We start from the raw sequence: 922,746 nt of genomic DNA, 5'->3' as shown, positions 1-922,746 counted from the left end.
CCAGGCTTCCCTTCACCGTATCGGCGACGGTCAGCAAACAGTGCAATATCACCTCTGCAACCAATATTAGCTTTGCGCCCGCCGGGGCGACCGGGCGTAACCTAACGGCTTCAAATACCGTGGGCGTAGCATGTTCCAATAACACGCCTTACACCATCGGACTTCAGCCCTCTAACGGCAATACGGCAGGCAGCGGCGTGATGGCCGGCACGGGGTCAAATACGGACAAGGTCCCCTACGAGCTTAGCTCGACGCCGGGGCCGTCCGGAACGGTTTGGGGCAATTCATCGCTCAATACTGTCGCGGGCAACGGTACGGGAACCACCACCACCTACCCGGTTTACGCCACCGTTCCCAGCGCGAACTACACGCCTGACAACTATGCTGATACCGTTACCATCGCCGTGACCTACTGACCCCAGCTTAATCGCAATAAAGCAAATACATTTTATTATCATATTATTTACTTTTAGAGGTGCGTCATAAATCTGACAAATTGCGATTTTTATAAAACATGCATATTAAATTACCCATCCAGCAAAATAACCGAAATATCAGCACGACCAGAGAATAACTATTCACTTCTCAGCTAAAACCCACACGCTTCATGCCGATAAACCGTGTTAGCCGGACAGGCCATTCCATGAAATAAATGTTAAATTTAGGTTCATATGGTGTGATTCACTGTATACCACGGCCAAATTAAGAACATATTACTTTTATAACTAAGGTTTATCATGGATAAGTTATCTTACGCTTCAGATAGCAGCACATCTGCCTGGAATACCTACCTGCAACAAATCGAGCGTGTGGCCCCTTACCTGGGCGAACTTTCCCATTGGGTGGATACCCTGCGCCACCCAAAACGCGCGCTGATTGTCGATATCCCGGTGCAGATGGATGACGGTACTATCCGTCATTTTGAAGGGTATCGCGTGCAACATAACCTCTCCCGCGGGCCGGGCAAAGGCGGTGTGCGTTATCATCCTGATGTTGATCTTAATGAAGTGATGGCCCTGTCCGCATGGATGACCATCAAATGCGCAGCGTTGAACCTGCCGTACGGCGGTGCGAAAGGTGGCGTGCGCGTCGATCCGTTCTCGCTTTCCGAAGGTGAACTGGAGCGTTTAACCCGCCGTTATACCAGCGAAATCGGCATTATCATCGGACCGCAGAAAGACATTCCTGCGCCGGATGTGGGGACTAACGGAAAGGTAATGGCCTGGATGATGGATACCTACTCCATGAACCACGGCACCACCGTGACCAGCGTGGTCACCGGTAAACCTATTCACCTCGGCGGCTCGTTAGGCCGTGATAAAGCCACCGGTCGTGGTGTTTTCGTCAGCGGTCTGGAAGTGGCGCGTCGTGCCAACATAGACGTTGAAGGCGCTCGCGTAGCAGTGCAAGGTTTTGGTAACGTCGGCAGCGAAGCCGCCCGCCTGTTCGCGGCAGCAGGAGCACGCGTGGTCGCGATTCAGGATCACACCGCAACGCTGTTTAACTCAACGGGTATCGACATGGCCGCGTTGTCTGCCTGGCAACTGGAGCACAAACAGATTGCCGGTTTCCCGGGCGCTGAAACCATTGCCAGCGAAGCCTTCTGGAGCCTGGAGATGGATATTCTGATCCCGGCCGCGCTCGAAGGCCAGATCACCCGTCACCGCGCGGAAACGCTGACCTGTAAACTGGTACTCGAAGGCGCTAACGGCCCAACCTATCCGGACGCCGACGACGTTCTGGCAAGCCGCGGTATCGTGGTTGTCCCAGACGTTGTTTGTAACGCCGGCGGCGTAACCGTCAGCTATTTCGAATGGTTTCAGGACATGGCTAGCTTCTTCTGGAGCGAAGAAGAGATTAACAATCGCATGGACAAAATCATGACCGATGCGATGGTACACGTGTGGGAAAAAGCGGCAGAGAAATCCTGCTCACTGCGTACGGCAGCCTACATTGTTGCCTGCGAACGCATTCTACTGGCACGTAAAGATCGCGGAATTTATCCGGGCTAACGCCGAAATCGACCTTGCCTACAAACCACCTGCTCTGCAGGTGGTTTGTTTTCCATACACACCCGTGAATCAGCTTCCCGGCCAAATACGGCCCAACCTCTCATTTTCGCTGTTTTATGCACCATAACGTTCCAATACGGAACATTATTATGTTGCTACGTTTCGTATTGAAACGCCCATTGCAGCAATTTTCTTTTGCCAACCCGTGTGCAAAATTACCTTATCGGCAGCGAGCAGTCGCCGTGGCGTTGTATAACCCGATACCCTACATCAGATGCCTGCCCGAATCTGGCAGCCATCCAGGACTGTCTGCGGAGCATAAATAATGAAAAAATTGATTAACCGTGTTGAAGACGTACTGACTGAACAACTCGCCGGACTGGCGAAAGCGTATCCTTCCCTGGCACTGCATCAGGATCCGGTATATGTCACCCGCGCAGATGCGCCGGTAATGGGCAAAGTGGCGCTGCTTTCCGGCGGCGGCAGCGGACACGAGCCTATGCACTGCGGCTATATTGGTCAGGGCATGCTCTCTGGTGCCTGCCCGGGTGAAATTTTTACCTCACCCACGCCGGATAAAATGTTCGAATGCGCCATGCAAATTGATGGCGGCGAAGGCGTACTGCTGATCATCAAAAATTACACCGGCGATATTCTTAATTTCGAAACCGCCACCGAGCTGTTGCATGAAAGCGGCGTCAAAGTCACCACCATGGTAGTGGATGACGACGTGGCGGTGAAAGACAGTCTGTATACCGCCGGTCGTCGTGGTGTGGCGAATACCGTATTGATCGAAAAACTGGTCGGCGCTGCCGCCGAACGCGGTGACTCACTGGAAGTTTGTGCGGCGCTGGGTCGTAAACTGAATAACCAGGGCCACTCCATTGGGATAGCCATTGGCGCCTGTACCGTTCCGGCCGCCGGACAACCGTCGTTCACGTTGCAGGATAACGAAATGGAGTTTGGCGTGGGTATCCACGGGGAACCGGGCATTGACCGCCGCACCTTCACTTCCCTCGATCAGACCGTTGATGAAATGTTCGATACCCTGCTGGAAAACGGCAACTACAGCCGTACGCTCCGCCACTGGGACAACGTTCAGGGCGCGTGGCAGGAAGGCAAAGAAAGCAAACGCGCGTTGCAAAGCGGCGATCGCGTCATTGCGCTGGTCAATAATCTCGGTGCGACGCCGCTGTCAGAACTCTTCGGCGTGTATAACCGCCTCGAAAGCCGTTGCCAGGACGCCGGCATCGTCATTGAGCGCAACCTGATCGGTTCTTACTGTACCTCTCTGGATATGACCGGCTTCTCAATCACCCTGTTACAGGTGGATGACGACACGCTGAGCCTATGGGATGCACCGGTTCACACCCCTGCTCTCAACTGGGGTAAATAAGGAGATACATGATGTCCCTCAACAGAACACAAATTGTTAACTGGCTCTATCGCTGCGGTGAGATCTTCACCACCGAAAGTGATTTTCTCACCGGTCTTGATCGGGAAATTGGTGATGCCGACCACGGTCTGAACATGCACCGCGGCTTTAGCAAAGTCGTCGAAAAGCTGCCATCCATCGCCGATAAAGACATTGGTTTTATTTTGAAAAACACCGGCATGGTGCTGCTCTCAAGCGTCGGGGGGGCCAGCGGTCCACTGTTTGGTACCTTTTTTATCCGCGCCGCCCAGGTGACCCAGGCTCATCAAAGCCTGACGCTTGAGGAGTTGTATCAAATGATTCGTGATGGCGCAGAAGGTGTGATTAGCCGCGGTAAAGCTGAACCTGGCGACAAAACCATGTGCGATGTCTGGCTGCCGGTAGTGGAATCTTTACGTCAATCCTGCGAGCAAAAGCTGAGCGTACAGGCGGCGCTGGAAGCGGCAAGCCAACAAGCGGAAGCAGCAGCGCAAAGCACCATCACCATGCAGGCCCGCAAAGGCCGCGCCAGCTATCTCGGTGAGCGCAGCATTGGGCATCAGGATCCCGGCGCAACGTCCGTAATGTTTATGATGCAAATGCTGGCTCAGGCGTCCAGAGAGTAAGGATAAAGCGATGGTAAACCTGGTTATTGTTTCTCACAGCGCCCAGTTGGGCGAAGGCGTCGGCGCGCTAGCCCGGCAGATGTTAATGGGTGATGGTTGCAAAATCGCTATTGCCGCAGGCATTGACGATCCTGAGAATCCGATTGGCACCGATCCTATCAAGGTGATGGAAGCCATTGAGTCCGTGGCCGATACGGATCACGTGCTGGTGATGATGGATATCGGTAGTGCGCTACTGAGTGCGGAAACCGCGCTGGAACTGCTCGATCCGGCCATTGCCGCCAAAGTACGTTTGTGCGCCGCGCCGCTGGTCGAAGGCACGCTCGCCGCAACGGTTAGCGCTGCCGCAGGTGCTGACATCGAGCGGGTCATCTGTGATGCCATGAACGCCCTCGACGCCAAATGTGAGCAACTGGGTTTACCTTCGCCATCTGCAGCAAAGCCGACATCTGCCGAATTCGCGCCCGATGCAGATGCTCATTCAGTGGCCATTGTGGTGAAAAACCCAAACGGCATTCATGTGCGTCCGGCTTCACGGCTGGTTTCCGCGCTGTCTGGCTTTAACGCCGATATGTGGCTGGAGAAAAATGGCAAGTGCGTCGTCCCTGATAGCCTGAATCAGATTGCCCTGCTGCAGGTACGCTGTAACGACACGCTGCGCCTGATTGCCAAGGGCGAACAGGCAGAGGATGCGCTGGCCGCATTCAAACAGCTGGCGGCTGAGAATTTTGGTGAATCGCTCGAGCCCGCGCATGCTGATACCGTAGTGACGAAGGTTCCCTCACAGGTCACGGGGACGGCATTCTGTTACACACCGTTCTCACCGCAGGTAAGCCAACAGCCTGTAGCCTCACTCCAGATTGAGCAGCAACGGTTACGGGTCGCTATCCAAAGCACGCTGAGCGACTTAAGCGAGCTAACCGCGCTTGCAGAAGAGAGATATTCCGCAGATATCGCCGCTATTTTCTCCGGTCACCACACGCTGTTGGACGATCCGGATCTGTTCGATATGGCCTGTGATCTAATGCGTGAAACGCAGTGCAGCGCGGCCTGGGCCTGGCATCACGTGCTGAGCGATCTCAGCCAGCAGTATTTACAGCTCGACGATCCTTACCTGCAGGCGCGATACATCGATATTGACGATTTGTTGTCTCGTTCACTGCAGTATTTGACGGGAGAGACTGCACAAATTCCCGCGTTCATCCGCCCCACTATTTTGGTCGCGGAGGTCATCTATCCTTCTACGGTGCTGCAACTCGATCCGAAGACCATCAAAGGCATTTGCCTGCGGGACGGGAGCGAAGCGTCCCACCCGGCGATTATCGCCCGTGCAATGGGGTTATGTTGGTTGTGTCAGCAAGGCGAGGCCATCGAGAGTATCACGATGGGTGATACCCTGACCCTTGACAGCGTGGCCCAGCGGATAACCCGCGCGGGCTGATGTCGGTTGCACGCCCTTTCCCGACAAAGGGTGTGCATCTTTTCGATTCGCGTCGGGAAATGTCTGTTTATTCGCAAAATGGGGCGTCGATCACGCGCAACGGTCGATCCTGAACTAAGGTTTTCTCATGGTAAATGCCGCTGCTTCGGCACACCCTAAGGAGATTAACCGATGATAACGCCTGCAACTCGCCATCCAGGCCTGCTCTCTGTTGCAATAAAACTGACGCTCGCAAGCACCTTTTTTGCCCTTTCCTCTTTTGCCGTCAACGCCGAGGACGCACCAACCGCTACGCCTCAGCCGCCTGATATTTTGCTTGGCCCTCTGTTTAACGATGTACAAACGGCCAAACTGTTTCCTGACCAGAAAACCTTTGCTGATGCCGTTCCTAACAGCGATCCATTAATGATCCTTGCCGATTACCGGATGCAGAAAAACCAGTCCGGATTCGACTTACGTCATTTTGTGGAAGTGAATTTCACCTTGCCGAAAGCTGGCGAGAAATACGTCCCCCCAGCCGGGCAATCGCTGCGCGAGCATATTGACGGACTGTGGCCGGTACTCACCCGTTCGACAACCGACGCTGAAAAATGGGACTCTCTGCTGCCGCTCCCGGAGCCGTATGTCGTGCCTGGCGGGCGTTTTCGCGAAATATATTATTGGGACAGCTATTTCACCATGCTGGGGCTTGCCGAGAGCAATCACTGGGATAAGGTCTCCGACATGGTGGCAAACTTCGCTTACGAGATTGATTCCTGGGGACACATTCCTAACGGCAACCGCACCTACTATCTGAGCCGTTCTCAACCGCCATTCTTTGCCTTTATGGTGGAACTGCTGGCGCAGCATGACGGGGATGACGCGCTGAAAAAATATCTCCCGCAGATGCTCAAAGAATACACCTACTGGATGGAAGGCGTCGAAACGCTCCAGCCCGGTCAGCAGAATAAGCGCGTGGTTAAACTGGATGACGGCACCATTTTGAATCGCTACTGGGATGACCGCGATACGCCGCGGCCAGAGTCCTGGGTGGAGGATATCGCCACAGCGAAAAGCAATCCGAACCGACCGGCCACAGAAATCTACCGCGACCTGCGTTCTGCCGCCGCATCGGGTTGGGACTTTAGTTCCCGCTGGATGGATAACCCCAATCAACTAGGCACCCTGCGCACCACCAGCATCGTTCCGGTCGATCTCAATGCGTTGATGTACAAAATGGAAAAGATGATCGCCCTCGCCAGCAAGGCCGCCGGGGATAATGCCAAAGCTGCACAATATGAAGGCTTCGCTAATGCCCGACAAAAAGGGATCGAAAAGCACCTGTGGAACGACAAAGAAGGCTGGTATGCCGATTACGATCTGAAGAGCCACAAAGTACGTAACCAACTCACGGCCGCCGCCTTGTTCCCGTTGTATGTCAATGCAGCAGCAAAAGATCGCGCCAGTAAAGTGGCCGCGGCAACCCAGGCGCATTTGCTGCAACCCGGCGGCCTGGCCACCACGTCGGTGAAAAATGGCCAGCAGTGGGATGCTCCCAACGGCTGGGCCCCGCTCCAGTGGGTCGCCGCATCGGGATTACAGAATTACGGTCAGGATAACGTCGCCATGGACGTGACCTGGCGATTCCTCACCAACGTGCAGCACACCTACGATCGTGAGAAAAAGCTGGTTGAAAAGTATGACGTGAGCAGCACAGGCACTGGCGGAGGCGGCGGCGAATATCCGTTGCAGGATGGTTTTGGCTGGACCAACGGCGTAACGCTAAAAATGCTCGACCTGATCTGTGCCAAAGAAAAGCCCTGTGACAGCGTGCCCGCATCGCGCCCGGCCCCGGCAAGTACCACGCCAGTCGAGCCTAAAAAACAGGCTCAGCCGACGTCTTAATGCCGTTACCTGAAGCGTTTTACTCCCCGAATCCGCGCTGCGTCGCGGATTTTTTCTGGCTTATATTTCGCCATTCCTGTTGTCTCTACGCCATCTAGCCCTTATGGGGTATTCCGGGTTTTCATCCGTGAGAAATTGATTCTGAACATGTTTTTATTCGCTGTATATGTAAATATATAGCGATTTTATCACCTTCAGGATAACAATTATGCCACTGACAAGACGGATGTTTGCCCAGCTTGTGGCATCTGCACTGCTGCTACGCCATCTTCCCGCCTTGGCTCAAACGCCGCTAACCGTTGCCGTTGGAGGCCACCCAGCGCCAGAGGCGACCCAACGCGTGGTCAGCGCAGGCGCACCCGCCGACATGCTGCTGCTGGCCGTCGCGCCGGAAAAACTGGTTGGTTTTTCATCCTTTGATTTTTCTCATCAGACCGCCATCCCGTTTCACGAAGACATTCGGGCTTTACCGAAACTGGGCAAGCTGGCGGGACGCGCCAGCACACTCTCGCTTGAAGCGCTACTGGCGCTTAAACCCGACCTGGTGATTGACTGCGGCAATGCCGATGAAACCTGGCTTTCTCAGGCCAGACAAGTCAACGCGCAAACGCAAATTCCCTGGCTGCTGATTAATGGCGAACTGCGGCTCAGCCCGCAACAGCTACTCGCGGCAGGTGAAGCGCTGGGAGTTGCAACACGGGCCAGGACTCAGGCCAAACTGGCCCAGCGTTTTATTGATGAAGCCCTCGCGTTTTCACACTCTCCCGCAGCAAAGCTGCGTTTTTATGCCGCGCGCGGCGCCCGCGGACTTGAAACAGGATTACAAGGTTCATTGCATACCGAAGCGGCAGAACTACTGGGATTACACAATGTGGCGCAAATTCCTGGGCGGCACGGGCTGGCGCAGGTTTCAATGGAAAACCTGTTGAGCTGGCAGCCCGATATTATTCTGGTACAGGATGCGATTACGGCACAGTACCTGCGAGAAGATCCCGTCTGGCAAGGAGTCAAAGCGGTTGCCGATCGGCGCATTCTGTTTCTCAGCGGCCTGCCGTTTGGCTGGCTGGACGCGCCTCCCGGCATCAATCGTTTGCTGGGGTTACGCCGTCTGCATGCCTGGCTTGATCCACAGGTTGAAGCGGGCTTTAAAACCGATATGCAGCGCTACAGTGAACTGTTCTGGCACACCACGTTAAGCGACGCACAGTATCAACAACTGGTGAGCGTCTGATGAAAACATCTACCCTCGGTTTTCTGATGATTACGACGGTGGTGCTTTGCGCGAGCATCGCCGCGGTGTCTGGTGCTTATCGCCTCGATGCACAACAGGTCGTGGATCTTATTGCGGGCAGGGATGGCGTCCCGATGCAGGACAAAATCGTCTTCTGGCAAATCCGACTGCCGCGCATTCTGGCTGCATTGTTACTCGGCGCAGCGCTGGCTGGCGCAGGAACCACCTATCAGGGAATGTTCCGTAACCCACTGGTTTCGCCGGATATCCTCGGCGTGGCGGCCGGTGCCGGTTTGGGCGCCTGTACGGCAATCCTGCTGGGGCTACCAATCCTGTTTATTCAGCTGTATGCGTTCACTGGCGGTTTGTTAGTGGTCGCCGGTGTCTGGCTGATTACCCGGCGAGTCAAGCGTCACGATCCGGTGTTAACACTGGTGCTGGTCGGGATTGCGCTGGGTACGGTCTGCGGAGCAGGAATTTCACTCATCAAAACGCTGGCCGACCCGTATACCCAACTTCCGTCGATCACCTTCTGGCTGCTCGGCGGTTTATCGACAATTACTCTGCACGATCTTTGGTTCTCAGCACCGCTGATCCTTGCTGGACTGGTCCCGTTATTGCTGCTGCGCTGGCGCATGAACCTGCTCACTCTGTCGGATGATGAAGCCCGATCGCTTGGGATCAACGTCTCCCGACTGCGGCTGGGACTGATCGTCTGCGCAACGTTAGTCACCGCCTGTACCGTCGCCATTGCCGGCATTATCGGCTGGATTGGACTGGTGGTGCCGCACATCGGCAGACTCCTCAGCGGGAATAACCACCAGCAGTTACTGCCGGTGTCCATGGGGATCGGCGCCATTTTACTCCTGCTCACCGACACCCTCGCCCGCACGCTGAGCCGCACGGAAATCCCGCTGGGGATCCTGACTGCATTTATTGGCGCACCGTTCTTTTTGCTGCTTTTGCTGCGAGGAAACCGCCCATGACGCTATTACTCGTGCGCCACGCGTCGCTGGGATACCACAGTAAACAACCCGTGTTACGCGATATCTCCTTTCAGGTTTCGCCCGGTTCTGTCTGTTGTCTGATTGGTGCTAACGGCAGCGGTAAAACCACCCTGATGCGCACCATTCTCGGCGTTCTTCCGCCGCTTCGCGGTGACATTCTGCTTGATGGCGTCGCAGTGAATCATCTCAGCGATCGGGAACGCGCCGCAGCCATCGCCTGGGTTCCTCAGGCGCACGACGGCGCGTTTGCCTTCACCGCCCTGGACATGGTGATGATGGGACTGGCCCCGCAACTGGCGGCATTTGCGGTTCCCGGCGCTAAAGAGCGTGAAATTGCGCATCAGCAACTGGCGATGCTGGAGATTTCTCACCTGGCACTTCGACGCTGGAACACCCTGAGCGGCGGCGAACGGCAACTGGTGTTGATCGCTCGCGCGCTGGCGCAACGTCCGCGTCTTTTATTGCTGGATGAACCCGCATCCAGCCTTGATTTTGGGCATCAAATCCGTCTGCTCGACACGCTGGTGACGCTGAAAAATTCCGGTATGGCCCTGCTGATGTCGACCCATCACCCGTTGCACGCCCGGGCAATCGCCGACAGCGTGGTACGGGTTGAACCAAACGGCGAGGTGTCGCAGGGTCTGCCTGAACATCAGCTCGCCGCCGACCGCCTGGCCGCGCTGTATCGCGTTACACCGTCACAAATTACCCACCATCTTTATGGTTCACTCAATTAAGGAATATTCATGCTCATTGACGACATTGATTTTGCCGATCTTTACCGTAAGCAATTACAGCTGGCGAACAGAACCGAGAAAAAGCCGGAGCACTGGGACAAACGTGCGGAAAAAATGGCGGAGAATTGCGCCTCATTAACCGACAGCTATCTGTTGCAACTGCTGGGGAAAATCGACCTGCAAGGTGCAGAGTCGCTGTTTGATATGGGTTGCGGCCCCGGTACAGTCTCGCTGGCGCTGGCTAAAAAAATGCCAATAATTTACGGCGTAGATTACAGCAAGGGAATGCTGAGCGTAGCTGCCCGCCGCGCCGCACAAATGAACGCCCGTCACGTACAATGGGTGCAACGAGCCTGGGAAGAGCACTGGGATGATTTACCCCAGTGCGATATCGCCGTCGCCTCGCGCTCCACGCTGGTTGCCGATATGCGCCAGGCAATGAGCAAGCTGAATAATCAGGCCCGGCTGCGGGTTTATACCACCCACCTCGTCAGTTCATCTTTCGTTTCTCCCACCATTCAGCGCGCACTGGGCCGCGAAGTGATTGAACTGCCCAACTATATCTATGCGCTTAATGTTCTGTATCAGATGGGGATCCACGCGCATGTTGATTTTATCCGCGGTCCCAACTGTCAGCAGGACAACAGCACCTGGACGCGTTTTCTGGAAAACGTGCGCTGGAGTATGGGTGAACTGAGCGCAGACGAGGTCGAACGTCTGGAAAACTGGTATCAACAGGATCCACGCGCTATTGCCCCCGCCAGCCGTGACTGGGCGCTTATCTGGTGGGATAGCATCCCGCGGGAGGCGCTGCGATGATCTACTTTTCGCAGGCGCAAATTGACGCGCTGCTGCTGGAAGATATTCAGGGCGGCGATCTGACCACCCGCGCGCTGGGTATCGGCGCCCAACCAGGCGTCATCGAGTTTAGCCATCGCCAGGGCGGATGCGTTAGCGGTACCGCTGTTGCCAGACAAATGCTGACTTCATTGGGATTAACCGTCACCGATATTTTGTCCGATGGCGAACGGGCGAACGCCGGACAGCGACTGATTCGCGCACACGGACCAGCGGCGGCGCTGCACCAGGGCTGGAAAGCGGTACAAAATGTACTGGAGTGGAGCTGCGGCGTGTCGGGCTATCTCGTCGAGATGCTGAGCATGCTGCATCAACGCTATCCCGATGGGCAGATTGCCTGCACCCGCAAAGCCATTCCCGGTACGCGTTTACTGGCGACTCAGGCAATACTTGCCGCCGGGGGCATTATCCATCGGGGAGGATGCGCCGAAACGGTACTGCTGTTTGCTAATCACCGCCGTTTTCTTACCAACCCAAACGACTGGACAGGCGCGATTGCGCGCTTACGCAGCCATGCGCCAGAAAAAAAGATCGTGGTCGAAGCGGATACGCCAGATGAGGCATTGGCCGCCCTACGCGCCGCCCCTGATGTCCTACAACTCGACAAATTTACCCCCGAGCAGGCGGCAGAAATTGCCCGTCAGGCCCCTGCGCTGGCCTCCCATTGCACGCTGGCGCTGACCGGCGGCATTACCCTCGCCTCGCTGGCGGGTTATCTCGACTGCGGTATCAGACTCTTTATCACTTCCGCGCCTTACTACGCTCCACCTGCGGATATCAAAGTGAGCCTGAGCCCGGACGCACGTGGCCTATAACATCAAAAAATGGACTAAAAATAATGAATTTCAACAAAAGTTGTCTTTACACAGCCCTGTCGTTTGCTTTCGCGCACAGTGCTTTTGCTGGGCAGGAAAGCGAAACCATGACCGTCTGGTCTAGTCCGGTCTCCGCGGCAACCACCACGGTTCTCGGCCAGGAAACGATACAACAGCTGGATAAACAGAACGTGGCGCAGGCGCTGAGCGTCGTCCCCGGCGTCGTGCTGCAAAAGTCAGGCAACCGCAACGAGCAACAGGTAAAAGTGCGCGGATTTGACAGCCGTCAGGTTCCCGTCTTTTTCGACGGCGTGCCGGTGTACATCCCCTATGACGGCAACCTCGATTTAGGCCGTTTTCTGACATCCGATATCGCTTCGGTTGAAGTCTCCAAAGGCTACTCGTCTCTGTTGCAGGGGCCAAACCAGATGGGCGGTGCCATCAATATCACTACAAAAAAACCGACCAAACCGCTTGAAGGCAGCATTGGCTATCGCCAGGGCTGGAGTCGCAGCAAAGACAACGCCCACGATATGCACGCTTCATTTGGCGCCAGTAACGATCTCGGCTATATCCAGCTCAGCGGCAGTCAGCTGAAGCAGGATTTTCTTGGGTTACCGCATGGCGTGGACAACCCGGTTGCGGGCAGTCACGGCAAGATGATCAACTCTTCCGCTGATGACAAGCGTGGCATCGTGAAGCTGGGCTTTACCCCTCGTGGAGATGATGAATATGTGCTGACCTATATAAATCAGGACGGTGAAAAAGATAATCCACCGTACGCCGGAACCAGCAGCCAGAAATCACGCTACTGGCAATGGCCACAATACGATAAAGAGAGCTATTACTATCAGGGAACCACGCATCTGGGCGACCGTTTTACCCTGAAAAGCCGTCTGTATCGCGACACCTTTGAAAATACGTTAATGATGTACAACTCGCTGGCCGATCTGAAAAATAAGAAAGGCAGCTACAGCCATTATTCGGACTATAGCGATGGGGCTGGTCTGCAGCTCGCTGCGGATATGCGAGAAAACGATCTGCTCTCTTTCGCCGTGAACTGGAAGGACGATGTTCACCGCGAGAAAGGCGCACCGAATGCGGCTTACGACCGCTACGAAGACCGCACCTGGTCCGTAGCCAGTGAATACCAGTGGGCTGCGGCGGATAATGTCGATGTGGTGGCGGGAATAAGCTATGACTGGCGAGACAGTCTGGAAGGTATGAAGCACGAGAAAAACGGCAGCGTCACGCACTACGATGACAACAATCAGTCGGCCTTTAACTGGCAGGTGATGACCAAATACCACTTTGAAAATTCAGACACATTAGCGCTGTCTTACTCTGACAGAACGCGTTTCCCAACGTTAAAAGAACGCTACACGACCTCGAAACCGGCCTATAACCAGGTGGCCCTGGTCAATCCACAGCTTAAACCGGAGCGCGCCCGCAGCGTGGACCTGACATGGAATGGTTCACTTAGCCAGAACTGGGGATTCGAAGCCAGCGTGTATTACAACCGCATCAGCGACGCGATTCTTTCGCACAATATTGATGCCGATACCATCCAGCATCAGAACAGTGGTCGGGTGGATTACACCGGCCTGGATGCAGGCGTTAAAGGTAAAGTTTTTGATATGCTGGACGTCGGGCTGAGCTACGGCCTTATTCATGCGGACGCCAAACGCAGCGATATCGGTAAGATTACAGATCTGCCGACGCAAACCCTGACAGCCTGGATGACGCTGAAACCGTGGGAGCCACTCAGCATTACGCTGTCCGAAGAGGCCCGTTCGTCAAGCTATAGCAATACCGACGGCTCGCAGAAAGCCGCTGGTTTCGCCATTACCCATTTGCGCGCTGATTACGCCATTGGTCACGGGTTTAGCGTTAACGCTTCGGTCAATAACCTGTTCGATACGCAGTACGTTTACAGTGAAGGATTTATTGAAGAGGGGCGTAATTACTGGGCGGGCATTGAGTATCAGTTCTGACTTAACAATGCAGAAAAACGGCCCCAATTCGAATATACAAGTCAGTTAAGCATTATGGAGAACATGTGATTTCGGCTCAGGGTTCCGTTCACCTCAGTAGTATCACTTTTCTGAAGCGCTGATACCCGTGAACGTGCACGGTGCACTGACTTCCAGTTAACTCTGTTTTGCTGTTCAGATAAAAAACGCAGGTGGTCAGGTGTGGGCTGGTCCGGCTGAAAATTGCCGACGTGTTTCCGTAAGGCAGGGAGAACCCGCAGGGATGCGGGTTCAGGGCGCGTTTTGCAGGGACGCTACCTCGCGCCCGGCCCGGTAGCCTGGAGGAATAAACGGAGGGGACCGCGGAGCGGCAATTTTCCCGCCGGGAGCCGGGATTGTTAAGGGTACGGCGATAGTACCCTTAACACGTTCACAGATCGTATTGCCTCAGAGAAGTGATGCCACTGAGGTGAACGTAGCAATACGCCGGAGGCAACAGATTCGTTACCTCCGAATGTGCCACTCTCCGTTGTCGCTACGGCCATTCATCGTTACCTGACAAGCATTACCCCGTCAGGGGCCGTTCGATTAATCTCGTCGTACAAGCCGAAAGACACCCAGCACAACAATCGCGCCGACCACGGCCACCAGGAAGCTGTGGAGATTAAACCCGCTGATATCGCCGCCGATACCGAACATCGTAGCCAGCCATCCACCGACCACCGCACCGATAATACCGAGAATGCAGGTCAGGATAAATCCACCGCCATCGCGCCCCGGCATAATCAGTTTGGCGATAACCCCCGCAATCAGACCAAAAATAATCCAGGTAATAATTCCCATTTCCAGGCCCTCTTTCCAGTGAACGCACGCGCAAGACATTCTTGCGCCAGCACGTTAAGTATAGGCAAGCCATCGCTACGTGCTTTTTCCCTCAGACTTAATTCATTGGGTTTGGTAAAAAATTTCATCCATTTGTATTAAGTTCCGTTGATTGATGCCGATAATCCAACGATAAACCAGGCATCCAGGAGTCATTAGGTGTGAGTAACTACAATGAGCAGTTCCTGAAGCAAAATCCGTTAGCGGTGTTAGGCGTACTCCGGGACTTAAATTCGCAGCAGGTTCCGCTGCGTATCTCCTGGTCAGGTGGCCAGTTCATCAGCAAAATACTGGCGGTCAGCCCGGACGAACTGATCATGGATTTTGGTAGTCAGGAATATGAAAACCAGGCCGTGCAGCGGGCCAGTCAGATAACGATTATCGCCGAAACACAGGGAGCCAAAGTGGAGTTCACCCTGCCACAGCTGAAAAAAGGCGAATACCAGCGGTTACCCGCATTTATCTCATCATTGCCGCCATCTCTGTGGTTCGTCCAGCGTCGGGAATATTTCCGTATCGGTGCTCCACTGCATCCCCCCTATCGCTGCACGGTAAAAATGCCGGATAACAGCACGCTGTGTTTTCGCTTATTCGATTTGTCTCTTGGCGGTATGGGCGGGCTGTTAGAAACAGCAAAACCAGAGGGACTGGTAGAAGGCATGCGCTTTTCACAGGTTGAACTGAACATGGAGCAATGGGGAGTGTATCAGGTGGACGCCCAGCTAATTTCCATTAGCGAACGCAAAGTTATCGACGGGAAAAACGAAACAATTACCACTCCCCGCCTGAGCTTTCGTTTTCTCAACGTCGGCCCGGCGGTGGAGCGTAACCTACAGCGGATTATTTTTTCCCTCGAGCGCGAGGCCCGGGAAAAGTCGAATAAGGTGCGCGATTAGCATCACCTGAATTACATCACATCCAGCGCTTGTTGAAGCTTCCAGATATAGCGCGGAGCCTGCGGCGCCGGATGATTATCCGCAACATGTTCAATAAATTCATCCGGGCTGAGATCGTTTATCTTATTAATGGCTTTTTTCCTGTCGGAGGAGAACGTTCGCAGCAGCGCGCCCGCACCGTTGGCGTACGATACCACCAGCGCATATTGCATCACCTGCGGATCTTCGATCCCGGCCAGCGGCCCGGTCTCAAGAATGCTCAGGTATGCGGCCCCCATCGAGATATTGCGCTCAGGATTTTTCAGCTCGCTGGTTGACGGCTCGCCACTCCACCCCATGCGACGATAAACATCACGCCCTGACGTCGAGGCTTTTAACTGCATCAGGCCAATCGCATTAGACTTACTGACCGCATTCGGGTTTCCACCTGATTCAATGGCGATGATCGCGGTAATCAATTGTGGACTGACACCCCAGGCCGCACCGGCTTTTTCGCTGATCGGCATCCATTGCATTGCGCGTTTAACCGGAACTTCAGCATTCCACGGCGGATTTTTGTAATCCTGTTTTGAACTACAGCCCGCAAGTAATACAACCAAAAAAGCAAACCATCTCAATTTCACGTCATCTATCCTTATAGCCGGAACCTGTCGCTGAGGTGACAACGACATACCTACGCGGCATGATATACATTTGGTTTTAGTTGTAGCAAGGAAATGCCATGTCCCGGTTTCACTTAATTGCCCCGTCGGGCTACTGTATCAACCAGCAGGCTGCCTTACGCGGGCTGGCGCGTCTTACTGAGGCCGGTCATCAGGTCGACAATTCAGCGGTCATTGCGCGCCGTTGCCAGCGTTTTGCGGGTACAGAAGCAGAACGGCTTGCTGATGTGAACGCGCTCGTAAATCTGAACACGCCCGATACCATTGTGATGGCAGTACGCGGCGGCTATGGCGCGAGCCGTTTACTGGCAGATATTGACTGGCAGGCGCTGGCGAACCGTCAGCAACACAACCCGCTGCTGCTGTGCGGACACAGCGATTTTACCGCGATCCAGTGTGGTCTGCTGGCGCAGGGGAATGTGATTAGCTTCAGCGGCCCGATGCTGGCGGCTAACTTTGGCGCCGAGGAGATGAACGCATTTACCGAGCACCATTTCTGGCAGGCTGTTCGCAATGCCCAATTTACCCTCGAGTGGCAAGGTAACGGTCCGGCATGTGCGACCGAAGGTACGCTATGGGGCGGAAATCTGGCGATGCTCATTTCTCTGATGGGCACGCCGTGGATGCCCGCTATCGAAAACGGCATTTTGGTGCTGGAAGACATTAACGAGCATCCTTTTCGCATTGAACGCATGCTGCTGCAACTGTATCACGCAGGAATACTGGCCCGACAAAACGCCATTATCCTCGGCAGTTTTAGCGGCAGCGCACCTAATGATTACGACGCGGGTTACAGTCTTGACTCAGTTTGTGATTTTCTACGCGCCAGGTTATCGGTTCCGGTGATCGACGGCCTCGATTTTGGTCATGAACAACGCACCGTCACCTTGCCGTTGGGGGCCAAAGCGGTACTGAAAAATGATAAAAACGGCGCTCAGCTCACCTTAAGTGGGCATCCGGTACTTAAATCGTAAAAAAAGCGGTTAACAGGGCTAAGTAAAACGCTGTTTCTGTCGTTATTATGTTAGGGTTTATAAATACGAAACAGCGTAATTCAGGAGTAACCGAACGTTGGATGCCGCAGCAATAATTAGCCTTTTTATTTTGGGTTCCGTACTCGTCACCTGCAGTATCTTACTCAGTTCATTCTCATCACGTCTTGGTATCCCTATTCTGGTGATATTTCTCGCTATCGGTATGTTAGCGGGAGTCGACGGCGTGGGCGGTATTCCTTTCGATAACTACCCTTTCGCCTATATGGTGAGTAACCTGGCGCTGGCGGTTATCCTGCTCGACGGCGGGATGCGCACCCAGGCCAGCTCATTTCGTGTCGCGTTAGGCCCGGCGCTGTCGCTGGCGACCGTCGGGGTGCTGATAACCTCCGGACTCACCGGCATGATGGCCGCGTGGCTGTTTCATCTGGATCTTATCGAAGGACTCCTGATTGGCGCGATTGTCGGTTCAACCGATGCCGCGGCGGTTTTTTCCCTGCTCGGCGGCAAGGGGCTTAACGAGCGTGTTGGCTCAACGCTGGAAATTGAATCCGGAAGTAATGACCCGATGGCGGTGTTTTTGACCATCACGCTTATCGCCATGATTCAAAATCACGAGACCGGTTTAAGCTGGATGTTTGCAGTGCATATTATCCAGCAATTCGGCTTAGGGATCATTCTGGGGCTCGGTGGTGGCTACCTGCTTCAGCAAATGATTAACCGCATTTCACTGCCTGCCGGGCTTTATCCGCTACTGGCCTTAAGCGGTGGGATCCTGATTTTTGCCCTGACCACTGCACTGGAAGGCAGCGGTATTCTGGCGGTCTATCTGTGTGGTTTCCTGCTGGGTAATCGCCCCATCCGCAACCGATTTGGCATTCTGCAAAACTTCGACGGTCTGGCATGGCTGGCGCAAATCGCCATGTTCCTGGTGCTGGGACTGCTGGTTACGCCGTCCGACCTGCTGCCTATCGCGATCCCTGCGCTGATTTTGTCTGCATGGATGATATTCATTGCCCGTCCGCTGTCGGTCTTCGCCGGACTGCTGCCGTTTCGTGGCTTCAATCTGCGCGAGCGCATTTTCATCAGTTGGGTGGGCCTGCGCGGTGCAGTCCCCATCATCCTCGCCGTATTCCCAATGATGGCGGGTCTGGAGAATGCGCGCCTGTTCTTTAACGTCGCGTTCTTCGTGGTTCTGATCTCGCTGCTGTTTCAGGGAACGTCGCTTTCCTGGGCCGCCAAAAAAGCCAAAGTGGTGGTTCCTCCCGTCGGCTGGCCCGTTTCGCGCATTGGTCTGGATATTCATCCGGAAAACCCCTGGGAACAGTTCGTTTATCAGCTCAGCGCGGATAAGTGGTGTGTAGGAGCCGCATTGCGCGACCTGCATATGCCGGAAGAGACGCGAATTGCCGCCCTGTTTCGTGACAACGTGCTGTTTCACCCATCCGGCAGTACGCGGCTGCGTGAAGGCGACGTTTTGTGCGTCATTGGCCGCGAGCGCGATCTCCCGGCTCTCGGCAAGCTGTTTAGCCAGTCGCCGCCGGTGTCGTTAGACCAGCGCTTCTTCGGTGATTTTATTCTCGAGGCCAGCGCAAAATATGCCGATGTGGCACTGATATATGGCCTGGAAGATGGCACAGAGTATCGTGATAAACAGCAAACGCTGGGTGAAATTGTCCAGCATCTGCTTGGCGCCGCGCCGGTCGTCGGTGACCAGGTTGAATTTGCTGGCATGATCTGGACGGTTGCTGAGAAAGAAGATAATGCGGTGCTGAAGGTCGGTGTTCGCGTTGCTGAAGATGAGGATGAGGCGCGTTGATGCTTTTTGCCGGGCGGCGGCAGCGCTTTGCCCGGTTTGCGCTCTGCGTCGCATAAACGGTGTAGCCGGATGAAACACATAAGCGTCGACATCCGGCTTCAGATACGTTACACCGTCACAACCGGCACGCGCAGCGCCAGAGAACACATCAACTCGTAGCCCACCGTACCCGCTGCGCTGGCCACATCGTCAATTTTAATCTCTTTGCCCCACAGCTCTACCGGCGTCCCGATCCCCGCCTGCGGACACGGTGTCAGATCTACCGCCAGCATATCCATTGAGACCGTCCCTACCGTTGTCGTGCGTACGCCGTCCACCAGCACCGGCGTTCCGCTTGGCGCATGGCGCGGATAACCGTCTGCATACCCGGTCGCCACAATGCCAATACGCTGCTCGCCGCTGGCGGTATAGCGTCCCCCGTAGCCCACCCGATCTCCAGCTTTCAGCGTCTGTATGCCGATTATCTCGCTGCTCAGGGTCATGACCGGTTTCAGGCCGGTATTGGCGATGTCCCGCCACTGTCCCGAAGGTGATGCGCCATACAAAATAATGCCCGGGCGCACCCAATCATAATGTGCTTCAGGGTGCCACAGCGTGGCGGCCGAATTGGACAGCGACCGTCTGCACTCCAGCCCTTCTGTCGCCTGTGCAATACGCGCCATGGCCTCCTGGATACCTTCCGGGTGCTCCGCATCTGCAAAGTGGGACATCAGCGTCATTTCACCGACGTTGGGCATTGCCCGCAGCTGTTGCCAGACCGTTGATACTCTTTCCGGTAAGAAACCCAGTCGGTTCATGCCGCTGTTCACCTTCAGGTAAACATCCAGCGGCGCGTTGAGGCGCGCATTCTGCAGCGCTTTTAATTGCCAGTTACTGTGTACACAGGTGGTCAAACGATATTTGTCATACACCACCAGGTCTTCGGCGTGGAAAAATCCCTCCAGCATGAGTATCGGGCCTTTCCACCCGCGCTCACGCAGGGTTATCGCTTCTTCAAGATTGAGCATGGCAAAACCGTCGGTTGTGCCCAGCGCATTCCAGACACGTTCAATGCCGTGTCCGTAGGCATTGGCTTTCACCACCGACCAGACGCGGGCGTCCGGCGCGGCCTGGCGGGTAATGGTCAGGTTTTGTTTCAACGCCTGCAGGTCAATGCTGGCCAGTATCGGGCGAGTCATCTCACGTCCTTATCAGTTATGTGCGCCATGTAAATGCCGTGGACGAGATGGGGTAAACCCCGGGCTGTAACGCGCCACGCTCAGATCGTCGTAAGGAATGGCTGGTGTGCGGCCAGACAGAATGTCGCTCAGCAACTGACCCGAACCGCAGGCCATGGTCCAGCCCAGCGTGCCGTGGCCGGTATTAAGCAGTAGATTCTTAAAGCGCGTTCGCCCGATCACTGGCGTACCGTCCGGCGTCATCGGACGCAGCCCGGTCCAGAAGGTTGCCTGCTCCACATGCCCACCGCGTGGGAAGAGATCGCGGACGACCATCTCCAGCGTCTCACGACGGGGTTGCAGCAATTCCGTATTGAAGCCGACAATCTCCGCCATGCCGCCAACGCGAATACGGTTATCAAAGCGGGTAATGGCGATTTTGTAGGTTTCATCAAGGATCGTTGAAACCGGCGCGCCGTCATCTTGCGCCACCGGAATGGTCAATGAATAGCCTTTGAGCGGATAGACCGGAATATCAACGATCCCCTTCAGCATCGCCGTAGAGTACGAGCCGAACGCCATCACATAGGCATCGGCTTTGGCTATCTCCTCGCCACACTGAACGCCATAAATCTGCTCACCATCGCTCAGCAGCTTATCGACCGGAGTATTAAAGCGAAATTTCACACCCGCCTGCTCCGCCATCAGCGCCAGACGCTGGGTAAACAGCTGGCAGTTGTAGATTCAATTGGTCAACGCAACAGTTATGTGAAAACATGGGGTTGCGGAGGTTTTTTGAATGAGACGAACATTTACAGCAGAGGAAAAAGCCTCTGTTTTTGAACTATGGAAGAACGGAACAGGCTTCAGTGAAATAGCGAATATCCTGGGTTCAAAACCCGGAACGATCTTCACTATGTTAAGGGATACTGGCGGCATAAAACCCCATGAGCGTAAGCGGGCTGTAGCTCACCTGACACTGTCTGAGCGCGAGGAGATACGAGCTGGTTTGTCAGCCAAAATGAGCATTCGTGCGATAGCTACTGCGCTGAATCGCAGTCCTTCGACGATCTCACGTGAAGTTCAGCGTAATCGGGGCAGACGCTATTACAAAGCTGTTGATGCTAATAACCGAGCCAACAGAATGGCGAAAAGGCCAAAACCGTGCTTACTGGATCAAAATTTGCCATTGCGAAAGCTTGTTCTGGAAAAGCTGGAGATGAAATGGTCTCCAGAGCAAATATCAGGATGGTTAAGGCGAACAAAACCACGTCAAAAAACGCTGCGAATATCACCTGAGACAATTTATAAAACGCTGTACTTTCGTAGCCGTGAAGCGCTACACCACCTGAATATACAGCATCTGCGACGGTCGCATAGCCTTCGCCATGGCAGGCGTCATACCCGCAAAGGCGAAAGAGGTACGATTAACATAGTGAACGGAACACCAATTCACGAACGTTCCCGAAATATCGATAACAGACGCTCTCTGGGGCATTGGGAGGGCGATTTAGTCTCAGGTACAAAAAACTCTCATATAGCCACACTTGTAGACCGAAAATCACGTTATACGATCATCCTTAGACTCAGGGGCAAAGATTCTGTCTCAGTAAATCAGGCTCTTACCGACAAATTCCTGAGTTTACCGTCAGAACTCAGAAAATCACTGACATGGGACAGAGGAATGGAACTGGCCAGACATCTAGAATTTACTGTCAGCACCGGCGTTAAAGTTTACTTCTGCGATCCTCAGAGTCCTTGGCAGCGGGGAACAAATGAGAACACAAATGGGCTAATTCGGCAGTACTTTCCTAAAAAGACATGTCTTGCCCAATATACTCAACATGAACTAGATCTGGTTGCTGCTCAGCTAAACAACAGACCGAGAAAGACACTGAAGTTCAAAACACCGAAAGAGATAATTGAAAGGGGTGTTGCATTGACAGATTGAATCTACAGTCACCCGTTTCGTCATTCGGTAAACGCAGACCGCCGGTCAGCTTGTGTGCCACTTCCGCCAGCGCCGGTTCAACTTCCGCCAGGCGGCTTGCTTCCAGGAGCTGATACGGCACGCCGGCGTCTTCGAGGACGGCGATGTCGCGGGTCGCGTTCTCATACTGTTGAGCGGTACGGAACAGTTGCAACGTTCCGCCCTGGCGTCCTTCGTACTCGATACCGGTAGAGGCGCGTAGCGCTTTCAGGCAATCACGGCTGTATTCCGCCAGTCGCACCATCCGGCCCTTGTTTTCCATGTAATGACTCGTGTCGCAGTTACGTAACATCTGCCACATCCATTTCAACTGGAACTGCGTCCCGTCAAGGCGAACGGCCAGCGGCGCATGGCGCTGAAACATCCATTTAATTGCTTTAAGCGGTACGCCTGGCGCCGCCCAGGGTGCTGCATAACCTGGAGAGATTTGCCCCGCGTTCGCCGCACTGGTTTCCAGTGCCGGACCGGGCTCACGATCAATGACGGTGACATCGTGTCCAGCCTGACTTAAGTACCAGGCGCTGGTCACGCCAACGACACCACTTCCCAGTATGACAACTCGCATAGCCACTCCGTTAACAGTAAAAGAACAATCATCTAATTACATCTTGATAACTCAGTTGAAAATATTATTCAACATATGGCTTTTTTATGGTGACTTATCTCACATATGGCGGTGATGGCGGGGAACTCCCTGCTTTGGTATCTCCTGCTGTGCGTTATTTTTATCCAGCATAAAATTTTGCGGCCATACCGTTTTTCGACGCCTCGCTAACAAGAAATCGCAAAGAAAAAAATTCAGCCGCAGCACGTTTTTTAACACCATGATCTATGCTTGAAATGAGGTACTCCAGACAGAGAGTGCCGCCAACAATGAGGGTGCGCGAATGGCTACGATTGATTCCATGAACAAGGACAGCACACGGTTAAGCGATGGACCCGACTGGACGTTTGATCTGCTGGATATCTATCTGGCGGAAATAGACCGCGTGGCGAAACTCTACAGACTGGATACCTACCCGCACCAAATCGAGGTGATCACCTCCGAACAAATGATGGACGCTTACTCCAGCGTCGGGATGCCAATCAACTATCCTCACTGGTCGTTTGGTAAAAAATTTATTGAAACCGAGCGTTTGTATAAGCATGGTCAGCAGGGGCTGGCCTATGAGATTGTTATCAACTCCAATCCGTGTATCGCGTATTTGATGGAGGAGAACACCATCACCATGCAGGCGTTGGTGATGGCGCATGCCTGCTACGGACATAACTCCTTCTTTAAAAACAACTATTTGTTCCGTAGCTGGACGGATGCCAGCTCCATCGTTGATTACCTGATCTTCGCGCGAAACTATATTACCCAGTGTGAAGAGCGTTACGGCGTGGATGAAGTCGAAAAGCTCCTCGACTCCTGTCACGCGCTGATGAACTACGGCGTGGATCGTTACAAACGCCCGCAAAAAATCTCCCTACAGGAAGAGAAAGCCCGACAGAAAAGCCGTGAAGAGTATCTGCAAAGCCAGGTAAATATGTTGTGGCGTACGCTGCCGAAGAAAGAGGAAGAGAAAACCGTTGCGGAAGCCCGACGTTATCCTTCTGAACCGCAGGAGAATCTGCTGTATTTCATGGAGAAGAACGCCCCGCTGCTGGAATCCTGGCAACGCGAAGTGCTGCGCATTGTGCGCAAGGTCAGCCAGTATTTTTATCCGCAGAAACAGACCCAGGTGATGAACGAAGGGTGGGCCACTTTCTGGCATTACACCATCCTTAATCACCTTTATGACGAAGGTAAAGTCACCGAACGGTTTATGCTGGAGTTTTTACATAGCCATACCAATGTGGTGTTCCAGCCGCCGTACAACAGCCCGTGGTATAGCGGCATAAACCCCTATGCCCTAGGTTTTGCCATGTTCCAGGATATTAAACGAATTTGTCAGTCGCCTACCGAAGAGGACAAATACTGGTTCCCGGATATAGCGGGTTCTGACTGGCTGGAAACCCTGCATTTCGCGATGCGCGATTTCAAAGATGAGAGCTTCATCAGCCAGTTTCTGTCACCGAAGGTTATGCGTGATTTCCGTCTGTTCACCGTGCTGGATGACGATCGTCATAATTATCTGGAGATTTCCGCGATTCACAACGAGGAAGGATATCGTGAGATCCGCAACAGGCTGTCGTCGCAATATAACCTGAGCAACCTTGAGCCGAATATTCAAATCTGGAATGTCGATCTGCGCGGCGACCGCTCGCTCACCTTGCGCTATATTCCGCATAACCGCGCTCCGCTGGATAAAGGACGCAAAGAGGTGCTCAAGCATGTGCACCGGCTCTGGGGTTTTGACGTGATGCTGGAGCAGCAGAATGAAGACGGCAGTGTGGAACTGCTGGAGCGTTGCCCGCCGAGGATGAACGGTCTGTAAATCTTATTGCCGGATGGCGACGCGAAAACGTCTTATCCGGCCTACAATGCATTTCGTAGGCCGGATAAGGTGCGATTAGCGCCCCTGAATAGCTAAATCGCCCGGCAGGTTTTTCTGCATACGATGCCAAATCTCGCCGCTGTCGTGACCATAGCGACGCACCGTTTCATATACCTGCTCATGAGCACCCTGATCACAAAGTTCTGACAGCTTACGGTAAAAGCTCAGCGCCAGCGCGCGGGCTTCCGGATTGGCGAAATAATGGCGGCCAATGCGGGTATATAATCCCTTCATTCCATTGAGGATCAAACCGTAAATCGGATTGCCAGAGGCAAATGCCAGACCGCGGAAAATGTTATAGTCCAGATCGGCGAACGCATCAGCATGGTCGGCCACCTGATTTGCCGTTGCCAGAACCTCCTGCGCTTTATCAGGATGCTGGCGAAACGCGGTACGAACAAAGATCGTCGAGATGTTGGTACGCACGGACAGCAGATTATCAATAAGCTGCGGCACGCTCTCGTGATCGAGACGCGCCAGCGTTTCAAGGATATTTAGCCCGGAGGTTTCCCAGAAGTTATTCACCTTCGTCGGCTTGCCGTGTTGAATGGTCAACCAGCCGTCCCGCGCCAGACGCTGTAATACCTCGCGTAACGTGGTACGTGTCACTCCAATCAGTTCAGAGAGTTCACGTTCAGCAGGCAAAATAGTGCCAGGTGGGAAGCGGTTATTCCAGATACTTTCAATGATGTACTCTTCCGCGAACCCAGCCGGGCTTTGCGCCTTAATGACCATAGTGATAATTCCATTACACAGCAAAACATAGTTACAGTTATCATACCAGACGGGCTACATGGCTGATAGCTGACGCAATGAAGAAAAAGTGGATCAAGGCTTCATTTTCCAGATTACGCTGAAGCACAGCCAGCCTTGTCCGTCGCGTGAATAGCTTGCCTGTACTCCCTCCTCCCGCTAAGCTTTGCGGTCAAACATAAAAACATGATTTCATTTTTAAAGGTAGGGAAATCACCATGGAGCTATCATGGGGCCGCGCTATGTGGCGCAATTTTTTAGGTCAATCACCTGACTGGTACAAACTTGCACTACTCGTATTCTTAGTCGTTAACCCGGTAATATTTTTCATCAATCCCTTTATTGCGGGCTGGCTGTTGGTAGCCGAGTTCATTTTTACGCTGGCGATGGCGTTAAAATGTTACCCGCTGCTACCAGGCGGGCTGCTAGCCATCGAGGCGGTCATCATCGGCATGACCAGCGCCACACATGTGCGTGAAGAGGTTGCCGCTAACCTTGAGGTGCTGTTGCTGCTGATGTTTATGGTGGCTGGCATCTACTTTATGAAGCAGTTGCTGCTGTTTATTTTCACCCGCCTACTGCTTACGATTCGCTCCAAGATGCTGCTGTCGCTGGCATTTTGCGTTGCCGCCGCCTTCCTTTCTGCATTCCTGGATGCGCTGACCGTCGTTGCCGTGGTAATCAGCGTAGCGGTTGGTTTTTATGGTATCTACCATCGCTTCGCCTCTTCCCGCACGGAAGACAACAATATGCTCGATGACAGCCATATCGATCAGCACAATAAGGTCGTACTGGAGCAGTTCCGTGGTTTTCTACGCAGCCTGATGATGCATGCGGGTGTCGGTACAGCGTTAGGCGGCGTAATGACTATGGTCGGCGAACCGCAAAACCTGATTATCGCCAAAGCGGCTGGCTGGCATTTTGGTGACTTTTTCCTGCGCATGTCGCCGGTCACCGTCCCGGTGCTGATTTGCGGCCTGTTAACCTGCATGCTGGTTGAGAAATTGCGCTGGTTTGGCTATGGCGAAACGCTGCCGGAGACCGTCCGCGATGTCCTGCAACAGTTTGACGATCAAAGCCGTCAGCAGCGTACTCGTCAGGAAAAAATCAAACTGATTGTCCAGGCGATTATCGGTATCTGGCTGGTGGTTGCCCTAGCCCTGCATCTGGCGGAAGTCGGATTAATTGGTCTGTCCGTCATTATCCTGGCCACGTCGTTGACCGGCGTTACTGACGAACACGCGATTGGTAAAGCGTTTACCGAGTCGCTGCCTTTCACCGCCCTGCTGACCGTATTCTTCTCTATCGTTGCGGTGATTATCGATCAACAGCTCTTTTCACCGATTATTCAGTTTGTTTTGCAGTCCTCTGAACATGCTCAACTGACGCTGTTCTATCTCTTTAACGGCCTGCTGTCTTCTATCTCTGATAACGTGTTTGTCGGCACCATTTACATTAACGAAGCCAAAGCCGCGTTGGAACATGGGACCATCAGCCTTAACCAATTTGAGCTGTTAGCGGTGGCGATCAATACCGGGACTAACCTGCCTTCCGTTGCTACGCCAAATGGCCAGGCGGCATTCCTGTTCCTGCTGACCTCCGCGCTGGCACCATTGATTCGACTCTCTTATGGCCGCATGGTGTGGATGGCTCTGCCTTATACTCTCGTCCTGACGCTGGTTGGTCTGCTTTGCGTCGAGTTCACGCTTGTTCCGGTGACTGAGTGGATGACCCAGGCGGGCTGGTTAGCTACACTTTCATAACAATTTACCGGGCAAATCACTGCCCGGTTTGACTTTTTGCATGATAATTATCCGATTACTCAAATTTTCAATTCCTGCTAGTGGCGCATAAATTGAATTGGTTTAAACTGCGCTCTCTACGCATGTTGCAGGGAAATTATTATGTTGCGATTTTTAAACCAGTGCTCCCGAGGTCGTGGTGCATGGTTATTGTTGGCGTTAACCGCCTTTGCGCTGGAGCTTGTCGCGCTGTGGTTCCAGCACGTCATGCTGCTAAAACCTTGCGTGTTGTGTATTTACGAACGTAGCGCATTATTTGGTGTGATGGGCGCGGGGCTGGTGGGGGCTATCGCACCAAAAACGCCGCTGCGCTATGTGGCGATGATTATCTGGATTTACAGTGCCTGGCGTGGACTGCAGTTAGCGTATGAGCACACCATGATTCAGTTGCACCCATCACCGTTTATGACCTGTGATTTTGCCGCACGCTTCCCGAGTTGGCTGCCGCTGGACAAATGGCTGCCGCAGGTGTTTTTAGCATCCGGTGACTGTGCTGAACGCCAGTGGTCTTTTTTAACCCTGGAAATGCCACAGTGGCTGTTGGGGATCTTCGCCGCTTACCTGGTGGTCGCCGTGCTGGTAGTCATAGCACAGCCGTTTAAACCGAAAAAACGTGACCTCTTCGGTCGCTAACAGAGACGCTCCTTCGGGAGCGTTTTTTTTGCCTTAAATTCATTGCCTGCTGGCATCTATAAGATGTATATTAAATACATCTTATAGATGCCACACCAAGGAGATGTCTGATGTCCCATTTACGCATCCCGGCAAACTGGAAAGTAAAACGCTCTACTCCCTTCTTTACCAAAGACAACGTCCCGGCAGCACTTCTTTCTCACCATAACACCGCAGCAGGCGTGTTTGGACAGCTCTGCGTAATGGAAGGTACGGTAACGTATTATGGCTTTGCCAATGAAGACGCAAAAGAACCTGAAGTGAAAGTGGTGATTAATGCCGGTCAGTTCGCAACCAGCCCACCGCAGTACTGGCATCGCGTTGAATTAAGCGACGATGCGCAATTCAACATTAACTTCTGGGTGGAAGATGACAACCACTCCGATGAGATGTATCAGGCGAAAAAGTCTTAACCCTTAACGCCTGCTAATCGATGGGCGGCTCAGTCCGCCCATGAAGGTTTGTTCAGGATATGATCCTGCCAGTCACGCACTTCCGATTCTTTCACCGCAATATGACGAACTGAGATACGCTCACCGTGCATCGCCGCTTTTGATCCTGTCAGCAACGGGTGCCACTCCGGCAGCCCTTTTCCTTCTGCGAGCAGACGATAGGCGCAGGTCATCGGCAACCATTCAAAAGTCGGCAGATTATCACGCGTCAGTTTGATGCAGTCAGGCTCGTACTCGAATCGACGTTCGTAATTACGACACTGGCAGGTTTTAATGTTGAGCTGACGACAGGCGACGTTGGTAAAGTAGATTTCGTCAGTGTCTTCATCCATCAGCTTATGCAGGCAGCATTGACCGCACCCGTCACATAATGACTCCCACTCGGCATCGGTCATTTCATCAAGGGTTTTACTTTGCCAGAAAGGTATGTCGCTCATCAGGGTTTCCGCTATTGCAATAAAGCTGCACCTTATAACCAGTCTGGCACGCTGATGCAAGTTTTGCCGCCCGAAAAGGCGGCAAGCAGAGATTACAGCACGCGGGTTGTTAGCGTTTGACCGTGAAAACTGATGGCCAGTTCGTCGCCGCTGCTTAAAGGTCCCACGCCTGCTGGCGTTCCCGTTAGCACCACATCGCCCGCTTTGAGGGTAAAGAAACGACTCATATAAGCAATCAAGGGAACGATGTGATGGATCATGTCCGCCGTGGAGCCGTGCTGGCGAGTTTCACCGTTGACCGTTAATCCAAGCATCGTATCCTGCGGATCGCCGTTAAACTCCGCCACCGGAATAAATCCAGACAGCGGGCAAGAGTTATCAAAACCCTTCGCTTTTTCCCATGGCTGCCCCGCCTTCTTCATTTTGCCCTGAATATCGCGCAGGGTCAGATCCAGCGCGACACCATAACCGGCGATGGCTTTGCGCACATGATCTTCTGTCGCTTGCCGCAGGGTCGCGCCAATCAGCACAGCCAGCTCAACTTCATGGTGGACAGACCCCATATCAGATGGGATCACCAGCGGCTGGCGCAAATCGCACAGCGCGGTTTCCGGTTTAATAAACAGAACCGGTTCTTCCGGGGTGGTTCCGCCCATCTCTTTAATATGGTTGGCATAGTTACTCCCTACGCAAACCACCTTACTCACCGGATAATCCAGCAGAGCACCATGCCAGTTGTGATGTTGATACATTACTTTCCCCTAACGTAGTCATAGATTTCAGGTACTGCATCGATGGAACGTGCTGCTGCCGGATGCAGTTTAACGTTTAGCGTCTGGTGTATTTTGTTTTGCCGCTGCCAGATGCTGTTTAAGTAAATCTTCTGGCGGCGGGGGTATTTGTAAATAATAGCCCTGCTCGGTCAGGGCCTGTTTTACTTTTTCAAGATCGGCATTAACTAATTTTTTTCGCCCATCAAGCGGTAACATCATTGCCAGCGTCGGCTGACCAAATCCTCTCATCAGTTCTTCAGGAACGCGCGAGAAATCGTCTTTTTTTTCGACATATAAATAGGTCTGGTCACGTTTGCTGCTTCGGTAGATCACACAAAACATATCTTTTACTCTGAATTCACGGAATGTTGGCTTGCCTCAATATAATACTGACTATAACATGCCTTATAGTCTTCGGAATATCACCCCGCGCTGGGGATGATAAATAGCAAATTGAGTAAGGCCAGGATGTCAAACACGCCAATCGAGCTTAAAGGCAGTAGCTTCACCTTATCAGTGGTTCATTTACATGAAGCAGAACCCGAGGTTATTCGTCAGGCGTTGGAAGACAAAATCGCGCAGGCACCGGCTTTTTTAAAACATGCTCCCGTGGTGGTTAACGTGAGTGGTCTTGAAAGCCCGGTAAACTGGTCAGCGCTGCAGAAAGTGGTCGCGTCTACCGGATTGCGCATTATTGGCGTTAGCGGATGCAAAGACGCCAGACTAAAGGCAGAAATCGACGAAATGGGTCTTCCTTTACTGACTGAAGGTAAAGAAAAAGCTATTCGTCCTGCGCCTGTTGAGGTCCCGGCTCCCGTCGCTCCGCCGCAAAACGTTACTCCCATCACAAAAACACGATTAATAAATGTGCCGGTTCGTTCCGGTCAGCGCATTTATGCTCCACAATGTGATCTGATTGTTACAAGCCACGTCAGTGCGGGCGCAGAGCTTATCGCTGATGGCAATATTCATGTTTATGGAATGATGAGAGGCCGTGCGCTGGCAGGTGCAAGCGGCGATCGTGAAGCGCAAATTTTTTGTACCCATCTGACGGCAGAACTGGTGTCTATCGCAGGTGTTTATTGGCTGAGTGATAAAATCCCAGCAGAATTTTATGGCAAAGCGGCCCGTCTGCAATTAGCAGAGAACGCTTTGACAGTTCAACCGTTGAATTGATCCCTTTTTAACAAGGAATTTCTATGGCACGCATTATTGTTGTTACTTCGGGTAAAGGGGGCGTTGGCAAAACCACCTCCAGCGCGGCCATCGCTACAGGTTTGGCCCAGAAGGGAAAGAAAACTGTCGTTATTGATTTTGATATCGGCCTGCGTAACCTCGATCTGATTATGGGTTGTGAACGCCGCGTCGTTTACGACTTCGTCAACGTTATTCAGGGCGATGCGTCGTTAAATCAGGCGTTAATCAAAGATAAGCGTACCGAAAATCTCTTTATTCTTCCGGCCTCACAGACTCGCGATAAAGACGCGCTGACGCGTGAAGGCGTCGCGAAAGTTCTGGACGACCTGAAAACGATGGAATTCGATTTCATCGTCTGCGACTCCCCAGCGGGTATTGAAACCGGCGCGCTGATGGCCCTGTATTTTGCCGATGAAGCGATTATCACCACTAACCCGGAAGTCTCCTCTGTACGTGACTCTGACCGTATTCTGGGTATTCTGGCGTCGAAATCTCGTCGTGCGGAAAACGGTGAGGATCCGATTAAAGAGCATTTGTTGCTGACGCGCTACAACCCTGGCCGCGTAAATAAAGGTGACATGCTGAGCATGGAAGACGTACTGGAAATTCTGCGAATCAAGCTGGTTGGCGTGATTCCTGAAGATCAGTCAGTCCTGCGCGCGTCTAACCAGGGTGAGCCGGTTATTCTCGACATCAATGCTGATGCCGGTAAAGCCTATGCTGATACCGTAGACCGTCTGTTGGGAGAAGAACGTCCTTTCCGCTTCATTGAAGAAGAGAAGAAAGGTTTCCTCAAACGCCTGTTCGGAGGATAAGTTATGGCATTACTGGATTTTTTTCTCTCGCGGAAAAAGAGCACAGCGAACATCGCTAAAGAGCGCCTGCAGATTATTGTTGCGGAACGTCGTCGTAGTGACGCCGAGCCACATTATTTACCGCAACTGAGGAAAGATATTCTCGAGGTTATCTGCAAGTATGTACAAATTGATCCCGAAATGGTCACCGTACAGCTTGAACAAAAAGACGGCGATATATCTATCCTCGAACTTAACGTGACATTACCTGAAGCTGAAGAGTCTAAATAACGGCTTTGCTCAGTGAGTTATAGTTGCAAAAAAGGCAGATTATTCTGCCTTTTTTATTTTCAGTTTCTTGCCAAGCTGTTGCGGATTTATTCCAAAGTAAACTTTGGATAGTTTTCGGCAAAATAGCGGCGCAAATACTCAACCGTAATACGGATTTTTGCCGACGTCGCCAGCCGAGAAACATAAACCGCCCATATATTTGCTGGTTGATAATACTCGGGTAATACGTGTACCAGATGTCCACCAGCAATGTTGTCGCAAACGTCCCACCACGAACGCAGGGCAATTCCCTGCCCATCAAGACACCACTGATGTACCACTTCGCCATGATTAGACGACAGAGGCCCCGTAACTTTAATTGAGTGAGCGCCCTCTTTATTACGCATTTGCCAGATGCCAAACGGATGGTCGCGCTCTTTGATAACCAGACAAGGAAAAGTGGAGAGATCGTTGAGTTGCTTCGGCGTCCCGTGCTGCGCCACAAATTCCGGCGAGGCGCACAGAATACGGTAGTTAGTCGCCAGCTTGCGGGCAATCAGGTTCGGCGCGATATCATCCCCGATACGAATATCAAGATCGACGCCCTCATTCACCATATCCACCAGGCGGTCTTCAACATCGAACCTCAGTTCTAACTGCGGGTACGCTTTTGCCAGCGCAGACAGCGCCGGAGCCACCACCCGGCGGCCAAAACCAAAGCTACTAATAATGCGTAGCATCCCCTGCGGGATCTGCCTGGCATCAGACAATTCGTCCATCATCTGATCGACATCCTGCAGGATCCGCTGCGCCCATTCGTAGATCCGCTCCCCCTCTTCCGTGATGGTTACACGCCGCGTTGTCCGGTGCAGCAGCACCACGTTCAGTGTCTGCTCCAGCAGGGCTACTCGCTTACTGATAAAAGCCGGTGATACACCCAGTTCCTCGGCAACGGCGGCAAATCCTGCCCGACGGGCAACCAGCATAAAGACGCGTAAATCATTTAGCAGCGGCAGATTATTCATGATCTGTGTTTTATGTTTCACCAGTTAGGGGGATTAACTCTTAATCAGTCAATTATAGGATAAGGGGAAAGTCAATTTTGATGGCGTACAAGTGAGAGCTGCTATGAAGAAAACCTGTCGTATTGCCGCTATCCCCGGAGATGGCATTGGTAAAGAAGTGCTGCCTGAAGGCATTCATGTGTTACAGGCAGCCGCCGAGCGTTGGGGGTTGTCGCTCAGCTTTGAGCAAATGGAATGGGCGAGCTGCGAGTACTACACCCATCACGGTAAAATGATGCCGGATGACTGGCATGAGCAGTTGCAATCCTTTGATGCTATCTATTTTGGCGCCGTTGGCTGGCCGGACACCGTACCGGACCACATCTCTTTATGGGGCTCGCTGCTTAAGTTTCGCCGCGAATTCGACCAGTACGTCAACCTGCGTCCGGTACGCCTGTTCCCGGGAGTCCCTTGCCCACTGGCGGGCAAGCAGCCAGGCGACATTGATTTCTACGTCGTACGCGAGAACACCGAGGGAGAATACTCTTCTCTCGGCGGACGCGTGAGTGAAGGGACGGAACACGAGGTGGTTATCCAGGAGTCGGTCTTCACCCGTCGCGGCGTGGATCGTATATTGCGTTACGCTTTCGAGCTGGCGCAAAACCGCCCGCGCAAAACCCTGACCTCGGCGACCAAATCCAATGGTCTGGCCATCAGCATGCCTTACTGGGACGAGCGTGTTGAAGCAATGGCGGCTAACTATCCTGAGATCCGTTGGGATAAACAGCATATCGATATACTGTGCGCCCGCTTTGTGATGCAGCCGGAGCGCTTTGACGTTGTGGTTGCCTCCAACCTGTTCGGCGACATCCTCTCCGATCTGGGTCCGGCCTGTACCGGGACGATTGGCATCGCGCCTTCTGCCAACTTAAACCCGGAACGCACCTTCCCATCCCTGTTCGAGCCGGTGCATGGTTCGGCCCCCGATATTTACGGAAAAAACATCGCCAACCCGATTGCCACTATCTGGGCTGGCGCCATGATGCTGGACTTCCTTGGCAAGGGTGATGCCAACTATAAGGCTGCCCACGACGGTATTCTGGCGGCAATTGAGCACGTTATTGCCAGTGGCCCGAAAACGCCGGATATGAAAGGCAGCGCCACCACGCAACAGGTGGGAGAAGCCATCTGTCAGGCACTACGTTAGAGGTCAAACCACGAAATATGAGCCGCGTCACTGACGCGGCTTTTTTATGCGTTTTGTGGAGCCAATAACCTGCGCTAATTCACCTTTTATTATTTCCGTTCCGTGTTTTATTGCTTCACGCATCGGGCAATTGTTTAATTCATGTAAAGAACAAATAATAAAATTGTTAAATAAAAAGTAACTCATTCTACCCCTACAGCATGATAACAACGACAGGCTAATGCCATACGCGGGCAACTGTGCCCAGGAGATCCCATGTTGAGCAACGTCAAGAAAAAAGACATGCCGCTGATAGCCATCAGCCTGGTGGCTATTCTTTTCATCGCCGCCACACTTAGTCTCTTCCCTCAGCAGTCTGCACAAGTCGCAAATACCCTTTTTAACGGCGTTACCCGGATGCTGGGTTCCGCCGTGCAGATCCTCGTTCTGATGGCTATGGGTCTGGTCGTCTGGCTGGCTACCAGCAAATACGGCAACATCCGTCTGGGAGAAGGTAAAGCGGAATACAGCACGCTCTCTTGGCTGTTTATGTTTATATGCGCCGGATTAGGCTCCTCCACGCTCTACTGGGGCGTTGCTGAGTGGGCCTATTATTACCAGACCCCGGGGCTGAATATCGCGCCGCACTCGCAAAAAGCGCTGGAATACAGCCTGCCCTATTCCTTTTTCCATTGGGGGATCAGCGCATGGGCGACCTACACATTGGCCTCATTAACCATGGCCTACCACTTTCATGTGCGTAAAAACAAAGGACTGAGCCTGTCCGGGATTATCGCCGCCATTACCGGCGTGCATCCGCAGGGCGTCTGGGGTCGCCTGGTTGACCTGATGTTCCTGATCGCGACAGTTGGCGCGTTAACTATCTCTCTGGTCGTCACCGCAGCCACCTTTACCCGCGGTTTGTCTGCCCTGACGGGGTTACCGGATAACTTCACGGTGCAAGCGTTTGTGATCCTGTTCTCTGGCGGCATTTTCTGCCTGAGCTCCTGGATTGGTATCAATAACGGTTTGCAACGTCTGAGCAAAATGGTCGGCTGGGGGGCATTTTTACTGCCGCTGCTGGTGCTGATCGTCGGCCCGACCGAATTCATCACCAATAACATCATTAACGCCATCGGCCTGACGACACAAAACTTTTTGCAAATGAGCCTCTTCACCGACCCGCTTGGCAACGGTGAGTTCACCCGTAACTGGACGGTGTTCTACTGGCTGTGGTGGATCTCCTACACGCCGGGCGTGGCAATGTTTGTCACTCGCGTATCTCGTGGTCGCAAAATCAAAGAGGTTATCTGGGCATTAATCCTCGGTAGCACTGTTGGCTGCTGGTTCTTCTTTGGCGTGATGGAAAGCTACTCCATTCACCAGTTTGTGAACGGTGTGATCGACGTACCGCAGGTTATGGCGACGCTGGGTGGTGAGACGGCCGTACAGCAAGTGTTGATGTCGTTGCCTGCCGGGAAACTGTTTCTGGTGGCGTATCTGGCGATCATGATTATATTCCTCGCCTCACACATGGATGCTGTGGCCTACACCATGGCGGCCACCAGCACACGCAACCTGCAGGAAGGGGAAGATCCGCAGCGCAGTCTTCGTCTGTTCTGGTGCGTGGTCATCACCCTGATCCCATTATCAATTTTGTTCACCGGCGCGTCCCTGGAAACCATGAAGACCACGGTGGTTCTGACCGCTCTTCCATTCCTCGCCATCCTGTTGGTGAAGGTTGGCGGTTTTCTGCGCTGGGTACGGCAGGACTATGCCCACGTTCCTGCGCATCAAATTGAAAGCCATCTTCCCGAAGCGCCAGTTGACGTCCCGGTCGCGCCACCGGCCGGGACACTACTCAAAGGCGACAATTAAGCGCCAGTACAAAAATCCTCTTACTCACAAATTAAAGGTATTCCAATGAGCAATCTGAGCCCTGAGTTTATTCTGCCGCAAAATTTCTGTGCCAACCCGCAGGATGCCTGGACTATCCCGGCCCGGTTTTATACCGACCATCAGGCTTTCGAACACGAACAAGAAAAGGTGTTCGCTAAAAGCTGGATTTGCGTCGCCCACAGTAGCGAACTGGCGAAACCCAATGATTATGTTACCCGAGAAGTGATTGGCGAGAATATCGTGCTGGTACGTGGTCGCGATAACGTGCTGCGGGCCTTCTACAACGTCTGCCCGCATCGCGGTCATCAGTTGTTGAGCGGCGAGGGGAAAGCGAAAAATGTGATTACCTGCCCTTACCACGCATGGGCGTTCAAACTTGACGGCAATCTGGCGCATGCGCGTAACTGCGAAAACGTCGCCAACTTCGACAGCGAAAAAGCGCACCTTACACCGGTGCGCCTGGAAGAATATGCCGGATTCGTGTTTATAAACATGGATCCGAACGCGGGCAACGTGGAAGAACAACTCCCAGGTCTTGCAGACAAAGTTATCGAAGCCTGCCCAGACGTGCATGACCTGAAACTTGCTGCGCGCTTTACGACCCGTACCCCAGCCAACTGGAAGAATATTGTCGATAACTATCTGGAGTGCTACCACTGCGGTCCGGCCCATCCAGGTTTTTCCGACTCGGTCCAGGTTGACCGTTACTGGCATACCATGCACGGCAACTGGACGCTGCAATACGGTTTCGCCAAACCTTCAGAGCAGTCATTTAAGTTCGAAGAAGGGGTTGATGCCGCCTTCCACGGTTTCTGGCTGTGGCCGTGCACCATGCTCAACGTGACGCCAATCAAAGGCATGATGACCGTTATCTACGAATTCCCGGTAGATGCGGAAACCACGCTGCAAAACTATGACATCTACTTCACCAACGAAGAGCTGACCGAAGAGCAGAAACAACTGATCGAATGGTATCGCAACGTCTTTCGTCCTGAAGATTTACGTCTGGTTGAAAGCGTACAAAAAGGGCTGAAATCGCGCGGGTATCGCGGCCAGGGACGCATTATGGCAGACACCAGCGGCAGTGGCATCTCCGAGCATGGCATTGCCCATTTTCATAATCTGGTCGCCCAGGTTTTTCAGGAATAACCCGGGGCTGTTACGACAGGTTCCGGCGCGTCGCTGAGGCGCGTCGGACAGATTTTTTAGGGAGGCCGCAATGTCTGATTATCAAATGCAAGAAGTCCGGGTCAGCCGGATTGAGACGATTACCGCGCAGGTAAAATGCTTCACTTTAACGGCGACCTCAGGCCAGCCGTTACCTGCGTTTCAGGGTGGCAGCCATATTATCGTGCAGATGCGCGATGGCGAGACCCTGTACAGCAATGCGTACTCGCTGATGAGTTCACCACGCGATACGCGCGCCTATAAAATCGCCGTACGCCTGGAGGAAGAGTCCAAAGGCGGCTCACGATACCTGCATCAAAACGTGAAGCCCGGCGACACGCTCACGATCTCCACACCAAACAATCTCTTCGCCCTCGCCCCTCAGGCACAAAAACATCTGTTGATTGCCGGAGGCATCGGCATCACACCGTTTTTATCGCAACTCCCGGAGCTGGAACAATCTCAGACGCAATGGCAACTGCACTATTGCTCTCCCAGCCAGGAGACCTGCGCGTTTCATGACGAACTCATGCAACACCCCAGCGCCGATCGCATTCATCTGCACCTGTCGAACGCAGGCACCCGCCTCGATTTAGCCCGTCTGCTGGCAGATGTTGAACCCGGCACGCATATCTACACCTGTGGCCCTGCGGTGCTCAACGATGCTGTCAGAGAAGCGGCTTCCCGCCTTGGACTGGACAGCAATACCCTACATTTCGAACAATTTGCCGTGGAAGAGAAAGGCGGCGACGCCTTCACCCTGGTGCTGGCGCGTTCCGGGCGCGAGTTTGTGGTCCCGGAAGATATGACCATTTTGCAGGTTATCGAAAATAACAAAGCCGCTCGGGTTGAGTGCCTGTGCCGGGAAGGTGTTTGCGGCACCTGCGAAATGACGATTCTCGAAGGGGAAGCGGATCACCGCGATCAGTATTTCAGCGACGACGAAAAAGCCAGCCAGCAAAGCATGCTCATCTGCTGCTCGCGCGCCAAAGGTAAGCGCCTGGTGCTCGATCTGTAGCGTTGCGCAGGCCGGGTCAGCAAACGCGCGACCCGGCGAGCCTGGTGACTTACTGCGGGTATTCCTGCAGCAGCGCGTTGAGGCGATCGGACATCAATTCGCCACGCCAGCCGGAAACCAGCTCTGGCAGGGATTGCTGCGGCTTTAATTTCCAGTGCCAGTTGAGCAACTGGTTGATCTGGCGACGCGAAGCAAGCAGTTCGACGCTGAGATTATGTTCCGCACTCACCTCGGCAACCAGCGCTTTGATGGCTTTGAACGCCTTGCGATACCCTGGCATATCCATCAAATTCAGCAGCGGCTGCGGTAGCGACTCTTCCGGTAAAGCCTGGGCCTTTTCTACCAGGGCGATCAGCGTTTTACCGTGGAAACGAATTTCGCTCCCGGAAAGACCCAGGCTATCCAGTTCCCCCAGGCTGCCCGGCATATAACGCGCCACTGCCCACAGGTGCTCTTCACGCACCACGAAGTTTACCGCCAGATCGCGCTCGCGTGCTTTACGCAGTCGCCAGTCGGCAAGCAATTGCAGGCAGGCTAGCTGACGGGTGCGCAGTTGCCACGCGTTGGTGATGTCACGCCAGGCGTCTTCTGGCGCCAGAATCTCCTGGCGACGCTGCTGCATTAAGCGGCATTCGTCCAGCGCAGCTGGCAGCCAGCCGCTGGCTTCGGTTTCAGCCATCAGTTTTGTGGTGATCGGTAACAGATACCAGACGTCAGCCGCCGCGTATTCGCACTGACGCTCGGTCAGCGGTCTGGCCAGCCAGTCGGTACGCGATTCGCTTTTGTCGAGCGCCACACCCGTAAACTCTTCCACCATCGAGGCGAAGCCCCACGACAGTGGACGACCGCAAAATGCGGCCAGGATTTGTGTGTCAATTAACGGCTGCGGAAGTTCGCCAAAAGCGTTGAGAAACACTTCCAGGTCTTCACTTCCCGCATGCAGGAATTTGGTGATGGCGGTATCACGCAGAATATCGCGCAGGGGCGACCAGTCGGTGATCCCTAGCGGATCAATCAGAGCAACGTGTTTGCCATCAAACAGCTGGATCAGCCCCAACTGCGGATAATAGGTACGTGTGCGAACAAATTCGGTATCCAGGGCTATCGCCGGAAATTCACGGACGGCTTCGCACAGCGTGGCTAACGCGTCGTCCGTGGTGATCATTTGATAATTCAAATCGTGCTCTCTTAGGTTTGCGCCAAAAAAAACGCCGGTTTACCCGGCGTTTTCTGCTGGCTGACTTAACGCTCAGCCTTTATTGTCCACTTTGGCGCGCGCTTCGTCACGTAATTCTCGTCGCAAAATTTTACCGACGTTAGATTTCGGCAACTCGTCGCGAAACTCCACCAGCTTCGGTACTTTATAGCCCGTCAGGTGACGACGGCAGAAAGTGATAAGCGCCTCATCAGTTAACGAGGCATCTTTCTTCACCACGAAAATTTTCACCGCTTCACCGCTACTGCCCGACGGAACGCCGACCGCAGCCACTTCCTGTACGCCAGGATGTTGCATAACCACGTCTTCAATTTCATTTGGATAGACGTTAAAGCCGGACACCAGGATCATATCTTTCTTACGATCGACAATACGCAGGAAGCCTTCATCATCCATCACCGCAATATCGCCGGTGTGCAGCCAGCCGTCTTTAACGATTTCGTCGGTGGCGTCTGGTCGCTGCCAGTAGCCCAGCATCACTTGCGGACCTTTCACGCACAGTTCGCCCGGTTCTCCCGGCGGCACTTCGTTATCGTCGTCATCCACCAGTTTGACCTCGGTGGAAGGAACCGGTAACCCGATACTGCCGCTGTGGTAGTCGATATCATGAGGATTGACGCTCACCAGAGGGGCACACTCCGTCAGGCCATAGCCTTCCAGCAGATACTGACCGGTCAGCTTCACCCAACGTTCAGCTACCGCCTGTTGAACCGGCATCCCGCCTCCAGCCGAAAGGTGCAGTGACGAGAAGTCCAGTTGTTGGAACTCTTTGTTATTCAGCAGCGCGTTAAACAGCGTGTTGACGCCGGTCATGGCGGTGAACGGATACTTCGCCAGCTCTTTTACCAGTCCCGGAATATCACGCGGGTTGGTAATCAGCAGGTTTTGACCGCCCAGCTCAATAAACAGCAGACAGTTCATCGTCAGCGCAAAAATGTGATACAGCGGTAGGGCCGTCACCACCAGTTCTTTACCCGGATGCAGCAACGGGCCATAAGTGGCGTTAACCTGCTCAAGGTTAGCCAGCATGTTACGGTGCGTAAGCATCGCGCCCTTCGCCACACCGGTAGTCCCCCCGGTATATTGCAGGAACGCCAGATCTTCCGACACCACTTCGGGTTTCACATACTGCATGCGATAACCGTTTTGCAGCGCACTACGAAATGAGATGGCATCCGGCAGGTGATATTTCGGCACCAGACGCTTGATATACTTGACGACAAAGTTAACCAACGTCCCTTTGGCGGTCGACAGCTGATCCCCCATACGCGTCAGGATCACGTGTTGCACCGACGTTTTGTCGACGACTTTTTCCAGCGTGTGGGCAAAGTTAGACACGATGACAATCGCCGACGCGCCGCTGTCGTTGAGCTGATGTTCCAGCTCGCGAGGCGTGTACAGCGGGTTCACGTTCACGACGATCATGCCGGCACGTAAAATCCCAAACAGTGCGACCGGATATTGCAGCAGGTTCGGCATCATCAATGCGACGCGATCGCCCTTCTTCAGCCCGAGTCCCTGTTGCAAATAGGCCGCAAATGCCCGGCTACGCTCTTCAAGCTTACGGAAGGTCATCACCTCCCCCATGTTTACAAACGCGGGCTGATCGGCATACCGTCTTACTGAGTGTTCAAAGAGTTCCACCAGGGATTGATAACGGTCAGGATTGATCTCCGCAGGAACACCAGCGGGATAACGGTTAAGCCAAACCTTTTTCAATACATCACCTCTAAAATGCGTATTCGTCGTCATCACAACCCCAGGCAATAAACAAACTATTAACATAATATTAACTCAGCGTACCAGTTTGTTTATTACACAACGACAAGGTTGCGAAGCTCGTCACTATTTATTTTTCTTATATCCACGTTAATGCAGAAACAGCGGACGAGCCGCTGTTTCTTTTACTCATAAAACAAAGAGTTACTCAGTTACTATGGTCTGAACCTGTGCCGGGCCGGGATTGTACCATCCCCATCCACCGTAGCCACCGTAAGGCCAACCACGCGCACCGTAGAACCAGGGGTCGATCGGCTGCGGCGGCATAACAATTTGCTGAGTAATATGCCAGCGTTTATAGCCAGTTACCTGCATCAGCATGAATTTATACGGCGTATTACCGATTTTTCCATCCACAGTACCGCTAATCGGACCGACGACGGTAACCAGTTGACCGCGGAAGTCCACCGGGTCGAGGAAGCCATTTACATCAGCATAAATTCGCCCGCGGGAGGCTTCGCCCAGCACCGGTCTCGCCCCGCTATCAAGAGGAACAGTGGCAATTTCCAGACGGGATTTCCCCTGCTGGTTCTGAATATCCACAACTTTACCGCCGAAACGCGCTTCCTGTCCGACATACAGCTGCGGGGCATTCATAACCCGCACCAGATCCTGCTGCGGCGTAGGGCTCGAACCTTTAATCGCGTCCGGGATGGTGACACAACCGCTAAGCATTAACGCGAATGCGCCCGCCAACACACCTTTCAATAACTGCTTTTGCACCGCCATATTGCGACTCCCTTTTCTTAGCTTCTGCCCCGACCAATTCACCATGCTGCGCACTGACGGCTATGCGAATTAACCAGGGATGTACTACTAAGATTCATTCTTTACCGGGAAGTTTCTTCCATGCCACGGTGTTACGTAAATAAACCGGTTCCGCATGTTCAACCGCCACGGTCTTACCGGCAGCTAGCATTTGCGTGGCAACAGGCAGCATATCTTCAGCCGCCGGAAGCAAAACGTCGCCATCGCTCAGCGTCAGACCGCTGTCTTTACCGAGCTCAGGCCAGGCAGGCCAGCCCGTTCCGACCGTTACCCACTCGCCAGACAGTTGCAGTAAACGCGCATGCACCTGCTCGGGGGTTAGCACCGCTTCGGTTTCTTCACCGTGCCAGTTGCCGTGCTCATCACGCAGGTATTCGGCCCAATAGACTTCGCCCATTCGCGCGTCGATCGCGGCCAGTACGCGGGTCGCGCCCGACTTACGCCAGGCTCCCTGCGCCATTGTTGCCAGGGTGGAGACGCCGATCATCGGTAAATTCGCGCCTAACGCCAGCCCCTGAGCAATGCCAATACCAATACGTACACCGGTGAAACTGCCAGGACCGCGACCAAACGCCAGAGCGTCGATATCGGTTAACGTGAGATCGCCAGCGGCCAGGATTTCCTCAACCATTGGTAAAATTCGTTGGGTGTGTTCTCGTGGGCAAAGCTCGAAATGAGCCTTGGTAGTACCGTCATTCCACAGGGCAACAGAGCACGCCTCTGTGGCGGTATCGATAGCCAGAATTCGCATGGGTGTTTGTGATCAGGTCAATAAATTTGGCGCGCATCTTACCACACTCCGTAACAAATTACTCAGTCGTTGGTATGGCAAGAAAACGAACAGCGCGAGCAATATCACGCGTCCGCGGCGCAGGCGGAAGACTTGCCAGGAAAGTGGCACCGTAAGGTCGCATCACCAGACGGTTGTCGCAAATCACCAGCACCCCGCGGTCGTCAGCGTCACGAATCAGACGCCCCACGCCCTGTTTCAGGGTGATTACCGCATCCGGCAACTGAACGTCTTCAAACGGATCGCCGCCGCGCAAACGGCAGTCCTCCATCCGCGCTTTTAACAGCGGATCGTCCGGCGAGGTGAACGGCAGTTTATCAATAATCACCAGCGACAACGTATCGCCACGCACGTCCACCCCTTCCCAGAAGCTGCTGGTGGCAACCAGTAACGCATTACCTGCGCTGACAAACTGCTGTAACAGTTGCCCTTTACTGGTTTCGCCCTGCAGCAGCACGGGAAGGGTCATGGTGGCGCGGAATTGTTCAGCCAGATCGCGCATCATCGCGTGCGAGGTACACAGCATAAAGCAGCGTCCGTTGTTCGCTTCGATAATAGGACGCAGCATGGATGCCAGCTGACGCGCCGCTCCCGGTTGGTTAGTTTGCGGGAGATTACGCGGCACGCACAGCAGCGCCTGGCGGGTGTAATCAAATGGGCTTGGCAGCAGCATCGACTCGGCATCTTCAATACCCAGCCGCGCGGTGAAATGATGAAGATCATCGTTTACCGACAGCGTCGCGGAGGTAAAAATCCAGCAGCCCGGCTTCTGTTCCATCACTTCTTTGAATTTATCCGCCACCGTGAGCGGCGTCAGCGCAAGGGTGAAATGGCGCGAGGTGCATTCATACCAGTAGCTGAAACCTGGCTGGTTGATCTCTTTCAGGCGCTTCAGACGAGTACGGTAAAGCGTGGCACGTTCAAACGCGGCATCCAGCAAAGCGGAACGTCCGAGAGACAGTTTCGCCACGTCGTAACACAGCTCCAGCGTGTCATCGAGCAACAAAAACGCGCGCTGCACGCGCGGGTCGGCCAGCAGTTCCCGCAAGTTTCCTCGATAGCCCGGCTCGCCCAACTGCAGGCGGAAGTCCTGCGCGCTTTGCGCCAGTCGGTCGGCGCATTTTTGAAGCTGCTGAGTGTCTTTCAGCTCGGTGCGATAGGCAATGGTGATGTCTTTCGCCAGATCCAGCAGTTGGCGACTGGAGAGCGATTGACCAAAATACTGGCTGGCGATATCCGGTAACTGATGCGCTTCATCGAAGATCATCACTTCAGCTTCCGGGATCAGCTCGCCAAACCCACTCTCTTTCACCACCATATCAGCAAGAAACAGATGGTGGTTTACCACGACGACATCCGCATCCATCGCCTTCTTGCGCGCTTTAACGACAAAGCACTCTTTGTACAGCGGGCAGTCGCTCCCAAGGCAATTATCGTTTGTGCTCGTCACCAGCGGCCAGGCCTGAGAGTCTTCCGCCACGCTGACGCAGGTGCTGATGTCACCATCAAGGGTTTGATTTGACCAGGAGCGTAGCAGAATGACGTCACTTAAAGTCTGTACCGGCAGGTCACCGCCCGCCAGCGCCTGTTGTTCGAGACGCTCAAGACACAGATAGTTTGAACGCCCTTTCAGCAGCGCCAGTTTACCCGTGAATTCCAGAGCCTTCGCTACTGTGGGTAAATCGCGGCTGTATAGCTGATCCTGCAACGCCTTCGAGCCCGTGGAGACAATTACTTTCTTTCCGGCACGCAGCGCGGGGGCAAGATAAGCGTAGGTTTTACCTGTTCCTGTTCCGGCTTCGACAACAAGCGGCTGTGATTTTTCGATAGCATGGCTGACGGCGAAGGCCATCTGCCGCTGTGGTTCACGCGGTTTAAAACCGGGTATCGCTTTAGCCAACTGACCGTCTGCTGCAAAATCGTCCGTCACACTGCCCCCTGTTCATTTGAACAGGGATTATGTCAGGCCAGCGGCTCTTTCGCCAGTTGAAGAGGTGACGTGGACACAACATTATGGCAGTCTTGGCGCAACCCGAAGCCATTATGAAAAAACGTAAATGAGGAATGATTTATGACGATTGTGCGCATTGATGCCGAAGCGCGTTGGTCCGACGTGGTTATCCACAACAACACGTTGTATTACACCGGCGTACCGGAAAATCTGGATGCCGACGCCTTTGAGCAAACGGCAAATACGCTGGCGCAAATTGATGCGGTGCTGGAAAAACAGGGCAGCAGCAAGTCACGTATTCTTGATGCCACCCTGTTCCTGGCGGACAAAAATGATTTTGCCGCCATGAACAAAGCCTGGGACGCATGGGTTGTTGCTGGTCACGCGCCGGTACGTTGTACCGTTCAGGCCGGGTTAATGAACCCGAAATACAAAGTTGAAATTAAGATTATCGCTGCGGTATAAGCGGCGTTATTCGTCTTCATCTTCAAAACGCGCCACGATCCGCTCGCCGGTATGGCTGGCGCGTAATTCAGCAGCCACTTTCGTAATCGCCTCGCCACTGCTCATCCCCTGGGATATCAGTTCATGAATGCGTTCAACCGCCTGTTGCTGCTGATCGTGCGTGAGTGAAGGTAAACCTGCAATCATGGTGAACTCCTGCTAAATTATTAGCGCTAATTATTTCATGCTACCCGGCACATAGCCAGTGAAGTAGCAACGAGTCAGGACTGATGAAGACGTTATCTCCCGCTGTAATCACACTCCCCTGGCGTCTGGACGCCGCTGAGCACTATTTTGCCACATTAAGCCACCAGCCCTGGGCAATGCTTTTGCATTCGGGCCATGCCGACCATCCGCATAATCGCTTTGATATTCTGGTCGCCGACCCTATTACCACGCTGGTCACACATGCAGAAGAGACCGTTGTGCATGACCATCACGGCACTATGCAAACGGTTGATGATCCGATGACGGTTTTACGTTCGGCGCTGACATCGCTGACTATTCAGCCCGATTATAATCCCGATTTTCCCTTCCAGGGAGGCGCATTGGGTCTGTTCGGTTATGACTTAGGCCGTCGTTTTGAATCTCTGCCAACGGAAGCCGAACAGGATATCACGCTACCGGACATGGCGGTTGGCATTTACGATTGGGCGCTGATTGTCGATCATCAGTTGCAAAGGGTGTCGCTACTTAGCCACTCCGATGTACAGGCACGACGCCGTTGGCTGGAAAGTCAACAGATTCCCGTGCGCGAACCGTTTTCGTTAACATCCTCGTGGCAGTCCAACATGACCCGCGCGCAGTATGGTGAAAAGTTCCGTCAGGTGCAGCGTTATCTGCACAGCGGCGATTGCTATCAGGTCAATCTTGCCCAGCGTTTTCAGGCGCATTATCAAGGCGATGAGTGGTTGGCGTTTGTACGTCTCAACCATGCGAACCGCGCCCCGTTCAGTGCGTTTATACGTCTTGATGAAGGGGCGATTCTCAGCCTTTCACCTGAGCGTTTTATTCTGCTGGAAAACCAGCACATCCAGACGCGTCCGATTAAAGGCACGCTGCCCAGACTTGAAGATGCCGATGCCGATCGTCAGCAGGCTCAATCTTTGGCGAACTCGCCAAAGGATCAGGCGGAAAACCTGATGATCGTCGATTTAATGCGTAATGATATCGGCCGCGTTGCCGAACCCGGTTCGGTACAGGTTCCGGAACTGTTCGTTGTCGAACCGTTCCCTGCCGTTCATCATTTGGTCAGCACCATTACCGCGCGTCTGCCAGAGTCATTGCACGCCACTGACCTGCTGCGCGCCGCCTTCCCCGGCGGCTCTATTACCGGTGCGCCAAAAGTGCGGGCAATGGAAATTATTGACGAACTGGAACCGCAAAGACGCAACGCCTGGTGCGGTTCCATTGGCTATCTGAGCTTTTGCGGCAATATGGATACCAGCATCACCATTCGCACGCTGACAGCCACCAACGGACGCATTTATTGTTCCGCTGGCGGTGGCATTGTGGCGGACAGCCAGGAAGATGCGGAGTATCAGGAAACGTTTGATAAAGTGAATCGTATTTTGCACCAACTGGAGAACTGACACGTGGAATACAGCAGCCTGACGCTTGATGATTTTTTATCGCGCTTTCAACTCCTGCGCCCGCAGGTTAATCATACTGCGTTAAACCAGCGTCAGGCCGCCGTACTGATCCCCGTCGTGCGTCGTGCACAGCCGGGGTTACTGTTAACTCAGCGTTCCGTTCATCTGCGCAAGCACGCCGGACAGGTCGCCTTTCCCGGCGGCGCGGTGGATAGCAGCGATGCCTCGTTAATTGCCGCCGCCCTTCGCGAAGCGCAGGAAGAAGTGGCGATCCCACCATCCTGCGTGGAGGTGATTGGCGTTCTGCCGCCGGTCGACAGTGTGACCGGTTTCCAGGTCACGCCGGTGGTAGGCATTATCCCGCCAAATTTGCCGTATCGCGCAAGTGTTGATGAAGTTTCCGCCGTGTTCGAAATGCCGCTGGCACAAGCCCTGCATTTAGGTCGTTATCACCCACTGGATATCTACCGTCGCGGCGATTCACATCGTGTATGGCTTTCCTGGTATGAGCAATATTTCGTCTGGGGAATGACCGCCGGAATAATTCGTGAGCTGGCGCTGCAAATTGGCGTCAAGCCCTGACTATACTTATCTTTACGCACACCATAGACAACTTGAAACTCAGGTCACAACATTAGTAAAACCGCGGTTATCTATTAGTTTAATTCATGTGAATAGTTAAGCCGATCGCCGCGTTCCCTCTTACACTATGCGCAGTTATAACATCGTTACTGGAAACCCCAGTCGCCCTGTAGGAGTATTATCGTGATTAGTCTATTCGACATGTTTAAGGTGGGGATTGGTCCCTCATCTTCCCATACCGTAGGACCTATGAAGGCGGGTAAACAGTTCGTCGATGACCTGGTCGAAAAAGGATTACTGGACAGCGTTACTCGTGTCGCCGTCGACGTGTATGGTTCACTGTCGCTCACGGGTAAAGGTCACCATACCGATATCGCCATTATTATGGGTCTGGCGGGCAATGAGCCTGCTACCGTAGATATTGACAGCATCCCCGGATTTATCCGCGACGTGGAAACGCGTGGACGCCTGCTGCTTGCGCAGGGTCAGCACGAAGTGGATTTCCCGCAGAATGACGGAATGCGTTTTCACAACGGCAACCTGCCGCTGCATGAAAACGGAATGCAGATCCACGCGTATAGTGGCGAAACCGTCATTTACAGCAAAACCTACTACTCTATCGGCGGTGGATTCATCGTTGATGAAGAACATTTTGGTCAGGATGCCGCGGGCGAGGTCAGTGTGCCTTATCCGTTCAAATCCGCCACTGAAATGCTGGAATACTGCAACAGCACCGGCCTGTCTCTCTCTGGCATGGCGATGCAGAACGAACTTGCTCTGCACAGTAAAAAAGAGATTGAAGAGTACTTTGGTAACGTCTGGCAAACCATGCAGGCTTGTATCGATCGTGGTATGAACACCGAAGGCGTGCTGCCGGGTCCGCTGCGCGTTCCTCGTCGTGCTTCAGCCCTGCGTCGTATGCTGGTTTCCAGCGACAAGCTGTCCAACGATCCGATGAACGTGATCGACTGGGTGAACATGTTCGCGCTGGCCGTTAACGAAGAAAACGCCGCGGGTGGTCGCGTAGTTACTGCGCCAACCAACGGTGCCTGCGGTATCGTGCCTGCGGTACTGGCCTATTACGATCATTTCATCGAGTCCGTCAGCCCGGATATCTATACCCGTTATTTCCTGGCGGCCGGCGCGATTGGCGCGTTGTATAAAATGAACGCGTCTATCTCTGGTGCAGAAGTGGGTTGTCAGGGTGAAGTGGGCGTAGCCTGTTCCATGGCTGCCGCGGGTCTGGCTGAACTGTTAGGCGCAAGCCCTGAGCAGGTGTGTGTTGCTGCTGAAATCGGCATGGAACATAACCTCGGCTTAACCTGCGATCCGGTTGCGGGACAGGTACAGGTTCCGTGCATCGAACGTAATGCCATTGCGTCAGTGAAGGCGATCAACGCTGCGCGTATGGCAATGCGCCGTACAAGCGCTCCGCGCGTCTCGCTGGATAAAGTCATTGAGACCATGTACGAAACAGGTAAAGACATGAACGCCAAATACCGTGAAACGTCACGCGGTGGCCTGGCAATCAAAGTTCAATGTGACTAATACTTATTTTTCGCCCATCTGCGACGGATGGGCGAATTTGCCCCCTCTCCCTCGTCTGGCGTAATTTTCCCCACTACACTTGCTCTGTTGCTGTTGGCTACTGTGACCAACGGCTTATCGGGCGGCCCGCATGCAAACAGCGCAAAGGATCATCAAGAACTATCGCCGGAATCGCTTAATCGTCTGCACATTATGTGCACTACTGACGCTCATTCTCACATTAACTGTCCGATTTATTTCGGAGCGTAATTTAAATCATCGCAATACCGTTACCTTTGCCAACCACGCCGTTGAAGAGTTGGATGACGTGCTTTTGCCCCTACAGACCGGACGCGATGTACTGCTACCGCTGATTGGGCTTCCCTGCTCAGTCGCGCGTTTACCTCTGAGTAAGCATGCAGCCAGACTGCAAACGGTACGTTCTATCAGCCTGATTCAGAGCGGGATCCTTTATTGTTCCAGCATTTTTGGCTATCGCAATGTGCCTATTCGCCAACTGGAGCCTGAATTACCCAGTCGGGAGCCGCAATTGCTGCTGTCTACCGACCATTCGTTGATTAAGGGCAGTCCGATTCTGACGCAATGGTATCCAGCATCTGCCGATGGCTCAGATGGCGTGCTGGAAATCGTTAACATTGATTTATTATCGTCTATGTTGCTTGAACCCCAGCCACCGCAAATTACCCATGCCAGCTTAACCGTCGGTAATCGCCATTTGCTATATGGACAGGGTGTTGTCGATACGCTACCTGAACTGGATAATGAAAAACGCTACCAGCTCTCATCGCAACATTTCCCCTTTACTATCAGCGTTACCGGTCCGGGGGCCAGCGAACTGGCTATAAAACATCTACCAACACAACTGCCGCTGGCGGTGATCCTAAGTTTTTTAGTGGGCTACCTGGCATGGCTGGCGACCGCCAGCAGAATGAGCTTCTCCTGGGAGATAAATCTGGCCCTTGCTGCACGGGAATTCGAGCTGTTTTGCCAGCCGCTACTTAATGCGCAAACCCAGCAATGTATGGGAGTGGAAATCCTTTTACGCTGGAATAACCCGCGCCAGGGTTGGATCTCTCCCGAAGTGTTTATTCCCATCGCAGAGGAGCACAACCTGATTGTGCCGCTTACCCGTCATGTCATCGCAGAAACCATTCAGCAACGGCACGTATTCCCGATGAGCAGCCAGTTTCATATTGGGATTAATGTTGCCGCCAGCCATTTTCGTAACGGTACGCTGCTAAAAGATCTCAACCAGTACTGGTTCAGCCAGCACCCTATTCAGCAGTTGGTTATCGAACTCACCGAGCGCGATGCGTTGCTGGATGTGGATTATCGGGTCGTACGCGAGTTAAATCGGCTTGGCGTAAAGCTGGCAATTGACGATTTCGGCACCGGCAACAGCTCGCTCTCCTGGCTGGAAAAGCTTCGCCCGGATGTGCTGAAGATTGATAAATCATTTACCTCGGCAATCGGGACAGACGCCGTGAACTCAACCGTCACAGACATCATTATCGCTCTGGGGAAAAAACTGAATATCGAACTGGTGGCGGAAGGCGTTGAAACACAGGCGCAGGCACAGCATTTGCGCCGACACGGCGTACATTTATTGCAAGGCTTTTTGTATGCAAAGCCGATGCCGCTGCGCGATTTTCCCAAATGGCTGGCGGGCAGCACGCCGCCGCCCGCCCGGCATAACGGGCGACACAGTATGCACGTTATGCCGTTTCGCTAACCCCGCTTACTCGTCTTCGTCGTGAGCGGGTTGTTCTTTAACAATGCGAACTAAATCCACACGATAGTCATTGGCTTCGACAATCGTAATGCTCAACGGTGCAACATCGATAACATCACCTACGCGTGGAATATGGCCGTTAGCGGCAATGACTAAACCTGCCACCGTGGCGATGTCTTCATCTTCATTCACTAACGTATCCACGTCCAGCGCCTGTTGCAACGCATGCAGATCGGTACCACCTTTCACCAACCAACCGCCTGCATCAGCAATAATTTCAGGCGTTTCATCAGCATCCGGGAATTCACCGGCAATAGCTTCTAATACGTCCAACGGCGTGACCAGACCCTGGACTACACCAAACTCGTTAGTGACGATAACAAAGCTGCCGCGAGCGCGTCGCAGAACACCTAACAGATTGATAGGATCCAGCGTTTCCGGGACAATAATAGCCGGAGACGCAGAGGCAATGGCCGCCACATCCACACCGTCTTCCAGCGCGACCAGCAGCTCTTTAGCACGCACAATACCGATGATTTCATCCAGTTCGCCACGACACACCGGGAACAGGCTGTGTGGTGACGAGAGCAATTGCTCGCGAATTTCCTCCACGCTCAGGTCTGCATCAACCCAGCTAATTTCGCCACGAGGCGTCATAATGCCGCGTAATGAACGCGACGCCAGAGAAAGGACGCCGTTGATCATATAACGTTCTTCTTCCACAAATGCGCCTTCCGGGACGGGAACCGGCACTGGGTTGTCGGATTCCATCTGCGCGCTGGCCTGACTTTTACCCCCCATCAGACGCAGGATTGCATCGGCAGTGCGCGCACGCAGCGGCAGCGTCGACTGGTGGCGAATAAAGTTCCGACGGGCAATCTGGTTAAACAACTCAATGATGATTGAGAAGCCAATCGCCGCATACAGATAGCCTTTCGGAATATGGAAGCCAAACCCTTCGGCAACCAGGCTCAGACCGATCATTAACAGGAAGCTCAGACACAGCACCACCACCGTCGGATGTTGGTTCACAAATCGTGTCAGCGGCTTAGAAGCCAGCAGCATCACGGCCATAGCAATCACGACCGCCGCCATCATCACCGGCAGATGGTTGACCATACCGACCGCCGTAATAACGGCATCCAGCGAGAACACCGCGTCGAGGATGACAATCTGCGTCACAACAACCCAAAAACTCGCATACCCTTTTGCCTGGCCGGTATCATGTTCACGGTTTTCCAGCCGCTCATGCAGCTCTGTCGTGGCCTTGAACAAGAGGAAAATCCCCCCCAGCAGCATGATCAGATCGCGCCCCGAGAACGAGTAGTCCATTAACGTAAATAGCGGCTTAGTTAGCGTCACCATCCACGAAATCACGGACAACAAGCCCAGGCGCATAACCAGTGCCAGTGACAAACCGATTAAACGCGCTTTATCTCGCTGTTTTGGCGGCAGCTTATCAGCCAGGATCGCAATGAAGACCAGGTTATCAATACCCAGAACAATTTCGAGAACGACAAGCGTGAGCAAACCCACCCAAATCTGCGGGTCCATTAATAATTCCATGACAAGCTCCTGCTTAAGGAATGACCAAACTGCGCGCTGAGGATCTCAGGCGTTGAAGCGATATGCAGAGAAAATTTGTGGCAAAAAGTGCCAATCTGACAGGCTTGATACGGCCTGATAGTGAAATGACGTCGGTGACGATCCATATGGTGAGCTACTGCCCTATACTCCTGAGTAATTAAACCGATGCTAAACATAACAGAGACAACCGTTTTTTAGCAAAGATTTACCTTCCTTTGCAATAAGTTGTTTCGGAGATATTTTACCCTTCGAAATTTCTTTTTATCGGAAGTTAAATTACGGATCTTCATCACATAAAATATTTTTTTCGATATCTAAAATAATTCACGAAAATCATAGGTTTTTCTTTGTAACCCTTATCTGAATCGATTCGATTGCGGACGACGATTCAAATACATCTTCACGTTGATGTGTTAACGATAATAAAGGAGGTAGCAAGTGACCATTGCTATTGTAATAGGCACACATGGTTGGGCTGCAGAGCAGTTACTTAAGACAGCAGAAATGCTGTTAGGCGAGCAGGAAAACGTCGGCTGGATCGATTTCGTTCCATGCGAAAATGCCGAAACGCTGATTGAAAAGTACAACGCTCAGTTGGCAAAACTCGATACCAGTAAAGGCGTGCTGTTTCTCGTTGACACATGGGGAGGCAGCCCGTTTAACGCTGCGAGCCGCATTGTCGTCGATAAAGAGCATTACGAAGTCATCGCCGGTGTGAACATTCCCATGCTGGTTGAAACCTTCATGGCGCGTGATGACAACCCCAGCTTCGATGAATTAGTAGCACTGGCCATTGAAACCGGTAGCGAAGGCGTGAAAGCGCTGAAAGCAAAACCGGTGGAGAAAGCCGCTCCAGCCCCAGTCGCGGCGCCAAAAGCAGCAGCTCCCGCCAAACCGATGGGGCCGAACGATTATATGCAGATCGGCCTGGCGCGTATTGATGACCGCTTAATCCATGGTCAGGTAGCAACTCGCTGGACCAAAGAAACCAACGTAACACGCATTATCGTCGTCAGTGATGAAGTTGCCGCCGATACCGTGCGTAAAACGCTGCTGACCCAGGTTGCACCTCCGGGTGTGACGGCGCATGTGGTTGATGTCGCGAAAATGATCCGCGTCTACAACAACCCGAAATATGCAGGTGAGCGTGTGATGCTGTTGTTTACCAACCCGACCGACGTAGAACGTATCGTTGAAGGTGGTGTGAAAATTACCTCTGTAAACATTGGCGGTATGGCTTTCCGTCAGGGTAAAACGCAGGTAAACAACGCAATTTCTGTCGATGAAAAAGACATCGAAGCCTTCAAGAAACTCAACGAACGCGGTATTGAGCTCGAGGCTCGTAAGGTTTCTACCGATCAGAAACTGAAAATGATGGATTTGATTGCCAAGGTGAAATAACGCCCTGGCATTTACTTAGTTTTCACACTTAAGTCTGTATAGCAATAGGAGAAGTACAATGGAGATTACCACTCTTCAGATTGTGCTGGTGTTCATCGTCGCATGTATCGCGGGTATGGAGTCGGTACTCGATGAATTTCAGTTCCACCGTCCGTTGGTGGCCTGTACGCTGATTGGTGCCGTTCTCGGTGATATGAAAACCGGTATCATCATCGGTGGTACCCTGGAAATGATCGCCCTGGGCTGGATGAACATCGGTGCTGCGGTTGCACCTGATGCCGCATTGGCCTCAATTATCTCTACCGTTCTGGTTATCGCGGGTCACCAAAGCATTGGTGCAGGTATCGCGCTGGCTATCCCACTGGCAGCAGCAGGCCAGGTACTGACCATCATCGTTCGTACTATCACCGTAGCATTCCAGCACGCAGCGGATAAGGCGGCAGAAAACGGTAACCTGACGGCGATCTCCTGGCTGCACGTATCCTCCTTGTTCCTGCAGGCTATGCGTATCGCTATCCCGGCGGTAATCGTGGCGATTTCTGTTGGTACCAGTGAAGTTCAGAGCATGCTTAATGCCATTCCGGAAGTTGTGACCGGCGGTCTGAACATCGCAGGGGGTATGATCGTAGTGGTTGGTTATGCGATGGTCATCAACATGATGCGCGCAGGCTACCTGATGCCATTCTTCTACCTCGGCTTCGTCACCGCGGCATTTACTAACTTCAACCTGGTTGCTCTGGGTGTGATTGGCGCAGTAATGGCTATCCTCTACATTCAGCTGAGCCCGAAATATAACCGCGTAGCCGGTGCACCTGCTGCTGCGGCTGGCAATAACGATCTCGATAACGAACTGGACTAGCAGGTGAGCGAAATGGTTGATATGACTAAAACTACCACCGAGAAAAAACTCACTCCGAGTGACATTCGTGGCGTGTTCCTTCGTTCTAACCTGTTTCAGGGTTCCTGGAACTTCGAACGTATGCAGGCGCTGGGTTTCTGTTTCTCCATGGTGCCGGCTATCCGCCGCTTGTACCCGGAAAACAACGACGCACGTAAGCAGGCTATTAAGCGTCACCTGGAATTCTTTAATACCCATCCGTACGTAGCGGCCCCCGTATTGGGCGTTACGCTGGCGATGGAAGAGCAGCGTGCAAACGGCGCAGAGATTGACGATGGTGCCATCAACGGTATCAAAGTTGGTCTGATGGGACCGCTTGCAGGCGTGGGCGACCCGATCTTCTGGGGTACCGTACGTCCGGTATTCGCCGCACTTGGCGCAGGTATCGCGATGAGCGGCAGTCTGCTTGGACCACTGCTGTTCTTCATCCTGTTTAACCTGGTTCGTCTGGCAACCCGTTACTACGGTGTGGCATACGGCTACCGTAAAGGTATCGATATCGTTAAAGATATGGGCGGCGGCTTCCTGCAGAAACTGACTGAGGGGGCGTCAATCCTCGGCCTGTTTGTCATGGGGGCATTGGTTAACAAGTGGACGCACGTAAACATCCCGCTGGTGGTTTCCACCATCACCGGTCAGGATGGTCAGACTCGCGTCACCACTGTGCAGACTATCCTTGACCAGCTGATGCCGGGTCTGGTTCCTCTGCTGTTGACTTTCGCCTGTATGTGGCTGCTGCGTAAAAAAGTGAACCCGCTGTGGATCATCGTTGGCTTCTTCGTCATCGGTATCGCGGGCTACGCTGTCGGACTGCTCGGCCTGTAAAACTGTTGTACACGGCCGGGGGCTTGCCCCCGGTTTTTCTATTTAGAGGGTTGAGGATTCATGACTATCACGGACCTGGTGCTGGTTCTTTTTATCTTTTCGCTGCTGGCGTATGCCATTTACGATCAGTTCATCATGCCCCGCCGTAATGGCCCTACTCTGCTGTCTGTCGCCCTGCTTCCTCGTAGCAGAGTCGACAGCGTTATCTTCCTTGGCTTGATTGCTATTCTTATCTACAACAACATCACCAGCCACGGCGCGCAATTTACCACATGGTTATTATGTGCACTGGTATTGATGGGACTGTATCTGTTTTGGATCCGTACGCCAAAAATCATCTTCAAACAGAAAGGCTTTTTTTTCGCCAATGTCTGGATTGAATATAACCGGATTAAAGAGATGAATTTATCTGAAGACGGTGTCCTGGTGATGCAATTAGAACATCGAAGATTACTGATTCGCGTACGGAATATAGACGATCTCGAAAACATATATAAACTTTTAATTTCAAATCAATAAGTTACAAATATAGCCTGAACTATGTTTTTTATATATCCATTCAAAAATAAACATAGCTAAGGCTATATCCCACCGCTCATAATGTTATTTATTTTAACGTTTTATTTATAAATAAATCTAAATGAAAATCGTTTTCAATTAGAGGCCAAATATTATTTCTGCGTTTCTTGTTTTATATTCTCAAAATATGTTAAGGTTGCGCCCGTCGTTGGGGAGTAGCCGATTTCCAGACTCCGGAAATGTACGTGTCAACATACTCGTTGAAAAACGTGGCGCGTACGGACTGATCTTACAGGTTCAGTCAGGCGAGACCATAGGCACATCAACTGCAATGCATACCTGAATGGCGCTGTATTTACAGTGATTCCAGCCTGTATGCATGGTTACTGGGGGCAGTGATGTGTGTTATGGATACCCCGGTCAGGACGCTGTTATGAATCTCACCGCTACTGTTCTTCTTGCTTTCGGCATGTCGATGGATGCTTTCGCTGCATCAATTGGCAAAGGCGCCACCCTGCATAAACCCAAATTTTCTGAAGCACTGCGCACCGGCCTTATTTTCGGCGCCGTTGAAACGCTTACGCCGCTCATTGGCTGGGGCATGGGTATGCTCGCCAGCAAATTTGTACTGGAGTGGAACCATTGGATCGCCTTCATTCTGCTGATCTTTTTAGGCGGACGAATGATAATAGAAGGCTTTCGCGACGACGGGGATGAAGATGAAGAGCCACAGCGCCGCCATGGCTTCTGGCTGCTGGTCACCACCGCCATTGCAACCAGTCTCGACGCAATGGCCGTCGGGGTGGGTCTGGCTTTCCTGCAGGTCAACATTATTGCCACAGCGCTGGCCATCGGCTGCGCCACGTTGATTATGTCTACGCTCGGCATGATGATCGGTCGTTTCATTGGCCCGATGCTGGGCAAGCGAGCTGAAATTTTGGGCGGGGTGGTACTGATAGGTATTGGCGCCCAGATCCTCTGGGCACACTTCCACGGTTAATTCAGGCGCTGCCAGATATGAATACTAAAGTCTGTCTGGCAGTCAAACGTCGTTTTTCCGGCTAACGTTTCCCACACTTCCGGCTTTGCCCGCCAGGCGAACGGCGTCATTTGCAGTAACGCAACGGCCTCGCTACCTTTGAGCTGCATCTGATACCCCAGCGCAAGACTCTCTTGCAGAACAAAACCGTCCAGTTGCTCAGTGTGCGGCGCATGCAAACGCACCTCATCATAAATCAGCCCTTTCAGCTCCATTAAATGACGCGGACCCGGCGTGGCGGTAATAACCCATCCACCCGGTTTGACCACGCGAGCCAGCTCCGGCGCTTTACAGGGCGCGTAGATCCGGATGATGGCATTCATTGACTCGTCGGCAAACGGCAGACGATGGCTGGAGGCAACGCAAAAGGTCACCTGCGGATAACGTCGGGCTGCGGCCTTAATCGCCACTTTAGAGACGTCAAGACCAAAGGTTGTACAGCCCGTCAGCGCATCGGCAAACGCATGGGTGTAATACCCTTCCCCACAGCCAATATCCAGGATCGCCGCATCTTCTGAACTCAACCTCTGGGTGAGCGCATCCACAATTGCATCGCGCAGCGGCTGATAGTGTCCGGCATCAAGAAATGCCCGGCGCGCCTGCATCATCTCCGCGCTATCACCCGGATCGCGCGACCGTTTGTGCTGAACCGGCAGTAAGTTGACATACCCTTCTTTCGCCACGTCAAACTGGTGCCGCCCAGGGCAGACAAAACTGTTATTCGCTTGAGTAAGAGGCTGGTGGCAAAGAGGACAGGAAAACGACATGACAACTCCGGCAGGTGACTTAAGGGCGCAAGTGTAACGCGAATTGCGCCCTGGGAAAATAACTTACAGCGACGGCGAGGATACGTTGCTGCCGTGCATTACCAGCAGATGATCGGAGCCGGGAGGCATTCCATCCGGCTTTACGTTTTCCAGACGCAGAACATCGCCCATTATCTGGCTGAATACCGGCGCGGAGACTGCCCCCCCATAATAAGCACCGTTTTGCGGGTTATTTATAACCACAACCAGCGCGAACTTTGGGTCGCTTGCTGGCGCAACGCCCGCCGTATAGGCCACATATTTATCGACATATTTGCCGTCATCGCCAATTTTCTTTGCCGTTCCAGTCTTAACCGCGACGCGATAATCTCTGACCGCAGCCTTGGTTCCCCCGCCGCCGGGTAGCGCGACGCTTTCCATCATATGTTCAACCTGGTGAACCAACGCCTCCGGCATCACCCGCGTACCTATTACCGGCGGATCGATACGCGTAATAGAAAGGGGTCGATAGATACCAAAACTGCCGATGGTGGCATAGACATGCGCCAGCTGGAGCGGCGTCACCATTAATCCATAGCCAAATGCGAAGGTTGCCCGGTCCAGATCGCTCCAGTAGCGGCGTTGAGGCATTAATCCGCGGCTTTCCCCGGTTAAACCCAGTCCGGTTGGATCGCCAAAGCCAAAGCTTTTATAGGTATTCAGTAATTTCTGTACCGGCATCGCCAGCGAAAGGTGTGACACGCCGGTATCGCTCGATTTCTGCAAGATCCCGGTCAGCGATAGCTCCGGGTAAAATCCGACGTCGCGGATGCGATGCCCATCAACAATAAAAGGATGAGTATCAATCACGCTGTCAGGCTGTACTATCCCCTGCTGCAGAGCGGTCATAATCACCAGTGGTTTTACGGTTGAACCGGGTTCAAAGGTATCGCTAATTGCACGATTACGAAAATCATCCAGTACCGCGCCATCACGGTTATTGGGATTGAAATCGGGAAAGCTTGCCATGGAGAGTATTTCGCCGGTGGCAATGTTGACCAGCACTGCGGCCCCTGATTCCGCTTTATTCCATGTCACGGCATTGTCCAGCGCGTCTTCAGTAACCGTCTGCAAACGCTCATCAATGCTGAGCTGTAATTCATGCGCCGGCACCGGCATCACTTCCGTGATATTTTCGATGACATGGCCAAATTTGTCTTTCCTTACCAGGCGGGAGCCAGGTTTGCCCATCAACTGGCTATTGAAGCTTTTCTCCAGCCCTTCAATCCCCTGACCGTCAATGTTGGTGAAACCAATCAGATTGGCTGCAACATGTCCGGCGGGATAAAAGCGGCGCGACTCTTCACGCAGGTTGATTCCCGGCAGATCCAGTTTATCGACCCATTCTGCCTGCTGAGGAGAGATCTGGCGCGCCAGATAGATAAACCGCCCGGCGGGATTGCTGTTAACGCGTTCAGCCAGCGTGCTAAGCGAAATATGCAGCGTCTTCGCTAACGCCTGCCAACGTTCGTTATAGCCAACGCCACCCTTGCTGATAATCGTCTTCGGATCGGCCCAGACGGCGTTAACCGGAACGCTTACCGCCAGCGGTCGCCCTTCTCTGTCGGTTATCATTCCGCGTGGCGAAGCGATGGACACCTCGCGTAAGGAACGCATGTCTTCCTGTTTTACCAGATTCGTCGGCGTGACAATTTGCAACCACGCAACCCGCCCCAGCAGCAATCCAAGGCTCAATAATATTGCCACACAAAGCAGGGCAAAACGTACGGGAGTAAAATTGCGCGCATCGCCGTCGTTTTTCTTTTTCACCCGATCTCCAACAAGATAGTTTTTCAGGTGTCTGATTTAACGAGAAATGCCGCAAGAAAGCGGGGAAAACTATGCTACGAACATCACGCCTTTGCAACAAAGCGCTAATGGATGGGCATTCAGTAATATTTTGACGTAATTTGAATTAAAAAGCCCCGCATAAGCGAGGCTTTATATCTGAGATGGATGCGCAAAAGCGCTTCAAATCAGTGGTGTCGATCAGATAGCTGTTACGTTAACAGCAGCCGGACCTTTCTGGCCGTCCTGAATTTCGAACTCAACGTTCTGGCCTTCAGCCAGAGTTTTGAAGCCGTTACCCTGGATAGCGGAGAAGTGTACGAACACATCTTTGCTGCCATCAGCCGGAGTAATGAAACCAAAACCTTTAGACTCGTTGAACCACTTAACTTGACCTTTAATCTTTGCCATTTGCAAAATTCCTTAGAGTATTTTCTTCGCCCGCGGGCATAACATAGATAAAACTGAGACATTACTGCTTGAGGCACTAATATAAGGTTCGGCAGAGAAGCGGTATTCAACGTCAACGTGTTTACTCAGGACTTCTTTACTGAAAATGCCACACATAAACAGAACTGTACCTCGTTTAACCCAAAACGTGTTATCACATACAACGTTAATAATGGCAAGCCATTTTTAAACGTGTCTCGATCGGTCGCACAAATCCCGTCGTCCATCAAACAGCAACTGCACAGTTATGCGCCAGGTCGAGTAGAATTATATTCTCGCCTCTCTCCCCTATCCCCGCCTGACTTGCGCCATAGCCGGGATATTTCTACCATAGCTCAATAGCTTCAGTTGTTCCAGGTTATCTGTTACGGGTTCTGCCAGATATCATTTTTTATGCTTAGTAATGCATAAAATGTCACAAGCGTAAAAATGAGATCCGCCTTCTGGTTTTGCACCAAAATAATGAAAGAATGATGACAAGGCACAAAAAAAGTAAGAGAAACGTTTCGCTGTTAATAAAACGATCGTTATCACAAAAATGACATAATCATATTTTTTACGTATAGAAGATTATATTTATATCAGACTGGGGATAAGATATTAATTAGGCGGAGCATCTGAAAATACTGAGAATAGATGACTGCCCGGCCGCCAATTACACGACGGGGACAGAAGAAAATAATCTGACGCGCTGACGACAGGATGAAGCAACTGAGAACAACAACAGCCGTTCCTCATCCTGCCATACCTTTTTACCGCTCAGCTACCAGGCGGATGATGTCATCGTCTTCATCCTTAATGGGCAGTGCAGTAGGCTCTGCTGCTTTCTCGGGTTCGTTAGCTTCGCAAAGGCGACGTAACAAAGCATTCTGTCTTTTTTGCTGATCTAACAATGCCTCAAGCAGCTCAATCTGCTCGTTAGTACGCGAACTTGCCCGATTGATAAAAAACCAAAGAACAAGCCCAACAATCAGAACCACCACCGATACCGCTAAAGGCGCAAAACTCAACGCGCCAGAATTCAAAACTTCGTTCATTTTACCACCTCAATGTAGACAGTGTAGTTTACCACTGCCGCACAAGAAGGTAATCAACTGTTGCGAAAATGCGCTTACCAGGGAATAAATTTATTGAAGGCACAAATACCGCTGAAAAATTGTACGTCCTGATCGCACATGATGTTGAACACCTGCGCCCACATCAGTATGCATACCAGTACAACAACAATCAGCACTACCCAGCGAATTTTTTTCACTCCAGCTCCACTCTTCAACTCCACATCTTATGTCTATAAATTATCATGCGTTACCTAAACCCAGCGTTAACTGTATAGGCATTCAATCTTTTTAGGAATGATTGACTTGTTTCATACCGTGTACAGGCTAATCTAATAACAATGAGAAAAGATAAGAGGTTGTAATGCGTCTGATTATCCGCGCTATTGTGTTGTTAGCTCTGGTTTGGATCGGTTTATTATTGAGCGGCTATGGAATTTTGATTGGAAGTAAGGAGAATGCTGCCGGTCTGGGTCTGCAATGCCAATATCTGACTGCCCGTGGAACCAGCACGGCACAGTACGTCCACACCAGTAGCGGTATCATTGGCCTGTCGGATTGTCCCCTGTTAAGGAAAAGCACGGTCATTATCGATAACGGCTAATAATGCAACATTACATTCGATACGTTATTTACGCCAGGTAACGTTATGACTGTTCATAAAAAACCCCAGGTACAAAATACCTGGGGTTTTTTACATTCGCGATTACGTCAGATTAGAACGGATAGTCGTTATAGCCCATTTGTTCTGAAATCTTGCGCGCTGCCGTATGCAGCATTGCCACATACTCGTGTAAACGCTCTTCTGAGAAACGCAGCGTTGGGAATGAAATACTCAACCCCGCAATAACCACGCCGAAACGGTCAAACACCGGTACGCCGATGCAGCGCAGGCCTTCTTCCTGTTCTTCGTTATCTTCGCCGTAACCCTGCTCACGTACTTTATCCAGCAGTAGCAGTAATTCATCAGTATTCGTAATGGTACGATCGGTGCTGCGTTTGTACTCAATGCCATCCAGAATCTGCTTCACTTCATCGCGGTCACGCCATGCCAGCAGAACTTTACCGATAGCCGTACTGTACAGCGGATTACGACGACCAACGCGGGAATACATGCGCAGATTGTACATAGAGTCGATTTTGTGAATGTAGACGATGCTGTCTTCATCCAGCGCACCGAGGTGTACTGTCTCTTTGGTCAGGCGCGAAAGTTCGCGCATCTGAATGTCAGCGCTACGGATAAGATCGACGTTTTGCAACGCGCGCGCGCCCAGCTCGAATAATTTCAGGGTCAGTGAGTATTTCTCAGACTCCCCTTCCTGTGCCACATAACCCAGCGTTTTCATGGTCTGCAAAAAGCGATAAACGGTGCTTTTCGACATCATGACGCGTTGCGACAACTCGGTAATACCAATTTCGCGCTCTTCACCCAGCGCCTGCAGAATGCCAAAAACTTTCAGCACGGAAGATACAGAATCGGGTTGCTTATCCAGATCTGCGATTGCCATTTATCACCCCTTTCGAGTGTTTTATAAAAATCAGAACCGGTTTTTATTATAATTTCACGTACCAACCCTCGCAATCGCTCTTTGCTCACTTAGTTACAAATCTGCGACCTAACACCTGAATATCAATGCTAAAATTATTACTCTCATCATAAATTCCACAAATATCGACTTTCTATGGAAAAAATTCAGGCCGATGGTCTGCCATTGCCCCAGCGATATGGCGCAATTTTAACCATTGTTATTGGCATTTCTATGGCAGTACTCGACGGTGCAATAGCGAACGTGGCCCTGCCAACTATCGCCGCCGATCTTCAGGCCTCACCTGCCAGCTCAATCTGGATTGTAAACGCCTATCAAATCGCGATCGTCGTTTCGCTCCTGTCCCTCTCTTTTTTAGGCGATATGTTCGGTTACCGGCGCATTTATAAGTGTGGCCTGGTCGTGTTCCTGCTTGCATCGCTATTTTGTGCCTTGTCAGATTCGTTGCACATGCTGACGCTGGCTCGCGTCGCCCAGGGTTTTGGCGGTGCGGCGCTAATGAGCGTGAATACGGCATTGATCCGACTTATTTATCCCCAGCGTCAACTCGGGCGAGGGATGGGGATTAACTCTTTTATCGTCGCGGTCTCCTCGGCCGCGGGTCCGACCATTGCCGCAGCAATTCTTTCTATTGCCTCCTGGAAATGGCTGTTTCTGATTAACGTCCCGCTGGGAATAGTCGCCCTGTTGCTGGCGATGCGCTTTTTGCCGCCCAATGCGTCCCGCGGCACTAAACCACGCTTTGACCTGCCCAGTGCGGTAATGAATGCCTTAACGTTTGGCTTGTTAATTACGGCGCTCAGCGGCTTTGCACAAGGACAGTCGCTAAAACTGATTGGAGCCGAGCTTGTGGCGCTTATGGTGGTGGGTTTTTTCTTTATCCGACGCCAGCTCGCGCTGGAGGTGCCGTTACTGCCGGTAGACCTGTTACGCATTCCACTGTTTTCACTCTCGATTTGTACCTCGATATGTTCATTCTGCGCACAAATGCTGGCATTGGTTTCCCTGCCCTTCTTTATGCAAACGGTGCTCGGACGCAGCGAGGTCGAAACAGGCCTGCTGTTGACGCCATGGCCGCTGGCAACCATGGTGATGGCGCCGCTGGCGGGATATCTGATTGAACGCGTTCACGCCGGGCTGTTGGGCGCACTGGGCATGGCGTTGATGGCCAGCGGGTTGTTTTCGCTGGTGCTGCTGCCCGTTTCCCCCTCCGATTTTAATATCATCTGGCCGATGATTCTGTGCGGCGCGGGCTTTGGCTTGTTCCAGTCCCCAAATAATCACACCATCATCACCTCCGCGCCTCGTGAACGCAGCGGTGGGGCGAGCGGTATGCTGGGGACGGCGCGCTTGCTGGGTCAGAGTACCGGGGCCGCGCTGGTCGCGCTGATGCTAAACCAGTTTGGCGACAGTGGAACGCACGTCTCGCTGATAGCCGCTGGAATTCTGGCCTCGCTGGCAGCAATTGTGAGTGGTTTACGTATTACGCAACCGCGAGTTCAGGCATAAAAAAACGGGAACCTCTCGGCTCCCGTTCTCACACAACCCAGAATCTGGATTACATGTTTTCGATGATTGCGTCGCCAAACTCTGAACATTTCAGCAGTTTAGCGCCATCCATCAGGCGTTCGAAATCGTAAGTTACGGTTTTCGCGTTAATCGCGCCTTCCATACCTTTAACAATCAGGTCAGCCGCTTCAACCCAACCCATGTGGCGCAGCATCATTTCAGCGGACAGAATAATGGAACCTGGGTTCACTTTATCCTGACCTGCATACTTCGGTGCAGTACCGTGGGTTGCTTCGAACAGCGCACATTCGTCACCGATGTTCGCGCCCGGCGCGATACCAATACCACCAACCTGTGCGGCCAGCGCATCGGAGATGTAGTCGCCGTTCAGGTTCATACAGGCAATCACATCATATTCAGCCGGACGCAGCAGGATCTGTTGCAGGAACGCATCGGCGATAACATCCTTAACCACGATCTCTTTGCCGGTTTTCGGGTTCTTGATTTTCACCCACGGACCGCCGTCGATCAGTTCACCACCGAATTCTTCACGCGCTAACTGGTAGCCCCAGTCTTTGAACGCGCCTTCGGTGAATTTCATGATGTTACCTTTGTGTACCAGGGTAACAGAATCACGATCGTTAGCGATGGCGTATTCGATCGCCGCACGAACCAGACGTTTAGTCCCTTCTTCAGAACACGGTTTGATACCAATACCGCAATGCTCCGGGAAGCGGATTTTCTTCACGCCCATCTCTTCGCGCAGGAATTTAATCACTTTCTCGGCATCTGCAGAGTCCGCTTTCCATTCGATACCTGCGTAGATATCTTCGGAGTTTTCACGGAAGATGACCATGTCGGTCAGTTCAGGGTGCTTAACCGGGCTAGGCGTGCCCTGGTAATAACGCACCGGGCGCAGGCAGACATACAGGTCAAGTTCCTGACGCAAGGCAACGTTCAGAGAGCGAATACCGCCGCCAACTGGGGTGGTCAGTGGGCCTTTGATGGCAACACGATATTCACGAATCAGATCAAGGGTTTCAGCAGGCAGCCAGACGTCCTGGCCATAAACCTGAGTGGATTTCTCGCCGGTGTAGATTTCCATCCAGGAGATTTTACGCTCGCCTTTATAGGCTTTCTCGACAGCAGCATCGACAACTTTGATCATCGGTGGGGTTACATCAACGCCGATACCGTCGCCTTCAATGAACGGGATAATCGGATTTTCAGGAACGTTGAGTTTGCCGTTTTGCAGGGTGATCTTCTTACCTTCCGCCGGAACAACTACTTTGCTTTCCATTCACCTCTCCTTCGAGCGCTTCTGGTTCTGCTCGTCTGTCATCGCGCTGCATGTGCGTTTGCGTCCTGCTGCACGAATGCGTTAGAGCAATTTTTTGTTAATGTTTTGTAATGAGCATGTCAATACTACCCTAATGTTCGTCGCCATGAAAGACACTCGTTCTTAGGCTATAATGCGGCAATTGATATAATCTGAAAATACCATGCAAAAAACTTCTTTTAGAAATCACCGGGTTGAGCGATTCAGCTCACGACAAGTCACCAAACAGCGTAAAGAAAACCAGCCAAAACGCGTGGTTTTGTTCAATAAACCCTACGATGTTTTGCCACAATTTACTGACGAGGCGGGCAGAAGCACGTTAAAAGATTTTATTCCCGTGCCGGGAATCTATGCTGCGGGCCGACTCGACCGGGACAGCGAAGGACTTTTGGTGCTGACCAATGACGGCGCGCTGCAGGCGCGGTTAACCCAACCCGGCAAGTGTACGGGGAAAATCTATTACGTCCAGGTCGAAGGCGAGCCGACAGCAGAAGCGCTGGATGCGCTGCGTACCGGGGTGACGCTCAATGATGGTCCCACGCTACCCGCAGGTATTGAAATAGTAGAGGAACCCACCTGGCTGTGGCCGAGAAATCCGCCTATTCGGGAACGGAAAAATATCCCCACCAGTTGGCTGAAAGTTACTTTATATGAAGGCCGTAACCGCCAGGTTCGTCGTATGACAGCGCATGTTGGATTCCCGACGCTGCGCCTCATCCGCTATGCCATGGGAGATTACACGCTGGAAAATCTCGCCAACGGTCAATGGCGGGATGCAACTAACTGAATAAGGAACAGGTATGTTCAAACCGCACGTCACGGTCGCCTGCATTGTGCATGCAGAAGATAAGTTCTTAGTCGTTGAGGAAACAATCAATGGCAAAGCCCTGTGGAATCAACCTGCAGGACATCTGGAAGCGGATGAAACCCTGGTGCAAGCCGCCGCTCGCGAACTGTGGGAAGAGACGGGCATCAAAGCGCAGCCGCAGCACTTCATCCGGATGCATCAATGGATTGCGCCGGACAAAACGCCCTTTTTACGTTTTCTGTTTTCTATCGAGCTTGCCAATATGTGCGCTACTGAACCTCATGACAGCGATATAGATTGCTGTCGCTGGGTCAGCGCAGAAGAGGTTCTCTCAGCGCCAAATCTGCGTTCACCGTTGGTTGCGGAGAGTATTCGTTGCTATCAGAGCGGACAGCGCTACCCGCTGGCGATGATCGGCGAATTTAACTGGCCGTTTACAGAGGGTGTCAAGTAAGGGGCTGCGTGCTAGAATATGCCGCCTTGAAGTTCAATGTCGTGAGTATTCCTATGTCTGAAAGCCCAAAAAAAGTGATCGTCGGCATGTCCGGCGGTGTCGATTCCTCCGTTTCTGCCTGGCTGTTGCAACAACAGGGTTATCAGGTCGAAGGCCTGTTCATGAAGAACTGGGAAGAGGACGATGGCGAGGAATATTGCACAGCGGCCGCCGATCTTGCAGATGCGCAGGCTGTCTGTGACAAACTCGGCATTGAACTGCATACCGTCAACTTTGCTGCAGAATACTGGGACAACGTCTTTGAACTGTTCCTTGAAGAGTACAAAGCGGGCCGTACGCCAAACCCCGATATTCTGTGCAATAAAGAAATCAAGTTTAAAGCCTTTCTCGAGTTTGCCGCCGAAGATTTAGGTGCCGATTATATCGCCACAGGTCACTACGTGCGCCGCGCCGACGTCGACGGCAAAAGCCGCCTGCTACGTGGACTCGATGGCAATAAAGACCAGAGCTATTTCCTCTACACGCTCGGTCATGAACAAATCGCGCAAAGCCTGTTCCCGGTCGGCGAACTGGAAAAACCGCAGGTGCGTAAAATTGCCGAAGAACTCGGTCTGATTACGGCCAAGAAAAAAGACTCAACCGGTATCTGCTTCATCGGCGAACGTAAGTTCCGCGAGTTTCTCGGTCGTTACCTGCCGGCTCAGCCTGGCAAAATCATCACCGTTGATGGCGAAGAGATTGGCCAGCATCAGGGGCTGATGTACCACACGCTGGGTCAGCGTAAAGGTCTGGGCATTGGCGGGACGAAAGAAGGCACGGAAGATCCGTGGTACGTGGTGGATAAAGATGTCGAGAACAACATTCTGGTTGTTGCTCAGGGTCATGAACACCCGCGTCTGATGTCCGTTGGCCTAGTGGCGCAACAGCTGCACTGGGTCGATCGCGAACCGTTCACCGGCACAATGCGCTGCACGGTGAAAACCCGCTATCGTCAGACCGACATTCCGTGCACCGTTAAGGCGCTGGATGCTGAACGTATTGAAGTCATTTTCGACGAGCCAGTCGCGGCGGTAACGCCGGGTCAGTCGGCTGTCTTTTACAATGGCGAAGTGTGCCTCGGCGGCGGCATTATCGAACAACGATTGCCTCTGCCGGTATAATTACTTACACATCTAATACAAGGAAGCAGTGAACGTGGCAAAGAATTATTATGACATCACCCTCGCTCTGGCAGGCATTTGTCAGTCGGCACGCCTGGTGCAGGAACTGGCGCACCAGGGGCATTGTGATGCCGATGCATTGCACGTTTCACTGAACAGTGTCATCGACATGAATCCCAGCTCTACGCTGGGCGTGTTTGGCGGTAGCGAGGCCAACCTGCGTTTAGGTCTGGAAACGATGCTCGGCGTGCTCAACGCCAGCAGTCGTCAGGGGCTGAACGCGGAACTCACCCGCTACACGTTAAGCCTGATGGTGCTGGAGCGTAAGCTGTCAGCCGCTAAAGGCGCTATGGACACGCTGGGAGACCGCATCAACGGCTTGCAGCGCCAACTGGACCATTTTGATTTGCAGTCAGAAACGTTGATGAGTGCGATGGCAGGCATTTATGTTGACGTCATCAGCCCACTCGGCCCACGTATTCAGGTTACGGGCTCCCCGGCCATCCTTCAGAGCCCACAGGTTCAGGCTAAAGTACGCGCTTCCCTGCTGGCTGGCATTCGCGCTGCCGTGCTCTGGCATCAGGTTGGTGGAGGCCGTCTGCAACTCATGTTTTCTCGTAATCGCCTGACGACTCAGGCTAAACAAATTCTTGCTCATTTAACCCCGGAGTTGTGATCTATGGAATTATCCTCACTGACCGCCGTTTCCCCTGTCGATGGACGCTACGGCGATAAAGTCAGCGCGCTGCGCGGGATTTTCAGCGAATACGGTTTGCTGAAATTCCGTGTACAAGTTGAAGTACGCTGGCTGCAAAAACTGGCCGCGCACGCAGCGATCAAGGAAGTTCCTGCTTTTGCTGCCGACGCAATCGGTTTCCTTGATGCGATTGTCGCTAACTTCAATGAAGAAGATGCTGCGCGTATTAAAACCATTGAGCGTACGACCAACCATGACGTGAAGGCAGTTGAGTATTTCCTGAAAGAGAAAGTGGCGGATATCCCGGAACTGCACGCTGTTTCCGAGTTCATCCACTTCGCGTGTACCTCAGAAGACATCAACAACCTGTCTCACGCGCTGATGCTGAAAACCGCCCGTGACGAAGTGGTTCTGCCGTACTGGCGCAAGCTTATCGACGCGGTGAAAGATCTTTCCGTACAGTATCGCGATATTCCTCTGCTCTCCCGTACCCACGGTCAGCCAGCCACCCCGTCTACGCTGGGCAAAGAAATGGCTAACGTGGCTTACCGTATGGAGCGTCAGTACCGCCAGCTCAATCAGGTCGAAATTCTCGGCAAAATCAACGGTGCAGTCGGTAACTATAACGCCCACATCGCCGCTTATCCGGAAGTGGACTGGCATCAGTTCAGCGAAGAATTTGTCACCTCGCTGGGCATCCAGTGGAACCCGTACACCACGCAGATTGAGCCGCACGACTATATTGCCGAGCTGTTTGATTGCATCGCCCGTTTCAACACTATCCTGATCGACTTCGACCGCGATGTCTGGGGTTACGTGGCGCTGAACCATTTCAAACAGAAAACCATCGCGGGTGAAATTGGTTCCTCCACCATGCCGCACAAGGTGAACCCAATCGATTTCGAGAACTCCGAGGGTAACCTGGGCCTGTCTAACGCGGTTCTGCAGCATCTGGCGAGCAAACTGCCGGTCTCCCGCTGGCAGCGCGATCTGACGGACTCTACCGTTCTGCGTAACCTGGGCGTGGGGATTGGCTATGCACTGATCGCTTATCAGTCCACGCTGAAAGGTGTGAGCAAACTGGAAGTGAACCGCGATCATTTGCTGGATGAACTGGATCATAACTGGGAAGTGCTGGCAGAGCCGATCCAGACCGTGATGCGTCGCTATGGCATTGAAAAACCATACGAGAAGCTGAAGGAGCTGACCCGCGGCAAACGCGTTGACGCCGAAGGTATGAAGCAGTTTATCGACGGTCTGGCGCTGCCTGAAGACGAGAAAACACGCCTGAAAGCAATGACGCCGGCCAATTACATTGGTCGCGCCGTCACCATGGTTGATGAACTGAAGTAATCTGTTTTACGCCTGTCAGACCTGCATCATATCGTAGGTCTGCCAGGCGTAGCGCCATCAGGGATTATTGAGTCTTATGGCATTTCCGGCGGTGTAATGCCAAAGTGGTTCCACGCCCGTACCGTTGCCATACGTCCGCGCGGAGTTCGCTGCAGAAAACCTTGCTGAATCAGATACGGCTCCAGCACGTCCTCAATGGTTTCACGCTCTTCCCCAATCGCCGCCGCCAGGTTATCCAGTCCTACCGGTCCACCGAAGAACTTATCGATAACCGCCAGCAGCAGCTTACGGTCCATATAATCGAATCCTTCCGCATCCACATTGAGCATATCCAGTGCCTGAGCGGCGATATCTGCTGAAATTGTGCCGTCATGCTTCACTTCGGAGAAGTCGCGTACCCGGCGTAATAAACGGTTGGCGATACGCGGCGTACCACGGGCGCGGCGTGCCACTTCCAATGCGCCTTCATCGCTCATTTCCAGTCCCATAAAGCGGGCGCTGCGTCCAACAATGTGCTGCAGGTCTGCCACCTGATAGAATTCCAGGCGCTGTACAATACCGAAGCGGTCGCGCAGCGGAGACGTTAACGAACCGGCGCGCGTCGTCGCCCCGATCAGGGTAAACGGCGGCAGATCGATCTTAATCGAACGTGCGGCTGGTCCTTCGCCAATCATGATATCCAGCTGATAATCTTCCATCGCCGGATACAGCACCTCTTCCACCACCGGTGACAGGCGATGGATTTCATCGATAAACAGCACATCGTGCGGTTCAAGGTTGGTGAGCATTGCCGCCAGATCGCCCGCTTTTTCCAGTACCGGACCGGAAGTGGTGCGCAGATTAACGCCCATTTCATTGGCAACAATATTGGCAAGCGTGGTTTTACCGAGACCTGGAGGACCGAAAATCAGCAGGTGATCGAGGGCTTCACCGCGCAGCTTCGCCGCCTGGATAAAAATCTCCATTTGCGAACGCACCTGAGGCTGGCCAATATACTCTTCCAGCAATTTGGGGCGGATCGCGCGATCCACCAGATCTTCAGGGGTCGTGCTGACAGCCGAAATCAGGCGATCTGCTTCAATCATCCTTTACCTCACAATGCCGCGCGAAGCGCTTCACGAATCAGGGTTTCACTGCTGGCATCAGGGCGAGCAATTTTGCTCACCATGCGGCTGGCTTCCTGTGGTTTATAGCCTAACGCCACCAGCGCAGCAACCGCTTCCTGCTCGGCGTCATCCGTTGCAGGACTGGCTGGAGAGGTCAGGACCAGATCCGCCGCCGGCGTGAAGAGATCGCCATGCAGGCCTTTAAAGCGGTCTTTCATTTCCACAATCAAACGCTCTGCGGTTTTCTTACCGATGCCCGGTAATTTCACCAGCGCGCCAAGCTCTTCGCGCTCAACGGCATTAACGAACTGCTGTGCAGACATACCAGAGAGGATCGCCAGCGCCAGCTTCGGCCCGACGCCATTGGTTTTGATTAACTCTTTAAACAGCGTGCGTTCTTGTTTGTTGTTAAAACCATATAGCAGTTGAGCGTCTTCACGCACCACAAAATGGGTGAAGATAATCGCTTCCTGCCCGGCTTCCGGCAACTCGTAGAAACAGGTCATCGGCATATGGACTTCATAGCCTACTCCACCGGTTTCCAGAAGGACCAGCGGGGGTTGTTTTTCAAGAATGATGCCTCTGAGTCTGCCTATCACGTGACGCTCCTGCGTTAAGGGCTAAAAGGTAATGCGCTATCATAAAAAAAGGCTGGATAGATATCCAGCCTCATTTGTCACTAACGTAACCGACCTCGCGCCAGATTCAGCCGCGACTCGCTCATTTGCATGGCGTTCTGGCTGACGTGGCAATGGGTAATAGCAATCGCCAGCGCATCCGCGGCATCCGCCTGCGGATTTGCCGGGAGTTTCAGCAGCGTGCGTACCATATGCTGAACCTGGCTTTTTTCCGCGCTGCCGATACCCACCACGGTCTGTTTTACCTGGCGGGCCGCGTATTCAAAGACCGGAAGATCCTGATTGGTAGCCGCAACGATCGCCACGCCGCGCGCCTGCCCCAGCTTTAGCGCCGAGTCGGCATTCTTCGCCATAAAGACCTGCTCAATGGCAAAATAGTCGGGCTGGAACTGGGTGATGATTTCCGTCACGCCCGCATAAATCAACTTCAGACGTGATGGAAGATCGTCGACTTTGGTGCGAATGCAGCCGCTACCGAGGTAGGTCAGCTGTCTGCCGACCTGACGAATTACGCCATAACCGGTGATGCGCGACCCCGGATCAATGCCGAGAATGATAGACATCACGCATCTCCTGTTAGTTTATGGCTTAACCATATCATTCGAGCGTTGCAGCAACCTCATCGGAGATTTCGCCGTTGTGGTAAACTTCCTGCACGTCGTCGCAGTCTTCCAGCATATCGATCAGACGCATCAGCTTCGGCGCCGTTTCTGCATCCATATCCGCTTTGGTGGAGGGGATCATAGACACTTCAGCCGCGTCCGCTTTCAGACCAGCCGCTTCCAGCGCATCACGCACTTTGCCCATCTCTTCCCACGCGGTGTAAACGTCAATCGCGCCGTCGTCGAAGGTCACAACGTCTTCAGCGCCCGCTTCCAGTGCCGCTTCCATAATGGCGTCTTCGTCGCCTTGTTCAAAAGAGATCACGCCTTTTTTGCTGAACAGGTAAGCTACGGAACCGTCGGTACCGAGGTTGCCGCCCGTTTTAGTGAATGCGTGACGCACTTCCGCAACGGTACGGTTACGGTTGTCAGACAGACACTCAATCATAACGGCTGTTCCGCCAGGGCCGTAACCTTCATAGATGATGGTTTCCATGTTCGCATCATCGTCGCCACCAACACCACGCGCGATTGCACGGTTCAGGGTGTCACGGGTCATGTTATTTGCCAGCGCTTTATCAACCGCGGCGCGCAGACGTGGGTTAGCATCCGGATCGCCGCCGCCCAGTTTGGCTGCCGTCACCAGCTCACGAATGATTTTGGTGAAAATTTTACCGCGTTTAGCATCCTGCGCTGCTTTACGATGTCTGGTGTTGGCCCATTTACTATGACCTGCCATAAATAATCTCTCCAAAAAGCGCGCCTTTTCAGGCGACGTTAATTACAAACTCTTCAATCGCCTGCCGGTTACTCCACGACTTGGTTAACTGCGCGGCTTCGTGCGCATTAACCCAACGGTAGGTCAGATGTTCGGTGAACACGATCTCTCGTTCAGAGGGAAGTGCCAGGCAAAACCAGGATTCAGTATTACGCTCAATTCCCGGCGCATAGCGATGACGTAAATGGCTAAAAATCTCAAATTCCACCGTGCGCTGACAGTCAATTAAGGTCAGTTGCTCAGTCGCAACATCAATGGCGACCTCTTCCTTTACTTCGCGCATCGCGGCTTGCGACGCGGTTTCACCCTCTTCAAGGCTGCCGGTGACCGACTGCCAGAAATCAGGATCGTCGCGTCGCTGTAACATCAGCACTCTCCCGGTGTCCTTTGCATAAATCACGACTAACACCGAGACAGGCTGTTTGTATCTCATATCAGTTATTCTCGGCCTTCTTAACAACCTGAATGCTCAGTTCCGCCAGCGCGGCTTCATTGGCAAAGCTTGGCGCTTCAGTCATCAGACACGCTGCAGCCGTGGTTTTCGGGAAGGCAATAACGTCACGAATGTTGTCAGTACCGGTCAGCAGCATCGTCAAACGATCCAGACCAAACGCCAGACCCGCATGCGGCGGTGTACCGTATTTTAGCGCATCCAGCAGGAAGCCGAACTTCTCGCGCTGTTCTTGCTCGTTAATGCCCAGAATGCCGAATACAGTCTGCTGCATATCACCGTTGTGAATACGCACGGAACCACCGCCCACTTCATAGCCGTTGATGACCATATCGTAAGCGTTGGCAACAGCGTCTTCCGGCGCAGCTTTCAGCTCAGCGGCAGTCATGTCTTTTGGCGCGGTGAACGGGTGGTGCATCGCGGTCAGACCGCCTTCACCATCGTCTTCAAACATCGGGAAGTCGATAACCCACAGCGGCGCCCATTTGGCTTCGTCGGTAATGTTCAGGTCTTTGCCCAGTTTCAGACGCAGCGCGCCCATCGCGTCGGCAACCACTTTCTTGTTGTCGGCACCGAAGAAAATCATGTCGCCGTCTTGCGCACCAGTACGCTCCAGAATCGCGTCTACGATTTCTGCATTCAGGAACTTAGCAACCGGGCTGGTGATGCCTTCCAGGCCTTTCGCACGCTCGGTGACTTTGATGTAAGCCAGACCTTTCGCGCCGTAAATCTTAATAAAGTTACCGTAATCGTCGATCTGCTTACGGCTTAAGCTCGCACCGCCCGGTACACGCAGGGCAGCCACACGGCCTTTCGCGTCGTTCGCCGGACCAGAGAACACAGCAAACTCAACGCCTTTCACCAGATCGGCAACGTCAACCAGTTCCATCGGGTTACGCAGGTCTGGTTTATCAGAACCGTAACGACGCTCGGCTTCGGCAAAGGTCATGATCGGGAAATCACCCAGATCCACACCTTTAACTTCTAGCCACAGGTTACGCACCAGCGCTTCCATCACTTCACGCACCTGCGGCGCGGTCATGAAGGAAGTCTCAACGTCGATCTGAGTAAATTCAGGCTGACGGTCAGCACGTAAGTCTTCATCACGGAAGCATTTTACGATCTGATAGTAGCGGTCAAAACCGGACATCATCAGCAGCTGTTTAAACAGCTGAGGAGACTGCGGCAGCGCGTAGAACTTACCTTTATGAACACGAGAAGGAACCAGGTAATCGCGCGCGCCTTCTGGCGTAGCTTTGGTCAGCATCGGAGTTTCGATGTCGAGGAAGCCGTGATCGTCCATAAAACGACGCACCAGGCTGGTAATTTTTGCACGCGTTTTCAGGCGCTGCGCCATTTCAGGGCGACGCAGATCCAGGTAGCGATACTTCAGTCGCGCTTCTTCGGTGTTTACGTGGTTAGAGTCCAGCGGCAGCGAGTCTGAACGGTTGATGATGGTCAGATCGGAGGCCAGCACTTCAATTTCGCCAGTCGCCATATCGGCGTTGACGTTTTTCGCGTCACGCGCACGCACGGTGCCCGTAACCTGGATACAGAACTCATTACGCAGTTCGGAGGCCAGCTTTAACGCATCCGCACGGTCCGGATCGAAAAATACCTGCACGATACCTTCGCGGTCGCGCATATCGATAAAGATCAGGCTACCAAGATCACGACGACGGTTGACCCAACCACACAGAGTCACCTGCTGCCCCTCGTGGGACAGACGTAGCTGTCCGCAATATTCTGTACGCATGAGATATCCCTTAACTTTGCCGCAGGCGGATTGTCACCTGTCTCGCAGGTGACGAAGTCGCAGCTTTAGCTGAATGTCACAACTGAATGAAAAAAGGCGGCTATTATACTGGAAATTCTGCCGCACGATAAGTCCGGTACTGACTGTACGCCTGTTTCCTGGACGGGCATTGCGTAATCTCACAAAAAATAACAAAAATTGTCGTCCCTTTCACACTGATTCGCGATTAAGGTGTAACGGAATTCTTTTTTTACTGGAGTGATCATGCTGGAACTGAACGCAAAAACAACCGCTCTTGTTGTTATTGATCTACAGGAAGGTATCCTGCCTTTCGCTGGCGGCCCATACTCGGCAAACGACGTGGTTGCCCGCGCAGCGCAGTTGGCGGAAAAATTCCGTGCCCACGGTTCCCCGGTGGTAATGGTGCGCGTCGGCTGGTCTGACGATTATGCCGAAGCGCTGAAACAGCCAGTTGATGCTCACGCTCCGGCCAAAGCGTTACCCGAAAACTGGTGGAATTACCCGAGCGCTCTGGGTAAATGCGCCAGCGACCTCGAAGTGACCAAACGCCAGTGGGGAGCTTTCTACGGCACCGATCTGGAATTACAACTGCGTCGTCGGGGCATCGAGACCATCGTCCTGTGCGGCATCTCCACAAATATTGGCGTGGAGTCAACGGCGCGAAATGCGTGGGAGCTGGGTTTTAATCTGATCGTTGCAGAAAACGCCTGTAGTGCCGCCAGCGCTGAGCAACATCAGGGCAGCATGACGCATATTTTCCCGCGTATCGCACGCGTACGCAGCGTGGACGAGATCCTGCAAGCGCTATGATTTATATCGGTTTACCCCAGTGGGCGCATCCCAAATGGGTGCGTCTGGGGATCACCAGCCTTGAAGAGTATGCCCGCCACTTTAACTGCGTGACGCGGTAATTTTTAAAATCACTAAAGAACGCCCAAGAGCATGTGTTTTCTTTAGGTTAATCAGTGCATTATAAGACGCCTCCATATGAAATTCGGTTAAGTTCATATGAGTTAAAATGTCCCAACCATGCCCCAAAACTGGCATTTATGCCCCATACATGCCCCAAAAACCTTCCTTAAAAAGCTACGTGCCCAACCGTTGACGCTGTATAAATAAACAGTATAAATTGCGTGCAAAATCATTGTTGCTTTGGAGGCGGTATGTTCGTTGAGTTGGTGTACGACAAACGGAATGTTGAAGGATTAACAGGTGCCAGAGAAATAATTCTGAATGAGTTAACAAAGCGAGTGCACCGGATCTTTCCGGATGCAGAAGTGAAGGTTAAGCCGATGCAGGCGAACGGCTTAAACAGCGATGCCAGCAAAAGCGATCGGGAGAAGCTGAACCGCATGCTGGAGGAAATGTTTGAAGAATCCGATATGTGGTTAGTTTCGGAGTAGTGCCAGCTTTTACCAAGTCCTTTTCATACCTTTCTGGATACGGGAAACCAAATTCCCGTATTGGATGAACCATTGCCGCCCTTTTTTAAAGCTGCTCTACCAGCGGATAAAAATTATTATCCTCGCGCTGCATTCGTTCATGCACCTTGCGCAACACTACATTCGCGTCGCGGCGAAATGCCTCGTCACAATTGATAAGCTTATTTGCCGTATTCCAGCGACGGGAAAACTTTTCATACTCGGCAACAATATCAGCCATCTCGCGCTGAAAATTTACGCCCATTGTTTTTAGCTTTTGATCGTTCACCTTTTCCAGATAAGGATATAAAAACTGATCTTCGGCAGAAAGGTGTACTTTAATCACAGAACTCATACTGATAACGGTTTGAGCGATTTCTTGCGCATGAGCCGTCACACCCGCCCGGCTAAGCTCCCTGAGGCGGCTAATTTTATGGATAATCTCGGCATGCTGGATCTTCATTTTATCAATATTCACTGGGGAATCCCTTAATGAGCTTTGCAATTTATAACATATATATTAAATGCATCTTTAAAAATAAGCAATCTGAGTTGTTTTTATTAAATTTTATAAATTTACGTTATGTAAATACATAATAAACAAAATTTGAATGCAAATATAAAGAGATCTATTGCCAATCTTCGGAATTTTTCTATCGTACATATGTCTCAAAACTGCGCCAATGCCGCCTCAAGAGATATCGCAGCATCAGTGCTGTTGATAAAGTGCGTCACCCGCCTCATAACCTCAGCCTCTTCAGCTGCATCACCTTCGATCGCTTCGCCGTCATCCGTGATTAACGCTTTCCCCCTAAGCTTCGCAAACTGCGTCCGACCTCCGGACAGAATCAACAGCGCATCACCATGCTGTGGGCGCGTGACCGGGACGATGATCGCATAACCCGCCGACGTCTCGAGGATGCGACTGTCGGGAGTCATGCAGACACTGGCTGGCGTAACCCGCTGCTCTATATAGTCGGTAGCTGGTGAAGGAAAGCCCATGTTTACGCCCTCTCTTGAATACTGGATAAAAACACAGTATAAATACTGTATATCTATCCAGTAAAGAGGCAATAAGCAATGTTCGTGGAACTCGTTTATGACAAAAGGAATTTTGATGGTCTGCCCGGTGCAAAAGATATCATTCTGGGCGAATTGACCAGGAGGGTTCACCGGATTTTCCCTGATGCTGATGTTCGGGTTAAACCGATGATGACACTGCCGGCGATCAACACTAACGCCAGCAAGCATGAGAAGGAACAGATAAGCCGAGCGGTGCAGGAAATGTTTGAAGAGGCTGATATGTGGCTGGTTGCCGAATAGGTTGGCTCCCATCTACCCACTTTACTGGCATGATCATATAACCTACAGACCCTGGACAGGCCTGTACACCGCTGACCTGCCAGTTTATTTCATCTGTGCAGGTATTTTATTGGCGAGAACTTCCAGAGCCTCTCTGGCTGACGTATCAGAAGTCGTACCTGCAATTGTGGTAATGGTCTCTTTTAATATCCCCATCAATTGCAGAATACTCTCATGATGCAGTGCAGCAGCGACGCCGTAAGTATCCGGACGTTTAACCCATTTGACCACATCTCCATTTTTCAGCGTAACATCACCGCCGCGGCTTACCGCCTCCGGAAATGCTGACTCAACATCCTGAGCTGTAAACCCTATTCCAAAAATATCGGTATCGATATATCTGAACGTCACCCCTTTAATTTTTAGCATTACTGCTAACGGGTCTTCAATTCGCCTGATGCCATATTTAATGCGTTCATCACAAGTAGGCGAGAAGATACGGGCGGTTGCTTCACCTGTGTGGTCAATCTGGAAAATAGAAAATTCGCCAGGGCTGGCAAAGGGAATCAGGCGCACATAGGCCTTCCCTGCATTGTTGTCCGTAACATAATCAACAAGGCCCCATTGTGCGTCAGAATGCTGCCCTTGCGCGATGATATTTCTAAAAACTCCTTGCGTTTCTTCCCAGGTGTTAGTCCCGTCTGATATGTACGCAGCACCTCTTGATGCGTCTGAAACCCGCACCTGACCAGATACCGTCCCACCCGTTTTCCCGTTAACAGTTATCAGCCTTGCGTCATCTCCAGCTGCGACAGTACCATTGGTTGTGCCAACATCCAGTAATGCAGCCCCTTTAAGTGAAAGGTTCGCTCTGGCTTCTTGAGCATCTTCAATGTCTTCAAGATTTTTACTTTTATCTAATTTTTTACTCAAACTGTCGTTAAAGCTGTTCCATGCAGGGCCAGTAAATGTGGAACCATCAGGTAATCTGACGGTAATCGTTCCGGTTCCGCTGAATACCTGCTGCCAGTTCTGTTTGTCATAGTTCAGCCCGCGCAGCGCTTCTGCACTCTGAGCCACCAGTGCCGCAGTGACCATATTCATTGCCACGCGGGGGACGGATGACCAGGCGGCGCCTGATTGTGTGGGTCCGGTATAATTACTGACGAGCGTCAACGCTGTACCACTTTCCACGGACTTAACCGGGAGCGTATAGGGAACACCGCCGACAGTAACTACAATAAAATCTCCGGCCGCCACCTCGGTAGTAAACGCGGTCCCGCTGCCAGCGACCGCAGCAGAGTTATTCGTCAGGGTTAAAGTTCCTGCTGACATGGATATCTCCTTAATTCAGATAATAAAAAACCCGCCGGAGCGGGTTATTTTTTGTAGGTTTAATTCGAACAGTTCGAACTGGTGAAATTATTCTTATTCACCCATCGCCAGTTAAATGGATAACCGGCTCTGTATTCAGTCTGATTTGAGACTTTACGTACACCATAAATATCCACCGTTTGTGACTGCCCACCCAGCAAGGCCTGAGCCTGACAAACAGGAATCTGCTTTTCCAGCAATGGTCCGGAACACGCTGAAAGCACAAAACTGATAATAAACATAATAATTATATTTCTCATTTACGCCACCAGTGTAAGTTATTTACATTAAAATAACCGAGGTGGATAAATATTATAAATAGATTAAACAGATCGATACTTATAAATTGATCGTTTTAAACGATCAATTTAATCATATGCCGCTGTATTTATCGCCGTTATCACAATTCCGCTATTCGTTGATCCGATCGAGGCCCCACTTGCTGTGGTTGAACTTTGCCCCCTAATTCTTGTACCACCAGTGTCGTCATGGCAACCCGTCCCCACATCAACAGACTGAAATATTGGCTGCCCACCTGGTGCAGAACCCGCCTGGAGGATGACAGATCCCAGCCCCATCGGATTTACGGCCCATTTTCCTGCCATGTATGTATCAATGTTAAGCCCACCACTTACAGCACCTGGTGAACCAATAGTTGTAAGGTCGCTTAATACCCTGGACTCATTCGTAAGTACCAGTGTCCCTTCGGCATCCCATATAGCCACACCCCAGGCCGGAAGGGTAAGCGGATATATGGCAAAAAAATAGGCCTCAAGGACAAAAGCCGATCCCCTGTAATTAGACGCATCAACACTGAACGTATTGCCACTTTTTGAAGCTGATATCTTCGCCGGGGCGCTGGTTCTTGCAAAGGCAATCCCTCCCTTCTGACCGTCGATAGTAACAGACGCCGAAGCGCTGTTAAAATTCCCCCCAAAAGTTGAGTTTACAGTGACTTTTCGGTAAAGCGTCATTGGTGTGGAATCAGGTGTGATAAAAGGGTTCCCGTTAGGTAATGAAATCAATGCGCCATATTTAGCCATCTACGCAGTCTCCGCAAAAACGATTAACTGCACTTTGACTGCCGGGTAATCATTAATCCCATCACTACCTGAAGGCTGTATTGTTATGGTGTTTCCAGATGCAATAATATTTCTTTTATCTGTGTAACTTATTGTCCCTTTATCCTCCAGAGTACCAACCGCAAAACCGACCTTTAAACCGGGCTCGAGGTTGAACTGGTAGCTTCCCGTTTTCTGACCTAAAGCAAGATCGATGATTCCCACCACGGTTACAGGTTTAATGCCATAGTTATTCGGGACACCGTTAGCGTCCCATGTCTGAATTCCCCATGTCATCAGAATACCCCAGTTAATTTGCCAATCTGCACGCGGAGAACGCCATTGCCATCTTTAACGCTGTAATTCAGATTGGTCATTTTCGTTGCCCCCTCCCCGGCAACAGCCCCATTCATTTCAAACGTTCCGTCTGATTTCATAATGGTGCCTGTTTGTCCCTGAACATAATTAGCGGAGCGCAGTTCGCCAATTTTTGCCAGAGTGATTTGACTATACTGAATAAACGCATCGCTGATAAACACCTGACCATTAACAACAGCAAAGGGTGAATACTGCGTATCACCGCTGCCACTCATCAGGACGAACTGGTTGGCGTTAAATCCGACGCGAGTGACCACCGGCTTACCCGCTTCGGCCAGTACCGCAATTGATATCCCGGCACTGTAAAAAATACCGTTGATGCGCACTCCGGCTTTCAGGGTATGAATAGCCGTCGCACCCGAAGCATCGACAGTAGCAGTCAGTTTGTCCTCGAGAGAGGCTGTCACATCTTTAATCTGCGCCTGTACCTGGGTGGTCATTTCAGCCATCGCCTTATCCACACTGGCGACCGTCGTTTTAATTACCAGAATATCCGCGCGCACCTCGCCGTACTGCGCCCACTGGTGTTCCACCGTTCCATGGTTGGCCAGTGCATTCTGCAACGCTGCTTCCAGATTGGTATCAATGTCGCTTGTCAGGCGGTCACCATCGGCAGACGTCAGAAAATCATCGGCAATATCGCCCAGGTAGTCGTCAGCATTCGCATTAGATTCACCACGAACCCAGTCGGTCCAGCCTGATTCATTACCCGTTCTGTCAACCAGCTGCGCGCGGTACCAGAATTCCTGCCCCGCCTTCAGCCCCAGTTGGGTGTATTCGGTAGACGGATAAGGCACATCCGACAACAAAAGAGGATTAGAGAAATCACTGTTCGCGGTGTACTGAATTTCCGTTTTCAGTGTGTCCCCGGTGTTAGCCGGAAATCCCCAGTTCAGACGAATCCCCCAGTTGATCGGCGTTGTCGCAAAGCCGACAGGTTTCGGCGGATTTCCCACCTTACCCGTCAGCGTTTTCTCTTCGGAGTAGCCCCAGCCAGAGGAAATTTCAGCGGCGTTAATGGCGCGCACACGCACGAGATAGCGCCCGGCATAAATACCCGGAACGTCGAATGACGTAGTGGAGCTGCGCGAAACGTTCACCCAGTTCCCGTCGTTGCGGCGCCACTGAGCTTCATAGGCGATAGCATTCTGCGCCTGGTCCCAGCTCACCCGCATGGTTTCGACGCTGATATTTTGCTGAACCATTGAAAACGAACTGATCACGATGTTAGCTGGCAGCGACTGGTTACCCGGCGGGATAACACTAACCGGCCGCTGGTCAATGATGGCTCCGGTATCGATACGGGCATATTTATCCGGATCGTGCCATGCCCCGGTAATCGAGAAAGTGCCATCATCATTATCGGAAACGCTGACAACACGATACTGCTGCGCGTAAAGTTCGTCTGATTCTACCACCCATACAGCTTCGGTCTGTGGCGTCTCACTGTATGCCGTGGTGACTGTGACTGATTCCCCGTTCACAGCCTGAATGGTCCTGCTCTGTGATGCTCCGGAGGGAAGGTTGAGAATCAGACGATCGCCTGCAACTGCATCAGCAACGCGGTCAAGTTTGATAACGCGACCGTTAACAGCGCTGATGCGGCCACCCATAACCTTTCCGGACAGCATTTCATCAGCGACAGCGATGATATAGCCCGGCTGCGGAATGTTTCCGTCCAGCCCGACATCAAACGAAACAACGCGATCCTTATTGTTGGTGAGAATACCCCACCGCCCCTTTCGGTTCGCTTCTGATTGCCGGGTACAGCCGATGGCTGTCATTTCCAGCTGATTGAAGCCGTACCGCGCCACCAGCGCCTGCTCAAATACCGGCTCCATCGCGTCTGCGTAGGCGTTACCGGGATCTGACCATGAAACCAGCGCTGTGGTGTAGCGGCTTTTCGTGGTGCTGCTCGAATAGGTGAAGCGCCCGCCAACAACGTTAGCGCGCGTGTAGCTGTAATCAACATCGCGCGGCATGTCAGCCAGGGCCACAATCTGATCCCCGCCCCAGTAGGTCATGCCACGGAAGATAGCAGCAAAATCACGCAGGACAGTGTAAGCATCGTTCCGGTCCTGAATGTACACGTTGCATGTATAACGCGGTTCTGTTCCATTGCCCCCTTTGCCGTCTGGTACCATCTGATCGCAATACTGGGCGACCTGATAAAGCGTCCATTTATCAATATTCGCAGTGGTCAAACGGTGCCCAAGGCCAAACCGGTCAGAAACAACCAGATCGTAAAATATCCACGCAGGGTTATCGGTCCATGCCCACTTAAACGCACCGGTCCATGTACCGCTATAAGTGCGGGTTTCAGGGTCGTAGGTATCTGGAACGCGGATCACGCGCATTTTTGGCTCGCATGATATCTGTGGGATGGAACCGTTAAACTGGCTGGAATCGAATTCGATGTAGAGTAGCGCTGTATTTGGATATCGTAACTTGGCGTCAATCACCTCAGTGAAGCTCTGCAACGTCATCGTGTCGCCGATCTTCGCGCTGTTGGCGTCAGAGGTAATCTTACGCAGGCGGATTGTCCAGGTGCTGCCAGCCTGCGGTAAATCAATACGATGGCTGCGCTCATAACCAGACGTCGTTTTGCCGGTCACGCTGGTATTGAGTACCGTCTGCCATGCGCCGCCGTCCGTCTGCAGGTCAATTGCATAATTGACCGAGTAACCCACCAGATCGCCGTCGTCCTCCTGTTTGAAAAGCGAGGGCCATTTCAGACGCAGACGAACTGCTGAAAGCTGCGTATTGGTAAACGTGCGCGTCCAGGCTGTAGCGCTTGATACCTCAGTTCCTACGCTGATTTCGTTTTCGGTACCGGGAATACCCTGAATATATTTTTGCGCCTGCGTTCCCGCGCGAAACTCCCACGTTACGCCGCTGAAGTTTTGGGAGCCGTCAGCATTCTCCAGTGCCGTTCCGTCCAGGTAGATATCTTTGCCGGTTAGCTGCCCTGCAAACTCCCCTTCGCCAAGCGCAACGAGGATTTTTGCCTTCGCTACAGATTGCAGATCATCAGGCTGTTCGGTAGGGGTTCGGGAACTTGAGCTGCCGCCCTTGCGGCCCTTTAACACTTTTTCTGTAGCCATATTGCGCCCATAAAAAAAGCCACCCGAAGGTGGCCAGAAAAAAAGGTTAGTTATCTACTGCTGATCTTCGACATAAATTCCGGCAGAAATAATTGCCCCGCCGATTCGACGCTTACCATATCCCAGAGGGACAGGATATCCCTGCGCTGCGGTGTTTGTAACTCCACCGAATGCGTAGGATGCACGGTTATCTGCGCTTTGCTTGCTGGCTAAACCTGCTGGTTGAGGCGACAACATTTGGACAACACCACCGAGCATCATGGCGGCACCGAATTTATATAAAAACGGTGAGGCTGCAGCCCATGGAGTGAAGCTAAGCACAGCACCAGCGGCCACCAACACAGCACCTAAAATTGTTTGCAGCACACCAGCTTTTTTCCCCCCAATGATTACAGGTACAATTCTGATCACTTCACCTGTAACGGGAAAGCCTAAATCATCCAGACCTATATTTTTCTTACCCTTAAAAACAGCATATGTTAATCCCCTCCGCTGACTGGAGATCATGAACTTCTCAAAACCGTCCAGTGTTGCTGCTAAACTGCGAGTAGCCTCACTGGTCTTACTAATAAGCCGGTGGTGCATTTTCCCAAATGTTTTACCCAGAATGCCTCCGAGTTCAATTTGAGTAATATTTTCTGTCATATGAGCCTCGAAAATTTACTAATTAAAGCAACATAAATTAGTCACAGACTGTTTCCCCTCCATATATACCAACAGTGCTATGACAAGCATTACCGCTGGAATCTATCGTGTGAGCCTCTATGCTGCCATCAGGGTTAACTATGCTATATGAATCAATCCCATGCTTTTTGGCATAAGCTTTATGCGCTTCGTATTGAATTCTTTTAGACTCTTCAAGCTTACGATATGCATCAGTAAGATTTTTGTCATAGAGCGCTTTAGCTTCAGAGTTTCCCCAGTTAGCGGCGGCTTTCAGATCACACTGAAAAGGTATGTAATCAAAAAAATATACGTAGGAAGGGTTGTTTCTTAAAAGCATCAAATTACTTTCATGAAGTGCTTTCACATAATATGATTTTTTACTGCAAAGAATATCAGCCCTATCTTGCGCAGCATTTAAATTATTAGTGCTGAATATTTTAACTAGTCCACTTTCATGATCGATTTCATCTGCTGGTCGCGCTCTTTCAGTGCAGCCAAACAAAAATGTGACAAACGCTAAAATTAAAATATTCCTCATTACATCATCCCCTTGTTTAAATTGACAAGAGGTTAGCACAGGTCCTTATATCGTAGAACCTTCATCGTCCTCTCTTGCCAGTATCCACCATACGGCACGCGCTGGCTCAGATGTCCGTATAGGTGGTGCAACAGCATATTACCCTCAAGCAGAATTCCCGCGTGATTCCACTTATCGGCCTGCACCTGCATAATCACCATGTCGCCAGGTTTCGGTGGCCCGTCGAATTCACGGAATCCGCATTCATACCAGCAATCCTGATAGAAGTTATCCGGATAGTCGTTTTCCCACCAGGGATAATCCACCCGGTAATCGTGGAGCTCGATACCATGCGTTTGCCGGAAATAGCTCATTACCAGACCCCAGCAGTCGAAGTGGCCAAGCACAAACGGACGCTCCAGCAGCGGCAGTTCCCCACGCGGCTGGATGGTGCGCAAATCCCCCTCAGGCCAGCTCACGATGTGCCAGGGTAAAAGCGTTGCGTCGCATTGCGCTTTATCCAGTTCGCTCGGTTGCGTTGTGGCGTCAGGGTGACTGTGAACGATGGCGATCACCGTACCCCAGTCCTCAGCAGCTGCGTAATCTTCCGGGCAAAGGACAAAATTGTCCTCCGGCGCCGCGGCAAGATTCCGGCACGGGAAATAACGTTCAACACGGCTTTTCTGCGCCACCACGCCGCAACACTCGCGAGGATATTCAGCTGCAGCATGCGCCATAATCGCATCGACGGTTTTCTGACGCATATCAACTCCTGATCAAAGACGTGCCCGGGAAGCCACCAAACGAGAGTTCGTTATTTTCGCCGAATCGGAGTTTGCAGGCCGTCAGCGTGCCGTTGCATTCATCCAGCGACGGATCGCTTACCGGGTTGTTGTTTTTGTCGAAATAGCGGGTGCCGGCATAGTCGCAGCCGTCGCCGGTACGATATTTATTCCGGATGCACCAGGTACACAGGGAATGAAGCTGTCGCGTCGGGATCATTTGCCCCTGCAGGTCCATCGGGCTGGACAGAACAAATTCAACGGTTTCACCGGCAATCTCGCCCGTTTTCCCGTCGATATACCAGACCTGCAGCTTTTCCTGAGTCGGGTCTGCTGTGGGGTTGCCGTCTGCGAAATTTCTGGCATCGAGATATTTCTCTTTTGTGTCGTGAATAGTGACTTTCGCCTGCAGCAGATCGTCATACGCAAGACACAGGGCTGAAATGGAGCTTTCGATGTTCGCAACCGTCAGGGATGGCGTTGCATTGCTCCCACTGGTTGATTTCTCCAGACCTTCCAGTTGATATGGCCAGGCGGCATATTCATTTCCCTGCCACCAGATTGGTTTCGCCGGAAGCTTGGACTCATCCCCACCAGCGGCGATGATTTCCGCTTCTGTGTGGGGAATGCTGTAATTGTGAAAGCGGAGAACGTCCGTTAGCCCAAAGGAAGAACCGTCCACCTCAATCAGACGAACATCGTTTCCGGATTCCAGCTTCTGATAATCTGCGTTTAAGCTCATGGTTTAAATGCCTGGATGAATGTTGCTTCAAGGTTGAATTTCCCCGCGCCAAGCCCGGTTGGTTTATACGTTTCGCAACGATACAAACCCAAAGGTTCGAGCGGTGGCTTCCATTGAAAGGCTTTCGTTCCTTCATGCCTGTCGAGAAAAGATTTAATGGCAGAAATGTAGGTTTCGTTGCCAGTGAAGTTGAGCGTCCATTGCTGGGTTCTGGTGTTCAATCCATCCCCTGAAACCTGCTCATATCCATCGCCAAACTGGGCTTTTCTGACGCGGAAATTTGTATCAGCCTCCGCGTTAATCCGTGGGCACCAGGTGAAAGTTTCAATGGCCATAGTTATCGGGTTCCTTTCATTGCGTTCCAGATGTCACCGCCCGGGCGGATATCACGCATTACATTCTGCTTATATCGCTGATCGACAAATTTCCCGACTTCAGCACCAAATTGCTCAAGGCCTGGTGAGGTTTGCGTTGAGGTGTTGCCGTTGCCATCGATAGTTATATAAACCTGTGGCGCCGACGATACGGACTGACCCCCGCCACCTCCGACCGCACGAACACCGAGAGAACCATCCGGCGCGCGGGTCAGCGGCATGATTGCCTCCGGGCCAGCCTCGCCGAAAACGCCCGCCCCTTTGGCAAAAGCAAACAGCTGAGGCGTCTGAAAAACGCCATTGCTGTAAGCGCTAAGGGACGGAGAGTCGTAAACATTGCCCTTCGCATTAAAGGTAAAGTTCGCGCCAGCATTCTGAATAGCGGTACCGCTGCTGGCGGTAGCGGCTGACGAGGCACCAAAACTGAACAGTGAACCAATTGAGCTAACGCCATTAGCAACAGCCATATTCACCAGGACGTTCTGGATAATCTTCAGTACGCTGACGCCCCAGTCATTCCAGCTATCAACGTTGCCATTGAGCATGTCGGTGATCGTGGTGACCGCGCCACCCATAGCCTGCTTCATGCCGTCAGCGGCCATGGAAGAATAATCAGTAGCTTCATCCACCCAGTTCACATAACCCTCAGACAGTCCCGTCATCCAGTCGTTACGCTGCGCATCAGAAGCTGCGTAATATCCCTCCTGGTCGCGCAGGCGCTCTTCGAGATAGCGCTTATTAAGTGCAAGCCCCTGCTGATAGAACGTCTCGTCGATTTCACCAGCCTGACGCTGGCGGAGAAGATCGGTATTCTTCTGCTCGAACTCCTTACGCAGATTGAACTGCTCCTGAAGTCTTTCACGGAACCTGGTTCCCTGCCCGTAACCCAGCAGTTGCCCTTCATTAGCTGCTCGGGCGCTGGCGTTACTGTCGGCGAGGTTGGCTTCGTAATTTCGCAGTTGCTCACGTAATTTAACCTGGTCAATCAGCGCAGCATTCTGCAATAACGTCTTTTTCTGGGCTTCTGTCAGAGAAGCAAGCTCGCCCTGGCTGACCTGGTATTTAACCTTCGCCAGTTCAGTATTCTGGCCTTGCAGGGCAATCTGCTCTTTTTGCTGTTTGATCAGCTTGTCATAGGCATCAGCTGTTTTTTCCGCCTCGGATTTCCCGCCCTTATGGCGGCTTGAGTCACGAATAGCTTGCAACTGCCTGGCTGACTCAACTTCCATGCTGACATACTTCTCACGCCAACCAGCAGGGAGATTAAGGTCAGATGCATCGAATTCCGCCTGCTTGCGGGTTTTGTCCAATCCCTTAAGACCGGACAACTCAAGCTGTCGCTGCGCCTTGTCTATAGCTTGCTGCTGCTTATTATCAAGTGCAGGAAGTACAGGCCCTGCATATTTTGGTGGGGACACTGCTGTAGACTGTCTGGAAACCTTGTTCAGACGGTCATACATCTCTGTAAGAGAACTTACGGCGCCAGCCATTTCTACTGTTTTATTTATAGCCTGATCAGTTATGTCGTTTATTAACTGTTGTGTTTGCTTTCTTTTATTGAGCATTTGCTCAAGTCGGCCTTCTTCAACCGCAAGTTCTGAAGCAAACTCTGCTGATTTCTCAACCGCATCGTTATACAGCCATGTTCCATCTGAAGCAGAATTGGCTGCTAATTTTGCGTTATAAAGTTGATTGGATAATTCAGCAACTTTCTGCTTCTGCTGTTCAATCGCACTATTTTGAGCATCCAGTGAAATATTCGCCTGTCCAAGGTTGGCGGATATCTGCGTCTGAGACATTGATTTCAGATTATCTCGTACCTGCTCGATTGTGTCCGCATATTGGATTGCAGATTCCCTGGCTTGTTCTTGGCGTTGATACATCGTGTACCACGCCCCAGCACCCAACATTAAAATTCCTGGCAAACCACCAACTAACGACAAAAGCCCCGTAGCGCCAGACTTGAATAAATTCATTACCGATGTTGATCGGTTGAGTGCTTCTTGCGACGCTGATACTGCTTTATTTGACTGAACGAGAGTGGCATTGGCGGCTATCATTTCACGCCGTTTGGCAATAGAATTTTGTGTAGCTGTCGCTTCTGCATTTGTGTTTTTTGCAAGTTCCAACTCGGATAGCGAGAGCTGATAAGCACGCTCGGCAGCAATCGCATCTGCTGCCGCCTTTCGTTGTGATTGGGTAGCAGATTCAGCCCTTGCAGATGCGAGCGCAATTTCGTTCTTTCTGGCATCTATTAATTGCGCCGTTTGGTTCCCAAGATCGCCAAACATCCCTCCAAGATAGCGAGCTCCACCTATTGCAGCCAAAGCTCCGGCAGCCGTAGCCACAGTGTCGATATTGTCAGAAACTGTATTCAATACAGCAACAAGAGCACTTGTCGCACCAGTAGCTTCATTAGCTCCACCTACCCATGCCATGAAAGCATTTTCGACTTTCGTCGTGGCAGCAGAAACGGTCTGCGGCATTGCCTCAAATTCACCACGCATAGTGCCAAGTTGACTTATCAGGGCCGGGACAAATTTATCTGCGGTTAGCATCCCCTGATCGGCCATTGCCTTCAGATCTTTACGAGCTACACCCATCCCAGCGGCCAGCGCACGGATAACTCGATCACCGTTTTCGTTAACAGAGTTGAATTCCTCGCCCCGCAGAACGCCCTGAGCTAATGCCTGACTAAACTGGGTGATAACAGAACTTGCATCTGCCGTGCTGGCGCCGGATAGCTTTAGTCCAGTAGAAATGGCCTCGGTTACATCCAGAACTTGCTGCGAACTGTATCCGTATTCACGCATTGATGCGGCGGAACGCGCAAAAAGACTCGCATTATCAGAGAAGGCGGTTCCGGTTCGTTGGCTAATATCCATCAGCGCCCGCTGAGACTCCGTGAAATCATCAGACGATTGGGAAGCCTGCTTTAGCCTGGCATTAACAGAGCTCCATTCATCGGCCAGCGATATAAGATGACCAGTCGCAAATGCTCCAACAAATGCACCTGCCATTCCCAGCGCTGAGGCCTTCGCGGTGTTTATTTGACTAGTTACCTCAGCTAAGGCACGCTGAGTTTCACGCGAAGCTGCGGCCGCTTGGCGTCCTCCAGTCTGCATTACCCGGTAATAGTCATTCCCCATTCTTGAAGCACGAGAAATTTCAGACTGAAATGACTGAGAGTTTGCAGATATTTTGATGATCAGTTCGCGCAACGTAGCCATATTTTCACCCATAAAAAAAACCCGCTTGATAGCGGGTCGTGAGTTATAAACTGTCTTTTCTTTTGTGAGCGACTTGTATTAATAAATCTATTTGCGCATCTTGTTTTTTATTTATCTCTTTAAGGGCTTCAACTTGTTCATTTGCCCTTGTGCTAAACCGTATTAAATAAAAAATCACAATTAGATTTATCAACCAGCCGAATATTCCAAACACTACTACCAGTGGTTCCATAACGCCTCCTTTTCTTAAGGAAAGAGCGTATCGCCACATTGATGACATGTGAAGCAATTATTGTGTCGCAGCTGTAAGAGCAGCCTCAAGCCCTGCAAACGGGTCCTTCGGTGCTGATTGCTCATCACCACCCCAGCGCAGGATCGCATCGTCCAGCGGTACTTTTGCCCCCTGCGAGCCGTAGATGGCAGAGACGAGCTGGGCTGCCTGAATGTCACCACGGATATCGCCAACCGGACTTTGCCTGTCGTACTCAATCCACATCAGAAGCTCGCTTGCCGTCATATTCTGCCGAAGCTCTGAGAGCGTGCGCCCCATCCGGAGCGCAAGCGACATCAGAAACTTTACGCCGGGGGTTGAGACTTTTCCCGCGCTTCGTCCGCATTGTTGATCAGGTCAAGCGCCTGTTTGAGCAGGCGTGAATGGACGGGGCCGTAAATTTCACGAACCTGGTCTTCTTCATCGATGCTGAATACCGGTTGCTTGTTGGTATCGCAAAGGACATCAATGAACAGCACCACGTCAGCACAAAGATTACGGTGTGCTTTTTCTGATACAGACACCTCGCCTTCTTCATCAGCGCCAGATTTTGCAATTTCCTGCCAGCGTAGCCAACCTTCGCCAGAAGGTTCCCGTAGAACAACCTTCACACCACCCCATTCAGGGACCGTAATGATTTTATGACGAAAGCCTGACATTTTAGCCAGCGCCAGTTCTTTAAGACTCTTAGCCATTTTTTATCCCTGATTAAAGAAGATGAATTACGCTACCGTTACGACGCAGGTTGCTGAGGTGACTTTCCCAGCAGGTGTGGAGGCGTCGGTAACTTCACAAACGTAATCGCCGGCATCACCTGCAGCAGCGTTTGCCTTGTTGAACGTTGCTGTCGTCTGTCCACTCACCGCGCTGCCGCCTTTCTTCCAGACATAGGAATAAGGTGCTGTTCCCCCGGCAGCTACCACCGTCAGTGATAAAGCCGCACCAGAGGTAACAGATTTGGTGTCAGGCAGGTCGGTGGTCAGGCGCAGCGCGTTATCAATTTTCGTCGGCTTACCTTTCAGGCGTAACGAGAACGTTGCAGCCACCACGCTGTTTGTCCCTGAAGACCAGGTGTGCTGACGAACTTCAGACAGGAACTGGAAGCCAATACCAGACGGGAAGACAATCCGAAAACCATACGTGGTGTCGTTATCGTAAGCTTCACGCAGCGCATCCTGTGCCGGGTTAACATAGAAGTTACCGGACATAGAGATTTCTGACTGAGCACCCAGGCCGTTGATGTTTTCCTGCTCGGTGGAACACAGCGTGGTGACATCAATGTCCTGCTTCTGACCGCCAGTAAACTGGACTTCTTTGATAGTACAGTGCAAATCCAGCCAGGTTGCGGCGCCAATAGTATCCAGTGTCGCTGGCGCAGAGGTGATCTGAATTTTCGTACCCTGCGATTTTTCATACAGTGAGGACATATTTGTCTCCTGAAAATAGAAAACCCGCCGTAGCGGGTCTGTGAGTTAATGGATGTGTCAGACAGTAACCTGAAATTCCAGCGTCGCCCGGTAATATCGGTTTTCTGGTTCATAACCAGGGGTTTTGCTTATATTGGTTGGATTGAGTGGCTTAACCACCTGAAGCGCCATATCACGAAGATTCCGCGCCTCTTTGAGAGTCAGTGAGTAAACATCCACCTGGACCGATATCCCTGATTCGGCCTGTCCGCAAAGAACATCGGCGGTCACATCAGAAATAAGTGAAAAAATTACCCATGGCGGCGATATCGAGGGCTGACCATCACTACCCAACGGCGCAACGTAAGGATAAACCTGTCCACCGGCCAGAGGCTTCAGCAAAAGATAAAGGTCATCTTCCGTCATTTACTCAGCACCTCATCAATCGCCTGGTTCATACGTTTCATAGCGACTCGCGTTGCCAGTTCTTCACGGGTATCAAACGCAGGACGGACAAAAGGATGTGGGGGCATATTCACTGTGCCCATTTCGACAAATCGCCAGTAAAACGCGTTACGTCGATCGGAGGCTTTCATTGAATTATCGCTGTTACCCGTTCGCATGTTTCGACCACGAATATGAACACCGGATGAAATATCACCGCGTTTACGTGATCGCTGCGTCAGCACCACAACGTTTTTCTTCAGCTTGCCGGTTCGTTCAGGCGCTCTTACTATCACCTCATCTTTCAGAACCTCAGCACCAGCTCGAGTGGCATCACGCAGAACTTTGTTGTTTTCGGCGCGGCTCAGTAATTCCAGATCGCGGGATATCTCTTCAAGGCCAGAAAAATCAAGACTGATATCAATCATTTTTCTGCTCCATTTTTACAGAGTATTTCCAGCCTGGTGGTTTTACTGTCGGGTATTGGGGGGCTGATGATATTCAGTACCGCGCCTTTAAATGGCCCTGTGAGCACCTTTAATCTTGACGCAGCAGTCACATCACGCCGGAAACGGACCCACACACGGATCGTTGCCTGCGCCGTTTCCGCACCCGATTGCAACTGCTCCCTGCCACTGATACCCAATACTTCAGCCCATATGGTCTTTCCCTCCTGCCACTCTTCAATCAGTTGCCCCGTTGTATCGCGCGCAGCTACATAGTTCAGGATAGTAACGCGATGGCGTAATCGACCTGCCTGCATAATCCCTCCTACATTCCCGGTCTTTTGCGGTGCTGTTTGAGAATCGCCTCAACACCGAATGGAATAGTATTGACGCTGTCGTGACTTACTGGCTCTCTGTTCTCATACCAGTGCGATACAAGCAACATCAGGGCCAGCTTGACATCGTCATCAATTACCAGTCCATCCGGGTCATCTTCCGGAACAGCGTCATCATAAAGATGGCGATTAACAATTTTTTCGGCATGTTTCAGAGAGGCATTAAGGTACAGTTCCAGCATTACATCTTCGGCATCGTCATCACTGTCGATGTGGCATTGGTAGCGAAGCTCTTGTATGGATGGCTTCATTTGGTTTTCCCGCGTTTTGTTACCGCTGGCTCTGGATCTGACTCTGCAGCGACATGAACACCGCCACCACCAAATTTGATAATACCGAGTTCGGTAGCAATTTCCTCAGCGCGGGCAGGTAGCTCACCGTCCGAATACACCCCAGCGGGAATGGATTCAACAATACAACCATCTGGGGACCACTTAAGTTCACGCAATAATTCAGGCATAAATCACCTCGAAAAATCGGGGCCGAAGCCCCAGAGAATTAAGCGCCAGTGCCGATCTGCAGCAGTTTAATGGCCTGAGAATCCACCAGCATCCCCCCGGTTCGTTTGGTGGTGTAGAAACCAACGAATGGTTTTTTGGTGTAGGGGTCACGAAGAATGCGGGTGCCGATGCGGTCAACAATGGTGTAACCACGTTTGAAATTGCCAAATGCAATTGCTTTAGCATCAGCCGCGATATCCGGCATCTGTTCGTTCTCTGCCACACCGTACCCGGCCAGAGAGGAAGGCTGACCAAGTTCCAGACCAGGACGCCACAGGTAGTTGCCTTCTGAATCTTTCAGGATTCGGATAGCAAACAGGCTGTTGTTGTTCATCATGAACTTAGCGCCATTACGATGCACTTTACGCAACGTGTAGACCAGTTTGATGATCGCATCAGCCGTTACGCCTGCCGCAGCGCCAGAGAGAATGTGCTGGAGAGTACCAAATGCACGAGTCTTGTCCGGATCAAGCGTGGAAGCATATGCCAGAAAACCTTTCGGCTTCTTCGTCCCGTTACCGCTGGTAAAGGCGATTTCTTCCTGCTCTGCAAACTCAATTGCCAGTTCGCTGTTGATCCAGTCTTCGACGTTGAAGAAGGCATCGTCCAGCATGGTTTGAGTGGCCTGCGGGTTACCGTAAATTTCCCCCATGAACGGCTCAATCTGACCGAGTTTAGACGCATCGGTTTCCGGGCGGGCATCCGTTTCACCAACCCAACCCGAAGCCGTACCGCCGAGATTAACCAGTTTTTTATAGTTAGCGCCGCCGACTGTAATGGTTGTCGCCTCCTGGCGCATCACCACTTCATCTTTCAGAAGATTAAGGATCGTGCGATCCAGCTCTTCCGGCACAGCATAGCCGCCATCTTCATCCACACCAACCTGCAAAGCTTTGCGTTCAAGTTCGCGCAACCCGTCATCTTTGCCTTTGCGCATAAAACCAATGAAGGCAGTTTTATGTTCGCTTGCGGCTTTGCTCTGAGTGCCACCGGCTGGACGTTTAACCTGCTTAAGTTCCTCTTCCAGCGCAGATTTAAGCTCATCCAGTTCAGACAGCTTGCCGTTTAAGGTTTCAACCTCCCCCGCCAGCTTGCCCTTTTCCTGTTCAACTGCTTCCAGGCGCTTATCGTTCTTTTCTTTGAACGCATCAAACTTCGCCTGCAGTTCCTGCGCGACCTGCTCTACGTCTTTAACGTCAACTGACATAATTAACTCCTGATTAAAATTTGATGTTTTTCAGTGCATCCAGTGCGGTACTCACCCCATCAACATCACGCAGTGAAAGTGAGCTATAACCCCCGGCCATGAATGCTTTAGCCTGGGTGCGTGAGAGCCCAACATCGCGCAGGACTCGTTCAATGCTTTTTTGAGAAGGGATTTCTCCGCGGGAAAATGCGCTTTTGACATCACTTACACGCGCTTCATCGTTCGACGGAAACGTGACGAGACTGACTTCCCACAGGTCGATCTCTTTGAGAAGGAACACGCCCTTAACACGGTCGTACTCCCAGTCTTTCAGCATGTAACCAATAGAAAGGCCGGTTAAAGAACCGGCCTTCATGTGGGCGTGTGCGCGTTTCGAAAGGGGATCGTCATCAATGAGTAACCGGCCTTTAACATAAAGGCCAACCTCATCCTCTTTCATCTCCGTGTAAATACCGATGGGTTCATCCATACGGTGCTGCCAGAGTAATGCAGGGAGAGCATTCTTTTCTTTCCATGCCTGAAGGGAGGCCGAAAAAGCGCCTGGCACGACAACATCATCGTAGCTGTCCTTTACGCCAAAAACAGAGCCATAACCTTCAAACTCCCCGCTGTCGCTGACAGACTTTAGCTGTAGCGGAATATCCAGCCGCTGTTTAGTCATCGGCATTATGTTGTTCCTCAGTTATTTTGTTCTTGCTGCTGTCTGACGGCTTCGTCGTCATGTTCATTGGCGTAAGGTAAATATCTCCGCCTGCGCGTGGGTTAAGTTCTTCAAGTTCCCGGCAGTCATTTGGTGAGTAAATACCCCAGTTAATGCCTGTTGAATACGCCTCAAATCGCGACTTCATATCCCCGCGCAGCAGTGCGCCGGCATTGAATTTTGCGTAGTACACACCCTGCTTTGATTCCTTCACCAGCCCGATGTTGATTCGCTGCTCAATGCGGGTCATGTACGGAACGAGTGAATAATTGATAAACCCCATGCCGAGGTTTTCAATATTGTTAAACGTCGAGCGGTCAGTGTTCTGCACCATGTGCATCGGCACCCGGAACAGGCGGCATATTTCCTCCAGCTGGAATTTCCTGGTCTCAAGGAACTGACTGTCTTCCGCATTGAGCGCCATCGACTTCCAGTCCAGTCCCATTTCGAGAATCATTGGTCGGTGCGCATTGCTCAGCCCGAGATGTCGATCCTCAAAATCTTTTTTCAGCCTTGTATAAGCAGCGTCAGTGAGCGTTTGTTCAGTGCGGAGTACACCGGAGGTAACCGCGCCATTTGAGAACAACCGCGCCCCATGTTCCTCTGTTGCCATTCCCAGAGATATTGCTTCTCTTGCATAGGCTATAGGGTTCAGCCCCACCAGCCCGTCAAAGGTAAGCGTTCTGACATGCCAGATATCATCCTGCCCAAGCACATCTGTTGAGCCATCGGGGAATGTTACCTGGTAAACCGGCTGCCACTGGCTGTTAAGCTTTGGTTCAACACACCCAGGATCAATGGGTAGAAGCTCCACCACCTCGCCAAGCGCTTTAACTTTGTAGGCGTAAAAATTACCGCGAAGACAAAGACAGACAATGACCAGTTCCCAGAACTCCTGGGGGGTCATGTAATCATTTGGCTTCATCGTCAGTAATTTATGCAGCCTTTCGGAAGTCGCTTTTTGTTTGCTGTTTCCGGTTATCTTGTACAGGTTACAGGGCAGCATGCCCATCGACTCAGCAAGAACCCTGATACAACCGAAAACCGCTGTAAGCCGCATGGCTTTCTGGCTGCTTACCCTTTTCCCTGTATAGGTGTCGTAAGTCATTCCCACTGCTTCAGCGAGTTCTGCCGGAGTAGTGACAGGGGCGTCACTTTTTTTGAACATTCCGGGGAAAAACATCAGTCAGTCCCTCCTCGCAATGTTTTCCCGGCCAGCGAAAGCGTGCGGGAAACCAGCCATGACCAGATAAGGCAAAGCATACCCGCACTGATTAAGCCTCCTGGCGGATAAATCATCCATACACCAAACGAAAGCAAAATAGCGCCCATCACCCCGATCAACGGGGCGAGAATCATCAGGATCATAACTGCCTCTTTATAATGAACGGACGCCGTAACTTTCCAGATGGTCAGAGAGGCTGTCCTGTTGTTCGCCGCCGTTTACAAGCATGCGGCTCATTGCAGTAAACAAGGCGGCAGGCCCGTCTATTTTCGCTTCTGGCGTGGATTTGTTCGGAAAGATATTGTCGTTTTTGTCAGGCTTGACGGTGACGTTAGACATCATCCAGTTCATAACCGGATGATTGCTGTGATGAAAACGCCCGCCATAAACCAGAGACTCCACCTCTTTCATTGACTCAGAAAAGTTTCTGACCGTCTGCGGAACCTCCACCAGCGGAACGCCCTCTTCTGCCAGAGCCAGGCTAAACTGCGTTGCGCTCCACGGGTCGAATCCGGTTTCCTTCAGGTTTTCGCCGCTAATCCACTCCAGAAAATCAGCCTTAATCTGCGCATGATCGATAACATCACCATCGGTCAGTTCCAGCTTCCCAAGCTCAGCCCATTTGCGATACATCTGCGCCATTTGAGCGGAACATTTTTCCAGCCGCCCTTCGGGTAACCAGAATTTAAAGTCTGCATGCGCATGACCGTTGTCTGCCCGCCAGAGTTTTACTGCTGCGCAAATATCAATCTTGTGGGCCAGATCCACGCCAGCCCACATCGGGTAGGTTTTCAGTTCATGACGGGGGGCTATGAACTCACATTTTTCCCACTTAATCATATCCATCCAGGCTGACTCAGCGGTCACCCAGATATTCATGTGTTTGGTGAAAAAGTTAACCCTGGCGGAAACCTGTTCTTTGGCCTTCTTAGCCAGACGGCGAAGGTCATCCCAGCGCTTACAGATACCGAGTCCGGGGTTAGCCTTTTGCCAGACCGTTTCATCAAACGGATCATCATCCTTATCCAGCGTGAAGATAATGGCGAAAAAGGTATCATCCTTAACCGCGCCTTCCACTTCGCTGTTATAGCCACGCAGCACCTTAATGGCATAATCGCGCAGCTCGTAACAAATCCCTTCTTTGTTAAAACCCGCTGTCGTTATGCCAAACAGCAGAGACTGCAATCGTGCGCCGGTTGCAGTTTCCAGAACGTCCCAGACATCACGGGTTTTATGCGCATGAAGTTCGTCGACGATGCCACAATGGATATTGAGACCATCCAGATTGTTGGCATCAGAAGAAAGCGGCTCAAACTTTGATGCTGTCTGCTCCTGGTAGATCGCCAGTTTATTGAACTCAAACAGTCGCCCCAGTGTGGGTTTCGCTTTTTTAACCATGTTTTTCGCATCTTCAAAAACGATGCGAGCCTGATCCCGCGTTGTCGCTGCGGAATAAACCTCTGCCCCGCCCTCACCATCGGCGCCAGCCATATAGAGACCAACGCCAGAGGATAATGTCGACTTGGCGTTTTTACGGGCTACCTCGTTATATGCCGTGCGAAACCTGCGGACCATCACAGGACGGCTACTGCCATCATTACGCAGCACAATTTCGCCTGTTTCTTCATTTACCAGGGGGATAACAAAACCGAAGATGTTGATCAGAATGAAAACATGCCAGTCCATCAGCTCAATCGGCTGGCCTGCCAGTGCTCCTTTAACATGGGGCACGAATTTATAGAAATTGAGGATATGTTGTGCGCGGGGCTCGCTGAAATAGATGCCACGTTCTTCACCGTGCTTCAGATCATCAAGAAATCGCTGACAGGAAAGACGGACAAATTCACAGGCGATAACTTCCCCGGCAACGACGCGTTCGGCATAACGTATGCCATCAGAAACTTTAGCCATCAGTCCCTCGAATTAAGAAATTGACTTAACAGATCATCATCGTCTGGTTTGTCTTTACTGACCTTAGACCTGCTGGAAGGAGTCATACCAAACTCCGCTAACATCGCGCGAAGTCGCTTCCAGGCATCAGCTTTCATCATGGCTGCCGGATGCGGCTTGATCATGCGTATTTCACGCTCTTTCCCTTCATCAGCATCATCATCGCTGTATACCGCATAGGTATAACCTTCCCGATCCAGCGTTTCACAATGATGGCGGTATTCCGTATATGCCTCTACCAGCAACTCCAGAGCCCTGGCATCCAGCTGAGATATGACGCCAATGGCATCAAGTTCTTCGGCCATCCGCTTAAACCAGTACTTCCCCTGCTTGTCGAAATGCTTGGGAACTGGGGGGACCCCTTTAGGTGGCTGCGGCTCGTTATTGTTGATCGGTCGTTTGGATGGGTTACCCCTCACCAAACGCAGATGGGTAGGGGTTTTCGGCGGTCCTGACATAATCGAAAACTCCTATTAATCATCAGCTGGGGGACCCCAAAAAAAGTTTTCTAACCTGCGGCGATGTGAAGAAAGGCTAGGCGGCGGTCCTTTGGGCCTTTGCCCACAGGGATTTGACCTCCCCCTCCCCTTCTCGCCTGTTGATAATAATCACTATCATTTGAAGCGCTCGCGCCCTGTTTTCGAGCGGTGGCAGGGCCAGCACAGACTTTCGAGGTTCGAATCATCATCGGTACCCCCATGTGCCTTAGCTTTGATGTGGTCAACGGTCGTGGCCGCAACAGCGCGACCAGTGCGCAGGCAGTTCTGACACAGATGGTTGTCACGCTTCAGGATGCGGGCGCGTTTGATGTCCCACTTGCTACCGTAGCCACGTTCATGGCGACTCTTGCCCTGCTGGTGCTGTTGCCAGCCCTCATTACGGTGCTGCTCGCAGTATCCAGAACGGTCCGTGGTAGTACCGGGACAACCTCTCTTGCGACATGCGCGAGGGATTAGTGCTGGCATCGTTCAATCCTCACGGAACCATATAACGACTGCCGTTTCACTTCACCGTTCTCTGTCGTCATATAACCACGCTCATCGGGAACAGCTGCGATTACTTCTCCCTTCTCATCATCAGCAGTGAAGACATGCTTAACCTCTACACCGTCGAGATAAACGGCGTATCGTTCCTGAGCGAGATTAATTTTTCTGCCGGGATCGTCATCTAATACAGTGAGGCGCATATAACCTCCATAGGCTATCGCCAAAAGCGCTGCCAAATAATTCCACCAACTAAGCATTCATTGTGAATAGCTTTGCGAATTGTTTTTTCCAGTTCATCCATTGCTTTCTTGTCTGCTGCCATTTGCTTTGCGACATCCAGCGCCGCACATTCAGCAGCATTTTTCAGCGAGTTACCAAGCACCGCTTCGAGATTGGTATCGACGCCAGAGTTAACTTCGAATTTGTCGGCGCTGATGGTTACCTGGTTCTGTGCCGGTTCATCACTGCGAGCACCAAAATTGATGTTGTAGATATTGGTCACCGGCTGAGGCTTTTCTAATTCGGCAGCGCGGATAGAACCACCAGCGATATTGGCTTCCTTGATGAATACCTCACCGTTCTTCACAACAAATGGTGAGGTATCAATCTCAACGCCAAGCGTCATCGAAGTGCAATATTGCTGCTTACCAAAACGCGTATTGACCAGATGTTCAACGGCAAATTTCTGACCTTCTGACGTCAGAAAGGTAAAGTGATTTTCTTTCTGGTATTCGGTTGCTGTGTGTCTGGTTTCAGCAAAACCAAGCTCGCGCAATTCGGCTGTGCCAGATTTAGAAGGCAGATCACCAGACAGCAACGCGCCACGGAAAAACAGCGCATAAAGCACTTCATTAGCAGCGCCAGATAGCGTAATAATTTTGTTACTCATGGTATTTTTCCTTTTACATGTGGATGTGTGATACGCATAAAAAAGCCTCGCAATTGCGAGGCCTGGGGTTATTTGTATCGCGACCCACTACCTGTGAATGACAAACAGAGATTTACATTTAGGGCAAAGTAACGCCTGTTGTTGGCGTACTTTCGTGGTCGAGTGTGTGGATTTATGTCCGCATATCGGGCACATGACAGTCGTATTGGCTGCAAGCCCAACACGCTGCATTGCATAATCGAAAAATGACATGGTGGTTAACCTTTCAATGAATGGGGCTTATTATACCATGCATAGTTCAATTATTAATCAATCATCATCGCATGCTTGATGCCATTTAGCTTTGTCGCAGGCACTCAGTGAATGCCTGCTGTAATGCTATTGCCGTTCCTGTTCGATCCGGCGTATTCCTGCCAGTTGGTTATTCGCTTTTTCAATAGCAGCCAGCAACGGCTTAATCCATAGAACAGCCTGGCAATATGTCAGGGTGCTGGCGGTAGTGGCGTTATCACTGGCTGCGTCAGCGCTCCCGGAATCGGTGTGCATTGCCCCGGTACGTAAACGGTTCGCGTAGTCGAGCAACCCACCAGCGACATCAGCAGGAACAGGCAGGTCACAAGTTTTTTCACGTCGAAGAATCTCCCGGTATTCGATGACAGTCTTTTCGGTACCTGCATCGATCAACGAATTAAGGCGGCTGGCATTCTCAGCCACCTGATTGAAGCGGTTGAAGTTGAAAGCCTGCACCGCGATAACCCGTCCCTGTAGCGCGTTATCATGCTCCAGAACTCGCTTATCGCTTTGCGCTGTGCTCAGGTCAGCCTGGCTGTGTGCCAGCAGAACACCGAGAATAGCGACAGCGCCAACGACAATAACCACCGCGATAATTACCAGCCACCAGCGCCATGACGTTTTCAGTGATGCGAGTAGAGCTTCAATCATGATTCTTTCACCGAACTGGTGCCATTCATCAACGGTAACATGCGGCTATCCCTCGGCTCGTTAACCGGCCAACGATAACCCGTCACGCGGGAACGTGAGAATGCACGAATATTGATAGCATCTGACTGATTACCACCCAATACCATCAGGTCACCATTTTGCTGCTGTCCGACCACAAATCCGACATGGCCGCCGCCGTCTCGTGTGAATACAACAATGCAGCCGTAAGCAGGCTCCTTAAGTTCGACGCCCCAGGACAGGTAGGATTTAGCAGACTCGAACCGGGTTGATCTAATTCCGACTCTTTCAAGCATGGATCCGACATAGGCTGCACACCAGGGCGTTTCATCATCTTTAATTCCACCTCGTTTAATGTCCTTCCAGAACTGGAGGATTAACGGATTGTGTCGCGGGCCTTTAATTTCCATCTGCCCCATGTATTTACGGGCTTCCACCAGCCAGCGCGGTTCATTGCTGATTGTCATCGTTCACCCCTGCCCTTTTTCTGAGTGCGCTGATAGCGATCTCGCGCAGTTTGTCCACGCCAACGAATCCAATCACACCACCGACGAACGGTGATATCGATACAGGAAGGCCAACCACATCAAGCGCGCTGGTGATGCATAAAGAAAGGGCGCCACAAAGGACGCCCTCAAGCCATTTATTTTTTCGTGTTGCACCGTCATATATCAGACGACCATAGGCAATGAGTCCGGCCATTGACGCCCCCAGAATCTGGGGCCACGCATTTTTGAGTCCGGTCAAAGCCGCAGCCCAGAATTCAGGGTTCTTGTCATTCATTTTCATAGCCTCACCTCGCATAGTTAGCGGGTGCTGTGTGTGATGAAAGGGTCAGGCTTCACGGGCTGGATTTATCAACAAAGCACGTAGCGGATGATTCCCGTGAGCCTGAATACGAAAAAGGCCACGCAAATGCGCAGCCTATAACCAGAAATCAATATTGTCTTTACATCAATTTTTCTTAAGGTTAAATTCTTCTGACAAGTTGATGAAAGACAACTTGAATATTAGCTATTTGTTCTCTGTTATGCCCGCAACCCAATGCGGGCTTTTTTTCGCCCTGCTAAAAGTTCCACCGTTGTGAGCCTTTTTGCTATGCAATAATGGATGCGTGGTGCCGGGTGTCTCCCGGTGATCCTTTGGCTGACAACCCATGCCTCACGAACATTTCACAACGGGATATAGAAAAGGCCATGCATTTGCATAGCCCTGAAAGATGTTTATGCTTTATTAATTCGCTGGAATATCTGGCATGGCGCGATCCATAGAAGAGCTAATTAACGCCTTAATAGCGTTGCATACCTGATAAAATCCACCCAGCTGAGATGAGACAGAAAAACGGGAGACGTCGTCTCCTGAGCCTACTTCAGCATAAAATGATGAGTTCTCATACCAGAGTGAGATGCTTACGCCCTGCCTGTAGCCACCTGTTAGCGGAGAATCATCAAGAGTGGTTGCAATCACGAAATTCAAGTGGTAACGGCTGTCCATATTGAGTTGGGGGATTAAGACAGGAAAGAACTTCCCCTCCTCCTCCCAAATACCAATGTCCACATAAGGCCATCTTGTTCCGTCAGAACCAGTCCACTCACGAGATGTAAGATCAAGAGAACCTGAATACTCTCGTAGTAGTTCGCTCGCCTTCTCCTGAAGTTTATCCTGTAACTTCCATTGCGCCTCGACCAGTTTAGTGCGTTTTTCTTTCAGATCCTTAAATGTTAATTCCATGCCACTCTCCAGACAACTTTTGAAAGGAATCTGCATAGTAACTCACCCTGAAAGCACATGGTTATATTTCACTTACACTGAGTGCGAAAAGCAAAAACCCCGCCGAATGGCAGGGTTCCAATGATTAGGCTGTGTGTCGAAGTGACGCTCATTACGCTGCTAAACTGTGCTGTTCTTCAATCAGCGGCTGGCGATGATTGCGATCAAATACACCCTTTAGCGCCTCTTTGCGCTGCTCAAAGTGCCAGCCCATGCCAATGAAAACTGTATTGGCCCGCTGCAACTCAGTTACGCAGTGGATCTGCTCCGGCGTCAGGTAGTCACGGATGTTCTCTTTTTTGTCGAGGTCGTGGTAAACACGAAATTTTGCCGCCGTCATACCGAGCGCAATGCGGTTAATCAAATCGGCTTCGTTGCTGAAGTGGTAAGGCTTGATTTCTTTACCCTGCACTTCACGCTCATGCTTAATGGCATCGCTCATCGGGCGATATTCCAGACGGGCGGTGTTGCGATCCATTTTTTTGCCCGCCAGAGCGCCACGCATGCGGAAGAACTCAGCAACCAGTTTCTTTTTGAACTTGCGGACAACATCGTTATTACGCATGTAGGTGATCAGTAGAGTGGTTTGCTGTTCATTCAGTAGCGCCACTCGACGCTTTTGAAGACCACCGTCAGTTTGAATGGTTCGGATTTCAAATCCGACCCTTCCAAATTCTTCAAGATCAGCCTTGTTACGGTCCACTAACTTAATGACGGTGTCATGATCACGCCCAACCCCGTCAGCAATAGCGACAGTGCTGGTTACAAGGTCGAGTTTTTTAATTTCAACTAATTGCATGGCGTTTACCTTACTTTGAGATGAACCTTTGCCGCACAGGAAATCAGCCCGTCGAGGCTCGCCAGCGCTAACCGACTTCCTCAAAGGCTCATTTCAAATGGATTGGTTCGACGTGATGGATGCGCGGGCGGTGCGCAGGAAATGCGGATACAAAAAAACCCGCAACGTGGCGGGCTTTTCGAGGTTAATTATCTACAGGCGTTATACTCCATAATCAGAAGCATACAGGACAGTTTTATGCAAAGTCAACATTAACGTGCAAAAAAATGTCGCCATTTGCTCCGATCATATTAATAAGTTGTTGCCTTCTCGAATTCTACAGCTGCGTGACTCTCCCCCTGCCGCAGTGTATCCACCAGCATTTCATAGAAGGGTTTCCAGTTGCGTGACCATGAGGATTGATGGAGGTCAGGGAGACGTTTCAGAATGGCACGGTGTACCGTCGCCGAGGAGATAGCAGAGAAGCCATTACCAGAGCAACGTTCGCACGTTTTGAAAACCGGTGCGCCGCGGTCTTTAGTCGCTTTGCGGTCCAACACTTCGCCTTTACCGCCACACCTGCACCGGGCAAGGATCACTTTCTTTCCTCCGCATGTTCCGCAAACCCTATTCACCAGCTCATTTTTAATCTTCGGGGCCACTACTTCGGCACCGTCGGCGTCGAAAATGCCAGGATGTTTAACCACATCCTCATTCCCGGAGATGAACCCTGTACCACTGCAACTGTGACACGTCACGCTGGTTGCCGCGGAACGGGAGTATTCAGCAAAGGCAAATTGCGCCAGCGTCAGCATGCACCATCCCAACTCACCACCGGCTGCTTTGCGCACATTCTTTGGTGCTGTCTCCATTGCGTGGCGGGCCAGCGCCTGAACCGCAAGTTGCTCATCGCTTTTGCTGATCCCGGTTTTACCAAAGAAAGCTGCCAGACCGAATCTCGCGCGGCTGCTGGTGGTGCCAATCGCCGCCATTACATCTGTTCCTGTAAGGCGGTCCGGAGAGGTTCCTTTCACGTCGTCGCTGATGTGCATTCCCTGAGGGCTGAAATGTTTGAGTGCCGCTTCCAGTTTCATTGAATGGTTTCCCCCTTTTCAGCAGTGCCAAACCAGCCAGGGTGCGCCCACTGGACATCAGTCACTTTACCGCCGTTACCCCACAGCGTCAGAACACGCATAGCAACGTAGTGCATAAGGATTTTTTCATGCTCTCGCCACTCATCATCAGGAGTGTCTTCAACAAATTCAGCGATGGCGTCAGCAATAAGACCGAAACACTCAGGGAAATCACTATGACCGATTGCGATGTCTTTTGCCGTTTCCTGAAGCTCCAAAAAGCGCTGCTTGGTAAAGAGATACGACATTTCTCTAATTAGGCGATCCATTTTAATACCTCGTTGCGTTGGTAGCTTCCCACTCAATATCAAGTTCACTTTGCTGTTTGCCGGCCAAGTAATTGAAGGGCCCTTTATCACCCTCGATAAACTGGTGTGAGCGGGAATCAAAGTTGGCCCCTATGTCTCCGATCCAGCCTTCCCCTTCACGTTGTTTCAACAGGCGGATCATCGAGGCGGGCATTTGGATAGCAGTCTGTTCGTCCTTATCAAGACTCTCATACCCCATTCTTTCAGCCTTGCGCTGCGCCAGTTCGCGGGGGATATTACGCCAGACGGCCATAACGTTGTCGGGCATGTCGGTTAAAGCGCCAGTGCCTTTAACATCCATCTTTCCTGTTGGTGCAGCTTCGTTTGTTTTTCTGGCATGCGTTACCAGCAGAACGTGGCAATTGTGCTCGTTTTTGAAGTCGCATAAGGTATCGATAAATTCTTTCTGACCGCCGTAGTCCTCTTCATCGAGTCCGCACTTTGCCAGGTTATCGATAACGAAAAGATCGATTCCATAGCGGCGTCTGGCATAGGCAAATATTTCCAACAGTCGATCGGCCTTGGCTGTTCCGGTGAGTTTGAACACCCACAGACGATCGGAAAACCATTCGTTCGTCATAACGATTTCTTCGCGTTTCGGTGATGCGGTACAGATAGTCTGCCGCGTCAGACGGGCCAACATTTTCCCTGGCTTCAGTTCCAGAGAGGCGATGCACGTCCGAATCCCCTGATTCATAGCAGCAACTGCGATATGGCCAACCAGTTCGGTCTTGCCGTGACCATTCACGCCATTTACCAGCGTCAGTTCTCCGGCGCGAAATTTGAAATTGTAATTCAGCGAGGTCCATGGGCTGGTGAACAAGCCAACATCGCGATGCTCAAACGCTTCAATGGTTTCCTGAAGTAAATCACCTGCCGAGCACAGTTCATCTGGATCGAAAAATTTAGCGCGTTCCATGTGCTCCAGGATGGACTCACTGTCCATGCCGCTCATCAGGCAATCGTTGATATCCTTGTGCGGGAGTTCAACCAGGCGGCAGCGATGCTCGCCAAGTCGTCTGGCAATTTCCTTTGCAGCTTCACGGCCGACATCGTCGTTATCCAGGCAAAGCCAGATCTCCTGAAAGCGATCCAGATTGTGGTACTCATATTCAATCCACTGCTGTTTGGCACCCTTGCCGCCGCCAAAGGGAACAGAAAGCGCGTCGTAACCAAGCTGCGTGAAAGTCATACAGTCAATCTCGCCTTCGCACAGAACAACCAGACGCGTGGATTTGTCCAGGGCCTGCCAACCAAAGAGACATGGCTCGCAATCCGCCTCAGCCATAATTATCTTTTTGCCGTTTGGTCTTTCAGTACCTATGCGTTTTACTTGCAGCAGTTCGCCATTCCGGATGTACGGGAATGCCACGGCGGGTACTTCTCGATTTTCTTCGTGATACCAGACCACCGCATCAGACACACGGAACAGATCCGCCGTCTCGCGGGTGATTCCTCGCGTAGCCAGGTAGTCGTAACAATTGCTCGCTTTTTTGACGCCCTTCTTCGTCGGCCTGGAGAATGTTTTTTTCTTTGCCTCGAAATGGTGATCGTCGTCTTTCAGGCCGAGAAATTCTTTTGCCTCACGCATCGCATCATGCAACTGGCAGTTGCGCACCAGTACCCACAAATCCAGAAGATCACCACTATCACCGCTGGCGAAGTCTGCCCACGTTTTTTTGCCACCAATGTTAATTTTGAGGCTCTTTCCGGCGTCACCGTTGGTATTACCAACACACCACTCTTTGCCTTCCAGATGACCTTTTGGCAGCAGGTACTTTGCAACCCTTTCGGCGTTGTCCCATAATTTTTCTGAAAGTTCGGCGGGCGTCATGCTCACTCACTCCGTAAATCAAATTTAACAAAACACCATGTCACGAATTCCTCGCTCAGAACGCCGTGGTTATAACCTGCAATCAGCACGCTCTTGAGGAATGGTTTCATTGGCGATACCCACCGCGCTTCATGCGCTCGATAGCGGCCTGGCTGATAAATACCTCAGCCGAACCGTCACTTGGTTTGGCGAACCAGGAAGCCCCTGTCCCACCGACGGCGTTTGCGCTTGCGGATATCTGAGGAGCTACATTTGGTTTTTCATCGTTCCACCGCTCTCCGTTCAGGTATGACGCTGGCAGGAGTTTGTCGAACCCCATTTGCTGTGCTTTCACTCGTAGGCTGATATCTTCAGCCAGCATAACGGCGAAGTTATCAGGTGTACCTCGGTTCGCTTTTTTCCAGTCGCGATATTTGGTCCTGAACGCTGACTTAGCCTTGACCTTGGCATCCTTCCTCAGACCTGCCCCCCAAAAAATATTTTCGAAAGCGACATCGACTGGATCTGGGCCTTCAGCATCATATGATTCTGAATCAGGCTTTCCCTGTGCAGGTTTACCTTTCGACTCGTCAGGTTTATCGCCATCAGTCCGATTCGAATCGGACAAATTAGTTTGATCTTGTTCTTTCTCCTGCTCCTGTTCCTGCTTCTGGCTTGCATGCCCCTTCGAAGCCCCTTCAATTTCCTCCGGGATCTGAACCTCACTACTACGGGAAAAAGTCATATTGAATTGTTTGGAATATTTCTCGTAAAACTCTGAAAGAAATAGGTTATCCGATACTTTGTTGTATTCGTTCTGTACTCCAGTACAGCGCTTGTCTCCGGGTTTCAGCGCCTCGCCGATTTGATGCGTTGCCATTTCGATGACCCACACCATCTCTGAATGCTCGTCGTACTTACAAAACCCGGCTTTAATGGCGCTATTAAGCCCCTTCTTAGCCCCTTCCATGGTTAATCCAGTCTCATGAGACAGGAACGCAAGGGGCATGTAATAAAGACCGATCATATTGGCGTGCGGACTGGTAAGCAGATACAACGCCACAAGCTGAGACTCTGGCCCAGCCTGACGCAGCTCTTTGCCTGTTCTGCCAATCCAGAAGTGAGGAGACACCTTTCCGTAATCACGCATTTTGCGCCTCCGAGACCTTCGTAAAATATTGTTGGAACTTCCAGACAGGCTGCATGCATTCATGCGGATAATTCTGCCTGGTGAAATACACCTGCTGCTTATCCCGATTCCAGCCGGTGACATGCACAATCACACCGCGCGGATCGCGATAATCGATATCCAATGGCTTAATTTGGTTTTCGGTAGTGATTGAGTGCGACATATCACACCTCATTGCCCGGGTGTGGGAAAAGAGTCGGCAAATCAGGACGCAGTTCATGAGGCTTAACAACTCCATTAACTGCGTTTGAGACTGCTACTGCATGGACAGGAGAAACTTTCTTGATCCCCCTGACCCACTTCCAGACCGCTCCTTGCGTAACGCCAACCTTTTTAGCAAGCGAACTTTGCCCACCAGCAACGTACACGGCTTTCGCCATTGGGGATTCAAAAACCTCATCAGTCATAACAAAGCCCTTAGTATTAATATTAAAGATATAAAATAATACCAAAGGAATAATTAATCAAGTATTATCCGCTTGCCATGGTTAATCCTGTGGTATTAAATATGCACAGAAATCGGAGATACTTAGATGAACACACTTGCAGAAAGACTAAGGCTGGCGATGGCTCATGCCGGGGCTACACAAAGTCAATTAGCGCATAGGGTTGGGGTAAGCCAGGGGGCCATACAAAAACTAACCTCAGGAAAAGCTCAGTCCAGCGGAAAAATCGTGGATATAGCCAAAGCGTTGGATGTAGATCCAATATGGTTAAGCACTGGTGAAGGCACCATGGGGCCCGCAAAAACTCCAGAACAAAGGATGTTTGGTATAGATCCATGGGATAAGCAAACGCCGCTTGAGGATGATGAGGTAGAGGTGCCTTACTTGAAGGATATCGAGTTCGCATGTGGAGATGGCAGCGCTCTTAATGATGATTACAATGGCAAAAAACTTAGGTTTTCCAAAGCAACATTGCGAAAGGTGGGAGCTAATAGTGATGGTGATGGCGTTCTATGCTTTGCTGCACACGGGAATAGCATGGAGCCAGTGATCGCTGATGGCTCTACTGTTGCTATAAACTGCCATGACAAGCGTATCGTTGATGGTAAAATTTACGGCATCAACCAAGGTGGATGGAAAAGGTTAAAAATCCTCTACAGATCTGGGCCAGACAAGGTGACAATCAGAAGCTATAACTCTGATGAATACCCTGACGAAGAAGTAGACATGGATAGTCTTGAGGTTTTAGGAAGGCTGTTTTGGGTATCAACAATCTTCTGATCCGCTACCAAAAAAGCACCAAGCCGACCATAGTGTCGGCTTTTTTATTACTAAAATAATCTTCAATAACAAATACATAAGAAATCTATTATTCTTTTTGTATTAATACCATTGACCTTCAATTAATACTTAAGTATTCTCATTTCATCGGCAAACAACGGAGCCAACGAGATGAATACAACCTCCCAACCAAACCCAGCGAGCCAGGCATTTGATATCCACGCCAAGCTTAAAGCAGCAAATTCACACTGGATTTATTTACGAGCTGCACAGCCTCATCAGAATGATTTTGATTACGAATTTAACACCACTTTTATTGATGGTTTGGAATTCGCTATCTACGAACGTGTAGATAATTATTTTGTTCTGGTTGATTTCTTCAAGTCATATGAAGAAGCATGTGATGATGCTAAAAAAATCATAGATGACCATCCTGATATTAAAAAAATGTTTTCTGTTAGCTAACTAACCAATTAATTAACCAACTCAATTAATCAAAATTAACACCTTTTAGGGTGGGGAAAAACTCACCCTGAGGAAATGAAAATGAAAACTCCCATCGAAATACTCGAAAGTGTCGCAGCTGATATTGTGGAAAACACCTCGTTACTTGAGGTTATTTATCGTAACTACGAGCTTCAGCCAGAAGCCGATAACGCAATTGCATGCCTGATTCGTTCGATGCAGAAAACGCTGGACGGTGTTAATGAATACGTCACTATGCTGCCCACGGAAAGCATTACCCGGAACGCTTGCGCCAATAATTCATCCGCAGAGGCAAGTAAGAGATTAACATCTGGCGTGCTTAACAACTGGGCTACAGAAGCCGGAAACTGCAAAATGGCGGTTTGTAATGCGATGGACTGCATTCCGCAGGAATTATCTGCAATAGGAACTCTGACTATCGTTTTTGAAAAGCTCGACGAGCTACAAGAAGTAATCAGCAAGAAAGCTGAAAAAATAAACTCGTAATTAACAAATAAATAATCAACGCCTTAACTGGTGTGGCATCACTCACCCTGAGGAAATGAAAATGAATATTATCGTCAGAAGTGAAGTCGTGAATAACAAAGTCCATCCGGCCAATCAGGATGACGACATTCTTTACATAAACAAAGCCCACAAAACAGCAGAGTGTGCCAATAAATATGCGCATGAGCTGCGTGCTGAATTTACCCAGTTACTTATGCCAGCAATCACACGCACTGATGTGAAGGTAGCAGGAAGATTTACCTCATTACTTAATGAGCTTTGCTTCATGACCCAAATGACCATGGAGAACACCTCAAAGGGGGGGGGCAATAATGACGTTTCTGAAAGATAAAGCAGCACACAAGACAGCAAAACTTTTCGCCTCTTATGGAAATAGTTATCTGCATATTGCAAACCTTTTTCTGCGCAAGGCTTACGGGCGGTAGTGACAATGAAAAACAACACCATTGAAATTTATCGCCGCCGCATTGCTATTGCGACATTAAACCGAATGAAGCGCAAGACAGGAGGTTATTGCCTCTCCATAAATATGCCCGATGACAATATTCAGGTTATCGAGATTAATGAAGAATCAATGCTGAAACTTTTGCTGCGCTTCGAAAAACAGGCTCGGACTGAATTCAACACAGAAGCGGAAACATTTCTTCGCCAGACGTATATGAAAAGCGTCGATATCAATGGACACACCGAATATCTGACCGAAACCGGAAAGATGATTGTTGACGAGATTTTTGCGGAATTAATTAAACACGCGAAAGAGAAATACGTATGTGGAGGAATTAACTGATGGCCTCACAACAAACAATTATTCACGGAATGCAGATCCCCCCCCCAGTCCTCAACGTGGATCTGCATGTGCTTCCGGATTTCACCGGACGCGTGGTTCTTTACATCGAAAAAGGGCGTGTGACATGCGACCGCCGGCTGCTCGACGACGAACATATTTGCGCACTGGACACTTTTATCGAAATGGCCCGCGAAGCCGGGTTACGTATACAGGAGCTAACTGGTGGCACTGACAGCAATTCGAATACCTGAACGCGTACACCTGCAGGCGATGCAGGTCCTGCTGCGATACCGACGGAAGCGAGTATATGCACGACGTATGCGACGCACCGGATTTCTCAGTCTGAAGGTTAATCCGCGCTGGCGGATGCTATCGAAAGACAATGGCCGCAATTGGGAAGTAATGAGTCATGAAACGTATAACGGAGAATTAAAACGATGAGTACCAACAAAAACGACAACGTAAAGCAGCTAGTTGCCCGACTGAAAGAAATGCAGGAGCAGTCCGGTACGCACATCCCCGCGTGGATGCTCGATGAAAATCGTTACGGCAAAGGTGCTCTGACAACTGAAGAACAGCATGAATGGGCTGAAACCGTTTGTCACTCCATGCGCGGAACTGTCGCCCTGCTTTACCTGATTGAATGCGAAAAGCGCTGGGGACTTCGTGACGGTGAGTATCAGTTTAAAACCGGTGAGTTTGTTTTTGGCTTAACGCGGCAGCTTATCGAGAACCTGCTTATTGAACACGTAGAAGGCGCACTGATCGAGAAAAAACCGCAGGAGCGATATCTGGCTGTCTTCCAGTTCTACTCCGCCAACGATCAGCGCCTGAAAGAAGACGGTCATTCGTGGTTTGCAGAGTTTTTAGACGACATCTTTACGGATCTTGCCACTCGCGTTCGCGCTGGGGAAGTAACACCTGTTCAACACATTTTACACTGAGGTAAATGATGATGAAAAACCAACTTATGACCTTTAGCTCAGAAGAACTCAATTTTTCTATGAGTGGAATTCTTTATGAGGGAAAACCAGCCTTTGACGCTGTAGAACTGGCTAAATCCCTCGGTTATACGAACCCAGCAAAAGCGCTGAAAGACCACTGCAAGGCGTTGATTAAACTTGATTATAACGAATCGTTAGAATTGGGTTTTGGTGAAAAACCGCGCGGTACTCAGCTTGCTGGTCAGGCTGATTTGTTCCGGCTTATCCTGCGCAGCCAGCTTCCATCCGCTGAACGTGTGCAGGACTGGGTTTGCGAAGATGTTCTCCCATCCATCATGACAACCGGAACTTACAGTAAAGAAGCGTCAGGCGTTCAATCAACACAACAGGAAATCAGTATGAACCATGACATTCTTTCACTGGCCCGCGTAGTGGCCGAAGCAACCGCATCAGCGACGATGAAAGCAGTAATGGAAGTGAGTGGCGCCAACCTGGTTGCTGCTTCGCCTGTATCTTCCTCTCTACCACAACGGCGCATTAGTTCGACTGAATTCGTGAATACCGATGCCGAATTCGTTCCGGTACACAAAGTGTCATGGGAAACCAGTCTGTCCGATCCTTCGTGCCGTCGTCTTGTTCAGTTCGCAAACCTGCCCTCCAGACAGTTGCCGGGAGTTCGTGGGCTGTGCGTACACCGTGAATCGTTCATTCACGCATTTCAGGTGCTGCTGGAAGAATCCGTTCGCCCAAGCGGTAAACGCAAGCGCTGGCAACATCCTGAATTTGGTGGCTTCGTTCTGCGTAAGGATCCGAAAGAGATCTTCGTGGAGGTGGAGGCATGATCATCCAGTCGAAACTCATTCGCGCAGCTCTGGTATGCGCTGCAAAAAATGATGTCCGTTACTACCTGAATGGTGTGCACATCACTCCGAAATATATCGAGTCAACTAACGGGCATGTAGCACTGCGCATGGAGCACGGCATCCGGACGAAGAAAAACATCATCGTCCAGTTTGAAGGACCGGTTCCGGCGAAAGCGGAAACCACTGAACTGGTATTCAACAAAGAAGCCTTTGCCATTCACCGCGACACGTTCGAGCGTCGGATCTCGATCACTGGCATCAAACTTGTTGATGGTCGTTTTCCTGATATGGAACGCGTCATCCCGAAAAAAGTGGATTTCAGTATCAATCCGGTTATCCAGGCTGAATACCTCAGCTATCCGGAAAAGATGTTTGGTCGCGAGCGAAAGTTTATTCCCATCCAGTTACGCCCTTCCGGTGAGGCTGGAGCGGTACGCATTCAGTTCGATCCAGTGATCAACACTACATACGGTAACCCTGAGTTCGTCGTGATGCCATGCCGTGATGATGCTTTCAAAATTGTTGAGGAGCATCTGGCATGAAAATCCAATACCAGGACTACGGCGCCGTGGCGAACATCGTTATCACCAGCACGGTGTTTGAATTCCGTAAACATAACCGGGTGGTAGACGCCACGCTGATCTGCACTCCAGGAATAGTTGCAAACCGCAGTGGAATGTTCTTCATGAAGACGGTTTTGTCCGGAAAATCCCGCGATATGTTGCGAGCCCACAAGACAATCCAGCGAGAGGCGGCACGATGAGCAAAATTCAGAACCCTGTCGTGCTTATCCATAAGCGCGAAAACAGTGACACCTACGCTGTTGCGATTACCAGTGGCAGCCAGGACTATCACGACGCCGTTCTGATGGCGACGATGGAACCGGATATGACCGGCGATGATGTGGATACCTGGAGCAAAACGGGCTACTACATGGCGGCGGAGATTGAGCGAATGAGAAAAGCGGCGTCTCTTGCAATCGCCAGGCTTGATAGCGCTGATGACAGCACCGTATGGCAGGCTGTAGGGTTTGCCATGACCGCACTGGAGTGCGCCTGCAGTATCGCGCTTACTCCTGCGGGTGATGCAGGAGCACCACAAAATTGCAGGAGCAACAAAAAAGTGCAGGTGCAGGATAGACAAAGCGTCGACCATGTCGATGGAGAGTCGCGCTGCAGCATCAAGGCCGCGTCAGCACTGGATTCTTTGCCAAAAATTGCCGAGTCGCGCTGCGGCATGAATTCGACGCTGGTTAACGATAGCACCACTGGTAAACCGTTGACCATCACCCTGCCAGATATCAGTTCAAAGGCATTCTGGAGCGGTACAGGTAAGCATGAGGTATTCCATCCGGAAACCTATAAGCGGTGGGTTCAAGAGGCGATCGGGAGAGATTGCGCGATGGCAGGCATTGATGTGAAGGTGAAGTGAGGCGGGTATGGGCGATATTATCCAGTTAGCACCGAATGAGTGGGTTTGTGAAAGCGTCCTGATCGCGGTTACCGGGCTCAAGCCCGGGACCATCCTTCGGGCCAGAAAAGAGTGCTGGATGGTTGGGCGGGAATACATTCACGTTTCACCAGACGGAAACCCCAAGCCATCCAGTGAGTGCATGTACAACCGTAAAGCGGTCGATGCATGGGTCGCTTCGATGAAAAACAAACAGCCAGGGTGATTTGATGCCATGAAAAAGGTAAGCTCACTCTGCTCTTGGGCGTCTGGAGGAATCAATGGATAAAATCACCTATCCAACAGGCGTCGAAAACCACGGTGGCAGTCTGCGCATCTGGTTTAATTTTAAAGGTAAGCGCGTCAGGGAAAACCTCGGTGTCCCTGACACCGCTAAGAACAGGAAGATCGCCGGGGAACTGCGGGTGTCGGTATGCTTTGCCATCCGCACGGGAAGCTTTGATTATGCTGAACGGTTTCCAGATTCACCCAACCTTAAAATTTTTGGGTTGGGCAAGAAAGAAATCACAGTGAAAGAACTCGAAGAGAAGTGGCTGGATCTGAAAAAGATGGAAATCAGCTCGAACGCGCACAAACGGTACGAGTCGGTCGTTGCTGTTGTTGTACCGCTGATCGGGTCTAGCCGACTGGTGACAGCGATTGAGAAAGAAGAGTTGCTGTATATCAGGAAAGAGCTTTTGATGGGTTATCAGTGCGCTGTAAAGGGCAGGATCCCCGTTAAGGGCCGGAGCGCGGTCACCGTCAATTACTACATGACGACTATCGCCGGAATGTTCCAGTTCGCCGCCGATAATGGGTACATAAAGGCAAATCCCTTTGATGGAATAAAGCCATTAAAAAGAGCCAGGGTAGAGCCAGACCCGCTCAGTCGTGATGAGTTCATCCGTCTGATAGATGCATGCCGGCATCAGCAGACGAAAAACATGTGGTCACTGGCGGTGTACACAGGTGTTCGTCACGGGGAGCTGGTTTCCCTGGCATGGGAAGATATCGACCTTGAGGCAGGTACAATAACAATTCGCCGCAATTATACAAAGCTGGACGAGTTCACACTACCGAAAACTGACGCCAGTACGGATAGAGTGATACACCTCATTCAGCCAGCCATCGATGTTTTAAGGAATCAGATGGAAATGACCAGACTCGGGCAACAGCATCACATCAACGTGCAATTGCGTGAGTATGGTAGAACGGCGAAGCACCGGTGTACATTTGTCTTTAACCCTAAGATAGTCCGTCGAAGTAAGGATGTGGGGATTATCTACAAGGTGGATTCGTTTGGTGACTCATGGGACGCAGGGCTAAAAAAGGCGGGGATCAGGCATCGAAAAGCTTACCAGTCGCGCCACACTTACGCGTGCTGGTCATTATCTGCTGGTGCAAACCCAAGTTTTATTGCCAGTCAGATGGGGCATGCGAGCGCACAAATGGTGTTCAATGTTTACGGTGCATGGATGGCTGACAGCAGCGCAGAGCAGATCGCAATGCTGAATCAGAAGCTGGCAGATTTTGCCCCATTGATGCCCCATAGCCACGATAACAGTACGGGAGGATTATTAAAATCAGTAAGTTAACCCCTAACGCCCGCCACTTTAACTGTGTGGAGGGCAATACCACGCTGTACGCGCTGCCAAAAGCCGACATTGTGGCCCGCTGGCATGCGCAGACTACCGATGCGTTTCGATTTTGTTTTAAGTTTCCGGCCACCATTTCGCATCAGGCCGCGCTGCGTAATTGCGATGACCTGGTACAAGAGTTTTTCACGCGCATGTCGCCACTTGAATCACGCATTGGACAATACTGGCTGCAATTACCCGCAACTTTTGGCCCGCACGACCTGCCAGCCTTGTGGCAGTTTCTCGATGCGCTCCCCAAATCCTTTACCTACGGTGTGGAAGTTCGCCATCCGGACTTCTTTGCCAAAGGCGAAACAGAGCAACGATTCAATCGAGGCCTACATGAGCGCGGGGTAAATCGGGTGATTCTGGACAGTCGACCGGTACATGCCGCAATACCACATACTGAAGCGATACGTGACGCCCAGCGCAAGAAGCCAAAGGTTCCGGTGCATGCAGTGGTGACGGCAAACCATCCGATGGTACGCTTTATCGGCAGCGATAATATGGCACAAAACAGCGCGCTTTTTGCCGTCTGGCTGACCAAGCTGTCGCAATGGCAACAAACCACAACGCCGTATCTGTTTTTACATACCCCGGATATCGCGCAGGCCCCGGAGCTTGTCGATACCCTATGGGCAAATTTACGCAGCGCCCTGCCAGAGATCGGATCAGCGCCGTCTATTCCACAGCAATCTTCTCTTTTCTGAAAATGCCACCTATCATAGTCAATGCCATCAGCCATTTTAAAAGGGAGTTTGTATGGTAAGCGCGCTTTATGCCGTATTGGGTGCGTTATTGTTAATTAAGTTCTCCTTTGACGTCGTTCGCCTGCGCATGCAATACCGCGTTGCATATGGTGACGGAGGTTTTAGCGAACTACAAAGCGCTATCCGCATTCACGGTAATGCGGTGGAATATATTCCCGTCGCATTGGTGCTGCTGTTATTTATGGAAATGAACGGCGCTGAAACGTGGATGGTGCATATTTGCGGGCTGATTTTGATTGCCGGACGACTGATGCATTATTACGGATTCCACCACCGGCTTTTCCGCTGGCGACGTTCAGGCATGAGCGCGACCTGGTGTTCGCTGTTGCTAATGGTGCTGGCGAATCTTTGGTATATGCCCTGGGAGTTGGTTTTCTCCCTGCATTAGCGCACAATACGCCACTTTATTTTTCCCGGATTTTTACGTTATGTCTCACCGCGACACGCTTTTTTCTGCGCCTATCGCCAGTCTGGGTGACTGGACCTTTGATGAACGGGTAGCTGAAGTCTTCCCGGATATGATCCAGCGATCCGTTCCTGGCTATTCCAATATCATTTCTATGATTGGGATGTTGGCCGAACGTTTCGTACAGCCCAACACACAGGTCTACGATCTGGGCTGTTCTCTGGGCGCGGCGACGCTCTCGGTGCGTCGCAATATTCATCACGAGAATTGCAAAATTATTGCCGTTGATAACTCCCCAGCCATGGTTGAGCGCTGCCGCCGTCATATTGACGCCTATAAAGCGCCGACACCGGTTGACGTTGTCGAAGGCGATATTCGCAACATTACTATCGAAAACGCCTCGATGGTGGTGCTGAATTTTACCCTGCAATTCCTTGAGCCACCTGAGCGCCAGGCATTGTTGGATAAGATTTATCAGGGGCTGAACCCCGGCGGCGCGCTGGTACTGTCTGAAAAATTCAGTTTCGAAGACGCTAACGTTGGCGAACTGCTGTTCAACATGCACCACGATTTCAAACGGGCAAATGGCTATAGCGAGCTGGAAATCAGTCAAAAGCGCAGCATGCTGGAGAACGTGATGCTGACCGACTCGGTCGAAACGCACAAAGCGAGACTGCATCAGGCGGGCTTTGAACACAGCGAATTGTGGTTCCAGTGCTTTAACTTTGGTTCTCTGGTGGCACTGAAAGCTGAGGTTAGCGCATGATCGACTTTGGTAACTTTTATCAACTGATTGCCAAAAATCACCTTTCCCATTGGCTGGAAACGCTCCCGGCGCAAATCGCGACCTGGCAGCGCGATCAGCACGGCTTGTTTAAGCAGTGGTCAAATGCGGTCGAGTTTCTGCCCGAGCTGACGCCGCATCGCCTGGACTTACTGCATAGCGTTACCGCCGAAAGCGATGAGCCGCTCAGCGACGGTCAGCTCAAACGTATCGACACCCTGATGCGTAACTTGATGCCATGGCGTAAAGGGCCGTACTCGTTGTACGGCGTCAATATAGATACCGAGTGGCGCTCGGACTGGAAATGGGATCGCGTTCTGCCGCACTTGTCTGACCTCACCGGGCGCACCATTCTTGATGTCGGCTGCGGGAGTGGATATCACATGTGGCGCATGATTGGCTCGGGGGCGCATCTGGCAGTTGGTATCGATCCTACCCAGCTGTTTCTGTGCCAGTTTGAGGCAGTACGTAAACTGCTGGGCAATGACCAGCGCGCTCACCTGCTGCCGCTGGGTATTGAGCAGCTTCCGGCGCTCAACGCCTTTGATACCGTATTCTCCATGGGAGTGCTTTATCACCGCCGTTCACCGCTGGAACACCTGTGGCAGTTGAAGGATCAGTTGGTGAAAGATGGCGAACTGGTACTGGAAACGCTGGTCGTCGAAGGTGATGAAAATACCGTACTGGTACCGGGCGATCGCTACGCGCAGATGCGTAACGTTTACTTTATTCCTTCTGCGTTGGCGTTAAAAAACTGGCTGGAAAAATGTGGGTTTGTTGATGTGCGCATCGCTGATGTCTGCGTCACCACCACCGAAGAGCAGCGCCGCACCGAGTGGATGATAACCGAATCACTGGCCGACTTCCTCGACCCGAACGATCACAGCAAAACGGTGGAAGGCTACCCGGCCCCATTACGCGCGGTATTGATTGCACGTAAGCCGTAATCATTTTTGCCTGATAGCACTCTTTCTGCAAAATAGTTCAACTTGCAGCAAGGCAGACAGCTCCGTTGCGGCTTGAAATATGCAGGATAAAAAAAGGCCCCTGTTGAAATTGCAGGGGCCTGGTACGAGCAAGCATCATATTGGGCGACATGATGCAACGGTAAAAATCAGCTGGCCTGGTGGTGTGCAATGATTGCTTTCATTTCCGCAACCGCCGCCCCGTCTACTGCATAGCGTGAATACTCATCCGCCTGTGCATCCGAAGACATCGACAACCCCGAATTGCGATAACGCATGGGGGAAGCCAGCCATACTCCGGCAGAACTGTGGACTTCCTGCACTCCAGCATCAAGGAACAGGGACAAATTCGAGGCGCGAACCCCCGCTCCGGCCATAATGATTGGAGCATCCCCCTGCGCAATAAGTTCCATAATTTTTGTTAAACCTTGCGCCGCATCTGATTTTTGCCCGGAAGTCAGCACTCTGGCGATGCCCAAATCAGCTAATTTTTTTAGCGCATTGAGTGGGTTAGCGCACATGTCAAAGGCCCGATGAAAAGTGACGTGCAGCGGTCCCGCCGCGATCATTATTTTCTCCATGCGCGGCATATCGACATCACCCTCTGCATCTAAAATGCCGGTTACCAACCCTGAGAACCCCAGATCTCTTACCATTGCAATATCATCCAGCATTGCAGCGAATTCACCGTCGGTGTAACAAAAGTCGCCCCCGCGCGGGCGAATAATGGGATTGACCGGAATCGAGATATACTGGCGAACCGAGCGCAAGACGCCCAGGGACGGCGTTAAGCCCCCTTCTTTGGGCGCCGAGCAAAGCTCAATGCGATCCGCGCCGTTTTGCTGCGCCGTGCGCGCGCACTCCATGCTGTAACAGCAGATTTCCAGTAATGCCATACTCACTCCTGACGTTCGCTTGCCACAATGGCTTCAATCGACCACGGATGGAATTTTATCGTCACGCTGCCATCGCTGACCGCCAGCGTTGGATTCGGTAAACGTTCGCGCTCGCCTTTTGGCGAACTGGTTTTTACAAATATGCCCGGCTGGCTCAGCCCGTGATCTGAAAGCAGCGCCAGCGCTCGTGCATTCAGCGTCTCCACCTCACCCGGCAGAACAATTTCAACATGCTCCCAGCCCTCATGCGGATAACGCTTTTCGCCCGGCCACGGCAGTTCTACGATAGTAAATTGCCAGTGTTGCACACAAACTGGCTCATCGAGCTTGAACAAGCAAATCGGTCGGCCATTGATGATATTTTCTGACAGCAATTCGCCGCACTGTTCAAACCCACGACGCCAGCGCTCTGCGGTGGTATTTTGATGACAACGCAGAGAAATGTGATCGGCTTCAAGCGATGAGATATCCAGCCCAAGGCGAGTGGAAAGATCCATTAACGCCTGAATGAAATGCGGTAAATCTGCGGAAATATCATGCAGTTCTGCAACTGTTTGCCAGTTCGCCATAATGAAAGCTCATATCCATATTCAAAGCCGCTAATTTACCCTGTTGCGCAGCCCCAACCAACTGCTGATTTTCTTAAGCGCAATATGAATAATTATACGTAATGACAATGTTTATATTTCAGGCTGCTGGCGATACTCGCAATGCTGACGGCAACGGGCATTTGCAGTATACTCCCGCCCTTAATTCTTAAACTGGTGCGGTGCATTTTAAGCCGCTTCATAAATGTAAGGTATTCCGGTGAATATTCAGGCTCTTCTCTCAGAAAAAGTCAGTCAGGCCATGATTGCTGCAGGCGCGCCTGCAGATTGCGAACCGCAGGTTCGTCAGTCAGCAAAAGTACAGTTCGGCGACTATCAGGCTAACGGTATGATGGCTGTCGCTAAAAAACTGGGTATGGCGCCGCGACAACTGGCTGAGCAGGTGCTGACTCATTTGGATCTCAACGGGATCGCCAGCAAAGTTGAAATTGCAGGCCCGGGCTTTATCAATATTTTTCTCGATCCGGCATTTCTGGCGCAGCACGTTCAGCAGGCGCTGGCTTCCGATCGTCTGGGCGTCACCCAACCGGCTAAACAAACCGTTGTGGTTGATTACTCCGCACCTAACGTAGCGAAAGAGATGCACGTTGGTCACCTGCGTTCCACCATCATCGGTGACGCTGCGGTGCGTACGCTGGAGTTCCTCGGTCACAATGTTATCCGCGCCAACCACGTCGGCGACTGGGGTACTCAGTTCGGTATGCTCATCGCATGGCTGGAAAAACAGCAGCAGGAAAATGCTGGCGAGATGGCGCTGGCTGACCTTGAAGGTTTCTACCGTGATGCGAAAAAACATTACGACGAAGATGAAGCCTTCGCGGAACGTGCCCGGAGTTATGTCGTGAAGCTGCAAGGCGGCGACGAGTACTTCCGTGAGATGTGGCGCAAACTGGTCGACATCACCATGTCGCAAAACCAGTTAACCTACGATCGCCTGAACGTCACCCTGACCCGTGACGACGTCATGGGTGAAAGCCTGTACAACCCGATGCTGCCTGGCATCGTGGCCGATCTCAAAGCTAAAGGCCTGGCTGTTGAAAGCGAAGGCGCTACCGTCGTATTCCTTGATGAGTATAAGAACAAGGAAGGTGAACCGATGGGCGTAATCATTCAGAAGAAAGATGGCGGCTATCTCTACACCACGACCGATATCGCCTGCGCCAAGTACCGTTATGAAACGCTGCATGCCGACCGCGTACTTTATTACATCGACTCCCGTCAGCATCAGCACTTAATGCAGGCCTGGACCATCGTGCGTAAAGCCGGTTATGTGCCGGATTCTGTGCCGCTGGAACACCACATGTTCGGTATGATGCTGGGTAAAGACGGCAAGCCGTTCAAAACCCGTGCGGGTGGCACGGTTAAACTGGCCGATCTGCTGGATGAAGCGCTGGAACGCGCACGCCGTCTGGTAGCGGAGAAGAACCCGGACATGCCTGCCGACGAGCTGGAAAAACTGGCTAATGCGGTCGGTATCGGCGCGGTGAAATATGCCGATCTGTCCAAAAACCGTACCACCGACTACATCTTCGACTGGGACAATATGCTGGCGTTCGAAGGGAACACTGCGCCGTATATGCAGTACGCCTACACCCGCGTACTGTCCGTGTTCCGTAAAGCCGATATCGACGAAAGCGCGCTGGCAAATGCGCAGGTGATTATCAGTGAAGATCGCGAGGCTCAGCTGGCTGCGCGTCTGCTGCAGTTTGAAGAAACGCTGACCGTTGTTGCACGTGAAGGTACGCCGCACGTGATGTGTGCTTACCTGTACGACGTTGCCGGTCTGTTCTCCGGCTTCTACGAGCACTGCCCAATCCTTAGCGCTGAAAACGAAGAGATTCGTAACAGCCGCCTGAAACTGGCACAGTTGACGGCGAAAACCCTGAAGCTGGGTCTGGATACGCTGGGTATCGAAACCGTAGAACGTATGTAAATCAGCTCACCTATCAGGCCTGACTCCGAAATTCGGACTCAGGCCTTTTTTATTTCTGTAACAGGCCATCTGTAACAACTCACAAGGAATGACACATTTCCGTAGAGATATGGAACATTTTTTGCCTGTCATCCCGTTTAAGCCTCCGTATCATGAGGCGGCGAATTAATCGGGTACGGGTCAATGACATTCAGAGATTTTGAGACGGAGGAAAAACTCTTCCAGCGGCGTGTATTGGTGGCCTTTGGCCTGGTGGTCATCTGCTTTGGCATCCTGATTTACAATCTCTACAACTTACAAATCTGTCAGCACCAGTATTACACCACCCGCTCAAATGCAAACGACATCAAAATGCTGCCCGTGGCCCCGACGCGTGGCATGATTTACGATCGCAACGACATCCCGCTGGTGCGCAACGTAACCTGGTACGACATTTCCGTTACGCCTTATAAAATCAGTGATATGAATGCCCTGATCAGGCAGCTCACGCCTATCATTGACCTCACTCCTGATGACATTGACCAGTTTCGCCATGCGCTGAAAGCCAGCAGCCGCTATCGCCCGGTCGTGCTAAAAAATGCGCTGACCGATGTGGAAATCGCCCGCTTCTCGGTTAACCAGTTTCATTTCAGCGGCGTCAATATCAATAGCTATGAAGACCGCCAGTACCCTTATGGCGCAGCGCTGGCACATGTCCTTGGCTATGTGTCAAAAATCAATGACAACGACCTGAAAGCGCTGGATCAAAAAGGCCTGACAGAGAACTACGCCGCCGATCACAACATCGGTAAGCAGGGTATCGAGCACTACTATGAAAATGAACTGCATGGGAAAACCGGTTATCAGGAGGTCGAAGTTGATAACCACGGACGCATCGTACGCCTGATCAAAGATGTGCCGCCCGTTGCCGGAAAAGATATCCATCTGACGCTGGACCTCCATTTACAGCAATATATTGAGAGTCTGTTGGTGGGCCAGCGGGCCGCCGTTTTGGTTGAGGATCCGCATGACGGTTCCGTGCTGGCAATGGTTTCGAATCCCAGCTATGACCCCAACCCGTTTGTCAAAGGTATCAGCTATCAGGACTATAACAAGCTGCTTCAGGATAAGGACCTGCCGTTAATCAACCGCGTCACGCAGGGGTTGTATCCTCCCGCCTCCACGGTCAAACCGTATATGGCGATGTCAGCGTTACTGGACGGCGTGATCACGCCGCAGACCCGTTTCTTCGGCGCCCCCACCTGGACGCTCCCCGGCACCGAGCGACATTACCGTGACTGGAAAAAAACGGGCCACGGTATGCTGGATGTCACCAAAGCAATTGAAGAATCTGCCGACACATTCTTTTATCAGGTGGCGTATATGATGGGGATTGACCGTATTAACAGCATGCTCAGCCAGTTTGGCTATGGCAAGCCGACCGGCATCGATCTTGGTGAGGAGTATAACGGCCTGCTCCCGAGCCGCGAATGGAAGCAGAAAGTGCATAAAAAAGCCTGGTATCAGGGAGATACCATTTCGGTTGGCATCGGCCAGGGCTACTGGATTGCCACGCCGATCCAGATGGTAAAAGCCATGGTCGCGCTGATTAACAACGGCAAGGTTATCGCCCCTCACCTGCTACGTGATGAAGAGAGCGGAAAAGTCATCACGCCGTATCAGGCTCCCGAAGCACCGTCACAAATTGCCTCTGCTTCGTCCTCCTACTGGGGACTGGTGCGTCAAGCGATGTTCGGCATGGCGAATGAGCCAAACGGTACCGGTTATAAGTTCTTTCACACCGCGCCTTACGGCATTGCAGCGAAAAGTGGCACATCACAGGTCTTTAGCCTGAAAGAAAATCAGACCTACGATGCGAAAATGATCCCCGTGCGTCTGCGCGACCACGTGTTCTATACCGCATTTGCGCCATATAAGAACCCAAAAGTCGCCATAGCGTTAATTCTGGAAAACGGCGGCAGCGATGGCGTCACCGCCGCACCAGTCATGCGTCAAATCATGGATCATCTGTTTGCTGCGCAGGGCGACGATGCTCAAGCGGGTCCGATAGCCGCAACGCCATCGGACACCGATATCAAAAATACTTACGCAAGTATTCGGTAAGGCACAGCATCGCCATTGCCTGACCGTAAGGCATGGAGGTCCGGGGGATGTTGCGGTAGAAATCGAGATTGTGGCCCATCCCGGTACCAAACGAGGTATGCAGCAATTCACCTTCCGGCGAAATATGTTGCACAATGCCTCTGATGGCTTTTTCGGCTACAGCCGCATAGTCTTGTCCGACATAGCGTTTACGTACCGCTTTGAGGATCCCATAGGCAAATCCAGCGGTTGCCGAGGCTTCAAGATACGACTGCGGGTCGTCCAGCAAGGTGTGCCACAGTCCGCTTTCATCCTGGCACTTCGCTAGCGCCGCGATTTGCGCGATCAAAACCTGCACCAGATAGCGGTGCACTGCATTGTTTTCCGGCAAATCAAGTAATTCGAGGAAATCCGGGATGACTATAGTTAACCAGCTGTTGCCACGCGCCCAGCGAGCGTTGGCGAAGTTATGCTGTCCTTCATAGCTCCAGCCGTGGAACCACAGCCCCGTTTCTTTATCCATCAGGTTTTGCACGTGCAGCAGGAACTGATAGGTTGCCTCTTCAATATACTCGGGACGGTTGAGCAACTTGCCAATCTTCGCCAGCGGTAAGACCGTCATCATCAACGTGTCATCCCACATCTGCTGGTGATTTTCTTCCGCCAGCGTAATGTGCTGCATACCGCCGAATTGGGTACGCGGCATATCATGCATTGCCCACTCAGCCCAGCTGTCGAGCCACGGCAGATACGCGGGATTACGCGTCTCTTCATAGCGATATGCCAGCGTTAAAAACGGTGCCATGGTGTTAACGTTTTTGGTCGTTGCACCTTCCGCAAAGCGATCGGCAAACCAGTTGTCGATAATATCGCGCATCGTGGCATCGCCGGTTTGCTGATAATACTGATACATCCCGTACAAGCCGATGCCGTGCGTCCACTCCCATCCCGCCCAGCCTTTGGTATCAATAACGCGTCCGTCATCCAGACGTAGCAAGAACTCGCCGGTCTCGTCATGAATATTGACCAGGTTATGCGTCACCTTTTTGATCAACGCTTTTAATTCATCCCTGGCAATAAAATGTTCTGGCTGGCGCAACAATGGGCTGTGTTTAACCGGATAAACAATCATTTACTTAACCTCTGTCAATGTCGAATTCAATACAGCACCCTTTTCCAGTTTCGGTGCCGCTGGTTTATTACGATTCAGGTAACCAATATTGTTGTTACCCCAAAGTGATTCATAAGGCATGCCCGATAGCATCTCTACGGTCGCGCGTCCTTTAGCGGATAGTCCTTCCAACACGGGTTGCCCGGACTCACGCATTTTTGCTGTCTCTTCACGCAGGGTGCTGTGCGTTTGCAGGTTCAGTTTGAAGCGCAAGGAAACCAGGAAACCCAGCGCCAGAACAATCAGCGTTCCGCAGCTCAGAATTAACAGGATGGTATGGCTGACCGCCACGGGCTGTGCGCTCTGACCGGAGACAAAACCAGACAACTGCATCACAATCCCCACCAGCATCACCGCTCCCGCCTGCGACGCTTTACGCGTTAACGTCATAATGCCGGCGAAGATCCCTTCCCGACGCTGACCGGTGATCACTTCGTCAACGTCGGCAATATAGGTGTAGATATTCCAGGGAACGTAGTTGATACCACCGCGTCCCAAACCCGCAACGGCGGAAACCAATAGCAACAGAGAATAAACATCGCTTAATCCGGCGTAATACAGCCCCGCATAGGAGAGTGAACTGAGGCCAAACAGGACGACCACCATGCGATAAGACGGCGCAGGTCCGAAACGGATGCACAATGGGATCATGGCGATAACGGCAATAAACTGGAAGATAGCCATCGTACCCAGCAGGTTTGACGCCATTGATGCTTCCTGCATCAGCACAAACACCACATAGTAAGTAAAGACGGCGTTAAAGACGTCCTGGGCAATATAGCCGCCAAGATACATTCCTAAATGCTGGCGAAAGATACGGATGCGCAGTGTTGAACTCAGTTCCACAAATAAACGGTTCATACTCTGACTCAAGGTCAGGCTTTTCTTCTCTTCTTCGGCTCGCAGCGCCGCCTCAGTCCACTCTTCCCGTGGGCGTTCCCAGGTAAAGAACCAGACGAAGGTCAGCATCAGTGCACACAGCACAGAAAACACCAGGCTGGCGTAGAAAAAAGAGACGGGGTTGTCCTTGCCAAACAGCGTCAGCAGAACGCCAGGTAAGAATGAGGCCAGAATGGCAGACATTTGCGCCATCGAAATGCGCGCGCCGGAGAATTTGGTTTTCTGTTTAAAGTCATCGGTCATTTCGGGTACCAGCGTTTCGTATGGCACCAGAATCATGGTGTAGACCACGTCAAAAATCAGATAGGTGAGCAGGTAGTACCAGAACCCCATATCACCCACCCACATTAGTGAGTAGCTAAAGACACAGGGTATCCCCAACAGAATAAAAAACTTGCGTCGCCCAAAGCGTTTGCCGAGCCAGGTGGAGCCAAAGTTATCGGTTAAAAAACCCATTAATGGGCTAACAACAGCATCCAACACCCTGGCGGTAGCGAAGATAAAGGTTGCTTCGATTGGCGTCAGGCCACAGAACGTCGTGTAAAAATAGAGTAGCCAGGCCGCGGTTAACGCCGTGGTGCCTGCGCCTAAAAAATCCCCCGAACCGTAGGCAAAATAGTTAACCAACCCAATTTTACGTGTATTCATTGCCGTTACCCCTGCACATTATTGGGAGGCCCCGCAATCCTCGCTTTGACATTGGGCCTCCTTACAGGGCCACAGTAAAAGCTAACAGCAAGTGAAACCTTTCTATTTTTGCCAGGGATATTCGTGAAATGGCAACAGCACAAAGAGTCCGGCAACGTATGTCACCTATTTTATAAAACAGCGTTTCTATTTAATCAAAGAGGCGGACTAGAATTGCGAAGCAGCCAGCAGTTTCTGCTGCTGGCCGGAATGAAGGGAGGCGTTAACGATAGTTCACAATCACCTGATTGCTCTGAACCTGTAAGGCGGGGATCAGGCGACCGCCACCGGGTACTTCCCAGACAAAATGCATCGGTTCGATGGCGGGAACATTATTGAATCCGTTGGTGGTCCCGCTTTGCCCGTCCAGCTCAACACAGCGGGACTGAGAACATAAACGCACCCGTAAACCCGCGGGCGTTGGGCCATTGAGCTCATAGCGCCAGGCCACCAGCGTCATCAACCCCGAGACCGGCTGGCTGGGCGTCAGAGGTGAAGACGAGGCTGACTGGCCGCGGTGATTTAAAGTAATCCCCATACCGCTGGCCTGCCAGGCGCCTTCTCCGGCAGCCTGCGCTACCAGAGGAAAAAACAACAACCACAGTAATTTACGCATTACTTACCTCCAATAGTCGCCGTCATACGGATATGGCGGTTGTCAGACAGCTCCATGTTCGATAACACCACCAGTTGCGGAATGCTGCGACGTAAAAAGCGTGCCAGTAACGGACGCAACGCGTGGTTGACCAGCAAGACCGGCGGCGCACCCAACATTTCCTGACGAGACAGCGCTTCCTGAGTCTGGGCCAGCAGTCGGTCTGCAAGACCCGGCTCCAGACCGCCGCCGCCCTGCAGCGCCTGCAGAAGCAAACGTTCGAGCGGAGTATCAAGGCCGATAACCTGAACCTCTTCATTACCCGGGAACCACTGCTGAGTGATGGCGCGTCCCAACGCAACACGTACCACCGCGGTAAGCTCATGCGGATCGTTTTGCAGCGGTGCATGTTCAGCCAGCGTTTCGAGAATGGTGCGCATATCGCGAATCGGTACTTTCTCATCCAGTAAGTTCTGCAGTACTTTATGCAGCGTAGTGAGCGTCACGACGCCCGGGACCAGGTCTTCCGTCAGTTTTGGCATCTCCTGCGAGACGCGATCCAGTAGCTGTTGCGCCTCCTGACGGCCAAACAGCTCAGCAGCGAACTGCCCAATCAGGTGATTAAGGTGCGTGGCGACAACGGTACTGGCTTCAACAACCGTAAAGCCCTGAATCTGCGCCTGTTCCTTCAATGCGCTTTCAATCCAGATAGCGTCCAGACCGAAAGCCGGATCGACCGTTTTCTCGCCCGGCAGTGACCCGGCGGCAGTACCAGGGTTAATGGCCAGCCAGCGTCCCGGATAGGCGTCACCGCTGCCAATTTCCACCCCTTTCATCAAAATACGATAGCGGGCTGGCTGCAGATCCATATTGTCGCGGATATGTACCACCGGCGGCAGAAAACCCATATCCTGGGCAAATTTCTTACGAATACTGCGAATTCGCCCCAGCAACTCGCCATCTTGCTGAAAGTCCACCATTGGGATCAGGCGGTAGCCTACCTCCATCCCCAGGGAATCCTCCAGTTGTACATCATTCCATGTTGCTTCCACCACGGAGTTGTTTTCCGGCATTTTCACCGGCTGCGGCTCATCCGGGGCTTTTTGCTCACGACCACGCATCCACCAAGCCAGACCCAGTAACGCGGCGGTAAACATCAAAAACACCAGGTTCGGCATGCCCGGAACCAGACCCAAAAGACCAAGCACCGCCGCACTAAGCAGCATGACACTAGGATTACTGAACAGTTGGGTCACCATCTGTTCGCCTACGTCCTGGTCGGTACTCACGCGGGTCACGATAACCCCCGCCGCGGTGGAGATTACCAGCGCAGGAATTTGCGCCACCAGCCCGTCACCGATGGTCAGCAGGGTATAACTTTCCGCTGCGCTACCCATGCTCATACCATGCTGCAACACCCCGACTAACAGACCGCCGACCACGTTGATCACCATGATCAAAATACCGGCGATGGCATCTCCACGAACGAATTTACTCGCACCGTCCATAGAGCCGTAGAAATCCGCTTCCTGCGTCACCTCCGAGCGCCGTTTTTTGGCTTCATCTTCGCCAATCAGACCCGCATTCAAATCCGCATCAATCGCCATTTGCTTGCCGGGCATACCATCCAGCACGAAGCGCGCGCCAACCTCGGCGATACGTCCGGCACCTTTGGTGATAACCATAAAGTTGATAATGACGAGAATAACGAAGACCACGATACCGATCGCAAAGTTACCGCCCACCAGGAAGTGACCAAAAGCTTCAACCACCTTTCCCGCCGCCGCCGCGCCGGTATGTCCTTCCATTAAAATGATACGCGTCGACGCGACGTTCAGGGCGAGGCGTAATAATGTGGTAAACAACAAAATCGTCGGGAATGCGGCAAACTCCAGCGTACGCTGGGTGAACATCGCCACCAGCAGCACCATGATCGACAGCGCAATGTTAAACGTGAACAGCAAATCGAGGACGAAAGCCGGCAACGGCAATACCATCATCGACAGGATCAGCAGGATAAGGATCGGTCCGGCAAGGATTTGCAGTTGCGTGGATTTCAGGTTGCTGGGCAAACGCAACATCGCGACCAGATTAGCCATCAGTATTCTTCTCGTTCATGAAATCCAGTGCTTCAGGCACCGGAAGGTTTTCAGGTTGTGGTGGACGCTTGCCGCCGGCGAGACGCCAGCGTTTTAGCTGCCATACCCATGCCAGCACTTCGGCAACGGCGGCATATAATTGACCCGGTATTTGTTGCCCAATCTCAGCATGACGGTATAGCGCACGCGCCAGCGGCGGCGCTTCTAACGTAGGGACTCGATGTTCAGCGCCAATCTCACGAATGCGCAGCGCCACCAGCCCCGCGCCTTTGGCAACAACTTTCGGCGCGCTCATTTTGTTCTCGTCATACTTCAACGCCACCGAATAGTGCGTGGGGTTGGTAACAATCACGTCCGCTTTCGGCACATCCGCCATCATGCGACGCTGCGCGGCCGCGCGCTGCATTTGGCGTATTTTGCCCTTAACGTGCGGGTCGCCTTCGCTTTGCTTAAATTCGTCACGAATATCCTGACGCGACATGCGCAGCTTTTTCAGATGGCTGTAAATCTGGAAAAAAACGTCGAACCCCACCATCGGAATAACGCCAAGCACCACCAACAGTGCGCACATGCCAACTAAATCCAGGGCGTTGCCCATCGCCGTAATCGGCGATTCCGCCATCAAACGCATCATCGCCGGCCAGTTATGCCAGAGATAAAATCCGGCCACGCTCCCCACCAGCGTGGACTTCAGTATCGCTTTGAGCAGTTCCGCTCCGGTTTGCGCTGAAAACATGCGTTTAATGCCCGGCAACGGATTCAGCTTAGAGAACTTGGGCTGCAGAGATTTACCGCTGAAAATCAAGCCGCCAAGCATCACCGGGGAGATTAATGCCACCAGAACGACGCCGGTAATCAACGGTAACAGCGCAATCATCGCGTCTTTAATCAGCAGGATGATTTGGCTGAGGATCAGGTTAGGGTCATTGACCATACTGTGGTCAAAACGTAATCCGGCCGACAGCATACCGGCCAGTCTGCGGGCAAGCGACTCCCCGCCAATCCAGATAATGCACACGCCCACCAGCAAAATAAGCAGTGAGGTCAGTTCTTTGGATCGGGGGACCTGCCCTTCTTCCCGTGCTTTTTCAAGTCGGTGGGGTGTGGGGGCTTCTGTTTTGTCGTCGTCGCTTTCTTCTGCCACGGCATTACTCTCGTCGTCACGGTCACGAGTATTATCGCGACCGCAACCATTGCCAATGCGTCGAATAGCGAAACGAAAACAGAGGAATTCGAGCGTTCGTTTGCCACGACAGCGCGAACGCTGCCGTGACAACCACGCGGTTAGCGCTGCCAGATAACGCGATAATGGCCCGATCCCACCTGCGCGCTATAGCCGCCGTCTACTGGCGCGAAGTCGAGGCCATCGGTATCGAGCAGCGTTTGTGCGCCATCAAGTATCACCATTGAGTGAGTATTCGGCGGAATATCTACCTCAAGGATGATGGACTGTAAGCCATCGCGCGCCGGTTCCTGCGTCCAGTGGACGGCAATATCACCATATACCGAGCCGTATCGCGCTTTCAGCCATGTCAGGCCACCGCCCGGAATAGGCCGCAGTACCGAAGATTTAAAGCCCGGCGCGTGTTCTTCGGTATTTATTCCCGCCGCCACGCGATACAGCCATTCACCGATCGCCCCGTAGGCATAATGGTTGAAGGAGTTCATGTCCGGGCTCCACATTGTGCCATCCGGTTTCACGCCATCCCAGTGTTCCCAAATCGTCGTCGCCCCGGCCTTTACCTGATACAACCAGCTTGGGAAGTCCTCTTTCATCAGTAATTGCCACGCCGCGTCGGCCTGCCCGTTTTCGCTCAATGCGTGACAGAAATAGGGGGTGCCGACAAACCCCGTCACCAGATGACCGTCATTTTCCGCCAGCAGTTCCAGCAGCGTTTGCACGGTGCGCTCGCGGTGCGCGTCCGGCACTAACTGGAAGTAAAGCGCCAGAATATGCGCCGTTTGCGTGCGTGCCGCCAGCCGCCCGGTGGCGGTAAAAAACTCATTGCGGAAGCTTTCGACAATCGCGGTATGCAGCGCCTGATAATGGGTGTGATCAACGTCATTTCCCAGTGCTTTGGCTGATTTCGCCAGCAGCAGCGTGGACAACGCATAGTAGGCCATGCAGGTCAGTTCATTCGGCGTTGCGCCAAAATAGCTGCCCTCTTTGGCATCCAGCGCAACCCAATCGCCAAACTGCAGTTTCCACGACCACTGATTCTCAACAGCGTTGTCATGCATAAACTCCACCCAGGCTTTCATGCTTTTGTACTGGCGGGCCAGCGTCTGTTTATCGCCATACATCAGGTACAGCGTCCATGGGTTAATCACCGCCGCATCGGCCCAGGCGGCGGCAGAATGGGTGCGCCCGTGGGATAAAAAGCGGTCGTTGTCGCATTTGCCGGTGAGGATATCGGGGATGACGTGCGGCACACCGCCCTCCGGCGTTTGGTCATGCTGAAGATCGGTCAGCCATTTGGCAAAAAAAGTGCGCGTCTGCATCAGATAACTCGCGGTGCGGCAGAAAATTTGCGCATCGCCCGTCCATCCCAGACGTTCATCGCGCTGCGGGCAGTCGGTTGGGATATCGACGAAATTGCCCTTAAGCCCCCACATGATGTTGTGATGCAGTTGGTTGAGATCCGCGTTTGAGGTTTCAATGTGACCCGTCGGCGTCATCGCGGAATGCAGCACGACCGCGACAAAGTCATCCCGCGTCGGCGTGCCAGGCCAACGTTCAATCAGCACATAACGGAAACCCTGAAAGGTAAAATGCGGGTGAAAACATTCTTCGCCATCGCCGCGTAAGGTGTAATCAATGCACTGTTTGGCGGTGCGCAGGTTCGCCAGATAAACATTGCCTTCGGCATCCAGCACTTCAAAATGGCGCAGCACCACGCGCTCACCTGCCGCACCGCACACCCGAAACTCCACCCAGCCGCTGAGGTTCTGGCCAAAATCAAGCACCGTCTCGCCTTTTGGCGTCGTGATGATTGAGCACGGCGCAAGCCGTTCTATTTCTTGTACCGGGCAGGCCGTTTGCGGTTGCAGCACCGAAGTCTCTGCCGCAAGCGTCGTCACCGCACGCCAATGCCCGGCGCTAAACGCAGGCTCGCTCCAGCCGCGCTGCTCCCGACGTGCGTCATACACTTCACCATCATAAATTTCAGCAAACAAAATCGCGTCATCGCAGCCCTGCCAGTGTGCATCCGTGGCGATTATCCGCTGGCTACCATCGCGGAGCGTCACCACCATATGGCAAATAAACCCCGTCTGCTGGCCGTAATAGTTGCGATAGCGGTTGAAGCTCATATCCCCTTTATACCAACCCGCCCCCACCATCGCGCCAATCACGTTTTCGCCTTCTCGCAGGTGCTCAGTCACATCCCAGGTTTGATACAACAGATGGTGGTGGTAGCTCGTCCAGCCGGGCGATAACTCATCACGCCCGACTTTTTCGCCGTTGATCCACAGTTGGTACAGCCCCAGCGCGCTGGCATGTACCACCGCCGAAACAATGTCATCACCGTCGGGCAAACTGAACGCATGGCGCAACAACGTGCCTTTTGAGTTGTCTTTATCCTGCGGCGTTTCAGCCGAGATAAACACCCCTTGCCACGCTTGCGCTGGCAGGCCGGTAATAAACGTTGCCGCCGGGCTCCAGCCGCTCTCTTCACCGTGGTTGTCGGTAATATGCACCCGCACAAAATAGCGCGTCGAGTGCTGGCAGGCGACGTCGGGCAATTCGATATTACTGGAGCGGTCATCGTGCATTTCACCGCTGTCAAACAGGCATTGGGCAAAATCTTCTTGCGCCGACAGTTGCAAACGCCAGCTACGCTGCTGTACATCGCGCAAGGTACTGGTGATTATCCAGCCGAAAACCGGCAGCGTTTCGCAGCCCGTCAGCGTGGTTTCATAGTTGAGCGTAATCTTTTCTACTGCCAACATAATTTTTCCCTCAGTGGCTCATATTCAGGCTTTGGCCCGCAAAGTATCGTGCGACGCCTGTCCGTTATCAGACGTCGCCACCATTTCTGTTTCTGCATTAAATTCATTACGTTGCTTGCCGTGGAAGCACAGCCAGCCGATCACCATGCCTATCGCCACAATCGCCGTCAGCAGGCAATAAAGAACCACTGGCCCCGCGCTCAACAGCACAGGAGTGACGAACGCCAACAAGCCGCAGGTCAGACGGGCGACACCGACAATCACCCCTTGCGCGGTGGCGCGTAGCATGGTGGGGAATGACTCTTGCGCCCACACTTTCATGATGCCTTCGAAGGCAAATCCTGTGCCGATATTGGTAAACAGCAGGCAGCAGAACCAGGAGAGTGGCGAGAAATTAAACAGTACCGGCACGAAATAACCACCGGACATCATCACCGCGCCAAAAATAAAGAATGGAACCCGTTTTGAGGTATCAACGACGCGCATAAACATCAACCCAGACGCCACGCTCACTGGCAGAATCAACAGCCCCCACAGCGAGTGCGTGCTGACCGAAATGCCCACCACATTTACCGCTACATAAGCCCCAAACTGCCCGCCGGTATTGGCCGCCAGATTGGTGAAGGTATAAAAGATACACAGCGAGATAAACGGCCACAGGTATTTGCCTTCGAGCAGATCGCGCCAGCCGGTTTTCTGCGCCCGCACGGTGGCGATGCCACGACGCAGTTCATCCTTTGCCGCCAACCACAGCGGCGACTCAGGGATAGACCAACGCAGGATCATCAGCACAACCGCCACCAGCCCAACGTGCATATACATGATTTGCGCGCCAATCAGCCCCCAGTCGCCGACGATAGCGGAGATCCCCATCGTGGCGCCAATTCCCACCAGCCAGAGTAAATTGGACAAGCCGATAATCTTGCCGCGGTTTTCATCGTTCGCCGCTTCGGAGATAGTCGCCAGAGAGACAGGTAAATCAGCCCCTGTCGCCAGCCCCACCAAGAGTGTGCCCAGCACCAGGAACGGGAAGTTCAAACCAAAGGCCAGCGCCAGCGTGCCGATAAAAATCATCGCCATCGTAATAATAAAAACATTACGACGACCAATACGGTCTCCAAGACGACCGCCACCAAAAGCCCCAGCGGCAATACTCAGCGTTAATAATCCAGATAAAATGCCAATTTGTAGTGCAGTAATACCCATTGTTTTTTGATAAATGACTAAGGCTGTACCACTGGAAACAATAGCCGCCGAATCAATATATGATGCCATTCCAGACACCACCCCAATATACCAAGGGTTAGGTGTTTTATTTTTTGACATAACGATTCCCTTAAATTTACAGATAGTAAGGCGAGAAATAAGCGTATGGCCTACCCCCGTCACGATGGATGGTAGTAATAATTTTTTATTGTTATTAACCTAACAATTAAATCGCTATTAAAACTCGTGAATGAAGTTCACGTTCATGGCTTGGAGGATAATGGAAATACCGTCGGTACGATTCAGTCAACCTGATCGCATTCATAAAACCACAACGTGCCGCAATTTCACTGATGGTTTTATCCGTAGTGCGCAGTAATTCTTGAGCTTTTAATACACGATACAACATCTGGAATTTAACCGGAGTATAACCGGTCACTCGCTTAATTAAGCGATACATCGTGCGCCTGGCGACACCGTTATCATCACTCAACACATTCCAGTCTAAATGACGCAAGCTACTGGTCTTGAGCATACGGATCAGGTTGGCCCGCCCTCGCTCATCAGGGCTAAGCGCCCCGGTTTGGCGGTCGCACTGGCAAAGTGTGTTGATGATGCTCAGCAAAGCGACTTCACACAATGAAAAATAGAGCACGTCATAGTTACTCTCGTTACGTGAGATTATCTCCTGGCTCAATACCTCAATACGCGCCAGCGCTCCCTGAGTTAACGCCAGCGCGGTAGGCTGTAGAAGTTTTTCTTTTATACAATCGAGCAAATTATCAATATGTTGTAAAAAATGAAAACTGCGCGGGCGACGAATCAATATATTAATAACCGACAGATTATTAGTTGAAACATAACTATGGGTATCGTTAGCGGTCACTAAAAAAAAGTCACCCTGACAGATAAAACGAACCAAGTCATTAATAATATGAAAACCACTACCGCTACGGACAATCACCAGTTCATCAAAATCATGCCCGTGCACACCTTCCATTAATTGGTTATTCATCGAAAAAAGACAAAACGCATGTTGCTCTGAATGAAAAAAATCATTCTCACGTAAAATTCGCATATCTCCCCCGCCGCTATTCGAGTAAAAACACTCGGGATATCGATAAATAACCTACTGACATAATATATTGCCTTGCACCGATAACCATTTAACTGCAATTATTATGACAAGTCTATATATCGCACTGTCACTCAGGCGTAACCTGCTGTGACCTCAGCATCATTTCGGCAAATAACCGCCAAGTTATGGCATAAAAAAGAGGATATACGCCGTGCAGATGAACCCACGTCATCCAGGCATTCAACCGGGTACGAATCATAGTGCAGGGCACATTGTGCCGACTGGCGGCCCAATAACCCTGCGGGATCCACAGAAGCGCCGCGCTCGGTATGCAGCGAGCGAACCCGTTCTGGCAACTTCACCGTAAAAATGGATAGTAAATAAAGAGAACGATAGGTATCTGTAGGCCGGATAACGCGCAAGCCGTTATCGGTTAGAATGCCCGGCGGCGAGCACCTGCCGGGCCAGCAAATAAAAACGCTACGGATCAGAACCCGAGGCTATCCAGCAGGTCGTCAACCTGATCCTGACTTGCCACCACGCCGGCTTTTGAGGTGTCAACCTGCGGGCCGTTAAGCAAGCTTTCGTTTTCACGTTTTGGACGAGCGCCCTGCTCTGGAATGTTTTCCAACAGAACCATCAGCAGCTGACGTTCAATCTCCTGGATAACATCCATCATGCGCTTGATGACCTGACCGGTGAGGTCCTGGAAATCCTGCGCCATCATGATGTCCAGCAGTTGAGCGTTAGTAAAGCTGGTATGCCCTGGCACATCACCCAGGAACTGGCGGGTATCGGTGACCAGTTCACGGGCGTCAGACAGCTCGATCGGATTTTCGAACCATTCATCCCAGCGTTTGGTCAGGTCTTTGGCCCCTTTTTCCATCGCGTCCTGGTGCGGCTGCGAAGCTTCCACACTGTTCAGCGCGCGCTCTGCCGCCTGTGCGGTCATCTGCACAACGTAATCAAGACGATCGCGGGCATCGGGAATCGCTTCTGCCGCTTCGGCAATGGCCTGATCCAGCCCCAGTTCACGCAGGCTGTCGCGCAGCATTCGGGTCAAACTGCCGATGCGCGCGATGATGTCCCCGGCTGAATGTTCGTCAGCAGGTTTAATTTGTGGTTGCATCATCATTATCACACCCTCACATGCCCAGTTTCTCAAAGATTTTATTGAGTTTCTCTTCTAGCGTCGCCGCCGTGAACGGTTTCACGACATAACCACTGGCGCCAGCCTGTGCCGCCGCAATGATATTCTCTTTCTTCGCTTCCGCCGTAACCATCAGCACCGGCAGGGCGGACATTCCGCCATCAGCACGAATGGTTTTCAGCAGTTCCAGGCCATCCATGTTCGGCATATTCCAGTCGGAAATGACAAAACCAAATCCCCCAGCCTGCAGCTTATTCAGCGCGTCCACGCCGTCTTCGGCCTCTTCAACATTGTTGAAACCCAGTTCTTTGAGCAGGTTACGCACGATGCGACGCATGGTGGAAAAGTCATCCACAACCAAAAACTTAAGCTCTTTATCCGCCATAAAAAATAAACTCCTGATTCAAATACGTATTGCCTGTCCGGCACTGATTTTCGCCAGCATTTGCTGGCTTACCTGGCTAAGATCGACCACTTCGCTTACGCCACCCATATTGATGGCCTCGCGCGGCATGCCGAACACCACACAACTTGCTTCGTTTTGCGCAATGGTCCAGGCACCCGCCTGGTTCATCGCTAACATTCCGGCGGCGCCATCGTTGCCCATACCCGTCAGGATCACTCCCACGGCATTACGCCCCGCATGTTTTGCCACCGAATGGAACAGCACATCCACTGAAGGTCGATGCCGGTTAACCGGTGGACCATCATGAATTTTGATCTGGTAGTTCGCCCCGCTGCGCGCCAGTTCCATATGCTTGTCACCAGGGGCGATATACGCATGCCCTGGGAGCACGCGCTCCCCGTCCTCAGCCTCTTTCACGGTGATCTGACACAGTTTGTTCAGACGCTCGGCGAATGAGCGGGTAAATCCTGGCGGCATATGCTGGGTAATAAGAATACCGGGACTTGAAAGCGGCAATGGCTGGAGTACATGGCGAATTGCCTCTGTTCCTCCGGTTGAGGCGCCAATCGCCAGCAGTTTTTCAGAACTGAGTAACGGCCCCGCTTTCAAGGTCACCTGTGCCGTCATGGGTTTGTGGGCCGCCAGTTTTGCCCGCGACGCGGTGCGGATCTTCTCAGCGATCATTTCGCTGTAGGCCAACATCCCTTCACGGATCCCCAACTGTGGTTTGGTGACAAAATCAATCGCTCCCAACTCCAGCGCCCGCAGCGTGACCTCAGAACCTTTACCGGTCAGCGAAGAGACCATAACCACTGGCATCGGACGCAGACGCATCAGTTTCTCAAGAAAGTCGAGGCCGTCCATGCGCGGCATTTCCACATCCAGCGTCAGGACGTCGGGATTGAATTTTTTGATTAAATCCCGGGCAACCAACGGATCCGGCGCCGTCGCCACCATTTCCATATCACTGTGGCTGTTAATAATTTCGGTCATGATTTGACGCATCAGTGCAGAATCATCAACCGATAACACCCTGATTTTACTCATGCTTTATCCTTACCTGGCGCATGCGCATACACCGTCTGTCCACGCAAGCTAAACTCGCGCACGAGGTTGCTAAAGTTTTCTGAATGACCTGCAAACAGCAGCCCATCTGGTTTAAGAAGTGGAACAAAACGGTGCAAAATGTCCTGCTGCGTCGTTTTATCAAAATAGATCATCACGTTACGGCAAAATATGGCATCGAAGGGGCCTGGCACGTTGTACTGCTTATCCAGTAAATTCACGCTGGAAAATTCAACATGCCCCGCCAGTTCCTGCCGAACGCGTACCAGTCCTTCATGCGGTCCGGTGCCACGCATGAAATAACGCTGTAGCTGCTGCGGTGACAGCGTCTTTAGCTCATCAAGGCGGTAGATGCCGCTTCTGGCTTTTTCCAGCACTTCGGTATCAATGTCGCTGGCAAAAACACGCCAGCGGCCCGGAGCCATACCTAAGGTATCGGCGAGCGTAATCGCAATGCTGTACGGCTCTTCTCCGGTTGACGCCGCCGCGCTCCAGACTCGGTATTCACCGCTGCGCCGACGAGCATGATCTGACAGCACTGGAAAATGATGCCCTTCGCGAAAAAACGCGGTCAGATTGGTAGTCAGGGAGTTAATAAAAGCCTGCCACTCAGCACTGTTCTGGTTAGCTTCCAGCATGCTGAGATAGCGACCAAAGTCATCCAGTCCCAGGGTTCGCAGACGGCGGACCAGGCGGTTATAAACCATGTCCCGCTTATGGTCGGCCAGTACGATCCCCGCACGCTGGTAGATTAATTGACATATCCGACGAAAATGCGCGTCAGACAGCGCGAGGCGCTGTGTCATCTGTAACAATAATGACGTTTGCCCAGGGGGCAGAGATGATGTCATAGCGCCTTCTCAATCACATTCAGGATACAACGGGCACAACCTGCGGCTGCGCCAATTCTTGTTTTGCTACGGTTTGCTCTTCAAGCTTAAAAAATGCGACACAGGCAGAAAGATTATCGGCCTGCATGGCAAGTTGTCCGGTGGCGGATGCGGCTTCTTCCACCAGCCCGGCGTTTTGCTGCGTCACGGAGTCCATCTGGCTGACGGCCTGCGCCACCTGCTCGATGCCTCTGCGCTGTTCATCAGAAGCAGAAGCAATCTCGCCCATGATGTCGTTAACCCGGGTAACCGAGCTGACAATTTCCGTCATGGTGCGCGCTGCCATATCAACCAACTGCGAGCCCTGATGCACTCGGGTGACAGACTCCTCAATGAGACCCTTAATTTCTTTCGCCGCCTGTGCGCTACGGCTTGCCAGATTGCGCACTTCACCCGCAACCACGGCAAAACCACGCCCCTGCTCACCCGCGCGAGCAGCCTCAACCGCAGCATTCAGCGCGAGGATATTGGTCTGAAAGGCAATGCTGTCAATCACGCCGATGATGTCGCCAATTTTCTGCGAGCTCGCGGAAATCTCATGCATTGTGCTGGCGACCCGGGACGTCTGTTCGCCGCCTTTATGCGCTGTATCTGCCGCACTTTTGGCAATTCCTGACGCCTGGCGCGCGTTATCCGCATTCTGTCCTACGGTGGCGGTCAGTTGTTCCATGCTGGCTGCCGTTTGCGCCAGCGCGGCCGCCTGCTGTTCAGTGCGCGAAGACAAATCGTTATTACCCATCGCGATTTCTGAAATACCGCTATGCATGGCTGAGCTGCCCTGGCGTACTTCGCTTACCGTTTCACGCAGTGCCTGCTGCATCTTCTTCAGACTGGCAAAAATGGCTGAGATCTCATTGCGCCCATAAACCGCTACCGGCCGGGCCAGATTACCCGCGGCAATGCTGTCGAAATGACTGCCCACGATCGCCAGCGGCTGGACAATCATCTTGCGCGACCAGTACAGCGCACCGCTGGTGAGCAGTGCCGCCAGTACCACCATGGTGGCGAAAATCACCCCCGACATATGGTAATTTCGCTGGCTCTGCTCTCCTGCCGTTTGCAACACGCGATCGATGTTGCTCTGCCACGCATTCACATTTGCATCAAAAGCATCCTGAGCAGCCTGCACCGGCGCGGTCAGAAAATCTGACAACTGATTGTTTTCAAGCCAGGTGGCCTGATGCGCGAGAGCGCTGTGCCACTGGCTGAAACTTTTCTCCGTTGCGCCAAACAGCGCCTTTCCTTGTGCCGTCGTATCCGATGTCGCCATAAAGCGTTTAAACATCAATTCAGACTGCGCCAGGCTATCACGTGCGAGGGTCATCAGCGTGTTGATATCCTCTGGCGGATAGCTCAGGGCGGTCAGCGTCCCTGCCTTATTAAGGGCCGTACTGGCCTGTAATAACACAGCGCGGGTTTGGGCCAGCGCAGCGCGTTGCTGATTACTTCGTTCGACCTGATTCAGGTTCTGAAAACCGTCCCGAAATGCCCAGAAGGACAAGCCATTACTGCCAATCTGCAAAACACCGCAGAGGATTAAAATCAAAAACAGCGTGGTCGAAATTCGAATACGATTAAACATCAACGCTCCCATTGGGCGGCACTGGCCGCGGTTTAACTATCAGTCAAAATGTTTCCCAATTCGTATCTTGCTCATTGTTCTGGCGCGGATAGGATGCGGCCGCCGTTGCAGGTAATCGTGTATCGCGCGGCTTAGCCGACGCCGGACGTGACGCAAGGCGGAAAGTCGACACCGACTGCGTCAGGCGGCTGGCCTGTTCTTCAAGAGCAGCGGCAGCGGCAGCCGATTCCTGTACCAACGAGGCGTTCTGCTGCGTAACGCGATCCATCTCGGATACCGCGAGCGCCACCTGATCAATCCCCCGGCTTTGCTCGTCGGAGGCCGAGGCAATCTCGCCCATAATGTCGGTCACCCGCGTTACGGCATTTACGATGTCGTTCATCGTTTCGCCTGCGCTTTCTACCAATACGGACCCGGTATCCACTCGGGAAACCGAATCCTCAATCAACGCTTTGATCTCTTTCGCTGCCTGCGCACTGCGACTTGCCAGATTACGCACTTCGCCCGCAACCACAGCAAAGCCACGGCCTTGTTCACCGGCACGCGCCGCTTCAACCGCCGCGTTCAGTGCGAGAATGTTGGTCTGAAAAGCAATACCATCAATAACGCTGATGATGTCGGCGATTTTCTTCGAGCTATCGGCGATTTCGTGCATGGTGTTCACCACGCTATCAACCACTTTGCCGCCATGCTGTGCGGTATCGGAGGCGCTTTTCGCCAGTTGCGAGGCCTGACGCGCGTTGTCCGCATTTTGCTTCACGGTTGCGGTCAACTGTTCCATGCTGGCTGCGGTCTCTTCCAGCGCAGAGGCCTGCTGTTCAGTACGAGATGAAAGGTCGGTGTTCCCGCTGGCAATTTCGCTGGTCCCGGAATAAATCGCATCAGAACCTTCACGCACCAGGGTGACGGTTTCCGTCAGCGAGCGCTGCATATGATCAACCGTACTGGCCAGCTCGCCGATTTCATTACGACCGCTGACGGCCAGGGTCGCGGTCAGGTTACCGCTGGCGATTTCCCGAATATGGGCAATGACGCGAGACAGAGGATTAAGCAGGGTATGGCGGATGCCGTACCACACCACCACCAGAATCAGCACCAGCACTACGGCCAGCACGCCAAGCTGCCATTGGGCGAAATGGTAATCCCGCGCACTTTTATCGAATGCCTGAGCGTAAAGCTTTTCGCTAACGCTGGCGTACTTGCCCAGCGCCTCACCGAGCGCGTTTTGCATTCCCTGAGTCGGTTGCGCGAAATAGGCATCCATATTGCCGTTCTCCAGAAACTGAACCAGTTCTGTTAAGGCCGCATGGTACTGCTGATATTTCTCCTCAACGTTGCCGCTGGCTTCTGCCATCTCGGGTAACGGTGTGATGTTTTTAAATTTTGCGTAATGTGTTTCGGCCTGCGCCAACGATGCTTTCGCATTCTTCAGCAGATCGTTTTTCGCGCTGCTTTGCTGGTTGGACGCGTCCATCATCATGCGTGCAGAAGAACGGCTTAAATTGATACGTGTTTGCAGCATCAGATCCCATGTTGAGGTGAGTTCACTTTGCTGCTGTCGAAGATCGTTAGAAATAACAAAACTTTGCTGATTCTGCTGCAATGAAGAAAACAACAGACCACCGGAAACAAGCTGTAGCAGTGCGAAAACCCCCAGCACCATCATCAGCATTGTGACAACGCGGATACGGTTAAACATAAGGCACCTTCCTGAAAACGAGTTATCAACGTTATCGGCAGTCGCTGAGATAACTTTACGTTTGCGAAAAGGAAATCCTGAAGGGACGTGAAGCCTCGCGGAAGGAGGGGAAGACGGGTGTACGGCAACCACAAATCATTCACATAAAAACGTCACAATTATCATGTGAATAACATTCAAATTTATCTGTGGGCGCGGTCATATTGGATGAAATAGTCATTATTTCGTGACCAGGATCACAAATACATATCCTCTGCACCACAACAAAATGGATAAAAAATTAAAAAAAGTTGTATCAGCTGGCGCTTTAATTCAATTTATATGATGAATACTTAGTTACCAATTAATAAATATAAAAAATGAGTAACCGAACAATAAATGTTAAATCCTTACTGAGGGCTTTTTAGTGGCAAATGCAAACAAACTCACGTTGTTTATCGTGATCTTCATGCTGGCGGGGATCCTGTCAGGGGCGGTGATCCACTCTTATGCCGCCCCCGGCGTAGTGACCGCCTGGGCCGATAATATTACGCTTCTCACCGACATCTTTTTGCGCCTGATTAAAATGGTGATCGCACCTTTAGTATTCAGCACCCTGACCGTTGGTATTATGCGCCTGGGGGAAACGTCCACCATCGGGCGCGTAGGCGGCAAAGCGATGATCTGGTTTATTAGCTCTTCCATACTGTCTATTCTGGTCGGTCTGTTTGTGGTTTCTCTTGAGCAACCCGGCAGCGGGCTGAACCTGGCGATCCCGCTGGAAGCCACTGATACCGGCCTGGCCGTGAGCGGCATGAGCCTGAAAGGTTTCCTGACTCACACCATCCCAACCAGCATAGCCGAGGCGATGGCCAACAATGAGATCCTGCAAATTGTGGTGTTCTCGATGTTCTTCGGTATTGGTGGCGCATCCCTTGGTGAGAAGTTCAATGCCCCGCTGGTTGCCGCGCTGGATGTGGTCTCCCACATTATGCTGAAGGTGACTGGCTACGTGATGTACGTTGCGCCGCTGGCCATTTTCGCCGCCATTTCCTCCGTTATCTCCACCCAGGGTCTGGGGATCCTGCTTAACTATGCGTCGTTCATCGGCGGCTACTATGTGGCTATTTTGCTGACCTGCCTGGTTCTGCTGGCGGTCGGTTATGTCATGCTGAAAAAAGAGGTTTTTCGTCTGGTAAGCATGCTGAAAGATCCGGTTCTGGTCGCATTTACTACCAGCAGCTCGGAAGCCGCCTATCCGAAAACGCTGGAGCAATTAACCAAATTTGGTTGCTCGCCCAACATCGTGTCATTTGTATTGCCTATCGGTTATTCATTTAACCTGGTCGGCTCGATGGTTTACTGTTCATTTGCCTCGATGTTTATCGCGCAGGCCTATAACATTCACCTCTCCTTTGCAGAAATCACCGTCCTGATGCTGACGCTGATGCTGGCGTCAAAAGGGATTGCCGGCGTGCCGCGTTCTGCGCTGGTGGTGCTGGCAGCAACCATTCCGAGCTTTAATATTCCGGTTGCCGGGATTCTGTTACTGATGGGTATTGACCACTTCCTGGATATGGGACGTTCAGCAATCAACGTATTAGGTAACGGGATTGCAACGGCGATGCTGGCACAAGATGAAGGTTTACTGGAAGAAGAACCGGAGCTGGTTGAGCGGGAAGCGTAAGGGGAAATCTGCCGGATGTGCTACGCGTATCCGGCCTACAACAGCAATCATTGTAGGCCGGATACGGTATAGCGGTTACGCGACGTGGCTGGCGGCAATATCCAGCAGCGCCATTTCTTCGCTATTGAGCAGTTTCTCAATGTTAACCAGAATCAGCATCCGGTCACCCAGCGCCCCCAGTCCCGTCAGGTATTCCGTCGACAGCGTTACGGCAAATTCCGGTGCCGGACGGATTTGATCCGTTGTCAGCGACAGCACATCCGAGACGCCATCGACCACAATCCCGACCACCCGCTGGCCCAGATTCAGCACAATCACCACGGTGTTTTCGTTGTAATCCACATCGCTCTGGCTAAACTTCACGCGCAGGTCAACAATCGGCACAATCACACCGCGCAGATTGGTGACACCTTTGATAAACGCAGGCGTGTTAGCAATACGCGTCACCTGATCGTACCCACGGATTTCCTGCACTTTCAGGATATCGATACCGTACTCTTCATCCCCCAGTGTGAACACGAGGAATTCCTGACCTGACGGTTCGCCGGCCAGTTTAGTTACATTACTCATACCGGTCATATTATTCCCTTCTCACTCAATCAGGCGGCTGTGATCGCCACACGTTGTTCGCGGTTTAATCCCTGCAATGCAGAGACATCGACAATCAGCGCGACGCTGCCGTCGCCGAGGATCGTTGCTGCAGAAATACCTGGCACTTTGCGGTAGTTGCTTTCCAGGTTTTTAACGACCACCTGGTGTTGACCAATTAACTGATCGACCAGCAGCGCGTAGCGACGCCCTGCACTTTGCAAAATCACCACAATACCTTGAGTCGCTTCGGTTTTTGCGCCTTCAACCTCAAAGACTTTCCACAGCTCAACCAGCGGTAAATATTCGCCACGCACTTCCAGCACGCGCTCTCCTCCGGCCAGCGGATGGAGATCTTCTTCGCGCGGTTGCAGTGATTCCATAACGGCATTCAGCGGCAGAATAAAGACTTCGTCGGCCACGCGCACAGACATGCCGTCGAGGATCGCCAGCGTCAGCGGCAGCAGTATTCGGATAGTCGTCCCCTGCCCCTGTTTGGACTGGATCTCAACATGGCCCCCCATCTCCTGGATATTTCGCTTCACCACATCCATACCCACGCCGCGGCCAGAGACATCCGTCACCTGTTCAGCGGTCGAGAAGCCCGGGGCGAAGATCAGCATACCGACTTCGTCATCGCTCATGTTTTCGTGGATCGGCATCCCCTGGGAGATAGCTTTGGCGAGGATTCGTTCACGGTTCAGACCGGCGCCATCATCGGTGACTTCAATACAGATATTCCCGCCCTGGTGCTCCGCGGAAAGCGTCAGATTACCGATTGGGCTTTTCCCGGCTTCAAGGCGTTTTTCCGGCAGTTCAATACCGTGATCGAGGCTGTTACGCACCAGGTGCGTCAACGGATCGATGATGCGTTCAATCAGGCTCTTGTCGAGTTCGGTTGAGCTTCCCACCTGTGTCAGTTCGACCTGTTTACCCAGCTTACCGGCCAAGTCGCGCACCAGACGCGGAAAACGGCTGAACACGTACTCCATGGGCATCATACGAATCGACATCACCGACTCTTGCAAGTCGCGGGCGTTACGTTGTAACTGACCCATACTGGTGATGAGATCGCCATGATTGACGGGATCCAGTTCGTTAGAACGTTGTGCCAGCATAGACTGGGTGATGACCAACTCACCGACCAGGTTAATGAGCTGATCGACCTTCTCAACCGCTACGCGGATGCTGGTTGACTCGCTGGCACGGGCGGGTTTGTCGCGTTCCGCGCGTCCGTTTGGCGCTTCGCTGGCGGCGGCTTTCGCCGCTGGCGCAACGGCAACCGGCTGCGGCTTCGCGACAACGGCTACCGTTTCTGCTTCAGCTTCAGCTTCAGTTTCAACGGCTACGGGCGCTGCGCTGACGGTTTCGAATTCAATCTGATCAGCTTCAATCACAAAGCACAGCACTGCGATGATGTCATCTTCTGCGAGGTTGCCATCAAGCGTTGCTGACAACGTGTCGCTCCCTTTCACCACATCGGTTAAGGTCGCCAGGTTCCCCAGCTCCTCTTCCAGTAAATCCACTTCATTGGCTTTCAGGCGCGTGAGAATAATGCGTTTCTTGCTCTCTTCACTTGCAGACTCAGGCTGTGCAACCGCCTCTTCCTGCATTGCAGCGCTGTCAACAACGCTCAGTTTTGCGGTGTTGACGACTGCCGGTGCGGTTTCACCTTTCGCTTCGAGCGCTAACTGTCGTAACGCATTACAAATGTACTCAAAGCTGGCGGCATCCGGCTCCTCTGAGTTTTTATAGGCGTCGAGCTGTTCCTGCATAATATCTTTCGTTTCCAAAAACAGGTTGATAATGTCGGCATTGAGCTGCATCTCGCCACGCCGCGCTTCATCCAGCAGGTTTTCCATCAGATGGGTCGTTTCCTGCAAAATGGTAAAGCCGAAGGTGCCCGCCCCGCCTTTTATCGAGTGCGCAGCACGAAAAATTGCATTCAGCTGTTCGGAATCCGGGGCTTCAGGAACCAAATCAAGCAGGTGTTGCTCCATGTCAGCCAACAGTTCGTCAGCTTCATCAAAAAATGTTTGATAAAAATCGCTTATATCCATGCTCACGCTATCACCTCGGATTGGCTGGTGGCGATGTGGGAACGCTTGCCGGCGGGAGTTCCGCTGGCTGTTGTAAGACACTTACCGGCTCATTCTGGCTTTCAGCGTTTTCATGCAAAATGGCCTCTTCCGCCTGCTTATTGAGAACCAGCAGGCTAATACGGCGGTTGATAGCGTCTTCAGGACCGCGATCGCTCAGACGCATCGTGGCGGCCATACCTACCACACGTAATACTTTTCCATCATCCAGACCGCCGCTAACCAGTTCGCGACGCGACGCGTTAGCGCGATCGGCGGACAACTCCCAGTTGCTATACCCTTTTTCACCATTGGCGTAAGGGTAATCATCCGTATGGCCGGAGAGGCTGATTCGATTAGGAATGCCGTTAAGCACTGGCGCTATGGCTCGCAGGATATCGCGCATATACGGTTCCACCTCAGCGCTACCGGTTTTAAACATCGGGCGATTCTGACTGTCGATAATCTGTATCCGCAGCCCTTCCTGAACTAAATCAATTTTCAAATGCGGGCGCAGCGCACGCAGTTTGGGGTCAGATTCAATCAACTGATCGAGATCGCCGCGAAGTTTGCTCAAGCGGCTTTGTTCCATGCGTTTTCTCAGATCATCGATATTCGGCTGCTTGTTCACCTCTCCCTGCTGCTGGGTGTAATCATCCCCGCCGCCAGGAATTGGACTTTGGCTATTCGAAATACGATTTCCCCCGGTTACCGCAGTAGCCAGCGGCGTACGGAAATATTCGGCAATCTGGATCAATTCTTTAGGGCTAGAGATGGAAATGAGCCACATCACCAGAAAGAAGGCCATCATCGCGGTCATAAAATCGGCGTAGGCGATTTTCCACGAACCATGCGCCCCACCACCGTGACCTTTATGCTTGCGTCGCTTTACAACGATAATGGGATGGGCCTGATTTTTCATGCGTCCTCGGTCGTCTGCTGCGCAGTTGGATTTCTCACCGCACGAACATGCTCTTCCAGTTCGATAAACGATGGACGTTCGCTGGAATACAGAGTCTTACGACCAAATTCGACGGCAATTGGCGGCGCGTAACCATTCAGATTGGAGAGCAGAGTTATCTTCACACACTGCATCATTTTGGTGGTTTCAGCGCTTTTCTGGCGCAGAACGCTGGCAAGCGGAGAAATAAATCCATAGGCCAGTAAAATACCGAGGAATGTCCCTACCATGGCATGTGCAATCAGCGAACCCAGTTCAGCCGCCGGACGATCGGCAGAAGCCAGCGCATGGACAACCCCCATGACCGCCGCCACGATCCCGAACGCCGGTAATGAATCCCCCACCATCGCCAGACTGTTGGCCGGGACTTCGGCCTCACTTTCGTGCGTCTCAATCTCTTCATCCATCAGCGCTTCAATTTCAAACGTGTTCATGTTGCCGCTGATGATCAGACGCAGATAATCGACAATGAAATCAAGCATCACGGCATCAGCAAGAATGCGCGGATAGCTGGCGAAAATTTCACTCTCTTTGGGGTTTTCGATATCGCGTTCAAGCGAGAACATGCCCTGCTGACGTGACTTGGCCATCAGGCGATACAACAGCGCCAGCAGATCCATATACATCGCTTTGGTGTATTTTGAACGACGAAAAAGCATCGGGATGGCTTTCATCGTCCCCTTAATGGCTTTCCCGTTATTGCCGACGATGAATGCCCCAATACCCGCGCCACCGATAATCACCAGCTCAGCCGGTTGATAGAGTGCCCCAAGGTGTCCGCCGGTCATCATGTAACCGCCGAAAACTGTACCAATAACAACCAGGTAACCTAATAAGATAAGCACGACATCATCCTTTCGCAATTGACTATGACAGGATGCGCAGTCGGGCTGTTAACTCGAGGTCAGGACAAAAAAAAGCAGCGGTAATCGCTTACCGCTGCTGGAGTGTTTGTCCACACCGTATCAGTTAAACAGCCTGTTCGATCTGTTCATCCAGCAGTTGTGGAATAATATCGGCAGCATTCTGGGAAAGTTTACGTCTTTTTACGGCGCGTGATGGCGGTTGGCATAAACTGCAGGCAAAGCTGCCTGCGGGTTGGTGAGCGTGGGTAATAAAATTCCCACCGCAGCAATTGCATCGGGACAACTCCAGCAATCCGCTGTCGACAAAACGCACCAACGTCCATGCGCGAGTTAACGCCAGCAGTGGCCCTTCTTCTGGCTGCGGGCACTGCTCAAGATATAAACGATACGCTTTGATCACGGCATCCACGCCGCTGCACAAACCAGTTTTGAGCAGGAATTGCCATGCGTTGCAAAACATCGAAGCATGAATATTTTGTTCCCACGTCATAAACCAGTCGGTGGAGAAAGGCAGCATCCCTTTTGGCGGAGGGCTGCCGCGTAATTCTTTATACAGCTTGATAAGTCGGCCACGGCTTAATTGCGTTTCGCTTTCCAGCATTTGCAAACGGGCGCCCAATGTGATTAATTCCATCGCTAGCTGGATATCACGCGCTTCCTGAACAATGCTTTTTTCGCTCATCATCAAGCCCTTTTCTTGCGCGCTGCTTCATCGATGTCGCTTAACAGTCGCGTTGAAAGCATGATACCGGTATGAATTTGCTGAAGATCGTCAACGCGGGAGTCTTGCGTCAGGCGAGTAACGGTCTGGTGATCGTCGAAACGGAAATGACAGACCAGTTGGTTTGTTTCAGCCAGTTTGACCATTTGTGGAAGTGTTAATGTTGCCAACGTGTCCGCCATTTCTTCGCTGATACCAAGGCGAAACATCGCAGATGCTTTGTCCTGAACGATCAAACGCTGTGCAAGCAATAAATATGACAAATTGATGTCATAGATGTGTTTCAGCAACTCGGATGTATGCATTATTTGCATCCATAATAACCAACATTGTTTTCATGCGGTGAAACCGCACCCCGTGATGTCGCCGGGAAGGCCCGGTAAAAAAAAGCAAAAGGTCAAATACATAGCAGCGTGACGGCACTTACGCGTTGTCTAAACATTCCCTTTTCAGAAAGCCGCGCCCCTTACAAGCTCACATCAATTCTTACAAATGTCTAAGATTTTTCCTAATTCGACGCAACTCTACCCGCCGCCCGTTACACATACAACGTAGCTATGCTGCGAATTTGAAGAATATGTGACATAGATCACATAAACCAGCTAAACACTTAACATAAATCCATCAGCACAGCTTTTACTTTGCTTATTTTTTAATCTCAAGTTCGCCATTTCAATTCCTGACATACGAATATTCTTGCAATAAAAGCGAATAGTATTTTGTTCACAAACGTTAATATCACCTTGTGAAATAGCGAGCTTGATCACATATTTAATGTAAAACACTATTTTAATTAAATCCTTTATAAACAATGACTTAAATATTAAGGGTGATTAATTAATACCGGGTAGTGATAACCCGTTAAATGTTAACTTATGTTAATTTTTAATTAACACATTGTTTTCATTAGCGGTGAGTTTTACTTAAGTAAGCTGAACGTATTTCCAAGTTATATGACGCAATTATTCTATTTATAAGAATAATTAATGAATAACCATGATGACATTCACACTATCCAGGAAGGAAACGTTGCAGTATGGAGTAAGCCGAGCAATGCTGAGAAACCCTCTCATAATTCTTGAAAAAAGGAGCGAGTTATGAGCTATACACACATTCTTGTGGCCGTTGCCGCCACCCCTGAAAGCCAGCAGTTGTTAGCCAAGGCGGTTTCAATCGCTCGCCCTGTCAACGCTCGTATTAGCCTGATAACCCTGGTCTCAGACCCTGAACTGTATAATCAGTTTGCAGCACCTATGCTGGAGGACCTGCGTGAAGTGATGCAAGAGGAGACTCAGGATTTTATCGACAAGCTCAGCAAAGAAGCACAGTACCCCATTGAGCATACCTTTATTACCTATGGGGCACTGAATGAACATATTCTGGATGTATGCCGTAAACACGCGGTCGATCTGGTCATTTATGGCAACCATAACCACAGCTTCTTTTCGCGCGCATCCTGCTCAGCAAAAAGCGTGATCGGTGCCAGCCATGTGGATGTTCTGCTGGTTCCACTGGCTGGAGATTGACCTGCGTTTACTGAGCGTTACGCCAGTTTAGTGCAGGGAGAAACGTTGTCTGGCAATGGCTGTTTACTCTGACGTGGGATGACTTTTTCCAGATCGCAAATGAACCTCGCCTGCCAGTTGTCGATATCGTTTTTAATGATAGTTTCGAGCATCTCAGCGTGGCGGGAGATACGCTCAGCAAGCGGCATCGTCAGAGCCTGGTTTAATGCGCCAGCCACTTCGTCGCGGTCATAAGGATTAACAATAAGCGCGGCAGTTAGCTCATTCGCGGCCCCGGCAAATTGCGATAACACCAGCACGCCGGGGTTGGCAGGATCCTGCGCGGCCACGAATTCTTTCGCGACCAGGTTCATACCATCTCGCAGCGGCGTCACCAGCCCTACATCAGAGTAGCGGAAGATTTTCATCAGCAATTTACGATCAAAGTACTGGTTCAAATAATAGAGCGGCGTCCACCCCAACTGCCCATATTTACCGTTAATCCTCCCCGCTTCAGTCTCCAGTTGGTGCCGAATATCCTGGTAGGCCTGCACCTCTTCACGCGAAGTTGGCGCTATCTGGGTGTAGCGAATTTTACCGTGGTGCTGCGGATAGTGTTCCAGCAGAGCCTCATAGGCCTGAAAGCGCTCCGGCAAACCTTTAGAATAATCCAGACGCTCAACGGAGAAGATATTCTGCACATTTTTAAGTTCTGCTTTCAGTTGCGCCAGCTTCGGCGGCAAAGGTCCGGAAGCCTGACGGGCGATCTCATCCGGCTCAATACCGATGGGATAGACCTGGGTACGAAACGCTTTTCCCCATGCACGGTGGTGCTGCTCGCTCTGAGTGGTTACCTGAGTCTGGGCTGCCAGACAATCCAGAAAAGCCTGACGATCGTTCTCGGTCTGGAAACCGAGTAAATCAAAATCACACATCTGCTCAAGTAGCGTCTGATGTGGGGGTAAGGCATTAAAGATTTCCGGCGTCGGAAAAGGGATGTGCAGGAAAAAACCGATACGGTTATTCACGCCCCGTTTACGCAGCTCGCTGGCAAACGGCAACAGATGGTAATCATGAACCCAGATTATGTCGTCATCGCTGAGCAGCGGCAGCAGTTTATCTACCAGCAAGGCATTCACCCGCTGATAGCCCTCCCATGCAGGACGCTGAAACTGTACCAAATCGAGGCGATAGTGAAATGCAGGCCATAAAACCGCATTAGAAAACTGGCAGTAATACTCTTCGTAATCCTGTTCACTCAAATTAAACGAAGCCCAGGTAATATTGCCACGCGTGACTTTTTTTAATGGTTTGTCCTCATTACCCGTGTCGCCACTCCAGCCAAACCACAGGCCACCAGCAGCCTTCAACGCGCCCAGCACACCGACGGCAAGCCCACCTGCGCTCCCTTTGTCATCAGGTGAGGCGATACGATTAGATACTACGACTAAACGACTCATAGCCACCTCTTCTGTTATTCGTTGCTTTCGATTCTTTCTGCGAAGAGTTAATTTGTTCCAGCCAGTGCCAGACATCACTCACGCCATCCAGACGCCATGTCGCCTGCGTCGCTCCATTCCCCACCTTCACGGAAATGCCCCCTGCGCGATTAACCACGCCAAATCCTGTTTCGTCCGTCAGATCGTCACCAAAAAAAACGGGGATCCGTCCGGCAAAAGGTGCTTCCTGCATAAATGCGGCAATTGCGTCGCCTTTGTTCGTACCCTTTGGTTTTATCTCCACAACGCATTTTCCGTGCTGTAAAGCCAACTGCGGCCATCTGTGCGTGATGCGCTCAGCCAGATTAATTAGCGCCGCTTCATGTTCCGGGGCCTGGCGATAGTGCAGTGCGAACGCCATCCCTTTTGCTTCAAGCGTTGTACCCGGCATCGTCGCCAAGGCGGTACTTAATAGCTCTCCTGCTTCGCGTTCTATTGCCGCAGCCAGGCGCACTATATGAGTTTGACCATTGATGTCACGGCGCTCTGCCCCATGCACTCCGGCGAGCGGAAAACGAAAGGGAGTGGTAAGCGCGTCAAGCTCGACCATCGAGCGCCCTGAAATCAATGCCAGCGCACCCGCATTATGCGTCGCCAACTGATGTAATAACTGCAGGATTGTCTGAGGGACAACGACCTGGTCTGGATAAGGTTTGATCTCAGCCAGCGTCCCATCGAGATCAAAAAAATAAGCACAGCTTGCAGATTGTTCAGGGGGTAAGATCAGTGATGCTGTCACCCGGTTATCCTCCTCATCATGGTCTGTACGCCGCGCGGATCGCGCCGTATATATGATGTATGACGGATATAAGTATAGACAGTGTGACCATGCTCGCCATTTGGAAAAACAATCGCCAGCCGGGTAGCGGCTGGCGATGAGCTAAAGCTAGACTAAAAAGTTGGGGTTAAAATCATCAAACAGTACGCTTCGCTTTTTGCTTGTAACGGTCGAAGATCACCGCCGCCAGCAGGATCAGACCACGTACGACATACTGTGCGAACGGAGAGATGTTCAGCAGGTTCATTGCATTCTCAACCGTTCCCAGAATCAACACCCCGGCTACCACATATGAGATTTTTCCGATGCCGCCTTTAAGCGAAACGCCCCCTAACACGCACGCGGAAATCACGATCAGCTCATAGCCGATTGAGGTCATTGGCTGGCCGCTGGTCATACGTGATGCGAGGATAATCCCGGCGATGGCGGATACCAGCCCGGACAGAATAAAGATAATAATTTTGGTACGAACGACCGGAACCCCAGCCAGACGTGCCGCCTCTTCATTCCCCCCAATGGCCAGCGTGTTACGACCAAACGTGGTTTTATTGAGCAGTAAGCCAAAAACGATGAAACAGACGACCGTGATCCAGATAGGTGCCGGCAGACCAAACCAGTTGGCGTAGCCGAGAGTGAAGAAGCGCTCGTCTTCAATCCCTACCGCCTTACCGTCGGAAATAATGTAGGCCAGACCACGCACAATCTGCATCGTCGCAAGGGTCGTGATCAGGGCGTTAATTTTCAGCCGTGCAATCACGAACCCATTCACCAGACCACATAGAATACCGAGCAGTAGCCCGGCAGCCACGCCAATCCACAGGCTTTCGGTCATATTAATGACCACGGCTGTAGTGACCCCGGCGCAGGCAATCACGGAGGCAACGGACAGGTCGAAGTCACCGGATGCCAGGCAAAACAGCATCCCACACGCGACCATACCCGACATCGATACCGCCAGCCCCAGCCCCTTCATGTTGATGAAAGTGGCAAAGTTAGGCACAAAGAGGGAACAAACCAGGAACAGCGCGGCGAACACGACCAGCATCCCGTATTGATCCCAAATGCGACCAAGATTTAGCGCCGACTTTGCAGCACCTGAACCCGATGTTGAAACGGAAGACATCATTCTCTCCTTATTCAGGCTACAGCCTGGCTAACTTTTGGCATAGCAAGGCTTAACGCCTGGCGCTCATCCGCCTGTTCATGAAGTAACTCACCGGCAATTTCGCCTTCTCTCATCACCACAATACGGTCGGCGACACCGAGCACTTCTGGCAGATCGCTGGAAGCAAACAGCACGGCCACGCCGCGCGCCGCGAGGGCATAAATCACGTTATAAATTTCATGCTTGGCGCCCACATCAATACCGCGTGTAGGTTCGTCCAGCAAAATCACTTTCATCTCTTCCGATAACCAACGGCCGAGAATAGCCTTCTGTTGATTACCGCCGGAGAGGTTCATAATCAGTTGCTCCGCGCCCGGCGTTTTAATATTGAGTGAGCGAATATGGTGATCGGCATTGGTCTCTTCCCAGCCGTTGTTGATCACGCATCCGCCCAGAACATGTTTACGACGGGCACTGATGTTGATGTTGTTACGCACCGAATGGACCGGAATGATCCCTTCAGCCTTGCGATCTTCCGGGCACAGCATCATCCCCGCTTCAATGGCGTGGCTCGGTTTACGGATATCAATAGGCTGTTCATCGATAAACACCTGGCCTGCCGTGATACGCGTGCCGCCAAACAGACCTTTCATTAATTCGCTACGTCCGGCGCCCACCAGTCCAAACAATCCGACAATTTCACCACTGAGCACTGATAAACTGATCGGGGTACGCACGCCTGGGGCTTTGACGTCATGCAAACGCAGGCGCTCTGCACCATAAGGTCTGGATTTCCAGCCATAAATATCACCGAGGTCGCGCCCGACCATCGCCTGTACCAGCGCGTCGTGATCGACCTGCTGCATATCCGTGAACGTTTTGACGTAATGACCATCTTTAAACACGGTGATGGCATCGCTAAGGGCAAAGATCTCCTCCATACGGTGCGAAACGTACAGGATGATGCGCCCTTCGTTGCGTAGCTCACGGATGACGCGAAACAGATTCTCAATCTCTCGCGCTGAAAGGGAGCTGGTCGGTTCATCAAACGCGATAATTTTGGCGTTGCGCGCCAGCGCTTTCGCAATCTCCACCATCTGCCATTGACCAATGGAGAGGTATTTCAACGGCGTATCGGGATCGATATCCATGCCCAGATGCTTGAGCTGAAGCCCCGCTTCATAGTTCAGCAGCGAGCGGTTCACAATCCCGCCTTTGTGCGGCATCTGCCCTAAATAAATATTCTCGGCAACGGTCATTTCCGGGACGAGATGCAGCTCCTGGTAAATAATGGCAACACCGGCGTTCAGCGCGGCATTGGTGTCCGCAAACGAAATCTCTTGTCCACGGATCGCCAAAGATCCCGTCGTTGGCGCATAGTTGCCGCTGAGAATTTTTAATAGTGTTGATTTCCCGGCGCCATTTTCGCCCATCAGCGCATGCACCTGACCGGCATAGCAGTCGAAACTGATATCCGTGAGCGCTTTAACGCCGGGGAACGTTTTGCCAATGCCGCGAAATGAGAGATACGGGGTAGACTGTTGCATAACGTCTCCGTGAGTCAGATCTTTATGCCGGATAGCGGCTTTGCCTTATCCGGCCTACTGAGTACGCAATTCGTAGGCCGGATAAGACGCGTTGGCGTCGCATCCGGCATTTGTGTTACTTACCGCCTAAGCCTTTCTTCGCCAGTTCTTCTTTAAAGTTATCGCGGGTAATCAGCACCACATCCGTCACTTCAGTAAACGCCGGTGGCTCTGCACCTTTCGTTACCCAGTTGTAGAGCATCTCACTTGATTTGTAGCCGTGAACGTCCGGGCTTGGCAGGAGTGAACCGTAGAACCCGGTCGCTTCGCCTTTGGAGAGTTCGCTCACGGCATCAACGCCGTTGATGCCGATACCAATCACATTCGGCGCTTTGAAGCCCTGCCCTTCGGTCGCACGTACGCCGCCCAGCACGGTGTTGTCGTTCATGCCAACAATCAGCCAGTGTTTGACTTCAGGGTGCTGAACCAGCATGGAGTTAGCGGCATCGAATGCCCCGGGGATATCATTCGATTTAGTGGGGACCTGGTAGATCTGTTTTTCCGGGAAGCCCGCGGCTTTAAGCGCGTCCATTGAACCCGATGTACGGCGACGCGCGGTATCGAGTTCATTCGCGGTAATGGCCATTACGGCTGTGGATTTCACATCCCAACCGCGCTTTTGCATCTCCTTATACAGCTCCTGGCCCTGGCGCTCACCAATTTTGGTTGCAGCCATCATCACCAACGGCACGGTATCCATCGGCTTACCTTTGGCGTTAGCAAACTGGTCATCGACGGCAATGACTTTCATATCGTAGCCACGCGCCTTGGCCATAATGGCAGGCCCGAGTTTGGGGTCCGGCGTACAAATCACAAACCCTTTTGCGCCACTTGCAGCCAGGCTGTCGATGGCGTTAAGGGTCTTCTCACCATCCGGGACGGCAATTTTAATCACCTCAAAGCCAAGGTCTTTACCGGCTTTATCGGCAAATTTCCATTCAGTCTGGAACCACGGTTCTTCCGGTTGTTTGACCAGGAAACCGAGCTTCATGGATTCAGCGATAGCGGATTGTGACATAATGGCAGCCAGACCGATGGCAGCCAGCGCTTTAGTGAATTTGTGCATGGTTAACTCCAGCTTTAACGTTCTTTTATGTAGGGTAAAATCAGACGATTTTTTGTAATTCGGACGTAAAACAAGGCATTACCTTTTAGTGATAAGATCAATGCCAGTGCTGAGAGTAGTTTTAGCGGGAAATTGATTCTCCATAAGAGAGCGGCATCACACCACAGAATTACAGTAATTGCGTACATAAATTCAGCGGGAAATGACATAAAAAAACGCGGTTTTGTCGACGGGAAAAAAGAGGGATAGCAGATTAATCCATAACATCAGCCAACGAATCCTTGTTCCCGAATACCGAAGCATTCGGGAACATGATTACCATCGGTAATAAATGTGGTCAGCGTGATCGCGAACCGGAATGTCATCTCCCAGCAGGTGCGCCGCAAGCGTCAACGCAAAATCGAAAATATGCCCTAATCCTTTGCCGCTAATCAGATTGCCATCTTCAACAACCGGCGCATCGATATATTCCCCGTCCGTGACGTTTTGCCACAGATCGCCTGAGCAAACATAGCGACGCCCCTTCAGCAGACCGTTGCCGCCCAACACGCGCGCGGCCGCAGAACATACCGGGCAAATGAGCTTTCCTGCCTGATCATGACGGGATACAAACTGGATGACCGCCTCACTGGCGGCAAGATTAACGCTGCCCTGCGGCCCGCCTGGCAATACGACGGCATCGTAGAGATATGTCTGGCGCGCGGCCAGCGTGCTATCCATCACCATCGGTACGTCATGATAACTCACCACCGCACGTGACTCTGCGCAGGCCAGGGTTTCAACTTCGATATTCAGGCGACGCAGAATATCAAGGGTAACAATCGCCTCCGCCTCTTCAAAACCGGGTGCCAGCAGCACCGCAACCTTCTTCATATGTAACTCCTTGCTTAATCCACATAAACGAAATAATTAATGACGACCAGTGCAGACTGTTAAATTTCTCAATTTGATTAAAACTGATCTGGCGCAAAAAATTAGCCATCAGATAATTTGTACTACTCCATCCCGATCGTGAAATTGCCTTTCAACTTGGGCAGATAATCATCAGATGCCAGACAATACCTTATTGTGGAATTTAATTTTGTGATATGAAACACCATTTCATTATCATAAAAATCATTTAATAACATAAATTTCAACCTCTTACATTCATGTCATCTATATACCAAAACAGAAGAAGCATGAATACTGTTATGACAATATGTAAAAAAACATAAATACGCAGATTTAAGGATTTTCTTATACCAGGGCAAGCGTTATGCTGAATCTCGAACGGAGCGAATATAATTCGTGATCACTAAAGGACCGGCGGAACGGATTTATTCTGCTAACAGCTTTAATTGTACGTAGAGGTGAAGTGCAGCGGCAGCCCGCTGTACTGGCGTGAGTAACGTACATCCCCCTTTCTGGAAATAAGGATATTGATATGGCTGCAGTTGGAATTGTTCATAAACTCAATACACAAATGAATCTCGAGTTCTACGCCTCGAATCTTTACCTGCATCTCAGCGAATGGTGCTACGAGCATAGCCTGACAGGTACAGCCACGTTTCTACGCACGCAGGCGCAAGGTAACGTGACTCAAATGATGCGTATGTTCAATTTTATGAAAAGTGCTGGGGCTAATCCCATCGTCAAGGCCATGGATGTGCCGGGTGATGAACTGAGTTCCCTTGAAGAATTGTTTCAGAAAACGTTGGATGAATATCAACAGCGCTCGAGTAAGCTCTCGCGTTTAACCAATGAAGCTGAAGCATTAAACGATGCGCCAACCATTGATTTTCTTCACGATCTGGAAAAAGAGCAGCAGCAGGATGGCGTGCTGTTACAGACGATTCTTGATGAAGTCCGCAGCGCCAAACGCGCGGGGCTGTGCATGGCGCAAACCGATAAGCACTTGCTCAACGTCGTTAACTACCAGCATCACTAATCTTCAGTTTTCATCGCGTTAATGCCGGATAGCGATGCTGCGCACCTTATCCGGTCAACCTCTGATTTTCCCTGGCACGCGCCTCCCATTCTGCGAGGCGCAAAAAAACCTTTCTAAAACCTGAAACAACGGTTTATTTTAGTGGGATTCATTCTGCGGCGTGAATTTCAACTCGATCAAGGCAACCGCTTTTTGTATTGCGCGCATAGTGACCGGATCGGCCCCTGCAGGATGGCTGGAAAAATCGATGTTTTTCAGTTGGCTGGACATTTTTTCCCGAACTTCTACCGGGGCAATAACATCAAGAACATCCAGAATTTGCTTGATAACCAGCTGACAGGCAACAACGTCCGAGAGCAGTTCCTGATCGGCATTCAATGTTTGGGACATAGTGAGCTCCTTATAGAAAGGTCGTCATAGTACCTATTCAGCGATCGAAACGATAGCCGCGCACACATTACAAATGCGCTGAAAATAAAAAAGATCCAGTCAGTTTCTTTTGAGATGGCAAGCACAACATGAGTGAACAGTTAGCGGTTGAGAACCAACGCGGTCTTTCCCCGGCAGCATTACTTGTTGCCGGGGCTTTCTTTATGGAATTTATTGACGGCACGGTGATTGCCACAGCCCTACCCGACATGGCCAAAAGCTTTGGCGTACAGGCGGTAGACCTGAACATTGGTATCAGCGCCTACTTGATCACCCTCGCGGTGCTTATCCCCGCCAGCGGCTGGATTGCGGATCGCTTCGGCGCCCGAAAAGTGTTTACCCTGGCGCTGGCGATTTTTACTCTCGCTTCAGTTTTATGCGGTTTGTCCGAAAGCCTTGAGAGCTTTGTAGCAATGCGAATTTTACAGGGTGTGGGTGGCGCGCTAATGGTTCCTGTTGGCCGTCTCGCGGTACTGCGCACCACGCCTAAACATCAGTTGATCACCGCCATAGCGACCCTGACCTGGCCCGCGTTAGTCGCGCCTATCATCGGACCACCGCTTGGAGGATTCATTACCAGCTATGCTAACTGGCGTTGGATCTTCTTTATTAACGTACCGCTGGGAGTTTTGGCGATCGCGCTGGCGCTACGTTTCATCCCGGATATTCATGACGACGAGCGCCGTCCATTTGATATAGCGGGTTTTATCGCGACCTCAGTTGCGATGGTTAGCCTGGTGTATGCCATGGAGTTACTGGGAACCCAGCAGCCGCAGGGCTGGCTAACCGCCGGGCTGCTGGCGCTAGGAACCGTGACCTTTCTGTTTGCCCTGCATCATTTTCGTCGCACTACCTGGCCGATGATTCGTCTTGATGCCATGAGCGTCCCTACTTTTCGCGTCACCCTGTACGGCGGGTCACTATTTCGTGCTTCTATTAGCGCTGTACCATTTCTGCTGCCGTTAATGTTCCAGGTCGGTTTTGGCATGAACGCTTTTCACGCGGGTTCGCTGGTTCTGGCGGTGTTTGTGGGCAATCTGACGATAAAACCTGCCACCACGCCGTTGATACGCTGGCTGGGCTTTAAGAAACTGCTGTTAATCAACGGTGCGCTAAACGTCCTGGCGCTGTTGGCCTGTGCATTAATTACGCCGCAGACCCCGGTGTGGGTTATTTTGTTGGTGTTGTATCTGGGCGGCGTGTTCCGCTCAATTCAGTTTACCGGCATCAGCACGCTTGCCTTTGCGGACGTCCCCGGGCCACAAATGAGCTACGCCAATACGCTGTTCAGTACGGCAACACAATTAGCGGTAGGCTTGGGCATTTCATTGGCCGCTATCGGGATCCGTATCGGCGATGAGGTGAGTGAATGGCTGGCGTTAGGCAATATTCCGGGGATCAGTTTCCGGCTGGCCTTTGTCGCTATTGCGATTATTTGTCTGGTAGGTATGGTTGATACGCTGCGGCTTACCCATGATGCTGGAAGCGCGGTATCTAGCAAGAAAAAATAGCCCGGCAGGCGAACACCGCCGGGCCAACAGGATTTAGCCAACTATCTCGCGTACAAACGCTTCGATCGCTTTGTCCTGGCAGTTTTCAAAGAAGCACTGCTGGAAGCGCGGGCCAGATACGGCGGTTTTTACCAGTTCAGGATCGATAGCGCGCAGAGTGTCCAGATAGTTTTCTTTTACCACCGCCGCTTTCACCTGGTTCAGAATACCCGCGTTACGCACCTGCGGCTCTTTACGCTCTGGTGGATACCCTTCGCCGTTACGACCAGTGAATGCTTTTTCAAACATATAGCGCACATTCAGCTCAGCACCCCAGCCAAAACCTTTGGCGAATGCCAGAGAAAGCGCATTCCCGTTGTTGATCTGAGAGAACAAGAATGCGTCTGCCGGATCGAGACAGTAACCGCACACCACGCCCGGATGAATATTCAGTGACATCATTGCCCCCTGACCCGTACCGCAACCCGTAACCACAAAATCCACGGCTTTGGAATTGAGCAGGATGCTGGCCATAATCCCTAAATGGATGTAGGTCAGATGATGGTCATTTTCGTCGCTCATCCCGACGTTATACACTGGAAAACCTTTCTCATCCGCAACGGCTTTAAGCTCGTTATGAATGATGGCATTTTTGCTTGCCTGGCTGTTTTCCATCATCAATGCAATTTTCATTCTGTAATCTCCTGAATGCGCTGCGGAGGCCCGCTGAAAGTCATAACATTCAGGCCACATTACTATTTTGCAAACTCACTTTCAAATTTAATGAAATTTTGTTTTATAAAATAATGAGGTGCTCACATTTTTTCTGAGACAGCTCAGAATAGCCTCAATAAAATGACGTCGTTGCGATTAATCGCAGGTGATCTTCGGGCTATTCAAGCCATTGATGCGCCCCACATATGCCATGATAGCCTATCTCCGAACTTTCAGAGCGATCACATGAAGACCTTTATCCTTGCCCTTTTGCCGCTCGTGCTGACAGGATGCACTATTACTAAACAGGCGCAGGTCAGCGAAGCCAGTGCCATCACCGGCGTCGTTCGCCTGACCTACAACCAGGCCATGCTACAAACGGCGCGTACCGATGATTACGTGACCCAAGGCACAGCCACCAAAGAGTGTCAGCGCCTGGGTTATGCCAACGCAATGGCGTTTGGTCAGCCGGTATCAACCTGTAGCGTATATGCCGGTTCTCTGTGTTTAAATACCAAAATCACGCTCGCCTGGCAGTGTCACGGCGTTGCGGTATCCCAATCGCCTGCCTTCAATTATTAATATTTTCGACCAGCACATTATTGCTGGTCTTCTGCCTTTTCATTATTTATATTCTCCGCTTAATAGCGTTAATGCGTTTTATTCCCATTCGCATTTTTAATAAATAAATTTATTATTTTACCTTTTGCAAATAATTAAATAACAAATTATAGTGACGCCACGCTAATATATAATAACGTTTGTGGAGCATAACCATGCTGAAAACAGAAATGATCGACCAACTGAATGAGCAAATGAACCTTGAATTATATTCATCTCTGCTCTACCAACAGATGAGCGCGTGGTGCAGCTATCACAGCTTTGAAGGTGCCGCCGCGTTCCTGCGCCGTCACGCCCAGGAAGAGATGACGCATATGCAGCGTCTGTTTGACTACCTGACCGATACTGGCAGCTTGCCGTGTATTAACACCGTCCCTTCCCCCTTTGCTGAATATGCGTCTCTGGACGAACTGTTCCGTGTTACTTACGAACACGAGCAGTTGATCACCCAGAAAATTAATGAACTGGCACACGCGGCAATGACCCACCAGGATTATCCGACGTTTAATTTCCTGCAATGGTATGTTGCCGAGCAGCATGAAGAAGAAAAATTATTTAAATCTGTCATTGATAAGTTATCGCTGGCTGGGAAAAGTGGCGAAGGTCTTTATTTCATCGATAAAGAACTGGCTACGCTTGATACACAGAATTAATGTTGTGGGGTAATGAGGGCAACCCGCCATCATTACCCGCTAAAATCAGTGACGGCAGATCTTGCTTTCGTGCGTAGAGAAGCCGTCTTCTTTTGCAATAAACTTTCCCTTCGCCGCTAAAAACGCCACCAGCTCGGCTGCCGACATATCCGCCGCAGAACAGGTGTGAAAACGAGCCTGCTCGCCAAACCGTGCCGTAATCGCCGCTTCAAGGCTGGCATTTGAATACTGCTCGCCAGATTCAATCATCATGTTGAGCACTTCGTGACCGTGAATAGATTCCATACTACCTCCTCAATAAAGTCCGTAGCCTAATGTGAACGGCACGGCCTTGCTTTGCGCTAACGCAGGTTTACCCGCAGATAAATATCATTTGTGATACATCTTAACGCGCCAAACATCGTAAAGATTAATGTACATTCATTGTAACGGTGATTTGACGAAAATAGCGTTTTGCCTTAACCTGCGCCGCAGATATAACCGTTGATTATCTCTGGGACAGAGGAAAGCGTGAAAAACAGAACCCTGGGTAGTATTTTTATCGTGGCGGGAACCACGATTGGTGCCGGTATGTTGGCAATGCCGCTGGCCGCGGCAGGCGTGGGGTTTAGCGTCACGCTGGTATTGTTAGTGAGTCTTTGGGCGCTAATGTGCTACACCGCGCTGTTGCTGCTTGAAGTGTATCAACACGTACCGGCAGACACCGGGTTGGGTACGCTGGCAAAACGTTATCTTGGTCGTTACGGACAATGGGTAACGGGCTTTAGCATGATGTTTTTAATGTACGCGCTGACGGCGGCGTATATCAGTGGCGCTGGTGAGTTGCTGGCTTCCAGCATCAGCGACTGGACCGGGACAACGCTCTCCCCGACAACAGGCGTACTGCTGTTCACCTTTGTTGCCGGTGGCGTGGTTTGCGTTGGCACATCTTTGGTCGATCTGTTCAACCGTCTGTTGTTCAGTGCCAAGATAATCTTCCTGGTGGTGATGCTGGCCCTGTTAATGCCGCATATCCATAAAGTAAACCTGCTTACGTTACCGCTTCAGCAGGGGCTGGCACTGTCTGCAATCCCGGTTATCTTCACTTCGTTCGGTTTTCACGGCAGCGTCCCCAGTATCGTCAGCTATATGAACGGTAACATCCGTAAACTGCGTTGGGTGTTTATCACCGGTAGTGCCATTCCGCTAGTCGCCTATATCTTCTGGCAACTGGCCACGCTTGGCAGTATTAACTCCTCAACGTTCATGGGGCTGTTAGCCAACCACGCTGGTTTAAACGGTTTATTACAAGCATTACGTGAAGTCGTGGCTTCGCCGCACGTCGAACTGGCGGTGCATCTGTTTGCCGACCTTGCGCTGGCAACCTCTTTCCTCGGCGTCGCATTGGGATTATTTGACTACCTGGCCGACCTCTTCCAGCGCCGCAATACCGTAGCAGGAAGAATGCAAACCGGCGTGGTGACCTTCCTGCCGCCGCTGGCATTCGCGCTGTTCTATCCGCGTGGTTTCGTCATGGCCCTGGGGTATGCGGGCGTTGCCCTGGCGATGCTGGCGCTGCTCATTCCCTCGATGCTGGCATGGCAGAGCAGAAAACAGAATCCACAGGCTAAATATCGCGTGGCAGGGGGTGCTCCGGCGCTGGCGCTGGTATTTTTGTGCGGCATTGTGGTGATAGCCGTACAGTTTTCTATTGCAGCAGGATTACTACCGGAAGTGGGTTAAAACAAAAGGGGCTTAATGCCCCTTTTTCTTAATGCAAACAACACTGCTTATATTTTTTACCGCTACCGCACGGACAAGGGTCATTGCGCCCTACCTTGGCATCCACTTTGACCGGTACTTTAATCGGCGTTTCCTGAGGATGCGCCATCCAGTAAGCATGCAGATCCAGCGCCGCCAGGCGGATGGCATCCACGCTCTCTTCGAACGCTTCTGGCGTCATTTTCTCAACGACCGCAAAGTTTTCTTCCGTACCGTGCAGCGCAATAGCCTCGAGCGCCGGTTTTAACGAGTCTGGTAACGCGGACCAGTCCGACAGCGCGACGCCGCGCATATAACCAAAACACCACTCTTCAACGATGGTCAGTTCATGCTCGTCAATTTCACGCAAACCAAACAGCGGCTCAAACTGCTCAGGATATTCATCCAGGCGATCGGCCGTATCCGCCATATGTTGAAACGCCAGGTTCATGAAACGCGTCATTTCTTTTTCGGAGGACCAGCGAGGAACATACTGCGCGCCGCCCCAAATAGCGACCAACCACTGCTCCGGTTCAATTTCATACGGTGAACTCAGTACCGCCGTCAGTAAACCATCCAGTTCTGACACATCCAGAATAGCCTTATCTGTATTGTACTTAGTCAGTACATCATCCAGCCATTCCAGTTCGCTCTCGTTTAATGGTCCCGTTTTCATAACGCTTTTCCTTAGTCAAAAAATCTTGCCTGTGATCATCCTACATGGCTGGAGGGATAACAGATATAAATGGGCATATGCGGCTTACAGCAGCCGCCTGTTCAGGTTAACAGGAAAAGAGGGGAATTCCGGTAGTTAACGCACAAAAGAGAACACTAAGCCGCCGGGCATCATACCGGGAAAACACAATAAAACCACCCGCAGGTGGTTTACTGTTGTTCAATACGGTTGAGCGTTGCGGTATAGCCCGTTTTCGCTACTGCGTTAAGTAGAGTATCGGTTGGGAAACCTTCTGGCACGATGGCTTCTGCCTGCCGGGTTTTGAGAGAGGATTTTGCTTTAATCACGCCGTCGGTTTCACGTAGCGCCTGATTGACCGAAATAACGCATAACGAGCAGGTCATATTTTGTATATCCAGCACCACTTTTTGATTGGCCGCCTGAGCCCACAGCGGCAACAGCAAGCATGCAACTAACGCGAAGATCTTCATTCAAATACCTCATAAAACCAGGCAACAAGCGTTGGGTAAAATAGCACCGGCAAAATCAATGCCAGCGCGCACCAGTAGAGAACGCGCGCTTGCTTCAGAGTTAACCACCCGGAGCACCACAACCGTTTGGAAAAATAGAGCCGCCAGAAGACACGCAGTAATAATCCCAGGGACAGCAGTATCAGAGGAGTTCGCAAAAACTCAAACCGGGTGAAAACGGCGAAGCTCGCCGCCGAAATACCAAACAGCAGGTAAAGTAGCGGTCCAACACAGCATAAGCCAGCGGTGACGGCGGCCGCAGCAGCCGTCAACAGGGTAAGCCCCGCACCTTTAGCGTTGTTCTGTGGCGACATAGCTGTAGGAAAACGCTTTAGGATCATAGAAATTGATCGGGTCGCCATCGACTTCAGCGTAAGGATAACCAAAGTTATTCATGGCCCCCTGCTCCGTTGCCGGATACAACTCGAAATCACGTCCGTAGTTGAATCCAACCCAGTTCATTTCCCAGTTACCAAACAGGTAAGCGTTAACCGCCTGGACATCGGCATCCTGATGCGTTTTTTTCTCTGCCAGACGCATTTTGGTCACGTCAGCAGGATCGCACGGTAACCAACCGTAACCTGCCAGATAGAACTCAGCACGGCAGTGTTGACCGCCGCTCACATTGGCAACGCCTGCACTGTCGGCTGTGCCAAAAGCACTTTTCGAGTAACGTTCGAGCTTATTGGCCTTGCCCAGACGGATGCCAAACAGTTCGCGCGCCGGAATACCGCTGGCCCGCGCCAGAGCAACAAAAACGGAGCTCATGTCGGTGCATTTTCCTTTGAGCTTACCGCTTTTTAATATCTCCGCCACATCCCCCGTGCCGCAGCCAATAACGTCGTTGTCACGCTCCATATGGCTGCTGACCCATTCGTAAATCAGGCGCGCTTTTTTCAGCGGATCCTGCTCATTACCGGTGATTTTACGCGCGGTTTCCAGGACCAGTCCATCAACTGGGGTATGTGCCGTCGGCAACAGATACGGTTTTACATCCAGCGGATAAATAATCTGCTCAGGTTCCTGCCAGTTTTTCAGCGCGTCCTGCTTCAGCGGTTCCCAGTCGGCGGTTTCAATGTCGATATCAACGTTAACCAACAATTCACCCTGCGAGTCAGCCCAGGTGGCAAACAGCGTTTTCGCGCCATAGGTATTATTGGTGGTGACGTACGCCTGCTTATAGTTTCCGCTAAAGGCAAGCGCCGTCATTTGTTGAAACGCGGTATCCACCGGTAGCGGGATCCACAGTGTCACCACGCCGCTCGATCCCTCAGGAGGATTAAGTTTATACGTTTGAGATAAGACAAAGCGTCGACGAGCTATTGGCGCAACGGATGGCTCAGCGGCACGTACCGTCTGGCTAATGACTGCAGGGCCGACTAATCCGGCGGCGGAAAGGAGAACGCTATTTTTGAGAAACTGACGACGTTGCATTGCTGTCTGTCCAGGTTGTAAGAGTTGAGCTACGGGTAAAGGGGAAACCGTACGCGATCATCACAGCAGACAGAGGCCGGCATAAAAAGGCGAGTCGATGGAGATTATTCATCAATAACAGACCTGTTAACTGTGAATGAAGTGAGAAACTGCAAGGTCGCTATTAAGCCATTTACAGCCCAAAAAGTACAGCAGCGGAGATACGTTCAAACTATATACACAGTCGTTGCCAGTTTGCGGGCTAACCCTCTTGCCCCCTCGCGCATGACCGTATTGTGATTCCAGCGAAATACAGGTGCTGCCAGCGGGGCAAGATAATTCATCCAGCGGATCGTGGTACGCACATTCCAGTCATATCTGACAATAGTCGCTGTACCATTGGCAGTGAAAGACCATACCCCTCGCCCTTCCACCGCGCCGCTGGCTTGTCCTTCAAGCAATGTGCAAGGCCGTATTTTCAACACATTGATATCAAAGGTTAAGCGATAAGGAAGCGCCCCTTTCCAGGTATAACGATGCAACGCCCCAATACCCCGTAAATCCCCTTTCCTTATCTCAACGATGCGTTCCAGACTTCCCCACCATTCAGGCCAGCTATCCGGATGGGAAAAAACATCCCATACCTCCTGAATTGAAGCCTCAACCCGCCAGACTGTGGAAAACTGATAGTCAGCCATAGTGCAGGCTCCTTCAAGGCGTGAAAAAATTGACGGGGAATCGGGTGTTGATAACCATAGCATCCAGAAGAACAGTTTATAATCGCTGCCCATCTGGCGCATAGCTGATCACTTTGGTAGGGAGTCCGTGATAATTATCCAGCCAGATGTCGTAGCGGTGAACGCAACTCGCGGAGAAAATGAGACGCGCATAACCGCCCCCTCTATCGGTACTATCTGTAAACTGGAGTCATCATCTGTCGACTGTTTTTATTATAGTTCTTAATTGCGCGGCACTCCTCTCCCACCCCCTCAGACTCCGTACAGGCAACAGGCTTAAACTGTTCATTTTCTATTCAGATGAGATGACGACATAAGACTATACTTTAATAGCCATACTTTTAATGGGTATTAATCATGAAACTGCCACCGGTATTTTCATGCGCCGTCCTCGTATTGCTGCTGGCGTCATCGTCTGCCGCAGCCAGCGCGTTACAAAACCAGGCCGCAAGAGAGCAAGAGTTAAGCGCGGCACTTCTTGCAGGAAATGGCGTCATCATCATTGGCGGGACGGATGATTTCGCTTTCACATTCAGGGCACGTAACCGAATCCACAGACATTTGGCGATTCAGGATGGCATAGGCGATCCCATCATGATGAATGGTTTTCAGGACCACAACTATAATCCCGCCCGGGATGGCTTTATCAACAACCCTGCCCGGGGAAGGTTTATGTTTAATGCACCGATTCGTCGATAGATTGATTGGCAATGGGGAGTGTGTAGCGGGCGGCTTAACGTATCTGGCAGGCTTACTTGACGCAAAATACCTATGGTTCGTCAAAAGCCGGCACAAAAAAACCACCCGTAGGTGGTTTCGCGACACGGCTTATTGCTTTGATTGTTCTATTCTTTCCCATAGTATCCGGTGTGGGATTTGCCCCCACACAGCACGAACGCCGAGCAGTTCAGGATATTTTTCAAGAAGTTAATATGTAACTTACTTCTGCGTAAACACCTTTGTTAATCAGGTATGCGGGATCGGAAGTCCGGCAACAGAAAACTGGTGATTCGATTATTTTTAACCTGCGTGGTTAAGCTTGTTGCAGACCGTTCAAATCGTTAAGCATCCGCTTGAGACATTTGATTTTATTCTTATCGCGAACTGATTGCGAAAGCTTACTGAGTTGAAAAAACGTTTTGTCACCAAACCCGTCAATGACTTTGAAGCGATAATCCTGACGCTCGCTATCCCAGGCATAAACAATGTTTTTACAATGCAGGGAGTTAATAATGACTTTGGTGCTGACAAACCATGCTAAAAAAGCATTCAGCTTCTGCAATTTGCTGTCATCGAGTTCTTTTTTCAGAGCAAGCTGATAAAGGGTTTGAGCAAGGTTGCCATGCTCATCGCACTCCTTCACAGTGATCTGCCCTACACCTTTATTTGTTTCAACAAGACCTTCGATCTTTTGCATATAAAGAGAGTCTGTTTGATGGCCAGGCTTGCATTCTTTGAGGTCCCGGAAGACTTCCCGTAACTTGCTTTTATAGTTCGCAATATCTGAAATAACGATTTTGATCAGCAGGTTACTATCCTGTGGATGCTGAAAGACGTAACGATCGTTACCTCGTGCAAGTAAGTCTTCATCTGTCAATACAAGCTCTGGTTTCATGATAGTTTTTGACTCTTACCCTAAGGGAAATGAAATTGCCTCAACTGACCTGCATCGGTAAGTTCTGCTAATCAAAAACTATTATGTATATATTTATTTCAATAATTGATAAACGAAATGCATTCGGAGTGAGACAAATGTCTCTTCTGGCAAGTGGGCAGGCTAATAAACCTGTTTTGATACCCCCGCAAATACGCTTCTCCAGTCGTGAACGAGGGTTATCAGCGAAGAGCAGGCCCCGGTATGAAGTCAACAGGCTCCCGATAATATTAAGCGGAAAGATTACTTAACCCGTTTCCCTGTTTCGTCAATGACCTTTTCGCCATCCTCTTTGGTAAAAGAGCCTTTCTGACCTTCAGGTAAAATATCCAGCACAATTTCTGAGGGACGACAAAGACGCGTGCCAAGCGGCGTCACTACAATCGGTCGATTAATCAGGATCGGATGCTGAATCATAAAATCGATCAACTGCTCATCAGAAAACTTATCCTCATCAAGACCCAATTGCTCATAAGGTTCAACGTTCTTCCGCAGCAATGCGCGTACTGAAATGCCCATATCTGAAATCAGTTTGGTCAGTTCATCACGAGTCGGGGGCGTATCGAGATAATAAATAATAGTTGGTTCGTTACCGCTGTTACGGATCATTTCCAGCGTGTTACGTGAGGTGCCACAGGCCGGGTTGTGATAGATGGTAATGTTGCTCATATCAGTATCTCATTACAAAGTGACAGAGAGCCGCCACGCCAGTGCGGCCAGAGTGACGAACAGCACGGGCAGAGTCATGATAATGCCGGTGCGGAAGTAATATCCCCAGGTGATGGTCATATTTTTCTGTGCCAACACATGAAGCCACAGCAGAGTTGCCAGACTGCCTATCGGGGTGATTTTAGGACCTAAATCGCAGCCAATCACATTGGCATAAATCATGGCCTCTTTGACGACGCCGGTCGCAGCACTCCCGTCTATGGACAATGCACCAATCAGCACCGTCGGCATATTGTTCATCACAGACGACAGGAAGGCAGTCAGGAAGCCGGTACCGAACGTGGCAGCCCACAAACCTTTGTCTGCCAGCATATTGAGTACAGCAGAAAGATACTCGGTGAGTCCTGCATTACGCAGGCCGTAGACGACCATATACATACCCAGCGAGAAAATCACGATCTGCCAAGGCGCCCCGCGCAGCACTTTCCCGGTATTAATGGCGTGGCCACGCTTGGCTACCACGAACAGCACCGCAGCCCCAACTGCTGCTATCGCGCTTACAGGGATCCCCAGCGGCTCCAGAAGAAAGAAACCGACCAACAGGAACAGCAGAACAATCCAGCCCGCCCTGAACGTCGCCGGATCTTTAATCGCACTGGCAGGCATCTTGAGCAGTGAAACGTCATATCTGGCCGGGATATCGCGGCGGAAGAAGAGATGGAGCATGACCAGCGTGGCAGCAATGGCCGCCAGGTTCACAGGGACCATCACGGAGGCATACTGTGTAAAGCCCAGGCCGAAGAAATCCGCCGAGACAATATTGACCAGGTTAGAGACAATCAGCGGCAGGCTGGCAGTATCTGCGATAAATCCTGCAGCCATGACAAAGGCCAGCGTCGTCGCCTGGCTAAACCCCAGGGCGAGCAGCATCGCAATCACAATCGGCGTCAGTATCAGTGCTGCACCGTCGTTAGCAAACAGCGCAGCAACAGCAGCGCCAAGCAGTATTATCCAGGTAAACAGCAGGCGACCACGCCCGTTACCCCAGCGGGAGACATGCAGCGCGGCCCATTCAAAGAAGCCGGACTCATCGAGCAGCAGGCTGATGATAATCACCGCGATGAATGCCGCTGTTGCGTTCCAGACGATATTCCAGACTACGGGAATATCATCAATGTGGATGACCCCCGTCCCCAGTGCCAGTAAGGCTCCGATACTTGCGCTCCAGCCAATGCTGAGACCCCTGGGCTGCCAGATGACCAGGACCAGCGTTAGTATAAAAATACTCCCTGCCAAAAGCATTTTAGATTCCTTTATATATGATTATGTGTATGTAAAAAATTCTCTCAACAGGATGTGCAGGCTGATTTTTTCAGCCATTCACCCACATCTTTCCTCAGACACTGCCAGGACGTCGTGATCGTCTCAGCGGCCCACTTTGGCATGTGGGGAGACAGACGGTAGTGAATCCATTTGCCTTCCCGGCGGTCAAGCACCAGCTCTGCTTCACGCAGAATAGCCATGTGGCGAGAAATTTTAGGCTGTGATTCAGAGGTCGCCGCGCATATATCGCACACGCACAGTTCGCCGGATTCCCGGAGAAGCATAACAATGGCGAGACGGGTTTCATCCGACAGGATTTTAAAAAGCTGAACTGGCTGTAGCATTTTTTACTCCGTTCCCTTTAGAATACATATATGATAAATCATATATGTTTAATTTGAAATCACAGAACCTCCCGGAGGAGTAGAAAATGGAACACTTTCCTGCACTGGATGCTGATTGCTTCGATCAGCAGATTGCTGAACGCCTGCAGCTCCAGGAGCCGCCACGCATACTGATCCTGTATGGCTCGGTAAGAGAGCGTTCTTACAGTCGTTTTGCCGCAGAAGAAGCAGGACGCCTGCTGACGGCGATGGGAGCGGAAGTAAGACTGTTTAATCCCTCAGGTTTACCCCTGCCGGATGATGCCCCAGATACGCACCCAAAAGTCACCGAGCTGCGCGAGCTGGTCAGATGGTGTGATGGGATGGTGTGGAGTTCCCCGGAGCGGCATGGGGCAATGAGTGCGGTGATGAAGGCACAGATCGACTGGATACCCTTAAGCGAAGGGGCCGTTCGCCCTTCACAGGGAAAAACACTGGCGGTGATGCAGGTCTGCGGCGGGTCTCAATCTTTTAACGCCGTGAACCAGATGCGTATCCTTGGGCGCTGGATGAGGATGTTCACGATCCCTAACCAGTCCTCAATAGCCAAAGCCTGGCAAGAATTCGATGAGAACGGGCGAATGAAACCTTCGTCCTGGTATGATCGTATCGTCGATGTCGCCGAGGAGTTGTTTAAAATCACGCTGCTGCTCAAGGGGCAAACCGATTACCTTGCCGATCGCTACAGCGAACGAAAAGAGAGCCATCAGGAGCTTTCATCCCGCGTCAATCAAGCGAAAATATAACGTCCTTTTTTACTGTGCTCAAAAACGTCCGCTTTTTGCTGTGCGTTCAACGCTGGATGCAACAATGTTAATTCTTTGCTGGCTGCGAACCGATAAGCCAGCTCCTTTTGAAAAATACTGTCTGAGCAATCTGTTCATATTTTCATATGAACCACGCAGCCAGGGAGATTGAGGATTACAGAAATAAATTTGGAGAGCCGACCTTATCATCAGGCCCTTTGCGATACCTTTTCCGTATATTTACATATCCAAAACATCATAAAGTTAAGATTTTTTGGACAAATTAGGGTATGGTTGAAGTTCATCCACTCAAGGAAAAGCCTATGTCAGAACGTAAAGACTCTAAATCACGCCGCAACTATCTTGTCAAATGCACCTGCCCAAACTGTACCCAACAATCTGAACACAGTTTTTCAAGAGTACAAAAAGGTTCTCTTTTAATCTGTCCTCATTGCAATAAAGTATTCCAGACAAACCAAAAAGAAGCAGCCTGAATCCGTTTTAGACTCTATTTCTGGAACAGAATCACCACATCTGTATTTTAAGATTTATCAAGCTACAGATAATAGAAAACCCGCTGGCTGCGGGTTTAGTATTTTCATATTTAAAAAATAAAAATTATGGTGATATCTGGGAAAAGCTATCTCCTTGCGTACGTTGTCGTGCAAGGCAAGCGGTTAGACTTTTTGTGCAGCGAACCTACACGTACTCACAATGGTCAGCATACTTTCTCATGCAAAAGAGAGATGAAATATGCTGACCGTTGCCCTGAATGCCGGATCAGTAACATTTCATCTCTACTGACCCAACAATACATCCATTGCTTCTGTCAGTATGTCTACTCAGGCTTTAGCCTTCTTCGTTATCGCATACAGACAAAAAAAGGATTTACTCTGTAATAACTACATTGCCAGCAACCGGACCTTTAGTACCATTCTCAATGGAGTAAGAGACTTTTTGCCCTTCAAACAAGGTGCGGAAATTATCGCTCTGGATAGCAGAAAAATGTACAAATAAATCTTTACTACCGTCAACAGGAGAAATAAAACCGAATCCCTTATCGGCATTAAACCATTTTACTAAACCATTCATCTTTTTTGACATTTTGTATTCCTTAATTTGGCCTTCCGGCGAACATGGTTTTATTACAGAAACTACTTAGTGCTTAGTGGGGAGACTCAAAGAAGGGATAAATATAAAACACCTGAAATGAGAACTGCTTTAGTAAACTACTTTGTATTTTGTCTGTTCTTCAAACCGACGCGACCATTAACGCACGGGCGTATATAATAATCAATGTTTATTTTAGCTATCCAGATCTCACGATAGCTGAAAAATATTTCTGGTATTATCCAGGGGTATGTGTATAGTGCAACACGTTATTAGCTTTAAGGAATTTTTTTGTCTCGTAAAATGACAGGAATTGTCAAAGCCTTTGACTGCAAGAGCGGTAAAGGCCTTATCTCCCCCTCCGATGGTCGCAAAGATGTACAGCTTCACATTTCGGCCTTAAGTCTCCGTGACTCAGAAGTACTCATCCCCGGATTACGCGTTGAGTTTTGTCGAATAAATGGTCTTCGAGGCCCCTCGGCTGCGAACGTTTATCTCTCATGACCTGTAGCCGCCCCTCCTGACTTCTGGAATCATAAAAGAGAATTTCAAAACAGGGAGAGTTTCATATGTATCAGAAAATCTATCTCAACGACTGGCTGACAGGCCTTAAGAGCTCATGCTGCACGCTGATAGTGACTCTGCTTGTTTTCATCTAACCTGTTAGTTCAAGACCGGTAAGAGTTGCAATAGCGTTGGCGTATCTGTGTTGAGCCCGTCAGGGTGATATGCTTGCGTTACACCCCAAATGCCTGTGATGCACATAGGATGAAAGCCAGGGGATTTCTGAGCTTGAAGGTTCGCTGAGCGAGAAGCGAGAAATTTCAGGCACAAAAAAACCACCCGTAGGTGGTTTCACGACACTGCTTATTGCTTTGATTATTCTATTCTTTCCCATGGTACCCGGAGTGGGACTTGAACCCACACAGCGCGAACGCCGAGGGATTTTAAATCCCTTGTGTCTACCGATTCCACCATCCGGGCTCGGGAAGAAATTGGAGGCGCGTTCCGGAGTCGAACCGGACTAGACGGATTTGCAATCCGCTACATAACCGCTTTGCTAACGCGCCGAAATCTTCTGGCTTTTCAGCCGACATCCGCTATTGCCGATGTCTTTAATTTGGAGCGGGAAACGAGACTCGAACTCGCGACCCCGACCTTGGCAAGGTCGTGCTCTACCAACTGAGCTATTCCCGCATCACCAAGTAACTTTGTTAATCACTTGATTTTGTTATCGTCTGGCAATCAGTGCTGCCGTTCGATGCGTTGCATTCTACTTACCTGACGCAATGAGTCAACGATATTTTTCACCACTGACGATCGTTTGCTGAAATTTGCGCCGAAACGATCACTGTTCAAGCAAATCTCCCCACGCAGCGCTCAAATACTGGAACATTGACCACAACGTCAGTATCGCGGCGACGAAGAAAAGTGCGATCCCGGCGTACTCTACCCAAATATTTGGACGCCACAGCAGCCATGCGAGCGCGGCCATTTGCGAAGTGGTTTTCACTTTGCCGATCCAGGACACCGCCACACTGCTACGTTTACCCAGTTCAGCCATCCACTCACGCAGCGCAGAGATAATAATTTCACGCGCGATCATCGTGGCGGCAGGAAGCGTTACCCACCAGCTGTGATAGTGCTCGGTCACCAGCACCATCGCGATAGCCACCAGTACCTTATCAGCGACCGGATCGAGGAAGGCGCCAAAACGCGTGCTTTGGTTCCAGCGACGCGCCAGATAGCCGTCAAACCAGTCGGTGACCGCCGCAATACAGAAGATCAGCGCACAAACGAAGGGAGCCCAGGTGAATGGCAGATAAAAAGCCAATACAAAGAATGGGATCAGGATGACGCGAAACAGCGTGAGCAACGTAGGGATATTAAATTGCATATGACGGATAACTATCTGTTGTCAGTAAAATTACCCCTATGTTGCTACAGAGGGCCTAATGTTTCAACGAGTAGAAGATCTTTTCTGCCAGAGCTTGCGAAATACCCGGCACTTTTGCAATTTCTTCAATACTCGCGTTACGAAGGCCTTGCAAACCGCCCATATATTTCAACAACATCTGCCGACGCTTCGGCCCGACACCTTCAATAGTCTCCAGCGTGCTGGTACTTTTCACCTTCGCCCGTTTTTTACGGTGCCCGCTAATCGCATGATCGTGAGATTCATCGCGGATATGCTGGATAACGTGCAATGCAGGCGAATCCGGCGGAAGGCTAAAGCCCTCACCTTCCGGCTCAAAGAACAACGTTTCCAGACCAGCTTTACGATCGGCCCCTTTTGCCACGCCCAACAAAAGCGGGTGCTGTTTGTCCCAGGGAACGTCCAGCTCAGCAAACACGGCTTTCGCCTGCCCCAGTTGACCTTTCCCACCGTCGATCAATATGACGTCCGGAATCTTACTTTCTTCAATCGACTTACCGTAGCGCCGACGGAGAACCTGATTCATTGCCGCATAATCATCACCCGGCGTAATACCCGTGATGTTATAGCGGCGATACTCCGCGCGCAGTGGTCCATTGGCATCGAATACCACGCAGGAGGCTACCGTCTGCTCGCCCATCGTGTGGCTGATATCAAAGCACTCCATGCGTTTCACTGCGGGTAACTTGAGTACTGATGCCAGCGCCGTCAGGCGTTGAGTAATGGTCGACTGCTGGGAAAGTTTTGTGGTTAACGCCACCGCCGCGTTGGTACGCGCCAGCTTCAGATACCGCGCGCGATCGCCTCGCGGTTTCGTCTGAACGTTGATCTTCCGCCCGGCCAGCTCAGACAGAGAGTCTGCCAGCAGGGTTTTATCGCTAAGATTAAAATCGAGCAGGATCTCACCGGGTAAGGTGCGCATCTGACTTCCCTGCAGATAAAACTGTCCGACAAAGGTTTCAACGACCTCGCCGAGTTCTGTTCCACCTGGTACTTTCGGGAAATAGCTACGACTGCCTAACACTTTACCCTGGCGAATAAACAGCACGTGCACACAGGCCATGCCAGCGTCAAACGCCACGCCGATGACGTCCAGATCGTCTCCGGTATTAGAGACAAACTGTTTTTCGGTCACGCGGCGTACGGCCTGAATTTGGTCACGAATGCGGGCAGCCTCTTCAAACTCGAGATTCTGGCTGGCTTTTTCCATCCGGGCGATCAGCTGCGTTAATACCTGATCGTCTTTCCCGGACAGGAACAGACGAACGTAATCAACCTGCTGCGCATACTCTTCCTCACTCACCAGGCCCGCCACACACGGACCGAGGCAGCGGCCAATCTGATATTGCAGACAGGGCCGCGAGCGATTGCGATAAACACTATTTTCGCACTGACGAATAGGGAAGATTTTCTGCAGCAACGCCAGCGTTTCGCGTACGGCGTAGCCGTTAGGAAACGGTCCAAAGTACTCGCCTTTGGCATGCTTGGCCCCGCGATGCATTGCCAGGCGAGGATGGGTATCGCCGCTGAGGAAAATAAAAGGATAGGATTTATCGTCGCGCAGCAAAACGTTATAACGCGGCTGATACAGTTTGATGTAGTTGTGCTCAAGCAATAACGCCTCGGTTTCGGTGTGCGTTACCGTGACATCAATCTGCTGTATTTGCGCGACCAGTGCTTCGGTCTTACGCGATGCGAGGTTGCTACGGAAGTAGCTGGAAAGCCTTTTTTTCAGGTCTTTCGCTTTCCCGACATAGATGACCGTCCCGGCGTCATCATACATACGATAAACGCCGGGCTGACTGGTCACGGTTTTCAGGAACGCTTTGGCATCAAACTGATCGGTCACTGGCTTGTTAATGTCTCCGCATTACACAGGCCATGGCGAATTGCCAGGTGAGTCAGCTCAACATCGCCGTGAATGTTTAATTTACTGAACATTCGATAGCGATAGCTGTTCACCGTTTTAGGACTAAGATTCAGTTGCTCTGAGATCTCATTGACCTTCTGACCTTTGGTGATCATCAGCATAATCTGCAACTCACGTTCAGACAAACTGGCAAACGGGGTTTCCGTTTTCTCAGGCTCAATCTGGCTAAGCGCCATCTGCTGAGCGATATCGGAGGCAATATAACGTTGGCCAGAATAAACCGAACGAATCGCACTCACGACCTCCTGGGGCGCAGCCCCCTTACTGAGATAGCCCGCGGCTCCCGCCTGCATGACTTTTGCAGGTAACGGGTTTTCGGTATGGACAGTCAGCATGATCACTTTAATGTCAGCCGTTGAACGCGCAATTTTACGCGTTGCCTCAAGGCCACCAATACCGGGCATATTCATGTCCATCAGCACAACGTCTACGGAATTTGAGCGGCACCATTTTACCGCATCTTCACCGCAGCACGCCTCACCGACAACTTTAATGCCTTTTATATCTTCAAGAATGCGTCGTATCCCTGCGCGCACCAGTTCGTGGTCATCAACAAGAAAAACGTTGATCAAAGGAATATCTCCAGAATAGGGATAACGCTACCGATAGTTAATCGGTCCTATGTTAACGGGTTTTATCTCAACTTTGAAATGTAAAAATCGCCGTCTTTCGATTTTGCTCTCGTTTTTGGAAATTAGAAGGTACGACGAGTGGAAACTTTCTGTTATGGCAACCTTTTGCCACGGTTATATCTGCATAGCTGTTTCAGAATAGTGACAAAAAATTCATATTCGTCCGTTGAATGCAAAATAGGCAGCTAAAGTTGTAACAATAATTAACGAGTAAAATACTCGAAATAAACAACAGATGGAGAAAATATATGCAGTGCAACATGTTGTTTATTTTAATGTCCGCGGCTTATGTTTGCGCAGAAAACAACCGCTGATATTTTTAGCCTCGCTTATGGTATACTCCGGCGCCTTAAGATTTGACATCGCACTTTTTCATTGAAACATAACGAGGAAAATAAATGAGTACGCCTGACTTTTCCACTGCTGAGAATAACCAGGAACTGGCCAACGAAGTCACCTGCCTGAAAGCCATGTTAACGCTGATGCTGCAGGCAATGGGCCAAGCCGATGCAGGGCGCGTGATTCTTAAAATGGAAAAACAGATCGCGCTGATTGAAGATCAATCACAGGCTGCGGTATTTTCCAGCACTGTTAAGCAAATTAAACAGGCCTACCGCCAGTAATAAGAACCCGGCTGACAGCGATGCTCTCAGCCGGGTTTGCGTCTGACACTCAGAACGATAATTTACTCAGATCAGCCCGGTTGCCGCGGCATAACAGGCGATCTGCGTTTTGTTGGGTGCATTAAATTTCTTTTGCATATTTTTCTGGTGAAAGTTAACGGTATTTTCAGAAATCGACAGAATTATCGCTATCTCTGAAGAGGTTTTCCCCTCTGCCGTCCATTTCAATATCTCTTTTTCCCGCTTGCTAAAGCGCATCTCTGGCGCCATGACCATGTCATCTTGCAGCCGCGTCAGTACCGACAAGCTTTCCCGCACCAGCAGTTGCATCCTGAGCTCTACCTCATCGTTTGCAAAGCGACTATTACGGACACTCGCACGCGATACCGATAAAAAACCCAACGCCCGATTAGGCAACATTAAGCATTGCGTCATCCCTTTACGTAAACCGTGATTGCGCGCGGCATCCCACAGGGGCTGTGCATCGCGAAATAAGGTATCGTTCCAGGGTAAATGCCCCTGACTGAAGTTTTCAGGCTTCAGCACCGGATCAATAGCGAAATAATTCTCGGACTGATAATGCGCCACCCATGCTTTGGGATAGGTCGTGTGAAGCGACGTTTTAGGTCGGGTAAAAGGTACGGGATGACGAACACAGAGCGCGTAAAAATCGAACTCTAAATGCTGCGTCTGTTGTTGTAATTCATTATAGACATCCTCTGCCGTCGCCATTTCCTGAAAGCGTAACAGCATGCTCCGTCGCCAGGTGAAGAAATCATGACCCTGCATACTAAGTGGTAATACCCCTGAGATTGATAATCATCCAAACATATGAAACAAGCTAACACATAAATGTATTTTATATATGCAAATTATCGGACAAATGAACAATTACTTGAGCATTACTCAACAACGGCAGGAAGTAACAGTATTGGGAGTTAATAATAAAGCAATAATTATAAATAGTTATGCGAACAGCACTCGCCAAAAAACAATTTCGACGAGTGCTGCATGCACTATTTATTGCATCAGAAACTTTTCAAGAAACTGACGGGTTCGCGGTTGCTGCGGATGCGTGAATAAGGATTTAGCTGGCCCCTGCTCCACTATCCGTCCTTGATCCATAAATATCGCCCGATCGGCAACGTCGCGCGCAAAGCTCATTTCATGCGTCACTATCACCATGGTGCGTTTTTCCTGCGCCAGTTGGCGGATGGTATTAAGTACCTCACCAACCAGTTCAGGATCAAGCGCGGAGGTCGGTTCATCAAAAAGAATAACCTCAGGTCGCATCGCCAACGCCCGGGCAATAGCCACGCGCTGCTGCTGCCCGCCGGACAAACGCCGCGGATAGCTGGTTTCTTTACCAGCTAACCCGACTTTCGCCAGCAGTTCGCGCGCTCGGGCTGTCGCTTCGGCTTTCGGTTCGCCTTTAACAATCACCGGACCTTCAATAATGTTTTCCAGCACCGTGCGATGCGGGAACAAATTAAAGTTCTGGAACACAAAGCCCACGTGCTGGCGCAACTGACGAATCAGACCTTTCTGCTGAGTTAACGAACGCGCGGTATCAATGGTAATCTCACCCACCTTAATGGTGCCCGCCTCGGGTTGCTCCAGCAAATTAATGCTGCGCAGCAGCGTAGTTTTGCCCGAACCGCTCGGCCCGATAATCGCCACAACTTCACCGGGTTTGACGTCAAGATCGATCCCATGCAGCACCGTTTGCCCATGGAATTTTTTGACCAGGTTTCTGACTTCGATAGCACTCATTTCGGCTCTCTCTCCTGGCGGTTCAGTTGCTCTTCAAAATAGTTTTGCAGTGCAGAAAGCACCGTCGCCATCACCCAATAAATCAACGAGGCTGCCAGATACATCGTGAATACCTCCAGCGTACGCGAGGTAATCAACTGCGCCTGACGGAACAGTTCCGGTACCTGAATAGTCGCGGCCAGAGAGGTGTCTTTCACCAGGCTGATAAAGCTGTTACTCAGCGGTGGGAGCGCAACCCGCGCAGCCTGCGGCAGGATTGCCCGGCGCATGGTTTGCCACCGCGTCATACCAATACTGGCACCCGCTTCCCACTGCCCTTTGTCGATGGAGGAGATTGCCGCACGCAGCGTTTCCGCAGCGTAGGCCGCCGTATTAAGCGATAAGCCAATCATCGCCGCCGGAATAGGATCAAGCTCAATACCAAACTGCGGCAGACCGTAATAGATCATGAACAGCTGGGCAATCAACGGCGTTCCGCGAAAGATAGAGATATAAAAGCGCGCCAGCCAGCGCACAGGCAGCAGCGGCGACAGACGCATCAGCGCCAGGATAAACCCCAGCACGAGGCCAAAGAACATCCCACCGATACTCAGTTGCAGCGTAAACACTGCGCCCTTGAGCAGATACGGCAGAGAATCAATCACCAGTTGGATACTTTCATGCATTAGCGTTTTTCTACCTGGTCGTTACACGTGAGGATGGTAGGCAAACAGCGCAGGTGCCCCACCAGTATGAATAAAGAGAATTGGCCCTTCATCCTTGAAGCGTTTCTGGCTGATGCCATCAATCAGACCCGCCATCGCCTTGCCGGTATACACCGGATCCAACAAAATGCCTTCCAGACGCGCCAGCAGTTTTACCGCCTCCATGCCCTCTTCGTTTGGCGTACCGTAGCCCGGCGCATAATAATCGTCCCATAACAGGATTTCCGCTGAGGCCGTCAGTTCCAGCTCCCGGGCAATATCCTGCTGCAGTGCAACAACTTTGGGCTTTTGATCCGCCACGCTGCGTGAGACGGTCACGCCGATGAGTTCGACGTCTGGCATCAATTGCTCCAGGCCCACGGCCAGTCCGGCATGGGTTCCCGCACTGCCCGAGGCCACCACTACGGAAGAGAGCGAAACGGCCCCTTCACACTGTTGGGCAATTTCCAGCGCGCTTTCCACATAGCCCAGCGCACCCAGTGCATTGGAACCCCCAACCGGGATCACATACGGGCGGAACCCTTGCGCTTCAATCCGCGTCGCCAGCTCCTGCAGCTGTGCATTCGGATCGGTCAGCGCATCGCACATTTCAATCTGCGTATTAAACAGGTCCAGCAGCAGACGGTTGCCATTGGTGAGATAGTTTTCGGCAGTGGTGCCTATCGGATTTTCCAACAGCGCCACGCAGTGCAGGCCAAGCTTAGCGGCGACCGCCGCCGTCTGGCGAACGTGGTTAGACTGAATCGCACCCGCGGTTATCAGCGTATCCGCGCCTTCACGCAGCGCGTCTGCTGCCAGAAACTCCAGCTTACGCAGCTTATTGCCGCCCATAGCCATCGGCGTGACGTCATCGCGTTTAATGAAAATATCGCGCCCGAGATAATCTGAGAGGCGCGGAAGATATTCGAGTGGCGTTGGCGCGCCAATAAATTCCAGACGTGGAAAGCGCGTTAAATTATGCAGCGGCATACAGCCTCCGGTATTCGTTGTTGTGATGTTCTTTTATTATGCACGTTCAGGCGCAATGAAATAAAAAAAGGCGCTGTTAAAGGCGCCTTTTTTCATCAGATGACGATTATTTCGTCACATCTGCTCCAAACCATTTTTCAGACAGGGCTTTCAGCGAACCGTCTTTCTGCATTTCAGCAATGGCTGCATCCACCGCTTTCAGCAGATCTTCATTGCCTTTACGCAGCGCCACGCCGGACTCCTGGCGGGAGAATGCTTCACCGGTAACGGCCAGCGTATCCTTGGTTTTTTTCACCAGATCCAGCGCGGCCAGACGGTCAACCAGGATGGCGTCGATACGACCTACACGCAGATCCTGATATTTGGTCGGGTCATCATCATAGGTACGAATATCCACACCCTGCACGTTCTGGCGCAGCCACTCTTCATAGTTGGTTCCCAGACCCACGCCGACTTTTTTACCTTTCAGATCGGCAGCAGTCTTAATAACGCCTTCATTGCCTTTCTTCACCAGCGCCTGGATACCAGAGACCGTATACGGGGTAGAAAAATCGTATTTTTTCTTACGATCATCAGAGATAGTCACCTGGTTGATGACCACGTCAATGCGTTTGGAGTCAAGAGAAGCCAGCATACCGTCCCATTTGGTCGGCTTCAGCGTGGCTTTCACCCCAAGATGCTTGGCCAGTTCCTCGGCGAACTCCACTTCGAAACCGGTCAGCTTGCCGTCATCGCCCTGAAAACTAAACGGGGGATAGGTCCCTTCCAGGCCCACCAGCAGCGTGCCGCGCTCTTTAACTTTATTTAACAGACCTTCATCTGCATAAGTCTTCACGCTCATTCCGGCGACAAGTGCAACAGCCATTACACCCATCAGAGCCTGACGTCCCAGAAGTGCTAATTTCATAGTTACCCCGAATATTGTCATTAGTGACTATCATTTATGACTACAGTGTAAAGCGTTTGCCGTGATCCACAAACACGACTCTGTTACACCTTATTCGTTTTTAATATATATCAGAACTGGCTGTCCAGGAGGATTTCTGCATATGTCCCATATGCGTATGGGCTTTAAACTGCTCGTACTTACGCAAGGCGATGCGGTAATTGTTGGTGCTGGTTTCCGGTAGCCACGGGGCAAGGTTTTCGTCGAGAAACCCTTCCTGCAGCAGATCGTGAGAGATATTTTGTTCGGTCAGATGATTCCCGAGGCGACGCAGGCGAACGACGTATTCGCGTACCGTGCCGTGACTCATTTCGGTCTGCTCGAATAAAAATTGCTTGAAGCCGATAATGTCAAAAAAGTCGCTCTGCTCTTTGCAGTGCAAATCACCGCAAAAACGACACAGTGCCACCCACTCTTTTTTCTCCTGTTCCCACTCTGCTTCATTCAGCAACGTGTCCAGTCGGGCGATGGCGATTTTATTCACAATTTGCCCGCGGCGAACCAGTGTGATCCTGTCGAGCAACTTAAAGCAATGGGCGCAATGCGTCTGGCTGTGTTTGAAATCTTTGAGGTAGCGGCTTAGAGGCCGTCTTTTTGATTGCTGCACCGTCATGAGAACTCCTGGTAGTCAATTCGTAATGCGGCATTGTTCAGGGGTAATGATGTACCCCTATAGCTTACCCAGCTTGGTGCGTAGACGTTTGATGGCCTGACTGTGCAACTGGCTAACCCGTGACTCCCCCACTTCCAGTACCGCGCCAATCTCTTTCAGATTCAGCTCTTCCTGGTAGTACAGCGTTAACACCAGCTTTTCGCGTTCCGGCAACGCTTCGATCGCGTCCATCACGCGCTGGCGGAGGTTACCCTCAAGTAGCTGCTGTAACGGGTTTTCCTGCTGATGTTCTTCCGTCACCAGCTCAATACTATCGCCATGCTCTTCCCGCCACTCGTCGTAGGAGAAGAGTTGGCTATTATTGGTATCAAGCAACATCTGACGATACTCTTGCACAGGAATAGCCAGACGCTCCGCCACTTCGGTTTCCGTCGCGTTACGCCCTAATTCCTGCTCCAGTTGCCCCATCGCCTGTGCCACTTCGCGAGCATTGCGCCGAACGCTACGCGGCACCCAATCCCGGCTACGTAGTTCGTCCAGCATCGCCCCACGAATACGCTGCACTGCGTAAGTGGTAAATGCCGTTCCTTGCAAAGCGTCATATCGGTCGACTGCATTCAATAACCCGATGCCGCCCGCTTGTAGCAGGTCATCCAGTTCTACGCTCGCCGGCAAACGCACCTGAAGGCGCAATGCTTCGTGACGCACCAACGGTACATAACGCTGCCACAGCGAGTGTTTATCCATTACACCTTCAGCGGTATACAGTGAATTCACGATAAACAGCCCTGCGTTAAATGAGTTATCGGCATGATTATCCGTTTCTGCAGGGGGTTCTATCGGAGGAATAAGACTATAAAAGAAGGGTTATTTCACTTATGTAGCTGATGGCGTTATTTCGAATAAGAAATAATCAAGAATAAATCAAATAGTTAGCCTGCGAGAGATGCGTTTTCACGCATCCCCGTTAAAATTATGTCAAGAGATGAATCATCGACAGGTCATCACCTGTTCTGACGGTCTCGATGTGCTTGTGGAAGTTTTCATGCACGGTAGGATTATGCTGACTTAGTGAATGGAAGCTGTAGACGATATTGATCGCATCTTCCTTCTCCAGGTACGTTCTTTCGTAGGCGCTCGCGGCGATCAATATTTTGATAAAATAATACTCAACGCTGATCATGTACAGGGTACGTAGTGGATCTACATTTTTTTGATTCGGGAAATTATTCTCCCAAATCTTATACAAAATGAAATTTTTAAGATCGAACCTAGCCTCACCCTGCTGTTCATAAACCTTCTGCCATGTGGACTCAAGTTTAGCGACCCCCTCCCCAACAGAGTGATTTTCTTCTTGGGTCAATGTTCTCAGGAGACACTGGATATAATAGTTGAGCACTCCATTAGCACGGCTTACCGGAAGACTGCGGAAATAATCCTGAAGCAAGAGCACTAAAGTGACCTTAACATTGTTATCCGCTGAAAATGCCGACAATTCTTCTTTTAACTCACCTGACTGAATCTGGGTCAGCAGCGCGTGATACATAGGTTCAATCTCAGCCAACGAGGTATTATCAACCGACTGAAATTTCTCGATAAACAGTGTAAACTTAATCAGCGCATAAAATCCGGCGTTGATATCACGCCCAGCCTGATCCACAAGACCTAAACAAAAAAGATTCAACAATTTTTGTTGTTGAGAAAGTACTGGCATAGCATTAGCTTTGGGCTTAATGATACTTTTTTCATTCAAAACCATTGCATGTGGATCTGTTAATACAATACTTGTGACTTCTGGACATGATAAACTCATCGCTTTTCTTACATCATTTTTATAAACGCGCTCAATACGTGGATATGTCTGACAGGTCGTACTTAGCGCCTGAGCTCCCAGCGTTTTTTGTACCTGACACAGACTCTCTTCGGTCAGATAAGGACAGTTTCCAGTGTCATCGGCAAGTTTAATCACCCCCCATTGCGCAATATCTTTTTTAAGCAGAATAATATTCTCTTTGGCAATGTTCTTAATGATCTCATTTTTACTGGAGACATATTTATTCACCGTTGCCTTATCCAGATGTATATCCCAGCCCTTACAGCAATGCTCTCGGCATTGCGAGCCAGAGCACTGAAACATATTCACAAAATTGGGTTCGGTAACGGTAATTTCTTGCATTCTTCAGACTCCAGTATAGAAAAAAGGCAGCTTTCGCTGCCTTTATTGTCTCAATGACTGAGTAACCCAATCGATGGATTAACGCAGTAAAGAGAGGACGTTTTGCGTGGTCTGGTTAGCCTGTGCCAGAACAGAGGTACCCGCCTGCTGCAGAATCTGCGCACGAGACATGTTAGACACTTCGGTCGCATAGTCGGAATCTTCGATACGGCTACGGGCAGAGGACAGGTTGTTAACAGTGTTACCCAGGTTGGTTACGGCAGACTCAAAACGGTTCTGCACCGCACCCAGGGAGCTACGGAATTTGTCTACATCAGACAGAGCAGCATCAATTTTCTTCAGCGGGTCAAGGCTGATGTCTGGAGTAACAACACCACCAGCACCTGCTGTTTTAGTCGCCACACCGGCTGCATCAAAGGTAACACTTCTGTAAGTTCCGGCTGCTTCTTTTACTGCAAAAACAGTTTTATCTGAAGAGTCTTTATAAGAAATCAGGCTCTCATCATTTGCTAAACCAGTTCCATTATACTGTACATCTTTCTGGATTTTAGCTACTTCATTACCAACTACTGCAGTAGCCGCTGCGGCAGTTTTTGCTGTGCCTGTTAATGCTGTTGGATCATAACTAATTTTACCCGTCTTATTATCAACGGTTGCAGAATAGAACTCAGTGCCTCCATCTTTAATAACATATCCACCACTAGTCGGATCTTTATAAAGTTTAGGTGTACCATTCCACGTTACAGCAGTACCTGAAGATGGTGACATGAGAGTAGCATCAACAGTTACATCAGCCGATACAGTAGCCCCTTTATTTACTGTCGTAGCAATTTTAGTCACATCTAAATCATTAAGCTTCAGCGTTTCGCTATTGATTTTTTTCAGATCAATAGTAATTGTTTCTCCATCTTTCGCGCCAACCTGAATAGTCAGTTGACCATCCTGGTTCAGAACTTTTTTACCGTTGAAGTCGGTTTGCTCGGAAACACGGTTGATTTCTGCCAGGCGCTGATTAATTTCGTCCTGGATAGAAGACAGGTCGGAATCAGAGTTGGAGCCGTTCGCTGCCTGTACGGACAGTTCACGAACACGCTGCAGGTTGTTGTTGATTTCAGACAGCGCGCCTTCAGTGGTCTGTGCAACGGAGATACCGTCGTTGGCGTTACGGGACGCCTGAGTCAGACCTTTGATGTTAGCGGTGAAACGGTTTGCAATCGCCTGACCAGCAGCATCGTCTTTCGCGCTGTTGATACGCAGACCAGAGGACAGACGCTCGATAGCGGAGCCCAGAGCGGACTGAGATTTGTTCAGGTTGTTTTGGGTCAACAGCGACAGGCTGTTTGTATTGATGACTTGTGCCATGATCTTTTCCTTATCAATTACAACTTGATGTTATTGGGCTGTTGCCCACGGTTTCTCACCGTAACCCATGTATCGGCACCTTAATTTCGAACTTTAGAAAATTTTTACTTTCTGTCGTTTTTTTTCTTAGCCCGCGAAATACCCTCTATATGCACCACTATTCCGCGCATTATTTTGACAAAACTATCATTAAACTTTGCGCGCAGATTGCCGATAACCCGCATAACAATTGTTTGCAATCACAAGGAATCGGGCATGGCTTCATTTACATCATTAGGCGTAGGCTCAGGCTTACCACTGGACACGTTGCTAAACAACCTGACTATTGCTGAGAAAAAACGTCTAAATCCAATTACTCAGCAACAGACCGACAATACTGCCCGTCTGACGGCTTACGGTACGCTGAAGAGTGCGCTGGAAAAGTTCCAGACGGCCAATACCGCGTTAAATAAACCGGAGTTGTTCAGAAGCAGTAATGTGACGAGCAGTACTGAAGACCTGAAAGTCACCACCGAAGCAGGCGCGGCACCGGGTATTTATACCATCAGCGTCACGCAACTGGCGCAGGCACAATCGCTGAGCACCACATCGGTGGCCTCAAACAAAGAGGCTCTGGGTGATGGCTCCGCCACGCGCACCATTAAAATTGAGCAGCCGGGCCGTAAAGAGCCGCTGGAGATTAAACTCTCCCAAGATAAGACCACGCTGGATGATATCAGCAAGGCAATTAACGATACCGATAGCGGTATCTCCGCCAGTATCGTGAAGGTGAAAGACGGCGAGTTCAAACTGGTGCTGACCGCAGCAGAAGGTCTGGACAGCAAGATGACCATCTCTGTTGAGGGCGACAGCAAGCTTAACGATATGCTGGCTTACGACAGCACGACCGGTACAGGAAAAATGACTGAGCTGGTTCAGGCCCAGAACTCCAAGCTCACGATGAACGGTATCGATATTGAACGTCAAAGCAACAAAGTCACCGATGCCCCGCAGGGTGTTACGCTGGAACTGACCAAAAAAGTTACCGACGCGCGCGTAACGGTGACGAAAAGCAATGAGAAAGCCACGGAAGCGATTAAAGGTTGGGTGGATGCCTATAACTCACTGATCGATACCTTTAATACGCTGACCAAATATAAAGCCGTAGATGCAGGTGCGGAAGGTCAGGACAAAGACAACGGCGCGCTGGTCGGTGACAGCGTAGTACGTACGATTCAGACAGGCATTCGTGCACAGTTTGCTAACTCCGGTGCTGAAGGTGCCTTTAAGACACTGAATGAAATCGGCATCAAACAAGATGGCAAAACCGGCAAGATGTCCATCGATGATACCAAGCTGAAAAAAGCGCTGGATGAAAACACCGCCTCTGTTCGCGAACTGCTGGCTGGCGACGGTAAAGAAACCGGCATCACCACCAAAATTGCCGCTGAAGTAAAAAGCTATCTCGCCGATGACGGCATTATCGATAATGCGCAAGACAGCATTAACGCCACGCTGAAAAAACTGACCAAACAATATCTGTCAGTTAGCGCCAGCATTGACGACATGGTTGCGCGTTATACGGCGCAGTTTACCCAGCTTGATAGCATGATGAGCAAACTGAATAACACCAGTACCTATCTGGGCCAACAATTTACAGCGATGAATAAATCCTGATAACACGAGGTAAGCATGTATACCGCGAGCGGTACCAAAGCCTATGCACAGGTCAGCGTGGAAAGCGCCGTGATGAGCGCCAGCCCACATCAGCTGATTGAAATGTTGTTTGATGGCGCGAACAGCGCCCTGGTGCGCGCTCGCCTGTTTATGCAACAGGGTGATATCGTCGCCAAAGGTGAAGCGTTAAGTAAAGCCATTAATATTATCGACAATGGCCTGAAGGCAGGACTTGATCAAGAGAATGGCGGCGAAATCGCCACCAATCTGTCTTCTCTGTACGACTATATGATTCGCCGTTTACTGCAAGCTAACTTGCGTAATGATTGTCAGGCCATTGAAGAAGTCGAAGGGTTACTCGGCAACATTGCAGATGCCTGGAAACAGATCTCACCGAAAGCATCTTCCCAGGAGTCTCGTTAATGACCTCAGCCGTGGAGTTTATCAACCGTTGGCAGCGCATCGCGCTGCTCAGTCACTCACTGCTGGAACTGGCGCAGCGCGGTGAATGGGACCTTTTACTGGAACAGGAAGTTACCTATCTGCAAAGTATTGAAGTGGTCATGGAAGAGCAAACTCCACCAGGCATTACGCGAAGTATTCAGGATTTAGTGGCCGGGTACATTAAACAGACGTTGGATAACGAACAACTGCTCAAAACATTGTTGCAGCAGCGTCTGGATGAACTCAGCAATCTCATCGGTCAGTCGACGCGCCAAAAGACGCTAAATAACGCTTATGGCCGTCTTTCCGGCATGCTGTTAGTTCCCGATGCCCCCACTGCCCCACAATAAATTCCCGTCTCGTCTGAATAATCTTCCATACTCCAGAGGTCGGCCAAACGACTTCTGGAGCACGGAAGATGAAAAATCCCACGTTATTGCAGTATTTTCACTGGTATTACCCCGAGGGCGGTCAACTCTGGCCCGAACTTGCCGAACGCGCAGGTGGACTCAATGACATCGGTATCAATATGGTGTGGTTACCTCCCGCTTATAAAGGCGCATCCGGCGGCTATTCCGTTGGCTACGACTCCTACGATCTGTTTGATCTGGGCGAATTCGACCAAAAGGGAACCATCGCTACCAAATATGGCGATAAAAACCAGCTGCTGGCGGCGATAGACGCGCTAAAACACAATGATATTGCCGTACTGCTCGACGTGGTGGTTAACCACAAGATGGGTGCAGATGAAAAAGAGCATATTCGTGTCCAGCGGGTTAACGCCGAAGATCGCACGCAAATAGACGATGAGATCGTCGAATGCGAAGGCTGGACGCGCTACACCTTCCCTGCCCGCGCGGGCCAGTACTCGCAATTCATTTGGGACTTTAAATGCTTCAGCGGTATTGACCATATCGAAAACCCAACCGAAGACGGCATTTTTAAAATCGTGAACGACTACACCGGCGAAGGCTGGAACGATCAGGTTGATGATGAGTTGGGTAATTTTGATTATCTGATGGGCGAAAACATAGATTTTCGCAATCACGCGGTCACCGAAGAGATCAAATACTGGGCGCGTTGGGTGATGGAGCAAACCCAGTGTGACGGCTTTCGTTTAGATGCCGTGAAACATATTCCGGCATGGTTTTATAAAGAGTGGATTGAGCATGTGCAGGAAGTCGCCCCCAAGCCGCTGTTTATCGTCGCGGAATACTGGTCGCATGAAGTCGACAAGCTGCAAACCTACATTAATCAGGTGGAGGGGAAAACCATGTTATTCGACGCCCCTTTGCAGATGAAATTCCACGAAGCCTCCCGTCAGGGACGCGATTACGACATGAGTCAGATTTTCACCGACACCCTGGTGGAAGCCGATCCGTTTCATGCCGTCACCCTGGTGGCCAATCACGACACTCAGCCCTTGCAGGCGCTGGAAGCCCCTGTCGAACCGTGGTTTAAGCCGCTGGCCTATGCGCTGATCCTGCTGCGCGAAAACGGCGTACCGTCAGTGTTTTATCCTGACCTCTACGGGGCGCATTACGAAGACACTGGCGGAGATGGCGAAACCTATCCTATCGACATGCCGATCATCGAGCAGCTTGATGAACTGATCCTCGCGCGCCAGCGCTTCGCGCACGGGGTACAGACGCTCTTTTTCGATCATCCTAACTGTATCGCTTTTAGCCGCAGCGGAACGGACGAGGATCCCGGCTGTGTGGTGGTAATGTCAAACGGCGATGACGGGGAAAAGACCATCAATCTCGGCGCCAATTACGGGAATAAAACCTGGCGTGACTATCTGGGAAATCGCGAAGAAAGCGTGGTCACCGATGAGAACGGTGAAGCGACGTTTTATTGTAACGGCGGTAGCGTCAGCGTGTGGGTGATTGAGGACGTGTTGTAAAGCTCAACCCCGGTGGCCGTGGGCTACCGGGGCGTATAGCTTATGGCAGTGGCGTGGCCAGCGGCGTTTTCTTTAACGCGTCAGCACATTCCTGCGTCGGGCGGTCGACCCGCTGCAGCGTCATACCGTCATATTCCAGCGTATTGCCTTCACGCTCAATCTCATACAGCTCGCGTTTCACCGTCACGTTGGTGAGATCGCCAGAGATCATCGTCAGTTTCCCCGGCAGCGCGATCACTCGCTGCCACTGGCGACAATCCAGCGTGTCGCCCTCTTTTGTTACCACCAGGCTGGCAATCGCTTCCGGGCTCACCAGACTGCGTTGCGGACCTTTTGACTGCCAGTATCCTTCCAGACCGGCTGGCGCTGGCGTTTTCACCACGTCGTTATAATTTTCTACTTCGGCGCATCCGGTAAGCGCCAGAAATACAGCAACGATTGCTAATTTTTTCATCATTCATCCTGCATGCGAAGAAAATGGGATTGTGGCATTAAAGGCCTGATGTCGCCAGCCTTTCGGCAGCGTCGAGAAAGATTGATCCAGACGGTGTTACCTCCTATTACTCATAGTCAAAAATTCTGATCGGTGTAGTATCCACACTTCTTGTTACATACCTTCTGAGTTCAGAGGCACAACGCATGTCATGGCAACACTTCAAACAGGCCTGGTTAATTAAATTTTGGGCCCCCGCCCCTGCGGTCATCGCAGCGGGTATTCTCTCTACCTACTATTTCGGCATTACGGGAACCTTCTGGGCCGTTACCGGCGAATTCACTCGCTGGGGTGGTCAAATCCTACAACTGTTTGGCGTTCACGCCGAAGAATGGGGATACTACAAGCTGATCCATCTCGAAGGCTCACCCCTGACCCGCATTGACGGCATGATGATCCTCGGTATGTTCGGGGGCTGTTTTGCTGCCGCATTGTGGGCAAACAACGTCAAATTACGCATGCCGCGCAGTCGGGTGCGCATTATGCAGGCGATCGTCGGCGGGATGATTGCCGGATTCGGCGCCCGGCTGGCAATGGGCTGTAACCTGGCCGCATTCTTCACCGGTATTCCACAGTTCTCGCTACACGCCTGGTTTTTCGCCCTGGCAACGGCTATTGGCTCATGGTTTGGCGCACGCTTTACCCTGCTGCCGATGTTTCGTATTCCGGTCAAAATGCAGAAAGTCTCCGCCGCTTCTCCGTTAACGCAAAAGCCAGATCAGGCCCGTCGCCGTTTCCGCCTCGGCATGCTGGTGTTTATCGCCATGATCGGCTGGGCGCTACTCACTGCAATGGATAAACCCAAACTTGGTTTGGCCATGCTGTTCGGCGTTGGGTTCGGGCTGCTGATTGAACGGGCGCAAATCTGCTTCACCTCCGCCTTCCGCGACCTGTGGATTTCCGGTCGCACCCATATGGCGAAAGCGATCATCTTCGGGATGGCGGTCAGCGCCATCGGTATCTTTAGCTACGTACAACTGGGCGTCGAGCCTAAAATCATGTGGGCAGGTCCGAATGCGGTGATCGGCGGCTTGCTGTTCGGCTTCGGCATTGTTCTGGCGGGCGGGTGTGAAACGGGCTGGATGTACCGCGCCGTTGAAGGCCAAGTGCATTACTGGTGGGTGGGTCTGGGCAACGTTATTGGCTCGACCATTCTGGCCTACTACTGGGATGATTTTGCTCCCGCGCTTGCCACCAATTGGGACAAAGTGAATCTGCTCAACACCTTCGGCCCGCTCGGTGGCCTGCTGGTAACCTATCTGCTGTTATTTACCGCGCTGATGCTCATCATCGGCTGGGAAAAACGCTTCTTCCGTCGCGCTGGGCTGACGCCTGCCAAGGAGTCTGTATGAAAAATATTGTGCCTGATTATCGCCTCGATATGGTCGGCGAGCCGTGTCCGTACCCGGCTGTCGCCACACTGGAAGCGATGCCGCAATTGAAGAAAGGTGAGATTCTGGAAGTGGTGAGCGATTGCCCGCAGTCAATCAACAATATTCCACTGGATGCGCGTAATCACGGCTACACGGTGCTGGATATTCAGCAGGATGGTCCAACGATTCGTTATTTAATTCAGAAGTAATGCGATTCTCCCGTTGCCCGACGCAGCGGGAGAATGTTCGGCTTGCTACACCTGCATCGACATCACTTCCTGATACGCCGACACCAGTTTGTTGCGCACCTGGATCCCCATCTGCATCGATACCGACGCTTTTTGCATATCGGTCATCACATCGTTCAGCGCAATACCCGGTTCACCGAGGGTAAATTTCTCAGCCTGCACACGGGACGCGGTTTGTACATCGCTGATCCTGTCTAACGCCGCATGCAGTTGACCGGCAAAGCTCACGGTCGGTTGTGGCTGCATATCCTGCATTTTTGCTGACATCGCCGTGGTCTGTAGCTGGCCGATGACCCCTTCAATCCCCTGTATTGCCGACATTCTGATCCCCTGGATAATTTTTTACGTAGTTGAGATTACCAGTTAGTCAATAAGATAAAGGCGTTAAATAACGATAAAAAACCACGGTTTTTAACGCATAGAAAAATTCGAAACCGCAAATAATGAGACCGTCAATTTTTCGAGTTTGCTGACCCGGGAGTGAGTCTTGTTCCACTTTGCAAAAAACGCCGTCCACGATAAGCCACGAGGTGCGAGATGAGTGCGACAGCATCGACTGCAACCCAGCTTAAACCTCTCGAGTGGTTAAACCGCCTGCGCGCGAATCCCAGAATTCCTCTGATTGTGGCGGGAGCCGCTGCCGTCGCGATCATCGTGGCGATGGTCCTGTGGGCCAAAGCGCCTGACTACCGCACGCTGTTCAGCAATCTTTCCGATCAGGATGGTGGCGCGATCGTCACCCAACTGACGCAGATGAACGTTCCCTACCGTTTTACTGAGGGAAGCGGCGCCATTGAAGTTCCTGCCGATAAAGTCCACGAACTGCGTTTACGTCTGGCGCAGCAAGGTCTGCCCAAAGGCGGCGCGGTGGGTTTTGAACTGCTGGATCAGGAAAAATTTGGTATCAGCCAGTTTAGCGAGCAGGTCAACTACCAGCGCGCGCTGGAAGGTGAATTAGCCCGTACGATTGAAACGTTGGGACCGGTAAAACGCGCCCGCGTGCATCTGGCTATGCCGAAACCGTCGCTGTTTGTGCGTGAGCAAAAAGCGCCTTCAGCCTCCGTCACCGTCAACCTGGAGCCGGGTCGCGCGCTGGATGAAGGTCAGATCAGTGCGGTCACGCATCTGGTTTCCAGCGCTGTTGCAGGCTTGCCGCCGGGCAACGTTACGCTGGTCGACCAGGCGGGGCATCTGTTAACCCAGTCGAATACCAGTAGCCGCGATCTTAACGATGCGCAGCTGAAATACGCCAGCGACGTCGAAGGCCGCGTTCAGCGTCGTATCGAATCGATTCTGTCGCCGATTGTCGGCAACGGTAACGTACATGCGCAGGTTACCGCGCAGCTGGATTTTGCCAACAAAGAGCAAACCGAAGAACAGTACCGTCCAAACGGTGATGAGTCCCAGGCCGTGCTGCGTTCTCGTCAGTTGAACGTCAGTGAGCAGGTCGGTAGCGGAGCACCAGGCGGCGTCCCGGGCGCGTTGTCAAATCAACCCGCTCCGGCAAATACTGCGCCAATCGCCAACCCACCCGCTAATCAGCAAAACGCGCAAAATACGCAAAACGCACAGACGGCGAATAACAGTAATAATGCCGCCCCGCGCAATACTCAGCGCAATGAAACCAGCAACTATGAAGTTGACCGCACCATTCGCCATACCAAAATGAACGTTGGCGATGTGCAGCGTCTCTCGGTGGCTGTCGTGGTCAACTACAAAACGTTACCAGACGGCAAACCGTTGCCGTTAACCGCCGAGCAGATGAAACAGATTGAGGATCTGACCCGCGAAGCGATGGGATTCTCCGACAAACGTGGCGATACCCTGAACGTGGTGAACTCTCCCTTCACGGCGACCGACGATTCCATGGGCGAGCTACCGTTCTGGAAACAGCCGTTCTTTATTGACCAGTTAATGTCCGCAGGTCGTTGGTTGCTGGTTCTGCTGGTGGCGTGGATCCTGTGGCGGAAAGCCGTTCGTCCGCAGTTGGTCCGTCGCAGTGAAGAAGCGAAAGCCGTACAAGAACAAACGCGTGTCCGTCAGGAAACCGAAGAAGCGGTAGAAGTTCGCCTCAGCAAAGACGAACAAACCCAGCAGCGTCGTACTAATCAGCGTCTGGGAGCAGAAGTCATGAGTCAGCGTATTCGTGAAATGTCAGATAACGATCCGCGCGTCGTGGCGCTGGTCATTCGCCAGTGGATGAGTAACGATCATGAGTAATCTTACCGGTACCGATAAAAGCGTCATCCTGCTGATGACCATTGGCGAAGATCGCGCGGCGGAGGTGTTTAAGCACCTTTCCACGCGCGAAGTTCAGGCGCTCAGTACGGCGATGGCCAACGTTCGCCAGATTTCCAACAAGCAGTTGACGGAAGTGCTGGCCGAATTTGAACAAGAAGCCGAACAGTTTGCCGCGCTGAATATCAACGCCAACGAATATCTGCGTTCCGTGCTGGTGAAAGCGCTGGGCGAGGAACGTGCCTCCAGTCTGCTGGAAGATATTCTGGAAACCCGCGATACCACCAGCGGCATTGAAACGCTTAACTTTATGGAGCCGCAAAGCGCCGCCGACCTTATCCGCGACGAGCATCCGCAGATTATCGCCACCATTCTGGTGCACCTCAAGCGGGGCCAGGCTGCCGATATACTGGCGCTGTTCGACGAGCGTTTACGTCACGACGTGATGCTGCGTATCGCCACTTTTGGCGGCGTACAGCCTGCCGCGCTGGCAGAACTGACCGAGGTACTCAACGGCCTGCTCGATGGCCAGAACCTCAAGCGCAGCAAAATGGGCGGCGTGAGAACGGCGGCAGAAATTATCAACCTGATGAAAACCCAGCAGGAAGAAGCGGTTATTACCGCCGTACGCGAATTCGACGGCGAGCTGGCGCAGAAAATTATCGACGAGATGTTCCTGTTCGAGAACCTGGTGGATGTCGACGATCGCAGTATCCAGCGCCTGCTGCAGGAAGTGGATTCCGAATCGTTGCTGATTGCCCTGAAAGGTGCCGAACAGCCGCTGCGCGAGAAGTTCCTGCGCAACATGTCGCAACGTGCTGCCGATATTCTGCGCGACGACCTCGCCAACCGCGGTCCGGTGCGTTTGTCGCAGGTGGAAAACGAACAGAAAGCCATTCTGCTTATTGTGCGTCGTCTGGCGGAAACCGGCGAGATGGTGATAGGCAGCGGCGAGGATACCTATGTCTAACGAACTGCCGTGGAAAGTCTGGACCCCGGACGACCTCGCCCCACCGATGGCGGAGTTCGTACTGGCTGAGCACAGCGAAAACCCGCTGTCAGAAGAAACAGCAGAACCAGAGCTTTCCGCAGAGCAACAGCTTGAACAGCAGCTCGCACAGCTGCAACTGCAGGCCCATGAGCAAGGTTATAACGCGGGTCTGGCGGAAGGTCGACAAAAAGGCCACGAACAAGGTTATCAGGAAGGCCTGAGTCAGGGGCTGGAGCAAGGCCAGAACCAGGCGCGCGCTCAGCATGCGCCGATCCATGCCCGCATGCAGCAACTGGTGAGCGAGTTTCAGAATACGCTGGACGCACTGGACAGCGTAATTGCCTCGCGTCTGATGCAAATGGCGCTGGAAGCTGCGCGTCAGATTATAGGTCAGACGCCTATTGTGGATAACGCTGCGCTGATTAAACAAATCCAACAGCTGTTGCAGCAAGAACCGCTGTTTAGCGGTAAGCCGCAGCTACGCGTACATCCGGACGATCTCCAGCGTGTGGAGGAGATGCTCGGTGCGACCCTCAGCCTGCACGGCTGGCGGCTGCGCGGTGATCCGACGCTGCATCACGGCGGCTGTAAAGTCTCTGCCGATGAAGGCGATCTGGATGCCAGCGTCGCCACGCGCTGGCAAGAACTCTGCCGTCTGGCAGCGCCGGGAGTCGTGTAATGACCACTCGCCTGACTCGCTGGCTCAACACGCTGGACAGCTTCGAAGAGAAAATGTCGCTGCTGCCTGCGGTGCGCCGTTACGGTCGCCTGACCCGCGCCACTGGGCTGGTGCTGGAGGCCACTGGATTACAGTTGCCTCTGGGCGCCACCTGCGTTATTGAACGCCAGGACGGCAACGAAACCCAGGAGGTCGAAAGTGAAGTCGTGGGCTTTAACGGTCAGCGTCTGTTTCTGATGCCCCTCGAAGAGGTTGAAGGCGTTCTGCCCGGCGCACGCGTGTACGCAAAAAACATTGCCGGAGAAGGTCTGCAAAGCGGGAAGCAATTACCGCTTGGCCCTGCATTGCTGGGTCGTGTGCTTGACGGTAGCGGAAAACCGCTCGACGGTCTGCCCGCCCCGGATACCACCGAAACCGGGGCGCTGATTACGCCGCCGTTTAACCCGCTACAACGCACCGCGATTGAACACGTCCTGGATACCGGCGTACGTCCCATCAACGCGTTGTTAACCGTCGGTCGCGGTCAGCGTATGGGACTTTTCGCGGGCTCCGGTGTCGGTAAAAGCGTTCTGCTCGGCATGATGGCGCGCTATACCCAAGCCGATGTTATCGTCGTAGGTCTGATTGGCGAACGTGGTCGCGAAGTTAAAGATTTTATTGAAAATATTCTCGGTACCGACGGTCGTGCACGCTCGGTGGTGATTGCCGCTCCCGCAGATGTCTCGCCGCTGTTACGTATGCAAGGTGCGGCCTATGCCACGCGTATCGCCGAAGATTTTCGCGATCGTGGACAGCACGTATTGCTGATTATGGATTCCCTCACCCGCTACGCGATGGCACAACGTGAGATCGCCCTGGCGATCGGAGAGCCGCCGGCAACGAAAGGTTATCCCCCCTCAGTATTCGCCAAATTGCCAGCGCTGGTCGAACGTGCCGGGAACGGTATTCACGGCGGCGGTTCCGTTACCGCGTTTTACACGGTACTGACCGAAGGTGACGACCAGCAGGACCCCATTGCGGATTCCGCGCGCGCGATTCTGGACGGCCACATTGTGCTGTCCCGTCATCTGGCCGAAGCGGGTCACTATCCGGCCATCGATATTGAAGCCTCGATCAGTCGCGCCATGACCGCGCTTATTAGTGAACAACACTATGCGCGGGTACGTAACTTTAAACAGCTGCTATCCAGCTTCCAGCGCAACCGCGATCTGGTCAGCGTGGGGGCGTATGCCAAAGGCAGCGATCCCATGCTGGATAAAGCCATCGCCCTATGGCCACAACTGGAAGCATTCTTACAGCAAGGCATTTTTGAACGGGCGGACTGGGAAGATTCTCTGCACGCGTTAGAACTGATTTTCCCTGGTGTGTAAGTAAGCAGGAGAGCATAGGTCATGGCACAACATGGTGCATTAGCCACACTGAAAGACCTGGCTGAAAAAGAGGTAGATGACGCCGCTGTCTTATTGGGAGAGATGCGTCGTGGCTGTCAGCAGGCGGAAGAGCAGTTGAAAATGCTGATCGATTATCAGCATGAGTACCGCAACAATCTGAACAGTGACATGGGTCAGGGTATTACCAGTAATCGCTGGATCAATTACCAACAATTTATTCAGACGCTGGAAAAAGCAATTGAGCAACACCGCCAACAGCTCAATCAGTGGACGCAGAAAGTAGACCAGGCATTGAACAGTTGGCGCGACAAAAAACAACGTTTACAGGCGTGGCAGACTCTGCAGGACAGACAAACCTCGGCGGCGTTACTGGCCGAAAATCGCCTGGATCAGAAAAAAATGGATGAATTTGCTCAGCGCGCAGCTATGAGGAAACCCGAATGATTACTTTACCCCAACTGATTACCACCGACACCGACGTAGCCGCAGGTCTTCAGTCAGGCAAAGCGGTTGATTCACCCGAGGATTTTTTAGCGCTGCTGGCGGGTGCATTAGGTGCGGACAACGCGCAGGGTAAAGACGCCCCGCTGTCGTTTGCCGACTTACAGGCGGCCGCTAGCAAACTGCAAAAAGGGTTATTGCAAAAAAATGGCGATTCAGCACCGTCGCTCAAGTTGACCGAACTACTGGCGCAAAAAGAGATGCACACTGATGCTTCTCTTGTCGACATGACAGACGCTCAGCAACTTTTGTCTGCCCTCACGCCCTCACTGAAAGTTAATGCCCTGACGACTCTGGGCAAAGTCGCTCAGCAGGATGAAAAAAACACCGCACTGAGCGATGAGGATCTCGCCAACCTGAGCGCATTGTTCGCCATGCTGCCAGGACAACCGCAGACCACGCCGGCCGTCGACAGCGCGCCAGCCCCCGTTGATGCGACGCTTTCGGCGTTGTCACGAGGCTCGGTACACAGCGCTATCGCCGATAATGCTGGCGAATTGCTGCCAGGTGATGCCAAAAAAGGCAAAGCGGATATTGCAACGCCTGCCAGCAGCGTAGATCAGACAAACAATCCGACATTAACCCCGTTGACGGCAGCGGCGACGACCAGAGCGGAAATTGAAAGCTCCCCTTCGCCGACCAGCATTGGCATGACGACGGCGCCGTTAAGTGGCCCGCAGTCCCACGCTCAGCCGTTACCGACCGCCGCACCTGTGCTAAGCGCGCCATTGGGTAGCCAGGAATGGCAGCAATCACTGAGCCAGCACGTCACTCTGTTTACTCGCCAGGGCCAGCAAAGCGCGGAACTGCGTCTGCATCCACAGGATCTGGGCCAGGTGCACATTTCCCTCAAGCTGGATGACAACCTCGCGCAGTTGCAAATGGTATCGCCACACAGTCACGTGCGCGCAGCGCTGGAAGCTGCGTTACCGATGCTGCGTACGCAGTTGGCTGAAAGCGGTATCCAGCTTGGGCAAAGCAGTATCAGCAGTGAAAGCTTTGCCGGTAATCAGCAGTCTTCCGGGCAGCAACAGCAGGCGGGTCGCGCTCAGGGACAAGACATTTTTGCCGCTGAAGATGACGCCGTACTGGCAGCGCCAGCCTCACTGCAAGCCGCAGCACGCGGTGATGGAGCAGTAGACATCTTCGCCTAACGCCAGAGGTAGCATGATTATCCGCGTCTTTTCCACGCTTTGTCGTGGACAGGACACGGGATAATCAGCCCATAAGCTGTACCGAAACAGGAAGCCCGTATCTGATGACTGACTCCGCGATTAACAAAAAAAGTAAACGCGCTATTTGGATCCCTCTGCTGGTATTGATTACCCTCGCCGCCTGCGCAACTGCGGGTTATAGCTACTGGCGCATGCAGCAGCAGCCGTCCGCCAGCGTCAAAGCGGAACCGGCTCCACCGCCAGCCCCGGTATTCTTTGCGCTGGATACCTTTACCGTCAATCTGGGTGATGCGGACCGTGTACTGTATATCGGTATCACGCTGCGCATGAAAGACGAGGCAACGCGTTCACGTCTTAACGAATATCTGCCGGAAGTGCGCAGCCGCTTGCTGCTGCTGTTCTCTCGTCAGAACGCGGCTACGCTCGCCACCGAAGAAGGTAAGCAACAGCTCATTGCCGCCATCAAAGAGACGCTCGCGACTCCGCTCGTTGTTGGGCAACCCAAACAGGTTGTCACCGACGTTCTTTATACAGCTTTTATTCTGCGGTAAAGACATGGGCGACAGTATTCTTTCTCAGGCTGAAATCGACGCATTGCTTAATGGCGATAGCGAAACTAAAGACGAACCCATTTCCGGTATCGCAAAAGAAAGCGATATTCGTCCTTACGATCCCAACACCCAGCGCCGCGTGGTACGTGAGCGTTTACAGGCGCTGGAGATCATTAACGAACGCTTCGCGCGCCAGTTCCGTATGGGGTTATTTAACCTGTTGCGCCGTAGCCCGGATATTACCGTGGGTGCAATCCGTATCCAGCCATACCACGAGTTTGCGCGCAACTTACCGGTTCCGACCAACCTGAACTTAATCCACCTGAAGCCGCTGCGCGGTACGGGTCTGGTGGTGTTCTCACCGAGTCTGGTATTTATCGCCGTCGATAACCTGTTCGGCGGTGATGGCCGCTTCCCGACGAAAGTGGAAGGCCGCGAATTTACCCATACCGAACAGCGCGTTATCAACCGCATGCTGAAGCTGGCGCTGGAAAGTTACAGCGACGCGTGGAAGGCCATCAATCCGCTGGAAGTGGAATACGTTCGTTCCGAGATGCAGGTGAAATTTACCAATATCACCACGTCTCCTAACGACATCGTGGTCAATACCCCATTCCACGTTGAAATTGGCAACCTGACCGGTGAATTTAACATCTGTCTGCCATTCAGCATGATTGAACCGTTGCGTGAGCTGCTGGTGAACCCGCCGCTGGAAAACTCGCGTAATGAAGATCAGAACTGGCGCAATAATCTGGTGCGTCAGGTTCAGCATTCTGAGCTGGAGTTGGTGGCAAACTTTGCTGACATTCCGCTGCGGCTATCCCAGATTTTAAAACTGAAACCCGGCGATGTACTGCCGATTGAAAAACCCGACCGCATTATTGCTCATGTGGACGGCGTGCCTGTACTGACCAGCCAGTATGGCACGGTGAACGGTCAGTATGCGTTACGCGTAGAACATCTGATAAACCCGATTTTGAATTCGCTGAATGAGGAACAGCCCAAATGAGTGATATGAATAATCCGTCCGATGAGAACACTGGTGCATTGGACGATCTGTGGGCTGACGCGTTAAACGAGCAAAAAACCACCCCCACCAAAAGTGCGGCCGATGCGGTATTCCAGCAGTTAGGTGGCGGCGACGTCAGCGGTGCCTTGCAGGACATCGACCTGATCATGGACATTCCGGTCAAACTGACCGTCGAATTGGGCCGAACCCGTATGACCATCAAAGAGCTGCTGCGTCTGACACAGGGTTCGGTCGTCGCGTTGGATGGTCTGGCGGGCGAGCCGCTGGATATCCTGATCAACGGTTACCTGATTGCCCAGGGTGAAGTGGTGGTTGTCGCAGACAAATACGGCGTACGTATCACCGACATTATTACCCCATCTGAACGCATGCGCCGTCTGAGCCGTTAATCATGAATACCCAGGCTACAGTTTCTCAGCCAGCCGCCGTACCCGGCTCACCGCTGGTTCAGGTAAGCGGCGCGCTGCTTGGGATCATCGTATTGATCCTGGCTGCAGCCTGGGTGATTAAGCGTATGGGGTTTGCCCCCAAAAGCGCCGGTACGCGCGGACTGAAAGTTGCGGCAAGTACCTCACTGGGTCCACGTGAGCGCGTGGTGATTGTTGAGGTTGAAGATGCGCGCCTGGTACTGGGCGTCACGGCCTCGCAAATTAACGTGCTGCACACCCTGCCCCCGGCGCCTGCTGATACAGAAGAAAAACCGGCCTCCCCCGCGGATTTCCAGGCCATGATGAAGAGTTTGCTTAAGCGTCCCGGGAGATCCTGATGCGCCGTTTGTTATCCATCACGCTGGCAGGCTTATGGCTTTTCAGCCCAGTAGCCCTCGCCCAGCTCCCGGGTCTGGTTAGCCAGCCGCTGCCTGGCGGCGGACAAAGCTGGTCTTTACCCGTGCAAACGCTGGTGTTTATCACCTCGCTGACGTTCCTGCCCGCCATTTTATTGATGATGACCAGCTTCACCCGCATCATCATCGTTTTCGGTCTGTTACGAAATGCGCTGGGAACCCCTTCGGCCCCCCCGAACCAGGTGCTACTGGGCCTGGCGCTATTTTTGACCTTTTTCATCATGTCGCCGGTAATCGACAAAATCTACGTCGACGCATATCAGCCGTTCAGCGAAGAGAAAATCTCTATGCAGGAAGCCATGGAGAAAGGCGCACAGCCGCTGCGCGAGTTTATGTTGCGCCAGACCCGTGAAGCCGATCTGGCACTCTTCGCGCGCTTAGCAAACAGCGGCCCCCTACAGGGACCAGAAGCCGTACCGATGCGGATTTTGCTTCCAGCCTATGTCACCAGCGAGCTGAAAACGGCATTCCAGATAGGCTTTACCATTTTTATTCCGTTTCTGATTATCGACCTGGTCATCGCCAGCGTGCTGATGGCGCTCGGGATGATGATGGTCCCCCCGGCCACGATCGCGCTACCGTTCAAGCTGATGCTGTTTGTGTTGGTAGACGGTTGGCAGTTGCTTGTCGGCTCGCTAGCTCAAAGCTTTTACAGTTAGAGGCGCGAAATGACACCTGAATCGGTCATGATGATGGGCACAGAGGCGATGAAAGTCGCCCTGGCCCTTGCCGCGCCTTTGCTGTTGGTCGCCCTCGTCACAGGTCTTATCATCAGTATTTTGCAGGCGGCGACCCAGATAAACGAAATGACGCTGTCCTTCATTCCCAAAATTGTCGCGGTTTTTATTGCCATCATTGTTGCCGGCCCGTGGATGCTTAACCTGCTGCTCGACTACGTGCGTACGCTGTTCAGCAATATCCCCTACATCATCGGGTAGATGACATTATGCTGCAGGTGACCAGCGTTGAGTGGCTCCACTGGCTGAATCTTTACTTCTGGCCTTTGCTGCGCATCCTGGCGCTCGTCTCAACGGCCCCGATTCTCAGCGAGCGCGCGATCCCCAAACGAGTAAAACTGGGGCTGGGGTTAATGATAACCGTCGTTATCGCTCCGTCGATTCCCCCGGTAAACGTCCCTATCTTTTCTATCGGGGCGCTATGGCAGGCAATGCAACAAATCCTGATCGGCATCGCTCTGGGCTTCACTATGCAGTTTGCCTTCGCGGCAGTACGTACCGCCGGGGAATTAATTGGTCTACAAATGGGTCTCTCCTTCGCAACCTTCTTTGATCCCGGCAGCCGTCTGAATATGCCGGTACTGGCGAGACTGATCGACATGCTCGCCATGCTGTTATTCCTGACTTTTAACGGCCATTTGTGGCTTATTTCGCTGTTGGTGGATACATTTCATACCTTGCCAATCGGCGGCAATCCGGTGAACAGCAATGCGTTTCTCGCGCTGGCGCGGGCGGGTAGCCTGATTTTCCTCAACGGGCTAATGTTGGCCCTGCCGATAATGACGCTACTACTCACCCTAAACCTCGCACTCGGTCTGTTGAATCGCATGGCTCCTCAGCTGTCGATTTTCGTCATCGGTTTTCCACTCACCCTCGCCGTGGGTATTTCATTAATGGCGGCCCTGATGCCATTAATTGCGCCATTCTGCGAGCGATTATTCAGCGAAATTTTTAATTTGTTGGCTGATATTGTCAGCGAAATGCCCGGAAAATAATAACCCTTAATTTTTATCCTGTTTTACTAAGGATTGTCCTAAATTTAAAAAGCGACAACATCCACCAGGATATCGCTGTCGCGGTTTATTTATTATTGACTCACTCACATAACGCAACATTTACTTTACTTTAAGATGTTTCCTGGCAAATTATACGCAACTTTACGGGATAGTAATTTCGCCTGAAAAACAGCGAAAGCGTCATCTTGGGTCGTTATTATTCCGTTTAGTTGTGATGAAAATAATCAGGTAAGGGGAATTATCGTTACGCATTGAGTGAGGGTATGCCATGTCAACGATTATTATGGATTTGTGCAGTTACACCCGGCTAGGGTTGACCGGATATCTGGTAAGTCGGGGGGTGAAGAAAAGGGAAATCAACAACATTTCCAACGTTGAGGAGCTCAGTCTCGCCTGTGTCTCTCAACAGCCCGCTGTGGTGTTTATTAATGAGGACTGCTTTATCCACGATCCTGCTAATAGCCAGCAAATAAAGCAAATCATTAATCAGCATCCCGGCACATTATTTATTGTGTTTATGGCAATTGCCAACGTGCATTTTGATGAGTATCTATTAGTAAGAAAAAATTTATTGATTAGTTCTAAGTCGATTAAACCAGATTCACTGGATGAACTCCTTGGCGATATTCTGAAAAAAGAAGTAGATTTTGTCATTGATGTGAATCTACCGACATTATCATTGAGCCGTACCGAGTCCAGCATGCTACGCATGTGGATGGAGGGTCAGGGCACAATACAGATATCCGACCAAATGAATATCAAGGCCAAGACCGTGTCATCCCATAAGGGGAATATAAAACGAAAGATAAAAACGCATAATAAGCAAGTTATCTATCACGTTGTGAGACTCACCGATAACGTTACCAATGGTATCTTTGTGAATACGCGCTAACACGTTCTGACTGGTGGCGAATCCACCAGTCAGGATCATGCAGCCAAATTCACCTTATTCTACTTTTTCCACGAAGATACCATCCTGATGACCTGACTCATTAAAGAACCAGATACCGAGCGGGTAGTCTTCCAGCGAAACCAGGTACATGGTGCCTTCACTAAACTCTTCGATAGCAAGTACCACGCCCGGTCGACGAGGACCGCCGTCCGTTTTGACTGTGACCCGATCATTCACCTTCATAGTTTTCCTCCTGTGGCTTTGTGCCAGTGTAGAACAATTTCCTTTTTCTGGCAGCGCCCGCCTCGCGCGATTGCGGGTTTTATCGACGGTCTATACTTAAGTTGTGCGTATCTGATGTTTGGATGCGCTCCCCCGGTATCCTTAACGGTTGAGAGGTATGAGGATGAAAACCGCGAAAGAGTACAGCGATACGGCCAAACGTGAAGTCAGCGTCGATGTGGACGCGCTACTGAAGGCAATCAACGAAATCTGCGAGAGTGAAATTCATCGCAGTCAGGATGACCCGGAACGCGTCAGCGTCGACGGACGTGATTACCACACGTGGCATGAACTGGCCGACGCGTTCGAGCTTGATATCCATGATTTTAGCGTGTCGGAGATCAATCGCTGACTGAGGGCGAAAAAAATCCCGGCCCTTATCGGGTCGGGATCAAGCTTGCTTATGCAAGAAGCACTTGAAAATTCGTTACACCAGGAAATCTGATGTGAAACAAACCTTATCTGCAATTTTTTTGCCTGACAAGTAAATAATTCTCACTAAAATGATAAATATAACTAATGATTGAAAGATCACCCGGTTACGCGCACCCCAGGTGTTCAGGCATCCTGGCAGAGCTTTCTTCGCTCGCCCGGCACCAGTTCATCTTCACGGAATGCTTCCCGTTTGACGCCAAAGCCGTCGTACCAGCGACACTCCACCATTCCGCTGGCATACCCGGTAACGATCATGCGTGGGCCACCCTCTTTGGAGGTGACTTCCTCACTGACAGAAAAGACCATACCTGCCTCCTGTATCAAGAGAAACCTTTACACCTTAGACGACAAAGAAGGGTTTTGCGTAATCAACCCTGCGACAATTAGTGCGAAACTCCGCGCACTCTGGCGACGCCTTTCACCAGCAGCACCACTATTGCGCCAATGATAAAACCGAGCACCAGATTCAGCAGGGTCGGAAGCATCAGCGCAATCAATGCACTTTGCTGTTGGGCAAAATGTTCAATCGCATGATGCAGCGGTGTTATTCCGTGCACCACAATTCCGCCGCCAACCAAAAACATCGCCAGCGTGCCGACCACGGAAAGTGTTTTCATAAGCCAGGGGGCAACAACCAGCAATCCTTTACCCAGCGACTGGGCCAGCGTACTGCGCTTTTCTGCCAACCAGTATCCGATATCATCGAGCTTAACGATAATCCCGACCAGGCCGTAGACTCCCACAGTCACCACTAACGCGATGCCTGATAACACCAACACCTGATTCAACAATGGCGCATCCGCGACGATCCCCAGCGTAATCGCGACAATCTCAGCAGATAAAATAAAGTCGGTACGTATCGCCCCTTTGATTTTGTCTTTCTCAAAGGTGAGTGGATCCTGCGCTGCCAAAGATGTCAGACGCTGCTGGCGCTCTCCCGGGGTTTCTTTGTGCTTACGCGCTTCCAGGGTATGGAGAACTTTTTCTACACCTTCAAAACAGAGGAACGCCCCGCCTACCATTAATAAGGGGGTGATCGCCCAGGGAATGAAGGCGCTTATCAATAGCGCCAACGGCACAAGGATAACTTTGTTAACAAACGATCCTTTCGCTACGCTCCAGACCACCGGGAGTTCGCGGTTCGCCCGCACACCCGACACCTGCTGCGCGTTAAGCGACAGATCATCGCCCAGCACACCCGCGGTTTTTTTCGCGGCCAGTTTTCCCATGACAGAGATATCATCCAGCAAAGTGGCGATATCATCGAGTAAGGTCAATAAGCTACTTCCTGCCAAAATTTTTACCCTCAATATTATTTTTTTGCAGTCATAAGTATGAAGTAAAACACGCAATGCTGAAACTGACCTTTCTGGTCAACAAATTTTTAACATCAGCACGTAATTATAAATCTCGCCAGCAAGATAGTTTTGACGTTTACTATGTTGCACCTTTTTATTTCCACCGTGAGGGATTATGCGTTTCAGGCAATTGCTACCGCTTTTCAGTGCGCTTTTCGCGCTGTACATCATTTGGGGTTCCACGTACTTCGTTATTCGCATTGGCGTTGAAAGCTGGCCACCGTTGATGATGGCTGGCGTTCGTTTTCTCTCTGCGGGGATTTTATTAACAGCATTCTTACTTATCCGCGGACATAAGCTGCCGCCTCTGCGCGTGCTCCTGAACGCCGCGTTAATTGGTATCCTGCTGCTGGCTGTCGGTAACGGACTGGTCACCGTCGCAGAACATCAAAACGTGCCTTCCGGTATTGCCGCCGTGGTGGTCGCCACCGTCCCGCTGTTTACGCTGTGTTTTAGCCACTTTTTTGGCATCAAAACGCGCAAACTTGAATGGATGGGGATCGCAATTGGACTCGCGGGGATCATCATGCTGAACAGCGGTGGTAATTTGAGTGGTAATCCATGGGGAGCAATTTTAATCCTGATAGGTTCGATAAGCTGGGCGTTTGGCTCAGTGTACGGCTCGCGCATAACGTTACCCGTTGGCATGATGGCCGGAGCCATTGAAATGTTAGCCGCCGGTATTGTGCTGATGTGCGCCTCGCTGATTTCCGGGGAAAAGTTGACCACTATGCCGACGTTTTCAGGCTTTATGGCGGTCGCCTATCTGGCCGTGTTTGGTTCTATTATTGCCATCAACGCGTACATGTACTTGATCCGCAACGTCAGCCCGGCATTAGCCACCAGCTATGCCTACGTTAATCCGGTTGTCGCCGTACTGTTAGGTACCGGCCTGGGAGGAGAAAGTCTGGCGCCCATCGAATGGCTGGCGCTTGGCGTGATTGTATTTGCGGTGGTACTGGTCACACTCGGTAAATACCTATTTCCCGTTAAAGCGGACGCCGTTGCGACCCCGTCGGAAAAGACGTTACAGTAAATGGATACCGAGGGTGTCGATCTGTGCGCTATCGCCACCGCCGCAGATCCACTCGATGACGCGTTCGGACAACGCGTCATCCCCCAGCTTTTCGCGCCCACGCAGGGCGCACTCCCAGACAATCAGTACGCGCCAGCCCAAAGCCTGCAATTTTTCACAATCCCGCGCGTCACGCTGGACATTTTTGCCTATTTTTTCCAGCCAGAACGCTGTTCGTGTGGCGGGGACTTTGAATAGATAGCAGTTGTGATGATGCCAGAAACAGCCGTGGGTAAAAATCACACAACGATAATCATCCACCACGAAATCGGGACGACCGGGTAACGTCGCATCCTGCACACGAAACGTTACCCCCTGCTCTGCCAGTACGCTGGCAAGGCGTTTTTCAATTGCGGTATCGCGGGTTGCTATCGCCCGCATATTTTTACTGCGCGTCGCTTTATCGTGAACGTCTGCCATGCAGTTTCTCTTTCTCGCGAATAGCAACCGCCTGTTTGATTTTTGGCTCCAGCAGTCTGGCTACCGCCGCAAATGCCGGGACGACCACCGAATTACCAAACTGACGATAAGCCTGTGTGTCTGACACCGGGATCCTGAACTGATAGCCCTGAGGTGATTCAAATCCCATCAGGCGCGCGCACTCTCTGGGCGTCAGCCTGCGCGGACGGTATCGCTGATTGTGCGGATCATCAAAATCCTTTTCACCCAGCGCCATATCCCAACCGCGGTCGATCAAGATCTCCGCCCCATCTTTATAGTAACGCGCCGATAATGTGCGCGTTACGCAATCGGGATTGCCGGGATACACCATGCCATAGCCAAATCCATTGCCCCGCGCCTGATGCTTTTTCGCATAACGATACAGATATTTCCACAGCACCGGCGTGAGCACATATTTTGCGTCGACGGTCGGCTCAAGTAGCTCCGCCAGCGTCGTACGCCGCTGAGGATAGCGGGAGACAATATCGCGCAGCGTGAAGTCTGATTTCAGATTCAGATCGCGGCGAAAGCCGACGAGCACAATACGTTCGCGATGCTGGGGCAAAAAATGTTGCCCATCGATAATCTTCGGATCGTCCGGCCCGTTATCGTGTGCATCAGCCACGTCATAACCCAGCTCATCCAGCGTTTGCATAATGATGCGGAACGTTTTCCCCTGATCGTGACTCTTCAGGTTTTTGACGTTTTCGAGCACAAATATTGCCGGCCGACGCGCATCGATGATGCGCACCACGTCAAAAAAAAGTGTGCCTTGCGTATCGCAGGCGAAGCCATGAGCCCGCCCTAACGCGTTTTTCTTTGATACACCGGCCAGAGAGAATGGCTGACAAGGAAATCCCGCCAGCAGCACGTCATGCTGCGGAACATGCTGGCGGATATGTTCCGCCGCCTGCTGGTCACTCACCCCATCATGATGACTGAGGGTGATATCGCGAATATCTTCATTAAAATGGTGCTGGTGAGGATCGCAGTAGTAATTCGCTTTGTAGGTGCGCACCGCATGCTTGTTCCACTCACTGGTAAACACGCACTGCCCGCCAATCGCCTCAAAGCCGCGACGAATGCCGCCAATACCGGCAAAAAGATCGATAAAGCGAAAAGCATAATGTGGATGATGCGCAGGCGGCCTCGGCAGCAAGTCGTTCAGATGAGCCAACTCACCGTCGCTGAGGCGATGCCACGTTTCATTGGCAACCACACGTTTGAAGATGGCCGGACTCCAGCGGTTCTCGCCAACACCATTCAGATGAGCAACCAGCGTTTTCACGTCATATATTTCAAGCAACTTAGCCAAAATCACCTGTGCGGCGGCCTCGTTATCATCTGTCATCGGGTTCATGGAACCTGCTACTGAAAAATTATCCTGCATACATTTAACCGGCCGAAATGGATAGCTGACAGGTTAACATAAATTAGTGCGGTTGACGTTGCGGCTGTACTGGCGACTAACGCAGCTTAAAGGGTTGAATCGCGTCAAGATCCAGCATTTCATATTCTCCTTTTAACTCCGCACTCAGCTTCGCCATGTACGTCAGTAAGAAGTCAGCATTATGTTGCGCCAAATGCCGACCGTGTTCAGTTTGCATCGTCAGCGGCAGCGTCAACAATTTGGTCTGGAAGTGATCGAGTGCGTACTGTTTATCATCAAGGCTACGCTGTCGGGAAAACGGATCTTCCGCATCAAACAGCGCCACGCCTAACGCGCCGGACACGGCAAATACCCGTGCTAAACCAATTGCGCCCAACGCCTCAAGCCGGTCAGCATCCTGCACGATTTTGGCTTCAAGGGTTTCTGGTACGATTTTGGCGCTGAAACTGTGCGCCTCAATAGCATGGCACACGGCAGGTAATCGTTGTTGTGGGAAATCAGGAAAATCGCGCATCAAAACGCGACGCGTTTCCTGGGCTGCCAGTACCGACGAACGATGACGATCGGGATGATTCTTCGGCAAACTGACGAGATCGTGGAAGTAGCACGCCGCCAGCACCACCAGCCAGTCTACGGTCACATCCATGCTCAACTTTTGTGATGTCATCCAGACGCGACGAAAATGAAAGATGTCATGGGCAGCGTCGTGCCCGGAATGATTGTCACGTAACCAGGCTTCAAATTTCGACTGCCAGTACTGTAGTTCCATACTCTCGCTCTTCGCAGAAAGAAAACCACCTTAGCAACAATTCTCATGTCAGACTACCGTCGACGCTTTTTCATCATCAATACATATTATTCACCAAATAAGTATCACCATAACGGATATATAAATCCATTATTCAAAACAAGCAGATCAATTATAATCCCGCATGCAAAATAAATAACAAATATCAATAATATACATTCAACAAGATAGAACAAAAGAAATCATAACTACATGATAAAAAATACATTTATATGGATAATATTAATTCAAATGCCATGCAATTTTAATTATATAAAAGCAATAATGAAATATTTTGAAATATCTTAAATACATTTGTTACATGTTATATTTAAAATTAAATGAACTTCATAGATAGTATTCAAATGTAGTCTTTCAGATAGCGCTACATATTCATTTTAATTATTATATAAAGGGAATACATAATGAAAAGAAAAGTACTGGCACTGCTTCTCCCTGCCTTATTTGCTGCAAGCGCAGCAAATGCGGCTGAAATTTATAATAAGAACGGCAATAAAATTGATTTTTACGGCAAGATGGTAGGCGAACGCATCTGGTCGAATACGGATAGCAGTAACAGTGAAAATGCTGACACCTCTTACGCCCGTTTTGGGGTGAAAGGTGAAACCCAGATCAGCAACGAGTTGACAGGTTTTGGTCAGTTTGAACACAACCTCGACGCCAGCAATGCGGAAGGATCTCAGGGGCAAAAAACCCGTCTGGCCTTCGCGGGCCTGAAATATGCGGATTACGGCTCATTTGATTACGGTCGTAACTATGGCGTAGCCTACGATGCGGCAGCCTACACCGATATGCTGGTTGAATGGGGTGGCGATTCATGGGCTGCGACGGATAATTTCATGACCGGTCGTACCAACGGCGTGGCGACCTACCGCAACACAGACTTCTTCGGCATGGTTGAGGGTCTTAATTTCGCGCTGCAGTACCAGGGCAAAAATGACGATCACGCTGTCACTAAAGCAAATGGCGACGGCTACAGCATGTCGGTGGACTATAACGTGGATGGCTTTGGTGTCGTCGCGGTGTATGGTAAATCCGACCGTGCGGACAAACAATCCATCGATGGCTATGGCAGCAACGCTGAAGTCTGGTCCCTGGCAGCAAAATATGACGCCAACAGCATTTATGCGGCAGCGATGTATGGCGAAACGCGTAATATGACCCGAACCGGAACCGATCAGGGTTTTGCAAACAAAACGCAAAACGTTGAAGCAGTCGTTCAATATCAGTTCGACTTTGGTCTGCGTCCATCCCTGGGTTACGTTTACTCGCAGGGTAAGGACCTGGCCGGCGGTGTTAACGCTGACCGCGTGAATTACGTCGAGCTTGGCACCTGGTACTACTTCAATAAAAATATGAACGTCTACACAGCGTATAAATTTAACCTGCTGGATAAAGAAGACGGCGCAATTACTGGCAACGCAGTTGATGATCAGTTTGCCATGGGTATTGTGTACCAGTTCTAATCTCCACAAACTCAAAAGCCCGCGCTGCGGGCTTTTTTTTGTTCAACGAAGCGTATTTTTTACCACACGGGCATTACAACGATAAACTTGTGAGGATACTCAAAGAAAAAGACATCCATGAGAACTGTCGTTGAAAGCAAGGCGTGCAAGTGCTTGAAATGACGAGTGAAGACTATCTCGCCCTGCTCTCTGAAGAAGCTGAACGCGACATTCCATACGATCCAGACCCATCGGACGTTTCAACGTGGCACCTGCCATCAAAGTTCTGCTGCTGAGTGAACGTGATGAACAACTGCACCTTGACCCTGTACTTTGGGGATACGCCCGAGGTGGTGGGATAAACCGCTGCTAATTAACGCACGGTCTGAAACAATGGCCGACAAAGGACTGGTAGATATTTACGACAGACAACCGTTGGTAGTGCTACCAGTGCTACCGGAAGCCGCGCGCGAATGGATGAAGCAGGATCTTGGAGGGAAAGAAGCAGCTGAAATTGCAGCTGACTGTGTCGTGCCGGCTGATAAATTTATATGGCATGCCGTAACACGTGCCGTCGGAAATGTGAAAAATCAGGGAGCAGATTAAATTAAGCCTGTTACTTAACCCGGAGCAGGTCTTCATCGCGGGTGGTATATCGGGGTGACTGCATCTCTCTTTTAATTGCCCACTGTTGCTGGGTACCCTGACCGGCGAAATAAAGCGCTCCCCTTACTTCCTTTGCATTCATATGATCCAAAATCTCCATCAGCTTCTCGCTCCCCCTTGACATGAAAGAAAAAGCCTGTCTTTGACTTGTCGGTATTTTTACTGTCAGGCATGTTGCAAAACCTTCCCTTATCAAATACATTATTTGTAACAATAGTACAACAAACATCACAAAGTGGTAGGTATAACACAATCTGAATTTCGTCATGAAAGAGAAGGTCCACAAGAAAAACTAAACTCCTTTATTAAGGCATAGACACAGATCAAAATATCGTAGCTAAGCGTAAGTTAAAGTTACAAAAATAATTCAACAAAACATAATGTTACTTAAAGGAAATTTATGATTAAATACATTATCGCCTTAAAATTCGTAATATTCGGGCGTTCACAAGAACTATTCTATTATTGGAAGAGTGAGATTATAAGGAGACCGTATTTTTCAATCATAAGATTACTACGCGAGAAGAAATTAAGACACAGAAACTTCCTTTTTTGGTGGCGCCTAGCCAATGAAATGTACAAAAATGGTGGGAAATACCAAAAAAGAGCAGCAATAAAGCTGAATAACAAGATAATTGAGAGATTTGGCTGTGAAATAGGATTGGGTGCAAATATAGGCAAAGGCTTATTGATCCCGCACCATTCAGGCATCGTTATTCACGGCTCTGTTGACATTGGGGATAATTTTATTATCAGACAAAACTGCGTAATAGGACAAATAGACAAGGATTGCAAATCTTTAAGGTTAACAATTGGTAATAATGTTGACATAGGTGCAAATACATGCATCATTGGTCTTTCTGTGAAAATTGGTGACAATGTCAAAATTGGTGCAATGTCATTTATTAAATCTAATATTCCATCTAACTGCACCTACGTCACAGAAAAAAAATCACGAATTATAGTTTCCCCCTCCTCATAGAGGGGGTATTAATATTTGTTTAAACAAACGTTCAGATGTAAGCAGGAAAAAAACCAGATAGAAAACTGCCGTGTACTTTTCATGATCTCAAAGCCAAGGGAATATCTGATTACGAAGGCTCGAGTAAGGACAAGCAACTATTCTCAGGTCACAAAACTGAAAGCCAGGTTGTGGTTTATGACAGAAAAGTGAAAATTTCTCCCACACTGGATCTTCCAGTCTTGGGCAAATCAGAAGATGATGATGGCGAGTTTTATACCAAGTGAATATACCAACACTATACCAAGTGTGACATGAGTCGTTGAAAGGGAATGAGCTAAGTGCTTGAATAGTGGCGGAGAGAGGGGGATTTGAACCCCCGGTAGAGTTACCCCTACTCCGGTTTTCGAGACCGGTCCATTCAGCCGCTCTGGCATCTCTCCGTTTTGGCGGTTGCCATGATGCCAGGTAATTTGGCATTTTAACAGACCCAGTTCCGTCAATTTCGTTCAAGTGACGAGTTTGCGAGCAAAACGATGATTAAGTGGCCCTGGAAAGAACAAGAAGCAACCCGGAGTGACGATTGGCCGTGGGACGACGCCCTGGCTATTCCCCTTTTGGTGAATCTCACCGAGCAAGAACAAGCCAGACTTATTGCCCTGGCCGAGCGCTTTTTACAACAAAAAAGATTAGTCGCTCTTCAGGGGTTTGAGCTGGACCCGCTAAAAAGTGCGCGCATTGCTCTGCTATTCTGTTTACCTGTTCTGGAAATGGGGATTGAGTGGCTCGACGGGTTTCATGAAGTTCTCATCTACCCTGCCCCATTTGTCGTAGACGATGAATGGGAGGACGATATTGGGCTGGTGCATAATCAACGCGTGGTACAGTCCGGGCAGAGTTGGCAACAAGGCCCGATAATCCTCAACTGGCTTGATATTCAGGATTCCTTTGATGCCTCCGGCTTTAATCTGATCATCCATGAAGTGGCGCACAAGCTTGATATGCGTAATGGCGATCGTGCCAGCGGTATTCCGGCGATTCCCCTGCGCGATATCGCCGGTTGGGAACACGACCTGCATGCTGCAATGAACAATATTCAGGATGAGATCGATCTGGTTGGAGAAACTGCGTGCAGTATAGATGCCTACGCAGCGACCGATCCTGCTGAATGCTTTGCCGTGCTATCCGAGTATTTTTTCAGTGCTCCTGAATTATTTGCTCCGCGTTTTCCTGCCTTATGGCAGCGTTTCATCCAGTTTTATCGCCAGAACCCCATGGAGCGGTTACGAGATACCCGGGGAGACGACGATTATCGCTCACCAAACACGCATTAACACTGAATTTGAAGATTAATTAACCAATTGAAATGACGCGCTAATTTTACTGTTGACACCTCATGATGAGGTCAGTAATATGCGCCTCGTTCACACGATTCCTCTGTAGTTCAGTCGGTAGAACGGCGGACTGTTAATCCGTATGTCACTGGTTCGAGTCCAGTCAGAGGAGCCAAATTTAAGAAGCCCGCTTAAGGAAACTTAAGCGGGCTTTTTGCTTTTCATGTCTGTGTAAAAGCTGCCTCTATAAGCGCTCAGTCTGCCATAACTCCCCATTCCATGCCGCATCACATCGTTGATTAAAGTTGTGTAAATGTAAATCGTTTAAACTTTGCAATTATTGTAAGTGCTAGTGATTATCATTTATTGTACGCGAGCCAAAAGAACGAGCCCCGACTCGGTTCACTGTATGTTCCAATTACTCTGGGATAAAAACGATGAATGCTCTGACTCGCACCGGATTGCGCCGTATCACGCTTGCCTCTGCCCTCCTCTTCTCTGTCAGCCTGCCGGCTTTCGCTCAGGAAACGTTAACGCTTTACACCACCCGTGAACCGGGCCTGATCCAGCCTTTACTTGATAGCTGGACTAAAACCAGCGGTATCAAAGTAAGTACGGTCTATATCAAAGACGGTATGCTTGAGCGTGTTAAGGCTGAAGGCAAAAACTCCCCTGCCGACCTGCTGATGACCGTCGATGCCGGAAATCTCATCGATTTGGTTGAAGCCGGCGTCACCCAGCCGGTAGAGTCAGAAGCGCTGAAAGCCGCCATTCCGGCGAATCTGCGCGGTGCGGATAATCAGTGGTTTGCGCTTTCAATGCGCGCCCGCGTACTGTATGCCGAGAAGTCGCTGCCAATCGATAACTGGCATTACGAACAGCTCGCCAGCCCAGAATACAAAGGTAAAGTTTGTATTCGTTCCGGTCAGCACCCCTACAACACGGCGCTGATCGCCGCGATGATTGCCCATCATGGTGAAGCCAAAACCGAAGAATGGCTGCGCGGCGTGAAGGCTAACCTGGCGCGTAAAGCCACCGGCGGCGATCGCGATGTTGCCCGCGATATCCTCGGTGGAATTTGTGATATCGGCCTGGCAAACTCCTATTATGTCGGCCATATGAAAAACGCCAAAGAAGGCAGCGATGCTCGTCAGTGGGGCGATGCCATTAAAGTCGTTAAACCAACCTTTGAAAATGGCGGTACGCACGTCAACATCAGCGGCGCTGCCGTTGCCCGCTATGCGCCAAATAAAGCCGATGCCGTTAAGCTGATGGAATATCTGGTTTCCGCGCCTGCCCAGCAGCAGTATGCGAAAGCGAACTTCGAATATCCGGTACTGAAAGGCGTAACGCTTGACCCGGTCATTAGCGCCACAATCGGTGAAATCGACGTCGATAAAACACCGCTCACAGAGATCGTGAAGTATCGTAAACAAGCTAGCCTGCTGGTAGATAAAGTTGGATTCGATCAATAAATCGCTGCAGTTTCCGACGTTACGCGGCCTGGTTTCCGGGCCGCAGTCATTATTAACGCCGTTGCATCTTGGCGCGTTGTGCGTCGCGCTTGGCGTCCTGACCCCCATCGTTGCGCTGATCTGGCAGGCCACCCAGGCTGATTTATCCCACTGGGATAATCTTATGACATATGTACTGCCTTCAGCGCTAAAAAACACCGTGCTGTTGCTAGCGGGTGTCGCGATAATGGTTGGCGTTATTGGCGTAGGCAGCGCATGGGCGGTAACGGCATGGGATTTCCCTGGGCGAAAAATTCTCAGTTGGGCGCTGCTGTTGCCGCTGGCAATGCCTACCTACATCGTTGCCTTTGCATGGCTCGATCTGCTGCATCCGATTGGCCCCCTGCAAACCTTTATCCGTTTCATACTGGGCTTTGACAGCCCGCGACAGTTCCGCCTGCCCGATTTACGTTCCCTTTCCGGCGCAATAATCCTGCTCGGATTAGTACTTTATCCTTACGTGTACCTGACAACCCGCGCCATGTTTATCAGCCAGCCGGCCCATCTGTTGGAAGCTGCACGTACGCTGGGTTGCAGCGCAACCGGGACCTTTTTTCGTGTTGCACTCCCCATGGCACGCCCGGCACTGGCCGTCGGGATCAGTCTGGCGCTGCTGGAGACGCTTAACGATATTGGCGCGTCGGAATTTCTCGGGGTACAAACGTTAACCGTTACCGTATACACCACGTGGATCTCTCGCTCTGATTTATCTGCCGCAGCGCAAATCGCCTGCATGATGCTGATGTTTATATTCTTTATTCTGACGCTGGAATTTTATGGCCGCAGAAAACAGGGATTCAGCAGCCGTAGCCTGCGGGAAATTCAACCCACCCGCGTGCAAGGCTGGCGTGGCTGGCTACTCGGTGTCGTTATTTCGCTGCCGGTTGTGCTGGGCTTTCTGGCCCCGGTGTTGTTTTTAATCTGGGAAAGCGCCAAACGTATAGGTGACGAGAGCCCTATATCCTCCTCGTTACTGTCTGCATTACAAAATACGTTATCACTGGCCGCGGGAACCACGTTGGTGGTGGTTTGCGTCAGTATGTTGGTGGCCTGGAGCGCGCGGCATAGCGCCGCAGACAACGCGATGCCAGGATTTCGCCGTGGTGTAATGCGTCTGGCTTCTTTAGGCTACGCGGTTCCCGGTACAATTCTGGCGATTGGTTTTTTAACCCCCGCCATGGCAGTCGACCGCTGGCTGGCAGATTTACTGGATGTTCGCGGCCTGCCGCTGATGTCTGCGGGGATCCTGCTGGTAATTTGTTGTGCCATGCGTTTCCAGGCGATTGCTATCGGCGCACTGGATTCCGGCCTGGGCCGCATTCCTCCTTCGCTGGAGCAGGCTTCTCGTCTGTTGGGTGAGAATGGTGCGGGCACATTTGCACGGGTTCATTTCCCATTGCTGCGCCCGGCGTTAGTGAGTAGCGCCCTGCTGGTTTTTGCCGATGCCATGAAAGAACTGTCAACAACGTTGCTGTTGCGCCCGGTAAACTTCGAAACGCTGGCAACGTTGCTGTATGCAGAAGCCGCCCGTGGAACCTATGAAGAAGGTGCTATCGCCGCGCTAATGATTGTTTTAGCTGGCACGCTACCGGTTATTTTGTTGGTGCGTCACCAGATGACTCGCCGTGGTTAAGAGAGTAACAATGTCAGAAATTGCATTACGACTCCAGGATGTGCATGTTGCCTACGGCAACAGTCAGCAATCGGTGCTGAGCGGGTTTTCAATGTCGGTACGTAAAGGAGAGATCGCCTGTCTACTGGGCGCTTCAGGTTGCGGAAAAACCACCGTGTTACGCGCAGTTGCCGGATTTGAACGGCTGCGAAGCGGAGAGATCTATGTGTCGCAGCGCCGCGTTGCCGGTTCCGGTGTTCATCTGCCGCCGGAAAAACGGCATGTCGGCATGGTCTTTCAGGAATATGCGTTATTCCCTCACCTGACCGCGCAACAAAACGTGGCCTTTGGGTTACGACGTATGCCGCGTGAGCAGCAGCAGGTCCGGGTGGCGGAGCTGTTAAAAATGGTTGAGTTGCACAGTCATGCCGGCCGTTATCCGCATGAACTGTCCGGCGGTCAACAGCAGCGTATCGCTCTTGCGCGCGCGCTGGCGCCGCATCCGGAAATCCTGCTGCTCGATGAGCCTTTCTCCAGCCTTGATAAGCGCACGCGTGAGCGTCTTGGCAACGAGGTGCGGGATATTTTGCGTGCCGCCGGGCAAACGGCACTGCTGGTTACACACAGCGAACACGAGGCGCAGCTAATGGCAGACCATATTGGCGTGGTAAAAATGGGGCAGTATCAAATTAAAAAAGCGGCCCACCCATGCTAAAGGTCACAGGGTCGCCTTGAAAATTAGTAATGGGTCTGAATCAGACTGATATTCACCGGCATGCCGGAGCGTCTTTCCAGTGCCTGATTTCCGCGACTCACATCCACGTCATTCCCGCTGATGAAGGTGCGCAGCGCGGGGGTGACTGGCAAGGGAACTTTTCTGTCAGACTCGTATTCCGACCGGTTTCGTGACAGTGGTTCATGCACTTCCACCCAGCGACTACCGTCAGGCTCTACGCTGTATTTCACCGGTCGGTCTATCAGTTGCACACGCGTCCCTACCGGTACGGTATCAAACAGATATTTAATGTCGTCATTACGTAAACGGATACACCCCTGACTTACCCGCAGACCAATACCGAAATTCGCATTTGTGCCATGAATGGCATAAAGCCTGCCGATATAAATCGCATACAGTCCCATCGGGTTATCTGGCCCGGCAGGAACAAACGCCGGCAGGCTTTCCCCACGTGCTGCGTATTCGCGCCGGGTATTCGGCGTAGGCGTCCAGCTTGGTGCTTCCTGCTTACGTTCTACCGCCGTCACCCAGTTACGCGGCGTTTCTCTACCCGCCTGGCCAATGCCAATGGGTAAAACCTCAACCGTATTGCTGCCAGCGGGATAATAGTAAAGGCGCATTTCTGCGACGTTGATTACGATCCCCTCGCGTACAGTATCCGGTAATATCAGTTGCTGTGGCACAACCAGCGTAGAGCCAGACTTAGGCAGAAAAACATCCACGCCGGGATTGGCCTCCAGCATATTGCTCAACCCCTGTCCGTACTGCGCGGCAAAAGCTTCCAACGGCTGAGTGTTTCCTGAAGGTACCGTAATGGTCAAAGGGCTCCCCACCAGGCGACTGCCTTCAGGCGGGAGCGGATAACTCACCGCCTGCGCGCTCTGACTCACGAGCAGCATAATGAGTGAACAAAGCAGTTTTACACGACGCATCTTTTTCCTTTCCTTCGCCGCAGCAGATATCCGTTAATTATAGCTTTTATTATCTGTTTTAGTGGGTTACGACTAAAATCCGCATAAAAAAAACCGCCATAAGGCGGGATCAGGAACTCACGTAACTATGCTTCCTTACCATCCGGAAGCACAATGTTGCTGGCGGCAAGCTGCCCCATGTTGTTGTACATTGCACAGGCGGCTTCAACAATCGGCATCGCCAGCGCGGCCCCGCTGCCTTCGCCCAAACGCATCCCCATATTGAGATACGGCTCCAGTTCAAGATGCGCCAGCGCGGTGCGAGCCCCCTTCTCGGCGGAGAAATGTGACGGGATCAGGTAAGGTTTAATCTGCGGCGCAATCTGGCAGGCCGCCAGCGCGGCGGAATAAGAGAGAAAACCGTCCAGCACGACCGGCAGGCCGCAGGAGGCAGCCCCCAACATCACCCCCGCCATGCCGACCAGATCAAACCCGCCTACCTTAGCCAGCACATCGATACCGTCATTACGATCCGGTTGATTGACGGCAATTGATCGCCGCACAACATCGACTTTATTTCCTACTCTTGAAAGCGGCAGGTTAGCGCCGATACCCACCACATCCTCGGCATCGCTGCCGGTCAGCACGCTGACGATTGCCGCCGCTGGTGTCGTATTTGCCATACCAAGTTCACCGACGCCAAACAGCGTTACGCCATCTTTGGCCAGCTCATGGGTATAGCGGATAACCTCCAGCAGCAGCTCCTCGGCCTGCGAACGACTCATCGCCGGGCCTTGTGCAATATTGCCGCAGCCGCGCGCCACGCGCATATTCACCACGCCAGGGATAAGCTCAGCATCGATGCCGACATCAATCACATGTACCTTTGCCCCCGCCTGAGCGGCAAGCACACAAACGCCTGTCGTCCCACGCGTCATATTAGCAGCCTGAATAGCCGTGACGATTTTAGGCGAAACAGCAACCCCTTCATCCCATACACCGTGATCGGCGCACATCACCAGCATCGCTTTGCCATTCACATGCGGTACGCCCTTCAGACCCGGCATTCCGGCCAGTTGCACGGCGAGCGACTCGAGTCGACCAAGACTTCCTGGCGGTTTAAGCAAGCCATCGACATGCTGCTGTGCACGCAGCATCGCAGCACTATCAGGTGAAGGGATTGCGTGGAGTAAAGAGGTTAAAGTCTGCATAAGGGTTCCAGTATGTTGGCTGACTCAGAGCAGAGCCAGCAGGAAAATCAACTCGCCAAGTTCAATGGCCGCGCCCAGCGTATCGCCGGTCTGCCCACCCAACGTGCGTTTTAATAACTGCCCAAGAATAAAAATCGCCACTATCGTGATAACCAGCGCCGCCACGCCGCGCATGCCAGGAAGAAGCACGGCAGCCAGGATCGCCGCGAATCCCAACGTGACGCAGGTTTGACGCCCGGTGACTTTACCGATAAAGACGTTGCCCAGCCCTTCTTCGCGGGCGTAGCGATGTCGATACATCAGCAAAACAGCGGTACCCCGCCCGGCGACACAAGCGGCTGCAAGCGCCGCCAGCATCGGCGTGCCCCGCAAAGCCAGTTCGCTCACCACCAGCACTTTTGCCAGCAACACGAAAATTAACGCCAGTCCACCGTGGGTCCCCAGGCGGCTGTCACGCATGATTTCCAGCATCCGCTCGCGTCGACGCGCCGAAAAAATACCGTCACAGGTATCCGCCAGACCGTCGAGATGAAATCCCCCGGTCAATAACGCCAGCGTGAGGACTGCAAACAGGGCCGCCAACGGCACCCCACACCAGGGCTGCAGCGCCATAAAGACCAGCCCCGTCAGCCCTCCCAGCACCACGCCAATTAGCGGGAACATCACAATGCCACGCGAATAGTGCTCGAAATCCAGTCCTTGCGACCAGCGAGCAGGAACGGGCAAGCGACTAATAAAAGAGAGCATTGCCCAGAACAACTTACTCATTTAATTTTGACTCCAATTCCTGATACCACCAGCCAGACCTCATCAGCCGCCGCCGCCAGTCGCTGGTTCACGCGTCCTGCAATATCGCGAAAATGCCGTGCCAGACGGTTCTCCGGAACAATCCCCATTCCGACTTCGTTAGTGACCAGCACAACCTTCGCCGGACAACGCTGACAGGCCGCAATCAGCGAACGAATTTCATCCTCAATAGATTGCTCCATCGCCGCGTAATCCCAGCTATCCGGGTCGCTGTCACCGCCCAGCGCAAACAGCAGGTTAGTCACCATCGTGGTGATACACTCCAGCAGAATGGCTTCTTGTGGATCGTTTGCTGCCGTAATCAGTTCATCGAGATGTTGCCAGCGTTCGGCTGTCCGCCAGTGCGCAGGACGTCCGTCACGATGATGCTGAATTCGCGCAGCCATCTCCTCATCAAAAATCTGCGAAGTCGCGATATACAAAACGTTTGGAGAATCTGCGATCAGCGCTTCCGCATGCCGACTCTTGCCGCTTCGCGCGCCGCCAGTCACCAGAATCATCATACTGGCTCCCGGTGTTGCTGCATGATGGTATAAATTTTCTCAATATCGATGTGTTGCCGCATCGCATCCGCCAGCAGATCAAACTGCTGCGATTTATATTGCGCGTAATGGAAGGTGGAATCCAGCGGCGCTAACCCTTTACGTTCTCGCAAGCCATTAACCAGCGCACGGGTAAATTCATCGCTGTCGAACAGACCGTGAAGATAGGTGCCGAACGCCAGGCCATCGGCAGTGACCGCGCCATCAGCCACGTTACCGCCGTCTTTACGCAGCGTCATCACCGACCGGCATTCCTCGGTTAATGCCGTTTCGCCCATATGAATTTCATAACCGCGAACGGATAATCCCGCGGTACCCGCCAGCCAGTCCGGCAGCGAGGAGGACATTTGTCCCTCAACCAGGGTCGTGGTTTTGTGCTGGGCAAAATGCGTTACGGTATTGAGCAAGCCCAGACCCGGCAACGTACCGAGTCCTGACTCAACTTCATCAATGATGGTTTCGCCGAGCATTTGATAGCCACCGCAAATCCCCACTACGGGTACGTTATTACGATGTAATTGCACCACGCCATGCGCCATCCCGCTTTCACGCAGCCACACCAGATCGCCCAGGGTGTTTTTGCTGCCGGGCAGAATCACCAGATCGGCCCCCGCCAACTCTTCAGGCTGGCGAACATAGCGCACGCGCACATCCGGCTGTGCGGCAAGCGCATTGAAATCAGTAAAGTTAGAAATGTGTGGTATCTGAACAACGGCGATATCGATGTCGCGTTTGTCTGTGCGCAAATATTTGCCCTTTTGCAGCGCAACGCCATCTTCATCTTCCAGATCAACGTCCAGCCATGGCATGACGCCCAGGACCGGAACGCCGGTCAGCGCTTCAATTTGCTCAATCCCGGAATACAGCAACGCCACATCACCGCGAAACTTATTGATGATCACCCCTTTTACCCTGGCGCGTTCATGGTCGTGCAGTAGCGCCAGCGTGCCGTAAATGGAGGCAAACACCCCGCCGCGGTCGATATCCGCCACCAGAACGACAGGGCACTGTGCCATTTCTGCCATCCCCATATTGACGATATCGCGATCGCGCAGGTTAATCTCAGCCGGGCTTCCCGCCCCTTCCAGTACCAGCACATCGAACTCCTGCGCCAGACTGTTATAAACAGACAGGATTTGATCCCGTAGTTTCGGTTTGTACTCGTGGTAGCTCACCGCATCCATATCGGTTGCCACTTTGCCCATCAGCACAACCTGCGCTTTACGATCGCTGGTCGGCTTAAGCAGCACCGGATTCATACGCACATCTGGCGTAATACCGGCGGCCTCAGCCTGAAAAATTTGCGCGCGCCCCATCTCTTTGCCCTCTGGCGTAATGCCAGAGTTCAGCGCCATGTTCTGCGATTTGAACGGTGCGGTACGCAGTCCATCCTGATAAAAAATTCGACACAGACCGGCGACCAACACGCTTTTACCTACATCAGATGCCGTTCCCTGCAACATTATTGCCTGCGTCATGACGCCTCCTTCAGTGCGTTCTCTCGCATACAGCTAAAAAATTCAGCCTCTGTTTTACACAGCGGGAAGCCCAGCTCGGTATGCAGCTTCACCAGCCAGGGCTGAGTTAATCCCGCTTGTTCAATAAGATCCGTCCGGGCAAACACATCACCCGGCGAGCCGTGTGTTAGCACTTCACCCCGGCGTAAAACGTACACTGCATCGCTGACTTCATAGATAAGATCGATATCATGGCTGGAGATAACCACGTGGTTTCCTTGCGCTACGATGCGTTTGATTATCTCAATCATCTGCGTGCGACCTGATGGGTCAAGGCCCGCAGTAGGCTCATCCAGTAGCAAATACTGCGCCTGCAACACCAACGCCCCGGCAATCGCCACACGTTTTTTTTGCCCGTGGCTTAAACACTGAATAGGCTGATGGCGAAAATGCTGGGCATCGACCAGCGTGAGCGCATCATCCACCCGGCGGGAGATTTCAGCTTCATCCACCCCAAGGTTGCGCAGGCTGAAGGCAATATCGCTGTCGATATCGGTATAAAAAATTTGCTGATCGGGATCCTGAAATACGGTTGCCACCTGCTGACGCAGCGCCAGCAGGCCGCGCTTGCTGTAATCCAGCGGTTTGCCTTGCCACATCACCGCGCCTTCCTGCGGGCGCAGTAAACCACTCAGGTTCATAAACAGCGTGGATTTCCCGCAGCCATTAGCACCTACCAGCCCGGTGACGGCATGCGTTGAAAAGTCCAGCGTTAGCCCTTTGAGGATCGGGTCATCCTGATAGCGAAACCAAAGCGCTGAAGTGGCAAGCATACTTTTCCTTACAGGTGAAAATCACCCTGATACAGTTTGATATCCAGTGTGGTGGTCATTTGCTGGTAGCGGATCAACACGCGGGTAAACAGCAATCCCACCAGCATCGCCAGCGAGCGATAGCCCAACGGCAAGCTACGATAACCAAAACGTAGCGTTTGTGCGCGATGAATAGCCAGCGCCTCGTCTAACAGGATAAAAATAAAGCGCCAGGTTAGCAGGATCTGCTCAGTGAGCAGGCGAGGAACGTGCGCGCGTTTGAGTAAGATAATCAATTGCGGAAACGGCAGATTCAGTACCAGCCAGAACGTTGCCGCCAGCGCAGCCAGGCTGCGCCAGAAGGTTTCATTGGCGGTGACAAGCCCTGGCGCGCTAACGCCTAACCAATAGCTTCCAACGGGGATGCTGGCCAGCAGCGTCTGCGGATCGCGGCTAAAACTAAACAGAATGGTCACGACGCCGACCGTCAGAAAACCAAACGGTAATGCCATCCAGCGACACCAGCGCCAGAAGGAAATGCGCAGCAGCCAGCAGCTCAGCGCGGCAATCAGTAACAGCTCAATACCCTGCCCCAACGGGGGCAGAGTAAACGCCAGAATCATCATCATCAGCCAGAGCAGAAATTTCCGCACGGGTGAGACATGAAACCAGCGGCTTTGATAGCTAAGCCTGTCAAGCCCGGTCATCACGACGTTGCCTGCCCTTGGTGTAACCCAGAATGTAGAAAATCACGGCTGCGCCCAGCGATCCCTGGAGCGTAAACAGCAGGCTTTCAATCTCACCGCTTGCCGGTTCATACAAGGGCTGGAACCACGGCTCATAATGTGGGGCAATTGCCTGAATCTGACTCTCCGCCTCACCGTCTGAGCCACCGTACTCTCCACCATGGTTGATAAAGAACGGCAGGATCACCAGCGCCACTACCATCCCTAACAAAATCAGCGTCTTTTTCATCGTTAATGTCCTTGAGCGGTAATCAACTGCCGTTTGGTTAACTGGTCATAAATCATTACGGTGAGCAGACCTTCCGCTATCGCAATTGGGATCTGCGTCAGGCAGAAAATCCCCATGAACTTGATGATTGACCCCGTAGCACCGGCGGATGGGTCCGGGAACGCCACGCCCAGTTGCACCGAGGTCACGAAATAGGTGACGAGATCCGCCAGCATCGCGCACAGGAAGACGCAAACATCACGACGCAATCCCGCACGGCAGGCCATTTTCCACACCATGTAACCCACCACCGGGCCAATCACCGCCATCGACATGCCGTTAGCGCCAAGCGTTGTCAAACCACCGTGCGCCAGCAACAGCGCCTGGAACAGCAGGACGATTGCCCCAAGGATTGCCACCACGCCCGGTCCAAACAGGATAACCGCCAGGCCTACCCCGGTAGGGTGCGAACAACTTCCGGTAACAGAAGGAATTTTCAGCGCCGACAGCACAAAAATAAACGCGCCGCACAGAGCCAGTAATACTTTTTGGTGACTATCTTCCTGCACGATTTGGCGCAGCCGCACCAGCCCGTACCACAGGCACGGTAAAAACAGCAGCCACCAGGCCAGCGCCCACATCGGCGGCAAGAAACCTTCCATTATGTGCATGGCGAACGCTTGTTCAGGAACAACCATCAGTAATAGCGCCGCAGCCAACCCGCTGAAAGACAGCTGTTTTAGCTGTTGTTCAAGCTTCATTGTGCATACTCCCACTGTTTATTGACCAGAATGGTCGAGAAATAAGGCAGCGGCTGATCGTCGCTCACCTCATCGAGATGACGCCAGCACTGTTCACCCGGCAGCGTGGCTTCAGACATCATCAATGCACAGCCCAACAAACCCTCTTGTTGCAGCAGCGCTTTGATGCGCGCAAAACGACCGTATACCTTCATCAGCACCAGACTGTCATGCTGCTTTAACGCCTGCTGGATTTCCGCTTCCGGCGCGGTACAGGAGACCACGGCCAGTGACTGTTGCTCCATGGCGAGCGGCGTTTTTGAGCGCGCTGCAATCGCAGCAAAAGAGGTCACGCCCGGGACGATTTCTAACCAGTCAGGACAGCCAATACGCTGGAGTAAAAAAACCCAGGTGCTGAACAGCATGGCGTCGCCGAGAGTAATAAAGCCCACCTGCTTACCCGCTTCGACTTCCTGAACCAGCGCGGCCGCAACGTCATCCCATACCGCCTCTTTTTCAGCGCTGTCAGCACTCATAGGAAAATGGCAGCAACGAACTTCGGTCTGCTCACCGATATATTCACGTACGATCGACAGCGCCAGACTGTCGCCACCTTTACGCCCGGCGGGCGCATAGAGAATATCCAGCGTACCCAGCGTGCGTGCGGCCCGCACGGTGATAAGATCGGAAGCGCCTGGCCCGGTGCTTAATGCGTACAGTTTTCCGCTCATGCTGCTTCCTCCAGCGCCACATTAAGCGCCTGTTGTAAATGCGCCACGAACATAGCGCGAACCGCCGGATTCTCACCCAGACCACTGAGCCACGGCGTAGCCGGTATCCCGGCCGCATTGAACAATGTTTTCCAGGAATCCTCTTCGTCAGAGGCCATATCATTGATGGCATGATCGCCAGCAACTAACATCAGCGGCATCAGATGCACCGCCGTCACCCCTTCCTGAGACAAACTTTCAATCAGCACATCGACTTCCGGGTAGCTTTCCACCGCCCCAACCCGCGCCGGGTAGCGCTGTGCCGTCATCATATGGTCGAGGCAGGCATAGGCGGCAAAGGCATGATGGCTGGCACCGTGTCCCATAAACACCACTTTTTCATTTTCGCCAAGCACCGGCATTTGCTGTTGCAGCGCCAGCATCAGCTGGGCGTAATCGTCATGGCTGCTCAGCAGCGGAACACCCAGCGTCAGGCGAGAAAAAAGCGGGCGCATGCTTTGCACTTCGCGGACAATTTTTTCGTATTCATCACCGTTGATAATGTGCAACGACTGAATAGCCACGTCCTGATACCCCTGCTCCGCCAGCTTTTGCAGCGCCTGCAGCGGCGTGTCGATCTCAATGCCGTCGCGCTGCTTGAGCTTGCGGATAATCATCCCGGAGGTAAACGCCCGAAACAGGTCGCGGTCAGGGCAACTGGCTGCGAGATCGCTCTCGCAAGCCACAATATTTTTCTCACAGGTGTCGTGATAGCTGGTGCCAAAGCTGACCACCAGAAGCGCCTTTTTCATCTCTAACTCCTTAAGCAGCGGCCAGCCAGCGCGTTAAACGCGCCCCAAAGGCGGCCTGACTTTCCAGTAACTCTTCTCCCGTCACCAACGGTGCCGGACGTGTAATCACGATGCAGGGGATACCAGCATCCAGACAGGGTTGAACTTTTTCCTGATAACCACCTTCCGCACCGGATGCCTTAGTGATCACCACATCAGCCTGACACTGGCGATAAAACGCAGCGTTGAACTCGGCGCTAAACGGCCCGCACAATGCAAAAATCTCACCGACGCCAAATCCCAGGTCCGCGCATTGCTGAATAACCTCGGGTACAGGCAGGACGCGCGCCAGCAGCGTTTTTTCAGGCAACCCTTCGCGCCAGATAGCCAGATCTTTACTGCCGGTCGTCAGCAGCACGCGGTCACCGAAACGGCGCGCAACCTCGCAGGCTTGCTGAATACTCTGTACGGTATAAAGCTGCGGGTGGGTTAAACCGCTCAACTGCTCAGGGCGTTGATAGCGGCTCAGCAGTACCCCCGCCGCTTCGCAGGCGTTCATGATGTTGCGGCTCACCCCCTCGGCATACGGATGCGAGGCGTCTATCACCCAGCGCGTCCGATTCTCCTGTAGCCAGGCAATCATTTGTTCGCGCTCCAGACGCCCGCAGCGCACCTGACCTTTGATATCTCCCGCCAGTTGCTTCCCCGTTGGGGTCGCAACTGACAGGGTGTAGGCCACATTGGCTGCGTCCAGTTGCTGGCACAGCATGCGCGCATCGCTGGTACCGCCCATGACCAACACATCACCGTAATTCACAGCACATAACCTCGTGGCGTGATCATCAGGCCGTCCTGAACATAGGTTGTTTTGTTGCCAACGATCACAAGGCTGGTCATATCAACCGGTTCAAAGTCCATTTCACCCAGGGTGGTCAACCATTTTTCCTGTTTTTTACGTCCGGCTGACTTCACAATACCCACCGGCGTTTGCGCGCTCTTGCTGGCAGAAAGCAGCTCAAATGCGCGCGCCAGATGTCCTTCGCGACCCCGACTGCGCGGGTTGTAGAAACAGATTACAAAGTCTGCTTCGCCGGCAGCCACTATGCGTTTTTCGATAACTGGCCACGGTGTTAACAGATCGCTCAAGCTGATGTGGCAGAAGTCGTGCATCAACGGCGCACCCAGCAAAGAGGCGGCGGCAATGCTTGCCGTCATTCCTGGGATCAGCCTGACCTCAACGTCCAGCTTTTGCTTGCTGACCAGCTCAAGCACCAGCCCGGCCATACCGTAAATCCCTGCATCACCGCTGCTGATCAGCGCCACGTTGTGACCCGCCTGCGCCAGTTCGATCGCCGCTTGGCAGCGTTCAATCTCTTTGCACATCCCGGTTTTGATCACCTGCTTGTCGCCAGTGAACGCTTTTACCAGGTGGGTGTAGGTTTTATAGCCAACGATGATTTCCGCTGCCTGCAATGCTTCAACGGCTTCCATGGTCATCATTGCCTGCGAGCCAGGGCCAATTCCAATTACGCTTAACATCAGTGTGAAACTCCCAAAGTGATAGTGACGCCCTGTTCTCGCAGGGTCTCGCCTAACAGTTTTCCGTGGCTCAGCAGCCAGGCTGCAGGACCGGAAACGCTTCCTGTACCCACCGTTTTGCGAACAAACGATGAGGCCGGGAAGCGGTGTTCATGCTCACGCAGCGCGTCAGCAGTAAAGGTTTCGAAAGGAACGCGACAGCACGATGCCAGTTGGATAAGTCCCTGTTCATCTTTTTTCAGCGTGATACTGCCAATCGCTTTAAGCGCCAGCGGATCGAGCTGCTGGGCCTCGAGTTGCCTGGCAAGCAGCGCGGCCAGCAACGGGAACGGCGTGTCACGACGACAACCAATTCCGGCCACAACACGCTGCGGCACCAGCTTCCAGTGCGGAACAGGCAGATCGGGTAAGTTGGTGCGTAAGGTGATACACACCAGCGCATCCAGTTCAGGAAGCTGATTGAGATCGGTTACCGTGATAAATCCGCGCCGGTCGCAATGACTGACATCCTGCGTCAGTTCATCATCCCACCACAGCCCCACCCGCCTATTACTGACCAGCATCTGATTAACGATCTTCACCGCCGAACGGAAATCACTCATCCGGGCATTCAGTTGAAATGCCAGCGTATCCAGTGCCGCCATATCGTTGACATCCGTCGCCGTGGTGATCACCGGATCGGCGCCCAACATGCCCGCCAGATACCGCGCCAGCGCATTGGCACCGCCCGCGTGACCGGAGAGCAGGCTAATGACATGCTGGGCGCGTTCATCAATGACCACCACCGCCGGATCGCAAAATTTGTCGTTGACCAGCGGGGCCAGCACGCGCACCGCAATGCCGGTCGCACCGATAAAAATCAGCGCCGAGTAATTCGCAAACGCTTCGCGGGCGGTATTCGCAAAGCCGTTTTCGAAAGGAATGAATCCCTCCTCCAGCAGCTTTTCACTGGTAAAACAGGTGACCGGCAGCATGGCCGCCAGACGTTTTGCCAGCGTAACGCCTCCCGGGGTCAGGCAAAAAAGCGCAATTGACTCAGGCTTTACGGTATTCATGGCTAAAGTCCGCCGCATAGAGTTTGGAGTAGTGATACTCCGAGCCCAGGAAATTACCGACCAGAATAAGGGCCGTTTTACGGATGCCCGCATCACGAACCTTGTCGCCAATATCCGCCAGGGTACCGCGCACGGTCTGGCTTTCCGGCCAGGTTGCCTTGTAGATCACCGCCACGGGCGTGGTCGCCGGATAACCGCCTTCAATCAAACGCTCGGCCACACGATGAATACGCTGAACGGACAGATAAATCGCCATAGATGTCTGGTGACTGGCAAATGACTCCAGCTGTTCGCGCTCCGGCACCGGCGTGCGTCCTTCCAGGCGGGTAATGATCAGGCTCTGTGAGACCTCAGGCACGGTATACTCAACGCCCAACTCCGCCGCCGCACCAAGGAATGCGCTGACACCGGGCACCACCTGCCAGTCAATCCCGCGTTTGGTCAGTTCCTCGCCCTGCTCGCGCACGGAACCGTACAGCGAAACATCGCCGGTTTGCAGACGCACCACGGTCTTACCCGCTTTCACTCCGGCTTCCATCAGATCAAGGATCTGCTCCAGATGCAGTTCAGCGCTGTCGTGGCATTCAGCACCAGCAGGACAATATTCCAGCAGTTCGGTGTTAATCAGCGATCCGGCGTAGATAACAACCTGCGCCTGCTGTAGCAACCGGTAACCTTTGAGGGTAATCAGCTCGCGATCGCCAGGACCTGCGCCAACAAACCACACGCTACGGGGATCAAAAATCTCAGACATGGTTTCCTTCCTTCTGACAGGCGATAACAAATACGGGGTTATTCGGTTTGAAATAGTGACCACTGCCAAGCGTGGTAAGCGAGGAAACCTGTAGCTGCAGGCAATCCACTCCCGGTACGCCAAGATGGTCCAGATGTGCCAGCGCGGTGTTGAGGTTTTCCTGGAGGATGAATGTCATCACCAGCCGCCCTGCGGGATGCAATTGACGCATTGACCAGTCAATCAGTTCAGTCAAATGGCCGCCGCTGCCGCCCATGAAAATAGCATCAGCTTTTTCAGCGATGGTCATCGGCGCAACACCGGGAAAAATGTCGATGTTTGCACAGGCAAAATGCTGGCGGTTTTCATCCAATAACCTGAGCGCCGCCGGGTTACGCTCGATTGCCGTCACGCGCAATCCAGGGTATTGCAGCGCGGCTTCTATCGACACGCTGCCGGTTCCCGCGCCAATATCAATCAGGTGACTGGCGCGGTGTAATTCAAGTTTTGAGAGGGCAAGTGCACGTACCGCTTCTTTGGTCATCGGCACTTTCTCTCCACGTAAAAACAGCTCATCTTTCATCAAGGATCACCACTGCATTCATGTCATAGTCGGCGTTAACTTCGTTCACAGGCAGGAAATGGATCCGTTCGTTTTCCATTGCCAGGTTTTCGCCAATCACCATCCAGCGATGTCCCTTGCCTCGTGCAATGAGCTGCTGCGCAATTTCACGCGGGCCGCACTGCGCATCTGTCACCATCGCCACCTTGTTATGTCGCGCCAGTTCATCGAAACAGACGCTGCGACCATGGCTACTGGTCAGCCACATATCGTTCATATCAATACCGGACTGCGCACACAGGTACTGCACCGCGCTAATACCGGGAATAATGCGCACATTTTCAATACCGAAATGCGCCACCATGCGCGTCCCGATGCCGTAAAACAGCGGATCGCCAGATGCCAGCACCACAACGCGTTGTTCCTGGTGCGCGCAAATCCAGTTCAAAAGTTCGAGAATATTGGCGCCGAGAACAAACTGTTCACCGGTAAAATCCGGGAATTGCTGCAAATGTCGCTTTCCACCGACCAGAACATCAGCCGTTGCGACCGCTTCACGCGCAGCAGGCGTCATCAAATGCAAACCGGCTGGCCCCATCCCTACAACGGTTAACATTGCATCTCCTCAGCAATCTCTGCGACCGGGCGATTACTTCCAAGCACCTGATTATCAAAAGAGAACATGATGGCGTCACAGGTCGGGGGATTTTTGGTAAAGCGCAACGTTTGCAGGACGCGCATACAGATGCGCTTAGCCAGATGGTTGTAAATGTGCTGAAAACCGTATGCTTCTATGTGTTCCATCGCCGCCTCGGTGGTATCGCAGTCGCTGACCAGCGTGAGCAGTTCCAGCGGCGCACCCAGTAACGCGAGGTGGGCCACCAGCGTTTCCATGCGAGCATCGGCAATATGGCTGTGGGTATGAAAGATCCCCGCCGCAATTTTGACGAGCTTACCAGGGTGTCCCACCAGCACAATTTGTCGGAACCCCAGACGTACGGCTTCTTCAATCATGTAGCCGACAAAATTGCTCATAGTGACCACAACCTGGGTGTCGATCCCCATCTGCTCACGCACAAAACGTTCGCCGTGGTTTCCTGGTACCAGTACGACACGCTCCAGCCCCGCCGCTCGCTTAATTTCCAGCTCCAGCGACAGTGAACGTTTCCAGCTTTCTTCTGACATCGGCGTGACGATCCCAGTCGTACCAATGATCGAAATGCCGCCCAGAATGCCAAGGCGGGAGTTGTAGGTTTTTTGTGCCCGCTCTTCGCCTTCCGGCGCGAAAATTTCAATTTGCGCCCCACGATTCGGACCAATCGCCTCACGAACCGCAGACTCAATGGTCTGGCGAGGTGTGCGATTAATCGCCGAACTGCCCACCGGCAGGCCGATCCCTTTGCGGGTTACCGTGCCGACGCCTTCCCCGCCCTGAAGGGTTATCTCTTTGCTATCGTTTAACGTCACGCGGGCAAAAATCAGCATGCCGTGGGTGGCATCCACATCATCGCCACCGTCTTTGCGGATGGCGGCTATCGCCTGCTGTCCTTCGATATGCGGCGAATCTACGTTCAGACACAGCGTCACACCTGATGGCGTCACGATAGAAACCTGATGGATCAGGTGTTGGCGCAATACCATCAGCGCCGCCACTTTTGCCGCCGCCGTCGCGCACGATCCCGTGGTATATCCTTTACGCAGCGCTTTACCGTTGTGCCACACCGGCGTATCGAAGGACTCGCTCATCGCGCCCCCTGCATGTGATAAAGCATGGCGTTGACGATCGCGGCGGCGACGTTACTTCCCCCTTTACGACCTAACGCAGCAATGGCGGGTAGATTGCTTTGGGTCAGTGCATCTTTCGACTCTTCTGCACCGACGAACCCAACCGGTACGCCAACGACACCACTGACGGCCACATCATGCTCAAGCAGGCGGAACAGCGCTGTCGGCGCGTTGCCAAAAACAAACAGCTTTTCACCCTCTTCCTTCACCGCAATGTCAACGGCCGCCATTGACCGGGTAATGCCCTGCTCTTTTGCCGTCCGCACGACCCGCGGGTCGCTGATGTAGCAGCGGCATTCGCCACCGAATTTTGCCAGCAGCGTTTTATTAATCCCGGAAAGGGCCATAGTGGTATCGGTATAAATCACGCTCGAACGGCTAAGCGCCGCACAGAACTGCTCCAGCACATCACTGGAAAACCACAGAATGTCCAGCCAGTCGAAATCCGCTGTCGTGTGAATGACCCGCTTGATAATGGCTTCATGTAACGGGCTGGCAAACTGATAGTCCGGGCGGGTTTCACGGATGATCTCGCCAATAATGTCGAAACTTTTGGCCTCAATCGCCTGGGGTTGCTGGATATATTGCATTGTGTTGTCCTCAGGCTACACCGACCAGCAGCCACCGCAGCACAATAAACAGCGCCAGTGCCAGCATCGATGCCACCCACATCAATCGAATCGTATGGGAAATGTCGTCTACCGAAATGTCGCGTTGTGCATCACCGATCCACGGTTTCTCAACGCGCTCGCCAAAGTAGTCATTAGGACCACCCAGACGAATTCCTAATGCCCCGGCAACGGACGCTTCTGACCACGCGCAGTTTGGGCTGCTGTGGTTGTAGCGATCGCGCCAGCCAATCTGCAAAGCACGCGCGCCGTCCTGGCGACATAAAAATGCCGCTGCGCCCAGCAGCAGCCAACTTAGTCTCGCGGGAATATAATTTGCGATATCGTCCAGACGAGCGCTGACCATACCGATAGCGCGGTATTTTTCATGTTTGTAGCCCACCATGGAGTCAAGGGTGTTTACCGCTTTGTAGGCCATCGCCAGAGGCGCACCGCCGAGGAGCAAGAAGAACAGCGGCGCGATGATGCCATCAACGGTGTTCTCAGCCACGGTTTCCACTACACCGCGATTGATCTGCTGTGGCTGTAATTGCGAGGTATCACGTCCTACAATCCATGACAGCTTTTCCCGACTTGCAGCAAGGTTACCGGCACGTAGCGGACGCTCGACATCCTGCGCGGCATTTGCCAGGCAGCGCCCGGCCAGCACGGTAAAGATCATCCAGACCTCAACCACCCAACCAAGCCAGGGATGAATAGAGTGCGCCAGCGCCAGTACTCCCCAGGACACAGCCCAGGTCAGCCCCACTACCACAATCCACATCACCGCGCCACCGATGCGTAGCGCACGGTCGCTATGGCAGTAACGCCGAACAACTCGCTGCACCGCAGAAATCAGATTGCCAATCCAGCGCACCGGATGCGGCCAGTTCTGCGGATCGCCGATGATAAAATCAAGCAGCCAGGCAACACACCACGCGAGGATGGTCATAGTGCGCTCCTCGCGGCTGCCAGCCAGTGGTTAAGCATCTGCGGACGTTGAGCAAAATGAACGTGTAGATAGCTGGCAAAGGTATTTCCCACCTGCCAACCGCCGGACCAGGCTTGCAGCGTTTTGCCATCGCGCACTTTGCGACAGTTCATCACCGCGGGGGTTTCAGGGGTAAAATCGGAGTAGTGGAATTCATGTCCGCGCAGCACTTCACCTTCTGCAGCTAACAACGTTTGCTGCGCGGCCTGCGCTTCGCAGTAGCCAAATCGGGTCAGACGTTTTCCCATTTTGCTGTGACCGGGAATGATATCCGCCATCAGCCAGGTATCACCCTGGCTGTCTTCCAGCGAACTGCCGAGATACATCAGCCCCCCGCACTCGGCATAAATCGCGACACCCTGCTGGTGCGCCGCCCGCAGTTGGTTAAGCATTGCAATATTACGGGCCAACGCCGCAGCATGTAACTCAGGATAGCCACCCCCCAGCCAGATCATCTGACAGTCGGGTAAACAGGTGTCGTGCAACGGGCTAAAACGGACAATCTTAAGCCCCGTGCGCTCCAGTAGCGTAATGTTGTCCGGGTAGTAGAAGTTGAACGCTTCGTCATCGGCGATAGCAAGCGTTAGCCCTGCCCCGGCGTCTGCGGCGGGCAGCGCTGGCCATTCACCAGCAGGAAGCGTGTCTAACTGGCTTAATCTCAGCAGCGCGTCGATATCAAGGGTTTGCTCCAGCGTCGCGGCAAACGCCTGCCACGGCTGCTGGTTGATAACCGACTCACGCGCGGTAACTAACCCCAGATGACGCTCAGGAAGCGCAACGCCTTCCATACGGGGAACGTAGCCTAATACGGGTACAGCGCAGTAACGCTCAATCGCCACTTTCAGGAGCTGGTAATGCGTTTCGCTGTTAACCCGGTTAACAATAACGCCGGCAATATTCAGGGTTGGATCAAAATGCTGAAACCCCATTACCGTCGCGGCGATCGAAGTGGAAACGGCTTTGCCATCAACCAGTAGGATAACCGGACAGCCTAACTGTTTGGCCATCGCGGCGGTGCTGCAGTAGTTTGGGTCGGTGCCGTATCCGTCATACAACCCCATAACGCCTTCAATAACGGCGATATCCGCATGTTGCATGTGCTCGCGAAATAAAGCATTCAGGGTGGGGACGGGAAGCATGAAGCTATCAAGATTGCGGGAAGCAGTGCCGCATACCGCGGTATGCCAGCCGGTATCAAGGTAATCGGGGCCTACTTTGCAGGGCTGGACGCGTAAACCGCGTTTTTTCAACAAGCTCAACAAGCCCAGCGTCACCGTGGTTTTACCACAGCCGCTTCCGGTACCTGCAAGAACAAAAGCGTGAAAATTGGCCGCCATACCCTGATCCTGTTCAGGGTGGTAGGGGTGTAAAGATACCCAGTCTCTCGACTGTATGCATCTGAACCACCCACTTCCCACCGAAGTTGTTGGTAGTCACTGACAGGCAGGTCTTCTGGCTTAGCGTCATCCTCACCCGTCCTTCCCAATCTTGCGATCAGTGGTCAATACGGGGTCGTCAGCATCACAGCAGCGGGGGCTGCGGGGGATTCTCACCCCCTTCCCTACCACAAATGTGGCAAACCTGTCAGTTCAAGAGCCTGATTAATTAAGCTCTCTGTTATGAGGTAAATTCACGACCTCATGACAATAATTCAATTTAATATCTTGCCGGGTTCATTCAACCAATTACCTGGCATAAACCCACTTATTCATATGCTCGCATTCTGAATGAAAGTGCCAACAAAGAATAAAGAAAGTCATTCACAGAGACACTGTATCTCATCACAAAAATAAAAACTGGTGCAGTTTATCCCTCTAATACTAATATTTTGTTGCGCTATGACAATTTATTGACTGCTGTCGCTACTTTTCATTTTATAATGACTGGCATAGCGCCCTATATCAAAAATCGGCAATAGCAAAATATTGCCATTTAAGCGGATTCGCCACGTGAAATGACATTTATTTGTTGGCGAAATGCCTGCGGCGTGACCTGATACGTTTGACGAAAAACTTTGCAAAAATAACTGGTTTGCGAAAATCCTAAATTACGCGCAATGCTGGCTATGCTCCAGTCACTGTGGCAAAGCAGCTCTTTTGCACTGGCCATTCGCTGCTGGTTTACCCATGCGTTAAAACCGATACCATGATATTTTTTGAACAATTTGCTGAAATAGTAAGGGCTAAGGTAAACATGAGAGGCGACATCCTCCAGACGCAATTCGTCTGATAAATGCGCATCAATATAGCGCAGTGCTTTTTTCATTTTGCTGTCATGAGGATTGGTGCTGCGGTTAGCGCGTACCGGCTCTGACTGCTGCGGGTTATCTTTGATAACCACAAAATTTAGTTGTTTCTTAAGGCAATTTTCTACGATGAGCTTCAGCAGATCCGCTGAGGCGATGACTCGCGAATAGTCCATTTCCGGTACATTACGAAACTCGTTGACCAGTTCGGGATCGGCTTGCCAGCGGTCATCTACATTCAGAATATCAACCAAACCAACATCGTTACTTAAGCGTACCTGGCCACAAAGCACAAACCCTACGAGGTGCCCCGCAATGACCAGCGGAATTGAGAAATCGGTAAGTCCGGCGTGACAGCGATAGATGCAGGGTTGATCGGATTTAGAGGCTTCCAGCCCTCCACAGCGATCGCTCATACGACAACGGGTACTGTGCTGAGGATGCTGGCGCATCAACTGGCAAAAAGGGGTGAAATTAAAAAGCTCAGAAATTTCATCACCGTGAATATTGACAACCACAACGGCCAGACTGGTGGCCTGCGCAAAATCCTGTGCGATTTTATTAATGAGTTCTGAGTTCAGGGCACTCGCAGAAATCATGATAAAACCTCTCAGTTAATTTATTGTTATAAATAAAACATATTATTCACATTCATTTTCACCCTGCCATCCTGAGCATTGATGAAAGTCGTAATTGAACATAACAAAAGTCTCCCATTCTTGGGAGACTTTTTGGGCAGTTCAGGATACCGGATCACGAAAACAGTTTTTACTTTTCAAAAATAAACTTCTTCTGTGAAGCTAGCTCTCATTTTCGTCCAGCTTACACGTATTACACGGTAAATTTTTGCCAATCAAATAACGATAAATTGCTGCACCCGCGCACGCGCCGATGATAGGGGCCACAATCGGTACAATGAAATAAGGGATATCACGCCCGCCGGTCATCGCAACATCTCCCCATCCGGCCATCCAGGCAAACAATTTAGGACCAAAATCACGCGCCGGATTCATCGCAAATCCGGTGAGCGGACCGGTGGATGCGCCGATAACAGCAACCAGAATACCAATCAGCAATGGTGCCAACGGACCTTTAGGAACGCCGTTACCGTCGTCAGTCAGCGCCATGATCATCCCCATAAGAATGGAGGTAATCACCACTTCAACCAACGCTGCCTGCCAGACGCTGAGCGCCGCCGCAGGATAAGTACTAAAAATACTGGCAAGGTGCAGGCTTTCCAGACTGCCGCGCACCATCTGGTGGGCCGACTCATACTCGGTAAACAGACTGCCGTAGAGCAAATAAGCCAGCAAAGCGCCACCAAAGGCCCCCGCGACCTGCGCCACAGTGTAAGGTAAAACTTTGCGCCCCGGAAAACAGGCAAACAGCCACAGTGCGATGGTGATAGCAGGGTTGAGATGCGCGCCAGAGATCCCGGCTGTCAGGTAGACTGCAAGCGAGATCCCCAGACCCCAAATGATGCAGATTTCCCACAATCCCAGGCTGGCACCTGCGACTTTCAGAGCGCTCAGGCAGCCAATACCAAAAAACAAAAATAGCCCGGTACCCAAAAACTCAGCAATGCATTGCGCTTTTAGTGAATCGTTCATTGTGACACCTTCTAAGCAGAGTTCGTGTCTTTACCAGCGGACTCCTTACTGGCAAGTAGAATACTTCGAGGCTTACTATAAAAGGCCGTATCAGCAAATTGTTGGCATTCTGCGGATAGCTTGCCCTTTAAAATCGTGGCGCAATAGCAAATTCTTGCTACGCACTTTATTAAAACATTAGAGACAATCGGGATTTCGCGTATTACACGGACATTTTCAAAACAATAAAATATTGCTATTAGCAGAAATCCGTTTTCAAACCACCATCACAATTTCATTTTTTTCGCATAGCAAATGATATTTATAATGTCACCAGAAAAAGTGTAAATGTGGAACTGACATAACTAAATAATCATATCAATAAGATTTAATATATCCATTAAAAACAACAAGTTAAAATAATTAATAGCAATTTTATATCACCTTACCTCTATTATTTTTTCACTCTCAATTTCAAGTCAGCCATTCTTTTTCCTCGCTTCTTTTTATAGTCATGAACATCGGGACAACCCAGGCGAGGTCTTTATGCAACAAGAAGCGTTAGGAATGGTAGAAACCAAAGGCTTGACTGCAGCCATAGAGGCCGCAGATGCAATGGTGAAGTCAGCCAATGTAATGCTGGTCGGCTACGAAAAAATTGGTTCGGGGCTGGTAACAGTCATTGTCCGCGGCGATGTTGGCGCAGTCAAAGCAGCAACAGATGCAGGTGCCGCCGCAGCACGTAATGTGGGAGAAGTGAAAGCCGTACACGTCATCCCACGCCCTCACACCGATGTAGAAAAAATCTTACCGAAGGGAATTAGCTAATGAGCAGCAATGAGCTGGTTGATCAGATCATGGCGCAGGTGATTGCTCGCGTGGCAACGCCGGAACAGCAGGCTATCCCTGAAAATAATCCTCCAACACGAGAAACGGCTATGGCAGAGAAAAGCTGCAGTTTAACGGAGTTTGTCGGTACTGCGATTGGCGACACCGTCGGTCTGGTAATCGCCAACGTGGACAGCGCCCTACTGGACGCAATGAAACTTGAAAAACGGTATCGCTCCATTGGCATCCTTGGCGCGCGTACTGGTGCAGGCCCGCACATCATGGCCGCAGATGAAGCGGTAAAAGCCACCAATACTGAAGTCGTCAGTATTGAGTTGCCACGTGATACCAAAGGCGGCGCGGGTCACGGTTCGCTGATTATTCTCGGCGGCAACGATGTTTCCGACGTGAAACGCGGAATTGAGGTTGCGCTGAAAGAACTGGATCGCACCTTTGGCGATGTTTATGCCAACGAAGCCGGTCACATCGAGATGCAATACACCGCACGCGCCAGCTACGCGCTGGAAAAAGCCTTTGGTGCACCGATTGGCCGTGCCTGTGGCGTGATCGTCGGCGCCCCGGCATCCGTTGGTGTCCTGATGGCTGATACTGCGCTGAAATCCGCCAACGTGGAAGTTGTGGCCTACAGCTCCCCTGCCCATGGCACCAGCTTCAGTAACGAAGCCATTCTGGTCATTTCAGGCGATTCCGGCGCTGTGCGTCAGGCCGTTATCTCCGCCCGCGAAATCGGTAAAACCGTACTCGGGACCCTCGGCTCAGAACCGAAAAACGATCGTCCGTCCTACATCTGATATCAGTGAGGCTGATTCATGAGATCGAAAAGATTTGAAGCACTGGCGAAGCGCCCTGTGAATCAGGATGGCTTCGTTAAGGAGTGGATCGAAGAAGGCTTCATTGCGATGGAAAGCCCGAACGACCCTAAACCGTCGATTAAAATCGTCAATGGTACAGTCACAGAACTGGACGGCAAATCCGCCAGTGAATTTGACTTAATTGACCATTTCATTGCCCGCTATGGCATTAACCTGGCGCGCGCTGAAGAAGTCATGGCGATGGACTCAGTAAAACTTGCCAATATGCTTTGCGACCCTAACGTGAAGCGCAAAGACATTGTGCCGCTGACCACCGCAATGACCCCGGCAAAAATTGTCGAAGTGGTGTCCCATATGAACGTCGTTGAGATGATGATGGCCATGCAGAAAATGCGTGCTCGTCGTACACCGTCTCAGCAGGCGCACGTCACTAACGTTAAAGATAATCCAGTGCAGATTGCCGCTGATGCGGCTGAAGGCGCCTGGCGCGGATTTGACGAACAGGAAACGACGGTTGCCGTTGCGCGTTATGCACCCTTTAACGCCATTGCGCTGTTAGTCGGCTCACAGGTTGGGCGCCCTGGCGTATTAACCCAGTGCTCGCTGGAAGAAGCGACCGAACTTAAACTCGGTATGTTAGGCCACACCTGTTACGCGGAAACCATTTCTGTTTATGGTACTGAACCCGTCTTTACCGACGGCGATGACACGCCATGGTCGAAAGGTTTCCTCGCCTCTTCCTACGCCTCACGCGGTCTGAAAATGCGCTTTACCTCCGGTTCTGGCTCAGAAGTTCAGATGGGCTACGCCGAAGGTAAATCGATGCTTTACCTCGAAGCCCGCTGTATTTACATCACCAAAGCCGCTGGCGTACAGGGTTTACAAAATGGCTCAGTAAGCTGCATCGGCGTGCCTTCCGCTGTGCCGTCAGGCATTCGTGCGGTGTTAGCTGAAAACCTGATCTGTTCTTCCCTGGATCTGGAGTGTGCCTCCAGCAACGACCAAACCTTTACCCACTCGGATATGCGTCGTACTGCCCGCCTGCTGATGCAATTCCTGCCGGGTACTGACTTCATCTCTTCCGGTTATTCCGCTGTACCGAACTACGACAACATGTTTGCGGGTTCGAACGAGGATGCCGAAGATTTTGACGACTACAACGTCCTCCAGCGAGACCTCAAGGTAGATGGGGGTCTGCGTCCGGTTCGTGAAGAAGACGTTATCGCCATTCGTAATAAAGCGGCACGTGCACTGCAGGCCGTCTTTGCCGGGATGGGATTACCGCCAATCACTGATGAAGAAGTGGAAGCGGCGACTTACGCCCACGGTTCGAAAGATATGCCGGAGCGAAACATCGTTGAAGATATCAAGTTTGCGCAAGAGATCATCAATAAAAACCGTAACGGTCTGGAAGTGGTGAAAGCCCTTGCTCAGGGCGGGTTTACCGATGTCGCTCAGGACATGCTCAACATCCAGAAAGCCAAGTTAACCGGGGATTATCTGCATACCTCCGCCATTATCGTTGGCGACGGACAGGTGCTATCCGCAGTAAATGACGTCAATGACTATGCCGGTCCGGCAACAGGTTATCGCCTACAAGGCGAACGCTGGGAAGAGATCAAAAACATCCCTGGCGCACTTGATCCCAACGAACTTGGCTAAGGGGTGAAAAATGGAAATCAATGAAAAGCTGCTGCGCCAGATAATTGAAGACGTACTGTCTGAAATGCAAACCAGCGACAAACCCGTATCATTCCGCGCATCGACAGCGGCTAGCGCGCCACAGGCTGCAGCGGCGCAGGGCGACAGCTTTCTGACCGAGATTGGCGAAGCCAAACAAGGCCAGCAGCAGGACGAAGTGATTATTGCCGTAGGTCCCGCGTTTGGACTGTCGCAAACCGTCAATATCGTAGGGATTCCGCATAAGAACATCTTGCGCGAAGTGATTGCGGGTATTGAAGAAGAAGGCATTAAAGCGCGCGTTATCCGCTGCTTTAAATCCTCCGATGTGGCATTTGTCGCCGTGGAAGGTAACCGTCTGAGCGGTTCCGGGATCTCTATCGGCATCCAGTCAAAAGGCACCACGGTAATCCACCAGCAGGGGTTACCGCCGCTTTCTAACCTGGAGCTGTTCCCTCAGGCACCACTTCTGACGCTGGAAACCTATCGTCAGATCGGTAAAAACGCCGCGCGTTATGCCAAGCGTGAATCTCCGCAACCGGTCCCTACTCTGAATGACCAGATGGCTCGTCCTAAGTACCAGGCGAAATCGGCCATTCTGCACATTAAAGAGACCAAATACGTCGTGACGGGCAAAAACCCGCAGGAACTGCGCGTGGCGCTTTGATAAAGGATAACTCCATGAATACCGACGCAATTGAATCGATGGTTCGGGATGTGCTGAGCCGGATGAACAGCCTGCAAGGCGAGCCCGCGACGCCGGCCGCGGCGAGTTCATCAGCACATACCGCGAAAGTCACGGATTACCCTCTCGCGAATAAACATCCTGAGTGGGTAAAAACCGCAACCAACAAAACTCTGGATGACTTCACGCTCGAAAATGTTCTGAGCAACAAAGTGACGGCGCAGGACATGCGCATCACCCCTGAAACGCTGCGCCTTCAGGCAGAAATCGCCAAAGATGCCGGACGTGACAGGCTGGCGATGAACTTCGAGCGTGCAGCTGAGCTAACCGCTGTACCTGACGATCGCATTCTTGAGATCTACAACGCGCTGCGCCCATACCGCTCAACGAAAGACGAGCTGATGGCTATCGCTGACGATCTCGAAAATCGTTATCAGGCAAAGATCTGTGCAGCTTTCGTTCGTGAAGCGGCAGCGCTGTACGTTGAGCGTAAAAAACTCAAAGGCGACGACTAACTCAGGGACAGGATCATGCGATATATAGCTGGCATTGACATAGGCAACTCATCAACGGAAGTCGCTCTGGCTACCCTCGATGAGTCTGGCGCACTGAGCATCACCGGCAGCGCGCTGGCAGAAACCACCGGAATTAAAGGCACATTACGTAATGTGTTTGGTATTCAGGAGGCACTTTCGCTGGCAGCAAAAAACGCCGGTATCAATGTCAGCGATATTTCGCTCATCCGTATCAATGAAGCCACCCCGGTCATTGGTGACGTCGCGATGGAAACGATAACCGAAACCATCATCACTGAATCCACCATGATCGGCCATAACCCTAAAACGCCGGGCGGCGTCGGATTAGGCGTTGGCGTCACTATTACGCCGGAAGACCTGCTCAGCCGTCCGGCGGATACGCCCTATATTCTGGTGGTGTCATCGGCCTTTGATTTCGCCGATGTCGCCACGATGATTAATGCCTCCGTCCGCGCCGGATACCAGTTAACTGGCGTTATTTTGCAGCAGGACGATGGCGTATTGGTCAGTAATCGTCTGACTCACCCCCTGCCTATCGTCGATGAAGTCCTTCATATCGACCGCATCCCGTTAGGTATGCTGGCTGCCATTGAGGTCGCAATTCCAGGAAAAGTCATTGAAACGCTTTCTAACCCTTACGGGATTGCGACCGTCTTTGGCCTCAACGCCGACGAGACTAAAAACATTGTCCCGATGGCGCGGGCGCTGATCGGCAACCGTTCTGCCGTGGTCGTGAAAACGCCATCAGGTGATGTGAAAGCACGAGCCATTCCTGCCGGAAATCTGGAGCTACAGTCGCAGGGTCGTACCGTACGGGTCGACGTTGCAGCTGGCGCTGAAGCGATTATGAAAGCGGTTGGTGAATGCCCGAAACTGGATAACGTCACCGGAGAGGCTGGGACCAATATTGGCGGCATGCTGGAGCATGTGCGCCAGACAATGGCTGAATTAACTAACAAACCCAGCCACGAAATTTTTATTCAGGACCTGCTGGCAGTCGATACCTCGGTTCCCGTCAGCGTGACCGGCGGGCTAGCCGGTGAGTTCTCGCTGGAACAAGCTGTCGGCATTGCTTCCATGGTGAAATCAGACCGCCTGCAAATGGCGATGATTGCTCAGGAAATCACGCAAAAGCTCAACATTGACGTCCAGGTTGGCGGCGCCGAAGCCGAAGCTGCCATTCTGGGGGCCTTAACCACCCCCGGCACGACGCGGCCACTGGCTATTCTGGACCTCGGTGCAGGATCGACCGATGCCTCCATCATCAACCCGAAAGGCGAAATTATTGCCACGCACCTGGCGGGTGCGGGCGATATGGTCACGATGATTATTGCCCGTGAACTGGGGCTGGAAGACCGTTATCTCGCTGAAGAGATCAAAAAGTACCCGCTGGCGAAAGTCGAGAGCTTGTTCCATCTTCGCCACGAAGATGGCAGCGTCCAGTTCTTCCCTACACCTCTCCCGCCAACGGTTTTTGCCCGCGTATGCGTAGTAAAACCCGATGAACTGGTGCCACTGCCAGGCGAACTGGCGCTGGAGAAAGTCCGGGCCATTCGCCGCAGCGCTAAGGAACGCGTTTTCGTCACCAACGCACTCAGAGCGCTACGTCAGGTGAGTCCGACCGGGAACATTCGGGATATTCCCTTTGTGGTACTGGTTGGCGGCTCATCCCTGGACTTTGAAGTTCCGCAACTGGTCACCGATGCGCTGGCACACTATCGTCTGGTTGCCGGGCGCGGCAACATTCGTGGCACCGAAGGTCCGCGCAACGCGGTCGCGACAGGGCTGATTCTCTCCTGGTACAAGGCATTCGCTCATGGAAAGTAATCTCACCACGCCAGCCATCGTTATCTTCGCCACTGCTGGATGCACTGACGTCTGGAGTGATGTGCTGCTGGGTATTGAAGAAGAAGGGATCCCCTTTGTGATTCAGGAGAGCCCGTCAACTGACGTTATCCACAACGCATGGCTGGCAGCTTGCCAATCGCCACTGCTGGTTGGCATTGGCTGCAGTCGCGAAAAACTGGTCGTGCACTATAAAAACTTACCCACATCAGCGCCACTATTTACGCTGACGTATCAACAAGATAACCATGCCCGACGCAGCATTGGTAATAACGCTGCGCGACTGGTTAAAGGCATTCCGTTTCGGGAATGCCACTCATAACCCACAGGAGAAAAGCAGTATGAATAACGCACTGGGACTGGTTGAAACAAAAGGGCTCGTCGGCGCTATTGAAGCCGCTGATGCCATGGTGAAATCCGCAAACGTGCAGTTGGTTGGTTACGAAAAAATCGGCTCAGGCCTTATCACCGTTATGGTTCGCGGCGATGTCGGCGCAGTGAAAGCTGCCGTAGATGCAGGAAGCGCTGCAGCAAGCGCCGTTGGCGAGGTGAAATCCTGCCACGTTATCCCGCGTCCGCACAGCGACGTTGAAGCCATTTTACCTAAATCCGCATAAGTCGTTGCAACCAAGGAGCACAGCGTGAAGCAATCACTGGGATTACTTGAAGTTAGTGGTCTGGCATTAGCCATCAGTTGCGCGGACGTCATGGCGAAAGCCGCCTCCATCACGCTGGTGGGCCTCGAAAAAACCAACGGTTCAGGCTGGATGGTGATCAAGATAATCGGGGATGTGGCCTCCGTCCAGGCGGCCATTTCCACCGGTGTCAGTTTCGCTGATCAGCGAGATGGACTGGTGGCTCATAAAGTCATATCCAGACCAGGGGATGGCATTCTGTCACATAGCGTCATCCCGGAGTCTGAGTCTGAGCCAGCGCCCGCCCCGACACCGGTCGTACCACATGAAGAGATGCCTGAGGACCATGCAGCGCCCGAAGCGCCGCAAGATGCAGAGTTGATTAGCTGCAATCTGTGTCTTGACCCTGCCTGCCCCCGTCAAAAAGGCGAGCCGCGCTCTCTTTGTCTGCACTCAGGCAAACGAGGTGAAGCGTGATGGATAAACAGCAACTGGAGACAACGGTCACCAAAGTTCTGGATGAAATGCGTGAGCGCCCTATTCCGCTAGGGATCTCTAATCGTCATATTCATCTATGCGCTCAAGATTACGACCGCTTGTTTCCCAATCACCCTATTAGTGAGAAAAAAGAGCTGCTGCAGCCCGGACAATATGCAGCAGACCAGACCGTCACGCTGGTGGGACCAAAAGGTCAGTTAAAAAATGTGCGCTTACTCGGCCCACTGCGTAGCACCAGTCAGGTCGAAATTTCTCGTACCGACGCTCGTACGTTGGGAATTGCTGCTCCACTACGGATGTCAGGCAGTATCGAGGGCACGCCAGGCGTTCGCCTTATCAGTCCATTTGCTGAACTGGACTTAGCATCCGGGGTAATCGTCGCTCAACGCCATATCCATATGTCGCCGCTCGATGCCCTAATCCTGCGCGTTTCCCATGGCGATAAAGTCTCTGTTGCCATTAATGGCGATGAACGTCGACTGATTTTCGATAACGTCGCCGTACGCGTTTCGCCGGATATGCGCCTTGAGATGCATATCGATACCGACGAAGCCAATGCTGCGGGCGCAGATAATCCGCAGGCATTTGCCACACTGGTGAGCCCACGATGAACAACGAACTGCTGCAACGCATTATCGAGGAGGTTGTTTCCCGATTAAAAAAACGCGCGGAAAGCACGCTCTCGCTTAGCATCGCGCAGTTACGAGAAATCGAACCACGGACATTGTGCTGCCAGTACTCGTCGCTCCACCTCCTGCAGGCGGACCTGCCATTGCTGGAGCAAATAGCCGAGGGCTGCGCGGACAACATGTCGGTGGTAACGATCCACGAAGCGCTGGCATGCGGAGTCCGCGTGAAAATTTCACTACAACACCGATTGTTACCCGCAATCCCCGTTAGAAAACTTGCGCGTCTGCCTCTGGAGTTCAGTGACGAGCTGGGGCGAATCATCGTTTTGCATCCTGACAAACTTCTCAGCTATGCCGACGTCGCCCAACTGAAGGGGGGCGTTCTGGTGCTACGTCGTCGATGTGTCGTGACGGCTCTGGCTCAGGACGCCGTCGGTACGCGAAATGTCCAATTAATTAAGCAGGAGTGAGCTATGCATCTGGCACGGGTTACAGGCGTTGTGGTTTCCACGCAAAAATCTCCATCACTGGTGGGGAAGAAACTGTTGCTGGTACGTCGGGTGAGTGCGGACGGAGAACTTCCCGCGTCCCCTGTGAGTGGAGATGAAGTCGCAGTTGATTCTGTCGGCGCTGGAACTGGAGAACTGGTATTACTCAGCAGTGGCTCCAGCGCCAGACACGTTTTTTCCGGCCCTAATGAGGCCATCGATCTGGCTATCGTCGGCATTGTCGACACGCTTTCTCGTTAGGAGGAACTATGGCGATTTATACCCGCACTGGCGATGCTGGCACAACGGCCCTCTTTACCGGGCAACGCGTGAGCAAAACGCACCCGCGCGTCGAGGCTTACGGTACGCTGGACGAACTTAATGCGGCGCTTAGCCTGTGTGTTTGCGCAGCGAAAAACCCGCAGCACCGCCAGTTACTCGAAAACATTCAACTGCAGCTTTTTTGGTTCAGCGCCGAGCTGGCAAGCGAAAGCGAACAGCCAGCGCCAGAGCAGCGCTACATCAGCTCAGAAGAAATTGCCGCGCTGGAAGCCGCCATTGATACCGCGATGGGGAGAGTGCCCCCCCTACGCAGCTTTATTTTACCTGGCCGCAGCGAAGCCGCCAGCCGTCTGCACTTTGCCCGCACGCTGGCCCGCCGCGCAGAGAGGCGACTGGTCGAACTCTCCACCGAGATTTCCGTCAGACACGTGCTGATGCGTTATATCAATCGCCTCTCCGACTGCTTATATGCGCTTGCACGAGCAGAAGATCATGACGCCCATCAAAACAACATTATTCAGAAAGTGGCGGTGCGTTATCTCGCAGCCATCCGTACATCAGCCACCAGGGAGCCGGCTATGTCTCTGTCTTTTCAGGAACTCCACCAACTCACTCGCGCTGCGGTAACGAGAGCAGAAGAACTTCAGGTTCCGGTCGTCATCAGCATTGTTGATGCGAATGGGACCCAAACGGTGACCTGGCGCATGCCTGACGCATTACTCGTCAGTAGCGAACTGGCACCGAAAAAAGCCTGGACCGCCGTGGCAATGAAAACCGCCACGCACGAGCTGACATCGGCAGTGCAGCCAGGCGCCGCGCTTTACGGTCTGGAAAGCCATATGCAGGGAAAAGTCGTCACCTTCGGTGGCGGGTACGCATTATGGCGTGAGGGGTTACTCCTTGGGGGTCTTGGCATCAGCGGGGGAAGCGTTGAGCAGGATATGGACATTGCAGAAACGGCCATTGCGGCAATTAACGTGAGAACACATCAATGAACACTTCAGAACTTGAAACCCTTATTCGTAACATTTTGAGTGAGCAACTTGCCCCGGCAAAAACAGAAGTTAAGGGTAATGGAATTTTTCCGTCCGTTAGCGAAGCGATCGATGCCGCTCATCAGGCTTTTCTGCGTTATCTGCAATGTCCATTGAAAACCCGCTGCGCCATCATTAACGCCCTGCGAGAAGAGCTGACGCCTCACCTTGCTTCATTGGCTGCTGAAAGCGCTGCCGAAACGGGAATGGGCAACAAAGAGGATAAGTTCCTTAAAAATAAAGCTGCGTTGGACAATACCCCGGGCATCGAAGATCTCACCACCACGGCGCTTACCGGCGACGGCGGCATGGTGTTATTCGAGTATTCACCCTTTGGCGTGATTGGTTCCGTCGCCCCCAGCACCAACCCGACGGAAACCATTATTAACAACAGCATCAGTATGCTGGCTGCGGGAAATAGCGTTTATTTTAGCCCACATCCAGGTGCAAAAGCGGTCTCACTGAAGCTGATTACCATGATTGAAGATATTGCTTTTCGCTGCTGCGGGATTCGGAATCTTGTCGTCACGGTCACAGAACCCACTTTTGAGGCTACCCAGCAGATGATGGCGCACCCTAAAATCGCAGTTCTGGCGATTACCGGTGGTCCAGGCATTGTTGCTATGGGCATGAAAAGCGGGAAAAAAGTCATTGGCGCAGGCGCAGGCAATCCTCCCTGCATTGTTGATGAAACAGCCGACCTGGTTAAGGCGGCAGAAGATATCATCAATGGCGCATCCTTTGATTACAACCTCCCCTGCATTGCTGAGAAGAGCCTCATTGTTGTTGATGCCGTTGCCGAACGACTGGTTCAACAAATGCAGTCATTTGGCGCGATGCGACTCAATAGCGAAGAGGTAGACAAACTGCGCGCAGTTTGTCTGCCAGAAGGAATAGCCAATAAACAACTGGTAGGGAAAAGCCCGGCAACCTTACTGGAAGCCGCGGGAATACCAGTTCCGGCAAAAGCACCTCGATTACTGATAGGTATCGTCAAGGCTGACGACCCATGGGTTACCAGCGAGCAACTGATGCCAATGCTCCCCATCGTAACGGTGAGCGATTTTGACAGCGCGTTAACGTTGGCCCTGAAGGTTGAAGAGGGATTGCATCACACCGCCATTATGCATTCGCAAAATGTGTCACGTCTGAACCTTGCCGCGCGCACGCTTCAGACCTCCATTTTTGTGAAAAATGGCCCCTCTTATGCTGGGATTGGCGTTGGTGGTGAAGGCTTTACCACCTTCACCATCGCAACGCCGACCGGCGAAGGAACGACATCTGCGCGCACTTTCGCACGCTCTCGTCGTTGCGTGCTGACAAACGGTTTTTCTATTCGCTAATGGGGCCGTTATGAAAAGCTTTTCACTGCAAACTCGATTGTACAGCGGCCAGGGAAGCCTGGATGTGCTTAAGCGCTTCACGAATAAGCATATCTGGATTATCTGCGATGGTTTTCTCGCGCGTTCTCCCCTGATTGAAAAGCTGCGCGACGCGCTGCCAGCGGATAACCGCATCAGCATTTTCAGCGATATCACCCCCGATCCCACCATTAGCACGGTAGTACAAGGGATTGCGCAAATGCAGTCCCTACGACCGGATGTAGTCATTGGTTTTGGCGGTGGCTCTGCACTGGACGCCGCAAAAGCCATCGTCTGGTTCAGCCGACAGTTCGGTATTGAGATTGAAACCTGCGTTGCAATTCCCACCACCAGCGGCACGGGATCGGAGGTGACCAGCGCCTGCGTGATTAGCGATCCGGATAAAGGCATTAAGTATCCATTATTTAATAATGCGCTTTATCCGGACATGGCCATCCTTGATCCGACGCTGGTCGTCAGCGTTCCACCAGCCATAACAGCGAATACCGGCATGGACGTATTAACGCATGCGCTGGAGGCTTACGTGTCCACGAAAGCCAGCGACTTCACCGATGCGCTGGCTGAAAAAGCGGCACAAATTGTCTTCCAGTACCTGCCTGTCGCCGTCAGCAAAGGCGACTGCCTGGCAACCAGAGGAAAAATGCACAACGCGTCAACGCTCGCGGGAATGGCATTCAGTCAGGCTGGTCTGGGTATCAATCATGCGATTGCCCATCAGTTGGGCGGCCAGTTTCATCTGCCCCACGGACTTGCCAATGCGCTGCTGCTGACCCATGTCATTCATTTTAATGCCCGCGATCCGCGGGCTGCGAAGCGCTATGCCCGTTTCGCTAAAGCCTGCCACCTATGCCCGGATAACGCGAACGATACGGCGGCACTGAATGCGCTAATTCGTCATATAGAGCTACTCAAAAAACAGTGTGCGTTACCTTCTTTTGCTGACGCGCTTAAAGACGGAAAGCAAGCCTGGTCACAACGTATACCGTCGATGGTTCAGGCCGCGCTGGCTGATGTCACGCTGCAAACCAATCCTCGTGTTGCCGACGCCAGCGCCATGCAGGAACTGCTTGAGGAATTATTATGAAGACAGCCATGACGGCAGAGTCCACGCTTTATGATGCGCAGACAATTCGCGAACGCGTTCGCGCAGCGGGTGTTGTCGGGGCCGGAGGCGCAGGCTTTCCTGCTCACGTAAAATTACAGGCGCAGGTCGATACGTTTCTGGTCAATGCGGCAGAATGTGAACCGATGCTGAAAGTTGACCAGCAATTGATGGCCGTTCAGGCTGAGCGACTTATCCGTGGCGTTCAATATGCCATGACGGCTACCGGGGCCAGGGCCGGTATTATTGCGCTCAAAGAGAAATATCAAAAGGCTATCAATGCGTTAACGCCCCTTCTGCCTGCCGGGATCCGCTTACATATTTTGCCTGATGTCTACCCGGCTGGTGACGAGGTTTTGACCATCTGGATGGCAACGGGCCGGCGAGTTCCGCCTGCCGCGCTGCCGGTCAGCGTCGGCGTGGTGGTCAATAACGTCCAGACGGTGCTCAACATCGCCAGAGCCGTTGAGCAGCAGTATCCGGTTACGCGCCGTACCCTGACCGTTAACGGCGCGGTCGCCAGACCAATCACTCTTACCGTCCCTATCGGAATGTCTTTACGTGAGGTTCTGGCGTTGGCCGGTGGTGTTACCGTTGACGATCCCGGTTTTATTAACGGTGGTCCGATGATGGGCGGCCTGATTACCTCACTGGATACCCCAGTCAGCAAGACCACCGGGGGACTGCTGGTTTTACCAAAGTCTCATGCGTTGATTCAGCGGCGGATGCAGGATGAACGCACCGTGCTTTCCGTCGCAAAAACCGTTTGCGAGCAGTGTCGTTTGTGTACGGATTTGTGCCCAAGGCATTTGATCGGACATGAATTATCGCCGCACCTGCTGGTTCGCGCGGTTAATTATCAGCAGACGGCCACACCGCAGTTACTGCTCACGGCCCTGACCTGTTCAGAATGCAATGTATGTGAAAGCGTAGCCTGTCCGGTTGGGATTTCACCGATGCGAATCAACCGCATGCTTAAACGCGAGCTACGGGCGCTCAACCATCGTTATGAAGGGCCGTTAAATCCTGAGGATGAAATGGCGAAGTATCGGCTTATTCCGGTGAAGCGCCTTATTACCAAACTGGGCCTTAGCGACTGGTATCACGATGCGCCACTGACTGAGACTGATTATCCCACAGATAAAACGACGCTGTTGCTACGCCAGCATATTGGTGCCAGCGCCATCCCATGTGTACAGCAGGGCGAAAACGTTGTTCGCGGTCAATGCGTTGCCGATGTGCCGTCCGGTGCATTAGGCGCACCTGTCCACGCCACTATTGACGGTATTGTCAGCGAAATTACTGAGCAATCCATCACGGTAATAAGAGGTTAATCATGTCTCAGGCTATAGGGATTTTAGAACTCACCAGCATTGCCAAAGGAATGGAAGCGGGCGATGCCATGTTAAAAAGCGCGAATGTGAATTTACTGGTCAGCAAGACCATCTGCCCGGGTAAATTTCTGCTCATGCTCGGTGGTGACGTAGGCGCAGTACAACAGGCGATCGCCACCGGAACTTCTCTTGCTGGCGATATGCTCGTTGATAGTCTGGTATTACCCAACATTCACGCCAGCGTACTTCCTGCGATCAGTGGACTTAACAGCGTGGATAAGCGTCAGGCCGTGGGCATTGTTGAAACATGGAGCGTTGCGGCCTGCATCTGCGCCGCCGACCGTGCGGTTAAAGCCTCCAATGTCACGCTGGTACGCGTCCATATGGCATTTGGTATTGGCGGCAAGTGCTACATGGTTGTCGCTGGCGATGTGTCTGATGTGAATAACGCAGTGACAGTTGCCAGTGAAAGTGCGGGTGATAAAGGCCTGTTGGTTTACCGTTCGGTCATCCCTCGTCCGCATGAAAGCATGTGGCGACAGATGGTGGAGGGATAATGGAAAGACAACCCACCACGGATCGTATGATTCAGGAATATGTTCCTGGCAAGCAGGTTACGTTGGCGCATCTTATCGCTAATCCGGGTAAAGATTTGTTCAAGAAACTGGGATTACCAGAGTCGGTTTCCGCAATCGGTATTCTGACGATTACCCCCAGCGAAGCCTCAATCATCGCCTGTGATATCGCCACGAAATCCGGGGCGGTAGAGATTGGTTTTCTCGACCGTTTTACCGGCGCCGTGGTACTGACGGGCGATGTTTCCGCCGTTGAGTACGCGCTGAAACAGGTAACCCGGACGCTGGGCGAAATGATGCGTTTTACCGCCTGTCCCATCACCCGGACATAATCTCATGAAACGCATAATGCTAATTGGCCCCAGCCAGTGCGGTAAAACGTCACTCACACAGTGCATGCGGGGAGAGGCGCTTCATTATCAGAAAACCCAGGCCATTGTCTGGTCTCCCACAACGATAGACACACCGGGTGAGTATCTCGAAAACCGCTGCCTGTACAGCGCGCTGCTGGCCAGCGCCTGTGAAGCAGACATCATCGCGCTGGTTCTCAATGCTGACGCGCCGTGGTCACCTTTTTCTCCAGGTTTTACTGGCCCGATGAACCGACCCGTTATCGGCCTCGTCACCAAAGCCGATTTAGCCAGCCCGCAGCGTATTTTTCTCGTGGAGAGTTGGCTAGTTCAGGCTGGCGCGCAAAAAGTATTTGTCACCAGCGCGCTGGAGAATACCGGGGTCGATGAGATGTTCATTTTTCTGAATGCAAAGGAACCTTCATGTCTCACAAAATAATGGCCATTAATGCAGGTAGTTCCTCGCTTAAGTTTCAGCTTCTGGCGATGCCGCAGGGTGAAATGATTTGCCAGGGACTGATCGAGCGTATCGGTATGTCTGATGCGCAGGTCACCCTAAAAGCACCAGCGCAAAAATGGCAGGAGACTTTGCCCGTAGCCGATCACCGTGAAGCAGTAACGCTGCTACTGGAAAAACTGCTCAGCCACAATATTATCAGCAGTCTGGAAGAGATCGACGGCGTAGGCCATCGCGTCGCACACGGTGGAGAATCCTTCAAAGATTCCGCACGGGTAACCGATGATACACTGGCGGAAATCGAACGCCTTGCGGAACTGGCACCGCTTCATAACCCGGTTAATGCGTTGGGGATTGCGATATTTCGCCAGCTACTGCCGAAAACGCCAGCCGTTGCGGTTTTTGACACGGCTTTTCATCAGACCCTTGATGAGCCTTCTTTCATCTATCCCCTGCCCTGGCGCTACTACTCAGAGCTGGGTATTCGTCGTTATGGTTTTCATGGTACCAGCCACAAGTATGTCAGCGCTCAGCTTGCTGAAAAGCTGGGGGTACCGCTCAGCGCCCTGCGGGTTGTTTGTTGTCATCTGGGCAACGGCAGCAGCATCTGCGCTATCAAAGGCGGACACTCGGTGAATACCTCCATGGGATTTACGCCGCAGTCTGGCGTAATGATGGGCACGCGAAGTGGCGATATTGATCCATCCATTCTGCCGTGGATTGCCCTGCGTGAAGGCAAAACCCCGCAGCAGCTCAACCAATTGCTCAACAATGAGTCCGGATTACTCGGAGTTTCTGGTGTTTCACCCGACTACCGGGACGTTGAACATGCCGCAGATACGGGCAATCACCAGGCAGCACTGGCGTTGACGCTTTTTGCCGAGCGGATTCGCGCCACTATTGGCAGCTATATTATGCAGATGGGCGGTCTGGATGCGCTGGTGTTTACCGGGGGAATTGGTGAAAATTCAGCGCGTGCTCGCGCCGCGATTTGCCACAACCTGAATTTCTTAGGTCTGGCCGTTGATGAAGAAAAAAATCAGCGTAACGCCACCTTTATTCAAACGGAAAATGCGGTGGTTAAAGTGGCGGTGATTAATACCAATGAAGAGCTGATGATAGCCCAGGACGTTATGCGTTTAGCGATATCAGAAACTGTGACATTGGGCATTCCCGCCTGATATTGCCGCACCGCAAATTGCGGCAAATCATGGTAATAGCGCGATCGCCATGACACTATGCGCCGAGGATTGCTGAACACAAAGGTGAAGACGTGGCTGTTGCGCAATGTCCCGCATCGTGCGGAGAACTTATCCAGGGCTGGATTCTGGGCAGTGAGAAACTGGTCTCCTGCCCGGTCGAATGGTATAGCACCGTTGAGGTCACTTCAGGCTCACCGCTGACTGATGAACGTCCACTTTCTCGGGCAATGGTTGACAGGTTATTACAGCACTGGCAGTACCCGGCGCATCTCAGTCAGGATATCCGGATAGATGTTCAGTCAACCATTCCCATCGCGAAAGGAATGGCCAGCAGCACTGCGGATATTGCCGCCACGGCCATCGCCGCGGCGCATTATCTGGGCCATCAGCTGGACGAGCCAACACTGGCACAGCTTTGCGTTTCGCTGGAGCCGACCGACAGCACCGTTTTTCGTAAGCTTACTCTTTTCGATCATAACAACGCCTCCACGCAAATTGGTTGTGAAGCTCAGCCTCAACTCGATCTGCTGGTTCTCGAAAGCCCTGAAACATTGCGCACCGCGGATTATCACCGTATTCCACGTCATTCCGGCTTGCAGGCGGGAGCTGCGGCCCTCAAACGGGCATGGGAAAAAGTACAGGAAGCCTGTATTAGCCAAAATCCTTACCGGTTGGGAGAAGCGGCTACGCTTAGCGCAATCGCCAGCCAACTGCTGTTACCAAAGCCGGATTTTGATTCACTATTAGCACTGGTGGAAGAATGTGATTTATACGGCGTCAACGTCGCGCACAGCGGCAGCGTAGTCGGACTGATGCTGGACAGAAATCGTCATGATGTGGATTACATTAAATGGATGCTGACGCAGAAAAAACTTACGATTCACTGGCCAGAACAGCATTTGTTACGCATGGTAACGGGCGGGGTCGAACTGCAATAAGGGTCGCCGCACGGCAGCGACCCGGACAAGCATAAAATCGTTACTCGGCTTTCGCTTCGCCGTTTTTCACTTCGCCCATGGCTTTCAGCTTTTTAGAGATATCGCGGCGTTCTTTAGAGATCTCGGCGTTTTTGATGATGTAGTCATCAACACGATCTTCATAATCGCTTTTCATGCTGGCAATGATGCCCTGAATCGCTTCCACGCTCATACCTGGCTTGATGTAGTCGCTCAGGTTGTCCAACAGCAGAACGCGTTTCTGGTTGTCACGGATCTTTTTCTCAACGTCCTGGATTTCACGTTGCAGTTTGTTTTTACGACGGAACAGACGAACAAATTCCAGCACGTCCTGGAAAGAAGGCTTGGTAGTTTCCATTTTTACACCCCTGATAATGTGAGATTCGGATTCGTTAAAACAACGGCTAAAGTGGGTCAACATTACTTTCATGCCCGCCATACTTCAAGTTGCATCTGCATCGACAATGCATGGTTGAAACCTGAGTTATCGAGGGTAAAGCCATTGCAGTTACCAATGGTTTTAGCCTTTTTCAGTATCATACCTCTAATCTTTGCTGAATCGAAGCAGCAGTAGAACCAATCCCCTCATCTGCTCTTTATTTGCGCAGTGCGCGACAGATTAAATGTGAGAGTAACTCCAGCTGTCGAGCCATCTCCATGTTCAACCAAACGTAGCCGTGAATGGGCGTTTCTGCGACATTATCGCCTTTATGCTCAGCAATAAGCTGACGCAGCTCTGCCACGGTGTCATTGAGCTTTTCCGTATTGGCAAGCACCGGCTGCGGATTACCTTCATACAAGGCGTGGGTTATTGTCAGTAGTGCCTGCTGGGTCCTGAGCTGAGTTTCACGCAGCGTATGCGCATTCAACATGACAAAGTGGCTGGTACGGCTGGCCCACAGCGCATTAATTTGCAGCTCGAGCATGCAGACCAGATTGCGATTCACCGTCTGAATAGCCTCAAAGATCGACTTTTGAATGCGGGTTTCCTTGCTGGCAGGAGCGATGAGCCCACGCATTTTGACAACGTCGCTCAACAGTTGTTGTAAATGCTTTTCCAGCCGCGGTTGCTCGAGCAGATTGGGGGATAGCGCGGCCTGATACACCCGATTGTACCCCGTGACGCAATGCGCCAGTTGGATACGCCAGTGTATAAATGCTCGCTGCGGCCAGATGCCGGTAAACAGCATCGCCAGTAACGACCCCAGAATAACATCACCGCCGCGCCATAACGCGGTATTCATATCTCCGGCAGGCGCACCCACGACCACGGCAAGCGTTATGCCAATCAGCAGCGCCTGATACGGCCTTTTCCCCAGCGCCAGCCAGCCGCAGAGAAACATCGCTACCGCGCACCATATCAGCATTAACGGCAGCGAGAAGAGTTCCAGACGCAGGGCAACCAGTCCCAGGACCGAGCCCAGGATCGTGCCACCTATACGTTCAAAGGCCCTGGGAACAACGTTACCCCAAAAAGATATTGGCCCCATGATCACCACCAGCGTGATCAGAGGCCATGTACCTTCAGGAATGTTTAACAGGCGTACCAACAGAAAAGTAAGGAGAAACGCCAGCGCAATGCGAATACCATGCACCACACGATAATGACGATACAAACGAATTTCAAAAGGACTCAGCGATTTGTCTGCACGCACTCATGCACTCCGTCAGGGAATAGCAAAGAAGCGAATTGTACCTGTTTTTAGCGTGAAAAGATCATCCTGATTTACACCCCAAACAGTTACTTCGTCTGCACTGGCACGTACATTTCAATGTCCCAGTAACCGTCCTCCATGCCATTGTTCATATAAACTTCAAAGCAGGGTTTAGCGGCTATCGCATAAGTCGTATCCTGCAACAGGCGCTCGAAGAACTGATACCAAGGCGTTGCAAAATCGTGATTCTCAACGCGCGCAACGGCGACAGCATAGTCGCCACCCGCCAGTTCGGTGAGGATCACCCCTTCGCTGTTTTCCGGGATTTCAAAACCTTCAGGCACAGAAACCACGGTATCACAGCGCAGTTTTTCCGCAGGAACAACATCAGGATTGTCGTAATAAACAGCAATCCATTCCAACGGCACAATCTGTTTACCGTCGACCCACTTCATTAATTGCTCAAACCCCTGCTTCACCGTTTGTTCCCACGGTCCAACCATATGGAAACCGGCAATCATGCGTTTTTCGACCAGCTTTATCTCGTACTCCATACAACCTCCACTGCTACACTGTATTTATATACAGTGTAATTTCTGGTTATGTCGGCCACAAGGAAATAGTGATTATTATGTGAGCAGATTCGCACTCTAGCCAGTCAGACGCATCAGGAAAAACTACGCCTTGTGGTGGAAATAGTCGCTCAGGCGCGAGAAAACGCCGCCTTCGCCGACGGATTCCAGCGTAACCAGAGGCCAATGTGCCACCAGCTTATCCCGATCGTAGAGTTCAATTTCCCCCACACGTTGATGCGCAGCGATGGGAGCAACCAGCTCTTTCTTATCAAGGACATATTTTGCTTTGATGTTAGGGACTTCTGCTTTAGGCAGGGCCATCCAGAAATCCTGCTCGGTTCCGAGGCTGATTTTTTCTTTATCGCCATACCAGATGCGTTCAGTGCCAACCTGCTTACCGCTACGCAAAACCTGCACTGTATCGAAGTTGTGTTGCCCCCATTGCAGCAGTTTACGCGCCTGATCTTCGCGCCCTTTCGCACTCTCCGCGCCCATCACCACCGCAATCAGGCGGCGCTGACCATCGACGGCGGAAGCAATCAGGTTAAACCCGGCACCGGACGTATGCCCTGTCTTCAGGCCATCTACGTTCATAGTTTTATCCCACAACAAACCGTTACGGTTTTGCTGTGTGATGCCGTTCCAGGTAAGGCTTTTCTCACTGTACATATGGTAGAAATCCGGTTCCCCGTGGATGATAGCGCGGGACAGCACAGCCAGGTCGTACGCCGAGCTATGCTGACCCGGCGCATCCAGACCATGTACCGTTTCAAAATGGGTGTCCTGCAGGTTCAGTTTTTGCGCATAGTTGTTCATCATCGCGACAAACTGCGGCTGCCTCCGGCGATGTAATCCGCCAGTGCCACGCAGGCATCATTACCGGAATCAACAATTAACCCACGGCTGAGGTCACGTACCGAAACGCGATCCCCTTCTTTCAGGAACATCAAGGATGAACCGACAAATACCGGATTATCTTTTGCCCATGCATCGCGCCCGACGGTCACAATATCTGTCGGACTAATACGCTTGCTGTCAATTGCGCGATCGACAACATAGCCAGTCATCAGTTTCGTCAGGCTGGCAGGATTGCGCTGCTGGTGTTCATTACCGGCTGTCAGGATTTGGCCCGTGGTGTAATCCATTAACACCCATGCCCCGGCAGTAATCGCAGGAGGTTGTGGGGCGAAGCTCACGGCATCGCTCGCCCAGGCGGGCGAAAAACTCATCGTTAATAGTGAAGCGGCAATAAACAAACGGCGTTTCAACAGCATGTCCTCAGGAAAGGGAGAAATAGCCGTTCTTTTTACGGAAGTTCTGTCGAACAAACATGGATAAATTGCAAGAAAATGTGACATAAGGCACATTTTCTTGCTATCAGGAAAGGGTTTCAGAGACAAATCTCGCCGGAACTACCCTTTATGCGGCGCGGTCTCTGCGTGATGACTGCGATGGCGGTGATAACCATCGATCATACTGCGAAAAATTTGCCCTGGCGTGTCACCCAGCGTGCACAGGTAAATATGCGCGCAGATGAACAGTAAGCCCACAATCGCTAACGCCATATGCAGCACCAGCATCACCGGCCCAACCCCTACCACCTGCGGGTAGAGACATAGCAACCCGGTGATGATCAGTAGTGGAACCAGTGCGTACATGATGGCCAGGTAGGCCAGCTGTTGCAGCGGGTTAAATTTGTCCTCTGCCGTTGCGGCAAACGGGTGCGGCTCACCTTTCATAATGCCATACAGATAAAAGCGTGTTTGCAGCAGGCAGCGTGATATCAACCCGCTAAATTTCACGCGATAATGGCAGCCGTTGCCGCTGGTTGCGTTTATTAACACAAAGCCAATCCAGAAGGCCAGCAATGCGAAGCCACACCAGGTATGTACCTGCACCATTAAGGCCACCGGTCCGACAGAAAAGTGGCCAAACAGGCCGCTCAGCAGAAGCAGGATAAAGAGCAGCGCATTACCCCAGTGCCAGCGGCGGACCGCCAGCGAATAGAGGTAGTCCCGATGCTCTTCCCCGGTTGCCGTTTTGGGCGCCAGCATCCGACGTAACAGCGCGTGCGTTACCAGGCCCGCAATCATCAGCACAATAATAACGCCTGCATAAATGAGCCACAGCGGCCAGTAGTCCGGCGCATAGTTAAGCTCTGCTCCCCAGATAGAATTCATACATTACCCTCCTGATGGATCTCTTTACGCCGATAGACACTTACCGGGCCGCTACGCGTATCCTGCTGGCGATAAACCTCTTTTTGATTAATCCAGTGCTGAATTTCCGGGTCATCGCGACGACCAAATTTCAGCGCATCCGTCGGACAAACGGAAACGCAGGCTGGCGATTGTCCGACCTCCAGGCGAGTATCGGCGCAGAAGTTACATTTGTCGGCAATCCCCGTTTGTGGGTTGAGGTAGCGGACATGGAACGGGCAAGCGGCAACACAGTAGTCACAACCAATACAGCGAGACTTATCCACTTGCACAATGCCATTTTCGTCACGAAATGAAGCGCCAGTAGGACAGACGCTGACGCACGGCGCATCTTCACAATGCTGACAGGAAACGCGAACAAACTGGAAGTGGGACAGCACTTCGGGTTCATGTTCGGGTGAACGGATCTGCACTTGTAGGCGACTAAATCCCTCCGGCACGTCATTCAGTACCTTGCAGGCAACCGTACACGCCTGACAGCCAATACAGCGTTTCTCGTCATGCAGCATGACATAAGGGTTTGTTGATTGATTCATGATGTTCTCCTTTCTCATGCCCGACGAAGCGTGACGCCAGCGGTGTGCACCACCGTACCGGAAACCGGACTGGTAACATGCGGCAGCAAATTACCGCAGTGAATACCGTGCGTCGTCGCCGCGGTTTTGGCTCCCGCCTTGGCGCCAAATCCCATATAAACGAACAGCGTATCGGGTCGAATTCCGGCAGTAACCAGCGCTTTGCCTTTTTCCTTACCGGTCGCATTTTCCAGCCAAATCTCATCGCCGTTTTTGATGCCTTTTTCACGGGCCGTTTGCGGGTGGATCCACACCGCGTTATCCCACATCAGCTCACTCAGCAGTGGTACATATTGCGTCGCGCCGTTGGTATGCACCGCAACTTTTCCCTGAATAAAATAGAGTTCATTGTCGCCTTTGAGTGCAAAATTGCGGGCGCGCGGAATGCCGTAGCCAGGCAAAAGTGCTTCCAGCTCTTCAGAGTAGAGTTCAATTTTTCCAGACGGGGATTTAAAGCGCAGTTGCTCGCCATAGGTACCGTCGCCGTCAACCGCCACTGCGCCCGGATAACGCGCCACAAACTGACGCACTGCTTCAGGTTCCCGCAGCAGCAGCGGAACACCCCACTCCCGATATCCTTTCTGACGCAGTTCAGCGGAAAGCGCATGATCGCCATTAAGCTGGTACAGCTGCCGTGTCTGCATATCCTGCCAGGGGTAGAACTGCCCAAGACCTAACTGCACGGCCAGCTCTTTCCAGATTTGCCAGCTCGGACGCGCATCCCCTATCGGCTCTACAACCTGCTGGCGCAGGGCATAGGCCGGATTCAGGCCCGACATGTCAGAGACTTCTTCATCGCGTTCAAGGTAGGTGCATTCGGGTAACAGATAATCGGCATATGCCGCGCTTTCGCTTAAATAGACATCGCAACTGACCACCAGATCGAGTTGTTCGACGGTTTTGACCAGATCAGGTCGGCAGGTCACGGTTTGGAAAGGATTGTGACGGGACATAATCCATCCCTTCACCGGATACGGCGTCTGGTTTAACACGGCATCGATGATGCTTTGCACCACGCCGCCGCCCGCCGCGATGTACTTGAATTGTGGGGCAACCAAATCGATGCGCTGCGCCGTTGGCTTGGGCAATTTGGCATCAGGTTTTGCCAGCACCGGAGCGACCTTCTCTCCGGCCAGCTTATTGTAGGTTGCCGCGGCTTTTTTCTGGTACAAGCCGCCTTCACGCTCAATATTTCCCAGCAGCGCATTGAGGGTGAAAATCATACGCCGCATATCAATTTCTTCTTGCGAAAACGTCGCGCGATGGCCAGGGCTGACGATAGCATGAGGCGCACAGGCGGCCATTTCGCGGGTGACACGAACAATAACATCAGCAGGCACATCAGCTTGATTTTGCGCCCATTCCGGCGTGGTCTCTTGTACCGCTTCGGCCAGTTGGTCAAACCCTGTGGTGTAGCGCGCAACGAAGTCCGCGTCATACAGATGTTCATTAATCATGACGTGACACATGGCCATTAACACCGGCAAGTCGCCGCCCGGCTTGAGCGCATGCCATTCATCCGCCTTGCTGGAGAAAACTGACAAACGGGGATCGAAGCTGACCATTTTTGCGCCCTTTTCCTGCGCGGTCATCAGTTCATGCGTTTCGGCAACCTCAATACCTTCATAGAGATTGTGGCCAAAAGAGACCATATAACGGGTATTGGCGATATCCATAGCCAAATCGCCGCCCATCATCACTTTGGCGGCAATCGATTTTCCGGCAGGGCATGTCGACGCATGCGTAAAGGTGTTTGGCGATCCAAATGCCGTTGCCAGCTGAAATAAATGACCCGAAAGCGAACCAGATTTGGAAGAGAATACGACCCCCTGAGGACCATGCTGCGCTTTTATTGCCGTCATTTTTTCGGCAATTTCTTTGTAAGCCTGTTCCCAACTAATAACCTGCCATTCTCCGCTGCCACGAGGCCCTGTGCGTTTCATGGGTTTAACAATACGGTGCGGGTCGTTGACCAGGCTAACACCACTGCCTCCGCGTGCGCAGACACGCGTGCCCTGTTGAGTCGCATTAGGGTTCCCCTGAATAAAAACCGTCTTGTTATTAATTACCTGTGCCTGTATTGGGCAACGATAAGAACACATTTCGCACAAGCTTGGCGTCAGGGATGTTTTCCCCTTAATGCTCTCTGGAGAATTTCGCGCCAGTGCGCCAGGCGGAAAACTGCCTATCGCGCAGGCCGAGCAACCGATACCCACTCCTCGCAAAAAATTACGCCGACTAATGCTCATATAACCTCCTGTTATTAGATATATCCAATTATTATATGGTGTTTAAATTATTAATTTTTAACCTCACTCACATTTCATTAGAATATAGAGCAGCTAACCGCCAAAATAAAAACCCATTGTTTATAAAAGAATTTTAAAATTTCCAGAACACAACAAATCAGCACCAAATAACAATAATGGTTCTCATTTATATTATTTATCAGCTCATAGATTTCAGACAATTTATTCCAGTAATTTCCCTTAACAGTGCAAAATTTATTAATCAATTCTATTAAAGCCTGTTCATCTCAATTTTATTGCGTACATCATTCAGCATTGATAATCGCTTTGCTGATTACCTCGCTATTTTTTGGTATTCTTGGACGAGCGCTAAATTGATCCCGGACATAACTGAACAATGAATGACGGCAAGCAGCAACCTGGTTTTCTCTTTCACGATTACGAGACCTTTGGTACCCATCCGGCGCTGGACAGACCCGCGCAATTTGCGGCTATCCGCACAGATAGCGATTTCAACATTATCGGTGAACCTGAAGTCTTTTATTGCAAACCCGCAGATGACTATCTGCCGCAGCCTGAGGCGGTGCTGATAACCGGTATCACACCGCAGGAAGCGCGTGAAAAAGGAGAAAATGAAGCCGCTTTTGCTGCGCGCATCCACGCCCTGTTCACCGTGCCGAAAACCTGTATCCTGGGCTATAACAACGTGCGCTTCGATGATGAAGTGACGCGCAACATCCTGTATCGCAATTTCTACGATCCCTACGCCTGGAGCTGGCAGAACGATAATTCACGCTGGGATCTGCTGGATGTGATGCGCGCCAGCTATGCCTTGCGTCCTGAAGGAATTAACTGGCCGGAAAACGACGACGGCTTACCCAGCTTTCGCCTGGAGCATTTGACCAAAGCCAACGGTATTGAACATGCCAATGCCCACGATGCGATGGCCGACGTATACGCCACAATTGCGATGGCGCAATTAGTGAAGTCGCGCCAGCCGCGCCTGTTTGATTATCTCTACAGCCATCGCAATAAGCACAAGCTGGCCGCACTGATTGATGTCCCGCAAATGAAGCCGCTGGTCCATGTTTCGGGGATGTTCGGCGCATGGCGCGGCAACACCAGTTGGGTGGCGCCTTTAGCCTGGCATCCTGAGAATCGCAACGCGGTGATTATGGTCGACTTAGCCGGTGATATTTCACCGCTGCTCGAACTGGACAGCGACGCGCTGCGTGAGCGGCTCTACACTGCTAAAGCTGATCTGGGAGATAACCCAGCCGTGCCAGTTAAACTGGTGCACATCAACAAATGCCCGGTACTGGCACAGGCGAATACCTTGCGCCCGGAAGATGCCGATCGCCTTGGCATTAACCGCCAGCATTGTCTGGATAATCTCAAAATACTGCGCGAAAACCCGCAGGTTCGCGACAAAGTGGTGGCCATCTTCGCCGATGCGGAACCCTTTACGCCATCAGATAACGTAGACGCACAGTTGTACAATGGTTTTTTCAGCGATGCCGATCGTGCCGCGATGAAAATCGTTCTGGAAACTGAGCCGCGCAATTTACCGGCGCTGGATATCTCCTTTGTCGATAAGCGCATTGAAAAGCTGCTGTTTAACTACCGCGCACGTAACTTCCCTGGAACGCTGGATGAAGCCGAACAGCAGCGCTGGCTGGACCATCGTCGTCAAATATTCACGCCGGAGTTTTTGCAAAATTACGCCAATGAATTGCAGATGCTGAGCCTGCAATATGCAGATAACAAAGAGAAACTGATGCTGCTGAAGTCACTCTGGCAGTATGCGCAAGAGATTGTATAACTCCCACGTATAAAAAAACCGGAGAACATGTCTCCGGTTTTTTTTATCTAAATACAGCTATTACGCGATATCTTCGTCGTACTGTGGCACCGGGTTACGGAAGCTTTTGGTCACGCAAGCCAGGTAAATCAGACCAATAGCGGCCCAGATCAGACCCAGAACCATTGAGCTCTCTTCCAGGTTCACCCACAGCGCACCAACGGTCAGCGCACCGCACATTGGCAGGAACAGATACTGGAAGTGGTCTTTCAGCGTCTTGTTACGCTTCTCACGGATCCAGAACTGGGAGATCACCGACAGGTTAACGAAGGTAAACGCCACCAGCGCACCGAAGTTAATCAGCGCCGTCGCCATCACCAGGTCGAAGTTAATTGCCAGCAGAGCAATCGCACCAACCAGAATGATGTTCATGGACGGAGTACGCCATTTCGGGTGGACATAACCGAAGAAACTTTTCGGGAACACACCGTCACGCCCCATCACATACATCAGACGCGCTACGCCTGCATGCGCCGCCATACCTGACGCCAGTACGGTAATGGTAGAGAAAATCAGCGCGCCGACCTGGAAGAACTTACCAGCGACATACAGCATGATTTCCGGCTGCGAAGCGTCCGGATCCTTGAAGCGTGAGATATCCGGGAAGTACAGCTGCAACAGATAGGTGGAGACGATAAAGATCAGGCCACCAATCAGCGCGGTCAGGAAAATCGCCCGCGGGATCACACGTTCAGCGTCTTTGGTTTCTTCAGACAGGTTGCTGATACCGTCAAAACCGGTGAACGAGAAGCACAGGATAGTCGCTCCCGTGATCATCGGGATCACATGCGCATCACCTGACCAGAACGGACGGCTGCTCGCCAGCGTACCGGCACCTTCCCCTTCGAACACGCCATAAACGACCATGCCGAGGATCACTGCAATCAGCACCACCTGCAACAACACGATGACGGTGTTGAAATTCGCAACAGATTTCAGGCTGCGCAGGTTAAAGGCAGTCATAAAGGCCACCAGCGCCACCACGAATATCCATGACGGTATCGACGGCACCAGAGCTTCAAAATAAATTTTCGCCAACAGAATGTTGATCATCGGTGCGAACAGGTAGTCCAGCAGTGATGACCAACCCACCATAAAGCCAACGGTCGGGCTAATGGATTTCTGGGCGTAAGTGTAGGCAGAGCCTGCAGACGGATAGCGACGCACCAGTTTACCGTAGCTCAGTGCGGTAAAGAGGATGGCGATCAGTGCAAAGGCGTAAGCTGTCGGGACGTGACCATCGGTCATTCCTGATACGATACCGAATGTATCGAACAGCGTCATCGGCTGCATATAGGCAAGGCCCATCATGACAACCGGAACCAGCGTAAGCGTTTTACGTAATTCCACGCGAGAGGTGTTTGGAGTAGCGTTATGCGACATGGTTATCCCCCATTACGGCGAAAACCGTCGCGTAAGCAAAAAATTGCCCCATTTTTTGTTAATCCTCAGCGACAACAACTGTCGATTTTTAAGTAAGTATCTATCCGGTACGAAGCCCGGCCTCTTTTATGAATGATTGGTTTGATGCAAAAAAATAACCGACGCGTATTAAAACGTCGGTTAATGTCATTTTTTGCAAGCGGCGTATTTTGCACTAATTTGGAGAGAAATAACAAGAGATTGAAGCTACTACAAAAGAATATTTTTTCTTAACTGATTGATTTATCAGCAGCCGTTTTAACATACACCCCCGCAATAGCACTATTTGCTAAAATCTCATCCCGCCACCAGGCACTGGCCAACCCGGCAGTCTGTTCATTCCAACCTATCCACACAGGTTCAAAGATAATTTGTGCGACCACCTTTTTCTCAATCAGAGCGCCACTTTCCAGAAATCGCTGTGCCAGGTAGCGCGGAATATAGCCGCATCCCAGACCACTGATTTGCAGTTCCAGCTTGGTTTTGAAGTCAAAAACGGTGATGGCTTCCTGATCGTCAAGCACCTGGGAGCCGGAGACGTTGGCATGCTGTGCATTGTCGCCCACCACAATCGCGCGAAAACGCCGAATAGTGCGACGATTCAACGGCTCCTGTTCCTGCGCCAGCGGATGATGCGACGCAACCACAAACACCTGCTCCAGAACCCCTAGCTGCGCAAAGCCAAATTCGCTCGCGGCAGGCGGCTCATGTGTGGCGCCGACAATAATATCCGCCCGCCCCTGAGTGAGGGCATCCCAGGAGCCGCCCAGCACGCCATTGATAAATTTCAGGCGCGTCACACTGTGGTGTTGATAGAAAGATTCGATGAGTGGGGCCAGCAGCGAAAAGGGAAACGTATCATCTACGCCAATAACCAGTTCATTCTCCCAGCCTTCGTGAAGTTTAATCGCCTGCTTTTCGAGTTCGCGGACGGTGTGCAACACCTCCCGCCCCTTTTCCAGCAGCATCTGCCCGGTACGGGTAAACTTAGCCCGATGTCCGCTGCGATCGAGTAGCTGAATATTAAGATCGCTTTCCAGCTTATGGACGGTGTAGCTCAGCGCAGACGGCGTCTTAAACAATTTTGCCGACGCCGCAGCGAAACTGCCCTCTTTTTCCAACGCATCGAGGATGATAAGAACGTCCAGCAGTGGTTTCATACTCGCCCCCTGGCGGTATCAGCGGCACTCTGCTGGTCTGTCACTCCATCGGCATCACCAGCGGGTCAGGATACTGGTACTCAAACCCAAGCTCGTTACAAATACGGTTGCCATCAATGACTTTACCTTTACCGTTATCCTCATTGCCACGAAATTCCGGCGGCTCCATCCCCAACTGGCGGGCCATCTGTGGATAGAACACATTGCGCGCCGGATGCATAGGCGCACATATATTATAGATGTGTCCCCCTTTTGGCGCTTGCAGCAGCAAAGAGATGGCGGAAACCACATCATCCAGATGCACCAGATTGACGCCATGGTGTCCATCTGGCGCCGTCTTGCCAGCGAAAAAACGACCGGGATGTCTTCCCGGGCCGACAAGTCCGGCCAGGCGCAAAATATCCACCGAAGTGCCGGGTAAATTGTGCAACCAGTCTTCAAGTTCTTTCAAAACGCGACCACTTGCCGTGACCGGGTTACGCTGAGTCCCTTCTTTCACGATGCCTTGTGCATCGCCATAGACCGACGTCGAACTGGTAAAAATAATCCGCGGGATGCGGTACGCCAGCGCACTGTCGACCAGCTCCTGCATAGCCTGCAGGTAAAATGTCTCCCCCGGACCGCTACGGCGCGCAGGTAGCGTAATAACCAGCGCGTCGGCGTCCATCAGTGCGTCGAGATCGTCTGTCTCACAAACCAGTTCAGGCTCCAGGCGCAGCGAGTAACTCTCTATACCACTCATGCGGGCCGCTTCCACCCCATCCAATGTGGTTTTGCTGCCGGTAACCTGCCAGCCTCTAGCCGCCAGCGACATAGCTAACGGCATGCCTAACCAACCTAAACCGACAATTGCGACCTTTTTCATGCCTTCTCTCCTGACTTTTGGCCTATAACGCAAGGCTACGCTAGCCCACAGTGGCTGACAATTCATAGTATCAATATGAAATGAATTAATGATCAAAAAAAGCCCTTGCTTTCCGTAGCTAAAGTGGTTTAGGTTAAAAGACATCAAATGAATAAACATTCATCGAGAAAATTTATGACACGCGCTCAATTCAAGCACCATCATCACCATCATCCTGACTAGTCTTTCAGGCGATGTGTGCTGGGAGACATTTAAATCTTCCAGCGGTGCATGAGCGTATGAGAAAGCCCCCGGAAGATTTCTTCCGGGGGCTTTTTTTTGTGCGTGACCCAAACTGATTCAGACAGGATAACGAGGAATAAAGAATGTTAGATAACACCCGTTTACGCATAGCTATGCAGAAATCAGGTCGTTTAAGCGATGATTCACGCGAATTGCTGGCCCGTTGCGGCATTAAAATTAATCTTCACACCCAGCGCCTGATCGCGATGGCTGAGAATATGCCGATCGATATTCTGCGCGTGCGTGATGACGATATCCCGGGTCTGGTGATGGACGGCGTCGTAGATCTCGGCATCATCGGGGAAAACGTTCTCGAAGAGGAACTGCTCAACCGCCGGGCACAGGGTGAAGATCCGCGCTATTTTACCCTGCGTCGTCTGGACTTCGGCGGTTGCCGTCTTTCGCTGGCTACCCCGGTTGATGAAGCCTGGGATGGCCCGGCAGCGCTGAACGGTAAGCGTATCGCTACCTCTTACCCACACCTGCTTAAACGTTATCTTGATCAAAAAGGGGTGTCGTTTAAATCCTGTCTGTTAAACGGCTCTGTAGAAGTCGCTCCCCGCGCAGGTCTGGCTGATGCGATTTGCGATCTGGTGTCAACCGGAGCAACGCTTGAAGCCAACGGTCTGCGTGAAGTGGAAGTGATTTACCGCTCTAAAGCCTGCCTGATTCAGCGCGACGGCGAAATGGCCGAAGCCAAGCAACAACTGATCGACAAACTGCTGACCCGTATTCAGGGGGTTATTCAGGCACGTGAATCAAAATACATCATGATGCACGCGCCGAGCGAACGTCTGGACGAAGTCATCGCCCTGCTGCCAGGCGCTGAGCGCCCTACCATTCTGCCACTGGCAGGTGACCAACAGCGCGTAGCCATGCACATGGTCAGCAGCGAAACCCTGTTCTGGGAAACGATGGAAAAACTGAAAGCGCTTGGCGCCAGCTCCATTCTGGTGCTGCCGATTGAGAAGATGATGGAGTGATAGCCATGAGCTTCAATACCCTGATCGACTGGAATAGCTGTAGCCCCGAGCAGCAGCGCGAACTGCTGATGCGCCCGGCGATATCCGCCTCTGAAAGCATCAGCCGCACGGTGGCCGAGATTCTTGAGAACGTCAAAAATAACGGCGACCGGGCGCTGCGTGAATACAGTGCTAAGTTTGACAAAACCGAGGTCGGCGCGCTGCGCGTCACCGAAGAAGAAATTCAGCAAGCCAGTAGCCGCCTGAGCGACGAGCTGAAACAAGCCATGCAGGCGGCGGTGCGTAATATTGATGCGTTCCACACCGCGCAAATTCTGCCGCCGGTGGATATTGAAACTCAGCCTGGCGTGCGCTGCCAGCAGATTACTCGCCCTATCGCCTCCGTGGGGCTGTATATTCCTGGGGGATCGGCACCGCTCTTCTCTACCGTATTAATGCTGGCGACCCCGGCGCGTATCGCCGGCTGCAAAAAAGTGGTGCTCTGCTCACCGCCGCCGATTGCCGATGAAATCCTCTACGCCGCGCAACTGTGTGGCGTAAAAGAGGTGTTCAACGTGGGCGGCGCGCAGGCCATTGCCGCGCTGGCGCTGGGTACCGAATCTATTCCTAAGGTCGATAAAATCTTCGGGCCAGGCAATGCGTATGTGACCGAAGCCAAACGTCAGGTCAGCCAGCGTCTTGACGGCGCGGCTATCGACATGCCTGCGGGCCCGTCTGAAGTGCTGGTTATTGCCGACAGCGGCGCGACGCCTGACTTTGTTGCTTCCGACCTGCTCTCTCAGGCCGAACACGGCCCCGACTCGCAGGTTATCCTGCTGACGCCAGACGCTACGCTTGCCGAAGGCGTGGCCAAAGCCGTTGAACGCCAGCTTGCCGAGCTTTCCCGCGCCGACACCGCACGTCAGGCGCTCGCCGCCAGTCGACTGATCGTCGCCAGAGATCTTGAGCAATGCGTGGCCATCTCTAACGCCTACGGCCCGGAGCACCTGATTATTCAGACCCGTAACGCGCGTGAACTGGTTGACGATATCACCAGCGCTGGTTCGGTATTCCTGGGTGACTGGTCTCCTGAGTCGGCTGGCGACTATGCTTCCGGCACCAACCACGTTCTTCCGACCTACGGCTATACCGCAACCTGCTCAAGCCTTGGGCTGGCTGATTTCCAGAAACGGATGACGGTACAGGAATTAACTCCCCAAGGTTTCTCTGCCCTGGCCTCCACCATTGAAACACTGGCCGCTGCTGAACGACTGACTGCCCACAAAAATGCCGTCACCCTGCGCGTTAACGCCCTGAAGGAGCAAGCATGAGCACTGACAACTTTCTCAGCGTCACTGATTTAGCCCGTAAGAATGTTCGCGAGTTAACGCCCTATCAGTCTGCCCGTCGTCTTGGCGGTAACGGGGACGTGTGGCTCAACGCGAATGAGTACCCAACCGCCGTTGAGTTCCAGCTACGCCAGCAGACGCTGAACCGCTATCCGGAGTGTCAGCCGAAAGCCGTAATTGAGAATTACGCGCAGTATGCTGGCGTCAAACCAGAGCAGGTGCTGGTCAGCCGCGGCGCAGATGAAGGGATCGAACTGCTGGTGCGCGCTTTTTGCGAACCCGGTAAAGATGCCATTCTCTACTGTCCGCCGACTTACGGCATGTACAGCGTCAGCGCCGAAACGATTGGCGTTGAATGCCGCACCGTCCCGACCCTGGATAACTGGCAGCTGGATTTACAAGGCATCGCGGACAAGCTTGATGGCGTGAAAGTGGTCTACGTATGTAGCCCCAATAACCCAACCGGCCAGCTGATAAATCCGCAGGACCTACGTTCACTGCTCGAAATGACGCAGGGTAAAGCCATCGTGGTCGCTGATGAGGCCTATATTGAGTTTTGTCCGCAGGCTACGCTGGCAGGCTGGCTGTCTGAGTATCCGCATCTGGCAGTATTACGTACGCTGTCTAAAGCATTTGCTCTCGCCGGTTTACGCTGCGGATTTACGCTGGCGAATGAAGAGGTTATCAATCTGCTGTTAAAGGTGATTGCCCCCTACCCGCTTTCTACCCCGGTAGCGGATATTGCCGCCCAGGCGCTGACGCCACAAGGGATTTCCGCCATGCGCCAACGCGTAGAGCAGATCCTGCAAGAGCGTCAGTATCTGGTGGAGAACCTGAAAATCATTCGCTGTGTAGAGCAGGTTTTCGACTCTGAAACCAACTATGTTCTGGCGCGCTTCACCGCATCAAGCAGCGTATTTAAATCTTTGTGGGATCAGGGCATTATCTTACGAGATCAGAATAAACAACCTTCATTAAGCGGCTGCCTGCGAATTACTGTCGGAACCCGCGAAGAGAGCCAGCGCGTCATTGACGCCTTACGTGCGGAGCAAGTATGAGCCAGAAGTATCTTTTTATTGACCGTGATGGAACCCTGATTTCCGAACCGCCAAGTGACTTTCAGGTCGATCGCTTTGACAAACTCGCCTTCGAGCCGGACGTCGTTCCCGTTTTGCTGAAGCTGCAAAAAGCCGGCTTTAAGCTGGTGATGATTACTAACCAGGATGGACTCGGTACGCAGAGCTTCCCGCAGGCCGATTTTGACGGTCCGCATAACCTGATGATGCAAATATTCACCTCTCAGGGCGTAGCATTCGATGAGGTGCTGATCTGCCCGCACCTGCCAGCGGACGCGTGTGATTGCCGTAAGCCAAAAGTGAAACTGGTTGAGCAGTATCTGGTTGAACAGGCTATGGATGTGGCAAACAGCTACGTCATTGGTGATCGGGCAACCGATATTCAGCTCGCAGAAAACATGGGCATTAGCGGATTACGCTACCACCGTGACACCCTGAACTGGGCGATGATCGGCGAGCAGTTGACCAAGCGAGACCGCTACGCGCACGTTGAGCGCAATACCAAAGAGACGCAGATTGACGTCAAAGTCTGGCTGGACCGCGAAGGCCGTAGCAAAATCAATACCGGCGTTGGCTTCTTTGACCACATGCTGGATCAAATCGCCACCCACGGCGGTTTTCGCATGGAGATTGCCGTCAAAGGCGATCTGTATATTGACGATCACCACACCGTTGAAGATACCGGTCTGGCGCTGGGTGAAGCCTTAAAGCTGGCATTAGGCGATAAACGCGGTATCAACCGTTTTGGTTTTGTGCTGCCGATGGATGAGTGCCTGGCACGTTGCGCGCTGGATATCTCGGGGCGTCCGCACCTGGAATACCGCGCGGAGTTTACCTACCAGCGCGTTGGCGATCTGAGCACAGAGATGATTGAACACTTCTTCCGTTCACTCTCTTACACCATGGGTGTCACCTTGCACCTGAAAACCAAAGGGAAAAATGACCACCACCGTGTGGAGAGCCTGTTTAAAGCCTTTGGTCGTACGCTGCGTCAGGCTATTCGCGTAGAAGGCGATACGCTGCCCTCCTCGAAAGGAGTGCTGTAATGAACGTGGTGATCCTTGATACCGGCTGCGCCAACCTGCACTCGGTGAAATCCGCCGTCGCACGCCATGGATACGACCCGGTTGTCAGCCGTGACCCGGACGTAGTGCTGCGTGCCGATAAACTGTTTCTGCCGGGCGTCGGTACCGCTCAGGCGGCTATGGACCAGTTGCACGAGCGTGAACTGATTGAACTGATTAAAGCTTGTACGCAACCGGTACTGGGGATCTGTTTAGGCATGCAACTGCTTGGCCGCCGCAGCGAAGAGAGTAACGGTGTCTCTCTGCTGGGCATTATTGAGCAGGACGTTCCGAAGATGACCGATTTCGGTCTGCCGCTGCCGCATATGGGCTGGAATCGCGTCTATCCGCAGGCGGGAAATCGTCTGTTCCAGGGCATTGAAGATGGCGCGTATTTCTACTTTGTACACAGCTATGCTATGCCGGTGAACCCGTGGACCATCGCCCAGTGCCATTACGGCGAACCATTTACCGCGGCAGTACAAAAGGACAATTTCTTTGGCGTGCAGTTTCACCCTGAACGCTCGGGCGCGGCTGGGGCACAGTTGCTGAAAAACTTTCTGGAGATGTAATGATTATTCCGGCATTAGATTTAATCGACGGCACGGTGGTGCGTCTTCATCAGGGCGATTACGCAACGCAACGTGATTATGGCAACGATCCTCTCCCCCGTTTACAGGATTACGCAGCTCAGGGTGCCGAAGTACTGCACCTGGTTGATTTAACTGGCGCGAAAGACCCGGCGCAGCGGCAGATCCCACTGATTAAAACGCTGGTCGCAGGTGTCAATGTTCCGGTACAGGTTGGCGGCGGTGTGCGTACTGAGGCGGACGTTGCGGCGCTGCTTGACGCAGGCGTGGCGCGCGTGGTGGTAGGTTCGACGGCAGTAAAATCCCCCGAGGTAGTCAAGGGCTGGTTTGCCCGTTTTGGCGCCGACGCGCTGGTACTGGCGCTGGACGTTCGTATTGACGAGCGCGGAAATAAACAGGTAGCGGTTAGCGGCTGGCAGGAAGATTCTGGGGTTTCTCTGGAAGAACTGGTTGAGACCTATTTACCCGTCGGCCTGAAGCACGTGCTGTGCACCGATATCTCCCGCGACGGCACGCTGGCTGGCTCAAACGTCGCGCTTTATGAAGAAGTGTGCGCCAAATATCAGCAGGTAGCATTCCAGTCATCTGGCGGCATTGGAGGGATCGAGGACGTAGCAGCCCTGCGTGGAACCGGCGTACGCGGCGTGATCGTCGGACGCGCCCTGCTGGAAGGTAAGTTCACCGTTGAGGAGGCCATTCAATGCTGGCAAAACGCATAATTCCTTGTCTGGACGTTCGTGATGGGCAGGTGGTAAAAGGCGTCCAGTTTCGCAATCACGAGATTATTGGCGACATTGTCCCGCTGGCAAAACGCTATGCCGATGAAGGCGCAGATGAACTGGTGTTCTACGATATCACCGCCTCCAGCGATGGCCGCGTAGTGGATAAAAGCTGGGTATCTCGCGTGGCGGAAGTGATCGATATTCCGTTCTGCGTTGCCGGTGGCATTAAATCCATCGACGATGCGGCGCGCATCCTCTCCTTCGGGGCGGATAAAATCTCTATCAACTCCCCGGCGCTGGCCGAACCGGAGCTTATCACTCGTCTGGCTGACCGCTTTGGCGTGCAGTGTATCGTGGTAGGCATTGATACCTGGTATGACGCCGAAACCGGCAAATATCATGTTAATCAATATACCGGGGATGAAAGCCGTACCCGCGTCACGCAGTGGGAAACGCTGGACTGGGTGCAGGAAGTACAAAAACGCGGCGCAGGCGAAATCGTCCTGAACATGATGAACCAGGACGGCGTGCGTAACGGCTACGATCTGGAGCAACTGAAAAAAGTGCGCGACGTTTGCCATGTACCGCTGATTGCCTCCGGCGGCGCGGGCACCATGGAACACTTCCTTGAAGCATTCCGGGACGCCGACGTTGACGGCGCGCTTGCCGCTTCCGTCTTTCACAAGCAAATTATTAATATTGGCGAATTAAAAGCGTACCTGGCAACACAGGGCGTGGAGATCAGGATATGTTAACGAAGCAACAATGCCGCGAGCTGGACTGGGAAAAAACCGACGGACTGATGCCAGTCATCGTGCAGCATGCGGTTTCCGGTGAGGTACTAATGCTGGGTTATATGAACCCGGAAGCACTGGATAAAACGCTTGAAAGCGGCAAAGTGACCTTTTTCTCGCGGACCAAACAGCGCCTGTGGACCAAGGGTGAAACCTCCGGTCACTTCCTGAACGTGGTGAGCATCGCGCCCGACTGCGACAACGACACCCTGCTGGTGCTGGTTAACCCGATTGGCCCGACCTGCCATAAAGGCACCTCAAGCTGCTTTGGTGATGCCAGCCACCAGTGGCTGTTCCTGTATCAACTGGAGCAACTACTGGCCGAACGTAAAACCGCTGACCCGGCAAGCTCCTACACTGCGAAGCTGTATGCCAGCGGCACCAAACGCATTGCGCAAAAAGTGGGTGAAGAAGGCGTAGAGACCGCGCTGGCCGCAACCGTGAACGATCGTTTCGAACTGACCAATGAAGCCTCTGATCTGATGTATCACCTGCTGGTTCTGCTGCAGGATCAGGACCTCGACCTGACGACGGTGATTGAGAATTTACGCAAAAGACATCAGTAATAGACAGATACCGGCACTATGCCGGTATCTTTATTTAATTGAGCGTTTAATCATTTCCGAATAAATCTCTGGTATAGACTTTATCGGCTACATCCAACAGTTCTTCGGCCATCCGGTTAGAGATTATAACATCGGACTCGTTTTTAAATTTAGCCAGATCACGCTCAACCCGCGAATTGAAAAAACTATCATCTGGCAATACAGGCTCATAGATTATGACCGGAATACCTTTCGCTTTAATACGCTTCATAATACCCTGGATAGACGATGCCCGGAAATTATCTGAGCCACTTTTCATAATCAATCGATAAATACCGACGACCTTTGGCTTTCGTGAAATAATTGCATCAGCAATAAAGTCTTTTCGCGTCCGGTTAGCATCAACGATTGCTGAAATAATATTATTTGGTACAGATTTATAGTTGGCGAGTAATTGCTTAGTGTCTTTTGGCAGACAGTATCCACCGTAACCGAATGAGGGATTGTTGTAATGGTTACCAATACGCGGGTCCAGACAAACCCCTTCGATGATCTGTCGAGCATTAAGCCCCAGGCTTTCTGCATAGCTATCAAGTTCGTTAAAATAGGCAACACGCATCGCCAGATAGGTATTTGCAAAGAGCTTGATAGCTTCGGCTTCAGTTGAATCTGTAAATAGGGTCGGAATATCTTTCTTCAGAGCCCCTTCCTGTAGCAGTGCAGCAAACGTTTCAGCACGGGAAGATCGTTCACCAATTACAATGCGTGAAGGGTACAAATTGTCATATAGCGCTTTACCCTCTCGCAGGAATTCTGGGGAAAAGATGATATTGTCTGAGCTATACTTTTGACGCATCGATTGAGTAAAACCGACAGGAACCGTCGATTTTATTACCATTACTGCATCTGGATTTATTTTAATAACATCCTGTATAACTGACTCGACGCTGCTAGTATCGAAATAATTAGTTTTGGGATCGTAATCTGTTGGGGTAGCAATAATGACAAATTCTGCGTTCTGATAAGCTTTGTGCTTATCCAGGGTAGCGCTGAATGTTATATCTTTTGATTGCAGATACTGTTCAATTTCTTGATCAACTATCGGAGATATCCGATTATTTAGCATCTCGACACGGGAAGGAACTATGTCCAGAGCAATGACCTGATGATGTTGGGCGATAAGAAGACCATTTGACAGGCCAACATATCCGGTACCAGAAATGGTGATTTTCATTTCATGCTCTCAGTATTATCTTAATAATTAATCATGATGTCGTACATCCTGATAAGAGAATAATGTTTTAACGTTTTGTTGAATATTGTGTCAACGAAGGTTAAAACAATTCAGATTTTCTTTATCAGAGTACGCTAGAAATATTAAGTAAAGATTAAGCAATCAACTTAAATCAATAAGATTTGGGATAAAAAAAAGCCCGGTCAAAAAACCGGGCCAGTGCACGTCAGAAGACTTATTCCATCCATTCAGTATGGAAAACACCTTCTTTATCAGTACGTTTATAAGTATGCGCACCGAAGTAGTCACGCTGGGCCTGAATCAGATTTGCAGGGAGCACTTCTGCACGGTAGCTGTCGTAATAAGCGACAGCAGCAGAGAATGTCGGTACCGGGATACCATTCTGCACAGCATACGCAACAACATCACGTAGCGCCTGTTGGTATTCATCGGCAATGTTCTTGAAGTACGGGTCGAGCAGCAGGTTTGCGATACCAGGGTTTTTAGCATAGGCATCGGTGATTTTCTGCAGGAACTGCGCGCGGATGATGCAGCCCGCACGGAAGATTTTTGCAATCTCGCCGTAGTTCAGATCCCAATTATGCTCGTCAGATGCGGCACGCAGCTGTGAGAAGCCCTGAGCATAAGACACAATCTTACCGAGGTACAGCGCACGACGCACTTTCTCAATAAATTCTGCCTTATCACCCGCAAGCTGAGTTTTAGGACCGGACAGGACTTTAGAGGCAGCAACACGCTGATCTTTCAGTGAAGAGATGTAACGTGCAAACACAGACTCAGTAATCAGAGACAGTGGTTCACCGAGATCCAGAGAGCTCTGGCTGGTCCATTTACCCGTCCCTTTATTCGCCGCTTCATCCAGGATGAAATCCACCAAATATTTACCATCTTCATCTTTTTTAGTGAAGATATCTTTGGTGATATCGATCAGGTAGCTACTCAGTTCGCCGTTATTCCACTCGGTGAAGGTGCTAGCCAGTTCTTCGTTGCTTAGGTTCAAACCACCTTTCAATAATGAGTAGGCTTCAGCAATCAGTTGCATATCACCGTACTCAATACCGTTGTGTACCATCTTCACATAGTGACCAGCACCGTCGGCACCGATATACGTCACACACGGTTCACCATCTTCTGCAACAGCGGCGATTTTGGTCAGGATTGGGGCAACCAGCTCGTAAGCTTCTTTCTGGCCACCAGGCATAATAGATGGTCCCTTCAGCGCACCTTCTTCGCCACCGGAGACGCCGGTACCGATGAAGTTAAATCCTTCAGCTGAGAGCTCACGGTTACGACGGATAGTGTCCTGGAAGAACGTATTACCGCCATCAATAATGATGTCACCTTTATCCAGATATGGCTTCAGGGAGTCGATAGCAGCATCAGTGCCAGCGCCTGCTTTCACCATTAACAGGATACGACGAGGCGTTTCAAGGGATTCAACAAACTCTTTTACCGTATAGTAAGGAACCAGTTTTTTCCCCGGATTCTCGGCGATAACCTCTTCCGTTTTTTCACGCGAGCGGTTGAAAACGGACACGGTGTAACCACGGCTTTCGATGTTGAGCGCCAGGTTGCGCCCCATCACAGCCATACCAACGACGCCGATTTGTTGCTTAGACATGTAAAACTCCTGTCAGGTGTAAGCTCCAGGCAGTAAGTAGCCAAACTGCCTTGGTATTGAAATCACATGTTACTCCAACAAACGATAAGAGAACTAGTTTACCGTTTAGCAATTGGTGTTTTAAGGCACAAAAAATTATTTTTTCTGCTCTAACCGAGCTAATTCTTCGACAACATATGGATACATTTTAGCCATACCATCTCTAACACTGATGAAGTTATTCTTACCTGATATCATTTTAACTTTATCAACGTTTAGAACGCTATAACTAATGTCACCTTCTTTTTGCTTCCCGTACTCCACTGAAAGTGGCTTATTAACAACCTCTTGTGCAAGCTCAAGAATATCTCTTATGCTGGTACCCACACCAGAACCTATATTATAGGTTTCATTCCAAACACCTTTATTAATTGTTTCAAAAATGATCTCACAGAAATCGTCAATATAAATATAATCTTTCTTAGTATCCGCACCACCAAAGATGTTCATTGGTATTCCAAGATAAGTATTTTTCAGAGCCACACCGATAATACGATTAAGTTGCTGATACTTACCATAGACATTTGAAGGCCTAAAAATCAAATAGTTAAGGGCAGGATTAATTCGTGCTTCATATTTAAGATAACTCTCTGCGGCTTCTTTAATCCAGCCATAGAAACTCACAGGGCAAAGAGGTGCATTCTCAGGAATCGGTTTATCCGATTGACCATAGATAGAGCCTCCAGAAGAAATGTAAATAATATTATTTACGTTATTACGCTTCATAATATTAAGAACATCAATAAAAGCTGCTAAATTGATAGCCGTCAAATCCTGATAAGAACTCACACCATCCACAACCCAAAAACTGGTAAGAGTGAAGACTACAAGATCAATATCATAATTAGTAAAGATTTCCTCAATCTTAGCTGCATCGCGACTATCGCCGCAAATGCTAATGACATTTTCATGCTGAATACGGATTGGCGAACGACTAAAACTGATTACTTTGTAACCTTTACCAAGAAAATACTCAGTAAAATTGGCCCCCATAAAACCTGAGCCACCGATAATAAGAATATTTTTCACTATTTCTCTCCAGCCTGAATTTCTACGAACGTATCAAGAGCAACTTTAATCATTTGGTCCATATTATAATATTTATATTGAGCTAAGCGACCAACCAATATCAACGATTTATAATTGGATGCTAACTCCGAGTATTTGGAATAAAGTTGATGATTTTCCTCACGAGGTACAGGATAATATGGCACATCTTTATCAGGATCATTCTTATCATAATCTTGAGGGTATTCATATACTACTGTTGTAGTTTTGCAATCCTGACCAGTTAAGTGTTTACTTTCAGTAATTCGAGTGAAATCGTAGTTATTTGGATAACTTACCATAGCGACTTCCTGGAAGAACTCTTTGGTATAATTAACGAAATCAAACCGTAAAGAACGATAAGGAAGTTCACCATATTTATACCCAAAAAGATGATCAATTTGACCTGTATAAATTAATTTACCGTCAAATCGCCCCCCCATATATTGAATCTGATTATCGTCAGTAAGAGTGATGAAATCATCAGCATTTGCGTTTAACAAAACATGGATATTTTTATTAGCCAGCATTTTATTAAACATAACCGTGTAACCATCTCGTGGCATAATCTGATATTTATCTTTAAAATACCGATTATCACGGGAAATATAAACAGGAACACGTTCAAGAACACTTTTATCAAGCTCTTCAGGTTTGAGATTCCACTGTTTAGCAATGTAATTGACATAAACCTTGTCATAAATATAGTCAGCTAACCATTGAATTTTTTTATCTTTAGATTTTTTAAGCTCAAAGATTGGAACCGTTTTGTCATAACCATAAGTTTCGATGAGTTTTTGAGAAATTTCACTATATAAGTTTTCATCGAGAATATCTTTCATCGTATTCAAATTGAACGGTAAGTAAGTCTTCTTACCATCAATTAAAGTACGCGCCTGAAATTGATAAACAAACCATTCAGTGTATTGATCTAAGTAATCAAATACATCTTTGTAATTTGTATGAAATATATGCGGACCATATTTATGGACAAGAACACCATGTTCATCATAGTAGTCATAGCAATTTCCACCTATGTGATCACGCTTTTCAATTATGAGTACTTTTTTATTCAGTTTAGTAGCAATATTATTTGCTAATACAATACCGGAAAGACCACAACCGATAATGACATAATCGTATTTAACAGCCATCTTATTTCCTGTCACTCTGTTTGAATTTTTCTTCCCAAGACTCTATAGCAGTCAACTGAGAAAAGTTAGCAAGATAATCTATTTTAATTTTCCTATAGTTTAGTAGAATTTTTATACTTATCTTAGAAATATTCCATATTGCGCCTAAAAACTCAATCTTAGAGTTTTTAGTAACATAAATTTTATGTTCTTCAGCATTGTAATGAATAATATTACGGTATCCAAATACACTACGCATTGAGGCGGTGACAGTTGGTACGATAATATTCTTCTTCAAGAAAATACCAGGAAGGAGATTTCCGTTAAATGTCACAAGTCGCAAAATTCTTTTTGCGAAATGCTCTTTCTTTGGACAAATTGAGCGAAGGTAGGCTTCATATGAGAAATTGTAATCACTATCAATCGGATCTAATAATTTGTATATCTGATTCTCTTTTACAATAGTGGCATTGTCGATATTTTTAATACCTTCACTACCATTTAAAAATAATTCGACTCCTTTGCAATTAAGTACCACTCCTTTATATCTATAAAAGAATAATTCCTTTAAAGAGCGTTTAACAAATAAAGTGCAGGCATCAACAGCCGAATAATTTTTAAACTGAGTGCTATAAATTATGAGAAGATTTCTCAATTCATATATATTACTATAAACAGGCGTAAATTTTTTATAGAAACTTTCGTGCCAAGTGCAAATACCATTCAATGACAGCATTTTTTTATTGAAAATTCTAATCCCAAGTTCGACATCATCACCTTTCATAAAGAAAGGAAATGCCAACCCTTTGGAGCTTAATAAATGGACAGGATAGCAACAGAACCAAAAGCCATTAAATGTTTTATCATGAAACTCTTGTACAGAATTCAATAAACAATTGTAATAACTACGTAAATCGAGATTACTATGTATTCCATGCAAACGATTTTTTTCAATATATGCGCCAGAATCATGTTGCATATACTGTTTATCATACATTAGCATAGCACCAGCAATAGCATAGTCACTATATTCAGTTTTAAGGCATTGTAAAAAATTATATAATAAACTCACCGAGTATGGATTTAGAAGAATATCATCATCTAGTGATACTACGTGTGTATCATTATTCTGAATAGCACAATATAATGCACGAGAAAAACCACCACTAGCACCCAGATTATCTGATTTCACAAGAGTGGTACGTTTATATTTTTCACAAATATCATAATCCAAAGTACCACCATTATCGACAATATAAGTTTTTATATCATAATCTGGGTGTAAATCAATTATATATCTATCAATGAGAGACAGTGTTTTATTTATATATTTTTCTTTTTTATAAGTGCATGAAGCAAGCGCCAAGCTAACAGGTTTAATGTTACTCTCATTAATTTCGCCCCAATATCCAGCTTCACTGATATACGACTCATTTGTTGTAAAGAAAGCTTCAAAGCTGATCGTGTCTTTAAAAGTTAGATCATCAAGTCGGAGATCAATTTTTAGAACTTTCTCTTCTTTCGTTTCGAAAAAATATTCATTTACCGTGGACTCATTAATAGAATCTAAATCTAATTTAGATTTAATAACTCTAATTAAACCCTTACCATAGACGTTTAATTGAAGAAATGCTTTTTCAATATTTGTATGTTTGATCCATTTACCAGCAGAAAAACTATTAAAATAGGTATTAAATGAAATTTTTGAACTTAATGAAGTTATTAATGGTGTAAATTTACCTGACGCATATTCTACCAAGTCATCGCTTCTAAAAAAAAGAGACCGAACATTACATACTTCACTATCTGGAATAATTATTGGTTGAATATTAATTATCACAAATACACCTCACTTTTAATAAGCATAACATTCATTTCCGTATAAGAAATTTTATTTTGATTAATTAGATAGTAAAAGTAAAAACTACTAAAACGTTCACTTAAATACCCAATGTAGCGTGATTTTTTATCTGGCAAATTATAAGACAGTTCATCTTCCACTAGAGATGCAAATTTAAAAAGCTCATGACAGTATTCATTAAATAAATCTTGTTTCAGGATGCTCATATTAAAAAAGTATCCTGAGCATGAATCACTACATTTTTCAGCTGTATCATAAAGGTATGAAAAGTCTCTTTTGATGACTTTCATCATAGCCTCGTAATGAGTTGAATCATGGAATAAGCAATAATGCTCTCGGAGTGATATTTTAAGTTTAATTTTTGATGGAAATATAGCATCAATATCATTTGATTTATCAAGAAGGGTTGCTGTTGTTTTTGAAAGAAAATAACTATACGTTTTTTTCAGAAACCACTTTGGCAGTTGTATTTTCCTTAACAATCTTAAGAAAAAAAAATCCATGCCTTTTGCACTAACGAAAAATCTTCTATAATGACAGACTCCTATAAATGGCGACTGAAGATCAGGATTTTTCCAGACACAATAAATAGCAGTTAATTCATTATATGTGCTATTTTTATCGGAAATATTTATCAGTCCAGCGTCTTTTATTTGTATTTTATCTGTATCAACAAGAACGCTCCCAGCCTGAATCGGAATCACGACTTTATCATTGTAGCAACCTTTATAATGCCCATATGATATTGCATAGATTTTCATTAAGCTCTCGTTCTAAATATGTTTTGTAAGAGTATATACATACGAGATGTTAAGAAGTTTTTATATAAATACAACTTGAGCGTTTTTATTAGTCTGGCAAATGGTGAAACATTATTAAATTTCATAGGTTCATCAAATAACTCTTTGTAATAAAAACGATAAAGATAGGAATAAGGGTTTATATCATAGTAATCCCACGGTTTATCTTTCCCGGTATAATGAATTATATTGATTTTAGATGCATCAACTTTGTTATAAATCAGATCACGTTTAGCTCTAAATAATTCATAATTCCACTTAGGACTTATATATTTCACTCTTCCATCGAGCACAGTATTTAATGCGTCTTGATCATTGAAACTGGTATTATTTTCAATCACATAATCTCGCGCTTGAGAGAAAACCTCAGCATTGCATGCTCTATTAAATGAAAATAATATAACTCCAGCATTAAATATTTTATTACTTTTAACTTTTATTTTTTTTATATGTTCTTTGGATATACTACATTCCACAGCAGCCACTAATTCATGTTCGTTAAATTCAATTCCAAATAAATCATCGATACTACCATTAACAATTATATCGGAATCTAAATATAAAACCTTATCTAAGTTTGTAGGTATGTATTGATCCATTAACAGTCGATATAATGTACCAAGTCCAAAACGACCACAGTCGATATTCTTAATTTCGCTTATATCAATAACTTTAATATTTATCGTACAGTTAGGTAAATGTAATTTATTGAAATACTGTGACAGATCTGCATCTGTTAGAATAAAAATATCAAAAATAGAGTTTTGGTTATTCTTGATTAGAGATTTTATCAACACCGCTGCTGCTATTTTATAGTTTTGTTGAATACCTAAAACTATCGTTTTATTATCTGCGCTCATTTATTCTGTACCAGATATAGCGAATAGCACTTGAAAAATGCCATAGAAAATTCTGAGAAAAAATTTTCTTACTACCGTGATTTGCTCGATGTATGCCGCATATATCAGGATAGTAAGTTAAATTTAGCCCTCTTTGCTTTGCACGATAGCAGAGGTCTACATCTTCACAGTACATAAAGAAACGGGAATCGAAACCATTCAAATCAATATAATGATTTAACTTTATACCGAAAAATGAACTTGCACACCAATCAGGATTACTAGTTTCGATTAAACTGTTGCGATCTAAAATACTATTATTCTTATTCATCAAGAATGAACATAAGAAAGTAGCTACAGTTGGGAAACGTCTTATTGCAGGGTCTCTAACTGTAAATGATTTATCTTTGTATAAATCGATAGTAAACATATCAGGCTGGTTTTGGAGCACCTTTTCATTCAGTAATGTTAGAGCAGTCTTAGTGATAAAGGCATCTGGATTCATAAAAAGCACATAGTGTGATTCATTATTTGTACAAAGCGCATTATACTTCCTAATAATCTCCTCAACTATAATATTATTGTTTAGAGCAAATCCTTCACATCGTAAAGCTGGACTATAATTAATACTGTACTGTGAGCACAGTTCTCTAACTTTGTATTCTGAAAGATTATCTCTAACCCAAATATTACATTGCTCGCAACCAGATAATTCATTAAAAATATTAACTAAGTCTTCATAATTACCATGGCTAACAATAACTATATCTATCATATTATCATTTATCATTTATCATTTATCATTTATCATTTATTTAAATATTGTTTGATAATTACTTCTGGCTTACCATCTGCAATAACTTCTCCGTTATCGATCCAAATTACACGGGTACACAATTCTTCTAACAACTCTAACTGGTGAGAAACAAAGACCATAATACTTGAGTCTTCAATGAATTTTGACATTCTGAGTTTTGCCTTTGCAATAAACTCCGCATCCCCACCAGCAAATAATTCATCTAAAACTAAAATATCTGGCTTAACTGCCGTAGCAATTGAAAATGCCAATTTGAGATACATTCCAGTTGAATAGTATTTTACAGGTATATCAATAAATTCATTTAACTCAGAAAAATCAATAATTTCATCTTCCAGTGTCTTCAGCTTTTGTATTGAGTGTCCTAATATAGCCCCATTAAGATATATATTTTCACGGCCGCTTAACTCTGGATTAAATCCAGCACCAATTTCCAATAATGGGGCAATATTGCCGTTTACTCTGATCTGGCCTGAAGACGGTGCATATATTTTGCATAACGTTTTCAGAAAGGTACTCTTACCAGCACCATTTCTACCAACAACACCTAACCTTTCTCCATGTCTAATGGTTATGTTTACATTATTAAGGGCTAAATGTTTACCGGTGTAATTCGGTAAATTAGCTCTAGACTTAAAAATATTAGCAAATAACTCTTTAAAAGTTACCCGAGAGTTTTTATGATCATTAAAATATAATGATACGCTGTCAAACACTATTTTAGATTCCATTTTACAACCTAAATACAATTTTATGTTCGTTGGATTTAAATATATACACGCCCATTACAAAGGCGACACCTGAGAATATAATACAGGTTTTTATTAAATCGAATGATGGCAGCACATTATTGTAAATAGGATCTCGAAACAACTCCACAAAATAAAACATTGGATTCCAAGAAAATACCCATCTAAATTCTTCAGGCACTGCACTAATCGGATAAATTATTGGCGTGATAAAATAAAGCGCCTGCAATAGCACCCCGATTAAATATTGCATATCTCGAAGAAATACGGAGCATATGGACAGAATCAATCCTAGTCCAAACGTGAAAAAGAAAAGAATAAAGAAAGAAAATGGCAAAAATAGAAGTGCAAAAGATAATTTAGCACCAAACATTAATGCAATGATAAATAAACAGATAGTACTTAAGAATGAATCAATCAGCACTGAGAATGCATTTGCCGTAATGAATAATTGCTTCGGTAGATATATCTTCTTAATTAAACTCTCATTCATTATGAGAGACTGCGAACATTGAGCAATTGTATTCGAAAACATTGTCCATGGAATAATTGCTGAAAATAAAAAAATACTATAGTCTCTTATTTGAAACTTTAGTACTATAGAAAATACCGTGGCAATAACTATCATATTTAATAATGGGTTTAGTAATGTCCATAAAAACCCAAAAATTGTTCTTCGGTAGCGGAGAGTAACTTGTTGTTTAACGAGCTGCCCAAGGACAGTTTTATATTTAACTAGATCATTAAAAAAACTATTAAACACATAAACCTCTTATAATTATTAGGCATAGATATTATCTATGCCTTACAATCATGCTATAGATCGTGTAATGATTTACCAACAGCATCTTTCGCTGAAAGCTTAATCTCAGCATCAATCTCAGGCCACTCAATAGCTACCTGCGGATCATTCCAGATCAAACAGCCTTCAGAACTTGCATCATAGTAATCCGTGCATTTGTATTCAAAATCAGCAATATCGGACAGCACTAAGAAGCCATGAGCAAGTCCAGGTGGTATCCAGAATTGCTTTTTGTTAGCTTCAGAAAGAATTACGCCTTCCCAAGTACCATATGTTGGAGAGTCCCTACGAATATCAACTGCAACATCGAACACTTCACCACGTACTACGCGAACAAGTTTGCCCTGTGGATTGTTACGCTGAAAATGCAGTCCACGCAGGACACCTTTGCTTGATCGAGAATGGTTATCCTGAACAAAATCCATGTCAATATTGAGCATGGTTTGATATCTATTTTTCTCAAAGGTCTCTAAGAAAAATCCACGTTCGTCACCAAAGACTTTCGGCTCAATGATTTTTACATCTTTAATTTTAGTATCAATTACTTTCATTGGTTCTCTCCAGCAATAATCTTCAGATACTGGCCATATCCATTTTTACTCATTTTATTAGCCTGTTCAAAAAGTTGATCTCTACTAATCCATTTATTGCGATACGCGATCTCTTCGAGGCAGGCAACCTTCATGCCCTGGCGTTTTTCAATAGTATGAATAAACTGTGAAGCATCAACCAGGCTATCGTGGGTACCAGTATCCAACCAAGCAAAACCACGACCGAGTAATTCAACCTGCAAGTTACCTTGTTCGAGATACATCTGGTTTAAGGTTGTAATTTCCAGTTCACCGCGTGCAGATGGTTTAACCTGCTTAGCCATTTCTACCACGTTGTTATCATAGAAATAAAGCCCAGTGACAGCCCAGTTAGATTTGGGTTTAAGTGGTTTTTCTTCGATTGAGAGAGCTTTATAATTCTCATCAAATTCAACAACACCAAAACGTTCCGGATCCAAAACCTGATAACCAAATACTGTGGCACCTGATTTTAGCTGTGATGCGGCCTCCAACTTCTTACCAAAACTCTGACCAAAATAAATATTATCGCCCAACACAAGTGCACAAGAATCATTGTTTATAAATTCTTCACCAATGATAAATGCTTGCGCTAAACCATCTGGCGTCGGCTGTTCTTCATAGCTAAAATTCACACCAAATTGGGAACCATCCCCTAATAGGCGCTTGAATGCGGGTAAATCGTCAGGAGTACTAATAATCAAAATATCACGTATACCTGCCAACATTAGAACCGAAATTGGATAGAATATCATTGGCTTATCGTACACGGGTAACAGCTGTTTCGATATTCCAAGTGTGATAGGATATAGACGAGTCCCAGAACCACCAGCTAAAACAATACCTTTCATTATTTGACCTTTATTTTACCAAACCCAAACGTTCACCAGCGTAAGAACCGTCCATGACCCGTTTCCACCATTCTTTATTATTCAGGTACCAATTAACTGTTTTCCTAATGCCTGTTTCGAATGTTTCTTCTGGCACCCAGCCCAAATCATTTTTTATTTTTTTGGCATCAATTGCATAACGGTGATCGTGGCCAGGACGATCGGTTACATAAGTGATTAAATCAGCAAAGTTAGCAATTCCAGCAGGTTTAGATGTCACAACCTCGTCCAGAATTTCGCAAATTGTTTTAACGACTTCCAAATTCTTACGCTCGTTATGGCCACCAATATTATAAGTTTCGCCAACAACACCTTCTGTGACCACTTTGTATAGCGCGCGAGCATGGTCCTCAACGAACAGCCAGTCTCGAATTTGCGCGCCATTGCCATAAACTGGTAGAGATTTACCCGCAAGTGCATTGATAATAATTAATGGAATCAATTTCTCAGGGAAGTGATAGGGACCGTAATTGTTAGAACAGTTAGTCACTACAGTAGGTAACCCGTAGGTACGTCTCCAAGCACGAACGAGGTGGTCGCTTGATGCTTTAGAGGCAGAGTAAGGGCTACTCGGTGAGTAAGAGGTAGTTTCAGTGAATAATGGTAACTCAGCCCCCTCCGGTAATTCGTCCGGATGAGGTAAATCGCCATAAACTTCATCAGTGGAGATATGATGGAATCGGAAACTGTTCCTATTCGCTTCGTCCAGACTTTGCCAGTATCTTCTTGTGGTTTCCAGCAAAGTGTAAGTACCGACTATATTTGTTTCAATAAATGCCGCTGGTCCTGTGATAGAACGGTCAACATGACTTTCAGCTGCGAGGTGCATCACAGCATCAGGTTGTGTTTCTTGAAAAATTCTCGCCATTGCTTCGCCATCACAGATGTCAGCTTTAAAGAATGTATAGCGTTCGTTGTTTTCCACCTCTTTCAGCGATTCAAGATTTCCAGCATAGGTGAGTTTATCTACATTGATGATATTGTCATTAGTATTATTGATTATATGACGAACAACAGCAGAACCAATAAAACCTGCACCACCGGTAATCAAAATTCTCACGTTAACCTTTCCATATTTAATGAAGTTGAGCCTAATTTTCTTAAATAATAACTTGACAAGTTATTATTTAAGAAATAACGAGTCCCTATAACAATTTTTATAGGGTTTTAGAAGATGTTACTTTAGTATTGCATAATAAAAAACACGCTACCGCCCCTGGCTCAACAGCTACCAGTGTACTGTACACTCCAATTTTTGAGGGGGCTTAGCCTATCAATTATTGATTACATTTTGACACATTTAGCCCCAAAACATCCCAAATATTGTCGTATTAATCTAACTAAGAAACAAGAAGAAATCGATTTTTGCTACAAGAAAAGGTAGAGCATTGATCTTTTTACTACTTGATTTTTATCATAAAAAAGGCAGTGAAGACATGCCTGTATACTGATAGCATCATGAGTCTTCCCCTGCCATTTATCATGAAGTATTACTAATATAATTAATCTTTCGTCTTGCCTATTCTCCGAGCAACTTCTCAATGCTCTTACGGAACTTCGGCCCTTCCTTCAGGTTACGCAGCCCGTACTTAACAAACGCCTGCATATACCCCATCTTCTTCCCGCAGTCGTAGCTGTCACCAGTCATCAGCATCGCATCAACAGACTGTTTTTTCGCCAGTTCAGCAATAGCATCCGTCAACTGAATACGCCCCCAGGCACCGGGCTGGGTATGCTCCAGTTCTGCCCAGATATCAGCAGAAAGCACGTAGCGCCCTACTGCCATCAGATCGGAATCCAGAGTCTGCGGCTGGTCTGGTTTTTCAATGAATTCAACAATACGGCTGACTTTGCCTTCGTTATCTAAAGGCTCTTTGGTCTGAATAACAGAGTACTCAGACAGATCGCCTTCCATACGCTTAGCCAGCACCTGACTACGCCCGGTTTCATTAAAACGAGCAACCATGGCAGCCAGGTTGTAGCGCAGCGGATCCGCGCTCGCTGTATCAAGAACAACGTCAGGTAATACGACGACAAACGGGTTATCCCCAACAATTGGGCGAGCACAAAGAATTGAATGACCCAGGCCCAGTAACTGAGCCTGACGAACGTTCATAATAGTCACGCCAGGAGGACAGATAGACTGCACCTCGGCTAATAGCTGGCGCTTAACACGCTGCTCAAGCAACGATTCGAGTTCGTAAGAGGTGTCGAAGTGGTTCTCAACCGCGTTCTTAGACGCATGAGTCACCAGCACGATTTCTTTGATACCTGCAGCTACAATTTCGTCGACAATGTATTGAATCATCGGCTTGTCTACGATCGGTAGCATCTCTTTAGGGATTGCCTTCGTGGCAGGCAACATGTGCATCCCCAGACCTGCTACCGGAATAACTGCTTTCAAATTAATCATTAAGTCATTCACCTATTCAATTGTTGCTGAATTATAGCTTTTTAGCTTGTTTTAGCCAGTATGAATTACATTACTCCGATGCAGCGTATGTTACGCCGCTTAACTTCGCAATGCAGTAATCTTAATCCCATGGAGGTGTCACTTTAGCCAGGAATGGTCGCAAAGTTACCTCTCCCGTCCCGGGAGTCGAAAATTCACCGCTTCGACATTCACCACCTGATGGTTTACCCGGTCGATGTCAACTGAGCTTTGCCCGGTTTCGTTTACCGCATGGACATTCGCCAGCGAGAGTAATGTGTCCTGTTTTGCCATAAACTTGCCGCGCACATCCTGACGGAGATCGAAGTGCATCTTAAGCGCGGGTCCCATCGCGGATTGCTGCATCACCCTGATGTTACGTAAAAAAAGGTGCTGTGGTTGGTTATGCAACTCAAGCGTGGCACGTTTCATCTGCACATTGGTGATCGCCACAAATGATGTCGCATTACCAGAGGAGATCTGAATACCGCGCAATTTGTATTCACGTTTCGTATTATCCAGATGGATATTATTTAACTTAAAGTTTTGTGGAATGGATAAATAACGCCCTTTGATTACGCCGTAACCAATGAGCATACCTGCGCTATTCTCCATATTGATATTATCAATTACGAAATTATCACATCCGTAAATAGCGACCGTCGCATTATCAATGCCCGCTTTCTTACTATAATCCGGAGTGATATTTCGCGCGGTAACATTACGAATAATAAAGTGTTTGCCGTTCTCCACATGGACTAACTGTCGGCAGTCGGTGCCGGTGATGTTCGCTACCACAAAGTTTTTTACCGCCAGTTCATCGGGATAGCTATTGTCATAGGTACTCCCCGCCAGACCGATGCCAATGCCCCAGTTCACGTTGCCGTTGGTACAGTTGATACGTTCAATGACATGGTCAGAAATGAGGATATTGCTGTCGTTTATCGCCACATTCCACTCGATAGCATCACCCTGTAAATCGCTAAAACGGCTGTTTGTGATCTTTACGACGTCCATTCGGTTATGAAAACCCTGACGTAAAATGCCATAGTTAGCGCGCGTGACGGTAATATCATCGATAATCAGATTACGCATCAGCCTCGAGGTTTTACCGCCGATATAGATTTGCGTCACCGGACCGAAACCGCTCATGGCAATCCCTTTTATCACACAGTCCGACCCCCGCACATCGAGGGTAACGTTCCTCAGGCTCCCGCCCTGCTCGCCCATCACCTTGCATCCATCCTGCAGAACAAAGCGCCCACGGCCATTGCCGCTTATTCGCCCTTGCAGGAATAGCGTTTTGCCTGGCGGGATAACGATGGCGGTATTGAGATCCTTACATTCCAGCCCTGTTGGTACGACGACCGTTTGTCCTTCTTTGAACGCCTGCCTGAAAGAGGCCACCCAATCCTGTGGGTTGTAATCCTGAATGTTGACGCTGCCCGGTGATTCTAGCGCCCGAACAACGGGAGAATGCAGCACGACAAGCGCAGAGCCTGCCGTCAGAAAAGTACGGCGTGAGAGTTTTTTCTCTGACATACAACCTCGATTTACATCGTTTGCAGCAGACTGGCTAACTGTTTATTGATCGCTAACTGATTAAATTCAGTTGCAATTTTTTCTCGCGCGCACTGCACAATCGGCTGCACCTGCTCACTGTCGAGCAGGCTAAATGCCGCTAATCGCTCTGCCAGCGCCTGCGCGTCATTTTCCGGTGCCAGCCAGCCAGATTTGCCCGACTCGACCAGTTCAGGGATCCCACTATGGACGGTGGAAATCACCGGGATCCCCACTGCCATCGCCTCCATCAGCGCCACCGGGATCCCCTCCATATCGCCATCCCTTCCGGTGATCGACGGCAGCAAAAAGACATCCGCCTGCTCAAGCATTTCCTTCACCTGATGGCTGGGTTTAAAGCCAGGCATCTCAATCACATCATCAAGTTGATATTGCTCAATTAGCGTACGCAGACGACGCTCCCAGGGGCCAATGCCAAGGATGCGATAACGGAATGCGACGCCCTGCTCTTTCAACTGACGACAGGCTTCGATGGCGACGTGCAGTCCTTTTTTCTCAGTTAACCTGGCGACAGAGATAATCTCCAGCGGGGCGGCAGGCGATTTCAACTGGCGTGGCGTAAAGCGCGTCATATCGATTCCCATGCGCGAGACCGCAATTTTCTGCGGCGGGCACCCCATATTTTTTAAACGTCCGGCCCAGAGGTTGCTAATAGGTAACATCAAATCCCCACGTTCAAACAGTTGCTGATATTCAGGGGTGTAGTGGGCAAGCACATCCCGATGCGAAACATCAATGCCGTGAAATACCGTGGCGATTTTGCCGCGGATCATTCCTAGCTCACGCAGCTTGGTGGCCGTTACGCCTGCGGGTCCAAAATGAGCGATAAACACATCCGCTTCAAACGCCCACGGGTTCGCGCCACAAATGGCCGCCAAAATCAGATTGCGCGCCTCATCGCCATAGCGTGAAACATTCAGCGCTTTCCAGGTGGCTGAGCGGGTAATACCGCGCAGGGCCGCCACTGCCCTATACTTAAGCTTCGCCAGTTTGCTGTTCGGCTCATTCAGTAACCAGCGCGTTTTTTCACCCAGACGGTAGGTATTAAATGAGGCATGCGTATTTTCAAGATCGCCCTTGTGCAACGCGACAATTTCCACGTCGTAGCCCATGTCGATAAATGCGGTAATCTGATTGAGTACAAAGGTCTCGGAGGAGAGCGGAAATTTAAGCAGGAAAAAGCCAACCTTCATTTTTCCCCCTCAATACGCGTTAAAACCGATTGCACCATGTTCACCCCACGTTCACGCTCACGCCTAACCGCGTCGCCGAGACGTATGTTCAGCTCAGGTAGCTGTCCGAGAGCATCGGCGACCTTCCCTTCCAGGCTGCCATCGAGCAGATGGCGAATATCGACGGCCATCTCTGCTAACCCCAGTTGTTGCATGATCCCTGCCGATTTATGCTCATAATTAATGGCGATGGCTGGCGTCATAAAATTCATCGAGATGATGGCCGAGTGCAAACGAGTCCCCACCGTCAGATCGCATGCAGCCAAAATTTTCCCCATCTCCAGGTCGTTGAGTTCATCCATCACCACGTGATAACGGCCCGGGTCGTTAATATACTGGCGCAGGTTCAACGCCACCATGCGGTCATCTTTGTTGTAACTATCAATACCAGTACAGGTTGACAGCGCTATCACCTGGTAACCTTCATCAAGGATGCGGTTCACTACCCCAGCAAAAGCTTGCTCATAGGCCTGCTGCGTTGTCCCCAGACGCTTATCAAAAGGAGCCAGCTCACGCAGAGTAATGGCAACGGTCTTCTGTTTTGCCGCCATGTGTAACCAGTGCTGTACGGCATAACCAGGCTCATAATCCTCATCATGGTTATTTACCAGCCAGGCGGTATCTACCCCGGTTTCGACTTTATCCGTGTTTATTGCACTGCGCTTCATCAGATCCAGACTGACGGATTCACGCAAAATCAATGCATTACAGTGTCCAAAAACGTAGTTCGCCAGTTGATTAAACTGTTCATCCTGGAATGGCCCCACACTGTGGCCAATCATGTACAGCGGTTTTTTCGCCATAAACGTACACAGGGCATGTTCAAACTGCGGTACGCCATACAGATCGACAAAAAACGATCCGCCGACCTGGATAATGGCGTCATAGCGCGACAGCAGACGAACAAAATCGGTAAACCCCTGGGCGATCGCGATATTGCGCAGATTACCGGAATCGGTGACACGCGAGAGCAGCACCTGATGCTGATAGCGACGACGCAACACTTTCTTCACGCGTCCCATAACGCCCGCAGCATTATTGTGTTGCTTCATCTGCGAATACAGCGGATCGCCCATCACCGGGCGGTTCAGCAACCACGAAGAACTCACCGGATAACGGCTCATAACATCCACTTCAGTCTCAGGACGCAACGCGTTAATGGCATCCAGCAAACCGCGCAGTATCGCGCTATCCCCACGGTTCCCACAGGTATGGTTGCCTAAAATTAATAGTTTCATTATGACCTCTTAAAGCGTTGTTCTTATCCTGCACGAAGCAAGGTTTTCATTTTTTCACTGCGGCAGAGCTGGCGTTTTATTTCCACCACTAACGGATGGCGCGACACCACAATCATCGCCGCGAACGCCAGCGCTCCTGCCGCTACCTGGATCCCCAGCAACGCGCCTGGCGACAGTTGGCTGCGCAGCATTACGTCCAGCGCATAGCTCACCACAAGGGTAGGTAAAGAGAGATATAACGGCAGCCACAGACTGAGCATGTACTGGCGGTAGCTGGAGCCAAGAACAGGTTTGATCATCACGAAGTAACTGAGGATCGTGTTAATCACCTGGACCAGCAAAAAGCCCAGCGTCACGCCAATCGCCCCGGCCTGATGACCACCGATGAAAATGGCGGGAATAAACAGAAAGGTTTTGAACACATTGAATTTGAAGCTGATGTCGACCCGTGCTTTCGCCATCAGCAGTGAACCGATCGGATTCCCCACAGAGCGCAGCAGTCCAACAATGCACAGCAGTTGCAAAACGGGAATAATACCGTTCCACTTCTCGCCAAATACCAGCGGCACCACATTGTTCGACACCACCATCAATCCCAGGAGTACCGGGAAGTTAATGATCCCGACCACCGACAGCAGCTTGTAAAAATTCACCCGTAGCTTTTCACTGTCGTCCTGAATTTTGGCAAACGCCGGAAACAGGACACGGGTAATAATCGGGTTCAGTTTGATCGGAGGGACAACCGCCACGTTCCAGGCGAGATTGAATCCGCCCGCCACACCTGCGCCCAACGTTCTGGCTAAAACCAGCGTGGAAAGGTTGGTATTGAGGTAATTGATAATGCTGTCTGCCGTCAGCCACGCACCAAAACGCAGGTTCGACGAAACGGATGCCAGCGAAAAATGCAGCCCCGGACGGTAAATCCGGCGACCAAAATAGCCGAACAGCAGCGTTCGTAGCGTACTGTTCACCAGATACCCGAGAATGGCCGTCAGCGCGAGCGGCCAGAAATGGGCGCTGACCACGGTAAAGGTAAAACCGGCCAACACCGAACTGGTTTCAATCATGCCAATTTTGTTGAAGGCCAGCTCTTTTTGCATCAGCGCGCGAAACTGCTGCCCGTGCGGTATCACCACAAACGCCAGCGATAAGGTTTTGATGAGTGGCGCCAGTTCGGGATTATTGAGCACGCTGGCAATCGTCCCGCTAAGCAGAAACATCACCACACATACCACCATACCCAGCCCAACGTTGAGCCAGTACAGCGTAGTCAGCTCAAGATAACCGATGTCTTTGCGCTGAATAATTGAGTTGGCAATACCGAAATCCGACAGCGTATCGGCCAGCGCAATGATCACCAGCGACACGGTTAACAACCCAAACTGGTGGTTATCAATAATCCGCGCCAGGACAGTCATCTGGATAAGTCCCAGACCAATAATGATCACCGTAGCAATCGCCGACCACTTTGCGCCATTAAGCGTTTTTTCTCGTAAGCTCATGTTAATACGCCGCTTTGTTCACAAAGCCTTTGAATACCGTCAGAAAAACAATTTTGATATCGAACCACACGCTCCACTCGCGAATGTATTCGAGATCAAACTCCACACGTTTTTCCATTTTTTCCAGCGTATCGGTTTCACCGCGCCAGCCGTTGATTTGCGCCCAGCCGGTAATGCCCGGTTTTACCTTATGGCGTAACATGTACCCCTCGATCAGTTGGCGGTACTGCTCGTTATGCGCCACCGCATGCGGACGTGGCCCGACGATAGACATTCCCCCGGTCAGGACGTTAATAAACTGCGGCAGTTCATCGAGCGACGTCCGGCGCAGGAAATTTCCCACAGGGGTAACGCGCGGATCGTTTTGCGTCGCCTGCGTCACCACCGCGTCGTTCTCCATCACTTTCATCGAGCGAAATTTCCAGACTTTGATCGGCTTCCCGTCCATGCCATAGCGGGTCTGGCGGAAAATCACCGGACCTTTGGAGGTCAGTTTTACCAGCAGCGCAATACCACACAGCACCGGGGAAATAAGCAGCAGGATCAGTGAAGCCAGCACGATATCTTCCGCGCGCTTTAACAGACGATTAATCCCCGAGAGCGGCGTGTCATACAGCGGCACTACCGGAACGCCGTTCATCTCTTCAATCCGTGAATGCAGGATGTTGAAGGTAAAGACATCAGGAATGAGGATCACCGAGCAGGTGGTGTCGGCCAACTCACGCACCAGTTTTTTTACGCTGGCGCCATCGCTCATCGACATGGCGATATAAACGTTATGAATGCGTGAAGCTTTGGCGTCGTCCACCAGTTGTTGCAAATTACCGGCCCAGTCGCGGGAGTTTTTTCCAGGGATTGGGTCGTGATAGACCCCCGCCACTTCAAATCCCAGCCACGGTTCATGGCGAAAACTGTCCAGCAGCATTTGTCCGGCGGGCAGGTCGCCAGCCACCGCCACCCGGCGGGTGTTGTAACCACGATTACGCAACCACCCCGCACCGTAGCGAATAAACGAACGACTCAACACCAGGCCGACGCTTGAAAGCAGATACCATGCCAGCCAGACGGCGAGACGATTATCGAAATCGTTATTAAAGGCGATCAGACCTGCGCTAAAAATCAGACTCAGCGTCCAGTTTTGTAGTAACAGCACCAGCTCAGTGGAAATTTTGACGCCGCGCCAGGAGCGATAAAAATCCGTTATGCCACCGAGCATCTGAAAAACGACCAGCGTGATCAGCGCCACCAGCAGGTGCATATACAGGAAAGGCAAACCGCTTAATTCGCAGATCACCCACAACCCGCCAAACATGATGGTGATATCTGAAAAGCGTTGCACCATCGAAATTAACGACGCATTGGTTTTGGCGCGTTCGCGCTTTTTTAGATGTGTCATCGTGGTTCCTGTTAGTCACCCTTTGCCCATAAGCGGGCAAAGGAAGCACCGGCATTACTGATTCAGTAACGCCAGAAGAGTGCGCGTTCGCGCTTCCATCAACGGAATATTTCCGCGCGATTCCACGTTCAGGCGCACCACCGGTTCGGTATTGGAAGCGCGTAAATTGAAGCGCCAGTCGACAAACGCCATGCTGATACCGTCCGTTCTGTCCACCGTCAGCGCCTCACGGGAAAAGTGCTGCTCCACACGCGCAATCGCTGCCGCCGGCTCTGCCAGCGTGCTGTTGATTTCCCCACTCGCCGGATAGGCCACCATCCGGTCACGGACCAGTTCACCCAGCGACTGCCCTTTCAGACTCAGCAGTTCCGCCACCAGCAGCCACGGGATCATTCCGCTGTCGCAGTAAGCAAAATCACGGAAATAGTGATGCGCGCTCATTTCACCGCCATAAATGGCATCTTCATGGCGCATGCGCTCTTTGATAAACGCGTGCCCGGTTTTTGACATCACCGGTTTACCGCCTGCCGCCGTCACCACATCCACTGTGTTCCAGGACAGGCGCGGGTCGTGGATAATTTTCGCCCCCGGATTCTTCTCCAGAAAAGCTTCTGCCAGCAGGCCGACAATGTAGTAGCCCTCAATGAACTGACCTTTTTCATCGAACAGGAAGCAGCGGTCAAAATCACCGTCGAAGGCAATCCCCATATCCGCACCGTGTTCAATCACCGCATTGCGCGTGTCGGCCCGGCATTCCGGCAGCAGAGGGTTGGGGATACCGTTGGGAAAATTGCCATCCGGCGTATTGTGAATTTTGATGAACTCGACCGGCACACCCAGCGCCTGAAAACGGGCTTCAATGGCGTCAACCACCGGACCTGCCGCACCATTGCCGGAGTTGAGCACCAGCTTCATCGGTCTCAGGCTGCCGGGATTGATGTAACCCAGCAGGTGGTCGATGTAGGCATCGCGGGTAGTAATACGCTGGTAGTGGCCACGTTTTGTCGCATCAACCGCCGGGAAGTCGTTGGCTTCCGCCAGGCGCTGCACGTCGCGCAGACCGGTATCACCGCTGATGGGCCGCGCCCCTTCCCGCACCAGCTTCATGCCGTTGTAATCCATCGGATTATGGCTGGCGGTCACTTCAATACCGCCGTCAATGCCAAGGTGGAAGGTGGCGAAGTAAATCTCTTCGGTGCCCGACATGCCAATATCCAGCACATTCACCCCCGCATCCTGCAGCCCTTTCGCCAGCGCCAGCTTTAGCGTCTCGCTGGTCAGACGCACATCGCCGCCCAGAACGATAGATTTTGGCTTCAGGAACTCGCCGTAAGCGCGGCCAATGCGCCACGCAATCTCTTCATTCAGCTCTTCGCCCAGCCTGCCGCGAATATCGTAGGCTTTGAAACAGGTTAATTTCGTCATGATTTACCCTTCTTCAGGCAACAGTTAGCCCTCTCCTGACTGGAGATATTTTTCACAAAATGACTAGCCGTTAGTTTTTAGGCCGGATAAGGTGTTCACGCCGCCATCCGGCAACGATGATGTTGTGTTACGCGCGCCCGTAGCGATCCGCAAACCGCACCACATCATCCTCATCGAGGTAAGATCCGGAGCGCACTTCAATCAGATCGAGCGGGATTTTCCCCGGGTTCTCCAGACAATGGGTCGCCCCCAGCGGAATATAGACAGACTCGTTTTCAGCAAGCAGCTTGATATCATCATTGATTGTCACCTTCGCGGTACCGGCAACCACAACCCAGTGTTCAGCCCGGTGATGATGCATCTGCACAGACAATCCCTCACCAGGCTTGACGGTAATTCGCTTCACCTGGTAACGCTCTCCGGCATCAATTGAGTCGTACTTGCCCCACGGACGATAAACTTCGCGGTGAATATGATGCTCATGACGCCCGTCAGCCTTAATTTGCTCTACCACTTTTTTGACGTCCTGCACCGCGTTGCGATCGGCTATCAGCACCGCGTCTTTGGTCTGCACCACCACCAGATCTTTCACCCCGACGGTCGTCACCAGGCCGGATTCGGCATACACGTAACTGTTTTCCGTTTTGTGGCTAATGACGTCGCCGTGATGCACATTGCCTTCAGCGGTATGGGCACTAATTTCCCACAGCGATGACCAGGAGCCAACATCGCTCCAGCCTGCGTTCATTGGCATCACCACCGCATCGGCGGTACGTTCCATTACCGCATAGTCCACAGACTCTTCCGGGCAGGCGAGAAACGCCAGTTCATCAACGCGGATAAAATCGAGATCGGGGTCGACCGTACTCATGGCGTTCTCACAGGCTTCAAGAATATCGGGACGATACTTTTTCAGTTCTTCCAGGTAACGTCCGGCCCGGAACAAGAACATGCCGCTGTTCCAGTAGTAGTCGCCGCTCGTCACGTAAGCCTGCGCGGTTTCCAGATTGGGCTTTTCAACAAACTGTGCCACCTCAAAAGCCACGGCGTCGGTATTCGTCGGCGAGACCTCCCCCCGGCGGATATAGCCATAGCCGGTTTCCGGCTGGTCCGGCACGATACCAAACGTCACCAGCTTACCCGCTCCGGCATAGGGCATCGCATTGCGAACCGCCTCGCGGAATGCCTCTTCGTCGGCAATCATGTGATCGGCCGCCAAGACCAGCAGCAGCGGATCCTCACCCGGACTTTGACGTTTTGCCGCCAGCGCGGCCAGCGCTATCGCCGGTGCCGTGTTACGCCCGGCAGGTTCGAGAATGATGTTCTCAGTCAGCTTGTGCAGCTGTCGTAACTGTTCCGCTACGATAAAACGGTGTTGTTCATTACAGATAACCACCGGGCTTTCGCACTCCACGCCGTTCAGACGGCAAATCGTCGTCTGCAGCATGGTGAGATCGCCTTTCAGGCACAGGAACTGCTTTGGGTACAGCACGCGGGACAGTGGCCATAAACGGCTCCCTGAGCCACCGGCCATCACCACCGGAAAGAGTTTGCTTTGACTCATCATGTACCCCGTATATCTGCAAGAAATTGACTCAGCACGTTTTCTTTATCCAGCGTGCGTTCGGCATAATCACGTGCCACCGTGTTTACTTTTGGCATCATCAGCGCCCGTTTAATACCGCAAACCAGCGCGTTTACCGACTCCGGCTCCACGCACACCGCAATGCCAGGGTGAGCGTCACAAAGCTGACCCAGCTCGGTTTCAGGTTCGGCAGTAATAACTGCGTTACCACCAACAGCGAGGATATTGGTCAATTTGGAGGGCAGTACGGCATCAGCCGCACCACGCTTTTGCACGACCAGATGACAATCCGCAATCTTGAGCAACGCTGGCAGCGCGTCATATGATTGCAGCGGAAAGAACATCACGTTATTCAGGCCGCGTTCGCAGGCCATGCTCTCCAGCCGCGCTTTACCACCGCCCTGCCCGACAATCACAAACAGCCAGGGGTGTTCGCTCAACTCGACCGCTGCGTCTATCACGCTCTCCAGCCCCTGCTTTTCACCGATATTGCCTGAGTAAAGAACGATCTTTTGATCGGCAGGCAATCCCAGTTGCCTAGACAACGCCAGGGCATCGGCGTCGCTCACATCACGAAAGCGCGTCACTTCTGACCAGTTCGGAAAGAAAATAACCTTGTGCGGCGCAACGCCTTTTTCCATGGCTTTGTGCATCATGGAACGGGAAATCGTCGAAATATGGTCCATATTCAACAGCCCACTGCGCTCAAAGGCGCTGGCCAGTTTTGCCACCATACCGCGCGTGCCTTTGCCCGCCATTCCTAGCCCCAACATGGCATCGACTTCGTAATCCTGAACGTGCAATAGCGTACGTGCGCCACAAAGCTTTGCCAGCAGGCGCATGCCCGGCGTGCAAAACAGCGTCGGCACTACGCCGATAATGCGATCCGGCTTCCAGCGACGTTGCGCCAGTAGCGGGAAAAAACTGCTCAGGGCGAAACTGCCCAAATGCAGCAGGCGCTTGAGCGTTGAGGGTTGCTCAGGCACATACAGCGGACAACGCCAGACGAGGGCGTCGCCCTCTTCGCGACGGTAGCGCCAGGATGAATAACTGCCGTTTACCTTCCACTGGGGATAATAAGGCGGCGCGGTGATCACCCGAACGTCATGCCCCTGCTGCGCCATCCACTCCACCATTTCACCGGTGTATTTGCCGATACCGGTCAACTCCGGCGAATAGTTGATGCCATACACGAGGATCTTCATAGCCCGGGTACTCCGGCCTGACTTGTTTTACAGAAGTAAGCCCGACTGTTGTCGTGCACGTGGTCACTGACCAGAATCTGTGTAGCCGCCATCCATCGGTACGCATCATGTTGGACATTGGGCAGTTGCAAGTCGTTTTCCGACACCCGCAGACGAAATCCCAGCACGATGTAATGCGTTGAGAAATCATCCCCAGAAAAGTTGTCGTCATAGAAGTGCTGCCAGACACCGTAAAACTCCGCAGCAGACAGCGGTAAACGTAACCCCAGCTCCGTTTCGGTAAGCCGCTCAAAGGCCACGTGCAGCGGTTCATCTTTTTGCACCCGACCGCCGGGCACAAACCAGTAACCCTGCGCCGGACGATTGAGACGCTTACCGAGCAGAAATTCACCGTGGGTGTTTTCCACGATCAAATCGATGGAAATCAGCGGAGTTGAACGTACTACGGTGGCAAAATCCTCATGACGTAAAAACATGCTTACCCCCGGTAGCGCTGCTGGTTTTCAAGGAACCACTGCCAGGTACTGGCAAGCCCCGCTTCCAGTGATATCTCGTGATACCAGCCCAACTGATGCAGACGCGTAACATCGAGCAATTTGCGCGGCGTTCCATCCGGTTTGCTGGCGTCGAACACCACGCGCCCCTTGTAACCCACGACCTGCGCGATGGTTTGCGCCAGTTCGCGGATGGTGCAGTCCACGCCGGTGCCCACGTTGATATGCGACAGCATCGGCTGGGTATATTCCTGCAAGACTTCCTGAGCCAGCTCCATCACGTGGATACTGGCCGCTGCCATATCGTCAACATGCAGAAATTCACGCATTGGCGTCCCGCTTCCCCACACCACCACATCCGGCGTATTGTGCTCGCGAGCGTCATGAAAGCGGCGCAGCAGCGCCGGGATCACATGCGAATTACTCGGGTGGAAGTTGTCATGCGGCCCATACAGATTGGTCGGCATCACCGAGCGATAATCGCGGCCATACTGGCGGTTATACGATTCGCACAGCTTGATCCCGGCAATTTTGGCAATCGCATACGGCTCATTGGTCGGTTCCAGCTGCCCCTGCAACAGTTCGCTTTCGGCTATTGGCTGGGTGGCTTGCTTTGGATAAATACAGGATGACCCGAGAAACAGCAGTTTATTCACGTTATGCAAATGCGCAGCATGAATAATGTTGCTCTCAATCATCATGTTTTCATAAATAAAATCAGCAGGATAAGTATTATTCGCCACGATCCCGCCAACTTTAGCCGCCGCCAGATAAACCTGGTCAATACGTTCAGTGGCAAAGAACGCCTGCACCGCACTTGCGTCCAGCAGGTTAAGTTGGTCGCGGGTACGCAGCACCAGCTCGACATTATCTCGCTGCGACAATTGTCTGACGATGGCGGACCCCACCATCCCGCGATGGCCCGCCACAAAAATACGTTGTGTCTTCATCCTCAGTACTCCAGCGCGATGGCGACCTCGTAACCGTGCGACTTCAGCAGGGAATGCTTCTTCGCTGCTTCAAGATCGTTGGCAACCATTTCCGAGATCATCTGGCGCAACGTGATTTCCGGCTTCCAGCCCAGTTTTTCATGTGCTTTGGCCGGATCGCCCAGCAGCGTTTCCACCTCAGCCGGACGGAAATAGCGCGGATCGACGGCAATCATGACATCCCCAGGTTTCACACCCGGCGCGTCGTGTCCGGTTACGGAAACCACAATGCCTTTCTCATTCACGCCCTCGCCTTCAAAGCGCAATTTAATCCCCAACTGAGCGGCGGCCATTTCCACAAACTGGCGCACGGAATACTGCACGCCGGTGGCAATCACGAAATCTTCCGGCTTGTCCTGCTGCAGCATCATCCACTGCATCCTGACGTAATCTTTGGCATGCCCCCAGTCACGCAGCGAATCCATATTGCCCAGGTACAGGCAAGACTCCAGCCCCTGCGCGATGTTGGCGATCGCACGCGTAATTTTGCGCGTGACAAAGGTTTCGCCGCGGCGCGGAGATTCGTGGTTAAACAGAATGCCGTTACAGGCATACATACCGTAAGATTCGCGGTAGTTGACGGTTATCCAGTAGGCGTACAGCTTGGCAACGGCATACGGCGAGCGCGGGTAGAACGGCGTGCTCTCTTTCTGCGGAATTTCCTGTACCAGGCCGTACAGTTCAGAGGTGGAAGCCTGATAAAAACGGGTCTTCTTTTCCAGGCCGAGGAAGCGGATAGCTTCCAGCAAACGCAAGGTGCCGATAGCATCGACATCCGCGGTGTATTCCGGTGAATCAAACGACACCGCGACATGACTCATGGCGCCCAGGTTATAGACCTCATCCGGTTGCACTTCCTGTAAAATACGGGTCAGGTTGGAGGAGTCCGTCAAATCGCCATAGTGCAGATGGAATTTGGGATTGCCCGAATGCGGATCCTGATAGATGTGGTCCACTCGTTCGGTGTTGAATGATGAAGCGCGGCGCTTAATACCGTGTACTTCATACCCTTTTTCCAGCAGGAACTCTGCCAGGTAAGAACCATCCTGCCCGGTTACGCCAGTGATGAGAGCGACTTTTGACATGTTATTACCTCTTAAATGATCCCCTCAGGGAGTAACTTTCTCGACGCGTTCGCGTGTGACTATTGCGGGATTTCCCCGACAAACGACATTGGCTGGCAGCGATTTAAATACACTGCTGCGTGCTCCGACGACGGTGCCATCGCCAATCGTCACGCCAGGCGCGACAAAGACATCTGTCGCCAGCCAGCATTTATCACCAACTACAATTGGTGTGGCGTTAATATCAAAATGTTGACTGGCATAATCATGACTCCCGGTGCATAAATAACTTTTTTGCGAAATAACCGCGTGCGCACCAATCGTAATATCACCCAGCGTATATAAAACCGCGTCATCACCCACCCAGGAATAATCTCCCAGGGTTAATTTCCACGGATAAGTAATTTTTACTGAAGGTCGAATAACTACGTTTTTTCCTATTTTTGCGCCAAACATTCGTAATAAAAACGCACGCCAGCGGTACATTACCTGCGGGGACCAGCGAAATAATGTGGCTTGCACTGCCCACCATAATTGCACTTTAATGGCACCGCCGCCGCGAAAACCTCCCGGCACGTTGAAGCCGCTTAAATCCTGCATAATGTACCCTTACGCTTTTCCATATAAGGTTTTTGTTTTACCGGTTGTGCGCAGACGTAAATATTCTGACAACCCGGTCCAAAAACCTGGCATGTGTAATATCTGGCGCTGTACCTTTTTTGCATCCCGGCACAATTCCAGATTATTCGTCGTTGACACCCCACCCATGGAAAACTCTGACACCAGCCCGCTCAGCTTTTTAAACGCGTAACCTGACTTGTATAATTTGGCTGCCAGCGCGTAATCAGACGATATCTTATATTGCAAATCATAGCGCCAGACATTCAGTCCAGAGAGAGGAAAGAAGATGGCCTGATGGCTGGCGGGAAGGCTGTGATAAATATACCAACCCGGCTTGGCCCGCCGCTTAATTTTGTTACCATTACCGAAATCCAGCAACGCATCGCCAATGACCATCGCTTTATCGCTCTGCGTTTTTAGCTGGCGGATAAAATGAGCCGCATCTGCATGCAGAATATCCCCGGAGTTGAGGAACAGCGCAAACCGCCCGCGCGCCATAGCGATACCTTTGTTCATTGCATCATAGATGCCCTTATCCGGCTCGCTGACAAACCGTAACCGGTGCTCTCCACTGAGCCCTTCAAGAAAGGCCGAGGTACCGTCAGAGGAGCCGCCATCAACAACAATCCACTCAAAACTGATATCACCCGCCTGCGCCAGATGAGCTAACGACGCGTGAGTTTTGACGATCCCTTCCAGATTACGAAAGGCGACGGTAATAATACTGAGCAGCATGCGTTCTACCTCGCTATATTCAGCGCCTTGCGCAAAATAAACGGACATACAATTAAAAATGCGTATTCCGGACTAAATACTGAACCTGTAAAAAACAGCGACAGCGGCGTAAAAAGATAAAGCTGCACCCGATAATTCTGATTATCACCAAACGCATTGATCATCATCTTCATGACTTTCCCCATGTACCACAGGGCTAATATCACCGCGAACCATGAGAAATAAATAATCAGCAGATACAAGCCATTGTCTATCGTTTTACCAACATCTGCACCGTTAAAAATTCCGAATGACGCAACATATTCATAAAGTGAGCCGAATCTCACTACCCCATCAACGTTAAGTAACGAATAACCGACCATTACTAATGGTCCCACGATACGATAATACGATGATGAGCCTTCAGTTCCTAAATCTCCAAGCCGTGTCGCGATGTACGGAAACGCAAATATCACACCAACGACAAACACGCTTAATGAGATTATCGCCAGCGGCAACTTCTTTTTTATCGCATCTTTATTCAGATACTGGAACGCCCACTCCAGGAGGTAAAACAAAATAAATGTCATTACCCCTGAAAACGATCCTGATAATATTATCCCTGCCAGAATCATAGCATCGGACTTAGGCGTTTTGATACCAAACTGTTTGATACTGAGCCAAATTGAGATTAACGCCAGAGCGAAGAATGCCGGTTCGAAATAGAGTGCAGTGGTGCGCTTCCCGCCAAACTTAATAAAGTTCAGAACATAGCTATTACTGTAAATAAGATATTTCGAAATAACTTCCATTAAACTGCTGCCGCCACTAAGAATTATCTGCGCCATTTCCACCGCAGCTAACCCCACCACCAGACCCACAACCAGCCAGAAAAAACGCAAGATCTTAATGTAGTTATGCGGCGAAATGGTTTTGAAGCGAATACTCCACACCATACCGATAATTACCACGGTATAGACAAACAGCATTGCGGACGTCACGTACTTGCTGGCATCCAGTGATTGTCCGAACAGATAGTTAAACGCCGTCAGTCCGCCCCCCACGCCCAGCGCAATCATTAATTTTTTAATATTGATGCGCTCGACAAACAGCAACAGCAGAACGGGCAAGAACGTGACGATAGTTATCGGGAAGCTCTCGCCAAGCTGGGCGAGTTTGACGTTAACCAGCAGATAAAGCAGCGGTAGCACCAGATAGCTACAGATTCTGATAGAACGAGACATACTCCTCCAGCATCTGTTGTCCACTGTATGCCACCCGGCTGCGCTGGCTGAACGCGGCAAGCGACGTGTCAAATACCGCCTGCGCAATGTCTGATCTTTTCAGTTGCACCAGGTGCAAAACATCCGCTTCGCTGAACGTTTTGCCGCCCGATTTCGCCAGCACTTCCTGCGCGGCATCGCTATGCGTAGCAATAACCGGTACTCCGATGGAAAGCGCTTCGCACAGAATCAGCGGGTAGTTATCAACGCGCGAGCTGAACACCAGCCCATCCATCTCGTTAAGCGCGCTCATCAACGTGCGCTTATCGCTCTCAAACCCGTGATTGATGACGTTATCCCCGACAAACGGAGAAAATTTGCCGAAGGTATGCAGCTCAATTTTGTCTCCGAGCGCAATCATCGCTCGCACCAGTTGCTGACTGGTTTTTCCGTCATAGCGCAGGTCATGAGCCACTACGGCGATTTTCGGTCTGCCGCTTTCCTCATGCTTAGCGGCAAGTTCGGCAAGAATGGCTTCCGTTGCCACATCGATGCCGTTGTTAATAATGCGGCAACGACCGGCGCCATACAGACTGTTGAATGCGTCGGCCACATGCTGACTGGGCGAGATGAACTGGCAGCCCAGCGCCAGCATGGCGCGAAACATCTGCCGTTTACCAGGCAACTGTTGATGGGCTTTATCGATTTTTACCGGCGGATAGTTACTGAGCGTTGGACATTTCTGACAGCCCGTTTTCCAGCTTTCGCAGCCATCGGTAAAGGCACAGCGCCCGGTCACACTCCAGTGATCGTGCAGCGTCCAGACGAAGGTGATATCCGGTTTATGCGCCTTCACTTTTTGGCAAAAGGCGACCACCTCTTCCAGATTCAACCAGTAGCTGTGCAACACATGAAAATGCAGTACCAGCGGGCCGGAAGTGCGGGTTACCGTACGGTACAACTTGTCGAGATTGCCAAACATGTCGCGGTTCGCGAAACGAAACAGCGCAATGTTCGCCGCCGACGTCAGACGTGGCGTATGTTTGATAACCTGCGGGTAATTCTCGTGACTGACGCTTTTCTTACCGCCTTTGCCATAGCCGTAGACAAAACGCGACGATAGCCCTTTCTCCAGCGCTCTCAGATGCAAATCTAACGCTACGCCTGCCGCCCCGCCTTCTGCGAGCCGCACATTAAACTGTAATATCTTCATTTTGTTACCTTCACCCGTGCCTTCTCGCCCACGACCAGCGTATTGTCCGGGATGCTATCCACTACGACGCTCCCGGCGCCAATCGTCACGTTATCGCCAATGGCAACGCCGCCAAGCAGAGTGACATTGGCCCCCAGCTCAACGCCGTTACCGATGACCGGACAGGACAGATCGTTGCCGCCAAGATTGCCGATGGTGACGCCATGGCGCAGGGTGAAATCATCCCCCGCCACCACGTGTTTATTGATCACCACCCCATAGCCATGATGGATGGTGAAACGACGACCAATAGATGCAGCGGCCTGGATTTCATAGCCAAACACGCATTCAGTGATAAGGCGATACATCACCAGCACCGGCGCCGCCCACAGGTTGTTCAAGACATTTTTTTTACGCCAGACGGAGCAAAAATGGGCAATCCGATAGGCCACCACCATGCAGCAGGGTCGCAGACTCCAGCCGTTCGCGCGTAAATCTTCCAGCATACTTAGCGTCCTCGCAGTCCGTCGGCCAGGCGCTTACTATTGCGAACAGAAAGCAGCGTCAGCAACGTGCGCCAGTTCATCCGTTTATTGCGGATTTGGTAGAGGGTAAACAGCTGATATTTCTTGCTGGCCCGGTCAAATTTGCCTTTGTGCTTACGGTAGAACTGAAAGTAGCCGGAGAATTTATGCGGGGATGAGGTAATACGCATTTCACCGTGATTCACATGCAGGATCTGCGTTGCCTCTTTTACCTTCCACGGTTTGCCATACGCCACCACCATGCGCAGGAAAATGTCATAATCCTGCGCCGCTTTCAGCGTGGTATCGAACAGGCATGCTTTAAACCGCCAGGCCCAGGTAAATACCTGATTACCAATAATATTGCGCTTATAAAATTTACGGCGTGAATAAACGGCCTTCGGATAGAGCGGCAAACTGGTCGGCTGCGAATATACTTCGCCTTCACAGACATAGTCATTGGCATACAGAAACGCCCGCGTCACCAGATGATGGCGATAATTGAGAAATACGCTCAGGCGGTTCGGCGTCCATTCATCATCATCATCAATACCCGTAATATATTGCCCACTGGCCTGCATGATGGCCTGATTACGCACCGCACAGGCTCCGGAGTTAGTGGGATTACGCGTATACGACACACGCGGATCGTTGAGTTCTTCAACAAATTGCTGCAGTTGCTCATACGAGGAAGAGCAATCATCCACAATGATCATCTCCCAGTGAGGATAGTCCTGGCGCAGTACCGATTTAATCGCCCGGATGGCCAGTTGCTGACGGTTCCAGGTGGGCATATAAATTGAAATTAGCGGGTTGTCTGTCGTCATTTTCGTTTCCCAGATATCCCCGTCATACTTCAAGTTGCATCTGCGTTGGCTTTCCTGCAACTCGAGTTATTTAGGGTATAAATATGTTTTTGTGGGCCGCTATCCGGCAATGTTCGTTACCTATTTCGAATCCGAGGTGTACTCGTATTCGTAGTAACCGTAATCCTGATACCCGCTGGCGCGGCGGAAGATCGAGTTCAGGATCACCCCTTTCACCTGAATGCCGTTTTGCTCAAAGCGACTCAGGCTGGTTTCCACCTCTTTCAGCGTGTTGACCGCGTAACGCGCCACCATCAGCGTGGTTCCAGCGTGACGCCCCACGATAGCCGCATCGGTCACCGCCAGTATTGGCGGGGTATCGATCAGCACCAGGTCATAGTGCGAGCTGGCCCATGCAATCAGTTCGCCAAAGCGTTCACTCATCAGCAGCTCGGAGGGGTTGGGGGGAATTTGTCCGCGAGGGATCAGATCGAAATGTGGAATCGATGTCGGTTTCGCGCTGGATGAGATATCCCCCTTGCCGATGAGGATCTCAGACAGACCGTTAACGTTATTGGTCCCCAGCAGCTCGTGGGTATAGCCTTTGCGCATATCGCAGTCGATCAACAGCACGCGTTTGTTGGTCTGACTAACGACCGCCGCCAGGTTGGCGCAGACAAACGTTTTACCAATTGACGGGCTGACGCCGGTCAGCATCAAGACGTTGTTGCGCGCCTGCATCATGGCAAAGTGCAGGCTGGTACGCAGGCTGCGGACCGCTTCTATCGCAAGATCCGTCGGATTCCCCACCGCCAGCAACTGGCTTTGCTTGTAGCGTTTCACGCCTTTAATGGTCTGCACGTTATCGCGTGCTTTTTGCCATTCTGATAGCGGAATGCTGGCATACACGCTGATACCATGCTCTTCCAGCGCCTGTGGGCTTTCAATGCCGCGATTAAACAGGGAACGCAGCAGTACGCCCACCACTGAAAGCATCAAACCAAGAATGATGCTGCCGAGAATAATCAGCGTCGTTTTCGGCTTCAGCACGCCAGGCTGGGCAATCGCGGGATCGACGATGCGCACATCTCCGACCGTACTGGCCTCGGTAATCTTCAGCTCCTGCTGCTTGTTCAGCAGTTGCATATAGACCTGCTGGCCGGACTCCACGTCACGCGTCAGACGGACAATTTCCTGCTGCGTTTTCGGCATCGCCGTTACGCGCCCGTTCAGCTTGCTTTTCTCATCTTCCAGCGCCTGGCGTTTTTCCAGCAAGGTGCGGTACGCAGGGTGCGCTTTGGTGAACAGCTTGGAAATCTCCGCTTCTTTGAAGGTCAGCTCATTAAGCTGCGCATCAATATTCACCATGGAATCCAGCACCGCTTTGGCTTCCAGCGGCAAATCCACGGAGTCTTTGTCCTGACGAAAGGCATTCAGCTTGTTTTCGGCAACGTCCAGTCGGTTACGCACCTCGGGCAACTGCTTTGCCAGAAACGCCAGACTTTTGGCGGCCTCTTCAGATTTACGCTCCACGTTTTGTTGCAGGTAGTTGCGGGTAATACTGTCAAGGATCTGGCGGATTTGCTCGCGGTCTTCACCGGTAAAGGTCAGGCTCAGTACGCCAGTGTCTTTGCCGGTTTCCGTCACCATCAGATTATTTTGCAAGGTGTTGATCATGCCCAGCGTGGAGAATTTGCTGACGGTAAATTGGCTCTCAGGGCTGGCATGGATCGCCTCGACCAGCATCGTCACGCCGTCATGCTTCAGCACCTGCCCAACCTGCCCCTGGGCGCTAAAACCCCCGTCACTCACCAGCTGATAACTTTTGTCATTCAGCACGCTTAGCGTGAAGGTCTGTTCATTCATTGCCTTTGGCAGCGTGAAAGTCGTCACGTTAACCGTTTCGTTCTGGCGACCCATCAACCGATCCCAACCCGCGCCAAAAATGGGGAACGTATCTTTGGTAACCGCGATATCCAGATTGAGATCGTCTACCGTTTTCCCCAATACCAGCCGTGACTGGATGAGCTGAATTTCCGCTTCAGAGGCCGGAGGTTTGTTCGACAACGCCGAGCCAATATCCTGCACCAGTGAATTTCCGGTATTTTGCTCAATTTGCACCAGCGCGTCCGCACTGTAGATGGGAGTGGCAAATAGCGTGTAGACCGCTGCGCATAATGCAAATGCCGCAGTAATACCAAGCACCCACCAGCGGGCTTCCACCACCGTTGCCACCAGACGGCCAATATCAATTTCATCATTGCCCGTTACCGGCGCAGCAGACTGTTTTACTTTTTCTGTCATTGTTTTCCCTGCTCTGCGTTCAATGCCTGAGCCCATTGGCGGGCAGACCGTTCAAGTAATGCGTACACCGCGTCAAACGCATCACGGCTTTTACGATACGGATCGGGAATTTCGCGCTCGCTGTCCCAGTGACCAAACAGCATCACTTTGCCGCGCATCTCCGGCACCATTTCACACAGGGCAGAGATATGGCGTTTTTCCATGGTCAGGATAAGGTCATACTCCCGGCACATTCGTCCCGAGATCTGCCGGGCACAATGATTCTCCAGTGACAGGTTGTGCGCCTGCGCCACGCTGATGGCGCACGGGTCCGCGCCTTTGCCTACCAACGCCCCGAGACCGGCAGAAGAGACCGTCAGCGCCGGGTGAAATTGCCTTAACAAGCGCTCTGCCGTCGGAGAGCGGCAAATGTTCCCCACACAGACAACTAAGATTTTGTTAAACATGACGATTACCAGTTGTGAAGGTCGCTGGCCGTGTCCGTCATATAGCGAACACCGCTAATAGTCGGCAGCAACTGATTGATCAAACGGTTCCAGCGAGCAACCGGCGCGGTTGTGACGTACACCACATCGTATGGCTGGAGTCGGAATGACGTCGCCATCACCAGCGATGTCGCATCGGACATATCAAGCTGATAGATATTGGCAATCTTGCCGTTGTTCCCGCCCTCGCCTTTCAATGGACGAATAACGAAAATGCCGCTGGCATTGGAGGTGGTCAGGTCAATACCTTCCGCGTTGCCGAGCGCTTCGGTGAGCGTCATGCCGCTGAAGTCCATTTTGAGGGTGCTCTGTTTTTTCACTTCCCCCATTACGAAGACTTTCAAATCGTCATTACGCGGAACAAACAGGATGTCGCCAGGATAGAGCAGACGGTTCTGGCTCAGGTCGCCATTTTGCATTAGCGCTTGCAGTGAAATACGTTGCTCCTGACCTTTATGAGTCAGTACTACGTTGCGCCAGTCTGCCGCCTCGGTGAGACCACCTGCGGCGTTAATGGCATCGAGAACGGTAAGCGGCACGTTGGTGATGGCCTGCTGGCCGGATTTGTTCACCTGCCCGGAGACATAGGCCTTCTGCGAACGGAAAGCGGCGATATTAACGTCCACCTGCGGGTCAGCAATGTACTTCGCTAAGCGCCCGGTAATATCACTACGAATTTCGGCCAACGTTTTCCCTGACACGCTAACTTTGCCGATGTAGGGGTAAAACATGGTGCCATCAGGCTGCACCCAGTTGCCGGCATCACTTGAGCTACGATACTGCCCGGCCGGCGTGGTGAGTTCAGGATGATCCCAGACGGTGACATTCAGGACATCGCCCGGGCCGACCCGGTACTGATACCCGGAAATCTCCTGGTCGAGAGACATATTAGGCTGCGCAACATTTGGTCGGGGACGTAATTGTTCGACCAGCCGTGGGGTGAGTGGATAAACATTCACCATGCGATCGATATCAAAATCAGCATCCTGCTGTTTAATCACATCTTTGCCCATCGTAGACATATTGCTGCCCGGAAGCACGGTACAACCGTTTATCAAGATTACCGATACCAATACAGGCATCAATTTAAGTTTGGATTTCATCATTGATTATTTATCACTTTGGCAGAGTAATTATCACGTGCGATCTAAATAGCGACTTCGCCTGTACGCATTTACCTTGCCGTTAATTGAAAAGGAATTTAACTGGCATCTGTCCTAAAAAAAAATGAATTCATCTGTGGTCTCTTGACAGAATAATTTAGGCTCGTCTCAGGCGACCAGACACGCTACCGCCCCTGGCTTCATTAGCTACCAATGCACTGATTAATTTAAATTTTTATCTCCCCCTTTATTTTCATCACATTCACAGCGGGAACGCATCAGGAATAGCGCCGCTGGTTGATAAGGAAATATTTATCTTTTGATTATTACCGAAGGAATTGTTGCAGCTAAGCGAATATCAGGCAAGGTAACAAGTTACCGACAACTTGCTTTTAAGATTAATATTAAGCATTGAATTTGTATATTTTTAGGATTTTATTGATATTGACAAAGTCAATATAGAAATATTCCACCTGCGATATTTCTTAAATAGCTTTGGATTAATAATATTATTTCCTGTAGTTACATTAAGGCTAATATCTCGTACCGGGTTGTAATAGGCTACAGAGAAATCCCTCCTCGCCATTGCATTTTTCGCCAGTTTTACCCATGATCGAATTGTGACAATTGTCATACAACTATGGGTATAGCATTTACTATGGAATGGATTGCCGATCCGTCAATCTGGGCCGGACTCGTCACGCTAATCGTGATCGAACTTGTTCTTGGCATTGATAATCTTGTTTTTATTGCCATCCTCGCGGAGAAACTGCCTCCAGCCCAGCGGGATAAGGCGCGTATTACCGGGCTACTGCTGGCGATGGTCATGCGCTTGCTGCTGTTGGCATCAATATCATGGCTGGTAACGCTGACCACGCCGCTGTTCAGCATTCGCGGCCTGAGCTTCAGCGCGCGCGATCTGATCATGCTGTTCGGCGGTTTCTTCCTGCTGTTTAAAGCCACCATGGAGCTAAACGAACGGCTGGAAGGCAAAGACAGCGAGAACCCGACCCAGCGTAAAGGCGCTAAGTTCTGGGGCGTCGTCGCGCAAATAGTCGTGCTGGACGCCATCTTCTCCCTGGATTCCGTCATTACCGCCGTGGGGATGGTCGATCACCTGGCAGTAATGATGGCTGCGGTGATTATTGCCATCAGCCTGATGGTGCTTGCCAGCAAGTCGCTGACGCGCTTTGTCAACAGCCATCCAACTATCGTCATTCTGTGCCTGAGCTTCTTGCTGATGATTGGTTTCAGTCTGGTCGCCGATGGGTTTGGTTTCCATATTCCGAAAGGTTACCTGTACGCCGCCATCGGTTTCTCGGTCATGATAGAAGCATTGAACCAGTTAGCTATCTTTAACCGCCGTCGCTTCCTGTCAGCCAACCATACCCTGCGCCAGCGCACCGCCGAGGCGGTAATGCGACTGCTGAGCGGGCAAAAAGAAGACGCCGAACTGGATGCCGAAACCGCGGCAATGCTGGCAGACCATCATGAAGGCCAAATTTTTGCCCCTCAGGAACGGCGGATGATTGAACGTGTACTGAACCTTAACCAGCGTACTGTCAGCAGCATCATGACCTCGCGCCATGATATTGAACACATAGACCTCAATGCGCCGGAAACAGAAATCCGCGCTTTGCTGGAAAAAAACCAGCATACGCGTCTGGTGGTCACCGGCGAAGATGAGCAGGAAGACTTGCTGGGCGTGGTGCATGTCATCGACCTGCTGCAGCAATCTCTTCGCGGCGAGCCGCTCGACTTACGTGTCTTGATTCGCCAGCCGTTGGTGTTCCCGGAAACTCTGCCGCTGCTTCCGGCGCTTGAGCAGTTCCGTAACGCCCGGACGCACTTCGCTTTTGTGGCCGATGAATTTGGGTCAGTTGAAGGGATTGTAACGCTCAGTGACGTGATGGAAACCATCGCCGGTAACCTGCCAAATGAGGTAGAGGAGATTGACGCCCGTCATGACATTCAGAAAAACGCGGATGGTTCATGGACCGCTAACGGACACATGCCGCTGGAAGATCTGGTGCAGTACGTGCCTATCCCGTTAGATGATAAGCGTGAATATCACACCATTGCCGGACTGTTAATGGAGTATTTGCAGCGCATCCCGAAAACCGGGGAGGAAGTTCAGGTTGGCGACTATCGACTAAAAACCCTGCAGGTGGAAAATCATCGCGTGCAAAAAGTCCAACTGATACCGCTGCACAGTGAAGAAGAGATGGATTACGAGGTGTAAATCACGAGCCGGAGGCGGCATCAACCGCCATCCGGCAATATGAATCAGAGTTTATCCAGCAACTTTTTAACATCTTTACCGTTGCGGGAGTCTTTATTGCGATCGGCCCAGTCGTTAAGGCGACGTTTCGCTTCATCCTGCAAATGCTTACGCAAAATCTGGTCGACCTGCAGACTGTAGTTTAGCGCCTGCCACTGACCGTAGACTCTGAGAGGAACCGGGGTAGCCTTCAGGAAGTTAATCAGCTTACTTTCGCCATCCCAGCCGCCCAGCACGCGAATGTTAAACAGCGTGTCGCAATTCAGCTTCACCAGATCCAGCGTTCCCTTGCCGGTCAGCGCCAGCATCGCCGACTCACCCGCCATGTTATCCAGCGTAACCTCGCCGTTATCCAGCGTCATATCGGTTACGAAATGATCCAACCGGGTCATGTTATCCAGGTTTTGCTGAGCTTTAACATCCCCACCGCTACGTTCGACGGCCTGTTGTATCATCTGCTGGAAGTTCATTCCTTCCATTCGCGTATCGCTCATTTCGACATGGGCCTGCCCTTGCCAGCTATGACGAAACGCCTGGGCATCAATATCTGAGCCAGAGAAATCCCCTGCCAGTGACAGCTTACCGGTGAGGGCGATGGGGTAGTCGAAGGCTTTCAGGATAGTACCAATTTCTACGCCTTCCAGGCGCGGATGGAAGACCGCTCGCGGCTGTCCTTTTCTGGCATCCAGCATACCAGGAAGCGACACCAGCCCGCCGTCACTTTTCCCCTGCAACTGCGTAACGTTCAACAAGCCGAACTGGTTGTCAATTTTTGCCGAGACATTGTCAAACGCCATTTTCCGCCACAGCACTTTGTCAGCTTGCAACGCGATGTCTGCCGAAAATCCCTTCAGTCCCTGATACGAAACGGCATCAACCTGAGAAGCAATGACGGGGCGCGCCAGCGTTGACTGACTCTGACCTTGCTGAACTTCACCGTTCGTCGTCACAGCCTCACGTTGTACGAGCAGATTGTCCAGATTGAGCTGACCAAACTTCAGGTCGACGGCCCATTCTGGTTTTTCCAACAATGTCACATGAACTTGTCCGGCGAGAGAGCTGTCGTTAGCGGTCAAATGAATCTGGCTAAACGCGAGCTGTTTTTTCTCTTCCAGCCACTGCGCCTGAAACTGTCCCTGACCTTTGATCCCCTGCGCCGGTAGATCGGCCCCCTGCAGTTGCCAGCTTAGCTGCTCAATATTCGCGGATAAGTTATGCGGATAGTCGGAGGCATCAACGCTGCCGTTGAAGGATAATGCGAGGTCACGCTGATCGCGGTTAACGCGCCCGGAGAAATCAAACGTGCCACGGTGCTGGTTATCCTGTTCCATCTCCAGACGAATATCGCGAACCGTGATCTGTTCATCGTCTTCATGCTGGAATACCAGAACGCTATCGGCAACACGCAGGCGGGCAATATCAAACGACCATCCTCTGTCTTCAGCCAGGTCGGGCAAGGTATTGTCTTTTGGGGCAACGGGCGCATCTTTGCCGCGCACCGCTTCAGTTTGCGGGGTCAGTTGAATCACCGCGCCTTTGAGCATCACCTGCTTCACGCTGAGCTGGTGACTCAACAGCGGCCACAACGCGACGTCAAGACGCATATTGTCGGCACGAATCAGGGGTTCGCTGGCGCCTTCAGCCGTTAACACCATGCGCCCCGAGAGGATACTCAGCTGTGGCCATACGTGCCAACGCAGAGGGCCATCCAACTGCAGCTGATATCCGCTACGCGCAGCAACCTGCTTGACCATATATGCGCGGAAATCATTCGGATTCACCAACAGTACTAACGCAGAAAAACCGGCCACCAGCACGACCAGTAGGATCATCAGCGTCGTCAGAAATCGTCTCATGCTATCCCCAATGGACTGAAAATACTCAGTCTTTATCGATCCGGCTGGCAACGGCGCCCTGCTGATCGCGATACTTTGCATCCTGACGACGGTTGTAAGGTCGCGCCGCCGGACCGGAAAGCGGTTCGAAGCTTAATGCACCAATCGGCATGCCAGGACGCAGGGCCAGCGGTAGTTTTCCGGAGTTGTAAAACTCCAGTACGATGCAGCCAGACCAGCCCGGATCGATACGGTGTGCGGTGACGTGTACCATCAGTCCCAGACGCGCCAGCGAAGAGCGGCCATCTAACCAACCCACAAGATCGGAAGGCAGTGTCACGGATTCGAACGTCACTGCCAGCGCCAGTTCGCCCGGATGCAGGAAAAATGCCTCGCCGTCTTTGAGGACGATTTCATCACTCATCACGCGATCCAGCGCGGCGCTGACTTCATCTTTCGGTCCGCTCAGATCGATATACGCCGCCGTATGCCCGCGGAACGTACGGAATTTGTTGCCAAGGCGCACATCTACCGTGGCGCCGTTGATTCGCTCGACAGGAGGGCGTGGATTGATCGACAGACGACCTTGATCCAACCAGGCTTCAATATCTCGGTCACATAAACGCATGGCACTTTCTCCTTTCGTGCTTCAACCCCTTAATGCCAGGTGCATTAAGGGTGAACCAGGTTATCACTGAACGGTACACAATTCGCTGAACTTATTCAAAGAACTGACTGATTTTAGCCTTCAGAATATCGATGGCGATGCGGTTTTTACCCCCGCGCGGCACAATGATGTCGGCGTATTGTTTTGAAGGCTCAATAAATTGCAGGAACATTGGACGGACGGTTTTCTGGTATTGCGCCATCACTGAATCCATTGAACGACCGCGTTCGTTCACATCGCGCTTGATACGGCGCATCAGGCAAATATCCAGCGGGGTATCAACAAAAATAGAGAAGTTCATCTCATCACGCAAACGCGCATCCGTCAGCAGCAAAATGCCTTCCAGGATGATGACTTTCTTGGGTTCGATATGAATAGTGTCTTGCGTGCGCGTGTGCTCAACGTAGCTGTACACCGGCAGCTCAATGGCACTACCGCGTTTCAGCGTTTGCAGATGTTGGAACAGCAGGCTGTGATCCATCGCGTTCGGATGGTCGTAGTTGGTTTTTACACGCTCTTCCATCGATAGATGGCTTTGATCTTTGTAATAGCTGTCTTCGGGAATAACGCCAATATGTTCGTCACCGACTTGTTCACGCAATTCGCGATAAAGAGTACTGGCAATAAGACTCTTGCCGGAAGCCGATGCGCCGGCAATGCCGATAATGACGCACTGATGGGACTGATCAGTCATAAATTTAGCGACCTGATTAACCTGGATGTTAGGAAGGGCGGCGCCGAAACGCCAAACGCGGCAATTATAGGGATTTCAGCGGCGCGACGCCAGCCCAGGCTGCACCAATGCCTTCCCTGTCGCAAATTAAAACGGTCATATTTAAAGCATGCGCTACATTTATTCGCCAGCCTTAGTAATTAATAGCTTGAGAGTGTTAATTTATGAGCAGCTGGCGTATAAATTGTAAATTATTTGTACTAGCATAAACCCAGATTAAATGTGATGCGTCCGGCATCTCTACTGGGCGACAACGGCTATTTGGGTAGAGTGGTAATGAGTAAACAATCCCAACATGTTTTAGTTACCTTACCTCATCCTCTACTGCGCCTGGCCAGTTTAGGTCTGGTGGCTTTCATCTTTACGCTGTTCTCGCTGGAACTGTCTCGTTTCGGGGCGCAGCTGGCGCCGCTGTGGTTTCCGACCTCAATCATGATGGTGGCTTTTTACCGTCATGCGGGAAAAATGTGGCCGGGGATCGCGCTGGCGTGCTCATTGGGTAACATCGCGGGTTCTTTGCTCTTCTTCCCCGGCGAGTCGCTTAGCTTTACCTACACGGCCATCAACATTATTGAGGCTGTCGTGGGGGCAATGTTATTGCGCAAACTGCTGCCCTGGTACAATCCTTTACAAAATCTCAACGACTGGGCGCGCCTGGCATTCGGCAGCGCAGTGGTCCCTCCGCTGCTGGGCGGCGTATTACTCTGGTTATTATTACCGCAAGAAACGTCGTTAAATACCTTCCTCATTTGGGTGCTTTCAGAATCCATCGGCGCGCTGGCGCTGGTACCATTAGGTTTACTGTTTAAGCCACATTATCTGCTGCGCCACCGCAATCCGCGATTACTGCTTGAAACTCTGATTACGCTTCTGGTGACGTTAACGTTCAGTTGGCTGTCGATGATGTTCATTCCATGGCCGTTTACCTGCGTTATTGTCCTGTTGATGTGGAGCGCTGTCCGTCTGCCGCGTATGGAGGCGTTTTTAATTTTCCTCAGCACCGTGATGATGGTTTCGCTGATGTTGGCCGCTGACCCTTCGCTGCTCTACACCCCCAAACAGAACATGATGACCAGCATACCGTGGCTGCCGTTTTTGATGATCCTGTTGCCAGCCAATATGATGACCATGGTGATGTACGCGTTTCGGGCAGAACGCAAGCACATCTCAGAAAGCGAAGCGCGCTTTCGCAATGCTATGGAATATTCCGCAATTGGCATGGCGCTGGTCGGGACCGAGGGGCAATGGCTACAGGCCAATAAAGCCTTGTGCCAGTTTCTGGGCTATAGCCAGGAGGAGCTACGTTCGCTCACCTTCCAGCAATTAACCTGGCCGGAAGATTTGAACAATGACCTCGAACAGTTAAACATGCTGGCACGCGGGGAAATTAACAGCTATTCCATGGAGAAACGCTATTACACGCGCGCAGGTGAGGTGGTATGGGCCTTGCTGGCCGTTTCGCTGGTGCGCCATAGCGACACCACCCCACTCTACTTTATTGCGCAGATTGAGGATATTAACGATCTGAAGCACACCGAGTGGATGAACAAACGGCTGATGGAGCGCATTACGCTCGCTAATGAAGCCGGGGGGATCGGCATTTGGGAATGGGAACTGCAGCCTGATGTGATCAGTTGGGATAAGCGTATGTTCGATCTCTACGAAGTCCCGGCACATATCAAGCCCAGCTGGCAAGTCTGGTATGAATGCGTTGTGCCTGAAGATCGCGAACACGCCGAAAATGTGATTCGCGATTCGCTGGCCGCACGAGCCCCGTTTAAGCTTGAGTTTCGTATCGCGGTAAAAGGTGGCATACGGCATATCCGCTCATTGGCCAACCGGGTACTGAATAAAGACGGAGAAGTTGAACGCTTACTTGGCATCAATATGGATATGACCGAGGTGAAGCAGCTCAACGAAGCGCTGTTCCAAGAAAAAGAGCGTTTGCATATTACGCTGGACTCCATCGGCGAGGCGGTGATTTGTATTGATGTCGACATGAATGTGACCTTTATGAATCCGGTCGCTGAGAAAATGAGCGGCTGGCAGCAGGAAAACGCAATTGGCATTCCGCTCCTGACGGTACTGCGTATTACTTTCGGCGATAACGGTCCGCTGATGGAAAATATCTACAGTGCCGACATGTCGCGTAAGGCAATGGAACAAGAAGTCGTCCTGCATTGTCGCAACGGCAACAATTATGACATTCAGTACAGCATCACGCCCCTCAGCACCCTTGATGGCGGCAGCATTGGCTCGGTGCTGGTCATTCAGGATGTCACCGAGTCACGTAAGATGCTGCGCCAGCTTAGCTACAGCGCTTCGCATGACGACCTGACGCAGTTGGCCAATCGGGTCAGCTTTGAAAACCATCTCAAACAGTTGCTGCATACGGTACACGACGCGCACCAGAGTCATGTGCTGGTTTTTATCGATCTTGATCGTTTTAAAGCGGTGAACGATAGCGCAGGGCATGCCGCAGGCGATGCCCTGCTGCGCGAACTCTCTTCACTGATGCTAAGCATGCTGCGGTCCAGCGATATGCTGGCGCGCCTTGGCGGCGACGAGTTTGGTCTGTTGCTGCCGGATTGTAATATCGAAAGCGCCCGCTTCATCTCAGGTCGCATCATCAGTGCTATTAACGATTACCACTTCATGTGGGATGGCCGCTTGCATCGCATTGGCGCCAGTGCGGGAATTACGCTGATTGATGACAAAAACCATGTTGCGACTGACGTCATGTCTCAGGCGGATATCGCCTGCTACGCGGCGAAAAACAGCGGACGTGGGCGTGTCTGCGTCTATGAACCCCAGCAAAGCCAGGCGCATGCCGCGCGTAGCCAACTGTCATTGGACGAACAAAAGCATACCATTATGCACAGCCCCATGCTGATGATCGCCAGAGGCGTGGCTTCTCCACGTATACCTGAGACGTTTAGCTTCTGGCTTATATCGCTACGCTTAGGGACCGCTGAAGGCGAAGTGATTGAAGAGCAAACATTCCGTACCGGGCTGGTCGATCCCACATTGAATCAAGCGCTCGACCGTCGGGTATTCAGCGAATTCTTCCAGAATGCTGCCCCGGCAGTCGCCAGCAAGGGCCTCAGTGTTGCGCTCCCCCTTTCCGCCGCCGGGCTGCTCAATTCAGAACTTGTTGATGAGCTGCTGGAGCAATTGCAACATAGCCCGTTACCGCCACGCCTGCTGCACCTAACCGTTCCGGCCAGCGTCATCAAAACGAATCCAACGCAGGCGATATCCGCCCTGCATCGGCTACGTCAGTTCGGTTGTCGAATTGTGTTAAGTCAGGTCGGTCGTGATTTAGAGCTTTTTGACAATCTGAAATACCACATTGTCGATTACCTGTTGCTTGACAGCGAGCTAAGCGCCAGCGCTCACGGAGACCTGATTGACGAGATGTGGGTATCCATTATCCAGGGCCATGCCCAGCGTCTGGACATTAAAAGCATCGCCGGTCCGGTGCAGTTGCCGCTTATTATGGATGCGCTTTCCGGCATCGGTATTGATATGATTTATGGCGACATTATTGCCAACGCCCAACCGCTGGATCTGCTACTGAATACCAGTAATTTCGCCATCAACTGACGGTTGCCAGCCATCCGTGTACCAGATATGCAAGAGTGCATAGGAGCGCCAGGGTTTCCAACGCTCTGCATACCGCCGGATCTGGGCTGGCGTCATGCCGGGAAAACGCTGTTTAATCAGATAATCATCCGGCAGAAAAACATCCTTCGCCTGCCAACCACGCAGCGCAAAATAGTTGGCGGTCCAGCGCCCTATTCCGGGAAACGTTTGTAGTTGCTTAACGCCTTGCTCAATATCGTCAGGCGCTACTGTCGCAAGCGTTCCTTCAAGCGTTGCACGCGCCAGGTGAATCAACGCTTCAGCGCGTTTGAGCGGCATCCCTAACGCTTTCAGGTGCAACGGTTCGGCGTCAGCAAGCGCTTCAGGCGTGGGAAAAGAAACATACCCTGGCGCATCCTCCAGCGTGTCGCCATAAGCATGGGCGACTTTCGCCGTCAGTTTTGCCGCCATAGCCACGCTGACTAACTGCCCTAAAATCGCCCGTACCCCTTGCTCAAAAGCATCGACACATCCCGGCAGGCGCAGTCCCGGACGCGCCGCACCAAGGCTTCCCAGCGCGCTGACAATTTGCTGCGGGCAACAAGTAAGATCAAACAAACGGGTTATTTTCGCCAGGCACTCGGGGGCGGCGGGTTGTAATCCCGAACTTAACGTCACGTGTAGCACATTGGCGTGCAAATCCGGTACGACGCGCACCAGACCCCGATGCTCCCCTACGGACAGGCTTCTGGTATAACTCAGTTCCTCCACCGTTTCGACACCGTCAACCGCACGGGCGGCAAGAAATCCCAGCATCCAGGGCCAGTCATAAGGCGGTTGCCAGCTCAGCGTGAACATTCAGTTTTCCTTTTTATGCAAACCTACAGCATAAACGGTATTCAATCGATGCGCCTTGCTTTCATATTCCAGTTGTCGGAGCGTCAACATTTCGTTAAAGTCACGCCCCTTCTTCACTGGCATGGGGATTTTTACGGTGTTTATTGGTTTTGACTACGGTACGGCAAACTGTTCAGTTGCCGTTATGCGTGACGGGCAGCCTCACCTGCTCAAAATGGAAAATAACAGCACGCTTCTGCCTTCAATGCTGTGCGCGCCAACTCGCGAAGCGGTCAGCGAGTGGCTGTATCGCCATCACGACATCCCAACCACGGACGACGAAACGCAGGCGCTGCTTCGCCGCGCGATGCGCTATAACCGCGAAGAAGACATCGACGTTAACGCCAACAGCGTGCAGTTCGGTCTGGCATCGCTGGGTCAATATATTGAAGACCCGGAAGAGGTGTATTTCGTTAAATCGCCAAAATCATTTTTGGGTGCCAGCGGTCTGAAGCCGCAGCAGGTTGCGCTGTTTGAAGATCTGGTCTGCGCGATGATGCTGCACATACGCAACCAGGCACAAAATCAGTTGCCGGAAGCCATCACCCAGGCCGTTATTGGTCGTCCCATCAACTTCCAGGGGTTAGGGGGCGATGACGCCAACGCCCAGGCGCAGGGTATTCTTGAACGTGCGGCTAAACGCGCCGGTTTTCAGGATGTCGTCTTCCAGTACGAGCCGGTAGCGGCTGGTCTGGATTACGAAGCCACGCTGCAGGAAGAAAAACGCGTGCTGGTGGTGGATATTGGCGGGGGTACAACCGACTGTTCACTGCTGCTGATGGGGCCGCAATGGCATCAGCGCGCCGATCGCGAAAACAGCCTGCTGGGGCACAGCGGCTGCCGCGTTGGCGGGAACGATCTGGATATTGCGCTGGCGTTTAAACATCTGATGCCGCTGCTCGGTATGGGGGGGGAAACGGAAAAAGGGATCGCCTTACCTATTCTGCCCTGGTGGAACGCGGTCGCGATCAACGATGTTCCCGCGCAAAGTGACTTCTACAGTAGCGCCAACGGTCGCTTGCTCAACGATCTTGTCCGCGACGCGAAAGAAGCCGATAAAGTCGCCCTACTGCTTAAAGTCTGCCGCGAGCGTCTGAGCTATCGCCTGGTGCGCAGCGCAGAAGAGAGCAAAATCGCGCTTTCCGATCAGACCATTGTGACGGCGGCGATACCGTTTATCAGCAACACGCTGGCAACCGATATCAGTCAACACGGGCTGGAAGCTGCGCTCAATCAGCCCCTGGCGCGCATTCTGGAGCAGGTTCAACTGGCGCTGGAAAACGCGCAGGAAAAACCGGACGTGATTTACCTGACCGGCGGTAGCGCGCGTTCGCCGCTGATTAAAAAAGCCCTCACCCAGCAACTTCCCGGGATTCCGATCGCGGGGGGTGATGATTTCGGTTCCGTTACTGCCGGACTGGCCCGCTGGGCTGACGTTGTTTTCCGCTAAGCGGCTCGCATGCTGAAAAGTACGCGTATTGACATCACCATTGCTGTGGCTTAATTTCAGGAGTGAGGGTTAGGGAGGGCTTCCCCTCCCCCTGGTGTCTTAGTAAGCCGGTAAGCTAATCACTAAGAGTATCACCAGGATGATGACCTGCTTCATCATAACCCTTTCCCTATTTTGGCCCCTTCCTCGGGAGGGGCTTTTCCGTACCAGCGTTCCGCTGAAATCTCTGGCTCTCCTCCTTTTTGCCTTGTCAGCACTCTTACGCACAATCACGTATTCACTATTTTCACCACCGATTGTTGCGTAACGCTTCGCAAAGCCGCATCGGCATTCAGACGAATCCCGACAGTGTTTCATAATTCCTCCATTTTTCTCCCTTGTTCGCTGGCTAAACTAGTATCATTCCGCGAATCGTTTCAGGATGAGAAACTTATAACAATGAAAGGCAGTAAAAAATCCCGCTGGGTGATAGCAATCGCGATCGTTGTGGCCACCGTCGCCGCCATCTGGTTCTGGCAAAGCCGTAACGACGCCCAGGAAAACGCACCGGGCGCGACCAAACCAGCGCAGCACACGCCAGGTTCGGGACGGCGTGGAATGCGCTCCGGGCCGTTGGCTCCCGTTCAGGCTGCCACCGCCGCCATGGAAGCCGTTCCGCGTTACCTGACAGGACTGGGTACCATTACTGCCGCAAATACCGCCACGGTACGTAGCCGGGTGGATGGTCAGCTCATTGCCTTACACTTCGAGGAAGGACAGCAGGTAAAAGCCGGCGACCTGCTGGCAGAGATAGATCCCAGCCAGTTCAAAGTTGCTCTGGCTCAGGCGCAGGGCCAACTGGCAAAAGATAAAGCCACGCTGGCAAATGCCCGTCGCGATCTTGCCCGCTATCAACAGCTGGTGAAAACTAATCTGGTCTCCCGCCAGGAGCTGGATGCCCAGCAGGCGCTGGTAAATGAAACATTAGGGACAATCAAAGCCGATGAAGCCAGCGTCGCCAGCGCCCAATTGCAGCTTGACTGGAGTCGGATAACCGCGCCTGTAGAGGGGCGTGTCGGTCTGAAGCAGGTCGACGTCGGTAACCAAATTTCCAGCGGCGATACCACCGGAATCGTCGTCATTACGCAAACCCATCCTATCGACCTGATATTCACCTTGCCTGAAAACGACATTGCCACCGTGTTGCGGGCGCAAAAATCGGGGACTCCGTTAAAGGTCGAAGCCTGGGACCGAACCAATTCGCAAAAACTGAGCGAAGGCGTCCTGCTCAGTCTCGATAATCAGATTGATGCCACGACCGGAACCATCAAAGTTAAAGCCCGTTTTGACAATCAGGATGATGCTTTATTCCCTAACCAGTTCGTTAACGCCCGCATGCTGGTCGACACGGAACAAAACGCCGTGGTGATCCCAACGGCCGCCCTACAGATGGGCAATGAGGGCCATTTTGTCTGGGTGCTGAACAGCGAGAATAAAGTGAGCAAACATCTGGTTAAACCAGGTATTCAGGATAGCCAAAAAGTAGTGATCGCCGCCGGGTTGTCCGCAGGCGATCGGGTCATAACCGACGGTATTGACCGCCTGACGGAAGGCGCAAAAGTAGAAGTCGTAGAGGCGCATGACGCCTCTGCTCAGGATGAGAAAACTGCGCCCCGCGGATACGGCAAAAAAGGAGCTAACTCCTGATGCAGGTGTTACCTCCGCACAACACAGGCGGGCCATCACGCCTGTTTATTCTGCGACCTGTCGCCACCACGCTGCTGATGGTCGCGATTTTGCTTGCCGGTATTATCGGTTATCGTTTCCTGCCGATCGCCGCCTTACCGGAAGTCGATTACCCCACGATTCAGGTCGTTACGCTGTACCCGGGCGCCAGCCCGGACGTCATGACCTCGGCGGTAACCGCGCCGCTTGAGCGTCAGTTCGGACAGATGTCCGGCTTAAAACAGATGTCCTCGCAAAGTTCCGGCGGCGCATCGGTCGTCACGTTGCAGTTTCAACTGACGCTGCCGCTGGATGTTGCCGAGCAGGAAGTTCAGGCTGCGATTAACGCCGCCACCAATTTATTACCGGGCGATCTGCCCAACCCGCCGGTCTACAGCAAGGTAAACCCGGCAGATCCACCGATCATGACGCTGGCGGTCACGTCCAGCGCCATGCCGATGACGCAGGTGGAAGATATGGTCGAAACCCGCGTCGCGCAGAAAATCTCTCAGGTTTCCGGTGTCGGTCTGGTAACACTTTCCGGCGGGCAACGACCGGCGGTCCGCGTGAAGCTTAACGCACAGGCTATTGCCGCACTCGGTCTGACCAGCGAAACCATCCGTACAGCCATTACCGGGGCTAACGTCAATTCGGCAAAAGGGAGTCTTGATGGCCCAACGCGTGCTGTCACCCTTTCCGCCAACGACCAGATGCAGTCCGCAGACGAATATCGCCAGCTCATTGTTGCCTATAAAAACGGTGCGCCGGTTCGTCTGGGCGATGTCGCCACCGTCGAACAAGGGGCAGAAAATAGCTGGCTGGGCGCATGGGCCAATAAGCAACAAGCCATTGTGATGAATGTTCAGCGCCAGCCTGGGGCGAACATCATCTCCACGGCAGACAGTATCCGTCAAATGCTGCCGCAGCTCACCGAAAGCCTGCCCAAATCAGTTAAGGTCAGCGTGCTTTCGGATCGTACGACCAATATTCGTGCGTCCGTTGCAGACACCCAGTTTGAGCTAATGCTGGCGATTGCGCTGGTGGTGATGATCATCTACCTGTTCCTGCGCAATATTCCGGCGACGATTATTCCTGCGGTCGCCGTTCCGCTGTCGCTCATCGGCACCTTCGCGGTGATGGTATTTCTTGATTTCTCCATCAATAACCTGACCCTAATGGCGCTAACCATCGCGACAGGATTCGTAGTGGATGACGCTATCGTGGTTATCGAGAATATTTCTCGCTATATCGAAAAAGGCGAAAAACCGCTGACTGCCGCCCTGAAGGGGGCTGGTGAGATTGGTTTTACCATCATCTCTCTGACATTTTCGCTAATCGCCGTGCTGATCCCACTGTTGTTTATGGGTGATATCGTTGGCCGATTATTCCGCGAGTTTGCCGTTACGCTGGCCGTGGCAATTCTGATTTCCGCCGTCGTCTCGCTCACCCTCACGCCGATGATGTGCGCGCGCATGCTTAATCAGGCCTCGTTGCGTAAGCAGAACCGCTTCTCCCGCGCCTCGGAGCGTATGTTCGATCGCGTCATTGCCGGGTACGGTCACTGGCTGGCAAAAGTGCTGAACCATCCGTGGCTCACGCTGGGCGTGGCGCTCGGCACGCTGGCACTGAGCGTTATGTTATGGGTCTTTATCCCCAAAGGGTTCTTCCCAATCCAGGACAACGGCATCATCCAGGGTACGCTGCAGGCGCCGCAGTCCAGTTCATTTGCCAGCATGGCCCAGCGCCAGCGCCAGGTTTCCGATGTCATCCTTCAAGATCCGGCGGTCGAGAGCCTGACCGCTTTTGTCGGCGTGGATGGTACTAATCCGGCATTGAACAGCGCGCGTCTGCAAATCAACCTTAAGCCGCTGGACGATCGCGACGATCGCGTGCAGAAAGTGATCGCACGCCTACAGGACGCGGTTGACAGAGTACCCGGCGTTGATCTCTATCTTCAGCCCACCCAGGACCTGACGATTGATACCCAGGTCAGCCGGACGCAATATCAGTTTACGCTGCAAGCAACGTCCCTTGATGCCCTCAGCACCTGGGTTCCACAGCTGTTAGAAAAACTACACCAGCTACCGCAACTGTCCGATGTCAGTAGCGACTGGCAGGACCAAGGGCTGGTGGCGTATGTGAACGTCAATCGCGATAGCGCCAGCCGTTTAGGCATCAGCATGGCGGATGTCGATAACGCCCTGTACAACGCCTTCGGCCAGCGACTGATTTCAACCATCTACACCCAGGCCAACCAGTATCGCGTCGTGTTGGAGCATGACACCAATAGTACGCCGGGGCTTGCTGCACTGGACACTATCCGTCTGACCAGCAGCGACGGCGGCGTGGTTCCGCTCAGCGCAATCGCCAGCATTGAACAGCGTTTCGCTCCGCTGTCGATTAACCACCTCGATCAGTTCCCGGTCACCACCATCTCGTTCAACGTACCGGACGATCATTCGCTGGGCGATGCGGTGCAGGCAATTCTGGATGCCGAAAAAACGCTCAATCTGCCAGCAAATATTACCACCCAGTTCCAGGGCAGTACGCTCGCTTTCCAGGCCGCGCTGGGTAATACCATCTGGTTGATTGTGGCTGCGGTTGTCGCGATGTATATCGTCCTCGGCGTGCTGTATGAGAGCTTTATTCACCCGATTACCATTCTCTCCACGCTACCCACGGCGGGCGTCGGCGCCCTCCTGGCGTTAATGATTGCCGGCAGTGAACTGGACGTCATCGCGATTATCGGCATTATTTTGCTCATCGGTATCGTCAAGAAAAACGCCATCATGATGATCGACTTCGCCCTTGCCGCGGAGCGCGAACAGGGCATGACCCCACGCGACGCTATTTTCCAGGCCTGTCTGCTGCGTTTTCGCCCGATTCTGATGACTACGCTGGCAGCACTGCTCGGTGCGTTGCCGCTGATGTTAAGTACCGGCGTGGGGGCCGAATTACGTCGTCCATTAGGTATTGGTATGGTCGGTGGTCTGCTGGTAAGCCAGGTATTAACCCTGTTTACCACCCCGGTGATTTATCTGCTGTTTGACCGTCTGTCGCTGTACGTGAAAAGCCGCTTCCCGCGTCAGGAAGAGGAAGCGTAGATGAAATTTTTCGCGCTTTTCATTCATCGTCCGGTGGCGACCATTCTCATTTCGGTGGCCATCACCCTGTGCGGGATACTGGGCTTTCGTCTGCTGCCGGTAGCTCCGCTGCCGCAGGTGGATTTCCCGGTGATCATGGTCAGCGCATCATTACCCGGCGCTTCCCCTGAAACGATGGCGTCTTCGGTAGCCACCCCGCTGGAGCGCTCACTGGGGCGCATCGCGGGCGTGAACGAAATGACCTCGAGCAGTTCCCTTGGCAGTACGCGCATTATTCTAGAATTCAAATTCGACCGTGACATCAATGGCGCGGCGCGGGATGTTCAGGCCGCGATTAACGCAGCGCAAAGCCTGCTACCCAGCGGCATGCCAAGCCGCCCCACGTACCGCAAAGCCAACCCTTCCGATGCGCCAATCATGATCCTGACGCTCACGTCAGACACTTACTCGCAGGGTGAGCTGTACGATTTCGCATCAACTCAATTAGCACAGACCATCGCGCAAATCGACGGCGTGGGTGACGTCGATGTTGGGGGCAGCTCTCTGCCTGCCGTGCGCGTAGGGCTTAATCCGCAAGCGCTGTTTAATCAGGGGGTGTCGCTGGACGACGTGCGTAGCGCGATTGCTAACGCCAATGTGCGTAAGCCGCAGGGAGCTATCGAGAATGATACCCATCGCTGGCAGGTACAAACCAACGATGAGCTGAAAACCGCCGCCGAGTACCAGCCGATTATCATCCACTACAATAACGGCGCTGCGGTGCGGCTGGGCGATGTTGCGTCTGTGAGCGACTCGGTGCAGGACGTACGTAACGCGGGGATGACCAACGCAAAACCGGCTATCCTGCTGATGATCCGCAAGCTGCCAGAAGCCAATATTATTCAGACGGTAGACAGCATTCGGGCCAAATTACCGGAGTTACAAACGCTGGTCCCGGCCGCCATCGATCTACAAATTGCCCAGGACCGTTCACCGACCATTCGCGCCTCGCTGGAGGAAGTCGAACAGACGCTGATTATCTCCGTTGCGCTGGTTATTCTGGTGGTCTTTGTTTTCCTGCGCTCCGGGCGCGCGACCCTGATCCCTGCGGTAGCGGTTCCGGTCTCGCTGATCGGTACCTTTGCCGCCATGTATCTGTGCGGATTCAGCCTGAACAACCTGTCATTAATGGCGTTGACCATTGCCACGGGATTTGTCGTTGATGACGCGATCGTGGTGCTGGAAAATATTGCCCGCCACCTGGAAGCGGGAATGAAGCCACTGCAGGCGGCGCTACAGGGTACGCGCGAAGTGGGATTCACGGTGCTCTCAATGAGCCTGTCGCTGGTAGCGGTGTTCCTCCCGCTGCTGTTAATGGGCGGATTGCCTGGGCGCTTGCTGCGCGAATTTGCCGTCACGCTGTCAGTTGCTATCGGTATCTCGCTGCTGGTGTCGCTGACATTGACGCCAATGATGTGTGGCTGGATGCTCAAATCCAGCGCCCCGCGTGAACAGTCTCGTAAACGGGGTTTTGGTCGTGTGCTGGTGGCACTGCAACAGAGTTACGGCACTTCGCTTAAATGGGTGCTGCGCCATACGCGACTGGTTGGCGTGGTGTTACTTGGCACCATTGCGCTGAATATCTGGCTTTATATTTCCATCCCCAAAACCTTCTTCCCGGAGCAGGATACGGGCGTGTTGATGGGGGGGATTCAGGCCGACCAGAGCATCTCTTTCCAGGCGATGCGCGGCAAACTGCAGGACTTTATGAAGATCATCCGCGACGACCCGGCGGTGAATAACGTCACCGGTTTTACCGGCGGTTCCCGGGTTAACAGCGGGATGATGTTTATCACCCTCAAGCCACGCGATGAGCGCGGTGAAACCGCTCAGCAGGTGATCGACCGCCTGCGCGTCGCGCTTGCAAAAGAGCCTGGCGCGAATCTGTTTCTGATGGCGGTGCAGGATATTCGCGTCGGCGGTCGCCAGGCCAATGCCAGCTATCAATACACATTGCTTTCCGACGATCTGGCGGCACTGCGCGAGTGGGAACCGAAGATCCGTAAGGCGCTTGCCGCCCTGCCCCAACTGGCGGATGTCAACTCAGATCAGCAGGACAATGGCGCGGAAATGAACCTGGTCTACGATCGCGACACCATGTCTCGTCTGGGGATCGACGTTGCAGCCGCTAACAGCCTGTTGAACAACGCTTTTGGACAACGGCAAATTTCAACTATTTATCAGCCGATGAACCAGTACAAAGTGGTGATGGAGGTCGATCGACGTTACACCCAGGACATCAGCGCGCTGGATAAAATGTTCGTCATCAACAATGACGGTAAGGCAATCCCATTATCGTACTTTGCCAAATGGCAGCCGGCGAATGCCCCGCTGTCGGTAAACCATCAGGGCTTGTCCGCTGCCTCAACCGTGTCGTTTAACCTGCCAACAGGTTCTTCACTGTCAGAGGCGACAGAGGCTATCAACAGAACCATGACCCAGCTCGGCGTCCCCTCCACAGTTCGCGGTAGCTTTGCCGGCACGGCACAGGTATTTCAGGACACCATGAACTCACAGGTGATCCTGATTATCGCCGCCATCGCCACGGTCTACATCGTTCTGGGTATGCTGTATGAAAGCTATGTTCATCCCCTGACCATTCTCTCCACGCTACCTTCAGCTGGCGTCGGGGCTTTGCTGGCGCTGGAGCTGTTCAATGCCCCGTTCAGCCTAATCGCCCTGATAGGGATAATGCTATTAATTGGCATTGTGAAGAAAAATGCCATCATGATGGTCGATTTTGCGCTGGAAGCGCAGAGAAACGGCAAGCTGCAGCCAGAAGAAGCCATTTTCCTGGCCTGCCTGCTGCGCTTTCGCCCAATCATGATGACCACGCTGGCGGCGTTGTTTGGCGCGCTGCCGCTGGTGTTATCCGCCGGGGATGGCTCTGAACTACGTCAACCTTTGGGGATAACCATTGTCGGCGGGCTGGTCGTGAGCCAACTCCTGACGCTGTACACCACGCCTGTGGTCTATCTCTTTTTCGACCGTCTGCGTCTGCGTTTTTCGCGTAAAAACAGCAAACCGGTAGCAGAGTTATGACAGAACTTCCCGACAGCACCCGCTGGCAACTTTGGATTGTGGCATTCGGCTTTTTTATGCAGTCGCTGGATACCACCATCGTGAATACTGCGCTTCCCTCGATGGCGGCAAGCCTCGGGGAAAGCCCGTTACACATGCATATGGTCATTGTGTCATATGTTTTAACCGTTGCCGTGATGCTGCCCGCCAGCGGATGGCTGGCGGACAAAGTTGGCGTGCGTAATATCTTCTTCACCGCCATCATCCTGTTTACGCTTGGCTCGCTGTTTTGCGCCGGGTCCAGCACACTCAACGAACTGGTGATGGCGCGCGTCTTACAAGGCGTTGGCGGTGCGATGATGGTGCCGGTCGGCAGGCTAACGGTGATGAAAATCGTCCCGCGTGAGCAATATATGGCGGCGATGACGTTTGTCACATTGCCCGGTCAGATTGGCCCGCTACTGGGACCGGCATTAGGCGGTATTCTGGTTGAGTACGCCTCTTGGCACTGGATATTTTTGATTAACATTCCGGTTGGTATTGTCGGCGCGATAGCGACGTTAATGCTGATGCCCAACTACACCATGCAAACCCGACGCTTCGATCTCTCCGGATTTGCGATGCTGGCAGTCGGCATGGCGGTACTGACGCTGGCACTTGATGGCAGTAAAGGAACCGGCATCTCCAGTATCTCGCTGGCAGCGTTGGTTATCTGCGGAGTGCTGGCTATTGCGCTGTATCTGAAACACGCCCATCGTAATCCACGCGCGCTGTTCAGCCTGAATCTGTTTCGCACACCGACCTTCTCGCTGGGTCTTTTCGGCAGTTTTGCCGGACGCATCGGTAGCGGTATGCTGCCGTTTATGACGCCGGTGTTTTTACAAATAGGCCTCGGTTTTTCGCCCTTTCATGCCGGGCTGATGATGATCCCGATGGTGCTCGGCAGTATGGGCATGAAGCGCATTGTGGTGCAGGTCGTTAATCGCTTTGGCTACCGTCGCGTACTTGTCGCTACAACGCTTGGCCTGTCGCTGGTCAGTCTGCTGCTGATGACCACCGCGCTGCTCGGCTGGTATTACGCCCTGCCCTTCGTACTGTTCTTACAGGGAATGGTCAACTCAACGCGCTTTTCATCCATGAACACCCTGACGTTAAAAGACCTGCCTGACGATCTCGCCAGCAGTGGTAACAGCCTGCTGTCAATGATCATGCAGCTGTCGATGAGTATCGGGGTGACCATCGCGGGACTGCTGCTAGGCATGTTCGGTCAGCAGCATAGCGTCATCGACAGCGGAAGTACGCATACCGTCTTTATGTATACCTGGCTGTGCATCGCATTCATTATCGCGCTGCCCGCCATTATTTTTGCCCGCGTGCCGAACGACACGCAAACCAACGCGGTGATTTCACGGCGCAAAAGGAGCACCTGATGAAGTTCTGGCGGCCCGGTATCACCGGCAAACTGTTTCTGGCGATTTTCGCCACCTGCATCGTATTGCTGATCAGCATGCACTGGGCCGTACGCATAAGCTTCGAACGCGGTTTTATTGACTATATCAAGCACGGTAACGAACAGCGGCTGCAAATGCTCAGCGACGCATTAAGCGAGCAGTATGAACAGCACGGCAACTGGCGATTCTTACGCAATAACGATCGGTTTGTTTTTCAGATCCTGCGTTCTTTTGAACACGACAACGACGATGATAAACCCGGCCCCGGCATGCCGCCGCACGGCTGGCGTACGCAGTTTTGGGTTGTCGACCAAAATGCCCGCGTGCTGGTCGGTCCGCGTGCTCCGGTCCCCCGTGACGGTATGCGCCATCCGATCCGCGTCAACGGTAGCGAAGTCGGTGCCGTGATTGCCTCTCCCGTGGAACGCTTAACGCGCAATACGGATATCAATTTCGACATGCAGCAAAGACGTTCCAGTTGGCTCATCGTCGCGCTCTCCACGATCCTGGCGGCGCTGGCAACGTTTACGCTGGCGCGCAGCCTGCTGGCCCCGGTCAAGCGGTTAGTGGAAGGCACGCACAAACTGGCGGCTGGCGATTTCACCACTCGCGTTGCGCCGACCAGTACGGATGAGCTGGGCAAGCTGGCGCAGGACTTCAACCAGCTTGCCAGTACGCTGGAAAAAAACCAGCAGATGCGTCGTGACTTTATGGCCGATATTTCTCACGAACTGCGTACGCCGTTAGCGGTGTTGCGCGGTGAACTGGAGGCCATTCAGGATGGCGTACGCCAGTTCACCCCTGACTCCGTTGCCTCTTTGCAAGCTGAAGTGGGTACGCTCACCAAGCTGGTGGACGATCTGCATCAGCTCTCCATGTCCGATGAAGGCGCGCTGGCCTACCAGAAAACATCGCTGGATCTCATCCCGCTGTTGGAAGTGGCAAGTGGCGCATTTCGTGAACGCTTTGCCAGCCGTGGACTGACGATACAACTTTCACTCCCGGACAGCATGACGGTATTTGGCGACAGGGATCGTTTGATGCAGTTGTTCAACAATCTGCTGGAAAACAGTCTGCGCTACACCGACAGCGGCGGCGGGCTGCACATCAGCGCCGAACAACGCGAGCGTATGGTTTTATTAACCTTCGCTGATTCCGCTCCCGGCGTAAGTGACGACCAGTTACAGAAGCTGTTTGAACGCTTTTATCGCACCGAAGGCTCGCGTAACCGTGCCAGCGGTGGTTCCGGGCTGGGGCTGGCAATTTGCGTCAATATCGTACAGGCGCATAATGGTCTGATTCGCGCCGCCCATTCGCCTTTTGGCGGGGTGAGCATTACAGTAACATTACCGCTGGAACGCGATTTACAGAGAGATGTATGACTGAGCTACCCATTGATGAAAACACGCCGCGTATTCTGATCGTGGAAGACGAGCCCAAGCTGGGGCAACTGCTTATCGACTATCTGCGCGCGGCAAGCTACGCTCCTACGCTCATCAGCCACGGCGATCTGGTTCTTCCTTACGTGCGTCAGACGCCGCCCGATCTGATCTTGTTGGATCTGATGCTGCCTGGTACCGACGGCCTGACTCTGTGCCGGGAAATCCGCCGATTCTCTGAAGTCCCCATCATGATGGTAACCGCCAAGATAGAAGAAATTGATCGCCTGCTGGGGCTGGAGATCGGTGCGGATGATTATATTTGCAAACCCTACAGCCCGCGTGAAGTTGTTGCTCGCGTAAAGACGATTCTGCGCCGTTGCAAGCCGCAGCGCGAACTGCAACAGATGGATGCTGACAGCCCGTTGATCGTCGATGAAGGTCGTTTTCAGGCGTCCTGGCGTGGGAAAATGCTCGACTTAACGCCTGCTGAATTTCGCTTACTCAAAACGTTGTCGCATGAACCGGGAAAAGTGTTCTCCCGTGAACAGTTGCTCAATCATCTCTATGACGATTACCGTGTCGTTACCGACCGAACCATCGACAGCCATATCAAGAACCTGCGACGCAAGCTGGAATCGCTGGATGCGGAGCAGTCGTTTATCCGCGCGGTCTATGGCGTAGGGTATCGCTGGGAAGCCGACGCCTGTCGAATTGCGTAAACACTCCCGTCCTGCAGGACTCCGCGGCTTCGTGGAGTTCTGTTGACTAGCAACTCTCCAAATATCGCTCATACTCTTTGTGGCAACACTGTCGTCAATAACTGTTTGATATAAAACTTTAATCAAGGAGTTCATATGGCTGGTTGGTTTGAATTAAGCAAGAGTAGCGATGATCAGTACCGCTTTGTTCTTAAGGCTGGAAACGGGGAAACGATCCTTACCAGTGAGCTTTACACGACAAAAGGCGCGGCAGAAAAAGGGATCGCATCTGTCCAGGCTAACAGCCCTCTGGCCGAGCGTTACGAGAAAAAAACGGCAGCTAATGGCAAATTGCATTTCAATCTGAAAGCAGCAAACCACCAGATTATTGGTAGCAGTCAACTGTATGCGAATGAACAGTCGCGCGAGACCGGTATTGCTTCAGTTAAGACCAATGGTGTAAGTCAGACGATTAAAGATAAAACCTGATAATGACTCGCTCAGCCGGGTAACGCCACGCTGTCGCCCGGCGTTTTTCTTTACCTGTCTTCCCCACAGCGCTACAATGCCCGCCCTTAATATGGGGGCACTCCCCTAACCGCCTCATTGAGTGAGGCGAGTCTGACCTGTCATCAGAACGAGAAAATTATGTTTAAACCGGAACTCCTTTCCCCGGCGGGAACGCTGAAAAACATGCGTTACGCTTTCGCCTATGGCGCAGACGCTGTATATGCGGGCCAACCGCGTTACTCACTGCGCGTACGCAACAACGAATTCAATCACGAAAACCTGCAGCTAGGCATTAATGAAGCCCATGAACTGGGTAAAAAATTCTATGTGGTGGTTAATATTGCCCCGCATAACGCCAAGCTGAAGACCTTCATTCGTGACCTGAAACCTGTGGTGGAAATGGGACCGGATGCACTGATCATGTCCGACCCTGGTCTGATTATGTTGGTGCGCGAAAACTTCCCTGACATGGACATTCACCTTTCAGTACAGGCTAACGCCGTAAACTGGGCGACGGTGAAATTCTGGAAGCAGATGGGATTGACCCGTGTGATCCTGTCCCGCGAACTGTCGTTGGAAGAAATTGAAGAGATCCGCACCCAGGTGCCGGATATGGAAATTGAGATCTTTGTTCACGGCGCGCTGTGCATGGCTTACTCCGGCCGCTGCCTGCTCTCTGGCTACATCAACAAGCGTGACCCAAATCAGGGTACCTGTACCAATGCCTGCCGCTGGGAATACAACGTGCAGGAAGGCAAAGAAGACGTGGTGGGCAATATCGTGCATAAGTACGAGCCTATCCCGGTACAAAATGTTGAGCCGACGCTGGGTATTGGCGCGCCGACTGACAAAGTCTTTATGATCGAAGAAGCCCAGCGTCCGGGTGAGTACATGACCGCGTTTGAAGACGAACACGGCACTTACATCATGAACTCGAAGGATTTACGTGCCATTGCCCACGTTGAGCGCCTGACTCAGATGGGCGTGCATTCGCTGAAAATTGAAGGCCGTACTAAATCATACTATTACTGTGCACGTACCGCGCAGGTTTATCGCAAGGCCATTGATGATGCCGCTGCCGGGAAACCGTTCGACCCGCAACTGCTGGAAACGCTGGAAGGTCTGGCGCATCGCGGTTACACCGAGGGGTTCCTGCGCCGCCATACGCATGACGACTATCAGAACTACGAATACGGCTTCTCTGTTTCCGAGCGTCAGCAGTTTGTCGGCGAATTCACTGGCGAACGTAAAGGTGAACTGGCGGCTGTGCTGGTGAAAAATAAATTCACCGTCGGCGACAGCCTGGAGCTGATGACCCCACAGGGCAACATCAACTTTACCCTCGAACAGATGGAAAACGCGAAAGGCGAAGCGATGCCGGTTGCGCCGGGCGATGGTTACACCGTGTGGATGCCTGTACCGGAGGATATCGATCTGAATTATGCATTGTTGATGCGTAATTTTACCGGTGAGTCCACGCGCAACCCACATGCTAAGTAGTTAATTACGGTTATTTTTCAGCGTTCGGAAGATTCTTAGAAATCGATCACATACCGCTTCGTTCATTAAGGGTATTATCCCATCCGCTGAAAAACATAACCCATAAATGCTAGCTGTACCAGGAACCACCTCCTTAGCCTGCGTAATCTCCCTTACGCAGGCTTATTTTTTGCCTGCCGTTTACCCCCCTATTCAAATCACGACTTTCAGGCGAAAAAAAACCGGGCATTACGCCCGGTTCATTAGGTGGTTAGATATTAATGTGCTGCTTCTGGCTTGTGCCTTTGCGCACTCTGGAAACCATAGGTCAGCTCATTTTTCTCTTTATCCAGCGCAACGGTCACCTGACCGCCATCCACAAGCGAGCCGAACAGCAGTTCGTTAGCCAATGGTTTTTTCAGGTTATCCTGGACAACGCGCGTCATCGGGCGTGCGCCCATTGCGCGGTCATAGCCCTTCTCAGCCAGCCAGTCACGGGCTTCCTGACTCACTTCCAGAGAGACACCTTTTTGATCCAACTGAACCTGAAGTTCGACGATAAACTTATCAACAACCTGATGAATCACCTCAGTAGAGAGATGATCGAACCAGATAATGTTGTCTAGACGGTTACGGAATTCCGGCGTAAACACTTTTTTGATTTCGCCCATCGCATCAGTACTGTTGTCCTGATGAATCAGCCCAATCGATTTACGCTCAGTTTCACGCACGCCGGCGTTAGTGGTCATGACCAGCACCACGTTGCGGAAATCCGCTTTACGCCCGTTATTGTCGGTCAGCGTACCGTTATCCATCACCTGCAGCAGCAGGTTAAAGACGTCCGGATGCGCTTTTTCGATTTCATCCAGCAGCAGTACCGCATGCGGATGCTTAATGACAGCATCCGTCAGCAAACCGCCCTGGTCGAAACCGACATATCCCGGAGGCGCACCAATCAGGCGGCTGACGGTGTGACGTTCCATATACTCGGACATATCAAACCGCAGCAGCTCAATACCCAGCGCTTTGGACAACTGCACCGTGACTTCGGTCTTACCTACACCAGTCGGTCCGGCAAACAGGAACGAACCGACAGGTTTATGCTCGTGTCCCAGACCAGCACGGCTCATTTTGATCGCTTCAGTCAGCGCCTCAATGGCTTTATCCTGTCCGAATACCAGCATTTTCAGACGGTTGCCCAGGTTTTTCAGCGTATCGCGATCGCTCTGCGAAACGCTCTTCTCCGGGATCCGCGCAATGCGGGCTACGACGGACTCGATATCCGCCACGTTGACGGTTTTCTTGCGCTTGCTGACCGGCATCAGACGCGCCCGCGCGCCCGCCTCATCGATCACGTCAATCGCTTTGTCCGGCAGATGACGATCGTTAATGTATTTCACCGCCAGTTCGACCGCTGCACGCACCGCTTTGGCGGTGTAGCGAACGTCATGGTGCGCTTCGTATTTCGGCTTCAGACCGTTGATGATCTGCACGGTCTCTTCAACCGACGGCTCAGTGATATCGATTTTCTGGAAACGGCGTGCTAGCGCGCGGTCCTTTTCAAAGATATTGCTGAATTCCTGATAGGTTGTGGAGCCTATCACACGGATTTTACCGCTGGAGAGCAACGGTTTGATCAGGTTAGCTGCATCCACCTGGCCGCCCGATGCCGCACCCGCGCCGATAATGGTGTGGATCTCATCGATAAACAGAATGCTGTTAGTATCCTGTTCCAGTTGTTTCAGCAGCGCCTTAAAGCGTTTTTCAAAATCGCCACGGTATTTGGTACCCGCCAGCAGCGAGCCGATATCCAGAGAGTAAAGGGTACAATCAGCCATCACTTCCGGCACGTCGCCCTGGACGATACGCCAGGCGAGGCCTTCCGCAATAGCGGTTTTCCCGACGCCAGACTCCCCCACCAGCAGCGGGTTATTTTTTCGACGACGGCACAGTACCTGAATGGCGCGTTCCAGCTCTTTGTCCCGTCCAATGAGCGGATCAATTCCGCCCACACGGGCAAGCTGGTTAAGGTTAGTCGTGAAGTTCTCCATACGGTCCTCCCCGCCAGCTTGCTCTTCGTTATTCGGCTGATTACCAGAGTCAGAGGACTGACTTGGTTCGTCTTTGCGCGTGCCATGAGAAATAAAATTCACCACATCAAGGCGACTCACTTCATGCTTACGCAGCAGATAAGCCGCCTGAGATTCCTGCTCGCTGAAGATGGCGACCAGCACATTAGCACCGGTAACTTCATTGCGCCCGGAGGACTGAACATGAAAGACCGCGCGTTGCAACACACGCTGAAAACTCAACGTTGGCTGCGTGTCGCGCTCTTCTTCACTGGCAGGCAATACGGGTGTGGTTTGTTCAATGAAGGCTTCGAGTTCCTGACGCAGCGCCACCAGATCCACAGAACACGCTTCCAGCGCTTCGCGGGCCGATGGGTTACTGAGCAATGCCAGTAGCAAGTGCTCGACGGTCATAAACTCATGTCGGTGCTCGCGCGCTCTGGCGAAAGCCATGTTTAAACTGAGCTCCAGTTCTTGATTGAGCATAGGCACCTCCCCCAATATTTATGCCTGCATTTAGGCTTTTTCTAGCGTACACAGCAACGGATGCTCGTTCTCCCTCGCATACTTGTTCACCATCGCAACTTTGGTTTCAGCCACTTCGGCAGTGAATACGCCGCAAATCGCTTTACCTTGATAGTGAACGGCAAGCATCAGTTGCGTTGCACGTTCTACATCATAAGAAAAGAATTTTTGTAACACGTCAATAACAAACTCCATCGGAGTGTAATCATCATTGACTAATATCACTTTATACATAGATGGCGGTTTTAGCGCGTCGCGCAATTTATCTTCCGCCAGCAGATCGAAATCCAGCCAGTCGTTAGTCTTACCCATTGTCAGTCGTCATCTTCAGTTACGGTTTCCGGCAGAAAATCTTGCCGCTGACAAGCAGCCTATGCGCACAATCAATCTACCTCAAGTATTAGATAACTATCATCTATTAGTGCCATCCGCGACATCTGTCACATAACCGACAATAGCGTTAACTGCTTCAAATTTTGATGCATTTTTACCCTATTCCGTCAGCCTGGCGCTTGACGCCTCGCCTGATTTCTCTAAATTGTAGTTTCGAGAGTTGGCGAGGTTTTGAACAGCCCCCACTCCGCCACCGGTTCATTCCATCTTACTTATATAAGATTTACGAAGGATGTCGAAGCATGGAAACGGGTACTGTTAAGTGGTTCAACAACGCCAAAGGGTTTGGTTTCATCTGCCCCGAAGGCGGCGGCGAAGATATTTTCGCCCATTACTCCACCATTCAGATGGATGGTTACAGAACGCTAAAAGCCGGACAATCTGTCCAGTTTGATGTCCACCAGGGGCCAAAAGGCAATCATGCCAGTGTCATCGTGCCTGTCATTGAAGCAGAAGCTGTCGCATAGCTCTTCTGTTTCATTGTGTACATCCCGCAGTCAAAATGCCAGCCTTTGCGGCTGGCATTTTTATCTCGATGGTATTATTCCCGCGCCAGAGCATCTACCGGATCCAGCCGCGCCGCATTTCGCGCCGGTAGCCAGCCAAACAAAATCCCGGTCGCAGTCGAACACAGAAACGCCGTCAATAAGGCTACGGGTGAGAAACCTATTTCCCAGCCAGGCAGGAATAGCTGAAGCGTAAAGGCGATCAGCATCGACAAGCTAATGCCCAACGCGCCGCCAACCAGACACACCAGCACCGCTTCAATTAAGAACTGCTGCAGTACGTCACTGGCGCGGGCGCCAACCGCCATACGAATGCCAATCTCGCGCGTTCGTTCGGTTACCGAAACCAGCATAATATTCATCACACCAATTCCACCGACCACCAGCGAAATCACGGCCACCAGCGTCAGGAAGAGTTGTAATGTACGTGTGGTCTTTTCGGCGGTTTTCAAGACACCGTCCATATTCCAGGTGAAGAAATCCTTCTTACCGTGGCGTAACGTCAGTAGTCGGGTGAGCTGCTGCTCGGCCTGGGCACTATCAAAACCGTCTTTCACCCGCACGGTGATCGAGTTCAGCCACGACTGCCCCATAATTCGCCCGGACATGGTGCTGTAAGGCAGCCAGACCCGCAGGATCTTGCTACTGCCAAACATCGACTGTTTCTCTTCTGCAACACCAATTACCGTGGCAGGCATATTCCCCACCAGCACGACTTCGCCGACAACTTTCGCTTTGTTGGGGAACAATTGACGCCGGGTATTGCTGTCGAGCACCACCACCTGAGCGCGACCCGCCAGTTGTTCAGCGTTAAAAGTGGTCCCTTCGCTAAACGTCATGCCATAGACGTTGAAATAGTCGCCGCTAACGCCATTAGCACTGGCTGCCACGTCGATATTGCCATAGCGTAGCCGCAGGTTTTTCGACACCGCAGGCGTCACCGAACTGACCCAGGGCTGCTTCTGTAACGCCGTTAAATCGTCATACTTCAGCGCCTGTTGATATTGTGGGTCGTCGTCGCCGAAATCTTTGCCAGGATAGATATCGATGGTATTGGTGCCGATAGCGCGAATATCTGCCAGCACCAGCTGTTTAGCCGCATCGCCTACCACCACAATCGACACCACCGAAGCAATACCGATGATGATCCCAAGCATGGTCAGTAGCGTTCGCATTTTATTCGCAGCCATTGCCAGCCAGGCCATGGTGAGCGCTTCGCGAAAACCGCTGGCAAACTGCCCCCAGCCGGACGCCGTTTTCACCGTCGGCTCCGCGATATCGCGCCCGGTAGAGGGTTTGTGCGACGGCGGATTGCGCACAATCTCGCCGTCACGAATTTCAATGACGCGTTCGGCCTGTGCGGCAACCTGGCTGTCGTGAGTGACGATAATCACCGTATGCCCGCGATCGCGCAACTGATGCAAAATCGCCATCACCTCTTCGCCTGAATGGCTGTCCAGCGCGCCGGTGGGTTCGTCGGCGAGGATAACCTGTCCCCCGTTCATCAGCGCACGCGCAATACTGACCCGCTGCTGCTGACCACCGGAAAGCTGGGAAGGCTGATAGTCGACTCTGTCGCCCAGACCCAGTCGCTGCAGGAGTTCTTGGGCACGGGCCAGGCGCTGCTTACGATCGGTGCCAGCGTAGACTGCAGGCACCTCAACGTTTTGCGCGGCGGTTAAATGCGACAACAAATGATAACGCTGGAAGATAAAACCGAAATGTTCGCGACGCAGCTGGGCTAACGCATCGCTATCCAGCGTGGAGACATCGCGCCCGGCAACCCGATACGTACCGCTGGTGGGTTTGTCCAGACAGCCGAGAATATTCATCAGCGTCGATTTACCCGAGCCAGACGCCCCGACAATCGCTACCATTTCCCCGGCCTGAATGCTCAAGGATACGTCCTTCAATACCTCGACCTGGCCTTCGCCTGACGGATAGCTGCGGCGGATATTGCTCAGTTCAAGCAATGCCGTCATTTTGGCGCTCCAGCGTTGCCCTCACCGGTGATGACTTCATCCCCCTCTTCCAGCCCTTTAACGATCTCCACATCGGTGTCATTACGCGCGCCGATAACCACTTCGCGTTCACGGGTTTCGCCGTTACGCAGCAGCCTGACGTTATAACGATTGTTGCCAATAGGATCGCCCAGCGCCGACAGCGGGATCGTCAGGACATTTTTCACATCCGTGAGCTGGATATGGACCTGCGCGGTCATATCCAGACGCAGGATCCCTTTCGGGTTGGGAACTTCGAAGCGAGCATAGTAGAAAATTGCATCATTCACTTTCTCTGGCGTCGGAAGAACATCTTTGAGCTTACCTTCGTAGCGCGTCTGAGGATCGCCCAGTACGGTAAACCAGGCCTTTTGCCCGGGATGCAGGTGAATCACATCCGCCTCGGAAACCTGCGCTTTCACCAGCATGGTGCTCATATCTGCCAATGTCAGAATGTTAGGCGCCTGCTGGGCAGCAATAACGGTTTGCCCCTGAAGGGTAGTAATTTGCGTGACTTCGCCTGCCATTGGCGCAACGATGCGGGTGTAATCAAGGTTGGTTTTTGCCGTATCGAGAGAGGCTTGATTACGCTTAATTTGCGCATCAATTGTGCCGATTTGCGTCTGTTTGACCGCCATCTGAGTAGCCGCCGTGTCGAGATCCTGCTGCGAGACAGCCTGGGTTTTCGCCAGCTGTTGCTGACGGGAAAGCGTTACCCGCGCCAGTTTCCACTCGGCTTCAGCCTGTAAACGCTGAGCGCGTAATTCCATCAGCGTCGCTTCAACCTCTTTAATCTGGTTTTGCGCCTGTTCAGGATCGATAACGCCAAGCAGTTGATCTTTTTTTACTTTGTCGCCAATCGCGACCGACAGCGTTTTTAACTGCCCGCTTACCTGCGCCCCGACGTCAACTTTCCGCAACGCATCCAGTTTGCCGGTTGCCAGTACGCTTTGCTGCAGATCGCCCGGACGCACAATTAACGTTTGATACTGAGGTAAAGGCGCATTAAGCGTTCGCCAAAGTGCAATTATCGCCACAATAATGATGATGGCGAAGAGAAAATAGCGCTTTTTGATTTTTCCCTTGAGCTTCATAAATGTCCCAATTTCCCCCAATACGTCCACCAGAGTGGAGTGGTAAACATCAACGTTAAATAAATAGCCGTTGAAAAACGCAAGAATAACAGAGTTATTGATGAATGGTTAAGATCCGCTGTGTTGAAATTAGTATCAGAGTATCCATCGGATTGTTATTATGAGCCAGCTAACTGACAGCACTTTTCATTCTTCAAAACCCGCCACAAGTTTTAGCCTCTTTTGTAGCCTGATGACCGGACATTGGCGCCCTGGAAAATTTTGGCATCAGCGTAGTTTCCGTCGTAAGTTTTTGTTGCGCTCAGCGCTTATGCCAAGATTAATGCATGAATGGATGACTGAACTGGCGCAATGGCCTGATCTCGATAGCGTACTGGCACGCCAGCCTCGTCTGCCGGTTCGCCTACATCGCGCCTATCTCGCACAAAACCTTGATCGGAAAATGAAACTGGATGCTGTGCGTTTTCATTACAATGCTATCCGCAGCTCTTTTTCAGCCACGGAATATAAAGCTTATTTAAGTGCGGATGGATTACAACTGGCACAAATTGAAGGCAAAAATAGCGAAATATTTAGCGTAATACTGGGCTCATTTATCTCACTGGATAAAGAAGGTGAAAGTACCATTCTGGTAAGCAATAGCGCTGGCGAGACTTTAGCGGAAATGACGTTTACGCTGTGCAATTATCAAGGAAGCAGCACACTGTTTATTGGCGGGTTACAGGGAGGCAGTCGATTACTGCCACATGAAGAAATTCAAAAAGCGACCAAATCATGCTACGGGATTTTCCCTAAACGTATTGTGATGGAAGCCATTTGCTGTTTTGCAGAACAATTGAATATTAAACAAATTCTGGCTGTCAGTAATGAACAGCATATCTTTCGCAGCCCGCGTTACCACGATAAAAACAAGGTGATACTTTCCGACTACAACGCATTTTGGGAGTCGGTTGGCGGTGAGTGCGACAGTCACGGCTATTACCATATCCCACGCATAATGGCGCGAAAAAGCGAAGCGGACATTGCCAGCAAAAAACGCGCGGAATACCGCCGTCGCTACCAGTTACTGGACAGCATCCACTCGCAGCTGTCGTCGATGTTTCGCAACTAATCCGCTCTGCCGCGTGCCAACCACAGCACGCGGGAAAACATTTTTCGCAGCAGCGTTGGCACCGCGTCAACGCCGCGCCGCCCGGCTTCCATCGCCACCTCAATGGCTAAATCTGGTTTTGACGACCTGTGAATCGCCTTCGAGATAATTTTGCGCATATTCATGGGCACGTTTTCGGGGATTTGCGCCACCCTGTGGAATACGTCAGCGAACCCCTGGCGATACATAAAGTGTTCCATGTCCAGCGCGGGAAGCATGGTTAAATGATCGCGCTCTTCTTCTCTGTCGTTATTCAACAAACTCCGCACCGTAGCGGCATACTTTTTCCCAGCTTCATCACCATCAACCAGCACATGCCACTCGATACCCATCCGGCGGGCGAACTTAACCAGCGGCTTAAGGCCGGACTGGGCAAATTCAATGACTTTGATACCTTCCGCATCAAAGTGGTGCCCACACTGGCGGGCCAGTTCGTTAATGACCCAGGTTTCCGTTTCGCCTTCCACCAGCAGCCAGCAGCGGGCAAACAACGACGATGCACGGTTAAAACGAATATGAAAGGCAATACGCCGACCATCTTCTGCGCTGATCCCACCTGGCCCAAGCCGCCAGGCGGCGACGCGGGAGGACTCACGCACCAGGCGGACAACGTGTTCCACGGGGGTGAGGGACAGTAACTCACCTGAGTTGGTGGTCGCCACCCGTTGCAGCGGAAGCAAATTCAGCAGGTGCCAGGCAACCGACAGCATAATCGGATGTAAACGCGTTTCAGGATCTTCTACCAACAGTAACGGCCGGGCGTCTTTATCGAGCCTCAGCGTACCTTTGGCCTGTAACAGCGTCGAAAACAATCCCAACAAGATCACGCGGTGCGTGCGTCCGCCCGGTCTATCAATCATACGGTTGATAATATCCAGATAGCGCCAGCTACGTTGTTCGTTATTGGAACGTCGACGCATCAGACGATAGCGGGACTGACTGGAACCCTGCTCAGAAAAATAGTGTTCCAACAGCTGTACCATGGCCGATAACCCCTGACGTATCTGCCCATCTGTCAGGTTTTGCGGTCGGGTAGCCAGTTCACGTGCCAGAAAATCCAGTTGCCGCGCGGTCACTTCGACATCCGCCGAATCCGGCACCGTACCGTTACGGATCCGTCGCATAAAACGCGCGTCACGCAGGCGCAGTACTGGCATCAAACGCACGAGGTGCCGCGCCTGATCGTTAATGTCGTCGAGGGGAAGCTGATGGCCCTCGCCATCCAGAAAACTGCGTAACGTCAGAACGCTACCGTCGTCCGCACATTCACCTTCCAGCCGATAGAAAATGCGGTGATAGCCATCCTGACACAGCGTCCAGCTGGCTTCCAGAGGGCGATACCTGCGCACGCGGTGGCGACCCGGTTGAGACTCACGAAACGTCAGGATGATATGCAGATGATGTTCCCGGCCTTGAATATCGCCCGGCGGGAACCAGAAATCTTCGCGGTCAAAGTGGTACAAATCAGTTTCCGGCGACAGTAGCAGGGTTAAAGCATCCAGCAGACTGGACTTACCCCACGCGTTCTCCCCAATCAGCACGTTGCTTTGCTCCAGCATCAACGACAGACGGTTAATACCACGAAATCCAACAATCTCAACGCGTTCGAGAATCATATAGCCTCCGGAAATGCTAACTTTTTCCTTCAAGTTATCAGGAGTATAACGGCAAGCGGGCGCTCAGGACACCCGATATGATCAGGAGGTTAGTCGCAGAAATCAAAAAATATAAGAATATTCTTCTTATGTTTTCCCCGGAATATTATTTCAGAACTCAATCATCGCCGTTTTGCTAATTGAACTATGCTTCATTCATCCAATATTCAAAAAGGAATCACAACATATTGCCTTAAATCAAATTTTTTCATCAATTTAACTGGCGAAGGGATGATGTTTTTTTCTAAAATACCGGCTCTTTCATCATCGTCCCTTTTAGCGATGAATTACCGGGTAAGGAACACGAACCCGGAACTTTTAATTGAGGTGGTTATGTTCAGGAAATTAGCAGCCGAATTCTTCGGTACGTTTTGGCTCGTCTTTGGTGGGTGCGGTAGCGCAGTTCTGGCCGCAGCATTCCCGGAGTTGGGTATTGGATTTGCCGGTGTCGCGCTGGCGTTTGGTTTGACCGTATTAACCATGGCATTCGCCGTAGGTCATATTTCCGGCGGACACTTTAACCCGGCGGTGACCTTCGGTTTATGGGCGGGCGGTCGCTTCCCGGCAAAAGACGTTATTGGTTATGTTATCGCTCAGGTTGTGGGCGGTATTGTTGCAGCAGCGGCACTGTATCTTATTGCCAGCGGTAAAGCTGGTTTTGACGCAACTGCCAGTGGTTTTGCCTCGAACGGCTTTGGTGAACATTCACCTGGCGGCTATTCAATGCTGTCTGCCGTCGTAATTGAAATTATTTTGACCGCTGGTTTCTTATTAGTGATCCACGGTGCGACCGATAAACATGCTCCGGCAGGTTTTGCACCTATTGCGATTGGTCTGGCGTTAACCCTGATCCACTTGATCAGTATTCCGGTTACCAACACCTCCGTTAACCCGGCACGTAGTACCGCTGTAGCCATCTTCCAGGGCGGCTGGGCATTACAGCAATTGTGGTTCTTCTGGGTTATGCCGATTATCGGTGGGGTCCTCGGCGGTCTTATTTACCGCACTCTGCTGGAAAAACGCGATTAATCGATAACAAAAAAGGCCTGGCGCAAGTCAGGTCTTTTTTTTCCCCGCTATATTTCCTTTTATTTGCAACTTTACTCCCTTCATTGCATTGAGTAGTGTGTGCTGGCGCATTTCGTCTTACTCTCAGCAAGGATCTGGTTTTCATGTTTTCAGGGCTGTTAATCATTCTGATTCCCCTTATTGTGGGCTACCTTATTCCGCTTCGGCACAGGGCTGCATTAAAACTCATCAATCGCCTGTTGAGCTGGATCGTCTACCTTATTCTCTTTTTTATGGGTATCAGCCTGGCGTTTCTGGATAATCTCGCCAGCAACCTGTTAGCCATTCTTCATTATTCTGCGGTCAGCGTGACGGTCATTTTGCTGTGTAATATCGCGGCGCTGTTCTGGCTGGAGCGTTCGCTGCCCTGGCGACATAACCACAAGCAAGAAAAGCTACCCTCGCGAATTGCGATGGCGCTTGAGTCGCTCCAGCTTTGTGGCGTCGTCGTCGTGGGTTTTCTGCTCGGCCTCACCGGTCTTCCTATTCTGCAGCACGCCACCGAAGCCAGCGAATATACGTTAATCTTTTTACTGTTCCTGGTCGGGATTCAACTGCGCAACAGCGGTATGACCTTAAAGCAAATTGTGCTGAATCGCCGGGGGATGATTGTTGCGGTGGTCGTCGTCGCCAGTTCGATGCTGGCGGGGGTTATCAATGCGTTGATCCTCGGCCTGCCGCTGAAAACCGCGCTGGCGATGGCATCAGGTTTTGGCTGGTATTCCCTGTCCGGTATTCTGTTAACCGAATCCTTCGGGCCAGTGATTGGTAGCGCCGCCTTCTTTAATGACCTGGCCCGCGAGCTGATTGCCATTATGTTGATTCCTGGAATGGTGGGCCGCAGCCGCTCAACCGCGCTGGGGCTATGTGGCGCGACATCAATGGATTTCACCTTACCGGTGCTCCAACGCAGCGGCGGTCTGGAGATGGTTCCGGCAGCCATCGTCCACGGCTTTATTCTGAGTCTGTTAGTACCTTTGCTGATGGCGTTTTTCTCCGCCTGAAGTCAGGACAGATACCTCTCTGGCGGTAGTCATCTACCGCCAAAATTGCGCTAAATCAATCTCCCTGCAAGTTGTAGCAGAAATCCCTTTTATCCCTTCGCGCACAGGCATAACCTTAAACATGTATATTAAATATAACTTTAAAAGGTGTGACCATGTTTTGTGTGCAATGTGAACAAACCATCCGTACTCCGGCAGGAAACGGCTGCTCTTACGCGCAGGGTATGTGCGGTAAAACGGCTGAAACCTCCGATTTGCAGGATCTGCTGATTGCTTCCCTACAAGGTCTGTCTGCATGGGCTGTTAAGGCACGTGAATACGGCATCATCGACCATGAAGTTGATAACTTTGCGCCGCGTGCATTCTTCTCCACGCTGACCAACGTTAACTTCGATTCCCCGCGTATTGTTGGCTATGCCCGTGAAGCTATCGCCATGCGCGACGCCCTGAAAGCGCAATGCCTGAACATCGACGCGAACGCAGCGGTCGCTAACCCGATGGCCGATCTGCAACTGGTCAGCGACGATCTGGGCGACCTGCAACGTCAGGCCGCTGAATTTACCCCGAACAAAGATAAAGCAGCCATCGGCGAGAACATTCTCGGCCTGCGTCTGCTGTGCCTGTACGGCCTGAAAGGTGCGGCAGCTTACATGGAGCACGCGCACGTTCTCGGTCAGTACGACAACGACATCTACGCTCAGTACCACAAAATCATGGCATGGCTGGGAACCTGGCCTTCCGATATGAACGCTCTGCTGGAGTGCTCAATGGAAATCGGCCAGATGAACTTCAAAGTGATGAGCATTCTGGATGCTGGCGAAACCACTAAATACGGCCACCCGACGCCAACTCAGGTCAACGTCAAAGCAACCGAAGGTAAGTGCATCCTGATCTCCGGTCACGACCTGAAAGATCTGTACAACCTGCTGGAGCAGACCGAAGGTACCGGCGTTAACGTCTATACCCACGGTGAAATGCTGCCGGCGCACGGCTACCCGGAACTGCGTAAGTTCAAACACCTGATCGGTAACTACGGCAGCGGCTGGCAGAATCAGCAGGTTGAATTTGCCCGCTTCCCGGGCCCAATCGTAATGACCTCTAACTGCATCATCGACCCAACCGTTGGCGCCTACGATGACCGTATCTGGACTCGTAGCATCGTCGGTTGGCCGGGTGTAAGCCACCTCGAAGGCGACAACTTCGCTCCGGTAATCGCTCAGGCTCAGCAGATGGCGGGCTTCCCGTACAGCGAAATTCCGCACCTGATCACCGTTGGTTTCGGTCGTCAGACTCTGCTGGGCGCGGCTGATACCCTGATCGACCTGGTAAGCCGCGAAAAACTGCGTCACATCTTCCTGGTTGGCGGTTGTGATGGCGCGCGTGGCGAACGTAACTACTTCACCGACTTCGCCACCAGCGTGCCGGACGACTGCCTGATCCTGACACTGGCGTGCGGTAAATACCGTTTCAACAAACTGGAGTTCGGCGATATCGAAGGCCTGCCGCGTCTGGTCGATGCAGGTCAGTGTAACGATGCATACTCTGCCATCATCCTGGCGGTAACCCTGGCTGAGAAACTGGGCTGTGGCGTGAACGATCTGCCGCTGTCTCTGGTGCTCTCCTGGTTCGAACAGAAAGCGATTGTCATTCTGCTGACCCTGCTGTCTCTGGGCGTGAAAAACATCGTCACTGGCCCGACTGCGCCTGGCTTCTTCACGCCGGACCTGCTGGCAGTTCTCAACGAGAAGTTCGGTCTGCGTTCCGTGACCACCGTTGAAGAAGACATGAAGCAACTGCTGAGCGCGTAAGGAGTAAAGAATGACAATGCCAACTCATCAGTGCCCATGGCGGATGCAGGTTCATCACATCCATCAGGAAACGCCGGATGTATGGACAATTTCGTTGCTGTGCCACGACTATTATCCGTACCGCGCCGGGCAGTATGCACTGGTCAGCGTACGTAATTCAGCGGACACGCTGCGTGCTTACACCCTTTCTTCAACGCCGGGCGTTAGCGAATATATCACGCTGACCATCCGCCGCATTGACGATGGCGCAGGCTCACAGTGGTTAACCCGCGACGTGAAGCGCGGCGACTATATCTGGCTGTCCGATGCAATGGGTGAATTCACCTGTGAAGATAAAGCGGAAGACAGGTTCCTGATGCTGGCCGCTGGCTGTGGCGTCACGCCAATCATGTCAATGCGTCGCTGGTTGGCAAAATACCGCCCACAGGCAGATGTGCAGGTGATCTTTAACGTCCGTTCACCGCAAGATGTCATTTTTGCCGACGAATGGCGCGAGTATCCGGTGACCTTAGTTGCTGAAAACAATGCCACTGAAGGTTTTGTTTCCGGCCGACTGACCACCGAACTGCTGCAAAGCGTACCGGACCTGGCTTCGCGCACCGTGATGACCTGCGGCCCGGCGCCGTATATGGATCTGGTCGAGAAAGAAGTCAACGCGCTGGGCGTGACACGCTTCTTTAAAGAGCAGTTCTTCACCCCGGTAGCTGAAGCCGCCACCAGCGGTCTGAAGTTCACCAAACTGCAGCCGGCAAAAGAGTTTTATGCGCCGGTAGGCAGTACGCTGCTGGAAGCGCTGGAAAGCAATAAAGTGCCGGTTGTCGCCGCATGCCGTGCGGGCGTTTGCGGCTGCTGCAAAACCAAAGTGGTTGACGGTAACTACACGGTCAGCAGCACCATGACGCTGACCGACGCAGAAATTGCTGAAGGTTATGTGCTGGCTTGCTCCTGTCATCCGCAGGGTGATTTAGTGCTGGCGTAATTGGCCGATATCTGATGTACAAAAGGCTACCCGGTTATATCGGGTGGCCTTTTTTTATGCTGTCAGACGCTGCAAAATTCCTATTTTTTCCCCCTCCCAGGCAAAATACCGTCTTCCTCTCGCGAATTATCGACCACACTTACCTGGCACAGGTTAAGCAAAACCCCGACTACCACGTCGAACTTTCTACAAAGGATCCCCATGAAAAAAGTGGCCATCGTCGGCGTAGGTCCCACCGGAATTTATACGTTTCATGCCCTCGTTGAGCGCGGTGAACCGCTGGAGATACAGCTTTATGAGCAAGCTGAGGAAGCTGGCGTAGGCATGCCTTATAACAGCGACAACAACGCAGACCACATGCTGGCCAATATAGCCAGCATTGAGATCCCGCCGATTTATATCAGTTATCTGACGTGGCTACAGAATCAAAGCGATGAATACCTGGCGCAGTTTCGGCTTGAACGTACATCTTTGCATGAGCGGCAATTTTTGCCCCGGGTGATCCTCGGCGACTATTATCGCGATCGTTTTTTAGCCATCGTCGATAAAGCGCAAAGATCCGGGTTCACAATTCGCGTATATGAATCAAGTAAAGTCACCGACCTGCAAGCAAACCCGACTGGGGTCTCCCTGTGGATCAATCACGCGTCACAGCCCGTCGAAGTGGATTTCGCCGCTATCGCCAGCGGTCATCTGTGGCCAGAAACTGATGCTCAGGCACGCAAGTTTTTCCCCAGTCCGTGGACCGGCCTGATGGAGGCGCAGATTAGCGCTTGCAGGGTGGGTATTCTGGGCACCTCGCTAAGCGCTATCGACGCGGCGATGGCCGTGGTCAGTCAGCATGGTAACTTCACCACCAATACCGACCGTTCACTGCAGTTCACGCGTAAACCCGACAGCCAAAACCTGAAGCTGACCCTGATGTCGCGCAGCGGTGTGCTGCCTGAAGCGGATTTTTACTGCCCTCTTCCCTATGAACCGCTGAATATCGCGACGCAAGAAGCGATTGAAAACGCCATTGCCGAGGGCCAAAACGGATTACTGGACCGCATCTTCCGGCTTATTGTGCAACAACTGCAAGACGCGGCCCCAGGGTGGTGCCAACAGGTTGCACTTGCAACGCTTAACGCCGACACATTCCCCGAGGTCTATTTTGCCGACAGGCTCAAGCATGACTCTTTTGACTGGGCGAGGCGTAACCTGGTGGAGGTTGAGCGCAACAAGCAGGAACAACATACCGTCGCCTGGCGCTATACCTTATTGCGCCTACACGAGGTTATTGAAGAGATCGTTCCTCATCTTGATGCTCGCGACGAAAAACGTTTCAGGCACGGACTGGCGCGCGTCTTTATTGATAACTATGCGGCAATCCCGTCTGAATCTATCCGCCGATTGCTGGCTCTGCACGATGCCGGGCTGATTGAGATCCTCGCACTCGGCAAGGATTATGAGCGTACAAATGAGCAGGAAATGACGGTCATTTACCACCACGGTCAGCGCAGTGAATTTGATGTATTTATTGACGCCCGAGGACAACGGGCATTGCAGAGCAAAGATATTCCGTTCCCAACGCTACGCGATCAACTGCTGGCCTGTGGCGATGAGATCCCGGATATCGGCGAAGATTACACGCTGCAAGCGCCGGAAAACGCCCGCAACCGCATCGCCTTTGGCGGACTGCCGTGGTTGATGCACGACCGTCCCTTTATTCAGGGGCTGGTGGTTAGCGCTGAAATAGGTGCGGCGATGGCAAAGGCATTGACGCAACGAGCACTGAAACGTCGGCACAAACTGTGGAGCAGTGACGAAATGGATTAGCGGCCAGACTTAATGGCGAGGCGGAGATAGGTTATCGCGTCCCCGCCTCTGTCTTGATTCTCGGATGGCAAACTATCGCCAGGCCGAGTTTCCGGCAACGGAGAAACGCCCCGCGCCCAAAAATGCCACGGCCAGAGCGCCGATGAAGAAATACACCAGACTTTCAATTGCCCATGCGCCGGTTTTATCCAGTGACCAGGTTTCACCCATCCCGACCATCAGCCATGCCACCACCATCGTAAACGCCAGCCCCAACGCCGCCGGACGCGTCAGGATCCCAAGAATAATCAGGCACGGTGCCACAACCTCTCCCAGCAGAACGCCATACGCAATAAAGCCAGGGAAACCTTTCGCTATCAGCATGCCACTGATGCCATCAATCCCCGCGAACAGTTTATGCAGCCCATGAAACAGCATTAATCCCCCCACGGCAATACGTAACAAAAACTTGCCAAAATCTTCATGAGTCAGTACCCGGTTAACTGTATTTAATAGTTTTATAACCATTTGAATTTATTCCTTGTTTAACCATATCCAATAACAAACTACGCTTAATACAGGCTTAATGAAAACTGCCGGAAATAAGAGGTAATGATAAGCATAACTATTATCTTCATCTAAACTTGTAACCGGTATCACATTAAAGGAGAAGGAAAACCATGAAACAAACGGTTGCCGCTTTTATTGCTAAAACACTCGAACAAGCTGGCGTTAAACGCATTTGGGGTGTGACGGGTGACTCGCTAAATGGCCTTAGTGACAGTCTGAATCGTATGGGAACGATTGACTGGATGCCAACCCGTCATGAAGAGGTTGCGGCCTTCGCCGCGGGAGCTGAAGCGCAGTTGACGGGAGAACTGGCCGTCTGCGCTGGCTCGTGTGGACCAGGCAACCTGCACCTGATTAACGGCCTGTTTGATTGCCACCGCAACCACGTCCCGGTACTGGCAATTGCCGCACACATTCCATCCAGTGAGATAGGCAGCGGTTATTTTCAGGAGACCCACCCGCAAGAGTTGTTTCGCGAATGTAGCCACTATTGCGAGCTGGTTTCCAGCCCTGAACAGATCCCACAGGTGCTGGCAATTGCCATGCGTAAAGCAGTGCTCAACCGCGGCGTCTCCGTGGTGGTATTACCCGGCGACGTTGCGTTGAAGCCAGCACCTGAAAGCGCCAGCACTCACTGGTATCATGCGCCGCTCCCGGTGGTCACTCCGGAAGAAGAAGAGCTCAGAAAACTAGCGCAACTGCTACGCTACTCCAGCAATATCGCCCTGATGTGCGGCAGCGGCTGCGCCGGTGCGCATAAAGAACTGGTTGAGTTTGCTGCTAAAATAAAAGCGCCGATTGTGCACGCCCTGCGTGGTAAAGAGCATGTGGAGTACGACAACCCTTACGACGTGGGCATGACCGGGCTGATCGGCTTTTCATCCGGCTTCCATACCATGATGAATGCCGACACGCTGATCCTGCTCGGTACCCAGTTCCCCTATCGCCCGTTCTACCCCACCGACGCCAAGATTATTCAGATTGATATCAATCCGGCGAGCATTGGCGCGCACAGTAAAGTTGATATGGCGCTGGTAGGCGATATTAAATCCACACTCCGCACCCTGCTGCCGCTGGTGGAAGAAAAAACCGATCGGCAGTTCCTGGATAAAGCGCTGGAACACTATCGTGAGGCGCGTAAAGGGCTGGATGATTTAGCCAAACCCAGCGATAAAGCCATTCATCCGCAGTATCTGGCGCAGCAGATCAGCCATTTTGCCGCTGACGACGCCATCTTCACCTGCGACGTTGGCACGCCAACGGTGTGGGCGGCACGTTATCTGAAAATGAACGGTAAACGCCGTCTGATCGGTTCGTTTAACCACGGGTCGATGGCCAATGCCATGCCCCAGGCGCTCGGCGCGCAAGCGACCGAACCGGGACGTCAGGTTGTCGCAATGTGCGGTGACGGCGGTTTTAGCATGCTGATGGGCGACTTTCTGTCGGTTGTGCAAATGAAGCTGCCGGTGAAGATTATTGTCTTCAACAACAGCGTGTTGGGGTTTGTGGCGATGGAGATGAAAGCTGGCGGTTATCTGACCGACGGCACCGAACTGCACGATACAAATTTCGCACGGATTGCCGAGGCTTGCGGCATCACGGGCATTCGCGTGGAGAAATCCTCAGAGGTTGATGAAGCGCTGCAAAGGGCGATGTCGATTGACGGTCCGGTGCTGGTCGATGTGGTCGTCGCGAAAGAAGAACTGGCGATCCCGCCGCAGATCAAACTCGAACAAGCTAAAGGTTTTAGCCTGTATATGCTGCGCGCAATCATCAGCGGGCGCGGTGATGAAGTGATCGAACTGGCGAAAACTAACTGGCTCAGGTAAAACAGAGGGCATTACCTCACTTAAAAAGGAATGCCCGTGATTGATTTACGCAGTGATACCGTTACCCGACCAAGTCGCGCCATGCTCGAAGAGATGATGGCCGCCCCGGTCGGGGACGACGTCTACGGTGATGACCCTACCGTTAATGCCCTCCAGCAATACGCAGCCGAGCTTTCTGGCAAAGAAGCCGCAATTTTCTTACCCACAGGCACTCAGGCGAACCTGGTGGCTCTCCTCAGCCATTGTCAGCGCGGCGAAGAGTATATCGCCGGTCAGGGCGCGCATAACTATCTCTACGAAGCGGGTGGCGCAGCGGTACTCGGCAGCATTCAACCGCAACCTATCGACGCCATGCCGGATGGCTCTTTGCCGCTGGACAAAGTGGCGGCAAAAATCAAAGCGGACGATATCCATTTTGCCCGCACGCGTTTGCTCAGTCTGGAAAACACCCACAACGGCAAAGTGCTACCACGCGAGTATCTGAAAGAGGCCTGGGAATTCACCCGTGAGCGCAATCTTGCGCTGCATGTCGACGGCGCGCGTATTTTTAACGCCATCGTCGCCTATGGCTGTGAGTTAAAAGATGTCACGCAATACTGCGATTCGTTCACCATTTGTCTTTCCAAAGGTTTAGGAACGCCGGTAGGCTCACTGCTGGTCGGCAGCCACGAGTACATCAAGCGCGCCATTCGCTGGCGTAAAATGACCGGCGGCGGAATGCGTCAGGCCGGTATTCTGGCGGCGGCCGGACTGTATGCGCTGAAAAATAACGTGTCGCGCTTACAAGAAGACCATGACAACGCCGCCTGGATGGCGGAACAACTGCGCGAAGCAGGAGCGGACGTCATGCGCCACGACACCAACATGCTGTTTGTCCGCGTTGGCGAAGAACACGCTGCGGCACTGGGCGAGTACATGAAAGCGCAAGGCGTGCTGATTAACGCCTCGCCGATTGTGCGTCTGGTGATGCATCTGGACGTATCGCGTGAACAGCTTGCTGAAGTCGTCGCCCACTGGCGCGCTTTTTTAACCCGCTAAGGAGATGGGCGTGCCGCAACGGATTTTGGTTCTTGGCGCCAGTGGCTACATTGGTCAGCATCTGGTACAGGCGCTCAGTCAGCAAGGGCATCAGGTGCTGGCTGCGGCACGCCGCATCGAGCGGCTGGAAAAGCAGCAGTTGGCCAACGTCAGCTGCCATAAGGTCGATTTGAATTGGCCAGATAACCTAACGCCGCTGCTGACCGGCGTTGATACGGTCTATTACCTGGTCCATGGCATGGGAGAAGGCGGTGATTTTATCGCCCATGAGCGCCAGGTAGCAATGAACGTGCGCGATGCGCTACGTGATACGCCAGTCAAACAGCTTATTTTCCTGAGCTCATTACAGGCTCCCCGCCATGAACAATCCGATCATCTGCGTGCGCGACAGATAACCGCGGACACCCTGCGTGAATCAGGCGTGCCGATGACCGAATTGCGCGCTGGTATTATCGTAGGGGCAGGTTCTGCCGCCTTTGAAGTGATGCGCGACATGGTCTACAACCTGCCGGTACTCACCCCTCCGCGCTGGGTGCGCTCGCGTACCACGCCTATCGCGCTGGAGAATTTAATGTACTACCTGGTGGCGTTGTTGGATCATCCTACACGCCAACACCGCGTACTCGAAGCCGCCGGGCCGCAGGTATTGAGCTATCAGGAGCAGTTCGAGCATTTTATGGCGGTCAGCGGTAAACATCGCCTGCTCATCCCTGTCCCCTTTCCTACCCGCTGGATTTCGGTCTGGTTTTTGAACGTCATAACGTCAGTGCCGCCGACCACGGCAAAAGCGCTGATACAGGGGTTAAAACACGACCTGCTGGCCGATGACACCGAATTACGCACGCTGATCCCGCAAAAGCTGATTGCCTTTGATGACGCGGTGCGCAGCACGTTGAAAGAAGAAGAGAGGCTGGTCAATTCCAGCGACTGGGGTTACGACGCGCAGGCATTTGCCCGCTGGCGCCCCGAATATGGCTATTTCGCTAAACAAGCTGGCTTTAGCGTTGAAACCTCCGCCAGTCGGCAGGCGCTGTGGCAGGTGGTGAATCGCCTCGGCGGCAAAGAAGGCTATTTCTTTGGCAATATTTTATGGAAAACGCGCGCGGCGTTGGACCTGCTGGTCGGCCATAAGCTGGCGAAAGGCAGACCGCAACACTCTCTGTTGCAGGTTGGCGATACCGTTGATAGCTGGAAAGTTATCATCGTTGAGCCAGAAAAACAGCTGACGCTGCTGTTTGGGATGAAAGCGCCAGGATTGGGTCGACTGAGCTTCACGCTGGAAGATAAAGGCGACCACCGACGCATTGATGTCCGCGCCTGGTGGCATCCGCACGGCATGCCAGGCCTCTTCTATTGGCTGCTGATGATCCCGGCGCATCTGTTCATTTTCAGAGGGATGGCGAAGCGTATTGCTAAACTTGCAGAACAAATCACAGACTCATGATAAAAAGAGCCTGTATTCTTTCATGTTTCCCATTGCATACAGACGAAATTCACGGAAGAATGCGCACGACGTTTTTTAAACACAGTGGATTGATATGAAGGTACTGGTTACCGGAGCCACCAGCGGCTTAGGCCGAAACGCGGTTGAGTTTTTATGCAGCAAAGGCGTCAGCGTCAGAGCTACCGGTCGCAACGAAGCGATGGGCAAGCTGCTGGAGAAAATGGGCGCAGAGTTTGTGCATGCCGATTTGACCGAGCTGGTCTCTTCGCAGGCAAAAGTGATGCTCGCCGGTATCGATACGCTGTGGCACTGCTCCAGTTTTACCTCACCATGGGGAACTCAGGAAGCCTTCGATCTGGCCAACGTTCGCGCAACCCGCCGTCTGGGCGAGTGGGCCGTGGCCTGGGGCGTTCGTAACTTCATTCATATCTCATCACCGTCGCTCTATTTTGATTATCACCACCATCGCGATATCAAAGAGGACTTCCGCCCCCAACGCTTTGCCAATGAATTCGCCCGCAGTAAAGCGGCTGGCGAAGATGTGATTGCGTTGCTGACACAGGCCAACCCGCAGACCCGTTTTACGGTATTGCGTCCGCAAAGCTTGTTCGGACCACACGATAAAGTTTTTATCCCGCGCCTGGCCCATATGATGTACCACTACGGCAGCATCCTGTTGCCGCACGGCGGAAGTGCGCTGGTGGATATGACCTACTACGAGAATGCGGTGCACGCGATGTGGCTGGCAAGTCAGCAAGCCTGCGATAATCTGCCGTCGGGTCGCGCGTACAACATTACCAACGGCGAGCATCGCACCCTGCGCAGTATTGTGCAGAAACTCATCGACGAGCTAAATATTGATTGTCGTATCCGCTCCGTACCCTACCCGATGCTGGACATGATTGCCCGCAGCATGGAGCGGTTAGGCAATAAATCGGCGAAAGAGCCAAAGCTTACGCATTACGGCGTCTCGAAGCTGAATTTTGACTTTACGCTGGATACCACTCGCGCTCAGGAAGAATTAGGTTATCAGCCCGTTGTGACGCTGGATGAAGGGATTGAGCGTACCGCGGCCTGGCTGCGTGACCACGGCAAGCTGCCGCGTTAACCCTGCCCGTATTTCTCCAGTAACGCTTCGGCAATCGCCTGAGTTTCTGCATCCGCCACGCCGTTCCACAAGGTCGGGCGGAAGTGCATCTGGAAGGCCATAATCACCCGCCGCTGTTCACGCGGCGTCATTTCAGGTTTTACCTCATAACCATAGCGCGACAGCAGATCGAGCAATGATGAGGTTTCTACCGGTGTATCGGGCGCTCGCCCGGCAAGATAAAACGCCACCCGCTGAGCATCCGGCCACGCGCCAATTCCTTGCGCAGCCAGTTCTTCCCATGGAAACAGCGGACCTGGATCGTCCTTGCGCTGCGGTGCGACATCCGCATGGGCCACCACGTTCTGTGGTTTTATGTCATAACGGGCAATAATATCTTTCGCCAAGGGGATTAACGCCTGAATTTGCGTGGGTTCAAACGGCGCAAAATACTTGCTGCCCGCCGATTTTTGCCAGCCACGGTTTTCCAGCTCAATGCCGATCGAGGTATCGTTAATTCGCGTAGCGCCGCGCCAAAAGCTAATCCCCGCATGCCAGGCCAGATCTTTTTCCGGCACCAGTTGCCAGATACGCGGTTTGCCGTGGTAGAGCGGCGGCACTGCCGGGATCAGATAGTGCGAGCTGACGTTTTTATCGGTCAGCGTAGCCAGAGAAGAGTCGAAATCATCGGCTGTGTAATGGATAACCAGCACTTTAATGCGCGGGTAAGCAGCCTGCGCCTGACGACGGGTATCTAACTGATAGCCGTCTTTGTCGACAATCCCTTTTTCGCCAGCACATCCTACCAGCAGCAGCGTTAATGCCAGCAGATACAGCAGACGCTTCATCGGCGAGTTTTCACCGCAGTGCCGCTGACGCTCACCATCAGCATGCTACCGTCTTTGCCCACGGTTTCGTAATCGATATCGATACCGACTACCGCATCAGCACCGAGCGCTTTTGCCTGTTCACCAAGCTCCTGAAAAGCAATTTCACGCGCTTTACGCAGCTCTTTTTCATACGCGCCGGAGCGACCGCCGACGATATCGCGAATGCCGGCGAAGAAATCGCGGAAGATATTCGCGCCTAAAATGGCTTCGCCAGTCACAACACCGCAGTATTCCACGATGCTCTGCCCTTCCAGCGTAGGGGTAGTCGAAAACTGCATGGTTAATCTCCTTTTTGCGCTAAGAGCACGATCTCAAAAGCATTATCGAACCGATCCACTATCATTGAAAGGATATATTCTTTACACAAAATAATTCGAGTTGCAGGAAGGCGGCAAGAGAGTGAATCCCCAGGAGCATAGATAACTATGTGACTGGGGTGAACGCACGTAGCCAACGCACAAGCAACTTGAAGTATGACATGTAAATCAACGTAGAACACTAATAGTAGAAAGCTAATAAGGAAATCATTATGCGCTACTCGAAACTCTCTCTGCTGGTTCCATGTGCACTACTTCTCAGCGCCTGTACTACCGTAACGCCGGCCTACAAAGATAACGGCACGCGTAGCGGCTCATGCGTAGAAGGCGGGCCAGACAGCGTGGCTCAACAATTCTATGATTACCGTATTCAGCACCGAAACAATGACATTACCCCCCTTCGTCCGTACCTCAGCGACAACCTGGCGAAACTGCTGAACGATGCCAGCCGTGATAACGCGCATCGCGATCTGTTTAACAGCGATCCGTTCTCTAGTCGCGCTACGTTACCGGACAGTGCCAGCGTCGCCAGCGCATCGACCATTCCGAATAGTGATGCACGCAACATTCCGCTGCGCGTAGAGCTTAAACAGGGTGACCAAAGCTGGCGTGATGAAGTGCTGATGATCCGCGAAGGCCAGTGCTGGGTAGTTGACGATGTCCGCTATCTGGGCGGCAGCGTACACGCGCCAGCCGGGACGCTGCGCCAGTCTGTCGAAAACCGCTAACCGCCCCATTCACCTGCCTGAATCATAACCCCCATAAATTGTCTGGCATTCTGCATAGAATGCCGACAATTATTCTTGCCCACTGGTGGCCCCGCTATTTTGTGCTATGTTTAGATAAGAATGCGGTTTGCATTTAACTTTTAACGCATAAATATTGCATAACTATTCTGTCAAAGGTAGTATCTGCGGCTTCAATAGCTATCAGACTGCCAGTATCGAGTGTCAATGAGTATTCAATTAAACGGCATTAACTGCTTCTACGGCGCACATCAGGCGCTGTTCGATATCACGCTGGATTGCCCTCAGGGTGAAACACTGGTGTTACTTGGCCCAAGTGGAGCCGGGAAAAGCTCGCTGCTGCGCGTACTCAACCTGCTTGAGATGCCGCGCTCGGGCACGCTCTCTATTGCGGGTAACCGTTTCGACTTCACGAAGACCCCGTCAGACAAAGCCATTCGGGAGCTGCGTCAGAACGTGGGCATGGTCTTCCAGCAATACAACCTTTGGCCGCATCTCACGGTTGTGCAGAATCTGATTGAAGCGCCCTGCCGCGTACTGGGTCTGACAAAAGATCAAGCGCTGGCGCGTGCCGAAAAATTGCTGGAACGTCTGCGCCTGAAGCCGTACAGCGATCGCTACCCACTGCATCTCTCCGGCGGCCAGCAACAGCGTGTGGCCATTGCCCGCGCGTTGATGATGGAGCCGCAGGTGCTGCTGTTTGATGAACCTACCGCAGCGCTTGATCCGGAAATTACTGCCCAAATCGTCAGCATCATTCGTGAACTGGCGGAAACCAACATTACTCAGGTGATCGTCACCCACGAAGTGGAAGTTGCACGTAAAACGGCCAGCCGTGTGGTGTATATGGAAAACGGTCATATCGTCGAGTTTGGGGATGCGAGCTGCTTTGCCAACCCGCAAACCGAAGCGTTTAAAAACTATCTCTCTCACTAAGATTCGGGACAATACAATGAAAAAAGTTCTGATTGCCGCGCTAATCGCAGGTTTTAGCCTTTCCGCTACCGCAGCCCAAACCATTCGTTTCGCCACCGAAGCGTCTTATCCTCCGTTTGAATCTATTGATGCGAATAACAAAATCGTAGGGTTTGACGTTGATCTGGCGAATGCGCTGTGTAAAGAGATTGACGCGACCTGTACCTTCACCAATCAGGCCTTCGACAGCCTGATCCCGAGCCTGAAATTCCGTCGTTTTGACGCGGTGATGGCCGGTATGGACATCACGCCAGAGCGTGAAAAACAGGTTCTGTTCACCACCCCGTATTACGACAACTCTGCCCTGTTTGTTGGCCAACAGGGTAAATACACCAGCATTGACCAGCTGAAAGGCAAAAAAGTCGGTGTACAAAACGGTACTACGCACCAGAAATTCATCATGGATAAACATCCGGAAGTGACCACCGTACCGTATGACAGCTACCAGAATGCCAAACTCGATCTGCAAAATGGTCGTATTGACGGCGTATTTGGTGATACCGCAGTGGTGACCGAATGGCTGAAAGACAATCCAAAGCTGGCCGCAGTTGGCGACAAAGTGACGGATAAAGATTACTTCGGTACGGGTCTGGGCATCGCTGTGCGCCAGGGCAATACCGAGCTGCAGCAGAAATTTAACGCTGCGCTGGAAAAAGTGAAGAAAGATGGGACTTACGAGACCATCTACAACAAATGGTTCCAGAAGTAATACTTGATGAATGAATTTTTTCCTTTAGCAAGCGCCGCCGGGATGACCGTCGGCCTTGCCGTTTGTGCGCTGATTATTGGCCTCGCGCTCGCCATGTTTTTTGCCGTCTGGGAGTCAGTAAAATGGCGTCCGGTGGCATGGACGGGTTCAGCTCTGGTCACCATCCTGCGTGGTCTGCCGGAAATTCTGGTGGTTCTGTTCATCTATTTCGGCTCTTCACAGCTGCTGCTGACGCTGGCCGATGGCTTTACGATCAATCTCGGGGTTGTACAAATCCCGGTTCAGATGCAGATCGAAAACTTCGACGTCAGCCCGTTCCTGTGCGGTGTAATTGCGCTGTCATTGCTGTATGCGGCTTACGCGTCGCAAACGCTGCGTGGCGCGCTGAAGGCCGTACCACTCGGACAATGGGAATCAGGTCAGGCGTTGGGTTTGTCTAAAGCCGCGATCTTCTTTCGCCTGGTGATGCCGCAGATGTGGCGTCACGCTCTGCCGGGACTGGGTAACCAGTGGCTGGTATTGCTGAAAGATACCGCGCTGGTCAGCCTTATCAGCGTGAACGATCTGATGCTGCAAACCAAGAGCATTGCCACCCGTACTCAGGAGCCGTTTACCTGGTACATTGTGGCGGCGGCTATTTACCTGGTGATTACGCTGGTGAGTCAGTACATTCTCAAACGCATTGACCTGCGCGCGACACGATTTGAGCGGAGACCAGGCTAATGCTTGAGTATTTACCTGAATTGTTAAAAGGGCTGCATACCAGCCTGACGCTGACGGTCGCCTCCATCGTGGTTGCTCTGGTGCTGGCGCTGGTTTTCACCGTCATCCTGACGCTAAAAACGCCGATTGTGGTCTGGTTGGTTCGCGCCTATATCACGTTGTTTACCGGTACTCCGCTGCTGGTGCAAATCTTCCTGATCTACTACGGGCCAGGGCAGTTCCCGACGCTACAGGAGTATCCGGTACTGTGGCACCTGCTCTCTGAACCGTGGCTGTGCGCCTTAATTGCGCTATCGTTAAACAGTGCGGCTTATACCACTCAACTGTTCTACGGTGCTATCCGCGCAATCCCGGAAGGCCAGTGGCAGTCCTGTGGAGCGTTGGGGATGAGTAAGAAGGATACGCTGGCGATTCTGTTGCCGTACGCCTTTAAACGCGCCCTCTCCTCGTATTCCAACGAAGTGGTGCTGGTGTTTAAAAGTACCTCACTGGCATACACCATCACGCTGATGGAAGTCATGGGCTATAGTCAGCTGCTGTATGGTCGCACTTATGACGTCATGGTTTTCGGCGCGGCGGGTGTGATTTACCTGATCGTCAACGGTTTGCTGACGCTGATGATGCGCGTGATCGAACGTAAAGCGCTGGCGTTTGAACACCGGAATTAAATCGGTTTTTGTGTCTGATGGCGCTACGCTTATCAGGCTACGATTCGTCTTCCGTTGTACACTCTCCGGTGAATATGCATAAAGCCAAAATAAAAAAGACGGACAACAACCTAAATTGTCCGTCTTTTTTTATATCTTTAAAAATATTTAATCATTTTTATTGCATATAAATTCATTAAATGGCATTGTTAATTCATGCCGCAGACACGGTAAATAATCATAAGATTGACAGACGGGAGTTCCACCATGAAAAAGTTAGTACTGGCCGCATTACTTGCTACTTTCGCCGCTGGCGCCTCAGCTGCTGATAAAATTAGTTTTGGTGTATCCGCGACTTACCCGCCATTTGAGTCACTGGATGCAAGCAATAAAATTGTCGGTTTTGACATCGACCTGGCAACGGCACTGTGCAAACAAATGCAGGCTGACTGTACTTTCACCAATCATGCTTTTGATAGCTTGATTCCCGCGCTGAAATTCAAAAAATATGATGCGGTGATTTCCGGAATGGACATCACGCCTGAGCGTAGCAAGCAGGTGGCATTTACTCAGCCTTACTATGCAAACTCCGCGCTGGTGATTGCGAAAAAAGACACCTATAAAACCTTTGCCGACCTGAAAGGGAAACGCATTGGCATGGAAAACGGTACCACGCACCAGAAATACCTGCAGGATAAACACCCTGAAGTGAAGACCGTGGCCTACGACAGCTATCAGAATGCGATTATCGACCTGAAAAATGGTCGTATTGATGGCGTATTTGGCGATACCGCCGTGGTTAACGAGTGGCTAAAAACTAACCCGCAGTTAGGTGTAGCCACTGACAAAGTGACCGACCCACAATACTTCGGTACTGGTCTTGGCATTGCGGTTCGCCCGGATAACAAAGCCCTGCTGGAAAAACTGAATAGCGCGCTGGCCGCAATCAAAGCTGACGGCACGTACCAAAAAATCAGCGATCAGTGGTTCCCACAGTAACGTCCACCCAATCTGAAAAGCCGCATCCTGCGGCTTTTTTTATCTCTTCGCCTTCGCTTTCAGTCAGTTCTTACGCCATAAACCCATTCCTGGCGTACACTTGTTAAAACGAAAAAAAGTGAGGCAAACGGATGATAGCGTTCCCTGCCAGTTTACTGATCCTCAACGGAAAAAGTGCTGATAATCTCCCCCTGCGTGATGTCATTGCAGAGCTACGCGATGAAGGCGTGAAAATCCATGTTCGCGTTACCTGGGAAAAAGGCGACGCCCAACGCTACGTTGATGAAGCTCGCCAGTTAGGCGTTGCAACGGTGATTGCCGGCGGCGGCGACGGCACAATTAACGAAGTCTCGACGGCGCTGATCCAGTCGCAGGGCGGCAATATCCCGGCGCTCGGTATTTTACCGTTGGGAACGGCGAATGATTTTGCAACCAGCGTAGGCATACCCGACGCCCTTGATAAGGCGTTAAAACTGGCTATCGCCGGAAATGCGACTGATATCGATATGGTTCAGGTCAATGATAAAACCTGTTTTATCAATATGGCGACCGGCGGCTTCGGCACACGCATCACCAGCGAGACGCCAGAAAAACTCAAGGCCGCATTAGGTGGCGTATCGTACTTTATTCACGGATTAATGCGCATGGATACGCTCAAACCCGACATCTGCGACATTCGTGGGGAAGATTTTTACTGGCAGGGTAAGGCGCTGGTCATTGGTATCGGTAATGGTCGTCAGGCCGGTGGTGGGCAACAGCTTTGCCCGACGGCGCTGATCAACGATGGTCTGCTGCAACTGCGTATTTTTACCGGCGAAGAGCTGCTGCCAGGGCTGCTTTCGGCGTTAACGCAATCCGAAGACAACCCTAACATCATCGAAGGCGCATCATCGTGGTTTGATATCCGCTCCCCGCACGAAATTACGTTTAATCTCGATGGCGAACCGCTTAGCGGACAAGAATTTCATATTGAAATCCTGCCCGCAGCGCTACGTTGCAGACTGCCGCCGGGTTGTCCGCTACTGCGTTAACACGACGACACCCCAACTGGAATCAGGCAATGGTGACTTTGCTGTCCAGATAAACATCCTGCACGGCGTTAATCAGCTTAACGCCGTCAGCCATGGTTTTCTTGAATGCTTTTCGTCCAAGAATCAGCCCCATGCCGCCAGCACGTTTGTTAATCACCGCCGTACGTACCGCATCGCTCAGATCGGTTTCGCCGCCAGCCGCACCGCCAGAGTTAATTAATCCGGCGCGCCCCATATAGCAGTTCGCCAGTTGATAACGCACCAGATCGATTGGGTTGTCGCTGGTCAGCTTGCTGTAAACGCGATCGTCGGTGTAGCCAAAGTTGACTGCTTTATACCCGCCGTTATTTTCCGCCATTTTCTGCTTAACGATATCCGCCCCGATAGTGGCTGCCAGATGGTTAGCCTGCCCGGTGAGATCGGCGGAAACATGGTAATCCACGCCATCTTTTTTAAACGCGGAGTTACGCAGATACGCCCATAGCACGGTGACCATCCCCAGTTCATGAGCACGCTCGAACGCCGCAGAAATCTCTTCAATCTGGCGACGGGACTCCTCTGAACCGAAATAGATGGTTGCCCCTACCGCAACCGCACCCATATTGAATGCCTGTTCTACGCTGGCATACAGCGTCTGGTCAAACGTATTGGGGTAGCTCAGCGTTTCGTTGTGGTTAATTTTTACAAGAAACGGAATGCGGTGCGCGTAGCGACGGGAGACGGAAGCCAGCACTCCATAGGTCGATGCCACGCAGTTACACCCTGCTTCGATAGCCAGTTCCACAATATTCTTCGGATCAAAGTACAGCGGGTTAGCCGCGAACGATGCCCCCGCGGAGTGTTCCACGCCCTGATCCACCGGTAGAATCGACAGATAACCTGTCCCGGCCAGTCGGCCCGTGTTATACAGCGTTTGCATATTACGCAGCACCGCTGGCGGACGGTTGTTATCCACCATCACGCGATCGACGTAATCATGTCCAGGCAGGTAAAGTTGGTCAGAAGGAATGGTCATACAACGATGCTGTAAAAGGTTGTCGGCATCTTTGCCAAGCAACTGCGCAATATCAGTCATAGCTATGCTCCCGTAAGTTCCGATTTGAAACCGGAATGTGGATTGTCCTGACCCGCTTTGTTGCGGGCAGCAATAAGCCTGGTACCGACTGCGTTTTTTTTCCATCTTTAGCGCACTTTTCAGCAACTTCTGCTGGCTCGATTCAGGAACAAATAATGTTAAGGCGGTCAAATTTAGACCTCAAAGGTATTTTAAAGGTATTATCGAATGGTACTATCAGTGCGTACCTTACCTGTCATGAAGGATTTAAAGATGAAAACTACAGTTAAGCTGTCGTTCATGATGTTTGTAGAGTGGTTTATCTGGGGCGCCTGGTTTGTACCGCTGTGGCTGTGGCTGAGTAAAAGTGGCTTTAGCGCCGGGGAGATCGGCTGGTCCTACGCCTGTACCGCGATTGCTGCGATCCTGTCGCCCATCCTGGTCGGTTCTGTCACTGACCGTTTTTTCTCCGCGCAAAAAGTGCTGGCGGTGCTGATGTTCGTCGGCGCTATTTTAATGTACTTCGCCGCCCAGCAAACCACCTTCAGCGGATTTTTCCCGCTGTTACTGGCCTATTCGTTGACCTATATGCCGACGATTGCGCTGACCAACAGTATCGCTTTTGCCAACGTCAGTGACGTTGAGCGTGATTTCCCGCGCATCCGTGTGATGGGGACCATTGGCTGGATCGCCTCTGGTTTGGCCTGCGGTTTCTTACCGCAAATGCTTGGCTATAGTGACATCTCCCCTACCAATATTCCTCTGCTAATCACTGCCGGAAGCTCGGCTCTGTTGGGCGTCTTTGCGTTCTTTTTACCGGATACACCGCCGAAAAGTACCGGCAAAATGGATTTCAAGGTCATGCTGGGTCTGGATGCGCTGATCCTGCTGCGGGATAAGAACTTCCTCGTCTTTTTCTTTTGCTCTTTTCTGTTCGCGATGCCGCTGGCGTTCTATTACATCTTCGCCAACGGTTATCTGACAGAAGTCGGGATGAAAAACGCCACCGGCTGGATGACGCTGGGCCAGTTCTCTGAAATCTTCTTTATGCTAGCGCTACCGTTTTTCACCAAACGCTTTGGCATTAAAAAGGTATTGCTGCTTGGTCTTATTACTGCAGCTATCCGCTACGGATTTTTCGTTTACGGCGGCGCGGAAGAATATTTCACTTACGCTCTGCTGTTTCTCGGCATTCTGCTGCACGGCGTCAGTTACGACTTCTACTACGTCACAGCCTACATTTATGTCGATAAAAAAGCGCCCGTACATATGCGCACCGCGGCGCAAGGGCTTATCACCCTCTGCTGTCAGGGATTCGGTAGCCTGCTCGGTTATCGTCTGGGCGGCGTGATGATGGAAAAAATGTTTGCTTATCAGGAACCGGTGAATGGCCTTACCTTTAACTGGGCTGGCATGTGGGGATTTGGCGCGGTCATGATCGCCGTCATTGCCGTAATGTTTATGATTTTCTTTCGCGAGTCAGATAAAGAAATCACCGCCATTAAGGTGGACGATCGCGATGTAGCGTTGAAACAAGGGGAAGTAAAATGAAAGCAGAACGTATTCTCGGTGCTCTTTATGGGCAGGCGTTAGGGGATGCGATGGGTATGCCGTCGGAACTGTGGCCAAGAACCCGGGTTAAAGCCCATTTCGGTTGGATCGACCGTTTTTTACCCGGCCCTGCGGAGAATAATGCCGCCTGCTATTTTAACCAGGCGGAGTTCACTGATGACACCTCCATGGCGATGTGTCTGGCTGATGCCCTGCTTGAGTGCGACGGAGAGATTGTACCCGACGTTATTGGCCGCAATATTCTGGCCTGGGCCGAACGTTTTGATGCTTTTAATAAAAACGTGCTCGGCCCGACCTCAAAAATTGCCCTAAAAGCCATTCGCGACGGCAAACCTGTCGCCGAACTGGAAAATAACGGCGTTACCAACGGAGCGGCAATGCGCGTTTCACCGCTGGGATGTCTGCTCCCCGCGCGCGATCTCGATGCCTTTATCGATGATGTGGCATTAGCCTCCAGCCCGACGCATAAATCGGATTTGGCTATCGCTGGCGCAGTGGTGGTCGCATGGGCGGTATCACGCGCTATCGACGGCGGAAAATGGTCAGAGATTGTCGACGCGCTGCCAGCCATTGCCCGGCATGCGCAGCAAAAAAGGATCACTACCTTTAGCGCATCGCTCTCTGCACGCCTTGAACTGGCGCTGAAAATTGTCCGTAACGCTGACGGCATTGAGTCTGCCTGCGAGCAGTTGTATCAGGTTGTAGGGGCCGGAACCAGCACCATTGAATCCGTGCCTTGCGCCATCGCTATGGTTGAGCTGGCGCAGACCGATCCTAACCGCTGCGCCATTCTGTGTGCGAACCTCGGGGGCGATACCGACACCATCGGGGCGATGGCAACCGCCATTTGTGGCGCGCTCCACGGCGTAAGTGCGATTAATCCGGCATTGAAACATGAGCTCGATGCGGTAAATCAGCTGGACTTTATCCGCTACGCCAGTGGATTGATGCGACTGCGCGAGCAGCGGGAGGCACTATGAGCACCACGCGTCTGCAACAACTTCTCCCGCAGTTACGCACACAGCGACCCGTTACGGTGGTGGGTGCGGCGGTGATTGATGTCATTGCCGATGCGTATGCCCTTCCCTGGCGCGGATGTGACATTGAACTCAAACAGCAAGTGGTAAACGTTGGCGGCTGTGCGCTCAATATTGCCGTAGCACTCAAGCGGTTAGGTATCGACGCCAGTAATGCTTTACCGCTGGGTCAGGGGGTGTGGGCCGATATTATCCGCAACCGGATGGCAAAAGAGGGACTGCACAGCCTGATCGATAACGCCGCAGGCGATAACGGCTGGTGCCTGGCTCTGGTCGAGCCGGATGGCGAACGTACCTTTATGTCCTTTAGTGGCGTCGAAAATCAGTGGAACGCTGACTGGCTGGCACAGCTGGAGATCCCACGTCACAGCCTGGTTTATCTCTCGGGCTATCAGTTAGCCTCTCCGTGTGGTGAGTTGCTGGTGCATTGGCTGGAAGGGCTGGAGGAAGTGACGCCATTTATCGATTTTGGCCCACGCATCGGCGACATTCCCGAGCCCTTACTGGCAAGAATTATGGCCTGCCGTCCACTGGTATCGCTCAATCGGCAGGAGGCGGAAATTGCCGCCGAGCGGTTTGCATTAAGCCAGGATATAGAAGGTTTTGGCGCACAATGGGTGCAACGTTTTGCCACACCGGTGGTGGTACGCCACGATAAAGACGGTGCGTGGTATTTCAGCACCCAAACTTCCGGTTGCGTACCGGCATTTGCGACAGCGGTCGTTGATACCATTGGCGCTGGTGACAGCCACGCTGGCGGCATGCTGGCGGGACTGGCGTCTGGCTGGTCGCTGGCTGACACGGTACTGCTTGGAAACGCCGTGGCGTCCTGGGTGGTAGGGCATCGCGGGGGCGATTGCGCCCCTACGCGCGAGGCGTTACTCCTCGCACACAAACACGTATAGATCGCTTCGACAATAGCTGATGCTGTATTCAATGGGCCGTTGCTGCTGGTCAAGCGCTACCTGCTTGATCACCAGCACCGGCACTTTGCTGTCCATTTGAATGTGCGCCTGGAACTCTGCGTCAGGCATTCGGGCACTGACACGTGAGCGAGTGCGCTGCGGGAAAATATGCTGGCTGCGAAAATAGTCATACAGTGAAACGCCAATGGCATCCACGTCATGAATTAGATGGGCAGGAACCCATGACTCTTCAATAGAAACCGCATCTTCATCTACGTAGCGAATGCGCTTGAGCAAGAAGACGTCACTCCCCGTGGCAACAGCCAGCTGCTGCGCTACCTCTTCCGGGCAAGGCACAATCCGCTTGTTAACCCACAGCGTATCTGGTTTTTTACCGCGCAACACCACCTGCTGTGAAAAACCACGCGCTTCTTTTAGCGAATACTCGAAGATGTTATTGATTTGCGTCCCGTAACCGCGGGCGCGCGTCACGACGCCTTCTTCTTCCAAAGCCTGCATCGCCTTACGAACCGTAATTCGCGAAACGCCGGTCAACTGGCTGAGATCGCGCTCGCCGGGCAGGATGTTTCCATGCTCCAGAATCCCGCTACGCACAGCGTTTTTCACCGTTTGCGCAAATTTCATATACAGCGGCGTGTTATCTGCCGCGGAAATACGTTCATTCAGTTGCGCGATAAGCTGGGTATGCGCTTGTTCCATTTATCTTTTTCCTGCAGCCGTTTCTGCAGCCAGTATACTCATTACCACCACGCGTGGAAATGATGCACCGGACCAATTCCCTCACCGACTTCCAGGGTGTCGGCCTGCGCCAATGCCGCTGAAAGCCACAACTTAGCTTCCTGCACTGTCTGTGCCCAGTTGTCATGGCGCGGACGCAGCGCCGCCAGCGCCGCCGATAGCGTACAGCCAGTACCGTGGGTATTTTTGGTCATCACCCTTGGCGCGGTAAAACGCTGCTCGCCATCACGGGTAAAGAGCCAGTCGGGGCTTTGCGCATCCTCCAGATGACCGCCTTTCATCAACACCGCCTCGCAGCCCAGCGCCCGCAGCGCCCTTCCCTGTTCTAACATCTCCTGCTCAGTCTGCGCATGGGGAGCCCCGAGCAGCGCCGCAGCTTCGGGTAAATTTGGGGTGATAATCGAAACCTGCGGCAGCAAATGGGTACGCAGCGTTTCAATCGCCGAAGGAGACAGCAACGGATCGCCGCTTTTCGCCAGCATCACTGTATCCAGCACGACATTTTGCACCCGATGGCGACGCAAGCGTTCGGCGACCGCTTCAACAATATCCGTTTCCGCCAGCATACCGATTTTAGTGGTGTCGATACGCACATCACTGAACACCGAATCCAGTTGTGCGGCGACAAAGTCAGGTTCAATGCGATACACCGACTGCACCCCGCGCGTATTTTGCGCCACCAACGCCGTAATAACCGAGCAGCCGTAAGCGCCAAGCGCCGAGAACGTTTTTAAATCGGCCTGAATACCTGCGCCACCACTTGGATCGGTTCCGGCAATCGTTAATGCGTTAATCCGTTTCATAGTTGCTCCTGCGCGTTGAGGTTATAGAGGGCGTCGATAAATGCCGGGACAAAACTGCCCGGTCCGGTTGATTGCTGAGTGGCTATTTGTCCGGCCTGTTTCATCCAGCTACAGGCGGAGGCGACGTTAGCAAGCCGGTCACCGTGCAGGGCGCAACTGGCCGCAACGACCGCCGACAGCGCGCATCCGGTGCCCACCACGCGCGTCATCAACGGGTCACCCCCGTTCACGCAGACGGTACGCTGACCATCGGTGACATAGTCAATTTCGCCGGTAACCACGACAATGGTCCCAACCTGACGAGCCAGTGCCTGCGCTGCGGGAAGCGCAGCGGCTGCCGTATCGGTCGTATCCACGCCGCGTCCCCCGCCGTTCATACCCGCCAGAGCCAGTATTTCCGAAGCGTTGCCGCGGATAGCTGCAGGCTGTAGCGCCAACAAATCCAGACAGAAGCGACGACGAAACTCCAGCGCCCCCACGGCAACGGGATCGAGCGTCCACGGGGTTTTAGCAAGTTGTGCCCGCTCAACTGCGGCGCGCATCGCCGTAGCCCGTTCCCGGGTTAAGGTGCCGACGTTAATCAGTAATGCACTGGCAATAGACGCGAACTGACTGGCTTCCTCGGGCTCGATTACCATTGCAGGTGATGCGCCCAGCGCCAGCAGCGTATTGGCCGTAAAGCTTTGCACGACCTCGTTGGTCATGCAGTGTGTGAGAGGGGAAAGCGTTCTAAATTGGTGTAAGGTGTGAGCCGCGAGTGTGCGGCTGTGCAGGTCAGGCTGCATGGTTCAGCTCCTGCCCGCGCGAAGAAGGGACACGAGCAGTGTCAGACTTCCCTACGCTGGCATTATCCAGATCAGGTGGTACGGGTATTTCTCAGCCCATCAGCGATGGGGCACCCCGAGTCGTTGAAACACAAGTTTCGGTAACAGAATACTGCCTACGCTTGATGATGTAAATTAGCGCAGCACCATGGCCCTCCACGAAATTACGGGGTAAGGTTGCAGCTAATCTGTACATTCATTTACACTTTTTACGAAATGACTGGCGTGATCACAAAAAAGTTCTTGTCAGATGCCCTATAAGCCAGGAATGATACACGACTGATGTTGATGACCCGAACAGGTAAAGAGGATGGGTATGAAGAATAAAATGTTGCTGGGTGCACTCCTGCTTGCAAGCAGCGTCGTCTGGGCCGCGCCGGCCGCAACAGCTGCTCCCACCGGAATTGATAAGTATGAGTTGAGCGGTTTCATCGCCGACTTTACCCATTTTAAACCTGGTGACACGGTCCCACCGCTGTACCGTACTGACGAATATGCGATTAAGCAATGGAACCAACGCAACCTGCCAGCCCCTACCGCCGGTACCCACTGGACCTACATGGGTGGTGCGTACGTCCTAATCAACGATGCTGACGGTAAGATCATTAAAGCCTACGACGGCGAGATTTTTTATCATCGTTAATAGAAAAAACACGTACTTTCAGCAAGAAAGTACGTGAAATACCCGCAAATCAATTAGTCATAAGATACTGCAAATATCACTTTACTTTGTATTTCACCAGGCAGTAATGATTCCCCTGTCACGCGAACATATTTCGCAGTAATAGGGAAAGTGTACTGATTACTGATTGCTTCCAGTTTGGTCATTCTGTTCATCAGATTATCCCCCTGTTTTAGAGGAGAAGTCGCGGTGCCATTATATATCTGGAACCCCACCCCTTTGGCACCATTCGCTATCGTGTTTTTTAGTATTTTCCCGCTTTCATCCCAGTCACCGCGCACCACCTTAAAAGTGACGGGATTAGTGGTGACGTTATATATACTTTCGCAATTCAATACCAGATTTGTAGAACCCGATTTGGTATTATTAACTGTGAGCATCTCATTCAATGTGGTATCTGGCATTTTAATTTCGTAGCGGGGTAATGAAAACTGACAGGTGGTGGGTTTATGCGTTACTGTAAAGCTTAAATTCTGTGTAAAAGCTGAATTACTCGATAAACGTCCGGTAACCCAGCAATAAAGATAAGCTAACCAGTTTGAAGTACAAGAATTATCAGAGGTAATACTTACTGCCGGGTCGCTCAGACTAAACGCATCACCGGATACTGTCTGCTTAATAGTCCCTGAATTTACATATCTTGCTGAGATGGTGAAATTTTTGGTATCCAGCGCTTCGCCGGCACTAACCGTTTTCTTACCAATACTTACTGGAAAATCATTGCTGGTCAGATTGATATTAATTAAAACCTTCTTGCCGCTGCCTCCCTGAATTGCAACAATGTAATCCTTGAGCGGTGTTGTATAATATAAGCTATCACTGTTGGCTGTACACACTATGTTGCCACTGGAACTGAGATTAATTTGATTTGTTGCTGTTCCAGATGTCATATCCAGATTAATTGTCGTTAACCCGCCATTTTTCGTCTGAAATGTACACCCGGCATCAGCACCAAAGGATGACAGCAGCAAAAATATCAAAAATACGTATCCTTTCATATCTTGCATCCTTATCGGCAAATATAGACTTTATTCTCATCAATCACCCTATCGAAGGTAATTGTACAGAACTGTCCCTGCTGTTTATTAACTGCAACATGTACCGACGCGGGAATGTCGTTAGTGCGAATAAATAACCGGCTACCCTGCCCCACCAGACCAATATTATTACCGATTTCATCTTCCACTTCATAACCGAATGATAACGGAGAGCCGTCCGGACGCTCGGCCAGGAAGTACCAGGGTTTGCGCCGATCGGTTTCAAACTCCGTCATCACGACCGCACCGCGATAGGGTACTGTACCTTTTCGATTGCCCAGTAATGCCACATCGCTATTAGTGTCGGAAAGATCCAGCATCAGCATATTTTCACGGTACGGCGTCAGACTGTCGTAAACCGCGTAACCCCTACTGTTGGTCGTTAGGTAACGATGCCCTTGCACAGCCGCACCCTGTAACCCAGGCGCTTTAACAATGGCGAATGTATCTGAAAGCCGGGGAGTCAGAGCCACGCCCTCAGACCACACCACGATCCCCCCCTGAATATTGCCGCTGGCCTGTTGATACTTATTCGATTGGCTGTAACTACTGCCTACAGTCGCCACTGGCGCGCGCCAGACCATGCTAACGCCCGCCGTTGTCTCGTTCCCCTGTCGTTGCTGACTGAGGTTGGCACCATAGCTGAATTGATCGCGATGACCCGTCACCCCGCTTAAGCTGGTGTTATTCGACTGAAAGCCGTCATTATCAAACGTCGTGGAATTAGAGACGAACAGATCGCGTCGAGGATTGGAAATACCGTCCCCCCACGAGAACGGGATGGAGATATACAGGTTAAAACGCTTATCCTCGTGGTTATCCTCATCGTACGTTTGACTCACGGCAACGGTATAGCTAACTCGCTGCCAGGCGTTAGAGTAGCTAAGCTGATAATCTTTGCCGTTTCCACTGCGTTGCCAATAGTCGCGCCACAGGCCGCTAACCGCCAGGGATCCCCAGTTTTCGGGTAACGCTTGATTTATATTCAGTGAAAAACTGTTCTTGCGGCCAAAGTCGTTTTGATAGTAGTCCGCAATGTCATAAACATCGTTTTTATCGCGATTATAGTTATTTTTATTATTCGCCCACACGTAGTCATTAAAGGTACGATAATCCCGCGAGGAGTAACGATAAGCTGCCAGTGCAAACTGCGTACCGGTCTGCGTGACATATTTGTTCCATGCAACCTGATAGCTCTGACCATCAAAAACATCACCATTATCCTGCTCGCTATGCGATCGCGTGGCGTCTACCGATACTGCGCCAATGGGGGTATTCCAGCCAGTCCCAAGCACAAATGAAGAATAGTTTTGCGACAGCATTGTACCGCCATAGACCGTTAGCAGATTGTTCAGACCATACTGATAACTCCCTTGCAGGAAATCATACTGATTGCCAGCCCCTTCAATATGGCTACGCCCTGCAGCGAAATCATATTTCGATACGCCAGATTGCAGCATATTTGGCACAGATGAAAAAGGCACCAGATAATGAGATATCGAACCGTTAGCCTCTTTCACACTGACATCTAAATCCGAACCGCCACCAGCGAGTTGTAGATCATCAATAGCAAATGGGCCTGGTGGCACTTCTTTCTGGTAAATAACAAAACCATTTTGTTCGATGGTTACCAGGGCGTTGCTCTGGGCAATCCCACGAACTACAGGGGTAAAATTCTGTTTTGAGTTTGGTAACATTTGCATATCGCGCCAGATACGCACACCACGAAAACGTACGGCATCAAAAATATCTGCCCCGGTATACATGTCACCGGCGCGCAATGTACCAAGAATCGACGGCACACCACGTTCCACATATAACGTGTTGCTCTTCCATTTGCCGTTGCCCTCATTACCTTTCGTATAGTTGTCACTTGAATGCAACTGCCACCCCAGCAGGTTCAACCCGCTATTCAGGTTCACATAGCTGCTTTTATCATCACCACCGTGTTTATAATTACTGTAATACTGGCTGGCGTAATAAGAGGTATAAAAAGCGTTCACCCCGCGATCCCAGGTTTCAGGCGGCATATATCCTGGTTCATATTCAACCACATACGCCTGAGGCACGCTTAAATTTAGAATAAACTCCCCAATGTCATAACTAACACTGCCGCCCTGCACTGCTGCACGCAGCGGCACGCAGCCTTCTTGTTTATCCGTTTTAATGTTCCCGGTGCGAATACCAATTTGCTGCAATTGTGCCCAGGACAGACATGTCAGTTCGGGATCGTCTTTAATATCAATATCGTACCGACCACGCCACTTATTATTAAGATAAACATCCATTTCATATATACCGGGCATTGGCTTATCGCCATCAATTTGATAGCGAGAGATTTTCTCACCATTCAAACCACCGATCATAAAGTGGGTATCAAACGTGTCTTCTTCAGCCCATGCGGATGAAGCAGCCAACACCGACAGGATTGACAGTGTAATAGAATTTATCTTTGACATAATCAATCCTTGACTATCTTTCCGTTTTTATTTTTTCACTTAAGTAGTTTCCGTGATCATCAATAAGAGTAACTTTGTAATGATTAACGACAGCAGTGGTGATGACCTTTTTATCTGACCACGGAGCAAGTAATACTGTCTCGCTGTTTATTTTTGAATTACCCACTAGTTCAGGAATAGTAATCCAGTTGGCAGAATTATTTTTGATATTAATGCCACCGCTGATATCTCTGACGCTTAAGCGAGAAAAGCTTTTTTCATCTACACCGGCGATACCCTGCGGGCGATATATAAATTTGATGCGATTCTGCATAGCAAATTTAATCATGTTCTTGCCTTCTGATTCCGCAGAATTAGGAGGAATATCTAACACATTCAGGAAAAAAAGACTTTCACGATCTTCCGGTAGCGTATTTGCCAATTGCTTAATTTTCAGTTGTTGACCAGAGCCTCCGCTGACCTTTGCCACCGGAGGGCTCATTACAAATGGCACGTGGATTTTTTCGGGTGACAGACTGGTATCTCCGTCATCTATCCAGGATTGAACCAGCGAGCTGCGACTGCCTTCATTCATTAATTGCACGGTAATTTCTTTTTTCTGTGCCGGATAAATGACACGGGTGCCGTAAATGTATATGCCGCCCCACGCAGGCATTACTGTACCGGCCAGTAAAAACACGAGTATTTTTTTCATTATAATTATCCTTACTGCGGAAATAATCGGCGGCCGGAGCCGCCGACAAACAGGATAGTCATCTTAATCAGTAACAACAGTCATCGTCAGCGAAGAGGCCACATCACCAGCGGAGACATCGGCAGAACCAATTTTCGCGTAGCGTGCGCTAAAGTTCAGAGTATATTTATTGTCCGCAGTTTTAGTTAACTCAATACCTGTAACGGGGTTAACCTGTTTAGTAAAATCATCACCATAGTAAACGGTGAAGCCAGCACCATTATTTGCTGCGGTATTTCGTGTAATATATTTATTATTGCTGTCAAATTGAGAACTGGAGAAAGTAATTTTTGGTGCTTTACTTCCTGTACATTCAACCGTCAATGGCACGATGGTTTTATTTGAGTATCCTTCATAAACACCACCAGCACTTAAGGCATTTAATCTGTCAGCACCAATTTGGTTCATACCAATGGTCGCAGTGGTATCCCCTGTAAATTTACAGGTGGTCCCTACTACCTTACCAGTAATAATCAGTTCACCCTGATCAGAATCAGCAGCAAAAGCCCCAGCGTTCATAACTACAGCGGACAGAACAGCAGCGGAAATAATTGAACGTTTCATCGTATATTCCTTAATGAATTAACTTCTATTGGTTAAGAGGACTTAACCCGTGAAATTAAATTCGCACACCAGAAACGTTACCGCAATGTAAACGCGTTGTTTTATTGATTTAAAACAAATTGCAAAGCGCAATATAATAGAAACAAATCAGTCGTTTTTTTTATTCTTTTAAATTAATAAATTTACGAGATTAACTGTCGGAATGGAATTCTTCAGAGAAATGTTCAGCCACGCATCATTCACAATAATAATGCATGGCTGATAAAAGACGTTTAATCGTAACGCGTCATCACAATTTGTCGTGTAGCGTCACCGGTGATAGTAACAATTTCAGTTACCGCACCTTTTGTTGGATTGGAAACACCCGCTCTGACGTTTGAAAAGGAAATGGCATTGCCACAGCGTTGCTGCACTTCGTTATTTACAACATCAGTGCTACAGGTGGGTTCAGTTACCCGACCATTGATATTCAGGGTGGCAGTATCTGTGGCGAAAGCAGAAGCGCTCATTCCATAAGCCAAAGTAATAACTCCCAAGAATAAATTTTTTTTCATTACGTTCATTATTCCTGTATCGGTTGGGAAACAGCACACAAGCCGTCTTTCCAGTAGATTATGGATTAACTGCCTCGCTAAGACTAATTGAGATTGTAGATTAATTCGACCAATTTGATCAATTTAAATGATGCATTGAGGGTGTTTATTCAGAAAAAGACATGAATTATACAGTCCGGATAAATAATTGAGTGAGGTTTTTCATCCAATATATTCACCGCATCAATTCATTATTGATACGGTGAATCTTTTTAACGCTATTAATTACACCGCGCGGAAAGCAATTTCACCCGGGATCACTTCCCCTTGCCAGTAGAGCTGGGCAGCGACACGTCCTGCCAGGTCGCGGTAAATGGCGGTAAATTCGCTGTCAGGGCGGCTGATGACCGTCGGCGTACCACGATCCAGGTCTTCACGCAGAGAAATATGCAGCGGCATCTGTCCCAGCAGTTGGGTGTGATACTGCTCAGCCAGTTTCTGCGCGCCACCGGTGCCGAAGATTGGCTCGTGATGACCGCAGTTGCTGCAAATATGCATACTCATATTCTCAACAATACCCAGCACTGGCACTTCGACTTTTTCGAACATCACGATGCCTTTTTTCGCATCGATCAGCGCGATGTCCTGCGGAGTGGTCACCACAACAGCACCCGTGACCGGAATGTTTTGCGCCAGCGTCAACTGGATATCACCCGTACCCGGCGGCATATCCAGTACCAGGTAATCAAGATCCGGCCATAAGGTTTCTTGCAGCATCTGCAGCAGGGCTTTGCTGGCCATCGGGCCACGCCACACCATCGCATTATCGTCAGTAACCAGATAACCAATAGAGTTTGTCGCCAGGCCGTGAGACATGATCGGCGCCATATGGGTACCGTCTGGAGAGGTTGGACGCTGGTTTTCCGCACCGAGCATCGTCGGGATTGACGGGCCATAAATATCGGCGTCCAGTATCCCTACCTTCGCCCCTTCCGCAGCCAGCGCCAGCGCCAGGTTCACGGCAGTAGAGGATTTACCCACGCCACCTTTACCCGAACTGACGGCGATGATGTTTTTTACACCATTAATGCCCGGCTGGTTTTTCACGCGTTTCAGCGTCGCAATGTTATGCGACAGTTTCCAGTCGATCGCTTTCGCACCAGTAATACGCAGCAGATCGGCGCTACATTGCTCTTTTAAGTCCTCAAACGCGCTCTGCCAGACAAACGGCATGACCAGCTCAACGTGCAACGTGTCATCCATCCAGGCGACGTGATGCAACGCTTTAAGCGTCGTCAGATTATGCTTCAGGGTTGAATGCTGAAAATTCGCCAGCGTCCCGGCAACCATCGCGCGCAGGGTCTCTGGTGATTTGGCCTGGGATTGTGCGTTCATCCCGACTCCTTTTTGTTGTTCTGAAAATACAATAGTCACCAGGTAGTTTACTCCAACCGCAACAATTATTCATTTACGGATAAATGCCCTTATCGCTTGGCGCAGTAATTACCATTTTGGTACTATCAAAGCCCTTTTCACTACAAAAGAAGTAATTGCCCACTATGACTCAAGTCGCGAAGAAAATTCTGGTAACGTGCGCGCTGCCGTACGCCAACGGCTCTATCCACCTCGGCCATATGCTGGAGCACATCCAGGCTGATGTCTGGGTCCGTTACCAGCGAATGCGCGGCCACCAGGTTAACTTCATCTGCGCGGACGACGCACACGGTACGCCAATCATGCTGAAAGCACAGCAGCTTGGGATCACGCCAGAGCAGATGATCGGTGAAATGAGTCAGGAGCATCAGACTGATTTTGCGGGTTTTGACATCAGCTATGACAACTACCACTCTACGCACAGCGAAGAGAACCGTGAGCTGTCTGAGCTGATTTATACGCGCCTGAAGGAGAACGGTTTTATTAAGAACCGTACTATCTCCCAGCTTTACGATCCGGAAAAAGGCATGTTCCTGCCGGACCGTTTCGTTAAAGGCACCTGCCCGAAATGTAAATCTCCGGATCAGTATGGCGATAACTGTGAAGTCTGCGGCGCAACCTACAGCCCGACCGAACTTATCGAGCCGAAATCCGTCGTTTCTGGCGCGACGCCGGTAATGCGCGACTCCGAACACTTCTTCTTTGACCTGCCGTCATTCAGCGAGATGCTGCAGGCCTGGACACGCAGCGGCGCGTTGCAGGAGCAGGTCGCCAACAAAATGCAGGAATGGTTCGAATCCGGCCTGCAGCAGTGGGATATTTCCCGCGATGCCCCATACTTCGGTTTTGAAATCCCGGATGCGCCAGGCAAGTACTTCTACGTCTGGCTGGACGCACCAATTGGCTATATGGGTTCGTTCAAAAACCTGTGCGATAAGCGCGGCGACACGACCAGTTTTGATGAGTATTGGAAGAAAGATTCCGACGCCGAGCTGTATCACTTCATCGGTAAAGACATCGTCTACTTCCATAGCCTGTTCTGGCCAGCGATGCTGGAAGGCAGCAACTTCCGTAAGCCGACCAACCTGTTTGTACACGGTTATGTGACGGTAAACGGTGCGAAGATGTCCAAATCTCGCGGTACCTTCATTAAGGCCAGCACCTGGCTGAAGCACTTTGACGCCGACAGCCTGCGTTACTACTACACAGCGAAGCTTTCTTCACGCATTGATGACATCGACCTGAACCTGGAAGACTTCGTTCAGCGTGTAAACGCCGATATCGTCAACAAAGTAGTCAACCTGGCATCACGTAACGCAGGCTTTATCAGCAAGCGTTTTGACGGCGTACTGGCTGCTGAACTGGCCGACCCGGCGTTGTATAAAACCTTCACTGACGCTGCTGCGGTGATTGGCGAAGCATGGGAAAGCCGTGAATTTGGTAAAGCTATCCGTGAAATCATGGCGCTGGCCGATGTGGCAAACCGCTACGTTGACGAACAGGCTCCGTGGGTCGTTGCTAAACAGGAAGGCCGCGATGCCGACCTGCAAGCGATCTGCTCCATGGGTATCAACCTGTTCCGCGTCCTGATGACTTACCTGAAACCGGTTCTGCCAACGCTTGCTGAACGTGTAGAAGCTTTCCTGAACAGCGAGCTGAGCTGGGATGCCATTAAGCAACCGCTGCTCGGTCACAAGGTCAACACCTTTAAGGCGCTCTACAATCGCATCGACATGAAACAAGTTGAAGCGCTGGTGGAAGCGTCGAAAGAAGAAGTGAAGGCCGCTGCCGCACCGGTAACCGGCCCGCTGGCGGATGACCCGATTCAGGAAACCATTACCTTTGACGATTTCGCCAAAGTTGACCTGCGCGTGGCATTGATTGAAAACGCCGAGTTTGTGGAAGGTTCTGACAAACTGCTGCGTCTGACGCTGGATCTCGGTGGCGAGAAGCGTAACGTCTTCTCTGGTATTCGTTCTGCCTATCCGGATCCGCAGACCCTGGTTGGACGTCAGACAATTATGGTTGCTAACCTGGCACCTCGTAAGATGCGCTTCGGCATTTCTGAAGGGATGGTCATGGCGGCAGGTCCTGGCGGGAAAGATATCTTCCTGTTAAGCCCGGACGAAGGCGCAAAACCTGGCCAACAGGTGAAATAAATCAGACATCTCGAGCGCTGCAACTGCAGCGCTTTTTTTGCTGAGTGATTTACCTTTAATCTTAAACACACTCCCCCACTCCATTTTCGGACTGCTTAGCCATCGCTATTAGATTTATTCTATACTGCTCTGCTATTAAGGCCGCCCGGCCCTCATATTCATTGGCGTTATTATTTAGCATTCGATATTCATAAAATGGAGTTTTACATGACAGCGTTACAAAAATTAGTTTCTCTCGCCGTGGCATCGGTTGTGGTTTTTTCTCTGGCGGGTTGTGGTGATAAAGAAGAGACGAAAACATTCAATGCCAATCTTAACGGTTCGGATATCACCGTCTCTTACACCTATAAAGGTGACAAAGTTCTGAAACAAAGCTCCGAAAGTAAAATCAGCTATGCGTCTGTCGGCGCCAGCAATAAAGAGGAAGCCGCAAAAGTATTCGATGCGTTAAGCGCCAAATATCAAAATATTGCAGGCGTAGAAGAAAAGCTCACCTATACAGATACCTACGCGCAGGAAAATGTCACTATCGATATGGAAAAAGTCGATATAAAAGCGTTGCAGGCAATTTCCGGGATGAAGCTTTCTGAGAAAGCCGATAAAAATATCAGCATGAAGCAAATGCAAACGGTAATGGAATCGGCGGGTTTTAAAGAAGTGAAATAACATCCTGGCGACCCGATATTCATCGTGGTCGCCAGCGTCGTTTTACGCTTTCGTTTTGTGCACTCGCGACGTCAAACCCCGCAGGAAATAACGCAGAAACTGATCGCCGCATTCGCGATAGTTCTTATGGTCCGGCGCGCGCATCATGGCGGTAATTTCCGGCATCGACACACGAAACTTCTGCTCGGTCATAATGGCCAGAATATCATCGGTTTTCAGCGAAAAGGCGATACGCAGCTTTTTCAGCACCGTATTGTTGTTAACACGACGCTCAAGCGCCAGTTCCGGCGCAGAATCGTCTTTTCCACGCAGATGATAAATCAGACCGTTTAAAAATCCGGAGAGAATGATATCCGGGCAGCGAATAAACCCGGCTTCATCTTCTTTTGTCATCCAGGTATCAAAACCTGCGGAGGTGGATTCCATGTCAGCAAGCGCAAGAATACGCACCATGTCGTTATTGTTCGCTTTCAGGGTGTAGCGCAGGCTACGAAGAATATCGTTACTTAGCATAGAGCCTTCAACTGTCGGTGATGCAATGGCGCGCAGTGTATCAGTTTTACAGTCCAATCGCCTCTTTTAGACTTTTAAGATAACGGCGACTTACCGGAACTGTCAGCCCGTTGCGTAAAATCAGTTCGGCCTGACCGTTTTCTTCCAGACGGATCTCCCGCAATTGCGCCATATTCACCAGATACTGCCGATGGCAGCGCAGCAAAGGTGTACGGCTTTCCAGCGTTCTGAGCGTCAGTTCGGTGAAACCTTCTTTACCATCGCTGCTGGTCACGTACACGCCACTCATGCGGCTGCTGATAAACGCCACGTCATCCATTTGCAGCAGATAGATTCGGCTGTGGCCGCTGCACGGAATAAACTTCAGCGCCTGCTGATTCTCCGGCAGTAGCGATACATCCTGCTTCGTGCGCTCCTGACGCAAACGGCTCAGCGTTTTTTCCAGTCGCGCCTCTTCAATCGGTTTGAGAAGATAATCAAACGCGTGTTCTTCAAAAGCTTTCACCGCATATTCATCAAAGGCAGTAAGGAAAACAATATACGGACGATGCTCAGGATCAAGCATGCCAACCATTTCCAGACCGCTGATACGTGGCATCTGAATATCAAGGAACAGGACATCCGGACGCAGTTTATGTACCGCGCCGATGGCTTCCACCGCATTCGAACATTCGCCGACGATCTCGATGTCGCTTTGCGCCTGCAACAGGATCCGCAGATTCTCCCGCGCTAACGGTTCGTCATCGACAATCAGCACTTTGATCATGCCAGTTCCTCCAGAGGAAGTCGTAAAGTGATTCGGGTAAAGCGGTCAGGTTCACACGCTACGCTGATGCCAAAATCGTCGCCAAACCGCTCGCGCAGTCGTTTATCAACCAGATTCATACCCAATCCGCTGGCCTCAGACGTTGGCTGATACAACCCGGCGTTATCTTCAATATCCAGCATCAGATACTGCCCTTCACGGCGGGCGGTAATCGACACTTCGCCGGTATCCAGTAGCTGAGAGGTACCGTGCTTAATGGCATTCTCCACAATAGGTTGTAGGGTAAAGGCAGGTAATTGCTGATACGAAAGCGCATCTGGCACCGTCAAAGTCACCTGCAGGCGCGACTGAAATCGCGCCTTTTCAATTTGCAGATAGGCATTAACGTGCTCAATTTCATCAGCCAGCGTCACAATCTCCGACGGACGTTTTAAGTTTTTGCGAAAGAACGTCGACAGATACTGCACCAGTTGGCTGGCCTGCTCGCTATCACATCGGATCACGGCTTTGATGGTGTTGAGCGCATTAAACAAAAAATGGGGGTTCACCTGTGCATGCAGGAGTTTGATTTCCGACTGCGTGAGCATCGCTTTTTGCCGCTCATACTGCCCGGCCAGAATCTGCGCCGAAAGCAACTGGGCGATCCCTTCCCCCAGCGTGCGGTTGATCGAGCTAAAGAGGCGGTTTTTGGCTTCATACAGTTTGATGGTCCCCATCACCCGCTGGTTTTCCCCCCGCAAAGGGATCACCAGCGTCGAGCCTAATTTGCATTGCGGGTGCAAAGAGCAGCGGTAAGGGACTTCATTCCCATCGGCATACACCACCTCTCCGGTTTCTATCGCCCGTTGGGTGTACGACGACGAAATAGGTTTTCCGGGTAGATGGTGATCGTCACCAATGCCGGTAAATGCCAGCAGCTTCTCGCGGTCGGTAATTGCCACAGCACCGATATCCAGCTCTTCATACAGCACCTGAGCGACCTTCATGCTGTTAACCTCGTTAAACCCCTGGCGCAAAATACCCTCCGTTGAGGCGGCAACTTTGAGCGCAGTGGCGGAAAAAGCAGAGGTATATTTTTCAAACATCGCCCGTTTATCGAGCAAAATACGCATAAATAAGGCTGCACCCACGGTATTCGTCACCATCATCGGCGCGGCGATATTACTGACCAGCCGAAACGCATCGTCAAACGGCCGGGCGATTAACAAGATGATCAGCATCTGCACCAGTTCGGCGACAAAAGTAATGGCACCCGCGGTCAGTGGGCTAAAGACTTTATCGGTACGGCCACGACGGGTGAGCACGCTGTGCACCAGCCCGCCGAGCAAACCTTCCACAATGGTCGAAATCATGCAACTGAGCGCCGTCATTCCGCCCATTGAATAGCGATGTAAGCCACCGGTTAGACCGACCAAACCGCCGACCACCGGCCCGCCAAGCAGCCCGCCCATCACCGCGCCGATAGCACGGGTATTAGCAATAGAATCATCAATGTGCAGCCCGAAATAGGTGCCCAAAATGCAGAAAATGGAAAAGGTAACGTAGCAAAGCAGCTTGTGCGGGAGCCGGATCGTGACCTGCATCAGCGGGATAAACAAACGCGTTTTGCTCATGAGCCACGCGATAACGAGAAACACACACATCTGCTGAAGCAGCAGCAACACCAGATTAAACTCGTACATACCTGCCAACCACACATCACTTAAAAGCGCGTAACATACATGGGCTGCGCGTAACTTTCTTTGAAGTGTTGCAAAAAAAAAGGAATTTGTGAGAACGATCACTCGAAAGCGCGAGCATGACTACAAATTCACCCATTTGTTGATCAAAAAACAGACAAAACTACCTGGTTCGCAAAAGAGCGTCTAAAGTAAAACTGGGACCTCGCGAGCATAAGTGAGACGACGATGGCGCTTTACACAATAGGTGAAGTGGCTTTGCTTTGTGATATCAACCCTGTCACTTTACGCGCGTGGCAGAGGCGTTATGGATTACTGAAACCGCAGCGAACAGACGGCGGGCATCGCCTGTTTAACGACGCGGATATCGATCGGATCCGTGAGATAAAACGCTGGATAAATAACGGCGTTCAGGTCAGTAAGGTAAAAATGTTGCTCAGTAATGAGAACATTGATGTGCATAACGGCTGGCGCGAACAGCAAGAGACGCTGTTGAGCTATTTGCAAAGTAATAATCTGCATAGCCTCAGGATGTGGATCAAAGAGCGCGGTCAGGATTATCCCGCACAAACGCTCAACACCCATTTGTTCATTCCGTTACGCCGTCGCCTGCAATGTCAGCAGCCGATCCTGCAGGCGTTACTGGGGATCCTCGACGGTGTCCTCATCAACTACATCGCGATTTGTCTGGCCTCGGCGCGCAAGAAACAGGGGAAAGATGCCCTGGTTGTCGGCTGGAACATTCATGATACCACCCGCTTATGGCTGGAGGGTTGGGTAGCCAGCCAGCAGGGATGGCGCGTTGACGTCCTCGCCCACTCGCTAAACCAATTGCGACCAGAGCTGTTTGAAGGGCGAACCTTACTGGTCTGGTGCGGCGAAAGCCAAACGCCTGCTCAGCAACAACAACTGAACGAATGGCGCGCGTTAGGTCACGATATTTATTCGCTCGGTATTTAAAGCCAACCAGGATCGGCTCTTAATATTCTGTTAACAAACGTGTACAATCCTTAGATTCACATAAGGAGTGCATAATGAGCGCAGCTAAAATCGGTGTCATTACCCTCTTCCTGCTGATGGCCATCGGCGGTATCGGCGGCGTCATGCTGGCAGGCTACACATTCATTTTACGTGCCGGGTAAGGTGGCTCGCTAATCGCTCAAACCCGCGGTCAACTATCACCGCAGCCAGCGCGACCAGCAGCGCCCCCTGAATCACATAGGCGGTATTGAACCCGCTCAGTCCGATGATAATCGGCGTGCCCAGCGTGTTCGCCCCGACGGTTGAGGCTATCGTAGCGGTGCCAATATTAATAATCACCGACGTGCGAATTCCCGCCAGAATAACCGGTGCCGCCAGCGGCAACTCCACTTTCCGCAGCCGCTGGCCCTGACTCATGCCCATTCCGCTGGCAATATCCATCGCGCTGGGAGAAATTCCACCGAGTCCTGCCAGAGTTGCCTGCAAGATTGGTAACACGCCATACAAAATCAGTGCGATAATCGCGGGTTCAAGCCCAAACCCCATCACCGGTACGGCGATCGCCAGCACGGCGACCGGAGGAAATGTCTGCCCCACGGCGGCAATCGTTTCCACCATCGGCCTGAATTCCGCGCCCCAGGGCCGGGTTACCGCTATTCCCGCTCCAGTGCCAATGATGACGGCAATAAGGCTTGAAATCCCCACCAACGCAAAATGACTCAACGCCAGCGCCGTAAAACTTTCCTGCTGATACACGGGACGCGGCAGCGCCGGAAATAGCGAACTAAACAGGGCCTGACTGTGAGGCAACCCAACCAACAGGATCAGAAACAGCGCAACAAGCCATAGCAATGGATCAGCAAGACGTTTCACGGGTCGGCGTCTCCGAAAGCAAATCGCGAAAATGAAGCGTCCCGCAGGGCAACCCCTGCGGCGTCACGACCGGCAAAACATCGCAGCCACGCGCCACGAACACCGACAATGCATCACGTAGCGTCATCTCATCCACCAGCGGCTCGCCGTCTGAGTGTTCACCGCGACGGATAAAATCCCCTACCGTACGCAGCGACAACAGCCTTACGCCCAGTTCACTGCGGCCAAAAAAAGTTTGCACGAAATCATTCGCTGGCGCAGTGAGCATCGACAGCGGCGTGCCTTGCTTCACAACTTTTCCCGCATCCATCAAAATCAGATGCTCCGCCAGTCTCAGCGCCTCGTCGATATCATGCGTCACCAGCACAATGGTACGTCCCAATAAACGATGGATACGCGTCATCTCCTGCTGCAGCGCGCCGCGGGTGACCGGGTCCAGCGCGCCAAAAGGCTCATCCATCAGTAGCACCTGCGGATCTGCGGCCAACGCACGCGCAACTCCAACCCGCTGCTGTTGTCCACCGGAAAGCTGATGCGGATAACGGTGGCGTAAACTCGCCTCAAGGCCCAGCAGCGCCATTAGTTCATCTGTTCGGTCATCAATACGTGAACGTGACCACTTTTGCAGCTGCGGTACGGTGGCAATATTCTGCGCGACGGTCCAGTGGGGAAACAAACCAATAGACTGAATCGCGTACCCCATGCGCCGTCGTAACTCCAGCACCGGCAGGCTGCGGATCTCCTCCCCGGCGAAACGGATCTGCCCGCTGTCATGTTCAACCAGCCGGTTGATCATCTTTAGCGTGGTAGACTTGCCCGAACCTGACGTGCCAATTAATACCGAAAAGCTGCCCTCTCCTAACTGCAGGTTCAGGTCATCGACGGCTTTTTGCTGGCCATAGGTTTTACTGACATGGCGAAATTCAATCATTATTCGATACCTTTAGCAGCGCGATCCCTAAATCAAACAGCGCATCAATCAACACAGCCAGCACAACGACCGGGATCACGCCCAACAGCACTAAATCAACGGCGCTACTGAGCAATCCCTGAAAGACCAGCGCGCCAAATCCCCCTGCACCAATCAGCGCGGCTATCACCGCCATTCCCACCGTCTGGACCATCACCACTCGCAAACTGCGCAAGAAGACCGGCAGCGCCAGTGGAAACTGCACCGAGATAAACCGCTGACGCGCGCTCATCCCCATCGCCCGGGCGCTTTCAAGTACATCGCGTGGAACCTGATTCAACCCAGCCACTACGCCGCGAACCAGCGGTAAGAGCGCATACAGCACCAACGCAATAAGCGCAGGCGTCAGACCGGTTCCCGCTACGCCAAGCGAACCCAGCAAGGGAAAGTGCTTCACCAGTCCGGCAAGCGGCGCAATTAACAGGCCAAACAGCGCGACGGAGGGAATAGTCTGGATGATGTTCAGTACCGCGAATACCGGCCCCTGACGGGAGACAGAAAAAGTACACCAGACGCCCAGCGGCACGCCAATGAGCAGCGCGGGCACCACGGTAGCGAACAGAATCGTCAGATGCTGCGCCAGCGCGTCGTTAAAGACATCCTGGCGATTGGCATATTCTTTAAGCAGAGAAAGATCGTTAAACGTACCGGAGAGCAGTAACACCAGCGGCAAAATGAATATTTGTGCGTGCAATAACCAACGCCACGACGCCCGTTCGGTGATGCGACGAATGGCGTCACTGGCTGCCAGCAGCATCAATCCCAGCCCTAACCAGAACCCGCTGCCCAGGCTGGTTCTGGCCAGCGGACTACCCGTCTGGGCCAAATACGTTGCCGTTGTGCCGGCGATGACCAGCGCTGCAATCACCAACAGTTGGCTAACGATAAGCGTCAATATATTGCCGGATTTTCCCGGTACAAAGCACAGAAGAAACAGCAGCACACAGGCCGCCGCTAATCCCCACGCCATGTCGGGTTGGATATCCCAGATTTGACGACCTTCACCGGAAACCAGGCGATTGGGAGCATAGCTGATGAAAGGAAGCGCTGCCGCCGCGATGGTAAGAAACACCAGCAGCAACAGCACCCGATTTACTGAAATATTCGACAAAACACCCACCTGCTGCAAACTCCGTTACTTCACCCATCCTTTTTGCTTCAGGTAGTCTGCTGCGACTTTTTTCGCATCCAGCCCCTCCACGGCGATACTGGCATTCAGCCGTTGCAGCGTTTTTTCATCCAGGCTGGCAAATACCGGTTGTAGCCATTCTGCCATTTGCGGGTAGTCCTGCAGCACTGATTCACGCACAACGGGCGCTGGCGCATAAATGGGCTGTACGCCTTGCGGATCGCTTAATGTTTGCAGACCAAGCGCCGCAACCGGACCGTCGGTACCGTAGGCCATCGCTGCATTGACCCCTGAGGTCTGCTGCGCCGCCGCTTTAATCGTCACCGCGGTATCCCCCCCCGCCAGCGACAACAGCTGATTCTGATTCAGTTTGAAATCATAGGCTTTTTCAAAAGCAGGCAGCGCGTCAGCCCGTTCGATAAATTCCGCAGAGGCGGCAAGTTTGAACGTCCCCCCGTCTTTCAGGTAACGGCCTAAATCGGCAAGGGACTCAAGCTTATTCTTTTGTGCGATATCCTGGCGAACCGCAATGGTCCAGGTGTTGTTGGCGGGCGCAGGCGTTAGCCAGATCAGCTTATTTTGCTCTGCGTCCAGCTTTTTCACTTTGTCATAACCGGCCTGCGCATTTTTCCACGCAGGATCATTCTCATCTTTAAAAAAGAATGCGCCATTGCCGGTATATTCCGGATAAATATCCAGTTCACCAGAGGTGATTGCCCCACGCACCACCGGAGTGGTACCCAGCTGTACTTTATTAACGGTTTTCACGCCGTGACTTTCGAGCACCTGCAAAATAATGTTGCCGAGCAGCGCCCCTTCGGTATCTATTTTTGAACCGACCGTGACGGGTGACGCGGCCTGTAAGGGCAAGCTGATCGCGGCTAATAACGCCAGCGAACCCACCCAAACTTTTGAAATTATCATGCTGCACTCCTCATTCTTTTACGGCCCTTTTCAGAGACTTGAGGAAAAAGCATAGTCGAAAAATCAAGCCTTAACCTGGCAATTGGGTAGTAACACTGAGAGTTACTCGCGGTAAGGCGATAATACAATAAAAAAAATCCGGCAAACCCAAAGTGAGTTTACCGGATGGTACGATTTCGCAGGCCTGATAAGCGTCACGCTATCAGGCATGATATCAATTACAGCAGTTCAAATTCGCCCTGCTTCACTCTGGCAGAATCCACGCCGATAAAGACGTTGAACTTGCCCGGTTCGGCATCGTATTGCATACGCTGGTTCCAGAATTTCAGCGCTTCAACATCAATTGGGAAGCTAACGGTTTGGGTTTCACCCGGCTTAAGATTCACCTTCTCAAAACCTTTCAGCTGTTTTACCGGACGACTCATTGAAGCGGTAACATCCTGCAAATACATCTGAATCACCGTCGCACCTTCGCGTTTGCCGGTGTTGGTCACCTGCACGCTGGCCGTCACGGTCCCGTCACGCTTCATCGTCGGAGAAGAGAGTTTCACATCAGAAACCGTGAATGTGGTGTAGCTCAGGCCATAGCCAAAGGGATACAACGGACCGTTCGCTTCGTCAAAGTAGCGCGACGTGTACTTATTCGGCTTATCGGCATTATACGGGCGACCGGTATTGAGATGGCTGTAATAAACCGGGATCTGTCCGACAGAGCGCGGGAAAGACATCGGCAACTTGCCTGACGGGTTGTAATCGCCAAATAGCACATCGGCGATGGCGTTACCGCCTTCCGTCCCGGCAAACCAGGTTTCGAGGATCGCATCGGCCTGTTGATCTTCCTTAACCAGCGCCAGCGGACGACCGTTCATCAGTACCAGAACCAGCGGTTTACCCGTGGCTTTCAGCGCGGTAATCAGGTCACGCTGACTCTGCGGAATGGTGATATCGGTGCGGCTGGAGGCTTCATGCGCCATTCCCTGCGCTTCACCAACTACCGCGACCACCACGTCAGACTGCTTCGCGGCGTTAACGGCTTCATCAATCATCGCCTGCGGCGAACGCGGGTCAACCTTCACCGCCTCTTCATACTGGTTGAGGAAGTCGACAATGCCTTTGTCGTTGGTGATGTTCGCCCCTTTGGCGTATACCACTTTGCCCTGCTCGCCGATGGCATTTTTAATCCCCGTCAGCACCGTTACTGACTGATCGGCAACCCCGGCAGCAGACCAACTGCCCATCACATCACGCTTGCTGTCGGCCAGCGGACCGACAACCGCTACGGTGGCGGATTTTTTCAGCGGCAATGTTTCCAGACGGTTTTTCAGCAGCACCAGGCTTTCACGCGCCACTTCACGCGCCTCTTTACGATGCAAACGGCTTTCCGCGTTGGTGTCCTGCGGGTCAGATTCTTTGGCCCCCAGATGGCTGTACGGATCGTTAAACAGCCCCATATCATATTTCACGTTCAGCACATGACGCGCAGCGTCGTCCAGCTCCGCCATCGTCACCTTACCTGACTTAATCAACCCCGGCAGGTATTTGCTGTAATACTCATCGCTCATGCTCATGTTGATGCCGGACTTGATCGCCACACGCACCGCATCTTCAGGATCGGCGGCAGTGCCGTGCTTAATCAGTTCCTTAATCGCGCCATGATCGGAAACGGTAATGCCCTTAAAGCCCCACTCATCGCGCAGGACGTCTTTTAACAGCCATGCATCCGAAGTCGCCGGCGTGCCGTTCAGCGAATTAAGCCCCACCATCACCGCACCGCTACCGGCGTCCAGTCCGGCTTTGTAGGGTGGCATATAGTCGTTGAACAAACGCTGCGGGCTCATATCGACGGTGTTGTATTCCTTGCCGCCTTCAACCGCGCCATAGGCGGCATAGTGCTTGACGCTGGTCATCACCGAATAGCGATCGGCCGGGCTTTTACCCTGCATCGCTTCCACCATGGTTTTGCCCATCGTAGCGGTCAAATACGTATCTTCGCCAAACCCTTCCGAGGCGCGGCCCCAGCGCGGATCGCGCGAGACATCGACCATCGGCGCCCAGGTCATATTCAGACCATCATCGGCGGCTTCATACGCAGACACCCGACCAACGGTTCTGACCGCATCGAGATTAAAGGAGGATGCCAGACCGAGACTTATCGGGAATACGGTACGCTGACCGTGCAATACGTCGTAGGCAAAAAAGAGAGGGATTTTCAGGCGGCTGAGATCCATCACCTGATCCTGCATTTTGCGGATATCCTGGCGCGTGACGGTGTTAAAAATTGCCCCAACTTGCCCGTCTTTGATCATCTCGCGGATTGCTTCTTTCGGGTTATCAGGCCCGACGCTTATCAAACGGAGTTGCCCAATCTTCTCATCCACGGTCATCTGCTTGAGTAAATCGGTAACGAAGGCATCCCGCGCCTCTGGCGTCAGTGGATGGTTACCAAACAGAGTGTCCGCCAACGCTGGTTGCAATGCCAGACTCACCGCGACACCTACAGAACATAGCCATTTCATGTTGATTCTCTCTTTATTTTTTCCCGACGAGGCAGCGAAAATATAACAAAAACCGCAGTTTGCCGTAAGACTAAACGGGAGCGATAAAGAAAGCTAAGGTTATTCTCCTAATTTTCGAAACCAGCGCGAATCAGTAAAAGACGAACCAGAGACAATATGAATGAGAAAGCGTATTGTCATACAAAGCGCTATGCTTGTTCCTGATATTGAGTCCCACCACAAGGAGTGGAGAATGTCTTCCATTACAACAGATAATAAAGCTTTCCTGAATGAACTGACCCGTCTGGTGGGTCATTCACACCTGCTGACAGAACCTGCTAAAACCGCCCGCTATCGCAAGGGATTCCGCTCCGGCCAGGGCGATGCGCTTGCCGTCGTGTTCCCCGGGTCGCTTTTAGAACTGTGGCGCGTTTTGAGCGCCTGCGTCGCCGCGGATAAAATTATCCTGATGCAGGCCGCTAACACCGGCCTGACCGAAGGATCTACGCCGAGCGGTAATGATTACGACCGCGAGATTGTCATTATCAGCACCCTGCGTCTTGATAAGCTGCACGTCATCGGCAAAGGTGAACAGGTGCTGGCCTATCCAGGAACCACGCTCTATTCGCTGGAAAAAGCGCTCAAACCGTTTGGCCGTGAACCGCATTCGGTAATCGGATCTTCCTGTATTGGCGCTTCGGTTATCGGTGGCATTTGCAACAACTCCGGCGGCTCGCTGGTACAGCGCGGTCCGGCCTACACGGAGATGTCGCTGTTTGCGCGTATTGACGAACAGGGGAAATTACAGCTGGTTAACCATCTGGGTATTGAGCTGGGCCAGACCCCGGAGCAGATCCTGAGCAAACTGGATGACGAGCGTATTAGAGATGACGATGTTCGCCACGACGGGCGTCACGCGCACGATCACGACTACGTTACCCGTGTCAGAGATATCGACGCAGACACGCCCGCACGCTATAACGCCGACCCGGATCGCTTGTTTGAATCGTCCGGTTGTGCAGGCAAGCTCGCGGTCTTTGCCGTGCGTCTGGACACCTTCGAAGCCGAAAAAAACCAGCAGGTCTTTTACATCGGCACCAACCAGCCAGAGGTGCTGACGGAGATCCGCCGTCATATTCTGGCAAAATTCGAGCATCTGCCGGTCGCCGGTGAATATATGCACCGCGATATTTACGACATCGCTGAGCAATACGGCAAAGATACGTTTCTGATGATCGACAAGCTCGGCACCGACAAAATGCCGTTCTTCTTCACCCTGAAAGGCCGCACCGATGCGATGCTGGAAAAAGTGAAAATTTTCCGTCCTCACTTCACCGACCGGGCAATGCAGAAATTTGGTCATTTGTTCCCCAGCCACTTACCGGCGCGCATGAAAAGCTGGCGCGATAAGTACGAGCATCACCTGCTGTTAAAAATGGCCGGTGGCGGCGTGGCTGAAGCCCAAAACTGGCTAAGCGAGTATTTCAAAACCGCTGAAGGCGACTTCTTTGCCTGTACGGCGGAAGAAGGCAGCAAGGCGTTCTTGCACCGCTTCGCGGCGGCTGGCGCGGCTATTCGTTATCAGGCCGTACATGCGGATGAGGTGGAAGATATTCTGGCGCTGGATATCGCGCTGCGTCGTAACGACACCGAATGGTACGAGCATCTGCCTCCAGAGATCGACAGTCAACTGGTGCACAAACTCTATTACGGTCACTTTATGTGTTACGTTTTCCATCAGGATTACATCGTGAAAAAGGGCGTGGATGCGCATGCGCTAAAAGAGCAGATGCTGGAACTCCTGCGCGAGCGTGGGGCGCAGTATCCGGCAGAGCATAACGTCGGGCATCTGTATCAGGCGCCGGAAACCTTGACCCGTTTTTACCGTGAGAATGACCCCACTAACAGTATGAATCCGGGTATTGGGAAAACGAGTAAGCAGAAGTTCTGGAAAGAATCGTAAATCTGAAAAAGATAAGCGCTACCGGGCATGTTGCCGGGGCGCTTCGCTTGCCCGGCCTACTGCTATATTCGCTATGCGTAGGCCGGATAAGACATCTTATTTAATCGTTCTGTGCGGTTTGCTCGCCCTTCGCCGAACCTGCCGCCGCCATCTGCGCAGCTTTTTGCTTTTTATAGCTCAGCGCCGCCGCCGGAACCGGCATCACCTTGCCCGTTTCAATCCAGGTACGTAAACGGCTGGCATCGGCAAAGTGAGTATATTTACCAAAGGCATCCATCACCACCAGCGCCACCGGTTTGTTGTTAATCACCGTGCGCATCACCAGACAGTGGCCTGCCGCATTGGTAAACCCGGTTTTCGTTAACTGAATATTCCAGTTATCGCGGTATACCAGATGGTTGGTGTTACGAAACGGCAGCGTATACGCAGGGTTGGCAAACGTCGCCATATCTTCACGCGTGGTACTTAGCTGGCCGATCAGCGGATACTGTTTGCTGGCGATCAGCAGCTTGGTTAAGTCACGGGCGGTCGAGACGTTATGAATCGACAAACCAGTGGGTTCCACAAAGCGTGTCTGAGTCATGCCGAGCGCTTTCGCTTTGGCATTCATGGCTTTGATAAACGCGTTGTATCCGCCCGGGTAATGATGCGCCAGACTCGCCGCCGCACGGTTTTCTGATGACATCAGCGCCAGCAGTAACATGTCTTTACGGCTGATTTCGCTGTTCAGTCGTACGCGAGAGTAAATGCCTTTCATCTCCGGCGTCTGGCTAATATCGACTTTCAGCTTTTCATTCAGCGGCAGTCGTGCATCAAGCACCACCATCGCCGTCATTAATTTGGTAATCGACGCAATCGGACGCACAAGGTCCGGGTGGTTCGAATAGATAACTTTGTTGGTATTCAGATCAACGATCATCGCGCTACCGGACGCTATCTCAGGTTGAGAAGCCGCTGCGGTAGTTGCCGTTTTCGCCACGGCTTGGGGTGCAAAAGGAACGGCCAGCACCAGGGCAAGGCTTAATAATGAAACTCGGAATTTCAGCATGATGAGATTTCTGATAATGGTTCACGCACGTCACAACGCACACCGCCAGAGATTAAGTATTATCTCAAGCTAGCTCAGGCATCATAGCGATCCGGCAGGTTTGCTGCCACAGGAGAATCGTCTCGAAATGCTGCGTTGCTGACTTTTACGTCAACAACGCAGCGTAGACAGGTTTATCCGTCAGAATAACCGATAGCCGTAACCCCACAGGATCACCGTAATAGCCAGCAGAACTTCCAGTACCAGCACACCGATCGCCAGCGTCGAACTGGAAAAACTCAACCCTTCCTCACGAGTGATATTCAGGAACGTTGGAATGCCGAGATAAAGTAAATAGCCGGTGTAAAACAGCGCGAGAGTCCCGACTAATGCGCACAGCCAGACCAGCGGATAAAGTGCGACCAGCCCGCTTAAAAACAGCGGCGTCGCGACATATCCGGCAAAGACCATACAATGTGCCAGCGACGGACGCTGCGGGTAGTTACGCGCCATCCACCAGATAACCCGGCCCATGACGGCAACGCCTGCCAGCATCACCCCGTAAAACAGAATCGCCATTGCAAATCCAGTCAACAGGGATAATTTCAGGATATTGCCATCGCCAAAATCCCAGCCGATTTGTGTGGTACCGATGAACGCACAAATAACCGGGATTGCCGCCATCAGCAGTACATGGTGGGTATAGTGATGCGAAACGCTTTCGTTTTCGCTGTTGATCACATGCATTTCACGATCGGGATGGGAAAACAGCCCCCAGACATGGTTCATACCGCCCCCTTCTTGTCAGCTCCGGACCTCAACAGTTCAAGTATAATTCAGCTTTGGATTAATTTTTGTACAGCAACAAAAATGACGAACCGCTAATTCAGCGCTTTTAAACCCCACGATGATTCACAGGGTGTATGCTTAACGTCGGGAGGTCATCCGGACATATGGATATAAACAGTCTTATTGCACATTACGGTTACGCCGCATTGGTCATTGGCAGTTTGGCCGAAGGTGAAACCATTACCCTGCTGGGCGGCGTGGCGGCACATCAGGGATTACTTAAATTTCCTCTGGTGGTTATCTCTGTGGCCCTGGGCGGGATGATTGGCGATCAATTGCTGTATCTGCTTGGGCGTCGTTACGGTGGAAAAATTTTGCGTCGTTTCTCAAAACATCGCGACAAAATCCGCCGGGCGCAGAAAATGATCCAGCGCCGTCCTTATCTGTTCGTGATTGGCACCCGTTTTATGTATGGTTTTCGCGTGATCGGCCCGTTGCTGATTGGCGCAAGCCATTTGCCGCCTAAAATTTTCCTGCCGTTGAATATTCTGGGGGCGCTGGCGTGGGCGCTGATATTTACCACTCTGGGTTACGTGGGGGGAGAAGTCATTGCGCCGTGGCTACACAATCTCGACCAGCATATTAAGCACTGGATATGGCTGGCTCTGGTGATTGTGCTGGTGCCTGGCGTTCGGTGGTGGTTAAAAAAACGCAGCAGCAAAAGTACGGCCCGGTAGCGCGATGTCTACCGGGCGGGTGCGTTACGAAGCGTGGTAGCCGCCCCCCAGCGCGCGGTTCAACTGGATTGAGGCATCCAGCCATTGCCCTTGTAAAAGCAGAGCGTTGCACTGTTCACGTAATGCCGGGATCTTTGCCTCACTGACCCGGGAGCCCGCAATAATTCCGGCATTGAAGCGCGCCTGCGCCAGAGCCACTACGCGCAGTGCATCATGCTCAATCTGCTGCTGATGCTGATTCTTCTGCGCCAGTGTTTCTACCTGCGATGCTGCACGCGCCACGTCATTCACCGCATCCACCACGGCTTTGTTGTAATTCGCCACCGTCAGGTTGCTTTGCGCTTGAGTAATGTCGAGATTCGCGTTCAGCCTGCCGCTATCAAAGATAGGCAGCGTCAGCCCGGCCGTTACGCCCATTTGCTGCGCGGAATGGCGAAACAAGTCGCTCAGATGTAACGCATCCTGTTGTAAAAATGCCATCAGATTTACATCGGGATAAAACGCCGCTTTCGCCGCATCAATGCTGCTCAGCGATGACTCAATGTACCAGTGCGCCGCCTGCAAATCCGGTCGGCGGGCCAGCAGCGAATAACCTAGCTGGGACGGGAGCTGGCTTTCCACCGCGGGCAGCGGGGTCGAATGGAGTTTCAGGGCTGTGGACTGCGAGTTGGTCAGCGCGCTCAACCGCGCTTCAATCACCTTCATTTTACCGCTGACATCGTTCAGCTGCTGCTCTGTTTTGCTGGAATCGATATCGGTTTCAACGCCTTCCACCGAAGAAGTAAGACCATTTTGATACAGTTGACGATCGACGTTAATGACGTTCTGCTGCTCGGTTTCGATTTGCGTCAACACGGTTTTCAGCCCGGCCTGCGTTTGCCATTCCCAGTAAAGACGAGCCACACCACTCGCCAGCACCTGTCGCGTTTGCTCGCGCTCGGCTTCACGCGCCTTAACGGCCCCAATACGTGCCGTCACTTCGGCCCGATTTTTACCCCACAGATCCAGATTCCAGCCAGCAGTTAAACCCAAGGTGCCGTTGGTGTACCACGGCCCGGTCGTCCCGGCGGCCGGATCGGTAATGGCAAACGGACCCATCAGCCCTTCGGCTGACATTCTCTGACGCTCCACATCTGCAGAGAAATCGATCTCCGGGCCATCCTGCGCCTCCACAGCCTTAGCCTGCGCCTCCGCCAGTTGAATGCGCTGTTCCGCGACCTGCATATCAGGAGAGTTTCGTAACGTGCTGTCAATCAGCGCATTAAGCTGGGGGTCATGGTATGCCTTCCACCATTGGCTGTCCGGCCAGCCATTTTTTAACGCCGCAGGCAATGTGGTATCGACATTCGCAGCGGGGGTCTGCTGTGACAGAGACTGGCGGTCATCATGCATCGGCGCGCAACCTGACATCAAAATAAAAAGCGGCAACAATGCCGTCGTGACAAAAGCAGAATTACGATTCATGGAGAGACACAGGTAAGAAAAGATGTGCTGAGATTACGACTTGTCGCGTTTCCTTTTTTAGTTACGCGTGGCAATACACCTTTGGCAATAAAAATATATAATCGGAAAAATATACACCCAACAAATAATTTAGATTAATTAATTTTAATAATTTATGGATGGAGACATTATGTCACAGAATATCTATGACGATCCCGAGTTCTTTGCCGGATATGCCACACTGGACCGTTCAGTAAAAGGGCTCGACGGTGCGCCAGAATGGCCGACAATACAAGCGATGCTCCCCGCTCTGCAGGGAAAAAATATCCTCGATTTGGGTTGCGGATATGGCTGGTTTTGCCGCTACGCGCGCGATAACCAGGCGGCCAGCGTAGTGGGACTGGATATTTCACAAAAGATGTTAACCCAGGCGCACAGCATGACGCAGGGTAATGGCATCGTTTATCGCCGTGAAGATCTCGAGACGCTTTCCCTGTCGCCAAATTCTTTTGACCTGGTTTATAGCTCACTTGCCCTGCACTATTTGCGCGATATCGCGCGATTATTCGTAACGATTTACCAGTCGTTAACACCGGGAGGCATGTTGGTATTCTCTGCCGAACATCCCATTTATACTGCACCGCTTAACCAGGGTTGGATAAAAGATAAAACCGGGCAACAGTCCTGGCCGGTCAATCATTATCAGCAGGAAGGCACACGCATCAGTAACTGGTTCGCGGAGGGTGTCAAAAAACAGCACCGTAAGCTGGCGACCTGGATTAATGCGCTGATAGCCGCCGGATTCGAAATCGTTTGTGTCGATGAATGGGGACCGTCCGCTGAACAGATTGCTGAAAACCCGGCGCTGGATGAAGAAAAAGAGCGGCCAATGGTGTTTCTGCTCAGCGCACGTAAACCGGAGTAAGGTCATTACAGGAAGATTTTCAGAGGCTTTCCTATACTTAACCTGAACTCACCAAAAAAGGAACGCTAATGAAAATCTTACTGTGGATTATTTTAGTTATTTTTCTGATTGGGTTATTGGTGGTAACTGGCGTGTTTAAGATGATTTTTTGAAAAAAAGGCCACTCCGGTGGCCGATTAATGTGTTAATGCAATTTAGCGATATCAATGGCCTGAATCGCGCGCGCGATATCCGGTGAATTGTTTAATGCGCGGATTTCCTGAAACAGCGCGGTTGCTTCTGAGTATTCTTTACGCAAATACCCTAACCATTGTTTAATCCGCGCCACGTGATACAGCCCGGTATCACCCTGCTTTTCAAGACGGGTATATTTTTGCAATAGCATCACGACATCAGGCCACGGCATACGTGGCTCGTTGTACTTCACCACACGACTCAGGTTCGGAATATTTAATGCCCCACGGCCAATCATCACCGCATCGCATCCGCTGATAGCCATACAATCCTGGGCGCTTTGCCAGTCCCAGATTTCGCCATTTGCGATAACCGGAATGGTAAGCCGCTGGCGGATCTCACCGATCGCCTGCCAGTTGATATGCTCGGCCTTATAGCCCTGTTCCTTGGTTCGGCCATGCACCGCCAGCTCGCTGGCGCCAGCCTGCTGAACGGCATCAGCAATTTCAAACTGCCTGTCGCTGTTGTCCCAGCCCAGACGCACTTTCACCGTCACGGGCAGATGCGCAGGCACCGCCTCGCGCATGGCTTTTGCGCCCCGGTAGATGAGTTCAGGATCTTTTAATAACGTTGCGCCACCGCCGCTGCCGTTGACCAGCTTCGACGGGCAGCCACAGTTCAGATCGACACCAAACGAGCCCAGTTCTACCGCGCGCGCCGCGTTCTCCGCCAGCCACTGCGGATACTGCCCCAGCAACTGTATGCGCACCCGCGTGCCGGATGGCGTCCGGCTATTGTTATGCAGTTCCGGGCAGAGCCGATGGAATACTTTTGCCGGCAGGAGCTGATCCACCACGCGCACAAACTCGGTGATGCACAGATCGTAATCATTCACTTCAGTCAGCAGCTCGCGCACCAGTGAGTCGAGCACGCCTTCCATCGGCGCCAGTAAAACACGCATATCGTCACCCGCAAAAAAAGAGGCGCTATGGTAGCGCCTCCGTTCGGGAGATTAAAGAGGCTCAGCGCGGCAACAGGCAGTTATCTTCTTTCCAGCCGTACAGCCATTCCATACCACGATAAAATTCCGCCTGAGATTTGCCTTTCCACAGCAGATTACGCACCTGGCGCTCGACGCCTGCGGCGTGGTACACACGTCCCATTTCGCGCGTCGACCAGACGATGCGCGCAGTACGCGGAATACGCACCGACTCATACAAAGCAAAGGCATCAGCCGCATCGCAGTCACACTGCTGTAACGCCTTACCGAGAGTGACGGCATCTTCAAGCGCCATACAGGCACCCTGCGCCATATATTGTGCCACCGGATGCGCAGCATCACCCACCAGCGTAATGCGGTCGGTCCCCCATTTCTCTACCGGTTCGCGGTCAGCGGTGGACCAACGACGCCATGAGGTCGGCTTATCCAGCATCTGACGCGGACGCGCATGAATACCGGCAAAATAGGAGAGCACTTCCTCTTTACTGCCATCCTTCACCCCCCACTCCTCCTGCTGACGACTGTGGAAGGTCACCACCAGGTTATACTGCTTGCCGCCGCGCAGTGGATAGTGCACCAGGTGGCAGTGCGGTCCGGCCCATAGCACCGGCGCGTTAATGCGCAAATCTTCCGGCATATCATCGCAATCAATCACCGCGCGATAGACCACGTGCCCGGTCACGCGTGGCGCATCGCCAATCAGAGACTGACGCACAACCGACTTCACACCGTCACAGCCCACCAAAATATCCGCTGTCCAGCTGTTACCGTGCTCATCAAAGACCGTCACATCATCTTCTGTCTGGCGAATATCAACCACGTTAGTTGAAGTGCGATACTCAACGTTGGGATGAACCAGTGCTGCTTCCCAGACAGAAGCATGAATATCAACCCGATGGATAACCGCATAAGGACCGCCAAAGTGATCGCGGAACGCTTGCCCGGTTTCAATGCGTACAACCTCTTTCGCGTTTACCGCATCCATCATGGTGATGTGATCGGTAAAAACGGCGCGCTTGCGAGCGACGTCACCCACGCCAAGGCTGTCCAGAGCAGAAAACGCGTTCGGCCCGAGCTGAATGCCCGCACCAATCTCACCAATCTCGTGCGCTTTCTCCAGCAACATCACTTTAATGCCTTGACGGGCCAGCGACAGCGCGGTCGCCGCGCCGCCAATCCCGCCACCCACGATAATTGCGCGTGTCACTTTAGCCATTGTCGTTCTCCTTATCAGGCTGGAATTTTGTCTTGTTGATTCTCGGGCGCGGCGGCGATAAACGCCGGAAGCTGGGTACAGGCATCATATACCGCCTTACAGCGCGGATACCCGCTCAGATCACAGCCCATACGTAACGCGTTCGCCCACTGTGGGATCAGACAGCAATCCGCCAGCGTCGGCGCATCCCCCACGCAGAACGTCCCCGACTGACTCTGGCGCAGCATCTGTTCAACCGCGCTTAACCCTTGCTGGATCCAGTGCGCATACCAGCGTTTTTTATCCTCTTCACTGACCTTTAGCTCTTCGCTCAGGTAGCGCAGTACCCGCATGTTATTCACGGGATGGATATCACAAGCGATGGCATAAACAATTTCCAGCACCCGGCTGCGCGCCGGGAAGTCGGCTGGCAGCAGCGGCGACTGCGGAAAGTGACCATCCAGCCAGTCGGTTATCGCCAGCGACTGCCCGAGTGATTCTCCCTCATCAGTGACCAGCGTCGGTACAAGCCCTACCGGGTTCATCCGCCGGTAGGCCAGCTCGTTCTGCTGACCGATGCGAATGTTGACACCCACCGTCTGGTAATCAAGCCCCTTCAGCGCCAGCGCAATGCGTACGCGATATGACGCGGAGCTGTTAAAGAAACTGTACAGCTTCATCATCCACCTCAGACAATCTTCACAGCGATGGGGGTTAAACCGTCTACATTGCCGGTGATCACATCTCCTTTCACCACTGCGCCCACGCCCTCTGGCGTGCCTGTGTAGATCAAATCACCCGGCTGTAGTTCGAAAAAGCCGGACAGATAGCTAATCGTTTCATTAACGGACCAGATGAGGTGGCGAATATCGCTACGCTGATGATCGTCGCCGTTGACCTGCAACCAGATAGGCGCGTTGTTAACATCCGCACTTTCGCTGGCTTTATGCAGTGGCGCGATGGGGGCTGAGAGATCAAATGCTTTGCCGATTTCCCACGGACGCCCCATCTGGCGCATCTCCATCTGCCTGTCGCGGCGGGTCATATCCAGACCAGTGGCATAGCCCCAGATATATTCGTGCGCTTTTTCCAGCGGTATATCGCTGCCCTTTTTACCGATCGCCACCACCAGCTCTATCTCATAGTGATAGTTATCGGTCTGCGACGGGTATGGCAGCTCGAGGGTTTGACCGGCCGCCACCGGAACCACCGCATCGGCAGGTTTACAGAAGAAGAACGGCGGTTCGCGATCCGGATCAAAACCCATTTCACGCGCATGAGCGGCATAGTTGCGGCCCACGCAGTAAACGCGACGCACGGGAAACTGTTCATTACTGCCAACGACCGGAACGGTAACAGGCGCTTGTGGTTCGAATACGTATTGCGTCATTTTCTCTCTCCCAAATTAATAACGTGCTTCACGGAACAACCCCAGCGCTTCCTGAACCGGTCTGTCCGAAAAACTAAATAAGACGGCATCTTCGTGGGCCTGGAATGACACGCCGTGCCAGGTTGGCACCACGAAGATATCTTTTGGCGAAAAATTGAAGATCTCGGTGCCGATGGTGACCTGCCCGCTTCCTTCCACCACGTGATAGATAGTGCTGTCGGTGGTACGCGCCATCCGCGAGGAAAAGCCCTTCGGCAACAGTTGTAAAAAGGTCCCCATTGAAGGCATGGGATAACCACCGGTTACCGGGTTGACGTAACGCATCTTGTAACCGTCCCACTCATCGGCGTCACCCATGCGGGTCAGGTCATGCAGCGCTTCACGGCTGCGATCGTAGCGATAGTTGAAAATTGGCGATGAGTTACCCTTCTGATGACGCAGCGGCAACATATTGGCCGCGTAGCGTGGTAAGTAATCCCCTTCCTTGCGCGTGACTGGTTGCTGATCCTCCGGGTAATCTTCCGCAAAGCCGCAACCCAGCAGATTCACCAGTGGCAGATCCAGACCGTCCAGCCACACCACCGGTTCACTGCCTGGGTTGCCGTGGTCGTGCCAGCGCCACTGTGGCGTCAGAATAAAATCGCCTTCATGCATTTGGGTGCGCTCGCCATCCACCGCAGTAAATGCCCCTTTCCCTTCGACAATAAAGCGCAGCGCAGACTGATTATGCCGGTGACTCGGCGCAACCTCGCCCGGCATGATTAACTGCAATCCGGCGTACAGCGTTGGGGTGATTGAAGACTGTCCGCGCAGCATGGGGTTTTCCAGCACCAGTACGCGACGAATCGCCTCTTTCGCGCCAATCAGATCGCCGCTTTCCAGCAGCAGCGGGCGGATCTCCTGATAGTTCCAGTACGCAGGAGCACAATGTGCGTTCGGCGTTGGCGGTACCAGGCGGTGCAGCGACTCCCACAGCGGGGTCAGATTCTGCCCGGAAATATGCTGGTAAAACTGCTGACGGCTGTTCTTAACATCCTGATTAAGTTCTGACATAGAGATTCTCCTTATTTGTTCACGATGCCTACGCGTGACAACGCGTCAGGGACAGAGGCCGACTGGCGGATAACAACCGTCAGCAGCATAAGCATCACCGCGCTGATGGCCGCCGGAACGGCAATAATGAAAAACAGGTTATCGAATGAGAAATTCATCGCCATCATCACGCCGCCGGAGAGCGAGCCGACAATCGCGCCGCAGCGGCCAATCGCATTAGACCAGCTGACGCCCGTGGCCCGGCTCTGCGTCGGATAAAGCGTGGCGGTTAAGGCATTCAGGCCCACCTGCGAACCGCTGATGCCGATGCCGGTGCCAAAAATGGCCAGCGCCATCAACCACAGGCCGTTCTCGCTCAGGCCAATCATGACAATACACACCGCACCCAACGCATAGCTCACTGCCAGCACGCGGAAAGGATTGTATTTATCCATCAGCACTCCCAGCACCAGCGCACCTAGCGTACCGCCAATCTGAAAGGCAGCGGTCACCCATGAGGCATGCTGCAGGTCAATTCCGCGATGGTTAAGCAGCGTTGGCATCCAGCTGGAGAGCAGATAAATGATCAGCAGGCTCATAAAGAACACCACCCATAACATCAGGGTAATGGGCAACTGTTGCCCGACGAACAGCTGGCGAATGCTGCCTTTGGCAATCGCGGCGCCCTCGTTGAGATAAAATTGGGTATTGTCATAACGTTCCCGGGTGATGGCGCTGACGGTTCTGGCAATCACGTTTTGCGGCAACTGACGACGAACCTGCCAGCGCGGGGATTCCGGCAGCGCAAACAGCAGAGCCACAAACAGCATCAGCGGTAGCACGCCTCCCAGCACCAGGATGCCGTGCCAGCCAATAACCGGCACTAGCTGTGCGCTGACAATCCCGCCCATCGCCGAGCCCAGGGTAAAACCGCAGAACATCATGGTGACCAGTGCACCACGCCGACGCGCTGGCAGGTATTCTGAGGTCATAGTGATAGTATTTGGCATCGCGCCGCCCAGGCCTAACCCGGTAAGGAAGCGCAAAAAAACCAGCGTTTGCAGATCGGGGGAAAAAGCCGAAATCAGGCTCAGTGCGCCGAACAGCGCCACGCAGAATTCAATCACCCGTTTGCGGCCAAAACGATCCGATAGCGGACCGCAGAGCAGTGCGCCAGCGGTCAGACCCAGCAGGCCTGCGCCAAACAACGGCGCCAGATCTCCGGCCGTCAGTTGCCAGTGGGTGCGAATATCAGGCGCGATAAAACCAATAGCTGCGGTATCAAAACCGTCGAGCATGACGACCAAAAAACAGCAAATGATAACGCGCCACTGGGTCTTACCGACGGGGGCGGAATCGATCAGTGCTTGTAGATCACGTTGTTGAGTCATAGTGAATGCCTCAGTGCAGGTAGAGTAGATGTCTGTTTTGTTTTAGGTATGTTGCGACTTTGTATGTTTGGAGATGAAATGTACAATGGCTTTTCATGCAGAGGCATAACCTGGAGGTTATAGCAAATGGCTAACTGGGCGCAGAAACTTAAGTTACACCACCTGCAAACGCTTATTGCGCTGGGCGAACAGGGGAATTTGACTCACGTCGCCCGAATGATGAATATCACCCAGCCAGCGTTGTCAAAATGGTTATCACAGCTCGAAGATGAGATGGGTATCACACTCTTTGAACGTCATAGCAAAGGCTTACGCCCTTCAGAAGGCGGCAAGCTGCTACTGCAGCATGCCCAACGCCTGATCAATGATATGGAACGTTCACAGTATGAAATCGCCCGTTTTAAGCAGGGAGGCCTGGTAGGGAGTCTGAAGATTGGCTGCTCGCCGGTGGCGACGGACTGCGTTTCACAGGCGATACTGGGTTTGCTCACAGAGCTGCCGACCCTGCATCTTAATATTGAAGAGAAGGTGATGACCCCGCTGCTGCACGATCTGCTCGCGGGTTCGGTGGATGTGGTGGTCGGACGCGTCGGTGGCCGGGCGCTTCAGTTGCCGCTCAATTACCAAGTGCTGTATACCGAGCCGGTCTGTTTCGTCGCGCGCCCCGACCATCCGCTGGCAAAATATCCCCTGCTCACCTGGCATGATCTGGCTAACTGGCGCTGGATTGTCTGGCCGACGGGAACGCCCATCCGGATAAGCATTGACAACGCGCTGGTAGATAACGGCGTCATGCTACCGGAAAACATCATTGAGTCGGCATCGATAAACGTCAGCACCAACCTGCTGCAAAGTAGCGACATGATCTCTATTCTTTCTCTACGCCTGGCGCAGCGTTATGCCGCCCAGGGACAGCTGGCTATCCTGAATCTGCCGAAGATTGAACAAAAAGGCAGCGTAGGCGTGTTCTGGCGCAACAATGAAACGCCCACGACCGCCCTGAATCGTTTTCTGTATTACCTGGCACAGGTTTAACGTGAACAGTTAGGGCCATCGCCCGATGTTCCAGATATCTATTTCTTCTATGCTTAGAATTCATGATGTGATCGGTAGCACGTTTTGAAGTTTAATTGTATGATGAATCAGTCTCGTCAAGGGTTTCAACTATGAGCAAAGCACTGAACATTATCTGGCAATATTTGCGCGCATTCGTCCTGATTTATGCCTGCCTCTATGCAGGTATTTTTCTTGCATCGCTACTCCCCATCACCATTCCGGGCAGCATTATCGGCATGCTGATTCTGTTTGTCTTACTGGCTTTGCAGGTGTTACCGGCAAAATGGGTTAACCCCGGCTGCTATGTGCTGATTCGCTATATGGCCCTGCTGTTTGTCCCGATTGGCGTGGGGATCATGCAGTACTTTGATCTGCTCCGTGCGCAATTTGGTCCGGTGGTGGTGTCCTGTACCATCAGTACGCTGGTCGTTTTCCTGGTGGTGAGCTGGAGTTCTCACATTGTGCACGGTGAGCGCAAAATCGTTGGGCAAAAAGGGTCTAAAGAATGATGTCGTATATCTGGTGGTCGTTACCCCTTACGCTGGCGGTATTTTTTGGCGCACGTAAGCTGGCTGCACGATTTAAAATGCCGCTATTGAACCCGCTACTGGTCGCCATGGTGGTGATCATTCCCATTCTGATGCTGACCGGAATTCCCTACGATCACTATTTCAAAGGCAGTGAGGTGCTGAACGATTTGCTGCAACCTGCCGTGGTCGCGCTGGCCTATCCGTTATACGAACAGCTGCACCAGATTCGCGCTCGCTGGAAATCAATTATTGCCATCTGCTTTGCGGGGAGCGTTGTGGCGATGGTTACAGGTACAACAATCGCCTTGTTGATGGGCGCATCGCCGCAAATTGCTGCGTCAATCATGCCGAAATCGGTAACCACGCCTATCGCTATGGCAGTGGGAGGCAGCATTGGTGGTATTCCGGCCATCAGCGCCGTGTGCGTCATTTTTGTTGGTATCCTCGGGGCTGTGTTTGGTCATACTTTGCTCAATGCGATGCGTATTCGCACCAAAGCCGCACGTGGACTAGCCATGGGTACCGCTTCGCACGCCCTGGGTACCGCACGCTGTGCAGAGCTGGACTATCAGGAAGGTGCGTTTAGCTCTCTGGCGCTGGTTATTTGCGGCATTATCACCTCGTTGGTCGCCCCATTCCTGTTCCCGATTATTCTGGCCCTGGTCGGTTAACCTTCAATTTTTGGCTAATTATTTGCGATGCGTTGCACATTTTTAATTTAAGTTTCATAAGTTGCATACACAATGAGATTTGGATCACATATAAAGCCGTAACAGCCCCGTAAACTACGATTCCATTACATTGTTATGAGGCATCGCCATGCATCCACGTTTTCAAATTGCTTTTGCCCAACTCGCGGATAACTTGCAATCAGCCCTGGCGCCTGTTCTGGCGGATGCGCATTTCCCCGCCATGCTGACTGCTGAGCAGGTCTCTTTGCTGAAACGCGAATCGGGACTGGACGAAGACGCGCTGGCATTCGCTCTACTGCCGCTGGCTGCGGCCTGCGCGCGTACTCCGCTGTCCAACTTCAACGTTGGGGCAATTTCTCGCGGCATCAGCGGCACCTGGTACTTCGGTGGGAACATGGAGTTCCTGGGGGCGACCATGCAGCAAACCGTTCATGCCGAGCAAAGCGCCATTAGCCATGCCTGGCTGCGCGGTGAAAAAGGGCTCGCCGCCATCACCGTCAACTACACGCCGTGCGGCCACTGTCGCCAGTTTATGAACGAACTGAACAGCGGACTGGATTTACGTATTCATCTGCCGGGACGTGCGCCACACGTGCTGCGCGATTACCTGCCAGATGCCTTCGGACCGAAAGATCTGGAGATTAAAACACTGCTGATGGACGATCAGGATCACGGCTTCGCGCTGCAGGGCGATGCGTTGACCCAAGCGGCTATCACCGCCGCCAACAGATGTCATATGCCGTACAGCAACTCCCCAAGCGGCGTGGCGCTGGAATGTAAAGATGGTCGAATTTTTAGCGGTAGCTATGCGGAAAATGCCGCCTTCAACCCGACCCTGCCGCCGCTGCAAGGCGCGTTAAACCTGTTGAACCTTAACGGTTATGACTACCCGGATATCCAGCGTGCTGTGCTGGCTGAAAAAGCCGATGCGCCGTTGATTCAGTGGGATGCGACCTCCGCTACCCTGAAAGCGCTGGGCTGCAATAATATTGAGCGCGTGCTGCTCGGTTAATTGCCTGGCGCTACGCTTATCTGGCCTGCAATCGCTCCAGGTTGTCGGCCAGATTTGCTGTTGCTACCATCCAACAGGGCCGTTTTGCTGAAAATCCCCTCAATCAGATTGCTGTTTCTTGCGCTACGTCTTCCGGTACAGTAGCCTGATTGAAATTCCATCCAAATAACGAGTTTTCTGCATGTTAAAGCGCGTGTTTTACAGCCTGTTAGTCCTGGTAGGCTTGCTGCTTTTGACTGTGCTTGGGCTCGACAGGTGGATGAGCTGGAAGACGGCTCCCTACATCTACGACGAATTGCAGGATTTACCCTATCGCCAGGTCGGTGTGGTCTTGGGCACGGCGAAATACTATCGCACCGGCGTCATCAACCAGTATTACCGCTACCGCATTCAGGGCGCATTGAACGCCTATAACAGTGGAAAGGTAAACTATCTGCTGCTGAGCGGCGACAACGCGCAGCAAAGCTACAACGAACCCATGACGATGCGTAAAGATCTGATTGCCGCAGGTGTCGATCCCGCTGACATCGTGCTTGATTACGCCGGGTTCCGGACGCTCGATTCGATTGTACGAACCCGCAAGGTGTTCGATACCAACGATTTCATCATTATTACTCAGCGATTCCACTGTGAGCGCGCCTTGTTTATTGCGCTGCATATGGGCATCCAGGCCCAGTGCTATGCGGTGCCCTCACCAAAAGATATGCTCACCGTGCGGGTACGTGAATTTGGCGCCCGCTTTGGCGCACTGGCCGATCTCTATATTTTCAAACGTGAACCCCGCTTTTTAGGCCCGCTGGTGCCCATCCCTACCATGCATCAGGTACCGGACGATGCACAGGGATATCCGGCGGTCACGCCTGAACAACTACTCGAATTACAAAAGAAACAAGGAAAATAAGCATGGATGTACAAACCCTTTTCGTCGTGTTGGCCTTTCTGCTCATTCCCGTATTTTGTTTTCGCGAAGCATGGAAAGGCTGGCGCTCTGGGGCCGTAGATAAAATTAAAAAGAATGCGCGCGAACCGGTTTACGCTTATCGCAATCAAGAGCCCCTGAAATTTTGGTCTTATGTGCTGGTTTATGCCGGGTGCGGATGTTTATCCTTCGGGATGGTTATTTACTTAGTCTTTTATCGCTAAAGAATTTTCCTTTATATTAGCATTTGAGAATAGCTAATATTTTGATAATAGTTACCATTTCAATGTAAGGGATTAATGCTGCCCACCAGCATTTCCCTCAGACTATCTTCTATTTGTGAATCCTTTCACAGAATACTCTTCCTGCAGTGCTTAGCCTTAAGAATAGCCTTCACTTTTTATATTTTGTTATTAACGGTTTGCCTTAATTTACTCAAGCATTAAGGAAGAAAATATGCCACAACAAAATTATCTGGATGAGCTCACGCCTGCTTTTACCCCATTATTAGCAATAAAAGAGGCTTCTCGCTGTTTATTATGTCACGACGCCCCCTGTAGTCATGATTGCCCGGCGCAAACAGACCCAGGGAAATTTATTCGCTCTATTTATTTTCGTAATTTTAAAGGCGCTGCCGAAACTATCCGCGAAAATAATGCGCTCGGTGCGGTGTGCGCCCGGGTTTGCCCAACCGAAAAATTATGCCAGCGCGGATGTACGCGCTCAGGAATTGATAAACCTATCGATATTGCACGTCTGCAACGCTTTATTACCGATTTTGAACAGCAGACCGCAATGAAAATCTATCAGCCGGCAACAAAAACGCTTGGCAAGGTAGCTATCATCGGGGCGGGTCCGGCAGGGTTACAGGCCAGCGTAACGCTAAGTAATCTTGGTTATGATGTCACAATCTTCGAAAAACAGGCCCAGCCAGGTGGCTGGTTGCGTTATGGCATTCCTGAGTTTCGTCTGCCGCAAGCAGTTTTGGATCTTGAAATTGCCCGTATCGTTGAAATGGGCGTGACCATCAAGTGCAATTGTGAAGTCGGCAATGCCCTTTCCGTTGAGCAACTCAAAGCAGAATACCGCGCCGTACTGGTTACCGTTGGGATGTCTTACGGTTCAACATTACCTCTGTTTGAGAGGGCGAATCACGTCGAAATCGCCGTCGATTTTCTGCAACGAGCCCGGCAATCCAACGGCGATATTACCGTCGCACAAAGTGCATTAATCATCGGCGGTGGCGACGTGGCGATGGATGTCGCCAGTACGTTGAAGCTGCTGGGCTGCCCGTCAGTCACCTGTGTCGCGCGTGAAGAACTCGCCGACTTCCCGGCCAGCGACAAAGAATTCAGCAGCACACAGGCTTTAGGGGTGTCGATAATTGACGGCTTCACGCCCGTGGCGGTTAGCGGAAATCGAGTCACCTTTAAGCACGTACGCCTGCCAGGAGAACTCACGCTTGAAGCCGAACAGATTATTCTCGCCGTCGGCCAACATGCTCAGCTTGATAATTTCGCCGCGTTAAAACCACAGCGCAATCTTATCGATACGCACAATTATCAAACCGCCGATCCGGCTCTGTTTGCTGCAGGCGATATTGTTAAAGGCGATAAAACCGTTGTTTACGCCGTGAAAACGGGAAAAGAAGCCGCTCAGGCCATTCATCACTATTTAGAGGGAGCTTGCTCATGTTAACGAAAGATCTTTCTATTACTTTTTGCGGCGTCAAATTCCCCAACCCGTTCTGCCTCTCTTCCTCTCCGGTGGGCAACTGTTATGAAATGTGCGCCAAAGCCTATGATAGCGGCTGGGGTGGCATTGTTTTTAAAACGATCGGGTTCTTTATTGCTAATGAAGTCTCCCCACGCTTTGACCATCTCACCAAAGAAGATACCGGCTTTATTGGCTTCAAAAATATGGAACAAATTGCCGAGCATCCGCTGGAGGAGAATCTGGCCGCAATTCGTCGACTGAAACAGGACTACCCGGACAAAGTCCTGATTGCGTCGATTATGGGGGAAAATGAGCAGCAATGGCAGGAACTGGCCCGCCTGGTTGAAGACGCGGGTGCCGACATGATCGAGTGTAACTTCTCGTGCCCGCAAATGACCTCACATGCCATGGGTAGCGATGTCGGGCAAAGCCCTGAGCTGGTTGAAAAGTATTGTCGGGCCGTTAAACGCGGCTCGTCCCTGCCGATGCTGGCGAAAATGACACCGAACATTGGTGATATGTGTGAGGTGGCTCTGGCAGCAAAACACGGAGGTGCCGACGGTATCGCGACAATCAATACGGTTAAATCCATCACGAATATCGATCTGAACCGAAAAATCGGGATGCCGATCGTCAACGGTAAATCCAGTATTTCCGGCTACTCCGGCAAGGCCGTTAAACCTATTGCTTTGCGATTTATCCAACAACTGCGCATGCACCCTGAACTGCGCGATTTCCCGATTAGCGGCATCGGGGGAATTGAGACCTGGGAAGATGCCGCCGAGTTTTTACTGTTAGGCGCGGCCACGCTGCAGGTGACCACCGGGATCATGCAGTATGGCTACCGGATTGTGGAGGACATGACCAGCGGGCTGTCACATTACCTCGCCGATCAAGGGTTTGACTCACTGGAGGAGATGGTTGGTCTTGCCAATGCCAATATCATCCCCGCGGAGGATCTTGACCGTAGCTACATCGTCTACCCGAACATTCATCTTGATAAATGCGTTGGCTGTGGCCGCTGCTACATCTCCTGTTATGACGGCGGACATCAGGCGATGGAATGGAATGAGGAAACCCGCACACCGCATTGCAACACAGAAAAATGTGTGGGATGCCTGTTGTGTGGGCACGTTTGCCCGGTAGCCTGTATTGAGCTGGGTGAGGTGAAATTTAAATCCGGTGAGAAAGAGCATGCGTTAACGTTGTAACGCTGACAAAAAAGCCCGGTACAGATTACGCTGCACCGGGCTTTTTGCGTTATACGATTACTTCTTACGCGCGTACTTCAGTGAGTCCAGCGCGACCGCGAAGATGATAATGCCGCCCTTGATAATGTACTGCCAGTAAGGGTTCACGCCAATGTAGGTCAGACCGTAGTTGATGACGGTGAAGATAATCACACCGGTCACCACGCCAAACACGGTCCCTACCCCGCCGCTGAACGACACGCCGCCAACCACGCACGCCGCAATCGCATCCAGCTCATACATAAAGCCGAGGTTGTTAGTCGCCGAGCCGATACGCCCGGCTTCGAGCAAACCACCGAAGGCATAAAACACGCCAGACAACGCATAGATGATCAGCAGGTTCAGCGCAACGTTGACCCCGGACACTTTCGCGGCTTCTGGGTTTCCGCCGATGGCGAAAATGTTTTTACCGAAGCGGGTCTTGTTCCACAGCACCCAGACAAACGCCACCGCAATCAGCGCATAGAAGGTGATGTAGGAGAGGCGGAAACTACCCAGCGCAATAAAGCCCTGCGCGAAGGTGGAGAATCCGCTGTCAAAGCCAGAAATTGGCGATGCGCCGACAAAGTCGTAGTACAGGGAGTTGATCCCGTAAACGATGATCATCGTACCCAGGGTGGTAATAAACGGCGTCACATTCAGATAAGCAATGATAATACCGTTCACCAGACCGATAATGGCGCCAATCACGCAAACAATCAGCACGACTACGATGATTGGCATTGTAGCCATTTCCGGGAACACCTTGTTGGCGTTCTCCATCGACTGTAGCAAGGTTGCCGCCACGACTGCCGCCAGGCCAACCTGACGTCCCGCCGACAGGTCTGTCCCTTGGGTAACAATCAGCCCGGCCACACCCAATGCGATAATAATACGCACCGAGGATTGCGTCAGAATATTACTCAGGTTCAGTAAGCTTAAGAAAGTGGGATCCTGGAAAATAATAATCGCCAGTAAAACCAAAAGAACAACGTAAATTCCGCCTTCTTTCAGATAAGTAAGAAAACTTTTCTTATTTAACGCACTCATGAGGAGCCCCTAATCTTAAAGGTGCAAAGACGCAAGACGGAGGATTTCGTTTTGCGTTGTTGTTTTAGTGTCAACAATTCCAGCAACGAGACCATTGCTCATCACCAGAATACGATCGGTAATTCCTAGCAGCTCCGGCATTTCAGAGGAAATAATAATAATCCCCTTATCCTTTTTCGCGAGTTCGGCAATCAGCTGATAAATTTCAAATTTCGCGCCAACATCGATACCACGCGTGGGTTCATCTAACATCAGGATTTCTGGCTGCGTTAATAACCAGCGACCAATAACCACCTTTTGCTGATTACCACCGGACAGTGAACCGATTTGTGTACGATGGCCCGGCGTTTTCACCCTCATTGAGTCAATTACCCACTGGGTATCACTCTTCATGCGGGAATTATCCAGCAGACCGACTTTGTTTTTATAGTTTTGGATATTGGAGATTAACGAGTTAAAACCAATATCCAGATACGCGTAAATACCGGTTGAGCGGCGCTCTTCCGTGACCAGCGCAAAACCATGATTAATGGCCTCATTTGCGCTGTGGTTATTAATCTTTTTGCCGTGTAGCGTAATCGTACCCGATGATTTCTCACGAATACCAAAAAGCGTTTCAACGATATCAGTACGTTTTGCGCCGACCAGCCCGGCAATCCCGAGAATTTCCCCTTTGTGCAAATCAAACGAGATATCCCGAATCGACGGCTGACGCAGCGAGGTCAGGTTACGTACTTGCAGAATGACTTCACCGGGTTTGTTTTCTTTATCCGGAAAACGTTGGTTCAGTGAACGGCCGACCATCATGGAGATGATCTTATCCATATCCAGCCCTTCCAGCGGCTGGGTCGCAATCCACTGGCCATCGCGCAGCACGGTAATTTCATCGCATAGCTGGAAGATTTCTTCCATCTTGTGAGAAATATAAACAATACCGCATCCACGCTCTTTCAGCTTACGGATAATGGTAAACAGATGATTAACTTCTTTCTCGGTTAACGATGACGTTGGCTCATCCATGATGACGATTTTTGCGTCATAGGAGAACGCTTTCGCAATTTCAATCATCTGCATTTGAGAAACGGATAATGTACCAACACGCGCACGCGGATCGATATCAATATCCAGCTCATCAAATATCGCTTTGGTATCGCGGTACATTTTGTCCTGATCGACAAACATGCCTTTGGTGGGATAGCGTCCCAGCCACATGTTATCCATCACAGAACGTTGTAATACCAGGTTTAATTCCTGGTGTACCATCGAAATACCATTTTCAAGCGCTTCTTTAGCAGAATGAAAATCGATTTCTTTACCCTGAAATAAAATACTACCGGAATCTTTTTGATAGATACCGAAAAGACATTTCAATAATGTTGATTTCCCCGCGCCATTCTCCCCCATTAAGGCATGAATGGAATGTGGGCGGACTTTTAAATTGACATTATCAAGAGCCTTAACGCCGGGGAAGGACTTGTTGATGCCGGTCATTTCCAACAAGTATTCGCCTGACGACTGAGTATGTGTGCTGACCATAATTATACCTTGTTGGCCTTGCAGAGTGCGTTATTAAGGGCGCAATGACATTGCGCCCAAAGACGGAGTATTTACTTATTGGTAAACTCTGCCAGATTATCTTTATCGACACCTACGTACGGAACGCGAACAATTTTGTTCTCAATTTTCCAGTTAGTGCCATCTGCCGCACCTTTACCGTCAGCCAGGTTTTTCGCCAGATCGAAGGTGGCTTTCGCCTGGTTGTTGGCGTCGTTCAGCACGGTACCAGCCATTGCGCCAGATTTCACCAGAGCCAGCGCTTCAGGCAGCGCATCCACACCAAATACCGGTACGCTGGTTTTGTTGTGCGCTTTCAGCGCTTCAACTGCGCCCATTGCCATCGCATCGTTGTTTGCGATAACCACTTCGATTTTGTTGGCGTTCGGACCGGACATCCACGCATCCATTTTATCTTTTGCCTGAGCGGTATCCCACATTGCAGTATCTAACTGCAGTTGCTCAGTTTTAATGCCTTTATCGTTCAGCTCTTTAATCACGTAAGTGGTACGTGCTTCAGCGTCCGGGTGTCCCGGTTCGCCTTTCAGCAGAACAAACTGAATTTTGCCGTCTTTGTTCAGGTCCCAGTTCGGGTTCGCTGCCCAGTGTTTGGCGATCAAATCCCCCTGAATAATACCGGACTCTTTAGAGTCGGTACCGACGTAAAACGCTTTGTCATAGCTGTCCAGCGCCTTACGAGAAGGTTCTTTGTTAAAGAACACGATCGGTACGTTCTGCCCGCGTGCCTTTTCAATGACCGTGCCTGCCGCTGCCGGGTCAACCAGGTTAATCGCCAGTGCCTTAACGCCTTTTGCCAGCAGCACGTCGATCTGGTCGTTTTGTTTGGACTGGTCGTTCTGCGAGTCATTCATCAGCAGCTGTACATCTGGCGCCGCTTTGGCATCTTTTTCAATAGCCTTACGTACTACAGACATAAAGTTATCGTCATACTTATAGATAGTCACACCAATGCGGGTATCAGCAGCGTGTGCAGCCGCGCCGAATAACATGCTTGCCATTACAGCAGACAGGGTCAACACCTTCTTATTCATGGTATCTCCGGTTTTATTATGCAGGGTAGTACTTGAGATAAATGCTCGGCAGGCAGAACGTTACTGAAGTGTTACTGAACGCCGAAGCTCACTTTTAAAAAATATTTCTTCCGTGTCTGGCAACGCTCCAAAAACAGGCTTTAATTTTTGTTTAAGGCACCTATACCTCGGTGAAAGTGATTATTCACCGTTACATAGTAGTTACAGCGCAACAAACAGTGTCATCATAGCTATCGCATTGTTAATATACTGTGAATTTACTCACATATTGAAAGCGGTTACATCGCGCAACGTTATGAGTTAGTGATCGGTGCCGCATTCTGCCGAAGCGCCACAGAATGGCGACGCACCAGCGTCGGCATAAAGCAATGCGTCGCCTCCGGGTCTAACGTGCCTGCAGCCCCCTGTAGCGCAAGCTCTGTCGCCATTTTTGCCATGGAGGCAATGGGATAGCGTACGGTGGTCAGTTGCGGATCGGTGTAACGCGCGATAGGAATATCATCAAAGCCAATGATAGAAAGGTGTAATGGAATAGCGATGCCGTTGTCTTTTAGCGCGGTCAGCGCGCCGGCAGCCATATTGTCGTTATAGGCGAAAACCGCCGTCAGTTGTAAGTTACGTCCCAGCAGTTCTACCATCGCAGACTCTCCGCCCTGCATATCGGGCGAACCGGTGCCGACCCAACTTTCTGCCGCAACAATCCCCTGCTCTTTCAGGGCTGTTAACCACCCTTCTTTGCGCATGGTATCATCTTCAATGCGATGGCTTGACGCCAGATAACCGATGCGTTGATGACCATTATTCAGCAGCATTCGGGTCGCCATTTTGGCACCGCTGATGTTATCCAGGCAGACGCAGCGGTGAGCGTAACCCGGCACCAGACGGTTGATCAGCACCATGCCGGGGATCTGATCCATAAACTCGGCGAGTTCCCGATCGCTCAGTGCTTTAGAGTGTACAATCAGTGCGTTACAGCGCTGACGAATCAACACCTCAATGGCATGACGTTCTTTTTCAGCCTCATGGTAGCTGTTGCCAATCAGGACATACTTCTGATGCTGCTGGGCAACCATATCCACGGCTTTTACCAGCGCGCCAAAAAAGGCGTCTGATACATCCATGACCACAACACCAATCGTGTCGCTCACCTGCGTCGCCAGCGCTTGCGCGTTGGCATTAGGTCGATAGCCCAGCAGAGTAACTGCCTTCATTACCGCTTCACGCGTATCGGGACTCACCAGCGCACTGTTGTTCAGTACGCGGGAAACGGTCGCTACAGAAACGCCAGACTGTCGTGCCACATCACGTATGGTGATCATATTCACTGCCCTGTTTTAGATTGCGGTTGCCCGCAGACACCCCAGGCTGGGTATTTTGTCAGCACAATGAAACGCACTGCGTGAGAGATGTCACAGGAATGAAAGCGCTTACATCCGTTTTGTTAATGAATGTGATCCAGATCGTTATCTGGATGTACGCGGCAATGATGTCCCCGCAGCACGCAGGGTTAATTGACGCCACAGCCATTCCACCGGACCCTGGCGGTAAAAACGTAGCCATATGACGGAGAAAAGTAGGTTAACGGCCCAAACCGGAATGACGAAATACAGCAGCTCCAGTCGGTCAAATTTCATAAATAAGCCGACCTGGTAAAACAGCGTGGTGCAGATTAAGGTTTGTAACAGATAGTTAGTTAATGCCATGCGCCCCACACAGGCGATGGCAATGACCCATTTTAAGCGGCTAAGCTGCGGCCAGAAGCCGAACATCAGCGCGGCGTAACCAATGGTTTGCAACGGCGCGCCCAGCTCTCGCGGGGCTTGTAGCAAGAAGGCACACCAGCGATATGCCCAGTCCAGATGCCACTGAGCGACGATAGCAGGCAGGTTAATCGCCATCCCGAGAATGACCAGCAATACACCGGTGCGTCGGTAATGCTGTAAGCTGTACTGCCCTTTTAACCAACCGCTGCGCATCAATGCCGCGCCGAGCAGCATCATCCCCGCCAGTTGCCAGCCGTACTGTGCGCCCAGCGCCAGCAAGCTATTGGACATCATATCCACGCGATTGCTGACGGCTTCCATTCCACCGTTTATTTTCCAGTATTTTTCATACAGCAACGCTGAGGCATCCGGCGTCCAGGCACGACTGGTCTCACTCCCGGAGATTACCCCAAGCAGCAGCAATACGCCAACGCCCACCAGATAAAGCAGTACGCCGGTGTTAAATAAGCTTTTCACCGACGGCGCATCACGGATCAACCGCCAACAAATCAGGCCGATTAAGCCATATGCCAGCAGGATATCGCCATCCCAGAAGAGTAAACCGTGAATAAAACCCAATAGAACCAGCAGCGTAAGCCGCGACTGGATCCAGCGTTTACCGCGCGGGAGCAGCATTTGCAGACCGGCACCGAACAGCAGCGCAAACAGCGTGAGGAATTTTACCTGCGCAAAGAGATCGAGCAGCGCCCAGGTCCAGGCGTCGGATAAGGTGATGTTGCCATACCACGCGGGATTGAGGTATGCCGCCTTTGGCAAGCCAAAGGCGCTAATATTGAGAAGCAGGATACCAAGAATGGCGACGCCACGAATAAAATCCAGCGTGACATTACGCTCCATGGTCCCTGCCCTAATCAGTTGTGATGACGTACTGCGCGCAGGAATTCCTGACGCGTGTTCTGGCTGGACTTAAACAATCCGCCAAGAGAAGTGGTCGTGGTCGCACTGGTCGCATCGCGAATGCCACGCGCCTTCACACAGTAATGTACCGCATCAATCGACACCGCCACATTATTCGTCCCGAGCAGCGTTTGCAGCGCGGTGAGAATTTGCTGGGTGAGACGTTCCTGAACCTGCGGACGCTGTGCGAAAAACTGCACAATGCGGTTAATCTTCGACAGACCAATGACCGAATCTTTTGGGATATACGCCACCGTCGCTTTGCCATCGATAGTAACAAAGTGGTGTTCGCAGGTGCTGGTCAGCGTGATATCGCGAACCGTGACCATCTCGTCCACCTTCATTTTGTTTTCAATGACGGTAATTTTCGGGAAGTTGGCGTAGTCGAGGCCGGAGAAAATCTCATCGACATACATTTTCGCAATGCGATGCGGAGTTTCCATCAAACTGTCATCGCTCAAATCGAGATTGAGCAACTGCATAATCTCGGTCATATGGCCCGAGATAAGACGTTTGCGCGTTTCGTTATCCATCTCTTGCACGGGCGGGCGTAGTGGCGTTTCAAGACCACGCGCGACCAGCGCTTCATGAACCAGGGCCGCTTCTTTACTGAGTGATGACATTTTTTCTTCTCCTGCAGGTGGGGCGCCTCTGCCCTGCATGGGGCAAAGTTTTTAGGCTGTGTCACAGCCAGAACATTGTGCGTGAGGCGGCGCACATAATCCAGTATTCACCGCGATAATTATTGAAATTGGCACAGCCTTTCAGCGTAGCTGATTTCACTTGTCGTTCTACCCGGCGACGTCGAGTGTTAATGTAAAGTTATATAGATGATGAAGTATGTTTGCTCAATGCGGAAGTGAAAGTTGCTCACAGTGCCATGAATAATCTGTATTATGGTGAGTTCGCAAACATATTCAGGTTCAACACAACAAGGAGCCCCGCATGGAAATGCTTGAAGAGCACCGCTGTTTTGAAGGCTGGCAGCAACGCTGGCGTCACGACTCCGCCACGTTAAATTGCACCATGACCTTCAGTATTTTTCTTCCTCCCCCGCGCGATAACACCCCACCTCCGGTGCTGTACTGGCTGTCGGGTCTGACATGCAATGATGAAAACTTCACGACTAAAGCCGGCGCACAACGCATCGCGGCTGAGCTGGGCATTGTACTGGTGATGCCGGACACCAGTCCGCGCGGCGAGCAGGTTGCCAATGATGATGGCTACGATTTAGGCCAGGGGGCGGCATTTTACCTCAATGCCACCCAACAGCCATGGGCAACGCATTTTCGCATGTATGACTATCTGCGTGATGAGCTGCCGGCACTGATTCAATCGCAGTTTAACGTCAGCGATCGCTGCGCCATCAGTGGACACTCCATGGGCGGTCACGGCGCATTGATTATGGCGCTGAAAAATCCCGGGAAATACACCAGCATTTCCGCCTTTGCACCGATCGTAAATCCTTGCCGCGTTCCGTGGGGGGAGAAGGCTTTTAGCGCGTATCTGGGTGAAGATAAATCACAGTGGGCCGAGTGGGACAGCTGCGAGTTAATGTTGGCCAGCAAGCCCGCAGACGCGATTCCGACGCTTATTGATCAAGGAGACAGCGATCAGTTTCTCGCCGATCAGCTGCAACCCGCGGTACTAGCCGAAACGGCCCGTCAAACCGCATGGCCAATGACGCTACGCATCCAGCCAGGTTACGACCATAGCTATTACTTTATTGCGTCGTTTATTGAGGATCACCTGCGCTTCCACGCCCAGTATTTGTTGAAGTAACGCCTGAGTGAGGGCGCCAGCCCTCTTCATTTCTCCATCATTCCTTCACTTTTTCTCCTTTTTTCTTTCTCCACTATCCTATTGATTTAAAAAGCATTACCCTCAAAACAAGATCAAACACAAATGATTTCGATTATCATTTGTGTTTACAAACATTCATACTTTTGTACAATCCATTCGCTTCTTTACTGAAAAGAGTCCTTAAAAGACAAATACATACAATTGTCATGGCCTTTCACATGACGCGCTGATCGTTACCCTAAATAATTCGAGTTGTATGAACGCGCGTAGCCACGCATCTGCAACTTGAAGTATGCCGGGTAAATTCATTTAAATGGAATGATACAAATGACTATACCTCACGTTAAGGCTGTAGCTGCCGCAGTATGCGTCGCCAGTCTCCCATCACTCGGGCATGCCGCTGAACAAGACACCGTGGTGGTTACCGCCACCGGCTTCGAACAGAAAATTCAGGACGCTCCCGCTTCGATATCTGTTATTACCAAGCAGCAGATTGAGGACAAAGCCTATCGCGATGTTACCGATGCGCTAAAAGATGTCCCTGGCGTCGTCGTCACCGGCGGGGGTAGCAGCAGCGATATCAGTATTCGTGGTATGGCTTCGCAATACACGCTCTTCCTGGTCAACGGTAAACGCATCAGCACACGCGGCACACGTCCTAACAGCGACAACTCAGGTATTGAGCAAGGTTGGCTGCCGCCGCTGGAATCCATCGAGCGTATCGAGGTAATCCGTGGCCCAATGTCATCTCTGTACGGCTCCGATGCGATGGGCGGCGTCATCAACGTCATCACCAAGAAAGTGTCGAATACCAAAGCCTGGACCGGCTCTCTGCACGGCGATGCCACTTTCCAGGAAGACAGAGACTCCGGCGATATTTATCAGACCAACGCCTATGCGTCTGGGCCACTGATTGACGGATTACTCGGCGCAAAAGTGACCGGATTATTCTCTCATCGGGCGGAGGACAAAATCCTCAATGGCTACAATGAACAGCGTATGCGTAACGGGGGCTTAACCCTGAACTTTACGCCAGATGATAAAAATGACATCGACTTCGATTACGCACGTGAACTGCAGGATCGCGATAGCACGCCAGGCAAATCCATGGCCGAGGAAAGCTGCCGCAACGGAAGCTGCAAGCCCAACAGTAAAAGCGAAAACAAGTATGTGCACACAACGTATTCACTAACCCACAGCGGTTATTACGACGACTTCAACTCCACCAGCTATGTCCAGCAGGAAGAGACCGAAAACCCAGGTCGCCAGATGAAGTCCTACAACACGATTTTCAATAACCAGAACCAGGTCTTCCTTGGGGCGCACACCCTGACGTTGGGCGGGCAATACCGTTACGAAAAACTGAGTGATAACGGCAACCAGCTGCAAGCTGCTGATGGACTGAACAAACTGACCCGCTGGAGCTGGGCGCTGTTTGCTGAAGATGAGTGGGCCGTTACCGATACCTTCACGCTGACTGGCGGTCTGCGTATGGATAAAGATGAAAACTACGGCGACAACTGGACGCCGCGCGGTTATGGCGTATGGCATCTGAGCGATCAATGGACCTTAAAAGGCGGCGTTTCAGCGGGCTATCGCGCACCGGATCTGCGCCAGTCGTCTGCCAGTTGGGGACAGGTCACCGGCGGCGGTAGACTGAACGGAATCATTGTCGGCAACCCGGACCTGAAGCCGGAGAAAAGCCTCAGCGAAGAGATCGGTTTACTGTGGGATAACGGCAACGATCTCAACGCGGGCGTCACGCTGTTCAATACTGACTTCAAAGACAAAATCACCGAAGTGCGCCGCTGTAACAGCAGCTCCGATCCGGCCTGTACCATCGGCAATACCCACTATGACTTCGTCAGCGATCGCTTTAACGTCGATAAAGCCAATATGCGCGGCGTAGAATCCACTTTCGGCTGGAAGATGACTTCCGACATCAACTGGACGGCGAATTACACTTACACGGAATCTGAACAGAAAAGCGGTCAGTTCTCCGGTCAGCCATTGAACAAAATGCCAAAGCATATGTTCAACACCACGCTGGACTGGCAGGCCACGCAGGATCTCGGTTTCTGGAGCCGTCTGAATCTGCGCGGGAAAACGTCTGAATACCTGAGCCGTACTTCCATGGCGCAGGGCACCCCGTCCTATACTCAGGTCGATGTTGGTTTGCGCTATTATGCAAACAAAGATCTGCTGATGACCGCTGGCGTGTATAACGTGCTGGATAAGCAAATCGATTACGATACCTACGACACTGTTCTCGATGGTCGTCGTTACACGGTTGGCCTGACTTACAGCTTCTAAGTCTGGCGCAATAAAAAAACCCCGGCACTCATCATGCCGGGGTTTTTGTTATGCTTTTTATACTGTTATTTCTTCACGCGATCCGGGAATTTCATTTCGCTGTAGCGAACAAAATGAGTTCCTTTCGCCAGCTTATAGCCAAACCAGATAATCAGGAACAGCGGGATACCGATATAGGTTGCCATCACGCCGCCCCAGTCAATGCTATCTTTCAGGAACGCTTCGTAGTTCTGGCCCAGAGTGATAATCAGGCACAGCACAAAGGCGAAGATCGGACCCAGTGGGAAGAAGCCAGAACGGTACGGCAGATCCTTCACATCGTGCCCCTGCAGTACATAACCGCGACGGAAACGATAGTGGCTAATCGCGATCCCCAGCCAGGCGATAAAGCCCGTCATCCCGGAGGTGTTCAGCAGCCAGAGGTACACGGTCTGGTTACCAAACATCGAGGTCAGGAAACACAGCCCCGCCACCACAGTCGTCGCATACAGCGCGTTACGCGGAACACCGCCACGAGACAGTTTGCCGAAAATACGCGGCGCTTTACCGTCGCATGCCAGGGTGTAAAGCATACGCGTGGAGGCATACATCCCGGAGTTACCCGCTGACAGTACCGCCGTCAGGATAACCGCGTTCATTACTGCTGCGGCTGACAGCAGACCCGCATGCTGGAATACCAACGTGAACGGGCTAACGCTGATGTCTTTCACATCGTTGCGCAGCAGGCTCGGATCGGTGTACGGGATAATCAGGCTGATAATCAAAATCGCGAACACATAGAACAGCAGGATTCGCCAAAACACCTGACGCACCGCACGTGGAATGTTCTTTTCAGGATCTTCAGATTCGCCTGCCGCGATACCGATCAGCTCTGTTCCCTGGAAGGAGAAGCCGACGATCATCGCCACGCCAATCATAGCGGCAAAACCCCCGGCAAACGGAGCATCACCGGTCGTCCAGTTGCTCCAGCCCACCGGCTGAGTGCCTTTGAAGATACCGAAAATCATCATCACGCCAACCACGATGAAGATAATTACAGTGGTAACTTTGATCAGCGAGAACCAGTATTCCGCTTCACCAAATCCGCGAACGGAAATGTAGTTCAGCAGGAAGATAACGCCGAGGAACAGTGCGCTCCAGATCCAGCCCGGCGTGTCCGGGAACCACCAGCTCATCACCAGCTGTGCGGCCACCAGGTCAACGGCAATCGTTACCGCCCAGTTGTACCAGTAGTTCCAGCCCAGCGCGAAGCCAAAGCCTTCTTCTACGTAGTTTTGACCGTAAGTGGAGAACGAGCCGGAAACCGGCATATAGGCAGCCAGTTCACCGAGGCTGGTCATTAGGAAGTACACCATCAGACCGATCAGGATATAAGAGAACAACGCGCCGCCAGGACCCGCCGCAGAAATAGTTGCACCAGATGCAACGAAAAGACCTGTACCGATGGAGCCTCCAATGGCAATCATCGTCAGGTGACGCGCCTTCAGTTCACGACGTAGCGTGGGCGCTTCTGTGGTTTTAGTTTCGGAAACCATGTGAAAATGCTATCCATCCAAAAAATGAGGCGCGATTGTAGCAGACGAAATGGCATTCTTCCGGCACAAATGCGCTGTTATAAGAGACCTTCATGACTGGCCGCGGATTATAAGTAAAGCAGAAAACGGGCGGCACAAGGCGGTTAAGACGTAACAGCCATTATGGATAGGGTGGCCTGACGAGAGTTAGCGCGCTATTCGCCCTACTCAACCTGGTCGCTGTAATATAAAAAACGCGTAATGGCATTGGAGATATGTTTTTGCCGGTGATGAACGCGCCAGAGAGTGCGCACTAAACGCGGCAGTGGCACGGTAACTTCGCTCAGCGTCCCTGCCTGTAACTGCTCCGCAATGACCCGACGCGACAAACAGCTGATCCCGAGACCATGGCGCACCGCATGCTTAATGGCCTCGGAGTTCCCCAACTCCATCGCCATCTGAAATCTTGGCAGATGAGACAACAGCAGGTAATCCACCAGTTCACGCGTACCCGATCCTCGCTCACGCAGGATCCACGGCGAAGCAGCCAGCTGCTCCAGCGTAACGGGCCCCTTTGTGAGCGGTGACGACGGTGCGGCAAACACCACCAGTTCGTCCTCCAGCCACGGTTCAGAGATGATTTCCGTACTGTGACACGGCCCTTCAATCAGCCCGATGTCTACCCGAAAATCCAGCACCGCATTGATCACGTCCTGGCTGTTGCCCACGCTAAGCTCCAGCGGTAAATCGGGAAAGTCCTGGCGATAACGGGCGATCATGGCGGGCAGAATATAATTACCGATGGTGCTACTGGCATAGACCCGAATGGCGCCATTATCTTTGCGAAAAAGCTGTTCGATTTCGGTGGTTTGCTCAAGTAACGCCAGCGCGCGCGGATAAAGCAAGCGTCCGTGTTCGTTAACCACCAGCCGTTTGCCGACACGGTCAAACAGTTGCACGCCAAGTTGCCCTTCCAGATCGGTAAGCGCCGCACTCACCGCCGACTGCGACAATGCCAGCATGACAGATGCCTGGGTCGTTGAGCCGCTTTTTAGTACCTCAGCAAACACTTCAAGTTGTCGCAGGGTGATATGCATAGTCGTTTTCCACCGGATAGCCGTTACTTATACCCTAAATAATTCGAGTTGCAGGAAGGCGGCAAGAGAGAGCATCCCCCGGAGCGTACTTAAGTACGTGACTGGGGTGAACGAGCGCAGCCAACGCACATGCAACTTGAAGTATGACGGGTATACCACTTATATAGATTAATTATAAATATATAATCAATTTTATTTTTAAACCACTTCGCCTTACTCTTTTACCCAGATAAAGGAGAAGGATATGACAGAACTCACCTTACAGACTCATCGTCGTACAGCGTGGCATTTTATTCCGGGGCTTGCCCTGAGTGCAGTTATCACTGGGGTCGCCTTATGGGGAGGATCCATTCCCGCCGTCGCAGGTGCCGGATTCAGCGCCCTCACCTTAGCCATCTTATTGGGGATGATTCTCGGCAACACCGTCTATCCGCACATCTGGAAAAGCTGTGACGGCGGCGTGCTTTTCGCGAAACAACATTTATTACGTCTGGGGATTATCCTCTACGGTTTCCGCCTCACCTTCGCGCAAATTGCTGACGTCGGCGTCAGCGGTATCGTGATTGATGTATTAACGCTAAGCAGCACCTTTATGATTGCCTGTTTCCTGGGGCAGAAAGTATTTGGTCTGGACCGTCACACCAGCTGGCTGATTGGCGCGGGTAGCAGCATTTGTGGTGCCGCCGCCGTGCTGGCAACCGAACCAGTGGTGAAAGCAGAAGCCAGTAAAGTGACCGTCGCTGTCGCCACCGTGGTTATCTTCGGTACTATCGCTATCTTCCTGTATCCGGCGATGTATCCGTTGCTTTCACACTGGTTTAGCCCAGAAACCTACGGCATTTACATTGGCTCCACCATGCATGAAGTTGCACAGGTTGTGGCTGCCGGGCACGCCATTAGCCCGGATGCGGAAAACGCCGCGGTTATTGCCAAAATGCTGCGCGTCATGATGCTAGCACCGTTCCTTATCCTCCTGGCCGCACGCGTTAAACAACTGTCTCCGGCCACGGGCGGTGAGAAGAGCAAAATAACCATTCCATGGTTTGCCATCCTGTTCATTGTGGTCGCAATTTTTAACTCGTTCCACCTGCTGCCACAGTCAGTAGTGAACATGCTGGTAACGCTGGACACCATTTTGCTGGCAATGGCGATGGCGGCCCTGGGGTTGACCACGCACGTTAGCGCGCTGAAAAAAGCCGGTGCCAAACCGTTACTGATGGCCCTGCTGCTGTTTGTCTGGCTGATTGTGGGTGGTGGTGCGATTAACGTCGCTATCCACGCGCTGATGGCATAAACGATCACGACTCACCTCTATTAACCCGCTATACTCTCCCTTTTTGTATTTGAGTATGGCGGGTTAAATTTATGAAATATATCGGAGCGCACGTAAGCGCCGCTGGCGGTCTGGCTAACGCCGCTATTCGAGCCGCAGAAATCGAAGCGACCGCATTCGCCCTGTTCACCAAAAATCAGCGCCAGTGGCGTGCCGCGCCGCTGACCACCGAAATCATTGATGATTTTAAATCTGCCTGCGAGAAGTATCATTATACTGCCGCCCAAATCCTGCCTCACGACAGTTACCTGATTAACCTCGGTCATCCGGTTAGCGATGCGCTGGAAAAATCACGTGATGCGTTTATAGATGAAATGCAGCGCTGTGAACTGCTGGGCTTATCCTTGCTGAACTTTCACCCGGGCAGCCATTTGATGCAGATCCCGGAAGATGAGTGTCTGGCGCGCATTGCCGAATCCATCAACATCGCCCTTGCTCAGACCCAGGGCGTTACGGCAGTTATCGAAAATACCGCCGGACAAGGCAGCAACCTTGGATTTAAGTTTGAGCACCTTGCCGCCATTATCGACGGCGTTGAAGATAAGTCCCGCGTCGGCGTCTGTATTGATACCTGCCATGCCTTCGCGGCCGGTTACGATTTGCGCTCCGTCGAGGAATGCGAAAAGACGTTTGCGGAATTTGAACGTATTGTCGGCTTCAGGTACCTACGCGGTATGCACCTGAACGACGCCAAGAGCGCATTTGGCAGTCGCGTTGACCGTCACCACAGCTTAGGTGAAGGCAATATTGGCCACGATGCCTTCCGTTGGATCATGCAGGACAATCGTTTTGACGGCATTCCGCTGGTGCTCGAAACGATTAATCCGGATATCTGGGCAGAAGAGATTGCCTGGCTGAAAGCCCAGCAAACAGAAAAAGCGGTGGCATAATCATGAACGACAGGGAAAAGCAGATCCTTAAGATCCTGCGTCGCAATCCGTTGATTCAGCAGAATGAAATCGCCGATATTTTGCAGATCAGCCGTTCACGCGTTGCTGCGCATATTATGGATTTGATGCGTAAAGGCATGATTAAAGGTAAAGGTTATATCCTTACCGAACAGGATTATTGCGTGGTTGTCGGGGCGATCAATATGGATATTCGTGGTGTTGCTGACATCCACTATCCTCAGGCTGCCTCTAACCCTGGTAACATTCACTGCTCGGCAGGCGGCGTGGGACGCAACATCGCCCACAACCTGGCGCTGCTGGGCCGTGACGTCCACTTAATTTCCGCTGTTGGCAGTGATTTCTATGGCGAAACATTGCTGGAACAAACGCGTCAGGCCGGTGTTAACGTTTCCAGTTGCATACGCCTGCATGGACATAACACCTCAACTTACCTGTCGATCGCTAATCAGCAGGAAGAGACCGTACTGGCAATTAACGATACCCATATCCTGCAACAATTGACGCCGCAGTTACTGAACAGTTCGCGAGATTTGATCCGCCATTCCGGTGTCGTACTGGCAGATTGCAATCTGACTGCCGAAGCCATTGAGTGGGTCTTTACTATTGCTGATGATATTCCGGTATTCATTGACACCGTTTCAGAGTTTAAAGCGGCAAAAATGAAGACCTGGTTTACGCGTATTCATACGCTAAAACCAACGCAGAAAGAGCTGGCGATTTTGTGGGGTCAACCTATTCATTCAGATGCCGATCGCGTACTGGCCGTCAATAGTCTCCATCAGCAAGGGGTAAAACGAATCTTTGTTTGCCTGGAAGATGAATCCGTTTTTTGCAGCGAAAAGGACGGAGAACAGTTTTTACTGACGCCTCCTGAGCATACGGTTGTAGACAGTTTTGGCGCCGACGATGCTTTTATGGCGGGATTGCTGTACAGCTTTCTGGAAGGTAGTGAATTTCGTGAAAGCGCTCACTTTGCCATGGCCTGCGCGGCATTATCGCGAGCCAGCGTCAGCATCAACAACCCAACCCTCTCAGCAGATAACGCCTTGTATTTGCTGCAAACTGCTTAAATGTAATGCCGGATGGCGCTACGCGTATCCGGCATTATTTTCGCTATGCCAGCCCGATAAAGAAACCGGCTATAGTGGCGCTCATCAGGTTTGACAGCGTTGCTGCTGCCAGCGCGCGCATGCCAAGCTGCGCGATTTCCGGGGCACGCTGTGGCGCTATCGCCGAAAATGCCCCGACGACAACGCCAATCGAACCAAAGTTAGCGAAACCGCACAGCGCAAACGAGATAATCGCAATGGTCTTCACATCCAGCGTTCCACCCGTTTGCAGATACGGCGAGAAGTTGAGATAAGCGACAAACTCATTAATCGCCAGCTTCTGTCCGATCAGGCTGCCTGCCAGCGTCGCATCGCCCCAGTCCACACCCATAATCCACGCCAGCGGGGCTAGCGCATAGCCAAAGATCCCTTCCAGAGTGGCGTGACCAAAGCCAAACCACCCACCAATTCCACCAATAATGCCGTTAATCAGCGCGATAATGGCGACAAATGCCATTACGACCGTCGCCACGCCAGCGGCAATTTTCAGCCCGGTCATCGCTCCGCTCGCCGCTGCTTCGATGATGCTTTTCGGTGGCGTTTCAGTAAATGACAGGTTCTCAAAGGTGACGCAAGATTCTTCAGTTGCCGGACTCAGCATACGCGCGAACAAAATACCGCCAGGAATTGCCATCAACGATGCCGCCAGCAAATAGTCAATCGGAACGCCCATTCCGGCGTAACCAATCATCATTGAGCCAGCAATCGAGGCCATCCCACTACAAATAGCGGTAAACAGCTCATTGCGATTCAGGCGGTCAATAAACGGCTTCACGATCGCCGGGATCTCGTTTTGCCCGAGAAAAATCGTCGTTACGGCGACAAATGACTCGATCTTACTGATGTTCAGCGCTTTCTGGAAAATACCGCCGAGGATGCGGATCAACAGCCCCATCACGCCAATGTAGTAGAGAAGACTGATCAGTGCGGTCACAAAAATGATGGCCGGAAGCACCCGAAAAGCGAAGATAAACCCGGCTCCGTCAAAAAGCACATCCATTTTTGGCCCTACCAGGGAGCCAAAGATAAATGCGCTTCCCGCGTCACTGTATGACATTACCTTGTGGACACCGAGCGCAGCCTGTTCAACCAGCCATTTTCCTGGCGGGAAGTACAGCATAATGCCGCCGATTGCGATTTGCAGTACCAGTGCAGCCCCGACCGTACGCAGACTTATACGTTTTTTATTTACTGACAGCAGAAACGCGATGGCCAGTAATACCACCATACCCACAACACTTCTCATTATATCCATAATGAAATTCCCTTCATGCCAGGAAACCCGGCGTTATCGCCAGGTTTTGGTAGGTTTGATATTCGCGGGCGACCGCATTCTGCCCGGGAAATTCTGTCAGACGAGGCGCTGATACTCCTTCGCAATTTCACAGGCCAGTACCGCATTGTTGAACACCAGCTGAATATTTGATTTCAGGCTGTCACCACCGGTCAGCTCTGCAACCCGCGCTAACAGGAACGGCGTACTCTCTTTGCCCACAATGCCCTGATCTTCCGCTTCTTTTACCGCCCGATCGATTGCCGCATTAATTTTCTCTTCAGCCATCGCAAACTGCTCTGGGATGGGGTTCGCAACAACCAGACCGCCGTCGAGACCCGTTTGCCATTTCACCGCCATGGCACGGGCAATCTCTTTCGCACTGTCCAGACGGATGCTGACCTCAAACGGACTGGTACGGCAGAAAAATGCTGGCAACGCGTTGGTTTGATAACCAATTAACGGCACCCCAAAGGTTTCTAAATATTCAGTAGTTAAGCCGAGATCAAGAATAGATTTCGCCCCGGCACAAATTACCGTGACATTGGTATGCGCCAGTTCTTGCAGATCCGCGGAAATATCAAAGGTATGTTCAGCACCACGATGAACTCCACCGATTCCCCCTGTCGCAAATACTTTAATTCCCGCCAGGGCGGCAATAATCATGGTTGAGGCAACCGTCGTTGCACCATTTTTTCCTGCCGCGACCACAAACGGCAAATCACGACGACTTACTTTCGTAACGCTATTACCTTCTCGCCCAAGCAGCTCAATTTCATCTTTGCTTAAACCAACTTTCATTATTCCGCCAATAATGGCAATGGTCGCAGGAACAGCACCGTGTTTACGAATAGTTTCTTCTACTTCAATCGCTGTCTGGGCATTCTGCGGAAATGGCATACCATGAGAAATAATGGTTGATTCAAGTGCAACAATCGGCTTCTTACTGTTTAATGCTTCCTGTACTTCTGGAGATATTTGTAATAATTCAGAGGAAAGAGTTAATTCAGACATTCTGTGTTCTCCACTAATGAGCTTACATTCGCAACAGACAAATCAGGGTTATTGGTATATTCACAGGCTAACGCCATTGATGAACAACCCTGCGCAAATCGAACCGAATCAATAAAGGGCATGCCGTCTACCCAGCAGGAAGCCAGTCCAGCCATCATCGCATCGCCAGCCCCGGTAACATTAATGACGTGAGTTTTAATCGGCAGCGACCAACCACGACTCCCCGCAATATCACTGTAATAAACACCGTCGCCGCCCATGCTGAGCACCAGCCTATTTAAGCCGCGATCATGAAACCAGGCGGCAACTTTACCCACGTCATCACGCCCGGATAGCGCAATACCGCTTAGCGTTTCGGCTTCAAGCCGGTTGGGTTTAAGAGTGTGAATTTGTCCAAGCCGCTCGCGAATTTTGACGCATTTCCATGCCGATACCGGGTCAACAAACACCGGAACCTCTCCGGCATTTTCCAGCACCCATGCCAGGACATCTTCGCTGATATTGCAATCGGCGACGATGACTTTCGCCTGCCGAATAAAATCATGATGCTGTGATAAAAAATCTGCTGAAATATGTTCGGTAATACTCATATCATTAATGGCAACCAACATTTCACCGGTGTTATCAAGCAATGATAAATAACTGGACGTATTCTCTCCGGGAACGATAAGACACTTATCAACATGAACTCCGGATTGATTGGTTTGCGCCAATAACGATTGTCCATAAAAATCATTACCAACCGCCGTCAGTAACCATGAATTTTTCCCCAGCAGCGCGAGATTATGTGCAATGTTACGTCCAACTCCGCCGGGGGTGAATTTTATCTTTCCTGGATTCGAATCCGCATAATTTAGAGAAGCATGCGAATACCCAGCAACATCCATATTGGCCGAGCCAATAGTTACTATGTATTCCTTTTCACGCATAGCACGTCCCCTGGCAATTAACTTGCCACAAATGAGTTCGTTAAAAATAACCAACGCCACACATCAGGTTATTAGAGCACATGTTCACTATCAAACATATGTTCATAGTAAGCGTGTTTTTGACAAAGTAAATCCATATTCAAGATCTAAACTCAATAGATATGAACAGAATCACAATTTTTTATAGATACAGTCTGTAAAGGAAAGAGAAAATGAGAGGTAGTACACAATTCAAGCAGTCTAAAGAGTTTAACTCCGGCATAACCGGAGATTTTTCAGATGCGCCAGACGATCCGGTTCGTATCAACTGAGCGAAACAAGGTCCTCTGGCATATGGTTGTACAAAATCCGCCAGAAGTGCTCAGCCGTTTTATTCAACCGGGTATCCATTCGGTAAATATAAGCCTGAATAGGCACCATCAGTTCCGGCGTCTGCAGACAAACCAGCCGCTTTTCGCGCAGTTCGTTTACGATTGTCCACGCCGGCAGCCAGGCGATACCATGCCCATCCAATGCCATATTTTTTAATAACTCACTCATCGAAGACATAAACAGCGTACGGGCTGAAATGCCGCCTACTTCCGCCAGATGACGGTTTACCAATCTTCCCATGTAGGATGTGCTGGTATAGTTCAGAATTGGTGCCTGCGACTGATAGATATCAAACAACGCCTTACCCTGCGCATCAGCAGCACACACGGGGTACAGTTCAGACTCAAAAACCTTCAAGCCGCAGAAAGGTGACTGCATTAAATCTTCATCCCGAAAGGAGATAATAAAATCGCTTTTCCCCTCGCGCAGAGTATTCACCGCCTGAACAACATCAATAGCTTCAACGTGATAGACAAACTCCTCACCCCAGGCCGCCATTGAGTGCACCAATCTGGGCAACATCGTCAGCGACAGAGAATGTGCCGCCGCTATTTTGATATTGGGTACACCCAGTAAATTGTGGCCGCTTAGCTCATCCAGATTGCATTCCAGCTGTTGCAACAAACTACGGGTTTGCGAATGAAATAGTTTGCCCTCCTCCGTGAGTTGCAGTGGGCTCGTTGTGCGATCAAAAAGCAGCACACCCACGGCTGATTCGAGCGCCTTGATCCGTCGACTAAATGCTGGTTGGGATATGTTACGCTCCTCAGCCGCCTGGGAAAAATGACGGCATGCCTCCAACGTCAGAAAGTCATATAACCATTTTGTCTCAATATTTTTCATGCTTATCACGCGGATATTTAAATATGCCTATTAGCCTTAAAGCATCATGCCTGAATAGTTCCGGAGATGACATTCATCATTAGCGCCTGGTGATTCGTTTTTTGCATCAAGGCTTCATTTTTAACATTAACATACTTCTCTCCCTATCGGTTACGACCGGTTGTCCGCCGCGTAACGCGGAGCCTCTGGCCGAATACCGGCCTGCTGAGGTTACACAATAAACCACAGTCATGCGGTTTTTGCATTGAACCATACATTATTGCATTTCTCCTCACGTCTCACTGCTGTTAAACATTATCAGCAGACACAACCCAGCTCTGAATATTAATCATCGGTGAATTGAGGTATATATCGTGAAAGGTTTAATTGGCGTGCTTGGTGGTATGGGACCTGCTGCAACGGTCGATCTGTTTAATAAATTCGTCACTTTTACCGCTGCGCAACGTGACCAGGAACATATCCCCTTAATTATTTCATCTATTCCTGACATTCCTGACCGAACCGACGCGTTAATGCATCATGGTCATTCCCCACTTCCGGCAATGCGCGATTATATGCATAAACTCGAAGATGCTGGCGCCGAGTGTATTGTGATCCCCTGTAACACCGCCCACTTTTGGTTTAATGAATTAAAAGCGTGCTGCCATACAGAGCTGCTCAGTATCGTTGAAACGACCATCAATGAGGTTAAAAACTGCGGGAAATCGCAAATCGGATTACTCGCCACCAACGCCACTTTATACATGGGCCTCTATCAAAAAGGCATAGAATCTCTTGGGTTAACCTGCATCAGCCCTGACTCATCCAGTCAGGAAAAAGTGATGGAAAGTATCTATTGCTTAAAAGCTGGTGATGCTAAGCGGGCGCAAACGCTGATGAATGAACAGGCTGAAGCACTCTTCTCACGCGGGGCACAAGTCATCGTGCTCGGATGTACTGAAGTTCCTGTCATTCTTGCCGAAGCAGTCAACAAGTCACCTGAGAAATATATTGATTCAACCGGTTCGTTGGTTCGTGCCGGTATTAAATGGTACGAGAAACGCGTTGGTAAAAATCACCTTTTGGCACAATGAATGTCCATACCTGTTTAATTGTTGCATTAAATAAAAATCCATTTTAATTACAAATTACTCTCTGGCGGAGGCCATTATGATTTGGCTAGAAATTATCGTAGTGTTGGGCGCAATATTTTTCGGTATCCGTCTTGGCGGAATTGGTATTGGTTTATGCGGCGGGCTGGGGCTGGCTATTTTAACGCTGGGATTTGGGCTGCAAATTGGTTCCCCCCCCGTTGACGTTATTCTTATTATTATGACGGTGGTGGTGGCGGCATCGGCGCTACAGGCCGCCGGAGGCATGGATTATCTGGTTCGCATTGCCGGGAATTTTATGCGCCGTAACCCTAAATATATCAATATTATTGCGCCGATTATCACCTGGTCGATGACGATTATGGCGGGAACAGGGTTCATCGTCTTTTCTACTCTGCCAGTGATTGCCGAAGTTGCCAAAGAGTCAGGTATTCGCCCTTCTCGTACGCTCGCAGGCTCCGTAGTCGCTTCTCAGGTGGCGATATCCGGTTCGCCGATCAGTGCCGCAATGGCCGCTATGCTGACTATTATGGAAGGCAACGGTATCAGCTTTATTCAGGTCATGGCGGTTTGTCTGCCTGCCTCATTTGTCGCCGCGATGGTCGCCGCTTTTATCGCCTCACGTCAGGGATGTGAGCTACAGGATGATGAAGTCTATCTGGAACGCCTGCAAAAAGGACTGGTGCGTAAATATGCAGGGCAAAACAGCACAACGCCAGGTGCCAGACTGTCAGTCGCCCTGTTTATGCTGGCAACGGTGGTCATCGTTATTCTTGCCGCATGCCCTCAATTGCGCCCTGGATTCGATGCAGGTAACGCAATGAATACCCGGGATATTATCATTATCTGCATGCTAGCTGCCGCATGTCTGATGGTGGTGCTATGCAAAACATCAACAGACGCGATTGTCCTGACATCCACGTTTCGCGCGGGTATGAGTTCGTTGGCTGTGATTCTGGGGATTGTTACGCTGGGCACAACTTTCATTGATGCCCACTTAACGGGGATAAAGGATATCGCGGGCGATATTCTACGGGCTTATCCGATGCTGTTGGCGCTGGTGCTGTTTGGTACCTGCGCGCTTCTCTATTCGCAGGGAGCCACCACGCCGCTGATTATCCCTCTTGCCGTCGCGCTCGGCGTACCCACATGGGCCATTCTGGCTTCCTATGTCGCAGTGACCGGCGTGTTTGTTCTGCCAACTTATCCAACTTCGCTGGCGGCAATGGAGTTCGACACCACCGGGACAACGCGCGTGGGTAAGTATGTCTTAAACCATCCGTTTATGTTGCCAGGGCTTGGCGGGATCATTGCTGGCGTTGCCTTTGGTTTTATCATCGCGCCAATGATTGCCTGAACCGGTTTAACACTACCAGGCAGATTTAATGGATAAAAAAAGGGGCAGAGAAATCTCTGCCCCGGATGTCAGCGTTAAATCAGGCCGCCTTTGCCACAACCTCTGCTTCCGGGCGTTTCAGCACCGCGTAGGAGAGACCGGCTACCAGCGTACCGGCAATAATGGCCAGCAGGTATCCAACCACCGGAGTGATTGCGCCAGGGATTAACAGCACGAACAGACCGCCGTGCGGCGCCATCAGCTTAGCACCCACCGCCATAGAGATAGCCCCGGTAATCGCGCCGCCAACGATACAGCAAGGCAAAACGCGCATCGGGTCACGGGCAGCGAATGGGATAGCCCCTTCGGTAATAAAGCACAGGCCCAGTACCAGCGCAGCTTTACCGCCTTCCTGCTGCGCTTTGTCGAACTTACGACGCGCCACCAGCGTTGCCAGGCCCAGGGCCAGCGGAGGCACCATACCCGCCGCCATAATCGCCGCCATCGGCGCATAGGTTTGCGTACTAAGCAGCCCCACACCGAAAGCATACGCCGCTTTGTTAACCGGACCGCCCATATCGGTACACATCATGCCGCCCAGAATCGCTCCAAGCAGCACCGCATTCGCGGTTCCCATGGTTTGCAGCCAGTGGGTCAGACCTTCCAGAATGCCCGCCACTGGTTTACCGATCAGGTAGATCATGGCCAGACCAACCACCAGGCTTGAGAGCAGCGGAATGATCAGGATCGGTTTCAGCGCTTCCATACTCTGCGGAAGTTTCAGCTTCGTGCTGATGAGCTTCGCCACATAACCGGCAAGGAAACCGGCAATAATCCCGCCAATAAAGCCGGAACCGGTGCTCACCGCCAGCATACCGCCGATAAGACCTGGCGTCAGACCCGGACGGTCAGCGATGGAAAACGCGATGTAGCCCGCCAGAACCGGCACCATCAGCGCGAAAGCTGAACCACCGCCAATCTGCATCAGCGCCGCCGCCAGCGTACCCTGCTCCTTGAACGCTTCGATACCAAAAGCGAATGAGAGTGCAATACACAGACCGCCAGCAACCACCATCGGCAGCATGTAGGATACGCCCGTCAGCAGGTGACGATACGCGCCAGCGCTCTCTTTCTTACCCTCAGTGGTTGCAGACTGCGCTTTGCCGGCAGGCTGGTACGGCGTTGCTTCTTCCAGCGCTTTGTCCAGCTCCTGCTTCGTTTTCTTCAGCGCAAGGCCAGTTGAAGTACGGTACATTGGTTTTCCGGCAAACTTCGCCAGATCAACTTCAATGTCAGCCGCCACAATCACCAGATCCGCCTGAGCCACCTCTTCCGGCGTAATGGCATTGCCTGCGCCAACAGAACCACGGGTTTCAACCTTCACCCACCAGCCACGTTTTTTCGCTTCTGTTTCAATAGCTTCAGCGGCCATAAACGTATGGGCAACGCCAGTTGGACAAGCCGTCACCGCCACCACTCGTTTTGGACCACTACTGGCCACGGACGCTGTCGCAACCGGAGCACTATAAGGTTTTGCGTGGCCTTTCGCTTCACTGAGGAAAAGTTCAGGATGCGCAACCGCACGACCAATATCGCCCAGCCAGACTTTTTTGCCGTTCAGCGAACTGTCGGCAGGAAGCGTGTCGCCCAGAACAATTGCCAGTTCGGCATCATTAGGATTATCAATAATTTCCAGATGTGCTTTCTGCGCCGCCGCTCCAAGCAGGGTTTTCGCCATATAAGCGCGAGCCTGGCCGAGATTAGCGTCAATAATCAGCAGCGTTTTCATTATGCCTCTCCTGCTGTCAGTTAAACGGTTTTAAGTCGACACGCGCCATCATTGCGGCCAACTGAGGACGATCGGTAATGCCCACATTGCTTTGGCTTACCGCCAGGGCGGCAACAGCGGTTGCCAGACGCAGGGTGTGTTCACTGGATTCACGCATCAGCAGGCCGTAAATCAGGCCACCAACCATTGAATCACCCGCGCCTACGGTGCTTACCACCTCGACTGACGGCGGTTTAGCAATCCACTCACCCGAAGCGTTAACCCACAGCGCACCTTCCGCGCCAAGTGAAATCACCACGTGAGCAATACCCTGCTCGCGCAACGCATGTGCAGCTTCAATCACATCTTTCATTTCTGGCAGCTTACGGCCTGCCCAGATTTCCAGTTCACGACGGTTTGGTTTTACCAGCCACGGCGCCGCTTTCAGACCGGCCACCAGTGCTTCACGACTACTATCAAAGATAATGCAAGGACACTGACTGCGCAGGCGCGTCATCCAGTCGGTGAATGCTTCCGGGCTAACGCCGGTCGGCAAACTGCCGCTGACGCACACCATGTCGAACTGGCCCAGCCAGCTCAGCGAGTCATTCACAAAGCGTTCCCAGTCAGCCGGGGTGACTTCAAAGCCGGAGAAATTGAAATCGGACACTTCGCCGTCTTTTTCGGTCAGCTTGACGTTGATACGGGTACGCCCCTGTACAACCTGAAAACGGTTGGCGATACCCAGCTCGCTGAACAACTGCTGAAAACCATCCTGGTTGTCTTTACCGAGGAAACCACCCACCGTTACATCGATACCTAAATCTTTCAAAACCTTAGCGACGTTAATCCCTTTCCCTGCCGCGTGCAGACCGGTCGTTTTAACCAGGTTCACTTCACCGCGTTCAATTTCCGGGCAGAAACCCACCAGATCGTAGGCTGGGTTAAGGGTGATAGTAGCAACACGTCTGCTCATTACGCGCCCTCCCCAAGACCCGCCGCGATGGCTTCGCCAATCGCTTTCAGCGCCTGTTCAGCATCTTCACCCTGGGCGGTAAAGCGCAGGTGATGTCCTTTCTTCACGCCTAATGCCACAACTTTCATCAGACTGCGTCCATTCGCCGGCTTGCCGGTTCCATCAAGATTTGTCACGGTAATTTCACTGTTAAATTGTTTAATCGTATTCACCAGCATGGTGCCCGGGCGGGCGTGTAAACCATGCTCATTGCGCACAATAAATTCGGCGCTCAGTACATCATCAGTTAAGGCATCATCGCTGGTCAGCAGCGCCAGCACCGTTGCCGCATCGGCTTTCAACAAACGGTCAGCTTTATTATTCAGCAGCAGATCGCCAAGGCGCTTCAGCACCGCAACCGGTTGTTCGTCATTCATGGCGACGGTCACCAGCAGGGCTGCCGCTTCACCTTGTACATCGAACGCTGTTGCTGCGCGGCTGACCGCAATGGCGCTGCGCACATTGCCTTCAGCACAGTCATTCAGCCAGATCCCCTGACCGAGATTCATCGGTTGCTCATTAATGGCTCTGGCCACAAAGGTGGCGTCAACCGCGCCGACCTCTTTCAGCCGTGCGGCGTTGAGCGCCTGCAGCGTGACCAGCGAGTTGGCAACGACGTCCAGCGACAGCGTTTCGTTATCAAGCTTCAGCTGTTCGCTTTGCTTTTCCCCCATCAGCAACGCGCGCAACTCTTCCGCCGTGGTCGCAGATTTCAGCTGTTCAGCGACGGAGTCATCGCTCAGCACATGCGTCAGCTGACGCAGTAAACCGAGGTGCTCATCAGAGCTGGCGGCGATGCCTATTGCCACATAAGCAACCTGCCCTTCACCCCAGATCACGCCCTGCGGAAACTGAAACACCTGCACGCCGGTTTTCAGCACCCGATCGCGCGTGTCCGTCGTACCGTGAGGAATAGCAATACCGTTGCCGAGGAACGTGGACGTCTGTTGTTCACGCGCCAGCATGCCATCGACGTAGCCTTCCGCTACGTTACCTGCCAGCACTAAGGCAGCGGCAACCTGGCGAATAGCCTCTTCTTTATTCCCGGCCTGTTCGCCCGGGTGAATATCCTGAACAGATAACTGGAACATGGTTCTCCTCTCCCGCTGATTTGAAACGATTCAGCTAACATGAGAAAAAAGGCGTCACCTGACTCCATCAGTTATGGCAAGATGACGCTGAAACGTTTCAAGAAGTCTTGCTCTTTTTTCTTCAGCACACAAGTAAAGTTGACAAATTACTTGCTGAATTTAGAGATAACGCACATTTTCTCCGCGGAGGAGAAAAAATTGCTGACGCAAAAACGGCGTCAGCTTGTCAGATTCAGCAGCGTCAGCAAGCTGCGTTCTCTGACTGAAATGCTATTTTGATTTTTGATGCCGATTTTGATTTGGCTCCCTGTTTATTTTCTGACAAGCAGCGTAAACTCCGCGTCTCTTCACATTATTGATATCAAAACATGCACAACACCCCCGTAGCCGCCACACCCAAGGCGTTTGATTTAACGTCTTCGGCGTTCCTGCTTGTCGCATTTCTGACGGGTATCGCCGGTGCGTTGCAGACGCCAACGCTCAGCCTTTTTCTGACGGATGAAGTCCATGCCCGTCCCGGCATGGTCGGGTTCTTTTTTACCGGTAGCGCCGTAATCGGCATTTTGGTGAGTCAGTTTCTGGCCGGACGTTCAGATAAAAAAGGCGATCGCAAAAACCTGATTGTGTTTTGCTGCGTGCTGGGGATGTTGGCCTGCGTGCTGTTCGCCTGGAACCGTAACTATTTTATTCTGCTGTTTGTCGGGGTATTCCTCAGCAGCTTCGGTTCGACCGCCAACCCGCAAATGTTTGCTCTCGCCCGCGAGCACGCCGACCGTACGGGTCGGGAAGCCGTCATGTTCAGCACGATATTACGTGCGCAGGTTTCGCTGGCCTGGGTGATTGGCCCACCGCTGGCCTACGCGCTGGCCATGGGGTTTAGCTTTACGGTGATGTACCTCAGCGCGGCGGTGGCGTTTGTTGTCTGCGGCGTAATGGTCTGGCTGTTCTTACCCTCGATGAGTAAAAACGTGCCTCTCGCGACAGGCGCGGTAGAAGCCCCGCGCCGCAATCGACGCGACACGCTGCTACTGTTTGTTATCTGCACGTTAATGTGGGGGACTAACAGTCTCTATATCATTAATATGCCGTTGTTTATTATCAACGAGCTGCATCTGCCGGAAAAGCTGGCGGGCATCATGATGGGAACTGCCGCGGGGCTGGAAATCCCAACCATGTTGATTGCCGGATACTTCGCGAAGCGTCTGGGCAAACGCCTGTTGATGAGAATCGCCGTTATCGCCGGATTTTTCTTTTATGCCGGCATGCTGTTGGCCCACTCTCCGGCGATATTACTTGGCTTACAGCTGCTGAACGCGATTTATATCGGCATCCTCGGCGGGATTGGCATGCTCTATTTCCAGGATCTGATGCCGGGACAAGCGGGTTCAGCCACGACTCTCTATACAAATACCATTCGCGTGGGCTGGATTATTGCCGGATCGTTGGCGGGTATTGCCGCTGAAATCTGGAACTATCACGCGGTATTCTGGTTTGCGTTGGTGATGATCGTCACCACCGTCGCGTGCCTGACGCGCATCAAAGACGTTTAAGGTGCGGTCAGCGCCTCAAGCTCGATGAGATAGACCATGGCCTGGTGCGTCGTCTGTCCGCACATTTCCGCACTGGGTTGTAAACCGGCGCACACTTTTGGCCGCAGAGGCGAAGCAAAAATTTTACAGCGCAGGGATTCATCCAACTGAACGCATGGTGTATTAGCGGGCTTGCCATCAGGCATGCCGGGGATGGGACTGGAAATTGAAGGCGCGGTGCAACATGCACCACAATCCGGACGGCATTCCATACAGTACTCTCTTTATCGTAAACCATCGGATTGTGCAGGAAGCGCACAGTAACACCTTTTGGGCACCAGCAAAAGCATCAATTCCGCTTGCCTGAATGCCCCGGCGCGAGTAGTTTTACGCGATATTTTAGACACTCCTCATTACAGGATTTTTTCGATGCCAAGAGCGAACGAAATTAAAAAAGGTATGGTACTGAATTACAACGGCAAACTGCTGATTGTAAAAGATATTGATATTCAATCACCAACCGCACGTGGCGCCGCCACGCTGTACAAAATGCGTTTTTCTGATGTTCGTACCGGTCTGAAAGTTGAAGAGCGCTTCAAAGGTGATGACATCGTTGATACCGTCACCCTGAGCCGTCGTGGCGTTGATTTCTCCTATGTAGATGGCAACGAATACGTCTTCATGGATAAAGAAGACTATACCCCGTATACCTTCACCAAAGACCAGATCGAAGAAGAATTGCTGTTCATCCCGGAAGGCGGAATGCCGGATATGCAGGTACTGACCTGGGACGGCCAGCTGCTGGCGCTTGAACTGCCGCAAACGGTAGACCTGGAAATCGTTGAAACGGCACCGGGCATTAAAGGCGCGTCAGCAAGTGCGCGTAACAAACCAGCGACCATGAGCACCGGTCTGGTTATCCTGGTTCCTGAATATCTGAGTGCAGGCGAAAAAATCCGTATTCATATCGAAGAACGTCGCTACATGGGCCGCGCAGACTAATTTTTCTGCTGCGACACCGGTGAAAAGGGACAGCATTTGCTGTCCCTTTGTTCTTTTCAGCCCTGGCTGCTGAGGTAAAAATCATCCATCAACAGAGATTCCAGATACAGCTCATCCTCACGCATAAAATGCGTTATGACGTTAACCGCCTGAGGATAAACCCCCTCTTCGTCCCGGTGTAAACAACTTTCCCGTAGCAGGGGTGCCCAGCACATAATGTGATGATGCAAAAAGTAATATTGCGCCGATAACGTCTCCTTTTTGGTAACCATTCTCGCCATCAGTGCTAGCTGTACAGCAATATGGTCGGCAGGCTCGTTGTCCTGCGGTGTCAGCCCATACTCGACTAACAGCACATTCATTTCCTTGCGTTCTTCAGGCGCGGTCGTATGCGGATAATGCCCCGCATAGGGAGAAACGCCGCCAGGAGGTGCCAGTAAAAACAACGAGGCATAGTCCGCCGCCAGCTCCAGCTGTCGGCTTTCCCGGCGCAGCGCCCGAACGAGACTACGTTCCAGGTTTTTAACATCAACGGATAACCCAGGGATAGCCGTCAACGACGCCAGCCACTTTCGGCTTTCCCCACTTTCCAGACGGATGAGTTGCTCCTCGTCCAGCTCGCGGAACAGCAGTTGCGAAAACCACTGGTACACCGCCGCACGCTGTCGATGAATGTGATTATGCTGCACTTGCCCCCTCCTCTTTCACAACCTCCGGCCCGCCAAAGCCCGTGACCTGCGGGGCATTCTCCTGGTACCGCTCCACCTCGACCAGCACCGTATGCGCCGAAGGCCCCTGCGCCAGTTGCGATGTACCGATATCCGCACTCAGCACATTCGGATCGCCATAAGTGCATAATGTGCCCGATTTCCCGCCTTCCTGCGGCGAATACCACGCGCCTTCATGAATCCGGACGACGCCAGGCACGTAATCCGGACTGATCACCACCCCGGCCAGCACCTGGCCTCTGGCGTTAAACACGCGCGCAATATCCCCGGCTTTCAGGCCACGTGCGCGGGCATCCGACTGGCTCATGTACAGCGGCTCTCTTCCTGCCACCGCATAGGTGTTACGAAACGCCTCGCTTGAGCACAACTGGGAGTGCAGACGTTTATCCGGATGGCAGGACTGCAGATGCAGCGGATATTTATCTGTTTTGCTGCCATGGGTACGCTCAAAAGGTTCCATCCACACCGGATGCCCCGGGCAGTCCTCGTAGGCAAAGCCCGCGATGGTTTTGCTGTAAATTTCAATCAGACCAGAGGGTGTTCCTAACGGGTTGATATCCGGCTGTTCGCGAAATTCTCCGTGACGCACCCACGGCTTCCCGGCAGGATATTCAATGTATCCTTCGCCCTGCCAGAAGCTCCCGAAGTTCGGCATACTCACGCCAAGGGACGCTCCCGTTTTCGCGCCCTCATCATAAATGGCTTTTATCCACTGCATTTCATCCCGCTTTTCGCGGTATGTCTCTTCCTGACCAAAGCGTTTGCACAGACCGGCAAAGACATCAAAGTCATTTCGCGCTTCAAACTGCGGTTTAACCACCTGATGTATCGCCATCAGCCCTTTATTCGAGTGTGTACCGAACTGCTCAATGTCATTACGCTCAAAGCGCGTGGTCACAGGCAGGACGATATCGGCAAAACGACAGGATGCTGTCCACTGATGATCCAGAACGACCACGGTTTCCAGCTTCTTCCACGCCTCGATCATGCGGTTACGATCCTGCTGCGCATGGAACGGATTGGCGGCGCTGAAAATCGCCATTTTGATATCAGGGAAAGTTAATGTTTCACCGTTGAAAGCGATCTTTTTGCCTGGCGCCAGCAGACAATCGATCATTCGCGAGGTAGGAATATGCTCTGAAGCGCCGCGGAAATCCGCTTTGTATTTCGCGGCCGGGGGATTGTTGATGCTCCCGAGGCCGGACAGGACGGGACCGGCAGAAGTGACCGTCCCGCCGCCGTTATAGTGCCAGCCAAACCCTACTCCGCCGCCCGGCAAGCCAATTTGGCCAACCATGCTGGCCAGCACCACCAGCATCCACGGATACTGCTCGCCATGGTGCATACGCTGCACGCACCAGCCGCCCATAAACTGTGTCCGGCCTTTGACCAGCAGGCGGGCGAAGTCGCGGATCTGCTCCGCCGTCAGACCGCAGATTTCCGCCGCCCATTCGGCATTTTTCGGCTGCTTGTCGCTTTCCCCAAGCAGATACGGCAAGAACTGTTCAAAGCCCACGGTATAATCGTTAATGAACGCCACGTCATACAGTTTTTCTTCGTACAGGGTATGCGCCAGCGCCAGCAATAACGCGACATCCGTTTGCGGTCGTAGCGCCAACTGCTCACAGCCAAGATAGTTTTGCGACTTGCTACGCACCGGATCAACGCTGATAACGCGCATCTTACCCTGCGCAACCGCTTCTTTAATCTGCTGCCAATAACCAAACGCATCGTGATCGGGAACCAGGAACTCGATCTGCAGATTCTTGATCGGATCGCAGCCCCACAGCACGATGGTTTGGGTATTTTCGATAACCAGCGGGAGTGACGTTTGCTGCTCATAAACTTCCAGCGAACCAATCACATGCGGTAAAATCACCTGCGCTGCGGCTGCCGAGTAGTCGCCGACGGTCGTTACATAGCTACCGTGCAAGCCGAGTCCCCGATCCATCGCGCCGCCGGCCTTATGATATTTGCCAACAATTTGCCAGTCCGCCAGCCCGGTAAAGACGCCAGAAGATCCGTAGGTCTTTTGTACTCGTTCAAGCTCCTCATAGAACAGATCCAACGCCTGATCCCAGCTCACACGGACAAAGCGATTATCGCCGCGCTGGTTGCGATCTGACTTTTCACGCTTGCGCAGCCAGTCCAGCCGCACCATCGGGTAGCGCACACGCGATGGGTTGTAGACCACCTCCCGAACGGCATTGAGCATATCGCAGGGGTATTTGTCATGTTTGAAGGGGCGGGTATCGACCCATTCACCGTTCACGACTTTGGCTTCAAAAGCGCCAAAGTGCGAGCCAGACTGGATCCATTGCTCCGGGTTTTCACCCGCTGCCCAGACTTTTGAGATCAGTGGATTTGGCCCTAAAGCGCTGACGGCACCGACTGCCAGCATTCCGCTTAAAAACCGTCGACGTGACGGATTAAAATCATGAATATCCATAAATTATCCTTTTGAATTGTTAGGTTGAGGTATATCGCTGGCGTGAGTCTGGAGATATTTCAACAACGTACGGTCTTCCACCGGATTAAGCCGGTAGTAGGTGGACATGGATTTCAGTCCGGCGATCCAGCCATTCGCGGAATAACGGGTCGGCGGCGGCGTGCTGTGGCAAGCGCTACAGGTGGATTGCAACATCTGATCGGCGTATTGCCAGAGGGGGTCAATATTGTCGGTAAACCCCTCCGCCGAACTCCAGGCTATCACGCTTACCTGCTGCCACTCCTGATGTGACTCCGGATCAACCTGTGTTTGCTCAACCTTCACATTGCTCATCAGCGAGGCATCTAATACGGCAGCAAAAACGCGTTTACCCATATACTGGGTAATCACCCGTCCCCGTCCTTTGCTTTCCCGCCAGCCGGTCAGCTCTATCTGAACGTTTTTTCCTTCTCTTTTCAGCACACGCACTTGCGTTGCCGGGTACAGCATCGCTTTACCTGCCGGGCTCTCTGCTGTCGCAGTCAGTGATTTTTCGCCTAACGAATACAGCGTCGTCGCCGTGGGTAACTGCTCTCCCTGACGCTGCAACTGCTTGTAACGATCGCGAAAACCGCTGCTCATATCGGGTTTGTGATGGGCAATGCCTTTGTGACAATCGATACAGTTACTGTCTTTTGCCGCCGCCGCGGTCATTTGCGCCGCTGCATTTGCCGATTGCTTACCGTGATCCATCGCCTCATAGCTATGGCAGGATTTACACGACGCAGAATTATTCGCGCTCATGCGCGCCCATTCTCGCTGGGCCAACTCCGCCCGCTTTGCGGCAAATTTTTCCGGGGTATCGATCGAAGGAGAGATAAAGGTGTGGTAGAGGTCGTTTAAGGCTTGCGTTTTACGAACCAGCGTTGGGACGATGCCTGGCGGAATATGACAATCCTTACACTCCGCACGCACACCTGAAGCATTACGAAAATGCACGCTGGTTTTATACTCCTCGCCAGATGTGCGCATCGAGTGACACGATAAACAAAACTCGGTAGAACTGGTGTAATGAACGCCTTGCCACGTTCCCCAAATAGCCAGGGCCATTGCTACCGCCCCGGCGAATGCGCACCATAGTGCGTTTTTTCTTATCCACGACATGCTTGCCTCCATTTTTTTAATAGCGACACGCTAAGGGATAATAAAAATCAAAAATAGAGACAGCGAAGGCAGATTATAGGAACAGCATCCACTCTATGAGGTTCGTCAAATAGTAAAGAGCAGAAGTCCGTAATATAATTACCATCTATAAATAAGGAATTTCTCATGCTCAAACTGACTCTCGATAGAGAAAGCCGGACTCCGCTGCAGTTGCAGATATTTCAATTTTATTTACAGGCCATTCAGCGGGGTGATTTGCTGTGTGGAGATAAACTCCCCTCTATTCGCGAGCAGGCTCAGGCATTGAACATTGCCAAAATAACGGTGGTGATGGCATATGATAAGCTGGTGGCGGCTGGATTAATTAAGAGCCGACACGGCATTGGCTATGAGGTGATATTCACCACGCCTGTACGTGTAACCCCAGCGCATGTGTCCGTACCCCAGGGCTCTCCGCCAGTAACACCAAAAGCGGCCGGGGTCTCTACCGATGTTTACGCAGAGCCTGGGCGGGAGTGCTACTGCCGGATGGGCGTCCCCGATCCCAATGCTTTTCCCTGGGCAAGCTGGCGAAAATGGAATAACGCGCCAAGCGTGCTTAAAGAGCAATTGTTTACCCGATATCATTCATCAAATGGATTATTTTCACTGCGTGAGCAACTAGCCAGGTACCTTAATTTATCTCGCGGCATTAATACCCGGGCGGAGAACATCATCATTACCAATGGGATTCAGGAAGGATTGTCGCTGCTCAGTCAAATATTTATTGTTCATCATGCCGTCAGTCAGCAAAAAAAGTGCCACGTTGTGACCGAATCCCCTTGTTATTCTGGCGCATGGCATCTGTTTAATTATTACGGTGCAGACATTACGTCAATTGCTGTAGATAACCACGGGCTGCAAACAGATAAATTACCCGAATATGAAACCCAGCTTTGCTATGTGACTCCGGCTCACCAGTATCCAATGGGAAGCGTCCTTTCGCTGGAACGCCGTCAGTCATTATTGACGTGGGCGCAGCGCGTCGGCGCTTATATCCTTGAAGACGACTACGATGCTGTTTTTACCTATGGCGAGAACCCCCTTCCTGCACTGAAAGCTATGGATTATCACAACCGGGTTATCTACATGGGGACATTTTCCAAAACGCTGGGGCCGGGAACACGTCTTGGCTATCTCATTTGTCCTGATGAACTGCTCCCGGCAGTAAAGAATATGAAAGCACTCAATAACAATGGCAGTCAGTGGTTATTGCAGCAATTTTTAGCCGAATTAATGCAAAATCAGGTGTTTTACTCGCACATCAGCAAGCTGGCCTGCAACTATGCGGCGCGCCTCAATCTGTTACGCGATGGCCTTTCTGTTCTGTTTCCGTCAGGGAAAATCGCTGGCGCAACGGCGGGTCTGCACCTCTCGTTACGCGTTGACAGACACCCAGATATGATAGCCAGGCTGCAACAGCGCTGCCTGCTGGCAGGGATCCGCTTTGACACTCTGCCAGATATTGAAAATGGCTCAGGAGCCGCATGGCGTAAGGAGAATAGCGATGCTGTTATGTTTTTCGGGTTTGGCGGATTGCAGATACAGCAGATCAAAAAGGTGCTGTCGGTACTGGAGCAGGCGCTAGCGCAGCCTTGATGAATAACAGGGATCGCGCCTGCGGCACAATCCCTGTTGTTAACCTTACAGCAGATCGCGGAACTGCGTTTGTTTTAACGCCAGCTCAACGCCGCGAACTTCCGCCAGCCCTTTCAGGCGACCAATCGCGGAGTAGCCTGGGTTGGTTTTCTTGTGCAGGTCGTCAAGCATCTGGTGTCCGTGATCCGGACGCATCGGGATAGGACGCAAATCGCCCGCCTTTTTACGGCGCTGTTCTTCGCTCAGGATGGCAGCAACCACCGATACCATATCCACATCGCCTTGCAGGTGCGCACCTTCGTGGAAGGTTTTCGGGTTATCTTCACGGCAGGTGGAGCGCAGATGCGTGAAGTGGATTCGATCGCCAAAGGTTTCGATCATTTTCACCAGATCGTTATCGGCGCGCACGCCGTAGGAACCGGTGCACATGGTGAAACCGTTATTGATGCTGTCGACGGTTTCTTTCAGCCACTGCATATCTTCGATAGTCGAAACAATGCGCGGCAGGCCGAGGATCGGACGCGGCGGATCGTCAGGGTGAACAGCCAGACGCACGCCGACTTCTTCCGCCACAGGCACAATCGCCCGCAGGAATACCGCCATATTATCGCGCAGATCGTCTTTGCTGATGCCGTCATATTCAGCGAGGCGCGCACGGAACTGATCCAGCGTATAGCCCTCTTCCGCACCGGGCAGGCCGGCAATGATATTGCGGGTCAGCTTTTCGATATCGGCATCGCTCATAGCATTGAAGTAATTCAGCGCCTGGCGTTGTTCTTCTGCGGTGTAATCCGCTGCGGCGCCTGGGCGCTGAAGAATATGCAGTTCGAAGGCCGCAAAAGCAATCTGGTCAAAACGTAGCGCTTTGGAGCCGTCCGGCAGCTGATATTCGAGGTCGGTACGCGTCCAGTCGAGGATCGGCATGAAGTTATAGCACACGGTATCGATGCCGCAGGTCGCCAGATTACGGATACTCTGCTGATAATTGGCAATCCACGTTTGGTACTGGCCTGAACGCGTTTTGATATCTTCGTGAACAGGAATACTTTCCACCACCGACCAGGTCAGCCCTTTTTCAGCCAGAATAGCCTGACGCTGTTGAATCTCTTCTACCGGCCACACTTCACCGTTAGGAATGTGGTGCAAGGCGGTCACAACACCCGTTGCGCCAGCCTGACGCACATCATCAAGCGATACCGGATCGTTAGGTCCGTACCAACGCCAGGTTTGTTCCATTGTTTCACCTCACAAGTTGTTATACCAAATTAAACTACCTGAATGACGACTACCATACAGCCATCCCGGAGATGTTCAACAGATGGCCTATCATTGATTGATCCAGCTCACATTCCCCGGATAAATGAGGCACACCAATTCAATTTGCTGTCATATAACTTTATACTGCCATTGTTAATTAATGGTTAATCAGGTGTATTTAATGAAAACTATTGCCTCAGCGCCACTGGCGGAAAATGTCATGATGCCGCAGTACGACCGCCAAAAATTAAAAACGCGGATTGTACATTTTGGTTTCGGTGCTTTTCATCGCGCCCATCAGGCGTTATTAACCGACAGGGTGCTGAATGCGCAGGGCGGAGACTGGGGGATTTGCGAGATTAGCCTGTTCAGTGGCGATCGGCTGATGCGTCAGCTTCGCGAACAAGATCATTTATTTACCGTGTTAGAAAAAGGGACTAACGGCAACCAGCCTATTGTTATCGGTGCCGTTAACGAATGCCTGAACGCCACGCTGGATTCGCTGGCGGCCATTATTGAAAAATTCTGCGAGCCTCAGGTCGCGATTGTCTCGTTAACCATCACGGAAAAAGGCTACTGCATCGATCCGGCAACGGGTTCGTTAGATCTCTCTAATGCGCGTATTATTCACGATCTGCAGACACCGGCTGAACCGCACTCCGCCCCCGGTATTATCGTTGAAGCGCTGCACCGCCGACGTGAACGTGGACTGCAGCCATTTACCGTCCTCTCCTGCGATAACATCCCGGACAATGGCCATGTGGTAAAAAATGCCGTACTGGGGATGGCGGAAAAACGCTCTCCTGAGCTGGCGCACTGGATCCAGGAACACGTCAGTTTCCCGGGTACTATGGTGGATCGGATTGTTCCCGCCGCCACCGAAGAGTCGCTGGCTGAAATCGCCCATGAGCTGGGCGTTGCCGATCCTTGCGCAATCAGCTGCGAGCCGTTTATTCAGTGGGTGATTGAAGACAACTTTGTCTGTGGTCGTCCGCAATGGGAAACCGCGGGTGTCCAGATGGTTGAAAACGTCTTGCCGTGGGAACAAATGAAACTGCGGATGCTGAACGGCAGCCATTCGTTTCTCGCTTATCTCGGCTATCTGGCCGGATTCCAGCACATCAGCGACTGTATGCAGGATAGCGCATTTCGTGAAGCCGCTTACCGGCTAATGCTCACCGAACAGGCCCCCACGCTGCAAATTACCGATGTTGATTTAAACCAGTATGCCTTAAGCCTGCTGGACCGCTTTGCCAACCCGGCGCTGAAACACAAAACCTGGCAAATCGCGATGGATGGTAGCCAGAAATTACCCCAGCGAATGCTGGAAGGGATCCGCGTGCATTTAGCACGTCAAAGCGAGTGGCCGCTGTTGGCGCTCGGCATCGCAGGCTGGATGCGCTACGTGAGCGGTGTGGATGATTCAGGCGCTACGATTGATATTCGTGACCCGCTCAGTGAGAAAATTGCCTCTCTGGTGGCACAGAGCACTGAATCAGAACGCGTCAGCGCCCTGCTTTCTCTGCATGAGATTTTCTCCGCCGATCTCGTACAGAATCCGCAGTTTGTCGCGGTCATTCAGCAGGCCTGGCAACGTATTGCCCAATACGGTGCGCATCAGGCTGTCATTGAAACGTTAAAAAATTAACGATTTCTGCCATTAAACAGGACGAAGCACGTCTTCGTCCCCTCCCCCCTTCTCTTTTTCCCCATTTTTCGCCAGGATTGTTAAATGCCATTACGGTAATTTATGATTCTGGAGTAATTGTGACTAAAACCAATCTCATCACTGGTTTTCTCGGCAGTGGCAAAACCACCTCTATTCTTCATCTATTGGCGAACAAGGATCCCGCAGAGAAGTGGGCCGTGCTGGTCAATGAGTTTGGTGAAGTAGGTATTGATGGCGCCCTGTTAGCCGACAGCGGCGCATTGCTAAAAGAGATCCCCGGCGGCTGTATGTGCTGCGTTAACGGTCTACCGATGCAGGTTGGCCTCAATACGCTGCTGCGTCAGGGAAAACCCGATCGATTGCTGATTGAACCTACTGGCCTCGGACACCCTAAACAAATTCTGGATTTACTCACCGCACCGGTTTACGAACCGTGGATCGATCTGCGCGCGACCCTCTGTATTCTTGACCCCCGGCTGTTACTGGATGAAAAAAGCGTCGCCAATGACAATTTCCGCGATCAGCTGGCCGCCGCAGATATCATTGTTGCCAATAAAGCCGACCGCGCCACAGCGGAAAGCGAAAACGCCTTGCAAACCTGGTGGCAACACTACGGCGGTAATCGCCAGTTGGTTCATGCCGACCATGGGCAAATTGACGGGCAGTTACTGGATTTACCCCGACTAAACCTGGCAGAGCTTCCTGCAAGCGCAGAGCACGCCCATAGCCATGCAGACAAAAAGGGACTGGCTGCATTGAGTCTGCCGTCACAGCAGCGCTGGCGGCGCAGCCTGAACAGCGGCCAGGGCCATCAGGCCTGCGGTTGGATTTTTGACGCCGATACGGTGTTCGATACCATCGGTCTGCTGGAATGGTCCCGTCTTGCCCCCGTGGGGCGCGTGAAAGGTGTCATGCGTATAAAGGAAGGGCTGGTGCGCATTAACCGCCAGGGAGACGACTGGCATATTGAGACGCAAAACGTCGCGCCACCGGATAGCCGTATTGAACTCATCGCCGATACTGAGACCGACTGGAATACGCTACAGAGTGCATTGTTGAGACTTCGTTTAGACGCTAACGCGTAAGGTTGCCTTCGTTTTTATAGCAATGGTAAACGATGATGAAAACCCGATACCCTCTTATTCTCCTACTCAATATTGCGGGGCTGGCGCTGTTTCTGTCCTGGTATCTTCCTGCCGGACATGGGATCTGGTCTTCATTGGATACGGGCGTTTTCCGCTTCTTTAACCAGAAACTGGTGGAAAGCCCGCAGTTCTTGTGGATTGTTGCTATTACCAATAACCGGGCATTTGATGGTTGCTCATTGCTGGCAATGGGCGCCCTGATGCTGCATTTTTGGCTGAAAGAAACGTCGGAAGGTCGCCGACGCATTGTCGCTATTGGCCTGGTTATGCTGCTCACCGCAGTGGTATTAAATCAGTTAGGCCAGGCGCTTATTCCCGTTAAACGCGCCAGCCCTACTCTGATGCTGGATAATATTTATCGCGTCAGCGAACTGCTGCATATTCCGACTAAAGATGCGTCCAGAGACAGTTTCCCCGGCGATCACGGTATGATGCTGCTTATTTTTTCCGCATTTATGCTGCGTTATTTCGGAAAAGTCGCCGGAATAATCGGCCTTATTATCGCTGTGGTTTTTGCCTTTCCACGCATAATGATTGGCGCTCACTGGCTCACCGATATCGTGATCGGTTCCATGACTGTCGTCTTGATTGGTCTGCCCTGGTGGCTAATGACACCGTTAAGCGACCGATTAGTCACTCTGTTTGCGAATTATCTGCCCGGTAAAAACAAACAATTCTTAAACAAATAACGCAGAGTAATTAACATCATCAGGGAAAACTCTGATTCCCTGATGATGCTTGTCAATATTTCATCATTCTGGCTGTCATTCTCCTGTCATCTTATTCATCTTTAAAATGATTGGGTTGCGTCTTTTTTATCCCGATTGTTCTTAATTTAGGCAATGCCGGTTATTCACTTTCTGTATCAATTTTTCTTATAAGAAATCACGTAAATTCACTCGCAATGACCGGACCGATCGGGTAATCTCGAACTCGTTTTGCCTCGCGGGATAATTATTCTCTTCAGGAATAAATTTGTGCGTTCTGCCACAGATTTGACCTTAAAGAATTGTCTCATCGTGCGATGGTAATTAGTCTCGTCACGTTTGGCATTTTTTATAACGATATTTATCGTTAAGGACTTCAAGGGAAAACAAACAAAATGGTCAAATCTCAACCGATTTTGAGATATATCTTGCGGGGCATACCCGCGATAGCAGTTGCGGTTCTGCTTTCTGCATGTAGCACAACGAACACCGCCAGGAATATGCATTCTGAGACGCATGCTGTGGGCAATGGAGATAACTCTTCACTGCAAGCCTCTCAGGATGAATTTGAAAATATGGTCCGTAATATCGATGTTAAATCACGTATTATGGACCAGTATGCTGACTGGAAAGGCGTGCGTTACCGCCTTGGCGGCAGCACCAAAAAAGGTATTGATTGTTCAAGCTTCGTACAACGTACGTTCCGCGAGCAATTTGGTTTAGAGCTTCCTCGCTCAACCTATGAACAACAGGAAACGGGTAAATCCGTTTCGCGCACTAACCTGCGCACAGGCGATCTGGTTCTGTTCCGTGCTGGCTCCACTGGCCGTCACGTCGGTATTTATATCGGCAACAACCAGTTCGTACACGCCTCGACCAGCAGCGGCGTTATCATTTCCAGCATGAACGAACCTTACTGGAAAAAACGTTACAACGAAGCTCGCCGGGTCCTGAGCCGCAGTTAATTTCGTTTGGCAGCTATCCCTTGGCTATCCTGATGAGACATTTTGAAAAGCACTGCTTCGGCGGTGCTTTTTTTTTGCTTTGTCTTGTGACTAAGAAAAATCTCACAAGGTGAGTCATTTCAGGTTATATTCATACAGAATAAGCGGTTAACTCAGGTAAACATAAGGAACTATGTTTAAACGCTCCTCTTCATCCAATCAGAAAATCCTGCTTTCCTGTATGTTAACGGGGCTTATCGTCGCGCTCCTGGTGAGTACCCTGCAATTTTTCGTGACCTGGCATAAACGAGACATTAAGTACGACACGCTCCTTTCCGATATCCAGAATTATGTCAGCAGCTACTTCGCCGATCTCAAATCCACCACAGATGACCTTCAGCCACTGGTCGCCAACAGTTGCCAACAAGTCGCTGCTCAACTGACCTCCAGCGCGGCCTTTAGCCTCAACGTTCGCGCATTTTTACTGGTCAAAAACGGCATTGCTTTCTGCTCCTCCGCAACGGGCGCAATGTTCACCCCGATTTTAGATCTGGTCCCAAGCCTCGATATCAGCAGAAATATTGATGTGGAATTACTCCCCGGTACGCCCATGATGCCGAACAAGCCGGCGATAATGATTTGGCACCGGAATCCATCGTTCACTGATAGCGGCGTGTTTACCTCACTGAATATTAATCTGGCCCCTTATCTGCTTTACACCGCCCGACAGGATGATTTTAACGGTATTGCCATAGTCGTCGGTGATAACGCGATTTCAACATTTTCATCACGGATTATTGATGCCTCCGCTCTGCCCCACTCTCACTGGCGGCAGGCGACCGTGGAAGGTATTCCGCTACAGATTCGTTTATATGCCGATGAGTGGACCTATACCGACATCTGGTATTCGATTATGTTGGGATGCATGGCGGGGATTATTGCCGCGCTTCTTCTCTGGTACTACATCTACACCATCCGTTTACGTCCGGGCAAAGATATCCTCAACGCTATCAAACATAACCAGTTTTATGTGGTGTACCAGCCCGTGGTAGAGGTGCAGACACTGGAGGTGAAAGGTGTAGAGGTGTTATTACGCTGGAATCATCCGACAACGGGTGAGATCCCACCGGATGCTTTTATTCACTACGCCGAATCCCAGAAAATGATTGTCCCGCTGACCCAGCATCTCTTTAAGTTGATAGCCCAGGACGCACCGATGCTGCAAAAAGTGTTACCCGCTGGTGCAAAATTGGGGATCAATATCGCGCCAACGCATCTGCACGGCGAGACGTTTAAAGACGACATTCATCACCTGCAGGCCTCGCTTCCCGCAAACCATTTCCAGATGGTGCTGGAAATCACCGAACGGGATATGCTTAATCAACACGAGGCCACAAAGCTTTTTGAATGGCTTCATTCAGCAGGTTTTGAAATTGCCATTGATGATTTTGGCACCGGTCATAGCGCGCTGATTTATCTGGAACGCTTTACCGTTGACTACCTGAAAATCGATCGCGGCTTTATTAACGCCATTGGAACAGAGACCCTGACCTCTCCGGTTCTGGACGCCGTGTTGACACTCTCTAAGCGTCTTAATATGCTGACGGTGGCTGAAGGGGTTGAAACGCCTGAGCAAGCCCGTTGGCTACGCGATCGTGGAGTGCATTTTTTCCAGGGATACTGGATTAGCCGACCATTAAAACTTGCTGATTTCGTGCGTTGGATGGCGCAGCCCAATAAGCCGACGTGGTGATCGCAGTATGCGAATCATATACTCTCACTCGCCGCCACATCCCTTATCTTTCAGGCATGATGCCCGTCGGGTTGTGGCAGGAAAAGGAAATCGCATTTAATGATCCCTCGCGTATTGCTGCTGTTTATCGCCCTCATCGGGTTTAGCGCCGAGGCGCAGTCCATCAAAGAAAGCTATGCTTTTGCCGTACTGGGCGAACCGAAGTACGCGTTTAACTTTAATCACTTTGATTACGTCAACCCTGCGGCCCCCAAAGGCGGGCAAATCACCCTCTCCGCCATCGGCACGTTCGATAACTTCAACCGCTATGCGATGCGCGGTAATCCCGGAGCACGTACCGAAACGCTTTACGATACGCTGTTTACTACCTCTGACGATGAACCTGGCAGCTATTATCCGCTCATCGCCGACAGCGCACGCTATGCTGATGACTATTCCTGGGTAGAAATCGCCATCAATCCGCGAGCGCGTTTTCACGATGGCTCACCCATTACTGCCAGCGATGTCGCATTCACCTTCCACAAATTTATGACTGAAGGCGTGCCGCAATTTCGCCTGGTCTACAAGGGAACAACGGTAAAAGCGATCGCGCCATTAACCGTACGTATTGAATTAGCCAAACCGGGTAAAGAGGACATGCTCAGCCTGTTTTCATTACCCGTGATGCCAGAGAAGTACTGGAAAGATCATAAGCTCAGCGATCCCTTATCATCGCCTCCGCTCGCCAGCGGTCCTTATCGCATCACGAAATGGAAGATGGGTCAGTACATTGTCTATTCGCGCGTCAACGATTATTGGGCCGCTAATCTGCCCGTCAACCGTGGCCGCTGGAACTTTGATACCATCCGCTACGACTACTATCTGGATGACAACGTCGCCTTTGAAGCGTTTAAGGCCGGGGCGTTTGACCTGCGTCTTGAAAACGATGCTAAAAACTGGGCGACACGTTATACCGGTAAAAATTTCGCGAATCATTACATCATCAAAGATGAGCAAAAAAACGAATCCGCCCAGGATACGCGTTGGCTGGCGTTTAATATTCAGCGCCCAGTGTTCAGCGACCGACGGGTGCGAGAAGCCATCACCCTGGCATTTGATTTTGAATGGATGAATAAAGCTCTGTTCTATAACGCCTGGAGTCGGACCAACAGCTATTTTCAGAATACCGAGTATGCCGCTAAAAATTACCCCGATGCGGATGAATTGGTGATACTTGCGCCCTTGAAAAAAGATCTCCCTCCTGAGGTCTTCAGCCAAATTTATCAGCCGCCGAAATCAAAAGGCGATGGCTACGATCGTGACAACCTGTTGAAAGCCGATGCCTTACTGGAGCAGGCCGGATGGGTACTTAAGGGACAGCAGCGCGTAAACAGCGCCAACGGTAAACCCCTGAGCTTTGAACTGTTGCTCCCGGCGGGCAGTAACAGTCAGTGGGTGCTGCCGTTCCAGCACAACCTGCAGCGCTTAGGCATTACAATGAACATCCGCCAGGTTGATAACTCACAAATCACAAACCGGCTGCGCAGTCGTGACTATGACATGATGCCGAGATTGTATCGCGCAATGCCGTGGCCAAGTTCGGACCTGCAAATTCTCTGGGCCTCTGAATATATTGACTCCAGCTATAACGCCCCGGGCGTGCAAAGCCCGGTGATTGATAAACTGATCAACCAAATCATCGCGGCGCAGGGTGATAAAGCCAAACTAATCCCACTCGGTCGGGCACTGGACAGGGTATTAACCTGGAACTACTACATGTTGCCGATGTGGTTTATGGCAGAGGATCGCATCGCCTGGTGGGATAAGTTTTCGCATCCAGCTATTCGCCCCATTTATACCATTGGTCTCGACAACTGGTGGTACGACGTTAACAAAGCGGCGAAACTGCCAGCAGCCAGACGGCAGGGAGAATAAATGGGCGCTTATCTAATTCGACGTCTGCTACTGGTGATCCCAACGCTTTGGGCCATCATCACCATCAACTTTTTTATCGTGCAGATTGCCCCCGGTGGTCCGGTTGAGCAGGCCGTCGCCGCTATTGAGTTCGGACAAAGCGGGGCATTACCCGGCGCGGGTAGTGAAGGCATTCGCGCCAGCCACGCGCAAACCGGCGTCGGCAATATCAGCGACAGTAATTACCGAGGTGGCCGTGGTCTTGACCCGGAAGTGATCGCCGAAATCACTCGCCGTTACGGGTTCGATAAGCCCATTCATGAGCGTTATTTCAAAATGCTCTGGGACTATATTCGTTTCGATTTCGGCGACAGCCTGTTTCGTAGCGCCTCAGTGCTGACGCTTATCAAAGACAGCCTGCCTGTTTCCGTCACGCTGGGGCTATGGAGTACGCTCATTATCTATCTGGTGTCGATACCGCTTGGGATCCGCAAAGCCGTTCACAACGGCAGCCGATTTGATGTCTGGAGCAGCGCATTTATTATTATTGGCTATGCCATACCGGCCTTTTTGTTTGCGATTTTACTGATCGTCTTTTTTGCCGGGGGCAGCTATTACGACCTGTTCCCGCTTCGCGGACTGGTTTCCGCCAATTTTGATTCCCTGCCCTGGTATCAGAAAGTGACCGACTACCTTTGGCATATTACCCTGCCAGTGCTGGCGACGGTGGTTGGGGGGTTTGCCGCGCTAACCATGCTGACCAAAAACTCATTTCTGGATGAGGTACGCAAACAGTATGTCGTCACCGCGCGCGCCAAAGGGGTCAGCGAGAAAAACATTCTGTGGAAACATGTGTTTCGCAATGCCATGTTGCTGGTAATCGCTGGCTTCCCGGCAACGTTTATCAGCATGTTTTTTACCGGTTCGCTGCTGATTGAAGTGATGTTTTCGCTTAACGGTCTGGGACTACTGGGTTATGAATCCACCGTATCACGTGACTACCCGGTAATGTTTGGCACGCTCTATATCTTCACCCTGATCGGTCTGCTGCTGAATATCCTCAGCGACATCAGCTACACGCTGGTCGATCCCCGTATTGATTTTGAGGGACGCTAATGTCGCGATTAAGCCCCGTCAATCAGGCCCGCTGGGCGCGTTTTCGCCATAACCGTCGCGGCTATTGGTCGCTGTGGATTTTTCTACTGCTCTTTGGCCTTAGCCTGTGTTCAGAACTGATTGCCAATGATAAGCCGCTACTGGTGCGCTACGACAATAGCTGGTATTTCCCCCTGTTCAAAAACTACAGTGAAAGCGACTTCGGCGGACCATTGGCAACCCAGGCTGATTATCAGGATCCGTGGTTACAGCAGCGCCTGGAAAACCGAGGCTGGATCCTGTGGGCGCCGATACGCTTTGGAGCCACCAGCATTAACTTTGCCACTGATAAGCCCTTCCCTTCCCCGCCTTCTGCACAAAACTGGCTGGGAACGGACGCCAACGGTGGTGATGTGCTGGCACGGATCCTCTACGGCACACGTATTTCTGTCCTGTTCGGATTAATGCTAACCCTGTGCTCCAGCGTGATGGGGATCATGGCTGGCGCAATCCAGGGCTATTATGGCGGCAAGGTGGATCTGTGGGGGCAACGATTCATTGAGGTTTGGTCAGGTATGCCAACGCTGTTTTTGATCATACTGCTGTCGAGCGTGGTCCAGCCAAACTTCTGGTGGCTACTGGGCATTACCGTGCTGTTTGGCTGGATGAGCCTGGTTGGCGTGGTACGCGCGGAATTTTTACGTACCCGAAACTTTGATTACATTCGTGCCGCTCAGGCGCTCGGCGTGAGCGATCGCAGTATTATTCTGCGCCATATGCTGCCCAATGCGATGGTCGCCGCCCTGACCTTTTTACCGTTTATATTATGCGCCTCGATCACCACTCTGACCTCGCTGGATTTTCTTGGCTTCGGCTTACCGCTTGGCTCGCCATCGCTGGGAGAACTCCTGTTACAGGGTAAAAACAACCTGCAGGCACCGTGGCTTGGCATCACCGCGTTCATCTCCGTTGCCCTACTATTATCGCTACTGATATTTATTGGTGAAGCGGTACGCGACGCGTTCGATCCCAACAAGGCGATTTAAGATGACACAACCGCTGTTAGCTATTGAAAATTTATCGGTAGGTTTTCGCCAACAGGAGACCGTGCGCACCGTGGTCAATACCCTCTCAATGAGGGTTGAAGCCGGGCAAACTCTGGCGCTGGTGGGCGAGTCCGGTTCGGGTAAAAGCGTGACCGCACTTTCTATTCTACGGTTATTACCGACCCCTCCCGCAGTCTACCTTTCCGGCGACATCCGTTTTCATGGTGAATCATTGCTTCATGCCGATGAGCAGACGCTTCGCGGCGTTCGCGGGAATAAAATCGCCATGATTTTCCAGGAACCAATGGTGTCGCTAAACCCGCTTCACAACCTGGAAAAACAGCTGTATGAAGTGCTGTCGCTGCATCGGGGAATGCGTCGGGAGGCCGCGCGGGCAGAAATACTGACCTGTCTGGATCGGGTCGGCATCCGTCAGGCGGCCAAACGTCTCGCAGACTATCCGCACCAACTGTCCGGCGGTGAACGCCAGCGCGTGATGATCGCCATGGCGCTGCTTACGCGACCGGAGCTGCTTATTGCCGATGAACCGACCACCGCGCTGGATGTCTCCGTACAGGCGCAAATCCTGCAGTTGCTGCGGGAGCTACAGCGCGAACTGAACATGGGATTACTGTTTATCACCCACAACCTCAGCATTGTGAAAAAACTGGCCGATACCGTTGCGGTGATGCAAAACGGCCAGTGCGTTGAGCAAAATCGAGCAGCACAGCTGCTCACTGCGCCAACGCATCCCTACACGCAGAAATTGTTAAACAGCGAACCTTCCGGCGATCCGGTGCCTGTACCTGCCGGGCAAGCGCCATTGCTGGAAGTGGAAAAACTCTGCGTTGCCTTCCCCATCCGTAAAGGTATCCTGAAGCGCGTGGTGGACCATAACGTTGTGGTTAACAACGTCAGTTTTTCCCTCCGACCCGGTGAAACGCTGGGGCTGGTCGGGGAGTCAGGATCGGGGAAAAGCACTACCGGGCTGGCGCTACTGAGGTTAATCACCTCACAGGGAAGCATTGTGTTCGATGGCCTGGCGCTGCATACCTTAAATCGCCGCCAGCTGTTACCGGTACGTCACCGCATTCAGGTCGTTTTTCAGGATCCCAACTCCTCGCTGAACCCGCGCCTGAGCGTGCTACAGATTATTGAGGAGGGACTGCGCGTTCATCAGCCAACCCTGTCAGCCGAGCAGCGCGAAGCGCAGGTGAAAGCGGTAATGGCGGAAGTGGGACTGGATAGCGAAACGCGGCATCGTTACCCGGCGGAGTTTTCAGGCGGTCAACGTCAACGCATAGCCATTGCCAGAGCCTTGATTCTCAAGCCTTCCCTGATCATTCTGGATGAACCAACATCGTCGCTCGACAGAACCGTACAGGCGCAAATCCTGACGTTATTAAAGTCTTTACAGGAAAAGCATCGCCTGGCTTATATCTTTATCAGCCATGATTTGCACGTAGTACGCGCGTTATGCCATCAGGTTATTGTGCTAAGGCAGGGAGAGGTCGTGGAGCAAGGACAATGCGAGCACGTATTTAACGCGCCACAGCAGGCATATACGCGTCAGCTGCTCGCGCTAAGCTGACGCTCAAAACGGATTGTTATTTGAAAACGGCTCTGCGATGGCTACGCCGAAATTTTTCAGTCTGCAGGTCGCGGCAAATTCATCCTGGCGATTAACAAACAGGCACGGCTCTCCTTCGCATTCCAACACGGAACAAGGTACCTCAATGTCGCTGAGGGCCTGGCTGAGTTTATGCATGACTGACCACGCGCTGTCACCATCAGGGCTAAGCAATTTGAGCGCCACCAGGCTGTTCTCATTGCTCTGACCGTTTTGCGGAATCGGTTCAACCTTTGAACCTGCGAAACCCACCGACCAACGATAGCACTGTGGCAGACGATGAACGATTGAGAGTTGTAATGTCATCACTTTCTTTCCCTGGAAGTACAATCACTTCACAATTATTTTACATCAATATTAACACATCATTGACAATACGTCTTTAAACAGTTCGTAAACGTTTACACCCTGACTTTATGCTGCTTTCCGAACCAAATATTTAAATTTATTCAACGGTTCTGGCATATTTCCGCGCTATATGTACTCGTTTCTGCGATCTAACTCAACCTTTTTAACTACAATGATGTGACTTTTTACATAAATTGATTTTACATAAAATAAACATAAGCGGGGAAATTGATAGATTTTCGGTTGATGTACATCAACTCTGGAGGCCCTATCGCCCCCAGGTTGTGTAATAGATCACCGTTTTTTGGCGCGGCTGGCGTAGAGATAGAAGAGAATTGAGCAGGTAGCGCAAAACGCTATCGACCAGATCATCGGCCAGGCCGAGTTAAAGGTCGCCAGTGACAGCAGCGCCCCAACGATGGCGCCAATGCCAAAACGGAACGTCCCTGCCAGCGATGACGCCGTTCCCGCCATATGTGGAAATTCATCCAGAATGACCGCCATGGCGTTGGATGACACCATCGACACGCAGCCAACAAACGCCGCAACGCCCACCACCAGCGCCCAGAAACCAACCCCGAACAGCGCGCTAAAGACCATCCAGCCCGCCATCACGAACTGGATCCACAGGCCAGCACGGAACATATTCAATGCCCCAACCCGACGAACAAAGCGGCTGTTGATGATGGTCATCACGAACAGGAAAACAATGTTCAGCGCGAAGTAATAGCCGAAATGCTGCGGTGAAACGTGGTTAATCTCAATGTAAACAAAAGGTCCGGCGCTCAGGAACGAGAACATCCCGGCAAAACTAAACCCACTGGCCAGCATATAGCTCAGTACACGCTTGTGGCGAAACAGCGAGGCAAAGTTGCCGAGAGTAGTACGCAAGCGAAACGGCTGGCGGCGCTCAACCGGCAAGGTCTCTTTGATCAGCGTAAAGATCATCACCGACGCCAGAATAGCCGCCACGGCGAGGATCCAAAAGATGTAGTGCCAGCTCAGCTATACCAATACCCAGCCGCCCACGATGGGTGCCAGTAAGGGTGCAATTGTCGTGACCAGCATGACAAAGGACATCATGCGCGAAAACTCTTCCTTCGGATAGATATCGCGCATCAGGGCGTTGATAACCACGCTCGCCGCTGCCGCAGCCAGACCATGGAAGAAACGCATCACGATCAGTTGATCGATAGTTTGTGCCAGCGCACAGGCAACTGCCGCCGCCGCAAACACCAGCGTCCCGCCCAGAATCACCGGCTTGCGCCCAATGCTGTCAGCCATTGGACCATAGAGTAACTGCCCCACCGCGAACCCAAGAATATAGGTACTGAGGGTCATCTGCGCGCTACCTGCAGGCACACCAAACTGTTCAGAGATAACAGGTAGTGCCGGAAGATACATATCAATCGACAACGGCATCAGCATGGCTAACAAGCCAAGGATAAAGACAATGGCAATTGACGAGTTCTGCCGGGTGGTCACATTTAGCTCCTGAAATTAACGCGGGGTTAAGTTAACGCTGGCGATTTCTTCTTCGGTCAATGGACGGTATTCACCCGGCTCCAGATCCTCATCAAGCTTGATGTCACCAATCCGTTCACGGTGCAGTTCCACAACGTGGTTACCGACGGCGGCAAACATACGTTTAACCTGATGATAGCGCCCTTCGCTGATGGTCAATCGCACCTGAGTTGGCGTAATAACCTCCAGCACGGCCGGTTTGGTCAGGTCTTTCTCATTATGCAGTTGTACGCCATGGGCAAACTGTTCGGCGGTGTCATCTGCCACCGGCGACTCCAGCGTTACCAGATAGGTTTTCTCACAATGGTGACGTGGCGAAGTGATGCGATGCGACCACTGTCCGTCATCGGTCATCAGCACCAGTCCGGTGGTGTCGATATCCAGACGCCCTGCCGCATGCAGTTTGTAGGCAACCGGCTCATCAAGGAAATAGAGCACTGTCGGGTGATCCGGGTCATCCGTTGAGCAAACATAACCCTGAGGTTTATTCAGCATAAAATAGCGCGGACCATTTTGTTGAATCAGGGAATTACCGTCATATTCTACGTCGTGTTCTGGCTGCAGCTTAAAGGCACTGTTTTTGACGATTTCACCGTCGACGGTAACGCGGTTAGCACGGATCTCACGCCCGGCAATAGCGCGGCTGACGCCGAGTTGCTGAGCGATAAATTTATCAAGTCGCATGAGTGTGATTTTTGCCTGTAAAAAACAAGAAGCGGGATTGCGCCCGAAAAGTGGGACGATTATCCGCCCAGTATAGCGGCGTTACACCATCCCTCAAGGGAAATGATTCATGGCATACTATACATTGTTGCTGCTTACCTTAATGAGCCCATGATTTTTACTCTTCGCCCGTACCAAAAAGAAGCCGTGGATGCCACGCTCAACCATTTCCGCCACCATCGCACGCCAGCGGTTATCGTCCTGCCAACCGGTGCGGGAAAAAGCCTGGTGATTGCTGAACTGGCCCGCGTGGCGCGTGGTCGCGTGCTGATACTGGCGCACGTTAAAGAACTGGTCGCGCAAAACCATGCCAAATATCGCGCGCTGGGGCTGGAAGCCGATATTTTTGCCGCAGGACTGAAGCGTAAAGAGAGCCACGGGAAAGTGGTATTTGGCAGCGTACAGTCGGTGGCGCGTAATCTTGACGCCTTTCAGGGAGAGTTCTCGCTGCTTATCGTCGATGAATGTCACCGTATTGGTGATGATGACGAGAGTCAATATCAGCAAATCCTCACTCACCTGACCAAAGTAAATCCCCACTTACGCCTGCTCGGGCTTACTGCCACTCCTTTTCGTTTGGGCAAAGGCTGGATTTATCACTTTCATTATCGCGGTATGGTGCGCGGCGATGAAAAAGCGCTGTTTCGTGACTGCATTTATGAATTACCGTTGCGTTACATGATTAAACACGGCTACCTGACGCCGCCAGAACGCCTCGACATGCCGGTAGTGCAGTATGACTTCAGCCGCCTGCAGGCGCAGAGTAACGGCCTGTTTAGCGAAACGGATCTGAATCAGGAACTGAAAAAGCAGCAGCGAATAACGCCGCATATCATCAGCCAGATTGTCGAGTTTGCCCAGACGCGCAAAGGGGTGATGATTTTCGCCGCCACAGTGGAGCACGCCAAAGAAATTCTGGGCCTGCTGCCTGCTGACGATGCCGCGCTAATCACCGGAGACACGCCTGGCGCTGAGCGTGATGTGCTGATTGAAGAGTTCAAAGCCCAGCGCTTTCGCTATCTGGTGAATGTGTCGGTCCTGACCACTGGCTTCGATGCCCCGCACGTCGACCTTATCGCCATTCTGCGCCCGACGGAGTCAGTTAGCCTTTACCAACAAATTGTCGGTCGCGGCCTGCGCCTGGCGCCGGGTAAAACCGACTGTCTGATCCTCGATTATGCCGGTAACCCGCACGATCTTTACGCGCCGGAAGTGGGGGCGCCGAAAGGGAAAAGCGATAACGTTCCGGTGCAGGTGTTCTGTCCCGCCTGCGGGTTTGCAAACACCTTCTGGGGCAAAACAACGGCAGACGGCACGCTGATTGAACACTTTGGCCGCCGCTGTCAGGGGTGGTTTGAAGATGATGACGGCCATCGCGAACAGTGCGATTTTCGTTTTCGTTTTAAAAACTGCCCACAATGCAACGCGGAAAATGATATCGCCGCCCGCCGTTGTCGGGAGTGCGACACGGTGCTGGTTGACCCGGATGACATGCTGAAAGCCGCGCTCAGGCTCAAAGATGCGCTGGTCCTGCGCTGTAGCGGCATGGTGTTACAAAACGGCCAGGATGAAAAAGGTGAATGGCTAAAAATCACCTATTACGATGAAGATGGTGCCGACGTTAGCGAACGCTTTCGCCTGCATACTCCCGCGCAACGTACGGCTTTCGAGCAACTGTTTATTCGCCCGCACACCCGAACGCCCGGCATTCCCTTACGCTGGATAACCGCCGCCGATATCCTCGCCCAGCAGGCGCTGTTACGTCATCCTGATTTCGTGGTGGCGCGCATGAAAGGTCAGTACTGGCAGGTTCGTGAAAAGGTCTTCGATTATGAAGGACGCTATCGTCGGGCACATGAATTACGCGGTTAATCGTACTTTTGATTGATGTACCAGCCGTTTAAGTATAGAATCTCGCCCGCTTTTGCATACGCAAAGCAGATCACTTACCTGTTGCTGGGTCGCCTGTAGCAGGAATTATTAAAGAGAGATTTAAATGTTTACTATCAACGCTGAAGTACGTAAAGAGCAGGGTAAGGGTGCGAGCCGCCGCCTGCGTGCCGCTAACAAGTTCCCGGCAATCATCTATGGTGGCGCAGAAGCCCCGGTTGCTATCGAACTGGATCACGATGCAGTTATGAACATGCAAGCTAAAGCTGAATTCTACAGCGAAGTTCTGACCATCGTTGTTGACGGTAAAGAAGTTAAAGTTAAAGCTCAGGCTGTACAGCGTCACCCGTTCAAGCCGAAGCTGGCACACATCGACTTCGTTCGCGCGTAATCGCTTACAAGTTGAAAGAAAAACCCCGCCTCGGCGGGGTTTTTTTATGGGATTTTGTTGGCGGTAAAGATGAATCACGCAAGCCGGATAAGGCGTTAACGCCCCCATCCGGCAAACGGCTTTATTTCCCGCCCGAGGTACGACGCTGTAGCTGATCGCGCAGGTTCGGCGGCGTACCTTTGATGGTCAAAGTATCTGTGGCTGGATCCCAGAAAATACGCTCACCCAGTAACATGGCGTCGAAGTTGATGGTTAACCCGCCGCCGCTTCCGGCAAATTTGGTTAACTGGCGCAGCGTGCTGCGATCTGCCGGGAAGCTCTCTTCCAGTTCGTAGCCTTTATCAGCGGTAAATTCGCTGAAGCTGACTTCACTGACGCCGGAAAGCTCTTTGGACAGCGACTCCAACTCGATCTCTTCACCGGCCTGCAGTTGCTCGTTACAGTAGCTGTACACCTGCTGACGCACGTTCTGGCGTTCAGCTTTATCGAGTTGCGCCTCTGCAGTAAAGTCATCGACCGCCTGCAACAGGCCGCGGTTTTGCGCTTTGGCGTTAAGCCCCTCGCTGGCACCCAGGAAGTCCATAAAGAAATCGGCGACTTTGCGCCCTACCCGCCCTTTCAGGAACGTCAGATAGCGCGTGGACTCCGGGTTGGTTTCCCACTCGGTTAAATCAATACGCGCCACGATATCCGCATGATTGATATCCAGATAGTGCGTCGGGTTGATATCCAGATTTTCATTGACGCGCATACTGCTTAAATTGTTCAGCACGGCGACCAGCAGATACTCTACCGCCAGATAGCGGTAATGGCAGAACAGGACAATGCCGCCATCAGCAAAAGGATATTTCGCCAGTTCGTCTCGCAAGCGCCCAGTCGCTGCACGACTAAAGGCCAGAAAATCCTCTTCGCCCTGACGCTGTAAACGCAGCGTTTGCGCCAGTTCACTCTCTGCGCTAAACAGGCCATAAGCTTTATTCTTGGCGCTGTACACCCGATGCAACTCAGCCATCATATCGACAACGGTCGCTGTCGGTTCCAGTAATGAATCGCGCAAGACCAGCTCAAGGTTCTGCTCGTCACGTTTGATAAGCTGGTGCAGGGCAATCTGGTTGATATCCAGACTCATGATAAACTCTCCTTTTAGACCGGGCGGTATTCAACCACCTGCCGGGCAGTGACGCAATAGAAGATAAAAAAGCAGAAAAAAAACTGTCTGTACGGTAATATGTTGCCCTTTCATGAACAGACTGATTTCGATTTATGCCACAAATTTCCCGCTATAGTGACGAACACGTTGAACAACTGCTGAATGAGATGCTCAACGTACTGGAAAAACATAAGGCGCCGACCGACCTTTCCCTGATGGTACTGGGAAATATGGTGACTAACCTTATCAATACAAGCATCGCACCGGCCCAGCGCCAGGCGATTGCCAACTCTTTTGCCCGCGCATTGCAGTCTTCGGTAAACGACGACCAAGCGCATTAAGAGCCTGCTCCGGGGAAACGAACAACAGTTTATGGTAACTCATCGTCAACGCTACCGTGAGAAAGTCTCCCAGATGGTTAGCTGGGGGCACTGGTTTGCCTTGTTCAACATTCTGTTGGCCATGGTGCTCGGTAGCCGTTACCTGTTTGTCGCCGACTGGCCGACAACCCTTGCAGGTCGTGTTTATTCCTACCTGAGCGTTGTCGGGCATTTTAGCTTTCTGGTGTTCGCCACCTATCTGCTGATCCTGTTTCCCCTGACGTTTATCGTCATGTCCCAGAGGCTGATGCGATTCTTATCAGCTATTCTGGCGACGGCTGGCATGACGCTGTTGCTAATCGACAGCGAAGTTTTCACCCGCTTCCACCTGCATCTCAATCCGATCGTCTGGGAACTGGTCATCAACCCAGACCAGAATGAAGCGGCGCGTGACTGGCAGCTGATGTTTATCAGCGTACCTGTTATTCTGTTAATTGAAATGCTGTTTGCGACCTGGAGTTGGCAAAAGCTGCGCAGCCTGACGCGTCGTCGCCATTTTGCCAAACCGTTAGCAGCATTCTTCTTCGTTTCCTTTATCGCCTCGCACGTGGTGTATATCTGGGCGGATGCCAATTTCTATCGCCCGATTACCATGCAGCGTGCGAATCTGCCGCTCTCCTACCCGATGACGGCACGTAAATTCCTGGAAAAACATGGCCTGCTGGATGCGCAAGAGTATCAGCGACGCCTGATCGAACAGGGCAATCCGGAAGCGGTTTCCGTGCAGTACCCGCTCAGCGAACTGCGCTATCGCGATATGGGCACCGGTCAGAACGTGCTGCTGATTACCGTCGACGGTCTGAACTACTCACGCTTTGAAAAACAGATGCCTGCACTGGCTGAATTCGCCGGGCAGAATATCTCGTTTACGCGTCACATGAGCTCAGGCAACACCACGGATAACGGCATCTTTGGCCTGTTCTATGGTGTTTCGCCAAGCTACATGGACGGCATTTTGTCGACCCGTACGCCTGCGGCGCTGATTACAGCACTGAACCAGCAGGGTTACCAGTTAGGGCTATTCTCCTCGGATGGCTTTACCAGCCCGCTGTATCGCCAGGCGCTGCTGTCAGACTTCTCCATGCCAAGCGTACAAACGCAATCTGACGAACAAACCGCAAGCCAGTGGATTAACTGGCTGGGACGCTACGCGCAGGAAGATAACCGCTGGTTCTCGTGGGTCTCCTTTAACGGGACGAACCTTGATAACAGCAACCAGAAGAACTTTGCCAAACGCTATGCCAGCGCCGCTCAGGATGTGGATGCCAATATTAACCGTGTTCTTAGTGCCCTGCGCGACTCCGGTAAACTGAACAACACAGTGGTGATTATTACCGCGGGTCGGGGCGTGCCGCTGACTCAGGAAGAGAACAATTTTGCCTGGTCGCGTGGCCATCTGCAGGTTCCGCTGGTTATTCACTGGCCGGGAACGCCTGCCCAACGCATCAATAGCCTGACCGATCATACAGACCTGATGACAACGCTCATGCAGCGCCTGCTGCACGTCAGCACGCCTGCTAACGAATACTCGCAGGGGCAGGATCTGTTCAATGCAAACCGCCGCCATTACTGGGTTACCGCCGCCGACGGCAGCACGATGGCCGTTACCACGCCAGAGATGACGCTGGTGCTGAACAACAACGGTAATTATCAGACCTATGATTTACGCGGCGAAAAAATAAAAGATCAGAAACCGCAGCTAAGCCTGCTGCTACAGGTTCTGACGGATGAGAAACGATTTATTGCTAACTGATTAATTATAAATCACTTAGCGATGCTTCCCCTTGCATTCGCAGCGGAAAGCAGTAGTATTAGCAGCCATAGCGTCGGCACGTAGCGCAGCCTGGTAGCGCACCGTCATGGGGTGTCGGGGGTCGGAGGTTCAAATCCTCTCGTGCCGACCAAAAATCCCAGAAAAACCAACCTTCATGGTTGGTTTTTTTATGCCCGCGATTCCACGTTCCTTATTATTACCCCGGCCTTTAGCACAGGTTTTACTACTTACCCATGCACAAATTGGGGTAAAATTTACCCTCTCATCAGCGCGATGAAACTAGACGAGTGATGCGCTGAAAACAATAATGATACTAATAAAAACTCAGGAGAATAGTATGCCTGAAGCAACGCCTTTTCGGGTGCTGATTGTCGACGACCACCCACTAATGCGGCGAGGAATTAGTCAATTATTGCAACTGGATCCCGCATTTAACGTAGTCGCGGAAGCAGGCGACGGTGCCAGCGCTATCGATCTGGCTAACCGTCTGGACCTGGATGTGATCCTGCTGGATCTCAATATGAAAGGCATGAGCGGACTGGACACCCTGAATGCGCTGCGCCGGGATGGCGTCACCGCGCAAATTATTATTCTTACCGTCTCGGATGCAGCCAGCGATGTGTACGCCTTAATTGATGCCGGCGCGGATGGTTATTTACTCAAAGACAGCGATCCTGAAGTCTTGCTGGAGGCCATTCGCAGCGGCGCCAAAGGCGGTAAAGCTTTTAGCACACGCGTCAGCGAATATCTGCGCGAACGCGACCTGTTCGGCGCACAAGAAGATCCCTTCAGCATTCTCACCGAACGTGAACTGGATGTATTGCATGAACTGGCTCAGGGGCTGTCGAACAAACAGATTGCGTCAGTGCTGAATATTTCCGAACAGACCGTGAAAGTGCATATTCGCAACCTGCTGCGCAAACTCAATGTGCGCTCTCGCGTTGCTGCCACTATCCTGTTTTTACAAACGCGTGGAATGCAGTAATCCATGAAGAGGCCGGATAGCCCCGATATGCGAAGCGCTATCGGGGCTATTCTGGATACTTATTTCTCCTGCGGCGTTAGCTGCTCCATTGCCTGCTTAATGCTTCGTTCTATTACCGCCCGACGGGTATCGTTGGCAGGTAATAGTTTCAGCATCATCTCCCACGCCGCAACCGCCTCGCCGAAGCGCTGCTGTTCAAAGGCGTTGAAAGCGTACATGCTGAGAACCCGCACATTGGCATGTTCGCCACGCACCAGTTGGCGTAACAGCTCCCCTCCCCGACGGTTATCATCAGGATCGGAAGAACGGGTCAGCGCTTCCGCATAGCCCAGCGCCGCATCGCTGTTTTTAGGATCCAGTCGATAGGCATTGGCATAGGCTTCAGTGGCCGTACTGGCGTTACCGAGAACCATGCCAATGCGTCCAAGCATGATCCAGCCTTCAACATTTGCGGGATCGGCTTGTAAACGCGTGCGCAGCCCCAGCGCCAGACGCGCCATATCTTCTTCATTGAGCGGCTCCGCTTTCGGATCCAACGCCCGCTCCAGCAGCGCCGGAGCCTGAGCGGTGGCCTGCTGCCAGACCTGAACCTGCTTATAGCTGCCGGTTTGGTAATAGCTTACTGCGCCAACCACCAGCGCCACCACGATACCAGGCACAAACAACCCGAATCCACCGCGCTTGCCATTCGGAATAACATCGTCAGGAAACGCTTCCTGTTTCACACGGACGCGTCGGCGAGTACGGGCGAAAATAATCCAGCCCCCCAGACCAATCGCTACCACCGGCATCACCCACAGCAGCACGGTAAGCGGCGTTAACGGCGGATCGTACGTGACGAAGTTGCCGTAGCGCGCCACCATGTAATCGACAATTTCTTTCTGGCTTTTTCCTTCCTGCATCAGTTCGTACACTTTCTGACGCAGGTCGGTGGCAATCATCGAGTTAGAATCGGCAATGCTGTTGTTCTGGCATTTAGGACAACGCAGTTGTTCAGTAAGCTGGCGGAACTGCTGCTCCTGCGCTTCGTCCTTAAACTGCATCACGTCGATAGTCGCAAGCGCGGATCCCGAGATAACCAGCATTAGCAGGCCCAGTAAAAATCTCATTGCGCAGCCTCCTTACTGTACTTGTCCCATAACGGTTTGATCTCGCTCTCCCACACCCGGGCGTTCAGATCGCCGGCATGGCGATAGCGAATAATGCCTTTGCCGTCGATCAGGAACGTCTCCGGAGCACCGTACACGCCAAGATCCAGACCGAGCATACCGTCGCCGTCAAACAGACTTAATGAGTAAGGATTACCCAGCTCTTTCAGCCAGACAATGGCTTTCTGACGATCATCTTTATAGTTCAGACCCACTACCCGCACGCCTTGCGCAGACAGCTGATTCAGATACTGATGCTCGGCGCGACAGGTCGGGCACCAGGTCGCCCAGACGTTCAGCAATACCGGTTTGCCCTGCGTCAGCACATCGGCCTGATAGTGCTGACCCGGATTTTCCAGTGACTCCAGGCGGAATGTCGGAACAGGTTTGCCGATCAGCGCCGATTCCAGATTAGTGGGATCGTCGCCCTGAGCGTTACGCGCGAGCTGCCACAACAGCGCCGCCGCAATGATGAGAAAAATAATAAACGGAATTAACAGTGCGTTGCGCTTCATACAGCCTCCGACGCATTTTTTTGCACCGCGGCGCGAGGTCGCGTCCGCTGGCGATAGCGTGGATCAAACAGGCAGAACAACCCGCCCAGCGCCATCAGCAATCCTCCGGCCCAAATCCAGCGAATAAACGGTTTGTAGTACAGGCGTACAGCCCATGCGCCATTATCCAGTTCTTCACCCAGCGCAGCGTACAGATCGCGCGTGAATCCTCCGTCAATTGCCGCTTCGGTCATCATCGAACTGGTGCTGTTATAGAAGCGTTTTTCCGCATGCAGCGTGGCTTCCGGCTTACCGTCTCGAGTAACGCCAATAATGGCAACGCCGCCACGGTAGTTTGGCCCGGTAATATCTTTCACTTCGCGGAAAGTGAACTGATAGTTATGGATACTAACGCTATCACCCGCTTTCATGCGCACATCGCGTTCAACGCTGTAGTTCTGGCTAAAGGCAATACCAACAATGGTAATTGCCAGCCCGACGTGACCCGATACCATGCCCCAATAGCTTGGCGTCAGCTTTGTCCCACGGGAAATACGCAGGAACGCTTCGGACATCGCCAGTACGAATATCCAGCACGCCATCGCCAGCCCCACCACTGTCATGGCGGCAATGCGATCCTCTAGCAGCCACGGCAGCAGCAGCGACAGAACAAGGGTGGTGACAAACGCGATAAGCAATAACGTTTTCAGTTTACGCGGTCGGTCACGGCCCCAGCGCACTAATGGCCCAATCCCCAACAACAGTGCGAACGGCGCCATCAGCCAGGTGAACATGGTGTTGAAAAACGGCTCGCCAATCGAAATGCTGCCCAGTCCCAGCTGTTTGTGCACCAGCGGCAGCAGCGTGCCCAGTAGCACCACCAGCATGGCGGCAATCAGCAGGACGTTATTCCCCAGCAGCAGCGATTCACGCGACCACAGCGCGTTGTTCACCCGTGAGCGAACCTTGTGACCGCGCACCGCAAACAGCAGCAGGGAGCCGCCAATTACCAGCACCATAAAGGCCAGAATAAACATTCCGCGCGACGGATCGGAGGCGAAAGCATGCACCGACACCAGTACGCCGGAGCGCACCAGGAAAGTACCTAACAGACAAAGTGAGAATGCGCAGATTGACAGCAGCAGCGTCCAGGCTTTAAAGCTGGCGCGCTGCTCGGTTACCGACAACGAGTGCATCAGCGCCGTTCCCACCAGCCATGGCATAAACGAGGCGTTTTCAACCGGATCCCAGAACCACCAGCCGCCCCAGCCCAGCTCGTAATAGGCCCAGGCCGAACCGAGCACAATGCCCAGCGTCAGAAACACCCACGCCGCCAGCGTCCACGGACGCGAAAAACGGGCGAATGTGCTGTCCAGTCGTCCGCTCATCAGCGCAGCAATCGCAAACGCAAAGGCAACCGAGAAGCCGACATACCCCATGTACAGCAGCGGCGGATGGAATATCAGCCCCGGATCCTGCAACAGCGGGTTCAGGTCACGTCCTTCAATCGGGAAGTTCGGCAACGTGCGGGCAAACGGGTTGGAGGTAAACAGAATAAACAGCAGGAAACCGACGCTGACCATTCCCATGACCGCAAGCACGCGGGCGACGATATCCAGCGGCATGCGCTGGCTGAACGCCGCAACGGCGAACGTCCAGCCGCTCATCAGCAGCACCCACAGCAGCAACGAGCCTTCATGCGCCCCCCACGTCGCCGCCACCCGATACCAGACCGGAAGCTGGGTATTGGAGTTGCTGGCGACGTAGGTCACGGTAAAGTCATTAACCACGAAGGCGTTGACCAGAATCAGGAACGCCCCCATCACACAGATAAACAGTACCCAGGCAAAGGGACGCGCGGAGGCCATCATCCGCACGTCGCCGCGCGCTACGCCCCACAGCGGATAGACCGACAGCAGTAATGCAACGCCAAGCGCAAGGCACAACAGCGCATTGCCAATTTCAGGCATCATGACGTTTTATCCTTATAAACACTTTCCGGGCGACGGTGGTTTTCCTGCATCGCTTTTTCGACTTCCGGCGGGGTGTAATTTTCATCATGTTTAGCAAGCACTTCTTTGGCCTGCACATGATTTCCCCCGTCCAGTTCGCCCTGAACGACGACGCCCTGCCCTTCGCGGAACAGATCCGGCAGAATGCCTTCATAGGTGACATCCACCACACCTTCGGCGTCATAGATGCTGAAATTCACCTTCAGCGACTGCGGATCGCGCTTTACGCTGCCAGGCATAACCATACCGCCCACGCGCAGGCGCTGGCCGACTTCAGGCATTTGCTGCGTTTCGCGCTTACCGTAGAGTATCTCTCCCGGCGTATAGAACAGATCGATATTGGAACGCAGCGCGTAGAGCACCAGCGAAATGGTCAAAGCCAGACCTGCCAGGACCGCGCAGGCTATCCATAACCGATTTTTACGTCGAATATTCACGCCGCCTCCCGTTGCACTTGCGCCGCACGCATGCGCGCTTCTCTCGCCCGCTGCTGCGCGACACCGCGTAAGATTGCACGATGCTGTAACGCAGAATGCAGCACCAGCGCCACCAGCGGGACAATGCTCATCGCCACAGCCAGCCAGACATACAAGGCGTAACCGCCCATCGCGAAAAAATCACTCCATGATGCAAATGCAGGGGTCATTGGCGGCCTCTTTTTAAGATCAGTTCGCTCACCCACGGGCGGCGTTTTTCCATCATCAAAATCAGGTTACGCATGCGCATCAGCGCCAGCGTGACAAACAGTAACAGGTAGCCGACGATCGCCAGACGCAGCGGCGCGCGCATTGCCGGATCGATACTCTGCTGCATACGAGTCGACCCCTGATGCAGCGTATTCCACCACTCGACCGAGTAGTGAATAATCGGCAAGTTGACCACGCCAATCAGCACCAGAATGCCGGCAGCGCGACCAGCCAGACGGCGGTCGTCAAAGGCATGCCACAGCGCAATGGCGCCGACGTAGAGAAACAGCAATACCAGTTCAGAGGTGAGTCGGGCATCCCAGACCCACCAGGTGCCCCACATCGGTTTGCCCCATGCAGAGCCCGTCACCAGCGCAATAAAGGTAAACACGGCACCAATGGGCGCCATCGCGGCCAGCGCCAGATTGGCCATTTTCATCTGCCAGACCAGGCCAATAAACGCGGCAACGGCCATCGATGCATAAATACCCATCGACCAGATTGCTGCCGGAACGTGCAGATAAATAATGCGATAGCTCTGCCCCTGCTGATAATCCGCAGGCGCGAAGCCAAAGCCCCAGATCAATCCGGTTATCAGTACCACCGCGCTGGCAATCGCCAGCCACGGGATAAACCAGCCACAGATCTGATAGAGCCGAGGAGGCATCGCCAATTGATGAAGTGTTTTCCACATAGTTCAGTCACCAGACTCCGTAAATTAATATCCGTTGTGCCGGAGCGCCTTGCCCGGCCTGCATATCTCAACTGCGCTACTGCACGCTGATCCGTAACGCCGCAGCTGTGGCAAACGGGCTTAGCGTGGCGCTGCCGACCAGCAACGCGCCCAGAATCGCCATGTACCCTTCAACCGGTAAGTGCATGGAAGCCGCATCCATCGCCGCGGTCGCAAAAATCAGTAAGGGTATGGTGAGCGGGAGTACCAGCACGCTTAACAGCACGCCGCCGCGCTTTAAGCCCACCGTCAACCCCACGCCCGGCGCGCCGAGGAAGCCCAATGTCGGCGTCCCGAGTAACAAGGTCAGCGCCATAATTTTCCAGCCGTACATATCCATGCCCAGCAGCAACGCCACCAGCGGCGAGAGGATCAGCAGCGGCAGGCCGGTCACGACCCAGTGCGCCATCACTTTCGCCAGCACCACTGCCGGCAGCGGCAACGGCAGCAGCATCAGTTGCTCAAGGCTGCCGTCCTGCAGATCATCACGAAACAGGCGCTCCAGCGCCAGCAACGACGCCAGCAACGCCGCAACCCAGATGATGCCCGGCGCAATACGCGCCAGCAGTTGCGGCTCCGGCCCAATGCTCAGCGGGAACAGCGTAATAACAATCAGGAAGAACCATAAAGGATTGGCGATTTCCGCACTATGACGAAACGCAACTCGTAGTTCTAAACGGAAGATTCGCCACATCATTGCGTTGCCCTCTCGCTGGTCAGCGCAATACGTCGCACTTTATCGGTCTCGACATTGAGCGGTTGGTGGGTGGTGAGAATAACAATACCGCCCTGCTCCGTATGCTGTGCCATACGCTGAGTCAGTCGCTCAACGCCGTTCACATCAATGGCGGTAAAGGGTTCGTCGAGGATCCACAGCCGGGCGCGGGTCAGCCACAAACGGGCCAGCGCCACGCGCCGCTGTTGTCCGGCGGAGAGTTGATTCACCGGGATGTCTTCATATCCGGCAAGCCCCGCCTGCACCAGCGCAGCCAGACACTGTGCGACGTCGCCGTCATGGTGGAAGAAACGCAGGTTTTCCAACGCCGAAAGCCGGGTTTTTATCCCCGGCTGATGTCCGATCCACAGCAGTTGTTGATGGTAGCTGTCCCGCACGTGATGCAGCGGTTGCTCTTGCCAGCAAACCTCCCCTGCGTCGGGACCCGCCAGCCCGGTAAGTAACCGCAGCAAAGTGGTTTTCCCTGCGCCGTTGCTGCCGGTAATTTGTACCCATTCCCCTGCGTTGACGCGAAATGACAAATCGCTGAACAGTATTCTGTCATCCCGCTCGCAAAGTAATTCTCTGGCTTCAAGCATACCTGGTTATCTACATCCTGTTAAAATCCCGGTTTGACTTCGCGCATATCAGGCAGTTTGTGCGCTATCCCTTTATGACAGTCAATACAGGTTTGCCCGTCTTTCACGGCCTGGTCGTGCATTTTGGCCGCAACGCCTTTCTGGGCGGTTAAATCCATAAACTCGAAGTTGTGACAGTTTCGACACTCTTGCGAATTGTTATCTTTCATACGCCGCCACTCATTTTGCGCCATCGTTAAACGATGGTCTTCAAATTTCTGCGGTGTATCTATCAACCCCAGTGCTTTCGCGTACAGCTCTTTACTGGCCTTGATCTTACGAATCATTTTCGGACCCCACTCATGTGGGACGTGACAATCAGGGCAAGTCGCTCGCACACCACTACGGTTGTTGTAGTGTACGGTTTCCATGTATTCCTGGTACACCGTATTGCGCATTTCGTGACAGCTAATGCAGAACTCTTCTGTATTGGCCTTTTCCATACCGGTATTAAAGCCGCCCCAGAAAATAATGCCGCCCACAAAGCCGATTAACAACAGCGTGCCGAGCGCCAGACGGCTGGGGCGACGCCACCATTGCCAGACGCGCTTAATCCAGCCTGGTTTACGGTTAGAATTTTCCATAATGACCTCTTATTTCCCGTAACCTTTCGAGGGGGTGAAGGTATTTTCAACAATTGGCGCGGCGTCAGCCTGCGGAACGTGACATTGCAGGCAGAAATAACGACGCGGCGCGACTTCAGCCAATACCTTACCGTCGCTGTCCATAAAGTGCGTCGGACTGATGCGCGGCGCACCGGTGGTGCGATAGCTTTCCACACCGTGACATTGCAGGCAGCGGTTAGTGTTAGTCGTCACCTGATACCCTTCAACGCTGTGCGGAACCATCGGCGGCTGATTCACATAGTTCAGCGGCATACGCACTTGCTCTTTCGGCATGCGAATCGCCCCTTCTTGTGTCCCTGAGACTTCCGGTGACTGGCTCAGATCCACTCCGTTTGCAGCCCAAACGGCCCCACTGACTACCAGGGCCAGCGCAGCCGTCCATTGACTCAGCGCTTTAATCAGGTCATGGCTTTTCATGATTTCGCTCCCGAACTCCATCGTGTTGTTATTGTAAAAACATCCTCAGAACAGACATCCACACAGCGACCGCAGGCCATGCAATCGCGGCTGGTTACCTGCACCGGACTTTGCTCATCCAGCACCGGCGCACGTAGCACATGCGGTTCCGGGCAAACATGAAAACAATCCATACAGCGGTTACATCTGTTACGTTCTTTTGCCGAAACGGTTAATGCACCTTTACTCCCCACCACGCTATACAGCGCACCCAGTGGGCAAAGATGCCCGCACCAGCCATGCTCAACGACCAGTAGATCAAATAAAAACAGCGCGAGGATCAGCAGCGCCCCGCTGCCAAATCCCATGACCAGGCTCCGTCCGAGCAGAGAGACTGGATTTATCCACTCCCACAGCAGCGTACCGGTCACGGCGGAACCGACCAGGATAACCACCAGCAGGACGTACCGTATATGGCGCGGCAGGGTTGCAGACTGATTCAGGTCAAACCTTCTGCGCAACCAGCTGGCTAAATCGGTGACAGGGTTCATGGGACAAACCCAACTGCAAAACAGTCGCTTACCCGCCAGGGCATACAGCACCGTGATGATGACCGCCCCCGTTAACGCAACCGTCGCCGGCAGGTGTCCGCTGGCCAGGCTTTGCAGGGTAATCAGCGGATCGGTGAACGGGATGGAGTCCAGCAACAGGCTGCTACTGTAATTGCCATGCAGGATCCAGACGCCAAGCCACGGGCCGCTAAGGAACATCGCCAGTATCAGAAACTGGCTCAGACGACGCAGCACCAGCCAGCGATGACTCTTCCACCATCCTTTTTTTGCCTGCGCTTCACGCCCGGCGTCACGTTTACGATTTGCCATTGTTCCCCTCCAGCCAACCGAAGCGGTAATGGTGTCCTAACTCCCCTTTCGCCAGCGACAGGGGCAGCACTTTTATTGCTGGCTGCTCCAGGACGCACACTTTTTCGCATTTCCCGCAGCCGGTACAGGCGTCGCTGTGTACGGTCGGAATAAACCGCGCATGCTTGCCGGTACGCATGTTGCGGTCCAGCTCCAGGGTGATAGCCTCATCGATTTTCGGGCATTCGCGATAGCAAACGTCGCAGCGTAATCCCTGATAGTTGAGGCAGTTTTCGTGATCCAGCAGTACCGCCAGCCCCATGCGTGAATCGTCAATAGATTCAATGTCCCTGTCCAACGCACCGCTGGGGCAAACTTTGGCGCACGGAATGTCTTCACACATTTCGCAGGGAATATCACGCGCGACAAAATACGGCGTACCAGCAGCCAGCCCTGAGGCAAGCGTCGCCAGCTTCAGCGTGTCATACGGGCAGGCCTGAACGCACTGACCACAGCGCACGCAGGCACTGGCGAATGCCTCCTCGCTCAGTGCGCCTGGCGGGCGCAGCCGCACGCCGGTTGCACGTGCGGTTTGCTGTTGCAACCCCAGCGCCACGCCAACGACGGCCAGTCCGCCCGCTGCGCGAACCATATCGCGCAGAAAGCGGCGGCGGCCATTTTGGGGTTTTGCTGACCGGGACATAACGCGTTACACCTTCGCCAGTTTCACAGCGCACTTCTTGAAATCCGTCTCTTTGGAGAGCGGATCCGTCGCATCCAGCGTCAGGTTGTTCACCAGCTGTGCGGCGTCGAAGAACGGCATGTAGACCAGCCCCTGCGGTGGACGGTTACGCCCGCGCGTTTCAACTATCGAGATAACTTCACCACGACGGGAAACCACTTTGACTTTGTCGCCACGGCGCAGATCGCGTGCTTTTGCATCCAGCGGATGGATAAACAGCACAGCTTCCGGGAAAGCACGGTGCAGCTCAGGTACGCGACGCGTCATGCTGCCGGTATGCCAGTGCTCCAGCACACGTCCGGTAGACAGCCACAGGTCGTACTCTTTATCCGGCGCTTCTGCGGCAGGTTCAAATGGCAGCGCGAAGATGACCGCTTTGCCGTCCGGCTTACCGTAGAACTTGTAGCTTTCGCCCGCTTTCACGTAAGGGTCGTTGCCTTCGCTGTAGCGCCACTGGGTCTCTTTGCCCTCAACGACCGGCCAGCGTAAACCGCGCGCTTTGTGGTAATCGTCAAATGGCGCAAGGTCATGCCCGTGACCGCGGCCAAACCAGGCGTACTCTTCGAACAGCCCTTTTTGCAGATAGAAACCCAGCTCGCGGGATTCATCGTTCAGTTGATCTTCAGCCAGTTCAGCCACCGGGAATTTCGTCACTGCAGGCGTGGCAAACAGTACGTCATACAGCGTTTTTCCGCGCAGTTCCGGTTTCTGTGCCAACAGCGCTTCCGGCCACACTTCTTCTGTTTTGAAGCGACGAGAGAACTGCACCAGTTGCCACAGATCCGATTTCGATTCACCCGGCGCTTTAATCTGCTGACGCCAGAACTGTGTACGGCGTTCCGCGTTACCGTAAGCACCTTCTTTCTCTACCCACATCGCGGTCGGCAGGATCAGGTCGGCCGACAGAGCGCTGACCGTCGGGTACGGATCGGAGACGATGATGAAGTTGCGCGGATCGCGCCAGCCCGGCATACGCTCTTCGTTGATGTTCGGACCGGCCTGCATGTTGTTGGTACACATCGCCCAGTAGACATTGAGCTTGCCATCTTTCAGCGCACGGTCTTGTGCCACGGCATGCAGACCGATTTTTGCCGGAATGGTCCCCGCCGGAATATTCCAGTGCTTCTCGCAGATATCGCGGTGTTTTTCGTTCGTAACCACCATGTCCGCAGGCAGACGGTGGGAGAACGTACCGACTTCACGCGCGGTACCGCAGGCGGAAGGCTGACCGGTCAAAGAGAACGGACCGCAGCCTGGCTGGGAGATTTTACCGGTCAACAGGTGCAGGTTATAGACCAGGTTGTTGGCCCACACGCCGCGGGTATGCTGGTTGAAGCCCATCGTCCAGTAGGAGATGACTTTTTTCTTCGGATCGGCATACAGCTGCGCCAGCTGTTCCAGCTGATCTTTCGGTACGCCGGTCATTTCGGCGGTTTTATCCAGCGTGTACTCGGCAACAAAGGCTTTGTAATCCTCAAAGCTCATCGGCTCAGAGGCATCGGATCCCGGGTTTTTCGCCGCTTTTTCCAGCGGGTGGGTTGGACGCAGACCGTAGCCGATGTCCGTCACGCCTTTACGCAGATTAACGTGCTTGCTAAAGAAATCCTGGTTGATCGCATTGTTTTGAATGATGTAGTTAGCGATGTAGTTGAGGATCACCAGATCGGTTTGCGGCGTGAAGACCATGCCGTTATCCGCCAGCTCAAAGCTGCGGTGCTGGAAGGTGGAGAGCACCGCGACATTAACATTGGGATCGGACAGACGACGGTTGGTGATGCGCGACCACAGGATCGGGTGCATCTCCGCCATATTCGCGCCCCACAGGACGAAAGCATCTGCATGCTCGATATCGTCATAGCAGCCCATCGGTTCATCCATACCGAAGGTACGCATAAAGCCGACTACCGCTGACGCCATGCAGTGACGCGCGTTCGGGTCGATGTTATTCGAACGAAAACCCGCTTTAAACAATTTGGCAGCGGCATAACCTTCCCAAATCGTCCACTGACCCGAGCCGAACATACCGATAGACTCCGGGCCTTTCTCTTTCAGGGACGTTTTGAATTTCTCTTCCATCACGTCAAAGGCTTGGTCCCAGCTAATCGGGGTGAACTCGCCTTCTTTGTGATACTTACCGTCCTTCATGCGCAGCATCGGCTGCGTTAAACGGTCTTTTCCGTACATGATTTTCGGCAGGAAGTAACCTTTGATGCAGTTAAGCCCACGGTTAACCGGCGCATCCGGATCGCCCTGGCATGCCACAACACGCCCTTGCTGCGTCCCGACCAATACGCCACAGCCCGTCCCGCAAAAACGGCACGGGGCTTTGTCCCATTTGATGGCTTCTTGCTGACCGACTACCGCACGGGCTACGCCCGGCACGCTTAACCCGGCAGCCGCCGCAGCGGCCGCAACGGCGTTAGCTTTCATAAAGCTACGACGACTGAGTTTCATGGTGTTTCCTCACCTTGCTCATCCTGCTGGTGATAAACCAGCGACACCGCCAGCACGCCCGCAACGTTGCGCACTGACTCAATAGTTTTCATTAACGTTTCGCTGTGCTCAGCTTCCACCACCACGATCAGTTGACCGCTTTCCACATCGCTGAGTGCAACTTCGCAACCTGGGAACGAACGCAACTGCGTGGCGATATCATTGATATGCTGACTTTTGGCCTGAACGACCAGGCTGCAGACCTGCCAGTTATTGTCCATGGTTGTACTCCGCGTTAATGGCTGATACCGGGCAGATAGCGACACATGCGCCACATCCGTTACAGTCCTGATTGTCGAGCTGCGGCTGATAAATGCCGGACAGCGTGGGACGAAAGGTTATAGCCATGGGTTCACAGCTATCCTGACAGCGATGACATTCAACGGACTGATATGCGAGACAGTTTTCCCCAATCGTAAAATTCAGATCCCATGCCCTGGTGTGGCGCGGAAGAAAAAGGGATTCAGAACAGGCCTCTGCGCAGGCATAGCAAAAGCTACACTCGCCGTGTTTGAAATTTACGCTCGGGTAACCGCCCTGGCCTCGCTGCAGGATGTCGGTTTCACACGCCTGGATGCAGGCGTCACAACGAAGGCAATGGGCCAGAAAGTGAGAGTCTTCATTGCTCCAGGGCGGACGGATCCCTGAGTTGGCGTTTCGCCAACTGCCTGTCAACATGCCTCGACGGGATAAATCAACCATGACATTGTCCTTCCATAATGACGCCCTTCCCTGGCGGGTTGAACGACATAAAAAACTGCACTATTTATGAGTAGTTATTTTTAGTCGTAAGATATTTCAGGATGTGTTAGAGGTGCATACCCCAATCGGGGTAAATGCTGTTGCCGGATCAAAGGAGTGTTGAGTTGGCGGGAAAAAATGCGCTTTTGCTCACATTTCAATGAGTTATATAAAACCGTATATAACGAACAACTCAAAAAGAGAATGATCTTATAATTAAGATTATTCTTAGAATATATCGCTACCCTGAAAGCAGACCTCTACCAAATACACTTAAAATATAAGTAAATCCAGATTAATCGATTATGTAAATATGTTAACCTGCCCCAGACTCGTTCATAAGACAGAAGAAAGGAAACACTGTGAACAATAAGATGAAAACAATTGTCCCTGCCGTACTTTTCGCCGCCTTTGCCAGCGCCTCTGCATGGGCTGCCAGTAACGATGCCGGCGCTCAGCCGCTGGAAAAAGTCGCCCCTTATCCTAAGGCGGAAAAGGGTATGAAGCGCCAGGTTATCCAGCTTACTCCTGAGAAAGATGAATCTACTCTGAAAGTAGAACTGCTAATCGGATAAACGCTGGAAGTTGACTGCAACCAACACCGCCTGGGCGGAGAACTGGACAGCAAAACGCTGGAAGGTTGGGGATATGACTACTATGTCTTCGACAAAGTGACGTCTCCGGTTTCAACCATGATGGCCTGCCCGGACGGTAAGAAAGAGAAGAAATTTATTACCGCGTATCTGGGTGATGACGGCATGCTGCGCTACAACAGCAAGTTACCGATTGTGGTCTATACGCCGGAGAACGTGGAAGTGAAATACCGTATCTGGAAAGCGGAAGAGAAGATTCAGGACGCAGTCGCGCGATAAGTAAGAATGTGCCGGAGGGCGGCGTACCGCCTTATCCGACATTTTATTTACAGTGCGATATCCGCTACAGCTTTCTGCTCAGGCTGCGGTTGCGCCTGAGGTTTCAGCTGAGGTTTCGGCGCTTCATCAGCAGCCTGCGGCTTGTCATATTTCAGCCCCAGAACGTCACTGGTGTATTGCAGCTCTTGTTCCGTAGCCTCAACGTTACCGTTCAGCTTGGTACCATAAGACGGAATAATGGTTTTCAGTTTCGCCTGCCATTCAGGGCTGGCCACTTTATCTTTAAACACTTTTTCCATCAGATGCAGCATAATCGGCGCCGCGGTTGATGCCCCCGGAGAAGCGCCCAGCAGCGCGGCAATGGTGCCCTCTTTATCGCTGACGACTTCGGTACCCAGACGCAGTACACCGCCTTTCTCCGCATCACTTTTAATGATCTGCACACGCTGGCCCGCCTGCCATAAACGCCAGTCTTCTTTTTTCGCCTGCGGATAGTACTCTTGCAGCGCGGCAAAACGGTCGTCATCGCTGAGCATCACCTGGCTTACCAGATATTTCACCAGATCGAAGTTATCCAGACCCACGTTGACCATCGGCATAAAGTTCGAGGTGGTGGTCGAGCTGAGCAGATCCCACAATGAACCGTTTTTCAGGAACTTGGTGGAGAATGTCGCGAATGGCCCAAACAGCACGACGCGTTTGCCATCAAGGATACGGGTATCGATGTGCGGCACGGACATCGGCGGCGCGCCAACGGAGGCCTGGCCGTACACTTTCGCCAGGTGGCGATTCACCACGTCCGGATTATCCGCAACCAGGAACTGCCCGCCAACCGGGAATCCGGCATAACCTTTCGCTTCCGGAATGTCGGTTTCCTGCAACAGCTTCAGCGCAGCGCCACCGGCACCGATAAAGACAAACTTCGCCTTAATATCATGTTCCGCTTCGTTATTTTTCAGATCGGCGACCGTGACGGTCCAGCTATTGTCGGCATTGCGTTTAAAGCCACGCACTTCGGTACTCAGCTGCAGCGCAAAGTTGGGCTTTTTCTGCAACGAGGCAATCAGCTGGCGCGTGATTTCGCCGTAGTTTACGTCAGTACCAATCTCGGTACGCGTTGCCGCGACTTTCTGCTTCGGATCGCGGCCTTCCATGACCAGCGGCGCCCACTCTTTAATCTGCGCGTGATCTTCGGAATAACGCATGCCACGGAATAACGTGCTCTGCTGCAGTGCGGTGTAACGGGCACGCAGGAAGTTCACGTTCTCGTCACCCCAGACAAAACTCATGTGCGGAACGGTGGTGATAAATGAGCGTGGTTCATGCATTACGCCATTATTGACCTGATAGGCCCAAAACTGGCGGGAGATCTGGAAGGCTTCGTTGATTTCGACTGCCTTTTCAATGCTGATGCTACCGTCGGCCTTTTTAGGCGTGTAGTTCAGCTCCATCAGTGCGGAGTGGCCTGTTCCGGCGTTATTCCAGCCGTTAGAGCTTTCCTGCGCTACACCATCCAGTCGCTCAACCATGGTCATTGACCATTGCGGTTCCAGCTCCTGTAAATAGGTTCCCAGCGTGGCGCTCATGATGCCGCCGCCAATCAACAGTACATCCGTTTCCTGCTCTTCCGCCGCTTTCGCTTTTGCCGCCATCGAGACAACATTCAGCCCAACGGCCATGGTGAAGAGCATGGCAGTCACTTTTTTCATAATGTTAATGCCTTACTTTTAGTATCGCTTTTTTGCTTTTAATGCAGGTGAAAATCGAGCGGCATCAACGGTAACACTTAAGTAAAAATATTTAAATATTGTTTATAAATTATATTTAATTTTTAAAAATGTTATTAATACGTTGATAGTTTATACGGTTATTGACAATCATTTCTGGAAACCGGTCCGTCAGACAGGTACTATGCTGCGCTTTGCTATTCACCGCACGGATGCCTGTCGGTCTGCTGTATCGGGCCATTTTTGACCTAAGAGTAACGATGTCTGCCACTCAACCCTCCTCTGTCGCAGTAGCGGAGCACGCGACGCGCGCAGTGCTGCGCCAACCCCGTTTACTGGTTCGCGAAACGCTGGCCGGTGTGGTAACCGCCCTGGCGCTGATCCCGGAAGTGATCTCTTTTTCCGTTATCGCCGGCGTCGATCCTAAAGTCAGCCTGATAGCTTCAGTCGTACTGTGCCTGGCAATGTCATTTTTAGGTGGCCGTCCGGCAATGGTTACCGCAGCGGCAGGATCGGTCGCGCTGGTGATTGGCCCGATGGTGCATCAACACGGCGTCCAGTACATCCTGCCTGCGGTGGTGCTGGCCGGGATTATTCAGATCCTGTTTGGCGTATTGGGGATGGCGCGTCTGATGCGATTCATTCCTACAGCCGTCATGACCGGTTTTGTGAACGCGCTGGGTATTTTGATTTTCTTTGCCCAGGTCCCGCATTTCTGGGGTAAAAGCCCGCTAATCTGGGGGCTGTTTGTCCTGACCCTGTTGATTGTGCTGTGGGTTCCGCGGTTTATTAAAGCGATCCCCGCGCCGCTTATCGCCATCGTGCTGCTGACGGTGTTCACTGTCACCAGCGGACAACTATTACCGACCGTCGGTGACGAAGGTTCAATGCGCGGCGGCCTGCCGGGATTCACGCAGTTATTGGTACCACTCAACCTGCAAACGCTGGCGATTATCTGGCCCTGCGCGCTGAGCATCGCTTTTGTCGGATTAATGGAGTCGCTGTTAACCGCCCGTCTGGTGGATGACCTGACGGCTACGCCGTCGAATAAGAATCGCGAGAGCGCCGGGCTGGGGATAGCCAATATTCTGGCCGGTTTTTATGGCGGCATCGCCGGGTGTGCGATGATTGGTCAAACCATCGTTAACGTCGAGATGGGCAAAGGACGCAGCCGCGTCTCGACGGTCGCCGCCGGGCTGGTGCTGTTGTTGCTGGTCACTGCGTTAAGCGAAGTAATGGCGAAAATCCCCATGTCGGTGCTGGCGGGAATTATGGTGATTGTGGCGGTGAAAACCTTCAGTTGGCACAGCATCCAGCCCGTTACGCTGCGGCAACTCCCCGTTACTGAAACGCTGGTGATGCTAATGACCGTCGCGGCGACGGTGTCAACCGGCAACCTGGCGCTTGGCGTGGTTGCCGGGGTGATGACGATGCTCATTCTGCCGCGTATCGTCAGAGGCAAACGTGCGGCTACATCAGAAACAGCGTTGCCAGACCGAGAAAAATAAAGAAACCACCGGTATCGGTGATTGCCGTAATCATGACGCTCGAGCCGACCGCCGGGTCGCGCCCGAGCTTCACCATCGTCATCGGAATAATAACGCCCATCAACGCCGCCATCAGCAAATTGAGCATCATCGCCAGGGTCATCACGCCGCCGAGCGCCATGTCATCGTACAGCCACCAGGTAATGCCGCCCATAATTCCGCCCCACACGAGGCCATTAATCAACGCCACGCCCATTTCGCGCAGGATCAAAAACGTCAGGTTTCCCGGCTGAATATTTTGTAGCGCCAGCGCGCGAACAATCATGGTGATGGTTTGATTCCCGGTGTTGCCGCCGATCCCCGCCACAATCGGCATCAGCGAGGCCAGCGCGACCAGTTGCGAAATTGTATGTTCGAAGCCGTCGATCACTCGCGAAGCGATAAAGGCGGTACAAAGGTTAACGGCCAACCACGCCCAGCGGGTTTTTACCGCTTTCGTGACGGGGGCAAACACATCCTCTCCGGCGCTTAAGCCGCCCATTCGACGCAGATCGGTATCAGTTTCTTCATAGACCACATCGACGATCTCATCGATGGTTAAACGGCCCATCAGTTTTCCTGAAGAGTCAACGACCGCGGCACTGACCAGGTCGTCACGTTCAAAGGTTCGCGCGGCGTGTTCGGCGATATCTTCCGGAGAAAAGGTGAGCGGATCATCTTCCATCACCTCGCTGACTTTTCGCTGCACATCATTGAGCAGAATACAGGTGAGCGTCAGTTCCCCGACCAGCACTTTATTGCGGTCGGTCACGAAGAGTTTATCGGTGTTCTCCGGCATTTTTCCCAGCCGCCGCAGGTAGCGTTGCACCACTTCCAGCGTCACGTCCGGACGCACGGTGATAACTTCGAACTCCATAATCGCACCGACGCGATTCTTCTCGTAGTGCAGCACCTGGCGGACGCGCGCCCGCTCCTCGGCCGGTAACGTCGCCAGCAGTCGACCCGTGAGGTTACGAGGGAGGTGCTGAACCAGATAAATCTGTTCGTCGATATCAAGGTATTGCAACGCATCCAGCAGCTCACGGTCGCTCATCTCATCGATCAGGTCGTCCCAGACGTTTTCAGACGCCTCAAGCAGGACGTTACCGCGCTTTTCACTTTCGACCAGCCGCCACAGGGCGTGACGCTCTTCAGAAGGTAATGCTTCGAGGGTATCCGCCAGATCGGGCGGCGGCAGGTGGGCGACCAGCGCCCCTACCTCAGCAATATCGTCGGCTAACGTGCCGACGTCATATTGCTCAGCCAGGGTAAGCTTGCCCAATAGCGTTGAAACAACGGCTTTATCAGTGGTCAGCAGCCAGATAAGACGCGCACGCTCTTCATCACGCAGTCTGGCGCTGTTTTTGTTTGTTACAGGCATTAATCATAAATCCATTATATGAAATATCATTAATCATGATGCCGATTTATGTAAATAACAATAAACAGTGCCGCCGGGTGGATAAAAAACCGGCGGCATGTGGGATCACGCAGTGCGGGCCACCGCGTCACGCGAGGCGGCATCACGCTCATCGCCCAGCAGTTCACTCAACTGTCCGTTACGCATTTCCAGCAGACGATCGGCGTGAATAAAATAGTGATCGTCATGGCTAATGGCGAAGATAGTTTTACCCATTTCTTGCATCAGCGGTAACAGGACCTGATAGAACTCACGACGGAAATGGGGATCCTGATCGGCAGCCCATTCATCCAGCAGAATGATGTCGCGCTCCTCCGCCAAAGCCAGCAGCAGCGCCACGCGTTTCTTCTGCCCTTTCGACAGCTTCAGATTGAGGATGCGACCATCGTTCATCTCCAGCTTGTGACCCATCTTTAGATGTTCCAGCCACTTCGCTACCAGCTGCGGATTGGCTTCTTTACCTTCCGGCCCCAGCAGTTTGTCGAATAGCCAGACGTCGGTAAACACGGCGGAGAACAGCTTGCGATAATCTTCCGGCTTTTCAACAGCCACGGCCTTACCATCAAGCAAAATTTCACCTGACTGCGGCTGGTATAGCCCGGTCAGTAACATCGCCAGCGTAGATTTCCCGCTGCCGTTGCCGCCAATCAGGAAAATCAGTTCACCGCGATGAATCGTCAGATTGACCGGCCCTACGGAAAAGGCATTATCCTGATAGTGGAAAACCACGTTACGCAGTTCCAGCGTTTGCCAGTTTGGAAAAGCGGTTGGGCGCGGGAATTCGGCCTTAAAAGGTGCCAGTGCGAATTTATTCAGCTTGTTGAAAGCCACCTGCGCAGTGAGCAGGGTCGGTAGCGCGCCAACGGCAGAGAGCAGCGGCGTACGCAGGAATAACAGCGTCAGTGAGTAAGTCGCCGCCACGGCGGTATCCGCCCAGCCCAGACTATTGGCCATCCAGAACACCAGGCCAATGGCGCCCAGCATCATAATGTTTGACCAGTTGACCGCGCTCAGGTGGAAGGTATCGGCGCGAATAATATGGTGACGGTACTCTTTGGCATCCGGGACGTACATCTGATTAAAGATATGCTCGGCGCGCTCGCGGTTGAGCGTCAGCTCTTTGCGCCCTTCCAGCACCGTCTGATAATCGTTGTACAACTTGTCTTCTGTTTCGCGCAGGGTAGCCATGTGCTTATACACCCGCGCCACCAGCACAAATCCCCCCCAGATGGTGATTGCCATCCAGATAGCCGTCACCAGCAGCATTTTGGTCGACAGCATCGCCAGATACGCCGCCGATCCGATGGTCAGGATAATCCCCTGCACCAGCTCAGGCAGACGAACAAAGGCGATGGTGATGTTGCGAATATCGCTGGTTAAACCGGCCAGCAACGAGGCGCTGCCAAGCTGTTCAATACGCTCGACGTGGGTATCCAGAATACGTTTGATAAATTCGCTACGCAGACGGTAGACAAAGTGGTGGCCGAGCGTGGTCAACGCCAGCTGAGAGCCGAGAGTGACAACCATCAATAGCAGCAACAGGCCAAGAAACTCCGGCAGCACCATCAGCGTGGTGTCGACCGTTTCAATCAGACGCTGGTTGATAAACGCAATCAGCCCAATCCCCAACGCAGCGCTGGCGAGGCTGAGCGCCATGACGCTGATAAATGGCCAGCGATACTGCCGCCAGACAAGAAGTAAAAGTTCCATGCGAACAACCCGGACAAGTAATAACAGCCCGCAGTTTAAACATCTCTTCGCTGACAGCAATAATAATTCTTATTTTTATTCTTTTTTACCCGCCTGACGAAACGTCAGATTGTAGCGACAGTCTCCGGTCAACGGATGATACCCCGTCTTAAGCGGCTGGATCCCATGATAAAACAGCCGCGAAGTACCGCCCCACACCACCACATCGCCATGTTCCAGCAGCAAACGCTTTAAGGGGTCATTACGGCGCAAGCCGCCAAATTGAAAGATGGCCGGCAATCCTAGCGACACCGAGACAATCGGCGCCCGCAGGTCGGGCTCGTCTTTATCCTGATGTAAGGACAGTTTTGCCCCTGGCGTGTAGCGGTTAATCAGACAGGCATCGGGTTGAAAATCAGCATAGCCCGCCGCCGTCGCTGCCTGTTGGCACAGGTCAGCGAATGCATCCGGCAGCGGCGGCCAGTGCGCGCCGGTTAGCGGATCAAAAGGAGAATAAAGGTAACCATGTTGATCCGTTGTCCAACCCAGACGACCGCAGTTGGTCATTGCCACCGACATCGTGTAGCCGCCGGGCGTCACCATCTGGCGAAACGGCGACTGTCTGGCGATAGCCGCTATCGCCTGCAGCAGAGACGGTGCGCAGTCAAAAGCGAAGCGTCGCAGAATAACCGCGCCTGACGCCAGCGGCTCCTGCCAGGGTTTCGCATCCGCAAAGAGATCGAGCATTATGTTTCCTCGCCAGTCGTTTCACGTTGCAGTAACTGTGCTTTGCGCGCAATGCCCCACCGGTAGCCCGAAAGCGCGCCATCGCCGCGGATCACCCGGTGACACGGGATGACGATTGCCAGTTTATTCGCCCCACAGGCGCTGGCTACCGCACGCACCGCCTTCGGTTTGCCAATGGCGCTGGCCAGTTGCTGGTAGCTCATCGTTTCGCCGCACGGAATTGCGCGCAACGCCTGCCACACCTGCTGCTGAAATGCGGTTCCGCGGATATCCAGCGGCAGCGATAACGGCGCGTCACGCGCATTGATTGCGGCGATCACTTCGCGCACGCGCTGCTGAAAATCGGTATCTGCTGGCACATCCTGAGCGGCCGGAAACAGCTCATGCAGATCCGCAACCAACGTAGCGTCATCATCACCAAGTAAGATCGCGCAGATACCGCGTTCGCTTTCCGCCACCAGACAGCGACCCAGAGAGCAATCTGCCAGGGTATAGCGTACAGAAACGTTGTCACCACCTTTACGAAATTGCTTTGCGGTCATGCCTAACGTCTGATCCGCTTTTCGGTAGTAGCTGCTGCTATCGGGAAATCCGGCGTTGAGAATTGCCTGCGTTACCGGAACGCCTTTCGCCAGCGCATCGCGCAGACGGCGGGCGCGCCAGGACTGCTGCCACGCTTTGGGGGTCATGCCCGTTGTGGCTTTGAACAGGCGATGTAAGTGATACGGGCTCATCGCCACCTGCTGCGCCAGCTCGTCCAACGTGAGGGGAGATTCCTGCTCCAGCAACTGGCAGGCGTGGGCTATTTTCTCCAGCCGATGCTGGTGGGCGCTGTCTTTATCCGGCTGACAACGTTTACAGGGACGAAAACCGGCGGCCAGCGCCTGCCGGGCATCGGCAAAGAAAGTGACATTTTTGCGCAGCGCATGTTTCGCCCGACAGGACGGACGGCAGAAAATGCCGGTAGTCTGGACGGCGAAAACAAACTGACCGTCAGCGTCGGCGTCACGATCCACAACGGACTGCCAGCGGTCATCATCAGTTATGCGTATACGATTTTTCATTATGGACTCCTTTGTCAAGCATAGCGCTTAGCCTCAGTGTGTCCCCATAGCCGGATACAAAAACCCGCAATCTTGCTTATTAATTTTTTTCGCTGAGCAGGAAGCTTTTAAACTGCGGCGACATCCAGGTTTTAAACCCCTCGCCCTCTTTTATAATCATATAGACCGCGAGTCCTTCACGACGCACAACCTCTTTGGCCTTTTCCGGGCCGAGAACCATCAATCCGGTATCCCAGCCGTCAGCCTCCAGCGCCGTTGGTGCGATTACCGTTACAGATACCAGGTTGTGTTCAATCGGACGACCGGTTTGCGGATCAATAACATGGGAAAGGCGCTTACCGTCCAGCTCATAATAGTTACGGTAGCTGCCGGAGGTGCTAATGCCATGCCCGTTAATGTCGACGATCGCCTGCACCGCGTTTTCGCGATCGGTCGGTTTCTGAATCGCGACTCGCCACGAAAGCCCGTCTGCATTCATACCGCGGCTGTTCAATGCTCCACCAACGGATACCAGATAACGGGCGATCCCTTCCTGCTCCATTAATCGTGCCAGATGATCGGCGGCATAACCTTCGCCAACGGTCGAGAGATCCACGTACAGCTCGGGCAAATCTTTTTGCAGGTAGTTCCGATGCGCCTCATTAACAACCTTCAGATGTGAAAGCCCGGTTTGCGCTTTTGCGGCGTCAATTTGCGCCTGCGTAGGAATATGCACCGGTTGCTGATCCGGGCCAAAGCCCCACAGATTGACCAACGGACCCACGGTAATATCCATGGCCCCACCGGTTTTTGCGCCAATGCGTAGCGCCGAAGTCACGATATCGGCCATAGCATCATTAACCGGCCATGGCGACAGGCTTTTCGACAGGTTAAAGCGCATTAACGCAGAATCATTTTTATAGGTAGAGAGAAGCTGATCGTCGGCATCCAGCTGAGCCTGGATCTTCGCCTGCAGTTCCCCGGCGCGTTTGGCATCTACGCCCACCGCACTAACCCGCCAGAAAGTGCCCATGGTTTTACCTTCCAGAACGGTGGCAGGTTGTGTGGTTTGGGCAGGTTTCGGGGCTTCATCGCACCCGACAAAAAAGATCGTCACAGCCAGTAGTGCTGCGCGATAGAAATTCACTTCCATACGTAATTATCCTCATGCGAACGGGCGCAAGAGTACACCAAAAATCGTTGTTTGTACGACGAAAAAACGGCATTAAAAAAGGCCCCGCAGGGCCTTTTAACGACATGAGCGCAGATTAGAACTGGTAAACCAGACCCAGCGCTACGATATCATCGGTAGAGATGCGAGCATCACGGGTGAACTGGTTGTCATCCAGCAGGTTGATTTTGTAATCAACATAGGTAGACATGTTTTTGTTGAAGTAGTAGGTCGCGCCAACATCAACATATTTCAGGATATCCTGGTCGCCGTAACCATTGTTCAGGTCTTTACCTTTGGACTGCAGGTAAGCCACGGACGGACGCAGACCGAAGTCGAACTGGTACTGCGCAACAGCTTCAAAGTTCTGTGCTTTGTTAGCCCAGCCCAGGTTGCCCGCACGCGTTGCGTTGTAGGTCTGGGTGTACTGTGCTGCCAGGTAAACGTTATTCGCGTCGTATTTCAGACCGCCAGTGTAGGTTTCAGCACGGTCACCGGTACCGAAGTTCAGACGGTTCTGCTCGTCAGTACGTTTGGAGCTGGTGACTGCAGTACCCAGCGCGAAGCCTTCACCGATATCATAAGTGATAGATCCGCCAACGCCGTCGCCGTTCTGACTCAGCGCATCACGACCGTTGCCGGTCACACCAGTCATACCTTCGCCTTCCGGGCTACCGTTTTTACCCTGGTACTGCAGGGCAAAGTTCAGGCCATCAACCAGACCGAAGAAGTCGGTGTTACGATAGGTCGCGAAGCCGTTACCACGCTGCTGCATAAAGTTGTCAGAACCGTAGGTGTCGCCGCCGAATTCCGGCAGAACGTCGGTCCAGGACGTTACGTCGTAAACTACGCCATAGTTACGACCGTAGTCGAAAGATCCTACGTCAGCGAATTTCAGACCAGCAAACGCCACACGGGTCCAGGAGTTGTTTTCGTTTTCAGAGGAGTTACCCTGAATCTGGTATTCCCACTGGCCGTAACCGGTCAGTTGGTCGTTAACCTGGGTTTCGCCTTTGAAGCCGATACGCATATAGGTCTGATCGCCATCTTTAGTGGAGTCATCAGAGAAATAGTGCAGACCGTCTACTTTACCGTACAGGTCTAATTTGTTGCCGTCTTTGTTATAAATTTCAGCCGCATTTGCTGCGCCTGCTACCAGCAGTGCTGGTACCAGGAGGGACAGTACTTTAACTTTCATGTTATTAACCCTCTGTTATATGCCTTTATTGCTTTTTTATGCCACTGCATACTGATTAAGGTCATTAACCAGTCGGCAACTTCATTCTCCGCAAAAACACAGAATAATCCAACACGAATATGATACTAAAACTTTTAAGGTGTTTCATTTATCTGCATAGGTGTTTCAAAATATTAATACGAGGGAACTTTTTTAAAATCAAAAAACAGGCAAAATAAGCACAAATAATCAAGAACCATTTTAATTAAATTTAAAATCAATAGGTTACCTTGAAAATAGTTATAGCACTGAATGACAAAACAAAATCTTCACTCGCAACTAAAATAGACCCGCTATCATCATTAACTTTATTTATTACCGTCATTCATTCATGAATGTCTGTTTACCCCTATTTCAACCGAATGCTTCGCGTTCGGTTTTTTTTTACCCTTCTTTACACAAAACTTACCGTTCTGTGCTACCGATGCAAAACTATAACAACTATTAACTATCTCATTGCGTCGTATTCAGATATAAATCTGATTAATAATTTCTTGTTATTTAATGCTAAATGTATACATTCCGTACAAATATTTGTACCCGCCTTTATCCACTGTACACCTTTGCATTGTCATAGCTGCAACAGAATGGAGCGTAAAAAATGCGGGCCATCCGGCGTGGTGTAAGTGTGGCAATTCATATATTACCCTTTATACTGCCCCTTCATCTTTCGCGTCGTTTAACAGGTCATAAACACGAATGAGTCAGTCTGACACAACGGCTTCTACCCGATTCTCCCTGCTACCGGGAAGTATTACCCGTTTCTTCTTATTACTGATCGTTGTGCTGTTGGTGATGATGGGCGTTATGGTCCAGAGCGCCGTCAACACCTGGTTAAAGGATAAGAGCTATCAGATTGTCGATATCACCCATGCCATTCATAAAAGGGTCGATACCTGGCGATACGTGACCTGGCAAATCTATGACAATATTGCCGCCACGGCCAGTTCACCTGGTGCAGAAGGACTGCAGGAAACGCGTCTGAAACAAGACGTCTATTATCTTGAGAAACCGCGCAGAAAGACCGAGGCGTTGATTTTCGGTTCCCATGACAGTTCTACGCTGGAGATGACCCAACGCATCTCAACCTATCTTGATACGCTGTGGGGCGCGGAAAATGTTCCGTGGTCTATGTATTACCTGAATGGTCAGGACAATAGCCTGATCCTTATCTCAACGTTGCCGCTAAAAGATCTGACTTCCGGTTTTAAAGAGTCGACGATTGGTAATATTGTCGATTCACGGCGCGCGGAAATGTTACAACAGGCCAATGCGCTGGATGAACGTGAAAGCTTCTCTTCACTGCGCCGTCTGGCGTGGCAGAACGGGCATTACTTCACGCTACGCACGACCTTTAATCAGCCTGGACATCTGGCAACCGTTGTCGCCTTTGATCTGCCGATTAATGACTTGATCCCACCCGGCATGCCGCTGGACAGCTTCCATCTGGTTCCAGATGCCACGTCAACAACCGAGCATCTGAATGAAAAAGAGTCGCCTGACAGCGTCAGCATTAATTTCAACAACAGTAAAATTGAGATCTCTTCGGCGCTAAACTCAACGGATATGCGGCTGGTGTGGCAGGTTCCGTTTGGCTCATTGCTGCTCGACACCTTACAAAGCATTCTGCTGCCGCTGTTACTCAACATTGCTTTGTTGGCCCTGGCGCTGTTTGGCTATACCACCTTTCGCCACCTTCCTGCCCGTTCCACCGAAGTGGCACCAAACCTTGCGGCAAATAATGAACTGCGTGTTCTGCGCGCCATCAATGAAGAGATTGTGTCCCTGCTGCCTCTGGGCTTGCTGGTGCACGATCAAGAAGCAAACCGCACGGTTATCAGCAATAAAATTGCCGACCACCTGTTACCGCATTTAAATTTGCAAAACATTACCAGTATGGCGGAGCAGCATCAGGGGGTGATTCAGGCCACCATCAATAATGAGCTGTATGAGATCCGGCTGTTCCGTAGCCAGATCTCATCGAGAACGCAGATCTTTATTATTCGTGACCAGGACCGCGAAGTGCTGGTTAATAAGAAGCTGAAGCAAGCGCAGCGACTGTATGAGAAAAACCAGCAGGCCCGGGCGGCCTTTATGCAGAATATCGGCAGCGCACTGAAAGACCCGGCTAAAACACTTGCCGCTAATGCTGCCGCACTGAATAGCCCGGACAGCCAGAAACTGGCCAATCAGGCAGACGTTCTGGTGCGTATGGTAGATGAAATCCAGTTGGCCAACCTGCTGGAAAGCGACGCCTGGAAAAGTGAATCGACGCTGTTTTCCGTGCAGTCGTTAATTGATGACGTGGTTCCGGAGGTTCTGCCAGCCATTAAACGTAAAGGGCTGCAGCTACTGATTAAAAATCACCTTAGCGCCCATGATGAACGCCGCGGCGACCGCGATGCCCTGCGCCGTATTTTGCTGTTGCTGATCCAATATGCGGTAACCACCACGCAAATTGGCAAAATCACGCTGGAAGTCGACCAGGATGAGTCGGAGACTGAACGCCTGACCTTCCGCATTCTGGATACCGGGCAAGGTGTCACGTTGAATGAAGTTGATAACCTGCACTTCCCGTTCATCAATGACACCCAGGGCGATCGGTATAGCAAGGCCAACCCGCTGACGTTCTGGTTATGCGATCAGCTCGCCCGCAAGCTAGGTGGACACCTGAACATTAAAGCGCGGGAAGAACTTGGAACACGTTATATAGTCCATGTTAAAATGCCGCTGCACGATCAACATGCTGAAAGTGAAGAGCGTTTGTTAGATGACGTCTGCATAATGGTTGATGTCACCTCTAATGACGTACGCAGCATCGTATTACGCCAACTGGAGAACTGGGGAGCAACCTGCATCACGCCTGATGAGCGGTTGAATAGTCAAGAATATGATCTCTTTTTAACAGATAATCCGTCTAATCTTACTGCCTCAGGCCTTCTTTTAAGCGATGATGAGTCTGGCGTGCGGAAAATTGGCCCTGGTCAGCTGCGCGTCAACTTTAATATGAGCAATGCTATGCAGGAAGCTGTCCTCGAGCTGATAGAAGAGCAGCTGGCACAAGAAGAGATCCAGGAACTCCCCCTCGGCGGAGATGAAAACGCCGAACTTCATGCCAGTGGTTACTATGCACTCTTTGTAGACACAGTACCGGATGATGTTAAGAGGTTGTATACTGAGGCAGCAACCAGCGATTTCGCTGCGTTAGCCCAAACGGCCCATCGCCTGAAAGGCGTGTTTGCCATGCTTAATCTGGTACCCGGCAAGCAGTTATGTGAAGCGCTGGAACATCTTATTCAAGAGAAAGATGCTCCAGGTATAGAAAAATACATCAGCGACATTGACGATTACGTCAAGAGCTTGCTGTAGCAAGGTAGCCCAATACATGAACACTATGAACGTAATTATTGCCGATGACCACCCGATTGTACTGTTCGGTATTCGTAAATCACTTGAGCAAATCGAGTGGGTAAACGTTGTCGGCGAATTTGAAGACTCCACTGCACTGATCAACAATTTGCCTAAGTTAGATGCTCATGTGTTGATTACCGACCTCTCCATGCCAGGAGATAAATACGGTGACGGGATCACGTTAATTAAGTATATCAAGCGCCATTTCCCGAGCCTGTCGATTATTGTTCTCACCATGAACAACAACCCGGCAATCCTGAGCGCGGTACTGGATCTCGATATTGAAGGAATTGTCCTGAAGCAAGGCGCGCCAACAGATCTGCCGAAAGCGCTTGCCGCGCTGCAGAAGGGTAAGAAATTCACCCCGGAAAGCGTTTCTCGTCTGCTGGAAAAAATCAGCGCCAGCGGTTACGGCGACAAACGTCTGTCACCGAAAGAGAGCGAAGTTCTGCGCCTGTTTGCCGAAGGTTTCCTGGTTACTGAAATCGCGAAAAAACTCAACCGCAGTATTAAAACCATCAGCAGCCAGAAAAAGTCGGCAATGATGAAACTCGGTGTGGAAAACGATATCGCCCTGTTGAATTACCTTTCTTCCGTCACGCTGAGTCCGTCAGACAAAGAGTAATTCTTTTAACATCGACGTGCCTGATGGCACGGCGTTTATCAGGCCTACGAATGACACGATATTGTGCGTGTTACGTAGGCCGGATAAGGCAAACGTCCCCATCCGGCCTCTTTTATTCCCGCGCCTTTCTCACTCTTTCCGCATAGACCGTCAGCGTCTGCTTCAATACATCTAACGTCACCGGCTTAGACAGACAGCTATCCATACCTGACTCCAGACAACGCTGCTTCTCTTCAGCCAGCGCGTTAGCCGTCACGCCGACAACCGGCAGGGTTAATCCTAACTGGCGAATACGCTGGGTCAGACGATAACCATCCATGTTCGGCATGTTAACGTCGCTCAGCACGATGTCGATATGGTTTTTACTCAGTACATTGAGTGCGTCCACGCCGTCATTCGCGGTTTTACACTGATACCCCAACGATCCCAACTGATCGGCCAGTAAACGCCTGTTGATAGGATGATCGTCGACCACCAGAATCATCATGTCATCGTTAGTTGCAGCAACTTTATCCGGGGCTGGCAACGCCGTTGAAAGCTCTTCACTGCTCAGCTCAAGGCTGTAGATATGCGCCAACAGCGCGGGCAATTCGTGAGGCGATGCCACGCTGTGCACCCACTCCCCAGGCCCCCTTTCCAGCGGAATACCGATATGACGACGGCAGAAAATCACCGCGGCACGTCCCTGCCACGCCTGGTCCAGCACATCGTCGGCAATCAGCAGGTCATCCGCATCCGGTTGCTGTCCCTCATAGCACTGCACCGTCATCCCGTTACGCGCCAGACTGGATTCAATAAACTGGTACAGCGACGCGTTACGCACCGCCAGCCAGCAACGTTTACCGACAAGCCCTTCGATACCTTTTTTCAGCGGGTACTGCGCGCCATAAAGCGGAATACGCAGCATAAACTGGCTACCCATTCCCGGTTCAGAATCGACGGAAATATCCCCATCCATCATGCTGATCAGTTTTTCACAGATAGCCAAACCAAGCCCGGTACCCTGGAAATTACGCTGTACGCCGGTTCCCACCTGGAAGAAAGGATCGAACAAGCGGACGACCTCTTTGGCAGGGATCCCAACCCCGGTATCACGCACGCGAATACTGAGATAGTCTTCGTTGCACTGCACGTGCAGCACAATGCAGCCGGTATCGGTAAACTTGATAGCATTACTCAGCAGATTGGAAATCACCTGCTGCAAACGCATCGGATCACCATTGAGCGCCACCGGTACATTCGGGTCGATAAAGCAGTACAACCCCAGCTGTTTGCGAACCACCAGCGGCAGATAGTTAGCCGTAATATGATTCATTACTTCACGCGGTGAAAACTCGCGCGGTTCAATCTTCAGCTGTTCAGATTCAATTTTCGAGAAATCGAGAATATCGCTGATAATTTTCAACAGCAGGCTGGAAGAGTTGTTCATCGCCGTCACCAGGCGATCCACTCCGTTGGGTAACTCTTTGGTTTGCAACAAATCAAGGTTACCGATAATGCCATACAGCGGCGTACGCAGCTCGTGGCTTACCGTCGCAAGGAACATCGATTTGGACTGGCTCGCCTGCTCCGCCGCCTGCGCCATCTCCTGCAACGACTCTTCCATTTTAACGCGCGCGCTGATGTCAACCAGCACACAAATTGCCACGTTTTCATTACGATAGCGCGAGTGCACAAAGCTGATTTGCAGATTGGTATTGTTGCTGGTCAGCACATCAACAAAATTGACCTGCTGGCCGCAGATAATTTGCGTTAACCGTTGCCGGTCTTCATGCGTTAGCATGTTGAGATAGGTGTGCGCCAGCTCATTACTCAGGATGTTAATGCCATCTATCGTACGCAGAATACAAATCCCAACCGGCGCAGAAGCCACGATTTTACGGTTAAACTGCTCGTGCTCTTCCAGACGCTGGGCATCGCTTTCCGCAGGAATAAAAATGCGCCGCTCATACATGCGCGTGAGCATAAATAACGCCGCGCCAACCAACACATTCAGCAGAATAGCGTTCAGGATCATCATGCGGATCCGCTCCAGCACCAGATCGACCGGTACTGAATAAACAATGCTTAGCGATGACGGGGGCAGGTTTTTCTTCAGCACCAGTTCGTGAAAACCCGACGTATAGCCAAACCAGGAGCGCTCCTGCATCCAGCGAGGTTCAGCCTTAATATTCCCCTCGGGGCCGGTGAGCGAAATCAGCGCATGGCCATTTTCATCAAGGATGGTCACTCCCATCGGCAAACTGCCCGGCGTGAAAAAGTTCTCCATGCGGATAGGCTGTTCCACACCCAACAGCGCCTGCAGGCGATTAGCGAGATAAACCGGCGTCAGCGCATAGAAATAGCCTATCCCCGGCCGCGGCCCCTGGCTAATCCAGAACAGGTTATTACCGTTTTCGTCCTGCGGCGCATTGCGATACTTAATAATGCGCTCATGCAGCGCCTTCAACGCCCCGTCACGTTCGACAGGCATATCACGCAGACCGAAATTGGCCATGCAAAGGTTGTCGCTGCCGATCAGGAACACACGATTCAAATCATAGGCCGCGGAAAAGTTATCCCGCCAGTAGCGCATAAACCACGCCAGCGATTCCAGCGAACCTCGCCAGGCGTTGCCCATCACCGAGCAGTCGGAGTCGGCAAACAGCGGCTCGAAGTTTGGCACGGCGGTTTTATCATCTCGCGCGCGCAACGACATCACACCGTTTTCCGCCGTTAAGCGATTCTCCGCGATATATTTCAGCTCTTTAATCACATCAGAGGTGCGCTGAATGTAACGTTGGGCCTGATCGGAACTGAGGTTAAGCTCCTGGTGAATCTCGGACTCTCTCTGGTGCAGCGCATTCACGATGTAGAAAACGGAGGCAAATGCGATTAGCCCCCAGATCAGGAGCGCCAACGCCCTGAACAGATAGCGTGAGACTTTTAGCGTTGAATGAACGGAAGCAAGGTATTTCAAAGGGGCGAAGCTCCGCCTCAGGGCATTAATAGAGTGTGGTTAAGGTAGCGGTAAATGTCCGGCGTCGCAATGCCCTCTCTTTACGGGAATATGATACACCGCTCTGAAACCATTGTCTTAACCCGTGATAATCATCGTTTGCCTGAAAAACACTGCACGGATGTCAGAATGCGCGACCTGAGATGGCTGGCTCGTCGGTTATACCCACGACGATTACGCAACCAAATGATCATGATGGCCATCCTGATGGTCATCATTCCGACGATATCTATAGGTTATATCGTAGAAACTGAAGGCCGTTCAGCAGTCTTATCTGAAAAAGAGAAAAAACTGTCATCGGTGATAACCCTGCTAAACGATGCGCTGGGCGACCGCTTTAGTCACTACCCAAATTTGCCGCGTGAAGCACGCATTCGCGCGCTTAATCAAGAGTTGGCCCCCATCACCGAGCGCATTACGCAAGCGTTTCCCGGCATTGGCGCCGGGTATTATCACAAAGCGCTGGATGCCATTATCACCTACGCCCCCTCCGCGCTTTACCAAGGCAACGTAGGTATCACCATCACCGAGGATCATCCCGGACGCGAAGTGATGAGTAGCAACGCGCCTGTGGTCTATTCCGGGCGACAGGTTCGCGGCGACATACTCAACTCAATGATCCCAATAGCGCGCCAGGGAGAGGTTATTGGGTATATCTGGGCCAATGAGCTCACCGAAGATATCCGCCAGCAGGCCTGGAGAATGGATGTCAGGATTATTGCCGTACTGGTTGCCGGGCTCATCTGTAGCCTGCTGCTCATCGTGCACTTCTCACGTCGACTCAGTGCGAATATCGACATCATCACTGATGGGCTTTCCACGCTGGCACAAAAAAACCCTACCCGACTGCCTGAACTCCCCGGCGAGTTAGGACAAATCAGCCGTAGCGTCAATGCGCTGGCACAAACGCTACGGGAAACCAAAACCCTTAACGATCTGATCATTGAAAATGCCGCAGATGGCGTGATCGCCATCGACAGGCAAGGCGACGTTACCACCATGAACCCGGCGGCAGAACAGATAACAGGCTACACGCTGCATGAGCTGGTCGGACAGCCCTATGCGACGCTCTTTGCCAATACGCAGTTTTATAGCCCGGTACTGGACACCCTTGAGCACGGTACTGAACATGTGGCCCAGGAGATTAGCTTTCCAGGACGAGAACGCACCATTGAGATCAGTGTAACCACCAGTCGGATCCATAACGCACACGGCGAGCTAATTGGCGCGCTGGTTATTTTCTCCGATTTAACCGCCCGTAAAGAGACCCAGCGTCGGCTGGCGCAAACCGAAAGGCTTGCCACTCTGGGTGAGCTGATGGCCGGCGTCGCGCATGAAGTGCGAAACCCGCTGACCGCAATTCGTGGCTACGTCCAGATCATCCGCCAGCAAACCTCGCTGCCGGAACATCAGGAATATTTATCTGTTGTGCTTAATGAAATTGATTCCATCAATAAAGTTATTCAACAACTGTTAGATTTCTCACGCCCACGACAAAGCCAGTGGCAACAGATTCGGCTCAATGCGCTCATTGAAGAGACGCTAATCCTGGTGCAAACCGCTGGCCTGCAGGCACGGATCGCCTTTACAACGGAATTAGATCCCAACCTGCCGCCGATCGTCGCCGATCGCGAGCTTCTCAAACAGGTGATCCTCAATATTTTAATCAATGCGGTACAGGCGATCGCTGCGCGAGGCGAAATTCGCATCCGTACCGGGCAATACTCGGCCTCGCAACAGGCCGTGATGATTGAAGATAATGGCAACGGTATCGATCTCGCCATACAGAAGAAAATATTCGATCCCTTTTTTACGACAAAAGCATCAGGCACCGGTCTTGGACTGGCGCTGAGCCAGCGCATCATCAACGCGCATCAGGGGGATATCCACGTAACCAGCCAGCCTGGCTGCGGGGCGATATTCACTCTGATTTTACCTCTTAACCCGCAGGGAAATCCGTCAGAATGAAAACGACCTATCGTATTCTCATCGTTGATGATGAAGAAAATGTTCGCCGTATGCTTGCCACCGCATTTTCCCTGCAAGGGCATGAGACACATTGCGCCAGCGACGGGAAAGCCGCGCTGAGCCTGTTTAGCGAAACGCAGCCAGACGTGGTGCTGATGGACATTCGCATGCCGGAGATGGACGGTATCGACGCGCTGAAAGTTATGCGCACGCAGCAACCACGGATCCCCGTCATTCTGATGACCGCTTACGCTGAAGTAGAAACCGCAGTAGAAGCTTTACGTAGCGGCGCATTCGACTACGTGATTAAGCCCTTTGATCTCGACGAGCTAAGCATGGTGATTCAACGCGCATTGCAACTGCAGGAGATGAAACAGGAAATCCGCAATCTGCATAAAGCGTTGACCACCAGCTGGCAGTGGGGACACATTCTGACCACCAGCCCGCGTATGATGGATATCTGTAAAGACACGGCGAAAATCGCCCTCTCCCAGGCAAACGTGTTGATTAGCGGTGAAAGCGGCACAGGAAAAGAGCTGATCGCCCGCGCCATTCACTACAACAGCAAACGCGCCAATGGCCCCTTTATCAAAATTAACTGCGCGGCCCTGCCGGAGTCGTTGTTGGAAAGCGAGCTATTTGGTCACGAAAAAGGCGCGTTTACCGGGGCACAGACATTACGCCAGGGATTGTTCGAACGCGCTCATCAGGGAACTTTATTGCTTGATGAAATTGGCGAGATGCCGCTGGTGCTGCAGGCTAAGCTGCTGCGCATTTTGCAGGAGAGGGAGTTTGAACGCATCGGCGGGCACCAGACCATTCGCGTTGACATTCGAATCGTCGCCGCCACCAACCGCTGTCTGCAAACGATGGTGAAGGAAGGAACGTTTCGCGAAGACCTGTTTTACCGGCTCAACGTTATCCATCTGACTTTGCCGCCCTTACGCGAGCGTCGTGAAGATATTGCCTTATTAGCAAACCACTTTTTACAAAAATTCAGCTCTGAAAATCAGCGGGATATTATCGAAATCGACCCGACGGCGATGTCGATCCTCACCGCCTGGCCCTGGCCCGGTAACATTCGCGAACTGTCAAACGTCATCGAACGTGCAGTCGTTATGAATACCGGTGCGGTGATCTTTGCCGACGATCTCCCCGACCCGTTGCGCAACCCGGTGAGCGCCACAACAGAAACAAAACCGACTTACTCCGGGGAACGCAATCTGAAAGAAGAGATTAAACGTGAGGAAAAACGAATTATCCTCGAAGTCCTCGACAATCAGGACGGCAATCGCACCCGCACGGCGCTGATGCTGGGAATTAGCCGTCGCGCTTTAATGTATAAATTACAAGAGTACGGCATCGACCCATCGGGTTCCTGATACGCAAGTTTGCTATGCAGAATTTTGCACACTGCGCAAAATTCTGCATAACCCCTCGTGGTCTCCTTTCACCAAGACCACAAAAATAAACCAATAAATTCAATCAACTAAACATTAATACGTTTCTTTAGTCATTCTGGCACCCTGCTTGCAATTCCCTGAGCGTACCCAAAATGGAGTATGCAAAAAGGGAAACATAATGAAAACAAAACTGATTACCTTACAAGACGCTGCGGGCTTCTTTCGTGACGGCATGACCATCATGGTCGGTGGTTTTATGGGCGTTGGCACACCACCTCGTCTGGTTGAAGCCCTGCTGGAGTCCGGCGTCAGAGATCTGACGCTGATTGCTAACGATACCGCCTTTGTCGATACCGGTATCGGCCCCCTGATCGTCAATGGGCGGGTGAGCAAAGTGATTGCCTCGCACATTGGTACAAACCCGGAAACCGGTCGTCGCATGATTGCCGGCGAGATGGATGTACAGCTGGTTCCGCAAGGTACCCTGATCGAGCAGATTCGTTGCGGCGGCGCGGGTCTTGGCGGCTTTCTGACCCCCACTGGCGTTGGCACCATCGTGGAAGAAGGCAAGCAAACCATGACGCTTGAGGGTAAAACCTGGCTGCTTGAACGCCCATTACGCGCCGATTTAGCGCTTATTCGCGCCCACCGCTCTGACATGCTTGGCAACCTCACCTACCAGCTCAGCGCCCGTAACTTTAACCCTCTGATTGCCCTCGCCGCTGATATCACGCTGGTCGAACCGGACGAAATGGTTGAAACAGGGGAGCTGCAGCCTGACCAGATTGTGACCCCCGCCGCCGTTATCGACCATATCGTCATTCCACAGGAGAGCTAATCATGGATGCTAAACAACGTATTGCGCGCCGGGTGGCGCAAGAACTTCGCGATGGCGATATCGTCAACTTAGGTATCGGCCAGCCAACGATGGTAGCTAACTATTTACCTGCTGATATTCACATTACGCTGCAATCTGAGAACGGTTTTCTGGGACTGGGCCCAGTCACCACCGCCCATCCTGACCTGGTGAACGCGGGCGGCCAACCGTGCGGTATTTTGCCGGGCGCGGCGATGTTTGATAGCGCCATGTCGTTCGCGTTGATTCGCGGCGGTCATGTTGATGCCTGTGTGCTTGGCGGGTTGCAGGTCGATGAGCAGGCAAACCTCGCCAACTGGGTGGTTCCCGGCAAGATGGTGCCCGGCATGGGTGGCGCAATGGATCTGGTGACCGGTGCACGTAAAGTCATTATCGCCATGGAGCATTGCGCAAAAGACGGCTCAGCAAAAATCCTGCGTCAATGCACCATGCCGCTCACTGCACAGCATGCTGTGCATATGCTGGTCACCGAGCTGGCTGTATTCCGCTTTATAGATGGCAAGATGTGGCTGACTGAAATCGTCGAAGGATGCGACATCGCCACGCTATGTGAAAAAACCGAAGCACAGTTTGAAATTGCCGACGATCTGCGCATCCTGCGAGGTGACGCATGATTGGCCGCATCGCCCGCTTTATGACACGGGTAGTCAGCCGCTGGCTGCCCGACCCACTGATTTTCGCCATGTTATTAACGTTGCTGACCTTTGGCATCGCGCTGTGGTTAACGCCGCAGACCCCCATCAGCATGGTGAAATTCTGGGGTGACGGTTTCTGGAACCTGCTGGCGTTTGGTATGCAGATGGCGCTGATCATCGTAACCGGCCATGCGTTAGCCAGTTCCGGGCCGGTGAAAAGCCTGCTGCGTACGGCGGCATCAGCCGCCAAAACCCCCGCTCAGGGCGTCATGCTGGTGACTTTTTTTGGTTCAGTTGCCTGCGTTATTAACTGGGGATTTGGTCTGGTGGTCGGGGCGATGTTCGCCCGCGAAGTTGCTCGTCGGGTACCGGGTTCCGATTATCCGTTACTGATTGCCTGCGCCTACATCGGGTTCCTGACCTGGGGCGGCGGCTTCTCCGGCTCAATGCCTTTGCTGGCGGCAACGCCTGGCAACCCGGTCGAGCACGTAGCGGGCCTCATTCCTGTCGCGGATACCCTGTTCACCGGCTTCAATATTTTCATCACGCTCGGCCTGATTGTGGTGATGCCGTTTATCACCCGGATGATGACGCCAAAACCTTCAGATGTGGTGAGCATCGATCCGAAACTGTTACTGGAAGAAGCTGATTTTCAGAAGAAACTACCGCCAGATGCGCCGCCATCTGAAAAACTGGAAGAGAGCCGCATTCTGGCGCTGATCATCGGTGCATTAGGGATTGCCTATCTGGGTATCTACTTTGCCGAGAAAGGTTTCAACATCACCATCAATACCGTCAACCTGATGTTTATGATTGCCGGTCTGCTGCTGCACAAAACGCCGATGGCCTATATGCGTGCCATCAGTGCTGCCGCACGGAGTACCGCCGGGATTCTGGTGCAATTCCCCTTCTATGCCGGCATTCAGTTGATGATGGAGCACTCCGGCCTCGGTGGGCTCATTACTGAATTTTTCATCAACGTTGCCAACAAAGATACCTTCCCACTGATGACTTTCTTCAGTTCAGCCCTGATTAACTTTGCCGTGCCATCCGGCGGTGGCCATTGGGTTATTCAGGGACCGTTCGTCATGCCTGCCGCTCAGGCGCTGGGTGCCGATCTTGGCAAATCAGTCATGGCCATCGCCTACGGTGAGCAGTGGATGAACATGGCACAACCGTTCTGGGCGCTACCCGCGCTGGCCATCGCCGGTCTCGGAGTACGCGACATTATGGGCTACTGCATCACCGCCCTGCTCTTCTCCGGCGTCATTTTTGTTATTGGATTGACCTTGTTCTGACGGCAACAACTTAATTAAAGGAACTGAAAAATGAAAAACTGTGTCATCGTCAGCGCGGCACGTACCGCAATCGGCAGTTTTAACGGCGCACTGGCAACTACGGGTGCCGTCGAGCTTGGATCAACCGTCATTAGAGCAGCTCTTGAACGCGCGCACCTTGACCCACAGCGCGTGGACGAGGTGATTATGGGCAACGTGCTGCAGTCAGGACTCGGGCAAAACCCAGCGCGTCAGGCATTATTAAAAAGCGGCCTGTCCGACACCGTTTGCGGCTTTACCGTCAACAAAGTGTGCGGCTCTGGCCTGAAAAGCGTAGCGCTTGCCGCCCTCGCTATCAAGGCCGGACAAGCCCAGGCGATCGTCGCGGGTGGGATGGAAAACATGAGCCTGGCCCCCTACCTGTTAGACGCAAAAGCCCGCTGGGGCTATCGCCTCGGTGACGGGCAATTATCCGACGTGATTCTGCGCGATGGCCTGATCTGCGCCGAGCATGGTTACCACATGGGGATCACTGCAGAAAATGTTGCCAAAGAGTATGGCATCAGCCGCGAAATGCAGGATGAACTGGCTCTGCAGTCGCAGCGTAAAGCCGTTGCCGCAATCGAGTCTGGCGCATTTGAGGCTGAAATCGTGCCCGTCAGCGTGTCATCACGGAAGAAAACCATCATCGTTGAGCGTGACGAATTCCCCAAAGCTGACTCGACGACCGAAGGCCTCGCCGCATTGCGTCCAGCATTCGATAAAGCAGGAACCGTCACCGCAGGTAACGCCTCGGGGATCAACGACGGTGCAGCGGCATTAGTGATAATGGAAGAGTCCGCAGCACTGGAGGCTGGGCTGAAGCCATTGGCACGAATCAAAGCCTGGGCCAGTGGCGGTGTAGCTCCGGCTATGATGGGGATGGGGCCGGTTCCCGCCACGCTGAAGGCACTGCAACTGAGCGGCTTACAGCTTTCTGATATCGATCTGATCGAAGCCAACGAAGCATTTGCTGCTCAGTTTCTTGCCGTTGGTAAAACGCTGGGATTTGATCCGCAAAAGGTTAACGTCAACGGTGGGGCAATTGCGCTGGGACACCCTATTGGCGCCAGCGGCGCGCGAATACTGGTGACGCTGCTGCATGCGCTACAGGCACGGGATCAAACGCTTGGACTGGCCACACTGTGCATCGGCGGCGGTCAGGGCATTGCGATGATAGTGGAGCGAATGAATTAAAAAAAAGGGCCGGATATTTCCGGCCCTTTTTATCACGTCTTAATTACTCTTCAGCGTCGTCCGCTGCATCGTCATCGCTTTCCGCTTCAGGCGCGATATCCTCGTCCCCTTCAGCAGCGCTACCGTCGATGGAGTCGAGCTCTTCATCATCAACCGGTTCAGCAACGCGTTGCAGACCCACAACGTTTTCATCTTCCGCAGTACGGATGAGGATAACGCCCTGGGTGTTACGTCCTACCACGCTGATTTCCGACACGCGAGTACGCACCAGCGTACCTGCATCGGTGATCATCATGATCTGGTCGGTATCTTCAACCTGCACTGCGCCGACAACGGAACCGTTGCGCTCGGTGACTTTGATGGAGATAACGCCCTGGGTCGCACGAGACTTGGTCGGATACTCTTCCGCCGCCGTACGTTTACCGTAGCCGTTCTGGGTAACGGTGAGGATAGCACCTTCACCGCGCGGAACGATCAGCGATACCACGCTGTCGCTTTCCGCCAGTTTGATACCGCGTACGCCGGTCGCTGTACGTCCCATCGGACGAACAGCCCCCTCTTTGAAGCGCACCACTTTACCGGCAGCAGAGAACAGCATAACTTCGTCACTACCAGACGTCAGGTCAACGCCAATCAGCTCATCGCCTTCGTTCAGGTTAACCGCAATGATACCGGCTGAACGCGGACGGCTGAACTCGGTCAGCGCTGTTTTCTTCACGGTACCGCTGGCGGTTGCCATGAAGACGTTGACGCCTTCTTCGTACTCACGTACTGGCAGAATTGCGGTGATACGTTCGTTAGCTTCCAGTGGCAGCAGGTTGACGATAGGACGTCCACGCGCACCACGGCTTGCTTCCGGCAACTGATAAACCTTCATCCAGTACAAACGACCGCGGCTGGAGAAGCAGAGGATCGTGTCATGGGTGTTGGCCACCAGCAGGCGGTCGATAAAGTCTTCTTCTTTAATTCGTGCTGCAGATTTGCCTTTACCGCCACGACGCTGCGCTTCGTAATCGGTTAACGGCTGATATTTCACGTAGCCTTGATGAGACAAGGTCACGACAACATCTTCCTGGCTAATCAGATCTTCGATGTTGATGTCAGCGCTGTTCGCGGTGATTTCGGTCCGACGTGCGTCGCCGAACTGTTCACGAATCAGCTCCATCTCTTCACGGATGACTTCCATCAGACGATCGGCGCTGCCCAGAATGTGCAGCAGTTCAGCGATCTGCTCCAGCAGCTCTTTGTATTCGTCGAGCAGTTTTTCGTGCTCAAGGCCGGTCAGTTTCTGCAAACGCAGATCCAGAATGGCCTGGGCCTGCTGTTCAGTCAGGTAGTACTGACCGTCACGCACGCCAAATTCCGGTTCCAGCCATTCAGGACGCGCGGCATCATCGCCGGCACGTTCCAACATGGCAGAAACGTTACCCAGCTCCCACGAACGCGCGACCAGCCCTGCTTTCGCTTCTGCCGGGGTCGGCGCACGGCGGATCAGTTCGATGATCGGATCGATGTTCGCCAGCGCAATCGCCAGTGCTTCAAGGATGTGCGCACGATCGCGGGCTTTACGCAGTTCAAAGATAGTACGGCGGGTTACGACTTCACGGCGGTGACGTACAAACGCAGCAATAATATCTTTCAGGTTCATGATTTTCGGCTGTCCATGGTGCAACGCAACCATGTTGATACCGAAAGAAACCTGCAGTTGGGTCTGGGAGTAGAGGTTGTTCAGAACCACTTCCCCGACTGCGTCGCGTTTCACTTCAATCACGATGCGCATACCGTCTTTGTCAGACTCGTCACGCAGCGCGCTGATACCTTCAACGCGTTTGTCTTTTACCAGCTCGGCGATTTTCTCGATCAGGCGCGCTTTGTTCACCTGATACGGAATTTCATGGACGATGATGGTTTCACGGCCAGTTTTGGCATCCGCTTCGACTTCCGCGCGTGCGCGGATGTACACTTTGCCACGGCCGGTACGGTAGGCTTCTTCAATACCACGACGACCGTTGATGATCGCGGCGGTCGGGAAGTCCGGACCCGGAATATGTTCCATCAGCCCTTCAATGCTGATGTCTTCATCGTCAATGTATGCCAGGCAGCCGTTGATCACTTCCGTCAGGTTGTGCGGCGGAATGTTGGTCGCCATACCTACCGCGATACCGGACGAGCCGTTCACCAGTAGGTTAGGAATTTTGGTTGGCATGACGTCAGGAATTTGTTCAGTGCCGTCGTAGTTATCGACGAAATCCACCGTTTCTTTTTCCAGGTCAGCCATCAGCTCATGGGCGATTTTCGACATACGGATTTCCGTATAACGCATCGCCGCTGCGGAGTCGCCATCGACAGAACCAAAGTTACCCTGACCATCTACCAGCATGTAACGCAAGGAGAATGGCTGCGCCATACGAACAATGGTGTCGTAAACGGCGGTATCACCATGAGGGTGGTATTTACCGATTACGTCACCAACGACACGGGCAGATTTTTTATAGGCTTTATTCCAGTCGTTGCCCAATACGTTCATGGCGTAAAGTACGCGACGGTGAACCGGCTTCAGGCCATCTCGGACGTCCGGCAGCGCACGGCCAACAATGACCGACATCGCATAATCCAGATAGGAGCTCTTCAGCTCTTCCTCAATGTTGACCGGTGTAATTTCTCTCGCAAGGTCGCTCATCTAACCGCTATCCCTCTACTGTATCCCGGATTCAAAGGTCGCAAATTATAACACATCCGTGCAGATTCAGGTAAATGGATTCCCCCTGACAGAGGCTTTATTCATCCCGTCAGGCTGATATACTCATTTGCATCGCAAATTTAGGAGTAGAAGCCCCAATGAATGCCGAAAAACCTCCGGTAACTCACAACGTTGATCAGGAAGAAATTGCCAAGTTTGAAGCAGTCGCGTCACGCTGGTGGGATCTTGAGGGTGAATTTAAGCCACTGCACCGTATTAACCCACTGCGCCTGGGCTATATCACGGAGCGCTCAGGCGGCCTGTTTGGTAAAAAGGTACTCGACGTCGGCTGCGGCGGCGGCATTCTGGCGGAAAGCATGGCGCGCGAGGGCGCAACCGTCACCGGGCTGGACATGGGCTTTGAACCGTTACAGGTAGCAAAACTGCATGCGCTGGAGAGTGGCATCCAGGTGGAATACGTTCAAGAAACCGTTGAAGAACATGCGGAAAAACATGCGCATCAGTATGACGTTGTGACCTGCATGGAAATGCTGGAGCACGTACCGGACCCGCAATCGGTGGTCAGGGCCTGCGCCAGACTGGTCAAACCGGGCGGCGAAGTGTTTTTCTCCACGCTTAATCGCAACGGCAAATCCTGGCTAATGGCGGTGGTCGGCGCGGAATATATTTTGCGTATGGTGCCGAAAGGTACGCATGATGTGAAAAAATTCATTAAGCCGGCTGAACTGTTAGAGTGGGTTGACCAGACCGTGTTGAAAGAGCGTCATATGACCGGCCTGCACTACAACCCGATCACCAACAGTTTTAAACTCGGCCCCGGCGTTGATGTGAACTATATGCTACACACTACCGCGCAAGCAGATTAACCTCCTCCACCCGGCCGGATAAGGCGTGCAACGCCGCAATCCGGCACCGTACCTGATAGTGCGCAGCTTTCGGGCCTGCGCATCGCCTACCAATCCTGAGTAGGATCGTCAGGGCAATTTTTGCGCCAGGTCATAAGAACTTACCTTGCCTTAGATGAAGAAATCAGCACTCGATCAAATTTTCTATTTTTTTTCTCAATTATTGACATCCTCGCCAGGCCTTATAAGACGCGCACTTAGCGATTATTACCCTTTTGCAACCTCAATTTAACCTCAAAATCAACTCTTGTACTGAAAAGAATCCCTACTAGAATACTCACCATATAGCGTCTACTTTATCAAACAACCCCTACATATAGTATTTATCCACAGACTTAGTCACAACATGACTTTGTGGATAATATGGGGGATATTTTTTCTTTCACGGACAGGTAAAAAACCACATGAATCAGAGTCTGCTGGTGACAAAGCGTGATGGTAGTACAGAGCGCATCAATCTCGACAAAATCCACCGAGTTCTGGATTGGGCGGCAGAAGGACTGAATAACGTATCGATTTCTCAGGTCGAGTTGCGCTCCCACATTCAGTTTTATGACGGTATCAAGACATCCGATATCCATGAAACAATCATCAAAGCTGCCGCCGACCTGATCTCCCGCGAGGCACCGGATTATCAGTACCTGGCTGCTCGCCTGGCGATTTTCCATCTGCGCAAAAAAGCCTACGGCGAGTTTGAACCGCCGAAACTGTTCGACCATGTCGTGAAAATGGTTGAAATGGGCAAATACGACAATCATCTGCTGGAAGACTACACGGAAGAAGAGTTCAAGCAGATGGACTCGTTCATCGTACACGACCGAGATATGACCTTCTCCTACGCTGCGGTGAAGCAGTTAGAAGGTAAATACCTGGTACAAAACCGTGTTACCGGTGAGATTTATGAAAGCGCGCAGTTCCTCTACATTCTGGTAGCGGCCTGCCTGTTCTCTAACTATCCGCGTGAAACGCGTCTGCAATACGTAAAACGTTTCTACGACGCCGTTTCTACGTTTAAAATTTCGCTGCCGACGCCGATTATGTCCGGCGTGCGCACCCCTACCCGTCAGTTCAGCTCCTGCGTACTGATCGAGTGCGGCGACAGCCTGGACTCCATCAACGCCACCTCCAGCGCGATTGTGAAATACGTTTCCCAGCGCGCCGGCATCGGTATCAACGCCGGTCGCATCCGTGCGCTGGGTAGCCCGATCCGCGGCGGTGAAGCGTTCCACACCGGTTGTATTCCGTTCTACAAGCACTTCCAGACCGCGGTAAAATCCTGCTCCCAGGGCGGCGTACGCGGCGGTGCTGCAACGCTGTTCTACCCAATGTGGCACCTGGAAGTTGAAAGCCTGCTGGTCCTGAAAAACAACCGTGGCGTCGAAGGCAACCGCGTGCGTCACATGGACTACGGCGTACAGATCAACAAACTGATGTACACCCGTCTGCTGAAGGGCGGCGACATCACGCTGTTCAGCCCGTCCGACGTTCCAGGCCTGTATGATGCGTTCTTCGCTGACCAGGACGAATTCGAACGTCTGTACACCAAATATGAAAACGACGACAGTATCCGCAAGCAACGCGTGAAAGCCGTTGAGCTGTTCTCACTGATGATGCAGGAACGTGCCTCTACCGGGCGTATCTATATTCAGAACGTTGACCACTGCAACACCCATAGCCCGTTTGATCCAATTGTCGCTCCGGTGCGCCAGTCTAACCTGTGCCTGGAAATCGCCCTGCCGACCAAACCGCTGACCGACGTTAACGACGAAAACGGCGAAATTGCGCTGTGTACGCTGTCCGCATTTAACCTAGGTGCTATCAACAGCCTGGACGAGCTGGAAGAGCTGGCCGAATTGGCGGTGCGCGCGCTGGATGCGCTGCTCGATTATCAGGATTATCCGATTCCTGCCGCCAAACGCGGCGCGATGGGTCGCCGTACGCTGGGTATTGGCGTGATCAACTACGCCTACTGGCTGGCGAAAAACGGTAAGCGTTATTCTGACGGCAGCGCGAACAACCTGACTCACAAAACCTTTGAAGCCATTCAGTATTACCTGATGAAAGCCTCTAACGAGCTGGCGAAAGAGCAAGGCGCGTGCCCGTGGTTTAACGAAACGACCTACTCCAAAGGTATTCTGCCGATCGATACCTATAAAAAAGATCTCGATGCTATTGTCAACGAGCCGCTGCATCTGGACTGGGAACAACTGCGCGAATCCATCAAAACGCACGGTCTGCGTAACTCCACGCTGTCAGCCCTGATGCCATCGGAGACCTCTTCGCAGATCTCTAACGCCACCAACGGTATTGAACCACCGCGCGGCTATGTGAGCATCAAAGCGTCGAAAGACGGTATTCTGCGCCAGGTCGTGCCGGACTACGAACACCTGCACGACGCGTACGAACTGCTGTGGGAAATGCCGAACAACGATGGCTATCTGCAACTGGTAGGTATCATGCAGAAATTTATCGATCAGTCGATTTCTGCCAACACCAACTATGATCCGTCACGCTTCCCATCCGGAAAAGTACCGATGCAGCAGTTACTGAAAGACCTGCTCACCGCCTACAAATTTGGTGTCAAAACGCTGTATTATCAAAACACCCGTGACGGTGCGGAAGATTCTCAGGACGATCTGGTGCCGTCCATTCAGGACGACGGCTGCGAAAGCGGCGCATGTAAGATCTGATGAACGATGCCGGGTGGCACCAGGCTCACCCGGCCTACAGTAGCTTGGTTTGTAGGCCGGAAAGGGTGCTTGTAACGCCATCCGGCACTCATCCCACAAAGGATTCACATCAATGGCATACACCACTTTTTCACAGACGAAAAATAACCAACTTCTGGAACCGATGTTCTTCGGCCAGCCGGTGAACGTCGCCCGCTACGATCAGCAAAAATATGACATCTTCGAAAAACTGATCGAAAAGCAGCTCTCTTTCTTCTGGCGTCCGGAAGAAGTTGATGTTTCTCGCGATCGCATCGACTTCCAGGCGCTGCCGGAACATGAAAAGCATATCTTCATCAGTAACCTGAAATATCAGACGCTGCTGGACTCCATTCAGGGACGTAGCCCGAACGTGGCGCTGCTGCCGTTAATCTCGATCCCTGAGCTGGAAACCTGGGTGGAAACATGGGCGTTTTCAGAAACGATCCACTCCCGTTCCTACACCCACATCATTCGTAACATCGTGAACGATCCGGCGGTGGTGTTTGATGACATCGTCACCAACGAGCAGATCCAGAAACGCGCGGAAGGCATTTCCAGCTATTACGACGAATTGATTGAGATGACCAGCTACTGGCATTTGCTGGGCGAAGGCACGCATACCGTTAACGGTAAAACGGTTGTCGTAAGCCTGCGTGAACTGAAGAAGAAGCTGTATCTGTGCCTGATGAGCGTGAACGCGCTGGAAGCGATCCGCTTCTACGTCAGCTTCGCCTGCTCCTTCGCCTTCGCCGAACGTGAACTGATGGAAGGCAACGCGAAAATTATTCGCCTGATCGCCCGCGATGAAGCCCTGCATTTGACCGGGACCCAGCATATGCTGAACCTGCTGCGCAGCGGCGTGGACGATCCGGAAATGGCGGAAATCGCCGAAGAGTGTAAACAAGAAAGCTACGACCTGTTCGTACAGGCCGCGCTGCAGGAAAAAGAGTGGGCGGATTATCTGTTCCGTGACGGCTCAATGATTGGCCTGAATAAAGACATTCTGTGCCAGTACGTTGAGTACATCACCAACATCCGTATGCAGGCTGTCGGACTCGACTTGCCGTTCCAGACCCGCTCTAACCCAATCCCGTGGATCAACACCTGGCTGGTGTCTGATAACGTGCAGGTTGCGCCGCAGGAAGTGGAAGTCAGCTCTTACCTGGTCGGCCAGATCGATTCGGAAGTCGATACCGACGACCTGAGTAACTTCCAGCTCTGATGGGCCGCGTTACTCTGCGCATCTCTGGCACACAACTGCTGTGCCAGGATGAACACCCTTCCCTGCTTGCCGCGCTTGAATCGCACAATGTTGAAGTTGAATACCAGTGCCGCGCAGGTTATTGCGGCTCCTGCCGTACCCGTCTGGTAGCGGGACAGGTCGACTGGATTGCCGAACCTCTGGCCTTCATTCAGCCAGGTGAAATTTTGCCCTGCTGCTGTCGGGCAAAAGGCGATATTGAAATAGAGCTGTAACGCGTGGCGGGATAAAAATTAAGACTAAAAAAAGAGCCGCCGATGGACGGCAGCTCTTTATTTCTCCTGGAGGCAGGTATGGCCACGTTGACGGCAGACGGCCTTATCTAGCCGTTAATAACGTTTGATCCAACCAGGCCTGTGACCGGAGGTGCATCACAGACCTTGTGCCATTACTCTTTATTCAGGAATGTCACTGCTTTGTCGGGGAAGTCGGTGAACAGCCCGTCAACGCCCGCCTTGTTATACAGAATGTCATACAGCTGGTTTACGTCAGTGGTGTAATCCGGCAGCTGATCGGCACGAACGGTATAAGGATGCACCACCATCTTATTCTGATGCGCGTCCTGTACCATACCCGTTAACGAGATATTGCCTTTCTTCGACTTCTCATCAATCAGCATGTGGTAGTCCGGCCCAATGCCGTCCGCATACAGCGCAACCTGCTTCATGGCACCCGGTTTAAACATCCAGTCGTAGTTGTAATTAACCCAACTACCGTCCGGCTTTTTCTCCTGAGTTTCATTCCAGTCAGTGTACGCAATCAACTGTACCAGATTGAGATCCATCCCCATCTTCGGTTCCAGTTCATTCTTAATGCGCTTTAACTCTGCGACATCAAAACACTGTAGATAAACCTTGTCATTCTTGTCGGTGTACCCGTACTTTTTCAGCACTTCCAGCGTTTTAGCCGCAATGTCCTTCCCTTCCTGATGATGGAACCACGGCGCTTTCATTTCCGGGTAAATGCCAATGTTTTTGCCGGTTGAATGATTTAATCCCTGAACAAACTCAATCTCTTCTTCGAAAGTGTGCACACGGAAATCAGATTTACCCATCGGGAAACGCCCCGGGTAGGTCTGGACCTTTTTGCCATTTTCGATATCAAAGCCTTCGGTAAATTTCAGCGATTTAATCTCATCCAGCGTAAAGTCGATAGCGTAATAGCGCCCATCTTTACGCGCACGATCCGGGAAACGCTCGGCAACATCGGTGACGCGGTCAAGGTAGTGGTCATGCAGGACAACCAGATGGTCGTCCTTGGTCATCACCAAATCCTGTTCCAGGTAATCAGCCCCCTGAGCATAAGCCATCGCTTTTGCTGGCAGCGTATGCTCCGGTAGATAACCGCTGGCGCCACGGTGCGCAATCACGATTTTTTCTGCGGCAACCGCCGCGCTGCTCACCACAATACCTGTCAGCATTAGCGCCACGCTGAGACTTTTCAATGTGGTTTTCATCTATTAGCCCCCGTTACGCTTCAGTGCGATCTCTTCGTGATGGCGTTTTTCGCCAATCATGACGACCACCAGCAGAATAACCGCCAGCACGCTACCGCCAATCATCACCATAAAGCCGCCGTCCCAACCGAAGAAGTCAACGGTATAGCCAACAATGGCGCTCGCCGCTACGGAACCGCCGAGATAACCGAACAGACCGGTAAAGCCAGCCGCCGTACCCGCCGCTTTTTTCGGTGCCAGTTCCAGCGCATGCAGACCAATCAACATTACCGGACCGTAGATCAGGAAGCCGATGATAATCATACAAGCCATATCCACGTTCGGGTTGCCTGCCGGGTTCATCCAGTAGACGATAGTCGCGATAGTCACCAGCGTCATAAAGAACACGCCGGTCGCACCACGGTTGCCACGGAAGACTTTATCCGACATCCAGCCGCACAGCAGCGTGCCCGGAATACCCGCATATTCATACAGGAAGTAGGCCCAGGATGATTTATCCAGCGCGAAATGTTTCACTTCTTTCAGATAGGTCGGGGACCAGTCCAGGATGCCGTAGCGCAGCAGATAAACAAACACGTTGGCGATAGCGATGTACCACAACAGTTTGTTCGGCAGTACGTATTGCATGAAGATCTGCTTCGCAGTCAGCTCTTCTTCCGCTTTCTCGTTGTAATCGTCCGGATAGTCGTTCTTGTACTCTTCGATAGGCGGCAGGCCACAAGACTGCGGCGTATCACGCATCAGAGCAAAAGCAAACAGCGCGACGACGATCGCACCGAAAGCAGGCATGTACAGCGCCGCTTTCCAGTCATTGAACCAGGCCATACCCAGCAGGAACAACAGAGGAGGCAGACCACCGCCCACGTTGTGCGCACAGTTCCAGACGGAGACAATGCCCCCACGCTCTTTCTGCGACCACCAGTGCACCATGGTACGACCACACGGCGGCCACCCCATTCCCTGGAACCATCCGCAGAGGAACAGCAGCACAAACATAACCGCAATGCTCGAAGTCGCCCACGGCACAAAGCCCATGAACAACATGACTGCGGCGGCCAGAATCAGACCCGCTGGCAGGAAAACGCGCGGATTCGAGCGATCCGAAACGGACCCCATGATGAATTTCGAAAATCCGTAAGCAATGGAGATACCGGATAACGCAAAACCCAGATCGCCACGCGAGAAACCTTGCTCAACCAGATACGGCATCGCAAGGGCAAAGTTCTTACGTACCAGATAGTACGCGGCATAGCCAAAGAAAATCCCCAGAAAGATCTGCCAACGTAATCGACGATATGTCGGGTCGATCTCCGCTGCAGGCAAACGCGCCGTGTGTGACGCTGGTTTAAAAATGCTCAACATAGTGTAGCCTCCGTGGCCGTCTTTCATTCGAAGTAAACACTGCAGTTCGTCATTACTGCCCTACCGCTCCCAGTGTGGCCGCGATGTTAAGGAAAGATACATAACAAAAATGTGAAACGCTGCACATATTGTTACAGATTTATGACAAATGTTCATAAAGGCGCACGAAATCACGTTTCATTTTCGAATAATGAGCGATTATGCGCGAAATCAAACAATCCATGTTTTTTATGTGGCTAAATGATAAAAAACGAACTGTGAGGAAAAACAATGAAAATTCGCGACTCGCAAACAAGTGACGTGATTATCATTGGTGGAGGAGCAACAGGTGCAGGGATCGCACGCGATTGTGCGCTGCGCGGGTTGCGCGTCATCTTAGTGGAACGCCACGATATCGCCACAGGGGCGACCGGACGTAACCACGGTCTGCTGCACAGCGGTGCACGCTACGCCGTCACCGACGCTGAATCTGCCCGGGAGTGCATCAGCGAAAACCAAATTCTCAAACGTATCGCCCGTCATTGCGTTGAGCCGACGGACGGTCTGTTTATTACCCTGCCGGAAGATGAACTCTCCTTCCAGGCAACCTTTATTCGCGCCTGTGAAGAGGCCGGTATTCGCGCAGAAGCAATTGACCCTAAGCAGGCGCGCATTATCGAACCTTCCGTCAACCCACAGCTGATTGGCGCGGTAAAAGTGCCGGACGGCACGGTTGATCCTTTCCGCTTAACCGCCGCCAACATGCTGGATGCGCGTGAGCATGGCGCAGTAATCTTAACGGCGCATGAAGTGACGGGACTGATTCGTGAAGGGGCAACGGTTTGCGGCGTGAACGTACGCAATCATCTGACGGGTGAGATGCAGTCTCTGCATGCACCGGTAGTCGTCAACGCCGCCGGGATCTGGGGCCAGCGCATTGCGGAATATGCCGATCTGAGCATCCGTATGTTCCCGGCCAAAGGTTCGCTGCTGATTATGGATCACCGCATTAACCAGCATGTCATCAACCGCTGTCGTAAGCCGTCTGACGCCGATATCCTGGTGCCCGGTGATACCATTTCGCTGATTGGTACCACCTCACAGCACATTGATTACGATGATATCGACAGCAACCGCGTCACCGCAGAAGAGGTCGATATACTGCTGCGTGAAGGCGAGAAACTGGCACCGATTATGGCGAAAACGCGCATTTTACGCGCCTACTCCGGCGTGCGTCCTCTGGTAGCCAGCGACGACGATCCAAGTGGCCGTAACGTCAGTCGTGGGATTGTACTGTTCGATCACGCCCAGCGTGACGGACTGGACGGGTTTATCACCATTACCGGCGGCAAATTGATGACCTACCGCCTGATGGCAGAGTGGGCCACCGATGCCGTTTGCCGTAAGCTGGGCAATACCCAACCTTGCACAACGGCAGACACGGCGCTGCCTGGCTCACAAGAATCGACCGAGCATACGCTCAAACGCGTGATCTCGTTGCCCGCGCCACTGCGCGGCTCAGCGGTCTACCGTCACGGCGATCGCACCCCTGCGTGGCTTAGCGAAGGTCGTCAGCACCGCAGCCTGGTCTGTGAATGCGAAGCGGTCACTGCAGGTGAAGTGCAGTACGCCGTCGAGAATTTGACCGTCAACAGCCTGCTGGATTTGCGTCGCCGTACCCGTGTTGGAATGGGGACCTGCCAGGGCGAATTGTGTGCCTGCCGCGCCGCAGGTTTGCTGCAACGTTTTAATGTCACCACCGCCGCGCAATCTATCACCCAGCTTTCCGATTTCCTCAATGAACGCTGGAAAGGCGTGCAGCCTATCGCCTGGGGAGATGCGCTGCGCGAAAGCGAATTCACACGCTGGGTCTATCAGGGATTGTGCGGTCTGGAAAAGGAGCACCAGGATGAAATTTGATACCGTCATTATCGGCGGCGGCCTGGCCGGACTACTGTGCGGCCTGCAACTGCAAAAAAGCGGTTTACGCTGCACGATTGTCACTCGCGGCCAAAGCGCCCTGCATTTCTCCTCCGGCTCACTGGATTTGCTCAGCAACTTACCCGATGGCCAACCGGTGACGGATATAGAAGCAGGCCTGAATGCGCTGCGCACTCAGGCACCCGCGCACCCGTACAGCACCATCGGAACGCACAACGTCCTGGAGCTGGCCCAGCAGGCGCAAAATCTTCTCGAAGAATGCGGAACGCATTTGCAAGGCAAGGTACATCAGTCACATCAACGCATCACCCCGCTGGGAACGCTGCGCTCAACCTGGTTAAGTTCCCCGGAAGTTCCGGTCTGGCCGCTGTCCGCGCAGCGTATCTGCGTTGTAGGTATTAGCGGTTTACTGGATTTTCAGGCACATCTCGCCGCGGCGTCGCTGCGTCAACGCAATCTCAGCGTCGAGACGGCAGAAATCGATCTGCCTGAGCTGGATGTCCTGCGTGATAACCCGACCGAGTTTCGCGCCGTCAATATTGCGCGCCTGCTGGATAACGAAGATAAATGGTCGCTGCTCTATGACGCTTTACTGCCAGTAGCAAAAACCTGCGACATGATAATTATGCCGGCCTGCTTCGGTCTGGCGGATGAACAGCTCTGGCAATGGCTTAACGAGCGCCTCCCCTGCTCGCTGACGCTGTTACCGACCCTACCGCCTTCGGTACTGGGTATGCGTTTGCATAACAAATTGCAGCGCCAGTTTGTGCGCCAGGGCGGCGTCTGGATGCCGGGTGATGAAGTGAAGAAAATCACCTGTCAGGACGGCGTAGTCAGCGAAATCTGGACCCGTAATCATGCCGATATTCCTTTGCGGCCACGTTTCGCCGTGCTCGCCAGCGGCAGCTTCTTCAGCAGCGGGCTGGTCGCCACGCGTGAGGCCATCTACGAACCTATCCTGGGGCTGGATGTACAGCAAACCGCCACGCGCGCCGAGTGGTATGAGCGTGACGTCTTCGACCCACAACCGTGGCAGCAGTTTGGCGTTACGACCGATGCAGGGCTGCGCCCGTCGCTGGCGGGACAAACGATAGAGAACATGTATGCCATCGGTTCCGTTCTCGGCGGATTCGACCCTATCGCCCAGGGTTGCGGAGGCGGCGTGTGCGCTGTTAGCGCCTTACACGCCGCACATCATATTGCGAAACGTGCAGGAGGCCAGCAATGAGCGACACACGTTTTGAAAGTTGTATCAAATGCACGGTGTGCACCACGGCCTGCCCGGTAAGTCGCGTCAATCCGAACTACCCTGGTCCTAAACAGGCCGGACCGGACGGTGAGCGTCTGCGCCTGAAAGATGGCGCGTTATATGACGATGCGCTGAAATACTGCATCAACTGTAAGCGTTGCGAAGTAGCCTGTCCGTCAGATGTGAAGATTGGCGATATCATCCAACGCGCGCGCGCCAAATACGACACAACGCGTCCGTCGCTGCGTAACTTTGTCTTAAGCCATACCGATTTGATGGGTAGCGTGTCCACACCGTTCGCCCCGATAGTGAATACCGCCACCTCACTCAAACCGGTGCGTCAGCTGCTGGATTACGCGCTAAAAATCGACCATCGCCGTACGCTACCGAAGTACTCTTTTGGCACCTTCCGCCGCTGGTATCGCAGCGTTGCCGCACAGCAAACGCAATATCAGGATCAGGTTGCCTTTTTCCACGGCTGTTTTGTGAATTATAACCATCCGCAGCTCGGCAAAGACCTGATCAAAGTGTTGAATGCGATGGGAACCGGGGTGCAACTGCTGAGCAAAGAGAAATGCTGCGGCGTACCGCTGATTGCCAACGGCTTTACCGATAAAGCGCGTAAGCAGGCGGTGAGCAACGTGGCCTCCCTCAGAGAAGCGATTGACGGCAAAGGCATTCCGGTGATCGCCACCTCATCAACCTGCACCTTTGCGCTGCGTGATGAATATCCGGAAGTGCTGGACGTCGACAACTCAGGTCTACGCGAACACATTGAACTGGCAACCCGCTGGCTGTGGCGCAAACTGGATGAAGGCAAAACGCTGCCGCTGAAAACGCTGCCGCTGAAAGTGGTCTACCACACGCCATGCCACATGGAGAAAATGGGCTGGACGCTCTACACGCTGGAACTGCTACGACAAATTCCAGGGCTGGAGCTAACGGTGCTGGACTCGCAATGCTGCGGGATTGCCGGGACATACGGCTTTAAAAAGGAAAACTACCCGACATCGCAATCCATTGGCGCACCGCTGTTCCGCCAGATTGAAGACAGCGGCGCTGATATCGTCGTCACCGACTGCGAAACCTGTAAATGGCAGATTGAGATGTCTACCAGTAAGCGCTGCGAACACCCCATCACCCTGCTTGCCAAAGCGTTAGGTTAATTCTGTTGCCCGGTGGCGTTGGCTACCGGGCTTTAGCACCTAATAACTACTTTTCAGCGGTTGAATTGCCGGTCCTGATTTAAACATTGCCAGCCTGCGATCCAGCGCTTCGGTATAAAGCATGGTATCCACGCCTACCGCGACAAAATTTGCTCCCCATTGCAGACATTTCTGCGCCATTGCTGGGTCAACAGCGAGGAAACCGGCTGCTTTTCCGGCTGCGCGAATACGGCGAATGCTTTGCTCAATGATCCGCTGCACCTCCGGGTGTCCGGCATTATCCGGGTAGCCTAACGACGCAGAAAGATCCGCCGGGCCAATAAAGACACCGTCAATACCGTCAACGTCCAGAATGGCATCCAGATTATCCAGTGCCGCTTTGCTTTCGACCTGTACCAGCAGGCAGAGTGATTCATTAGCCTGGGCCATATAATTGTCGATACGCCCCCAGCGCGCCGCCCGTGCCACGCTGGCGCCGACACCACGCTCGCCGAGCGGTGGATAACGAGTCGCGGAAACCACCTGAAGCGCCTGCTCTGCGCTGTCGACCATCGGGACAAGCAGCGTCTGCGCGCCAATATCCAGCACCTGCTTGATCAACGCTTTACTGCCCTCCACCGGGCGAACCACAGGCTGGCTGGCATAAGGCGCTATCGCCTGCAGCTGATGGTAAAGATCCTGCACCGTGTTCGGCGCGTGTTCTCCATCAATCAGCAGCCAGTCATAGCCCGACGTCGCGGCAATCTCCGCCATGTAAGAGGTGGTCGAACTAAGCCACAGGCCGACCTGGACTTCCCCTTTGCGTAATCCTTCTTTGAAGGGATTTGATAACAATGCGTTCATAACGATCCTTACAACGTAGATAAGATTAATGATGCGCAGCGCCTGCTTGTGAAACTGAACGGTTCACACTCAGCGTAAAGATGATTAGCGAGCCAATAATCGCGACGCCCGCGAGGACCAGCAGGCCCGCCGCATCGCTGGCAAACACCGTTTCGGCTTTGACGCGCAGAATGGGAGCAATAAAGCCGCCAACGGCACCAAACAGGTTGACGAAGCCGATCCCCGCCGCCAGAGCAGTCCCGGAAAGAAGTTGCGTTGGCATCGTCCAGAACACTGGCTGTACCGCAATGAAACCGACCGCCGCGACGCAGAGCGCCACAATCGCCAGTACCGGTGAAACCAGCCCAGAAAGGCCAATGCCGATTCCTGCCGCCAGCAGCGTCAGCGCGGCAACATTACGCCGGTCGCCGGTGCGATCGGAGTAGCGGGGAATAAGCCATGTACCAAACAGCGCCGCCACCCACGGTATTGCCGCCACGACCGAAGCCGTAAAGCCCACTTTTGTCCCTAACAACGCAGCAACCTGAGTTGGCAGGAAGAAGATCAGGCCATACACCGCCACCTGGATCGTCAGATAGATAATCGCCAGTTGCCAGACACGGCCATTACGCAGCGCATCCGACAGGCGCGAAGTGACCTTTTTCTCCTCTTCACTTGTCAACTGGCTAATGAGCACCGCCTTTTCCTCCGCGCTCAGGAAACGCGCCTGCTGCGGGGTATCATCCAGCCAGAAGAAGGTGAAAATACCCGCGCCTACCGCCAGTAAACCTTCGATAACGAACATCCAGAACCACCCTGGATGCCCCATAAAGCCGTGCATCTCCAACAGCGCACCGGAAAGCGGCGATCCCAGGGTTAACGCCAGCGGCGCCCCCATGTAGAACAGCCCCATGATGCTGGCGCGGTTACGCTGGGGGAACCACTGGGACGTCAGGTAGATCATACCGGGGAAGAAGCCCGCCTCTGCCGCCCCCAGCAGAGTACGGATAATCAGAAATTTCGATTCAGTATCCGCCCATGCCATCGCCGCAGAGAGGAATCCCCACAGCAACGTGGTGGTACCAATCCAGGTTCTGGCACCAAATTTACGCATCAACAGGTTGGCAGGAACCCCCAGAAAGGCGTAAACCACAAAGAAAATCCCCGCGCCCAACGCATAAGCTTCGTTGCTCAGACCGGTATCAATCTGATAGGTCTCTTTGGCAAAACCGATGTTCGAGCGGTCAAGAAACGCCAGCACATACAGCGCCAGCATAAAGGGAATCAAACGGGCGCGGTTTTTCTTCACCACACCATCAAGTAACGTGGTACTCATAGCAAGATCCTCAAAGAAATGAGGGCGTTGCCGTGGTATTGGCAACGCACTGGTCATTAGTGGCTATAAGGGCGCTTCAGATTGCAGTCGCGGTTAAGCTCGACGCCAAATCCTGGTTTGTCGAGCGCCGACTTATGAATGCGGCCATTGACGGGTACCGGTTCGTCCAGAAGGATCGGATCAAACTGTGGACGCATCGTTGAACAATCCGGGCTGGTCATCAAAAACTCGCTGAACGGGGTATTGGTGAACGTGATCACCGCATGGTGCGAGTAAACCGAGGAACCATGCGGCACCACCAGTTGTCCGCGCGATTTAGCAATAGCGGCAATTTCCACCAGCGTGGTTAACCCACCGCACCAGCCCACATCCGGCTGCATGATATCGATGCCGGTTTCTGAGAGTGTGCGGAAGGACTGCAGCGTCCCGTGGTGTTCACCGCTGGTAACCATCATCCCCGCCGGGGCGTTAAGTTTCAGCTCGCGATAGCCTTCATACTGCTGCGGCGGCAGACACTCTTCGATCCACTTCAGATTGGACGGTGCGCAGGCATGGGCCAGTTTGGTGGCATAGTTCACGTCCTGACTCATCCAGCAATCGAGCATCAACCAGAAATCCGGACCGCATTTCTCACGCATGTCGGCTACCATTGCCGCATCTTTGCGGATCCCCGCATCCCCGTCATGCGGCCCCCAGTGGGTCGGCATTTTGCCGCCAATAAAGCCCATTTCTTTCGCCAGATCAGGGCGCGCACCGGTCGCGTAGAATTGAATTTCGTCGCGTACCGCGCCACCCAATAGTTTGTAGACCGGTAAACCCACCACCTTGCCAAACAGATCCCACAGCGCCAGATCCACGCACGAGATGGTGTTCATCACCAGACCGCCGGAGCCGGAGTAGTACATCGTTGCGCCCAGCATCTGGTCGTGAATGAGTTTGATATCACTGACGCATTTCCCTTCAATAAAACGATTGAGATGCTTTTCCACAATAAAGCACCCCATCTCCCCTGCCGTGGAAACAGCAAAACCGGTCTGTCCGTTTTCAGCTTCCACTTCAACAATCAGTGTTCCTAATACGTTGATGCCAAAGGACTGGCGCGATTGCTCATATTCACGATATTTGCTCATTGGCGTGGCGATATGATCGTCAATCCAGTGGTTAGCGCCCTGATCGTGATAATCGCCGCCGCCAGCGCCTTTATCCGCCGTAGCACCACCGGTAAACCAGGCACGAACGTGTTTAATTTTAGGTAGGGTCATGGTGTTCTCCTTTTTATGAAGCGAGTGAGTCGAAGGGACTTTTCCATCCCAACAGGCGTGAAATATCCCTGGCGCAAGCAATCGCTTTACCGGCCAGATAATCACGGTTCTCTTCGTTAATTTGCAGACGAGTGCCGACCACTGAAATCGCGGCGGTCAGTTCATTGTTAGCGTTAAAAACAGGCGCTGCGACGCAGCGAACATCGGGATAATCTTCGCCATTATCAAAGCTCCATCCACGCTGTCGAATACGCTCCAGCTCGTCATTCAACTGCTCTGGCCTGGTGATAGTGGTCGGCGTTGCCTGTTCCCATATCAGCTGTTCAATAATGGCTTTTCGTGCGGCTGCCGGTTGCCAGGCCAGCAGGCATTTGCCGATACCCGAGCGATAGAGCGAAAGACTTTTCCCTTCGTGGGAGCGCACGCTGATAGTGGATGACGATTCCACTTTCAGAATGTAATACGCGCTTTCGTGGTCGATGATCCCGAGATGGCAAAGTAACCCTGTCTCATCCATCAGTTGTGTCAGCCGGGGACGCGCCAGTTCACGTAAATCCATCTTGCTCAGCGCATGCCCGGACAACTCAACCAGCTTGGTCCACAGGCAGTAATTTTCCTGATGATCAATGCTGATAAAGCGCTGACGCTTCAGTTCGTTAAGTAACAGGTACGCGGTGCTTTTTGGAATACCCAGCGCCTCTATGATGGTGGCGGCGCTACATGGGCCGATACGCGCAATGAGATTGAGTATTTCGATCGCCCTGGTGAGCGCGGGAACTTTGCTTGATTCCAACATACTGGACTCCAGTCTGAGATACTGGAATCAGTGTGGTAGGTTAAGGGGGTTAAAATTGTGAAGCGCATCAAATCCTCTCGTTCTTCCAGCTGGCTGGAGAAAAAACGAGCATAATTGTGAACTAACGCACAGATTTTTTTACAGAGAGTGCAACAGGTTGGACTGATAACGGGAAGGCCAGAATGCCTTCCCATAACAAGCGCGTGAGAGGGTGCAAGTCAGGAAGGCAGCGTCAGGGATTCAACCACTTCTATCCAACCGTGTTCGCTGGCAATATCCTGCCCGTTGAGCCAACGGCGCAGCATATTGAGCGCCATCATTGCGCACACTTCCTGACGCACCGACAAACTATAACGATTAGCGTTCAGCCGTACGCGTAAGGCATGCGTTCCATCAGGCGTTGCCAGCGCAAAGTTAATATGTTCGTTTTCGAAAGCCGATACCGCCAGCGCCAGCCCGGCATAATGGTTGCCACGTCGTTCGGTTATCCAGTGTGCCGTTTGCGCCAGCGTTTCTTCCTGGGGCGGAACCACTTCGCTCGCCAACAGCGGAGCATTCGCGCGCGAAAGCTGCAGCGCCACCAGACCACCGGTGAATTGTTCGCTTAGCGTCAGGCTGTATTGCCGTTCCTGCAACGTGCGGGCGATTTGCGCGGGTAAACCTTCCGTACCTTCGAAAATCATATTCTGCCCGGCAACCCGCTTAACTTCTGGCCACAGCGCCAGCATCGCTTCCCGTTGGGAATCCGGCCCGGTCAGCTTCAGTTCGATAATCGGCATTGACGAGCGGTAGCCCATTGTCACTCCCGGTGGCAATTGCAGCGGATCCAGGCTCTGCGCCAGCTCGCTTTCAGAACGACCAAAGGTGGTTAATCGCAGGCATAGCGGGGGTTGAGACAGCGAAAAACGCTCACGCAAACGCGGCAGGATCTCATGCTCAACCATGACTTTAAATTCTGATGGCACTCCTGGGGTAAAGAACATCAGGCAGCGGTTAAGCTTCAGGGCAAACCCACACGCGGTTCCTACCGGATTATTGATGAATTCCGCGCTGGCAGGTAGCTCAGCCTGTTTGCGGTTACTCGGTGCCATCACGCGTCCACGATCGCGGAAATAACGCGCCATCTCGGCGAGCCATGCTTCATGCAGCACCAGCCCTTCACCTTTTGCCGTGGCCGCCGCCAGCGCGCTCAAGTCATCGCTGGTTGGTCCCAGACCGCCGTTAACGATCAGTACATCGGCATGTTCGCTACGCTCACGCAAAACGGCGACCAAATCGTCAAGATTGTCACCTACCGTGTTGCGACGGGTTAGCGGTAACCCCTGATTAAAGAAAAAATCGGCCAGCCAGGCGGCATTCGTGTCGACGATTTGTCCGTGCAACACTTCATCCCCGGTGGATAGCATCTCCACGTTTAACATCGTGTTCTCCTGCTTTTATGATGAAAACACTATAACGCATGGAGGGGGGAAGGCGCGACTGAACGCCGCGCCGGAAAAATCAGAAACTCGCGTTAACCCCAACGTACGGGCCGTCAGCAATCGCGTTATCGCGGTTACCGTCTTTGCTTGCCAGGTTCAGGTAGCGATAACCGGCTTCAATGCTCAGCGGACGCATAATGGTCAGACGCGCACCTGCATTCGCTTCTTCATAGCTGTCGATACCGCTGGAAAGAGAATCGGGAGAGTAATAATACTCGCCAAACAGGCGGAGGCTGTCGCCAATCGGCCACTGCAAACCGCCACCGACCGCCGCCGCGTAACCCTCGTCACCATCATTCGGGTTAGTATAAATGCCTTTCCCACCGACCGTTGCCAGCAGCGGACCGAGAGGAATATTCAGACCCAGTCCCAGACCGGCCGCATCGCCGTCGTCATCGTTATGCATCCAGTTACCGCTGACGGCCAAACCGGTGGTCTCAGTACCCATACCGAAACCCAGGTTGGTGTAGTCTTCGCCAGCCTGGCCGCTGATGCTAATCGCGCTCGCCGACGCGGAAACAAACAGCATTCCGGCAAAACCCAACATTAAACTTTTTTTCATTTTCTATCCTTTCCAGCAAGAATCAAAACATAGCCCCAAAACCTGTGAATTGTACTGTTAGATCACGAGGAATCAATGCACTAAAAAAGCGATGCAATAACATATTGTAAGCAAATACTACTCACAAGATTTAGATAAGGTTAAATTCTTGTAGCAATTACGCCACTGAGGGCAGCAGAACGCCATTTTCAACAAACATCCTGTTTTCCCTGCCAAAGCGGCGTTATTCGTCGATGAAGCGTTTTTTCTACCGTCAGCAAAAGGTAAGATGCGTGCACGATGGAATTTTCTATACCTCCCCCTACAAGGATTCGACTTATGCGCCAAAGAACAATTGTTTGCCCATTAATTCAAAACGATGGCTGTTATTTACTGTGCAAAATGGCTGACGACCGCGGTGTGTTCCCCGGTCAGTGGGCGCTTTCTGGCGGCGGCGTTGAACCGGGTGAACGTATTGAAGAAGCTTTGCGCCGTGAAGTAAGAGAAGAGCTGGGCGAACAACTGGTGTTATCAGATATTACGCCATGGACCTTCAGTGACGATGTTCGCACCAAAACGTACGCCGATGGCAGTCAGGAAGAGATTTATATGATTTATCTCATCTTCGATTGTGTGGCGGCTAATCGTGAAGTGAAGATTAACGAAGAATTCCAGGCATTCGCCTGGGTTAAAGCGGAAGATCTCGGCTCTTACGATTTAAATATCGCCACGCGTAAAACGTTAACCTTGAAAGGGTTACTGTAAATCATCATTTTAATAACGGCATATAATTAGCATTCTTAATAGCGGCATTGCGCTCATCAGTCTGCAGATAACGGCAATGTCGCCCAAACTACTCAAGAACCTACATGATCTTTTTTTCATTAAGATAAAAAACACGCTATTCCTCTATCTGTCCCAAACCTTAAACTCTTAAGGATAAATTAACCTTCCGTCATTACCCTTTGAAGCCTGATGAAATAATTAACGACGCCCCTGTTTATCACTAAAAATAAAACGTCGGTGGCGTTAAATGGCTTGAAGGAATAATGATGCCTGACTTTTTGCCTTTCTCTCGCCCGGCAATGGGGGCTGAAGAACTTGCTGCTGTGAAGACGGTTCTGGACTCTGGATGGATAACCACCGGCCCGAAAAATCAACAGCTGGAAGAAGCCTTCTGCCAGCTCACGGGAAATCAACACGCCGTCGCCGTCTGCTCCGCTACGGCAGGAATGCACATCACGCTGATGGCGCTGGACATCGGTGCAGGCGATGAGATTATTACACCGTCAATGACGTGGGTTTCTACCCTCAACATGATTGTCCTGCTGGGTGCGACGCCAGTCATGATCGACGTTGACCGCGATACGCTCATGGTCACACCGGAGCAAATTGAGGCCGCCATCACCCCGCGAACCAAAGCCATTATTCCGGTACATTACGCAGGCGCCCCCGCCGACCTGGACGCGATTTATGCCATTGGCGAACGCTATGGCATTCCGATTATAGAAGATGCGGCCCACGCCGTAGGGACGTTGTATAAAGGTCGTCATGTCGGCGCGCGCGGCACGGCAATATTCTCGTTTCACGCCATCAAAAATATTACCTGCGCCGAAGGCGGGTTGATCGTTACCGACGACAGCCAGCTTGCCCAACGGCTTCGCAGCCTGAAGTTTCATGGTCTGGGCGTTGATGCCTTTGATCGACAAACCTATGGCCGGGCGCCGCAGGCCGAAGTGCTTGCGCCAGGGTACAAGTACAACCTCACGGATATCAACGCCGCCATTGCGTTGGTACAGCTAAATAAACTGGAACACCTGAACTCACGCCGGGCGCAAATTGCCCGCGAGTATCAACAGGCGCTGGCCGATACGCCATTTCAACCACTGAGTCTGCCCCAGTGGGCGCACGTTCACGCCTGGCACCTGTTCATCATTCGCGTTGACGAAGCCCGCTGCGGTCTGAGCAGAGATGCCTTAATGGAGGCGTTAAAGGCCAAAAATATCGGCACCGGTCTGCATTTTCGTGCGGCCCATTCGCAAAAATATTACCGCGAACGCTTCACTACCCTTTCGCTCCCCAATACAGAATGGAATAGCGCGCGCATTTGCTCACTGCCGTTATTCCCCGATATGACCGCCGATGACACCCAGCGGGTAATTACGGCACTTCGCGAGATTGCAGGACAATAACCATGTTTGAAGCAGCACCGATCAAAAAAGTCTCGGTGGTCATTCCCGTTTTTAATGAACAGGAAAGCTTGCCAGAGTTAATCAGACGTACCAGCGCTGCCTGCGAAAAATTGGGCAAAGACTATGAAATTTTGCTAATTGATGACGGCAGCAGCGACCATTCCGCACAGCTGATGATGGACGCTTCCCAGGCACCGAACAGCCACATTGTTTCTATTTTATTGAATCGCAATTACGGGCAACACTCGGCGATTATGGCCGGTTTCAGTCATGTCACCGGCGACGTGATCATCACACTGGATGCCGATTTGCAAAACCCGCCAGAGGAGATCCCACGGCTGGTCGCCACCGCAGATGAAGGCTTCGATGTGGTCGGCACGGTACGTCAGAACCGTCAGGACAGCGTATTTCGTAAGACCGCATCGCGAATGATTAACCATCTGATTCAGCGCACCACCGGTAAAGCGATGGGCGACTACGGTTGCATGTTACGCGCTTATCGCCGCCACATCGTCGATGCCATGCTGCATTGCCAGGAGCGCAGTACCTTTATCCCGATTCTGGCCAACATTTTTGCCCGGCGCGCTACGGAAATCCCGGTACACCATGCAGAGCGAGAATTTGGTGACTCCAAATACAGCTTTATGCGTCTGATCAACCTGATGTATGACCTGGTGACCTGTCTGACCACAACGCCACTTCGTATGTTGAGCCTGTTGGGCAGCGTAATCGCCGCCACTGGCTTTACCTTGTCTATCCTGCTTGTGGTTCTGCGTCTGACGCTCGGTCCACAGTGGGCCGCGGAAGGGGTATTCATGCTGTTTGCCGTCCTGTTTACCTTTATCGGCGCACAGTTTATTGGCATGGGTTTACTCGGCGAATATATCGGTCGCATCTATAACGATGTCCGCGCCCGCCCCCGCTATTTTGTTCAACACGTTATCCGCCCACAAACCACGCAGCCAACCGAGGAAAACCGCGCATGAAAGCCATCGTATTTGCCTATCACGATATGGGATGTCAGGGTGTCCAGGCTTTGTTGGATGCCGGTTATGAAATCGCTGCCATTTTTACGCACACTGATAATCCGGGCGAAAAAGCATTTTTTGGTTCGGTTTCCCGCCTTGCCGCCAGCGCCGGAATTCCGGTTTACGCCCCGGACGAGGTCAATCATCCCTTGTGGATTGAACGCATTAGCCAACTGGCGCCGGATGTTATCTTCTCGTTCTACTATCGTCATTTACTGAGTGATGAGATCCTCAGTCTTGCGCCTGCGGGGGCTTTTAATCTGCACGGTTCGTTGCTGCCGAAATACCGTGGTCGCGCGCCGCTGAACTGGGTATTGGTCAATGGCGAAACCGAAACCGGCGTCACGCTTCACCGCATGGTCAAACGCGCGGATGCTGGCGCCATTATTGCCCAGCAGCACGTCGCTATTTCGCCGGATGACGTGGCGTTAACGCTGCACCATAAATTGTGCCAGGCTGCGCGTCACCTGCTGGAACAGGCACTGCCCGCGATTAAAACCGGGGATTATGCAGAACGCCCCCAACAGGAAGCAGATGCTACCTGTTTTGGTCGCCGTACACCGGAAGATAGCTTCCTCGACTGGAACACACCTGCCGCGGAGTTGCATAACCAGGTCCGCGCCGTCAGCGATCCGTGGCCGGGCGCATTTAGCTATGTCGGTACACAAAAGTTCACCGTCTGGTCATCGCGCGTTTGCGTAAATGACTCAGCGACCCAACCGGGTACCGTCATCTCCGTTTCTCCTTTGCTGATCGCCTGTGGCGATGGCGCCCTGGAAATTATTACCGGACAAGCTGGCGATGGTATTGCAATGCAAGGGTCGCAACTGGCGCAGGTTCTGGGCCTGGTTCCAGGCTCCCGCCTGAACAGCCAGTCGGTTGCCACCAGCAAATGCCGTACCCGTGTGCTGATCCTTGGCGTTAATGGCTTCATTGGTAACCATCTGACCGAACGCCTGCTGCAAGAAGATCATTACGAAGTGTATGGGCTCGATATTGGCAGTGACGCCATTGGGCGTTTTCTGCAGCATCCGCGATTCCACTTCGTCGAAGGCGACATCAGCATTCACTCCGAATGGATTGAATACCATGTTAAAAAATGCGACGTCGTGCTGCCGCTGGTGGCGATCGCAACGCCAATCGAATATACCCGCAACCCGCTGCGCGTATTTGAGCTCGATTTTGAAGAGAACCTGAAAATCATTCGCTACTGCGTGAAATACCGTAAGCGCATCATTTTCCCGTCAACGTCCGAAGTCTACGGCATGTGTACCGACAAAGTTTTCGATGAGGACAGCTCGAATCTGATCGTCGGTCCGGTGAATAAACCACGCTGGATTTACTCCGTTTCCAAGCAGTTGTTGGACCGCGTAATCTGGGCGTACGGCGAAAAAGAGGGATTGCGCTTCACCCTGTTCCGCCCGTTTAACTGGATGGGGCCGCGTCTGGACAGCCTTAACGCCGCGCGTATCGGCAGCTCACGCGCCATTACCCAACTGATCCTCAATCTGGTGGAGGGTTCACCGATTAAGCTGATTGAAGGCGGCAAGCAAAAACGCTGCTTTACCGACATTCGGGATGGTATCGAAGCCCTGTACCGCATCATTGAAAACGAAGGCGGACGCTGCGACGGTGAGATTATCAACATCGGTAATCCGCAGAACGAAGCGAGTATTCAGGAACTGGCAGAAATGCTGCTTACCTGCTTTGAAAAACATCCATTGCGTAGCCACTTCCCGCCGTTTGCCGGTTTCCGTGACGTCGAAAGCAGCAGCTACTATGGTAAAGGTTATCAAGACGTTGAACATCGTAAGCCCAACATCCGCAATGCGAAACGCTGCCTGAACTGGGAGCCCACCATTGAGATGCAGGAAACGGTAGAAGAGACGCTGGACTTCTTCTTACGCAGTGTGAATATCACGGAACACACATCATGACCCAAGTCGGCTTGCGCATAGATGTCGATACTTTCAGGGGGACGCGCGAAGGCGTACCCCGCCTGCTGGAGACATTGAATCGACATAACGTGCGGGCAAGTTTTTTCTTTAGCGTTGGACCGGACAACATGGGACGCCACCTCTGGCGTCTTGTGAAACCACAATTTCTGTGGAAGATGCTGCGCTCAAACGCCGCATCACTTTACGGATGGGATATATTGCTGGCGGGAACCGCCTGGCCGGGAAAAGAGATCGGCCAGGCCAACGCGGCGATCATTGCGCAAACCGCCCTGCTTCATGAAACCGGTCTGCATGCCTGGGATCACCATGCCTGGCAGGCGCGAAGCGGAAACTGGAATGACAAACAGCTGATTGATGATATTTCACGAGGCATCATGGCCCTTGAAACTCTTATCGGACAACCCGTCACCTGTTCTGCCGTTGCCGGATGGCGTGCCGACGATCGCGTCGTCCACGCCAAAGAAACGTTCCATCTGCGTTATAACAGCGACTGTCGGGGAACGTCGTTATTCCGTCCGGTGCTGACGTCCGGGAAAACAGGTACGCCGCAAATTCCCGTCACGCTACCCACCTGGGATGAAGTGGTTGGTCAGGAAGTCCAGGCGGTGGACTTCAACGCTTACATTCTCTCCCACATCCAGATGAGCAGAGGAACACCGGTGTATACCATTCATGCGGAAGTTGAAGGCATCGCCTTTCAGCTGAATTTTGACGAGCTGCTTACTCGCGCCGCAGACATGGGGATAACATTTTGCCCGCTCGGCGACCTGTTACCGGACGATGTCAGTTCGCTGCCAACAGGGCAGATCGTGCGTGGCAAAATATCCGGCAGAGAGGGATGGGTCGGCCGCCAACAACCAGTGAGTGTGACAAGATGAAACATACTGTCCGCTACACCCTGGCATTTATCGCTTTTATTGCGCTGTATTTTATTCTCCCCATCAACAGTCGCCTGCTGTGGCAGCCTGATGAAACGCGCTATGCCGAAATCAGTCGGGAAATGCTGACCTCTGGCGACGGGATCGTTCCGCACTTTTTAGGGCTACGGTATTTTGAAAAACCGATTGCCGGATACTGGTTAAACAGCATCGGGCAATGGCTGTTTGGCGCCAATAATTTCGGCGTCAGAGCAGGAGCCATTTTTGCCACTTTGCTGACGGCGCTAATGGTAGCCTGGCTTGCCATGCGGTTGTGGCGGGATAAGCGCACCGCCGTACTCTCTTCGGTTATCTTTTTAACGTTTTTTTCGGTTTACAGCATCGGTACCTACGCGGTACTTGATCCCATGATTGCGCTCTGGCTAATGGCGGGCATGTGCTGCTTTTGGGAGGGGATGCAAGCCACCAGCAGAATGCGCAAAATTACCGCCTTTCTGCTCTTAGGGTTAACCTGCGGCGTGGGCGTGATGACCAAGGGTTTCCTGGCACTCGCCATTCCTGTGCTCAGCGTATTACCGTGGGTTTTCGTACAAAAGCGCTGGAAAGATCTCATTATCTACGGTCTGCTGGCAGTAGTCGGTTGCATCGTGACTGTGCTGCCTTGGGGAATAGCGATTGCCCGGCGTGAGCCGGATTTCTGGCATTACTTCTTCTGGGTCGAGCATATTCAACGTTTCGCGCGGGAGGATGCCCAACATAAGGCCCCCGTCTGGTACTACATTCCGGTATTGGTGGCAGGCGCATTACCGTGGCTCGGGCTGCTCCCCGGCGCGCTGCGTACGGGCTGGCGTGAACGGGATGTTCCGCGCAGCGCACTGTACCTGCTGAGCTGGATTATCATGCCAATCCTGTTTTTCAGCATTGCGAAAGGAAAACTGCCGACCTATATTCTTTCCTGCTTCGCGCCGCTGGCAATATTGACGGCGCGTTTCGGCCTGCAGGCCGCGCAAAAAGGCGCAACCGCGCTGCGCGTGAATGGCTGGATCAACGTTCTGTTCGGCGTGACCGGCATTGTCGCCACGTTTATTGTTTCTACACTGGGTCCATTAAAGACGCCGGTCTGGTCGCATATCGAAACCTATAAGGTGTTTTGTGCGTGGGGCATTTTTATCATCTGGACGCTCTTTGGCTGGTATACGCTAAATAACCGCGAGAAGAACTGGACGTTCGCAGCGTTGTGTCCATTAGGCCTGGCACTGTTGTTTGGCTTCTCCATTCCTGACCGGGTGATGGAATCTAAACAGCCACAATTTTTTGTCGAGATGACCAAAGAGTCGCTGGAGTCGAGCCGTTATATTCTCACCGACAGCGTTGGCGTCGCCGCGGGGCTGGCCTGGAGCCTGAAGCGTGACGACATCATAATGTACGGACAAACGGGCGAGTTAAAATATGGCCTTAACTACCCGGATGCCCAGGGGCGTTTTGTCGGTCGGGGGAACTTTGCCGAGTGGTTAGCGCAACATCGTCAGCAAGGAAACATTACGCTCGTGCTCACAATTGATAAGGATGAAGATATTAATCGACTTGCTATCCCTCCCGCTGACTATATCGATAATCAGGGGCGTCTGGTCCTGATTCAGTATCGGCCGAAATGATCTGGATAGCCTTAGTTCTCGCCAGCCTGCTCAGCGTCTGCGGTCAGTTATGTCAGAAGCAGGCGTCGCGACCCGTTCCCGTTCGAGCGCGAAAACGCCACATTACGCTATGGATTGGGCTTGCTCTGGCAAGTCTCGGTCTGGCCATGCTGCTATGGCTGGCGGTGCTGCAGAACATTCCGGTCGGCATCGCCTACCCCATGCTGAGTCTTAATTTTGTATGGGTGACTCTGGCTGCCTGGAAAATCTGGCGCGAACCCGTCACCCCGCGCCACTGGCTGGGAGTGGGGTTAATCATCACCGGCATCTTTATTCTTGGGAGCGCGGTGTAATGGGCATCTTTTGGGGATTATGCAGCGTTATTATCACTTCAGCCGCCCAGTTGAGTCTTGGCTTTGCGATGGATAATCTGCCGCCAATGCTGCAGCCGCAGCAATTCATTTCTGCCGTATTCTCTCTTAGCGTCGGCGCATTTGCTTTGTATGCCGGACTGGCAGGGTATTTACTGTCGGTGATTTGCTGGCATAAAGCGCTGCACCAGCTCGCACTGAGCAAAGCGTATGCCCTGCTCAGCCTGAGCTATGTACTGGTGTGGGTTGCATCAATGATCCTGCCCGGCTGGCAGGGAATATTTTCAGCGAAAGCGCTCGCCGGAGTGCTGTGCATCATGGCAGGGCTACTGACGATTTTTTTACCTTCACACCAGCGCCAACCCTGAGATTATTTATCTTCAGACAGTCGTAACAGGCGTTCCCATTCCTCGCACGTGTACTGTCTGGCATCAATTATTTTGATTAACCGTGAGGTATCGCGATTAATGCAATACAGTGCATCTTTCAGCGGTGAAAGGAGGTCTCCGGGCTTAACCCACTCGGAAGAGTGCGCCTCAGCCAGCATCTTTAGCGAACCGCCGCCATCACAAAGTACGATATAGAGCCTGCCTGCTTTTTTGTGACAGCAAGACTTCTTCACATGCCATTCCATAGCGCACCTTTTGTTAAAAAATTTCACAACAGGTTACACATTAGCAGATAAACAAAATGACAATAGCGACTCAATAGCGAAAGTGAGAAATGTAATTACTGTTTGCTTAATTTTAAGAATGAAGCACTTACCCAATCTGACAGCGCACGACGAGAGATTTTAATCCCTCCGGATTTTAGTTCGGGTGGCAATGTCAGCCAGCATACCGGTTGCTGAAAGCGGGCCAGCTTATCTTTCACCCACTCTGCCAGATTGGTGTCACCCGCATTGGTGTCATACTCAACGACCGCCACCGGGCGATGACCAAACTCTTTGTCTTCTATCGGCACAATGAAGGCTTGCAGAACATGCGGATGCGCAGCAATCACGCGTTCCACCTCTTCCGGCTGTATGCCTTCCCCGCCGCTAAAGAACAGATTGTCCATCCGACCGACAATGGTTAACTTGCCGTCCTTCAACACCCCGCGATCGCGGGTGGCAAACCAGCCTTCCGCGTTTACTAAAGGAATCAGTTGCCCGTTACGCCAGTAACCTTGCGCCATGCTGGCGGCACGCAGCCAGACTTCACCATCAACGATTCTGACTTCTCTGCCTGCCAGGGGCGACCCCACATCTGCCAGGCCATCCGCTTCTTTCGCACAGACCGTAGAAGCAAACTCCGTTAAACCGTAACCGCACCAGCAGCGAATCCTTTGCTCGCGCGCCTGTTCCGTCAATTCAACAGGAATTGCCGCGCCACCCAGGAGCACTGCTTTGAGCGTTACCGCCGTTTTGTTGACCAGCAGGCGCCACAGCTGCGTGGGCACCAGCGAAGCATGAGTGCATCCAGCCAGCATTTGCTCCAATGGTTGCTTGTCGCGCACGGTCATTCGTGCCCCGGCAAACAACCAACGCCACAAAATACCCTGGCCGGAAACATGAAACAGCGGCAGCGAGAGCAGCCAGTCATCTTCAGCATCAAATGGCATTAATGACAGCACGCCCTGCGCGCTTGCCAGATGAGCCTGACAGGTATGCACCGCTGCCTTTGGCAATCCGGTAGAACCTGAGGTTAACGTCATCGTGCTCAACCGCTGGGGTAACCACGCGGCGGCATGCTTGCCTGGCACTGCCTGCATCTGCAACGGATGGAGTCCCGCGAGAACATTAGCTGCCTCAAGATCCAGCGCAAAACGCAGCGTTAAGTCCGGGACCAGCGCGTCAAGCAGCGATTGAGGCAGCTGCGGGTTCACAGGTAAAACCCGCGCCCCACATTGCAGCAATGCCAGCCAGGCCAGCAAAGCACGCGGATGATTCCAGGCGCGAAGCAGGACGCCATCGCCCTCTTCCACGCCCTGAGCGGCAAAACCGCTGGCCAGATGGTCAACGCGCGTGCAGAGCTCGCTCCAGCTTAATACTTCATCGTTGAGGCGTAGAGCAGGCACCTCTGCACGAACCTGTCGCCAGTGACGCCACGGCCAGTCATCGGGTTGTACCAGGCCCGATATGCTTACGCTATCGGGCATTTCCCGCTGGGTCATAGCAGGCGTTCCAGCGCATCAACATCGATACACGGCAATGCGCTACCCGGCCAGGTGCGTACCTGCTGGCACTGCATCAGGCTCAGGGTATCCAGCCCCGGAATGGTCTGCGGCGTCAGCCAGGCGGCAATTCGCGCCAGTTGGGTTAAGCCCAGGCTCGACTCGATCGACGAACTAATAACAGCGGTGAGACCAAGTGCATGCGCCGCTTCCACCTGTTCGCGCACTTTATCGAGACTGCCCGTCAGCGTAGGTTTGATAACCACTGCCTTGACGCCCTCTTCGGCTTCGAAGATGAAATCCGCTTCACGCAAGCTTTCATCCCAGGCAATGGCAATGCCGGTTTCACGCGCAAAAGCACGAGAGTCATCGCGGGTTTTGCATGGCTCTTCGAGAAAAGCGATGCGCCCGCGGTACTCTGGATTAACGTACTTCGCGAACTGCTGGGCTTTCAACTGCGTCCAGGCTCGGTTGGCGTCAAGTCGCAAATGCAGCTCCGGGATAGCCTCAAGCAGCAGGTTGGCGACCATACCGTCGCGAACCGCTTCATACAGTCCGACCTTTATCTTCGCTACTTTTTCACCCGGCATGTCCGCCAGTTGCAGTACCAGATCATCAGGATCGCCCGTACACAGCGGCGCTGCACGGTAGTCTGCGTCTTCTGGCAATGCGCCAGCCAGTTCGGCCAGCGCACAGCTTGCGCCAAAGGCGACCGAAGGCAGCTGCGGTAAGGAAGAATCCCCCTGTAGCCAGCCGTTGACCCAGGCCAGCAGCTCGGTTTGCGCCTCTTCCCAGCTCTCCTGACTGAAGCCGGGCAGCGGGGAGATCTCTCCCCACCCTTCGCGCTCGCCGTCATAAAGGCGAACGTACAGCCCGTCACGCGTTTTTAACCGCCTGTCGCGCAGAATCACCCCCGCGTCCATGGGGATCTGCCAGCGGTATACCTGCGCGCTACGCATTACGGATTCCGTTTAAATTTGCTGAAATCCGGCTGACGTTTCTGGTTAAAGGCGTTACGGCCTTCCTGACCTTCTTCCGTCATGTAGAACAGCATGGTGGCGTTACCCGCCAGCTCTTGCAGACCAGCCTGACCATCGCAGTCGGCGTTCAGTGCAGCTTTCAGGCAGCGCAACGCCATCGGGCTGTTTTGCAGCATTTCACGACACCAGCGTACGGTCTCTTTTTCCAGATCGGCCAGCGGAACCACGGTGTTTACCAGGCCCATATCCAGCGCTTGCTTCGCATCGTACTGACGGCACAGGAACCAGATTTCACGCGCTTTTTTCTGACCGACAATACGCGCCATGTAAGAGGCACCCCAGCCGCCATCGAAGGAACCGACTTTCGGACCGGTCTGGCCGAAGATGGCGTTTTCAGCCGCAATGGTCAGGTCACACATCATGTGCAGCACATGGCCGCCGCCGATGGAAAAGCCTGCAACCATCGCCACTACCGGCTTCGGACAGGTACGAATCTGGCGCTGGAAGTCCAGTACGTTCAGGTGATGCACACCGGAATCATCCTGGTATCCGCCGTAGTCACCGCGCACTTTCTGATCGCCACCCGCGCAGAATGCTTTGTCGCCAGCACCGGTCAGAATAATCACGCCAATGTTGTCATCATAGCGAGCATCCGCCAGCGCCTGGATCATCTCTTTCACGGTGACCGGACGGAAGGCATTGCGTACCTGCGGACGATTAATGGTGATTTTTGCGATACCGTCGGTGGATTTCTCGTAGAGAATGTCGGTGTAGCCTTCAGAGCAATCGTGCCATTCTACCGGTGCGTAAAGCATTGTTTCTTCAGGATAGATCATAAAATGTCCTATAGTCAGCGATGCAGAATCTGAGCCAGACAGTCCACCACGCCAGCGGGATTGTCCCGATGCGCGTTGTGTCCGGCATTACGAATCACATGGCTTGGTACGGATATTTCCGCCGCCAGGGCGCGGAATTTATCGTCACGTTCACCACATAAATAATAAAACGGAAATGTGCGCGTAGTGAGTTGCGCACGTAAATCAGGTTGTACGGCTAGCGAGGTGGCCTCCAGCATCGCTGCCAGCGTATGCCCGTTATTCTGGCTACGCAGTGCGACCAGCGCTTCTCTTTGCGCCGCATTCAGCGAGGAAAAAACCGGCTGTTGATACCAGTCAATAAACACCTCGCACAACGGCTCAGCACGAAAACGCGCAGCCCAGCGACCATCAGAGATGCGACGCTGAACGCGCGCCTCCTCACTTTGCAAGCCTGGATGTCCACCTTCAACCACCAGACCGCACAGTCCTGGCATCTCCTGACAAGCCGCCATCATCGCAACTCTGCCGCCAAGAGAGTAACCTACCAACCAGTATTTAAGTATGTTGTAACTAAGCAACGTGTTACGCAGCAAAGCGCTTACGTCGTCGAATCCGCTCACGCTGATGTCAGCGGAGCCACCGTGTCCCGGCAGGTCGATATACAGCCGCGAATAATTCTTAAACGCTTCGCCAACCGTCTGCCATTCCCGACAATCACCGGAAAAACCGTGCAGGAAAACCAGCCAGGGAAATCCCGTCTGACCCACTTTCGCCTGCGCGTGCAGGATCATAGATGGCTTACCTGTGCCAGCAGTTGCTGCAGGGTTTGCGCCCCATCAGTTTCGTTTACCACCAGCTCAATCACCGTTGACGCCGGAGTACGCCAGGCGTTAGTCAGCGCGCTCTCCAGTTGCTCCCAGTTTTCCGGGCGCTGGTATTTAAGGTTAAACATGGCGGCAGCATGCTCAAAATGCACGTTCTGCGGCATCAGGTAGAACCGTTCGCGTTCGCTTGCTGGCGTCGGCAACAGGGAAAAAATTTGCCCGCCGTTATTATTGACCACTATCAGGACAAACGGCGCGGAAACCTGGCGCAATAACGCCAGCGCATTGAGGTCATACAGCGCAGATAAATCGCCGACGATAGCCAGCGTCGATTTCGCGCTGGCGCGCTGTACGCCTGCTGCCGTTGACAGCAGGCCGTCAATGCCGCTCGCGCCACGGTTGCTATAGACCGGGTAACCCGCCGGAAGCTGCGACAGCGCATCAATCAGGCGCACCACCAGACTGTTGCCCACGAACAGTTGCCCCTGCTCCGGCAAGTATTCGCGGATACGGTGGGCTAATTGCGCTTCACCAAACGCGTCGCGACGGGCTTCTACCGCCTGCCAGGCCAGTTGCGCCAGGCGTGGGATCTCCACGCACCAGGGCTGACGTTTCTCCGCCGGATGCAACTCCAGCCAGTCGCCAACCGTCGCTACCAGTCTGCGCCCACGATGGTGAGCCGGATCGAGGCGGCCTTCGATATTATCGACAATCCAGTATTCCTGCGGATCACAGCTGGCCTGCCATTGCAGGAGCCGTTTTCCGGTCAGGCTACTGCCAAGCTGCACCACAATCTGCGCCTGCTGTAATTCAGTGACCGCTTTCGCATTCCCCAGCCACAGATCGGCGCACGGCAAAGGTTGTCCGGTTTGCGACAGAACATCGCCAATCAGCGGCCAGCCTAGCATCTGCGCCCACTGCGCAACCTTTTTGCCCTCTTCCGCGCTCATGCGGCCTGCAACAACAACGCCGCGTTTTTGTCGCCAGAAAAACCAGTCACGCTGTTTGTCGCTTTCCAGCCGACGCGACTCACGCAGCCAGGGTTTATCATCCTGCCACCAGTCGCCAAGGCGCTGCTGCCAGTCAATCCCCGTTTCGTCCATGTCGCCATACAGCGGTTCCGCAAATGGGCAATTGATATGAACCGCCCCGCTATGCAGCGCAGCTAAGGCGTTATCAATGGTGGATACCAGCCAACTAGCCGGAATGTTCTGAGTCGGGCGCGGTAAAGAGAGCGTTTGCGATGGATGCGAGGCAAACATTCCGGCCTGACGAATCGCCTGGTTAGCGCCGCAGTCGATAAGCTCAGGAGGTCTGTCAGCCGTGAGTAGAATCAGCTTTTCACCGGTCAGGCCCGCTTCAATCAACGCGGGATACAAATTTGCCACCGCCGTACCGGACGTCACAATCACAGCGACAGGCTGCCGGCTGACTTTTGCCAGACCTAAGGCCAGATGCCCAAGGCCACGCTCATCAAAATGAGTATGGTGAATAAAAGCGGGGTTTTCCGCAGCCGCCAGAGTCAACGGTGTAGAACGAGAGCCAGGGGCAATGCAGACATGCCTGACGCCGTGGCGAGTGAGTGCTTCCAGAATGACCGCCGCCCAGCGTCGGTTAAATGCGCTTACTGACATGAGATTGTCCGGTATCAATATTGCGACACAGTATAAAGAATCGAATAAATGGATTTTTGATATGAGTCGGTAATATACAACTCATTACCCTTCCATCTGTAATAAAGTGCGCAGTCCTGCCGCTTTATTGTCTATTTCTTGCCATTCCTGTTCAGGATCTGAACCACGCACGATCCCTGCCCCAGCATACAGGCGTATCACATTTTCACTAATTTTCGCCGACCGTAATGACACGCAAAACTCGCTTTGGCGCAGAGAAAGGTAACCCGCAGAACCGGCATACCACTCGCGTTCAAACGGTTCATTTTGTTGGATAAATTCACGCGCCAGCTCACGCGGAATACCTGCGACTGCCGCCGTGGGCTGGAGTTGCATCAGACAAAGCGTATCATCAGCCTGATTCAGTTCCGTCCAGATACAGCGGCGCAGGTGCTGCACTTTGCGCAGTCTAAGCACCTGCGGCGGCAGCACATCAAGAGTTTGCGTACAGCCTTGCAGACGCTGGCAAATATCTTCGACCACCAGCATATTCTCGCGCTGGTTTTTATCATCTTTCATTAGCCATTCCCCCAACTGCCAGGCCCGATGATCCTCAGGGTGGTTGGCAACGGTTCCCGCCAGCGCCTCGGTGCGCAGCGCCGTGTCACGCCGCCGATACAGCCGTTCAGGGGAAGAACCAAGAAACGCACACTTTGCGGAGAACGCCATAAAGAAATGGTAGCAGTTCAGGTTTAGACGACGACTGGAAGCCATCACGGCCGCGGCGTTAACCGACTGAGAAAACTGTAAATCGGTCGCCCGCGCCAGCACGACCTTATCGAGCTGTTCCCCATTGATCGTTTGCGTGGCGAGTTTTATCAGGTCTGTCCAGCCAGTTTTATCCGGCCAGTTCTGTTCTCCCGTCAAACGCAGACGCAATGCGGGCAGCGGCTTTACGTTGGCGAGCGATGAGATAAACGCCACCGCCTTCGCGGCGTCTTCACGCAGCGACACGTCGCTAAAAAGATGTAAGCGTAAGCTCGCCACCCCAGCGCAACGTCGCCACTCCAGCCGTGGCAATAACAAATGGCCGCGCTGAGGCTCAAAGGCATTCAGGCCCCAGATACGCAGGTCAGGATTATCATTCTGCTGATGTAAAAAATGCTGAGCTAATTCGAGCGAGGAAAATGTAGCAACAGCGCCCAGTACGGCGGCTTCTTCATCGCCATTACGCTGTTGCCAGTAAAACTGGGGCCAGACGGGTTGACTGGCCAGCCATCCTAAAGCGTCAAACGCATCATTCAGTGGGAAAGGGATATCGTAAATACGAATTCCAGGTGCTGCTGGTATCTCTTGCGACAAATGACGCATCAGACTTTCCAGCGCAGTAGTGATTGAATGCACGCGGACCTCTCCCTGTTAAAAACCTCACATTATACGGGGTACTGAGCAGAAAAAGCAGTACCCCCAGTTAGGGAGTACGTACAAATGCGCTGACGGAATGGAATTTATCGCCGTGCTAACAATAATCCCATCACTAAACCGACCGTGGCACCAACGCCGATTCCGCGCCAGGGTTTTTCATGCACATAATCATCCGCCCGGCAAACGGCTTTCTTCGCGCGGTAATAGTAGCTGTCAGAGGCGTGGCTGACGCGATTTCTCACCTCTTCTAACGCCCGCTCTGCCCGCGCTTTTAACTCAAGGTATTTTTGATCGGCTGGATCGCCGGAAGAACGCAGCACCTCCTCCAGCGTTTCACTCAATAATTCCAGATCATCATCGATACGTGATTCATAAGAATGAAAAGACATTTTATTCTCCCTTTCTATTGACGTACCCGCTAACTATAGACAATCAGGCGTGTTTGCGCCTGTTTACGCCTGATGTGCTTCCCGCGCCATTCCGACGTGTGGAATACCGTCTTCGTCATAAATATCCGTGACCGGCACAAAGCCAAAGCGCGCATAGAATGATTGCAAATGTGCCTGCGCCCCCAGATACAGCGCCTTGTGCGGCCAATGCTGCGTACAGGAGGCCAACGTCTGAGTCATTAGCTGTTGCCCCAATTTTTCACCCCGCAGCGCTTCGCTTACAATCACCCGACCAATGACGACCGGCTCAAGTTCATCATCGCTTTTCAGAATCCTCGCATACGCCACCAGTTCATCGTTATGCCAACCCAGAATGTGCCGGTTTTCACCACTCAGGTCATCACCATCCACATCCTGATACGGACACCGTTGCTCAACAACAAATACCGCACAGCGAAGCTCAAGAATGGCGTACAGCTGCTGTGTATTGAGCTTTGCATGATGGAGATCTTGCCAGTGAATCATAGTCTGCCCCTTTGTTGTGATAACCTGAACACCCTGCCTTATTGATGGCGAAAAGTGTAACGCGAAGATGGAATTACTATTTTTAGGCACGTCTGCGGGAGTCCCCACGCGCTCACGCAATGTAACGGCAATTTTACTGAATCTGCAACACCCGACTCAGGCGGGGCTGTGGCTTTTCGATTGTGGTGAAGGAACGCAGCATCAGATGCTGACCACGCCATTTAACCCTGGAAAACTCGAACGTATTTTTATCAGCCATCTACACGGCGATCACCTGTTTGGTTTACCGGGGCTGCTGTGCAGTCGCTCAATGGCCGGGAACGTCCAGCCACTGACGCTTTACGGACCAAAGGGATTGCGAGAGTTTACCGAAACGGCTTTGCGTCTGAGCGGCTCCTGGACCGATTATCCGCTGGATATTGTCGAAATCACCGCGGGTGAAATTGTTGATGACGGCCTGCGTAAAGTAACGGCGTACCCGCTGGAGCATCCGCTGGAGTGCTACGGTTTTCGTGTTGAAGAGCACGACAAACCGGGGGCACTTGACGCCAGCGCCTTGAAGGCGGCTGGTGTTAAAGCGGGCCCGTGGTTCCAGGATTTGAAAGCCGGGAAAACCATCGTGCTGGAGGATGGTCGAGCGATTAACGGCGCCGATTTTCTCGGCCCTGCCACCAGAGGAAAATCTGTGGCTATTTTCGGCGACACAGGACCTTGCGCGTCCGCCATTGAACTGGCACGCGGTGTGGATGTGATGGTACATGAAACCACACTGGACTCCTCAATGGAGGAAAAAGCCAACAGCCGCGGTCACAGCTCGACCCGACAAGCCGCCCAGCTGGCGCTTGAGGCCGGAGTGGGACGCCTGATCATGACCCACGTTAGCTCACGCTACGATGAAAAAGGCTGTCAGCGGTTACTCGAAGAGTGCAAAGCGATATTTCCAGACACTGAACTGGCTCACGATTTCGCCATTTTCACCGTTTAATGCTCCATTTTTCCGCCTCAGTGCCGATAACAGTGGAAAGGCTGGCTTTCACACTGAGGACAGGATGAACAATTTCCAGAAAGATATTGATGACAGGACAAACCTAACCCTGTCTAACCGTTTTGAACTGCTGCTGTTTCGCCTTGGCAAATCCGTCGAGGAGCAGAAATCAGAATTGTTTGGCATCAACGTATTCAAACTGCGTGAAATCGTACCGATGCCGACCTTTACGCGTCCCGCAGGTATGAAAGCCCCGTTGCTGGGTATGGTTAACATTCGCGATCAGGTGATCCCGGTGATTGATCTGCCTGCCGTCGCGGGCTGTAAGCCAGAGACCGGACTCAACATCCTGTTGATCACGGAATATGCCCGCAGCGTTCAGGCGTTTGCGGTGGAGTCGGTAGAAAACATTATGCGTCTGGACTGGCAACAGGTGCATACCGCCGAGAAAGCCGTCAATGGTCGCTACATTACCAGTATCGCCTGTCTGGACGACAACAAAGAGACTAACAATCTGGCGCTGGTGCTCGATGTCGAACAGATCCTGTACGACATCGTACCGTCGAACCACGACCTGCGCGCAACAGAGCTGAAAACCAATAAGTTCAACATTACGCCGGGTGCGGTGGCGATTGTGGCTGATGATTCCAAAGTGGCTCGCGCGATGCTGGAAAAAGGGCTTAACGCCATGGAGATCCCACACTTGATGCATGTGACGGGCCAGGATGCGTGGGAAAAGATACAACAGCTATCTGAAGAAGCAGAATCGGAAGGTAAACCAATCAGCGAGAAGATTGCGCTGGTGCTCACCGATCTGGAAATGCCGGAGATGGACGGTTTTACGCTTACCCGTAAGATAAAAACCGACGAACGCCTGAAGAAGATCCCGGTCGTTATCCACTCCTCACTTTCCGGTAGCGCCAATGAAGATCACGTACGCCGAGTGAAAGCAGATGGTTACGTGGCCAAATTCGAAGTCAATGAGCTGTCTTCAGTCATTCAGGAAGTGATGGATCGCACAGCGAAAGGCATCAGCGGCCCGCTGGTGAGCCGTCAACTTTCGGCCTGACACCCCAGCAACTTGAAGTATGACGAGTATAGACAGGTAAAAAAAAGAGTCTGGACATTGTCCAGACTCTTTTTCGATCACAGCATGATGAATTACATCAGCGGAGCCGCTAACTGCACGATGCTGATTAACGGTTGCGGGTAGATACCCAGCACCAGTACCAGTAGAGCAGAAATCAGCACCACGATACCGCCCGCGCTGTACTGCCAGTTGGACGGCGCATCGCGATTCAGTTGCTGCGGTGCGCTCAGATACAGGCTCACGGCAACGCGCAGGTAGTAGTACAAACCAATCGCGGAACCCACCACCACAGCGGCAACCAGCCACCACAGATTAGCCTGCACACCCACCGCCAGTACGTAGAACTTACCGATAAAGCCCAGCGTCATCGGAATACCCGCCAGAGACAGCATCATCACCGTCATCACCGCCGCGAGGATTGGACGATGCCAGAACAGACCACGGTAGGAGAACAGAGAGTCTGCATCCGGACCGCGGTACGGGCTGGACATCAGGCTGACCACACCGAACGCACCGAGGCTGCTGAACAGATAACCGGCCAGGTAAACGCCAACCGCTTCCATCGACATCTCGCCGCTCTGCAGGGCAATCAGCGCCACCAGCAGGTAACCAAGGTGAGAGATAGAAGAGTAACCAAGCAGACGTTTGATGTTGGTCTGGCTCAGCGCCATCAGGTTACCGAAGATAATGGAAGCAAAGGCAATCACACCCAGCACGATCCGTACCGCTTCGCTATCACCTACCGGTGCGTACAGGAACAGACGCATCACCACGCCGAAGATAGCGATTTTGCTCGCCGTCGCCAGGAAGGTGGAAACCGGAGCCGGAGCGCCCTGGTATACGTCTGGCGTCCACAGGTGGAATGGAACCAGCGAGAGTTTAAAGCCGAGGCCAACAATCATCAGACCGAAGCCCGCCAGCAGCAGCGGTTCTTGCAGCATACCGTCGCCAAGGCTCTTACCGAGCGCAACAAACGACAGGTTGCCAGACTGCGCGTATACCAGCGCCATACCAAACAGCAGGAAGGAAGACGCTGCGGCAGACAGAATGGTGTATTTGATACTGGCTTCCAGCGAACGTTTCTGACGGAACGCATAGCCAACCAGACCAAACAGCGGCAGAGAGATAAGCTCAATACCAAGGAACAGCGCCGCCAGATGGTTAGCGTTAGCCAGCAGAATACCGCCGAGCGCGGCAATCAGCACCAGCAGATAGAACTCTTCCCGGTTGTCGTCGTAGCCTTCCAGCCACGGGTAAGCGAAGGTACAGGTGGCAAGACTAGCCAGCAGCACCAGCCCGGTGTAGAGCATGGCGAAACCGTCAACCCGCATCAGCGGGGTGACGTCCATAGCGCCCGCCTGGCCAACAAACCAGAGCGAAACCAGTGCGGCGTTAAGCCCAATGACCGACAGCGTGGCATTGAGGAAGTGATTGCGTCGCCACGCAATGGAGAGCATCACAACCACCACCGTCAAGCCGACGATCAGCAGCGGTAGCAGCGCAATCAGGTGTTGTGGAGTTATTGTCATGGCGATTTACGGCCTTGTAGTAGTAACGGAATTAACAAACCACTGCTGGATGTTGCTCATCGCAGAATGCGAGGTATCCAGAATCGGCTGCGGATAGAAGCCAAGCAGTACCAGAAGCACGACCAGCAACAGGATGATAAACAGCTCACGCAGCGACATCCCTGGCAGTTCAACACTGGCAATCTGGCTCTTCGCCTTACCAAAGTAAGCGCGATGCAGCATCGCCAGCGAGTAAACAGAAGCAAACACCAGACCAAATGTCGAGATCACGGTAATAACCGGAACCACCTGGTAGCTGCCGAACAGAATCATAAATTCGCCAACGAAGTTACCTGTACCCGGCATACCCAGCGTACACACTGCGAAGAACATTGACAGCGCAGGCAACCATTTCATTTTGCCCCACAGGCCGCCCATCATACGCATATCACGCGTGTGTAGACGTTCGTACAGCTGACCACACAGGATGAACAGACCGGCTGCGGACAGGCCGTGCGCGATCATCTGAATCACCGCACCCTGGTATGCCAGCTGGCTGCCGGTGTAGATAGCAATCAGTACGAAGCCCATGTGGGATACGGAGGTGTAAGCAATCAGACGTTTGATGTCGTACTGATTAAAGGCCATCCACGCGCCGTAGAAGATGCCGATGACGCCAAGCCACATTGCGATAGGTGCAAACTCCGCTGACGCATTCGGGAACAGCGGCAGGGAGAAGCGCAGCAGACCGTAGGCTGCGGTTTTCAGCAAGATACCTGCCAGGTCAACGGAACCTGCGGTCGGTGCCTGGGAGTGAGCATCCGGCAACCAGCCGTGCAGCGGAACCACCGGCATTTTCACCGCGAAAGCGATGAAGAAGCCCAGCATCAGCAGGTATTCCACGCCGTGGGACATCGGAGTATTCAGCAATTCTTCATAGTTGAAAGTCCACACGCCGTTCGCTTTGTAGTGCACAAACACCAGCGCCAGGATGGCAATCAACATCACCAGACCACTCGCCTGGGTATAAATGAAGAACTTGGTTGCTGCCGTGATACGCGTTTTACCGTCAGAGGCTTTATGCCCCCATAGCGCGATCAGGAAGTACATCGGCACCAGCATCATTTCCCAGAAGAAGAAGAACAGGAACATGTCGATGGCAAGGAACACGCCGATTACGCCGCCTAAGATCCACATCAGGTTCAGGTGGAAAAAGCCCTGGTATTTTTCGATTTCATTCCAGGAGCAAAGTACCGCCAGAACACCGAGCAGGCCGGTCAGCACCACCATCAGCAGCGACAGACCGTCGATAGCAAGATGAATCGAGATGCCAAAGCGTGGGATCCACGGCAGGACAAACTCAGACTGCCACTGCGGAATGCCAGTGGATTGCGTCAGTGAATAGCCGCCCTGCAACCAAAGTTGCAGGCCAAGCGCCAGCGTCAGTCCCATGGTAATCAGCGCGATCCAACGCGGCACCTTCACGCCAAAGCGTTCGGTCTGCCAGCACAGAAAGCCACCGATAAAGGGAATCAATATTAGCCAGGGTAGTAACATGGCGATTTTTATTCCTTTTTAAGGCCCCTAATAGAGGCCTGATTTTCAACGAATTTGGATAAAATTCACTTTACGATCAACGCAGTACCATCAACAGAGCCAGCACAACGACGGCACCGATGCTCATTGATGCTACATACCAACGCAGATAGCCGTTCTCGCTTAACAACAGGCCTTTACCTGCAAAGCGGGAAAGGATCGCCGGAATGTTCATCATTGCGTTCAGCGGATCGCGTTTCAGCAGCCATGCAACGCCCAGGAACGGCTTGACGAACACTTTGTCGTACAGCCAGTCGAAGCCCCAGGCGTTATACCACCAGGTACCCAGCAGACGGCCTGGCGCACTGTTGGCAATCGACGTCACCAGAGTACGTTTACCCAGCCACAGCCATGCAGCGATCAGAATGCCTGCAATCGCGACGATACCGGAGGTAATTTCCAGCGTCATCACGCGACCATGCTCAAGCTCGGTCGTCGCAGGCAGTACCCCCTGCAGCGGTGGCACAATCAGTGCGCCAACGAAGGTGGACAGGATCATCAGCACAATCAGCGGCAGATGATGTGTAATCCCCTTCCCTGCGTGAGCGTGAATTTGCTCTTTACCGTGGAACACGATGAAAATCATACGGAAGGTGTACAGAGAGGTCATGAACGCACCGACCAGACCTGCAACCATCAGATTAATATGACCGTTCGCCATCGCACCGGCCAGAATCTCATCCTTACTGAAGAAGCCTGCGGTAATCAGCGGCAGAGCCGACAGCGCCGCGCCACCGATCAGGAAGCAGAGATACACCAGCGGAATAGACTTACGCAGACCGCCCATCTTGAAGATGTTCTGTTCGTGGTGACAGGCCAGGATAACCGAGCCAGATGCCAGGAACAGCAGCGCTTTAAAGAAGGCGTGCGTCATCAGGTGGAAAATCGCCGCGTCCCACGCCTGAACCCCGAGAGCCAGGAACATATAACCAATCTGGCTCATGGTGGAGTACGCGAGAACGCGTTTAATGTCGGTCTGTACCAGCGCGGCGAAACCAGCCAGTACCAGAGTGATAGCCCCGATAATCCCCACCAGATGCAGGATTTCCGGCGTCATCAGGAACAAGCCGTGAGTACGTGCAATCAGGTAGACACCGGCGGTAACCATCGTCGCGGCGTGGATCAGCGCGGAGACAGGCGTCGGACCTGCCATCGCGTCAGCAAGCCATGTCTGCAACGGCAGCTGCGCGGATTTACCCACCGCACCGCCCAGCAGCATCAGGGTTGCCCACATCAGCATGTTGTTACCATCTGCAAAGTGAGCAGGTGCCAGTTCCACCATTTCGCGGAAGTTCAGCGTGCCCAGCTCGTTGTAGAGGATAAACAATGCGAAGGCGAGGAACACATCACCCACACGGGTCACGACGAAGGCTTTCATTGCCGCAGCGCCATTCTTCGGATCGGTGTAATAGAAACCGATCAGCAGATAGGAGCACAGGCCCACGCCTTCCCAGCCGAGGTACATCAGCAGCAGGTTATCCGCCAGTACCAGAACCACCATGCTGGCGATAAACAGGTTGGTGTAGGCGAAGAAACGGGAGTATCCCTCTTCACCGCGCATATACCAGGAGGCGAACATGTGAATCAGGAAACCCACACCGGTCACCACACTGAGCATGGTCAGCGACAGGCCGTCCAGCACCAGGTTAAAACCGATATTGAAGTCACCGACAGACATCCACGTCCACAGCGGCTGGCTGTAGGCCTGTTGACCATTAGCAAAGAAGTCAACGCCAACAAACGCGGTCACCAGCGCCGCCAGGCCAATCGACCCGACGCCAACGGTCGCGGACAGATTTTCTGACCAACGACCGCGAGAGAACGCCAGTAATACAAAGCCAATAAATGGCAGAATAATGGTTAAGGCAAGCATGTTCATCCACGCATCTCACTTACTGAATCGATGTTCAGGTTCTGGCGACGGCGATGAAGTTGCAGCAACAGCGCAAGTCCAATGCTCGCTTCCGCAGCCGCAAGGCTGATGGCGAGAATATACATCACCTGACCATCGGTCTGGCCCCAGTAGCTTCCGGCGACCACGAAGGCCAGCGCGGAGGCGTTAATCATGATTTCCAGCCCGATCAGCATAAACAGCAGATTGCGGCGGATAACCAGACCGGTTAAGCCCAGTACGAATAAGACAGCCGCGAGGATCAGTCCATGTTGTAAGGGGATCATGCGTGCTCCTCCGTTTTTCTTTTCGCGCGGTCATCGGTGCGATTGCTCAGCACTTCACCAGAACGCTCTTCGCGCCCTACGTGGAAGGCTACAACCAGACCTGCCAGCAGCAGCATCGAAGCCAGCTCGACCGCCAGTACATACGGTCCGAACAGGGAAATACCGACAGCTTTCGCGCTAATTGGCGTCCCGTCGATGCCCTGATCGTTAACACCCAGAATGGCATAAACAATAACCGCCAGCATGATGGCCGACAGAATTGCCGGTCCAATCCACACCTGCGGTTTCAGCCACTGGCGTTCCTGTTCAATTTCAGAACCACCGAGGTTGAGCATCATGACCACGAACACGAACAACACCATGATGGCGCCCGCGTAGACGATTATTTCCAGCGCCCCCGCGAAGTAAGCACCTAACGAGAAGAACACCCCGGAAATCGCCAGCAGCGAAATAATCAGGTACAGCAGTGCGTGTACCGGATTGGTGTGGGTGATCACCCGCAAGGTTGCGAGAATGGCTATCAGGCCACAGATATAAAAAGCGAACTCCATTGCCCCTCTCCTTACGGTAACAGGCTCTTGACGTCGATAGGCTTGGCTTCGTTCTCTGCTTCGCCCTTATCTTTGCCGTCGATTGCCATACCTGCCATCCGGTAGAAGTTATATTCCGGGTATTTACCCGGACCGGAGATCAGCAGATCCTCTTTCTCGTAAACCAGGTCCTGGCGCTTGTACTCACCCAGCTCGAAATCTGGAGTTAGCTGAATAGCCGTTGTCGGACAGGCTTCTTCGCACAGGCCGCAGAAAATGCAGCGTGAGAAGTTAATGCGGAAAAACTCCGGATACCAGCGGCCGTCTTTGGTCTCTGCTTTTTGCAAAGAGATACAGCCTACCGGACACGCTACCGCACACAGGTTACAGGCAACGCAGCGCTCTTCGCCGTCCGGGTCACGGGTCAGAACGATACGACCACGAAAACGGGGCGGTAGATAGACCGGCTCTTCCGGGTACATCTGCGTTTCGCGTTTCGCGAACGCATGCAGGCCGATCATCCAGATACTGCGTACCTGGGTGCCGAAACCTACGAACAATTCTTTTAAGGTCATGGTCTTTGTGTCCCTTATTGCGCCTGCCAGAGAATGACAGCCGCCGTTACCAGCAAGTTGACGAGCGTCAGCGGCAGACAGACTTTCCAGCCGAAGGACATTACCTGGTCATAACGAGGACGCGGTAACGACGCACGAATCAAAATGAACATCATCATGAAGAACGCGGTTTTCAGCGCGAACCAGACGAATGGCGGTAAGAACGGACCATGCCAGCCACCGAAGAACAGGGTAACCATCAGTGCAGAAATGGTGACGATGCCGATGTACTCACCCACGAAGAACAGACCGAATTTCATACCGGAGTATTCAATGTGGTAACCGTCGGCCAGTTCCTGCTCGGCTTCTGGCTGGTCAAACGGGTGACGGTGACACACCGCCACGCCCGCGATGGCAAAGGTGACAAAACCAAAGAACTGCGGAATAACGTTCCAGATATCAGCCTGGTTGTTGACGATGTCGGTCATGTTAAATGAACCGGCCTGCGCCACCACGCCCATCAGGGAAAGTCCGAGGAACACTTCGTAGCTCAGCGTCTGCGCAGACGCGCGCATCGCACCGAGCAGCGAGTATTTGTTGTTACTGGACCAGCCTGCGAACAGCACCGCGTATACCGCGAGGCCTGCCATCATCAGGAAGAACAGGATCCCGATGTTCAGGTCAGCAACCACCCAGTTCGGGCTCACCGGCACGATGGCGAAAGCCAGCAGCAGCGAGGTGAAGGCGATCATCGGTGCCAGGGTAAAGATGACGCGATCCGAGAATTTCGGGATCCAGTCTTCTTTAAAGAACATCTTGATCATGTCCGCAACCAGTTGGAGCGAACCGCCCCAGCCAACACGGTTCGGTCCGTAACGGTTCTGGAACAGACCGAGCAGACGACGTTCGCCAAAGCTCATGAATGCCCCGCAGGTGACCACCACCAGCAGAATCACGACCGCTTTGAGAACGCTCAGCAGGATCTCTATCAGATCGGGTGTAATCCAACTCATTGTTGTGCCTCCTGCAGATCCTCAAGACGTGCACCAGCCAGAACCGGCGCGATGCCAGGCATACCCATTGGCAAACCAACCTGCCCTGCCGTTAATCCTTCAGCGATTTCAACCGGCAGCGTAACCGTGTTGCCATCGTAGCTAAAAGATACGCGCGTACCGGCATTAACACCCAACTTCGCGGCATCAGCCGGGTTGAGTTTGATGTACGGCTGCGGCATACGGGTCTGGAAGACAGGCGCACGCTGGGACATTTCGTCACTACCAAACAGATGATAGTAAGGCGCGACACGCCACTGACCATCCTGAGCCTGGAAGCTCGCCGGAACGGTTGTGAAGTAATCCAGACCATCTGCAGAAGCTTCGATCAGACGCACGCCCGGATCGCCATGACGCAGTTTACCGCCCACTTCATCCTGGAACTTGTTCCACGCCTGTGGGGAGTTCCAGCCCGGAGCCCAGGCAAACGGAATTTGTGAACGCGGCGCAGACGGCTGGTTGTTCCCTTCCATAGAGAAAGCGAACATGGTGTCTTTATCCTGCGGCTGGCGCGGTTCGTGGACGCTGATGTTGGCGCGCATTGCGGTACGGCCACTGTAGCGGTGCGGTTCACGTGCCAGTTTCTGTCCACGGATACGGAAGCTTGCATCCGGCGCGGCATCTTTAATACCCGCCAACTGCGGTAACTTCTCAACGACCGCGTCGATAACATGGTCGAGCTGCGTCCAGTCCACTTCACGACTCTGCACGGTACTGTGCAGCGAGTGCAGCCAGCGCCAGCTTTCCAGCATTACGGTGTTGCTGTCGTAGTAGGATGGGTCATAGACCTGGAAGAAACGCTGGGCGCGACCTTCGTTGTTAATTACCGTACCATCGCTTTCGGCGAAGCTAGCGGCGGAAAGCACCAGATGGGCGTTTTCCATAATAGCCGTGCGCTGATGGTCAACGACCAGTACCAGCGGCGCTTTCGCCAGCGCGGCGTTCACACGCGTTGCTGAAGCATGGCGATGCAGGTCATTTTCCAACACCACAACGGCGTCAGCACGACCTGTTTCCAGCTCGGTCAGCGCGTCGTCGAGGGAACCACCGCCAATCATACCCAGCCCCATACTGTTGACAGAGCGAGCAATCATGGTGATTCCGACGTCTGCGCCACGGCCTTTCAGCGCCTTCGCCACGTTGGCAGCAGCCTGAATCACGTCGGCGCTACCGGCGTTGGTACCGGAAATAATCAGTGGTTTCTTCGCCCCGGCCAGAGCCTGAACGATGACGTCAATTTTGTTCTGCAGGTCACGGTCGATACCGTCAACCGCCGGTGCGTTGTTATCCAGCGCATGGGCGATAGCGAAACCTAAACGCGCCTGATCTTCAACCGGCGCACGGTAGGTCCATGCCGCGATATCATCCAAACGGGTGTTATCGACGTTGGTAACGAACAGCGGGTGCTTGGCGCGCTGGCCGATGTTGAGGATTGCCGCAATCTGCCAGTCGGCCACTTTCTGCGCCGCCGCCATTTCACGCGCTTTACCTTTCACCGCCTGACGTACTGCCAGCGCAACGCGCGCGCCGGTTTGGGTGACATCTTCGCCCAGGATCAGAACCGCATCGTATGACTCGATTTCGCGCAGTGCCGGGGTATGAATACCGCCGTCACGCAGCACGCTCAGAGCCAGTTGCAGACGTTCCTGCTCGCCCTGGGCAATACCGGTATAGAAGTTATCCGCACCGACCAGTTCACGCAGCGCGAAGTTACTTTCAACGCTGGCACGCGGGGAGCCGATACCAATCACTTTCTTCGACTGACGCAGAATATCTGCCGCGCCCTGCATCGCCTGTTCGGCGTTCAGCGTGATCAGGTCATCGCCACGACGCTGTACCGGCTGACGCGGACGGTCTTTCAGGTTCACGTAACCATAGCCAAAACGACCACGGTCGCAGAGGAAGTAGTGGTTAACGGTACCGTTGTAGCGGTTTTCGATACGACGCAGTTCACCGTAGCGCTCGCCCGGGCTGATGTTACAACCGATAGAACACTGCTGGCAGATGCTCGGCGCAAACTGCATGTCCCATTTACGGTTATAACGCTCGGAGTGCGTTTTATCGGTGAAGACGCCGGTCGGGCAAATTTCCACCAGGTTACCGGAGAATTCGCTTTCGAGCGTACCGTCTTCCGGACGACCAAAGTAGACGTTGTCATGTGCGCCATAGACGCCCAGATCCGCACCATCGGCGTAATCTTTGTAGTAACGTACGCAGCGATAACAGGCGATGCAGCGGTTCATTTCGTGAGAGATGAACGGCCCCAGGTCCTGGTTGCGGTGAGTACGCTTCGTGAATCGGTAGCGACGGAAGCTATGACCGGTCATGACGGTCATATCCTGAAGGTGGCAGTTACCGCCCTCTTCACAGACCGGACAGTCGTGCGGGTGGTTAGTCATCAACCACTCCACTACGCTTTCGCGAAACTGCTTCGCTTCTTCGTCATCAATTGAAATAAAGGTGCCTTCGGTGGCCGGTGTCATACAAGACATCACCAGGCGACCACGCGTGTCTTCCGCGTTTTGATATTGCTTCACCGCACACTGGCGGCAAGCACCGACGCTTCCCAGCGCCGGGTGCCAGCAAAAGTACGGAATATCAAGGCCGAGAGACAGACAAGCTTCCAGCAGGTTGTCCGCTCCGTTGACCTCATATTCTTTGCCGTCTACATGAATCGTAGCCATAGTCAGCATGCTTCCAGTTGGCTCGGTCTAAAACCGAGCGTTAATCGAATTTCTGATCGCGATTCAGGGTTACCCTGCTATTACCAGCGCTCTTTCAGCAGGTTCGGCTGAATACCACCAATCTGATGGGTATTGCTGAAGGACTGCTTGATGCCAGCTTCGAATTCTTCGCGGAAATATTTAATGGCGCTCTGCAGCGGCTCCACCGCACCCGGTGCGTGTGCACAGAAGGTTTTACCCGGGCCGAGGAAACGACACAGTTGCTCAAGCGTCTCGATATCCCCAGGCTGGCCTTCGCCACGCTCCAGCGCGCGCAGAATTTTCACACTCCACGGCAGACCGTCACGGCACGGCGTACACCAGCCGCAGGACTCGCGGGCAAAGAACTCTTCGAGGTTACGCACCAGAGGAACCATGCCAATCTCGTGATCGACGGCCATTGCCAGCGCGGTGCCCAAACGGCTACCGGCTTTACCAATGCTTTCGAATTCCATCGGCAGATCGAGGTGCGCTTCAGTCAGGAAGTCAGTACCCGCGCCGCCCGGCTGCCAGGCTTTGAATTTCAGACCATCGCGCATGCCGCCCGCGTAATCTTCGAGGATCTCGCGCGCGGTAGTACCGAAAGGCAGTTCCCACAGGCCAGGGTTCTTCACGCGACCTGAGAAGCCCATCAGCTTGGTGCCCGCGTCTTTGCTCTGCGAAATGTTCTGGTACCACTCCACGCCGTTCGCGAGGATAGCCGGTACGTTACACAGGGTTTCGACGTTGTTAACGCAGGTCGGCTTACCCCAAGCGCCAGAGCTTGCCGGGAACGGCGGCTTAGAGCGTGGGTTAGCACGACGACCTTCAAGGGAGTTAATCAGTGCCGTCTCTTCACCGCAGATATAGCGCCCTGCCCCGGTGTGGACAAACAGTTCGAAGTCGAAACCGGTGCCCATGATGTTTTTGCCAAGCAAGCCGGCTTCGGTTGCTTCGGCAATCGCGCGACGCAGATGCACAGCCGCTTCGATATATTCACCACGCAGGAAGATGTAACCACGGTACGCTTTCAGCGCAAACGCGGAGATCAGCATGCCTTCCACCAGCAGGTGCGGCAGCTGTTCCATCAGCAGACGATCTTTATAGGTACCCGGCTCCATTTCATCGGCGTTACACAGCAGGTAACGGATGTTCATGGATTCGTCTTTCGGCATCAGGCTCCACTTCAGACCGGTGGAAAAGCCCGCACCGCCGCGCCCTTTCAGGCCAGCGTCTTTTACCTGATTAACGATTTCGTCCGGTGACAGCCCGGTCAGGGCCTTACGCGCACCTTCATAGCCGTTCTTGCTACGGTATTCGTCCAGCCAGACCGGCTGTTTGTCATCACGCAGACGCCAGGTCAGCGGATGCGTTTCGGGAGTACGGATAATGTCTTTCATTTATACCGCTCCAGCAGTTCGGGAATGCCTTCCGGGGTCAGGTGAGCATGAGTATCCTCATCGATCATCATGTTCGGCCCTTTATCGCAGTTCCCCAGGCAACAGGTCGGGAGCAGCGTAAAACGACCGTCAAAGGTCGTCTGCCCCGGCTTGATGTTGAGTTTTTTCTCAAGCGCAGCCTGGACCCCCTGATAGCCGTTGATATGGCACACCACGCTGTCGCAATAGCGGATCACGTGGCGACCTACCGGCTGGCGGAAGATCTGGCTATAGAACGTGGCAACACCTTCTACGTCGCTTGCCGGGATCCCCAGCACATCAGCGATCGCATAGATCGCCCCATCCGGCACCCAGCCACGCTGTTTCTGAACGATTTTCAGCGCTTCAATGGACGCCGCACGCGGGTCTTCGTAGTGGTGCTTCTCGTGCTCAATCGCTTCACGCTCAGCCGCACTCAGCTCAAAAGCCTCGGTTTGTGGTTGTTGATTCTCGTGCATAATTAGCGGTCCACATCTGACATAACAAAATCGATACTACCCAGGTGGACGATAAGGTCGGACACCAGGCTGCCACGTACCGCTACCGGGATCTGCTGCAGGTGCGCATAGCTCGGGGTACGGATACGGGTACGGTAACTCATGGTGCTGCCATCGCTGGTCAGGTAGTAACTGTTAATACCCTTGGTCGCTTCCACCATCTGGAAGGACTCGTTTGCCGGCATAACCGGTCCCCACGAAACTTGCAGGAAGTGGGTGATCAGGGTTTCGATATGTTGCAACGTGCGCTCTTTTGGCGGCGGCGTAGTCAGCGGGTGATCCGCTTTGAACGGGCCTTCCGGCATGTTGTTGAGGCACTGCTCAAGGATGCGCAGACTCTGGCGCAGCTCTTCAACTTTCAGCATCACGCGGGTATAGCAGTCGGACACGCCGCCGCCAACCGGGACTTCAAAGTCAAAGTTTTCGTAGCCAGAGTATGGGCGCGCTTTACGCACGTCAAAATCAATACCGGTCGCACGCAGCGCAGCACCGGTACAACCCCAGTCCAGCGCTTCTTTCTTACCGTAAGCGGCAACGCCCTGCGAACGGCCTTTCAGGATGGTGTTACGCAGTGCGGCTTTCTCGTAGGAATCCAGACGTTTTGGCATCCAGTCGAGGAAGTCACGCAGCAGTTTGTCCCAACCGCGCGGCAGATCGTGTGCCACACCGCCGATACGGAACCAGGCCGGGTGCATACGGAAACCGGTGATCGCTTCCACTACGTCATAGATTTTCTGACGGTCGGTAAAGGCGAAGAAGACCGGGGTCATCGCGCCGACGTCCTGGATGAACGTGGAGATGTACAGCAGGTGGCTGTTGATACGGAACAGTTCAGACAACATAACGCGAATCACGTTGACGCGATCCGGCGTGGTGATGCCAGCCAGTTTCTCAACGGCCAGTACGTAAGGCATTTCGTTGACGCAGCCGCCGAGGTACTCGATACGGTCGGTGTACGGAATGTAGCTGTGCCAGGACTGACGTTCACCCATCTTTTCAGCGCCACGGTGGTGGTAGCCGATGTCAGGCACGCAGTCGACGATTTCTTCGCCATCAAGCTGCAGCACAATACGGAACGCACCGTGAGAAGACGGGTGGTTAGGACCGAGGTTGAGGAACATGAAGTCCTCGTTTTCGGAACTACGCTTCATGCCCCATTCTTCTGGTTTGAAGGTCAGTGATTCCATTTCCAGATCCTGTTTGGCTTTGGTCAGCTCAAACGGATCGAATTCGGTCGCACGCGCCGGGTAGTCTTTACGCAGCGGATGACCTTCCCAGGTATGCGGCATCAGCAGACGCGTCAGGTGCGGGTGACCTTCGATGTCGATGCCAAACATTTCCCAGGTTTCACGCTCATACCAGTTGGCGTTCGGGAACAGTTTGGTGAACGTCGGTACGCGCAGGTCGTTTTCAGACAATGCCACCTTGAGCATGATATCGCGATTGCGTTCAATGGAGATCAGGTGATAGAAAACGGAAAAATCCGCGGCAGGTAACCCTTCGCGGTGCGTACGCAGACGTTCGTCCATGCCGTGTAAGTCAAACAGCATGACGTAAGGTTTCGGCAGTCTCTTTAAGAAATCGCCAACTTCCAGTAATTGTTCACGCTTGACCCAAACAACAGGTACCCCGGTGCGAGTCGCCTGAACGGTAAAGGCATCCGGCCCAAAACGGTTGCGCAGTTCGCCAATGACCGGGTCATCAAGGTGATCCCGTGTTTGCCATACAGCGTCTTGCGCGGTTAAGTCGGTCATATTGTTCACCATTGCAAATGGTCCGTGGTGGTCGGCAGTGCTTCGCGCTATTTATGTAGTGATAAGCGAAGGAAGTGCTGCTGCCGACAGGCGCAAATTAAATCTCGTCTGGTGTACGAAGATTCGTTACAGCAATACGTTCGCCGCGTTTACGCTCGCGTTCTGACTGCATATTGGCGCGATAAACGCCCTGATCGCCAACCACCCAGGAGAGCGGACGGCGTTCTTTGCCAATGGAATCTTGCAGCAGCATCAGAGCCTGCATATACGCTTCCGGACGCGGCGGGCATCCCGGGATGTACACATCGACCGGAATAAATTTATCAACGCCCTGCACCACAGAATAGATGTCGTACATACCGCCGGAGTTGGCGCATGCGCCCATGGAAATAACCCATTTCGGTTCCAGCATCTGATCGTAGAGACGCTGAATAACCGGCGCCATTTTGGTAAAGCAGGTTCCGGCTACGACCATCAGGTCAGCCTGACGCGGCGATGCACGCAGTACTTCCGCACCAAAACGGGCCACATCGTGCACGGCGGTAAACGAGGTCACCATCTCAACGTAGCAGCAGGAAAGGCCAAAGTTATATGGCCAAATTGAGTTTTTACGGCCCCAGTTAACCATGTCATGCAGCTTGCCCATGAACACGTTTTTGTTAACTTCTTGCTCCAGGGGGTCGGTTACGATCTCCTGTTTTTGCAGGGGGTAACGGTCGTTCTCACCGTTAGGATCTATGCGGGTGAGCGTATAATCCATCTTAATGCCTCGCGGTTAGCGTTGACGATTAGCGATACTGTTCGTTTCCGGGTTCATACGCTCGCGGCGTGAACGCGCGGGCGTCCAGTCCAGCGCGCCAATACGCACCAGATAAACCAGACCTGCCAGTAACACAAAAATAAAAATTGCAGCTTCCACAAAGCCAATCCAGCCGCTTTCACGGATAGAAGTTGACCATGCGAACAGATACAGCGCTTCAACGTCGAAGATAACGAAGAACATGGCTACCAGATAAAACTTGGCAGACAGGCGCAAGCGGGCGGTGCCGACCGAGTCGATACCTGATTCAAACGGCACGTTTTTAGATCTCGCGCGCGCGCGACCACCTAAAAACCAGCCGCCGACGAGCATCAGGCAGCACAGGCCAATGGCAACAATAAGAAAGATAGCGAATGCCCAGTGATGAGCGATGATTTCAGTGGATGTTGACATACTCATTGCTTACTCATCAAAAGTAGCGCCAAATTCTCTGCTCTTTTCGGCAGATGAACGCCACATCGATTCATGGGGAGGAATAAAAAAAACCTTACAATCACTGTGAAAAACCATTTTATACAGCTAATTGATGGGGTTTTTTACTCCTTTCTATAACCTTTTGTCAACTTTAACAAAAGTTTCCTCACATTATTTTACACCGCTCCAACTTCATTAACATAAAGTGCTATTTAGACCAATTTCGATCGCATCATCGGTCATTTTTAATGTTGTTGAATCGTGTCCGTAGTGAAGTAAAAAAGATAATACTCACCTATTTTGACAGGAATTCACCCAGATGCCTCCCCCTAAATGGGAGTATTTTCTTGATCTGTGACACGCTTTTGTTAATTCACCATAAAAAACAGCAACAATTTCTCTAGTTTTTTAACATGGAAACAATTAGTAACGCTGCTGCTTATTTTTCAGCCAAGTGTCAGACCGTTTTTTTACCTTCTGATTTTGTTAAGTTTTAGTATAGCAAATGACATAAAGCGGCAATATTTACATAAAAAAAGAGCCGCTGGATGTTTTTTCATCACCAGAGGCTCTTTTTTACACTAACATTTTAAAACGATTTTTTGTGACGGATTACTCAAAGTCGCCTTCAACAATCAGCGAGTCATCTCCCCCTTCCGGGGTAAACTGATTGTATTGCCAAGGATTTTGATACGTTTGCATCGACTTAAAGATAACTTCTGCCAACTCATTTTGCGTGGACGGATCGCAGCACAACAAATACTCAGTATCAGGCAATGGCGGTAATCCGTCGGCGGAGCCCAGTACGCGTAAATCTGGACTCATCATTTCAACAGGCCGCGCAGTGACGCCGAGCCCTGCTTTTACCGCCGCGCGAACCGCAGGTAAGGTTGAAGCAACATAAGCCAGGCGCCACGGGATCTGAGCAGCGTTTAATGTCGCCAGCACGATATCGCGAAACGGGCTCGGATCGTCCAGCAAAACCAGCGGTACCGGCTCACCTTTTTGCAGAATATATTCGGCAGCGCAGTACCAATGCGTTGGCGAGGTACGCAGATTCAGACATTCAAAATCGCCAGGACGGTTGGTAGTCACAACCAAGTCCACTTCTTGCGACTTCAGCATATCCACCATGTAGGCGTTACGCTTGACCCTCACATCCAGCGCAAGCTTCGGATAAACCGAACTTATTCGGTTGAGCAGGAAAGGCAGTATGGTATCGGCTGATTCATCAGAAGCACCGATAGTTAACACTCCCTGAAGATTATTAAACATTAATGATGAGCATGCCTCATCATTAAAGCGCAGTATTTTTCTGGCGTAACCCAACAGTTGTATACCATGTTCGGTCAGTAGTTTGTTGCGTCCATGGCGCGCGAACAACTCTTTCCCCACGAGTTGCTCAAGACGCTGCATTTGCTGACTCACCGCAGACTGAGTTCGACATACCGCAGCTGCCGCAGCCGCAAAGGTATTCAGGTCGGCAACAGCAACGAAGGTTCTCAGCAGATCGAGGTCGAGGTTAATTATCGGACGATTTGCATTTATCATAGTTTTTCACTTACTCGCGGGTCATACCGAGTTAATGCTGTGCATTTGGAATCAAACAACTCCATTTGTAATGTGCCTCCCTCGCAGTTTCGCTTAGTGTAACCAAGTGAAAATAAGGATGTATTTGGTTTAACAAACGAAACAATTCTCTTTCCTGGCTATTTTAATTCCCGTGATATTCATCGGAATATAGCAACGAGAAAGAGCCGAATTTTTAGCTGCTGGATGATTCTGACTTAGGGAAAACATGTAAATTTTGTAAATTTAAAAAAAAGTTAACGAACAATAATTTACACATTAAAAACTAACTTTTCAGTGTGTTAGGAACAACCAACAAACATTTGAATTATCTTAAAATTCAGACTACTTACCATTTCATGAGACTTATCTTAACCTAAAACCACTATATTTATAAGTGTTATCGTGAATAATTCCAGGCTACCAGGTGTTATGTCAGAGCAGCGGTTTTGCTATTATTGGCCCATTCAATTTAATGTCGTTTAAATATTAAATAATAATTAATTAAGAATTCTTCAATTCATTAATTCTGCTTAACAATGAATTCACACCGTATCACGTACGGATCAGGCCGATAACAGGTCCCGCAGTTAAAACCTCAGTATTTTCGAATTACCTCATCCAGCTTAGACACCCGTGACATTTCGCTTTACAGGCTTAACTTTTTTTGACCAAACAATTCACCACAACCAAACCGATAAAACAAAACATACTACCAACAAAACACATCCAGATAGATTATTATCTCATAATATTTACATTATTTAGTTGTTAACAGTTAATTATCACTTCATAGCTTTTCAAAATCTTCTACTAAAGACCCTTCAAAACTCACCGCCGTGGGAGTACATTGTGCTGGGCTGACTTCCATGGCAGGGAGTGGCATTCACAGCTAAAAAGGTCAACGTTCATGTCCCCCATTGAAAAATCCAGCAAATTAGAAAACGTCTGTTATGACATTCGCGGCCCGGTTCTGAAGGAAGCAAAGCGCCTGGAAGAAGAAGGCAATAAGGTTCTGAAACTGAACATCGGCAACCCGGCGCCATTCGGGTTTGAAGCGCCAGATGAAATACTGGTGGATGTGATCCGCAATTTGCCAACAGCGCAAGGATATTGCGACTCCAAAGGCCTTTATTCCGCCCGGAAAGCGATTATGCAGCATTACCAGGCCCGTGGTATGCGCGACGTAACCGTGGAAGATATTTATATCGGCAACGGCGTTTCTGAATTAATTGTGCAGGCTATGCAGGCATTGCTGAACAGTGGGGACGAAATGCTGGTTCCTGCTCCTGATTATCCGCTGTGGACGGCGGCGGTATCGCTCTCCGGCGGTAATGCCGTGCACTACCTGTGTGACGAATCATCAGACTGGTTCCCGGACCTGGATGATATCCGCGCCAAAATCACGCCGCGTACGCGTGGGATCGTCATCATCAACCCAAACAACCCAACCGGCGCTGTATACTCTAAAGAGCTGCTGATGGAGATTGTTGAGATTGCTCGCCAGAACAACCTCATCATCTTTGCGGATGAGATTTACGACAAAATTCTCTACGACGATGCTGAACACCACTCCATCGCTGCAATGGCGCCGGATCTGCTGACCATCACCTTCAATGGCCTGTCAAAAACCTATCGCGTTGCCGGTTTCCGTCAGGGCTGGATGGTGCTGAACGGGCCGAAGAAACATGCTAAAGGGTATATTGAAGGTCTTGAGATGCTGGCCTCTATGCGCCTGTGTGCCAACGTTCCGGCGCAACATGCCATTCAGACCGCACTGGGCGGATACCAGAGCATCAGCGAATTTATCATGCCTGGTGGGCGTCTGTATGAACAACGCAACCGCGCCTGGGAACTGCTCAATGACATTCCTGGTGTCTCCTGCGTAAAACCGCGCGGCGCGCTGTATATGTTCCCGAAAATTGATGCTAAACGCTTCAACATTCATGACGACCAGAAGATGGTGCTCGACTTCCTGCTGCAGGAAAAAGTACTGCTGGTTCAGGGAACAGCGTTCAACTGGCCGTGGCCGGATCATTTCCGCATCGTCACGCTGCCGCGTATTGACGATATTGAAATGTCGCTGAGTAAATTTGAGCGTTTCCTGTCAGGGTATCACCAGTTGTAATTAAACAAAGGCTGTCGGATGGATGACGAGTATTTGCATCTGACAGCCTTCTCTGCGCAAAATGACTCTTAGGTTGCCATCATATAAGGGTCGTTATGAAGCAGAGCCATTTTTTTGCCCACCTCTCCCGTCTGAAGCTCATTAATCGCTGGCCGCTGATGCGCAACGTGCGCACCGAAAACGTGTCTGAACACAGTCTGCAGGTTGCCATGGTTGCCCATGCGCTGGCCGCGATCAAAAACCGTAAATTTGGTGGTCAGGTTAATGCTGAGCGTATTGCTCTGTTGGCGATGTATCACGATGCGTCAGAAGTGCTGACCGGTGATCTCCCTACCCCGGTGAAATATTTCAACTCGCAGATTGCGCAGGAATATAAAGCGATAGAGAAAATTGCTCAGCAAAAGCTGGTCGATATGGTACCTGATGAACTGCGCGATATTTTTGCGCCGCTCATTGATGAACATGCCTTAAGTGAAGAAGAGAGATCGATTGTTAAACAGGCCGATGCCCTGTGTGCGTATCTGAAGTGTCTGGAGGAACTCTCTGCCGGTAATAACGAATTTCTGCTTGCCAAGACGCGTCTGGAAAAAACGCTGGAGTCGCGACGCAGCGAAGAGATGGACTACTTTATGGACGTGTTTGTCCCGAGTTTTCACCTCTCATTAGATGAAATCAGCCAGGATTCTCCGCTATAAACGCATGACCCGGTGGCGACGAAAACATCCGCGTCGCCATCCGCCAACAACATCAAAACGGAAACAGCATCGGGATCATCACCACGCACACCGCCATCACAATGATGGTAAACGGTACGCCAATCTTCACGAAATCGCTAAAGCTGTAGTTGCCAGGTCCGAGCACCAGAGTGTTTACCGGCGAAGAGACCGGTGTCATAAAGGCTGCGGATGCTGCCATCGCAATCCCCATCGCAAAAGGATACGGTGAAACGCCCATCGACTTTGCAGCCGCCAGCGCGATTGGCGCCATCAGCACCGCCGTCGCGGTGTTGGAGATAAATAACCCGATAGTCGCACACAGCACGAACAGGCAGCCCAACATCATATACGGACCATACCCGCCACCGACATCCATCAGCCCTTTCACCACCAAGTCGACACCGCCGGTTTTTTGTAAAGCCAGCGCGAAGGGCATCATCCCGACAATCAAAATAATGCTTGGCCAGTGAATCGCTTTATAGGCACTTTCGGCATCAATACAGCGAAATTTCCCCATCAGTAGACAGGCGATGATCGCAGCCACCGTATTGGGAATTTCATCAGTGAGCATCAGAGCGACCATCAGCACCAGACAGAAAATCGCATGCGGTGCCTGGCTGTGCGCCGGAGAAGCTTCACTGACTTCCTCTGGCATATTCAGCACGACAAAATCACGCCCTTTTTGTCCCAACAGAGTGATGAGCTTCCAGTTGCCCACCACTAATATGATATCGCCCATCAGCAATGGCTCATCCACCACCGCTCCAGCCAGAGCCGTGCCATCGCGCTTCAGCCCAACGACATTCAGCCCGTAGCGGGTACGAAAAGCGATTTCCCGTACCGTTTTGCCGATCAATTCCGATTCAGGGATCAGAGAGATCTCGGCCATCCCCACATCAAGCGCCTGCTCCGAGAAGTATTCGCCGCGCAGTACCATCGGTTCCAGAAACTGTTCACTGCAAAATTCACGCAGGTCGACATCGGCCGCGGACATATCAATCAGCAATACGTCACGAGCGCGAAACTCAGAAACCCCGTTAACGTCGACTATTACGCGACGAAATCGACGCCAGCGTTCCACGCCAATCACGTTTGCCCCGTAGCGCTCACGCAGCTTCAGATCATCCAGACGCTGGCCAATCATAGGAGAACCGGGACGAATCGCCAGCCGACGCGCGCGCCCGGTCAGGCGATATTCTTTAATCAGATCGCGAAAGGTCCGGCGTTTCCAGCCGTCTCCCGGCTGCCTGGAATCTTCTCCCTTGAGCATAAAGCGCATCAGCAGCATATAAATTATGCCGAGTACCAGAACCACCAGCCCCAGCGGGGTAACGCTAAAAAAGCTGAACCCGTTGAGTCCTTCACGTAACAGTTCACTGTTGACGACCAGGTTAGGCGGCGTCGCCACCAGCGTCATCATGCCGCTTATCAATCCGGCAAAGCTCAGCGGCATCATCAGTCGTGAAGGGGAAATTTCCATGCGCATGGAAACGCTTAAGACCACCGGGATAAAGATGGCGACCACGCCGGTCGAACTCATAAACGCCCCGAGCCCGGCAACGGTAATCATCAGCAAAACCAGCATTTTGACTTCACTGCTGCCAGCCACCTTCACCAGCCAGGCACCCATTACTGTCGCCACCCCGGTACGCACCAGGCCGTCGCCGATAATGAATAATGCCGCTATCAAAATAACGTTAGGATCGCTGAATCCGGAAAAGGCTTCTGTGATGCTCAATGTTCCGCTCAGAACAAAGGCAATGATGACCAGCAAAGCGACCGCGTCCATACGCACTCTGCCAGTGACAAACAAGACGACGGCAATCGCCAGCAATGAGAGAACCCATATCAATTCACCGTTCACAACATATCCTTGTTAAATGAGAGGGATGGATCGATTCTGCCATAAAAAAGCCCCAACAATCTGGGGCTAAATCATGTTCAGGTATTTCTTACAACGACCACATTGCCGTTGGGCTGTTTGGTCACAGAAATATGTTCCAGACTGGTCAGCGAAAAATCGACCTCATCCAGACGCGGCGTGTCCACTGGCGCGTTGACCGCTATCACATGACACCCTGCAGCCAGTCCTGAAAGCACCCCAGCGGGCGCATCTTCCACCACCGCGCATTCCTGTGGCGCAAGACCCAGAAGCTGGGCGCCTAACAGATAGGCGTCAGGCTCGGGCTTGCCTCTTTTTACCCGCTCGGCGGTGACAAACACTTCAGGAGCAGGCAGACCCGCGACACGATGACGCGCTCGTGCGACCGGCATGGATCCGGAGGTCACAATCGCCCATGGAATACCCGCTTTATTGAGGTGGTTGAGTAAATCAACCGCTCCCGGCAGCGCTGTGATCCCCGCGGTTTCCGTCGCTTCGATCTGCTCCAGGCGGGTGAATTCCGCGGCGATCTCAGCCTCAGATTTGCCCACCATAAAGTGTCGCAGGGAGGTAATGGCCTGCTTGCCATGAATAAAGCCGAGCACCTCGGCGTGATCGAGGCCAAAACGATCGGCCCAGTTGCACCACGCGCGTTCTACTGCGGGTAAGGAATCGACCAGCGTTCCATCCAGATCAAACAGAAAACCTTTGCACTGCACGCTCGCCCCCTCAGGCATTAATGATTTGGTTAATTTCATTCGCACTCAGGTGATACTGGCGCGGGCAAGAGTGCCAGACATTCAGCATACGCTGATATTTTTCCCACATCGGGGTCTGGGCGTTGAAGCCATGCGTACCCGCATCAAAGTGGGTATAACGACCTTCCACATTAACCATAAAACGTACGTACCCGAGGTAACGGGCTTCCGTTGCGGCATCAAAGCCAAGGAAGGTCACACGACGCTCATCAATAGCCTGCGCGTCCTTAAGATTAGTCCAGGACACATGTAATGCGTGATACATCTCCATAATATCGATAATCGTACGACAGGTTTCTTCCGTCAGCTCACCAAACTCACGATCCAGCTCGCGCATCTGCAAGCCGTAACCGCGTTCAATAATCGTCTGCAAACGACGATAACGCTCGGCGTTAGTGGGATCGAGCATAGTCATCATTTTGTACTGATTAGACAAAATCAGACGTTGAGCGTTGGTCATTTCCATTTGGGACTCCTGTATCACTACTACTGCGATGAAAAAAAAGAAGGCATCTTGTGCCTTCTTTTATATGCGTAATCAGGGGTCAATTACAAATCATCAAGGAAAGTTTTATCCAGTTGTTTGAAGGCGCGCTTAAGCGTGTCAGCCAGCGCCTGATAATCAGGCTTTCCTTCTACCGGAGTGAGCGCCTGCCCGGCTTCTTGCAATTTACCCCGAACTTCGTAGAACCAGTTGAGTATTGAAGGCGGCAGCGGCGTTACAGAACGTTTACCCAGCCACCACATGCCCTGCATCGGCAGGCTGAGCGCAAACAGCGCAGTCGCCACGGCCGGTCCCAACTGCCCCCCTAACGCAATTTGCCAGCATAAGGTGAAGACGGCGATAGGCGGCATAAAACGGATCGCGTAACGCGTCATGCGGATCACGCGGTTCTCTACAAACACAGGCGCGAGGCGCTTTTCCATTGGCCACGTCTTCGCATAGTGCTGCCCCCGGCGAAACAAGCTAAAAAAATTGACGGAACGATTATCCGGTGTCGACATGGCGGTTACCTCAACTTCACATATAAAAATTAAAAAATTTGTGCAAAACAACAACTACAAGGGACATCGTTCAAAACATTTTGTCTTTGATACCCACATTCAGGTATCCTGTGCCGGCCTGTAAGGCCTTTAGTCCAAAATCATTGAGTCGTCAAATTGACACATAGTATGCCATTGGCTGAAAAATACGCAAAATGACATAGACTCAAAGGTATTTATTCCATCGTGCCCAAAAAGACTATGGCGCATGATGTTAATCATAAACGTCGGTGTCATCATGCGCTACGCTCTATGACTTCCTGACGTTTTTTTAGCCACGTATCATAAATAGGTACTTCCATGTCGAGTAAGTTAGTACTGGTTCTGAACTGCGGTAGCTCCTCACTGAAATTTGCCATCATCGATGCAGTAAACGGTGAAGAATACCTCTCTGGTTTAGCCGAATGTTTCCATCTCCCAGAAGCACGTATCAAGTGGAAAATGGACGGCGGTAAACAAGAAGCGGCTTTAGGTGCAGGCGCCGCTCACAGTGAAGCGCTGAATTTTATCGTTAATACTATTCTGGCACAAAAACCAGAACTGTCTGCTCAGCTGACTGCGATTGGTCACCGTGTTGTTCACGGCGGCGAGAAATACACCGGCTCTGTGGTTATCGACGATTCCGTTATTCAGGGTATCAAAGACGCAGCCTCTTTTGCACCGCTGCATAACCCTGCACACCTGATCGGTATCGCAGAAGCGCTGAAATCCTTCCCGAATCTGAAAGACAAAAACGTGGCTGTGTTCGACACCGCGTTCCATCAGACCATGCCGGAAGAGTCTTACCTCTATGCTCTGCCATACAGCCTGTACAAAGAACACGGTGTTCGTCGTTACGGCGCGCACGGTACCAGCCACTTCTTCGTGACTCAGGAAGCGGCAAAAATTCTGAACAAACCGGTTGATGAGCTGAACATCATCACTTGCCACCTGGGCAACGGCGGTTCTGTTTCTGCTATCCGTAACGGTAAATGTGTTGATACCTCCATGGGTCTGACCCCGCTGGAAGGTCTGGTGATGGGTACGCGTTCCGGTGACATCGACCCGGCGATCATCTTCCACCTGCACGACACTCTGGGCATGAGCGTTGACCAGATCAACAAAATGCTGACCAAAGAGTCCGGCCTGCTGGGTCTGACCGAAGTCACCAGCGACTGCCGTTATGTTGAAGATAACTACGCGACTAAAGAAGACGCTAAACGTGCAATGGACGTTTACTGTCACCGTCTGGCGAAATACATCGGTTCTTACACTGCGCTGATGGATGGTCGTCTGGATGCAGTTGTCTTCACCGGTGGTATCGGTGAAAACGCAGCGATGGTTCGTGAACTGTCTCTGGGCAAACTGGGCGTTCTGGGCTTTGAAGTTGACCACGAACGTAACCTGGCCGCACGTTTCGGCAAATCTGGTTTCATCAACAAAGAAGGTACCCGTCCTGCGGTGGTTATCCCAACCAACGAAGAACTGGTTATCGCGCAAGACGCGAGCCGTCTGACTGCCTGATTTCACACCGCCAGCCTAGCTGGCGGTGCTGTTTTGTAACCCGTCTACATCGACGGTAACGAAAGAGGATAAACCGTGTCCCGTATTATTATGCTGATCCCTACCGGAACCAGCGTCGGTCTGACCAGCGTCAGCCTTGGCGTGATCCGCGCAATGGAACGCAAAGGCGTTCGTCTGAGCGTCTTCAAGCCGATCTCTCAACCGCGTGCCGGTGGCGATGCGCCAGACCAGACTACCAGCATCGTCCGTGCTAACTCTTCTCTGCCAGCCGCTGAGCCGCTGAAGATGAGCCACGTTGAATCTCTGTTGTCCAGCAATCAGAAAGATGTGCTGATGGAAGAGATCATCGCGAACTACCACGCGAACACTAAAGACGCTGAAGTTGTACTGGTTGAAGGCCTGGTCCCAACTCGTAAACATCAGTTCGCACAGTCTCTGAACTACGAAATCGCGAAAACGCTGAACGCAGAAATCGTCTTCGTAATGTCTCAGGGTACTGATACCCCGGAACAGCTGAACGAGCGTATTGAACTGACTCGCAGCAGCTTCGGCGGCGCGAAAAACACCAACATCACCGGCGTAATCGTTAACAAACTGAACGCACCGGTTGATGAGCAGGGCCGTACTCGCCCGGATCTGTCCGAGATTTTCGACGACTCTTCCAAAGCGAAAGTGATCAAAGTTGATCCGGCTAAACTGCAAGAATCCAGCCCGCTGCCGGTTCTGGGCGCGGTGCCATGGAGCTTCGATCTGATCGCAACGCGTGCAATCGATATGGCGCGTCATCTGAACGCCACTATCGTTAACGAAGGTGATATCAATACCCGTCGCGTGAAGTCTGTGACTTTCTGCGCACGCAGCATTCCGCACATGCTGGAGCACTTCCGTGCCGGTTCTCTGCTGGTGACTTCCGCCGATCGTCCTGACGTGCTGGTTGCAGCATGCCTGGCAGCCATGAACGGCGTGGAAATCGGTGCCCTGCTGCTGACTGGCGGCTACGAAATGGACGCGCGTATCACTAAACTGTGCGAACGTGCATTTGAAACCGGCCTGCCGGTATTCATGGTGAACACCAACACCTGGCAGACCTCTCTGAGCCTGCAGAGCTTCAACTTGGAAGTTCCGGTTGACGATCACGAACGTATTGAGAAAGTTCAGGAATACGTTGCTAACTACATCAACGCTGACTGGATTGAATCCCTGACCGCGACCTCTGAGCGCAGCCGTCGTCTGTCTCCGCCAGCGTTCCGTTATCAGCTGACCGAGCTGGCACGTAAAGCCGGCAAGCGCGTTGTTCTGCCGGAAGGTGACGAGCCGCGTACCGTTAAAGCGGCGGCTATCTGTGCTGAACGCGGTATCGCAACCTGCGTACTGCTGGGCAACCCGGATGAGATCACCCGCGTTGCGGCCTCTCAGGGCGTTGAGCTGGGCGCTGGCGTAGAAATCGTTGATCCAGATGTGGTTCGCGAAAGCTACGTTGCTCGCCTGGTCGAACTGCGTAAAAACAAAGGTATGACCGAAACCGTTGCCCGCGAACAGCTGGAAGACAACGTGGTTCTCGGTACCCTGATGCTGGAACAGGACGACGTTGACGGTCTGGTTTCTGGTGCAGTTCATACCACCGCGAACACCATCCGTCCGCCGCTGCAGCTGATCAAAACTGCACCGGGTAGTTCCCTGGTGTCTTCCGTGTTCTTCATGCTGCTGCCGGATCAGGTTTACGTATACGGCGACTGCGCGATCAACCCGGATCCGACTGCAGAGCAACTGGCAGAAATCGCGATTCAGTCCGCTGAATCCGCCATTGCTTTCGGTATCGAACCGCGTGTAGCAATGCTCTCCTACTCCACCGGTACTTCTGGTGCAGGTAGCGACGTAGAAAAAGTTCGTGAAGCCACGCGTCTGGCGCAGGAAAAACGTCCTGACCTGATGATCGACGGTCCGCTGCAGTATGACGCCGCCGTTATGGCTGACGTAGCAAAATCCAAAGCGCCGAACTCTCCGGTTGCAGGTCGCGCTACCGTGTTCATCTTCCCGGATCTGAACACCGGTAACACCACCTACAAAGCGGTACAGCGTTCTGCCGACCTGATCTCCATTGGGCCGATGCTGCAGGGTATGCGCAAGCCTGTGAACGACCTGTCTCGTGGCGCGCTGGTTGACGACATCGTCTACACCATCGCTCTGACCGCGATCCAGTCTTCCCAACAGCAGCAGTAATCTGTCGAGTGTGCCGGATGTCTTATCCGGCAACACTTCTGCTTATTAAACCGGAAATAGCTTATATTTCCGGTTTTTTTATACCTGTTTTTCCCGTTGGCATATTCTGAAACATTTGCCAGGATGCGCTGCATCAATGAATAACTATTCTCCTGTTTGCATACTTATCCTCTTTTGCATTGCAACAGGGATAGTCTTTCATGTCAGCAGTAACAGAAACACAGCCAGCTAAAAAATGGGCGATGCCCGATACGTTGGTGATTATTTTTTTCGTTGCCATTTTAACCAGTCTGGCGACATGGGTTGTTCCCGTCGGGATGTTCGACTGTCAGGAAGTGCAGTATCAGGTTGATGGACAAACCAAAACCCGTAAGGTGGTCGACCCCCATTCTTTTCGAATTCTGACCAACGACGCGGGCGAAGAGCAGTATCACCGGGTGCAGTTTTTCACCACCGGTGATGAGCGCCCGGGCCTGATGAATTTTCCGTTTGAAGGGTTAACCTCCGGCTCTAAATTCGGCACTGCCGTCGGCATTATTATGTTTATGCTGGTGATTGGCGGCGCATTCGGCATCGTTATGCGTACCGGTACCATCGATAACGGCATCCTGGCGCTCATCCGCCATACACGAGGAAACGAAGTCCTGTTTATCCCGGTGCTGTTTGTTCTCTTCTCATTAGGCGGCGCGGTGTTTGGCATGGGGGAAGAGGCGGTCGCCTTTGCCATTATCATCGCACCGTTAATGGTACGGTTAGGTTACGACAGTATCACCACCGTTCTGGTCACCTATATTGCGACTCAGATTGGATTTGCCAGCTCATGGATGAACCCGTTTTGCGTGGTCGTCGCGCAGGGGATTGCGGGCGTGCCGGTACTCTCTGGTTCCGGTCTGCGTATCATTGTGTGGGTGGTTGCGACCCTGATAGGGCTGACCTTCACGCTGGCCTATGCGGCACGCATCAAAAAGAATCCGCTTTTGTCCCGGGTACATGAATCCGACCGTTTCTTTCGCGAACAGCAGGACGACGTTGTGGAACGACGCTTCACGCTGGGCGACTGGCTGGTGCTGCTGGTGCTGACTGCGGTAATGATTTGGGTTGTCTGGGGCGTGATCGTCAACGCGTGGTTTATTCCTGAGATCGCCAGTCAGTTCTTCACCATGGGCCTGGTAATTGGCATCATTGGCGTGGTCTTTCGTCTCAACGGCATGACGGTCAACATCATGGCCTCCTCATTCACTGAAGGCGCACGAATGATGATTGCCCCTGCCCTGCTGGTCGGTTTTGCCAAGGGCATATTACTGCTGGTCGGTAATGGAGAAGCGGGGGAAGCCAGCGTGTTGAACACGCTGCTGCACAGCATTGCCAACGGCATCAGCGGGCTGGATAACGCCATCGCGGCGTGGTTTATGCTGCTGTTCCAGGCGGTGTTTAATTTCTTCGTTACTTCCGGCTCTGGTCAGGCTGCATTGACCATGCCGTTATTAGCACCCTTAGGCGATCTGGTTGGCGTAAACCGTCAGGTCACCGTACTGGCCTTCCAGTTTGGCGACGGATTCAGTCATATTATCTATCCTACATCGGCATCGCTGATGGCAACGTTAGGCGTGTGTCGGGTGGATTTTCGTAACTGGCTGAAGGTAGGCGCCACGCTGTTGGGACTGCTGTTTATTATGTCCAGCGTGGTGGTAATTGGCGCGCAGATAATGGGTTACCATTAAAAAACGATTGCCCGGCCTACACGACTTCTCGACGCTGTAGGCCGGATGAGCAGATTTTACTCAGCTTCTTCCTGCTTTTCGGCTTTCGCCCCTTCATTCTTAGCGTTGCGGGTCATCCACAGCGCCAGGGCTTTCAGTGAGTCCGGCGTAAATTCGTCGCAGCGCGCGGTAATTTCTTCCGGCGTCAGCCAGCAAACTTCACTAACCTCTTCTTCCTGAAGCGCAAACGGTCCGTGGGAAACACAGCTAAACAGCCCGCCCCATACGCGACAGTTCTGGTCTTCAAAATAAAACTGCCCATGCTCGGCAAACGGCACGCCCGCAATCCCCAGTTCCTCTTCCGCTTCACGGCGCGCTGAATCCAGTAGTTGCTCGTCAGCCTGCACAACACCGCCAGCGGTGGCATCCAGCATGCCGGGCAAAAAATCTTTTGTCTCAGTACGGCGCTGAACCAGAATTTTGCCCATACCATCATGCACGACGATATACGTTGCACGATGACGTAAGCGTTGCGCCCGCATTTGTTCCCGGCTGGATTGTGCAATGACTTCGTTGTCTTCATTCACAATATCCACCCATTCCGTACTTGCCAAACGACGCTGTTCCACCATCAGGAAACCTTCTTTTTTCTTGCGCTCTTACGGCGCGTTTATGTTTGTGGGGTAAATTACGGATTAATCTCGACCTGTGCAATAACACTTTGATCATTGAGTGCCATTACGCTGAGAACATTATCATCCAGAATCCCGTAACTTGCCGCAAAGCCCCCTTTCGGGATGCTTACCGAGCCGGGATTGAAGTGGTAAACATCCTCTTGACGCTCAGCGACGGGCAAATGTGTATGCCCATAAACCAGCACATCTCCCACGTTGAGCGCCGGCATATTTTGCGGGCCAAAAAGATGCCCGTGCGTCAAAAAGAGTCGCTGATTTTCTGTCAGAATTTGCTGCCACGGCGCGGTCATCGGAAAATGCAGAAGCATCTGATCCACTTCGCTGTCACAATTGCCACGCACAGCGATAATCCGCGCTGCCAGCGCATTCAACCGCTCAGCAACCTGCGCAGGCGCATAGCCTTCCGGGAGCGCATTACGCGGTCCGTGGTTTAAAACATCACCCAATATCACCAGCCATTGCGCACCGCTTGCGGCAAACCGTTCAAGTACGCGTTCCGTGGCTGGCAACGAACCATGAATGTCCGATGCGAACATCAGTTTCATCACTCACTCCTCGTTGAAAAGTACCTTGTAATGATACTGGATTACGCCCCGTTTTTCAGCAGGAACGCTTCGCTGAAAGCGCGATAAAACGCTGGACTGAAGCGCGCTGCCACTGGAAGGCGGCATATTCTGCAAGCGCTTCGGGAACCTCATCGCCGTTAAGGACCAGACGATTCAGCATTAGCGCTAAATCGCAGTCGGCAATACACCATTCGCCAAATAAATTCTGCTTCCCGTTGCTCAATAAATGGCTCGCAGTGGCGAACAATTTCTCCGCACTGACTTTTCCCGCTTCGCTTAACGGACCTTTTTTCACGCCAGCAAAAACTACGTCCGTTGAGCGTTCTTCACGGATAGGCATCAGATCGCTGCGGATCCACGCCTGAACCTGGCGCGCCCGCGCGCGCTTTTGCACATCGTGTGGGTAGATACGCTCCCACTGCGGTGGTGCAAAGCTCTCTTCCAGGAACTCAGTAATCGCTGATGATTCGCTCAGCTCGAAACCGTCGATTTCAAGCACCGGCACGCGCCGCGTTAACACATACCCTTGCCATGAAGGTTGCAAGTGTTCGCCGCTGTTGAGATCAACGGTTTTCAGCGTAAAAGGCAGTCCTTTCTCTTGCAGAGCGACATAAACAGACAGCACGTAAGGGGAGAAAAAATTGGCATCTGACCACAGCGTAATTGCAGATTTGCTCATAATGTCCTCTGAAATGTATTGGCTTGCCTTCAAAATATAGAGTCTTTCTCTCACTGTCACTTGATGAAAACTCACGCACGCCAACAGGCTCTATACTTGTTATGACCCGGTTCATGACAAAACGGACGCTGAAAATGATCGATCTCTATTACACTCCATCGCCAAACGGTCACAAAATCACGCTGTTTCTTGAAGAGGCGCAGCTGCAATACCGTCTGATTCATGTCGATATCAGCAAAGGTAGCCAGTTTCACCCTGATTTTCTGCAAATCTCACCAAACAATAAAATCCCGGCCATTATCGACAGTGCCCCGGTAGACGGCGGAAAGCCCATCAGCCTGTTTGAGTCCGGAGAAATTTTACTCTATCTGGCAGAAAAGAGCGGTAAGCTGCTGAGCGGTGAGTTACGTGAACGCCACACTACGCTGCAGTGGTTGTTCTGGCAGGTCAGCGGCCTCGGACCCATGCTGGGTCAGAATCATCATTTTAGCCACTACGCCCCACAAACGATTCCCTACGCCATTGAAAGATACCAGGTTGAAACCCAGCGCCTGTACAACGTGATGAATAAACGTCTGGAAACGTCCCCCTGGCTGGGGGGCGATCACTACAGCATTGCCGACATTGCCTGCTGGCCGTGGATCCACGCCCATCAGCGTCAGCGCATCGACCTCGACAACTACCCGGCGGTCAATAACTGGCATGAACGCATCCGTACGCGTCCCGCAACGGAACGCGCCATGCAACAAGCACAAAGTGAGAAGCGGTGACGCGATTCGGTTCTCGTGTATCATGCAAAGGTTCATACATGGAGGAAACCTGCAATGTCACAACCTGACGCAATTATTCGTATAAAAAACCTTCGTCTGCGCACTTTTATCGGCATTAAAGAAGAGGAGATCCTTAACCGCCAGGATATCGTCATCAACATTGCCATTCACTATCCGGCAGACAAAGCCCGTACCAGTGAAGATATCAACGACGCGCTGAATTATCGCACTATCACCAAGAGCATCATTGCCCACGTGGAGGGTAACCGCTTCTCATTGTTAGAAAAATTAACTCAAGATGTGCTCGATATCGCACGCGAACATCACTGGGTCACTTATGCTCAAGTAGAGATAGATAAACTTCACGCATTACGTTACGCCGACTCAGTCTCTATGACGCTGAGCTGGCAGCGCTAAAACATAACCCGGGAGGCGACATGCAGATTCTGATTACCGGCGGTACTGGCCTGATTGGACGTCATCTGATCCCCCGCTTGCTGGAACTGGGGCATCAGATAACCGTAGTGACCCGTTCTCCTGATAAGGCACGTCAGATTCTCGACTCCCGGGTTACGCTGTCCAAAGGGCTGGAAGAGCGGCAAAATCTCAATGACATTGATGCCGTCATTAACCTTGCCGGAGAGCCGATTGCGGACAAGCGCTGGAGTGCCCAGCAAAAGGAACGCCTGTGTCAGAGCCGCTGGGTCATTACGCAGAAGCTGGTCGATTTAATCAATGCCAGCGAGACACCGCCCGCAGTGCTAATCTCCGGTTCCGCTACCGGTTACTACGGCGATTTAGGCGAAGTGGTGGTCACAGAAGAAGAGCCGCCGCATAACGAATTTACCCATAAGCTGTGCGCCCGCTGGGAGCAAATTGCCAGCACCGCGCAAAGCGAAAAAACCCGCGTGTGTATGCTGCGCACCGGCGTGGTACTGGCCTCTGCTGGCGGCATTCTGGCGAAAATGGTCCCGCCGTTTCGTCTTGGCTTAGGCGGACCAATTGGCAACGGACGCCAGTATATGGCCTGGATCCATATTGATGATATGGTCAACGGAATTCTCTGGCTGCTGGATAACGATCTGCGCGGTCCCTTCAATATGGTTTCACCGTACCCGGTGCACAATGAGCAGTTTGCCCACGCGCTGGGCCACGCCCTGAACCGTCCTGCCATTCTGCGCGTTCCCGCCACCGCAATGCGGTTGCTGATGGGCGAATCTTCAGTGCTGGTTCTCGGCGGGCAGCGAGCGTTGCCAAAACGCCTGGAAGCGTCCGGTTTCGCGTTTCGCTGGTACGATTTAGAAGAAGCGCTGGCGGATGTCATCCGATAACCCCTAAGCGCTATTCACGGTCGCCGTTGTGGTGGTAAGGTTATAGGCCAGATTTCTGCAATGGCGACGTTATGGCGATAATTTCGACTCCCCGACTTACCCTCTCTTTGTTTCAGTTTTCTGACTGGTCATTTTTCCAGAAACTACGTGAATGTCCTGAAGTCATGCGCTATATGAGCAACATCGCCCCGGCGAAAGATACGCGTCTGTTATTCGCCAGACGCCTTGCCGCTCAGCACACTTTTGTCATCCGCGAGCACAACAACCCGACGCCGCTCGGCGATATTGGTCTGCAAATCAGCCATCTCTACCCGCACGAAGCCGACCTCGGCTACGCCATCATGCCACAGGCGCAGGGGAAAGGTATTGCCAGCGAAGCCGTACGCGCGGTGTGCCAGTACGCCTTCGAGCACGCGGAGGTCACGGCGATAAATGCTTACGCACTGGCGGATAATAAGGGCTCAATACGGATTCTGGAAAAAACGGGGTTCGTGCGTACGCAGGTGCTGGAAAAGGCGTATGAGATTGATGGTATCGCCTACGACGACTGGGTTTATCGTCTGGAGTGCGACGCGCTAAAATCCCAGGCCCGGAAAGCGTAGCGCCTCCGGGCAGGTGACTTACTTCAACGAACCTTTGAGGAACTGCTGCAAACGCGGACTTTGCGGATTACCAAATACCTGCTCCGGATCGCCCTCTTCTTCAATCTTCCCCTGATGCAGGAAAATCACGTGCGTGGAGACATGACGGGCAAACCCCATTTCGTGGGTCACGACCACCATGGTTTTTCCCTCTTCGGCCAGTTGTTGCATAATGCGCAGCACTTCGCCCACCAGCTCCGGGTCAAGTGCCGACGTGGGTTCATCAAACAGCAACACTTCCGGTTCCATCGCCAGCGCACGAGCAATGGAGACACGCTGCTGCTGACCACCGGACAGATGCACCGGATATTTGCCCTGAGCGCGCTCATCAATACCCACTTTCGCCAGATACTTCACCGCACGTTCGCGAGCTTCCTGCTTGCTCAGCCCCAATACCTGGATCGGCGCTTCCATCACGTTTTCCAGCACCGTCATGTGGCTCCACAGATTAAAGTGCTGAAAGACCATCGTCAGTCGCGTGCGCAGCAAGCGCAGCTGATTTTTGTCTGCAACCTTAAGCTGGCCGTCTTTGTCGCGTACCAGACTAATGTTCTGACCACTCACCACAATCGACCCGGCGCTCGGTTTCTCGAGAAAGTTAATGCAGCGCAGGAAGGTACTTTTACCGGAACCAGACGAGCCAATAATACTGATAACATCACCCGCATTGGCCTGCAGCGATACCCCTTTCAGCACTTCATGTTCGCCGTAGTGCTTATGTAAATCGATAACGTTTAATTTATTTTCAGACATCGTGTTACTCGAATCATTTAGAGGATACATGCTGCAACCAGCGTTTTTCCGCTTTACGGAACAGACTGATCAGGACATACGAAATAATCAAATACAGAACAGCGGCAATACCGAAGGCGGTAAACGGCTGATACGTTGCCGAGTTGATATCGCGGGCGATTTTCAACAAATCAGGCACCGTTGCGGTAAATGCCAGCGCCGTGGAGTGCAGCATTAAAATAACTTCATTGCTGTAAGCCGGCAGCGCAATACGCAGCGCGGAAGGCAAAATAATGCAGCGATACAGTTTAAACGACGAGAAACCGTAAGCGCGCGCGGCTTCAATCTCACCATGGGGTACGGAACGAATAGCCCCGGCGAAAATCTCCGTGGTATAGGCGCAGGTATTCAGCGTCAGCGCCAGCACGGTGCAATTTAGCCCACTGCGGAAAAACGCGTTGAGGAAGTCCGTGCCTTTGACTATCTCCAGCGTATACATCCCGGAATAAAACACCAGCAACTGGACGTACAGCGGCGTCCCACGAAAAATATAGGTGAACAGCCAGATGGGAAACTGGATAAATTTATTACTGGAAACACGACCAATTGCCAAAAACAGCGCCAGTATCCCGCCCATCACCACCGACGAAATCAGAAGCCACAGGGTGATAGCCACGCCGGTGTAGCGATATCCGTCGGTCCACAGCAGGGACTTCCAGTATTCCTGAATAATCTCAATCACAGGTCAGCCCTCTTCACACCCACGGAATAGCGGCGCTCAAGGTACAGCAGCACACCATTAGAAACAGTGGTAAACACCAGATAGATGACCCCGCACACTACGGCAAAATAGAACGGCTCCCAGGTACTTTTTCCGGCAAGCTGAGTGGCTTTCACCACGTCTTCCAGGCCGAGCAACGATACCAGCGCCGTGGCCTTAAGAATGACCTGCCAGTTGTTGCCAATTCCCGGTAAGGCATAGCGCATCATCGCCGGGAACATAATGCGGCGAAATATTTGTGAACTGGTAAAACCGAATGCCGTCGCAGCTTCAATATGTCCTTTTGGCACGGCCATAAATGCGCCACGAAATGTTTCGGTAAAATAGGCTCCGTAGATAAACCCGAGCGTAATAATACCCGCGACCATCGGATCGATATCAATCTGGCTGATACCAATTGCATCGGTAAGGGTATTCAGCGCGATTTGTAATCCGTAAAAGATGAGCAACATTAAGACCAGATCGGGCACGCCGCGGATAAGCGTTGTGTACCCTTCGAAAATAAGCGCCAGCGCCCGGCTTTGCGACAGCTTTGCTGCCGCGCCGACAAGGCCTATCAGAACCGCCAGTACCACCGAGCTAAGTGCCAGCTCCAGCGTAACAATTGCGCCCTGTAAAATAACACCTGAAAAGCCATACAACATGCTGCCTGTCCTGTCCTGTCGTGTGTGGTGGAGTAATAAGCCTCTTTTGATTTCAGACAAACTGTTAAATGCGGGATGGCGGCTTTGCCTTATCCGGCCTACAAAATTGCTGTAGACCGGATACGCGCAGCGCCATCAGGCATAAATTCAACACGTCAAAAATCTACGGGCTTTATCAGCACCTGCGGTGATTAACCGCCATAAACATCAAAATCGAAGTACTTTTTCGCCAGCTTCTCGTAAGTACCGTCAGCTCGCATCTCGGCAAAGGCTTTGTTCAGTGCTTCGCGCAGTTCGTTATCATCTTTGCGCAGCCCCATACCGGTACCCACACCGAATAACTTCTCATCTTTTACAGATGGGCCGCCGAATTTGTAATCTTTACCGACCGGCTGTTTCAGGAAGCCTTCGCTGGCGGCGACTTCATCCTGGAAAGCAGCATCAATACGCCCGGCAGTCAGGTCAGAATAGATATTGTCTTGCCCCTGATAAGAGACAATTTCAATGCCTTTTGGCGCCCAGTGCTCGTTGCCGAAGGTTTCCTGAGTCGTGCCCTGCAGCACGCCAACACGTTTACCTTTCAGCGACTCAATGGTCGGCTGAATAGCAGAATCTTTAGCGACAACCAGACGCGAGTCGGCTGCATAAAGCTTGTCGGTAAAGGCGATTTCCTGCTGACGTTTTTCAGTGATGGAAAGCGAGGACATAATCGCATCGATTTTCTTCGCTTTTAACGAAGGGATAAGCGCGTCCAGCGGGTTTTCCACGAAGGTACATTGTGTATTGATACGTTTGCACAGCTCTTTAGCCAGATCGATATCAAAACCGACTAATTCACCCTGTGCATTTTTCGATTCGAACGGCGCATAAGTAGGATCGGTACCGATACGAATTTTTTGCGGAATGGCTGCAAATGCTGCGGTAGCACTGGAGAAAGCCAGGACCAGAGAAAGAGACAACACCAGTTTTTTCATAACTATCCTCAACAGACTGTCTTTTATAGGGGATCTTTACAGGACCAGGTGCAGTTATCGTGCCATTAATCGGGCCGACAAGGCAAAGCATTCTACCCTGTCGACGGTATTTATTTGCATGAAAAGCGCTTAAGTATGCACTCATGCTTATTAAGACAGCGACAAAAGCACTAAAACAGAGCACTGAATTTATTATGCACCGTAATGGTTACCCGCAATGGTGCAGTCCATTCCCCGCTGCGGCGTATTAATCGCCGTAGACATTGAAGTTAAAATACTTGCTCGCCATTTTGTCGTAGGTGCCGTCTTTGCGCAGTTCGCCCAGCGCTTTATCGAAAGCAGCTTTCAGCTCTGCATCATCTTTGCGCAAGCCAATCCCGGTGCCGTCACCAAAGTATTTTTTATCTTTCACCGACGGACCAGCAAAAGCGTAGTCCTTACCGGCAGGCTGCTTCAGGAAACCTTCGCTGGCCGCGACTTCATCCTGCAACGCCGCGTCCAGACGCCCCGCTGTCAGGTCAGAATAGATGAGGTCCTGGTTCGCATAGGCCACCACATCTACGCCTTTGCTGCGCCAGTTGTCATTAGCATAGGCTTCCTGAGTCGAGCCTTGCAGTACGCCAACATGTTTACCTTTGAGGGAATCCAGAGTTGGTTGAATTGGGGAACCTTTCGCGGCGATCAGACGTGAGTCTGCTGCGTAAAGTTTGTCTGAGAACGCAATCTCTTGCTGACGCTTCTCAGTGATTGAAAGCGAGGAGATGATGGCATCAATTTTTTTCGCTTTCAGCGACGGGATCAGCGCGTCAAAGTCGCTGGCTACCCAGGTACATTTAATCTGCATGCGCTTACACATCTCATTTCCCAGATCGATATCAAAGCCGACAAAGTCGCCTTTGGCATCTTTAGAGGAAAAAGGTGCGTACGTTGTATCTGTACCAATACGAACCGTCTGCGGAAGTGCTGCGTAGCTGGCCGCGGTGGCGGAGAGTCCTACCAGCAAAGACAAAGCAAGAACCGTCTTCTTCATACATAACCCTCAAGTGGCGTAATTTTATTATGTTTTACGTTGTGTTGTGTGTTTGCAGACTTTTTCATGCAGGTCTTATGCCATTTTCGCGTCGATGAGGATATTCGACGTTAAATATGTTAATAAAACGTTGCAATAATGTCCTGATTTTGAAGATAGCAGGTCTGACGGTTGAACCGCAGCGTTTCGTTGAGTTTTAACGAATTAAATGTTGAGGATATGATCGCGGTTACAAAATTGCCCTGAAACAGGGCAATGGATGTTTCTTTGCACGCTGATGGAACGGTTTTACGCCCCTTGCCAGCGGGTGAACAGATCCTGTGGAAGGGAGATATCAAACTGGTCGAGTACACGGTTAACCGTTTGATTAATCACATCATCTAGCGTTTGCGGGCGATGATAGAATGCCGGGACTGGCGGCATAATCACCGCGCCAATTTCTGCCGCCTGCGTCATCAGTCGCAGATGCCCCAGATGCAGGGGCGTTTCACGCACGCACAGCACCAGCGGGCGGCGTTCTTTCAACACCACGTCTGCCGCACGGGTAAGCAGCCCATCGGTGTAACTGTGGACGATGCCTGAAAGCGTTTTGATTGAACAAGGTAATATTACCATTCCGGCGGTCTGAAAAGAGCCGGAAGAGATACAGGCGGCGATATCGCGCGTATCGTGATTTACATTCGCCAGTGCCTGCACGTCGCGTACAGAGAGGTCTGTTTCCAGCGCCAGCGTCTGTCGGGCAGCAGCACTCATCACCAGATGGGTTTCCACATCAGTAACGTCACGCAAAACCTGCAGCAGGCGCACACCATAAATCGCGCCACTGGCACCGCTAATCCCTACAATGAGTCGTTTCATTTTTTCGCCCTTACTTGCTTCAGGGCTGACTTTGCAGGTTTTTATGCGCAGTTGCAAGTCAGTCCACTCTATGTGTCCTGACCTGCAACAGAACATTACCCTTCGTTATGCATCTCGAGGTTTTCCGCTTCGTTCTGACGCAAAATTGCTTTGGCATCGTCATTACGCAGGGAGTCAAGGAAATCGAGATATTGCTGGTCGACGTCTTTGGTGACGTACACACCGTTAAACACTGAACATTCAAACTGCTGAATATCCGGGTTCTCAGCGCGGACCGCTTCAATCAGATCGTTCAGATCCTGGAAGATAAGACCGTCTGCACCGATTATCTGGCGAATCTCGTCCACTTCGCGACCATGAGCAATCAGCTCCGTCGCCGTAGGCATATCGATACCATAAACGTTCGGGAAGCGAATTTCCGGGGCCGCAGAGGCCAGATACACTTTCTTCGCTCCGGCTTCACGCGCCATCTCGATAATCTGTTCCGAGGTGGTACCGCGCACGATGGAGTCATCCACCAGCAGCACGTTTTTATCACGGAATTCCGCACGGTTGGCGTTCAGCTTACGGCGCACGGATTTACGGCGCAGCTGCTGACCGGGCATGATAAAGGTACGACCCACGTAGCGGTTTTTCACAAAACCCTGACGGTACGGCTTACCGAGAATACGGGCAATTTCCAGCGCGATATCGCAGGAGGTTTCCGGAATCGGGATCACCACGTCAATGTCCAGATCTTCCCACTCACGAGCAATTTTTTCGCCAAGCTTGGTACCCATATTTACACGGGCGCTGTAGACGGAAATCTTGTCGATAAAGGAGTCAGGACGAGCGAAGTAAACGTATTCAAACAGGCACGGATTGCTGACCGGGTTATCGGCACACTGGCGAGTAAACAGCTGACCTTTTTCGGTGATATACACCGCTTCGCCAGGTGCCACATCGCGCAGGAATTCAAAGCCCAGCGTATCCAGCGCCACGCTCTCGGAGGCCACCATATACTCGGTACGACCATCCCCGATATCGCGTTTACCCAGTACCAGCGGACGGATACCGTTAGGATCGCGGAAGGCAACCATACCGTGGCCAATAATCATCGCCACGCAGGCATAGGCGCCGCGGATCTGGCGGTTGGTTGCCGCAATAGCAGCAAAAATATTATCGGCTTCCAGCGGATAATGGCGGAAGTTATCCAGCTCGCTGGCGAAAATATTCAGCAAAATTTCAGAGTCTGAAGTGGTATTGATGTGGCGGCGCTTTTCTTCAAACAGCTTTTTACGCAGCTCATGCGCATTGGTCAGGTTGCCATTATGGGCAAGCGTGATGCCATACGGTGAGTTGACGTAAAAAGGTTGAGCTTCGGAGGCGCTGGAGCTGCCAGCCGTTGGGTAACGCACATGACCGATGCCCATATTGCCCTGCAAACGCTGCATATGGCGCGCTTCAAAAATATCGCTCACCATTCCGTTTGCTTTACGCAAGCGGAAGCAGTTGTTGGCATCAATGGTGATGATGCCTGCGGCATCCTGACCACGATGCTGGAGCACCGTTAACGCGTCATAAATCGACTGGTTTACCGGCATAACACCGGCGATACCGACAATACCGCACATACGTCTTTTCCTCGTTCAGCAACAACCCAAAGTTTATACTTTGGGCAAGAAACTTGACGAGCTTTGCAGATAGTCAAAGAACCATCTGATGATGAAACTGAACTGCGGGATCAGCTGCGACTTGCTCCAGTCTTCACTTTTCGACAGACCTGTAAAGGTATCGAGAAAGAACAGTATGGCGGCGACGATCAGCGCTCCTCGCAGAGCACCAAAGCAGATCCCCAACACCCTGTCGGTACCCGACAGGCCTGTTTTCTCTACCAGTTGGCCTATCACAAAGTTAACGATAGCGCCGACGATAAGTGTCGCGATAAACAGTATCGCGATAGCAATCCCATTTCGAACGAGTTCGTCTTCAAAGCCCGTAAACCAGACAGACAGGTAAGTGTAGTAATGGCTGGCGACAAAGAAAGCACAACCCCAAGTCACCAACGATAATGCTTCACGAACAAAGCCACGGATCAGGCTAACCAGACAGGAAAAACCAATCACCGCGATAATGGCGTAATCAATCCAGACCATAAGTGTCCCACGATTTAACGCCCTGTCGTCCTGTTCGGGGCGCATTCTAACAGAAAAAGAAAACGTTTGCGTAGGGATTTCCTTTCCACGCGTAAATAAAAATGGCGCTGAAAAAATCTTCAACGCCATACCGTTTTATGCCTCTTCGGGCACTGCCGGATAGCGGTAAAAACACCCTATCCGGCCTGAATTAAGAGCAACGCCGTGAACAGCGCAATCCCTTAATTAGGGGTGTACCCCATCACTACGCCACTCAGACCGGAGATCTTCTGCAGCTCGCCCAGCGAGTTCTTCAGCTTATCTTTGGAGGCGTCAGGTCCTACGAGAATACGGGTTATTTTACCCTGCACCGGCGTTGACGGGGAAGTATATACCCGGAAGCCCGCGCCACGAAGTTTACCCACGATCTCATTGACCTTATCCGCATTTTTCAGCGCGCCGAGCTGTACAACGTACGCTTTACCGGTTGGAGCTGGCGGTTCCACCGCGGCCGGTTTCGGCGCTGGAGCCGGTGCTGGCGTCGGAGCGACGGCAACCGGCTGCGGCTTCGGTTTGGGTTTCGGCTGTTCTACAGGCGCGGGGACAGGATCTAACTCCGCGCTGTTTGCCGTCGTCAAACGTGACGGATCCAACGATGGCGCGGCAGCATCACCCGCGCGCACCTCTTCAGCCGCCCCTTCCGGTGGCTGCGTCGGCAGCGCCTGCGTTGCTGCAGGCATCATGTCTGGTTCATCGCGATCGCCGGGTTTCGGCACCAGCGGGATCGCCGCAAACTCATCCTGATAATGCTTTTTCTGCCCGTCAAGCAGCCCGGGGAGCACAATCACCCCCAGCGCGACCAGCACAATTGTGCCAACTAATCGATTCTGAAACTTACTCGCCACCGCTTCTCCCCACGTCTATCACTTCCATGACATGTGCGACAGTGTGAAACGATCCACACACCAACACGGTATCGTCTGGCTTCGCCTCAGCTAGCGCCGCAGACCATGCCTGCGCCACGCTGTCATAGGCGTAGCCTTTGCCCAGATGCTCCAGCAGTTGTTCTGCAGTAGCACCACGCGGCCCTTCCAGGGGCGCACAGTACCAGGCGTCAACCACGCTTTTTAACCAGGCTAACGTACCGGCAATATCTTTATCATGTAGCATACCGATAACCGCAAGTACACGCCCGCTTTTCACTAATTTTTTCAGACGGCCGGTCAGATACTCCGCCGCATGCGGGTTATGGGCAACATCAAAAATCACCCGCGGCGACTCGCTCACAATCTGGAAGCGCCCCGGTAAAATCGCCTGTTCAATACCGTCACGAATGGCCTGCTCGCTGACGTTAAGCCCGCTTGCGCGCAGTGCTGCCAGTGCGGTCGCGGCGTTAGGTTGTGGGACCTGCGGCAACGGCAGGTGCGCCAACGTGCCGTGACTGTCCGTAAAGGACCAGTCGTTCTCCGTGACCGCATAGCGCCAGTCCACGCCGCAGCGTTGCAAAATCGCCCCGCTCTCTTGCGCAACATCGGCAATGGTGTAAGGCATTTCCGGCTCGCCAACGATAGCCGGTTTCTCTGCACGGAAAATTCCTGCCTTCTCACGACCAATGCTTTCGCGATCCGGGCCCAGCCAGTCAGTATGGTCAAGCGCAATGCTGGTGACCACCGCAACATCGGCATCCACGATATTGGTCGCGTCAAGGCGACCGCCTAACCCAACTTCCAGAATGACGACATCCAGTTGGGCCTGTTTAAACAGCCAGAGCGCCGATAACGTGCCGTATTCAAAGTAAGTCAGGGAAATGTCGCCACGCGCGTCTTCAATCTCAGCAAACGAGGCGGTATGCGCTGATTCCGGCAGTTCACGCCCCTGCACGCGTACGCGTTCCGTGTAGCGCACCAGATGCGGCGAACTGTAAACGCCAACTTTATAACCTGCTTCGGTCAGCACAGATTCCAGCGTACGGCAGGTTGTGCCTTTCCCGTTGGTTCCCGCCACCGTAAAAACAAATGGCGCGGGTTTCAACACACCCAGTTTGCGCGCCACCTGACTTACGCGTTCCAGGCCGAGATCGATGGTTTTACTGTGCAGGTTTTCCAGATAAGAAAGCCACGATGCCAGGGGCGACGCGGCTTGAGGAATACGTTTATTGTCCATGATGGCTGTAGATTCTTTACGTTGAGAAAAGCAAAAGGGCAGCACCAACCGGCCTGCCCTTTTTTACACGTTGTTTTTCACATTGCAGATGCGTTGGCTGTGCTCGCTCACCCGAATCACTTACCTGTGTAAGCTCATCGGGATCAACTCTCTTATCGCCTGCCTGCAACCCGAAACCCATAGAGTAAACTATCAGGCCTCTGATTCCTGATCGGGAACCGGAGGTACCACCTCGCCTTCACGCGGCTCATCCGGATTCGGCGTAGGAAGATTCATCAGCTTCGCCAGAATGCTTGCCAGTTTCAGGCGCATTTCCGGACGGCGGACGATCATATCGATAGCGCCTTTTTCAATCAGGAACTCGCTACGCTGGAATCCCGGCGGCAGTTTCTCACGTACGGTTTGCTCGATAACACGCGGACCAGCAAAGCCGATCAGTGCTTTCGGTTCTGCAATATTGAGATCGCCCAGCATCGCGAAGCTAGCAGAAACACCGCCCATTGTTGGGTCGGTCAGTACAGAAATATACGGTAAACCGCGTTCCTGCATTTTCGCCAGCGCAGCAGAGGTTTTCGCCATCTGCATCAGAGACATCAGCGCTTCCTGCATACGCGCCCCGCCAGAAGCGGAGAAGCAGATCAGCGGACAGTTATCTTCCAGCGCCTGCTCAACGGCACGGACAAAACGCGCGCCGACCACAGAGCCCATGGAGCCGCCCATAAACGCGAACTCGAATGCAGCAGCAACGACCGGCATACCGTGCAGCGTGCCTTTCATTACCACCAGCGCATCTTTCTCGCCAGTTTCTTTCTGCGCAGAAGCCAGTCTGTCTTTGTACTTTTTGGAGTCACGAAACTTCAGCACATCTTTCGGCTCAAGCTCGCTACCCAGTTCCACAAGAGAACCTTCATCTAACAGGCTATGCAGGCGATTGCGCGCCGACATGCGCATATGATGGTCACACTTCGGACAGACCTCAAGATTACGTTCCAGCTCAGCACGGTATAAAACCTGACCGCAGCTATCACACTTGGTCCACACCCCTTCAGGAATGCTTGCCTTGCGGGTGGGAGTAATGTTGCTTTTAATTCGTTCAATCCAGCTCATTGGTGACCTTTCTGCCTGAACCCTAGTCAGCTTTGTTATAAGGGGCGCATAATGCCATTTTTGCCCCTAACAGACCATGAATGTTGCACATTAAAACATAACAGCCCGAAACTTTGGATAAAAAAGTGGTCGAACCGCTGAGTTACTTTCTATTTTGCAGCCCGTGACGCAGCGCGTTTATGGCGAATCACTTCAATTATGCCCGGCAATACGGAAAGGACGATGATCGCCACAATCAGTAATTTCAGGTTTTCCTGAACGATCGGCAGATCGCCGAACAGATAGCCTGCATAGGTGAACAGCAATACCCACAGCAGCGCGCCTGCGACGTTATACATCGCAAAATGACGGTAGGACATGTGCCCCATACCGGCAACAAACGGTGCAAATGTACGCACAATAGGTACGAAACGCGCGAGGATAATCGTTTTGCCGCCATGACGCTCGTAGAACGCATGGGTTTTATCCAGGTAACTGCGACGGAAAATTTTAGAGTTCGGGTTACTGAAGAGTTTTTCACCGAACAAACGGCCAATCGTGTAGTTCACCGCATCGCCGATAATCGCCGCCACAATCATCAACATCACCATCAGATGAACATTGAGATCGTTAGTTGGCAGCGCAGAAAGCGCGCCAGCGACAAACAGCAGCGAGTCTCCCGGCAGGAACGGCGTCACCACCAGCCCGGTTTCGCAGAACAGGATCAGAAACAGAATCGCGTATACCCAGATACCGTATTCCGCAACCAGCTCCGCCAGATGCACATCAATGTGCAGGATAAAATCGATAAGAAAGTAAATCAGGTCCATAGTTTTGCCTTTATACGACTCAAATTAGTCCGCCAGAAATAGCGGGCCCATAGGCGGTTTTGGCAGGTCGAACCGTTCCGGGTAATCTACTGCAACCAGATACAATCCTTCCGCTTTCGCCGTTGCCGCTGCCAGCGTTCTGTCCTTCGCCGCTAGCAGTTCTGCTATCCAGCTCTCCGGCTGGTTGTTGGCACCTACTTCCATCAGGCTGCCGACAATATTCCTGACCATATGATGTACAAAGGCATTCGCTTTAATATCCACCACCACATATGCACCAAAACGTTCAACGTTAATGTGCATCACGTTACGCCACGGTGTGCGCGACTGACACTGCACCGCCCGAAACGAAGTAAAATCATTTTCGCCAATCAAACACTGGGCCGCACGATGCATACGCTCAGCGTCCAGCGGTTCATAGTAATGGGTTACCCCTTTACCTAAAACCGCAGGGCGCAACCGATGATTGTAGATGATGTAGCGATAACGGCGAGCCGTAGCGCTAAATCGGGCATGGAAATCATCGGGTACAGCTTTCACCCAGCGCACAGCAATGTCACCAGGTAAATTCGCATTTACCCCCAGTGTCCAGGCTGCATCTTTACGCTGGGCAGTCGTTTCAAAGTGCACGACCTGCCCTGTGCCATGAACGCCCGCATCCGTGCGTCCCGCACAAAAGACAGTGATGCGTTTATTCGCCACCTGAGAGAGCGCTTTTTCCAGTTTTTCCTGAACGCTACGCACTTCGTTCTGGCGCTGCCAGCCATAATATTTGCTGCCGTCATACTCAATGCCCAGCGCAATTTTATGGGTTGACGGCTGTTGCAGGTCAGACATTAGTACAGGTACTCCTGCACCAGTTTTTCCGCAATTTTCACCGCCATCAACGCACCGCCAAAGCGTACGTTGTCTGCCACAGACCAGAACTGAACCTGTTCCGGCATCCCATAATCGTTATGCACACAGCCAACTGAAAGGTGCGGAGTACCTGACGCATCGCCAACCTGCGTCGGGATATAGGTCTCTTCTGACAACACTACGTCCTCACCGCGTGAAAACGCATCGCGTGCTTCTTCCGCCGCCAACGGACGCAGAGCTTCAAAATTCACCATCTGTGCGTGGCCATAAAATACCGGCGACTGCACGATGCTGGCGGAAATAAGCAGCCCGTCGTCCTGCATAATTTTGCGCACTTCATCGACGATACGGCGCTCTTCGCGCACGCTACCTTCGCGATCCGGCAGCAGCGGCAGCATGTTGAACGCCAGCTGACGGCCAAAGAAATCGTCATCGTCAATCGGGATGCCGTTCAGTAGTTTCGCGCTCTGTCCGGCAAGCGCATCTACGGCTTTTTTACCGTGAGCGGAAGCAGAAATAATATTGGTCACCGTAATACGTGACAGCCCGCCGTCATCAATTAGCGGCTTCAGCGCAGACAGCAGTTGGCTGGTCAGGCTGGAAGGGACCGCAATCACATTACGGTTGCGGTAATCCGCCAGTACGAACGGGTTAACGTCCGGAACCACCAGCGGAACGTCCGGCTCAAGCGCGAACAGGCCACTGCTGTCGATAACCAGGCAACCGGCATTGGTCGCTTCTTCCACCCATGCGGCGGTGGCTTCAGCGCCCGCAACAAAAAATGCCAGTTGCGCCTGCGTCCAGTCAAAGTCTACAACGTCCTGAACAAGGACCGATTTACCGTTAAAACGCAGATGCTCACCCGCGCTTTCATTACGCGCCAGCGCATAAATTTCACCGACCGGGAACTGGCGTTCAGCCAGCGTATCGAGCAGGGCTTCGCCTACGGCGCCCGTTGCGCCCAGAATGGCAATATTCCAGCCTTCAGACATGGTGATTTACTCCAGAAATACGTAAGCGTCCCTGTCGCATTATTCGACAGGGAGCATTAAGAAGACATTAATGTGCCGGGTGATAAACAGCGTTAAAACCCAGCTTACACAGCAAGGTAGCAGCCGTTGCGTCGTCACAAATCACGTATAAAGACGACCATTCACGGCGCTCAAGATAATTTTTACGCAGCTTATCAAACTCACCCGGAATTCCAGCGACTTTACGCAGCGGCGCATCATCGCGGCGCACATCATACACTAAATGCACCAGCCTTTTCAGCGTTGGCTGATCTAACGGGCCATGCAGTGTGATACGACCAAATTCCGGCGCAGGTAACAGGGTATTGAGCGCAACGTGTTGTTCGCGACCAATAAACTTGCTAAAAGCCTCAAAGACCTGCGTGGTGCCGCGCGCTTTTCCTTCCAGGGTATACCCGGCAATGTGCGCCGTGCCGATATCGGCTTTCTCCAGCAATGCCACATTGAGATCCGGCTCCCCTTCCCAGACATCCAGCACGACGCTCAGCGACTGCCCGGCATTCAATCGGTTCAGCAATGCCGTATTGTCGATGACCGGCCCGCGGCAGGCGTTGATCACAATGGTGCCCGGCTTCAGCCGGCTAATCAGCGCATCATCTGCCAGGTGCAGCGTTTTGTACGGTCCGTCTTTAAACAACGGCGTATGGAAAGTCAACACATCGGCTTGCTCTACCAGTTCGTCCAGCGAGCGGAAATCTCCCTCGTCACCGCGATCGGCTCGCGGCGGATCGCACAGCAGCGTGCGGATCCCCAGTGCTTCCAGACGTGCCTGCAAACGTCCGCCCACATTGCCCACGCCTACGATGCCTACAGTACGATCGCGTAACGCAAACCCGTCGCGCTCCGCCAGCATCAGCAACGCTGAAAAAACATATTCTACGACCGCAATCGCGTTACAGCCGGGCGCTGCGGAAAAGCCGATCTTCGACTGCGCAAGCCAGGCTTCATCCACATGGTCCGTGCCTGCGGTTGCCGTGCCGACAAATTGAACCGGTTTTCCGCTAAGCAGTGATTCATTTACTTTCGTCACCGAGCGCACCATTAAGGCATCCGCATCATCCAGTTCGGCAACGGGAATCGGGCGACCGGGAACCGCTTTGACCTCCCCCAAACGACTGAACAGTTCGCGGGCATAGGGCATATTTTCATCAACGAGGATTTTCACGTCTTTCGCACCTGTTTGAGAACGAGAGTTAACCGGGCAAGTGTGCCATAATCTCGCCGCCAGGCATACTGCGAGACCTGGTCAGCACAGATTTAAGGAACAGAGATGATGCAGCCCATTTCAGGTACACCCGCACGCCCTCCCGGCGAAGGCCAAAATGCCCCTTCTGCTGCGGGTGAACAACCGTTATCCACACAACAACGTACCGTGCTGGAACGACTGATTACCCGTCTGATTTCACTCACCCAACAGCAAAGCGCCGAGGTGTGGGCCGGAATGAAGCACGATCTGGGCGTCAAAAGTGATACGCCGCTGCAATCACGTCACTTTCCTGCCGCGGAGCAAAACCTGAATCAGCGGCTGGGTGTTGCTCAGCAAAATCATGCTAATCGTCAGGTTCTCTCACAACTCACTGAATTACTGAGTCAGGGAAATAACCGCCAGGCGGTAAGTGATTTTATCCGTCAGCAGTATGGGCAAACGGCGCTCAGCCAGCTCACGCCTGAGCAGTTGAAGAACGTGCTCACGCTGCTGCAACAAGGGCAGCTTTCTATACCGCAACCGCAACAGCGCCCGGCCACCGATCGTCCGTTATTACCCGCAGAGCACAATACGCTGAACCAGTTGGTTACCAAACTGGCGGCGGCCACGGGAGAGTCAGGTAAGATGATCTGGCAGTCAATGTTAGAGCTGTCTGGCGTAAAAAGCGGTGAGCTGATCCCCGCCAAACAGTTTACTCATCTGGTCACCTGGCTGCAGGCGCGCCAGACGCTCAGCCTGCAAAGTGCCCCGACGTTACAAACGCTCCAGGCTGCGTTGAAGCTACCATTAGAGCCGAATGAGCTGACGGCAATAAAAGAGTATGCGCAGCAGACGTATCAGATCCAACCACAAACGATTCTGACCACGGTGCAGGTGCAGGACTTGCTGAATCAAATCTTCCTGCGCCGCGTTGAACGGGAACGCGAGCTAAACGATCCGCGCCATCTTCAACCTATTTACAGCCCGTTCGCGCCGATGATTGAAACGGTTAAATCTCTGTCGGCACGACCGGGACTGCTGTTTGTCGCGTTAATGATCGCATTAGCCATTTTCTGGCTGGTTGCTTAACCTTTGCGCAGCGTAAGCAGCGTCACGACAATCCCCACCACGGCGGATATCGCTCCGGCAAGGAATACAGAGGGATAACCGTACGCGGTGGCCAGCACCCCGGCGACCGGGCCGCTTATGCCGTAGGAGATATCCTGAAACGCGGCGTAACCGCCCAGCGCCGTACCGCGAACCTGCGCGGGCACTCGCTTCACAACCTCTACGCCCAATGCCGGGAAGATAAGCGAACACCCTGCCCCGGTTAGTGCCGCCCCGAGCAGCGCAATCCATGCTGATGGGGCCTGCCACAGCAGAATCAGCCCCGCGGTTTCAACCAGTAAGGAGACAACGGCTACCTTCACGCCTCCGAACCGATCCGGCATCCAGCCAAACAGAATGCGCATCAGCACAAACGCCCCGCCAAACGCGGTCAGGGTGAACCCCGCCATCGTCCAGCCGTTGCTGACAAAATAGAGTGAAATAAACGTACCGATCACCGCAAAGCCAACGCCCTGCAGCGCCAGGCCCAGGCCCGGTTTCCAGATAAACCCTACCACGCTCCATAACGAAGGGCGTTCTCCTGCATGAGCAGGCACTTTGCGAACGGTGCCGTTGAATGCCCATGCCAGCAGCGGTAATACCATTGTCGTTCCCGCCAGCGCCGCAAAGCCAAAGTGGCTATGGATCAGCAAGCCCAGCGGTGCACCGGCGGCCAGCGCACCGTAAATCGCCATCCCGTTCCACGACATCACCTTACCCGAGCGTGTTGGACCGACCAGCCCAAGCCCCCAGGTCAGCGTTCCGGTGAGCAGTTGGCTTTCGCCAAAACCGAGGATCAAACGCCCGACGATTAACAATGCAAATTTTACGGGGACAGAAACAGGCAATAGCGCGGCTAACAGCCACGCCGCGCCCGCCAACCCACAGGCAAACATCCCCTGTAGCGCCGAACGTTTGGCGCCATATTGATCGGCTAAGCGCCCGGCGTAGCCGCGCGTTAATACCGTTGCCAGAAACTGTACGCCTACGGCGATACCAACCATGGTGTTGCCATAGCCCAGCTCCTGATGCACAAACAGAGGAATAACGGGCAAAGGTAGACCGACCGTCATATAGGTCAGGAAAACTGCAAAAGCGATACGAAACAGCGAAAAGTTCGCCGAAGGTGTTTTTTCTTGTTGGGTTACAGCTGTCATGCGTTACTCCAAAATGCAGAGTAAGGCGAGGAATGTCCACGCCCCCTCTACCTGACTTTCAGGATTAAGGTGCGTTGGATAACGTTAAACGCTTACGCATTATCAGATAGATAATGTTGAGTGCGAAGTCTGCCTGTGAGCCACTAAATTTGTCAACCCTGAAATCTCACCAGGTTGGTTCACGGTAAAGACGACTTTTCGTCGAATAAAAAAGGAAATACAGCATCAATTCCTTTTGTGCCAAACAGTCCGGTCACCTGCTTGCGCTGCCCCGGCGTCAGCAGTCTGAACATCATATCCCAGATCTCTTTCGGTTCCGCTTCCTGTACGCAACGGCTCTCTAAGGCCAGCACCTTTTCAGTTTCTTTCAGGTAAGGACGGAGATACAAAGGGAAAATGGAGATATGAAACTCCTCAGCCTTTGATTTAACACGTTTGCGCTTCACGCCCTCTTTGCCTTCACTGTACATGTTTAAACGGGAACGAACCGCAGGCGCGCTTCCTGGAAACCCCGGCAATTCAAGACATTCCTTTACCGTGAACCACTCTTTTGCCATTAGTTTCTTTCCTTTCTGCCTGTGGAATAAAAAATATTTTTTCTTTTACGCGAAATTTCAGTTTTATTCTGGCAATATTCCAGTGACCAAAAAGAAAGTTACATTCTTTTGTTTCTCTGGTTTATACCCTGAAAAATATCGGCGCCGATAACACATTTCCTTAGGATTACAGAATGGAACACAAAAGCCAAGACTGGCATCGTGCAGATATTAAAAGTGCACTGGAAAAAAAAGGAATCACGCTCAGAGATCTTTCTCGTGCGGCTGGATTATCGCCCGATTCACTGCGCAATGTATTTACCCGAAGCTGGCCCAGAGCGGAGCAGATCATTGCGCAGGCGCTCGAAACCTCGCCAGACGTGATTTGGCCGTCACGCTATCCACGCCAGCAGCCAGAGGATAAAACAAGTAATACTGAATATTAAATAGATCACTCGTAATTTATCGAGCATATAAATTAATAAATATCCCAGCTTAATATATTGAGAATATTAATAGCACTATTTGCCATTTCCAATTGCGTAAATACTGTTAAAGCATCACGTAATTGCTATTACGTATGTTATTAACAGGAGTCGTTATGAGTTGGGATAAAAAGGTGGCGGTCAATTACGCCAAATCGCACGCGAGTTCACATTCACAAGGGCGCTGTGCGGAATATACCCGCAAAGCTGTTCAGGCAGGCGGCGTTACTCTTGGGCGCACTTACCATGCCAAAGATTATGGTCCGATGCTGAAAAACGCCGGTTTCAGCGCCATTGGCGCGCTTGAAGAGCCGCGCGAAGGGGATGTCATCATCATTCAACCTTATGCTAATGGAAACCCGAGCGGTCACATGGCGATATATGACGGTCATGACTGGTATTCCGACTTCAAACAGCGAGACATGTGGGCCGGTCCGGGTTATCGGACCGCAAAGCCGTCATACACCATTTACAGGAAGAAGTAATGAAAGCCTTTCCACTGATTGTTCTCATCCTGCTGATTTGTGGCTGTACCCCTTCTCACCGTGACAGCACGCAGGATGTGAAACAGTTCTATCTTTCGTGGATGAAGAACTACACTCAGGATCCGGATGCGCCCCGCGAAACATCAGCATTACTGCAACGCTATGTCGCCAAAGAGGTTATCGGGCGTCTGGCGCTAATTGATACGCTTTATGAGCAGGAGATCGTGCAAGCGGACTACTTTATGTATGTGCAGGATTACGCACCGGCATGGATCCCGCTGTTGCGGGTTGGACAGGCGCAGCCATTCCTCGGCGGTGAAAAACTGAACCTGCAGTTAGGCACTGAGTCAGCCCCTATTCAACTGGAGGTATATACCCGTTGGGAGGAAGGACGGTGGAAAATTTATCGTGTCCGGGACGCGGGTCGTCATTACGAGCAGCCCATTTACAGTGCCGGAGAGATTACGCGAGCCAGAGCATGGTCCGCTGAGATCGCGCCGGAATACGAAAAAATGCCGAAGTAAACACGGTAAAAAGGGAGCCTGTTGGCTCCCTTTATTCGTATTCAATCTGAGACTTACGCCTTCAGCTTACGCATAACCAGCGTAGCGTTGGTGCCGCCAAAGCCGAAGCTGTTGGACATCACGGTGGTCAGCGCCTGCTCGGTCGGTTTGGTCACGATGTTCAGACCTGCCGCCTGCTCATCCAGCTCTTCAATGTTGATGCTTGGCGCGATAAAGCCATGTTCCAGCATCAGCAGAGAGTAGATAGCTTCCTGCACGCCAGCCGCGCCCAGTGAGTGACCGGTCATCGCTTTGGTTGCGGAGATTGCCGGGCTGTTGTTGCCAAACACTTCGCGGATTGCGCCCAGTTCTTTCACGTCACCAACCGGAGTCGAGGTACCGTGAGAGTTCAGGTAGTCGATCGGCGTGTCTACACCGTGCATCGCCATCTGCATGCAACGTACTGCGCCTTCGCCAGACGGAGCAACCATGTCTGCGCCATCGGACGTTGCGCCGTAACCGACGATTTCCGCATAGATGTGCGCGCCACGTGCCAGAGCGTGCTCCAGTTCTTCAACCACGACCATACCGCCGCCGCCAGCAATAACGAAACCGTCGCGGTTTGCGTCATAGGTACGGGAAGCTTTTGACGGATCGTCGTTGTATTTGGTAGACAGCGCGCCCATTGCATCGAATTCACACGCCATTTCCCAGCACAGCTCTTCGCCGCCGCCAGCAAAAACGATGTCCTGTTTGCCCAGCTGAATTTGTTCTACCGCGTTGCCGATGCAGTGCGCAGATGTCGCACAGGCAGAACTGATGGAGTAGTTTACGCCGTGGATTTTGAACGGAGTTGCGAGGCAGGCAGAAACGCCGGACGCCATCGCTTTGGTGACCACATACGGGCCAACCGCTTTCAGACCACGTGGGCTACGCATTGCGTCAGCGCCGAACACCTGAAAACGTGGGGAGCCGCCGCCGGAACCTGCAATCAGGCCAACGCGCGGGTTGTTCTGGTAATCTTCTGCAGCAAGGCCGGAATCAGCCACTGCCTGCTCCATTGATAGGAATGCATAGATGGATGCGTCGCTCATGAAGCGCACTACTTTGCGGTCAATGAGGCCAGTGGTATCCAGTTTTACGTTGCCCCAAACGTGGCTACGCATGCCGGAGTCCTTCAGCTCCTGAGAGAAAGTGATCCCTGAACGTCCTTCACGCAGAGATGCCAGGACTTCCTGCTGGTTATTACCGATGCTGGAAACGATGCCCAAGCCAGTAATCACTGCACGTTTCATTCAATACCTCTGTAAGTCGCACTATTTTAAAGTTTCGAGTGGCACAATAGCGTACACTTGTACGCCGAACAAGTCCGATCAGCCATTTTATGTGGAAATTTGCGCAGCCAGGCACTCATCGCTAAGATCGGGACACAGCCTGTCAGACGAGTAACTTACGTGAAACAATACGCTATACAACCTGCCAACCTTGAATTCAACGCTGAGGGTACACCTGTTTCCCGAGATTTTGACGATGTCTATTTTTCTAATGATAACGGGCTGGAAGAGACACGTTACGTCTTTCTCGGCGGTAACCATCTCGCACAACGATTCCCTGCGCATTCACGTCCTCTCTTCGTGGTGGCAGAAAGCGGGTTTGGCACCGGACTTAACTTCCTCACGCTCTGGCAGGCATTTGCTGATTTTCGCGATACCCACCCTGAAGCTACCCTGGAAAGATTACATTTCATCAGCTTTGAAAAATATCCGCTGACGCGTGAAGATCTCACCTTAGCCCACCAGCACTGGCCAGAACTTGCCCCGTGGACCACGGCACTGCAAGAACAATGGCCGCTGCCGCTGGCGGGATGTCATCGCCTGCTGCTTGATGATGGGCGCGTCACGCTGGATCTGTGGTTTGGCGATATAAACGAACTGACCAGTACGCTGGATGACTCTCTGAATCAAAAGGTGGACGCCTGGTTCCTGGACGGTTTCGCACCGGCAAAAAACCCGGATATGTGGACGCCAACGCTGTTTAACGCGATGGCCCGACTGGCTCGTCCCGGCGGGACGCTGGCAACCTTTACATCGGCAGGCTTTGTACGTCGGGGGTTGCAGGAAGCCGGGTTTACAATGCAAAAATGCAAAGGCTTTGGGCGCAAACGCGAAATGCTCTGTGGCGTGATGGAACAGACTCAGGCGCTCATCTCCTCGGCGCCATGGTTTGCGCGTACGGGAACAGATAAGCGCGAAGCCGCCATTATTGGTGGAGGAATTGCCAGCGCATTGCTGTCACTGGCGTTATTGCGCCGCGGCTGGCAGGTCACGCTGTATTGCGCCGACGATAAACCTGCCGGGGGCGCATCCGGTAATCGCCAGGGGGCGCTCTACCCCCTACTTAGCAAACATGACGCAGCCATTAATCTCTTTTTCCCCACTGCGTTTACCTTCGCCCGACGACTGTATGACGCCCTCCCCGTTGAGTTCGCGCATGACTGGTGCGGCGTGACGCAACTCGCATGGGATGAGAAAAGCCAGCAAAAAATCACCCAGATGCTGTCCCTTGAACTGCCCGCTGCGCTCGCCGTCGGGGTTGACGCACAGCAGGTATTACAAACAACAGGTGTGGAAACCGGATGCGGCGGGATTCAGTATCCGGCCGGAGGATGGCTGTACCCGGCGCAGTTAACCGCCGCGGTACTGGACTATGCAACAACCCTGGGATTACGCACCCGCTACCAACATACGCTGACCTCACTGATTCGCCAGACAGCAAGCTGGCAATTGCAGTTTTCCAGTGGAGAAACCGCCTCTCACGCAGCAGTCGTTCTGGCTAACGGTCATCGCATTAGCGGTTTTGAGCAAACGCAGCCGCTACCGGTGTACTCCGTGGGCGGTCAGGTGAGTCATATTCCCACCACACCTGCACTTTCAGCGTTACGTCAGGTGCTGTGCTATGACGGCTACCTCACGCCGCACAACCCGCAAAATCAGCAGCACTGCATTGGCGCCAGCTATCATCGTGGGAGTGAAGAGACAGCGTATCGCGAGGACGATCAGCAACAAAACCGTCAACGCTTAATCGACTGCTTCCCGAACGCTATGTGGGCAAAAGAGGTAGACGTTAGTGACAATGCCGCCCGCTGCGGGGTGCGCTGCGCCACGCGCGATCACATGCCAATGGTCGGCAACGTCGCGGACTATGACGCCACGCTCAGCCAGTACACCACACTTGCTGCAGACAAAGAGCACGCCGTAAGCGCGCCGGTTTATTCCGATTTATTTATGCTGGGCGCGCTGGGATCGCGCGGGCTGTGTACTGCCCCGCTGTGTGCAGAAATTCTGGCTTCGCAAATGAGCAATGAACCGATTCCCATGGATGCCAGCACGCTGGCGGCGCTAAATCCAAATCGTCTGTGGGTCAGGAAGTTATTGAAGGGTAAAGCGGTGAAATAAAAGGATGGGGTGCCCTCTCGTCATGGCCTGATGACGCTACGCTTATCAGGCCTACAAACACCCCAACAAGGTAGGCCGGATAAGACACCAGAGCGTCGCCATCCGGCACAATTTACCGCAATTATTGTGCAGTAGCCTTCTGGAACAGAGTGTCCCACATTTCTTTCACTAACGCCTGGTCACGCGGCGATAGTTCGCCTGCGCTGATGGCTTTTTCCAGGCTGCTGGTCACATTGGCGTACAATGCCTCAGCGGAATGGTCCTCGCCAGCGTCCAGTTCGGCCACGGCCAGCGTCAGGTGTCCACGCAAATAGCCACTGGCAAACAACTCATCATCGCTGGCGTGCTCTACCATATCGTCGATTAATGCCAGAATGCGTGATTCAAACTCCGCGATCATCTTCTTTCCTCATTGTAAACGTGGCAGCGACTTCAGTTGAGCGCTTCGGGCCACGGGAATTGTTCCGCCTTAAGTTCAGGCGTGTGATAATAATTCTGTAACGCGTTAATGAAGCGCGCCGGACGTTCAGGGATCCCCTTTTCCAGGTACTCCATCACCTGAGCATGAACACGGCGCTGGAATACCACGCGATCCGGTTCAAAGTCCCCTTCAAGGTTGTCGCAACTGACGTTAAACGGGTAGCCCGCCGCCATGCAAAACAGCCAGTCAAACGCCTGTGGCTTCACTTCCACATCTTCAAACTGGCATTGCGTCTTCGCGTCGCGTCCGTCCGGACAGTACCAGTAACCGAAGTCGACCAGTTCACGCCGCGCCTTACCGGCGATGCACCAGTGTGAAATTTCGTGTAACGCGCTGGCGTAATAGCCATGCGCAAAAACGATACGGTGATACGGTAATTCCGCATCCGCAGGAAGATAGATCGGTTCGTCATCGCCTTTAATCAGACGGGTATTAAATTCATCGGCAAAGCAGCCGTTAAAAATCTCAATTAACTGTTCGTAGTGATGGGTATTATTCATTAGTTCATCCCCAGCCAGTGGAGAATCTCCTGTCCATGATTATCATAAAGTAGCTTGGCGCTCATCACGGCGGAGACAATGACGATCATTGGCCGAATGAGTTTTTGTCCTTTACTGAGCACCAGCCGTGAACCCATCCGTGCGCCAATAAACTGGCCAATGAGCATCACAAATCCGGTCGCCCAAATCACTTTGCCGCCGAGGGCAAACAGCAACAGCCCGCCGATATTCGATGTGGCATTTAATACTTTGGCGTGGGCCGTCGATTTCGCCAGGTTGTAGCCGCACAGCATGACAAAAGCCAGCGCGTAGAACGACCCCGCAGCCGGACCAAAAAAGCCATCGTAAAAGCCGACGCAGCCCCCGGCCACCAGCGCGAAAGGCAACCCATGCAACCGACGCTGTCGGTCCTCCTCCCCCACTTTAGGCATCAACAGAAAGTAAAGGCCAATACAGATAACCAGAACCGGCAGGATCTGGCGCAGAATATCTGACTGCACATGCTGAACCAACAGCGCGCCGCTCATTGAGCCGATAAAAGTCATGAAGATATTGAGCTTCTGATCCGCCAGATTAACCACGCCACGGCGAATAAAATAGAGGGAGGAAGAGATAGATCCTCCACAGGCCTGTAGCTTATTGGTGGCCAGCGCTTGCGCGGGTGGCATCCCGGCCGCCATCAATGCCGGGATAGTGAGTAAACCACCGCCTCCGGCCAGAGAATCAATAAAACCTGCCAGCATCGCCACGAAAAAAAGCACACCTAACAGCAGTGGCGACACCATAAACAGAGAGGCAAAATGATCCATTAGAGTACATGCTCGTCCAGTAGCGCCTGGCAGGAAGGCGGCAACGGCGGCGGTGTCTTCTTCTCAGGCTTGGTGGTTCCAGGTTTCGGAGGTTCGAACCAGCTTTGCAGCTCCGCGCCGCAGCCGTCACCCGGTGGTGGTAACGGTTGATCTTCGCACTCAAGACTGTCGGCAGGACAACGTAACCGTACGTGCATATGCGCACGATGCTGGAACCATGGCCGCACTTTACGCAACCAGTCCCTGTCGGTCCCTGCATCCAGACAAAGTTGCTGCTTAATCGCCGGATTCACGAAAATACGCGTGACTTCATTATCTTTTGCCGCCAGCCTGATCAGGCTGAAAATCTCCGGCTTCCAGAGTGACGGCACGACACGTTTGCCATCCTGTGAGACCAGATCTAACGCCTGCGGCCGCAGCAGTTGCGACTGGGTCCAGCGGGTTTTCGGCAGTTGCAGGAAAATATCTACATCCAGTCCCGTCTGGTGGCTGGCGTGACCGCCATTGAATCGCCCACCGGCCGGCATGCCCATATCGCCGATTAACACCGTACCCAGCCCCAGATTGTTGGCCTGATTACTCAGACGCTGGATAAACATCACCAGATCCGGATGGCCAAAGTAACGGCGCTGATCGGTGCGCATCACCTGATAGTGTTCTGACTGTACAGGCAGCGTATCTGCGCCAACAATACAGCCATTGGAGAACGCGCCGATAGACTGCGCGCTGCCTGCAACCGGATGGGTAATTTTCTGCCAGGGCGTCGCCGCCAGACAGGCGGTGCTGGCAAACAGAGTCAGCGCCGCAAGTGCCGTTTTTTTCATCTCTTACCAGCGTGGAATATCGGTCTTCACGTCCGCATTTTGCGCCCGCTGACGCAGCAGGTGATCCATCAACACGATCGCCAGCATCGCTTCGGCGATTGGCACGGCGCGGATCCCAACACACGGATCGTGACGACCTTTGGTGATCATTTCGACTTCTTCACCAAAGCGATTAATAGTGCGCCCTGGAACGGTAATACTGGAGGTCGGTTTCAGCGCCATATGAGCAATGATTTGTTGCCCACTGCTGATCCCACCAAGAATGCCGCCCGCATGATTACTCTGGAAACCTTCTTTGGTGATTTCATCACGGTTCTGGCTGCCGCGCAGTGCAACAACGTCAAAACCGTCGCCAATCTCAACACCTTTAACGGCGTTAATGCTCATCAGCGCGTGAGCGATATCAGCATCCAGGCGGTCAAATACAGGTTCGCCTAGACCCGCTGGTACGCCGCTTGCAACCACGGTCACCTTCGCCCCGATGGAGTCGCCCTCTTTCTTCAGCCCACGCATCAGTTCGTCCAGCGCTTCGAGTTTATCCGGGTCTGGACAAAAGAACGGGTTAAGTTCCACCTGGGACCAGTCTTTGATCTCCAGCGGAATATCACCCATCTGCGTCAGACAGCCGCGAATTTCAACACCGAATTTTTCCGCCAGATATTTTTTGGCAATCGCTCCGGCCGCAACGCGCATCGCCGTTTCACGTGCGGATGAGCGTCCGCCGCCACGGTAGTCACGCAGGCCATACTTCTGCTCATAGGTATAGTCGGCGTGTCCTGGACGAAAAACGTCCTTAATCGCGCCGTAATCCTGTGAACGCTGATCGGTATTTTCGATCAACAGGCCAATGCTGGTGCCGGTGGTAACGCCCTCGAACACACCGGAGAGGATTTTCACCTGATCCGGCTCACGACGCTGCGTAGTGTAGCGCGATGTGCCCGGACGGCGTCTGTCGAGATCGTGCTGCAGGTCAGCTTCTGTCAGAGAAATGCCCGGCGGAACACCATCGACAATACAACCGAGCGCCAGCCCGTGTGATTCACCGAAAGTGGTTACGCGAAAGAGTTGCCCAATTGTGTTTCCTGCCATCACGGCTCCGTTATGAGTGTTGTGTATGTGCGCGTGTATTTAGTCTTTATAAATGCTGAAGTGCTCGCGAGCAGCAACTAACTGCTCTTTGGTCAGCATGAATACACCTTCACCGCCGTTGTCGAACTCCAGCCAGGTGAACGGTACATCCGGGTATTGCTCTATCAGGTGTACCATGCTGTTTCCGACTTCACAAATCAGAATACCGTTATCCGACAGGTAGTCCGGAGCGTTACCCAGAATGCGGCGGGTAAGTTTTAGTCCATCGCTGCCGGACGCCAGACCCAGCTCAGGTTCATGACGATATTCGTTTGGCAGATCGGACATATCTTCCGCATCGACATACGGCGGATTGGTCACAATCAGGTCATACTGGACTTTCAGCAGATCGCGGAACAGATCGGAACGGATCGGCGTAACATGATGGATCAGGCCGTGCTCTTCAATATTGTGTTCGGTCACCGCCAGCGCGTCGGTGGAAATATCCACCGCATCCACTTCGGCCTCCGGGAAAGCATAGGCGCAGGCAATGGCAATACAGCCGCTGCCGGTACACATATCAAGGATATGCTGCGGCTGCTCATTGATAAGGCCCGCAAAGCGGTTATTAATAAGCTCGCCAATCGGCGAACGTGGCACCAGCACGCGTTCATCAACATAAAACTCATGCCCGCAGAACCAGGCTTTGTTGGTCAAATAAGCGACCGGAATGCGCTCGTTGACGCGGCGAATCACGCGTTCAACAATGCGATGGCGCTCGCTGGAAGTCAGACGCGCGGTACGCATATCTTCTGGAATATCCAGCGGCAGATAAAGTGACGGCAGCACCAGTTGTACGGCCTCGTCCCATGGGTTATCCGTGCCATGGCCATACCAGATGTTCGCCGCGCTAAAACGGCTGACCGCCCAACGCAACATGTCCTGAATGGTATGCAGTTCACTCACTGCTTCATCGACGAAAATTTTATCCACGTATTCCTCCAGGGCATGCTCGTATTAATTTCGGCGGCTAGTTTGCCACGAAGACGGCGATAAATCAGCATTCACACAGGGCCTGAGCGCGAAAATTGCGTTTTAAGCGATCGGATGCCCGCCAAGTCGGGTTAAACTAACGAAAAATAAAAGATGAGACTCTCGAATGAAAAAGAAAACATCGCTCAGCGAGGAGGATCAGACGCTGTTTCGCCAGCTGATGACCGGCACGCGTAAAATTAAACAGGACACCATTGTTCACCGACCGCTACGTAAAAAAATTACCGAGGTTCCGGTTAAAAGGCTGCTGCAGGAACAAGCTGATGCCAGTCACTATTTCTCGGACGAGTTTCAGCCGCTGCTGAATACGGACGGCCCGGTAAGATATCTGCGTGCCGACGTCAGCCATTTCGAACTGAAGAAAATGCGCCGTGGCGATTACTCCCCGGAGCTGTTTCTCGATCTGCACGGGCTGACCCAGCAGCAGGCCAAACAGGAGTTAGGCGCGCTGATTGCCGCCTGTCGTCGTGAGCATGTGTTTTGCGCCTGCGTGATGCATGGCCACGGAAAACATATTCTTAAGCAGCAAACACCGCTCTGGTTGGCGCAGCATCCGCACGTGATGGCCTTTCATCAAGCGCCAAAAGAGTACGGTGGCGACGCCGCGCTGCTGCTGCTGATTGAAGTGGAAGAGTGGCAACCACCCGAACTTCCCTGATGCAGAAAAACAGAAAGAGCCGCATTTGCGGCTCTTTGATTTTCCGGATGACGGCTGTGCCTTATCCGATTCCAGGCTTTTTAAATCGCTTTTGCCATTTTTAGGTTACACGGGCTCATCTGCCAGTTAAAAGTACCCTTCCCGCTCTCATCAAGCGTTACGCTGGCAATCGCTGATGTGGTAAACATCGGCGGTGTTTCGCCAGGGCAAAGTTCAGACACCAGATACCCCACTAAAGGTAAGTGAGAGATGACCAGCGCCGTGGCGATACCTTCATTGGCCAGAGCCTGTAAATAGGCGCTGACCAGACCGACATCGCCGCAGGGAGTCAACTCCGGCAAAACATCCACACCGGTTGGCAGGTTCATACATTCCCCCACCACATCCAGCGTTTGTTCGGCTCGTAGGAACGGGCTCACCAGAACACGTTCGATATCCACTTTTTGACCTTTCAGCCAGTTCGCCATCAGGCGAGATTCGTCACAACCACAGGAGGTTAAGGGACGAACCGAATCACTGGCGGCATCGAGGGCTGCGTCGCCGTGACGCATGATAAAAACTTGCATATTGCACCGCTTTTGTTAACCAGAATCACCGACACCTTTATCCACAGCCCCTATTGACCGTGGTAACGATGTGGTTGCCGGCATTGTGCCTTATCCATTCACCGAATGAAACGCTGTTTTTTACCTCAACGGCGTAAGTATAGTCAATCTCTGTTTACATTTTGAGCGCGACCCATACATTCAGTGCGGATTCATCCTACCTTTGACCTCATGAATTCAGGTCAGTTTCCCCACTACTCCAGAATCTTTCACCGCGTTCCGCCATCTGCAATAACTGCTCACACGGCGTAAACCGCGAGCCGTATTGCGTGGTCAGTCGTTGCAGAGCAGCAACCACTTCACCCGCGCCGAGCGAATCCATATACCGGAACGGGCCGCCGAGGAAGGGCGGAAAACCAATACCAAATACAGCGCCGATATCGCCATCACGCGCGCTGCGGATAATCTTCTCATCGAAACAGCGTGCTGCTTCATTGAGCATTAACATGACGCACCGCTCAGCGATCTGCGCGGCGGTGAGTCGGCCCTGCCCCTGGACGCCAATAAGCGTATAAATTGCAGGGTCGACCTGTTTTTTGCTTTTACGCCCTTTCGCTCCATAAAGATAGAAACCCCGACCATTTTTTCTACCTTTGCGATCGTCATTCAAAATTGAAGCAACAACATTTGCAGGCGCGCTAAAACGTTCTCCATATGCAGCCTCAAGCACTGGTATAATTTTAGTGCCCGTATCAATTCCGACCTCATCCAAAAGTTGGATTGGCCCGACCGGAAAACCAAACTTAACCAGCGCGGCGTCAATGGCTTCAACCCGCTCGCCTTCGGTCAGCATACGAATAGCTTCGTTAATGTATGGCGCTAAAATGCGGTTAACATAAAATCCGGCCTTATCTCTGACCACTATCGGCGTTTTGCCCTGCTTTTTCGCCAGTTTAACGGTTGTGGCAATTGTCTGCTCAGAGGTCGTGGCATGCGGGATAACCTCGACCAGCGGCATTTTTTCCACCGGGCTAAAGAAGTGCAAACCAATTACTTGTTGAGGCCTGGCAGCGTTCGCCGCAATATCGCCAATCGGCAAAGATGAGGTGTTAGAGGCAAAAATGGTATGAGATGCGCAATTTTGCTCAACTTCTGCCACCATCTGTTGTTTTAACGCCAGATCTTCAAATACGGCTTCAATAACCAGATCGCGATGAGCGAAGCCACGGTAATCGGTTGATCCCGAAATCAGCGCCAGCTGTTTATCACGCTCGCTGGCTTTGATATGACGGCGGCGAACCTTCGTTTCAAGCTGATCCCAGCTGTACTTCAGCGCGTGGTTGATTCCCTTGGCATTTATATCTTTGATACGCACTGGCAAGCCGCCTTTACAGGCCGTCACATAGGCAATACCGCCCCCCATCAGACCGCCGCCCAAAATGCCTACACTGTTTAGCGGGCCGGGCTTCACATCACTTCCGGGATCCTTTTTCACATCGGTGTTGGCAAAAAAGATGTGCCGCAGCGCCTGAGACTGAGATGTCATCGCCAGTTCGCCAAACGCGCGGGCTTCGGCGTCGTAACCGCTGCTGCTGCCTTGCGCCAGGCCGGTTTCGATGACCTCAAGGATATGTTCTGTTGCGGGATAGTTGCCGTGCGTTTTTTGCGCCGTCTTTTTACTGGCCATGCGGAATAACAGCGCCCGCCCCAGCGGCCCCGCTAGCACACGCTCTCGCACCGGCAGAGTTCGGTGTGCGGGACTGTCCTTTTTGGCCAGTTCTACGGCCGCTTCCAGCAAAATGGTATGCGGTACAACTTCATCCACTAAACCCACTTTCAGCGCCTGTTTTGCGCGTAGTTGTTTTCCGGTGAGGATCATATCCAGCGCGGTACTGACGCCAATCAGACGGGGCAACCGCTGGGTACCGCCAGAGCCGGGCAGCAGACCAAGCTGCACTTCCGGTAAACCCAGTACGGTTTTAGCGTCATCGGTACAAATACGATTGTGGCACGCCAGCGCCATCTCCAGGCCACCGCCGAGACAGGCGCCATGAATTGCGGCGATTACGGGGATCGGCAAGGCATTAATTTCCGCCATAATCTGCTGCCCCTGGCGTGCCAGCGTTTCAGCTTCCTGCGCGCTGCGACAGCGACCAATCATGTTGATATCCGCCCCGGCAATGAAGTTATCGGGTTTCGCCGAAATGAACACCACGCCGCGTAATGCTTTGTTATCGCGAATTTGTTTCAGAATGACCCGAACCTGGGAGGCAAATTCCGCCTTCAGGGTATTCATTTTCTCTCCGGGCACATCAATGGTGACAACAGCGACGTTATCCAGACGTACGTTTAGCGTAAAAGCCGATGTCATGTCCATTATTCCGCCTCCAGAACCATTGCCGCACCCAGACCACCTGCTGCACAGGCTGTCACTAAACCAAAACCACCACCACGACGTCGTAACTCATGGAGAGTTTGGGTGATCATGCGAGCACCGGTGGCGGCGAAGGGGTGTCCATAGGCAATCGATCCGCCCAGCACGTTAAATTTACTGTCATCAACCTCGCCCGTGGCATGCGCCCTGCCGAGCACTTCGCGGGCAAAACGTTCGCTACCCAGCAGTTGAAGATTCGCCAGCGTTTGTGCGGCAAATGCTTCATGCATATCGATCAGGGTTAAATCAGCCATGGTCAGACCCGCTCTCTCCAGGGCAAGCGGCGTTGACCACGCCGGCCCCAACAGCATGTCCTGCCAGACATCGATGGCGGTAAAGGCAAAACTACGCAGGTATCCCAGCGGCACCAGCCCCAACTCTTTCGCACGCGATTCCGTCATCATAATCACGGCGGCTGCGCCGTCCGTTAGCGGGGTACTGTTCGCCGCGGTAACGGTGCCGTGCTTTCGGTCAAAGGCCGGACGCAGTTTGGCGTAATCGGCCAGCGTAGAGTTACCGCGAATATTGTTATCTTCTGAAAAAGGATCTTTGAAAGGTGGCGCGTAGGTGGTCATCACCTCATCTGCCAGTTTGCCTTCAGACCACGCCTGAGCGGCGCGCTGATGAGAACGGTGCGCCAGGGCATCCTGTTGCTCTCGCGTAATCCCATAAGTTTTGGCCATTTGCTCGGCCGTATCCCCCATGCGTAAACCGGTGGAATACTCGGCGACGGCTGGCGGTACGGGCATCAGGTCACGTAAGCGCAGTCGGGAGAAAAGTTTAAGACGCTGACCGGTGGTCCGGGCCTTATTGACATCCACCAGCACCCGAGCCAGCTTTTTGCTAACGCCAATAGGCAGAACTGACGAGGAGTCCGCACCGCCGGCAATTCCTGCACGAATAGTCCCCGCCATCAGGCTTTCCGCGACATTCGCCACCGCCTGGAAGCTGGTGGCGCAGGCTCTGCTTACGCTGTAGGCATCGGTGTGCACATTCATCCCGGTTCCCAGCACGATTTCACGAGCAATATTTGGGGCTTCGGGCATTTGCACCACCTGGCCAAAGACCAGTTGCTCAATCACATCAGCAGAAATTTCGCTGCGCGCCAGCAGCTCGCCAACGACCATTTTCCCCAAATCTACGGCGGGAATGCCATGAAACGCGGTTGCCTGGCGGGCAAATGGCGTACGCAATCCGCTTACGATGGCGATGCGATCGCCCTGGCGGGTAACCAGCGGTAAAGCCTGACTCATAACACTCCCCTGTAAAAAATAAAAATAAGTGGTCTGACCTGATCACAGTCTTAACCAATTTTTTACATTTAGCCAAGCAGGGAGAAAAGAAAGTGGGAGCTAAGACACAGTGAATAATCACTGACAGTGACGAAAAAGCCCTTGCTACCGGGTAACAAGGGCTTTTAAAGAAGGGATTAACGCAGACCCAGTTGGAAGATCAGCGTTTCAGCTTCACAGGCAAAAACAAAGTCGATATCCAGACGCACACCTTCAGACTCTTCAGTAAAGGTCGAGGTGATTTGGCAAGGCTCAGATTCCACGCCACGCGCCTTCTCAGTCAGAGCGGCCAGCGTTTCTTCTGCCTCTGCACGATTCGCGAACACACGGCTGTATGACGCGGTGCAATCGGAGTTGTCCATGATGGTGCCAACATCCATACAGCAGCAAACCGGGGTTTCATCAGCACTGCATTTACTCATTGTAGATTTCCTCTGTATTCGCACCTGTGGTGCCAGATAAACGATGGGGATATTTTACGCTCCCATTATTCGCCTCTCCAGTCGTTAATTGTATGAAATGGGATAAGTGACCGAAATCACACTTAAAAATGATCTAAAACAAAAATCACCCAAACAGGTGAGTGTGCATACCCGCAATTTTGCCAGCTGGATCGCGTTTCCGAGATCAGAATTGAAAATATTTATAAACATACTTGCAACATTTCATCTGGTCAGACCTATACTCTCGGCACTGGTCTGATTTCTAAGTTGTACCTCAGACCCTACACTTCGCGCTCCTGTTACGGTATGTAACATTGTTTGTACAAAAATAAATCAATGAGGTTATGGTCATGAGCCAGAAAACCCTGTTTACAAAGTCTGCTCTCGCAGTCGCAGTGGCAATTATCTCCACACAGGCCTGGTCTGCAGGCTTTCAGTTAAACGAATTTTCTTCCTCTGGCCTTGGCCGGGCATATTCGGGTGAAGGCGCTATTGCAGATGATGCAGGTAACGCCAGTCGTAACCCGGCGCTGATTATGATGTTTGACCGCCCTACTTTTTCAGCGGGTGCGGTGTATATCGATCCAGACGTGAATATTTCCGGTAAATCGCCATACACCGGTCGCAGCACCGATGCGGACAACATCGCGCCTACGGCGTGGGTTCCCAATGCTCACTTCGTAATGCCGATCAACGAACAGTTTGGTTGGGGGGCTTCTGTCACGTCAAACTATGGCCTGGCAACCGAATTTAACGATAACTACATCGTCGGCGAATACGGCGGGAAGACCGATCTTAAAACGGTCAACCTGAACCTGAGCGGTGCCTACCGTCTGAATGATAGCTGGAGCTTTGGCGTTGGTTTTAATGCCGTCTATGCCGATGCAAAAATTGAGCGTTATTCCGGTGAACAAACTGCCGCATTGCCAAAAGTCAGCCAGAAAATTGCCAGCCTGAAAGGTGACGAATGGGGTTACGGCTGGAACGCCGGTATTTTGTACGAGCTGGATAAAAATAACCGCTACGGTTTAACGTATCGGTCTGAAGTCAAAATCGACTTCGATGGCGATTACAAGAGCGGCATCCGCACCCAGGCCAACGCGTTACCTGGCGCAGGCACGGCGTTCCCTTGGGGAACCACCAACGCCACCGTCCCAGGTTCTCTGACGCTTAACCTGCCGGAAATGTGGGAACTGTCGGGTTACAACCGCGTTGCACCACAGTGGGCTATTCACTACAGCATGGCTTACACCAGTTGGAGTCAGTTCCAGGAGCTGAAAGCAACCGGCACCAACGGGCAGACGCTGTTCTATAAAGAAGAAGGCTTCAAAGATTCTTACCGCATCGCGCTGGGTACGACTTATTACATGGATAAAAGCTGGACCTTCCGTACCGGTATCGCCTATGACGATAGCCCGGTTCCTGCGAGCAAGCGTTCCATCTCCATTCCGGACCAGGACCGTCTGTGGTTGAGTGCGGGTACCACTTACGCCTTCAATGATGACGCATCCATTGACGTAGGCGTTTCTTATATGCACGGCCAGAAAGTGACCGTCAAAGAAGGCCCGTATACTTTCGATTCTGAAGGTAAAGCCTGGCTGTTCGGTACCAACTTCAACTACGCATTCTGATTTTCTTCAGATATAAAAAAGGTGAGCTTTTTAGCTCACCTTTTTATTTTCATCCTTCCTTACTCGGAATCGATCTCTTTTAAATCGTCCTGAATATCTTTCGCGTTCGGGTTTTCTTCTGGTTTGAGTTTCCCACCGTTCGCAATAAAGTCATGACGCTGGAAGTAAGCTTCTCGCACCATGATGTAAGGGTCGGAAGACTGACGCAGCAGACCGTCGGAATCAAGCAGTTGCGCGCGGGTTTCAATCCCTTCAACCGTCCATTTACCTATCGACAACGGCCAGGTCAGCCAGGACAGTACCGGATACAGCGTATCCACCATGTCGCCGCCATCATCACGCAGCGTGAAGCTGCCGTAGAATGGAAGCTGCATATACGGTCCGTAACCAACGTCATAGTGGCCTAACGTACTACCAAAACGGTGTGGTTCAACGCGCTGTAACTTCGGATTAGCCATACCCGCCACGTCGATAAATCCGCCCATACCTAACAGGGTGTTCAGGAAGAAACGGGTGAAGTGCACCATCCCCTGATAGGGGTCACCTTGTAGGAAGTAGTTGACCATAACGGCCGGCTCTTCAAGGTTGCCGGTAAAATTGCTCAAACCGTTACGCGCCGGCTGCGGGACATAATCACGCCAGGCAACTGCCACCGGTCGAACAACGTATGGATCTAAAACATTAAAGTTGAAGTTGTACATGGTGCGGTTGAACCCTTCAAATGGGTCCGAACGCCCCTGCTGTTCAGTACCAGAGCTCGCACACCCCACCAAAAGTGTGGTTCCCAGCGCAAGCGCCGACAGGCGAAGCTTCATAAGTGTCTCCCTGTGTATTATGGCTATCGCTGATTGCCATCCATGACGGAACGATGACGTATCCGCCTGTTTAGATGTGAGCGATTGTAACAGCACGTCAAATGATGTCTATATACCCTGTGTTACTGATTTGATCATAGCCTGGTAATGCGCACTCCGCGGCGGCTCTATTCTAGCTACCCCAATAAAAACTAACGTTACCATTTTTGCTATCTCAGACTTTCTCCCGCTGATTTTCGGACAAAAGCCGCTACGCTTTAGCAATACGTGCTAATTCAGGATTCGGCTATGAATGACATTGAGAACGAAAAGATTGATCGGCACAGCGACGAACTCCAGGTCGACAGTGACGAAAAGCTAGAGGGTAAAAAGATTGAGGTCGATGAGGACAGACTCCCCTCCCGCGCCATGGCGATCCATGAACATATCCGCCAGGATGGGGAGAAAGAAATGGAGCGCGACGCGATGGCGCTACTGTGGTCAGCCATCGCTGCGGGACTCTCGATGGGCGCCTCGCTACTGGCTAAAGGAATTTTTCATGTGCAACTGGAAGGTGTGCCTGGAGGATTTTTGCTGGAGAACCTCGGTTATACCTTCGGCTTTATAATTGTCATTATGGCTCGCCAGCAACTGTTTACCGAAAATACCGTCACCGCCGTCCTGCCGGTAATGCAAAACCCTACGCTCGGCAATTTTGGCCTGCTGATGCGCCTGTGGAGTGTGGTTCTGCTAGGTAATATTATTGGCACCGGGGTTGCCGCATGGGCGTTTGAGCATATGCCGATTTTTGATGAAGAAACCCGCGATGCTTTTGTCAAAATCGGCATGGATGTGATGAAAAACACGCCAACGGAGATGTTTTCCAACGCCATCATTTCTGGCTGGTTAATTGCCACAATGGTATGGATGTTTCCCGCCGCCGGGGCAGCAAAAATTGTGGTCATTATTCTGATGACCTGGCTGATTGCGCTGGGCGATACCACGCACATCGTCGTCGGTTCGGTGGAAATTCTCTATCTGGTCTTTAATGGTACGCTGCACTGGAGTGATTTCTTCTGGCCCTTTGCTCTCCCTACGCTCGCCGGGAATATCTGTGGCGGGACGTTTATCTTCGCGCTGATGAGCCATGCGCAGATCCGCAATGATATGAGCAATAAACGCAAAGAAGAAGCCAGGTTGCAAGCCAGGCGGGATGAGCAAAAGCAGAAAAACCAGAAAAAACAGGCGTGAATGGTGACGGTTTGAGCAGTTGGGCGGCCTGAGGCTTACCGTTGTGAGTAAAAAACGCTATACTCGTGCCGCTTCGTCCCCTTAGTTAAATGGATATAACGAGCCCCTCCTAAGGGCTAGTTGCAGGTTCGATTCCTGCAGGGGACACTTTTAATTAAATGCATCCGGCTAAATCCTTTCATTTACCTGTCAGTTCATCCCTAAACCAGGCGATAAAACGGCACATTCCTCACCGTTGCAGTAAGATTGTCGGACACCATTGTCTGCTCAGTAGCTATCCGCATCCCTGATTTTCTCAGCCTCAGTACGTCAGCAGCAATACGTTGGCTGCCAAACCAGAAAAGCCCGTCCAAAGCAGTGACATCAAGGCCTGATTCCAGTGCCAGCTTCAGACGCTCACGCGGTGCTTTCACCGTTTTAGCAATTTGCTGATATGGCGCTTCGCTTGAACCTGCACGATTAATGCGTCGAATACGATGCGACAGGCGGTACTGAAATTCATCCGGTATCCCGCCGAGACTCTCTTTCAGGCTGTAAACACAACCAAAGCGTTTGCCGTTAAAGATTACGTTTTTCTGACTAAGCTGCAGCTCTTCACGAACGCTGGCAATCAGTTGCGGGGTACGAAGTAATAACAAACGGAAAGGCAGCTCAAAGCTGGTCACATAGTCCACATTCAATAAAGCAATACGCAGACGCTCTTGCGGACCCGCCTTCATTTCCCGACATTCAGCAATAACATCAGCCCACTGGCCAGCCAGACGGGAACTTTCAGTCGCCTCAGTAAAGCTGTATTTTTCAGTCTGATAATCAATACGTTCGGTCACTCGGAATTCCCTTCTGGCCACATCTCGGTATTGGTTGCTCACTTTACCAGCGACAGACTGCAACCGGAAGCCCGCAGGTATAGGCAGTGGAATTATCGCTACTTTGCCCCTTAGTAACTTACTGACTGCTCTTGCATGGTGAGAGACGCGGCCGTCGATAGGGCTGGTGATCCAGGGTAACGCAGAAATTATGCCAACAATGAAACCGTGGCGGTATACGCAACCGGCTCCGGAGAAATGTTTACCCGCACGCTGACCGCATACAACATTATCTTAGCAACAAGCATCCCTCTAAAAATACCTGCTGGTAGAAGTCACCAGGGGGCCCGGCATCCGCAGTTACTTCAACCTTGGCAACATAATGAATATTGATTGAACTCATATACTTGAAGGCTTCCACACTGATAATCTCGCAAGATTCATTTGTTGGCAGACAGGATCACTGTGTTAGAAATCTTTTCTTAACCCGCTGAAAAATATCTAACAAATATTTTTCTCACATAAAAACGATGGTTCGTTCAAAACGGATCCGAATTTATTTGGGTTAAAAAAGGTACAGTATGAAAGTCACATGGACTGTCACCCCTGTCGGTTACCAGCGCATTGCTAAGCGCTGCCCATCATGTAATGTAAAACGCGAATTCGCACCTTCCGGCGCATTCAGAGTCAATTCGCAAAAGAAAGTGCTCGATATCTGGAGCATTTATAAATGCACCCACTGCGAATATACATGGAATATCTCGCTGTATTCACGACTTCACATCAGCAAAATAAATCGCGAGCTGTATCATCGATTTATCACCAACGATGCCAGTACGGTTCACTATTTTGCCAATGATAAAGCCACCCTGAGCCGTAACAAGGCTGAACTTGCAGGTAAACCTGATTTTCGTATTCAGGAGCAGTGGCAGGTCAGCATCAAAACCGGCCAGAACGTCACCGTAAGCATCAGACTTTCCCATTCTTTTCAGATTAGTGTGCTATCGATCTTGAAGCGCCAGCTTTTCCTCAGCACCGCGGAGATAAAGAAACTGATAGATGAAGGCCATATTAGTGGTATTACGATGAAAGAACTCAAATCCCGAAAACTAATGACAGGATATTTGGATTTTCAGCTGTCAGCAGTCACATTATATGCTCGGCGAAAAGTTGTTATGACCCAAAGTTAACAGTATGAAGCTCACGATAAGATGGTGAGGCTTAACCGACCCGGTATATTGTCCGGGTCGGTTAAACGGCGTCAGGTCAGACAACAAAACGATTGACCAGATCCTTCATAGTGACAGACAGATTGTCCAGGCGCTGGCTGTCGCTTGCGGCCTGAGAAACCAACGCCGCGTTTTGCTGCGTGACCTGCTCCATAGGTCGCAGTGCCAGGTTAATCTGAGTTACCCCTTGCGATTGTTCCGTCGCTACACGAGCGATATCCGCAATATATTGCTTCATGCTGGTGGTATTGTCCGCCGCGGCTTCTAGCGCGGTAGCGGACGCCGTAACCCGCTCAACACCCTCACTAATTTTTACCATATTCTGCGCGACCAGCTCGCGGATCTGATTAGCTTCTTTGGCACAACGCTGCGAAAGATTCCGCACTTCACTGGCGACAACCGCAAACCCCCTGCCCATCTCTCCTGCCCGTGCAGCTTCCACTGCCGCATTCAGCGCCAGCAAGTTAGTCTGAAACGAAATATCGTCTATCGAGGTCACAATATTCGAGATTTTCTCACTGGAAGAGCGAATATCCCCCATGCTCTGATTTGCCGCACTGGCGACGTTACTGGCCTGGCGGACCTCTTTTTCCAGCCTGATTGTCAGATGCTCCGCTTCGCGGGCATTGTCCGCCGTTTGCGTAATCGTCGTGGAGAGCTGTTCCATACTGGCCACCGCTTGTACTATTGATGCTGCCTGTTCATCCGTGCGTTGGGCCAGGTCCTGATTACCCGCCGTAATACTGCTGCTGGCATCGGATAAAACCACGGAGCCTTGTTTAATCTCCTGGACGATATGCTGAATACTTTCCAGCATCGTGTTATAGGCGCGATTAAGTGAGGAAAGCTCATCTTTCCCCGGGGTCGCCAGTCGTTGAGTCAGATCGCCGTTCATACCCGCAATCTTGCGGAGCGTGTCACTAAATTGACGATGCATATTGATAGCGATTGCCCCTGCGAACGCCAATGATGCCAGGAGCGCTAACAAGCTGACAATCATATATATTTGCCAGTTTTTTCGTGCATCCTGCGCGAGTTTTTCCGCATTCGCTAACAGAAGATTCGCCGTCACATCTTCTATCTGCCGCATCACTTCAATACGCTGGGTTTGAACCTTGAACCAGACAGTAGGATCGACATCAAATCCACCGTTCGCGGCATGACTAAACGCGGTTTCGCGTAATGAGAGGGCTTTTGACGCTTCTGTGGACTGTAAGCGGCTTTCCAGCATGGCCGCCTGTTCCGGAGGGCTCAGACGCAACGATTGTGCCAGCCAGACGTTCTGTTTACTGACGACATCACTGAGTTGATGTAACTGCCCCTCGGCGAAATGACCGGAGGAAAAGATATTTGACAGCAGCGCGCGTTCAATACCTGCCTGTTCTTTCAAATTCAGCAAGTTGTAGTAGGCGGCGAATGCGTTCGCCATCTCGCCTGAATCCGTCAACTGTCCCAACCTGCCCACAAAACTCAGCACATCAGCAATGACATTAGTATAAAACTTAACGACATCGGAGGCCGGAAGCCCCAATCGCGTGACGTTTTCCCGGATGGTGGCAAGCGACAGAATGTTTTTCTTAAACGTGGTGACAGAATTGGCGGCATCCCCTTCTGGTAATGCAGTATCGGACAGTGAACGCACAAAGACCTCGATCTCGCGATCGGTTAAAGCCCGCTGTGCGGTTAACTCATCTTTGAACGTCTTCCCTTCAGCCCCCAGAAATCCGACGCTCATTCCCCGTTCTTTTTGCAGCTCATGCACCACATTTCCGGCACTACGCGCGAGCGCTGTCAGTTGAGCAATATTTTCCATCTGCCGTTCTGTCTCAATGCGCGTCAATATTCCTGAACCAGCAAACCAACATAACGCCAATAATAGTGGTTGTAGCGCGATTATTAACTTCATTTTCATCGGCATTCGATAAACCCACCACATGCCACTTCCCTCCATTGTCCATATTTTCATTATGGTTATCGGCGCAATGAGGCTGCACTTTAAATTTGATCAAGAGACAACTGATTGTTTTTTAGATTAAATACCTGCCAAAATAACTCTATTTGATTACAACAATCAGGATAAATCACTGGAATATTTATATTTATGATATCTATTCTCAAGTTAGTTAAATCATTCAGCATATTATTTCTTATTAAAAAACGGGTTAACTATCAACACGATTCGGAAAGGGAGTAAGACACAGAACAGTGACGCCTACTGGAGATAACCGTCGTGGCACGGCCATTTTCTGGCATCCCGCCGAACGTTAAGGTTATAATCCTGACAACGATTTTATTGGATTAGAAGCGACGATGACAAAACTTACCCTACAAGAACAGATGCTTAAGGCAGGTCTGGTCAGCAGCAAAAAAATGGCCAAAGTGCAAAGAACGGCGAAGAAATCGCGCGTTCAGGCTCGCGAAGCCAGAGAAGCGGTTGAAGAGAATAAAAAAGCGCAAATTGAGCGCGACAAGCAGCTCAGCGAACAGCAGAAACAGGCCGCGCTGTCTAAAGAATATAAAGCCCAGATCAAGCAACTGATTGAAATGAATAAAATCACCATTACTCGTGGCGATATTGGTTACAACTTTACTGATAATAACCTGATCAAAAAAGTCTATGTTGATAAGGTGACTCAGTCTCAGCTGATCAAGGGCCGTCTGGCCATTGCCCGACTGACGGCTGAAAGCGGCAACGATAGCGAATACGCCATTATCCCGGCTGTCGTCGCCGACAAGATTGCGCAGCGCGATGCAAGTTATATTGTTTTAAATTGCGAGCTAAGCCAGGAAGCGAGGGACGAAGACGATCCGTATGCTGATTTTGTCATCCCTGATGATTTGATGTGGTAAGAAAGACAACCAGATAATCACCCGGACTTCCGTTGCCTATTTCGGTGAACGCCAACGCCGCCACCGAAATACTCTCGACGTCCCTTCTCCCCCAATTCTGTCGACTAAAACTTATAGTGTTCTTTGCTCAGCCCGTATTTTCTCATGCGTAAATACAATTTTTTACGCGGGATTTGTAAATACTCCGCCACTTCATTAATGCGCCCCTGATGAATATTTAGCGCTTCAGTAATGATCTGTCGCTCGTACTCTTCAACCCGCCGATCGAGCGGTGTTGGTTCAGGCAGATGCAGCTGCGGATTCGCGGTTTCAGCCAGCGGGAGTAGCCCAACGGCAAAAAGCTCGGCGGCATTCGCCAGTTCCCGGACATTACTTAACCACACGCGACGCCGCATGCCTTTCAGTAACTCCCCTTCAACCTCGGGCACGGGATGGTTCAGGCGCAGACAGGCTTTCTGCAGGTAATGACGAAACAGCGGCTCAATATCATCCGGACGCTGTGACAACGGCTGGCAACCGATTTGCGTCATCGCAAAACAGTAGTAGAGTTCAGCCACAATCTGGTTGGTTGCCGCCAGTTCCACTAACGATGTGTCACCAATGCCTATCAGACGAAACGGACGCCGCTCCTGGCTTTGCAGATGCACCAGATGGTGCTGCTGTTCACGTGTCAGGCACTCAATATGGCTCAGGACCAGCGTTCCTCCTTGCGCCTGTGCAATAAGGTCATTGAGTAGTCCCGCGTTCCCGGGCGTTAGTTCACCGCGGATAAACGGCCCATCAGCGCTGCGCCCAAGCTGATGCAAATACCGGGCTCCGGTCATACGTCCTGTCCCCGGCTCGCCATAAAACCAGACGGCAATATCCGTTTCCGCCAGGTGTTGCAGACGTTGACGATACTGATTGACCCAGTCACTGTAGCCGAGCAGTTCAACCTGAAGCTTTTGCTGGCAATAATGGCGACGGGCAATCACGGATTGTCTCTGACGCAGCGCATCCTCTACCAGCGACAGCAGTTTGCCGGGGTCGACCGGTTTTTGCAGAAAGTCCCATGCGCCTTTCTTTACTGCCTCCACCGCCATCGGGACATCGCCATGCCCGGTGATTAGCAGGATAGGGAGCTGATTATCATCCTGATGAAACAACGTCATCAGGTCTATTCCATTGCAGCCAGGCATACACACGTCGCTCAGAACAATCCCCGGCCAGTCGGCCTGCAGCCAGTTTCGGGCATCAAAAGGGTTATTGCATGCGTAGACACGGTACCCCTCTTGTTCAAGCAACAGAGTGTAAGCGTCGAGAACATCGGCATCATCATCAATCAGCAGAACAGAATAGTCATCACACAACATCGTTTACATCCGTCAGATTAAATTGCAGAACGACGCAGGCATTACGCCCCGGTGTCGATGCCAGGCGCAGCTCGCCGTTCATTTGCCCCATTAACGATACACAAATCGATAAGCCAATACCGAGCCCCACATCCTTACTGGTGGTAAACGGCTTTAACAGTGATGGCAATAACGCCTCAGGCCAGCCGGGGCCGTTATCGCAGACAAAGACGCACAATCGGCTGCCCTCATCCTGCCAGTGAACCTCTATTTGCGCGCCAGTCGGACTGGCGTCCAGCGCATTTGCCAGTACGTTTACCAGCACCTGCTGAATACGCACTTCATCACCTGTCACCCATACACTCTGGGCTGGAAGCGTCAGCGTACCCTGCTGTGGCTTATGCCGCATAGCCAACAGTTCCCAGGCGGCGCTGAATGTTTGTCGCAGATCGACCGGATGCAAAGGCGCCCCCGGCTCGGCCCGACGTGCAAACTGACGCAGCGAACGGATAATGGCATCAATACGGGTAATCAGCCCCTCCGCTTTGGTTAACGTACTTCTGGCCTGAGCGGATTGTCCTTGTTCAATTGCCCTTCCCGCCGTAAACAGGTACATCGACAGCGCATTCAGCGGTTGGTTAATCTCGTGCGCCAGCGTGGTCATGGTCTGTCCAACCACTGCCAGTTTTGCCGTCTGGATCAGTTCATCCTGCGTTGCCCGGAGATCGGACTCTATCTCCTTGCGCTCTGTCACTTCCTGCTCCAGCTGATTTTTTTGCGCACTCAACTGGCCCAGAGTATGGCGCAGCAATCCTGCGATGCGCCCGAGCTCATCGCGCCCATAAACCGGGATGGTGGCATCCGTTCTGCCAAGACCAATTTGCACCACGGCCTGGTTGAGTGCGGTAAAACGCTTCACCAGACGCGAACGAATAAAGTAATGGTTGAGCCCCCAGGCGAGAAGTAGCGCCAGCAGCGTCGCCAGCAGAATAAGTCCACCGCTGACGCGAACAATTTGTTCCAGCCGCTGGTTAAACATCTGCATTTGCTGATGGCTACTCCCCAACTGCGCCTCAAGCAGTGTTCGAAAGCGCCCGAGCGTTGCCTCTCTGGCATGGTTGGCATCAACGAGCGCTTTTTGCGCGGCGACATAATCGCGCATGGTATCGGGCATTTTATTTTTCATCATCCCGATTTCCAGTAACTCATCAATGGTTTGCCGCAGGGTGATAGTACTGGGCCAGTCATCGAGGGTACGGATATTTTCATCCGCCGTTTTCTTCAGGTTCTCCAGATAGCGGATATGATTCTCCACCAGCATTCCGTCGTCGCTACCCGACTTCAGTTCATTGAGCCTGTCGCGTAAATCATCCACGATCTGATTTTCAATTCTTGCCAGGGTGTAAACCTGCTGCTGCTCGTTTTGTACCTCTCTGGCACGTTTGAGATACTGCGCTGCATCGCCGTTTTTGGCCTCAATTTGATCCAGCAACGTCCCCTGCTGCCAGGTAAAATCCTGCACCAGCGAATTCAGCTCGGTAGTAAAATCATCATGTAGCCAGTCGATGCGCGCGGAGAGTTCACTCACCTTTTCGCGCACGAGGAACATGTTGTAGAGCACCCGGTCCAGCTCCGCCATCAGCGCCCGACTGTCTTGCAAAATCACCGCCAACTGCTGTTGTTCTGCCGATTGTAATCCCCGGCTCAGCACCTCAATTTTGTCCAGATGAGAAATAATTTGATTGCGCAGTTGCAGCCTTACCGTGGTGTTGGGGGCCAACAGGAATTCATTAAGCTGATCCACAACCAGGTTGAGATTTCCTTCTATCAAAAAAGCGGAATGTACGCGCGGGAAGTAATCATCAAGTGAATAACGTATCTGCGAGCTCTGCTCATGCCAGGAGTACAAACTGACGCAGCTTACGCTCAACGTCAGTAATGCGCCCGTCAGAAACGCTCCCCGCAGGCTGCTGCTGATGCTGAGCTGGCGCAGGCGTTGCAGTATCGAACCACCTTTCATTTTAACTCTTCCAGTTTGGATATCGCCTGACGCTGATTTTTAAGAAACCAGAGCTGCCACTCCATCATCTGCTGTTCGGCTACGCTTTTATTCTCAAATTGCGCAAGCCAGGCCTCATCTTCACTACTTCTGGCATCTATCGGGACGCTGGTCAGTAATGCTCTGATTTCGGGTAGCGGGCGTTTCAGGCGCGCTTCCGCACTGTATAGCGCCCGCCAGGCATCTTTCAGCTGCGCAAGTCGAAAACTGATGGCGGTATCAAACATCCGCTGCACCAACTGTTGCCGCTTAAGGATCAGCCGATAATTAAGCGCGGGCTGGCTCATCAAAATAGCCTGCTGAGCGGCGCGTGGGTTATCAGGCGCGAGCTGCGTGACCGGATATTTCCCCGTGTTCGCATCCGCAAGGATCCGCTGTCCTTCCGGGCTTAACAGATAGCGGATAAAGCGACGCGCTTCGTTGGGGTGCTGGCTATTCTTGAGTACGGCAACATAGGTGGGTGACACCGCCGAGCGAGGGAAATAGGTAAAAGTAAGGTGCGGATCGTTAAGCAACAGGTTGGCATAGTTATCAATAACCGGCCCCGCCACGCCCAGACCGCTCTTAATTTTGTCGGCCACGCCAAAACTGCGTGATGAAATCGTTACCAGATTACCGGCGCTGGCCAACAGCGTCGCCCAGCCCTCTTCCCACCCTTTCTGTTGCAGCAGCGACTCAACCATCAGGTGGTTGGTATCGGAACGCGACGGGCTACTCATCAACAGCGCGTTCTGATATTTAGGCTGCGTTAAATCCCCCCAGTCGGCAGGCGGCGGAAGATGCCGCGCCGCCAGCGCAGAACGGTTAATCAACAGGCCAAACCCTGATATCGCCACAGCCACGGAGGTCGAGCGAATCGAGTCTGGCACCAGCAGCTGGCTTTCAGGCAGCGCATTATCGAAAGGTGCCAGCTTCTGGTGCTCCTGAAGATGCTGCAACAGCATGGGTGATGAGGTCAAAATCAGATCGACGTTTTTTGCATTCGCAGTATCCAGCAACTGTTCCAGCGAACCGCTGGTCCGGTTTAACGTGCGAATCATCACTGACCCTGGCTCCGTCTGCCAGCGCTGGATAATCCAGGCCGTGGCCCCTGGGGAAAAGGTGGTCGCCATCACCAGCTCTTTACCCAGGACCTGGCAGCTCGCCGACAGCGACATAAAATAGAGCAAGAATGCCCAAAAACGCCCCCGGCCCAACAGTCTGTTTGTGATCCCGTTCATAAATACCAACATGTACAAAAAATAATATTGAGACAAAACTTACCCGTTTATCACCGCTGGGGGGAAGAATAAGGTTATTCGTAGAATAACCAAACGGAAAGTGACGACATCAGTAAAGAATACCCGAAAATGCAGTCTGAATTTGTTAATACCCGCACACGCCGATGATAAAAATGCCCGTGAAAGAATAGAATTGAAAATCCATTATTAAAAAAGAGTCAAAATCTGCCACGCCGCCCGCAAATTGAGTCAATAGTGACACATTTCATCAACTTGAGTTTCTTTGCCGTCTATTTCACTCTTCACTGCGAAAAATCCTGATATTCACATCAATAAAAAATTAGGTGATGATATGTTATCAATATTTAAGGCAGGACCAGCGGCGAATAAAGTCCCGGCGGAGAAAGTCCAGGCAACTTATGGCCGATACCGAATTCAGGCATTACTCAGCGTATTTCTTGGCTATCTTGCGTACTATATTGTGCGCAATAACTTCACGCTTTCGACTCCATATCTGAAGGAGCACCTGGATCTCAGCGCTACGCAGATTGGTTTACTCAGCAGCTGCATGCTTATTGCCTATGGGATCAGTAAAGGCATTATGAGCAGTCTGGCAGACAAGGCCAGCCCGAAAGTCTTCATGGCATGCGGCCTGATCCTGTGCGCTATCGTCAACGTAGGCCTGGGGTTCAGTACCGGATTCTGGATATTCGCCGCGTTGGTCGTTTTCAACGGTTTGTTTCAGGGGATGGGCGTTGGCCCTTCATTTATTACCATCGCTAACTGGTTTCCACGTAAAGAACGTGGACGCGTTGGCGCATTCTGGAATATCTCACACAACGTTGGCGGTGGTATTGTCGCCCCGATTGTTGGCGCCGCGTTTGCCATTTTGGGGAGTGAACACTGGCAAAGCGCCAGCTATATTGTTCCGGCCTGTGTTGCCGTACTGTTTGCTTTTATTGTGCTGATGCTGGGGAAAGGTTCACCACGCCAGGAGGGTTTACCGGCTCTGGAACAAATGATGCCGGAAGAAAAAGTCGTATTAAATTCCCGACACGCTGTCCAGGCGCCAGAAAATATGAGTGCCTTCCAGATCTTCTGCACCTATGTATTGCGTAATAAAAATGCCTGGTATGTTTCACTGGTAGACGTTTTTGTCTATATGGTGCGTTTTGGTATGATTAGCTGGCTGCCAATTTATTTATTAACCGAAAAACATTTCTCGAAAGAGCAAATGAGCATAGCTTTTCTGTTTTTCGAATGGGCGGCAATTCCTTCCACATTACTGGCGGGTTGGCTCACCGATAAACTGTTTAAAGGCCGTCGCATGCCGCTGGCCATGATCTGTATGGCGCTGATTTTCGTCTGCCTGATCGGTTACTGGAAAAGTGAATCGCTGCTGATGGTCACTATTTTTGCCGCCATCGTGGGTTGCCTGATTTATGTTCCGCAGTTCCTGGCCTCCGTTCAGACCATGGAAATCGTCCCCAGCTTCGCAGTAGGTTCTGCGGTAGGGTTACGCGGATTCATGAGCTACATTTTTGGCGCATCGCTGGGAACCAGCCTGTTTGGCGTGATGGTCGATAAAATGGGATGGCATGGCGGCTTCTATCTGTTGATGGGCGGGATTGTATGCTGCATCCTGTTCTGCTACCTCTCCCATCGCGGCGCGCTGGAGCTCGAACAACAACGGAAAAACGCTCAGCAAGAGGAAGCGTCACTCCAGTTGGCTGATGCCCAGTAACCGATTTCAGTCTCGCAAAAAGTGCCAGCGACGCTGGCACTTCAATACATTCAGATAAAGAATAAATAGCTCAACGTGATAATTTATTGCTTACCGTAACCCACCATAAAGCGGATGATCAAACCGCATGCTGGGGCAAGAAAAAGGAATAATCCGGTAACCATCTCGTTACCATTGGTCAACTGCATAGTAAAAACGTAAATTAATGCCGTGAGTATGGCCATGCCGATAAAAGCACTTATTGACGCCGCAGCCCCCATAACCTGCCAGATATAGCAACTGACGCTCAGAATGCTCAACGCGAGAAAGATCCAAAAATAGAACATAGCGATACCTCCTGTTTGCCGTAAAAATTTACGTAAGTCCTTACACTCCCTTGAATTTATATTCTAAGACAATTCCCAATAGTTCGCAATTTAAGCAACATTTTCGTTACAAAAATCACCCAATCGCTGACTAATAATTTATTCGACTGCCGTTTATTTAATCGTCATAAAAACAACGCATTATATATCGACTCATTTTTGACCTTAATCGCCGTAAAAACATTTACGAATCTTGAGTAATTATTTCTGGCTGACATTAATATTCGGGTGTACATTGAGCGTCCGATCATTCATGCCCCTTCCTGGTTTTGTCCTGACTCAGTTTTACACTCTTTACAGGAACCAATGTCGTTCATGGCGGCCTAACGATCAGTACAGACTGTAAAGCGGCAGACTAAAGAATCTTCGCGATACACCTATTTCGTATCAACAACAGGTGCTTATGTTCCCCCAATGTAAATTTTCACGCGCGTTTTTGCATCCGCGCTACTGGCTCACATGGTTTGGCGTCGGTGTGCTCTGGTTACTGGTACAACTTCCCTATCCCGTGTTGTGTTTTCTCGGTACCCGTACAGGAACGCTGGCTCGTCCATTTTTAAAGCGCCGTGAATCTATTGCTCATAAAAATCTCGAACTCTGTTTCCCAAATCTGTCGCAAGAAGAAAGAGACAAACTGGTCGATGAGAACTTCCGTTCACTCGGCATGGCCCTGCTTGAAACGGGTATGGCCTGGTTCTGGCCGGATCGCCGGGTACGCAAATGGTTTGATGTAGAAGGGCTGGACAACCTGAAACGCGCACAGATGCAAAACCGTGGCGTGATGGTGGTAGGCGTACACTTTATGTCACTCGAGTTGGGTGGTCGCGTAATGGGACTTTGCCAACCGATGATGGCAACCTATCGCCCGCACAACAATAAGTTGATGGAGTGGATCCAAACCCGCGGTCGTATGCGCTCCAACAAGGCCATGATCGGCAGAAATAATCTGCGCGGTATTGTCGGCGCCCTGAAAAAAGGGGAAGCAGTATGGTTTGCCCCCGATCAGGACTACGGTCGTAAAGGGAGTTCATTCGCCCCCTTCTTCGCAGTCAAAAACGTCGCGACCACCAACGGTACTTACGTGCTGTCACGGTTATCGGGCGCAGCGATGCTGACCGTAACCATGGTGAGAAAAGCAGATAACTCCGGTTACCGCCTGTTCATCACGCCAGAAATGGAAGGTTATCCAACAGATGAAAGCCAGGCAGCGGCGTATATGAACAAAATTATCGAAAAAGAGATCATGCGCGCACCCGAGCAGTATCTCTGGATCCACCGTCGCTTCAAAACTCGCCCGATGGGTGAAGCCTCGTTATATATCTAAAAAGAAAGGCCGAAAGGCCTTTCTTTTTTTCTGCGCCTGAATTACTTCACGCCCCACTTGTTCTGTAATTCAGCCATTCGCTCATTGTAGTTACGGGCTATACACGCTGGCTTATCCTGCTCTTTCCAGCATTCGTTACGCCCTTTCACCCAGCCGCGTTGCTCTGCTTTGAGCGTCGGGTTATTACTCGATTTCACCAGCGCCTGCTTGTAGGCCCCGTTCAATGCCAAATCCATGGCTGAGAGCGAAGGACTTTGACAGATAACCTCTTCGATACTGCCCTTTGCTACCGCAGAACAGGAAAAAGAAGGCCCGTTGCTGGTCGATTTCTTTGCCCCTGAAAAGTCGATATTGTCTTCAGGCAGGCAAATCCCGTGCTTACGATTAGGCCCGGTCCAGGAAACGTCCGGATTCCCGTCATCTTTACGGGAGATAGACACGGTATTGTTACCGCTTTTTGCTTCCCAGTAATTTTCATTGAAGGCCTTTACCGTCGCCTTAGTGCCATCAATCCAGATATTGCCTTTACCATCACTATTCACACCACCAATACTTGCGCAGCTGAAATTGAATGCCATCGGCGAGGCCGCCATCGACGTCACTGGCGTAAGAACGAGTGCTAACATCATTAATCTGGTCATTTTTAACCTTTTCATAATCTCATTCCGCGAAAAATTAACCGCATTAACATCATGGAGATATGAGAATTCTCCGAGTAAACATTTCGTCGCTCAATAGCAATTTATTACCGACAGAAATTAAACTGTCGCCGAATCACGACACTTGTAAGTTATTAAAATTAAATAAAAAAATGCCCCTTGTCTCACCTCATTTTTAGGCGTACATTAGCGCCGTCTGGAGCATAAAAGCTCAGAATTCTGAGGTGATGCAGACAAGCAAACGAAGGGAATTCTCCATTTCGTTTACGCGTGCATCAGCTCTCTGTCAGGTTAGCATATGTTCATTTAGACGTACCTCAGGTACGCGGAGAGATGAAAAGTGAAATATTTCTTTATGGGCATTTCTTTTATGGTCATCGTTTGGGCCGGTACTTTCGCCCTGATGATCTAAATTAAAAGACGCAGCAAAAAAAACAGGAGCCTGATGGCTCCTGTTTGCTTTTGGGGAAACGTGTTGTTAGTCGGTACTTTCAGTGGCCGATTTTGCACTGGCAGGCAGTAAGCCATCGGCGCGGAACATTGCTTTGATGCCACGGATCGCCTGGCGGGTACGGTCGCGGTTTTCAATTAACGCAAAGCGCACGTGCGTATCACCATAATCACCAAAACCAATCCCCGGCGAAACGCATACCTTCGCCTCGTTCAGCAGTTTCTTGGCAAATTCAAGTGATCCCATCGCGGCGTATTGCTCTGGGATTTTCGCCCAAACATACATCGAGGCCTTGGGCATCTCGACCATCCACCCGGCTTCATGCAGCCCCTTAACCAGCACATCTCGACGACGTTTATATTGCTCAGCAATATCCCGCACGCACTGCTGATCGCCTTCCAGCGCGGCGATTGCTGCAACCTGCAACGGAGTAAAGGTTCCATAATCGTGATAGCTCTTAATTCGAGCCAGCGCGTTCACCAGCGTTTTGTTACCTACCATAAAACCGATACGCCAGCCCGCCATATTGTAGCTTTTCGATAGGGTGAAAAACTCCACCGCGACATCACGAGCGCCCGGTACCTCCATAATCGACGGCGCTTTCCAGCCATCGTAGACGATATCGGCATAGGCCAGGTCATGAACCACCAGCACGTCATAGCGTTTAGCCAGGGCCACAACTTTTTCGAAGAACTCCAGCTCGACGCACTGCGCAGTCGGGTTGGAAGGAAAACCTAAGATCATCATCTTCGGTTTCGGGTAGCTTTCGCGAATCGCGCGCTCCAGCTCATTAAAGAAATCGACGCCTTCGACCAGCGGCACTGAGCGTACCTGCGCGCCGGCAATCACCGCGCCATAAATATGGATCGGATAACTCGGGTTCGGTACAAGGACCGTATCGCCGTGATCCAGCGTGGCCAGCATCAGGTGCGCCAATCCTTCTTTCGAGCCAATCGTCACAATCGCTTCGGATTCCGGATCGATCTCAACGTCATAGCGTTCCTGGTACCAACGGGAAATCGCCCGACGCAGACGCGGAATGCCGCGCGAGGTTGAGTAACCGTGCGTATCCGGGCGCTGCGCCACGGTACAGAGTTTTTCGACAATGTGAGGAGGCGTGGCCCCATCCGGGTTCCCCATGCTGAAATCGATAATATCTTCGCCGCGCCGACGCGCAGCCATCTTCAGTTCAGCAGTAATGTTAAAAACGTAAGGGGGAAGGCGATCAATACGCGTAAAGCGACGTTCAGGGCGGGAGTCAGCCATAATATCCTCAGATTAACGTTAGCGCCCGGACCGTCCGAGCGACGCTGCCACGATGGTGGCACGTTTAGAAAATAGCCTGAATAATTTCCTTCTGTCGAGAGGCAAAACAAAATATTTTTTATTGAGATAAAAGAGGAATAGCCAGAAAAAATGAGGAAATAAAATTTTTCACACTCCGCTTAAAATTACCACCATTTAACATTTTATTGTTAAACATATTACTTTACGCGCTCCGTTGACAGGACAGGCATTGTAAATACAACAACCATGCAACAATCCCCTTTTAATATTAAGGTTTTTCCCCATTAGCTACAGGCTGCGGGTGTGCTGGTCATCCAGCCTCAGGTTACCTATCATAGAGGTTTAACCCTTGCGCAAGAGTCACCCGTGCACGAAATATTCAATATGCTGCTGGCGGTATTCGACCGGGCAGCGCTGATGCTGTTCTGTCTGTTTTTCCTGATTCGTATCCGCCTGTTTCGCGAACTGTTGCACAAGTCAGCCCACTCCCCGAAAGAGCTGCTCGCCGTTACCGCGATTTTCTCAATGTTTGCCCTGTTCAGTACCTGGTCCGGCGTACCGGTAGAAGGCTCACTGGTTAACGTACGTATTATCGCCGTCATGTCAGGGGGAATTCTGTTCGGTCCCTGGGTCGGTATCATTACAGGCCTGATCGCGGGCACCCACCGCTACCTGATCGACATCGGCGGCGTAACCGCCCTGCCCTGCTTTATCACCAGCATTATGGCAGGCTGCATTGCCGGCTGGATCAACCGTAGGATCCCCAAAGCGCAGCACTGGCGTGCGGGTATTTTAGGCGGAATGCTGTGCGAATCTCTGACCATGATCCTCGTCGTCGCCTGGGCGCCCACCACCGAACTGGGGCTGGATATCGTCTCGAAGATCGGCATCCCAATGATTCTGGGTAGTGTCTGCATTGGTTTTATCGTCATGCTGGTGCAAAGCGTGGAAGGCGAGAAAGAAGCCAGCGCCGCGAAGCAGGCTAAGCTTGCTCTGGATATCGCCAACAAAACTCTGCCGCTTTTTCGCCAGGTCAATAGCGAATCGCTTCGCCAGGTGTGCGAAATTATTCGCCATGATATCCATGCTGATGCCGTCGCTATTACCAACACCCAGCACGTGCTGGCCTACGTTGGCGTGGGTGAGCTTAACTACCGCGATAATGATGATTTCGTCAGTCCGACTACGCAACAGGCGATCAATTACGGAAAAATCATCATTAAAAACAATGATGAAGCGCACCGTACGCCGGAAATACACTCCATGCTGGTGATTCCGCTTTGGGAGAAAGGTGTTGTCACCGGTACGCTAAAAATCTACTACTGTCACGCCCACCAGATAACCTCCTCACTACAAGAAATGGCCATCGGCCTGTCGCAAATTATCTCGACTCAGCTGGAAGTCTCCCGGGCGGAGCAGCTACGCGAAATGGCAAATAAGGCAGAGCTGCGTGCGCTACAAAGTAAAATAAATCCCCATTTCCTGTTTAACGCCCTGAACGCAATTTCATCGTCGGTGCGGCTGAATCCAGACACTGCGCGCCAGCTGATTTTTAATTTATCGCGCTATCTTCGCTATAATATTGAATTAAAAGACGATGAGCAGATCGACATCAAAAAAGAGCTGTATCAAATCAAGGATTACATCGCCATCGAACAGGCCCGTTTTGGCGACAAGCTGACGGTTATTTATGATATCGATGAAGAGGTAAGCTGTTATATTCCCAGCCTGCTGATTCAGCCGCTGGTAGAGAACGCTATCGTCCATGGGATTCAGCCCTGCAAAGGAAAAGGGGTGGTCACCATCAGCGTTGCGGAGTGCGGTAATCGGGTACGGATTGCCGTGCGGGATACGGGCCACGGCATCGATCCAAAAGTGATTGAACGGGTCGAATCCAATGAAATGCCGGGCAATAAAATTGGTCTGTTAAATGTGCATCATCGCGTTAAGCTGCTCTACGGCGAGGGCCTCCATATCCGCCGTCTGGAGCCAGGCACAGAGATTGCCTTTTATGTGCCTAATCAGCACTCGCCCGCAGCCGCACCGGCCACATTGTTGCTTTAACCAGGAGTGAAGTTGTGAAAGTCATCATTGTTGAAGATGAATTCCTGGCCCAACAGGAACTTAGCTGGCTGATAAAAGAGCACAGCCAGATGGAGATTGTCGGCACATTTGACGACGGTCTGGACGTGCTGAAATACCTCCAGCACAACCGCGTTGACGCCATTTTTCTGGATATCAATATTCCCTCGCTGGATGGCGTCCTGTTGGCGCAAAACATCAGCCAGTTCGCGCACAAGCCCTTTATTGTCTTTATTACCGCGTGGAAAGAGCACGCTGTTGAAGCCTTTGAACTGGAGGCCTTTGACTACATCCTGAAGCCGTATCAGGAATCACGCATCGTCGGCATGCTGCAAAAGCTGGAAGCAGCCTGGCAGCAACAGCAAACGGGAACCTCGCCTGCCAGTCCGGTGACCCGCGAAAACGATACGATCAATCTGATCAAAGATGAGCGGATCATCGTGACCCCGATCAACGACATCTACTACGCAGAAGCCCATGAAAAGATGACGTTTGTCTACACCCGGCGCGAATCGTACGTGATGCCAATGAACATCACTGAATTTTGCAGCAAATTGCCTGCTTCGCATTTCTTCCGCTGCCACCGCTCGTTCTGTGTGAATCTGAATAAAATCCGCGAGATCGAACCCTGGTTTAACAACACCTACATTTTGCGCTTAAAAGATCTGGAATTTGAAATCCCGGTGAGTCGGAGTAAAGTGAAAGAGTTCAGGCAGTTAATGCACTTATAGCGCAGAGAAAGAGTGATGAAAGAGCCAGGCCTCCCCGCAGACCAACAGTTTTTCGCCGATCTGTTCAGCGGCCTGGTATTGAACCCGCAGCGTCTTGGCCGCGTGTGGTTCGCGTCCCAGCCCACCACGTTACCGTCCGGCAGTTTGTGTATTGACCTTCCGCGCCTCGATATCGTGCTGCGTGGCGAATACAGTAATCAACTGGAAAAACAGCAGCATAGCCTGCCAGAAGGCGACATGCTGTTTATCCCGGCGAAGGCAGCGAATTTGCCCGGCAGCGATAAACCTGTGATGCTACTGAGTCTGGTGTTTTCTCCGGCCTGGCTGGGGCTCTCTTTTGACGATAATCGAACGGCATCGCTGTTACGTCCGATCCGCCGTATTGAGTTACCACATCCGCAGCGCGGCGAAGGCGAGGCGATGCTCACCGCATTAACCCATTTAAGCCGCTCTGCTCAGGCCCAGGATATTATTCAGCCGCTGGTGCTTAGCCTGCTGCATCTGTGTCGTAGCGTGGTGAATACCCGCCCTGACACAGAGCGTCCGCGCGCTGAATTTCTCTATCACAGTATGTGTAACTGGGTGCAGGATAACTATGCCCAACCGCTGACCCGGGAAAGCGTAGCGCAGTTTTTTAATATCACGCCCAACCACCTGTCAAAAGTGTTTGCCCAGCACGGCACCATGGGGTTCGTCGAGTACCTGCGGTGGGTCAGAATGGCGAAGGCGCGCATCATCTTACAGAAATACCATCTGTCGATTAGCGAAGTCGCACAGCGGTGCGGGTATCAGGACAGTAATTATTTCTGCCGCCTGTTCCGGCGTCAGTTTGGCCTGACGCCGGGAGAGTACAGCGTACGTTTTCAGTCAGCACGTTAAGTGAGACAACACCAACAGGTTAGTAATATCCGTTTGCATCGTTGTAAAATAACGGCATGTAGCTCCCCCTGCAGGCTTACTCAATAAAGTGAATATGCGATGAAAAACAGACGTGCACTCTCCCTGATGTGTTTTCAGATGCTGGAATCAGGTGCGGATCGTCAGACCGTGAAAAGAGCCCTTACCTCCCGCCGTGTTAAAGCTCGCCAGGCGGTGGTTCTGCTCTGTAAGCAAGAAATGACGCTCTTAAGAGCCGGGAAACTGCCGGTGCCAAACGCGCCACATTGATGATGTCGCTTTTCGGTCGCGTTCATCCAGCCTGCAACCAGATCGTCGCAGGCTGGAGAGCGCTCTTTCAGTGAAGCTTAAAACGTCAGTTCCGCCTCCAGCAACGCGAGAATACTGTCGGCATTTTCAGCGGCAAACAACGACTGGCGAAACGGCTTGTTCACCAACTTACGCGCCAGCTGCGAGAAGACTTTCACGTGGTTAATGCCTTCATCAGCCCCCAGCGTCAGCATGATAACCAGTTCCACTTCGCCCATCTCTGACTGCCAGTCAACGGGATGAGCAAGCCGGGCAATACTGATACTGGAATGGCGGATCCACTGGGACTTAGTGTGCGGAATAGCCACACCAAAACCGACAGCAGTGGTGACTATCTCTTCGCGCTGCCAGATATCTTCCTCCAGTTCAAACGGATGTTCAGTTCGCCCATTAACACCCAGATTGCCGCACAGAAACTGAATCACCTGCTCTTTGTTACTCAGAGATTCACCAACAAAGATGTTCTCCCGCGCCAGTAGCGGACGCACGTCTTTCTGCGGTGCAAACTGGTTGAGCAGATCTTCTATCTCTTGAGCGCTACGGCACTCACAGGCCCGTATGGCGAGTTCTCGGCATGCCTGGCCCTCCAGTTGACGAAGCTGACTTTTCACCGCGGGAATACGTGGGCTGCTCATGCTCAGCTCGTCGAGTCCTAAGCCCAGTAGCAACGGTAAATAGCGTCCTTCGCCCCCCAGTTCGCCGCAAATGCCCACCCATTTACCGCGTTCGTGCGCCACGCGGACAATCTGCTGCAACATTCGCAGGAACGACGGCGTAATCGGGTTGTACAACGGCGAAACGCGCGGGTTATTACGATCGACGGCGTACAGGTACTGGGTCATGTCGTTTGAACCAATACTGAAGAAATCCACCTCATCGCAGAAATGGTCGATGATGTAACACACCGACGGCACTTCAACCATAATCCCCAATGAAATTGTCGGAGCATGGCGTAAACCGTCGGCTTTCAGTGCCACCAGCGCTTTTTGCAGTTCGCTTTTTACCCACAAAATCTGGTCAAGGCTGTGCACCATTGGGATCATCAGTTGCGCATTGCCGAAGGTTGCCGCACGTAAGATGGCGCGCAGCTGCGTGCGAAACAGTCCGGCAAACTGCGGATAAATTCGCACCGCGCGGTAGCCCAGGAACGGATTCTCTTCCTGCGGAATATTGAGGTAACGGATATTTTTATCCCCCCCAATATCCATGGTGCGAAAGATAACCGGCTTGTCGCCCGCGGCCAATAAGACCTGCTGGTAGGCTTCAAACTGTTCCTGCTCGTCGGGAGCGCTGTCGCGGTCCATAAACAGCATTTCAGTACGAAACAGCCCAATCCCTTCCGCGCCATTGGCAAACGCCCCCGGCGCTTCCAGCGCGGTACCGATATTCGCTGCAACGTCAATACGCTGATTATCTTTGGTCAGCGCGGGCTGAGCGGCATCCAGCGCCTGCCGCCGCTGGCATTCATCGGCCAGCTTCTGCGCAATCGCGTAATAACCGCGAACCGCATCGTCTGGATTGATGGCCAGTACCCCACAGCGGGCATCCAGTACCGCATGCTGGCCTGCATAGCGGCTAATGGCCTCCAGCGGCAAGCCGCTAAGCACCGGTATAGCCGACGCGCGAGCGAGGATCAGGGTATGCGATGTGCGCCCTGTTTTCTCCAGGATCATGCCTGACAGATGCTGCAAATTGAGGCTTAAAAACTGGCTGGGCGTCAAATCCTCAGCGACCAGAATCGTCGGCTTATTCAGCACCAGCGCATTGCGCGGACGTCTTTCAGGCCAGGTGATGTGCAGCAGCTGTTCGCTGATATCACGGATATCGCTAACGCGCTCGCGCAGGTAATCGCTACCGGAGGCCGACAGCTTGTCGCACACCTGCTCCATATTGGCGATAATCGCCGCCCCTAACCCCAGATGCTGCTCCCGCATTAAGCGACGAATATTCCCGGCAAACTCGTCGTCCTGAATCAGAGACAGATGGGCGCTGAGGATGGTTTTACTCTCACCCTCACGCTCGCGCAGTTGCTGATTGAGCTGTTCGGCAAGCGTCGCCAGACTATGCTCCAGCCGGGTATTGTCTTCCGCACTCGGCGCAATCGCGCGATAACTTTCCAGATTATCGCTCTGCCAAAGCGTGAGCGAACCTGCCCCCACGCCTCCTGCCAGCACGGTGCCATAAAGAAGGTCTGGGTTGAGGCGAATCAGCGAACGTGGCAACGGATGTGCCGCCAGTTCCGCTGGCGTCGGCTGAACGCTGTCGCTGTCAATAAACCGGTGCAGGAGGTACTCCTCCAGCGCTCGTCGGGCCTGTTCTTCATCGCGACCGGTGATGGTTAAGCTACAACTGTCATTAAACAGCGTCCCGGTGCCAATCAGCGCCAGCGAGCTTTTCGCATCAGCCCTGGCGTTCTGGCGATGGTTAAGAAATATCACCTCACTTTGCCACTGGCTGCACTGCTCTTTCAGCTCCCACGCCGGACGCGCATGCAGGCCATTGGGTAGCGGGCAAAGAAATTGAATCGTTAGCATAACAACTCCTGATTAGCGCGAAATCAGCACCTGAAATCCGTCAGATGAACCACGGTTTCGCACGTAAGATGTGAAAGAAGAGCCGACAACAACTGCTGCGTCTGGATGATGTCACGGCAGTCGGCAATCGACGCCGCGCAGTGTCCATGCCGCGTAGCTGGCCCCATGACAACCGTGGGGATCCCCGTGCCGCTTACGTGCACCGCCCCACCGTCAGTGCCGCCGTTACTGAACATGTCAAGCTGCAGGGTAATGCCCGCATCGGTGGCCACGCTTTCAACCCACGCCGTCAGCTTTGGCGAGGCAATCAGCGATTTATCGCTTAACACCAGCATCGGGCCATTACCAATCTGTCGATGGTTGGCCGCACCATGATCATAGTTTTTGGCCCAGCAGGCGGTATCCAGCACGATCGCCACATCCGGGGCGACCGCGCGTGCTGCCGTTTGTCCTCCGCGCAGTCCCACTTCTTCACTGGAACTGGCCACCAGCCAGACCTCGCATGGGAGAATGGCGTTATGCCATTCGCGCAGCAGCGCCACCAGCAAATAACATCCAAGTCGATCATCAAAGGCTTTGCCCATGACTCGCTGGTGCGGCAAAACCTGAAACGTTGTGTCAAAGGTGACGCGATCGCCAGGGCGTACGCCGGCCTGAAGTACCTCGTCATAAGACCGCGCGCCAATGTCCACCTGCAGCGCACTGATGTCATTACCGCTGCGCACTCCGTCGAGCAGACCGGGAATTTTGCTCTCTTCACGGGTGGTGATCCGCACTGGCTGCAATTGCCTGGCCGCCATACGCACATTTCCCACCGGCAATACATCGATCGCTCCTTCGCTGGAAATACTGCGCACGATAAATCCCACTTCATCCATATGCGCGCAGATCATTACCTTCGGACCGGTTGATTCATTCAGACGGATCAGCACCGATCCCAGGCCGTCAAAGCGCACCTTTTTATGTAGACGATCCGCCTCTTCAAGCAGGATCTGCCGCACTTCCTGTTCTGAAGAGGCGATCGCGTCCGCCTCACTCAGCGCCTTCAGTAGCGATAAGTCCATTACGCTTCTCCCGTGTGTAACAATGTCTTCGCCATGGTGTAGAGCACCTCGCCGCCGTCTGGCGTAACCAGCACCACATCCTCAATACGCACGCCTCCCTGCCCCGGCAGATAAATACCTGGCTCAACGGTGAGCAGCATGCCAGCCGCCAGAGGAGTCGCGTCGGTGGGGGAAAAACGGGGATTTTCATGCACCTCAATGCCAATAGCGTGTCCGGTATTGTGACCAAACTCATCGCCATAGCCCGCCTGCGTAATGACCCGCCTGGCTGCGGCATCAACCTCATGGCAACGCCGACCTGGTCGAATTGCTGCCACCGCCGCACGCTGCGCCGCCAGGACAATCTGATACACGGAAAACAGCGGGCTTTCTTCCGCTGGCTGGTTTGCGTCTGGGATGCGAAATGTTCTCGTCATATCCGAACAATAGCCCTGATACTGCGCGCCAAAATCCAGCGTGATGAACTCACCCGCCTCGACACGCTTGTCGCTGGCTTTACCGTGCGGCAGCGCGCCGCGCCAGCCGCTGGCGACAATGGTGTCAAAAGAGGGTTTTTCTGCACCGAGCGTACGCATGTACCACTCCAGTTCAGCGGCGATTTCGCGCTCACTGAGGCCAGGTTGAATAAAGCGGCGAATATGTTCAGCACTAAGGTCAGCTATCCGGCAGGCTTCGCGAATGCAGGCTATCTCCTGCGCCGTTTTTACCTGCCGGAGCACATCCGGCACGGCACTCACTAGTCGGGCACGCAGTTTGCCCGACCATCCATTCACCGTATTCCAGCTTACCTGCTCGCCTTCAAATCCCACCGTCTGCAGCTTTTCGTCAGCAATAATGTGATTCACCCGTGAATACAGCGTCTGCGCGCCATCAAGTAGATGGATCTGATAGCCCTGAGTACGCGTGGCAACATCGGTGTAGTAACGGGCGTCGACCAGAATATGCGCGCTTTGATGGCTGATAAACACAAACCCTGAACCGCTGGAGATCCCCATATGCGGCTGTTTATTCTGCCGCGATGACAGCAGCATCGCATCGAGATGTTGCGCCGTTAGCCAGTCACGCAGCGAGGCAAGTAAGCTCATGGTCACAATCCTTCTAATCAGAGGCTTTCAATCAGCAATTTGCCTTTGCGGTACATCATGTTGCGCAGGAACACCACCATCAGCGCCGTAATCACTGCACCTAACAGGATCCCCGCCATATAGACGCCGAGGTTAGTGACCAGCGGCCATGCCCAGATAGCCGATTCCGGGAACCACTGCACCGCCCCCAGCCAGACGGCAGTCGTCGATCCGACAATAGCGCCAACCATATAAGATGGAATTGCCGTGATGGGGCTTTCCAGCGCAAACGGGATTGCCCCTTCGCTGATGCCCATAAATGCGAGGAACATTGCCGTTTTCCCTTGCGGGTAGAGCTGTGCGTTGAACAGGCGTTTGCCGGTTAAGCGCCGGTCGAGAAGCGTAGCCAACCCGAGGCCAATTGGAGGAATCACGATGGCAATAGAGCGTGCGGTTACCGGCAGAACGTGATCGGTAGTAAAGCTGAAGGCGACAAATCCTGCGGCTTTATTAATCGGACCGCCGAGGTCAATCGCCGTTGCCGCAGAAATCCCCATCGCGTACATCAGCGTGCCTTTCTCTCCAGCTGCCGTCAGCAGTGAACGAATTCCGCCGTTGATCCACCCGCCAAACGGCGTTATCACGTAATACATCGCCAACATGACGAAGATCGCGGAAAGAATGGGCAGTAAAAAGGTGGTTTTGAATGCCAGCAGGAAATCAGGCAACTGGATTTTTTGGTTCATCCACTTCACCAGATACCCGGCGACAATCGAGATAATCAGCGCGCCAATAAAGGTTGACGGGACGGGAGCACTGGTTGCCCATTGCAGCGTCGCTGGGTCAAAATTCAGTATCTGTGTGGGCTGAGTGGACATCAGTCCACCAATGAACCCCGCCGGAAACGCCAGCTTACCGCCGATAGAGTTGGCGACAAACGCGGCAAACATCGGAATAGCAAAACCAAACAACACACCGCCAAAAGATTGCGACAGCCAGGCAAACTTCAGTAATGAGAGATTAAAACCGCTGAATTTTCCGCTGTTCAGCGCATCCATGATGCCGGTGTCAGCAGGTATATCGAGCCAGCTATAGGCGATCAGTTGCGAGAAGGCGAGAATTACCCCGCCCATAATTAACGTCGGTACCATGCGCGAAATACCCGACATCACATGCTGCGGAAGTTCGCCCCAGAAGCTATTGTGGGAGGCCGGTGGATTTTTTATTGCCGCTGCCGCACCAGATGCGCCAGGCACAACGGTTGCACTGCGTTTTTTAATGGCCATACGTAATTCCCTGTCGATGATTATTGTTGTTCAGCGGCAACCATCTCTTCGATCTCTTTGATGATGCCGGCTGCATTTTTTATCGCGTCCTGTAACGTAATTTCGTAGACGTCACGCGACTCAAAACGCTCGTTATCTTCCGGAGTAACGGCAACAGAATGGATGATCAATGTTGCCTCTGCGATATCCTGCGCCGTCAGGCGATTTTGAATTCCGTCCGCACCCTGGGTTTCAATTTTCACTTCATAACCCGCTTCAACCGCGGCTTCTTCCAGCGCCTGAGCCGCCATAAAGGTATGGGCCAGCCCCATTGGGCACGCGCAAACGGCAATCAGTTTTTTGCTCATAATCATTTCCTCGTAATAGTTAACGAGTGAAATTATGGTCCGGGGAAAGTAACGACCGTTATCAGACAAATAATGCTTTTACTGGACAAATAATCCCGCCATTCGGAAATGTGACGAAGGTCGGAAAGGCGGGCGGCAGGCATAAAAAAACCGCGTAATAAACGCGGTTTTGCGGGATATATGTAAGCCGGATAAGCGCTGTGCACCGTCCGGCATTGGTCTTACAAAATATGGCCCAGCGTCTGGCGCAGATGCGCACCGGAACCAAGCAGGCCCGGGTTATCATGCACGATCAGATATACCGGAATATCCTGTACGTAGGCTTTAAAACGCCCCTTATCCTCAAAACCACCACGGAAACCCGAAGCTTTAAAGAAGTCGAGGAAGCGCGGTACGATGCCGCCAGCGATGTACACACCGCCAAACGTGCCCAGCGTTAACGCCAGATCGCCGCCAAAACGCCCCATGATGACGCAGAACAGCGACAGCGCGCGACGACAGTCGATACAGGAATCGGCCAGCGCACGCCCGGTGATATCCTTCGGCTGCAGATTTTCCGGCAGGCGCCCGTCTGATTTGACGATGGCGCGATACAGATTAACCAGCCCCGGACCTGACAGTACGCGCTCTGCGGAAACGTGACCAATTTCCGCACGCAGGACCTCAAGGATAATCCCTTCTTCTTCGCTGTTAGGCGCAAAATCCACGTGACCGCCTTCACCGGGCAGGCTAACCCAGCGTTTATCTACATGCACCAAATGCGCCACGCCGAGTCCGGTACCTGCGCCATAGACAGCAATCGGTTTGCCTTCAACAGGTTCCGCACCGCCAAACTGGATCAAATGCTCTTTCTTCAGCATCGGGATCGCCATCGACACGGCGGTGAAATCATTGATGATTTCCAGATGGCTGAAGCCCAGATTTTTTTTCATCTCAGCAATAGAGAATGCCCAGGTATGGTTGGTCATTGCCACCCAGTCACCGGTTATCGGACAGGCAATGGCAATACAACCATCCTCGACGCTGACGCTATGCTCATCCAGGTATACGCGTACTACCGCCTCGAGGCTTGGGTAATCCAGCCCGGAATAGGTCTTTGCCTGCGAAATCTCGCCGCTGGCAATGTCGCACAGAGCAAGACGCGCGTTGGTGCCGCCAACATCACCTACTAAAGCATATTTTGTCATTCTTCCACTGCTCCGCTAAAGTCAGAATAAATCTTTGCCACACTGTAAATTCATGGGGGCATAACAACAACGCCCTGAAGGCTGATGCCCGTGGAAAATCGATCCAGATCACATAATTACTTTATCGTTTCAGCACCATTTGCAGCGATGCGGTTGCGCAGGCTGTGCAAACTATGTCTATGACTCTGTTTTAAGGAATAGAATATGCTTCATCCACGAGCCAGAACGATGCTCTTGCTATCAACTCCTGCGCTAATTATTGGTATTGCCTCCAGCTTGGTGTTGATTGTTGTGATGAAAGTGGCGTCCGTTTTACAGCAATTTTTGTGGGAACGCCTGCCCGTTAGCATCGGTATTGCCCAGGACTCTCCGCTGTGGATTATCGGCATGCTGACGCTCACGGGGATCATGGTCGGGTTAGTTATTCGCTACAGCCAGGGTCACGCGGGACCGGATCCTGCCTGTGAGCCGTTAATTGGAATGCCGGTCCCCACCTCAGCAATTCCGGGCTTGCTGGCAGCGCTCATCCTCGGCCTGGCGGGTGGCGTCAGTTTGGGTCCGGAACACCCGATCATGACCGTAAATATCGCACTGGCTGTGGCGCTCGGCAGCCGTATGTTTCCCCGCATTGCTAAGCTGGACTGGACCATCCTCGCCTCTGCCGGCACCATCGGCGCGCTATTTGGCACCCCCGTTGCCGCCGCGCTGGTCTTTTCACAAACGCTGAATAGCTCGGACAATGTTCCTTTGTGGGATCGCCTGTTTGCACCGTTAATGGCCGCCGCCGCAGGCTCGCTGACCACCAGTCTGTTTTTTCACCCCCATTTTTCACTGCCTATCGCGCACTACACGCAGATGCACGTGATCGATATCCTCAGCGGTGCGGTCGTTGCCGCCATCGCCATTGCCACCGGGATGGTGGCTGTCTGGTGTCTGCCACGTTTACACCATTTAATGCATCGATTGAAACACCCGGTCCTGATTCTTGGGGCTGGCGGCTTAATCCTCGGCATTTTAGGCGTTTTCGGCGGACCGCTTACCTTGTTTAAAGGACTGGACGAAATGCAGCAAATGGCATTTAGCCAGACGCTGGGAGCATCGGATTATTTCATGCTCGCCGTGATCAAATTGGCGGCATTAGTGGTTGCAGCTGCGAGTGGTTTTCGCGGCGGGCGAATTTTCCCGGCAGTATTCGTTGGGGTCGCGCTTGGCCTGATGCTGCACGCCCACGTTGAAGCGGTGCCAGCGGCCATTACCGTCTCCTGCGCGATTCTTGGACTGGTGCTGGTCGTCACCCGTGACGCCTGGCTGAGCCTGTTTATGGCAGCAGTGGTGGTGCCAGATTCCACCCTGCTGCCGCTGCTGTGCATCGTCATGCTGCCCGCCTGGCTGCTGCTGGCGGGCAAACCGATGATGGTCGCCGAGCGCACCGATAAGTAGTTAGCCTCCGTTACGCGTTTCCAGCGCACGGGTCACCGTGCGCAATAGCTCAGGAAGATCGGCTTTCGGTAGTACCACCTCAATTAACGACAATCGTTGCGGATGGGACAAACGGGCCAGCACTTCTTCCAGTTGTACCGCCTGCTCCACACGCCAGCACTCCGCCTGACATTCACGACGAAACGCCTGCGGCACCTGCGTCCAGTTCCAGGCGGCGATATCGTTATAGCGCTGATTTGCCCCATGTATAGCCCGCTCCACGGTATAGCCGTCATTATTTAGCAGCAAAATAACGGGAGATTGCCCGTCTCTGAGCATAGAGCCCAGTTCCTGAATGGTGAGCTGCGCCGCACCATCGCCAATAATCAGGATCACCCGGCGGTCCGGGCAGGCGGTTTGCGCGCCAAATGCAGCCGGGAGCGCGTAGCCGATAGACCCCCACAGTGGCTGAACCAGCACCTCCGCTCCACCGGGTAGCGTGAGCGCAGCCGCACCAAATGCAGCGGTCCCCTGGTCGACGAGGATAATGTCATTGGGCGCCAGATACTGCTGCACCGTATGCCAGAAATTTTCCTGCATCAGAGGTCCCTTCTCAACCTGAATACGTCTAACTGGCGGGCGTTCTGGCGGCAGTGAAAAGGACATCTCCAGACACAGCTCCCGCAAGGTGGTTACCGCCTGCTCCATCGGGACGTTAAACCAACGGTTTCCAATCCGTGAGGCATGTGGCTGCACCTCAATCGTGCGCTCCTGTGGTAGCTGTTGCGTAAACCCGGCGGTCAGAGTGTCAACAAATTGTGTGCCAACACACACTATCGTGTCGGCATCTTCTATCGCCTGACGTACATAGTCGCTGCTGGCTCCAGCACTGTAGGTGCCGACAAACGCCGGATGACGCTCATCGAATAGCCCTTTGCCCATCAACAACGTGGCGTGGGCCATCGGCGTTTCCGCCATCCAGCGTTGCAATACCGGCTGCAGGCCAAAGCGTTGCGCGAGAACGTCTGCCAGAAGCGCTACGCGCGGGCTGTCCAGTAACCGCTCGCGGGCATGGTAGCGAAACGCTTCTGCCACGCTGCTTTCTGGCTCGCTCAGAGGAACAATCAGGATGTCATTCGGAGGCGTGGTGCGCTGTTTTGCCACATCAGCAGGTAACATCAGATAGCCTGGTCTGCGTTCGATGAGCATTGTTCGCAGCACGCGGTCAATTTCATAACAGGCGTTTTGTTCATCCAGCACTGCGCTGGCCGTCGTCACCGCCTGCTGCATACGATAAAAATGCTGAAAATCACCGTCCCCAAGGGTGTGATGCATCAACTCCCCACGACGTTGGGCACCGCGACAGGGCGCGCCAACAATATGCAAAACAGGAACATATTCCGCATAGCTTCCCGCGATACCGTTAATCGCGCTTAACTCACCCACACCAAACGTGGTGAGCAGCGCCCCCACCCCGGATACCCGGGCATAGCCATCCGCAGCATAAGCCGCATTCAACTCGTTCGCACACCCGACCCAACGTACGCTGGGATGTTCAATCACGTGGTCAAGAAACTGCAAATTATAATCGCCAGGCACACCAAAGAGATGGCCAACACCACAGCCTGCCAGCCTGTCCAGCAGATAATCAGCAACGGAATACGGGGTTTGCATGACAGCTTTCCTTCTGACGGTAACCTCATGTTGAGTATCGAAGAACTGTGATGACTGTCCAGGAAAGTCGCTGTGAAGGGGGTGGAAAGCAAGATGTACAGTTTTCATCCCTAAATTTAATTGCAGCTGGCCTTGTGTAAACGTATACACTCAAAGTCACACCTTATCTGACAGGAGGCTATATGGCTTATCAGGCTGCTGAAAATCGTTATCAGACAATGGAGTACCGCCGCTGCGGTCAGAGCGGCCTCAAGCTCCCGATTGTATCACTGGGGTTGTGGCACAATTTTGGTGATACCACGCAGGTCGAGAACAGTCGGGCGCTGTTACAGCGTGCATTCGATCTGGGGATCACCCATTTTGATCTGGCGAATAACTATGGTCCACCGCCGGGTTCAGCGGAGCGAAATTTTGGTCGCATCCTGCAGGAAGATTTTTTACCGTGGCGAGATGAGCTGATCATCTCCACCAAAGCGGGTTACACCATGTGGGAAGGCCCTTACGGGGACTGGGGTTCACGCAAATACCTGATTGCCAGCCTCGATCAAAGCCTGAAGCGTCTGGGGCTGGAGTATGTCGATATCTTCTACCACCATCGCCCCGACCCTGAAACACCGCTCAGAGAAACCATGCGCGCACTGGATCATATCGTCCGTCAGGGCAAAGCGCTGTACGTAGGCCTCTCTAACTATCCGGCTGAACTTGCCAGGCAAGCGATTAAAATACTGGACGATTTAGGTACGCCATGCCTTATTCATCAGCCCAAATATTCTATGTTTGAGCGTTGGGTCGAAGAGAGCCTGCTGTCACTTTTACAGGAAAAAGGCGTCGGTAGTATCGCCTTCTCACCGCTGGCTGGCGGGCAGTTAACCGACCGCTATCTGAACGGTATTCCGGCGGATTCTCGCGCCGCAAGCACCAGCCGTTTTCTGAATCCGGACCAGATCACCCCACAAAAACTGGAAAAAGTTCGAGCGCTGAACGCACTGGCAGAGCGACGGGGACAAAAGCTGTCTCAGATGGCGCTCGCGTGGGTTCTTCGGGAAGACAAAGTTACGTCTGTGCTGATTGGCGCCAGTAAACCGGCGCAAATTGAAGATGCCGTCGGCATGCTGGCAAACCGTCACTTTACGCCTGAAGAGTGCGCGGAGATTGATGCCATTCTGAGTCGGTTGAAATAAAGACACATTTATTAACAAAAAGTGCTCTCACTTGCGATTTAAGAGTTGTGGCGATGAAACGGGGCTTTACTGCCCCGTAATATTACGTTAACAGGCCGGCTACGGCTCGATCGTGAAGGAGAGAAAACATGTTCAGGTCACTGATTCTGGCGGCAGTCTTAATGGCTTTTACACCGCTGGCCGCGAACGCTGGCGAAATCACCCTGCTGCCATCAATAAAATTGCAAATTGGCGATCGCGATAATTACGGTAACTACTGGGATGGCGGCCGCTGGCGCGACCGGGATTACTGGCACCATAACTATGAGTGGCGCAAAAATCGCTGGTGGCGTCATGACAACGGCTACCATCGTGGCTGGGATAAACGCAAAGCTTATGAACGCGGCTATCGAGAAGGCTGGAATGACCGTGACGACCATCGCGGTCGTGGGCGCGGCGGTCACGGGCATCGTCATTAAGAAAAGGAACCTGTGGTAACAGAGAATTTTTAACAATGGCAAAGGGTTCCGTTCACCGTATGTTCATTATATCTCTGAACCCCTCATTCCCGTAACGGGCAAGGGAGGCTCACCGTCTCCCTTGCCACCCAGGCTTCCGGCAGGAAAAATCGTCACTTCGTGATCCATTCGCCTTATGTCGTCTTCCTTCGGATCGCTTCAGTACGCTGACTTTCAGGTCAATCCGTTTCGCTTTAATAAAAAATACCTTTGCAGCTAATCAATCCTTAAGTGACCAGCATTAACCTGCAGGCTGCTTTTTTATGGTCAAATCCTGCGCTTTTTATTTTTCACTATTTGCCCTTGAGCAAAAATCTCCTGAACGTATCTTATCCTCAAGAGAATTCACGTCAGGATTAACTTATGAATGCTAATTTTAAGAATGAAATTCAGACATTCGGTCGATCGCTATTATTACCGATCGCCGTACTGGCGCCTGTGGGGATGGTCATGGGAATTAGCGCTGCGTTAGGGCAGAGCTATATGATTGATAAACTCCCCTTTCTGGGCAATGAAATTTTCAGAGCAATTCTCTCTTCTCTGGGATTAATCAGCAGCGTCGTTTTTAATAATATTCCTTTACTGTTCGCGATGGGTGTCGCCTACGGTATGTCTAAAAAAGAAAAAGGGATTGCTGTATTTGCGTCCGTCGTGTCTTACCTGACTCTGCTTATCGCTATGCATGTGCATCTTAAGCTGGCGGGTACGCTGGCGAAAGAGGATATGGCTTTCGTCGGACAGGGAATGGTATTAGGTATTCAGACGCTGAAAATCGAAGCGCTGGGCGGCATTATTGCCGGGCTGCTGGCAGCTAAAATAACCGACCGTTTTTACCGGCTGCAATTACCTCTCGCTTTCGCCTTTTTCAGCGGTAAAAAATCCGTCGCGATCTTAGCCATTGCTTTTTCCATTCCCGTCGGCTTGATCATTCCTTTTATCTGGGATCTGTTTACCGCGGGTATGCGCGCCATATCAACAATAATGATGGCACCCAACATTGGTGCAGGTATCTATATGACGCTCAATCGCCTGCTGATCCCGTTTGGCCTGCACCACGTCCTCAGTTCCACCGTGCGTTTCACCGCAGCAGGCGGTACGTACCTGATTGACGGGCAGACCTATGTCGGTATTTTGCCCGCTATCAATAAAATCCTGTTTGAGCTTGGTCCCACCCATCCGGCCTGGAAAGAGTATATGCCGACGCTCACCAGCTATCTTGCCTCATCACAAATGCTCACGACGCTGTTCCGCGTTCCGGCGATTGGTCTGGCGATGTACCACATGGCCTATTTCAAGAATAAGAAATTTGCCAAAGGGATGATCCTGACCGTGGTGCTGACCGCCATGCTGGGGAATATTACCGAACCGCTGGAGTTCTCCTTCCTGTTTATCGCGCCAAAACTCTTTATTGTCTATGCAGTACTCTGTGGCTTATTGACCATTCCACTGCAATTACTGGAAGTCTCCATCGGCTATATTCGCGGCACCATTTTTGATTTTGGTATTTTCGGTTTGATGTATGAACACACCCAATGGATTAATTTAATTATCCTCGGCGTGATTAACTTTGTTGTCTTTTATTTCGTCTTCCGCTTTGCGATCGGTAAATTTGATATTAAGACCCCAGGCCGCGAGAGTGAAATCGCTGACAGCACCTTACTGAACAATAAAGAGTACGACAAAGTCGCCGAACTGGTGATTCAGGGGCTGGGCGGGACAGACAATATCAAGCGCGTTGAAAACTGCGTTTCACGGTTACGTATTGATTTGAAAGATCAGAAAAAAATGGACATGGCCATTCTTAAAGAATCTGGCTCGCTGGGAACCTTTATCCCCTCCAGCAACCATGTTCATGTGGTATTCGGCCCACACGTAGAATTTGTCCGTAACGCGGTAGACGACCGCCTCGTCGGTGCGAAATAAATTCAAGGAGATAGTAATGCGTGCACTGTATGATTCAAAAAGCAAAACGATCGACGATCGAGGAATGAAATCTCTGCTCGCGCAGCCAGCGCGGGTACAGTCATGGCTCGATGTTGAAGCCGCCCTGGCTCAGGCTCAGGCCGGACACGGCATGATCCCCGCCAGCGCCGCAGTCAATATTACCGCTAACTGCCACGTGGATAAGATTGACCTGACGGAAATGGAACGCCTGCTGCGCGAGATTGGTCACGGCTTCGTTCCGGTCATCAAAGTGCTGGTCAAAGCCTGTGACAGTGAAAGCGGAAAATACGTGCATTACGGCGTCACCACGCAGAATATTCAGCAAACAGCACAGCTTTATCTGGCAAAGCAGTTCGATACCATCATGCAGGGTTTTGTGGACGATATTCTGCGTAACCTGGCAAAGATGGCATCTGACCATAAAGCAACGATTATGGCCGGACGTACCCACGGTAAGCACGCGCTGCCCATCACCTGGGGCTATAAAGCCGCCGTGTGGATTGATGAGTTACTTAGCGCCCAGCAGCGCATGCGGGAAGCGGAAAAACGCGTCTTTACCGTGATGATGGGGGGAGCCGTGGGCGCCTTCCACGCGACCGGTGAAACCGGCCGCCGGGTTCAGGATAGCGTTGCCCAAAAGCTGGGAATGCATTCAATGGCGATTCCCTCCCGCAACTCGCGCATTTACCGCACTGAATACATCAGTAATTTGTGCCTGCTGGCGACGACGTTACACAAAATAGCCGAAGAGGTTTATCAGACCTCAAGCGAAGAGTTTGCCGAAGTTTCAGAAGCCTTTACTAAAGGCACCGTTGGCAGCAGCACCATGCCGCAAAAAGTGAATCCTAAACTGGCGAAGGGGATCATCGCCAACGCGCAGAAATTGTACTCAGTAATGACCTCCTGCCTGTATGTCAGCCCACGTCCCTTCGAAGCAGACAGCTCCGCTTACTTTATCTTTGACGGTAATATTCAGGAGAGTATGGAGTTAATGGCTGAGATTGTGATGCGAGCCGAAGAGTTGACGCGGACGCTGGTCATCAATCCTGGTCGTATGCGCCAGAATGTGCAGTTAACGCATGGTCTTATTAATAGCGAAAAAATCATGATGCAGCTGGTGGAAAGGCTGGGCAAAGATGCCGCACATGAACGCGTCTACCAACTGGCAATGCGCAGCACGCATGAAGGCATCCCCTACGCTGATGTGCTGCGTGATGACCCTCTTATTCGCCAGCACTTTAGCGACTCAGAAATTAATACGCTGCTGGATCCTGCTCACTACATCGGCCTTTGCGCAGAAATCGCCGAGGAAACGGCCGATCGCGTATGGGAGAAAGACAATGGCTGATCCCCTGCTTTCTCTGGCAAGTGAACGCATTGTCACCCCGAATGGAATCGAAAGCGGCTATCTGCATATTGAAAGCGGACGTATTTCTGGCCTCGACAGTACGCCACGCGGAAAAATCGTCGATTATCGCCATGCCATGCTGATGCCCGGTTTTGTGGATATTCACGTTCACGGCTGGGGGAGAGGGTCGTTTGCCTGGAGAGGTGAACGCCGTTCTTTGCAGGCGATGAGCCGGGATCTGGTTAACGCCGGGGTTACCGCGTGGCTTGCAACATCAGCCACCCAGCCGGAAACGTTCTTGCTGGAGAGTCTTTCCACCGCCGCGGACTGGATTGCAGACGCAAAAGCGGAAGATGGTGCCGAAGCGGTGGGTATTCATATGGAAGGCCCCTTTATTAACCCTGCATACAGCGGAATGCAGAGCAAGGACGCGATTCAACCACCCGGTATCGAAGGATTCAAACGCTATCAGCACGCCGCGAGGGGAAATATCCGTCTGATGACGCTCGCACCTGAACTGCCGGGCGCCCTGGCGCTAATCCGCTATTTACGCCAGTCAGGCGTCACCGTGTCAGCCGGTCATACCGACGCCACCTTTGATGAAACCACTCTCGCTATTGAAGCCGGTTTAACCCATTTTACCCATGCATTTAGCGCCATGCGCGGGCTGCATCACCGGGAGCCTGGCGTGGTGGGGGCGCTGATGTACCATCAGAATACGTATGCCGAGGTGGCAAAGCAGAGCGGGATTACGTTGCGACCAGAAGTGTTCGACATTCTCTATCGGTTGAAAAAAGATCGCCGGTTGGTCATGGTCAGCGATTGTCTGGGATATGTGGATTTTCCCGAAGGATCAGAATTCCACCATTACCTGCGCCAGGAGACGTTTCGCATTCACAATCATTGTCTTGAAATCACCGACCACAGCGGAAAGACCCGAACGGTTTCACCCACGGAATGGTCCGAAGTGTGCAAACTGGAGATGAGCTTTCTGGACTCCGTGAAAAATGTGGTCGACAGGCTGGAAAAAGGCTGGGTTTCAGCCGCGCAGATTGCCTGCCTTAATCCGGCTATCCTGGCGGGTGTTGATGCGAGAAAAGGCAGCCTGACGTCAGGAAAAGATGCCGATATTCTCGTGTTGGGTGCAGAGTTAAACCTGGAAGCCGTCTGGTGTCGCGGCGTTTCGCAACCTCTGGCTAAATAAAAATATCACTGTAATGCGTATCAAGAAAAATTTTTAACGCCTCCTGGCTCATTCCCTGAACCTGCTGAATAAAGTCCTCAGCAGGTATTTTTTTGCGCGCGGAGGGAAGTCCATTTTCGCGTAATAACAGGAGATCGTCCTGCGTGAGCCAGAAATTCACTTTGACATAATCCAGCCCGGCGTAGCGGAGATGACTCGATATCTTGTTTGTAAAGGTAATCAGCAGGTCGAATTCGAGCTGCTGAAGCCGCGCAATCTCATTGATGTTGATGCAGGCGGGGATTTCAATATGGAAGCGGGAGAAAAGCATCTCTTTAAAATAGCCGACCTTACTCTCTGACGAGTTCGTCACAATAATGACCCGCTTTTTCTTATCGCCAACAACCCGATTTTTGAGCGCATACTTTTTGATAATCAGCACCAGGGTTGCCAGGTGAATAGCAGAAAAGGTCGTTTGCCAGTGATGTTCAATCTCCTTCACCGCATACTGGACATGATCCCATAGCTCAGGATAGCGTCGCTGGACATCATGGAGCTTTTTATCATCGAACCAGAGATGAAATTTATTCTGGATGATGGCGGCAAAGATAAAATTATAAATCTCCGCAAACCAGGCGTGCTGATTGTGAATGGTGTTCTCCAGACATCCGGCTAAAGCGTGACAGGTGCGCTTAACGTAAGAGACCAGCCGGGCGTCGTATAATGTGAAGGGGCGATGAGTAAACGTCAGTGAAGCAATCAGCAGATCCAGACAGATATTTTCATCCGCATCAGGCAATACGCCATAAGGAAAGGTTGTCAAAAACTCAGCCGCCGAACTCTCCGTAATTCTGTATCCCCTGCGGATACGGTGCAGGGCAAGGCTAAGATAGACCAGTAAGTATTTTCTGCCGTTATATCCCAGGGCGATGACCGGACTGATTTTATCTTCGTAATAGTCTGCCGCCTGGTTTATCTCTGCAGCACACTCATGAAGAAACTGTTCGGCAATTGAACGGCCTGTCGGCTCATTGGCCTGGTGGGCGATAAGTCGGTGATCCTCACCAATTTCGACCGTTTTTAGTATCGTCATGCACGCCGCCAGCCGCAGCTGGAACTCATCCCCCGCAAGCCGGGAGCCCTTACGCGGGATACTTTGCACAATCAGATCGCGTTCCTGCACCAGGCTCATCATGACGGGATTATCATTTTTTACCGTTCCCGCACTGACATAAAATTTTTTGTAATAATCATTTTTATTCACGACATCGTGCAAACAGAGCGCCACAAAGAGATCCTTCACCCTCTCTTCTGCCGTAGTGATATAGCGATTAAACTGGACGCGCGCTAAAAACTGTCGGTATTCGCTGTAGCCAATCCGGGTGGTAATAAACTGATTATCCTGATGTAGCTGGACATTTTCTGGCAGAAGTTCATTGAGCTCTTTCATTGTCCGTTTTAGCGTGGAGAGCGTTTTACCGAAACGCTCGACGGCCTCTTCAACGGGGAGCGGACTGTTGTCCTGGAGATATTTCAGGAAAGAGAGATCAAAATGATTCATGAACGCCTGCCAGTTAATTATGCAGGGCACATCATAGAGGAAAAGCTCAATTAAAACCGTGACCCGTCGCGAGTCACGGTTGATTATAGCCCCATCGCCGTGCCTGCCAGTAGCCAGAGATTGAGCGCCACGACCAGTATCACAATGACCCAGCCAATCTGTTTAACGCAACGACGATTGACCAGATCCCCCATCAGCTTACTGTCGCTGGTGAAGATCAGCAGCGGCACCAGCGCCAGCGCGATACCAAAACTGAGCAACACCTGACTCATCACCAGAATACGGGTCGGATCCAATCCCATCAGAATCACAATAAATGATGGCATCATGGTGACGGTACGGCGTACCCATAGCGGAATGTGAAAACGGATAAACCCTTGCATCACCACCTGCCCCGCCAGCGTACCGACCACGGTAGAAGAGAGTCCCGCAGCCACCAGGCTTAAACCAAACACCGTCGCTGCAGCGTGACTCAACAACGGTTCAAGGGTCAGATACGCCTGATCGAGATCGGCAATACCGGTATGCCCGCTAAAATGAAATGCAGCGGCAGCCGTCGCCATCATCGCCAGATTGACAAATCCGGCAATCGTCATGGCGATAGCCACATCCCATTTAGTGGCCGCATAGCGCTGTTGGCGTGTTCCGCCGTGCAAATGCTGAGTTAAGGAAGAGTGCAGATAAATGACGTGCGGCATGATAGTCGCCCCGAGCACCCCAGCGGCCAGGAACACCGCTTCGGAATTAGGCAGGCTTGGGATCACCATTCCCTTACTAAGCTGCGCGAAGTTCGGTTGGGAAAAAACCAGCTCCACAATGTAAGCCGCGGCCACAAACAGCAGCAGGCCGCCAATCACCTTTTCCAGCGGTTTTTGACCGCGACGCTGCAGCATCAGAATTAAGAACGTCGCGATACCGGTGAGTACGGCCCCTTGCAATAAGGAGACGCCGAGGATCAGTTTGAAGCCAATCGCAGCGCCAATAAACTCAGCAAGGTCTGTTGCCATAGCGATAATTTCTGCCTGCACCCAGTAGAACCACACCACCGGGCGAGGATAATGATCGCGAATTTGCTCCGCCAGGTTTTTACCCGTAGCAATGCCGAGTTTTGCCGACAGCACCTGAATCAGCATCGCCATCAGGTTTGCCCAGACCACCACCCACAGCAATTGATAACCAAAGCTGGCCCCTGCCTGGATATTGGTGGCGAAGTTACCCGGATCGATATAGCCGATCGCCGCAATGAACGCAGGTCCCATTAATGCGAGCTTCAACTTGCGCGCTGCCCGCCCACTGCTACTCTCAACGCGATCGTTAGTCATTTTAGTGCCTCAGAAACATAGCCTTTGCTATGTTTCAAGCTACGCCTACTGAGAATGATTATCAAATTCATTTTAATGGGTGACGTTGATTTTTCTGATAGCGTTTGTCTATGGATCGATAAGGATTCTGGAAATACCGGCGAGATGTTTAATTATTGTTATGAGAATAGCACAATGACATAACTTTTCACTTCCATACTAAACATAACGGAAGTGTATCACCGATCACTAATTTTGAATCTCGTCACAGGTCCTTATTATAGTGTGTGTTTGATCTCGTTTTCTTTATGGTTGTTACATAGAATGTGCACGAAAACTAAACCTGCCTCATATTTGGAGCAAATATGGACCGCGTTCTTCATTTTGTCCTGGCCCTTGCCGTGGTTGCGGTACTCGCACTGCTGGTAAGCAGTGACCGTAAAAAAATCCGCATTCGTTATGTTGTTCAATTGCTTGTTATCGAAGTGTTACTGGCATGGTTCTTCCTGAACTCTGATGTCGGTCTGGGCTTCGTGAGAGGCTTCTCCGAGATGTTTGAGAAACTGCTCGGGTTTGCTAATGAAGGGACAAACTTTGTCTTTGGTAGCATGAACGATAAAGGCCTGGCATTCTTCTTCCTGAAAGTGCTTTGCCCGATCGTCTTCATCTCCGCCCTGATCGGTATTTTGCAGCATATCCGCGTACTGCCGGTAATCATCCGCGCGATTGGTTTCCTGTTATCCAAAGTAAACGGTATGGGCAAACTGGAATCCTTCAACGCCGTCAGCTCTCTGATCCTGGGTCAGTCTGAGAACTTTATCGCCTATAAAGATATTCTCGGCAAAATGTCTCGCAACCGTATGTACACCATGGCAGCAACGGCGATGTCGACCGTTTCCATGTCTATCGTCGGCGCGTACATGACCATGCTGGAACCGAAGTACGTGGTTGCGGCGCTGGTTCTGAACATGTTCAGCACCTTTATCGTGCTGTCGCTGATCAACCCTTACCGCGTTGATGCCAGCGAAGAAAATATCCAGATGTCTAACCTGCACGAAGGCCAGAGTTTCTTCGAAATGCTGGGTGAATACATTCTGGCTGGTTTCAAAGTGGCAATTATCGTTGCGGCGATGCTGATTGGTTTCATCGCACTGATCGCTGCCCTGAACGCCCTGTTCGCCACCGTGACCGGTTGGTTTGGCTACAGCATCTCTTTCCAGGGCATCCTGGGTTACATCTTCTACCCGGTTGCATGGGTAATGGGTGTGCCGTCCAGCGAAGCGCTGCAGGTGGGCAGTATCATGGCAACTAAACTGGTTTCCAACGAATTCGTTGCGATGATGGATCTGCAGAAAATCGCCGCTACGCTCTCCCCGCGCGCAGAAGGCATCCTGTCCGTGTTCCTGGTTTCCTTCGCTAACTTCTCTTCCATCGGTATTATCGCCGGTGCGATTAAAGGCCTGAACGAAGAGCAAGGTAACGTGGTTTCTCGCTTTGGTCTGAAGCTGGTGTACGGCTCTACGCTGGTGAGCGTACTGTCTGCATCTATCGCCGCACTGGTGCTGTAAGCGTAAGACAACGTCGCAGTAATAAGACCGGGGAGATTCATATTCTCCCCGGTTTTTTTATGCCTGCGATTCAGCAAACCAAAGAGATAAAGAGTAAGAACTGGCAGGATGCAGAAACAAAAAACCCCCGCTTTTCAGCGAGGGTTTAAATTTTGGTGGAGCTAAGCGGGATCGAACCGCTGACCTCTTGCATGCCATGCAAGCGCTCTCCCAGCTGAGCTATAGCCCCACGATGCTTTTACGTACGTACCAAATTCATTGGGATTAAATTTGGTGGAGCTAAGCGGGATCGAACCGCTGACCTCTTGCATGCCATGCAAGCGCTCTCCCAGCTGAGCTATAGCCCCATTACGTAAAGCTTGTCGAGTTGACGGGCGGCATCATATGAATTCCCTTCGCGTGTGTCAACGGCAAAATTAACTCATAGAATTCAATCGCTGAAAAAGCAGTCAAATGAAGAACATTGCGTAACAACTCGCATTCAGTAGTTAAACGCGTCACGGTTTCTACTAAAATGGTGCTATAAAATGAACCACTAATTAACCCCACGACTATTCAGGGAATCGTTATGTTCAAGGAACGGATGACGCCAGAAGAACTTGCTAATCTGACCGGATACAGCCGACAGACCATCAATAAATGGGTACGCAAAGAAGGTTGGGCGACATCACCAAAACCAGGCGTTCAGGGCGGTAAAGCCCGGCTGGTTCACGTCACCGAACAAGTTCGTGAATACATTCGCAGCGCTGAGCGTTCAGCCGAAGGTTTATCAGATAACTTATCGTTATCCGGCGATACCTCTGTTGAAGCGCTGCTGATTAGGCTCGCTAAAGAAATGACGCCGACAGAACAGAAAATGTTTACCTCACTGATCCTGCGTGAAGGCATTACGGGTTTATTACAGCGTTTAGGGATCCGCGAAAACAAATAATATGAAAAAATTACGCAGCAAAATGACGACCGAAGAGCTGGCGGAATGTCTCGGGGTTGCCAAACAAACCGTCAATCGTTGGATCAGAGAACAAAACTGGACTACCGAAAAGTTTCCCGGCGTTAAAGGTGGTCGTGCAAGACTGATTCATATTGACTCCAGCGTCCGCGCGTTTCTGCTCAATATTCCCGCTTTTCGCAAAGTCCCTGAAGTTTATCAGGCTGAAGAACCGCTGGCAGAATACACCCATGTAGTACGCAGCCACGCGTGTCGCCAGATAATTAGCGCACTGGACAACATGTCCCCAACGGAACAAGAAAAGCTGGCGATGTATATTTCGCGCGAAGGTATTCGCACTTTTCTTACTCGTTTGGGTATTGATGAGTCTGAATAACAGGCAAAAAAAACGGCAGGATACGCTCCTGCCGTTATTTCATCGGTCAATCGGTCTTATTGCTGGCTTTCACGCTCGGCAATAAACGCCAGCGCTTTATTAATACGCTCAATGCTGCGGGATTTACCAATCGCATGCACCGTAACGTCTAACGCCGGGGACTGACCCGCGCCGGTAACGGCTACGCGCAGCGGCATTCCGACTTTACCCATGCCAACTTCCAGCTCATCAGCCGTTGCCTGAATCGCATGGTGCACGTTTTCTGCCGTCCACTCGCTAATCGCAGCCAGCTTGTCACGAACCACTTCCAGCGGCTGACGCGCAACCGGACGCAGGTGTTTCTTCGCTGCATCAGCGTCGAACTCGGCAAAGTCTTCGTAGAAGTAGCGGCAGCTCTGCGCCATCTCTTTCAGCGTTTTGCAGCGCTCACCGAGCAGTTTAACCAGCTCTGACAGCTGCGGGCCTACGCGGGTATCGATATTTTCCTGCTCAATGTGCCATTGCAGATGGGTTGCTACATATTCCGGCGCCAGCGCATTAATATAGTGATGGTTCAGCCACTGCAGTTTTTCAGTGTTAAACGCACTCGCAGACTTGCTCACCGCACCGAGGGAGAACAGTTTGATCATCTCTTCACGGGTGAAAATTTCCTGATCGCCACTGGACCAGCCCAGACGCACCAGATAGTTCAGCAGCGCTTCCGGCAGGTAACCGTCGTCGCGGTATTGCATAACGCTGACCGCACCGTGACGTTTGGAGAGTTTTTTACCATCGTCACCGTTGATCATTGATACGTGTGCGTAAACTGGCACCGGCGCGTTCAGCGCTTTCAGGATATTGATCTGACGCGGAGTGTTGTTGATATGGTCTTCACCACGAATAACGTGGGTGATTTCCATATCCCAGTCGTCGACAACAACGCAGAAGTTGTAGGTCGGGGAACCGTCGGTACGGCGAATGATCAAATCATCCAGCTCCTGGTTGCTGAATTCGATCGGCCCACGGATCTGGTCGTCAAAAATAACGGAACCGTCCTGCGGGTTGGCAAAACGTACCACGCAAGGTTCATCAGCGGCATGATGCTCGTGGCCGTGGCGGCAGCGGCCGTCGTAACGCGGCTTCTCACCGTTCGCCATCTGCTCTTCTCGCAGCGCGTCCAGACGCTCTTTAGAGCAGTAGCATTTATATGCAGTGCCTGCTTCCAGCATTTCATCAATCACCGCGTTGTAGCGATCAAAACGTTTGGTCTGGAAGTACGGGCCTTCATCCCATTCCAGATTCAGCCAGTTCATGCCATCCATAATGGCTTCAATAGCTTCCGGAGTGGAGCGTTCGAGATCGGTGTCTTCAATACGCAGCACAAACTCACCGCCATGGTTGCGTGCAAAAAGCCAGGAATAAAGAGCAGTACGCGCACCGCCGACGTGCAGGTAGCCTGTCGGGCTTGGCGCGAAGCGAGTTTTGATTTTCATGAAATGGCCTTACGTTTATAAAGATGCCGACAACCGGCAAATCCAGGGAAGATTATCAGGCTCGTATTCTATCACCGTGGTCTGATTCCTCAATGTTGTTCAGGTTGGAACATTACGCTTTGCTATTTTCGTATACAAATCATGCCGCGCGGACTGTTTTGCGATCGTTTTGTTTAAATTTACGACGAACGAACAATTTCTTTAGAAAATGCGTTGACTCATTTTCAACTCTCCCTATAATGCGACTCCACACAGCGGGGGTGATTAGCTCAGCTGGGAGAGCACCTCCCTTACAAGGAGGGGGTCGGCGGTTCGAACCCGTCATCACCCACCAACTACTTTATGTAGTCTCCGCCGTGTAAAACAAGAAATTGAGAAGTGGGTGATTAGCTCAGCTGGGAGAGCACCTCCCTTACAAGGAGGGGGTCGGCGGTTCGATCCCGTCATCACCCACCACTTTCTCGCCAGCTGGATTTCTTGTTAAAATGTGAAGTACCGAAGTGGGTGATTAGCTCAGCTGGGAGAGCACCTCCCTTACAAGGAGGGGGTCGGCGGTTCGATCCCGTCATCACCCACCACTTCGGGTCGTTAGCTCAGTTGGTAGAGCAGTTGACTTTTAATCAATTGGTCGCAGGTTCGAATCCTGCACGACCCACCAATGTAAAAAGGTGCCCTAAAGGCGCCTTTTTGCTATCTGCAATTTATAAGATTCGAACCTGCAGCAGGTCGAGTCGAACGCAGCGAGACAACGGAGCCGTTTACGGCGACGGCCCGAAGGGCGAGCGAAGCGAGTCATCCTGCACGACCCACCAATGTAAAAAGGCGCCCTAAAGGCGCCTTTTTGCTATCTGCGATTCACAAGCTCAGAACCAGCTTTCCTGATGCGCTGCACATCCTGCAATGCTTATTACCCCACCAACGCATCAATCAGCTTCGTTAACGCTGGCGTGGCCTGTTGTTGGTCATAGACAATATACAAATCCGCCGGAATCCGTTCCTCTAACGGCCGGAACACCACGCCGGGCCAGTTCATTTGCGCATAACCATCAGCCATCAACGTTATCCCGATTCCCATACTGATCATCGCCAGTACTGTCTGGGGCTCAACAACTTCACGAATTATCATTGGCGAGAAGCCCGCCTGCTGGCATACACGTTGTAAAAAGCCCCAATCGGAATGTACGGAAGGAAGCGTGACAAAATATTCGTTGCGCAGCGCCGCCAGCGAAATAGCATCCCTTGAAGCCAGTACGTGATCTTCCGGTACTGCAACCATAAATGAAGATTCATGGAGACGTAGGCTGGTAAAACCAACGGCTGGTTCAATAGCCATGCGCCAGATCCCTGCATCAAGCTCCCGACGCTCTAACAGCGCCATTTGCATGCCTGGTGATTTTTCGCGAAACAGTACCTCAACATTGGGGTTTGCTTTCAAAAAGTGGTGCATTGCAGGACGCATTCTTCCCCACAGCGCCGTCCCCACCACACCCAGCTCAATACGCCCCGCTTCGCCGCGACCAATCTGCTCCACTCTCGCCATAGCCTGATTTGCACTGGCTAACAAACGACGCGACTCCTCCATCAGAATTTTTCCTGCATGGGTTAACGCAACGCTGCGGGAATGGCGAATAAACAACAAGGTGCCAAGTTGCTGTTCAAGTTCTTTGATATGAATACTCAAGGGAGGTTGTGACATATTTAACCGGGCAGCAGCCCGGCCAAAATGCAATTCTTCTGCAACAGCGAGAAAATAACGCAATAACTTCAGATCGATTCGGTGGGCTCGTTCCATCTCTGCTGCACTCCAGGAATAAGGGATAACGTCTGGAATCTACCACATTGCTTAGTAAAAAATAGATTTAACGACAAGATACCCAATATACATAAAAACAATAGATAAAACCCCGGGCAAAACATTTGGTGCAGGAATAGGTATTCGGCATAAAGTAAATAATGCGGCAATGCCAAACCCAATGCCTGAGGAAAGAATGATCTCTTTCACGTGGAATCCTTGTTTTGAAATGAAATGGCGAGAATCCTCTCGCCAGTTAAATAAATTTAATGAGCCAATGATTTGGTCGACAATTTGTCTGGCTGGTGCTGATACTTAAAGAACAATGCAAAGACAACAGCCAGCGCCAGCGCATACGCGGCAAACACCAGCCAGATGGTTTGCCAGTCTTTAACGCCATCTATAGAAAAATAATCCACGGCAATACCACTTAAAATTGATCCAATCCACGCACCAACACCGTTAACCATCGTCATAAACAGCCCCTGAGCGCTGGCACGAATGTTTGAGTCAACCTCCTGCTCGACAAATACTGACCCGGAAATGTTAAAGAAATCGAACGCACAACCGTAAACGATCATCGACATCAGCAGCAGCACAAAACCGAACGGAGAAGGATCGCCGAAGGCAAAGAAGCCAAAGCGCAGCGTCCACGCCAGCATGCTCATCAGCATCACCGTTTTAATGCCAAAGCGTTTAAGGAAGAATGGAATAGTGAGGATAAAGCCCACTTCCGCCATCTGAGAAACAGACAGCAAAATGGAGGGATACTTCACGACAAAGCTGTCAGCAAACTCAGGATTACGGGCAAAATCATGCAGGAACGGATTACCAAAGACATTGGTTATTTGCAGCACAGCTCCCAGCATCATGGCAAACAGAAAAAAGATTGCCATACGCGGGTTCTTAAACAGCACAAACGCATCCAGCCCCAGTTTACTGGCAAGCGTGGCAGATTCTTTTTTCTGCGCAACAGGAATTTTCGGCAACGTCAGTGCATAAAGCGCGAGCAGCAACGACGCACCGGAGGCGATATACAATTGCGCGTTGCTGAGCTCCAGGCCCATCAGGCTCACCGTCCACATGGCCACAATAAAACCTATCGTGCCAAAAACACGTACGGGTGGAAATGCCGTCACAGGATCCTGACCCGCTTTCGCCAGACAGGAATAGGAAACACTGTTCGATAACGCAATCGTCGGCATATAGGCCATCGCGTTAACTAACATCACCCAGAACATGGTATCAGAATCGGTAACAGTGGTGGCATACAGCAACACGCCAGCGCAGACCAGGTGGCACAGCATATAAACGCGTTCGGCACGCAGCCATTTGTCAGCGATAATCCCCATAATGCCAGGCATAATAATCGCTGCCAGCCCTTTCGAGCTGTATACCATACCCACATTTGCACCGGTAAAGTGTAGAGTGTTAATCATGTAAGAACCCAGGGTAACCAGCCAGCTACCCCAGATAAAATATTGCAAAAACGACATGATTTTTAAGCGGGACGTAATACCCATTTTTTATTCCTTGCCGTGAGATAAGGCTCCCAAAAGGAGCCTTTTCTATCGTGTTTTTAGGCCAGCTTGCGTAAAAATCCGCAAATCAGATTAATAAAGTTCTGACGGGAAAGTTCAGCCGCAGCCAGCGTTTGCGCATGGGACAGTTTTACATCTCCTAACCCTTCCGCCAGATTGGTGATCGCAGAGACGGCAACCACGCTGAGGCCACAATGACGAGCGGTAATGACTTCCGGCACCACTGACATTCCGACCACATCGCCGCCAATAATCTGCATCATGCGTATTTCTGCCGCGGTTTCGAAGTTAGGTCCCGGATAAGAAACAAATACGCCTTCGGTGAGGGGGAATCCCTCCTCTGTCGCAACGGTCTGAAGAATGGCGCGGTAATCTGCATCGTAAGCATTTGCCAGAGAGAAGAAGCGATCGCCAAAACGATCATCATTCGCGCCGACCATCGGCGTGCCCGGCATGGTGTTAATATGATCGCGTAACGCCACCAGACTTCCTGGACCAACTTCCGGACGCAGAGATCCTGCCGCATTGGTACAGAACAACACTTCACAGCCCAGTAATTTCAGAGTGCGAATGGCATCGGTCATAACCGTCATACCCCGACCTTCATAAAAATGGCCACGCCCTTTCATACACGCAACAGGAATGCCCGCCAGATGCCCGAGTACCAGTTCTCCTGCATGACCGTGAACGGTGCTCACAGGAAAACCAGGAAGTTTTTCATAAGAGATAGCGACCGCATTTTCAATTTGCTCCGCCAGCGCCCCCAGGCCGGAACCCAAAATAAACGCGACTCGCGGGGTAAACTCCGGTGTGTGTGCACGAATAATATCAACACAATATTCAGGATTATGAGAAAAAAAATCGTGAGACATAAGTATCCTTGTTCTATCGGGTTAAATTTGACTCCTTTTTTATAACGACCTTCGCCCTGCACTGACCAATACACTTTTCACGTGCCATCAATAGTCATTTGATATCGATAGATTTAGATCGCTTCTGTATTAATGAAGAGACAAAAAAGTATTGGTGGTTATCTGCTCTTCATATTAAAAATATGACGCTTTCATTTTTATAAATTACTTATTTTTAATTAAACCATTAATAACTATTGGCATAGGGAAATATGCTATGAAAAAAAACCTTACTCTGACACTCTCTTCTTTACTCATTATTCCCGCGTTATCCCATGCGGAATTTAAAAGTGGATTCGCCGATATCGGCCTGCATTATCTCGACTGGACATCAGAAACTACAGAAAAAACCAGTAAAAAATCCCATAAAGATGACTTTGGGTATCTGGAGCTTGAAGGCGGAGCGAACTTTAGCTGGGGAGAAATGTACGGCTTCTTCGATTGGGAGAATTTCTACAATGGCCGTCACGCTAAACCCGGCAGCGAACAGCGTTATACTTTCAAAAATACCAACCGTATCTATCTCGGTGATACAGGATTAAACCTCTACCTCCATGCTTACGGGACTTACGGTTCACCGAATCACGCTAACTTCCATGATGATATGTTTCTGTATGGGTTAGGTTATAACTTCACCGGCAATGGGTACTGGTTTAAACCCTTTTTTGCCAAACGTTATACCGATCAGACCTATTACACCGGGGATAATGGTTATGTCATGGGCTGGGTGGCCGGATATAGCTTTCTGCTGGGCAGTGAGAAATTCAGTGTGACGAACTGGAACGAATACGAATTTGACCGCGATGCAACCTACGCTGCTGGTAATGGCGGTAGGGATGGAATCAACGGTGCTGTCGCATTCTGGTGGAACGCGACGCCACATCTGACCGCTGGAATTCAGTATCGTTACGCTGATAATAAACTGGGTGAATCATTCCTGCAGGACGGTATTATTTATTCTCTTAAGTACTTGTTTTAACGCATTACTCCAGCCGGGCAGAGAATCATAACTGATACAACGGATCGCGGGCGCGGGCTGCGGTTAATTCACTGGCCTGCATACGCACCACATCCCACAGCGCCTGAGCAGCGGTTGATAAAGAGCGGTTTTTACGTCGGGCCAGCATCAGTTGCCGTTCAACAACCGGCGTCAGGCGCTTAACCTGCAAGTGACTGCCCTGCGGTAAGGGGAGCGCCAGCGCGGGCAGCACGCTGATGCCAATCCCCGCCTCAACCATCGGAAACAGCGTGGCGGGATGGCCTATCTCCTGAACGATATTGGCATCAATGGAAAAATGGGCCAGCGCAGCGTCGATCAGCGGTCGACTACCGGAAGCATAATCCTGTAGCACCAGGCGTTCGTGATACAAATCCTGCCAGTTCACCCACTCTCGTTGGGCTAACGGATGATCCTGGCGACACAGCAGCAGGAACGGTTCGGACAGCACGGCTTCACACTGCAAATCGGTGACTGCGCCGGGATCAATCACAATGCCAAAATCCACTTCTCCCTGGCGAATACTCTCCAGCACCCACTGCTGTGGCCGGTCATGCAGCACAAAATCGATAGCCGGATAAAGCTGATTACTCTGGGCAATACACTGCGGAATAAGATGAGCAGAGATCGTCTGGCTGGCGGCAACCCGCACCGTGCCGGTTAACTGCGTTCCTACCTGTCCGGCTTCGCGCAGCGTGCTGTGCAATTCATCCAGAATACGTTCCAGCCGCGCCGCCAACTGGTGTCCGGCCTCCGTCAGCACCACTTCCCGCGTCGTTCTGTCCAATAACCGCACACCCGTCTGCCCTTCCAGCTCTTTTACACTATGGCTGACCGCCGACTGGCTTAAGCCGATGATATCCCCCGCCCGGCTAAAGCTTTTGGCCTGAGCGACGGTGACAAATATACGCAACTGACGCAAAGAGTAATTCATCTATTCGATTCATATATGGATGCAATAAATCAATTTTATTTCTCAAACGGAAAAAAGCAAAATGTTACTACCGAATTTCAGGAGTCTTTATGAAACTTTTTCGTATTCTTGATCCGTTCACGATAACACTGATTACCGTTGTTTTGCTGGCGTCCTTTTTCCCGGCCGAAGGTAGTTTTGTGCCTTTCTTTGAAGGCTTAACCACCGCCGCCATTGCCCTGCTGTTTTTTATGCACGGAGCGAAACTCTCGCGTGAAGCCATTATTGCCGGTGGTAGCCACTGGCGTTTGCATCTGTGGGTGATGTGCAGCACGTTTGTTGTCTTCCCGGTTCTCGGCGTTCTGTTCGCCTGGTGGGCGCCGGTCAACGTTGACCCGATGCTGTACACCGGTTTCCTGTACCTGTGTATTTTGCCTGCCACTGTGCAGTCAGCCATCGCTTTTACGTCGCTGGCGGGCGGTAACGTTGCCGCCGCCGTTTGTTCTGCTTCGGCCTCCAGTCTGCTGGGTATTTTTCTCTCGCCGCTGCTGGTAGGGCTGGTGATGAATATGCACGGCGCAGAAGGTAGCCTGGAGCAGGTGGGAAAAATCATGTTGCAGCTGCTGCTGCCGTTCGTGCTGGGTCACCTTTCACGTCCGTGGATTGGAAACTGGGTTTCTCGACATAAAAAATGGATCGCGAAAACGGATCAATCCTCTATTTTGCTGGTGGTGTACTCCGCCTTCAGTGAAGCCGTCGTTAACGGGATCTGGCACAAAGTGGGGGTGGGTTCACTGCTGTTTATCGTGGTGGTCAGCATCATACTGCTGGCAATCGTGATTGGCATAAATGTCTTTGTTGCGCGCAAATGCGGCTTTAACAAAGCTGATGAAATCACCATTGTGTTCTGCGGTTCGAAAAAGAGCCTGGCGAACGGGATCCCAATGGCAAATATTTTGTTCCCAACTTCGGTGATTGGGATGATGGTGCTGCCGTTGATGATCTTCCATCAAATACAGCTAATGGTGTGCGCCGTGCTGGCGCGTCGCTACAAGCAACAGACGGACGCATTGCAGGCGCAACAGAAAAGCCGCGCCGCGAAGGCTTAAAGAGGACGTTTCAGGGGCTGCACCAGTTGCGTCAGCCCCTCAGTTTTAATCAGCAGCGTGATTTGCATCAGCTCGCCAAGCTTGCCCGGCGGGAATTCATCCTTACGGGCAAACCACAGCAGATACTCTTCCGGGACATCAATCAACCGACGCCCTTTATATTTGCCAAAGGGCATCACAGTATTGGCGATGTCAACCAGCTGCTCTTTTTCCATCTCAGGCACCCAGTAAGCGGATCATTTCAGCTTCATCGATCACGGCAATACCCAGTTCCTGTGCTTTTGCCAGTTTCGAACCCGCCGCTTCACCGGCAATCACCAGATCGGTTTTCTTCGACACGCTACCGGCCACTTTTGCACCTAACTCGGTCAGTCTCGCTTTGGCGTCATCGCGCGACATCAGGCTCAGGCTCCCGGTCAGCACCACCGTTTTACCTGCGAAGGGGCTGTCGATTTCTTCAGCGTTAATGACCACCGGCGCTGGCCAGTGGATCCCCTGCGCCAACAGTTGAACAATTACCTCGCGGTTGCTCTCTTCGGCGAAGAAATTAAACACGTGCGTCGCCACCACAATGCCGACATCCGGCACTTTTTGCAGCTCTTCAATGGAAGCGGCTTCCAGCGCGTCGAGCGTGCCAAAATACGCCGCCAGACCAGCAGCCGTGGCTTCGCCGACTTCACGAATGCCTAGCGCATAGAGGAAACGGGCAAACGTGGTTTCTTTCGCTTTTTCCAGCGCATTGACCACGTTTTGCGCCGACTTCGGCCCCATACGATCAAGCCCCGTCAGTTTACCGGCGGTCAGGGTGAAAAGATCCGCCGGGGTGTGGACATACTCTTTCTCGACCAGTTGATCGATAATTTTGTCGCCCATACCGTCAACGTCGAGCGCGCGGCGAGAAACAAAGTGTTTCAGCGATTCCTTACGCTGTGCCCCACAGATTAAACCGCCGGTGCAGCGGGTGACCGCTTCGCCTTCCACACGTTCAACATCAGAGTTACAAACCGGACAATGCGCTGGAAACACAATTTCGCGGGTATCTTCCGGGCGTTCAGAAAGCACGACGTTCACCACCTGCGGGATGACATCGCCCGCACGGCGAATGACGACTTTATCGCCAATACGCAACCCCAGACGCTCGATTTCATCAGCGTTATGCAGCGTTGCGTTACTGACCAGCACCCCGGCAACCTGGACCGGCTCAAGGCGGGCGACGGGCGTAATCGCCCCGGTACGTCCAACCTGAAACTCAACATCGCGTACGAAAGTCATCTGCTCCTGCGCCGGGAACTTAAAGGCCACAGCCCAGCGCGGCGCGCGGGCAACAAAGCCCAGTTGCTCCTGCAACGCCATAGAGTTGACTTTGATCACCACGCCATCGATATCAAATCCCAGCGTTGGTCGGTCTTCTTCAACCTTGTGATAGTAAGCAAGTACTTCCTCCGGGGAGTCGCAAAGCGCCACTCTGTCGCTTACCGGCAGGCCCCACTCTTTAAATTGCAGCAGGCGGCCCAGATGGGTATCTGGCAGCACGCCGCCTTCCAACACACCAACGCCATAGCAGAAGAAAGTAAGCGGTCGCTTCGCTGTGATACGCGGATCGAGCTGGCGCAATGAACCGGCCGCTGCGTTACGCGGGTTAGCAAACACTTTGTTGCCAGTGCGGCGGGCCTCTTCGTTAATTTTCTCAAATCCGGCCTGCGGCAGGAACACTTCACCGCGCACTTCCAGACGTGAAGGGATGTTTTCGCCACGCAGTTTTAACGGGATCGCGCGAATGGTGCGCACGTTAGAGGTAATATCCTCACCCGTGGTGCCATCACCACGCGTTGCGGCGCTGACCAGCACACCGTTTTCATACAGGATACTGACTGCCAGGCCGTCCAGTTTCAGTTCACAGCACCAGGTCAGTTTATCGGTACTCTTTAACCTATCCTGCACGCGCTTGTTGAAGGCGAGAAAACTCTCTTCATCAAACACGTTATCCAGCGACAGCATCGGCACTTCATGACGAATCTGGCTGAACGCGGTTAACGGCGCGGCGCCAACGCGTTGGGTTGGCGAGTCGGGGGTAACAAGGTCCGGATGCTGCGCTTCCAGCTCGCGCAGTTCGCGCATCAGGCGATCGTATTCCGCATCGGGAATTTCCGGCGCGTCCATCACATGGTAGAGATACTCATGATGGCGAAGCGTGGTTCGCAGTTCTGTCAGTTGTTGTTCGATTGATTCCATATCGCACCATCAATGATAAAAAACCCCCGACAGGCGGGGGTTTAGAAAGGAAATGTCACGCCAGAGGAAAATCAGGCGCGAGATTCTTTAACTTCGCGGATGCGGTCCTGATACTCGCGCAGTTTCTGCGGCGTCATCATGCGACGTTGATCGTCGAGCACCACACCACCCACTTCATCGGCAATGTGCTGTGCGGACTGCAGCATCAGCTTAAAGTTTTGCAGCTCGTCCCCGTAGGACGGAACCTGCATAAAAATAGTCACACCAGGGGTGCTGAAGTCGCCCGTCATTTCTGGGTCAAACGTTCCCGGATTAACCATATTAGCGAGGCTGAACAGCGACGGGCCGCTGCCATCCGGGCTCAAATGACGATGGAAAATATTCATATCGCCAAATTTGAAACCGGCCTGCTGAATGCTGTTGAGCAGCACTTCCCCGTTGAGCTCGCTACCATGATGAGCCGCAACGTTCATAATGATGACCGCTTCTTTACGCTGCGGTTTTTCAGCAACAGGCGCTTCTTCTACTACCGGCTCGGGCTGCGGTTGATGTTCAACAACAGGCTCTGCTGGCTGGAAGGTCTGCGGCGCAGGTTGCGGTGCCTGCTGAGCAGGTTGCTGAACCTGCGGGGCAACAGGTTGCTGCACAGGTGGCTGCTGAACAGGCTGATGTTGCACCGGCTGCTGCGGTTGTACAGGCTGCTGCGGCTGCTGAACATGCGGCGGCGGTACCGGCGCTTGTGCAGGCTGCTGCGCAGGCTGACGCGGCTGAGCAGACGCATAAGGCGGCTGGTACTGGTGTTGCGGCGACTGAGGAGGAACACCATGTTCCTGCGCATTACCGGGAGCATGATTCACACGATGAACGCGAACTTCACCCACGCCTTCGTCTTCCTCGACGTTGTCGTCGAACGAATCCTCGTCTTCACGTTTAGACTTCATGCGTTTCAGTGGGCGATCGCGGAATATAGAAGACCGCTCTTTACGGCTAGTCCAAAAACCATGTACCAGTAAAGCGATTATGGCGATCGCGCCAACAATGATTAATATCAGACGCAAATCCTGCATCATTATATTCTCTGTTGTTCTAACACCTTGCCACCACGGCAAACATTTACTCACTAAGAGTATTTGTCGATTACGCCAAGTGCAAGTGTACTCTTGGCTTTCACGGCATAAAGATGAACAAAATTGTGCTTTTTGCTGTTTTTTCGAACATTTCCGAACAGCTTAACGCTCAACAACCCGGTAAGATACGCACAGTTTACCAGAGCTTATATAACAAGGAGTACGTCCTGACCATGGTTTCATCATCTGCAGTTGTACCTCGCAGCGGCCTTTATTACTTTTCTCAGGGATGGAAGCTCATCACCCAACCGGGCATTCGTCGTTTTGTTATTCTGCCTTTGCTGGTGAATATCCTGCTGATGGGCGGCGCATTCTGGTGGTTATTTACACAACTCGGTAACTGGGTTCCCGCGCTGATGAGTCACGTCCCTGACTGGCTTCAGTGGCTCAGCTATTTATTGTGGCCGATTGTGACCATTTCCGTGCTGTTGGTGTTCGGCTACCTGTTCTCCACTATCGCCAACTGGATCGCCGCACCGTTTAACGGTCTGCTGGCTGAACAGCTGGAAGCGCGCTTAACGGGCGCAACACCGCCCGACACCGGCATTCTCGGCATTATGAAAGACGTTCCGCGCATTATGAAACGCGAATGGCAAAAGCTGGCGTGGTATCTCCCGCGCGCCTTCGTGTTGCTGATTCTCTATTTTATTCCTGGCATTGGGCAGACCGTCGCCCCGGTCCTGTGGTTCCTGTTCAGCGCGTGGATGCTGGCCATTCAGTACTGCGATTATCCTTTTGATAACCATAAGGTGCCTTTTAAGGAGATGCGCGTCGCGCTGCGCACGCGCAAGGTGACCAATATGCAGTTTGGCGCATTGACCAGCCTGTTCACCATGATTCCGGTGCTCAATCTGTTCATCATGCCGGTAGCAGTTTGTGGTGCCACGGCGATGTGGGTAGACTGCTATCGTGCTAAACATGCGTTATGGAAGTAATGCAAAAATGTGTAAAAGCGGGCTGGCTTATGCCCGCTCTTATTCCATACTGCTACGCATTATTTCTCATCAGCATATAGATATGCGAATTCCTTACTTCCCCATACTTTCTCAACAGGTATGCTGAAGCGGTATCCCAATTTCATACAGTTAAGGACAGGCCATGAGTAAGATTTTTGAAGATAACTCGCTGACTATCGGTCATACGCCGCTGGTTCGACTGAACCGTATCGGTAACGGACGCATTCTGGCGAAGGTGGAATCACGCAACCCAAGCTTTAGCGTCAAATGCCGTATCGGTGCCAATATGATTTGGGATGCCGAAAAACGTGGTGTACTGAAACCGGGCGTTGAGCTGGTAGAACCGACCAGCGGCAACACGGGGATTGCGCTGGCCTACGTTGCCGCCGCCCGTGGTTACAAACTGACTCTGACCATGCCGGAAACCATGAGCATTGAGCGCCGCAAGCTTTTAAAAGCGCTGGGCGCGAACCTGGTGCTGACTGAAGGCGCAAAAGGTATGAAGGGCGCAATTCAGAAAGCGGAAGAAATCGTAGCCAGCGATCCGGAAAAATTCCTGCTGCTGCAGCAGTTCAGCAACCCGGCGAACCCGGAAATTCACGAAAAAACCACCGGCCCGGAAATCTGGGAAGATACCGATGGCCAGGTTGATGTCTTTATTTCCGGTGTCGGCACCGGCGGTACGCTAACTGGCGTGACCCGTTACATTAAAGGCACTAAAGGCAAAACCGATCTGATTACCGTCGCGGTAGAACCTACTGACTCCCCTGTTATCGCCCAGGCATTGGCGGGTGAAGAACTCAAACCTGGCCCGCATAAAATTCAGGGTATTGGCGCGGGCTTCATTCCTGGCAACCTTGATCTGAAGCTTATCGATAAAGTCGTTGCCATCACCAATGATGAAGCTATTTCTACCGCGCGCCGCCTGATGGAAGAAGAAGGTATTCTGGCGGGGATCTCTTCTGGCGCAGCCGTGGCTGCCGCGCTTAAACTCCAGGAAGATGAATCCTTTACCAACAAGAATATTGTGGTTATCCTACCGTCATCGGGTGAGCGTTATCTGAGCACTGCACTGTTTGCCGATCTCTTCACAGAGAAAGAACTGCAACAGTAATGCCAGCATGTTAAAAACGCGTAAAAAAGCACCCTTTGGGGTGCTTTTTTGTGGCCTGCTTCAAATTTTCAACTCTCCTGGCATTGATTCAACCCGCCGGAACTGGTATTTAACCAAACTAATTATTTTGATGCGCGAAATTAATCGTTACAGGAAAAGCGCTAGCTGAATCGATTTTATGATTTGGTTCAACTCTTCCTTTCGCGGCATAATGTTTAATGACGAACGAAACGTCAGCGGCAAGAAGTTGCCAGCAACGGATTGCACCGAACTCCTTTTGTGTCGCGTCCAGTTTACGCCGATGCTAACAATACAGGCTAAAGTTGAACCGCCAGGCTAGACTTTAGTTCCACAACACTAAACCTATAAGTTGGGGAAATATAATGTTCCAGCAAGAAGTTACCATTACCGCTCCGAACGGTCTGCATACTCGCCCTGCTGCTCAGTTTGTTAAAGAAGCAAAAGGCTTTACTTCTGAAATTACTGTGACTTCCAACGGCAAAAGCGCTAGCGCCAAAAGCCTGTTTAAACTGCAGACTCTGGGCCTGACTCAGGGTACCGTTGTCACCCTGTCCGCAGAAGGTGAAGACGAGCAGAAAGCAGTTGAGCATCTGGTTAAACTGATGGCTGAACTCGAGTAAGTTCAACGAGTTCTTTTAAATATCAGTCACAAGTAAGGTAGGGTTATGATTTCAGGCATTTTAGCATCCCCGGGTATCGCTTTCGGTAAAGCATTGCTGCTGAAAGAAGACGAGATCGTCATTGACCGGAAAAAAATTTCTGCCGACAAGGTTGATCAGGAAGTTGAACGTTTTCTGAGCGGTCGTGCCAAGGCATCTGCGCAACTGGAAGCGATCAAAACCAAAGCTGGTGAAACGTTCGGTGAAGAAAAAGAAGCCATCTTTGAAGGGCATATCATGCTGCTCGAAGATGAGGAGCTGGAGCAGGAAATCATAGCCCTGATTAAAGATAAGCACATGACGGCTGATGCAGCTGCGCATGAAGTTATCGAAGGTCAGGCCACAGCCCTTGAAGAGCTGGATGATGAATACCTGAAAGAACGTGCGGCTGACGTACGTGACATCGGTAAACGCCTGCTGCGTAACATCCTGGGTCTGGCTATTATCGACCTGAGCGCTATTCAGGAAGAAGTTATCCTGGTAGCCGCAGACCTGACCCCGTCAGAAACCGCACAGCTGAACCTGAACAAGGTGCTGGGTTTCATCACTGACGCGGGCGGACGGACTTCCCATACTTCTATCATGGCGCGTTCTCTGGAACTGCCTGCCATCGTAGGTACGGGTAGCGTCACCTCTCAGGTTAAAAACGACGACTATCTGATTCTGGATGCCGTAAACAACCAGGTTTACGTCAATCCGACCAACGAAGTTATTGAGCAACTGCGCGCCGTTCAGGAGCAGGTTGCTAACGAGAAAGCGGAACTTGCTAAGCTGAAAGATCTCCCGGCTATCACGCTGGACGGACATCAGGTAGAAGTTTGCGCCAACATCGGTACCGTTCGTGACGTTGAAGGCGCTGAGCGTAATGGCGCCGAGGGTGTTGGTCTGTACCGCACCGAATTCCTGTTCATGGACCGTGAATCGCTGCCGACTGAAGAAGAACAGTTTGCCGCGTATAAAGCCGTTGCTGAAGCCTGTGGCTCTCAGGCGGTCATCGTCCGTACCATGGACATCGGCGGCGATAAAGAGCTGCCGTACATGAACTTCCCGAAAGAAGAGAACCCGTTCCTGGGCTGGCGTGCCGTACGTATCGCCATGGATCGTAAAGAGATCCTGCGTGATCAGGTTCGCGCTATCCTGCGCGCCTCTGCTTTCGGCAAACTGCGCATCATGTTCCCAATGATCATCTCTGTTGAAGAAGTGCGCGCACTACGCAAAGAGATCGAAATCTACAAACAGGAACTGCGCGACGAAGGTAAAGCATTTGACGAAAGCATTGAGATTGGCGTGATGGTGGAAACACCAGCAGCGGCAACAATTGCGCGTCATTTAGCCAAAGAAGTTGATTTCTTTAGTATCGGCACCAATGATTTAACGCAGTACACCCTGGCAGTTGACCGTGGTAATGATATGATTTCACACCTTTACCAACCGATGTCGCCATCTGTGCTGACGCTGATCAAGCAAGTTATTGATGCTTCTCATGCGGAAGGCAAATGGACTGGCATGTGTGGTGAGCTTGCAGGCGACGAACGTGCTACACTTCTGTTGCTGGGGATGGGTCTGGACGAATTCTCTATGAGCGCCATTTCTATCCCGCGCATTAAGAAGATTATCCGTAACACGAACTTCGAAGATGCGAAGGTGTTAGCAGAGCAGGCTCTTGCTCAACCGACAACGGACGAGTTAATGACGCTGGTTAACAAGTTCATTGAAGAAAAAACAATCTGCTAATCCACGAGATGCGGCCCAATTTACTGCTTAGGAGAAGATCATGGGTTTGTTCGATAAACTGAAATCTCTGGTTTCTGATGATAAGAAAGACACCGGAACTATTGAGATTGTTGCTCCGCTCTCTGGCGAGATCGTCAACATCGAAGACGTGCCGGATGTAGTTTTTGCTGAAAAAATCGTTGGTGATGGCATCGCTATCAAACCAACCGGTAACAAAATGGTCGCCCCTGTTGATGGCACCATCGGCAAAATCTTTGAAACCAACCACGCTTTCTCTATCGAATCCGACAGCGGCATTGAGCTGTTTGTTCACTTCGGTATTGATACCGTTGAACTGAAAGGCGAAGGCTTTAAGCGCATCGCTGAAGAAGGTCAGCGCGTTAAAGTGGGCGACCCGGTTATTGAATTCGATCTGCCGCTGCTGGAAGAAAAAGCCAAGTCTACCCTGACTCCGGTTGTTATCTCCAACATGGACGAAATCAAAGAGCTGATCAAACTGTCCGGTAGCGTGACAGTGGGTGAAACTCCGGTTATCCGCATCAAGAAGTAATTCTTGCTGCAGAGAAGAATGGCGCCTGATGGCGCCATTTTTTTATCTGGCAGACCTCAAAATCTGCCGGATAACGCTAAATTTGTGAGGTGACCGGTCGGTAACACGCCTCGCGCATCAGGATTTTCATCCCTTCCGGCCCGCTTTCCAGCATCCGTCGCTCCGAATCCGCCACTAACAGTTCACAATTGTAGCCACCCGCGATGCCAAACATGGCCCGCGCCACACAGATATCTTCCAGCGCCGTTGCCCCGCTGGTGTCAAAATGTCCAACCATACGCCCATTCTGGCGAACCACCAGCCGGTAACTCTTCATCGCGCCTCCCCTGCCGGTGGCAGAATTAACTCATCACAACCGCACAGATTGGTCCATTTCATCACTTCCAGTACGCGCTGTGCTGCATCGTGCGTCGCGGTTGTCAGCGCTTTACCCAGCACAATACCGCTCACCAGCTCAGCACAAAACAGATCGCCAGTTCCCTTCAGATCCGTTTTAACCCGTGGATGAGCGAACACCTCAACCGTTTCAGCCGTCACTACCGCCACGTTAATAATATCTTCGCTATCCCCCGGCGCGCTGGTGATCACCACCCATTTCAGCGTTTCGGTAAACAGCGATTGCGCCGCCGTGATGGCTTCATCAAGCGTACGACACGGCTTTCCGCTCAGCATTTGCAGTTCAAACACGTTCGGCGTCAGTCCCTGAGCCAGCGGCAGCAGGTGCTGACGGTAGGCCTGCGGAATTTCAGCTTTTACATACATACCGCTGTCCGTATCGCCAATCACCGGGTCGACCAAAATGCACACTGTCGGATGCGTAGCCCGCACCGTTTCCAGCCACTGTGCTAACAGAGCGATTTGCTCTGCACTGCCCATATAGCCTGTAGTCACCGCCTTCAGCTCGCGCAAAGCATCACGCTCATTCAAGGCGCGGAGATACCCGCTAAACCAGTCGGCCGGAATAACGCCGCCGTAAAATGTTTCATAATGCGGGGTATTACTGAACAGCACCGTTGGCACTGCCGTCACGCGTAATCCCTGCGCTTTAATGGCCGGAACGGCGATGCTGTTGCCTACGCTGCCATAAACCACCTGTGACTGGACGGCGACGATATCGGTCTGTAACGCCCGATGCTTGTCGCCGAAGAGCACTGACTGAATATCACTCCCCTGCTCCATAAATGTCTCCTCTCGCTGGACAGCGGGCTTACGCCTCACTATTATCGTCATATGCTAAAATTCATTTTGTCATAGGTCAATAATGATCGACGGAAAAACCGCTAACGAAATTTTTGACAGTATTCGTCAACATGTCGCTACAGGCACGTTGGCAGCAGGAGAAACGTTGCCGCCGGTGCGTGAACTGGCAACAGCATTGAACGTTAACCGTAATACTGTCGCGGCGGCTTATAAACGCCTGGTCACCTCCGGGCTGGCACAAAGCCAGGGACGTAACGGCACGGTAATCAAGGGGATTTCAGCCCCCGTTGCGCTGGAAGGCGGCAATCCGGATACCGCGCTTATCGATCTTTCCGGCGGTAATCCAGCCCCCGCGCGTCTTCCCGACCTCAGCCGTTATTTCGCGAAAATAAATAAGAATCCTCGTTTGTACGGTGATGCCGCTGTATCACCCGGCCTTAAGGCGTGGGCCGCGCAATGGATGCAAGATGCGATGCCAGCCACGGGAGAAATTGATATCACCAGCGGCGCCATTGATGCCATTGAGCGCCTACTGTGCGCCCATTTACTGCCTGGCGACAGCGTTGTGGTAGAAGATCCATGCTTTTTGAGCAGCATCAACATGCTACGTTATGCCGGATTCTCCGCCAGTCCGGTCAACGTTGACAGCGAAGGCATGCAGCCAGACATGCTGGAAATCGCGCTACAGAAAGGCGCGCGGGCGGTGATTCTGACGCCGCGCGCCCATAATCCGACAGGATGCAGTCTGAGCGCATCCCGCGCGGCGCAATTGCAGGAAATCCTGGCCCGCTATCCGCAGACGCTGATGATCGTCGACGACCACTTTGCGCTGCTGTCCGCATGCCGTTGGTATCCGGTGATTGCGAAGGAAACCACGCACTGGGCGATTGTCCGCTCAATGTCGAAAACTTTAGGCCCGGATTTACGCCTGGCCATCGTTGCCAGCGATCCACTCACTTCCGCGAAACTGCGTTTACGGCTCAACGCCGGCAGTCAGTGGGTCAGCCATCTGCTGCAGGATCTGGCCTGCGCCTGCCTGAGTGACGAGACTTATCAACACACGCTGGCGCAAACTCAGCAGTTTTACGCCGCCCAGCAGCAAAAGCTGGCAGCGGCTCTGCGGCTTCATGGCATTACGCTGCCCGACAGCGACGGTCTTAATCTGTGGCTGCCGCTAGAAGATAACAGCCAAGCGATCGCTTTTGCGCTGGCAAAGTCCGGCTGGCTGGTACGTGAAGGCGAAGTGTTTGGCGTCAATACGCCTGCGCATGGCCTGCGCATTACGCTGTCAACATTAGCAGACAGCGACATTGATAAGCTGGCGACTGATATCCATCAGGCGCTAAAGCGCTAACAGGAGAGGAAAAGTGCGAGTTCATTTTGTTATTCATGAGTCTTTCGAATCTGCTGGCGCGTACCTGCCGTGGGCCGAATCACGCGGCTATACCATCAGTTGGTCGCGCGTTTACGCCGGAGAAACTGTTCCCGCTAATGCCGATGGCTTCGATATGCTGGTGGTATTTGGTGGGCCGCAGTCACCCCGCACCACGCTCGCAGAGTGCCCATACTTTGACTCTCAGGCAGAGCAGCATCTGATAAATCAGGCGATTGCGGCACGAAAAATCGTGGTGGGGATCTGTTTGGGGTCGCAGTTAATCGGCGAAGCACTGGGCGCGAAGGTGTGCCAAAGCCCGGAAAAAGAGATTGGTCACTATCCGATCGCCCTGACCGAGGCAGGCCAACAGCATCCGTTGTTCAGCCATTTCGGCTCACCGCTCAACGTGGGTCACTGGCACAATGACATGCCGGGATTGACCGACCAGGCGACAATTCTTGCCACAAGCGAGGGATGTCCGCGACAAATCGTACAATACGGTAATTTCGTCTATGGTTTTCAGTGCCATATGGAGTTTACCGCCGAAGCGGTCGAAGGATTAATTCAGCACTCTGAGCAAGAACTGGCCGAAGCGAAAGGGAAGCGCTTTATTCGCGCTGTTGAAGAGATGCGCACCTGGAATTACCAGCAGATGAATGAGACGCTGTGGCAATTCCTTGATAAGTTGGTAGAAAAACGTAACGATTGAACAGTGCGGGCCGGAGAAGACGCTTTGCGTCGTCATCCGGCGATCCTGCCGTACGGTTGCCTGCTAGCGCTACGCTTATCAGGCCGACAAATTAAATACCTAATCCCTGGCTGAAATGCTCTTCGCCAAAGACCCCGGTGGAAAGGTAGCGATCGCCGCGATCGCAGATGATCGCCACCACCACCGCCCCCGGTGTCGCGCGCGCCACGCGTAACGCGCCCGCAACCGCGCCGCCAGAACTCACTCCGCAAAAAATCCCTTCGCGAACGGCCAGTTCACGCATGGTGTTTTCCGCATCGTTCTGATGAATATCCAGCACCTCATCCACCAGCGAGGCGTTGAAAATACCCGGCATATATTCCGCAGGCCAGCGACGAATGCCCGGAATACTACTGCCTTCTTCCGGCTGCAGGCCAACGATGGTGACGGGTTTGTCCTGTTCACGCAGAAAACGCGATACGCCGGTAATGGTGCCTGTCGTCCCCATGCTGGAGACGAAATGGGTAATACGGCCTGACGTCTGCTGCCAGATTTCGGGTCCGGTAGTCGTGTAGTGCGCATACGGGTTATCAGGATTATTAAACTGATCGAGAAGTTTACCTTCTCCGCGCTGCGCCATCTCAAGGGCTAAATCACGCGCCCCTTCCATCCCCTGCTCTTTGGTCACCAGAACCAGTTCAGCCCCGTAAGCACGCATCGCCGCACGTCGCTCCTGGCTCATGTTGTCTGGCATCAGGAGCTTCATGCGGTAGCCTTTCAGCGCGGCAATCATCGCCAGCGCAATCCCCGTATTACCGCTGGTAGCCTCAATCAGCACGTCGCCAGGCTGAATTTCCTCGCGCTTTTCCGCTTCAACGATCATCGACAACGCCGCGCGGTCTTTCACCGAACCTGCGGGATTATTGCCTTCCAGCTTGACCCAAATTTCACTGCCGTTATCCGCCGTCAGACGTTGTAATTTCACCAGAGGCGTATTGCCAATTGTTTGTTCTAATGTGTTCACGTTTTCAGCTCAATAAAATGCCGGGTGGCGCTGCGCTTACCCGGCTTACAGGTCATGCACCACCCGTTAAGCCCGGTAAGCGCAGCGCCACCGGATGATAACTATACGAATTAACCTATCAGGCACTTTGCGCCAGGGCAAGTTCCTCTTCACGCGTTTCAATACGCTGGTCGCCATTATACAAACGCGCATTTTGCAGCCCAACAAACAGACGTTCGCCGCGGTTCGGAGAATCATCGCCCTGCATAACCACCGTCAGCGGTTCGTTATACCACCCCAAGGGTTGCACAACTAATTGGGTGTAGTGTCCTTTCGGGCTGGCTTCCAGCACCTGTACCGGCAACGGTGAATCCAGACTGGTACGACGGCTGACGTCCACTTCCCACGGACGCAAGAACAGATCCACCGGACCCTGATAGCCAGGCGTATAGCCCAACGGCCAGCGATGTGCGCCCACGTGGAATTGTCCACCGCGAATCGTCCCTTGCAGGCGGTTAACTTCACCCATAAATTCCAGGACAAAACGGGTAGCCGGTTCGCGCCATACCTGATCGGGCGCATCGGCCTGCTCGATATGACCCTGGCTCATTACCACCACGCGGTCTGCGACTTCCGTCGCTTCTTCCTGATCGTGGGTAACAAACACGCTGGTGAACTTCAGCTCTTCATGCAACTGACGCAGCCAGCGACGCAGTTCTTTACGCACCTGAGCATCGAGCGCGCCAAACGGCTCGTCGAGCAACAAGATCTGCGGCTCTACCGCCAGCGCACGCGCCAACGCCACGCGCTGCTTTTGCCCCCCGGAAAGCTGTGCCGGGAAACGGTCCGCCAGATGAGCCAGTTGAACCATCTCCAGCAGTTTGGTCACTTTTGCTTTGATCGTTGCCGCACTCGGGCGCTCACGCCGTGGCAGAACAGTCAGACCAAAAGCGATATTGTCGAAAACGGTCATATGACGAAACAGCGCATAGTGCTGAAACACGAACCCCACCTTACGGTCGCGGGCGTGCAAACGGCTGACGTCAGTGCCATGGAAACGGATATGCCCGCTGGACTGATGCTCCAGCCCGGCGATGATGCGCAGCAGCGTGGTTTTGCCCGATCCAGAGGGCCCCAACAGGGCGACCATCTGACCTGAAGGAATATCCAGCGAGATATCGTTCAGCACCTGTGTGCGACCAAAAGACTTCTTAATATTGGCAATCTCAATGCTCATGATTTTCCTCCAGCTGCGCGCGTTTCTCCTGGTTTTCCAGGCGCCATTGCAACATGCTCTTCAAAAACAGGGTAATAATCGCCATCAGCGTTAATAGCGCCGCGGCGGTAAAGGAGCCGACTGTGTTGTAGTCCTGCTCCAGTAATTCAATCTGTAGCGGCAGAGACAAGGTTTCACCGCGAATCGAGCCAGAAACCACCGATACAGCGCCGAACTCGCCAATCGCACGGGCGTTGGTCAGCACCACACCGTACAGCAATGCCCAACGGATATTCGGCAGCGTAACGCGACGGAACATTTGCCAGCCGGAGGCGCCAAGCAGAACCGCCGCCTCATCTTCATGGCTGCCCTGACTTAACATCACCGGCACCAGTTCGCGCACCACAAACGGACAGGTCACGAACACCGTCACCAGCACCATTCCCGGCCAGGCAAACATAATTTGCAGGTTGTGTTCATCCAGCCATCCGCCAAGCGGGCCGTTAGAGCCGTAAAACAGCAGATAGACCAGGCCGGCGACCACCGGTGAAACGGCAAACGGAATATCCAGTAACGTGAGCAACAACTGGCGTCCAGGGAAGTTAAAGCGGGTCACCAGCCAGGCCAGTAACACGCCAAACACCAGGTTTACCGGCACCGCAATCAGCGCAATCAGCACCGTCAGCCAGATGGCGTGCAGCATGTCCGGATCAGCCAGGTTGTGTAATACCGGCATCAACCCCTTGCTGAACGCCTGCACGAAGATGTAAACCATCGGCACCAGCAAAATAAAGGCGGATACCAGCATGCCCGTGCCGATCAGAAACCATTTCCCCCAATTGATGCGGGGTGCGCCATAACGTTTCAATTGGGTAATGTCTGCCATCAGTGACCTACCACGCGTCGACCAAAGCGACTTTGCAGGGTGTTAATTGAAAACAGCAGCAGCAACGAAGCCCCGAGGATCACAGATGCAATCGCGCTGGCGGCCGGGTAGTCAAACTCCTGCAGGCGCACGAAAATCATCAGCGAGGTCACTTCCGTTTTCCATGCTATGTTTCCGGCGATAAAGATAACAGCGCCAAACTCACCGAGGCTGCGGGTAAACGAGAGCGCAACGCCCGCGACTAGCGCGGGAGACAGCTCCGGCAGTACCACTTTACGAAAGCTCTGCCAGCGCGTAGCGCCGAGCGTTTCCGCCGCTTCTTCATACTCCGGACCTAACTCTTCCAGCACCGGCTGCACGGTACGCACCACGAATGGAATGCTGGTAAAAGCCATCGCCACCGCAATGCCAAGCCAGGTGTAGGTCACTTTAATATCCAGCTTCGCCAGCCACTCGCCGTAGAAACCGTTGACCGAAAACAGCGATGCCAGCGTCAGACCTGCTACCGCCGTAGGCAGCGCAAACGGCAGATCCATCAGCGCATCCAGCAGCGTACGGCCCGGAAAGCGATAGCGGGTTAAGATCCACGCCATCAGCAAACCAAACACGCCGTTAAAAATCGACGCCACAAACGCCGACAGCAGCGTCACTTTATAAGCCGCCACCACCTGCGGGTTGGTAATCACATCCCAGTATTGCGCCCAGCTCATTTGCGCCAATTGCATCACCAGCGCGCTAAGCGGCAGCAGCAAAATCAGGCAGACAAACAGTAAGCTGGTGCCCAGGCTCAAGGTAAAGCCGGGCAGCACGCGTCGGGAAGAAACAGCAAACATTTACTTACGCCCCGCCGCCAACAGTTTGTCCAACTCACCGCCGCTGACAAAGTGCGTTTTCATTACCTCAGGCCACGAGCCAAACCTGTCTTCCACGCGGAAAAGTTCGGTCTGCGGGAATTTATCCTGCAGTTTGTCCATCACCTGCGGATTATTCACGCGGTAGTAGAAATCGGTAATGATGGTTTGCGCCTGCGGGCTGTACAGCCAGTTCAGGTACGCTTTTGCCGCTTTTTCAGTACCGTTAGCCTGCACATTTTTATCTACCCAGGCCACCGGGAACTCCGCCAGAATGTTGACCTTCGGCACCACCACTTCGAAGCCCTGGTCTTCATACTGTTTACGGATGTTGTTCACTTCTGATTCAAAGGTGATCAGCACATCGCCCAGGCCGCGTTCCACGAATGTGGTGGTTGCCCCGCGACCGCCGGTATCAAACACTTCCACGTTTTTCAGAAACTGGGTCATGAACTGTTCAGTTTTGGCTTTATCCCCACCATCCGCTTTATCTGCCGCGCCCCACGCAGCCAGATAGGTATAACGCGCGTTACCGGAGGTTTTCGGATTCGGGAAAATCAGTTTCACGTCCGGGCGAACCAGGTCGTTCCATTCGTGGATATTCTTCGGGTTACCCTTACGCACCAAAAATGCCATGGTGGAATAGAATGGCGAACTGTTATTCGGTAGACGGCTTTGCCAGTCGGCCGGGATCAGCTTGCCTTTGTCATGCAGGATCTGTACATCGGTCACCTGGTTATAGGTCACCACATCGGCTTTCAGCCCCTGCAGAATCGCCAGCGCCTGTTTTGATGACCCGGCATGAGATTGTTTAATCGTCAGTTTGTCACCGCCGTTATCCTTCGCCCATTGCTGTTCAAACGGCGGGTTAAGGGCGGCAAACAGCTCGCGAGAGACATCGTATGAACTGTTCAGCAGCTCCGTTGCCTGCGCCTGACCCACCAGCAGCAGCATTGCTGCCAGCGTCAGGGTTCTTTTTTTCAGTAAGTTAACGGCCATTGCGCACCCTTATAAATTTAATGACTTTCTTATGGTCATCATATTTATAACCAGTGCTAAAGGAGTAACGGTTTTATATACCGTTTGATGATTTGAAAGTTGAAAAGAGAATAAGGGTACCTCCTCCCCAGCGCACGGGGAGGAGACCGGCATCAATCAGACGCCGACGCTAACGCTTTCAGGCAGGGTGCTGCCGCCATCAATCACGTTTTGCGTGCCAGTCAAGTAACTGGACTCATCCGACGCCAGGAATGCCGCCAGTTCACCGACCTCAAGTGGGCAGGCCAAGCGGCGCATCGGGATCGCTTTTGCCATTTCGACTAATACGGATTCAGGATCCTCCGGATTAGACTGACGAGCGATATTTTCCGCCATCGGCGTACGAACGTAGCCCGGGCAAATAGCATTAACGCGAATGCCGGACTGCGCGTATTCCACCGCCAGAGATTTGGTCAAACCGATGATTGCGGCTTTCGACAGCGCGTAGGCCGTTTCGCCCGGATCGGCAACCATATCGCCGGTCACAGAGGACATCATCACGATGCGCCCGTCTTTGCGCGCAATCATCTCCGGCAGAACGGCTTTCGTCACGTTCCAGACGCCTTTAATGTTGATATCAATGTGGAAATCGCGATCTTCATCGCTCATATCAAGGAAGTTGCCGAGGCGACATACGCCCGCATTGTTGACCAGAATATCGATTTTGCCTTCAATCTTCTTCGCGCGTTTTACCGCTTCCGTGACCGACGCAAAATCTCTGACGTCAGCGTGAACGGCGGTGCAACGGTGCCCGCGCCCAGCCAACTCATCCGCCAGTTTTTCAATCTCATCGGAGATATCCAGCAGGATTAGGTTCGCGCCATGGCGGGCAAATGTTCTGGCGATCCCTTCGCCAATACCCTGAGATGCGCCCGTAATCAATGCTGTTTTGCCCGTGAGTTTTCCCATTTCAATATTCTCCTTTTGAATATGAAGCATTCGCTTCATTCACGCAGAAGATACAGCAATAACAAATAAGTGCTGAGGAATAGCTCACTAAATCAGGTTAATCTCAGGTAAAAAAAGTCCCCGGCATTGCGGGGACCCAATAGTAAACATGCTCTGACCAGGTTAACAGAAGACTTACAGCCGTTTTTCCAGCAAATGTGCTCTCATCAACTCCGATGCCATCTGCGCATCCCCTTTTTTAATATGAAGCAGTATTTCCCTCTGTTTTGCCGCCGTATCAAGAAAATACTGACGATCGTTCGCAGGTAACGACTCCCTTGTTTTCTCAAAATAAGTAATGAGGACATCAGAGAAAACCTGCAGCACCCGGTTGCCACTCGCCTGTAGCAAGAGCAAATGAAAATCTCTATCGTGACGATCGGCCACCTGGGGGTTATCCGCATTCTCTTCAATAAGCCTTAGCTCATTTTCAAGTTTGGAGAGCATCGCCGGAAAAATTCTACGCGTTGCCAGAGGGATAATCGCGCACTCAATCAGGATCCTTGCCTCTGTAAATTCTGTGATATCAAACCCAGACAAATCAAACTGCATTAACAACTGGTGATTGATGTTGTGCTGTTCCAAATTCTTCAAGACGCTGCCACGACGAGGAGATCGTTCCAACATTCCCATCTGTACCAGTGTGCTAAGCGCCTGACGAACTTTATATCTTGATGTATTAAAACGAACGGCAAGCTCAGTTTCAGTTTCAATGCGACCATCAGCATTACGGTTAGCATCATCAAGCAGATAATTTTTAATACTTTCAAACAGTTCGTTTTTGTTATCCATAAACACTCTCGGATTAAAGTGCTGCAAAACTGATGAGTATAAATAATCTAATAAGTTAGATTGCTTAATATACTGTTATGGTAAGATTATAGCCCCTATTATTCAAATTATACCAAGCCATTTGTTAATAAAAAGGAATTAATTATGGTGTTATTCGTAACTCAGTTTGCGATAGTACTTATATGTATCGGTATAGGTGGGCGTTTTGGTGGGATTGGCCTGGGGGCTGCTGGCGGGTTAGGACTCGCTATCCTGACTTTTGGTTTTGGACTCCCTCCCGACTCACCTCCTTTCACTGTTATTTCTATTATCCTTGCGGTTATCACTTGCATCACAATCCTCCAGGCGGCTGGCGGGCTTGATTTATTCGTTACGATGGCAGAACGGATCCTCAGAAAGTGGCCGGGCGCGATCACTTTCCTCGGCCCCGCAGTCGCTTACCTTTTTACTGCTATCTGCGGAACAGGATATGTTGCCTTTTCGGTTTATCCAGTCATTGCTGAAATTGCAGCAGATGCCAGGGTACGGCCAGAGAGGGCCATGTCGATGTCAGTAATCGCTGCCAATTTTGGGCTTATTGCCAGCCCGGTCAGTGCGGTCGTTACAGGGACAATTGCTGTCCTTGCTGGATTACATGTCTCTGCTTTAGATATCTTGTTAGTCACCGTTCCCGGAACGTTCCTTGGCTGCGTTGTCGGCTGCCTGTTCGTCTTTAAAAGAGGTCATGAGCTTAAAAATGATCCGGAATTCCAACGCAGGGTTGCTGAAGGTGAGTTTGAATCAGTAAAAGCTGAAGAGCGAACAGCCAATATAGTGACAAAAGAGGCGAAGAGAGGATTGCTGATTTTCCTTACCGGTATCATTCTGGTCGTACTTATGGGTTCAATTCCTGAATTACGTCCTGAGTGGAATAACGGTACCGGAATGGAGCGTATGAGTATCCCTACCACGCTGCAAATAGTTATGCTGACAACAGCATGTATTATTATGATGGTATGTCGAATTTCTCCGTCAAAACTCGATTCAGGTTCTGTTTTTAAAGCTGGTCTTGTGGGTGTTGTCGCCATATTTGGTCTGTCATGGATGATGAACTCCTTTTTTGAGGCATGGCACGAGTTATTTAACACGGCTTTCCACGGTTTTCAGAATCCAGTCTTGTTCGGCATTATTGTTTTTGGTCTTTCAGCCGTAATTTATAGCCCCGCAGCGACTGCTGTAGCGCTACTCCCCGCTGGCGTGTTAATGGGATATCCGGCAGAAACCCTGGTCGCCCTGCTCCCGCTGACTTGTGGATCATTCATTATTCCAGGGGGGGCACAGATTGGCTGTGTGGCGTTTGATCGTACCGGGACAACTCGAATTGGCAAGTATGTGGTTAATCACAGTTACATGCTACCTGGTCTTGTTACCGTTGTAGCATCAACCCTTTTTTGCTTCCTTTTTTCCAAAATGCTGATGTAGTGAGAGAGCAATTTAATTGTGGTAAACCTTTTCTTCATGGCATCCCCCCTGAATGAATTCAGAGAGGATGCCTGTTACTCACTTCTGAATAGCGCCACTGCAATTTTCCATAGAATGTACTTTACAGAACAACCTGAGCAATGAGATAAGCAAAAATTACCTGAGAGATAACCATCACAAAGCCCGGACGAATATAGCTATGGTTGACAACAAAGCGTCCAATCTTTGTGGTACCTGTTCGATCAAATGCAACACAGCCGATTTGATTTGCTCCAGGTATAATAAAGTCACCACAGGTACATGCAAAAATAGCGATAAGAAACGGGGCTGGAATACCTAAGGTAACACCGAGTGGCATGATGGCGGCTACCGTCGCCGCCGGGCTCATAATGACCAGCGAGAACAAGAATACAACCACACCAAATAGCATTGGTGCATCATTGACAATGCCACCAAAAACCTTAATCAGTTCTGGCTGATAGGCATCAAAAAACGTCGCCGTCATCCATGAAACACCGAGTATTGCTACCACTCCCATCAAACCTGCACGGAAGACTGAGCCGCTATTCAAGGTACTACTTGGTACTTTACTGACAATCATAATAAACAACGCGGCTGTCAACATGACCATCTGAATAACCATTGGGGTTGACAGTCTTTTTCCATCCCAGGAAGGGAGTAACTCAGTAAAAGAACCTAAAATAAGTACCAGTACCACACCAATCGCAAAGATAACGACACCTTTTTTAGCGCCAGCTGAAGCAACAAATTCTTTTTTCTGCTCAGTATGCATGAACTCATATTCGCCAGCAGCAACTCTCCTCTGGAATTCCGGATCATCCTCCAGCTCTTTTCCGCGTTTATAAACTGAAAAGCTGGTAACAATAGCTGCCATAAAGAATGATGGGAGAGCAATCGTCAGTATTTGCCCAAGGCTAATCCCGGCATATTCATGCAGAATAGCCAGCATCCCCGCGGTTGCCGCACTCATCGGACTGGCAGCAACCGCGACACTGGCCGCAATAACCGTTGCAGACAACGCTCGCTCCGGACGGACCTTTGCTTCAGCAGCAACTTCAGCGACAACCGGATACAAAGAGAAAGCAACGTAAGTAGTCCCACAGAATAGCGTAAATATAGAAGTTAATATGGGGGCAACAAAAGTAATTGCCTGTGGTTTTTTACGGAGTAATTTTTCAGCCACGCGCACCAGGTAATCAAGCCCACCAGCGGCCTGTAATACGCTGACAGCGCCAATCACACAAATAATAATTAGCATTGCAGTAATAGATGGTGCGGAGGGTTTTAGTCCAAAACCCAGAACTAATATTGCAACACCAAGTCCTCCACCAGCACCCAGCCCCATTCCGCCATAACGTCCACCTATACCAATACAGGCGAGTACAATAAATAAATGTATAAAAAACAAAGCATCCATTTTTCACCTCAAAGCGTCTCCCGGATATTGCATCCGGGAGATATTAATTACTATGCTCGGGATTAGTTTAAATATGATTTAGCAATTTCGATCTGTTTTTTAACAGCATCAGTCCCTGTGCCACCATAAGACATTCTTGATTTAATACATGCTTCGAGAGATATACTCTCATAAATATCATTTTCGATTTTATCATCAAATGTGTGGAATTCATCCGGGGTAAGCTCTTCCAACATTTTTCTATGTTTTATACAGTAATTAACAGCACTGCCAACAATATGGTGAGCTTCTCTAAAAGGAATGCCTTTACGAACCAGGTAGTCAGCCATATCGGTTGCGTTTGAAAATCCTCTTGCCGCTGCGCTGCGAGTATTATCTGAAAGAATAACCATTTTTTCGAGCATCGGCGCCATAATTTTCAGACTGGTCTGTAAGGTATCCATAGAGTCATAGACCTGCTCTTTATCCTCACTCATATCAGTATTATAGGCCAGAGGGATACCTTTCATAATGGTCAACATCGCCATTAGATTTCCGTACATACGCCCCCCTTTGCCGCGCATTTTTTCAGCCACGTCGGGGTTTTTCTTCTGTGGCATGATGCTGGAACCGGTACAGAAATCATCTGAAAGCTCAATAAATTTAAAATCCTGACTTGAGAATAAAACCAGTTCTTCTGACAAACGGGTAAGATGCATAAAGCACATAGCAGCGGCGGCAGTGAATTCAACCATATGGTCACGATCGCTGACAGAATCAATACTGTTTTCAGTCGGCTTGTCAAAGCCAAGCTCTTTAGCCGTGAAATCACGATCAATGGGGAAAGTAGTACCGGCAAGGGCTGCTGAACCTAAAGGGCATTCCCCCATGCGTTGATAAAGGTCTGCAAAACGAGTCCAGTCACGGCGTAACATCCAATAATATGCCATTATCCAGTGCGACAGAAGTATAGGCTGACCGGTCTGTAAATGAGTATAGCCAGGCATGATCGCATTAATGTTATTTTCAGCTTTGCTGATAATAACTTTTTGTAGATGAACGATATCCTGCTGAATTTCACGAATAGTCGATCTCATGTGCATTTTCGAATCGACAGTCGTCTGGTCATTACGACTGCGGCCGGTATGTAGCTTCCCGCCTACAGGACCAATTATTTCTGTCATACGTCTTTCTATCGCCATATGAATATCTTCATCAACGGTATCAAAAACGAATTGCCCTTCCTCAATCTCTTTATTAACTTGCCTTAACCCGCCAATAATCGCATTCGCTTCATCCTGCGTGATAATCCCCTGACGGCCCAACATAGTGGCGTGAGCAATACTCCCCTGAATATCAAAAGGGCAGAGACGTTGTTCCAGCATAATTGTCGCATTATAAGATTCGACCAGTTTATTTGTAGGCATATCAAAACGCCCACCCCATAATTTTGTAGACATAAAACCTCCAATGACCCTTTGTTGCAAAATGGTTAAATATAAATTCCGTTATTTTTCGGTCATTTTCAGATTACAAGACAGCCATTTTAATTGTCAACAAATGAAGGCATTAAATCAATTTATGGCGAAATTAATTACACTTATTATTTATTTTGTTTTCATAAATTGCATTAAAAAACCTGATCTTCATCACATTTAAATTATGATTTAATTCAAATATATTCAGAATTTTTAAAGTAATAAATTGGCATTAATAGCTTATTAATTCTAAATAATTCCATTTAATACCGTTGTCATAACCGAGAAACTGGCAGATAAATAATAATGAACGTGGGAGGTGATTTTTCAGGATGAGCGTCAACGCGAGTGCATCATCAGCATGGCGGACGTTGGGTGGTTCAGGTGAGAGCTATATTGTGCCAGATGGCGGCATCAGCGCCATCTGGCATAAAAAAATTACAGGGCCAGCAAACGATCCAGCGATGGCGCGAAATAATAGCCGCCGGTCACCGGTTTAGTGAAGCGCAGCATCGCGTCGCGCTTGCCGTCAGTGTCGCCAAACATGCTCAGCAGTTGCTGCTCGATGTTGTGCAAACGTGCGCAATAGGCACAGAAATAGAGGCCGTGCGTACCGCTGGCGGTGCCGTATGGCAGGCTCTGGCGCACAATTTTCAGTCCTTTACCGTCTTCTTTGAGATCGACACGGCTCAGGTGAGAAGTAACCGGACGGTCATCACCGTCGATCTCTTCGTTGGCTTCCTTGGTACGCCCAATCATCATTTCCTGGTCATGAATGCTCATGCGGTTAAGCTGCTTCAGGTTATGTTCCCAACGCTGCACAAACACATAGCTGCCGCCAGCATCCACGCCATCTTTAATAACCGCGACTTCACGGCGCGTTTCAACGCCTGCCGGGTTTTCCGTTCCGTCAACAAAGCCGCTGAGATCGCGCTCTTCAACCCAACGGAAACCGTGGATCTCTTCTTTGACTTCAATACAGTCGCCAAAGGCTTCCATTGCCGCCTGTGCAACGGAGAAATTCACGTCATGACGCAAAGAGAGAATATGAATCAGCACATCATACTGGGTAGCTGGCGCAAGACCTTTACCGTAAGGGATAAAGTCTTTTAACTCTTCTGCGCCAACGCCGCCGCTCAGTGTACGCCAGGTGTTGTTGCCAAAAGCAACAACCGCGCCCAGATGCGCATCCGGGAACTTCGCTTCAAAGGTCGCCAGCTTATCGGCGAAGGTTTTGCTGGCCCCACGCAGGGCCTCAACGTCGCCTTTAACATTGGCTTCAATCCAAATCGCCGCACGGCAATGTTCTGGCAAAATGCCACTCTGAACCTGAGACATTGTTCCTCCTGAAAAAAAAGATGCCACGACATCGTGGCATTGATGGGCGCTATTCTACCTGTTTTTTTAACAAGCCGATTTGTTCAGACGCAAATTAACGCCGCCAGATAATTTTGCTTACTTTCCATGCTTTCAACGTATCGTCAGACGGCATTAAGCCCTCAGGCCCGCTCCACTCACCGGAAAAGACGTAGCTAATATGTTGACTTCCTTCAGCTTTGCATTCAACGCCCGCGCTGTCATCGCCAGTCGCCTTCTGACAATTACCAAAGGCTTTAGTGTAAAGGTCGCTAAACGGTGTACCGATTTCGACACCCGCAGAAGAGGGAATATCGCTGTCGACTACATCAATACGGCTAATCGTTCCCTGATTGCCATTGATGACCATCGCCAGCTTGTCATCTTTCATCGCTTCATAAAAGCGCACCACATTACCGTTATCGGTCTTCATCCCGCTACGCAGGCGGTAATCACCGTCCAGCGCATCAGCAATGGTTTTTTCATCCAGCGGGGTTGCGCCAGTCAACGCTCCGACGCCCTGCTCAGTGACCTGCGTTGAAGAACCAAACCAGTTCCACGGATTGGCGGCAGACCAGTTCACCGATGACAACGTTGAACACCCGGTCAATAGCAGCGGCATCGCGCATAAAGTCAAACGCAGTGATTTCATTTCACTTCCTTCCTTATTTATCAACGTTGCTTGGAGTCCGGTTTCGCCAAAAAGTGCCGTTATTCTTTCTCGAGGGAAAAACAGGCGCGCAGACGTTGATTAGTTAACAGCCAGATCAGCGCAACGACATCCGCCACCAGCAGCGCCAGCCCGACACCGTTGACCGGATCGCCTGCCAGCCACATCACCGGCTGCCAGCACAGTAGCACCAGTTGAGCGAGGATCAGTAATCCTCGCAGCCAGCGCCATACCACCGGAAACGCAAAGCGTCGCCCGCTGAGTAAAAATGCCAATACCGCGGGAACGCCTGGAAGCAAACCCAGCCAGAAAGCGTCGTGATCGGGATAAAACAGATTCAGCAGCGTGTTGCCCTGCTCACGGGAAGAACCAGCAATCACAAACAGAACCCAGGTGCGCGCCTGCAGCAGCAGCACGCACCAGAAGAGAAAAGGCAGGCGCAGACGCCCATGAGCGTCATAGTCGGCCGGATGAAACTCAGTACTCTTCATCTTCGATCAAACGCTTGCCCAGATTGAGTACATCCGCATGTTCATAGCCCAGACGTTCATACATACCCTGTACGACGTCATTATCGTCACGCACCATGATTTGAATCTTCGGACAACCGCGGGCAATGAGCTTTTTCTCCAGCCGGTTGAGCAGCGCATTGGCAATGCCGCGACCGCGAAACTCAGGATGTACGCCCAGGTAATAGGCCGAGCCGCGATGCCCGTCATATCCGCCCATCACCGTACCGACCACCTCGCCATTCACTTCAGCGACCAGGAACAAGCTGACGTCATGATTGACTTTACGCTCAATGTCCATTTCAGGGTCGTTCCATGGACGCAGCAGATCACAGCGCTCCCAGAGGGTGATCACCTCTTCGAAATCTTCCTGGCGAAAAACGCGTATTTCCATGGTATTGGGTACCTTTTCAGGACGTTAAAAAGCGATTATGGCGCGAACGGCTGATTTAGCCAATATCTGACGCGAAGCGGCGGAAAAAATGGCATAATACGGAATTGTCACGTATTGAAATGAAAAGTAAAACAATTCTTATCCCGATCCGTCGCAACGGACAACGCGATACGATATAACGTTTAGAACCTTTTTTTACAACTCAGGCCGTATGAGCACTTTTAAACCACTAAAAACACTCACATCGCGCCGCCAGGTGTTGAAAGCCGGGCTGGCCGCCCTAACGCTGTCAGGCATGTCGCAAGCCATCGCTAAAGAAGAAGCGCTTAAGACCAGCAATGGACACAGCAAACCGAAAGCGAAAAAAGCCGGCGCTAAGCGCGTTGTTGTCCTTGATCCGGGTCACGGAGGGATTGATACCGGCGCAATTGGTCGCAATGGGTCGAAGGAAAAGCACGTGGTACTGGCGATTGCCAAAAACGTGCGCTCGATTCTACGCAACCAGGGGATTGATGCGCGCCTGACGCGCTCCGGCGATACATTTATTCCGCTTTACGATCGCGTCGAGATCGCTCATAAGCATGGCGCTGACCTGTTCATGTCGATTCACGCCGATGGTTTTACCAATCCGAGCGCTGCAGGTGCGTCGGTCTTTGCGTTGTCCAATCGCGGTGCCAGTAGCGCCATGGCGAAGTATCTGTCCGATCGTGAAAACCGGGCCGATGAAGTGGCCGGGAAGAAGACCACCGATAAAGACCATTTGCTGCAGCAGGTGCTGTTCGATCTGGTGCAAACGGATACCATTAAAAACAGCCTGACGTTAGGCTCGCATATTCTCAAGAAGATCAAGCCGGTACACCGTCTTCACAGCCGCAGCACGGAACAAGCCGCCTTCGTGGTGCTAAAATCACCATCAATTCCGTCGGTACTGGTCGAAACCTCGTTCATTACCAACCCGGAAGAAGAACGTCTGCTGGGTACGGCGGCATTTCGCCAGAAAATCGCCACCGCTATCGCCAATGGCATCATCAGCTATTTCCACTGGTTTGATAACCAGAAAGCACACTCGAAGAAACGTTAACCATGAAGCCCGATGCACAGCGCGTAAAACAGTTCCTGCTCAGCCTGCAAGATGATATTTGCCAGCAGTTATCCGCCGTAGACGGCGCCGAGTTTGTTGAGGATAACTGGCAACGTGAAGCAGGCGGTGGCGGGCGCAGCCGGGTGCTGCGTAACGGCGGTATTTTCGAGCAAGCGGGCGTCAACTTCTCCCACGTTCACGGCGAGGCAATGCCGGCCTCGGCTACCGCCCATCGCCCCGAGCTTGCGGGACGCAGCTTTGAGGCCATGGGCGTCTCGCTGGTGGTACATCCGCAGAATCCCTACATTCCGACCAGTCATGCCAACGTGCGATTTTTTATCGCGGAAAAACCGGGTACTGACCCGGTCTGGTGGTTTGGCGGCGGCTTTGACTTAACGCCATACTACGGCTTTGATGAGGATGCGGTTCACTGGCACCGAACGGCGCGAGCTCTGTGCCAGCCGTTCGGCGAAGACGTTTATCCCCGTTACAAAAAGTGGTGCGATGACTACTTCTTCCTCAAGCATCGCAACGAACAGCGCGGCATTGGCGGGCTGTTTTTCGATGATTTGAATACGCCGGATTTCGACCACGGCTTCGCCTTTATGCAGGCGGTAGGTCAAGGCTATACCGAAGCGTATCTGCCCATCGTTGAGCGCCGCAAAGCAATGAGCTGGGGCGAACGTGAACGCAATTTTCAGCTTTACCGTCGCGGACGCTATGTGGAATTTAACCTGGTGTGGGATCGCGGCACGTTATTCGGTCTGCAGACCGGCGGCCGTACGGAATCGATTCTGATGTCGATGCCGCCGCTGGTGCGCTGGGAGTATGACTGGCAGCCGGAAGCGAACAGCCCGGAAGCCGCCCTTAGCGAGTTTATTCAGGTTCGCGACTGGGTGTAACCCCAGACAATACCAGCCCCCTAGCCGGATAAAACGCATTTGCGTCGCATCCGGCACATTCATCGCATCATGCCCACTGGCGCATGCGCTGATGCAGCGTCAATGAAGGTTTTTCCGCAAACAGCTGCTGGTAGTCGGTGGCAAACTGCCCTAAATGCCAGAACCCCCACTGCATGGCGGCGTCTTTCACCGTCGTACTCTGCGACCACGGGCTTATCAGCTCGCGACGTACGGCGTTCAGGCGAATGCGTTTTAACCAGGCATTCGGACCGATACCAAGGATCGCATGAAAGGCGTTTTGCAACGTCCGGCGGCTGACGTGCAGTTGATTACACAGATCGAGCACGGTCAGCGGTTCTGACATATTTTCCAGCACATATTCCCGCGCACGCGACAGCAGGCGACGATAGCTCTGATGGCTGATGCTCTCAGCCGTGATAATCGGCTGCGCCTCTTCCAACATAGTGCCCATCGCCAGCAGCAGGTTATCGCCCAGCACTTTGCGTACCGCAGGTTGATGGAGGTTTTCCGGATTTTCGCTAAACGTCGCCAGCGCCTGCTGCACAAAGCCCCATAACGCGGCTTTGTGTTGTTCTTTCACTTCCAGCGCCGACTGGTTGCGCAGCATATGCAGCACTCTTTCCGGGTTATGCAGGAAGTTGGCCTGACGGGCAATCGCCTCTTCCGAAATGACGACACCCAGAATGGTGTAATCATCCGGCGTACTCAGTTCAAACTCTGTCCCGCCAGGGCGGGTGGCAATTTCAGCGCTCCCCAGACACTGGGTGCCAATAAATCCCTGTTCGCCGCGCGTGGCCGGAATACCAAACCAGAAAGAATTCGGCCAGACAAGACACGACTGACGTAACGCCAGTCCGGTGTATTCACGGAACACCTGAATATCATCGAGCAGGATTTCCGTGAACTCGCCATGAAATTTTCCCGGATGTAACTGGTCGTAGATCTGCTGCCATGCGGTAATCGTCAGCGCATGCTCATACACATCCGTTGTTCGCCGCTGGTGAACGTTGTCCACCTCCACTTTCGGCGTAAGTTTAACGTCTTCGGGTAATGCTTCATGATAAAGATGGTGCAGGTTTGCAGTACGGTTCTTTTTCATGATCTTTTAAGCCGGAAGCTTCAACGAAGCCCCCGGCCCTCCGACAGGTTAATTTTTTAAGCGATAGCGACTACTGCGTTTACGCAACGCTCCGTCAGAAAAGAGCTGTTCCAGCGCCTTTCTGGCTTCATCAAGTGACCAGCCAAAGTGGGCAGCCACTTCCCCTGCCGTCATTCCTTGACGGACCGATGCCAACAGCGTCAGAAGTTGATCAGAGGATTCAGGCGTCAACGGGGCGTCCTGCGTCTTCTGCGTTTTTACATCTGTTTTCACTTCTGGCTTCTGTTCTGGTTTCTTCGGCTGGCGCTTAAAACCGCCGATCAGCCACTGGGTATCATCGTCCGGTCGGCCGATTTCCTTACGGCTGATAACACGGCCTGTACGCGCAGCAGCGGCGCTACCGGCATCCAGCGCTGCGCGGCACGCCGCCAGATCGCCTTCCACCACCAGCGTCAACCGGCCAGGATCGAGCACTTCGTGGCTAAGCAGGCGCACGTTCGCGGCTTTCAGCATGGCATCCGCCGCATCCACGGCAGCGACCATGCCATCCACTTCCAGTAATCCCAGTGCATTGATCATCACAACCTCTCTTACGCGCGCTGGATTGGGTTACGGGCAATATCCAGAACGGCATCGGCAAAGGCGTTACATGCAGCTTTACAAGCAGCCTGGCTACCGGTCATAAACGCAGCCGAATAGTTGGTTTCTGACGGCGGCGGAACGTAGGTCACCAGTTGTACATCAGCCGATTTCAGCGCAGCATCAATACCAAATGTCGCTTCCAGCGGCGGCGCCACCAGATACGCCATCGGATCGCCAAGCCGGCATCCTGCGGTCGCCGAGAGATACGAGCCGGTACGCGAAACCACATGCGCCAGGAAGGCGGTATCTTCTGCGTCATTCGCCCACTGAAACGCCGCGCCGCTTTCAATATTGGCTACCATCGCATCCAGACCTGCGCGAACTTCTGCCGGGTTGGGTCCACCGAGCATAATCAGCACTTCACCCGAAGTTGGAGAGGGACTGTGCGCCGCGCCGGCATACAGCGAGCGGCCATAAACCACTTCCACCATTGCCTGTTTTGTCGCTTCGTCTGCGGCAATATACGCCACGTCATCAGAATCTGCTGTGATGAGTCCGAGGCTACGTATATGTGGCGGTAATTTAAGTTCACGGGCAAAACCGTCATTTACCGAGGCAATCACGCGCATTGCGGTGACTGAAGGTCTAATCAAATCTAATGCTGGCATGATGCCTCCTTAACGGGTCATATTGATGCCGGATGCTTTTTGCTCCAGCATGCGCTTGGCCAAATCCACAATGACCGCCGCCGCTTCAACCGGTGGCGTACCGCCCTGGTGAATGTTCGAGATACAGGTACGGTCAGCTTCAACGGTCGTCGCCACACACGGCGAATAGACGGCGTAGCAAGAAAGGCTTTCCGACTGGCCCAGGCCCGGACGTTCCCCAACCAGCAGGATCACCGCTTTCGCGCCCAGCAGTTCGCCGATCTGATCTTCGATTTTCACGCGACCATAGCGAACAAAGAACGGCGTCCCGACCTTCAATCCGGCCTGTTTTAAACCAGACAACAGCGGCGGCAGGATCTCTTCGTAGTTAGCGGTGATAGCGTCCGTAGACAGGCCATCAGAGATAATCACCTGCACATCCGGGTTCATTACACACTGTGATTTCAGCGCTTCAATGGCTTCCGCACTCAGACGGCGCCCCAGATCCGGACGCGTCAGATACAGGTTTTTGTCACTGATTTCCGAGCGCACTTCCAGCAGCCCCTGGGCTTTTACCCACTCTTCCGGCACTTCTTTCAATACCGTATCTTTCGAACGCGAGTGGTCGGCCAGGAAGCGCAGCAGCGCCTGGGTACGCGGACGTGGACCGGCTCGACCGGTACATACACGCGCCGCAGTGCTGCGACGCAGTTCAGTCAACACCTCTGCGCGGTGCGGATTCTCAACGCCAATCCACGCTTTAGCCTCGGCTGAGCCTAAATCCATCGCACAGCTTTCACCGGTCGGCGCGGCGCACTGGGTGGTGCTGCATTGCGCTTGTACTGCCGGCGCTTGCGCCTGCGGCTGCGACTCACCCATTGACGCCATCACGCTGCGTACAATTTCTTCAATCTGTTTTTGATCCATCGTGTGTCATCCCCGCGTCATCAGAAGAACAGTGACGGATCGCCCGCCCGTTTGGTCAGGCGACCGTTTGCCATAATGCCCATGGTTTCCAGCCAGCGTTCAAACTCCGGCGACGGACGCAGGTTCAGCAGCTGGCGCACGGTCGCGGTGTCGTGGAAGGCGGTGGTCTGATAGTTGAGCATGATGTCGTCACCGAGCGGCATGCCCATGATGTAGTTGCAGCCAGCGGTGGCGAGCAGAATCATCAGGTTTTCGTTGAGGTTCTGGTCAGCATCAGCATGGTTGGTATAGCAGCAGTCGCAGCCCATTGAGATGCCGCTCAGCTTGCCCATAAAGTGATCTTCCAGACCCGCGCGAATAATCTGACGGTCGTTGTAGAGATACTCCGGCCCGATAAAGCCGACAACGGTGTTCACCAGGAACGGATCGTAGTGACGCGCCAGACCGTAGTTACGTGCTTCCATCGTCACCTGATCGGCGCCGAAGTTAGCGCCAGCAGAAAGCGCAGACCCTTGTCCGGTTTCGAAGTACAGGCAGTTTTCCCCGGCGATACGGTTAAACTCAGCGCCCACTGCACGCGCTTCATCCAGCATGGCCAGCTCAACGCCAAACTCTTTTAAGCCTTTCTCGCTGCCGCAGATACTCTGGAAAATCAGCCCGCCCGGCGCGCCGCGACGAATGGCTTCGATCTGGGTAGTAACGTGCGCCAGGACGCAGCCCTGGGTCGGGATATTGAATTTGTCGATGACGCCGTACACGGTATCAAGTACGCGGCTTAAGTTTTCCACGTCATCTGTTACCGGGTTAACGCCAATCACCGCATCGCCCGCCCCGAAGGACAGCCCTTCGTAGATTTGTGCCGCAATACTCTGCACGTCATCACGGGTGTCGTTCGGCTGTAAACGACAGCTGAAGGTGCCCGGCAGACCAATGGTGGTGTTGGCCTTTTTGATCACCGGCATTTTCTTACCGCCGTAGATCAGATCCGCGTTAGAGCAGATTTTTGCAACCGCTGCGACCACTTCCGACGTTAATCCTTTGCGCGTAAACGCAATGTCATCAACGGAGGTTTCATCGCTCAGCACGTACTCGCGCAGCTCGCTGATACTCCAGTTTTTGATGCGGTTATAGGCCGTTTCGTTGACGTCGTCCTGAATCAGACGCGTCACGCAGTCCTCTTCATAGGAAATCACCGGGTTGTTGCGGATATCCGCTACCGTCATTTCCGACAGCACCTGTTTGGCCGCCACTCGCTCTTGCGAACTGGTTGCAGCTACCCCTGCCAGCACATCCCCCGAACGCAGTTCGTTGGCTTTTGCCAGCACCTCTTTAACATCCTTAAACTGATAAACATTGCCGAACAATGTGGTCTTTAGTTTCATAAGTCGTTCCCTCAGGAAGGAAATGCGAGTGATTTCACCGTCACCGGCACAACCGATCCGCCAAAAAGAGGCGTACCAATGTCGATATAGTCCCCCGCCCGGACAACCACCTCATCGATGACTGCCAGCGGGTGTTGCTGTAACTGTGGGCGTAACAGCATGCCCAGGGCTTTACCAAAATCCTGCTCGGCTACCACCAGCAGGGGATGCGGATTCGGATGGCGCGCGACAAAGGCCAGTAGCGCATCAATAACCATTAACAGCGCGGCGTAGCGCACCGGCAGCGAACCGGGCAGCGCCAGCACGTAAGCGTCTGTTTGCGGGTCCAGATCGAGCTGCATCAGCGCTTGTTGCCAGGCGGCCACCAAATCAGCCTCATCAACCGGAATCGCCACCGGCAGATTGCGCAGCGGAAGCGCCACACCTTCCAGCCAGATGGTGCTGCCCGAAAGCGACAGCGTATGCGCACCGGCGCCAATCACCGTGGCACGCACGGTTTGCGCCGGGAACTGCACGTTCATCTCACGCAGGCGCGGATGTTCATGCAGCGCCGTCGCTAACAGCGGCCCAATATCGGAAAAACAGAATGGATCGGCAGGCTGGTTGCGGTAGCACTCGCCCACCCCGCCGGACAACGTAATCACTTCCGGCTTCACACCCGTCGGCAACAGACCGGTTTGCATCAGCGCCTGCGCCAGCGGTGACAGCGTGCCGTCAATCACCTCAACGATCAGCGCCGCCATCCGTCGGGCCACCTGAACAAGCTGCGCCGCATTGAGGGTCCGGGCGTCGGTGCCTGGACCAAATACGTCATCAACAATCATCTGTCCTGGCTGATGCGCATGCACCACCCGCCCCTGACCGTCCGTTTCCAGCAGCCGTCCGCCGACGTTCAGGCAGGCCGAACCGCTGACTTTTCCGGCATCGAACAGGACGTAGTTCGACGTCCCGCCACCGATGTCGATATTCAGTACGCGGCACAACTTCTGCTCTGACAGGGTTTGAGCCCCTGCGCCGTGACCGGCAATCACTGATTCCAGATGCGGACCGGCGCTGGCAACCACGAAGTCCCCCAGCGACTGAGAGAGCGTCATCACCGCAGGTCGCGCGTTGCGGGTTTTGGCACTTTCTCCGGTAATGATGATCGCGCCGGAATCGACGGTCTCAGGCGCAATCCCCGCCGCCTGATACTGGGCGAGGATCAGCGCCTTAAGTTCGGCCTCTTTCAGCCCGCCCTGCTTATCAACGGGGGTAAAGAACACCGGGCTTTGCCAGCTAATTTCGCGTTTGATGAATTCGTAACGCGGCACCTGCGACACCGCCGCACGGTTGACCAGCTCAAGGCGCGAGAAGATCACCTGAGTGGTGGTGGTGCCGATATCGATACCGACGCTGAGTAGCTGGCGAGTATTCACGATTGCGCCTCCGGGTTGGTTTCTGCTGGTGCCGGAACATCTTCGTCTTTCGGTACCAACAGCATAGCCACACCAATCGCCGTCACGCCGCCAATCAGCTTGCCGACAATCATTGGGAAGATCATCGCGTTCATGTTGGCCGCGGCGAAACCTAAGTGGTCACCCAGAGCGAAGGCTGCGGAGACCGCAAAGGCGCAGTTGATCACTTTGCCGCGGGTATCCATATTCTTCATCATGCCGAACATTGGGATGTTGTTCGCCAGCGTCGCCACCATGCCCGCAGCCGCAATATTATTGATTTTTAACAGGTTACCAACGCTCATCAGCGGCTTTTCAAACCAGCGGGTCAGCAGCAGTACCATTGGGTACGCACCCAGCAGCACGCAGGAGATAGAACCGATAACTTCGATGGCGCGCATCACTTCACCCGGCTTGTCACCCGGTGCCATGAAGATAGGATCAAGACCCGGAATCAGTTCCCAGCCGAGCAGGAATTTGATTACCGCTGCCGCCAGACCGATGGTGATCAGCGCCACCAGGAATTTCGCGAAGATCTGGAAGCCGTTGATCATTTTTTCCGGGATGAATTTCAGTCCCAGCGCCACCAGCACGGCAACGATCAGCACCGGGATCATGTTCATCAGGATCAGTGCGAAGGTGAACTCCACCGGCTGCCCGTTGATTTCGACACCGGAGTACATCGCGATCAAACCACCCGCAATACAGCCAATCGGAATGGTGACGATCCCAGCCAGCACGCCCAGCGCCAGATAACGACGGTCGGACGGTTCAATAATCCCCAGCGCAACCGGAATAGAGAAGACCAGCGTCGGCCCCATCATCGCCCCGAGGATCAGGCCGGAGTACAGCCACGCCGCAACGTCGCCGCCCGCCAGTTCTTTCGCCAGGAAGAAGCCGCCCATATCGCACGCCAGCAGCGTTCCGGCAAACATCGACGGGTTCGCGCCCAACATTTCGTACAGTGGAATAATCACCGGCCCGAGCACATGCGCCAGTACCGGTGCCAGCGCGGTCATACCGACCATCGCCAGACCCAGCGCGCCCATCGCCATAAAACCTTCTTCAAACTGGCCGCCCGATCCCTCAATACTCTTCCCGAACTTACCGAGGAAGCGTGCCGAACCGCCGAACTGCGACAGGATCCTGTCCACGGCGGCAATCAGCATAAAGAACATCATGATGTACATGATGATTTCGTTAATTCCCATAACCTTCACTCCCTGTCATATGTGTATTTATTGTGCCGCCGCATACAACGCGATAATGTCGGCCTGCGTGGCGGTGCGTGGGTTACTGCGAATACAAATATCCTCCAGCGCGGCGTGAGCCCATGCGCTGTAATGCTCGGGCTTTGCCCCAACGTCAGAGAGTCGTTTGGTCTGGCCCACTTCGCTAATCAGCTCGCTGACGGCGTTGATGGCATCGCGATCGTCCGACTTCTTGTTGGTTAACGCCCGTCCGATATGGCTGAAACGCTCACGACACACCATGCGGTTGAAACCCATTACTGTGGGCAGCAGCATGGCGTTAGCCTGTCCATGTGGAATGTGCAGCGTCGCACCCGGCTGGTGCGCCATCGCGTGACACAGGCCCAGCCCCGCGCTGGAAAACGCCATCCCGGCCATACAGGAAGCCAGTAGCATGCTTTCTCGCGCCGCCAGATCCTGACCATAGCCAACGGCCTTCGGCAGCGATTTACCTATCATCGCAATCGCGCCAATCGCCAGACTGTCGGTAAACGGCGTCGCGTTCAGAGCGCTATACGCTTCAACAGCGTGCGTCAGCGCATCGATCCCGGTCATCGCCGTTACGTGTGCTGGCACACCTTCCGTCAGCGCGGCGTCAAGAATCGCCACATCCGGCATCAGGGTTGCGTGGGCCAGCACTTTTTTAAGCCCGGTCGCAGCGTCGATAATCACCGTGACATTAGTGGTTTCTGAACCCGTTCCTGCGGTAGTCGGTACGGCAATCAGCGGCAGACGCGGGCGTAACGCGCTGCTCTCGTCCATGTCAGCCAGCGTCTGGGTGGGATTGGTCACCAGCAACGCCACGGCTTTTGCGGCATCCAATACGGAACCACCACCAAAGGCCACTACGCCATCGCACTTCGATTCACGCAGTTGCGCGACCGCCGCGCAGACGTCCGTAATGCACGGTTCGCCCACCGGACATGGCCACAGCGTCATCGCCACGCCTTTCATCGCCAAGCTGCGTTCCAGTGCGGCGGTCATCCCCGCCTGGTGCAGGAAACTGTCGACCATGACGAACATATGCGTCAGGCCGCGCGTTTGTGCTTCCTGTCCGCAGGTACTGAGCGCACCCAGTCCACACAACGTAACCGGTGGAACGCTAAACGTTTTTACGCGTTGCAGATTCAGGGTATCGAATGCCTGAAAGAGCGCGGTCTGCAATTCAGCTTGCATAGATTCCTTCCGCTTTTTCTTTTCCGCTATTTGCAATCGCCAGCGGGGTCATAAACAGGCTGTGCTGGGGTAAATGCACCTGCAGTTCCGGGAAACGCTTACGAAACAGTTCATCAACGCCCGGCTGCATACAGGAACCACCGGCCAGCCATAAATCTGCCACGCCCTGTCCGGCAATATGGTGAGCCACAATTTCCGCCATTTTTTCGTAGACCGGCTTAACCACCGGCCAAATTTCTTTACCGTTGCTGCGTTTGTACTGCTCCGCCTCTTCCAACTGGATGCGACGGTTCCCGGCAAGCGTCAGAGAAATGTGGTGCCCGCCGGTCGCTTCATCGGCGGAGTAAGTCACCTTGCCTCGCTTCACAATCGCAATCCCGGTGGTACCGCCACCGATATCCACCACGCCAGCGTTATCAAGCTGCAACAGGTCTGCCACCGCGGTCGGTTCGTCGAGCACATGACTGACTTCAAGCCCAGCAGATTCCAGCACGTTGATCGAGATCCGTGGGTCAGTTCCCGGTGGAAACGAGGTTGCCGCGTGGGTAAAGCGGCAACCCAACTGTTGTTCGAGCGTATCGAGATGGCGACGAACGATGGTCACCGCACCGAAGAAATCCCAGACGATGCCATCGCGCACGACGTCGGCCCAGTCCAGGCAAACCGCAACCGGCTGTCCGTCACTGTCGACAACCATCGACACCACATCACACGTCCCCAAATCCACGCCCAGCCACAGCGGTGAATCGCTCTTTACGGGCGTCTGGTTACATAGCGTTGCCGCTTTTAGCAATCTGGGTGTCAGCCAACGTTGTTCGTCGTGCGCCATGTCGTTCACTCCTTATACAATTCTGAAGGCATCCACCAACACACAGCGACGCAGACGTACAAATGTGCGTGCGCTGGTCACCCCTTCCCCGGTTGGCGTGGTAATGGTCATCGTGGTCCAGCCTTCGCCGCCGAGTCCAAGACCGGCAATGCACGGTCCGTTCTTAACGAAAATGCTGGTATCAATGGCGTTTGCCATGCGGTTCATGTTGTCGATATTGCGCGAGTGCATCGCCGCCGTATGGTGACAGCCGCCTTCAAGCTTGACCGCCAGCTCAATGGCCTCATCGACGTTGGCGACCCGCACGACCGGCAGAACCGGCATCATCAGTTCGGTTACGGCAAACGGGTGAGTCGCAGAGGTTTCGACGAACAACAGCCGGGTTTGCTCCGGTACGTTCAGACCAATCGCCGCAGCGATTTTTCCTGCGTCGCGGCCAACCCAGTCACGACTGACCGTGCCTTTACCGCGTTCATCGACATTTTTCAGCAGCACCGGTTGCAGCTGTTCGGCCTGAGCCGTGGTCAGCTTGACTGCATGCTGGCTTTCCATCAGACGCATCAGCTCATCAGCGACGCTATCGACCACGATCAGCACTTTTTCGTCGGCGCAGATAATGTTGTTGTCAAACGAAGCGCCTTTGACGATCGACTGGGCTGCGCGTGCCAGATCAGCCGTTTCATCAACCACCACCGGCGGATTTCCCGCACCGGCGGCAATCAGACGTTTGTTGGTGTGCTTACGCGCGGCATCCACTACGGCTTCACCGCCGGTCACCACCAGCAGGCCGATGCCTGGGTACTTAAACAGACGCTGGGCGGTTTCAATATCCGGATTGGCCACGGTAACCAGCAGGTTTGCCGGTCCGCCTGCTGCAACTACCGCCTGGTTAAGCAGAGTGATAGCGCGCTGAGACACGCCCTTGGCAGCCGGATGCGGTGCGAAGACCACGCTGTTGCCAGCCGCAATCAGGCTGATGGCGTTGTTAATAACGGTCGCAGCCGGGTTGGTGGACGGTGTCACCGAGGCCACCACGCCCCACGGCGCATTTTCAATCAGCGTCAGGCCGTTATCACCGGTCAGAACCTGTGGAGACAGGCATTCCACGCCCGGCGTGGCGCGTGCCTGCGCCACATTTTTGGCAAATTTATCTTCAACGCGTCCCATGCCGGTTTCTGTGACGGCAAGTTCCGCTAATTCTCGGGCATGTTTTTCGCCCGCCTCACGTAGAGCCGTGATAGCCAGTTGGCGCATGGCAACGCTTTTCAGCCCTTGCTGGGCCAGTTTTGCTGCCGCCACTGCGTCATCCAGGGAGGCAAAAACGCCCATTTCTTGAACGGCACTGACGGGTTGGCTGCTGTCTTTCATTTTCAGCAGCACCGCTTTCACGACCTGTTCAATATCCTGTTGATTCATGATTTTCTGCCTTATTTATGGAAGATCACCTGACCACCTGCCACCACTTCATCAACAATGCCAATCACGCACAGATCGACAGGTGATGATTCGTTACGGTGCGCCTGACGGGCTGAGCTTCCGCTGACCAGCAGCACCCACTCTCCGGTTCCCGCCCCAATGCTGTCGATAGCAACAGCACATTGCCCGTCGGGATTTCCGCAGGCATCAATCATTTCCACCATCAGCAACTTGTCGTGCGCGAGCCCCTGATGGCGTACGGTACAAACAATTTGTCCTGTGACGATTGCCAGTTTCATACGCGCCTCCGTGGCATATTTCAGGTAAAACCTCCCCCTACCCTCCGCAGAAGGTAATGTGAAAAGGAGAGAGGGTGACGCCAGCAATGAAGTCTGTGGCGTCACATGGACGACTTACATGTCGTTGCTGTCGCCTTTAAAGCTGATCGGGAACACTTCTTCCAGATCGCCATGCGGACGCGGGATTACGTGTACGGAAACCAGCTCACCAATACGCTGTGCAGCAGCAGCACCAGCATCCGTTGCGGCTTTACATGCCGCTACGTCGCCACGGACCATTGCAGTAACCAGACCGCCGCCGATCTGCTTCACGCCGACCAGTTTCACGCGTGCCGCTTTAACCATTGCGTCAGAAGCCTCAATCAGTGCAACCAGGCCCCGGGTTTCAATCATTCCTAATGCTTCCATTGTGTTTTCCTCTCATTAAGGGGTCCAGAACGGGACCTAAACAACCAGTGTGTGTGAGGCGTTTTCACGACTCATGTCAGTCTGACGCGGCACTGCTGCCACCAACGCCAGTTCAATAATTTCCTGTACGCTACAGCCGCGAGAGAGGTCATGAAGCGGTGCGGCAAGCCCTTGGATCAACGGACCTACGGCACGATACCCTCCCAGACGCTGGGCGATTTTGTAGCCAATATTGCCTGCCTCCAGCGATGGGAAGACCATCACATTGGCATTGCCCTTTAACGGACTGGCGGGCGCTTTTTGCGCGGCGACATCCGGAACAAAGGCGGCATCAAATTGCAGTTCCCCATCCACGGTAAGCTGCGGGGCACGCTCACGAACGATCTCCGTAGCCTGCTGCACGTTAGCGACGTTAGGATGACGAGCACTGCCTTGACTTGAAAACGACAGCATGGCCACACGCGGTTCTTCACCGGTGATCGCCTGCCATGTCTGCGCGCTGGCAATCGCAATATCCGCCAGCTGTGCGGCTGTGGGCTGCGGCACCACGCTGCAATCGGCAAACCCTAATGCCGGCCCGAGGTACTGCGGCAGCATCAGGAAAATTGACGACAGCGTTTTACAGCCTGGCTGTAGCCCAATAATGCGTAACCCAGCGCGCAGCACGTTTGCTGTCGACGACAAATTGCCCGCAATACAGACGTCAGCTTTACCCGCGCTAACCATGGCGGCGGCGAACATCAGCGGATCGTTGAGTTTTTCCAGCGCATCTGCAGGCGTTTTATCTCCCGCGCGGGCCAGCCAGCGCAGCGCAAACTCTTCACGCATGGACTGGTTGCTTTGCGGGTCGATAACCTGAATGCCATCCATCGCCACCCGATGGCTGAGGGCAAACTGGCGCAGCGCAAACGGACTGGCGACGAGAACAGGATGTGCCAGACCGTGCTGATGCAGGTAATTTGCCGCTTTCAACACCCGAACATCCAGCGCATCCGGGAACACCACCCGTGCAGGTGAGCGCTGGGCGAGTTGACGAGCACGTTCAATGATCATTGCTTCTCCCCCAGTCGCTGTTGAATTTGGCTAACCGTCAGTGGATGCTTCGCTACGCTCAGTATCATCATCACGTAGACCGTACTGGAAAGGCGATTGAGCGCCTGCATGATGTCCGGTCGCATTACGTCAAAACTACGGGTGATGAATACCTGGGCCGCCACCGTCTCCGTTTCACGAACTTTGGTACGCAGCAGATTAAGCAACGCGCAATCACGGCCATGACTGGCTTCAGGCACCAGATGGTCGTGGTCCAGATAGCGCAGCGGCTGATGCGAAAGCCGGTGTAAATCTTCGTCGCTTAAACCGACGATAGCTTGTGCTGCCAGCGGCTCGTCGATAGCGTCGGCGCGCATAATGTTGCCCAGACGCGAACGGATATCCGCCAGCCATGGCTGCCACGGTTCCGCCAGCTCTATCTGCAACCACACGGCCAGGGCGATGGTGCTGTCCAGCGCGGCGCGAAATCCCAGGCGCGGGTCACTTTTAGCGACCATCTTGTCCGCTGTCAGATGCGTCAGCGTGTCTGCTTTCTTCACCACCGGTTGATGACACAGTTCGCAACTGGCCTGTGGATGCGTATCGCTGCTGGTTAAACCATGCACCGGCTGCGGCTGCTGTTCTTCGTCATCAATAAACAGGCTGCCCTGCTCGTCGATATACTTAATACGCAGATGTCGGCTTTCCAGTAATTCCCGGGCAGATGGCGTCAGGCGAGCGTCAGCGGGGAGATGAATTTCAGCCCCTTCGCTGAGCGTATGATTCGCTCTGAGCCATGCTTCGGTAATGAAATCCTTCATACATCCGCCTTAGCAGGACTGCCAGTTCGCAGGCCAGGCCACATACAGAAATTTCACCGTCGATGGCGTACCAAATTCGATGCTGGAGCCTTTCGGGATAAACATCACGTCCCCGGCTTTAGCAATCATGGTTTCGCCTTCGTGGCGAACGTGCAGCTCGCCTTCCAGAATCATGTCGATTTCGTCGTAGTTCAGCGTCCATGGGAAAAAAGCGTTATCCCACTGCATGAACCCGGCGGCCATGCTGCTACCGTCCTGGTCGGTCACCAGATCGGTTAAACCCACGCAGTGCGGCTGTGCGCCGTCAAAACGACCAAACTTCACGCTGCTGCCGTCGATGACTTTGACGCCGCCTTTGCCGGTCACAGAGTTAAAGCTCGGCTGCATTCCGCCCTGCTCCAGCGACTGTTTCTCCTTCATGACTTTGTCCATCAGTTGGGCGACCAGGCTTTCGGTAAACTGCCCTTCCGGTAACTGCGCAATGATGGTTTCGCGAATGCGCTGGCTTTCCGTTTTGCCATCATTCACCGCAGCCGGTGCAGCAGCAGCGGTTGGCGCGGATTCATCGCATTCACTGATGGTGACGCCCAGCAGCTCCGCAACTTCGCGCGCCTCCGGGGTGATGATGCTGGCGCGCAGAACAACCGACACTTCCTGTTCGCCGCGTGCGTGGGCCGCACGAATATCGTTAGCTGTGATGAGTTTTTTCACCTGCCCTTTCCTCCTTTTGGCTGAGCTCAGTCAGATAATCCACCAGGTGCTGCACGCTGCGCGGGTCATGGCTGTTGAGTTCGAAAATCGGCTCCTGGAACCCTATCCCGCGAAGTAGTTGTCGCGTTGCGGCGACGTCGGCATCCGGCATGTCCGTTTTGCTGATAACGGCGATTTGTCGTTTACTGGCGCCGATATCCAACAGCCCGGCAGGTAAGCGACTTTCTTTATCATTTGCCGCGTGTATATAAATCAACGTATCAACATCCTGCAGCGTGGTAATTAAGGCGTGATACCAGCGCGGATGGCTAAAATATTCTCCTGGCGTGTCGATATCGCCATTTTCATTAAACTCCACGGCCTGTGTTTTTCTGGCGAGGGAATAATTTCCCTGTAGCGCATTAAAGAGCGTTGTTTTCCCCGCCCCCACCGTACCGACAAACGCAATACGTTTCATCGCCGCCTCTGATTAACTTTTTGTCAGGTTGCACAAAGTGAAATTTAATAACCGACCCAGACCGCTTACCGTCTGTAATAACGCTTCTTCTACCGCGCCTACCGAGCCGTAGATGACCAGCGCACCGCTGAATCGATCGAGAAAGCCGATATGTACATCTGCCGCCTTCATAGCTAAGTCACCGGCAATCATGGCGGTTTCGCCTGGCGTCAGCGTCATGATGCCGATAGCGCCCGCTTCGGGAACGCCGATCTTTTTCGCCAGTTCCTCGCCGGGGTGCGCAATGAGATGCGCCAGCGTAACCTGTTTCCCCGGCACAAATTCCTGAATAATGCGTTCTTTTTCCATTGCTCACCGCCTCCGCTAAAACTGCCCTCATCGTGGCAATTTTTTGTCAGAGTAAATAACAAAATTCGGCAACCATGTTTAAAAGGTGAAGTGGATCACTAAGAAAGGGGAAATAAAAAGGCGCGGGAGAAACCCGCGCCGGAAATAAATTAAAGTGAAATTACAGCGGCTGAGTTTGGGCTTCTACGACCGCCAGTGCCACCATATTAACGATACGACGAACAGATGCGATCGGCGTTAATACGTGAACCGGTTTCGCAACCCCCATCAGCACCGGGCCGACCGTTACGCCTTCAGAGCTGGAAACACGTAGTAAGTTGTAACTAATACGGGCAGCTTCCATATTCGGCATCACCAGAATATTCGCTGAGCCTTTCAGCGGACTGTCCGGCATGCGGTCATGACGGATGCTTTCCACCAGCGCGGCATCGCCGTGCATTTCGCCATCAATCATCAACTCTGGCGCACGCGCCTTAATCAGCTCCAGCGCTTCGCGCATTTTGCTGGCCGACGGACAGTTAGATGAACCAAAGTTGGAGTGCGACAGCAGCGCCACCTTCGGTTCGATACCAAAGCGGCGCACGGTTTCTGCCGCCATCACGGCGATTTCCGCCAGTTGCTCCGGCGTAGGATCGTCGTTAACGTAGGTATCGGCGATAAAGGTGTTACCGCTTGGCAGCAGCAAGGCGTTCATCGCCCCGGCAGTATGCACGCCATCGCGATGACCAAACACCTCTTTCACTACGCTGAAGTGCTCATGGTAGTCACCTATCGTACCGCAGATCATTGCATCCGCTTCGCCGCGCTGCACCATGATCGCGCCGATCACCGTGGTGTTGGCAATTACCGCACGCTGCGCCTGCTCCTGGGTAATACCACGACGTTTCATAATCTGGTAGTACTCGCTCCAGTACTCTTTAAAGCGCGGATCTGACTCATTGTTGACGATCTCAAAATCGACGCCCGCTTTGATCTGCAGACCCAGTTTTTGGATACGCATTTCGATAACGCTCGGACGACCGATCAGGATCGGTTTCGCCAGACCTAAAGTGATTAGCTCCTGCGTGGCATGCAGTACACGCGCCTCTTCCCCTTCAGTCAGCACCACGCGCTTCGGCGCTTTGCGTGCCAGGGAGAAAATCGGCTTCATGAACAGGTTGGTTTTGTAGACAAATTCGGTCAGCTTATCGATGTAAGCGTCAAAGTCGGCAATCGGACGCGTTGCCACACCGGAATCCATCGCCGCCTTCGCCACCGCAGGGGCGATTTTGACGATCAGACGCGGGTCGAACGGTTTCGGAATGATGTATTCCGGCCCGAAGCTCAGGTCCTGGTCACCATAGGCGGAGGCCACCACTTCGCTCTGCTCGGCGTGCGCCAGCTCAGCAATGGCGTGTACCGCAGCCAGTTTCATCTCTTCGTTGATGGCGGTAGCGCCGACGTCCAGCGCGCCGCGGAAGATGAACGGGAAACACAGGACGTTGTTAACCTGGTTCGGGTAGTCGGAACGGCCGGTACAAATGATGGCGTCAGAACGCACCTCTTTCGCCAGCGGCGGCAGGATTTCCGGTTCCGGGTTGGCGAGGGCCAGGATCATTGGCGCACGCGCCATCTTCTTAACCATTTCCTGCGTCAGCACTTTCGGGCCAGAGCAACCGAGGAAAATGTCTGCGCCGTCAATGACATCATCCAGCGTACGTTTACCGTCATCCACCACTGCGTAAGCCGCTTTGGTTTCCGCCATGTTTGGTTCACGATCTTTGTAAATCACCCCTTTGGAGTCGCAGACCACAATGTTGTGTTTCTGCATACCCAGCGCCACCAGCAGGTTCATACAGGCAATCGCCGCCGCACCTGCACCGGACACCACCATACGCACATCAGAGATATTTTTCTCAACCACCCGCAGACCGTTAAGGATTGCGGCAGTACTGATGATTGCCGTGCCGTGCTGGTCATCATGGAATACCGGAATATTCATGCGCTCACGGAGTTTTTGCTCAATGTAGAAGCACTCCGGCGCTTTGATATCTTCGAGGTTAATGCCTCCAAACGTTGGTTCAAGCGCCGCTACCACGTTGATAAATTTATCCGGATCGAGTTCATCAACTTCGATGTCGAACACGTCAATCCCGGCGAATTTCTTAAACAGAACGCCTTTACCTTCCATCACTGGTTTACCGGCCAGCGCGCCAATATTACCCAGGCCCAGAACCGCAGTACCGTTGGAAATAACCGCAACCAGGTTGCCGCGTGCGGTGTATTTGTAGGCTGCCAGCGGGTCCTTTTCAATTTCAAGACACGGTGCAGCCACGCCCGGCGAGTAGGCCAACGCGAGGTCGCGCTGGGTTGCCAGAGGCTTGGTCGGAGAAACCTGGATTTTACCGGGTACCGGAAATTCGTGGAAATCGAGGGCGCTTTGTTTTAACTGGTCATCCATCTTGTTGTTCCTTTCACGTATCTATCAAAAAAGTGGCGCGGGTAACCATTCTACTGAGCCGCACATTATCACCTCAGTCAACGGCACAAACTTTGAAGGTCCCCATACTCTCACCATTCAAAGAAAGAATTTGTTATCAATTTATAACATCTATGTTACCTGCTTAAGCCAGCAATACCATGCTTGTCTGCTATGCTTTTTGCTGACAACGCCCGCAATTATCTCAAAAGTGTGAATCACAACACGCATCTAACACTTTACTTTTCAAGGAGTATTTCCTATGACCCGTAAAGAGCTTGCCAATGCCATTCGTGCGCTAAGTATGGATGCCGTCCAAAAAGCTAACTCTGGCCACCCTGGCGCACCAATGGGGATGGCTGATATCGCCGAAGTACTGTGGAACGATTTCCTGCGCCATAACCCGTCCGATCCCACCTGGTACGATCGTGACCGGTTTATTTTGTCCAATGGCCACGCCTCAATGCTGCTTTACAGCCTGCTGCATCTTTCCGGCTACAACCTGCCGCTCGAAGAGTTAAAGAACTTCCGCCAGCTCCATTCGAAGACGCCAGGACACCCGGAAATTGGCTATACGCCGGGCGTGGAGACCACCACCGGACCGTTGGGTCAGGGTTTAGCCAACGCTGTTGGAATGGCGATTGCAGAACGCACGCTGGCGGCGCAGTTTAACCAGCCAGACCACGAGATTGTTAATCACTATACCTGGGTCTTTATGGGCGACGGCTGTCTGATGGAGGGCATTTCTCACGAAGTGTGCTCGCTGGCGGGCACCCTGGGACTTGGCAAACTCATCGGCTTTTACGATCACAACGGCATCTCAATTGATGGCGAAACCGACGGCTGGTTTACCGACGATACCGCGAAACGCTTTGAGGCCTATCACTGGCATGTGGTGCACGAGATTGACGGTCATGACCCTGAGGCGGTGAAAAAAGCAATTCAGGAAGCACAGGCCGTTACCGACAAACCGTCGCTGATTATCTGCCGCACGGTGATTGGTTTTGGTTCACCGAATAAAGCCGGGAAAGAAGAAGCGCACGGCGCTGCGCTGGGTGAAGAAGAAGTGGCGCTGACCCGACAGAAGTTGGGGTGGCATCATCCTGCCTTTGAAATCCCCAAAGAGATTTACCGGACGTGGGACGCTCGTGAAAAAGGCGAGAAAGCCCAACAGAGCTGGAATGAGAAATTCGCCGCTTATCGACATGCGCATCCGGACCTGGCGGCAGAGTTTACCCGCAGGATGAGCGGTGGACTGCCGGAAGAGTGGGAAGAAACGACCCAGAAATATATCACCGAGCTGCAGGCCAATCCGGCCAAAATCGCCACCCGTAAGGCCTCGCAAAATACCCTGAACGCTTACGGGCCGATACTGCCTGAGCTGCTTGGCGGTTCGGCGGATCTGGCGCCCAGCAATCTGACCATCTGGAAAGGCTCCACTTCTCTTAAAGAGGATCATGCAGGAAACTACATCCACTACGGCGTGCGGGAATTTGGCATGACCGCGATTGCCAACGGTATCGCTCACCACGGGGGTTTCGTACCGTACACCGCAACATTCCTGATGTTTGTCGAATATGCCCGTAATGCCGCACGCATGGCGGCGCTGATGAAAGCCCGACAAATCATGGTTTATACCCACGACTCGATTGGCCTTGGGGAAGATGGTCCCACGCACCAGGCCGTCGAACAGCTCGCCAGCCTGCGTCTGACGCCTAATTTCAGCACCTGGCGACCCTGCGATCAGGTTGAAGCGGCGGTAGGCTGGAAGCTGGCGGTCGAACGCCATGACGGGCCAACGGCGCTGATCCTCTCGCGGCAAAATCTGGCGCAGGTTGAGCGGACGCCTGAGCAAGTGCAGCAGATTGCCCGCGGCGGCTATGTGCTGAAGGATGGCGGGGGTAAGCCGGATGTTATCCTGATTGCTACCGGTTCAGAAATGGAAATCACGCTGCTGGCGGCGGAAAAACTGACCGGTGAAGGTCGTAACGTGCGGGTGGTTTCTCTGCCCTCAACCGATATCTTCGACGCCCAGGATGAGGCGTATAGGGAATCGGTCCTCCCCTCAAACGTCAGCGCGCGCGTGGCGGTAGAAGCAGGAATTGCCGACTACTGGTACAAATATGTTGGGCTGAAAGGGGCGATTGTCGGTATGACGGGTTATGGGGAGTCGGCTCCAGCAGACAAGCTGTTCCCGTTCTTCGGCTTTACGGTGGATAACATTGTCGACAAAGCGCATAAGGTGCTTAACGTGTGATCCACAGCGTGGGCCAGGCATCTGGCCCATGCCAGTTATCGCAGCTTGGCTCTTGGGCATAGCGCACCAGACGAAAACGCTGGCCGTCGTAGCGCCAGCGGGTCTGGATACCGCAATCTGCCAACCCTCGACCTTTAGCGAGGGTTACCAGCTCGCGCGACTTCTCATCAAACGTGGCGTTGGTCAGCTCCATATCGCGACTTTCCGCATCCGTTTTAAAAGGCAGGCTTAGCCGTACCGCCCGTGACGTCAACGGGGTAGTACGTGAAACCACCCACGCCAGATCGATGGTGTTATATGCCCCGGCTTCACAGCCGATCATCAGCAGCGCTTTATCATCCGTTAAGGCCGTGACGCGCATCTCGCGACGCAGCGGATCGATCGAACAGCGAATACCGTTGATCCGCCAGTTACCGTAATCCAGCAATTCACTGCGCTCTTGTTGCGTGAGAGGCGTTGGCGTTGGGTTAATCACAGCCACGCCTTTTAAAGCGGGAGCGGGAGGCACGCTGAGCGGAGGCTCGTCGCCTTTTTCGATCCATGCGGTTTCGCTGCCGACCCGTTTTTGCTGGGCGTCGATAAAAAGCAGCGCGGCTTTTAGCCCGACCAGGGACAGGTTTTGCGCCCCTTTTTGCAGGGTTATCGCCTTCGCGTCCTGTACGGTTGTTAAAAATGCGCTGATGGTGGCCGGATCATCGGTCATCAGTTGCCAGGGGGTAATACGCCAGTGTTCGCCGCGAAGCGGGAGCGGCGCGCCATCCAGTAGCAGACGTGGCGCAATATCGCTCTCTTTGGCTGTGGGCGATTCCAGCCCACCCAGTTCAATACGCAACACGGCGTCGGTATGTGCCCCGGCACTGCGGCTCAAGGTCATGACCAGGCCGTGATGTTCTCCGGTATTGCGCGCCACGCAAAAGTTTTGGTTATTGCACGTCACCTGCCAGTCAGAAAACGTCTGTTGCGCGGGCGCGGCCCACAGCAAACGGACGGGTAACAACCCGAGCAGGAAAAGTAAAATAACGCGATAGCGCATGGACGGTACAACCCCGAAGTCAAAACACACAGCCTAAGCGGTATCTTCCTTGCGCGACTGATGTGGCTCAATAAGAATCGTCGGATTGGCCGAAAATTTGTAAAGAAATATAAATCCCGCGCATTAGTCCATGAGATGCGACGACTGCAAATAGTTCAGCAATAGCACCGTCTTACCGTCACGGATCTCACCCGTTTTAATCATTTCCAGCGCCTGGGTGAACGGCAGCTCCAGAACCTCAATATCTTCATCTTCCACACCTCCGCCCTCATTTGCCCGCTGGCTGTCGCTGTATTGTGCAATAAAGAAATGAATTATCTCCGTCACGCCGCCCGGCGACATATAGAGCTCAAACAGCTTACGCACTTCCCCCACTTCAAAGCCGGTCTCTTCAATGGCCTCTTTCCGAATGCACGCTTCCGGTTCGTCGTTATCCAGCAGCCCGGCGCAGGTTTCAATCAGTTGACCGCTTTCATTACCATTGACCCAGGTGGCGACGCGAAACTGGCGGATGAGCACCACCGTTTTCTTCTCCGGGTTATACAGCAGGATAGTGGCGCCGTTGCCGCGATCGTAAACCTCGCGTTTGTGACGAATCACCTCTCCATTGCTACGGGTCAGGTCATAGGTGATATTGCGCAGGATGAAGTAGTTATCGGAAAGGACTTTATCTTTGATGAGGGTAATTTTTTGCGACATACCGGCTCCACAGCAAGAAGTGAGAAATAATACTACGCCGTGAAACCGGGTTTGTCTTGGTGCAATGTCGGCCTGACAAGCGAAGCGCCATCAGGCAATTATGCGGCGCAGAGCCGGATAGCAACGCTAACGCGCCTTATCCGGCCTTCTTAGCGACTTAGTGAGATTTGACTGATTTTATGCCCAGCCAGTCGACGATCCCTTGGGCGGCATGCCGTCCTTCCGCCATGGCCGTAACCACCAGATCCGCACCGCGTACCGCGTCACCACCGGCGAAGATTTTCGGGTTACTGGTTTGATAACGGTATGCGCTTTCAACATTGGCGGCTATGCGCCCCCAGTTATCGACCTTAACCCCATGCGTCTCCAGCCACGGCATGCCATGTGGGTGAAAACCAAACGCCATGATCACCGCATCTGCGGGCATGACAAACTCACTCCCGGCGAGGGGAACCGGGCGACGACGCCCCTGCGCGTCCGGCTCGCCAAGCTGGGTACGTAAAAAACGCACGCCGCTGACTCGCCCATCATCATGCAACACCAGCTCAACCGGCTGGACGTTAAACTCGAAGTTAGCCCCCTCTTCCCGGGCGTTCTTCACCTCTTTTTTCGAACCGGGCATGTTGGCTTCATCACGACGATAAGCGCAGGTCACCTGGCGTGCGCCATGACGCAGCGCGGTACGTACGCAGTCCATTGCCGTATCGCCTCCGCCCAGTACAACCACGTTCAGTCCGGCGGTGTCGATAAACGGCTCTTCAGGCAGTTCATCCAGCCCCATCACCTGCTTGGTGTTGGCAATCAGGAACGGTAACGCGTCATAAACGCCAGGCGCGTCTTCATTCGGCAGATCCGCCTTCATGGAACGATAGGTTCCTACGCCCACGAACACGGCATCGTAATCCTCCAGCAGCGCCGACAGCGCCACATCCTTACCCACTTCACAGTTAAGTTCGAAATGAATACCCATGGCGCTGAAGATTTCACGGCGGCGGGCCAGCAGCGATTTGTCCAGCTTGAAGGCCGGAATGCCGAACGTCAGCAAACCGCCGATTTCAGGGTGGCGATCGTATACGGTGGCGCTGACTCCGCTGCGCGCCAGCACATCCGCGCAGGCCAGACCCGCCGGACCCGCGCCGATGATAGCAACGCGCTTATCCACTTTCTGCACGTGGCTTAAGTCCGGTCGCCATCCTTTGCTCAGGGCCCGATCAGAGATGTAACGCTCAATATTTCCGATAGTGACCGCCCCATGCTCGCTACGCACCGTACATGCCCCTTCGCAAAGTCGGTCCTGCGGACATACGCGCCCGGTCACTTCCGGCAGGCAGTTGGTCTGGTGAGAAAGCTCAACCGCCGCGTCGATATTCCCGGCTTTGACCAGTTCAATCCACTGCGGAATATGGTTATGCAATGGGCAGGTCCATTCGCAAATACTGTGGTCGCCGCATTTCAGGCAGCGGGACGCTTCCCGTTCCGCCTGCGCCGTACGAAACGGCAGATAGATCTCCTCAAAGCTGGTTTTACGGGCCTCAATTGCCAGCTTATCCGGCTCACCACGCGCAGGCGTCGCCTGCATTTGCTCACGTTTGGTAATTGCATGCGAAACGAAATCGGTGGCGTTGGCATGCCAGGGCTGGCTTTCCAGACTGGCGGTGCGTAGCCTGCGCGCTTTTGACAGACCAGTAAGCGAATTTTCCGTCACCAGTTGTAACGCTTGTGCCGGACAGTTCTCTACGCAGGCGGGTCCCTGTTCGCGTCCCTGACACAAATCGCATTTGTGCGCAGTGGCTTTCACCTTCCCTTTAGCGACAGGAGTGAGTACGATCTGCATCGTGCCGAAAGGACAAGCAACGACGCACGATTTACAGCCAATACACTTTTTCGGGTTCACCTGAACGCTGTCGTTATCATGGCTGATTGCCCCGTTCGGGCAACTTCTGGCGCAGGGCGCATCTTCACAGTGATGGCAGGTTACCGCACTGCGCTGCTGCTGATGCTTGATGACGGTAATTCGGGGCTGGAAATGCCGTTGACTCAGGACATGCTGCTCGCCATTGTGAGCCATGACGCAGGCGACCTCACAGGCATGGCATCCCAGGCACTGCTGGCTATTAACCATAATAAAACGATTCATGGCTTCCTTCTTTTTTGGTTGCAAAAACCTTATTCTTTATATGAGTGTTGTTATTAACCGACACGGAAGGAAGCGGCAATGTTCATTTGCCCAGGAAGCACAACTATTTATCCAGAACCTGTGGCAGATCAATTTATTTCATCGCATATGAAATTGCGTTTCAGTTACCATCCAGTTTCATGGCGTTTTATTAACATTTATCAAATACACCGCATCGTTCGGGCTGTTTTAAGGCGCGACGTGTATTGTGTGAGGATGCACAAGTGACGGTAAAGCGTCCGGTCTCGGCCAGTCTGGCTAAAGCTTTTTTCTACATAGTGCTGTTGTCGATTCTCTCAACGGGTATTGCGCTGCTCACGCTGACCAGCAGCTTACGAGATGCCGAAGCCATCAACGTGGCTGGCTCATTGCGCATGCAAAGTTACCGTCTGGGTTACGATCTGCAAAGCCAAAGTCCGCAGCTTAACGCTCACCGCCAGCTTTTCCAGCAGGCGCTAAACTCGCCAGCACTACAGAACCTGAACGCGTGGTATGTGCCTCAAGCGGTAAAAAGTCGCTATGGGCGTCTACATGCAAACTGGCTGGAAATGAACGCCCGTCTGATCGATGGCGATTTAAATTGGTACCAGAGCAATATCAATAACTATGTCGATCAAATCGATCTCTTCGTGCTGGCGCTGCAACATTATGCTGAACGCAAAGTGATGCTGGTTTTTGGTATTTCACTGGCGGGCGGGATCGGCATTTTCACCCTCGTTTTCTTTACCTTACGGCGTATTCGCCAGCAGGTGGTGCGTCCGCTGAATAAGCTGGTGGTGGCCAGCCAGCACATTGAACACGGTCAGTTTGACATCCCCTCGCTGGATACTGATTTGCCCAACGAACTCGGGTTGTTGGGCAAGACCTTCAGCCAGATGTCGAGTGAATTACACAAGCTGTACCGCTCACTGGAAGCGTCTGTCGCTGAGAAGACCCACGATCTCCACGAAGCTCATCGTCGTCTGGAAGTGTTGTATCAGTGCTCTCAGGCGTTAAATACCAGTCAGATTGATGTGTACTGCTTCCGCCATATTTTACAGATCGTCCGCGAGCATGACGCCGCCTATTTCCTGGAACTCACCGTCGGAGATAACTGGCGAATTAGCGAAGGCGCAAAAAGCCCCGAGCTGCCGATGCAGATCCTGCCGGTCACCATGCAGGAAACCGTCTACGGTGAACTGCACTGGCAAAGCCCGAACGTCAATGCTTCTACCCCTCTGCTCAACAGCGTCTCCTCGATGCTGGGTCGCGGGTTGTACTTCAACCAGGCGCAAAAACATTTTCAGCAGCTGTTGTTAATGGAGGAGCGGGCGACGATTGCGCGCGAGCTGCACGACTCGCTGGCGCAAGTGCTCTCTTATTTACGCATTCAGCTCACGCTGCTGAAGCGTTCGATTCCCGAAGATAACGCCCCAGCGCAAAGCATTATGGCGGATTTCTCTCAAGCGCTGAACGATGCCTACCGCCAGCTACGCGAACTGCTCACCACCTTCCGCCTGACTTTACAGCAGGCCGATCTCCCCTCCGCCCTGCATGAAATGCTGGAAACGCTGCAAAATCAGACCTCGGCTAAACTGACGCTTGATTGCCGGTTACCGACCCTGGCGCTGGACGCGCAAATGCAGGTGCATCTGCTGCAGATCGTCCGTGAAGCGGTGCTGAACGCGATTAAACATGCCAGCGCAACCGAAATTGCCGTCAGTTGCGTGACCGCGCCGGATGGTAATCACACGGTTTATATTCGCGATAACGGTATCGGCATTGGCGAGCCGCATGAGCCTTCGGGGCACTATGGGTTAAATATTATGCGCGAGCGGGCGGAAAGGCTGAGCGGCACGCTGACTTTCTCTCAACCCTCCGGAGGGGGAACGCTGGTGAGCATCAGTTTTCGTTCGGCAGAATCCGACGGTGAGCTAACGTAAAGAACCGCAAAGCGCCGTCGGTTCTCGATCCAGGCCTGACGGCGTTGGCACGAAAGGTATGCTGTAAACGGGCATGATAATTTACATTATCTTCTTTTTTTCTCCACGTTTGCCCCGTACCTTGCCGCTAAAGTGAAGCAATTCACACCCATAACGATACGCAGAAACACGAGGTCCCCTTTTAATGGCGAATTTTTTCATCGATCGCCCCATTTTTGCCTGGGTGTTAGCAATCCTGTTGTGCCTGACAGGAGCCCTGGCTATTTTTTCGCTGCCCGTTGAGCAATATCCCGATCTGGCACCGCCAAACGTGCGGGTAACCGCGAACTACCCTGGCGCGTCCGCACAAACCCTGGAAAATACCGTCACCCAAGTTATCGAGCAGAACATGACTGGTCTCGATAATCTGATGTACATGTCGTCGCAGAGCAGCGGGACAGGCCAGGCGTCGGTTACGCTGAGCTTCCTCGCGGGAACCGATCCTGATGAGGCCGTCCAGCAGGTGCAAAACCAGCTGCAACCGGCAATGCGTAAGCTGCCGCAGGCGGTACAAAATCAAGGGGTCACGGTGCGCAAGACCGGGGACACCAATATTCTGACCATCGCCTTCGTCTCCACCGATGGCTCAATGGATAAGCAGGACATCGCCGACTACGTCGCCAGTAATATCCAGGATCCGCTCAGTCGTATAAACGGCGTGGGCGATATTGACGCTTACGGTTCACAATATTCCATGCGTATCTGGCTCGACCCGGTCAAACTTAACAGCTTCCAGATGACCGCCAAAGATGTGACCGATGCTATCGAGTCACAGAATGCGCAGATTGCCGTCGGGCAACTTGGCGGCACGCCTTCGGTGGACAAACAAGCGCTGAATGCGACGATCAACGCCCAGTCGCTGCTGCAGACTCCGGATGAATTCCGCGCGATTACGCTACGCGTCAACCAGGACGGCTCAGAAGTTAAACTGGGTGATGTGGCGACGGTCGAAATGGGTGCGGAAAAGTACGACTATCTCAGCCGCTTCAACGGCCACCCGGCTTCCGGTCTGGGGGTAAAACTGGCCTCCGGTGCCAATGAAATGGCAACGGCGGAGCTGGTTATCGACCGTCTGAATGAGCTCTCACAGTATTTTCCGCATGGGCTGGAATACAAAGTGGCGTATGAAACTACCTCCTTTGTCAAAGCCTCAATTATCGACGTGGTGAAAACGCTGCTGGAAGCGATCGCGCTGGTATTCCTTGTGATGTACCTGTTCCTGCAAAACTTCCGCGCCACGCTGATCCCTACAATCGCCGTTCCCGTCGTCCTGATGGGTACTTTTTCCGTGCTCTACGCCTTTGGCTACAGCGTTAACACCCTGACGATGTTTGCGATGGTGCTGGCGATCGGCCTGCTGGTCGATGATGCCATTGTGGTGGTGGAAAACGTCGAGCGAATTATGAGTGAGGAAGGCCTCTCGCCGCGGGAAGCGACGCGGAAATCGATGGGGCAAATCCAGGGAGCGCTGGTCGGTATCGCCATGGTGCTGTCGGCGGTGTTTATCCCGATGGCTTTCTTCGGCGGCACTACCGGGGCTATTTACCGCCAGTTCTCGATTACCATCGTCTCCGCAATGGTTCTTTCAGTTCTGGTGGCGATGATCCTCACCCCTGCCCTGTGCGCCACTCTGCTCAAACCGTTACATAAAGGCGAGCATCACGGGCAAACCGGTTTCTTTGGCTGGTTTAACCGGATGTTTAACCGCAACGCCGAACGCTACGAAAAAGGCATCGCCAGGATCCTGCACCGCAGTCTGCGCTGGATACTGATTTACGGCCTGCTGCTCGGCGGTATGGTTTTCCTGTTCCTGCGCCTGCCAACCTCCTTCCTGCCGCTCGAAGACCGCGGCATGTTTACCACCTCGATACAGTTGCCCAGCGGCTCCACGCAGCAGCAAACATTGAAAGTGGTTGAGGAAGTGGAGAAGTATTACTTCACCCATGAGAAAGACAACATTACGTCGGTCTTTTCCACGGTCGGTTCCGGCCCTGGTGGGAACGGTCAAAACGTGGCGCGAATGTTTGTCCGCTTAAAAGACTGGGATGATCGCGACACCACCACCGGAACCTCTTTCGCCATCATCGAGCGCGCGACCAAAGCCTTTAATAAGATTAAGGAAGCCCGCGTCTTCGCCAGCAGCCCTCCGGCGATTAGCGGTCTCGGGAGCTCTGCCGGTTTCGATATGGAGCTGCAAGATCACGCCGGTGCGGGCCATGATGCGTTAATGGCCGCGCGCGACAAGCTGATTGAGCTGGCCGGGAAAGACGCGTCTCTGACCCGCGTTCGTCATAATGGTCTGGACGACAGCCCGCAGTTGCAAATTGATATCGATCAACGCAAAGCCCAGGCGCTGGGCGTTTCCATTGATGACATCAACGACACCTTGCAAACGGCCTGGGGCTCCAGCTACGTCAATGACTTTATGGACCGGGGTCGCGTGAAGAAGGTTTACGTGCAGGCGGCGGCAAAATATCGCATGCTCCCGGACGACATCAATCTGTGGTACGTCCGCAATAATAGCGGCGGCATGGTGCCTTTCTCGGCCTTTGCCACGTCGCGCTGGGAAACGGGCTCACCGCGTCTGGAACGCTATAACGGCTACTCCGCCGTCGAGATTGTTGGCGAAGCCGCCCCAGGCGTCAGTACCGGTACGGCGATGGACATTATGGAATCGCTGGTCCACCAGTTGCCGACCGGATTCGGCCTCGAATGGACCGCGATGTCTTACCAGGAACGGCTGTCGGGCTCTCAGGCGCCAGCTCTGTACGCCATTTCTTTGCTGGTGGTGTTCCTGTGTCTGGCGGCTCTGTACGAAAGCTGGTCGGTTCCCTTCTCCGTCATGCTGGTTGTACCGCTGGGGGTCATTGGCGCGCTGCTCGCTACCTGGATGCGCGGTCTGGAAAACGATGTGTACTTTCAGGTCGGGTTACTCACCGTTATCGGGCTTTCGGCGAAGAACGCAATATTGATTGTTGAATTCGCCAATGAGATGAACGAGAAAGGTCACGACTTGCTCGACGCCACGCTGCATGCCTGTCGCCAACGCTTACGCCCAATTCTGATGACGTCACTGGCGTTTATCTTTGGGGTGTTGCCGATGACCATCAGCAGTGGTGCAGGTTCCGGCGGTCAACATGCGGTGGGGACTGGCGTAATGGGCGGGATGATTTCAGCCACTGTCCTGGCGATTTACTTCGTTCCTCTGTTCTTTGTGCTGGTACGCAGACGTTTCCCGTTGAAGCCACGCCCAGAATAATCGGACACAAAAAAGGCGACTTACGTTGAGTCGCCTTTTATTATCCTTTGCAGGATATGAATTTCTTCCAGAAAATTATTTACGAAGCATCACTTCGATAAAGTCTTTCCAGTTCCCCAGTTCACGTTCAATCATAACAACCTCTCGGTAATGCTACCAACTTGCTGATTTAGTGTATGATGGTGGTTTTGAGGTGCTCCCGTGGCTTCCATCTCCATCAGTTGTCCCTCCTGCTCAGCTACTGAAGGCGTGGTGCGTAACGGTAAAAGTACTGCCGGACATCAGCGCTATCTCTGCTCTCACTGCCGTAAAACATGGCAGCTACAGTTCACTTACACCGCCTCTCAGCCCGGTACACACCAGAAAATTATTGATATGGCCATGAATGGCGTCGGATGTCGCGCCAGTGCACGCATTATGGGCGTTGGCCTCAACACGATTTTACGTCACTTAAAAAACTCAGGCCGCAGTCGGTAAACTCACGCATACAACCGGGCAGTGACGTCATTGTTTGCGCGGAAATGGACGAACAGTGGGGTTACGTCGGCGCTAAATCACGCCAGCGCTGGTTGTTTTACGCGTATGACAGGATACGGAGGACGGTTGTGGCGCACGTATTCGGTGAACGCACGTTGGCCACGCTGGAGCGTCTTCCGGGCCTGCTGTCGGCCTTTGAGGTCGTGGTATGGATGACGGATGACTGGCCGCTTTATGAATCACGCCTGAAGGGAGAACTGCATGACAAAGTCATTGGACATTATCTGAACATAAAACACTATCAGTAAGTTGGAGTCATTACCCAACCTCTCTTATTATTATGGGCATTCTACGAAATCATCATCATAAAAAGAAGATCATTTAACCAATGGTTGCGATTACATCCTCCAGTGTTCGGGGGTATATGTAATCACTATGCGCTAACCCCATAAATTTTATGTGACTTACTGCAATATTTTGAAATATTCATACATCATCTACGACTTTGGCAATTCTGATGGAAAAACAGGCTGATGCAAACAGGCAAATTCTGATTTTCAGTTTCCCGTGAATTTTGGAACTTTCAGGAATCATTATTCACCATTCAACAACAATGTTATATTTTTCTATAACGGTTCGATGACAATATGTATTATTCATGTTTATAGAACACGAGAATAAATATTCAAATTACGTCAATAAGGATTCAAATGATCACCCTCTACGGCATTAAGAATTGCGATACGATTAAAAAAGCCAGACGCTGGCTGGAAGACAATGGGGTCGACTACCGCTTCCATGATTATCGCGTCGACGGCCTGGACAACGCGTTATTACACGCCTTTATCAGCGAATTAGGTTGGGAGGCGCTGCTCAATACACGTGGAACCACCTGGCGCAAACTGGATGAAGCCACACGTAACCAAATCACCGATGCGTCCTCTGCTGCTGCATTGATGATTGAAATGCCTGCAATTATCAAACGCCCATTGCTCTGCGCGCCGGGTAAGCCTATGCTGCTTGGCTTTAGTGAATCCAGTTATACGCAGTTTTTTAATGAGGTATAGTCTATGTCGTGCCCGGTTATTGAGCTGACACAGCAGCTTATTCGCCGTCCTTCCCTGAGCCCGGATGATGCCGGGTGCCAGGCGTTAATGATTGAACGCCTGCGCGCGGTAGGTTTTACCGTTGAGCGTATGGATTTTGGTGACACACAGAATTTTTGGGCATGGCGCGGCAAAGGTGAGACTCTGGCATTTGCCGGTCACACTGACGTAGTGCCTGTCGGCGATGTCGATCGTTGGATTAATCCACCGTTCGAACCGACCATTCGCGATGGCATGTTGTTCGGGCGTGGCGCAGCCGATATGAAAGGCTCACTGGCGGCAATGGTCGTGGCCGCAGAACGTTTTGTCGCCCAGCATCCAAACCATCAGGGTCGTCTGGCGTTTTTGATAACCTCTGACGAAGAGGCCAGCGCCCAAAACGGCACCGTAAAAGTGGTTGAAGCACTTATGGCACGCAATGAACGACTGGATTATTGTCTGGTTGGCGAGCCGTCCAGCACGGAAATCGTTGGCGACGTGGTGAAAAATGGGCGTCGTGGTTCACTGACCTGCAATCTGACCATTCACGGCGTGCAGGGCCACGTAGCCTACCCGCATCTGGCCGATAACCCGGTACACCGCGCGGCGCCAATGCTCAATGAACTGGTGGCGATTGAGTGGGATCAGGGCAACGAATTCTTCCCGGCGACCAGCATGCAGATTGCCAATATTCAGGCAGGAACCGGCAGCAACAATGTTATTCCCGGCGAACTGTTTATCCAGTTCAACTTCCGTTTCAGCACCGAATTAAACGATGAAATGATTAAGTCCCGGGTGCTGGAGCTGCTGGAGAAACATCAGTTGCGTTATACCGTCGACTGGTGGCTTTCCGGTCAGCCGTTCCTGACGGCACGCGGTAAACTGGTGGATGCGGTGGTGAACGCCATTGAGCACTATAATGAGATTAAACCGCAGTTACTGACTACAGGCGGGACGTCCGACGGGCGTTTTATTGCCCGCATGGGGGCACAGGTAGTAGAACTTGGGCCGGTCAACGCCACCATTCATAAAATTAATGAATGTGTTAATGCCGCCGACCTGCAACTGCTTGCCCGTATGTATCAACGTATCATGGAGCAACTCGTCGCCTGATGAGTGTTCCTGTAAGAGGAAATGAGCATGGACTGGCTGGCAAAATACTGGTGGATTCTGGTGTTGGTGTTTCTGGTAGGCGTATTGCTGAACGTGATTAAAGATCTCAAGCGCGTCGACCACAAGAAATTTCTTGCCAATAAGCCGGAGCTTCCCCCGCATCGTGATTTTAACGATAAATGGGATGACGACGACGATTGGCCAAACAAGGATCAACCGAAGAAATAAGCCAACGCAGGCCGAATGGCGGTTTCACATCGCCATCCGGCCTGCGAGTTAAATCATCTCAATCACATCATCATCGTGAGGCTTACCGCCGCTCAGCGCTTCATCAAAGTAGTGCTTCGGTACGGTAAAACGCAGGTGGTCGAGCGCAAACTGCATACTGCGTTCATCAATGGCGTGCCCCAGATTTTCGACGATATCCAGCGTCACATCCCCACCGGCACGTATTAACGCCTCCTGCGCGGCAACGGCATGAGATAACTCAATCACCCGGTCTTCACCGCCGTGAATCAAATGCACCGTCGTCGCGGTAGTTGCAACCTCCGGCAACGTGGCATAGCGACCATTAAAGGCGATGACCCGCGACGCCAGCCCAGGCTCGGCTTTAATACTCTCAAGCGACATAATCGAGCCCTGAGAAAAACCAATCAGCGCGGTCGCCTGAGGTGAAACGCCGCTTTGCTTCTGCCAGTAGCGAACGGTTTCGATAAAGACCGGCATAATCGCGTCAATACGCGCCTGGCGGTTCTCTTCCGTTACCCCCTGTACCGAAAACCACTGACGGCCGGAAGTCGTACCATAAGGCTCTGCCCCGCCAATGCTGACGATTAGCGCATCCGGAAACAGCGGCGCAAACCAGGAGCCAATTTCGCCCATGGCAACCGGGTTATCGCCGACGCCATGAAACAGCAACAAGAGCTGTTGAGCGGGTTTATCGGGACTTTGAACAACAAAATGGTCATGTTTCATGGCGATCTCCTTAACTGATGAGAATCATTCTACGCCGCTTAACCGCAATGACCATGCCAGGAAATTGAAGAAGTTAGTGAAAAAATTGCCATTGCATAATGCGATTATGTAGCCGTTGTTCACGCTCAGCATCCAGCTGTTGTAAGGCCTGCGCCGCCTCGGCGCGCTGAACTGCCAACAGCGCTTTGCGACCCGATATTTTCAGCTGTTGGCACAATTCAGCATCGCTGCGTTGAGCCTGTATACGCCCGCGTAATGCCGGAAGAGGCAACTCGCTGTGCTCAAGCAAACGACTCAGACAACCTAATGATGTCAGTAATGGTCGATGCGCGAAAGCAAACCCAGCCAGCTCACCCCAGTCATCCTCATTAAGCGTAGTCTCTTTCAGTGGTACCAGCGGAATGCGCTCTGCGTTCCACTGAGCAAGAATCTCCGCATCCCGTCGCAGGCGCTGGTGCGCCCGCCAGGCAAGGCGTTTTCCCGCTTCGCTGATGGGCAGCACCGCCATAGCGGTATAACAGCCGCTGCTAGCTTCCCGATGATTGCCCATCCGTACCAGGACAAAACCGCAGCGCTGCCAGAAACGCCATAATTCAGCCGTATAACCAAAGCTGACGGACAGATAGTCGCACTGCGTGCAATAGTGCCGGGCCTGCAGAATCAGCTGTTGCCCAATACCTTCCCTTTGACGCGCGGGATGAACCGCAATTCGACTGACCCGCCGCCCGACGAGCGTCGCCGCCAATGGGTCTCCGCCGTGCGCCGCCAGTGACTGCGCAACCAGATTTCCTCTTGGTCGGCGATATCCGGCCCAGACGGCCTGGCTTAATTCTGCGGATAATCCCCCCTCGTCGACCAGCCAGACGGCGCCCGCCACCGAGTCAGCAGCCGAAGCCTGAAGAAAATGCTGACCCGGCGCGTCCATCATTCGCCGCAGATCCAGTGGCGAGGTGCGATAATGCGCACCGGAAAGTAGCTGATATACCGCTAACGGCAGCGCCGGGTTTGTCTGCCATGAGAGTTGATCAAATGCCGAGAAGTTAAGCTCCCCTAAGGGGGCATGCGCAAAGGTTTCGTCGTCAAACACCAGCGCATCGCTGACGATTTTCTCCAGCGGACATCCCTGCGCCCAGCGCACGGGTTGTTGCAACTCATAGCGTCGAAGATGGGGAAAGCGGGCGCAAAATTTCAACAAAAAGCCTCTGCCAGTTCCCTCATAGCCCTGTACGGTGGTGGTTAACAGCGTACGAGGGAAACGCGCAACCAGTTGGTGCAGCAGCGGCGCGGGGATCGCGGCGGCTTCATCCACAACCAGCCAGTCTGCGGTTGCAGAACTGCTTAACAGCGCATCCGGGGCCATAAAGCGGTATCGCTCTGCGGCAAATTGCGCCAGCACATCCGTTGCCGCTTTAGCAGGCGCGGTGACAATCGCGGTCCCGTTGATACGTGCTATCAGTTGCCCTGCCAGAGCCGATTTACCCCGGCCACGTGCAGCTGTGACCGCAGCCACGCCGGGAGGCATATCCAGCAACTGGGTTAAAATCATCGCCTGTTCAGGCTGAGGGTAACCGGTTGCCGCGTGCCAGACTGCACGAACAGCAAAACGCGGGCTGGAAACTGCGTGATGCTGCTGCCAGTGCAGCGCCTGTCCGTCACGGGAAATCACCCGTTTGACATGTTCAACAAAGTGCGGCGTTGGGATAGGTTCAGCACAGTCGCTCCAGCGCAGTGAATCCACGTCCGGATGCGTGTGCCAGGTATGCCAGGGGGGAGTCAGCAAAACCAGCCAGCTCCCGGCGATCAGCGTTCCGCTTAAGGCGGCAAACGCCGCAGCGTCAAATCCCTGCCCGGCGTCAAAAACCGCATGACGAAATTCGCGCCCTAATAACGTTTGCAGCGCCTGTGGCGTACAGTTTGGCTCAGCAGGGGCGAGTGCGCCCACCCATAACCAGTCGCCGGGTAACGTGTCGCGTAGCGCTAAAGCCCGCTCCTGACACCAGTTCCCCTCGCCACTGATAATCAGCAGACGACGGATCCCTTCGTGGGCCATCTGTTCAGTTAACGCGCTCAGCGCCGTATTATCAGACATCCCTGCCTCAGTAGCTTAAATGCCTTTACCAAAAGTATTACATTGTCCCGGATCGCCGCTGTCAAAACCGCGTTTGAACCAGCTAAGCCGCTGCTCAGAAGTGCCGTGGGTAAAGCTGTCCGGCACAACGCGTCCTTGTCCCTGCTGCTGCAGGCGATCGTCGCCAATAGCCTGAGCGGCGTTCAGCGCTTCAGCCAGGTCGCCGGACTCCAGCACGCCCTGCTGCTGCATACTGTTGCCCCAGACGCCGGCAAAGCAGTCCGCCTGCAGTTCCATACGTACGGAAAGACGGTTCACCTCAGCCTGTGAGGCATTCTGCTGCATCTGGCGAACTTTCGGTTCAATACCCAGCAGTTTCTGCACGTGGTGACCCACTTCATGGGCGATAACATAGCCCTGAGCAAAATCACCATCGGCGCCCAGCTTATTTTTCATGTCATCATAAAATGAGAGGTCGATATACACCGTACCATCCGCCGGGCAGTAAAACGGCCCCATCACCGACTGACCTGCGCCACAGCCGGTACGCGTCGCTCCGCGATACATTACCAGCTTCGGCTGTTGGTAGGTCCGGCCCATTTTTTCAAACTGCTGCCCCCAGGTATCTTCCGTGGTGGCCAGAATCACCGAAGTGAATTTTGCTGCTTCATCATCGTTTGGGCTGATGGAGTGTGATGATTGCTGTTGGGAAACTGGCTGGCCGGTCATTAATCCGGTGAGATCCACGCCATAATATCCCGCCACCAGCACCACAATCAGCAGGATGATGCCGCCTTTACCACTGGGCAAACGAAAACCAGGGCCGCCTATAGAAGGGCCACCACCGGAGCTATTTCGTCTGTCTTCCACATTGTCACTTTCACGACGCCCTTGCCAGCGCATAATCACCTCAACTTTTTATTCATTATGATGATGATCGTAGGCGGTTCGGAACAGGATTACCATAAGAAACAGTAATCAAAATCGGCGGGATTGATGAGCCGGAGAGCGATCGCCGGCTCAGGGGAGGGTTAGTCTAACTTCACACCCAGACGATGCGCGACGGCTTCATAGGCTTCGATCAGGCCGCCCAGGCTCTGGCGGAAGCGATCTTTGTCCATTTTATCCAGCGTTTCTTTGTCCCACAGACGGCTGCCGTCCGGTGAGAACTCATCGCCCAGGACCACTTCACCTTTATACAAACCAAATTCAAGTTTGAAGTCGACCAGAATCAGACCGGCATCATCAAACATCTTTTTCAGCACGTCGTTGGCTTTGTAGGTCAGCTCTTTCATACGCGCCAGATTCTCTTTGCTCACCCAACCAAAAGTTTCGCAATAGGAATCGTTAATCATTGGATCGTGCATAGCATCGTTTTTCAGGAACAGATCAAACAGCGGCGGATTCAGTTCAATACCTTCCTCAACGCCTAAACGCTTAACCAGGGAGCCTGCTGCGCGGTTACGAACCACACATTCAACCGGTACCATCTCCAGTTTTTTCACCAGACATTCAGTATCGGAAAGCAGTCGCTCCATCTGGGTAGGAATGCCCGCTTCTTGCAGTTTAGTCATAATGAAATGGTTGAACTTGTTGTTCACCATGCCTTTACGATCAAACTGTTCAATGCGCGCGCCATCCCCTGCTGACGTATCATTGCGGAATTCGAGCACCAACAGGTCCGGGTTTTCCGTGCTGTATACGGTCTTCGCTTTACCACGATACAACTCAGCTTGCTTTTGCATCTTTATTACTCCTGGGTGTGAATTAACGATAAATATTGCGTTTTTCTGCCGACGCACACGTTTGCGTATCATATCAGAAAAAAAGGGCCGGAGTTATCCAGCCCTTTATTTTTACTTACTGAACGCTGCCTGGAAGACGGCGACCAGCGCGTCGTTCTGGCTTTGCGTCAGGGTATGCCCCTTCGGATCGATAAACTGCAAGCTACTGCGGTTGTCTAAATCACCGACCTGCAGTTTATAGTCGCCGGATACCAGACCCGGATCGCTTGCGCCCAGCTCCTGCCAGTTGCTATCAGACAGTGGTTTGTAGGTCACGGCGATGCTGCCCTGAGAACGGGTGCTGTCGGTCACTTTCATCCCCACTTTCTCAAGCGCTGCCGGCAGACGTTGCCATACCACGTTGAACGGTCCACGTACCACCAGCATCGGTAAACCGGTGTCATCGGCAGCACTCTGAACATCCATGGTGGCGGCAGAGCGGTTCTGCGCGGCATTCGCGGCGTCAGTGGCGTTCTTATCCAGACCTGCGGAGATAACGTTCATCATCTCAGCGCTGTAACGCTGCATTGATGCTGGATCAGCTACGGGTTTACCCGCCTGCTCGAGGTTAATCAGTTTCACCGTTACCGCTTGCTGATAGCCCTGCGGTTTAACCGAGATTTGATAACGTCCACGGTACTGCTCGTCTTCATCCAGACGGTTCCAGTTAACCCAGTCGGTGGTCAACGTCTGGCTGGCATCATCACGTTTGGTGATCGTGTAGTTTTTAGACTGAATGACGCTAACGACCTGTGGCCACAGCGTGTTGCCACGACCATTTTCCACCAGCAATGTCGACGTATCACCCGCGATCTGAGTGCGAGCACCAGTGACTAGTGCTAACGGCTGAGCCGGCGGGCGAATGTCCAGCGCTTTACCAACGGCACCGCTGCCGTTGGTGACCGGGATATTATAGTCACCCGACATAACCGGCAGAATCATCCCAGCTGGAGCGTGAAGCTCAGCAAGCGGTGCGGCCTCCAGATAGGATTCATCACCGCTCACCTGGCGCTTATAACGCGAGTCAGAACTACAGGCCGCGAGCAACATAACAAGCGAAACACCCGCAACCTTGGCCAGGCGCGACTTTTGTACTGAGTAAGCCATCAAATCTCCCTAAACTTTACAGCAAACCGGCATGCTTAAGCGCCGCTTTGACGATTTCACGAGCATTATCCGTGATTGGCGTCATCGGCAGACGTAGCGTATCGGTCGCCACAAGTCCCAACTCCTTACACGCCCATTTCACTGGGATAGGATTGGGTTCGACAAATAGTTTGTTGTGTAACGGCATCAGACGCTGGTTAATCACCCGCGCCTCGGCAAAGTTCCCGGCTGCCGCCAGTTTGCACATTTCGGCCATATCGCGTGCCGCAACGTTAGACGTCACGGAAATCACACCATGACCACCGAGCTGCATAAAATCCAGTCCGGTCGCGTCATCACCACTGAGCAGAATAAAGTCGTCTGAAACCAGCTCTTTGATCTGGTGAACGCGACTTAAGTTCCCCGTGGCCTCTTTAATAGCGATAATATTTTTTACTTTCGCCAGGCGACCAACGGTTTCCGGCAACATATCGCAGCCGGTACGGGACGGTACATTATACAGAATTTGCGGCAGGTCAGTATGTTCAGCGATGGCTTTGAAATGCTGGAACAAACCTTCCTGGGTTGGGCGGTTGTAGTAAGGCGTCACCGTCAGGCAGCCGACAACACCACTGTCGTTGAAACGCTGCGTCAGACTAATGGCTTCCGCGGTCGCATTAGCGCCGGTTCCGGCAATCACCGGAATACGCCCGTCGGCCAGCTCCAGGGTCATCATCACCACATCGCCATGCTCATCATGACTCAGGGTGGCAGACTCACCGGTGGTGCCAACCGAAACGATCGCCGAGGTGCCGCTGGCGACATGATAATCAATCAGTTTTTTCAGGCTCGACCGGCAGACTTTACCTTTCTCATCCATCGGCGTAACAAGCGCGACAATACTTCCCGTGAACATGGGCCATCCTCTGTGCAAACAAGTGTCTCAATGGTACGTTTGGTACGACAATAAAAGCAAGCGACCAGAGCCGTTCTGATTGTTGTATGCATGTTTTTTTTATGCTTTCCTTATGATTACCTCACCGCTCAAAGGAAGAACAGGTTTGACATCGTCATCGCAACACTATCTGGTCATTACTGCGCTGGGTGCTGACCGCCCGGGAATTGTGAACACCATCACACGTCATGTCAGCAGTTGCGGCTGTAATATCGAAGACAGCCGACTGGCCATGCTGGGTGACGAGTTCACGTTTATCATGTTGCTGTCGGGCACCTGGAATGCCATAACCCTAATTGAATCAACCTTGCCGTTGAAAGGTGCAGAGCTGGATTTACTGATTGTGATGAAGCGCACGACCGCACGCCCCCGTCCGGCGATGCCCGCTACGGTATGGGTGCAGGTCGATGTTCCTGATTCTCCGCATTTGATTGAACGCTTTACCGCCCTGTTTGACAGCCACCAAATGAATATTGCGGAACTGGTTTCACGCACGCAACCGGCTGAGAACGAAAAGGCGGCACAGCTGTTTATTCAAATTACCGCACATAGTCCTGCGTCACATGATTCGGCAAATATTGAAGATGCGTTTAAAGCACTCTGTACAGAACTCAATGCGCAAGGCAGTATTAACGTCGTCAATTACTCACAGCATGATGAACAGGATGGAGTTAAGTAATGAACCCACTGAAAGCCGGTGATATCGCACCGAAATTTAGCTTGCCGGATCAAGACGGAGAACAAGTAAATTTAACCGACTTCCAGGGACAGCGTGTTCTGGTTTATTTTTACCCGAAAGCCATGACACCCGGCTGTACCGTACAGGCCTGCGGCCTGCGCGATAACATGGATGAGTTAAAAAAAGCAGGTGTTGAAGTGCTGGGAATCAGCACCGATAAACCAGAGAAGCTTTCCCGATTCGCGGAGAAAGAAGTCCTTAACTTCACGCTCCTGTCCGACGAAGATCACCAGGTTTGCGAGCAGTTCGGCGTCTGGGGTGAGAAGTCATTTATGGGCAAAACCTATGATGGCATCCACCGCATCAGCTTCCTGATTGATGCTGAAGGGAAAATTGAGCATGTGTTTGATGACTTCAAAACCAGCAACCACCACGACGTGGTAATGAACTGGCTGAAAGAGAACGCCTGATTTACATTTTGCCGGATAGCGCCTGATGGTGACGCCACGCGTCTTATCAGGCCACCATCCGCATAACTCCGTAGCCGGATAAGGCGTTTACGCCGCCATCCGGCATCAACGTCGTTTATTCAAATGTCCCTTTTATACAGGCTTTTTTCTCTCTGACGACAGCTTTGCCCTTCGCCCACAGGTGATGAACTTCAAGCGCATCATTGAGCACCAGAATGTCGGCATCGCATCCCACCGCCAGACGCCCTTTATGTTCCAGTCCCAAAAATTCTGCGACCGTTCGCGTCAGCGGACACAGCGCCAGTTCCAGCGGTATGGCATGAACCTTCACCAACTGGCGCACTGTTTCAGCCAGTGATTCAAACCCTGCGACACCGATGCCGGTAAGATTACCGTAGTCATCAAATTCCGGCTGACTACCGTTGCCATCTGAACTCAAGGTAATACGCGACAGCGGCACGTTCTGGCGTAGCGCCGTGGCGATAGCCGTGGCCGGGTCGACGGGTTCATCAATGCTGCTGGTAATGTCGATATAACCGCCTTTGCGGGCATACTCCAGCGCCGACTGAAACAACGGTTCCGCACGATTGACGTGTGTGGGCAGCAGCTTGGTAATCGGTACATCGCAACTGTCGAGGATCTGATACAACGGCTCCAGCATGCGCGGGCTGTCGCCCATATGGAAGACGCTAATCCCCGGCTTGCGCCCTAACAATCCGCCAACGCGCGACTGCGCCGCCATGTTTGCCAGCGCCGAGGTGTCCGGGGCTGAAGAACGATGGTCCGAAACAGCACATTTCACGCCAATGATTTTATCGATCAGCGCCACATCGCGATCGATACTGCCGGTGATGGTCGGGGAAGGCAGAGAATACGCCCCGGTCAGCATCCATGCGCTGATGCCTTCAAATTCCAGCGCGCGGGTTTTCGCCAGCAGCGATTCAGGGTGACGGGTAATACCATCTGTCCCCAGCAATCCCACCACCGAGGTGACGCCAGCTTCAACCAGCCGCGACAAGCGCACTTCCGGCGTGCGGGTGTGCGGCCCCGCTTCTCCGCCGCCGCCAATCAGATGGACGTGTTGATCGATAAATCCTGGGCACACAATCGCACCGTCAAGATTGATACACTCGCAGCCAGGAAAATCGTCAGGGGAAATCGACGGCGCGATGGCAACAATTTTGCTGTCAGACACCAGTATATCCTGGCGTCCTAAGTCTTCCGGCGCGTACACGTGTCCCTGCTGGAACAACGTCAAATTAAGAATGGAACAGTTCATAACCTTCCTTGTCAGGCAATAACCTGCATAACCCAAATAGAGAGCAGCGCATTAATTACGCATACCGCAATAATAAGCGGGTAATAACGGGGATGGACTCCCGCGGTACCCAGACAGCGTCCCACATTTTGCACCGGATTGCCCATCAGGTAGATAGCCGGTAACAGCACCGTAGCATCATGTCCCGAAAGCGTACCGGCGACAACCAGGCTGGCGCAAACACCGACGCCGCCTCCCATACTCATCACCGCCGCCAGCAGTACGGTAGCAGATTCGCCCGGCAGTCCCCACAGCGCCATTACCGGCTCACATACCCGCCCGACAATCTCGAGCAGTCCCGTCACCTTCAGCGCCTGAATAATCACAAACGCCATTACCACGTTAGGCAACAGGCTGGTTGTTGCAATAGTGAATCCGCGCCGTGCGCCATCGATAAACATATCCATGACGTTTTTACGTACTTGCGTTGTCATCTCACGCCTCCTGCTGCGTACGGCGATTTTCCAGCTGCGCAATCCACAAACGCAGCAGGTTCGCCCCCACAAATTTGAAGACAAGGATCACCGCCAGCGGCGTAATCACCGGAACGGTAACCATCGTAAACAGCGCAGCACCCGAGGAAAAATAGTTGGTAATACACGCACTGCCGCTGGTTTGCCAGCAGGCAAAAATGGCACGTTCCTGTTCAGTGATAATGCCCTCTTCCGCCATTTCTTTAGTCATCCCTGCCGCAGCATCGGTATTTTGCAAATTCGCAATCAGCGCCAGCGAGCAAATACCCGGAATACCGAGTAACGGGCGCAGGACAGGCGTCATCAGTTGCTGTGCCGCACGCAACCCTCCCAGCCCTTCGGTGACGGAAATTATCCCGAGTGAAAGAATGACGGAAGGCGCCAGCTCAAGCGCGAATAAGAAGCCGTCTTTTGCGCCCATACCGCCCGTGCCGCGAAAAGAGACCGCCGTGTCCCCCGCCGCATTAATCTGCCCAAACGCACCGTTGAGAACGGTGAAATCAAAGACTCGCCACCATTCGGTACTTTTCGCAAACATGCCGGAAAAAAGAATAATCGTAATAAAAAAAGCGAGATAACCGCCCCATCCCACCTTCTGCTGCGTGTGTGTGTTGTGACCCATTTTGTTCTCCTGTTGGCCTTATTCCTTGCGTGACTTAAAGACATCACGCGGGTCAAGTTAAAGACAAACGCAGAGAAAAACGACACCAGAGGAGATTATTCAGAATGTGTGGATAGAGGTCAGACAAGTTCGGCTCCGGCGACATTGCATCGCCGGAGCAAACAGATTAGGGTTCATCAACGACCTGACCATCCGGCCAGGCATGCATTACCGCTTTGATTAACGTCGCCAGAGGAATAGCAAAGAATACGCCCCAGAATCCCCACAGGCCGCCGAATATCACCACTGAGAGAATAATCACCAGCGGATGCAGATTTACCGCCTCGGAGAACAGCACCGGCACCAGCAAATTACCGTCCAGCGCCTGGATTATCAGGTATACGGCAAAACAGCTCCAGAACTCGGTGCCAAGCCCGAACTGGAACAATGCCACGCCAACCACCGGAATAGTGACCACGAAAGCGCCGATATACGGGATCAGCACGGAGAAGCCTACCAGCACCGCCAGCAGCAGCGAATAGTTGAGGCCAAACAGCAGGAAGCCGAGCCAGGTCGCCACGCCGACCACCACCATTTCCAGCACCTTGCCGCGGATATAGTTGGTGATTTGCTGGTTCATCTCTTTCCACACCTGCCCCGCCAGTCCGCGATTACGCGGCAGCACCCGACGCACTGCGTTCAGCATTTGTCCTTTATCTTTGATCAGGAAGAACACCATCAACGGGACGAGAATCAGATACACCGCCAGCGTCAGCAATCCGACCAGTGAAGCTAGCGAATATTTCACCACCGAATCGCCCATGGTGAGCATTCGCGAGCGCATATTCTCCGCCATCGCATCAATAATGCCCGCATCCATCAGCGCCGGATAACGCCGCGGTAAGGTGGCGGCAAAATCAGACAATTTATTGAGCATGCCGGGCATATCGCGGATCAGGTAGATCCCCTGTTGCCATGCAACGGGCATTACCACAAACGCCATCAGCAGCAAAATACCGACAAACACCACCAAAACAATCGATGTCGCCCAACGCCGTGAACAACCAATATGTTCCAGCCGTACTGTCGGCCATTCGAGCAAGTACGCCAGCACAATGGCGACCAGCAGTGGCGCCAAAAGACCGCTAAAAAAGAACAGGATGCCAAAACCGGCAACCAGAATAATCAGCAAGGCGATGGCTTCGGGGTCGCTAAAGCGGCGGCGATACCATTGCATCAACATTTCGAGCATAAAACCCTTCCATGAATCCAATAGCGGGATTGCGATCCCGAATTGTATCGAAATGTCACAAAAAAGACTTCGCTTTTTATAGCGGATTACGCAAAGTGAAAAGTCATTTTTCCTGGGTGTTCATCGTCAGGTTTCGCAGTTACACTCCCTAAGCTTGCGGAGTGTGAACGAAACTTCACGGCATTGGTCAAATGGCTATCTCAAAAAAGAATACAGGACAGAGGTTATGTTCAGGCAGTTGAAAAAAAACCTGGTTGCTACCCTCATTGCTGCACTGACCATCGGTCAGGTTGCGCCCGCATTTGCCGAAACCGCGGACACCCTGCCTGATATGGGAACCTCGGCAGGGAGTACGCTTTCCATAGGACAGGAAATGCAGATGGGCGATTATTATGTACGCCAGCTGCGCGGCAGTGCGCCATTAATTAACGATCCGTTGCTGACGCAATACATTAATGCGCTGGGGATGCGTCTGGTCTCGCACGCCGACTCGGTAAAAACGCCCTTCACCTTCTTTTTGATTAACAACGATGAAATCAACGCCTTTGCTTTCTTTGGCGGCAACGTTGTTTTGCACTCCGCACTGTTCCGCTATTCCGATAACGAAAGCCAACTGGCATCGGTTATGGCGCACGAAATTTCCCACGTTACGCAGCGTCACCTGGCGCGTGCAATGGAAGACCAGAAACGCAGCGCGCCGCTAACGTGGGTGGGTGCGTTAGGGTCAATTTTATTGGCGATGGCCAGCCCGCAGGCGGGTATGGCGGCGCTGACCGGTACGCTGGCGGGTACACGTCAGGGGATGATTAGCTTTACGCAGCAAAACGAACAGGAAGCAGACCGCATCGGTATTCAGGTACTGCAACGCTCGGGATTCGATCCCCAGGCCATGCCGACATTTCTGGAAAAATTGCTCGATCAGGCCCGTTACTCTTCGCGTCCACCAGAAATTTTGCTGACTCACCCCCTGCCAGAAAGCCGTCTGTCGGATGCCCGTAACCGCGCCAACCAAATGCGTCCGGCTGTCGTCCAGTCTTCAGAAGATTTTTATCTGGCCAAGGCACGCACCTTAGGCATGTACAACTCTGGTCGCAACCAGCTGACCGATGACCTGCTGAGTAACTGGTCGAAAGGCAACATACGTGAGCAACGTGCGGCGCAGTATGGCCGGGCATTGCAGGCAATGGAGGCCAGTAAATATGACGAGGCACGTAAAGCACTGCAACCGCTGCTGGCGGCAGATGCTAACAATGCCTGGTATCTCGACCTGGCAACGGATATCGATCTCGGCCAGAAGAAAACCAGCGATGCCATTAATCGGTTGAAAAACGCCCGCGACCTGCGCACCAACCCGGTACTGCAGCTCAACCTGGCAAATGCGTATTTACAGGCCGGGCAAGCCAAAGAGGCAGCGACCATCCTGAATCGCTATACGTTTAACCATAAGGACGACCCTAACGGCTGGGATCTGTTAGCGCAAACGGAAGCCAACCTGAACAACCGCGATCAGGAGCTGGCGGCCCGCGCGGAAGGGTATGCCCTCGCAGGACGTCTGGATCAGGCGATTTCGATGCTCAGCAGCGCAAGCTCACAGGTCAAGCTGGGTAGCCAGCAGCAGGCCAGATACGATGCCCGTATCGACCAGCTACGCCAACTGCAAGAGCGCTTTAAACCGTATACGAAAATGTAATTATCGAACCCTTGCCGGATGGCGATATGTAGGCCAGATAAGGTCTTTTGGTCGCCATCCGGCAGGATTGTTATGCAAGGAGAAGTCATGTCAGACGCGATTAAAATCTACCATAACCCACGCTGCTCCAAGAGCCGTGAAACGCTGGAGTTACTGAAGTCTAACGGTGTGGACCCGGAAGTGGTGTTGTATCTGGAAACCCCGGCTGACGCCACAACCCTGCGTGAATTGCTGCAGATGCTGGGCATGTCCAGCGCGCGCGAGCTGATGCGCCAGAAAGAAGATCTCTATAAGTCACTTAATCTGGCGGACGTAAATCTGAGTGAAGATGCGCTGATTCAGGCAATGGTGGAAAACCCGAAATTGATGGAGCGCCCGATTGTGGTTGCCAAAGGCCAGGCGAGAATTGGACGCCCGCCGGAGCAGGTACTGGAAATCATCGGTTAACCTGAAACCTGCCGCAGTCTCTTCGGCTGCGGCGCTTACAGCTTCAGTATCTCTTTTACGAATGGAATGGTCAGCTTACGCTGGGCGGTGATCGATGCATGATCAAGCTGATCCAACGTCATAAACAGCGTACGCATTTCTCGATCCAGACGCTTGAGCAGGAAGCGTCCCACATCTTCCGGCAGTTCAAACCCACGAAGTCTGGCGCGTAATTGCAACGCCTGCAGCTTATCTTCATCGGAAAGCGGCTGCAGCTTGTAGATTTGTCCCCAGTCCAGGCGCGAGGCGAGATCCGGCAACCCCAGATTCAGCTGTCTTGGCGGGCGATCGCCTGTGATCAGCAGACGCGTTTTCCCCGACTCCAGGATGCGGTTGTAGAGATCAAAGATCGCCATTTCCCACAGCGAATCCCCGGCCACACATTCGATGTTATCGATGCATACCAGCGATAAATGCTCCATACCGTCGAGCACCTCGGGGACGAACCAGGTACGCTTGTCGAGCGGCACATAGCCTACCGCATCGCCGCGCGCGGACAGTTCCGCACAGGCTGCATGCAGCAAATGACTACGGCCAGCGCCTTCACGCGACCAGAGATAAATATACCCGCTATGGTCCTGACGCAGCACGTTTTGCAGTGCAGCCAGTAAAGAGGAGTTATCCCCCGGCCAGAAACTTGCGAAAGTTTCGTCGTCAGGAAGATAAAGTGGCAAAGAGAGCTGTGCCGGTGTGTTCAGAGATACCTCAACCCAGGATTTCATAAAATCGCGTTGAGTTTAACACAGAAATACGTCGTGATAGAACCGGGCAGCATCGCCGCCCGGTAAGAGATTTACTGTTGCGGACTGTCGGCATCTTCCGCGTCAAGCACGACTTCTTCCGGACGCAGCAGGCTGATAACTTTGAAAATCAGGCTCAGACAAACGCCAACAATGGTCGCCAGCGCCATGCCTTTCAGCTCAGCGGCACCAATGTGAACTTTCGCGCCACTCACGCCGATGATCAAAATAACCGAGGTCAGGATCAGGTTTTGCGCTTTGTTGTAGTCAACTTTTGACTCGATCAGTACGCGAATACCGGAAGCACCAATCACGCCGTACAGCAGCAGCGATACGCCACCCATGACCGGCAGTGGAATGATTTGGATCGCCGCCGCCAGCTTGCCCACACAGGAGAGCAGAATGGCAAAAATTGCCGCGCCGCCGATAACCCAGGTACTGTAAACACGAGTAATCGCCATTACGCCAATATTTTCACCGTACGTGGTGTTCGGCGTAGAGCCGAAGAAACCAGAGATAACCGTAGACAGGCCGTTGGCAAACATTGAACGATGCAGGCCAGGATCGCGAATCAAATCTTTTTTCACGATATTCGCCGTTACCACCAAGTGTCCAACGTGTTCAGCGATGACCACCAGCGCCGCCGGCAGGATGGTCAGAATGGCAACCCATTCAAAGCGCGGCGTGTAGAACGTTGGCAGAGCAAACCAGTGGGCCTGCGCAATCGGCGTGGTGTCCACGACTCCCATCACGAAGGAGAGCGCGTAGCCGGCCAGCACCCCAATCAGAATCGGGATAATCGCCATAAAACCGCGGAACAGTACAGAGCCAAATACCGTAACCGCCAGCGTCACCATTGAGATGATGATGGTTTTTGAATCCGGTAATTGTCCCTCTGCGGGCAGTAACCCCGCCATGCCCGCAGCGACGCCAGCCAGCTCCAGACCGATGACGGCAACGATTGCGCCCATCGCCGCAGGAGGGAACATGACATCCAGCCAGCCGGTTCCTGCTTTCTTAACGATGAAAGAAACCAGGCAGAACAGAACGCCGCACATAATGAAACCACCCAGCGCCACTTCATACCCTAACGGCAGCAACAGCAGTACCGGGGAAATAAATGCGAAGCTGGAACCCAGATACGCAGGAATTTTACCTTTACAGATAAAGAGATACAGCAACGTACCAATGCCGTTAAACAGCAGAACGGTAGCCGGGTTGATGTGGAACAGGACTGGCACCAGTACCGTTGCGCCAAACATGGCGAACAGGTGCTGCAAACTAAGCGGGATTGTCTGTAAAAGCGGCGGTCTTTCACTCACCCCGATAGCACGGCGCGTCATAGTGTTTTCCTCTGAGTGTTGTTTGTTATTAGCCTTGGGTTGTTATATTCAAAAAAAAGCCGACTCTTAAAGTCGGCTTCTTTTCACTTATTCGTTTACTTGGTACCAAAAATCTTATCGCCGGCATCGCCGAGCCCCGGAATAATGTATCCGTGCTCGTTCAACCCCTGATCGATGGAGGCCGTGTACAGCTCAACATCCGGGTGCGCTTTTTCCAGTGCCGCGATACCTTCTGGTGCCGCAACCAGGACCAGCACTTTAATGCTGGTGCAGCCTGCATTTTTCAGCAGGTCGATGGTGGCGATAACGGAACCGCCGGTTGCCAGCATCGGGTCAACGATCAGCGCCATACGCTCATCGATGTTAGATACCAGCTTCTGGAAGTACGGAACCGGCTCCAGCGTTTCTTCGTTACGGTACATACCAACTACGCTGATACGCGCGCTCGGAACGTTTTCCAGTACGCCTTCCATCATGCCCAGGCCCGCACGCAGGATTGGCACAACGGTGATTTTTTTACCTTTGATTTGGTCAACTTCAACCGGACCGTTCCAGCCTTCAATGGTCACCTTTTCGGTTTCCAGACCAGCGGTTGCTTCATAAGTCAGCAGGCTGCCAACTTCCGAGGCGAGTTCACGAAAGCGTTTAGTGCTGATGTCGTTTTCACGCATCAGTCCCAGCTTGTGTTTGACGAGTGGGTGTTTGACTTCCACGATCTTCATACTCTTCTCCTTTCCTCAGACGAGTGGCAACCACAAAAAAAATCGCCGGATTATACCGCTTTTCGTCTCTGGCGCAACACTGGATACGCTTGATATGGATCAACCAAAGTCGTTTGCGTCTGGATGATGAGTATAAAACAAGCCCCGCATTATTGGCGGGGCTGGCTGTCAATACTATGAATTTTATAGATATTCAGCATTGGTCTGGATAACGTTTTGATACCATGAAAAAGATTTCTTCGGCGAGCGTGCTAACGTTCCGCTTCCGTCATTATTTTTATCAACATAGATAAAGCCGTAGCGTTTTTTCATCTCCCCCGTCCCGGCCGAGACTAAATCAATACAGCCCCACGGGGTATAGCCCATCAGGTCCACGCCATCTTCCACTACCGCTTTTTTCATTTCGCTGATATGTGCGGCCATATAGTCAATACGATAGGAATCATCTACCGAGCCGTCGGCCTGCTGCACGTCAATCGCACCAAAGCCGTTTTCGACGATAAACAGCGGCAGTTGGTAATGATCCCAGAACCAGTTCAGCGAATAGCGCAGACCGACGGGATCAATCTGCCAGCCCCAGTCCGATTTCTGCACGTACGGGTTGGAAACCAGACTTTTCGACTCGTCGTAGTCCAGCTGTGGGTTGTCTGCCGTGGCCTGCGTTGCGAAAGACATATAGTAGCTAAAGCCGATGTAATCGACACAACCCTCGGTCAGCGCCTGACGGTCTTCCTCGGTGATATCAAGATCAAAGCCACGCCGGGCAAAGTAGTTGAGAAGATGCCGTGGGTATTTGCCGCGCACATGGACATCGGTAAACCAGTAACGCCGGTGCATGGCGTTCATCGCCATCATCATATCGTCCGGCGCGCAGGTCAGTGGATAGATAGGACACATGGCAATCATGCACCCTATCTGCAATACCGGGTTAATCTCACGCGCAGCCTTTACCGCCAGTGCGCTTGCCACCAGTTCATAGTGCGCCGCCTGGTACATAACCGGCTCGCGGTCTTCACCGGGCTGATATTTCAGGCCAGAGTTAGTAAAAGGCGCGAAGTCTTCGTGATAATTTGCCTGGTTGTTAATTTCATTAAACGTCATCCAGTACTTTACTTTGTGCTGGTAACGGGTAAAAACCACTGCGGCAAAACGGACAAAGAAATCGATAAGCTTACGGTTGCGCCAGCCGCCATATTCCGTCACCAGATGGTATGGCATCTCGAAATGCGACAACGTAATCACCGGTTCAATGCCATATTTCAGGCATTCGTCAAACAGGTCATCATAGAACTGCAGGCCAGCCTCATTGGGTTGCGCTTCGTCGCCTAAGGGGAAAATACGCGTCCAGGCAATCGAAGTACGAAAACATTTAAACCCCATTTCGGCAAACAGTTTAATGTCGTCTTTATAGCGGTGATAAAAATCGATGGCGTCGTGGTTAGGGTAGTTTTTACCGGCAATCACACCGTCAGTGATTTCACGCGCCACGCCATGCGCCCCCGCCGTCATGACATCGGCAACGCTAATTCCTTTTCCACCTTCCTGCCAGCCACCTTCCAGTTGATGAGCGGCTACGGCACCACCCCACATGAAATCTGCTTTAAATCCTGACATACCCTTCCCCTCTCGTGATTACTCTGTGCAAAACGCTGTTGATGAGGTCCGCAACAGAAAACAGAAACCGGTTTCAGTACGATACTGTGTATTCAGCAGGCAGGTTTCAAGCACAAGACTGTACCCGGTTTCATTTTCGTGGCGCAGTTCAAACAAATAGATAAATGATTGTAAAATGCTGAAAAAATCAGCACATAAAACTTGATGCAGAGCAGGCTCGCAAACGTTTGCTTTCCCTGTTAGAATTGCGCCGAATTTAACTTTTACTGCAAGTAAACATGTGGGGAAGCAGGCAGTGACCGATAAAACCTCTCTTAGCTACAAAGATGCCGGTGTTGATATTGATGCAGGTAATGCTCTGGTTGATCGAATCAAAGGCGTAGTAAAGAAAACTCGTCGTCCGGAAGTTATGGGTGGTCTGGGTGGCTTCGGTGCGCTGTGCGCATTGCCGCAAAAATATCGTGAACCGGTACTGGTTTCCGGCACTGATGGCGTCGGCACAAAACTGCGTCTGGCGATGGATCTGAAACGCCACGACACTATCGGCATTGACCTCGTCGCAATGTGCGTCAACGACCTCGTGGTTCAGGGCGCTGAGCCGCTGTTTTTCCTCGACTACTATGCTACCGGCAAACTGGATGTGGATACCGCAGCCAGCGTCATTAACGGTATTGCCGAAGGCTGTCTGCAGTCTGGCTGTGCGCTTGTCGGCGGTGAAACGGCTGAAATGCCGGGGATGTACCACGGCGAAGATTACGACGTGGCAGGCTTCTGCGTTGGCGTCGTCGAAAAATCAGAGATCATCGACGGTTCAAAAGTGGCTGACGGCGACGTACTGATTGCACTCGGCTCCAGCGGTCCGCACTCCAACGGCTACTCTCTGGTGCGCAAAATTGTTGAAGTCAGCGGTTGTGACCCGGAAACCACCGAGCTTGAAGGCAAGCCGCTGGCCGATCACTTACTGGCCCCGACCCGCATTTATGTCAAATCCATTCTGGAACTGATTGAGAAGGTTGATGTGCATGCCATTGCCCACCTGACCGGCGGTGGTTTCTGGGAAAATATTCCACGCGTTCTGCCAGATAACACGCAGGCTGTGATCGATGAATCTTCATGGCAGTGGCCAGCCGTCTTCAACTGGCTGCAAACGGCGGGTAACGTCAGCCAGCATGAGATGTATCGTACCTTTAACTGCGGCGTAGGCATGGTTATTGCCCTGCCAGCTTCTGAAGTGGACAACGCCCTTGCTTTGCTCAATGAGAAAGGTGAAAACGCATGGAAAATCGGTATCATCAAAGCTTCTGATTCCGAACAGCGTGTGGTCATTGAATGAAAAACATTGTGGTGCTCATTTCCGGCAACGGAAGCAATTTGCAGGCGATAATGGATGCCTGCGAACAGAATAAAATCAATGGCACCATACGTGCAGTATTCAGTAACAAGGCCGATGCGTTCGGCCTTGAGCGCGCACGCGAAGCGAATATTCCTGCACGCTCGCTGGAAGCCGCCCAGTTTGCCAGTCGCGAAGCATTCGACCAGCAACTGATACAAGAGATCGACGCTTATGCCCCCGATGTCGTGGTGCTGGCCGGTTATATGCGCATTCTAAGCCCGGCGTTTGTTGCTCACTATTCTGAACGATTGCTGAATATCCACCCGTCTTTATTGCCGAAGTATCCTGGCCTGCACACGCACCGTCAGGTTCTGGAAAACGGCGATGAAGAGCATGGCACTTCCGTCCATTTTGTCACCGATGAACTGGACGGCGGACCGGTTATTCTCCAGGCCAAGGTTCCGGTATTTGAAGGCGACAGCGAAGATGATGTCACGGCACGAGTCCAGGCCCAGGAACATACCATTTACCCGCTGGTGGTAAGCTGGTTTACTGATGGTCGCCTGAAGATGCGTGATAACGCAGCATGGCTGGACGGCGTTTGTCTGCCGCCACAAGGCTACGCCGCCGACGAAGAATAAAATCAACCTGTAAACCGGATCTCATCATCCGGTTTACAGGCATAAATACCTTTTCCGGTTAACATCTCCGGTATTCATCTACGCTCCCCCTTTCTCTTTGCTATCAGACGGTTTATTGTCATATTTTTCTGGCACTGTTGGACATCTGAGAGCAATGCTCGCCATAATAAATCGGTAGTGTCCCGTGAATGAAACGGAGTAAAAGTGGTAATGGGTCAGGAAAAGCTATACATCGAGAAAGAACTCAGCTGGTTAGCGTTCAACGAACGTGTACTCCAGGAAGCTGCTGATAAGTCAAACCCGTTGATCGAACGGATGCGTTTCTTAGGCATCTATTCCAATAATCTCGACGAGTTTTATAAGGTTCGTTTTGCCGAACTGAAGCGCCGAATCATTATTAGCGAAGAACAGGGTTCAAACTCTCACTCCCGCCATCTGTTAGGTAAAATCCAGGCCCGCGTATTAAAAGCCGATCAGGAATTTGACGGCCTGTACAACGAGTTGCTGCTGGAGATGGCGCGCAACCAGATTTTCCTTATCAATGAACGTCAGTTGTCGGTCAATCAACAGAGCTGGTTACGCCATTACTTCAAGCAATATCTTCGCCAGCACATTACACCGATCCTGATTAACCGCGAGACGGATTTAGTTCAGTTTCTGAAAGATGACTACACCTATCTGGCGGTGGAAATTATCCGCGGCGATACGATCCGCTACGCGCTGCTGGAAATCCCTTCCGACAAGGTTCCCCGTTTTGTGAATCTACCGCCGGAAACCCCGCGCCGTCGCAAACCGATGATCCTGCTGGACAACATCTTACGCTACTGCCTTGACGACATTTTCAAAGGGTTCTTTGATTACGATGCGCTGAACGCCTATTCGATGAAAATGACTCGCGACGCCGAATACGATTTGGTGCACGAGATGGAATCGAGCCTGATGGAGCTGATGTCGTCCAGCCTGAAACAGCGTCTGACCGCAGAGCCTGTACGTTTTGTCTATCAGCGCGACATGCCCAATGCGCTGGTCGAGGTACTGCGTGAAAAGCTGACGATTTCTCGCTACGACTCGATTGTTCCCGGCGGGCGTTACCATAACTTCAAAGACTTTATTAATTTCCCCAACGTTGGCAAAGCTAACCTGGTGAACAAACCGCTGCCGCGTTTGCGCCATATCTGGTTCGATAACGAGAAGTTTCGTAACGGCTTTGACGCCGTTCGCGAACGCGACGTGCTGCTATATTATCCGTATCACACTTTTGAGCACGTTCTTGAACTGTTGCGCCAGGCCTCTTTCGACCCGAGCGTGCTGGCGATAAAAATCAACATCTACCGTGTGGCCAAAGACTCGCGCATCATTGATTCGATGATCCATGCTGCGCACAACGGTAAGAAAGTCACCGTGGTGGTGGAGTTGCAGGCTCGCTTTGATGAAGAAGCCAACATTCATTGGGCCAAGCGTCTTACCGAGGCAGGCGTTCACGTTATCTTCTCCGCGCCGGGCCTGAAAATTCACGCCAAATTGTTCCTTATCTCGCGTAAAGAAGGTGATGAAGTTGTGCGCTATGCGCATATCGGGACGGGGAACTTCAACGAAAAAACGGCGCGTCTCTATACCGACTACTCGTTACTTACCGCCGACTCACGCATTACCAACGAGGTTCGTCGGGTGTTCAACTTCATCGAGAACCCGTATCGTCCGGTGACGTTCGATTATCTGCTGGTTTCTCCGCAGAACTCGCGCCGTTTGCTGTACGCGATGATTGACAAAGAAATCGCCAACGCGCAGCAAGGACAGCCTTCCGGTATCACCCTAAAACTGAATAACCTGGTCGATAAAGGCCTGGTTGATCGTCTCTATGCGGCCTCAAGCTCAGGCGTGCCAGTCAATTTATTGATTCGCGGTATGTGCTCTTTGATTCCGAACCTGGAAGGCATTAGCGACAATATTCGCGTGATAAGCATAGTTGACCGCTACCTTGAACACGACCGGGTTTATATCTTCGAAAACGGTGGCGACAAGCAGGTATACCTCTCCTCCGCAGACTGGATGACCAGGAATATCGACTATCGCATCGAAGTCGCCACACCGCTGCTGGACCCGCGTCTTAAGCAACGGGTGCTGGATATTATCGATATCCTGTTCAGCGACACGGTGAAGGCTCGCTTCATCGATAAAGAACTCAGTAATCGCTACGTACCACGCGGAAACCGCCGTAAGGTTCAGTCACAATTGGCGATATACGACTACATCAAATCACTCGAGCAACCTGACTAACGCTATGCCAATACACGACAAGACTCCACGACCGCAGGAATTTGCTGCGGTCGACCTTGGTTCAAACAGTTTCCATATGGTCATTGCCCGCGTGGTTGATGGCGCAATGCAGATTATCGGGCGACTGAAACAGCGCGTTCATCTGGCGGATGGCCTCGGCGAAGATAACAAGCTGAGCGAAGAGGCAATGGAGCGCGGATTAAGCTGCCTGTCGCTGTTCGCTGAACGTCTACAGGGCTTTCCCCCATCAAGCGTATGCATCGTGGGAACCCATACTTTGCGTCAGGCGCTAAATGCGACCGATTTTCTTAAGCGAGCAGAAAAAGTTATCCCCTACCCGATTGAGATTATTTCCGGTAATGAAGAAGCCCGACTGATTTTTATGGGCGTGGAGCACACCCAGCCGGAAAAGGGTCGTAAGCTGGTTATTGATATCGGCGGTGGTTCAACAGAACTGGTGATCGGCGAAGATTTCGAGCCCAAACTGGTGGAAAGTCGTCGTATGGGCTGCGTCAGTTTTGCTCAGATGTATTTCCCGGGCGGCGCTATTAGTCGGGAAAACTTCCAGCGTGCGCGCATGGCGGCAGCGCAAAAGCTTGAAACCTTAACCTGGCAGTTTCGCATTCAGGGCTGGAACGTTGCGCTGGGCGCATCGGGCACGATTAAAGCGGCACACGAAGTGCTGCTGGAGATGGGCGAGAAAGATGGTTTTATCACCCCCGAACGCCTGGACAAACTGCGATCCGAAGTGCTGAAGCATGCGTCATTCGATGCGCTCAGCCTGCCGGGGCTGTCTGAAGAGCGAAAAGCGGTGTTTGTGCCGGGACTCGCGATTCTGTGCGGCGTTTTTGACGCACTGGCTATCCGCGAACTCCGCCTTTCTGATGGCGCACTACGCGAAGGCGTGCTGTATGAGATGGAAGGTCGTTTTCGCCACCAGGACGTTCGCAGCCGTACCGCGAGCAGCCTGGCGAACCAGTACAACATCGACAGCGAACAGGCCCGGCGCGTACTGGAAACGACGATGCAAATGTACGACCAGTGGCATACGCAGCAGCCAAAGCTGGCCAATCCACAACTGGAAGCGTTGCTGCGCTGGGCGGCGATGCTGCATGAGGTTGGGCTGAACATCAACCACAGCGGTTTACATCGCCACTCGGCGTATATCCTCCAAAACAGCGATTTACCGGGTTTCAATCAGGAACAACAGCTGATGATGGCAACCCTGGTTCGATATCATCGCAAAGCGGTGAAACTGGATGATTTGCCCCGCTTTACGCTGTTCAAGAAAAAACAGTTTCTGCCGTTAATTCAGCTGTTGCGCCTGGGCGTGCTGCTGAATAATCAGCGACAGGCGACCACCACGCCACCGACGCTGACCCTAATTACCGACGACAACCACTGGACCTTACGCTTTCCGCATGACTGGTTTAGCCAGAATGCGCTGGTGCTGCTCGATCTGGAAAAAGAGCAGCAATACTGGGAAGCCGTTACCGGCTGGCGACTCAAAATTGAAGAAGAGAGTTCACCCGATATCGCCGCATAAGCTCTCAGCAGGTGCCAGTTCTTCTGGCACCTGTTCTTCCAGCATTTCATGCAACGGCTGCGGTTTACCAATCAGATACCCCTGCATGTAATCAATCCCCAGCGAAATTACCGCACTGCGTATTTCTTCGCTTTCGACGTACTCCGCGACCACCAGCATTCTTTTCATCCGCGCCAGATGGCAAATAGAGGCCACGATTTGATAGTCGAGGCTATTCGAAACGATGTTGCGAATAAAGCTGCCATCAATTTTCAGGATATCGGCATTCACATTCTTCAGCCGCGCATAGCTGGCATATCCGGTACCAAAATCATCAATCGCAATCTGACAGCCCAATGATTGCAGCTGCAGTAACGTTGCCTGCGCCTGTTCCGCATTGGTTAAGGCATTGCTTTCCGTTACTTCAAAAATCAGCTGCCACGGTTCAACTTTGTACTTAATCAGTAGCTGGTTGATGTCATGCGGAAGCCGGGCCCTGCATACCGACGTGGGAGATAAGTTAATAGCAAACCGACGGGCGGGCATTTTTTCCCGATTCTGCGCCATAAACTTCAGCGTATTTTCAATCACCCACAGATCGATGCTGGATGACAATCCAAACTCATGCGCTACCGGTAAGAAGCTGTCAGGACCGATGGTTTTACCATCATCTCCCTCTAGCCGCAGCAGAATTTCGTGATAAACATCGCCGCGCACGCCTGAAATCGGCTGCGCCATCAGGAAAAAGCGATGGTGCTCCAGCGCCAGCTGCAGACGATTCATCATCGCAACCTTATCTTTCAGGTCACGTTGCAGGTGCATCACGCCTCGGCGCTGCAAATTCTCTGGCGCATTGGTCGCCAGAGAAAGCTCGGCGATGGTGCTTAACTCCCCCAGTAACAAGTAGATGTGATTAACAGGAGAACGGACATAGCAAAAACTAATCCCCACCTGCGGCTGTAAAGGCATGCCATCCCAGATAAAACGAAATTGCTTGATATGCCTGTCCAGCGCTTCAATACGCTCCTGATGCGACTCGGTGTTAAAACGCAGAACTAAATCATTACCCGATAACTGATAGACATGCTCATCTTGTTTCAGCAATGGCTTTACCCACTGGGCAAGTTTTTGCTTGTACTGGATACGCAGCATAATGCCGTAATTTTTCACCAGCAGTTCCATACCCGGAACACTCAAAAAGCAAAGCACTGACCATGGCGCTTTTCTCAAATCCCGGTTCAAAGCGCGCAAATTCGGAATATGCACCATGGGGTCAAAGAAGGCCAGACGATGAGAATGTCTGGCGACAATTCTCTGGCGCGTTGCCAGTACGGCAATAAAATTCACGATGAAGGAGAAAACCAGGTAACTCGATGAGGTAATGGCAAGTTGCACATCGTAACCCGAATACCAAGGCATATAGCGTTGATAATAATGAATTGCTGTAATGAGTACGAGCATCCATATTAACGAAATAAATTTATAACCGTAACGCATAGCTCCCCATAGCATGACGGGCAGCATCAGTGACAAGGTATAATTCGTGCTAAATATCGAGCTTTTCTCATCTAGCGGCATACACAACAATGTCATTAGTATGGTCAATATAATCAACCAGACCGCAAACTCTGTTTTGGTAACTTTGGTATCAAACTGCTGCTTTAATTGAGATAAATAGCCTCTGATATACAAAGGATTACGAATCGTGCGAATTATAAAGTAGCACAGTGGAACCCCAACCAGATTCCCGGCCAGCATGGCCTGATAGTTGATCAACGTGCCGGTATTAAGGGGCATAACGCCCACCATGCCGGATTTGCTCTCATAGACGCCCACAAACGCGGCGAAATGGAAGAATAGCAGAAACAGCGTTGCCGGGCAGAAAACCTGCCAAAACATGTGCTGAAACATCAGGTGGGAGTCACCGTAAGAAACGTTATTCCGCCGGGGAGCAAAAACTTTATACCCTCCCCAACTAAGCACTATCGTAACTATAAAGTGCGAAATTATTGAGAGCATTTCAAATAACCCAACCTGCGGATATTTGTACCAGATGATGGAAATGATAATTCCTGGTAATGCCGCCCAGCCAAAAAACAACATCAGGCTAATCATCAGCGCTAAAGGCAGGTAGAAAAGAATTACGTTCCCGGTACTAATATGGGCATAGGTGTTAGCAGTGCTCAATATAGGCAACAGCAAGGAAGGCAAGATGAGAGGTAACGCCCACCATCTATCTCTAATACCAATATAATTTTTATTGAGTTTCATAGATGCTCAGTAGAATCCCGCACATCCTGCAGGGGGTATTCGGACAGGCATCCCACCTGACGTTAAAACGATAAAGTTAAATACATTAAAATGACTCATCAATTTTAGTTGTCAGCAAAGGGTGATGCTTGATACACATCAATAAATAAGTCCCTCATTAATCAATTATTACTCTTTTCATGGTTTTTTATCGTTATCTCATTATTAATGCAAATAATAATATTAATTTCCATAACAAAAATAGATAAAACAACTGAAGCAATTTTACATAACGAAAAATTGACCATTCCCTCACAGTATGCCTTAATGTGACTATCGCCCTCAGTTGGGTACACTACAAGGAACCTTTTGTGAGCCAGGTTACCAGCCTACGCAAACGACACCGATTTAACAGTCGCATGATCCGGATCGTACTGCTTATCAGCTTTCTTTTCTTCTTCGGACGCTTCGTCTACTCCGCCATAGGTGCGTGGCACCACCACCAGAACAAAAAAGAATCTCAGCAGATCACCCTGCCGCAGCAGGCATCTCCTGCACAAACTGACGTACGCTGATCGCTCGCGCCGAGGATACCCCCAGCATTAAGATTCCTTACCGGATGGCTAATCGCCTGACATTTAACCATCCGGTAAGGGATTTGAGTGATGAAACTTCACGCAGTCTTACCCGCCACATGTGCTGATATATCGGATAATCAACCGTGTTTTTCGCACAAATACACCATTTTTTAATCCCACTTCACCGCGCCATTCGCGCTGATTTTTTACGTTCCAGTGTACTGGATATAAAAAAGAGACACTGCGCTCAAATAGACGCTAATTAATATCGCCAGAAAATATCACTGAATAAAACATTCATATTTAGCATGAAATTAAATGCTTATTTGAATTGTTACCATTATTAAATTCTACAGGGTAATACCATGAGTACTTTTCATTATTTCCGTAAATAAGAAGCGGTGTTGAATGGATCGCAGACGTTAAGTGTGTGATTAACCCTACTATCGAGCTGGACAGTCGCATCGATAAAATTCGCGCAATAAAAAGCCCTCTATAAAAAGAGGGCTTTTACATACTACCGGTTCAGAAACCGCTAAACGGGAGGAATATTATTCCCACTCAATCGTAGCTGGCGGCTTACCGCTGATGTCATACACCACGCGGGAAATACCGTTAACTTCGTTGATAATGCGGTTAGAGACGCGGCCTAAGAAGTCATACGGCAGGTGCGCCCAGTGCGCGGTCATAAAGTCGATGGTTTCAACAGCACGCAGGGAAACAACCCAGTCGTACTTACGGCCATCGCCCATGACGCCAACGGAACGTACCGGCAGGAACACGGTGAACGCCTGGCTCACTTTGTTGTACAGGTCAGCGTTGTGCAGTTCCTCAATGAAGATAGCATCCGCACGGCGCAGCAGGTCGCAGTACTCTTTCTTCACTTCGCCCAGGACGCGTACGCCCAGACCCGGCCCCGGGAATGGGTGACGGTACAGCATGTCGTACGGCAGACCAAGCTCCAGACCAATCTTACGCACTTCGTCTTTGAACAGCTCACGCAGCGGTTCAACCAGACCCATCTTCATCTCTTTCGGCAAACCGCCCACGTTGTGGTGAGATTTGATGACGTGCGCTTTACCGGTGGCAGAAGCCGCGGATTCGATCACGTCCGGATAGATGGTTCCCTGCGCCAGCCACTTAACGTCTTCCAGCTTCAGCGCTTCTTCGTCGAAGACTTCCACGAACACGCGGCCAATGATTTTACGTTTAGCTTCCGGATCGTTCTCGCCTTTCAGCGCGTCCAGGAAACGCTTTTCACCTTCAACATGAATGATGTTCAGGCCGAAATGGTCGCCGAACATATCCATCACCTGCTGAGCTTCGTTGAGACGCAGCAGACCGTTGTCGACGAACACACAGGTCAGGTTTTTGCCAATCGCACGGTGCAGCAGCATCGCGGTGACGGAGGAGTCAACGCCGCCGGAGAGGCCGAGGATCACTTTATCAGTGCCAACCTGCTCACGAATGCGGGCAACGGCGTCATCGATAATTTTTGCCGGGGTCCACAGCGCTTCACACTGGCAGATGTCGCGCACAAAACGCTCCAGCATGCGCATCCCCTGACGGGTGTGGGTAACTTCCGGATGGAACTGCACACCGTAGAAACGTTTTTCCTCGTGCGCCATGATGGCAAACGGGCAGTTGTCGGTGCTGGCAACGGTCACGAAACCTTCCGGAATAGCGGTCACTTTGTCGCCGTGGCTCATCCACACGTCCAGCAGTGGTTTGCCGTCTGCGGTCAGAGAGTCTTCAATACCGCGGATCAGCGCGCTGTCGGTCTGAACTTCAACCTGCGCATAGCCGAATTCACGTTCGTTAGAACCTTCAACATGACCACCGAGCTGCATTGCCATAGTCTGCATGCCGTAGCACACGCCGAACACAGGCACGCCCGCAGTGAAAACGTATTCCGGCGCACGCGGGCTGTTTTCTTCAGTGGTGCTTTCCGGACCACCGGAAAGAATGATACCGCTTGGGTTGAATTCGCGAATTTGTGCTTCCGTAACATCCCACGCCCACAGTTCACAATAGACGCCCAGTTCACGTACGCGACGAGCAACCAGCTGAGTGTACTGAGATCCGAAATCAAGGATGAGAATGCGATGTTTATGAATATTGTCTGTCATTGACACTAATTCCGAGGCAAGTGAAACAAATTCGCCCGGCATATAGCCGGGCGCGGAAACTTATCAGGAGCCCATGCGGTAGTTAGGGGACTCTTTGGTGATGGTCACATCGTGAACGTGACTTTCCTGAATACCCGCACCGCTGATACGTACAAACTCTGCTTTTGTTCGCAGCGCGTCGATAGTACCACAGCCGGTCAGACCCATACAGGAGCGCAGGCCACCCATCTGCTGGTGAATGATCTCTTTCAGGCGACCTTTATACGCAACGCGACCTTCGATACCTTCCGGGACCAGTTTGTCAGCGGCGTTATCGCTCTGGAAATAACGGTCGGAAGAACCTTTGGACATCGCGCCCAGAGAGCCCATACCACGGTATGATTTGTAAGAACGACCCTGATACAGTTCGATTTCGCCCGGAGATTCTTCAGTCCCCGCCAGCATAGAGCCAACCATCACTGCAGAAGCACCCGCAGCGATCGCTTTTGCGATGTCGCCGGAAAAACGAATACCGCCATCGGCAATAACCGGAATACCAGTGCCTTCCAGCGCTTCAACGGCGTCAGAAACGGCGGTGATCTGCGGTACACCTACGCCGGTAACGATACGGGTAGTACAGATGGAGCCTGGGCCGATACCGACTTTAACAGCGCTGCAGCCGGCTTCCGCCAGCGCGCGAGCGCCTGCACCAGTCGCAACGTTCCCCCCGATGATCTGCAGATCCGGGTATTTAGCACGAGTTTCACGGATACGCTGCAGTACGCCTTCTGAGTGACCGTGAGAGGAGTCAATCAGCAGAACATCCACGCCAGCGGCAACCAGCGCGTCAACACGCTCTTCGTTACCCGCACCTGCGCCTACAGCAGCCCCAACGCGCAGACGACCATGCTCGTCTTTACAAGCGTTAGGTTTACGTTCCGCTTTCTGGAAATCTTTAACGGTGATCATGCCGAGCAGATGGAAGCTGTCGTCAACAACCAGCGCTTTTTCGACGCGTTTTTCGTGCATTTTGGCAAAGACAACATCGCGTGCTTCGCCTTCACGAACGGTCACCAGACGCTCTTTCGGCGTCATGTAGACGCTAACCGGCTGATTCAGATCAGTCACAAACCGTACGTCACGACCGGTGATGATGCCGACCAGTTCGTTATCTTCAGTCACTACCGGGTAGCCTGCAAAACCGTTACGCTCGGTCAGTTCTTTTACTTCGCGCAGAGTGGTGGTTGGCAGTACGGTTTGTGGGTCGGTCACGACGCCAGATTCGTGTTTCTTCACGCGACGAACTTCTTCCGCCTGGCGCTCAATAGACATGTTTTTGTGGATAAAACCAATGCCGCCTTCCTGAGCCAGGGCAATTGCCAGGCGCGCTTCCGTCACGGTGTCCATTGCTGCGGAGAGCATAGGAATGTTCAGGCGAATGGTTTTCGTCAACTGGGTGCTGAGATCAGCAGTATTCGGCAGAACAGTAGAATGAGCGGGAACGAGGAGGACGTCGTCAAACGTCAGGGCTTCTTTTGCGATACGTAGCATGGGCAATATCTCACCTGGGAGGTTATTAAATATTGCCGCGGCATTATACAGAGCGTAACCGATTGCATCCACACTTTTTTGCAAAAAAACCTTGCGCTCCTCTGTGAGCATGTTACTTTCGACTGAATAACTTGCTGATTTAGATTTGATCCCGCTCACATGTTATCCTCTCAGACCACCTCAATTTTTACCGTAAGCCGCCTGAATCAGACGGTTCGTTTGCTGCTTGAGCAGGAAATGGGACAAGTGTGGATCAGCGGTGAAATTTCGAATTTCACGCAGCCGTCCTCCGGTCACTGGTATTTCACGCTCAAAGATGACACCGCTCAGGTACGCTGCGCGATGTTTCGCGACAGCAATCGCCGTGTAACGTTCCGACCACAGCACGGTCAGCAGGTACTGGTACGCGCCAACATTACATTGTACGAGCCGCGCGGCGACTATCAGATAATTGTTGAAAGCATGCAGCCAGCGGGCGAAGGTTTGCTGCAGCAAAAATATGAGCAACTCAAGGCCAAACTGCAGGCTGAAGGGCTATTCGATCAGCAGTTCAAAAAAACGCTGCCTTCACCGGCCCACTGCGTCGGGGTAATCACCTCTAAAACCGGCGCCGCGCTGCACGATATCCTCCACGTCCTGAAGCGTCGCGACCCTTCCCTGCCCGTTATTATCTACCCGACCGCAGTCCAGGGCGATGATGCGCCAGGGCAGATCGTTCGGGCCATTGAACTGGCGAACGCGCGGGGCGAGTGCGATGTGCTGATCGTCGGGCGCGGCGGCGGCTCGCTGGAAGATTTGTGGAGCTTTAACGACGAACGTGTTGCACGGGCGATCTTTGCCAGCCGCATTCCAGTCGTCAGCGCCGTCGGCCATGAAACCGATGTCACTATTGCCGATTTTATTGCAGATTTACGGGCACCTACGCCGTCGGCGGCGGCAGAAATTGTCAGCCGTAATCAGCTTGAACTGCTGCGTCAAATACAGCATGGTCAGCAGCGTCTGGAGATGGCGATGGACTACTACCTCGCCAATCGTACTCGTCGATTTACCCAGCTTCATCACCGCTTGCAACAGCAGCATCCGCAACTGCGTCTGGCCCGTCAACAGACCGTGCTGGAACGACTGCGTCAGAGAATGAACTTCGCACTTGAGAATAAGATTAAACAGGCAAATCAGCGTCAGCAGCGCATGCTGCAGCGTCTGAATCAGCAAAACCCGCAGCCGCGTATTTACCGTGCGCAAACACGCATTCAGCAACTGGAATACCGCCTGGCGGAAAATATCCGTGCGCGTTTAAGCGAACAGCGCGAGCGTTTTGGCAACGCGGTTACCCATCTTGAGGCAGTCAGCCCACTGGCCACGCTGGCCCGCGGTTATAGCGTGACGACCGCAAAAGAGGGTGAAGTGCTGAAACAGACTAAACAGGTTACAGCAGGTGATGTGCTCACCACCCGCCTGTCTGACGGATGGGTGGAAAGCGAAGTGAGAGCTGTCACGAAGACAAAGAAAACGCGCAGGAAAAAACAGGATTAAAGCGGCACAAACGCCACGCGTTTCTTCGAGATAAGGCCATGACCATTCTGGCAGAAATAATCCACCGCGCCACAGGCTTTAAGCACCTGCAGCGGCTGATTGCACTCCGGGCAGTGCGCTTCTAACTGAATATCTTTATTACAGTTATCACAGTGCGCCATACCGTTTTGCGGCTCCAGCTCTGCATGACAATCCGGGCAAATAATAGACATAGCGACTCCAGTACAGGGATCCATTACTGCGCTGAGTTTAACACGATGCGTTTAATGCCGCCCGCGTAACTGCTGCTGTAACGTTAACAGGCACTCCACTTCCTCCAGCCTGCGCTGCGTCGTGCGGCTCACTTCCTGTGGACTGCGTTCAAACAGACTTTGCGCGCCCAGAATATGCTCCACCAGACAATGGGCATATACACTACCAGGCAGACTCCAGCGTTGTACAACATCACCGTCAATCAATTCGAGCACATCCTCGACACCACGGCGATCATGGCTAATGACACGACCATCGCGCAGACAAAGGCGCAAGCCTTTTTGTCCGCCAGCCGGCCCCGCGTATTTATTCAGCCAGATGTCCAGCGGAATGCCGCTAATCTGTCCCTGCAGATGCGCCTCTCCTTCTGCTGTGGTCAGGTCGCCCTCTACAATATTTCGTCCCAGACGGTCTTTAGCGCTCTTCACCTGCAAGGTCATACTGTCATTACCGCCCAGGTAACGCACTGTTTCACGCAGCATTGCCAGTACATGTGTGCCAATGTCCAGAATCACACCGTCCGGATGACGAAGCTCACGGGTATCCGGCTCACCGGTGGCAAAGTTAAGCGCAATGGGTTCTCCAACAGCGTTAAACCCGCTCGGTTCCTGCAAAAAACCGTCGATTTTAACAATGTGTGAAAAATGAGAGACAAGTGCCTGTTGCGGATTATCGCCCTGCCACTGCGCTCCGAGTTTGCCCAACGCCAGCTGCATTGCACCATTGCGTGCCATCCAATGGTCGAGTGCCAGCACGCGGTTGGCAGCATCCGGTTGAGTCAGCAGCGTTTTCAGTTTTTCAATTTGGGAAAGCGTGGCGACAAGAGGCTTTTCGACCACAATACGAGCGATGGGAGCCGCCAGCGCCTGTTCAAGCACATCGAGGTGATGCAGGGATGCGGTGGTAATAAACAGGGTATCAAGCGGCATTGCAAGAAGTTCAGCGAGCGACGCACAGCGTGTCACGTCTGCGGGCTGCTTTGCGGATTGAACATCAAATCCCACACAGCGTAGTGCATCACCGAACATATTACGTAATGCGGGCAAGTATGCCGTTTCAACGACTGCACCAAGCCCAACAAATCCTAACAGCATGCTCTTACCTCGTTAATTGAATAGCCGGGACATAACGTCTGCCCCGGCACAATCGAGGTGTTATCAGGCGCTAGTTGCCGGTTTAGTTTGCGTATTCTCCAGCATGCGACGAATCGGAACAATGAGGATGATCAGTACCGCAGCGCAGATCAGCAGCGCAATCGAGCAGCGTGCGAAGAGATCCGGCAGCATATCCAGTTGGTCAGCCTTCACATGACCGCCAATCAAACCTGCGGCCAGGTTGCCCAGCGCACTGGCGCAGAACCACAGGCCCATCATCTGCCCGCGCATTCTTTCCGGCGCCAGCAGCGTCATTGTCGCCAGACCGATCGGACTCAGGCACAGCTCGCCAAGCGTCAGCATCAGGATACTGCCCACCAGCCAGAATGGAGAAACGCCTGCCCCGCCGTTACTGAGAACGTTTTGCGCCGCCAGCATCATCAGACCGAAGCCTGCCGCCGCAAAGAGGATACCGATAACAAACTTGGTGATGCTACTCGGGCGAATATTCATGCTTGCCAGCTTCGGCCATGCCCAACTGAATACCGGTGCCAGCAGGATAATAAACAGCGCGTTTATCGACTGGAACCAGACCGCCGGGATTTCAAAATCACCGATCATACGGTTAGTGTAGTCGTTAGCGAACAGGTTGAACGAGGTTGGCTTCTGCTCAAACGCGGACCAGAAGAACGCGGCGGAAACCAGCAGGATAAAGCAGACCAGCAGTCTGGCGCGCTCTTTACGGTTCAGACCGGCAAAGATGAACAGGTAGATAAAGTAGAGCGCAACGGAGGCTGCAATCACGTACACCAGCATGCTGGCAACCGCGACCGGATTAATTACAATCACGCCCTGCGCTATCAGCGTAACGATAACCGCCGCACCGACGGCCAGCGCCAGCAGCCACGCGCCCACGCCGTTACGTTTCACTACCGGGCTATTCCAGGTGGAGTCGAGCCCCACTTCGCTGTCGTAGCGTTTCATCGATGGAACAGCAAATACACGGAAAATGATCAACGCCACCAACATCCCGATACCACCGATGCCAAAGCCCCAGTGCCAGCCGTGGGTTTTAATCAGCCAGCCGGAAATCAGCGGCGCGATAAACGACCCCATGTTGATGCCCATGTAGAACAGCGAGAAGCCGCCGTCGCGACGCGCATCGCCTTTTTTGTACAGCGTGCCAACCATGACCGAAATACAGGTCTTAAACAGACCGGAGCCGAGCACGATAAACATCAGACCAATAAAGAACAGGTTGTTCCCCATAATGGCGGAGAGCGCAATTGACAGATGGCCGAGGGCAATCAGGATGGAACCGTACCACACCGCTTTCTGTTGGCCGAGCCAGTTATCCGCCAGCCAGCCACCCGGCAGCGCAGCGAGGTACATCGTACCGGCAAATATACCCACAATCGCCGAGGCATTTTCACGTGCCAGCCCCATGCCGCCGTCATAAACGGTAGCAGCCATAAACAGGATCAGTAACGGGCGAATACCATAAAACGAGAAGCGCTCCCACATCTCTGTGAAGAACAGCGAGCCGAGTGGATAAGGATGGCCGAAGAAAGTTCGGCTTTCTTTTTGATTAACAGAGGATTGCATAATTCTCCCGAAAGTTATGTCGTCGTGTGTGTAAACACCGCGATGTACGCCAGCCAGTTACGTATCTGACCGATTTTTTACATGCGGCGAAAATTTATTTAACCATTTGATAACCTAAGGCTAGTTTTGTCTAGTACCAGCCCCCGGACTTTAAGACGAAAACTCGACAAATGTCTACTTTCTTAGATTTAAACTTGGTAAAAAATGAATAGTGATTGACATCGCACGGGCTGAGGCTGGCGATGGAACTTCGAAAAAAAACCCGCGACAAGCACGGGTTTTTATCAGCATCAGCAACGGTTACTTGCTTTTTTTGATGTGTTTTATCAAACGCTTACGTTTACGCATCTGCGTCGGCGTCAGCGTATTGCGTTTGTTCGCAAACGGGTTTTCCCCTTCTTTGAACTGAATGCGGATCGGCGTCCCCATCACATCCAAAGACTTACGGAAATAGTTCATCAGATAACGCTTGTAGGAATCCGGCAGGTCTTTGACCTGGTTGCCGTGAATCACCACGATTGGTGGGTTATAACCACCGGCGTGGGCATATTTCAGCTTCACACGACGACCACGCACCAGCGGCGGCTGATGATCTTCTGCCGCCATAGTCATAATGCGCGTCAGCATCGCGGTGCTAACGCGACGGGTGGAGCTGTCATACGCTTCGCGGACCGATTCAAACAGATTACCCACGCCGCTGCCGTGCAGCGCAGAGATGAAGTGTACACGCGCAAAATCAATAAAGCCCAGACGGAAGTCCAAGGTCTCTTTGACCTGCTCTTTCACTTCCTGCGTCAGGCCATCCCACTTGTTGACCACAATAACAAGTGAACGCCCACTATTGAGGATAAAGCCCAGCAGCGACAGGTCCTGATCGGAAATACCTTCGCGCGCGTCAATCACCAGCATCACCACGTTGGCATCTTCAATCGCCTGCAGCGTTTTGATAACTGAGAATTTTTCTACTGCTTCGGTAATTTTGCCGCGCTTACGCACGCCCGCGGTATCGATGAGCACATATTCGCGCTCATCGCGTTGCATCGGGATATAAATACTGTCACGCGTGGTCCCCGGCATGTCGTAAACCACTACGCGGTCTTCGCCGAGAATACGGTTAGTAAGCGTGGACTTACCTACGTTCGGGCGACCAACAATCGCCAGTTTGATCGGCAGATCCTGCGGATTGAAGTCATCTTCAGGCTCTTCTTCGCCGTTCTCTTCGGCTTCCAGTTGCGCCCAATATTCTGCATCTTCATCCACCTCTTCCTGAGGAGCAACGTCATCCATCCACGGCAGCAGAACATGCTCCAGCAGGCTGAGAACGCCACGACCATGGGATGCCGCGATCGGATAAATTTCACCCAGACCCAGCGAGTAGAAATCGACGACCGCCTGATCAGGATCGAGTCCGTCAGTTTTGTTGGCTACCAGGAACGTCGGTTTCTGGCGCGAACGCAGATGTTTCGCAATGGCTTCATCCGCAGGCATCAGGCCAGCACGCGCATCTACCATGAACAGCACAACGTCCGCTTCTTCGATCGCCAACAGCGACTGTTCCGCCATGCGGGTTTCTACACCGTCTTCGGTGCCATCAATACCGCCGGTATCAATACAGATAAACTCGCGGCCTTCAATTTCCGCACGACCGTACTTACGGTCACGAGTCAGACCCGGGAAATCCGCAACCAGCGCATCTCGGGTGCGAGTTAGACGGTTAAATAACGTGGATTTGCCAACGTTAGGGCGCCCGACAAGCGCGACCACAGGTACCATGTTTAAAGCCTCATTTAATAAATCATCAGACAACGGGCACATTTTTTGCGCCGTTGTTAAAAACAGTAAAACGGCCCCTGCACCAGGAGCCGTTTTTCAAAGCGAGCGGCCGGGACGATTAACGCGTAATAGAGTACAGCGTACCGTCTTTCGCCTGGATCAGCAGTTTACCATCAGCAGAGACCGGCTCGGTCAGGAAACCAGAGCTGTCAACTTTCTGCTGGGCGACAAAGCGGCCATCGTCAACGTTAATCCAGTGCAGGTAGCCTTCGCTATCACCCACGACCAGATTGCCGTTATACAATACCGGGGACGTCAGCAGACGGTGCAGCAGATCGCTTTGCGTCCACAGCGTCACACCGCCGTCGGTGGTCAGCGCCAGTACACGATCGTTCTGGTCTACCAGGTAGATACGGTTACCGTCGACGATGAAATCATTCACTGAGCCCAGTTCACGTTTCCACATGATCTGACCGCTGCGCAGATCCAGCGCCGTCAGGTTACCATTATAAGCCAGCGCGTAGACAACGCCATTGACGATAACAGGCGTGGTATCAACGTCGCTCAGACGATCGATTTCCGTTGGACCTGTCGCCTGAGAAATACGCTGCTGCCAAATCATCTGGCCCTGCTGCATCAGCACGGCGCTTACGCGGCCGTTATCACCGCCAACGATAGCTGCGCCAAAGGCGGTCGCTGGGGCAGATTCGCCGCGCAGAGACAGAGAAGGCATGTCGAGGTTAACGGTCCATTTGATAGCGCCGTCAGCTTCGTTCAAGGCCTGCAACTGACCGTTACTGGTGTGGATTAATACCACGCCATCGCTCACAACAGGACGAGACAGCGCTTCACCGGCAACTTTCGTCTGCCATGCGTTGGTACCATCGCTGGTGTTCAGCGCATAAACCTGCGCTTTTTCGCTGCCAATGTAAACATGGCCACCGGACACGGTTACACCGCCAGAAAGCTGTGCAGATGCGCGGGAGAACCAGCCGTCTTTCTCACCCAGATTAACAGACCAGACTTCTTTGCCGTCGTCCGCATTTAACGCCTTAACGACGCCGGCGCGATCGGCTGCATAGACAACGTTATCCGCCAGCGCAGGATGAAGATTGGAATAGAAATCACCAATACCGTTACCTACAGAGGTGCTCCAGTCCGTAGACGGAGTAAACTGGTTTTCAACCACCGGTAATGGGGACATCTTAACGACATCTTCTTCGCCACTAAACAGTGAACAGCCGCTCAATAGGGTAACGGAAAGCAGCCCTGGCAGAAGTAATTTACGCAATTGCATCGGGTCCCTCTCAGATGGACAAATTATTGATTTTCATCTGCATCATTTCGCTCAGAGCAGGAGAGGCATCGCTTTTCACGCCCGCTTCCCATGCGCTACGCGCACCTTGTTTGTCGCCTTTGCTCAGCAATGCTTCACCGCGCAGGTCGGCAACAATGGCCGTCCACCCTTCACCTTTAATGGTGTCGAGTGTTTTCAGCGCGGTATCAGCCTGTTTAAGCTGAACCTGAACACGAGCCAGACGCAGATTAATCACCGCTTTGAGATTCTCATCGCTGGTCGCTGCTAAGCCTTGTTGCAGCTGGCTTGCGGCTTTCTCAAGTTCATTTTGGTCAACAAACTGCTGCGCCAGTTCCAGTGAAGCTAACGCGCCGTAGGTATTTTTGTTTTCTGCGGCAAATTTCTCTGCAGCAGGAAGACTATCCGGTTTACTCGCGCTAACCGCAGTCACCGTATTTTGATATGCCAGAGAAGCAGAGCGTGCGGACTCCGTCTGATGGCTGGTCCAGTAACGCCAGCCAACCAGCGCGCCAACCCCTAAAATGACCCCAACAGCCAGCGCTTTGCCGTTTTCAGCAAAGAAGCGTTTTACTGCATCAATCTGGTCGTTTTCGTTCTCGTAAATTTCCACGCTGTCCTTCTCCTTAGCCCAGTAGAGTGCGCAAATGCGCGGCAACGCTATCCTGCGCTACTGCCGTTTGCTCACCAGAGCGCAAATCCTTCACTACAACAGTACCGTCAGCCACTTCGGACTCGCCCAGTACCAGTGCAACGCGGGCGCCCCACTTGTCGGCGCGGGCGAACTGTTTCTTAAAGTTGCCGCCACCGTGGTTTGTCATCAGTTTCACACCTGGAACTTCATCGCGCAGACGTTCTGCAAGCCGCATTGCAACCGACTGCGTATCCGCCCCCGAAGCGACCAGGTATATATCGACAACAGGATCTGCGTTAAATTCCGGATTAACTGCCTGAACTAACAAAACAAGTCGTTCCAGACCCATGGCAAAGCCCACGGCCGGCGTTGCGCGACCGCCAAGTTGCTCTACCAGACCGTCGTAACGCCCACCGGCACACACGGTACCCTGAGAGCCCAGGCTGCTGGTAACCCACTCAAATACGGTGCGGTTGTAATAATCAAGACCACGAACCAGACGCTGATTGACGGTGTAGGCAATACCTGCGGATTCCAGCAGTTTGCACAGGCCCGCAAAGTGCTCGCGAGAGTCGTCATCAAGATAGTCGCCCAGCGCAGGTGCGTCGTTGAGCAGCGCCTGTACTTCCGGGTTTTTGGAGTCGAGAACGCGCAGCGGGTTAGTGTACATACGGCGCTTGCAGTCTTCGTCCAGTTTCTCTTTGTGCTGTTCCAGGTAGGCGACCAGCGCATCACGGTAGTTAGCGCGGGCTTCAAGCGAACCAATTGAGTTCAGCTCAAGGCTGACATGCTGAGAAATACCCAGCGCGCGCCACCAGCGAGCGGTCAGCATAATCAGTTCAGCATCGATGTCCGGGCCTTGCAGGCCAAACACTTCGACACCCAGCTGATGGAATTGACGATAGCGCCCTTTTTGCGGACGTTCGTGGCGGAACATCGGCCCGATATACCACAGACGCTGTTCCTGATTGTACAGGAGACCATGTTCGATGCCGGCGCGTACGCAGCCCGCAGTTCCTTCAGGACGCAACGTCAGGCTGTCGCCATTACGGTCCTCAAAGGTATACATCTCTTTTTCAACCACGTCGGTGACTTCACCGATCGCGCGTTTGAATAACGGGGTCTGCTCTACAATCGGCAAGCGGATTTCACTGTAACCGTAGCTGCCGAGCACGTTTTTGAGAGTGCCTTCAATGCGCTGCCAGATGGCGGTTTCGCCAGGCAGATAATCGTTCATGCCGCGAATGGCTTGAATGTTTTTTGCCACGTTTATTCTCTTTATGAATATAAAAATGAACCCTCAGCGCTAACCCGAACAATGCGGGCGCCATGCGGGTTCAATCATACACGGGAAGCACGCCGCTTCCCATCACGTTGTTATTTTTCAAGCTGCTGCACGTCAATACGACGCGCTTCGTCCAGGATACTCGCTTTGGCGCGAATGCGGGCTTCAAGCTGCGTAATCATATCGTCGTTATCGAGTCGATCCTTACGCACGCCGTCTTCATACAGACCGCTTTTCTTGTTACCGCCCGTCACGCCCAGCGTAGAAACCAGCGCTTCGCCAGGACCGTTCACCACGCAGCCGATGATCGAAACATCCATTGGCGTAATGATATCTTCCAGACGTTGTTCCAACGCGTTCACCGTACCGATAACGTCGAACTCCTGACGCGAGCAGGTTGGGCAGGCGATAAAGTTGATCCCGCGCGCACGAATGCGCAGCGATTTCAGGATATCGAAGCCAACTTTGATCTCTTCCACCGGATCCGCCGCCAGAGAGACACGCAGCGTATCGCCGATCCCTTCGGACAACAGCAATCCTAAACCGATCGCTGATTTTACCGCCCCACTGCGTGCGCCACCGGCTTCGGTGATCCCCAAATGCAGCGGTTGATCGATCTGTTTCGCCAGCAGGCGATAGGATTCTACGGCGAGGAAAACGTCAGACGCTTTAACGCTGACTTTGAATTGATCGAAGTTAAGACGATCGAGGTGATCCACATGGCGCATAGCGGATTCCAGCAGCGCCTGCGGCGTCGGTTCACCGTATTTTTCCTGCAGATCTTTTTCCAGCGATCCGGCGTTGACGCCGATACGGATAGGAATATTTTTATCACGAGCGCAGTCCACTACCATGCGAATACGCTCTTCATTACCGATATTGCCTGGGTTGATACGCAGGCAATCGACGCCGTATTCCGCCACCTTCAGCGCGATACGATAGTCGAAGTGAATATCGGCAACCAGCGGGACATTAACCTGCTGTTTGATAAGCTTGAACGCTTCTGCGGCATCCATTGTCGGTACAGAGACACGAACAATATCTGCGCCGACGCGTTCCAGCGCTTTGATCTGATTAACCGTCGCTTCCACATCGGTGGTACGCGTATTGGTCATAGACTGTACGGCGATGGGCGCGCCATCGCCGATCGGCACGTTCCCAACGTAAATGCGTGTCGATTTTCTACGTTGAATTGGAGCCTGGTTATGCATTAAAAAATCTCCCGCATTGCCGTCTGTTACTGAGCCGGTGATTGTTCGGCATTAACGGTCAGACGCGCAACCTGGTTAGTTCTGATAAAACGACTCAGATCGACAGGTTTACCCTGGAACTGAATCTGCACTGCCGCCGGAGCGCCAATTTTCAGTTTGTACGGCGCCTGACCCGTCAGATTCAGATTGCCGTCCTTACGCTGCATACCACTGAACAGTTTTTTTCCGGTCGCATCGGTCACTTCCAGCCAGCAATCGGCGGTAAAGTTCATTACCAGTGCGTTAGGATCGGCGGCAGGGGTAGTGACACCCGCCTGGTCAGTTGGCAGCGGCGCCGCGGTAGCTGGCGCTGCAGTTGCGGTATCGACGTTAGCCTGAGAAGGTGCCACAACGGCATTCTGCTGCGCATCAGCGGCAGGTGCCGGGGTTGCAGCAACATCTGGCGTAGGCGCTGCGTCCGCCACCGCGCCATCGTCTGGAGCCGGGGTAGTATCCTGGCCCGCTGCGGCGTTGGTATCTAACGGTACGTTCTGCGCACCATCTTTACCGGCATTCAGCTCAGCGGAGGATTGATCGGCCATGGTGGTGATCTCTTCCTGCTGCGCTTTATGGTTCTGCCACCACCAGGCTCCCGTCAGTCCGACAACGACAAACAGCACCAGCCAGGTAAAGGTCATTAACCAGCCGTCGCGTTTTTTACGACGCTTACCGAGCGAGAAGCTCTGCATCGGTGCGACTTTGGCTGGGCGAATCGGAGCCTGTTTTTCCAGCCCTGGCAACAGTTCTTCTTCAGGAATATGCACCAGACGCGCATAAGAACGGATATACCCGCGCAGGAATGTTGAAGCGAGATCGGCTGGTGCCTTATCTTCTTCAATATCACGTACCGTGGAGACCTTCAGGCAAAGTCGCTCCGCGACTGCCTGCTGGCTGAATCCGAGTTGTTCACGGGCATTGCGCAGACGAACGCCGGTGGATAGTGCTTCATTTTTGTCGTGCGTGGCTTCAGTATTCATTCGCTACAGCTGCGTAAATTTGGGTTCTGATGCCGGCGAGCCACAATGCTCACCCACACCGCGAAACATCTGGTCAGTTAACCTTCGTCAGACAGTATAAAACGGTCAGACTATCAAAGACAAAACAACGTAAACCTGAGGGCTAAAGGCTTGTTGCGCCGTTACATACTGCCTTAAAGTCGACAAAAACGCACCGTTATTATTGACCTGACAACAACAACAAAGAACCTCATTTGGCTTACGTTGCACTACGGTACATGAATTATACCGTAGTGCACTCAACATCAAACGGTCTTGATATCGATAGCGTCGCCCTGCATACGCTTACGCAGAGTACGCTTGGTACGGTCGATAACGTCACCCGCCAGCTGACCGCAGGCTGCATCGATGTCATCGCCACGTGTTTTACGCACGATGGTAGTAAAACCATAGCTCATCAACACTTTGGAGAAACGATCGATACGGCTGTTAGAGCTACGGCCATACGGCGCGCCTGGGAACGGGTTCCACGGGATCAGGTTAATCTTACACGGCGTATCTTTCAGCAGCTCTGCCAACTGATGCGCGTGTTCAGTACCATCATTAATGTGATCTAACATCACATACTCAATGGTCACACGACCCTGGTTAGCGTTGGACTTCTCCAGATAACGACGAACCGCGCCAAGGAATGTTTCGATATTGTACTTTTTGTTGATAGGTACAATTTCGTCACGAATTTCATCGTTCGGCGCATGCAGAGAAATCGCCAGCGCGACATCAATCATATCGCCCAGCTTATCCAGCGCAGGGACAACGCCTGAGGTGGAGAGCGTGACGCGACGCTTTGACAGCCCAAAACCGAAGTCATCCAGCATGATTTCCATCGCTGGCACCACGTTGGTCAGGTTGAGCAGCGGCTCGCCCATCCCCATCATCACTACGTTAGTGATAGGACGCACGCCCGTTGCTTTCACCGCGCCGACGATTTTCGCCGCACGCCAGACCTGACCAATGATTTCCGACACCCGCAGGTTACGGTTAAAGCCCTGTTGCGCCGTAGAGCAGAATTTACACTCTAATGCGCAACCGACCTGTGAAGAAACACACAGGGTCGCGCGATCGTCTTCCGGGATATACACGGTTTCTACGCGCTGATCGCCAACCGCGATGGCCCATTTGATCGTACCGTCAGAGGAACGCTGCTCTTCCACCACTTCCGGGGCGCGAATTTCAGCCACTTCTTTCAGCTTGTTACGCAGCACCTTATTGATGTCAGTCATGTCATCAAAGTTGTCGCTGCAATAGTGGTACATCCACTTCATGACCTGATCGGCACGAAACGGTTTTTCACCCATATCTTTGAAGAATTCGCGCATTTGCTGACGGTTCAGATCCAGCAGGTTGATTTTTCCATTTTTATTTGGAACCGCAGGAATGACGACTTCAGAGGTGTTAACTAATTCAGACATAATTTTTTCCGGCCTCGTTGTTACACGTTGTGGCCCGTGGAGGGTTAAAAAGAAACGCCCCGGCAAGCGTTCTGCTCTTCCGGGGCGTTGCATTGTACAAAGTCTGGCGCAGGTATGCCACGTTTGCACGAAGCATTAGCGAAAATAATATGTAAATCGCTAATTCCTCTCCAAAGGATTTCACATCGCAGGAAAGCGGCACGTTCGAGCCTCCCCGAAAGCATAGAAAACTATGCGATGTGAAAGACGCAGGAGATTAGCGCGTGCGCGGGCAAACCTCACCTTCACCGAAGAAATAGGCGATTTCACGCGCGGCAGATTCAACGGAGTCGGAACCGTGAGTACCGTTCTCGGTGAAGCTATCAGCGTAGTCTGCACGCAGAGTACCCGCCAGCGCATTCGCCGGGTTGGTTGCACCCAGCAGATCACGGTGACGCTGCACGGCATTTTCGCTTTCCAGAACAGAAACAACGATCGGACCGGAGGTCATGAATTCAACCAGACCGTCAAAGAACGGCTTACCATCATGCTCAGCATAGAAGCCACGCGCCTGCTCAACGGTCAGGTGCAGCATTTTAGTACCGACAATTTTGAACCCTGCTGCTTCAAAGCGCGCAAAGATGCTCCCAATAACGTTTTTTGCCACCGCGTTTGGTTTGATGATGGAAAAAGTACGTTCAATAGCCATGATTACCTCTGAAAAAGATGTTTTGTTGTTGTTTACCTGGCGCGGATTATAAAGAGCATCCCGGCAATTGACTATTGACGAAGATAACATTTCTTTAAAATAAGATGAATTTTAGCAACAAAAATCACCTGGTAGTCTACTGCAACGAAAATCTCACCGTCGCCACCTGTCCGGCGTCATCCATCACCAGCAGTTGATAATCCCCTTTGGTCGCCAGCCGTAGCGTAAGACGGCGTCCGCGTTCATCCAGCCGTTCACCGTTAAGAAACCACCAGCGATCGCCAGTCCCACCGCTGGTTTGTACCGGCAATGAGGCCAGCGCAGAGCCGGGTAAACGCTTCACAATCGCGCCATCACGAACCCCTGTCAACTGCAACGGCAGCGAAGCATCCTGCCCCAGCGGCGGACACGTGGCAGAAACCGGCGGTAATCTCGCCCCACGGCGCTCTGACTCCGGCAGCCATGGCTCCAGCGGTAAAGGCCAGACGATTAACGTTTGTTCGCGCGCCTGCGGGCAATCCGCCGCCACACGTTTGCCTTCATCATCCAGCCAGACGGGGAAACGAATGCCACTCACCCCCTCCTGTTCGGGCAATAACAACGTGGGCGGCTGGCTGCCCTCCAGCAGCCAGGTTGCCAGACGGCGTCGACAGTTGCTGTCTCCCGGCGCAAGTGACTGCCCGCCCGGCCAGCACACTACGCCGCGGCTAACGGATTCAGGGCGCGGATCCTCCGGCTGATTTGCCCCGCGAGAGAGCAAAAGATTGTTGACCTGATTGAGCAACGGCACGGCGCTGGCAAAACCAAACTGGCCCACCACCGGCGTACCGTCGGGTCTGCCGGTCCAGATACCCATCACATAACGGGCGTTAACGCCAATCGCCCACGCATCGCGATAGCCATAACTGGTACCCGTTTTCCACGCCAGCGGAACCACTCTGCTCAGCGCGTTATCCGGCAGCGGTTGGGCTTCGTCAGCCATAATGCGGCGAATAATCCACGCCGCGCCTATCGACATCAACGGACGTTCCAGCAGTGGATCGTCTGGCTGCAGGCGCAGTTTCCCCGCTTTTCCCTGACGGGCAAAGGCACTGTACGCCGCCGCCATGTCTTCCAGTCTGGCCCCTGCCCCGCCCAAAATCAGCGACAGATTCGGTGCGGCACCTGCGGGCAGATACAGCGGTAAGCCAACGTTACGTAACGATGCGGCAAAACGCTTCGGGCCATAGGCTTCAAGTACCTGTACGGCGGGTAAATTCAGCGAGCGCACCAGCGCTTCGCTCATACTGACCGGGCCATGAAAACCACTGTCAAAATTCCCTGGTCGATAATCTCCGGTTCGACGCGGCACATCCTGCAACAATGAAGCAGGGTGAATTAATCCGTCATCCAGCGCCAGACCATAGATAAACGGCTTCAGCACCGAGCCCGGCGAGCGGATCGCATTCACCATATCCACATGGCCAAAGCGGGAGTCGTCATTCATATCTACCGACCCCACCCAGCCACGCACGCTCATATCAGTGTGATCGACCACAATCATCGCCAGCGAACTGCGCGCAGGTAAGCGGCCCTTCCAGTTTTGCGCCAGCTCTTCCAGTTGGCGCTGCAATCCGGCGTCAAGGGTGGTCACGATTTTATCGCTCCGGCTTTTTCCCAGCATCATGCGCGAGAATAACGGCGCTAGCTGCGGCATTTGTCTGGGCGCCAGCCAGACCGGTTCTTCGCGTGACTCCTGCACCTGTCTGGCAGGCCAAACGCCCTGCGTCGCCATGCGCTCAAGCACTTTATTGCGCGCCGCTTCAGCGCGGTCCGGCCAGCGGTCCGGGCGCAGACGGCTCGGTGCCTGCGGCAACACGGCCAGCAGCGCGGCATCGGAATAACTCAACTGTGCGGGTGATTTACCAAGGTAGGCCCAGCTCGCCGCCCCCACGCCCTGCAGCGTGCCGCCAAACGGCGCGCGGTTAAGATATAGCGTCAGGATGTCGCGCTTAGAAAGATGCCATTCCAGCTGCAATGCGCGCCAGAGCTGGCGGAACTTGCCGCCGAAAGTTCGCGGGTGGGGATCGAGTAATCGTGCGACCTGCATGGTGAGCGTACTGCCGCCTGAAACGACGCGACCTGAGGAGAGGTCCTGCCATGCCGCGCGCAGCACTGAAAACGGATTGACGCCGGGATGTTTCCAGAACCAGCGGTCTTCGTAGTTGATTAACGCCTCAAGGTAACGGGGGGACACCTCATCAATAGTCACCGGATAACGCCAGATGCCGTCCGCGTCGGCGAAGCGCCATAGCGGCGTACCATCGTAAGCCACCACGACACGTGCCGGATCGACTTCGTGAAGCGGCAGCGGCCAGATTTTATCTGCCGCCCAAACCACCGCTACCAGCAATAGCGCAACAGCTGCCAGCCAGAGCCAGCAGCCGCGTTTCCCCAACCCGCGCATCATTTACGGTCTGACAATCAAAAGCCCCTCTGTCGCACCGGTCGCGCGCCACTGCGGAACATACATTGACTCCACCTGCGGCACAGGAACCTGATAGGTCCCCGGCGTTACCGCCCGCGCCAGATAGACCAGCGTCACCGGCTGCCCTTCGTTGACCGCTACCGCGGCGACAAAGCGATCGTCACGGAACTCAACGTGCTGGATATCCGCCTGCTGCATCTGATTGAGCAAATTCGCTACCTCGCTGCCGCTGTCCTGCAGACTGGCGCTGCCGTTGGCCAGATTCTGGTTTTCCAGCTCCAGGCCGGCTGGCAGTAAGTCAACCACCAGCGCATCCGGCACGTTCTGGCTGGCTTTCACCTCCAGCCAGACCAGTACCAGCTCGCCGCTGCGCAGAGAATCCAGCGCTTTGCTGTTCCCGTCGAGTCCCAGGATCTGACGCTCAATGTGCAGGACGTTGCTGGCAGGCGTCGGCGAGGTTTGCGGGTAACCACTCACATCCAGACGCAGCCACAGCGGCAGATTACCGGTATTGGTGACGTTCAGCGTAGACAGCGCGTCAGCATCCAGATTACGCGTTTGTGATTTCTCCCCGGCTAACGCCTGTTCAGAGAGTGACGTTTGCGCCTGCCACGAGCCAGGCAAGTCCTGTAACGTACGCGCGGCAAGGAACAGCGCATTGTTTTCCTGAGTAGAGAGCCAGCGCTGCCCAAAGGCCTGTTCTGACAAAGTGTTCAGCAGCGTATTCTGCACTTCAGGTTTAAGCTTGTTCTCTTCCAACAATGCCAGCATCAGCGCGTTGTCACGTAGCTGACTGCCGTAATCCGCCATCCACTGCTGCGCATCGCGGCGTGGCGTATTCAACGCCAGCGTCAACGCTTGTTCACTGCGGTTGGCGTCGCCCATGTTTTTCAGCGCTATCCCCAGTTGCATCAGCGGTAAACCGGAAGCCGCCTGTGCACGACGCTCCCAGATCTCACGCAGCGCGCCGAGCGGGGCTTTCTGCTGACGAGCCAGCACCAGCGCGGCGTAGGCCTGTACGGCAAACCGGCTTGCTGATGCGTCGTCGGTATAGCGAATCGACATCATGCCCGGATCCTGCAAATAGCGCAGCAGCCGCTCGTTACCCCGGTTAATCACCTCTGCCGGAACGCTATAGCCTTGTTCATTCGCACGAACGAGGAAATCCATCACATACGCGGTCAGCCAGTACTCTTCCGACCCGTTCTTATCCCACAGCGCAAAACCGCCGTTATCACGCTGCATTTGCAGTAAACGAGAGATGCCAATCTCTACTGCCGCACGGCGTTTTTCATCGCTGTCGCCCGCGATACCTAACGCCTTCAACTGCGCGGCATTGGTGTATAAGGATGGGAACAACCCGCTCGCCGTTTGCTCGAGGCAACCGTAAGGGTAAGCTTTCAGTTCACGGATATAGCGCGCCAGATTCAGCGGTGGCTTACCGCTGAACAGCAGTTGTCCCTGCATCGTCACAGGAGAGAAATTCGTCAGTTCTTCGCCCGGAATCTGCCAGGTTGCGCCCGGCTGAAGTGCGACGCCGTAATTAACAGTTTGCGCCGGGAACGCCGGTCGCACGCCAATTTTCCACTGTTTATGCTGAACAGGCAGCGTTTCACCCGGTAGATTCAGACCGCTAATTTGCGCCTGAATTTCGCCATCGCCAAAGCCCTCCCGCGCACGCACCGGAATAAACAGCGTAGTCCGTACGCCTGGCGCCAGATTCACCGGGGCGGGATCTTGCCCCATCAGCTCCAGTAAACCGCTGGCCGCGAGATTAATAATCAGCGTTTGCGGTTTGTCAGTCAGGTTGGTCACGTCCAGCGTCAGGCGCGAGGTATCCCCCCCCGCCAGAAAGCGCGGCATGTTCAGTTCAGCAATTACCGGCGCGGCGACAATCACTTTGCTTTCGCTACTGCCAAAGTCATCCGCCGTCCAGGCTTGCGCCATTACCCGCAGCTCGCCGTTGAAATCACCAATTGGTAACGTCACCGTACCTTCGCCCTGCTCGTTAAGCGTCACCGGCAGCGCCTGTTGCGCCACAATATTGACGTGATTAACCGGTGGCTTGCCGCCGCGTTTTAACTCATCGCCATCACCACCAAAGCGCAGCGCCGCCAGACGTCCTTGCCCTTCGATCACCTGGCCGTAAATATCATAAATATCCGCGCCATAGCGTTTTTGCCCGAAAAACGCCTGCCACGGATCCGGCGTGGCGTAATCGGTAATGTTCAACACCCCGCTGTCAACGGCTGAGACCAGCACGTTAACCTGTTTTGGCACGTCGCCATTTTTAACGCTGGCTTTAATCTTGACGGTCAACGGCTGATTTGGACGCATTTTCGCCGGACTTTCCAGCGCCAGCGCCAGACGACGGTTTTCATCGCCTAACGGCAAATGCAGTAAGCCGACTGCCCGTTTTGGCGTTGCCGAACGAGACTTGTCGCCAGGACGAACCACCAGCGCGCTGAGATACAAATCATGGCGATTCCAGGTTTTATCGACCGGGATGGAGATATCAAGACCATCCGTCGGTACGTCTATCTCTTGCCACCACAGCGGGCCTTCGCTGGACTCCACCATCGCGTAACCTTTGCCTGCAGCGGGTGCGGCAATGTGTAGCTTCATGGTATCGCCGGGACGATAGCCGGGTTTATCCAGTTTCAGGGTCACGCGATCGGGACGCACTGCCCCGCTGCCGTCGCTGTTATCCTGCCAGCTATAACCAGCCCAGAAGCGCACGCTGCTCACCGCATCATTCGGAGCTTTCACTTCCAGGCGATAGGCACCCCACTCGACAGGGAAGCTGACTTTACCGGTTTCATCGGCCTTAAGATCCAGGGTCTGCTCACCCTCAACCAGATCTTTTTGATCGAACTGCGATTGCCAGCCCTCGCCTTCAGACCAGTTCCAGTAATAATCACGACGTTCACGAATCAAACGCACCTGTAAACCGGACACCGCTTTTTTCTCACCTTGCGCATCGGCATACACAATATCAAAAGCGGCATTGCTGTTTTCATCAACGCCAGGCTGATTGACGGTAGTATCGGTGCGGTAGTCATATACGGCTCTCGCCGCAAACTGCGGACGAATACCTGGCAGCGTATCCGCAGGCCAGATGGCTTGTTCAACCCGACGCGTCACCGGACGGCCACCCGACTCCAGCAGGCTGGCTTGCAGAATCACCTGTAACGGAGAATGCGTCTCCTGCCATTGGCTGTTGGTAGTCACTTCGCCGCGACCGTGGTCATCCAGCGTCAACTGAACCTCATCGAGGCTGCGAGAAAGATTTTCTTCGGCAATATTACCAAACTGGAACCCCGGTAATGCCTGCACCGCTTCCCGCAACGGGCGCAGGAAAAGCTGCCCTTGCAGAGCATTGCCGTTGGCGGGAGCGCCATACAGGTAGTAGCCCACCACCGAGAACTTCACTTCATCAGTTGGAGCCAGCGGCATCTTATTGGCGGTGAGATTGAGCGCCATCCGCTCAGGCATGAAATCTTCGACGTGGAAATCCCACATCCGCGACTGGTTGTCGCCAGTATTGGCACGAATATGCCACATGCCGGTTGGCGCGCTGCTGTCCAGCGGCCAGCTAAAGCGATACAGACCGTTTTCCGGTTGGCTCACTACCGAGCGTAACACCTGTCCGTCGGGCTTAACGACCTCCAGCTTCACCGGCTGGTCAGGCAGCGTTTTGCCGTCGCTATCTCGCAGTAATCCGTTGAGGATCACCGTTTCGCCAGGGCGATAGAGGTCACGGGGGCCAAACATAAAGAACTGCTTGCTGTATCCCGGCGCGCCGGCAATATCAAATTCAGCCAGATCCAACGCCGGGAGCTTCAGGTCCAGCAGCGTGGTTTGCCCGTCTTTGCGGGCCAGCAATAAGGCCGCGTCTTTATCGGTTTCCAGCTTGACGTGACCCTGCGCGTCGCTGGTAGCCTGCGCCAGCGCCTGCCCTTTTTCGTTGAGTAACGTGACCTCAATACCCTGCTGCGCAGCGCCGTTTTCCAGACTCTGCGTAAAAACATCCAGTTGATTGTGGTAACGGTGCGCAGAGACACCAATGTCACTGAGCGTAAACAGCGTAGCAGCATTGCTGTAGTTATAGTGTCCGGCCTGATTCATCACCGCAATGTAAACGCCTGCTTGCTGCAACGGCTTGATATCGCTCAGTGGCAGTAGCAGCTTCTCTCGGGTGTTACGCTCAGGATTGAGGTCAAAGCGTCCGGTATAAACCAGCTCCGCCATTTTCAGCAGATTGTCTGACTCCCAGTTTGACAACGAATTACGGTATTCCCACTGGCTGACAAACGCACCGAGCGATTCAGGCTTCACGCGAAAGAAGTTCACATCCACGCTATTAACGTTAAGGGCCATCACCGGTAACCCTTCAATCACTTTTCCCGGCAGCAGCGAGCCGCGACTAGCGAACCCTACGCTTGGCTGGACGTCGCGGGTGGTAATGTTTTTTTCATAATCGATAGCGAACGTCGCTTTATTCAGCGCCAGCAAATCACGCTCAATGGTAACCACCAGTTCCCGATTAGGTTCGAGATGGCGTAAGCGTAGCTCTTTTAGATTTGGCGCCAACTCCCAGGCACCATCCACTTTGCCGCTTTTTTTATCAACAACGTGCACTACGCGAGAAAAATCTTGTTCCGGATCGAGGGGAATGGAAAAGGTTAAAACGAGCGTTGCCGCGCCATCGAGCTGGACCTCGGAGGCATCAAGCAACGTCAGCGACTTGCCCTGGCTTTGCTGAATCAGCTTTTGTAATTGGGCCTTATCTTTTGCTGGCGCAGTCTGCGGTGCAGGCACATCAGGCTTCGCAGCCGTCGGTGATTTTTCGTTATTATTATCGCACCCAACCAGTGCCAGCATCAGCATACAGGCCGCTACGCGTAAATGTTTCATTTTTCATCCCTGGCCGTAGTGGCCCGTTAGCTACGTAGAACAACTATTATGCGTCAGATTTTCGGCTGTGGAAGCCAGTAACTGTTCTACGTTGTCCTATTTTTTCGTGATTAATGTGGATTCGCCTGACAAATCAGCCTCTTTTACTTGTCGCATTGCACTAAACATCCGACAATTTGCCAAAACCTGGTAAAAATGGAGATGCCTATGACCACCGCCTTTTTTGTCGCTGCCGACTGGCTTGCCGAACACATTGACGACCCGGAAATACAAATTCTTGATGCCCGGATGGCACCTCCAGGACAGGAAGATCGCGATGTTGGCGAGGAGTATCGCGCGGGCCATATTCCTGGCGCAGTCTTTTTTGATATTGAAGCGCTTTCCGACCATACGTCACCGCTACCGCATATGATGCCGCGACCGGAAGCCTTTGCCGTAGCGATGCGCGAATTGGGCGTTCATCAGGATAAACACCTGGTTGTCTACGATGATGGCAACCTGTTTTCCGCACCACGCGCATGGTGGATGCTGCGGACATTTGGTGTCGAGAATGTCTCCATTCTGGCGGGCGGTCTGGCTGGCTGGCAGCGCGATGAGCTAATGCTCCAAGAAGGAAATGAGGATTTACCGGAAGGTGAATTTAACGTGGCATTTACGCCTGAAGCGGTTGTGCGCGTTACCGACGTACTGCTGGCCAGTCATGAAAAAACGGCGCAGATCGTCGATGCCCGACCGGCTGCGCGTTTTAATGCCGAAGTTGACGAGCCGCGTCCGGGCCTCAAGCGTGGCCATGTGCCTGGTGCGCTTAACGTACCGTGGACAGAGCTGGTTCGTGACGGTGAACTGAAAACTACCGACGAACTGGATGCTATTTTCTTCAGCCACGGCGTAAGCTTTGACCGTCCCATTATCGCCAGCTGCGGCTCAGGCGTTACGGCGGCAGTGGTTGTGCTGGCGCTAGCCACGCTGGGCGTTTCTAACGTCGCATTGTATGACGGCGCATGGAGCGAATGGGGCGCGCGTAACGATTTACCGGTAGAACCGGCCGCCCATAATCCCTCTGCTTAACCCTCCCCCTGCTGTTACCCCGCTCACAACGCATAACGTTACATGTAACGTTATGCGTCATTTGTTTTTAAAACAACCAGATAGCTGGAATTCTCCCCTTTGACGCTGCTAACTTTGTCCTGTTTTCGCACTCTGATGTGCGGTTCATATAAGAGAGAACATGATGAAAAGAGCTGTCAATGCCCTACAAAATTTTGGCAAATCGCTCTATGGTCCGGTGCTCATTCTCCCGATCGTGGGCTTGTTCATTGCCTTCGGTAACGTCCTTAGCAATGGCAATCTTGCGCAATATTTGCCTTTTCTCGCTCATCCCATTTTACAAAACAGTGGTCAGTTAATTGCGAAATCCGCCGTATCTGTACTGGCAAATCTGGCGCTGGTTTTCGCCGTCGGCATTCCCATTGGCCTTGACAGGTCTTGTCGCTTTTATTGTTTTTATCAACGCGATGAACGTCACGCTTCAGCTACGCGGCGATCTGGTTGCGACGGATCAGATGCGCGGTGCGGGTCAGAGTATGGTGCTTGGCGTGCAGGTGCTGGAGATGGGCGTTTTTGCCGGGATTTTGCTGGGCGTCGTGGCAGGTTATCTCTATAACCGCTATTCCGGCGTGCAGTTCAGCGGTGCGATGGCGATTTACTCAGGCCACTGTTTCGTCGCCATCATTATTCTGCCCACCTCAATGCTTCTCGGCGTAGCGATGAGCGAACTGTGGCCTTTCGCTCAGCATGGCATCAGTACCATGGCGTTGACCATTAAAGACGCTGGACCTTACGGCGTCGCTATTTACGGTTTTCTTGAACGCATTCTGGTGCCGACCGGACTACACCACCTGGTTTACACGCCGTTTCTGTATACCGAACTGGGCGGCACTGCCGAGGTTTGCGGTAATGTGTATCAGGGAGCGCGCAACATCTATTTCGCCGAGATGGCCTGTCCGACAGTGGCACAGCTCAGCAATACGGTGGTGTGGGACGCTCGCGGCATCAGTAAAATGTTTGGCCTGCCTGCCGCCGCGCTGGCTATGTATATGACGGCCACGCCACAACGCAGGGCTGCCGCGAAGGCCATTCTGCTCCCCGCCGCGCTGACCTCATTACTGGTCGGCGTCACCGAGCCCATTGAGTTTTCCTTCCTGTTTGTCGCTCCGCTGCTGTTTGTGGTACACGCGGTGCTGACCGGCATCGGCATGATGCTGTTTTCTCTGCTGGATGTTCACGCCATCGGCGCCAACGGCGTCATTGACTTCATTCTCTACAACCTGCCGCTGGGCGTCGAAAAGGCTAACTGGCCGATGTACATCGCGGTCGGGATGATGATGTTCGTTCTCTACTTCGTCATCTTTCGCTTTCTTATCCGCTATTTCGATATGAAAACGCCAGGTCGTGAGGAGGACGCGCGGGAGACACGTTTGTACAGCAAAAAAGATTATCAGGCAAAAGGCCGCGATGATTCTGGCGAAGCCATTATTGCCGGGCTGGGCGGTCGCGCCAATATTGAAGTGGTTGATAACTGTTACACCCGTCTGCGCGTCACCGTGAAAGATATCGCCATCATCAACGAGCCGCAGCTCAAAGCGACCGGCGCGAAAGGCGTCATTAAACAAGGTAATAACGTTCAGGTGGTCTACGGACTGCACGTTAAGAAAATGCGAGAAGCCGTAGAGGCGTTTCTCTGAAGGAGCCAATCATGTTTACCCCCCTTTTATTTTATCCATTGCTGGCGGTGGAAGCACTTATACGCCCGGGATTGTCAAAAGTCTGATGGTGCGTCTTGCCGATTTTCCGCTGGCTGAAATTCGTCTGTATGACATTGACTAAGCACGTCAAAGCACCATTGCACCGGTGGTTGAAAAAGTGATCCGCGATCACAGCCAGTCAATTAAATTTACCGTAACCCGCGATGCGCAAACGGCCTTTCGCGGGGCGCATTTTATTTTCTCGCAGATGCGCGTAGGCCAGTACAAAATGCGCGAGCTGGACGAAAAAATCCCGTTAAAACACGGCGTCGTCGGCCAGGAGACCTGCGGCCCCGGTGGTTTAGCCTACGGGCTACGCACCATTCTGCCGATGGTGGAACTAATCGATCTGGTCGAACGTTTTGCCGATAAAGCGGCGTGGATTGTCAATTACGCCAATCCGGCGGCGATTGTGGCAGAGGGGGTACGTCGCTTACGCCCGAACGCGCGGGTTCTCAACATTTGTGATATGCCGGTCGCTGCAATGCGTAACATGGGTGCGATTCTGGGCGTTGACCGTCATAAGCTGGAGGTGGACTACTTCGGCCTTAACCACTTTGGCTGGTTTACCCGCGTGCGGGTTGATGGCGAAGACCAGCTCCCGGCGTTACGGCGGCATATCGCTAAATTCGGCCTGCTGACAGAAGATGCCGCACAAACGGATCCGCAGCATGCCGATCCTTCATGGGTCAAAACATGGCGTAACATCAAGCCGATCATGGACAACTTCCCGGAATATCTGCCGAATCCGTATTTACAGTATTACCTGATGTCGGAACAGATCGTGGCCCATCAGGATCCAGACCACACCCGGGCCAACGAAGTGATGGAGGGGCGTGAGAAGAAATTATTCGCCGCGGCTCAGGAATACCAGAGCACGGGGATTTTGCCCGATGCGTTTCACGTCGGAGTTCACGGCGCGTTTATCGTTGATGTCGCCTGTAGCCTGGCTTTTGATTTACGCCAGCGTCACCTGGTGATTGTTGAAAACAAAGGTGCGATTGCCAATCTGCCCTATGACGCGATGGTCGAAGTACCTGCGTACATCACTTCACAGGGAGCGGAACCGGTTCGCATGGGGGCAGTACCGTTGTTTCACCAGACGCTGCTGATGCAACAGCTGGCCTCAGAGCAACTGCTGGTTGAGGCCGCCATTGAAGGCAGCTACGAGAAGGCGCTACAGGCTTTCACGCTGAACCGGACGGTGCCAACCATGGTACATGCCAAAACCCTCCTTGATGAGATGATCGAGGCTAACCGGGACTACTGGCCAGCGCTGAAAAAAGCCTGGCAGGAGGGGGAATTGCGCTAAAGTCTGGTGCGGAAGACTTGTCGGTGTGGATGAAAACACCGACAATTCCGCGAATTGATGAAAACGGAGGCCCAATGACTATCCCATATTTCTCCCTTCCTGCCCGGCAAGTGAAACCGGCCTGATCATGGACAACCGGCTTGCCTCTCTGCTGACGCGCGGAGAACCGCTTACCCGCGCAGAGTACCGTGTGCTGGCGCACCTGACACAGCATCCGCTGCTGGTAGGTAACATCACGGTACGTGAGCTGGCCCAGGCGACTTTTGTTTCCACGGCCACCATTATGCGGTTGTGTCAGAAACTGGGCTTCAGCGGTTTCAGCGAGTTTATATGGCACTGCAAACAGTTGCTCTCCGATACGCCGCACATCGCAGCGCAGGTCGCGGAGAGCGGCGAGTTACCGGCGATGCTTAGCCGTTTCATTGCCAACTATCAGCTTACTTTTCAATGGAATACCCAGGAAAAACGTCGCCATTTTGTTGATTTATTACGGCAAAAGGAGAGTTTCTTTCTGTATGGCGCCGGATTTTCCTATCTGTTTGCGGAGTATCTGACCAAAAAATTGCAGGTTCTCGGTAAGACCGCTTTTATTTCCGGGCCAGGAGACAGCCGGAACATCTTTCTCAGTAATGCCGCCCGCTATCAGGTATTCGTCGCGGTGTCACGCAGCGGCGAAACGGAACAGGTTATTGATAAAGTCAGGATTGCGCAAAACGTTGGCATGACGATTGTGGCCTTTACCCGTGCGTCGGCCAATTCGCTAGCGGGCATGGCGGATTTGCACTTTGCGCTATATGACGAAGCGGTACACTTTGCCGCTGAGGCCGCCGGAGTGACCTCTTTTGAATCGAATCTGGTGCTACTCATGGATTTGTTGCTGCTGGAAGCAACGGGGTGAGCGCTCACCCCGAATGCCTCAGATAATCCGGTTCTGTTTGAAGTCGCGCAGGAAACCGCCCCAGCGGCGTTCGTAGAACGGTGCGATGTGCTCAGTGATAAAGTGACTCACGCCCTTCTCACCTTTCTTCACCTGGCAGATATCAATGGGTTCATCACCCGGCAACGTATCGGTCGCGACGCTACCCGCAGCATGGATGATCTCTTCAATATCACCTTCAGCTTCAATACCAATCAGCAGATTCGGCTGGGCTTCCGCACTTTCTTTGATTGAGCAGAGAAATGCGCGTTTTACCGGCTTAATGGTTTTAAACAGCGTGGTCAGTGAGTCAATCATCTGCGCCGGAGGTTCGGCGACTTCAGAAAGGATCAGCGATTCACCACCTTCCAGTACTTCCTGGGTGCTTAGCGGATTACTCTCTTCCCCCATCAGCAGGCTGATTTCACGCGGCATAAACTCTTTGCCGGTCGGCAGTTTAGCGTTGAGAAAGAGCGTTTCGCCAAGCGTCATTTCAAATAGCGTACGCACCGGCATAACGACAAATGCTTGCTCATCTTCAACCGCCTGTTGCAGGGCTTCCAGGGAGGTGAAGAACGGGATCACGGTCGTGCCGTCTTCTTTTTCCCAGTGTTGAAGGTCGAGGGCGCTGTCTTCAACCACCGCCTCGCCTTCTGCGGCAGTACCCGGCACCCAGACGGTGGATTCCAGTAATGTACGGAAAAATGCCGGACGATGCGCAGGCTCTGTCGCTGCTTGCTCCAGCAACGTTTCTAATTCATTTTTTGTTTCGGACATAAGTATCACAAATTGGATGAATACATGTAAGCCGGATAAGCTTAGCGCCATCCGGCAATACAGTCATGAATTATGCGGTCAGCAGATTCGCGATGGTGCGCACACCCAGACCAGTTGCGCCCGCAGACCACTGCTCAACCGGCGCTTTGCGATAGGTTGCAGAGCAATCGATGTGCAGCCAGCCTTGCTGGTAATTTTCCACGAAATGGGACAGGAAGCCCGCCGCAGTGCTTGCACCCGCTGGGTAGGCCGCACTGCCGGTATTATTCAGCTCAGCAAAATTTGACGGCAGTTGACTACGGTGGAACTCTGCCAATGGCAAACGCCAGAACGGCTCGTTTTCTTGCGCCGCACTTGCCAACAAACGCGCGGCCAGTTGGTCATCAAAGCTAAACAGCGCGTGGTAATCGTTGCCCAGTGCGGTTTTCGCCGCGCCGGTCAGCGTGGCAGCATCAATGATCAATTCAGGTTTTTGCGCGCTGGCATCGATCAGGCCATCGGCCAGTACCAGACGCCCTTCAGCATCGGTATTCATCACTTCAACTTTTTTACCGTTGCGATAGTGAATGATATCGCCAAGCTTAAAGGCGTTGCCGCTGATCAGGTTATCCGCGCAGCACAGATACAGCTTCACACGCTTGTTCAGGCCACGGGTGATGGCAAACGCCAGCGCGCCGGTGACCGTTGCCGCACCGCCCATATCGGACTTCATTGAGTCCATAAATGCGCTTTGCTTGATGCTGTATCCGCCGGAGTCAAAGGTAATTCCCTTGCCAACCAGGCAGGCATAAACTGGAGCTTCTTTGTCGCCAGTCGGGTTGTAATCGAGCGCCAGCAGCACCGGCGGACGTTCAGAGCCTCGACCTACGGTATGCAGCCCCATGTAGTTCTGCTCGCGCAGATCTTCACCTTTGGTGATACGGTACGAGACGTTGTCGCAGGCCACGCCGCACAGCAGGTCTACCGCGCGTTGCGCCAGCTGTTCCGGGCCCAGCTCTTCTGCAGGTGCGTTAATGGTATCGCGCACCCAGTCAATAATCTTCAGACGGTTATCCAGCTCTTTGCGCTGCGCCTCGTCCAGAGCGGCCCACTCAACTTTGCGGGTGCCTTTTGGTCCTTTGTAACCCTGCCAGAACGCCCAGCTACGTTCGGTATCCCAGCCTTCACCATCCAGTTGGACATGTTTAATACCCAGGCCGTCAATTTTACGCGCGGCGCGCTGGATAAGGCTGAGATCATCTTTTCCGTTCAGGTGCAGGGTAATACCGTCATTATTAATGCTGTATGTCGCCTTTTCACCCCAGCGAGCGTCAGCGGGTTGCGTGGAAAGCGTAATTTTCATGGCTTCTGTCATTTTATTTATCCTTATTTCGCGCATACAGGAAAACGGGCCACCCGTGGGCAGCCCGTTGACTTATTCGGCTTCGTCCAGCCAGACCAGTAAAATGGCCTCAAGGATTTTTTCGTTCGATGCCTGTGGATCATCATCGAACTCTTCCAGGTCACAGATCCATTGATGCAGATCGGTGAAACGAACGGTCTTGGGATCGAGATCGGGGAACGCGTCGTACAGCGCCTCGCCGATTTCGCGGCTATCGGTCCACTTCAGTCCCATACTACCCTCTGTTAATGCTCACGTGCATGATTGATTGTGTAACGTGGGATTTCGACCACTAAATCGTCCTCGGTTACCCGTGCCTGACAGCTTAAACGGCTCTCCGGCTCCAGTCCCCAGGCTTTATCCAGCATGTCGTCTTCTTCTTCTGTGCTTTCCGGCAAAGAATCAAAACCTTCACGTACGATGCAGTGGCAGGTCGTGCAGGCACAGGATTTTTCACAGGCGTGTTCAATCTCGATACCGTTACGCAGGGCAACGTCGAGAATGGTTTCGCCGGTCTCAGCTTCCAGAACTGCGCCATCGGGACAGAGATCCTGATGAGGCAAAATAACAATCTTTGGCATATTAAACCTCGTCCACGGAATGGCCTTTCAACGCGCTACGGACGGATTTGTCCATACGGCGAGCGGCGAATTCCTGGGTTTGTTTGTCTAAGTTTTTAATGGCTTGTTCTATCGCGTCAACATCGTCACCCTGTGCTACCTCGCTCAAGTGCGCGGCGGCGGTGTCGATAGCCTGACGTTCTGCGGCGCTTAACAGCGCGGCATCAGCGTTCAGCGCACCGGATAAACTCTCCAGTACGCGTGCCGCTTCGACTTTCTGTTCTGCCAGCATACGAGCTTTAACGTCCTGCTCGGCAAAACTCATCGAATCCTGAATCATGGAGGCGATTTCACTGTCGGTCAGACCGTAGGACGGTTTGACCTGAATCGAGGACTCAACGCCGGTGGATTTCTCCATAGCGGTGACGCTCAGCAGCCCATCAGCATCGACCTGGAAGGTCACGCGGATATGCGCGCCGCCTGCCGGCAACGCCGGGATACCGCGCAGCGCAAAACGCGCCAGTGAACGACAGTCCTGCACCAACTCACGCTCGCCTTGCATCACGTGAATGGACATCGCGGTTTGGCCATCTTTAAACGTGGTGAAGTCCTGCGCGCGCGCCACCGGGATAGTGGTGTTACGCGGGATCACTTTCTCCACCAGACCGCCCATGGTTTCCAGTCCCAGAGACAGCGGGATAACGTCCAGCAGCAGCATTTCGCTGTCCGGTTTATTCCCGACCAGAATATCCGCCTGGATTGCCGCACCGATAGCGACCACTTTGTCCGGGTCGATAGAGGTCAGCGGCGTACGGCCAAAGAATTCACCGACGCGTTCACGTACCAGCGGCACGCGCGTTGAACCACCGACCATTACCACTTCCAGCACATCCTGCGGCTCAACGCCCGCATCTTTCAGCGCACGGCGGCAGGCCAGCAGCGTACGTTTAACCAGTGCGGAAATGAGTTCATTAAAGGTTTCACGGGTGATTTCACCCTGCCATCCCGCCACGTTAACCGTCACAGAATCGGCGTCGCTGAGTGCGATTTTCGCTGCAATCGCGGCATCCAGCAGCTCGCGCTGTACGCGGTTATCGCTGCGATCGGCAACGCCCGCCTGCTCGCGAATATAGTCGGCCAGCAGATGGTCAAAATCGTCGCCGCCCAGCGCGGAATCACCACCGGTCGCCAACACTTCGAACACGCCGCGACTCAGGCGCAGAATAGAAATATCAAAAGTACCGCCGCCAAGGTCATAGACCGCGATCACGCCTTCCTGACCGGAATCCAGGCCATAAGCGATCGCCGCAGCGGTCGGTTCGTTCAGCAGACGCAATACGTGCAGGCCCGCCAGACGCGCGGCGTCTTTCGTCCCCTGACGCTGTGCATCGTCAAAGTAAGCCGGAACGGTGATCACTACGCCATCCAGTTCGCCGGACAACGATTCGGTTGCCCGCGCGGCCAGCGCTTTCAGAATGTCAGCGGATACGCGCACCGGATTAAGCAAACCGGCAGCGGTTTCAATCATCGGCAGGCCGTTTTCGCTCGCCTGGAATGAATAAGGCAGATGTGGGTAACGCGCCTGGATATCCGCCAGAGAGCGGCCCATCATGCGTTTTACCGAGCTGACGGTGTTTGCCGTATCCTGCGCTGCATTGGCGCGGGCATCGTAACCGACCGAGTAGCCCTGTTGCTGATAGTGAACCACTGACGGCAACAGGTGGCGACCTTCATGATCTGCCAGCGTTTCGGCCTGGCCGCTGCGTACGGTCGCAACCAGGGAGTTGGTGGTGCCTAAATCGATACCGACCGCCAGACGACGCTGGTGCGGCGCGGCGCTCAGACCAGGCTCACTAATTTGTAATAAGGCCATTTTCGCTTCCGGAAATTAAAAATCGAGCAGTTTTTCTTCGAGTTGTTCTGCACTGCTTCGCAGTTTATCGAGAAAACGCAGCTTACGCACGGTATCTGCCGCTGCGTCCCACGTCTCGCTATCCAGCTGTTCCACCATCAGTTGATGGCGAACGTTGTACATTTCGCTGACGCGTTGCATAAACGCATCCAGCCGTTGATTGTCTTTTGCCTGTTCAATCTCGTCCAGCTCTTCGCGCAGCTCCAGCTGTTCCATCAGAAACGCGGTATCGCGCACCGTGTGCTGCTCGCTGCGGATATCAAAGCCGTGTAAAGACAACAAGTATTCGGCGCGCATCAAAGGATGACGCAGCGTTTGCCAGGCCTGGTTGATAGTGGCGGACTGCGAAACCGCAGCAAGTTGTTCCGCCTGAGAACCGCTGGCGAATTTATCAGGATGATACTGACGTTGCAGATCCTGAAAACGTAGGCTCAGCGCCTGAGTATCGAGCTGATAACGGGCCGGTAAGCCAAAGAGGGTGAAGTAGTCCATAACATTCTCAGGGCATCGATTCTCTGTTGTTCGATGAGGCAAAACCAGAGAGTCAGGTAAAACAAACCCCACGCGCAGGCGACCACGGTGGGGTTATCAGTAAGCGCGTTACACGTGGAAGCTTTCGCCGCATCCACATTCGTCTTTCACGTTCGGGTTAGTGAACTTAAACCCTTCGTTCAGACCTTCTTTGACGAAGTCTAACTGCGTACCGTCGAGGAATTGCAGGCTCTTACCGTCGATCACGACTTTTACGCCTTTGTCTTCAAACACGGTATCTTCAGCCGCCGGCTCGTCAACAAATTCCAGTACATAAGCCATACCTGAGCAGCCGGAGGTTCTCACGCCCAGACGCAGACCAAACCCTTTACCGCGGTTTGCCAGGAAGGTATTTACACGCGCTGCTGCACTGTCGCTTAAGGTAATCGACATAATAAAACCTCAACTCTTAATTATTTTGCTTCACGTTTGCTTTTGTAATCCGCAATCGCGGCTTTAATCGCGTCTTCAGCCAGAATAGAGCAGTGAATTTTCACTGGTGGCAGTTCAAGCTCGTCGGCGATATCGGTATTTTTGATCGCCTGTGCTTCGTCCAGAGATTTCCCTTTTACCCATTCGGTAACCAGAGAGCTGGAGGCAATAGCGGAACCGCAGCCGTAAGTCTTGAAACGCGCGTCTTCAATGATACCCTCATTGTTGACTTTGATCTGCAACTTCATCACGTCGCCACAGGCCGGTGCACCCACCATGCCGCTGCCCACGTTCTCGTCGCTGTTGTCAAAAGAGCCCACGTTACGTGGATTCTCGTAATGATCGATTACTTTTTCGCTATAAGCCATGATGAATTCTCCTTATCGGTACCGATTAGTGATGTGACCATTCAATACTGTTCAAATCCACGCCCTGTTTGAACATTTCCCACAGCGGGGAAAGGTCGCGCAGGCGGCCGATGGAGTTGCGAACCAGATTGATGGCGTAGTCAATCTCTTCTTCGGTAGTAAAACGACCTAAAGAGAAACGAATTGAGCTGTGTGCCAGCTCGTCGGTCATCCCCAGCGCGCGCAGCACGTAGGATGGCTCCAGGCTTGCAGAGGTACATGCAGAACCGGAGGATACAGCCAGGTCTTTCAGCGCCATAATCAGCGACTCGCCTTCAACAAAGTTGAAGCTGACGTTGAGAATGTTCGGCGCGCCCTGCTCGAGGTCACCATTGAGGTACACCTCTTCCATATCTTTCACGCCGTTCCACAGACGGTTACGCAGAGTGCGCAGGCGCGCCATCTCGGTTTCCATCTCTTCTTTGGCGATACGGTAAGCTTCACCCATCCCAACGATTTGGTGCACAGGCAGCGTACCGGAACGCATACCGCGCTCGTGACCGCCGCCGTGCATCTGCGCTTCAATACGAATACGCGGTTTACGACGAACGTACAGCGCGCCGATACCTTTCGGGCCATAAATTTTGTGGCCAGAGAAGGACATCAGATCAACTTTAAGTTGGCTCAGATCGATAGGCAGTTTGCCCACGCTCTGAGTCGCATCAACGTGATAGATGATACCGCGGGCACGGCACATTTCGCCGATGGTTGCGATATCCTGTACCACGCCGATTTCGTTGTTAACGTGCATGATGGAGACCAGAATGGTGTCGTCACGCATTGCCGCTTCAAGTTCTTTCAGGTCGATAATGCCGTTACGCTGCGGGGCGAGGTAGGTCACTTCAAACCCTTCGCGCTCCAGCTGACGGCAGGTGTCCAGCACGGCTTTGTGTTCGGTTTTGCTGGTGATGATGTGCTTGCCTTTTTTCTGATAAAAGTTGGCTGCACCTTTAATCGCCAGGTTATCGGATTCCGTCGCACCGGAAGTAAAGACGATTTCACGCGGATCGGCACCGACCAGATCAGCGATCTGATTGCGGGCGATATCTACCGCCTCTTCAGCTTGCCAGCCGAAACGGTGTGAACGGGAAGCTGGGTTACCAAAGTTTCCGTCCAGGGTCAGACACTGCATCATTTTCTCGGCAACACGCGGGTCCACCGGCGTGGTTGCGGAGTAGTCGAGATAGATCGGTAATTTCATTGCTCTATAAACTCCGTACATCGCTTCAATGCAAGGAATCAGGCAACCGGCTGGATGTACGACCGAGTTAACGGGGCGTCTGGCACCCCGGCCTGATTCTGAAATACTTTTTACGCTTCATCTTTCTGGCGGCCTTGATGCAACCAGAAGATATTGCGTAATTTTTATTAGGCACGCAGTTTGACGTCGATAGCGTCTTGCGTGCGGGTGCTGCGTGGAGCGTCATGTGTGTGCTGGCGACCAGACACATCCAGGACTTCCTGATTATTCACCAGTTCGCCCAACGTAATGTTGTTGAGGAAACCGGTCAGACGATCGCTCAGATCGCGCCACAGCGCGTGGGTCAGGCATTTATCGCCGCCCTGACAACCGCCTTTGCCCTGGCAACGGGTCGCGTCTACAGACTCGTCAACAGCGCTAATCACTTCACCTACTGCGATGCTGCCGGCATCTTTACCCAGCAGATACCCGCCGCCTGGTCCACGTACGCTGGAAACCAGACCGTTTTTACGCAAACGGGAAAACAGCTGCTCCAGATATGACAGGGAAATTCCCTGACGTTCAGAAATATCAGCCAACGGTACCGGGCCCGTTTCGGAGTTGAGCGCAACGTCCAACATTGCGGTCACGGCATAACGCCCTTTTGATGTCAGTCTCATGTCTTACTTAGCCTCAAACTCGCCCCTGCCCGGGGTTTTTTATTGTAAAATGGGGGTATTGCATAGCAGGGGCAAGTCTGACATTCCCGACTAAATCAGTCAACTATTTACTTGACTAATTTAGTCAGGTATTTAACCTTCAGTGCCATTTTCATTTACCGGATGGCGCTTCGCTAATCCGGCCTGGAAATCGTGCAGCCATCCGGCATCAAGACGCTTACTTGCCTTTATTCTGCTGCTCTATAGAAGCTAAAATTCCGCGCAAAATGTTCAGCTCCTGGCTCTCAGGACGCGCACGAGTGAACAGACGGCGCAGCTTGTTCATCACCTGCCCCGGATGTCCTTCGCGGATAAACCCGGTCGACAGTAGCGTTTGTTCCAGATGACCGTAAAAACGCTCTAAATCATCGACCAGCGGATACTCAGCTTCTTCGTATTCTGCGGTCTTGTCGCTTTCCTGCGTTGCCAGCCAGGCCATGCGAACTTCATAAGAGATGACCTGCACCGCCATCGCCAGGTTGAGCGAGCTGTATTCTGGGTTCGCGGCAATGGCGACGTGATAATGGCACTTCTGCAGCTCTTCGTTGGTCAGGCCAACGCGTTCACGTCCAAACACCAGCGCCACCGGCGAGTTCGTTGCTTCAGAGACGCTTTTTAAACCGCATTCACGCGGATCCAGCATTGGCCACGGCAGCGTACGGGAGCGCGCGCTGGTACCCACCACCAGGCTGCAACCCGCCAGCGCTTCATCGAGAGTATCGACGATCTGCGCGCTGCCGATCACATCGCTGGCACCTGCCGCCAGGGCGATGGCCTGGGAGTCCGGTTTAACCAGTGGATTTACCAGCCACAGATTAGTTAAACCCATGGTTTTCATTGCGCGGGCCACAGAGCCCATGTTGCCAGTGTGAGAGGTTTCCACCAGCACGATTCGAATATTTTGCAGCATTGTATTTCTTCGGCTAAAGATTATTCGGGCATATTATCATAAAACGAAGACATATTCCGAACTCGCTGCTATACTCTGCGCCGTTTTCCCGTTCTTTAACATCCAGTGAGAGAGACCGATGCATCCGATGCTGACCATCGCCGTGCGCGCAGCGCGCAAGGCGGGTAATGTAATTGCCAAACACTACGAAACGCCAGACTCTGTAGAAACCAGCCAGAAAGGCAGCAATGATTTCGTGACTAACGTCGATAAAGCCGCCGAAGCGATTATTATCGAAACAATTCGCAAATCTTACCCACAGCACACCATCATCACCGAAGAAAGCGGTGAGCATGTTGGTGAAGATCAGGATGTTCAATGGGTTATCGATCCACTGGATGGCACCACCAACTTCGTAAAACGTCTGCCGCACTTCGCGGTTTCCATCGCAGTACGCATTAAAGGCCGTACTGAAGTCGCCGTTGTTTACGATCCAATGCGTAACGAACTGTTCACCGCAACCCGCGGCCAGGGCGCACAGCTGAACGGCTACCGTCTGCGTGGCAGCACCGCACGCGATCTGGACGGCACCATCATCGCCACCGGTTTCCCGTTCAAAGCGAAACAGCACGCCACGTCTTACATGAAAATTCTTGGCAAGATGTTTACCGAGTGCGCTGACTTCCGCCGCACAGGTTCTGCTGCGCTGGATCTGGCTTACGTTGCCGCTGCACGCGTTGACGGTTACTTCGAAATCGGTCTGAAACCATGGGATTTCGCCGCAGGTGAGCTGATTGCTCGTGAAGCAGGCGCACTGGTTTGCGACTTCACCGGCGGTCATAACTACATGGCGACTGGCAACATCGTTGCAGGTAATCCGCGCGTAGTGAAAGCCATGCTGGCTAACATGCGTGACGAACTGAGCGACGCGCTGAAGCGTTAATTCAGTACAGCCCGGTGGTGTCATGCTTACCGGGCCACGTGTTGATACAGGCCGGATAAGGCGTAGCGCCATCCGGCTTTGATTAAAACGGTCTAATCCCTCGCCCCACCGGCACCGCGCTCACCCACATCACTACCGCAGCAGCAATCAGCACCGCACCACCGGCTAATGCCAGCGTCGTCCAGCCAATCTGTCGCCACAGCACCGGCGCTTTATGTCCGCTAAGTCTCACCGCCAGCGAGCGGAAACTGTGTACCAGCAAAGCCAGTGACGTAATCGTCAAAGAGGTTCCTGCCGCCATCGCCAGCGCCGACGCCATGCCCCAGCTAAAAACGCCAACCACTTTGCTAAACAGTAAAACCATAATTGCCCCGGAGCATGGCCGCATTCCCATAGACAAAACGATCATCAGCCGGGCGCGCCAGTCATCACCGCTTTGCAACTGTTCAGGATCAGGCAAATGCTGATGCCCACAGCCACAGCCCTCGTGATGCACATGGTGCGGCGTGAAGGCGGTAAATTTCGGGCGACGCAGCAACTGGCGCAATTTCTTCAGCGCACGGACGCACAATAAAACGCCCAACACGCCAACCAGCGCATAACTCCCTTTCTCCAGCCAGAAACTACTCATATGTAGCTGTCGTGCAGGCAACTGCAAAATGGTGAGCACCACAACCACCAGCCCGATGGCGACCAGTCCCTGTAATAAAGATGAGGCCAGCGTCAGGCCAATACTCGACCTCAGCTTCGAGGGATGCGTTGCCAGCCAGGTGGTAATGACGACTTTTCCATGTCCTGGTCCCAACGCATGCAGCACACCATAGAGAAAACTAAACAGCAGCAGCGATCCCCCGGCCTGGGCCGGATTGGCGGCAACGGCTTTCAGCAAACCGCTCATCTGCTGGTTAACGTCGCGCTGCCAGACGACACTTTTCATCATCACCTGCGGCCAGGCCTGCCATAGCCACAGTATGCCGACTGCAGCCAGCAGTAAAAACACCGCCAGCGGCCATAGCGTGAGCCAGCGGCGTCTGGCGGCGCGTTGTTGATAAACTACGGACATTGCAGCGTCACCGTCTGTGCAAACTGTTTACCCAATTCCATATCCTCCGGCGGTGCGTCTTCTTTATCCAGCGACTGCGCAAAGCTCAGCATTTGTTCATTCGGCGTCGGCGTATGTACTGAAATACGGCATTGCTGACTTATGGCCTGCGCCAGCCAGGCATCGCTGTCTTTGTCATAGCTCATATCAACGTAGTAGGTGGGGTCGAAGGTTGAAATGGTATATTTTTGACCGCTCAGCGGCTGAGCTTCCGCCAGCGGCAACACGAACGTCAGCACTGCCTGATGTTCTTCACGCTCCATGCCATATTCCGTCGGCCTGTTTTTGAACTTTACCTTTTTCCCGTCGTGCCACACTTCGGTGAAATAGTGCTGCCCGAGGACGTTGGCCATCACTTCTGCCGCCAGTTTTTTCCAGATCTCATCACCAGGTTTGGCATTTCCCGCATCGTAAAGCAGATCTGCCGAGGTGATTTCATCCATCGTCCAGCGCATTTTTAGCGCGACGAACTGCTCATTCTCGCTCACTATCTCGGTTTTCAAATGGATAAAGCTGTGGGGATGCGCACCTGCGCCAAAGGACAGGATCGCGAGAAACAACGTCATAATGATACGTTTAACGCCTTGCATGAGTTCTCCACGAGAAAAATCTACACCGCCACAAATAATGATGCCGTGTTTGGCGAAAGTGTGCTGAGGATACCATTGAACGAAAAAATGTTGAGCCTCCTTTTCCGGTATCGATTCAGTTCTCAATTTCAACAATTTCTTCTTCAGCAACATCCTCCCAAATACCTTTTCGTCGCCACAACTTAAGTAAAATGATAACAATTTGTTAATTTATGGTTTCATTTTAATGTTTTATTAACACTGAATTTAAATCCCTGAGTGTATTTCCGTGCAAATTTAACCAATATTTAACCGTTTATTTCCCATAAAATTACAATAATGGGCATAGATCACATTCACCAAACTTCTGATTCATTCCCTCTTCCATTCGTTGTTAACTTCACGCCGTGACATGTCCTGCCCCCTACGAAAGGTACAACTATGAAATTCAAACTCGCATTACTCAGTGCAACCCTGGTTTCTGCATGCATGTTGTCCGGCACGTCCTTTGCGGCGGAAAAATATGAAATTGCTGTGGTTGCCAAAGTCACCGGGATTCCGTGGTTCAACCGGATGGAAACCGGTGTTAATGAAGCAGCAAAAAAACTGGATGTGAATGCTTACCAGACCGGGCCTTCCACGCCGGATCCGGCACAGCAGGTCAAAGTGATTGAGGATCTGATCGCCAAAAACGTCAATGCCATCATCGTGGTACCGAATGACGCCAAGGTCCTTGAGCCAGTACTGAAAAAAGCGCGCGATAAAGGCATTGTCGTTCTGACGCACGAATCCCCGGATGAGCAAATTGGCCAATGGGATATCGAAACCATCGATAGTGAAAAATACGCGCAGGCCAACGTCGATGAGTTAGCAAAAAATATGGGCGGCAAAGGGGGTTACGCCATCTATGTCGGTTCACTGACGGTGCCGCTGCATAACGCGTGGGCGGATTATGCAATTAAGTACCAGAAAGAAAAATATCCGGAAATGTTTGAGGTCACTTCACGTCTGCCGGTTGCGGAAAGCATCGATAAATCCTACGCCACGACGCTGGACCTCATGAAAACTTATCCGCAGATGAAAGGCATTATCGGTTTCGGCTCGCTGGGTCCAATCGGTGCGGGTCAGGCTGTGCAGAAAAAACGCGCCAAAGATAAAATCGCCGTTGTCGGGATCGCAATGCCAGCACAGGCTGCACCTTACCTGATGCGCGGTGATATCAAAAAAGCGCTGCTGTGGGATCCAAAAGACGCGGGCTACGCGCTGGTAACGGTTGCCGATCAGCTGTTGCAGGGCAAAGAAGTTAACGCCGACCTGAGTATCGATGGTTTAGGGAAAGCCGATATCGACACGGAGAAGAAAGTGATCCGCTTTAACAAGATCCTCGAAGTCACCAAAGACAACGCACAATCACTTGGTTTCTAAGGCTTTAGCCAACACCAGGGAACCTTAACGCCGGCCGTCTGGCCGGCGCTATCAACCAAACTAACACTCAGCGTCCATCCGGGCGCTCGCAGGGGTATTGTCCATGGCAGACACCACCGCATTTATCACTCTTGAGAATATCAGCAAACAATTCCCGGGCGTGCTGGCGCTGGATAACGTGAATCTGACGCTGAGAAAAGGCGAAGTTCACTGTCTGGCGGGTCAAAACGGCTGTGGTAAAAGTACCATTATTAAAGTGATCTCCGGAGTTTATCATCCGGAAAAAGGCGCGCAGATTTTACTCGATGGCAAATTGTTCCATCACCTGACGCCGCAGCTCTCTTCCCATTATGGCATTCAGGTTATTTACCAGGACCTGTCGTTGTTCCCTAACTTTAGCGTCGCGGAGAATATCGCGGTCAACCGCTATCTGCCCGGTGGCGATATCTGGGTACGTCGTGGCGCCATGAAGCAGCAGGCGCTGGCAGCCATGAAGCGCATCGGTGTGAACATCGATCCCGATAAAAAGGTTGAAAAACTCTCGATTGCCGACCGACAACTGGTCGCCATTTGCCGGGCGATTGCCGCCGATGCGCGTCTGGTGATTATGGACGAGCCTACCGCCTCACTAACCCGTCAGGAGGTTAATGGCCTGCTACGGGTCGTTAACGAACTAAAAGCTGCCGGAATTTGTGTAGTGTTTGTCAGCCACCGTCTGGATGAAGTGATGGAAGTGGCTGACCGCATCAGCGTGATGCGCGACGGCAAACTGGTGGGCACTTATCCTGCCAGCGAACTCGACAGCCACGAGCTGGCTTTCCTGATGACCGGACAACGCTTCCACTATAGCCCGCTGCCGGAAAGACCCGCTATTGAGCAAGAGCCCCTGCTGGAGCTGCGCAACCTCAGCCGCAGAGGCAAATACCAAAACATTAATCTGTCGCTGCACGGCGGCGAGATTGTCTCCATTGTGGGGCTGCTGGGCGCCGGACGCACCGAACTTTGTCTGAGCCTGTTTGGCATGACGCACCCAGAAAGCGGTGAGATTCGCATTAACGGCCAGCCGGTCACTCTTCGCAATAACCATGATGCCATCAAACATGGGATCGGCTACGTCTCAGAAGATCGCCTGACGCAGGGGCTGATCATGGAGCAGTCGATCTACGACAACACCATCGTCACGGTGTTTGATCAACTGCATACTGGCAGCGGCCTGCTCGATCATCGTAAAGCGCAAAAGCTGGTCGCCGACTTGATCCGCGAGCTGAATATCAAAGTGTCCGATCCACACCTGCCGGTTAAAACCCTTTCCGGCGGTAATGCCCAGCGTATCGCCATTGCCAAATGGGTGGCGACTAATCCCCGCATCCTGATCCTCGACTCCCCTACCGTAGGCGTAGATATCGCCAACAAAGAGGGTATTTACCAGATAGCCCGCGATCTGGCGGAACAGGGTATGGCGGTGCTGATGATTTGCGATGAAATCCCGGAAGCGTATTACAACAGCCACCGCGTGCTGGTGATGCGTCGCGGCAGGCTGGTGGCGGAATTTAATCCTCATCAGTGCCGTGAAGAGGAGATTGCTGAAGTGGTCGAGGTAATCAATGAATAAGATGCATCTCTCCCGTTTAATCGGGCAACATGAATTTTGGCTGGGCCTGCTGGTTGTGGCCCTTGCCGTTGGGCTGAGCATCAGCACCGATGAGTTCTTGTCTTTGGGGAACCTGACGGATGTGGCTACCAGCTATGCGATTCTCGGCATCCTTGCCTGCGGGCTGTTTGTGGTACTGATTTCCGGCGGGATCGACATCTCATTTCCGGCGATGACCGCGATAGCCCAGTATGCGATGGCCAGTTGGGTTATCGGCCACGGCGGCAACTTCGCGCTGGCGTTAATCATCGCGATTGCGGTGGGCCTGTTGCTTGGACTTATTAATGGCTTCCTGGTCTACTGGCTGCGCGTTCCGGCCATCATCATTACCATCGCCACGTTGAACGTTTACTACGGTCTGCTGGTGTACGCCACCAAAGGCACCTGGCTGTACGGCTTTCCGGACTGGTTTATGAACGGCATCAATTGGTTCTCGTTCACCGCGGCGGATGGCTACGACTACGGCTTGACACTGCCTCTGCTGTGCCTGGCGGCTGTGATCATCTTTACCGCCGTGCTGATGAACTATACCCGTCTTGGCCGTCAGGTTTACGCCATGGGCGGTAATCGTGATGCGGCCTCGCGCCTGGGGCTGAATCTGCTGAAGCTGCATTTCTACGTGTATGGCTACATGGGCATTCTGGCAGGCGTTGCCGCCGTGGTTCAGGCGCAAATCACCCAGTCAGTTGCGCCCAATTCGCTGCTCGGCTTTGAGTTGACGGTGCTGGCGGCGGTCGTGCTCGGCGGAACCAGCATGAGCGGCGGACGCGGCACATTAACCGGAACACTGCTCGGCGTGGTTCTGCTGGCCTTCTTACAAAATGGCCTGACGCTGCTCAGCGTCTCCTCTTACTGGCACACCGTGTTCAGCGGCGCCATTATCCTGGTCAGCATTAGCGCCACGGCCTGGAACGAAAAACGCAAACTGGCAAGGGAGCTTTGAGATGAAAACAATCGCCAGATTTTTACCCGGTGATGCCATCATTCGTCTGCAATGCGTCATTATTGTGGTCGTCGCCCTGGTCTTCTCGGCCCTGCTCGGCAGCCGTTTTTTCAGCGTCGCTAACTTCCAGTCGATTGGCTCGCAACTGCCGATCCTTGGCATGCTGGCCCTCGGGATGGGCATGACCATGCTGACCGGCGGCATAAACCTGTCGATAATTGCAGGAGCGAATGCCTGCTCGCTGGTAATGGCGGCGATTATCGTCACCCATCCGGATAACCCGCTGTTTCTGGTGCTGGCGCTGCTGGCAGGCGCTGCCGTGGCGGTCGCAATCGGTACGCTCAACGGCGCGCTGATTGCCTGGGTCGGGGTTTCGCCGATTCTCGCCACGCTCGGCACGATGACGCTTATCTCCGGGCTGAATATTCTGCTTTCCAATGGGACAGTGATTTCCGGTTTCCCGACCGCCATTCAATATCTTGGTAACGCCACGATTGCCGGTATTCCGGTAGCGCTGCTGCTCTTTTTCCTGGTGGCAATCCTGCTGTGGGTACTGCTGGAGCACACCACGCTTGGGCGCAGTCTGTATCTCGTGGGTTCCAATGAACAGGCTACCCGCTACAGCGGCGTAAATACCGTCCGGGTACAAATTTCCGTGTACGTGATTTCTGCCCTGCTCGGCTGGGTCGCCGCCATTCTGATGATGGCAAAATTCAACTCGGCAAAAGCCGGATACGGTGAGTCATACCTGCTGGTCACCATCCTTGCCTCCGTCCTCGGCGGCATCAACCCGGATGGCGGTTTCGGGCGCATTATCGGCCTGGTACTGGCGCTGATTGTGCTGCAAATGCTGGAAAGCGGCCTTAACTTGCTGGGGGTCAGCAGCTATCTGACGATGGCCCTGTGGGGCGCGGTGCTGATCCTCTTTATCGCATTACAGAATCGTAAAGCCTGATTTCAGGAGAAAAAATTATGGCAAGTTACTTTATTGGTGTGGATGTCGGAACCGGAAGCGCCCGTGCCGGCGTGTTTGATCTCAACGGCAGAATGGTCGGCCAGGCCAGTCGGGCTATCGAGATTTACCGCCCGCAGGCCGATTTTGTTGAGCAGTCTTCCGATAACATCTGGCAGGCGGTGTGTAACGCGGTTCGCGATGCGATTAACCAGTCGGATATCAACCCAATCCAGGTGAAAGGTCTGGGCTTTGACGCTACCTGCTCACTGGTGGTGCTGGATAAAGAAGGTAAACCGCTGACCATCAGCCCGTCCGGGCGCAGCGAACAGAACATCATTGTGTGGATGGATCACCGCGCCATTACCCAGGCTGAACGCATTAACGCCCTGCATCATCGGGTGCTGGACTACGTTGGCGGCATTATCTCCCCGGAAATGCAAACGCCCAAGCTGCTGTGGCTGAAGCAGCATATGCCCAATACCTGGGCCAATGCGGGTTACTACTTTGATCTGCCTGATTTCCTGACCTGGCGCGCAACAGGCGATGACACACGATCATTGTGTTCGACAGTGTGTAAATGGACCTATATGGGCCATGAAGACAAATGGGATGCCAGCTATTTCCGCCAGATTGGGCTGGAAGACCTGCTGGAACATGATGCTGCCAAAATTGGTCGCTACGTGAAAACCATGGGCGAACCGCTCGGTCACGGGCTGTCCGCGCGCGCCGCCAGCGAAATGGGACTGATTCCGGGGACCGCAGTCAGCGTCTCGATAATCGATGCCCACGCCGGCACACTCGGTACGCTCGGCGCAAGCGGTGTTTCCGGCGAGGTGGCGGATTTTGACCGTCGTGTCGCGCTAATTGGTGGCACCTCCACCGGACACATGGCAATTTCCAAAGAGCCGCGTTTTATCGGCGGCGTCTGGGGCCCTTACTACTCAGCCGTACTGCCGGAATACTGGCTCAATGAAGGCGGACAATCAGCAACCGGGGCGTTAATCGACCACGTTATTCAGTCGCATCCGTGTTACGAAACCCTGCTGACGCAGGCTAAGTCTCAGGGGCAAACCATTTATGAAGTGCTGAATGCGCTGCTGCGCAAAATGGCTGGTGAGCCGGAAGATATCGCCTTTTTGACCCGTGACATGCACATCCTGCCCTATTTCCACGGCAACCGCTCGCCGCGCGCTAACCCCACGCTCACGGGAGCAATCACCGGACTGAAGCTGTCCCGCACGCCGGAAGATATGGCGCTCCAGTACCTCGCAACCATCCAGGCCATTGCGCTGGGAACGCGCCATATCATTGAAACGATGAACCAAAGCGGCTACACCATCGATACGATTATGGCCAGCGGCGGCGGGACGAAAAACCCGATCTTCGTTCAGGAGCATGCCAACGCCACCGGTTGCGCCATGCTGCTGCCTGAAGAGAGCGAAGCCATGCTGCTGGGCGGCGCCATGATGGGGACTATCGCTGCAGGCGTGTTCGACACGTTCCCGGAAGCGATGTCGGCAATGAGCCGGATTGGTAAAACGGTCACCCCGCAGACCAATCGCATTAAGCAGTACTACGATCGCAAATATCGGGTATTCCACGAGATGTATCAGGATCATATGAAATACCGCCAACTGATGCAGGAGGACGCATGAGTGACTCCTGGTCTCAGGCCACCGGCGTATTTCAGCTCTATAGCGATGCCCTCGCAGGTCTGGGACAACATCTGACTGAACCTGTCTGGCAGTCGCTAATGGCGGAGCTGCGCGGTTGCCAGGGGAAAATCGTCGTCACTGGCGTCGGTACATCCGGTATTGCGGCGCGTAAAGTTGCGCACATGCTCGCCTGCGTGGAACGTCCGGCGATTTACCTCAACGCGACGGATGCGGCGCATGGCGATCTCGGTTTTTTACGCGCCGACGACCTGGTCATTATGCTATCACGCGGGGGAAATTCGGATGAACTCACCCGACTGCTGCCCGGGCTGGCTGCGAGAAATGTGCCCATCCTGAGCGTGACTGAAAACGCCGACTCAGCCATTGCTAAAGCGTCAAGGCTGGTGATTTCCACCGGCGTCCAGCGTGAGGCCGACCCGTTGAACATGTTGGCCACCACCTCAATTTTACTGGTCCTGGCTATCTTTGACGCCGCCTGCGCCTGTCTGATGAGCGAAAGCGGTTACTCAAAAGAGACGCTATTGTCTGTACATCCCGGCGGTGATGTGGGATTAACGCTGAGCCGCGAGCAGTAACACCAGACCGCGCATTTCCACTCGTCTTCTCAACCCGTCACCCTCAGGCGGGTTTTTTTTATGTCTCAATAGAAGATAAAACAGTGAAAAAGCCAGTTAACGCGCTGCGTTCCACTCCTGCTATCTGTTCCGCACGTTAAAAATTCTGTGACGCTCTCCAGCATTCCTGGTGGAAAGCATTCCATTCTCCAAATCTATGAGCAAACTTTAGCTATTCTTATCAAACATACTTACGGGAGATCCTACAGATGATGTCAACGCTTGCTCCACCATCTGTACTTTCCGCTCCCCAGCGCCGTTGCCAGGTGCTGCTGACGCTTTTCCTGCCAGGGCAAATCGCTACAGCTCAAACCTTCAGTCGCCTAAATGGCGTTGATGATGCCACTGTTGAGGAAGATATTATTGGCGCAGGACTCGAAATCCAGCGCTATCACCGGCTCGCGATTACCACCGCGCTGAATGGCGGCTATACGATCGAAGGGACCCCGCTAAATCAGCGCCTGTGTCTGTTGCAGTGGCTGCGCCGCGGTCTGCGGATCTGCCCGACTTTTATCGCCCAGCATTTCACACCCGCATTAAAAATGGCGCTAAAACAACAAGGTATCGCGCGTTCGCTGTATGACGACACCAATCTGCATGCGCTCATTAATCTGTGCTCCCGGCGCTTGCAGAAGCCGTTTGAGTACCGTGACATCCAGTTCCTGCGCCTGTATTTACAGTATTGTCTGCTACAGCATCACGCGGGAGTCACCCCGGAATTTAATCCGCTCCAGCAACGCTGGGCGCAATCCTGCGCAGAGTATCCGCTCGCTGAGGAAATTGGCCGCCACTGGCAGCGCCACGTCATGCAGAGTGCGCCGCCGGGCGAATCGCTGTTTATGGCGTTGCTGTTCTCAATGCTCCGTATCCCCGACCCCGTGCGCGATAACCACCAGCAGGATCGTCGCCTGCGCCTTGCTATTGCACGGCTGGTGCTGCGTTTTCGCGAGTATGGCAATGTGCGTTTCAGCGATGAGCAAGGACTGAACGATCAGCTGTATATTCACCTTGCCCAGGCGCTTAACCGCAGCGTGTTTGCCATTGGCATAGATAACACGCTGCCGGAGGAGTTCAGCCGACTTTATCCCCGTCTGGTTCGTACTACCCGCGAGGCGATACATGGCTTCGAAGCGGAGTACGATGTGCAGTTTTCAGAAGAAGAGATCGGGCTGGTCGCCGTTATTTTCGGTGCCTGGCTGATGCAGGAGAAGGATTTGCACGAGAAGCAGATTATCCTGCTGACCGGCAACAATGAACAACTTGAAGCGCATATTGAGCAACAGCTGCGCGAACTGACGCTGCTGCCGCTCAACGTAAAACATATGCCGATGCAGGACTTTCAAAAACAGGGTACGCCGCGCGGAGTCACGTTGATTATTACGCCGTATACCACGCCGCTGCCGCTGTTTTCACCGCCGTTGATTCATGCGGATCTGGCACTTACGCCGCATCAGCAGCAGCAGATCCGCAAAATCCTCGAATCATAACGTTGCAGGCTGCGCCACCACCTTCGGGCGCAGAAAGATTGCCGGTAGCGCCACCAGCGCCATCACCCAGAATACACCGTTGCCCAGATTCTGGTACAGGTAGCCTGCGAATACGGTCATGATGGCGATGCTGCCGCCCATCGCCACCGCAGAATACACCGCCTGCAAACGTATCACTTCGCTGCCCTGGCGCGTCGCGATATAGCGCATTGCCGCCAGGTGGCAGACGGTAAAGGTTCCGCAATGGAGGATTTGCACCACGATCAGCCACGGTAGCTCAGTGCTCCAGCCCATCAACCCCCAACGTGCCACGCCGCAAACGGCGGAAAGCAGCAGCAAATCGCGCGCGCTAAAGCGGCGGAATAGCTTGTGACTGAGCGCAAAAATAATCACTTCCGCCACCACGCCTAATGACCACAAATAGCCCACCGCCGAAGCGGAATATCCGGCAGACTGCCAATAGATGGCGCTGAACCCGTAATAAGCGGCATGCGCACCTTGCAACAAACTCACACAGGCCAGAAAACGCCAGCTTTGGGTTATCAACGCACGCCAGGCGGGCCATCCCGCGCTCTCCTGCTGACGGTTTTCCCCCGCTGGCTGCACGCTCGGGCGGATCATCATCCCCAATAGCATCGACGCGACGCCAAGCGACAGCAGGACCAGGATCACCCGATAGTCAAACAGGCTCACCAGCTTGCCGGTCAGCGCGGAGCCAATCACAAAGGCAACGGATCCCCACAGTCTTACCCGACCGTAGTCCATGGTTATCTGTTTTTGCCAGGTGTTGGCCAGCGCGTCGGTCAACGGCACCAGCGGCGAGAAAAACAGGTTAAAGCCGACCATCACCACCATCAGCCACGCCACGTTGGTGCCCGCCCAGAAGGCCAGCGCAAACACCAGCGTCAACAGCGCCAGAATACGTAAAGCGGAGATCAGACGAGAGGGATCGCTTACGCGCGGCGCAATCAGCAAACTGCCGAGAAAACGGGCAATCAGCCCCGCGCCCAGCAGTAAACCGATGGTTTCCGGCGTCAGCCCCAGCCCTTCGAGCCAGACGCTCCAGAAAGGCAGAAAAATACCGTAGCTAAAGAAGTAGGTGAAATAACCGAGCGCCAGCCAGCGCGTGGAATGCAAAGCCATGGGTCCTCCCGTTTTAGAAGCCCTAGTCTAATGACACAAGCCGCATTCTGAAGAGTACTACTGTTCACATTTACCAGATAATTGTGACAAACATCACTTTTAACCAACACTGTTGGCTATCCGAATCCACAATCATTTACACCTGTACAATTTTACAGCAGAAGATGTAATGGGATGAGTAAACAGGAATGCAAGGAAGGGAAAAATTAGCTAAAAAACACGCAACTAAATATCAAGGGCTTAATATCATCACGAGTATAATACTTAGCAAAAACATTCGTTATTATAATATTTCACCCCTCACTAATTTAATATTATTTAATACAATGACAGTTAATTTTCTTATTTTTAATAAATATAATCTGAAAACATCACGCCTTAACTTGCTTATGCACGAATATCGAATACCATCGCCCCGCAATTAATTTTAACCTGTATGTTTTCATAAATTTAATTGTCAATAGGTTTATCGGATAAGAGGGAATTTAATGAACAAAATTACAAAATCTATAGCAGTTAGCCTGATAGCACTTTCTGCGGGAAGCGCATGGGCGACAGATGGCACCATTGAATTTACGGGTGAAATTCTAACCAGCACCTGTGAGTTTTCTAATGGCGACGTCATCAAGGTGGAACTGGGTCACTACGCCGCCGCGCAGTTTAAAGAAATTGGCGACCGCTCCCCGGCGATTACGGTTGATATTCCGTTAAAAAATTGCCCAACCACCACGTGGAAACACGTTGATGGTACAACGGACAACTCGTTCCAGCTGTGGCTGGAAACGCGCACAGGCAGCACCGTGACTGCGCCCGATCACGACGCTCTGGTCGCCGTTAGCGGCCTGGATACCGCCGCAACAGGCGTGGGTATCCGTATCGACAGAGCCAGCGACGGCAAGCAAATGTCGCTGAATAAGCTCACCACGCCGAAAGTTAGTTTTACCCCGGACGCCAATGGCACCACTACCGTAGGGCTGCAAGCCTATTACGTCTCCACCGTTGACTCATCACTGATCACCCCTGGGGAAGCCAACGCCAACGTGGATGTCACCATAGACTACCGCTAATTCCCGAACGTCGTCTCTTTTCTTCCAGCAAGGACGGAAAGAGACGTTTTCTGACGTCTGGTTAAGGATGACTGTGATGAAAAAACACACTATTCTCGTATTATCGATGCTGCTTGGCGGCTGGGTCAGCCAGTGCCTCGCGGGTGGAATTGTGCTAGAGAGAACTCGCGTCATCTACGATGCCGGGAAAAAAGAGGCCGCCCTGCCGGTGGCTAACCGCAGCGAGAACCTGCCCTATTTATTACAGTCGTGGGTCGATAATGCGCAAGGAACGGCGCGTGGTCCTTTTATTATTACGCCACCGCTATTTCGTCTGGATTCGGGCAGCGATTCATCACTACGAATAATTAAATCATCTGAAAAAATCATTAATAACAAAGAATCACTTTTCTTTATTAACGTCCGCGCGATCCCGGCAAAAAGCCAGTCTGCCGACAGCGATAATAATATGCTGACCCTGGTATTTAAAACGCGTATCAAACTGTTCTATCGGCCAGCCAATTTAACGGGTAAACCTTACGATGCCTATAAATCTCTCGAATATAAATATAGCAATAATAAGTTAGACATCTATAACCCATCGGCTTATCACGTCGTCTTTGCCGGTATTGCGCTCGGGAAAACCGATCTCACCAGTAAAATCGACTATATCGCTCCCGGCGAGCATAAACAGATCGAGGTTCCCGCTTCTGCAGGGAAAACGGTGCAGTGGGCAGCCATTAACGACTACGGCGGGGCCACCAAAACGGAAACCCGAACGCTGCAATAGCCTTACCCCACGTTGACCACACGATAATAGCTCTCAAGGAATGACAAGCGAAATGGTGCAATTAACACCGCATTTATTAACCACGAAACGGCTCTCTGTCTGGATACATTGCGCGATTGTCAGCGGATGCCTGAGCGCATGCCAGGCCTGGGCCAGCGATCTCTATTTTGACCCGGCGCTGCTGGAAACGGAGAAAAGTGGCCAGCGGGCAGTGGATCTCAACGTATTTTCTCAGAATAACGCCCAGCTCCCTGGTGAATATATTGTTGATATTTATATTAATAAAAAGAAAACGGTACAACGTACGCTGCCGTTCATCGCCGGTAAAGATCACCAGCTGATTCCTCAGTTCACCCTTGGGCAGCTACGTGAGTTAGGCTTTAAGATCGACAACTATCCGCAGCTTGCGGAGCAGGACAACCGTACGATAATTGCCAATCTGGCGCAGGCCATCCCCGGCAGCGTCTCTCAGTTCGACTTCAACCACAGCCGGCTGAATCTCAGCGTGCCGCAGATTGCATTGTACCGCGACGCCCGCGGCTATATTGACCCCTCCCGCTGGGACGACGGTATGCCGGTGCTGTTTACCAACTACGCCTTTAGCGGCTCGCAGAACCAATACGATAGCGATAACACCCAGCGCCAGTATCTGAATATGCAAAACGGCGCCAATATCGGCCCCTGGCGGCTGCGCAATTATTCTACCTGGACGCACAACGATAACGACACACGCTGGGAGAGCATTAATAGCTGGTTGCAGCGGGATATCAAAAGTCTGAAATCGCAGCTGGTAATGGGCGAGAGCGCAACGGAAGGCACGGTATTCACCAGCTATCAGTTTACCGGCATGCGGCTGTACTCCGATGAAACCATGCTGCCCAACAGTCAGCGCGGCTTTGCGCCGACCATTCGCGGTATCGCCAACTCCAGCGCTATCGTCACGGTACGGCAAAACGGCTACACCCTGTATCAAAGCAATGTCCCAGCCGGCGCTTTTGAAATCAACGACCTCTACCCCTCTTCCTTCAGCGGCGATTTAGACGTCACTATCGAAGAGGCCGACGGTAGCGTACGACACTTCGTCCAGCCGTTCTCCGCGCTACCGCAGATGCAGAGGCCGGGATATCTCAAATACAGCGCCACCGCCGGGCGCTTTCGCGCCGCCAGCTCTCAGGACAGCAACGAGCCGGAGTTCCTTGAAAGCACCGCCAGCTATGGCCTGAACAACGTGTTGACCCTGTACGGTGGCCTGAATGCCTCGCAGGACTATCGGGCGCTGGCGCTGGGTCTCGGCTCTACGCTCGGCGAACTTGGGGCGGTATCAATGGATGTCAGCCGTGCGAATACCCAGCTTGATAACGATGAAAACTATCACGGCTACAGCTGGCGTACCCAGTACATCAAAGATCTACCGGAAAGCGGCACCAGCGTGTCACTAAGCTACTATCACTACACCAGCAGCGGTTATTTCAACTTCTCCGACGCCAACCAGAAGGACATCAGCGCCGACGACCGCCTGCGCAACGAAGCTCAGTTCACCGTCAGCCAGTCGCTGTTTTCTGGTATCAGCTTCTACGCCTCCGGCTCGCAGCAGAAGTACTGGGATCGCGGGGGGCAGGATAAAAACCTGTCCATCGGCCTGAACGGCAATCTATGGGGCGTGAGCTATAACCTCAGCGGCCAGTTCACCGATTCGCAGGACAGCGACAACGATCGCACGCTGTCGCTCAGCCTGAGCGTACCGCTGGATCGCTGGCTGTCGCATGCGCGGGCAACCTGGCGCACCACCGATCAACGCGATCGCGCCACACAGCACGAAGTGGGTATCAACGGCTCGCTGCTGGAAGACCGTCGACTGAGCTATAGCCTCAAACAGCGGCAAAGCGAAGGCGGCGGCGGTGATAGCAGCAGCCTGTACGGCAGCTATCGCTCTGCCTATGGCACCATGAATGCGGGCTACGACCACAGCAGCAATAGCCAACAGATGAGCTACGGCCTCTCCGGCGGTATTGTCGCCCATCCCCACGGCGTGACGCTGTCGCAGCCGCTGGGTAATGCCTTTGCGCTGATTGACGCCAACGGCGCGGCAGGTATCCGGGTGAAAAACTATCCGGGCATCGCCACCGACTATTTTGGCTATGCCATTATCCCCTATCTGACCGCGTATCAGGAAAATGCTATCTCTCTCGATACCACTATGATGCCGGATAATGTCGATGTGACCGAAACCGTGCGTACCGTGGTGCCTAATCGCGGTGCCGCCGTAACGGCGCACTTTATTGCCCAGACCGGCTACCGCGTGCTGTTGAAACTCACCGATGCGCGAGGGAATGCGTTGCCCTTCGGCGCAGTAGCCAGCAGCCAGACGCAGCAAAGCATCGTCGATGAAGGCGGCGTGCTGTATATCACCGGCGTGAACAATCAGCCGCAGAGGTGGTCCGTGCGCTGGGGCAATCAGCCTGATCAACAGTGCCAGTTTACCTTCAGCCTGCAGGAAGATGCCGCTCGCAGCGCCGCAATACAAAATGGGAACGCACTATGTCAATAAAGAATTCGTGGATGAAAAATGGGATTGCCGCCGCGCTGCTGGCGCTATCTATCGCCCCGGTCTACGCGGAGAACGGGTCCTGCGCCGCAGCAGGTCGCTTTAACGCCGATGTTTCCAGCGACTGGACACAAGCCCAGAACGTCGCCGGAACCTCGCTGGAGCTGCCGACACCGCTCTCGGGCGGTGCCTATCAAATTGATTGCGACTGTGGCGCGGGTAGCAAAGTGGCGCTGTTCTATACGGTCACCAGCGCGCTACCCAAAATCGGTCAACTCAGCGGCTTTTACCATCTGAATGATAATCTGGATATTAAAACCGAAGTTGACGATATTCCCGGCGCCACAGCCGTCTTACCGACAAACCGTGACCCATTGAGAGAAAGCGGCTCGTATGAAATAAACAACACCAAAGGCAGCGTGTGTACCGACGATCCGGCGGAGAATCGCGCCGCGCCGGTGACGATTGGCGCACGTACCCGTTTTACGCTGTACGTCACCAAACCCTTCTTAGGTGAACTGGTGATTCCAGATACCCAAATCGCCTCCGTACGGGCCGGATGGAGCACGACGACCTCTCCTCCGTCAATGAACAGCCTGGGAAATATCGCCGAGCTGCACATCCAGGGGAGCATCACCGTGCCTCAGGACTGTAAAATCAACCAGGGCGACGTCATTCAGGTCGATCTCGGTTATATCAACACCAGCCGTTTCACTACCCGTAATGAGATGCCGGACGGCTATACACCAGTCAATTTTGATATTGTCTACGACTGTGGCGATACATCAAGCATCAACAATAAGATGGAAATGAGGATTGATGGCGATGATGTGCTTGATCAGTACACGTTAGTCGCCCGCCGCCGGGAGGCCGATAATACCCCGGACATCGGCGTGAGAATGGCTCGTATCGACGACACCCACATCAATATCCCGTTCACAAATGGGTTAATCGGTATCCATCCTTCCGGCCGGGGGGTCATCAGCCTGGAGGCATGGCCGATCAATCTCCTCGGTGGAACGCCAGCCCCAGGTAAATTTAGCGGTACAGCCACGATTACCGTTCTCGTGAAATAGCGCTTTACTCTATCCTCTGGCGTTGTGCCAGTTCGATGAATTGCTGCAGGGCGGGCTTTAGCTCGCCCTTCTTCCATGCCATCAACAATGCCAGCGTTGGCGCTTCACCAACAATAGGCCGAAAAACCACCTGCCCGGTATTAAAATTATTCATATAACCGGGTATCAAAGTCACCCCCAGCCCCATGCCGACCAGATTCATGGTCACCAGAATATTGGTCGCTACCTGCACAATATTGGGCTGGCTTTTCTGCTGCTGAAACCAGTTTTTGACAATCATCGCTAGCGCCCCGGAATAAGCGGGATCGGTACTGACAAAATTTACGCCGTGTAACTGTTCTGCGGAGATCGCTTGCTCATTGGCTAACGGATGATTCACCGGTAACACCACGACCAGCGGCTCATGAATCAGCTCCAGATAATCCAGCTCCGGGCTGTACACCGGGTGACGCATTAAGCCCACATCCAGTTCTCCGTTGAGGATCCTTTCTTCCTGTTCGGTGGTTATCAGGCTTACCAGCTCAATGTGCGTATCCGGTTGTTTTAAACGAAATAAGGGCAGCACTTTCGGGAGCAAATTCACCTCAGCGGAAGGGACAAAACCAATAGCGAAATGATTATCTTCCTGCCCCGTTTTACGGGCGCGAACTTTGGCATTTTCCGCCTGCTCAAGGATCGCCAGCGCGTCCTGTAAAAAGCACTCCCCCGCCGCCGTCAGCGCAACTTTTCGCTTGTCCCGCACCAGTAACGGAACGCCCACGCAGGTTTCCAGATCGCGGATCTGGCTGCTTAACGACGGCTGAGAGGTATGCAGCTTTTCTGCCGCCCGGGTGAAATTCAGCGCCTGCGCCACCGCCACAAAATAGCGTAAGTGCCTCAGTTCCATGCCCTTCTCCTTGTTATCGAAAAAATGTCTCAACTGGTAGAAATTTACTATTTCACAGATTGATAACTAACCAGCAACATCCTTATGGCACAAAAATAGAAGGTCAATACATCTTATCTTTCAGGATTAAAAAATATGACCACACCCTCAAATTTAGACATCTACCAACTGATCGACACGCAAAACGGTCGTGTAACCCCACGGATTTATACTGACACAGAAATTTACCAACTGGAGCTGGAGCGCATCTTCGGGCGCTGCTGGCTATTTCTCGCCCACGAAAGCCAAATCCCCAAAGCCGGTGATTTTTTTAACACCTACATGGGCGAGGATGCAGTCGTGGTGGTTCGCCAGAAAGACGGCAGCATCAAAGCGTTTCTCAACCAGTGCCGCCACCGGGCGATGCGCGTCAGCTACGCCGACTGCGGGAACACTCGCGCCTTTACCTGCCCGTATCACGGCTGGTCGTACGGTATCAATGGCGAGCTGATCGACGTCCCGCTGGAGCCTCGCGCTTACCCGCAAGGGCTATGCAAATCGCACTGGGGACTGAACGAAGTTCCTGGCGTAGAGAGCTATAAAGGGCTGATTTTCGGCAACTGGGACACCACCGCGCCAACGCTACGCGATTATCTCGGCGACATCGCGTGGTATCTCGACGGTATGCTTGACCGCCGCGAAGGCGGCACAGAAATCGTCGGCGGCGTACAGAAGTGGACCATCGACTGTAACTGGAAATTCCCCGCCGAACAGTTTGCCAGCGATCAGTATCACGCATTGTTCAGTCATGCCTCCGCTGTGCAGGTGTTGGGGGCAAAAGACGACGGTAGCGATAAACGCCTCGGTGACGGACAAACCGCTCGCCCGGTGTGGGAAACCGCCAAAGATGCACTACAGTTCGGCCAGGACGGGCACGGCAGCGGCTTCTTCTTTACCGAAAAGCCGGATGCCAACGTGTGGGTCGACGGCGAAGTCTCCAGCTACTACCGCGACACCTACGCGGAAGCTGAACAGCGTCTGGGTAAGGTTCGTGCTCTGCGTCTGGCCGGTCACAACAATATTTTTCCAACGCTTTCCTGGCTCAATGGTACCGCTACGTTGCGCGTCTGGCATCCGCGCGGTCCTGATCAGGTTGAAGTGTGGGCGTTCTGTATTACCGATAAAGCCGCCTCTGATGAAGTGAAAGCCGCATTTGAAAACAGCGCTACGCGCGCTTTTGGCCCCGCCGGATTCCTTGAGCAGGACGACTCGGAAAACTGGTGTGAAATTCAAAAACTTCTGAAGGGCCATCGGGCGCGTAATAGCAAACTGTGCCTGGAAATGGGGTTAGGTCAGGAGAAACGTCGTGAAGACGGCATTCCGGGGATCACCAACTACATCTTCTCAGAAACCGCCGCCCGCGGCATGTATCAGCGCTGGGCTGATTTACTCAGCAGCGAAAGCTGGCAGGAAGTGCAGGAAAAAACCGCCGCTTACCAGCAGGAGGTGATGAAATGAGTGCTTTAGTTTCCCTGGAACTGCATCACCGCATTACGCAGTTTCTCTACCATGAAGCCAGCCTGCTGGATGACTGGCAGTTTCGCGACTGGCTGGCACAGCTGGATGACGACATTCGCTATACCATGCGCACAACGGTCAATGCCCAGACGCGCGATCGTCGCAAAGGCGTGCAGCCGCCAACAACCTGGATTTTTAACGACAATAAAGATCAGCTTGAACGCCGTATTGCGCGACTGGAAACCGGAATGGCCTGGGCAGAGGAGCCGCCGTCGCGTACCCGACACCTGATCAGCAACTGCCAGGTCAGTGAAACCGAAGTGCCGGATGTATTCGCCGTGCGCCTTAACTATCTGCTGTATCGCGCGCAAAAAGAGCGCGATGAAACCTTTTACGTCGGCATGCGCATGGACAAAGTGCGCCGTTTACCGGGCGATGAGTGGCGCTTACTGGAGCGTGAGATCGTGCTGGATCAAGCGGTGATCACCTCCCATAACCTGAGTGTATTGTTCTGATGAGTCGTATTTATGCCTGCCCCGTAGGGGATTTGCCGGAGGGTGAAGCGCTCCGGCTCGACACCTCGCCCGTCATCGCACTGTTCAACGTTGGCGGCGAGTTTTATGCCATTAACGATCGCTGTAGCCACGGTAATGCCTCGATGTCGGAAGGTTATCTGGAAGACGACGCGACGGTGGAATGCCCGCTGCATGCCGCCAGTTTCTGCCTGAAAACCGGTAAGGCGTTGTGTTTACCTGCCACCGATCCGCTGACCACCTACGCGGTGTACGTGGAAGGTAGCGATGTGTTCGTTGATATTCCAGAGGACGCGAGATGAGCGATTTACGCGATAACGTGGTCTTTATCACCGGCGGCGGCTCCGGTCTTGGCCTGGCGCTGGTCGAGCGTTTCATTGAGGAAGGCGCGCGGGTCGCCACGCTGGAACTTTCGCCAGCCAAAGTCGCCAGCCTGCACCAACGTTTTGGCGAACATGTGCTGGCAGTAGAAGGCAACGTCACCTGCTACGCCGACTATCAGCGCGCGGTGGATCAAATTCTGGCGCGCTACGGCACCCTAGACTGTTTGATCGGCAACGCCGGGATATGGGATCACAACGCCTCGCTGGTCAATACGCCAGCGGACGCGCTGGAGAGCGGCTTTCATGAGCTGTTTAACGTCAACGTGCTGGGCTATTTGCTGGGTGCAAAAGCCTGCGCCCCTGCACTTATCGCCAGCGAAGGCAACATCATCTTTACCCTTTCCAACGCGGCGTGGTATCCCGGCGGCGGCGGTCCGTTGTATACCGCCTCTAAACATGCCGCCACCGGGTTGATTCGCCAGTTAGCCTACGAGCTGGCGCCAAAGGTGCGCGTCAACGGCGTCGGTCCGTGCGGTATGGCGACCGATCTGCGTGGCCCACAGGCGCTGGGCCAGGGCGATACGTCGATTATGCAGTCGCTGACGCCGGAAAAAATCGCCGCCATTTTGCCGTTGCAGTTTTTTCCTGAGCCAGCGGATTTTACCGGCCCGTATGTGATGCTGGCGTCAAAGCGCAACAATCGCACATTGAGTGGCGTGATGATCAATGCCGATGCCGGTTTGGGCATTCGCGGTATTCGTCACGTTGCCGCCGGACTGGATCTCTGAGGAGGCGTTATGAGCCATAAAATTATCGCTATCGTCGGCGGTGGTCAGGCTGCGGCAATGGCCGCCGTCGCACTGCGTCAGCAAGGATTTAACGGCGAATTGCATCTGTTTTCCGATGAGCCGTATCTGCCTTATGAACGCCCTCCGCTCTCCAAAGCGATGCTGCTGGACGAAAATCCACAGCGACAGCCGATCCTGAACGCTGACTGGTGGCGGGAGAACAACGTACAGCTGCATCTTGGCGTCACGCTGCGTCAGATTGACCGCACCTCGCGCACGCTGATGCTCGCCGATGGTCAGTCCTACCGCTGGTCGCAGTTGCTGTTGGCGACCGGGGCCGCCGCCAGACCGCTGCCGCTACTGGATAAACTGGGCGAACGTTGCTTTACCCTGCGTCACGCCACAGATGCCGAGCGTCTGCGCGGTGCCTTGCTGCCGGGCAAGTCGATTGTGATTGTCGGTGCGGGCACCATTGGCCTGGAATTAGCGGCCAGCGCGATCCAACGCGGCTGTCGGGTGACGTTAGTGGAGCTGGCCTCAACGGTAATGGGTCGCAACGCCCCTGCTCCGGTGCGCGACTATCTGCTAAACCGCCACCGACAGGCAGGGGTGCGGGTGCTGCTCAACAGCGCCATTGAGCACGCTGAAGCGGGAGAGTTTCTCTCGCTTACCCTGCAAAACGGCGAGACGCTACAGGCCGATGCGCTGGTTTATGGCATCGGCATCGTGGCGAATGATGCGCTGGCTCGCGAAGCGGGGCTGGAGACGGCTAACGGTATTATCGTTGACTCCGCCTGCATCACCTCCGATCCCGCGATTTTTGCCGCCGGTGATGTGGCGATAACGCGCCAGCCCGACGGTTCGTTAGAACGGGTAGAAAGTTGGGAAAATGCCAATAACCAGGCACAGATTGCCGCTGCCGCAATGCTCAACCTGCCGTTGCCGGAGAAGACGCCAGGCTGGTTCTGGACTGACCAATTTAATGACAATCTGCAATTTGTTGGCGATATGCAAGGGCAAACATGGCTATGTCGTGGCAATCCGGATGACGGCAAGGCTATCTGGTTCCACCTGCGTGATGGGAAGCTAATTGGCGCAGTAGCGCTCAACAACGGACGCGAAGTGCGCGCACTGCGTAAGTTAATTCATTCAGGACGAGTAGTAAGCGAGGAAGCGCTGTGCGATGAAGGCGTAGCGCTGAAGTCGTTGTGATAGCAGCCTGATAAGCGCAGCGCTATCAGGCATTAAAAAAGGCCGCATCAGCGGCCTTTCGTTTTGCGTTAAGCAGAATTACGCGTAAACCGGGAAGCGTGCGCAGATATCCAGAACTTTACCTTTGACGCGCTCGATAACGGCTTCGTCATTGATGTTGTCCAGAACGTCACACATCCAGCCAGCCAGCTCTTTCACTTCCGCTTCTTTAAAGCCACGGCGAGTTACAGCCGGAGAACCGATACGGATACCGGAAGTCACAAACGGGCTCTTCGGATCGTTCGGCACGCTGTTTTTGTTAACAGTGATGTTAGCGCGGCCCAGTGCGGCGTCAGCTTCTTTACCGGTCAGGTTTTTATCAACCAGATCCAGCAGGAACAGATGGTTTTCAGTACCGCCAGAAACCACTTTGTAGCCACGGTTCAGGAACACTTCCACCATCGCTTTGGCGTTTTTGGCAACCTGCTGCTGGTAAACCTTAAACTCAGGCTCCATCGCTTCTTTCAGCGCCACGGCTTTCGCCGCGATCACGTGCATCAGCGGGCCGCCCTGCGCGCTTGGGAACACCGCGGAGTTCAGCTTTTTGTACAGCTCTTCGTCACCGCCTTTCGCCAGGATCAGGCCGCCGCGCGGACCCGCCAGGGTTTTGTGGGTGGTGGTGGTCACTACGTGTGCGTGTGGAACCGGGTTCGGGTAAACGCCTGCGGCGATAAGGCCCGCAACGTGCGCCATGTCAACGAACAGGTATGCGCCAATGCTGTCGGCGATTTCACGCATTTTTGCCCAGTCAACAACGCCGGAGTAAGCAGAGAAGCCGCCGATGATCATCTTCGGCTTGTGCTCTTTGGCCTGCTTAGCCATATCTTCGTAGTCAATTTTACCGGACTCATCAATACCGTAAGGGATGATGTTGTACAGCTTGCCAGAGAAGTTAACCGGGGAACCGTGAGTCAGGTGGCCGCCTTGCGCCAGGTTCATACCCAGAACGGTATCACCCGGTTGCAGCAGAGCGGTGTAAACAGCGAAGTTAGCCTGGGAGCCGGAGTGCGGCTGTACGTTAGCGTAGTCAGCGCCAAACAGCTCTTTTGCACGATCGATAGCCAATTGCTCAACGATATCAACGTACTCGCAACCGCCGTAGTAGCGCTTGCCCGGATAACCTTCAGCGTATTTGTTGGTCAGCTGAGAACCCTGCGCCTGCATAACACGCGGGCTGGTGTAGTTTTCGGAGGCGATCAGTTCGATGTGCTCTTCCTGACGTACTTTTTCCTGCTCCATAGCCTGCCACAGTTCGGCATCATAATCGGCAATGTTCATTTCACGCTTTAACATCCGCATCTCCTGACTCAGCTAACAATAGAATTTCGGCCTAAAAAGGCAGTCCCGTTGGACGACGGCGAACAGTATAACCGAATCATTCTTCGATAACAGGTCTTGACAAAGGATTTTACGCAAACGATTACCTTCACGGCACGCAAGGCTTTGGAGAACAAAGGTCTGCTGAATTTCAACGGATTTCTTTTCAGGTTTGTGATGCAGATTTTTCACGATGTAACCTTTACAACGCAAAGTGACAAAGAACCATTTACAATGCAGGGGTATTTTTTATAAGATGCATTTGACATACATCATTAAAATTTCAGATAAAGGAAGACCGTATGCTTGACGCACAAACCATCGCTACAGTGAAAGCCACCATTCCCCTGCTGGTTGAAACAGGCCCGAAGCTGACCGCCCATTTCTACGATCGCATGTTTACGCATAACCCAGAGCTGAAAGAAATCTTCAACATGAGTAACCAGCGTAATGGCGATCAGCGTGAAGCGCTGTTTAACGCTATTGCCGCGTATGCCAGCAATATCGAGAACCTGGCGGCGCTGTTGCCTGCCGTTGAGAAAATCGCGCAGAAGCATACCAGCTTCCAGATTAAACCGGAGCAGTACAACATCGTAGGTGGCCATTTGCTGGCAACGCTGGACGAAATGTTCAGCCCAGGCCAGGAAGTTCTGGATGCATGGGGCAAAGCATACGGCGTGCTGGCGAACGTTTTCATCAACCGTGAAGCGCAGATCTACAGTGAAAATGCCAATAAAAATGGCGGCTGGGAAGGTACCCGTCCTTTCCGCATCGTGGCAAAAACCCCACGCAGTGCGCTTATCACCAGCTTTGAATTCGAACCTGTCGACGGTGGCGCAGTGGCTGAATATCATCCGGGGCAATACCTGGGTGTCTGGCTGAAGCCGGAAGGTTTCCCGCATCAGGAAATTCGTCAGTACTCACTGACCCGTAAACCCGATGGCAAAGGCTACCGTATTGCTGTGAAGCGTGAAGACGGTGGTCAGGTTTCCACCTGGCTGCACAACCATGCGAATGTGGGCGACGTCGTTCACTTAGCTGCACCTGCGGGCGATTTCTTTATGGACGTTGCGACCGATACCCCAGTGTCTCTGATTTCAGCAGGCGTGGGTCAAACCCCGATGCTGGCGATGCTGGATACGCTGGCAAAAGCGAATCATACGGCGCAGGTTAACTGGTTCCACGCGGCAGAAAATGGCGATGTACATGCCTTTGCCGATGAAGTGAATGAACTGGGCAAAACGCTGCCACGCTTTAGCGCACACACCTGGTATCGTGAGCCAACCGAAGCCGATCGCGCAAAAGGTGCGTTTGATAGCGTTGGTCTGATGGATTTGAACAAACTGGAAGGCGCAATCAGCGATCCGGCGATGCAGTTTTATCTGTGCGGTCCGGTTGGCTTTATGCAGTTTGCCGCGAAGCAGCTGATCGGCCTGGGCGTGAAAAACGAGAACATTCATTACGAATGCTTCGGCCCGCATAAAGTCTTGTAATTACTCATGCCTGATGGCGCTGCGCTTATCAGGCCTACGGGATATTGTAGGCCTGATAAGGTGTTTACACCGCCATCCGGCAAGCACGGCGCGGCTTAGATTGCCGCGTCGTCTTCTTCACCGGTGCGAATACGAATCACGCGTGCCACGTCGAAGACAAAAATCTTACCGTCACCGATTTTACCGGTCTGGGCAGTACGAATAATGGTGTCGACGCAGGTATCGACGATGTCGTCGGTGACCACAATTTCAATTTTTACCTTCGGCAGAAAATCCACCATATATTCCGCACCACGGTACAGCTCAGTATGGCCTTTCTGACGGCCAAACCCTTTCACTTCTGTTACAGTCATACCGGTAATGCCGACTTCAGCCAGCGCTTCGCGGACGTCGTCCAGCTTGAAGGGTTTAATAATCGCATCAATCTTTTTCATGCTATTCCTTGAAAAGGTCGCCTGTCTTTTGATCGAATAAAACTAACATAATCCGCAGATTTATTCTTTGAAATCGTTTGCATCCAGCTCATGGCGAGAGAGCAACTTGTAGAATTCGGTGCGGTTGCGCCCCGCCATTCGCGCCGCATGGGTCACATTGCCCTTGGTGATTTGCAACAGCTTACGCAAGTAGTTGAGTTCAAACTGGTTACGCGCTGCAACAAAGGTCGGCAGCGCGGTGTTCTCCCCTTCCAGCGCCTGCTCCACCAGCGCGTCGCTGATCACCGGCGAAGAGGTCAACGCCACGCACTGCTCAATCACGTTAACCAACTGACGCACGTTACCAGGCCAACTGGCGGTCATTAGTCGTTTCATGGCATCGGTAGAAAAGGCGCGCACGAACGGTTTGTGTCGTTCAGCAGACTGGCGCAGCAGATGGTTTGCCAGCAGCGGAATATCTTCCGTACGCTCGGCCAGCGCTGGGATCTTCAGGCTCACCACGTTGAGGCGATAGTACAAATCTTCGCGAAATTCCCCCCGAGCCATCGCTTTGGGTAAATCACGGTGGGTCGCAGAAACGATCCGCACATCAATATCGATATCGCGGTTACTGCCCAGCGGCCTGACTTTTCGCTCCTGCAATACACGTAGCAATTTAACCTGCAACGGCGCGGGCATATCGCCAATCTCATCGAGAAACAGCGTCCCGCCTTCCGCGGCCTGAAACAGCCCTTCACGATTGCTCACCGCGCCGGTAAAGGCGCCGCGCGCATGACCAAACAGTTCAGACTCCAGCAGTTGTTCCGGCAATGCGCCACAGTTAATGGCAATAAAAGGCTTGTGGCTGCGCGGGCTGGCGTTATGAATGGCCTGGGCAAAAACTTCTTTCCCGGTTCCGCTTTGGCCGTTGATCAATACGCTTACGTCCGATTGCGCCACCATGCGCGCCTGTTCCAGCAGACGCAGCATCAGTGGGCTGCGGGTGACGATGGACTCACGCCAGCTGTCATCAGCGGCAGGCGCAGACTGTTCCAACGCCCCGTCGATCGCATGGTATAACGCGTCTTTATCCACCGGCTTAGTGAGAAAGCTGAACACCCCTTGCTGAGTCGCCGCAACGGCGTCGGGGATGGAACCGTGAGCGGTGAGAATAATAACCGGCATTCCCGGCTGCACTTTCTGGATTTCAGTAAACAGCTGCATGCCGTCCATTTCATCCATGCGCAGATCGCTAATAACCAGATCCACTTTTTCACGGTTCAGTACCCGTAACCCTTCCTGCCCGCTTTCTGCGGTTACGACGCTGTAGCCTTCGCTGGTCAGGCGCATTCCAAGTAATTTCAACAGGCCGGGATCGTCATCCACCAGCAGCAGATGCGCGGGCTTACGGCTTATCATGGCGTGACCTCATCGGCAGACGGCGCTGCGCCTTCCTCGTTATCAGGTAGGGTGACTTTTTCGTTCCCGTGCGGCGCATCAGGGTTGTAACTACCGGCAGGTTTGCGCGTGGAAAGCTGGCGTTCAATATCGGTTAGATTCTCCAGCTTGCGGGTCGTGAGATCGAGCTGAGACTGCAAATGTTGCTGCTGCTGACGTAACGTATCAAGATCGCTGTCTGACGCCTGCTGAAGCTTGCTGTAGCGCATACGCTCTTCGGCCAGCTGCAGCTGCAACGTCTGACTGCTGCGCCAGACCTGATACAGCGGGCGTACCTGTGGCGGAATTTGCGGGCTTAATGCGTCGAGGCGCGTAACCGTCTCCCGCCTTTCAGGCGGCGTAATGTTGGCGTTATCAAGCAGGATCCCGCGCCTGAAAGCCCCCTGCCAGGTATCAGGCATCATCGTGCTGGCTTCACTACGCGCCTGTACCGGCATCAGGCGATTGGCGCAATCCATCGCCCGCAGCCAGTACAGCGGATTGGTCTCTGTGGGCTGACCAGACAGCGACCAGATATCGCTACAGTCGGTTGCAAGGTAGTCCGCCAGTTGATGAGGCGGAATTTTCTCCTGCGAGGGGTCGCCGATAATATGATTCACCGCGTTCGGGACGCAGCCTACCAGCGCCAGACACGGCAGGCTTGCGAGGATGACGCGACGGAAAAAATGTCGTTTAAGCATTCGGACAACAACGTATGGCATACTCACCAGACTTAGGTTTATTTTAGTGATTTTTCGCTGCAGATAGCGGCAGTTCTATGCGAAAACAAACGTTTTGCGCATGCTCATCAACCAGATACAGTTTGCCCCGCATACGGCGGATGCAATCTCTGGCAATGCTCAGCCCCAACCCGCTTCCTTTTACCGCCCCTTTTCGCTGATGGCTACCCTGGAAAAAAGGCTCGAAGATCATGGTCTGTTCTGCTTCTGGAATCGGTGTGCCGGTATTCATTACATCAATGTATACCATTGAGCCATGCAAACTGCTGCGGATCCAAATGTTACCGGATTCAGCGCCATAGTGCACCGCATTGGAATAAAGATTGTCCAGCACGCTCATCAATAGCATCGGTTCTGCCAGGCAGGCGTTCACCGCAAGCGCAACATCAGTATGTATCATTTTGGCGCGAGCGGGCAGGCTATGTGCAGAAACAACGCTTTCCACTAGCGGCGCGATTTCCACACGTTCAAGCTCAACCTCGTCATCCGCCAGCTTGCGGTTGTAATCGAGCAGTTGCTCAATCAGTTTTTGCAGGTTGCGGCTACTGTCATCGAGAATACCGACCACCTCTTTTTGCTCTGGCGTTAACGGCCCAACGACCTGATCGGCTAACAGCTCGGTACCTTCGCGCATGCTCGCCAGAGGCGTTTTTAGCTCATGGGACAGGTGGCGTAAAAACTGATGTCGTTGTGACTCCAGCCAGGAGAGACGTTCGCTCAGCCAGATAATGCGCTGCCCCACGGACCGCAGCTCCCGGGGTCCCGTAAATAATACGCTATCGCCCAGCGAGCGCCCTTCCCCCAGACGATTGATCATTTTTTCTATGCCCTTCACCGGACCGATTATCATGCGGGTAAACAGCAACACCATCGCAAGGCTGACAAGAAACAGCACCAGCGCCTGCCAGCCAAAGAACTGCCCACGTTCGGCTATTTCCTGCTGTAGCTGCTGCCCACGAGAAAAGACGACCGTGCGCGTCGCTTGTACCATTTCAGTATTGGCACTGGCGAAAGCGTCCAGCCGCGCCGCCGCCACGCTATCAGGACCGCTGTTGGTGCACTGCAACTGCGCGAGATCGTTGAGGTCCTGACGCAGTGCCTGATAAAGCTTAGTATCCGGCAACACACCCGCATGCGCATCCAGCATGTCGCTATAGCGTTTACGTTGGCTCTGGTAAACCTTAGCCAGCGTTGGGTCATCAAGCACACAGTATTGCCGGTAGCTACGCTCCATCTCCAGCGCGGCATTGGTCATCGCTTCACTGCGTCTGGCGTCAATCAGCGTGGTTTGGTTCGTCAGCGCCGCCTGCGCGCTCAGGGCATTCAGACTTTGCCACGCCTGCCAGGCCAAAACTAACAACGGCAGCAGGATAAGCAAAAATGCCAACGTAACCAATTGACGTAAAGATCGGGGGAAAACAGACCAGCGCTTCAAGGCGTTACTCTCAATGGACAGGAATTAGGTTGATGCTAACTGAGGGGAACGTCAGATACAACAAAGCCGGGATTAACCCGGCTTTGTTGTGGAATAAGGCGGTGCCTAACTCGACGTTTCGCCCGAAGGTTGATATGAGCGATGCTAATATCAGATGTTGGACGGCAGGCACCTTGTTGTGCGTCATTCGAAGTTTATGTAGCACGTCCCGAAGGGGCTGACATAAGAAGGTGAATGAGCCACTGGGTTATATTATGCAGCATCTGTGCCAATATTCAAAACACTTTATTAACACAATGATAAATATAGAAAATGTTCTTATTTATATGAAAAATGATTTTGGCTATTTTTCACCCTTACCGTCTCCAATCAGCAACACTTGCAGCACTTAAAAACAAATTCATTGTAAATCATATAATTAAGTGTCTCTTTTTGACGACAACGTAACCCCACCTATGTCGGGATTTCCCGACACTTAAACGCATTGTCGGATAGCGGCATACAAAATGACAGACAAAAAAAAGCCCCTTACACAGAGGGGCTTAAAGGTTATCGAGCTGATTACCCGAGCTGTTTACGCGCGTTGCGGAAGATACGCATCCACGGGCTGTCCTCGCCCCAGTTTTCCGGGTGCCAGGAGTTGCTCACGGTACGGAATACGCGTTCCGGGTGCGGCATCATAATGGTGACGCGACCATTTTCAGTAGTAACGGCAGTAATTCCGTTCGGCGAACCGTTCGGGTTAGCCGGGTAGGTCTCGGTCACCTTACCGAAGTTATCAACGTAGCGCAGCGCCACCAGCCCCTTACTCTCCAGCGCGGCCAGATGCGCGCCGTCACGCACTTCCACACGGCCTTCACCGTGAGAAACGGCAATCGGCATCATCGAACCAACCATATCAGCAAGCAGTAAAGACGGGCTTTGCGTCACTTCGACCAGGCTGAAGCGGGCTTCAAAACGATCGGAGTGGTTACGCACAAAGCGCGGCCACAGCTCGCTTCCCGGGATCAGTTCACGCAGGTTAGACATCATCTGGCAACCGTTACACACCCCGAGCGCCAGCGTTTGCGGGCGATGGAAGAAGGTTTCGAACTCATCGCGGACGCGGTTGTTGAACAGAATCGACTTCGCCCAGCCTTCCCCTGCGCCGAGCACATCGCCGTAAGAGAAACCGCCACAGGCTACCAGCGCCTGGAAGTTACCCAGACCGATGCGTCCGCCCAGCAGGTCGCTCATATGCACATCGATGGCGTCAAAGCCCGCACGGTGGAAGGCAGCCGCCATTTCGACGTGGGAGTTCACGCCCTGCTCGCGCAGCACGGCCACTTTGGGACGCGCGCCGGTAGCGATGTACGGGGCGGCAACATCTTCGTTGATATCAAACGACAGTTTAACGTTGAGGCCAGGATCGGCATCGTTGGTTTTCGCGTCGTGTTCCTGATCGGCACACTCCGGGTTGTCGCGCAGACGCTGCATCTGCCAGGTGGTTTCCGCCCACCACATGCGCAGCGTGGTGCGGCTTTCGCTGAACACCGGCTGACCGTTGGCGCTCAGGGTGAAACGGTCACCCGTTACCGCCTGGCCGAGATAGTGCACGCAATCTGCCAGGCCATGTTGTGCCAGCAACACCTCAACCGCTTCACGGTCAGCAGCGCGAACCTGGATCACTGCGCCCAGCTCTTCATTAAACAGCGCCGCCAGACGATCGTCACCCAGAGAGTGGATATCAGCGTCAATACCGCAGTGACCGGTGAAGGCCATTTCCGCCAGCGTAACCAGCAGTCCGCCGTCGGAACGGTCATGGTAGGCCAGCAGCTTACGCTGCGCGACCAGCGCCTGAATGGCGTCGTAGAAGCCTTTCAGTTGCTCAACGTTACGCACGTCGGCAGGCTTATCGCCCAGTTGACGATAAACCTGTGCCAGCGCCGTCGCGCCCAGCGCGTTGTGACCAAGACCGAGGTCAACCAGCAGCAGGGCGTTGTCTTCAGTAGAGAGCTGTGGGGTTATCGTGTGGCGCACGTCTTCCACCCGGGCAAAGGCGGTGATCACCAGCGACAGCGGCGAAGTCATTTCACGCTGCTCATTACCTTCCTGCCAGCGGGTTTTCATCGACATAGAGTCTTTGCCCACCGGAATAGTCAGGCCAAGCGCCGGACATAATTCTTCCCCAACGGCTTTTACCGCTTCGTACAGCCCGGCATCTTCACCCGGGTGACCCGCAGCCGCCATCCAGTTAGCCGACAGTTTAATGCGTTTGATATCGCCAATCTGCGTTGCCGCAATGTTAGTCAGCGCTTCACCTACCGCCAGACGCGCAGAAGCCGAGAAATCCAGTAGCGCAACTGGCGCACGCTCACCGATAGACATCGCTTCACCGTAGTAGCTATCCAGGCTTGCGGTGGTGACCGCGCAGTTGGCTACCGGGATCTGCCACGGACCAACCATCTGGTCACGCGCCACCATGCCGGTAACGGTACGGTCGCCGATCGTCACGAGGAACGTTTTCTCAGCGACAGTCGGCAGATGCAGCACGCGGTTAACCGCATCTGCAATCGAGATTTCGCCACGATTCAGGGCGTCGCCTTTGGCTTTCAGCGTCTGCACATCGCGGGTCATTTTCGGGGTTTTACCCAGCAGCACATCAAGCGGCATGTCGATCGGCTGGTTATCGAAGTGGCTGTCGCTTAGTGTGAGATGCTGTTCTTCGGTGGCCTCACCGATCACCGCATACGGCGCGCGCTCGCGCTTACACAGTTCGTCAAACAGCGGTAGCTGGTCAGCGGCAACCGCCAGCACATAGCGCTCCTGGGATTCGTTACACCAGATTTCCAGCGGGCTCATACCCGGCTCGTCGCTAAGGATATCGCGCAGCTGGAATTTACCGCCGCGACCGCCATCGCTTACCAACTCCGGCATGGCGTTAGACAGACCGCCCGCGCCAACGTCATGGATAAACAGGATCGGGTTCGCATCGCCCATCTGCCAGCAGCGGTCGATAACTTCCTGGCAACGACGTTCCATTTCCGGGTTGTCGCGCTGTACCGAAGCGAAATCAAGATCGGCATCAGACTGGCCGGAAGCCATAGAGGAGGCCGCCCCGCCGCCAAGCCCGATGTTCATCGCCGGGCCGCCGAGGACGATCAGTTTGGCGCCAACGACGATCTCACCTTTTTGCACGTGATCGGCACGGATGTTACCGATCCCCCCCGCCAGCATGATCGGTTTATGGTAACCGCGTAGCTCTTCGCCGTTGTGGCTGTTGACCTTTTCTTCGTAGGTGCGGAAGTAGCCGGTCAGCGCCGGACGACCGAATTCGTTGTTAAACGCCGCGCCGCCCAACGGACCTTCGGTCATGATATCGAGCGCGGTAACAATACGGTCCGGCTTACCAAAGTCTTCTTCCCACGGCTGTTCAAAGCCAGGAATACGCAGGTTGGAAACGGAGAAGCCCACCAGCCCGGCTTTCGGTTTTGCACCACGACCGGTTGCACCCTCGTCGCGGATTTCGCCGCCGGAGCCGGTAGCCGCGCCCGGCCACGGAGAGATAGCCGTCGGGTGGTTGTGAGTTTCAACCTTCATCAGGATGTGGGCTGGCTCCTGATGGAAATCGTAGCGGCCGGTTTTGTGGTCGGCAAAGTAGCGGCCCACTTCAGAACCTTCCATTACCGCGGCGTTGTCTTTATAAGCAGACAGCACGTGGTCCGGCGTGGTTTCGAAAGTGTTTTTAATCATCTTGAACAGCGACTTGGGCTGCTGTTTACCGTCGATAACCCAGTCGGCGTTAAAAATTTTGTGGCGGCAGTGCTCGGAGTTAGCCTGCGCAAACATGTACAGTTCAATGTCGTTCGGGTTGCGTCCCAGTTTGGTAAACGCATCCTGCAGATAGTCGATTTCGTCTTCCGCCAGCGCCAGACCGAGACGCAGGTTAGCGTCGATCAGCGCCTGGCGTCCCTCACCCAGCAGATCAACACTGGAGACCGGCGCAGGCTGGTGATGGACAAACAGTTTTTCGGCATCGTTCAGCGCAGAGAAAACCGTTTCCATCATGCGGTCGTGCAGTTCGTCGGCAACCATCTGCCACTCCTCAGCGGTCAGCGTAGAGGCTTCTACATACCAGGCAATGCCACGTTCCAGACGGCTAATCTGTTGCAGGCCACAGTTGTGGGCAATATCAGTCGCTTTAGAAGACCACGGGGAGATGGTGCCAGGGCGAGGCGTAACCAGCAGCAGTTTGCCTTCAGGGGCATGGCTGTGAAGAGCAGGACCATATTTCAGCAGGCGTACAAGCTGGGCGTGCTCATCCTCATTCAACGGTGCATTCAGATCGGCAAAATGGACGTACTCGGCGTAAATATTGTGGACCTGGAGGTTGGCAGCCTGAAAACGTGCCAGCAGTTTGTTAATACGGAATGCAGACAGTGCAGGTGAACCACGCAGAATTTCCATCATAAGTCTCTCGTCTTCTAAGCTTTCGGTGTGCCCAAGTGGGGGAAACGGGCGTCATTATAAAGAATCTACCGCGCCGACGAAACCGTTTGCGTCGAAATAAAATCACGACCTTCTCTTATCATCAAATGCGGTCTGGTTTCTGAATAAGTTGCCAACTGACGCAAGTTTAAGCAAAATGCCGCTCATTAATGACGACTTCACTTCTTAATCATCACCACAGCAGGCAGAGACAACGTACGGTTCAGAGAATTAACTAATTGAAAAAATTAAAGATTAATTATCTGTTCATCGGCATATTAACGCTGTTGTTGGCAGCGGCCCTCTGGCCATCTATTCCCTGGTTCGGTAAAGCCGAAAATCGTATCGCCGCCATTCAGTCGCGGGGAGAACTGCGCGTCAGTACCCTCGACTCGCCATTAACTTACGCGACCCTCAACGGCAAGAAATTCGGCCTGGATTATGAACTGACTCAGGCGTTCGCCAACTACCTGGGCGTGAAGTTAAAAGTCACCGTGCGCCAGAACATCAGCCAGCTCTTTGACGACCTGGATAACGGCCATGCCGATCTGTTAGCCGCAGGCCTGGTATATAACAGCGAGCGGGTGAAAAATTACCAGCCCGGCCCAACCTACTATTCGGTTTCACAACAGTTGGTGTATCGGGTTGGGCAATACCGCCCGCGTACTCTTGCCACCGTGAACGAAAATCAACTGACCATCGCCCCGGGACACGTGGTGGTTAACGATCTCCAGTTGCTTAAAGAGAATAAATTTCCCGATCTGAGCTGGAAGGTGGATGACAAAAAAGGCACAACTGAACTGCTTGATGATGTTATCGCCGGGAAGCTGGATTACACCATTGCCGATTCCGTCGCCATCAGCTTATACCAACGCGTACATCCTGAGCTGGCCGTAGCGCTGGACGTATCTGACGAACAGCCGGTGACCTGGTTTAGTCGCCTGGACGATGACAACACGCTGTCTGCCGCCCTGTTGGATTTTTTTAACACCATGAATGAAGACGGCTCTCTGGCGCGACTAGAAGAAAAGTATCTCGGACATGGCGATGATTTTGACTATGTTGATACCCGCACCTTTTTACGCGCCGTAGACAGCGTATTGCCGGACCTTAAGCCGCTGTTTGAGAAATATGCGCAGGAGATAGACTGGCGACTGCTCGCCGCAATCTCTTATCAGGAGTCGCACTGGGACGCGCAGGCCACTTCCCCGACCGGCGTACGCGGGTTGATGATGCTGACCAAAAATACCGCTCAAAGTCTCGGACTTACCGACCGTACCGATGCCGAACAAAGCATCAGCGGCGGCGCACGGTATTTGCAGGATATGATGAGTAAAGTGCCCGATACCGTCCCCGAAGGGGAACGCATCTGGTTTGCGCTCGCAGCCTACAACATGGGTTATGCGCACATGCTGGATGCACGGGCGCTGACCGTGAAAACCAAAGGCAATCCGAACAGCTGGTCCGACGTAAAACAGCGTCTGCCACTGCTCAGCCAAAAGCCGTATTACAACAAGCTGACCTATGGTTATGCGCGAGGCCACGAAGCCTACGCTTATGTAGAAAATATCCGTAAGTACCAGATTAGCCTGGTGGGGTATCTGCAGGAGAAAGAAAAACGGGCGCTTGAAACGCAGCAATTGGCGCAGGATTACCCGGCGGTGACGCCGGCAGAGCTAATAGGTAAAGATGAATTGCCGCTTTCGGCATTTTTGTCTCAGACGTCGTCAAATTACCTGTCGCACTCCCCTTCCCTGCTGTTTTCACCGCAGAAAAAAGAGGGCAAGTAGCCCCGTAGGACTGATAAGCGCAGCGTCATCAGGCAATCAGACCGGCATTTACAAATTGGCGTTTTTTTTCAGCGCTTTGATTTCCTGACGACGCATGCGGAAGAAATCACTGAGCAACGTGGCGCATTCATCCCGTAGCACCCCTTCGGTCACCTCCACCCGATGATTCATTCCAGGGTGATGCAGTACATCCATTAATGACCCGGCTGCCCCCGTTTTCGCATCGCGCGCGCCAAAAACGACCTGGCCGATACGGCTGTGCACCATCGCGCCTGCGCACATCACGCACGGCTCCAGAGTGACATACAGCGTGGTATCCAACAGACGGTAGTTTTGCAGCACCAGGCCGCCCTGACGCAGCGCCATAATTTCAGCGTGGGCAGTCGGATCATGGTGACCAATCGGACGGTTCCAGCCTTCGCCAATCACGCGGTTGTTATGTACCAATACCGCGCCCACCGGGACTTCACGCTCATCCCAGGCGCGCTTAGCCAGCGTTAAAGCATGACGCATCCAGTATTCGTGGCTAAATTCAACTTCAGACAAAGGGGGTAACTCCAGTAATCAAAGCGGGCGCATTATACACAGACGCTATCGTTTACTCTATTCGAGTTGTTGCAGCTCTCCGCGCGGCGTGACGCGCCAGCGATGCTGGCAAAAAGAGAGCAGAGGATTGTCCTGATTACTGTCGCTGTAGCCACTGTAAAGCTGAAGCGGCGCACCAATGTGGCGTTCCAGTTGCGTCACTTTCTCATGGCCCAGACAGCGCAGAGGCAGCACCCACCCGCCGAATCCCCGCGCCATTTTACTGGCGATCAGATTGACACGCGGTAGCCACGGCGTGTCGAAGTACACCTGCTCGACCAGCGACTGCGGGGAACCAGTAATAAGCCAGATTTCGGCGTCAGAGCTTAACAGGTAGGTTGTCAGCCGCTGCTGCACGAGCGGAAAGGCCGTCACGTTACTGCGAAACCAGCGCACAAAGTCAGCCTGATGCCCTTTCAGACGCGCCTCGCTACGACCAAAAGTGCATCCCCACAACAGCAGGCTCATTGGCCAGCGGGCGGCGCGCCCTTGTATCAGCAGCGCCAGCGCAATCACCGGTAGCAGAGGCAGCACAAGCAACGCGTTCAGCGGCTGGCGACGCAGCAGATAACGTATAAAGCTACCGAACATATCCTGCTGATGTAACGTGCCATCCAAATCAAAAAAAACAACGCGGCGCTGGTGATTGGTCAAACCTTATTCCTCTGGATCGTTGAACCCCAATAGCCAGGTAAACAGGAACCCGGCGATAACTGCTACCAGATAGCCTAACAGATAGAACATCACTTTTCCGGCAACAATCGTCAGTGCCAGCGGCAAACCGGAGATGCCAAAGGTGATAACCGTCGCCACCTTCCAGTAGCTAATCAGCGCCCCGCCTACCGCTCCGCCAAGGCAGGCACCGATAAACGGTTTACCCAACGGCAGCGTGACGCCAAAAATAAGCGGCTCGCCAATGCCCAGCAGCCCGACCGGCAGCGCTCCTTTGATCACTTTCTTTAGCCGCGCATTGCGGGTTTTCATCAACACCGCTATCGCAGCCCCTACTTGTCCAACGCCTGCCATCGCCAGGATAGGAAAGAGCGCGTTATAACCGTGTGCCTGTACCAGCTCAACGTGGATGGGCACCAACCCTTGATGAAGTCCGGTGAGCACCAATGGCAGGAAAGTTCCCGCAAGTATGGCACCAACCAGGAACCCGCCGCGGTCGATAGCCCAGGATGCGCCGTGAGCGATAGATTCAGAAATCCAGCCTCCAAGTGGTTGCAGCGCCACAATCGCGATGGCCCCGGTAATGATGGTGGTCAGCAGCGGGTTAAGGATAAGCTCCAGCGATTCCGGCAACAGCTCGCGGAATTTGCGCTCGATCCAACACATCAGCGCAACCACCAGCAGCACTGCGATCACCCCGCCGCGCCCCGGCTGCAACGCTTCGCCAAACAGGGTAATCTGCGCCAGCTGCGGACTGGAGAGGATCCCCGCCATCACCCCGCCCATCGCCAGAGAGCCGCCGAAGACTTTGGCGGTATTCACCCCAACCAGAATATTCATGATGGCAAACACGGCGCTGCCAAATATGCCCATCAGCCCCAGCATATTCGGATAATGGGTCGCAAAATCCCCCACGATATCCGGTCGCTTAAGGATGTTTATAATGCCGGTGATCAAACCGGAGGCGATAAACGCAGGAATAAGAGGGATAAAGACGTTCGCCAGCTTGCGCAGCGCATCGCTCATTGGCGCTTTGTACTTCGCTTTGGCCTCTGATTTGGTGCGCTCGATATTATTCACATCTGCACGCTCGCCGCCACCGGCAATCAGGGTGCGCATGGCATCCACCACCTTGGCAGCTTTACCGGGGCCGACGATTATCTGATGCTGCGCGCCCTGCTTCACGTAACCGCTAACACCGGGCAGTTGCCTGAGACGGGGAATATCAATCTGACCGTCATCCTGAACTTCCACCCTGACGCGGGTCATACAGTTTTCCAGGCGCAGAATATTTTGCTCTCCGCCTACGCCCAGCAGAATGTCGCTGGCCAGCACCGCCGTCTTATCCATATACACCTCTTAGTGTTCTAACGCCGCGCGTAAAAAACCCTGGTGAGCGGCAAGCTTTTCGCGGGCGGTAGCGGCATCCAGGCCGGTGAGCGCCATTAAAATCGCTGGCTTAACGTCAAAATCAGTCTGCTTTAACAGCGCTTGCGCCTGTTCACGCGCAATGCCGGTGGCTTCAACCACCATACGGCACGCTCGATCGACCAGTTTGACGTTGGTTGCCTGCATATCCACCATCAGGTTCTGGTACACCTTGCCAAATTTCACCATCGCACCGGTGGAGATCATATTGAGCACCAATTTTTGCGCGGTGCCGGATTTCAGCCGTGTTGACCCGGTCAACGCCTCCGGCCCCACCACCGGGGAGATCGCAATATCCGCTTCATGCGCGACAGGAGAATCCGGATTGCAGGAAATAGCCGCCGTCGTACAACCCACCGAACGCGCATATTTCAGCCCGCCAATCACATACGGCGTGCGACCTGAAGCCGCCAGACCAACCACCAGATCCTGTGCGGTAAGGTTGAGTGCGCGCAGATCGTCCTCGCCTAACTGCGGGTTATCTTCCGCGCCTTCTACCGCCTTGAGCAGCGCGCCCGGCCCCCCGGCAATCAGCCCAACCACCAGACCATGCGGTACACCGAAGGTCGGTGGGCACTCAGACGCGTCCAGCACTCCAAGACGTCCGCTGGTACCTGCGCCCATGTAAATAATGCGTCCACCGGCTTTTAACGCGTTGGCTGCCGCATCGACCGCGCACGCAACTTGAGGCAGAGTTGCTTTTACTGCTTCCGCTACCAGCGTATCCTGTTGATTAAATCGATGAACCAACTCCAACGTTGAGAGCGCATCCAGATCCATGGTCTGTGGATTGCGGGTTTCTGAAACTAATGCACCGAGATTCATTTTTTGTTCCTTAGGAATTTTTAATTCATAATAATCTGTCATAATGGAATATTATATTCATCCAGGCGAGTGAAATTTTGTTTTGCAATCGCCATCACGTTTTCGCCAGGAGACAGCATGAACTGTTTAATTCGCATTCGTCAGCGTTACCCGGACCTCGCGCAAAGCGATAAAAAACTTGCGGATTATCTTCTTGCTCAGCCGGATACCGCGCGTCATCTCAGCTCACAGCAGCTGGCCTTTGAAGCAGGCGTCAGCCAGTCCAGCGTGGTGAAGTTCGCGCAAAAGATGGGCTTTAAAGGGTTTCCGGCGCTGAAACTGGCGATTAGCGAAGCGTTGGCCAGCAATCCCAACCCTCATTCCATTCCGGTGCATAATCAGATTCGCGGTGACGACCCCATGCGTATGGTGGGCGAAAAGCTGATTAAAGAGAACGTGGCGGCGATGCATGCGACGCTGGACGTCAACAGCGAAGAGAAACTGATAGAGAGCGTCACGATGCTGCGCTCAGCCCGGCGCATTATCCTGACCGGGATTGGCGCATCGGGTCTGGTAGCGCAGAATTTTGCCTGGAAACTGCTAAAGATTGGGTTTAACGCGGTGGTTGAACGCGATATGCACGCCCTGCTGGCGGCGGTGCAGGCGCTTTCACCTAACGATCTGCTGCTGGCCATTTCGTATACCGGAGAACGCCGCGAACTCAACCTGGCTGCGGATGAAACGTTGCGCGCCGGAGCCAAAATTCTCGCCATCACCGGATTTACCCCTAACGCCCTGCAACAGCGCGCAACTCATTGTCTGTACACGATTGCAGAAGAACAGGCCACGCGTAGCGCAGCGATTTCCTCTACCCATGCGCAAATGATGCTCACTGATTTACTGTTTATGGCGCTGGTGCAGCAAGATCTGGAGCATGCTCCGGAACGCATTCGCCACAGCGAAGCACTGGTAAAAAAACTGGTCTGAGCAAAGAATGCGCGTATAATGCCCGCCCGATTTGTGATGTTTTGAGAGTTTCCTGATGGCCCTGTTAATCACTAAAAAGTGTATCAATTGCGATATGTGGAACAACATACATAAACATCAATAATTTCAATAAAATAAAATCATGTGTTACTGATTGCGTTGCTGAGTTTTGTGAGGAAAAAATTTTCAACAAAAGCCCAGCAACACAAATTTTAAAGAGATTCAGCTACAGGGAACTTCTTGTACAGCGTTGATATCCCTATTCCGTACACACCGGAAATATATTGGCGGCTTGCACCAGCTGCGATTAGCCTCCCCATTTCTTCCCATTCTTCATTAGTAAATTTCGGCCGCCTCCCACCCACACGACCTTTTGCTCTAGCTACGGCCAAGCCAGCTAAGGTACGTTCACTATTAAGGTCGGATTCATACTGTGCTGCGGATAAAATATTTCTGAAATTGTAACGTCCGCTAGCCGTGCGAAGATCGACGCCGTCAGTGATGCTGCGGAAGTTAACCCCGCTTTCTTGCAGGTGTTGAAACATCAGCAGCGCGTGTAAAACGTTACGCCCAATCCTGTCCAGCTTCCATACCACCAACTCATCCCCTGCCTGCATAGCAGCGATTAACCGCTTCAGTACAGGGCGGTTCGATTTTCTCCCGCTGGCATGCTCTTCGACGATGTGATCACACCCAGCCGCTTCGAGAGCAAGTCGCTGAAGTTCGGTGTCCTGATGGTTTGTTGATACTCGGGCATAGCCGTAAATCATGGGTATTTCTCCTGTTATGAAAACAGGAGAAACGGCGAGAGATCGCCAGATGCTTGAGGGTTTTAAAAAAGGTTGGTTTGGGAACAGCGGCAAAACGGAATGTTGATGCAGGGCTAATTAATGGCATTCCGGACATGGCCAGCTTTCGGGCTACTGTGCTACCCAACGGGGTTTTTAAGATAGATGTTATCGGTGTCGGGGGAGGCAAACAGAAACTGGTATTTCAGTGGGGCATAACTGCTACTGCTCCGGGCAGTAATGCTGCATATAACGTCAATGAAGCGTTTCCAAATGAAATTTTGTGGGCCAGTGGCGGCCGGGGCGCTCCAGGCTCAAATGCCGGAATGGGGGTGAGCCCGGAGGGCACTCAACAAATAAGAATACAGAACTATGCACCAGGTGGTGTACCGGAGAACTGTTTTTGGTGGGCAATTGGCTGCTAATAAGGTGAACTAAAATGAAATATAAATATTTTGAAGGGCTGTTTTATCCTGAAGATGGCAGCTATGAGTCAATACCTACTGGCGCGATAGACGTATCAGAGGATGAGTACAGAAAAGCAATGGGCCGCGCACCCGGCTCCACATTTTCAGTCGATGACTCCGGAATTGTTTCTGTCATTCCTGTGCCAGAACCGACGAGAGAACAATATATTGCTCAGGCTGAGGCGCATAAACAATTCTTGCTGGAGGAGTCCAGGCAGAAGATTACCGTCTGGCAAACCAAGCTACTGATGGGGCGTAAGCTAACGGATGATGAATCCGCCAGCCTTAACGCCTGGATGGACTATATCGATGCGGTGACAGCAATAGATACCAGCGCCGCACCCGGTATCGAATGGCCTACACCTCCGGGGGAACAGGCCAGTTAATCTCTGGCGCGCTGGAGGTATCCACCGCCTCCAGTTTTTTAACATAAGCTCGCCACTCAATGAGTTTTGCCTTGTCTACATCACTAATGGTGCCAAGCAGCAGGTCAGTCTGCCATCCCCGGGTAACTTCTGATGCTTCAGCGAGAAGCTGGGATTTTTGTTGCTCAGCCGCTGCAATTGCCGAGGCTTTAATTTCTTCTGCCGTTGGTGGTGGAATCTCTTCCCAGGACGGGAGGCCATCATCACCGGCAACCCGACGCTTTCCATCCAGAGGCGTAACACAAAACTCTTCAAAAACAGATTTCTCAACAGAAACCACATCAGCAGGTGCTGACGTGCTATCAGCGAACCAGAATGCGTTCTGTTCTGAGCTATAAACGAAAGTGTGCATCAGATAGTCCCCACCACAACCCAGTTAAAGTTAGTAGACTGAGCGACAAATTTACCGTCACTGCCACGATATGAAGATGATTTAGCGAGAAATGAAGACGCTGTGGAAACTTGTGCACCATATACCGTGAAGAAGTCATACACCCCTCCATTCCCCGCCCAGTTTCCCGATAGCCCTTCAATCACCACAGGGACATACGCTGACATTGCGACGGGAAGAGAGACAATGGCACCGCCATTTGCATCGGTATTGCTGTTCCCCCATTGGATACACATCCTGTTCGGGAATCGGTAAATATTGACCCCACCGGATACAGAGAAGACGAAAGAAGACATATCAGGTATCTGGTTTTCCCCGGTCCCCACATCCCGTTTTGCCGCTTCTCCCAATTGAAGGTTTGAGAGAGCCGCAGCTACCGCTGCTGGTCCATCAGCTTTAATGTCTGCAAATGGGTTCGCACGACTGAGGAGCTGTTTCTTTAATGCTGTAAGCACCTGGGTCATATCATCAGGAGAAAGGATCATTCCTGCTGACTCTACGATGTTAGCCAACTCTTCCTGCATGGCATTGAAAGCAGCGGCTCGGAGTCGTGTTGCTGCAATGCCACCAGCAACGCTACCGTCTGTATATTTACCGTCTGCTGTTGCAGATGGCTCAACTTGCCCGATTCTGAGCATGATTAATCCTCACTGGTAAGTGATAATAATTAAGGTAAATAATTGATTATGAATAACTGAAAATAAGATTCAGATGGGAGGGTGCGATCTTATTAATTGCGCATTCAAGCTGTTTGTTCCCCCACGAAGCTAATGGGTCACCACAATACGAAGCACCAGATAACGCATACTTAACAGTTGTTTCCGGAGCATTAATTCTCCACGTAAAGGGCCATTCATCGCCATTCAACGCATCACCACATGCAGACATCCCACTCATTGCAGGCCGAAACTGTGTAATCGTGATGGTGTAACCTAATGCAGCGGCGACATGAATATAATAATCTCGGTTTAGGCCGCCAGTGCTTATTAATTTAGAGACAACTGAGCGTTGCCTGTCACTGATGCCACCAATTTCCCCAATAGAGCAGTCATTCGGTAAACCGAGAGTACTTTCCCATTCTGATAGCATGACAGTTGCAGTCACAGGAAAAGCACCAGTGATTAGGTTCACAGCATCATTATCAGAACGCTGAAAAGAATTACCCAATGCACGTAAAACTGCAGCCTGTACAGTCTTGCTTGTTCTCGGCCATGCTCTACCCGTCGGCAATAACGCACCGATCGCAGTAGCGTAATCATTTTGGGAATACAGGCTCATACAAATTTCACCTCACCCAGGACTGGAATCTCACCAATTTTAAAAGTAATGTTTGATGATGGGCTGTTAAGGATATACCCCTTAGTTCCGTCTACATTACTGATACTTTTATTAATATCAGACAAATCAATTTTCCCTGAACCATCAGGATTCGACTCATCAAAAAACAGAGATTTTAATGCCTCTTTAATATTACTGACTACTGTACTATCTGCATCCTTAATACCTGCAATTTCAAAATTAATGGTTTTCCTGATTGGTGAACAAACAAAAATAATCGCAGTGTCTGTCTGAAGTGGATAGATATGATCGGCTACAGTTAGCTGATCACCAGATGCCTTCACTGCCCCCCACTCCTCAAGTTGTGATATCCCATCAGTTCCGACAGGGAAACCGTCATTAAGATTTCCATCGCACATGATGTAAACACCGACCGTCCCAGCACCATTAAGCCTGCGTTTTACCCAGGCTCGCGTAACTCCAGAAACCTCCAGCGCCCATTTTTTATAATCGGTATCACTTCCCCCCTGTGGAGGTTCTTGCCATGAGAGCAGGCCACGACTTCGAAAAGCCTCTTCATTCTCGATATCAGCGCCACCTGTAGCAGCTTCTATCAGCGTTAATTGAGCCTCAACTCCTGCGATGTTTACATCAAGCGTGAGTACCGTTCCTGCATCTGCATTGCCATTAGCGCCCCCACCGGTAACATCATCCGTGACATCAGGCAAAACAGCGGTGATTCCTCCATGCCCTTCCCCGGTATCTTGAATTTTGATTTCCGAGGTTACAGTGTACTGATAGCCATCCCCCCTGTTTAAAATCGTTCCGGCGGGAATAATGCGGTTTCCGGCCCCGACCGCTTTCACATCTTTTGATTTAGCGGCACTGGCAGGTTTCCTGTAGACGCGTTTTAAGGCCATCCATCCAGCCAGGTATTCACCAGTTGCCGTGAACGGGTTGGACTGCAGCGCCATATAATCAAGGTAGCCGTAATGCAGGTGGGCCATCCCCGCATCCATATCGGCAACAACCTTTAGGTTGGCAAAACGGAGAAGCGCACCAACGTTTTTTAGTTCGGCCTGAAGAAAATTACGGTTTTCATCTCGTAACTCAGTCAGAGTCTTTCGTTTAAAGGGCATTTTAAAGTTTCTCCCATATCCAGTAGAATCTGCTTTCCTGCCAGTTTTGCCCCGGAGATAAATACCGGATAGTGAGGTTCAAGCGATTTGGCATAACGATTTGAGCAACAGGGACAACGTCATTTACAACACCGTCGTCTTTCAACCATTTAAGGGCTTCCAGCGCGTAGGTTTCAGCTTTGATTGCCACATTAGTCGTTAGCTTTTCCCTCCGTAACAACCAAAGCCGTGAACCAAGCTGCTGATCTTCACCTGTATCACCCCACCAGCCACGACGATCGCTATCTTCATAGTTATCATCAGAACGCGCCAGCCGATCGGTAAAAAGACTGATTAGAATTACCGTTTGAAGGTCATTATCGGTAGATAGCATCCCTGCGCCTTCCTGCCAGTCGGCAATCATTTCGTCCACGTTCCAGAAGGAGGAAAAATCACTCATTTAACCTGCTCCTCTGTTTTCTCACTGGTAGCGTCGTCGTTACCCTTCTGAACATTTTTAACTACATGGTCATGATCATTGTGAGCATCACGGAGCTCTTTGAGCGTTCGGGTATTGCTCTCACAGTTGTCTATAATGTCTCCGGTACACTTTAAAACCGGAGTATTTGCCAGTATTCCCTCACTGGCATTTATAGTTACTTTCGTGGCGTTATTTACTTCCACGTCTTTCCCCTTAGCATCAATAAAGACACCCTTTTCAGTGAGCAACACTTCCATCGCCCATTTGTTATAGATGGCTGTTTCCCCTTCATTCAGCCCAGTTCGTCTATACCCCTGATGATTTGATGCAATGATTACTGGGCTTGAACGATCACCGCCGATGAAGGCAATAACAACATCAGTACCTACCGGAAGCCCGGAGGAAAAACCGAAGTCAGCCATCCGAGGCGCACTGGCAACCTCCAATGGAGTCTGATATTGAGCTTGTTGAATTTCCCCACTGTCTTTCTGAGATGTGATCCGCCCAATCCCCAGCATCCCAGCAATTCGCACTGCTGCTTTTTTCAAATTCTGGTTCATGTATTTAGTCCTGGAATCTGCTGATAAAAGGCATAAGGCTGGATGGCGAAAGCTTCCGGCGGCATCAGCGTTAGACGCGCATGTGTGCCGTTGTCGTCTCGCATATAAGTGACTTCAGCAATGAGTAATTCAGTATCAGGAAGTTGCAGTGTTGGAAGGTCAACCGGGATCAGAGTATTGGGCTCCCAAAGTTTCCCATCCTTGTCCCGCCAGGAGTCGATGGTTACAGATAATTGTTTTGAGCGGCCATATCGACGATTCATTTCCCAATCTATTGCACGCTGTGCCTGATGCGAGGCCATCAACGTACTTTCGATAATAGAAATATGCTTTCTATAACGCATTTTGGCAGCTTCAGGGTCCCTTGCCGTCGCCAGCGTTACCGCGTCATATGCTGTATCAGGTGAAAATCCGGCTATCGGTGATATTCCCATAGACACGCCAACATAGTCCGAGAACCGATCCGCCATTGACCTACGATAGTATGCCTGTTCAACATTTACGCCTTCTGCAATACCGCTTGCGGCCCGTCGTGTACCAACACGAGTCAGAAGCAAATTTCCATCAGGCTGGTCGTAATAGAGCAATGCTGACCAACGGGCCACCCTTTCAATAATTTCCTGTGGTGATTCACCCCAGTTAATTGTGAATTGAGGTACCTTAATCAAGTCATCGACATCAGTCGAAACCTGAATGTCATAGTACGATGCCAGGCGCTGAGCAATTTCAAGCGCATTACTGGCATTAATAACGTTATTGGGCCACTCCGCAGAACAATCCACAAGGTCCTGACATTTACTGCGCCCCGTGGCTCTTACTTCATGCCGAGAGCGTGATATCGCTGGTTCCCAGTCATCAACATAACCGGTAACAGTCAGATCATCGCCAATAGTGACGCTGCAAGACATGCCCTCTTCAACCAACTGCTTATTGTCGCTGCCGGGATAATAATCCATCAGACCCAGATCGAAATCAGAAGGGAAACGCTCTATTCCTCTTGTTACACGAACAGAATCCCAGCCCTCAATGATTTTGCCGCCAACCGTAAGTGAAACGACATCCTGATCATTGTCTTTACTCATTGTCTAAGCACCTTCATCGTAAGCGGCATAAATGCCGGATGCGGAACAAGCGCCTCCTGAATTAATTCATCGGCACGAGAAGCATCCTGATATAAGCGATTTGCAAGGGTTAGTGCGGGTATAGCCTGAGTCATTGTCACCAGCATCAGATCACTTAATCCCGACGAACGTTCCATCATCGTAGAAATAAAAGCGGTTCTGATGCTTAGCAGAGCATTATATAATTCATCATCTGCACGATCACCAACGACTACCAATGCTTCATCCAACTGCTGAGAAACACGCTGCGCTAAACGTTCCGCCTCATCACGGCTAGTTGGGTTTGCTTCAGCGGCTGAGCTGGTCATTGCTCCAGTACACAACACAATAATCAACGTATTGATGGTCGCTGAAATCGCTTTACTGCTATCAGATAGTTGATATGCAGTATTCGTGGAATTGGCGAGTTTCTCCAGTGCTGAAATCCTGTCATTCACACTACCGGCACTGTTCAGAATGGAATTAACCACATCAGCAATCCCCTGAACAAAGTCATCAGATGTAGACGAGTTATTCAGTTCATCAACAGAATCCGTAATGTTTTTACGGTCCATCACTGACTGCGCGGCAACCAAATCAGTTAATACCTGATCATCATCCACATCAGCGGTTGATGATGATCCACTGACAGCGGAAGAACTCCCACCTATTGAACCTTTGCTGTACCGCCCGTATTTAGTATTGCCAAAAGTAGATTTCAGAACGTTACTGACGTTAGTCACTTCACTAACAGTACTGTCAACCATTGAGGTCCAAAATGTGACTGTCCCCCTAATGGTATTGATTGCCTGAGTTACTCCGCGAATTTCACCTTTTATCCTGGCAAGCGTACTGGCCACAGCAGTAGTCACCATTTTCAGATAATTAGTTTTCACAGTGTCGCCAGCTACTGATCCATCAGTGATGGCAAAAACCTTAGCACCTGACTCAATTACCATTAAGGTGAATTCAAATACCCGCCCACTTTCCATCGAGCCGGTAATGCGAAGACCGTTCTCAGGAATAGATACGGTTAATTCACCATGGATGGGATGAACCAGGGTACCACTTCCCTTTTCTTCACAAGCCGCTATCAGCGATTGCCGCTGAGTGATCGCATCACCACCGCCATAAACCAGACTATTTTGAATCAGAAAACCACGGATAACGAATCGCCGTGTACCTCGTCCAAGGTCTTCAATCCATGCGGTGTCACGATACGGATATTCGTGAACAGCCTGTCGGCGGCCATGACTGCCTTCTTCATTCACTACCGCAAATGGAACCCCGCGAAATGAGCTTGGTTGCAACTGACTTTGCCAGTCATCACTTGCACCACCTCCCATTAAAGAGGTAATTGCATTCTGAATAATTGGCATCAGACCTCCAAAATAAAAAACCGCCAGATCGGCGGTTTATGTTTTAACTTATTTATGTCACATTGCTAAATTTAGCTCCGATAGCTTTTTCTTCATCGACTCAATGTCTGACGCTGGGAATGAAATAAATTTAGTATCGGAAAGATAAATTTCTACTTGTGCACCAGAAAATACTAATCCATTCAAATATTTTTTCCCCTCTTGAGTTTTTGGCTGGATTATCCCGCTGTTCTGCCCAAGACAAACGGATATCATTTTTACATATTTTCCGGCGATTTTCGCAGGGGAAATATCTCTTATTTGAGGATTATTATATTCATGTGTCGCATAACACGAGGACTCAGCATCGGTGTTTGGTCGAAAATCAAGAATTGACACCTGACCAGTTGACGCGTTCGTAACAGCGAGAACAAAGTCTAAATCACCCCTATCTCTACTATCCTGCTTCAGTGTCGGTATCCCATTGGGATACATCCACTTGGCTAAACCCTGTGATTGAGCAACAAAAGGGATCATTAAAAGAGATAGAGACAAGTAGACTGTGATTTTTTTCATAGAAATATCCAAGCGCTGTGTTGAATTAATATCTTACAATCATACCTTATACCATCATCTTTTAATAAGACATGGGTAACGTTATCCGCCCTCCATCCTGGGTGCTGAACTCCTTCCGCCCCCCTTTACCGTCCACCATAGTAATTTCAAGCTTCATTTTTTGCTCTTCCATTGCACTTTTAAATGAGCGGGCAAGGTTATCTGTTTGAGCCTGACTTTGCTCACCACTCGGCTGAACGGGCTGGATAATGCCTGTTCCGGCCGGACGCTCATTAACGGGGATGGTAGGAAAAATGCTATTGCTCTGGGTTTCATTATTGAGGATTTGTTGGTAGTGCCCAAGAACAGCACCAGGATAAGCTCGGTTCTGCGGTCCCCAGCGTCTTTTATCATAACCCCCGTTGTAATAACGGAGCGCCAGCGGAATATCACCACCTGAATTTTTCAGATTCTCGGACATAATTTTTGCCCCGGCCATAATATTCTGACGCGGGTCAGTCCAGTCAGTAACCCCAGTAGAACTAAAATTGGACGGCATAATTTGCATCAATCCTTTCGCACCCGCACTACTGATCGCCTGAGGATGTCCACCAGATTCCTGAGTCATGATGGCTTTCAGCAGGCGGGGATCTACGCCGTACTGCATACCAGCTTCATTTAGTAAGTCATCATACTGACCATTCTGGCGGTAAGGAACATATTTGCTCCCGGCAGCCCGTTGGCTAGTTACTGCCGCCAAGTCAGCCTGGAGTTGAGTAGCACTATCCGTCGCCCCGTAATTGGCATCGTAACGTTTGCTGACAGCATCAGTATAAAAACCTGCATCTACTGCCCCGCGCTCGCGCTGTGTCAGGTTGTTGTAAAGTTCCTTATCCCCCTGAATGCGCCGGAGCTTTTTTGCATTATCGCTACTGACAAATCCCAGTGCATGCGACAGGCCAGTGAAATCACCGTTGGTGAAAAGATCGGTTACCCCCTCCAAACCGTCTTTTACTGACCCATCAGAGAGTAAGGCTGTCAGTGATTTATTTTTCGAACGCTGCCATAACCCATCCCATGAAGCACTGAGTTCGTTCATAGTACCGTTAATGTCACCGAGCTCTTTGTTAAGTTCAGGATCAATTGTTAGCCCAAACTCATCAGATTTAGCCAGTAGCGTTTTCATGCGCTCACCTTCACGCATTAACGCCAACATTTCTGGCGTCAGCCCAAGAGCATCGGCTACGGACTTTTGTTGCTCAGGCCGCAACGAAGGGAAGACACGAGCAATCTCCTGTAATGTTTTTAGCGTATCAACAGAACCATCATTATTTTTCTGTATCTCAACACCGATCTGTGCGAGCGCACCAAGTACCTGCCCATTCGCTCCACTGGCGGCTTCTTTCAGCGTTTTCGCCATACCATCGATAGAAGCATTGGCACTTTCACTATCAGCGCCAAGGATGCGCATCGCTCCAGCAAGTCGGGAATAATCGTCTACACGCATACCAGCATTCTTTGATGAAACGTCCAGGTTATACGCTTCCCTGGACGCTTCGCGAAAACCGTAGGCGACCTGTTTAAGCCCGTACCCTGCAGCACCAGCAATACCGAGTGAACCCAACTTACCAGATAGCTCCCCAACCATTTTCAAGGGAGGAACCATATCCCCGATAAGCTGCACGTTGTCCCTGGCCGTTTTAGACAGATTTTCAAAACGTGAAATGAAGCCATTCAGCCCATCAACTGTTTCCTGCCCACCTAACTGAAGCCCTTCTTTCGTTCTATCGAGTTTAGGTTCAAGCCCACGGATAGCTTCATTGATACGGTCAATAACATCACTGACCTGATCATTAGCCACCAGCTCAAAATCAAAGACATTACTCATCGTCTTCAGGTTTCCTGAGTTTGTTGATCCGGGATGCCTGGGCTATCCACCATTTCAATCGGGCGCGGGTCATTCCCCACGCCCTATCTTCTGTCCATCGAAAGTAAAACGTGACGTCAGCGGCTGCTTCTTGCCAGGCTGTTAGGGCTTCCAGGTCAAAAAACTGAGTAAATAATCCTCGCACTTGCGAAAATCAATGAAGTCCATTGGTGCCAGTACGCTTTCACGCGTATCGGTGACAAGGGAAATTAACAAACGCATTGCCGCGAGTGATGAGGTCGACGCCTGCTTTTCATAAAACTGTTCGGCCTGGCTGAGAGTCGGAGCTTTAAGTTCAAGCTCCGGATAGGTAATTTTTTTCGTCGTATCCTCAAGAGGTTTAATGAGAGGGATAATTTTTACACGTTCTAATTCAGCCATATCAGTTCTCCGTTACTTCCCGGCCTTCCCAGCGAACACCAAAAACTGCATCTTCGCTTTCCACTTCCTGAACGTTTACCGTCCAGAGCCCTTCACCAATAATCGTTTTACCATTTGCCAGTTCGGCAACGATGTTGACATTGGTTTGCTCGCCAAAACCCTGGACGTTAGTCCCGCCGCTATCACGTAAGCGGGCTGAAATGTAAGGTGCTACAGGCTTTTCTTTGTACCCATGAACGCCATCCATCCCAGATAAGGTAGTGCGGTTTACCTTAGACACCTGATATTTAAAGGAGCCTTCCACCATCACCGTCACACCGTTAACGGTGACGTACGCGGTCCCCGCCAGGCGGTTAGAAGTATCACCTGCCATCGTTTAAGCTCCTGTTGATTCAGCACGAGTGCGGAACTGGTTGAGTAACGCGAAAACACGTAGCTGGTTAATGAGAGTTCCCGGCCACAACACATCAACGCGGTTAGGGTTTTTGGCGTTCTGCTCAACAATAATGTTTTTAGCAAATGCCTCTTTGTCTTGTGCATACCCGTTCCACACCAGCTTTCCGTATTCGGCGATCTGATCAGCTTTGATAATGTTCGGGGTAACAATCGCAGCACCAGGAGCAAAGCGAGTACCATCAGCAGCCAGCTTCATCCGCCCAAACTTGCTGGTTACTGCTGTTCGAAGGTAACGAGTGACAAACATCAGGCTGAAAAGTGTTTCAACTTCCAGATAACTATCATCCGCATCGCCGTATGCATTTTTTTGATAAGTGGTGATCAGGTTTTCAATACGAACCATACCGTCATCATCAACCGTGAAAGTAGAAATGCCGCTGTACAGCAGATTGTTACGCTCTGTCAGTTCAAAACGGTCCTGAAGTGCTGGAGCCAGCACACCCAAAATAGCCAGGGATTGAACAGGACGCCCCGGATCATTACGCAAGCTGACAGCCGCAGCGCCTGTATATCCGGAAGACCATAACCAGGTTGGTGATGGTGATTTGTTCACGCCCATCAGGGTTTCGTGCTGGTTGTTACGCACCTCTCCTTTTGTGCCTAATTGAGCATAGGTCCCGGCGGTAGTACCGAAAGAATGCCCATAGAGTTGTTTATCCCATGCCCAGCGACCACTGATATCGGATAAGAAGGCTTTCATCGCATCCAGAGAACTGGTGTCATCATATGGGTTCACGATGAAGTCAAAAGTACGGTCCTGAAGGTTTGCCAGCGCCCCGGTAAGATCGGGGGCTCCTGCGCCGTCGTGCATAGCAGTAATGGTCAGTTCCAGACCTGCTGGTGTGCGTTCATCACCGGGAAGACCGAGATAATTCAGGCGAATATCAATACCATTGCCAACCAGACCGTGGTTTTTAGCCGTCAGTGTGATGGTGTCAGTTGCCGCGCTGGCTGTCACCGGGAGGATATTTTTAGTATTAATTGCAGCGGCCAGAGCCGTAGCAATTGAAGCAACAGTGTCCGTTGCCACAACGGTAAGCTGAATCCGCTCACCAGCGATGTACAGTGAAATAACACCGGTTGCCGTTGGTGCGCTGGTGACCTTAATCGAACCCGTTGCAACAGTCATCGAGTCAGGGTCTTCTTCCAGTGGCAAAATCCAGACTTCCGCTGCTGTATCGTTTTTCTGATACGCCGTCATCATGGCGTGAAGGATACTGCCTTTCCCGGCAAGCTCACCGACTGTATCAGGAGAGGAAACGCGTTCAGGAATACCAGCTGTTGCTGAGCCTGAAGCCAGCATCCCACCGATAAGTAGGGTACGCTGCGTTGCTGTGGCGTTATTCGCCATTGAGTTATCAAACTCAACGAAAAATAGCCCGACCCGCAGATTATCGGGAACACGAGCGAATGGAACAGTCATTCAGTATCTCCCTCATTTTTTTGTGAATCGCCTTTTGCAGCGGCTTTCGGCTTCGCCACAACCACATCACCATCACTCAGGCGGCGACGCCAGAAGGTATTATCCGGGACTTCTGCGCCCTCTTTCGGCAAAGAGGTGCCCTTAACGGGGCAGCGAACGCTGAGCCCATTATTCGGTTTTACAAACATGATTTACTCCTGAAGGTTGATACTAATCCCAGGTTGCGGGGTGCCATCTGGCATTACGATCATGATATCCATACCCTCCAGGGGAACCGTTTCAACCGGGTAGAAATCTTCCGGCCCCTGGTAATGTTCGATATCAATTTCATACAGCAGCTGGCCCATATGAGCCTCGCCGTCTGCATCAACATTGATCGTTGAGCGAACTTCGGCGTACTTTTGTATTTTCCGGGTCAGTTCATAACTGTTGATGACTGCTCGCTCTACCTGCTCACGCAAGTCTTCCAGCGCCACTTCTGCGCGCATCGCCCCATCATCATCCGTTTCACCGTCATACTCCTGCACCCGACCAGTGATACGGACAGTTGTCACGGTAGTGAAGGACGGCGTATTTCGCCCCATCGCCTTTTTATGGTCGAAAGGGGTCTGGATGAGTAAGGCGGGATATTCCACCGGAGATGTAGGCCAGTCACGCGGAGAAAAGACACGAGCAGCCGCGTCAGTGGTATTTGTCAGCGCCAGCACCACCATCTTTCGAATGTCTGAAGCATTCATCGTTGTTTCGCTACGTTAAGTACAAGTTTTGAACCGCCATGGCTATCTGGTTCAACGTTCATCACGACGAACAACTGATTCACAGGCTTTCCGCCAACGTTTTTAATAAACACACGGTCGGATACAGCAGGGAGCGCTCTGCCTAAGTTAGTGAACTCAGCATCGCGCACACCTAGAACCGGGCTCGTTGTATTTATGGCTGAATCACCGTCAAGATTTTCAGTCACGACGGAATAGCCGCGATCGAAAATACCGTTAATCAGAAAAGAGGTACCGTCTTTAGGACGGTACTCATGCTCATCGCCGAAAATGCCATGTAACGGGCTTAAGAGATGTAAATCCCAGTCCACGCCCATCAGCTTACTCCGTTGTGATTTTCACACCACGCGCAGCAGATAATGCACGCTGCCGCAGAACCTGAACATCGGCAATCACACCAGCGGCCAGCAGACGCTCAGCATCCTTACCGGAAACCGGAATGCGGGAGTTTTCCCGGTAAACCTCACCGTCATGGCGAATGCAATTCCCTTTCAACACCACAAAATAGGGTTCCTCTGCTTCCTGAATATCTTCTTCAGCGACATCCTCATCCTCTGATGGGGCACCTTGTTTATCGTCAAGCGGCTGGGACTCCTGAACGTTGCCGCCGGCATTCAGCTCGTCAACATTCAGACCATCAGCGGCAGTCCCTTCCGCATTCAGATCATCGCCCGGTGTAGTTTTGGTTGTTTTAGCCATATCAGACCACCGTCGCACAGAGGGATGCGTTAACCCGGCTCGGAATAACCAGCGGGGAGGATTGCATCAGGATAAGACGCTGGGCAGGATCTTCTTTCACCCAGGATTTTGGCGCATAGGCCAGAGGACCGTAATTAAATGCCGGGTCGAGGATGACGCCAAAGGCACGGGTACCCATCAGGTCAGCGCCAGACATAATAACAGCGCCGTCGGGGATCATCGGCTTCTCGACATTATCGAGCGGGTCAATAAACCAGTCGTTATATAACCATAGGTCAAAGTTACCCCAGCGCCCTTTATAGATAGCGCCCTTCATCACCTGTGGGCCAGCGTTAATCTGGTTACCAAACGGGCTCAGCGCCGGGAACGTGATGGCATTATCCTTGATGGTGGTATCCAGCCGGAATGCGCGCCATGACTTATTCGTGAAGACCAGATCAGTGGCGACAGAGCCGGACTCTTTCAGGAAAGTCGTCTGCCAGATTTCAACGTCATCTGATGGCTGGGTATTGGTAGCGCCAGCAGCAACAGTCAGTGGCCATTTATCCGAGCCGCTAAGAGTGATGGTCAGGTCAGAAGCACGCCCAAAATCCACCACTTTAGTTTCATAGCCTTCCCCGGTAACGGTAACTGTGCCCGACACCAGTGCGCTGGCTGCCATCCATTCCAGACGACGATTTATCATGTCGATCTGGTCAGTCATTTCAAACTGCAGATTCAGCATTTCTCTCTCGGCAGCGGTGTATTCCCCGCCAATTTTCTCACCAATCTGACGGCGGATGGGTTTACGCAGGTCCGGTGCCCGCTTGTCTTTGATGTAAGCGGGTTTAAAGGTGTTGGTCTGGTATTTACGGGATTCGACCAGCTTACCTTCCACCAGCGGGGAAACGAACGGGGCCATACGACGCAGGCCGACATCAACATCAATTGCCACCTCTTCAGTCTCATAAGTCACGACATTAGGGAAGAAGCGATCAAGCAGCCAGTTCTGACTGGTTTTCAGGTTAGGAACGACCTGTACCAGCACACTGGTATCAAAAATATTTTCCATAATCAGTCTCTTGATGGTGCCGGGCAAACCCGGCAGGAATTTGGAATGAGCGAGCCCCTGCCGGTTAAAGCAAAAAGCAGAGAAATTGTTTAAGGGGATTTAAATCAGGAAACCGGAGCCTGGTTACTGTCTTTCAGGAAAATGGCCAGCAGCCTTAGTGCAGCTTTCATCTCTGCAATCGTCCAGGATGCGTCAATAGTGACGCGGTTCTGGTTAAACTCTCCCATCAGATACAGGCCACCAGTCTGATCAGAAGACGATGCGTCAACATCATCAACCAGAATAGCCACAGGTGCCTGGCTGCCATCTTCAGCAGTTTTCACACATTGGGTGTATTTTCCGCTGGCAGACACCAGTCCCAGCACCGTGCCACGCTTAAAAGCGCCGCCGGTAATGATCCCGCTGTCAGTAACCAGCTGGAGCGTACCTGCAACCAGTTGATCTGGTACAAACAGCAAACTCTTCATACCCGGTTCAAACGGGTTCTGACCAAATTGATCCATTACTTCTCTCCTGTCGTAGAGTTATAGAGACTGGTCATTTTATCCACCAGCGCAGATTTGTTCCGGGTAGGTCGGTTACCATCTGGCCTCAGCCGAACCTGGTTATCCTGCATTCTCTGATCAAGCGAACGTTTATGGGTCGCCTGTGGCTGTTGTGCCGGGGCTGAAGAGGCCAGGACACTGATTGCAGCCGCCGAACTCATACCGGTATTAAATGCCAGCGACGCGGCCAGTGAAGGATTCGCCGCGGCGTGCTTACTGCCGAAGATACGGGCACAACGTTTACGCTCGGCGGCGCGGGCATTTTTAACCGCTTTGCTTTCTTTTCGGTTGTCGTCGCCGTCGCTGTCGTCTTCAGAATCATCGTCTTCTGATGCTTCCTGATCATCACCGTCATCTTCAGCATCGTCGTCGCGTTCGTCTTCTTCCGCGTCGTCATCACGCTCATCGTCGTCTTCAGCATCTTCGTCGCGCTCGTCTTCTTCTGCCTTACGAGCCTTCGCTTTTTTGGCTTTTTTGTCTTCATCCTCTTCAGATGCTGACTTGCCAAACCCAATCAGGTGAGCAAAATTAAAAGTTTTCTTCGTCATCTCAAGATCCTGTTACTTGAAGTAAATGTCTGAACGCAGCATCAGGAGTGCAAACCTCATCTGCTAGTCCAATTTCTACGCCATCAGCCGCCATATAACAGGCCGCCTGGGTATTTTTGATAACCTTTGCACTCATCCCCCGGTTACGGGCGACCGTGTTTACAAACAATTCCCCCATGGCGTTAATATCGTGCTGGATAGCTTCCAGAGCTTCAGCAGACAGCTCCCGATAGGGTGAACCTTCCGCCTTCCGGCTACCGAAAGTAATGATCGTGACCTTCAGACCGTCCTCTTTAATACGTTGGGTCCAGTCAAGATGCATCGTAATGACACCCACAGAGCCGACACCACCGGTACGAGGAACAGAAATTCGGTCTGCTGCGCTGGCGATGGCATAGGCCGCCGAGTAAGCGTTCTCGGTGAGGATGGCATGAATCGGCTTTTCTCCCCTGGCATTGTAGATTTCGTCCACCAGGTCAAAACACCCAGCGACTTCACCACCAGGTGAATCAATATCAAGACAGATACCATCCACCTCGGGGTCTGCCAGCGCGGTTAGAAATGCCTGGCGAATTCCGTCATAACCCGTCATGCCGCTGTATGGGCGCAAACAGCCTAATTTCTGCACCAACGTTCCGGTGATTTGGATAACGGCCACACCAGCTACGTTGTCATAACCAGGGTCACGTTTGGTTTCCCGGCCCCGGTTATCGTCATATCCGTAACTGTCCTCGTCGTTCATTGCCATGGATGATTCAACCCGAGAGATTCCGAAGCGGTCCATAACAGCGGCCATAATGACTTCGGCTTTATTCGGGTGTAAGGCCAGCGGGGTATTAAATAGCCGCTGAGCCAAATGAGGTAGATTCACTTTTCCTCCGGATCGGTAATTGTCTGACTAGCAAACTGGTCAGCCTGTGCCCAGCTAGGCAATGGAAGCCCACGTTTAAGGCAGGATTCAATTTCCCTCTGACGCTGATCGAGAACCTCCTCCCAATCTTCACCAACGTTTTCACCCACTTCAATTTCCAGAGTTGAAAGGCCAGCATCCAGACCAAGGATTGCACCTTTTTTCTCTGCCACAGGATCAACCCAGCCTCTCCCCGGCCCCATCCAGCGAGCACGTGAATATGCTGCTCTGGCATCAACGAAATCCGGTGCGCCTGCAGGCAGAGGTAAATCCTCATTGTCGTGAACTTCTTCAACAAAGGCGGTGAGAATAGGTTGAGCAAAACCTGTCGAGAAATCATCCCGGCGGCGGGTTAGTGTTTTCCAGGCTTCAAGCAACGATGAACGAGCAGAACTGTAGTTAACATCGGACCAATCCTGCGTCACCTGCTGCGGAGATAGCCCAGTACCAGATGAAAAATTGCGGAGAACCGCCGATTCAAATACTTCAAAGTTGCTGTAAGGCCGGGCCGCGTTCACTGTAGTGATTTTTTCACCAGGATAAAGAATGGGCATTCGAGCACCATTCTGAAGCGTCAGCCGACGGTCATTGTGAAACTCGACTCGTCCATCCTGATATGCGCCAATTTCAGACTCGTCATAGTTTTCGCCTAGAGCAGACTGAACCATCGCAGGGTCATATGGCGACTCAATATAAGCTGCAAAAATTGCGTTAAGAATCGCCGCTTCCAATTCACTCTGGTCATATTTGACCAGCATTTTCAGACGCTGGATCACTGGGGTCAAAATGCCATTACCGCGATGCTGAGCACCACGCTCATGGTCAAAATCATGAACTACATGCGGTCTCCCCCATGCAGTTTCGCGCGGGATGCGCTGCCAAGTCATCGTTTTAGCACCGCTCCACCAGTCCCCCATATGGGCTTCCCTGATGTGATATGCCACTGGCGCACCGTCATTATCAATTTCAACACCACCGCGAACATTCGGCATATCAAAATTCTGCTGAGGATTACTAAGGCGGTCAGGGTCAACGATCTGAACCGTGGTGGCATAACGACCTCTGCCACGACCAAGTCGATCGGTTCGATATTGGAGAATAGCCAGAGCATCGCCGTCGATAAGCTTGTGACGAAAGCCCAACCTCAGCATCTGTGATACAGTCAACTTCCGTTCTACGTCGCAATACCGCCCAGTGTCGTTACTCCATGTTCGCCAGTGTCCATCCAGTGCTTTCCCATACTCTTCCGCCCAGGATGAATCAAACGCTTTGTTTCCCGTAATCATTCTGAGAACCCGATAATCAGGCTTCATAATGGGTCGGAAATTTGCGCCGACGGCGTTGTCCAACAACCGGGTTACAGCACCGTTTGCCCAACCATCATTACGAACTAAATCGCGAGCGCGAGAAACAATGCGATCCCGGTAAATGTTGATTTCGTTGTCTGGAGACCACAGAGCAGGTTGCCAATTTGCCAACTGGTCACTGAATGAATCAGCCGCGTCATAAGGTACGCGGCTTCCGCCCACCAGCATTGATGGTCTACTTGGGCGCATAGGTTGCCCATCTGGGCCCAATATCTGTACTTTATTCATCAGAATCTAAACCTCGCTGGCTTGCGGGGACGCGAGATAATCCCCAATTGCGCCTGCAGGAGCTGGATCAGAGCCAGCAAGTCTGCCAGCGAACTTTGCTGGTAGGATACGGATCGTGTTCCGTCCCCCTGAGAATAGGAAAACGAAACACCGTGGCTTCCGGTTGCTAAGTCAATGTAAGCCTGCTGAGCTTTCGCAAGCGCATCTCTGAGCTGAGCATCAGTCATCGCGCCAGCCAGCAGACTGGTGTTCCGGTTAAACATGATTTTCCTTATTTCGGCAGAAGTTGTGACATTCGCTTACGCTTAACCGGTGCAGCTTCTTCAATGACAACGCCGGGTAACTCGTAGCTGATCTGTTCTTCCTGCTTAGTGGGAGCTGGCAGGAATTTATCTGGGTTAGCTTCCAGATTTGCTGCCCGAACGTTCAGCTTCAGTCCCATATGCATAAGCCCACAGAGCGCGGCGTAACCATAAACACGGCAATCCAAAGCTTCGTTAGCCCTACCAGGAATAGCTTCCCAAACGCTGAAACGCTGCCCTGCAACCACCTTGTATACGAGCCGCTCAGCAAGTAGTTGGTTGAAGTAACCAATATCCCGATCCTCCGGGAAATGCATATATCCAGCTGCAGGCATACCAGGCGCTGGCGGTTCAAGGTGCAGTCGCCCACGAATTGCATCCTTCGCAGAGTTAACACCCAGAATGATTGGCCTGAATTGCGCTTTGCTTTTCGATGAAGGTCTTTTTGTCGGCCAGACTGGGTTTCGTTTCCCACCCTGTGCTGATTCGCCTTTGATGGCCCAGATACGACGCCCGAGCCGTTCTTTTGCAAACTCGTAAACTTTCTGAGTGTGGTGACCACCGGAGTCATGACAGGCCGCCATGATGGTTAGTCCCCGGCCATCAGCCCTACGCCATACTTGTTTGAGGTACGCATCAAGCCGCCGCCATGGTTCATCAGTTTCGAGATCGCCATAGATAACATCATGGGAAACGGACCAGGACTCTTCGTTTCTCCCCCAGCCAATTACTTCAATCTCAAAGCGATCGTCCTGGGTATCAATTCCAGCCGTCAGCAATGCAACGCCATCCGGAACTTTTGCTGGGAAAACCTCACGGCGAGATAGAAGAATATCTACCGGAAGCTGCTTACCGTGATTTGGCCTGTGAGGTAGCCCCATTTGGGTATTCCACCAGGCTTGCTCTTTGTCCGGGTCCCCTTTAGCTTTGATGTACTTCTCAGCGATATCAGATGGTTTATCTTTCTGCCAGGGGCTAAATAATTTTGATGCCTGGTATCCGGCGTGATGGTTATCAACGGCTTCACGCCCACAATCCGGGCACGTCGCACGATAGACAGCGTGGCGCTCAGACTCGGACCAGCTCCAAACTTTATCGACACTCCCCTCATCCACAATTCGCCAGGCCGCGTCATAATCCATCAATGGGGAATGACGATTACCGCAGCACTCAAACGGACGGGTCTGGTGCCATCGGATGGTCTGTAATGCTCTTAACCGTTCCCCCTCTGACCAACCAGCCCCACAACATTCACAGTACAGCATGGCTGACTTAGTCAGATGCTTATCCCCGTCTTTCGGCCATTGAACGTGCTTAAAGAAATCAGGGAATTGTCGATGGCCACAGTGCGGACAAACAACAGAGGCCCGGCGCTGGTCTGAATCTGCATAGCTATCCGCTATACGGCTTTCATCCTCAACCGTGGGAGAACAGGCTCTGACAGACAACCAGGTTAGGCCAAAAGTAGCGGTTCGTTCTTCCGCCAGGGCGATAGGATCACCTTCACGGGTAATCGGATATTTATCTACCTCATCCGCCAGAAGGACACGGATCGGACGACGCGCAAGGTTATCCGGGCTACCAGCACCAGCCAGTGCCAGAAAGCCGCCAGTAAACGATTTGTAGAGAATGGTTTCTTTAGAGCTCTTTTGCTTTGAATCACCAATAATTTTACGAAGTACTGGTGTCACCCTAACCAGTGGGGTGATGCGCTCTTTCGAGAACTGCTCAGCAGCTTCTTCTTTCGGCTGCAGCAGAAGCATCGGACACGGATCAAGATGAGCAAAATAACCAAACAGGTTTTCCAGCAGCGCGGTTTTCATCAACTGGGTACAGCACATAACCGTTATGACGTGAACGCCAGATTCTGTTGCCGCCAGCATTGGCCCACGGGCAATTTCAACCGTAGAGGTTTCCCAGTTACCGGAAGTACTGCCTGCCTCTTTCGCTAGTTTGCGGAAATCGTCCGCCCACTGAGCCACGCTAATTCTCGGTGGTGGAGTCCATCCTTTCCGGACACTAAGCCTAAGTCGCTCAATCTTCCGCTGGGTTAAATTCTGGCTCTCCGAGGACTGAGATATGTTTGTGGACATTTTCAATCAGCACCTCTGTCATCCTGTCCGCTGGCACATCCAGATCAGCAGCCATCAACGGTGCCACTCGGGAAGGCCAGTTCAGCCAGGCATCACGCTGTTGGCGAAAGGCGTTGAAAAGAACCTCCTCGGCGGCAACCAATTCAATTGTCTGGCCGCTGTCTTTTTCATACTGAAGCTTTGCCAGCAGAGCCATATAGTTTTCACGTACCCTTGCAGCCTCTTCCCTGCTCAGTGTTGCACCTTCGGTAAGAATAATTTGCTGGGCCGCTTTCTCAATTTCAGTACCACCGTCATTACTGGCGGCAGGTGTTTTCTTTTTTTTCGCGTTCGTGGCTCGCGGGTCTTTACCATCACGATTTTTCTTTAGCGCTGCATCACTGGCTTCAACATCAATCAGGTCACCATCCATCACGATGAAACGACCAGCTTTTATCCAGCGCCCGATGGTCTTACGGTCAACCCCCGAGTGTTGCGCGTACTGGCTCTGATTCATCGTTGTCATGGGACATCACCTGGGACATTTTTTGATTGGGACATTCGCCTGGGACATTTTTCAAATTTCCCACCTAAATGTCCCACTGGAATAAACAGGAATAATCAGCGCTGGCGCGGTATGCCAGATGATCCACCCATGGTGGGGCATGGGACACAAATTCAAATTTTGTAGCTAGGAAAACAACGCGGCGCGCAATGCCCGTGCCTTACAAAAGTCACAGGAAGGACCCAAAATTATCTGAGCAGCACTGCACCTTGACTTGCCTGTATTTTCACCACTTCAGGCTCGGTGGTATGCTGAAAGCTCTCACACCGCCAGCAAGGAAAAAACATGGCAAAATTCACAGTTAGAGTAGAACTTCGTAATTCAGAAGATGCTGACTATGAAGAACTACACAAATCAATGAAGCAAAGAGGATTTAATAGAACGATCACGACAGACTCAGGCAATACTTATTATCTTCCAAGCGCCGAGTACAACTATGAAAGCACCAATAAATCAAAAGAAGATGTTGGTAATCTTGCTGAATCCGTTGCTGAAAAAATTCGCCCTAATCCAATCGTGATGGTTACGAAGTCTGCTGGTCGATATTACATAAACCACGATAAGGTTTAGCCCTCGTGATCTCCGGACTCCAGAGCTTGCTTTGCAATCCATATGCGGGCCTCTGTGCCTGCATTTGGGGTTAATTCCTGAAGCCGCTTAACATCCTCAAGAAGCAGAGCGATAACATGCCTGAATTCTCGTTCATCCATTTCAACCACCTCATTTCATTTAGTATGCTATTTTGCCGTTCGAATTGCCTCAGCTATGGCGCTGCTTAGCGCACCCGGTAGCAGACCAGATGCCATTGCGCGTGAGCGGTCCATATAGCCCAGTACAGGAGTCACCGGTAGCGCATCACCAAACCGAATCAAAAGCTTTGGAGAACGCTGTTTACGCTTCGGTCTTCGCGTCCCATTAGCGGAGCGCTTGGCTCGTCGCTTCTTAGCTTTCATCGGTTTCTTACGCTGCCAGACGGCGTTAACACCATCGACCTCGCCTACGAATACATTTTCCTTTGTTTTAAGCTGTGAGAGCTTATTACGCAGCATGTTGCCGTATTTGTTCAGCTTAACGTTCTTGGGATTCAAAAGAGCCTGGCTATTGAGCTTGTGCTCTCCACCAAACTCGAATGGTTCCAGATAACCAGCAGCGGTATCACGGACAAAAACCTTTGCAGTCAGATTGTTCTTTCTTGCCGCCACCGAACCAACTGATTTAACGGTAAACGGCGTGGGGCTCTCCAGATGCCGTTCGAATGCCGTTTTCTGAGCCACCTCAATCTGGCGTACAACTTTTGTCATCGCTTGAGCAGTGGCGAACGGTATCTGTTTCTGAACTTGTTTCAGCTGTTGAGACAAGTCTTTAAGAGTTGGCATTCGTGAATCCTTACCTAGGGCATTATCGTAGACATTCAGTGAATGCCTGCTGTAATGCCTTACTCTTCAACCGCCGCACCTTCCGGCAACTCAACACAACCAAAGACAGGCATACCCGGAGAACGGTCATCTTCCACCGCTACCAGTTGCGATTCGGAAAACCAACGCTCAGTCGCGCAATTATCCGCCGCCTGGTAGTAAATAAAGTACTGATTCTCACCATTGACATGCTGAGAACGGGCTTTTACCTCACCAAACTCATCACTGATACGCAGGTTCACCAATTGACCCAGGCTGAATTTAAATTCTTTTGCCACCGGCAGAATTGAGTCACAACGTTGTTCTTTTTTCATTCTTTACTCTCTTAGTAATAAAAAAGCCTCGCTATTGCGAGGCTGGGATGATTTTATTTGGGCAGTTATGCTGAACAGACCTGTTATGCGCCAATATGTCCCGCTTCGTCTGCTTATCCAGCACAGCAATGTCGTGCTCAGTAAGGTAGATGATGCTTACCCAGTCACAGGCCGTGTCCGTTACTTCAGGTTTTGCGGGTAAATTTTTCGCGCAACTCACGGTCAACATCGTCATCAGGAAGATGATTAACAGTCTGCTGTACATCCCTGGCTCCTTTTGTTGTTTCTACCCGGCGTTCGGCTACCGCTTCTGTAGCTGCTGCACGCTCTTCAGTGCGTTGCTGGTCCGCTTTTGTTTCGGCGATACTGGTACCGCGAGATTTACCCAGACCAAAAGCACCGGCAATTGCTGCCAGCGCGGCAACAATCAGGCCGATAATCATTTCAAGTCCCATAGTGACCTCACACCAGTGCGGCTTTAGCTTTGGCGTAACGTTCACGGCGGTCTTTAATGCCGTTCTGCCCGCCGTTAATAATCTGCGTGACGCGTTCCACATCCCCCGAATAGAGGAGACAACCGCGTAACGTGAAGTACCATGCCGCCGAACGGGCCGCGTGTCGCTCTTGCGTCAATAGTTCCGGAGTGCTCACAAGGTCAAGCTTCAGCGCTGTACCGCATTTGGTGTAGTTCTCACGACCAGTGATTTGCAGCAGGCCACGACCGCGATATTTCCAGCCATCACCCTGACTGTTATTCCCCATGCGGTCACCGTAAACCAGATTGGCTATTTGTGGCTGATGAGCGACCTGTTTACCATCAACACGACCCAGCATTTCACACTGATACGGCGTCAGGCGATTACCGAAGGTTTTCTTCAGCCCTTCAACCGAGTAGTTAAAGTTTTCTACCAGCGAGGTAAAGCCATTGGATTCATGCCCAACTTGTGCAATGAACATGGCCTGATCATTAATCGCTGTAATTCCAAAGTCTTTCATTGCCGCATCAATGTGCGGAAACCAGCGCGCAGAAAGCCCGGCGCTGATACCAGCCGCCTGCTGAAATTGTGATTGGTTCATTTATTGCCTCAGATGATCAACCAGGCGTGCCACGTTGCCTCTGACGGCGACCAGCACAGACAGGAAAATAATGTTGGCCCCGATAGTGGCCCACGATGAATAAGGGTAGATACCGCAAAGATACGCCAGCGGTACGGCGCTATAGATGACCGTAAGCAGCCACGCTAAGCGAGATATCCATGGTCGATGTTGGGAATCACCGCGACGGTAAAACATCAGGGTCAGCACTACCCCAGCGCAAAGCAGCGCGTTGATTGTTGCCGATGGGTCATTTAGTACCACCTGAACCTCCCCGGCGCGTTATCAGCGCCACCAGCGAGCCGACATCCTGGTTGTTCAGGAACGTCAGGATTTTGACAGCTAAAGCCGAAACGATTACGGCACCGATGGCATCCAGAGGCTTATCACTGTAACCAGTCCAGTCAGCCAGCTTTGAACCCACCAGCCCTGAGCAGATGATCCCGGCGATGTAGGACACGACAAAATACGCCAGCCGACGCGTTGCACTAAGGTCCGCAGCTGTTGCAATGTAAAATACAGCTCCGGCAAATGCGCCAAACACGACGCCGTAATCGGTTCCGGACAGAAATCCATAAACACTGGCACCAGTCAGGACACCACCAGCCAGCCCAGTACCGGAAATCGGATCGGACATTTAGCCCCCTCTTTATTGCTGTGAGTCCTCTCAGAAATGAGGGGAATAAAAAAGGCCGCATAAGCGACCTTCGACATTGGGTTATTGGTGTTTTTATATCCAGCGGTTCATCAATTCCGGCTGTACCTTTTGAAGCACTTCTTGCGGTGATGATGCCTCAATAATTTCTGAGAATACACATCCCCTATCATTGAGCATATGCTTAGACCTAGCCATTTTAGCGCTATCTCTATCAAGATACTCTTCTGAAACAACAAGATGCTTCTCAACTTCCAAACCTTCCTCTTTATGCTGGTAAACGTAATAAAACCCCATGGAATCTCCTTTCGTTTGGGTGTCTGTCATGAATACCACCATAAAGCAAAAAACCCCGCCAAAGCGAGGTTTCAAATTCTTTTAAGTTCGTGTCTAAGTGACCACTCTTAACATATTAATAGGTAAAATTCGTAACGAATAGTCTTTTACGCAACTTTATCTATTCCTATTTTGTGAGCCCACTCATCCATTTCTAATTTAGCCCCCGTCATGATGATGCAGGCATCAATAAACGTTTCCGCAATCATCAGCCTGTTTCTTATTTTCCCCTCAGAGCATTTTTGTTGCCGCGCAATTGTCGATTTGGAGACGTTATACATGTAATGCAGCATGATCAGATTTAACTCGTCTTCCCTTCCGTGTCGCTTAAGCATCCCAACAGCCGTATCAACAATCATCCCATCATTGTCACAGCATGAATCTCGGGATTTACCTACTGCTGGAAGGAGCCCCTTAAACCCGGCTGCGATAGGTGACCAACTGACCTGAGTCCCTTCACTCGTCGCCCAGGTTCCCCAGCGTTCCAGTACCAGTTGAATATCACGCTGCATTGTTCACCTCTTTAATTTGTCCTGTAATAAGTTCGACGCTGTTGTTGCACTCATTTCCCCAGCGGTCCCATCCTTTCCACTCTTCCCGAGCAAATAATTCGATTCGTTTCACTTCGCCGTATAGTTTTTCCAGTCGGTTCCGAACTTCCCACGGCTTCGCGCTGTGTTCGCCCAGGCAGGTATGAACAACTTGTTTTACCGATGCGCTGGCGCGTTGTAGGCCCGCCCCTCTGGTAGCGATCAGGACGTCCTCGGTATTGCTTCGGGTATGGTTGCCGCCATTCATGCGGGTCTCGCTTTCCAGCATTTCTAACAGGTCGTTAAAGTCCACCAGCTCACCACCAGCCAGCGCCTTATCAAAACGTTTAGCGGCATGCTGATTCAGCTTCACCCAGGTAAATCCCTTCATGGTGCGGACTTTAAATCCCCAGGACTCAGCGAGGGCCACAGCTTCACGGTTATGGGTGCCGGTATACCACATGGCCAGTACCGCATTCTCAGCAGCCAGCGACCACACTGGCAGACGTTTTAATTCCTCAATCCCCATGGTTCCGTAATGATTACAGGCAGCGCCGTTGCTGATGGTGTTCCCGTACTCCCAGGGTGGATCACAATAGATAAGGTCGTAGCTCATGCGGCCCTCTGCTTTTTCAGTTCGCGGGTTTTACGGCGGTAAGTAGCCGCAATCTCTTCAAGTTCTTCTCGTGAGTAGTGCTTCGCCTCGTGTGGCCCTTCCAGCCATTCCACCAGCTCAATACCAAACCAGTCGATGAGCGTTGCTCTGTAACGTTCGTGCACCGTCTTGTTTTTAGCGGTAAAGCGACCAGCACCACCGTTACAGGCTTTGCACTGCCGATATGCGTTCTTTTCTTCAAAACGCAGTTCAGGGCGCGAGCCAACACTCAGGAAGTGCCCACAATCCCACTGACCGCCGTAGATCATTGGTGGGTGGTAGTTACCGCAGGATGGGCAAGGTTTCCCCTCGTCTCGTTCACGGATGAAAGCGTTAAACGCCGTTTGCGCCTTACTGACAAAGTACCCACGAGGCTGGAGCGCCTTCTTGCGAATCTTCAGGTTTGCTTTGCTCTCCTGTGCAGCCTTTTTAGCCTTCTGCGCACGGTTGTAGTCAATGGCACAACGAGGACCACATACTTTTTGAAGGTTACGAGTAGGCGTGAAGGTATCCCCGCACTGAGCGCATTCCTTCGGTTTGTAGGTTTTCACCTTCGCCTTTACCGGCTTTTTCATTGCTTCATCCCTCTGTGAAAAACCCACTCGTAGACTTCGGAGCCATTGTTCAGCAGGTCGTTGAAATCCCCCTGGGCAGGCCAGCGGACGGAGACAGTCTCCAGATCGTTTTTTGCGTGGAGGTTTGCTTCGGCGCATACCATGGCTGCAGCATGACCAGCGGCGTTAGCGTCGGCATCAGCAAAAATAATGAGGTTCTTTACCCCTGCAGGAACGCGGAACTTTTTCATGAAAGCCGTGTTCATCGTTGCCCAGGTATTGCACTTGGTGATTTGATGGCAGGACAGTGCCGTTTCGATGCCTTCGGCAATGCCCAGCGTCGAGGCTACAGGGAATAAACGAATAGCTACGGATTTGGCGTACTCCAGGTAATTGTCTTCCTGGAGCTTCATCATCTTTTTGGCTGTGCCACCTGTTTGGGCTTTCTTCTCGCCGTCGAGCAAGGTGCGGTGCAGATAGCAAAGCTCGCCTTTGTCATCCGTCGCCAGCGCATAAATAGCCTGAAGGTTTTTGCCGTCTACAGGCTGTTTGTCGCAGTATCTGATGCTCTCAACCGGAAGAGAGTTAATCCCCCTGCCTTTCAGATAGCCTTCAGCACCGGTACCACGTAGCGGAGTGAGCTTTGCAAATTTACGACTGACCTTTTCGCGCTGCTGCGCCAGCGATGTACGCGCCGGGTTTGTGGTGGTGCGATCTGGGGTGTATTTATTTCCGATCAGCTCATCGATCTCAGCTGCCAGAATCCTGAACTCCTTCCCGGTTTTTGCTGCCAGCAGCGCCCAGCCGTCACCAGAACCACACACGCAGATATAAGACCCGGTGCCATCCTTGTCATCACAACGAAATTTCCCCTTTCTTCCGCATACCGGACACTCTTTCGGCCAGTGTTTTTTCCCCGTCACGCCAGGAAGGCCAAAGTATTTATAAATTTCTGCCCAGCGGCCTATTGCTGCTTCTTTGGTGCTCAGTCTGGTGTTCATGCCGCTTCCCCCTGGTTCTCTTTGCGTTTCGCAAATGCGATCAGTTTTGATTTGATGAAATTCGATACTTCAGGCGTTGTTTGCTGCGGGGTGTGGTGTAACCCACGAGGCCAGACGCCGAATTTTTGTTTATAGGTATGAGCACACCAGCCGTCACTGACAGGTCGTCCCTGCGCTGCGCGGGTGCGCTGATAGAAAAGAATTTGTGACCACCATGATTGCTTCTGCTCAGTGGTGTACTTAACTTCCGCTTTGCTGACCTTTGTCAGCCCTCGGGATTTATCCGTTTCAACGTCTTCCCCGGCCAGTGGCTTAAATCCGCATTTAGGGCAGATATAAATACCCGCTGGTTTAACGAAGTGGCACTGGCTGCATTCTTTCGGAAGTTTCTCCGCTTCATCGGCTTTTACGACGCGCTGGGGAGCCTCTTCCATGCCGTCCGATGACGATGGGAGGTAGTCATATTCAATATCGTCCGGGTAGCCCAGCTTGTTCACCGTGCCGCTGTGGTCGAAGATGAGGCAATGATCTTTGCCAGGGGCAGCGCGTAAGCCGCGACCCAGCGTCTGAATCCAGCGAATTTCACTTTTGGTCGGACGGGCAAAGATGATGCAGCGAACATCGCTGTCGAACCCGGCGACTAGCACACCGACATTCACGATTATTTTGGTAATGCCCTGTTCGAATCGGCGGATCACCAACTGGCGTTCTTCATGGGGTGTGCTTGCCGTCATGACTTCAACGGTTACCCCGGCACGAGCAAATTCCATCGTGACGTAGTTCGCATGGGCTACATCAACACAGAAACAGATTGTTGGGCGGTCCTGCCCATTCTCCAGCCAGTTTTTCACGATGTCGCCAACTAGCTTGGCTTCGCTCATGACTTTGCTGAGCTGGCCTTCTTTGTAGTCACTGCCATAACCAGAGACATATGACGTTTCCACCCCAGTCAGATCAGGATGTGAGGGAGCGTAAAACTCATACTTACTCAGTGCGCCAATAGCGATCAGCTCTTTCATCGTCGTAGGTTTGATGAGGCGCTGGTAGTAATTGCCCAGGAACTTCGCAAAAGGCGTACCGGAAAGACCGATCACTTTCGTTGCGGTGTTGCGCGTCAGGTTGTCGATGACCTCCAGCAACTTTTTGCGCTTCAGGTGGGCTTCATCAACGATCAGCAGGTCGATGTTATCCGGGAACTCACGACGAATAAGCGTATCGGCACTGGCAATCTGAATAAGCGCTTTCGGGTTATATGACGGGTGATCACGCCAAACATAACTGATCTCTTCGCCAGGAAGACCATATTCCATGAATCGGGTGGCAGTCTGGTCAAGCAATACCGTATACGGGGCCACAAACATTACGCGCATTTCGCGGCTGACAAAGCCATCAGTGATCAGCGCGGCAATAGCCGTTTTGCCGAAACCAACCGGGGCATAGAGCATGAACGAATTATTCTGCTTCCATGCGCCGCGCAGCATGTTGAGCGCGACGATCTGTTTCTCGCGAGGCTGGATGTTAAGCATTGGTTGATATCTCCCCGAAAGCTTTAGCAACCAGATCGGCAATGACAAACTTCTCGCGCTGACGCTGAACGGACAACGTAACCGTTTTGGTGCCGTCTTTACGCATGCGGCCTTTGAGAAAACCGCCGTGAATGTGACGAATAAAATATTCAGAGTTAGCCAGACGTGGAATGCTGCGAACACGGCCAAGATTGCTGACTTCATAAGCTTTTGAATAAAGCTCAACTGGAACAGGGGCCCATTTTTCGTTAGCGTCTGAATAAATCATTTTATCTCCTTTTGGATGGCTAAACGTCTGGATTCCCAAGCGACGTTTTAACCCCATACAGTGATCTATCTGTTAGATCGATCTCTTCTGGTAAAGCTGTTCCAGCCCTTCGGGCTAAAACCCAACACCGCCCCCTTTCCCCCAACCCGATTTCAAAAATTCATACCCTGGGTGGGAGCGAGGTATATCCCCTGACCGCTGGGGTATATCTCGTGCAAAACTCTCGCAATCGGCGGTTTGCCGTTCGTCGTGCTGCGTTCTGCTGCCGGAAAGAAACCGGTTCTGCGTCGAACGCCTCCTGGTACGCCTGCGCATACGCCATCGCGATTTTTTCCCGCATACCTGCCGGGAGTGTTGCTAACTGCTCTTTAATCCACGGGGCGTCCTCACGAGCAAAAACCGTGGGCATAGTCACGTGAAAATATTCGTCCTGATACATAAGCCCTCCTGCGTCACGTCTGTGAGCCGGGCGTAGACTGATTAGTCTGGAGGTCTGGAAACCTCATCAGGGGCACAGAAGACCCGGAATAACAGCGTCAGGTGTTCCTGCCATTTGGTCATAACCTGATAGCTGTTCTCTTCAATCTGAGCGCGTTCAGCGGCGTCGATAACTCCGTCTGCTGTAGCTTTACGGATGTACTGAGAGTGCCTGCCGATCCACTCTATGGATTCCATCAGGCGCTGATTGATGTCGGCGTTATCAACATCATCAACATCTGCCAGCGGCACAAACAGACCGTTCGAGTTCCTGGCAACAGCATTTGCGATATGGTTTGATCCACCAGCAGCCTGCAATACCATCGCCCATCCCAACGGGAAGATTTGATCGCCAGTAGTGCGGAGTCGGTTATGCAGAGGATCGGTTGCAGGTGTTACGTCATCAGACTTGTATACACCCAGAATTTCTGCAGCTTCTTCATAGCCACCAGGTAAATCGGCGATAGTTCTTCTTATCGCGGCCACCAGCCACGCTGGCTGTTTTTCAACTTTCCACTCTGGTTGATTACCCACGACTCACCTCTTAATGTTGTGGTTACTGTCACGCTGCGGATTCGTTAGTCTTGTCATATGACTTAGAGTCAAAGGTCAGCGCCCCGTCTGTTTGTTTTTCGGCTAGCAGTGCGTACTGCCAAGGGACAATTTCTTTCCAAAGACTTACCGTGGATTTAGAAACCCCTAGTGCTTTTGCAGCAGCTGTCGCTGTTCCAAAGTGACTGATTAGATCTCGCTTTAACATTTTCCTCTCCGAGGTAAGAATGATGAAAATTAGTTTAACGTTTCAAACTAAAAATAGTCAAGAAATTAAACAGCAATCTGTTTAATTATTTAAACATGATCACTGAAGGCATGAGCGACCGCATAGCGCGGCGTATGAAAGCGCTAAAGCTGAAGAGCACGCATCTTATGGCAGCTACTGGCGCGTCAAAGGGCACCGTGAGCCAATGGGTAAACGGAGGAACTGAACCATCCGCAAGATATTTAAGTAAACTGGCGGGTGTTCTCGGTGTAAGCGAACGCTGGCTAACTGAAGGCGGTTTGATTGAAGAGACAACAGGAAATGCGGAACCAGGCCCTGACCTGCGGCGGCGTGTTCCTTTAATTTCATCAGTACAGGCAGGTAACTGGAGAGAAATGATTCAAGGGAATTGGGATGATGTTACTCAATGGATCGAGACTACCGCAAAGGTTTCTCCTTATTCATTCTCCTTACGAGTATCAGGCGATTCTATGTCTGCGCCTTCTGGCAGTGGAATTTCGCTACCTGATGGTTCGATTGTCATAGTTGATCCTGAAGTAGAAGCTACGAATGGAAGAATCGTTGTCGCACGCATTAATGGAACCAATGAAACTACAGTCAAGAAATTAGCTATTGATGGTCCAAACATCTACTTAATGCCATTAAACCCAGCTTTTCAACCCATGCAGATAGACTCTACCTGTGAGATCGTTGGTGTCTGCGTGCGCGTAGAAATGGATTTGCTTTAAACATTTAAAACTCCCCTCCTGACAAACCAGCCTCGTGCTGGTTTTTTTTCGTCCCATTCCATTTAGTTTCATTATTTAAACAATTCTATTGACAGTTTTGTTTGAAAGATTAAACTCACTATCAACAACAGCGAACAGGCAGGACGCCCACGAAGTAGCCGCCCGAGGCGTATGAAGATCGGGATGATTCGCAAGCAATGCGCAAAGCCAGAAACTACAGGACGACATTATGGAACTCATTAAGTGTGCATTCTGCGGAAAGACTCGGGGCGAGGTGCCTTTAATGATTCACCACGCAGTAAGAAACGCTGCGATCTGCTCTGACTGCACCTCTGCATGCATGGAAGTCGTAAACAAAAAACTGGTTGTGCCGGTGATGCCTGATGAATTGCAGAAAGCTAAGGCTATTTTCGAAAAAGAGTCAGGGAAAGAGGCCACTGCTGAAGAGAAAGATGAAGTAACAACCACCGTTCGTGGCGTGGATGTGCAAAAGGATGGGGCTCATTACGGTGAAGAAACTGTCGTTAAAGCCCCGCCATATCGACTCTCAGAGAAAAACGTTTACGAGATGTGGACAAGAGTCAAAAAACAGGCCGAAGACGCGCTTCAGTTCTTATTCGTTACTTCAGAGGTCGAAGCACACAAAAACAACGACCCGTTATCGAAGTGGATAGTGGTGGTTTACGAGGACCGGGTTTGCTTCGAGCGGTTCGGGGACGGCGTAAAGCTTGAAGGTTATGCCCCAGTTCCACCAGCAGAAGCAGCTGTATACGCCGCCGCTATTGTGAATGGTCTTGAACCACCAAAAGGTCTTCGTCAGTGCGATAAACCGACTGATTAAATTCGATTTGGATCATGTTCGGTCCCTGAGGCTTTACGCGATAGAAGTCTAATCCGCTAAACGAGACTCGGGTATCTAAGGGATAGCCTTTTAGCTGCTCCAGAAGTGTTTCTAAATCAATGGTGTGGCTTTCAATAATTTCTTTAGAAGGCATTCAGATTTCCTCTCTGTTTGTGGTGAACAGAGGATACCACCGCCGCCTGAGGTGGGAAAACAATCAGGCGTCAGACCTGAGTCAGTTTGCGAGCTGGCTAAGTTCTGAAATACCGCTCTTTAACAATTTGAACACTTACAGCGTCAATGACCTGTTTAGACCCCTACACGTAAACGTGGCGTAGCACCAGGCGCGATCCGGTTGGTGTGAGGTTATCCCCGCGCGAGAGCGAGAACGGCGTGAGAACGGGCAACACTGATGGGTAGTTGGCGCTGATTTCAACTGAGAGGAGTAATGATTATGAAGCAGTAAAGCGGATAGACCGCATCTTGATGCCTTATCAGGCAGCGTGACGACGGCGTTAATACGGTCGGGTTCCCATGGCGACGTAGTGAGGGAAAGGAAGCGTGAAGCATCACTAAGTAACCGGTTAGCGCCCAGTTAACGCATAAGTAGCTCAAAGGAAGAGATGTGATTTATTCCAGCCCCTTCCGTATGAGGGGGTTGGGCTAAATCCACCAGTAGTAAGTAACGATTACGGAGATGATTATGTTGAAAAAACAACCTTCTGTATGTGCCGGAGACTATTCAGAGGAAGATATGTATGAGTGGATACAGCAAAAGGCAAAATCTATAGAGCAATTAAAATCTGCCCGCGCCAGTAAAGAATTCCTTCAGCGTGAATTGGACACTGTTGATAAGCTTATTTTAAGCCTGACCTCTGATGCTGCCCTGGAATATTCCACACATAAACAGGCAGCAACTCATCCTGACGTAGATGAGAGAACCTCGCGTGATGTTTCGGTGCTGATTTACCTGCTGGAGAAGCCTACAGGCGATGCTGCGAAGGATGCGGAAAACGCAGCGCTGGCTGATATGTACAGAGCTGCGTTAAAAAGTGGAAAAATAGTTGGTTTTATTTCTGACAATGCACCTGGTGTTTCTGAAGCCCGCAAGGCACTTGGTCAAGCATGCGTGGAAACAATAATCACAATTAAAAAATCAGAGATTGAAAAAATAATCCCTGATAAAGAAATGATATCTGTCGATAAAGAACTATTTAAAGAGCTTCTTCAACTGATCCTCAACCTTCCTGATTTTGGAAGTAAGCTGGCTGCTATTGACATTGATAGTGGCCCCACATCGACAAGTGAAACCTTTGTTCGACTTAAGCCAAGCGATTTTCTTCTTCGTCTTAGTGCCGCACTCGGGGCATGCGGGTAACGTAATTTCCTGATTATCAAAAGCGCCCATAAACATCCCTCTTGGTTGTGTGAGAACTCCAAGATACCACCGAGCCTGAAGTGGTGAAAAGACAGGCGTCTCATTAGCTAAACATAGTTCCCTTTGGGGTGTGGTGAATTGCAGTCCACCGAGACAAGCCGAAGATTAGCACCGGCCACCGCACCACCAAAGTGAGCTAATCACTAATTTCTAATAGTTGCTGTGCCTTGGCGGCTATCTGGTCTTCAACCAACTCACAGGAGGATGAAGATAATGTTCTGACAGATAGCCGCCCTTTTTATTCAATGTGTCCGCTTCCGGTGTCGGCTGGGACTCCCTACCCAGCGCGGGTTCAACTCCTGCCGGATACCTAATCAAATGGTGACTTATATGACCTTCCGTAACGTTAATTTTTACTACGGCGACCTGATGCGCGTCACTCGTGGTGTGCAGGCTGTTCGTAATCCAAAAACAATCGCTAATTTCTGGCGGCGTAGCTGGTTATGCAGGTTACTCACTCAAAAAGGCGATCCTCGTTTATAACTGGAGATAACTATGTCAGAAACAAAGAACACCACACCATTCAGCCAGCAACTGGCTTATATCAATAAAGGCACTCTGGATGCTGAGCTAACCGAAGCGCTGGCCGAAGTGATTAAAGCAGTCCGTGAGACTGGCAAGAAAGGTGCGGTTACGCTGACGCTAAATTGCGCCATGCTGAATACCCGTGACGAAAACACCATGAAGGTAACGCCAAAGGTCTCCCGAACCATCCCTGAACTGGACCGCGCTGATACCATCATGTTTGCAACCGCCGATGGCGATCTACTGCGTGACGATCCTGCGCAGACACAGCTTGATTTAAAGGTTATCGAACCTGCACCACAAACAGCACCTATCAAGCTGGCCCAGTAATACCCACCAAACAAACCATTCCAATCTGATAAGGAAATATTCAATGTCTCAAATTGAAGGCTCTGCCGTGCTCGACATTCGTGATCTGGTCTCTGCAACTCTGAAGACCGAGACGGACATTCCGTCAGTTGTTGTACCCGATGGCTTTGAAGTCAAATCCCTCGAAAGTCTGCAACTGGCTCCGTCGCGCATTCGTCAGAGCGCCAACCTGATTTCTCCGGGTTCGCTGATCGCTTACATCCAGCGATTCCGTGATGAACGTACTGTAGTTTTCGCGGATAAAACTAAAACGCTCATTGTCGCCGTGCTGGATTTTCACCAGAACGCTAACAATCCGAGCTGGGCTGCACATAAAGCGGTTTATGACTGCCCGTTCTCTGATGAATGGAAATCATGGTCTGCCAACGATGGCAGCAAAATGGACCAGATCAACTTCGCTGAATTCCTGGAAAACAATATTCAGAATGTTGCGCCGGTTAGTGATTCATATCAGGGACCGTCTGGTACTGAACTGCTCGAAATGGTTCTGGCCTTCCAGGAGACTCGCAAATCTGAGTTTAAGTCTGTTAAACGCCTTTCTGATGGTACCTGCCAGTTCCAGTTCAGCGATGAAAAATCAGGTTCCGGTAATACCAAAATGCCGGAAAAAATCAGCCTGGCAATTTCACCATTCCACAACGGCTCTCCTTACCAGGTCGATGCACGTATCCGCTACCGCCTGCGTGATGGTCAGTTGGTCCTCTGGTATGAGCTGATCGAACCGAAGAAAGTTGTTGAGCACGCATTCCAGGAGATCGTCACCGATATGGAAAGCCAGCTTGGCGAAGACCTGCCTATCTACGAAGGCTCTGTTTAATCCCACCGTGTGTTGTTTTATGCGCCTGCCCTGCGGGCGCATAGCAAAGCACTCCCCCACTACATGAAGGAGTAACTATGCCCAGTTTAGGCCAGCTCTATAATGATAAAGACGCCGGGTTAACTACCCGCAAAACCTACAATGTCCCGCTGGATAAAATTTACGCCGAAGAAGGCTACAACGTTCGTGAACTCAATCGGGCGCATGTTGAAGAATTTCGCGATGCGTTTATTGCCGGTGAATACATCCCGCCGCTGGCCGTAGAAGTTACCGAGCGTGGCGTGAAGGTTATCGACGGTCATCACCGCTATCACGGTGCGCTGGCTGCTATCGAAATGGGCCACGACATTGTGCGCCTGGAATGCAAAGACTTCGTCGGTAGTGAAGCCGACAAGATCGCCTTCATGGTGACCAGTTCGCAAGGATTGGCGCTTACTCCTCTTGAACGTGGCGCTGCATATCATCGCCTTCAGAATCAGGGCTGGAGTCCTTCAGAAATAGCGGCAAAAGTTAAACGTTCTGAGTCAGATATTCTGCAACACCTTCAACTTCACGAATGTACCCCGTATATCAAAAAGCTCGTGCGTGATGGTTCTATGAATTATGCCATCGCGATCGGTATCTCCCGCGAGCATGGTGTGTACGCAGACCGAGAAGCCTCCCGGCTGATGAAGAAAGCAGAAGCGGCAGGAAAGAAAAAAATAACCAAGAGCATAGCCAATCCTCAGTTTAATGCCGGAAAAGCAAGAAAGTTTCTTGAGCTTATTTCTTCATGTGCAGAGGACTCTGGCGAAGCGCTGACCATTGAAGTGCCACCAGCAATGCAGGCTGAAATAATCTCAATTCTTCGCGAATTTCGTCACGAGGCTGATGGGGTGACCTCATGAAAAAAGTTTCTGAACTGGTGATGTGGACCCTGCTCTTTTCTTCTCTTACCGGAATTGGTTTAACCGCAGGATTTTATTGCTTCATCGCCACGGCACGACTGATAGCGAGGGTTATTTCATGAATATCGAATACCAGGACAAGGGCGCGGCGGCAAACATCATCATCACCAGCACAGTTTTTGAGTTTCGTCGTCATGTTCGCGTCGTTGATACGGTGCTGATGTGTACGCAGGGTGTTATTGCCGAGCGTTGCGGCTTCTTCCTGATGAAGACTGTGATCTCAGGTCGCTCTAAAGAAATGCTTCGAGCCAATAAGACGGCGAGGCGGGAGGCGGCGCGATGACGGTTTTTGAATACATCCAGGCTCATCCAAACACCACCAGCGGTGACATCGCCAGAGGGCTGAACAAGAAGACACCCGCTGTATCAGGCGCAATATCCCAGCTTTATACCACTGGTCGCGTTGTGAAATCAGGGGTGTGCAACGGTGTCCCTACTTACCGCGTTAACGATCTCCCTTATGGGTGTGGTAACGCAATGCTAATTCAATTCAATCAACTACTGATGGAGTGTCGCCGTGAAGCAGTCTGATTTACCAAGATGCCCTACGTGCGGAAATATGCCCGAGTACTCGCTGAAACCCAATCATCTTGGCTGGGTTTGGGGTGGTATCAGATGCCCGTATGACCATTGCAGCGTGAAGCTCAACGGACCTGCCAGTAGCCGTGCAAAGGCAAAAGAAATACTAACTCCGCTGTGGATTGAACTGGTCAGAAAAGCCTGTCAGGAGAAAACGTCATGAATGGTTACGAAATGGAAGGTTTTCTCCGTGGCAAATGTCTGCCCGGCGACATGAAAGTTAACGAGAGTAATGCGCAGTATCTGGTGCGTAAATTCAGTGAATTCGAATCAAATCTATCCGAGTCCCAACGCGAGTTCCGTGCAGCAGACGCGACTATTCACAATCTGGAACTGCAACTCACAGACATGGCAGTACAGCTCGCTAACGCAGAGAGCAAGTGCAGGGAGCTGGCGGCGGAATTAAGTGCTGTAGATAAAATTCACAATGAAGCGGTATTTATCACCGACGACCATTACGAACAATGCCCACCAGAAGTGCAGAAGATGATTCGCTCACTGGCTGTATTGCAGATACCTGCTTACGACGCTTTCCTGGCTGAAGTGCGGGCGCAGGGTGTGGAGATGATGGCCGCTGAAGCTGATCAACTGATGAATGAGTTTGGAGATGACAGCTACAAAGTGATGGTAACAGCAGATTTACAGCGTTTCGCCAATGCTTTCGCCGCCCAACTTCGCAAAGGAGCCGCGCTATGAGCAAGCTAACCAAACCGAGCTATGAAGAGCTTGAGCATCGATTCCAGTCTTATTGTAAGCATGACGGCGGAAGAACCTATGACGGAAAGACATCTGGCCTATGTGCTATTTGCGGTTGGGATACAGCTAAGTGCCAGCATCGTAAAGCTGATTCATGGGACAAGTATTGCCGTGAATGTGGAGAGAAACTAAATCAGGAGGCAGCCCAATGAAAGCACTCAACAAACAGGCGCTGCGTGAAGCAGCTAATGCCGCAAACATAGCTTCATGGGGTAAATGGGAGTCGTATAAGCCACACAAAGGCGCGAGAGGATATGAAGTAAAAGTTGGTGCAAAAGCGGTTGCCCAACACTGCCTTAAAGTTGATTCGGCATTCATCGCCGCCGCAAACCCGGCAGCCGTGCTGGCGCTGCTGTATGAGCTGGAAGCCAAGGACGCCACGATAGCATTTCAGCAGCATGAAATACGCACATTGCTGGGTCGTCTGGAGAATGCTAATCGCGCAGCCGCATCCGGGAAAGGAGCGACATCATGAGCACTATTACCAAAGAATGGCTGCAGAGTCAGATTTCTGCAATCAAGGCGGTAGTAATCACTGACAGCAATACTCTACAGGCGTTTGAAATCGCGCTGGCATCGCTCGAAGCGGAGCCTGTGTCATTCAATCCTGCAATTCTGGATGTGGCATCTGAACGCCAAAGACAAATGTCCATCGAGGGATGGACTTCTGAGCATGACGACGCCTATCAAAATAGTGAGCTGGCAGATGCGGCAGCTTGCTATGCGATTAACGCACACAATCAAGGCTTCTCAACGCCTGCGCATTGGCCGTGGGATCCTGAATGGTGGAAGCAATCTGGGGCTCGTCGTGACCTTGTGAAAGCAGGTGCACTTATTCTGGCTGAAATTGAACGCATAGACCGAGCAGCCAAAGGAGAAAAGTGATGCTAACTGATTTAGATACATTACGCCTTCGATTCGAAGCTTCTGAGCGTGAGTCAGAACATGGATTTAACCTGCACAAATACGGTATTGGTTACGCTGATGAAGCTACACAGGCACGATGGGAGGCGTGGATAGCCTGCCGTGCCGCCATGCTTCAGTCTGGAAACCATACCGAGCAACATCTCGACATGGTCAACTCTCCGGTGATTCCGGATGACGTAAGCCGCATGGACTGGCTGGTATCGAAAACCGTTGATGTTCGTGAGCCTATGGCTTACGGAAGCCATAGCATTTTCTGGTCTCAGACCATCACGGATGAAGAAGACGATTATCACGCGACAAAATTACGCGAACAAATCGATGCAGCTATGGCAGCTGAGCAGGCAGCAGCACCGCAGCAGGAGAATATATAACGTGAACAATTTAATGATCGACCTTGAAACTATGGGGAATAAACCAAATGCTCCTATCGTCTCTATTGGTGCTGTGTTTTTTGATCCATCCACTGGTGAACTGGGCTCTGAATTTTACCGGGTTGTTAGCCTGAAAAGCGCGATTGCTGGAGGTGCCGTTCCTGACCCAGAAACAATAATTTGGTGGATGCAGCAAAGCGAAGAAGCTCGGATGGCTATTTGCGATAAGGATGCGATAACGATTTCAGCCGTCCTGATAAAGCTGAATACATTTATTCTTGATAACTCTGACATTGATAAAGTTCAGGTCTGGGGTAATGGCGCTACATTTGACAATGTAATCCTCCGTGCCAGCTATGACCGTGAATTAATCCCCTGCATGTGGAAATTCTGGAATGATCGTGATGTCCGAACTATCGTCGAATTAGGAAGGAAAATAGGAATCAACCCACGCCGGGACATACCGTTTGAAGGTGACATGCATAATGCCCTAGCCGATGCAAAACATCAGGCTAAGTATGTCTCAGCTATCTGGAAGCGGCTCATCATCACCATCGATAACAGTGAGGAATAACATGACTGAACAACCTGATGATCTCCTCACTCCGGACGAGGTATGCCAGAAATTAGGGATTACGCAAAAAACATTATGTAAATGGAATACAGAACACCGGCACCGTTCTACATTAGCCCCTGTAAAATTCAGCGCTAAAGTCGTTCGCTATGAGCGCCGTAATGTAGAGGCTTTTATCCAGAAATGCCGGAGCCAGTATTAACCCCGTCGTCTTAGCAGTGCAACCTGCGCGAGTATGCTCCGCTCGTGAGCCTCAAATGCCTCGCGCTTTAACGCAATCTCTTCCTGCAAAATCTCATCTGAAAAGTCGTAGTGTTCTGCCATCGGGTCATCTGACTTGCTGGAATGGTGAAGGCACAGGAGGCTTACTTCCCTTCTATCTGATCGGGAGTAGCCTCTTTCCTTCATCAGGGCAATAACATTGCTCTTAAGGAATTTACGGCACATCGTATTAAACGCCCCCTCCTTCCCTTTAATTGTCCCGTCGTGCTTCATCCCTTTTACCGCCCCTTCCGGGCTGTATGTTTTAACCAGTTTATCCAGAGATCGTTTTGAAAATGCCTGCATAGGGTCGCGCGGCTGCAAGAACACATAATCTTTATTGCACTCAGGAACTGAATCGCGCCAGGCTTTCTGCTCGTCGATAATCCTCCTGATCTCTGGCGTTATCGGCAGGCGGAAAGCCTTTTGTGTTTTCATCGCCCCGCGCATACCGATCACGCCTTCTGGATAAACGATTTCATCTGCATCCTCGTTGACGTAATCCCAGCGCAAGTTATTAATGTTTATCGGGCGAACGCCAGTAATAATCATGAATCTAACGGCATTTTTCTGGTGTATAGAGGTGCAGGCAGCCACATTGAGCCAAAGGCGGGCGATTGATTCAATATCCGTAAATAGTCGCGTTGGGGTTGGTTTCTGCACACGAGAAGAAACATAATCATCTGGCAAACTGGCGGCAATGTTACGCCCATTGCAAAGTGTAGGAGCACAAAATTTCCAGAACCGACGAAGCTCACCAAATAATTCTAGCGCGTTATTATTGGAACGTGTTGCGATCCACTCATCCAGAACATCCACCAGCCGACTGTAAGTCACATCACTGAATACTTCACGCTCTCCGAACGTTGCTTTGATTCTGTCGATACGTACCCCATAGGTAGTGAAGCTATCAGGACTCAACTTCTGCCTGTCTACTTTTGCTTTAAGGTCTTCACGGTACATTTCCAAAGCTGCGTGGACAGATTCAGCACGTAACCCACCCTCTGCCATTTCTGATGCTTTCTCTCTGGCTATTTGAATTGCGAGTTCCGGCCATTCGCCAAGTTTTTTACCTTTCAGCCCCATCTTTTTAGGGAACTCAGCGTAAAATGTCACCTTACCTGCTTTACTAAAATCAATACGGAGATAATTTTCTTTTTCGTATTTGGAACGACGGGCGACGCCAGAAGCGGAGAGGATAATTTTGGCGGCAGCAACACAGATTTTCATGTGTGCGCTGGTATAGGGGGGTTTACAGGCATCCCACTTTTCAGACGCGGCTAAAACATCGTCATTATTGGGGCTATCCGGTTTATGTGTTACAGTGCGCGGCATTCTCAATCCTTATCTGCGAAGGCACAGAAAACAAGCTCACACATGCAGGTCTTTTCAGCGGGACAAAATGCAATGTGTTGCGGCTTTGTGTTACTGGACTGAGTTTATCAGGGTTAAATACACTGTATCAACATACAGTAAGTAAATAATAGAGAGTGATAGAGAAACTTTTTAACTTACTGATTTTAAAATGATTTAACGGTAATTCATTGAAATGTCATTACTAATTACTAAACGCTGTATCAATTGCGATATGTGCGAGCCCGAATGCCCGAATGAGGCGATTTCGATGGGTGACAGCATTTACGAGATTAACAGCGACAAGTGTACGGAATGCGTAGGCCATTACGACACACCAACCTGTCAGAAGGTGTGCCCGATCCCCAATACTATTTTGAAAGATCCGGCACATGTCGAAACGGAAGAGCAGCTATGGGATAAGTTTGTACTGATGCACCACGCCGATAAGCTGTAACGTTGCCTGATGACGCTATGCTTATCAGGCCGATGAAACGTTAGCTCTCGATAATCACCGTGGCGCAGGCGTAGTGACGCTCATCGGCCAGCGTCACATGCATATGTGCGACACCGAGTTTTTCCGCCAGTTTTAACGCCTCCCCCCATAACCGCAGACGCGGCTTACCGAGTTCGTCGTTAAAGACTTCAAACTGATTAAACGCCAGACCGTTGCGAATACCGGTACCAAAGGCTTTTGCTGCCGCCTCTTTGACCGCAAAACGCTTCGCCAGAAAGCGCACCGGTTGCTGATGCGTCTCCCAGATTGCCCATTCGTTGTCGCTGAGCACGCGTCTTGCCAGACGGTCGCCGGAACGGGAGATCACCGCTTCGATGCGGGCAATCTCCACGATATCCGTACCTAATCCCAGAATCGCCATTAGCCACGCGCTTCCAGCATCAGGCGCTTCATTTCGACTACTGCATCTTTCAGACCGCTCATCACCGCGCGGCCGATAATGGCATGGCCAATGTTCAACTCGTGCATTTCCGGGATCCGCGCGATGGCTTTAACGTTATGGTACGTCAGGCCGTGACCCGCATTAACCTTCAGGCCAAGGCTGGCAGCAAAGGTCGCCGCTTTGGCGATACGCGCCAGTTCGCTGGCCTGTTCAGCGTCGGTTTTCGCATCGGCGTAACAGCCGGTGTGAATTTCGATGTACGGCGCGCCGACTTCAGCAGCGGCCTTAATCTGTTCGTCATCAGCATCGATAAACAGCGAAACCAGAATGCCTGCGTCCGCCAGGCGTTTGCAGGCATCACGCATCTTGTCACGCTGACCGGCGACGTCCAGGCCACCTTCAGTCGTCACTTCCTGACGTTTTTCCGGCACCAGGCAGCAAAAATGCGGCTTAGTCTCAACGGCAATCGCCAGCATCTCTTCGGTTACCGCCATTTCCAGATTCATACGCGTATCCAGCGTCTGGCGCAAAATGCGCACGTCGCGATCGGTAATATGGCGACGGTCTTCACGCAGGTGCACGGTAATGCCGTCTGCGCCCGCCTGCTCAACGATAAACGCCGCCTGAACCGGGTCAGGGTATGCGGTGCCGCGTGCATTACGTAAAGTGGCAATGTGGTCAATGTTGACGCCTAACAGTAATTCGGCCATGGCAATCCATCCTCGTTAATCATTTTTTGTTTTTACTGCGCGTTTTGGCATAAATTGCCGGAACAGTTCCCGGCTTTTTAACGGCTTACCACCAAGATACGGCTTTAACGCCATGCGGGTAAAGCGTTTCGCGGCGCGAAGCGTATCAGCATCCGGAAATTCCCGCGATTCGAGTGCTTTCAGATGGCGTCCGGTAAAGGTGGCGTTATCAACCACTACGCTTGCGATAAACCCTTTTTCTTCCCGGTAACGATAGGTCATGGTGTCGTCCACCGGCTCGCCACTACCCGCACAGTGGGTAAAATCGACGCCGTACCCCAGATGTCCAAGTAAGGCCAGCTCAAAGCGACGCAGCGCAGGCTCTGGCGAACCCGTCGCGCCAGCCAGCGCCTGAATACAGTTGAGGTAGTCGAAAAAGAGTTCAGAAAAGCGGGTCTCATACTCAAGTACACGAGAGATAAGCTCGTTGATATACAAGCCGCTGTACAGTGTGATACCGCTAAGGGGGAGAGCCAGAGAAACGGCTTCGGCACTGCGTAAGGTTTTGACCTCACCACGTCCACCAAAGCGAAGCAACAATGGAGTAAAAGGCTGGAGCGCGCCTTTGAGATTAGAACGTTTGGAGCGCGCGCCTTTAGCCACCAGGCGCACACGACCCGATTCTTCCGTGAAGACGTCCAGCACGAGACTGGTTTCGCTCCACGGGCGGCTATGCAGGACAAAAGCGCGTTGCCATCCTTCCATCATACCCGCCGTCTTTCAAGCTGCAGGTGTGTTGGCTGCGCCCACTCACCCCAGTCACTCACTTGAGTAAGCTCCCGAGGATCTGCGGTCTTGCCGCCTTCCTGCACCTCGAAAGCCATAACCTATGAAAAATTAGACGTCGTCGCCGTAACCGAGGCTACGCAGCGCGCGCTCGTCATCGGCCCAGCCGGATTTCACTTTCACCCACAGCTCGAGGTGAACGGGCGCTTCGAACATCTCCTGCATGTCTTTACGAGCTTCGATGCCGATGGTTTTAATTTTGGCCCCTTTGTTGCCAATAACCATCTTCTTCTGCCCTTCACGTTCAACGAGGATCAGCCCGTTAATATCGTAACCACCGCGTTCGTTAGAGATAAAACGTTCAATCTCCACGGTAACGGAGTACGGCAGTTCAGCCCCCAGAAAACGCATCAGCTTTTCACGGATGATTTCAGACGCCATAAAGCGCTGAGAACGGTCGGTGATGTAATCTTCCGGGAAGTGATGAATGGCTTCCGGCAGGTGCTTACGCACGATGCCCGCAACGGTATCAACATTCAGGCCGGTTTCGGCAGAAATCGGGACAATATCAAGGAAGTTCATCTGGCTTGCCAGAAACTGCAGGTGCGGCAGTAAATCGGCTTTTTCCTGAACGTTGTCGACTTTGTTCACAGCCAGAATAACCGGGGCTTTACCGTCGCGCAGCTTGTTGAGCACCATTTCGTCGTCCGGCGTCCAGCGGGTGCCTTCCACAACGAAAATAACCAGTTCAACATCACCAATCGAGCTGCTTGCCGCTTTGTTCATCAGGCGGTTGATCGCCCGTTTTTCTTCCATATGCAGGCCCGGGGTATCAACATAAATCGCCTGATACGCACCTTCGGTATGGATGCCAACAATACGGTGACGTGTTGTCTGAGCCTTACGTGAGGTTATGGAAATCTTCTGCCCAAGCAGATTATTCAACAGGGTGGATTTGCCGACGTTCGGGCGACCGACGATGGCAATAAATCCGCAGTAAGTTTTCTCTTCGCTCATTCCAGCTCCAGTTTTTTCAACGCCTGTTCGGCGGCAGCCTGCTCAGCCTTACGACGGCTCGAACCTGTGCCAACCACCGGTTCACTCAGGCCGCTGACCTGGCAGTGGATAGTAAATTCTTGATCGTGTGCTTCACCACGAACCTGCACCACCAGATAGGACGGTAGCGGCAGGTGGCGACCCTGCAAATATTCCTGAAGGCGCGTTTTCGGATCTTTTTGTTTATCGCCTGGGCTAATTTCATCCAGACGAGTCTGATACCAGTTCAGGATCAGTTGTTCAACGGTTTGAATATCGCTGTCGAGGAAGACGCCGCCGATCAAAGCTTCAACGGTATCTGCCAGGATCGATTCACGACGGAAACCGCCGCTTTTCAGCTCGCCTGGCCCCAAACGTAAACATTCACCGAGGTCAAACTCACGGGCTAATTCAGCCAGCGTATTGCCGCGAACCAGCGTCGCGCGCATGCGACTCATATCACCTTCATCCACACGCGGAAAACGGTGATACAGCGCATTAGCGATAACAAAGCTCAGAATAGAGTCGCCTAAAAATTCTAAACGCTCGTTATGTTTGCTGCTGGCGCTACGGTGAGTTAATGCCTGCTGCAACAGCTCCTGATGATTAAAAGTGTAGCCCAGCTTCCGTTGAAGCCGATTAATTACGATGGGGTTCATGCGATACCAATAAATGAATGCGTCAACAATTCAGCACACGAAACAGACCTGATATACGCATTTCGCTTAGCCATCCCGCTTCGGCTGAATGCATTTATACACAAACCAACGCTGTTTCGTGTGCCGTGGCAACCTGTCGGTGCCAACCTCAAACTTCGGGGGAATATTCTATACACAACGACAAGGGATGTCGTTAGTCTGCGGGAATTTATCCGAGAAATAATTCACGCTGTCGCCATAATGACGACAACGTGAACGATTATCAGCGATTAGTGAATGCCACCAATACGGCTTAAGCGCACACCGGTCGGCCATTCGCCTTCTTGCTTATCGAAACTCATCCAGATAGCGGTTGCTTTACCAACCAGATTCGCTTCCGGCACAAATCCCCAGTAACGGCTGTCCGCGCTGTTGTCACGGTTATCACCCATCATAAAGTAGTGTCCCGGCGGGACGATCCAGGTTGCCAACTGCTGACCTGGCTGGCGGTAATACATCCCCACCTGATCCTGCGCGATTGGCACGGTCAGAATGCGGTGCGTTACCTCACCCAGCGTTTCTTTACGCTCGGAGAGGCGAATACCGTTATCTTTCGTTTCATCCAGCGGAACCTCAAAGAAGCCGCTGGTCGCTTCACCGCCGTTACGACGCGCAAATGTCTGCACAAAATCACTTGGCTGAACATCAGAGTACGTTACCGGCAGCGCGTTTTCACACGCCTGACCGGAACTGCATCCTGGCTGAATAGTTACCTCTTTCGCCACCGGATCGTACGTCACTTTGTCTCCCGGTAAACCGACAGCACGTTTGATGTAGTCCAGACGCGGATCTTCCGGGTATTTAAACACCACGATATCACCGCGTTTCGGATGGCCGGTTTCGATCAGCGTTTTCTGGTAAATCGGATCTTTAATCCCGTAGGCAAATTTCTCCACCAGGATAAAGTCACCGATAAGCAGTGTCGGCATCATCGAACCAGACGGGATCTGGAACGGCTCATAAATAAATGAACGCACCACCAGCACAATAGCTAAAACCGGGAAAACGGATGCCCCGGTTTCCAGCCAGCCTGGCTTAGGGGCCACTTTTTTCAGCGTTGCTTTATCCAGTGAATCACCTGCAGCAGCTTGCGCTGCTGCCTGACGCTCCCGGCGTTTAGGCGCGAAGATGAATTTATCTACGCACCATAAAATGCCCGTCACCAGTGTGGCAATCACCAGAATCAGGGCAAACATGTTCGCCATGCCAACTCCTTAAGATTATTTGCTGTCTTTACCGACATGCAGAATGGCGAGGAAGGCTTCCTGTGGCAGTTCGACGTTACCGATCTGCTTCATGCGCTTTTTACCCTCTTTCTGTTTTTGCAGCAGCTTTTTCTTACGGCTGATATCGCCACCGTAGCATTTCGCCAGAACGTTTTTACGCAGTTGCTTAACCGTTGAACGCGCGATGATGTGCGTACCAATGGCCGCCTGGATCGCGATATCAAACTGCTGGCGAGGGATCAGATCTTTCATCTTCTCGACCAGTTCACGACCACGGCTCTGGGAGTTGTCGCGGTGGGTAATCAGCGCCAGCGCATCGACACGTTCGTTGTTGATGAGAACATCAACGCGCACCATGTCAGACGCCTGGAAACGTTTGAAGTTATAGTCCAGCGACGCATAGCCGCGAGAAGTTGACTTCAGACGGTCGAAGAAGTCGAGTACCACTTCCGCCATCGGAATTTCATAGGTCAGCGCCACCTGGTTACCGTGGTAAACCATGTTGGTCTGTACGCCGCGCTTCTCGATACACAGCGTGATGACGTTACCGAGGTAAGCCTGCGGCAGCAGCATATGACACTCAGCAATCGGCTCACGCAGTTCGTAAATGTTGTTCAACGGCGGCAGCTTGGACGGGCTATCGACGTAGATCGTCTCTTTCGCCGTGGTTTCGACTTCGTAGACTACGGTCGGCGCGGTAGTGATCAGATCCAGATCGTATTCACGTTCCAGACGTTCCTGAATGATCTCCATGTGCAGCAGACCGAGGAAGCCACAGCGGAAGCCGAAGCCCAGCGCGGTTGAGCTTTCCGGTTCATAGAACAGGGAGGCATCGTTGAGGCTCAGCTTGCCGAGCGCGTCACGGAAGTTTTCGTAGTCGTCAGAGCTCACCGGGAACAGACCGGCGTAAACCTGCGGCTTCACTTTTTTAAAGCCTGGCAGCGGCTTGTCCGCCGGGTTACGCGCCTGCGTCAGGGTATCGCCAACCGGTGCGCCCAGGATGTCTTTAATCGCACAAACCAACCAACCCACCTCGCCGCATTTCAGCTCGGTACGGTCAACCTGTTTTGGCGTGAAGATACCCAGACGGTCAGCGTTATAGACCTGACCGGTGCTCATCACTTTAATTTTGTCGCCTTTACGCATGGTGCCGTTTTTAATACGCACCAGTGATACGACGCCCAGGTAGTTATCGAACCAGGAGTCGATGATCAGCGCCTGTAACGGACCTTCCGGGTCGCCTTCCGGCGGCGGAATGTCGCGCACCAGACGTTCAAGAACGTCAGTGACGCCAACGCCGGTTTTCGCCGAACAGCGAACGGCATCCGTCGCATCGATACCGACGATATCTTCGATCTCTTCCGCCACACGTTCAGGATCGGCGGCTGGCAGGTCAATTTTGTTCAGTACCGGCACCACTTCCAGATCCATTTCCATGGCGGTATAGCAGTTAGCCAGGGTCTGTGCTTCGACGCCCTGTCCGGCATCAACCACCAGCAATGCGCCTTCACAGGCGGCAAGCGAGCGGGAAACTTCATACGAGAAGTCAACGTGGCCCGGGGTGTCGATAAAGTTAAGCTGATAGGTTTCACCATCAGATGCTTTGAAATCGAGCGTCACGCTCTGCGCTTTGATAGTAATACCGCGCTCACGCTCAAGATCCATCGAGTCGAGAACCTGCGCTTCCATTTCACGGTCAGACAGGCCACCGCAGATCTGGATAATACGGTCAGACAGCGTCGATTTACCGTGGTCGATGTGAGCTATGATTGAAAAGTTACGTATGTTCTTCATATAGTGTAATTATTGTGCCTTACGCCCGCATGAGCAGGCTCTGAGAAGTCGCTGATCTGAGCTTAACGTCTGTTTAAGTGAAACGCCGCATTCTACACTACAACGCTGAGGCGAGGAAATGTTCATAGAGCAAGGATAGCGGGAACTGGAAACAACTTTGCAAAGTCGGTGAAACTTTTGCCGGATGGCGACACAAGCGCCATCAGGCAAAGCTATCACTGTTGGGTTTCGACGCGAATGAGATCGGGTGGGAGAGCAACGTTCAGAATGACCGGCTGCCAGGCTTCGCGCTCAGCAAGCTTACGAGAGTATCCACGGGCAATCAGGAATCCACCCACGCCCCCCAGCACGGCACCGCTTAATGCCGCAAGGTCGGAACCAAACAGCACCTGGAATAGCGCCGCGAAGAGAAAGAGCCCCGCCAACGGAGACATGTAGACCAACATCGCTGAACCCAGCAGGCTACCCTCGGCAATACCCAGTTCAACTTTTTGACCGGGCGCTAAGGGTTCGTCGCTGGGCACCACGATGGTATGCGTGGTCTGCGGCCCAAGTTTGTTCAGCACGCGGCTCCCGCATCCGGCCCGGGAAGCACAGCTGCTACATGATGCTTTAACATCACAGCTGACCGTCGCCAGACCATTTTGCCAGGAGACGACTGTCGCCCACTCTTTAATCATTGTGCAGCCCTGAACTTAATATTGTCCGCGATACGCTTCGCCGTTTGCGGTGGAAGCTCGCCCACAATCGTAATTTCTGCGTTATCACGCACGCTGGTGCTAACCGTTCTACGCCCGGTTCGCAACAGCTGATCGGCGCTGTTTTGCATCGCACGGTTTACGTTCACGGAGAAACTGAACAGGCCATCAGAATATAGGCGCGATTCGATCGGCATGTTATCCATCGTCGGCAGCGGACGTCGACTGCTGGAAACTTCGCTGAAGCCTTGCGGCAACCACGACGGACTCCAGTTGAAGTTGGTTTTCTCGCCAGCAGGAACTGACAGCAACGGCGGTAGATTGGCTTTCGCCAGCGCCTGCATGCTATCGCTAACGCCGTTGTTTACGGTAAACGCGATAACACGGAACTGTTCCAGCGTCTCACCATCACGGTCGAGAAGATCGACGCGCATCGGCAGCTTAGTCTCCGTGTCCATCCAGACGATATAGCTGTAACGCGTACCGTCACGGGCGACTACGCGGATCACTTCACAGAGCCGATCGGCAATGCGGGTGCGACCTACTGAGATAAAGTCATAGTAGGGAGCAAGACGTTTGAAGTCGGTGTAAATCAGAGAGGGCAGAGAGTCAACGATATAGTCGCCGTTCAGCGTGAACGGTTCGAGACCAGGCTCAAAATAGCTGATTTCATTGCCACGCTGCACCACTTCCCGGCGCGGTCCATCCATTTGCAACAGTTGCGCTAGCGGACGGTTATCCAGGCGGGCATGGCGATAACGTAGGGATTCAACACCCTGCTTATTGATGCTGACAAATGACAGCTCATAGGTTAGCGACTGGCTGGCCAGATTCATCTGCTGCAACAACGCCCCGGACGCAGGATTGGCCGAGGCGTTTACAGAGAAAAACAGGCTACCAGCCACAAGTGACATGGCAAACCAAAGTTGCTTCATTACTGCGATTGCGTTCCTAAAGTTTGAATTCCTGGCACCTGCACAGCGGCTTGCTGTGTTTGGGCCTGCTCAAACTGAAGCTGTTCAGAGTGCAGTCGACGTTGCAGTTCGTAGTCCTGCAACATGGCATTAATACGACGACGCTGCTCCTGTACCTGCTGTTGCTGACCGCCGCTGGCCGTCGCGTCAGAGGGTACACCCAAGCTTACCGGACTGGCTTTACCCATCATCGGTAATGTATTAAATACCGGCGTTTCGGGCTGCTGGGACGTTTCAGATTGCCCATTATAGTGCTGGACGCCAACAATAACTGCAAGTGATACACACGCGGCCACACCCATTTGGGTAAGCTGCGCGGCCCACGGACGCATTTTCTTCCAGAATGGCATTTTCTGCCACTGGTGCGGTGCTGGCTGGGCCTCAGGAATCAATGGCACCGTCTGACGTACTGGCTCATCCTGGATGGCAGCCATTACGCGGGCGGAAATATCGAAATGGAGAACGTCGGCGGTATCACCTCGCATGGAATCGCGAATAAGGTGATAACTCTCCCAGGTTTTTTGCATTTCCGGGTCCTGAGTCAGCTCTTTGAGTAACTCAGTATCCAGCGTTTCGCCATCCATTAAAGCGGAAAGTTTTTCTTTCTGCATGCCTAATACCTTTTCCAGTATCCCGCTATCGTCAACGCCTGATAAGCGGTTGAACTTTATTATCAATAGCTTCCCTCGCTCGGAAGATACGTGAACGCACCGTACCTACCGGACAATCCATGATAGCGGCTATCTCTTCATAGCTCAGGCCATCCAGCTCCCGCAAGGTTATTGCCATGCGTAAATCTTCCGGGAGGGACTCAATAGTCCGGAAAACTATCTGTCTCAGTTCTTCTGACAACATTAAGTTCTCAGGGTTCGAAATTTCTTTCAGCGCACCGCCACTTTCGTAATTTTCTGCTTCAATCGCATCAATATCACTGGAAGGTGGACGACGCCCCTGAGCGACCAGGTAATTCTTCGCTGTATTGACTGCAATACGATACAGCCAGGTATAAAAAGCACTATCTCCCCGGAACGAGTCCAGCGCACGATAGGCCTTGATAAATGCTTCTTGTACTACATCGGGTACATCGCCCGACGGTACATAGCGAGAAACCAGACTCGCCACCTTATGCTGATAGCGCACTACCAGTAGGTTAAAGGCTTTCTGATCTCCCTTCTGGACCCGTTCTACCAGGACCTGGTCCGTTAACTGCTCGCTCATCCGAGGTAAAGTCTCCCCAAACCAAATTTCCACGCGCCTTCGAAACGCCACTCCATCAGCTTCACTATGAGCAAGCAAATGCTTAGAGTGCTCAAGTTTCGTAAAGTTCCGTTACGCATTGTTTTTTGTTTGTCATGTTGTAGACAGGTCTTATCTCTCATTATAAGTCTACATAATCCGATCGACGCACTATCTGTTTAGAAATGCCCATTTCACCGCTTGCAGAGTAACCCAACGGCCACTTTATTTCATCACATAATCTGGTGCTAACGGCCTGCTTCACAAAATATTTTTGCTCATTTCGTCCTCGTCATGCTTTTTTTTCATGTTTAGTCACTGCAACACATTTAAAAATAAAACGTGCAGTATCGCGCAATGTGGTGCTATGGTGACCAAACACTGTTTAGTAAATTAAACAAAAATCATGAATACGACTCCTGAATTATCCTGTGACGTGCTGATCATTGGCAGCGGGGCTGCCGGACTCTCACTGGCGCTGCGCCTGGCCGAAAAACATCAGGTTATTGTCCTGAGCAAAGGTCCGGTCAGCGAAGGTTCGACATTTTATGCCCAGGGCGGTATTGCCGCGGTGTTTGATGAAACCGACAGCATCGATTCCCACGTTGAAGATACTCTGATTGCCGGGGCCGGCCTGTGCGATCGCCATGCGGTTGAATTTGTCGCCAGCAATGCCCGCACCTGCGTTCAGTGGCTTATCGATCAGGGCGTCTTATTTGATACGCAGGTTCAGCCCAACGGTGAGGAGAGCTATCACCTGACCCGTGAAGGTGGTCATAGCCATCGACGCATTCTGCACTCTGCGGATGCCACCGGTAAAGAAGTCGAAACCACCCTCGTCAGCCAGGCACAAAATCACCCCAACATACGGGTTCTTGAGCGCAGTAATGCCGTCGATCTGATTGTCTCCGATAAAATCGGTCTGCCGGGAACGCGTCGGGTTGTCGGAGCCTGGATCTGGAACCGTAATAAAGAAGCCGTAGAAACCTGCCATGCCAAGTCAGTAGTGTTGGCCACCGGCGGCGCGTCAAAGGTGTACCAATACACCACCAATCCAGATATTTCCTCGGGTGACGGGATTGCGATGGCCTGGCGTGCGGGATGCCGTGTCGCCAACCTGGAATTTAACCAGTTTCACCCGACGGCGCTGTATCATCCGCAGGCGCGCAACTTTCTGCTAACCGAGGCGCTGCGTGGCGAAGGCGCACATCTGAAACGCCCGGACGGTTCGCGCTTTATGCCCGATTTTGACGAGCGTGGCGAACTGGCTCCCCGCGATATTGTTGCCCGCGCCATCGACCACGAAATGAAGCGCCTGGGCGCTGACTGCATGTTTCTCGACATCAGCCATAAACCGGAAGAATTTGTTCGTCAGCATTTCCCGATGATTTATGAAAAATTGCTGGGACTGGGCATCGATTTGACCAAAGAGCCGGTTCCCATCGTTCCTGCCGCGCACTATACCTGCGGCGGCGTGATGGTGGATGACTTTGGCCGTACAGATGTCGACGGGCTGTATGCGATCGGCGAAGTGAGTTACACCGGCCTGCATGGAGCCAACCGGATGGCGTCAAACTCATTACTGGAGTGCCTGGTTTACGGCTGGTCCGCGGCTGAAGATATCGACAGGCGAATGCCTTATGCTCGCAGCGTCAGCACCCTCCCGGATTGGGATGAAAGCCGGGTAGAAAACCCGGATGAACTGGTTGTGATTCAGCATAACTGGCATGAGCTGCGGCTATTTATGTGGGATTACGTCGGTATCGTGCGCACAACTAAACGTCTGGAGCGCGCCCTGCGCCGTATCACCATGTTGCAACAGGAAATCGACGAGTATTACGCTCATTTCCGCGTGTCGAACAACTTGCTGGAACTGCGCAATCTGGTGCAGGTTGCTGAGCTGATTGTCCGCTGCGCGATGATGCGTAAAGAGAGTCGGGGCCTGCACTATACGCTGGATTATCCAGAACAGCTTCCAGAGGCGGGCCCGTCCATTCTCTCGCCGCTAAGTCATCACATGAACAGATAAAACGCCTGGGTCAGCGCCGTGTAACCTTCAGAGTAACGTTGGTCTGGCCCACGGATCACCAGCCTGTCACTAAAGCACTCCCCGGCCTGCGGGGAGAATGCCAGCAGTACCCGATTCGGTAGTCGGGCCTCGGTTTCTGCTACATCCGTGCGCAATCGCAGATGCCAGCCCATGCCCAGTGCCTGCTGGGAAAATGCGTTACCAATCTGTTCGGGCAGCACCACACAGAAAAAACCTTCTTCCGTAATGCTGTCTGCCGCCAGCGTCAGCAATAGTTGATGATCGAGCGTGGTGGTGTAGCGAGCCTGCTCGCGCTGCGGCGTGGCACATTCCACTCCCTGTTCATAATAGGGAGGGTTGCTGATGATCAAATCAAAGCGCACGGTCTGGCGCGGTACCCACTGCTGCACATCTTCCGTATGAACGTTCACGCGATGCATCCACGGGGATTGCGCGATGTTCTCCTGCGCCTGCTGCGCGGCATCAACATCAAGCTCCACAGCGTCAATGATGACGTTTTCATCTGTGCGCTGGGCCAGCATCAGCGCCAACAGGCCGCTCCCGGTACCAATATCCAGGATCCGCTTTACGCCAGCAACAGGGGCCCAGGCCCCCAATAAAATGCCGTCCGTTCCGACTTTCATTGCACAACGATCGTGTGCCACAAAAAACTGCTTAAAAGTAAATCCATTACGTCTAAGTACGGATGTAGACTGAGGCATGAAGAACAACCTTCCTGGAAAAAAAACGATAACATAGGATAAAAACAATACCTGAGAAGGTATATCCATACAAACAGATGAAGATTGCAGCCGTAACGTCTATAATCAGCGCCCCACTCAGAGGTAGAACATGACTGTAACGACTTTTTCCGAACTTGAACTCGATGAAAGCCTTCTGGATGCCCTCCAGGAAAAAGGTTTCACTCGCCCGACCGCCATTCAGGCTGCCGCCATTCCGCCTGCGCTCGATGGCCGTGATGTACTCGGTTCTGCGCCGACAGGCACCGGTAAAACGGCGGCATATTTGCTGCCAGCGTTGCAGCACCTGCTCGACTTCCCGCGCAAGAAATCTGGCCCGCCGCGCATTTTGATTTTGACACCGACGCGCGAACTGGCGATGCAGGTTGCCGAACACGCCCGTGAATTGGCGAAGAATACGCATCTGGATATCGCCACGATTACCGGCGGCGTGGCTTACATGAACCACATGGAAGTCTTTAGCGAAAACCAGGACATCGTGGTCGCCACTACCGGTCGTCTGCTGCAGTACATTAAAGAAGAAAACTTTGACTGCCATGCGGTTGAGACACTAATCCTCGATGAAGCAGACCGCATGTTGGACATGGGCTTTGCCCAGGACATCGAGCATATCGCTGGAGAAACCCGCTGGCGTAAGCAAACTATGCTGTTCTCCGCCACGCTGGAAGGCGATGCGATTAAAGATTTTGCTGAGCGTCTGCTGGAGGATCCGGTTGAAGTTTCGGCGGATCCGTCTACCCGCGAACGCAAGAAGATTCATCAGTTTTACTACCGTGCCGATGACATCGAGCACAAAACGGCCCTGCTGATCCATTTGTTAAAACAGCCGGAAGCGACCCGCTCGATTGTTTTTGTACGTAAACGCGAGCGTGTGCACGAGCTGGCAGGCTGGTTGCGCCAGGCGGGCATTAATAACTGCTATCTCGAAGGCGAGATGGTGCAGAACAAACGTAATGAAGCGATCAAACGCCTGACCGATGGTCGTGTGAACGTGCTGGTAGCAACCGACGTTGCCGCTCGTGGGATCGATATTCCTGACGTCAGCCACGTCTTTAACTTCGACATGCCGCGCAGCGGCGATGCCTATCTGCACCGCATTGGCCGTACCGGTCGTGCAGGCCGTAAAGGTACTGCGATCTCTTTGGTTGAAGCCCACGACCATCTGCTGCTCGGCAAAGCGAGCCGCTATATTGACGAGCCACTGAAAGCACGCGTCATCGACGAACTGCGTCCAACCACGCGCGCGCCAAGTGAGAAATCTAACGGTAAGCCATCCAAGAAAGTGCTGGCGAAGCGCGCCGAGCAAAAAGCGAAAGAGAAAGAGAAACCGCGGGTGAAAAAACGTCACCGCGACGCCAAAAATATCGGCAAACGCCGTAAGCCGAGCGGAGCTGCTACCCTGCAGTCCGACAAAGAGTAAACCGAATGCCGGGCCGTTTAGCCCGGCTTTTTTTGTGCACAAAAAAGCGGAAGATACGTTGGCATCTTCCGCTTTCAGATTCTCTGGCAGACGGGGTTATTCCCCGTGAGCCTTACAGGCTCTCAGTAAAGGTACGAGCAATAACGTCGCGCTGCTGTTCTGGCGTCAGAGAGTTGAAACGCACGGCATAACCAGAAACACGGATGGTCAGCTGCGGATATTTTTCCGGATGCTTAACTGCATCTTCCAGAGTTTCGCGGCGCAGAACGTTCACGTTCAGGTGCTGACCACCTTCCACACGGACTTCCGGCTGTACGTCTACCGGTACTTCACGGTATTCGATTTCACCCAGTTTGCTGACAGCAACGACTTCATCAGCATTGAAACCTGCTTTCGCAACGATGCAGCGTGCTTCGCCTTTTTCGCTGTCCAGCAGCCAGAAAGAGTTCAGCAGGTCGTCGTTTGCAGCTTTAGTAATCTGGATACCTGTAATCATTTGATGCCTCCCCGGCAAAATTATTTGATCTCGGTTGGCCGTCATCCGGCCAATTGGTAAAACCATTGTTGCTTGAGTGTATATATACCCCTCACACACCCTTGAATCTTTGATTTAAATCAATAAAAACCACACATGAAAAGTGGTGATAGGTGGATTTTATTGTTTTACATCAACTTACGCCACATGCGCAGCTAAACTTTTTACATAAATTTTCAACTATCTTTAAGGGGTAGACCCTTGAGAAACGTACAGAATTTTGCGACGTCGAAAGAAGCAGTTAAGCTAGGGGGATTGAAAATTCGCAGGAGAGCGAGATGGCCACCGAATTAACCTGGCACGATGTGCTGGCAGAAGAGAAACAGCAGCCTTATTTTGTTAACACGCTGCATACTGTGGCGGGCGAGCGTCAGTCAGGTATGACAATTTATCCGCCACAAAAAGATGTATTCAACGCTTTTCGCTTTACCGAACTTGGCGACGTGAAAGTCGTCATCCTGGGTCAGGATCCTTACCACGGTCCGGGCCAGGCACACGGTCTCGCGTTTTCTGTCCGCCCCGGTATTGCCACCCCGCCCTCGTTGCTGAACATGTACAAAGAGCTGGAAGCAACGATTCCTGGCTTCACACGCCCAACGCACGGATATCTGGAAAGCTGGGCACGCCAGGGTGTGCTGTTACTCAACACCGTGCTTACCGTCCGTGCCGGGCAGGCACATTCGCACGCCAGTCTGGGATGGGAAACATTTACCGATAAAGTCATCAGCCTGATTAACCAACATCGGGAAGGCGTGGTATTCCTGCTCTGGGGTTCACACGCACAAAAGAAAGGCGCGATTATTGATGCGCAGCGTCACCATGTATTGAAAGCACCGCACCCATCACCGCTCTCTGCGCATCGCGGTTTCTTTGGCTGCAATCACTTTGTACTGGCTAATGAGTGGCTGGAACAACGAGGTGAAAAGCCGATTGACTGGACGCCGGTATTACCCGCAGAAAGCGAGTAAAAAAATGCCAGCGAATCGCTGGCATTTTTATTATCAGGCTTTGTTCTGACGCCACCACTCTGCGAGCAGCACGCCGGTCGCGACAGAAACGTTGAGCGTTTCTACGTTGCCCGTACCGTCTATCGCCACGCACAGGTCGTCGGCTGAGCATGCTGCTTCTGGCAGAGCCTCGCGCTCACGCCCTAATACCAGCACCATTTTTTCCGGCAACGTGGTAGTAAACAGCGGTTTGCCTTTCACGCTTGACGTCATCACTACCGTATAACCCGCATTACGGAAGTCGTCCAGCACATCGACAATACTATCACCGGTGATCGGCTGAACGTGCTCAGCTCCGCCTTCAGCGGTGCGGATAGCCGCACCTGATTCCAACAGCGCCGCATCCTGTACCACCACGCCTTTCACACCGAAGTGCGCGCAGCTACGCATCATGCCGCCCAGGTTGTGCGGGTTAGCAATGTCTTCCAGGGCCAGCACGCAATCCTGCGCCCCGGCCTGACCAACCCACTGCTTAACAGTGGTACCGTTACGTTTTTTGATCAGGAAACAGACGCCGCCATGGTGTTCAGTGCCGGAGGCTTTCGCCAGCTCGGCTTCGTCAACCACGTGGTAGGCTTTGCGGTTCGCCGCCATCCAGCGTAATGCTTCTTTAAAGCGAGGGGTTACGCTCTGAACAAACCAGGCGCGAACAATAGCGTCCGGACGACTCTGGAACAGAGCCTGACAGGCATTCTCACCGTAAACGCGGGTTTCTTCCGCGCGCTGACGACGTAATACTTCAGGATCGATAAAGCTTTTGCCGCTGATACCACCGTGATCGGCTTTGTCTGCTGCATCATCATTCGGTGCGCGGGACACGGTACGCCATGGTGAATCTTCACGTCCACGGTCGCGTTCTACATCGCGGCCACGACCACGTTCACGTTCGCTGTTCGGACCCTTTCTGTCATCACGGGCAGGGCGACGACCGCCTTCGGCTCGGGAAGTACCGGGGCGACCGCCGCCTTTACCAGTACGTGGATTTTGGGTGCGTTTGTCCGAGTCATCGTCACTGCGGACGTACATCACTTTGACCTTGCCGTTTTTATTCTTCAGTTCGTCGCTCATGTTTTTCTCCACCTGCTCTGCGCGAAGCGCGAAGATTACCCGATGTGCACGTCGTTAGCCATTATTTCATTTAAAAGCTAAGGACTATTGTACTCATTGAATAAAACGCATTGTTGTTTAGAACAGACTCCCCGATAATATGTAACATAATAGAAACATACTGGCGTTACTGCCGTGAAGTCCACTCCACTCATCCAGAGGTTAGTTATGAATACCGTTTGTACCAGCTGCCAGGCTATCAACCGCATCCCCGACGATCGTGTCCAGGAAGCGGCTAAATGCGGACGCTGTGGTCACGACCTGTTTGATGGGGAGGTGATCAATGCGACCGGTGAAACACTGGATAAACTGTTAAAAGACGATCTCCCGGTGGTGGTTGATTTTTGGGCCCCCTGGTGTGGTCCATGCCGTAACTTCGCCCCGATTTTTGAAGATGTCGCGGAAGAGCGTAGCGGTAAAGTGCGTTTTGTTAAAGTGAATACAGAAGCCGAGCGTGAACTCAGCGCCCGTTTCGGTATCCGCAGCATCCCGACCATTATGATCTTCAGAAAAGGTGAAATCGTCGACATGCTTAATGGCGCCGTACCTAAAGCCCCGTTTGATAGCTGGCTTAACGAATCATTATAATCTCTACGGGGCGCATCTTGTGCCCCGTTTTCACCTCTGCGACAATAGCGTTTTTCAACGTGTTCTCCCATGACCGATAACGCTGTTCTTCAGTTACGCGCTGAGCGCCTCGCGCGCGCCACGCGCCCTTTCCTTGCCCGAGGTAATCGCATTCGCCGCTGTCAGCGCTGCCTGCTGCCGCTGAAGCTCTGCTTGTGCGCAACGCTGGTGCCGTCTGAGGCCAAAAGCCGCTTTTGTCTGGTGATGTTTGATACCGAGCCGATGAAGCCCAGCAACACGGGACGTTTGATTGCCGATATTTTGCCCGATACCACGGCTTTTCAGTGGTCACGCACCGAACCGCCGCAGGCGCTGCTCGAACTGGTGAAAAATCCGGATTACCAGCCGATGGTTGTATTCCCGGCATCCTATGCGGGCGAAGAGCGTGAAGTGATTTTCGCGCCTCCAGCCGGTAAACCGCCGTTGTTTATCATGCTTGATGGTACCTGGCCTGAAGCGCGTAAAATGTTCCGCAAAAGCCCGTACCTTGATAACCTGCCGGTGATCTCCGTTGATTTATCGCGACTTTCCGCTTACCACCTGCGTGGCATTCACGCCGAAGGGCAATACTGTACTGCCGAAGTGGCCATCGCGTTGTTGGATCTGGCGGGCGATACGCAAGCCGCGGAGGGGTTGAGCGATCATTTCACTCGCTTTAAAACCCGCTACCTGGCAGGAAAAACTCAACATCAGGGAAGCGTCACAGCAGACTCGCCAGAAAGCGTTTAAAATCATTCGGTCACTGGTGTCATTAAGGAAGCCGATATGAGTCAGCGTGGTCTGGAAGCACTACTGCGACCGAAATCCATTGCGGTGATTGGGGCGTCAATGAAGCCTAATCGCGCAGGTTACCTGATGATGCGTAACCTGCTTGCCGGCGGTTTCAATGGACCTGTTTTACCAGTGACGCCAGCATGGAAAGCGGTGTTGGGCGTCCTGGCCTGGCCCAATATCAACAGCCTGCCTTTTAGCCCAGACCTTGCCGTGTTGTGCACCAATGCCAGCCGCAACCTGGCATTACTCGAAGCGCTTGGCGAGAAAGGCTGTAAAACCTGCATTATTCTTTCAGCTCCCGCATCGCAGCACCTGGAATTGTTGGCCTGCGCCGCACGCTACAACATACGTCTGCTAGGCCCCAACAGCCTGGGACTTCTCGCGCCCTGGCAGGGGCTTAACGCCAGCTTTTCTCCCGTTCCCATCAAGCGCGGTAAGTTGGCATTTATTTCCCAGTCAGCGGCGATTTCCAACACCATTCTGGACTGGGCGCAACAGCGCGACATGGGTTTTTCCTGGTTTATCGCGCTGGGCGACAGCCTTGATATCGACGTTGATGAACTGCTGGATTACCTGGCGCGCGACAGTAAAACCAGCGCGATATTACTTTATCTCGAACATTTAAGTGATGCCCGGCGCTTTGTCTCCGCCGCCCGTAGCGCCTCGCGCAATAAACCCATTCTGGTGATTAAGAGCGGTCGTAGTCCGGCGGCACAGCGTTTACTGCATACCAGTGCAGGGATGGACCCTGCGTGGGACGCAGCTATCCAGCGCGCCGGTTTATTACGCGTACAAGACACTCACGAGCTCTTCTCTGCGGTAGAAACCCTGAGCCACATGCGTCCACTGCGCGGCGACAGGCTGATGATCATCAGCAATGGGGCCGCGCCTGCCGCACTGGCATTAGATGAGCTGTGGTCAAAAAATGGCAAGTTGGCGACATTGAGTGAAGATACCTGCCAGAAATTACGCGATGCGTTACCTGAACATATTGATATCGCCAACCCGCTGGATCTGCGTGACGACGCCAGCAGCGAACACTACGTTAAGACGCTGGATATCTTGCTCGCCAGCCAGGATTTCGACGCACTGATGGTGATTCACTCACCCAGCGCAGCCGCCCCGGGAACAGAAAGCGCACAAGCGTTAATCGAAGCGGTAAAACGTCATCCCCGCGGTAAGTTCGTCTCGTTGCTGACCAACTGGTGCGGAGAGTTTTCCTCCCAGGAAGCCCGTAGACTGTTTAGCGAAGCCGGATTACCTACCTACCGCACGCCAGAAGGCACCATCACCGCGTTTATGCATATGGTGGAGTACCGGCGTAACCAGAAGCAACTGCGGGAAACCCCTGCGCTGCCCGACTACCTGACCACCAACACCGCCGAGGCGCATAATCTGTTACAGCAGGCGATTGCTGAAGGAGCAACGTCGCTGGATACCCATGAAGTGCAGCCGATTTTACAAGCCTATGGCTTACACACGCTGCCGACGTGGATCGCCAGCGACAGCGCTGAAGCCGTACACATCGCGGAGCAAATCGGTTACCCGGTGGCGCTAAAGCTGCGTTCTCCTGATATCCCGCATAAATCAGAAGTTCAGGGGGTAATGCTCTACCTGCGAACGGCAACAGAGGTGCAGCAGGCAGCCAATGCGATTTTTGATCGGGTAAAAATGGCCTGGCCGCAGGCGCGCATTCACGGTTTATTAGTACAAAGTATGGCGAATCGCGCTGGCGCTCAGGAGCTGCGCGTTGTCGTTGAACACGACCCGGTATTTGGCCCGTTGATTATGCTTGGTGAAGGCGGAGTTGAGTGGCGACCAGAAGAGCAGGCCGTGGTGGCGTTGCCGCCATTGAACATGAATCTGGCGCGTTATCTGGTGATCCAGGGGATCAAAAATAAAAAGATCCGCGCTCGCAGCGCATTACGCCCATTGGATATCGCCGGGTTAAGTCAGCTTCTGGTGCAGGTCTCCAATCTGATCGTCGATTGTCCGGAAATTCAGCGTCTGGATATTCATCCGCTGTTGGCCTCCGCCGGTGAATTTACCGCGCTGGATGTCACGCTGGACATTGCCCCTTTCACGGGCGATAACGAAAGCAGACTGGCTATACGTCCCTACCCCCATCAGCTTGAAGAATGGGTGGAGTTGAAGAACGGCGAGCGTTGCTTGTTCCGCCCTATTTTGCCCGAGGATGAACCTCATCTGCAGCAGTTCATTTCTCAGGTAACAAAAGAAGATCTTTATTATCGCTATTTCAGTGAGATCAACGAATTTACCCACGAAGATTTAGCCAATATGACGCAGATCGACTACGATCGGGAAATGGCCTTTGTTGCGGTACGCTGTAAAAACAATCAGCAAGAGATCCTCGGCGTAACGCGAGCAATCTCAGATCCTGATAACATTGACGCCGAGTTCGCCGTGCTGGTTCGTTCAGATCTCAAAGGGCTTGGACTGGGTCGCCGGTTGATGGAAAAATTAATTGCATATACCCGAGATCACGGACTTAGACGTTTGAATGGTATTACGATGCCAAACAATCGTGGGATGGTCGCCCTGGCCCGGAAACTCGGGTTCGCTGTTGACGTCCAACTCGAAGAGGGAATTGTTGGGCTAACGCTTAATCTGGCCCAATTTGAGGAATCGTGAGTAAGGTACTGGAAATGTTGACCACATTAATAGGTACTGGTGGTATCATTACCCGCTTATGTCGTCTGCATAGCACAGAGGACCCTTCAATGAACAGAGAAGAAATGCACTGTGATGTTGTCAAAATTTAAGCGTAATAAACATCAACAACACCTTGCCCAACTACCCAAGATTTCTCAGTCAGTTGATGATGTAGATTTCTTTTATGCTCCCGCTAATTTCAGGGAGACTCTGCTGGAAAAAATAGCCAGCGCGACGCGACGGATCTGCATTATTGCGCTGTACCTGGAACAGGATGACGGTGGCAAAGGCATACTCGACGCGCTCTATGCGGCAAAACGGCAGCGTCCTGAACTGGATGTCCGGGTGCTTGTCGACTGGCACCGAGCCCAGCGCGGACGTATTGGTGCTGCGGCATCGAATACCAACGCTGACTGGTATTGCCGAATGGCACAAGAAAACCCAGGTATTGATATTCCTGTCTACGGTGTTCCGATTAACACCCGAGAAGCGCTTGGCGTCCTGCATTTTAAAGGCTTTATCATCGATGACAGCGTCCTGTATAGCGGGGCCAGCCTGAATGATGTTTATCTGCATCAGCATGATAAATATCGCTATGACCGTTATCAGTTGATTCGCAACGCGCAAATGGCCGATATCATGTTCGATTGGGTCACGCAGAACCTGATGAACGGTCGCGGCGTTAATCGCCTTGATGATATTAATCGCCCTAAAAGCCCGGAAATTAAAAACGACATCCGCCTGTACCGTCAGGAACTGCGCGATGCGTCATTCCATTTTCAGGGTGATGCGGATAATGAACAGCTCTCGGTAACGCCTCTGGTAGGCCTTGGAAAATCCAGTCTGTTAAATAAGACCATTTTCCACCTTATGCCCTGCGCGGAGCACAAGCTCACAATCTGTACCCCTTATTTCAACCTGCCCGCTATACTGGTGCGCAATATCATTCAGCTGCTGCGTGAAGGCAAAAAGGTCGAGATCATTGTCGGTGATAAAACCGCCAACGACTTTTTCATTCCAGAAGATGAGCCATTTAAAATCATCGGCGCGCTGCCCTACCTGTATGAAATTAACCTGCGCCGTTTCCTGAGCAGACTGCAATATTACGTGAATACCGACCAACTGGTCGTGCGCTTATGGAAAGATGATGACAACACCTATCATCTGAAAGGCATGTGGGTTGATGATAAATGGATGCTGCTCACCGGCAACAACCTTAACCCTCGCGCCTGGCGTCTGGATCTGGAAAACGCCATCCTTATCCACGATCCGAAGCAAGAGCTGACTCCCCAGCGCGATAAAGAGCTGGAGCTTATTCGCACGCATACTACCGTCGTTAAGCACTATCGCGACCTGCAAAGCATTGCCGACTATCCAGTCAAAGTGCGTAAGCTCATCCGTCGACTACGCCGAATCCGTATCGACAGACTAATTAGCCGTATTCTGTAACCAAGACCCCGTCCAGTGACGGGGTTTTTCCTATGGAGGCAACGGTGCGCTTGTTTATTCTTTTCAGTATTCTGGCCATTTCTGGCTGCAGCCACATGGCAAACGACCGCTGGAGCGGACAAGACAAGGCTCAACACTTTATCGCCTCCGCTATGCTCTCCGCAGCTGGAAACGAATATGCTCAACATCAGGGCAACAGCCGCGATCGCAGCGCGGCTATCGGCCTGATGTTCTCTGTCAGCCTGGGCGCATCAAAAGAGTTATGGGACAGCCGTCCCGCTGGGAGCGGCTGGAGCTGGAAAGACTTCGCCTGGGATGTTGCAGGTGCGTCTACCGGTTATGCGGTCTGGCAACTGGCACATCACTAGAGGCGCAGACCTTTCCCCTTCCCATGCAGCATCAGCGATACCAAAAATGCGACTATTGCCAGTGCTGTAACGTACCAGAAGAATGTTGTTTCCATACCGACAGACTTCAGGGATAACGCAACATATTCGGCTGAGCCACCAAACAGAGCATTGGCCACCGCATAAGATAATCCAACCCCCAGAGCGCGCACCTGTGCCGGGAACATCTCGGCCTTCAGAATACCGCTGATTGACGTATAGAAACTCACAATTAGCAAGGCACACATCACCAGAGCAAACGCCATATACGGGGACGTCACGCTTTGCAACGCTGTCAGAATGGGGACGGTGAAAATCGCGGCCAACGCGCCAAAACACAGCATTGAAGTACGTCGGCCAATTTTATCTGACAAGGCACCGAACAACGGTTGCACCAGCATAAACACACACAGTGCCGCCGTCATAATCCCACTGGCTACGTTAGCATGCATACCGGCGGTGTTAACCAGGTACTTCTGCATGTAGGTTGTGAACGTGTAAAAACACAGCGAGCCAGCAGCGGTAAAGCCAAGCACCATGATGAAGGCTTTGCGATTACGCCACAGACCTTTCAGAGAGCCAGCTTCTTTCAGCGCGCGAACGTCCTGTTTCGAGGTTTCATCCAACTGTCGACGCAGCCATAACGCAACAATAGCCAGTACGGCGCCCAACGCAAATGGAATACGCCAACCCCACGATCTTAGCGCTGAGTCTTCTAACGTTTGCTGTAATATGACCACAACCAGCAGTGCCAGTAACTGCCCGCCGATTAACGTCACGTACTGGAAGGAAGCATAAAAACCTTTCTTACCTTCAACGGCTACTTCACTCATATAGGTAGCGCTGGTCCCGTATTCACCACCGACAGACAGCCCCTGAAATAACCTAGCCAGCAGCAATAGAGCAGGAGCCCAGGTACCGATGGTTTCATATCCCGGAAGACAAGCGATCACCAGCGATCCCATACACATCATACAAACTGACAGCAGCATCGACTTTTTACGCCCGTGCTTATCCGCGATGCGACCAAACAGCCAGCCGCCAATCGGTCGCATCAGAAAGCCTGCAGCAAAAACTCCGGCTGTTTGTAAGAGTTGCGTGGTGGTGTTTCCTGATGGAAAAAAGATATGAGCAAAATAGAGAGAGCAGAAAGAATAGATATAGAAATCAAACCATTCGACCAGATTCCCTGATGATGCTCCGACAGTCGCCCATATACGACGCCGAGTATCGCCGTCTGCCAGCGCCCCGTTCTCAGTTACACTGCTATCAGCCATTAGAATTGTACCCCTGCCAACGATTGCATTAATTTATCAATGGTGGTTGTGTCTTTTTTGGTGAAATAAATGTTATATAATTGTTATAAATTATTATGAGAGAAAGATCACGGTTTTCATTAGCAGAGAAAGGATTCAGATATGTTCGAGAAAGAGAAAAATCGGTTTGAAATAGAGTGGGCTTTTATGGGCTGGATAAAACGGTACGCTGCATCCGGCAGTTCTCACTCCCTTCAGACGCAAAAAAGCCCATCCGGCAGGATGAGCTTCTTCACTTGTTTGATGCCTGGCAGTTCCCTACTCTCGCATGGGGAGACCCCACACTACCATCGGCGCTACGGCGTTTCACTTCTGAGTTCGGCATGGGGTCAGGTGGGACCACCGCGCTACAGCCGCCAGGCAAATTCTGTTTATCAACACACCTCTCGGGTCTGTCGATGTAATCTGTAATCAAGCTGAATATCGTGTCTCTTTCGCCAAAACATCTTCGGCGTTGTAAGGTTAAGCCTCACGGTTCATTAGTATCGGTTAGCTCAACGTATCGCTACGCTTACACACCCGACCTATCAACGTCGTCGTCTTCAACGTTCCTTCAGGACCCTTAAAGGGTCAGGGAGAACTCATCTCGGGGCAAGTTTCGTGCTTAGATGCTTTCAGCACTTATCTCTTCCGCATTTAGCTACCGGGCAATGCCATTGGCATGACAACCCGAACACCAGTGATGCGTCCACTCCGGTCCTCTCGTACTAGGAGCAGCCCCCCTCAATTCTCCAGCGCCCACGGCAGATAGGGACCGAACTGTCTCACGACGTTCTAAACCCAGCTCGCGTACCACTTTAAATGGCGAACAGCCATACCCTTGGGACCTACTTCAGCCCCAGGATGTGATGAGCCGACATCGAGGTGCCAAACACCGCCGTCGATATGAACTCTTGGGCGGTATCAGCCTGTTATCCCCGGAGTACCTTTTATCCGTTGAGCGATGGCCCTTCCATTCAGAACCACCGGATCACTAAGACCTGCTTTCGCACCTGCTCGAGCCGTCACTCTCGCAGTCAAGCTAGCTTATGCCTTTGCACTAACCTCCTGATGTCCGACCAGGATTAGCTAACCTTCGTGCTCCTCCGTTACTCTTTAGGAGGAGACCGCCCCAGTCAAACTACCCACCAGACACTGTCCGCAACCCGGATCACGGGTCTACGTTAGAACACCAGCCATTAAAGGGTGGTATTTCAAGGTTGGCTCCATGCAGACTGGCGTCCACACTTCAAAGCCTCCCACCTATCCTACACATCAAGGACCAGTGTTCAGTGTCAAGCTATAGTAAAGGTTCACGGGGTCTTTCCGTCTTGCCGCGGGTACACTGCATCTTCACAGCGAGTTCAATTTCACTGAGTCTCGGGTGGAGACAGCCTGGCCATCATTACGCCATTCGTGCAGGTCGGAACTTACCCGACAAGGAATTTCGCTACCTTAGGACCGTTATAGTTACGGCCGCCGTTTACCGGGGCTTCGATCAAGAGCTTCTCCTTACGGATAACCCCATCAATTAACCTTCCGGCACCGGGCAGGCGTCACACCGTATACGTCCACTTTCGTGTTTGCACAGTGCTGTGTTTTTAATAAACAGTTGCAGCCAGCTGGTATCTTCGACTGATTTCAGCTCCATGAGTAAATCACTTCACCTACATATCAGCGTGCCTTCTCCCGAAGTTACGGCACCATTTTGCCTAGTTCCTTCACCCGAGTTCTCTCAAGCGCCTTGGTATTCTCTACCTGACCACCTGTGTCGGTTTGGGGTACGATTTCGTGTTACCTGATGCTTAGAGGCTTTTCCTGGAAGCAGGGCATTTGTTACTTCAGCACCGTAGTGCCTCGTCATCACACCTCAGCGTTAGCAAGACTCCGGATTTACCTGGAATCTCCGCCTACATGCTTAAACCGGGACAACCGTCGCCCGGCTAACATAGCCTTCTCCGTCCCCCCTTCGCAGTAACACCAAGTACAGGAATATTAACCTGTTTCCCATCGACTACGCCTTTCGGCCTCGCCTTAGGGGTCGACTCACCCTGCCCCGATTAACGTTGGACAGGAACCCTTGGTCTTCCGGCGTGCGGGTTTTTCACCCGCATTATCGTTACTTATGTCAGCATTCGCACTTCTGATACCTCCAGCATGCCTCACAGCACACCTTCAACGGCTTACAGAACGCTCCCCTACCCAACAACACATAGTGTCGCTGCCGCAGCTTCGGTGCATGGTTTAGCCCCGTTACATCTTCCGCGCAGGCCGACTCGACCAGTGAGCTATTACGCTTTCTTTAAATGATGGCTGCTTCTAAGCCAACATCCTGGCTGTCTGTGCCTTCCCACATCGTTTCCCACTTAACCATGACTTTGGGACCTTAGCTGGCGGTCTGGGTTGTTTCCCTCTTCACGACGGACGTTAGCACCCGCCGTGTGTCTCCCGTGATAACATTCTTCGGTATTCGCAGTTTGCATCGGGTTGGTAAGTCGGGATGACCCCCTAGCCGAAACAGTGCTCTACCCCCGAAGATGAGTTCACGAGGCGCTACCTAAATAGCTTTCGGGGAGAACCAGCTATCTCCCGGTTTGATTGGCCTTTCACCCCCAGCCACAAGTCATCCGCTAATTTTTCAACATTAGTCGGTTCGGTCCTCCAGTTAGTGTTACCCAACCTTCAACCTGCCCATGGCTAGATCACCGGGTTTCGGGTCTATACCCTGCAACTTAACGCCCAGTTAAGACTCGGTTTCCCTTCGGCTCCCCTATTCGGTTAACCTTGCTACAGAATATAAGTCGCTGACCCATTATACAAAAGGTACGCAGTCACCCCATAAAGAGGCTCCCACTGCTTGTACGTACACGGTTTCAGGTTCTTTTTCACTCCCCTCGCCGGGGTTCTTTTCGCCTTTCCCTCACGGTACTGGTTCACTATCGGTCAGTCAGGAGTATTTAGCCTTGGAGGATGGTCCCCCCATATTCAGACAGGATACCACGTGTCCCGCCCTACTCTTCGAGTTCACAACATATGCACTTTTGTGTACGGGGCTGTCACCCTGTATCGCCGGACTTTCCAGACCGTTCCACTACCACACATGCTGATTCAGACTCTGGGCTGCTCCCCGTTCGCTCGCCGCTACTGGGGGAATCTCGGTTGATTTCTTTTCCTCGGGGTACTTAGATGTTTCAGTTCCCCCGGTTCGCTTCATTACGCTATGTATTCACGTAATGATAGTGTGACGAATCACACTGGGTTTCCCCATTCGGAAATCGCCGGTTATAACGGTTCATATCACCTTACCGACGCTTATCGCAGATTAGCACGTCCTTCATCGCCTCTGACTGCCAGGGCATCCACCGTGTACGCTTAGTCGCTTAACCTCACAACCCGAAGATGTTTCGTAAAACACTTCAGTATTGCGAAAATTTGAGAGACTCGAACACACCGCTTTTCATTTCTTGTTTACGGAGAAATGAAACAGTGTGTCGTTTCAATTTTCAGCTTGATCCAGATTTTTAAAGAGCAAATATCTCAAACGAGACTCGAAAGTCTGTTTTGAGATACTTCGGTCGGCGACTTTCACTCACACATACCAGCAAGTGGCGTCCCCTAGGGGATTCGAACCCCTGTTACCGCCGTGAAAGGGCGGTGTCCTGGGCCTCTAGACGAAGGGGACACTGAAGTCTCAATCGCAAGACGCCTTGCTATTTACTTTTCATCAGACAATCTGTGTGAGCACTACAAAGAACGTTTCTTTAAGGTAAGGAGGTGATCCAACCGCAGGTTCCCCTACGGTTACCTTGTTACGACTTCACCCCAGTCATGAATCACAAAGTGGTAAGCGCCCTCCCGAAGGTTAAGCTACCTACTTCTTTTGCAACCCACTCCCATGGTGTGACGGGCGGTGTGTACAAGGCCCGGGAACGTATTCACCGTGGCATTCTGATCCACGATTACTAGCGATTCCGACTTCATGGAGTCGAGTTGCAGACTCCAATCCGGACTACGACATACTTTATGAGGTCCGCTTGCTCTCGCGAGGTCGCTTCTCTTTGTATATGCCATTGTAGCACGTGTGTAGCCCTACTCGTAAGGGCCATGATGACTTGACGTCATCCCCACCTTCCTCCAGTTTATCACTGGCAGTCTCCTTTGAGTTCCCGACCGAATCGCTGGCAACAAAGGATAAGGGTTGCGCTCGTTGCGGGACTTAACCCAACATTTCACAACACGAGCTGACGACAGCCATGCAGCACCTGTCTCAGAGTTCCCGAAGGCACCAAAGCATCTCTGCTAAGTTCTCTGGATGTCAAGAGTAGGTAAGGTTCTTCGCGTTGCATCGAATTAAACCACATGCTCCACCGCTTGTGCGGGCCCCCGTCAATTCATTTGAGTTTTAACCTTGCGGCCGTACTCCCCAGGCGGTCGACTTAACGCGTTAGCTCCGGAAGCCACGCCTCAAGGGCACAACCTCCAAGTCGACATCGTTTACGGCGTGGACTACCAGGGTATCTAATCCTGTTTGCTCCCCACGCTTTCGCACCTGAGCGTCAGTCTTTGTCCAGGGGGCCGCCTTCGCCACCGGTATTCCTCCAGATCTCTACGCATTTCACCGCTACACCTGGAATTCTACCCCCCTCTACAAGACTCTAGCCTGCCAGTTTCGGATGCAGTTCCCAGGTTGAGCCCGGGGATTTCACATCCGACTTGACAGACCGCCTGCGTGCGCTTTACGCCCAGTAATTCCGATTAACGCTTGCACCCTCCGTATTACCGCGGCTGCTGGCACGGAGTTAGCCGGTGCTTCTTCTGCGAGTAACGTCAATTGCTGCGGTTATTAACCACAACACCTTCCTCCTCGCTGAAAGTACTTTACAACCCGAAGGCCTTCTTCATACACGCGGCATGGCTGCATCAGGCTTGCGCCCATTGTGCAATATTCCCCACTGCTGCCTCCCGTAGGAGTCTGGACCGTGTCTCAGTTCCAGTGTGGCTGGTCATCCTCTCAGACCAGCTAGGGATCGTCGCCTAGGTGAGCCGTTACCCCACCTACTAGCTAATCCCATCTGGGCACATCCGATGGCAAGAGGCCCGAAGGTCCCCCTCTTTGGTCTTGCGACGTTATGCGGTATTAGCTACCGTTTCCAGTAGTTATCCCCCTCCATCGGGCAGTTTCCCAGACATTACTCACCCGTCCGCCACTCGTCACCCAAGGAGCAAGCTCCTCTGTGCTACCGTTCGACTTGCATGTGTTAGGCCTGCCGCCAGCGTTCAATCTGAGCCATGATCAAACTCTTCAATTTAAGTTTGATGCTCGTGAATTAAACTTCGTAATGAATTACGTGTTCACTCAGAGACTTGGTATTCATTTTTCGTCTTGCGACGTTAAGAATCCGTATCTTCGAGTGCCCACACAGATTGTCTGATAAATTGTTAAAGAGCAGTGCCGCTTCGCTTTTTCTCAGCGGCGCGGGGTGTGCATATTACGCCATCCCGCTACAGAGTCAAGCATTTATTTTCGCTTTTCTCCGCTGACCCGGCGGTTTGTAATCCGTTGTTCCGTGTCAGTGGAGGCGCATTATAGGGAGTTATTTCAGGCTGACAAGTTAAAAATACAAAAAACTTATCAAGCGACTACTTTTCAACCATTACATTGATTTTTGCTTTGTTTTTAAACAAAAACGAGCCCCGCAGGGCTCGTTTATTGTCGTTTTGTGACTTACTGCACTGCCACAATGCGATCGTCATTCACTTCCAGCCGAATCGTTTTGCCAGGAATCAGCTCACCAGACAGAATTTGCTGCGCCAGCGGGTTTTCGATCTGTTGCTGGATAGCACGTTTGAGTGGACGTGCGCCATACACCGGATCGTAACCATTCGCACTCAGCAGTTTAAGCGCCTCGTCAGAGATATGGATTTCATAGCCACGCTCTTCCAGACGTTTGTACAGACGTTGCAGTTGGATCTGTGCAATAGAAGCAATGTGCTGCTCACCCAACGGATGGAATACAACAACTTCATCTATACGGTTGATGAATTCCGGGCGGAAATTATGGCTCACGACGCCCAGGACCATATCCTTCATGTGGCCGTAGTCCAGCTCACCGAAGCGTTCCTGAATCAGATCGGACCCCAGGTTCGAGGTCATGATGACAACCGTATTACGGAAGTCGACCGTTCTCCCCTGCCCGTCAGTCAGACGACCATCATCAAGCACCTGCAACAGAATATTGAACACATCCGGGTGCGCTTTCTCCACTTCATCCAGCAGGATGACAGAGTAAGGACGACGACGTACCGCTTCTGTCAGATATCCACCTTCTTCATAACCGACATATCCCGGAGGTGCCCCGACCAGACGAGACACCGAGTGTTTCTCCATAAACTCGGACATATCGATACGCACCATGGCATCATCACTGTCGAACATAAAGTTTGCCAGCGCTTTGCACAGTTCAGTTTTACCGACACCGGTTGGGCCGAGGAACAAGAACGAACCAATCGGGCGGTTCGGATCGGACAAGCCAGCACGGCTACGACGGATGGCGTTAGAAACGGCTTCCACCGCTTCGTTCTGGCCAATCACGCGGCTGTGCAACTGCTGCTCCATACGCAACAGTTTTTCCCGTTCGCCTTCCAGCATGCGAGCAACCGGGATCCCGGTCCAGCGCGCCAGCACTTCTGCAATTTCTGCATCAGTGACTTTATTACGCAGCAGACGCATGGTTTTGCCTTCAGACTGGGTGGCTGCTTCCAGCTGTTTTTCCAGTTCAGGAATTTTGCCGTACTGCAGTTCAGACATCCGCGCCAGGTCGCCGACACGACGCGCCTGTTCGATGGCGATTTTCGCCTGCTCCAGCTCAGCCTTGATAGTTTGCGTTCCCGAAAGGGATGCTTTTTCAGCTTTCCACTCTTCTTCTAATTCAGAATACTGGCGCTCTTTATCGTCCAGCTCTTCGTTGAGCATATCGAGACGTTTTTTACTCGCCTCATCAGACTCTTTCATTAATGCCTGCTGTTCCAGTTTGAGCTGGATAATCCGGCGGTCGAGTCTGTCGAGTTCCTCCGGCTTGGAGTCAATCTGCATACGAATGCTGGATGCCGCCTCATCGATAAGGTCGATAGCTTTGTCCGGCAACTGACGATCGGCAATATAGCGGTGAGACAGCGTAGCTGCCGCAACAATCGCCGGGTCAGTGATCTGCACATGGTGGTGCAGCTCATAACGTTCTTTCAGGCCACGCAGAATCGCGATGGTGTCTTCTACTGAAGGTTCGGCTACAAATACTTTCTGGAAACGACGTTCCAGTGCCGCATCTTTTTCGATGTACTGGCGATATTCATCAAGCGTTGTTGCGCCTACACAGTGCAGTTCCCCGCGTGCCAGCGCAGGTTTCAGCATGTTCCCGGCGTCCATTGCGCCATCGGCTTTACCCGCCCCAACCATGGTATGCAACTCATCAATAAACAGGATGACATTGCCTTCCTGTTTCGAGAGATCGTTCAGCACGCCTTTTAAGCGTTCTTCAAACTCACCACGATATTTGGCCCCAGCCACCAGCGCACCCATATCCAGCGCCAGCACACGGCGACCTTTTAAGCCTTCCGGCACTTCACCATTGATAATTCGTTGGGCCAGCCCTTCAACGATGGCCGTTTTACCAACACCTGGTTCGCCGATTAACACCGGGTTATTTTTAGTACGCCGCTGCAGTACCTGAATGGTACGGCGAATTTCTTCATCACGGCCGATAACCGGATCGAGTTTGCCCTGCTCGGCACGTTCGGTCAGGTCGACGGTATATTTTTTCAAGGCCTGACGTTGGTCTTCAGCCCCCTGGTCATTCACGCTTTCACCTCCACGCATTTGTTCAATTGCCTGAGTGATATTCGCGGTCGTCGCACCTGCTGATTTTAGTAAATCGGTCAGCGTACCGCGTGACTCAAGCGCCGCCAGTACGAACAGTTCTGACGAAATAAAGTTGTCCCCACGTTTTTGCGCCAGCTTGTCGCAAAGATTCAGTACACGCACCAGATCCTGAGAAGGCTGCACATCACCGCCGGTACCTTCTACCTGCGGCAACCGGCTCAACGCCTGGTCAATGGCTGTACGTAACTGGCCAGCATTAATGCCAGCAGACGTTAATAAAGGACGTACCGATCCCCCTTCCTGATTCAGCAAGGCGCTCATTAGATGAAGTGGTTCGATGAATTGATTGTCGTGCCCCAATGCGAGTGACTGGGCATCGGCAAGAGCAAGCTGGAATTTATTAGTAAGACGATCCAGACGCATAACTCCTCCCATAACAGGTCAAAATTGCTACTGGAGATTAAATGAGGTCATCCCTCAATTATTCAAGGTGAATGACCTGAATTATGTGAAAAGAAAATTACACGTACCGGATCGTCTTGATTCTTTAGGTTATATCAGCCAAATAAAACTTGCCATACGACCCGTGGTATTGTCGCGACGATAAGAGAAGAACGTCTCACTTTCGCTGAAGGTGCAACGGTCGCCGCCGTAGATGTTCTCTACTCCGATATTTGCCAGACGCTGACGCGCAAGCTGGTAAATATTCGCCAGATATTTATCACCATGCGGTACAAATGCGAGGACCGCTTGCGGATCTTTCGCCATGAACGCTGCGCGAACTTCTGCCCCCACTTCAAACGCGTTCGGGCCAATCGCCGGGCCTAGCCAGGCAATAATGTTTTCAGGTTTGTCGGCAAAACACGCCACCGTCTCTTCCAGCACGCCGGCGCATAATCCGCGCCAACCCGCATGTGCCGCCGCGACTTCCGTTCCTGCGCGATTGCAAAACAGCACCGGCAGACAGTCGGCCGTCATCACTGCACACACGGTGCCCGGCGTGTTGCTGTAAGAAGCATCCGCACGTTTGGAGGCGTAAGGCTCGCCGGCCAGTTTCAGGACATCCTTACCGTGGACCTGCTCCAGCCAGACTGGCTTTGACGGCAGATTGCCCGCAGCAAACAGCCGCTTGCGGTTCTCTTCAACATGCTCCGGGTTGTCGCCGCAATGGGCGCCCAGATTCAGCGAATCATAAGGCGGCATGCTAACACCGCCAATACGGGTAGAACTACACGCCACAACACCTTGCGGTATCGGCCACTGCGGGACAATTAGCTTACTCATAGCCAAGCAATATCATCCTTATGTTCTTCGAAATCAGCGCGCATCACTTCAATCAATTGCACCATATCTTGTGGAATCGGTGCGTGCCATTCCATTTCGATACCTGAAATTGGGTGATATAAACGCAGCATAGTCGCGTGCAGCGCCTGACGATCGAACTTACGCAGCACGGAGATAAATTCGTCAGAAGCGCCTTTCGGTGGACGCGGACGACCGCCGTAGACCTGATCGCCCACCAGCGGATGGGTGATATGCGCCATGTGCACGCGGATCTGGTGCGTACGTCCGGTTTCCAGACGCAGCCGCAGACGCGTGTGCACACGGAAGTGTTCCATTATGCGATAGTGCGTCACCGCCGGTTTCCCCATCGGGTGTACCGCCATGTGCGTACGCTTGGTCGGGTGGCGGCTAATCGGTTCCTCAACGGTTCCGCCTGCCGTCATATGACCAATCGCCACGGCTTCGTACTCACGGGTAATTTCACGCAGCTGCAGCGACTCCACCAGACGCGTTTGCGCCGGAACGGTTTTTGCCACCACCATTAATCCGGTCGTGTCTTTATCCAGACGGTGCACGATACCAGCACGTGGAACATCCGCGATTGGCGGGTAGTAATGCAGTAATGCATTCAATACCGTGCCATCAGGATTACCGGCCCCCGGATGCACTACGAGGTCACGGGGTTTGTTGATGACAAGAATATCGTCATCTTCATAAACGATATCCAGTGGGATATCCTGAGGTTCAAAACGAACCTCTTCATCAATTTCTGCAGTGATGGAGACGCGCTCTCCACCCAACACTTTTTCTTTCGGTTTATCGCAAAGATTGCCATTTACCAGTACGCGCTGGTCAAGGATCCATTCTTTTATGCGCGATCGCGAATAATCAGGGAACAATTCGGCCAAAGCCTGATCTAAGCGTTGACCGAGCTGATTTTCGGAGACTGTTGCGGTGAGTTCTACTCGTTGTGCCATAAACTGCTTCTTCGTTTAACGTTGGGTTTTACGGCTTTGCCGTTTAATATAGTGTGCTATTGTAGCTGGTCTTAACCGGGAGCAGGAACAGAGAATCTCCCGTAAAACATTTTGAGGAAAGTCAAAACGTCATGACGCGCATGAAATATCTGGTGGCAGCAGCCACGTTGAGCCTGTTTTTGGCGGGTTGCTCTGGTTCAAAGGAAGAGGTGCCCGATAATCCGCCAAATGAAATCTACGCGACTGCTCAGCAAAAGCTGCAGGACGGTAACTGGAAACAGGCAATAACGCAATTAGAAGCGTTGGATAACCGTTATCCATTTGGACCGTATTCTCAGCAGGTGCAATTAGATCTCATCTACGCCTACTACAAAAACGCCGATCTGCCACTTGCTCAGGCTGCCATCGATCGTTTTATTCGTCTTAACCCGACACACCCTAACATTGATTATGTCATGTATATGCGTGGCCTGACCAATATGGCGTTGGATGATAGCGCACTGCAAGGATTCTTTGGTGTTGATCGCAGCGATCGCGATCCGCAACATGCCCGAGCTGCGTTTAATGACTTTTCCAAACTGGTACGTGGCTATCCAAACAGCCAGTACACCACCGACGCCACCAAACGTCTGGTATTCCTGAAAGACCGTCTGGCGAAGTATGAATATTCCGTTGTGGAATACTACACTGCCCGCGGTGCATGGGTTGCCGTGGTAAACCGTGTGGAAGGCATGCTGCGCGACTTCCCGGATACCCAGGCAACACGCAATGCCTTGCCGTTAATGGAAAATGCTTATCGCCAGATGCAGATGAATGCGCAGGCAGAAAAAGTAGCGAAAATCATTGCCGCCAACAGCAGCAATACCTGATTTATCTCAGAATGCAAACGGCAGCCCAAAGGCTGCCGTTTTTTTATCCGTAAACACCACAACTGAAGCGGTTTAGCTGCAACGCATCTCATCAAATATGGCCTGCTTTCAGGTATTCCTCAAGTAAAAAATCGCTTGTTCCTGCGGTGCCTCACAAAAAGGTTTTCTTGACAAAAAGCGACAAAAAAATGTGATTAACATCACACATTTTGACATTAGGAACGGTATGCTGGAATCACCAAGACGGGAAAGACAAGAGGTAAAATTTATGACAATGAACATTACCAGTAAACAAATGGAAATTACTCCGGCAATTCGCCAGCATGTCGCAGACCGTCTCGCCAAACTCGAAAAATGGCAAACTCATCTGATTAATCCACATATCATTCTGTCTAAGGAGCCGCAGGGTTTCATTGCTGATGCCACCATCAATACACCGAACGGACATCTGGTCGCCAGCGCAAAACACGAGGATATGTACACCGCAATTAACGATTTGATCAACAAGCTGGAACGGCAGCTCAATAAAGTGCAGCACAAAGGCGAAGCCCGTCGTGCAACAACTTCAGTCAAAGACGCCAACTTCGTCGAAGCAGAAGAAGAGTAGTCCCTTACATTGAGTGTATCGCCAACGCGCCTCCGGGCGCGTTTTTTGTTGACAGGGTGAAAACAGTACGGGTACTTTACTGACGTAGCCAAAGGAAAATTACATGAAACTTGTCCCGTTCTTCTTCGCATTCTTTTTTACCTTCCCCTGAATGGGAGGCGTTTCGTCGTGTGATAAAGAATGCGAAGACGAACAATAAGGCCTCCCACAACGGGGGGCCTTTTTTATTGATAACAAGAAAGGCAACACTATGACATCGGAAAACCCATTGCTGGCGCTGCGCGATAAGATCAGCACGCTGGATGAAAAATTACTGGCCCTGCTGGCTGAGCGACGTGGACTGGCCGTAGAAGTTGGCAAAGCTAAGCTGCTTTCACATCGTCCAGTTCGTGATATCGACCGTGAGCGCGATCTGTTGGACCGACTGATTCAGCTTGGCAAAGCACATCATCTTGATGCTCACTACATCACTCGCCTGTTCCAGCTCATAATCGAAGACTCCGTCCTGACTCAGCAGGCACTGCTCCAGCAGCATCTGAACAAAATTAACCCGCACTCAGCACGCGTTGCTTTCCTTGGGCCAAAAGGATCATATTCTCATCTTGCCGCACGCCAGTATGCTGCCCGCCATTTTGAACAATTTATAGAAAGCGGCTGCGCGAAATTTGCCGATATCTTTAATCAGGTCGAAACCGGACAAGCTGACTACGCAGTGGTTCCGATTGAAAACACCAGTTCCGGTGGGATTAACGACGTTTACGACCTGCTACAGCACACCAGCCTGTCTATCGTTGGCGAGATGACTATCACGATTGACCACTGCCTACTGGTGTCCGGCACGACAGATCTCGAGACCATTGAAACGGTATATAGCCATCCGCAGCCATTCCAGCAGTGCAGCAAATTCCTGAGTCGTTACCCACACTGGAAGATTGAGTACACCGAAAGCACCTCGGCGGCGATGGAAAAAGTTGCGCAGGCTAACTCACCGCGCGTGGCGGCTCTGGGGAGCGAAGCCGGAGGCGTACTATACGGTTTGCAGGTTCTTGAGCATATCGAAGCTAATCAGACGCAAAACATCACCCGCTTCGTGGTACTGGCGCGCAAGGCAATCAATGTTTCCGATCAGGTGCCAGCAAAAACCACGTTGCTGATGGCGACAGGACAACAAGCCGGTGCGCTGGTAGAAGCTCTGCTGGTACTGCGCAACCATAATCTGATTATGACTAAACTGGAGTCACGCCCGATTCACGGCAATCCCTGGGAGGAAATGTTTTATCTTGATATCCAGGCCAACCTGGAATCACCCCAGATGCAAAAAGCATTGAAGGAGTTAGGTGAGATTACGCGCTCGATGAAAGTACTTGGCTGCTATCCAAGTGAGAATGTGGTGCCGGTCGATCCAAGCTAACGTTTGACAATGCCGGATGGCGCTACGCTTATCCGGCATTCTATTTAGCCGATCCTTGTATGACTGATACAACGCATCAGCGTTGCCATCAAGCATCGTATTTATTGGCGACTATCGTTAGCCTGGCGCAACAAAGTACGGCTTTCGTTCTGGAAGCGTTTCGCATAATCACCAAACCAGTGCTCCACCTTACGGAAGCTGTCGATGAACGCTTGCTTATCGCCCTGCTCCAGTAAACCGATCGCCTCACCAAAACGTTGGTAGTAGCGTTTGATCAGCGCAAGGTTACTCTCAGACGACATAATGATATCGGCATAGAGCTGCGGATCCTGGGCAAACAGACGTCCGACCATCGCCAGTTCAAGGCGATAAATTGGCGAAGAGAGTGCCAGTAACTGCTCCAGTTGAACATTCTCTTCCGCTAAATGCAGACCGTAAGCAAAGGTCGCAAAGTGACGCAATGCCTGAATAAATGCCATGTTCTGGTCGTGTTCAACAGCACTGATCCGATGCAGTCGCGCGCCCCATACCTGAATCTGTTCCAGAAACCACTGATAAGCTTCCGGCTGGCGTCCGTCACACCAGACGACGACCTGCTTTGCCAGACTGCCGCTGTCCGGGCCAAACATGGGGTGTAATCCCACCACCGGGCCGTCGTGCGCCGCCAGCATCGCCTGCAAAGGACCATTTTTCACCGAAGCCAGATCCACCAGGATGCAGTCGGACGGCAGACGCGGTAATTTGGCGATTACCTGCTCAGTGACGTGGATCGGCACGCTGACGATCACCATGCCAGCATCAGAGACGATCTCCGGCGCACGATCCCAGTCCTGCTGTTCCAGGATCCGTACCTGATAACCTGACAGGGTGAGCATTTTTTCGAACAGACGTCCCATCTGACCGCCGCCGCCGACAATCACCACCGGTCGCAGAGAAGGACAAAGCGTTTTAAATCCTTTGTCGTTCTCACTGGAGTAAGACTCGCGCATAACCCGGCGCAGCACATCTTCAATCAGGTCCGGCGGCACGCCAAGGGCTTCCGCTTCCGCCCGGCGGGAGGCCAGCATAGAGGCTTCCCGTTCCGGCACGTAGATAGGCAGCCCAAAGCGGCTTTTTACTTCACCGACTTCGGCCACCAGCTCCAGGCGACGAGCCAGTAAACCCAGCAGCGCCTTGTCGACTTCATCAATTTGATCGCGTAATGCGGTCAATTCAGCAACCATAACCAACCTCTTATGCTACACGCGCCGACAGCTGGCCGTTTAAATCCTGGCTAATTTCACGCAGTAGCGCATCCGTCATTTCCCAGCTAATGCAGGTATCAGTTACAGACACGCCGTATTTCATTTCGCTACGCGGCTGTTCAGAAGACTGATTGCCTTCGTGAATATTACTTTCAATCATCAAGCCAATGATCGAGCGATTGCCATCTTTGATTTGTGCAATCACGGATTCAGCCACGGCAGGCTGGCGGCGGTAATCTTTATTGGAGTTACCATGACTGCAATCTACCATCAGAGAAGGTCGTAGTCCCGCCTGCTCCATCTCTTTTTCGCACTGGGCGACATCTGCCGGGCTGTAGTTCGGCGCTTTACCACCGCGCAGGATCACGTGACCGTCCGGGTTACCCTGAGTTTGCAGCAGTGCAACCTGTCCAGCCTGGTTAATACCAACAAAGCGGTGCGACTGTGCCGCCGCGCGCATCGCGTTAATGGCGGTCGCCAGGCTACCGTCAGTACCGTTCTTAAAGCCGACCGGCATCGAAAGACCGGAAGCCATTTCGCGGTGAGTCTGCGATTCCGTGGTACGCGCACCGATTGCAGACCAGCTAAACAGATCGCCAAGGTATTGCGGGCTATTGGGATCCAGCGCTTCAGTTGCCAGCGGTAGTCCCATATTCACCAGTTCAAGCAGCAGCTGACGCGCAATTTTCAGGCCGGCTTCAACATCAAAAGAGCCATCCATATGAGGATCGTTAATTAACCCTTTCCAGCCGACGGTGGTACGGGGTTTTTCAAAATAGACGCGCATCACCAGGTAGAGGCTATCGCTGACCTCTGCGGCAAGGGCTTTAAACCGACGAGCGTACTCAATAGCCATTTCAGGATCGTGAATGGAACACGGGCCACATACCACCAGCAGGCGCGGATCGCGACCAGAGATAATATCTGAAATGGTTTTACGCGACTGGGAGATTTGCGCTTCTTGCGCCTGGCTCAGCGGGAATTCAGCTTTCAGCTGCTCCGGAGTCATCAGAACCTGTTCGTCGGTAATATGTACGTTGTTCAGCGCGTCTTTTTGCATGGTGGTGATCCTGTTTAGCTCGTTTGCGATAGTTGATCCTCAGCGAGGAGGTGATAACGATAACACAACAGGTAAAGATTTCAATCCACAAACCGTAAATTTTAATTTACAGCACACACTTTAATGACAAAATACGCCCTCCATTGCGTACATTAAAATTTACACCATCCGGTATTGAGATCCACTATGCTTAAAAAAACGAGGGAGTACAGGCAATGAAGCAACTCATCAGCACCCTATTTCTATTACTTCTTAGCGGATGTCAGATAGATCCTTATACCCACGCCCCCACATGGACGGGAACCGCCTGGTACGACGCCGGAATACAAGATGCCATTTCGGGGTATGCCGTTAAAGATAATGAAACTCTTGCCGACAACTACAATGACCCCGAAGTCGATCGTACGGAATATCTTAAGGGTTATGCCGAGGGACAACGTAAAATCTGCCAGCCGGATTTTGTTTACGCCAGAGGTTTGACCGGTAAAACCTTTCCCCCAAGTTGTGATACGGTCGAAAATATTGACCAGTTACACAGTGCCTGGCAAAAAGGAGCAAACGAAGGAGCCACCTCAATAAGATTAAATTAAACAATAGCTTATATTTTATAAATTACTAAGATTTAACTTAAATCACTAATAGCTTTCCACCTGGCATAATGACGGCTTAGGAAAATAATGTTATTTTGTCCTAAATAATCTTGAATGTATTTCGACGTTTTACGGCAAACGCTGGTAGGTAACTATTCATGAGCTATTCTTACCGACTCATACTTCTACTGGCACTGCTCCTGACCGGATTACCGCTGTACGCCCAAAGCGTTACGGAAGAAGCAAAATCTGTACGCGCTATGGTTTCCGGCATCGTCAGTTATACGCGCTGGCCTGCACTGTCCGGGCCCCCCAAACTGTGTATTTTCTCTTCATCGCGTTTTTCCAGTGTCCTGGGAGATACCAGTGCCGGAGCATTACCCTATCTTCCCGTCATCATTCGTACGGAACAAGAAATATTAGTTTCGCAGTGTGATGGCTTTTATTTTGGAAAAGAATCCCCTACTTATCAGGTGGAATTAAAGAATAAATATCCGTCTAAGGCATTGCTATTAATTGCCGAACAGAACCCCGAATGCGTTATTGGCAGCGCCTTTTGCCTCATAATTAAAGATGAAGATGTGAGATTTTCCGTAAATATGGATTCCCTTTCACGCAGTGGCGTAAGGGTCAGTCCGGACGTATTAATGCTTGCACGGAATCAGAAGCATGGATAAGGGCCATTCTCCCATAACACGCCCGACGTTTAAGCGGACATTACGGCGTATCAGCATAATCAGCGTTCTGGTAACTATGACGCTGATCTGGCTGCTGCTCAGCATTTCTTCGGTGCTGGCATTGAGACAGTATGCGCAAAAGAACCTGGATCTGACTGCTGCAACCATGACCCGCACACTTGAAGCAGCATTAGTTTTTTCTGATGGCGTCGCGGCCACTGAAACGCTGGCAGCACTGGGCCAGCAGGGGCAATTTTCCGTTGCAGAAGTTCGTAATAAAAACCAGAAGGTGATCGCCACCTGGCGCTATAACGCGCAGGATACCACTGAAAAAATCAGCGGACTTATCAGCCACTGGCTGTTCCCACAACCGGTCACTCAACCTATTTTGCATAATGGCAACGTCATCGGCGAAGTACGATTGACTGCGCGCGATAGCGTTATCAGCCATTTCATCTATTTGTCGCTGGCCGTCCTTACCGGGTGCATTCTGTTGGCCTCTGGCATTGCATTAATGCTCACTCGTTATTTACATAATGGCGTCGTGGAAGCCCTGCAAAATATAACCGAGGTGGTACATGATGTTCGTACCAACCGTAACTTTTCACGGCGCGTTTCAGAAGAGCGCATTGAAGAGTTTCACCTTTTTGCCCAGGATTTTAATAGTCTTCTGGACGAGATGGAGGAGTGGCAACTTAAACTGCAGGCAAAGAACGCCCAGCTTTTGCGTACGGCGCTACACGATCCGCTGACCGGACTGGCGAATCGCGCCTCATTTCGCAGCAGCATTAACGCCCTGATGAATGACCATGCCGCCCACAGCAGCTCCGCACTGTTATTCCTTGATGGTGATAATTTTAAATTTATTAATGATACCTGGGGCCACGCAGCGGGGGATCGGGTCCTGATTGAAGTTGCAAACAGGCTGTCCGAGTTTGGTGGTAATCGACATCACCCCTACAGACTTGGCGGCGATGAGTTCGCTATGGTGCTGTACAGCGTTCACTCTGAATACGAAGTTCAGCGGATCTGCGCGGCACTGTCACACGAGTTTAACCGACCTTTTGACCTGCATAACGGTCATCAGGCAAGCATGACACTCAGCATTGGTTTTGCGCTGACGTGGGAACATGCCTCTGCCGAGAAATTACAAGAACTTGCCGATAAAAATATGTATCAGGCCAAAAATTTGCGTTCTGAACGCATTATTAAAAAATAAGGACTTACACATGCTAAAACGTCTATCATCCCCGTTTCTTCTGCTTTTACTGATTTTGGCAGGCTGTCAGGCACCTCAGGGAAAATTTACCCCGGAGCAAATTGCAGCCATGAAATCGTACGGATTTACCGAAGCTTCCGGAGACTGGTCTCTTGGTCTGTCTGACAACATCCTGTTTGACAAAAACGACTATAAGCTCCGCCCTGAAAGTGAAAAGCAGATCCAGGAAATGGCATCCAAACTGGCAGCTACCGGGTTAAACCATGCGCGTATGGATGGCCATACCGATAACTACGGCGAAGACAGCTACAACGAAGCGCTGTCGCTCAAACGCGCGAATGTGGTTGCCGATGCGTGGGCACAGGGCGCCAACATTCCCCGCACTAATCTGACAACGCAGGGACTCGGGAAGAAATACCCGATCGCCAGTAATCAGACGTCAAAAGGTCGTGCTGAAAACCGCCGGGTTGCAGTCGTGATCGCTACGCCGTAAAAGTCCTCAACTGGCTGCGCGCCGCGCAGCTATCTAATTGCAATAAAACAAAAGAGTAAGGTCGGAATAAAAAAAGGGCCAGCCTTTCGGCCAGCCCTTTTCTAACAGGATGTCGCTTGCGCGAATCTTAGTTAAGACGCTCTTTGATACGAGCAGACTTACCAGTGCGCTCACGCAGGTAGTACAGTTTAGCTTTACGAACAGCACCACGACGTTTAACAGCAATGCTGTCAACTACCGGAGAGTGAGTCTGGAAGACACGCTCAACGCCTTCGCCGTTGGAAATTTTACGAACAGTGAATGCAGAGTGCAGACCGCGGTTACGAATAGCGATAACCACGCCCTCGAATGCCTGCAGACGTTTTTTGGAACCTTCAACAACCCATACTTTCACTT

The 922,746-nt window shown here is 52.2% G+C and carries 891 protein-coding genes, 14 tRNA genes, 3 rRNA genes, 1 other RNA gene, 16 pseudogenes, 2 riboswitches and 2 other annotated features (2 of these 929 only partly in view); of the genes and pseudogenes, 371 read left to right on the top strand and 554 right to left on the bottom strand.

The annotated features are described in order from the left end of the window. The 12 genes from HV345_RS10780 to HV345_RS10725 form a co-directional block, all read left to right on the top strand. Positions 1-416, top strand: partial view of a spore coat protein U domain-containing protein gene (locus HV345_RS10780; RefSeq protein WP_181636612.1) — the final stretch only. Its footprint begins 553 nt before the window's first position; 416 of the gene's 969 nt are visible here — the last part of the coding sequence; its start codon lies off the left edge, out of view; its stop codon occupies positions 414-416. A 321-nt stretch (positions 417-737) separates the two neighbouring features. After that, positions 738-2,012, top strand: coding sequence for a Glu/Leu/Phe/Val dehydrogenase (locus tag HV345_RS10775; protein WP_181636611.1), 1,275 nt, complete (start codon positions 738-740; stop codon positions 2,010-2,012). 325 nt (positions 2,013-2,337) lie between these two features. Beyond that, positions 2,338-3,408, top strand: coding sequence for a dihydroxyacetone kinase subunit DhaK (gene dhaK, locus HV345_RS10770; protein ID WP_016153353.1), 1,071 nt, complete (start codon positions 2,338-2,340; stop codon positions 3,406-3,408). Positions 3,409-3,419: 11 nt separating this feature from the next. Next, the gene (gene dhaL / locus HV345_RS10765) at positions 3,420-4,052 is read left to right on the top strand and encodes a dihydroxyacetone kinase subunit DhaL (RefSeq protein WP_016153354.1); all 633 of its coding nucleotides are present in this window, start codon (positions 3,420-3,422) and stop codon (positions 4,050-4,052) included. Positions 4,053-4,062: 10 nt separating this feature from the next. Continuing rightward, entirely contained in the window at positions 4,063-5,493 is a 1,431-nt protein-coding gene (gene dhaM / locus HV345_RS10760) for a dihydroxyacetone kinase phosphoryl donor subunit DhaM (protein WP_181636610.1), read from the top strand. A 171-nt stretch (positions 5,494-5,664) separates the two neighbouring features. Further along, complete coding sequence (locus HV345_RS10755) at positions 5,665-7,377, top strand: alpha,alpha-trehalase (RefSeq protein WP_181636609.1); 1,713 nt, start codon at positions 5,665-5,667, stop codon at positions 7,375-7,377. A 208-nt stretch (positions 7,378-7,585) separates the two neighbouring features. After that, on the top strand, positions 7,586-8,608 hold the full coding sequence (locus HV345_RS10750; protein WP_153646314.1) for an ABC transporter substrate-binding protein: 1,023 nt from the start codon (positions 7,586-7,588) through the stop codon (positions 8,606-8,608). Positions 8,609-8,634: 26 nt separating this feature from the next. Next, a complete protein-coding gene (locus HV345_RS10745) occupies positions 8,635-9,594 on the top strand; it encodes a FecCD family ABC transporter permease (protein WP_369707202.1) in 960 nt (319 codons plus the stop codon). After that, positions 9,591-10,352 (top strand): ABC transporter ATP-binding protein, encoded by a 762-nt coding sequence (locus tag HV345_RS10740; RefSeq protein WP_046275011.1) that lies wholly within the window; start codon positions 9,591-9,593, stop codon positions 10,350-10,352. The genes HV345_RS10745 and HV345_RS10740 overlap by 4 nt, the downstream gene beginning before the upstream one ends. Positions 10,353-10,361: 9 nt before the next feature. Further along, positions 10,362-11,171: a class I SAM-dependent methyltransferase gene (locus HV345_RS10735; RefSeq protein ID WP_181636608.1), complete on the top strand. Its 810-nt coding sequence runs from the start codon at positions 10,362-10,364 to the stop codon at positions 11,169-11,171. Further along, positions 11,168-12,025 carry a ModD protein gene (modD, locus tag HV345_RS10730; RefSeq protein WP_181636607.1) on the top strand — a complete coding sequence of 286 codons (858 nt, stop codon included), beginning with the start codon at positions 11,168-11,170 and terminating at the stop codon, positions 12,023-12,025. The genes HV345_RS10735 and modD overlap by 4 nt, the downstream gene beginning before the upstream one ends. A 23-nt stretch (positions 12,026-12,048) precedes the next feature. After that, a complete protein-coding gene (locus HV345_RS10725) occupies positions 12,049-14,019 on the top strand; it encodes a TonB-dependent siderophore receptor (RefSeq protein ID WP_181636606.1) in 1,971 nt (656 codons plus the stop codon). Between the two features lie 567 nt (positions 14,020-14,586). Here HV345_RS10725 and HV345_RS10720 read toward each other — a convergent pair. Continuing rightward, the gene (locus HV345_RS10720) at positions 14,587-14,841 is read right to left on the bottom strand and encodes a GlsB/YeaQ/YmgE family stress response membrane protein (protein WP_016153363.1); all 255 of its coding nucleotides are present in this window, start codon (positions 14,839-14,841) and stop codon (positions 14,587-14,589) included. A 200-nt stretch (positions 14,842-15,041) separates the two neighbouring features. Here HV345_RS10720 and ycgR point away from each other — a divergent pair, with 200 nt between their 5' ends. Beyond that, positions 15,042-15,776: a flagellar brake protein YcgR gene (ycgR, locus tag HV345_RS10715; RefSeq protein ID WP_095715404.1), complete on the top strand. Its 735-nt coding sequence runs from the start codon at positions 15,042-15,044 to the stop codon at positions 15,774-15,776. 11 nt (positions 15,777-15,787) lie between these two features. On the opposite strand, the gene emtA is transcribed toward ycgR, so the two are convergent. Then, positions 15,788-16,399, bottom strand: coding sequence for a membrane-bound lytic murein transglycosylase EmtA (gene emtA, locus HV345_RS10710; protein WP_016153365.1), 612 nt, complete (start codon positions 16,397-16,399; stop codon positions 15,788-15,790). A 98-nt stretch (positions 16,400-16,497) separates the two neighbouring features. Here emtA and ldcA point away from each other — a divergent pair, with 98 nt between their 5' ends. Together ldcA and HV345_RS10700 are read left to right on the top strand one after the other, a co-directional pair. Beyond that, positions 16,498-17,412 carry a muramoyltetrapeptide carboxypeptidase gene (gene ldcA, locus HV345_RS10705; RefSeq protein WP_155574672.1) on the top strand — a complete coding sequence of 305 codons (915 nt, stop codon included), beginning with the start codon at positions 16,498-16,500 and terminating at the stop codon, positions 17,410-17,412. Between the two features lie 97 nt (positions 17,413-17,509). Further along, positions 17,510-19,249: a potassium/proton antiporter gene (locus HV345_RS10700; RefSeq protein WP_016153367.1), complete on the top strand. Its 1,740-nt coding sequence runs from the start codon at positions 17,510-17,512 to the stop codon at positions 19,247-19,249. Positions 19,250-19,356: 107 nt separating this feature from the next. On the opposite strand, the gene dadX is transcribed toward HV345_RS10700, so the two are convergent. Together dadX and HV345_RS10690 are read right to left on the bottom strand one after the other, a co-directional pair. Beyond that, positions 19,357-20,427 carry a catabolic alanine racemase DadX gene (gene dadX / locus HV345_RS10695; RefSeq protein WP_103928301.1) on the bottom strand — a complete coding sequence of 357 codons (1,071 nt, stop codon included), beginning with the start codon at positions 20,425-20,427 and terminating at the stop codon, positions 19,357-19,359. A 12-nt stretch (positions 20,428-20,439) separates the two neighbouring features. Further along, positions 20,440-21,144: pseudogene (locus HV345_RS10690) on the bottom strand (FAD-dependent oxidoreductase); the annotation flags it as partial. Between the two features lie 61 nt (positions 21,145-21,205). Between HV345_RS10690 and HV345_RS10685 the strand changes: the two are divergent. Then, complete coding sequence (locus HV345_RS10685) at positions 21,206-22,357, top strand: IS30-like element IS30 family transposase (protein WP_001254932.1); 1,152 nt, start codon at positions 21,206-21,208, stop codon at positions 22,355-22,357. A gap of 1 nt (position 22,358) precedes the next feature. Here HV345_RS10685 and HV345_RS10680 read toward each other — a convergent pair. Then, positions 22,359-22,961, bottom strand: a pseudogene (locus HV345_RS10680) (FAD-dependent oxidoreductase); the annotation flags it as partial. 322 nt (positions 22,962-23,283) lie between these two features. Between HV345_RS10680 and HV345_RS10675 the strand changes: the two are divergent. After that, a complete protein-coding gene (locus tag HV345_RS10675; protein ID WP_114680220.1) occupies positions 23,284-24,816 on the top strand; it encodes a SpoVR family protein in 1,533 nt (510 codons plus the stop codon). A gap of 75 nt (positions 24,817-24,891) precedes the next feature. On the opposite strand, the gene fadR is transcribed toward HV345_RS10675, so the two are convergent. Further along, on the bottom strand, positions 24,892-25,611 hold the full coding sequence (gene fadR / locus HV345_RS10670; protein ID WP_016153370.1) for a fatty acid metabolism transcriptional regulator FadR: 720 nt from the start codon (positions 25,609-25,611) through the stop codon (positions 24,892-24,894). 236 nt (positions 25,612-25,847) lie between these two features. Between fadR and nhaB the strand changes: the two genes are divergently transcribed. The 3 genes from nhaB to HV345_RS10655 all read left to right on the top strand — a co-directional run bounded on the left by nhaB (position 25,848) and on the right by HV345_RS10655 (position 28,516). Continuing rightward, positions 25,848-27,392: a Na(+)/H(+) antiporter NhaB gene (gene nhaB / locus HV345_RS10665; RefSeq protein WP_029139569.1), complete on the top strand. Its 1,545-nt coding sequence runs from the start codon at positions 25,848-25,850 to the stop codon at positions 27,390-27,392. Positions 27,393-27,533: 141 nt separating this feature from the next. Beyond that, positions 27,534-28,064, top strand: coding sequence for a disulfide bond formation protein DsbB (gene dsbB / locus HV345_RS10660; RefSeq protein ID WP_003844060.1), 531 nt, complete (start codon positions 27,534-27,536; stop codon positions 28,062-28,064). Between the two features lie 110 nt (positions 28,065-28,174). After that, the gene (locus HV345_RS10655; RefSeq protein WP_016153372.1) at positions 28,175-28,516 is read left to right on the top strand and encodes a DUF1971 domain-containing protein; all 342 of its coding nucleotides are present in this window, start codon (positions 28,175-28,177) and stop codon (positions 28,514-28,516) included. A gap of 29 nt (positions 28,517-28,545) precedes the next feature. Here HV345_RS10655 and HV345_RS10650 read toward each other — a convergent pair whose 3' ends face one another. The 3 genes from HV345_RS10650 to HV345_RS10640 all read right to left on the bottom strand — a co-directional run bounded on the left by HV345_RS10650 (position 28,546) and on the right by HV345_RS10640 (position 30,107). Next, positions 28,546-28,992 (bottom strand): YcgN family cysteine cluster protein, encoded by a 447-nt coding sequence (locus tag HV345_RS10650; RefSeq protein WP_016153373.1) that lies wholly within the window; start codon positions 28,990-28,992, stop codon positions 28,546-28,548. A 92-nt stretch (positions 28,993-29,084) separates the two neighbouring features. Continuing rightward, positions 29,085-29,744, bottom strand: a complete 660-nt coding sequence (locus HV345_RS10645; RefSeq protein WP_016156786.1) for a fumarylacetoacetate hydrolase family protein — start codon at positions 29,742-29,744, stop codon at positions 29,085-29,087. A 69-nt stretch (positions 29,745-29,813) separates the two neighbouring features. After that, positions 29,814-30,107, bottom strand: a complete 294-nt coding sequence (locus HV345_RS10640; protein WP_016153375.1) for a YcgL domain-containing protein — start codon at positions 30,105-30,107, stop codon at positions 29,814-29,816. 126 nt (positions 30,108-30,233) lie between these two features. On the opposite strand from HV345_RS10640, the gene minC reads away from it, so the two are divergent. Genes minC through minE form a run of 3 tightly spaced genes read left to right on the top strand, consistent with a single transcriptional unit; the run spans position 30,234 to position 32,047 of the window. Further along, complete coding sequence (minC, locus tag HV345_RS10635; RefSeq protein WP_016153376.1) at positions 30,234-30,941, top strand: septum site-determining protein MinC; 708 nt, start codon at positions 30,234-30,236, stop codon at positions 30,939-30,941. 23 nt (positions 30,942-30,964) lie between these two features. Beyond that, positions 30,965-31,777, top strand: coding sequence for a septum site-determining protein MinD (minD, locus tag HV345_RS10630; RefSeq protein WP_003020956.1), 813 nt, complete (start codon positions 30,965-30,967; stop codon positions 31,775-31,777). A gap of 3 nt (positions 31,778-31,780) precedes the next feature. After that, the gene (gene minE / locus HV345_RS10625) at positions 31,781-32,047 is read left to right on the top strand and encodes a cell division topological specificity factor MinE (protein ID WP_001185666.1); all 267 of its coding nucleotides are present in this window, start codon (positions 31,781-31,783) and stop codon (positions 32,045-32,047) included. Between the two features lie 86 nt (positions 32,048-32,133). On the opposite strand, the gene HV345_RS10620 is transcribed toward minE, so the two are convergent. Continuing rightward, entirely contained in the window at positions 32,134-33,051 is a 918-nt protein-coding gene (locus tag HV345_RS10620; protein ID WP_016153377.1) for a LysR family transcriptional regulator, read from the bottom strand. Positions 33,052-33,154: 103 nt separating this feature from the next. On the opposite strand from HV345_RS10620, the gene HV345_RS10615 reads away from it, so the two are divergent. From HV345_RS10615 to HV345_RS10600, 4 genes are all read left to right on the top strand, one after another. Continuing rightward, the gene (locus tag HV345_RS10615; protein WP_016153378.1) at positions 33,155-34,237 is read left to right on the top strand and encodes a tartrate dehydrogenase; all 1,083 of its coding nucleotides are present in this window, start codon (positions 33,155-33,157) and stop codon (positions 34,235-34,237) included. Between the two features lie 255 nt (positions 34,238-34,492). Further along, on the top strand, positions 34,493-36,094 hold the full coding sequence (locus HV345_RS10610; RefSeq protein WP_049043155.1) for a BCCT family transporter: 1,602 nt from the start codon (positions 34,493-34,495) through the stop codon (positions 36,092-36,094). 45 nt (positions 36,095-36,139) lie between these two features. Further along, a complete protein-coding gene (gene yeaW, locus HV345_RS10605) occupies positions 36,140-37,264 on the top strand; it encodes a carnitine monooxygenase, oxygenase subunit YeaW (RefSeq protein ID WP_181636605.1) in 1,125 nt (374 codons plus the stop codon). Between the two features lie 70 nt (positions 37,265-37,334). After that, on the top strand, positions 37,335-38,300 hold the full coding sequence (locus tag HV345_RS10600; protein ID WP_181636604.1) for a PDR/VanB family oxidoreductase: 966 nt from the start codon (positions 37,335-37,337) through the stop codon (positions 38,298-38,300). Positions 38,301-38,349: 49 nt separating this feature from the next. Here HV345_RS10600 and rnd read toward each other — a convergent pair whose 3' ends face one another. The 5 genes from rnd to HV345_RS10575 form a co-directional block, all read right to left on the bottom strand. Next, positions 38,350-39,465, bottom strand: coding sequence for a ribonuclease D (gene rnd / locus HV345_RS10595; RefSeq protein ID WP_016156789.1), 1,116 nt, complete (start codon positions 39,463-39,465; stop codon positions 38,350-38,352). An 84-nt stretch (positions 39,466-39,549) separates the two neighbouring features. After that, positions 39,550-41,235, bottom strand: coding sequence for a long-chain-fatty-acid--CoA ligase FadD (gene fadD / locus HV345_RS10590; protein WP_131379489.1), 1,686 nt, complete (start codon positions 41,233-41,235; stop codon positions 39,550-39,552). Between the two features lie 204 nt (positions 41,236-41,439). Next, on the bottom strand, positions 41,440-42,024 hold the full coding sequence (locus HV345_RS10585; RefSeq protein WP_016153384.1) for a Slp family lipoprotein: 585 nt from the start codon (positions 42,022-42,024) through the stop codon (positions 41,440-41,442). 94 nt (positions 42,025-42,118) lie between these two features. Next, on the bottom strand, positions 42,119-42,814 hold the full coding sequence (tsaB, locus tag HV345_RS10580) for a tRNA (adenosine(37)-N6)-threonylcarbamoyltransferase complex dimerization subunit type 1 TsaB (protein ID WP_094761103.1): 696 nt from the start codon (positions 42,812-42,814) through the stop codon (positions 42,119-42,121). A gap of 58 nt (positions 42,815-42,872) precedes the next feature. Continuing rightward, the gene (locus HV345_RS10575; protein ID WP_016156792.1) at positions 42,873-44,783 is read right to left on the bottom strand and encodes an ATP-dependent DNA helicase; all 1,911 of its coding nucleotides are present in this window, start codon (positions 44,781-44,783) and stop codon (positions 42,873-42,875) included. Positions 44,784-44,924: 141 nt separating this feature from the next. Between HV345_RS10575 and HV345_RS10570 the strand changes: the two genes are divergently transcribed. After that, positions 44,925-45,269 (top strand): RidA family protein, encoded by a 345-nt coding sequence (locus HV345_RS10570; protein WP_016153387.1) that lies wholly within the window; start codon positions 44,925-44,927, stop codon positions 45,267-45,269. A 6-nt stretch (positions 45,270-45,275) separates the two neighbouring features. Here the strand turns inward: HV345_RS10570 and HV345_RS10565 are convergent, their stop codons facing one another. Then, the gene (locus HV345_RS10565) at positions 45,276-45,455 is read right to left on the bottom strand and encodes a YoaH family protein (protein WP_016153388.1); all 180 of its coding nucleotides are present in this window, start codon (positions 45,453-45,455) and stop codon (positions 45,276-45,278) included. 80 nt (positions 45,456-45,535) lie between these two features. On the opposite strand from HV345_RS10565, the gene pabB reads away from it, so the two are divergent. The 4 genes from pabB (at position 45,536) to HV345_RS10545 (ending at position 50,762) form a co-directional block, all read left to right on the top strand. Continuing rightward, positions 45,536-46,900, top strand: coding sequence for an aminodeoxychorismate synthase component 1 (gene pabB / locus HV345_RS10560; RefSeq protein WP_181636696.1), 1,365 nt, complete (start codon positions 45,536-45,538; stop codon positions 46,898-46,900). A 3-nt stretch (positions 46,901-46,903) separates the two neighbouring features. Next, positions 46,904-47,482 (top strand): CoA pyrophosphatase, encoded by a 579-nt coding sequence (locus HV345_RS10555; RefSeq protein WP_016153390.1) that lies wholly within the window; start codon positions 46,904-46,906, stop codon positions 47,480-47,482. Positions 47,483-47,665: 183 nt separating this feature from the next. Then, the gene (gene sdaA / locus HV345_RS10550) at positions 47,666-49,030 is read left to right on the top strand and encodes an L-serine ammonia-lyase (RefSeq protein WP_016153391.1); all 1,365 of its coding nucleotides are present in this window, start codon (positions 47,666-47,668) and stop codon (positions 49,028-49,030) included. 130 nt (positions 49,031-49,160) lie between these two features. After that, complete coding sequence (locus HV345_RS10545; RefSeq protein ID WP_016156794.1) at positions 49,161-50,762, top strand: EAL domain-containing protein; 1,602 nt, start codon at positions 49,161-49,163, stop codon at positions 50,760-50,762. Between the two features lie 6 nt (positions 50,763-50,768). Here the strand turns inward: HV345_RS10545 and yoaE are convergent, their stop codons facing one another. Further along, complete coding sequence (gene yoaE, locus HV345_RS10540) at positions 50,769-52,328, bottom strand: CNNM family cation transport protein YoaE (RefSeq protein ID WP_181636603.1); 1,560 nt, start codon at positions 52,326-52,328, stop codon at positions 50,769-50,771. Between the two features lie 459 nt (positions 52,329-52,787). Here yoaE and manX point away from each other — a divergent pair, with 459 nt between their 5' ends. From manX to mntP, 5 genes are all read left to right on the top strand, one after another. Next, positions 52,788-53,750, top strand: coding sequence for a PTS mannose transporter subunit IIAB (manX, locus tag HV345_RS10535; protein WP_181636602.1), 963 nt, complete (start codon positions 52,788-52,790; stop codon positions 53,748-53,750). A 58-nt stretch (positions 53,751-53,808) separates the two neighbouring features. Further along, positions 53,809-54,609: a PTS mannose transporter subunit IIC gene (gene manY, locus HV345_RS10530; RefSeq protein WP_016153395.1), complete on the top strand. Its 801-nt coding sequence runs from the start codon at positions 53,809-53,811 to the stop codon at positions 54,607-54,609. A gap of 12 nt (positions 54,610-54,621) precedes the next feature. Next, a complete protein-coding gene (locus tag HV345_RS10525; RefSeq protein WP_016153396.1) occupies positions 54,622-55,473 on the top strand; it encodes a PTS mannose transporter subunit IID in 852 nt (283 codons plus the stop codon). 60 nt (positions 55,474-55,533) lie between these two features. After that, entirely contained in the window at positions 55,534-55,992 is a 459-nt protein-coding gene (locus HV345_RS10520; RefSeq protein ID WP_016153397.1) for a DUF986 family protein, read from the top strand. A gap of 433 nt (positions 55,993-56,425) precedes the next feature. Further along, on the top strand, positions 56,426-56,992 hold the full coding sequence (mntP, locus tag HV345_RS10515) for a manganese efflux pump MntP (protein ID WP_016153398.1): 567 nt from the start codon (positions 56,426-56,428) through the stop codon (positions 56,990-56,992). Here the strand turns inward: mntP and rlmA are convergent. From rlmA to mgrB, 6 genes are all read right to left on the bottom strand, one after another. Beyond that, positions 56,989-57,798 carry a 23S rRNA (guanine(745)-N(1))-methyltransferase gene (gene rlmA / locus HV345_RS10510; protein ID WP_181636601.1) on the bottom strand — a complete coding sequence of 270 codons (810 nt, stop codon included), beginning with the start codon at positions 57,796-57,798 and terminating at the stop codon, positions 56,989-56,991. The genes mntP and rlmA overlap by 4 nt on opposite strands. 63 nt (positions 57,799-57,861) lie before the next feature. After that, positions 57,862-59,607, bottom strand: a complete 1,746-nt coding sequence (gene ftsI / locus HV345_RS10505; RefSeq protein WP_016153400.1) for a peptidoglycan glycosyltransferase FtsI — start codon at positions 59,605-59,607, stop codon at positions 57,862-57,864. Positions 59,608-59,826: 219 nt separating this feature from the next. After that, the gene (cspE, locus tag HV345_RS10500) at positions 59,827-60,036 is read right to left on the bottom strand and encodes a transcription antiterminator/RNA stability regulator CspE (protein WP_001062678.1); all 210 of its coding nucleotides are present in this window, start codon (positions 60,034-60,036) and stop codon (positions 59,827-59,829) included. A 12-nt stretch (positions 60,037-60,048) separates the two neighbouring features. After that, a complete protein-coding gene (locus tag HV345_RS10495; RefSeq protein WP_006684179.1) occupies positions 60,049-60,192 on the bottom strand; it encodes a DUF2627 domain-containing protein in 144 nt (47 codons plus the stop codon). 635 nt (positions 60,193-60,827) lie between these two features. After that, positions 60,828-61,112 carry a YebO family protein gene (locus tag HV345_RS10490; protein WP_047358298.1) on the bottom strand — a complete coding sequence of 95 codons (285 nt, stop codon included), beginning with the start codon at positions 61,110-61,112 and terminating at the stop codon, positions 60,828-60,830. 74 nt (positions 61,113-61,186) lie between these two features. Continuing rightward, a complete protein-coding gene (gene mgrB / locus HV345_RS10485; RefSeq protein WP_016153402.1) occupies positions 61,187-61,330 on the bottom strand; it encodes a PhoP/PhoQ regulator MgrB in 144 nt (47 codons plus the stop codon). A gap of 164 nt (positions 61,331-61,494) precedes the next feature. Between mgrB and HV345_RS10480 the strand changes: the two genes are divergently transcribed. Next, the gene (locus HV345_RS10480; RefSeq protein WP_016153403.1) at positions 61,495-61,734 is read left to right on the top strand and encodes a YobH family protein; all 240 of its coding nucleotides are present in this window, start codon (positions 61,495-61,497) and stop codon (positions 61,732-61,734) included. 112 nt (positions 61,735-61,846) lie between these two features. Here HV345_RS10480 and kdgR read toward each other — a convergent pair whose 3' ends face one another. Further along, on the bottom strand, positions 61,847-62,638 hold the full coding sequence (gene kdgR / locus HV345_RS10475) for a DNA-binding transcriptional regulator KdgR (RefSeq protein ID WP_016156798.1): 792 nt from the start codon (positions 62,636-62,638) through the stop codon (positions 61,847-61,849). Between the two features lie 174 nt (positions 62,639-62,812). Between kdgR and HV345_RS10470 the strand changes: the two genes are divergently transcribed. After that, positions 62,813-64,186 carry an MFS transporter gene (locus tag HV345_RS10470; protein ID WP_047500603.1) on the top strand — a complete coding sequence of 458 codons (1,374 nt, stop codon included), beginning with the start codon at positions 62,813-62,815 and terminating at the stop codon, positions 64,184-64,186. A 49-nt stretch (positions 64,187-64,235) separates the two neighbouring features. Here HV345_RS10470 and icd read toward each other — a convergent pair whose 3' ends face one another. Continuing rightward, the gene (gene icd / locus HV345_RS10465) at positions 64,236-65,486 is read right to left on the bottom strand and encodes an NADP-dependent isocitrate dehydrogenase (protein ID WP_003030769.1); all 1,251 of its coding nucleotides are present in this window, start codon (positions 65,484-65,486) and stop codon (positions 64,236-64,238) included. Between the two features lie 202 nt (positions 65,487-65,688). Between icd and rluE the strand changes: the two genes are divergently transcribed. Genes rluE through purB form a run of 5 tightly spaced genes read left to right on the top strand, consistent with a single transcriptional unit; the run spans position 65,689 to position 69,997 of the window. Further along, the gene (gene rluE / locus HV345_RS10460; RefSeq protein ID WP_181636600.1) at positions 65,689-66,312 is read left to right on the top strand and encodes a 23S rRNA pseudouridine(2457) synthase RluE; all 624 of its coding nucleotides are present in this window, start codon (positions 65,689-65,691) and stop codon (positions 66,310-66,312) included. A 13-nt stretch (positions 66,313-66,325) separates the two neighbouring features. After that, positions 66,326-66,787, top strand: coding sequence for an NUDIX hydrolase (locus HV345_RS10455; RefSeq protein WP_016153407.1), 462 nt, complete (start codon positions 66,326-66,328; stop codon positions 66,785-66,787). A 53-nt stretch (positions 66,788-66,840) separates the two neighbouring features. After that, on the top strand, positions 66,841-67,947 hold the full coding sequence (gene mnmA / locus HV345_RS10450; RefSeq protein ID WP_181636599.1) for a tRNA 2-thiouridine(34) synthase MnmA: 1,107 nt from the start codon (positions 66,841-66,843) through the stop codon (positions 67,945-67,947). A 34-nt stretch (positions 67,948-67,981) separates the two neighbouring features. After that, complete coding sequence (gene hflD / locus HV345_RS10445) at positions 67,982-68,623, top strand: high frequency lysogenization protein HflD (protein ID WP_016153409.1); 642 nt, start codon at positions 67,982-67,984, stop codon at positions 68,621-68,623. A gap of 3 nt (positions 68,624-68,626) precedes the next feature. Beyond that, positions 68,627-69,997, top strand: coding sequence for an adenylosuccinate lyase (gene purB, locus HV345_RS10440; protein ID WP_016153410.1), 1,371 nt, complete (start codon positions 68,627-68,629; stop codon positions 69,995-69,997). Positions 69,998-70,071: 74 nt separating this feature from the next. Here the strand turns inward: purB and ruvB are convergent, their stop codons facing one another. From ruvB to aspS, 6 genes are all read right to left on the bottom strand, one after another. Further along, complete coding sequence (gene ruvB / locus HV345_RS10435) at positions 70,072-71,082, bottom strand: Holliday junction branch migration DNA helicase RuvB (RefSeq protein ID WP_016153411.1); 1,011 nt, start codon at positions 71,080-71,082, stop codon at positions 70,072-70,074. An 8-nt stretch (positions 71,083-71,090) separates the two neighbouring features. Beyond that, positions 71,091-71,702, bottom strand: a complete 612-nt coding sequence (gene ruvA, locus HV345_RS10430) for a Holliday junction branch migration protein RuvA (RefSeq protein WP_016153412.1) — start codon at positions 71,700-71,702, stop codon at positions 71,091-71,093. 80 nt (positions 71,703-71,782) lie between these two features. Next, the gene (gene ruvC, locus HV345_RS10425) at positions 71,783-72,304 is read right to left on the bottom strand and encodes a crossover junction endodeoxyribonuclease RuvC (protein WP_003034867.1); all 522 of its coding nucleotides are present in this window, start codon (positions 72,302-72,304) and stop codon (positions 71,783-71,785) included. 34 nt (positions 72,305-72,338) lie between these two features. Next, entirely contained in the window at positions 72,339-73,082 is a 744-nt protein-coding gene (locus HV345_RS10420) for a YebC/PmpR family DNA-binding transcriptional regulator (protein WP_016153413.1), read from the bottom strand. A gap of 28 nt (positions 73,083-73,110) precedes the next feature. Next, positions 73,111-73,554: a dihydroneopterin triphosphate diphosphatase gene (gene nudB / locus HV345_RS10415; RefSeq protein WP_016153414.1), complete on the bottom strand. Its 444-nt coding sequence runs from the start codon at positions 73,552-73,554 to the stop codon at positions 73,111-73,113. A 1-nt stretch (position 73,555) separates the two neighbouring features. Continuing rightward, on the bottom strand, positions 73,556-75,328 hold the full coding sequence (gene aspS / locus HV345_RS10410) for an aspartate--tRNA ligase (protein WP_016153415.1): 1,773 nt from the start codon (positions 75,326-75,328) through the stop codon (positions 73,556-73,558). A gap of 264 nt (positions 75,329-75,592) precedes the next feature. Here aspS and HV345_RS10405 point away from each other — a divergent pair, with 264 nt between their 5' ends. The 3 genes and pseudogenes from HV345_RS10405 (at position 75,593) to HV345_RS10400 (ending at position 76,752) form a co-directional block, all read left to right on the top strand. Further along, positions 75,593-76,159 carry a hydrolase gene (locus HV345_RS10405; RefSeq protein ID WP_016156803.1) on the top strand — a complete coding sequence of 189 codons (567 nt, stop codon included), beginning with the start codon at positions 75,593-75,595 and terminating at the stop codon, positions 76,157-76,159. Continuing rightward, positions 76,156-76,251 (top strand): annotated as a pseudogene (locus tag HV345_RS26410) (hypothetical protein); the annotation flags it as partial. The gene HV345_RS10405 and the pseudogene HV345_RS26410, both read left to right, overlap by 4 nt. A gap of 261 nt (positions 76,252-76,512) precedes the next feature. Further along, a complete protein-coding gene (locus HV345_RS10400; protein WP_000497460.1) occupies positions 76,513-76,752 on the top strand; it encodes a DinI family protein in 240 nt (79 codons plus the stop codon). Positions 76,753-76,837: 85 nt separating this feature from the next. On the opposite strand, the gene HV345_RS10395 is transcribed toward HV345_RS10400, so the two are convergent. Beyond that, complete coding sequence (locus HV345_RS10395) at positions 76,838-77,248, bottom strand: hemerythrin domain-containing protein (protein WP_071701222.1); 411 nt, start codon at positions 77,246-77,248, stop codon at positions 76,838-76,840. A 191-nt stretch (positions 77,249-77,439) separates the two neighbouring features. Then, on the bottom strand, positions 77,440-77,772 hold the full coding sequence (locus HV345_RS10390) for a hypothetical protein (protein ID WP_181636598.1): 333 nt from the start codon (positions 77,770-77,772) through the stop codon (positions 77,440-77,442). A gap of 78 nt (positions 77,773-77,850) precedes the next feature. On the opposite strand from HV345_RS10390, the gene HV345_RS10385 reads away from it, so the two are divergent. After that, entirely contained in the window at positions 77,851-78,093 is a 243-nt protein-coding gene (locus HV345_RS10385) for a DinI family protein (RefSeq protein WP_181636597.1), read from the top strand. An 84-nt stretch (positions 78,094-78,177) separates the two neighbouring features. Here the strand turns inward: HV345_RS10385 and HV345_RS26405 are convergent, their stop codons facing one another. The 41 genes from HV345_RS26405 to HV345_RS10185 all read right to left on the bottom strand — a co-directional run bounded on the left by HV345_RS26405 (position 78,178) and on the right by HV345_RS10185 (position 109,077). Continuing rightward, positions 78,178-79,407 carry a tail fiber domain-containing protein gene (locus tag HV345_RS26405; protein ID WP_181636596.1) on the bottom strand — a complete coding sequence of 410 codons (1,230 nt, stop codon included), beginning with the start codon at positions 79,405-79,407 and terminating at the stop codon, positions 78,178-78,180. A 59-nt stretch (positions 79,408-79,466) separates the two neighbouring features. Further along, the gene (locus tag HV345_RS10375; RefSeq protein WP_101700817.1) at positions 79,467-79,706 is read right to left on the bottom strand and encodes a cor protein; all 240 of its coding nucleotides are present in this window, start codon (positions 79,704-79,706) and stop codon (positions 79,467-79,469) included. 108 nt (positions 79,707-79,814) lie between these two features. Then, positions 79,815-80,489 carry a hypothetical protein gene (locus tag HV345_RS10370; RefSeq protein ID WP_101700816.1) on the bottom strand — a complete coding sequence of 225 codons (675 nt, stop codon included), beginning with the start codon at positions 80,487-80,489 and terminating at the stop codon, positions 79,815-79,817. Continuing rightward, positions 80,490-80,804, bottom strand: coding sequence for a hypothetical protein (locus tag HV345_RS10365; RefSeq protein WP_044700331.1), 315 nt, complete (start codon positions 80,802-80,804; stop codon positions 80,490-80,492). Beyond that, positions 80,804-83,989, bottom strand: a complete 3,186-nt coding sequence (locus HV345_RS10360; RefSeq protein ID WP_181636595.1) for a host specificity protein J — start codon at positions 83,987-83,989, stop codon at positions 80,804-80,806. Before HV345_RS10360 ends, HV345_RS10365 begins: the two co-directional genes overlap by 1 nt. 54 nt (positions 83,990-84,043) lie before the next feature. Further along, positions 84,044-84,634, bottom strand: coding sequence for a tail assembly protein (locus tag HV345_RS10355; RefSeq protein WP_181636594.1), 591 nt, complete (start codon positions 84,632-84,634; stop codon positions 84,044-84,046). Between the two features lie 37 nt (positions 84,635-84,671). Continuing rightward, the gene (locus HV345_RS10350) at positions 84,672-85,193 is read right to left on the bottom strand and encodes a hypothetical protein (protein ID WP_181636593.1); all 522 of its coding nucleotides are present in this window, start codon (positions 85,191-85,193) and stop codon (positions 84,672-84,674) included. A 32-nt stretch (positions 85,194-85,225) separates the two neighbouring features. Next, positions 85,226-85,936, bottom strand: a complete 711-nt coding sequence (locus HV345_RS10345; RefSeq protein ID WP_181636592.1) for a C40 family peptidase — start codon at positions 85,934-85,936, stop codon at positions 85,226-85,228. Between the two features lies 1 nt (position 85,937). After that, complete coding sequence (locus tag HV345_RS10340) at positions 85,938-86,696, bottom strand: phage minor tail protein L (protein ID WP_180263075.1); 759 nt, start codon at positions 86,694-86,696, stop codon at positions 85,938-85,940. Continuing rightward, on the bottom strand, positions 86,693-87,031 hold the full coding sequence (locus tag HV345_RS10335; RefSeq protein ID WP_023332594.1) for a phage tail protein: 339 nt from the start codon (positions 87,029-87,031) through the stop codon (positions 86,693-86,695). Before HV345_RS10335 ends, HV345_RS10340 begins: the two co-directional genes overlap by 4 nt. Positions 87,032-87,033: 2 nt before the next feature. Continuing rightward, positions 87,034-90,300 carry a phage tail tape measure protein gene (locus HV345_RS10330; RefSeq protein ID WP_181636695.1) on the bottom strand — a complete coding sequence of 1,089 codons (3,267 nt, stop codon included), beginning with the start codon at positions 90,298-90,300 and terminating at the stop codon, positions 87,034-87,036. A 43-nt stretch (positions 90,301-90,343) separates the two neighbouring features. Then, positions 90,344-90,532, bottom strand: a complete 189-nt coding sequence (locus HV345_RS10325; RefSeq protein WP_059291502.1) for a YebO family protein — start codon at positions 90,530-90,532, stop codon at positions 90,344-90,346. Between the two features lie 57 nt (positions 90,533-90,589). After that, positions 90,590-90,868: a DUF4035 domain-containing protein gene (locus HV345_RS10320; protein WP_023305929.1), complete on the bottom strand. Its 279-nt coding sequence runs from the start codon at positions 90,866-90,868 to the stop codon at positions 90,590-90,592. A gap of 8 nt (positions 90,869-90,876) precedes the next feature. Further along, on the bottom strand, positions 90,877-91,266 hold the full coding sequence (locus HV345_RS10315; protein WP_181636591.1) for a phage tail assembly chaperone: 390 nt from the start codon (positions 91,264-91,266) through the stop codon (positions 90,877-90,879). Positions 91,267-91,293: 27 nt separating this feature from the next. Next, complete coding sequence (locus HV345_RS10310; protein WP_103284059.1) at positions 91,294-91,998, bottom strand: immunoglobulin domain-containing protein; 705 nt, start codon at positions 91,996-91,998, stop codon at positions 91,294-91,296. 57 nt (positions 91,999-92,055) lie between these two features. Further along, the gene (locus tag HV345_RS10305) at positions 92,056-92,403 is read right to left on the bottom strand and encodes a DUF3168 domain-containing protein (RefSeq protein ID WP_065944737.1); all 348 of its coding nucleotides are present in this window, start codon (positions 92,401-92,403) and stop codon (positions 92,056-92,058) included. Further along, positions 92,400-92,849, bottom strand: coding sequence for an HK97-gp10 family putative phage morphogenesis protein (locus HV345_RS10300; protein ID WP_123977303.1), 450 nt, complete (start codon positions 92,847-92,849; stop codon positions 92,400-92,402). The genes HV345_RS10305 and HV345_RS10300 overlap by 4 nt, the downstream gene beginning before the upstream one ends. Beyond that, positions 92,846-93,184: a phage head closure protein gene (locus HV345_RS10295; RefSeq protein WP_181636590.1), complete on the bottom strand. Its 339-nt coding sequence runs from the start codon at positions 93,182-93,184 to the stop codon at positions 92,846-92,848. Before HV345_RS10295 ends, HV345_RS10300 begins: the two co-directional genes overlap by 4 nt. Positions 93,185-93,192: 8 nt before the next feature. Beyond that, positions 93,193-93,513, bottom strand: a complete 321-nt coding sequence (locus tag HV345_RS10290; RefSeq protein ID WP_181636589.1) for a head-tail connector protein — start codon at positions 93,511-93,513, stop codon at positions 93,193-93,195. Next, the gene (locus HV345_RS10285) at positions 93,510-93,722 is read right to left on the bottom strand and encodes a hypothetical protein (protein WP_104651370.1); all 213 of its coding nucleotides are present in this window, start codon (positions 93,720-93,722) and stop codon (positions 93,510-93,512) included. Before HV345_RS10285 ends, HV345_RS10290 begins: the two co-directional genes overlap by 4 nt. Before the next feature lie 38 nt (positions 93,723-93,760). Next, positions 93,761-94,969, bottom strand: coding sequence for a phage major capsid protein (locus HV345_RS10280; RefSeq protein WP_181636588.1), 1,209 nt, complete (start codon positions 94,967-94,969; stop codon positions 93,761-93,763). A gap of 13 nt (positions 94,970-94,982) precedes the next feature. After that, positions 94,983-95,636, bottom strand: coding sequence for an HK97 family phage prohead protease (locus tag HV345_RS10275; RefSeq protein ID WP_181636587.1), 654 nt, complete (start codon positions 95,634-95,636; stop codon positions 94,983-94,985). Then, positions 95,623-96,852 (bottom strand): phage portal protein, encoded by a 1,230-nt coding sequence (locus HV345_RS10270; protein WP_048217949.1) that lies wholly within the window; start codon positions 96,850-96,852, stop codon positions 95,623-95,625. The genes HV345_RS10275 and HV345_RS10270 overlap by 14 nt, the downstream gene beginning before the upstream one ends. Next, the gene (locus tag HV345_RS10265) at positions 96,852-97,037 is read right to left on the bottom strand and encodes a hypothetical protein (RefSeq protein ID WP_008323320.1); all 186 of its coding nucleotides are present in this window, start codon (positions 97,035-97,037) and stop codon (positions 96,852-96,854) included. The genes HV345_RS10270 and HV345_RS10265 overlap by 1 nt, the downstream gene beginning before the upstream one ends. A 10-nt stretch (positions 97,038-97,047) precedes the next feature. Beyond that, positions 97,048-98,805, bottom strand: coding sequence for a terminase large subunit (locus tag HV345_RS10260; protein WP_136397983.1), 1,758 nt, complete (start codon positions 98,803-98,805; stop codon positions 97,048-97,050). Continuing rightward, a complete protein-coding gene (locus HV345_RS10255) occupies positions 98,805-99,302 on the bottom strand; it encodes a phage terminase small subunit P27 family (protein ID WP_136397982.1) in 498 nt (165 codons plus the stop codon). The genes HV345_RS10260 and HV345_RS10255 overlap by 1 nt, the downstream gene beginning before the upstream one ends. A 156-nt stretch (positions 99,303-99,458) precedes the next feature. Beyond that, entirely contained in the window at positions 99,459-99,809 is a 351-nt protein-coding gene (locus HV345_RS10250) for an HNH endonuclease (RefSeq protein ID WP_048217952.1), read from the bottom strand. Beyond that, positions 99,797-100,030 carry a hypothetical protein gene (locus HV345_RS10245; RefSeq protein WP_181636586.1) on the bottom strand — a complete coding sequence of 78 codons (234 nt, stop codon included), beginning with the start codon at positions 100,028-100,030 and terminating at the stop codon, positions 99,797-99,799. Before HV345_RS10245 ends, HV345_RS10250 begins: the two co-directional genes overlap by 13 nt. 14 nt (positions 100,031-100,044) lie before the next feature. Beyond that, positions 100,045-100,719 (bottom strand): Fur-regulated protein, encoded by a 675-nt coding sequence (locus tag HV345_RS10240; protein ID WP_181636585.1) that lies wholly within the window; start codon positions 100,717-100,719, stop codon positions 100,045-100,047. An 87-nt stretch (positions 100,720-100,806) separates the two neighbouring features. Then, positions 100,807-100,914: a YnfU family zinc-binding protein gene (locus tag HV345_RS26675; RefSeq protein WP_249414899.1), complete on the bottom strand. Its 108-nt coding sequence runs from the start codon at positions 100,912-100,914 to the stop codon at positions 100,807-100,809. A 183-nt stretch (positions 100,915-101,097) separates the two neighbouring features. Beyond that, positions 101,098-101,661, bottom strand: coding sequence for a hypothetical protein (locus HV345_RS10235; RefSeq protein WP_080398151.1), 564 nt, complete (start codon positions 101,659-101,661; stop codon positions 101,098-101,100). Beyond that, positions 101,658-102,146: a TIGR02594 family protein gene (locus tag HV345_RS10230; RefSeq protein ID WP_058671174.1), complete on the bottom strand. Its 489-nt coding sequence runs from the start codon at positions 102,144-102,146 to the stop codon at positions 101,658-101,660. The genes HV345_RS10235 and HV345_RS10230 overlap by 4 nt, the downstream gene beginning before the upstream one ends. Then, the gene (locus tag HV345_RS10225; RefSeq protein ID WP_097476815.1) at positions 102,130-102,462 is read right to left on the bottom strand and encodes a phage holin, lambda family; all 333 of its coding nucleotides are present in this window, start codon (positions 102,460-102,462) and stop codon (positions 102,130-102,132) included. The genes HV345_RS10230 and HV345_RS10225 overlap by 17 nt, the downstream gene beginning before the upstream one ends. Before the next feature lie 450 nt (positions 102,463-102,912). After that, positions 102,913-103,410 carry a hypothetical protein gene (locus HV345_RS10220; protein WP_000423994.1) on the bottom strand — a complete coding sequence of 166 codons (498 nt, stop codon included), beginning with the start codon at positions 103,408-103,410 and terminating at the stop codon, positions 102,913-102,915. 151 nt (positions 103,411-103,561) lie between these two features. Next, positions 103,562-104,248 carry a Rha family transcriptional regulator gene (locus HV345_RS10215; RefSeq protein ID WP_088902168.1) on the bottom strand — a complete coding sequence of 229 codons (687 nt, stop codon included), beginning with the start codon at positions 104,246-104,248 and terminating at the stop codon, positions 103,562-103,564. Positions 104,249-104,538: 290 nt separating this feature from the next. Then, complete coding sequence (locus HV345_RS10210) at positions 104,539-105,321, bottom strand: antitermination protein (protein WP_181636584.1); 783 nt, start codon at positions 105,319-105,321, stop codon at positions 104,539-104,541. Next, the gene (locus tag HV345_RS10205; RefSeq protein ID WP_181636583.1) at positions 105,318-105,629 is read right to left on the bottom strand and encodes a hypothetical protein; all 312 of its coding nucleotides are present in this window, start codon (positions 105,627-105,629) and stop codon (positions 105,318-105,320) included. Before HV345_RS10205 ends, HV345_RS10210 begins: the two co-directional genes overlap by 4 nt. A 1-nt stretch (position 105,630) precedes the next feature. Then, positions 105,631-107,502, bottom strand: coding sequence for a toprim domain-containing protein (locus HV345_RS10200; protein WP_181636582.1), 1,872 nt, complete (start codon positions 107,500-107,502; stop codon positions 105,631-105,633). A 106-nt stretch (positions 107,503-107,608) separates the two neighbouring features. After that, entirely contained in the window at positions 107,609-108,631 is a 1,023-nt protein-coding gene (locus HV345_RS10195) for a hypothetical protein (protein ID WP_181636581.1), read from the bottom strand. Next, positions 108,624-108,833: a DUF4222 domain-containing protein gene (locus HV345_RS10190; RefSeq protein WP_023306765.1), complete on the bottom strand. Its 210-nt coding sequence runs from the start codon at positions 108,831-108,833 to the stop codon at positions 108,624-108,626. The genes HV345_RS10195 and HV345_RS10190 overlap by 8 nt, the downstream gene beginning before the upstream one ends. A gap of 1 nt (position 108,834) precedes the next feature. Beyond that, positions 108,835-109,077: a YdaS family helix-turn-helix protein gene (locus HV345_RS10185; RefSeq protein WP_023296238.1), complete on the bottom strand. Its 243-nt coding sequence runs from the start codon at positions 109,075-109,077 to the stop codon at positions 108,835-108,837. Positions 109,078-109,203: 126 nt separating this feature from the next. Between HV345_RS10185 and HV345_RS10180 the strand changes: the two genes are divergently transcribed. From HV345_RS10180 to cmoB, 17 genes and pseudogenes are all read left to right on the top strand, one after another. Continuing rightward, positions 109,204-109,896 carry a helix-turn-helix transcriptional regulator gene (locus tag HV345_RS10180; protein WP_023296237.1) on the top strand — a complete coding sequence of 231 codons (693 nt, stop codon included), beginning with the start codon at positions 109,204-109,206 and terminating at the stop codon, positions 109,894-109,896. A 171-nt stretch (positions 109,897-110,067) separates the two neighbouring features. Further along, positions 110,068-110,361: a hypothetical protein gene (locus tag HV345_RS10175; protein WP_032610623.1), complete on the top strand. Its 294-nt coding sequence runs from the start codon at positions 110,068-110,070 to the stop codon at positions 110,359-110,361. 81 nt (positions 110,362-110,442) lie between these two features. Continuing rightward, positions 110,443-110,868: a hypothetical protein gene (locus HV345_RS10170; protein ID WP_181636713.1), complete on the top strand. Its 426-nt coding sequence runs from the start codon at positions 110,443-110,445 to the stop codon at positions 110,866-110,868. A gap of 61 nt (positions 110,869-110,929) precedes the next feature. Beyond that, positions 110,930-111,220: a hypothetical protein gene (locus HV345_RS10165; RefSeq protein WP_181636580.1), complete on the top strand. Its 291-nt coding sequence runs from the start codon at positions 110,930-110,932 to the stop codon at positions 111,218-111,220. 99 nt (positions 111,221-111,319) lie between these two features. Further along, on the top strand, positions 111,320-111,676 hold the full coding sequence (locus HV345_RS10160) for a hypothetical protein (RefSeq protein ID WP_059444892.1): 357 nt from the start codon (positions 111,320-111,322) through the stop codon (positions 111,674-111,676). Then, the gene (locus HV345_RS10155; RefSeq protein WP_181636579.1) at positions 111,676-111,927 is read left to right on the top strand and encodes a hypothetical protein; all 252 of its coding nucleotides are present in this window, start codon (positions 111,676-111,678) and stop codon (positions 111,925-111,927) included. Before HV345_RS10160 ends, HV345_RS10155 begins: the two co-directional genes overlap by 1 nt. A gap of 186 nt (positions 111,928-112,113) precedes the next feature. Next, positions 112,114-112,620 carry a hypothetical protein gene (locus tag HV345_RS10150; RefSeq protein WP_103856819.1) on the top strand — a complete coding sequence of 169 codons (507 nt, stop codon included), beginning with the start codon at positions 112,114-112,116 and terminating at the stop codon, positions 112,618-112,620. 59 nt (positions 112,621-112,679) lie between these two features. Next, positions 112,680-113,462 (top strand): Bro-N domain-containing protein, encoded by a 783-nt coding sequence (locus HV345_RS10145; RefSeq protein ID WP_233626062.1) that lies wholly within the window; start codon positions 112,680-112,682, stop codon positions 113,460-113,462. After that, a complete protein-coding gene (locus HV345_RS10140; RefSeq protein WP_094542914.1) occupies positions 113,459-114,025 on the top strand; it encodes a hypothetical protein in 567 nt (188 codons plus the stop codon). Before HV345_RS10145 ends, HV345_RS10140 begins: the two co-directional genes overlap by 4 nt. Then, positions 114,022-114,246 (top strand): hypothetical protein, encoded by a 225-nt coding sequence (locus HV345_RS10135; protein WP_024262723.1) that lies wholly within the window; start codon positions 114,022-114,024, stop codon positions 114,244-114,246. The genes HV345_RS10140 and HV345_RS10135 overlap by 4 nt, the downstream gene beginning before the upstream one ends. Before the next feature lie 497 nt (positions 114,247-114,743). Continuing rightward, positions 114,744-114,914 (top strand): annotated as a pseudogene (locus HV345_RS26395) (ATPase); the annotation flags it as partial. Between the two features lie 7 nt (positions 114,915-114,921). Next, positions 114,922-115,158 carry an excisionase family protein gene (locus HV345_RS10125; protein WP_181636577.1) on the top strand — a complete coding sequence of 79 codons (237 nt, stop codon included), beginning with the start codon at positions 114,922-114,924 and terminating at the stop codon, positions 115,156-115,158. A 55-nt stretch (positions 115,159-115,213) separates the two neighbouring features. After that, positions 115,214-116,527 (top strand): site-specific integrase, encoded by a 1,314-nt coding sequence (locus tag HV345_RS10120; protein WP_181636576.1) that lies wholly within the window; start codon positions 115,214-115,216, stop codon positions 116,525-116,527. Then, positions 116,506-117,279 (top strand): DUF72 domain-containing protein, encoded by a 774-nt coding sequence (locus HV345_RS10115; RefSeq protein WP_181636694.1) that lies wholly within the window; start codon positions 116,506-116,508, stop codon positions 117,277-117,279. Before HV345_RS10120 ends, HV345_RS10115 begins: the two co-directional genes overlap by 22 nt. 52 nt (positions 117,280-117,331) lie before the next feature. After that, positions 117,332-117,727, top strand: coding sequence for an MAPEG family protein (locus tag HV345_RS10110; RefSeq protein WP_016153418.1), 396 nt, complete (start codon positions 117,332-117,334; stop codon positions 117,725-117,727). A 40-nt stretch (positions 117,728-117,767) separates the two neighbouring features. Next, positions 117,768-118,511 (top strand): carboxy-S-adenosyl-L-methionine synthase CmoA, encoded by a 744-nt coding sequence (gene cmoA / locus HV345_RS10105; RefSeq protein WP_016153419.1) that lies wholly within the window; start codon positions 117,768-117,770, stop codon positions 118,509-118,511. Next, positions 118,508-119,476: a tRNA 5-methoxyuridine(34)/uridine 5-oxyacetic acid(34) synthase CmoB gene (cmoB, locus tag HV345_RS10100; RefSeq protein WP_181636575.1), complete on the top strand. Its 969-nt coding sequence runs from the start codon at positions 118,508-118,510 to the stop codon at positions 119,474-119,476. Before cmoA ends, cmoB begins: the two co-directional genes overlap by 4 nt. A 167-nt stretch (positions 119,477-119,643) precedes the next feature. On the opposite strand, the gene cutC is transcribed toward cmoB, so the two are convergent. Then, complete coding sequence (cutC, locus tag HV345_RS10095; RefSeq protein ID WP_053389058.1) at positions 119,644-120,390, bottom strand: copper homeostasis protein CutC; 747 nt, start codon at positions 120,388-120,390, stop codon at positions 119,644-119,646. A 2-nt stretch (positions 120,391-120,392) separates the two neighbouring features. Further along, complete coding sequence (locus HV345_RS10090; protein WP_181636574.1) at positions 120,393-120,959, bottom strand: VOC family protein; 567 nt, start codon at positions 120,957-120,959, stop codon at positions 120,393-120,395. A 238-nt stretch (positions 120,960-121,197) separates the two neighbouring features. On the opposite strand from HV345_RS10090, the gene argS reads away from it, so the two are divergent. Further along, positions 121,198-122,931: an arginine--tRNA ligase gene (gene argS, locus HV345_RS10085; protein ID WP_016153423.1), complete on the top strand. Its 1,734-nt coding sequence runs from the start codon at positions 121,198-121,200 to the stop codon at positions 122,929-122,931. 183 nt (positions 122,932-123,114) lie between these two features. Further along, positions 123,115-125,034 carry a penicillin-binding protein 2 gene (gene mrdA / locus HV345_RS10080; RefSeq protein ID WP_181636573.1) on the top strand — a complete coding sequence of 640 codons (1,920 nt, stop codon included), beginning with the start codon at positions 123,115-123,117 and terminating at the stop codon, positions 125,032-125,034. On the opposite strand, the gene HV345_RS10075 is transcribed toward mrdA, so the two are convergent. The 14 genes from HV345_RS10075 to tar all read right to left on the bottom strand — a co-directional run bounded on the left by HV345_RS10075 (position 125,006) and on the right by tar (position 143,492). Further along, the gene (locus HV345_RS10075) at positions 125,006-126,145 is read right to left on the bottom strand and encodes a glycoside hydrolase family 105 protein (RefSeq protein WP_181636572.1); all 1,140 of its coding nucleotides are present in this window, start codon (positions 126,143-126,145) and stop codon (positions 125,006-125,008) included. The genes mrdA and HV345_RS10075 overlap by 29 nt on opposite strands. Beyond that, the gene (locus HV345_RS10070) at positions 126,146-127,732 is read right to left on the bottom strand and encodes an MFS transporter (protein WP_103283733.1); all 1,587 of its coding nucleotides are present in this window, start codon (positions 127,730-127,732) and stop codon (positions 126,146-126,148) included. Between the two features lie 262 nt (positions 127,733-127,994). Continuing rightward, positions 127,995-128,387: a flagellar protein FlhE gene (gene flhe / locus HV345_RS10065; RefSeq protein WP_016153427.1), complete on the bottom strand. Its 393-nt coding sequence runs from the start codon at positions 128,385-128,387 to the stop codon at positions 127,995-127,997. Continuing rightward, entirely contained in the window at positions 128,387-130,465 is a 2,079-nt protein-coding gene (flhA, locus tag HV345_RS10060; protein ID WP_016153428.1) for a flagellar biosynthesis protein FlhA, read from the bottom strand. The genes flhe and flhA overlap by 1 nt, the downstream gene beginning before the upstream one ends. Then, positions 130,458-131,609, bottom strand: a complete 1,152-nt coding sequence (flhB, locus tag HV345_RS10055) for a flagellar biosynthesis protein FlhB (RefSeq protein WP_016153429.1) — start codon at positions 131,607-131,609, stop codon at positions 130,458-130,460. The genes flhA and flhB overlap by 8 nt, the downstream gene beginning before the upstream one ends. Positions 131,610-131,749: 140 nt before the next feature. Then, entirely contained in the window at positions 131,750-134,416 is a 2,667-nt protein-coding gene (locus tag HV345_RS10050) for an alpha-L-rhamnosidase (RefSeq protein ID WP_181636571.1), read from the bottom strand. A 24-nt stretch (positions 134,417-134,440) separates the two neighbouring features. Continuing rightward, positions 134,441-135,742 (bottom strand): MFS transporter, encoded by a 1,302-nt coding sequence (locus tag HV345_RS10045; RefSeq protein WP_094761091.1) that lies wholly within the window; start codon positions 135,740-135,742, stop codon positions 134,441-134,443. 106 nt (positions 135,743-135,848) lie between these two features. After that, positions 135,849-136,700 carry a helix-turn-helix domain-containing protein gene (locus HV345_RS10040; protein ID WP_181636570.1) on the bottom strand — a complete coding sequence of 284 codons (852 nt, stop codon included), beginning with the start codon at positions 136,698-136,700 and terminating at the stop codon, positions 135,849-135,851. A 487-nt stretch (positions 136,701-137,187) separates the two neighbouring features. Then, positions 137,188-137,832, bottom strand: coding sequence for a protein phosphatase CheZ (gene cheZ / locus HV345_RS10035; RefSeq protein ID WP_029139578.1), 645 nt, complete (start codon positions 137,830-137,832; stop codon positions 137,188-137,190). Positions 137,833-137,845: 13 nt separating this feature from the next. Continuing rightward, positions 137,846-138,235 carry a chemotaxis response regulator CheY gene (gene cheY / locus HV345_RS10030; protein ID WP_016153434.1) on the bottom strand — a complete coding sequence of 130 codons (390 nt, stop codon included), beginning with the start codon at positions 138,233-138,235 and terminating at the stop codon, positions 137,846-137,848. An 18-nt stretch (positions 138,236-138,253) separates the two neighbouring features. Continuing rightward, positions 138,254-139,303, bottom strand: coding sequence for a chemotaxis response regulator protein-glutamate methylesterase (locus HV345_RS10025; protein ID WP_016153435.1), 1,050 nt, complete (start codon positions 139,301-139,303; stop codon positions 138,254-138,256). Next, entirely contained in the window at positions 139,300-140,172 is an 873-nt protein-coding gene (gene cheR, locus HV345_RS10020; protein WP_016153436.1) for a protein-glutamate O-methyltransferase CheR, read from the bottom strand. Before cheR ends, HV345_RS10025 begins: the two co-directional genes overlap by 4 nt. Positions 140,173-140,191: 19 nt before the next feature. Further along, complete coding sequence (tap, locus tag HV345_RS10015; RefSeq protein WP_046275661.1) at positions 140,192-141,793, bottom strand: methyl-accepting chemotaxis protein IV; 1,602 nt, start codon at positions 141,791-141,793, stop codon at positions 140,192-140,194. Positions 141,794-141,836: 43 nt separating this feature from the next. Next, positions 141,837-143,492, bottom strand: a complete 1,656-nt coding sequence (gene tar, locus HV345_RS10010; RefSeq protein WP_046275660.1) for a methyl-accepting chemotaxis protein II — start codon at positions 143,490-143,492, stop codon at positions 141,837-141,839. Positions 143,493-143,898: 406 nt separating this feature from the next. On the opposite strand from tar, the gene HV345_RS10005 reads away from it, so the two are divergent. After that, a complete protein-coding gene (locus tag HV345_RS10005) occupies positions 143,899-145,158 on the top strand; it encodes a dicarboxylate/amino acid:cation symporter (protein ID WP_016153439.1) in 1,260 nt (419 codons plus the stop codon). Between the two features lie 75 nt (positions 145,159-145,233). Here HV345_RS10005 and cheW read toward each other — a convergent pair whose 3' ends face one another. From cheW to flhD, 6 genes are all read right to left on the bottom strand, one after another. Next, a complete protein-coding gene (gene cheW, locus HV345_RS10000; RefSeq protein WP_003034638.1) occupies positions 145,234-145,737 on the bottom strand; it encodes a chemotaxis protein CheW in 504 nt (167 codons plus the stop codon). Positions 145,738-145,757: 20 nt separating this feature from the next. After that, the gene (gene cheA / locus HV345_RS09995) at positions 145,758-147,812 is read right to left on the bottom strand and encodes a chemotaxis protein CheA (RefSeq protein ID WP_016156813.1); all 2,055 of its coding nucleotides are present in this window, start codon (positions 147,810-147,812) and stop codon (positions 145,758-145,760) included. A 4-nt stretch (positions 147,813-147,816) separates the two neighbouring features. Then, positions 147,817-148,746 (bottom strand): flagellar motor protein MotB, encoded by a 930-nt coding sequence (gene motB / locus HV345_RS09990; protein WP_016153441.1) that lies wholly within the window; start codon positions 148,744-148,746, stop codon positions 147,817-147,819. Then, a complete protein-coding gene (motA, locus tag HV345_RS09985; protein ID WP_016153442.1) occupies positions 148,743-149,630 on the bottom strand; it encodes a flagellar motor stator protein MotA in 888 nt (295 codons plus the stop codon). The genes motB and motA overlap by 4 nt, the downstream gene beginning before the upstream one ends. Before the next feature lie 124 nt (positions 149,631-149,754). Continuing rightward, positions 149,755-150,339, bottom strand: a complete 585-nt coding sequence (gene flhC, locus HV345_RS09980) for a flagellar transcriptional regulator FlhC (protein ID WP_085951062.1) — start codon at positions 150,337-150,339, stop codon at positions 149,755-149,757. Continuing rightward, on the bottom strand, positions 150,336-150,677 hold the full coding sequence (gene flhD / locus HV345_RS09975) for a flagellar transcriptional regulator FlhD (protein ID WP_016153444.1): 342 nt from the start codon (positions 150,675-150,677) through the stop codon (positions 150,336-150,338). The genes flhC and flhD overlap by 4 nt, the downstream gene beginning before the upstream one ends. 792 nt (positions 150,678-151,469) lie before the next feature. Between flhD and uspC the strand changes: the two genes are divergently transcribed. After that, positions 151,470-151,898, top strand: coding sequence for a universal stress protein UspC (gene uspC / locus HV345_RS09970; RefSeq protein WP_016153445.1), 429 nt, complete (start codon positions 151,470-151,472; stop codon positions 151,896-151,898). A gap of 17 nt (positions 151,899-151,915) precedes the next feature. Here uspC and otsA read toward each other — a convergent pair whose 3' ends face one another. From otsA to HV345_RS09940, 6 genes are all read right to left on the bottom strand, one after another. After that, on the bottom strand, positions 151,916-153,337 hold the full coding sequence (gene otsA, locus HV345_RS09965; RefSeq protein ID WP_131346231.1) for an alpha,alpha-trehalose-phosphate synthase: 1,422 nt from the start codon (positions 153,335-153,337) through the stop codon (positions 151,916-151,918). After that, on the bottom strand, positions 153,312-154,115 hold the full coding sequence (gene otsB / locus HV345_RS09960) for a trehalose-phosphatase (RefSeq protein ID WP_101701142.1): 804 nt from the start codon (positions 154,113-154,115) through the stop codon (positions 153,312-153,314). The genes otsA and otsB overlap by 26 nt, the downstream gene beginning before the upstream one ends. A 175-nt stretch (positions 154,116-154,290) precedes the next feature. Beyond that, on the bottom strand, positions 154,291-155,277 hold the full coding sequence (araH, locus tag HV345_RS09955; protein ID WP_016153448.1) for an L-arabinose ABC transporter permease AraH: 987 nt from the start codon (positions 155,275-155,277) through the stop codon (positions 154,291-154,293). Between the two features lie 14 nt (positions 155,278-155,291). Next, the gene (araG, locus tag HV345_RS09950; protein ID WP_181636569.1) at positions 155,292-156,806 is read right to left on the bottom strand and encodes an arabinose ABC transporter ATP-binding protein AraG; all 1,515 of its coding nucleotides are present in this window, start codon (positions 156,804-156,806) and stop codon (positions 155,292-155,294) included. Between the two features lie 115 nt (positions 156,807-156,921). After that, positions 156,922-157,911: an arabinose ABC transporter substrate-binding protein gene (locus tag HV345_RS09945; protein ID WP_016156818.1), complete on the bottom strand. Its 990-nt coding sequence runs from the start codon at positions 157,909-157,911 to the stop codon at positions 156,922-156,924. A gap of 315 nt (positions 157,912-158,226) precedes the next feature. Then, complete coding sequence (locus HV345_RS09940; protein WP_181636568.1) at positions 158,227-158,784, bottom strand: DJ-1/PfpI family protein; 558 nt, start codon at positions 158,782-158,784, stop codon at positions 158,227-158,229. A 553-nt stretch (positions 158,785-159,337) separates the two neighbouring features. On the opposite strand from HV345_RS09940, the gene HV345_RS09935 reads away from it, so the two are divergent. Then, positions 159,338-159,841, top strand: a complete 504-nt coding sequence (locus tag HV345_RS09935) for a non-heme ferritin-like protein (RefSeq protein ID WP_016153451.1) — start codon at positions 159,338-159,340, stop codon at positions 159,839-159,841. Between the two features lie 138 nt (positions 159,842-159,979). Here HV345_RS09935 and HV345_RS09930 read toward each other — a convergent pair whose 3' ends face one another. Next, positions 159,980-160,231, bottom strand: a complete 252-nt coding sequence (locus tag HV345_RS09930) for a DUF2766 family protein (protein ID WP_016153452.1) — start codon at positions 160,229-160,231, stop codon at positions 159,980-159,982. Positions 160,232-160,359: 128 nt separating this feature from the next. On the opposite strand from HV345_RS09930, the gene HV345_RS09925 reads away from it, so the two are divergent. Continuing rightward, complete coding sequence (locus HV345_RS09925) at positions 160,360-161,781, top strand: MFS transporter (protein WP_181636567.1); 1,422 nt, start codon at positions 160,360-160,362, stop codon at positions 161,779-161,781. 33 nt (positions 161,782-161,814) lie between these two features. Here the strand turns inward: HV345_RS09925 and HV345_RS09920 are convergent, their stop codons facing one another. After that, the gene (locus HV345_RS09920; protein ID WP_016153454.1) at positions 161,815-162,453 is read right to left on the bottom strand and encodes an RpiB/LacA/LacB family sugar-phosphate isomerase; all 639 of its coding nucleotides are present in this window, start codon (positions 162,451-162,453) and stop codon (positions 161,815-161,817) included. A gap of 267 nt (positions 162,454-162,720) precedes the next feature. Between HV345_RS09920 and HV345_RS09915 the strand changes: the two genes are divergently transcribed. Then, entirely contained in the window at positions 162,721-163,056 is a 336-nt protein-coding gene (locus HV345_RS09915; RefSeq protein WP_016153455.1) for a YecR-like lipofamily protein, read from the top strand. A gap of 194 nt (positions 163,057-163,250) precedes the next feature. Continuing rightward, complete coding sequence (ftnA, locus tag HV345_RS09910) at positions 163,251-163,748, top strand: non-heme ferritin (protein WP_016153456.1); 498 nt, start codon at positions 163,251-163,253, stop codon at positions 163,746-163,748. A 45-nt stretch (positions 163,749-163,793) separates the two neighbouring features. Here the strand turns inward: ftnA and HV345_RS09905 are convergent, their stop codons facing one another. After that, positions 163,794-164,033 carry a YecH family metal-binding protein gene (locus HV345_RS09905; RefSeq protein ID WP_016153457.1) on the bottom strand — a complete coding sequence of 80 codons (240 nt, stop codon included), beginning with the start codon at positions 164,031-164,033 and terminating at the stop codon, positions 163,794-163,796. Between the two features lie 225 nt (positions 164,034-164,258). Here HV345_RS09905 and tyrP point away from each other — a divergent pair, with 225 nt between their 5' ends. Then, entirely contained in the window at positions 164,259-165,470 is a 1,212-nt protein-coding gene (gene tyrP, locus HV345_RS09900) for a tyrosine transporter TyrP (RefSeq protein WP_181636566.1), read from the top strand. A 28-nt stretch (positions 165,471-165,498) separates the two neighbouring features. Here the strand turns inward: tyrP and HV345_RS09895 are convergent, their stop codons facing one another. The 5 genes from HV345_RS09895 to HV345_RS09875 all read right to left on the bottom strand — a co-directional run bounded on the left by HV345_RS09895 (position 165,499) and on the right by HV345_RS09875 (position 168,805). Next, positions 165,499-166,164 (bottom strand): YecA family protein, encoded by a 666-nt coding sequence (locus HV345_RS09895; RefSeq protein ID WP_016153459.1) that lies wholly within the window; start codon positions 166,162-166,164, stop codon positions 165,499-165,501. Positions 166,165-166,373: 209 nt separating this feature from the next. Then, positions 166,374-166,655: a heavy-metal-associated domain-containing protein gene (locus tag HV345_RS09890; protein WP_016153460.1), complete on the bottom strand. Its 282-nt coding sequence runs from the start codon at positions 166,653-166,655 to the stop codon at positions 166,374-166,376. After that, positions 166,652-167,008, bottom strand: coding sequence for a mercuric transporter MerT family protein (locus HV345_RS09885; RefSeq protein WP_181633576.1), 357 nt, complete (start codon positions 167,006-167,008; stop codon positions 166,652-166,654). Before HV345_RS09885 ends, HV345_RS09890 begins: the two co-directional genes overlap by 4 nt. Next, positions 166,986-168,128 carry a transglutaminase-like domain-containing protein gene (locus HV345_RS09880; protein WP_181636565.1) on the bottom strand — a complete coding sequence of 381 codons (1,143 nt, stop codon included), beginning with the start codon at positions 168,126-168,128 and terminating at the stop codon, positions 166,986-166,988. Before HV345_RS09880 ends, HV345_RS09885 begins: the two co-directional genes overlap by 23 nt. A gap of 206 nt (positions 168,129-168,334) precedes the next feature. Beyond that, the gene (locus tag HV345_RS09875; RefSeq protein ID WP_053389504.1) at positions 168,335-168,805 is read right to left on the bottom strand and encodes an SRPBCC family protein; all 471 of its coding nucleotides are present in this window, start codon (positions 168,803-168,805) and stop codon (positions 168,335-168,337) included. 396 nt (positions 168,806-169,201) lie between these two features. Here HV345_RS09875 and HV345_RS09870 point away from each other — a divergent pair, with 396 nt between their 5' ends. Next, entirely contained in the window at positions 169,202-169,543 is a 342-nt protein-coding gene (locus HV345_RS09870; protein WP_049040545.1) for a hypothetical protein, read from the top strand. Positions 169,544-169,877: 334 nt separating this feature from the next. Here the strand turns inward: HV345_RS09870 and HV345_RS09865 are convergent, their stop codons facing one another. The 4 genes from HV345_RS09865 to HV345_RS09850 form a co-directional block, all read right to left on the bottom strand. Further along, complete coding sequence (locus tag HV345_RS09865; RefSeq protein WP_181636564.1) at positions 169,878-170,459, bottom strand: YrbL family protein; 582 nt, start codon at positions 170,457-170,459, stop codon at positions 169,878-169,880. A 282-nt stretch (positions 170,460-170,741) separates the two neighbouring features. Continuing rightward, entirely contained in the window at positions 170,742-171,167 is a 426-nt protein-coding gene (gene arsC, locus HV345_RS09860; protein WP_019077061.1) for a glutaredoxin-dependent arsenate reductase, read from the bottom strand. Between the two features lie 12 nt (positions 171,168-171,179). Beyond that, entirely contained in the window at positions 171,180-172,469 is a 1,290-nt protein-coding gene (locus HV345_RS09855; RefSeq protein ID WP_181636563.1) for an arsenic transporter, read from the bottom strand. Between the two features lie 44 nt (positions 172,470-172,513). Next, entirely contained in the window at positions 172,514-172,834 is a 321-nt protein-coding gene (locus HV345_RS09850) for a transcriptional regulator (RefSeq protein WP_181636562.1), read from the bottom strand. An 86-nt stretch (positions 172,835-172,920) separates the two neighbouring features. On the opposite strand from HV345_RS09850, the gene arsH reads away from it, so the two are divergent. Next, positions 172,921-173,619, top strand: coding sequence for an arsenical resistance protein ArsH (gene arsH, locus HV345_RS09845; RefSeq protein ID WP_181636561.1), 699 nt, complete (start codon positions 172,921-172,923; stop codon positions 173,617-173,619). 18 nt (positions 173,620-173,637) lie between these two features. Here arsH and HV345_RS26390 read toward each other — a convergent pair. Then, a pseudogene (locus HV345_RS26390) lies at positions 173,638-173,826 on the bottom strand (IS30 family transposase); the annotation flags it as partial. Between the two features lie 116 nt (positions 173,827-173,942). Here HV345_RS26390 and HV345_RS09840 point away from each other — a divergent pair. Continuing rightward, a complete protein-coding gene (locus HV345_RS09840; protein WP_162835200.1) occupies positions 173,943-174,113 on the top strand; it encodes a YnfU family zinc-binding protein in 171 nt (56 codons plus the stop codon). A 394-nt stretch (positions 174,114-174,507) separates the two neighbouring features. On the opposite strand, the gene cspA is transcribed toward HV345_RS09840, so the two are convergent. Beyond that, positions 174,508-174,723: an RNA chaperone/antiterminator CspA gene (cspA, locus tag HV345_RS09835; RefSeq protein WP_016153470.1), complete on the bottom strand. Its 216-nt coding sequence runs from the start codon at positions 174,721-174,723 to the stop codon at positions 174,508-174,510. A gap of 297 nt (positions 174,724-175,020) precedes the next feature. Here cspA and cspH point away from each other — a divergent pair, with 297 nt between their 5' ends. Then, positions 175,021-175,233, top strand: coding sequence for a cold shock-like protein CspH (gene cspH / locus HV345_RS09830; RefSeq protein WP_049040548.1), 213 nt, complete (start codon positions 175,021-175,023; stop codon positions 175,231-175,233). A 393-nt stretch (positions 175,234-175,626) separates the two neighbouring features. Here cspH and HV345_RS09825 read toward each other — a convergent pair. The 6 genes from HV345_RS09825 to uvrY all read right to left on the bottom strand — a co-directional run bounded on the left by HV345_RS09825 (position 175,627) and on the right by uvrY (position 179,167). Then, positions 175,627-175,713, bottom strand: a tRNA-Leu gene (locus HV345_RS09825). 12 nt (positions 175,714-175,725) lie between these two features. Further along, positions 175,726-175,799: transfer RNA gene (locus HV345_RS09820), tRNA-Cys, on the bottom strand. 51 nt (positions 175,800-175,850) lie between these two features. Beyond that, positions 175,851-175,926, bottom strand: a tRNA-Gly gene (locus HV345_RS09815). 151 nt (positions 175,927-176,077) lie between these two features. Next, a complete protein-coding gene (gene pgsA / locus HV345_RS09810; protein WP_016153472.1) occupies positions 176,078-176,626 on the bottom strand; it encodes a CDP-diacylglycerol--glycerol-3-phosphate 3-phosphatidyltransferase in 549 nt (182 codons plus the stop codon). 55 nt (positions 176,627-176,681) lie between these two features. Next, positions 176,682-178,514 carry an excinuclease ABC subunit UvrC gene (uvrC, locus tag HV345_RS09805; RefSeq protein WP_053389331.1) on the bottom strand — a complete coding sequence of 611 codons (1,833 nt, stop codon included), beginning with the start codon at positions 178,512-178,514 and terminating at the stop codon, positions 176,682-176,684. Continuing rightward, a complete protein-coding gene (gene uvrY / locus HV345_RS09800; protein ID WP_006684079.1) occupies positions 178,511-179,167 on the bottom strand; it encodes a UvrY/SirA/GacA family response regulator transcription factor in 657 nt (218 codons plus the stop codon). Before uvrY ends, uvrC begins: the two co-directional genes overlap by 4 nt. 458 nt (positions 179,168-179,625) lie before the next feature. On the opposite strand from uvrY, the gene HV345_RS09795 reads away from it, so the two are divergent. Continuing rightward, entirely contained in the window at positions 179,626-179,850 is a 225-nt protein-coding gene (locus HV345_RS09795) for a DUF2594 family protein (RefSeq protein WP_016153474.1), read from the top strand. Positions 179,851-179,916: 66 nt separating this feature from the next. On the opposite strand, the gene sdiA is transcribed toward HV345_RS09795, so the two are convergent. The 9 genes from sdiA to HV345_RS09750 form a co-directional block, all read right to left on the bottom strand. After that, complete coding sequence (gene sdiA, locus HV345_RS09790; RefSeq protein WP_016156833.1) at positions 179,917-180,639, bottom strand: transcriptional regulator SdiA; 723 nt, start codon at positions 180,637-180,639, stop codon at positions 179,917-179,919. A 231-nt stretch (positions 180,640-180,870) separates the two neighbouring features. Then, positions 180,871-181,623, bottom strand: coding sequence for an L-cystine ABC transporter ATP-binding protein TcyN (tcyN, locus tag HV345_RS09785; protein ID WP_003030477.1), 753 nt, complete (start codon positions 181,621-181,623; stop codon positions 180,871-180,873). Continuing rightward, on the bottom strand, positions 181,620-182,288 hold the full coding sequence (tcyL, locus tag HV345_RS09780) for a cystine ABC transporter permease (protein WP_003030474.1): 669 nt from the start codon (positions 182,286-182,288) through the stop codon (positions 181,620-181,622). Before tcyL ends, tcyN begins: the two co-directional genes overlap by 4 nt. Before the next feature lie 21 nt (positions 182,289-182,309). Next, positions 182,310-183,296, bottom strand: a complete 987-nt coding sequence (dcyD, locus tag HV345_RS09775) for a D-cysteine desulfhydrase (protein ID WP_104651509.1) — start codon at positions 183,294-183,296, stop codon at positions 182,310-182,312. Between the two features lie 106 nt (positions 183,297-183,402). Further along, positions 183,403-184,203 (bottom strand): cystine ABC transporter substrate-binding protein, encoded by an 801-nt coding sequence (gene tcyJ, locus HV345_RS09770; protein ID WP_016156835.1) that lies wholly within the window; start codon positions 184,201-184,203, stop codon positions 183,403-183,405. Positions 184,204-184,303: 100 nt separating this feature from the next. Beyond that, the gene (gene fliZ / locus HV345_RS09765; RefSeq protein ID WP_016153478.1) at positions 184,304-184,855 is read right to left on the bottom strand and encodes a flagella biosynthesis regulatory protein FliZ; all 552 of its coding nucleotides are present in this window, start codon (positions 184,853-184,855) and stop codon (positions 184,304-184,306) included. 57 nt (positions 184,856-184,912) lie between these two features. Beyond that, entirely contained in the window at positions 184,913-185,632 is a 720-nt protein-coding gene (fliA, locus tag HV345_RS09760) for an RNA polymerase sigma factor FliA (protein ID WP_016153479.1), read from the bottom strand. Between the two features lie 196 nt (positions 185,633-185,828). After that, positions 185,829-187,031, bottom strand: coding sequence for a flagellin lysine-N-methylase (gene fliB / locus HV345_RS09755; RefSeq protein WP_181636560.1), 1,203 nt, complete (start codon positions 187,029-187,031; stop codon positions 185,829-185,831). Positions 187,032-187,109: 78 nt separating this feature from the next. Continuing rightward, positions 187,110-188,393 carry a FliC/FljB family flagellin gene (locus HV345_RS09750; RefSeq protein ID WP_181636559.1) on the bottom strand — a complete coding sequence of 428 codons (1,284 nt, stop codon included), beginning with the start codon at positions 188,391-188,393 and terminating at the stop codon, positions 187,110-187,112. Positions 188,394-188,648: 255 nt separating this feature from the next. Here HV345_RS09750 and fliD point away from each other — a divergent pair, with 255 nt between their 5' ends. The 4 genes from fliD to amyA all read left to right on the top strand — a co-directional run bounded on the left by fliD (position 188,649) and on the right by amyA (position 192,399). After that, positions 188,649-190,049 carry a flagellar filament capping protein FliD gene (gene fliD, locus HV345_RS09745; RefSeq protein WP_049269556.1) on the top strand — a complete coding sequence of 467 codons (1,401 nt, stop codon included), beginning with the start codon at positions 188,649-188,651 and terminating at the stop codon, positions 190,047-190,049. Positions 190,050-190,064: 15 nt separating this feature from the next. Next, the gene (gene fliS, locus HV345_RS09740; RefSeq protein ID WP_046669996.1) at positions 190,065-190,472 is read left to right on the top strand and encodes a flagellar export chaperone FliS; all 408 of its coding nucleotides are present in this window, start codon (positions 190,065-190,067) and stop codon (positions 190,470-190,472) included. Continuing rightward, the gene (fliT, locus tag HV345_RS09735) at positions 190,472-190,843 is read left to right on the top strand and encodes a flagella biosynthesis regulatory protein FliT (protein WP_003030458.1); all 372 of its coding nucleotides are present in this window, start codon (positions 190,472-190,474) and stop codon (positions 190,841-190,843) included. The genes fliS and fliT overlap by 1 nt, the downstream gene beginning before the upstream one ends. Positions 190,844-190,911: 68 nt before the next feature. After that, complete coding sequence (amyA, locus tag HV345_RS09730) at positions 190,912-192,399, top strand: alpha-amylase (RefSeq protein WP_181636558.1); 1,488 nt, start codon at positions 190,912-190,914, stop codon at positions 192,397-192,399. A gap of 40 nt (positions 192,400-192,439) precedes the next feature. Here amyA and yedD read toward each other — a convergent pair whose 3' ends face one another. After that, complete coding sequence (gene yedD / locus HV345_RS09725) at positions 192,440-192,853, bottom strand: lipoprotein YedD (protein WP_016153484.1); 414 nt, start codon at positions 192,851-192,853, stop codon at positions 192,440-192,442. Positions 192,854-193,038: 185 nt separating this feature from the next. On the opposite strand from yedD, the gene yedE reads away from it, so the two are divergent. Together yedE and yedF are read left to right on the top strand one after the other, a co-directional pair. Beyond that, complete coding sequence (gene yedE, locus HV345_RS09720) at positions 193,039-194,244, top strand: selenium metabolism membrane protein YedE/FdhT (RefSeq protein ID WP_019077070.1); 1,206 nt, start codon at positions 193,039-193,041, stop codon at positions 194,242-194,244. After that, positions 194,241-194,474, top strand: a complete 234-nt coding sequence (yedF, locus tag HV345_RS09715; RefSeq protein WP_000790504.1) for a sulfurtransferase-like selenium metabolism protein YedF — start codon at positions 194,241-194,243, stop codon at positions 194,472-194,474. The genes yedE and yedF overlap by 4 nt, the downstream gene beginning before the upstream one ends. 45 nt (positions 194,475-194,519) lie before the next feature. On the opposite strand, the gene fliE is transcribed toward yedF, so the two are convergent. After that, positions 194,520-194,834 carry a flagellar hook-basal body complex protein FliE gene (gene fliE / locus HV345_RS09710; protein WP_094169300.1) on the bottom strand — a complete coding sequence of 105 codons (315 nt, stop codon included), beginning with the start codon at positions 194,832-194,834 and terminating at the stop codon, positions 194,520-194,522. Between the two features lie 216 nt (positions 194,835-195,050). Between fliE and fliF the strand changes: the two genes are divergently transcribed. The 14 genes from fliF (at position 195,051) to rcsA (ending at position 206,558) form a co-directional block, all read left to right on the top strand. Beyond that, positions 195,051-196,733: a flagellar basal-body MS-ring/collar protein FliF gene (gene fliF, locus HV345_RS09705; protein WP_016153487.1), complete on the top strand. Its 1,683-nt coding sequence runs from the start codon at positions 195,051-195,053 to the stop codon at positions 196,731-196,733. Next, the gene (gene fliG / locus HV345_RS09700) at positions 196,726-197,721 is read left to right on the top strand and encodes a flagellar motor switch protein FliG (RefSeq protein ID WP_016153488.1); all 996 of its coding nucleotides are present in this window, start codon (positions 196,726-196,728) and stop codon (positions 197,719-197,721) included. Before fliF ends, fliG begins: the two co-directional genes overlap by 8 nt. Beyond that, entirely contained in the window at positions 197,714-198,421 is a 708-nt protein-coding gene (fliH, locus tag HV345_RS09695) for a flagellar assembly protein FliH (RefSeq protein WP_181636557.1), read from the top strand. The genes fliG and fliH overlap by 8 nt, the downstream gene beginning before the upstream one ends. Then, entirely contained in the window at positions 198,421-199,791 is a 1,371-nt protein-coding gene (gene fliI, locus HV345_RS09690) for a flagellar protein export ATPase FliI (protein WP_016153490.1), read from the top strand. Before fliH ends, fliI begins: the two co-directional genes overlap by 1 nt. A 21-nt stretch (positions 199,792-199,812) precedes the next feature. Beyond that, positions 199,813-200,256: a flagellar export protein FliJ gene (fliJ, locus tag HV345_RS09685; RefSeq protein ID WP_016153491.1), complete on the top strand. Its 444-nt coding sequence runs from the start codon at positions 199,813-199,815 to the stop codon at positions 200,254-200,256. Next, positions 200,253-201,467 carry a flagellar hook length control protein FliK gene (gene fliK, locus HV345_RS09680; RefSeq protein ID WP_181636556.1) on the top strand — a complete coding sequence of 405 codons (1,215 nt, stop codon included), beginning with the start codon at positions 200,253-200,255 and terminating at the stop codon, positions 201,465-201,467. Before fliJ ends, fliK begins: the two co-directional genes overlap by 4 nt. 104 nt (positions 201,468-201,571) lie before the next feature. Next, complete coding sequence (gene fliL, locus HV345_RS09675; protein WP_016153493.1) at positions 201,572-202,039, top strand: flagellar basal body-associated protein FliL; 468 nt, start codon at positions 201,572-201,574, stop codon at positions 202,037-202,039. A 4-nt stretch (positions 202,040-202,043) separates the two neighbouring features. After that, positions 202,044-203,048, top strand: a complete 1,005-nt coding sequence (gene fliM, locus HV345_RS09670) for a flagellar motor switch protein FliM (RefSeq protein WP_003030434.1) — start codon at positions 202,044-202,046, stop codon at positions 203,046-203,048. Beyond that, positions 203,045-203,458: a flagellar motor switch protein FliN gene (fliN, locus tag HV345_RS09665; RefSeq protein ID WP_003030433.1), complete on the top strand. Its 414-nt coding sequence runs from the start codon at positions 203,045-203,047 to the stop codon at positions 203,456-203,458. Before fliM ends, fliN begins: the two co-directional genes overlap by 4 nt. Further along, positions 203,458-203,835, top strand: a complete 378-nt coding sequence (gene fliO / locus HV345_RS09660; RefSeq protein ID WP_103847937.1) for a flagellar biosynthetic protein FliO — start codon at positions 203,458-203,460, stop codon at positions 203,833-203,835. The genes fliN and fliO overlap by 1 nt, the downstream gene beginning before the upstream one ends. After that, positions 203,835-204,572, top strand: a complete 738-nt coding sequence (gene fliP / locus HV345_RS09655) for a flagellar type III secretion system pore protein FliP (protein ID WP_006684053.1) — start codon at positions 203,835-203,837, stop codon at positions 204,570-204,572. The genes fliO and fliP overlap by 1 nt, the downstream gene beginning before the upstream one ends. 9 nt (positions 204,573-204,581) lie before the next feature. Further along, a complete protein-coding gene (gene fliQ / locus HV345_RS09650) occupies positions 204,582-204,851 on the top strand; it encodes a flagellar biosynthesis protein FliQ (protein WP_003030425.1) in 270 nt (89 codons plus the stop codon). Positions 204,852-204,859: 8 nt separating this feature from the next. Then, positions 204,860-205,645 (top strand): flagellar biosynthetic protein FliR, encoded by a 786-nt coding sequence (fliR, locus tag HV345_RS09645; protein ID WP_181636555.1) that lies wholly within the window; start codon positions 204,860-204,862, stop codon positions 205,643-205,645. A 289-nt stretch (positions 205,646-205,934) separates the two neighbouring features. Next, a complete protein-coding gene (gene rcsA / locus HV345_RS09640; RefSeq protein WP_016153497.1) occupies positions 205,935-206,558 on the top strand; it encodes a transcriptional regulator RcsA in 624 nt (207 codons plus the stop codon). A 54-nt stretch (positions 206,559-206,612) separates the two neighbouring features. Here the strand turns inward: rcsA and dsrB are convergent, their stop codons facing one another. Beyond that, positions 206,613-206,801 carry a protein DsrB gene (gene dsrB / locus HV345_RS09635; RefSeq protein ID WP_003030419.1) on the bottom strand — a complete coding sequence of 63 codons (189 nt, stop codon included), beginning with the start codon at positions 206,799-206,801 and terminating at the stop codon, positions 206,613-206,615. Positions 206,802-206,964: 163 nt separating this feature from the next. Here dsrB and yodD point away from each other — a divergent pair, with 163 nt between their 5' ends. After that, a complete protein-coding gene (gene yodD / locus HV345_RS09630) occupies positions 206,965-207,192 on the top strand; it encodes a YodD family peroxide/acid resistance protein (RefSeq protein WP_003030417.1) in 228 nt (75 codons plus the stop codon). Between the two features lie 206 nt (positions 207,193-207,398). Here the strand turns inward: yodD and HV345_RS09625 are convergent, their stop codons facing one another. Continuing rightward, positions 207,399-207,581, bottom strand: coding sequence for a YodC family protein (locus HV345_RS09625; RefSeq protein ID WP_016153498.1), 183 nt, complete (start codon positions 207,579-207,581; stop codon positions 207,399-207,401). A gap of 77 nt (positions 207,582-207,658) precedes the next feature. Then, entirely contained in the window at positions 207,659-208,570 is a 912-nt protein-coding gene (locus HV345_RS09620) for a DUF808 domain-containing protein (protein WP_181636554.1), read from the bottom strand. 178 nt (positions 208,571-208,748) lie between these two features. On the opposite strand from HV345_RS09620, the gene yedA reads away from it, so the two are divergent. Further along, positions 208,749-209,669 carry a drug/metabolite exporter YedA gene (gene yedA / locus HV345_RS09615; RefSeq protein WP_047502067.1) on the top strand — a complete coding sequence of 307 codons (921 nt, stop codon included), beginning with the start codon at positions 208,749-208,751 and terminating at the stop codon, positions 209,667-209,669. Here the strand turns inward: yedA and HV345_RS09610 are convergent. From HV345_RS09610 to HV345_RS09600, 3 genes are all read right to left on the bottom strand, one after another. Then, complete coding sequence (locus tag HV345_RS09610; protein ID WP_016153501.1) at positions 209,661-210,128, bottom strand: very short patch repair endonuclease; 468 nt, start codon at positions 210,126-210,128, stop codon at positions 209,661-209,663. The two genes, yedA and HV345_RS09610, sit on opposite strands and share 9 nt — an antisense overlap. After that, positions 210,109-211,539 (bottom strand): DNA cytosine methyltransferase, encoded by a 1,431-nt coding sequence (locus HV345_RS09605; RefSeq protein WP_065554686.1) that lies wholly within the window; start codon positions 211,537-211,539, stop codon positions 210,109-210,111. The genes HV345_RS09610 and HV345_RS09605 overlap by 20 nt, the downstream gene beginning before the upstream one ends. Before the next feature lie 76 nt (positions 211,540-211,615). Beyond that, on the bottom strand, positions 211,616-212,308 hold the full coding sequence (locus tag HV345_RS09600; protein ID WP_181636553.1) for a phosphohydrolase: 693 nt from the start codon (positions 212,306-212,308) through the stop codon (positions 211,616-211,618). A gap of 443 nt (positions 212,309-212,751) precedes the next feature. Here HV345_RS09600 and HV345_RS09595 point away from each other — a divergent pair, with 443 nt between their 5' ends. Together HV345_RS09595 and HV345_RS09590 are read left to right on the top strand one after the other, a co-directional pair. Beyond that, positions 212,752-213,813 (top strand): porin, encoded by a 1,062-nt coding sequence (locus HV345_RS09595; protein ID WP_181636552.1) that lies wholly within the window; start codon positions 212,752-212,754, stop codon positions 213,811-213,813. A 158-nt stretch (positions 213,814-213,971) separates the two neighbouring features. After that, positions 213,972-214,398, top strand: a pseudogene (locus tag HV345_RS09590) (SOS response-associated peptidase family protein). 10 nt (positions 214,399-214,408) lie between these two features. Here the strand turns inward: HV345_RS09590 and HV345_RS09585 are convergent. Then, positions 214,409-214,573, bottom strand: a pseudogene (locus HV345_RS09585) (DUF4113 domain-containing protein); the annotation flags it as partial. A gap of 285 nt (positions 214,574-214,858) precedes the next feature. Between HV345_RS09585 and HV345_RS09580 the strand changes: the two are divergent. Further along, the gene (locus tag HV345_RS09580; RefSeq protein ID WP_047416060.1) at positions 214,859-215,440 is read left to right on the top strand and encodes a serine acetyltransferase; all 582 of its coding nucleotides are present in this window, start codon (positions 214,859-214,861) and stop codon (positions 215,438-215,440) included. A 71-nt stretch (positions 215,441-215,511) separates the two neighbouring features. Next, positions 215,512-215,706: pseudogene (locus HV345_RS26385) on the top strand (hypothetical protein); the annotation flags it as partial. 66 nt (positions 215,707-215,772) lie between these two features. On the opposite strand, the gene HV345_RS09575 reads toward HV345_RS26385, so the two are convergent. After that, positions 215,773-215,862, bottom strand: a tRNA-Ser gene (locus HV345_RS09575). Between the two features lie 93 nt (positions 215,863-215,955). On the opposite strand from HV345_RS09575, the gene mtfA reads away from it, so the two are divergent. The 5 genes from mtfA (at position 215,956) to HV345_RS09550 (ending at position 220,594) form a co-directional block, all read left to right on the top strand. Further along, complete coding sequence (mtfA, locus tag HV345_RS09570; RefSeq protein ID WP_047357950.1) at positions 215,956-216,753, top strand: DgsA anti-repressor MtfA; 798 nt, start codon at positions 215,956-215,958, stop codon at positions 216,751-216,753. A 99-nt stretch (positions 216,754-216,852) separates the two neighbouring features. Beyond that, a tRNA-Asn gene (locus HV345_RS09565) sits at positions 216,853-216,928 on the top strand. A 262-nt stretch (positions 216,929-217,190) separates the two neighbouring features. After that, on the top strand, positions 217,191-218,228 hold the full coding sequence (locus HV345_RS09560; protein ID WP_047499042.1) for an extracellular solute-binding protein: 1,038 nt from the start codon (positions 217,191-217,193) through the stop codon (positions 218,226-218,228). Beyond that, positions 218,212-219,900, top strand: coding sequence for an iron ABC transporter permease (locus tag HV345_RS09555; protein ID WP_181636551.1), 1,689 nt, complete (start codon positions 218,212-218,214; stop codon positions 219,898-219,900). The genes HV345_RS09560 and HV345_RS09555 overlap by 17 nt, the downstream gene beginning before the upstream one ends. Positions 219,901-219,910: 10 nt before the next feature. Continuing rightward, positions 219,911-220,594 (top strand): ABC transporter ATP-binding protein, encoded by a 684-nt coding sequence (locus tag HV345_RS09550; RefSeq protein ID WP_181636550.1) that lies wholly within the window; start codon positions 219,911-219,913, stop codon positions 220,592-220,594. Positions 220,595-220,617: 23 nt separating this feature from the next. Here the strand turns inward: HV345_RS09550 and ldtA are convergent, their stop codons facing one another. From ldtA to pduF, 23 genes are all read right to left on the bottom strand, one after another. Then, positions 220,618-221,547, bottom strand: a complete 930-nt coding sequence (ldtA, locus tag HV345_RS09545) for a L,D-transpeptidase (RefSeq protein WP_053390209.1) — start codon at positions 221,545-221,547, stop codon at positions 220,618-220,620. A gap of 125 nt (positions 221,548-221,672) precedes the next feature. Next, a complete protein-coding gene (gene cobT, locus HV345_RS09540) occupies positions 221,673-222,737 on the bottom strand; it encodes a nicotinate-nucleotide--dimethylbenzimidazole phosphoribosyltransferase (RefSeq protein ID WP_181636549.1) in 1,065 nt (354 codons plus the stop codon). Between the two features lie 24 nt (positions 222,738-222,761). After that, the gene (gene cobS, locus HV345_RS09535) at positions 222,762-223,505 is read right to left on the bottom strand and encodes an adenosylcobinamide-GDP ribazoletransferase (protein WP_047415506.1); all 744 of its coding nucleotides are present in this window, start codon (positions 223,503-223,505) and stop codon (positions 222,762-222,764) included. Further along, a complete protein-coding gene (cobU, locus tag HV345_RS09530) occupies positions 223,502-224,047 on the bottom strand; it encodes a bifunctional adenosylcobinamide kinase/adenosylcobinamide-phosphate guanylyltransferase (protein ID WP_016156859.1) in 546 nt (181 codons plus the stop codon). Before cobU ends, cobS begins: the two co-directional genes overlap by 4 nt. Continuing rightward, a complete protein-coding gene (locus HV345_RS09525) occupies positions 224,044-225,564 on the bottom strand; it encodes a cobyric acid synthase (RefSeq protein ID WP_047357945.1) in 1,521 nt (506 codons plus the stop codon). Before HV345_RS09525 ends, cobU begins: the two co-directional genes overlap by 4 nt. Then, positions 225,561-226,376: an energy-coupling factor ABC transporter ATP-binding protein gene (locus tag HV345_RS09520; protein ID WP_046275697.1), complete on the bottom strand. Its 816-nt coding sequence runs from the start codon at positions 226,374-226,376 to the stop codon at positions 225,561-225,563. Before HV345_RS09520 ends, HV345_RS09525 begins: the two co-directional genes overlap by 4 nt. Positions 226,377-226,384: 8 nt before the next feature. After that, on the bottom strand, positions 226,385-227,062 hold the full coding sequence (locus HV345_RS09515) for an energy-coupling factor ABC transporter transmembrane protein (RefSeq protein WP_016156861.1): 678 nt from the start codon (positions 227,060-227,062) through the stop codon (positions 226,385-226,387). Beyond that, positions 227,049-227,330, bottom strand: a complete 282-nt coding sequence (locus HV345_RS09510; protein WP_006683999.1) for an energy-coupling factor ABC transporter substrate-binding protein — start codon at positions 227,328-227,330, stop codon at positions 227,049-227,051. The genes HV345_RS09515 and HV345_RS09510 overlap by 14 nt, the downstream gene beginning before the upstream one ends. A 2-nt stretch (positions 227,331-227,332) precedes the next feature. Continuing rightward, positions 227,333-228,070 carry a cobalt ECF transporter S component CbiM gene (cbiM, locus tag HV345_RS09505; protein WP_016153516.1) on the bottom strand — a complete coding sequence of 246 codons (738 nt, stop codon included), beginning with the start codon at positions 228,068-228,070 and terminating at the stop codon, positions 227,333-227,335. Then, a complete protein-coding gene (locus tag HV345_RS09500; RefSeq protein ID WP_016156863.1) occupies positions 228,067-228,780 on the bottom strand; it encodes a cobalt-factor II C(20)-methyltransferase in 714 nt (237 codons plus the stop codon). Before HV345_RS09500 ends, cbiM begins: the two co-directional genes overlap by 4 nt. Further along, a complete protein-coding gene (locus HV345_RS09495; RefSeq protein ID WP_019077091.1) occupies positions 228,777-229,571 on the bottom strand; it encodes a sirohydrochlorin cobaltochelatase in 795 nt (264 codons plus the stop codon). The genes HV345_RS09500 and HV345_RS09495 overlap by 4 nt, the downstream gene beginning before the upstream one ends. Before the next feature lie 10 nt (positions 229,572-229,581). After that, on the bottom strand, positions 229,582-230,367 hold the full coding sequence (locus HV345_RS09490; protein ID WP_181636548.1) for a cobalt-precorrin-6A reductase: 786 nt from the start codon (positions 230,365-230,367) through the stop codon (positions 229,582-229,584). Next, positions 230,364-231,089: a precorrin-3B C(17)-methyltransferase gene (locus HV345_RS09485; RefSeq protein ID WP_003030278.1), complete on the bottom strand. Its 726-nt coding sequence runs from the start codon at positions 231,087-231,089 to the stop codon at positions 230,364-230,366. The genes HV345_RS09490 and HV345_RS09485 overlap by 4 nt, the downstream gene beginning before the upstream one ends. Further along, positions 231,089-232,144 (bottom strand): cobalt-precorrin 5A hydrolase, encoded by a 1,056-nt coding sequence (gene cbiG / locus HV345_RS09480; RefSeq protein WP_103766454.1) that lies wholly within the window; start codon positions 232,142-232,144, stop codon positions 231,089-231,091. The genes HV345_RS09485 and cbiG overlap by 1 nt, the downstream gene beginning before the upstream one ends. After that, positions 232,125-232,898 carry a cobalt-precorrin-4 methyltransferase gene (locus HV345_RS09475; RefSeq protein ID WP_003030275.1) on the bottom strand — a complete coding sequence of 258 codons (774 nt, stop codon included), beginning with the start codon at positions 232,896-232,898 and terminating at the stop codon, positions 232,125-232,127. The genes cbiG and HV345_RS09475 overlap by 20 nt, the downstream gene beginning before the upstream one ends. Beyond that, positions 232,891-233,460, bottom strand: coding sequence for a decarboxylating cobalt-precorrin-6B (C(15))-methyltransferase (locus tag HV345_RS09470; RefSeq protein WP_016153521.1), 570 nt, complete (start codon positions 233,458-233,460; stop codon positions 232,891-232,893). The genes HV345_RS09475 and HV345_RS09470 overlap by 8 nt, the downstream gene beginning before the upstream one ends. Next, positions 233,450-234,055: a cobalt-precorrin-7 (C(5))-methyltransferase gene (locus HV345_RS09465; protein ID WP_019077093.1), complete on the bottom strand. Its 606-nt coding sequence runs from the start codon at positions 234,053-234,055 to the stop codon at positions 233,450-233,452. The genes HV345_RS09470 and HV345_RS09465 overlap by 11 nt, the downstream gene beginning before the upstream one ends. After that, positions 234,049-235,185 carry a cobalt-precorrin-5B (C(1))-methyltransferase CbiD gene (gene cbiD / locus HV345_RS09460; protein WP_181636547.1) on the bottom strand — a complete coding sequence of 379 codons (1,137 nt, stop codon included), beginning with the start codon at positions 235,183-235,185 and terminating at the stop codon, positions 234,049-234,051. Before cbiD ends, HV345_RS09465 begins: the two co-directional genes overlap by 7 nt. Next, positions 235,182-235,814, bottom strand: coding sequence for a cobalt-precorrin-8 methylmutase (locus HV345_RS09455; RefSeq protein WP_008785140.1), 633 nt, complete (start codon positions 235,812-235,814; stop codon positions 235,182-235,184). The genes cbiD and HV345_RS09455 overlap by 4 nt, the downstream gene beginning before the upstream one ends. Positions 235,815-235,824: 10 nt before the next feature. Next, on the bottom strand, positions 235,825-236,784 hold the full coding sequence (gene cbiB / locus HV345_RS09450) for an adenosylcobinamide-phosphate synthase CbiB (RefSeq protein WP_181636546.1): 960 nt from the start codon (positions 236,782-236,784) through the stop codon (positions 235,825-235,827). After that, positions 236,781-238,160 carry a cobyrinate a,c-diamide synthase gene (locus HV345_RS09445; protein WP_016156869.1) on the bottom strand — a complete coding sequence of 460 codons (1,380 nt, stop codon included), beginning with the start codon at positions 238,158-238,160 and terminating at the stop codon, positions 236,781-236,783. Before HV345_RS09445 ends, cbiB begins: the two co-directional genes overlap by 4 nt. Positions 238,161-238,247: 87 nt before the next feature. Next, positions 238,248-238,423: riboswitch (cobalamin riboswitch) on the bottom strand. Positions 238,424-238,755: 332 nt separating this feature from the next. Beyond that, a complete protein-coding gene (gene pocR / locus HV345_RS09440) occupies positions 238,756-239,667 on the bottom strand; it encodes a regulatory protein PocR (protein WP_016153526.1) in 912 nt (303 codons plus the stop codon). A 201-nt stretch (positions 239,668-239,868) separates the two neighbouring features. Further along, positions 239,869-240,678 (bottom strand): propanediol diffusion facilitator PduF, encoded by an 810-nt coding sequence (gene pduF, locus HV345_RS09435; protein ID WP_016153527.1) that lies wholly within the window; start codon positions 240,676-240,678, stop codon positions 239,869-239,871. A 525-nt stretch (positions 240,679-241,203) separates the two neighbouring features. Here pduF and pduA point away from each other — a divergent pair. The 21 genes from pduA to HV345_RS09330 all read left to right on the top strand — a co-directional run bounded on the left by pduA (position 241,204) and on the right by HV345_RS09330 (position 257,970). After that, positions 241,204-241,485, top strand: coding sequence for a propanediol utilization microcompartment protein PduA (gene pduA / locus HV345_RS09430; RefSeq protein WP_003030255.1), 282 nt, complete (start codon positions 241,204-241,206; stop codon positions 241,483-241,485). After that, positions 241,485-242,297, top strand: a complete 813-nt coding sequence (gene pduB, locus HV345_RS09425) for a propanediol utilization microcompartment protein PduB (RefSeq protein ID WP_016153528.1) — start codon at positions 241,485-241,487, stop codon at positions 242,295-242,297. Before pduA ends, pduB begins: the two co-directional genes overlap by 1 nt. An 18-nt stretch (positions 242,298-242,315) precedes the next feature. Beyond that, positions 242,316-243,980 (top strand): propanediol dehydratase large subunit PduC, encoded by a 1,665-nt coding sequence (gene pduC / locus HV345_RS09420; protein WP_003030249.1) that lies wholly within the window; start codon positions 242,316-242,318, stop codon positions 243,978-243,980. 10 nt (positions 243,981-243,990) lie between these two features. Continuing rightward, on the top strand, positions 243,991-244,665 hold the full coding sequence (gene pduD, locus HV345_RS09415; RefSeq protein ID WP_003844241.1) for a propanediol dehydratase medium subunit PduD: 675 nt from the start codon (positions 243,991-243,993) through the stop codon (positions 244,663-244,665). A gap of 14 nt (positions 244,666-244,679) precedes the next feature. Then, positions 244,680-245,198 (top strand): propanediol dehydratase small subunit PduE, encoded by a 519-nt coding sequence (gene pduE / locus HV345_RS09410; protein WP_016156871.1) that lies wholly within the window; start codon positions 244,680-244,682, stop codon positions 245,196-245,198. 15 nt (positions 245,199-245,213) lie between these two features. Next, a complete protein-coding gene (locus tag HV345_RS09405; RefSeq protein WP_019077098.1) occupies positions 245,214-247,046 on the top strand; it encodes a diol dehydratase reactivase subunit alpha in 1,833 nt (610 codons plus the stop codon). Continuing rightward, positions 247,036-247,386, top strand: a complete 351-nt coding sequence (locus tag HV345_RS09400; RefSeq protein WP_016156873.1) for a glycerol dehydratase reactivase beta/small subunit family protein — start codon at positions 247,036-247,038, stop codon at positions 247,384-247,386. Before HV345_RS09405 ends, HV345_RS09400 begins: the two co-directional genes overlap by 11 nt. A 19-nt stretch (positions 247,387-247,405) precedes the next feature. Further along, positions 247,406-247,681 carry a propanediol utilization microcompartment protein PduJ gene (gene pduJ / locus HV345_RS09395; RefSeq protein WP_001057752.1) on the top strand — a complete coding sequence of 92 codons (276 nt, stop codon included), beginning with the start codon at positions 247,406-247,408 and terminating at the stop codon, positions 247,679-247,681. Positions 247,682-247,705: 24 nt separating this feature from the next. Beyond that, complete coding sequence (locus HV345_RS09390) at positions 247,706-248,176, top strand: BMC domain-containing protein (RefSeq protein ID WP_181636545.1); 471 nt, start codon at positions 247,706-247,708, stop codon at positions 248,174-248,176. Next, the gene (locus HV345_RS09385) at positions 248,176-248,808 is read left to right on the top strand and encodes a phosphate propanoyltransferase (protein WP_181636544.1); all 633 of its coding nucleotides are present in this window, start codon (positions 248,176-248,178) and stop codon (positions 248,806-248,808) included. The genes HV345_RS09390 and HV345_RS09385 overlap by 1 nt, the downstream gene beginning before the upstream one ends. Further along, positions 248,805-249,296: a microcompartment protein PduM gene (gene pduM, locus HV345_RS09380; protein WP_181636543.1), complete on the top strand. Its 492-nt coding sequence runs from the start codon at positions 248,805-248,807 to the stop codon at positions 249,294-249,296. The genes HV345_RS09385 and pduM overlap by 4 nt, the downstream gene beginning before the upstream one ends. 3 nt (positions 249,297-249,299) lie before the next feature. Further along, complete coding sequence (locus HV345_RS09375; protein WP_003030211.1) at positions 249,300-249,575, top strand: EutN/CcmL family microcompartment protein; 276 nt, start codon at positions 249,300-249,302, stop codon at positions 249,573-249,575. A gap of 8 nt (positions 249,576-249,583) precedes the next feature. Continuing rightward, positions 249,584-250,591: a two-domain cob(I)yrinic acid a,c-diamide adenosyltransferase PduO gene (gene pduO / locus HV345_RS09370; RefSeq protein ID WP_181636542.1), complete on the top strand. Its 1,008-nt coding sequence runs from the start codon at positions 249,584-249,586 to the stop codon at positions 250,589-250,591. Further along, positions 250,588-251,973, top strand: a complete 1,386-nt coding sequence (gene pduP, locus HV345_RS09365; protein WP_181636541.1) for a CoA-acylating propionaldehyde dehydrogenase PduP — start codon at positions 250,588-250,590, stop codon at positions 251,971-251,973. Before pduO ends, pduP begins: the two co-directional genes overlap by 4 nt. A 10-nt stretch (positions 251,974-251,983) precedes the next feature. Then, positions 251,984-253,096 carry a 1-propanol dehydrogenase PduQ gene (locus tag HV345_RS09360; RefSeq protein WP_016156879.1) on the top strand — a complete coding sequence of 371 codons (1,113 nt, stop codon included), beginning with the start codon at positions 251,984-251,986 and terminating at the stop codon, positions 253,094-253,096. Continuing rightward, positions 253,093-254,448 (top strand): cobalamin reductase PduS, encoded by a 1,356-nt coding sequence (gene pduS / locus HV345_RS09355; protein WP_181636540.1) that lies wholly within the window; start codon positions 253,093-253,095, stop codon positions 254,446-254,448. The genes HV345_RS09360 and pduS overlap by 4 nt, the downstream gene beginning before the upstream one ends. Positions 254,449-254,450: 2 nt before the next feature. Further along, positions 254,451-255,005 carry a propanediol utilization microcompartment protein PduT gene (gene pduT / locus HV345_RS09350; RefSeq protein WP_101700015.1) on the top strand — a complete coding sequence of 185 codons (555 nt, stop codon included), beginning with the start codon at positions 254,451-254,453 and terminating at the stop codon, positions 255,003-255,005. After that, the gene (pduU, locus tag HV345_RS09345) at positions 255,005-255,355 is read left to right on the top strand and encodes a propanediol utilization microcompartment protein PduU (RefSeq protein WP_016156881.1); all 351 of its coding nucleotides are present in this window, start codon (positions 255,005-255,007) and stop codon (positions 255,353-255,355) included. Before pduT ends, pduU begins: the two co-directional genes overlap by 1 nt. A 4-nt stretch (positions 255,356-255,359) precedes the next feature. Continuing rightward, positions 255,360-255,812: a propanediol utilization protein PduV gene (pduV, locus tag HV345_RS09340; RefSeq protein ID WP_101700016.1), complete on the top strand. Its 453-nt coding sequence runs from the start codon at positions 255,360-255,362 to the stop codon at positions 255,810-255,812. Next, on the top strand, positions 255,797-257,011 hold the full coding sequence (locus tag HV345_RS09335; RefSeq protein WP_047357931.1) for an acetate/propionate family kinase: 1,215 nt from the start codon (positions 255,797-255,799) through the stop codon (positions 257,009-257,011). Before pduV ends, HV345_RS09335 begins: the two co-directional genes overlap by 16 nt. A gap of 92 nt (positions 257,012-257,103) precedes the next feature. Continuing rightward, positions 257,104-257,970: an L-threonine kinase gene (locus HV345_RS09330; protein WP_016153543.1), complete on the top strand. Its 867-nt coding sequence runs from the start codon at positions 257,104-257,106 to the stop codon at positions 257,968-257,970. A 40-nt stretch (positions 257,971-258,010) separates the two neighbouring features. Here the strand turns inward: HV345_RS09330 and HV345_RS09325 are convergent, their stop codons facing one another. From HV345_RS09325 to phsA, 7 genes and pseudogenes are all read right to left on the bottom strand, one after another. Further along, entirely contained in the window at positions 258,011-258,346 is a 336-nt protein-coding gene (locus tag HV345_RS09325) for a DUF496 family protein (RefSeq protein ID WP_003834176.1), read from the bottom strand. A gap of 238 nt (positions 258,347-258,584) precedes the next feature. Further along, entirely contained in the window at positions 258,585-259,643 is a 1,059-nt protein-coding gene (locus tag HV345_RS09320) for an FUSC family protein (RefSeq protein ID WP_016156885.1), read from the bottom strand. A gap of 86 nt (positions 259,644-259,729) precedes the next feature. Then, a complete protein-coding gene (sbmC, locus tag HV345_RS09315; protein ID WP_016153545.1) occupies positions 259,730-260,197 on the bottom strand; it encodes a DNA gyrase inhibitor SbmC in 468 nt (155 codons plus the stop codon). Between the two features lie 123 nt (positions 260,198-260,320). Then, positions 260,321-261,492, bottom strand: a pseudogene (gene dacD, locus HV345_RS09310) (serine-type D-Ala-D-Ala carboxypeptidase DacD). Between the two features lie 138 nt (positions 261,493-261,630). Continuing rightward, positions 261,631-262,398 carry a thiosulfate reductase cytochrome B subunit gene (phsC, locus tag HV345_RS09305; protein WP_181636539.1) on the bottom strand — a complete coding sequence of 256 codons (768 nt, stop codon included), beginning with the start codon at positions 262,396-262,398 and terminating at the stop codon, positions 261,631-261,633. Next, the gene (gene phsB, locus HV345_RS09300) at positions 262,395-262,973 is read right to left on the bottom strand and encodes a thiosulfate reductase electron transport protein PhsB (protein WP_016153548.1); all 579 of its coding nucleotides are present in this window, start codon (positions 262,971-262,973) and stop codon (positions 262,395-262,397) included. The genes phsC and phsB overlap by 4 nt, the downstream gene beginning before the upstream one ends. Before the next feature lie 14 nt (positions 262,974-262,987). Continuing rightward, positions 262,988-265,261, bottom strand: coding sequence for a thiosulfate reductase PhsA (gene phsA, locus HV345_RS09295; RefSeq protein WP_016153549.1), 2,274 nt, complete (start codon positions 265,259-265,261; stop codon positions 262,988-262,990). 397 nt (positions 265,262-265,658) lie between these two features. Here phsA and sbcB point away from each other — a divergent pair, with 397 nt between their 5' ends. Further along, complete coding sequence (gene sbcB, locus HV345_RS09290) at positions 265,659-267,083, top strand: exodeoxyribonuclease I (protein ID WP_181636538.1); 1,425 nt, start codon at positions 265,659-265,661, stop codon at positions 267,081-267,083. A gap of 60 nt (positions 267,084-267,143) precedes the next feature. Here sbcB and plaP read toward each other — a convergent pair whose 3' ends face one another. The 4 genes and pseudogenes from plaP to HV345_RS09270 all read right to left on the bottom strand — a co-directional run bounded on the left by plaP (position 267,144) and on the right by HV345_RS09270 (position 270,569). Further along, positions 267,144-268,505 carry a putrescine/proton symporter PlaP gene (plaP, locus tag HV345_RS09285; protein WP_016153551.1) on the bottom strand — a complete coding sequence of 454 codons (1,362 nt, stop codon included), beginning with the start codon at positions 268,503-268,505 and terminating at the stop codon, positions 267,144-267,146. Beyond that, positions 268,495-268,557, bottom strand: coding sequence for a membrane protein YoeI (gene yoeI / locus HV345_RS26670; RefSeq protein WP_099045591.1), 63 nt, complete (start codon positions 268,555-268,557; stop codon positions 268,495-268,497). The genes plaP and yoeI overlap by 11 nt, the downstream gene beginning before the upstream one ends. 162 nt (positions 268,558-268,719) lie before the next feature. After that, a pseudogene (locus HV345_RS09275) lies at positions 268,720-269,704 on the bottom strand (LysR substrate-binding domain-containing protein). 40 nt (positions 269,705-269,744) lie between these two features. Continuing rightward, positions 269,745-270,569 (bottom strand): SDR family oxidoreductase, encoded by an 825-nt coding sequence (locus HV345_RS09270; RefSeq protein ID WP_075848377.1) that lies wholly within the window; start codon positions 270,567-270,569, stop codon positions 269,745-269,747. A 174-nt stretch (positions 270,570-270,743) separates the two neighbouring features. Between HV345_RS09270 and hisL the strand changes: the two genes are divergently transcribed. The 9 genes from hisL to hisIE all read left to right on the top strand — a co-directional run bounded on the left by hisL (position 270,744) and on the right by hisIE (position 277,974). Next, positions 270,744-270,791: a his operon leader peptide gene (gene hisL / locus HV345_RS09265; RefSeq protein WP_100250077.1), complete on the top strand. Its 48-nt coding sequence runs from the start codon at positions 270,744-270,746 to the stop codon at positions 270,789-270,791. After that, positions 270,767-270,889 (top strand) — a sequence feature (His leader region). It overlaps the preceding gene by 25 nt. 45 nt (positions 270,890-270,934) lie before the next feature. Further along, positions 270,935-271,834, top strand: a complete 900-nt coding sequence (gene hisG, locus HV345_RS09260) for an ATP phosphoribosyltransferase (protein WP_003834191.1) — start codon at positions 270,935-270,937, stop codon at positions 271,832-271,834. Positions 271,835-271,839: 5 nt separating this feature from the next. After that, positions 271,840-273,144, top strand: a complete 1,305-nt coding sequence (hisD, locus tag HV345_RS09255) for a histidinol dehydrogenase (RefSeq protein ID WP_046275333.1) — start codon at positions 271,840-271,842, stop codon at positions 273,142-273,144. After that, positions 273,141-274,220, top strand: a complete 1,080-nt coding sequence (gene hisC / locus HV345_RS09250; RefSeq protein ID WP_181636537.1) for a histidinol-phosphate transaminase — start codon at positions 273,141-273,143, stop codon at positions 274,218-274,220. The genes hisD and hisC overlap by 4 nt, the downstream gene beginning before the upstream one ends. Then, the gene (gene hisB / locus HV345_RS09245; protein WP_016153556.1) at positions 274,217-275,284 is read left to right on the top strand and encodes a bifunctional histidinol-phosphatase/imidazoleglycerol-phosphate dehydratase HisB; all 1,068 of its coding nucleotides are present in this window, start codon (positions 274,217-274,219) and stop codon (positions 275,282-275,284) included. Before hisC ends, hisB begins: the two co-directional genes overlap by 4 nt. Continuing rightward, positions 275,284-275,874 carry an imidazole glycerol phosphate synthase subunit HisH gene (gene hisH / locus HV345_RS09240; protein WP_003030129.1) on the top strand — a complete coding sequence of 197 codons (591 nt, stop codon included), beginning with the start codon at positions 275,284-275,286 and terminating at the stop codon, positions 275,872-275,874. The genes hisB and hisH overlap by 1 nt, the downstream gene beginning before the upstream one ends. After that, positions 275,874-276,611 carry a 1-(5-phosphoribosyl)-5-[(5-phosphoribosylamino)methylideneamino]imidazole-4-carboxamide isomerase gene (hisA, locus tag HV345_RS09235; protein ID WP_047415448.1) on the top strand — a complete coding sequence of 246 codons (738 nt, stop codon included), beginning with the start codon at positions 275,874-275,876 and terminating at the stop codon, positions 276,609-276,611. The genes hisH and hisA overlap by 1 nt, the downstream gene beginning before the upstream one ends. Then, the gene (gene hisF, locus HV345_RS09230) at positions 276,593-277,369 is read left to right on the top strand and encodes an imidazole glycerol phosphate synthase subunit HisF (RefSeq protein WP_019077116.1); all 777 of its coding nucleotides are present in this window, start codon (positions 276,593-276,595) and stop codon (positions 277,367-277,369) included. The genes hisA and hisF overlap by 19 nt, the downstream gene beginning before the upstream one ends. Next, positions 277,363-277,974 (top strand): bifunctional phosphoribosyl-AMP cyclohydrolase/phosphoribosyl-ATP diphosphatase HisIE, encoded by a 612-nt coding sequence (hisIE, locus tag HV345_RS09225; RefSeq protein ID WP_000956425.1) that lies wholly within the window; start codon positions 277,363-277,365, stop codon positions 277,972-277,974. The genes hisF and hisIE overlap by 7 nt, the downstream gene beginning before the upstream one ends. A gap of 46 nt (positions 277,975-278,020) precedes the next feature. On the opposite strand, the gene ugd is transcribed toward hisIE, so the two are convergent. The 34 genes from ugd to HV345_RS09055 form a co-directional block, all read right to left on the bottom strand. Continuing rightward, positions 278,021-279,187, bottom strand: coding sequence for a UDP-glucose 6-dehydrogenase (ugd, locus tag HV345_RS09220; RefSeq protein WP_181636536.1), 1,167 nt, complete (start codon positions 279,185-279,187; stop codon positions 278,021-278,023). A gap of 235 nt (positions 279,188-279,422) precedes the next feature. Beyond that, complete coding sequence (gene gndA / locus HV345_RS09215; RefSeq protein WP_016153561.1) at positions 279,423-280,829, bottom strand: NADP-dependent phosphogluconate dehydrogenase; 1,407 nt, start codon at positions 280,827-280,829, stop codon at positions 279,423-279,425. Between the two features lie 135 nt (positions 280,830-280,964). After that, complete coding sequence (locus HV345_RS09210; protein WP_101700027.1) at positions 280,965-281,897, bottom strand: NAD-dependent epimerase/dehydratase family protein; 933 nt, start codon at positions 281,895-281,897, stop codon at positions 280,965-280,967. Then, on the bottom strand, positions 281,897-283,069 hold the full coding sequence (gene glf / locus HV345_RS09205) for a UDP-galactopyranose mutase (protein WP_181636535.1): 1,173 nt from the start codon (positions 283,067-283,069) through the stop codon (positions 281,897-281,899). The genes HV345_RS09210 and glf overlap by 1 nt, the downstream gene beginning before the upstream one ends. Before the next feature lies 1 nt (position 283,070). Then, entirely contained in the window at positions 283,071-284,888 is a 1,818-nt protein-coding gene (locus HV345_RS09200) for a glycosyltransferase (protein WP_181636534.1), read from the bottom strand. Further along, the gene (locus tag HV345_RS09195; protein ID WP_181636533.1) at positions 284,885-285,670 is read right to left on the bottom strand and encodes a DUF4422 domain-containing protein; all 786 of its coding nucleotides are present in this window, start codon (positions 285,668-285,670) and stop codon (positions 284,885-284,887) included. Before HV345_RS09195 ends, HV345_RS09200 begins: the two co-directional genes overlap by 4 nt. Beyond that, the gene (locus HV345_RS09190; protein WP_181636532.1) at positions 285,670-286,569 is read right to left on the bottom strand and encodes a glycosyltransferase family 8 protein; all 900 of its coding nucleotides are present in this window, start codon (positions 286,567-286,569) and stop codon (positions 285,670-285,672) included. The genes HV345_RS09195 and HV345_RS09190 overlap by 1 nt, the downstream gene beginning before the upstream one ends. Further along, positions 286,556-287,338 (bottom strand): glycosyltransferase family 2 protein, encoded by a 783-nt coding sequence (locus HV345_RS09185; RefSeq protein WP_181636531.1) that lies wholly within the window; start codon positions 287,336-287,338, stop codon positions 286,556-286,558. Before HV345_RS09185 ends, HV345_RS09190 begins: the two co-directional genes overlap by 14 nt. Before the next feature lie 17 nt (positions 287,339-287,355). Further along, a complete protein-coding gene (locus tag HV345_RS09180) occupies positions 287,356-288,096 on the bottom strand; it encodes an ABC transporter ATP-binding protein (protein ID WP_101700032.1) in 741 nt (246 codons plus the stop codon). A gap of 1 nt (position 288,097) precedes the next feature. Beyond that, a complete protein-coding gene (locus HV345_RS09175; RefSeq protein ID WP_181636530.1) occupies positions 288,098-288,877 on the bottom strand; it encodes an ABC transporter permease in 780 nt (259 codons plus the stop codon). A gap of 53 nt (positions 288,878-288,930) precedes the next feature. Continuing rightward, positions 288,931-289,467, bottom strand: a complete 537-nt coding sequence (gene rfbC / locus HV345_RS09170) for a dTDP-4-dehydrorhamnose 3,5-epimerase (RefSeq protein WP_181636529.1) — start codon at positions 289,465-289,467, stop codon at positions 288,931-288,933. Next, complete coding sequence (gene rfbA, locus HV345_RS09165) at positions 289,464-290,336, bottom strand: glucose-1-phosphate thymidylyltransferase RfbA (RefSeq protein ID WP_181636528.1); 873 nt, start codon at positions 290,334-290,336, stop codon at positions 289,464-289,466. The genes rfbC and rfbA overlap by 4 nt, the downstream gene beginning before the upstream one ends. 10 nt (positions 290,337-290,346) lie before the next feature. Continuing rightward, a complete protein-coding gene (rfbB, locus tag HV345_RS09160) occupies positions 290,347-291,435 on the bottom strand; it encodes a dTDP-glucose 4,6-dehydratase (RefSeq protein ID WP_181636527.1) in 1,089 nt (362 codons plus the stop codon). 459 nt (positions 291,436-291,894) lie between these two features. Beyond that, the gene (gene galF, locus HV345_RS09155; RefSeq protein ID WP_000609089.1) at positions 291,895-292,788 is read right to left on the bottom strand and encodes a GalU regulator GalF; all 894 of its coding nucleotides are present in this window, start codon (positions 292,786-292,788) and stop codon (positions 291,895-291,897) included. A gap of 165 nt (positions 292,789-292,953) precedes the next feature. Then, positions 292,954-294,348: a colanic acid biosynthesis protein WcaM gene (gene wcaM, locus HV345_RS09150; protein WP_181636526.1), complete on the bottom strand. Its 1,395-nt coding sequence runs from the start codon at positions 294,346-294,348 to the stop codon at positions 292,954-292,956. An 11-nt stretch (positions 294,349-294,359) separates the two neighbouring features. Then, a complete protein-coding gene (wcaL, locus tag HV345_RS09145) occupies positions 294,360-295,580 on the bottom strand; it encodes a colanic acid biosynthesis glycosyltransferase WcaL (RefSeq protein WP_181636525.1) in 1,221 nt (406 codons plus the stop codon). Continuing rightward, complete coding sequence (gene wcaK / locus HV345_RS09140; RefSeq protein ID WP_016156912.1) at positions 295,577-296,857, bottom strand: colanic acid biosynthesis pyruvyl transferase WcaK; 1,281 nt, start codon at positions 296,855-296,857, stop codon at positions 295,577-295,579. The genes wcaL and wcaK overlap by 4 nt, the downstream gene beginning before the upstream one ends. A gap of 23 nt (positions 296,858-296,880) precedes the next feature. Beyond that, on the bottom strand, positions 296,881-298,359 hold the full coding sequence (wzxC, locus tag HV345_RS09135; protein ID WP_019077129.1) for a colanic acid undecaprenyl disphosphate flippase WzxC: 1,479 nt from the start codon (positions 298,357-298,359) through the stop codon (positions 296,881-296,883). 1 nt (position 298,360) lies between these two features. Continuing rightward, positions 298,361-299,755 carry an undecaprenyl-phosphate glucose phosphotransferase gene (gene wcaJ, locus HV345_RS09130; protein WP_016156914.1) on the bottom strand — a complete coding sequence of 465 codons (1,395 nt, stop codon included), beginning with the start codon at positions 299,753-299,755 and terminating at the stop codon, positions 298,361-298,363. Positions 299,756-299,809: 54 nt separating this feature from the next. Next, entirely contained in the window at positions 299,810-301,180 is a 1,371-nt protein-coding gene (gene cpsG, locus HV345_RS09125; RefSeq protein WP_181636524.1) for a colanic acid biosynthesis phosphomannomutase CpsG, read from the bottom strand. Positions 301,181-301,307: 127 nt separating this feature from the next. Continuing rightward, positions 301,308-302,744: a mannose-1-phosphate guanyltransferase gene (gene cpsB, locus HV345_RS09120; protein ID WP_181636693.1), complete on the bottom strand. Its 1,437-nt coding sequence runs from the start codon at positions 302,742-302,744 to the stop codon at positions 301,308-301,310. Further along, a complete protein-coding gene (gene wcaI, locus HV345_RS09115; RefSeq protein ID WP_109017420.1) occupies positions 302,744-303,970 on the bottom strand; it encodes a colanic acid biosynthesis fucosyltransferase WcaI in 1,227 nt (408 codons plus the stop codon). The genes cpsB and wcaI overlap by 1 nt, the downstream gene beginning before the upstream one ends. Further along, entirely contained in the window at positions 303,967-304,446 is a 480-nt protein-coding gene (locus HV345_RS09110) for a GDP-mannose mannosyl hydrolase (protein WP_153690222.1), read from the bottom strand. The genes wcaI and HV345_RS09110 overlap by 4 nt, the downstream gene beginning before the upstream one ends. 2 nt (positions 304,447-304,448) lie before the next feature. Continuing rightward, on the bottom strand, positions 304,449-305,414 hold the full coding sequence (locus HV345_RS09105) for a GDP-L-fucose synthase (protein WP_016156919.1): 966 nt from the start codon (positions 305,412-305,414) through the stop codon (positions 304,449-304,451). 2 nt (positions 305,415-305,416) lie between these two features. Further along, the gene (gmd, locus tag HV345_RS09100; RefSeq protein WP_016156920.1) at positions 305,417-306,538 is read right to left on the bottom strand and encodes a GDP-mannose 4,6-dehydratase; all 1,122 of its coding nucleotides are present in this window, start codon (positions 306,536-306,538) and stop codon (positions 305,417-305,419) included. 24 nt (positions 306,539-306,562) lie between these two features. Next, positions 306,563-307,117, bottom strand: a complete 555-nt coding sequence (gene wcaF / locus HV345_RS09095; RefSeq protein ID WP_016153587.1) for a colanic acid biosynthesis acetyltransferase WcaF — start codon at positions 307,115-307,117, stop codon at positions 306,563-306,565. Between the two features lie 9 nt (positions 307,118-307,126). Continuing rightward, positions 307,127-307,873: a colanic acid biosynthesis glycosyltransferase WcaE gene (gene wcaE, locus HV345_RS09090; protein ID WP_019077134.1), complete on the bottom strand. Its 747-nt coding sequence runs from the start codon at positions 307,871-307,873 to the stop codon at positions 307,127-307,129. A gap of 5 nt (positions 307,874-307,878) precedes the next feature. Beyond that, entirely contained in the window at positions 307,879-309,096 is a 1,218-nt protein-coding gene (wcaD, locus tag HV345_RS09085) for a colanic acid polymerase WcaD (protein WP_016153589.1), read from the bottom strand. After that, the gene (gene wcaC / locus HV345_RS09080) at positions 309,071-310,288 is read right to left on the bottom strand and encodes a colanic acid biosynthesis glycosyltransferase WcaC (RefSeq protein WP_181636523.1); all 1,218 of its coding nucleotides are present in this window, start codon (positions 310,286-310,288) and stop codon (positions 309,071-309,073) included. The genes wcaD and wcaC overlap by 26 nt, the downstream gene beginning before the upstream one ends. Then, positions 310,285-310,773: a colanic acid biosynthesis acetyltransferase WcaB gene (gene wcaB, locus HV345_RS09075; RefSeq protein ID WP_047359127.1), complete on the bottom strand. Its 489-nt coding sequence runs from the start codon at positions 310,771-310,773 to the stop codon at positions 310,285-310,287. Before wcaB ends, wcaC begins: the two co-directional genes overlap by 4 nt. A gap of 2 nt (positions 310,774-310,775) precedes the next feature. Then, positions 310,776-311,618, bottom strand: coding sequence for a colanic acid biosynthesis glycosyltransferase WcaA (gene wcaA / locus HV345_RS09070; protein ID WP_016153592.1), 843 nt, complete (start codon positions 311,616-311,618; stop codon positions 310,776-310,778). A 120-nt stretch (positions 311,619-311,738) separates the two neighbouring features. After that, positions 311,739-313,901, bottom strand: coding sequence for a tyrosine-protein kinase Wzc (gene wzc / locus HV345_RS09065; RefSeq protein ID WP_101700047.1), 2,163 nt, complete (start codon positions 313,899-313,901; stop codon positions 311,739-311,741). Further along, on the bottom strand, positions 313,898-314,347 hold the full coding sequence (gene wzb / locus HV345_RS09060) for a low molecular weight protein-tyrosine-phosphatase Wzb (protein ID WP_016156925.1): 450 nt from the start codon (positions 314,345-314,347) through the stop codon (positions 313,898-313,900). Before wzb ends, wzc begins: the two co-directional genes overlap by 4 nt. Positions 314,348-314,352: 5 nt before the next feature. Beyond that, complete coding sequence (locus HV345_RS09055; RefSeq protein WP_046275963.1) at positions 314,353-315,492, bottom strand: polysaccharide export protein; 1,140 nt, start codon at positions 315,490-315,492, stop codon at positions 314,353-314,355. Between the two features lie 655 nt (positions 315,493-316,147). Between HV345_RS09055 and HV345_RS09050 the strand changes: the two genes are divergently transcribed. Then, a complete protein-coding gene (locus HV345_RS09050) occupies positions 316,148-317,731 on the top strand; it encodes a TerC family protein (protein ID WP_019077138.1) in 1,584 nt (527 codons plus the stop codon). A 44-nt stretch (positions 317,732-317,775) separates the two neighbouring features. Here HV345_RS09050 and asmA read toward each other — a convergent pair whose 3' ends face one another. The 3 genes from asmA to udk all read right to left on the bottom strand — a co-directional run bounded on the left by asmA (position 317,776) and on the right by udk (position 320,966). Next, complete coding sequence (gene asmA / locus HV345_RS09045) at positions 317,776-319,626, bottom strand: outer membrane assembly protein AsmA (RefSeq protein WP_181636522.1); 1,851 nt, start codon at positions 319,624-319,626, stop codon at positions 317,776-317,778. A 25-nt stretch (positions 319,627-319,651) separates the two neighbouring features. Beyond that, complete coding sequence (gene dcd / locus HV345_RS09040) at positions 319,652-320,233, bottom strand: dCTP deaminase (RefSeq protein ID WP_016153598.1); 582 nt, start codon at positions 320,231-320,233, stop codon at positions 319,652-319,654. Between the two features lie 91 nt (positions 320,234-320,324). Then, the gene (gene udk / locus HV345_RS09035; RefSeq protein WP_003036776.1) at positions 320,325-320,966 is read right to left on the bottom strand and encodes a uridine kinase; all 642 of its coding nucleotides are present in this window, start codon (positions 320,964-320,966) and stop codon (positions 320,325-320,327) included. A 315-nt stretch (positions 320,967-321,281) separates the two neighbouring features. Here udk and HV345_RS09030 point away from each other — a divergent pair, with 315 nt between their 5' ends. Then, a complete protein-coding gene (locus HV345_RS09030; protein WP_181636521.1) occupies positions 321,282-324,611 on the top strand; it encodes a diguanylate cyclase in 3,330 nt (1,109 codons plus the stop codon). Here HV345_RS09030 and alkA read toward each other — a convergent pair. Then, complete coding sequence (gene alkA / locus HV345_RS09025; protein WP_049040314.1) at positions 324,579-325,448, bottom strand: DNA-3-methyladenine glycosylase 2; 870 nt, start codon at positions 325,446-325,448, stop codon at positions 324,579-324,581. The genes HV345_RS09030 and alkA overlap by 33 nt on opposite strands. Before the next feature lie 136 nt (positions 325,449-325,584). On the opposite strand from alkA, the gene yegD reads away from it, so the two are divergent. After that, the gene (gene yegD / locus HV345_RS09020) at positions 325,585-326,937 is read left to right on the top strand and encodes a molecular chaperone (RefSeq protein ID WP_181636520.1); all 1,353 of its coding nucleotides are present in this window, start codon (positions 325,585-325,587) and stop codon (positions 326,935-326,937) included. Between the two features lie 99 nt (positions 326,938-327,036). Here yegD and HV345_RS26210 read toward each other — a convergent pair whose 3' ends face one another. Continuing rightward, positions 327,037-327,096, bottom strand: a complete 60-nt coding sequence (locus tag HV345_RS26210) for a type I toxin-antitoxin system Ibs family toxin (RefSeq protein WP_109017525.1) — start codon at positions 327,094-327,096, stop codon at positions 327,037-327,039. Between the two features lie 279 nt (positions 327,097-327,375). Here HV345_RS26210 and HV345_RS09010 point away from each other — a divergent pair, with 279 nt between their 5' ends. From HV345_RS09010 to yegQ, 8 genes are all read left to right on the top strand, one after another. Then, complete coding sequence (locus HV345_RS09010; RefSeq protein WP_047414001.1) at positions 327,376-328,623, top strand: MdtA/MuxA family multidrug efflux RND transporter periplasmic adaptor subunit; 1,248 nt, start codon at positions 327,376-327,378, stop codon at positions 328,621-328,623. Next, complete coding sequence (locus HV345_RS09005; RefSeq protein ID WP_181636519.1) at positions 328,623-331,745, top strand: MdtB/MuxB family multidrug efflux RND transporter permease subunit; 3,123 nt, start codon at positions 328,623-328,625, stop codon at positions 331,743-331,745. The genes HV345_RS09010 and HV345_RS09005 overlap by 1 nt, the downstream gene beginning before the upstream one ends. Beyond that, the gene (gene mdtC, locus HV345_RS09000) at positions 331,746-334,826 is read left to right on the top strand and encodes a multidrug efflux RND transporter permease subunit MdtC (RefSeq protein WP_181636518.1); all 3,081 of its coding nucleotides are present in this window, start codon (positions 331,746-331,748) and stop codon (positions 334,824-334,826) included. Further along, positions 334,823-336,235, top strand: a complete 1,413-nt coding sequence (locus HV345_RS08995) for an MFS transporter (protein WP_016153605.1) — start codon at positions 334,823-334,825, stop codon at positions 336,233-336,235. The genes mdtC and HV345_RS08995 overlap by 4 nt, the downstream gene beginning before the upstream one ends. Continuing rightward, positions 336,235-337,638, top strand: a complete 1,404-nt coding sequence (baeS, locus tag HV345_RS08990; RefSeq protein WP_016153606.1) for a two-component system sensor histidine kinase BaeS — start codon at positions 336,235-336,237, stop codon at positions 337,636-337,638. Before HV345_RS08995 ends, baeS begins: the two co-directional genes overlap by 1 nt. After that, positions 337,635-338,357: a two-component system response regulator BaeR gene (gene baeR, locus HV345_RS08985; RefSeq protein WP_019077149.1), complete on the top strand. Its 723-nt coding sequence runs from the start codon at positions 337,635-337,637 to the stop codon at positions 338,355-338,357. Before baeS ends, baeR begins: the two co-directional genes overlap by 4 nt. Positions 338,358-338,492: 135 nt before the next feature. Continuing rightward, positions 338,493-338,825: a YegP family protein gene (locus tag HV345_RS08980; RefSeq protein ID WP_016153608.1), complete on the top strand. Its 333-nt coding sequence runs from the start codon at positions 338,493-338,495 to the stop codon at positions 338,823-338,825. A 159-nt stretch (positions 338,826-338,984) separates the two neighbouring features. Continuing rightward, positions 338,985-340,346, top strand: coding sequence for a tRNA 5-hydroxyuridine modification protein YegQ (gene yegQ / locus HV345_RS08975; RefSeq protein WP_046275427.1), 1,362 nt, complete (start codon positions 338,985-338,987; stop codon positions 340,344-340,346). Positions 340,347-340,603: 257 nt separating this feature from the next. On the opposite strand, the gene clpA is transcribed toward yegQ, so the two are convergent. Both clpA and clpS read right to left on the bottom strand, forming a co-directional pair. After that, a complete protein-coding gene (clpA, locus tag HV345_RS08970; protein ID WP_181636517.1) occupies positions 340,604-342,880 on the bottom strand; it encodes an ATP-dependent Clp protease ATP-binding subunit ClpA in 2,277 nt (758 codons plus the stop codon). Positions 342,881-342,910: 30 nt separating this feature from the next. Further along, entirely contained in the window at positions 342,911-343,231 is a 321-nt protein-coding gene (gene clpS / locus HV345_RS08965; protein WP_003036810.1) for an ATP-dependent Clp protease adapter ClpS, read from the bottom strand. A 323-nt stretch (positions 343,232-343,554) separates the two neighbouring features. On the opposite strand from clpS, the gene cspD reads away from it, so the two are divergent. Then, the gene (gene cspD, locus HV345_RS08960; protein ID WP_003036813.1) at positions 343,555-343,779 is read left to right on the top strand and encodes a cold shock-like protein CspD; all 225 of its coding nucleotides are present in this window, start codon (positions 343,555-343,557) and stop codon (positions 343,777-343,779) included. Between the two features lie 74 nt (positions 343,780-343,853). Here cspD and macB read toward each other — a convergent pair whose 3' ends face one another. Next, positions 343,854-345,800 (bottom strand): macrolide ABC transporter ATP-binding protein/permease MacB, encoded by a 1,947-nt coding sequence (gene macB / locus HV345_RS08955; protein WP_181636516.1) that lies wholly within the window; start codon positions 345,798-345,800, stop codon positions 343,854-343,856. Then, the gene (gene macA, locus HV345_RS08950) at positions 345,797-346,912 is read right to left on the bottom strand and encodes a macrolide transporter subunit MacA (protein WP_181636515.1); all 1,116 of its coding nucleotides are present in this window, start codon (positions 346,910-346,912) and stop codon (positions 345,797-345,799) included. The genes macB and macA overlap by 4 nt, the downstream gene beginning before the upstream one ends. A gap of 160 nt (positions 346,913-347,072) precedes the next feature. Here macA and HV345_RS08945 point away from each other — a divergent pair, with 160 nt between their 5' ends. Further along, positions 347,073-348,023 (top strand): VirK/YbjX family protein, encoded by a 951-nt coding sequence (locus tag HV345_RS08945; protein ID WP_181636514.1) that lies wholly within the window; start codon positions 347,073-347,075, stop codon positions 348,021-348,023. On the opposite strand, the gene HV345_RS08940 is transcribed toward HV345_RS08945, so the two are convergent. Next, positions 348,020-349,678, bottom strand: a complete 1,659-nt coding sequence (locus tag HV345_RS08940) for an ATP-dependent endonuclease (protein WP_016153655.1) — start codon at positions 349,676-349,678, stop codon at positions 348,020-348,022. The genes HV345_RS08945 and HV345_RS08940 overlap by 4 nt on opposite strands. 372 nt (positions 349,679-350,050) lie before the next feature. Between HV345_RS08940 and aqpZ the strand changes: the two genes are divergently transcribed. The 5 genes from aqpZ to HV345_RS08915 all read left to right on the top strand — a co-directional run bounded on the left by aqpZ (position 350,051) and on the right by HV345_RS08915 (position 356,394). Then, positions 350,051-350,746 carry an aquaporin Z gene (gene aqpZ / locus HV345_RS08935; protein ID WP_003840208.1) on the top strand — a complete coding sequence of 232 codons (696 nt, stop codon included), beginning with the start codon at positions 350,051-350,053 and terminating at the stop codon, positions 350,744-350,746. A gap of 143 nt (positions 350,747-350,889) precedes the next feature. Further along, entirely contained in the window at positions 350,890-351,789 is a 900-nt protein-coding gene (locus HV345_RS08930; RefSeq protein ID WP_019077194.1) for a lysine exporter LysO family protein, read from the top strand. A 155-nt stretch (positions 351,790-351,944) separates the two neighbouring features. Next, positions 351,945-353,597 (top strand): hydroxylamine reductase, encoded by a 1,653-nt coding sequence (gene hcp / locus HV345_RS08925; RefSeq protein ID WP_016153657.1) that lies wholly within the window; start codon positions 351,945-351,947, stop codon positions 353,595-353,597. A gap of 10 nt (positions 353,598-353,607) precedes the next feature. Continuing rightward, a complete protein-coding gene (gene hcr, locus HV345_RS08920) occupies positions 353,608-354,576 on the top strand; it encodes an NADH oxidoreductase (protein WP_047414009.1) in 969 nt (322 codons plus the stop codon). A gap of 201 nt (positions 354,577-354,777) precedes the next feature. Then, the gene (locus HV345_RS08915; RefSeq protein ID WP_181636513.1) at positions 354,778-356,394 is read left to right on the top strand and encodes an FAD-NAD(P)-binding protein; all 1,617 of its coding nucleotides are present in this window, start codon (positions 354,778-354,780) and stop codon (positions 356,392-356,394) included. Positions 356,395-356,466: 72 nt separating this feature from the next. Here the strand turns inward: HV345_RS08915 and HV345_RS08910 are convergent, their stop codons facing one another. Further along, positions 356,467-356,901 carry a DoxX family protein gene (locus HV345_RS08910; RefSeq protein WP_016156945.1) on the bottom strand — a complete coding sequence of 145 codons (435 nt, stop codon included), beginning with the start codon at positions 356,899-356,901 and terminating at the stop codon, positions 356,467-356,469. A gap of 152 nt (positions 356,902-357,053) precedes the next feature. Between HV345_RS08910 and poxB the strand changes: the two genes are divergently transcribed. The 4 genes from poxB (at position 357,054) to HV345_RS08890 (ending at position 362,362) form a co-directional block, all read left to right on the top strand. Further along, a complete protein-coding gene (gene poxB / locus HV345_RS08905; RefSeq protein ID WP_016156946.1) occupies positions 357,054-358,772 on the top strand; it encodes a ubiquinone-dependent pyruvate dehydrogenase in 1,719 nt (572 codons plus the stop codon). 36 nt (positions 358,773-358,808) lie between these two features. Beyond that, positions 358,809-359,810 (top strand): low-specificity L-threonine aldolase, encoded by a 1,002-nt coding sequence (gene ltaE, locus HV345_RS08900; RefSeq protein ID WP_137352637.1) that lies wholly within the window; start codon positions 358,809-358,811, stop codon positions 359,808-359,810. A gap of 10 nt (positions 359,811-359,820) precedes the next feature. Further along, positions 359,821-361,254, top strand: a complete 1,434-nt coding sequence (locus HV345_RS08895; protein ID WP_181636512.1) for an SDR family oxidoreductase — start codon at positions 359,821-359,823, stop codon at positions 361,252-361,254. A gap of 94 nt (positions 361,255-361,348) precedes the next feature. Then, positions 361,349-362,362 (top strand): NAD(P)-dependent oxidoreductase, encoded by a 1,014-nt coding sequence (locus tag HV345_RS08890; RefSeq protein ID WP_016153664.1) that lies wholly within the window; start codon positions 361,349-361,351, stop codon positions 362,360-362,362. Here the strand turns inward: HV345_RS08890 and HV345_RS08885 are convergent. Further along, complete coding sequence (locus HV345_RS08885; RefSeq protein WP_181636511.1) at positions 362,359-363,189, bottom strand: N-acetylmuramoyl-L-alanine amidase; 831 nt, start codon at positions 363,187-363,189, stop codon at positions 362,359-362,361. The genes HV345_RS08890 and HV345_RS08885 overlap by 4 nt on opposite strands. Then, positions 363,186-363,509, bottom strand: coding sequence for a heavy metal-binding domain-containing protein (locus tag HV345_RS08880; protein ID WP_001160725.1), 324 nt, complete (start codon positions 363,507-363,509; stop codon positions 363,186-363,188). The genes HV345_RS08885 and HV345_RS08880 overlap by 4 nt, the downstream gene beginning before the upstream one ends. A gap of 251 nt (positions 363,510-363,760) precedes the next feature. Between HV345_RS08880 and HV345_RS08875 the strand changes: the two genes are divergently transcribed. The 7 genes from HV345_RS08875 to yegS all read left to right on the top strand — a co-directional run bounded on the left by HV345_RS08875 (position 363,761) and on the right by yegS (position 369,378). After that, entirely contained in the window at positions 363,761-364,276 is a 516-nt protein-coding gene (locus HV345_RS08875; RefSeq protein WP_016153666.1) for a lipoprotein, read from the top strand. A 225-nt stretch (positions 364,277-364,501) separates the two neighbouring features. After that, the gene (gene artP / locus HV345_RS08870) at positions 364,502-365,230 is read left to right on the top strand and encodes an arginine ABC transporter ATP-binding protein ArtP (RefSeq protein ID WP_016156950.1); all 729 of its coding nucleotides are present in this window, start codon (positions 364,502-364,504) and stop codon (positions 365,228-365,230) included. Positions 365,231-365,246: 16 nt separating this feature from the next. Beyond that, positions 365,247-365,978 carry an arginine ABC transporter substrate-binding protein ArtI gene (artI, locus tag HV345_RS08865; RefSeq protein ID WP_003027298.1) on the top strand — a complete coding sequence of 244 codons (732 nt, stop codon included), beginning with the start codon at positions 365,247-365,249 and terminating at the stop codon, positions 365,976-365,978. Between the two features lie 6 nt (positions 365,979-365,984). Next, the gene (gene artQ / locus HV345_RS08860) at positions 365,985-366,701 is read left to right on the top strand and encodes an arginine ABC transporter permease ArtQ (RefSeq protein ID WP_046275435.1); all 717 of its coding nucleotides are present in this window, start codon (positions 365,985-365,987) and stop codon (positions 366,699-366,701) included. Further along, positions 366,701-367,369, top strand: a complete 669-nt coding sequence (gene artM / locus HV345_RS08855; RefSeq protein ID WP_181636510.1) for an arginine ABC transporter permease ArtM — start codon at positions 366,701-366,703, stop codon at positions 367,367-367,369. Before artQ ends, artM begins: the two co-directional genes overlap by 1 nt. A gap of 246 nt (positions 367,370-367,615) precedes the next feature. Then, a complete protein-coding gene (gene artJ, locus HV345_RS08850; RefSeq protein WP_016153670.1) occupies positions 367,616-368,347 on the top strand; it encodes an arginine ABC transporter substrate-binding protein ArtJ in 732 nt (243 codons plus the stop codon). A gap of 131 nt (positions 368,348-368,478) precedes the next feature. After that, positions 368,479-369,378 carry a lipid kinase YegS gene (yegS, locus tag HV345_RS08845; protein WP_181636509.1) on the top strand — a complete coding sequence of 300 codons (900 nt, stop codon included), beginning with the start codon at positions 368,479-368,481 and terminating at the stop codon, positions 369,376-369,378. Positions 369,379-369,400: 22 nt separating this feature from the next. Here yegS and fbaB read toward each other — a convergent pair whose 3' ends face one another. Continuing rightward, a complete protein-coding gene (gene fbaB / locus HV345_RS08840; protein ID WP_016153672.1) occupies positions 369,401-370,453 on the bottom strand; it encodes a class I fructose-bisphosphate aldolase in 1,053 nt (350 codons plus the stop codon). Positions 370,454-370,705: 252 nt separating this feature from the next. Here fbaB and HV345_RS08835 point away from each other — a divergent pair, with 252 nt between their 5' ends. The 3 genes from HV345_RS08835 to HV345_RS08825 are packed head-to-tail and all read left to right on the top strand — an operon-like array spanning position 370,706 to position 373,946. Continuing rightward, complete coding sequence (locus HV345_RS08835; RefSeq protein WP_016153674.1) at positions 370,706-371,983, top strand: nucleoside permease; 1,278 nt, start codon at positions 370,706-370,708, stop codon at positions 371,981-371,983. Continuing rightward, a complete protein-coding gene (locus HV345_RS08830; RefSeq protein ID WP_181636508.1) occupies positions 371,980-372,984 on the top strand; it encodes an ADP-ribosylglycohydrolase family protein in 1,005 nt (334 codons plus the stop codon). Before HV345_RS08835 ends, HV345_RS08830 begins: the two co-directional genes overlap by 4 nt. Further along, positions 372,981-373,946 carry a PfkB family carbohydrate kinase gene (locus tag HV345_RS08825; protein WP_181636507.1) on the top strand — a complete coding sequence of 322 codons (966 nt, stop codon included), beginning with the start codon at positions 372,981-372,983 and terminating at the stop codon, positions 373,944-373,946. The genes HV345_RS08830 and HV345_RS08825 overlap by 4 nt, the downstream gene beginning before the upstream one ends. Here HV345_RS08825 and HV345_RS08820 read toward each other — a convergent pair. From HV345_RS08820 to thiM, 3 genes are read right to left on the bottom strand one after another with little or no spacing between them, the layout of a single operon-like run. After that, entirely contained in the window at positions 373,920-374,666 is a 747-nt protein-coding gene (locus tag HV345_RS08820; RefSeq protein ID WP_016153677.1) for a GntR family transcriptional regulator, read from the bottom strand. The genes HV345_RS08825 and HV345_RS08820 overlap by 27 nt on opposite strands. Before the next feature lie 41 nt (positions 374,667-374,707). After that, positions 374,708-375,508 (bottom strand): bifunctional hydroxymethylpyrimidine kinase/phosphomethylpyrimidine kinase, encoded by an 801-nt coding sequence (gene thiD / locus HV345_RS08815; protein ID WP_049041098.1) that lies wholly within the window; start codon positions 375,506-375,508, stop codon positions 374,708-374,710. Continuing rightward, positions 375,505-376,293 (bottom strand): hydroxyethylthiazole kinase, encoded by a 789-nt coding sequence (thiM, locus tag HV345_RS08810; RefSeq protein ID WP_181636506.1) that lies wholly within the window; start codon positions 376,291-376,293, stop codon positions 375,505-375,507. Before thiM ends, thiD begins: the two co-directional genes overlap by 4 nt. Positions 376,294-376,324: 31 nt before the next feature. Next, positions 376,325-376,421: riboswitch (TPP riboswitch) on the bottom strand. Positions 376,422-376,642: 221 nt separating this feature from the next. Here thiM and HV345_RS08805 point away from each other — a divergent pair. Further along, positions 376,643-376,975, top strand: coding sequence for an RcnB family protein (locus tag HV345_RS08805; protein ID WP_019077205.1), 333 nt, complete (start codon positions 376,643-376,645; stop codon positions 376,973-376,975). 53 nt (positions 376,976-377,028) lie between these two features. Here the strand turns inward: HV345_RS08805 and HV345_RS08800 are convergent, their stop codons facing one another. The 6 genes from HV345_RS08800 to apbC all read right to left on the bottom strand — a co-directional run bounded on the left by HV345_RS08800 (position 377,029) and on the right by apbC (position 383,735). Next, on the bottom strand, positions 377,029-378,012 hold the full coding sequence (locus HV345_RS08800) for a fimbrial protein (RefSeq protein WP_181636505.1): 984 nt from the start codon (positions 378,010-378,012) through the stop codon (positions 377,029-377,031). Positions 378,013-378,023: 11 nt separating this feature from the next. Further along, a complete protein-coding gene (locus HV345_RS08795) occupies positions 378,024-380,510 on the bottom strand; it encodes a fimbrial biogenesis outer membrane usher protein (protein WP_181636504.1) in 2,487 nt (828 codons plus the stop codon). A 13-nt stretch (positions 380,511-380,523) separates the two neighbouring features. Continuing rightward, the gene (locus tag HV345_RS08790) at positions 380,524-381,204 is read right to left on the bottom strand and encodes a fimbrial assembly chaperone (protein WP_181636503.1); all 681 of its coding nucleotides are present in this window, start codon (positions 381,202-381,204) and stop codon (positions 380,524-380,526) included. A 63-nt stretch (positions 381,205-381,267) separates the two neighbouring features. Next, the gene (yehD, locus tag HV345_RS08785; protein WP_181636502.1) at positions 381,268-381,807 is read right to left on the bottom strand and encodes a fimbrial protein YehD; all 540 of its coding nucleotides are present in this window, start codon (positions 381,805-381,807) and stop codon (positions 381,268-381,270) included. Between the two features lie 272 nt (positions 381,808-382,079). Next, positions 382,080-382,361: a DUF2574 family protein gene (locus tag HV345_RS08780; protein WP_181635340.1), complete on the bottom strand. Its 282-nt coding sequence runs from the start codon at positions 382,359-382,361 to the stop codon at positions 382,080-382,082. Positions 382,362-382,625: 264 nt separating this feature from the next. Further along, the gene (apbC, locus tag HV345_RS08775; protein WP_016153686.1) at positions 382,626-383,735 is read right to left on the bottom strand and encodes an iron-sulfur cluster carrier protein ApbC; all 1,110 of its coding nucleotides are present in this window, start codon (positions 383,733-383,735) and stop codon (positions 382,626-382,628) included. Between the two features lie 164 nt (positions 383,736-383,899). Here apbC and metG point away from each other — a divergent pair, with 164 nt between their 5' ends. Continuing rightward, positions 383,900-385,933 (top strand): methionine--tRNA ligase, encoded by a 2,034-nt coding sequence (gene metG / locus HV345_RS08770; RefSeq protein ID WP_016156963.1) that lies wholly within the window; start codon positions 383,900-383,902, stop codon positions 385,931-385,933. A gap of 207 nt (positions 385,934-386,140) precedes the next feature. Next, a complete protein-coding gene (locus HV345_RS08765; protein ID WP_016156964.1) occupies positions 386,141-386,599 on the top strand; it encodes a YehR family lipoprotein in 459 nt (152 codons plus the stop codon). Between the two features lie 42 nt (positions 386,600-386,641). Here HV345_RS08765 and HV345_RS08760 read toward each other — a convergent pair whose 3' ends face one another. The 3 genes from HV345_RS08760 to HV345_RS08750 are packed head-to-tail and all read right to left on the bottom strand — an operon-like array spanning position 386,642 to position 389,560. Continuing rightward, complete coding sequence (locus HV345_RS08760; RefSeq protein ID WP_016153689.1) at positions 386,642-387,112, bottom strand: DUF1456 family protein; 471 nt, start codon at positions 387,110-387,112, stop codon at positions 386,642-386,644. Between the two features lie 46 nt (positions 387,113-387,158). Beyond that, a complete protein-coding gene (btsR, locus tag HV345_RS08755; protein WP_016153690.1) occupies positions 387,159-387,878 on the bottom strand; it encodes a two-component system response regulator BtsR in 720 nt (239 codons plus the stop codon). Beyond that, positions 387,875-389,560, bottom strand: coding sequence for a sensor histidine kinase (locus HV345_RS08750; protein ID WP_181636501.1), 1,686 nt, complete (start codon positions 389,558-389,560; stop codon positions 387,875-387,877). The genes btsR and HV345_RS08750 overlap by 4 nt, the downstream gene beginning before the upstream one ends. Positions 389,561-389,785: 225 nt before the next feature. On the opposite strand from HV345_RS08750, the gene mlrA reads away from it, so the two are divergent. Both mlrA and HV345_RS08740 read left to right on the top strand, forming a co-directional pair. Continuing rightward, a complete protein-coding gene (gene mlrA, locus HV345_RS08745) occupies positions 389,786-390,517 on the top strand; it encodes an HTH-type transcriptional regulator MlrA (RefSeq protein WP_019077212.1) in 732 nt (243 codons plus the stop codon). 74 nt (positions 390,518-390,591) lie between these two features. Then, entirely contained in the window at positions 390,592-390,699 is a 108-nt protein-coding gene (locus HV345_RS08740) for a protein YohO (protein ID WP_003027354.1), read from the top strand. On the opposite strand, the gene HV345_RS08735 is transcribed toward HV345_RS08740, so the two are convergent. The 5 genes from HV345_RS08735 to bglX all read right to left on the bottom strand — a co-directional run bounded on the left by HV345_RS08735 (position 390,680) and on the right by bglX (position 396,950). Continuing rightward, entirely contained in the window at positions 390,680-391,411 is a 732-nt protein-coding gene (locus HV345_RS08735; RefSeq protein WP_181636500.1) for an ABC transporter permease, read from the bottom strand. The genes HV345_RS08740 and HV345_RS08735 overlap by 20 nt on opposite strands. Next, positions 391,395-392,342 carry an ABC transporter ATP-binding protein gene (locus HV345_RS08730; RefSeq protein WP_016153694.1) on the bottom strand — a complete coding sequence of 316 codons (948 nt, stop codon included), beginning with the start codon at positions 392,340-392,342 and terminating at the stop codon, positions 391,395-391,397. The genes HV345_RS08735 and HV345_RS08730 overlap by 17 nt, the downstream gene beginning before the upstream one ends. Next, a complete protein-coding gene (locus tag HV345_RS08725) occupies positions 392,335-393,501 on the bottom strand; it encodes an ABC transporter permease (RefSeq protein ID WP_047502418.1) in 1,167 nt (388 codons plus the stop codon). The genes HV345_RS08730 and HV345_RS08725 overlap by 8 nt, the downstream gene beginning before the upstream one ends. A gap of 15 nt (positions 393,502-393,516) precedes the next feature. Then, positions 393,517-394,434 carry an ABC transporter substrate-binding protein gene (locus HV345_RS08720; RefSeq protein ID WP_065554087.1) on the bottom strand — a complete coding sequence of 306 codons (918 nt, stop codon included), beginning with the start codon at positions 394,432-394,434 and terminating at the stop codon, positions 393,517-393,519. Between the two features lie 218 nt (positions 394,435-394,652). Then, positions 394,653-396,950 carry a beta-glucosidase BglX gene (gene bglX, locus HV345_RS08715; protein WP_016153697.1) on the bottom strand — a complete coding sequence of 766 codons (2,298 nt, stop codon included), beginning with the start codon at positions 396,948-396,950 and terminating at the stop codon, positions 394,653-394,655. Positions 396,951-397,182: 232 nt separating this feature from the next. On the opposite strand from bglX, the gene dld reads away from it, so the two are divergent. Further along, complete coding sequence (gene dld, locus HV345_RS08710; RefSeq protein WP_016153698.1) at positions 397,183-398,892, top strand: D-lactate dehydrogenase; 1,710 nt, start codon at positions 397,183-397,185, stop codon at positions 398,890-398,892. Positions 398,893-398,992: 100 nt separating this feature from the next. On the opposite strand, the gene pbpG is transcribed toward dld, so the two are convergent. Both pbpG and HV345_RS08700 read right to left on the bottom strand, forming a co-directional pair. Further along, positions 398,993-399,940 (bottom strand): D-alanyl-D-alanine endopeptidase, encoded by a 948-nt coding sequence (gene pbpG / locus HV345_RS08705; RefSeq protein WP_016153699.1) that lies wholly within the window; start codon positions 399,938-399,940, stop codon positions 398,993-398,995. Positions 399,941-400,120: 180 nt separating this feature from the next. Further along, positions 400,121-400,708: a Yip1 family protein gene (locus tag HV345_RS08700; RefSeq protein WP_094761991.1), complete on the bottom strand. Its 588-nt coding sequence runs from the start codon at positions 400,706-400,708 to the stop codon at positions 400,121-400,123. A gap of 164 nt (positions 400,709-400,872) precedes the next feature. Here HV345_RS08700 and HV345_RS08695 point away from each other — a divergent pair, with 164 nt between their 5' ends. Further along, the gene (locus tag HV345_RS08695) at positions 400,873-401,445 is read left to right on the top strand and encodes a DedA family protein (protein ID WP_016153701.1); all 573 of its coding nucleotides are present in this window, start codon (positions 400,873-400,875) and stop codon (positions 401,443-401,445) included. A gap of 24 nt (positions 401,446-401,469) precedes the next feature. On the opposite strand, the gene mdtQ is transcribed toward HV345_RS08695, so the two are convergent. Further along, positions 401,470-402,909, bottom strand: a complete 1,440-nt coding sequence (mdtQ, locus tag HV345_RS08690; RefSeq protein ID WP_181636499.1) for a multidrug resistance outer membrane protein MdtQ — start codon at positions 402,907-402,909, stop codon at positions 401,470-401,472. A 169-nt stretch (positions 402,910-403,078) separates the two neighbouring features. Here mdtQ and HV345_RS08685 point away from each other — a divergent pair, with 169 nt between their 5' ends. After that, positions 403,079-403,813, top strand: a complete 735-nt coding sequence (locus HV345_RS08685; RefSeq protein WP_016153703.1) for a bifunctional 2-polyprenyl-6-hydroxyphenol methylase/3-demethylubiquinol 3-O-methyltransferase UbiG — start codon at positions 403,079-403,081, stop codon at positions 403,811-403,813. Between the two features lie 184 nt (positions 403,814-403,997). On the opposite strand, the gene dusC is transcribed toward HV345_RS08685, so the two are convergent. The 6 genes from dusC to HV345_RS08655 all read right to left on the bottom strand — a co-directional run bounded on the left by dusC (position 403,998) and on the right by HV345_RS08655 (position 409,995). Next, positions 403,998-404,948 carry a tRNA dihydrouridine(16) synthase DusC gene (gene dusC / locus HV345_RS08680; protein ID WP_019077218.1) on the bottom strand — a complete coding sequence of 317 codons (951 nt, stop codon included), beginning with the start codon at positions 404,946-404,948 and terminating at the stop codon, positions 403,998-404,000. A 61-nt stretch (positions 404,949-405,009) separates the two neighbouring features. Further along, positions 405,010-406,203, bottom strand: coding sequence for a 3-hydroxybenzoate 6-monooxygenase (locus HV345_RS08675; protein WP_181547292.1), 1,194 nt, complete (start codon positions 406,201-406,203; stop codon positions 405,010-405,012). 14 nt (positions 406,204-406,217) lie between these two features. Next, complete coding sequence (gene maiA, locus HV345_RS08670; RefSeq protein ID WP_075849054.1) at positions 406,218-406,862, bottom strand: maleylacetoacetate isomerase; 645 nt, start codon at positions 406,860-406,862, stop codon at positions 406,218-406,220. Between the two features lie 8 nt (positions 406,863-406,870). Continuing rightward, a complete protein-coding gene (locus HV345_RS08665; RefSeq protein ID WP_016153707.1) occupies positions 406,871-407,572 on the bottom strand; it encodes a fumarylacetoacetate hydrolase family protein in 702 nt (233 codons plus the stop codon). Positions 407,573-407,587: 15 nt separating this feature from the next. Then, positions 407,588-408,625 carry a gentisate 1,2-dioxygenase gene (gene gtdA, locus HV345_RS08660; RefSeq protein ID WP_019077221.1) on the bottom strand — a complete coding sequence of 346 codons (1,038 nt, stop codon included), beginning with the start codon at positions 408,623-408,625 and terminating at the stop codon, positions 407,588-407,590. A gap of 11 nt (positions 408,626-408,636) precedes the next feature. Continuing rightward, on the bottom strand, positions 408,637-409,995 hold the full coding sequence (locus HV345_RS08655; protein ID WP_080858904.1) for an aromatic acid/H+ symport family MFS transporter: 1,359 nt from the start codon (positions 409,993-409,995) through the stop codon (positions 408,637-408,639). Positions 409,996-410,121: 126 nt separating this feature from the next. On the opposite strand from HV345_RS08655, the gene HV345_RS08650 reads away from it, so the two are divergent. The 8 genes from HV345_RS08650 (at position 410,122) to preA (ending at position 417,131) form a co-directional block, all read left to right on the top strand. Next, positions 410,122-411,030: a LysR substrate-binding domain-containing protein gene (locus tag HV345_RS08650; protein ID WP_016153710.1), complete on the top strand. Its 909-nt coding sequence runs from the start codon at positions 410,122-410,124 to the stop codon at positions 411,028-411,030. A gap of 131 nt (positions 411,031-411,161) precedes the next feature. Next, positions 411,162-411,560, top strand: coding sequence for a CidA/LrgA family protein (locus HV345_RS08645; RefSeq protein WP_016153711.1), 399 nt, complete (start codon positions 411,162-411,164; stop codon positions 411,558-411,560). After that, on the top strand, positions 411,557-412,252 hold the full coding sequence (locus HV345_RS08640) for a CidB/LrgB family autolysis modulator (protein WP_016153712.1): 696 nt from the start codon (positions 411,557-411,559) through the stop codon (positions 412,250-412,252). The genes HV345_RS08645 and HV345_RS08640 overlap by 4 nt, the downstream gene beginning before the upstream one ends. A 148-nt stretch (positions 412,253-412,400) precedes the next feature. Further along, positions 412,401-413,285, top strand: a complete 885-nt coding sequence (cdd, locus tag HV345_RS08635; RefSeq protein WP_181636498.1) for a cytidine deaminase — start codon at positions 412,401-412,403, stop codon at positions 413,283-413,285. Between the two features lie 181 nt (positions 413,286-413,466). Further along, positions 413,467-414,186, top strand: a complete 720-nt coding sequence (gene sanA, locus HV345_RS08630) for an outer membrane permeability protein SanA (RefSeq protein ID WP_016153714.1) — start codon at positions 413,467-413,469, stop codon at positions 414,184-414,186. A gap of 2 nt (positions 414,187-414,188) precedes the next feature. Further along, positions 414,189-414,428, top strand: a complete 240-nt coding sequence (locus HV345_RS08625; RefSeq protein ID WP_181636497.1) for a DUF2542 family protein — start codon at positions 414,189-414,191, stop codon at positions 414,426-414,428. Positions 414,429-414,660: 232 nt separating this feature from the next. Then, positions 414,661-415,902 (top strand): NAD(P)-dependent oxidoreductase, encoded by a 1,242-nt coding sequence (locus HV345_RS08620; RefSeq protein ID WP_047500987.1) that lies wholly within the window; start codon positions 414,661-414,663, stop codon positions 415,900-415,902. After that, complete coding sequence (gene preA, locus HV345_RS08615) at positions 415,896-417,131, top strand: NAD-dependent dihydropyrimidine dehydrogenase subunit PreA (protein ID WP_019077224.1); 1,236 nt, start codon at positions 415,896-415,898, stop codon at positions 417,129-417,131. Before HV345_RS08620 ends, preA begins: the two co-directional genes overlap by 7 nt. A 57-nt stretch (positions 417,132-417,188) precedes the next feature. Here preA and mglC read toward each other — a convergent pair whose 3' ends face one another. The 6 genes from mglC to folE form a co-directional block, all read right to left on the bottom strand. Beyond that, positions 417,189-418,199, bottom strand: a complete 1,011-nt coding sequence (gene mglC, locus HV345_RS08610; protein ID WP_003027393.1) for a galactose/methyl galactoside ABC transporter permease MglC — start codon at positions 418,197-418,199, stop codon at positions 417,189-417,191. 15 nt (positions 418,200-418,214) lie between these two features. Continuing rightward, entirely contained in the window at positions 418,215-419,735 is a 1,521-nt protein-coding gene (mglA, locus tag HV345_RS08605; RefSeq protein ID WP_016153718.1) for a galactose/methyl galactoside ABC transporter ATP-binding protein MglA, read from the bottom strand. A 71-nt stretch (positions 419,736-419,806) separates the two neighbouring features. Then, a complete protein-coding gene (gene mglB / locus HV345_RS08600) occupies positions 419,807-420,805 on the bottom strand; it encodes a galactose/glucose ABC transporter substrate-binding protein MglB (protein ID WP_016153719.1) in 999 nt (332 codons plus the stop codon). Between the two features lie 293 nt (positions 420,806-421,098). Beyond that, positions 421,099-422,124 (bottom strand): HTH-type transcriptional regulator GalS, encoded by a 1,026-nt coding sequence (gene galS, locus HV345_RS08595; protein ID WP_016153720.1) that lies wholly within the window; start codon positions 422,122-422,124, stop codon positions 421,099-421,101. A gap of 144 nt (positions 422,125-422,268) precedes the next feature. Beyond that, entirely contained in the window at positions 422,269-423,426 is a 1,158-nt protein-coding gene (gene yeiB / locus HV345_RS08590; protein ID WP_047500983.1) for a DUF418 domain-containing protein YeiB, read from the bottom strand. A gap of 14 nt (positions 423,427-423,440) precedes the next feature. Further along, a complete protein-coding gene (gene folE / locus HV345_RS08585; protein ID WP_003027410.1) occupies positions 423,441-424,109 on the bottom strand; it encodes a GTP cyclohydrolase I FolE in 669 nt (222 codons plus the stop codon). Between the two features lie 322 nt (positions 424,110-424,431). Between folE and fghA the strand changes: the two genes are divergently transcribed. Both fghA and HV345_RS08575 read left to right on the top strand, forming a co-directional pair. Then, positions 424,432-425,268 (top strand): S-formylglutathione hydrolase, encoded by an 837-nt coding sequence (gene fghA / locus HV345_RS08580; RefSeq protein ID WP_047359174.1) that lies wholly within the window; start codon positions 424,432-424,434, stop codon positions 425,266-425,268. Between the two features lie 348 nt (positions 425,269-425,616). Continuing rightward, entirely contained in the window at positions 425,617-427,602 is a 1,986-nt protein-coding gene (locus HV345_RS08575; protein WP_181636496.1) for a ligand-gated channel protein, read from the top strand. A 65-nt stretch (positions 427,603-427,667) separates the two neighbouring features. Here HV345_RS08575 and lysP read toward each other — a convergent pair whose 3' ends face one another. Further along, positions 427,668-429,137, bottom strand: coding sequence for a lysine-specific permease (gene lysP, locus HV345_RS08570; protein ID WP_016153724.1), 1,470 nt, complete (start codon positions 429,135-429,137; stop codon positions 427,668-427,670). A 203-nt stretch (positions 429,138-429,340) separates the two neighbouring features. After that, on the bottom strand, positions 429,341-430,213 hold the full coding sequence (gene yieE / locus HV345_RS08565) for a DNA-binding transcriptional regulator YeiE (RefSeq protein WP_016153725.1): 873 nt from the start codon (positions 430,211-430,213) through the stop codon (positions 429,341-429,343). Between the two features lie 244 nt (positions 430,214-430,457). On the opposite strand from yieE, the gene HV345_RS08560 reads away from it, so the two are divergent. The 3 genes from HV345_RS08560 to HV345_RS08550 all read left to right on the top strand — a co-directional run bounded on the left by HV345_RS08560 (position 430,458) and on the right by HV345_RS08550 (position 433,527). Beyond that, positions 430,458-431,507 (top strand): YeiH family protein, encoded by a 1,050-nt coding sequence (locus tag HV345_RS08560; RefSeq protein ID WP_016153726.1) that lies wholly within the window; start codon positions 430,458-430,460, stop codon positions 431,505-431,507. A 71-nt stretch (positions 431,508-431,578) separates the two neighbouring features. Then, positions 431,579-432,436, top strand: a complete 858-nt coding sequence (gene nfo / locus HV345_RS08555) for a deoxyribonuclease IV (protein WP_046275457.1) — start codon at positions 431,579-431,581, stop codon at positions 432,434-432,436. 2 nt (positions 432,437-432,438) lie between these two features. Continuing rightward, on the top strand, positions 432,439-433,527 hold the full coding sequence (locus tag HV345_RS08550; RefSeq protein WP_047359177.1) for a sugar kinase: 1,089 nt from the start codon (positions 432,439-432,441) through the stop codon (positions 433,525-433,527). Between the two features lie 43 nt (positions 433,528-433,570). Here the strand turns inward: HV345_RS08550 and HV345_RS08545 are convergent, their stop codons facing one another. The 4 genes from HV345_RS08545 to hypT form a co-directional block, all read right to left on the bottom strand. After that, on the bottom strand, positions 433,571-434,821 hold the full coding sequence (locus HV345_RS08545) for a NupC/NupG family nucleoside CNT transporter (RefSeq protein ID WP_181636495.1): 1,251 nt from the start codon (positions 434,819-434,821) through the stop codon (positions 433,571-433,573). 96 nt (positions 434,822-434,917) lie between these two features. Then, on the bottom strand, positions 434,918-435,853 hold the full coding sequence (locus HV345_RS08540) for a pseudouridine-5'-phosphate glycosidase (RefSeq protein WP_181636494.1): 936 nt from the start codon (positions 435,851-435,853) through the stop codon (positions 434,918-434,920). After that, positions 435,841-436,782 carry a pseudouridine kinase gene (locus tag HV345_RS08535; RefSeq protein WP_181636493.1) on the bottom strand — a complete coding sequence of 314 codons (942 nt, stop codon included), beginning with the start codon at positions 436,780-436,782 and terminating at the stop codon, positions 435,841-435,843. Before HV345_RS08535 ends, HV345_RS08540 begins: the two co-directional genes overlap by 13 nt. A 303-nt stretch (positions 436,783-437,085) precedes the next feature. After that, a complete protein-coding gene (hypT, locus tag HV345_RS08530) occupies positions 437,086-437,997 on the bottom strand; it encodes a hypochlorite stress DNA-binding transcriptional regulator HypT (protein ID WP_019077233.1) in 912 nt (303 codons plus the stop codon). A gap of 353 nt (positions 437,998-438,350) precedes the next feature. On the opposite strand from hypT, the gene HV345_RS08525 reads away from it, so the two are divergent. Then, on the top strand, positions 438,351-439,070 hold the full coding sequence (locus HV345_RS08525) for an aspartate/glutamate racemase family protein (protein ID WP_016153734.1): 720 nt from the start codon (positions 438,351-438,353) through the stop codon (positions 439,068-439,070). A 76-nt stretch (positions 439,071-439,146) separates the two neighbouring features. After that, positions 439,147-440,445, top strand: a complete 1,299-nt coding sequence (locus tag HV345_RS08520) for an anaerobic C4-dicarboxylate transporter (RefSeq protein ID WP_016153735.1) — start codon at positions 439,147-439,149, stop codon at positions 440,443-440,445. A 79-nt stretch (positions 440,446-440,524) separates the two neighbouring features. Here HV345_RS08520 and fruA read toward each other — a convergent pair whose 3' ends face one another. The 3 genes from fruA to fruB are packed head-to-tail and all read right to left on the bottom strand — an operon-like array spanning position 440,525 to position 444,298. Then, positions 440,525-442,213 carry a PTS fructose transporter subunit IIBC gene (gene fruA, locus HV345_RS08515; protein WP_016153736.1) on the bottom strand — a complete coding sequence of 563 codons (1,689 nt, stop codon included), beginning with the start codon at positions 442,211-442,213 and terminating at the stop codon, positions 440,525-440,527. A 16-nt stretch (positions 442,214-442,229) separates the two neighbouring features. Continuing rightward, positions 442,230-443,168 carry a 1-phosphofructokinase gene (gene fruK / locus HV345_RS08510; RefSeq protein WP_003834544.1) on the bottom strand — a complete coding sequence of 313 codons (939 nt, stop codon included), beginning with the start codon at positions 443,166-443,168 and terminating at the stop codon, positions 442,230-442,232. Next, positions 443,168-444,298: a fused PTS fructose transporter subunit IIA/HPr protein gene (gene fruB / locus HV345_RS08505; protein WP_049042010.1), complete on the bottom strand. Its 1,131-nt coding sequence runs from the start codon at positions 444,296-444,298 to the stop codon at positions 443,168-443,170. The genes fruK and fruB overlap by 1 nt, the downstream gene beginning before the upstream one ends. Positions 444,299-444,666: 368 nt before the next feature. On the opposite strand from fruB, the gene setB reads away from it, so the two are divergent. Next, entirely contained in the window at positions 444,667-445,848 is a 1,182-nt protein-coding gene (gene setB / locus HV345_RS08500; RefSeq protein WP_181636492.1) for a sugar efflux transporter SetB, read from the top strand. Here the strand turns inward: setB and HV345_RS08495 are convergent. Further along, positions 445,845-446,099, bottom strand: coding sequence for a YkgJ family cysteine cluster protein (locus HV345_RS08495; RefSeq protein WP_016153739.1), 255 nt, complete (start codon positions 446,097-446,099; stop codon positions 445,845-445,847). The two genes, setB and HV345_RS08495, sit on opposite strands and share 4 nt — an antisense overlap. Positions 446,100-446,256: 157 nt before the next feature. Here HV345_RS08495 and yeiP point away from each other — a divergent pair, with 157 nt between their 5' ends. After that, on the top strand, positions 446,257-446,829 hold the full coding sequence (gene yeiP, locus HV345_RS08490; RefSeq protein ID WP_016153740.1) for an elongation factor P-like protein YeiP: 573 nt from the start codon (positions 446,257-446,259) through the stop codon (positions 446,827-446,829). A 56-nt stretch (positions 446,830-446,885) separates the two neighbouring features. Here the strand turns inward: yeiP and torD are convergent, their stop codons facing one another. Genes torD through torC form a run of 3 tightly spaced genes read right to left on the bottom strand, consistent with a single transcriptional unit; the run spans position 446,886 to position 451,149 of the window. Then, complete coding sequence (torD, locus tag HV345_RS08485; protein WP_049269056.1) at positions 446,886-447,518, bottom strand: molecular chaperone TorD; 633 nt, start codon at positions 447,516-447,518, stop codon at positions 446,886-446,888. Then, a complete protein-coding gene (gene torA, locus HV345_RS08480) occupies positions 447,508-450,006 on the bottom strand; it encodes a trimethylamine-N-oxide reductase TorA (RefSeq protein WP_181636491.1) in 2,499 nt (832 codons plus the stop codon). The genes torD and torA overlap by 11 nt, the downstream gene beginning before the upstream one ends. 3 nt (positions 450,007-450,009) lie before the next feature. Continuing rightward, on the bottom strand, positions 450,010-451,149 hold the full coding sequence (gene torC, locus HV345_RS08475) for a pentaheme c-type cytochrome TorC (RefSeq protein WP_181636490.1): 1,140 nt from the start codon (positions 451,147-451,149) through the stop codon (positions 450,010-450,012). A gap of 165 nt (positions 451,150-451,314) precedes the next feature. Here torC and HV345_RS08470 point away from each other — a divergent pair, with 165 nt between their 5' ends. Continuing rightward, positions 451,315-452,787 carry a PLP-dependent aminotransferase family protein gene (locus HV345_RS08470; protein WP_181636489.1) on the top strand — a complete coding sequence of 491 codons (1,473 nt, stop codon included), beginning with the start codon at positions 451,315-451,317 and terminating at the stop codon, positions 452,785-452,787. A gap of 45 nt (positions 452,788-452,832) precedes the next feature. Here the strand turns inward: HV345_RS08470 and uxuA are convergent, their stop codons facing one another. Beyond that, on the bottom strand, positions 452,833-454,023 hold the full coding sequence (uxuA, locus tag HV345_RS08465) for a mannonate dehydratase (protein ID WP_016156994.1): 1,191 nt from the start codon (positions 454,021-454,023) through the stop codon (positions 452,833-452,835). A gap of 202 nt (positions 454,024-454,225) precedes the next feature. Between uxuA and HV345_RS08460 the strand changes: the two genes are divergently transcribed. The 9 genes from HV345_RS08460 to yejF all read left to right on the top strand — a co-directional run bounded on the left by HV345_RS08460 (position 454,226) and on the right by yejF (position 465,887). Continuing rightward, complete coding sequence (locus tag HV345_RS08460) at positions 454,226-455,692, top strand: mannitol dehydrogenase family protein (protein ID WP_181636488.1); 1,467 nt, start codon at positions 454,226-454,228, stop codon at positions 455,690-455,692. A 119-nt stretch (positions 455,693-455,811) separates the two neighbouring features. After that, positions 455,812-456,798, top strand: a complete 987-nt coding sequence (locus HV345_RS08455; protein WP_016153747.1) for a GTP-binding protein — start codon at positions 455,812-455,814, stop codon at positions 456,796-456,798. Between the two features lie 35 nt (positions 456,799-456,833). Beyond that, the gene (locus HV345_RS08450) at positions 456,834-457,547 is read left to right on the top strand and encodes a phosphatase PAP2 family protein (RefSeq protein WP_181630643.1); all 714 of its coding nucleotides are present in this window, start codon (positions 456,834-456,836) and stop codon (positions 457,545-457,547) included. A gap of 413 nt (positions 457,548-457,960) precedes the next feature. After that, positions 457,961-458,530, top strand: coding sequence for a bifunctional murein DD-endopeptidase/murein LD-carboxypeptidase (gene mepS / locus HV345_RS08445; protein ID WP_003027474.1), 570 nt, complete (start codon positions 457,961-457,963; stop codon positions 458,528-458,530). 172 nt (positions 458,531-458,702) lie between these two features. Beyond that, a complete protein-coding gene (locus HV345_RS08440; protein ID WP_016153749.1) occupies positions 458,703-460,262 on the top strand; it encodes a cyclic di-GMP phosphodiesterase in 1,560 nt (519 codons plus the stop codon). 99 nt (positions 460,263-460,361) lie between these two features. Continuing rightward, positions 460,362-462,176, top strand: a complete 1,815-nt coding sequence (locus HV345_RS08435) for an extracellular solute-binding protein (protein ID WP_047500957.1) — start codon at positions 460,362-460,364, stop codon at positions 462,174-462,176. Further along, the gene (locus tag HV345_RS08430; RefSeq protein WP_016153751.1) at positions 462,177-463,271 is read left to right on the top strand and encodes a microcin C ABC transporter permease YejB; all 1,095 of its coding nucleotides are present in this window, start codon (positions 462,177-462,179) and stop codon (positions 463,269-463,271) included. It begins immediately after the preceding gene. Next, a complete protein-coding gene (locus tag HV345_RS08425) occupies positions 463,271-464,296 on the top strand; it encodes an ABC transporter permease (protein ID WP_053389538.1) in 1,026 nt (341 codons plus the stop codon). Before HV345_RS08430 ends, HV345_RS08425 begins: the two co-directional genes overlap by 1 nt. Before the next feature lies 1 nt (position 464,297). After that, positions 464,298-465,887, top strand: a complete 1,590-nt coding sequence (yejF, locus tag HV345_RS08420) for a microcin C ABC transporter ATP-binding protein YejF (protein WP_065554078.1) — start codon at positions 464,298-464,300, stop codon at positions 465,885-465,887. 3 nt (positions 465,888-465,890) lie between these two features. Here yejF and HV345_RS08415 read toward each other — a convergent pair whose 3' ends face one another. From HV345_RS08415 to rsuA, 3 genes and pseudogenes are all read right to left on the bottom strand, one after another. After that, positions 465,891-466,235 (bottom strand): YejG family protein, encoded by a 345-nt coding sequence (locus tag HV345_RS08415; protein WP_029139605.1) that lies wholly within the window; start codon positions 466,233-466,235, stop codon positions 465,891-465,893. Between the two features lie 333 nt (positions 466,236-466,568). Then, positions 466,569-467,759 (bottom strand): annotated as a pseudogene (locus HV345_RS08410) (Bcr/CflA family multidrug efflux MFS transporter). Between the two features lie 15 nt (positions 467,760-467,774). After that, complete coding sequence (gene rsuA / locus HV345_RS08405; RefSeq protein ID WP_181636487.1) at positions 467,775-468,482, bottom strand: 16S rRNA pseudouridine(516) synthase RsuA; 708 nt, start codon at positions 468,480-468,482, stop codon at positions 467,775-467,777. 150 nt (positions 468,483-468,632) lie between these two features. Here rsuA and HV345_RS08400 point away from each other — a divergent pair, with 150 nt between their 5' ends. Both HV345_RS08400 and rplY read left to right on the top strand, forming a co-directional pair. Beyond that, positions 468,633-470,393: a DEAD/DEAH box helicase gene (locus tag HV345_RS08400; protein ID WP_181636486.1), complete on the top strand. Its 1,761-nt coding sequence runs from the start codon at positions 468,633-468,635 to the stop codon at positions 470,391-470,393. A 124-nt stretch (positions 470,394-470,517) separates the two neighbouring features. Further along, positions 470,518-470,802: a 50S ribosomal protein L25 gene (gene rplY, locus HV345_RS08395; RefSeq protein WP_016153758.1), complete on the top strand. Its 285-nt coding sequence runs from the start codon at positions 470,518-470,520 to the stop codon at positions 470,800-470,802. Positions 470,803-470,923: 121 nt separating this feature from the next. Here rplY and yejK read toward each other — a convergent pair whose 3' ends face one another. Next, positions 470,924-471,931 carry a nucleoid-associated protein YejK gene (gene yejK / locus HV345_RS08390; RefSeq protein WP_016157002.1) on the bottom strand — a complete coding sequence of 336 codons (1,008 nt, stop codon included), beginning with the start codon at positions 471,929-471,931 and terminating at the stop codon, positions 470,924-470,926. A 134-nt stretch (positions 471,932-472,065) separates the two neighbouring features. On the opposite strand from yejK, the gene HV345_RS08385 reads away from it, so the two are divergent. From HV345_RS08385 to narP, 4 genes are all read left to right on the top strand, one after another. Continuing rightward, on the top strand, positions 472,066-472,293 hold the full coding sequence (locus HV345_RS08385) for a YejL family protein (protein ID WP_003027506.1): 228 nt from the start codon (positions 472,066-472,068) through the stop codon (positions 472,291-472,293). Positions 472,294-472,324: 31 nt separating this feature from the next. After that, positions 472,325-474,085: an LPS biosynthesis-modulating metalloenzyme YejM gene (yejM, locus tag HV345_RS08380; protein WP_065554077.1), complete on the top strand. Its 1,761-nt coding sequence runs from the start codon at positions 472,325-472,327 to the stop codon at positions 474,083-474,085. 74 nt (positions 474,086-474,159) lie between these two features. Then, a tRNA-Pro gene (locus tag HV345_RS08375) sits at positions 474,160-474,236 on the top strand. Between the two features lie 207 nt (positions 474,237-474,443). Continuing rightward, positions 474,444-475,091 (top strand): nitrate/nitrite response regulator protein NarP, encoded by a 648-nt coding sequence (narP, locus tag HV345_RS08370; RefSeq protein ID WP_016153764.1) that lies wholly within the window; start codon positions 474,444-474,446, stop codon positions 475,089-475,091. 59 nt (positions 475,092-475,150) lie between these two features. On the opposite strand, the gene HV345_RS08365 is transcribed toward narP, so the two are convergent. The 15 genes from HV345_RS08365 to napF all read right to left on the bottom strand — a co-directional run bounded on the left by HV345_RS08365 (position 475,151) and on the right by napF (position 487,336). Beyond that, positions 475,151-476,200, bottom strand: coding sequence for a cytochrome c-type biogenesis protein CcmH (locus HV345_RS08365; protein ID WP_016153765.1), 1,050 nt, complete (start codon positions 476,198-476,200; stop codon positions 475,151-475,153). Beyond that, positions 476,197-476,754, bottom strand: coding sequence for a thiol:disulfide interchange protein DsbE (dsbE, locus tag HV345_RS08360; RefSeq protein ID WP_003834613.1), 558 nt, complete (start codon positions 476,752-476,754; stop codon positions 476,197-476,199). The genes HV345_RS08365 and dsbE overlap by 4 nt, the downstream gene beginning before the upstream one ends. Beyond that, positions 476,751-478,706 (bottom strand): heme lyase CcmF/NrfE family subunit, encoded by a 1,956-nt coding sequence (locus HV345_RS08355; protein WP_016153766.1) that lies wholly within the window; start codon positions 478,704-478,706, stop codon positions 476,751-476,753. Before HV345_RS08355 ends, dsbE begins: the two co-directional genes overlap by 4 nt. Then, positions 478,703-479,182 (bottom strand): cytochrome c maturation protein CcmE, encoded by a 480-nt coding sequence (gene ccmE, locus HV345_RS08350; protein WP_016153767.1) that lies wholly within the window; start codon positions 479,180-479,182, stop codon positions 478,703-478,705. Before ccmE ends, HV345_RS08355 begins: the two co-directional genes overlap by 4 nt. Next, a complete protein-coding gene (gene ccmD / locus HV345_RS08345) occupies positions 479,179-479,391 on the bottom strand; it encodes a heme exporter protein CcmD (RefSeq protein ID WP_016153768.1) in 213 nt (70 codons plus the stop codon). Before ccmD ends, ccmE begins: the two co-directional genes overlap by 4 nt. Beyond that, positions 479,388-480,125, bottom strand: coding sequence for a heme ABC transporter permease (locus HV345_RS08340; protein WP_016153769.1), 738 nt, complete (start codon positions 480,123-480,125; stop codon positions 479,388-479,390). Before HV345_RS08340 ends, ccmD begins: the two co-directional genes overlap by 4 nt. Positions 480,126-480,201: 76 nt before the next feature. Further along, a complete protein-coding gene (gene ccmB / locus HV345_RS08335; RefSeq protein ID WP_003027542.1) occupies positions 480,202-480,861 on the bottom strand; it encodes a heme exporter protein CcmB in 660 nt (219 codons plus the stop codon). Continuing rightward, positions 480,858-481,478: a cytochrome c biogenesis heme-transporting ATPase CcmA gene (ccmA, locus tag HV345_RS08330; RefSeq protein ID WP_181636485.1), complete on the bottom strand. Its 621-nt coding sequence runs from the start codon at positions 481,476-481,478 to the stop codon at positions 480,858-480,860. Before ccmA ends, ccmB begins: the two co-directional genes overlap by 4 nt. 20 nt (positions 481,479-481,498) lie before the next feature. Beyond that, positions 481,499-482,101 carry a cytochrome c-type protein NapC gene (gene napC / locus HV345_RS08325; RefSeq protein WP_003027548.1) on the bottom strand — a complete coding sequence of 201 codons (603 nt, stop codon included), beginning with the start codon at positions 482,099-482,101 and terminating at the stop codon, positions 481,499-481,501. Between the two features lie 9 nt (positions 482,102-482,110). Next, a complete protein-coding gene (gene napB / locus HV345_RS08320; RefSeq protein ID WP_016153772.1) occupies positions 482,111-482,560 on the bottom strand; it encodes a nitrate reductase cytochrome c-type subunit in 450 nt (149 codons plus the stop codon). Beyond that, positions 482,557-483,420, bottom strand: a complete 864-nt coding sequence (gene napH / locus HV345_RS08315; protein WP_016153773.1) for a quinol dehydrogenase ferredoxin subunit NapH — start codon at positions 483,418-483,420, stop codon at positions 482,557-482,559. Before napH ends, napB begins: the two co-directional genes overlap by 4 nt. Continuing rightward, the gene (napG, locus tag HV345_RS08310) at positions 483,407-484,102 is read right to left on the bottom strand and encodes a ferredoxin-type protein NapG (RefSeq protein WP_016153774.1); all 696 of its coding nucleotides are present in this window, start codon (positions 484,100-484,102) and stop codon (positions 483,407-483,409) included. The genes napH and napG overlap by 14 nt, the downstream gene beginning before the upstream one ends. Positions 484,103-484,108: 6 nt before the next feature. Next, positions 484,109-486,595 carry a nitrate reductase catalytic subunit NapA gene (napA, locus tag HV345_RS08305; RefSeq protein WP_016153775.1) on the bottom strand — a complete coding sequence of 829 codons (2,487 nt, stop codon included), beginning with the start codon at positions 486,593-486,595 and terminating at the stop codon, positions 484,109-484,111. Continuing rightward, entirely contained in the window at positions 486,592-486,855 is a 264-nt protein-coding gene (gene napD / locus HV345_RS08300) for a chaperone NapD (RefSeq protein ID WP_016153776.1), read from the bottom strand. The genes napA and napD overlap by 4 nt, the downstream gene beginning before the upstream one ends. Next, positions 486,845-487,336 carry a ferredoxin-type protein NapF gene (napF, locus tag HV345_RS08295; protein ID WP_181636484.1) on the bottom strand — a complete coding sequence of 164 codons (492 nt, stop codon included), beginning with the start codon at positions 487,334-487,336 and terminating at the stop codon, positions 486,845-486,847. Before napF ends, napD begins: the two co-directional genes overlap by 11 nt. 413 nt (positions 487,337-487,749) lie before the next feature. On the opposite strand from napF, the pseudogene eco reads away from it, so the two are divergent. Then, positions 487,750-488,247: pseudogene (gene eco / locus HV345_RS08290) on the top strand (serine protease inhibitor ecotin). Positions 488,248-488,294: 47 nt separating this feature from the next. Here the strand turns inward: eco and mqo are convergent. Continuing rightward, positions 488,295-489,956 (bottom strand): malate dehydrogenase (quinone), encoded by a 1,662-nt coding sequence (mqo, locus tag HV345_RS08285; protein WP_016153779.1) that lies wholly within the window; start codon positions 489,954-489,956, stop codon positions 488,295-488,297. 278 nt (positions 489,957-490,234) lie between these two features. Between mqo and HV345_RS08280 the strand changes: the two genes are divergently transcribed. Continuing rightward, positions 490,235-491,482: a SulP family inorganic anion transporter gene (locus HV345_RS08280; RefSeq protein WP_181636483.1), complete on the top strand. Its 1,248-nt coding sequence runs from the start codon at positions 490,235-490,237 to the stop codon at positions 491,480-491,482. On the opposite strand, the gene mgtE is transcribed toward HV345_RS08280, so the two are convergent. From mgtE to HV345_RS08250, 6 genes are all read right to left on the bottom strand, one after another. Beyond that, positions 491,445-492,881 (bottom strand): magnesium transporter, encoded by a 1,437-nt coding sequence (gene mgtE / locus HV345_RS08275; protein WP_016153782.1) that lies wholly within the window; start codon positions 492,879-492,881, stop codon positions 491,445-491,447. The genes HV345_RS08280 and mgtE overlap by 38 nt on opposite strands. Positions 492,882-492,986: 105 nt before the next feature. After that, positions 492,987-494,630 carry a multidrug ABC transporter permease/ATP-binding protein gene (locus tag HV345_RS08270; RefSeq protein ID WP_016157011.1) on the bottom strand — a complete coding sequence of 548 codons (1,644 nt, stop codon included), beginning with the start codon at positions 494,628-494,630 and terminating at the stop codon, positions 492,987-492,989. A gap of 75 nt (positions 494,631-494,705) precedes the next feature. After that, complete coding sequence (gene alkB / locus HV345_RS08265) at positions 494,706-495,356, bottom strand: DNA oxidative demethylase AlkB (RefSeq protein WP_016153784.1); 651 nt, start codon at positions 495,354-495,356, stop codon at positions 494,706-494,708. Further along, entirely contained in the window at positions 495,356-496,420 is a 1,065-nt protein-coding gene (ada, locus tag HV345_RS08260) for a bifunctional DNA-binding transcriptional regulator/O6-methylguanine-DNA methyltransferase Ada (protein WP_181636482.1), read from the bottom strand. The genes alkB and ada overlap by 1 nt, the downstream gene beginning before the upstream one ends. A 79-nt stretch (positions 496,421-496,499) precedes the next feature. Next, positions 496,500-497,552: an FAD:protein FMN transferase ApbE gene (gene apbE, locus HV345_RS08255; protein ID WP_016153786.1), complete on the bottom strand. Its 1,053-nt coding sequence runs from the start codon at positions 497,550-497,552 to the stop codon at positions 496,500-496,502. 115 nt (positions 497,553-497,667) lie between these two features. Next, the gene (locus HV345_RS08250) at positions 497,668-498,768 is read right to left on the bottom strand and encodes a porin OmpC (protein WP_016153787.1); all 1,101 of its coding nucleotides are present in this window, start codon (positions 498,766-498,768) and stop codon (positions 497,668-497,670) included. Positions 498,769-499,506: 738 nt separating this feature from the next. On the opposite strand from HV345_RS08250, the gene rcsD reads away from it, so the two are divergent. Next, positions 499,507-502,176, top strand: a complete 2,670-nt coding sequence (gene rcsD, locus HV345_RS08245) for a phosphotransferase RcsD (RefSeq protein ID WP_016157016.1) — start codon at positions 499,507-499,509, stop codon at positions 502,174-502,176. Positions 502,177-502,192: 16 nt separating this feature from the next. After that, on the top strand, positions 502,193-502,843 hold the full coding sequence (gene rcsB, locus HV345_RS08240; RefSeq protein WP_003027592.1) for a response regulator transcription factor RcsB: 651 nt from the start codon (positions 502,193-502,195) through the stop codon (positions 502,841-502,843). Positions 502,844-502,955: 112 nt separating this feature from the next. Here rcsB and rcsC read toward each other — a convergent pair whose 3' ends face one another. Then, the gene (rcsC, locus tag HV345_RS08235; RefSeq protein ID WP_053389233.1) at positions 502,956-505,802 is read right to left on the bottom strand and encodes a two-component system sensor histidine kinase RcsC; all 2,847 of its coding nucleotides are present in this window, start codon (positions 505,800-505,802) and stop codon (positions 502,956-502,958) included. Between the two features lie 168 nt (positions 505,803-505,970). Between rcsC and atoS the strand changes: the two genes are divergently transcribed. The 6 genes from atoS (at position 505,971) to HV345_RS08205 (ending at position 513,237) form a co-directional block, all read left to right on the top strand. Next, positions 505,971-507,809, top strand: a complete 1,839-nt coding sequence (gene atoS, locus HV345_RS08230; protein WP_181636481.1) for a two-component system sensor histidine kinase AtoS — start codon at positions 505,971-505,973, stop codon at positions 507,807-507,809. Beyond that, a complete protein-coding gene (gene atoC, locus HV345_RS08225) occupies positions 507,806-509,191 on the top strand; it encodes an acetoacetate metabolism transcriptional regulator AtoC (RefSeq protein ID WP_019077262.1) in 1,386 nt (461 codons plus the stop codon). The genes atoS and atoC overlap by 4 nt, the downstream gene beginning before the upstream one ends. Positions 509,192-509,390: 199 nt before the next feature. Next, positions 509,391-510,050: an acetate CoA-transferase subunit alpha gene (gene atoD / locus HV345_RS08220; RefSeq protein WP_016153792.1), complete on the top strand. Its 660-nt coding sequence runs from the start codon at positions 509,391-509,393 to the stop codon at positions 510,048-510,050. A 2-nt stretch (positions 510,051-510,052) separates the two neighbouring features. Beyond that, on the top strand, positions 510,053-510,703 hold the full coding sequence (locus tag HV345_RS08215; protein ID WP_181636480.1) for a 3-oxoacid CoA-transferase subunit B: 651 nt from the start codon (positions 510,053-510,055) through the stop codon (positions 510,701-510,703). Continuing rightward, complete coding sequence (locus HV345_RS08210; protein WP_181636479.1) at positions 510,700-512,022, top strand: TIGR00366 family protein; 1,323 nt, start codon at positions 510,700-510,702, stop codon at positions 512,020-512,022. Before HV345_RS08215 ends, HV345_RS08210 begins: the two co-directional genes overlap by 4 nt. A 30-nt stretch (positions 512,023-512,052) precedes the next feature. After that, the gene (locus HV345_RS08205; protein ID WP_109017493.1) at positions 512,053-513,237 is read left to right on the top strand and encodes an acetyl-CoA C-acetyltransferase; all 1,185 of its coding nucleotides are present in this window, start codon (positions 512,053-512,055) and stop codon (positions 513,235-513,237) included. A gap of 43 nt (positions 513,238-513,280) precedes the next feature. Here the strand turns inward: HV345_RS08205 and gyrA are convergent, their stop codons facing one another. After that, the gene (gene gyrA, locus HV345_RS08200) at positions 513,281-515,917 is read right to left on the bottom strand and encodes a DNA topoisomerase (ATP-hydrolyzing) subunit A (protein ID WP_046275481.1); all 2,637 of its coding nucleotides are present in this window, start codon (positions 515,915-515,917) and stop codon (positions 513,281-513,283) included. Between the two features lie 158 nt (positions 515,918-516,075). On the opposite strand from gyrA, the gene ubiG reads away from it, so the two are divergent. The 4 genes from ubiG to yfaE all read left to right on the top strand — a co-directional run bounded on the left by ubiG (position 516,076) and on the right by yfaE (position 521,030). Next, on the top strand, positions 516,076-516,804 hold the full coding sequence (gene ubiG, locus HV345_RS08195; RefSeq protein WP_016157023.1) for a bifunctional 2-polyprenyl-6-hydroxyphenol methylase/3-demethylubiquinol 3-O-methyltransferase UbiG: 729 nt from the start codon (positions 516,076-516,078) through the stop codon (positions 516,802-516,804). A 443-nt stretch (positions 516,805-517,247) separates the two neighbouring features. Further along, positions 517,248-519,533: a class 1a ribonucleoside-diphosphate reductase subunit alpha gene (gene nrdA, locus HV345_RS08190; protein WP_016153798.1), complete on the top strand. Its 2,286-nt coding sequence runs from the start codon at positions 517,248-517,250 to the stop codon at positions 519,531-519,533. A gap of 112 nt (positions 519,534-519,645) precedes the next feature. After that, the gene (gene nrdB, locus HV345_RS08185) at positions 519,646-520,776 is read left to right on the top strand and encodes a class Ia ribonucleoside-diphosphate reductase subunit beta (RefSeq protein WP_181636478.1); all 1,131 of its coding nucleotides are present in this window, start codon (positions 519,646-519,648) and stop codon (positions 520,774-520,776) included. Continuing rightward, positions 520,776-521,030, top strand: a complete 255-nt coding sequence (gene yfaE, locus HV345_RS08180) for a ferredoxin-like diferric-tyrosyl radical cofactor maintenance protein YfaE (RefSeq protein ID WP_016153800.1) — start codon at positions 520,776-520,778, stop codon at positions 521,028-521,030. The genes nrdB and yfaE overlap by 1 nt, the downstream gene beginning before the upstream one ends. Positions 521,031-521,203: 173 nt before the next feature. On the opposite strand, the gene glpQ is transcribed toward yfaE, so the two are convergent. After that, positions 521,204-522,271, bottom strand: coding sequence for a glycerophosphodiester phosphodiesterase (gene glpQ, locus HV345_RS08175; RefSeq protein WP_181636477.1), 1,068 nt, complete (start codon positions 522,269-522,271; stop codon positions 521,204-521,206). 3 nt (positions 522,272-522,274) lie between these two features. Further along, on the bottom strand, positions 522,275-523,633 hold the full coding sequence (gene glpT / locus HV345_RS08170) for a glycerol-3-phosphate transporter (RefSeq protein WP_016153802.1): 1,359 nt from the start codon (positions 523,631-523,633) through the stop codon (positions 522,275-522,277). Positions 523,634-523,903: 270 nt separating this feature from the next. Between glpT and glpA the strand changes: the two genes are divergently transcribed. The 3 genes from glpA to glpC are packed head-to-tail and all read left to right on the top strand — an operon-like array spanning position 523,904 to position 527,968. After that, positions 523,904-525,532 carry an anaerobic glycerol-3-phosphate dehydrogenase subunit A gene (gene glpA, locus HV345_RS08165; protein ID WP_016157025.1) on the top strand — a complete coding sequence of 543 codons (1,629 nt, stop codon included), beginning with the start codon at positions 523,904-523,906 and terminating at the stop codon, positions 525,530-525,532. Then, entirely contained in the window at positions 525,522-526,781 is a 1,260-nt protein-coding gene (glpB, locus tag HV345_RS08160; protein WP_046275944.1) for a glycerol-3-phosphate dehydrogenase subunit GlpB, read from the top strand. The genes glpA and glpB overlap by 11 nt, the downstream gene beginning before the upstream one ends. Continuing rightward, on the top strand, positions 526,778-527,968 hold the full coding sequence (gene glpC / locus HV345_RS08155; protein WP_047359207.1) for an anaerobic glycerol-3-phosphate dehydrogenase subunit GlpC: 1,191 nt from the start codon (positions 526,778-526,780) through the stop codon (positions 527,966-527,968). Before glpB ends, glpC begins: the two co-directional genes overlap by 4 nt. A 39-nt stretch (positions 527,969-528,007) precedes the next feature. Here glpC and yfaU read toward each other — a convergent pair whose 3' ends face one another. The 6 genes from yfaU to HV345_RS08125 all read right to left on the bottom strand — a co-directional run bounded on the left by yfaU (position 528,008) and on the right by HV345_RS08125 (position 534,227). Continuing rightward, entirely contained in the window at positions 528,008-528,811 is an 804-nt protein-coding gene (yfaU, locus tag HV345_RS08150) for a 2-keto-3-deoxy-L-rhamnonate aldolase (RefSeq protein WP_049281473.1), read from the bottom strand. Positions 528,812-528,836: 25 nt separating this feature from the next. Then, on the bottom strand, positions 528,837-530,126 hold the full coding sequence (locus tag HV345_RS08145) for an MFS transporter (RefSeq protein ID WP_016153808.1): 1,290 nt from the start codon (positions 530,124-530,126) through the stop codon (positions 528,837-528,839). Positions 530,127-530,182: 56 nt separating this feature from the next. Beyond that, positions 530,183-531,388 carry an L-rhamnonate dehydratase gene (gene rhmD / locus HV345_RS08140; protein ID WP_181636476.1) on the bottom strand — a complete coding sequence of 402 codons (1,206 nt, stop codon included), beginning with the start codon at positions 531,386-531,388 and terminating at the stop codon, positions 530,183-530,185. Positions 531,389-531,401: 13 nt separating this feature from the next. Next, a complete protein-coding gene (locus HV345_RS08135; protein ID WP_142417554.1) occupies positions 531,402-532,184 on the bottom strand; it encodes an IclR family transcriptional regulator in 783 nt (260 codons plus the stop codon). Between the two features lie 218 nt (positions 532,185-532,402). Continuing rightward, entirely contained in the window at positions 532,403-533,605 is a 1,203-nt protein-coding gene (locus HV345_RS08130; protein ID WP_016153811.1) for a nicotinamide mononucleotide deamidase-related protein YfaY, read from the bottom strand. A 79-nt stretch (positions 533,606-533,684) separates the two neighbouring features. Continuing rightward, a complete protein-coding gene (locus tag HV345_RS08125) occupies positions 533,685-534,227 on the bottom strand; it encodes a YfaZ family outer membrane protein (protein ID WP_181636475.1) in 543 nt (180 codons plus the stop codon). Positions 534,228-534,545: 318 nt separating this feature from the next. Between HV345_RS08125 and nudI the strand changes: the two genes are divergently transcribed. The 8 genes from nudI to arnF all read left to right on the top strand — a co-directional run bounded on the left by nudI (position 534,546) and on the right by arnF (position 542,635). Continuing rightward, positions 534,546-534,971, top strand: coding sequence for a nucleoside triphosphatase NudI (gene nudI / locus HV345_RS08120; RefSeq protein WP_016153813.1), 426 nt, complete (start codon positions 534,546-534,548; stop codon positions 534,969-534,971). 287 nt (positions 534,972-535,258) lie between these two features. After that, the gene (arnB, locus tag HV345_RS08115; RefSeq protein WP_181636692.1) at positions 535,259-536,398 is read left to right on the top strand and encodes a UDP-4-amino-4-deoxy-L-arabinose aminotransferase; all 1,140 of its coding nucleotides are present in this window, start codon (positions 535,259-535,261) and stop codon (positions 536,396-536,398) included. 2 nt (positions 536,399-536,400) lie between these two features. Beyond that, a complete protein-coding gene (gene arnC, locus HV345_RS08110; RefSeq protein ID WP_049281478.1) occupies positions 536,401-537,384 on the top strand; it encodes an undecaprenyl-phosphate 4-deoxy-4-formamido-L-arabinose transferase in 984 nt (327 codons plus the stop codon). Then, the gene (gene arnA / locus HV345_RS08105) at positions 537,381-539,363 is read left to right on the top strand and encodes a bifunctional UDP-4-amino-4-deoxy-L-arabinose formyltransferase/UDP-glucuronic acid oxidase ArnA (RefSeq protein ID WP_181636474.1); all 1,983 of its coding nucleotides are present in this window, start codon (positions 537,381-537,383) and stop codon (positions 539,361-539,363) included. Before arnC ends, arnA begins: the two co-directional genes overlap by 4 nt. Further along, positions 539,360-540,262 carry a 4-deoxy-4-formamido-L-arabinose-phosphoundecaprenol deformylase gene (gene arnD, locus HV345_RS08100; RefSeq protein WP_181636473.1) on the top strand — a complete coding sequence of 301 codons (903 nt, stop codon included), beginning with the start codon at positions 539,360-539,362 and terminating at the stop codon, positions 540,260-540,262. Before arnA ends, arnD begins: the two co-directional genes overlap by 4 nt. Next, positions 540,259-541,917: a lipid IV(A) 4-amino-4-deoxy-L-arabinosyltransferase gene (gene arnT, locus HV345_RS08095; RefSeq protein ID WP_181636472.1), complete on the top strand. Its 1,659-nt coding sequence runs from the start codon at positions 540,259-540,261 to the stop codon at positions 541,915-541,917. The genes arnD and arnT overlap by 4 nt, the downstream gene beginning before the upstream one ends. Continuing rightward, complete coding sequence (arnE, locus tag HV345_RS08090; protein ID WP_016153819.1) at positions 541,914-542,249, top strand: 4-amino-4-deoxy-L-arabinose-phosphoundecaprenol flippase subunit ArnE; 336 nt, start codon at positions 541,914-541,916, stop codon at positions 542,247-542,249. Before arnT ends, arnE begins: the two co-directional genes overlap by 4 nt. Continuing rightward, a complete protein-coding gene (gene arnF, locus HV345_RS08085) occupies positions 542,249-542,635 on the top strand; it encodes a 4-amino-4-deoxy-L-arabinose-phosphoundecaprenol flippase subunit ArnF (RefSeq protein ID WP_016153820.1) in 387 nt (128 codons plus the stop codon). Before arnE ends, arnF begins: the two co-directional genes overlap by 1 nt. A 2-nt stretch (positions 542,636-542,637) precedes the next feature. Here the strand turns inward: arnF and pmrD are convergent, their stop codons facing one another. From pmrD to HV345_RS08040, 9 genes are all read right to left on the bottom strand, one after another. Beyond that, positions 542,638-542,901 (bottom strand): signal transduction protein PmrD, encoded by a 264-nt coding sequence (pmrD, locus tag HV345_RS08080; RefSeq protein WP_047416297.1) that lies wholly within the window; start codon positions 542,899-542,901, stop codon positions 542,638-542,640. 95 nt (positions 542,902-542,996) lie between these two features. Further along, complete coding sequence (gene menE / locus HV345_RS08075; protein WP_181627180.1) at positions 542,997-544,421, bottom strand: o-succinylbenzoate--CoA ligase; 1,425 nt, start codon at positions 544,419-544,421, stop codon at positions 542,997-542,999. Next, the gene (menC, locus tag HV345_RS08070) at positions 544,418-545,380 is read right to left on the bottom strand and encodes an o-succinylbenzoate synthase (RefSeq protein WP_181627179.1); all 963 of its coding nucleotides are present in this window, start codon (positions 545,378-545,380) and stop codon (positions 544,418-544,420) included. Before menC ends, menE begins: the two co-directional genes overlap by 4 nt. After that, a complete protein-coding gene (gene menB, locus HV345_RS08065) occupies positions 545,380-546,237 on the bottom strand; it encodes a 1,4-dihydroxy-2-naphthoyl-CoA synthase (protein WP_181636471.1) in 858 nt (285 codons plus the stop codon). Before menB ends, menC begins: the two co-directional genes overlap by 1 nt. Positions 546,238-546,251: 14 nt before the next feature. Further along, positions 546,252-547,010 (bottom strand): 2-succinyl-6-hydroxy-2,4-cyclohexadiene-1-carboxylate synthase, encoded by a 759-nt coding sequence (menH, locus tag HV345_RS08060; protein ID WP_181636470.1) that lies wholly within the window; start codon positions 547,008-547,010, stop codon positions 546,252-546,254. Then, positions 547,007-548,677, bottom strand: a complete 1,671-nt coding sequence (menD, locus tag HV345_RS08055; protein WP_181636469.1) for a 2-succinyl-5-enolpyruvyl-6-hydroxy-3-cyclohexene-1-carboxylic-acid synthase — start codon at positions 548,675-548,677, stop codon at positions 547,007-547,009. The genes menH and menD overlap by 4 nt, the downstream gene beginning before the upstream one ends. Before the next feature lie 84 nt (positions 548,678-548,761). Continuing rightward, the gene (gene menF, locus HV345_RS08050; RefSeq protein ID WP_181636468.1) at positions 548,762-550,060 is read right to left on the bottom strand and encodes an isochorismate synthase MenF; all 1,299 of its coding nucleotides are present in this window, start codon (positions 550,058-550,060) and stop codon (positions 548,762-548,764) included. A 104-nt stretch (positions 550,061-550,164) separates the two neighbouring features. Then, on the bottom strand, positions 550,165-550,470 hold the full coding sequence (elaB, locus tag HV345_RS08045) for a stress response protein ElaB (protein WP_003027683.1): 306 nt from the start codon (positions 550,468-550,470) through the stop codon (positions 550,165-550,167). 63 nt (positions 550,471-550,533) lie between these two features. Further along, entirely contained in the window at positions 550,534-550,995 is a 462-nt protein-coding gene (locus tag HV345_RS08040; RefSeq protein WP_016153827.1) for a GNAT family N-acetyltransferase, read from the bottom strand. 67 nt (positions 550,996-551,062) lie between these two features. On the opposite strand from HV345_RS08040, the gene rbn reads away from it, so the two are divergent. Both rbn and HV345_RS08030 read left to right on the top strand, forming a co-directional pair. Beyond that, the gene (gene rbn / locus HV345_RS08035) at positions 551,063-551,980 is read left to right on the top strand and encodes a ribonuclease BN (RefSeq protein WP_016157040.1); all 918 of its coding nucleotides are present in this window, start codon (positions 551,063-551,065) and stop codon (positions 551,978-551,980) included. 64 nt (positions 551,981-552,044) lie between these two features. Then, the gene (locus HV345_RS08030; protein ID WP_181636467.1) at positions 552,045-553,049 is read left to right on the top strand and encodes a chemotaxis protein; all 1,005 of its coding nucleotides are present in this window, start codon (positions 552,045-552,047) and stop codon (positions 553,047-553,049) included. A gap of 92 nt (positions 553,050-553,141) precedes the next feature. Here HV345_RS08030 and nuoN read toward each other — a convergent pair whose 3' ends face one another. The 14 genes from nuoN to lrhA form a co-directional block, all read right to left on the bottom strand. Next, positions 553,142-554,599 carry an NADH-quinone oxidoreductase subunit NuoN gene (gene nuoN, locus HV345_RS08025; RefSeq protein WP_016153830.1) on the bottom strand — a complete coding sequence of 486 codons (1,458 nt, stop codon included), beginning with the start codon at positions 554,597-554,599 and terminating at the stop codon, positions 553,142-553,144. A gap of 6 nt (positions 554,600-554,605) precedes the next feature. After that, on the bottom strand, positions 554,606-556,135 hold the full coding sequence (gene nuoM / locus HV345_RS08020; protein ID WP_181636466.1) for an NADH-quinone oxidoreductase subunit M: 1,530 nt from the start codon (positions 556,133-556,135) through the stop codon (positions 554,606-554,608). Between the two features lie 76 nt (positions 556,136-556,211). Next, positions 556,212-558,053, bottom strand: coding sequence for an NADH-quinone oxidoreductase subunit L (nuoL, locus tag HV345_RS08015; protein ID WP_016153832.1), 1,842 nt, complete (start codon positions 558,051-558,053; stop codon positions 556,212-556,214). After that, on the bottom strand, positions 558,050-558,352 hold the full coding sequence (gene nuoK / locus HV345_RS08010) for an NADH-quinone oxidoreductase subunit NuoK (protein ID WP_006683663.1): 303 nt from the start codon (positions 558,350-558,352) through the stop codon (positions 558,050-558,052). Before nuoK ends, nuoL begins: the two co-directional genes overlap by 4 nt. Continuing rightward, positions 558,349-558,903 (bottom strand): NADH-quinone oxidoreductase subunit J, encoded by a 555-nt coding sequence (gene nuoJ / locus HV345_RS08005; RefSeq protein ID WP_016153833.1) that lies wholly within the window; start codon positions 558,901-558,903, stop codon positions 558,349-558,351. The genes nuoK and nuoJ overlap by 4 nt, the downstream gene beginning before the upstream one ends. An 11-nt stretch (positions 558,904-558,914) precedes the next feature. After that, the gene (nuoI, locus tag HV345_RS08000; protein WP_003028062.1) at positions 558,915-559,457 is read right to left on the bottom strand and encodes an NADH-quinone oxidoreductase subunit NuoI; all 543 of its coding nucleotides are present in this window, start codon (positions 559,455-559,457) and stop codon (positions 558,915-558,917) included. Positions 559,458-559,471: 14 nt separating this feature from the next. After that, positions 559,472-560,449 (bottom strand): NADH-quinone oxidoreductase subunit NuoH, encoded by a 978-nt coding sequence (nuoH, locus tag HV345_RS07995; protein ID WP_016153834.1) that lies wholly within the window; start codon positions 560,447-560,449, stop codon positions 559,472-559,474. Continuing rightward, positions 560,446-563,172, bottom strand: coding sequence for an NADH-quinone oxidoreductase subunit NuoG (gene nuoG, locus HV345_RS07990; protein ID WP_181636465.1), 2,727 nt, complete (start codon positions 563,170-563,172; stop codon positions 560,446-560,448). The genes nuoH and nuoG overlap by 4 nt, the downstream gene beginning before the upstream one ends. 80 nt (positions 563,173-563,252) lie before the next feature. Beyond that, complete coding sequence (gene nuoF, locus HV345_RS07985; protein ID WP_016153836.1) at positions 563,253-564,590, bottom strand: NADH-quinone oxidoreductase subunit NuoF; 1,338 nt, start codon at positions 564,588-564,590, stop codon at positions 563,253-563,255. Beyond that, entirely contained in the window at positions 564,587-565,087 is a 501-nt protein-coding gene (gene nuoE, locus HV345_RS07980) for an NADH-quinone oxidoreductase subunit NuoE (protein ID WP_181636464.1), read from the bottom strand. Before nuoE ends, nuoF begins: the two co-directional genes overlap by 4 nt. Positions 565,088-565,089: 2 nt before the next feature. Beyond that, on the bottom strand, positions 565,090-566,892 hold the full coding sequence (gene nuoC, locus HV345_RS07975) for an NADH-quinone oxidoreductase subunit C/D (RefSeq protein WP_016153837.1): 1,803 nt from the start codon (positions 566,890-566,892) through the stop codon (positions 565,090-565,092). 85 nt (positions 566,893-566,977) lie between these two features. Beyond that, positions 566,978-567,640, bottom strand: coding sequence for an NADH-quinone oxidoreductase subunit NuoB (gene nuoB / locus HV345_RS07970; RefSeq protein ID WP_003028075.1), 663 nt, complete (start codon positions 567,638-567,640; stop codon positions 566,978-566,980). Positions 567,641-567,655: 15 nt separating this feature from the next. Further along, entirely contained in the window at positions 567,656-568,099 is a 444-nt protein-coding gene (nuoA, locus tag HV345_RS07965) for an NADH-quinone oxidoreductase subunit NuoA (RefSeq protein ID WP_003028077.1), read from the bottom strand. 627 nt (positions 568,100-568,726) lie between these two features. Further along, positions 568,727-569,665: a transcriptional regulator LrhA gene (gene lrhA / locus HV345_RS07960; RefSeq protein WP_181636463.1), complete on the bottom strand. Its 939-nt coding sequence runs from the start codon at positions 569,663-569,665 to the stop codon at positions 568,727-568,729. 928 nt (positions 569,666-570,593) lie between these two features. Here lrhA and alaA point away from each other — a divergent pair. Next, positions 570,594-571,811 (top strand): alanine transaminase AlaA, encoded by a 1,218-nt coding sequence (gene alaA / locus HV345_RS07955; protein ID WP_005129483.1) that lies wholly within the window; start codon positions 570,594-570,596, stop codon positions 571,809-571,811. A 95-nt stretch (positions 571,812-571,906) separates the two neighbouring features. Further along, complete coding sequence (gene yfbR, locus HV345_RS07950) at positions 571,907-572,506, top strand: 5'-deoxynucleotidase (RefSeq protein WP_003028083.1); 600 nt, start codon at positions 571,907-571,909, stop codon at positions 572,504-572,506. A 52-nt stretch (positions 572,507-572,558) separates the two neighbouring features. Here the strand turns inward: yfbR and HV345_RS07945 are convergent, their stop codons facing one another. The 4 genes from HV345_RS07945 to yfbV all read right to left on the bottom strand — a co-directional run bounded on the left by HV345_RS07945 (position 572,559) and on the right by yfbV (position 576,172). Beyond that, positions 572,559-574,391 (bottom strand): SLC13 family permease, encoded by a 1,833-nt coding sequence (locus HV345_RS07945; protein WP_053389245.1) that lies wholly within the window; start codon positions 574,389-574,391, stop codon positions 572,559-572,561. A 77-nt stretch (positions 574,392-574,468) separates the two neighbouring features. Further along, a complete protein-coding gene (locus tag HV345_RS07940; RefSeq protein WP_085951065.1) occupies positions 574,469-575,146 on the bottom strand; it encodes a sugar phosphatase in 678 nt (225 codons plus the stop codon). Further along, positions 575,139-575,633: a YfbU family protein gene (locus HV345_RS07935; RefSeq protein ID WP_016153841.1), complete on the bottom strand. Its 495-nt coding sequence runs from the start codon at positions 575,631-575,633 to the stop codon at positions 575,139-575,141. Before HV345_RS07935 ends, HV345_RS07940 begins: the two co-directional genes overlap by 8 nt. Positions 575,634-575,716: 83 nt before the next feature. Next, entirely contained in the window at positions 575,717-576,172 is a 456-nt protein-coding gene (yfbV, locus tag HV345_RS07930; RefSeq protein ID WP_016153842.1) for a terminus macrodomain insulation protein YfbV, read from the bottom strand. A 339-nt stretch (positions 576,173-576,511) separates the two neighbouring features. Between yfbV and ackA the strand changes: the two genes are divergently transcribed. The 3 genes from ackA to yfcC all read left to right on the top strand — a co-directional run bounded on the left by ackA (position 576,512) and on the right by yfcC (position 581,655). After that, positions 576,512-577,714, top strand: coding sequence for an acetate kinase (ackA, locus tag HV345_RS07925; RefSeq protein ID WP_016153843.1), 1,203 nt, complete (start codon positions 576,512-576,514; stop codon positions 577,712-577,714). A gap of 75 nt (positions 577,715-577,789) precedes the next feature. After that, entirely contained in the window at positions 577,790-579,934 is a 2,145-nt protein-coding gene (gene pta / locus HV345_RS07920; RefSeq protein ID WP_016153844.1) for a phosphate acetyltransferase, read from the top strand. A gap of 200 nt (positions 579,935-580,134) precedes the next feature. Then, positions 580,135-581,655: a putative basic amino acid antiporter YfcC gene (gene yfcC, locus HV345_RS07915; RefSeq protein ID WP_181636462.1), complete on the top strand. Its 1,521-nt coding sequence runs from the start codon at positions 580,135-580,137 to the stop codon at positions 581,653-581,655. Positions 581,656-581,711: 56 nt separating this feature from the next. Here the strand turns inward: yfcC and yfcD are convergent, their stop codons facing one another. From yfcD to yfcF, 3 genes are read right to left on the bottom strand one after another with little or no spacing between them, the layout of a single operon-like run. Beyond that, positions 581,712-582,266, bottom strand: a complete 555-nt coding sequence (gene yfcD / locus HV345_RS07910; RefSeq protein WP_006683645.1) for an NUDIX hydrolase YfcD — start codon at positions 582,264-582,266, stop codon at positions 581,712-581,714. A gap of 56 nt (positions 582,267-582,322) precedes the next feature. After that, the gene (gene yfcE, locus HV345_RS07905; protein ID WP_181636461.1) at positions 582,323-582,874 is read right to left on the bottom strand and encodes a phosphodiesterase; all 552 of its coding nucleotides are present in this window, start codon (positions 582,872-582,874) and stop codon (positions 582,323-582,325) included. A 55-nt stretch (positions 582,875-582,929) separates the two neighbouring features. After that, positions 582,930-583,574 (bottom strand): glutathione transferase, encoded by a 645-nt coding sequence (gene yfcF / locus HV345_RS07900; protein WP_181636460.1) that lies wholly within the window; start codon positions 583,572-583,574, stop codon positions 582,930-582,932. Between the two features lie 134 nt (positions 583,575-583,708). Here yfcF and yfcG point away from each other — a divergent pair, with 134 nt between their 5' ends. The 4 genes from yfcG to HV345_RS07880 all read left to right on the top strand — a co-directional run bounded on the left by yfcG (position 583,709) and on the right by HV345_RS07880 (position 586,277). Then, positions 583,709-584,344, top strand: coding sequence for a GSH-dependent disulfide bond oxidoreductase (yfcG, locus tag HV345_RS07895; RefSeq protein WP_016153848.1), 636 nt, complete (start codon positions 583,709-583,711; stop codon positions 584,342-584,344). A 54-nt stretch (positions 584,345-584,398) separates the two neighbouring features. Then, positions 584,399-584,761 (top strand): dihydroneopterin triphosphate 2'-epimerase, encoded by a 363-nt coding sequence (gene folX, locus HV345_RS07890; RefSeq protein ID WP_016153849.1) that lies wholly within the window; start codon positions 584,399-584,401, stop codon positions 584,759-584,761. A gap of 20 nt (positions 584,762-584,781) precedes the next feature. Further along, positions 584,782-585,675: a TIGR01777 family oxidoreductase gene (locus tag HV345_RS07885; RefSeq protein ID WP_046275572.1), complete on the top strand. Its 894-nt coding sequence runs from the start codon at positions 584,782-584,784 to the stop codon at positions 585,673-585,675. A gap of 71 nt (positions 585,676-585,746) precedes the next feature. Beyond that, positions 585,747-586,277 (top strand): GNAT family N-acetyltransferase, encoded by a 531-nt coding sequence (locus HV345_RS07880; RefSeq protein ID WP_181547234.1) that lies wholly within the window; start codon positions 585,747-585,749, stop codon positions 586,275-586,277. 18 nt (positions 586,278-586,295) lie between these two features. Here the strand turns inward: HV345_RS07880 and hisP are convergent, their stop codons facing one another. The 15 genes from hisP to pdxB all read right to left on the bottom strand — a co-directional run bounded on the left by hisP (position 586,296) and on the right by pdxB (position 600,582). After that, positions 586,296-587,069, bottom strand: a complete 774-nt coding sequence (gene hisP / locus HV345_RS07875; protein ID WP_101700095.1) for a histidine ABC transporter ATP-binding protein HisP — start codon at positions 587,067-587,069, stop codon at positions 586,296-586,298. Positions 587,070-587,082: 13 nt separating this feature from the next. Then, on the bottom strand, positions 587,083-587,790 hold the full coding sequence (gene hisM, locus HV345_RS07870) for a histidine ABC transporter permease HisM (RefSeq protein WP_003028116.1): 708 nt from the start codon (positions 587,788-587,790) through the stop codon (positions 587,083-587,085). Further along, the gene (locus HV345_RS07865; RefSeq protein WP_016153853.1) at positions 587,787-588,473 is read right to left on the bottom strand and encodes a histidine ABC transporter permease HisQ; all 687 of its coding nucleotides are present in this window, start codon (positions 588,471-588,473) and stop codon (positions 587,787-587,789) included. The genes hisM and HV345_RS07865 overlap by 4 nt, the downstream gene beginning before the upstream one ends. A 191-nt stretch (positions 588,474-588,664) precedes the next feature. Continuing rightward, entirely contained in the window at positions 588,665-589,447 is a 783-nt protein-coding gene (gene hisJ, locus HV345_RS07860; RefSeq protein WP_003028120.1) for a histidine ABC transporter substrate-binding protein HisJ, read from the bottom strand. 247 nt (positions 589,448-589,694) lie between these two features. Then, positions 589,695-590,477, bottom strand: coding sequence for a lysine/arginine/ornithine ABC transporter substrate-binding protein ArgT (argT, locus tag HV345_RS07855; protein WP_006683634.1), 783 nt, complete (start codon positions 590,475-590,477; stop codon positions 589,695-589,697). Positions 590,478-590,765: 288 nt separating this feature from the next. Continuing rightward, positions 590,766-591,335: a UbiX family flavin prenyltransferase gene (locus tag HV345_RS07850; RefSeq protein ID WP_181636459.1), complete on the bottom strand. Its 570-nt coding sequence runs from the start codon at positions 591,333-591,335 to the stop codon at positions 590,766-590,768. Between the two features lie 95 nt (positions 591,336-591,430). After that, positions 591,431-592,948 (bottom strand): amidophosphoribosyltransferase, encoded by a 1,518-nt coding sequence (gene purF, locus HV345_RS07845; protein WP_005129677.1) that lies wholly within the window; start codon positions 592,946-592,948, stop codon positions 591,431-591,433. A 33-nt stretch (positions 592,949-592,981) separates the two neighbouring features. After that, on the bottom strand, positions 592,982-593,470 hold the full coding sequence (gene cvpA / locus HV345_RS07840) for a colicin V production protein (RefSeq protein WP_005129678.1): 489 nt from the start codon (positions 593,468-593,470) through the stop codon (positions 592,982-592,984). A 221-nt stretch (positions 593,471-593,691) separates the two neighbouring features. Beyond that, positions 593,692-594,354, bottom strand: coding sequence for a cell division protein DedD (dedD, locus tag HV345_RS07835; RefSeq protein WP_016153857.1), 663 nt, complete (start codon positions 594,352-594,354; stop codon positions 593,692-593,694). Then, entirely contained in the window at positions 594,344-595,612 is a 1,269-nt protein-coding gene (gene folC, locus HV345_RS07830) for a bifunctional tetrahydrofolate synthase/dihydrofolate synthase (RefSeq protein ID WP_181636458.1), read from the bottom strand. The genes dedD and folC overlap by 11 nt, the downstream gene beginning before the upstream one ends. Before the next feature lie 192 nt (positions 595,613-595,804). After that, on the bottom strand, positions 595,805-596,719 hold the full coding sequence (accD, locus tag HV345_RS07825) for an acetyl-CoA carboxylase, carboxyltransferase subunit beta (protein ID WP_016153859.1): 915 nt from the start codon (positions 596,717-596,719) through the stop codon (positions 595,805-595,807). 149 nt (positions 596,720-596,868) lie between these two features. After that, on the bottom strand, positions 596,869-597,528 hold the full coding sequence (locus HV345_RS07820; RefSeq protein ID WP_016153860.1) for a DedA family protein: 660 nt from the start codon (positions 597,526-597,528) through the stop codon (positions 596,869-596,871). Between the two features lie 24 nt (positions 597,529-597,552). Then, positions 597,553-598,365: a tRNA pseudouridine(38-40) synthase TruA gene (truA, locus tag HV345_RS07815; RefSeq protein ID WP_181636457.1), complete on the bottom strand. Its 813-nt coding sequence runs from the start codon at positions 598,363-598,365 to the stop codon at positions 597,553-597,555. Then, positions 598,365-599,378 carry an aspartate-semialdehyde dehydrogenase gene (locus HV345_RS07810; protein WP_016157051.1) on the bottom strand — a complete coding sequence of 338 codons (1,014 nt, stop codon included), beginning with the start codon at positions 599,376-599,378 and terminating at the stop codon, positions 598,365-598,367. The genes truA and HV345_RS07810 overlap by 1 nt, the downstream gene beginning before the upstream one ends. 67 nt (positions 599,379-599,445) lie before the next feature. Beyond that, positions 599,446-600,582, bottom strand: a complete 1,137-nt coding sequence (gene pdxB, locus HV345_RS07805; protein ID WP_181627168.1) for a 4-phosphoerythronate dehydrogenase PdxB — start codon at positions 600,580-600,582, stop codon at positions 599,446-599,448. A 108-nt stretch (positions 600,583-600,690) separates the two neighbouring features. Between pdxB and flk the strand changes: the two genes are divergently transcribed. Continuing rightward, a complete protein-coding gene (gene flk, locus HV345_RS07800) occupies positions 600,691-601,692 on the top strand; it encodes a flagella biosynthesis regulator Flk (RefSeq protein ID WP_016153864.1) in 1,002 nt (333 codons plus the stop codon). Here the strand turns inward: flk and HV345_RS07795 are convergent. Both HV345_RS07795 and HV345_RS07790 read right to left on the bottom strand, forming a co-directional pair. Then, positions 601,689-602,867: an MFS transporter gene (locus tag HV345_RS07795; RefSeq protein ID WP_181627167.1), complete on the bottom strand. Its 1,179-nt coding sequence runs from the start codon at positions 602,865-602,867 to the stop codon at positions 601,689-601,691. The genes flk and HV345_RS07795 overlap by 4 nt on opposite strands. Before the next feature lie 179 nt (positions 602,868-603,046). After that, positions 603,047-603,424 (bottom strand): hypothetical protein, encoded by a 378-nt coding sequence (locus HV345_RS07790; RefSeq protein WP_181627166.1) that lies wholly within the window; start codon positions 603,422-603,424, stop codon positions 603,047-603,049. A gap of 173 nt (positions 603,425-603,597) precedes the next feature. On the opposite strand from HV345_RS07790, the gene HV345_RS07785 reads away from it, so the two are divergent. The 3 genes from HV345_RS07785 to HV345_RS07775 all read left to right on the top strand — a co-directional run bounded on the left by HV345_RS07785 (position 603,598) and on the right by HV345_RS07775 (position 604,897). Next, complete coding sequence (locus HV345_RS07785; protein ID WP_016153867.1) at positions 603,598-603,849, top strand: helix-turn-helix domain-containing protein; 252 nt, start codon at positions 603,598-603,600, stop codon at positions 603,847-603,849. Positions 603,850-604,004: 155 nt separating this feature from the next. Beyond that, the gene (locus HV345_RS07780; RefSeq protein WP_016153868.1) at positions 604,005-604,373 is read left to right on the top strand and encodes an NlpC/P60 family protein; all 369 of its coding nucleotides are present in this window, start codon (positions 604,005-604,007) and stop codon (positions 604,371-604,373) included. Then, positions 604,373-604,897 (top strand): YbjP/YqhG family protein, encoded by a 525-nt coding sequence (locus tag HV345_RS07775; protein ID WP_181636456.1) that lies wholly within the window; start codon positions 604,373-604,375, stop codon positions 604,895-604,897. The genes HV345_RS07780 and HV345_RS07775 overlap by 1 nt, the downstream gene beginning before the upstream one ends. Positions 604,898-604,950: 53 nt before the next feature. Here the strand turns inward: HV345_RS07775 and fabB are convergent, their stop codons facing one another. Further along, entirely contained in the window at positions 604,951-606,171 is a 1,221-nt protein-coding gene (gene fabB / locus HV345_RS07770) for a beta-ketoacyl-ACP synthase I (RefSeq protein WP_181636455.1), read from the bottom strand. Positions 606,172-606,330: 159 nt separating this feature from the next. Between fabB and mnmC the strand changes: the two genes are divergently transcribed. After that, positions 606,331-608,331 (top strand): bifunctional tRNA (5-methylaminomethyl-2-thiouridine)(34)-methyltransferase MnmD/FAD-dependent 5-carboxymethylaminomethyl-2-thiouridine(34) oxidoreductase MnmC, encoded by a 2,001-nt coding sequence (mnmC, locus tag HV345_RS07765; RefSeq protein ID WP_181627162.1) that lies wholly within the window; start codon positions 606,331-606,333, stop codon positions 608,329-608,331. 121 nt (positions 608,332-608,452) lie between these two features. Here the strand turns inward: mnmC and HV345_RS07760 are convergent, their stop codons facing one another. The 6 genes from HV345_RS07760 to prmB are packed head-to-tail and all read right to left on the bottom strand — an operon-like array spanning position 608,453 to position 613,006. Continuing rightward, positions 608,453-608,731 carry a YfcL family protein gene (locus tag HV345_RS07760; protein WP_016157057.1) on the bottom strand — a complete coding sequence of 93 codons (279 nt, stop codon included), beginning with the start codon at positions 608,729-608,731 and terminating at the stop codon, positions 608,453-608,455. A 32-nt stretch (positions 608,732-608,763) separates the two neighbouring features. After that, positions 608,764-609,312: an elongation factor P hydroxylase gene (locus HV345_RS07755; protein ID WP_016153873.1), complete on the bottom strand. Its 549-nt coding sequence runs from the start codon at positions 609,310-609,312 to the stop codon at positions 608,764-608,766. Continuing rightward, positions 609,312-610,121 (bottom strand): sulfite exporter TauE/SafE family protein, encoded by an 810-nt coding sequence (locus HV345_RS07750; protein WP_016153874.1) that lies wholly within the window; start codon positions 610,119-610,121, stop codon positions 609,312-609,314. The genes HV345_RS07755 and HV345_RS07750 overlap by 1 nt, the downstream gene beginning before the upstream one ends. After that, positions 610,121-610,945 carry a penicillin-insensitive murein endopeptidase gene (gene mepA / locus HV345_RS07745; RefSeq protein ID WP_137351911.1) on the bottom strand — a complete coding sequence of 275 codons (825 nt, stop codon included), beginning with the start codon at positions 610,943-610,945 and terminating at the stop codon, positions 610,121-610,123. The genes HV345_RS07750 and mepA overlap by 1 nt, the downstream gene beginning before the upstream one ends. A 3-nt stretch (positions 610,946-610,948) precedes the next feature. Continuing rightward, positions 610,949-612,034, bottom strand: a complete 1,086-nt coding sequence (gene aroC, locus HV345_RS07740) for a chorismate synthase (RefSeq protein WP_003028170.1) — start codon at positions 612,032-612,034, stop codon at positions 610,949-610,951. Between the two features lie 39 nt (positions 612,035-612,073). Then, on the bottom strand, positions 612,074-613,006 hold the full coding sequence (gene prmB / locus HV345_RS07735; protein WP_016157058.1) for a 50S ribosomal protein L3 N(5)-glutamine methyltransferase: 933 nt from the start codon (positions 613,004-613,006) through the stop codon (positions 612,074-612,076). A 166-nt stretch (positions 613,007-613,172) separates the two neighbouring features. On the opposite strand from prmB, the gene smrB reads away from it, so the two are divergent. Then, positions 613,173-613,724 (top strand): endonuclease SmrB, encoded by a 552-nt coding sequence (gene smrB / locus HV345_RS07730; RefSeq protein WP_016157059.1) that lies wholly within the window; start codon positions 613,173-613,175, stop codon positions 613,722-613,724. An 80-nt stretch (positions 613,725-613,804) separates the two neighbouring features. Here the strand turns inward: smrB and sixA are convergent, their stop codons facing one another. The 4 genes from sixA to HV345_RS07710 form a co-directional block, all read right to left on the bottom strand. Further along, a complete protein-coding gene (sixA, locus tag HV345_RS07725) occupies positions 613,805-614,290 on the bottom strand; it encodes a phosphohistidine phosphatase SixA (RefSeq protein ID WP_003028179.1) in 486 nt (161 codons plus the stop codon). A 208-nt stretch (positions 614,291-614,498) separates the two neighbouring features. Further along, on the bottom strand, positions 614,499-616,646 hold the full coding sequence (gene fadJ, locus HV345_RS07720) for a fatty acid oxidation complex subunit alpha FadJ (RefSeq protein WP_016153878.1): 2,148 nt from the start codon (positions 616,644-616,646) through the stop codon (positions 614,499-614,501). After that, positions 616,646-617,956 (bottom strand): acetyl-CoA C-acyltransferase FadI, encoded by a 1,311-nt coding sequence (gene fadI, locus HV345_RS07715; RefSeq protein ID WP_016153879.1) that lies wholly within the window; start codon positions 617,954-617,956, stop codon positions 616,646-616,648. Before fadI ends, fadJ begins: the two co-directional genes overlap by 1 nt. 176 nt (positions 617,957-618,132) lie before the next feature. Further along, positions 618,133-618,417 carry a YfcZ/YiiS family protein gene (locus HV345_RS07710; RefSeq protein WP_003834838.1) on the bottom strand — a complete coding sequence of 95 codons (285 nt, stop codon included), beginning with the start codon at positions 618,415-618,417 and terminating at the stop codon, positions 618,133-618,135. 371 nt (positions 618,418-618,788) lie between these two features. Here HV345_RS07710 and fadL point away from each other — a divergent pair, with 371 nt between their 5' ends. Beyond that, positions 618,789-620,069, top strand: a complete 1,281-nt coding sequence (gene fadL, locus HV345_RS07705; RefSeq protein WP_016157062.1) for a long-chain fatty acid transporter FadL — start codon at positions 618,789-618,791, stop codon at positions 620,067-620,069. Positions 620,070-620,128: 59 nt separating this feature from the next. Here the strand turns inward: fadL and mlaA are convergent, their stop codons facing one another. Continuing rightward, positions 620,129-620,884: a phospholipid-binding lipoprotein MlaA gene (mlaA, locus tag HV345_RS07700; protein WP_003028190.1), complete on the bottom strand. Its 756-nt coding sequence runs from the start codon at positions 620,882-620,884 to the stop codon at positions 620,129-620,131. A gap of 288 nt (positions 620,885-621,172) precedes the next feature. Here mlaA and HV345_RS07695 point away from each other — a divergent pair, with 288 nt between their 5' ends. Next, positions 621,173-622,114: a formate/nitrite transporter family protein gene (locus HV345_RS07695; RefSeq protein WP_047416338.1), complete on the top strand. Its 942-nt coding sequence runs from the start codon at positions 621,173-621,175 to the stop codon at positions 622,112-622,114. Between the two features lie 75 nt (positions 622,115-622,189). Further along, a tRNA-Arg gene (locus HV345_RS07690) sits at positions 622,190-622,261 on the top strand. A 53-nt stretch (positions 622,262-622,314) separates the two neighbouring features. Here the strand turns inward: HV345_RS07690 and HV345_RS07685 are convergent. Beyond that, positions 622,315-622,941 carry a DNA-binding protein gene (locus HV345_RS07685; protein ID WP_181636454.1) on the bottom strand — a complete coding sequence of 209 codons (627 nt, stop codon included), beginning with the start codon at positions 622,939-622,941 and terminating at the stop codon, positions 622,315-622,317. A 560-nt stretch (positions 622,942-623,501) separates the two neighbouring features. Here HV345_RS07685 and HV345_RS07675 point away from each other — a divergent pair. Further along, entirely contained in the window at positions 623,502-624,110 is a 609-nt protein-coding gene (locus HV345_RS07675) for a DUF1062 domain-containing protein (protein ID WP_181636453.1), read from the top strand. 76 nt (positions 624,111-624,186) lie between these two features. Here HV345_RS07675 and HV345_RS07670 read toward each other — a convergent pair whose 3' ends face one another. Continuing rightward, positions 624,187-626,085 carry a methyl-accepting chemotaxis protein gene (locus tag HV345_RS07670; protein ID WP_016153885.1) on the bottom strand — a complete coding sequence of 633 codons (1,899 nt, stop codon included), beginning with the start codon at positions 626,083-626,085 and terminating at the stop codon, positions 624,187-624,189. 374 nt (positions 626,086-626,459) lie between these two features. On the opposite strand from HV345_RS07670, the gene HV345_RS07665 reads away from it, so the two are divergent. Continuing rightward, entirely contained in the window at positions 626,460-626,999 is a 540-nt protein-coding gene (locus HV345_RS07665) for a DUF2058 domain-containing protein (RefSeq protein WP_181636452.1), read from the top strand. 104 nt (positions 627,000-627,103) lie between these two features. Here the strand turns inward: HV345_RS07665 and pgtA are convergent, their stop codons facing one another. From pgtA to pgtC, 3 genes are read right to left on the bottom strand one after another with little or no spacing between them, the layout of a single operon-like run. Continuing rightward, entirely contained in the window at positions 627,104-628,351 is a 1,248-nt protein-coding gene (gene pgtA / locus HV345_RS07660) for a two-component system response regulator PgtA (RefSeq protein ID WP_016153887.1), read from the bottom strand. Beyond that, a complete protein-coding gene (gene pgtB / locus HV345_RS07655) occupies positions 628,341-630,335 on the bottom strand; it encodes a two-component system sensor histidine kinase PgtB (protein WP_181636691.1) in 1,995 nt (664 codons plus the stop codon). Before pgtB ends, pgtA begins: the two co-directional genes overlap by 11 nt. A gap of 11 nt (positions 630,336-630,346) precedes the next feature. Continuing rightward, complete coding sequence (gene pgtC / locus HV345_RS07650; RefSeq protein ID WP_370468754.1) at positions 630,347-631,540, bottom strand: phosphoglycerate transport regulator PgtC; 1,194 nt, start codon at positions 631,538-631,540, stop codon at positions 630,347-630,349. Positions 631,541-631,961: 421 nt separating this feature from the next. Between pgtC and pgtP the strand changes: the two genes are divergently transcribed. Then, complete coding sequence (pgtP, locus tag HV345_RS07645; protein ID WP_181636451.1) at positions 631,962-633,353, top strand: phosphoglycerate transporter PgtP; 1,392 nt, start codon at positions 631,962-631,964, stop codon at positions 633,351-633,353. 83 nt (positions 633,354-633,436) lie between these two features. Here the strand turns inward: pgtP and HV345_RS07640 are convergent, their stop codons facing one another. Further along, positions 633,437-633,679 (bottom strand): DUF2545 family protein, encoded by a 243-nt coding sequence (locus HV345_RS07640; RefSeq protein ID WP_016153891.1) that lies wholly within the window; start codon positions 633,677-633,679, stop codon positions 633,437-633,439. A 442-nt stretch (positions 633,680-634,121) separates the two neighbouring features. Here HV345_RS07640 and lpxP point away from each other — a divergent pair, with 442 nt between their 5' ends. Next, positions 634,122-635,042: a kdo(2)-lipid IV(A) palmitoleoyltransferase gene (gene lpxP / locus HV345_RS07635; RefSeq protein WP_016157070.1), complete on the top strand. Its 921-nt coding sequence runs from the start codon at positions 634,122-634,124 to the stop codon at positions 635,040-635,042. A gap of 41 nt (positions 635,043-635,083) precedes the next feature. On the opposite strand, the gene HV345_RS07630 is transcribed toward lpxP, so the two are convergent. Then, positions 635,084-635,698, bottom strand: coding sequence for a lysozyme inhibitor LprI family protein (locus tag HV345_RS07630; RefSeq protein ID WP_016153893.1), 615 nt, complete (start codon positions 635,696-635,698; stop codon positions 635,084-635,086). Between the two features lie 343 nt (positions 635,699-636,041). Here HV345_RS07630 and ypdK point away from each other — a divergent pair, with 343 nt between their 5' ends. Then, positions 636,042-636,113, top strand: a complete 72-nt coding sequence (gene ypdK, locus HV345_RS07625; protein WP_010723117.1) for a membrane protein YpdK — start codon at positions 636,042-636,044, stop codon at positions 636,111-636,113. 66 nt (positions 636,114-636,179) lie between these two features. Here the strand turns inward: ypdK and alaC are convergent, their stop codons facing one another. Beyond that, positions 636,180-637,418 (bottom strand): alanine transaminase, encoded by a 1,239-nt coding sequence (gene alaC, locus HV345_RS07620; protein ID WP_016153894.1) that lies wholly within the window; start codon positions 637,416-637,418, stop codon positions 636,180-636,182. A gap of 387 nt (positions 637,419-637,805) precedes the next feature. Here alaC and HV345_RS07615 point away from each other — a divergent pair, with 387 nt between their 5' ends. The 4 genes from HV345_RS07615 (at position 637,806) to HV345_RS07600 (ending at position 641,419) form a co-directional block, all read left to right on the top strand. Continuing rightward, positions 637,806-639,503: a sensor histidine kinase gene (locus HV345_RS07615; RefSeq protein WP_131346499.1), complete on the top strand. Its 1,698-nt coding sequence runs from the start codon at positions 637,806-637,808 to the stop codon at positions 639,501-639,503. Between the two features lie 14 nt (positions 639,504-639,517). Then, entirely contained in the window at positions 639,518-640,252 is a 735-nt protein-coding gene (ypdB, locus tag HV345_RS07610) for a two-component system response regulator YpdB (RefSeq protein WP_016153896.1), read from the top strand. Between the two features lie 15 nt (positions 640,253-640,267). Continuing rightward, on the top strand, positions 640,268-641,131 hold the full coding sequence (locus tag HV345_RS07605) for a helix-turn-helix domain-containing protein (RefSeq protein WP_181636450.1): 864 nt from the start codon (positions 640,268-640,270) through the stop codon (positions 641,129-641,131). 99 nt (positions 641,132-641,230) lie between these two features. Continuing rightward, on the top strand, positions 641,231-641,419 hold the full coding sequence (locus tag HV345_RS07600; RefSeq protein WP_032931709.1) for a hypothetical protein: 189 nt from the start codon (positions 641,231-641,233) through the stop codon (positions 641,417-641,419). 77 nt (positions 641,420-641,496) lie between these two features. Here the strand turns inward: HV345_RS07600 and ptsP are convergent, their stop codons facing one another. The 6 genes from ptsP to glk all read right to left on the bottom strand — a co-directional run bounded on the left by ptsP (position 641,497) and on the right by glk (position 648,940). Continuing rightward, a complete protein-coding gene (ptsP, locus tag HV345_RS07595; protein ID WP_049281504.1) occupies positions 641,497-643,992 on the bottom strand; it encodes a phosphoenolpyruvate--protein phosphotransferase in 2,496 nt (831 codons plus the stop codon). Positions 643,993-644,015: 23 nt separating this feature from the next. Then, positions 644,016-645,056 (bottom strand): aminopeptidase, encoded by a 1,041-nt coding sequence (gene ypdE, locus HV345_RS07590; protein WP_046275542.1) that lies wholly within the window; start codon positions 645,054-645,056, stop codon positions 644,016-644,018. Beyond that, positions 645,056-646,141: an aminopeptidase gene (gene ypdF, locus HV345_RS07585; protein ID WP_181636449.1), complete on the bottom strand. Its 1,086-nt coding sequence runs from the start codon at positions 646,139-646,141 to the stop codon at positions 645,056-645,058. The genes ypdE and ypdF overlap by 1 nt, the downstream gene beginning before the upstream one ends. Before the next feature lie 17 nt (positions 646,142-646,158). After that, positions 646,159-647,406, bottom strand: coding sequence for a PTS fructose transporter subunit IIC (locus HV345_RS07580; RefSeq protein ID WP_046275540.1), 1,248 nt, complete (start codon positions 647,404-647,406; stop codon positions 646,159-646,161). Positions 647,407-647,426: 20 nt separating this feature from the next. Continuing rightward, positions 647,427-647,753 (bottom strand): PTS fructose transporter subunit IIB, encoded by a 327-nt coding sequence (locus tag HV345_RS07575; RefSeq protein ID WP_003028254.1) that lies wholly within the window; start codon positions 647,751-647,753, stop codon positions 647,427-647,429. Positions 647,754-647,974: 221 nt separating this feature from the next. Continuing rightward, positions 647,975-648,940 carry a glucokinase gene (gene glk, locus HV345_RS07570; RefSeq protein ID WP_016153902.1) on the bottom strand — a complete coding sequence of 322 codons (966 nt, stop codon included), beginning with the start codon at positions 648,938-648,940 and terminating at the stop codon, positions 647,975-647,977. 204 nt (positions 648,941-649,144) lie between these two features. Between glk and HV345_RS07565 the strand changes: the two genes are divergently transcribed. Then, positions 649,145-650,380: an ion channel protein gene (locus tag HV345_RS07565; RefSeq protein WP_181636448.1), complete on the top strand. Its 1,236-nt coding sequence runs from the start codon at positions 649,145-649,147 to the stop codon at positions 650,378-650,380. Here the strand turns inward: HV345_RS07565 and HV345_RS07560 are convergent, their stop codons facing one another. After that, entirely contained in the window at positions 650,381-652,033 is a 1,653-nt protein-coding gene (locus HV345_RS07560; RefSeq protein ID WP_181636447.1) for an alpha-keto acid decarboxylase family protein, read from the bottom strand. 182 nt (positions 652,034-652,215) lie between these two features. Between HV345_RS07560 and mgrA the strand changes: the two genes are divergently transcribed. The 5 genes from mgrA to HV345_RS07535 all read left to right on the top strand — a co-directional run bounded on the left by mgrA (position 652,216) and on the right by HV345_RS07535 (position 658,207). Next, a complete protein-coding gene (mgrA, locus tag HV345_RS07555) occupies positions 652,216-653,214 on the top strand; it encodes an L-glyceraldehyde 3-phosphate reductase (protein ID WP_181636446.1) in 999 nt (332 codons plus the stop codon). A 128-nt stretch (positions 653,215-653,342) separates the two neighbouring features. Further along, positions 653,343-653,672 (top strand): DUF2502 domain-containing protein YpeC, encoded by a 330-nt coding sequence (gene ypeC / locus HV345_RS07550; RefSeq protein ID WP_016153906.1) that lies wholly within the window; start codon positions 653,343-653,345, stop codon positions 653,670-653,672. A 402-nt stretch (positions 653,673-654,074) separates the two neighbouring features. Further along, positions 654,075-655,634, top strand: a complete 1,560-nt coding sequence (locus HV345_RS07545) for a PTS transporter subunit EIIC (RefSeq protein WP_047499816.1) — start codon at positions 654,075-654,077, stop codon at positions 655,632-655,634. A 16-nt stretch (positions 655,635-655,650) separates the two neighbouring features. Further along, positions 655,651-657,003, top strand: coding sequence for an adenylosuccinate lyase family protein (locus HV345_RS07540; RefSeq protein WP_181636445.1), 1,353 nt, complete (start codon positions 655,651-655,653; stop codon positions 657,001-657,003). Continuing rightward, positions 656,996-658,207, top strand: coding sequence for an N-acetylglucosamine-6-phosphate deacetylase (locus HV345_RS07535; protein ID WP_047358786.1), 1,212 nt, complete (start codon positions 656,996-656,998; stop codon positions 658,205-658,207). The genes HV345_RS07540 and HV345_RS07535 overlap by 8 nt, the downstream gene beginning before the upstream one ends. On the opposite strand, the gene HV345_RS07530 is transcribed toward HV345_RS07535, so the two are convergent. Both HV345_RS07530 and HV345_RS07525 read right to left on the bottom strand, forming a co-directional pair. After that, positions 658,200-659,747, bottom strand: a complete 1,548-nt coding sequence (locus HV345_RS07530; protein ID WP_181636444.1) for a hypothetical protein — start codon at positions 659,745-659,747, stop codon at positions 658,200-658,202. The two genes, HV345_RS07535 and HV345_RS07530, sit on opposite strands and share 8 nt — an antisense overlap. Positions 659,748-659,830: 83 nt before the next feature. Next, the gene (locus HV345_RS07525) at positions 659,831-661,069 is read right to left on the bottom strand and encodes an Nramp family divalent metal transporter (RefSeq protein WP_016153911.1); all 1,239 of its coding nucleotides are present in this window, start codon (positions 661,067-661,069) and stop codon (positions 659,831-659,833) included. Between the two features lie 344 nt (positions 661,070-661,413). Between HV345_RS07525 and nupC the strand changes: the two genes are divergently transcribed. After that, positions 661,414-662,616 (top strand): nucleoside permease NupC, encoded by a 1,203-nt coding sequence (gene nupC / locus HV345_RS07520; protein WP_016157084.1) that lies wholly within the window; start codon positions 661,414-661,416, stop codon positions 662,614-662,616. 153 nt (positions 662,617-662,769) lie between these two features. On the opposite strand, the gene HV345_RS07515 is transcribed toward nupC, so the two are convergent. Beyond that, positions 662,770-662,845: transfer RNA gene (locus HV345_RS07515), tRNA-Ala, on the bottom strand. Positions 662,846-662,887: 42 nt separating this feature from the next. Beyond that, positions 662,888-662,963 (bottom strand) — tRNA-Ala (locus HV345_RS07510). Positions 662,964-663,184: 221 nt separating this feature from the next. Between HV345_RS07510 and HV345_RS07505 the strand changes: the two genes are divergently transcribed. Continuing rightward, positions 663,185-663,547 carry a YfeC-like transcriptional regulator gene (locus HV345_RS07505; protein WP_016153913.1) on the top strand — a complete coding sequence of 121 codons (363 nt, stop codon included), beginning with the start codon at positions 663,185-663,187 and terminating at the stop codon, positions 663,545-663,547. Between the two features lies 1 nt (position 663,548). Next, on the top strand, positions 663,549-663,941 hold the full coding sequence (locus tag HV345_RS07500) for a YfeC-like transcriptional regulator (RefSeq protein WP_016153914.1): 393 nt from the start codon (positions 663,549-663,551) through the stop codon (positions 663,939-663,941). A 56-nt stretch (positions 663,942-663,997) separates the two neighbouring features. Here the strand turns inward: HV345_RS07500 and gltX are convergent, their stop codons facing one another. After that, entirely contained in the window at positions 663,998-665,413 is a 1,416-nt protein-coding gene (gltX, locus tag HV345_RS07495) for a glutamate--tRNA ligase (RefSeq protein ID WP_005130009.1), read from the bottom strand. Between the two features lie 258 nt (positions 665,414-665,671). On the opposite strand from gltX, the gene HV345_RS07490 reads away from it, so the two are divergent. The 5 genes from HV345_RS07490 to HV345_RS07470 all read left to right on the top strand — a co-directional run bounded on the left by HV345_RS07490 (position 665,672) and on the right by HV345_RS07470 (position 666,225). Beyond that, a tRNA-Val gene (locus HV345_RS07490) sits at positions 665,672-665,747 on the top strand. A 46-nt stretch (positions 665,748-665,793) separates the two neighbouring features. Beyond that, positions 665,794-665,869 (top strand) — tRNA-Val (locus tag HV345_RS07485). 46 nt (positions 665,870-665,915) lie between these two features. Further along, positions 665,916-665,991, top strand: a tRNA-Val gene (locus HV345_RS07480). A 4-nt stretch (positions 665,992-665,995) separates the two neighbouring features. Further along, positions 665,996-666,071, top strand: a tRNA-Lys gene (locus tag HV345_RS07475). A gap of 29 nt (positions 666,072-666,100) precedes the next feature. Continuing rightward, a non-coding RNA gene (locus HV345_RS07470) (RtT sRNA) lies at positions 666,101-666,225 on the top strand. Between the two features lie 95 nt (positions 666,226-666,320). Here the strand turns inward: HV345_RS07470 and HV345_RS07465 are convergent. The 4 genes from HV345_RS07465 to xapA are packed head-to-tail and all read right to left on the bottom strand — an operon-like array spanning position 666,321 to position 669,618. Further along, on the bottom strand, positions 666,321-667,205 hold the full coding sequence (locus HV345_RS07465) for a LysR family transcriptional regulator (RefSeq protein WP_094761085.1): 885 nt from the start codon (positions 667,203-667,205) through the stop codon (positions 666,321-666,323). A 51-nt stretch (positions 667,206-667,256) separates the two neighbouring features. Continuing rightward, positions 667,257-667,415, bottom strand: coding sequence for a XapX domain-containing protein (locus tag HV345_RS07460; RefSeq protein ID WP_181636443.1), 159 nt, complete (start codon positions 667,413-667,415; stop codon positions 667,257-667,259). Between the two features lie 56 nt (positions 667,416-667,471). Further along, positions 667,472-668,728, bottom strand: a complete 1,257-nt coding sequence (locus HV345_RS07455) for a nucleoside permease (RefSeq protein WP_181636442.1) — start codon at positions 668,726-668,728, stop codon at positions 667,472-667,474. Between the two features lie 56 nt (positions 668,729-668,784). Beyond that, the gene (gene xapA, locus HV345_RS07450; protein WP_131379735.1) at positions 668,785-669,618 is read right to left on the bottom strand and encodes a xanthosine phosphorylase; all 834 of its coding nucleotides are present in this window, start codon (positions 669,616-669,618) and stop codon (positions 668,785-668,787) included. Between the two features lie 256 nt (positions 669,619-669,874). On the opposite strand from xapA, the gene HV345_RS07445 reads away from it, so the two are divergent. Beyond that, the gene (locus HV345_RS07445) at positions 669,875-670,636 is read left to right on the top strand and encodes an outer membrane protein OmpK (RefSeq protein ID WP_016153918.1); all 762 of its coding nucleotides are present in this window, start codon (positions 669,875-669,877) and stop codon (positions 670,634-670,636) included. Positions 670,637-670,661: 25 nt separating this feature from the next. Here the strand turns inward: HV345_RS07445 and HV345_RS07440 are convergent, their stop codons facing one another. Beyond that, on the bottom strand, positions 670,662-671,588 hold the full coding sequence (locus HV345_RS07440) for a LysR family transcriptional regulator (RefSeq protein ID WP_016153919.1): 927 nt from the start codon (positions 671,586-671,588) through the stop codon (positions 670,662-670,664). 89 nt (positions 671,589-671,677) lie between these two features. Here HV345_RS07440 and HV345_RS07435 point away from each other — a divergent pair, with 89 nt between their 5' ends. Beyond that, positions 671,678-672,676: a bile acid:sodium symporter family protein gene (locus HV345_RS07435; RefSeq protein WP_016157086.1), complete on the top strand. Its 999-nt coding sequence runs from the start codon at positions 671,678-671,680 to the stop codon at positions 672,674-672,676. Here HV345_RS07435 and HV345_RS07430 read toward each other — a convergent pair. The 3 genes from HV345_RS07430 to zipA form a co-directional block, all read right to left on the bottom strand. Beyond that, complete coding sequence (locus tag HV345_RS07430; protein WP_016153921.1) at positions 672,673-672,891, bottom strand: DUF3820 family protein; 219 nt, start codon at positions 672,889-672,891, stop codon at positions 672,673-672,675. The two genes, HV345_RS07435 and HV345_RS07430, sit on opposite strands and share 4 nt — an antisense overlap. 1 nt (position 672,892) lies before the next feature. Continuing rightward, entirely contained in the window at positions 672,893-674,908 is a 2,016-nt protein-coding gene (ligA, locus tag HV345_RS07425) for an NAD-dependent DNA ligase LigA (protein WP_049282268.1), read from the bottom strand. A 71-nt stretch (positions 674,909-674,979) separates the two neighbouring features. Next, entirely contained in the window at positions 674,980-675,978 is a 999-nt protein-coding gene (gene zipA, locus HV345_RS07420) for a cell division protein ZipA (protein ID WP_016153923.1), read from the bottom strand. Between the two features lie 230 nt (positions 675,979-676,208). Here zipA and cysZ point away from each other — a divergent pair, with 230 nt between their 5' ends. The 5 genes from cysZ (at position 676,209) to crr (ending at position 681,069) form a co-directional block, all read left to right on the top strand. Next, positions 676,209-676,970, top strand: a complete 762-nt coding sequence (cysZ, locus tag HV345_RS07415; RefSeq protein WP_016153924.1) for a sulfate transporter CysZ — start codon at positions 676,209-676,211, stop codon at positions 676,968-676,970. A 163-nt stretch (positions 676,971-677,133) separates the two neighbouring features. Further along, a complete protein-coding gene (gene cysK / locus HV345_RS07410; protein WP_005121957.1) occupies positions 677,134-678,105 on the top strand; it encodes a cysteine synthase A in 972 nt (323 codons plus the stop codon). Between the two features lie 383 nt (positions 678,106-678,488). After that, the gene (gene ptsH / locus HV345_RS07405; RefSeq protein ID WP_002913505.1) at positions 678,489-678,746 is read left to right on the top strand and encodes a phosphocarrier protein Hpr; all 258 of its coding nucleotides are present in this window, start codon (positions 678,489-678,491) and stop codon (positions 678,744-678,746) included. 45 nt (positions 678,747-678,791) lie between these two features. Then, positions 678,792-680,519, top strand: coding sequence for a phosphoenolpyruvate-protein phosphotransferase PtsI (ptsI, locus tag HV345_RS07400; protein WP_181636441.1), 1,728 nt, complete (start codon positions 678,792-678,794; stop codon positions 680,517-680,519). A gap of 40 nt (positions 680,520-680,559) precedes the next feature. Then, positions 680,560-681,069, top strand: coding sequence for a PTS glucose transporter subunit IIA (crr, locus tag HV345_RS07395; RefSeq protein ID WP_000522253.1), 510 nt, complete (start codon positions 680,560-680,562; stop codon positions 681,067-681,069). Between the two features lie 76 nt (positions 681,070-681,145). Here the strand turns inward: crr and HV345_RS07390 are convergent, their stop codons facing one another. Together HV345_RS07390 and pdxK are read right to left on the bottom strand one after the other, a co-directional pair. Continuing rightward, positions 681,146-681,385 (bottom strand): hypothetical protein, encoded by a 240-nt coding sequence (locus HV345_RS07390; protein ID WP_016153926.1) that lies wholly within the window; start codon positions 681,383-681,385, stop codon positions 681,146-681,148. Beyond that, positions 681,382-682,248, bottom strand: coding sequence for a pyridoxine/pyridoxal/pyridoxamine kinase (pdxK, locus tag HV345_RS07385; RefSeq protein ID WP_181636440.1), 867 nt, complete (start codon positions 682,246-682,248; stop codon positions 681,382-681,384). Before pdxK ends, HV345_RS07390 begins: the two co-directional genes overlap by 4 nt. 82 nt (positions 682,249-682,330) lie before the next feature. Between pdxK and ptsJ the strand changes: the two genes are divergently transcribed. Both ptsJ and HV345_RS07375 read left to right on the top strand, forming a co-directional pair. After that, positions 682,331-683,623, top strand: coding sequence for a transcriptional regulator PtsJ (gene ptsJ / locus HV345_RS07380; RefSeq protein WP_181636439.1), 1,293 nt, complete (start codon positions 682,331-682,333; stop codon positions 683,621-683,623). 13 nt (positions 683,624-683,636) lie between these two features. After that, the gene (locus HV345_RS07375; RefSeq protein WP_181636438.1) at positions 683,637-684,353 is read left to right on the top strand and encodes a type 1 glutamine amidotransferase; all 717 of its coding nucleotides are present in this window, start codon (positions 683,637-683,639) and stop codon (positions 684,351-684,353) included. A gap of 91 nt (positions 684,354-684,444) precedes the next feature. On the opposite strand, the gene cysM is transcribed toward HV345_RS07375, so the two are convergent. The 7 genes from cysM to HV345_RS07340 form a co-directional block, all read right to left on the bottom strand. After that, complete coding sequence (gene cysM, locus HV345_RS07370; protein ID WP_065554060.1) at positions 684,445-685,356, bottom strand: cysteine synthase CysM; 912 nt, start codon at positions 685,354-685,356, stop codon at positions 684,445-684,447. 118 nt (positions 685,357-685,474) lie between these two features. Beyond that, positions 685,475-686,572: a sulfate/thiosulfate ABC transporter ATP-binding protein CysA gene (gene cysA, locus HV345_RS07365; RefSeq protein WP_181636437.1), complete on the bottom strand. Its 1,098-nt coding sequence runs from the start codon at positions 686,570-686,572 to the stop codon at positions 685,475-685,477. After that, positions 686,562-687,437, bottom strand: coding sequence for a sulfate/thiosulfate ABC transporter permease CysW (gene cysW, locus HV345_RS07360; protein WP_065554059.1), 876 nt, complete (start codon positions 687,435-687,437; stop codon positions 686,562-686,564). The genes cysA and cysW overlap by 11 nt, the downstream gene beginning before the upstream one ends. Next, positions 687,437-688,270 carry a sulfate/thiosulfate ABC transporter permease CysT gene (gene cysT / locus HV345_RS07355; RefSeq protein ID WP_003038061.1) on the bottom strand — a complete coding sequence of 278 codons (834 nt, stop codon included), beginning with the start codon at positions 688,268-688,270 and terminating at the stop codon, positions 687,437-687,439. The genes cysW and cysT overlap by 1 nt, the downstream gene beginning before the upstream one ends. Beyond that, positions 688,271-689,287: a sulfate ABC transporter substrate-binding protein gene (locus HV345_RS07350; protein WP_016153933.1), complete on the bottom strand. Its 1,017-nt coding sequence runs from the start codon at positions 689,285-689,287 to the stop codon at positions 688,271-688,273. It lies immediately after the preceding gene. A gap of 156 nt (positions 689,288-689,443) precedes the next feature. Further along, the gene (gene ucpA / locus HV345_RS07345) at positions 689,444-690,235 is read right to left on the bottom strand and encodes an SDR family oxidoreductase UcpA (RefSeq protein ID WP_016153934.1); all 792 of its coding nucleotides are present in this window, start codon (positions 690,233-690,235) and stop codon (positions 689,444-689,446) included. A 174-nt stretch (positions 690,236-690,409) separates the two neighbouring features. Further along, positions 690,410-691,066, bottom strand: coding sequence for a FadR/GntR family transcriptional regulator (locus HV345_RS07340; protein ID WP_016153935.1), 657 nt, complete (start codon positions 691,064-691,066; stop codon positions 690,410-690,412). Positions 691,067-691,210: 144 nt separating this feature from the next. On the opposite strand from HV345_RS07340, the gene HV345_RS07335 reads away from it, so the two are divergent. Beyond that, on the top strand, positions 691,211-692,527 hold the full coding sequence (locus tag HV345_RS07335) for an anaerobic C4-dicarboxylate transporter family protein (RefSeq protein WP_016153936.1): 1,317 nt from the start codon (positions 691,211-691,213) through the stop codon (positions 692,525-692,527). Positions 692,528-692,648: 121 nt separating this feature from the next. Here the strand turns inward: HV345_RS07335 and HV345_RS07330 are convergent, their stop codons facing one another. The 6 genes from HV345_RS07330 to HV345_RS07305 form a co-directional block, all read right to left on the bottom strand. Beyond that, a complete protein-coding gene (locus HV345_RS07330; RefSeq protein ID WP_181636436.1) occupies positions 692,649-693,965 on the bottom strand; it encodes an anaerobic C4-dicarboxylate transporter family protein in 1,317 nt (438 codons plus the stop codon). Between the two features lie 62 nt (positions 693,966-694,027). Then, the gene (argH, locus tag HV345_RS07325; protein WP_104651175.1) at positions 694,028-695,404 is read right to left on the bottom strand and encodes an argininosuccinate lyase; all 1,377 of its coding nucleotides are present in this window, start codon (positions 695,402-695,404) and stop codon (positions 694,028-694,030) included. A gap of 456 nt (positions 695,405-695,860) precedes the next feature. Beyond that, positions 695,861-696,760, bottom strand: coding sequence for a porphyrinogen peroxidase (gene yfeX, locus HV345_RS07320; protein ID WP_016153939.1), 900 nt, complete (start codon positions 696,758-696,760; stop codon positions 695,861-695,863). Positions 696,761-696,854: 94 nt separating this feature from the next. After that, a complete protein-coding gene (locus HV345_RS07315; protein ID WP_016153940.1) occupies positions 696,855-697,430 on the bottom strand; it encodes an RpoE-regulated lipoprotein in 576 nt (191 codons plus the stop codon). Positions 697,431-697,489: 59 nt separating this feature from the next. Then, positions 697,490-697,939 carry a DUF2919 domain-containing protein gene (locus tag HV345_RS07310; RefSeq protein ID WP_016157098.1) on the bottom strand — a complete coding sequence of 150 codons (450 nt, stop codon included), beginning with the start codon at positions 697,937-697,939 and terminating at the stop codon, positions 697,490-697,492. After that, positions 697,926-698,351 carry a GNAT family acetyltransferase gene (locus tag HV345_RS07305; RefSeq protein WP_003038048.1) on the bottom strand — a complete coding sequence of 142 codons (426 nt, stop codon included), beginning with the start codon at positions 698,349-698,351 and terminating at the stop codon, positions 697,926-697,928. Before HV345_RS07305 ends, HV345_RS07310 begins: the two co-directional genes overlap by 14 nt. Before the next feature lie 211 nt (positions 698,352-698,562). Here HV345_RS07305 and amiA point away from each other — a divergent pair, with 211 nt between their 5' ends. Both amiA and hemF read left to right on the top strand, forming a co-directional pair. Next, positions 698,563-699,432: an N-acetylmuramoyl-L-alanine amidase AmiA gene (amiA, locus tag HV345_RS07300; protein ID WP_016153942.1), complete on the top strand. Its 870-nt coding sequence runs from the start codon at positions 698,563-698,565 to the stop codon at positions 699,430-699,432. A 2-nt stretch (positions 699,433-699,434) separates the two neighbouring features. Then, the gene (gene hemF / locus HV345_RS07295; RefSeq protein ID WP_181636435.1) at positions 699,435-700,334 is read left to right on the top strand and encodes an oxygen-dependent coproporphyrinogen oxidase; all 900 of its coding nucleotides are present in this window, start codon (positions 699,435-699,437) and stop codon (positions 700,332-700,334) included. Positions 700,335-700,401: 67 nt separating this feature from the next. Here hemF and eutR read toward each other — a convergent pair whose 3' ends face one another. The 18 genes from eutR to maeB all read right to left on the bottom strand — a co-directional run bounded on the left by eutR (position 700,402) and on the right by maeB (position 717,612). Continuing rightward, positions 700,402-701,454 carry an HTH-type transcriptional regulator EutR gene (gene eutR / locus HV345_RS07290; protein WP_016153944.1) on the bottom strand — a complete coding sequence of 351 codons (1,053 nt, stop codon included), beginning with the start codon at positions 701,452-701,454 and terminating at the stop codon, positions 700,402-700,404. Positions 701,455-701,502: 48 nt separating this feature from the next. Then, a complete protein-coding gene (gene eutK, locus HV345_RS07285) occupies positions 701,503-702,033 on the bottom strand; it encodes an ethanolamine utilization microcompartment protein EutK (protein ID WP_016157100.1) in 531 nt (176 codons plus the stop codon). Between the two features lie 11 nt (positions 702,034-702,044). Beyond that, complete coding sequence (eutL, locus tag HV345_RS07280) at positions 702,045-702,704, bottom strand: ethanolamine utilization microcompartment protein EutL (protein ID WP_016153946.1); 660 nt, start codon at positions 702,702-702,704, stop codon at positions 702,045-702,047. Positions 702,705-702,713: 9 nt separating this feature from the next. Beyond that, entirely contained in the window at positions 702,714-703,610 is an 897-nt protein-coding gene (gene eutC, locus HV345_RS07275) for an ethanolamine ammonia-lyase subunit EutC (RefSeq protein WP_181636434.1), read from the bottom strand. A gap of 20 nt (positions 703,611-703,630) precedes the next feature. Continuing rightward, the gene (gene eutB, locus HV345_RS07270; RefSeq protein ID WP_003038029.1) at positions 703,631-704,992 is read right to left on the bottom strand and encodes an ethanolamine ammonia-lyase subunit alpha; all 1,362 of its coding nucleotides are present in this window, start codon (positions 704,990-704,992) and stop codon (positions 703,631-703,633) included. 11 nt (positions 704,993-705,003) lie between these two features. Then, the gene (gene eutA, locus HV345_RS07265; RefSeq protein ID WP_153690157.1) at positions 705,004-706,407 is read right to left on the bottom strand and encodes an ethanolamine ammonia-lyase reactivating factor EutA; all 1,404 of its coding nucleotides are present in this window, start codon (positions 706,405-706,407) and stop codon (positions 705,004-705,006) included. Further along, positions 706,404-707,636: an ethanolamine utilization protein EutH gene (eutH, locus tag HV345_RS07260; RefSeq protein WP_016153950.1), complete on the bottom strand. Its 1,233-nt coding sequence runs from the start codon at positions 707,634-707,636 to the stop codon at positions 706,404-706,406. Before eutH ends, eutA begins: the two co-directional genes overlap by 4 nt. Before the next feature lie 27 nt (positions 707,637-707,663). Further along, positions 707,664-708,851, bottom strand: coding sequence for an ethanolamine utilization ethanol dehydrogenase EutG (gene eutG / locus HV345_RS07255; protein ID WP_016153951.1), 1,188 nt, complete (start codon positions 708,849-708,851; stop codon positions 707,664-707,666). Beyond that, positions 708,841-709,680, bottom strand: a complete 840-nt coding sequence (gene eutJ, locus HV345_RS07250) for an ethanolamine utilization protein EutJ (protein ID WP_016153952.1) — start codon at positions 709,678-709,680, stop codon at positions 708,841-708,843. The genes eutG and eutJ overlap by 11 nt, the downstream gene beginning before the upstream one ends. A 12-nt stretch (positions 709,681-709,692) precedes the next feature. After that, positions 709,693-711,096 (bottom strand): aldehyde dehydrogenase family protein, encoded by a 1,404-nt coding sequence (locus tag HV345_RS07245; RefSeq protein ID WP_016153953.1) that lies wholly within the window; start codon positions 711,094-711,096, stop codon positions 709,693-709,695. An 11-nt stretch (positions 711,097-711,107) separates the two neighbouring features. After that, positions 711,108-711,395, bottom strand: a complete 288-nt coding sequence (gene eutN / locus HV345_RS07240; RefSeq protein ID WP_016153954.1) for an ethanolamine utilization microcompartment protein EutN — start codon at positions 711,393-711,395, stop codon at positions 711,108-711,110. A gap of 114 nt (positions 711,396-711,509) precedes the next feature. Then, positions 711,510-711,803, bottom strand: coding sequence for an ethanolamine utilization microcompartment protein EutM (gene eutM / locus HV345_RS07235; RefSeq protein ID WP_003835054.1), 294 nt, complete (start codon positions 711,801-711,803; stop codon positions 711,510-711,512). 36 nt (positions 711,804-711,839) lie between these two features. Continuing rightward, positions 711,840-712,856 (bottom strand): phosphate acetyltransferase, encoded by a 1,017-nt coding sequence (pta, locus tag HV345_RS07230; protein WP_016153955.1) that lies wholly within the window; start codon positions 712,854-712,856, stop codon positions 711,840-711,842. Beyond that, positions 712,853-713,656 carry an ethanolamine utilization cob(I)yrinic acid a,c-diamide adenosyltransferase EutT gene (gene eutT / locus HV345_RS07225; protein ID WP_046275200.1) on the bottom strand — a complete coding sequence of 268 codons (804 nt, stop codon included), beginning with the start codon at positions 713,654-713,656 and terminating at the stop codon, positions 712,853-712,855. Before eutT ends, pta (HV345_RS07230) begins: the two co-directional genes overlap by 4 nt. A 9-nt stretch (positions 713,657-713,665) precedes the next feature. After that, positions 713,666-714,367 carry an ethanolamine utilization acetate kinase EutQ gene (eutQ, locus tag HV345_RS07220; protein WP_019077359.1) on the bottom strand — a complete coding sequence of 234 codons (702 nt, stop codon included), beginning with the start codon at positions 714,365-714,367 and terminating at the stop codon, positions 713,666-713,668. Then, the gene (gene eutP, locus HV345_RS07215) at positions 714,345-714,824 is read right to left on the bottom strand and encodes an ethanolamine utilization acetate kinase EutP (protein ID WP_016153958.1); all 480 of its coding nucleotides are present in this window, start codon (positions 714,822-714,824) and stop codon (positions 714,345-714,347) included. The genes eutQ and eutP overlap by 23 nt, the downstream gene beginning before the upstream one ends. A 12-nt stretch (positions 714,825-714,836) precedes the next feature. Further along, positions 714,837-715,172 carry an ethanolamine utilization microcompartment protein EutS gene (gene eutS / locus HV345_RS07210; RefSeq protein ID WP_003037995.1) on the bottom strand — a complete coding sequence of 112 codons (336 nt, stop codon included), beginning with the start codon at positions 715,170-715,172 and terminating at the stop codon, positions 714,837-714,839. A 160-nt stretch (positions 715,173-715,332) separates the two neighbouring features. Beyond that, positions 715,333-717,612, bottom strand: coding sequence for an NADP-dependent oxaloacetate-decarboxylating malate dehydrogenase (gene maeB / locus HV345_RS07205; protein WP_016153959.1), 2,280 nt, complete (start codon positions 717,610-717,612; stop codon positions 715,333-715,335). A gap of 280 nt (positions 717,613-717,892) precedes the next feature. Between maeB and tkt the strand changes: the two genes are divergently transcribed. Further along, a complete protein-coding gene (tkt, locus tag HV345_RS07200) occupies positions 717,893-719,887 on the top strand; it encodes a transketolase (protein ID WP_169329929.1) in 1,995 nt (664 codons plus the stop codon). Here the strand turns inward: tkt and HV345_RS07195 are convergent. The 3 genes from HV345_RS07195 to aegA form a co-directional block, all read right to left on the bottom strand. Beyond that, positions 719,877-720,920, bottom strand: a complete 1,044-nt coding sequence (locus HV345_RS07195; RefSeq protein ID WP_016153961.1) for a DUF1176 domain-containing protein — start codon at positions 720,918-720,920, stop codon at positions 719,877-719,879. The genes tkt and HV345_RS07195 overlap by 11 nt on opposite strands. A gap of 123 nt (positions 720,921-721,043) precedes the next feature. Continuing rightward, positions 721,044-721,619 (bottom strand): GDP-mannose pyrophosphatase NudK, encoded by a 576-nt coding sequence (gene nudK, locus HV345_RS07190; protein ID WP_095715386.1) that lies wholly within the window; start codon positions 721,617-721,619, stop codon positions 721,044-721,046. A gap of 157 nt (positions 721,620-721,776) precedes the next feature. Next, a complete protein-coding gene (gene aegA / locus HV345_RS07185) occupies positions 721,777-723,756 on the bottom strand; it encodes a formate-dependent uric acid utilization protein AegA (RefSeq protein ID WP_049282281.1) in 1,980 nt (659 codons plus the stop codon). 263 nt (positions 723,757-724,019) lie between these two features. On the opposite strand from aegA, the gene narQ reads away from it, so the two are divergent. Together narQ and acrD are read left to right on the top strand one after the other, a co-directional pair. Continuing rightward, positions 724,020-725,717, top strand: a complete 1,698-nt coding sequence (narQ, locus tag HV345_RS07180; RefSeq protein WP_047501606.1) for a nitrate/nitrite two-component system sensor histidine kinase NarQ — start codon at positions 724,020-724,022, stop codon at positions 725,715-725,717. Between the two features lie 184 nt (positions 725,718-725,901). Continuing rightward, entirely contained in the window at positions 725,902-729,015 is a 3,114-nt protein-coding gene (gene acrD / locus HV345_RS07175) for a multidrug efflux RND transporter permease AcrD (RefSeq protein ID WP_181636433.1), read from the top strand. Between the two features lie 75 nt (positions 729,016-729,090). Here the strand turns inward: acrD and ypfM are convergent, their stop codons facing one another. Beyond that, a complete protein-coding gene (gene ypfM / locus HV345_RS07170) occupies positions 729,091-729,150 on the bottom strand; it encodes a protein YpfM (RefSeq protein ID WP_001386977.1) in 60 nt (19 codons plus the stop codon). A 66-nt stretch (positions 729,151-729,216) separates the two neighbouring features. On the opposite strand from ypfM, the pseudogene HV345_RS07165 reads away from it, so the two are divergent. From HV345_RS07165 to HV345_RS07150, 4 genes and pseudogenes are all read left to right on the top strand, one after another. Next, positions 729,217-729,800: pseudogene (locus tag HV345_RS07165) on the top strand (IS1 family transposase). 402 nt (positions 729,801-730,202) lie between these two features. Beyond that, positions 730,203-730,559 (top strand): ArsC family reductase, encoded by a 357-nt coding sequence (locus tag HV345_RS07160; RefSeq protein ID WP_016153966.1) that lies wholly within the window; start codon positions 730,203-730,205, stop codon positions 730,557-730,559. Positions 730,560-730,562: 3 nt separating this feature from the next. Beyond that, entirely contained in the window at positions 730,563-731,690 is a 1,128-nt protein-coding gene (dapE, locus tag HV345_RS07155) for a succinyl-diaminopimelate desuccinylase (protein ID WP_016153967.1), read from the top strand. Between the two features lie 27 nt (positions 731,691-731,717). Next, positions 731,718-731,918, top strand: coding sequence for a YpfN family protein (locus HV345_RS07150; RefSeq protein ID WP_003835080.1), 201 nt, complete (start codon positions 731,718-731,720; stop codon positions 731,916-731,918). Positions 731,919-731,966: 48 nt separating this feature from the next. Here the strand turns inward: HV345_RS07150 and ypfH are convergent, their stop codons facing one another. The 6 genes from ypfH to dapA all read right to left on the bottom strand — a co-directional run bounded on the left by ypfH (position 731,967) and on the right by dapA (position 738,519). Then, the gene (ypfH, locus tag HV345_RS07145; RefSeq protein WP_016153968.1) at positions 731,967-732,665 is read right to left on the bottom strand and encodes an esterase; all 699 of its coding nucleotides are present in this window, start codon (positions 732,663-732,665) and stop codon (positions 731,967-731,969) included. A gap of 73 nt (positions 732,666-732,738) precedes the next feature. Beyond that, on the bottom strand, positions 732,739-734,754 hold the full coding sequence (locus HV345_RS07140) for a tRNA(Met) cytidine acetyltransferase TmcA (protein WP_181636432.1): 2,016 nt from the start codon (positions 734,752-734,754) through the stop codon (positions 732,739-732,741). Positions 734,755-734,769: 15 nt separating this feature from the next. After that, positions 734,770-735,636 (bottom strand): neutral zinc metallopeptidase, encoded by an 867-nt coding sequence (locus HV345_RS07135; RefSeq protein ID WP_016153970.1) that lies wholly within the window; start codon positions 735,634-735,636, stop codon positions 734,770-734,772. A gap of 128 nt (positions 735,637-735,764) precedes the next feature. After that, positions 735,765-736,478, bottom strand: coding sequence for a phosphoribosylaminoimidazolesuccinocarboxamide synthase (purC, locus tag HV345_RS07130; protein WP_003835086.1), 714 nt, complete (start codon positions 736,476-736,478; stop codon positions 735,765-735,767). Between the two features lie 111 nt (positions 736,479-736,589). After that, complete coding sequence (gene bamC / locus HV345_RS07125) at positions 736,590-737,624, bottom strand: outer membrane protein assembly factor BamC (protein ID WP_016153971.1); 1,035 nt, start codon at positions 737,622-737,624, stop codon at positions 736,590-736,592. Between the two features lie 16 nt (positions 737,625-737,640). Continuing rightward, entirely contained in the window at positions 737,641-738,519 is an 879-nt protein-coding gene (dapA, locus tag HV345_RS07120; RefSeq protein WP_016153972.1) for a 4-hydroxy-tetrahydrodipicolinate synthase, read from the bottom strand. Between the two features lie 145 nt (positions 738,520-738,664). Here dapA and HV345_RS07115 point away from each other — a divergent pair, with 145 nt between their 5' ends. Then, positions 738,665-739,237, top strand: coding sequence for a glycine cleavage system transcriptional repressor (locus HV345_RS07115; RefSeq protein WP_019077363.1), 573 nt, complete (start codon positions 738,665-738,667; stop codon positions 739,235-739,237). Then, a complete protein-coding gene (gene bcp / locus HV345_RS07110) occupies positions 739,237-739,707 on the top strand; it encodes a thioredoxin-dependent thiol peroxidase (protein ID WP_003835095.1) in 471 nt (156 codons plus the stop codon). The genes HV345_RS07115 and bcp overlap by 1 nt, the downstream gene beginning before the upstream one ends. Positions 739,708-739,822: 115 nt before the next feature. On the opposite strand, the gene iadA is transcribed toward bcp, so the two are convergent. The 4 genes from iadA to HV345_RS07090 form a co-directional block, all read right to left on the bottom strand. Beyond that, complete coding sequence (iadA, locus tag HV345_RS07105) at positions 739,823-740,986, bottom strand: beta-aspartyl-peptidase (protein WP_053388624.1); 1,164 nt, start codon at positions 740,984-740,986, stop codon at positions 739,823-739,825. 11 nt (positions 740,987-740,997) lie between these two features. Then, positions 740,998-741,459 (bottom strand): YjiG family protein, encoded by a 462-nt coding sequence (locus HV345_RS07100; protein WP_003037948.1) that lies wholly within the window; start codon positions 741,457-741,459, stop codon positions 740,998-741,000. Between the two features lies 1 nt (position 741,460). Beyond that, positions 741,461-742,120: a nucleoside recognition domain-containing protein gene (locus HV345_RS07095; RefSeq protein ID WP_016153974.1), complete on the bottom strand. Its 660-nt coding sequence runs from the start codon at positions 742,118-742,120 to the stop codon at positions 741,461-741,463. A 166-nt stretch (positions 742,121-742,286) separates the two neighbouring features. Further along, positions 742,287-743,351, bottom strand: a complete 1,065-nt coding sequence (locus tag HV345_RS07090) for an AI-2E family transporter (RefSeq protein WP_016153975.1) — start codon at positions 743,349-743,351, stop codon at positions 742,287-742,289. Positions 743,352-743,577: 226 nt separating this feature from the next. Between HV345_RS07090 and bepA the strand changes: the two genes are divergently transcribed. Continuing rightward, complete coding sequence (bepA, locus tag HV345_RS07085) at positions 743,578-745,041, top strand: beta-barrel assembly-enhancing protease (RefSeq protein ID WP_016157117.1); 1,464 nt, start codon at positions 743,578-743,580, stop codon at positions 745,039-745,041. Between the two features lie 87 nt (positions 745,042-745,128). Beyond that, positions 745,129-745,488: an arsenate reductase (glutaredoxin) gene (gene arsC, locus HV345_RS07080; RefSeq protein WP_046275209.1), complete on the top strand. Its 360-nt coding sequence runs from the start codon at positions 745,129-745,131 to the stop codon at positions 745,486-745,488. A 35-nt stretch (positions 745,489-745,523) separates the two neighbouring features. Here the strand turns inward: arsC (HV345_RS07080) and HV345_RS07075 are convergent, their stop codons facing one another. The 4 genes from HV345_RS07075 to HV345_RS07060 all read right to left on the bottom strand — a co-directional run bounded on the left by HV345_RS07075 (position 745,524) and on the right by HV345_RS07060 (position 749,946). After that, a complete protein-coding gene (locus tag HV345_RS07075; RefSeq protein ID WP_200049399.1) occupies positions 745,524-746,225 on the bottom strand; it encodes a DnaA inactivator Hda in 702 nt (233 codons plus the stop codon). 95 nt (positions 746,226-746,320) lie between these two features. After that, positions 746,321-747,610: a uracil permease gene (uraA, locus tag HV345_RS07070; RefSeq protein WP_016157119.1), complete on the bottom strand. Its 1,290-nt coding sequence runs from the start codon at positions 747,608-747,610 to the stop codon at positions 746,321-746,323. A gap of 95 nt (positions 747,611-747,705) precedes the next feature. Further along, a complete protein-coding gene (gene upp / locus HV345_RS07065) occupies positions 747,706-748,332 on the bottom strand; it encodes a uracil phosphoribosyltransferase (RefSeq protein WP_003835110.1) in 627 nt (208 codons plus the stop codon). A 183-nt stretch (positions 748,333-748,515) separates the two neighbouring features. After that, entirely contained in the window at positions 748,516-749,946 is a 1,431-nt protein-coding gene (locus HV345_RS07060) for a 6-phospho-beta-glucosidase (RefSeq protein ID WP_049282286.1), read from the bottom strand. A gap of 295 nt (positions 749,947-750,241) precedes the next feature. Between HV345_RS07060 and purM the strand changes: the two genes are divergently transcribed. The 4 genes from purM (at position 750,242) to ppx (ending at position 755,743) form a co-directional block, all read left to right on the top strand. Then, positions 750,242-751,279, top strand: a complete 1,038-nt coding sequence (gene purM / locus HV345_RS07055; RefSeq protein ID WP_016157121.1) for a phosphoribosylformylglycinamidine cyclo-ligase — start codon at positions 750,242-750,244, stop codon at positions 751,277-751,279. After that, positions 751,276-751,920 carry a phosphoribosylglycinamide formyltransferase gene (gene purN / locus HV345_RS07050; protein ID WP_181636431.1) on the top strand — a complete coding sequence of 215 codons (645 nt, stop codon included), beginning with the start codon at positions 751,276-751,278 and terminating at the stop codon, positions 751,918-751,920. Before purM ends, purN begins: the two co-directional genes overlap by 4 nt. A gap of 210 nt (positions 751,921-752,130) precedes the next feature. Beyond that, entirely contained in the window at positions 752,131-754,197 is a 2,067-nt protein-coding gene (ppk1, locus tag HV345_RS07045; RefSeq protein WP_003835119.1) for a polyphosphate kinase 1, read from the top strand. 4 nt (positions 754,198-754,201) lie between these two features. Then, the gene (gene ppx / locus HV345_RS07040; RefSeq protein WP_047358231.1) at positions 754,202-755,743 is read left to right on the top strand and encodes an exopolyphosphatase; all 1,542 of its coding nucleotides are present in this window, start codon (positions 754,202-754,204) and stop codon (positions 755,741-755,743) included. Here ppx and HV345_RS07035 read toward each other — a convergent pair. Then, positions 755,723-757,993 carry a sensor domain-containing phosphodiesterase gene (locus tag HV345_RS07035; RefSeq protein WP_181636430.1) on the bottom strand — a complete coding sequence of 757 codons (2,271 nt, stop codon included), beginning with the start codon at positions 757,991-757,993 and terminating at the stop codon, positions 755,723-755,725. The genes ppx and HV345_RS07035 overlap by 21 nt on opposite strands. 350 nt (positions 757,994-758,343) lie before the next feature. Between HV345_RS07035 and HV345_RS07030 the strand changes: the two genes are divergently transcribed. Beyond that, complete coding sequence (locus HV345_RS07030; protein WP_047416419.1) at positions 758,344-758,547, top strand: YfgG family protein; 204 nt, start codon at positions 758,344-758,346, stop codon at positions 758,545-758,547. Positions 758,548-759,101: 554 nt separating this feature from the next. Here HV345_RS07030 and guaA read toward each other — a convergent pair. Both guaA and guaB read right to left on the bottom strand, forming a co-directional pair. Beyond that, entirely contained in the window at positions 759,102-760,679 is a 1,578-nt protein-coding gene (gene guaA / locus HV345_RS07025) for a glutamine-hydrolyzing GMP synthase (protein ID WP_016153990.1), read from the bottom strand. Between the two features lie 63 nt (positions 760,680-760,742). Continuing rightward, a complete protein-coding gene (gene guaB / locus HV345_RS07020) occupies positions 760,743-762,209 on the bottom strand; it encodes an IMP dehydrogenase (protein ID WP_019077375.1) in 1,467 nt (488 codons plus the stop codon). A gap of 159 nt (positions 762,210-762,368) precedes the next feature. Here guaB and xseA point away from each other — a divergent pair, with 159 nt between their 5' ends. Next, positions 762,369-763,742, top strand: coding sequence for an exodeoxyribonuclease VII large subunit (gene xseA / locus HV345_RS07015; RefSeq protein WP_181636429.1), 1,374 nt, complete (start codon positions 762,369-762,371; stop codon positions 763,740-763,742). On the opposite strand, the gene HV345_RS07010 is transcribed toward xseA, so the two are convergent. From HV345_RS07010 to HV345_RS06950, 13 genes are all read right to left on the bottom strand, one after another. Then, the gene (locus HV345_RS07010; RefSeq protein ID WP_016157125.1) at positions 763,739-763,954 is read right to left on the bottom strand and encodes a zinc ribbon domain-containing protein; all 216 of its coding nucleotides are present in this window, start codon (positions 763,952-763,954) and stop codon (positions 763,739-763,741) included. The genes xseA and HV345_RS07010 overlap by 4 nt on opposite strands. Before the next feature lie 51 nt (positions 763,955-764,005). After that, entirely contained in the window at positions 764,006-765,088 is a 1,083-nt protein-coding gene (locus HV345_RS07005) for a Gfo/Idh/MocA family oxidoreductase (protein ID WP_181636428.1), read from the bottom strand. Between the two features lie 63 nt (positions 765,089-765,151). Next, positions 765,152-766,693 (bottom strand): peptide MFS transporter, encoded by a 1,542-nt coding sequence (locus tag HV345_RS07000; protein WP_016157127.1) that lies wholly within the window; start codon positions 766,691-766,693, stop codon positions 765,152-765,154. A gap of 300 nt (positions 766,694-766,993) precedes the next feature. Next, positions 766,994-768,466 carry a ribosome biogenesis GTPase Der gene (gene der / locus HV345_RS06995; protein WP_016153996.1) on the bottom strand — a complete coding sequence of 491 codons (1,473 nt, stop codon included), beginning with the start codon at positions 768,464-768,466 and terminating at the stop codon, positions 766,994-766,996. Between the two features lie 118 nt (positions 768,467-768,584). Continuing rightward, on the bottom strand, positions 768,585-769,763 hold the full coding sequence (gene bamB, locus HV345_RS06990; protein WP_181636427.1) for an outer membrane protein assembly factor BamB: 1,179 nt from the start codon (positions 769,761-769,763) through the stop codon (positions 768,585-768,587). A 10-nt stretch (positions 769,764-769,773) separates the two neighbouring features. Then, complete coding sequence (locus tag HV345_RS06985) at positions 769,774-770,394, bottom strand: YfgM family protein (protein WP_181636426.1); 621 nt, start codon at positions 770,392-770,394, stop codon at positions 769,774-769,776. Positions 770,395-770,407: 13 nt separating this feature from the next. Continuing rightward, the gene (hisS, locus tag HV345_RS06980; RefSeq protein ID WP_016153999.1) at positions 770,408-771,682 is read right to left on the bottom strand and encodes a histidine--tRNA ligase; all 1,275 of its coding nucleotides are present in this window, start codon (positions 771,680-771,682) and stop codon (positions 770,408-770,410) included. Between the two features lie 110 nt (positions 771,683-771,792). Next, entirely contained in the window at positions 771,793-772,911 is a 1,119-nt protein-coding gene (gene ispG, locus HV345_RS06975; RefSeq protein WP_016154000.1) for a flavodoxin-dependent (E)-4-hydroxy-3-methylbut-2-enyl-diphosphate synthase, read from the bottom strand. 26 nt (positions 772,912-772,937) lie between these two features. Next, entirely contained in the window at positions 772,938-773,927 is a 990-nt protein-coding gene (gene rodZ, locus HV345_RS06970; protein WP_181636425.1) for a cytoskeleton protein RodZ, read from the bottom strand. Between the two features lie 284 nt (positions 773,928-774,211). After that, on the bottom strand, positions 774,212-775,378 hold the full coding sequence (locus tag HV345_RS06965; RefSeq protein ID WP_016154002.1) for a bifunctional tRNA (adenosine(37)-C2)-methyltransferase TrmG/ribosomal RNA large subunit methyltransferase RlmN: 1,167 nt from the start codon (positions 775,376-775,378) through the stop codon (positions 774,212-774,214). Positions 775,379-775,634: 256 nt separating this feature from the next. Next, on the bottom strand, positions 775,635-776,066 hold the full coding sequence (gene ndk, locus HV345_RS06960; RefSeq protein ID WP_003037710.1) for a nucleoside-diphosphate kinase: 432 nt from the start codon (positions 776,064-776,066) through the stop codon (positions 775,635-775,637). Between the two features lie 136 nt (positions 776,067-776,202). Then, a complete protein-coding gene (gene pbpC / locus HV345_RS06955) occupies positions 776,203-778,515 on the bottom strand; it encodes a peptidoglycan glycosyltransferase PbpC (protein ID WP_181636424.1) in 2,313 nt (770 codons plus the stop codon). Further along, positions 778,516-783,450 carry an alpha-2-macroglobulin gene (locus HV345_RS06950; protein WP_181636423.1) on the bottom strand — a complete coding sequence of 1,645 codons (4,935 nt, stop codon included), beginning with the start codon at positions 783,448-783,450 and terminating at the stop codon, positions 778,516-778,518. Between the two features lie 207 nt (positions 783,451-783,657). On the opposite strand from HV345_RS06950, the gene sseA reads away from it, so the two are divergent. The 4 genes and pseudogenes from sseA (at position 783,658) to HV345_RS06930 (ending at position 788,464) form a co-directional block, all read left to right on the top strand. Beyond that, positions 783,658-784,518 (top strand): 3-mercaptopyruvate sulfurtransferase, encoded by an 861-nt coding sequence (gene sseA, locus HV345_RS06945; protein WP_181221316.1) that lies wholly within the window; start codon positions 783,658-783,660, stop codon positions 784,516-784,518. A gap of 163 nt (positions 784,519-784,681) precedes the next feature. After that, positions 784,682-786,194 (top strand): annotated as a pseudogene (locus HV345_RS06940) (PTS transporter subunit EIIC). Between the two features lie 28 nt (positions 786,195-786,222). Continuing rightward, positions 786,223-787,566 (top strand): annotated as a pseudogene (locus tag HV345_RS06935) (6-phospho-alpha-glucosidase). A gap of 127 nt (positions 787,567-787,693) precedes the next feature. Further along, the gene (locus HV345_RS06930; protein ID WP_141875494.1) at positions 787,694-788,464 is read left to right on the top strand and encodes a MurR/RpiR family transcriptional regulator; all 771 of its coding nucleotides are present in this window, start codon (positions 787,694-787,696) and stop codon (positions 788,462-788,464) included. Positions 788,465-788,482: 18 nt separating this feature from the next. Here HV345_RS06930 and sseB read toward each other — a convergent pair whose 3' ends face one another. The 11 genes from sseB to trmJ form a co-directional block, all read right to left on the bottom strand. Next, positions 788,483-789,259 (bottom strand): enhanced serine sensitivity protein SseB, encoded by a 777-nt coding sequence (sseB, locus tag HV345_RS06925; protein ID WP_181636422.1) that lies wholly within the window; start codon positions 789,257-789,259, stop codon positions 788,483-788,485. A 70-nt stretch (positions 789,260-789,329) separates the two neighbouring features. After that, complete coding sequence (gene pepB, locus HV345_RS06920; RefSeq protein WP_016157137.1) at positions 789,330-790,613, bottom strand: aminopeptidase PepB; 1,284 nt, start codon at positions 790,611-790,613, stop codon at positions 789,330-789,332. Positions 790,614-790,673: 60 nt separating this feature from the next. After that, a complete protein-coding gene (gene iscX / locus HV345_RS06915) occupies positions 790,674-790,874 on the bottom strand; it encodes a Fe-S cluster assembly protein IscX (RefSeq protein WP_003037694.1) in 201 nt (66 codons plus the stop codon). An 11-nt stretch (positions 790,875-790,885) separates the two neighbouring features. Further along, positions 790,886-791,221, bottom strand: coding sequence for an ISC system 2Fe-2S type ferredoxin (fdx, locus tag HV345_RS06910; protein ID WP_003037690.1), 336 nt, complete (start codon positions 791,219-791,221; stop codon positions 790,886-790,888). A 1-nt stretch (position 791,222) separates the two neighbouring features. Beyond that, positions 791,223-793,073 carry a Fe-S protein assembly chaperone HscA gene (gene hscA, locus HV345_RS06905; RefSeq protein ID WP_181636421.1) on the bottom strand — a complete coding sequence of 617 codons (1,851 nt, stop codon included), beginning with the start codon at positions 793,071-793,073 and terminating at the stop codon, positions 791,223-791,225. 15 nt (positions 793,074-793,088) lie between these two features. Next, positions 793,089-793,604, bottom strand: coding sequence for a co-chaperone HscB (gene hscB, locus HV345_RS06900; RefSeq protein ID WP_016154008.1), 516 nt, complete (start codon positions 793,602-793,604; stop codon positions 793,089-793,091). Positions 793,605-793,712: 108 nt separating this feature from the next. Continuing rightward, the gene (gene iscA / locus HV345_RS06895; protein ID WP_003835203.1) at positions 793,713-794,036 is read right to left on the bottom strand and encodes an iron-sulfur cluster assembly protein IscA; all 324 of its coding nucleotides are present in this window, start codon (positions 794,034-794,036) and stop codon (positions 793,713-793,715) included. Positions 794,037-794,056: 20 nt separating this feature from the next. Further along, complete coding sequence (iscU, locus tag HV345_RS06890) at positions 794,057-794,443, bottom strand: Fe-S cluster assembly scaffold IscU (RefSeq protein ID WP_002913991.1); 387 nt, start codon at positions 794,441-794,443, stop codon at positions 794,057-794,059. 25 nt (positions 794,444-794,468) lie between these two features. Further along, positions 794,469-795,683, bottom strand: coding sequence for a cysteine desulfurase (gene iscS, locus HV345_RS06885; protein ID WP_016154009.1), 1,215 nt, complete (start codon positions 795,681-795,683; stop codon positions 794,469-794,471). Between the two features lie 167 nt (positions 795,684-795,850). Further along, entirely contained in the window at positions 795,851-796,342 is a 492-nt protein-coding gene (iscR, locus tag HV345_RS06880) for a Fe-S cluster assembly transcriptional regulator IscR (RefSeq protein ID WP_005120405.1), read from the bottom strand. A 217-nt stretch (positions 796,343-796,559) separates the two neighbouring features. After that, positions 796,560-797,291: a tRNA (cytosine(32)/uridine(32)-2'-O)-methyltransferase TrmJ gene (trmJ, locus tag HV345_RS06875; RefSeq protein WP_016157139.1), complete on the bottom strand. Its 732-nt coding sequence runs from the start codon at positions 797,289-797,291 to the stop codon at positions 796,560-796,562. Positions 797,292-797,409: 118 nt separating this feature from the next. Here trmJ and suhB point away from each other — a divergent pair, with 118 nt between their 5' ends. Further along, a complete protein-coding gene (gene suhB, locus HV345_RS06870; protein ID WP_016157140.1) occupies positions 797,410-798,213 on the top strand; it encodes an inositol-1-monophosphatase in 804 nt (267 codons plus the stop codon). An 82-nt stretch (positions 798,214-798,295) separates the two neighbouring features. Here the strand turns inward: suhB and HV345_RS06865 are convergent, their stop codons facing one another. Both HV345_RS06865 and HV345_RS06860 read right to left on the bottom strand, forming a co-directional pair. Further along, positions 798,296-799,276 (bottom strand): nickel/cobalt transporter, encoded by a 981-nt coding sequence (locus HV345_RS06865; RefSeq protein ID WP_016157141.1) that lies wholly within the window; start codon positions 799,274-799,276, stop codon positions 798,296-798,298. Beyond that, complete coding sequence (locus tag HV345_RS06860; RefSeq protein ID WP_181636420.1) at positions 799,267-799,905, bottom strand: DUF1007 family protein; 639 nt, start codon at positions 799,903-799,905, stop codon at positions 799,267-799,269. Before HV345_RS06860 ends, HV345_RS06865 begins: the two co-directional genes overlap by 10 nt. A 420-nt stretch (positions 799,906-800,325) precedes the next feature. On the opposite strand from HV345_RS06860, the gene HV345_RS06855 reads away from it, so the two are divergent. From HV345_RS06855 to csiE, 7 genes are all read left to right on the top strand, one after another. Further along, complete coding sequence (locus HV345_RS06855; RefSeq protein ID WP_003037665.1) at positions 800,326-801,309, top strand: autoinducer 2 ABC transporter substrate-binding protein; 984 nt, start codon at positions 800,326-800,328, stop codon at positions 801,307-801,309. 103 nt (positions 801,310-801,412) lie between these two features. Then, positions 801,413-802,921, top strand: a complete 1,509-nt coding sequence (locus HV345_RS06850; protein WP_016154014.1) for a sugar ABC transporter ATP-binding protein — start codon at positions 801,413-801,415, stop codon at positions 802,919-802,921. Continuing rightward, a complete protein-coding gene (locus HV345_RS06845) occupies positions 802,914-803,903 on the top strand; it encodes an ABC transporter permease (RefSeq protein ID WP_008785467.1) in 990 nt (329 codons plus the stop codon). The genes HV345_RS06850 and HV345_RS06845 overlap by 8 nt, the downstream gene beginning before the upstream one ends. Position 803,904: 1 nt before the next feature. Continuing rightward, positions 803,905-804,858, top strand: a complete 954-nt coding sequence (locus tag HV345_RS06840; protein ID WP_003037658.1) for an ABC transporter permease — start codon at positions 803,905-803,907, stop codon at positions 804,856-804,858. A 17-nt stretch (positions 804,859-804,875) separates the two neighbouring features. Further along, positions 804,876-806,513 (top strand): FGGY-family carbohydrate kinase, encoded by a 1,638-nt coding sequence (locus HV345_RS06835; RefSeq protein WP_003847100.1) that lies wholly within the window; start codon positions 804,876-804,878, stop codon positions 806,511-806,513. Further along, positions 806,510-807,109, top strand: coding sequence for an SIS domain-containing protein (locus tag HV345_RS06830; protein ID WP_047358248.1), 600 nt, complete (start codon positions 806,510-806,512; stop codon positions 807,107-807,109). The genes HV345_RS06835 and HV345_RS06830 overlap by 4 nt, the downstream gene beginning before the upstream one ends. 248 nt (positions 807,110-807,357) lie before the next feature. After that, on the top strand, positions 807,358-808,635 hold the full coding sequence (gene csiE, locus HV345_RS06825) for a stationary phase inducible protein CsiE (protein ID WP_181636419.1): 1,278 nt from the start codon (positions 807,358-807,360) through the stop codon (positions 808,633-808,635). Here the strand turns inward: csiE and HV345_RS06820 are convergent. After that, positions 808,630-809,778 (bottom strand): 3-phenylpropionate MFS transporter, encoded by a 1,149-nt coding sequence (locus tag HV345_RS06820; RefSeq protein WP_019077391.1) that lies wholly within the window; start codon positions 809,776-809,778, stop codon positions 808,630-808,632. The genes csiE and HV345_RS06820 overlap by 6 nt on opposite strands. A gap of 488 nt (positions 809,779-810,266) precedes the next feature. Here HV345_RS06820 and HV345_RS06815 point away from each other — a divergent pair, with 488 nt between their 5' ends. The 4 genes from HV345_RS06815 to HV345_RS06800 all read left to right on the top strand — a co-directional run bounded on the left by HV345_RS06815 (position 810,267) and on the right by HV345_RS06800 (position 815,235). Then, entirely contained in the window at positions 810,267-810,845 is a 579-nt protein-coding gene (locus HV345_RS06815; protein ID WP_181636418.1) for a fimbrial protein, read from the top strand. A gap of 76 nt (positions 810,846-810,921) precedes the next feature. Next, entirely contained in the window at positions 810,922-811,614 is a 693-nt protein-coding gene (locus HV345_RS06810) for a molecular chaperone (RefSeq protein ID WP_181636417.1), read from the top strand. Positions 811,615-811,666: 52 nt separating this feature from the next. Next, on the top strand, positions 811,667-814,162 hold the full coding sequence (locus HV345_RS06805) for a fimbria/pilus outer membrane usher protein (protein ID WP_181636416.1): 2,496 nt from the start codon (positions 811,667-811,669) through the stop codon (positions 814,160-814,162). After that, complete coding sequence (locus tag HV345_RS06800; RefSeq protein WP_181636415.1) at positions 814,153-815,235, top strand: fimbrial protein; 1,083 nt, start codon at positions 814,153-814,155, stop codon at positions 815,233-815,235. Before HV345_RS06805 ends, HV345_RS06800 begins: the two co-directional genes overlap by 10 nt. 4 nt (positions 815,236-815,239) lie before the next feature. On the opposite strand, the gene hcaR is transcribed toward HV345_RS06800, so the two are convergent. Further along, positions 815,240-816,121 carry a DNA-binding transcriptional regulator HcaR gene (hcaR, locus tag HV345_RS06795; RefSeq protein ID WP_181636414.1) on the bottom strand — a complete coding sequence of 294 codons (882 nt, stop codon included), beginning with the start codon at positions 816,119-816,121 and terminating at the stop codon, positions 815,240-815,242. A gap of 135 nt (positions 816,122-816,256) precedes the next feature. Between hcaR and hcaE the strand changes: the two genes are divergently transcribed. The 5 genes from hcaE to hcaD are packed head-to-tail and all read left to right on the top strand — an operon-like array spanning position 816,257 to position 820,474. Next, positions 816,257-817,618: a 3-phenylpropionate/cinnamic acid dioxygenase subunit alpha gene (hcaE, locus tag HV345_RS06790; RefSeq protein WP_181636413.1), complete on the top strand. Its 1,362-nt coding sequence runs from the start codon at positions 816,257-816,259 to the stop codon at positions 817,616-817,618. Beyond that, positions 817,615-818,133 (top strand): 3-phenylpropionate/cinnamic acid dioxygenase subunit beta, encoded by a 519-nt coding sequence (gene hcaF, locus HV345_RS06785; protein WP_016154024.1) that lies wholly within the window; start codon positions 817,615-817,617, stop codon positions 818,131-818,133. The genes hcaE and hcaF overlap by 4 nt, the downstream gene beginning before the upstream one ends. After that, the gene (hcaC, locus tag HV345_RS06780; protein ID WP_016154025.1) at positions 818,133-818,453 is read left to right on the top strand and encodes a 3-phenylpropionate/cinnamic acid dioxygenase ferredoxin subunit; all 321 of its coding nucleotides are present in this window, start codon (positions 818,133-818,135) and stop codon (positions 818,451-818,453) included. Before hcaF ends, hcaC begins: the two co-directional genes overlap by 1 nt. Beyond that, positions 818,450-819,262 carry a 3-phenylpropionate-dihydrodiol/cinnamic acid-dihydrodiol dehydrogenase gene (gene hcaB / locus HV345_RS06775; RefSeq protein ID WP_016157151.1) on the top strand — a complete coding sequence of 271 codons (813 nt, stop codon included), beginning with the start codon at positions 818,450-818,452 and terminating at the stop codon, positions 819,260-819,262. The genes hcaC and hcaB overlap by 4 nt, the downstream gene beginning before the upstream one ends. Positions 819,263-819,271: 9 nt before the next feature. Continuing rightward, the gene (gene hcaD / locus HV345_RS06770; protein WP_181636412.1) at positions 819,272-820,474 is read left to right on the top strand and encodes a phenylpropionate dioxygenase ferredoxin reductase subunit; all 1,203 of its coding nucleotides are present in this window, start codon (positions 819,272-819,274) and stop codon (positions 820,472-820,474) included. Positions 820,475-820,552: 78 nt separating this feature from the next. Here hcaD and glyA read toward each other — a convergent pair whose 3' ends face one another. Then, positions 820,553-821,806, bottom strand: a complete 1,254-nt coding sequence (gene glyA / locus HV345_RS06765; protein WP_003835277.1) for a serine hydroxymethyltransferase — start codon at positions 821,804-821,806, stop codon at positions 820,553-820,555. 326 nt (positions 821,807-822,132) lie between these two features. Here glyA and hmpA point away from each other — a divergent pair, with 326 nt between their 5' ends. Both hmpA and HV345_RS26665 read left to right on the top strand, forming a co-directional pair. Beyond that, positions 822,133-823,323 carry an NO-inducible flavohemoprotein gene (gene hmpA / locus HV345_RS06760; protein ID WP_049041525.1) on the top strand — a complete coding sequence of 397 codons (1,191 nt, stop codon included), beginning with the start codon at positions 822,133-822,135 and terminating at the stop codon, positions 823,321-823,323. A gap of 3 nt (positions 823,324-823,326) precedes the next feature. Continuing rightward, positions 823,327-823,422, top strand: a pseudogene (locus HV345_RS26665) (hypothetical protein); the annotation flags it as partial. Here HV345_RS26665 and glnB read toward each other — a convergent pair. The 5 genes from glnB to purL form a co-directional block, all read right to left on the bottom strand. Further along, on the bottom strand, positions 823,419-823,757 hold the full coding sequence (glnB, locus tag HV345_RS06755) for a nitrogen regulatory protein P-II (protein ID WP_002914032.1): 339 nt from the start codon (positions 823,755-823,757) through the stop codon (positions 823,419-823,421). The pseudogene HV345_RS26665 and the gene glnB sit on opposite strands and share 4 nt — an antisense overlap. Before the next feature lie 60 nt (positions 823,758-823,817). Continuing rightward, positions 823,818-825,152 (bottom strand): two-component system response regulator GlrR, encoded by a 1,335-nt coding sequence (gene glrR / locus HV345_RS06750; RefSeq protein WP_304518604.1) that lies wholly within the window; start codon positions 825,150-825,152, stop codon positions 823,818-823,820. Next, on the bottom strand, positions 825,152-825,895 hold the full coding sequence (gene qseG / locus HV345_RS06745; RefSeq protein WP_046275233.1) for a two-component system QseEF-associated lipoprotein QseG: 744 nt from the start codon (positions 825,893-825,895) through the stop codon (positions 825,152-825,154). The genes glrR and qseG overlap by 1 nt, the downstream gene beginning before the upstream one ends. 22 nt (positions 825,896-825,917) lie before the next feature. Then, positions 825,918-827,348 (bottom strand): two component system sensor histidine kinase QseE/GlrK, encoded by a 1,431-nt coding sequence (qseE, locus tag HV345_RS06740; protein WP_049282310.1) that lies wholly within the window; start codon positions 827,346-827,348, stop codon positions 825,918-825,920. A gap of 561 nt (positions 827,349-827,909) precedes the next feature. Next, a complete protein-coding gene (gene purL, locus HV345_RS06735) occupies positions 827,910-831,797 on the bottom strand; it encodes a phosphoribosylformylglycinamidine synthase (protein WP_181636410.1) in 3,888 nt (1,295 codons plus the stop codon). 257 nt (positions 831,798-832,054) lie between these two features. On the opposite strand from purL, the gene mltF reads away from it, so the two are divergent. After that, a complete protein-coding gene (mltF, locus tag HV345_RS06730) occupies positions 832,055-833,605 on the top strand; it encodes a membrane-bound lytic murein transglycosylase MltF (protein WP_016154040.1) in 1,551 nt (516 codons plus the stop codon). Positions 833,606-833,653: 48 nt separating this feature from the next. Here mltF and tadA read toward each other — a convergent pair whose 3' ends face one another. From tadA to murQ, 4 genes are read right to left on the bottom strand one after another with little or no spacing between them, the layout of a single operon-like run. After that, positions 833,654-834,151, bottom strand: coding sequence for a tRNA adenosine(34) deaminase TadA (gene tadA / locus HV345_RS06725; RefSeq protein ID WP_019077403.1), 498 nt, complete (start codon positions 834,149-834,151; stop codon positions 833,654-833,656). 57 nt (positions 834,152-834,208) lie between these two features. Further along, positions 834,209-834,844 (bottom strand): phosphatidylglycerophosphatase C, encoded by a 636-nt coding sequence (gene yfhb / locus HV345_RS06720; protein ID WP_016157167.1) that lies wholly within the window; start codon positions 834,842-834,844, stop codon positions 834,209-834,211. Between the two features lie 3 nt (positions 834,845-834,847). Then, positions 834,848-836,212: a PTS transporter subunit EIIC gene (locus tag HV345_RS06715; RefSeq protein WP_181636409.1), complete on the bottom strand. Its 1,365-nt coding sequence runs from the start codon at positions 836,210-836,212 to the stop codon at positions 834,848-834,850. Between the two features lie 9 nt (positions 836,213-836,221). Continuing rightward, complete coding sequence (gene murQ, locus HV345_RS06710) at positions 836,222-837,115, bottom strand: N-acetylmuramic acid 6-phosphate etherase (RefSeq protein ID WP_019077406.1); 894 nt, start codon at positions 837,113-837,115, stop codon at positions 836,222-836,224. 117 nt (positions 837,116-837,232) lie between these two features. Between murQ and HV345_RS06705 the strand changes: the two genes are divergently transcribed. Next, complete coding sequence (locus HV345_RS06705; protein WP_016154045.1) at positions 837,233-838,081, top strand: MurR/RpiR family transcriptional regulator; 849 nt, start codon at positions 837,233-837,235, stop codon at positions 838,079-838,081. Between the two features lie 212 nt (positions 838,082-838,293). On the opposite strand, the gene HV345_RS06700 is transcribed toward HV345_RS06705, so the two are convergent. Further along, entirely contained in the window at positions 838,294-838,851 is a 558-nt protein-coding gene (locus tag HV345_RS06700; protein WP_180208601.1) for a recombinase family protein, read from the bottom strand. Between the two features lie 457 nt (positions 838,852-839,308). Here HV345_RS06700 and HV345_RS06695 point away from each other — a divergent pair, with 457 nt between their 5' ends. Continuing rightward, positions 839,309-839,722: a tail fiber assembly protein gene (locus HV345_RS06695; RefSeq protein WP_181636254.1), complete on the top strand. Its 414-nt coding sequence runs from the start codon at positions 839,309-839,311 to the stop codon at positions 839,720-839,722. Here the strand turns inward: HV345_RS06695 and HV345_RS06690 are convergent. From HV345_RS06690 to HV345_RS06570, 25 genes are all read right to left on the bottom strand, one after another. Further along, on the bottom strand, positions 839,694-840,113 hold the full coding sequence (locus HV345_RS06690) for a tail fiber assembly protein (RefSeq protein ID WP_181636255.1): 420 nt from the start codon (positions 840,111-840,113) through the stop codon (positions 839,694-839,696). The genes HV345_RS06695 and HV345_RS06690 overlap by 29 nt on opposite strands. Beyond that, positions 840,113-840,790, bottom strand: a complete 678-nt coding sequence (locus HV345_RS26375) for a hypothetical protein (protein WP_255467600.1) — start codon at positions 840,788-840,790, stop codon at positions 840,113-840,115. Before HV345_RS26375 ends, HV345_RS06690 begins: the two co-directional genes overlap by 1 nt. A gap of 46 nt (positions 840,791-840,836) precedes the next feature. Next, complete coding sequence (locus HV345_RS06680; RefSeq protein WP_181636408.1) at positions 840,837-841,430, bottom strand: YmfQ family protein; 594 nt, start codon at positions 841,428-841,430, stop codon at positions 840,837-840,839. Next, entirely contained in the window at positions 841,427-842,569 is a 1,143-nt protein-coding gene (locus HV345_RS06675; protein ID WP_181636407.1) for a baseplate J/gp47 family protein, read from the bottom strand. Before HV345_RS06675 ends, HV345_RS06680 begins: the two co-directional genes overlap by 4 nt. Position 842,570: 1 nt before the next feature. Beyond that, the gene (locus HV345_RS06670) at positions 842,571-843,008 is read right to left on the bottom strand and encodes a phage GP46 family protein (protein ID WP_096757359.1); all 438 of its coding nucleotides are present in this window, start codon (positions 843,006-843,008) and stop codon (positions 842,571-842,573) included. Continuing rightward, the gene (locus HV345_RS06665; protein WP_181636406.1) at positions 843,005-843,589 is read right to left on the bottom strand and encodes a phage baseplate assembly protein; all 585 of its coding nucleotides are present in this window, start codon (positions 843,587-843,589) and stop codon (positions 843,005-843,007) included. Before HV345_RS06665 ends, HV345_RS06670 begins: the two co-directional genes overlap by 4 nt. Next, the gene (locus tag HV345_RS06660) at positions 843,586-844,671 is read right to left on the bottom strand and encodes a phage baseplate assembly protein (RefSeq protein WP_181636405.1); all 1,086 of its coding nucleotides are present in this window, start codon (positions 844,669-844,671) and stop codon (positions 843,586-843,588) included. Before HV345_RS06660 ends, HV345_RS06665 begins: the two co-directional genes overlap by 4 nt. After that, complete coding sequence (locus HV345_RS06655) at positions 844,668-846,068, bottom strand: DNA circularization protein (protein WP_181636404.1); 1,401 nt, start codon at positions 846,066-846,068, stop codon at positions 844,668-844,670. Before HV345_RS06655 ends, HV345_RS06660 begins: the two co-directional genes overlap by 4 nt. A 57-nt stretch (positions 846,069-846,125) precedes the next feature. Beyond that, the gene (locus HV345_RS06650) at positions 846,126-846,623 is read right to left on the bottom strand and encodes a hypothetical protein (protein WP_181636403.1); all 498 of its coding nucleotides are present in this window, start codon (positions 846,621-846,623) and stop codon (positions 846,126-846,128) included. Between the two features lie 61 nt (positions 846,624-846,684). Further along, positions 846,685-848,490, bottom strand: coding sequence for a lytic transglycosylase domain-containing protein (locus HV345_RS06645; protein ID WP_181636402.1), 1,806 nt, complete (start codon positions 848,488-848,490; stop codon positions 846,685-846,687). 141 nt (positions 848,491-848,631) lie between these two features. Continuing rightward, positions 848,632-848,910 (bottom strand): phage tail assembly protein, encoded by a 279-nt coding sequence (locus tag HV345_RS06640; protein ID WP_096757364.1) that lies wholly within the window; start codon positions 848,908-848,910, stop codon positions 848,632-848,634. Between the two features lies 1 nt (position 848,911). Beyond that, positions 848,912-849,283: a phage tail tube protein gene (locus HV345_RS06635; protein ID WP_181636401.1), complete on the bottom strand. Its 372-nt coding sequence runs from the start codon at positions 849,281-849,283 to the stop codon at positions 848,912-848,914. A 3-nt stretch (positions 849,284-849,286) separates the two neighbouring features. After that, positions 849,287-850,789, bottom strand: a complete 1,503-nt coding sequence (locus tag HV345_RS06630) for a phage tail sheath subtilisin-like domain-containing protein (protein WP_096757365.1) — start codon at positions 850,787-850,789, stop codon at positions 849,287-849,289. Further along, positions 850,786-850,977, bottom strand: coding sequence for a DUF2635 domain-containing protein (locus tag HV345_RS06625; protein ID WP_096756309.1), 192 nt, complete (start codon positions 850,975-850,977; stop codon positions 850,786-850,788). The genes HV345_RS06630 and HV345_RS06625 overlap by 4 nt, the downstream gene beginning before the upstream one ends. A 3-nt stretch (positions 850,978-850,980) precedes the next feature. Next, positions 850,981-851,526 carry an ATP-binding protein gene (locus HV345_RS06620; protein WP_096757367.1) on the bottom strand — a complete coding sequence of 182 codons (546 nt, stop codon included), beginning with the start codon at positions 851,524-851,526 and terminating at the stop codon, positions 850,981-850,983. Further along, on the bottom strand, positions 851,523-851,882 hold the full coding sequence (locus HV345_RS06615; RefSeq protein ID WP_096757368.1) for a hypothetical protein: 360 nt from the start codon (positions 851,880-851,882) through the stop codon (positions 851,523-851,525). The genes HV345_RS06620 and HV345_RS06615 overlap by 4 nt, the downstream gene beginning before the upstream one ends. A 4-nt stretch (positions 851,883-851,886) precedes the next feature. Then, positions 851,887-852,264 (bottom strand): hypothetical protein, encoded by a 378-nt coding sequence (locus tag HV345_RS06610; protein WP_096757369.1) that lies wholly within the window; start codon positions 852,262-852,264, stop codon positions 851,887-851,889. A 1-nt stretch (position 852,265) separates the two neighbouring features. Continuing rightward, positions 852,266-853,315, bottom strand: coding sequence for a major capsid protein (locus tag HV345_RS06605; RefSeq protein WP_096757370.1), 1,050 nt, complete (start codon positions 853,313-853,315; stop codon positions 852,266-852,268). A 104-nt stretch (positions 853,316-853,419) separates the two neighbouring features. Then, positions 853,420-853,818: a head decoration protein gene (locus HV345_RS06600; RefSeq protein WP_181636400.1), complete on the bottom strand. Its 399-nt coding sequence runs from the start codon at positions 853,816-853,818 to the stop codon at positions 853,420-853,422. Then, positions 853,818-854,408 carry a hypothetical protein gene (locus HV345_RS06595; RefSeq protein ID WP_096757372.1) on the bottom strand — a complete coding sequence of 197 codons (591 nt, stop codon included), beginning with the start codon at positions 854,406-854,408 and terminating at the stop codon, positions 853,818-853,820. Before HV345_RS06595 ends, HV345_RS06600 begins: the two co-directional genes overlap by 1 nt. A 1-nt stretch (position 854,409) precedes the next feature. Further along, a complete protein-coding gene (locus tag HV345_RS06590; RefSeq protein ID WP_096757373.1) occupies positions 854,410-855,279 on the bottom strand; it encodes a S49 family peptidase in 870 nt (289 codons plus the stop codon). Then, positions 855,276-856,913: a phage portal protein gene (locus HV345_RS06585; RefSeq protein ID WP_096757374.1), complete on the bottom strand. Its 1,638-nt coding sequence runs from the start codon at positions 856,911-856,913 to the stop codon at positions 855,276-855,278. Before HV345_RS06585 ends, HV345_RS06590 begins: the two co-directional genes overlap by 4 nt. Beyond that, the gene (gene gpW, locus HV345_RS06580; protein WP_096757375.1) at positions 856,913-857,176 is read right to left on the bottom strand and encodes a gpW family head-tail joining protein; all 264 of its coding nucleotides are present in this window, start codon (positions 857,174-857,176) and stop codon (positions 856,913-856,915) included. The genes HV345_RS06585 and gpW overlap by 1 nt, the downstream gene beginning before the upstream one ends. 8 nt (positions 857,177-857,184) lie before the next feature. Further along, positions 857,185-859,308 (bottom strand): phage terminase large subunit family protein, encoded by a 2,124-nt coding sequence (locus HV345_RS06575; protein WP_096757376.1) that lies wholly within the window; start codon positions 859,306-859,308, stop codon positions 857,185-857,187. After that, positions 859,250-859,813 carry a hypothetical protein gene (locus HV345_RS06570; protein ID WP_096757377.1) on the bottom strand — a complete coding sequence of 188 codons (564 nt, stop codon included), beginning with the start codon at positions 859,811-859,813 and terminating at the stop codon, positions 859,250-859,252. The genes HV345_RS06575 and HV345_RS06570 overlap by 59 nt, the downstream gene beginning before the upstream one ends. Positions 859,814-860,137: 324 nt before the next feature. Here HV345_RS06570 and HV345_RS06565 point away from each other — a divergent pair, with 324 nt between their 5' ends. Further along, positions 860,138-860,422 carry a type V toxin-antitoxin system endoribonuclease antitoxin GhoS gene (locus HV345_RS06565; protein WP_096757378.1) on the top strand — a complete coding sequence of 95 codons (285 nt, stop codon included), beginning with the start codon at positions 860,138-860,140 and terminating at the stop codon, positions 860,420-860,422. A gap of 167 nt (positions 860,423-860,589) precedes the next feature. Here the strand turns inward: HV345_RS06565 and HV345_RS06560 are convergent, their stop codons facing one another. From HV345_RS06560 to HV345_RS06485, 17 genes are all read right to left on the bottom strand, one after another. Continuing rightward, positions 860,590-861,228, bottom strand: a complete 639-nt coding sequence (locus HV345_RS06560; protein WP_181636399.1) for a hypothetical protein — start codon at positions 861,226-861,228, stop codon at positions 860,590-860,592. A gap of 59 nt (positions 861,229-861,287) precedes the next feature. Further along, the gene (locus HV345_RS06555) at positions 861,288-861,581 is read right to left on the bottom strand and encodes a hypothetical protein (protein WP_181636398.1); all 294 of its coding nucleotides are present in this window, start codon (positions 861,579-861,581) and stop codon (positions 861,288-861,290) included. Between the two features lie 31 nt (positions 861,582-861,612). Continuing rightward, positions 861,613-861,810 carry a hypothetical protein gene (locus HV345_RS26370; protein WP_233608902.1) on the bottom strand — a complete coding sequence of 66 codons (198 nt, stop codon included), beginning with the start codon at positions 861,808-861,810 and terminating at the stop codon, positions 861,613-861,615. After that, on the bottom strand, positions 861,767-862,036 hold the full coding sequence (locus HV345_RS06550) for a hypothetical protein (RefSeq protein ID WP_080100495.1): 270 nt from the start codon (positions 862,034-862,036) through the stop codon (positions 861,767-861,769). The genes HV345_RS26370 and HV345_RS06550 overlap by 44 nt, the downstream gene beginning before the upstream one ends. 7 nt (positions 862,037-862,043) lie before the next feature. Further along, a complete protein-coding gene (locus tag HV345_RS06545; RefSeq protein WP_115207177.1) occupies positions 862,044-862,658 on the bottom strand; it encodes a glycoside hydrolase family 19 protein in 615 nt (204 codons plus the stop codon). Continuing rightward, entirely contained in the window at positions 862,659-862,940 is a 282-nt protein-coding gene (locus tag HV345_RS06540) for a phage holin family protein (protein ID WP_044702861.1), read from the bottom strand. After that, the gene (locus HV345_RS06535) at positions 862,927-863,313 is read right to left on the bottom strand and encodes a phage holin family protein (protein ID WP_001283172.1); all 387 of its coding nucleotides are present in this window, start codon (positions 863,311-863,313) and stop codon (positions 862,927-862,929) included. The genes HV345_RS06540 and HV345_RS06535 overlap by 14 nt, the downstream gene beginning before the upstream one ends. 93 nt (positions 863,314-863,406) lie before the next feature. Further along, positions 863,407-863,658, bottom strand: a complete 252-nt coding sequence (locus tag HV345_RS06530; protein WP_233615108.1) for a hypothetical protein — start codon at positions 863,656-863,658, stop codon at positions 863,407-863,409. Between the two features lie 116 nt (positions 863,659-863,774). Continuing rightward, the gene (locus tag HV345_RS06525; protein WP_181533073.1) at positions 863,775-864,179 is read right to left on the bottom strand and encodes an antiterminator Q family protein; all 405 of its coding nucleotides are present in this window, start codon (positions 864,177-864,179) and stop codon (positions 863,775-863,777) included. Beyond that, positions 864,169-864,813, bottom strand: coding sequence for an MT-A70 family methyltransferase (locus HV345_RS06520; RefSeq protein ID WP_181636397.1), 645 nt, complete (start codon positions 864,811-864,813; stop codon positions 864,169-864,171). The genes HV345_RS06525 and HV345_RS06520 overlap by 11 nt, the downstream gene beginning before the upstream one ends. After that, positions 864,810-865,427, bottom strand: coding sequence for a recombination protein NinG (locus tag HV345_RS06515; protein ID WP_181533069.1), 618 nt, complete (start codon positions 865,425-865,427; stop codon positions 864,810-864,812). Before HV345_RS06515 ends, HV345_RS06520 begins: the two co-directional genes overlap by 4 nt. Beyond that, positions 865,424-866,395, bottom strand: coding sequence for a toprim domain-containing protein (locus HV345_RS06510; protein WP_086550850.1), 972 nt, complete (start codon positions 866,393-866,395; stop codon positions 865,424-865,426). Before HV345_RS06510 ends, HV345_RS06515 begins: the two co-directional genes overlap by 4 nt. An 8-nt stretch (positions 866,396-866,403) precedes the next feature. Then, complete coding sequence (locus tag HV345_RS06505) at positions 866,404-867,933, bottom strand: DEAD/DEAH box helicase (RefSeq protein WP_181636396.1); 1,530 nt, start codon at positions 867,931-867,933, stop codon at positions 866,404-866,406. Then, on the bottom strand, positions 867,926-868,201 hold the full coding sequence (locus HV345_RS06500) for an NUMOD4 domain-containing protein (protein ID WP_181636395.1): 276 nt from the start codon (positions 868,199-868,201) through the stop codon (positions 867,926-867,928). The genes HV345_RS06505 and HV345_RS06500 overlap by 8 nt, the downstream gene beginning before the upstream one ends. Positions 868,202-868,361: 160 nt before the next feature. Continuing rightward, positions 868,362-868,640: a hypothetical protein gene (locus tag HV345_RS06495; protein ID WP_025711394.1), complete on the bottom strand. Its 279-nt coding sequence runs from the start codon at positions 868,638-868,640 to the stop codon at positions 868,362-868,364. A gap of 41 nt (positions 868,641-868,681) precedes the next feature. Then, the gene (locus HV345_RS06490) at positions 868,682-869,212 is read right to left on the bottom strand and encodes a YmfL family putative regulatory protein (RefSeq protein WP_000528109.1); all 531 of its coding nucleotides are present in this window, start codon (positions 869,210-869,212) and stop codon (positions 868,682-868,684) included. Positions 869,213-869,240: 28 nt separating this feature from the next. Continuing rightward, positions 869,241-869,438 carry a Cro/CI family transcriptional regulator gene (locus HV345_RS06485; RefSeq protein ID WP_115643048.1) on the bottom strand — a complete coding sequence of 66 codons (198 nt, stop codon included), beginning with the start codon at positions 869,436-869,438 and terminating at the stop codon, positions 869,241-869,243. A gap of 134 nt (positions 869,439-869,572) precedes the next feature. On the opposite strand from HV345_RS06485, the gene HV345_RS06480 reads away from it, so the two are divergent. From HV345_RS06480 to HV345_RS06405, 16 genes are all read left to right on the top strand, one after another. Beyond that, positions 869,573-870,187, top strand: a complete 615-nt coding sequence (locus HV345_RS06480; protein WP_240357407.1) for a LexA family transcriptional regulator — start codon at positions 869,573-869,575, stop codon at positions 870,185-870,187. A 229-nt stretch (positions 870,188-870,416) separates the two neighbouring features. After that, positions 870,417-871,028, top strand: a complete 612-nt coding sequence (locus HV345_RS06475; protein ID WP_181636394.1) for a ClpX C4-type zinc finger protein — start codon at positions 870,417-870,419, stop codon at positions 871,026-871,028. A gap of 703 nt (positions 871,029-871,731) precedes the next feature. Further along, on the top strand, positions 871,732-872,406 hold the full coding sequence (locus HV345_RS26365) for a hypothetical protein (protein WP_255467599.1): 675 nt from the start codon (positions 871,732-871,734) through the stop codon (positions 872,404-872,406). 390 nt (positions 872,407-872,796) lie between these two features. Beyond that, the gene (locus tag HV345_RS06465; RefSeq protein WP_162875782.1) at positions 872,797-872,949 is read left to right on the top strand and encodes a hypothetical protein; all 153 of its coding nucleotides are present in this window, start codon (positions 872,797-872,799) and stop codon (positions 872,947-872,949) included. Positions 872,950-872,961: 12 nt separating this feature from the next. Beyond that, the gene (locus HV345_RS06460; protein WP_096846331.1) at positions 872,962-873,321 is read left to right on the top strand and encodes a hypothetical protein; all 360 of its coding nucleotides are present in this window, start codon (positions 872,962-872,964) and stop codon (positions 873,319-873,321) included. A gap of 43 nt (positions 873,322-873,364) precedes the next feature. Further along, positions 873,365-874,177: a YfdQ family protein gene (locus HV345_RS06455; protein ID WP_181636393.1), complete on the top strand. Its 813-nt coding sequence runs from the start codon at positions 873,365-873,367 to the stop codon at positions 874,175-874,177. Between the two features lie 77 nt (positions 874,178-874,254). Next, positions 874,255-875,064: a DNA-binding protein gene (locus HV345_RS06450; RefSeq protein WP_115643043.1), complete on the top strand. Its 810-nt coding sequence runs from the start codon at positions 874,255-874,257 to the stop codon at positions 875,062-875,064. Next, on the top strand, positions 875,061-875,186 hold the full coding sequence (locus HV345_RS06445) for a sodium:solute symporter (RefSeq protein ID WP_115643042.1): 126 nt from the start codon (positions 875,061-875,063) through the stop codon (positions 875,184-875,186). Before HV345_RS06450 ends, HV345_RS06445 begins: the two co-directional genes overlap by 4 nt. Beyond that, positions 875,183-875,407 (top strand): hypothetical protein, encoded by a 225-nt coding sequence (locus HV345_RS06440; RefSeq protein ID WP_088731857.1) that lies wholly within the window; start codon positions 875,183-875,185, stop codon positions 875,405-875,407. Before HV345_RS06445 ends, HV345_RS06440 begins: the two co-directional genes overlap by 4 nt. After that, positions 875,404-875,655, top strand: coding sequence for a hypothetical protein (locus tag HV345_RS06435; protein ID WP_181636392.1), 252 nt, complete (start codon positions 875,404-875,406; stop codon positions 875,653-875,655). Before HV345_RS06440 ends, HV345_RS06435 begins: the two co-directional genes overlap by 4 nt. 207 nt (positions 875,656-875,862) lie before the next feature. Next, on the top strand, positions 875,863-876,399 hold the full coding sequence (locus HV345_RS26205) for a hypothetical protein (RefSeq protein WP_233607962.1): 537 nt from the start codon (positions 875,863-875,865) through the stop codon (positions 876,397-876,399). Beyond that, positions 876,396-876,611, top strand: coding sequence for a hypothetical protein (locus tag HV345_RS06425; RefSeq protein ID WP_109018170.1), 216 nt, complete (start codon positions 876,396-876,398; stop codon positions 876,609-876,611). The genes HV345_RS26205 and HV345_RS06425 overlap by 4 nt, the downstream gene beginning before the upstream one ends. Further along, a complete protein-coding gene (locus HV345_RS06420) occupies positions 876,608-876,934 on the top strand; it encodes an ead/Ea22-like family protein (protein ID WP_255467598.1) in 327 nt (108 codons plus the stop codon). The genes HV345_RS06425 and HV345_RS06420 overlap by 4 nt, the downstream gene beginning before the upstream one ends. Then, a complete protein-coding gene (locus HV345_RS06415) occupies positions 876,931-877,344 on the top strand; it encodes a hypothetical protein (protein WP_255467597.1) in 414 nt (137 codons plus the stop codon). Before HV345_RS06420 ends, HV345_RS06415 begins: the two co-directional genes overlap by 4 nt. Further along, the gene (locus HV345_RS26360) at positions 877,344-877,757 is read left to right on the top strand and encodes a hypothetical protein (protein ID WP_255467596.1); all 414 of its coding nucleotides are present in this window, start codon (positions 877,344-877,346) and stop codon (positions 877,755-877,757) included. Before HV345_RS06415 ends, HV345_RS26360 begins: the two co-directional genes overlap by 1 nt. Position 877,758: 1 nt before the next feature. Then, positions 877,759-878,331 carry a 3'-5' exonuclease gene (locus tag HV345_RS06405; RefSeq protein ID WP_181636391.1) on the top strand — a complete coding sequence of 191 codons (573 nt, stop codon included), beginning with the start codon at positions 877,759-877,761 and terminating at the stop codon, positions 878,329-878,331. Between the two features lie 198 nt (positions 878,332-878,529). On the opposite strand, the gene HV345_RS06400 is transcribed toward HV345_RS06405, so the two are convergent. Then, complete coding sequence (locus tag HV345_RS06400; protein ID WP_181636390.1) at positions 878,530-879,927, bottom strand: recombinase; 1,398 nt, start codon at positions 879,925-879,927, stop codon at positions 878,530-878,532. Positions 879,928-880,141: 214 nt separating this feature from the next. On the opposite strand from HV345_RS06400, the gene HV345_RS06395 reads away from it, so the two are divergent. Next, positions 880,142-880,402, top strand: a complete 261-nt coding sequence (locus HV345_RS06395) for a YfhL family 4Fe-4S dicluster ferredoxin (RefSeq protein WP_086529513.1) — start codon at positions 880,142-880,144, stop codon at positions 880,400-880,402. A gap of 40 nt (positions 880,403-880,442) precedes the next feature. Here HV345_RS06395 and acpS read toward each other — a convergent pair whose 3' ends face one another. From acpS to rseD, 12 genes are all read right to left on the bottom strand, one after another. Then, positions 880,443-880,823: a holo-ACP synthase gene (acpS, locus tag HV345_RS06390; protein ID WP_003037588.1), complete on the bottom strand. Its 381-nt coding sequence runs from the start codon at positions 880,821-880,823 to the stop codon at positions 880,443-880,445. Beyond that, positions 880,823-881,554, bottom strand: a complete 732-nt coding sequence (pdxJ, locus tag HV345_RS06385) for a pyridoxine 5'-phosphate synthase (RefSeq protein ID WP_016157172.1) — start codon at positions 881,552-881,554, stop codon at positions 880,823-880,825. Before pdxJ ends, acpS begins: the two co-directional genes overlap by 1 nt. A 15-nt stretch (positions 881,555-881,569) precedes the next feature. Beyond that, a complete protein-coding gene (gene recO / locus HV345_RS06380; protein WP_181636689.1) occupies positions 881,570-882,298 on the bottom strand; it encodes a DNA repair protein RecO in 729 nt (242 codons plus the stop codon). 132 nt (positions 882,299-882,430) lie between these two features. Continuing rightward, positions 882,431-883,336: a GTPase Era gene (gene era / locus HV345_RS06375; RefSeq protein WP_003037581.1), complete on the bottom strand. Its 906-nt coding sequence runs from the start codon at positions 883,334-883,336 to the stop codon at positions 882,431-882,433. Next, the gene (gene rnc, locus HV345_RS06370) at positions 883,333-884,013 is read right to left on the bottom strand and encodes a ribonuclease III (RefSeq protein ID WP_003037579.1); all 681 of its coding nucleotides are present in this window, start codon (positions 884,011-884,013) and stop codon (positions 883,333-883,335) included. The genes era and rnc overlap by 4 nt, the downstream gene beginning before the upstream one ends. Before the next feature lie 269 nt (positions 884,014-884,282). Further along, positions 884,283-885,257 carry a signal peptidase I gene (gene lepB, locus HV345_RS06365; RefSeq protein WP_181636389.1) on the bottom strand — a complete coding sequence of 325 codons (975 nt, stop codon included), beginning with the start codon at positions 885,255-885,257 and terminating at the stop codon, positions 884,283-884,285. Between the two features lie 15 nt (positions 885,258-885,272). Next, positions 885,273-887,072: a translation elongation factor 4 gene (lepA, locus tag HV345_RS06360; protein ID WP_003037577.1), complete on the bottom strand. Its 1,800-nt coding sequence runs from the start codon at positions 887,070-887,072 to the stop codon at positions 885,273-885,275. A 215-nt stretch (positions 887,073-887,287) separates the two neighbouring features. Continuing rightward, complete coding sequence (gene rseC / locus HV345_RS06355; protein WP_016157173.1) at positions 887,288-887,752, bottom strand: SoxR-reducing system protein RseC; 465 nt, start codon at positions 887,750-887,752, stop codon at positions 887,288-887,290. Next, positions 887,749-888,705 carry a sigma-E factor regulatory protein RseB gene (gene rseB / locus HV345_RS06350; RefSeq protein WP_016154050.1) on the bottom strand — a complete coding sequence of 319 codons (957 nt, stop codon included), beginning with the start codon at positions 888,703-888,705 and terminating at the stop codon, positions 887,749-887,751. Before rseB ends, rseC begins: the two co-directional genes overlap by 4 nt. Then, positions 888,705-889,355: an anti-sigma-E factor RseA gene (gene rseA, locus HV345_RS06345; protein WP_019077408.1), complete on the bottom strand. Its 651-nt coding sequence runs from the start codon at positions 889,353-889,355 to the stop codon at positions 888,705-888,707. Before rseA ends, rseB begins: the two co-directional genes overlap by 1 nt. Before the next feature lie 31 nt (positions 889,356-889,386). After that, positions 889,387-889,962 (bottom strand): RNA polymerase sigma factor RpoE, encoded by a 576-nt coding sequence (gene rpoE, locus HV345_RS06340; protein WP_003037573.1) that lies wholly within the window; start codon positions 889,960-889,962, stop codon positions 889,387-889,389. Further along, the gene (rseD, locus tag HV345_RS06335) at positions 889,959-890,081 is read right to left on the bottom strand and encodes a rpoE leader peptide RseD (RefSeq protein ID WP_223306697.1); all 123 of its coding nucleotides are present in this window, start codon (positions 890,079-890,081) and stop codon (positions 889,959-889,961) included. The genes rpoE and rseD overlap by 4 nt, the downstream gene beginning before the upstream one ends. 305 nt (positions 890,082-890,386) lie before the next feature. Between rseD and nadB the strand changes: the two genes are divergently transcribed. Then, a complete protein-coding gene (gene nadB, locus HV345_RS06330; RefSeq protein ID WP_047358259.1) occupies positions 890,387-892,009 on the top strand; it encodes an L-aspartate oxidase in 1,623 nt (540 codons plus the stop codon). Here the strand turns inward: nadB and trmN are convergent. After that, on the bottom strand, positions 891,994-892,731 hold the full coding sequence (trmN, locus tag HV345_RS06325; RefSeq protein WP_181636388.1) for a tRNA(1)(Val) (adenine(37)-N(6))-methyltransferase TrmN: 738 nt from the start codon (positions 892,729-892,731) through the stop codon (positions 891,994-891,996). The genes nadB and trmN overlap by 16 nt on opposite strands. Positions 892,732-892,861: 130 nt before the next feature. Between trmN and srmB the strand changes: the two genes are divergently transcribed. Beyond that, positions 892,862-894,190 carry an ATP-dependent RNA helicase SrmB gene (gene srmB / locus HV345_RS06320; RefSeq protein WP_181636387.1) on the top strand — a complete coding sequence of 443 codons (1,329 nt, stop codon included), beginning with the start codon at positions 892,862-892,864 and terminating at the stop codon, positions 894,188-894,190. 112 nt (positions 894,191-894,302) lie between these two features. Here the strand turns inward: srmB and grcA are convergent, their stop codons facing one another. Continuing rightward, on the bottom strand, positions 894,303-894,686 hold the full coding sequence (grcA, locus tag HV345_RS06315; RefSeq protein ID WP_003037563.1) for an autonomous glycyl radical cofactor GrcA: 384 nt from the start codon (positions 894,684-894,686) through the stop codon (positions 894,303-894,305). A 317-nt stretch (positions 894,687-895,003) separates the two neighbouring features. Here grcA and ung point away from each other — a divergent pair, with 317 nt between their 5' ends. Then, positions 895,004-895,693: a uracil-DNA glycosylase gene (gene ung, locus HV345_RS06310; RefSeq protein ID WP_016154055.1), complete on the top strand. Its 690-nt coding sequence runs from the start codon at positions 895,004-895,006 to the stop codon at positions 895,691-895,693. A gap of 33 nt (positions 895,694-895,726) precedes the next feature. Here the strand turns inward: ung and HV345_RS06305 are convergent, their stop codons facing one another. Then, entirely contained in the window at positions 895,727-896,800 is a 1,074-nt protein-coding gene (locus tag HV345_RS06305; RefSeq protein ID WP_181636386.1) for a tRNA/rRNA methyltransferase, read from the bottom strand. 207 nt (positions 896,801-897,007) lie between these two features. Between HV345_RS06305 and trxC the strand changes: the two genes are divergently transcribed. The 5 genes from trxC (at position 897,008) to HV345_RS06280 (ending at position 902,730) form a co-directional block, all read left to right on the top strand. After that, the gene (gene trxC / locus HV345_RS06300) at positions 897,008-897,427 is read left to right on the top strand and encodes a thioredoxin TrxC (RefSeq protein ID WP_003037559.1); all 420 of its coding nucleotides are present in this window, start codon (positions 897,008-897,010) and stop codon (positions 897,425-897,427) included. A gap of 69 nt (positions 897,428-897,496) precedes the next feature. After that, entirely contained in the window at positions 897,497-898,195 is a 699-nt protein-coding gene (gene tapT, locus HV345_RS06295) for a tRNA-uridine aminocarboxypropyltransferase (protein ID WP_019077411.1), read from the top strand. A gap of 36 nt (positions 898,196-898,231) precedes the next feature. Continuing rightward, a complete protein-coding gene (pat, locus tag HV345_RS06290) occupies positions 898,232-900,892 on the top strand; it encodes a protein lysine acetyltransferase (protein ID WP_016157179.1) in 2,661 nt (886 codons plus the stop codon). Between the two features lie 114 nt (positions 900,893-901,006). Continuing rightward, entirely contained in the window at positions 901,007-902,362 is a 1,356-nt protein-coding gene (gene pssA, locus HV345_RS06285; RefSeq protein ID WP_003835350.1) for a CDP-diacylglycerol--serine O-phosphatidyltransferase, read from the top strand. A gap of 95 nt (positions 902,363-902,457) precedes the next feature. After that, complete coding sequence (locus HV345_RS06280) at positions 902,458-902,730, top strand: YfiM family lipoprotein (RefSeq protein WP_231040545.1); 273 nt, start codon at positions 902,458-902,460, stop codon at positions 902,728-902,730. On the opposite strand, the gene HV345_RS06275 is transcribed toward HV345_RS06280, so the two are convergent. From HV345_RS06275 to rluD, 8 genes are all read right to left on the bottom strand, one after another. After that, positions 902,727-904,025, bottom strand: coding sequence for an MFS transporter (locus HV345_RS06275; RefSeq protein ID WP_181636385.1), 1,299 nt, complete (start codon positions 904,023-904,025; stop codon positions 902,727-902,729). The genes HV345_RS06280 and HV345_RS06275 overlap by 4 nt on opposite strands. A gap of 284 nt (positions 904,026-904,309) precedes the next feature. Continuing rightward, a 5S ribosomal RNA gene (gene rrf / locus HV345_RS06270) occupies positions 904,310-904,425 on the bottom strand. A 97-nt stretch (positions 904,426-904,522) separates the two neighbouring features. Further along, positions 904,523-907,429 (bottom strand): 23S ribosomal RNA (locus tag HV345_RS06265). Positions 907,430-907,649: 220 nt separating this feature from the next. Beyond that, positions 907,650-907,725: transfer RNA gene (locus tag HV345_RS06260), tRNA-Glu, on the bottom strand. A gap of 85 nt (positions 907,726-907,810) precedes the next feature. After that, positions 907,811-909,352: ribosomal RNA gene (locus tag HV345_RS06255) — 16S ribosomal RNA — on the bottom strand. The 16S, 23S and 5S rRNA genes sit together here with 1 tRNA gene alongside, the layout of an rRNA operon. Positions 909,353-909,768: 416 nt before the next feature. Beyond that, positions 909,769-912,342 carry an ATP-dependent chaperone ClpB gene (gene clpB, locus HV345_RS06250; protein ID WP_016154061.1) on the bottom strand — a complete coding sequence of 858 codons (2,574 nt, stop codon included), beginning with the start codon at positions 912,340-912,342 and terminating at the stop codon, positions 909,769-909,771. Positions 912,343-912,471: 129 nt separating this feature from the next. After that, positions 912,472-913,203 carry a purine nucleoside phosphorylase YfiH gene (gene yfiH, locus HV345_RS06245; protein WP_181636384.1) on the bottom strand — a complete coding sequence of 244 codons (732 nt, stop codon included), beginning with the start codon at positions 913,201-913,203 and terminating at the stop codon, positions 912,472-912,474. Next, a complete protein-coding gene (gene rluD / locus HV345_RS06240; protein WP_016154063.1) occupies positions 913,200-914,180 on the bottom strand; it encodes a 23S rRNA pseudouridine(1911/1915/1917) synthase RluD in 981 nt (326 codons plus the stop codon). Before rluD ends, yfiH begins: the two co-directional genes overlap by 4 nt. A gap of 131 nt (positions 914,181-914,311) precedes the next feature. Between rluD and bamD the strand changes: the two genes are divergently transcribed. The 4 genes from bamD to pheA all read left to right on the top strand — a co-directional run bounded on the left by bamD (position 914,312) and on the right by pheA (position 917,067). Next, complete coding sequence (bamD, locus tag HV345_RS06235; RefSeq protein ID WP_016154064.1) at positions 914,312-915,049, top strand: outer membrane protein assembly factor BamD; 738 nt, start codon at positions 914,312-914,314, stop codon at positions 915,047-915,049. Positions 915,050-915,317: 268 nt separating this feature from the next. Beyond that, on the top strand, positions 915,318-915,656 hold the full coding sequence (gene raiA, locus HV345_RS06230) for a ribosome-associated translation inhibitor RaiA (protein WP_003031244.1): 339 nt from the start codon (positions 915,318-915,320) through the stop codon (positions 915,654-915,656). 102 nt (positions 915,657-915,758) lie between these two features. Next, positions 915,759-915,884 (top strand) — a sequence feature (Phe leader region). Then, positions 915,760-915,807 (top strand): pheA operon leader peptide PheL, encoded by a 48-nt coding sequence (gene pheL / locus HV345_RS06225; RefSeq protein ID WP_100250063.1) that lies wholly within the window; start codon positions 915,760-915,762, stop codon positions 915,805-915,807. Its footprint overlaps the feature before it by 48 nt. Before the next feature lie 22 nt (positions 915,885-915,906). Further along, the gene (pheA, locus tag HV345_RS06220; RefSeq protein WP_016154065.1) at positions 915,907-917,067 is read left to right on the top strand and encodes a bifunctional chorismate mutase/prephenate dehydratase; all 1,161 of its coding nucleotides are present in this window, start codon (positions 915,907-915,909) and stop codon (positions 917,065-917,067) included. 101 nt (positions 917,068-917,168) lie between these two features. Here pheA and tyrA read toward each other — a convergent pair whose 3' ends face one another. After that, the gene (gene tyrA / locus HV345_RS06215; RefSeq protein WP_016154066.1) at positions 917,169-918,290 is read right to left on the bottom strand and encodes a bifunctional chorismate mutase/prephenate dehydrogenase; all 1,122 of its coding nucleotides are present in this window, start codon (positions 918,288-918,290) and stop codon (positions 917,169-917,171) included. A gap of 10 nt (positions 918,291-918,300) precedes the next feature. Beyond that, on the bottom strand, positions 918,301-919,371 hold the full coding sequence (aroF, locus tag HV345_RS06210) for a 3-deoxy-7-phosphoheptulonate synthase AroF (RefSeq protein ID WP_181636383.1): 1,071 nt from the start codon (positions 919,369-919,371) through the stop codon (positions 918,301-918,303). Between the two features lie 215 nt (positions 919,372-919,586). On the opposite strand from aroF, the gene HV345_RS06205 reads away from it, so the two are divergent. The 4 genes from HV345_RS06205 to HV345_RS06190 all read left to right on the top strand — a co-directional run bounded on the left by HV345_RS06205 (position 919,587) and on the right by HV345_RS06190 (position 922,350). Next, on the top strand, positions 919,587-919,961 hold the full coding sequence (locus HV345_RS06205; protein ID WP_016157184.1) for a DUF2799 domain-containing protein: 375 nt from the start codon (positions 919,587-919,589) through the stop codon (positions 919,959-919,961). 158 nt (positions 919,962-920,119) lie between these two features. Next, positions 920,120-920,638: a YfiR family protein gene (locus tag HV345_RS06200; protein WP_016157185.1), complete on the top strand. Its 519-nt coding sequence runs from the start codon at positions 920,120-920,122 to the stop codon at positions 920,636-920,638. Beyond that, entirely contained in the window at positions 920,631-921,857 is a 1,227-nt protein-coding gene (gene dgcN, locus HV345_RS06195) for a diguanylate cyclase DgcN (protein WP_181636382.1), read from the top strand. Before HV345_RS06200 ends, dgcN begins: the two co-directional genes overlap by 8 nt. A gap of 10 nt (positions 921,858-921,867) precedes the next feature. Beyond that, entirely contained in the window at positions 921,868-922,350 is a 483-nt protein-coding gene (locus HV345_RS06190) for an OmpA family protein (RefSeq protein WP_016154071.1), read from the top strand. Between the two features lie 127 nt (positions 922,351-922,477). Here the strand turns inward: HV345_RS06190 and rplS are convergent, their stop codons facing one another. Then, on the bottom strand, positions 922,478-922,746 hold the 3' portion of the coding sequence (gene rplS, locus HV345_RS06185) for a 50S ribosomal protein L19 (RefSeq protein ID WP_002914145.1). It continues 79 nt past the right edge of the window; the window shows 269 of its 348 coding nt (coding positions 80-348); the start codon falls outside the window, past its right edge — the gene reads right to left on this strand; the stop codon is at positions 922,478-922,480.

The sequence above is a fragment of the Citrobacter sp. RHBSTW-00986 genome (genome assembly GCF_013783065.1).
GTDB classification, from domain to species: domain Bacteria; phylum Pseudomonadota; class Gammaproteobacteria; order Enterobacterales; family Enterobacteriaceae; genus Citrobacter; species Citrobacter braakii.
This window is presented reverse-complemented; position numbering and strand designations above follow the sequence as displayed.

Bases quoted from the DNA above. Each gene is read 5' to 3' on its own strand.
- HV345_RS10775 (WP_181636611.1), top strand. From the start codon at position 738: ATGGATAAGTTATCTTACGCTTCAGATAGCAGCACATCTGCCTGGAAT.
- dhaK (WP_016153353.1), top strand. From the start codon at position 2,338: ATGAAAAAATTGATTAACCGTGTTGAAGACGTACTGACTGAACAACTC.
- dhaL (WP_016153354.1), top strand. From the start codon at position 3,420: ATGTCCCTCAACAGAACACAAATTGTTAACTGGCTCTATCGCTGCGGT.
- dhaM (WP_181636610.1), top strand. From the start codon at position 4,063: ATGGTAAACCTGGTTATTGTTTCTCACAGCGCCCAGTTGGGCGAAGGC.
- HV345_RS10755 (WP_181636609.1), top strand. From the start codon at position 5,665: ATGATAACGCCTGCAACTCGCCATCCAGGCCTGCTCTCTGTTGCAATA.
- HV345_RS10750 (WP_153646314.1), top strand. From the start codon at position 7,586: ATGCCACTGACAAGACGGATGTTTGCCCAGCTTGTGGCATCTGCACTG.
- HV345_RS10745 (WP_369707202.1), top strand. From the start codon at position 8,635: ATGATTACGACGGTGGTGCTTTGCGCGAGCATCGCCGCGGTGTCTGGT.
- HV345_RS10740 (WP_046275011.1), top strand. From the start codon at position 9,591: ATGACGCTATTACTCGTGCGCCACGCGTCGCTGGGATACCACAGTAAA.
- HV345_RS10735 (WP_181636608.1), top strand. From the start codon at position 10,362: ATGCTCATTGACGACATTGATTTTGCCGATCTTTACCGTAAGCAATTA.
- modD (WP_181636607.1), top strand. From the start codon at position 11,168: ATGATCTACTTTTCGCAGGCGCAAATTGACGCGCTGCTGCTGGAAGAT.
- HV345_RS10725 (WP_181636606.1), top strand. From the start codon at position 12,049: ATGAATTTCAACAAAAGTTGTCTTTACACAGCCCTGTCGTTTGCTTTC.
- HV345_RS10720 (WP_016153363.1), bottom strand. From the start codon at position 14,841: ATGGGAATTATTACCTGGATTATTTTTGGTCTGATTGCGGGGGTTATC.
- ldcA (WP_155574672.1), top strand. From the start codon at position 16,498: ATGTCCCGGTTTCACTTAATTGCCCCGTCGGGCTACTGTATCAACCAG.
- dadX (WP_103928301.1), bottom strand. From the start codon at position 20,427: ATGACTCGCCCGATACTGGCCAGCATTGACCTGCAGGCGTTGAAACAA.
- HV345_RS10685 (WP_001254932.1), top strand. From the start codon at position 21,206: ATGAGACGAACATTTACAGCAGAGGAAAAAGCCTCTGTTTTTGAACTA.
- HV345_RS10675 (WP_114680220.1), top strand. From the start codon at position 23,284: ATGGCTACGATTGATTCCATGAACAAGGACAGCACACGGTTAAGCGAT.
- fadR (WP_016153370.1), bottom strand. From the start codon at position 25,611: ATGGTCATTAAGGCGCAAAGCCCGGCTGGGTTCGCGGAAGAGTACATC.
- nhaB (WP_029139569.1), top strand. From the start codon at position 25,848: ATGGAGCTATCATGGGGCCGCGCTATGTGGCGCAATTTTTTAGGTCAA.
- dsbB (WP_003844060.1), top strand. From the start codon at position 27,534: ATGTTGCGATTTTTAAACCAGTGCTCCCGAGGTCGTGGTGCATGGTTA.
- HV345_RS10655 (WP_016153372.1), top strand. From the start codon at position 28,175: ATGTCCCATTTACGCATCCCGGCAAACTGGAAAGTAAAACGCTCTACT.
- HV345_RS10650 (WP_016153373.1), bottom strand. From the start codon at position 28,992: ATGAGCGACATACCTTTCTGGCAAAGTAAAACCCTTGATGAAATGACC.
- HV345_RS10645 (WP_016156786.1), bottom strand. From the start codon at position 29,744: ATGTATCAACATCACAACTGGCATGGTGCTCTGCTGGATTATCCGGTG.
- HV345_RS10640 (WP_016153375.1), bottom strand. From the start codon at position 30,107: ATGTTTTGTGTGATCTACCGAAGCAGCAAACGTGACCAGACCTATTTA.
- minC (WP_016153376.1), top strand. From the start codon at position 30,234: ATGTCAAACACGCCAATCGAGCTTAAAGGCAGTAGCTTCACCTTATCA.
- minD (WP_003020956.1), top strand. From the start codon at position 30,965: ATGGCACGCATTATTGTTGTTACTTCGGGTAAAGGGGGCGTTGGCAAA.
- minE (WP_001185666.1), top strand. From the start codon at position 31,781: ATGGCATTACTGGATTTTTTTCTCTCGCGGAAAAAGAGCACAGCGAAC.
- HV345_RS10620 (WP_016153377.1), bottom strand. From the start codon at position 33,051: ATGAATAATCTGCCGCTGCTAAATGATTTACGCGTCTTTATGCTGGTT.
- HV345_RS10615 (WP_016153378.1), top strand. From the start codon at position 33,155: ATGAAGAAAACCTGTCGTATTGCCGCTATCCCCGGAGATGGCATTGGT.
- HV345_RS10610 (WP_049043155.1), top strand. From the start codon at position 34,493: ATGTTGAGCAACGTCAAGAAAAAAGACATGCCGCTGATAGCCATCAGC.
- yeaW (WP_181636605.1), top strand. From the start codon at position 36,140: ATGAGCAATCTGAGCCCTGAGTTTATTCTGCCGCAAAATTTCTGTGCC.
- HV345_RS10600 (WP_181636604.1), top strand. From the start codon at position 37,335: ATGTCTGATTATCAAATGCAAGAAGTCCGGGTCAGCCGGATTGAGACG.
- rnd (WP_016156789.1), bottom strand. From the start codon at position 39,465: ATGATCACCACGGACGACGCGTTAGCCACGCTGTGCGAAGCCGTCCGT.
- HV345_RS10585 (WP_016153384.1), bottom strand. From the start codon at position 42,024: ATGGCGGTGCAAAAGCAGTTATTGAAAGGTGTGTTGGCGGGCGCATTC.
- tsaB (WP_094761103.1), bottom strand. From the start codon at position 42,814: ATGCGAATTCTGGCTATCGATACCGCCACAGAGGCGTGCTCTGTTGCC.
- HV345_RS10570 (WP_016153387.1), top strand. From the start codon at position 44,925: ATGACGATTGTGCGCATTGATGCCGAAGCGCGTTGGTCCGACGTGGTT.
- HV345_RS10565 (WP_016153388.1), bottom strand. From the start codon at position 45,455: ATGATTGCAGGTTTACCTTCACTCACGCACGATCAGCAGCAACAGGCG.
- HV345_RS10545 (WP_016156794.1), top strand. From the start codon at position 49,161: ATGCAAACAGCGCAAAGGATCATCAAGAACTATCGCCGGAATCGCTTA.
- yoaE (WP_181636603.1), bottom strand. From the start codon at position 52,328: ATGGAATTATTAATGGACCCGCAGATTTGGGTGGGTTTGCTCACGCTT.
- manY (WP_016153395.1), top strand. From the start codon at position 53,809: ATGGAGATTACCACTCTTCAGATTGTGCTGGTGTTCATCGTCGCATGT.
- HV345_RS10525 (WP_016153396.1), top strand. From the start codon at position 54,622: ATGGTTGATATGACTAAAACTACCACCGAGAAAAAACTCACTCCGAGT.
- HV345_RS10520 (WP_016153397.1), top strand. From the start codon at position 55,534: ATGACTATCACGGACCTGGTGCTGGTTCTTTTTATCTTTTCGCTGCTG.
- mntP (WP_016153398.1), top strand. From the start codon at position 56,426: ATGAATCTCACCGCTACTGTTCTTCTTGCTTTCGGCATGTCGATGGAT.
- rlmA (WP_181636601.1), bottom strand. From the start codon at position 57,798: ATGTCGTTTTCCTGTCCTCTTTGCCACCAGCCTCTTACTCAAGCGAAT.
- cspE (WP_001062678.1), bottom strand. From the start codon at position 60,036: ATGGCAAAGATTAAAGGTCAAGTTAAGTGGTTCAACGAGTCTAAAGGT.
- HV345_RS10495 (WP_006684179.1), bottom strand. From the start codon at position 60,192: ATGTGTGGCATTTTCAGTAAAGAAGTCCTGAGTAAACACGTTGACGTT.
- HV345_RS10490 (WP_047358298.1), bottom strand. From the start codon at position 61,112: ATGAACGAAGTTTTGAATTCTGGCGCGTTGAGTTTTGCGCCTTTAGCG.
- HV345_RS10480 (WP_016153403.1), top strand. From the start codon at position 61,495: ATGCGTCTGATTATCCGCGCTATTGTGTTGTTAGCTCTGGTTTGGATC.
- kdgR (WP_016156798.1), bottom strand. From the start codon at position 62,638: ATGGCAATCGCAGATCTGGATAAGCAACCCGATTCTGTATCTTCCGTG.
- HV345_RS10470 (WP_047500603.1), top strand. From the start codon at position 62,813: ATGGAAAAAATTCAGGCCGATGGTCTGCCATTGCCCCAGCGATATGGC.
- icd (WP_003030769.1), bottom strand. From the start codon at position 65,486: ATGGAAAGCAAAGTAGTTGTTCCGGCGGAAGGTAAGAAGATCACCCTG.
- rluE (WP_181636600.1), top strand. From the start codon at position 65,689: ATGCAAAAAACTTCTTTTAGAAATCACCGGGTTGAGCGATTCAGCTCA.
- HV345_RS10455 (WP_016153407.1), top strand. From the start codon at position 66,326: ATGTTCAAACCGCACGTCACGGTCGCCTGCATTGTGCATGCAGAAGAT.
- mnmA (WP_181636599.1), top strand. From the start codon at position 66,841: ATGTCTGAAAGCCCAAAAAAAGTGATCGTCGGCATGTCCGGCGGTGTC.
- purB (WP_016153410.1), top strand. From the start codon at position 68,627: ATGGAATTATCCTCACTGACCGCCGTTTCCCCTGTCGATGGACGCTAC.
- ruvB (WP_016153411.1), bottom strand. From the start codon at position 71,082: ATGATTGAAGCAGATCGCCTGATTTCGGCTGTCAGCACGACCCCTGAA.
- ruvC (WP_003034867.1), bottom strand. From the start codon at position 72,304: ATGTCTATCATTCTCGGCATTGATCCGGGGTCGCGCATCACCGGTTAT.
- HV345_RS10420 (WP_016153413.1), bottom strand. From the start codon at position 73,082: ATGGCAGGTCATAGTAAATGGGCCAACACCAGACATCGTAAAGCAGCG.
- nudB (WP_016153414.1), bottom strand. From the start codon at position 73,554: ATGAGATACAAACAGCCTGTCTCGGTGTTAGTCGTGATTTATGCAAAG.
- aspS (WP_016153415.1), bottom strand. From the start codon at position 75,328: ATGCGTACAGAATATTGCGGACAGCTACGTCTGTCCCACGAGGGGCAG.
- HV345_RS10405 (WP_016156803.1), top strand. From the start codon at position 75,593: ATGCTGGAACTGAACGCAAAAACAACCGCTCTTGTTGTTATTGATCTA.
- HV345_RS10400 (WP_000497460.1), top strand. From the start codon at position 76,513: ATGTTCGTTGAGTTGGTGTACGACAAACGGAATGTTGAAGGATTAACA.
- HV345_RS10390 (WP_181636598.1), bottom strand. From the start codon at position 77,772: ATGGGCTTTCCTTCACCAGCTACCGACTATATAGAGCAGCGGGTTACG.
- HV345_RS10385 (WP_181636597.1), top strand. From the start codon at position 77,851: ATGTTCGTGGAACTCGTTTATGACAAAAGGAATTTTGATGGTCTGCCC.
- HV345_RS26405 (WP_181636596.1), bottom strand. From the start codon at position 79,407: ATGTCAGCAGGAACTTTAACCCTGACGAATAACTCTGCTGCGGTCGCT.
- HV345_RS10375 (WP_101700817.1), bottom strand. From the start codon at position 79,706: ATGAGAAATATAATTATTATGTTTATTATCAGTTTTGTGCTTTCAGCG.
- HV345_RS10370 (WP_101700816.1), bottom strand. From the start codon at position 80,489: ATGGCTAAATATGGCGCATTGATTTCATTACCTAACGGGAACCCTTTT.
- HV345_RS10365 (WP_044700331.1), bottom strand. From the start codon at position 80,804: ATGACATGGGGAATTCAGACATGGGACGCTAACGGTGTCCCGAATAAC.
- HV345_RS10360 (WP_181636595.1), bottom strand. From the start codon at position 83,989: ATGGCTACAGAAAAAGTGTTAAAGGGCCGCAAGGGCGGCAGCTCAAGT.
- HV345_RS10355 (WP_181636594.1), bottom strand. From the start codon at position 84,634: ATGACAGAAAATATTACTCAAATTGAACTCGGAGGCATTCTGGGTAAA.
- HV345_RS10350 (WP_181636593.1), bottom strand. From the start codon at position 85,193: ATGAGGAATATTTTAATTTTAGCGTTTGTCACATTTTTGTTTGGCTGC.
- HV345_RS10345 (WP_181636592.1), bottom strand. From the start codon at position 85,936: ATGCGTCAGAAAACCGTCGATGCGATTATGGCGCATGCTGCAGCTGAA.
- HV345_RS10340 (WP_180263075.1), bottom strand. From the start codon at position 86,696: ATGAGCTTAAACGCAGATTATCAGAAGCTGGAATCCGGAAACGATGTT.
- HV345_RS10335 (WP_023332594.1), bottom strand. From the start codon at position 87,031: ATGGCCATTGAAACTTTCACCTGGTGCCCACGGATTAACGCGGAGGCT.
- HV345_RS10330 (WP_181636695.1), bottom strand. From the start codon at position 90,300: ATGGCTACGTTGCGCGAACTGATCATCAAAATATCTGCAAACTCTCAG.
- HV345_RS10325 (WP_059291502.1), bottom strand. From the start codon at position 90,532: ATGGAACCACTGGTAGTAGTGTTTGGAATATTCGGCTGGTTGATAAAT.
- HV345_RS10320 (WP_023305929.1), bottom strand. From the start codon at position 90,868: ATGTCGCTTGCGCTCCGGATGGGGCGCACGCTCTCAGAGCTTCGGCAG.
- HV345_RS10315 (WP_181636591.1), bottom strand. From the start codon at position 91,266: ATGGCTAAGAGTCTTAAAGAACTGGCGCTGGCTAAAATGTCAGGCTTT.
- HV345_RS10310 (WP_103284059.1), bottom strand. From the start codon at position 91,998: ATGTCCTCACTGTATGAAAAATCGCAGGGTACGAAAATTCAGATCACC.
- HV345_RS10305 (WP_065944737.1), bottom strand. From the start codon at position 92,403: ATGACGGAAGATGACCTTTATCTTTTGCTGAAGCCTCTGGCCGGTGGA.
- HV345_RS10300 (WP_123977303.1), bottom strand. From the start codon at position 92,849: ATGATTGATATCAGTCTTGATTTTTCTGGCCTTGAAGAGATATCCCGC.
- HV345_RS10295 (WP_181636590.1), bottom strand. From the start codon at position 93,184: ATGCAGGCAGGTCGATTACGCCATCGCGTTACTATCCTGAACTATGTA.
- HV345_RS10290 (WP_181636589.1), bottom strand. From the start codon at position 93,513: ATGAAGCCATCCATACAAGAGCTTCGCTACCAATGCCACATCGACAGT.
- HV345_RS10285 (WP_104651370.1), bottom strand. From the start codon at position 93,722: ATGCCTGAATTATTGCGTGAACTTAAGTGGTCCCCAGATGGTTGTATT.
- HV345_RS10280 (WP_181636588.1), bottom strand. From the start codon at position 94,969: ATGTCAGTTGACGTTAAAGACGTAGAGCAGGTCGCGCAGGAACTGCAG.
- HV345_RS10275 (WP_181636587.1), bottom strand. From the start codon at position 95,636: ATGCCGATGACTAAACAGCGGCTGGATATTCCGCTACAGCTAAAGTCT.
- HV345_RS10270 (WP_048217949.1), bottom strand. From the start codon at position 96,852: ATGTTTTTCCCCGGAATGTTCAAAAAAAGTGACGCCCCTGTCACTACT.
- HV345_RS10265 (WP_008323320.1), bottom strand. From the start codon at position 97,037: ATGATCCTGATGATTCTCGCCCCGTTGATCGGGGTGATGGGCGCTATT.
- HV345_RS10260 (WP_136397983.1), bottom strand. From the start codon at position 98,805: ATGGCTAAAGTTTCTGATGGCATACGTTATGCCGAACGCGTCGTTGCC.
- HV345_RS10255 (WP_136397982.1), bottom strand. From the start codon at position 99,302: ATGTCAGGACCGCCGAAAACCCCTACCCATCTGCGTTTGGTGAGGGGT.
- HV345_RS10250 (WP_048217952.1), bottom strand. From the start codon at position 99,809: ATGCCAGCACTAATCCCTCGCGCATGTCGCAAGAGAGGTTGTCCCGGT.
- HV345_RS10245 (WP_181636586.1), bottom strand. From the start codon at position 100,030: ATGCGCCTCACTGTATTAGATGACGATCCCGGCAGAAAAATTAATCTC.
- HV345_RS10240 (WP_181636585.1), bottom strand. From the start codon at position 100,719: ATGAGTAACAAAATTATTACGCTATCTGGCGCTGCTAATGAAGTGCTT.
- HV345_RS26675 (WP_249414899.1), bottom strand. From the start codon at position 100,914: ATGTGCCCGATATGCGGACATAAATCCACACACTCGACCACGAAAGTA.
- HV345_RS10235 (WP_080398151.1), bottom strand. From the start codon at position 101,661: ATGATTGAAGCTCTACTCGCATCACTGAAAACGTCATGGCGCTGGTGG.
- HV345_RS10230 (WP_058671174.1), bottom strand. From the start codon at position 102,146: ATGACAATCAGCAATGAACCGCGCTGGCTGGTGGAAGCCCGTAAATAC.
- HV345_RS10225 (WP_097476815.1), bottom strand. From the start codon at position 102,462: ATGAATGACAAGAACCCTGAATTCTGGGCTGCGGCTTTGACCGGACTC.
- HV345_RS10220 (WP_000423994.1), bottom strand. From the start codon at position 103,410: ATGGAATTAACATTTAAGGATCTGAAAGAAAAACGCACTAAACTGGTC.
- HV345_RS10215 (WP_088902168.1), bottom strand. From the start codon at position 104,248: ATGCAATTAGTTGAAATTAAAAAACTCGACCTTGTAACCAGCACTGTC.
- HV345_RS10210 (WP_181636584.1), bottom strand. From the start codon at position 105,321: ATGAAACTGGAAGCGGCACTCAAACATTTCAGCCCTCAGGGAATGCAC.
- HV345_RS10205 (WP_181636583.1), bottom strand. From the start codon at position 105,629: ATGGATCGCCTAATTAGAGAAATGTCGTATCTCTTTACCAAGCAGCGC.
- HV345_RS10200 (WP_181636582.1), bottom strand. From the start codon at position 107,502: ATGACGCCCGCCGAACTTTCAGAAAAATTATGGGACAACGCCGAAAGG.
- HV345_RS10195 (WP_181636581.1), bottom strand. From the start codon at position 108,631: ATGCGTGATTACGGAAAGGTGTCTCCTCACTTCTGGATTGGCAGAACA.
- HV345_RS10190 (WP_023306765.1), bottom strand. From the start codon at position 108,833: ATGTCGCACTCAATCACTACCGAAAACCAAATTAAGCCATTGGATATC.
- HV345_RS10185 (WP_023296238.1), bottom strand. From the start codon at position 109,077: ATGACTGATGAGGTTTTTGAATCCCCAATGGCGAAAGCCGTGTACGTT.
- HV345_RS10180 (WP_023296237.1), top strand. From the start codon at position 109,204: ATGAACACACTTGCAGAAAGACTAAGGCTGGCGATGGCTCATGCCGGG.
- HV345_RS10175 (WP_032610623.1), top strand. From the start codon at position 110,068: ATGAATACAACCTCCCAACCAAACCCAGCGAGCCAGGCATTTGATATC.
- HV345_RS10170 (WP_181636713.1), top strand. From the start codon at position 110,443: ATGAAAACTCCCATCGAAATACTCGAAAGTGTCGCAGCTGATATTGTG.
- HV345_RS10165 (WP_181636580.1), top strand. From the start codon at position 110,930: ATGAATATTATCGTCAGAAGTGAAGTCGTGAATAACAAAGTCCATCCG.
- HV345_RS10160 (WP_059444892.1), top strand. From the start codon at position 111,320: ATGAAAAACAACACCATTGAAATTTATCGCCGCCGCATTGCTATTGCG.
- HV345_RS10155 (WP_181636579.1), top strand. From the start codon at position 111,676: ATGGCCTCACAACAAACAATTATTCACGGAATGCAGATCCCCCCCCCA.
- HV345_RS10150 (WP_103856819.1), top strand. From the start codon at position 112,114: ATGAGTACCAACAAAAACGACAACGTAAAGCAGCTAGTTGCCCGACTG.
- HV345_RS10145 (WP_233626062.1), top strand. From the start codon at position 112,680: ATGAGTGGAATTCTTTATGAGGGAAAACCAGCCTTTGACGCTGTAGAA.
- HV345_RS10140 (WP_094542914.1), top strand. From the start codon at position 113,459: ATGATCATCCAGTCGAAACTCATTCGCGCAGCTCTGGTATGCGCTGCA.
- HV345_RS10135 (WP_024262723.1), top strand. From the start codon at position 114,022: ATGAAAATCCAATACCAGGACTACGGCGCCGTGGCGAACATCGTTATC.
- HV345_RS10125 (WP_181636577.1), top strand. From the start codon at position 114,922: ATGGGCGATATTATCCAGTTAGCACCGAATGAGTGGGTTTGTGAAAGC.
- HV345_RS10120 (WP_181636576.1), top strand. From the start codon at position 115,214: ATGGATAAAATCACCTATCCAACAGGCGTCGAAAACCACGGTGGCAGT.
- HV345_RS10110 (WP_016153418.1), top strand. From the start codon at position 117,332: ATGGTAAGCGCGCTTTATGCCGTATTGGGTGCGTTATTGTTAATTAAG.
- cmoA (WP_016153419.1), top strand. From the start codon at position 117,768: ATGTCTCACCGCGACACGCTTTTTTCTGCGCCTATCGCCAGTCTGGGT.
- cmoB (WP_181636575.1), top strand. From the start codon at position 118,508: ATGATCGACTTTGGTAACTTTTATCAACTGATTGCCAAAAATCACCTT.
- cutC (WP_053389058.1), bottom strand. From the start codon at position 120,390: ATGGCATTACTGGAAATCTGCTGTTACAGCATGGAGTGCGCGCGCACG.
- HV345_RS10090 (WP_181636574.1), bottom strand. From the start codon at position 120,959: ATGGCGAACTGGCAAACAGTTGCAGAACTGCATGATATTTCCGCAGAT.
- mrdA (WP_181636573.1), top strand. From the start codon at position 123,115: ATGACATTCAGAGATTTTGAGACGGAGGAAAAACTCTTCCAGCGGCGT.
- HV345_RS10075 (WP_181636572.1), bottom strand. From the start codon at position 126,145: ATGATTGTTTATCCGGTTAAACACAGCCCATTGTTGCGCCAGCCAGAA.
- HV345_RS10070 (WP_103283733.1), bottom strand. From the start codon at position 127,732: ATGAATACACGTAAAATTGGGTTGGTTAACTATTTTGCCTACGGTTCG.
- flhe (WP_016153427.1), bottom strand. From the start codon at position 128,387: ATGCGTAAATTACTGTGGTTGTTGTTTTTTCCTCTGGTAGCGCAGGCT.
- flhA (WP_016153428.1), bottom strand. From the start codon at position 130,465: ATGGCTAATCTGGTCGCGATGTTGCGTTTGCCCAGCAACCTGAAATCC.
- HV345_RS10050 (WP_181636571.1), bottom strand. From the start codon at position 134,416: ATGTTGGCAGTAGAAAAGATTACGCTCAACTATGAAACCACGCTGACG.
- HV345_RS10045 (WP_094761091.1), bottom strand. From the start codon at position 135,742: ATGTCAAAAAATAAAACACCTAACCCTTGGTATATTGGGGTGGTGTCT.
- HV345_RS10040 (WP_181636570.1), bottom strand. From the start codon at position 136,700: ATGCGAATTTTACGTGAGAATGATTTTTTTCATTCAGAGCAACATGCG.
- cheZ (WP_029139578.1), bottom strand. From the start codon at position 137,832: ATGATGCAACCACAAATTAAACCTGCTGACGAACATTCAGCCGGGGAC.
- cheY (WP_016153434.1), bottom strand. From the start codon at position 138,235: ATGGCGGATAAAGAGCTTAAGTTTTTGGTTGTGGATGACTTTTCCACC.
- HV345_RS10025 (WP_016153435.1), bottom strand. From the start codon at position 139,303: ATGAGTAAAATCAGGGTGTTATCGGTTGATGATTCTGCACTGATGCGT.
- cheR (WP_016153436.1), bottom strand. From the start codon at position 140,172: ATGACATCATCTCTGCCCCCTGGGCAAACGTCATTATTGTTACAGATG.
- tap (WP_046275661.1), bottom strand. From the start codon at position 141,793: ATGTTTAATCGTATTCGAATTTCGACCACGCTGTTTTTGATTTTAATC.
- tar (WP_046275660.1), bottom strand. From the start codon at position 143,492: ATGTTTAACCGTATCCGCGTTGTCACAATGCTGATGATGGTGCTGGGG.
- cheW (WP_003034638.1), bottom strand. From the start codon at position 145,737: ATGACCGGTATGAGTAATGTAACTAAACTGGCCGGCGAACCGTCAGGT.
- motB (WP_016153441.1), bottom strand. From the start codon at position 148,746: ATGAAAAATCAGGCCCATCCCATTATCGTTGTAAAGCGACGCAAGCAT.
- flhD (WP_016153444.1), bottom strand. From the start codon at position 150,677: ATGCATACATCCGAGTTGCTGAAACACATCTATGACATCAATTTGTCA.
- uspC (WP_016153445.1), top strand. From the start codon at position 151,470: ATGAGCTATACACACATTCTTGTGGCCGTTGCCGCCACCCCTGAAAGC.
- otsA (WP_131346231.1), bottom strand. From the start codon at position 153,337: ATGAGTCGTTTAGTCGTAGTATCTAATCGTATCGCCTCACCTGATGAC.
- araH (WP_016153448.1), bottom strand. From the start codon at position 155,277: ATGTCTTCCGTTTCAACATCGGGTTCAGGTGCTGCAAAGTCGGCGCTA.
- araG (WP_181636569.1), bottom strand. From the start codon at position 156,806: ATGCAACAGTCTACCCCGTATCTCTCATTTCGCGGCATTGGCAAAACG.
- HV345_RS09945 (WP_016156818.1), bottom strand. From the start codon at position 157,911: ATGCACAAATTCACTAAAGCGCTGGCTGCCATCGGTCTGGCTGCCATT.
- HV345_RS09940 (WP_181636568.1), bottom strand. From the start codon at position 158,784: ATGAAGAAGGTTGCGGTGCTGCTGGCACCCGGTTTTGAAGAGGCGGAG.
- HV345_RS09935 (WP_016153451.1), top strand. From the start codon at position 159,338: ATGGCTGCAGTTGGAATTGTTCATAAACTCAATACACAAATGAATCTC.
- HV345_RS09930 (WP_016153452.1), bottom strand. From the start codon at position 160,231: ATGTCCCAAACATTGAATGCCGATCAGGAACTGCTCTCGGACGTTGTT.
- HV345_RS09925 (WP_181636567.1), top strand. From the start codon at position 160,360: ATGAGTGAACAGTTAGCGGTTGAGAACCAACGCGGTCTTTCCCCGGCA.
- HV345_RS09920 (WP_016153454.1), bottom strand. From the start codon at position 162,453: ATGAAAATTGCATTGATGATGGAAAACAGCCAGGCAAGCAAAAATGCC.
- HV345_RS09915 (WP_016153455.1), top strand. From the start codon at position 162,721: ATGAAGACCTTTATCCTTGCCCTTTTGCCGCTCGTGCTGACAGGATGC.
- ftnA (WP_016153456.1), top strand. From the start codon at position 163,251: ATGCTGAAAACAGAAATGATCGACCAACTGAATGAGCAAATGAACCTT.
- HV345_RS09905 (WP_016153457.1), bottom strand. From the start codon at position 164,033: ATGGAATCTATTCACGGTCACGAAGTGCTCAACATGATGATTGAATCT.
- HV345_RS09895 (WP_016153459.1), bottom strand. From the start codon at position 166,164: ATGAAAACGGGACCATTAAACGAGAGCGAACTGGAATGGCTGGATGAT.
- HV345_RS09890 (WP_016153460.1), bottom strand. From the start codon at position 166,655: ATGAAGATCTTCGCGTTAGTTGCATGCTTGCTGTTGCCGCTGTGGGCT.
- HV345_RS09885 (WP_181633576.1), bottom strand. From the start codon at position 167,008: ATGTCGCCACAGAACAACGCTAAAGGTGCGGGGCTTACCCTGTTGACG.
- HV345_RS09880 (WP_181636565.1), bottom strand. From the start codon at position 168,128: ATGCAACGTCGTCAGTTTCTCAAAAATAGCGTTCTCCTTTCCGCCGCC.
- HV345_RS09875 (WP_053389504.1), bottom strand. From the start codon at position 168,805: ATGGCTGACTATCAGTTTTCCACAGTCTGGCGGGTTGAGGCTTCAATT.
- HV345_RS09870 (WP_049040545.1), top strand. From the start codon at position 169,202: ATGAAACTGCCACCGGTATTTTCATGCGCCGTCCTCGTATTGCTGCTG.
- HV345_RS09865 (WP_181636564.1), bottom strand. From the start codon at position 170,459: ATGAAACCAGAGCTTGTATTGACAGATGAAGACTTACTTGCACGAGGT.
- arsC (WP_019077061.1), bottom strand. From the start codon at position 171,167: ATGAGCAACATTACCATCTATCACAACCCGGCCTGTGGCACCTCACGT.
- HV345_RS09855 (WP_181636563.1), bottom strand. From the start codon at position 172,469: ATGCTTTTGGCAGGGAGTATTTTTATACTAACGCTGGTCCTGGTCATC.
- HV345_RS09850 (WP_181636562.1), bottom strand. From the start codon at position 172,834: ATGCTACAGCCAGTTCAGCTTTTTAAAATCCTGTCGGATGAAACCCGT.
- arsH (WP_181636561.1), top strand. From the start codon at position 172,921: ATGGAACACTTTCCTGCACTGGATGCTGATTGCTTCGATCAGCAGATT.
- HV345_RS09840 (WP_162835200.1), top strand. From the start codon at position 173,943: ATGTCAGAACGTAAAGACTCTAAATCACGCCGCAACTATCTTGTCAAA.
- cspA (WP_016153470.1), bottom strand. From the start codon at position 174,723: ATGTCAAAAAAGATGAATGGTTTAGTAAAATGGTTTAATGCCGATAAG.
- pgsA (WP_016153472.1), bottom strand. From the start codon at position 176,626: ATGCAATTTAATATCCCTACGTTGCTCACGCTGTTTCGCGTCATCCTG.
- HV345_RS09795 (WP_016153474.1), top strand. From the start codon at position 179,626: ATGAGTACGCCTGACTTTTCCACTGCTGAGAATAACCAGGAACTGGCC.
- sdiA (WP_016156833.1), bottom strand. From the start codon at position 180,639: ATGCAGGGTCATGATTTCTTCACCTGGCGACGGAGCATGCTGTTACGC.
- tcyN (WP_003030477.1), bottom strand. From the start codon at position 181,623: ATGAGTGCTATCGAAGTCAGAAACCTGGTCAAAAAATTCCATGGGCAA.
- tcyL (WP_003030474.1), bottom strand. From the start codon at position 182,288: ATGCATGAAAGTATCCAACTGGTGATTGATTCTCTGCCGTATCTGCTC.
- dcyD (WP_104651509.1), bottom strand. From the start codon at position 183,296: ATGCCGCTGCATAATTTAACGCGCTTTCCACGTCTGGAATTTATTGGC.
- tcyJ (WP_016156835.1), bottom strand. From the start codon at position 184,203: ATGAAATTAGCACTTCTGGGACGTCAGGCTCTGATGGGTGTAATGGCT.
- fliZ (WP_016153478.1), bottom strand. From the start codon at position 184,855: ATGACGGTGCAGCAATCAAAAAGACGGCCTCTAAGCCGCTACCTCAAA.
- fliB (WP_181636560.1), bottom strand. From the start codon at position 187,031: ATGCAAGAAATTACCGTTACCGAACCCAATTTTGTGAATATGTTTCAG.
- HV345_RS09750 (WP_181636559.1), bottom strand. From the start codon at position 188,393: ATGGCACAAGTCATCAATACAAACAGCCTGTCGCTGTTGACCCAAAAC.
- fliD (WP_049269556.1), top strand. From the start codon at position 188,649: ATGGCTTCATTTACATCATTAGGCGTAGGCTCAGGCTTACCACTGGAC.
- fliS (WP_046669996.1), top strand. From the start codon at position 190,065: ATGTATACCGCGAGCGGTACCAAAGCCTATGCACAGGTCAGCGTGGAA.
- fliT (WP_003030458.1), top strand. From the start codon at position 190,472: ATGACCTCAGCCGTGGAGTTTATCAACCGTTGGCAGCGCATCGCGCTG.
- amyA (WP_181636558.1), top strand. From the start codon at position 190,912: ATGAAAAATCCCACGTTATTGCAGTATTTTCACTGGTATTACCCCGAG.
- yedD (WP_016153484.1), bottom strand. From the start codon at position 192,853: ATGAAAAAATTAGCAATCGTTGCTGTATTTCTGGCGCTTACCGGATGC.
- yedE (WP_019077070.1), top strand. From the start codon at position 193,039: ATGTCATGGCAACACTTCAAACAGGCCTGGTTAATTAAATTTTGGGCC.
- yedF (WP_000790504.1), top strand. From the start codon at position 194,241: ATGAAAAATATTGTGCCTGATTATCGCCTCGATATGGTCGGCGAGCCG.
- fliE (WP_094169300.1), bottom strand. From the start codon at position 194,834: ATGTCGGCAATACAGGGGATTGAAGGGGTCATCGGCCAGCTACAGACC.
- fliF (WP_016153487.1), top strand. From the start codon at position 195,051: ATGAGTGCGACAGCATCGACTGCAACCCAGCTTAAACCTCTCGAGTGG.
- fliG (WP_016153488.1), top strand. From the start codon at position 196,726: ATGAGTAATCTTACCGGTACCGATAAAAGCGTCATCCTGCTGATGACC.
- fliH (WP_181636557.1), top strand. From the start codon at position 197,714: ATGTCTAACGAACTGCCGTGGAAAGTCTGGACCCCGGACGACCTCGCC.
- fliI (WP_016153490.1), top strand. From the start codon at position 198,421: ATGACCACTCGCCTGACTCGCTGGCTCAACACGCTGGACAGCTTCGAA.
- fliJ (WP_016153491.1), top strand. From the start codon at position 199,813: ATGGCACAACATGGTGCATTAGCCACACTGAAAGACCTGGCTGAAAAA.
- fliK (WP_181636556.1), top strand. From the start codon at position 200,253: ATGATTACTTTACCCCAACTGATTACCACCGACACCGACGTAGCCGCA.
- fliL (WP_016153493.1), top strand. From the start codon at position 201,572: ATGACTGACTCCGCGATTAACAAAAAAAGTAAACGCGCTATTTGGATC.
- fliM (WP_003030434.1), top strand. From the start codon at position 202,044: ATGGGCGACAGTATTCTTTCTCAGGCTGAAATCGACGCATTGCTTAAT.
- fliN (WP_003030433.1), top strand. From the start codon at position 203,045: ATGAGTGATATGAATAATCCGTCCGATGAGAACACTGGTGCATTGGAC.
- fliP (WP_006684053.1), top strand. From the start codon at position 203,835: ATGCGCCGTTTGTTATCCATCACGCTGGCAGGCTTATGGCTTTTCAGC.
- fliQ (WP_003030425.1), top strand. From the start codon at position 204,582: ATGACACCTGAATCGGTCATGATGATGGGCACAGAGGCGATGAAAGTC.
- fliR (WP_181636555.1), top strand. From the start codon at position 204,860: ATGCTGCAGGTGACCAGCGTTGAGTGGCTCCACTGGCTGAATCTTTAC.
- rcsA (WP_016153497.1), top strand. From the start codon at position 205,935: ATGTCAACGATTATTATGGATTTGTGCAGTTACACCCGGCTAGGGTTG.
- dsrB (WP_003030419.1), bottom strand. From the start codon at position 206,801: ATGAAGGTGAATGATCGGGTCACAGTCAAAACGGACGGCGGTCCTCGT.
- yodD (WP_003030417.1), top strand. From the start codon at position 206,965: ATGAAAACCGCGAAAGAGTACAGCGATACGGCCAAACGTGAAGTCAGC.
- HV345_RS09625 (WP_016153498.1), bottom strand. From the start codon at position 207,581: ATGGTCTTTTCTGTCAGTGAGGAAGTCACCTCCAAAGAGGGTGGCCCA.
- yedA (WP_047502067.1), top strand. From the start codon at position 208,749: ATGCGTTTCAGGCAATTGCTACCGCTTTTCAGTGCGCTTTTCGCGCTG.
- HV345_RS09610 (WP_016153501.1), bottom strand. From the start codon at position 210,128: ATGGCAGACGTTCACGATAAAGCGACGCGCAGTAAAAATATGCGGGCG.
- HV345_RS09605 (WP_065554686.1), bottom strand. From the start codon at position 211,539: ATGCAGGATAATTTTTCAGTAGCAGGTTCCATGAACCCGATGACAGAT.
- HV345_RS09600 (WP_181636553.1), bottom strand. From the start codon at position 212,308: ATGGAACTACAGTACTGGCAGTCGAAATTTGAAGCCTGGTTACGTGAC.
- HV345_RS09595 (WP_181636552.1), top strand. From the start codon at position 212,752: ATGAAAAGAAAAGTACTGGCACTGCTTCTCCCTGCCTTATTTGCTGCA.
- HV345_RS09580 (WP_047416060.1), top strand. From the start codon at position 214,859: ATGATTAAATACATTATCGCCTTAAAATTCGTAATATTCGGGCGTTCA.
- mtfA (WP_047357950.1), top strand. From the start codon at position 215,956: ATGATTAAGTGGCCCTGGAAAGAACAAGAAGCAACCCGGAGTGACGAT.
- HV345_RS09560 (WP_047499042.1), top strand. From the start codon at position 217,191: ATGAATGCTCTGACTCGCACCGGATTGCGCCGTATCACGCTTGCCTCT.
- HV345_RS09550 (WP_181636550.1), top strand. From the start codon at position 219,911: ATGTCAGAAATTGCATTACGACTCCAGGATGTGCATGTTGCCTACGGC.
- ldtA (WP_053390209.1), bottom strand. From the start codon at position 221,547: ATGCGTCGTGTAAAACTGCTTTGTTCACTCATTATGCTGCTCGTGAGT.
- cobT (WP_181636549.1), bottom strand. From the start codon at position 222,737: ATGCAGACTTTAACCTCTTTACTCCACGCAATCCCTTCACCTGATAGT.
- cobS (WP_047415506.1), bottom strand. From the start codon at position 223,505: ATGAGTAAGTTGTTCTGGGCAATGCTCTCTTTTATTAGTCGCTTGCCC.
- cobU (WP_016156859.1), bottom strand. From the start codon at position 224,047: ATGATGATTCTGGTGACTGGCGGCGCGCGAAGCGGCAAGAGTCGGCAT.
- HV345_RS09525 (WP_047357945.1), bottom strand. From the start codon at position 225,564: ATGACGCAGGCAATAATGTTGCAGGGAACGGCATCTGATGTAGGTAAA.
- HV345_RS09520 (WP_046275697.1), bottom strand. From the start codon at position 226,376: ATGCTTGCCACTTCAGCGCTTTGGTTTCGCTATCAGGATGACCCGATC.
- HV345_RS09515 (WP_016156861.1), bottom strand. From the start codon at position 227,062: ATGACCGGGCTTGACAGGCTTAGCTATCAAAGCCGCTGGTTTCATGTC.
- HV345_RS09510 (WP_006683999.1), bottom strand. From the start codon at position 227,330: ATGAAAAAGACGCTGATTTTGTTAGGGATGGTAGTGGCGCTGGTGATC.
- cbiM (WP_016153516.1), bottom strand. From the start codon at position 228,070: ATGAAGCTTGAACAACAGCTAAAACAGCTGTCTTTCAGCGGGTTGGCT.
- HV345_RS09500 (WP_016156863.1), bottom strand. From the start codon at position 228,780: ATGAGCGGAAAACTGTACGCATTAAGCACCGGGCCAGGCGCTTCCGAT.
- HV345_RS09495 (WP_019077091.1), bottom strand. From the start codon at position 229,571: ATGAAAAAGGCGCTTCTGGTGGTCAGCTTTGGCACCAGCTATCACGAC.
- HV345_RS09485 (WP_003030278.1), bottom strand. From the start codon at position 231,089: ATGTTAAGCGTAATTGGAATTGGCCCTGGCTCGCAGGCAATGATGACC.
- cbiG (WP_103766454.1), bottom strand. From the start codon at position 232,144: ATGAATACCGTAAAGCCTGAGTCAATTGCGCTTTTTTGCCTGACCCCG.
- HV345_RS09475 (WP_003030275.1), bottom strand. From the start codon at position 232,898: ATGTCTGAGATTTTTGATCCCCGTAGCGTGTGGTTTGTTGGCGCAGGT.
- HV345_RS09470 (WP_016153521.1), bottom strand. From the start codon at position 233,460: ATGAAAGATGAGCTGTTTTTACGTGGAGAGAAAGTGCCGATGACCAAA.
- HV345_RS09465 (WP_019077093.1), bottom strand. From the start codon at position 234,055: ATGTTAACCGTTGTAGGGATGGGGCCAGCCGGTTTGCATTTGATGACG.
- cbiD (WP_181636547.1), bottom strand. From the start codon at position 235,185: ATGAGCGAGTCCTTCGATACGCCGGTGTGGCACAACGGTAAAGCGCTG.
- HV345_RS09455 (WP_008785140.1), bottom strand. From the start codon at position 235,814: ATGCAATATATCCAGCAACCCCAGGCGATTGAGGCCAAAAGTTTCGAC.
- cbiB (WP_181636546.1), bottom strand. From the start codon at position 236,784: ATGACCATCCTCGCGTGGTGTGTTGCCTGGCTGCTTGATTTTATCATC.
- HV345_RS09445 (WP_016156869.1), bottom strand. From the start codon at position 238,160: ATGGCGGCCAATTTTCACGCTTTTGTTCTTGCAGGTACCGGAAGCGGC.
- pocR (WP_016153526.1), bottom strand. From the start codon at position 239,667: ATGATTTCTGCGAGTGCCCTGAACTCAGAACTCATTAATAAAATCGCA.
- pduF (WP_016153527.1), bottom strand. From the start codon at position 240,678: ATGAACGATTCACTAAAAGCGCAATGCATTGCTGAGTTTTTGGGTACC.
- pduA (WP_003030255.1), top strand. From the start codon at position 241,204: ATGCAACAAGAAGCGTTAGGAATGGTAGAAACCAAAGGCTTGACTGCA.
- pduB (WP_016153528.1), top strand. From the start codon at position 241,485: ATGAGCAGCAATGAGCTGGTTGATCAGATCATGGCGCAGGTGATTGCT.
- pduC (WP_003030249.1), top strand. From the start codon at position 242,316: ATGAGATCGAAAAGATTTGAAGCACTGGCGAAGCGCCCTGTGAATCAG.
- pduD (WP_003844241.1), top strand. From the start codon at position 243,991: ATGGAAATCAATGAAAAGCTGCTGCGCCAGATAATTGAAGACGTACTG.
- pduE (WP_016156871.1), top strand. From the start codon at position 244,680: ATGAATACCGACGCAATTGAATCGATGGTTCGGGATGTGCTGAGCCGG.
- HV345_RS09405 (WP_019077098.1), top strand. From the start codon at position 245,214: ATGCGATATATAGCTGGCATTGACATAGGCAACTCATCAACGGAAGTC.
- HV345_RS09400 (WP_016156873.1), top strand. From the start codon at position 247,036: ATGGAAAGTAATCTCACCACGCCAGCCATCGTTATCTTCGCCACTGCT.
- pduJ (WP_001057752.1), top strand. From the start codon at position 247,406: ATGAATAACGCACTGGGACTGGTTGAAACAAAAGGGCTCGTCGGCGCT.
- HV345_RS09385 (WP_181636544.1), top strand. From the start codon at position 248,176: ATGGATAAACAGCAACTGGAGACAACGGTCACCAAAGTTCTGGATGAA.
- pduM (WP_181636543.1), top strand. From the start codon at position 248,805: ATGAACAACGAACTGCTGCAACGCATTATCGAGGAGGTTGTTTCCCGA.
- HV345_RS09375 (WP_003030211.1), top strand. From the start codon at position 249,300: ATGCATCTGGCACGGGTTACAGGCGTTGTGGTTTCCACGCAAAAATCT.
- pduO (WP_181636542.1), top strand. From the start codon at position 249,584: ATGGCGATTTATACCCGCACTGGCGATGCTGGCACAACGGCCCTCTTT.
- pduP (WP_181636541.1), top strand. From the start codon at position 250,588: ATGAACACTTCAGAACTTGAAACCCTTATTCGTAACATTTTGAGTGAG.
- HV345_RS09360 (WP_016156879.1), top strand. From the start codon at position 251,984: ATGAAAAGCTTTTCACTGCAAACTCGATTGTACAGCGGCCAGGGAAGC.
- pduS (WP_181636540.1), top strand. From the start codon at position 253,093: ATGAAGACAGCCATGACGGCAGAGTCCACGCTTTATGATGCGCAGACA.
- pduT (WP_101700015.1), top strand. From the start codon at position 254,451: ATGTCTCAGGCTATAGGGATTTTAGAACTCACCAGCATTGCCAAAGGA.
- pduU (WP_016156881.1), top strand. From the start codon at position 255,005: ATGGAAAGACAACCCACCACGGATCGTATGATTCAGGAATATGTTCCT.
- pduV (WP_101700016.1), top strand. From the start codon at position 255,360: ATGAAACGCATAATGCTAATTGGCCCCAGCCAGTGCGGTAAAACGTCA.
- HV345_RS09335 (WP_047357931.1), top strand. From the start codon at position 255,797: ATGTCTCACAAAATAATGGCCATTAATGCAGGTAGTTCCTCGCTTAAG.
- HV345_RS09325 (WP_003834176.1), bottom strand. From the start codon at position 258,346: ATGGAAACTACCAAGCCTTCTTTCCAGGACGTGCTGGAATTTGTTCGT.
- sbmC (WP_016153545.1), bottom strand. From the start codon at position 260,197: ATGGAGTACGAGATAAAGCTGGTCGAAAAACGCATGATTGCCGGTTTC.
- phsC (WP_181636539.1), bottom strand. From the start codon at position 262,398: ATGAATTCTATCTGGGGAGCAGAGCTTAACTATGCGCCGGACTACTGG.
- phsB (WP_016153548.1), bottom strand. From the start codon at position 262,973: ATGAATCAATCAACAAACCCTTATGTCATGCTGCATGACGAGAAACGC.
- phsA (WP_016153549.1), bottom strand. From the start codon at position 265,261: ATGAGCATTAGTCGGCGTAATTTTTTGCGAGGAGTGGGTATCGGTTGC.
- sbcB (WP_181636538.1), top strand. From the start codon at position 265,659: ATGAATGACGGCAAGCAGCAACCTGGTTTTCTCTTTCACGATTACGAG.
- plaP (WP_016153551.1), bottom strand. From the start codon at position 268,505: ATGTCGCATAACGCTACTCCAAACACCTCTCGCGTGGAATTACGTAAA.
- HV345_RS09270 (WP_075848377.1), bottom strand. From the start codon at position 270,569: ATGAAAAAGGTCGCAATTGTCGGTTTAGGTTGGTTAGGCATGCCGTTA.
- hisG (WP_003834191.1), top strand. From the start codon at position 270,935: ATGTTAGATAACACCCGTTTACGCATAGCTATGCAGAAATCAGGTCGT.
- hisD (WP_046275333.1), top strand. From the start codon at position 271,840: ATGAGCTTCAATACCCTGATCGACTGGAATAGCTGTAGCCCCGAGCAG.
- hisC (WP_181636537.1), top strand. From the start codon at position 273,141: ATGAGCACTGACAACTTTCTCAGCGTCACTGATTTAGCCCGTAAGAAT.
- hisB (WP_016153556.1), top strand. From the start codon at position 274,217: ATGAGCCAGAAGTATCTTTTTATTGACCGTGATGGAACCCTGATTTCC.
- hisH (WP_003030129.1), top strand. From the start codon at position 275,284: ATGAACGTGGTGATCCTTGATACCGGCTGCGCCAACCTGCACTCGGTG.
- hisA (WP_047415448.1), top strand. From the start codon at position 275,874: ATGATTATTCCGGCATTAGATTTAATCGACGGCACGGTGGTGCGTCTT.
- hisF (WP_019077116.1), top strand. From the start codon at position 276,593: ATGCTGGCAAAACGCATAATTCCTTGTCTGGACGTTCGTGATGGGCAG.
- hisIE (WP_000956425.1), top strand. From the start codon at position 277,363: ATGTTAACGAAGCAACAATGCCGCGAGCTGGACTGGGAAAAAACCGAC.
- ugd (WP_181636536.1), bottom strand. From the start codon at position 279,187: ATGAAAATCACCATTTCTGGTACCGGATATGTTGGCCTGTCAAATGGT.
- gndA (WP_016153561.1), bottom strand. From the start codon at position 280,829: ATGTCTAAGCAACAAATCGGCGTCGTTGGTATGGCTGTGATGGGGCGC.
- glf (WP_181636535.1), bottom strand. From the start codon at position 283,069: ATGGCTGTTAAATACGATTATGTCATTATCGGTTGTGGTCTTTCCGGT.
- HV345_RS09195 (WP_181636533.1), bottom strand. From the start codon at position 285,670: ATGAAAATCTATGCAATATCATATGGGCATTATAAAGGTTGCTACAAT.
- HV345_RS09190 (WP_181636532.1), bottom strand. From the start codon at position 286,569: ATGAGCGCAGATAATAAAACGATAGTTTTAGGTATTCAACAAAACTAT.
- HV345_RS09185 (WP_181636531.1), bottom strand. From the start codon at position 287,338: ATGATAAATGATAATATGATAGATATAGTTATTGTTAGCCATGGTAAT.
- HV345_RS09180 (WP_101700032.1), bottom strand. From the start codon at position 288,096: ATGGAATCTAAAATAGTGTTTGACAGCGTATCATTATATTTTAATGAT.
- rfbC (WP_181636529.1), bottom strand. From the start codon at position 289,467: ATGAAAGTAATTGATACTAAAATTAAAGATGTAAAAATCATTGAGCCG.
- rfbA (WP_181636528.1), bottom strand. From the start codon at position 290,336: ATGAAAGGTATTGTTTTAGCTGGTGGTTCTGGGACTCGTCTATATCCT.
- galF (WP_000609089.1), bottom strand. From the start codon at position 292,788: ATGATTAATTTGAAAGCAGTTATTCCGGTAGCAGGTCTGGGGATGCAC.
- wcaM (WP_181636526.1), bottom strand. From the start codon at position 294,348: ATGTCAGAGAAAAAACTCTCACGCCGTACTTTTCTGACGGCAGGCTCT.
- wcaL (WP_181636525.1), bottom strand. From the start codon at position 295,580: ATGAAGGTTGGCTTTTTCCTGCTTAAATTTCCGCTCTCCTCCGAGACC.
- wcaK (WP_016156912.1), bottom strand. From the start codon at position 296,857: ATGAAACTATTAATTTTAGGCAACCATACCTGTGGGAACCGTGGGGAT.
- wzxC (WP_019077129.1), bottom strand. From the start codon at position 298,359: ATGAGCTTACGAGAAAAAACGCTTAATGGCGCAAAGTGGTCGGCGATT.
- wcaJ (WP_016156914.1), bottom strand. From the start codon at position 299,755: ATGACACATCTAAAAAAGCGCGAACGCGCCAAAACCAATGCGTCGTTA.
- cpsG (WP_181636524.1), bottom strand. From the start codon at position 301,180: ATGACGAAATTAACCTGTTTCAAAGCCTACGATATTCGCGGCAGGCTG.
- cpsB (WP_181636693.1), bottom strand. From the start codon at position 302,744: ATGAGTCAAAGCAAACTCTTTCCGGTGGTGATGGCCGGTGGCTCAGGG.
- wcaI (WP_109017420.1), bottom strand. From the start codon at position 303,970: ATGAAGATCCTCGTGTATGGCATCAACTATTCGCCGGAGTTGACCGGT.
- HV345_RS09110 (WP_153690222.1), bottom strand. From the start codon at position 304,446: ATGTTTTTACGTCATGAGGATTTTGCCACCGTAGTACGTTCAACTCCG.
- HV345_RS09105 (WP_016156919.1), bottom strand. From the start codon at position 305,414: ATGAAGACACAACGTATTTTTGTGGCGGGCCATCGCGGGATGGTGGGG.
- gmd (WP_016156920.1), bottom strand. From the start codon at position 306,538: ATGTCAAAAGTCGCTCTCATCACTGGCGTAACCGGGCAGGATGGTTCT.
- wcaF (WP_016153587.1), bottom strand. From the start codon at position 307,117: ATGCAGGATTTAAGCGGCTTCAACGTGCCGGGAGGTTTTCGCGGCGGC.
- wcaE (WP_019077134.1), bottom strand. From the start codon at position 307,873: ATGCTGCTCAGTATTATTACCGTCGCCTTTCGTAATCTGGAAGGGATC.
- wcaD (WP_016153589.1), bottom strand. From the start codon at position 309,096: ATGTCTCGTTCTATCAGAATCTGTAGCTATCTGGTGCTACCGCTGCTT.
- wcaC (WP_181636523.1), bottom strand. From the start codon at position 310,288: ATGAAGATATTACAGTTTAATGTGCGGCTCGCAGAAGGCGGGGCGGCA.
- wcaB (WP_047359127.1), bottom strand. From the start codon at position 310,773: ATGCTGGAAGATTTACGCGCGAACGGCTGGAGTCTGCGACCCTGCTGC.
- wcaA (WP_016153592.1), bottom strand. From the start codon at position 311,618: ATGACGACAGACAACCCGCTAATTTCAATTTATATGCCCACCTGGAAC.
- wzc (WP_101700047.1), bottom strand. From the start codon at position 313,901: ATGACAGAAAAAGTAAAACAGTCTGCTGCGCCGGTAACGGGCAATGAT.
- wzb (WP_016156925.1), bottom strand. From the start codon at position 314,347: ATGTTTAACAAAATCTTAGTTGTCTGTGTGGGGAACATTTGCCGCTCT.
- HV345_RS09055 (WP_046275963.1), bottom strand. From the start codon at position 315,492: ATGATGAAATCCAAACTTAAATTGATGCCTGTATTGGTATCGGTAATC.
- HV345_RS09050 (WP_019077138.1), top strand. From the start codon at position 316,148: ATGGAATGGATTGCCGATCCGTCAATCTGGGCCGGACTCGTCACGCTA.
- asmA (WP_181636522.1), bottom strand. From the start codon at position 319,626: ATGAGACGATTTCTGACGACGCTGATGATCCTACTGGTCGTGCTGGTG.
- dcd (WP_016153598.1), bottom strand. From the start codon at position 320,233: ATGCGTTTATGTGACCGAGATATTGAAGCCTGGTTGGATCAAGGTCGT.
- udk (WP_003036776.1), bottom strand. From the start codon at position 320,966: ATGACTGATCAGTCCCATCAGTGCGTCATTATCGGCATTGCCGGCGCA.
- HV345_RS09030 (WP_181636521.1), top strand. From the start codon at position 321,282: ATGAGTAAACAATCCCAACATGTTTTAGTTACCTTACCTCATCCTCTA.
- alkA (WP_049040314.1), bottom strand. From the start codon at position 325,448: ATGTTCACGCTGAGCTGGCAACCGCCTTATGACTGGCCCTGGATGCTG.
- HV345_RS09010 (WP_047414001.1), top strand. From the start codon at position 327,376: ATGAAAGGCAGTAAAAAATCCCGCTGGGTGATAGCAATCGCGATCGTT.
- HV345_RS09005 (WP_181636519.1), top strand. From the start codon at position 328,623: ATGCAGGTGTTACCTCCGCACAACACAGGCGGGCCATCACGCCTGTTT.
- mdtC (WP_181636518.1), top strand. From the start codon at position 331,746: ATGAAATTTTTCGCGCTTTTCATTCATCGTCCGGTGGCGACCATTCTC.
- HV345_RS08995 (WP_016153605.1), top strand. From the start codon at position 334,823: ATGACAGAACTTCCCGACAGCACCCGCTGGCAACTTTGGATTGTGGCA.
- baeS (WP_016153606.1), top strand. From the start codon at position 336,235: ATGAAGTTCTGGCGGCCCGGTATCACCGGCAAACTGTTTCTGGCGATT.
- baeR (WP_019077149.1), top strand. From the start codon at position 337,635: ATGACTGAGCTACCCATTGATGAAAACACGCCGCGTATTCTGATCGTG.
- HV345_RS08980 (WP_016153608.1), top strand. From the start codon at position 338,493: ATGGCTGGTTGGTTTGAATTAAGCAAGAGTAGCGATGATCAGTACCGC.
- yegQ (WP_046275427.1), top strand. From the start codon at position 338,985: ATGTTTAAACCGGAACTCCTTTCCCCGGCGGGAACGCTGAAAAACATG.
- clpA (WP_181636517.1), bottom strand. From the start codon at position 342,880: ATGCTCAATCAAGAACTGGAGCTCAGTTTAAACATGGCTTTCGCCAGA.
- clpS (WP_003036810.1), bottom strand. From the start codon at position 343,231: ATGGGTAAGACTAACGACTGGCTGGATTTCGATCTGCTGGCGGAAGAT.
- cspD (WP_003036813.1), top strand. From the start codon at position 343,555: ATGGAAACGGGTACTGTTAAGTGGTTCAACAACGCCAAAGGGTTTGGT.
- macB (WP_181636516.1), bottom strand. From the start codon at position 345,800: ATGACGGCATTGCTTGAACTGAGCAATATCCGCCGCAGCTATCCGTCA.
- macA (WP_181636515.1), bottom strand. From the start codon at position 346,912: ATGAAGCTCAAGGGAAAAATCAAAAAGCGCTATTTTCTCTTCGCCATC.
- HV345_RS08945 (WP_181636514.1), top strand. From the start codon at position 347,073: ATGAGCCAGCTAACTGACAGCACTTTTCATTCTTCAAAACCCGCCACA.
- HV345_RS08940 (WP_016153655.1), bottom strand. From the start codon at position 349,678: ATGATTCTCGAACGCGTTGAGATTGTTGGATTTCGTGGTATTAACCGT.
- aqpZ (WP_003840208.1), top strand. From the start codon at position 350,051: ATGTTCAGGAAATTAGCAGCCGAATTCTTCGGTACGTTTTGGCTCGTC.
- HV345_RS08930 (WP_019077194.1), top strand. From the start codon at position 350,890: ATGTTTTCAGGGCTGTTAATCATTCTGATTCCCCTTATTGTGGGCTAC.
- hcp (WP_016153657.1), top strand. From the start codon at position 351,945: ATGTTTTGTGTGCAATGTGAACAAACCATCCGTACTCCGGCAGGAAAC.
- hcr (WP_047414009.1), top strand. From the start codon at position 353,608: ATGACAATGCCAACTCATCAGTGCCCATGGCGGATGCAGGTTCATCAC.
- HV345_RS08915 (WP_181636513.1), top strand. From the start codon at position 354,778: ATGAAAAAAGTGGCCATCGTCGGCGTAGGTCCCACCGGAATTTATACG.
- HV345_RS08910 (WP_016156945.1), bottom strand. From the start codon at position 356,901: ATGGTTATAAAACTATTAAATACAGTTAACCGGGTACTGACTCATGAA.
- poxB (WP_016156946.1), top strand. From the start codon at position 357,054: ATGAAACAAACGGTTGCCGCTTTTATTGCTAAAACACTCGAACAAGCT.
- HV345_RS08890 (WP_016153664.1), top strand. From the start codon at position 361,349: ATGAAGGTACTGGTTACCGGAGCCACCAGCGGCTTAGGCCGAAACGCG.
- HV345_RS08885 (WP_181636511.1), bottom strand. From the start codon at position 363,189: ATGAAGCGTCTGCTGTATCTGCTGGCATTAACGCTGCTGCTGGTAGGA.
- HV345_RS08880 (WP_001160725.1), bottom strand. From the start codon at position 363,509: ATGCAGTTTTCGACTACCCCTACGCTGGAAGGGCAGAGCATCGTGGAA.
- HV345_RS08875 (WP_016153666.1), top strand. From the start codon at position 363,761: ATGCGCTACTCGAAACTCTCTCTGCTGGTTCCATGTGCACTACTTCTC.
- artP (WP_016156950.1), top strand. From the start codon at position 364,502: ATGAGTATTCAATTAAACGGCATTAACTGCTTCTACGGCGCACATCAG.
- artI (WP_003027298.1), top strand. From the start codon at position 365,247: ATGAAAAAAGTTCTGATTGCCGCGCTAATCGCAGGTTTTAGCCTTTCC.
- artQ (WP_046275435.1), top strand. From the start codon at position 365,985: ATGAATGAATTTTTTCCTTTAGCAAGCGCCGCCGGGATGACCGTCGGC.
- artM (WP_181636510.1), top strand. From the start codon at position 366,701: ATGCTTGAGTATTTACCTGAATTGTTAAAAGGGCTGCATACCAGCCTG.
- artJ (WP_016153670.1), top strand. From the start codon at position 367,616: ATGAAAAAGTTAGTACTGGCCGCATTACTTGCTACTTTCGCCGCTGGC.
- yegS (WP_181636509.1), top strand. From the start codon at position 368,479: ATGATAGCGTTCCCTGCCAGTTTACTGATCCTCAACGGAAAAAGTGCT.
- fbaB (WP_016153672.1), bottom strand. From the start codon at position 370,453: ATGACTGATATTGCGCAGTTGCTTGGCAAAGATGCCGACAACCTTTTA.
- HV345_RS08835 (WP_016153674.1), top strand. From the start codon at position 370,706: ATGAAAACTACAGTTAAGCTGTCGTTCATGATGTTTGTAGAGTGGTTT.
- HV345_RS08830 (WP_181636508.1), top strand. From the start codon at position 371,980: ATGAAAGCAGAACGTATTCTCGGTGCTCTTTATGGGCAGGCGTTAGGG.
- HV345_RS08825 (WP_181636507.1), top strand. From the start codon at position 372,981: ATGAGCACCACGCGTCTGCAACAACTTCTCCCGCAGTTACGCACACAG.
- HV345_RS08820 (WP_016153677.1), bottom strand. From the start codon at position 374,666: ATGGAACAAGCGCATACCCAGCTTATCGCGCAACTGAATGAACGTATT.
- thiD (WP_049041098.1), bottom strand. From the start codon at position 375,508: ATGAAACGGATTAACGCATTAACGATTGCCGGAACCGATCCAAGTGGT.
- thiM (WP_181636506.1), bottom strand. From the start codon at position 376,293: ATGCAGCCTGACCTGCACAGCCGCACACTCGCGGCTCACACCTTACAC.
- HV345_RS08805 (WP_019077205.1), top strand. From the start codon at position 376,643: ATGGGTATGAAGAATAAAATGTTGCTGGGTGCACTCCTGCTTGCAAGC.
- HV345_RS08800 (WP_181636505.1), bottom strand. From the start codon at position 378,012: ATGAAAGGATACGTATTTTTGATATTTTTGCTGCTGTCATCCTTTGGT.
- HV345_RS08795 (WP_181636504.1), bottom strand. From the start codon at position 380,510: ATGTCAAAGATAAATTCTATTACACTGTCAATCCTGTCGGTGTTGGCT.
- HV345_RS08790 (WP_181636503.1), bottom strand. From the start codon at position 381,204: ATGAAAAAAATACTCGTGTTTTTACTGGCCGGTACAGTAATGCCTGCG.
- yehD (WP_181636502.1), bottom strand. From the start codon at position 381,807: ATGAAACGTTCAATTATTTCCGCTGCTGTTCTGTCCGCTGTAGTTATG.
- HV345_RS08780 (WP_181635340.1), bottom strand. From the start codon at position 382,361: ATGAAAAAAAATTTATTCTTGGGAGTTATTACTTTGGCTTATGGAATG.
- apbC (WP_016153686.1), bottom strand. From the start codon at position 383,735: ATGAACGCACAATCCCAGGCCAAATCACCAGAGACCCTGCGCGCGATG.
- metG (WP_016156963.1), top strand. From the start codon at position 383,900: ATGACTCAAGTCGCGAAGAAAATTCTGGTAACGTGCGCGCTGCCGTAC.
- HV345_RS08765 (WP_016156964.1), top strand. From the start codon at position 386,141: ATGACAGCGTTACAAAAATTAGTTTCTCTCGCCGTGGCATCGGTTGTG.
- HV345_RS08760 (WP_016153689.1), bottom strand. From the start codon at position 387,112: ATGCTAAGTAACGATATTCTTCGTAGCCTGCGCTACACCCTGAAAGCG.
- btsR (WP_016153690.1), bottom strand. From the start codon at position 387,878: ATGATCAAAGTGCTGATTGTCGATGACGAACCGTTAGCGCGGGAGAAT.
- HV345_RS08750 (WP_181636501.1), bottom strand. From the start codon at position 389,560: ATGTACGAGTTTAATCTGGTGTTGCTGCTGCTTCAGCAGATGTGTGTG.
- mlrA (WP_019077212.1), top strand. From the start codon at position 389,786: ATGGCGCTTTACACAATAGGTGAAGTGGCTTTGCTTTGTGATATCAAC.
- HV345_RS08740 (WP_003027354.1), top strand. From the start codon at position 390,592: ATGAGCGCAGCTAAAATCGGTGTCATTACCCTCTTCCTGCTGATGGCC.
- HV345_RS08730 (WP_016153694.1), bottom strand. From the start codon at position 392,342: ATGATTGAATTTCGCCATGTCAGTAAAACCTATGGCCAGCAAAAAGCC.
- HV345_RS08720 (WP_065554087.1), bottom strand. From the start codon at position 394,434: ATGATAATTTCAAAAGTTTGGGTGGGTTCGCTGGCGTTATTAGCCGCG.
- bglX (WP_016153697.1), bottom strand. From the start codon at position 396,950: ATGAAATGGCTATGTTCTGTAGGTGTCGCGGTGAGTCTGGCATTGCAA.
- dld (WP_016153698.1), top strand. From the start codon at position 397,183: ATGTCTTCCATTACAACAGATAATAAAGCTTTCCTGAATGAACTGACC.
- pbpG (WP_016153699.1), bottom strand. From the start codon at position 399,940: ATGCTGAAATTCCGAGTTTCATTATTAAGCCTTGCCCTGGTGCTGGCC.
- HV345_RS08700 (WP_094761991.1), bottom strand. From the start codon at position 400,708: ATGAACCATGTCTGGGGGCTGTTTTCCCATCCCGATCGTGAAATGCAT.
- HV345_RS08695 (WP_016153701.1), top strand. From the start codon at position 400,873: ATGGATATAAACAGTCTTATTGCACATTACGGTTACGCCGCATTGGTC.
- mdtQ (WP_181636499.1), bottom strand. From the start codon at position 402,909: ATGAATCGTAATTCTGCTTTTGTCACGACGGCATTGTTGCCGCTTTTT.
- HV345_RS08685 (WP_016153703.1), top strand. From the start codon at position 403,079: ATGTCACAGAATATCTATGACGATCCCGAGTTCTTTGCCGGATATGCC.
- dusC (WP_019077218.1), bottom strand. From the start codon at position 404,948: ATGCGTGTTTTACTGGCGCCGATGGAAGGCGTGCTCGACTCACTGGTG.
- HV345_RS08675 (WP_181547292.1), bottom strand. From the start codon at position 406,203: ATGGCTAAAGTGACACGCGCAATTATCGTGGGTGGCGGGATTGGCGGC.
- maiA (WP_075849054.1), bottom strand. From the start codon at position 406,862: ATGAAGCTGTACAGTTTCTTTAACAGCTCCGCGTCATATCGCGTACGC.
- HV345_RS08665 (WP_016153707.1), bottom strand. From the start codon at position 407,572: ATGACGCAATACGTATTCGAACCACAAGCGCCTGTTACCGTTCCGGTC.
- gtdA (WP_019077221.1), bottom strand. From the start codon at position 408,625: ATGTCAGAACTTAATCAGGATGTTAAGAACAGCCGTCAGCAGTTTTAC.
- HV345_RS08655 (WP_080858904.1), bottom strand. From the start codon at position 409,995: ATGACTCAACAACGTGATCTACAAGCACTGATCGATTCCGCCCCCGTC.
- HV345_RS08650 (WP_016153710.1), top strand. From the start codon at position 410,122: ATGGCTAACTGGGCGCAGAAACTTAAGTTACACCACCTGCAAACGCTT.
- HV345_RS08645 (WP_016153711.1), top strand. From the start codon at position 411,162: ATGAGCAAAGCACTGAACATTATCTGGCAATATTTGCGCGCATTCGTC.
- HV345_RS08640 (WP_016153712.1), top strand. From the start codon at position 411,557: ATGATGTCGTATATCTGGTGGTCGTTACCCCTTACGCTGGCGGTATTT.
- cdd (WP_181636498.1), top strand. From the start codon at position 412,401: ATGCATCCACGTTTTCAAATTGCTTTTGCCCAACTCGCGGATAACTTG.
- sanA (WP_016153714.1), top strand. From the start codon at position 413,467: ATGTTAAAGCGCGTGTTTTACAGCCTGTTAGTCCTGGTAGGCTTGCTG.
- HV345_RS08625 (WP_181636497.1), top strand. From the start codon at position 414,189: ATGGATGTACAAACCCTTTTCGTCGTGTTGGCCTTTCTGCTCATTCCC.
- HV345_RS08620 (WP_047500987.1), top strand. From the start codon at position 414,661: ATGCCACAACAAAATTATCTGGATGAGCTCACGCCTGCTTTTACCCCA.
- preA (WP_019077224.1), top strand. From the start codon at position 415,896: ATGTTAACGAAAGATCTTTCTATTACTTTTTGCGGCGTCAAATTCCCC.
- mglC (WP_003027393.1), bottom strand. From the start codon at position 418,199: ATGAGTGCGTTAAATAAGAAAAGTTTTCTTACTTATCTGAAAGAAGGC.
- mglA (WP_016153718.1), bottom strand. From the start codon at position 419,735: ATGGTCAGCACACATACTCAGTCGTCAGGCGAATACTTGTTGGAAATG.
- mglB (WP_016153719.1), bottom strand. From the start codon at position 420,805: ATGAATAAGAAGGTGTTGACCCTGTCTGCTGTAATGGCAAGCATGTTA.
- galS (WP_016153720.1), bottom strand. From the start codon at position 422,124: ATGATCACCATACGTGATGTGGCACGACAGTCTGGCGTTTCTGTAGCG.
- yeiB (WP_047500983.1), bottom strand. From the start codon at position 423,426: ATGGAGCGTAATGTCACGCTGGATTTTATTCGTGGCGTCGCCATTCTT.
- folE (WP_003027410.1), bottom strand. From the start codon at position 424,109: ATGTCATCACTCAGTAAAGAAGCGGCCCTGGTTCATGAAGCGCTGGTC.
- fghA (WP_047359174.1), top strand. From the start codon at position 424,432: ATGGAAATGCTTGAAGAGCACCGCTGTTTTGAAGGCTGGCAGCAACGC.
- HV345_RS08575 (WP_181636496.1), top strand. From the start codon at position 425,617: ATGACTATACCTCACGTTAAGGCTGTAGCTGCCGCAGTATGCGTCGCC.
- lysP (WP_016153724.1), bottom strand. From the start codon at position 429,137: ATGGTTTCCGAAACTAAAACCACAGAAGCGCCCACGCTACGTCGTGAA.
- yieE (WP_016153725.1), bottom strand. From the start codon at position 430,213: ATGCATATCACCCTGCGACAACTTGAAGTGTTTGCTGAGGTACTAAAA.
- HV345_RS08560 (WP_016153726.1), top strand. From the start codon at position 430,458: ATGACAGAACTCACCTTACAGACTCATCGTCGTACAGCGTGGCATTTT.
- nfo (WP_046275457.1), top strand. From the start codon at position 431,579: ATGAAATATATCGGAGCGCACGTAAGCGCCGCTGGCGGTCTGGCTAAC.
- HV345_RS08550 (WP_047359177.1), top strand. From the start codon at position 432,439: ATGAACGACAGGGAAAAGCAGATCCTTAAGATCCTGCGTCGCAATCCG.
- HV345_RS08545 (WP_181636495.1), bottom strand. From the start codon at position 434,821: ATGGATATAATGAGAAGTGTTGTGGGTATGGTGGTATTACTGGCCATC.
- HV345_RS08540 (WP_181636494.1), bottom strand. From the start codon at position 435,853: ATGTCTGAATTAACTCTTTCCTCTGAATTATTACAAATATCTCCAGAA.
- HV345_RS08535 (WP_181636493.1), bottom strand. From the start codon at position 436,782: ATGCGTGAAAAGGAATACATAGTAACTATTGGCTCGGCCAATATGGAT.
- hypT (WP_019077233.1), bottom strand. From the start codon at position 437,997: ATGAAAAATATTGAGACAAAATGGTTATATGACTTTCTGACGTTGGAG.
- HV345_RS08520 (WP_016153735.1), top strand. From the start codon at position 439,147: ATGATTTGGCTAGAAATTATCGTAGTGTTGGGCGCAATATTTTTCGGT.
- fruA (WP_016153736.1), bottom strand. From the start codon at position 442,213: ATGAAAACGCTGCTGATTATTGACGCTAATCTCGGCCAGGCTCGCGCT.
- fruK (WP_003834544.1), bottom strand. From the start codon at position 443,168: ATGAGCAGACGTGTTGCTACTATCACCCTTAACCCAGCCTACGATCTG.
- fruB (WP_049042010.1), bottom strand. From the start codon at position 444,298: ATGTTCCAGTTATCTGTTCAGGATATTCACCCGGGCGAACAGGCCGGG.
- setB (WP_181636492.1), top strand. From the start codon at position 444,667: ATGCACAACACCCCCGTAGCCGCCACACCCAAGGCGTTTGATTTAACG.
- HV345_RS08495 (WP_016153739.1), bottom strand. From the start codon at position 446,099: ATGGAATGCCGTCCGGATTGTGGTGCATGTTGCACCGCGCCTTCAATT.
- yeiP (WP_016153740.1), top strand. From the start codon at position 446,257: ATGCCAAGAGCGAACGAAATTAAAAAAGGTATGGTACTGAATTACAAC.
- torA (WP_181636491.1), bottom strand. From the start codon at position 450,006: ATGGATATTCATGATTTTAATCCGTCACGTCGACGGTTTTTAAGCGGA.
- torC (WP_181636490.1), bottom strand. From the start codon at position 451,149: ATGTCGTGGATAAGAAAAAACGCACTATGGTGCGCATTCGCCGGGGCG.
- HV345_RS08470 (WP_181636489.1), top strand. From the start codon at position 451,315: ATGCTCAAACTGACTCTCGATAGAGAAAGCCGGACTCCGCTGCAGTTG.
- uxuA (WP_016156994.1), bottom strand. From the start codon at position 454,023: ATGGAACAAACCTGGCGTTGGTACGGACCTAACGATCCGGTATCGCTT.
- HV345_RS08460 (WP_181636488.1), top strand. From the start codon at position 454,226: ATGAAAACTATTGCCTCAGCGCCACTGGCGGAAAATGTCATGATGCCG.
- HV345_RS08450 (WP_181630643.1), top strand. From the start codon at position 456,834: ATGAAAACCCGATACCCTCTTATTCTCCTACTCAATATTGCGGGGCTG.
- mepS (WP_003027474.1), top strand. From the start codon at position 457,961: ATGGTCAAATCTCAACCGATTTTGAGATATATCTTGCGGGGCATACCC.
- HV345_RS08440 (WP_016153749.1), top strand. From the start codon at position 458,703: ATGTTTAAACGCTCCTCTTCATCCAATCAGAAAATCCTGCTTTCCTGT.
- HV345_RS08435 (WP_047500957.1), top strand. From the start codon at position 460,362: ATGATCCCTCGCGTATTGCTGCTGTTTATCGCCCTCATCGGGTTTAGC.
- HV345_RS08430 (WP_016153751.1), top strand. From the start codon at position 462,177: ATGGGCGCTTATCTAATTCGACGTCTGCTACTGGTGATCCCAACGCTT.
- HV345_RS08425 (WP_053389538.1), top strand. From the start codon at position 463,271: ATGTCGCGATTAAGCCCCGTCAATCAGGCCCGCTGGGCGCGTTTTCGC.
- yejF (WP_065554078.1), top strand. From the start codon at position 464,298: ATGACACAACCGCTGTTAGCTATTGAAAATTTATCGGTAGGTTTTCGC.
- rsuA (WP_181636487.1), bottom strand. From the start codon at position 468,482: ATGCGACTTGATAAATTTATCGCTCAGCAACTCGGCGTCAGCCGCGCT.
- HV345_RS08400 (WP_181636486.1), top strand. From the start codon at position 468,633: ATGATTTTTACTCTTCGCCCGTACCAAAAAGAAGCCGTGGATGCCACG.
- rplY (WP_016153758.1), top strand. From the start codon at position 470,518: ATGTTTACTATCAACGCTGAAGTACGTAAAGAGCAGGGTAAGGGTGCG.
- yejK (WP_016157002.1), bottom strand. From the start codon at position 471,931: ATGAGTCTGGATATCAACCAGATTGCCCTGCACCAGCTTATCAAACGT.
- HV345_RS08385 (WP_003027506.1), top strand. From the start codon at position 472,066: ATGCCACAAATTTCCCGCTATAGTGACGAACACGTTGAACAACTGCTG.
- yejM (WP_065554077.1), top strand. From the start codon at position 472,325: ATGGTAACTCATCGTCAACGCTACCGTGAGAAAGTCTCCCAGATGGTT.
- narP (WP_016153764.1), top strand. From the start codon at position 474,444: ATGCCTGAAGCAACGCCTTTTCGGGTGCTGATTGTCGACGACCACCCA.
- HV345_RS08365 (WP_016153765.1), bottom strand. From the start codon at position 476,200: ATGAGATTTTTACTGGGCCTGCTAATGCTGGTTATCTCGGGATCCGCG.
- dsbE (WP_003834613.1), bottom strand. From the start codon at position 476,754: ATGAAGCGCAACGCACTGTTAATTCCGTTTATTATTTTTCTCATCATT.
- HV345_RS08355 (WP_016153766.1), bottom strand. From the start codon at position 478,706: ATGATGCCTGAAATTGGCAATGCGCTGTTGTGCCTTGCGCTTGGCGTT.
- ccmD (WP_016153768.1), bottom strand. From the start codon at position 479,391: ATGACCCCTGCATTTGCATCATGGAGTGATTTTTTCGCGATGGGCGGT.
- HV345_RS08340 (WP_016153769.1), bottom strand. From the start codon at position 480,125: ATGTGGAAAACACTTCATCAATTGGCGATGCCTCCTCGGCTCTATCAG.
- ccmB (WP_003027542.1), bottom strand. From the start codon at position 480,861: ATGATGTGGCGAATCTTCCGTTTAGAACTACGAGTTGCGTTTCGTCAT.
- ccmA (WP_181636485.1), bottom strand. From the start codon at position 481,478: ATGCTTGAAGCCAGAGAATTACTTTGCGAGCGGGATGACAGAATACTG.
- napC (WP_003027548.1), bottom strand. From the start codon at position 482,101: ATGGAAAATTCTAACCGTAAACCAGGCTGGATTAAGCGCGTCTGGCAA.
- napB (WP_016153772.1), bottom strand. From the start codon at position 482,560: ATGAAAAGCCATGACCTGATTAAAGCGCTGAGTCAATGGACGGCTGCG.
- napH (WP_016153773.1), bottom strand. From the start codon at position 483,420: ATGGCAAATCGTAAACGTGACGCCGGGCGTGAAGCGCAGGCAAAAAAA.
- napG (WP_016153774.1), bottom strand. From the start codon at position 484,102: ATGTCCCGGTCAGCAAAACCCCAAAATGGCCGCCGCCGCTTTCTGCGC.
- napA (WP_016153775.1), bottom strand. From the start codon at position 486,595: ATGAAACTCAGTCGTCGTAGCTTTATGAAAGCTAACGCCGTTGCGGCC.
- napD (WP_016153776.1), bottom strand. From the start codon at position 486,855: ATGGACAATAACTGGCAGGTCTGCAGCCTGGTCGTTCAGGCCAAAAGT.
- napF (WP_181636484.1), bottom strand. From the start codon at position 487,336: ATGGTTGATTTATCCCGTCGAGGCATGTTGACAGGCAGTTGGCGAAAC.
- mqo (WP_016153779.1), bottom strand. From the start codon at position 489,956: ATGAAAAAAGTGACTGCCATGCTCTTCACCATGGCCGTTGGGCTGAAT.
- HV345_RS08280 (WP_181636483.1), top strand. From the start codon at position 490,235: ATGTCTGCCACTCAACCCTCCTCTGTCGCAGTAGCGGAGCACGCGACG.
- mgtE (WP_016153782.1), bottom strand. From the start codon at position 492,881: ATGCCTGTAACAAACAAAAACAGCGCCAGACTGCGTGATGAAGAGCGT.
- HV345_RS08270 (WP_016157011.1), bottom strand. From the start codon at position 494,630: ATGGAACTTTTACTTCTTGTCTGGCGGCAGTATCGCTGGCCATTTATC.
- alkB (WP_016153784.1), bottom strand. From the start codon at position 495,356: ATGCTCGATCTCTTTGCGGATGCGAAACCCTGGCAGGAGCCGCTGGCG.
- ada (WP_181636482.1), bottom strand. From the start codon at position 496,420: ATGAAAAATCGTATACGCATAACTGATGATGACCGCTGGCAGTCCGTT.
- apbE (WP_016153786.1), bottom strand. From the start codon at position 497,552: ATGGAAGTGAATTTCTATCGCGCAGCACTACTGGCTGTGACGATCTTT.
- HV345_RS08250 (WP_016153787.1), bottom strand. From the start codon at position 498,768: ATGAAAGTTAAAGTACTGTCCCTCCTGGTACCAGCACTGCTGGTAGCA.
- rcsD (WP_016157016.1), top strand. From the start codon at position 499,507: ATGAGTCAGTCTGACACAACGGCTTCTACCCGATTCTCCCTGCTACCG.
- rcsB (WP_003027592.1), top strand. From the start codon at position 502,193: ATGAACACTATGAACGTAATTATTGCCGATGACCACCCGATTGTACTG.
- atoS (WP_181636481.1), top strand. From the start codon at position 505,971: ATGCGCGACCTGAGATGGCTGGCTCGTCGGTTATACCCACGACGATTA.
- atoC (WP_019077262.1), top strand. From the start codon at position 507,806: ATGAAAACGACCTATCGTATTCTCATCGTTGATGATGAAGAAAATGTT.
- atoD (WP_016153792.1), top strand. From the start codon at position 509,391: ATGAAAACAAAACTGATTACCTTACAAGACGCTGCGGGCTTCTTTCGT.
- HV345_RS08215 (WP_181636480.1), top strand. From the start codon at position 510,053: ATGGATGCTAAACAACGTATTGCGCGCCGGGTGGCGCAAGAACTTCGC.
- HV345_RS08210 (WP_181636479.1), top strand. From the start codon at position 510,700: ATGATTGGCCGCATCGCCCGCTTTATGACACGGGTAGTCAGCCGCTGG.
- HV345_RS08205 (WP_109017493.1), top strand. From the start codon at position 512,053: ATGAAAAACTGTGTCATCGTCAGCGCGGCACGTACCGCAATCGGCAGT.
- gyrA (WP_046275481.1), bottom strand. From the start codon at position 515,917: ATGAGCGACCTTGCGAGAGAAATTACACCGGTCAACATTGAGGAAGAG.
- ubiG (WP_016157023.1), top strand. From the start codon at position 516,076: ATGAATGCCGAAAAACCTCCGGTAACTCACAACGTTGATCAGGAAGAA.
- nrdA (WP_016153798.1), top strand. From the start codon at position 517,248: ATGAATCAGAGTCTGCTGGTGACAAAGCGTGATGGTAGTACAGAGCGC.
- nrdB (WP_181636478.1), top strand. From the start codon at position 519,646: ATGGCATACACCACTTTTTCACAGACGAAAAATAACCAACTTCTGGAA.
- yfaE (WP_016153800.1), top strand. From the start codon at position 520,776: ATGGGCCGCGTTACTCTGCGCATCTCTGGCACACAACTGCTGTGCCAG.
- glpQ (WP_181636477.1), bottom strand. From the start codon at position 522,271: ATGAAAACCACATTGAAAAGTCTCAGCGTGGCGCTAATGCTGACAGGT.
- glpT (WP_016153802.1), bottom strand. From the start codon at position 523,633: ATGTTGAGCATTTTTAAACCAGCGTCACACACGGCGCGTTTGCCTGCA.
- glpA (WP_016157025.1), top strand. From the start codon at position 523,904: ATGAAAATTCGCGACTCGCAAACAAGTGACGTGATTATCATTGGTGGA.
- glpB (WP_046275944.1), top strand. From the start codon at position 525,522: ATGAAATTTGATACCGTCATTATCGGCGGCGGCCTGGCCGGACTACTG.
- glpC (WP_047359207.1), top strand. From the start codon at position 526,778: ATGAGCGACACACGTTTTGAAAGTTGTATCAAATGCACGGTGTGCACC.
- yfaU (WP_049281473.1), bottom strand. From the start codon at position 528,811: ATGAACGCATTGTTATCAAATCCCTTCAAAGAAGGATTACGCAAAGGG.
- HV345_RS08145 (WP_016153808.1), bottom strand. From the start codon at position 530,126: ATGAGTACCACGTTACTTGATGGTGTGGTGAAGAAAAACCGCGCCCGT.
- rhmD (WP_181636476.1), bottom strand. From the start codon at position 531,388: ATGACCCTACCTAAAATTAAACACGTTCGTGCCTGGTTTACCGGTGGT.
- HV345_RS08135 (WP_142417554.1), bottom strand. From the start codon at position 532,184: ATGTTGGAATCAAGCAAAGTTCCCGCGCTCACCAGGGCGATCGAAATA.
- HV345_RS08130 (WP_016153811.1), bottom strand. From the start codon at position 533,605: ATGTTAAACGTGGAGATGCTATCCACCGGGGATGAAGTGTTGCACGGA.
- HV345_RS08125 (WP_181636475.1), bottom strand. From the start codon at position 534,227: ATGAAAAAAAGTTTAATGTTGGGTTTTGCCGGAATGCTGTTTGTTTCC.
- nudI (WP_016153813.1), top strand. From the start codon at position 534,546: ATGCGCCAAAGAACAATTGTTTGCCCATTAATTCAAAACGATGGCTGT.
- arnB (WP_181636692.1), top strand. From the start codon at position 535,259: ATGCCTGACTTTTTGCCTTTCTCTCGCCCGGCAATGGGGGCTGAAGAA.
- arnC (WP_049281478.1), top strand. From the start codon at position 536,401: ATGTTTGAAGCAGCACCGATCAAAAAAGTCTCGGTGGTCATTCCCGTT.
- arnA (WP_181636474.1), top strand. From the start codon at position 537,381: ATGAAAGCCATCGTATTTGCCTATCACGATATGGGATGTCAGGGTGTC.
- arnD (WP_181636473.1), top strand. From the start codon at position 539,360: ATGACCCAAGTCGGCTTGCGCATAGATGTCGATACTTTCAGGGGGACG.
- arnT (WP_181636472.1), top strand. From the start codon at position 540,259: ATGAAACATACTGTCCGCTACACCCTGGCATTTATCGCTTTTATTGCG.
- arnE (WP_016153819.1), top strand. From the start codon at position 541,914: ATGATCTGGATAGCCTTAGTTCTCGCCAGCCTGCTCAGCGTCTGCGGT.
- arnF (WP_016153820.1), top strand. From the start codon at position 542,249: ATGGGCATCTTTTGGGGATTATGCAGCGTTATTATCACTTCAGCCGCC.
- pmrD (WP_047416297.1), bottom strand. From the start codon at position 542,901: ATGGAATGGCATGTGAAGAAGTCTTGCTGTCACAAAAAAGCAGGCAGG.
- menE (WP_181627180.1), bottom strand. From the start codon at position 544,421: ATGACCCAGCGGGAAATGCCCGATAGCGTAAGCATATCGGGCCTGGTA.
- menC (WP_181627179.1), bottom strand. From the start codon at position 545,380: ATGCGTAGCGCGCAGGTATACCGCTGGCAGATCCCCATGGACGCGGGG.
- menB (WP_181636471.1), bottom strand. From the start codon at position 546,237: ATGATCTATCCTGAAGAAACAATGCTTTACGCACCGGTAGAATGGCAC.
- menH (WP_181636470.1), bottom strand. From the start codon at position 547,010: ATGATCCTGCACGCGCAGGCGAAAGTGGGTCAGACGGGATTTCCCTGG.
- menD (WP_181636469.1), bottom strand. From the start codon at position 548,677: ATGTCAGTAAGCGCATTTAACCGACGCTGGGCGGCGGTCATTCTGGAA.
- elaB (WP_003027683.1), bottom strand. From the start codon at position 550,470: ATGTCTTTTCATTCTTATGAATCACGTATCGATGATGATCTGGAATTA.
- HV345_RS08040 (WP_016153827.1), bottom strand. From the start codon at position 550,995: ATGATTCACTGGCAAGATCTCCATCATGCAAAGCTCAATACACAGCAG.
- rbn (WP_016157040.1), top strand. From the start codon at position 551,063: ATGGAATTACTATTTTTAGGCACGTCTGCGGGAGTCCCCACGCGCTCA.
- HV345_RS08030 (WP_181636467.1), top strand. From the start codon at position 552,045: ATGAACAATTTCCAGAAAGATATTGATGACAGGACAAACCTAACCCTG.
- nuoN (WP_016153830.1), bottom strand. From the start codon at position 554,599: ATGACAATAACTCCACAACACCTGATTGCGCTGCTACCGCTGCTGATC.
- nuoM (WP_181636466.1), bottom strand. From the start codon at position 556,135: ATGTTACTACCCTGGCTAATATTGATTCCCTTTATCGGTGGCTTTCTG.
- nuoL (WP_016153832.1), bottom strand. From the start codon at position 558,053: ATGAACATGCTTGCCTTAACCATTATTCTGCCATTTATTGGCTTTGTA.
- nuoK (WP_006683663.1), bottom strand. From the start codon at position 558,352: ATGATCCCCTTACAACATGGACTGATCCTCGCGGCTGTCTTATTCGTA.
- nuoJ (WP_016153833.1), bottom strand. From the start codon at position 558,903: ATGGAGTTCGCTTTTTATATCTGTGGCCTGATAGCCATTCTCGCAACC.
- nuoI (WP_003028062.1), bottom strand. From the start codon at position 559,457: ATGACCTTAAAAGAATTGTTCGTAGGTTTCGGCACCCAGGTACGCAGT.
- nuoH (WP_016153834.1), bottom strand. From the start codon at position 560,449: ATGAGTTGGATTACACCCGATCTGATAGAGATCCTGCTGAGCGTTCTC.
- nuoG (WP_181636465.1), bottom strand. From the start codon at position 563,172: ATGGCTACGATTCATGTAGACGGCAAAGAATATGAGGTCAACGGAGCG.
- nuoF (WP_016153836.1), bottom strand. From the start codon at position 564,590: ATGAAAGACATTATCCGTACTCCCGAAACGCATCCGCTGACCTGGCGT.
- nuoE (WP_181636464.1), bottom strand. From the start codon at position 565,087: ATGCACGAGAATCAACAACCACAAACCGAGGCTTTTGAGCTGAGTGCG.
- nuoC (WP_016153837.1), bottom strand. From the start codon at position 566,892: ATGGTGAACAATATGACCGACTTAACCGCGCAAGACGCTGTATGGCAA.
- nuoB (WP_003028075.1), bottom strand. From the start codon at position 567,640: ATGGATTATACGCTCACCCGCATAGATCCTAACGGTGAGAACGACCGT.
- nuoA (WP_003028077.1), bottom strand. From the start codon at position 568,099: ATGAGTATGTCAACATCCACTGAAATCATCGCTCATCACTGGGCATTC.
- lrhA (WP_181636463.1), bottom strand. From the start codon at position 569,665: ATGATAAATGCAAATCGTCCGATAATTAACCTCGACCTCGATCTGCTG.
- alaA (WP_005129483.1), top strand. From the start codon at position 570,594: ATGTCCCCCATTGAAAAATCCAGCAAATTAGAAAACGTCTGTTATGAC.
- yfbR (WP_003028083.1), top strand. From the start codon at position 571,907: ATGAAGCAGAGCCATTTTTTTGCCCACCTCTCCCGTCTGAAGCTCATT.
- HV345_RS07940 (WP_085951065.1), bottom strand. From the start codon at position 575,146: ATGCCTGAGGGGGCGAGCGTGCAGTGCAAAGGTTTTCTGTTTGATCTG.
- HV345_RS07935 (WP_016153841.1), bottom strand. From the start codon at position 575,633: ATGGAAATGACCAACGCTCAACGTCTGATTTTGTCTAATCAGTACAAA.
- yfbV (WP_016153842.1), bottom strand. From the start codon at position 576,172: ATGTCGACACCGGATAATCGTTCCGTCAATTTTTTTAGCTTGTTTCGC.
- ackA (WP_016153843.1), top strand. From the start codon at position 576,512: ATGTCGAGTAAGTTAGTACTGGTTCTGAACTGCGGTAGCTCCTCACTG.
- yfcC (WP_181636462.1), top strand. From the start codon at position 580,135: ATGTCAGCAGTAACAGAAACACAGCCAGCTAAAAAATGGGCGATGCCC.
- yfcD (WP_006683645.1), bottom strand. From the start codon at position 582,266: ATGGTGGAACAGCGTCGTTTGGCAAGTACGGAATGGGTGGATATTGTG.
- yfcE (WP_181636461.1), bottom strand. From the start codon at position 582,874: ATGAAACTGATGTTCGCATCGGACATTCATGGTTCGTTGCCAGCCACG.
- yfcF (WP_181636460.1), bottom strand. From the start codon at position 583,574: ATGAGCAAATCTGCAATTACGCTGTGGTCAGATGCCAATTTTTTCTCC.
- yfcG (WP_016153848.1), top strand. From the start codon at position 583,709: ATGATCGATCTCTATTACACTCCATCGCCAAACGGTCACAAAATCACG.
- folX (WP_016153849.1), top strand. From the start codon at position 584,399: ATGTCACAACCTGACGCAATTATTCGTATAAAAAACCTTCGTCTGCGC.
- HV345_RS07885 (WP_046275572.1), top strand. From the start codon at position 584,782: ATGCAGATTCTGATTACCGGCGGTACTGGCCTGATTGGACGTCATCTG.
- HV345_RS07880 (WP_181547234.1), top strand. From the start codon at position 585,747: ATGGCGATAATTTCGACTCCCCGACTTACCCTCTCTTTGTTTCAGTTT.
- hisP (WP_101700095.1), bottom strand. From the start codon at position 587,069: ATGTCTGAAAATAAATTAAACGTTATCGATTTACATAAGCACTACGGC.
- HV345_RS07865 (WP_016153853.1), bottom strand. From the start codon at position 588,473: ATGTTGTATGGCTTTTCAGGTGTTATTTTACAGGGCGCAATTGTTACG.
- hisJ (WP_003028120.1), bottom strand. From the start codon at position 589,447: ATGAAAAAACTGGTGTTGTCTCTTTCTCTGGTCCTGGCTTTCTCCAGT.
- argT (WP_006683634.1), bottom strand. From the start codon at position 590,477: ATGAAGAAGACGGTTCTTGCTTTGTCTTTGCTGGTAGGACTCTCCGCC.
- HV345_RS07850 (WP_181636459.1), bottom strand. From the start codon at position 591,335: ATGAAACGACTCATTGTAGGGATTAGCGGTGCCAGTGGCGCGATTTAT.
- purF (WP_005129677.1), bottom strand. From the start codon at position 592,948: ATGTGCGGTATTGTCGGTATCGCCGGTGTTATGCCGGTAAACCAGTCG.
- cvpA (WP_005129678.1), bottom strand. From the start codon at position 593,470: ATGGTCTGGATTGATTACGCCATTATCGCGGTGATTGGTTTTTCCTGT.
- folC (WP_181636458.1), bottom strand. From the start codon at position 595,612: ATGGACAATAAACGTATTCCTCAAGCCGCGTCGCCCCTGGCATCGTGG.
- accD (WP_016153859.1), bottom strand. From the start codon at position 596,719: ATGAGCTGGATTGAACGAATTAAAAGCAACATTACTCCCACCCGCAAG.
- HV345_RS07820 (WP_016153860.1), bottom strand. From the start codon at position 597,528: ATGGACCTGATTTACTTTCTTATCGATTTTATCCTGCACATTGATGTG.
- truA (WP_181636457.1), bottom strand. From the start codon at position 598,365: ATGTCTGACCTGCAACAGCCGTCAACCCATAAAATTGCGCTGGGCATT.
- HV345_RS07810 (WP_016157051.1), bottom strand. From the start codon at position 599,378: ATGTCTGAAGGCTGGAATATTGCCATTCTGGGCGCAACGGGCGCCGTA.
- flk (WP_016153864.1), top strand. From the start codon at position 600,691: ATGCAGCCCATTTCAGGTACACCCGCACGCCCTCCCGGCGAAGGCCAA.
- HV345_RS07795 (WP_181627167.1), bottom strand. From the start codon at position 602,867: ATGACAGCTGTAACCCAACAAGAAAAAACACCTTCGGCGAACTTTTCG.
- HV345_RS07790 (WP_181627166.1), bottom strand. From the start codon at position 603,424: ATGGCAAAAGAGTGGTTCACGGTAAAGGAATGTCTTGAATTGCCGGGG.
- HV345_RS07785 (WP_016153867.1), top strand. From the start codon at position 603,598: ATGGAACACAAAAGCCAAGACTGGCATCGTGCAGATATTAAAAGTGCA.
- HV345_RS07780 (WP_016153868.1), top strand. From the start codon at position 604,005: ATGAGTTGGGATAAAAAGGTGGCGGTCAATTACGCCAAATCGCACGCG.
- HV345_RS07775 (WP_181636456.1), top strand. From the start codon at position 604,373: ATGAAAGCCTTTCCACTGATTGTTCTCATCCTGCTGATTTGTGGCTGT.
- fabB (WP_181636455.1), bottom strand. From the start codon at position 606,171: ATGAAACGTGCAGTGATTACTGGCTTGGGCATCGTTTCCAGCATCGGT.
- HV345_RS07760 (WP_016157057.1), bottom strand. From the start codon at position 608,731: ATGATCGCGGAGTTTGAATCACGCATTCTGGCATTAATCGACGATATG.
- HV345_RS07755 (WP_016153873.1), bottom strand. From the start codon at position 609,312: ATGAATAATACCCATCACTACGAACAGTTAATTGAGATTTTTAACGGC.
- HV345_RS07750 (WP_016153874.1), bottom strand. From the start codon at position 610,121: ATGGATCATTTTGCCTCTCTGTTTATGGTGTCGCCACTGCTGTTAGGT.
- mepA (WP_137351911.1), bottom strand. From the start codon at position 610,945: ATGAAAAAAACGGCACTTGCGGCGCTGACTCTGTTTGCCAGCACCGCC.
- aroC (WP_003028170.1), bottom strand. From the start codon at position 612,034: ATGGCAGGAAACACAATTGGGCAACTCTTTCGCGTAACCACTTTCGGT.
- smrB (WP_016157059.1), top strand. From the start codon at position 613,173: ATGAAAAAGAAAACATCGCTCAGCGAGGAGGATCAGACGCTGTTTCGC.
- sixA (WP_003028179.1), bottom strand. From the start codon at position 614,290: ATGCAAGTTTTTATCATGCGTCACGGCGACGCAGCCCTCGATGCCGCC.
- fadJ (WP_016153878.1), bottom strand. From the start codon at position 616,646: ATGGACATGACATCGGCTTTTACGCTAAACGTACGTCTGGATAACGTC.
- fadI (WP_016153879.1), bottom strand. From the start codon at position 617,956: ATGAGTCAGGCTTTACCGCTGGTTACCCGCCAGGGCGATCGCATCGCC.
- HV345_RS07710 (WP_003834838.1), bottom strand. From the start codon at position 618,417: ATGAGTAAATGCAGTGCTGATGAAACCCCGGTTTGCTGCTGTATGGAT.
- fadL (WP_016157062.1), top strand. From the start codon at position 618,789: ATGAGCCAGAAAACCCTGTTTACAAAGTCTGCTCTCGCAGTCGCAGTG.
- mlaA (WP_003028190.1), bottom strand. From the start codon at position 620,884: ATGAAGCTTCGCCTGTCGGCGCTTGCGCTGGGAACCACACTTTTGGTG.
- HV345_RS07695 (WP_047416338.1), top strand. From the start codon at position 621,173: ATGAATGACATTGAGAACGAAAAGATTGATCGGCACAGCGACGAACTC.
- HV345_RS07675 (WP_181636453.1), top strand. From the start codon at position 623,502: ATGAAAGTCACATGGACTGTCACCCCTGTCGGTTACCAGCGCATTGCT.
- HV345_RS07670 (WP_016153885.1), bottom strand. From the start codon at position 626,085: ATGTGGTGGGTTTATCGAATGCCGATGAAAATGAAGTTAATAATCGCG.
- HV345_RS07665 (WP_181636452.1), top strand. From the start codon at position 626,460: ATGACAAAACTTACCCTACAAGAACAGATGCTTAAGGCAGGTCTGGTC.
- pgtA (WP_016153887.1), bottom strand. From the start codon at position 628,351: ATGTTGTGTGATGACTATTCTGTTCTGCTGATTGATGATGATGCCGAT.
- pgtP (WP_181636451.1), top strand. From the start codon at position 631,962: ATGTTATCAATATTTAAGGCAGGACCAGCGGCGAATAAAGTCCCGGCG.
- HV345_RS07640 (WP_016153891.1), bottom strand. From the start codon at position 633,679: ATGTTCTATTTTTGGATCTTTCTCGCGTTGAGCATTCTGAGCGTCAGT.
- lpxP (WP_016157070.1), top strand. From the start codon at position 634,122: ATGTTCCCCCAATGTAAATTTTCACGCGCGTTTTTGCATCCGCGCTAC.
- HV345_RS07630 (WP_016153893.1), bottom strand. From the start codon at position 635,698: ATGAAAAGGTTAAAAATGACCAGATTAATGATGTTAGCACTCGTTCTT.
- alaC (WP_016153894.1), bottom strand. From the start codon at position 637,418: ATGGCTGACTCCCGCCCTGAACGTCGCTTTACGCGTATTGATCGCCTT.
- HV345_RS07605 (WP_181636450.1), top strand. From the start codon at position 640,268: ATGAAAGAGCCAGGCCTCCCCGCAGACCAACAGTTTTTCGCCGATCTG.
- HV345_RS07600 (WP_032931709.1), top strand. From the start codon at position 641,231: ATGAAAAACAGACGTGCACTCTCCCTGATGTGTTTTCAGATGCTGGAA.
- ptsP (WP_049281504.1), bottom strand. From the start codon at position 643,992: ATGCTAACGATTCAATTTCTTTGCCCGCTACCCAATGGCCTGCATGCG.
- ypdE (WP_046275542.1), bottom strand. From the start codon at position 645,056: ATGGACTTATCGCTACTGAAGGCGCTGAGTGAGGCGGACGCGATCGCC.
- ypdF (WP_181636449.1), bottom strand. From the start codon at position 646,141: ATGAGCTTACTTGCCTCGCTGCGTGACTGGCTAACGGCGCAACATCTC.
- HV345_RS07580 (WP_046275540.1), bottom strand. From the start codon at position 647,406: ATGGCCATTAAAAAACGCAGTGCAACCGTTGTGCCTGGCGCATCTGGT.
- HV345_RS07575 (WP_003028254.1), bottom strand. From the start codon at position 647,753: ATGAGCAAAAAACTGATTGCCGTTTGCGCGTGCCCAATGGGGCTGGCC.
- glk (WP_016153902.1), bottom strand. From the start codon at position 648,940: ATGACAAAATATGCTTTAGTAGGTGATGTTGGCGGCACCAACGCGCGT.
- HV345_RS07565 (WP_181636448.1), top strand. From the start codon at position 649,145: ATGCTTCATCCACGAGCCAGAACGATGCTCTTGCTATCAACTCCTGCG.
- HV345_RS07560 (WP_181636447.1), bottom strand. From the start codon at position 652,033: ATGCAAACCCCGTATTCCGTTGCTGATTATCTGCTGGACAGGCTGGCA.
- mgrA (WP_181636446.1), top strand. From the start codon at position 652,216: ATGGCTTATCAGGCTGCTGAAAATCGTTATCAGACAATGGAGTACCGC.
- ypeC (WP_016153906.1), top strand. From the start codon at position 653,343: ATGTTCAGGTCACTGATTCTGGCGGCAGTCTTAATGGCTTTTACACCG.
- HV345_RS07545 (WP_047499816.1), top strand. From the start codon at position 654,075: ATGAATGCTAATTTTAAGAATGAAATTCAGACATTCGGTCGATCGCTA.
- HV345_RS07540 (WP_181636445.1), top strand. From the start codon at position 655,651: ATGCGTGCACTGTATGATTCAAAAAGCAAAACGATCGACGATCGAGGA.
- HV345_RS07535 (WP_047358786.1), top strand. From the start codon at position 656,996: ATGGCTGATCCCCTGCTTTCTCTGGCAAGTGAACGCATTGTCACCCCG.
- HV345_RS07530 (WP_181636444.1), bottom strand. From the start codon at position 659,747: ATGAATCATTTTGATCTCTCTTTCCTGAAATATCTCCAGGACAACAGT.
- HV345_RS07525 (WP_016153911.1), bottom strand. From the start codon at position 661,069: ATGACTAACGATCGCGTTGAGAGTAGCAGTGGGCGGGCAGCGCGCAAG.
- nupC (WP_016157084.1), top strand. From the start codon at position 661,414: ATGGACCGCGTTCTTCATTTTGTCCTGGCCCTTGCCGTGGTTGCGGTA.
- HV345_RS07505 (WP_016153913.1), top strand. From the start codon at position 663,185: ATGTTCAAGGAACGGATGACGCCAGAAGAACTTGCTAATCTGACCGGA.
- HV345_RS07500 (WP_016153914.1), top strand. From the start codon at position 663,549: ATGAAAAAATTACGCAGCAAAATGACGACCGAAGAGCTGGCGGAATGT.
- gltX (WP_005130009.1), bottom strand. From the start codon at position 665,413: ATGAAAATCAAAACTCGCTTCGCGCCAAGCCCGACAGGCTACCTGCAC.
- HV345_RS07465 (WP_094761085.1), bottom strand. From the start codon at position 667,205: ATGGAACGAGCCCACCGAATCGATCTGAAGTTATTGCGTTATTTTCTC.
- HV345_RS07455 (WP_181636442.1), bottom strand. From the start codon at position 668,728: ATGGGTATTACGTCCCGCTTAAAAATCATGTCGTTTTTGCAATATTTT.
- xapA (WP_131379735.1), bottom strand. From the start codon at position 669,618: ATGTCTCACGATTTTTTTTCTCATAATCCTGAATATTGTGTTGATATT.
- HV345_RS07445 (WP_016153918.1), top strand. From the start codon at position 669,875: ATGAAAAAAAACCTTACTCTGACACTCTCTTCTTTACTCATTATTCCC.
- HV345_RS07440 (WP_016153919.1), bottom strand. From the start codon at position 671,588: ATGAATTACTCTTTGCGTCAGTTGCGTATATTTGTCACCGTCGCTCAG.
- HV345_RS07435 (WP_016157086.1), top strand. From the start codon at position 671,678: ATGAAACTTTTTCGTATTCTTGATCCGTTCACGATAACACTGATTACC.
- HV345_RS07430 (WP_016153921.1), bottom strand. From the start codon at position 672,891: ATGGAAAAAGAGCAGCTGGTTGACATCGCCAATACTGTGATGCCCTTT.
- ligA (WP_049282268.1), bottom strand. From the start codon at position 674,908: ATGGAATCAATCGAACAACAACTGACAGAACTGCGAACCACGCTTCGC.
- zipA (WP_016153923.1), bottom strand. From the start codon at position 675,978: ATGATGCAGGATTTGCGTCTGATATTAATCATTGTTGGCGCGATCGCC.
- cysZ (WP_016153924.1), top strand. From the start codon at position 676,209: ATGGTTTCATCATCTGCAGTTGTACCTCGCAGCGGCCTTTATTACTTT.
- cysK (WP_005121957.1), top strand. From the start codon at position 677,134: ATGAGTAAGATTTTTGAAGATAACTCGCTGACTATCGGTCATACGCCG.
- ptsH (WP_002913505.1), top strand. From the start codon at position 678,489: ATGTTCCAGCAAGAAGTTACCATTACCGCTCCGAACGGTCTGCATACT.
- ptsI (WP_181636441.1), top strand. From the start codon at position 678,792: ATGATTTCAGGCATTTTAGCATCCCCGGGTATCGCTTTCGGTAAAGCA.
- crr (WP_000522253.1), top strand. From the start codon at position 680,560: ATGGGTTTGTTCGATAAACTGAAATCTCTGGTTTCTGATGATAAGAAA.
- HV345_RS07390 (WP_016153926.1), bottom strand. From the start codon at position 681,385: ATGAAGAGTTACCGGCTGGTGGTTCGCCAGAATGGGCGTATGGTTGGA.
- pdxK (WP_181636440.1), bottom strand. From the start codon at position 682,248: ATGGAGCAGGGGAGTGATATTCAGTCAGTGCTCTTCGGCGACAAGCAT.
- ptsJ (WP_181636439.1), top strand. From the start codon at position 682,331: ATGATCGACGGAAAAACCGCTAACGAAATTTTTGACAGTATTCGTCAA.
- cysA (WP_181636437.1), bottom strand. From the start codon at position 686,572: ATGAGCATTGAGATTGCCAATATTAAGAAGTCTTTTGGTCGCACACAG.
- cysW (WP_065554059.1), bottom strand. From the start codon at position 687,437: ATGGCAGACATTACCCAATTGAAACGTTATGGCGCACCCCGCATCAAT.
- cysT (WP_003038061.1), bottom strand. From the start codon at position 688,270: ATGTTTGCTGTTTCTTCCCGACGCGTGCTGCCCGGCTTTACCTTGAGC.
- HV345_RS07350 (WP_016153933.1), bottom strand. From the start codon at position 689,287: ATGGCCGTTAACTTACTGAAAAAAAGAACCCTGACGCTGGCAGCAATG.
- ucpA (WP_016153934.1), bottom strand. From the start codon at position 690,235: ATGGGAAAACTCACGGGCAAAACAGCATTGATTACGGGCGCATCTCAG.
- HV345_RS07340 (WP_016153935.1), bottom strand. From the start codon at position 691,066: ATGGATAACAAAAACGAACTGTTTGAAAGTATTAAAAATTATCTGCTT.
- HV345_RS07335 (WP_016153936.1), top strand. From the start codon at position 691,211: ATGGTGTTATTCGTAACTCAGTTTGCGATAGTACTTATATGTATCGGT.
- HV345_RS07330 (WP_181636436.1), bottom strand. From the start codon at position 693,965: ATGGATGCTTTGTTTTTTATACATTTATTTATTGTACTCGCCTGTATT.
- argH (WP_104651175.1), bottom strand. From the start codon at position 695,404: ATGTCTACAAAATTATGGGGTGGGCGTTTTGATATGCCTACAAATAAA.
- yfeX (WP_016153939.1), bottom strand. From the start codon at position 696,760: ATGTCTCAGGTTCAGAGTGGCATTTTGCCAGAACATTGCCGTGCGGCG.
- HV345_RS07315 (WP_016153940.1), bottom strand. From the start codon at position 697,430: ATGAAATCACTGCGTTTGACTTTATGCGCGATGCCGCTGCTATTGACC.
- HV345_RS07310 (WP_016157098.1), bottom strand. From the start codon at position 697,939: ATGAAGAGTACTGAGTTTCATCCGGCCGACTATGACGCTCATGGGCGT.
- HV345_RS07305 (WP_003038048.1), bottom strand. From the start codon at position 698,351: ATGGAAATACGCGTTTTTCGCCAGGAAGATTTCGAAGAGGTGATCACC.
- amiA (WP_016153942.1), top strand. From the start codon at position 698,563: ATGAGCACTTTTAAACCACTAAAAACACTCACATCGCGCCGCCAGGTG.
- hemF (WP_181636435.1), top strand. From the start codon at position 699,435: ATGAAGCCCGATGCACAGCGCGTAAAACAGTTCCTGCTCAGCCTGCAA.
- eutR (WP_016153944.1), bottom strand. From the start codon at position 701,454: ATGAAAAAGAACCGTACTGCAAACCTGCACCATCTTTATCATGAAGCA.
- eutK (WP_016157100.1), bottom strand. From the start codon at position 702,033: ATGATCAATGCACTGGGATTACTGGAAGTGGATGGCATGGTCGCTGCC.
- eutL (WP_016153946.1), bottom strand. From the start codon at position 702,704: ATGCCAGCATTAGATTTGATTAGACCTTCAGTCACCGCAATGCGCGTG.
- eutC (WP_181636434.1), bottom strand. From the start codon at position 703,610: ATGGATCAAAAACAGATTGAAGAAATTGTACGCAGCGTGATGGCGTCA.
- eutB (WP_003038029.1), bottom strand. From the start codon at position 704,992: ATGAAACTAAAGACCACATTGTTCGGCAATGTTTATCAGTTTAAGGAT.
- eutH (WP_016153950.1), bottom strand. From the start codon at position 707,636: ATGGGAATTAACGAAATCATCATGTACATCATGATGTTCTTTATGCTG.
- eutG (WP_016153951.1), bottom strand. From the start codon at position 708,851: ATGCAAGCTGAATTGCAGACCGCGCTCTTTCAGGCATTCGATACCCTG.
- eutJ (WP_016153952.1), bottom strand. From the start codon at position 709,680: ATGGCGCACGACGAACAACGTTGGCTGACACCCAGATTGCTAAAAGCG.
- HV345_RS07245 (WP_016153953.1), bottom strand. From the start codon at position 711,096: ATGAATCAACAGGATATTGAACAGGTCGTGAAAGCGGTGCTGCTGAAA.
- eutN (WP_016153954.1), bottom strand. From the start codon at position 711,395: ATGAAACTGGCAATCGTCACAGGACAAATTGTTTGTACCGTACGCCAT.
- eutM (WP_003835054.1), bottom strand. From the start codon at position 711,803: ATGGAAGCATTAGGAATGATTGAAACCCGGGGCCTGGTTGCACTGATT.
- pta (WP_016153955.1), bottom strand. From the start codon at position 712,856: ATGATCATTGAACGTGCTCGTCAACTCGCCCAGCGCTCACCTGCACGG.
- eutT (WP_046275200.1), bottom strand. From the start codon at position 713,656: ATGAAGGATTTCATTACCGAAGCATGGCTCAGAGCGAATCATACGCTC.
- eutP (WP_016153958.1), bottom strand. From the start codon at position 714,824: ATGAAACGTATTGCGTTTGTCGGTACGGTGGGGGCGGGGAAAACAACG.
- eutS (WP_003037995.1), bottom strand. From the start codon at position 715,172: ATGGAAAAAGAACGCATTATTCAGGAATTTGTGCCGGGGAAACAGGTT.
- maeB (WP_016153959.1), bottom strand. From the start codon at position 717,612: ATGGATGACCAGTTAAAACAAAGCGCCCTCGATTTCCACGAATTTCCG.
- tkt (WP_169329929.1), top strand. From the start codon at position 717,893: ATGACCCGTAAAGAGCTTGCCAATGCCATTCGTGCGCTAAGTATGGAT.
- HV345_RS07195 (WP_016153961.1), bottom strand. From the start codon at position 720,920: ATGCGCTATCGCGTTATTTTACTTTTCCTGCTCGGGTTGTTACCCGTC.
- nudK (WP_095715386.1), bottom strand. From the start codon at position 721,619: ATGTCGCAAAAAATTACCCTCATCAAAGATAAAGTCCTTTCCGATAAC.
- aegA (WP_049282281.1), bottom strand. From the start codon at position 723,756: ATGAATCGTTTTATTATGGTTAATAGCCAGCAGTGCCTGGGATGCCAT.
- acrD (WP_181636433.1), top strand. From the start codon at position 725,902: ATGGCGAATTTTTTCATCGATCGCCCCATTTTTGCCTGGGTGTTAGCA.
- HV345_RS07160 (WP_016153966.1), top strand. From the start codon at position 730,203: ATGATCACCCTCTACGGCATTAAGAATTGCGATACGATTAAAAAAGCC.
- dapE (WP_016153967.1), top strand. From the start codon at position 730,563: ATGTCGTGCCCGGTTATTGAGCTGACACAGCAGCTTATTCGCCGTCCT.
- HV345_RS07150 (WP_003835080.1), top strand. From the start codon at position 731,718: ATGGACTGGCTGGCAAAATACTGGTGGATTCTGGTGTTGGTGTTTCTG.
- ypfH (WP_016153968.1), bottom strand. From the start codon at position 732,665: ATGAAACATGACCATTTTGTTGTTCAAAGTCCCGATAAACCCGCTCAA.
- HV345_RS07140 (WP_181636432.1), bottom strand. From the start codon at position 734,754: ATGTCTGATAATACGGCGCTGAGCGCGTTAACTGAACAGATGGCCCAC.
- HV345_RS07135 (WP_016153970.1), bottom strand. From the start codon at position 735,636: ATGCGCTGGCAAGGGCGTCGTGAAAGTGACAATGTGGAAGACAGACGA.
- purC (WP_003835086.1), bottom strand. From the start codon at position 736,478: ATGCAAAAGCAAGCTGAGTTGTATCGTGGTAAAGCGAAGACCGTATAC.
- bamC (WP_016153971.1), bottom strand. From the start codon at position 737,624: ATGGCTTACTCAGTACAAAAGTCGCGCCTGGCCAAGGTTGCGGGTGTT.
- dapA (WP_016153972.1), bottom strand. From the start codon at position 738,519: ATGTTCACGGGAAGTATTGTCGCGCTTGTTACGCCGATGGATGAGAAA.
- bcp (WP_003835095.1), top strand. From the start codon at position 739,237: ATGAACCCACTGAAAGCCGGTGATATCGCACCGAAATTTAGCTTGCCG.
- iadA (WP_053388624.1), bottom strand. From the start codon at position 740,986: ATGAACTGTTCCATTCTTAATTTGACGTTGTTCCAGCAGGGACACGTG.
- HV345_RS07100 (WP_003037948.1), bottom strand. From the start codon at position 741,459: ATGACAACGCAAGTACGTAAAAACGTCATGGATATGTTTATCGATGGC.
- HV345_RS07095 (WP_016153974.1), bottom strand. From the start codon at position 742,120: ATGGGTCACAACACACACACGCAGCAGAAGGTGGGATGGGGCGGTTAT.
- HV345_RS07090 (WP_016153975.1), bottom strand. From the start codon at position 743,351: ATGCTCGAAATGTTGATGCAATGGTATCGCCGCCGCTTTAGCGACCCC.
- bepA (WP_016157117.1), top strand. From the start codon at position 743,578: ATGTTCAGGCAGTTGAAAAAAAACCTGGTTGCTACCCTCATTGCTGCA.
- arsC (WP_046275209.1), top strand. From the start codon at position 745,129: ATGTCAGACGCGATTAAAATCTACCATAACCCACGCTGCTCCAAGAGC.
- uraA (WP_016157119.1), bottom strand. From the start codon at position 747,610: ATGACGCGCCGTGCTATCGGGGTGAGTGAAAGACCGCCGCTTTTACAG.
- upp (WP_003835110.1), bottom strand. From the start codon at position 748,332: ATGAAGATCGTGGAAGTCAAACACCCACTCGTCAAACACAAGCTGGGA.
- HV345_RS07060 (WP_049282286.1), bottom strand. From the start codon at position 749,946: ATGTCAGGATTTAAAGCAGATTTCATGTGGGGTGGTGCCGTAGCCGCT.
- purN (WP_181636431.1), top strand. From the start codon at position 751,276: ATGAAAAACATTGTGGTGCTCATTTCCGGCAACGGAAGCAATTTGCAG.
- ppk1 (WP_003835119.1), top strand. From the start codon at position 752,131: ATGGGTCAGGAAAAGCTATACATCGAGAAAGAACTCAGCTGGTTAGCG.
- ppx (WP_047358231.1), top strand. From the start codon at position 754,202: ATGCCAATACACGACAAGACTCCACGACCGCAGGAATTTGCTGCGGTC.
- HV345_RS07035 (WP_181636430.1), bottom strand. From the start codon at position 757,993: ATGAAACTCAATAAAAATTATATTGGTATTAGAGATAGATGGTGGGCG.
- guaA (WP_016153990.1), bottom strand. From the start codon at position 760,679: ATGACAGACAATATTCATAAACATCGCATTCTCATCCTTGATTTCGGA.
- guaB (WP_019077375.1), bottom strand. From the start codon at position 762,209: ATGCTACGTATCGCAAAAGAAGCCCTGACGTTTGACGACGTCCTCCTC.
- xseA (WP_181636429.1), top strand. From the start codon at position 762,369: ATGTTATCCTCTCAGACCACCTCAATTTTTACCGTAAGCCGCCTGAAT.
- HV345_RS07010 (WP_016157125.1), bottom strand. From the start codon at position 763,954: ATGTCTATTATTTGCCCGGATTGTCATGCAGAGCTGGAGCCGCAAAAC.
- HV345_RS07005 (WP_181636428.1), bottom strand. From the start codon at position 765,088: ATGCTGTTAGGATTTGTTGGGCTTGGTGCAGTCGTTGAAACGGCATAC.
- HV345_RS07000 (WP_016157127.1), bottom strand. From the start codon at position 766,693: ATGCAATCCTCTGTTAATCAAAAAGAAAGCCGAACTTTCTTCGGCCAT.
- der (WP_016153996.1), bottom strand. From the start codon at position 768,466: ATGGTACCTGTGGTCGCGCTTGTCGGGCGCCCTAACGTTGGCAAATCC.
- bamB (WP_181636427.1), bottom strand. From the start codon at position 769,763: ATGCAATTGCGTAAATTACTTCTGCCAGGGCTGCTTTCCGTTACCCTA.
- ispG (WP_016154000.1), bottom strand. From the start codon at position 772,911: ATGCATAACCAGGCTCCAATTCAACGTAGAAAATCGACACGCATTTAC.
- rodZ (WP_181636425.1), bottom strand. From the start codon at position 773,927: ATGAATACTGAAGCCACGCACGACAAAAATGAAGCACTATCCACCGGC.
- HV345_RS06965 (WP_016154002.1), bottom strand. From the start codon at position 775,378: ATGTCTGAATTAGTTAACACCTCTGAAGTCGTCATTCCTGCGGTTCCA.
- ndk (WP_003037710.1), bottom strand. From the start codon at position 776,066: ATGGCTATTGAACGTACTTTTTCCATCATCAAACCAAACGCGGTGGCA.
- pbpC (WP_181636424.1), bottom strand. From the start codon at position 778,515: ATGATGCGCGGGTTGGGGAAACGCGGCTGCTGGCTCTGGCTGGCAGCT.
- HV345_RS06950 (WP_181636423.1), bottom strand. From the start codon at position 783,450: ATGAAACATTTACGCGTAGCGGCCTGTATGCTGATGCTGGCACTGGTT.
- sseA (WP_181221316.1), top strand. From the start codon at position 783,658: ATGACCACCGCCTTTTTTGTCGCTGCCGACTGGCTTGCCGAACACATT.
- HV345_RS06930 (WP_141875494.1), top strand. From the start codon at position 787,694: ATGGACAACCGGCTTGCCTCTCTGCTGACGCGCGGAGAACCGCTTACC.
- sseB (WP_181636422.1), bottom strand. From the start codon at position 789,259: ATGTCCGAAACAAAAAATGAATTAGAAACGTTGCTGGAGCAAGCAGCG.
- pepB (WP_016157137.1), bottom strand. From the start codon at position 790,613: ATGACAGAAGCCATGAAAATTACGCTTTCCACGCAACCCGCTGACGCT.
- iscX (WP_003037694.1), bottom strand. From the start codon at position 790,874: ATGGGACTGAAGTGGACCGATAGCCGCGAAATCGGCGAGGCGCTGTAC.
- fdx (WP_003037690.1), bottom strand. From the start codon at position 791,221: ATGCCAAAGATTGTTATTTTGCCTCATCAGGATCTCTGTCCCGATGGC.
- hscA (WP_181636421.1), bottom strand. From the start codon at position 793,073: ATGGCCTTATTACAAATTAGTGAGCCTGGTCTGAGCGCCGCGCCGCAC.
- hscB (WP_016154008.1), bottom strand. From the start codon at position 793,604: ATGGACTACTTCACCCTCTTTGGCTTACCGGCCCGTTATCAGCTCGAT.
- iscA (WP_003835203.1), bottom strand. From the start codon at position 794,036: ATGTCGATTACCTTAAGCGACAGTGCAGCAGCGCGTGTAAATACCTTC.
- iscU (WP_002913991.1), bottom strand. From the start codon at position 794,443: ATGGCTTATAGCGAAAAAGTAATCGATCATTACGAGAATCCACGTAAC.
- iscS (WP_016154009.1), bottom strand. From the start codon at position 795,683: ATGAAATTACCGATCTATCTCGACTACTCCGCAACCACGCCGGTGGAC.
- iscR (WP_005120405.1), bottom strand. From the start codon at position 796,342: ATGAGACTGACATCAAAAGGGCGTTATGCCGTGACCGCAATGTTGGAC.
- trmJ (WP_016157139.1), bottom strand. From the start codon at position 797,291: ATGCTGCAAAATATTCGAATCGTGCTGGTGGAAACCTCTCACACTGGC.
- suhB (WP_016157140.1), top strand. From the start codon at position 797,410: ATGCATCCGATGCTGACCATCGCCGTGCGCGCAGCGCGCAAGGCGGGT.
- HV345_RS06865 (WP_016157141.1), bottom strand. From the start codon at position 799,276: ATGTCCGTAGTTTATCAACAACGCGCCGCCAGACGCCGCTGGCTCACG.
- HV345_RS06860 (WP_181636420.1), bottom strand. From the start codon at position 799,905: ATGCAAGGCGTTAAACGTATCATTATGACGTTGTTTCTCGCGATCCTG.
- HV345_RS06855 (WP_003037665.1), top strand. From the start codon at position 800,326: ATGAAATTCAAACTCGCATTACTCAGTGCAACCCTGGTTTCTGCATGC.
- HV345_RS06850 (WP_016154014.1), top strand. From the start codon at position 801,413: ATGGCAGACACCACCGCATTTATCACTCTTGAGAATATCAGCAAACAA.
- HV345_RS06845 (WP_008785467.1), top strand. From the start codon at position 802,914: ATGAATAAGATGCATCTCTCCCGTTTAATCGGGCAACATGAATTTTGG.
- HV345_RS06840 (WP_003037658.1), top strand. From the start codon at position 803,905: ATGAAAACAATCGCCAGATTTTTACCCGGTGATGCCATCATTCGTCTG.
- HV345_RS06835 (WP_003847100.1), top strand. From the start codon at position 804,876: ATGGCAAGTTACTTTATTGGTGTGGATGTCGGAACCGGAAGCGCCCGT.
- HV345_RS06830 (WP_047358248.1), top strand. From the start codon at position 806,510: ATGAGTGACTCCTGGTCTCAGGCCACCGGCGTATTTCAGCTCTATAGC.
- csiE (WP_181636419.1), top strand. From the start codon at position 807,358: ATGATGTCAACGCTTGCTCCACCATCTGTACTTTCCGCTCCCCAGCGC.
- HV345_RS06820 (WP_019077391.1), bottom strand. From the start codon at position 809,778: ATGGCTTTGCATTCCACGCGCTGGCTGGCGCTCGGTTATTTCACCTAC.
- HV345_RS06815 (WP_181636418.1), top strand. From the start codon at position 810,267: ATGAACAAAATTACAAAATCTATAGCAGTTAGCCTGATAGCACTTTCT.
- HV345_RS06810 (WP_181636417.1), top strand. From the start codon at position 810,922: ATGAAAAAACACACTATTCTCGTATTATCGATGCTGCTTGGCGGCTGG.
- HV345_RS06805 (WP_181636416.1), top strand. From the start codon at position 811,667: ATGGTGCAATTAACACCGCATTTATTAACCACGAAACGGCTCTCTGTC.
- HV345_RS06800 (WP_181636415.1), top strand. From the start codon at position 814,153: ATGTCAATAAAGAATTCGTGGATGAAAAATGGGATTGCCGCCGCGCTG.
- hcaR (WP_181636414.1), bottom strand. From the start codon at position 816,121: ATGGAACTGAGGCACTTACGCTATTTTGTGGCGGTGGCGCAGGCGCTG.
- hcaE (WP_181636413.1), top strand. From the start codon at position 816,257: ATGACCACACCCTCAAATTTAGACATCTACCAACTGATCGACACGCAA.
- hcaF (WP_016154024.1), top strand. From the start codon at position 817,615: ATGAGTGCTTTAGTTTCCCTGGAACTGCATCACCGCATTACGCAGTTT.
- hcaC (WP_016154025.1), top strand. From the start codon at position 818,133: ATGAGTCGTATTTATGCCTGCCCCGTAGGGGATTTGCCGGAGGGTGAA.
- hcaB (WP_016157151.1), top strand. From the start codon at position 818,450: ATGAGCGATTTACGCGATAACGTGGTCTTTATCACCGGCGGCGGCTCC.
- hcaD (WP_181636412.1), top strand. From the start codon at position 819,272: ATGAGCCATAAAATTATCGCTATCGTCGGCGGTGGTCAGGCTGCGGCA.
- glyA (WP_003835277.1), bottom strand. From the start codon at position 821,806: ATGTTAAAGCGTGAAATGAACATTGCCGATTATGATGCCGAACTGTGG.
- hmpA (WP_049041525.1), top strand. From the start codon at position 822,133: ATGCTTGACGCACAAACCATCGCTACAGTGAAAGCCACCATTCCCCTG.
- glnB (WP_002914032.1), bottom strand. From the start codon at position 823,757: ATGAAAAAGATTGATGCGATTATTAAACCCTTCAAGCTGGACGACGTC.
- qseG (WP_046275233.1), bottom strand. From the start codon at position 825,895: ATGCCATACGTTGTTGTCCGAATGCTTAAACGACATTTTTTCCGTCGC.
- purL (WP_181636410.1), bottom strand. From the start codon at position 831,797: ATGATGGAAATTCTGCGTGGTTCACCTGCACTGTCTGCATTCCGTATT.
- HV345_RS06715 (WP_181636409.1), bottom strand. From the start codon at position 836,212: ATGGATAAGACGGCGGTGCTGGCCAGCGACATTCTGCTGGGCGTAGGC.
- murQ (WP_019077406.1), bottom strand. From the start codon at position 837,115: ATGAATCTCGGTGCATTAGTTTCAGAAACCCGCAATCCACAGACCATG.
- HV345_RS06705 (WP_016154045.1), top strand. From the start codon at position 837,233: ATGAACTGTTTAATTCGCATTCGTCAGCGTTACCCGGACCTCGCGCAA.
- HV345_RS06700 (WP_180208601.1), bottom strand. From the start codon at position 838,851: ATGATTTACGGCTATGCCCGAGTATCAACAAACCATCAGGACACCGAA.
- HV345_RS06695 (WP_181636254.1), top strand. From the start codon at position 839,309: ATGAAATATAAATATTTTGAAGGGCTGTTTTATCCTGAAGATGGCAGC.
- HV345_RS06690 (WP_181636255.1), bottom strand. From the start codon at position 840,113: ATGCACACTTTCGTTTATAGCTCAGAACAGAACGCATTCTGGTTCGCT.
- HV345_RS26375 (WP_255467600.1), bottom strand. From the start codon at position 840,790: ATGCTCAGAATCGGGCAAGTTGAGCCATCTGCAACAGCAGACGGTAAA.
- HV345_RS06680 (WP_181636408.1), bottom strand. From the start codon at position 841,430: ATGAGCCTGTATTCCCAAAATGATTACGCTACTGCGATCGGTGCGTTA.
- HV345_RS06675 (WP_181636407.1), bottom strand. From the start codon at position 842,569: ATGCCCTTTAAACGAAAGACTCTGACTGAGTTACGAGATGAAAACCGT.
- HV345_RS06670 (WP_096757359.1), bottom strand. From the start codon at position 843,008: ATGAGTGATTTTTCCTCCTTCTGGAACGTGGACGAAATGATTGCCGAC.
- HV345_RS06665 (WP_181636406.1), bottom strand. From the start codon at position 843,589: ATGAACCAGAATTTGAAAAAAGCAGCAGTGCGAATTGCTGGGATGCTG.
- HV345_RS06660 (WP_181636405.1), bottom strand. From the start codon at position 844,671: ATGAGTAAAGACAATGATCAGGATGTCGTTTCACTTACGGTTGGCGGC.
- HV345_RS06655 (WP_181636404.1), bottom strand. From the start codon at position 846,068: ATGCCAATTATTCAGAATGCAATTACCTCTTTAATGGGAGGTGGTGCA.
- HV345_RS06650 (WP_181636403.1), bottom strand. From the start codon at position 846,623: ATGAAAAAAATCACAGTCTACTTGTCTCTATCTCTTTTAATGATCCCT.
- HV345_RS06645 (WP_181636402.1), bottom strand. From the start codon at position 848,490: ATGAGTAATGTCTTTGATTTTGAGCTGGTGGCTAATGATCAGGTCAGT.
- HV345_RS06640 (WP_096757364.1), bottom strand. From the start codon at position 848,910: ATGGCTGAATTAGAACGTGTAAAAATTATCCCTCTCATTAAACCTCTT.
- HV345_RS06635 (WP_181636401.1), bottom strand. From the start codon at position 849,283: ATGGCAGGTGATACTTCTAACCGCCTGGCGGGGACCGCGTACGTCACC.
- HV345_RS06630 (WP_096757365.1), bottom strand. From the start codon at position 850,789: ATGACTGTTCCATTCGCTCGTGTTCCCGATAATCTGCGGGTCGGGCTA.
- HV345_RS06625 (WP_096756309.1), bottom strand. From the start codon at position 850,977: ATGTTTGTAAAACCGAATAATGGGCTCAGCGTTCGCTGCCCCGTTAAG.
- HV345_RS06620 (WP_096757367.1), bottom strand. From the start codon at position 851,526: ATGAATGCTTCAGACATTCGAAAGATGGTGGTGCTGGCGCTGACAAAT.
- HV345_RS06615 (WP_096757368.1), bottom strand. From the start codon at position 851,882: ATGGGCGTGGACTGGGATTTACATCTCTTAAGCCCGTTACATGGCATT.
- HV345_RS06610 (WP_096757369.1), bottom strand. From the start codon at position 852,264: ATGGCTAAAACAACCAAAACTACACCGGGCGATGATCTGAATGCGGAA.
- HV345_RS06605 (WP_096757370.1), bottom strand. From the start codon at position 853,315: ATGGAAAATATTTTTGATACCAGTGTGCTGGTACAGGTCGTTCCTAAC.
- HV345_RS06600 (WP_181636400.1), bottom strand. From the start codon at position 853,818: ATGGATCAATTTGGTCAGAACCCGTTTGAACCGGGTATGAAGAGTTTG.
- HV345_RS06595 (WP_096757372.1), bottom strand. From the start codon at position 854,408: ATGACGAAGAAAACTTTTAATTTTGCTCACCTGATTGGGTTTGGCAAG.
- HV345_RS06585 (WP_096757374.1), bottom strand. From the start codon at position 856,913: ATGAATAAAGTACAGATATTGGGCCCAGATGGGCAACCTATGCGCCCA.
- gpW (WP_096757375.1), bottom strand. From the start codon at position 857,176: ATGTTTAACCGGAACACCAGTCTGCTGGCTGGCGCGATGACTGATGCT.
- HV345_RS06575 (WP_096757376.1), bottom strand. From the start codon at position 859,308: ATGTCCACAAACATATCTCAGTCCTCGGAGAGCCAGAATTTAACCCAG.
- HV345_RS06570 (WP_096757377.1), bottom strand. From the start codon at position 859,813: ATGACAACGATGAATCAGAGCCAGTACGCGCAACACTCGGGGGTTGAC.
- HV345_RS06565 (WP_096757378.1), top strand. From the start codon at position 860,138: ATGGCAAAATTCACAGTTAGAGTAGAACTTCGTAATTCAGAAGATGCT.
- HV345_RS06560 (WP_181636399.1), bottom strand. From the start codon at position 861,228: ATGCCAACTCTTAAAGACTTGTCTCAACAGCTGAAACAAGTTCAGAAA.
- HV345_RS06555 (WP_181636398.1), bottom strand. From the start codon at position 861,581: ATGAAAAAAGAACAACGTTGTGACTCAATTCTGCCGGTGGCAAAAGAA.
- HV345_RS26370 (WP_233608902.1), bottom strand. From the start codon at position 861,810: ATGTTGACCGTGAGTTGCGCGAAAAATTTACCCGCAAAACCTGAAGTA.
- HV345_RS06550 (WP_080100495.1), bottom strand. From the start codon at position 862,036: ATGGGACTTGAAATGATTATCGGCCTGATTGTTGCCGCGCTGGCAGCA.
- HV345_RS06545 (WP_115207177.1), bottom strand. From the start codon at position 862,658: ATGAACCAATCACAATTTCAGCAGGCGGCTGGTATCAGCGCCGGGCTT.
- HV345_RS06535 (WP_001283172.1), bottom strand. From the start codon at position 863,313: ATGTCCGATCCGATTTCCGGTACTGGGCTGGCTGGTGGTGTCCTGACT.
- HV345_RS06530 (WP_233615108.1), bottom strand. From the start codon at position 863,658: ATGACAGACACCCAAACGAAAGGAGATTCCATGGGGTTTTATTACGTT.
- HV345_RS06525 (WP_181533073.1), bottom strand. From the start codon at position 864,179: ATGCAGCGTGATATTCAACTGGTACTGGAACGCTGGGGAACCTGGGCG.
- HV345_RS06520 (WP_181636397.1), bottom strand. From the start codon at position 864,813: ATGAGCTACGACCTTATCTATTGTGATCCACCCTGGGAGTACGGGAAC.
- HV345_RS06515 (WP_181533069.1), bottom strand. From the start codon at position 865,427: ATGAAAAAGCCGGTAAAGGCGAAGGTGAAAACCTACAAACCGAAGGAA.
- HV345_RS06505 (WP_181636396.1), bottom strand. From the start codon at position 867,933: ATGCTTAACATCCAGCCTCGCGAGAAACAGATCGTCGCGCTCAACATG.
- HV345_RS06500 (WP_181636395.1), bottom strand. From the start codon at position 868,201: ATGATTTATTCAGACGCTAACGAAAAATGGGCCCCTGTTCCAGTTGAG.
- HV345_RS06495 (WP_025711394.1), bottom strand. From the start codon at position 868,640: ATGTATCAGGACGAATATTTTCACGTGACTATGCCCACGGTTTTTGCT.
- HV345_RS06485 (WP_115643048.1), bottom strand. From the start codon at position 869,438: ATGTTAAAGCGAGATCTAATCAGTCACTTTGGAACAGCGACAGCTGCT.
- HV345_RS06480 (WP_240357407.1), top strand. From the start codon at position 869,573: ATGAAAGCGCTAAAGCTGAAGAGCACGCATCTTATGGCAGCTACTGGC.
- HV345_RS06475 (WP_181636394.1), top strand. From the start codon at position 870,417: ATGGAACTCATTAAGTGTGCATTCTGCGGAAAGACTCGGGGCGAGGTG.
- HV345_RS26365 (WP_255467599.1), top strand. From the start codon at position 871,732: ATGTTGAAAAAACAACCTTCTGTATGTGCCGGAGACTATTCAGAGGAA.
- HV345_RS06465 (WP_162875782.1), top strand. From the start codon at position 872,797: ATGACCTTCCGTAACGTTAATTTTTACTACGGCGACCTGATGCGCGTC.
- HV345_RS06460 (WP_096846331.1), top strand. From the start codon at position 872,962: ATGTCAGAAACAAAGAACACCACACCATTCAGCCAGCAACTGGCTTAT.
- HV345_RS06455 (WP_181636393.1), top strand. From the start codon at position 873,365: ATGTCTCAAATTGAAGGCTCTGCCGTGCTCGACATTCGTGATCTGGTC.
- HV345_RS06450 (WP_115643043.1), top strand. From the start codon at position 874,255: ATGCCCAGTTTAGGCCAGCTCTATAATGATAAAGACGCCGGGTTAACT.
- HV345_RS06445 (WP_115643042.1), top strand. From the start codon at position 875,061: ATGAAAAAAGTTTCTGAACTGGTGATGTGGACCCTGCTCTTTTCTTCT.
- HV345_RS06440 (WP_088731857.1), top strand. From the start codon at position 875,183: ATGAATATCGAATACCAGGACAAGGGCGCGGCGGCAAACATCATCATC.
- HV345_RS06435 (WP_181636392.1), top strand. From the start codon at position 875,404: ATGACGGTTTTTGAATACATCCAGGCTCATCCAAACACCACCAGCGGT.
- HV345_RS26205 (WP_233607962.1), top strand. From the start codon at position 875,863: ATGAATGGTTACGAAATGGAAGGTTTTCTCCGTGGCAAATGTCTGCCC.
- HV345_RS06425 (WP_109018170.1), top strand. From the start codon at position 876,396: ATGAGCAAGCTAACCAAACCGAGCTATGAAGAGCTTGAGCATCGATTC.
- HV345_RS06420 (WP_255467598.1), top strand. From the start codon at position 876,608: ATGAAAGCACTCAACAAACAGGCGCTGCGTGAAGCAGCTAATGCCGCA.
- HV345_RS06415 (WP_255467597.1), top strand. From the start codon at position 876,931: ATGAGCACTATTACCAAAGAATGGCTGCAGAGTCAGATTTCTGCAATC.
- HV345_RS26360 (WP_255467596.1), top strand. From the start codon at position 877,344: ATGCTAACTGATTTAGATACATTACGCCTTCGATTCGAAGCTTCTGAG.
- HV345_RS06400 (WP_181636390.1), bottom strand. From the start codon at position 879,927: ATGCCGCGCACTGTAACACATAAACCGGATAGCCCCAATAATGACGAT.
- HV345_RS06395 (WP_086529513.1), top strand. From the start codon at position 880,142: ATGTCATTACTAATTACTAAACGCTGTATCAATTGCGATATGTGCGAG.
- acpS (WP_003037588.1), bottom strand. From the start codon at position 880,823: ATGGCGATTCTGGGATTAGGTACGGATATCGTGGAGATTGCCCGCATC.
- pdxJ (WP_016157172.1), bottom strand. From the start codon at position 881,554: ATGGCCGAATTACTGTTAGGCGTCAACATTGACCACATTGCCACTTTA.
- recO (WP_181636689.1), bottom strand. From the start codon at position 882,298: ATGGAAGGATGGCAACGCGCTTTTGTCCTGCATAGCCGCCCGTGGAGC.
- era (WP_003037581.1), bottom strand. From the start codon at position 883,336: ATGAGCGAAGAGAAAACTTACTGCGGATTTATTGCCATCGTCGGTCGC.
- rnc (WP_003037579.1), bottom strand. From the start codon at position 884,013: ATGAACCCCATCGTAATTAATCGGCTTCAACGGAAGCTGGGCTACACT.
- lepB (WP_181636389.1), bottom strand. From the start codon at position 885,257: ATGGCGAACATGTTTGCCCTGATTCTGGTGATTGCCACACTGGTGACG.
- lepA (WP_003037577.1), bottom strand. From the start codon at position 887,072: ATGAAGAACATACGTAACTTTTCAATCATAGCTCACATCGACCACGGT.
- rseC (WP_016157173.1), bottom strand. From the start codon at position 887,752: ATGATTAAAGAGTGGGCGACAGTCGTCTCCTGGCAAAATGGTCTGGCG.
- rseB (WP_016154050.1), bottom strand. From the start codon at position 888,705: ATGAAGCAACTTTGGTTTGCCATGTCACTTGTGGCTGGTAGCCTGTTT.
- rseA (WP_019077408.1), bottom strand. From the start codon at position 889,355: ATGCAGAAAGAAAAACTTTCCGCTTTAATGGATGGCGAAACGCTGGAT.
- rpoE (WP_003037573.1), bottom strand. From the start codon at position 889,962: ATGAGCGAGCAGTTAACGGACCAGGTCCTGGTAGAACGGGTCCAGAAG.
- rseD (WP_223306697.1), bottom strand. From the start codon at position 890,081: ATGCGTAACGGAACTTTACGAAACTTGAGCACTCTAAGCATTTGCTTG.
- nadB (WP_047358259.1), top strand. From the start codon at position 890,387: ATGAATACGACTCCTGAATTATCCTGTGACGTGCTGATCATTGGCAGC.
- trmN (WP_181636388.1), bottom strand. From the start codon at position 892,731: ATGCCTCAGTCTACATCCGTACTTAGACGTAATGGATTTACTTTTAAG.
- srmB (WP_181636387.1), top strand. From the start codon at position 892,862: ATGACTGTAACGACTTTTTCCGAACTTGAACTCGATGAAAGCCTTCTG.
- grcA (WP_003037563.1), bottom strand. From the start codon at position 894,686: ATGATTACAGGTATCCAGATTACTAAAGCTGCAAACGACGACCTGCTG.
- ung (WP_016154055.1), top strand. From the start codon at position 895,004: ATGGCCACCGAATTAACCTGGCACGATGTGCTGGCAGAAGAGAAACAG.
- HV345_RS06305 (WP_181636386.1), bottom strand. From the start codon at position 896,800: ATGAGCGACGAACTGAAGAATAAAAACGGCAAGGTCAAAGTGATGTAC.
- trxC (WP_003037559.1), top strand. From the start codon at position 897,008: ATGAATACCGTTTGTACCAGCTGCCAGGCTATCAACCGCATCCCCGAC.
- tapT (WP_019077411.1), top strand. From the start codon at position 897,497: ATGACCGATAACGCTGTTCTTCAGTTACGCGCTGAGCGCCTCGCGCGC.
- pat (WP_016157179.1), top strand. From the start codon at position 898,232: ATGAGTCAGCGTGGTCTGGAAGCACTACTGCGACCGAAATCCATTGCG.
- pssA (WP_003835350.1), top strand. From the start codon at position 901,007: ATGTTGTCAAAATTTAAGCGTAATAAACATCAACAACACCTTGCCCAA.
- HV345_RS06280 (WP_231040545.1), top strand. From the start codon at position 902,458: ATGGCAAACGACCGCTGGAGCGGACAAGACAAGGCTCAACACTTTATC.
- HV345_RS06275 (WP_181636385.1), bottom strand. From the start codon at position 904,025: ATGGCTGATAGCAGTGTAACTGAGAACGGGGCGCTGGCAGACGGCGAT.
- clpB (WP_016154061.1), bottom strand. From the start codon at position 912,342: ATGCGTCTGGATCGTCTTACTAATAAATTCCAGCTTGCTCTTGCCGAT.
- yfiH (WP_181636384.1), bottom strand. From the start codon at position 913,203: ATGAGTAAGCTAATTGTCCCGCAGTGGCCGATACCGCAAGGTGTTGTG.
- rluD (WP_016154063.1), bottom strand. From the start codon at position 914,180: ATGGCACAACGAGTAGAACTCACCGCAACAGTCTCCGAAAATCAGCTC.
- bamD (WP_016154064.1), top strand. From the start codon at position 914,312: ATGACGCGCATGAAATATCTGGTGGCAGCAGCCACGTTGAGCCTGTTT.
- raiA (WP_003031244.1), top strand. From the start codon at position 915,318: ATGACAATGAACATTACCAGTAAACAAATGGAAATTACTCCGGCAATT.
- pheA (WP_016154065.1), top strand. From the start codon at position 915,907: ATGACATCGGAAAACCCATTGCTGGCGCTGCGCGATAAGATCAGCACG.
- tyrA (WP_016154066.1), bottom strand. From the start codon at position 918,290: ATGGTTGCTGAATTGACCGCATTACGCGATCAAATTGATGAAGTCGAC.
- aroF (WP_181636383.1), bottom strand. From the start codon at position 919,371: ATGCAAAAAGACGCGCTGAACAACGTACATATTACCGACGAACAGGTT.
- HV345_RS06205 (WP_016157184.1), top strand. From the start codon at position 919,587: ATGAAGCAACTCATCAGCACCCTATTTCTATTACTTCTTAGCGGATGT.
- HV345_RS06200 (WP_016157185.1), top strand. From the start codon at position 920,120: ATGAGCTATTCTTACCGACTCATACTTCTACTGGCACTGCTCCTGACC.
- dgcN (WP_181636382.1), top strand. From the start codon at position 920,631: ATGGATAAGGGCCATTCTCCCATAACACGCCCGACGTTTAAGCGGACA.
- HV345_RS06190 (WP_016154071.1), top strand. From the start codon at position 921,868: ATGCTAAAACGTCTATCATCCCCGTTTCTTCTGCTTTTACTGATTTTG.